Here is a 922,746-nt window from a genome sequence, read left to right on the forward strand (position 1 = left end):
GTGGACAGCCATACTTCTGATTTATGGCAGCAAATTTTATCAATCATACAAAACAAACTCAGCAAACCCAGCTTTGACACCTGGTTCAAAGCAACCAAAGCCACCAAGCTGAATGACCGTTCAATCGTCATTTCCGCACCAACCACGTTTGCCGTCGAATGGCTGGAGAGCCGTTACACGAAATTGGTTGGCTCGACGGTATACGAGTTGCTTGGCAAGCAAGTCGATGTGAAATTTGTCATCGAAGAGAACAAGCCTGCTGAACCGGACCCGCAACTACCGGCGCCAACGCCTACAGTTGTACAGGAAGAAGCCGTACTCAGCATGCTGAATCCGAAATATACGTTCGATACATTTGTCATCGGGCCGGGCAACCGTTTTGCCCATGCCGCATCGCTGGCGGTCGCTGAAGCGCCCGCCAAAGCTTACAATCCTCTCTTTCTGTATGGAGGAGTAGGTCTCGGTAAAACTCACTTGATGCATGCGATCGGACACTATGTTCTGGAGCATGATCCGGGCAGCAAAGTCGTTTATTTGTCGTCTGAGAAATTCACGAACGAATTCATTAACTCAATCCGTGACAACCGCGGGGAGAGCTTCCGTAACAAATACCGGAGCGTCGACATTTTGCTCATTGATGATATTCAGTTCTTGGCGGGAAAAGAATCAACACAAGAGGAATTTTTCCATACGTTTAATGCGCTGCATGAGGAACGGAAGCAGATTATCATCTCCAGCGACAGACCACCAAAGGAAATTCCGACACTGGAAGAACGACTTCGTTCTCGCTTTGAATGGGGGTTAATTACGGATATCCAGCCTCCAGATTTGGAGACAAGGATTGCAATCTTGCGGAAAAAGGCACGTGCGGAAAACTTGGATATTCCGAATGAAGCGATGATGTACATTGCCAACCAGATTGACACCAACATCCGTGAACTGGAAGGCGCCCTGATTCGGGTCGTTGCTTATTCTTCACTGACCAATCAAGATGTAACCACTCATCTGGCAGCTGAAGCACTGAAGGATATTATTCCTTCCAGTCGTCCCAAAATGATCACTATTCATGACATCCAACAAAAGGTCGGCGAGTATTATAGCCTTAAGCTTGAAGATTTCAAAGCACGGAAACGGACCAAGGCAGTTGCTTTTCCAAGACAGATTGCCATGTATCTCTCTCGTGAACTGACAGACTTTTCTCTGCCCAAAATTGGGGAAGCATTCGGAGGACGAGATCACACCACTGTCATACATGCTCACGAAAAAATCTCCCAAGCGATTAAAAACGATCAGGATCTCTATAAAGTTATCAACAACTTAACCGAAAAAATAAAGAATCCAACCTGAACAAGTCCCAAGCCTATGCACAACGTATACACATGTGGATAGGCTTGGGTGTACGGGTTTATACCCACTTATCCACATATTCAGTGCCCCTATTACTATTATTACTAAAAAGATCTTAAAGATATCATCTCCAAAATAGCCATTTCGGAGCTTAGCCTTCGGCCTTTGAAAAACACCTTTTAACACCCCAACACCCAAAAAATCAGCTAGGAGTGAAACCATGAAAATCAGCATAATGAAAAACTACTTAAACGATTCCATACAGCAAGTATCCAAAGCGATCTCAAGCCGTACGACGATTCCGATTCTGAGCGGTATCAAATTCGACGTGAATCATCAAGGTGTAACGTTGACAGCAAGTGACACCGATATATCCATTCAATCCTTCATTCCGCTTGAAGATGGAGATAAAAGCGTAGTTCAGGTAGAACAACCCGGCAGTGTCGTTTTGCCAGCCAAGTTTTTCGTGGAGATCATCAAGAAGCTGCCATCACAGGAAGTGCACATGGAAGTCAAAGAGAACTTCAACACCTTTATCTCCGCAGGTGCTACCGAAATTCAACTGGTAGGTCTTGATCCGGAAGAATTCCCGGTACTGCCAAGCATCGAAGAAAACCAAACCGTCTCCATTCCAGGAGATTTGTTGAAAAATATGATCAAACAAACCGTCTTCTCCATTTCCACACATGAGACAACTCCAATCCTGACAGGTGTACTCTGGAGTTTGGGTGACAACGAATTGAAATTTGTGGCAACAGACCGTCACCGTCTTGCTACTCGATCAGCAATGCTGGATAATGCAGAAGGTATCCGCTTCAACAACGTGGTCATTTCCGGTAAAACGCTGAACGAGCTCAGCAAAATTGTTCCGGATCAAAATACCCTTGTGGATATCGTTGTAGCAGATAACCAGGTCCTGTTCAAAATCGACCGTGTATTGTTCTACTCCCGTATTTTGGACGGAACATATCCCGATACTTCTAGAATTATTCCAACGTCATACAAAACAGAACTTGTTTTAGATACAAAAAAATTAAGTGAATCCATTGACCGGGCTTATTTGCTGTCGCGTGAAGAGAAAACAAACATTGTGCGTATGCAAACGATGGATTCTGGATCCGTTGAAATTTCTTCAAGCTCTTCCGAGCTAGGTAAAGTAAGAGAAGAAATCGAACCTGCCGAGTTTACAGGAGATCCGTTAAAAATCTCGTTCAACTCCAAATACATGCTGGATGTACTGAAAGTTGTTGAAAGTGAGCAGCTGATGATTGCTTTTACAGGAGTCATGAGTCCAATCATCTTGAAACCGCTGGATGACAGTCACAGCCTTTACGTGATATTGCCATATCGGACGACCAACTAACGAAAGGAAGATCACAGTGAACCAAGTTACGATTCGTACGGAATATATTAAGCTTGATCAATTTTTGAAACTGGCTGATTGCATCCCAACTGGAGGTATGGCCAAAGCTCTGCTTCAGGAAGGACTTGTACGTGTGAATAAAGAGCCTGAGGAACGCCGGGGACGTAAGTTATACCCTGGGGATATCGTTGAAGTGGACGGAGAAGGCACATTCGAAGTTGCTGCAGAATAAGAAGACCAGTTCGATCCTGCTGCCTCCTGACGGACGGGATAAAAGGGAGGTTACCGCGTGTTTGTGAACAGCATTGATCTGCAGAATTTCCGCAATTATGAACATCTGAGACTGGATTCTTTTGGTCCCGTAAACTTGTTGATCGGGCAAAATGCCCAAGGAAAGACCAATCTTGCAGAGGCGATTTTTGTACTTGCACTCACCAAGAGCCACCGTACATCTCGTGACAAGGAGCTGATTCGTTTCGGTGAGGAACGTGCCAGACTTGCAGCAGAAGTTGACAAAAAGTACGGATCGGTCAAGCTTGAACTATCTTTGTCGCAACAAGGCAAAAAAGCAAAGATTAACGGCCTGGAGCAGCGCAAGTTAAGTGATTTTGTCGGAGCGCTCAATGTTGTGATGTTTGCACCGGAGGATCTGGAGATTGTAAAAGGCACACCGGGGGTCCGCCGCCGGTTTCTTGACATGGAGATTGGACAGGTTGCACCTGGCTACCTGTACCACCTACAGCAATATCAAAAAGTGCTCGTTCAACGAAATAATTTGCTTAAGCAGCTATGGGGAAAAGGGGCATCGGCCCAGACCATGCTTGAGGTCTGGAACGAACAACTGGTCGAGCATGGTGTTAAAATCGTCAAAAAAAGGAAACAATTCATAAAGAAACTGCAAAAGTGGGCAGAAACGATTCATCAGGGGATCACCGGAGGCGGAGAAGTCTTGCGGCTGGCCTACCTTCCTTCCTTCAGCGAAGCCACTGAGGAAGATGAAGCTGTCTTAATGGACCAATTTATGATAAAATTATCACAAATGAAAGAGCAGGAGATTCGCCGAGGCACAACCCTTAGTGGGCCGCATCGGGATGACCTGTCCTTTTTCATTAACGATCGGGAAGTACAAACATATGGCTCGCAGGGGCAGCAGCGCACAACGGCGTTGTCCCTTAAACTTGCGGAAATTGAACTTATTCACGAAGAAATCGGAGAATATCCGGTCCTGCTACTGGATGATGTTCTGTCAGAGCTGGACCCTTTTCGCCAGACGCAGCTGATCGAAACGTTCCAGAGCAAGGTGCAAACCTTTATTACAGCTACGGGCATCGAGAGCCTGAACGTTGACAAGCTCAAAGATGCCAGTATTTATCACGTTCATGCCGGACAGGTTGAACGCTAAGGAGTGAAGGGCTTATGTACATTCATCTGGGCGGTGAGAAGATCATCCGTTCTTCCGAATTGGTCGCTATTTTTGATATATCGATTGAAAAATCCTCAAAGATCTCCAAGCAGTATGTCACGCATGCCGAGCAGGAAAAAACAGTGGAACACATCGGCGAAGAGGAAGCCAAGTCCATTGTGGTGACCAAAAACATTGTGTACTACTCGCCTATTTCCTCAGCCACGCTGAAAAAGCGGGCTCACATTTTTCCGGATCTCTAGCGTTGTGTGGCATAAAAGATCTCTTTTGCTACTTGTCTTTAAATTTGAATAGCTGCTGAAATGAAGGACGTTGCCTATTTCAGCAAACAATTATTAGTTAACGCATATTTACGATATTGAATCTATAGAAGTAGGTGAAAGGCATGTCTATGAATCAACCGTCATATGATGCGAATGAAATTCAGGTCCTTGAAGGATTGGAAGCCGTACGGAAGCGTCCGGGCATGTATATCGGTTCCACCAGTTCCAAGGGCCTGCATCATCTGGTCTGGGAAGTAGTGGACAACAGTATTGACGAAGCGCTTGCAGGTTACTGCGACCACATCGAGGTCAGTATCCATGAAGACAATAGCGTGACTGTAGTCGATAACGGACGGGGTATTCCTGTCGGCGAACATACCAAAATGAAACGTCCTGCACTTGAGGTAGTTATGACTGTCCTCCATGCAGGGGGAAAATTTGGCGGCGGCGGATATAAAGTATCCGGTGGTTTGCATGGTGTTGGTGTGTCCGTTGTGAATGCACTCTCTGAAAAAGTGGTTGTAACGGTTAAACGTGAGGGACATATCTATCAACAGGAATATCGCCGTGGAGCTCCACAGTACGACCTGAAAGTGATCGGTACAACCGACGAAACAGGAACAACAGTTAGATTCCATCCGGACCCTGAAATTTTCACGGAAACAAGAGTTTATGAATATGACATCTTGCTGGCCCGTATTCGTGAGCTGGCGTTCCTGAACAAGGGTATTGGTCTTACACTGACGGATGAGCGTACAGGTGCAACCAACTCATTCCTGTATGAAGGCGGCATTATTGAATACGTCTCCTTCCTCAACCAGAAGCGCGAAGTACTGCATGAAAATCCAATTTACGTTGAAGGTTCCAGAGATAACATCCAGGTGGAAGTTGCCCTGCAATACAATGACAACTACACCGAGAATATCTATTCCTTCGCGAACAATATCAACACGCATGAGGGCGGAACGCATGAATCAGGTTTCAAGAGTGCCCTTACGCGGATTATCAATGACTACGCCCGTAAGGCGGGGGTAATCAAGGACAGCACGGGGAACCTTTCCGGGGATGACGTGCGTGAAGGCTTGACAGCTATTATTTCGGTCAAGATTCCGGAACCGCAATTTGAAGGACAGACAAAGACCAAGCTGGGCAACAGCGAAGTGCGTGGGATTGTCGAATCCTTGTTTGCCGAGAAGCTGCAGGAGTTCCTGGAAGAGAATCCTTCCGTATCCCGTCGCATTTTGGAAAAAGGTCTGCAAGCAGCACGTGCGCGTGAAGCTGCCCGTAAAGCTCGTGAACTGACACGTCGTAAAGGTGCACTCGAAGTAAGCTCACTTCCAGGTAAACTGGCAGACTGTTCATCCAAGGATGCTTCAATCAGCGAATTGTACATCGTCGAAGGTGACTCTGCAGGCGGATCAGCAAAGCAAGGCCGGGATCGTCATTTCCAAGCGATTTTGCCACTGCGTGGTAAGATTTTGAACGTGGAAAAAGCTCGTCTTGACCGGATCTTGGGTAATGCGGAGATTAGAGCAATTATTACGGCTATGGGTACGGGTATTGGTGATGACTTCGATATTGCCAAAGCACGCTATCACAAAATCATTTTGATGACCGATGCCGACGTTGATGGTGCTCATATCCGAACACTATTGCTGACGTTCCTGTATCGGTACATGCGTAAAATCATTGAGGCAGGTTATGTATATATTGCACAACCGCCATTGTTCAAAATTGAGCGTAACAAAGTGATTCGTTATGCCGGTTCCGAGAGAGAGCGCGATGAAATTATTGCAACGCTCGGCGAAAATGCGAAATTCAACGTTCAGCGTTACAAAGGTCTTGGCGAGATGAATGCCGGACAATTGTGGGAAACGACGATGGATCCGGAGAGTCGGACCATGATGCAAGTATCGATTAATGATGCCATACTTGCTGATACCATGTTTGACACCCTGATGGGGGATAACGTTGAACCGCGTCGTGACTTTATCCAGGAAAATGCAAAATACGTGAAAAACCTCGACATTTAACATATTCGAAGAGGCGCCTGAGAGGGCGCCTTTTTTATATTAGGGAAGGTAAGAACAGGGAAGGCGTAAACTTAGATCTCCCTATCCCATTGTTATCTGCGTACACGTTTTTTGGCAGATGAAGCCTTTACTTTAGGGGATGGCCGGGAGCTCTTACCCTTTTTGGAGGGCAAACGACCGTACGCAATCGCATAACGTTTGATCTTCCGATACGCCTCCTTGTCCGGTAATAAGCCAAAGGCGTAAATGCCTGGCAGTGTGTTGACTTCAAGAATCCAGGGACGCCCTGCTTCGTCTAGCGCAATATCAATACCAATCTCTTTGAGTCTTGGAAATGATGTTTGCAATTGCACAGCGGTATGAATACCTAAGCGGTACAGCTCAGTGCGAAGTTTTTTGAAGCCATCCTGGTGAAGATGGGGGAGTACGAGTTCTTCAAACGTGGCCAATCGCCCACCGCCATGAATGTTGGTGATGATTTTACCCGGGGCAGCAATACGTCCCAGAACACCTGTTGTTTCCCAGTTGTGTTGCAGATTTTTCTGAGTTAACACACGCAAGTCAAAAGGCAAATCTTCATGCTTCATCAGCGAGATTCCCTGTTGAATGATATACTCACGCTCCTGAATGCGATCATTCAGTGCTCGTTCGAGTTCATCCAGGGAATGAAATGATCTCTCCTCTGTACCGTATTGGAGTTGATATGTTGTTGTGAGCTCGGTAGCTCTGGAGGTAATACCACTTGCTTCGAGTTCATCAGTTGGGTTCCGATCAATGGGTTCTTCCGGAACCTCTGCTTCTGTGGTGGGATCTTCGGAATTAACGACAGGTACGTATAAACGGGTTGTTTTCACCCGCATGACTCCATTACCGTAAGTACCACGGTCTGGTTTGATATAGTTGGACTCAAATAATTCAGTCATTCGTTCCAGAGTTTGACGACTATATTTTCGGGTGACTGGGATATATTCATTCACCATGCGACTGCGTTGTAACACAGTTGTTTTGGCCCATTTGCTGGAGACACGTTGGATACCCAAGATGCATCAGTCCTTTCATGTTTTGCTCAGTTCTTAAGAGGGAAAGACACGGAGAAATCAAAGGACAAGAGACGATTTCAGTGGTATAATAGAGAAATATGGCGTTTTGTGCGATGAGCTGCACAATTTGCAGTTTGATCGTAGGACGGGAATGGCTTTAGCCCCGGTAGGCACAGTACATATGCCGTTTTTCTAGCATTGTATGTGCAATTGGGGAGGAAGGCAGGGCGTATCCCCAGACACGCAGAAGTTCCCGGAAGAAAGGCTATTGCCCAGCGGACGTTTAATTGTGTAACTTTTGTGAAAGTAATATAATAAAGAGTAGCGTTCTTGCGCGGTTTTAGCCTTGTTAGGCTTTTCACATATAATCAATTTTCTTGCATGACGGAATGGAACGTTTGTTGAAGGACAAGAAGGAGGTCCAGCATGGCGGAAGAAATGAACTCTCAGATTACAGATCGGGATATAGGCGTTGAGATGCGTGAATCGTTTATGGATTATGCGATGAGCATCATTGTTAGCCGTGCCTTACCTGACGTACGTGATGGATTGAAGCCGGTTCACCGGCGTATTCTGTATGCAATGTCAGAGCTCGGCATGACACCCGATAAACCACATAAAAAATCAGCCAGAATCGTCGGCGAAGTTATCGGTAAGTATCACCCACACGGTGACTCTGCTGTTTACGAGACGATGGTACGGATGGCACAGGATTTCTCCCTGCGTTATATGCATGTAGATGGACATGGTAACTTTGGATCGGTCGATGGTGATATGGCAGCAGCCATGCGTTATACCGAAGCACGTTTGTCCAAGATTGCTATGGAAATGCTCAGAGATATCAACAAGGATACGATTGATTTCCAACCGAACTATGACGGTGAAGAACATGAGCCAATCGTTCTACCTGCTCGTTTTCCTAACTTGCTTGTCAATGGGGTCGGCGGGATCGCGGTAGGTATGGCTACCAATATTCCTCCTCATAACCTGGGTGAGGTCATTGATGGTGTACAGGCTATGATTCAAAATCCGGACATTACATCCATGGAACTCATGGATTACATTCAAGGACCAGACTTCCCTACGTCCGGCTACATTTTGGGCCGTTCAGGCATTCGCCAGGCGTATCAGACCGGACGTGGTTCAGTAACGATGCGGGCTAAAACCAACATCGAAGAGAATAACAACAAGGCACGAATTATCGTTACAGAGTTGCCTTATCAGGTAAACAAGGCGAGACTTGTTGAGAAAATCGCCGAGTTGGTACGTGATAAAAAGATTGATGGTATTACTGACCTTCGTGATGAGTCTGACCGTAATGGTATGCGGGTTGTAATTGAGCTTCGCAGAGACGTGAATCCGGGGGTTGTCCTGAACAACCTGTACAAACATACATCGATGCAATCCACTTTCGGGATTAACATGCTTGCGATTGTTAATAAAGAACCTAAAATCCTGAACTTGCGCGAAGTGTTGTATCACTACCTGCAGCATCAGATTGAGGTTATTCGCAGACGTACGCAGTTTGAACTGAAAAAGGCTGAAGCTCGTGCACACATTCTAGAAGGTTTACGTATTGCGCTGGATCATATCGACGAGATTATTACGTTGATTCGTTCATCAAGTAATGCGGATGCAGCAAGAGAAGGTTTGATTGAGCGCTTCTCACTCAGTCATGATCAGGCCCAAGCTATTCTCGATATGCGTTTGCAACGCCTCACAGGTCTGGAACGTGAACGTATTGAAAATGAATATAACGAACTGATGGTCAAAATCAGAGAGTATCGCGAAATTCTGGCCAATGAGCATCTGGTGCTTGAGATTATCAGTACGGAGCTACAAGAGATCCGCGACCGCTTCAGCGATGATCGTCGTACGGAGATCACTGTAGGTGAAGAGAGTATTCTGGATGAGGACCTGATTCCACGTGAAGAGGTTATCATTACGATTACTCATACAGGCTACGTGAAACGTCTGCCGGTATCCACATACCGCAGCCAGAAACGTGGTGGACGTGGGGTCGTTGGTATGGATACGAAAGATACCGACTTTGTCGAGCATCTGTTTGTGACCAACTCGCACAATTACCTCATGTTCTTCACTGACAAAGGTAAAGTGTATCGTCTCAAAGCGTACGAGATTCCAGAGCTTGGACGTACCGCACGGGGAACGCCGATTATCAACCTGATCCAGATCGAGCAGGGCGAATCGGTCAATGCCGTAATTCCGGTCCAGGAATTCGAAAGTGACAGATACTTGTTCTTTGCTACCCGCCAAGGGGTTGTGAAGAAGACGCCACTTGAGGATTACACCAATATTCGCAAAGGCGGCTTGATCGGTATTTCCTTACGCGATGATGACGTTCTGATCGATGTTAAGCTGACCGATGGATTGCAAGAGATCATCATGGGTACAGCTCACGGAATGTCTATTCGATTCTCGGAAGGTAACGTACGTTCCATGGGGCGTAGCGCAACCGGGGTCAAAGGGATTACCTTGGATGAACAGGACTCTGTTATCGGTATGGATGTAGTTGATAAAGAGCTTGATGTTCTGATCGTTACAGCCAAAGGTTACGGTAAACGTACACCTGTCAGTGATTATCGGATGCAGACTCGTGGCGGTAAAGGAATCAAGACTATTAATGTCACAGAGAAGAACGGCTCAGTAGTCAGCCTCAAAATGGTTAAAACCGAAGAGGATCTGATGATTATCACGTCCAGCGGTACGTTGATCCGGATGAGCATGGAAGGCATATCCACTATGGGTCGATACACGCAGGGTGTGAAGCTGATTCATATTCGTGACGAGGATTCAGTAGCTACAGTTAGCCGAATTGACAAAAATGAAGAGGAACCAGACGATGAGTCGCTTGAAGGCTTGGAAGGCGAGGAGTCCCAAGCTCCGGTAGTAAGCTTGGAAGAAGGCACCGTTTCTGACGCTGAGGTTAATGAAGTTGAGGGCGACGACGATTCCGGTTCGGAAGCATAAAATAGAATTTTATAAAGATTGATCTCTTTGAGATTGGAAGAAGATTGCGAGGGCTCCCACGGGGAGCCCTTTTGTTTGTATAAAGGAATCTCTTCTTTTATTCTTCCGAATCTGGGATGTACAGCCTGATTCCTGAGTAATATAATGGGAAATATCATGAAAAACCGGGACTATGGTCTTGTTTGTATTAACATAGAAGAACGATGAGTGAGGGGAATACACATGGGATTAATCACCCTGTCAGAAGTCAAACCAGGACTCAAACTTGGGAGTGATGTGCAAACACTTCGCGGCAACGTTCTGCTTCAGAAGGGAAAAGTCATTTTACCCAAGGATATGGAAGTGCTCAAAGCCTTTATGATTCAACAGGTGGATATTGAACAAGAAAGAACGGTGTCGAGTAGTACAGGAACCAAAGGTGCATCTGTGTCCGCAGGAAGTTCTGCCAATGACAACAATGGTGAACGGGCAGGGAAGACAGGGAACGTCACCACAGCTCCTGTAGTAACGTCTTTGCAGGATGAGTATGAGAAGATGGTCGGACTAACCAAAAATGCTTTCCTGTCCTCTCTGGCGGCTGAATTACCGGTCTATGAGTTACGTACACAGTTGGAGGCAGTGTTTGCACATCTCAAACAATATAATGTGCTTACCTTCAGTCCACGAGTAATGCAAGAACATGATTATGTATATCACCATGCCGTACTGAGTGCGATCACATCCTATCAACTGGCTCAATGGATCGATCTCCCCTCCAAGGATTGGATGCAAGTGGCTTTTGCAGGCTTGTTCCATGATATTGGTAACAACAAGGTAGATCCGCAGATACTCCATAAACCATCCACGTTGACGGCTACGGAGCAGGAAGAGATTCGTCAGCATACGAAATATGGTTATCAGATCCTTAAACAGGCAAAGGCCATTAATGAGGGAGCTAGACTTGCAGCTTTGCAGCATCATGAAAAAGTGGATGGTTCAGGCTACCCGTTGCAGCTTAGTGGGACGCAGATTCATATTTATGCCAAGATTGTAGCTATCGCTGATATTTTCCACGCCATGACGCTGGAGAAGATCTACCGCAAGGCACAATCACCATACCTAGTCCTAGAACAGATCCAAAGTGAGGCATTTGGGAAATTGGACCCTGCAATTGTAAGAGTATTTGTTCAACGGTCGACCCAGATCCATAATGGCATCCGAGTAAAACTCAGCAATAACCAAATTGGAGAGATCGTATTCTCTGATCGAGATCATCCTACACGGCCTATGGTGTCAGTAGAAGGAACCATCATTAATCTGATGCAGCAACGGCAGCTTCACATCCAAGAGGTTATCGGATAACAATAGATACTAAAGTAAATTGATGAGAGGGTCTTTCTTTTATAGAGAGGCCTTTTACGTGAGATAAATGTGGAAATGTAGAAAAAAACAGAAAGATTATAGAAAGATATATAATTACTTAAAAAAAGACTTGCAATTGAAATCTGTACATGATATATTCTAATTCCGGCCAAGAAAACACGGTTTACACGGTGCGGCAAGCGGTTGAAATGAGCTTCGAAAGAAACTTAAAAAAAGAGCTTGCAAAGTTGGTGCGGACATGATATTATATAAGAGTTGCTGAAGAGAACGACATTCGGTAACGAAACAAGTTTGATCTTTGAAAACTGAACAACGAGTGAGTAAACATTCTGCTTGCAGAATGAACGCGAAAGTTTGAAACAAGCCTTGGCTTGGATCGACTGGAGCACAAATGAGATTTTTAATCTCGTCAGATTCAAAATGAGCTTATCGCTCTTTTCAATACTTTATTGGAGAGTTTGATCCTGGCTCAGGACGAACGCTGGCGGCATGCCTAATACATGCAAGTCGAGCGGACTTGAAGAGAAGCTTGCTTCTCTGATGGTTAGCGGCGGACGGGTGAGTAACACGTAGGCAACCTGCCCTCAAGTTTGGGACAACTACCGGAAACGGTAGCTAATACCGAATAATTGTTTTCTTCGCCTGAAGGAAACTGGAAAGACGGAGCAATCTGTCACTTGGGGATGGGCCTGCGGCGCATTAGCTAGTTGGTGAGGTAACGGCTCACCAAGGCGACGATGCGTAGCCGACCTGAGAGGGTGATCGGCCACACTGGGACTGAGACACGGCCCAGACTCCTACGGGAGGCAGCAGTAGGGAATCTTCCGCAATGGGCGAAAGCCTGACGGAGCAATGCCGCGTGAGTGATGAAGGTTTTCGGATCGTAAAGCTCTGTTGCCAGGGAAGAACGCTTGGGAGAGTAACTGCTCTCAAGGTGACGGTACCTGAGAAGAAAGCCCCGGCTAACTACGTGCCAGCAGCCGCGGTAATACGTAGGGGGCAAGCGTTGTCCGGAATTATTGGGCGTAAAGCGCGCGCAGGCGGTCATTTAAGTCTGGTGTTTAATCCCGGGGCTCAACCCCGGATCGCACTGGAAACTGGGTGACTTGAGTGCAGAAGAGGAGAGTGGAATTCCACGTGTAGCGGTGAAATGCGTAGATATGTGGAGGAACACCAGTGGCGAAGGCGACTCTCTGGGCTGTAACTGACGCTGAGGCGCGAAAGCGTGGGGAGCAAACAGGATTAGATACCCTGGTAGTCCACGCCGTAAACGATGAGTGCTAGGTGTTAGGGGTTTCGATACCCTTGGTGCCGAAGTTAACACATTAAGCACTCCGCCTGGGGAGTACGGTCGCAAGACTGAAACTCAAAGGAATTGACGGGGACCCGCACAAGCAGTGGAGTATGTGGTTTAATTCGAAGCAACGCGAAGAACCTTACCAGGTCTTGACATCCCTCTGACCGGTACAGAGATGTACCTTTCCTTCGGGACAGAGGAGACAGGTGGTGCATGGTTGTCGTCAGCTCGTGTCGTGAGATGTTGGGTTAAGTCCCGCAACGAGCGCAACCCTTATATTTAGTTGCCAGCACTTCGGGTGGGCACTCTAGATAGACTGCCGGTGACAAACCGGAGGAAGGTGGGGATGACGTCAAATCATCATGCCCCTTATGACCTGGGCTACACACGTACTACAATGGCCGGTACAACGGGCTGCGAAATCGCGAGATGGAGCCAATCCCAACAAAGCCGGTCTCAGTTCGGATTGCAGGCTGCAACTCGCCTGCATGAAGTCGGAATTGCTAGTAATCGCGGATCAGCATGCCGCGGTGAATACGTTCCCGGGTCTTGTACACACCGCCCGTCACACCACGAGAGTTTATAACACCCGAAGTCGGTGGGGTAACCGCAAGGAGCCAGCCGCCGAAGGTGGGATAGATGATTGGGGTGAAGTCGTAACAAGGTAGCCGTATCGGAAGGTGCGGCTGGATCACCTCCTTTCTATGGAGAATCGTTTCCTGCAACGGAAACATTCAAATATAAGTCTTCAGGAAGCATGCTTCCGAAGCGAGCTTTACTTCGTAAAGCTTTTAACTCACTCGTTGTTCGGTTTTGAGAGCTCAAACTCTCAAACAGCTTGCTTTTGCATGGAGCTTGTTCTTTGAAAACTAGATATCGAAACGAAACAAACGCGAATTAGAACATTCCTTTTTAGCTGAACTTGTGTTAAACAAGTTTAATAAATTGGTACTTAATTGCTTTTGCGATGGTATTGGATGGGAGTGACTTTTGGCTTTGCGCAAGCAAAACAAGGGAAACGAGCAGTCAAAACCGGAGCAAACTGGTTAAGCTACTAAGAGCACACGGAGGATGCCTAGGCGCTAGGAGCCGATGAAGGACGTGGCGAACAACGAAACTGCCTCGGGGAGCTGTAAGCAAGCTTTGATCCGGGGGTGTCCGAATGGGGAAACCCAGCTGGGGTAATTTCCAGTTACTCACAACTGAATACATAGGTTGTGCAGAGGCATACCAGGGGAACTGAAACATCTAAGTACCCTGAGGAAGAGAAAACAATAGTGATTCCGTCAGTAGCGGCGAGCGAACGCGGAGAAGCCCAAACCAAGGAGCTTGCTCTTTGGGGTTGTGGGACGTCTCACATGGAGTTACAAAGGAACCGGTTAAGCGAAGAGGTCTGGAAAGGCCCGCCAAAGAAGGTAAAAGCCCTGTAGTTGAAAGTCTGTTCCCTCCGAGACGGATCCCGAGTAGTGCGGGGCACGTGAAACCCCGTATGAATCCGGCAGGACCATCTGCCAAGGCTAAATACTTCCTAGCGACCGATAGTGAAGCAGTACCGTGAGGGAAAGGTGAAAAGCACCCCGGAAGGGGAGTGAAATAGAACCTGAAACCGTGTGCTTACAAAAAGTCAGAGCCCGTTTTAGGGGTGATGGCGTGCCTTTTGTAGAATGAACCGGCGAGTTACGTTCCCGTGCAAGGTTAAGGTGAAGAGCCGGAGCCGCAGCGAAAGCGAGTCTGAATAGGGCGACATAGTACGTGGACGTAGACCCGAAACCGGGTGATCTACCCCTGTCCAGGGTGAAGGTGCGGTAACACGCACTGGAGGCCCGAACCCACGCATGTTGAAAAATGCGGGGATGAGGTGGGGGTAGCGGAGAAATTCCAATCGAACTCGGAGATAGCTGGTTCTCCCCGAAATAGCTTTAGGGCTAGCCTCGGAAAACAGAGTCGTGGAGGTAGAGCACTGATTGGGTGCGGGGCCCGCAAGGGTTACCAAGCTCAGTCAAACTCCGAATGCCATAGACTTACTTCCGGGAGTCAGACAGTGAGTGCTAAGATCCATTGTCAAAAGGGAAACAGCCCAGACCATCAGCTAAGGTCCCCAAGTGTGTGTTAAGTGGGAAAGGATGTGGAGTTGCACAGACAACCAGGATGTTGGCTTAGAAGCAGCCACCATTGAAAGAGTGCGTAATAGCTCACTGGTCGAGTGACTCTGCGCCGAAAATGTAACGGGGCTAAACACACCACCGAAGCTATGGCTTGATGCTTTGCATCAGGGGTAGGGGAGCGTTGTATAAGGGTTGAAGGTGTACCGTAAGGAGCGCTGGACATTATACAAGTGAGAATGCCGGTATGAGTAACGAAAAGATCAGTGAGAATCTGATCCGCCGAAAGCCTAAGGGTTCCTGAGGAAGGCTCGTCCGCTCAGGGTAAGTCGGGACCTAAGGCGAGGCCGAAAGGCGTAGTCGAAGGACAACAGGTCGAAATTCCTGTACCACCGTAAGCCGTTATGAGCAATGGGGGGACGCAGTAGGGTAGTGACGCGGACTGATGGATGTCCGTCTAAGCAGTAAGGCTGATGTGTAGGCAAATCCGCACATTGTAAGGCTGAGCTGTGATGGGGAGCGAAAATTATAGTAGCGAAGGTCATGATCTCACACTGCCAAGAAAAGCCTCTAGCCAGGTGAAGGTGCCCGTACCGCAAACCGACACAGGTAGGCGAGAAGAGTATTCTAAGGCGCGCGGAAGAACTCTCGTTAAGGAACTCGGCAAAATGACCCCGTAACTTCGGGAGAAGGGGTGCCCCGGTAGTGTGAATAGCACGAGGGGGCCGCAGTGAAAAGGCCCAAGCGACTGTTTAGCAAAAACACAGGTCTGTGCGAAGCCGTAAGGCGAAGTATACGGGCTGACGCCTGCCCGGTGCTGGAAGGTTAAGGGGAGTGGTTAGGGAGTAATCCCGAAGCTGTGAACCGAAGCCCCAGTAAACGGCGGCCGTAACTATAACGGTCCTAAGGTAGCGAAATTCCTTGTCAGGTAAATTCTGACCCGCACGAATGGCGTAACGACTTGGGCGCTGTCTCAACGAGAGATCCGGTGAAATTTTAATACCTGTGAAGATGCAGGTTACCCGCGACAAGACGGAAAGACCCCATGGAGCTTTACTGCAGCTTGATATTGAATTTGGGTACGATCTGTACAGGATAGGTGGGAGCCTTTGAAGCATGAGCGCCAGCTTGTGTGGAGGCAACGTTGGGATACCACCCTGATCGTATCTAGGTTCTAACCTGGTACCGTAATCCGGTGCGGGGACAGTGTCAGGTGGGCAGTTTGACTGGGGCGGTCGCCTCCTAAAGAGTAACGGAGGCGCCCAAAGGTTCCCTCAGAATGGTTGGAAATCATTCGAAGAGTGCAAAGGCATAAGGGAGCTTGACTGCGAGACCTACAAGTCGAGCAGGGACGAAAGTCGGGCTTAGTGATCCGGTGGTACCGCATGGAAGGGCCATCGCTCAACGGATAAAAGCTACCCTGGGGATAACAGGCTTATCTCCCCCAAGAGTCCACATCGACGGGGAGGTTTGGCACCTCGATGTCGGCTCATCGCATCCTGGGGCTGAAGTAGGTCCCAAGGGTTGGGCTGTTCGCCCATTAAAGCGGTACGCGAGCTGGGTTCAGAACGTCGTGAGACAGTTCGGTCCCTATCTGTCGTGGGCGTAGGAAATTTGAGAGGAGCTGTCCTTAGTACGAGAGGACCGGGATGGACGTACCGCTGGTGTACCAGTTGTTCCGCCAGGAGCACCGCTGGGTAGCTATGTACGGACGGGATAAACGCTGAAAGCATCTAAGCGTGAAGCCCCCCTCAAGATGAGATTTCCCAGTATGTAAGACCCCTTGAAGACGACGAGGTAGATAGGCTGGGGGTGGAAGTGCAGCAATGCATGGAGCTGACCAGTACTAATCGGTCGAGGGCTTATCCAATAGCAAGTGATAATTCGCATGTTTCGTTTCGAATCTAGTTTTCAGAGAACAACAACTCTGAAATGTTAATTAAGCTATGCGTTTGGTGGCGATGGCGGAGGGGTTCCACACGTACCCATCCCGAACACGACCGTTAAGCCCTCTAGCGCCGATGGTACTTGGACCGCAGGGTCCTGGGAGAGTAGGACGCCGCCAAGCGAAGAACCACTGCCGATGTTATTCGGTGGTGGTTTTTATTTGTTTATAAGGATTAAGTATGATAAGTGGAAGCTCTGACATGATCGATACTGGAAGGTAACATTTTTGTTACGGATAACAGCGGCAAAACCAGTATAATAGGACTATGTTAAATATGCTAAAAGTACCTGACCACAGAGCTGGAATGTGCAGCTGTGAAAAGGAGGGTGTGTGTGTTAAGTTGGCGGAGACTTGGACTACAATCATTTCTGTTGCTTTGTTTGACCGTTGTTCTAGCAGGATGCGGTGAAGCATCAGGATCTGTATGGACTTCATATGAAGGTGCGGTGAACGAGAAGAGTTTTCCGGTGCCTAAAGTAGCGAATAAATCTGACCAGTCTGAAAATAATTCGGACATGGATTATGTTCGATATACGCTGTCTGGTATTAGTGAGAGTACTAGCTTGCCTGAGGTATATCTAGACGAGATTAAAAGCTGGGGTTGGACAGAGAGGCAAGCCAAGGGTACATCCAATGAATCCAGTACCTTGCGTGTATTTGCAAAGGAAGGACATACTGTGCATTTAGCAGTACATGATGGTTCCTTTACACTAATGGTTCCTAGAAATGATGCTACTCAAACGACAGTTAAATCATTGGCTGAAGACGATTGAGCTGTTGCGGGTAAGGTTGTATATGATTAATTAACGTTGTGATGTTCCTTAAAATATAGTAAAGTTCCCGTGTACTTGAACGGGGGCTTTTTGTTATTTAGCGAAGTAGGCTTTAGTAATGATGGGAGAAGCTATCACGTATGGTGGATCAGAGGTCATACAGGTTCAGAAGGAATGGAGCAGCGGGAGGAAAAGAGGAGAAGAACGGAGACTCGAATGGGGATAACTCATTTTACTATACCCATACTGTGGATAATGGATGAGAAAGGAACAATAAATAAAGGTTATCCACAGTGGATAACCTTTATTTGAGCATGTGAGGCTGAGTCAACTGAACGATACAACGATCATGTTTTTGTATCAGATTATTTGAAGGGTCAGCGGTTATGTATTACAAGTAAGTGAATTACATTGAGTACTGCATAAATGAGGGAGTGTTATTGCAGATAGTATGAGACATCTTGTTCATTCAATTTGATAAGTCCGTCTTTGCGCTCGCGGGAGAGAACCATTACAACATATAAGCGAGGGCCCAGCAACCACAAATGCCAGAAGATCAGCGAGAGGGTGAAGGACAATGGCGACCATATCAAACATACTGTAATGATACATAGTCCAATCCAACTCATGTTAAGGTGTACCCGGACAAACATACGGAAGCTAAAATGCTGATCAGGGATATAACCTAACCAGGGCATACGCAGATTCCAGCGCCAGCGTTTGGCGTAAGATGTACGGACCAGAAGTAATATGGTTCTGGCAATGACATAATGAATCCAGATGGTGACTGGACCTGCCAGTACAAAAAAGAAGAGGCCAGTCCAGGAGAATGCGAGTAGATTGAATAAGAGCATGATGACCGGCAGACACAGATAGCTATAAATGACACTGCGGGCGATAGCCTTTTTTTTCAGAAGCCGGTATTGATAAAATGTTGCTTTATTCTCCGGTTCGGCGATCATACGATTATATATCCTCCTTCGGATTCACGTTTGTGTGGGGTAGGTATTCGTTTTTCTTACACGAGTAAAAGGGAATGAATCATGCATGTATGTATATGAACCTTGTATCTGACGCCATAACGATTGTACAAGATATTGAGATTCGACGGAGCTTATCTCAGTATACTCCCGAATACACGGGCTGTCAGGCTTTGATATCGTTATCATGTATTATATATCGGCTGGGATTCCAAGTTTTTTTAAGGAAATTGAATATAAGTTTGAGTCAGACCAAGAGATACGTGATGTAGAGGTAAATGCGATGGATTGTAGGAGTACTGTACATACATAAGCAGGTGAATGTTCTTGTAGGGAGAATGAATGTATTTTTCGGTACAGACACCCACGAGGGGGTGGGCGAATATATATATTTTATAGAAAGAAAGCACTATGAAAATGTTTAAAATAATAGAAACTGTGCAATACTGATAGTAAACGTAAAACAAGGTGGGATGGTTCATGGAAGAACATGCCGAACACACATGTATTATCTGCGAGCAAAGAAAAAGAGAAGGCATTTTTATTGTATCTGAATTCATATGTGACACTTGTGAAGCAGAAATGGTTCATACCGACGCGCAGGATGCCAAGTACAATTATTTTATTCATCAAATGAAGCAAATTTGGGTACAAAAAAACGCATAATAAATGTTGCTAATAGAAGTAGAAGCGAAACATCACATTGTAACGATGCTGATGTGTATAGAGGCCCAATGGGCCTTTTTCTGTTTTTAAGAGAAGAGAATGTCTTGTTTGCCATCTTGGGAAGGCGTATGCTGATATAATGGTATAGATCATTTGCAGTAGAGCGTGTGGAGATGGGGAAGAAGTGCGTCCCCTTGGATTAGGAAGCATTTTGAAGCGCGTAGGGCGCACATTATATATGTACAGGATGGTTATTTCATGGATCATAAAAATAAATCAAGTAGAGCCCCTTTATATGAAGCGTTGCTTGCGTATCGTGATTCAAAGCAGCGTTCTTTTCATGTGCCTGGGCATAAGAATGGTCAAGCTTATCGACATTTGGTAGAACAAGCAGAAGCAGGGCAACCTCCAGTTAAGGATATCGTTAATGAGGAACACCAGCACAACGGAGAGATTCAGAGCGATGCAGGAGGGAACGTTAACGGAAGGATAGAGCAATTCAGTTCAGTGGAGAAACATGGGGCTGACATGGGGAGTGGGGAACGACTCAGCGATGAAGGGGCTCATTCGGAAATAGAACTGACACCAGTGCGTTCATTTCTGGAGATGATGGAGATGGATGTCACGGAGATTACGGGCACCGACGATTTGCATCATCCAGAAGGTGTGATCCAGGAAGCGCAGGAGCTTGCGGCAGATTGTTTTGGAGCAGAGGAGAGTTTCTTCCTTGTGGGTGGAAGTACGGCTGGTAATTTGTCTCTATTGCTAACTGTGTGTGATGAGCCAAACAGTATTGTGCTGGTGCAACGGAATGTGCACAAATCTGTTATTCACGGTTTGATGCTGGCGGGCGCAAGAGCTGTATTTCTGGAGCCGTGGGTCGATCCTGCGTCTGGACTTGCGGTCATGCCGTCGGTAGAGACGGTTCAGGCTGCTGTCCAGTCCTACCCTGAGGCAAAGGGCGTATTAGTCACGTTGCCCAATTATTACGGCATGGGCGCAGATCTGACGCCCATAGCCGAAGTATGCCACGCTGCTGGCATGCCACTGCTCGTGGATGAAGCGCATGGCGCGCATTATGGGCAGCATCCGGAGCTGCCTGTCTCTGCACTGTCTTGCGGAGCAGACGGTGTTGTGCAGTCAACGCATAAGATGCTGACGGCTTTCACCATGGGTGCCATGCTGCACATTCAGGGACCGCGGTTAAACCGGTCCCTGTTAAGGCAGCGCCTGGCCATGGTGCAAAGCTCAAGCCCATCCTACCCTGTGATGGCTTCGCTTGATCTTGCGCGCCGGCTACTGCACGTGCAGGGCGCGGACACTTTCACGGCGGGGCTCGCCGCCGTGAAAGCCTTTAAGCGCGGCCTCGCGGAGCTGCCGCGCTTCCAGTTGCTGCAGCCTGCACAGCCGCTGCAGCCAGAAACGCCAGCCGGAACAGCGAAGCCGGCTGGCTTGTCCGTGTCCGCTGCGCAGCAGACACGGGAGGGCCTGACCGCGGCGGCGATGCCATCTGCCGCGGGGTATACCGCTCAGGACCCATTCAAGGCCGTCATCTATGACGGCACAGGGGTGCTGAGCGGTTATGGGCTACAGCAGCAGCTGGAAGCATGCGGCTGTGTGCCCGAGATGAGCGACGAACGGTACGTCGTCTTGCTCTTCAGCCTAGGCTCAACGGTGCAAGATGCTCAGCACCTGTTGCAGGCTTTACACCATATCAGCTCTGCCGATGGGCATGAGCAGGTCCAATCCAATGCAGAGCCATCGCAACAGATTGCGAAAGGTTCGGCCCATTATATTTCCACGTGGAACAATTTACAAGAAAATACTTGCCACTCGGAACCGATTTCCTTTACACTGCAACCGATTGTAGAGATGGATACGATCAATGTTCCGATAGAAGAAAGCGCGGGTTGTAGATCAGCCGAGATGGTTATTCCATACCCTCCAGGGATACCGCTTGTATATTCTGGTGAACGTATTAGTACATCGATGGTGGCTCGTATACACCTCCTTCGGGATGAGGGTGCAAAGTTTCATGGGGTATCTGATGCATCTCTACAGGTATTGAAGGTTATGAAGGAATGAAGGGAATACATGAAGATCTGAATTGCATTCACCAATAGGTAGGCAATATGACCAATACGGATAGCGATATCGGACCCTACATATGTGAGGGTCTCTTGGTCATTATTTTAATTGCTAGGGTGTGTCTTCAAAACTCAGGCATGCAATACGCTGAAGAATGTCAGGTTCAACATCTTGAAGTCAAGGATTGCTGACCTGGCGAATTGTCCAGACGATTTTCTAAGGAACCGAGGACGTCTTATTTGGGCCTTCGAGTCCTCCTTTTATTTTGTAAGGAACCTGAGACATGTTATTAACCAAATTCACCCAACAAACACGCTGTAAACGGCTGGTTATTCCAATATAGCGTGTTTCAGATTCCTTAGATTGCTGCGGACGCTTCAAATCGCTGAATAAGACGTCACAGGGTCGTTAGCGCTCCGCCCCGTGCTCTGCTCCAGACACGTTCAGTTACGTTCCTGCTTTCGGCAGGTATGAAGATCCACTCTAGTTCAACTTATACAGATAGACATAAGAAAGAAGGGAACACTTTGGGTATTCCGCTAAAAAAATATACAGGAATAGTCCTGCAAGTTTTGTTGATGTACGGTTTTTATTGGATTGGAAACTTGATTCAAGCTGTATTACATCTGCCGTTAACAGGTAGTATTGTGGGCATGCTGGTATTGTTTGTCACTATTCAACTGGGATGGATCAAAATGAGCTGGGGAGAAGAAGGGTCGACGTGGCTTCAATCTCATCTGCAATTATTGTTCATCCCGCCAACTGTGGGCATTATTAATCATTTTGATTTTTTTAGAGCCAACACCTTGTTATTAGTACTGGGTTTGATCGTTAGTACATTAATCACATGTCTGATATCTGCCAAATTAAGTGAGTGGCTTATGACATGGAGATCGTCTCATTCAGGCAAAAAGGAGGCGATCACTTGTCAGCATTCATCCTCGGAATTGGAATGATCGCGTTAACTATCGCTGTATATATTCCAGCCACTCGTCTATATAAAAGGCTGAGATGGCCAATACTTATGCCTGTACTTACAACGACTGCCATACTGATCCTTATCTTGGTGATTTCCGGTATAAAGCTGGATACGTACATGCTGGGTGGCAAATGGATACAGGAGCTCTTGGGCCCAGCAGTTGTATCTCTCGCTTTTCCCTTGTCCAGACACCTGCATGTGCTGAAGCAAAATATCATTCCAATTGTGGGCGGAACGATCGGAGGCAGTATTACAGGTGTGTCTACAGGGGCTTTAATCGCCATTCTGCTTGGCTATCCTCAGGAAATGGTCATCGCTTTATTGCCAAAATCCGTGACCACTCCTGTGGCTATTCAACTCGCTAATCAGGTTGGAGGGAATGCCTCATTCACATCGCTTTTTGTGATGATTGCAGGATTCTCAGGGATATTATTGGGGCCGATGCTCTTGAAATGGGCCAAAGTCCGCAGTAAACATGCCTATGGAATTGGACTGGGTTCAGCATCTCATGCCCTCGGCATGGCAAGGTCTTTTGAATATGGAGAGAATGCGGTAGCCCTCAGTTCAGTTTCCATGATTGTCAGTGCCATTGCCGGATCAATTATGCTTCCATTATGGGTATGGATTATCTACGGTTGAACGCTTTACTTTGTTGTTCATGTTGGAGTAACCGCTGACCTATAGTATTATAGAAAGAAACAAGCTTGTATGATCTTGGTGTTATTAATACGTACCGATATAGCTGTAGCTATACACCTCTGGGCGGGGGATATCATATCTTGTAGCAAGAGGGTCTAAGCATATTCAATTACAGCAGCAATAGATGCAATTATCGACATAGAAAGCAGGGAAGCATATGCAGGGCAGAGGTAAATTCATTACGCTGGAAGGGGGAGAGGGTTCCGGTAAAACAACGATGATCGGTAGAATAGGTTCTTATTTTGAAGAACGGGGTATACCTTACGTAGTTACCCGAGAGCCTGGTGGAATTGAGATTGCGGAGAAAATACGTTCGATTATTCTGGACCCTCTTCATACGGCAATGGATGCTCGAACCGAAGCGCTATTGTATGCAGCTGCACGCAGCCAGCATCTGGCGGAGAAAGTAGAGCCTGCGCTGAGAGCTGGAAAAGCAGTCATCTGTGACCGATTTGTCGATAGCAGTCTGGTCTATCAAGGCTACGCCCGTGGACTCGGGATAGAGAATGTATGGGCCATTAATCGTTTTGCGATCGGTGATCTCATGCCGGATGTGACCTTATATCTGGACATTGAGCCTGAAATGGGGCTTGCCCGGATCGATGCTCATGATGGCCGAGAAGTGAACCGTCTGGATCTGGAAAATCTGGAGTTTCACCGTAAAGTGCGAGAGGGTTACTTCCTATTAAAAGAGCAGTTCCCGGAACGATTCAGAGTTATCGATGCTTCCATGAAGCAGGAGGATGTCTTGGCAGCAATGATTTTGTCGCTGGAGACAGGGATTTTGAAGGATTTTGACGATTAATTGTCTAATATATAGACAGGGCATTTGATAAAGGTGCTTATTCTAAAGGAGGTTATGCAGGATGAAACTGATTGTTGCGATTATACAGGATAAAGACAGCAACCGATTATCCAGCGCATTGGTCAAAGCAAACTTTCGGGCAACGAAGCTTGCCAGTACGGGCGGATTTTTGAAGGCAGGCAACACGACGTTTATGATCGGTGTCGATGATGGTCAAGTCGAATCCGTAATGAACGTCATTCGCAGCAGCTGTAAGGTTCGTGAACAGCTCGTGACTCCGGTCACACCGATGAGTGGAACAACCGACTCTTACCTGCCGCTACCTGTTGAAGTTCAAGTAGGCGGAGCTACTGTATTTGTTCTCCCGGTAGATCGCTTCGAACATTTCTAATTAAACCTATTGCATGGATCTCATGAGGGTCCTTCATGATCGATAGCATGTTGGAAACGATGGATGCAAGAAGAGTTAACAGAGTTCGTGCGTGCCACTTACGGAACGCCTTTCTTGATGAGAAGAATCAGCATACTCTTTCCGGATGAGCATTTCCCAGCTGGGGGAATGGTTCATTTCGGAAAGAGGTTGACTACAAAGAACAAGTCCTTGATGGTGATGTGTATCTACCATTATATATAGAGTGTGATCAGCATATATAAAAGCCTCATTCTCACGCACAGGCGCAACGCGCACTGTGCTGATGGGCGATTAGCTAACTTTGATAGAAAGCGGGCGTACCCATGAAAATCAATCCTGGATTCAGACCGATTCAGAGCGGGATCAGTTCTACTGATTCAGGTTCCAAACCGGTTCAATCCAAAAATTTCTCTGATATGATGAATCACCAGGGGGAACGGGCCTCACAAGCTGAACTGAATCGCCGGTTTAGTGAAATCCAGCTTCAGGGAGATCGCTTGGCACGTTCCATGACGATTCGTGAACTGAAGGCGTATAAGCAACTTGTTAAAAGGTTCCTGGAGGAGACCGTTCGTCGCGGTGTATCCATGAAAGAGACAAGGGGTTGGGATCGCCGTGGCAGAGGCAAGAGGTATAAGCTGATTGATGAAATTGACTCCGCTCTGTTATCCATGGCTGATGAACTGCTGGATACAGAAGAAGGAAAAATCTCTCTATTACAACAAGTAGGGGAAATTCGGGGGATGCTTATTAATTTAAGCTTCTGAGGAGGAAGTATGTCCTTTCAACAGATTATGGGTCAACAAGCGGCCAAGCAAATGTTACAAAGCAGTTTGAGACGTCAGGCAATAAGCCATGCGTATTTGTTTAGCGGTCCAGCTGGTAGTGGGCAACGGAAGACGGCAATTACCTTTGCCAAGGCAATATTCTGTACAGAGCTTGAAGATGACGCTTGTGGGCAGTGTCTTGAATGCCGTAAGGTAGATCATGGTAACCATCCGGATCTAACCATGCTTGCGCCAGATGGAAACAACATTAAAATAGATCAAATCCGGGATCTGCAGCGTATTTTTTCATACCGATCTGAGGCAGGACATCCCAAAGTATATATTATAGAACAAGCCGAGAAAATGACGGTGCAGGCAGCAAACAGTTTGCTCAAATTTCTGGAGGAACCGCAGGTACCAGCAGTCGGCATCCTGATTACAGATAATGGACAGGCCATGTTGCCAACAATCCGCTCACGCTCCCAATTGGTGCCGTTCAGCGCACTTAATCCGGAAGAGATGCTGCAATCCCTGATCGAGGAAGGGAACCCTGCCAATCTGGCTCGCTCTGCCGTCCATTTAGCGTCAGGATTGGAAGCATGTAGAGAAATTCTCCAGCAGAATTGGTTTGCAGAAATTAGAAACGTAATGTTACAATTAGGGAAGGAGTCCCTGGGTAGAGGAAGTACATCATTGATCTCTGCACAGCAGAAGCTTTTTAAAACCGGACTCTCTGAACACCTGGACATGTTACTCAGTTTGTTCCATCTATGGTTTAGGGACATGCTGTATGTTCAGTACGATAGGCATGAACATATCGTTTTTATAGATCAGTTAGACATGTTATCTCAGTTGGCACATACCCGCAGCACAGAGCAGTGGGTCTCCTATATGGATATGGCCGCAGCATGCAGAAAAAAATTGCGTTTCAACGTCAATGGCCAGCTTTGTCTGGAGCAATTTTTGATCGGTTTGGCATAAGACTGGGAGAGGGCAAAGTTAGCTCCAATCATATGCAAACGGTTATAACTTCGGCCGGTTCCCTAAGAAGACGGGGCTTCAGACGAAGTGGGGTTGGCTTACAAGGGGGTTAATTTTTTGTACAGTGTAGTGGGTGTCCGTTTCAAAAAAGCGGGCAAAATTTATTACTTCGATCCCCTGGACCTTCCCATTGAGAAAGAAAACTGCGTTATCGTGGAGACAGCGCGGGGGGTTGAGTACGGTAAGGTTGTCGTAGGTAAGAAGGAAGTGGGCGAGTCCGATGTGGTGTTGCCGCTGAAGAAAGTCATCCGCGTTGCGGGCGAGACAGATGCCCGTGTGGTTGATGAGAACAAACGTGCAGCCAAAGAAGCATTCGGTACTTGTTTAAATAAAATCAAAGACCATGGCCTCAAAATGAAGCTGGTCGATGTGGAATTTACGTTTGATCGCAATAAAATTATATTTTATTTTACAGCTGAAGGAAGAGTTGATTTCCGGGAGCTGGTCAAGGATCTGGCAAGCATATTCCGGACACGAATCGAGCTGAGACAGATTGGTGTACGTGATGAAGCGAAGATGCTTGGCGGAATCGGACCTTGCGGCCGTGTGTTGTGTTGTTCTTCCTGGCTGGGAGACTTTGAGCCGGTATCAATCAAGATGGCTAAAGATCAGAGCCTGTCACTGAATCCGACGAAAATTTCAGGGTTGTGCGGAAGACTCATGTGCTGTCTGAAATTTGAGCATGATAACTATGAAAGTGTGAGAGAAGAACTGCCAGCTGTAGGCAAATTGGTCGTCACCTCATTGGGTGAAGGAAAAGTTGTCGGAATTAATGCCGGTAGCCGCACAGTCCATGTTCAACTGTTCGACATCAGTAAAGTCAAAGAACTTCCGCTGGATGACGTCGTTATCAAGTAAACCATAAAGGTTGCTTCGGGGTGGAAACTTGGAAAAGAAAAATCTGTTTACGCACATTCATGAAATGGAAACCCAACTGGGTCAGTTGCACGGTGATTTAGGAGAGTTAAAAATGATTGTGAAGGAGCTGCTTGAGGATAATCAGCGGCTTACCATCGAGAATGAGCAGTTACGCAAACTGCTCAAACGTGAGGCTCCGGCAGATCTGCCGATCTCCTCAGCACTCGCTCCTGTAGCAAGACCAGCAGGTCCGGCTACAGGCGAGGATGTTGTGGGTGAAGGGTATGATAATCTAGCCCGGTTGTATCACGAAGGCTTCCATATCTGCAACGTCTATTATGGACATTTGCGGACGGAAGGCGATTGTCTGTTCTGCCTGTCTTTTTTGAATAAATGAAGTGACCGTAGGGATCCCCTACGGTTTTTTTTCAAGGTTATAAACCTAAACTAAACGAACATGAGATATAGAGTACCGGAGGATGAGCGTAACATATGAAAGCAAATGAAGTTGTGTTACATGAGTCAGAGCGGATTGATGATCTGCTCTCTCATGATCTGAGAATCATTCAAAGTGATGAAGTGTTTAGTTTTTCGATGGATGCCGTATTATTAGCCCGGTTTGCTTCGGTACCTAAACGGGGTCGTGTACTTGATTTGTGTACGGGTAACGGGGTGGTTCCCATTTTGCTTACAACACGTACGCAGGCTAGTCTGGAAGGGATCGAGATTCAGCCACGTTTGGCTGATATGGCGCGTCGCAGTGTGCAATTAAATGCATTGGATGAGTCGATTATGATTCGTGAAGGTGATTTGCGAGAACTCGTGAAAGAAACAGGACATGCTGTATACGATGCAATAACGGTTAATCCTCCATACATGCCTCTGAATGGCAGTGATCTCAAGATGAACACACATCAGGCAATGGCACGTCATGAGATCGGATGTACCCTGGAAGAAGTGATACAAGCTTGCAGTCGACTTGTACGTAATGGCGGCAAAGTATCGATGGTTCATCGTCCGCAGCGCCTTGCAGAGATTATCTCGCTCATGCGTGAGTATAAGCTGGAACCAAAACGGATTCGGATGGTACATCCCCGTGCTCATTTGGAAGCCAACATGGTGTTAATTGAAGGAATGAAAGATGGTAAACCCGAAGTAAGGATGCTTCCTCCACTCATTGTCTACAATGAAGAGGGGAAATACTGCGAAGAGATTATGGATATTTACTATGGTCAGCAACCTGAGCGTACTACGAAAGGAGGGCTTTAGATGACTTTGCATATTCAAAAAAGCTATGCGGAGCAGCCTGAAGGATCAGGCAAGCTCTATCTGGTTGGAACACCCATTGGTAATCTGGAGGATATGACCTTCCGTGCCATCAAGACATTGCAGAGTTGTGACATCATTGCAGCAGAAGATACACGCCAGACCCGAAAGCTGCTTACCCATTTTGAAATTACACCTTCGATGCTGTTTAGTTATCATGAGCATAATAAGGGGGCGAGTGGACCTGAACTGATACGCTATATAATAGAAGGAAAAAATTTGGCACTCGTCAGCGATGCTGGTTTGCCAGCCATTTCGGACCCTGGTTCTGACCTTGTGCAGCTTGCACTGGAAGCCGGAATAACGGTCATTCCCATCCCGGGGCCCAACGCTGCATTGTCTGCTCTGATCGTGTCCGGATTACCGACGGAGCGTTTTACATTCGGCGGTTTTTTGCCGCGGGAGAAAAAGGACATGCGGAAAGTGCTGGAGGCGTTTGACGAATCCAACGGGACTTTGTTATTTTATGAATCGCCTCACCGTATCCGGAAAACATTAGTCCACCTTGAAGAAATTCTGGGTGATCGCTCGATTGTCCTGGCACGTGAACTAACCAAGCGTCATGAGGAATTCGCAAGGGGCACTGTGAGGGAATGCATAGACTGGCTTGAAGAACATCCGCCTCTTGGCGAGTACTGTTTGCTGGTAGAAGGCATTAAGGAAGAGGAGCGTAAGGCTGAGCGCGAAGCATGGTGGCAGCTCATGTCACTCGCGGATCATGTCAGCCATTATGAGGGTGAAGGACACAACCGCAAAGATGCAATGAAAAAAACGGCTACCGATCGCGGTCTGGCGAAGCGGGATGTGTATAATGCATTAATCGAGTAGTAATCTTACCAAATATCTTCTGTTGTGGGGAACATAACCTGAAAAGAAGCTTATATCCAACCTTAGTGGAATATTAAAAAGAGCAGAGTGGCTAAAAAAATTCCGAACAAATTTCATCGTTGTCTCCCAGTTCGCGTGTGACAGAATCACTTTGGGTAATGGAACCCATAACAAGGCAAAAAAATACCTTCCGCGGTGGGGTTCACACCGGGAAGGCTATTAAGGAATATTAAAAGGTTAGAAATAACAATTTAGATAAGTCCAGTATACCTGGTTTTTCTTATTTTGTCACAGGTGCAGGGATTTCGGAAATACATTCGTTACAAACAATTTTACCTTTGAAGTAAGTAACGTTCTCTGCATTACCACAGAAGATACAAGCAGGCTCGTATTTTTTCAACATGATGCGCTCGCCGTCAACGTAGATTTCCAGAGCATCTTTTTCACCAATACCGAGCGTACGGCGCAATTCAATTGGAATAACTACCCGTCCCAGTTCGTCCACTTTTCTTACAATACCTGTTGATTTCATCATTATAATCAGTGCTCCTCTCAGCTAACTATCTTTGTCATTATTCGACATTATTTTATGTTTTATGATACTCATCATACCAACGATTCCCAAATCAGTCAACCTTAAAATTAGCTTAAAATTAAGGGTGTTTTTCACAAGGTTACTGGTGGTAAGGGATTGGCAGCAGTTTTTCGCATTTAAACCTCAATGTCAGCTTTGTCGATTTGGAAAACGACAAAACTACTTCATTCGACAAAGTTCGTCATATGGTGTCGAATATTAGGTGAATCGCAGAGCTCAAAGCGTTAATATAAAAGGAATTAAAGGAGTGAGTCGACATGGAACAACGTTTAACGGAAGAGAAAGTATTCAAAGATCCGGTACATAATTATATCCACGTGCAAGATCCGGTTATATGGCAGTTAATTAACACCCCGGAATTTCAGCGTCTACGCCGGATTCGTCAGCTGGGTACTTCTTACCTTACCTTTCACGGAGCAGAGCATAGTCGGTTCTCACATTCACTAGGTGTTTATGAGATCACACGCAAGATCATCTCTCAATTTGAAAGAAGTCACTATTCGGATTGGCCGAAGGAAGAAAAGATTGTAGCTCTGTGTGCAGCTCTACTTCATGATCTCGGGCATGGGCCATTCTCTCACTCCATCGAGGAAGCTTTTGACATGAATCACGAAGATTGGACTTGTCGCATTATTACAGGTGATACCGAAGTAGGGGCGATCTTAAGACGGTATGCTCCTGATTTTCCTGAGAAAGTAGCGTCTGTCATCCAAAAAACGTATGAAAAGCCGATTGTGGTGAACTTGGTGACCAGTCCGCTTGATGCAGACCGAATGGACTATTTGCTCAGGGATGCCTATTTTACAGGTGTAAATTACGGCACGATTGACCTTGATCGTATCCTTCGGATGCTGCGTCCTTATCATGGGCGGATTGTAGTCAAGGAGTCAGGCATGCATGCTGTGGAGGATTACCTCATGTCTCGGTACCAGATGTATTGGCAGATTTACTTCCATCCGGTAACTCGTAGTTCTGAAATTATATTGCGGCAAATATTCAAGCGAGCAAAAACACTCATACAGCATGGTTTTCAATTTCGCTTCATGATTGATCCACTCCCTCAATTATTTGGAGGAGAATTATCCGTGGATGAATATTTGCAGTTGGATGAAGCCTTAATTCAGACGGCATTTACACAGTGGCGAAAGGAGGACGATACTGTTCTAAGTGAGTTATGCGAACGTTTTATGGATCGCAAGTTATATAAGTATGTAGAGCTTGAACAGGTCGACTTGACAATGATGGAAGAGATTCGGGAAGCTTTTGTACAGGCTGGTCTCGATCCCGAATATGATCTTGAAATTGATTTTCCCTCGGATAATCCGTATGATGTGTTTCGTCCGGATGAATCCACAGATAAGCAGATTCTTCTTCTGGATCGACAGGACAATTTACGTGAGTTGTCAGAAGTATCTGACATTGTCCGTTCCATCAGTGGGCTTCACCGAGGGAAACATCATTTGTATTACCCGCAAAACAAGGTGGATGCGATTATTCACGAATTACCGTCACATATACGCCCCTATTTCTTGTAATCGTGTGGGTATAATCCGATGAAGAATTTCGATATCAAAACACTTTCTAAAAGAGCTATTTTTCATGATACAGTAATCTGCTTTAATGGGGCGTATATGTAGATCGACATAATTTTGTAAATGCAAGCAGGGAGAATAAGCACAAATAGCAATATATAGATCAGAATATCCGTATATCTTCTATATATTGTAGTTGTGAAGAAACAAACGTAATGATGTAATACACAGATACCCAAAATGTTTTATGTATGAGTCATTGAATTATTGAATTTTACAAATGTGATTTTGAAAAAGAAGATAGTCGTTATTTCGACATGAAGGGAGATACAGACATGATGCTGTTCGACACACATACACATCTGGATGCACCACAATTCGACGAGGACCGCGAGGACATGATTCAGCGTGCTGTGGATGCAGGAGTTGGTCGCATGATCAACATTGGTTTTAACCGGGAGACAATTCCAACCACAATGAAACTCGCTGAAACATATGACTTTATATATGCAGCTGTAGGGTGGCATCCCGTAGATGCGATCACAATGCAGGACGGCGATTTGGAGTGGATTGCATCTTTATGCAAACATGAAAAAGTGGTTGCGATCGGTGAGATTGGATTGGATTATCATTGGGAGACATCACCAAAAGAAATACAGCATCGCGTATTACGACAACAAATTGCTTTGGCGCGTGAAGTAAACATGCCGATTGTCATCCATAATCGGGATGCACATGAGGATATCATAAGAATTTTGCGTGAAGAGAAAGCGGGTGAAGTTGGTGGTGTGATGCACTCGTTCTCGGGCAGCTGGGAAACAGCCAAAAGTTGTCTCGATATGGGCTTCCATCTCTCCTTCGGAGGACCGATCACATTCAAAAATGCAAAGCAGCCCAAAGAGGTGCTGGAGAAGGTTCCTATGGACCGGTTTTTCATTGAAACAGATGCTCCATATTTGACACCTCACCCTTATCGTGGAAAGCGAAATGAGACAGCGCATGTACGTCTGGTTGCAGAGGCAGCTGCGGAAATTAAAGGCATTTCGGTGGAGGAAATTGCTGCAATAACAACCAAAAATGCCATGGAACGATTTGGAATTCGTTAAAAAAACGAGCAAATGAGGCGAAAAAGGCAGGTAAGAGGAGGTAATTTGCTCTTTGATCCAAATAAATCAAGAATATTACAATATTTTAACCAAATATTCAGAAAAACGTACTTGATCAACGCTTTACAACATGCATCAAAACAGGATATCATCTTTTCAGTGAATTGTTGTGCGGAAAATTGGACAGATGTTCGGGGGATGAACAAAGGGACACTTTCCGATGAAACAACATTACTTTCATGAATCAGTCTCGCTGAGTCTCCGTTAACGGAGAGCGGGGGAACCAATAGGGCTTAAACATCGGTGTATTTGGCCGATGCGCAACGTTCGCTGACCCAAAAGCAGCGAAGGGATCTGCGAAGCCGTATTTGATTTCTTCTTTGGGTCTCGGGGTGAATTCAAGGGCGTCCGCCATGAGCGGGTGACCCAAGATAGGGCGGCTCTCTTTCGCCCGAACCCGACAGCTAACCTCGCAAGCGGAAAAAGAGAGGCAACCTCGTGCATGAATTTCCGATATTCAAAATCATTCGGAAGCCACGAAAGAGTTCCTCTTACACTCTTTCTTTGGCTTTTTTGTTTTTGAATAAAAGAAATATTGTCATCATACGGTAGGTATTCAGGAGGATGACATCATGTTGCGAAGATTGATTCATGGTGCAGAACCGGATTATGTTGGTCCAATCTGTGTTCTGTAGAAAATTTGGTATAGTCACGTCAAAGACATCATGCATTACTTTAGACGGCGAGGCTATGAAGGAGGACGGAGAAGTGGGCACATTCCAACCAGAAGAGACCCATGAGTCACGATCATCCAGTAAGTCTTTCGCGTTGCGGTGGAAGCATGAGAACATGCGTCAAATGGCATTGATCGCGATTTTCTCAATTGCGCTTACAATCATGATCTTGTTAGTCGTTTACGGTCAGGCCGGGAAACAAATTTCACTGGTTATTGATGGCAAAGCTCAGGTGGTAGAGACTCGTACAGGAATGCTTCAGGAAATGCTGGAGGAGCAGTCGATCACAGTCAGCCCTCACGATAAGGTATCCATGTCCATGAACGGGGCAATTACAGATGGAGACCGAATTGTTATTGAGCGGGCCGTTCCAGTTAACATTACGGCAGACGGAGACACCAAGACTCTGTATACAACGGATTCATCGGTAGAAGATGCAATTCAAAAATCAGGTATTCAAGTTGAAAGTAATGATAAAGTGTATCCGGCGCTTGGAACTGCGATCAAAGCGGAGATGAAGATCCGTGTAGTGCGCGTAACAAAGCGTACAGTCGAAGTAGAGCAACCGATCGCTTACAAAGTCATTAAAACGGCTGACCCTAGCTTGTACAAAGGGGATAACCGTGTCGTTGTGAACGGCAAAGAAGGCAAACTTGTGCAGCATATCGAAAAGGTATTTCAGGATGGAGAATTGGTCTCCAAAAAAATGGTCCGCAAATCTGTCGCGAATAATCGTGTAGATAAAGTGATCGCTGTCGGCACCAAAGCAAAACCGGTCGTGAAAGAACCTGAGATTCAGACCGTATCGGCTCAAACTTCAACAACCAAAAAGGCTACAACAACGAACTCGAAGAAAACATCTGCCTCGGGCAGCAAAGTGATTACCGTATCCGGGACTTCTTTTAAATACTCCAAAGTACTTAAAAATGTATCCATGACTGCCTACTCTTCTGAAGAGCCTGGCATTGGAACTAAAACAGCTTCCGGTACTCGTGTAACGGAAGGGCGCACCATTGCGGTTGATCCCAAAGTCATTCCAATTGGCTGGTGGGTATATATCGAAGGTCTGGGATTCCGTCGTGCGGAAGACACAGGCGGTGCGATTAAAGGGAACAAAATTGATGTGTATTATGACAGTGTGAAGCATGCCCTGAATTTTGGACGCAAGAAAGGCAAGACGGTCTACGTGATCGGTCCGGTGAAGCCGGAAGCGAACTAAAATCGTTTTACTTTGAAATGGGAATGCTATAAAATAGTTGCATGAATGATTCATGCGGAATATGCGGCGGAGGAGTCTGAATTCAGTCTCCCCCGCCGTTTGGCAGAGAAGAGGATATTCCTCTTCTTTTTGCGTTAGAAAGGAAGAAATGGAACATGATAAAAGAAGTCATTGTGGTGGAAGGCCGTGATGATACGGTAGCCATCCGTCGGGCCGTGGAAGCCGATACAATAGAAACAGGTGGATCAGCCATCAACCAACGCATTCTGAAGCGGATTGCGCTTGCTCAGGAGAGACGGGGAGTCATTGTACTGACAGATCCGGATCATGCCGGCGAACGCATTCGTAAAATTATTGCGAATAAGGTGCCTGGATGCAAGCATGCTTTCATTCCGGAAGCCGATGCAACGCGCAAAGGGGACATTGGGGTGGAGAATGCCTCACCAGAGGCGATCCGTCATGCTCTGGCGCGCGTACATACATCATACGAAGGTGCTCCGAGTCTGATCGATTGGGAGGACCTGATCGCGGCAGGACTTATCGTGCATCCGCAGGCTGCTGCACGTCGCATGGAGATGGGCAATCTGCTGGGCATCGGTTATTGTAACGGTAAGCAGTTCCACAAACGTCTCAGTGTATTTCAGATTACACGGGAAGAGTTCTCTACAGCATTAGCGCAAATTGAACGTGAAGGATTGTGAGCATATGAAGGACATGGAAGATACGATAGAAATTGCAACGCCCAAGCGAACGAAAGAGATTATTCAAAAACATGGATTCTCATTTAAGAAAAGTCTGGGTCAGAACTTTCTGATCGATCAAAATATACTGAACAAAATCGTTAATGCAGCCGACCTGGACGAGTCCAAGGGCGCACTAGAGATCGGGCCGGGTATTGGAGCCCTTACGGAGCGACTGGCTCGGGTAGCCGGTCCTGTCACAGCCGTAGAGATTGATCAGCGCTTGATCCCAATCCTGGGAGAAGTGATGCAGCCTTATTCGAATGTACGTGTTCATCATGGGGATGTGTTGAAGCTTGATCTGGCTGAGTTGTTTAATACGGATTTTGCATCCGTGGACAAAGTCAGTGTCGTGGCTAACCTGCCTTATTATGTAACGACTCCAATCATGATGAAACTGTTGGAAGAGAAGCTGCCGGTAGACAGTATTGTTGTCATGATCCAAAAAGAAGTGGCTGAACGGATGGCTGCTGCACCAGGATCAAAAGATTACGGCAGTCTAAGCATAGCAGTTCAGTATTACAGTATGCCGGAGCTTGTGTGTATTGTGCCGCCCACGGTCTTCATTCCGCAACCTAATGTGGAATCGGCTGTCATTAAGCTGAAAGTGCGCGAGCAACCGCCAGTGGAGATTCCGGATGAAGCACACTACTTCGAAGTGGTACAGGCTTCTTTTGCCCAGCGGAGAAAAACAATCTCAAACAACTTGAAAGCACGTTTCTTCACAAAGGATAACCGGGGACAGGCAGACATTCTGCTGGAGCAGGCAGGTATTCAACCGTCCCGACGTGGAGAGACGTTGAGTCTGCAAGAGTATGCCACACTCAGCACCGTAATGTGGGAAGCAGGGGTACGTGCAGCGCTGTAAAATTTGAATGAACCAAACCGGGTCTCTGCCCATACGATGGGGTAGAGGTGATTACGTTGATGAATATCGGAGACTTGGTCGTTCGGAAGTCATACGGCGGCGATGTGACTTTTCGGGTGGAAGGCCTCCAATTGGATGCTGCGGTCATTAAAGGGACTGAGTTCCGGCTGCTTGCCGATTCCCCGGTGGACGATTTGATACAGGTTCCCTATGAACCGCAAAGCGCCAAGACCAGACAGGCGCATGTTAAAGCACATCAGACCCTGTCCCGCCTGCAGCAGAATCGTATGGAACAGGCTGAGCGGAATCGCGAAGGTCTGGTACAGGATTGGTCTGCTCAGCAGGAACCGGCTTATTTTGAGATGCCTGGAAAGGTGCTTCATCTGGATGGAGATCCGAACTATTTGAAAAAAAGTATGGATCTCTATGAGCAACTTCGTGTTCCCGCAGAGGGACAATATGTTCATGAATCGGCAATGGCAGATACCTTATACCGTTTATTACCCAAAGTCCGTCCGGATATCGTAGTTATTACGGGTCATGATGGGGTGCTAAAGACACGTCAGCCCTATGACTTATATAGTCTTGGTAGCTACAAGAACTCGCAAAATTTTGTGTCGGCCATTCAGGTGGCCAGACAATATGAACGCCATCTGGACGCTCTCACTATTGTGGCAGGGGCCTGTCAGTCCCATTTTGAGGCACTGCTGCGTGCTGGAGCGAACTTTGCCAGTTCTCCAGGCAGAATTCTCATTCATGCACTTGACCCGGTCTATGTGGCAGCCAAGGCCTCCTTCACCTCTGTGCGTGATACGGTCAATATGAGTGATGTTCTGCACAATACCATCAGTGGTAGCCAGGGTGTGGGTGGTGTCGAGACACGGGGGAGTTATCGGGTAGGTCTGCCTGGGCTGAATGATTTATCTACGCTAAAAGTGAACCCGTCGGCAGTCTGATGTAGGCCATTTAAAGTCCCAATTTGGGGCTTTTTTTGTTTGCAAAAAAATTCATTGACAACAACTTTTTGATGCTGATATAATAATTAGTTTTGATTTGACAATGACTGTAAAATCCGGTATAATGGACAAGAAAAGAGGTGGTCGTCGACAATGGCTAAAAACACGCTGTTGGATATCAAACGCAATCTCGATGCACATATTGGTCAGAAAATTATGTTGCGGGCTAATGGTGGCCGCCGTAAGACCATTGAGCGTACGGGTGTATTGGAAGAAACGTACCCTTCTGTTTTTATTGTTAAGCTTGATGAGGAGCAAGAAACCTTCAAGCGAGTATCTTATAGTTATGCGGATATACTTACGGAATCGGTGGAAGTCATGGTTTATGACCCGGGCAGCCAGACGCATAGCTCCTATATGGAGACGTAAGTATCGATTTACAGGCGATTCGCCCCACAAGGCGGATCGCTTTTTGTTTTTTTAAACACCATTTCTCCCTCTAATGTAACCCATACATACTCAGGAATGAGCGAGGAAGGGTCGCGGCATACTATATGGACAGGTGAAGGGACAGTTTCTTAAGCAATGCAGGAAACTGAATATGGCCTGATGACAAAATGTCCAAAACGTGAACGAACTCATCACATTATGAAGGATACTTTGGAGGAGGATGGTTCATGAGTCGCAGAAGAAGAAGTGTTATGTCAGAGGATCTGAAGAATGAGCTCGCGAAAGACCTGGGCTTCTATGATACGGTCCAACAGGAAGGTTGGGGTGGAATTAAAGCCAAGGATGCAGGAAACATGGTGAAAAGAGCCATTCAACTTGCTGAGCAGGCTGCCCGCAAATCTTAATCCGATTCAAACAGACTGAAAAGCGGGGAAATCCGTCAGGAATAACCCCGCTTTTTCCCCTTAGATGCGGAATACAAATGACTTGACAGCCCCATTTTGATATAATATGTTAAGTTGTCTTAGGGAAAAGGTGAGGACGGGTGAACGCCTTGAAAATTTACGAAAAAGCGCCTGCTAAAATTAATTTGATGCTGGACGTTTTACATAAAAGAAGCGATGGATTCCATGAAGTTGAAATGATCATGACCATGGTCGATCTGGCTGATCGGCTGGAAATGTCGGAGCTGCCGCGAGATACTATTTTCATCTCCAGTCAGGCGGGTTATATCCCGCTCGACGAGAAGAATCTGGCTTTCCAGGCAGCCAGACTCATTAAGGAGCGCTATAACGTGCGTACGGGTGTCCATATTCATCTGGATAAAAAGATTCCAGTTGCAGCCGGACTTGCCGGCGGCAGCAGTGATGCAGCAGCAGCGTTGCGTGGATTGAACCGTCTGTGGCGGTTGAATATACCGGATCACGAACTGCAGGAGCTTGGAGCTGAACTTGGGTCGGATGTTCCATTCTGTATCACAGGAGGAACTGCACTCGCTACAGGCCGTGGTGAGAAGTTAACTCCCATTCCTAATCCGCCGCAATGCTGGGTAATTCTGGCCAAGCCTCCGATTAATGTGTCTACAGCCGATGTGTACGGAAGGTTCCGCAGTGACAAGATTGTTCGTCATCCGAGTGCAGCTAAAATGGAGCAGGCTATTCGCAATCAATCATTTACGGAAGTCTGTAATCAGATGGGCAATGTGCTTGAAGATGTAACGTTGAAACTGTATCCGGAAGTTCAGCATCTGAAGGATGCCATGATTCGATTGGGTGCAGACGGCGTGTTAATGTCTGGTAGCGGTCCAACGGTATTTGGTCTGGTTTCCAAAGAATCCAAGGTTGCCCGGATATACAATGGTCTGCGAGGGTTCTGTAAAGAAGTGTACGCTGTGCGTATGTTGACGTAAAATTCGCTTTTATAATGTACAAACACGTATAAAGGTGTTATATTCTTAAATAATTATTCGGATTTGGATGTTTCCGTGATCGTGAGGATGGATCTCTGTGAAGAAGTTAAAACGAAGCGCAAGGCTGGTTGAAATGACGCAATACTTATTGTCCAGACCGCATACGGTTATTCCGTTGACCACATTTGCCGAACGTTATGGTGCCGCAAAGTCTTCAATTAGTGAAGATTTGGCGATTATCAAGGAAGTGTTCGAAGAAGGTGGGTCAGGAGAACTGCATACACTGGCTGGAGCAGCAGGGGGAGTAAGATGGATTCCGAAGGTATCCCGAGAACTAGCATTGGCATTTGCGGAGCGGCTCTCGACCCAGCTCGCGCAACCTGATCGGATCTTGCCTGGAGAATACCTGTACATGTCCGACTTGCTTGGTCAGCCTGCATTGATGAATGAAGCCGGCAAGATTTTTGCAACGGCCTTTGGCAATATGAATATTGATGTGGTTATGACGGTAGAAACCAAAGGAATTCCACTGGCTTATGCGACCGGTGCCCAGCTCAACCTGCCTGTCGTGCTCGTACGCAGGGACCATCAGGCTACAGAAGGATCGGCCGTAAGTATCAATTATGTATCCGGGTCCCATAAAAGTCTGCATACCATGTCCCTGTCCCGCAGGGCGATGCGTGAGCATTCCAGAGTACTTATTGTGGATGACTTCATGAAGGCCGGGGGTACGGTCCAAGGAATGATCGATCTTTTGGCCGAGTTTAATGCTACAGTAGCCGGGGTAGGGGTACTGGTGGAATCTGGTTCTGTAGATTCAGAAGAACGCCTGCTAACAGATTACGTATCTCTGGCGAAACTGACAGCGGTTGATGCCAAGAGCAGACAGATTTCCGTCAAGCCTGGCAACTATTTTGACCTGTAGAAAGATGACGAATGTTATGTCGTTAAAAGGTCTTTTCCATCGACCTGGCATGAACGTTGTCGAATTGTGTATTAAATAAAAAAATTCCTGAAATTAGGAAATTTTTGTGGTTATAAAAAGAAGGAGTTCGTATATGCTGTGTGGAATTATACACCAAGTTCTGATGGAAAAAGGTGGTGAACACACACATGCAAATTACGGATGTCAGACTCCGCCGTGTTAACTCGGAGGGGAGAATGAAGGCTATCGCATCCATTACCATCGATAACGAATTCGTCGTTCATGACATTCGTGTCATTGATGGTAACAACGGAATGTTTGTTGCTATGCCGAGCAAACGTACTCCTGATGGAGAGTTCCGTGATATCGCCCACCCGATCTCTTCCGGTACACGTGAGAAGATTCAGGCAGCAGTTTTGACTGAATACGATCGTGCGGCAACTGAGGAAGAAGTCATTGAAGAAGGTGCCTAAGAACATTATTGGGGTTCGAAGGAAAAGAGAGCCATGTCTTATGGCTCTCTTTTCTTTTTGACCGGAATAAGATATATTCAGTATTGAGTTTATTAGCAGAGAACAAAAAGCGCATCGTGCGCTTGGTGGCAGGGCGGCATCTTAGGAATCATTGGGATTCGGTTAAGCTCGCAGGTACACGGCGTATACATATAGGTCACGATTCGTTGGTGTCCGCGTTGTTACGTGTGATTACAGAGACAGCAGGCGATGAACAGGACCGGCTTGAAGCCGGCTGAACGATACTCATTGGATATAGATAAGCAATGCATTTCAATGGGTTTTTCAGAACAGGAGGTCGTTAATTTTGAAACGAATGGCAATCGTTCTTGCCGCAGGGCAAGGCAAACGAATGAAATCAAAATTGTACAAAGTACTGCATCCCGTATGCGGTAAACCTATGGTTGGACATGTGCTGGATGCAGCACTCAGCGCAGGCGTTGAACGCAGTGTGGTTGTCGTAGGCCATGGTGCCGAAGCGGTGCAGTCATTTTTAGGTTCCAGAGCAGAGTATGCACTCCAGGCGGAACAACTGGGCACAGGTCATGCAGTACAGCAAGTTAAATCCTTGCTTGGCGGCGAAGCAGGATCCACAATTGTGGTCTGTGGAGATACACCGCTCGTGACTCGTGAGACATTGGAAGGTCTGATGAATCACAATGAGAGTCGCGGGGCAGCAGCGACAGTACTTACGGCTCAGTTGGACAATCCCAAAGGTTACGGCCGAGTAATACGTGGAGAAGATGGTTCTGTACAGCGGATCGTAGAACAGAAGGATTGCAACGAACAGGAAGATGCTGTGAATGAGATTAACACAGGCACATACTGTTTCGATAATGCAAAATTGTTCGCTGCGCTGGATAAAGTAACGAACCAGAACGCTCAGGGAGAATATTATCTCACAGACGTAATCGGCATTTTGCGTAATGATGGAGATGTGGTTGAAGCTTACATGTCGGATGACATCGCGGAATCCATCGGGGTTAACGATCGATTGGCACTTTCGCAAGCCGAAGCCTTCATGCGTGAACGTCTTGCCGTACGCCATATGTTGAACGGTGTGACAATCATTGATCCGTCATCGACATATATCGGAGCGGATGTTACGATTGGATCAGATACAGTTTTGTATCCGGGGACGATCCTCAAAGGCACAACTTCCATCGGTGAAGCATGTCATATTGGTCCTCAGGCAGATGTGGAAGACAGCGTTATTCAGGACGGAGTTACGATTAAACATTCGGTAGTATCCAATGCCGAGGTTGGTTCTGATGCAACGGTAGGTCCATTTGCTAATTTGCGTCCAGGGACTAAACTGGGTCGCAACGTAAAAATTGGTGACTTTGTTGAAGTGAAAAATGCTACAATTGATGAAGGTTCCAAAGTATCTCATCTCAGCTATATTGGAGATGCCAAAGTTGGGAAAAACGTAAATGTTGGATGCGGGGCAATAACTGTCAATTATGATGGTTATAATAAAGCTGTGACAACGATTGAAGATGATGCTTTTGTAGGCAGCAACGTCAATCTGATTGCACCGATTACGGTAGGAAAAGGCGCTTATGTGGTTGCTGGTTCCACCGTTACCCATTCCGTTCCCGAGAATGATCTGGCCATTGCTCGTCCACGTCAGGAGAATAAACCTGGTTATGCGGAGAAGATTCGCGGACGTGCCAAAGCCAAGAAACAAAATGCCAAACCCCAATAAGGGGTTTTGATAACAAGATTGCCTCCCGAAGATCGGGGAGGTGCCGACATGTCGCAGACGCTTATTGATTCCAATGAACCAGCACGGAGGGTTTTTATTTTATGACTTATTTTGATTCGAAATTAAAAATATTTACTTGCAATTCTAACCCCAAGCTTGCCCATCAAATTGCTGATTATATCGGGATCCCTATGGGTGAATCTCACACAACCAGCTTTAGTGATGGCGAGATTCAAGTGAAACTCTCCGAGAGTGTTCGGGGTTGTCACGTTTATATCGTGCAGTCCACTTGCTTGCCGGTTAATGATAACCTGATGGAAATGCTCGTTATGATTGATGCACTCAAACGGGCATCTGCCAAGACGATTAACGTCGTTATTCCTTATTATGGGTATGCAAGACAGGATCGCAAGGCACGTTCGCGTGACCCGATTACAGCGAAACTGGTTGCCAACCTTATTGAAAAAGCGGGTGCAACTCGTGTTATCGCGATGGACTTGCATGCAATGCAGATCCAGGGATTCTTCGACATTCCAGTCGATCATTTGCTTGGCGTGCCAATTCTGGCTCAATATTTCCGGTCGAAACAGATCGAAAATCCGGTTGTTGTGTCGCCTGACCACGGTGGCGTAGTGCGCGCACGTAAACTGGCTGATTTTCTGAATGCACCCCTGGCAATTATCGATAAACGTCGTCCTGAGCCAAATGTGAGCGAAGTGATGAACATTATCGGTAACATCGAGGGTAAAACAGCTATCCTGATCGATGACATTATTGACACGGCGGGAACAATTGTACTGGGAGCGAATGCTCTGATGGAAGGCGGCGTAAAAGAAGTATACGCGTGCTGTACTCACCCGGTATTGTCCGGACCTGCGATGGAACGTTTGGAGAATGCACCATTGAAGGAAGTCATCGTAACGGATACCATTCCAATTACGCATGCTAATCCGACAAGCAAACTCAAAGTGTTGTCTGTAGCGCCTTTGCTCGGAGAAGCAATTATCCGGGTTCATGAGGAATTGTCAATCAGCAAGCTGTTTGAAATTGAATAAGGATGTCTGCATAAAGTAGTAGAGGGGTTACGTTTTCCGGTTCAATGGAAAATGTAACCCCTGTCGGCGTGCCGTTTTATTAAAGTGAAACAGACGCTGGTCAGTCCATATAAGTTTGAACTACTAATTTACACCGGAAGATGTTTCTGCACGTGCAGTGATCCAGTGTAAAATGGTTCGTTCATCTTATATGGCTAATACCCCGGGCGGGAGATAAATCGGAAACGACGCCGATGAAAAAGCGTGTCGGCAATTTCGACGAATTGATTATCGAAACGTGTGATTAGACCAATCTCAATATGGGTGTCGCGGTCGTATACCTGTACAGGTACGTGATATTCGAGATGATAGATAAAATCGCTATGTTGAGTCAGTTGTCCATTGTCTTCGCGCAAAACCCGCTCACCTTCCTGGGTCGATAAAATATTAACTGTGAACACTACAGTAAATCGATCTTTACTTTCTTGATATTATATGAAATATAAGATTCGAAGTCTATGCCTCACCTCAGGCTAATCCGAAGGAGGGAACAAGATGAAGTGGATTGTCGGACTTGGAAATCCAGGCTCGAACTATGCCAAAACCCGTCATAATATCGGTTTTATGGCACTGGATCGGTTGGCTGATCGTCATAATATCTCCATTACACAGAATAAATGTAAAGCGCTGATTGGAGAAGGCAATATTGGCGGTGTGAAAACTGTACTGATCAAACCAATGACCTATATGAACTTGTCTGGTGAATCGGTTCGAGCATATATGGATTTTTATAAAGTTAGTCTTGAAGATCTGATTGTTGTGTACGACGACATGGATACAGAGATTGGCAAAGTCAGATTGCGTTACCAAGGTAGTGCAGGCGGACATAATGGAATCAAGTCCATTATTCAGCATACCGGTACACAGCAGTTTAACCGCGTGCGCATGGGAATATCCCGACCTGAACCAGGACATGCCATTGTTGATTATGTACTGTCGACATTCATGAAGAAAGAAAAAGAAGCCCTTGATCAGACCATTGAGCAAACATGTGATGCTCTGGAGCATAGCTTGACTCATACGTTTGAACAAACAATGGCGAAGTTTAACGGTTAATTTTGTTAGACATACTGGTAAAATGATCATACAAGACGGGTTCAATTCAGCCATACTGGACATACTGGATGTATAAACCATGTTCAGGAGGCATAAACATGTCAGTGAATTACGTATGTAGGCATTGCCGTACCTTTATTGGACGAATCGATTCTGCCCGGATAACGGAAGTAGAGCTCGGCTTTCATTTCTTGACCCCCGACGAGCGGAGGGATATAATAGCGTATAATTCCGGTGGTGACATTACCGTTCGGATTACATGTGATTACTGTAAGGAAGCCCTGGAGCACAATCCAGAGCTTAGCCTGCTCGCGAGTCCGCTTCAGTAGACATCGCCCGTACAGGATCGAATGACAGTTGAGGGCGGTTGCGTAATAACGCTCCACCTTTTATAGCCTTGGCAGCCTGCTGAGGCTTCTTTTCAGTTGGCATGAAAGCCATCGCTATCTCGAAATCAGGCTCAGCCGCATCAACAGATGTGGCAATGTTGCGAGTAATCCGATATGATGAAACAGGACAAAAAGGAATTTGTATCCATTTTAATAGTGATGTTACGCGTATGCGTGAGATAATCAAGTAAGTTATAAGAGAGGTGCCCCTTTTGTTACAAGCACTTATACAGGCTTTTTCCAAAGATCCGGACTTCGGGTCCATTACAGCCGGAATCAAGTCCGGCATGAAGGAACAATTGGTTTCGGGTCTATCCGGCTCGGCGCGTCAGATTATGCTGGCTGCCTTGCATCAGGAAATGAACCGACCATTGCTCGTAGTAACACATAATATGTTTTCAGCTCAAAAAATTGCAGAAGATTTACAGGAAGCGCTTTCACCTGATCAGGTGTTAATCTATCCTGCCAACGAACTTGTCGCTGCTGAAGCTGCTGTTTCCAGCCCGGAAACATTGGGTCAGCGTATTGATGTGTTGGTCCGCTGCGCCCAGGGATTCAGGGGCGTTGTTGTTATTCCTTTTTCCGGGGTAAGACGTTATGTTCCGCTTCCGGAAGTGATGGCCAATGCTCGAATTTTGATTAAACAGGGCAACACACTTCAACTGGACTCTTTCCTGCTGGAGATGGTAAAGCTCGGATATGAGCGTGTGGAACGCGTGGAATCTCGTGGTGAGATGAGTGTGCGCGGAGGTATCATCGACTTCTATCCGGTTACTTCATCGATCGCATATCGGGTGGAGTTATTTGATGATGAGATCGACTCCATTCGGACATTTGATCCAGCGGATCAGCGTTCGATTGAACGGATTGAAGAAATTACGGTTTTACCATGCAAGGAGTTAATTGCAGATCGTGAACGGATGGAAAAGGCTGCCGATGCAGCTGCTCTTTTGCTGGAGCAACAGCTGGAGAAAATGACGGACCGGCAGGCGAAGCTGCGCCTTCGTGAAGAAATTCACCGGGAGATCGAGCTTTTGCGGGAGCACGTGTATTTCTCCGAAATGTATAAATATATTTCTCCGCTCTATCCGGAGAACAAAACGATCTACGACTATATGCCAGAAGATACCCTGCTGGTTCTTGATGAGCCTGCCAGACTATCGGAGACATCGAAACAGCTTGACCGTGATGAATCGGAGTGGAATCTGCATTTGATGCAAAACGGAAAAACACTTCCGGATCTTCCTTTATCCGCAGACGGTGATGAACTCTTGTATGAGCGTCCATTCCAGACGCTATTTATGTCGATCTTTTTGCGCCAAGTTCCACACACCCAACCACAGAACATTCTGAACTTCATCAGTCGTGGCATGCAGGATTTCCACGGACAGATGAACGTACTGAAGGCAGAGATGGAGCGTTGGCATAAGGCCGGAGTCCAAGTGCTCATGCTGGCGAACGGTGAGGAGCGACTCGAGCGGATGCGCCGGGTACTGATGGACTATGATATTCCAGAGCCAGAGATGATGATCGGTAATTTGCAAACGGGATTTGAAATGCCGTCCATTCATTTGGCTGTTGTGACCGAGGGCGAGATGTTCTCGCAAAAACAGCGTAAAGTACGCAAACCGATTCGGAATGTAGACAATGCTGAACGGATCAAATCCTATAGCGAGCTAAAAGTGGGCGATTATGTCGTTCATCAGAACCACGGGATTGGTAAGTACCTTGGGATCGGCACCCTCGAGGTAGGCGGTATTCATAAGGACTACATGCATATTCTCTATGCGGGTGGAGACAAACTGTCTGTACCTATTGAACAGATTGATTTGATTCAGAAATATGTAGGTTCCGAAGAAAAAGAACCGAAAATATACAAACTGGGCGGCAATGAGTGGACACGGGTTAAAAATAAAGTCCGCACATCCGTACAGGATATTGCTGATGATCTAATTAAGCTGTATGCAGAGCGTCAGACCTCCAAAGGGTTTGGATTCGACAAGGATTCTGCAGAGCAGCAGGAATTTGAGGACATGTTCCCTTACGATGAGACACGTGATCAGGTGCGTGCGATCGAAGAAATCAAGAAGGACATGGAACAAAACCGTCCAATGGATCGTTTATTGTGTGGGGATGTTGGTTACGGCAAAACCGAGGTGGCTATTCGGGCTGCATTTAAAGCAGCTATTGAAGGCAAACAGGTGGCTGTACTCGTGCCAACAACCATTTTGGCACAGCAGCATTTTGAGACGTTCCGTGAGCGCTTCTCCGGTTATCCGTTCAACATTCATGTGCTTAGCCGGTTCCGCTCCCGTAAAGAGCAGAATGAAACAGCCAAAGGCATCAAGGCAGGCACAGTGGATATTGTCATCGGGACGCATCGATTGCTGTCGCAGGACCTGGTGTTCAAGGACCTGGGACTGCTGATTGTCGATGAAGAGCAGCGCTTCGGAGTAACTCATAAGGAAAAACTGAAGAAGCTGAAAACCAATGTGGACGTGCTGACGCTGACGGCAACGCCGATTCCGCGTACGCTCCATATGTCCATGCTGGGTGTGCGTGATCTGTCCGTTATCGAGACTCCTCCAGAGAATCGTTTCCCGGTGCAGACCTATGTGGTTGAACACAGCCAGGCGCTTGTTCGGGAAGCCATTGAGCGTGAGCTTGCCCGTGGTGGGCAAGTGTATTACCTCTACAACCGTGTTCAGGGAATTCAGGAGATGGCTGCCGAAATTTCTGAGCTTGTGCCTGAAGCCAAAGTTGGTGTGGGACATGGTCAGATGTCGGAAACAGAGCTGGAGAAAACGATTCTGGACTTCCTGGATGGTGAATATGACGTGCTTGTGAGCACAAGTATCATCGAGACCGGGGTAGATATTCCAAACGTAAATACACTGATCGTACATGATGCGGATAAAATGGGACTTTCCCAGCTGTATCAGCTGCGCGGACGTGTGGGTCGTTCCAACCGTATTGCGTATGCCTATTTTACGTACCAACGGGATAAAGTGCTTACTGAAGTTGCTGAGAAACGTCTGCAATCCATCAAAGAATTCACCGAACTGGGTTCAGGATTCAAAATCGCCATGCGTGACTTGTCGATTCGTGGTGCGGGAAATCTGCTAGGAGCGGAGCAGCATGGTTTCATCGCTTCCGTCGGGTTTGATCTGTATTCCCAGATGCTCGCAGAGGAGATCAACAAACGCAAAGTTACGATGCTTGGTGAAGAGCCGGTACCTTCAGACGAGTGGAACACAACCCTGGATCTCAGTATCGATGCCTACTTGCCGTCCGATTATATCTATGACAGTATTCAGAAGATTGAGATCTACAAAAAAGTGGCGGTCATTGCATCCTTCGACGATGCAATGGAGTTGGAAGACGAATTGGTTGATCGGTTCGGTGATCTTCCGGAAGCTGTCATTAACTTGCTGGCTGTTGCGCGGATGAAAGTATACGGCAAAATCTACGGCATTGAATCCATCTCCCAACGTGGTGAGGACATTACTGTGAAGTTCTATGAAGGCCGTGAACATGCCTTTGAACTCTCAAAAATCGCGCACATTGGAAATCAGTTCGAAAGACGTGTACAATTTGAACAAGGACCCCATATGCTGATTCACGCTAAAGGCAAGGGGCTTGGGGATAAGCAACTGATGGAGCTGGTAGGGAAAATTCTGGAGTCCATGAAAACTGCTTTTAAATCAAAGGGGGAACTAAAGGATGTTACCAAAGTATAAAAAAGTAGGAAAAGTACTGTCTGTGAGCATGGTCGCAGTACTATCCTTATCACTGCTTGCTGCATGTGGCAAGAAGGAAGAAGCAAAAACACCGGAATCGACGGATACAAGTGCTGTAGTCGCTACGTATGATGGTGGTACTATTACAGCCAATGAATTTGACATGGAGCAACGTGTCATGAAATTCCTCTATCCGGAGTATGCACAAATGATGGATATGGACGATTTCAAAGAGTATCTGGTGAAACAGGAAGTTGCTTATGAATATCTGAGTGGCAAAGCAAGCGAAGATGCCAAAACAGCCGGTACCAAAGCGGCAACTGAGCAATTCGATAAAATGAAAGCTTCTGTTCAGGCAGATCAATGGACAGAAATGCTCAAAGCTCAGAACCTGACAGACGATAACATTAAAAACTACATGACTCGGATCATGACAGTAATCAAAGATAAAGAAACAGGCGTTACGGACGATGCAATCAAGGCTGAGTTTGAGAAAAACAAGGATCAGTTCACAACGGCTTCCGTCCGTCACGTGCTGATTAACTTCACAGATCCAAAAACGCAAAAAGAGCGTAAAAAAGAAGATGCACTTAAAATTGCAAAAGAAGTAAAAACCAAGTTGGATGGCGGAGCTGATTTTGCTGAAATTGCAAAAAAATATTCCGAAGATCCAGGTTCTGCTGAGAAGGGTGGACTGTATGAAAATACACCTGTAGGCAGCTGGGTAGAGGCATTTAAGGAAGCTGCAAAAACATTGCCACTGAACAAAATCAGTGATCCAGTAGAGACAGAGTACGGTTACCACGTGATGAAAGTGGAAGCTCGTACAGAAGCTGACTTTGCTAAATTGACGGCTGAACAAAAAGAAAGTCTGAAGAGCCAATTGGCAGCTGCTGAGATCGATACGTTCATGCAAAATGAGTTGGACAAAATCGTAAAAGAAGTTAAGTTGCCAAAAACAGAAAAAGCTGAAGAAGGCAAAACTGAAGGTACAACGGGTACAGGAACTGAAGGAGAGAAAACAACCGAACCAAAAACGGATGACTCCACAGGTACGGATACCAAGACTGACCAAGGTACGACTGGAACAGACAAAGATGCAACTACAGATGAAGGTACAAGCAGCAAGTAAGCTGGTAAAATTGCTGTGTTAGCATACGTTCAGGGTTGAATTCGCCCGAAATGAATGCCTTGTACTACGTAAATATGGACAACCATACAGAGAAGCAAGGGGAGGACTTAGGACCTCCTTCTTGCTTCTTCTTTTATATATTCAAGCCGTATGGGTACATGGTCGCCTTCTTCGAAAGTTACACAACTATATTCTCCGAAGCATGTATAAGGAAATGGGAACAGATGAATACTATGGTCAAGATATCACACTAAACGTTCTGGGACTTTCCTCTACCCATTAAGGAACAGTAGTTGAAAAATCTTCTCGAGAAAGTGGGGCAACATGTGAAATGAAAGCTACTGGTATTGTCCGCCGTATAGATGACCTTGGTCGTGTGGTCATTCCAAAAGAAATCCGCCGTACGTTACGTATTCGTGAAGGTGATCCACTGGAAATTTTCGTGGATCGTGATGGAGAAGTTATCCTTAAAAAATATTCGCCAATTGGCGAACTTGGTGATTTTGCCAAAGAATATGCAGAATCCCTGTATGAGAGTACAGGACATGTAACGATGATTTCTGACCGGGATACCATTATCACGGTGGCAGGTGGTTCGAAAAAAGAGTATTTGGACAAGCAGGTAGGCCAACTGTTAGAGGGATGTATGGAAAACAGAAAGACCATTTTGGAAACCAACAACGGTTCTTATGAGCTTAGCAAAGATCATGACGAGACGTTATCCTCTTTTGTTATTGCGCCGATTATTTCAGGTGGTGACCCCATCGGAACGGTTATCCTGTTCAATAAGGATGAATCGGTGAAGATGTCTCAGATGGAAGTGAAGATGTCCGAGACAGCTGCTGGTTTCCTTGGCAAGCAAATGGAACAATAGACCGCAGATCAACTCCTGGTGCCCTGTCTTGGGCATACGGGAGTTTTTGCATTTCAAGGGGAAGGCGTTGATCAAGACAAGTGTCATGATGCAGAGTTAGTCTGTATGCCCTCAGGCAGGTATAATAACAAGGTATGCTTAAAAGGATTATGCAGGAGGGACTTATGAAACAGCCGTCTACAGGCTCAAGGCTGCTACAGGGTGCATTTATACTTGGTCTTGCCGCCATTATCTCCAAAATCATTGGTGCTTTTCAAAAGATTCCGTTGCAGAATCTGGGGGGAGACGGTGTTTTTGGCATTTACAATACGGTGTATCCGTTATATATGCTCATTGTTACGCTTGCTGCTGCCGGGCTGCCTCTGGCCGTATCCAAATTCGTAGCAGAGCAGAATGCACTGGGGAGACCGGACGAGAGCAGGAGGATCATCCGGTTATCTTCCCTGCTGCTCGGGGGAATAGGACTTGTTATGGCGCTCTTGATGTATGCTGGTGCGCCGCTAATCGCTGACATGATTGGCAATCGACATGTGGTTCCATCGATTCGTGCAGCTTCGTGGGCGTTGTTATTTGTTCCGGTGATGACCGGGCTGCGTGGATATTTCCAGGGGTTACAGCAGATGGTCCCAACAGCGGTATCGCAAGTGGTGGAGCAGACGATACGTGTCACCGTCATGATTGTTCTGCTTTTATGGTTGATGAGACGAGACGCTTCGCTTGAGACTATTGCCGCTGGTGCAATGATGGGCTCCGTTGCTGGTGGAATGGTTGGGCTGTTAACCATGTTAGGATACATGGTGCGTCATCGGCGGAAAGACAGGGAAGTGGTCACAGGGCAATTGGATTTGGAATGGAGCAGTAATGGCGGAGAGGTTGGATCAGAACGTCAGGAGCATCAAGAGCATAGACCGGTTACGCCACAGAGGAAAATGGTGAGTGCTGTTAGCCCCGCTCTGGCAGAACGATCACGATCCAATGGTGAGTGGATCAAGACGCTGCTCATGTACGCCATTCCCGTCTGTCTCGGGTCGCTGGCTGTACCGCTGATGAATCTGGTAGATACCTTCACCGTGCCCCGATTGCTGCGGGGAGAAGGACTGGATGAGCTTCAGTCGATGGTTTCCTTTGGCATCTACAACCGTGGATTGCCGCTGGTTCAACTGGTGACGATGCTGGCTACGTCACTATCTGTGCTGTTTATTCCGGCGATGGCGGAAGCCCGATTAAAGGGCGGGCCAGAAGCCGTCCGGCAGCAAGCAGGCCTCGCGCTGCGCTGGTTCTGGTTGATCGGCCTGGCGGCATCCGCGGGTCTCGCGGTGCTGGCGGAGCCGATTAACCGCATGCTGTACGGAGATGCCGCAGGCACCGAAGCACTGCGGTACATGGCGCTGACGGCTGCGGGCAGCACCGTCAGCATTATTGCGGCGGCGCTGCTGCAAGGCCTCGGCGCCGTGCGTGCACCCGCGTTCAGCATGCTGGCCGCCGCAGGCGTCAAGGCGCTGCTGAACGTCATGCTTGTGCCGGCGCTGGGCATCAGCGGCGCGGCCCTGGCAGGCGCAGTCGCCTATATGCTGGCGGCTGGCCTGAATGTGGCGCTGCTGGCGCGACTTGTCGCCCTGCGCCCTGCCCCTGGCGCCGTCCTGGCGAAGCCGGCGCTGGTGATCGCCGCCATGAGTCTGGCGGCGGTAGGCACGGCCTGGGCCGCCGAAGCGGTACTCGGCGGCATGGGTATCGCGGCTGACCGTCGGCTGGCCGCGATGGGCGTGAGCCTGCTGGGCATTGCCGCAGGCTCGGCCGTGTTCTTGCTGGCGGCGGCCCGGACAGGGCTACTTACCGCCGCAGAGCTGGCGGCCGTGCCCAAGCTGGGGCCTCGCCTTGCCAAGCTGCTGCACAGACTGCGTGTGCTGCGCTAGCTCCATGCTCACGGTGCTTCTACACCCAGCACAGCTAATATACAATTATAGGATATCGAATGATTCTGGTATAATACATGTAATTAGTCCTGTTCAGACACGATGATTATGAGCCTGGACAGGGTAGTCCGGATGGAGGTTTATGTAATGAGTGCAGCTTTAACCGTAGTGGGTCTTGGATCTGGAGATGCAGACCAACTGACCGTAGGTATTATCAAAAAAATGAAACAGGCAGCTACGCTGTATGTACGTACCCTGGATCATCCCGTATTGAATGATCTGAAGCAGGAGGGACTAGAGATGACATCATTTGATGGCATCTATGAGGCGAAGTCCTCCTTCCCCGAGGTATATGATGAGATCGCGAATCAACTGATAGAAGCCGCTCGCAAGGGTGAGGCCGGAACGGAGATTGTGTATGCCGTACCCGGTCATCCGATGGTAGCAGAAGCAAGTGTACGCCTGCTCAAAGAACGTTGTCCGCAGATGGGTATCTCATTGCGTGTCATGGGCGGGGAGAGCTTCCTAGATGAAGCTTTTATACGACTTGGATTCGATCCAATCGAAGGGTTTCAACTCCTGGATGCCAGCAGCCTGAACACAGAACTGGTACAACCACAGTTACATACGTTGGTCGGACAAGTCTACGATGTGTTCACTGCTTCGGATGTGAAGCTATGCCTGATGGAGGTTTACCCGGATGATTATCCGGTATTTGTTGGTCACGCGTTGGGTGTACAGGACCAGGAGGTCATTCACAAGATTCCATTGCATGAACTGGACCGGATCGAAGGGTACGGCAATCTGTCACTGATCTATGTGCCGAAGAACACTGATGATGCCCTGCGTCGCAGATCCTTTGCGCGTTTACATGAGATCGTCAATATTCTTCGCAGTCCGGGTGGCTGTCCATGGGATCAGGAGCAGACACATCAGTCCATTCGCAAAAACCTGATTGAAGAGACCTATGAGGTCATTGAGACGATCGATGAGGATGACCCCGACCATATGAAAGAAGAGCTGGGTGATCTGCTGCTGCAGATTTTATTGCACTCCCAGATGGAAGAAGAAGTGGGCACATTTAATGTGTATGATGTCATCGAAGGTTTGAATGATAAGCTAATCTTCCGCCATCCACATGTTTTTGGAGATAATCAGGCAGAAGATGCGAATGAAGCTCTTCAGAACTGGGAACAGATGAAGGCAGAGGAGAAGAAGCGTAAAGGCCAGGATCAGCAGAAGGTTTCCGTGTTGGATGGTATACCGCGTGACTTGCCTGCATTGATGAAGGGATACAAGTTACAGAAGAAAGCAGCCAAAGTAGGCTTTGACTGGGATGATGTTGAAGGTGTGTTTGCCAAGATCGAGGAAGAACTAGCGGAGTTGAAAGAAGCGGTGCAACAAGGCCAGTCTGCGGAAGAACGGAAGCTCGAACTGGGTGATTTATTATTCGCAGCCGCGAACGTTGCAAGATTCATCGATACGGACCCGGAAGAGGCGCTTGCTGCGACCAACCGCAAGTTCGTCGGGCGGTTCCAGTACATCGAGGAGCGTTTGCGTGAACAGGGAAGAACACCAGCAGATAGCAATGTAGAAGAGATGGAGCAATTCTGGCAGGATGCGAAGAAGGCAGGATTATAACGGGTTCAATTTTCTGGGAAAGCCAGATAACTTTATTCCATTCATGCTATGCAGTGTGTTATGATAATACGAACATGTGTTCATCTGTGTAAATTGGAGTTGGTGTTTAGCGACAGATGGTTTCGGGTATTGGTCTTAGACTGTTGCCTGCGGACCATCGACAAAAAGCTAAAAAAAGTCGCGGACCAAGGCAGGATTTCAGATACCAAGCCAGAATACATGTGTAGTGACCTAACGCGAATCAGCGGCAATCGATGCATTGTCAGGAATCGCAGATACTTTTTTTTCAATTTGGGAGGCTTTTAAAAATGAACAAAACAGATCTGATTAACAACATTTCAACCAAAAGTGGTTTGACTAAAAAAGACGTTGAGTCCGTATTGAACGGCTTTTTGGGAGAAATTACAGATGCACTTGCCAGCGGAGACAAAGTACAATTGATCGGCTTTGGCACTTTTGAGACCCGCAAACGTTCCGGTCGTACCGGACGTAACCCACAAACAGGGAATGAAATCGTGATTCCTGAGTCCACTGTTCCTGCATTCAAAGCAGGCAACAAACTTAAAGAAGCCGTAAAATAATGCGTCTTGATAAATTCCTGAAGGTCTCCCGGCTAATCAAACGCCGCACTGTGGCCAAGGACGTCTCTGAACAGGGACGTGTTCTGGTGAACGGACGTGAAGCAAAGCCCAGCGCCGCTGTCAAAGTGGGCGATGAGCTGACGGTTCAGTTCGGTCAGAAACTGGTCACCGTGAGGGTGGAACGAATTGCCGAGAGTACCAAGAAGGATGAGGCGAGCAGCCTCTACACCTTGGTGAAGGAAGAGCCGATCGCCAAGGATAACGGAATGAACTGGTAACAGTACATCTGGTAATAATTATTCATTCAATGCAAGTTGAATCGAAACGTCCTCCTGTAACAGGGAAGGCGTTTTTGTTTTTTACTGGATACCGGGTTATTTGTTCAACAACGCTGGTTCTATTCCAACCTCCTCATCCATAAGCTAGGTGTAAGAAGGAGGGGTACATGCCATGGTTGAGCACGGTAAGGCCAAACAGCATCATCTGAGCATGCAGAATCGGAAACTGCTGGATCTGACGGGTGTCTCCAACGTGGAGAGCTTCGACAGTGAGGAATTTTTGCTGCAGACTGAACTTGGGCATCTGACCATCCGGGGGCACAATTTACATATCAAAAACCTGAGCCTGGAGGAAGGTCTGTTATCCATTGAAGGCACAGTCAGTTCGCTCCAATATCTGGACCCCGGTTCCCAGTCCAAAAATGGTAAAGGCCTGTTTGGCAAGATGTTCCGATGAGTCCGGATACTCAATGGATCACATTGATGTGGATGCTTACTTCGGGGGTCGTGATGGGAATGGCCTACGACAGTTACCGGGTACTGTCCGGACAGCTGCGGTTTCCGAGATGGAGTATTCACACGCTCGATCTGTTGTACTGGGTTGCTTCCGCGCTGTTCGTTTTTCGGATGCTATACGCCGGAAACCACGGACAGTTGCGGTTTTATGTCTTTTTGGGGCTGATTATAGGGGTTTGCTTCTATTTTTGGCTTTTAAGTGTTACAACCCAGCGTTTTGTGGTAATGTTAATTAAACTCGCAAGAACGCTGATTCATTGGTGTGGACATATCCTTAACATCCTGATCGTTATGCCGGCTAAAGGAATTTATAAGTTAATTCGCGTATTATTCGGTTTTGTAATTGCGATACTATTATTCCTGGGCAGGCTGGTGCTGCAGTGTTTGGTACCTTTCGGCAAGTTGTTCCGCTGGATGTTTAGGCCGCTCCTGAAACATTGGGTAACGCCACGCTTCATGATCCGTGTGGGTACAAGAATTGCAGCGATGTGGAAACGCTGGTTTTAAGGAGGTCCGTAATGGGTAAAACACCTGTGGGCAGATCAAAGGCTCCAACTAACCAAGGAAAATCTGCCGGTGCAAAAAGGCGCCTCATGCTTTGGATGACGTTTATGATTGTATTTGTAATATGGGCAGGATATACATTCCTTGTGCAGACTGCACAAATTTCGGACAAGAGTTCTCATCTGGCCACTCAGCAAGCTTCAAAGGAAGATACGTTGAAGAAGCTGGAACAGTTGAAGTACGAAGTCAGCCGGTTGAATGACCCTGAATACATAGGACAGCTGGCACGGAAAAAAGGATATTATCTTCCTGAGGAAACGCCGATCCAGGTTGAAGAGTCAGGGAACTGATGGAATTCGGTCTATTACCGAGCTAGGTTTGTTATCCGTGTGTCTGAAGCCGTTAAACCGGAAAAAATAGGCTCTCTGATGGGGTAGTGTTCAGTTGACCTTGGTTTATGGCATAAGGTATAATTACATTAGCGCAGCATTGATTTTGGCATTCAAAAAATCGGGTTGTATATTTTTAAGGGAGGATCATTTTATTCTATGGCAATTGAAGTGGGCACCAAGTTAGAGGGCAAGGTGACAGGAATCACGCATTTTGGAGCATTTGTGGATCTGTCAGGAGGTGTCACGGGTCTCGTTCACATCTCGGAAATCGCCGACAATTACGTCAAAGATGTCAACGACCACCTGAAGCTGAATGACCTCGTTACAGTGAAGGTTATCAACGTTGACAAGGATGGCAAGATCGGACTTTCCATTAAGCAAGCTGTTGACAAACCGGTTGAGCAACAAACCCAATCTAGACCCCCGAGAGCTCCTAGACCGGAACGCAGTGGAGGAGATCGCGAACGATTCAGCGGCGGAGGCCCAAGTGGTGGCCAAGGTCGTGGTGGTGGCGGCGGTGGATTTAACCGTGGTGACCGCGGAGGCCGTTCTTTCAAGCCCGCAGCAGGCAAACCTTCATTTGAGGATAAAATGTCACGCTTCCTGAAAGATAGTGAAGAGCGGATCTCTTCGCTTAAGAAGAACACAGAAGGCAAACGCGGAGGCCGTGGAGCCAAGCGTGTGTAATCTGTCACAACCTGATCTAAACATATAAGTAAAACCGTTAGCCTATGGGCTAACGGTTTTTTTGCGTTTCTTTCACAGATGAGTAGTTGAATAGCTTTTTTTGTAAGATGAAGCTCCATATCCCCAGTTTTTCTGCACGGCAAAATGGAACCATAAGAACATTTGTCGTCTACCATTTTTTACCGACAGGTTTCCGTGGCATTCCACAGTTATCCTGCTCAAATGGTGGCGAGACCCAACCATCTCCGGTTCAAAATCAGACATTCCGTTTGTCGGAATCAAGTAGGGGAATGAATGAAACTACAATAAGGCCGGGGGTTTCGCTCCACCGCGCCAGACTCATTTCTTTTGTCGTAAACTTTTTGGACCCTGCCCACCTATTCTGACAAACTACGTCTTCTATTCTATCTATAATCAGAACCATCGAGAACGAAACACGAAAATTCAAATTAATCGAATGGGGTGCCTTGAGGATGATGGAAAAGTGGAATGTCATTCAATTTCCGGGAATGAAAGCAGGTAAAGGTGGTACGGAAGCTCGGGAGGAGCTGTCGGTACGTCTGAAACATTGGCTTGGCTCCCGCAAGGCTGTCCAGATGGTTGCTTCCCGCAAATGGGTACTGCTGCTTACGTTTATGGGTTTCCTGCTCGGAAAGGCAATGATTCTGAATGAGTTATCTCCCTTTGCCATTGCGTACTTTGCCGTAATTGCTTTCATGCGCAGGGATTACATCATTCCGGTAGGCGCTGCACTTCTCGCAGGCAGTCTCTTTGCACCGTTTCCAGTACCACTCATTGTTGCATCGGAGATCGCCATCTTTTATCTGCTCTTCCGCGGTCTGGAGTCATATGATCGTGCTGAATTATCTTATGCGCCAACGATGGTGTTTACGACTACATTTATGGTCAAATTATTCGCGGTTGTGATCGGGCCATCCTTCAGTTGGTACGCCATGCTGATGCTCACGATGGATTCCGTACTAAGCTTTGTGCTCACCCTTGTTTTTATACAAGCCATACCGATCTTCACCTACCGCAAAAAAAAGTTCAGCCTAAAGAACGAGGAGATCCTCTGCCTGATCATATTGCTCGCTTCCGTTATGACGGGAGCCGTAGGGTGGACCATTCAGTCTTTATCCGTCGAGCATATGCTCTCCCGTTATCTCATATTAATCTTTGCGCTGGTGGGCGGAGCCCCCCTGGGAGCCTCAGTTGGGGTTATTACCGGCTTGATTCTGAGTCTGGCTGACATGTCAGCGGTATATCAGATGAGCCTCCTTGCTTTTGCCGGGATGCTGGCGGGTATGCTTCGAGAAGGCAAACGTGCGGCGGTTGCACTGGGCATGCTACTGGGTTCGTCCATTCTATCCATATATCTGGGAGGACCGGGCGACGTTATGAACTCATTATGGGAGACGTGTGCAGCTATCGTACTATTCATGTTAACACCTAAAAGCCTGATGACGGCGATATCCAAATATGTACCGGGTACGCAGGATCATACGAAATCCCAGCATGAGTATGCCAAACGGATACGGGATATCACGGCAGAACGGGTAACCCGATTCTCGCAGGTATTCCGTCAATTGTCACGCAGCTTTGATCAGATGTCCGGGGCGGGCGAACAAGTACAGAAAGAAGGTGGAATGGATCATTTCATGAATGCGGTTGCCGAGGGCACATGTGCAAGCTGCTTCAAGCGTACACAATGCTGGGATGCAAAGTTTATTCAAACCTACAAATATATGACGGACGTGATGAGTACGATTGAAGCAAATCCGGAGATCTCAGGCAAGCAGATTCCAGTGGACTGGAACAGGGTGTGTGCGAAGCCGGAAGAGGTACTTGAAGTCATGCGTGCCCAGTATGGACTGCATCAACATAACATGCAATGGAAGCGTCAAATTATTGATAGCCGGCAACTGGTTGCAGAGCAATTGTCCGGTGTATCTCAGGTCATGGAGGACCTGGCCAAAGAAATTCAGCGGGAAAGTGATGAGATGGTACAGCAGGAGGAGCAGATTCGGGACGCACTGGAGTCATTAGGTTTGTCCATTCACTCCATTGAGATCATCAATCTGGAAGCGGGCAATGTAGAGATTGAGATTGTACATGCATATACACGTGGATTCGATGAGTGCCGGAAAATGATTGCTCCGCTGATCTCGGATGTACTGGACGAGCATATTGCCGTCTTGCATGAGACCATGACCGATCCTCGTCAGGGACTGGCAACCGTCACGTTTGGTTCGGCCAAAACCTTCGAGGTTACCACGGGTGTTGCTGCCGCCGCAAAAGGGGGAGATGTGATGTCAGGCGACAGCTTCAGTACGGTTGAGTTAGGCAACGGTACATTTGCAGTGGCACTCAGTGATGGAATGGGCAATGGAGAACGGGCACGCATGGAGAGCAGCGCGGCGCTGAACATACTGGAGCAGTTGTTACAGTCCGGCATGGACGAGAAACTGGCGATCAAATCCGTGAACTCCGTTCTGATGCTGCGCTCCCCTGAAGAGATGTATGCCACAGTGGATATGGCACTGATTGATGAATATACGGCAGAGACAACGTTTATGAAAATCGGATCGACGCCAAGTTTTATCAAACGAGGACAGGAGGTTATTCAGGTTTCAGCCAGCAATTTGCCAATCGGTATTATTAAAGATATTGAAGTGGATTTGGTGACAGTACAGCTACAACCAGGGGATATCCTCATTATGATGACGGATGGCATCTATGATGCACCGGGGTATGCGGTGAACAAAGAGTTATGGATGAAACGGCTCATTCAAGAGATTGATACAGATGATCCACAAGATTTGGCCGATTGCCTGCTTGAAAGTGTCATAAGATATCAGCAGCATGAGATATTGGATGATATGACCGTCGTTGTTGGAAAAGTAGAGCATTTCCGCCCTGAATGGGCCACACTGCGTGTGCCTGGCATCAACCGAATGGAGCGTCCACGGACCGTCAGTTAATTGCATATTCTTCTGTTTGAAGTCTCTTCATTCTGGCAATGCTAGTCATAGAGTTGGAGAGTAACGAATAACGGAGGGATATCGGATGAAGCAAATCTTATTGATTACCGACGGTTGTTCCAATGTAGGACCAAGTCCGGTGCTGGCAGCGGCCGAAGCACAGGAAGAGGGAATTACGGTTAATGTGGTTGGTGTGATTGATTATGGAACCATTGGTGAGTTGGGCAGTCGGGAGATTGAGGATATTGCCAGAGCCGGAGGTGGAATCAGTCAAATTGTAGGTACACGGCAGCTTGCCCATACGATGCAGATGATGACAAGGAAAACGGTGGTTCAGACCATTCAGCAGGCGGTTAATAGAGAGTTAACACAAATTTTGGGAGAGAAGGAGCCCAAAACGGTAACCGATCTGGAGCCTGCACAACGCGCCCGGGTCGTGGAAGTGATGGATGACATGGCTGAAACTACAGCCTTACAGGTTATATTGCTAATAGACGTCAGTGCCAGCATGAAGCCCAAACTGGCTGCGGTGGAAGAAGGCATTCGTGATTTAATGTTAAGTTTGCAGGCGCGTATAGGTCAGAGCAAGCTTTCCGTATTTCATTTTCCCGGACGACACAGTGGAGAAGATGCGGTAATGGATATTGACTGGACAACGGATCCAGGCCGTGTTCGGTCCCTGTTTGGAAGGTTGCAGATGAAGGGTGCAACGCCGACAGGTCCTGCAATTCAGAAGGTGATTGATTTTTACCGTTATGGTACACTGGAGAAACAGCAGGAAATAGAAGGGAACTATCGCATTGAAAGAGAAGGGATGCTCGGTGACAACGTTGTCTGACGCCTCTTTCCCGCCAGGAACCGTGGTTACAGGGAAATGGAATCGCAGTCGTTACACGATTCGGAAGCTACTGGGCAAAGGAGCTAATGGCATCGTTTTTCTTGTCCAACGGGGTGAAAATGGCAAACACTACGCGCTAAAAATGGGATTTGATCCGGTTGATCTGCAATCGGAAGTCAATGTGCTCAAATCTTTTCAACTACAGCGTAATCATGAGGCCCTTCGGCAGAGCGGCATTCCTTCCTATCTTAAAGATGTGGATGATTATGCCGTTCGTGGCCGGGATATTCCCTTTTATGTGATGCGTTACGTTCGAGGTGAGGCACTTCATCACTTCATTCGGCGTCAGGGGACAGACTGGACACTTCTGGTGGGACTTAGACTCTTGCAGAAGCTGGCACAATTGCATCAGGCGGGATGGGTGTTTGGTGATCTCAAACCTCAGAATGTGTTGGTATCCGACTATGGGCAGGTGGAATTGATCGACTATGGCGGAGTTACGTCTATTGGTCGAAGCGTCAAACAGTTCACCGAATGGTATGATCGGGGCTTCTGGAATGCAGGCAGCCGTACGGCAGATGGTACCTATGATGTATTTGCATTTGCACTATTGTTGATTCATGTACTTGAAGCAGACGCGCTCAAGGCACTGGCAGCCGAAGGATTACCGCAACTGCGAAGTGTGAATCAGCTTGTAGCGCTGGTGGAACGCAGTGAACGACTGGGTCCTTTTCGCAATTGGACTAATCAGGCTTTACGAGGTCAGTTTCGTGATGCAGGTCATGCGGCACAAGGGTGGAAGGAAATGATGGCACGCCCCACGCCTCTCCGCCGTCGTTCCAAAAGTACAACACCGCGCTGGCTTAAAAACGCATTTGCTGTATCTGTGATATTACTTATTGGAGTGCTCATCTATGCACTACTTTTTTGATCTGTGAGAGTGCATATACATAACGCAAGGAATGAGGAACAGGTATGGAGGCTTTACGCTGGAACATGCTGGTGAAGAACGTGCTGGATGCAGCGGAAGAGCATCAGTTATGGGTTCCCGGGGATCGGATTGTCGTCGCAGTATCGGGCGGGCCGGACTCGGTAGCTTTTTTGCATATCATGCACGAGATCAGCAAGCGGCATGTGCCACTTGAATTGATCTGTGCCCATGTACATCATGGCTTCCGGAGTGAATCTGATGACGAAGCGGAGAAAATGATGGAACTGGCACAGCTGCTTGGTATACCATTTGAATGGACCAAGGCCGATGTACCTTCATATATGGAGTTGACGGGTCAAGGACCACAGGAAGCAGCCCGCAACAAGCGATATGCCTTTCTTCATGAAGTGGCTTCCAAATATAATGCAGCAAGCATCGCTTTGGCACATCATGCCGATGATCAGGCGGAGACGGTCATGCTTCATTTGCTTCGTGGAACCGGCTTGTCGGGACTCTCAGGAATGAAGTTTAAAAGACGAGAAAAAAATGTGGAACTTATTCGTCCATGCCTTCGTATAAACAAGACAGACCTTGTAGAAGCTTGTAATACCCAGGGTTTTATGTATTTCAATGATGAGAGCAACGCCCTGCGTAAATATCGGCGTAATGCCATTCGCTTGGATGTGCTTCCTTTTTTGGGGCAGTATAATGGACAACTCACGCCGTCATTGAATCGGCTTGCCGAAATTGTGGGTGATGAAGACGATTTCATGGAGCAGAGTGCACATGACACATACAGGTGTCTAGTGCAGGTGAACGGCGGAAGGCAAACCTTTGAGGTGCCTTCCTTCTTGAAGTTACATGTCGCTTTACAACGAAGGTTGATTAAACTAATATTGAATTATCTGCCTTTGGACAGTGATTTTGTCGACTTTACCCGTATAGAAACCATTCGGCACAAGGTCATGGAGACCCATGTGACGACCTGGAGCCTGGATATAGGACAGACACTCGCCTGCACTCGGGAGTATAATCTGATTTCTTTTGGCATACGGACGGACGTACAGGATCAATCTTACGAATATCGTCTTGCGCAATGGAGTGGAACTTATGAGCTTTCACTCACCCCAATTAACCGGCATATTCGGTTGATGACGGTGAGTCCCGAGGACTATCATGTACCGGAATCGGCGGATCAAGCCGCGTTTGATGCGGATCAACTGCTTATGCCGCTGGTTGTGCGTTCACGGTTACCTGGAGATACCATGAAAGTGATGGGATTAAACGGAAGCAAAAAGGTGAAAAATATTTTCATCGATGAGAAAATCCCCCCATCTGTCCGTCCACGTATTCCTGTGGTATGTGATGGAGCAGGTCATATCATCTGGTTACCGGGTGTTCGACGGTCCAATGTGGCTCCTGTCAGGGAGGGCACTTCCGCAATCCTGTACATGACTGTAGGCGATTCAGCGATTCAGGGGTAGTGGTTATGGTTCAGGTAAGGCTTTCATAGTATAACTTAGGAGGTTCGCACAGTTGCAGAACGACATTCAGGAAGTATTGATCAGTGAAGAAGAAATTCAGAGTAAAGTCAAGGAATTAGGCGCAACACTAAGTGCCGAATATGCAAATCGCAATCCTTTGGTCATTTGTGTGCTCAAGGGTGCGTTTATATTTATGGCTGATTTGGTTAAAAACATAACGGTACCTGTTGAAATGGATTTTATGGCGGTATCCAGTTATGGCGCTTCAACCAAGTCATCAGGTGTTGTCAAAATCATTAAGGATCTGGATGTATCCGTTGAAGGACGGGAAGTTCTGATTGTCGAAGATATTATCGACAGCGGACTTACACTCAGCTATCTGATTGAACTGCTAGAAAACCGCGGTGCCGAGTCGGTGCGTGTGGTTACGCTGTTCGACAAGCCTTCAGGCCGTAAAGTTGAGTTGGAAGCTCATTACACAGGCTTTGACATTCCTGACGCGTTCATCGTTGGTTACGGTTTGGATTTTGCGGAGAAGTACCGGAACCTGCCCTATATCGGGATTTTGAAGCCGGAAGTCTATAGTAGCTAATATCCTGCCCGACCCAAGCCTTGAGCTGTTCTTGGCTTCTGTTGAGAAGCCATGTCGGGCTATGTTAAAATAATTAAAGTGTCTCGAGAGGAGGTAGGGGATGAATCGGTTCATCCGGAATTCTGGTTTTTATTTGATTCTTTTTTTAGTTGTGGTGGGGATAGTCCAGTTCGTCAGCAATGGCGGCGAAGCCACCGATAATCCTAGATATGATCAGTTGCGTGCAGCGATCAAAGCCAACAATGTCTCTGAATTGACGGTTCAATTCAACGGTCAAACGTATCTCGTGACCGGTCAATACAAGAAGGCACCTGATGGCGCCAAATCAGAAAATTTCTCAACGTATATTCCTCCTACGGATGAGGCAATTAGTGAGCTTGTAGCTGCAAGTGAAACTAACAATTTCCAATATCATCAGGAGCCAATGAAAGGTGACAGCATCTGGTTGACGTTGCTGACTTCCTTTATTCCTTTGATCATTATGTTCCTGCTGTTCTTCTTCCTGTTTAATCAGGCTCAAGGCGGCGGCGGTAAAGTAATGAACTTTGGTAAAAGCCGTGCTCGTCTCTACAACGAAGAGAAGAAGCGGGTTACATTTGAAGATGTTGCGGGTGCTGACGAAGAGAAACAGGAACTTGTTGAGGTTGTAGACTTCCTCAAAGACCCTCGTAAATTCGCAGCTGTAGGTGCACGGATTCCTAAGGGCGTGTTGCTCGTAGGCCCTCCAGGTACCGGTAAAACATTGCTCGCTCGTGCCGTAGCCGGTGAAGCGGGTGTACCATTCTTCACTATTTCAGGTTCCGACTTCGTGGAAATGTTTGTCGGTGTCGGTGCATCACGTGTACGTGATTTGTTTGAAAATGCGAAGAAAAATGCCCCGTGTATCATCTTTATCGATGAGATTGATGCTGTAGGACGTCAGCGTGGTGCTGGTCTCGGTGGTGGTCACGATGAACGTGAACAGACACTCAACCAGTTGCTCGTTGAGATGGACGGATTCGGAGTTAACGAAGGTATTATCATCATAGCCGCAACGAACCGTGCAGATATTTTGGACCCTGCCTTGCTGCGTCCTGGACGTTTTGACCGTCAAATTACGGTTGACCGCCCTGACGTAAGAGGTCGTGAAGCTGTCCTGAAAGTACATTCCCGTAATAAACCACTGACCAAAGATGTGAAAATGGATATCATCGCGAAGCGTACAACAGGTTTCTCTGGTGCGGATTTGGAGAATCTCTTGAACGAAGCGGCATTACTTGCAGCGCGTCGTAACCGTAAAGATATTTCCATGAAGGAAGTTGACGAAGCGATTGACCGTGTCATCGTTGGTACGGAGAAGAAAAGCCGTGTCATCAGTGATCGCGAGAAACGAATCGTTGCTTATCACGAAGCAGGTCATACCATTGTAGGGTACTTCCTCGAACATGCTGATATGGTACATAAAGTGACCATTATTCCGCGCGGACGTGCGGGTGGATATGTAATCATGTTGCCAAAAGAAGACCGTATGCTGGTTACCAAGCAGGAATTGCTGGATAAAGTAACCGGACTTCTCGGGGGTCGTGTAGCTGAAGAATTGTTCATCGGAGAAATTGGTACTGGTGCATACAGTGACTTCCAGCAAGCGACAGGTATTGTTCGCAGCATGGTTATGGAATACGGTATGAGTGAGAAATTGGGACCTATGCAATTCGGAAGTTCACAAGGACAGGTATTCCTTGGTCGGGATATCGGTCATGAACAGAATTACTCGGATTCCATTGCTTACGAGATTGATCAGGAAATGCAACGCTTTATCAATGACTGTTATGAGAAGTGTAAGGACTTGCTTGTTAAACATTCAAAAGAGATGCACCTGATCGCTCAAACTTTGCTTGAGGTTGAGACTTTGGAAATGGATCAGATCAAGCAATTGATCGAAACAGGTTCTTTGACTCCAAAAGCAGAGAATGACAATGATGGTGAAGGCACACCAACTGAAGGCGGAGAGCCAATCATCGACACCATCGGTGATGTGCGCGTTCGTATTCAGGGTAAAGATGAAACGCCTGAGCCACCAGCCGGAGATATTCCAAACGAAGCTCCGAATCTGGAAAAGGGTAATAACAATAACCCGGATGATGGCGGAACTAAGCCAACGTCTTAATGCACAATACATCTGGCTATGATAGCAGGTGAAATCAAGAGAGCCCTCGAGGCTCTCTTTTTTTATCCATTATTTTAAAAGAGGATAGATAAAGATAAACGGGAGTTAGATGGCGAACCAGTTAGTAAACAGGTGGTTACAGCGCTGTTCCGGGCCTTTTTCATTTATTGACAGAGTCGTGAACGTTGTGTAAATTAGTTGTTAAACCGCTTGTGATTCGTTTCTCAAGCGAAGATAACGACTAGGTTAGCCCACGAAACAGCGCATGACGCTGTCCCGATAAAGGAGAGGATCACAGGTGGAAGCTCTGGCTTTAGAGCGCAAGGCTGAGATGAACCGCGAGCTGCGTGAGCGGCTTATGGTGTTGAAGAAGGAACGAAATGCCATTATTCTTGCCCATTATTATCAACGTGACGAAGTACAGGAGGTTGCCGACTTCCGTGGAGATTCATTTCTGTTAGCCCAGAAGGCAGCACAGACAGATGCGGATGTGATCGTTTTCTGTGGTGTTCATTTTATGGGTGAAAGCGCTAAAATTCTGGCGCCAAATAAAACAGTTATTATCCCGGACGAACGTGCGGGCTGCCCAATGGCAGATATGGTGAATGTGGATGGACTACGCAAATTGAAAGCACAACATCCTAATGCCAAGGTAGTTACGTATATCAATTCCTCGGCTGAAATCAAAGCAGAGACTGACATCTGTTGTACATCGGCGAATGCAGTCCGGGTTATTCAATCGGTGGATTCCGACGAAATTATCTGGGTACCGGATAAAAACCTGGGACATTATGTGCAGCAGCATACAGACAAGAAAATGATTATCTGGGAAGGTTACTGCAACACTCACGATATGCTCACAGTCAAAGATGTGGTGGAGATGAGAGCCAAGCATCCAAATGCAGAGTTTGTTGTCCATCCAGAGTGTCGCCCTGAGGTTGTAGAAATGGGTGATTTTGTAGGCAGCACAACAGCTATTCTGGAGTATTGCAAAAATTCATCAGCGAAGGAATTTATCGTAGGTACCGAAGATGGTACAGGATATCAGCTTCGTCTGGATAGTCCGGATAAACAGTTCCACTTTGCTACCAAGTTCCTCGTATGCCCCAACATGAAGGTGAACAACTTGAAGAAACTGGTGAAATGCCTGGAAACGATGAAGCCGCAAATCTACGTGCCACCGGCCGTTGCCGACAAAGCCAGAGAATCACTAGAGCGCATGTTGTTGGTAAAGTAGGATGCGCTACTCTTGCTCCAAGACAGGTGAATAACATGATACCGCAATATTTAGTTGATTTTGATCTGTCTGCGCTACCCATGGTAGAGACGGATGTACTGGTTATAGGCTCAGGGATTGCTGGTTTGTTTACCGCCATTAAGGCAAGTGAACAACAACGTGTATTAATGATCACGAAGAAGTCTTTACTTGAAAGTAACACCAGATATGCGCAGGGAGGCATCGCTGCGGTTATTGCTGAGGATGATTCACCTGCTTACCACTTGCAGGACACACTTGTAGCAGGAGCGGGCTTATGCCGCTCCGAAGCGGTAGAGGTATTGGTGAATGAGGGTCCGGACGGAGTGAAGGAACTGATTCGTTTGGGTACTTTATTTGATCTGGAGAACGGCGAGTTGGCGTTGACGCAGGAAGGTGCGCATAGCCACCGCCGTATTTTGCATGCCAACGGAGATGCAACAGGATATGAGATTGTACGTGCGCTTGCTGTTGAAGTGAATGAACATCCCGGGATTGAAGTATGGGATGAGCATTTTGTTGTTGACCTGATTACAGATCGAGATCGAGGGGAATGCATTGGCGCTCTGGTTCTGAAGGATGACGGATCCCAAGTGTTCGTTAAGGCACAGGCAACTGTTCTTTGCTCTGGTGGAGCAGGACAACTGTACCGATACACGACGAATCCGGATGTAGCTACTGCAGATGGTGTAGCCATGGCCTATCGGGCTGGGGCTATTGTTCGTGACATGGAATTTATCCAATTCCACCCCACCTCCCTATGTTACCCGGGAGCCCCACGTTTCCTTGTGTCAGAAGCCGTACGCGGTGAAGGGGCATATTTGCGCAATGTCAAGGGCGAGCGCTTCATGGATCGTTATCATGCCCAGCTTGAACTGGCCCCACGCGATATCGTGGCACGAGCGATTGTTAGTGAGATGGAGTCCACCAACAGTACCTTTGTGTACTTGGACATTACGCATGAACGGCCAGAGATGATCAAGCATCGGTTCCCTACCATATATGAGACTTGTATGCGTTATGGATTGGACATGACAACAGACTGGATTCCCGTTGCACCTGCTGCCCATTACATGATGGGTGGAGTGAAAACAGATCTTAGTGGAGAGAGTAGCATCTCTCGGTTATTCGCTTGTGGCGAAGTGTCTTCTACAGGAGTGCATGGAGCAAACCGCCTGGCAAGCAATTCTTTATCAGAAGCGATTGTATTTGGGCGGAGAATTGTTGATCGTATTCAATCTCTCCCTCCGCTTGGTTTATTACAAGTAAGAGGGGCTACGCCTTCATCTGTGGACATAAATAACAAGATCAACAAGATCATGGAAGAGCAAAAGCCGGTATCCGAAAGACGCTTACGGTTACAGAAAATGATGGTTCGTCAGGTAGGGTTGCGCCGGAATGGTGAGGACCTGCAGAAGGCCATGGACAAGCTGCAACAGGAATTGCAATTTTTTGATCAGACACTCACTCATAAGGAAGAGCTGGAGTATGCCAACCTTCTGACCTGTGCCTGGTTAGTTACCAGCGGTGCATTACATCGCGAGGAGAGTCGTGGGGCTCACTATCGTGAGGATTTTCCGGCACGTGATGATATCGTGTGGCAGAAGCATAGCCTGCAGCAGCGAGAACAAGCGATTGTGGAGGAATTGATGTCATGATACTGAATGGATATAATGAAGGACTTATCGAATCAATCAAAAACTGGCTTCGTGAAGATGTTGGTGCAGGTGACGTTACAACAAGTGCGACGATCCCGGCAGGCAACCAATCCAAGGCCATTATACACGCCAAAGACAATGGTATTATTGCAGGCATGACCGTGGCTGAACTTGTATTTCAGGTCGTTGATCCTGATCTTGTATTTACACCGAAGGTAACAGACGGAGAGAAGGTTACCCATGGCACGATTTTGGCCGAGGTAGAGGGAAGTACACATTCACTGCTTACAGGGGAACGACTGGCACTTAACTTGCTGCAACGTATGTCCGGAATAGCTACGCGTACGCGTGCCTACGTGGATATTCTGGATGGTCTTGAGACCAGACTCGTGGATACACGTAAGACAACGCCGGGCCACCGATTACTTGAGAAGTATGCAGTGCGCGTGGGTGGCGGAGCGAGTCATCGATTTGGACTGTACGATGCCGTTATGATTAAGGATAACCACATTAAGGGTGCAGGCGGAATCACCGAGGCGGTACAGCGTGCGCGAACCGTTATCCCACATACGATGACGATTGAAGTGGAGACTGAAAATCTGGAGCAGGTGAGAGAAGCCTTGCAAGCCGGGGCAGATATCATTATGCTGGATAACATGCATCCAGAGCGGATGCGTGAAGCGGTTGAACTTATTCGTGAACAGGCTCCTCATGTGAAGGTTGAAGCATCCGGTAACGTGTCTCTTCAGACCATTCGTGGTATTGCAGAGAGTGGTGTGGATGTAATTTCGGTTGGCAGGTTAACCTATTCCTTTGAGAGCCTGGATATTAGTCTGGATTTAAATGAAAAGAAAGAGGGGTGAACCTCTTTGATTCTAGTTGTAGACGTGGGGAACAGCAATATGGTGCTCGGCGTATATCAAGGCCGGGAATTGCTGCACCACTTTCGTCTGAGTACATCACGTCAGTCAACAGTGGATGAATACGGCGTATTGATTTATAATTTATTTCATATGTCCGGCATCAGGGCAAGTGACATCGAAGGTGTCATCATCTCATCTGTGGTTCCGCCACTGGTGAATGTAATCGAAGCGATGTGTGAGAAGTATGTAGGCAAAAAAGCTTTGCTCGTTGGACCTGGTATCAAAACTGGCCTGAATCTGCGATACGAGAACCCTCGTGAAGTGGGTGCAGATCGTATTGTTAATGCAGTGGCAGCCGTTGAGAAGTATGGCGGCCCTCTCGTCGTGGTGGATTTCGGTACTGCAACGACCTTTGACTGTATTGACGAGAAAGGCCACTATCTGGGGGGAGCTATTGTACCTGGCATTCAGATTGCCACTGAAGCGCTCTATGAGCGGGCATCCAAGTTGCCTCGTATAGAGCTGGAGAAACCTAAAAAGGTCATTGGCCGTAATACTATTCATGCCATGCAAGCGGGTATTATATTTGGCTATGCAGGCCAGGTAGATGGTATTGTAGAACGTATTCGCGAGGAGATGGGAGCGAAGCCCCGAGTTATCGCGACGGGTGGTCTCGCTACACTTATCGCAGAAGAAACCCGTAGTATAGAAGAAGTTGATCCGCTGCTTACGCTTGAAGGGCTGCGTATTATATATGAGCGGAACCGGGAAAGGTGAGCATAGAGACGGCATACAGCGGGCTGAGATTACAGCTTAAGTGTTGTGCCGTTTTTTCTGTGTTACAACTATTATGGCGATACGCCAAAGGAGGCTGAATGACTTGGAAAACAACAACAAGCATGACCGGTTAATTCGTGGTACAGCAATGAATGGAAAGGTAAGAGCCTTTGCTATCCAGACTACGGAACTGGTTGAGGAACTACGCAGAAGACACGATACGTTTCCCACGGCTACAGCTGCCATGGGGCGTACGGTTACAACAGCAGCCATTATGGGTGCAATGCTCAAAGGTGAAGAGAAGTTAACGGTACAAGTCAACGGTGATGGGCCCATTGGACAGATTGTAGCTGATGCCAATGCGAAAGGCGAAGTACGAGGATATGTTTCTAATCCGCATGTACATTTGCCAAGTAATAGTGTGGGAAAACTGGACGTTGCAGGCGCGGTTGGAACGGAAGGTTTCATCAACATAACGAAGGATTTGGGACTGAAGGAACCATATCGTGGCAGTGTGCCTATTATTTCAGGAGAACTGGGCGAAGACTTCACGTACTACTTTGCGCAATCGGAGCAAACACCTTCTGCTGTAGGCGTTGGTGTGCTCGTTGATACGGATAATTCCGTTATTGTCTCAGGTGGATTCATTATGCAGCTGTTGCCGGGATTGACAGATCCAGAGATCACGGCGATCGAAAATGCCATTAGTACGTTGCCGCCAGTGACGACTTTGCTGGAGCAGGGGCTTGAGTTGGAAGAGTTGCTTCGCCGATTGTTGCCAGATGTACAAGTGATGGAAGGACTGGATATTCATTTTAGCTGTGAGTGTTCACGTGAGCGAGTAGAGAAGACGCTGATCAGCCTGGGCCAAACGGAGATGGAGCAACTAATTGAAGAAGAGGGCCAGGCTGAAGTGGTCTGCCAATTCTGTAATGAAGCCTATGACTTTAACAAAGAACAACTTGAGACCATCCTAGAGCAAGCCAAGAACTGATCTATGCGGGGACGGGATGCGGAATGACAAGACAGGAAAAAGGGTTGTGGACGGCTGTAATTGTCTTGACGTTAGGCATGCTGGTCATGGGTACAGTGATGGCTATGCATGGTCTCAGACAGGGCAAAGACGAGGCAGATGCATCCCATGATGCCAATACGGAAGAAGGAAGCGCCGTAGCGACGATCAACGGAGAAGTTATCACGGACAAAGAGTGGACCGATGCGCTGAAACGACGTTACGGCAGTGAGTTATTACTCCAGATGTTAAACCGTAAAGCAGTATTTGCCGAAGCAATTGAACGCAAGCTGATCGTCACTCCCCAAGAGATTGCAAGAGAACTTGCCGCCGCGATGGATGGGTACGATTCAGAGAAATCATATTTTGACGAAATGAAGTCTCAATTGGGCCTGTCAAAACAGGAACTTGAATTGGAAGCCGGCTACAGGCTGCTGCTTGAGAAAATCGCAACGATTGGCATACAGATCAAGGATGCAGATATTGAGCATTACTGGACTGAACACCGTGAGGATTACGTTTCCCCCGAGAAATATGACTTGTCCATCATCGTAGTGAAAGAAGAAGGTGAAGCCGATTCCTTACTGGATGCGTTGGAGAAGGGACAAGACTTTGAAGAAGCTGCTCGCAGTCAATCGACGGACAGCTTCTCTCGTGATGCTGGTGGCAGGCTGGGATGGATTGAGCGGAATGATCCATTCCAGTCAGAAGAAATCCTTCAACTTGCTGCGGGGCTGGATGTAGGCGATATTGCCGGACCGGTTCGAGTGGAAGAAGGTTATGTTATTATAAGACTTAATGATAAAGAAGAACGCCAAGTGAAGTCGGCCGAAGAGGTCCGTGAGGAGATTCGAATGCAACTGGCTCTGAGTCAGGCTGATCCGTTGCCGCAGGTAGAGCAAATGCTGCGTAACAAGTATGAAGCCGTAATCCTGTCCGAGATTCCTGCCTCCTGAATTCAATGGAGAAGATTGTATCGTACTGCTGCATCTTGATAAAAATACTCTGTCTGCGGTCTTAGGGCCAAAGGCAGAGTATTTTTTTGAGTACTCATATTGACAATAAGGGTTAACGTTGATAAGATGAAAATAATAAATACCTACTCGTTTACTCGGATATAAAAGATTTATTTATGAACAAAGAAACTTTCGGAAACCTCCGCCCTGTCTAGAAATCTTAGCAGTAAGGGATGGGATCAACAGGATTTCCGCAGTTCTTCTATAACAGCTAGAGGCTACCGGCCGCACAGTATAGGTTAACAGGACTTAAGTTTTATTCATCCACTAAGGAGGGCATTCATATGGCTAAAGTAGTTAATAACGTAACAGAACTCATCGGAGGTACTCCACTTGTTCGTCTGAACCGTATCGTACCTGAAGGCAGTGCTGAAGTATTCGTGAAGCTGGAGTACCAGAATCCAGGTTCAAGCGTGAAAGACCGTATCGCAATTAGCATTGTGGAAGAAGCGGAAAAAGAAGGCAAGCTGAAACCGGGTGATACCATTATTGAAGCAACAAGTGGTAACACGGGAATTGGACTCGCGATGGTGGCTGCAGCCAAAGGCTACAAGTCCGTTATTGTAATGCCTGAGACGATGAGCTTGGAGCGTCGTAACTTGCTTCGTGCGTATGGTGCTGAGCTTGTGCTTACACCTGGAGCTGAAGGTATGAATGGTGCTGTTAAAAAAGCCGAAGAGCTGCTGAAAGAAAACCCTTCCTATTTCATGGCTGAGCAATTTAAAAATAAAGCCAACGTGAAGATCCACCGTGAAACGACTGGCCCTGAGATTGTTGAAGCAATTCAATCTGTAGGCGGTACGTTGGATGCTTTCGTTGCAGGAATCGGTACAGGTGGAACAATTACAGGTACAGGCGAAGTGCTGAAAGAAGCTTTCGCTGGTATTAAAATTGTTGCGGTTGAGCCAGCAGCTTCGCCAATTCTGGCGGGCGGCAAACCAGGACCACATAAGATCCAGGGGATTGGTGCCAACTTTATCCCTGAGATTCTGGATCAGGAAATCTATGATGAGATCATTCACATTGAGAATGATGATGCATTCGAGACGGCTCGTCAGGTAGCGAAGGAAGAGGGCATTCTGTCTGGTATTTCTTCCGGTGCGGCGATCCGTGCAGGTCTTCAGGTAGCGAAACAGTTGGGTGAAGGCAAGCGCGTTGTCGTAATCGTGCCAAGTAACGGCGAACGTTACCTCAGCACACCTCTTTACAACTTCGAAGGCTAAGTCTACAAATGACAAAACCAATCCTCCTTGCCCGTATGACGGGTATGGAGGATTTTTGGCGTAATGCTTTTAAAAGAAGCGGCGCTTTAGTATACTATCAGACAATAGAACTAGCGACAGATGGAGGGCGGCACACCGCAATGACACACCTGATGACAACATACGCCGACTGGATGGAGTGGGCTGAACAAGGCTGGACCATGATGCCCTATATCACGAAGTCGGATGAGGGACCGTATCATGGCGGTTTACCGTTATCGTGGGAGGCAGCCTGGGAGCAGGCGTCACCATACGCAATTGTGTTGGAGAATGGCAAAGGCGGGAGATATACATTTCTGGGGTTAGACCCCGTATCCGTAATTTCAGGTAAAGGTCAAGAAGCGGTTATTCATGATGTGACACAAGGAACCACCTCGACGGACAGCGGCAAGCCACTTGATGTATTGAAGAGATGGACTGCCCCGTATAGCGCACCCAAGGTTAATGTGGCTCCAGACTTTGGGGGTGGATACGCGGGTTATCTCAGCTACGATGTAGCAAGATCATTGGAGAAGCTTCCAGTCTTGGCTGAAGATAACCCGGGTCTGCCGGATTATTGGTGGATGCGCTTTGAAGAACTATGGGCGTATGACCATGAGCAGCAGGCGCTTTTCTGCATGGTTCATCTGGCTATAGAGCCTAACCGGAACGAAACGGATATCCGTAGCCTGTATGCAACGGCCGAAGTACGAGCGACAGCGATGCAGAAACGTTGGCTTCATATTATGGGGGCTGCACAGGCCGAGGAACAACAACAGGCACTGGAACGTCGCAACAAGCAGGTCAATCGTACACCGCAGCCTGAAGATGCGGAAAGAGAATCCGAAGGATGGGAGACATCCTTTCCCCAAGAGGACTTTGAACAAGCTGTACGTACGGTACAGGAATATATCAGACAGGGCGATGTGTTCCAGGTGAATCTGTCCTTGAGACAGGAAAAGCGGCTTCATTCGAGCGCAGAGCATATTTATGAATGGCTGCGCCTTGTGAATCCATCACCGTATATGGGTATCTTGCGTAGTCCAGACTTTCAACTGGTAAGCGGATCTCCCGAACTTCTGGTCAAAGTGGAGAACGGGAAAGTCAGTGCACGTCCCATCGCAGGAACCCGAAGAAGGGGCCGTGATGAGGCAGAGGATAAGGCGATGGCGGATGAACTGCTGAGTAGTGAGAAGGAACGGGCGGAGCATATTATGCTTGTCGATCTGGAACGTAATGATATCGGACGGATTGCAGCTTACGGTTCGGTTCATGTGCCTGAATTGATGACCATCGAGAAGTATTCCCATGTCATGCATCTCGTTTCCCAGGTGGAAGGCAGGCTGGCAGAAGGGTTATCCGTATTTGATGTGATCGCTGCGACATTCCCGGGTGGAACGATTACAGGAGCGCCAAAAGTCCGCACTATGGAGATTATCGAGGAACTTGAGCCAGTGCGGCGTGGGCCTTATACGGGTTCCATCGGGTGGATGGATTACAGTGGAAATATGGAATTGAACATCGTCATTCGTACGCTTGCCATTAAGGACGGTATTGGTTATGTACAGGCCGGGGCAGGGATTGTTATTGATTCAGATCCATATCGGGAATACAAGGAATGTCGCAACAAGGCAAGAGCGATGATGAGAGCTGTGAATTACAGCGAAGAAGCAGAAGCAAGCAGAGCTATTGAACAAGAACAAGCGGAGCGAACAGAAGTTGTTAAACTAAAATAAAACGAAGCAACCGTCACTTGTGTTGACGGAAGATGAGGAGGAGCAGGCATATGATACTGGTTATCGATAATTACGATTCCTTCACGTACAACCTGGTTCAATATTTGGGTGAACTGGGTGAGACGGTGGAAGTTCGCCGCAACGACGAGATTGATCTGGCAGGCATAGAGGCACTGGCACCTGATCATATTCTGATCTCTCCGGGCCCGTGTACACCGAATGAAGCAGGCATTAGCCTGGCAGTCATCGATCATTTCAAGGGAAGCATTCCGATCTTTGGTGTTTGTCTGGGTCATCAGTCCATTGGACAAGCGTTTGGCGGCAATGTCATTCGTGCGGAGCGCATGATGCACGGCAAAACATCCGAGATGCACCACAATGGAACATCGGTATTTGCCGGATTGCCATCTCCATTTACAGCTACCCGTTACCACTCCCTGATTGTCGAGCGCAGCAGCTTGCCTGACTGCCTGGAGATTACAGCGGAGACAGCTGAAGGTGAAATTATGGGTCTGCGCCATAAAGAATATGCGATTGAAGGTGTTCAATTCCACCCGGAATCCATTATTACAGACCATGGTCATCAGATGCTTCGTAACTTTTTGTCCCAACAAGTGAAGGTATAACATGCAATATGCCGCGATAAATGGAGAGTTGGTCAATATGGCGGCGGCCGTGGTTCCTGTAACGGATCACGGCTTTTTGTACGGGCTGGGCCTGTTTGAGACGTTCCGGACTTATCGAGGTGTCCCATATCTTTTGGAACGGCATCTGGAGCGCATGGCCTCGGGGTGTAAGGAAATTGGCATTCCTTTTACAAAGACCGCGGCAGAGGTGACAGATTGGATCCAACGTTTGATGGATGCGAACGGACTTCGGGATGCGTATGTGCGATACACGGTATCAGCCGGTGAAGCACCGCTAGGCTTACCTTCTGGTGATTATTCGAAGCCAAATCATATTTTACTGGCAAAAGCATTACCTGAACCTTCTCCTTCTTTATATGAGAGCGGAAAAATGCTCCAACGGTTGTCTACACCTCGCAACACGCCCGAAGGAGAAGTTCGGTTCAAGTCGCTACATTACTTGAACAGCATTCTGGCGAAACGGGAGCTGAACGGGTACGGGCAGCATGTGCTGGGTGCGGAAGGGTTACAATTAACCCGGGATGGTCATATAGCGGAAGGGATCGTCAGCAATGTGTTTTGGGTACGGGAAAATGTCCTTTACACGCCAGCACTCTCAACCGGCATTCTGCCGGGCATCACGAGAGCTTGGGTACTGGAGATTGCCTCGCAGCAAGGAATCCACTGTATAGAAACGTTAGCTGCCTGGGAGGATCTCCTGCAAGCAGATGAAATATTTCTAACAGGCTCGGTGGCCGAACTGGTTCCGGTGACAACTCTGCGGGATCAGGACGGAGCCGAAACGATAATTAGCAACGGACATATTGGCCCGGTTACAGCAGTCCTTCTGGGTATGTACCGGCAGAAAGCGGGGTATACTTCATGACACTTACACCTGTCATCTATGAACGGAACTATACATGGGGGCCAGCTGAGTTGAAGCTGGGTACAAGAACACAGATTATGGGCATTCTTAACGTCACGCCTGACTCGTTCTCGGATGGAGGACATTATACCAACGTGGAACGGGCGGTTGCCCATGCCAAGCAGATGATGGAGGATGGGGCGGACCTGATTGATATCGGCGGGGAGTCTACCCGTCCAGGTTCAGATGTCGTGGGCGCCGATGAAGAGCTTAGCCGGATCATTCCGGTTATTGAGGCATTGCATCAGCAAGCCCCACACATTCCGATATCGGTAGACACGTATAAGGCCGAGGTTGCACGTCAGGCTATTCTGGCAGGTGCTCATATTATTAATGATGTGTGGGGTGCCAAGGCAGATCCAGTTATGGCCCGCACGGCAGCAGAGCTGGGGTGTCCCATCATTCTCATGCATAATCGGCAGGATCGGAATTACACCGATTATCTGAGCGATGTCGTGAGCGATTTGCAGGAGAGTATACAAATTGCGTTAACAGCCGGCGTGAAAGCAGATCAGATTATCCTGGACCCGGGTATTGGTTTTGTGAAGGATCTCGGAGAAAATCTGAAGCTCATGTCATCGCTCGGTTTGCTCAATGAAATGGGATATCCCGTTCTGCTAGCCACCTCACGTAAACGATTCATCCAGAACACCCTGGTTGTCGGGGCGGATGATGCGCTGGAAGGAACCGCTGCGACCGTTGCATTTGGCATTGCCCAAGGCTGCCAAATGGTTCGGGTTCATGATGTGAAGCCGATTCGGCGGACGGCAGACATGTGTGATGCCATGTTGTATGCTTCTCCGGGTCTACGGAGGAAATAATGCTGGCGGGTCCCGAGTGACCCGTCCAGTGGAAGCGTAGCGTTTTTCAAAGGCAAAGCAAAGGGATATCTTCAAATAGATAAAAATTTCAATATATATAGAGGGCAGGCGGATCGTATGGATAGAATGGTTATGCATCGAATGGAGTATTACGGATATCACGGTGTATTTGCCGAGGAGCGGAAGCTAGGGGCACGTTATTATATTGATCTGGAGATTGACATGGACCTGGGTGAGGCTGGGCGTAACGATGATCTGACCAAAACGATCAATTATGCGGAGATCCATGAGCTGGTAAAACAGATTGTAGAGAATAAATCATTCCAGTTAATTGAAGCTTTGGGCGAACATATTGCATCTTCTTTACTAGACACTTATACTATTATCAATGCATTGACAGTCAAGGTGACGAAGCCACATCCGCCATTCGATATTCATTTTGGGGGCGTAACGGTAGAGCTTCGCCGCACAAGAAAGTGAGAACCGATCATGATTGCACATTCGACCTCTGAATCTTCAGAGGCTTATATTGCTTTAGGGGCCAATTTGGGGGACCGGGAACAGACGTTGTTTGAGGCATTGTCTTTGCTGGATGAACACCCTCATATATCCGTTCTGCGTTGTTCAGCGCTATATGAGACGGAACCTGTAGGATATGTAGATCAGCCTGCGTTTCTGAATATGGCAGTCGCCGTACAGGTGATGCTGACACCGGAGCAGTTGCTTACAGAATTACTGGATATCGAGAATCGGCTCGGCCGTGTTCGTGATATTCGCTGGGGACCGCGCACCGTTGATCTGGATCTGCTCTGGATGCAAGGTGAGACGCGAGATACCGAATTGCTTCAATTGCCTCATCCCCGCATGGGAGAACGGGCTTTTGTGCTAGTCCCACTGTCGGATATCGTACCGGAGGGCGAGACTTCAGGTTTGTATACCTTTGTACACTCATCGTTGTCTGTACTGGATGGAAAGGATGGAATACAGCTTTGGAAAACATGCAATTGGCCAATCGAATCCGGGCATTCCGGAAGCTGAAAGGTTTAACACAACATGAACTTGCGGCCGAGACCGGCATCTCGCTGGCCATTCTGGGAACCATTGAACGGGGGAACCGTAAGGTATCACAGCAAGAGCTCGATCGAATTGCTGGTGTGCTGGCAATCAGTATCGAGGAGTTGCGGGGCAACTAGGACCGTTTCGGTTTCGCCATGTTACAACAACCAAGACACTGATCGAACTTTACATCGTGATATATACAGAATTAAAAAAGGAGTGGAACGACTACCGTGCTTAACATTGGTGGCATTGAAATGAAAAACCAGGTCGTACTTGCGCCGATGGCTGGCGTATGTAATCCGGCTTTTCGTTTGATCGCAAAAGAATTCGGAACAGGCCTCGTATGCGCGGAGATGGTGAGTGGCAAAGCCATTGTCCATGGCAACCAGCGTACACGTGAGATGTTGTTTGTAGATGAGCGTGAGAAACCGCTGAGCCTTCAGATTTTTGGGGGAGATCGTGATTCCCTCGTAGAAGCAGCCAAAATCGTGGACCAAGAAACCAATGCAGACATCATCGACATTAACATGGGATGCCCTGTGCCAAAGGTAACGAAATGTGATGCTGGTGCACGTTGGTTGCTTGATCCGAACAAAATCTATGAGATGGTATCCGCTGTTGTGGACGCGGTGGAGAAGCCGGTGACGGTCAAGATGCGTATCGGCTGGGATAACGAGCATATCTTCGCGGTGGAGAATGCGCTCGCGGTTGAACGTGCTGGTGGACAGGCGGTAAGTGTACACGGCCGTACCCGTGAGCAACTCTATACAGGCACAGCTGACTGGTCACATATCAAAGATGTAAAAGAAGCTGTGTCTATCCCAGTGATCGGCAATGGTGATGTCCATACACCAGAGGATGCACGCCGTATGCTGGATGAAACGGGTTGTGACGGAGTTATGATCGGTCGTGCCGCACTGGGTAACCCATGGATGCTGTATCGTACCATTCAATACTTAAGCACGGGGGAATTGCTTCCTGACCCGAATGGCGAAGAGAAGATCCGTGTTGCCATCCTGCATATGGATCGCCTGATCGCATTGAAGAATGAGACAGTTGCCGTACGCGAGATGCGCAAACATCTGGCTTGGTATTTGAAAGGTTTGAAAGGATCTGCCCGCATCAAGGACGTTATTATGGAAGGAACCAAGCGGGACGAGATGGTACAAATTCTGGAGAACTTTGTGAGTCAGCTGAAAAGCGAAGGTAATTTGGAGTCAGAACCGGTAATCGCCGGAAATGCATCTTAATTATAAAACGCATCTGTAAAACGTTTACACCTATAGGGGACGTAACATTGACTTTTCGAGATCGTTCCCCTATAATTTCTCAGTATAAATTCGCCATGTGCGTTAATAAGGCTATAGCATCAGGAGGAATATTCTATTTCTCTGGAGAACTTCATATAGTTTTGAAGATGTATGCGAGCGGAGCTCTGTAACAAGCACTGATTCCGTTGCCGTACAATCAAATTTATTCCCATGACAGGAGAATCGGTTGAGATGAGCGACAAGGAAGTTATCCTTACACCAGAAGGACTCAAGAAGCTGGAAGAAGAATTGGAAACATTGAAATCAGTGAAGCGCCGCGAAGTGGCTGAACGGATTAAGGTAGCCATCGGGTATGGAGATATCAGTGAAAACTCTGAATACGAAGACGCGAAGAATGAGCAAGCTTTCATTGAAGGACGTGTAATCACGTTGGAGAAATTGCTTCGTAACGCGCGGATTATTAACAGCGACGAGATTGATACCGATGCCGTAAGTGTGGGTGCAACCGTCACTGTAGAAGATTTGGAGTTTGGCGACATCACGGAATATACGATTGTAGGTACCGCGGAGGCAGACCCGCTTCAGAACAAGATATCGAACGAGAGCCCTGTAGGTAAAGCGATTCTCGGCAAGAAAAAAGGTACAGTTGTTGATGTAAGTGTACCTGCTGGCGTAATTCAATATAAAATTATGGACATTAAAAAGCTATAGCAACGAAGCAGTTGGGCACGGTAAACAAAAGCTTCCTTAGGGAAGCTTTTTCAACATTAGAGGAAAAACGTCCTTTCACGATGCCTGCAATGTAAATAAGGAGATGAATACAGATCATGACGGATGAAGTCTTGAATCAGGAAACCGAACTTAGCGAGCTTTTACAAATTCGCCGTGACAAATTGGACGAGCTCCGCAAATTGGGAATCGACCCTTTTGGCCAAAAATACGTACGTACCGAAGAAGCCGGCTCCATTCTGAAGAAGTATGAAGAACTGACCAAGGAAGAGCTGGAAGAGAAGCACATCGAAGTCAGTATTGCCGGACGGATTATGGCGAAGCGGGGAATGGGTAAAGCAAGCTTCGCACATATTCAGGACCTGAGCGGCAGAATCCAGATCTATGTTCGTCAGGATAGCGTGCCTGAAGACAAGTATGCGGCATTTAGCCTGCTGGACCTTGGCGATATCGTTGGGGTAACGGGTGTGATCTTTAAGACCAAAACAGGTGAAACTTCTGTCAAAGTGAAAGATCTTGAAGTGCTGTCCAAATCGCTCTATCCGCTTCCGGATAAATTCCATGGTCTCACCGACGTAGAGCTGCGTTACCGCCAGCGTTATGTTGACCTGATTATGAGCCCGGACGTACAACAGACCTTTATCGCACGTTCCAAAATCATTCAATCGATGCGTCGTTACCTGGATTCCCTTGGATATCTGGAAGTGGAAACACCTACGTTGCATACCATCGCAGGAGGAGCGGCAGCACGTCCGTTCATCACACATCACAATGCGCTGGATATGGAACTGTACATGCGGATTGCGATTGAACTTCACCTGAAACGTCTGATTGTTGGCGGACTGGAGAAGGTATATGAGATCGGCCGTGTATATCGGAACGAAGGGATGTCCACACGTCACAATCCGGAATTCACAATGATTGAGTTGTATGAGGCATATGCCGACTACAAGGACATTATGCAATTGACGGAGAATCTGGTAGCTCATATTGCACAGGAAGTACTGGGTACGCAAGTAATCCAGTATGGAGATTATGAAGTAGATCTTACGCCGCAGTGGCGTCGTGTTACGATGGTGGATGCAGTTAAGGAAGTTGTGGGCGTAGACTTCTCCGTACACATGACGGATGAGGAAGCACATAACCTGGCGAAGGAACATAAGGTTCCGGTTGAAAAACATATGACATTTGGTCATATTCTGAACGCGTTCTTTGAAGAGTTTGTGGAAGAGACGTTGATTCAACCGACATTCATTATGGGACATCCTCTTGAAATCTCACCACTGGCGAAGAAAAATGATGTAGATCCGCGCTTCACGGATCGCTTCGAATTGTTCATCGTTGGACGTGAGCATGCCAATGCCTTCACAGAGCTGAATGATCCAATCGATCAGCGTCAACGCTTTGAAGCACAGATGCTGGAGAAAGAACATGGGAACGACGAAGCTCATGAGATGGATGACGACTTCATCCGTGCGCTCGAATATGGTATGCCACCAACAGGCGGATTGGGAATCGGGGTGGATCGTCTGATCATGCTGCTTACCAACTCCCCGTCGATTCGTGACGTACTGCTCTTCCCGCACATGCGTCCTCGTACGCAAGATTAAATAAGGAACGTAGTATACGTTCATAATAGAAGAGGAACCTGCCGTTCAGTATCATGCTGGGGCAAGTTCCTCTTTAGGTTTACATAGACGCTAAAAATAAAGTTGTCAGAAGGCCGTTGCTCACAGCACACCATTAGGGTAGCATCGCGTCTTGAAATTGTTAGATTAACCTGTACGTATTTTTGTTAAAAGAGGTGCCCTTCATGCAGTTCAGGCTTCACTTTGCCAAATTCTTATCTCCTCCGTTAATTCTGGTCGGTGGTTTTCTGCTTATCATTGCGATTGGAACGGTGCTTCTCATGTTGCCAATCTCCAACCAAAGCGGTATGCATTTGGCGTTTATTGACGCGCTCTTTACATCAACCTCTGCCGCATGTGTAACTGGACTTGTCGTTGTGGATGTAGGGACGACCTTTAATTTGTTTGGTCAGTTCGTCATTATGGTATTAATGCAGCTTGGTGGACTCGGATTCATGACCATGGCTACTCTCTTTGCACTTGTATTGGGCAAGCGAATTTCACTCAAGGACAGGTTATTACTCAAAGAAGCCATTAATGCAGATAGTATGGAAGGGATAGTACGCATTATCCGCAAGGTGTTGATTTTCTCCTTTACCATTGAAGGGGTGGCGGCTGTCATATTAGCACTGCGCTGGGCAACAGAGATGCCTTTGGGTCAGGCCGTATACTATGGATTATTCCACTCTGTTTCATTGTTTAATAACGGCGGATTTGATCTGTTTGGTAACAGCTTCCAATACTACACTGGAGATTGGATATTCAATGTGACCGCTTCTGTGCTCGTTGTCTCTGGTGGACTGGGTTTTGTTGTATTGAATGACCTGTTTGAGTATCGCAAACGTCGCCGTTTATCTCTTCAGTCCAAACTGGTGCTGTCTGTATCCGGAGCGCTGATCGGTATAGGAGCGATTGTCTTGTTTGTTTTCGAATTCACCAATGGACATACACTGGCTTCACTCACATGGAGCGAGAAGATCTACGCGTCCTTCTTCCAGTCTGTCTCTACACGTTCGTCGGGAACGAGCACAATCGATATCACGGAGATGAGGCAGGCTACCCAATTCTTCTTCATTCTGCTGATGTTTATCGGAGCTTCCCCTGGATCGACCGGGGGCGGAATCAAGACGACTACATTTTTGATCATGATTGGTGCAGTGTATGCCATGATTCGGGGGAATAAGGATATTGTGTTTTTCCGCCAGCGTGTTCCGAAAGAACTGCTGATGAGGGCTTTGACCATTATTATGGTTTCTCTGATCATATTCATGGTCGTGGTGATGCTTCTGCTTACGACAGAGGATGCGCCATTCCTTTCACTGATGTTTGAAGCTGCATCCGCAATCGGTACCGTGGGTCTTTCTGTGGGAGTGACTGATGAGTTGACCAATTGGGGAAAAATCATTATTACCTTTACCATGTTTGTAGGTCGGATTGGGCCATTAACCATCGCGTATGCCCTTCGTCCGCGCAAAGAGAAGAAACTGTATCGTCATCCGGAAGGCCGGATCATTATCGGATAAAAAGAAAAACCGTCAGACATTCAGAACTAACTCCTGTTATCGTAACGGGCCTTAGTCACAACGAATGTGCTGCGGTTTTTTTTGGTTTAACGGCACAAGGAAGCAAGATGTAAGGTGAGAACATCGTCCATAAGCTTGGCATTCATCTGATCCGGTCTAAGCACGGTATGTATGCCTAAGCCATCCACCAGTGCATACAATCTTTCAATCTCCAGTTCTTTGTCCAGATCGGTTCTGGAGAGGTCGAGCTTTATCAGGTAGGTGATAACAGAGCCTACGGCTTGTCTGAGTTCATCATATACGGTATTAGCAAGTTCTTTGAGTGTAGGATCGGTTTTCGATCTGGCTGTAAAAGCGTACCACACCTCCATTTCGGCCAGTTTTTCTTCCGTGTTTGGTAAGAATTCAAGCAATAGGCATTTCATATTGTCCATGGGAGGACCGGTAAAGGACATTTTTTGGACTCGATGAGACACCCGTTCAGATACCAGATTCATGGCATATCGTAGTAGTTCCGATTGAGTAGAAAAGTAGTGGCGCATTGAGCCAACCGAAACTCCAGCTTCTTCAGCGATATTCCGAACAGAGGCTTGTTCCATGCCATCTCTTCGTATAATACGCCAAGCTGCCTCGGCCACGAGCACGCGCTGTTTATCATGATCAACAATTTTAGGCATAGGCATATTATATCACTGTTGATTATTATAGTACATGCGTGTTAAATTATATTTAATACATATGTACCAAAAAGGAGGGGCTGAAATGATTGGTTATTTCATTATAGGTTGTGAGATTGCCTTTTGGGTGTTTGTGTTCACGGGTCTGAGTGTCAGGTATCTCCTTGGCATGAAGCGGTTAGGCATCGGTTTGTTAATGGCAACGCCGGTTATCGATCTGTTATTGCTGGTAGCTACAGTCATGGATCTACAGCGAGGAGCTACAGCAAGTATGATTCATGGTATAGCTGCGGTGTATATAGGGGCAAGCATTGCTTATGGTCACCAGATGATCGCTTGGGCGGATCGATATTTCCTATATTGGTTCAAGGGTGGAGAGAATCCTCGCAGCAACAAGTTATATGGTAGAGAACATGCGAGTCGTGAACGTAGTGGATGGTTTAGACATCTATTGGCTTGGGCTATAGGAAGTGCTTTTTTATTCGCCATGATATGGTGGATTGGAGATGCTGAACGTACAGCTGCCTTCAATAATCTGATCAGAGTGTGGGGAATGATACTCGGAATCGATTTTCTGATAAGTTTTAGTTACAGTTTATGGCCAAGAAAGGTTCCTGCCAGGAATGTTAAACATTAAAGTGAAAATGGACGTGCGTATGAACTTGCTAAGTTGGGAGAGTACCATATGTACGTCTGTATTAGATCAAACCGATGGTTAATATAGTTTCAAAAAAAGACTTGCATTCAATATCTGTACATGGTATATTCTAATTCCGGCCAAGAAAACACGGTTTACACGGTGCGGCAAGCGAATGAAATAAGCTTCGAAAGAAACTTAAAAAAAAGAGCTTGTAAAGTTGGTTCGGATGTGATAAGATATAAAAGTTGCTGAAGAGAACAACATTCGGTAACAAAAATAAGTTTGATCTTTGAAAACTGAACAACGAGTGAGTAAACATTCTGCTTGCAGAATGAACGCAAAAGTTTGAGACAAGCCTTGGCTTGAATCGACTGGAGCACAAATGAGATTTTTAATCTCGTCAGATTCAAAATGAGCTTATCGCTCTTTTCAATACTTTATTGGAGAGTTTGATCCTGGCTCAGGACGAACGCTGGCGGCATGCCTAATACATGCAAGTCGAGCGGAGTTGATAGGAAGCTTGCTTCCTTGATACTTAGCGGCGGACGGGTGAGTAACACGTAGGCAACCTGCCCTCAAGTTTGGGACAACTACCGGAAACGGTAGCTAATACCGAATAATTGTTTTCTTCGCCTGAAGAGAACTGGAAAGACGGAGCAATCTGTCACTTGGGGATGGGCCTGCGGCGCATTAGCTAGTTGGTGAGGTAACGGCTCACCAAGGCGACGATGCGTAGCCGACCTGAGAGGGTGATCGGCCACACTGGGACTGAGACACGGCCCAGACTCCTACGGGAGGCAGCAGTAGGGAATCTTCCGCAATGGGCGAAAGCCTGACGGAGCAATGCCGCGTGAGTGATGAAGGTTTTCGGATCGTAAAGCTCTGTTGCCAGGGAAGAACGCTTGGGAGAGTAACTGCTCTCAAGGTGACGGTACCTGAGAAGAAAGCCCCGGCTAACTACGTGCCAGCAGCCGCGGTAATACGTAGGGGGCAAGCGTTGTCCGGAATTATTGGGCGTAAAGCGCGCGCAGGCGGTCATTTAAGTCTGGTGTTTAATCCCGGGGCTCAACCCCGGATCGCACTGGAAACTGGGTGACTTGAGTGCAGAAGAGGAGAGTGGAATTCCACGTGTAGCGGTGAAATGCGTAGATATGTGGAGGAACACCAGTGGCGAAGGCGACTCTCTGGGCTGTAACTGACGCTGAGGCGCGAAAGCGTGGGGAGCAAACAGGATTAGATACCCTGGTAGTCCACGCCGTAAACGATGAGTGCTAGGTGTTAGGGGTTTCGATACCCTTGGTGCCGAAGTTAACACATTAAGCACTCCGCCTGGGGAGTACGGTCGCAAGACTGAAACTCAAAGGAATTGACGGGGACCCGCACAAGCAGTGGAGTATGTGGTTTAATTCGAAGCAACGCGAAGAACCTTACCAGGTCTTGACATCCCTCTGACCGGTACAGAGATGTACCTTTCCTTCGGGACAGAGGAGACAGGTGGTGCATGGTTGTCGTCAGCTCGTGTCGTGAGATGTTGGGTTAAGTCCCGCAACGAGCGCAACCCTTATATTTAGTTGCCAGCACTTCGGGTGGGCACTCTAGATAGACTGCCGGTGACAAACCGGAGGAAGGTGGGGATGACGTCAAATCATCATGCCCCTTATGACCTGGGCTACACACGTACTACAATGGCCGGTACAACGGGCTGCGAAATCGCGAGATGGAGCCAATCCCAACAAAGCCGGTCTCAGTTCGGATTGCAGGCTGCAACTCGCCTGCATGAAGTCGGAATTGCTAGTAATCGCGGATCAGCATGCCGCGGTGAATACGTTCCCGGGTCTTGTACACACCGCCCGTCACACCACGAGAGTTTATAACACCCGAAGTCGGTGGGGTAACCGCAAGGAGCCAGCCGCCGAAGGTGGGATAGATGATTGGGGTGAAGTCGTAACAAGGTAGCCGTATCGGAAGGTGCGGCTGGATCACCTCCTTTCTATGGAGAATCGTTTCCTGCAACGGAAACATTCGAATAAGCAGCTTAGCTGCAAAACACTCACTCGTTGCTCAGTTTTGAGAGCTCAAACTCTCAAACAGCTTGCTTTTGCATGGAGCTTGTTCTTTGAAAACTAGATATCGAAACGAAACAAACGCGAATTAGAACATTCCTTTTTAGCTGAACTTGTGTTAAACAAGTTTCAATAAAAACGGTAGTCAAATTGCTTTTGTGATGGTATCGGGTGAGAGCGACTTTTGGCTTTGCGCAAGCAAAACAAGGGAAGCGAGCGACCGAAACCGGAACAAAATGGTTAAGCTACTAAGAGCACACGGAGGATGCCTAGGCGCTAGGAGCCGATGAAGGACGTGGCGAACAACGAAACTGCCTCGGGGAGCTGTAAGCAAGCTTTGATCCGGGGGTGTCCGAATGGGGAAACCCAGCTGGGGTAATTTCCAGTTACTCACAACTGAATACATAGGTTGTGCAGAGGCATACCAGGGGAACTGAAACATCTAAGTACCCTGAGGAAGAGAAAACAATAGTGATTCCGTCAGTAGCGGCGAGCGAAAGCGGAGAAGCCCAAACCAGAGAGCTTGCTCTTTGGGGTTGTGGGACGTCTCACATGGAGTTACAAAGGAACCGGTTAAGCGAAGAGGTCTGGAAAGGCCCGCCAAAGAAGGTAAAAGCCCTGTAGTTGAAAGTCTGTTCCCTCCGAGACGGATCCCGAGTAGTGCGGGGCACGTGAAACCCCGTATGAATCCGGCAGGACCATCTGCCAAGGCTAAATACTTCCTAGCGACCGATAGTGAAGCAGTACCGTGAGGGAAAGGTGAAAAGCACCCCGGAAGGGGAGTGAAATAGAACCTGAAACCGTGTGCTTACAAAAAGTCAGAGCCCGTTTTAGGGGTGATGGCGTGCCTTTTGTAGAATGAACCGGCGAGTTACGTTCCCGTGCAAGGTTAAGGTGAAGAGCCGGAGCCGCAGCGAAAGCGAGTCTGAATAGGGCGACATAGTACGTGGACGTAGACCCGAAACCGGGTGATCTACCCCTGTCCAGGGTGAAGGTGCGGTAACACGCACTGGAGGCCCGAACCCACGCATGTTGAAAAATGCGGGGATGAGGTGGGGGTAGCGGAGAAATTCCAATCGAACTCGGAGATAGCTGGTTCTCCCCGAAATAGCTTTAGGGCTAGCCTCGGAAAACAGAGTCGTGGAGGTAGAGCACTGATTGGGTGCGGGGCCCGCAAGGGTTACCAAGCTCAGTCAAACTCCGAATGCCATAGACTTACTTCCGGGAGTCAGACAGTGAGTGCTAAGATCCATTGTCAAAAGGGAAACAGCCCAGACCATCAGCTAAGGTCCCCAAGTGTGTGTTAAGTGGGAAAGGATGTGGAGTTGCACAGACAACCAGGATGTTGGCTTAGAAGCAGCCACCATTGAAAGAGTGCGTAATAGCTCACTGGTCGAGTGACTCTGCGCCGAAAATGTAACGGGGCTAAACACACCACCGAAGCTATGGCTTGATGCTTTGCATCAGGGGTAGGGGAGCGTTGTATAAGGGTTGAAGGTGTACCGTAAGGAGCGCTGGACATTATACAAGTGAGAATGCCGGTATGAGTAACGAAAAGATCAGTGAGAATCTGATCCGCCGAAAGCCTAAGGGTTCCTGAGGAAGGCTCGTCCGCTCAGGGTAAGTCGGGACCTAAGGCGAGGCCGAAAGGCGTAGTCGAAGGACAACAGGTCGAAATTCCTGTACCACCGTAAGCCGTTATGAGCAATGGGGGGACGCAGTAGGGTAGTGACGCGGACTGATGGATGTCCGTCTAAGCAGTAAGGCTGATGTGTAGGCAAATCCGCACATTGTAAGGCTGAGCTGTGATGGGGAGCGAAAATTATAGTAGCGAAGGTCATGATCTCACACTGCCAAGAAAAGCCTCTAGCCAGGTGAAGGTGCCCGTACCGCAAACCGACACAGGTAGGCGAGAAGAGTATTCTAAGGCGCGCGGAAGAACTCTCGTTAAGGAACTCGGCAAAATGACCCCGTAACTTCGGGAGAAGGGGTGCCCCGGTAGTGTGAATAGCACGAGGGGGCCGCAGTGAAAAGGCCCAAGCGACTGTTTAGCAAAAACACAGGTCTGTGCGAAGCCGTAAGGCGAAGTATACGGGCTGACGCCTGCCCGGTGCTGGAAGGTTAAGGGGAGTGGTTAGGGAGTAATCCCGAAGCTGTGAACCGAAGCCCCAGTAAACGGCGGCCGTAACTATAACGGTCCTAAGGTAGCGAAATTCCTTGTCAGGTAAATTCTGACCCGCACGAATGGCGTAACGACTTGGGCGCTGTCTCAACGAGAGATCCGGTGAAATTTTAATACCTGTGAAGATGCAGGTTACCCGCGACAAGACGGAAAGACCCCATGGAGCTTTACTGCAGCTTGATATTGAATTTGGGTACGATCTGTACAGGATAGGTGGGAGCCTTTGAAGCATGAGCGCCAGCTTGTGTGGAGGCAACGTTGGGATACCACCCTGATCGTATCTAGGTTCTAACCTGGTACCGTAATCCGGTGCGGGGACAGTGTCAGGTGGGCAGTTTGACTGGGGCGGTCGCCTCCTAAAGAGTAACGGAGGCGCCCAAAGGTTCCCTCAGAATGGTTGGAAATCATTCGAAGAGTGCAAAGGCATAAGGGAGCTTGACTGCGAGACCTACAAGTCGAGCAGGGACGAAAGTCGGGCTTAGTGATCCGGTGGTACCGCATGGAAGGGCCATCGCTCAACGGATAAAAGCTACCCTGGGGATAACAGGCTTATCTCCCCCAAGAGTCCACATCGACGGGGAGGTTTGGCACCTCGATGTCGGCTCATCGCATCCTGGGGCTGAAGTAGGTCCCAAGGGTTGGGCTGTTCGCCCATTAAAGCGGTACGCGAGCTGGGTTCAGAACGTCGTGAGACAGTTCGGTCCCTATCTGTCGTGGGCGTAGGAAATTTGAGAGGAGCTGTCCTTAGTACGAGAGGACCGGGATGGACGTACCGCTGGTGTACCAGTTGTTCCGCCAGGAGCACCGCTGGGTAGCTATGTACGGACGGGATAAACGCTGAAAGCATCTAAGCGTGAAGCCCCCCTCAAGATGAGATTTCCCAGTATGTAAGACCCCTTGAAGACGACGAGGTAGATAGGCTGGGGGTGGAAGTGCAGCAATGCATGGAGCTGACCAGTACTAATCGGTCGAGGGCTTATCCAATAGCAAGTGATAATTCGCGTGTTTCGTTTCGAATCTAGTTTTCAGAGAACGATCTCTGAAATGTAAGCACAGCTATGCGTTTGGTGGCGATGGCGGAGGGGTTCCACACGTACCCATCCCGAACACGACCGTTAAGCCCTCTAGCGCCGATGGTACTTGGACCGCAGGGTCCTGGGAGAGTAGGACGCCGCCAAGCGAAGAACCACTGCCGATGTTATTCGGTGGTGGTTTTTATTATATAGATTTATTAAGCAGTTTGGGATTGAAATACAGATTGAATTTGGTAATTTATCAGCACAATAGGATGTATAAAATTAACGTTATTCGATACGAATTGACGTTTTTTTGCGTAATAAATAGACTTGTCCGCTCTGGAAAAACAGTTGTGTTCATCAGGCAATACACCTGATATAACCAAGTACTTTTCCTTGACAGTCTAAATATCGCTTTGCTAAGATGGCAATAATAAATTTTTCAGAAAACGTATTTTCGGCGTAAAATACAGCCTGGAATCTTCGGGTTTTGGACCGTAAAGCTGAGCAAACATAAGGAGGAACACTTGCGTGTGGGAAGATAAATTTGGTAAGGAAGGCCTCACCTTTGATGATGTATTGCTAGTGCCACGGAAATCCGAGACACTGCCTAAAGAAGTAGATGTATCTATTCGTTTGAGCGATACTGTAAAGCTAAATATTCCTTTGATCAGTGCGGGTATGGATACAGTAACTGAAGCGACATTGGCTATTGCCATTGCACGTGAAGGCGGCATCGGTATTATCCATAAAAATATGTCAGTTGAACAACAGGCAGAAGAAGTAGATCGTGTTAAACGTTCGGAGAGTGGTGTTATTACGAATCCATTCTCACTGACGGCAGATCATCTGGTATCTGATGCGGAAGCAGTAATGGCAAAATATCGGATCTCTGGTGTACCTATTATTGAAGGAGATCAGAAGCTGGTTGGTATTTTGACTAATCGCGATTTGCGTTTTATCCATGATTACGGCATCAAAATTAGCGAAGTCATGACTCATGAGAATCTGGTTACCGCTCCTGTTGGCACTACACTGCAAGAAGCTGAAGGTATCCTTCAGAAGCACAAGATTGAGAAACTTCCATTAGTTGATGAGACAAACACGTTGAAAGGTCTTATCACGATTAAAGATATTGAGAAAGCCATTCAATTCCCTCATGCAGCCAAAGACGCTCAAGGACGTTTGTTGGTTGGTGCAGCAATTGGTATTTCCAAAGATACATTTGAACGTGCAGATGCTTTGGTACAAGCTGGTGTCGACCTGATTACGGTAGACTCGGCTCACGGACACCACATCAATATCATTGAAGCTGTGCGTCAGCTTCGTGAACGTTTCCCTAGTCTGACCATCGTTGCAGGTAACGTCGCTACTGGCGCTGCCACTCGTGACCTGATCGAAGCAGGGGCTTCGGTAGTCAAAGTGGGTATTGGTCCAGGTTCGATTTGTACAACACGTGTTATTGCTGGTATTGGTGTACCTCAAGTAACTGCAGTGTACGATTGTGCAACAGTGGCACGCGAATATGGAGTTCCGATTATCGCGGATGGCGGAATTAAATATTCTGGTGAAATTACGAAGGCACTGGCTGCAGGCGCACACGCGGTGATGCTGGGAAGTTTGTTTGCCGGCACAGCGGAAAGCCCGGGGGAAACTGAAATCTTCCAAGGACGTAGCTACAAAGTATACCGCGGTATGGGTTCAATGGCTGCAATGAAACAAGGTAGTAAAGATCGTTACTTCCAAGATGATGACAAGAAACTGGTTCCGGAAGGAATCGAAGGTCGTGTCGCTTACAAAGGACCATTGTCTGATACGATCCACCAACTGATTGGTGGTCTGCGTTCGGGTATGGGATACTGTGGTACAAGTAACTTGGAGCAACTTCGTAACGATACAGGCTTTATCCGAATTACAGGTGCGGGACTTCGCGAAAGTCATCCCCATGATGTACAGATTACCAAAGAAGCACCTAACTACTCGTTGTAATCTGAAGAGAGTTAATTATTTCCAGGGCAGGCTCGGTGATTTTCACCGGGTCTGTCTTTTTTTGCAGATACCCCTGTGATAGAATAGAACAAGCGGTGACGATCCAAGGGTGGATTAAGGCGTTGCGGCGGCTATTTGACGTGAATCTATGAACATGCTTTTGAAAAGCAAATGCAGTGCCAGAAAAGGCTGCCAGTTAAACAGAAGCGCGGACGTCCTTTTTACATAAGCATTTGGAAAATGCGGACTAAGTGACAATCGATAACGAACTTTAGGAGCAATAATATTGCTCGTTCGATACAGCGCATATAGCACACATCTCATACATCAAACACGCAGGTTAGGGAACAAGAAAATCGCAGCATAAGCTGCACTGAAGCAATTAACAATGCTTTGGATCGAAGGGAGTATTCATCATTGAAAGCCAAACACATGAATAAAAAGAAACGCCAAATTCTCAAAAAGAGCGTAGCCTCGGTAATGCTAATTAACATGCTTTGCATGTCTGCAGTCATGCCGGTCATGGCTGCTGCGGATAACTCCGGTCAGGTTCTAACTGCTGCGGCAACAACAACGAAGACGGAGAAAGCCGTACAGGTGCCTGGGGTAGACTCACTTGGGCTTGAGGTTAGATCAGCGGTGCTAATGGAAGCATCAACGGGACAGATTCTACTAAATGTCGATGCGGATAAAGCGATGCCACCTGCAAGTATGACCAAGATGATGACAGAGTACATTGTCGCAGAACAGGTCAAACAAGGTAAATTCGGCTGGGACGATATTGTAACTGTTAAAAAGAATGCTGCACAAAGTATCGGGTCGCGAATTTTCCTCGCGGAAGGTGATCAGCACACAGTTAAGGATCTCTATATTGCAATGGCTGTTGGCTCTGCCAATGATGCTACGGTTGCTTTGGCTGAGTATGTTGCGGGTTCGGAAGAAGCTTTCGTGAAAATGATGAATGATGAAGCCAAGCGCATGGGCATGAAAGATACGTTCTTCATCAACTCTTCCGGTCTGGATCGAGCAGATATGCCTGCTGATTTCCGCCCAGCTGAAGACAAGGAAACGGTGATGTCCGCTCTGGATGCTGCAATTCTATGCCGATATATCATCATGGATCACCCGGACTACAAAGATTTCACAACGATTCAATCCTATAAGTTCCGTCCCAATGATAAAGCTCCAATTATCAATTACAACTGGATGCTGGAAGCGAATAAAAATATAACCAATTTCAAAAGCTATGCCTATGAAGGTCTGGATGGAATGAAAACAGGCCATACCACGAACGCAGGTAATAACTTTACAGGTACAGCAGAACGTAACGGTATGCGTCTAATTAGTGTTGTTATGGGCACAGATTCGGAATCCGCACGTTTCAGAGAAACTAAAAAGGTATTGGACTATGGATTTAACAACTTTGAAGTGAAACAGGCTGTTGCAGGCAAGACCAAAGTGACGGGCTGGGAAGCGGTACCTTTGAAAAAAGGGAAAGAAACAACCGTTCCTGTTGTAACAGATAATGCGGTAAGTTTCGTTGTACCCAAAGGTACTCAGAACCTGGATGTGACGTTCAAAGCCAACGTAACTGAGGCTGATAAGTTGGTAGCACCACTCAAGGCAGGTACAAAGGTTGGTACAGTAACGTACACGTATAAAGCAGATGGAATTGAGCCACAGGAAAAAACAGTGAACTTGATCACTGCTGAAGAGGCTGAAAAAGGCGGATGGTTCCGTTTGTTCTTCCGTGCCGTGAAGGATTTCTTCGTGGATCTTTTTGACGGAATCAAAAACTTGTTCTAACCCTTAGCAGACTTCATGCAAAGAGTATGATCATGATTTTATTGCTTACATGGTCATATCATTGACAAAATACAAGTTATTCCGACCGGATGGATTGTATATTTACAATTTTTCCGGTAAAATATCAAGTTAGAATTCACGTATGATGAAGTAAAAAAGTACAATGTTCGTTTACCGTATGCAAGATCGTGGCTGGTAAGAGAAGGGGAATGAGCGTATGAAGATCGGCGTTTTAGCACTTCAAGGAGCTGTCACAGAGCATATTCGAAGTATTGAACGTGCTGGAGCAGAAGGTATAGCTATCAAACAGGTTCAGCAATTGGAAGACTTGGATGGTCTTATCCTTCCTGGTGGGGAAAGCACGACGATCGGTAAACTGATGCGCAAGTATGGGTTTATGGATGCCATTCGGGCGTTTGCTGCTGAGGGCAAACCGGTATTTGGTACCTGTGCTGGCTTGATCGTTATGGCTAAACACATTGCAGGGCAAGAAGAAGCTCATTTGGAGCTAATGGATATGACAGTATCCCGAAATGCATTTGGACGGCAGAGAGAGAGTTTTGAGACGGATTTGCCAGTCAAAGGCATTGAGGAAACGGTAAGGGCTGTATTTATACGGGCGCCCTTGATTGAGAGTGTCGGAGACCAGGTGGAGGTTCTCTCCACATACAAGGATGAGATTGTTACGGCTCGTCAGGGACATTTGTTGGCTTGCTCCTACCATCCGGAATTGACGGATGACTATCGTCTGCATACTTATTTTGTAGACATGGCCAGATCCTACAAACACACGGTAGACTCTAAATAATGCATGATGTACAACCTATGATCTCCCGGTCATCGGATCACTTCCCCAGAGGCCGTGTAAGGCCACTGGTTGGCAGTTGCATCTGAACGGATGCCTTGATGTTGCCTGTATCTGCTTCATAGCGGGAATCGCAGCGGAGGGTGACAAGGGGGATATAGGTTGTTTTTTGGGTTACAGGTTCCGATAAGTATATAGTAAGGTGTATACAATAGAGTTTTGAGAATGGATTTAACATAAGGCTTCACGTTGTGAGGTTATTTAGGAGGGGTATATCGTGCTTGATGTGAAAATATTGCGGAATGAGTATGCACGTGTAGAAGAAGCGTTGACTAAACGTGGCAAATCGCTGGATCTTATCGCTGGATTTACCGAGATGGATGCCAAGCGTCGGGAGTTGCTTCAAGAGAGTGAAACACTGAAGAGTCGTCGGAATACAGTCTCCGCGGAAGTTGCTAGACTGAAGAAGAATCGTGAGAATGCTGATGATCTGATTGTGGAGATGCGTGAAGTCTCTGATCGAATCAAAGCCATGGACGAGGAAGTTCGGGAACTGGAAGTAAAGATCAATGATCTCACAATGGCGATTCCTAATATTCCTAACGAAAGCGTACCGATTGGAGCTTCTGAAGATGACAATGTTGAGATTCGTCGTTGGGAAGAGCCGAAGTCATTTACTTTTGCACCAAAAGCACACTGGGAAATTGCGCAGGATCTCGATATTCTTGATTTTGAAGCGGCTGCCAAAGTAACAGGTTCACGTTTTACCTTCTATAAAGGATTAGGCGCACGTCTGGAACGTGCATTGATTAACTTCATGATGGATCTTCACAGCGATCAACATGGATATGAAGAGATTCTGCCTCCATACATCGTTAATCGGGATAGCTTGTTTGGAACAGGTCAACTGCCCAAGTTTGAAGAAGATCTGTTCAAGTTGAAAGATACCGAATATTATCTGATTCCTACTGCTGAAGTTCCGGTAACGAACTATCATCGCGAAGAGATTCTGAATGTAGATCAATTGCCGAAGCACTTCGTGGCATACAGCTCTTGTTTCCGTTCTGAAGCCGGTTCAGCTGGACGGGATACACGCGGCTTGATTCGTCAGCATCAATTCAACAAAGTAGAGCTACTCAAGCTCTCTACTCCGGAGACTTCGTATGAAGAGCTGGAGCAAATGACTCAAAATGCGGAGCGTGTGCTTCAATTGTTGGGCTTGCCGTATCGCGTCCTGACTTTGTGCACGGCAGATATGGGCTTCACTTCAGCTAAAACGTATGATATTGAAGTATGGTTGCCTGAGAGCGACACTTATCGTGAGATTTCTTCGTGCTCCAACTGTGAAGACTTCCAGGCACGTCGTGCCAATATCCGTTTCCGCAGAGAGCCAAAAGCCAAACCGGAATTTGTTCATACATTGAACGGGTCAGGATTGGCCGTTGGACGGACGGTAGCTGCTATCCTGGAGAACTATCAACAGGAAGATGGTACGGTTGTCATTCCTGAAGCATTACGTCCTTATATGGGCGGTGCAAGTGTGATTGCACATCGCTCTTAAGTAAGAGTTAGCTAACCTTCCTCATCAAAGGGAATACAAATTCAATCCGTCATTTTGGAATGGCGGATTGGAGTGTTTTGTATAACTGAAGCAGTTGTCTGATACGGGATCATCATTTTTAATATAAAAAGGTTGCATTATAATGTCGAGATGTGGTATGATACTTTTCGTGGCAAGTTTATAAAAGTTAATTTCCCTGGAGAGGTACCGAAGCGGTCATAACGGGGCGGTCTTGAAAACCGTTAGGGGGCAACTCCACGTGGGTTCGAATCCCACCCTCTCCGCCATACTACACTTATAACAAGGATTCGAGCGATTTCGCTTGGGTCCTTTTTTGCGTTGTGAGTTTGTCCGGGGTAGTGAGCATACAGGTTGGTAACCGACATATACGTTGCAAAGTACAACGTTTATTTAGAATAGGGCTAACATGTATAAAAACATCTTCATCGCCGCACTTTATAGGAGTGGAGGTGGTAAGATGAACCGCGAGTTAAACATCGATCAGACAGAGCTTGTAGGGGCTTGGCAAGAACGTTTGCCTCAAGTCCTGAATGTTGGAGACCAGGCTCAGGTAATGGCCGATGAAGCCGATCAGCAGGCGATTCGGATACACATTGCTACAGCAGGGCACGAGATGTACTCTTTTGATTTCAAATGTGCATATGTCGATTCCCGTGAAGTCAGCGTACAGCTGATTGATGTGGAACGGGATGGACGGACGACGGATGAGCGTACAGAACCGATTCAGGAACTGGCTCACGATTATACACGGCACATTCATGAATGCGCCCAGTCGTTACAATCCCAGACGAGATAATAGCCTGAAATTTGAAGGAGTGAAATCAATTGACTAAAGCCAAAGCGGGAGTAGACAAAAACCTGCAAAATGTAGTCGATGATCTGGAGCAACCTGCCGTAAACAGTCATCATGCCCAGCAAATTCAGCAAGATATTAATGATCGCCGTCATCAGGATGCACTGAATCATGACAAAACGGAAGATAGGGACCCATCCCATTCCTAACAATGATGAGGGGGCAATAATATGAGCAAACCAAAAACAATTCCCGTACCGGAAGCGCAAGCATCCGAACAGCATCATCATTCATCCAAACGCACTTCCATGCAGGAACCATTATCCGGTTCCAAAAAAGTGAAAAATCAAAATCATGTGGATCATTTGAACCCCCAAGGTTAATAGAAGAAACCAAATCACGCAAAAGTCCCTTGTTACCTAACAGGGGGCTTTTGCGTATTCATACATATATAAAGACAGGCACATGGTTATTCCCAAAGCTGACATAGGTCTTTGTAGCCATTTTAAAGAGGAAAGATCACATTTTTCCCAAATTAGGTTTCGGTATCTGGTGATATGGTATATCATTGATATTGAATTACTTTTTTGGGGTTATCACGAGAGGAGAGACAAAAATGACTAAACGTATGGGGGCGCTTCTTCTTACGTTGCTGTTAACCGTATCTATGGCATTGACAGCATGTAGCAGCAAGCAGGAACCAAAAGAGGCATTGAAGACGGCTGCAGCCAATGCTTCCAAATTAACTTCGTATGAGATGAGTTCCAACTTTACAATTAATGAATTGAGCTATAAACCTGGGGATGCTTCACAAACTGATCCTACTATGACTCAGTTTATGAGCATGCTGAAGGATGCTCAGTTGAATGTAACGGGTGTATACCAAAGTGAGCCAATGCAGACAGAGATGACTCTTGGCATCGAACTTAAAGGCGACATGGGGATGACCTTTAACATCCCAATGGTGATGACGGCAGAGAAACTCTATGTGAAAGTGCCGAATATTCCGTTCTTCCCGATTCCGGAGAACGTTGTAGGCAAATTCCTGGAACTTGACCTGAAAGAACTGGCTGAGCAAGAGGGTACGGAATGGAACCCGGATGCTATGGACGCAGCCAAAACGCAAAAGCTGAGCAACGAAGTTATGGACGCAGTGCTGAGCGAGTACGATCAAGCTAAATTCTTCAAAAATCTAGACACCAAAGATGCAAAACTTCCTGAAGGTGTAGATGCGAAGCAAGTTGTACAATTCTCGGTGAATAATGACAATGTTAAAGAAGCAGTTACTGTACTGGTAACAAAAGCTATGCCTAAAGTATTGGATATTCTGTCCAAAGAGGAATATCGTGAAATGCTGCAAATGGATCAGGCTGATATCGACAAAGCTAAAGAAGATCTGAAGATCACTGAAGCAGATCAGGCTGAAATGGCTAAAGACTTGGATAAATTGAAAGATGTTCTGACAATTAACCAATTCAACATCGATTTCGCATTGGACAAAAACGACTTCCCTGTATATCAAAAGATGGTCGCTGATGTGCTGATCAAGCCAGAAGGTACAAAAGACGAAGTGAAATTGGCATTTACCGGTTCCAATACGTACACCAAGATTAACGAAAAAGCAGCATTCAAAATCAACATCCCTACTGGCGATGACGTAATTACTATGCAAGAGTTCGAAGAATTGATGAACGCTTCATACGGATACTAATCTCGCTGAGTTCAAACCGTCTGTGATTCAAGTGAAGGATAATCTTCTTCCGCTTGGATACAGGCGGTTTTTTTATGTTAGACAGCATAAGAGGGGATATCCGCAGAATGATTGATCTTTGATTTTGAATTATGGCTGGGGACATACAAATAAAACCGCACTCTCTCCTACATAACTAGGGTAGTGCGGCTTTGAATATTGAATTTGTATCGTCTTGAATTGGGAATACAGACAGCTCTGTGGTGGAGCTTCTAAATTAATTAATCCGCAAGTTCATCCAAGTCTTCAGCAAGTACAGCATAGATCTGATGATCCTGATACTTGCCATTGATCTTGAGGTATTTGCGAGCCGTACCTTCAAACTGGAATCCATTCTTCTCTAATACGCGTTGCGAACCTTTGTTGGTGGGTAGTACCGCAGCCTGAATCCGATTTAACTTCAGTGCACGGAAGCCATAAGCTACGGCCAGTTTAACCGCTGCTGTCATTCGTCCGCCACCCTGATAATCCGGATGGATAAAGTAACCCATATCCGCATAATTGGCAACGCCCAATACGACATTGTTGATACTTACTTGTCCAATCAACAGGCTGTCTTTAATGGTATAGATTCCAAATTGATATCCTGTACCATCTTCTGCTGCCCTGACCCGATCCTCAATCCGCCGAGTCTGAACATCCAGTGTATAAAAATCATTCTCTCGCACGGGTTCTACAGCTTGATAGGGGACACGTGTAACCTGAATCAGTTCCAGATAGGATTGTGTATCCTGAGATGTGAGCAACCGAAGGCTTATGCCATTGGCTGTATCATAGAGTGTTAGTGCCATTGCAGCATACTTCCTTTCTAATTGGGATGTTTGTAGTCGGGGACTACTTTAACTTTTGGCGCAGACTTCTGAAAAATTGAGTTAGCATCGTGGAGCATTCAGGCTGGAGGATATCCGGGATCACCTCCGTGCGATGGTTAAAACGAGGCTCCTGTAGCAGATTCATCAGTGTACCTGCACAGCCTGCCTTGGGATCAGCCGTACCATAGATGACGCGGGGAACTCTGGATTGTACAATTGCGCCTGCACACATCGGACAAGGTTCCAGTGTGACGTACAGGGAACAATCCAATAAACGCCAAGCCCCAATGGTCTCGCTGGCCTGACGGATAGCCACCATCTCTGCATGGGCGGTGGAATCCAGCGTAGTTTCACGCAGATTGTATCCTCGACCAATGATTTGGTTATTTTGTACGATTACAGCTCCAATCGGCACTTCCCCAAGAGCCTCAGCTTTGTAGGCCTCGGCAATGGCCTCCCGCATCCAGTGCTCATGCTGAGCTTCCTCAGATAAATGCGCAAGATCGGTCGGAAGAAAATGGTCAGTCATTACTATATAACTCCTTCCAAAATCGTTTATTCAGCGAACAAATATTCGGGTTGTTAACATGTTGTGCATAGAATTGTGGATAACCGTGTAGTTGCTCACATAGTTATAAACAAACTATCCACAAGCCTGTGGGTATGTGGATAAATACAGTGATTAATTTCATTGTAGAGTTCGAAAATGCAAAAAACAACGAATTTCGAGCTTTTCAGTCATTCGGTAACTTTTGGACACAGGTCAATTATCCTTTTCAAAAAGACATACAAGCGTTATGATGGAGATAGGTTTTGCCATATATCGCCAGAGGGTACAAGCCGAGAGGTGAACAAAAAAACTTGTCTATTAAAACGAAATTATCCATGATTATGTCGTGCTCAGTGCTCGTTATTTTAGTGTTGAATATCGCACTGAGTTATTATACTACAGAAGAGAATCTGAGGCAGGACAGTGAAACCAAGATGGTGCTCACTGCAAAGCAGATTGCAATTGCTGTCGAACAGAATCAATACAGTTCGGATTATGTAAAACGGCAGATTGGAAACAATCTGTGGCTTGCTGCTGTCATGGCAGCGGAAGAATTGGACCCGGATATTAATAATATCACAAATGAAGAACTTGTACGCTTGAGCCAAAAGGTCGGCGTCTCACATATTTCGTTAATGGAGCAGACGGATGATGACATCGTTGTTAGCCGCTCCTCAGATCCGAGAGAAATCGGGCTGTCCACCAAATCCATGACTTATTGGTATCAGGCCTTTAAGCAGTTGTTTGAAAAACAACAGGTGACGATTCCCCAAGGGCAGAAGTTGGAGCATTTCTGGTCAGATGGATTCGAATACTCGACATCCAGTCCTTCGGATATTGATATCTGGGGTTACTACCATGATGGAAAGAGAAACTACATAATCAATCCCTTCTATAATAATACGGAAGTTGATGACTATGTGAAAATCTCTAGTCCGGATGAGATTTTAAATAAAATTCGTGAGGTCAATCCCTCCATTCTGGAGATTACAGGCATCAATCCGTTGACTTTTGGCAGCCCAAACATGGGTGATGACGGAAGAGATTCTAACTTTAGCAAGTTGAATAACAGACCGATTCGTTTTGGTACATACCAGTATGGTTCTACGGATGAGGATCATCGTGCTGTGGTGCGCGCCATTCGAACAGGGCAAAATGTATCTTTTGTCAGTGAAACGCACGAACAGAAGGTACTGAAGAGTTTTATTCCCATTTTCACACCCAATCAGTCTTCCTATGTGATCAGTATTGTCATGGACTATAAGCAAATATCCTCCATGGTATCTGAGCAGTTGGTGAGCCATGCCTCCATATCGTTGGTTTTGCTGGAGATTGTGATCTTTGGCAGCTATTTGCTCGCAGGGTATATTACACGTCCGATCCAATCCATACTGGGCAAAGTGAATGATGTAGCGGATGGGCACTTTGATTTCCGTCTGAAAGTACGGAGGAAGGATGAACTTGGCCAACTGGCCAATCGTATTAATGCCATGATACGTAATCTGGGCCATTATACGAGCCGTCTGAAACAGATGTATGAAGAGAATCGAGCGGTGAAAGAGCATCTGGAGTCCATTATCAATCAGACTGCAGATGCCATTCACATTACGGATCTTGAAGGGAAAGTGCTGCGGGTTAACCGTGCATTTGAACAATTATATGGTTTTCGAAGTCGTGAGGTGGAAGGTCGTAATCTGAAGATCATCCCGCCAGAGGCAGAAGAAGAAATGAAACGCCAGCATGCCCAACTCGTTGAGGGGATGTCCATCACGTCCAACGAAACCACCTGGATGAAGAAAGACGGGACTCGGGTAGAGGTCAGTGTCAGTACGGCTCCGGTACGAGACGAGGCTGGAGAGATTACCGCGCTCATTAGTGTCTCCAGGGACATTACAAGTCGTAATAGGATGGAAGAGCTACTCAGACGCTCTGAGAAGCTTACAACCGTGGGTCAGCTTGCAGCAGGTGTTGCACATGAGATTCGTAATCCACTGACCACGCTGCGCGGGTTCCTGCAGTTACAGCAAGAGAGCAACAAGCTGAATCATCGTCATCTGGATCTGATGTTATCGGAGCTGGATCGCATCAACCTTATTGTTGGCGAATTTCTGATTCTGGCGAAACCGCAGGCGGTTCATTTTCAGAATCGGGATATTCGTTTTATTCTTGGCGATGTCATCTCGTTACTGGATAGTCAGGCGCATCTGCATGGTGTAGAATTTGTACTGCGTGCCTCATCCGATTCGGCTATGGTACACTGTGAAGAGAACCAGTTGAAGCAGGTATTCATCAATTTGCTGAAAAATGGTATGGAGGCCATGCCAAATGGAGGAAGCATCCACATCAAGCTCAAGCATGACGAACAGTCGAAACGCGTCAGAATTGAGATCAGGGATGAAGGGATCGGTATCCCGGAAGAGATGATGCCCAAGCTTGGGGAGCCTTTCTTTACGAATAAAGAGTCTGGAACAGGGCTTGGCCTGATGGTCAGTCAGCGCATTATTCAATCACATAAGGGCATGATGGATATTAAAAGCGTCATGAACAAGGGAACAACGGTTATTATTGAACTGCCTGCATCCGAGCAACAACCGGAGGTTATTGAGGTAGATCAGGTAACAGATGACACACTTACAGATGAAGAGAAATAGATGAGGTGAGATTACCTTTTGCGTATTAATAAATTTATTAGTGAAACAGGTTATTGCTCCCGGCGTGAAGCCGACAAGTTGGTGGATCGTGGGCTGGTAACTATTAATGGAGTTAAGGCTGAACTGGGCAGTCAGGCAGAAGAAGGCGACGATGTACGAATCAATGGCAAGCCGATCAAGGAAAAGAGAAAACACGTATATATCGCGCTGAATAAACCGATCGGGATCACAAGTACAACCGAGCAGCATATTCAGGGGAATATCGTTGATTTTGTCGGGCACGATGAACGTATCTTTCCAATTGGGCGCCTGGATAAGGACTCAGAAGGTCTGATCCTGATGACCAATGATGGTGATATCGTTAACCGGATTCTTAGATCAGAAGGGCGCCATGAGAAAGAGTATATCGTTACTGTTGATCGATCTGTAACCCCGAGTTTTCTTAGAGGCATGAGCACTGGGGTGAAGATCCTGGGTGAAATGACCCTGCCTTGTACAGTGACCCGGATGACGGATCGAGTATTCCGTATCATCCTGACTGAAGGAAAGAACCGTCAGATTCGGCGGATGTGTAGTGCCTTTGGTTACGAGGTTCGTAAGTTGAAGCGCATTCGGATCATGAACATCCATCTTGGAGAAATGGCGACAGGTTCATGGAGAGAGCTTACCCCTGCTGAAAAAGCGGAGTTGGGCGGTCTGTTGGACTATTCACTGGAATAGTTGATTCGAGTTCGACTAATTAACTGATTGAAGCCCTGCTTTCCGAAAAGGAGCGCAGGGCTTTTTGGTGTAGAGAAAGCTGGTCAAATAGTACGGAAATATGTAGATGAACCAGGCATAAGTCTTATATAAACCCCAAAGACCGTTCTCCTTGTACCTGGAGAACGGTCTTTGGTTAATGAATCGCTGCAGGCCTCTAGTTTCCTCCGCCAACGGCTTTTACATTTGTATTGTTACTTTGATACTTCCGAATGATAGATACCTCTACGCGGCGATTCTGTGCCCGTCCGGCGTTGGTGTCGTTACTGGCAACCGGGTGATACTCTCCATAACCACTTGGTGTGAATTTGGAAGGGTCCAATTGTGTGTTCAGCAACAGGATTTTCAGGAAGTTGAGCGCACGGTCTGCACTCAGATCCCAGTTATCCTTATATTGGTTGTTCGAAATGGGAATATTATCGGTATGACCGGATACAACCACTTCGTATTCAGGAAACTCTTGCAGCATGCTTGAAATGGCTTTGGCCAGGGATCGTGATTCAGGCTTCACATCTGCTCGCCCTGAGGAGAACAGGGCGTTATCACTGATGGTGATTTTCAATTCAGACTGATTCAGCTTGGTGTTCAGCTGGTCCGAAAGGCCGTTCTTCGATATATACTGGTCAAGCCGTTTCTTGAGCTTCTCCAGATCTTCCTGCTCTTTTTGAGCCATCTGTGCATCCGTAATCTGAGCTGGTGTTTTTTTGGTGATTTCTGTAGGTTCCTGTTTGTTCTTACCCAGATCGGCACCTGGCGTATCCGGATTCATGGACGTATGATCCAGAACACCGGAGCCTCCATTCAATGCACTGCTTAGCGCGGAAGCCATCTGCTCGAACTTGGCTGCATCGAGTGAACTCATGGAGAACAACGTGATAAACAGGGCAAGCAACAAGGTCATCAAATCAGAATAGGGAAGCAACCAGCTCTCGTCTATATGTTCTTCATGTGGTTCGTGCTTTTTAGCCTTTTTCACCTGATGATCCCTCCTTCTCTTCCAGTTGTTTACGTTCGGAAGGTGTCAGGAATACGGATAACTTTTGGTTGATGGCAATGGTGGATACACCGGATTGTATGGATAACAACCCTTCAACCATCATCAGCTTGATCTCCATTTCTTGCTTGGACATCCGCTTCAGCTTGTTAGACATCGGGTGCCATAACACGTAACCACTAAATATACCAAGGAGTGTTGCGATAAATGCTGCCGCAATCGCATGGGAGAGTTTCTCCATGTCACTGAGATCGGCAAGTGCTGCGATGAGACCTACAACGGCCCCGAGAACCCCGAGCGTTGGCGCGTACATCCCCGCCTGGGCGAAGATCAAGGCACCGCCGCGGTGGCGCTCCTCTGTAGCATGAATATCTTCCATCAGTACATCACTTACAAATTCCTGATCGTTGCCGTCGATAATCATACGCATACCGCCACGAAGGAACTGATCGTCAATCTCTTCTACTTTTGATTCCAGTGCAAGCAAACCTTCACGACGGGTAGTGGAAGCCCAATCCATAAACGTGCCGATCAGAGACACTCGATCAATTAGTACTTGATTTTTGAAAATAATCCCGAAAAGCTTAGGGATTTTCTTAACTTCTGACATAGGAAATGCAATAAAAATGGTTCCTGCCGTACCTACAAAGATAATAACGTAGGCTGCCGGATTGTTAACCAGGTTGATTAAGGGCGCACCCTTCAGGAACATACCGAGTACAAGGGAGACCAGACCAAAAACTAGTCCAATAATCGTTGAAATGTTCATCATACACCTCATCCATGAGATAAAATTGAATCCTTTCAAGCGGCTGTATTCGGGCTTCCGGACGAATTTTGGCCGCAATCCGTTCAATGTTAGGCATTCCTTACGGTTGCTAAAACAGTTAAAACGGTCATATATGTATTTATCGACCAGAAGGCCTTTTTTTTTAAGGGCTATTTTCAGGTATAATAAGATCAAATCCGCTCCTCAGGGGCCGAATAGGAGTGAAAAGCCAATGGGCGTAAAGCATGGACGGGATTATGAAGGAATTTTGACAGATCTGACAACGGCAATCGGACGCATACCGGATCGGTATGTTTTCTTTGAAATGGACGCGGAAGAGTGGGATAGACTGGCTGCATCTGACCAACTTGAAGTGGATGAGGCGTTGGCGGAGGATTTGTTCTATGCGCTGGGCGAGGAGTCCGTTATTCCGGTTGGAAGTGGCGTGGTCATCCATGATAAGGAACAGCACCGCATTCATATTTTGATCGGGGAAGAAGAGTTGACATTTGTACCTTTAATTTAGTGTGTTCACATGCATTTTCAGGGGTCTAAATGGAATTGGAATTTCCCTCAAAGCCTTATGGTTAGTGGTTCTAAGCCACGTAGTTGATTGAATTTTGAAGCTTGTCCGTGGTAAGATGTTAGTCGTGAAATGGGCCAACCGCATGGCGGTGAGCCTGGCCTTTGAGGTTGCTGTTGATAGCGCTGAAGGTGTCGGTGGTTATACGGACGCATGTCTGTAATGTACCATCCTATGGGGAGGAAGATAACGCATGGTTTTTTCGCAAGAGGAAGTCGAAGCTCATCTGGGAAGGCTAGAAGGCTGGGAACTGGAAGAGGGACGGTGGATTGTACGTAAATTCGTGTTCTCCAACTACATGAAAGGGATTGCATTTGTGGATGAGGTCGCTGCGATCTCGGAAGCATTCAATCATCATCCTTTTATTACGATTGATTATACAACGGTTACGCTGCGTCTCACATCATGGGATGCGGGTGGTATCACATCTGTAGATATCAAGGAAGCAGGGCAATATAACGAAGCTTATGACAAAATGAGGTCGCAATAACGAGGTCGGTTATTATCACGCGGCCAGAAGTGAGTGAACCATATATGTCAGACTATAATCAGAAACAACCTCTTATTGCTGTCGTAGGCAGTCTCAATATGGATCTTGTGGTGAAGACAGACACGATTCCGGAAGAGGGAGAGACAGTGAGCGGTGAGGAGCTGCATTATCTCGCTGGTGGCAAAGGGGCGAACCAGGCTGTTGCCGCTGCGCGTCTGGGTGGACAGACTACGATGATTGGTGCGGTGGGATCGGACGGTTTTGGCGAACGTCTGCTGCACAGTCTGACGGAAAGTGGTGCAGATGCCTCGCAGGTTCGCATCTTGGAAGACACGGTTACAGGGACGGCTTCCATCTGGCTCTCTCGGGGAGACAACCGGATTATCGTTATTCCTGGTGCAAATGGGCAAGTGGTGCCTGAGATGCTGGAAGAGGCGGATACGGTAAAAAGCCTGACTGCAGCCGCAGCGGTGCTGCTGCAGCTGGAGATCCCGCTGCCAGCGGTTACCCGCGCCGCCCAACTGGCGGCTGAAGGCAGCGCACTGGTGGTGCTCAACCCGGCTCCCGCGGTGCCGGGTCTGCCCCAGGAGCTCCTGCGGTGCGTCGACGTTGTCACGCCGAACCGCAGTGAGCTTGCCGTGCTTACCGGCCGGGATCATCTCCGGCCGGAAGACCTGGATGCGGCGGTCGCAGAGCTCGCCGCATCCCTCGGGGCCGCTGTCGTCACGACGCTCGGCCCCGAGGGGGCTGTGTACGCGGCAGCGCCTGGTGGCCGCGTACAGGCAGGGCGTGCCGGCGCATGCCGTGCGCCCGGCTACGCCGTAAGCGCCGTCGATACGACCGGCGCTGGCGATTGCTTCAATGGCGCGTTGGCGGTAGCCCTCGCGCGCGGTGAGACGTTGGACGCGGCCGTAGGCTTTGCCATGGGTGCGGCCGCGTTATCCGTGACGAAGCTCGGCGCCCAGTCCGGGATGCCGTTCGCACGTGAAGTGGAGGCCTTTCTGGACGAGCATGCGGCAAAGGCTTAATAATTGATATAACAAAGAGGCTCTTACTCTCCGAAAAGGGGATTAAGGGCCTCTTTGTTATGCGTGTGCAGAGATTATTTCTTCTCTGAAAGCCACATGGCGATATTTGCAATCTCTTCATCTTGCAGCTTGCCCTTGAAGGAAGGCATGCCACCTTTACCTTTGACAATCGTAGAATAGATCTTCTCCAGATCATCCTGGCTGCCGATGTTTGCCAGAGCAGGTCCTACGCCACCTTGCAGCTGATCCCCGTGACAGGAGATACAATTGGCTTTGACCAGTGCTTCAGCCTGTCCGGCATCCAATGTGACTTCCGGCATGGTTGGCTTGGCTTCTTCAGCCACTTCTTCTTTCCCTGGAAGCGTAAACATTAAAACAATAGCTAAAGCGCATGCTGCAAAAAATACTCCGCTCATGATCCATTTGTGCATCCCTTATGTCCCCTCCAGAATGAAAGATCATCTAACCTAAAACTATCCATATCATTATAACGGAACCTGTACTGACATCATAGCATTTTGTGGGAAAATTTTGAACTAATCACATAACAAGGCGCAAATTTAGTTGTTTTGCAAGAGATTCTAATCACGAGGCCCTTCATAAACCATACAGTGAAAGGGCTTTAAGCCGCTTGGGGTCTGTCGTTCGTATGTATCCTGGGTGACAAATCCACTCTTCAGATAGACTTGAATGGCACGAGCATTCCAAGTGAGCACTTCCAGATCGATCTCATTCTTCGGATTTCGGCGAATGGCTTCCTGTACAATGGCCGTGACAAAAGCTGTCCCTTGACCCTGACCACACAGCTCTGGATGCATGCCGAGGCCAATCCGGGTTACCCCTTGAAGTGGGAAGTATTGAGCAAATCCACATATACGATCGTTCTGATCCAGGACGATTGCATATTGCTCCTGTCGCAGCTGTGCATCTCCGAATTCCACTTCCAGAGCTTTCATCTGCTCCCAGGGGAGCCAGCTGTAGATATTGTAAGGCGGATCATACTGCCAACTGCAGATGAGCTCCGCATGTTCTTCTCGCATGGGTACAACGTGAAACGTCACAGGGGCTTCCTTCATACACTTGCATGCTCCTTTCCTTGAAACAGAACTCTTTGTCCACTCTACAAAAGTGATGTTCTTTTAGCAAGTCTTCCTTCCCCAGAAAAAAAATGAAACAAAAGTTCCGGTAATTTCGTTTATATTATAACGGGATGGGTAAAAACATCATAAGGGCACGGACGAACGAACGCAAAATGAACCTGTTGATGTCGCAGGATATACCCAGAGTATACCTTGCAACATGAATAAGGATTGAAGCACAAAAAAACCGCCGGATACATTCCTGCGGAGAATGTACCGGGCGGTTCTGTTATGCTTCTTGCTTCGTTCCAGTATGGTTAATGGTTACAGCATTATGTTGCTCAGCTTGTCCCTAGTCAAGGGCCAGTGATTCATATGCGTCCGTGCTCATAATCCGTTTCGCGCCAACATAACGATTGGCCCAATAGTTTTCACTCAATGCACTGATCGTAACGCCTTTGGAAGAAGAGGAGTGTGCAAACTTTCCATCCCCTACAAAGATTCCTACATGGGATACGCCTTTACCTGTTGTATTAAAGAACACCAGATCGCCAGCTCTCATTTCCATGCGGGATACAGAATCGCCCATGTCGAATTGGGAACTGGATTGGCGTGCCAAATCAATACCCAACTTGTCGAATACATACCGTGTAAATCCGGAGCAGTCAAAGCCGTTAAGCGTTGTTCCCCCACTTTTGTATGTAGTTCCCATTGCTGAATCAATTACTGTGTCCATCTTTGAATCTGCGAATGCGCTACCTGCACCAAGCGATAAAGCGAATGTGATGCTAAGTACAGCTGCGGTTAATTTCTTCTTGAACAAGAGATATTCCCCTTCCAATGCCTGCGAGGTTAGCTTAAGGATTCGGTTGAAGGTCCCCTATGATCCCTCTGTAGCAAGATCAATTCACCCATAACTGGTTCCCCCGCTTCCCAGGTGCCAGGAATTTGGCTGTGCTAGTTATGCACCTGCGAAATCAAGAAATGACGATTTAATTTTAAGTAGTTACAAATATGAATGTAAAGATTACAAAGTTGTTACTAAAAACTCACTGCGATTATTGTAACAGAGGAGTACGGCTTTGGCAACGTTTAGCAACAAATTTAGCAAAAAAAACCTCGACCTTTGACGGGGAAAGGTTGAGGTTTGCCTATTTATAAGTACATATTAGGCCATGAGTTTAACTTGTGATGGTAACAATTTTTAATCTATCTGCTCTCACCTTTGGATATTTTGGACTGCCATAATCGGAAATGGCTGCATATTTTCCACAGATTCAATAGACATCTGGCAAGTGGATACGTCTGTTGTAGTATAAGTCCGGTAAGTCCCGTTAATAACCATGAGGCTGAAGTGAATGCCCCAAAGACGAGCAGGTGTACTCCGCCCAGCAGGAGTGCAATGCCGATTACAGCGATGAGATGACGCAGTGCAATCCAGAGTGCTTTGAGGGTACCGTGAGCCCCGCCTTCTCCTTCTGGTGCCGAAACACCGAACTGCATGTAGAGTATGGCATGGTGGATGATCCAGCCATATACAATCCAGGCAGCAACATAAGGTATACCAGGCAAAAGTAATTGAAGGGAATGAAAACCTTCCATGAGAATAGAGTAGAGCTTCGGTATGAGCCAGTAGGCGGGCAGAAGGATCAATAATGTACGTACGGTGTGTAGCAGCAGCATCGGTTTCCACAGATTTTTGATTCCGCGGACAAAGGGGATGCGCTCTTCTGTAGAATTAAAGTGCTGAAGTGAGTAGAGCAGTCCTGCCTGAATGAGGGGGCTGATCAACATGCGAACCAGCAGCATGCCCCCGAGAATCCATAGATAACGATGAACCTCCGGATGGGTAAACAGGTTAAGTTGACTTTCCATTTTGAACAAAAGTGTACTCAGCTCCCCCGCATCAGCATCTGGATAGCGCAGGAGCAGTGGGATGACCGCCGATTGTACCATTCGATAGAAGAAATATCCCCAAATGAGTTGATAGAGAAATAAGAGTGCGGCAATGAACATATGCTGACGGACGAGAAACCAGCCTTCACGTATTTTCGCTTTCACCGTTTCCACCTCACCATGACAGACCTCCGAATATGGCTTCTATTAGTTTGGTTACACTCATGCTCCAGCGGGACTTCGCCCGCTCATCCAGTCCGGATTTCAGGAAATTGTTCATATGGCGGTTCTCCAGCACGATCGAGTACAGGGGATCGGTCATGGCCCAGGATACGGGGGATGTGTGAGTTAATTTATAGGTGATGCGATCTTCTTTGCCATTCCATTGCTTGGTGAGGATATGCCCGTCTTCAAAAGCAATGCGAACAGGAACGGCGCTGTAATCACTCCCTTTTTTTGCGATCGTCACGGATGACTCGTACAATGTTTGACCGTCTTTCTGTACGGGCGTAACACGAATCTTCTCTACAGCAAAGTCAGCCATCCCGTTACCATAGACATATTGATCAAAATAATCAGACCAGGAAGTGCGGGTCACTTGTTCCACAACGTTCTGAAAATCAGCCGAAGTGGGATGTTTGAAGCGGTACTTCTTCACATAGGTAGAGAGAATGCGTTCCATCTTTTTGGCACCGACTTGGTGTTCGATACCAAGCAATACAAGCTTGCCACGTGTATAGACATTGGCTGCATACTCATTCTGTGAATCGAACTTCCAGGATTCTTGTGTTAACGATGAAGGAGAAGTAATCAGTCCCGATTGTACCGGCAGATTTGGAATCAATCCGTATTCCTGCTCCATTAGTTTGTCTTCTGCATAAGAGGTGAACCCCTCATCCAGCCAGGCTTCCTCGAATTCGTTGCTGGCAACCATGCCGTAGAAGTACTGGTGTCCGATCTCGTGGACTACGGTACGTTCCAGGTCATAACCTGGCGTAGTATCATCGGCTCCAAAGGCCGTAACTAGTGTAGGGTATTCCATACCTCCAGCACCGTTCCCCGCTTTGGGTGGAACTACGATGGATAAGGTAGCATAAGGATATGGGCCAAACCATTTGCTATAATTGGCTAGAGCGGCCTTCGCGGCGTAGAAATAACGTTCTTTCAGATCCTGATGAGCTGGGTCCAGATATAACTTGATTCGTACACCAGGCACATTGGGTGCAGAGAAGGGTTCCTCGGCGTACACAAAATCGGGTGAGGCTGCCCAGGCGAAATCATGCACATCATCGGCATAGAATTGATAGACCTTTTCTCCATTTTTCACCACGGCTTGCTGCGTCGGAAATCCGGTAGCAGCCACTTTGTATGTTTCAGGCACCCGAATACGTACACTATATATACCGAAGTCGGCGTAAAACTCTGAGTTGCCATGGTACTGGTGCAGATTCCAGCCTTCCGTTGTTTGTCCACGCCTGCCTACAGGTTCATAGGCACTTAATTTGGGAAACCATTGACCTGCCATGACAAAATGATCAGCAGTTCCCATTCGTGCAAAAATCTTCGGCAGATTCACTTCAAATCTGGTGTGGAGCGTAATGCTTTCCCCGCCTTTGACGGGTTTGGGCAAGCGTACTTTAATGAGGGTGGTGTCCTTGATATTTCCGTCATCTGGTTGCACATACTGCATCCGATGCAGCAGAGAGAGCCCGTCCTCCGTTTTCATTTCGGTAATGTTCATGGAGCCATAACCATTTGTAGGCATGACATCACCCCGAAGCTTTCCACCGGATTCCTTCATAAAGGTGGTGTCAGCAGAAGAGAAGGCGTTGGGATACATATGAAAGTAAAGCTCGCTGACGGTTTTTTTACCTGGATGTGTCCAGGTAATCGTCTGAGTCCCTTCCAGTACATTCCCTTCGACCAGTTTTACATCCATGTGATATTCCACAACACGGTTGCTGTACACTTCGGCAGTAGGGGTCTGTACACTTTCTGGAGGAGCTGGTGTTGGAGCTATTGCCTTGGGCTTGCCCGATTCGGGGGCGAGTACTGGCAATTCGGAATGAGTTGAGCGATTATAACCCAGAGTGATCCATATCCCTCCGGCAAGTACACACAGGGCCAGGGATACAGTGAGCCAGCTCTTGGCGCGTCGTGGAATCATCGTTAAATACCTCCCGTTGACAAGCATCTACAGCATGTATATGTTTGCAATGGGACAATTATTAGTTAAAATATTTGTATCAACCCTTGGAGGCTATAAACATGGACCAAAACGAGCAAAACGGCAAAAAACAGATTGCCTTGAATATCGTTAGTGCAAAAAGCAAGCATAAAGGCTTCGGTGCAGGCTCCATTGAACTGAATAACCTTTCCCCGGTCATTATTGATAATGGCGAAGCCAAAATCGATATTGGTGCGATGCATGCGAAGAGCAAAGTGGAACGCAATATCAAGTTCTCTACCAATCGTGAGGATGTGCCCAACGGACGCCAGGTATGGCTGGTATGGGTAGCTGTCGATCGCACGGAGGAAGGCCAACTGTATGGTGGAGCAACGGCATGTGAGATGTGGATTGATACGGAAGCAAGACGTGGATGGAAACTGCTGGCGGAACATGTGAATCGCATGGATTATGCCTTGAAGCGTCGCTTCATGCTGGATGAGCTTGGACCTGAAGCTCGAGCTGCACTTAAGACACTGCTGATCTCACACAACGAAGACTGGTGGAATGCTTCTCCAGATGTATTGAAGGAAGCACTCGCCTAAGGCAGATCTTTCAACACAGTCTAAAAGAAAAAAAGCAAAAGGCCCCTTGACCGGAAAGTTCGGTTGGGGGTCTTTTGCTTGTGCAATAATCGTATTCATCGATCTGAATAATTATGAGTTTTCATCCGAAGTGAATTTCCAATTGTTCAATATAACCAAGGGTTATAGGTGACGCAACTAAGTCATTGCACATTTACGTCATTCTACCCACCAACGTTTGAAATCTCCCCACCAGGAATGTTTCTCTTCCTGTATGCCTTGTTGATTCTGTACCTGACGGGTCTTCTCATCTTCTCCGGAATCCGAATCATCCTTCGTACCATGACATACCTCTGTCGGTTCAGTACCATCAATAAAAACTTCCAATCGTTTCTCTTCACAACCGTTGCCTGCCAGCTTGCCGGATTCCGGATCAATATAGACACTTACGACATGATCAGGCACGGTGAAAATTTTGGGTGGTACGCTCGCAAGTGCCTGCTCTGTGAACTGGGCAAAGATCGGAGCCGCCCGGCGGCCATCCGAAGTCGAGATGGCTTTGCCTTGATCGTACCCAACCCATACCGCGGTGGAGAGCTCCGGTGTGAATCCTACGAGCCAGGCATCCGTGTTGGTTGTTCCCGTTTTTCCGGCTACCGGACGTTTGATCGCCTTGGATACCCGGTTGCCCGTTCCTCCATTTTCGAAGACACTTTCCATTAAACGAGTCAGGACATAAGCTGCTGCAGGTTCCACAACGGTCTCAGCCTTCGTCTGAGGCGATTCATAGAGCACACGTCCTGCGGCATCCGTCACTTGCAGAATGGCTACGGGTGGCGTCCGTTGTCCACCAGCAGCAATGACGGAAAAGGCCGACGCCATCTCCAACGGGCTGACAGGTGACGTTCCCAGTGCAAGAGAAGGTACGGCGCTCAGGTTGCTTGTAATGCCGAGATTTTTTGCCATACTCACAACCTGCTCAGGACCGATCTGCATAATGGTGTTCACCGCATAGATGTTGTCTGAAGCGGCGATCGCTTGTCTTAGATCAATCTCACCCAGATACTTGTCTCCAAAGTTGCCGGGTTTATAAGTTTTGCGGTCATTGTCATAGTGAAAAAGGGTAGGTTCGCTGTTAAATATGGATGCACTGGTGAGCTTCTTGGATTCCAGGGCTGCCAGATACATAATCGGTTTAAACGCCGAACCTGGCTGGCGCGTTGTTGCCAGAACATGGTTAATCTGATTGGTGCGGTAATTCTTGCCGCCCACCATGGCTTTAATGTAGCCCGTGCGAGGGTCGATGGACACCAGAGCCGTCTCCAGCTCACTTTTGGCATCCATACCCTTCGCTATCGCGTCTTCAGCTGCTTTTTGTACACGCAGATCCAGGGTGGTGTAGATATTCAATCCTCCATGATCCAGCATCGCTTCACTGATTCCCAGTTCTTTGATGGCCAGATTCCGAATATAGTCGCGGAAATAAGGGGCACTTTCTACCGTTTTACGCTCACTTTCCGGTTTGAACACCAGCATTTTCTCATAAGCTTTATCCGCTTCAGCTTGGGTGATCTTGCCGATATCAGCCATGGCATTCAGCACAATCTTCTGTCGGTCTTTGGCATTCTTCATATGGTTATAGGGTGAATAGTAGGTAGGTCCTTTCGGGATTCCTGCCAACATGGCACTCTCTGCAAGATCCAGCTGTTTGGCTGATTTGCCAAAATACATTCGTGAGGCCGCTTCGATTCCGTACGCACCATGCCCATAATAGATTTCGTTCAGATACATCTGCAAAATTTCATCCTTGCTGTATTTCATCTCCAATTGCGCCGTGTACATAGCTTCCTTGGCTTTGCGAGTCCATGTTTTCTCATGAGACAGATACAGGTTACGCGCCAGCTGTTGAGTTAATGTACTCGCACCCTGCGACATCTGCATATGTTCGAGGTTAACGAGCACAGCCCGTCCCATCCCTTGCACGTCGAACCCGTAGTGATTATAGAATTTGCGGTCCTCTACAGCCAGAGTGGCATGGACCAGATCTGGAGCGATATCCTCCAGTTGAACGGGTACAGAGTCTTTGCCACCTGCGGAGAAGGTAGCGATGACTTCACCTTGACTGTCCAGTAATCTGGAATTCCGGTCAGAGTCTGCGAGAGGCAGGCTGGTTGCGTATAGATAGACCAATCCTGCAGCGGTAGCAAGTATAGCGAGCACGGCGAGCAGAGACAGGTTTTTAAACAATTTACGTACACGGAACCCGCGTTTGCGGGTCTTTTGATTTGGCTTGGTCATGGAACGGGCTCCTCTCTTTTCTTCCAGTATGGGACTTGATTGGCAGGGATATTCAATCGGGTGCATAAGCGAACAAAATGTAGCATTTCCGCCTTAAAAACCGTTTTGCAGTATAAACGTCAATCGCGTATAATGCAAAAGGGTAATGAAAAGGTAAGATTCGGCACAAGATACTAAAGCGCGTAAGGACGAACAGACGAATGGTCATTGATTCATTGATTAGTCAGACGCTCCGCACGCTCTGGTCAATTTAATCTATATAATGAAGTGAACCGCGGACCTTTCCCGCAGGCCAGCAATTATAACGCGATATGGCGCCGGACGCTGGACGTGCTTGGGCGAACCGATTATAGTGCACAGCGCTGGATCGGGTATGGCTGATCATTAACTTTACGGAAAGAAGGTAGAGATTATGGAATTGTGGTTTACGGAGAAACAGACCCCGGTATTCGGGATCACCGCGAAGATTAAGCAGACCTATGTTACAGAGAAAACGGATTTTCAAGATTTGGCCATGGTAGAGACCGAAGAATTCGGTAACATGTTGCTTCTTGATGGCATGGTGATGACGACTGTAAAAGACGAATTCGTATATCACGAAATGGCGGCACATCCTGCGCTGAACACTCACCCGAATCCAAAAAAAGTTCTGGTTGTTGGTGGCGGGGATGGCGGAGTCATTCGTGAAGTCATTAAACATGCTGCTGTAGAAAAAGCTGTTCTCGTCGAAATTGACGGTAAAGTTATTGAATACTCCAAAAAATATCTGCCTGAAATCGCCGGCAAGTTGGACGAGCCTAATGTTGAAGTGCTCGTGAACGACGGCTATATGCATATTATTGAACATAAAAATGAATACGATGTGATCATCGTAGACTCCACGGAGCCTGTAGGCCCGGCTGCGCCATTGTTTGAGCGTGGGTTCTACCAAGGCATCTACGAAGCATTGAAAGAAGACGGAATTTTTGTTGCCCAAACGGACAACCCTTGGTTCAAGGCGGATCTGATCCAGAAGGTGAACAAAGACGTCAAAGAAATCTTCCCGATCGTACATGTGTACGGCTGTAATATTCCAACCTATCCAAGTGGTTTGTGGACATTCACTATGGGTAGCAAGAAACATGACCCGCTTGAGGTGGATGAGACTCAAATCCCGGAGATGGATACCAAGTATTACTCTCCGCGTCTGCACAAAGCAGCATTTGTACTTCCTAAATTCGTGGAAGATTTAACGAAATAAAAGGGGAAATCATTAATGAAACTGGATCAAGCTTATTCAGGAAACGTATTTATTTGCAGCTCTGAGGATTATGAGAACTCCAAAGCGGTTATCTATGGCATGCCGATGGATTACACCGTCAGCTTCCGTCCGGGTTCCCGTTTCGGCCCATCTCATATCCGTCAAGCATCGGTTGGACTTGAAGAGTACAGCCCATATCTCGACAAAAGCATTGTAGACATGACATACTTTGACGCTGGAGACCTGCTCTTGCCTTTCGGTAACGCGGGACGCAGCCTTGAAGTAATTCATGAATACATCGGTAGTCTGCTCGCTGACGACAAATTCCCAGTTGGTCTCGGTGGCGAGCATCTGGTTACTTGGCCAGTCATCCAACAGATGTACAAGAAATACCCGGATCTTATCCTGATTCATATTGATGCACACGCTGACCTTCGTGAAAACTATGAAGGCGAGCCATTGTCCCACTCCACGCCAGTACGTAAAGCAGCTGAGTTGATGGGTGGCCAAAACATCTATCAGTTCGGTATCCGTTCTGGCTCCCGTGAGGAGTTCCAGTATGGTCGCGAGAACATCAACTTCTATCCATTTGAAGTGGCAGCTCCAATGAAGGAAGCTCTTCCGAAGATGGGCAATCGTCCGGTATACGTAACCATCGACATCGATGTACTTGATCCGTCAGCAGCACCAGGAACAGGTACAGCAGAGGCGGGCGGCATTACGTCCAAGGAACTGCTGGAAGCCATTCATATGATCGCAGGATCTGATGTAAATGTAGTTGGTTGTGACTTGGTTGAAGTTGCACCAATCTATGATCCAACACAACAGACACAGATTGTAGCTGCGAAGCTGATCCGTGAAATGCTGCTTGGATTCGTGAAATAATCACAGAATAATTGATAAAGATAACGCTCTCTGTCTGCGCCGTTTCAAATTAGCGCAGGGAGGGCGTTTTTTGTTCACGTTTATCCCTGTGTCCTCAACTATTCTAGCTTAAGGAACGGAATTGATTGCTGGACCAAAAGTATTCTGGCAAACCAAATAACGAAGTTAAATTAAGTTAAGTTAACTTAACTTAATTTAACTTTTGGAAAGAGCTGTGCTATACTGACTACATAAGTATTCAGTAGTATATTAATTGATATATTACATTCGTGAAGTATATGGTGCTCGGGTTCGGTCATATACTAAAAAGAGCCTTTACCGCTACCAACGGTAAAGACTCTTAGGACCCGAAAGGCTGTGGATTGCCACGGCGCGCATGAACTAAATAATGCTATTCAAGCGAAACCCACCGTCAGGCTTCCGACCTTATGAGGTGGGTTTTCGCTTGCTACGAAACTTTTTACGCAACCAACGGTAAAGCTTTCGCCCACTCAGTACAATACTGAGGATTGCAGCAATCCATCGGATTACATCAAGCAACGCCACAAGTTTGACCATCGACGTCACCCCCTTTCGGGAAGCTGCGCCGTGGTCGGGAAAACATCCACCGATATTCAAAAGTCCATAAAATCAATTATAGCACGTACGTTCCCTTGTCTCTACCATTTATTTCATGTGTTAGTATAGTTCGCACATGCAGATTTCCTGCCTTGGCATGACTCCATCTTAATATTTATCCCTTTTATTAAGTATCAGTTTTGTTATCCTTGCTGTGGGGACGTATCCCATTTAACTTAGAGTACACAACGTTTGTTGATGCACCACCCTTGCCTACATGATCCAATCATGGGTGAAGGTGGTTTTTTTCTTGCAAAATTGTCATAGGGGTTAATCCGATTGTTACGTTAGAACCATCAAATTTGGGTAAAACCATAGAAGGAGGTGTTACGATGACAACCAAGAGTTCAATGACATGGAAACGAATTGGTGCACTCGCATTATCGTTAACGCTGGCTTGGGGAATCGGTCCAGTACATACGCTATCAGGTGCTAACGCTGCATCTTCACAGGCATGTGGAAAGGGAGATCATGGACTCTCTGCTACACTGAAAAAAGGTAGTGGTGTGGAAGAGCAACGATTGCAATTTACCGACATTGATTTTCTAAATGATACGACTGGACGAGCTGGGGGTGAAGGCTTCCTGATCGGCACCTCGAATGCAGGATGTACGTGGCAGTCCATATATACCGGGCAGTGGCAATTCACACAGCTTGATTTTCCGAATAATGTGAATGGATATGCGTTGGCACAAGTGAAAAATTCACCTGCAACCTATCTGATCCGTACCCATGATGGGGGATCGCACTGGACGCGGCTCGATACGCCGGGCATTCAATTCAAGCGAATCGATTTTCGCAATAAAGATGTAGGTTATGGTTACACCTATAATGGTGCATATCAGACGAAGGATGGCGGGGTAACCTGGAGTAGATTGAATACGCCTGCCAACACGCGTGCAGCTGCCTTTGCGACAGAGAAACAAGGGTATGCCGTCGTGGTTGTACCTGGATCGGGATATCATCTGAAGCAAACGAGTGATGGCGGCAAGAACTGGACAACCTCTCTTCCAGTTGTCTCAGACACATGGAGCGGAGCGGATCTGTATGCACATGGCCAACAAGTATGGGCCCTTCTGTATGGTGATGCAGGCATGTCCCAACAATCCTACTCCCTCTATGCGAGCGGTAATCAAGGCAAGAACTGGACCCAAGTATTTGCGCAATCCACAGCAGGGGGAGGTCCTGCACCAGGTACAAACAGTACGGGCAAAGGGAACGGACCAGCCAACCCGGGTGGTCATCCCGGCAACATGGCGTTGATTGGTAATCAGACGGCTTATCTATCTGCGGGTTCACCGGCAGCGGGCAAAGTGGGTATTGGACGTTCTTATGATACAGGTTCCACGTGGAAAAATATTGACCTGAAAGATCCGGGATACAGTTCCCGTATCTCGTTCCCATCGGCCAAGACGGGTTGGCTCGTAGTCACAAGTGATAACTCTCCTTCGATCTATCAGACTATAGATGGTGGAACGACGTGGACACAAAAAATGTTGTTGCCTTCAGAGCAGGATTAAGTAGCCTGTTATTCTGAAATAATAAACGGGCAAATCCAAATTAGAAATGTATAAAAATCAATTTGGTAAGTCTCTGTATGAATTTATATAACAAACAAGCCTCTTCCTAATCAATTACACAGGAAGAGGCTTGTTTGTTTAGAAATAAAAACGGTTGAAACCTACTCTAAAACGAGTTATTGTAAGCGATAACAATACATTATATGGAGGTTGAAATCATGGTTGATGTTATTTTAAAGGCGGATTCGGATCAAGGATTAATAAATCGCAATATATATGGTCATTTTTCCGAACACTTGGGACGTTGTGTTTATGAGGGGCTGTGGGTAGGAGAAGATTCACCTATTCCGAATACGGATGGGATTCGAAATGATGTATTGACGGCCTTGCAGAAGCTTAATATTCCAGTACTTCGCTGGCCAGGCGGTTGTTTTGCCGATGAATATCACTGGAAAGATGGTGTAGGTCCGAAGAGTGAGCGTGCTCGTATGATCAATACACACTGGGGCGGTGTGGAAGAGAACAATCACTTTGGTACACATGAATTCTTGAGATTATGTGAGTTGCTGGGCACGGAGCCATACATCAGTGGCAACCTGGGTAGCGGTACAGTGCAGGAGATGCAGGAATGGGTGGAGTACATCACGTTTGACGGCGAATCGCCGATGGCGAACTGGCGTAAGAGTAACGGTAGGGAAGAACCGTGGAAAATGAAGTATTTTGGCGTGGGAAATGAGAACTGGGGATGCGGCGGCAATATGCGTCCTGAATATTATGCGGATGAATATCGCCGGTATGCTACATATGTACGAAACTATTCCGGGAACGAGATTTATAAAATCGCTTGCGGTCCGAACGAAGGTAACTATGAATGGATGGAAGTCCTGATGCGGGAGGCTGCTCGCTTTATGGATGGAATCAGTCTTCATTATTACACCATCCCTACAGGAGAGTGGAACGATAAAGGCGCAGCTACAGGATTTGATGAGGCTGAATGGTTCACCACCTTGAAAAAGACGCTCCATATGGATGAATTACTGGTGAAGCACTCCGAGATTATGGACAAATATGATCCAGAGGGCAGAGTTGGCATTATTGTGGACGAATGGGGCACGTGGTATAACGTTGAGCCAGGAACTAATCCAGGGTTCCTATATCAACAGAATACGATGCGGGACGCTGTGCTTGCAGGTGTTAACCTGAATATTTTCAACCAACATAATAAACGAGTACACATGGCAAATCTTGCTCAGATCGTCAATGTGCTTCAATCGCTTGTGCTCACGGAAGGGGACAAAATGCTCCTGACCCCTACGTATCATGTATTTGATATGTATCAGGTCCATATGGACGCACAGCGACTGGATTTGAATTATGAAAGCCCAGGATACACATTCGGAGAAGAGACCATTCCGCAGCTCAGCTTATCAGCTTCCCGCAACAAGGATGGGGTCATTCATGTGACAGCTTGTAATCTGAGTCACACGGATGAGTTGGAAGTTGTGTGTCAGCTGGACGCAACTCAAGCGGCTAAAGTAACCGGGCAGATTCTGCACCATACTGATTTTGGTGCATTCAATACCTTTGAACAGCCGAATCGTGTTCAGCCTGTGGCGTGGGAAGGACTCACACTGGAGAATAACATACTGCGTTTTGTTCTTCCTCCAGCATCGGTTGGGGTCATCGCTGTCGAGGGTTAATGATGAAAAGGCAGGAACCTTGCAAAGGCTGTAATGATCAGTACGATGTGAAGATTAGCGATGCCAAAATGGCCAAACTTGTGGAGATTGCCTCACGTTCGCGTCCGACGGTACAGGATGAGGAATATGAACGTCGGCTATCTATCTGCTCTGCTTGTCCGGGATTGCAATATGGCACAACTTGTCGGCATTGTGGTTGTCTCGTACAGGTGCGAGCGAAGCTGAGTGAGTCGACATGTCCTTTTCCTTATGAATCGCAATGGGCCTGATCGGATGAACGAATCTTATTATAATGAAGCAAAAGGGAGTTGCACTTTACGGGTGCGGCTCTTCTTTTTTGGCTTGATGAGGAAAAAACTCTGAATTTGGATTTGAATTGAGCGAGGGAACTGGATATAGTTATACAGTAGAGTGTAGGATAGCGAGCTATCCGGGAATATGAGCGCGTATAGCGACACAACAATACGGGAAGGGCTGTTCTCACCAGCCGTGCCTGATTTTGCGTCGCCTCGAATATAATGGAGGTTAACATTCATGTCGAACATGCGACCGGTACACATCCGGCTGCACAGCCGTTATGAAGGTGAAGATGTGCTGCAGGAAATGCAGGGTGAAGCCGTGTTAAAAGGGTCTGTTCTTTATGTTCGTTATGAAGAACCGCAGGTTGGACCTGAGGGAGGTACAACCCGTACAACATTGAAGCTGGGCGGACAATCCATCAAGATTATACGTCATGGTGAGGTGGAATCGGAGCAGACTTTTGAATTGAATCGGAAGCTTCCTGGTTTCTACCGATCACCATACATGTCGTTTGCCCTGTCCACGCATACACAGAAGCTGGAACTTTCCATTCAGGGATTGAGCGCACGCGCAGCGTGGAGCTACGACTTTTACCGCTTTGATGAAGAATCCGGACATTTCGCGATTAGTTTGCATATACAGGAGGAACCAATTTCATGACACGTAATCCACTAGATACGATTAACGAACGGGTAAGCACGGCCATTGGTAACGCCATTGTGGCGGCCGGGATTGTTACGCAGGACGAATTGCCAGCTATCACATTGGAAGTGCCGCGTGAGAAGACGCACGGAGACTTGGCGACCAATGCTGCCATGCAGCTGACCAAGATTGCCAAGCGCAATCCGCGTCAGATTGCTGAAGAGATCATTGCCAATCTGAATCTGGCTGAAGCCGGAATCGAGAAGGCTGAGATTGCGGGCCCAGGATTCATTAACTTCAAATTGGACAAGAGCTACCTCTATCCAGTACTTGCGCTTGTGCAGGAGCAGGGTAAAGATTACGGAAGAATTAACATCGGAGAAGGACGTAAAGTCGAGATGGAGTTTGTCAGTGCCAACCCGACAGGCAGCTTGCATCTGGGTCATGCCCGTGGAGCAGCTGTAGGTGATGCACTATGTAACATCCTTGATTATGCAGGATATGATGTAACCCGTGAATACTACATTAATGATGCAGGTAATCAGGTGTTTAATCTGGCTCGTTCCATTGAAGCTCGTTATCTGCAAGAGTTGGGTCAGGATGCTGAGATGCCTGAAGACGGTTATCACGGTGAAGATATTAAAGGATTCGCCAAGCAGCTTGTCGCTGAAAAGGGTGACGAATTGCTGTCCATGCATCCGGGTGACCGTGCGGCTTATTTCCGTGACTTTGGTCTGGAGAAGGAACTGGACAAGATCAAACGTGACTTGAATCGCTTCCGTGTTAACTTTGACATCTGGTTCAGCGAAACTTCCCTGTACGACAACGGAGAAGTGCTGCGAGTACTTGATGAATTGCGTGACCGCAATGAGATCTATGAGCAAGATGGAGCAACTTGGTTGAAAACGATGCAGTACGGTGACGACAAAGAACGTGTATTGATCAAGAACGATGGCACGTATACTTACCTGACGCCAGATATTGCTTATCACCGCGACAAATATGCTCGTGGATACGACACGATGATCAACATCTGGGGTGCCGATCACCATGGATATATTCCACGGATGAAAGCGGCGATGCAAGCACTGGGTAATGACCCTGAGAAACTGGTGGTCTTGATTGCACAGATGGTGAGCCTGTTCCAGAACGGTGAAAAAGTGAAGATGTCCAAGCGTACAGGTAAAGCTGTAACGATGGAAGATCTGATGGATGAAGTCGGGATTGATGCGATCCGTTACTTCTTCACAATGCGCAGCATGGACTCCCATCTGGACTTTGACATGGACCTTGCCATTTCCACATCCAATGAGAATCCGGTATTCTACGTACAATACGCGCATGCACGTGTATGCAGCGTATACCGTCAGGCTGAGGAACAAGGTATTGAACTGCTGCCACTGGCACAGATTGACCTGTCCAAGCTGACAACAGAGCACGAGTATGACCTTCTCCGCAAAATGGGAGAGTTGCCTGAGGAAATCTCGGCAGCAGCAACGGGATATGCGCCTCATCGTATCATCCGTTATGTATACGAGCTGGCATCCCTGTTCCACAGCTACTACCGTGCAGAACGTGTCATTACGGAAGACGCGCAGCAAACTCAAGCACGTCTGGCACTAATCGGTGCTGTGCGTACCGTTATCGCAACAGCGCTTCGTCTGGTAGGCGTAACCGCTCCTGACAAAATGTAAATTCCAGGCTCGCGGCCTATCCGCCGCTCTGCCTAAGGCAAAAAGTCTCCATGTCCACGTTGAAGTTGCAACGTGGACATGGAGACTTTTTTTGTTGTGTACCCGGAGCTGAAGAAAACGAAATGCCTGGTCCATCCAAGGCACACTAACCTGCTCTGACATCACAGTGGGCGTAACCTAGAGTCACAGCCACTACGTAATACTCCCTCGTGCGTATTACCTGGGCAGGGCTGCAGCGTTTTCGCCATGAGCCTCAATCAAGTTCTGCTGACGGCTGACAGAGCTGATTCATTCCCCGCCCTCCTGCATTAGCTTCAGGGCATCAATCTCACCACCACGCACCTTGCTTTTTGCTGTGGTAGTCTTGCGAGCGCGCAACGGGATCGTAGCGCGTTTGACGAGTGTCTTGATTTCACTAGGGGATAACCCCGGATGTCTGGAGAGCAGCAAGGCGATAGCGCCGCTCACATGGGAGGTCGCCATGGAGGTTCCGCTCATCTCGTGATGTTTGCCTTGTACCCAGGAGGAGACGATCTTATCACCGGGTGCATAGACATCCACATATGCGCCACGATTGCTGAAGGACGCAATACGTCTGTTTTTGTCGGTTGCCCCAACAGATATGGTCTGGGGATACCGTGCAGGGTAATCAATACTGCGGCGTTTGCCATCATTTCCTGATGAAGCAACAATAACGATTCCAGCATGGTACGCACGGTTGACAACGTCAAGAAGCGCCTTGCTGCGTGTTTTCATGCCAAAGCTCATATTGATGATATCGACCTTGTTGCGTACACACCAGTCGATGCCAAGTACAATGTCGGATACATAAGCCGATCCGTTGTGGTCAAATGCTTTCACCGGATAGATCAGGGAGCGTGGAGCTACACCAATCATGCCTGCGGTACTGTTGGCAGCAGCGATAGTCCCTGCAATGTGGGTGCCGTGTCCGTTATCATCATGAGGAAGCAGGCTGCGGTTTAACAGATTGATTCCGCGTGCCAGGGAATAACGAAGATCAGGATGGTGATAATCAGCACCTGTATCAATCACACCGATTTTAATCCGGTGTCCGGTAGACACAGACCATACTTTGGGCGCCCGAATCTGCTTCACTCCCCAGGGTATGCCTTGAGCATTGCTTGGTTTGCTGTGGAGTGCGGTGGCATGAAGGGAGATGGGAACGTCTGCTTCAATCGTAATTTCATCCCCATAGCGGTATAGGTCCTCCGGGCGTTGGACTGGAGCGATAATGGAACGAGCCAGTCGAGAGGAACGGACAGCCCCAAGGTCTGTGAATTCATTCCGCATTCGGGACAATTCTACGAGACAGGCCTCGTACTGCTGCGGTTTGGCAAATCGGATCAAATATCGCCCTCCCTGTTCTGGTTCAGGGCGTCGCATTCCGTCAATCAATTGATGCAATAAACCAGTATAGTCCATAATGGGCAGCCCCCTTCGGGATGAACATGCTGAGGTATTCTATGAATGCGCTCATCCCGCCGCATGGGGAACTTGCCCTTTTTTTACAAAAACACATTCACTTCGTGTCAAAACGGGCGCAGGGACATATGATGGATGGAGAGCTAGAGGGCTCTTGCGGGGAACCTGGTGAGGAGTAATCCTCCAAGGGTATACAGTCAGAAGGCGGAGGGGACTCCGTCTTTTTTATTATGGAGCTGTCTCTTTGACAAAGAGGGTATTCCTGTGGATTCGATGTCACTTCACGTTGAATATATGGACATATTGTTGCTGCTCTCCGCATTTGCGTCACATCCGTACATAAAAACTTGCTTTTTAACGCTAAATAGGTTTTACTTAGGTTTGTTAATGGATATGTTATACGTAACAGTCCAGTTCGTAGGGGTTAAAAAGTGAATTTTGTGTGAGAGGAAGTGTCTGCAGTGAGTACCTCGCTCAATTTGAAAATTGATAAAGAAAAGGTAAAAGAGATCCCTTTGGTGGACCTTGCCTTTATGGTGCTGAAAGCGGCTAATACGCCGTATTACTATCGTGACTTAATGAATGAGGTAGCGAAGCAGCGCGGAATGACTGATGAAGAAATCAACGAGTTTATCGCCCAGCTATATACCGAGATTAATATCGATGGCCGTTTTGCTTGCGTCGGTACAAGTCTGTGGGGCTTGAAGCGCTGGTATCCGGTAGCTGGAACAGAAGATTCCATGACGGGTGCGAAGCGTCCGCGTATCATCAACGATGAAGACGATGATCTGGAAGATGAAGACTTCGGTGAAGAAGAAGACAGCTATAGCAGCGATGAAGACTTCGACAGCACGGATAAAGACGAAGAAGAAGACGAAGAAGAGGAAGAAGAAGACGACATCTTTGACGAAGAAGACAGCGAAGAAGAAGTGCTGGTTGAAGATGACGATCTGGAAGATGAAGACCTCGAAGAAGACGAAGAAGAGTCCGAAAACGAGGATGAATTTGACGACGATTCTGATAATCGGTAGTCATTTTTGACGTCTATAATTTACCCGTTTCCCCGGAATAGTCAGCCTTGACAGCAGACGGGGTAACGGGTAAACTATTGCATGGGCTTATGAATGAGCGACAATATATTTATGTTTTTTATAGAAGGTGCCCCGTCCTGCGGGAGTACTTTTTTTTGTATTTTTAGAGGCATAATTTTGCAAAAAGTTTTCATTTCCGCATGCTCCCGGCCAACATTTCGTGGCCCGTTTTTGTATATCAAAAACACCAAATGAAATGATGGCTACCGGAATGTTTGCACCATTTTTTGCTGTAGAACAACGTGTATTTAAACCGTCTTCGCAGAAAGAGCAGTTCGCAGATGCAGGGAATTTCTGCCATTGCTCTTTTTAACGATGATTACCTGGGAAACAGGTTACGATAACACCATATATCGCCTGAATTTCTGTACTTATATTAGGAGGGTAATAACAGTGACAAAGTATATTTTCGTGACGGGCGGAGTTGTGTCCTCCCTGGGCAAAGGGATTACGGCTGCTTCTCTGGGCAGATTGCTGAAAAACAGAGGGCTTAAGGTAACGATCCAGAAATTTGATCCATATATTAACATCGACCCGGGAACAATGAGTCCTTATCAGCACGGCGAGGTTTTTGTAACGGATGATGGCGCGGAAACGGATCTGGATCTTGGCCACTATGAACGTTTTATTGACATCAATCTCTCCAAAAACAGCAACGTCACGACTGGTAAAGTATACTCTTCCGTCATCAGCAAAGAGCGGCGCGGGGAATATCTGGGTGGAACGGTACAAGTTATTCCACACATTACGAACGAGATCAAAGAGCGTGTATTCCGCGCTGGACGTGAAGCGGGTTCGGATGTGGTTATTACGGAAATTGGCGGAACAGTGGGCGACATTGAGAGTTTGCCTTTCCTGGAAGCTATCCGTCAGATCAAGAGTGATGTAGGTCGCGACAATGTGATGTACATCCACGTAACACTTATTCCTTATATCAAAGCAGCTGGTGAAGTGAAAACAAAACCAACGCAACATAGTGTTAAGGAATTACGCAGCATTGGTATTCAACCGAATGTGATTGTATGCCGTACGGAGTATGAATTGTCTAAAGACATGAAAGCCAAGATCGCTCTCTTCTGCGACATTGATGAGAATGCCGTGGTTGAATGTCGTGATGCAGACACGTTGTATCAAGTACCTTTGAACCTGCGTGAAGAAGGCTTGGATGAGATCGTGGTAAATCACCTGAAACTGACTACTCCTGCACCGGATATGAGCGAGTGGGAAGGGCTGGTTGACCGGATCAACAAGTTGGAGCATACAGTTGAGATCGCTATTGTTGGTAAATATGTGGCGTTGCATGATGCATACCTGAGTGTTGTTGAGTCGTTGTCTCATGCAGGATTTGCATCCAATGCTGATGTGAAAATTCGCTGGGTTCCTTCTGAAGATATTACGGATGAGAATGTAGGCGACTTGTTACATGGTATTGGCGGTATCCTTGTTCCTGGTGGATTCGGAGATCGTGGTATTGAAGGTAAAGTATCGGCAATCCGTTATGCTCGTGAGAAACAAATTCCGTTCTTCGGTATTTGCCTGGGTATGCAGGTTTCCGTTATTGAGTATGCACGTTCCATCGTTGGTTTGAATGGTGCGAACAGTTCCGAAATTAATCCGGCTACGGAATTCCCGGTGATCGATCTGTTGCCTGAGCAAAAAGATATCGAAAATCTGGGTGGCACGATGCGTCTGGGTCTGTATCCTTGTAAGCTTCAGGAAGGTTCTTTGGCGATGGCTTGTTATGATGATGAGCTGGTGTATGAGAGACACCGTCACCGGTATGAGTTCAACAATGAATACCGTGAAACGATCGAAAAAGCAGGACTGGTTATCTCGGGTACATCTCCGGATGGACGTCTGGTTGAGATCGTGGAACTTCCAGGACACCCATGGTTCCTGGCGGTACAATTCCATCCGGAATTCACTTCCCGTCCGAACCGTCCGCAACCATTGTTCCGTGAGTTTGTAAAAGCTTCTCTGGAGAATGCGCAGAAGTAATACATGGTTTTATTGTTTAACGTAATAGATATTGGGGATGTTCCTGGCAACCATAGCGGATGCCAGAACATCCCTTTTTTTGCGTAAAAAGCAGATGGATATGCTTTTTGTCATTTTGTGAATGTAGCAGGATTTTAATGGAAGAGGTAGAATACTTATCATGACGACTATGGGATAGTTATCCAGATTCAAAGATGTACATGCTTTCCTAATTCTAGGAGGTTACAGAGTGGAAGATAAAAAAGTTTTGATTGTTGATGACCAGAATGGTATTCGAATCCTGTTAATGGAAGTGTTCAGCAGTGAGGGGTATAACACGTTTCAAGCACCCAACGGCAAGGTTGCTCTGGAGATTGTGAATAATGACAAGCCTGACCTGGTATTGCTCGATATGAAGATTCCTGGGATGGACGGTCTGGAAATCCTGAAGCATATTAAAGATATTGATCCGGGTATCAAGGTCATCATGATGACCGCTTATGGTGAACTGGACATGATTAAGGAAGCAACGGATCTCGGAGCGCTCATGCACTTTACAAAACCATTTGATATCGACGAGATGCGAGTGGCTGTGAATATGCAACTTCGTAATGGTACCGCCAATAAATGCAGCTGAATCCTGTTGATACAGGATTTTTTTGCGTGTGGAGAACACAGAAGGTACTTGGTGGGAGAATGGGGTATTTCACTCCTTCATCCGGGGAATATTGGAAATGGGGAAGTTATAAAGCGGTGTCTATGAAAACTGTGCTGCAAAGCACAGCATTTTTGCAAATGCTTGTTTAGTATTTGACATGGGATGTGGTATAATAAGCCCGTATGTGATTTCGGCTAAAAACCATAGACACAACCCAAACCCCTAGGAGGATTGAAACCATGCCATTAGTATCTATGACAGACATGTTGAACAAAGCACTTGAAGGAAAATATGCAGTTGGTCAATACAACATCAATAACCTTGAGTGGACTCAAGCGATTCTTGGTGCTGCTGAAGAAGAGAAATCCCCAGTAATCCTGGGTGTATCCGAAGGCGCAGCACGTCACATTGGTGGCTTCTACACTGTAGTTAAAATGGTAGAAGGACTCATTCACGACATGAAAATCACTGTTCCAGTTGCAATTCACCTGGACCACGGTTCAAGCTTCGACAAGTGTAAAGAAGCGATCGACGCTGGATTCACATCCGTAATGATCGACGGTTCCCACCACTCTATCGATGAGAACATCGAAATGACTAAAAAAGTTGTTGAATATGCACACGCTAAAGGCGTTTCTGTAGAAGCTGAAGTAGGTACTGTAGGCGGACAAGAAGACGACGTTATCGGTGGTATCATGTACGCTGACCTGAACGAGTGTATCCGTATCGTTAAAGAAACAGGTATCGATACATTGGCACCAGCTCTTGGTTCCGTACACGGTCCTTACCATGGCGAGCCTAACCTGGGCTTCAAAGAAATGGAAGAAGTTCGTGACGCGGTACAAGTTCCACTCGTATTGCACGGTGGTACAGGTATTCCTAAACACGACATCGACAAAGCCATTTCCCTGGGTACGTCCAAAATTAACGTAAACACAGAGAACCAAATTGCTTTTGCAAGAGTGGTTCGTGAAGTGCTTGCAGCTAAACCAGACGCTTACGATCCACGTACATTCATCGTACCAGGCCGTGAAGCAATTAAAGAAACCGTTAAAGGTAAAATCCGCGAGTTTGGTTCTAACAACAAAGCGTAATTTATCTTTACCAGTTCCATACTGTGAAATGGAAAAACACCGCCTAGCCGGTGTCTTTCCATTTTCACACCTTATTTCTACATCGGAAGCCAACAGCACGTATTGCCGTTCATCGGCTGCAAAACACGTAGGGGGACATTAAGCTTTATGGAAAAATTGATGATTAGTGGCGGACGTCCGTTACAGGGAACTGTAACTATAAGCGGCGCCAAGAACAGCGCCATTGCGCTTATTCCTGCAGCATTGCTTGCCGAGTCAGAAGTCGTGTTGGACAACCTGCCGCTTTTGAGTGACGTGGCGGTTTATGCAGAAATTTTGGAGGAACTCGGAGCACATGTGACTTGGGAAGGCAGTCAGATGAAGATAGACCCTTCTGACATCAAATCCATTCCTATGCCGAATGGTCCCGTGAAGAAGCTTCGTGCTTCGTATTATATGATGGGTGCATTGCTAGGGCGTTTCAAAGAAGCGACCATAGGTTTACCAGGGGGCTGTAATTTTGAGCCTCGTCCAATTGATCAACATATCAAAGGGTTTGAAGCGCTTGGCGCAACCGTAACAAACGAACATGGCTCCATTCATTTGCATGCCAAAGAGCTGCGCGGAGCAAAAATCTATCTTGATGTAAGCAGTGTCGGCGCAACCATTAATATCATGCTGGCGGCTACTCGTGCCAAAGGCTCTACAATTATCGAAAACGCGGCTAAAGAGCCTGAGATTATAGATGTAGCAACACTTCTGAATTCCATGGGTGCCAGCATCAAGGGTGCAGGTACCGAAACGATCCGTATTGAAGGGGTCTCGGAGCTTAAAGGCTGCCGTCATTCCATCATTCCGGACCGTATCCAAGCAGGTACGTATATGATCGCTGCAGCGGCGACGCGCGGAGATGTTCTGATTGACAATGTGATTCCCAAACATCTGGAAGCTTTAACGGCAAAGCTTCTGGAGATGGGTGTTGGCATTGAGGAATTGGATGAAAGTATACGTGTCATTGGTAAACCAAGCTATAACCATGTGGACGTGAAGGCACTTGTATATCCTGGTTTTCCAACGGATCTACAGTCACCAATGACAAGTGTTTTAACACAGGCAACTGGTGTGAGTGTCCTGAGCGACTTTGTATACAGTAATCGATTCAAGCATGTGCCTGAGTTAGTGCGGATGGGTGCAAAGATTCGAGTAGAAGGACGGTCAGCGATTATTGAAGGCAGTGCATTAAACGCGGCCAAAGTAAAAGCATCCGATCTTCGCGCTGGAGCAGCACTGGTGATTGCAGGTCTCACCGTCAGTGAAGGTGTGACTGAAGTGACTGGGGTCGAATATATTGACCGCGGTTATGATCATCTGGTGACTAATCTGCGCCTGCTCGGTGCAGATGTATGGCGGGAAACTGATTAATAGGAAACGTTATGCATGATTCAGTCCTACACATGTTTATTTTAACTGAACTGCATATCTTTTTGATGATTAGGTAAACCTGTTTTAATAGAGTTCTCAGCCTCTCCGGCATAAGACGAAATGTTTCTGTTTCCTTTACCGGAGGGTCTTTTTTTGAAATAAACTTCATATGGCTGTAAGAACATCATTTCTCATCCCCAACCCCCGGTTTTGTTTGAACTGCGCTCCATAGCCGGTCTATCCGGATTGATCGCCTCAATGCATCGTTCACTCAATAGCGGATCTTGCCGAATGTTGGCCATCCCACCCGGAAACTTACACTCAAAGACAAGTATTTGCATTATAACGGTTACATTCCGTACAATGGACAGAAGGGATTGTGGCAGACGCCGCTCTCTATAGCCGGAACATCTAGCGAAACTATCCATTTCACACGGACTTATTAATTGAATAGGTGGTTATTATATGGATCTACAAATTTCCGATTTGGAAGAAATGAAACTAACGGACCTCTACAAACTGGCCAAAAAATATCAGATACCTTACTATGGTACGTTAAAAAAGAAAGAATTAATTTTTGCTATACTACGTGCACAAGCTGAACAGAGTGGCCTGATGTTCATGCAAGGCGTACTCGAGATTTTACCTGAAGGTTACGGATTCTTAAGACCTATCAACTACTTGCCAAGTACGGAAGACATCTACATCTCAGCTTCTCAGATTCGCAAGTTTGACCTAAGAACAGGTGACCTCGTATCAGGTAAGTGTAGAACGCCTAAGGAAAACGAGAGATACTTCGGTTTGTTGCAAGTCAACGCTGTAAATGGTGAGAATCCATCGGCGGCTGCAGAGCGACTTCACTTCCCGGCACTAACCCCACTGTATCCGCAGAAAAAACTGGTTCTCGAAACATCCCCCAACCATTTGTCCACACGCATTATGGATGTGCTCGCCCCGGTAGGATTGGGACAGCGCGGATTGATCGTAGCACCTCCCAAAGCGGGTAAAACGCTTCTCCTCAAAGAAATTGCCAACAGCATCTCAACTAACAATCCTGAAATTGAACTGTTTGTCCTGTTGATTGATGAACGTCCAGAGGAAGTAACGGATATGTCGCGTTCGGTAAAAGGGGAAGTTGTGGCTTCAACATTTGATGAACTGCCTGAGAATCATATCAAGGTGGCGGAATTGGTGCTTGAACGTGCGCTTCGTCTGGTTGAGGCTAAAAAGGATGTCGTTATCCTGCTGGATAGCATTACACGTCTTGCCCGTGCATATAACCTGGTTATTCCACCATCCGGTCGTACGCTTAGTGGTGGTATTGACCCAGCTGCATTCCATCGTCCGAAACGTTTCTTCGGTTCTGCCCGGAATGTGGAAGAAGGCGGAAGCTTGACCATCCTGGCAACGGCATTAATTGATACCGGTTCACGTATGGATGACGTCATTTATGAAGAGTTTAAGGGTACAGGTAACATGGAGCTCCATCTGGACCGTCGTCTGGCAGAGCGCCGCATATTCCCGGCAATCGACATTCGTCGTTCCGGTACACGTCGTGAAGAAGTGCTGCTCAGCAAGGAAGAGTTGGATACAATCTGGGCGATTCGTAAAAACATGAATGATTCCCATGACTTTGTTGAAGGATTCCTGAAAAAACTTCGTAACAGCAAGACAAATGCAGAGTTTTTGGCGGCATTTGATTCGGCTGGTAACAGCCCGACAAGTAATTCGGGTACAACAACAACCCGTCGCTCACCTAGACAGACAGCAACGTCAGGTACATCGACGTAAGTCTCGTTCGACTAATCACTTTCTTTTTGCAGCAATGCTGTGAATGTTACAATACACTCGTCGTTAGGTTTAACCCATTAGATGTGAGGAGAACATCATGTATTTAGTATACGCAGATGAAAAAGGTAATGTATTTGATCATCCTTCCCTGTACGGGCTTGCCCGCAGTGGAGATATGATCGTTGAGATTATGGAGGATGAGTTGATTCCTCTGCCAGAAGGTGCAACGTTGGTTGGACTCCCGAGTACCCGGCCCATTGGTATGGACCCAGACACCGGTGAGATGCTGCCAATGCCAACGGACACACAGGCTGTAGGTGCATTGCTTCCACAGGGATTCACTCGTTTGTGTCTCCCAGGGTATGTGAAGACGGATAAGGAGTATAAGTTGCCTTTGTTCGGTTATTCCGCAGTGGTTTGGAAAGATGGCGGTTTCTATGTTACGGCTTCGAAGTCAGATAGTCCTGACCAATGGAATCCGCTTAACTGTGATCGTGACGATGTGCGTTCCGGGGTTAAACGATTGACGGAGCAATACCCCGAGAACCGTCTCTACACCCATCTATCCAACTGTGCGCTTGGATATGAATGTCTAACTTCATCCAACACGTTCCTGAATCGTTGGGAAGGTGGAGTGCCGGTATCCTATTCTTGCAATGCGGGCTGTTTCGGGTGTATCTCCGAGCAACCGGATGATAGCGGCTTTGTTTCCCCGCAGACACGTATGAACTTCCGACCGCGTGTGGATGAGATTGTGGAGGTTATGATGGAACACCTGAAGACGCCGGAGTCCATCATTAGTTTTGGACAAGGTTGTGAAGGGGAGCCTTCCACGCAGGCCAAGCTGATTATTGAAGCGATTCGCGAAGTGCGTTCCGTAACGGACATGGGGTATATCAACATTAATACCAATGCCGGTCTGAATGATCACATTAGAGGTATTGTAGATGCTGGATTGGATCTGATGCGCGTAAGTACAATTAGTGCACTGGATGACCATTATAACGCCTACTATAAACCGCGTGGTTATACCTTAGCCAATGTTGAGAAGTCGATGAAATACGCAGCGCAGCAGGGCGTATACACGTCCATTAACTATCTGATCTTTCCAGGTGTAACAGATCGTGAAGAAGAGATTGAGGCGATGATTGAGTTTGCAAGAAGAACCGATCTACGCTTGATTCAGATGCGTAATCTCAATATTGATCCAGAGAGCTATCTGGAATTAATTCCTCCTGCTCAAGGTGATATCTTGGGTATGAAGCAGATGATTGAGATTTTTGAAGACGAGTTGCCTGATGTTGTGATCGGATCGTATACCCATGTTCCGCCAGCTGGAATGGCACGTCCAAAACGGTTGATTACCTTATAACAATAATGGATTGCAACAGGCACAAGGCCGTGTTATAATCTCAGAGTTGTGCCATTTACTCTGGGTCCGCTTGAGGCTCAGGGCGGAAAGAGGTGAAAGGTAATGAAAGAAGCAATTCATCCTAATTACACGATTGGTCAAGTATCTTGCGCTTGCGGGAATACTTTTGAGACAGGTTCGGTTAAAGACGGACTTCGTGTAGAGATTTGCTCCGCGTGCCACCCGTTCTTCACAGGTAAACAGAAGTTTATCGATGCTGGCGGCCGTGTTGATCGTTTCAAAAAGAAATACGGAATCTAATAGGACAATTCTTGGAGTTGTCTGCTAATCGCATCCAACACACCCCTGCTGATCTGGCAGGGGTTTTTATATGTTATATGTAAGCATAATCGCATTCACGTTCCTCTGGTTGCAATTTGGATAACCTTACGTTATACTATTTCTTACCGTGCTAGATGGGGAGGTAGCGGTGCCCTGTAACTCGCAATCCGCTATAGCGAGGTTGAATTCCTGCTAGAGGTTTTGCCGATGTGAGGTTTGGTCCCTAAACGTGGTGTTGACGGTTGGGTCCTCCGCAATGAGTACTCATGAACCTGGTCAGGTCCGGAAGGAAGCAGCCATAAGTGAGATCACTCTTGTGCCGGAGGGTTGCCTAGCCCGAGCTATTGTTCAGGGGTGCCACTTGGATCGCAAATATCGATAGCAGGTGCACGGCTTACCTTTTAAATGTAGAGACCTTTGCAGTTGTATGTATGCAGAGGTCTTTTTGATATGTCTTAATAAACCACGCATGAATGAGTCAGATAAAGTTTGGATTCACCCTAGAATATAGTATAATAGGGGAACGACAAAGGACTCGAATGCGAAGTGGAAGGAAGGTAACGCATCATGGAGCATATCGCGTTATACCGGGCTTGGCGTCCCCAGTCGTTTCAAGATATGGTGGGGCAACAGCATATTATTCAGACCTTGCAGAACGCGATTCGTGAACAGCGGACTTCCCATGCCTACTTATTTAGCGGGCCCAGAGGAACGGGAAAGACAAGTGCCGCCAAGATTTTGGCCAAAGCTGTGAACTGCGAACGTGGGCCTGCGCCTGAACCTTGTAACGAGTGTGAAGCTTGCCGCAGAATTACGACTGGCGCTGTGATGGATGTGCAAGAGATTGATGCTGCATCCAATCGGGGCGTTGAAGAAATCCGTGATCTTCGGGAAAAGGTTAAATATGCGCCAACCGAAGTCCGGCAGAAAGTCTATATTATTGATGAAGTACACATGCTGACAACGGAGGCATTCAATGCTTTGCTCAAAACATTGGAAGAGCCACCACCACATGTGATGTTTATTTTGGCAACAACAGAACCACACCGCCTTCCGGCTACCATTATATCGCGCTGTCAGCGATTTGATTTTCGCCGGGTATCTCTGGAAGAGCAGACAGCAAGACTTACACTGATCTGTGAACAGGAAGGCATGGAAGCGGACCAAGATGCGCTCCAATACATTGCCCGTTTATCGGACGGTGGAATGAGGGATGCACTTAGTGTGCTGGATCAGATCTCTTCATTTACGGATGGACGAGTAACGTACCAGCAGGTCATGGACATGACGGGTGGAATTGCTTCAGAGCAATTTGCCAAATTGGCTGCTTCGCTGCTCAAGGGTGATGTTGGTCATGTTTTGCAGATGATTGAAGGTTTCATGCATGAAGGAAAGAGTGCAGACAAATGCATGGAGAATTTACTGTATTATTTCCGTGATTTGCTTATGATTAAGATGGTGCCTGATGCAGACAAACTGACGGACAGGGTACTTAATCCGGAAGCATTCCGTGATATGGCGGAGTCATTCACCAAGGAACGACTGTTCCACATGATTGACACCCTTAATCGGTACCAGAGTGAAATGAAATATGCAGTACAACCACAGACATTATTTGAAGTTGCATTGCTTAAACTGTGTAGTATTCCAGCTCAAGGTGAGGCTTCTGTTCAGGTGGGAGCTTCAGCTCATGCAGCACCTGCTGATGGGGGAGAGATCAACCGCTTGAAGCAGCAGCTTGCTGAGTTGGAGAAGAAGTTGGATCGTGCGCTTAAAAGTGGTTTGTCTGGTGGAGAAGGTGCATCGAGTGCTCCATCTCGTCCGGCAACAAGGGCCCCTGTATCGAGAGGCAATTCGCCTGCGAAGCTTCCTGCACAGTTGGATCAGTATGTTGCGCGCAAGGGAGCCCCTGAGTTCGCAGATATCAGCAAAAAATGGAGTCAGATCCTGCAACGAGTGAAGGAAGAGAGGGTTACCGTTCACGCCTGGTTTGTGGATGGTGAGCCGGTATCCTTGCTTGAAGACAATGTGTTGGTTGCTTTTAAAAACAACATTCACCGTGAAACAACGGAAAAGCAGGCTAACCGTGAAGTCATTGAGCGGGTGTTGTCCGAACAGCTTGGGCGACCTGCACGATTGGTGACGATGATGCTCAAAGATTGGACCGGAGCAATGGAGGGAGCTCCTGAAGCGCCAAAGGAGGACTTTAAGCTTGAACCTGAGCATGAAGACGGCGGTTCAGGCAACAAACAGCCTTGGATTGATGAAGCCATCCAGCTCTTTGGTGAGGACCTTGTAGTGATTAAAGAATAATGCGCATAGCGCGATAACCATAACAAAAGGAGATGAACAATTATGAACAACATGAACCAAATGATGAAACAAGTGAAGAAAATGCAGGAGCAAATGCTGAAAGCACAAGAGGAACTGGCGGACAAAACAGTCCAAGGTACTTCTGGTGGCGGTGTAGTGACGGCTGAAGTTAACGGACACAAGAAATTGCTTGCTATCACGATCAAACCTGAAGCGGTAGATCCGGAAGATGTTGAAATGTTGCAAGATCTCGTTATGACAGCTGTTAATGATGCAATGGCCAAAGCCGATGAGATTGCCAACAAGGATATGGGCAAGTTCACAGGCGGCATGAATATTCCGGGATTATTTTAATTAAAAAATTGATCCTGTCAAAGGAGACGCAATCGATTGTATTATCCCGAACCAATAGCCAAGCTGATTGATGCCTTCACCCGGTTGCCGGGTGTGGGTCCCAAGACGGCAGCGCGTTTAGCTTTTCATGTGCTTAACATGAAGGAAGATGACGTTATCGATTTTGCCAAAGCGCTCGTAAGTGTGAAGCGTAATCTTTATTACTGTTCTGTATGTTGTAATATCACTGATACGGACCCGTGTCGCATCTGTCAGGATAAGTCCAGAGATGTCTCTGTAATCTGTGTAGTTCAGGATTCGAAAGATCTGGTGGCCATGGAGCGCACCAAGGAATTCGATGGATACTATCATGTGTTACAGGGCGCGATTTCACCTATGGAGGGAATTGGCCCAGACGATATTCGTTTGAAGGAACTCCTGGTTCGATTAAGTGATGAACGTATAAAAGAGATCATATTGGCAACGAACCCCAATATTGAGGGTGAAGCTACAGCAATGTACATCTCCCGGTTGGTGCGTCCGTTTGAAATCAGTGTGACTCGAATTGCGCATGGATTGCCTGTAGGTGGCGATCTTGAGTATGCGGATGAAGTGACCCTTTCCAAAGCGTTGGAAGGGCGCAGGGAGATGCGTTAGTGTGATCAATTTGTATTACACAGCGGACTTCCTTGGAAACTGCTGATGCTAAATAAGTTTCGATGTGCAAAGAGAGCCTTAGGGCTCTCTTTTTTTTGTGAAGAAAATGAATGCCTGAGTTCTAAGTTTGTCCTTTCCCTGATAAGTATGAGAATATGCTGTGCTGATCAGGAGGAGGAGAGTTTATGTTTTTGTGGCGAAATACACGGAACTCGGTAGAGAAACACAACAGAATGTTGAAGGAACTTGAGGCGGATCAGATCTATGCAGATATTCAGATGGCTAAGCAGGAATGGGAACGGGCTATGAGACAGTTTGAAGATGCACAGGGGCAGGATGAGATTGATTATGCTATTTATGTATTGGAGGCAGCTGAGCGGAAGTACCAGATCCACTTGAGAAGAGCAAAGCGAGCCAGAGCGAATGATGATGTTACATCACAGCGAGGGGTTAGTATGTAGAGTCACGTTTACATTAAACACGGAGGTGTAATATATGAAGAGTATCATACTGGGAAGTGTATTGGTTATATCGTTACTGGGGCTTATCGTTATTTTATTCAGAAAGCGGATAGGGTTATCGTTTTTCACGTCATTTGGAATTCATCTGGTGCTGGCTGCAGTAGGGATATATATCGTGAATTATTCCGGCTGGATTACAGGAACCTACATCCCGCTGAACCCAGCAACGATAGGGACTGTAACTGTTTTGGGATTGCCAGGTGTGGGGCTATTATTAGGGTTGAAAATTTCTTTGTTCGGATAGTTGACTCATAGGATATTTATATGGTACATTATATCTCGTTGCTTTGCTTGCTTGGTTAGATGCTTTAGATGAAATGAAGGAGTTCATTACGAACTTCGAAAAAGAATTTCAAAAAAACACTTGACCAAAACAAATGAAGTGTGATATATTATAAAAGTCGCCGCTGAGAGAAAATGGTGACGAAAAAACGAGTTTGATCTTTGAAAACTGAACAACGAGTGAGTAAACATTCTGCTTGCAGAATGAACGCGAAAGTTTGAAACAAGCCTTGGCTTGGATCGACTGGAGCACAAATGAGATTTTTAATCTCGTCAGATTCAAAATGAGCTTATCGCTCTTTTCAATACTTTATTGGAGAGTTTGATCCTGGCTCAGGACGAACGCTGGCGGCATGCCTAATACATGCAAGTCGAGCGGAGTTGATAGGAAGCTTGCTTCCTTGATACTTAGCGGCGGACGGGTGAGTAACACGTAGGCAACCTGCCCTCAAGTTTGGGACAACTACCGGAAACGGTAGCTAATACCGAATAATTGTTTTCTTCGCCTGAAGGAAACTGGAAAGACGGAGCAATCTGTCACTTGGGGATGGGCCTGCGGCGCATTAGCTAGTTGGTGAGGTAACGGCTCACCAAGGCGACGATGCGTAGCCGACCTGAGAGGGTGATCGGCCACACTGGGACTGAGACACGGCCCAGACTCCTACGGGAGGCAGCAGTAGGGAATCTTCCGCAATGGGCGAAAGCCTGACGGAGCAATGCCGCGTGAGTGATGAAGGTTTTCGGATCGTAAAGCTCTGTTGCCAGGGAAGAACGCTTGGGAGAGTAACTGCTCTCAAGGTGACGGTACCTGAGAAGAAAGCCCCGGCTAACTACGTGCCAGCAGCCGCGGTAATACGTAGGGGGCAAGCGTTGTCCGGAATTATTGGGCGTAAAGCGCGCGCAGGCGGTCATTTAAGTCTGGTGTTTAATCCCGGGGCTCAACCCCGGATCGCACTGGAAACTGGGTGACTTGAGTGCAGAAGAGGAGAGTGGAATTCCACGTGTAGCGGTGAAATGCGTAGATATGTGGAGGAACACCAGTGGCGAAGGCGACTCTCTGGGCTGTAACTGACGCTGAGGCGCGAAAGCGTGGGGAGCAAACAGGATTAGATACCCTGGTAGTCCACGCCGTAAACGATGAGTGCTAGGTGTTAGGGGTTTCGATACCCTTGGTGCCGAAGTTAACACATTAAGCACTCCGCCTGGGGAGTACGGTCGCAAGACTGAAACTCAAAGGAATTGACGGGGACCCGCACAAGCAGTGGAGTATGTGGTTTAATTCGAAGCAACGCGAAGAACCTTACCAGGTCTTGACATCCCTCTGACCGGTACAGAGATGTACCTTTCCTTCGGGACAGAGGAGACAGGTGGTGCATGGTTGTCGTCAGCTCGTGTCGTGAGATGTTGGGTTAAGTCCCGCAACGAGCGCAACCCTTATATTTAGTTGCCAGCACTTCGGGTGGGCACTCTAGATAGACTGCCGGTGACAAACCGGAGGAAGGTGGGGATGACGTCAAATCATCATGCCCCTTATGACCTGGGCTACACACGTACTACAATGGCCGGTACAACGGGCTGCGAAATCGCGAGATGGAGCCAATCCCAACAAAGCCGGTCTCAGTTCGGATTGCAGGCTGCAACTCGCCTGCATGAAGTCGGAATTGCTAGTAATCGCGGATCAGCATGCCGCGGTGAATACGTTCCCGGGTCTTGTACACACCGCCCGTCACACCACGAGAGTTTATAACACCCGAAGTCGGTGGGGTAACCGCAAGGAGCCAGCCGCCGAAGGTGGGATAGATGATTGGGGTGAAGTCGTAACAAGGTAGCCGTATCGGAAGGTGCGGCTGGATCACCTCCTTTCTATGGAGAATCGTTTCCTGCAACGGAAACATTCAAATACAAAATCTAGTCAGGTCGGCTAGTTACTCACTCGTTGCTCAGTTTTGAGAGCTCAAACTCTCAAACGTTTGGTGGCGATAGCGAAGGGGTTCCACACGTTCCCATCCCGAACACGACCGTTAAGCCCTTCAGCGTCAATGGTACTTGGACCGCAGGGTCCTGGGAGAGTAGAACGCCGCCAAGCGTAACCCATTTTGGGTTCAAATAGTATATATAATGTGGGCCCTTAGCTCAGTTGGTTAGAGCGCACCTCTGATAAGGGTGAGGCCGGTGGTTCGAGTCCACCAGGGCCCACCATCTATACCTTTAAACTTTATATGGGGCCATAGCTCAGCTGGGAGAGCGCCTGCCTTGCAAGCAGGAGGTCAGCGGTTCGATCCCGCTTGGCTCCACCAAAAATGATTTACAAGTTTGTTCTTTGAAAACTAGATATCGAAACGAAACAAACGCGAATTAGAACATTCCTTTAAGCTGATCTTGTGTAAACAAGTGAAGTGTTTATAAAGGTAGTTAAATTGCTTTTGTGATGGTATCGAATGGGAGCGACTTTTGGCTTTGCGCAAGCAAAACAAGGGAAGCAAGCAGTCGAAACCGGAACAAAATGGTTAAGCTACTAAGAGCACACGGAGGATGCCTAGGCGCTAGGAGCCGATGAAGGACGTGGCGAACAACGAAACTGCCTCGGGGAGCTGTAAGCAAGCTTTGATCCGGGGGTGTCCGAATGGGGAAACCCAGCTGGGGTAATTTCCAGTTACTCACAACTGAATACATAGGTTGTGTAGAGGCATACCAGGGGAACTGAAACATCTAAGTACCCTGAGGAAGAGAAAACAATAGTGATTCCGTCAGTAGCGGCGAGCGAACGCGGAGAAGCCCAAACCAGAGAGCTTGCTCTTTGGGGTTGTGGGACGTCTCACATGGAGTTACAAAGGAACCGGTTAAGCGAAGAGGTCTGGAAAGGCCCGCCAAAGAAGGTAAAAGCCCTGTAGTTGAAAGTCTGTTCCCTCCGAGACGGATCCCGAGTAGTGCGGGGCACGTGAAACCCCGTATGAATCCGGCAGGACCATCTGCCAAGGCTAAATACTTCCTAGCGACCGATAGTGAAGCAGTACCGTGAGGGAAAGGTGAAAAGCACCCCGGAAGGGGAGTGAAATAGAACCTGAAACCGTGTGCTTACAAAAAGTCAGAGCCCGTTTTAGGGGTGATGGCGTGCCTTTTGTAGAATGAACCGGCGAGTTACGTTCCCGTGCAAGGTTAAGGTGAAGAGCCGGAGCCGCAGCGAAAGCGAGTCTGAATAGGGCGACATAGTACGTGGACGTAGACCCGAAACCGGGTGATCTACCCCTGTCCAGGGTGAAGGTGCGGTAACACGCACTGGAGGCCCGAACCCACGCATGTTGAAAAATGCGGGGATGAGGTGGGGGTAGCGGAGAAATTCCAATCGAACTCGGAGATAGCTGGTTCTCCCCGAAATAGCTTTAGGGCTAGCCTCGGAAAACAGAGTCGTGGAGGTAGAGCACTGATTGGGTGCGGGGCCCGCAAGGGTTACCAAGCTCAGTCAAACTCCGAATGCCATAGACTTACTTCCGGGAGTCAGACAGTGAGTGCTAAGATCCATTGTCAAAAGGGAAACAGCCCAGACCATCAGCTAAGGTCCCCAAGTGTGTGTTAAGTGGGAAAGGATGTGGAGTTGCACAGACAACCAGGATGTTGGCTTAGAAGCAGCCACCATTGAAAGAGTGCGTAATAGCTCACTGGTCGAGTGACTCTGCGCCGAAAATGTAACGGGGCTAAACACACCACCGAAGCTATGGCTTGATGCTTTGCATCAGGGGTAGGGGAGCGTTGTATAAGGGTTGAAGGTGTACCGTAAGGAGCGCTGGACATTATACAAGTGAGAATGCCGGTATGAGTAACGAAAAGATCAGTGAGAATCTGATCCGCCGAAAGCCTAAGGGTTCCTGAGGAAGGCTCGTCCGCTCAGGGTAAGTCGGGACCTAAGGCGAGGCCGAAAGGCGTAGTCGAAGGACAACAGGTCGAAATTCCTGTACCACCGTAAGCCGTTATGAGCAATGGGGGGACGCAGTAGGGTAGTGACGCGGACTGATGGATGTCCGTCTAAGCAGTAAGGCTGATGTGTAGGCAAATCCGCACATTGTAAGGCTGAGCTGTGATGGGGAGCGAAAATTATAGTAGCGAAGGTCATGATCTCACACTGCCAAGAAAAGCCTCTAGCCAGGTGAAGGTGCCCGTACCGCAAACCGACACAGGTAGGCGAGAAGAGTATTCTAAGGCGCGCGGAAGAACTCTCGTTAAGGAACTCGGCAAAATGACCCCGTAACTTCGGGAGAAGGGGTGCCCCGGTAGTGTGAATAGCACGAGGGGGCCGCAGTGAAAAGGCCCAAGCGACTGTTTAGCAAAAACACAGGTCTGTGCGAAGCCGTAAGGCGAAGTATACGGGCTGACGCCTGCCCGGTGCTGGAAGGTTAAGGGGAGTGGTTAGGGAGTAATCCCGAAGCTGTGAACCGAAGCCCCAGTAAACGGCGGCCGTAACTATAACGGTCCTAAGGTAGCGAAATTCCTTGTCAGGTAAATTCTGACCCGCACGAATGGCGTAACGACTTGGGCGCTGTCTCAACGAGAGATCCGGTGAAATTTTAATACCTGTGAAGATGCAGGTTACCCGCGACAAGACGGAAAGACCCCATGGAGCTTTACTGCAGCTTGATATTGAATTTGGGTACGATCTGTACAGGATAGGTGGGAGCCTTTGAAGCATGAGCGCCAGCTTGTGTGGAGGCAACGTTGGGATACCACCCTGATCGTATCTAGGTTCTAACCTGGTACCGTAATCCGGTGCGGGGACAGTGTCAGGTGGGCAGTTTGACTGGGGCGGTCGCCTCCTAAAGAGTAACGGAGGCGCCCAAAGGTTCCCTCAGAATGGTTGGAAATCATTCGAAGAGTGCAAAGGCATAAGGGAGCTTGACTGCGAGACCTACAAGTCGAGCAGGGACGAAAGTCGGGCTTAGTGATCCGGTGGTACCGCATGGAAGGGCCATCGCTCAACGGATAAAAGCTACCCTGGGGATAACAGGCTTATCTCCCCCAAGAGTCCACATCGACGGGGAGGTTTGGCACCTCGATGTCGGCTCATCGCATCCTGGGGCTGAAGTAGGTCCCAAGGGTTGGGCTGTTCGCCCATTAAAGCGGTACGCGAGCTGGGTTCAGAACGTCGTGAGACAGTTCGGTCCCTATCTGTCGTGGGCGTAGGAAATTTGAGAGGAGCTGTCCTTAGTACGAGAGGACCGGGATGGACGTACCGCTGGTGTACCAGTTGTTCCGCCAGGAGCACCGCTGGGTAGCTATGTACGGACGGGATAAACGCTGAAAGCATCTAAGCGTGAAGCCCCCCTCAAGATGAGATTTCCCAGTATGTAAGACCCCTTGAAGACGACGAGGTAGATAGGCTGGGGGTGGAAGTGCAGCAATGCATGGAGCTGACCAGTACTAATCGGTCGAGGGCTTATCCAATTAGCAAGTTCTAATTCGCGTGTTTCGTTTCGAATCTAGTTTTCAGGGAGCAATCCTTGAATGATGTTGATGATTGTTATTCGGAGAGATACCCAAGTGGCTATAAGGGGACCCTCTGCTAAGGGGTTAGACTGCGTAAGCGGTGCGAGGGTTCGAATCCCTCTCTCTCCGCCATCTTTACCTAAAGATGGACAAGCAATCAAAACACAATTAATATGGCGGTGTAGCTCAGCTGGCTAGAGCGTACGGTTCATACCCGTAAGGTCGGGGGTTCGATCCCCTCCGCCGCTACCATATTACCCAGGAGGCTTAGCTCAGCTGGGAGAGCATCTGCCTTACAAGCAGAGGGTCGGGGGTTCGATCCCCTCAGCCTCCACCATATACGCCGGTGTAGCTCAACTGGTAGAGCAACTGACTTGTAATCAGTAGGTTGGGGGTTCAAGTCCTCTCGCCGGCACCATTAATGCCTGGAACCGTGGTGTAGTTGGCCTAACATGCCTGCCTGTCACGCAGGAGATCGCGGGTTCGAATCCCGTCGGTTCCGCCATTAATCCTAAAAATTAAATATGGCTCGGTAGCTCAGTCGGTAGAGCAGAGGACTGAAAATCCTCGTGTCGGCGGTTCGATTCCGTCCCGAGCCACCTTTAATCCCTGGAGGATTAGCGAAGTGGCCAAACGCATCAGACTGTAAATCTGCTCCCGTACGGGTTCGGTGGTTCGAATCCATCATCCTCCACCAGTTTTATGAGTCATTAGCTCAGTTGGTAGAGCACCTGACTTTTAATCAGGGTGTCGAAGGTTCGAGCCCTTCATGACTCATCTTTAAGAAAAGAGTGATTAATCATTAATTTGATTAGTTGCTCTTTTTTTGTTATTTGATTTTAACTCAATATGGATATTTATTAATGCTGGGCAAGATATGATAAACTAATAGAAAACATGCAGAGTGGTGACGTTCATTATATGAAGCTCATACCTGATCTAAAACAGCAAATTGAAGTCATTATAGGCACAACTTTGGACGAATATGAAATTACAATACAAGAATGGACGCAATCCGTTGCTAATCTGGTTGGTCATCATGAGAATTTAGAGACCGTTGGTGATGAGGGTGAGCGTCAGGAGTTATCTGTTCAATCTACATCTCCAAGTTCAGCCGATGTAATCAGTTTGAATACGGGAAAGCGTATCTTTTTTAAGGTTCGGATGAATGAGCAAGAAGAGACTGCCGTGTGTTGGGGATGCCCTGAAAAATCTATTACCGTGGAAACACGACGATTGATTGAGCTTTTAATCCGCACTAACACGGCTCTACCCGATGAGGTACAACCTGTTGTATATGAGAATGATAGAGAGCAGTATTTGACTGAATTGGGTCTCTGGCTTAAAGAGCAGATCGAAGAACCAACCAAGCAGGAATCTGAAGCGGTTCCTGATCGCTTTGTGGTGCCCGCAGGATTAAATGCTGAGAAAATTCTGTTCTTGCTGCAAGGGGATACACCGGATGCGCATCGTTTACGATCCAAGGAACTCAACAAGTTGCTTGAGAGTTACTTTGGCGAGGAAATTGTCTTGATTCCTTTGGGGGAGCAAGAGTGGATCTTCATGGGTGATAAAGAAATTGTTACAGAAGAAGCAGAGGAAGATACGACGGAGGCCAAAAAGGATTCACTGAACGCTTTTTGTCTGGGGTTGCATGAATTGGTTGCCAGTGAGTGGGCTGGGGTGTTCCATCTGTCTGCATCTCTGCCATGCATTCCTGCACAACAACTTGTATCGGTCACAACTCTTCTTAAAGAAAGTGTTCACTTGGGGAGAGCATTCCATGTCACGCAGCATATTCATCTCCCATGGGATCTTCACCTGGAGCGGTTGGTAGCGAGCATTCCTGATGAACAACGTACACGGTTTATACAGGAAACAGGCAAAGACACGGTAATCTTCAATGACAGTGAGACACTTGCTACGCTGGAAACCTTTTTTAGCCTGGACTGTAATGTCAGCGAGACAGCGAAACGACTTTTCATTCATCGTAATACGTTGGTTTATCGTCTGGACAAGATCAAACAGGAGATTGGTTACGATGTGAGGCACTTCGAAAGTGCTGTTCTAGTGCAGTTTTTACTACTAATGTACAAAGTGACGAAAAAGCATTGATATTTTTGTGCAGTTTGCGAATAGTCAAACCTCACGTAGATAGGGTATTATAAAAATACAAATTGTATTCGATTACAAAATGATCTCTGAGGAGGCAACAATCATGGCTGGAGTACGTTTAGAGCATATTTTCAAAAAATACCCGGGTTCTGATAAAGCAACTGTAGTTGACATTAACCTGGACATTAAAGATAAAGAATTTCTGGTACTGGTAGGCCCGTCCGGTTGTGGTAAATCAACAACACTGCGTATGATCGCAGGCCTTGAGGAAATTTCTGAAGGTAAACTCTATATCGGTGACCGTGTCGTTAATGATGTTGCACCTAAAGACCGCGATATCGCGATGGTATTCCAATCCTATGCCTTGTATCCGCATATGAGCGTATATCAAAACATGGCATTTGGTTTGAAATTGCGTAAGGTTAAAAAAGACGAGATCGACAAACGTGTACGTGAAGCAGCTAAAATCCTGGATATCGAGCATTTGCTTGAGCGTAAACCTAAGGCATTGTCCGGTGGTCAACGTCAGCGTGTCGCTCTAGGACGTGCGATTGTCCGTGATCCACAAGTCTTCTTGATGGATGAGCCTCTCTCCAACTTGGATGCTAAACTTCGTGGTCAGATGCGTGCGGAAATCACTAAACTGGCTAAACGTTTGGAAACAACAGTTATCTACGTAACGCATGACCAGATCGAAGCAATGACGATGGGTGATCGGATCGTTGTTATGAAGGATGGTATCATCCAACAAGCAGCTTCTCCGGAAGAGCTGTATAACCTGCCGGCTAACCTGTTCGTAGCTGGTTTCATCGGTTCCCCGACAATGAACTTTATCTCGGGTAAACTCGCTGAGCAAGGTACTAGCATGCATTTCATAGCTCCTGGTGTGGATGTTGAAATCCCGCAAGGTAAAGCACAAGTGTTGAAATCTAGAGGATACATTGGCAAAGAAGTGATTCTGGGTGTTCGTCCAGAAGATATTCACGAAGAGCCAGTATTCCTGGAAGCATCCCCGAACTCTGTATTCTCTACACACGTAGATGTTACAGAGAACCTGGGTCACGAAATGCTCCTCTACTTGAGCGGTGTTGGTAATGATACAACGATTGCACGTGTAGACGGACGTTCTAACACTCGTGATGGTTCCACAGTTAAAATGGCCATCGACATGAACAAAGTTCATATCTTTGACAAAGAGACTGAAGTGAACGTACTTCTTCAAGACAAATAATACTGGGATTCCTCGGTGACGATGGAACCTGAAAGTTAACGCAATTATACATTGTAATGAGAGCCCCTTCCGTTATTGCTGGAAGGGGCTTTTTTTAAGATTATTGGAATTATAAGTTTCGGAGGAGTTGAAGGATAAATAACCGCAAGAAAAACGGCCGGTAAACTGCGAATGTAGTATCCCAGAAGGTACTTCGATCAGAAGACTTTTCTTACTAATGGTTGTCGGAGGCTGCGATTGCATTCATCCCGGAATTCATTTAAGATTATTTGAAGGTCTGTCTTCATTTATTTGAGAGAATCGACTGTTGGAAGGGTATGCATTCTGTACCCCATGTTGTGAATGCGCTAATAATGGAAATAACTGATACACGATCTGATGTACATAGAGGGACAGCTAATGCTGAAAGGAAGAGACAAATGGCGAAAAAAGTGAAAGTATCTGAACTGGTGCAGCAATTTCAGTTGGAGGTTGTTTCTGGATCTCACGGATTGAAAAGAGTCATTACGGTAGATGACCTGAACCGTCCTGGTCTGGAAATGGCCGGTTATTTTGAATACCATCCACAAGAACGGGTACAGCTACTTGGAAGAACGGAGTTAGCTTTCTTTGCAATGTTACCTGAGCAAGAGCGGCGTGATCGTATGCAACGTCTTTGTACAGAAGAGACGCCTTGTATCGTTGTAACGCGCGGACTTGAAGTGCCGCAAGAACTGATTGATATCAGTGAAGAACGGGACCTGGCTGTATTACGCAGTAATATGGCAACAACGATTCTGTCCAGCCGGATCACCGGGTTTTTGGAGGGGAAATTAGCACCAACAGCAACCATTCACGGTGTACTTTGTGATGTCTATGGCGTAGGCATGCTCATCACGGGTAGTAGCGGTATTGGTAAGAGTGAGACAGCACTGGAACTGGTGAAACGTGGACACCGACTGATTGCCGATGATGCGGTAGAGATCCGCCAAACGTCAGATTTTCAGCTGCACGGTACTGCACCTGAATTGATCCGCCATTTGCTCGAAATTCGAGGTGTTGGTATTATCAACGTCATGACATTGTTCGGAGCTGGTGCAGTTCGGAATAACAAACGTATTACCTTGGTTGTACGTCTGGAAGCATGGCAGCAGGATAAACAATATGATCGTCTGGGTCTGGATGAAGAGACTACACGTATCATTGATACCGATGTGCCTCTCGTTACGATTCCTGTTCGTCCGGGACGGAACTTGGCAGTTATTATTGAAGTGGCAGGTATGAACTATCGCCTGAAACAGATGGGTTTGAATGCTGCACTGCAATTCACGAACAAGCTGACAGCAACCATCTCGGAAGATATGGAAGACATGGATTAAGAAACATTTTATACAAGGAAATCAAGATAAATGGTTGACATGTACTGCTTCTCTTAAGGCGCAGTGTATGCCAACCATTCGTCATGCGTGCGATTGATTGAATAAATAGGAGTGTGAATGAATGGATACATTATTACTGTTGAACCCGATTGCGTTCTCTATTGGAGCGTTAAAGGTTCACTGGTACGGGCTTATTCTTGGTGCTGCGGCACTTATAGGACTGCTGCTCGTGATCCGGGAGGGCAAACGCTACAACATTCCACAGGAAGTGTTCATGGACATGGTCCTGCTGGGTGTACCTTCTGCCATCATTGGTGCCCGCATCTACTACGTAGCATTTAAGTGGGAAGATTATAAGGATAACTTCTGGGATGTCTTTAAAATATGGAATGGCGGTATTGCCATCTATGGTGCCCTTATTGGTGCAATCATCTGTGCAGTTATTTTCTTCCGTCGTAAAGGATATAACTTCTGGCGTATGGCCGATATCTGTGCGCCTGGACTGCTCGTTGGACAGTTGATCGGACGCTGGGGGAACTTTGTGAATCAGGAAGCCTACGGCGGTCCTGTGGAAGAATCATTTTTGAGAGACAAGCTTCATCTGCCGGACTTTATTGTGAATCAAATGAACGTAGAGGGTGTATTCCACCATCCTGCATTTTTGTATGAATCGATGTGGAGTCTCGTTGGCCTGGTCTTGCTCTTGGTTCTGCGTCGTCAGAAGTTTCTGCGTTCAGGTGAACTGTTTATGTCTTATTTCATCTGGTACTCTATCGGTCGTTTCTTCATTGAAGCTCTACGTACGGACAGTCTTGGCTTCCAGGCTCCGCAATGGGTCGCTTCATTAGTGAACGGGTTATGGTCTCCAATGACTGCAATGGGCTTTGAACAAGGATATCTTGATCCTGCTTACGGTAACGTAAGAATCTCGCAACTGCTCGCAATTGGTATCATTATTGTTGCTGTTGTATTCATTGTGGTGAGAAGAGTGACAGGTAAAGCAGATGTTCGTTATAGTGATCCCATTGTATCGTCCAAAGTTACCTCAGATGATATGGAGCATACGGGAACAGTTGCTGGCAAAGAGAATAAGGTAACACCTCCAGCCAAAGATGAATCCAAGCAAGTTGATGATAAAAAGGAGTAATGCAACATGATTGACACGGTATTGTTTGATCTGGACGGAACGATTATTGATACCAATGAGTTGATTATCAGCTCATTCCAGCATGTCATGGGAGGATGGGAGCATTCAGCTCCATGGACTCGGGAACAGATCATTCCACATATGGGTGGCACACTGGAGCAGCAAATGCGCACCTTCTCTGGCCAGGAGGAAGTCTCCGAGTACGTGAAAGGTTACCGTGCTTATAATGATATTCATCATGAAGCGATGGTTAGACCTTTTCCACATGTCATTGAGGTAGTAGAGGCGCTGCATCAGGCGGGCATTGTTATGGGTGTGGTCACAACAAAAATTCGTCCATCTACATTAAAGGTGCTAGAACGTTTTGATCTACTGAAATATATGAAAACAATTGTGACCGTGACCGATGTGACGAATCCGAAGCCCCATGCTGAGCCTGTACTGAAGGCCATGACGGAACTGGGTGCAGATCCTACTAAAACGTTGATGGTAGGTGACAGTCCGGTGGATATCCAATCGGCACAAAATGCGGGCGCACTCTCGGCGGGGGTTGCATGGTCTCTTAAAGGGGAAACAATCCTGAACGGATATGGTCCCGATCATATGTTGCACGACATGAGAGACTTGTTGAAACTCATCCGTATTGAAACGGGACGTTCATGAGAAAAGTAACCCGCTATCCGGTAGAGGACCAGAATGCACTTTGGCATATCTACAAGACAGTGAGTCCGTGGAAGGGCGTTCGTAATTTTATCTGGATCCAGTTGTCACGTTACTGTCCGATCCTATCAGTGAAGAACTGGATTTATCGCCGAATGCTGGGGATGAAGGTGGGAAAACACACGGCCTTTGGCCTGATGGTGATGGTGGATGTGTTTTTTCCGGAGAAAATAACGGTCGGCGAAAACTCGGTCATCGGTTACAACACAACGATTCTGGCTCATGAGTATCTCATTAAGGAGTACAGGCTGGGCGAGGTCATTATCGGGGAAAATGTACTGATTGGTGCCAATACAACGATTCTGCCTGGGGTAACCATAGGGGATGGAGCGGTTGTAGCTGCTGGAGCAGTCGTACATAAGGATGTTGCACCAGGGGCTTTTGTTGGTGGCAATCCACTACGTGATTTATCCCGTGCGGCAGCTTCTACGGAAGAGACTGTCTTTAACACGGATGACTCTTCTCAGGGTAGTGTGCATTAAGTCAATAACGTAATGAAAGAAGATGGGTTGAAGTAAAAAGCTGCTTATGGCAGCTTTTTTCGTATATAAATACCGATTAGTGAGGGTAACGGTGTGTATATAAAACGATATGTCGATCCAAGGGCAATCAAGCATTGGTATTGTTGACGGTAATGCGGATTTCATGTTATCATATCCCATATCCTTTAGTTTGTTAGCACTTTACCATGTGAAAGTATTATTGGAGAAATGAAGCATGATAAAGATTGAACTAAACCAATAGTATGAAGGCTTATGAGATAATACTGTGATTCAAGATTTATAAGATAGAATGGGGATTTACACTACATAAATCCTGTTGAAATAGAACGAGTGCGACCTTAAACTACTGACTCGGGGTGAATATTACCAATGTCCAAACCAAAAGGTTTTGAAAAACCGACCGGATTCCGCGACTATACACCACATGTAGTATCCAAGCTGCGGACGATTGAACGCAATGTACTGGAATGTATGGAACGCTGGGGTTACCGCCAGATCATCACACCAACGATTGAATATTACGACACGGTAGGTGTGGCAAGCTCTACATCGGATCGCAAATTATTTAAATTGCTAAACAGCAGGGGAACCACGCTGGTGCTCAGATCGGATCTAACGGCTCCGATTGCTCGCGTCGTTTCATCCATGCTCAAAGATGAGCAGTTGCCGCTGCGTTTATCCTATCATGCGAACGTATTTCGTTCCATTGAAGAGGAAGCTGGGCGTGAGGCTGAATTTTTCCAGACCGGCGTGGAGCTGGTTGGAGACGACTCACCTGAGGCGGATGCAGAAGTTGTTGCGCTTGCGATTGCCTCTTTGCAGGCAGCGGGCGTGTCTTCTTTTAAAATAGCGATGGGCCATATGGGATTCCTGAACGGATTACTGGAGGAAGTCATTCCAGGCCAGACAACGGAGCAGGAGCAATTGAAGGAAGGGCTGCTCGGACGTGATTATGTAGGCTATCGTCAGTCCATTGAAGCATTGAATCTGGAGCCCAAGTTGAAAGAACAGCTCGAAGCGATCCTGCGTCTGCGCGGTGGCAAGGAAGTATGCACACATGCGGTAGAGCTAAGTTCAAGTGCTGAAGCAGCACAGTCGATTGCACATCTGTGTGCAGTATTCGAAGTGTTGGAAGCGTACGGTGTATCCGAGCATGTGCTGATTGATCTGACGATGATCGGTGATTTCTCCTATTATACGGGTATGACCTTTGAAGGGTATGCAGCCGAACTGGGATCTCCAGTATGTAGCGGTGGACGGTATGATAATCTGTTACAACAGTTTGGTCGCTCATTGCCGGCTACAGGATTTGCACTGAAAACGAACCGTATTATTGATGGTGTTCATGGCATTACGATTGAAGAGAAAAAAACGGTACTTATCCAATATACCCCGAAACGTCGGGCCGAGGCACTAACAGAAGCGGCAAGATTACGCAGTATGGGACAAAATGTAGTGACACTCCTTCTTCCTGAAGACGGGGCTGGGGCAAGTGCCGTATCGGTTGAAGCAAGAACCGCTCAGGCTGAGCAGGTTATTACTTACGGATCTGAAGAAGGAGGACGCTGAGATGTCGGATATTCTGAAGGTGGCCATGCCGAAGGGCCGAATCTATAAAAAAGCCTCCAAATTGTTTCGTGAAGCGGGGCTGGATATTCCAGAAGACGTAGACGATACACGCAGATTGGTCATTGAAGTGCCGGAAGCTGGAATGGAATTCATTATGGCGAAGCCAGTAGATGTTCCAACATATGTGGAGTACGGTGTTGCCGATATCGGAATTGTTGGTAAAGACGTGCTGCTGGAGGAAGATCGGGATGTGTACGAACTGTTGAATCTGGGAATCGCTCAGTGCCGTATGTCTGTGATCGGACTTCCCGACTGGAAGCCAGGCATCCAGCAACGTGTTGCAACGAAGTATCCAAGGATTGCTTCACAGTATTTCCGGGAGCAGGGGCAACAGGTCGAGGTGATCAAGCTGAATGGTTCCATTGAGCTTGCGCCTTTAATTGGTCTGGCAGACCGGATTGTCGATCTGGTGGAGACAGGTCAGACACTGCGCGAGAACGGATTGGTGGAGATGACGGGTATTCTGGACATCACCAGCCGTCTTATCGCCAATCGGGTAAGTTATCGGATGAAAAACGCACGAATCCAGGCTTTGTGTGATGCACTTCAGCAGGTCATTCCGGCATCGAATGAGATTTCAGCGGGAAGCCTTCGGGGATAAATTACTGAGAAGCAAGAAATGCAAGGTAGCAAGGAACGAGAAATATACAAACGGAATAACCAAAGAATGAAACGATAGAAGCAAGAAACGTGAAAAATCAGAATCGAATTGGCCATATAAAGGCAGGCATTACAGAGGATGAGGAGGTTGTACGTATGAAAATTGTACCTGCACGTGAGTTTGATCTGAAGCGGGAAGTGGAGTATGGCACGCCAGAGCAAAATGAAACGGTACGGCGTATTGTCAGCGACATTCGCCGTGAGGGTGATGCGGCACTGCTGCGTTACACGGAGCAGCTGGACCGCACGAAGCTGACGGCCGCGGAATTGCGCGTGCCGCAGGAAGAGCTGCAGGCGGCTTATTCAGCCGTGGAGCCATCCTTTGTGACGGCGATTCGGCAAGCCGCCGCCAACATTCGTGCGTTTCACGAGAAGCAGAAACGCAACTCGTGGATGGATTGGCAGCCGGACGGCAGCCTGCTGGGCCAGGTCATCCGGCCGCTGAAGCGGGTCGGCGTCTATGTACCTGGCGGCAAAGCAGCGTATCCATCGTCTGTGCTGATGAATGTAATTCCGGCACAGGTGGCAGGCGTGCCGGAGATTGTTCTCGTGACGCCACCGTCTACGAACGGTGGCGAAGGTATTAATCCGTACATTCTCGTTGCTGCTGCGGAAGCAGGCGTGAGCGAGATGTACCGGGTTGGCGGCGCTCAAGCCATCGCCGCCCTTGCTTACGGCACGGAGAGTATTGCCCCGGTCGACAAGATCTGTGGACCGGGCAATATTTACGTGGCGCTCGCGAAGCGCGAGGTGTACGGTGCGGTCGATATCGACAGTATCGCCGGGCCGAGTGAGATTGTGGTGCTCGCCGATGATACGGCGAATCCGGTGTACGTCGCCGCCGACCTGTTGTCGCAGGCGGAACATGACGAGATGGCATCGGCCATTCTCGTCACGAATTCGGCCACGCTGGCGGAAGCCGTGCAGGGCGAAGTGCAGCGGCAGCTTGAAGTGCTGCCGCGGCGTGATATCGCTGCTGCTTCGGTGGAGCAGTATGGCGCGATTATTGTGGTCGATTCCATCGATGAGGGAATCGACGTGGTGAACCGACTTGCACCGGAGCATCTGGAGATTATGGTGCAGGAGCCGATGGCTTACGCTGGCCGGATCGAGAATGCCGGAGCGATCTTCCTCGGCCCGTACAGCTCGGAGCCGGTAGGAGATTATTTTGCCGGACCAAATCACATTATTCCGACCAATGGAACTGCGCGGTTCAGTTCGCCAGTGGACGTGGACGATTTTATCAAGAAATCGAGTCTGATCTATTATAGTAAAGAAGCGCTGCTGCAGAACGGAGCGGCTATTATAGAGTTGGCCCGCCATGAGGGTCTTGAAGGGCATGCCCGTGCAATCGCTGTACGGTTAGAACAGGAAGGAAAGGCGGAATCGGACAATGGATAAGCAAAATAATGGTGTGGAACTTGAAAACAAAGGTGCAGTGCGCCAAGCAGAGGTTGACCGTAAAACAAACGAGACCAATATTCAATTGGCCTTTACTGTAGATGGCACAGGACAATCCACGATTGAAACGGATGTACCTTTCCTGAACCATATGCTGGATCTGTTCACGAAGCACGGACAATTCGACCTGAACGTACAGGCCCGTGGAGACATTGATATCGATGATCATCACACGGTTGAAGACATCGGAATCTGTCTGGGACAGACGTTGCGAGAAGCGTTGGGTGACAAACGCGGTATTAAGCGCTACGCCAGTGTTTTTGTCCCGATGGACGAGGCACTCGCTCAGGTTATTATTGATGTGAGCAACCGACCTCACTTTGAATACCGTGCAGAATACCCTTCCCAACAGGTAGGCAGTTTCTCCACGGAGCTGGTACATGAATTCCTGTGGAAATTGGCGCTGGAAGCACGGATTACGTTGCATGTCATTGTGCACTATGGTCAGAACACCCACCACATGATTGAAGCAATCTTTAAGGCACTGGGACGTGCACTGGATGAAGCAACGATGATTGATCCACGGGTAACAGGTGTGCCTTCCACGAAGGGAGTGCTGTAGACGATGGCGATTGCAATTGTCGATTACGGTATGGGTAACCTGCACAGCGTCGGCAAAGCGGTCGAACGTCTTGGCTACGAAGCGCTGGTCACGGGTGACCGGGAAGAGATTCTTGGCGCAGATGGTGTCATTCTGCCAGGCGTAGGTGCTTTTGGTGATGCAATGGTTCATCTGCGGGAGAGTGGGCTGGATACGGTGGTGAAGGAAGCTGCTGCCGGGTCCAAGCCACTGCTCGGAATCTGTCTGGGGATGCAGTTGTTGTTCAGCTCAAGTGAAGAGCATGGCGAGCATGAGGGACTGGATATTTTGCCAGGGAAAGTGGTGCGATTCGCATCAGGAGAGCTGAAGGTTCCTCATATGGGATGGAACCGTTTGGAATTCCTGCACGCGGAAAATCCGCTATTTACGGGGCTGGAGGCAGGTCACGTCTATTTTGTCCATTCCTATCATGCGCTTACTGAAAACAGAGACGATCTGCTGGCGGTAACGGATTACGGACATCCGGTGACAGCCATTGTAGGCAGAGGATCCAACTTCGGCATGCAATTCCACCCGGAGAAAAGTGGAGAGCTTGGCATGAAGCTGCTCGGCAACTTTTTGGCTCTGACAGGAGCAACTGTACAAAGGTAAAACATCAACTCTTCTTAACTATAGAAAGCGTACAAATCTAATTCATATTCAGGAGGCCTTGTATGTCATCTTTTATCCTATATCCGGCGATTGATATCCGGGACGGCAAATGTGTAAGACTGGTGCAGGGAGATTATAATCAGGAGACCGTGTATAACGATGACCCGGTTCAAGTGGCTTTATCCTGGGAGAAACAAGGCGGTACATACGTTCATCTGGTGGATCTGGATGGTGCGAAAGCAGGACATCCTGTTAACGATGAGCTGATTGGGCGGATTGCGTCGTCTGTAAACGTACCTGTTCAGGTGGGCGGTGGACTTCGTACAGTAGCGGATGTAGAGCGTTTGCTGGGTCTTGGTGTTAGTCGGCTGATCATTGGAACAGCAGCAATTGAGGATCGTGCTTTTACAGAGGAAGTACTGGGACGTTACGGGGACAAAGTGGCAATTGGTATCGATGCACGTAATGGTTACGTGGCAACTCGCGGATGGCTCGAAACATCGGAAGTACAGGCAGAGGTACTCGCGAAGGAATTGGCGGCATATGGGGCAGAAACGTTCATCTTTACGGATATTTCCCGTGATGGCATGATGCAGGGTCCTAATGTGGAAGCGATTGTGTCTCTTGCCAAGGCGAGCGGACGTACGGTTATTGCTTCCGGCGGTGTAAGTGTAATGGATGATCTGCTTCGTTTGAGTCGCCACGCGGATGATGGTGTTGGTGGAGCAATTGTGGGTAAAGCACTGTATACAGGAAGTATCGATCTGTCTGAAGCAGTACGTGCGGTCAATAAGTAAGGGATATTCGGATAGAGAGGAAGAGGTAGCATGCTGGCAAAAAGAATCATCCCCTGTCTGGACGTGAAGGACGGCCGGGTCGTCAAAGGCGTCAACTTCGTTAATCTCCGCGATGCGGGTGATCCGGTAGAGCTGGCGGCACTATATGACCGCGAGGGCGCAGACGAACTGGTGTTTCTCGATATCTCCGCTTCGGTAGAAGGGCGCGAAACGATGGAAGAAGTCGTGCGGCAGACGGCGGGCGAGATCGCTATTCCCTTTACGGTAGGTGGTGGCATCTCCAAGGTAGAGGACATGAAGCGGATTCTCCGTGCGGGAGCGGATAAAATCGCAGTGAATACAGCCGCGGTACTTAATCCGCAGTTGATTGCAGATGGTGCACGTCGCTTTGGCTCGCAGTGTATCGTGGTAGCGATCGATGCCAAGTATAACGAAGCTTGGGGCGAGTGGGAAGTCTATACCCATGGTGGACGGAAACCCTCCGGGATCAAGGCGCTGGAATGGGTTAAAAAGGCTGAGAGCTTGGGCGCGGGGGAGATTCTTCTCACAAGTATGGACGCGGACGGAACAAAAGACGGCTTTGATCTGAAGCTGACGGCAGCGGTATCCGAATCTGTGCGTATTCCAGTCATCGCATCGGGCGGTGCGGGCAAGGAATCTCACTTCTTTGATGTATTTACCACAGGCAAAGCGGACGCAGGGCTGGCCGCAACGATTTTCCATTACAAAGAAATCGCCGTACCGGCGTTAAAACAACATTTGAGAGAACAAGGGGTGGAGATCCGTGACTAAAGTGAGCGATGAAATCAAGGAACAGTTGTCCTTGGAACAGGTTGTGGAACACATTCGTTGGAGTGATGGTTTGGTTCCTGCCATTGTGCAGGATGTGGATACTCGGGAAGTCTTAATGATGGCTTATATGAATCGCGAATCTCTGAAGTTGTCGCTTGAATCCGGTGAAACGTGGTTCTGGTCACGCTCGCGTCAAGAGCTGTGGCACAAAGGTGCAACATCTGGTAACGTGCAGACCATTACTTCCCTGAAATATGATTGTGATGGTGATACCTTGTTGGTTGAGGTCAAACCGAACGGTCCTGCCTGCCATACAGGTGCGGTAACATGTTTCCATAATGAAATCATTGGTTTGCCAGAGAAATCGGCGAATAAGGGTTCGGATGATGCGAGTGATGCATCTGCTTCGGGAAGTTCCGATTCCGAAAGCCGCTTCGAGGTTTTGGCTGAACTGGAGTCCGTTATTGCAGAGCGTGAACGTGAACGCCCTGAGGGTGCATATACAACGTATCTGTTTGATAAAGGTGTAGACAAAATATTGAAAAAAATCGGTGAAGAAGCATCCGAAACGATCATCGCCGCCAAAAATAAAGATAATGACGAGCTTCGTCTGGAGGTCAGTGACCTGATGTATCACCTGCTCGTCCTGTTACAAGAGCGCAAGCTGCCGCTGGACGATATTATGTCAGAGCTGAGCCGCCGTCATGAACGGCCTCGCCGCGATTAGGAGGCGAGCTTCGTGCGTATAGATTATCACACACACCATGAGCGGTGTGGACATGCCGTTGGCAAACTGGAAGAGTACGTGCAACGTGGTGTGGAGATCGGACTATCCCAGATTGGATTGTCCGATCACATGCCATTATTGCATGTCGATCCGGCTCAATATTATCCGGAAATGGCGATGCCTATGGATGAACTGCCGCGTTACGTAGAGGAGTGTTTCTCCCTGAAAGAACGTTACCGCGGACAGATTGACGTACGTGTTGGTCTGGAAGGTGACTATATTGAAGGCTGGGAAACAGAGATCCGTGCAATCATTGAGCGTTATCCATGGGATTATGTGATTGGCTCTGTTCATTTCCTCGGGGAATGGGACATTACGGATTTCCGCCAGACCCATCACTGGGAGGGCAAAGACATCCTTGAAGTATATCGTCAGTACTATGATGCCGTGAGCAAGGCAGCTACGACGGGACTGTACGATATTATGGGCCATACGGATGTCATTAAACGGTTTGGCTATGTTCCTTCAGCTGAACAGACAGAAGAACGTATCTCACTGGAGAACGCAGCGTTGCAGGCTATTGCCAAAAGTGGCTGCGCCATGGAGCTGAATGCTTCCGGGTTATCGAAGCCTTGCGCCGAGATGTTCCCTAGTCGCAGAATGCTGACGGAAGCCATTCGCATGGGCATTCCATTAACCATGGGGTCTGATGCACATGACCCAATGAAGCTGGGCGATTATCTGCCTGAAGCTGAAGCACTTTTGCATGAGTTGGGCTGTACGGAAGTCGCTGTTTTTGAAGGCCGTCATCGCTCGTTCATTCCTTTAAATGTATAAGCCAGTAGAGTATAATGAGGGTAGGAAATAACCTTTTAGCTAAGGGATTATATAGGGACTTCAACCCTCGGGAGGGCATTATGCAGCATTCGTTACGTATTTTTTCCGGTTCATCGAACCCTAAGCTGGCAGAACAGGTATGTGACAAGCTGGGTGTACAACTGGGCAAGATCAAGCTGTCCAGGTTCAAGAGCGGAGAAATATACGTTCATTATGAAGAAACGATCCGTAATTGTGATGTGTTTCTGGTACAGTCGTTGTCTCATCCGATCAATGAGCTGTTTGTCGAGCTGTTGGTGATGATTGATGCCGCAAAGAGGGCTTCAGCGCGCACTGTGAACATCATTGTTCCGTATTACGGCTATGCCCGTCAAGAGCGCAAATCCGCACCACGGGAACCGATCTCGGCCAAGATGGTAGCAGATGTATTAACGACAGCTGGCGCCAATCGAGTGGTAACAATCGACCTGCACGCAGCGGCCATTCAGGGATTCTTCAACATTCCGGTTGACCATATGACATCACTGGATCTGATTAGTGATTATCTGTTAAGCAAAGGAATCGAGAACCCTGTTGTCGTCTCCCCGGATGCGGGACGAGCATCGATGGCAGAGAAGCTGGCGAACCGTCTGGATTCTCCATTTGCCATTATGATCAAGAAACGTCCAAGCCATAATGAATCGGTTATTACCCATGTCATTGGTGATGTAGAAGGACGGACACCTATTATTATTGAGGATCTGATCGACACCGGAACAACCATTCTGAATGTGGTGGAAGGGTTGAAGGAACGCGGGTCCAAAAATGTATATGTATGTGCAACACACGGATTGTTCTCAGATGGGGCAGTAAGTAAATTGAATCACCCGTCAATTGAAGAGGTGGTAGTTACGGACTCGATCGCACTGCCAGATGACCACCCTGAATGCTTCAAAGTGTTACCTGTTGCGCCAATGCTGGCTCGCGCCGTACGCATTATTGTGGATGGTGGCTCCATGGCCACATTGTTTAAGGATTCTGGCATTTAGAGCATCGAAGATATAACGGTGTGCTGCCAGATGAACTGTTCCGTGTCTGAGTTGTTGTCTGCTCAGCACGGTTTTTTTGTTTTGGCTCTTGGAATTCAATTCTTGCATTGCTACTCAGAGGCTTGTGCTATAATAACATAAAATCAGTTATGATAGCGTTATCATATAGTATTCAGCCCCTAAGTTGAGTTGGATGCTGAACAGTAGAACCACGGCTGAGAACATTGGCATCGTGGAGTGAGGAGCGGGGTCTATTGTCTCGTAATTGGTACTACCGGTTATTGTTCTCGTATTTCCCTATTTTCTTTTTTACCATGACAATACTTATTTTTATCGCATTTGTTTTTATAAATGACGTCTCTAGGGAAGAGACCAGAAAGGCAGATCGAATCTCCTCCAGTTACTTGGAGTCTACACTGGATCGTACGATCCGGGATATTGAGCTATCTGTGACCGAAACAGTACAGAACACACAAGCTTACAAGCTTTATTTTAATAACACCGTCCAGACCAGCTCGGACACGGTCTATTCAATTGCACAGAATTTGCGCGAACTGTCCAGTTCTTCTTCATGGATTCAATCCATCTATATCTACGACAAAAGAAATGACAGAGTTTTGACGGTAAGTGGCTCCAGAGAATCGGACAGCTTCTCGGATAAGATGTGGATTGATCGGATTGTTAACGGGCCAATCGGGTCGGGCTGGCAACCAGTCCGGGAAATCGAGGTGGACTTTCAGCAACCTGTCCGGGTACTGACAGTGAATAAGGGCATGCCTTTACCTTTTGGCTCCGAGGGTACTCTGGTCATTAATATCAAGATGAGCAGTATTGAGCAAAGTGTGGATAGTATGGTTAATGGGCAACTTTCCTTTCTGACGATTACGGATCGTGAGGGCAAGATTGTGTATAATGCCCATTCCGATTATGAAGGCGCAGTGAATGGAAAGGAGCTAAACCATTTACCGCTAGACAGATTGGGCTGGACCCTGTCCAGTGGAATTAAGGCGGGCAACTTGTTTGGCTGGGTTTCGGTTGTTTCCTACGTGTGGATTATAATTGGAATTCTGACTGTTCTCTGTGCCGTCATTTATATTGTCTATATAACTCGTCGTAACTATAAGCCTATTCAGATTATCATGAACCGGATTGAAGCTCATCAAATCCGTGTGTTGGAAAACTCAGGAACTCGGACCGATGAGATGAAGATGATTGATGGTGTTCTTGAGAATCTGATCAATCATATGATGGACTATGATAAGAAGAGCAGAGAGAACGCACTTTTACAACGTAGCAGGCTGTTTAATGCTTTGCTGCTTGGGGAACATATGGATCAAGTTTCAGAGCAATTAAAGGAGTTTTCTCCTTTTGATGAAGTGCATGACTCTTCGCGTTTTGCCGTTGTTGTTGGAGAAATCAACAAGTATGAAAAAGGGTTTCAGGAACGGTACACGAGAGGTGAACAAAATACGCTGAAGTTTGCTTTGATGAACGTTTTGCAGGAACTATCACGTAATACGGGAGTACAGTGCTGGGCGGAATGGATCAGCGCGGATCGAATAGCGATACTTTTTTTGTCCAAAGAAAATCGTGACAGTAACAGCTCAGATATGTCAGGGCAGATTCGCATTGTGGTAGAGGAATGTCAATCTTGGGTGGAACAGAATCTGCGTATTTCCCTTAGCTTTGGCATTGGGCCTATTGCTGAGGGCATAGAATCGATTCGGGATTCCTATGCAGCAGCCGAGACGGTAATGCAACGCAAGCTCTTGATGAATGGTGATGTGGGGCAAGCCGAGTGCGGAGAGCATCAGCATCCTTTGCTGGATACCTACACGTACCTGCAGATGATTGCCGACTTTGTTAAACGTTTCCGCATGTCGAGTGTTCAGTGGCGTGATCAATTGGAAGAGATTTTCACAGCATTTGAGCGAAATAAGCTGCCAGATGACGAGATTCGCTCTCTCATCCAGGCGATGTTACAGATGCTCAGTAGAGAAGTCGCAATGATGTCAGAGAAGCTGCAAGAAGAGCTGTCAGAAGAGAATATTAACAAGTGGCTCAAGTTGATGGAAGAGGCAGAGACACTTGAGGATATCAAAGGCCTTCTGTTTGATAATCTGACGGATCTGTTCAGAACCTATGTGGCGGTCACTGAAACCAAGAGTTACAAAGCAATGGTTAACGAAATGAAAGCCTATATTGAAGAACAGTTTGCTAATCCAGATCTTTCATTGAAACATCTGAGTGATCGATTTCAGATTACGGGCAAACATGCGAGTTATTTGTTTAAGACCGAATTCAACATGAAGTTTGTTGATTTTGTTACAGAGCTTCGCATGAAGGAGGCCGAACAGCTTCTGTTAAAAACGGATCATTCCTTGCAGGACATTGCTTTGAAAGTAGGATACGCGAACGGAATTACTTTAGGCCGTGTGTTTAAACGGGTGATGGGTATTACACCAGGGGATTATCGTCGTTTGAAACGTGAACACCTTGATCTTGAAGAATGACAAAAATATAGATGTTCATGGCTTAAGGAAATACAGGGTGAGTTTTAGGCAGTCGCTCTTCACTGAGAGAGCGGACAGTCTTGAATTCACCCTGTTTTGTATTATTCAGTTATAAACTAAAAGGGAAGTAACTGCTTGTGTGCGAGAATACAAGGATATTCCCACTCTTTTCTATTTACGAATATAAGCAGTATGTGAAAATGGTTTATCCGAATATGAGCAGAGTTTTCTGGTGTCAGAGGGGGCAAACTAGCACTAAAGCCTTTAGCAGCAAGGGTTTAGAAAATAGTCAGTCTGCGAAAATAATCATGATGTATAAACCATAATCCGTATGTAAACGCTTACGAAACTAGTTTATTGTAAGAAAGGCGAGAGATGTGGAATACTCAGAGCAAGCTTCAAAAACATTCACGCAAAGCCAAAGGGGATGAACGGAATGACAAGAAAAGGGAGTCTAAAGAAGTTGATGGGTTTGGCGCTTACAGCAGTAATGGGCGTCTCACTACTTGCGGGGTGCTCATCTGCAGATAACAAATCAGCAGAAGGCGGAGCATCCGGTGATGGAAAACGCGTCACATTAAAGGTGGAGCTTTTCGACCGTGGTAAAACACCTTCTCAGTACACGATCTCAAATAACTTTATCTCTCAAATGATTCAAAAGAACTTTGGTGATCCGAACAACATTGACGTACAGTTCGTACCTGTTCAACGTTCTGAGGAAGTAACCAAGCTGAATGTCCTGATGGCTAGTGCTTCGGACGTTCCGGATATTGTCTTCGTTTATGACTCCAGCGTGTTTTACCGCTATGCACAACAAGGCGGGTTGACAGATGTAGGTGATCTGGTTAATCAGTATGGACCGAATCTGAAAAAGTTTTTGGGTGAAGATACATTAAAGTTTGGTCAAGTGGAGGGACAGCAGTTTGCTATACCGGGTAAACGTGCGATTACAGCGCGGTACAGCTCCTTCATTCGTCAAGATTGGTTAGATAAGCTGGGAATGCCAGCACCTCAAACAACAGATGAGTTGTATAACACATTGAAAGCTTTTAAAGAAAAAGATCCTGGCAATGTGGGAAGTCAAAACATTCCTATGGGTTTTGCGCTTGCACCAGCTTCCTATGAACCACTCATCTATTCTTTCATTAAGCCGATCGCTGGTGATAAGACTTATGCTCAACGCTATGAACTGCCTTTGCATGAAGGATTCAAAGAATCTATGCAGTTCTTGAACAAGCTATACAACGAAGGATTGATCAGTAAGGATTTCAGCTTGGATAAGGATAAAACCCAGTTAAACAAAGACGTTGCAAATGGAAATACTGGTTTCTTCTCTGAAGATGTGGACTCTATTTTCTGGCCAGATGGATCTTATGATCTGTTGAAAACAAACAAACCAGACAGCAACTTGGCTCCGCTCGATGCATACACCAATGCGAATGCTGATGGAAAACATATCAAGTCCCGTTATGGTTCGAACGGTATGTACATCATGATTCCGAAGAGCAGCGAACGTGCCGCAGAAGCAATTAAATATCTGGATTGGATGGCTTCCGATAAAAACCTCACTGCCATTTATGATGGCGTGGAAGGCGAGAACTATGATCTGGTAGACGGCATTCCGGTTGCTAAAGCAGACGCTACTCAAGAAGCAAAAGATCGTCTGTTCAATGCAGGAGATACCGCGATTATTTCGAACGGTAAAAACCTTGGTGATCAAGCACAAAATGAAAAAGCTTGGATCATGGGATTCCCTCCAGCGAATCAGGAAATTTTGAAAAAAGCACTTGAAGTTGCAAACACAGATACGGTTGGGCCAATTGTTTTCAGCAAGCCAATTCAGACAGAGATGAAGTATAGCACAGCACTGACAGACAAATTGGACGTTATTATCGTAAAAACAGCGATGGCAAAACCTGAAGAATTCGATGCTGTATATGAAAAAGAAATGGCTGACTACATGTCCTTGGGTGGAACAGAGCTGAAAAAAGAATTGGAAGCTGCTGAACAATAAGTTTGAACAAAATGTGTGTAAATTGAAGTGTTTCGATGAAGCCTGTGCCGCCTCTCGGGCGGCGGCATAGCGTTTCTTCGTTTGTGAGGAGGAGAGAGAGACATGACCACATACTTGAAGAGATACTGGCAACTGTATGCGTTAATTTCACTGCCCCTTATTTATTTTATCATTTTCCGGTACGGACCAATGTACGGTGTGCAGATCGCTTTTAAAGATTTTAACCTGTTTCAAGGTATTAACGGTAGTGAATGGATCGGCTTCGATGCTTTTCGTGAGGTATTTGCAATGCCGGACTTCTACACTACGCTACGTAACACATTTATGCTGAATTTTCTTGATCTGATCGTTTCATTCCCTGCTCCAATCATTCTGGCCATTATGCTCTATGAGGTAAGGTTTAAATGGTTTAAGAAAATTTCACAGACCATTTTGTACATTCCTCACTTTATCTCCTGGGTTATCATCGGGGGAATTGTATACCAATTGTTTGGTAATCAATCCGGTATGGTTAACGGTATTCTGGAAAGTATGGGCCTAAATTCAATTCCGTTTTTGACAGAGAAAAACCCTTGGCTTGTTACTTACCTGTTCACAGGTGTGTGGCAAAGTGCTGGGTGGGGAACCATTCTATATCTGGCTGCATTAACCGGCGTTAACAAGGAATTGTTCGAGGCAGCTGAAATTGATGGTGCAACGCGGCTGAAGAGAATCTGGCATATTACACTGCCAAGTATTAAACCAACCATTGTAACCTTGCTTATCCTTAATCTCGGAAATATGGTCAGCATCGGTTTTGACCGGCCTTATGTTATTGGTAATACGGCTGTTCGTGAATATTCCGATGTACTCAGTACCTTTGTATACAGAATGGGTATACAGTCTGGACAGTATACACTTGCAACGGTTGTCGGCTTATTCCAGGCTGTTGTCGGATTGATCTTTGTACTCGGCTCAAACTATATCTCGAAGAAAACAACTGGTGAAGGAATACTATAATTTTAGGAAAATAATAAAATTTGTTACATTTGGTTTGTTGAACGTATAGACCATCAGTAAAGGAGTTGTGCGCAGATGAGTGACCGCACCTCGAACCGGATTTTTGATATTGTCAATGTCTCCTTTATCACCTTGTTTGTTATATTCTGTCTTGCTCCGTTTCTGCACACGATTGCGATATCGTTAAGTTCAAACCGGGCCATTACATCAGGTGAAGTAACCATCTTCCCCAAGGAATTTAACTGGGATGCATATGGGCAAGTATTTTCGGATCATTCCATGATCTATTCACTAGGCTTCACCACGGTTCTTACGATAGCTACGACAGCGCTGTGCATGTTGTTTACCATTGCTGCAGCGTACCCGCTCACGAAGAAAAAATTAAAAGGTCGTAAAATGTTTATGTACGTCATCATCATCACCATGTTCTTCAGCGGAGGGATTATTCCCGAATATTTGCTGATTCGTGACCTACATTTGCTGAATTCCGTTTGGGCTTTGATTCTACCAGGATTAGTGAGTCCGTTTAACTTGATTATCCTGATCTCCTTTTTCCGTGGCATTCCAGAAAGTCTGGAAGAATCCGCTGAGATTGATGGAAGTTCGCATGTGCATACGCTCTTTAAAATCATTTTGCCGCTATCTATGCCAGTAATTGCTACACTCTCTCTGTTCTATGCGGTTGGACGCTGGAATGGCTTCCAGGATTCCCTGATGTACATCACTGATCCGAAGTTATATCCATTGCAACTGAAGCTCTATCAAATGGTACAGAACAACATGATAAGTGAGCTTACATTGCTTGAAGGTGCAAGCCGAACAAGATTAACTCCAGAGAGTCTTAAGGCTGCAACGGTCGTGTTCGCAACGGTACCTATCCTACTAGTATATCCATGGTTGCAAAAGTACTTCGTCAGCGGTGCGATGCTGGGAGCGGTTAAAGGGTAATTTCGTAGTCCCTATACACGCTAAACATCACAATTGGGGAGGAGAAGGAGCGTAATATGCAGGGAAGAGATAAGGGAGAATACTCATTCTCCACATGCTGGAATATCCGAAAACATGATGTCGGGGAAGCTATGATTCGGGAGATTGCGGATCTAGGTTTTCGTCGGGTGGAGCTAAATTACAATGTAACGAAAGAAATGCTCAAAACGATTGAGCCGATGATCGAGCGCGGGGAGATTGGGGTGTCCAGTGTGCACAATACATTCCCTCATGACCCTGATCCCGATTATGGAACGGATTCCATCCTGCTCGGCTTCGAAGATGAGGTGAAACGCAAACGGGCGATCGAATTATTGGTAGAGTCGGCTGAATATGCCCAGCGTTATGGGGGAGAAGCTGTTGTTGTGCACCCCGGAGAGGTGCCTTTTCCTCAAGATATCAGCAAAGACCTTGGAAAGATCTATAACGAGGAAGGTCCGGATTCACCGAAGTATCGCAGCAAATGGGCTGAATTGATGGAGCGGCGGGAAGCCCTCAGTTCAGGGTATGTGGAGAAAATTATCGCCAGTCTGGATGAGGTATGCAATCGGGCGGCAGCTAAAGGTCTGGATGTTCGTTTTGGCATCGAGACAAGATCGAGACCACAACAGATTCCTACCCTTGCCGAAGCCAAGACTATCATCACAGCTCTCAAAGGAGCTCCGGTTGGTATCTGGTACGATACAGGTCATGCCATCATGATGGACCGAATGGGCCTTTATGACAGTGTGGGAGAAATGCAAGGCCTGATGGATGATATCGTAGGGGTCCATATCCATGAGACACTTGGTCTCTCTGACCACTGGTGCCCGTATGTACACAGTAAGGATATGAACTTCTATGATGCCTATCTGCCGATGATTCGCCGCGCACAGGTGAAGGTATATGAGTTGAAGTCTGCCTGTAAGGCAGAAGAGATCCATGAGAGTCATGACTTGCTTATGAAGAAGCTTGAAGTGACAGAGTAGGCGCGGTGATGTGGGAAACAGTTTGCATATTCACAGTATGTGTTTAACGACTGTTTCCTCAGTGATGGAGACCCATAAGTATGTAGTAAAACAAGCACCGATTTTCTAGCGACTTTTGTAGAAATATGATATATACTGACGAGAAAAATGAACTCACCTACGGGCGGTATGAGTAAGCTTCCGGTCTGAATTGAAGGCGCTGAAGCAACATACTCCGCACATCGGGAGAATGCATTGGTATGGAGGGGACTGCACATGTACAAACAACTGGTGGACAGTAATGACAGAGCGGTAGAAAGAGGCATATCCCGGCAGATGCTTGACCCGGAAAGCCGTTACTATGGAGGGACAATTGATCCCTTCACAGGTGTTGCCTGGGTCAACCATACGACTGGAACGCCCACGGATATGTGTTACTGGGGAGCTGCGCTCTCCAATCCGGACTCTATCTATTACCGGGATGAATCGTTGTTAAATCGACTGCTATTAGCTACGGAATTTGTACTCCGCTTCCAGCATGAAGACGGTTCAATATCGCCAGGCTGGACTAATTACCACTCCCCTCCCGATACTGCATTTGTTGTTGTGGGGTACTCACAGCTGTATCAGCTTCTTCTGCAGCAACAATGGGAGCCATTACAACCTGTATTGAACAATATGAAGCTATTTCTGGAACGGACAATCCCAACCATGCTCACAGGAGGTTGTCATACGCCTAATCATCGCTGGGTGTTATGCGCGGCGCTCGGTTTCTTGCATGAAATTTTTGGTGTGGAGGAAGCTGTGCAGCGCGCAGAGCATTGGCTGGCAGAAGGCATGGATATTACACCCGATGGGGAGTGGACCGAACGAAGCAACGGAATCTATAATGCGGTAAGCGACATTATGCTTATTCATGCGGCACGTCTGCTCAAGCGTCCAGAGTTGCTAGAGCCGGTGCGTCTAAATCTTCGTATGATGGTGTATCTGGTGCATCCCTCGGGTGAGATTGTGACAGATTATTCTGGTCGGCAGGATTTGGGAAGCATTCACGACTTGTCGTCGTATTATCTACCGTATGCGATCTTGGCGAAGATAGATGGTGACTCCATTTTTGCGGGCATGGCAATATGGGCAGATAGTACATTAACGGACCCGGGCGTATGCTCGGTCAACGCTCTCGTTAGATTGTTGCTGGAACCTGATCTTCAACAAACCAGTGGTACGAAGAATTCGCTCCCGGAAAATTACGAGTTGATGCTGAATGAACACTTTGTACGCGAGCAATATCTGGAGCAGATGGACTCAGTAGGGCATCACGGACGGATCTCTCACAGTCGGATGCATACGGATTTTGGTGCTCCGGTAGCCCGAATTCGGGATGGTGCTACAAGTGTGACTGTGATGACAGAAGTTCCTTCTTTCTTCGCTCTTCGTCATGGCAAGGTGCGCCTGCTGGCTGTGCAACTGGCATCTTACTTTAATCCAGGGTATGTACCTATGCAGCAAATGACGAGGTTGTCCGAAGGGTATCGACTAACTGGTGAGCAGAAAAAAGGTTACTACGGCCCAATCCCTGCAAACATGCTGCCAGAATCGGCTGCATCAGATATAAGTCCATGGTATTTGCTACCTCATCAGAGTCGTCAGCTTACTCATGAGCAGACCTTCCGTGTAGGAGCAGAATTACAGCCAACGGAAAACGGATGGAGCATGCATCTATCTGGACAGGAACCGGAGGACATTATGATGCAGCTATCCTTTATATTCGGAAGCGAAGGTGAACTGACCTGTGAGGACGCGATTGAAACGAGTGAGGGTCACTATTTGTGGAAAGGCGGCTCGTTACGCTATACCTGCGGAGAAGACTGGCTGGAGATCACCGGGGGCGAGATGGGACATCTGGCGGCAACGGTACGTGAGGCAAAACTGCCGGACAAGTGTAAGGTTGTGCTGGTCAATTTCATGACGCCGTTTGATAAAACCATTCAAATTTCACTTTCTCCTTCGATGGGGTTAAAGCTTTAAATCTGTTGGATCTTTAAAGCCATAACAGTTAGAAGACCGAGCCTATGGAATCGGTCTTCTTTTTTTACGAATGACTGCAATTAACGTTCTAAAATGATATTCCCACTGTCCAGATCAGTCCAATAATATATGAACTATTATCATTCCAGTTGCTCTAACGCAGTTTCGATTGGTTTAGTGAACAGAGGATCATCTTTGGTTTTGCTCCAGTAAACGACAAGAACATTTCCTTTCTCATATAGAAAAGGGAATGTTGTGAATTGGGCGCTTTCCATATGTCTATTGAATTCTTTTGTCTCGTTGATGCGATCCTTTTCAGAATTGAAAATATAAAAATGTATAAACTCAGGGCTATAGGGTTCATCTTCCACGGGTACTTCAACGGAATACACCTCAGGTACAACATCATTTAATTTCAAAGGATACCCGGTTATACCAAAGGACACTAAATCCAGTTCTTGAGACTCGAGCGCTCTCAGTACATCCTCTAATGTGAACTTATTTTCTATGTTTTCTATATCTTTTGAACATCCATTCAAAGCAAACAAGCAGATTAAGATGAATACAATTGGTTTTATCTTCGAGATCGTCAATATAACATCTCCTTAAAATAATAATGATGTGTCTTTATTTTTAATTACATACGCGAAAAAGAGGCTGACGGTCAGAGCTAATATACGTTGTTTGATTTTTAATGGAGATAAACCACTAAAAAGGAAAATAAGTATAATAATACCATAAACTACACTCGTATTATTATAACCGGACCGAATCCAGTTAGACGTTCCGTAAGTGATAAGAAGGGACTAATGTAATACTGCAAATAGATCCTTGGCAAGCGAGTGCAGGAGTCTCTAGGAAAAGATGGGTTTCCTTTGAATAAACAACTGAATAAACAACGCTCCAAGGTGATAGGTTTCCGCAAAATGGAATATCATCTTCTTTTGCATTTTTTTCATAAACGACATGAAACTACATATTGAGAAGTGGGCCTTAAGATGTGGTATACTGAAGAGTATGAATGAAATGCAAAGAGGAGGTGCCTTGGAAGATGAAGGGCAAGCTAGTGCGGGCTGAGGGACACCTTGCCAATATTATACCGATTCACTTGGATGCTTCTTTCTTCTTTGAAAGAGCTGTCCGCTCGCTGGACCGAAATCATGTCGACAAGGCATTAAAATATTTTCGCAAAGCTGTTGAATACGAACCGGAAAATCCGGTAAATCATTGTAATATGGCGGGTATATTATCGGAGAAGGGGGATTACGAAGCCTCCAATGCCATTCTGGCTAACGTGCTGGAAGTGGTAGATCCGTCGATGACGGAATGTTATTTCTATATGGCGAACAATTATGCAAATATGGATCGGTTTGAGGAAGCCGAGCAAGCACTTGTTACCTATCTGGAGGAGGACACCCAAGGTCAGTTCATGATGGAAGCCGAAGAGATGATGGAGCTTCTGTACTATGAGCTGGATCGTCCGACCAAACTGAACCGAATCAAATCACGCAAAGGTGTAGTGGAGCACGATCAGGCACGGGAACTGCTGGAAGAAGGAAAATTTGCCCAGGCTGCTGAATTGCTCGAAGGCATGTCTTCTGATTATCCTGATTACTTGGCTGCCCGTAACAATCTGGCACTCGCCTATTATTATATGGGGCTGTTTCCCAAAGCAAAAGAGACCATTGCTGAAGTGCTTGAACAGGAACCAGGTAATCTGCATGCACTCTGTAATTTGGCCATTTTCCATCAAAATGAGAACAGGGCTGATCAAGTTCTGCTTTTGATCAAAAAATTGCGTGTCATCGTGCCATTCCAGCACGAACAAGTCTACAAACTGGCTACAACGATGGGAATTCTGGGTCAGCACGATACGGCCTATGTTCATTTCCGGCGTTTGCTCAAGGATGAAGAGACGGCTGGTGATCCGGCACTTGCTCACTATGCAGCAGTAGCAGCTTATAATACAGAGCGTTATGACGCCGCTGAGCGTTTATGGCATCATGTGTCCAAGCTTGATCCGGGTTCGGAAGTATCTCGATACTATCTGTCAGGTCTTGAGGCTGTACGGCAAGGCGAGCAAGAGCCTGAGAAGCTGAGTTATCACTATCATCTGCCATTTGATGAGCAGTTCAGACAGTGGGAGAACTATGGTAGCGGCATACCTGAAGAAATGAAGAATGATCCACTGATTCGTTCATCGTTCTTCTGGGCTTTGCGTCATGGTGATCGGGCAACGAAGCTGCAGGTTATTCATGCGCTTGGAATGATCGGCGATTATGAGGTACAGCAGGCACTTCAATCTTTCATTGAAGAGCCACGAGAAGAACCAGATTTGCTTGAGGCAGCACAAGGTGTGCTGAACGGATTGAAATCGGCTGAACATGAGGATCGGAATTCTCAGGTCGTTCGTCCTTTTTCTCCTGTAGCCTTGAAGTCTATTGGGAAGGTTCCATCCACTTCGGAGCAATTGGACACTGGTTCAACCTCCCATTGGCAGGCTGTTGTTGATCGTGCGTTACAGATGTCTGAAGCAAAGGCTGAGTTGCAGCAAGAGATGGAACGGCTCTGGACGGATTATGTATCCCGGGTACATCCGGAGGTTCCAGGTACGAAGCAGATTGAGGGTTGGGCTGCAGGACTTGAATATTTGGCAGCGAAGAATCACAGTCGGCCCGTTACCTATCAAAGCATTGCTGAGCGGTATGGGATATCGGCATCAACGGTTAGCAAGTATGCTAAACAGATTCATTCGGTTTGTAACAGCAAGCCACCACTTGTATAGAAAGTTCGCTTCAACTCGTTTTCAGAAAGACATCATCAGGTGAAGGATACAACAACCGGGAAAACGGGTAAACTTAACGAATGGGCCTCGTAACGCCTGTAGGATATCATCTTGGCAAGTTCATCGCTAGTACAACACATTCTCACCTTAATTAAGGAGGCTGTATCTATATGTCTAAATACAGAACGATTGTGATCGGAACGGGACCTGCGGGTCTGACAGCAGCGATATATCTGGCTCGTGCTAATCTGAAACCACTGGTTATCGAAGGTCTTCAGCCGGGTGGTCAATTGACGACGACAACGGAAGTTGAGAATTTCCCCGGTTTCCCGCAAGGTATCATGGGGCCGGAACTGATGGACAACATGCGTAAGCAAGCTGAACGTTTTGGAGCAGAATTCAAAAACGGTTGGGTAGAAGAGGTTGATTTCAGCAAACCGCCCTTCAAGGTCAAAGTTGGAGGAATTGGTGAACTGGAAGCTGAATCGATCATTATCTCCACAGGTGCTTCCGCTCGTTATCTCGGTATTCCGGGTGAGCAGGAAAATGTGGGACGTGGTGTAAGTACATGCGCGACATGTGACGGCTTCTTCTTCCGAGGCAAAAAAATTGTGGTCGTGGGCGGCGGAGACTCCGCGATGGAGGAAGCGAGTTTCCTGACTCGTTTTGCAACAGACGTGACATTGGTTCACCGCCGGGATGAATTGCGTGCATCCAAAATTATGCAGGATCGGGCTCGCAGCAATGAAAAGGTGAAGTGGGCACTGAACCGTACTCCACTAGAGGTCGTACCAGAAGCTTTGGGTGTCAAAGGACTGAAGGTGCGCAACAACGAGACGGGGCAGGAAGAGCTGCTTGAAGCAGATGGCGTATTCGTTGCCATTGGTCACACACCGAATACCGGATTCCTGGGTAATGCGATCGCACTGGACGAACATGGCTATGTTGTCGTTAAACCGGGAACAACGGAGACGAATATTCCGGGTGTATTCGCCTGTGGTGATGTTCAGGATACGAAGTATCGTCAAGCTATTACGGCTGCAGGATCAGGATGTATGGCTGCGATGGATTGTGAGAAGTTCCTTGAAGGAAGCATTGTTCATGATTGGAGCGAAACGTTGGATAAATAAGCATTACATGCTTGAGGTTAGGCATATGTTAGGAAAAAGAGACAACGGGAAGTCTCATGAAATGAGAGAAGCCGGAAGGCTTCTCTTTTTTTGAAACTACAGTGGGCATGAGTTCGTATACATATAGGGCATATTAGCTGTGAGGTGAAGATTTTGGGGGAAATGATAAAAGATTGGTTACAGAATGCGACAGTGAGACGGTTTTTGATCTTGCTCTTGTTCTGTTTAATTTTGTTCAGTATGGGGAGTATGCTGCACATGATTCTGCTGTTGTTCCTGGTGACATATGTCATGAACAGGTTACAGCATTTCATTACAGGTGGTCTGAATCGATTGTTTCCGATCAATTATAAAGTTGTGGTCATCCTGCTCTATATGATTGTGATCGCAGTCATTGTGCTTGGCATTTCCAGATATTCACCACGGATCGTGGATCAGGTCGTTCAGTTGACGAACGAGATTATGAAATTTCTGGATAGTGCAGACGGTGATAATTTTGCATCCAAAATTGCGGGTTATCTTCAATCCTTTGATATCAAAAATTACACCAATGATGCATTGAAATATATTTTCGCTTTGAGCAAATGGCTGGAGTTTATTCTGCTCGTTATCATTCTGAGTCTGTTCTTCTTGTTGCAGAAGCAGGAGATATCCAAGTTCACGTCCAAGTTCAAAACAAGTAAAATTGGATGGTTCTACAATGAAGTAGCTTATCTGGGAGACAAGTTCGTGTCTTCTTTTGGTAAAGTTATTGAGGCTCAGCTTCTTATTGCGGTGTTTAATACAGTGCTGACGATACTGGGCTTATGGATTCTGGGTTTCCCGTATTTGTTCGCTCTGACCATTCTGGTGTTCATGCTCAGTCTGGTTCCCGTTGCGGGAGTTATCATCTCACTTGTACCGCTCTGTCTGATCGGGTATCAGATGGGTGGACTGAAATTAAGCATAATTGTAATCATCATGATTATTGTTATTCATGCTTTGGAGACGTACTTCCTGAATCCAAAACTGATGGCACACAAGACCAAATTGCCAATGTTCTACACCTTTATCGTACTAATTCTGTCGCAACACTTCCTGGGGATCTGGGGACTGATCATTGGTATTCCGATCTTTGTCTTCCTGCTCGATATTCTGGATGTGAACAAGATGGAGAAGACAGAAGAGCCGGTACGTGTGGAAACGAAGTTATAACGCAGAAAAATCAACTGAGTTTAACCCCAATTCTACAACTTCAGAATTTTCATAAAAGTAAAAGTGCCTTCTATATGTAGAAGGCACTTTTCTGTTGGCAATACCGTCATTCGATAACTTTCTGCATGAAAATGACAGGTGGCAGGGTGCATAAGACGAGTCACCCTATATGAGGGGGCGAAGTCCATCTTTTATGAATGGAACGAGTGAAGATGTAATATCATGAGTTGAGGCTTCCTCTGTTATGGAGGAAGGAATAAAGCATGCGTTTATTAATGAAGGTAATAAGATTGTATACGTATTCAAAAATGCTATGTGATGTGGTTCACAACCCTGGCAAAGCATGATGTATCCGAGGTCTTATCGTCTTGACCCAGGCGTATCCTTCAATTATAGTTGGTACGTAGGACTTAAACTATTTTAGATAGATAAAGGTGGCTTGCAGCATGTCTGAGAAAATCTACGTTGGGGTCGATCTCGGCGGAACAGCAATTAAGGTCGGTATATGCGATGAACAAGGTCAGCTAATGCATACGTATGAAGGACCGACTGAAGTGGATAAGGGCGTAGACACGGTCATCGCCAACATCGAGAAGTATGTCCGACATATCGTAGCCGAATCACCTTACAATTGGGAACAGCTTGAGGGTGTAGGCGCTGGAGTGGCCGGTTTCACGAATGTACGCGAGGGAATTATCGTTCATGCCCCTAACATCGGATTTCGGAATGTAGCCATTCGTTCGATTCTGGAAGAACGTCTGGGCAAGCCAATAAAAATAGATAACGATGCAAACGTGGCTGCACTGGGTGAAGTATGGGCAGGAGCCGGCAAAGGCGTAGACAACTGCGTATGTTATACACTTGGTACGGGTGTTGGTGGTGGCTTGATCTTGAATGGTAACATTTATCAGGGTTTCTCCGGTATGGCGGGAGAGCTGGGTCATATCAGTGTTGTACCTGATCTGGAAGCCATAAAGTGCGGTTGTGGTAAAATGGGATGTGTAGAAACAGTATCTTCTGCAACAGGAATTATACGTATGGCGAAGGATGCAGTAGAACGTGGTGATCATACGTCACTGGCACTCGTCGACAAGATTGCAGCCAAAGAAGTATTTGATGCTGCGAAGGCAGGCGATGAAGTGGCACAGCGCATTGTGAATCGTGCGGCCTTTTACCTGGGCAAGTCCATGGCTACTGTAGCAGCCGTCATTAACCCGGAGATGTTCATCATCGGTGGCGGCGTATCCAAAGCGGGCAATTTCTTGTTTGATGAAATCCGTACTGTGTTTGCTAAGCTGACGCCAGAACCGTTGCAAGATGGGGTTCAGATTCTGGAAGCTACACTTGGTAATAATGCAGGTATTGTGGGTGCAGCAGGTCTTCTCTTGCGTTCCTAGTACCCTCGTAACAATATATGAAGACAGCAATATGATAAGGAGGGGACATTTATGCTTGAAGGTGAAGGATCACCAGGCACAGGCGCCACGCTCATTATCATTACGGGCATGTCGGGGGCAGGTAAAACCATTGCAGTACAAAGCCTGGAGGATCTGGGTTTCTTCTGTGTGGATAATCTGCCGCCGGTATTGATTCCAAAATTTGCGGAACTAATTGAACAGTCAAACGGCAAGATTGGTAAGGTCGCATTGGTTATCGATCTGCGCGGGCGTGAATTCTTTACGGCTCTGTCCGAGTCTTTGAACTATATTAAAGATCATTTTACCATTCATTGCGAGATTTTATTCCTGGATGCTACAGATTCTGTACTTGTTCAGCGTTACAAAGAAAGCAGGCGCAGACATCCACTGGCTCCTGAGGGCATGCCGCTGGACGGCATCCGACTGGAACGCAAGATGTTGGAGGAACTCAAAAACTCTGCGACTCAGGTACTGAATACAAGTACGATGAAGCCTGCTCAACTGAAAGAACGCATCATATCCCGCTTTTCTCATCTGGAAAGCCAAATGCTGTCGGTGAATATTACGTCGTTTGGATTCAAGTATGGCATTCCGATTGATGCTGATCTGGTGTTTGATGTACGTTTTTTACCGAATCCGCATTATATTGATCATTTGCGACCGAATACGGGACAGAATAGTGATGTGTACGAATATGTTATGAAGTGGCCAGAGACACAGGCGTTTCTGACCAAGCTGCTGGATATGCTGCATTTCCTGATTCCGCAATACCGGAAGGAAGGCAAAAGCCAGGTTATTATTGGAATCGGCTGTACCGGAGGCAAGCATCGTTCGGTAGCAATATCGGAATATTTGGGCAAGATGTTGGGAAGCAGCGAGACAGAAGCTGTCACCGTAAGCCATCGCGACGCTGACCGGGACCGTCATTGAAGAGGGTGAAGGGATGAAAGAGGCCGGACCACGAAGAGAACGTCCGAGAATAGTTGTAATGGGCGGCGGAACCGGATTATCCGTGATGCTGCGCGGTTTGAAAGAGAAGCCGCTGGATATCACGGCCATCGTCACGGTTGCAGATGACGGTGGAAGTTCAGGCATCCTGCGCAATGAGCTACAGATGCCGCCTCCGGGCGACATTCGCAACGTGCTTACGGCACTGGCTGATGTAGAACCATTGCTTTCAGATATGTTGAAGTACCGTTTCAATACAGGCGCGGGGCTTGCAGGCCACAGCTTGGGGAATTTGATTTTGGCTGCAATGACGGATATTTCAGGCGACTTTGTGACCGCAGTGCGGGAGCTTAGCCGCGTGTTTGCCGTTCGAGGTGAGGTATTGCCAGCAGCCGGGCAGGCCGTTGTGTTGCATGCGGAGATGGAAGATGGGACAATTATTACAGGTGAGTCCAAAATCCCTGAGGCGGGTGGACGCATTAGACGAGTTTTCCTTGAACCGGATCACGTGGAGCCGTTGCCAGAGGCAGTAGAGGCCATTCGTCAAGCTGATGCCATTCTGATCGGGCCAGGCAGCCTCTATACAAGCATCCTTCCCAATCTGCTCGTACCTAAGCTTGCAGAAGCTGTGGTAGAGGCTGATGCGGTGAAGATGTTTATCTGTAATGTGATGACACAGCCGGGAGAAACAGATAACTATACGGTAAGTGACCACCTTAAGGCGGTACACGAGCATATAGGTCATCAGCTCTTCGACTATGTTATCGTAAATAATGGTGATATTCCGCTGCAAGTGCAAAATAAGTATGCGGAAAAAGGAGCAAAACCGGTTGTACTGGATATGAATGTACTCGAAAGTGCCGGCTATCAGGTGGTTGCGGATACCCTTGTTCTGTTCAAAACCTATCTGCGACATGATGCCGACAAGTTAAGTCATCACATCTACCAACTGGTACAAAATTGGATGTTACGGAAGAGGTGAAGTCCCATGTCGTTTGCAGCACAGACCAAAAAAGAGTTAACCATGATCGAGAGCGAACCGTGCTGCGAAAAGGCGGAACTTTCAGCCCTCATCCGTATGCTTGGTGCAGTGCAGTTATCGAATAAAAAAGTGATCTTGGATATTTCGACGGAGAATGCCGCGATTGCAAGACGGGCATACTCTCTGCTTAAAAAGCATTTTCAAGTGCATACGGAATTACTGGTCCGCAAAAAAATGCGGCTGAAAAAGAACAATGTATATATTGTTCGTATTCCAACCATGGTACAGGAGATTCTCAATAATCTTCATATTGTATCTGAGGGCTTTCTCTTTACCCTAGGGATCAGTACGGAATTGTTTCAGCAAAACTGTTGTAAACGGGCCTATCTTCGCGGTGCATTTCTGGCCGGTGGATCGGTTAATAATCCGGAAGGTTCCTCGTACCATCTGGAGATTGCGTCTATGTATGAAGAGCACTGTCAGGCACTGGTTGACCTGGCCAATGAATTTCATCTGAATGCCCGGTGTATAGAACGGAAAAAAGGATTCATCCTATACATTAAGGAAGGCGAGAAAATCATTGAGCTGCTCAGCATCATTGGTGCTCATCAGGCCTTGTTCAAGTTTGAAGATGTACGAATTATGCGAGACATGCGTAACTCCGTTAACCGGATTGTCAATTGTGAGACCGCCAACCTGAACAAAACGATTGGAGCGGCCGTAAGACAAATCGATAATATCCGGTTGTTACAAAAGGAAGTTGGTCTGGAATCTTTGCCTGAGAAACTTCGCGAAGTGGCGGAGGTTCGACTCGCTCATCCGGATATCAACTTGAAGGAAGTTGGCGAGCTCCTTAAAGGTACAGTCAGCAAGTCGGGAGTGAACCATCGGCTTCGTAAAATTGATGAACTGGCTGAGAAAGTACGCACAGAACGTTATGGTTAAGACGGAGTAGGGTAAAGTAACAAGGTCGGCTGTTTCTGCTGAACAGAAAGGTCAGGAAAGTCAGCCGTTAAGGATCTGGGAGACTCACTTAGGTCATTGGATGCGCTGTGCAAAAGATGAAATTAGGGCAAGATAATGTCCTCCAAAGAACCCTGAGTTTTTTCTTCTAGTGTCCTGCACGGGTTAATGGTATAATGTTGTTTAAATATAATTGTGTATTTAATGTCCAGATTTCATAATAGGGGGTAAGTTTCCATGACAAAGCACCCGGTAGTTGTCCGTTTGAAAACGGGTCTCCATGCCAGACCTGCGGCACTGTTCGTTCAAGAAGCGAATAAGTACTCGTCTGAAGTGTTCGTCGAGAAGGACGACAAAAAAGTTAATGCAAAAAGTATCATGGGGATCATGAGCCTTGCAATTAGCACAGGTACGGAAATCCAGATTAGTGCAGAAGGCGCGGATGCCGAACAGGCTGTAAACGCTTTAGTTAGTCTGGTAAGCAAGGAAGAGCTCGAAAACCAATAAGATATGATCAATCCAATGAAGAAGTCCCGAAAGGGGCTTTTTTGCGTTTTTCACGTTTATGCTATCGTCAAGTGCAACATTATGGAATTTGTCCCGTCTGTTAAGGTATCAAATCGAATAAAGTTTGAGATGTTAACACATAAGGAGGCTATCGTGATGGGTAAACAATGGATGAAACCGTTTGGTGCAGTGCTGGTGGCAAGTACGTTGCTTGTAGGAGGAACCGCATGGGTTGCGCCAGGGAACTATGCTTATGCTGCAGAGGTTCAAGGGGTACAACAGAATGTGATTAACGTCGTGGGTAAAGGTGAGATTCAGGTGAAGCCTGATATTGCTTATCTGTCCATTGGTGTGAACAGTACTGCAGAGACAGCTGCATCTGCTCAAAAAGCGAATGCTGCCAAAGTTCAAAAGGTATCCAACCTGCTGAAGAATACGTGGAAGATCAGTGCAGACGACATTCAAACCAGTCAGTTCTCTGTACAACCCAACTATACGTATAGCGAAAAAGACGGACAACAAATCAAAGGATACACAGCGCATCATACACTGACAGTCACGTATCGTCAGATGGACAAGATTGGCGAGCTGCTCGATGCTGCTTCAGGGGCGGGTGCCAACAATATTGAGAACGTACGCTTTACTGTAGAAAATCCGGAAAGTTATGAATCCCAAGTGATTGAGAAAGCTGTTGCCAATGCAGATGTGAAAGCTGGCGCCATTGCAAAAGCAGTTAAACGTCAACTGGGTGCTGTTCTTTCCGTGAGCCAAGGTGATGCCAGTGTGCCTGTATTCTATGCAAGCGAGGCGTTGATGTCCAAAGCACAAGATACAGCAGGTGGTACGGAGATTGAAACAGGCCAGGTTAAAGTAAGTACAATCCTGAATATCACGTATGAAATGAAATAAAAGATCGAATTAAGGACTGTAAGCTCAAGTAACCTTTTCAAGTGTCATTTGAAGGGTACAACGAAATAATGACAAAGACTTTGTCCTGTGGACAGAGTCTTTTTTTGTTGGAAAAGCAAACTTTGATGAAGTTAGATAGGGGGATACCTTTTTGAAGCAACATGAAATGCTGTATATTGGTATCTTTTTTGTATAGTTGTTCGTGACAAAAAGGTCATAACCCATTATATTTTCCGCCTGATATTCATCAACATTGTAACTCGAGCTGTAAACCTTTCCGAAATTGGGTTAATTATAATAGAGAGGTGAGCGTATGAGATATGCGATCAGGTCAGGATTACATACGCAATGATCCCTAATTGTGAATTCAGAGAGGAGTTTTATATATGACATCATGGAAAAAATGGACAAGTGCGTTGCTTGCAGCAGGAATTATTGTAGGTAGTGGTTCGGTATGGCAGGACAGTTCGGTTCAGGCAGCATCGGTATCCTCTAAAGTGACAACCCCGGCTGAGGTAACTCTGAAATCGGGTGGAAAAACACTGACTCAAAAAGGGCTTCTTCAAGGTGGATCGACATGGGTCTCTCTTACGGCAGTAAAAGATGTAGCGGGTGGAACGCTGAAATATGATGCGAAAACCAAGTCATATACGGTAACAGCAGCCAACAATGCGATGACCGTTAGCCTGATGGATGGACAACCAAACGTGTACATTAACGGTTATTACCCTCAGGTGGAAGCAAAATTGATTCAGGGTCGATTATATATTCCATTCTCAGCAATGAGAGATTATCTGGGTGTACAGGGGAATTGGGATGGCAAAACCAAAACGTTGACACTCAGCAAGGTGAAACAAAATAACGTTAAAATTAAAGCGGCAACAGTCAATGTCACTGTAAAAAATGCTGAAGTCGATGTTCAATATCCGCAAGTGAGTGGACTTGCCAGCAAAGAAGCTGAAGCGGCAATCAACAAAGTGCTGAAAGACGAAGTGGATGCTTATGTAGCTGACTTCAAGAAACAGACATCTGAATTCGGCGGTGCTACAGCCAACCGTCCATATGCATTTGAGAGCTCTTATGTAGTGACGTACAACGAAAAAGGCGTGCTGGGACTCATTACACAACGATACGAAGATTATGCTGGCGCTCATGGTATGACAACCCGTACGGGCCACACCTTTGCACTGGACACAGGCAAGGAGCTTACGTTAGATGATGTGCTGCAAAACAACAAAACCATGCGTGAGACGTTGGGTAAAAAAGTCGGCGAACAGCTGAAAGCTCGTGGTGGATACCTGGAAGGTTATAAAGGATTGAATAAAGATCAGGATTTCTATGTGACACCAACGGGTGTGGTCGTGTTCTTCCAGTTGTATGAGTATACGGCGTACGCAGAGGGATTCCCTGAAATGCCATTTACGTATAAAGAAATTCTCCCTAAAGGAACTGAACCTTTCAGTAATGTATCTGGAACCAAATAAAGAAATCATTATTATGCACTCTTAAGTTATCTTTCTTATAAAATGAAAAAATAAGCCCTCATCATAATCATGATGAGGGCTTAATCCCGTATAGACAACACAATGGGGTGTTGCTGACGTTAGGTGTTGATATGTTAACTCGTAGACCGGGGTCTACATAACACTTAAATGCCTTGGGAACCTACGTTTTCGATAACTTTATCAATGATACCGTAATCGGCGGCTTCAGCAGCACTCATGAAGTAGTCACGATCTGTATCTTTCTCAATCCGCTCCAGCGGTTGACCTGAACGCTCAGAGATGATGCGGTTCAAGGTATCACGCATTTTCAGGATGCGGCGAGCACGGATTTCGATGTCGGAAGCTTGACCTTGTGCACCACCAAGTGGTTGGTGAATCATAATTTCACTGTTTGGTAATGCAAAACGTTTACCTTTTGCACCGGCATTCAGCAAGAATGCACCCATGGAAGCCGCCATACCTACACAGATGGTAGATACATCCGGTTTGATGAACTGCATTGTATCGTAAATCGCCATACCGGCTGTAATCGATCCGCCTGGGCTGTTGATGTATAAGTGAATGTCTTTCTCCGGATCTTCCGCAGCCAGGAACAACATCTGTGCCATAATGGCATTAGCCACTACGTCATTAACATCGCTACCAAGGAAAATAATACGATCCTTCAGCAATCTGGAGTAGATGTCGTAGGCGCGCTCACCCCGGTTGCTCTGTTCAACGACCATTGGAATAAAACTCACGTGAAAAACCTCCTTGGAATGTAAATGTTATTGGTGTTTATACTTAAACTGTTACCGTATTACCCACATAATAAACAATTCCAAACAAAAAGTCAAAGAAAGTCAAACTAACTTGCAAAAAAAAGAAACCTTTCCGGTTTCATTGGTTAAATGGGTTATGAGCTGTTAAATAAAAATGGCGCGCCCGCCAAGAATCGAACTTGGATCTCAGGCTTCGGAGGCCTACGTCATATCCATTGGACCACGGGCGCACATTATGTGACAGCAATAATGATTATAGCTCATGAAATATTTAATTGCAAGCAGTTCGTTGTGGTATTGGTTTGGATTAACCTAAAAATGATCATGATGAAGAAGAGTGGATAAAGAGTACATTTAAGTAAATGCTATTAGAGGTTTTGGACATGCCGTATGAAATGTGATTCTGAGCGATATGTAGATTGAATTCATTCGTTTCTTCTATATATGGTATGCGTGAGCTAGTCCTAGATCATGGAAGTCTAGGATTGTGAAAATAGGCGCGTACAAACGCTGAATGCGTGTCGAAATAACACGTTGAAACACTTGCATGTCACGTCAGTTTTAGGTAGAATAGACGTGGGACTTAAAAAGTTAACCCGGGACGTTTTAGGGCCACGAAAGAGAGCTTAGAACGAGAACTTGCGGGAGTGGAAAGCATGCGAACGATTTTAGAAGTACAAAAGCAGCTTCTGCCTGATCTCATGGATATCTTGAAAAAGAGGTATACGATTCTGCAACAGATCATGTTATCGGATGTGATCGGACGGAGAACGTTAGCTAATTCCATGCAGATGACCGAGCGGGTTCTGAGGGCTGAGACCGATCTGTTAAAGGCTCAGGGACTTATTGAAATTGACAGTGCAGGAATGAAGATCAGCGAGGCAGGGTATGATTTGCTGCAGCAGTTAGAGCCCGTAGCCAAAGAGTTGTTCGGATTATCCGAGCTGGAAGAGCGCATCAAGCAAGCCTACGGTCTGCAAAAGGTAGTTGTGGTTCCTGGTGATTCGGATATTTCTCCATTTGCCAAAAGGGAACTGGGCAGAGCCGGAGCGAAGGCTCTCGGCAATATCATGAGTGATAACGACGTTGTCGCCGTTACTGGCGGTTCAACAACGGCCGAAGTCGCAGAACAACTAAATCCGCCAACATCGCTTAAAGGTGTCTGGTTCGTACCGGCACGCGGTGGACTTGGAGAAAGCCTTGAAATTCAGGCAAATACGATTGCATCTACAATGGCAAAGCGGGTAGGGGCGCAATACAAACTCCTGCATGTACCGGATTTGCTTAGTGATCATGCCTATGAATCATTAATCCAGGACCCTAGTGTTCAGGAGATTCTGCAGCTGATTCGGAAATCGCGGATTGTTATTCATGGAATTGGTGATGCCGTGGAGATGGCGACAAGACGTAAACTTGCGACGGAGATTATAGATGAACTTCAGGAGCAAGGTGCCGTATCTGAATCTTTCGGTTATTACTTTAACGATCAGGGTAAGGTGGTACATACCATGCTTACACTGGGTATGCGACTTCAGGATATTGAACGAACCGATGTTGTGATTGGAATCGCAGGTGGCAAAAGCAAAGCTGCTGCTATACATTCTGTGTTGCGATTTGGTCAGGAAGATATTCTGATTATTGATGAGGCTGCTGCCGAAGTCATCGTTGCTGAAATGGAATAAGGTTTTACTTTGAATCACAACTATTGTTGTCTTGACGGACTTCACCGTCTGTCTTGAATATATAAGTTTCATAAAAAATTAATCAAAACTTGGGAGGAACTTACTCATGATTAAAGTAGGTATTAACGGTTTTGGACGTATTGGACGCTTGGCATTCCGCCGTATTCAAAATGTAGCAGGCATCGAGGTAGTAGCAATCAACGACTTGACTGACGCTAAAATGCTCGCTCATTTGCTCAAATATGATACAACTCAAGGTCGTTTCGATGGCGATGTTGAAGTACACGATGGCTTCTTCAAAGTGAACGGCAAAGAAGTTAAAGTATTGGCTAACCGTAACCCGGAAGAACTTCCTTGGGGCGACCTGGGCGTAGATATCGTTCTGGAATGTACTGGTTTCTTCACAACGAAAGAAGCAGCTGAGAAACACTTGAAAGGTGGAGCTAAGAAAGTTGTTATCTCCGCACCAGCTACTGGCGACATGAAAACCATCGTTTACAACGTAAACCATGAAATCCTCGACGGTACTGAAACTGTAATCTCTGGCGCATCTTGCACAACAAACTGCCTGGCACCTATGGCAAAAACACTGCAAGACAAATTCGGAATCGTTCAAGGTTTGATGACTACAATTCACGCTTACACTGGCGACCAAAACACGTTGGATGCTCCACACCCTAAAGGTGACTTCCGTCGTGCTCGCGCAGCAGCTGAAAACATCATCCCTAACACAACTGGTGCTGCTAAAGCAATCGGTCTGGTAATCCCAGAACTGCAAGGCATCCTTGATGGTGCAGCTCAACGTGTACCAGTAGCTACTGGTTCCCTGACTGAGCTCGTAACTGTTCTGAACAAAAAAGTAACTGCTGAAGAAGTTAACGCAGCTATGCAAGAAGCTTCCGATCCAGAAACTTTCGGATACACAGAAGACGAAATTGTATCTTCCGATATCCAAGGAATCACTTTCGGTTCCCTGTTTGATGCAACTCAAACTAAAGTTCTGACTGTTGGCGACCAACAATTGGTTAAAACTGTAGCTTGGTATGACAATGAAATGTCCTACACTGCACAATTGGTTCGCACTTTGGAGCACTTTGCAAAAATGATTAAGTAATATCTGCAATAACATAGAGCGGAAACAGATGCTATATTGTTTCCGCTCTTTATATATCTACATTTTGCAAATTTCTCAAAAACACCAGGATTGACAAGGGATTTTAGCTCTTGATTGGTCCACCAAATACATGGGTGCGGAGGAAATACAGATGAACAAAAAAAGTGTACGCGATATCGAATTGACAGGAAAACGGGCTTTTGTCCGTGTAGATTTCAATGTGCCGCTCGAAGATGGTAAAATTACAGATGACAAACGTATTCGTGCAACGCTTCCTACAATCAACTTCTTGATTGAAAAAGGCGCTAAAGTCATTTTGGCAAGCCACATGGGTCGTCCTAACGGCGAAGTGGTTGAATCTTTGCGTTTGACTCCAGCAGCTGAGCGTTTGTCTGAATTGCTTGGTAAAACAGTTGTTAAAGCTGACGGTTCTGTTGGTGACGCTGTTAAAGCTCAAATCGCTGAACTGAACAACGGCGACGTATTGTTGCTTGAAAACGTTCGTTTCCACGCAGGCGAAGAGAAAAACGATCCGGAACTGGCAAAACAATTTGCTGAACTGGCTGACGTTTTCGTTAATGATGCGTTTGGCGCGGCTCACAGAGCACACGCTTCGACTGAAGGAATCGCTCACTTGCTTCCAGCAGTGTCCGGTTTGTTGATGGAGAAAGAACTTGAAGTGTTGGGTAAAGCAATCTCCAACCCTGAGCGTCCTTTCACAGCTATCATTGGTGGATCCAAAGTTAAAGACAAAATCGATGTAATCGACAACCTGCTGAACATTGCAGACAACGTGATCATCGGTGGCGGTCTGACTTACACGTTCTTCAAAGCACAAGGACATGAAATTGGACAATCCTTGCTGGATGATTCCAAACTTGATGTTGCTCTTGGTTTTATCGAAAAAGCGAAAAAATTGGGCAAAAACTTCTACCTGCCGGTAGATATCGTAGTGTCTGACGATTTCAGTGCGAAAGCAAACACACAAATCGTTGACATCGATGGTATCCCAGCAGATTGGGAAGGTATCGACATCGGTCCTAAAACACGTGAGATCTATGCTGATGTAATCAAAAACTCCAAATTGGTTGTGTGGAACGGACCAATGGGCGTATTTGAAATCGAGCCATTCTCCCACGGTACTCGTGCAGTAGCGGAAGCTTGCGCTGAGACAGAAGCTTACACTGTAATTGGTGGCGGTGACTCCGCAGCAGCAGCAGAGAAGTTCAAATTGGCTGATAAAATGAACCACATCTCTACAGGTGGCGGTGCATCGCTCGAGTTCATGGAAGGTAAAGTACTTCCAGGCGTAGTGGCATTGAACGACAAGTAAGTTTTAGTAGCCTATAGCATGAAGGAGTTGAAACCCATGAGAACACCGATTATCGCAGGTAACTGGAAAATGTTTAAAACGGTTTCCGAATCCAATGACTTCATTCAGGAAGTTAAAGGAAAAGCGGAAGTTGAAGGCGTGGAAACTGTAATCTGCGCACCGTTTACGAATCTGCCATCTCTGGTAGAAGCCGTTAAAGGCACAAACATCAAAATTGGTGCACAAAATCTTCATTTTGAAGACAACGGTGCATTCACAGGTGAAATCAGCGGCGTAATGCTGAAAGACCTGGGCGTGGATTATGTCATTATTGGTCACTCGGAGCGCCGTCAATATTTTGCGGAAACCGATGAGACTGTCAATAAAAAATTGCATGCAGCATTCCGTCACGGATTGACTCCAATCTTCTGCCTTGGTGAGACGCTTGACGAGCGTGAAGCGAACCAAACAAAAGACGTATGCAAAGTGCAAACAGTAGCTGCTTTTGCAGGTCTGTCTGCAGAGCAAGCGGCACAAGTTGTTATCGCTTATGAGCCAATCTGGGCGATTGGTACAGGCAAATCCTCCACTTCCCAAGATGCGAATGAAGTTATTGCTTACATCCGTACGCTGGTGAAGGATCTGTACAACGAGACGGTTGCGAATGCAGTTCGTATTCAATACGGCGGCAGTGTTAAACCGGAGAACGTAACAGAATACCTCGGACAAAGCGACATCGACGGCGCACTTGTTGGCGGTGCCAGCTTGCAGCCGGCTTCGTTCATCGCGCTTGTTGAGGGGGCGAAGTAAGATGACAGCTCCAAAACCTGTAGCACTGATCATCATGGATGGCTTTGGTCTACGTAACACGGTGGAAGGCAACGCGGTAGCGCAAGCCAAGAAACCGAACTACGACCGTTTCATGAGCCAATTCCCACATACAACACTCACTGCTTGCGGTGAAGCTGTAGGTTTGCCAGAAGGGCAAATGGGAAATTCCGAGGTAGGTCACCTGAACATTGGTGCCGGCCGGATCGTATACCAGGATTTGACCCGTATCTCCAAATCCATTCGTGACGGCGAGTTCTACGACAATGAAACACTTGTCAAAGCGGTTCGCGAAGCGAAACAAAGCGGCAAAAAGCTTCATCTCTACGGCTTGTTGTCTGATGGCGGCGTACATAGTCACATCGACCACCTGTTTGCTATGCTGGATCTGGCCAAAAAAGAAGGAATGAATGATGTATATATTCATGCTTTCATGGATGGCCGTGATGTTATGCCAGACAGTGGTAAAGACTTCATGCAGAAGCTGATCGCCAAGATTGAAGAAGTCGGTGTAGGTAAAATTGCAACGGTTCAAGGGCGCTATTACGCGATGGACCGTGACAAACGTTGGGAACGGGTTGAGAAATCATACCGTGCCATCGTTTATGGAGATGGACCAAAATACACTGACCCACTCAAAGCGGTTGAAGAATCGTATGAGAAGTCCGTATTTGATGAATTCGTTGAACCAACGGTTATCGTCAAAGCGGATGGTGAGCCGGTAGGTTTGGTTGAGAGCGGCGATTCCGTTATCTTCCTCAACTTCCGTCCTGACCGTGCGATCCAGTTGTCGCAAGTATTCACAAACCAGGATTTCCGCGGTTTCGATCGTGGACCGAAGTTCCCTGTGGGCTTGCACTTTGTATGCTTGACTTTGTTCAGCGAGACGGTTGAAGGTTATGTGGCTTATTCGCCGAAGAACCTCGACAACACCCTGGGTGAAGTTCTGGTACAGAACAATAAAAAACAACTGCGTATTGCAGAAACTGAGAAATACCCGCACGTTACCTTCTTCTTCAGCGGTGGTCGTGATGTGGAGCTTCCGGGCGAAACTCGCGTACTGATCAACTCACCAAAAGTTGCAACGTATGACCTGCAACCGGAGATGAGTGCGTATGAAGTAGCTGATGCATGTGTTCGCGAGATCGAAGCAGACAAACATGACGCCATCATTCTGAACTTTGCTAACCCTGACATGGTTGGACACTCCGGCATGCTGGAGCCTACCATCAAAGCGGTTGAAGTAACAGATGAGTGCATGGGCCGTGTTGTGGATGCAGTACTTGCCAAAGGCGGCGTTGTACTGATCACTGCCGATCATGGTAACGCGGATATGGTGTTCGATGAGAAAGGACGTCCGTTCACAGCTCATACAACGAACCCCGTTCCATTCATCGTTACGGATGCCAATGTAACTCTGCGTGAAGGGGGAATCCTGGCAGATATCGCGCCAACGATCCTTGACCTGATGCAATTGCCTAAACCGGAAGAAATGACAGGTACATCCGTCATCGCTACCCGTAAATAAGTTACGCAACAACATATATGAAATTGGGAAGTTTGGAGTTTACCCCTGAACGAAGGAAGCAGAAATTGTCTGAAGAAGCGTTAGCGTTCGCCTTTATCACATGATTCCAACTTATGAAAATAAGTTAAAAAGGAATCAGGGGATAACAGCGATCAGAGGACAATTCTGCTAACGTAGTGGAAAAGGGAAAACACAAGTGGTCCTAATTTATAATAAATTTAAATTTAAAGGAGATTATCACAAATGACTATTATTTCTGACGTGTACGCTCGCGAAGTCCTCGACTCCCGCGGTAACCCTACAGTAGAAGTTGAAGTATACCTGGAGTCCGGCGCAATCGGACGCGCAATCGTTCCATCTGGTGCATCCACTGGTGCCCACGAAGCCGTTGAGCTTCGCGATGGCGACAAATCCCGTTACCTCGGTAAAGGCGTTCTGCAAGCTGTTAAAAACGTAAACGAAACAATCGCTCCAGAAGTTATCGGTATGGATGCATTGGATCAACTGGGTATCGACAAATTGATGATCACTTTGGATGGTACGCCAAACAAAGGTAAACTGGGTGCTAACGCAATCCTGGCTGTATCCATGGCAGTAGCTCGCGCAGCTGCTGACGCTCTGGACCTGCCATTGTACGTTTACCTGGGCGGATTCAACGCTAAAGCATTGCCAGTACCAATGATGAACATCATCAACGGTGGTGAGCATGCGGACAACAACATCGACGTTCAAGAGTTCATGGTTCTTCCAGTTGGAGCACCAAGCTTCAAAGAAGCTCTTCGCGTAGGTGCAGAGATCTTCCACAACTTGAAATCCGTATTGAGCTCCAAAGGCTTGAACACAGCTGTAGGTGACGAAGGTGGTTTCGCACCGAACCTTGGTTCGAACGAAGAAGCAATCACTACAATCATCGAAGCAATTGAAAAAGCTGGTTACAAACCAGGCGTTGACGTATTCCTGGGTATGGACGTTGCTTCCACTGAGTTCTACAAAGATGGTAAGTACACACTTGCTGGTGAAGGTAAATCTTACACTTCCGCTGAGTATGTTGACCTTCTGGCTTCATGGGTTGAGAAATACCCAATCATCACAATCGAAGACGGTATGTCCGAAGATGACTGGGATGGTTGGAAATTGCTCACTGAGAAATTGGGAGACAAAGTACAACTCGTTGGTGATGACCTGTTCGTAACAAACACTGAGCGTCTGGGCAGAGGTATCGACGAAGGTATCGGTAACTCCATCCTGATCAAAGTTAACCAAATCGGTACATTGACTGAAACATTTGATGCAATCGAAATGGCTAAACGCGCAGGATACACAGCTGTAATCTCCCATCGTTCCGGTGAGTCCGAAGACAGCACAATCGCTGATATCGCTGTTGCAACTAACGCTGGTCAAATCAAAACGGGTGCTCCTTCCCGTACAGACCGTATCGCGAAGTACAACCAATTGCTCCGCATTGAGGATCAACTGGGTGAACTGGCTCAATACAATGGTCTTAAAGGATTCTACAACCTTAAAAAATAAGCTGGATATCCAGCTTTTACGGGCAAGCCGGGTAACCGGCTTGTCTTTTTTTGCAACGAAGTAATGGTATAACGTAAGGATCACGCAGATGGTGAAATTTAGGGCATTGTATAAACTGTACTACTTGTAGTACAACCATAGCTATGTTACAATTAAAGTAACTGTTTTTATGGTGAGATGTATGCCCACATGGGTAGGAGGTGGAAAGAATGGATATTGCTTTGAAATTGCTGCTCGTTGTTTTCTCGATCGGTCTAATCACTGTAGTATTGCTGCAGCACGGGAAAAGCGCTGGTTTGGCGGGTGCCATCTCCGGTGGTGCGGAACATCTTTTCGGTAAAACGAAAGCGCGCGGATTGGATCTCTTCCTGCAACGTGCAACGGTGGTACTGGGTGCAGGATTTATGATTTTGTCTATTGTTGTTACGGTGGTTTCCAAGTAAGAATTGGAACTGCTGTTCAATGAATAGCTTAAGCTAATGGCTTAATTGATGAACCTTCGTTTCGTGAAGAAACGGGGGTTTTTTAATAAATTCTTACGCGTCCAAACTTTTCCAACAATTTAATCTATAGACTCCATGATTTTTGGTCTTCTTCTCACTTCTGTTTGGTTTGCCTTCCTTAACATGCAACACACCCCTAACATGTATGGTATGTCCCTCGCTTATTCGTTACGCGAACTCACTCCCTATAATGAATGTCATGTGTACAGAAATTTTTCGGATGTAGTCCTTTTCCAGATGCGCACAGCACGTGTATCGCATAAAATGTCTGTAGAGATACGTGAAAGCGTGATTTTTGAGGAGCGCGTGGCCACTGTGGTTTTTTTGCGAGGTACGGATGGGCCGGATTGAATTCGTGTATACTAGGGTATGAGATAGTATGGTTGTACCACTACTTCTCTTCACAGTAGTGATATTGTATTGCATGAAAATGGTAAGAATTCCGATACATAAAGAGATAAGACTTGCTTACACTTTTATGTTTCCCGAGGTGAATATATTAATGATAACAGAACAACAATTGCTCGACTTCATGCGGGAAACCGCTTATAAACCTATGACTTATCAGGAGTTGGAACAGCACTTCGCTATTGAAGATGCAGCTGATTTCAAAGCCTTTTTGATTATGCTGAATACGCTGGAGGAATCCGGTAAAGTTTTGCTGACTCGCAACAATCGCTATGGCATGCCAGAGCGCATGGATCTGGTACGCGGACGTTTACAGGCTCACGCCAAAGGTTTTGCTTTCCTTATTCCTGAGGATCGGGAGCACCCGGATGTGTACATTCACGCCAATGACATGAAGAGTGCGATGAATGGTGACACGGTATTGGTTAAAGTCACATCTCAAGGACCTTCAGGCGGTCGCCTGGAGGGTGAGATTGTCCGTATTGTTACTCGTGCTGTGACACAAGTCGTTGGTGTGTTCCAGAGTCATGAGGTGTACGGATTTGTCATTCCGGATGATAAACGGATTAATCGCGATATTTTCATCCCGCGTACCAATTTTGCTGGGGCGGTTGATGGACAGAAGGTTGTCGCAAAAATCGTCAGCTATCCGGAGGGTCGTGCGGCGGCCGAGGGTGAAGTGATCGAGATTCTCGGTCATAAGGATGAGCCGGGTATTGATATTTTGTCTGTCATTCGCAAGCATCAGTTGCCTGAAGCTTTCCCCGATGAAGTGGTAGAAGAGGCTGAGAAAGCACCCGACTCCATCACGGATGAAGAGATTGTACAACAGGGTCGCCGTGATCTGCGCGGACTTAACATTGTCACGATTGATGGCGAAGATGCCAAGGATCTGGATGATGCTGTTAACGTAGAGAAACTGCCTAACGGGAACTATCGTTTGGGTGTTCATATTGCCGACGTTGGCTATTATGTGCAGGAGAATTCCAAGCTTGATCAGGAAGCCTACAACCGTGGATGCAGTGTGTATCTGGTGGACCGGGTTATTCCGATGTTGCCACAGCGTCTGTCCAACGGGATCTGTAGTTTGAACCCGCAGGTAGACCGCTTGACACTGTCTTGTGAGATGGAGTTTAACGACCAGATGAAGGTTGTAAAACATGACATTTTCACAAGTGTAATCAAAACCAAAGAGCGGATGACGTATTCCAACGTCCGTAAAATCCTTGAAGGTGAAGAGCCGGAATTGCTCGAGCGTTATAAGGATCTGGTAGATGATTTCCATCTGATGAAAGAGATTGCCTTAAAGCTGCGTGCTATGCGTATGCGCCGTGGTGCGGTTGACTTTGATTTTGAAGAATCCAAAATCATTGTGGACGCAGAATGCAAACCGGTAGATATCGTGAAACGGGAGCGTTCGATTGCCGAGCAAATCATTGAGGAATTCATGTTGGCAGCGAACGAAACAGTGGCAGAGCATTTCCACTGGTTGAAGGTTCCTTTCATTTATCGTGTGCACGAAGACCCGGATCAGGAAAAACTGCAAAATTTCCTCGCCTTTGCGGCGAATTTTGGACACCAGGTCAAAGGACGTGGCAATGCGATTCATCCACGGGCGCTTCAATCGTTGCTTGAGGATATTAAAGAAACGAAAGAACAAACTGTGATTAGTACGATGATGCTCCGTTCCATGAAACAGGCGAAGTATGATTCTGAAATGTCGGGTCACTTTGGCCTCGCGGCAGAATTCTATAGTCACTTTACGTCTCCAATTCGTCGTTATCCCGATCTTGTCATTCACCGGGTGATTCGCGAAGTCATTGAAAATAATGGTGCATTGCCGGAGAACCGTCAGGAGTATTTGGCAGCACGTATGTCCGATATTGCGCAGCAGTCTTCTGAACGTGAACGTGTGGCGGTAGAAGCTGAGCGGGATACGGAGAAAATGAAAAAAGCCGAGTACATGCTCGACAAAGTAGGCGAAGAGTTCGAAGGCATGATCAGCAGTGTGACCAGCTTCGGTATGTTCATTGAACTGGAGAACACGGTTGAAGGTCTGATTCGTCTGAGCGCGCTCACGGACGACTATTACCATTTTGACGATCAGCATATGGCTCTGATTGGTGAACGTACCTCGAAAGTCTTCCGCATCGGTGATGAAGTGAAGATCCGTGTGGCACGTGTAAGCATGGAAGAGTATACGATTGATTTTGAAATGGTGGATATGAAACCTCGCGGCGAACGTCCTGGCGGCTTCGGTGGTGGACGTGGCGGTAAGGGTGGACGTCCTAGTAGCGGCGGCGGACGCGGAGGTGCCAAGGGTGGACCAGGTGGATTCAGTGGTTCGCGTGGCGGCAAAGGTGGCTCAGCCAGTGCCGGAGGCAACCGTGGTGGCCGATCAACGGAAGAGGGCAGCAAAGGTGGACGTGGCGGTCGCAGCGGAGCAGCGAGTGCAGGTACGGGCGCAGGCTCATCCGGTGGCTACGCAGGTAAAGGCGGCGGGAAACCGAAAGGTGAGCGTCGTGCTGGTGATGCTGGCGGATCAACTGGCCGGGGCAAAGGCGCAGTGAGCTTTGGTTTTGGCTCAGGTAAAGGCGGATATAGCTCTACATCGGGTGGATCGGAAAGTAGTTCAACCGGTGGACAAGGAAGTGGCCTGAACAGCGGCAGCGGTCGCGGTGAAGGAAGCTTTAAGTCCGGCAAGGGCGGCGGCGGTAAAGGTGGAAAAGGCGGAAGTGGACGCAAAAACACTTCGCCAAGCGGCGTATTTATTGGAGAGAATGCAACTCCTGGTGGTGCTCAGGAAGGCGGAGCACCACGACGCAAGCGGAAAAAGAGCAAAGGTGCAGCGGGTAACGGCACGGCAGCTTTTGTGAGGAAAAAGAAAAAATAAAGCTAACGTTACCTGAAGAGATGGATTACCATTCGTTCCTCTAGGTTAAGCGTTGGAGAAATAGCCACTTTCTGCGGTGTGTTGTTTCGCACTGTCTGGAAGTGGTGTAATGAGGAGGGGCGGCAGAGGTCGCCTCTTTCTTGATTTTAACAGCCTTACTTGCTACAATTAAGGTCTGGCACGTGGTTCCTTGGTGCAACAATGGTGCGCTGCTATAGAGCATGGTACCGGCTTATTTTACGGAGAAGGAGTGAGGACATGGGCAAGAATGATGGACAGAGTAAAGTGCTCGCACAGAATAAAAAGGCTTCCCATGACTACTTCATTGAAGATACGTATGAAGCGGGCATGGTGCTTACCGGAACGGAGATCAAATCTCTTCGTAACGGCCGTGCGAATATTGGTGATGCATTTGCCACGATTCGGAACGGTGAGATTCATATTCACAATATGCATATTAGTCCTTTTGAACAAGGAAACCGAAATAATCCGCTCGATCCGACACGTACGCGCAAGTTGTTGATGCATAAAGTACAGATTCACAAGCTGCTCGGGCTGTCGAAACAGGATGGGTACAGCATTGTTCCGCTGAAAATCTATATCCGCAATGGTTATGCAAAGCTTTTGCTCGGACTGGGTAAAGGTAAGAAACAGTATGATAAACGGGAGACTGCGGCTAAGCGGGATGCACAACGTGATATCCAACGGGTACTGCGCGAGAAGCAGAAGGTTGCGCGTTAAGTGGAGCGCTGGGCGTAAATGCTTACTTTTAAGTGTATAAGATAGTTTTTGTGATGAAGCTAGGAAGATTGATGTATGAGTTAAGGAGTCTCAAGGTTTGTCCTGCAATGGGCAAGCTTGGGGCTTTTTTTATTTTTATTTGGGGAAGGTGATTTGGTGTGAGTTGCTGAAGTGTATTGTGTGCTGATTTCCTTTGATATGTATTGAAGGGAAGTCGGTAGGAGCATGGAGCTTGGCGCGTTGATGAATCTAAATTTTTAGCTTTTGCGTAGTTTGCCTGAAACGTGGGTAAGATATTTAGGTGTCGTTTTTCGTGAGCCGATCTGGGTAAACTTTACTTCCGATTGGCGACGCGGTATAATATGTAGACGATTGAGCCTGTTGTATTGGATAACCTTGTACACATGCTCAGCCTGCTGGAATGTCTTCCAGCAATCTGCACTATTTCGGTGATGTGTCCTGTGTTATGATTACTCATGTAGCAGACAGGAATGCCGAGTTTGAAAGAAACATCTTTTTACCCTGGAGGAAAAAGATGTGCAGCACCTTTGCTCCGTATTCACGGATTAATCCTGGAGCCCTTCTTCATTGAGGGGGCGTTTATGGATTCGACGGGGATAGTTCGAGCATGGGTAGCGGGTAGTGGGGACGCGTCCGCTTTATCAACGCTAAAGCCTATTAAACGGCAAACAACAAACAAACTACGCTTTCGCAGCCTAAGAAACTGTGTGCGTGCTTCTACCCTGCATCGCCCATGTGACAGGGATAGGGGCTAACTAGTAGTGGGATACGCTGTCACATCTCCGCCTGGGGTGTGCTGAAGAAGACAATCAGGCTGACCCAACGTATAGCCGGTTACGGGGCGATACTCGGGTGACATCAAAACTGTGACTACACCCGTAGAAGCTTATGTGTCGTTATCTTCGGACAGGGGTTCGACTCCCCTCGCCTCCATTAGTAGTATCAGAAGAAGCACCTTGATGGGTGCTTTTTTTCTTTGTTCTTATACGTGGTGGTTTGTGAAACCCTACAATTACTGGGGGTTTACCAGCAACTGTAGGGCATCAGAATTATTTTGTTTGATTTAAGGTGTGGTGGCACAACGAATCAGAACTTATTTCCATTCGCTCACCATTGTTTTCTCATACATAACCTTATCATTCATAGTCAGTTGTAGACTCAGATAGATCTTTTTAGTGTCTCTGTTGATGTAAAGCTTCGAGATATACTTGCTAGCTAAAGCATGCAATAACTGTGGATTGGGCACTTCTTGATCTAGTAGACTAATGAAGGATTGAATATCATATCGGATACCTGCAACGTACTCCTCAGGCACATGGAATTCGGACCAGTTAGATGTTAGCCGTAGGTAAGACTCTGACTTCTCCCTCAACTCGTTTTGCATCTCTGCAAGCATTTCCTGATGATAAGGCTTTGCCTTTCCTATTGAGATGTCATCTTCGATTAACTCTATTCGTTTTTTCAGAAATTCGAGTTCGTTTTCCATAATTGTTTTCTGAGTAGTATGTTGCTGATTACTCTCGGTGTAGAATTGTCGCATTTCTTCGACTAGATTATTCCCCATGAGCAGACTCATTATATGGATGCGTAAACGATTAGAGACAATCTCTTCTATCCGTTCCTTATTCCATCCAGCATATGGACAGAAGTCCTTACCTTTTCTAAGGTAACCGCCGCATACATAGTATTGTTTTTTTCCACCTTTCATTTTACTTGATGTGGAGTTACCTACCATTCGTGAACCGCACTTTTCGCATACCATAACCCCTCGTAACCAGAAAGGGGAGGCTAGTTTGCTCTCGAAAGGCTTATGTGTTTCTCCACCGCCAGTATTTCTTTTCTTTGCGTTCTCTTGGCATTTGTTAAATATATCCTCCGATATAATTGAAGGGTGGGCATTTTCAGTAATGATCCACTCTGAACGGTCACGCCATTTTTTACCTTTGGTTTGATAATCTTGCTTATTCCAGCAACGCCGACCAACATAAGCCTCGTTAAAAATGATGGCTCTGATTGTGCTGGATGCCCATGTGCCGCCTTTCTGGGAGGGGATTTGTCGGCGGTTAAGTTCAGAGGCTATCTTTGTATAACCCATTCCTTCATGAGCATACTGGTTGAAGATCCATTTTACGACATCTATCTCTTCACGTGGGCCGAGTACCCATACTGCTTTGGTTTTACTATTTCCAAGAGCAATATGTTCTGTACGATACCCATATGGTGGCGTGCCACCATTGTTGTATCCTAGCTTCGCATTCTGCGTCATACCCTTTCTTACCTCAGTAGCTAAGTTCGCATTGAAGAACTCTGAAATGACCTCCAGCATCCCTTCCAGCAACATGTCCTGCGGCGTCTCTGCCTCTGTCTGCTCTGTGACTGATATGACCTTCACACCAGATTGATTCAGTAATGCTTTGTAGATAACGTGGTCATCTCGTTTGCGAGAAAACCGATCAAACTTGTGAACAACAACCGCGTCGAACGGTCGATTTGGACGTTTAGCTAATGCAATCATCTTCTGGAACTCTGGACGATCATCCGTCTTTGCTGATTTTCCTTTCTCAATGAACTCATTGACGATGATCCAACCTTTCTCCAGACAATATTGCTGAATGGCTTTAACCTGCGCTGGAACGGACAACTCTTTCTCTACTTGGCGATCTGAAGACACACGGACATAAATAGATACTTTCATTTGAAAACATCTCCTTTTTCTTGTTTTTAGGCATAAAAAAACAGGTACACCGTTATGGAGTACCTGTGATGAAACTGCATACTATTTTGTTTTAGTGACTTTCCTTGCCATCAACGATGCATGAGCGGCATCCCAAGTCTCTTGATTAACAATGGCTGGATGTGCGTTCTCTGTGACGATCCACTCTGAAATATCATTCTGTTTCCCATGTGCATCTGACTTCTTATTCCATACACGCTTGCCGAGATACACTGGATTGTCGAGGATGGCAAGCACTGTGGATGGAGCCCACCTTCTCCCCTCAATGATGTTTTGATTATTCAATTCACGGGCAATTCGCTTGCCTCCATGACCTTCTGCCGCCATCTGGAACATTTGCTGGACTACTTTGGCCTCTTTATCCGTGCCAAGCTCATACGTGACTTTTCTGCCTGTCTGAACACGTCGATAACCGAATGGTACTCTGCCACCACAATGAAATCCTTGAGATGCATTTTCCCGCATCCCCTTCAATGTCTCGTGACGCAGGTTAACGTTGTAAAACTCACTGATGACTTCCAGCATCGACTCCAGCAGAAAACCATGTGGAGTATCCGCATCAATAGGCTCGGATGCAGATACTACGGTAACACCGTGCTTTTTCAGCAATGCTTTGTAGATGGCATGATCTGCACGATTGCGACTGAACCGATCAAACTTGTGGACGACAATTGCATCAAAGTGTTTATCTGTTTTCTGAGCATCCGCAATCATCCGTTGAAAATCTGGTCTTCCATCTGTCTTTGCAGATTTTGCTTCATCTATATATTCATTCACGATAGACCATCCAAGCTCATCCGCATATCGTTGCAGTGCTTCTCGTTGAGCAGGAATGGATAATTCGCGTTCAGCTTGTTGTTCAGATGATACACGAAGATAAGTTACTACATCCATTTTCCTTCACTCCTTTTCCTTTGTGCTAGTCACTATTAAGTAAATACAGTCTATCCACCTTTCTTTTTTGAGTGCTTCTCACCACTCAATATTCACTGTAAAAAAGAAAAAAGCCCGAATCCTATTGGATTCAGGTATATGAGATCGTTAAGTTGATAGTAAGGCAGTCAAGGCTGAGCGATAGCGAATTCATTATAGCCTTGATTGACGTCTTTACTAAGCCAACGCTGTTATATGCCCTTGGCTAAATGCCAAGGAGCGGCTAACGCCGAGTGCAGGGATTGCAAAGGGTAGAACCCTTTGTGTATCCCCCTCAGGGGGACGGAAGGGGGCGACACACTAATAGGACTTAATAGCTAACAGATCAAATCTAATGGATGTTGGTTGTACTTGAGCCAAGCAAGATCAAGAACTTCTCCGAAAAGTTGGTTTACGTGATAGATGTCAAAAAATACCCAACCATTATTATGTTTACCCGAGGATAGATCAATTGGTAGTTCTATAGAGTTGGATATATCTATGTGACGAGTGTTTTTTTTAGTCTCACGAAAGTGGAGGGATCTTTTGGTGAGTACAAAACAAGATACATTGTAGCACTTTCCTCCTAGGTAAACTTTAAGATCAATGCCTTGGGTAACGTCATCATGAATTGAATAATCTACTTGGTTAAACAGACCTGATTCATTTACCAGACTATAGAAGTGGACCTCTCTAGTTATAGAAGGATAGGTACGTAACACTCTTGCTCTAACAGCATTTGGAGAGAAATTTCGGATTTCATCTTTGTGAACTTCTAAGTAGTAATCCAAGAACTGATTCTGTGAAGGATAATTTTGGATGAGCACAATCAGAGACCACAGAGTAACCATCATATTTGGAAAGCGAGTAGCAAATTCGACTTTGCTATCTATCTCTGAAATGAAAACAGGCGTAACAGAAGCCACGGTTTCCTCCACTTGTGCTGAAGATAGCCTTATACCCTTTGTAAGGTCAATCATTCTTGTGATTTATCATTAACTTGTCATAGGCATCATCCAGTTGTTTCTGCTTAACCAGTCCATTTTGTATCCAGCTCTCAAGCATTTTGACCATATCACATAGTTGTTCAAAATCCATGTGTCTTAAAGAAAGATCGGAAATAAGAGGCTGTGTATCTATTTCTCCGTTAGGCTTTTCAAGTGTGGCAGTCAAAGTGAGTTTATAAAATGGCCCACGTACATCTGAGGGTTTCATCTTGGATTTTGGTTTTCCGAGATAAAAACGCTCAGGCGATTGTTCGGTAAAAACCTCCAACGGGACATTGTAGAACTCTGAGAGTGCTTTGAGTGTGGAATGCCTAGGTTTTAATCCCTCTTCATTCTCAAGCTTCCGAAGCCCTTGGGCTGTAATTACTTTGCACTGATCAGCCACTTTGGGAGGGGTGTACTCTCCAGGATAGATCGTATTAAATTCATTTCTGATCCATGCCTCCCGTTTTCCAGGTGTGCTATTTGTGTTGATAAATTGAATCAATTCTTCTTTCTCGATCCACCGAGGCAAACTCATTACAGGCACATCTCCTTTCAGTATAGTTATAAGGTAAGCTATATGATTGATGAATGCAAGGTTTAGTTTCTGATTAAAGTATACTAAAGAAATTAGTTGTTGATTTTTTTGTTGATATAGTTTATCTTATATTCATAGCCCAGAGGTACTCAAAGTGTAACCTTCTTCTTAATGAGTACAAGGAGGAGGCGGCCTTTCTGGGGGAGGACCAACAATTTGGACTTATTCAAAGGAGGGAACGCGAGAATCAGAGCTCGAAGCAGAATAAGAGAACGATTTACTTGCTACCCCCTTGTAACAGAGGAGAGGATAGAATGGCAAGAAATCGAATAAAGGGTAAGCGGCTGGGTGGCCAAATCACCCCGACTCGCAAATCTTCCGAGAAGAACTTGTATGATCAAGTTACTTCATGGGATAACCTGCAAGCTGCTTCTAAGAAGGTGATTGCTAATAAGGGATCATACGGCACTGATGGAATGAACATTAAACAATATAAAGTAAACGAGCAGATTCACCTAAAGAGCATACAAAACCAGCTGATTAAAATGGAATATGTCCCGAGCTCCCTTAGGACAGTGGAGATACCTAAGGACCTAACAAGCAAAAGATTGATATATATCCCCACGGTAATGGATCGTATTACTCAGCAAGCAATACTTAATGTTATTGAACCATTCTTTGAAACGATATTCCTAGAATGCAGTTATGGTTTCCGCCCGAGTCGTAGTGCGCACACGGCTTTAATGAGGGTAAAAGAATTAGCTGATTCAGGGTATCAGTATGTGGTCAAAGGAGACATTAGTCGATGCTTTGACACCATACCGCACAGCAAGTTAAGAAGAACCTTCGCTAATATAATTGAGGATGCAAACATAAATGAATTGGTAAACCGCATGATAGCAGGATGTGGAGGGGAAGAGCTTAGAGGTAAAGGGGTACCTCAAGGGAGTGTGATAGGACCAATACTAGCAAATGCATACCTACATGAGTTAGACGAGTACGCGGAAACTCAAGGGTGGAAGTTGATAAGGTACGCGGACGATTACCTGCTTATGTTTAAAAGCGAGCAGGAGGCCGAAATTGCGGCAAATAAGTGTAGGGCCTACATTGAGCTGAACCTAGGATTGGAATCTAAGAACAAAGATGAGGTAGGTAAGAATGTCCTGAAAGTCACAGAGGGAGTCGCATTCTTGGGTTACCACATTTATAGAGGTGGAATAAAGCCATCCAGTAAGGCCAAGCAGAAGCTTATCAACAGTATTGAGGAGTTGGTTAGCGCGCCGATAAGGATGGGAGAAAGCCCCGAGAGCCTAATAAAGGAATGTAATGGGGTTATCCGCGGCTGGCTCAATTACTACAGCTTAGGCAACGGAACAGCTGAAATAAGACAATTAGAAAGACAAGTCATGGCAATCATCCGTAAAGGGATACAGAAGAGAATTTCGAGTAAAGGACCAGTTACGAAAGGTACGGTGAAGCAACTCGGGATTATCCCAATGTATGAGGAGTTCAAGAGAGCACAAGAAAGAAACCATGTGCTCCATAGTCAGACGGTTACAAGAGATAGTTGAGCCACCAGACACGGCCCGCCCCGCGCGAACAACTGTAGTAAGAATAACCACCTATCCTATGAAGATAACGTAGTACGATAGAGAGACCTACCTGTAGCCAAGAGGAGTTCACCCTAGAGAGTAAGAGATACCTTGGGTAACCATAAGCTATCTAGAGATATCCTAAGTTAAGCTTGGGTTACTAGAATGAGAGGGTTTTTGGGTTTTAAGCATTATACTGAGGATTAGCTATTTGGCAGCTAGTCTTCTTTGTATTTGTGCAAACCTTGGGAAATGAGTTACATGTAGCCCCTCTCTTTTAATGATACATAGCTACCATCACCTATAATCATATGGTCGAGCAAGGGTATACCGATGAGATTTCCGACTTCAACCAGCCGTTTGGTAAGAACAATGTCTTCATTGGATGGTGTAGGATCGCCACTAGGATGATTGTGAGCACAAATAACAGATGCGCTTGCCCTTTTTATAGCTGAGCGAAACAATTCTCTAGGGTGAACTATGGCTGCGTTAAGACTGCCTATGGATATGATTTCTTTGGCAATCAAGTAGTTCTTAGTGTTAAGAAACAAGCAAACGAAAAATTCCCTATTCTTTAGAGCAAGATCGTTGTGCAATACTTCATATGCGTTTTTAGGAGAGCGAATTATAGTCTTTGCCTGTCTAGGAGTGTTAAGCATTTTGACTATCTCAATTGCAGATATAATCTGACTTGCTTTGACTTTGCCTATACCGTGTATTTCCATCAATTCTTCCTGAGTAGTATCAAGCAGATCATGTGGTGTTGAGAATCTTTCAATGAACTGATTTACGGTATAACTTTCTATATTCTCACGCAAAGTTCTAGCGATAAATGTTCTGTACAGGTGTGCATTGTGTTCCATTGATTTATTAATCCTCCGTTCAAGAATCAGGTATAGTGCCTTTCTTGTATGTTTTAGGAAATCGAAATAGCGTATTAGTATCAACCTTTATGATCGCTGTGCGAAGCGATTCTTTTTATATCTGCTTTTCAGACTGACGATGATGCTTAGCTACTTGAGAGGGGAAGTATTTAGTAAAGTATCGGGAGACATAATAAGCAGAAAGCTGATCATCGAGTTTCCAAGATCGTTTGAAGTATACGTAGAGAACTGTCCCAGCCATCTGGATGTGTCCGTTCATTACAAGTTGTCGCAGTGTAGTTGTTAGATTCTCAGGTAAACCCTTCTTATCATTCAATAGATTCACGCTCCTTTCATGGACTACTCTCACTCATCCTATTTTCTCTGTATAGCAAAAAGGCCATTCCTCTAGTTATTAGAAGAATGGCCTTTATTTTTTGGATTTAATTTATCTGGAATTTTCAGTCCTCTTAAAGCTCCGTAGGCAGTTGTTAACCTCGTTGCCCGTGAAACATATTTCTCTGAATTTTTCACTGGTAGGGGTGGCGGCCCCTCGAGTTCTATTTGTGTCTTTCGAAGAAGTGTCTTCTCAGCAACTTTCCCAAAGGGGCTTTTCCAATGATTGTTGCACCAAGTCAAAGTCTCCTCTTTCACAGTGCGGTAAATCAGATTTCGATCCAGTATAGGGGAACGACATAGAAGATTACTTAGATAGTTAACTTCGTACTGTTGGCAAGATAATGGGCCTAGGTCCCATTCATGGAACTCTAGTTCACTTCCATATCCTGTTTGTCTAATCATTAGCCCATAAGTTTCAATGAGTGTGAACCCATGAAGCACCCCGTATTTTTTACTAGAGAAAGGAGGTACATAATAGTTTATAGGCTGTCTGTACAGAGTTATATTCCATTGAAGATTATCATTACTAATGTGCTTTTTTACGAACAAAATCTCCTTTTGGTTGTCCATGTAATATACTCCTTCATTGTTATTTGAACTTTTTGTTTTTGAATCTCTATCTTAGTAATTTTAAGAAGCATGTTTTTCTCACCTCCTTTTATGTCAAAAGCAGTTTCCCCATGCTGAGAGAAACTGCTTTATTAAAACTAGTCATTCCAACTGAGGACAAGTTGAAGAAGTTCGAGCGCCTTTTGTTGATCTGTTTCAGTTCTATTTTGAAGCAGTGTTATGATCTTGGCTAATGTGTATGGAGCAGGTATATTTTCATGACCTATTGGTTTAATGTGTTCAAATAATTCTGATATAGGCATGTCCAATGCTGTGGTGACTTTCTCTAGGCTTCGAACGGTAATGTTCTTCTCTCCTCGTTCAATCTTACCAATATAAGAAGCGTTAAGCTCGGATAACTCTGCTAGACGTTCTTGGCTTAACCCTTTACTTATACGTGATGCTCTTATTCGGGCTCCGATTACAACGAGCCAATCAGACATATTATCACCTCTAGAGCCACGTTAACGAAAAGATAAGAATGGTTCTAGGGATTATAAGAACAACAAAACATTTTAATATACCTTTTAAGGACTATAAGTGATATAAATAAGATATATGAAAGGGATTAACCTTTAGATTGATTAGAAAATAACAAATTAGAATGCTTGAGTAAGAGGAGAGGAGGAAGTATTGGAATATATGCTGTAGGGGGACTTTACTATGATAATTGCATTATTGATTGGTCTAATTTTTATAATAGGGTTATTTTTCTCTCCGAGCACAAAGAAGGAAGCGTTTAAGTATGGGTGTCTAATTATTTTCATATTATTGATTGTCATTGCTGCTGGTATATTCAGCTTACTTCTATTGTTATAGGTGACAATGGCAGGAGGGGGTGGCCGATTCTAAATGAATCACTAATTTATAATGATAAGTAACTAGGGTTGGAAAAATGTTGATTTTCAGCCTGGTAATAGAGAATTTATCATGTATACGATCATATTATGCAATTGGCCCCCCTATATTAGTCACTTGTATCGTAGAAATCCCCAATATATGATATCAACCTCGAAACGCTGTTCTAACAAGCTTTGAAAACAAATTAGCGAACGCAATGTGTAATGAATTGAAAATCTATATATTATATAGGTCTGCACCTAAAAGGAGATGTAAAAATGATAAGAAAAATTACTGCTGCATTGTTGATTACTTCTATGTTGGTAATGGGAGTATCCTCACTTTCCTCGGTTTATTCTGCAAGTCCTGTTCAGATACAATCAGCGTATACTGCTCAGGCAAATTTCGCGAAAGATTTTCAATTAGATATCAAGACTGTCTCAAGCCCAATTTTCTATGATATCAATAATGATAATTCTGATGAGATTGTGATTACAGCTACAAGCAAAGATCAAGGGAACTGGATTATTGGTTACATAGGTATCTACACTAAAGACGGAAAGAAAGTAACATCTAAGAGTGTAGAAGGACAGAATGTTGTTGGGATTAAGAAAATTAAAAATAAAACCTATAAAAACGCGTTAGCTATTGTTTATGGTGATGGGAACGGTGGAGTGTCCGTTGATGTCACGGTACTTCAATCTGGGAAGTTGAATAAAATTTTCAGTACAGGAGCACTGGTAAGAGAGGATGCCGTCATTAAGGATTCTGATAAAGACGGAAGTGATGAAATTTATGGTTTGCAGTATTATGATGCTCTAGAAACACGCGCGCTCTCCAAAGCAGATGGTATTTACGATAAGATGGTTTATAAATGGGATGTGAGCAAGAAAAAATATATTAAGGTCATCTATGGTCAGGATGGGATCGAGGATACTAAACGGAAAAAAGTGGATAATATCAGTTCTAAAACGGCTTTGAACCTTTTGCAAAATGCTCGTAAAAGACAGGTGTCGATGTCAGTCCCAACTACCCCTGATAACTTTAACAAGAAGCTGGAACCGCTTTTTACGTATAATTTCTTAGCTCGGGTCAATGCAGAAGGACTGTTTACTGATAGTAAAGGTCGGGTAACTCCTCAGTACTTGGGGAGCGATGACTACACTTGGCTAGTACCTACATTCAACCCGAATAAAAAGGCGACATTCAAGCTCTCATCCAATATGCAATCAGCTACTGTGACTCAATCTATTACTGAGAATATAGAAGGTGATCTGTATACTGTAACTTATAGTGCAACTCTGGTAAAAACAAAGTATGGCTGGAAAGTAGATAGTTTTGAAACGATGTACTAAATGAAGTATAGCTATAGAGATATAAATTTTATGGGTACTCCTTAAAAGGGTACTCTATTTTTGTTAAAGTTTATGGTTGATGTCAGATTAGCTTAATATATAGATTTCGTAGTTTACTTACGATTATTATCTGGAAAAATATATAATGTGGAATTGTGGCTATATGAGGACTAAGGGATTGTAGTATGATATAAAGGGTATTGTTTTCTGAGTTGACAATGCTAAGAGATATATCAACTTAAAAATAAGCAGACAAGATTTGGGAGGCCAGCATGAGTACACTTACTTTGCAACAACTTGAGTCCCACCTATGGGAATCTGCCAATATTCTAAGAGGAAGTATCGATTCCTCCGACTATAAAAACTATATTTTTGGGATGCTTTTCCTCAAGCGTCTGAATGACGTATTCGTCGAAGTTGCTGAGAAGATCGAAAAAGAGGAAGGCGAGTCTTATGGTTGGACGGATAGGGACGAGCACCAGTTCTTTGTACCAGAACGTGCACGCTGGGCTTACCTGTCTTCGCTTACCAGCGACTTGGGCGCTGCTATCAATGTGGCTTTTGAGAGGCTGGAAGAAGAGAATTCGAAGCTTCAAGGCGTACTGGCCAGCATTGACTTCAATGATCGAGAGAAGCTGCCAGACAAGTTGATCTTGTGTCTTATTCAGCATTTCGGAACCTTGAACCTTCGCAATGATAACTTGGCTGAGCCTGATATGTTGGGACGTGCTTATGAGTATCTAATCAAGCAGTTCGCCGACGATGCGGGTAAGAAGGGCGGAGAGTTCTATACGCCAAGCAAAGTCGTTGAACTAATAGTCAACTTAATTAAACCCGAAGAAGGCATGCGAATCTGTGACCCGACAGCGGGCTCTGGTGGTATGTTAATTCAGTCCGTCGATTACATCAGATCCAAAGGCGGTAATCCTCGTAACCTGACGTTGCACGGACAGGAACGAAATCTGAACACATGGGCAATCTGTAAGATGAACCTGCTCTTGCACGGTCTGAGCGACCACCGTATTGAAAGAGGTGATACGATTCGCGAGCCGAAGTTGGTTGAGGAAGGTGAGCTCATTCTATATGATCGCGTAATCGCTAATCCGCCATTCTCCCTGAGCAACTGGGGACGCGAAGAAGCGGAAGCCGATCCATATGGGCGATTCCGTTTTGGCATTCCGCCGAAGGACAAGGGAGACCTAGGTTTTGTGCAGCATATGGCCTCAACGCTCAATAATAACGGCAAAGCGGGCATAGTTATGCCGCACGGCATCCTGTTCCGCGGAGGAGCCGAAGGAAAGATTCGTGAAGGTCTACTGGAAGGATTTTACGGCGAAGAGGGACTGATTGAAGCTGTAATTGGCCTGCCATCCAATCTCTTCTATGGAACGGGCATTCCTGCTTGCATTGTCATCTTGAACCGCAGCAAGGAAGAGCATAAGAAAGGCAAAGTATTGTTCATCAACGGAGCGCAAGATTATCATGAGGGAAAAAATCAGAATATGCTGAGAGATCAGGATATTGAGAAAATTGTTTCGGCTTATGATAATTGGCAAGATACAGAGAAGTACGCCCGTGTGGTCAGCCTGAATGAGATCAAACAGAACGATTTTAACTTGAATATCGCGCGTTATATTGATTCGGCAGAAGAAGAGGAAGAGATTAAGGTAGAAGAAGCGCTTGCCGCTCTTCAGCAGTTGGAAATGGAGCGGGCAGAGATTGAAGCGAAGATGTATGGGTTCCTGAAGGAGTTGGGTTATGGTGCATGAGAAAGAAAGCCAACCATGGCTTCCTTATAAACTAGGGGATTTAGCGGACCTAGTGAATGGGAGGGGCTTTAAATCAACTGAATGGTCTGCAGAAGGCTTACCGATAATTCGCATTAGTAACTTAAATGGTGACAGAGACTTTAATTGTTACAATGGTGACTTTGATGAAAAACATCGAGTGGTTCAAGGTGACCTTCTGTTTTCTTGGTCAGGGAATAGAGGTACATCTTTCGGCCCCGTTATTTGGCGAGGAATTGAGGGGCTTCTTAACCAGCATATATTTAAAATAATTATAAAGAAAAAGGTTGACCAACAGTATCTCTTCTATGAATTGAAACGATTAACACAAAAAATTGAAAATTCGGCGCATGGTGGTTCTGGCCTTGTTCATGTGAAAAAAAGCGATCTTGAGCAATTGCAAATATTATTACCACCTGTTTACGAACAACAAAAAGTCACCGAGATTCTTTCTTCTGTCGATGAAGCCCTCGAAAAAACAGAAGCCATTATCAAACAGACGGAAACATTAAAGAAGGGTCTAATGCAGCAGCTTCTGACAAAGGGAATTGGACATACGGAGTTTAAGCAGACGGAGATTGGGGAAAGCCCTGTTTCTTGGGATCTTTGCAGACTTGGAGAGATTTCGAGCATCACAATGGGGCAATCTCCAAAAGGAGACTCATACAATAATGAAAGGCTAGGTTCTCCTTTGCTTAATGGCCCTACGGAATTTGGAGAAATTTATCCTACGCCTGTTCAATGGACAAACTCCCCTACTAAAATCTGTAAGGCAGAGGACATTCTTGTCTGTGTGCGTGGTAGTTCGACAGGCAGAATGAACATTTCAAATGATGCCTATTGTATAGGGAGAGGATTAGCTGCTATTACAGCGGATGAAGCGAAATGTACTCAGACTTTCATAAAGTATCATGTAAAAAGACTATCAACAGAGATACTTAATCGAGCTACAGGTTCTACTTTTCCGAACATTGATAAAGCAAGGCTGTCCAATCTGTTAGTTCCGTTACCAGGTATCAAGGAGCAAGAAGAAATAACCAAAGTGCTAGACAAAGTTGAGGAAAAGCAACAGCTTGAAAAACAAAAATATCAAGTCTTGCAAAATCTAAAGAAATCATTGATGCAAACTCTGCTCACAGGAAAAGTTCGCGTCAACGTCAATCATTCTGAGGTGTTGCTATGAAAGAGTGGAACGAAAAACAATTGGTTGAAACCCGACTGATCCAGCATCTTCAGGAAATGGGCTATGCTTATGTGCATGGCCCTTCCCTAGATGCCGAGCGCAAGTCGGGGCTTGAGATCGTTCTAACCGAACGCTTATCAAAAGCTGTGCTTCGTCTGAACCCATGGATATCTGAGAACAACCTGAGCAAGGTCGTCCGCTCTATCACTCACATCGATGCTGTCAACTTGATGGAAGCCAACGAAAAGTTTCATAACATGCTCGTCAACTACATCTCTGTCCAGCAGGATCTTGGAAAAGGTAAAAAGGGACAAACTATCAGACTGATTGACTTTGATAAACCAGATAACAATGAGTTTCTGGTCGTCGATCAGTTCTCTGTAAAGGGTGGAGAAGAGAAGGGGATTCGACCTGACCTGATCCTCTTCATCAACGGCCTGCCACTTGTTCTTATCGAATGTAAAAGTCCGATGGTTTCTATCGACGAGCAGATCGGTAGAGCGGTCAAACAAATGCTTCGATACCAGAAGAACTATGAGCATCTTTTCCACTACAACCAGATACTGATCGCAACCAGCAACGATAGAGCCAAAGCAGGAACCATCATGGCACAGCTGCAGCACTATGGCGAATGGAAAGATCCATATCCGCTGACAAATCCAGAAGTGGGGAACAATCCTACACCGCAGGATATTCTTGTAGCGGGTATGTTGTCCAAAATCAACTTACTCGACCTGATCCAGAACTTTATCGTCTTCGAACCCGAGGGTGGCAGAGTCATCAAGAAACTAGCTCGTTACCAGCAGTTCCGTGCTGTAGGTAAGGCAATCAACCGCATTCTTTCGGCAAAAGATTCGAGAGACCGCGGTGGAGTAGTCTGGCATACGCAGGGAAGTGGGAAATCGCTGACCATGCTGTATCTGGCTGTTAAGCTAAGGCGTATTGAAGAACTGCGTAACCCAACCATTGTCATTGTGACAGACCGCAAGGACCTAGACAACCAGATCACTAATACGTTCCGACGGTGCGGTTTTGCCAATCCTCAGCAGGCCGACGGCGTCAGGAACCTGAAGAAGCTACTGCTGCAGGGACCAGGGGCGACGATCATGACGTTGGTACAGAAGTTCCAGATCGACAAGGAAGAAGGACGTTTTCCTGAGCTATCTACTGCCTCCAACATTATTGTCATGATTGACGAATCGCACCGTTCTCAGTATAAGGGCCTGGCGATGAACATGCGGACTGCTATGCCAAATGCTTGTTACCTCGGTTTTACGGGAACTCCGATCGATAAGGAAGACAAAAGCACGACGCGTACCTTTGGCTCGTACATAGACAAATACACTATCCAGCAGGCTGTTGACGATGGAGCAACCGTTCCGATCTTCTACGAAGCGAGAATGACCAACATGCATGTGGAAGGCGAAACACTGGATCAGCTTTTCGACCGAAAATTCCGTGAATACGATGCCAAGACGCGGGAACGAATTCAGGAGAAGTATGCTAACGAAGAAGCTATTATTGCCAGCCCGAAACGTATTGAACAGATTGTACTTGACCTCATTAAGCACTATGAGGAACATATTCAACCGAACGGATTCAAGGCGCAGATTGTGGCTGTCTCACGAGATGCAGCAGCAACTTATAAAGAGAAGATGGACGAACTGAGCGATCTGGAGTCGGCAGTGATTTATTCGTCCACAAATGATGATGACGATCATAAGAAGAGGTTTGCCATCTCGAAGGATGAGGAGAAGGTACTAATCGAGCGGTTCAAGAAGCCGCTGGAGGAAGATAAGTTGGCCTTTCTAATTGTTTGCGACAAGCTGCTAACAGGATTTGATGCACCTATTGAGCAGGTGATGTACTTGGACAAGCCACTCAAAGAGCATAATCTGCTGCAAGCGGTTGCTCGTACAAACCGAACATATAACGGCAAGGACTACGGCTTGATTGTCGATTACTTCGGCGTTTCCAGCTTCCTGGAAAAGGCGCTCGATATTTTCTCTAAGGACGATATTCAGGGTGCCCTTATGCCGATTGAAAGCGAACTGCCAAGACTACAAACTCGACATCGTGCGGCCATGCGTTTCTTTGATTATATTCGACGCGATGATCTGGAGAGTTGCATACAAATATTGGAGCCAGAGAACGTAAGAAATGAATTTGATCACCTGTTTAAACAATTTGCTAAGAGTATGGATATGGTGATGCCGAATCCCCTTGCTCAACCTTACGTTAATGATTTAGGATTCCTAGGAAAGATAAGACAGGCTGCTAAGTCGAGATACAAAGTGGAAGGTATGGATATTAGCGATTTGGGAGAGAAAGTAAGGCAATTAATAGCTGATCATCTTAGAGCTTCGAATGTCGAGATTCTTCATGATCCAATAGATATCCTGTCTAGTAAGTTCGAGAGTCATGTGAATCAGTTTCAGGGAGAGGCAAAGGCATCCGAGATGGAGCATGCAATTAAGCATGAAATCCGTATTAAACTTGAGGAGAATCCTGTCTACTATACGTCTCTTCGAGAACGACTGAAGAAGATCATTGATGCTCGTAAACAGAAGCAGATGGACATTTTCGAGATGATGAAGAAAATGCAGGACATTATCGACGACATGCGGAACACAGCCAAGCAGGGCGAGAGTCTAGGACTGGCCAAAGAGCAGTACCCGTTCTTCCTGATGCTGGAGAAGCAGCTTCCTGAGGAAAAAGACAAGGAGGCTCTCAAAGTGCTGACGGAGGTTATTACGGAGAAGATTCAGGAATTGGCTGTTATTGAATGGACACAGAAAGATGATGTTAAGCGTGAAATGCGCAAACAAACAAAGCGGCAGCTTCGTGTCTTTAAGTGTCCAGAAGATAAGTTGGAGTCGCTGACAGTCCAACTTGTAGACTTGGGGAGGATTCATTATAAAAAGTAACAGAGGAGGGCTGGTGGCAGATTCCATCCTGATGAGGATACTTACAGGATAAGTGTAGGGCCATTAATTCTAAGCCATTCCTTCCGTTCCTCGTAATCTGGCATAACAGAGCGGAGGTAACTCCAGAATGCTTCGGTGTGGTCAGGAACTTTTAAATGAACCATTTCATGCAAAACAACATAATCGACAATGCGAAGGGGAGCCATCATGATGCGCCAGTTGATGAGAAGATTTCCATTCTTGGTGCAACTCCCCCATCTCTTTTCTTGATCTTTGAGCGTAACAGAAGTGGGCATGAGTTCAGTAAGCTTACTGTAATGTTTAATTCTCTCTCGAAGTTTAGAAGTTCCCTGGAGTTTGTACCAGTTGATGCAGAGTTGCTTCAATTCCTCGGTTTGCTGTTGTTGGTTGTAGCACGAAGGGAGGGATGCAATGAATCTTCCGTTTTTAAAAGAGAGCGAAGGCTGACCAGTGTTCTGTTTTATTACTTTGAGTCTGTATCCTTTCCCTAGGTAACGAATTTTCTCGCCGCTCAAAAATTCAAGAGGAGTAGATTCAATTTCAATCTCACGGAAGGCATACTGCTTCTTTAAGATCCAGGGTGCCTTTTGATACATAATCTCATCAAGACGCTGCTGTGAAACCGAAACAGGCGCAACAACTTGGACTCCTTCAAGTAAGTCGACGATGATGGAGATGTCCTTTTTATTAGGTTTGTGTGTAAGCTTATATTCAATAACGGTTGTACCGTATTTAAGATGATGCAGCATATAACAATAGCTCCTTTTGATTATGTCTGTAATAATTATATTATGATTACATTCTAAAGTCATAAACCATATTAATATCGATAATGTTAGTCTTCTTGTCATAATTTTTATAAGGAGATGGTAACAGATGTACAAGTTACTTACTTTTGAATCCTGGGTAACTCGAAATACATGGTACACATATGCAAAAAAGTTTGTAGAGAGAGTGCCTTATATGCTAGTGGATCGATCTCCTTGTACTGATCCCTTTTTTGATCCATTTGCTTTCTCAAGTGAGAGGCGTCCTTTAATAAGTGGACTTTGTAGAGCTCGCAAAAATTTTAATGTAGGAGATATCTACATTTATGTAACACGTATAGACAAAAGTATTCTAAAAGATCTAGATATAGCTAACATAATTTATTCCCCTACATATTTTGGGGTTGCTGCTTTAAGAATAAAAAAAGTATATGATTCCCATGAGGAAGCATCTTTAGCATTCACTCCTCGTCGGTATATTGTATATCCAAACTTAACACCGTATCCACCCAATCTTGCTTTTAATTCTTGCGGGAGTAAAGTATCGCCAGAAGCAGCTGTTGATAAAGATAGCTGTATAATATTTGATGAAAAAAGAAGGCCAAGAATACCTGGGGAATCATCGGTTGATCAGTGGAAAGCGCATTACAACGAGTATTACATACGGCAAAGGAACCGAAGTCTAAGAGCAGCTGAATGTGAAATCGTCAGTTTAGATGATAAAGAAGCTCTAAAGCTGGATACACATAGCGCTCCAATACTTACTAATAATGATTGGGACGGTATGCAACTCAATGTCCAGGGACTAAATTTGACGGATGATGTTGGGAGTAGACTTGTAGGAAGGATTGCTAAAAGCGAGTGATTGAGAGAAAACAAGACTAGCAATAAGATGGAGGATTAAAAGGTGGAACACAAAATGTTTCTATATGATCCAAATATCCATGGATTACAAATTAAGAGTATAGGCAGCAAGCAAGTTACAGATACAGCAATTGCCTCGTTGAGGATTGCTCTAAAAAGTTATTTTGAAACATATGGTGTAGTTAGATTTATAGTGAATCTTGGGGAGATAGGTGATCCTAAGTATAATGAAGATAGGGTCACTGAAAGTATGGAATATCAGGCTAAATATATACAGACAATTTTTCACTTCCACCACTTTATAGAAATAATGACTAAAGATGCTTTGAGAGATATAGACCCAATCTATGCAATAAAAATAAATTTTGACAATTTAGAAACTTTAAAAAAGATTCAGGACAGAAGTGAAATCGAGGATAGTTCACATTCTATTGAATATGAAGCTGCAATCAAAAGAATTATGTCATTACACACAGCAGAGGAAGTTCCAGTACTGACCAAAATATTTTATAAGAAAAATGTGAAAAAGTACTGTTTGGACACATTAAATCAGTTGAGAAATAGAGCATGGCATAGAGGTAAATATATACTTAAGTATTCTGAACTAGATCAGTTTATGACAAGGAATTTACTTCCTCTTGTAGTTGATATAGTTCAATCTACGAATTATGACGAATCAGGTTATTGGAAGTATAATAAACCAGCTACTCTTCAAATAGATCCAATAGAAGAGTTATTAAAAGTAGGTAGAGGTCATGCTCTTGATTATAAGAGAATAGGATTCCTAAAAGCTGTAGGATTAGCGTGCTATAACCATAAAAGATCATATGGTATTGAACGTTACACCAAAAGATCTTTATCAGAAATTAAAACAGAAGCATTGGTTTCTCAAAGAATGAATAACTCCTACGAGAGCAGGAAGTGCTTCGTATGTAACAAGAATTCGTTAATACTATTTCAAGATGAGGACTCAAAGTATGATGTAGATACTAAGACTTATAGTAGGTGGCAATGGAATTGGAAGGCCGAATGCCAAGAGTGTGGTTTGCTCTTATATGATGATGTTCTTAATCCTAAAGAATATGGTATCAAAGACTATGACGATATATGGATTAGCAAGATCGTAAATTATGAGAATACAGAGTTGGACTTATAAATGTTCGCGGATGATGGATCATCTGGCCTCTCTCTAAATCGAATTTCACTATACAATAACTAACCAACGAATCTGACAGTGACTCATCTTGTGCTTGTGGAAGGGGAATGGTCTTGGAATTCTACATGATTACAGTTGGTCAACCGAAGTCCTATAATGGGAAGAGGAAGGCCTCGTATACCAAAATGTTACAGACAAGTGCTCGACAGGAACTACAGTTAATAGAAAGGGAGTCAGATGTTCTTTTTTATGAAAAGCAGCTTTATTGCAATATAATCTATTTTCACAGAGTATCAAATGATATAGACGCTGATAACCTTAGTAAACCTATATTGGATGCACTAAACACTATTGTATACAATGATGACGTTCAGATATTGAAACGTACAGCCATGAAGATCGACCTCAACTCAAACTACTCGTTGTCGAATGAAAACATACCTAGTGTTTGGTACAATAAATTATTGCAATTCACAAATAATCAGAGCCTCAAGCATGTGCTTTTTGTTGAAGTGGGTATCATAGGTGAGTTGAGAGTTACCTTTGGGGGGGGAGATTAACATGAATCATGAAGAAACGTTAAAAAAGTATCTACATGAAGCTAAAATATATGAGTTGTTAGAAAAGTTTCATAAGCAGTCTTACACCGTTATAAAAGACTATAAAGAAGGCAAATTCCAGTTTGATATTTTCGCTACACATGATAATAACAAGAAAATATACATTGTAGTAAAATCAGGGAAACTATCCGAACAAGAGCAAGAAAGAGTGATGCGTATGGCTGAATTCGTAAAAAATATTCCTAATGCGAGATTTGATCTTGTCGTCGCTAATCTTCCTAGATCTAAGAGAATCGAGATAGATGGGATCGAGAATAAGTTGTATCAATATTTATCAAATGATACTCCACAGGAGTTGTTGGAAATTTTTCATAGAACAACGATTGATGGTGTTTGTGATGTGGATATTGATGAAATTGGAGTAAAAGAAGAAGATATTCAGATTACTGGAACAGCAACGGTTGAGGTAGTTTTAGAATTGGGTGAAGATGATGAAGTTTACAATTCGTTCCCTTTCGAATTTAGTTTGAAACTTGATTTCGGTCTTGACATTGAAGATGATGAGAATAACTATATTTCTATCGATACATCCTCATTTTATGAATGACCTCTTAACTTCAGAATATCGTCATTTGTATGCTTGCTCTTATAAGCGGATGGTACAACTAAGTATTAGAATAGTATTGAGTTTAATTAGTAGCATGAAGAGATTCTTAAAAGTGATAAATCTTCAGATACTTATGGAAAATCCTTTCTTTCTATACTTATATGCATCAAAGGACAGCAATAGTTCAGCTGTTCTTTATTTTTTTGATGGTTTATCTTGATAATAAGATCCATAAGGATAGATTTGTATCAGTTATAGAACGGAGGGAAGAGCTTGGGTAATCGATTCTGGGAGTTTTATTTAATTAGATATTTACTGGGGACAATATTCGGTATTGTTATCTTGTTTTATTTGGTAATTAATTATAATGAAAGCATGACAAAAGCTTTCTTTAATAATTTGAAACCTGATATAACACTAACAGATAATGAAACAGTTAAAGGAGAATTAAGTAGTTTTTTATTTGAGTCTACGTACAGTTTTAAAAAGGAGGATTTTAATGTTATCTTCAAAAATATAGGAGGAGACTTCAGTAAAACTTCCAATGAAGAAAATATTGTATTTAAGCAATCTGGACTGACGGTATTAACAGCGATAATACTAACAGTAGGCGGTTTCTTATATATGTATCTCTCAAGTATGTTGATTTTAGTACTTCATGGCATCCGCTTATACATATATATTTTGTTCGACTCTCATTACTTTCAGAAATTACTAACGAATGCGAAACAATCTTTGTTACAGAGGAACTTTAAGAGTCTGAAATTCATTATCTACATGTTAATTTTTGTTTTTACTGTGAGTTTTGCAACTTTTGTCTCCACAGAAAATAATCATCATGCAATTTCTATAGTGGTAATTCTATTTTGGGTGTGTGTCATGATATTAACGTATCCTAATGTAAAAACATTTTATGATAATTTGGCGTCATACAGAGCCGAGATATCAAAATCTAATTATATAATTAAACTAAGGAAATTTGTGAATATAGAATTGAGCCGAGGTGGCACCTCTTCTTCTCCAAAGTCTGAATACATTGAATCCTATAAACATTTACGTGAACACGGTAATGCTTTTGGGATAATTATCTGTGAGATACTTTTTGCAATGTGGTGGATTTGGTGGGACTTTTCTTTTTGGGCTATCTTCTATTGGTGCTTGTTAGGTTTCAGTTCTTGGTTGCTAGGCACTTATTTAGAAGTGAAAGCCGTAAATGTTGAAAATATAAATATATAGCTTATCTCTAGATTATAATGATTGCTAAGTGTCGTTTAATCTTTTTAAGACGGGGCGATACTCGGGTGACATCAAAACTGTGACTACACCCGTAGAAGCTTATGTGTCGTTATCTTCGGACAGGGGTTCGACTCCCCTCGCCTCCATTAGTTAAATCCACAACTTGTAGCTTAAAGATGACGTCTACATATTCCTTGTAGACGAGTACTTTTTCTACATAGCTGCCAATGAACTTCTTGATTTCAGGAAGATTACGGCTGGAGATGTGGTCCTTGAAGTCAGAAAGCAGTTGTTGCAGATATTCTTCTGTAATGACTGCTTTTTCTTTTACCTGCGGGGCTTCTAACAGCTTCGTTTCCATTTCAACTTTTTGTTGCTCTAACGCCCCTAACTTTTCAAGAATGGTAGGGTTATTCAAACCACTAGCCACTGCATTTACAATATTCTCGATCTGAACTTCTACACCTACTAAACTTTTGGACAGGCGTTGTTGTTCAGCTTTGACGCTTGTTTGCTTGGAATTCTGGTAGTCATTAAGCTGTTTAGCCAGAACAGGAATCATTATTAAAAATCTTCTCCTGAAGTTGGGCCAGCACATAGGCTTCAATATATTTCCGGCGCAATTCAGGGTTTCTACATGCCTTTGTTCGGTCACGGTTGCCACAACGATAAGTAACATATTTGAGCTTGTTTCTGCCACTGTTTGGGCAAGGCTAGTCCTCCTATTGGTTTGTTCCGAATTCAATTCTTTAATTGGTTTCGGTAGTTCGATTTACACTTTTTATTGTTCTACATACGAAGAAAATTCTCAAAAGTAGGGAAGAAATTTAAAATGAGGATATTAGGGAGCTGGAGTTTACTTATTGTCAGATATATAAAATAGAGTGGAGGGGATTTTTGATGATTTCTGCAAAAGTATTATAAAATCGTATATTTTCATAGGATATTAAAAACACAAGTAAATAATGTCGCATTCAATTTGTATATAAAAAAAGCACTAAAAAGTGCTTATATCATCAAGGTATTGTTTTATTCTATCTCTTGTGGTCTTCTTAAACTCTTTCATACGTGAGCTTTTGAATGATGATCTTTTCGTCTCAAGTAGGTTAAAGCGTTTAATTGTATTTTTTTGAGAATAGACAATTGCTCATAGACAGGAGAAGAAGAAGGGGCAAAAATTAGAGATGTATTAGTATTGGGATTGGTATGATACCTCATATATTCAATGTTTTTTTTAGTTATTGAGGATCGGGTGGTTAGTATAGCTACATTATGTTCGAATGAATGGCTTAAGGCAGTACAAAACAAATCTTGAATTTGTTTAGGTGATGTTCTAACATTTTGCAACCCATCTGTTTTGTTTTGATATTTATCATACATATGGCTAGTTCAAGGCGGGATTTATTAGATAAGTCAATTTTTTCTTCAAATATTTCTTCTTGGGTCTTCAGTAAATCATCGTCTATATATGGTTTTTTCCCGCTCTTGAACTTGGCATCCCTGTTTTGGGTTCCTAGGTATAAGTGTCCATATATCCAGATAGCCGTGTCAGGATCGTTAAGCCAACCCTTGTATCCATTTTTCAAGTTGGTTTTACTTAAGTCTGTTGGAACGATAAAATCTTTCAATAACTGTCTGCACTTTTCTTTTGATGTCAATATATCAAATTCATCGATAATATAGTGCATCAAAATTACTGGAGACCAATCCTTAATGATATATCCAGCATGTGAGGGACAAGCATTAACAACTTTCTTGATAAGTAGTAGCTATTCCCCATTTTTTACTTCTTCCAGGTATTTTCTTTTTAAGTAGAGATTCCATACCAAGGGAGTTATAGTTCTTTATGTACCATTGAATAGTCCGTTCGCTCACTCCTAAGGTTTCGGAAATCTGTCTCACGGTTAAACCATGACTGAAGTGTTCAATGGCTATAAGAGCCTTAGTGTTATATGCTTGCTAGTCTTTAAGTTCAGGTTGGTTGCTAGGGTTCTCAGTTTTCGTATCCATGTACTTGCCTCTTCTTCAGCTATTATTTAACTTCACATTAATTTAAGACTAAATAATATAAAGTGCACATTGGGATGATACAGGAATTAGCAGTTACAGTAAGTTATAACGTTGTCCAATGCCGACTATATACATAAATACTTGATACTAATTGTAGTCACCAGGGTTATATGGCGTATTTTTTATAAAGACATCAATGCATAAATACATGAAGCCCAAAATAAATTGCACAACCAACGAAAGGATAAATATTTGCGAATTTCAGTCTTGAGCGGCTAATCTCAGTTGAAAGAGTAGTTAAGGACATATGGATGAAAATCCCTGATGAAAGAGAGATCGCAATTCCAGTTAACTCACTGAAAATCTCAGGACTAGTTACTAAAAAACTCGCTATAACCATACCCAATACGGTAAAGAAGTTTATACCAAGAAGATATAAAAAGAGATTAATTTTACGTTTTATTCGAGAAGCAAGTATTAGAGAAAACATTATCATTTCAGTGAATTTATGCAGAAGCATTGACAAGATAACTAATAATCCAAGACTAGTTCCCGCTAAGATACCAGTAATCATAATTGTTCCGTCAATAAAGCTGTGTAAACATGCACCAATCATTAATAGCTTTAAAGACAGATGTACTTTCCGCTCATTAGTATGTTCTTGACCACCATGATGAAACAGCAGGGGAACTAGGATGCCTAAAACGATGAAAATAAGCCCGTTGTGAGAATACTCAACTGCAATAGGAACCAACTCAACAACAGTGAATGCTAACAACACACTCATAGTCACTAAAGCTATTTTAGAATAATTATTAGTGATCCAACTACTATGTGGATTTACAACCATTGCCGCAATAAAGGAAATTACAACTAGTCCACTGCTAATTAATAGTATTAACATCATAGGCTCATTTCTCCTTTTTCTATATCCCAATTATGTACCACTTCAATAAACTTGACGATAAGATCTTGTTTCAAATCATCCCTATTTTGAAAACTCGTTTGATGAAGTGATTTTTTAATTTTGGGTTCAAATCTTTGTATGATCTCCATCATAGCTTGTGTATTGTTTCGTTTTGCTTGAAAGATTAAGTCGTTTAAATTATTTTTCATTTTTTTCCCTCCTCGGAATTTTTCTTGATGACATCAATTAAATTTCGTATTGTCTCGCTTAATACATCTATTTTCCTTTCAAATCAAAGTAGCAAGTATAATGTAACTCCTATTGGAAAACCCACATTTGCAATAATTTGAGCCCAAGAAGGGACTTCATCCACTTTTACTCCCTCCTAACATACTGATTTCTCGTCTCATTTTTATTAATGCAGTTTTCTTTGTTTTTGAGACACTTTGTTGGGAGATGTTTAGTAGCCTAGCTATTTCAGTATTCTTCAATTCTTTACTGATTGAAAGGTTCAGTATTTGACGCTCTTTCGTTGTTAGATTCATAAAAGTGGCATACAAATCAGGATCGCTAATTTGATTCTCTAATATTTCGCTATTTTGAATAGCATCTTCTTCAACTCCTGAAGTTAGTTCCTTATAATCAGTATCATCCAGAATTAATGCAAAGCGTTCATTAAATTTTCTATTACTTTTATCAAAGTTAATAGCGTTATAATGTAATAGACTGGAAATATATCCGACAAACCTCTTCTCTTCCTCTACTTTATCTTCTACATAAGAGTCATCACGGTTCAAAGAGACCTCCCCCTTTCTTAATATAAAGAGACATGAGAAATAAAAAAAACAACCAAATTAAGAACAAGTGTTCTTGTTTTTTTTATTATACCACATATTGGGGGGGGGATATATTAAAATACTTATAAGAGTTTTTATTGGATTAAAATAAAAAAAAGAAGTAGTTTGTTCTATAAAGAACAAACTACTTCTGAGGAAACTTAGTACCTAATTAAACGAAGGTGTATCCTGGCAAGGAGCTAGCTGCGATGTAACGAACCAAGTTTTTGTTTACTCTGAATACCCAGGCTCCATTCTGGGATTTACCTGAGACGATAGCGCCTTGAGTGAAATAATCGGCAATGTAGTGTCCGGTACCATTATGTGGAGATCCTGTTGCTATCAAATACTCTTTGCAACCCGAGCACTGGTAAAAATTTGCATTATAGAATCCTGACAATCTTTCACCGGTTGCATCATCTTCTACTCGTGATGCACTTCCTTTCATAACCATTCGATGACCACCATTCAATACTGGACATGGGTTTTCTGCCATTAAAATCTCTCCCTTATAAATAATTTTAAGTGCGTTCTTTTTAAGTTGATCGCGCTTATATTAGATAAAGAGCTTTAAACACCCAAAAAAACAACCTATATTAAAAATAAAATGATTTCTTGAAACGAATTTTGGATTTTATACGTAATATATGGTAATGTTATCCTTAACTAGAAGGAGGTAATTACAGAATGAAGAAATTAACGTGGATTATTGGATTTACTTTATTATCTGTTATTTTAGTAACAGGGTGTACTGAAGCCGCTACTCCAAATGATTCAGAAACACAACCACCAGTTGAAAATTCTGAGACCCAAACTCCTAACGAAAATACAGAGACTTCTGAAAATGAGCAGGCATCTCAAGAAGCTATTAAGGCGGCTGAAACTTATAAGACAAAAGAATATACAATTAATGAAGTTCCAGAAACCTCTGAAGAAATCTTTGTAGAACGTAATAAAGAGATGGAACCTTTCTTTGCTGAAAACCATGAAGAAAAACCCGGTAATGCGAGCAACATTGCTTTAGCTTTACGAGTTGCTATAACCCAACAAGCATCATTAAAACCAGAAAATATGGAGTTCACAGTCTATCAGGAGCTTGAAAATTATTTTGATTTGGATTATAAAATGGACCTCGTATCAGAAAAGCAGAATGGAGAAAATGAACGTATTCCTCTAAAAGGGAGATTGACACTTGTGAGTAAGGATGGAAAGTGGCTTGTTCAAGCAGACGATTTTGACAAACCAGCATTTGCAGAGCTTTTGCAAGAAGAGAAGTAAGGAAGGGCGCCAGATATGGCGCCTTTTTTTATTTACTTCGAAATTATTTCTGAAGCGAGTGGATATAGGTATGTTGTATCTAAGTATGACTTTTTATTATGAATTGTCCAGGTACGAGCACCAGATCATTCATGAAATGATAGTATTCAATTATATACCTACAATATTTGATATATCCTCCCAAATTGTGGATAAAGTGAGCCAAAATGCCGAATTACTCTCCATCATGCACAAACCACCTCTTATTATATGTACCTTCAAAATTTTATAAAGCAGTACTCCTTGCGGCTCCAATTACGGCGGCCTCTACTCGTTGCATTCACAACAGCCATCTTCCCAAATCCTCATTCTACTTCACTTAGTCAAGCCATCCCAAGCGATAAAAAGAATTGAGCCTCCTCCATACACCGTCCTATAATATACAATTGTATACAATCCAAGAGAGTGGTGGATAACACAACAGGTCATCCGATCCAAACCGTTAAACCCATCACACCTTGGAACCAAAGGAGGGTTACAGTGCAAAACAGAGCAAAGGATGCAACAACAGAGACAGCAGAAGCAGCAGAAGAAGATGCAACGATTGAAGCGACAGCAACAGCATCCGATGTCGAGACCAATGCAGAAGCAAACGAAAATACGAAAGCAAACACCAGCGCAATGAAGAAGAATTCGTCTCCTCGTTTCAAAGAGTCTATTCAACGCAAGCCCAGGACGCTGGCTTTTAAAATTCCGTTTGCCTACTTTGTCATTATTCTGCTAACGGTGGCGTTCAGTGCGTTGGTGTTGAATCGAATCTCGGAAAGTGATGCGCAGCGAAAGATCAATGAAGCATCACTACAGACAATTACATCCATTGAGACCAATGTTAATTTGATGATCGGGAACGTGAACAATTATTCGAAGATGATTTTCTCCGATCCCAACTTGCAGAACCTGCTTCGACAGGGCAATGTGTACTCCAATTTACAGACACAGTCCAAGGTTAGCGCGTATTTGACCAATCTTATGCAAGCGGTTCCAATTATTGATTCAGTCTATATTTACGATAATTCGGGTCACCGATTCTCGGTTGGTACACAGGAATGGCCTACGTTTATGGAAGCGAGTGTAAAGGAAGCACCGTGGTATGAACAGGCTTTGAAGCACAACGGACGATATCTGCTCAGGTTGAATGGTGGCAGCAACGATAGCGGAGTCTCGGCCATGGGGGAGAATGATGGGCAAGAGGTGGTCTCGTTTATTCGCCTCATTCGGGATCTGGATGATACGTCTCCGCTTGGATTTCTGGTCATGAACATCAAGGGGGCATCCATCGCTCAGGCCTACGCTAACCTGTCTGCACCGGATTCATTTCAGGTGGCCATTCTGGATGAGCATCAGCGGGTGATCGCAACCAACGCAACTGATGGAAAGAAGGACGTGTCTGTGGTATCCGACGCATCCATATCCTTGTCTGCGGCTTCTGGACAGGAAGGCATGCACGAGATGTTAGAGGCCAATCAGGCTAAGTTAAAACAAGCATTTCAAGAGCAGCCCTCCGGCTTCATCACCTTGCAATCAGGTGGTCAGGAATATGCGGTGACCTATCGTTCGGCTGGTGATGATCAGTGGAAATTCATCAGTATGAGTCCATACCGGGCTACGGATACCCGTAATAAATCCATGGTGCTGCTCGCGTTGATCCTGCTGGCGGTGAACGGGGCTGTATTTTTTGTAAGTTCATTCATCATCTCGCGCAGTGTCATCAAGCCGATTCACAAGCTGCTTCGTGCCATGCAGAAAGCGCCAAGCGGCAACTTCCGTAAAGTGACGGTTGAGCTGAACAGCTACGAGTTCGAACAGCTATATGGAGGATACAACCAGATGATTGAGCAGATTGACCAGATGCTGAAACGCATTATTCAGGAGCAGCAGACGATCCGCCGTGCAGAGCTGAATACACTTCAGGCGCAGAGCAAGCCGCATTTTTTATACAACACACTGGATTCCATCACCTCCCTGGCCATGTCGGGCATGAACGATAAGGTATGTGAGCTGTTAGAAGCGCTCGGAAGTTACTATCGCCTGAGTGTCAGCAAAGGCCGTGAACTGATTACACTGCACGAGGAGGTAGAGATTGTACGCAATTATCTGACGATCCAACAGGTGCGCTACCCCGGTGTGTTTGAGGTGCAGTACGATATTGCTCCAGATTGTGAGCGGGTGATGATTCCCAAGCTCGTACTCCAGCCGCTGGTTGAAAATTCACTGTATCATGGCATTCGCCCCAAAGGCAGCCCAGGCAAGATAAGCATTCAAGCACGTCGATTCAAGGAAGGGGTACTTTTAACGATTACTGACGACGGAGTTGGCATGTCCGAGGAAGAAGTGCAGCAGGTTCAACGCAAAGAAATACACCGTTCTAACCGTTTTGACTCAACGAACTCATCTAATTCAACTAATCTTTCCAATCCTTCCGATCTTTCTAAGATTACCTATAACTCTAAACACAATCCAAGCTTTGGCTTATGGGGAACGATGGAGCGACTTCGTATTTTCTATGAAAGAGAGGATGGACTCAAGCTGGAGAGCGAGGTTGGAAAAGGAACCACCATTATGATAACGATCCCGAAGGGAGCCGATGAATCATGGAATTAACTGTGGAACCATTAAAGGTGTTGATTGTGGACGATGAATACCTTATCCGAAATCTGCTGCGTATGCGTATCGATTGGGAACAGCAAGGCATGTCTATCGTTGGCGAGGCCTCCGATGCTGCGGAGGCTTTGGCTCAGGTTGAACTGTTGCGTCCAGACATCGTGTTCACGGACATATACATGCCAAAGATGGACGGCATTGAACTGAGCCGTATCCTCATGGAGCGTTACCCGAGCCTGAAAATCGTGGTTGTGACGGGACATGATGAATTTGAGTATGCTCGTCAGAGTGTGAAGCTGGGCATATCCGATTTTATTTTGAAACCCATCCGTGCTTCTGAGTTATTACAGGTTACGACGAAGCTGCGAGCGTTAATCAAGCAGGAGGTCGGGCGCGAGTACGAGCTGATGAAGTTGCGGGAGGAGATGGAGCAGAGCTTGCCTTATCTCAGGGAGAGGTTTGTGAATCAATGGTTAAGTGATGTGATGCCTGAGGATGAACTACAAGAGAAGGCGCGTTTCTTCGGTATTCCAATCTCTTCAGGCGAACCAGGATTGCGCATCGCAGTAATGGAGGTGGAGGTTGCTGTACCGCAAGCGAAGATAGCTGCACCAGAGGTATATCCACATCTGTCCGAACCATATCACCAAACACCCCGAACATACCAAGTACAACGAGGGCTTCAACAACAACACGATCAACCTCATTTAAGCCAGCATCAGACAGAAGCCCATCGACAACCGGCTGAGGAAATACATATTTTGCTCCGAATGGTAGGCATGAAGCAGGTGCAGGCATTTTATCCGCAGGATTCGCAAACCATTATCGTTATGGATCCGCATAACCGGATCGTTGTTCTCTCGCTTGGTACGGATACGGAATTTGCCAATCAGGTGCAGCAGCTTCAGGAAGAACTTCAACATACGCTTAAATTCGAAGGGTGCGAAGTGGATGTGACCGTAGGGATTGGGCAATGGCAATCAGGATGGGGAAAGGCCAGTGTGGGATACTGGGAAGCTTGTCGTGCACTCGATTATCAGGCGTTTGTGGGGAAAAATCAGGTCATTTGCTTCGAGGACCTGGTCATCGAAGGCGGGAAGAGGCCCTACCACTCGGATGCTCAGCTGCTCCAACAACTACAATTTTACGTCAGTGTTGGTGCGGGGGAAGAAGCCGTATTGTTGCTGGAGCGTATGCTGTCAGTACCGTTCTCGGACGTTTCACAGTTTCGGATGGCAGCCATGGATGTGGTTACGGAGTGCCAGCGTGCTGCCATAGAGCAGCAGCTTGAGGGAGAGCATGCATTGAACAAGGAGGCCGTTGCAGCCATCTTTACGGCAAATCATCTGCCCGAACTAAAAAGTATGCTGGAGCAGCATGTCCGCGCCGTATCGGATGTCATACAAGCCAAGCGACAGGCCAAGGAAGGCAACCTGATCGACCGGGTCATGGCTTATCTTGAAGAGAACATGGGCAATGCGGAAGTGGGGCTTTCCAGCACCGCGGCTGCTTTTTACGTAAGTTCGGGCCATCTGGGGCGGCTGATGAAAAAAGAAACCGGGCAGACATTTGTGGAATATCTCACCCAACTCCGCATGAAGAAGGCTGAACTGCTGCTGAAACAGACGGATCTGAAAGGTTATGAGATTGGGGAGCAGGTAGGCATCCCGGACCCACACTATTTCAGCGTCTTGTTCAAAAAACATATCGGCCGATCCATGAATGAATATCGAAATGTAAAAACATGAAAAAACGAGAATGTAGTCTGGAGTGTGGGGAGTGCGGCGAAGGTCTGAGCGTAAACCCGCTTCCGGTTCCAACTCCACATATGTTCGAAAATTACAAATCGATGCCTGTTTTCTAAATGGAGAACAGAGCACAGTTTGACTAAAATATGGGCTAGAACCAACGAAAACACATAGGGAGGTCCGTAGATATGAAAGCGCTATTAAAAAAATCGGCAAGTCTAATTCTGACGCTGGGCATTGTAAGTAGTCTGGTAGCATGTTCATCCGATTCGTCCGGCGGTGCACAGGGGGGAAGTAATGGAAAGATCAAGCTGACGCTATGGGATCAATCGGTCGGCAATACCGATCCTTCGGCCAAGCTGCTGCCCGAGATTGTGGAGAAATGGAACAGCGAGCATCCAGACATTCAGGTTGAACGTACGGGCACGACAGGAGAACAGTACAAAACCAAAGTCAAAACATCGATTGCAGCTGGTGAAGCGCCGGACCTGTTCTATGGCATGGGTGGCGGCAGCTTCATGCAGCCGTACATCAAATCCGGTAATGTGCTGGAAATCTCAAGTTACCTGACGGACGATATCAAAGAACGGATGGGCCCGGGTATGGCTGAGGCGATCAATATGGACGGCAAAATCTACACGTTGCCCGTGTACACACATATCGCCAACCTTTACGTGAATACGGAATTGTTCGAGCAGGCGGGTGCCAAGATTCCCACCACCTATAACGAACTGCTGGATGCAATCGAGAAGCTGAAAGCGGCAGGAATTACTCCGGCTGTGATTGGGGAAAAAGACCGTTGGCCGGGCATGTACTGGTACGACATTATTGCGATGCGCCAGGCAGGCAATGCTGCGGTGATGGAGGCCTTTAAAGATCCGTCGAAATGGGATTCGCCCTACTTTGTGGCCGCCGCGACCAAAATGCAGCAGCTTGCGCAAGCAGGAGCATTCAACAGCAGCATGTTCAGCATGAGCTATGACGAGATGCTCGGGGCATTTAATGCAGGCAACGGGGCGATGATGTTCCAGGCCAATTGGGTGAATGCAGGAATTGAGGACCCGTCTTCGGCAGTCAAAGGCAAAGTGAAAGTGATTCCGTTCCCGGTGTTTGAGGATGGGCAAGGCACAAATACCGAAATCTTCGGGGGAGCCGTCGATGGTTTTTACATTAACCAGAATACCAAGCATCCGAAAGAAGCGGTGGAATTCCTCAAGTATCTGAGCGAGCAGCTGGGTACGCAAGGTTTCCTGGCCGGAGCCGGTTTGCCAAGCTGGAAAACAGATGCACTCGACACGTCCAGTCTGTCCTCCCTGGATCTGTCTGCGGCAGATATTATGAAAACGGCGACCTCATTCATCGCGTGGTGGGATAACATTCTGCCAGCGGAGTCTGCCGAAGCGCACAAAAACCTGATTGCCCAGTTGCTGGCTGGCGATGTAACACCTGAGGAGTTCTGCAAACAGATGGCACAGCTCAAACCAACAGAACTAAGTCTGTAGGTTAAACAGCTAAAACCCAAACAAGGCGTGGTCCGGCATATCCCGGTCACGCCTTTGAGAGGAGAACAATAATGAACTCTGTATTTTCCAATAAAGGCACGATCGCCGTCTTTGTACTGCCCACCCTGATTCTGTTCTGCGGCATTGTGCTTATTCCGATCTTTGTCTCCAGTTATTACAGTCTGCTGGACTGGAACGGCGTAGGCAGGGGGACATTTATCGGCCTGGACAACTATGTGGAGATGTTTAAGGATACGCGTGTACTGAATTCGATCAAAAACTCCCTGTTATTCGCGGGAGCTTCGGTGTTCATTCAACTGCCGATCTCGCTGGTGCTCGCACTGATTCTGGCGTCCAACGTCAAGGGGGAAGGGTTCTACCGGACCGTGTATTTCATCCCGGTATTGATCTCAACGGTGGTTATTGCCCAGTTGTGGTCAAAAATCTACAATGCTGATTATGGCCTGCTGAACGTGCTGCTGCAGAATATCGGCTTATCCCACTGGGCGCAAGATTGGCTGGGTCAGAAGCACACGGCACTTGCGGCTTCTTTTATCCCAACCCTATGGCAGTACGTGGGGTATCACATGCTGCTGATGTATGCAGGAGCGAAGTCCGTGTCTCAGGATGTGCTCGAGGCTGCTCGAATGGATGGTGCTTCACGTCTTCGCACGGCGTGGTCCATTATGATCCCTTTAATGAAGCCCATCCTGAAGGTAAGCCTTGTATTTTCGGTCATTGGCGCATTTAAGGTGTTTGACCTGATCTATGTGCTGACGGGCGGCGGCCCGTTCTATACCACTGAAGTACCGAGCACGCTGATGTACGCCACCATTTTTGATACGTTCCGGTACGGATATGGCAGTGCAATCTCTGTATTTATCATTGTGGAGTGTCTGGTATGTACGATCCTCATTAATTCATTGTTCAAAACGGAATAGAAGGAGGCATGAGGCATGAGTACCGTAGAAGTCATGTTGCAAAAAAAGCCCAAGCCAAGGTCCATCTCCGGACCAATCGGGAAAGTGTTCCTGCAAGCGTTTCTGATCCTCGTCGCAATTGTGCAGATCTACCCGCTCATCTGGCTGGCGCTGTTTTCCTTGAAGGATAACAGTGAAATCTTCAGCGGCGATGTTGCCGGATTGCCAAAGGCGTTTCTGTGGAGCAACTATACTAAAGCCATGTCCGACGGCCATGTGCTGACCTATTTTATGAATAGCGTGCTGGTCACAGCGGCCTCCATTGTCTTGGTACTGATCTTGTCTTCGATGACGGGATACGCAATCACAAGAATGAATTGGAAGCTCAGCGGGCTCACGATGACGATTATTTTGCTGGGCATGATGGTGCCGATCCATGCGGCGCTGTTGCCATTGTTTATTATTTTGAAGAATCTGAGCCTGCTCAACAGTTATTGGTCACTGATCATTCCCTATGTGGCGTTTGGCATTCCGATGGCGGTATTCATTCTGGGCAGCTTTTTCAAAGGTATCCCGCGAGAGATGGAGGAGTCGGCGGTGATTGACGGCTGCGGCATCTACCGGACGTTTTTCTCTATCATTCTGCCTCTGGTAACCCCGGCTATATCAACGGTAGCCATTTTCACGTTTTTGTCGTGCTGGAATGAGCTGATGTTTGCGGTCACGTTTATCAATAACACGGCTTATCAGACATTGACGGTGGGCATGATGTCGATGGTGGGAACGTACATTACGCAATGGGGCATCATTGGTGCGGGACTGATGATTACGACGGTGCCAACGGTGATCATCTATCTGCTGTTGAACAAACAGGTGCAGAAGAGCATGATCGCAGGTGCAATCAAAGGTTAGCTGGAGGCTGGACTGGAGGTGTGGCGGTAGAAGGGCTTGCTGCTCGCTCGCTGTACTCTCTTTCTGGTGGGTATCGGCTTGATTCGGGATTTCGCAAGGTGTGATCTCTGGACTGGACCGGAGCCTATGGTCATGGAATAATAAGGGGGTATGTAGCCAGGCAGTTGCAGAGAGGGGTCATTATTTATGGTCAATATCGCGATGGTAGAGCAGGAGTCAGTTCGGGAAAAGGTTGTGGCGTTCACGTTTGATGATGGGCCGCATCCGGTGTATACACCTCAAGTACTTGAGATATTCCGTCGTGCGGGTGGGCAGGCGACGTTTTTCATGATCGGGAAAGAGATAGAGGCTCATCCGGAGATTGCGGCGGAGGTACACCGTGAAGGGCATGAGATCGCAAACCATACATACACGCATCCGGACCTGACCAAGCTGACGCTGGAGGAAGCAGGGGAAGAGTTGCAACGCGCAGAACATCTTGTTCAAGAAGTTACGGGGCAACCTGCCCGCAGCTTCCGACCGCCGTATTTTGGCGTAAACGATGATATATTGTCTCTGGCAGCGGAGCGTGGATATCGCACGATTGGTGCGGTCAACGGTGATGCGAAAGATTGGGATAATCCTGGCGTTGAGCATATCGTGGAGCATACCCGGTCTGCGGTCAAACCTGGCAGTGTGCTCATATTCCATGACGGGTACGGTGATCGTTCCCAGACGGTGGAGGCGGTTCGTGTGCTGGTGGAGGAACTGGTCACAGAAGGGTATCGATTGGTGACGGTGAGTGAGCTGCTGGACATTTCTCGTGAGCAGGATGAAAAGATAACATAATCAAGTGGACCCATCATTCTTTGAATGACTGGGTCTTTTTTTTATTTATATAATACATAGGAAGAACGGAGCGGGAGCAAAAACTTTGCTTGCCCTCTCAAACTACTTTATAATAATAGGCTAAACTAGATTATGTCAGGAGGAAACAATGGACTTTATCAAAAATCAACTAGAAGAACTCGGCATGAGTGGACCCTCCATTGGATACCTTTCAAACATCATTATGATTATTTTTATAGCAGTGATCTCGATATTGGCGAATGTGATTGCCAAGCGAGTGGTACTGAAGACGGTGCATCGTATTGTAAGTAACAACCGTTTCAAGTGGGGCCACATCGTGGTGCAGAAAAATTTATTTCAGAAGCTGTCGCATCTCGTGCCAGCCATTATAATCTATTATTCGGCTTATATTTTCTCGCCCTATCAGGCCATAATTGAAAAAGCAGCAATGACCTACATGATTGTCATCATGATCACGGTACTGAATGCTTTGCTTAATGTATTCGATGATATCTATCGTACCTATGAGGTGTCGAAGATTCGCCCAATCAAGAGTTACATTCAGGTAGCCAAGATCGTCCTGTACATTATCGGGGGTATTATCGTCATCTCCAGCCTGATTGGACAAAATCCGCTCATTATCCTCAGTGGACTTGGGGCATTATCGGCGGTATTAATGCTCGTGTTCAAAGACTCGATCCTGGGCCTCGTGGCGGGTGTACAGCTATCATCAAACGATATGGTGCGCGTTGGTGACTGGATCGAGATGCCAAAGTATAATGCAGACGGGGACGTCATCGACATTACATTGAACACAGTGAAAGTGATGAATTTTGATAAAACGATTACGATGATTCCAAGCTATGCCCTCATCTCGGACTCGTTCCGTAACTGGAGAGGCATGCAGGCGTCCGGTGGCAGAAGGATTAAGCGGAGTATCTATATTGATATCAGCAGTATCCGTTTTTGTACGGAAGAGATGGTGGCTGAATTTGAGAAAATCCACTACCTGACTGATTATGTCACGGAAAAATTAAAGGAAATTCAAGCATACAACATGGAGCACGAGGTGAATACCGAAAGCAACGTGAACGGCAGACAGCTGACAAACGTCGGTGTATTCCGGGAATATATCCATCAATATTTGAGAAATCATCCGAAGATCAATAAAGATATGACGATGATTGTCAGACAATTGGCACCGGAAGATCGCGGACTACCTCTGGAAATCTATGCATTCAGCAATGATATCAACTGGGGTGTATATGAGAACGTTCAGGCGGATATCTTTGACCATATCTTCGCAGTGGCGTCAACATTCGGACTGCGTGCCTTCCAGAATCCAACCGGACATGACATTGTGCAGCTGAAAGAGGATAAGCAATATGCGCGAGAGTATTAAGAAGATTTATCAAAATAGATGCGACGGCCACCATATTGGTGGTCGTTTTTGCGTTGAGATGTTCTTCCCATTCGGCCATTTATTTACGAGACTGACAGATTAAGTCCATGGGATAGGGTTCAATACAGATAACAAAATAGATAGACTGTAAAAAAAAGTGGACAATACATATATTATTCATTATATTATAATTAATTCCATATTTTGAAAGGGGTGATTTGGAGCTTTTTCTGATCAGGCGTGTCTATGAACGAGGGAAAAGCATGAAGTCTCTTTGGCGTGCTAACTTTTCAAAAGAAATGGAGGGAGAATGAAATGAAGAAAACATTGTATGCCGCTATTATGATGGCGCTTTTATCAGGATCGATTGTGGGTACGGCCTTGGCGGATAATTACGAGTCGAATGACACTTTGAGCACCGCGTATAAAATCCCAACGCAAACGGTAGCCACTCCCTACGGTCCGGCATACTGGGGTGGAAGTGCTTGGTCTTATCTATCATCCCCGACAGATGTAGACTACTTTACATTCAGAGGGCATGGCAAATCTGTCGTGCTGGGTTCTCCTTCCGGCTATGATTACGATTTGTACGCCTATGACAGCGCTGGAAATTTGGTTGCTTCTTCTACGAATACGTCAGGAGCGGATACGGTTCTTGTCGACTACAATAATGTATATTTTAAAGTGGTAAGCAAAGATGGACGATACAGCGATACCGATGCTTACAGCGTAACCTTTTATAAAAGGGATGTCTGGGTGCCGTGACCAGCTCGTGAGAGTAAAATAACGTTAGGTATCGTAGACTTTAATGCTTCCGTCTCATGAATAGGAACTCTACCGCCTCAATGAGGTAGTAGAGTTTTATTTCTTTAAGCCAATGGTCTTGAAGAATGGGTTACCATATACCCACTTGAGTTCATTGGAAAATTTAATGGAGGTGAGTGCCGTGGCACGTGTATTAGTTGTGATGATCCCTGCAGAAGGCCATATCAATCCGTCGCTTGGATTAATCAAGGAGTTGATAGAGAGCGGAGATGAGGTCGTCTATTGTTGTACCGAAAAATACCGGACGAAGATTGAAGCGTTAGGCGCACAATATAAAGCCTACTCCTTCAACGAGGCAACCCTGCTTAACAACCCTGGTATGAAGCCATTTGAACTCAAGCATCCTTACCAATTTTTATATATGATATTGGAAAAAATTATTCAACGGTTTATTCCAGATGTTCTGAATCTGATCGAACATGAAACCTACGATTATATCATTTTTGACTCCATAATAGGCTGGGGAGGACAAATTCTAGGTGAGAAGTTAGGTATACCAACGGTATGCTCAACCAGCACCTTTGTTTTTGTGGAGCCTCTTGGATCAGACAATCAACTGAAGGATGATACGGAGGAGGTCAAAGAGCTATATAACAGCATCGTGGAAGTGTCCCAGCAAATAGCTTCCCAGTTCGATGTGGCTGTACCTTCCCTAGCGGAACTTTTAGGGCATTCAGGACAATTGAAGATTGTGTATACAAGTCGTTATTTTCAACCCATGGGGGAGAAGCTGGATGACAGCTTTGTATTCACTGGCCCATCGATTATCCCCCGCAAGGATGCGCCAGGCTTTGCAAACGAGTCTCTGCATGCTCTTTACAAACAGGCAGTTTATATTTCGATGGGAACCATTTTAAATAAGGATATTGATTTTTATAAGCTTTGCTTTACGGCCTTTCGTAATTTGCCTGTGCAGTTTATATTATCTTCTGGGAAGGATACCGATATAGAGCCCATTGCTGATTTGATTCCTGACAATTTCATCATAAGACCCTATGTCCCTCAATTGGAAGTGTTGCAGTGTGTAGATGCTTTTCTGACACATGCAGGCATGAACAGTACCAGCGAAGCTTTGTATTACAATGTACCATTAATCATGCTTCCGTTAACATCGGATCAGCCGCGTGTAGCAGGCCGGGTACAGGAGTTGGGAGCAGGGGTCATCGTGGACAAAAATAACCTTACACCCGATGTGCTTAGAAACGCAGTATTAGAAGTGCTCGGTAATGCCTCCTACAAGGAGCATGCTGAGGTTATTGGGAAAACGTTACGCAATGCTGGCGGGTATAAGCAGGCTGCTATGGCCATTAAGAACTTTATAGGCAATCAACCGTTATCGGCCACGCCCATCTCTTCGTTTGAATGAAAAGGAGACCGTTCTTTATGAGAGCTAGAAGAGGAAGCCGTCACCCGACTAAAATGGAGTGATGGCTTCCAATTGATTCAAGCGCGTATGGAGGGGTAGATAAACGGAGAGGGGCATTATTTTTTCCATATTGTTCGTATACCTTTTGCAAAGGAGAGTCTTCAGATGAATCATCAAATTCCGGAATATACATTGAACGATGGCTTGAAAGTGCCTGCAATTGGATTTGGTACCTATAGTTTAAAAGGTGAAGAAGGCGTTAAATCGATCGCGTCTGCCATGGATGCGGGTTATCGATTAATTGATACGGCGTATAACTATGAGAATGAGGCAACGGTAGGCAGAGCAATTAAACAAAGCTCCATCGCCAGAGAAGAACTGCTGATTTCATCGAAGCTGCCGGGGCGTTATCACGCTCAGGATAAAGCACTCGTGGCGATCCAGGAATCATTGTACAGAGCGGATCTGGACTATTACGACCTGTATCTGGTCCACTGGCCCAATCCGAAGAAGGACATGTATGTCGAGGCATGGCAAGCGCTGATCGAAGCCCAAAAACGTGGATATATCCGATCCATCGGCGTCAGCAACTTCCTGCCTGAGCACAATGAACGCCTGATCAAGGAAACGGGGATAGCGCCGAGTCTGAATCAGATTGAGCTACATCCGTTCTTTGACCAAGCCGACCAGCGGGAACAGGATGCAAAGCATGGCATCGTGAATGAATCCTGGAGTCCGATTGGACGTGGCAATGATGCCGTACAGGATATTCTGAAGGATGAGAACATTCTTCGGATCGCGGAAACGCATGGCAAAACACCAACCCAGATCATTCTGCGCTGGCATGTTCAGCTGGGTTCCATTCCAATTCCGAAAGCTGGCTCCTTGCAGCATCAGCAGGAAAATATCAATATATTCGATTTTGAGTTGAGCACAGAAGAGATGCAGCTGATCTCTGCATTTAATCGTCCGGATGGACGGTTGTGGGATCAGGACCCAAGCGAGTACGAAGAGTTTTAAAGAACGACAAGTGAAGGGCTGCTCCCATGTCAGATATGACAGGAGGCAGCCCTTCCTTATTGAAGCAAAAAGCATTGTTGCATTTTTCCATGTTGCGGAATTTCTGTTTAGTGTCCCGCAGGAATCCGGAAAGTTAGAATCTCATACGGTTTGATATCAAAAGAAATCCGGCCATTTTCCACGGCGCATTCCGCTTCGTTGTTCTCGAGCAAATCACATGCGTATGCCGTAGCACCTGCTCCTTCAGGTAATTGCAGGAAAGCACGGCTGCGGCGGCCATGTGCTTCATAGAGACGGATGATCATATCATCGTTGTTCTCGGCTTTTTTGATAACCTCCAGCACGACATTATCCTGATCAACCGATGCGAGCGACCATGTTCCCGGCAACGTACCGGTTTGTGATGCAATATCACGGGCAACCAGCGGACGGTTGAGATCATAAGCAGCTTGGATGACACGTCCTTCACGGAAGTCGCCCTTATGCGGATAGAGCGCGTAGGTGAATACGTGCTGCTCTTTGTCAGCATTTTCATTTGGGTACGTTGCGCTCTTGATCAGCGACAATCGCATCACCGAGTTATGAATATCATATCCATACTTGCAGTCGTTCAGCAGTGCCGCACCGTACCCGTTCTCCGCCAGATCAGCCCACTTCTGTCCGCACACTTCGAACCTGGCTTGATCCCAGCTCGTATTCCGGTGGGTAGCACGCTCAACGTTGCCGTACTGAATTTCGTAGACCGCTTTCTCACTCCAAATGTCCAGCGGGAAGGCGGCTTTTAGCAGCAAATGCTCCTGTTTCCAATCCACAAACGTACGGAAATCAATTCGGCGTGTATGCGCGTAGAAGATGATCGTTTGTTCAACGACAGAGTCCAGGAACTGTCGCGTCACTTGCAACACGGAACGCACCGGCCCGCTTTCAACCCACTCCAGTGACTGCAGGTCGTTAATCTCCCACATATGCTGTTCATAATAGTCGTCAATGTTCCATGCCTCGTATTCCGCAGGTCGATCCTCGAACACTTGCAGCACATTACCACGCTTGCCAGACTGAAGCAGCTCACGCCCCTCCAGCTTGTCCCATACGGATATGAACTCGGCACTTTCATTCAGTTGAATATCGTACCAAGGTGTATGGATGTGGCGCTGATTGGCTTCCCACTGTGCAACCGATACGCCCGCAACAAGTTCGTCTGTCAGATCCGGTATGATTTGGAAGGATTTATACCCGGATGCCGGCACGTTCTCTGCAAGGAACACAAGTCCGCCTTCGGGAGTACGCTGGCTTGGTACAGGGCGATCTCCATCATGGACGGTCACTTTTCTCGCAAAAGCAGGCAGTTCAACAACGTCCGTCCGTACGAATCCGGTGGTGTTGAATACCACAATGGCTTCGCCATCAGATGTAATTCGGCTTGCAATGCCGTTCAGTGCGCTGTCTTTCAGCTCATCCGTGACACGCAGAACTTCTTCATATTGCTCTTTGGAATCCACATATACCTGCTCAATGGAGCTGCCTGGGAGAATATCATGGAACTGATTCAGCATCGTCAGCTTCCATGCATGCTCCAGTGCATCGGTTGGATAGGCCGCTTGGGCATTCGCCTGACGATGAATCATGGCATACAGCTCGGCATCGGCCAGTGCAAATTCACTATGACGGTTGTACCGTTTGTTGCGGGCCATGGAAGTGTAGGTACCGCGGTGATACTCCAGATACAGCTCACCCGACCAGCGGGGAACGGAAGGGACATCCGCCAGATTTTGCTCCAGCTTCTCGAAAAACTCACGTACAAAGGTACGTTTCACCGCAGGCACACCCGGCAATCCAACATCAAGTCGTCTGCCATGCTCCAGCATCTCTTCGGTTGGTCCTCCGCCGCCATCACCGAATCCGAAACATTGCAGAACATCTGAATTGATGTTTTTGTTCTGGTATCGCTGCCACGTGCCTTTGACTTGAGAGGCGTTGAATCGTCCATTATAAGTCGTCTCGAAGCGACGTTGTCTGAAATCAGGATGCTTGTCATAGTCTGTCGCTGTGATGAAATGGGTTAGAACTTCAGAGCCGTCAATACCTCTCCAGTACATCGTGTCATTCGGAATCTGGTTCGTATCATTCCAAGCAATTTTGGTGGTCATAAAATAATCAATGCCACTCTTGCGCATAATCTGCGGCATCGCTGCACTATAACCAAATACATCTGGCAACCAGAGCACACGGTTCTCTACGCCGAACTCATCCTTGAAGAAACGTTTCCCGTATATAATCTGACGGATCATGGATTCGCCGGAGATCAGGTTACAATCGGCTTCCAGCCACATCGAACCTTCCGCTTCCCAGCGGCCTTCGGCTACCTTTTCCTTGATTTTTTCATAGAGAGACGGGTAGTCTGCTTTCAGGTACGCATACAGCTGGGGCTGAGAGGACATGAACGTGTATTCTGGAAACTTGTCCATCAGATACAATACACTCGCGAAGCTGCGAATGACCTTCTCTCGAGTCTGATCCAATGTCCATAGCCATGCCACATCGATATGCGTGTGTCCGATACAGTGCACGGTAGGGATGTGATCACCAGCAGGGCGGACATCACCATAGACATGATCTTGCAGATATTGGCGCGCTTCAGGTACTGACGCATGGAATTCTGCGCTGTTCTCCTGACGCAAATCCAGCAGATTCACGGCTTTATTCAGATGTTCGACCAAATTCAGCCGCTCCAGATCATCCTCACGTAGCAGATCCGCAGCATCGAGCGCAGCCTTAAGATCGTAATATAGATCTGTGACAGGCTGATGATGCTCAGCTACATAGACATTGAGAAAGACATCGGCCGCCGAAGTACTACAGTACGCATATAAAGCCAGTTCGAATTCTTCCCCTTTTGCCGCAGCAGGTGTCAGGTCAATTTCCGTATGGTTCACATCCAGACCACAGATCAGTTCTCCATTGAGGAATGCCAGGAATTGTGGATTATCATAGTTCCAGATATCATCCGCACCGGTGACAATGGTACATACGACTTTTTTTCCTTCCATATGATCCGGGATACGAATCCGGGTTTTGAAGCAGCTGTGTACATCTTTACCGCCCCAGCCATCACCTTTACGAAATACGTTCCAGGAGGAAGGGGCCTCATGCACCAGTTCCCAAGAGTGGTAACCACTTTCTTTATGATAAAGCTCCGGTATATATGTCTTTGAGGTCAGTCGTGCGCGTTCCAAGTGTTTAACTATGGTATGGATCCGAGTATACAAGGAATTCATTTTCATGTTGGTTTCCCACCTTGGTTTGTAGTAAGTACAGGCTGTAGTCGTCGTTGGAGCAAGAATACTGCAAGCGCTAACATATCAACTCTATCATAACAAAGGGGAAAGGGAGCAAACTACGTAATGTATGCTGAAAAAGACGTCTTTTTATTGCATTTCATGCTAAAATAAAATCATTAGTATCGGGATAGGGGGCATGTCCATGACAACATCCGTTTTGACATACGAGCAGGGATATGTAATCCATGTCAATCAGCCTGGAGACGAACTTTTTTATCATCTGGACTATGACGAACGCTCCCATGACTTGAATATGGAGTTTCAGCACTTTCATGATTTTTATGAAGTCTGTATTCTTCTGGATCGTACGGCTGCGCATATTATTGAAGGCAGTTTATATGAGATTCAGCCATTGGATATCGTGCTGCTGCGACCTTCTTTGCTGCATAAGACGCAGTATCCGAAAGGTACACCGCCGAAACGCTTGATGATTAATTTTGCGATGCCTCGCCATATGCCAGGACTTGAGAACGGTTACAATGAACTATTCTCCATTTTTGATGAAGAGGTTCCGATTTTCCGCTTCCCGGAAGAACGGCGCAAAGAAATCCTCGCGCCCATCAATGATATTTTTGCCATATCCCAGCAGCGATCTACGCTTCAACCGGTTGTGATCCATCATAAATTTGTAGAGTTTCTATGTGCAATTCATCGTTACGCGGCAGAGAACGGGTATGTGCGAGAAGAGACAGGATCATCGATGTCCCGGCGCATGTATGCCATTGCATCCTATATTCACAGCCACTATCAGCAGGATTTATCTTTGGACGAGGTGTCCAGGCGGTTTTATGTAAGTGCCCACCACTTGTCCCGCCAATTCAACAGGGTCACTGGTTTTACCTTCACGGAGTATGTGCAGATGACCCGTATTCGAAATGCCCAGCAATTGCTGCTGAATTCGAGTGAAAAAATTACGGACATTGCTGCACAGTGTGGTTTCGCCAGCTTCTCCCAGTTCAATCGCATCTTCAACAAACAGAGCGGTATGTCACCAAGTGCCTATCGACGGAGCAGACCATCGCAGAGCAAACATGAAATGATGCTTGTGGGCGAAAGACCCGAGTGACGTTAGCGCCTAGCGTGAGATAATAAGCGGAGTGATGGACAGGCTTAAATTGCTAGTTAACGGGCTATTTTTCTGGACAGGAGATTTTCATGAAAATAATAGTTAAGGACATGGTATAGGATTGGGTCCATCTATTTATGATTTAGCTAGGGACATCCCGCCATCATACATCCGATATACCTTGTCACAATATTCAAGCATGCGCTCATCATGGGTAACCATAATGGCCGCTTTTTGGCGTGATTTCACTTCTTGCGCGATTAGACTAACCACTTCATGGGCTCGTTTGGTGTCCAAACTGGCGGTTGGTTCATCGGCTAAGATGATGTTGGGATTATTCATTAAAGAACGCGCAATGGCTGTCCGTTGTTTCTCACCACCGGATAACTCTTCGGGAAAACTTTTTAACTTCGAACCCAGCCCCAGTTCTTCCAGCAGCTTGGTGGCAAATGCCTTATCCTCTTTTTTGACCGTTCCCGCCATTCTTTTTACAACTAACAGTTGATCGAGAACATTTAGATAGGGAACTAGATTTGAAGATTGCATAATAAATCCAACTTCTTGCAGCCGTATAGTAGATAGCTCTTTCTCCGTAAGCTTCGAAATATGATTTCCGTTTAGTTGAATATCTCCTTCGGAGGCTTTCAGCATAGCCCCAGCAATAGACAAGAATGTACTTTTACCAGAACCAGAAGGTCCAACGACAGCAACAAATTCCCCCGGTTCCACGGATATGGATACATGATCGAGCGCGGTGATCCGATTGTTTCCTTCAGCATAATACATGGTGACTTCCCGCATGTGCAATCCCTTACTCATTATTCAACCCTCCCGAGCGCCTTAAGCGGATCAATCTTCGTAATTTTGCGAACAGATACCAGTGAACTTAACATAGCGATAACCAGCAGGATAATAGAATAATTGAAGACAAGACTGGTCTCCAGCTTAAATGGCATTCCTTTTGGCATAATTGCTGCTGTCCCATAGGTCAGCAAGATTCCAACAACAATACTAGTTAGGGAAAGGACAAACACTTGCGAGATAATGGCTTTTCCCAAGAAACGGTTGCTGGCACCGATCGCTTTCATAATGCCAAACTGGTTGGTCTTTTGCATCGTGATGACATAAAAGAATACCCCAAGCACAAATGCAGAGATCGCGAGCAGAAAGGCAAGCATCATCAGAATCGTTCCGTTCTCTTCTTTGTATCCTGGCATGCCTTGCACAGCTTCCGACCGGGTAACGGTATCCGTACTGGATAACTCTTTGTTTATCGCTTCAGGATCAATATTTTCGCCTTGTAACATGATCGCATTAACCGGTCCTTCAATTCCTTTATCTGAACCTGGAGCCGCAAAAGCGATCTTCCGCCATTCAGCCATTGGTGTAAATACGGATGCAACGTGGTTATACGTCTGATTCTCCACAAATCCGATAATGGTCAATGATTCCGTCGTGCCATCCAGTTGAAAGGTGTCCCCGATATTATAGCCCTCATCTTTTAGGGTCGAATTCACTACCACACCGGTGGGATTCTCGGAAGACAGGCTGTCACCTTCTACAATAGCTGGTTCCAGGAAACTTCCTGGGTTAATTCCTATAATCGCTATATCGACTTTATCTTCATTCTTGGTACTCGTCTCTTTCATTGCTGTTGCCATTGTACTTCCCATAGGGGATGCGGCATCCACATTAGGAAGTTGTTCCGCCTTCGCCACCAGTTGATCTGACAGCAGTGACTTGCTCATGGAAGACTGAGCCCCTTCTTCAAAGATGACATAATCAGCCTTCATGGTCTTGAATGTTGATGCGGCTAGCGTGGACAATCCATTCCCCAGACCGGATAAAATAAATACCAGCCAAGCCATCAGTACGAAGATAATGATAATCATCAAAAACTTCATTTTACTATGCATTAACTCCTTCATCGCTAAAAACATGATCTGTTCAACTCCTTCTCTCTTTTTTTTGACACATGTGTCAAATAAGATTCTCGGCCACGCGGTCTTCATTATTAAACGACATAAATGACACTTGTGTCAAATTTAATCCAAGAACAAAGTTAGCTCTTGGCTCCTCCGATCCACATTTGGAACAACAACTTTCCCCAATCAGGCGTAGGGATATTCATCATGTTCGGCGTATTAATCAAGTTGAAGAAAACACCAATAAGTACAGGTAGAGGGATATCTTGCCGGAGGGCCTGATCCTGCTGTGCGCGTTCAAATAAACGTGATAATTGAATTTTCAGGGTCTGATGTGCTTCCTCAATAAATTCAAGATCTCTCGCTGCCGCAGTAGAATTAGTCGTATTAATTTTACTGGCATCTCCCAGAAGTTGATGAAGCGTCGATTCTTCTGCGTAGATCAGAAGCAGTTGCTCAAGAGCATCCATGGGATCAGTCTCATCAACGGCTAATGAATTCTCCAACACGGTTGCTATTACGCGCTTCATACAAGCAGCAACAATCTCTTCTTTATTGGCGTAATATTGATATATCGTGCTTCGGGCTCCGGAGAGATGCTGTGAAAGCAGCTTGAGATGAAAACCGTCGTAGCCATGCTCGAGAATTAATTTTTTTGTCGTATCCAGCAGCTCTGTTTCAGTAAAAGATTGTTTTCTTCCCATTGAATCTCTTCCTTTTTCTCATTTAAAGTCTCTTGTTTATTATGATCAGTTTAGCATATGTTTGATGGCCATAATACCAACCAAGACGATTGGTCTGAATAAATGGGTGGACATATACAAAAAGGCAAACCCTTGAACTTACAAGGGTTTGCCTTTTTCTTTCTATTCATCGAATATCGACGATATACCGATACATCTGCAATTGATCTTACGATCAGACTTACGCATGTACCGGATGAATCTTGGTGTTATCCCTGATCCTTCGGTGCCAGCTCAATGGCGGAGCGGATGGCAGCCAGCATGCTTTTGTCATCGGCGATGTTCTTACCTGCGATGTCGAAGGCTGTACCGTGGTCAACCGACGTACGAATGATGCCGCCCTTCAGACCAACGGTGATGTTCACGCCTTCCTCGATGCCCATTACCTTAATTGGCGCATGGCCTTGGTCGTGGTAGCAGGCTACCACAATATCGAAGTCTCCGCGGCCAGCGCGGAAGAAGAGTGTGTCCGCCGGGAGTGGACCAACGACGCTAATGCCTTCCTGCTGCGCACGCTCAATGCCGGGCTGCAGTTTTTCTTCTTCTTCCCCGTTGCCGAACAGTCCGTTCTCTCCGGCATGAGGATTGATTCCACATACGGCTACGCGCGGATTCTCAAAGCCTGCTTTTTTCAGCGTATCATGGGCAAGCTTCACAACGGTGTAGGTTCTTTCCGGGTTGATACTCGCGATGGCATCAATCAGACCCATGTGTGTCGTCAGGTGAATGACTCTCAGATTAGGCGTTGTCAGCATCATCGAGAAGTCCTGCGTATCCGTCAGGTCCGCCAGAATTTCGGTGTGTCCTGGATAAAGGTGCCCCCCTTGATGCAAGGCTTCTTTGTTCAAAGGTGCTGTGCAGATGGAGTGAATCTGGTGTTTTTTGGCGAGATCAATGGCTTTGGCGAGAAACTGGAATGCTGCATCCCCAGCCACGGCAGATACTTTACCGTATTCCAGATCCGCTGGAACAAGATTCAGATCAATCACATCCACAGTGCCGAATTCATACTTGGCTTCGGAAGGCTCTTGAATAGCATGGACGTTCAGCGTTGATCCGATAACCGGGAGCACACGCTCCAGTATCTTCGCATCACCGATAACGAGTGGATTGCACTGATCATACATCTCTTGATGACCCAGTGCTTTCATAATAATCTCCGGTCCTATACCTGCTGCGTCGCCCATCGTAATTCCGATTGTAGGTTTCATACAAGAATACCTCCTTTTAATTTTTGAATCGCATGTATAAAGACATCTGGTTTGCCGAATCCGCCTGCTTTGGTAATCACATGCAGATCATCAATGCCTATAAACTTGGAGATCGGCACGCCGATTTCAAGCTCATCCAGCAGCTCGAAGCCGCTAATATTCCATTTCAGACAGATTTGTTTTGCCGTATCGCCACCAGTCATGGATACCCCTTTGAAAAGTCCCTCTTCCAGCAGTCTGGCACAGATTTCACCCATCGCGAGTACGATTTCATTGCTGACTTCGGTGTGATTAAGCCCCCGAATTTCGCCTGTTGCACGGGCCAGTTCGATATCAATCTGTTCAGCGGTGGAGTAAAGAACGACATCTTGTCCTTCCAGCGCTTTGTTTCGGACTTCGTTATAAACACGTTCCATCTCTTCCGCGCGGTCGATAGTAGCGGAGACCGCTTTGAAGGAGTGGAAGGAGACAGAAGCTACACGGGATTTGCGCAGCAAGCGACTCAACTGCTCGCGCGAATTTTTGTTTACACTGCCCACCACCGTCAGGATTGGACCCGGATTCTCGGGTATGGTTAGCGCGGTAGACTTGGATTCAAGTGCAAAGTGAGCAGGGAGGTAGTTGGCAATACCCGCTGAGCCTGCCCAGGCAAATGTATAATCCAACTCACGAGTTATCTGCAGAATCAGTTCCAGATGGCTTTCCTCGGTAGAGTCCACCATCACGTAAGGAGTATTGTTTTCCTTCAACTGCTCCAGCTTAGCACAAAGATGATGCTGCCCGGCTTCCAGATCGACGACGGTGATCTCGCCAACTTCGTACTTGGTTTGTAGTTTCAATAAGTCCGGAAGGTAGGAAATCGTTACAGGTGTCTTCGGATCATGGGCAATTTCAGTATCTGCCAGCGGAACGCCGTTCAGGTAATGAATTCCGTTCAGAATAGTCCGGTTATTTTTCGGATATCCTGGAGCAATCATCATAAAATCAGGCTTAACTACATCATACACAGCATCAATCTCGATGCCGATATTACCGCGCATGGTGGAGTCCATCTTTTTGAAAATCGTCTCAAATCCATTGTTCGTCAGCAATTCAGCGGCCCGATATACACGGTCATACGCTTCCTGCGGGGATATGGAACGACTATCTGTATCAAAGACGACAGCATCGTAATGTGTAAGAGGTTCTTCATTCATATTAAAAAGAACACTGGTCTTCAAGCCATGACGGGCAAGCTGCACCCCGCTGTCATTGGCACCGGTCAAATCATCTGCAATAATAGCTAATTTCATGCAGTCATCCCTCCTTGTAAGCAAAATTTCATAATAAGTTCGTCAGATCATCAATTAACACAGATTAAGCATATCGGATCAGGTTATAACCATTTATGTGGTTGGTCGTTGATTGTATTTCTCGACGCCACCTGATTTCTCCAGTCGTTTGGAGAGGAAACCGATGAAGATTGGCAACAGGATAGCTGTCGTTACAACGCTCGCCGCAATTTGCACAGTAGCAATCTCCGCAATCGGGCCAAATGAAGCATTAGCAGCCACGATGGCAGCAGGTGTACCTACCGCATTCCCGGCTGTTGAACCTTCGGATGCACCAACGATGGGGTTCCAGCCAATGGCTTTGAACAACAGGTATCCGATTCCGCCTGTGAGAAGCACGGTCAGAACACCAAGCAGAATGCCACCTAGACCACCTTGGATGATGGAGGAGAAATTGATTCCCATACCCAGGGAGAATGCAAAGAACGGAACAAGTTTGTCACTGCCTTTGTACAGCCAATCCCCCAGATTACGGTCCAGATTACCAATAATGACACCAACGATGAGTGGAAGCAATACAGCAACGAATGCCATCGGGGAGAACATGCCGTTCGCAAAGCCCATTGCACCAAAGATCGAGAGCGCTACCATGGTCAGGAACGGACCATCGCTAAGCGCGAGGAACGGGTAAGCTGCCTTGTCATCTTCTTTACCGTATTGACCAGCGAGTGCGATGTACAGACCACCGTTAGAGTTGGTCATTGCAGCGATAATGGCAAGTGGGGCCAGACCCAGGAATAAACCGCTTGAATCTGCAAACAAAATAGCGATAAAACCAAGGCCTGCACCAATCACCCATTTGAACGTAAGCAAGGTTAAACCTTTGCCGACAGATGAACCTGCCGTTTTGAACGTAATCTGTGTACCCGCAATTAACAGGAACAGCGCAATCAACGTACTGGCACTGTTAACGAAGAGGGCTTCCGTGAATCCGCCAATGCGCAGGGCATTCGGGAAAAATGTATTAATGGTTGCACCAAGTAACAGGGGAACGACCATCATACCGCCAGGGATGCGATCTAAAGTTGCTTTAATGTTCATAGTAGTAGCTCCTTATGAAGTAATCGTTTTTATGAAGCGCTTGCAGGGATTATATTATCCCATATTGTTTAATATAGCAACAATAAATTATTGTAAATTTTAAATAAGTAATAAAGTGTTTAAAAATGCAACACAACAAGACGATAAAAAAGACGCAAACTTAAAGTTAATCTTTAAGTTTACGCCATAATGTGGCCCGGTTAATCCCCAGACGCTCCGCAGCCTTCGATTGATTGTTATTTTCCTCCTGAAGCACGATCTGAATTACTTCCTTCTCGATCTCCTTCAGCGTACCGTTCAACTTCATTGGACTTGAAGAAGATTGCTGATTCAGCAAGCGGGATAAGGTAGCGGTGGAGATGACATACTCCTGCTCATTGAGTGCAGCTTGCTTGATCAGATGTTTCAGTTGGTTGACATTCATATGTGTGATCTGTTCTTGGATCAGCTGCAGTGCATCTTCTTTTATTCTAACCGCAGTAGTTCCGTACTTCTGGTAGTATCCCGTAAGAAAATGCTGCATCAGTGGAGCCAGATCTTCTGGTCTATCCGCAAGATTTGGCATCATGATTGTATTAAGCTCCAGATCGAGTGACCAATGTGGGTTCAATGCCTGCTCCCCGAGTATAAACACCCCAATCCGGTTATGAAGGCAGCTCTGGATAAAGGAGAGCAACTCCGGATCTTCCATACGTGTCTCCATGTGGTTAATCTCTACATTTCGAACCTTGGCGAGTGGAATCTTGTGCAAATGACCGGAAGGCACTTGTGAGAGATCGATCTGTAATAACAGTCCGCCGGCAGAGTACATCTGATGAATATGTTTGACTAGAAAAGATTTACCGGAATCCGCTTCACCCAGCAGAAAGATCGGTTCATGATTCTCGTAAAGTGCCCGAATGTTCTTTAATACCGCCTGCATGGCAGGGGATTCGGCAACGATAGGCTCCATCGATGCGTCCGTGAACGTTGTTATGCCGGATTGTGCAAAGGCATAGGGTTGTCCTTTTTCCAGCATGTATACCTTGTAGTTCTTGTTGTCCAGGGTCGTTTCATAGGCGTTAACCGTGAGCTGGTAATCGTCCACCATGAACACGTTTTGGACCTGGGATTGGTGGAATTCCAGACTCGTGTTGGTCAGATACATGTGATTTTCGGTCAGCGGATTGTTCTCAAAGTCGGTTAGGTTCTCGAATACGACTTCATTCCGTTCATTTAAAATAAGCAAATTCGGATGTTCCCGTGTAACCAGGTCATTCAGTATGATCGATATCGCATGATTTTTGCTCAAATAACGGTAGACCAACTGCGCATCTGCCATCGCTCTAAGGATGGATTCCTGACCGGACTGGATTAACAATCCCTCCAGACCATAGGTCTTCGCGGTGTTGACGGTGATCACATCCCCGACAATCTGGCGGTACCCGGAAGCTTTCAACTCCAGGAGCAATCGTGCCACATCTTCCGAGCTATGTATGGTATAGACCTTGAGAGGCAGATCCATCAGATCAATAATCGATTGTGCACCAGAGGTGATGTTGGAGAAACCAACAATCGCTGTCTGACCGTTAAACTGGCTTGCCAGGGTAAGTGAACGAATCATATCATAACCCGATAACTGCACATCAATGACGGGAATGGTGACTGCTTTTTTAATCAATTGGGCGGTACCGCCGCGGCTAATGATAATCTCTGCCCCATTTTTCTCAGCTTGGGTTGCTAGCTCCACGCCTTTCGCCAAGTCGCCCACGTCTGTCTGAATGGTTAACTGGGGAAAACGGGGAATGCACTCTTGTATAATAGGAATCATCGATTCGTAGGGAGCAATAAAGTGAACTCGTGTACGCATAATTTTCCTGCCTTTATCGAAAACTTTGATCCCCTTATTATAGCCAACTTGCGAAGGAATGGCACCTATGGGGGGAATCAACACTGTAATGTCTGCAAAATGGCTATGGATATGGCTTAACTCACCAAGAGAAATGTGATGAAGTGCACTGAATCGAATCCTTAACTATTTCAAAATTAATGGATCATTGCACACGCTAAGTATAGAGAAATGAGGAGTTTTATATGGGAGACATTCATAAAGTAGCTGAGCCGGATCACATCATTAAGGATATTGTCGCAAAGTTCTCGTGCAGGGTGTTGTGGAGTGAGGGCCGTCCATGTCTGGAATATCAACGGGAAGAAGAGTTAACCCAGATCGAAGAATACATTCGCACAGTGTACAATGTTGAGCTGTTGGATGTGTTTTTCACCGCGGTGGAGAGCCTTCCGGTTGAGCCATAGATTAGGTTGGGATGATGATTCGGGCAAAGGGTTAGTACTTAAGTTTTTTGTGTTTATACAGGGTTATAAGGCGACACTATAGGTGTTCGTCTTTTCTTTTATTACTCCATTACTATCTGACTTTGGATCGTATGGACACCAGTTGCAATCGTGAAATGTGAAACGTATGTGGGCGTATTCATGTATTATAGTATACATATGAACTTTTCGGAGGAGGAACACGTAATGGGAATCTTATCGAGGTTTAGAGACGTGATGAAGGCCAATGTGAACCACATGCTGTCGCGAGCGGAAGACCCGGAGAAGAGCGTGAATGAGTATATGCGCAACCTGAGCAGTGATCTGGGTCAGGTGAAGGCCGAGACGACGGCGGTGTTGTCGGACGAGAGCCGGGCGAAGCGAGCACTGGATGAGTGCAGCGCCGAGGTCAAGAAGTTACAGCGGTACGCAGAGAAATCGGCGGAGTCGGGAGACGAAGACAAGGCACGTAATTTTCTGGAGAAGAAAGTGAAGCTGGCTGACAAATTGAACGAATTACAGGCTGCCTATGAACGGGCTTCAGCCAAAGCCAAGATGATGAAGCATATGAATGATAAATTGGTTGCAGATCTGGGACAACTGGAAGCACGGCATGCAGAGCTGAAAGGTCGCATGGCAGATGCGAAGGCGCAGCAACAGGCCAATGAACGGAATGCATCTACGGGCAGAGCTGATGCTGCATTGAAGGCCATGGAAGACAAGGCGAACCAGGCGTTAAATGAAGCAGAGGCTTTGGCAGAACTCCGCGCTGGGGCACAGGAAGATGATTTGGACGAATTAATTGCCCAGTTGGAGAGGGACATGAACGCAGATGCGGGTAATAATGAGAATGCGTCGCCAAGTGCAGAGGAAGAACTCGCAGCGATTCAGGAGAAGTTGAAGAAGTGAGTTTAACTTGCACACTACAACGTAGAGGACAGAAAAGAATCATATTTCGTTAACATTGAGGTGAGCAGATGCCGGTTATTGAATATAAATGTCCAAACTGCGGCAGTGGCATGATCTTTGACAGTGTGTCAGGTGCATTATCCTGTCCCAGCTGCGGTCGCCAGGACAACATAGAGCAGATCCCCGATCCCTTGAAGAGACAAGTATTCACCGAAAATGAGGTCAAAGAATACCACTGTAACAGCTGCGGAGCTGACATTGTCACGGAGCCGGAGACCAGTGCGACGACATGCAGTTTCTGCGGTGCAGCGGTTGTACTCAGTGATCGGCTGACGGGCAATCTGGCCCCCGCGATGGTGATTCCCTTTTCGATCAACAAGGATCAAGCCAAACAGGCTTTCAAAAAGTGGTGCAAAAATGGCCTCTTAACGCCAAGTGGTTTCATGTCCGCCGATCGGATTCAGAGCATTACCGGCATGTACGTACCGTTCTGGTTGTATGAGCTACATAACAAGATCGAAGTGCATGGCCGTGGCACCAAGGTCAGATCCTACACCCAGGGTGACTACCATTACACGGAAACACAGCATTTCGATATATACCGCCGGATTCGGCTGAATTACGTGAATCTGCCCATCGATGCATCGGAGAAAATGAAGGATGAACTGATGGATAAGCTGGAGCCTTTTCCATATAACCAGCTGAAATTGTTCAAGACCCCGTATCTGGCGGGGTACATTGCGGAAAAATACAGTTATACAGATGAGGAACTTTTTCCACGGGCCAAGGATAAAACGAGGTCTTACATTGATTCTTATATTGCATCAACTGTATCCGGATATACCAGCGTGAGCTACACGGACAAACAGATTGATACCACGCTCAAAAATGCAGACTATGTGCTGCTCCCGGTGTGGATGGTCAACTATGACTACAATCGGGCACAGTATACCTTTGCCATGAATGGTCAGACAGGGAAAGTGGTCGGCAAACCGCCGATCAGCAAAGCCAAAGTGGCCGGATGGTTCGCAGGAGTATCTGCCGTCTCGTTGCTGTCACTGAAGCTGGTCTCCTGGATGATGGGAGGTGGATTCTTATGAGAAAAAGAACTCCTCTGGTCGTCGTGATGGCTACGCTCATTTTACTTATGATCACCCTTGTTGCTCCGTTGATTCCCATGTCTTCGGCATCCGCAGCGGAGAACAAAAATCTCATCTACGATGAAGCCAACCTGCTGAGTGAGCAGGATAAAGTTGAGCTGAATGCACTTGCGAATCAGTATGGCGCGGAACGGCAGACGGACTTTGTTATTTTGACAACAAATAATGCTGAGAATCAGGATATCGTGCTCTTAACTGAAGATTTTTATGATAAGCAGGAGCTAGGGTACGACAAGAAATTTGGCAATGCTGTCATTTTAACGATGGATATGAATAATCGAGAAGTGTATCTGGCGGGATTTTATAAGGCAAAAGAATACCTGAGTGATCAGCGACTGGATTCTATCCGTAACCGGATTACCTCTGAGTTATCCAGTGGGGACTATAAACTCGCATTTGAGAAATATATTGAGCTCTCTTACAAATATATGGGGTACGAACCGGGTGTGAATCCGAACAATATTTTGTTCAACGGCTGGTTTCAGTTGGGAGTATCGGTAGTACTGGGCGGTATTGTTGTTGGCATGATGACCTATCGTTCCGGGGGGCGTGTCACGGTCAATCGTGCGACTTATGAGGATTCAAGTAATTCCAGTGTAATTGATCGGCAGGATCGTTATATCCGTACGACCGTAACCAAGCGCAAAATTGAGAAGAACAATAACAATGGAGGCGGAGGCGGCGGTGGAGGTACATCGCGAGGCGGTCATTCACACAGTGGGAGTAGAGGGTCGTTTTAATAAAGGAATAATCGGAGTACGTTAAATAGAAGGGATGGAAACGAATATGGGATTTTTCAAAAATCAATTTTCGAATGTGGTGGAATGGGAAGAGTTCAGAGATGACATGATATTTTGGAAATGGAGCAACCGGGAGATCAAGAAGGGGAGTAAACTTATCATCCGTTCTGGTCAGGACGCCATTTTCCTGAATAACGGTAAAGTGGAAGGGATTTTCGAGGACGAAGGATCATTTAATATCGATTCCGAGATCATTCCATTCCTTTCTACATTAAAAGGATTCAAATTTGGATTCAACAGCGGCATGCGGGTCGAAGTCTTGTTTGTAAATACCAAAGAGTTCACCGTGCGCTGGGGCACGCAAAGCCCGGTATTGATTCCGACACCACAACTCCCGGGCGGGATGCCGATTCGGGCCAACGGTACATTTAATTTTAAAGTAAGTGACTATGTGACCCTGATTGATAAGATTGCAGGCATCAAGCAGAGTTATCTGGTGGAGGATGTCAAAATCCGAATCACTTCCGTGCTGGATCAGCTTCTAATGAAGTGGATTAGCCGCGAAGGGAAGGATATGTTCAACCTGCAGGCCAATGCATCGGATATTGCCAAGGGGATTCAGGAAGATCTGGATATGCAGATGATGGACATCGGAATTGGGATTACCGGTTTCCAAGTGATGAGCTTCAACTATCCAAAAGAGATTCAGGATATGATTACAAAGACCGCTTCGCACGAGATGATTGGTAATCTGCAAAAGTATCAGCAGGTCAGCATGACAGACGGCATCTCATCTGGTAAAGTACAGGGCGGCGGCGCAGCTTCGGATATGGCGGGCATGATGATGGGTATGAACATGGCCAATGAAATGATGAAAAACATGAACCAGAACCAAGGCCAAAACCAGAACAACAACAATGCCAATTCGTCTCAGAATCAGAATGCCGACCAGAAACCAGCGGGCAATAGCAACGGTGATTCAGGTAACTCCTCATCTACAGAGGGCAACAAGAAGCCTAACTTCTGTCCGAACTGTGGAGCCAAAAATGAAGGAGCCAACTTCTGTCCGAACTGTGGTCAAAAGCTAGGCTAATAAAATAAATACATGTAGGGTTAGGTCCGTAGGAAGTAAAGTTACTGCGGAGCTAGCCCTTTTTTGTTTGGAATCATAGTTATAGCAACAGGGTTAAGAGCAGGGAGGTAGTTCATTTATTTTAGTTTTGATAAAACAGTTGACAACCGATCACAAATCATTTATCTTTAATTTAAGATATTTAATTTGAATATAAATAACAACAACAAACAAATATCTTTAATCCATTACATGAGGAGCGATCAAGATGATGATCCCAACATTGACCAGAATTAATGAACTTGCAAGAAAAGCTAAAGAGGGCGGATTGACGGAGATGGAGAAAGAGGAACGGGTTAATCTTCGCCAGGAATATCTGCAAACTTTTCGCGGTTCGGTCAACGACATTCTCTTGAATGCAACCATCTATGATCCGAACGGCGATGACGTGACTCCTGATAAATTGAAACAAGAACAAGCCAATCAAAACAACAACTAGAATATAATTCGCCAGACCATATATCTTAATTTAAAGATAAAACAAATTTATATAAATCACGTTACTGAATTTTGTAAACACCTATCAAATCCAAAACATGCTTACCAAACCAAGGAGGAATTAATCATGACTATTCAAACAGCAGGTATTCACCATATTACAGCTTTCGCAGGAGATCCACAGGCCAACGTTGATTTTTATGCCGGAGTTCTGGGACTTCGTCTGGTGAAAAAAACAATCAATTTCGATGCACCTGATGTATATCATCTGTATTTTGGCGATGAGCACGGAAGCCCAGGTACCATCATTACCTTCTTCCCATCCGCTGGATCACCACGGGGGAAAATTGGCGGAGGTCAGGTCGGCATCACTTCCTATGTCATTCCTCCTGGGTCGATTGGCTTCTGGCAGAATCGGCTGGAACAGTATAACATTGAGGTAACCAAAACAAGTCGCTTCAATGAAGAGCTGCTTCAATTCGAAGATAGCGAAGGCTTGCGGCTTGAGCTTGTGGAACGGGAAGAGGGAGCAACCAGCACTTGGGCTCACGAAGGAATTCCAACAGATCAAGCGATTAAAGGCTTTGGCGGTGCTGTCCTGTTCAGTGTAAACCCGCAGAGAACGATGGATGCGCTTGAGAAAATTTTGGGATTTGTCAAAGTGGGTGAAAATGAAGAGTATGCCCGTTTCCGGTCGAGTGGAGACATCGGTAATGTTGTGGATGTTCCGGTAACCCGTATACCTCTGGGCATGGGTGGAGCTGGAACGGTGCATCATATTGCATGGCGCGCCACAGATGACGTGGAACATGCACAGTGGAGTGAAGCTGTACGTGATTACGGGTACCAACCGACTCCAGTTCGGGATCGTCAGTACTTTAACGCAATTTACTTCAGAGAAGCTGGCGGCATTCTGTTCGAGATTGCTACCGATCCTCCGGGCTTTGCCAAAGATGAACCTGCTGATTCGCTCGGACAAAAATTGATGCTGCCAGAGTGGTTTGAGAAATACCGCCCTCAAATTGAGGACAATCTGCAACCAATCGTGGTAAGAACACTCGAACCTGCTACAACTGCGAAATAATAAGAGTTCTATTACTATAAAATCTAAGGGGCAACGAAGGATGATGGAAAAAAAGGTTACCTGGCTGGAGCTGTTTTACGATCTGCTCTTCGTAGCAGCGGTCTCCAAAGCGGGTCATGTCTTGTTACATGCCGAACACGGAGTAATTACGTTTGAATACTTAATGAAGTTTGTGCTTATTTTCATCCCTGTTTGGTGGGCATGGGTTGGTCAGACCTTGTTTATTAACCGCTATGGTCAAGATATTCTGATCCATCGAATATTCCTCATCCTTCAGCTTCTGTCCGTTATGGTCATGACGGCGAGCCTCTCTACCCATTTTGACCAGTACTACCTGTCCTTCTTCATCGGATATATCGGTTCACGGGCGTTTACGGCCATTCAGTATCTGACGGTTCACAAGTCGAAAAGCGAGCATCAGCAGAAAGCCGCCCGGTACTTGGGCATCTGTTTCCTCATTGGAATATTGATCTCATCGGGCTCATTGTTTTTCGATTCCTGGCTTCGCTACTTGATCTTGTATGCGGGAATTGCTGTGGACATCGTACTTCCGTTGATTGGACGCAAAAATCTGGTGAAAGTACCGGTTCAGACTCATCATTTGTTGGAACGTTTCGCGTTATTTACACTTATCCTGCTAGGTGAATCGGTAGTTAGTATTATTGCCGTGTTGCAAGCCGATCATTGGGATATGAAATCCATCCTGTTTGCCGCATTTACGTCCATCTTTGTCATTGCGATATGGTGGCAGTACTTCGACAACGTGGAGAAAAAGGTCAGCAAAGAGATTCAGACTGCCGGGCAAGCGATCATATACGGACATCTGTTCATCTACATCTCCATGAGTATGATCGCTGCTTCAATTCAGCTGTTATATCAGAATCAGTTAAACTATGTATTCATGCTAGGTTTTGTGTTTGGATCGGCGCTACTGTATTTCTTGTCGACCTCACTTGTGTTCCATCGTTACAGACACGCACATCTGCGACTGGGTCCGCGCCATCTGGCGTTCATGGTAGGGCTACTGGTGGCATTTGTCCTTGTGGATCTGGTTTACCAGGTTCCGGGTTATGTCATCATGGGCGAAGACATGTTATTCTTCCTTGTGTATGCGAAACTTACGACTTGATATAGTGTATTAAAATGAAGAAAAGTCACGGACAACAGGTGTCCGTGGCTTTTTGTTATGCCACTAATCGTGGACATTTTTTAATAATATAAATAATGCACAAATCTAATTTAATTTCTTCTATAGAATCTGTTAATATGAGACTATGTACAAGTGAATCTACCAGATCATATGGAATGGTCTTATTCGTTCGTAGATATGGGGATGACAATCAGGAGGGAAATCATTGAGCACACATCAAATTGGAGTTCCATTGGAAGGGTTTGCAGAGTTTAGTCGTACGGTTGCCGCAGAAGGAGCCGTTTTAGTCAGAAATGAAGGCCAAGTGCTTCCACTTCGTGAAAACGAAAACGTTTCAGTTTTTGGACGGATTCAAGTCAATTATTATCGGAGCGGCACGGGTTCAGGCGGTAGTGTCCATGTAGCCTACACAACGAATCTGCTCGATGGTCTGCGCAGCAAAAAGAATATAACGGTGAATGAAGAACTGGCAGCTGTCTATGAGAAGTGGATTGAAGAGAATCCATTTGATGATGGCGGAAAAGTATGGGCGGCCGAGCCATGGAATCAGAAAGAAATGCCTTTGACGGATGACCTGGTTGCACAGGCTAGAAGCAAATCTAGCAAAGCCATTATCGTGATTGGACGTACAGCAGGAGAAGATCAGGATAATGCGGATGCGCCAGGAAGTTACCAACTGACAGAAGATGAAAAAGCGATGCTGAAGCAAGTCACTGCGCAGTTTGAACACACTATCGTTGTGTTGAATGTCTCGAATATCATCGACATGAGCTGGTTAAACGAAACGTATCTACATCCGATTCAAGGTGTAATTTACTCCTGGCATGGCGGTATGGAAGGTGGCAACGCGATTGCTGATGTGCTGGCGGGAGACGTTACACCAAGCGGTAAACTGACAGATACGATTGCATATTCCATCGAGGATTATCCTTCGACAAGCAACTACGGCAATGAGTTCAAGAACCTGTATCAGGAAGATATCTATGTAGGTTATCGTTATTTCGAAACGTTTCGACCTGAGCGTGTTCAGTTTGAATTCGGTTACGGCCTGTCTTATACGACGTTCTTGGCTCAGCATGAAGAAGCGAAATCTGTGTCCAAAGACGGCGAAACCTACATTGAAGTTCGTGTCAATGTGACCAACTCAGGTACAACATATGCGGGCAAAGAGGTTGTGCAAGTCTATTATGAAGCCCCACAAGGCAAACTGGGACAACCGGTGAAGGCTTTGGTGGCTTTTGGCAAAACAGGATTGTTGCAGCCGGGCGAGTCAGAAATTCTGACGATCAGCTTCCCGATCCATGCCATGGCATCTTACGATGATGCAGGTGTTACGGGCTATGCTTCCGCATACGTTCTGGAAGAAGGCACATACCGACTGCATGTAGGAACCAGTGTGAAACAAGTGCAGCATATCAGCATTGATGGCCAGGATGGCTATATTATTGAATCTCTTCAATTGGTGGAGCAACTGCAAGAAGCGATGGCTCCAACGGAAGATTTTACACGGATGAAACCAGGTGCGCGCAAGGAAGATGGATCTTATGAACTGACTTATGCAGAAGTGCCGAAACGTAAGATATCCATGGCGAACCGGATTGAGCAGAATCTCCCGCAAACGCTGGAGCAGACGGGGAATCAGGGGCACAAGCTGAGTGACGTTAAAGCTGGCAAAGTGAGTCTGGAAACCTTCATCGCTCAACTGAGTGATCAGGATCTGGCGGCGATTGTCCGTGGCGAAGGCATGAGCAGTCCGCTCGTTACTTCGGGGACGGCATCTGCATTTGGTGGTGTCAGCGACAGCCTGTTTAATTACGGTATTCCGGTAGCATGTACGGCAGATGGCCCGTCGGGTATTCGTATGGATAGTGGCGAGAAGGCAACACAGGTATCCATTGGTACGTTGCTTGCGGCGACATGGAACAAGGATCTTGTTGAAGAGTTGTATGTGATGGAAGGGCAGGAATTACTGAGAAATCAGGTAGATACCCTGCTCGGACCTGGACTCAATATCCGCCGGAGCCCGCTCAATGGCCGGAACTTTGAATACTTCTCCGAAGATCCACTGATCTCGGGTGTATTTGCCGCAGCATGTACGAAAGGTATTATGAAGGGTGGTTCCAATGCCACACTGAAACACTTTGCCTGCAACAACCAGGAGAAAGACCGCAGTAAAGTGGATGCTGTTGTCTCCGAACGTGCACTGCGTGAAATTTACCTGAAAGGGTTCGAAATCGCTGTAAAAGAAGGCGGAGCGAACTCCATCATGACCTCCTACAACCCGATTAACGGACACTGGGCGGCATCGAACTACGACCTGAATACCACAATTTTACGCGGCGAGTGGAATTTTGAGGGTATCGTCATGACCGACTGGTGGGCCATTATGAACGATGTGACCGAAGGTGGAGAAGCGGATCGCAAATACACGAACTGGATGATTCGGGCGCAGAATGATCTCTACATGGTTGTACCGAACTACGGCGCAGAGATCAATGGTTGGGATGACAACACGATTGAATCCTTGGAAAATGGAACATTGACTCGCGGAGAGCTGCAACGCTCGGCGATCAACATCTGCAAGTTCATCATGAATGCACCGGTGTCCGGCAGAAAGCACGAGATCGTAGAGAACGTCGCTTCGTTCCAAGCGAATGCATCTCTATCTTCTGCACAAGCTCAGGCGCTGGTCGAGAACGCACAGGTGAAACCTGCGGTAGCTGAACCCGTCCATATGAAAGTGAGCGAGGCCGGCCATTATCGGATTATCGTACAGATCATGTCCCCTGAGCCGGAACTTGCTCAAAGTGCATGTAACCTGCTCCTGAATGACCAGTTGGTAACCACCATTCAAACGAATGGTACGGAAGGTAAATGGATCAGACAGAAGCTTGTCAAAGTAGACCTTGAAGCAGGACTGTATGAATTGAAACTGGACTTCACGAAACCAGGCCTCCAGATTGACTGGATCGAATTCAAACAGGTGTAGAAGGTAATCGGAAATATCAGGTGATAAGAGCAATCGAAAGGTGCTCTGTCATCCAAAGCAGAATACGTTGGTATATGACAAAGGACACTGTACGCGGGTGTCCTTTGTTGTAACACGGAATAGCTACTGTTATGATAGTGTTATGAGATTCGTAGTTCTGAACAATGGGGTCAGGGGTGTTGCGAGGAATGAGAAATTATAATTTTTTGAGTCCAATCCTGCTGGTTGTGGTGGCGCTGATTGTAAGAGGCCTGGTGACTAACCTGGGAGTTCTTTTCGGACTATCACAAGAAGTGGCGAGTAATATTGCCATGATAGCCATGATTATTGCTGCACTGATTATGTTTAATCGAATGACGAAGGCTCGGCGTAGAAAATAGAAAAAGCTCGGATAACCAGAAGGTTATCCAAGACATGAAGACACCCTCCGGGTGTCTTTTTTGTATTGACGTACTGATCCTAACGTTTTAGACTATTGCTAATAAATAATAACATTGTAAATAACAAAAATAACATAATTAAAAAAGGTAAAGTATTTATGTTCGTTGCACTCTCTATTTGCTAGCCCATTCCGATCCCAAAGGAGAACCCATTCATGAAGATCATTGCCGACAAACAATATATCTTTCAGGAAGGTCAGCCTTTGCAGATTGCGAAGCTGACCGTCGCCAAATAATGATGAAGAAGGACCGCAGGAGCGCTGATGAAGCGTTCAGTCGGTCCTTTATGTCATGGATCAGGCTGTGTGCAGTTCGAGTGATGGGTAACGATACGGGTTAACGGTGCGAGGGTCGGGTGAGAACACAGGATTATACTTTCGGAAGTATCTACTTACGACTTCATGCCTGCTGATGAGCACCTTATTACGCTGGATTAATTTTCAATGAAGTGAAGGGAGCGATCCTTATGGAAAGACAGCCTGTATTGGAAGTCATTGCTGTGGATGTGGAAGATGCCAAGGCAGCTGAGGAGGGAGGGGCCGATCGGATTGAGCTGGTGTCTGCGATGTCTGAAGGGGGGCTTACTCCAAGTTATGGCGTTATGGAGCATGTCGTGTCCCAGGTATCCATTCCGGTGTATGTCATGATCCGTCCCCACAGCCGCTCGTTCCGCTATAGCGCAGATGACATCCACGCCATGACCCGTGATATTCGGGTGGCGAGGGAACTTGGAGCCGCTGGCATCGTGATCGGAGCCCTCTCGGGAGAGGGTGAAGTGGACCTTCTATCCTTGCAATCATGTATGGCGGAAGCTCAGGGTTTGGGCGTTACGTTTCATCGTGCAATTGATGTGAGCGCAAGCCTGACTGAGGCACTCAAGGCCATTAACACAATGGGCAACGTGGAGCGTGTGCTTACATCGGGAGGGAAACGGACAGCGCCTGAAGCCATACTGGAACTGAAACAGCTTCAGGAACTGGGGCAAACCTTGAACATCGCTGTCATGGCAGGGTCTGGGGTCACCATAGAGGGAATTGAAACGCTAGTGAGTCAGACGGGTATCACGGAGATCCATATGGGATCAGGTGTACGCCGTGAAGGAAGCTTTGACCATCCCGCAGATTCGCAGCTTATCTCTCAAGCCAAGCAGCAGTTATTGCATGCATCACAGCCATTCATGGACAGTAGTGCAATCCGTAACGGTCCAAAAAGCAAGGGTGGTCCAGTGACATAGGAATGCACGAAATAAAAGGAGGGATAACACCATGAATCATGAACTGCAATCAGCCGAATGGATTACAACCGCAGCGCAGATCCGCCCATCCGAACGCCAGTTGAGATGGCAGGAGATGGAGTTTTACGGGTTTATTCATTTTACGGTAAATACATTCACGGATCGGGAATGGGGTACTGGAGAGGAAGACCCGTCGATCTTCAATCCTTCTGAACTGAGCGCAGCGCAATGGGTGCAGGCGTGCAAGGCTGCCGGGATGAAGGGGCTGATTTTGACATGTAAGCATCATGATGGATTTTGTTTGTGGCCAAGCCAGTTTACAGCCCACACGGTCGCGGCCAGTCCATGGAGGAATGGTGCGGGGGATTTGGTTCGGGAAGTCGCTGATGCCTGCCGTGAGGGTGGATTGAAGTTTGGCGTGTACCTGTCTCCTTGGGATCGGCATGAAGCCACTTATGGAGATTCCGAGAGGTATAACGAGTTTTTCCTCCATCAGTTACGTGAGCTGCTTACGAATTATGGCGATATCTTCTGTGTATGGTTCGATGGCGCGTGTGGAGAAGGGCCGAATGGCAAAAGACAGATCTACGACTGGGATGCGTATTACGCGCTTATTCGTGAACTTCAGCCCGAAGCTGTCATCTCGGTATGTGGACTGGACGTTCGCTGGTGCGGCAATGAGGCGGGGCATACGCGGGAATCGGAATGGAGCATTGTGCCCGCGCATATGCAGGATAATGAGAAGATTCAGGAGCAATCGCAGCAGGTGGATGATGGTGAGTTTGCCACAAGGATTAATACGCAGGACCGTGATTTGGGAAGCCGAGAGGTCATTCGTTCCCAAGGTGAGCAATTGATCTGGTACCCTGCCGAGGTGAATACCTCAATTCGTCCGGGATGGTTTTATCATGCCAGTGAGGATGATCAGGTCAAAACATTGGAAGAACTGCTCGCCGTCTATTACGGTGCAGTAGGGGGAAATGCCACCTTTTTGCTCAATCTGCCACCGGATACGCGTGGTCTCATTCACGAATGGGATGTTGAGCGACTACAGGAATTGGGAGATTCGCTTCGTGCTATTTTCCAGGAAAATTTGGCCTTGCAGGCGCTGGTAACAGCATCGGAGACGATGGATGAACAACATGTCGTATCGGAGGTGCTGACGGAACGACGGGATACGTATTGGTGTCCTCGTGAAGGAACGGAGCAGGCTTGGATCGAGCTGGATTTGCAGGAGGAAACGACGTTTGACCGGGTGGTGCTGATGGAACATATCGAGATAGGCCAACGGATTGAGCGTTTTACACTGGAGTCACAGAGGGCAGATGGGGGTTGGGAGGCGTTCTACATGGGGACGGTGGTGGGGTATAAACGAATTTGCTGTTTCCCACAGGTCACATCGAGAAGGATGCGATTAACCATTCATGAATCCAGATGGTATCCTACGTTGTCCGGGTTAGGCATATATCTGAGCGAGCGGGGAGGGTTGTAAAATGGCGTTGCTAACGTATAAAGGTTCACAATTTATGTATGATGGCGAGCCCATTCGGATTTTGTCCGGTGCCATCCATTATTTCAGAGTGGTCCCCGAGTATTGGGAGGATCGGCTAATCAAGCTGAAAGCCTGCGGTTTCAATACAGTGGAAACGTATGTGCCGTGGAATGTCCATGAGCCGCAGCCGGGGCAGTATTGTTTTGAAGGCATGGCTGATCTGGAACGTTTTATTCGCATTGCAGGAGATGTGGGTCTGCATGCAATTGTACGTCCGAGTCCTTATATATGTGCGGAGTGGGAATTTGGCGGATTACCTTCCTGGCTGCTTGCAGCTGATGATATCCGTCTTCGGTGTAATGATGCAAAATTTCTGGCGAATGTGGATCGTTATTATGATGTGCTTTTGCCCAAAATGAAACCTCTTCTGAGCACCCATGGCGGGCCGATTATTGCAATGCAAATTGAAAATGAGTACGGCAGCTTCGGGAACGACGCGAGTTACCTGCAATATTTACGTGATGGCATGGTAGCACGCGGTATGGATGTGTTGTTATTTACCTCGGACGGACCGACAGACCACATGCTGCAAGCGGGATCAATCCCGGGGCATCTGGCTACAGTTAATTTTGGATCAGGAACGGAGGGAGCGTTTGCCAAGCTGCGTGAATATCAGGCGGATGGACCTTTAATGTGCATGGAGTATTGGAACGGCTGGTTTGACCACTGGGGCGAGTCGCATCACACCCGAGAAGCTGCAGATGTGGCTGGTGTGTTTGAGGAGATGCTTCGAGCAGGAGCTTCGGTTAACTTTTATATGTTCCACGGCGGAACAAACTTCGGATTTTACAACGGGGCGAACTGTCAGCAGAAGGATCAATATGAACCGACGATTACAAGTTACGACTACGATTCACTGCTCAGTGAATCGGGGGAGCCGACAGCGAAGTTCCATGCGGTGAGGGACCTTATTGCTCAGTATAGCGGCGAAGACTTGGGTGAGCTTGTGCTGCCAGAATCGAAGGGGACCCTCGCCTATGGGCGAGTGGAGTTGAACCAGCAGGCGTCATTATTTACACAATTGGACCGGATATCAGCCCTGGTGCAACGCACGAATCCAGAACCGATGGAGAAGCTGGGTCAGGATTATGGATTTATTTGTTATCAAACCCGAATATCCGGGCCCAGGGAGCGACAGGAACTGTTGGTTCAGGAGGTGCGTGACCGTGCGCTTGTGTTTGTTGATGGTCAATTTCAGGGCGTGCTAGAACGGGGGAATACAGCAGTATCGATTTCGTTTGAAGTACCGCCAGAGGGCGCAGATCTATTGATCCTTGTTGAAAATATGGGGCGAATCAACTATGGCCCGTACCTGAGAGATCCAAAGGGCATTACGGAGGGGGTGCGACATGGCTTTCAATTTTTATTTGATTGGACGATTCATTGTCTGCCATTAACTGATCTGTCGGGTTTGCGATTTAGCGAGAAATTTTCGGCAGGGGATGAAGAAGGAGAGAGAGTGGGGGGAGGGCCAGCCTTTTACCGGGGAAGTTTTCAAGTAACGGGTGTAAGAGATACTTTTCTGCGTCTGGATAACTGGACCAAAGGTGTTGTCTTTGTAAACGGATTCAATCTGGGTCGCTACTGGAATAAAGGACCGCAAAAAACATGGTACGTACCTGCCCCACTCCTTCGCGAAGGTGAGAATGAAATCATGGTATTTGAGCTTCATCAGACGTCAGAACTGGCCGTAACGTTGGTAGATACACCGGATTTGGGCTAGGAAAAGGAAAATAGGTGAGCCAAACGATTATTGAGAATTGTCGTGTCCGCCGGAAAAAGGTATACGTTGGGTATGGACATCGACTACAGGAGAGGATGAGGAAAAATGAAAGTTGGACTCAGCACCTACAGTCTGCAACAAGCATTGGATCGCAAAGAATTAACCGTGCCAGATGCCATTCGTTGGATCGCCGATCAGGGCGGAGAACATGTGGAGATTGTTCCAATGGGATTCAGTCTGATCGAACATCCGGAGTTGATTGATGAGATTAAAGCTGTGGCAAAAGAGGTAGGAATCGATATTTCCAATTATGCTATCGGCGCAAACTTTGCTGTGCAGGAGGACGCCGAAGCGTTGGAGCAAGAGATCCAGAATGTGATGCGACATGTGGATGTGGCTGCCGCGTTAGGTGTGAAACTGATGCGTCATGACGTGGCTTTCCGCCCCGCACCAGAAGGAACCGTAGCACAGTTCGAGATCGACCTGCCGGTACTGGTGAAGGCTTGTCAGCGAATAGCCGATTATGCTGCGGGTTTTGGAATTACAACCAGCGTTGAGAACCATGGGTACTATGTGCAGTCGAGTGAGCGAATTCAGCGTTTGCTCCACGAAACGGCGCGGGAGAACTTCAAGACTACCCTGGATGTTGGCAATTTCCTCTGTGTGGATGAAGATCCGGTGAGTGCTGTGAAAAATAATATCCCGTACGCGTCGATTGTGCATGCCAAAGACTTCTATTGGAGACCTTCCTACCGGAACCCCGGTGAAGGCTGGTTCCAAACCTCGCATGGCAATTACCTGCGCGGTGCCATTGTGGGCCATGGCGATATTAACATGCCTGAAGTTATCCGTGTGTTAAAACAATCCGGGTATGACGGATATATCTCGGTTGAATTTGAAGGCATGGAGGATTGCAGAACTGCCTCACGCATTGCCATGGATAATGTCCGCCGCCTATGGGAAGAGGCATAGGGCTGAGTCCTTGTTTTAAATGAAATATGACTTGTTATGTATGGCTCAAAAAGAAAGTTAATTCACTCAGAAAAAGTAGTGGAGGGGGCGAAATCGATTCTGAAGAAGCGAAGCGTGCGCCTTTATCCCCGGATTTCCCCTTTGCAAAAAGGTGAGTGAAAAATCTGGGGATAAGAGTGATCGGAAGAACGATTCGCAACCGGAACGTCTACTCTGCAGAACTTTAATTTTATTTATGGAGGAATCAGCTCTATGTCCAAATTGAAAGTCGCCGTCATCGGTGCCGGATCCATATCCGATTGCCACTTACAAGCCTATGCCAGTAACCCTGACGTTGAAATATATGCCATCTGCGACCTGAATGCAGAACGTGCCGTAGAAGTGGCGAAGAAATATAATGCACCACATGTGTTTACCGATTATAAGGAACTTCTCGCACTGTCCGAGATTCACTCCGTCAGCATCTGTACATGGAACGATTCTCATGCCGAGATTAGCATTGCTGCGCTGGACGCAGGCAAAAACGTGTTATGTGAGAAACCACTCTGCCAAACGGTGGAGGATGCCCTCGAGGTAGAGAAAGCCGTTCATCGCAGTGGTAAGCTGCTGCAAGTTGGTTTTGTTCGCCGTTATAGTGACAATGCACAGATTCTGAAGAAGTTTATCGACGAGGGTGAACTGGGCGAGATCTATTATGCCAAAGCCTCCAGTCTGCGTCGTCTGGGCAATCCGGGTGGCTGGTTCTCCGATATCAACCGCTCCGGCGGCGGCCCACTAATCGATATCGGTGTGCATGTAATCGATATTTGCTGGTATCTGATGGGCAGACCGAAGGTGAAATCCGTCTCCGCCAACGTGTCCAACCGATTGGGGAACCGCTCGAACATTAACAATCTGTCGTTCTACAAAGCGGCAGACTATGACGCGGAACAGAACACTGTTGAGGATATGGCAAATGCCCTGATTCGTTTCGAAAATGGCGCGAGCCTGCTCGTGGATGTAAGTTTCACGCTCCATGCCAAAGCAGATGAGACTTCGGTCAAACTCTATGGCGACAAAGGCGGTGCCGAGCTGGAACCGGAAATTTCGATTATTGGCGAGAAATTCAATACCATTTTGAACATGACGCCACAGGTAGATTTCAAATCATTCGATTTTATGGGCTCATTTCGCAATGAAATCAACCATTTTATCGACAGCACACAGGGCCGCAAAGAAACACTTAGTCCCGTCGAGGATGGCGTTGAAGTGATGAAAATGCTCTGCGCCATCTACGAATCGGCACGCCAAGGCCGCGAAATCACGCTGTAAATGTTGGCATTGTATCGCCTGGATGTGGGTGCTCCACGTGGCTGCCTTACTGCTCCCGTGGCATTGAAAGTTATGAGCATTTCCGCTCCCTTCTCAATGAAAAGCTCCACTCCGGGCGAGATTTGGAGTCGTCCTATTTGCTTGCGGTTGGAATAAAGCATGGGAGCGAGCGCTAACGAATCTCAGACATCTTATTTAAGGATTCGAAGCCCCCTCAGAAATCTAAGGAACCTGACACACGCTATATCAGACTAAACAGCAGTATATAGCGTTCTTATCAGCCAATTTCGGGAAATAACGTGTCTGATGTTCCTTACAATTCAAAAAGAGGACCTAAGGACCAAATAAGACGCCCTGAGTTCCTTAAAAAATTTTCTACCCATTTGCCAGGATCAGCCAGTTTATATTCCTCTGGAGGCAAGCGGAGAATATGGGATTCATAGGAATTGAAGATGGCACCGCAATCGAAATAACAAAGTTACTACGCCCCATAATAGTTAAACATACCGTTTACGCCATAACGAAGAGTGCAGATCCAATCTGAAGAAGCGGAGCGCTCGCCTTATCCCCGGATTTTCCCTCTAGGAAAATAATCAAAAAATCTGGGGATAACAGCGATCGAAAGATGGTACTGCACTCGGAGTGATCAGGCGTAACATGCATGGTTTATCTTTTATCTAATCCAGAGGAGATGAAACAGGATGAGCGAAACCAAAGAAACCGTACTGGAGCAGGAAGAGCAGATTGTCGAAGCCGGGGTGCACAATTTTAGCAAAGAGGAAGAGTGGATCAGACCGGAGGAACCGCTGCTGAATGAACGGCTGGAGTGGTTCAAGGACCAGAAGCTGGGGCTGATGATGCACTGGGGGCCGTATTCCCAGCTTGGTCTCGTGGAGTCCTGGGCGCTGAGCGACGAGGATGGCGATTGGTCTCGTGATGACATCGACTGGACGGATGACATGGAAGACTTCAAACGGGAATATTTCGATCTCAACAAAACCTTCAATCCGATTCGTTTCCAGCCTGAGGAATGGGCACAGATGGCGGCAGATAACGGGTTCAAATACTTCCTGTTCACCACCAAGCACCATGATGGTTTCTGCATGTGGGATACGAAGACAACCGATTACCGGATTACGGGCAAGGACACGCCTTTTCATACCCATAAGTATGCGGACATCTGTCGAGCACTGTTTGACGCTTTTCGGGCTAAAGGACTCGGCATCTCAGCGTATTTCTCCAAAGCGGACTGGCATACCCCGTATTACTGGGCACCGGGTATGGAGCGTGGACGTCATATGTGGCGCGGCCCTTCGTATGATCCCCATAAGTATCCGTGGCTGTGGGAGAAATTCGTGGAGTTCACACATGAGCAGATCATGGAACTGCTGACCAATTACGGGCGGATCGAATGTCTGTGGTTGGATGCCGGCTGGGTGCGTGAAGGTCGCCATGGTCAGGATATCAGGCTTGGAGAAGTCGTGGAACGGGCGCGTCAGACCACTCAGCCCTGGCTGCTGTCCGCAGATCGTACCGTCGGTGGACCGTATGAGAATATTGTTACCCCTGAGCAGACCATCCCGGAACATCCGATGAACATTCCATGGGAGAGCTGTATTACCGTAGGAAACTCCTTTGCTTTCGGATTCGATGATCAGTACAAAACGGGAAGACAGCTGGCACATATTCTACTCGAAGTCGTGTCCAAGGGTGGTAACCTGGCGCTGAATGTAGGACCACAACCCGATGGGCGTCTGCCCAAAGGGGCAATTCGAGGCATCAAGGGCCTCGGTGAATGGCTGGGTACTCATGGAGAAGGTGTCTATGGAACCCGGATCTGCGGGCCATATTTTACGAAAGATTGGGCCTTCACGCAGAAGGAAGAGATCAACACCGTATATGCCTTCCGTTTGTACCGAAACGAGAATGAGACCGTACAACCACAGTTAATTATTCCTTATCTGGAAAAGGTAGAGCGGATCGAACTCGTCGGTAGCGATGACGTACTTTCGTATCAACAGACGGAAGACGGACTTCTCGTGGAACTGCCACAATCCGCTACAATTAATGAAGCGCCGATCACACATACGTTCAGGCTGGTCACAAGCGCATAGAAAGCCATGTCAATTCCGGGGGAGGTATAACCACCTCCGGAATTTTTATATTCATACATAAGGGACATATATCCCACCAAAAACAGCTCCAAATTGCTTGTCACACAAGGGTTTATGGAATAAAGAGAAGTCGGAGAAAATTGCAAATTGATAAAAGTTTACCGTGCGATGTACTATCAAATCAAGAAAGCGCTACCTGATATGAATGTTTACATCAATTATGTTTGACAAGAAATTAAGAACAGAAAAAAGGATGTTTAAGGGATGTAAATGTAATGTATTATTACACTTGAGGTGTAGAAGGAGTGACGCAAATGAGTCGAACTACGGAAAGCATACCCGCCAAGATGGAACTCCAGCAGAGTAAACATGTGGAGCCCAAGCGGCAGCATCCATTCATCAAAAGCCTCAAGAAACACTGGGAGCTCTACCTGCTCGTGCTGCCCCCGGTGTTGTATCTGTTGATCTTCAAGTACATCCCTATGGTGGGTGTCCAGATTGCCTTCAAGGACTTCAGTGTGGTCAAAGGAATCTGGGGAAGCCCGTGGGTTGGATTCAAACATTTTGAAGCCTTCTTCCAATCTCCAAACTTCTGGCTGTTAATCAAAAACACGATAGGCATTAGCTTCTATTCCTTAATTGCGGGTTTCCCTATTCCCATCCTGCTGGCGCTGGCGCTGAATGAGATTCGAACGGGTTACTTCAAGAAGACCGTGCAAATGGTCACTTACGCTCCGCATTTTATCTCAACCGTTGTCATGGTATCCATTATCATTCTGATGCTCTCCCCACATGTGGGCGTGGTAGACAAGCTGTTCACACTGCTCGGCTTCCCAATGACCAACTTCATGGGCATTCCGGAATACTTCAAATCGATCTATGTCTGGTCAGGTGTGTGGCAGGGCATGGGATATTCATCCATCATATATATCGCAGCTCTTGCTGGTGTTGATCCATCTCTCTATGAAGCAGCAAAGATGGACGGCGCATCAAGGCTTCGGAAAATATGGCACATTGACCTTCCAACACTCGTTCCAGTCACGGTTATCATGCTGATTCTGAGTCTGGGCAGCATTATGGGCGTGGGTTTCGAGAAAATATACCTGATGCAGAATCCGCTCAACACAAGCGCTTCGGAGGTCATCTCCACGTATGTGTACAAGGTGGGTCTGATCGGAGCCAATTTCAGCTTCTCCTCGGCAGTAGGGTTCTTTAACTCCATTATCAACTTGATCCTGCTGGTTATCGTCAACGGCATATCGCGCAAAGTATCCCAGAACAGCTTGTGGTAAAGGAGGAGCTTATCCATGTTCAACCTGATTAATCGTAACCGGATCAAGGACCCGCTTGGTGACCGCATTTTCATGACACTTAACTACATCTTTCTGTTCGCCATACTTCTAACGGTGTTTTACCCGCTCTTGTATATCATCAGTTCTTCGTTCAGCTCTTCACGAGCCGTGACATCCGGCCAGGTGTGGCTGTTCCCGGTCGACTTTAACATCAAGGCGTACATCTCCATTTTCAAAAGCCAACAGCTTATGCTCGGTTTTTATAACACGATCATTTACACCGTGGTGGGCACGTTCATTAACGTGACGCTGACTGTCATGCTGGCGTATCCCTTGTCCCGTAAGTCATTCTACGGACGAGGAGCCATTATCATTTTCATGATGATCACAATGTTCTTCGATGGCGGTCTGATCCCCACCTACCTCTTGATGAAGGACTTGCACTTGCTGGATACACGCTGGGCGATGTGGCTGCCCGGGGCGCTCGCAGTATTCCAGGTCATCGTGGCAAGGACTTTCTTCCAATCTTCCATCCCGGAAGAACTCGGGGAGGCCGCCGAAATGGACGGTTGCCGGGATATCCGGTATCTGATCAGCGTAGTTCTTCCCTTATCAAAGCCCATTCTGGCAGTCATGACACTCATGTATGCCGTAGGTCACTGGAATGCGTACTTCGATGCACTGATCTACCTGCGTTCCGAGAAATTGTTCCCTCTGCAATACGTGCTTCGCAATCTGCTCATCCTGAATGCGGCTGATCCGGCGATGCTCGCCAATACCAGCCAACAGATGCGGGACCAAGGGTTTGAGCAGGTGTTGAAATATGCACTGATCGTTGTGGCGAGTATTCCAATTCTGATCATGTATCCATTTGTACAGAAGCATTTTGTTAAAGGGGTCATGGTTGGTTCCCTGAAAGGTTAATCCTTGTGAGTTAAGCCCGGTTGCCTCTTGAAAGGAGGTGGAAGGAACACGCCAGCTTCCGGGATCGATTTTATACACGTGCAGTACAAGTCAATAATTTGCCGTTATGAACAAAAAGGAGGAGTCAGATTGAGAAAATCTTGGATTTCGATGTTGTTTCTGGTCTTTGCTTCGATGGCTTTGTTGTCCGCATGCAGTTCATCCGAGGAGTCGGGTGGAAGTAGCGACGGTAGCGGGGAGAGCGGCGGTCCTGTAACCATGACCCTTTTTGCTCCGCAAGGCAAAGCGTCCATGGAAGAGAATGAATTCACCCAATTTATCGAAGACAAGTTCGACGTTACCCTAAAATGGGATCTGGCCCCAACGGACGCCTTGCAGGATCGCAGACAATTGCTGCTGGCTAGTGGTGATTATCCCGAAGTGTTTCTTCACGGCAAGTTCACCACCTCAGACCTTCAAACCTATGGAAAACAGGGCGTGTTCCTTCCGCTACAAGATCTGATTAAGGAGTATGGTCCGAACCTGACCAAGATTATGGAAGAGAAGCCATACTTCAAAGAAGCCATTACGGCGCCGGATGGCAACATCTATGCACTGCCGATCTTCAATGAATGTTACCACTGTACGTATGCACAGAAATACTGGATCAACACAGAATGGCTCGATAATCTGGGTCTGAAAATGCCAACAACAACCGATGAACTGTATACCGTTCTGAAGGCGTTTAAGACACAGGATCCCAACGGTAACGGGAAAGCGGACGAGATTCCACTTACGGGTGCACCGAACAAGTATGTATGGAATGGCAACATTGATGCCTATCTGATGAATAGTTTCATATACAATGACAACGACAAGTACCTGATCGTGAACGATGGCAAGGTGAGTTTTGCCGCCAATCAGGAAGGATGGAAGAAAGGGCTGGAGTACATGAACAAGCTGTATGCAGATGGCCTGATTGATCCAGCTTCCTTCACGCAGAACGATCAGGCGATTGGACAGCTGGGGAACAAAGAAGGCGATGAAGTGGTCGGCTCCATTACAACGGCGCTGGTCAGCTATCTCGTAAATACCTATGACAAAGACATCACTCGTCACCAGCACTGGGATATTGTCCCTCCATTGAAAGGGCCGGATGGCGTGCAGACAACAGGCGCCACGCAGAGCGTGGGTGAGTTTGAGTTTGCCATCACGAACAAAGCGACAGAAGCACAGCAGATTGCCGCTATTAAAATCGTAGACTACATGTTCAGTGAAGAAGGTGCGCTGTACGCGGAGTATGGACCAACCGAAGGCAAGGGCTGGAAAAAGGCAGATGCTGATGAGAAAAACATCAATGGCGAGCCTGCCAAATACAGTTACTACAACCTGCCTGAGCGTGATCCGAACGTTGTTGTGAACGAGAGCTGGTCACAGATCGGAGCACATGACTTGTCCAACTCGTTCCGTAATCTGTTTGCCGAAGGGCAGAATCCTTTAGAAGCAGAGGGTTATGGTACACGTCTGGCGCAAGCTACCAATGTGTATGAACCCTATGCACCAAAAGAAGTATACCCTGCGAACGTGTTTATCCGTCCAGAGGATACGGAATCAGCTGCACAACTGACTACTGCCATCAAGGATTATGTGCAGACGAATATGGCGCAGTTCATTATTGGCAGCAAGAGCATTGATAAGGAATGGGATTCGTATGTCAAAGGCTTCGATGGTCTCGGACTGAGTAATTACCTTGAGATCTACCAGCGTGCCATTGAGAAGAATCAATAATTGAAGGATTGAATATAGAGGCTGTCCCGTCTGTCACCCGTGACCGGGATGGTCTTCTCCTATGACAACCCCACGTCATCCGATATAATGTACTGAATATTTATGGAAAATTAGCGATCAGCACAGATGTTTGTCGTCATTCAGCATGAACAGTAATGGTGGGGGGATCTCGGAGATGAACAACAATTGGTTTAGACGTTTGCTGTTATCGTATCTGCCTGTTTTTTTTATTGTGACGACCATTCTATTCTTTATTTTCTTTCAAGTATTCAATGAACAGAACCGTAGAGAAGCGCTCAAGGCCAATGAATTTCTGGCCTCACAGGTCACACAATATCTGGACAACTCTTTGCGCTCCATTGACTTCAAGGTACTGCGTGAGATTTTGACCAACCCTAACTTGAAGAATTATTTCTCGGTATCTGGCAGCGATGATGTGTATGCCGGCATTCAGGCGGTCCAGGTAGTTGATGAATTGAAAATAGAGTATCCGCTGATCGATTCGATATATCTTGTTCGATATGGAGATGGCACGGTCTTCAGTAACGGGAAGGCTGTTCCCATTGAAGAGTTCCCGGATGCAGACTTTATTGCAGATAGCCGAACGAGGGATGAACAAAAGTGGGCAGGGGCACGAGCATTCCGGGCTTTCCCTTCACAAGCAACGGAGCAGGTAATTACAATTGTACGAAGTGTAGGGAACGGCAAGGGACTTGTAGTCACCAACGTGGACCTGAGTACCCTGAGGAAGTCCATCATGCAGATGTATGATCCGGAATTTACGTTTGTGAACATCTTCAACCGTTCAGGCGGCAATCTGTGGGATGGCAGCATACCAGAAGGGATCACAGCTTCCACAAAAACCACATCGGGAGAAGTCTTCTCTGAATTTACGTCGAGTTATAGCGGTTGGAAGGTGCAGACAGGTCTCAATAACGGCAAAATCGTCAAATGGGCTCTGCAATTTTATAATATCTGGTTTGCTTTTGCTGTAGTGGTTGTGTTGATTGGCGTGGTGTGGGTGATCTATGTGACCCGCAGAAACTACAAGCCGATTCAGCAGATTGTCACGTTAATTCAGACCGTCTCTTCGCAGAAGCAATCCGGACTGAACTATGGCAAAGAGAATGAATTCCGTTTCATCCATACAACGCTGGAACGCATGATTGACCAGACGAGACAATATCAGGAGGAGCATGAAGAGAATCTGATTTTGCAGAAAAGGATGTTCTTTCAGGAGTTGCTGGAAGGCACACGAGACTTTACGAGCACAGAGCTGACAGCAGAGATGAAGAAGTTCAAACTGCCTGAGATGGAGCATCGTTGGGCCGTCATGGTAATCGAAATGGATAGGTATGATGCATTTGTGACGGAGTATCATCATCAGGACCAATCCCTCCTGAAATTCGTGTTGTCCAGTATTCTGCAGGAGAGTGCACGCCATGAAGGAACGGAAGTATGGACTGAATGGATCTCCGATCAGCGTCTGTACGCCATCCTCTGGATGCCGGAAATGGAACAGGCCGAGGAGACTGAGCATCGATTACTCGCTGGTTATCTGGACAGAATCGATCAGTATCTGAACTTCACCGTCACCATTGGTGTTGGTCGGGTTGCTGTCGATATTCGGGGGTTGAGAGCTTCATTGAAAGAAGCTATGCACGCGCTGGAGTACAAGGCTGTATTGGGGATAAATCGTATCATTCCGTGTAGCGATGTGCCGAATTCGACCAATGATGTGTATGAGTTCCTGAAGACCATCTCACTGCTGGTACAGGCGATGCGTTTATCGGACGATATCTGGGAAAAGCATTTTGAAAGACTCTTTGAACAAATCAGTGAGTCCGTCCTGTCCCGTCAGGAGATTATGAATACGATCCAATTGTTATTTCAACATTACAATCGGGAGTTCGCCGAACTTCCACGGGAGTACCAGGATTCGTGGGCCGCTATATTCACCCCGCTTCTCCCAAGGCTTGAGGGCTGGGAGACGTTAGACGATTTGCGCGAGTTGTGCTGGGAAGGGTTCCGGGAACTGGCCCTGCAGATGAAGACGCTGCAATGTTCGCGTAAACACAGATCTCATATTCTCGAGATTCGAAAATACATTGAAGAGCATTACAATAATCCCGATCTGTCGCTGAACTACCTTAGTGATCTATTCGATATTAATCCGAAGTATCTGAGCAAGCTTTTCAAGGATGAGATTGGGGAGAAGTTTGTGGATCTGCTCATTAGTCATCGCATCGAAAAAGCCAAATTGCTCATGCAGGAGACGGATAAGGCCATTCAGGAGATCAGTGAAGAAGTGGGGTATACCAACTATAATTCCTTCAATCGGGCTTTCAAGAATGTGGTGGGTGTAGCGCCAAGTGACTACCGGAAAGCTATGTGACGCAAGTTCACGCGCCTAACTAATTCCGAACGCATAAGGAGAATGTGCATATGGACTATAAAGATGCTTCGCTTCCCATTCAGGAGCGGGTTCAGGATCTGATCGGACGGATGACAACGGCAGAGAAGATTGGACAACTCATCCAGCCGATGGGCTGGAAGACGTATGTCAAGGCAGCAGATGGCACAGTACAGGTCACGGAAGAGTTCGAAGCGGACATGAAACAGGGCGGTGTCGGTTCCCTGTATGGCGTACTTCGGGCCGATCCATGGACTGAAGTAACGCTGGAGACAGGTCTGACACCACGGCAAGGAGCCGTTGCCACAAATGTCATTCAGCAGTATGCCTTGGAGCATTCCCGGCTGGGCATTCCCATTTTGTTCGGAGAAGAATGTTCCCACGGGCATATGGCAATCGGGGCAACAGTTTTTCCGGTACCGTTAATGGTGGGCAGCACATGGAATATGGAGTTATACCGCAAGATGTGTGAAGCCATCGCTGTGGAGACCCGGAGTCAGGGGGGAGCGGCAACGTATTCCCCGGTGCTGGATGTAGTGCGTGACCCGAGATGGGGACGAACGGAGGAATGTTTTGCCGAAGATCCATACTTGATTGGTGAATTTGCAGTAGAAGCCATGAAGGGACTACAGGGTGACCGCCTCGATTCCAACCAGACAATTGTGGCGACACTTAAGCATTTTGCGGCTTATGGCAGCTCAGAGGGTGGACGTAATGCTGCTCCAGTTCATATGGGATTACGTGAATTGCATGAAATAGATCTGTTGCCGTTCAAAAAAGCAGTGGAAGCCGGGGCTTGCTCCGTGATGACCGCGTATAACGAGATTGATGGCGTACCTTGCACGTCAAGTACGTATCTGCTGAATGACCTTCTGCGTGAGCAGTGGGGTTTTGATGGGTTTGTGATTACTGATTTTGGCGCCATTCAGATGTTAGTCCATGGACATAACACCGCTGAGAACGGGGAGCAGGCCGTGGCACAGTCCCTTCAGGCAGGTGTGGACATGGAGATGTCTGGGTACATGTATCGCAAACATCTCGGTCAGGCGCTTGAGCAGGGATTGATCGAAGAGAAGGATCTGGACTTGGCTGTGCGGCGGGTGTTGGAGATGAAATTCAGACTCGGGTTATTCGAACAGCCTTTCGTTGATCCAGAGTTTGCAGAGCGGGTTATCGGATGTGAAGACCATACTCAGCTGGCGAGGGAAGTTGCACAAGAGGGGATTGTTTTACTGAAAAATGAAGGAAATATCCTTCCGCTTGCCAAAACAGGTACGAAGTTGGCTGTCATTGGTCCGAACGCGAACCATATCTATAACCAACTTGGGGACTATACCTCACCACAGCCGAGAGAACAGATCGTCACGGTACTGGATGGCATTACGCGCAAGCTTGGCGTGGATTCGGGTCAGGTGCTGTACGCACCTGGCTGCCGGATTAAAGGCGATTCCAGAGAAGGTTTTGCGCAAGCGCTCGCCTGTGCGGAACAGGCGGATGTCATCGTGATGGTGATGGGTGGTTCCAGCGCCCGCGATTTTGGTGAAGGCACGATCGACTTGCGGACAGGAGCGTCTGTGGTAACCGATGACCCATGGAATGATATGGAGTGCGGCGAAGGCATTGACCGGGCTTCCCTGAATCTCATGGGTGTTCAATTGGAGCTGGTGCAGGAGGTTCATAAGCTGGGGAAACCCGTTATCGTGGTGTATATTAACGGCCGCCCCATTGCTGAACCTTGGATTGATGAGCATGTCCATGCCATTGTGGAAGCGTGGTACCCCGGGCAGGAAGGTGGTAACGCCATCGCAGATATTCTGTTTGGCGATGTGAATCCATCTGGCCGCCTTACCGTCTCCATTCCCAAGCATGTTGGGCAACTTCCGGTCTACTATCATGCCAAGCGCACGCGTGGCAAGCGGTATCTGGAGATGGACCTTGCACCGCAGTATCCGTTCGGCTATGGACTGAGCTACACCGAATTCACATATGAGAATGTTAGGGTAGTACCGGAAGTGATGGGGACAGAAGATGAAGCACAGGTGATGGTTGAAGTCACGAATACTGGAGCGGTTGCGGGAAGTGAAGTTGTGCAATTGTACATCACGGATGTATCGGCTTCGGTCACTCGGGCTGAAATGTCACTGAAAGGTTTTCGTAAAATCCATCTGGAGCCAGGACAGACTCATACCGTTACATTCCCTGTGCAAAAAGAACACCTCGTACTGATCGACGCCCGTCTCCAGTCTGTCGTAGAACCGGGTGAATTCAGACTCATGGTTGGCCGCAATTCTGCTGACTGGACCGCTTGCAGTCTGCACATTCAGAAGTTGGGGGTGGAGGTATGATTCGGATTCAACGATTCATTGAGGATATGAACCGGTCGCAGTGGCTGGATACGATCGAGCTTCCAGAATGGCATATGCAGAAGGCCCGGTACATTCGGCCAGGGGAATACGAGTATGAGCAGGGATATGAACATAAAGATGAGTGTCCAGACAAGGCTATGCAGAGCTTGAATCCGCTGAACAGCGTACACGGAACGACGTATTTTCTGAGTAAACGTGTGGAGATTCCGGACAGTTGGCAGGATCAAGCCATTGGGTTGATTTTTGAGACTGGAGGAGAAGGGCTGCTGAAGGTGAATGGCTTGCCTTATCACGGACTGGATCGGAATCACGGATTCGTACCGCTTCCGAGAAGTCGAGTAGGGAATACGCCGCAGTTGGAGATTGAACTCTACGACCCGATCCCGGAGCCGCATGATCCACTCAATCGACAAGCTGTGATTCAGCCGCCTATTCAGGGCATCCGTACAGCATTGGTTCATATCAATCAGCCCTTGCAGAGCCTGATGTATAGCGTGACGGTACTCGCCGAGTCGCTCCGGGCATATAACGAGAAGGAGCCCAAGCGGATGGCACTTGTTCAGGCCATTCACCAGGTGATGGATGAGATGTACAATAATCCGGACCGCTGGACTGATGCAGCATGGATACAGAATTTTGAACATGGACTGGTACAGTCGGTACAGCAGGAAGACCCGGAGGAATATCGAAGTGGCTTCATGCATCTGGTTGGACAATCCCACATTGATATTGCCTGGCTGTGGCCTGTGCGAGAGACGGTTCGCAAGTCCAGTCGCACGTTCTCGACCATGTGTACCTTGATGGACACGTATCCGGATTTTGTGTATTCCCAGAGCCAGCCGCAGCTGTATGCCTTCGTGAAAGAGCATTACCCGGAGCTGTACGAGCGAATTAAAGCACGCATTGCTGAAGGCCGCTGGGAGTTGGTCGGAGGCATGTGGGTGGAGCCGGATCTGAACATTCCGAGTGGCGAGTCGTTGGTCCGGCAGATTCTGTATGGACAGAACTTCTACCAGGCGGAGTTTGGCAGACGCTCCAACATTGAGTGGCTGCCCGATACTTTTGGCTACTGTGCTTCCTTGCCGCAGATGCTGAAGCTTGCGAATATTCCTTATTTTATGACCACCAAGCTGAATTGGAATGACACCAACGCGTTTCCTTATGACCTCTTCGACTGGGTAGGCATTGATGGAACTTCAGTGCTTGCCTATCTGAATCATGGGGTGAATGAGCATACGCGGCCCAAAGATGTGGATGAACATTGGCAATCGTACAAACAGAAGGATGTGCATCCCGAGCAGATGATGCTCTACGGACATGGCGATGGTGGCGGCGGTGTGACGAATGAGATGGTGGAGTTTGCAGAGCGATCCCACTTGATGGTCGGGCAGCCAATCAGCAAATTCAGCACGGCAGGCGCTTTTTTTGAAGACATATCGTCCAATAATCCAACGTTGCCAAAGTGGCACGGGGACTTGTACCTGGAGTTACACCGGGGAACCTATACGACCCATGCGAGGAACAAACGTAGCAATCGAAAGGCAGAGGTATTGTACCGGGAAGCGGAGATTTGGGGGCAATTTGCCAAAGCTTGCGCTGTACACACGAAGAATGACCTGGATGAAGGCTGGAAGCTGATCATGCTCAACCAATTCCATGACATTATTCCGGGAACATCGATTCCTGAAGTATACGTAACGTCCACCGAGGAGTACACGAAGGTATTTACATTAGGTACATCCGCACTGCGAGAAACGCTGGATATCCTTGCGGAGAACATTGCAACCGATGAAGCTGATGGTCTTCCCTACATTATATTTAACAGCCTCGGCTGGGAACGTGGAGAAAACATCACCATCACAGGGGGTGCTCACCTCGCTGAGTTGGCTGCATTTGATCGTCAAGGAAACCGTCTGGCCTGTGATCTGGAGCAAAAGGAAGACAAGTATACGCTGCTCGTGCATGTTCCATCGATTCCTGCTTTTGGGTATACAACCATATGGCTGCGTGAGGCATCGGATGTTATCCTTCCAGTAAGGGAAGAAGAAACTTTCCCTTCCACATGGGAAACCGAATTTTACACGCTTGAGTTCAACGACTTGGGAGAGATCACCAAGTGGTATGACAAAACGGTAGGACGCGACTGGCTGAAGCCCGGTGATCGGGCGAATGAGTGGCAGTTTTTCCATGACAAACCGACGTACTGGGATGCCTGGGATATCGATCCACGGTTTGAATCGCAGCGGGCAGGTGTGGTGCAGTTGATCTCCAGAGAGGTTGTGCAGCGCGGAGCTACGCGAGATGTGCTGCGTTATGTGTGGAAGCTGAATCAATCGGAGATCAGCCAGGATATCATTTTGCATCACCACCAGCGGCGTGTTGATTTCCATACGAAAGTGAACTGGAATGAGAGTCATAAGCTGCTCAAGGTGGCATTTCCGGTGGATCTGGTGGCAGCCAAAGCAGCCTATGAAATCCCGTTTGGAGCGTTGGAGCGTCCAACCCATAACAACACCAGTTGGGAGCAGGCGCAGTTCGAGGTCTGCGGTCATCGCTGGGCGAATATCTCAGAGGGTAACAGTGGTGTGAGTTTGCTGAATGATTGCAAGTACGGATACGACATCAAGGATCGGACGATCCGCCTGTCCCTGCTTCGCGCCCCGAAATGGCCGGATGAACATGCCGATCAGGGAGAACATGAATTCACATATTCGTTCCTGCCACATCAGGGGGATTGGCGACAAGCTGCTGTCGTTCGCCGCGCAATGGAGCTTAATCATCCGGTGGAAGTTGTTGTAGCGAGCCCGTCTTCGGGTCACTTGCCATCTGAACATGCTTGGGTTCAGTTCCATAGTGAGCATGTCATTCTGGATGCAATCAAACCCGCAGAAGATGGATCGGGAACGGTGCTGCGTTTCTATGAGTCATCAGGAGGTAGAGAAACGGTACAGGTCGAATGGGTTAAAAGAGAAATTAAGGCGTCTGTCATTAATCTGCTGGAGGATGAGATCCATCCGTTGGCTTGTCCGAACGGCACATTCGAACTGACATTCAAACCGTATGAAATTAAGTCAGTGAAACTTGTTCCAGTGAATCCAAATACGTAATCTTCAGGAGGTATGACATGAAATTAACGAATAAGATCGGTGTCATCGTGGATAGCTTTGGCGTAGGTGTACGGGAAGGGCTGAACAAGGCCAAAGACGTAGGTGCAGAAGGTGTGCAGATATACGCCGTCAAGGGAGAGATGGACCCTGAAAATTTGTCACCTGCGGCGCGCAAGGAACTGAAGAGTTACATCGATTCGCTGGGTCTCGAAATTTCAGCACTGGTTGGTGACCTCGGCGGACATGGTTTTCAGGTCAAGGAAGATAATCCGTGGAAAGTGGAGAAATCGAAGCGGATCGTGGATCTGGCCCTCGATCTGGGTACCAACATCGTCACAACACATATCGGCATTGTTCCACATGACCCTTCATCAGAGGTTTATGCCACGCTGCATGCTTCTTGTGAGGAACTGGGCCAATACGCCAAAAGTGTTGGCGCATACTTTGCCATTGAGACAGGGCCGGAAACGGCAGCTGACTTAAAAGGATTCCTGGATACACTGTCGACCAACGGGGTATCGGTGAATTTTGACCCGGCAAATATGGTGATGGTGACTGGAGATGATCCGGCGCAGGGCGTTCGTCTGCTTAAGGATTACATCGTACATACCCATGTGAAAGATGGTGTGCGGTTGAAGGAAGTCGATCCACGAGACGTATACGGAGCGGTCGGTTATGCGCCTATGGATCACGAAAAAATTGCCGAGATGGTCTCGTCCGGAACGTTCTTTCGTGAGGTGCCACTGGGCGAGGGTGGCGTTGATTTTGACGGATACTTTGCAGCGCTTCAGGAGATTGGTTACACCGGTTATCTGACGATTGAGCGCGAGGTAGGCCATCAGCCGGAGCAGGACATTCGTAAGGCGGTTCGATTCATCCAACAATATCGATAGGGAGCTGAGCAGATGAAAGTGGGCCTGAGCACGTACAGTTTGTTGAACGATTTGAATTCCGGTGAGATGACGGTGCTGGATGTGATCGACTGGATTGCGGCGAACGGTGGAGAGCATATGGAGATGGTACCTTACGGTTATACCGTGGAGGATAATCACGATCTGGCGGATGCGATTCGGGAACGGGCAGCGTCTGCAGGTATTGAACTGTCCAACTATTCGATGCCAGCCAATTTCGTGCAGGAGACGGAAGAGGCGTTTGAAGAAGAGATGGCCCGGGTCAAAAGGCATGTGGATGTGGTACACCGGATGGGTGTGAAACATATGCGTCATGACGTCACGGCGTTTACCCTGCCAAAGGAGAAGATGACCATCGCCTGGTTCGAGGACCATCTGCCGCTGATGGTGCGGGGAAGCCAGATCATTGCGGACTATGCTGCGCAGTTTGGTATCACCACAACCATTGAGAATCACGGCTTCAGCGTGCAGGCGAGTGACCGGGTGCAGCGTGTGCTGCATGCTGTGGACCGTCCGAACTTCAAAACAACACTCGATATTGGCAACTTCATGTGTGTGGATGAGAATCCGATCATCGGTGTCATGAAAAATCTGCCGTACGCTTCTCTGGTCCACTTCAAAGATTTTTACTTCCGTCCTTATGATGAGCATCCGGGTGAGGGTGAGTGGTTCACGACAGCCTATGGCAACTTCCTGCGTGGGGCCATCGTTGGACAAGGGGACATTCCGATTCGTAAAATTGTTAAGTTGATCAAAGACTCCGGCTATGATGGCAACATTACGGTGGAGTTCGAGGGTATGGAGGAATGCAAATCCGCATCCAAAATCGCCATGGACAACCTGCGACGCTTCTGGGAAGAGGCGTAACGAAGCATAAAGAGGGAATGGATCAAGGGCCACTTTTCGAAGTGGCTCTTATTGTTGATCATCAGGATTCTGGACTGCCCATCGATCCAGGGTCATTTCGATGTAACGCATGGTTTCCGTTGTCATACCATATACACGAGCTGACTGATCATCCTCTGGGGTGATATAATCCCAATATTTTTCTGCCAATTCTGCATTCCCTTGAAAAGTCCTTTCAGCATAATCAGAGATTCGGATGGCCAGTAATCGTGAGGCTTCGGAATCCGGAGGTTCCATCTTGCATGTATGAATATCTTTAAGAATATCGGCCCATTCCATGGATAGTGAATTGTTCTGATTATTCAGAGGTAACGATTCCATTTCTTCAGGTGTAAAAACATCTTGACGGAACCTGCTCGGAGGCTGATCCAGTTCACGGATGAAACCCAACATCTCATCCAGACTGATTGTACCGGAGGCTCTGATGGCATATATGGTTGAAAAAAGAAGATGCTCGACCTTGCTTAATCTCTCCTGCTGTTCCTTGACGACGGCCAGTTGTTGTTCCAACGTATTATTCCATAAAGTGAGGGTACTCTCTGGTTCGGAGCGAGCAGCATCCTGATCGAGGAATTCTCCAATCTCATTCAATTTAAAATGCATGCTCTTCAGAATGGTAATCTGCTGAAGCCGTAAAATATCCTTTTCACCATATAAACGATACTGATTGATCTCGTTACGGGCCGGTCGCAGTAAACCCAGCTTCTCATAATAATGCAGTGTTCGGATGGATACTCCGGTATGTTTGGATAGTTGTCCAACGGTATACAACAGGCAGAGCCCTCCCTCATGATTTATGTATTCTCCACCAGCGCCATGCATTGAGCACCGCCAGAATGATTCCACCGACGAAGATTATCATCATATACAAAATAAATATTTCGGCCAACCCATTATCTTGCGCAGTATAACTTAACAATGCCGGTCTATCACCTGGCACAACAACGAATCGGGCTACTTCCAGGTAAGCGATATGAAATCCGATGGATGCCCATAAAGATCCGGTCAAACTGCGCAGAAGCTGTAACGTAACACCATAGGTCAAGAGCAGGATCATATAATCCAAGGTTATCCGGTTTCCGGCATCCATACCGACGATCTCTTGCAATAGGCTGACACTCATCGGAACCAGCAGAAAGAGTATGATTTGAGTTACATAAGCGAAAAACACAGGAAGTCGGAGTCTGAAGCGTAATCCATCATAGACCATGCCTCGCATGGATAGTTCCTCTGGCAAAGCTTCATACAAGAAAGCAATACAACTATTAAGTATGACAACAAGCAAGAACTCGGCTGAAAAGTGCCACTCCGTAATCGTAATCCAGTTGTTCATACTAGCTATCGCTAACCCAATGAAGGCCAGAGAAGTGGCAAATAATGCGCCAGAGAGCAAGTGAATTATGCTTTTTCCTGTCAGAGGAAGAAGAACGGACTTCATATGGAAGTGTCTTCGAATGACGAATAGTACGGGCAAGACGATACTAATCATGACAACAGCTTGGGTGAGATGAACCATCCATTCAGTAGCACCAATAGTGCTGACAAACTCCCCTGCGAGTGTAGCAAAAAACAGACCCAATGTCATCGTTAACCAACTCATTCCAATAATGGATATTCCACTGCTGCGTCGTTTCTTGGTTACATGTTCAGGCGACATACTCATGCTAATCCCCTCCTGAAGCCAGTATAAACCCTCGAGTTAGCGTCAGGGTCAAGCAGGAAATATGCCTATCAGAATATGGTTCTGCGCAAGGATTAAGTTACGAGCAGCACAAGTGTGGTATACTGGATATATTCAGCCTGATAATAACTGGCTATGGATAGGAGATGTCACTGATCTATGCAGGTATTCGAAGACTGGAATCAGAAAGTAAAGAGGACGTTTAATGCTACGAACCCCGAGGTAGTGTTGACGGTATCGGAAGCTGGAAGTTTGCTTGGTTTGACCAAAGACCAGATGAAACTGTACGTGGACAAGAACAAACTAACGAAGGTCCCGATCATGAGAAGTGTTCACCGATACCTCTTATTGAAAAGTGAAATAGATAACATCGTTCAAGCTCGATAACTTCATAGGATTGAACACAACCATTTTACCGACAGGATTCGGGAGAGTGGTCTTTTTTTTATCGGAAAGGGGACGGAACGTGCTGAATAAAGTGTCAAATTGGTTCTATCAGCGGGTGAATTGGAAATGGGTTGCAGCTGCAGTTGTTGTATTTGCTTGTTTTATTGTATTGATTCTGCCCTGGCAGGCGGCAAAGTCGGAGGAGGCCACAGGTGGTGGGCAGTCCCCGGATTCCTCTTTTTTGTACACTGCGGATGATCTTTATCAGATGGCTGAGCAGTATGGAGAAGCAGGGCGGAGCGCCTATATCTATGCACGGTTCACATTTGACCTCATATGGCCGTTGGCCTATCTGTTGTTATTGGTCGTTCTGTTATCAGTACTCTATCGCGTGCTTCCGGTGAAGAGTCGCTGGCGCCGGGTGAATCTGATTCCAGTCTTAGGTTGGGCTATGGATATGCTTGAAAATATAGGTGCGTCTCTGATCATGTATCGTTATCCCGAACGTACGCCTGTGCTTGCTGAACTCACTCCGGTATTTACCTTGTTGAAATGGTGTCTGATCTATGCCAGTTTTGCAGCACTGGTTCCGGGTGTTCTGATCAGTATTCTTTACTATATACGCAGGCGCAAGAAGTAATGGAGAGACGGATGGATTAAAAATATATTGGTAACCCTAATGGTGTAACGATCCAAAGAGTAAGTGAGGAAATATACGCTTGTCAAAGGACAACCTGTTCATATATACTCATGTCGCAAGTGGCGTGAATCGTATAATTACATGAGCCCAAGGAGATGAAGAATGCATGTCGATCAGCTTGAATGTGTATCTGATAACAGACGGTAATGGACGTGAAGCGGTAGATTTTTATCAAAAGGCATTTGGAGCGGAAGTGCTCGCACTTCAAACATTTGGTGACGGTCCATCTGACCCGAATCATCCCATCCCGCCAGAAGCAAAAGACCGTATTATGCATGCTTCTTTGCAGATTGGCAGCTCGGTATTAATGTTATCCGACACATTTCCAGGCATGCCGTACACCATAGGTAATCATGTTAGTATTACTGTGAACACGGATACTGTGGATGAAGCCAAAACTATTTTTAGCCAACTGGAAGATGGCGGCGTAGTGGAAATGGCGATACAAGAGACGTTCTGGAGTCCAGCCTACGGCACGGTTGTTGACAAATTCGGCGTACATTTTCAGATCAGTGCTAAACCGGGACAAGCTTAAGAGCGTACTCTTCGCTAATATAGCCTACAAACGGCAAAACCTCCGCGATCTGCTTTGAGCAGTTCTGGAGGTTTTTTGTTTTTCCCTATACGGCGTGGGATTACCCTTCCTTCTGAATTTTGGAGGGGTTGTTGATTTTATAAGGAACCGGGTTACGTGTCAGCTTCTTCTTGATGATTTTGGCTTCAAACGTGATAACGTCGCCCACTTCCAGTTCCTGTTTTTTAACGGTGGCACTGTGACTTGACCAGGCTTCCCCAACATCAATGACGTCTGGCTCCGTGATGGTAACTGCTTCATAGATGATGACTTCATCGTCATTGTCAGAGAAGTGATTCGGCACAGTGGTGAATTCTTTGACAACGGCGCTCATCTTCACTTTGCCTTCTGGCAGATCAATCTTAATGCTCTTGGCTTTGCTCGCTGTTTTGGCTTTAGGTTTGGCTTCACTGGCTGCCCCAGACTGAGGTCCAACATACGCTTCTACTAGTCCATCCGGATCACCCTTCAGCCCAGAGGAGAATTCATCTGTGTCCGTGTCGTCCGAATCATCCAGATCCGCCGGAATTTCATCCGGATTAACCAGGGCATCTGGAGTTGACGTAACATCAGCAGAGACTGGTGCGACTGTATCCGAAGTTGTCGATTCTGTGCTTCGATCTGACCCGGCATTACTTATGCTTCTGGCGCTGTAACTGGACGCTTGCATTTCCTTCAGATACGACGGGTGAATGCAATGTTTTTGTCCATTATCCAGTTGAATTACGGCTGCCATGTGATCGACATATCCAATGATGGTGCACGGCATATTTAATCCGTTTCCTTTATAATAGAACGTTTTGAGTTTGGTCGCTTTACCGGAAAGCAGGCCCCACTCCTGACATTTCTCAATCAGCTCATCTTCGTTATCCAGCGCAATAAAATCCTGTGGTTCAATCATAAATGCGTATGTCATATGGAATCTCCGCCCTTCCAATCCATTCTTCATGTTCATCGTTTCCAAATTACAACCAGTGTATCACAAATGAGCATTTTGCATAAATCGAAACGCTGAAGTCTGTACTCGGAGATGAAGATTATCAACGCCTGCTCACAGAGGCCTATGCTATAATTTGATCAGAATGTAAGGTGAGAAGTTATAGCCCTGATATACATATTTCAGGAAGGGAAGATCTGCATGAAGAAAAAAGTAAATCATCAAGCCGTATGGCTTGCCATAGGAACGGCTATGGGAGTCAGCATTGGTACGGCTACACAGCAGCTTGGACTCGGGATTGCTTTTGGCTTGGCACTTGGCATTGTGATTGGTTCGGTGGTTAGCAAACGTGCAGGGTCAGACTCGGAACATATGCTCAGCGAACATGTCCGTGAATTGCATAAACCAGATGACTGGGAAGACGCGCTGCATCGCTCGCAGGATCATCCGGTGCTTATCCTGAAACACAGCACAACTTGTCCGACCAGTGCGAGAGCGTACAGAGAGTTTATGGCGTTTGTAGGCACCAATGCATCAGATTCCAAACAACCTATGGACTACCGCATCGTCAAAGTGATTGAAAATCGCTCGTTGTCCCGCCATATTGCGGAAGAGACAGAGGTTCACCATGAGTCACCCCAGGTACTTCTGCTCGATCAGGGACAAGTCGTCAAACATACCTCACATGGCAAAATTACAAAAAAGAGACTATTGCAGTGGGCACAGAATCCATTTGGATAAATGGTAAACCTTATAAACCCGTTCTTTTCAGCCCATAGCTGAGAAGTGCGGGTCTTTTTTACGTTTTTTTTACACCTGTGGAGGCATTTCTTTACCCCTTTTTTACAGCGTTTCGTATTACGATTTTACATGTAGCAGGTGCAGAGAACGGTAGAGAGAGGGAGGAAGGGCGCATGGTGAATGATGCCACGATGATTGGATTGGTTGTGCTGCTGTTTGCGGTGTTTTGGGGATTTGTGAAATTCTGCGAAAAGGCTTGAGGGTAGAGAGGGGGAGCGGAATGATTGCCATCAGCATAATTGTACTCGCACTGGTGATTTATCTCGGTTATGTGCTGGTGAAGCCAGAGAAATTCTGATGCTGACACTGTACGTAATGCGGAACAAGGGAACGTCGAATAGGGAGGAAATGCGGATATGGGTATCGGTGTAGTGCAAGTAGCGGTAACGCTGCTGATCATCCTGCTGTTGGTGAAACCGGTGGGAAAATATATAGTGAACGTGTTCGATGGACAGCGAACGGGGCTGGATCGGGTTTTTGGCGGACCGGAGCGACTGCTCTATCGCGTGATGGGGGTACGGGAGAATGAGTCCATGGGGTGGAAAAAGTACCTCACGGCCGTTCTCCTCTCCAACTTCGTAATGTTGATATTGATGTTTCTGGTGCTGCGACTGCAAAAATATTTACCGCTCAACCCGGATGGGATTGACAATATGCCAGCGGCGCAGGCATTTAATACGGCTGTTTCGTTCATGACCAATACGAACTGGCAGTCTTATACGGGCGAGAACGCCCTGTCGTACCTGTCACAGATGCTGGCAGTGACATTCCCGATGTTTACGTCGGCAGCGACAGGGTTCGCGGTAGCCATTGCGTTCATTCGCGGGCTGATAGGCCGCCGGGATGAACTGGGGAACTTTTACGTCGACCTTGTACGGTCGATTACGAGGATTTTTTTACCGCTGAGCTTCATCGTGGCCTTGTTCCTCGTGTTCCAGGGTGTACCTCAGACGCTCGCGGGAGCGGTGAACGCAACGACGCTCGAAGGCGCGCAGCAGACCATTACACGTGGATTGGTCGCCTCACTGGAGTCGATCAAACATATTGGCACCAACGGTGGTGGCTGGTTTGGAACCAATGCTGCACATCCATTCGAGAATCCAACAGCCCTGAGCAATCTGGTGCATATCGTCTGCATGATGCTGCTGCCAACTGCGTTAGTCTACGCCTTCGGCTTGATGGTCAATAACCGGAAGCAAGGTTGGGCCTTGTTCGCAGCGATGAGTTTTCTTTTCCTTGTGATGTTGACCACCGTATTTGTCTCCGAATATCGCGGTGTACCTGCGCTGGATGCAGCAGGTCTGCAGGGCAATATGGAAGGCAAAGAGGTCAGGTTCGGCATACCCGAGTCTGCTTTATTCACAGCAGTCACGACGGCAGCCACAACAGGTTCAGTCAACAATATGCACGAGTCGCTCACTCCACTTGGAGGCATGGTATCGCTGGCCCAGATGATGCTCAACAACGTGTTTGGCGGCAAAGGGGTAGGGCTGATCAACGGACTGTTGTATGTGATTCTGGCTGTGTTTATCTGTGGATTGATGGTGGGACGAACACCTGAGTTCCTGGGCAAAAAAATCGAGGGCAAAGAAGTGAAGCTCGCATCCATCGCCTTGCTCATTCATCCTTTGATTATTCTTGCGCCAACGGCACTCGCACTTATGCGGCCTGAAGCAGTTGCGTCCATCTCGAACGGGGGCATGCATGGCCTGACCGAAGTTCTCTATGCTTTTGCCTCGGGTGCAGCCAATAATGGATCGGCCTTTGCCGGACTGAATGCCAATACAGACTTTTACAACATCGCGATTGGTATCGTTATGCTGCTCGGAAGGTACGTTTCCATGATCGCCATGCTCGCTATCGCGGGTTCACTTGCTGTGAAACGGGTTGTACCTGTAACCACAGGTACATTGCGGACACACACACCTCTCTTTGCTGGCATTCTGGTCATGATGATTGTTGTTGTCGGCGCACTCACATTCTTCCCTTCACTTGCCCTTGGACCGATCGCAGAACACTTGGCAATGATTCAATGAGGGATACGACAGGGGCTCTACAGAGAAATTGGTGTATCGACGTAACGTATGGAGGTGGCAGTGCACGATGAATGCAGTCGAACGAAAGAAGGAGCAGACGATGCAACACACGGATACAGAAATGTTTAGAACGAAGGGCAATGAGCCGGATAACAATCGAGGTCATATTCAACGTGATCCCGGATCGAAACGGTCGTTAAGCAAGGATATGATACTTCAGGCTTCACTGGATGCGTTCAAGAAGCTTAATCCAGTGGTCATGATCAAAAACCCGGTCATGTTTATTGTCGAGGTGGGTACATTCATTACGCTCTTGTTATGCATTAATCCCGATCTGTTCACCGCATCCGAAGCCGGGCGCGGGTACAATATCGCCGTATTTTTCATATTGCTGTTCACCCTGCTATTTGCCAACTTCGCGGAGGCACTTGCAGAAGGTAGAGGTAAAGCGCAGGCGGATACGTTACGCAAGACGAAGTCGGACACCATGGCCAATCTGGTACAGAAGGATGGAACAATCCGACACGTGTCTTCGACCCAATTGAAAAAAGGCGATATGGTACGTGTGGAAGTTGGTGAACTGATCCCCACGGACGGTGAGATTATAGAAGGCTTGGCCTCTATTGATGAATCGGCCATTACGGGAGAATCTGCCCCGGTCATCAAGGAAGCGGGAGGCGATTTTTCATCGGTTACCGGAGGTACACGTGTCGTATCTGATTACATCGTCATGCGTGTACAGACCGATCCGGGGGAGTCATTCCTTGACCGGATGATCTCTCTGGTTGAGGGTGCACAGCGCCGGAAAACACCCAATGAAATTGCGCTGACAACCCTGCTCGCCGTATTAACGCTGATCTTCCTGATCGTCATACTCACGATGGTTCCGATGGCGAATTACCTGGGTATTCGACTGGATCTAGCGACCCTGATCGCACTGCTCGTCTGCCTGATCCCAACCACCATTGGTGGATTACTGTCTGCCATTGGTATTGCCGGGATGGACCGTGTTACGCAGTTCAATGTGCTCGCCATGTCAGGTAAAGCGGTGGAAGCAGCCGGGGATATCGACACGTTGATTCTAGACAAAACAGGAACGATCACATACGGAAACCGCATGGCATCTGAGTTTATTCCCGTTCAGGGCATTACTTCGTCAGAGATGACGCAAGCTGCTTTACAGGCTTCTGTGCGAGATGAGACCCCGGAAGGACGTTCTGTTGTAGAACTGGCAGGCAGACAAGGCCAGAGCTGGCCGGAGACGGAATATGCACATGCGGAAAATGTGGAATTCACGGCAGAGACCCGGATGTCCGGTCTCAATCTGAGTAGCGGAATGAAGATCCGCAAAGGTGCGGTAGATGCGATCAAAAGATATATCACCTCCGAAGGAGGCCGTATACCGGGGGATCTGGATGAGATCGCAAATCGAATTGCAAAGGCTGGGGGTACGCCGCTTGCTGTAGCTATCGATGGACGCATCTACGGTGTGATCTATCTGAAAGACACTGTGAAGCCAGGGCTGAAAGAGAAGTTCGCTGAGATGCGCGCCATGGGTATCAAGACCATTATGTGTACAGGCGACAATCCGTTAACCGCAGCGACCATCGCGCTGGAAGCGGGCGTGGATGATTTTATTGCCGAAGCGAAGCCCGAGGACAAGATTGCTGCGATCAAAAAAGAGCAGCAGGAGGGCAAACTCGTCGCCATGACGGGCGACGGTACCAACGATGCTCCTGCTCTGGCACAGGCCGATGTGGGCCTGGCGATGAATTCGGGCACCATGGCGGCAAAGGAAGCGGCCAATATGATTGACTTGGACTCTGACCCAACCAAGCTATTGTCGGTCGTCTCCATTGGCAAGCAGCTGCTGATTACACGCGGTGCACTTACAACCTTTTCGATATCCAATGATATCGCGAAATATTTTGCCATCATCCCAGCGATGTTCATTCTCGCCATGCCGCAGCTTCAGGCGCTAAATATTATGAATCTGGCTTCACCGCAGTCTGCGATCCTGTCGGCGCTCATCTTCAACGCCATTATCATTCCGCTACTCATTCCTATCGCAATGAAAGGGGTCAAGTATCGGGCGATGTCAGCCGAACGGCTGCTTGGGCGCAATGTGTTCATCTATGGCGTAGGTGGTGTGATTGTACCTTTTATCGGCATTAAGCTCATTGATATGGTTCTGTCGGGGATTCTTTGAGAAAACGAAGTGATCTCGAAATCTTGAACTAAAGAGTGATAGACTGCAACGTTTAGCGAAATTGTCCTTTTATCCTAATGAATTCAGGAAGTGATCTGTATGAACATGTTCTTACCCGCCGTACGGCTATCCGTCGTGCTGATGCTGATCTGCGGTCTAATCTACCCGCTTGTAACGACTGGCGTAGCCCAACTTCTCTTCCCTGCGCAGGCGAATGGCAGTCTGATTACGCAAGATGAGAAAATTATTGGCTCGTCACTGCTGGCGCAGGAAATCCAATCGCCGGGGCTGTTCCAGCCCCGGGCATCAAGTGCCGGTTATGACCCAACGGCTTCAGCCGGTTCGAATCGAGCTGTAGCTTCGGATGAGTATATCAGTGAGATGAAGGAAAAGATTGCTCAGCTTAGGCAGGAAAACCCGGGATTGCAGCAGATCCCTGCTGATCTCGTGACGGGTTCAGGTTCGGGACTTGACCCGGATCTCTCTCCCGAAGCCGCTGAGGCACAGATCCCGCGCATTAGCGAAGCTACTGGGCTTAGTGAACAGCAGCTTGTGCAACTTGTAAATGAGCATACGGAAGGTCGTCAGATGGGTATATTCGGGGAACCGCGTGTGAATGTAACGGCTCTGAATGTGGCGCTGACAACGGAACTGAATTAACGAATTAACGAATTAACATATTAGCCTGCTCACGACATATCGCGAGGGGCTTTCTCCATTTTTTCATTATATTTTTTATTTTTTAGAGGAAAGGGGGGAGAGGGACGGATGGAAGACAGTTTCAAGCGCAAGTCTCCAGAAGAGATGCTGAAGATGATTACGAAGCTACAGCAGGGTACACTCAAAATCTACATCGGCCCCGTCAGCGGATCGGGCAAAACGTATCACATGTTACGAGAAGGGAATACGTTGCGCGAGCAGGGCATTGATGTAGTCATCTGCGCCGTCTCCACAATGCGCAGACCGGAAACGGTAGAGCAGCTTGGCGCACTCGAACGGATTCCAAGCATTCACTGGTTACGCCAGAGTGATGAAGTAGAGATGAAAGATCTGAACTTGGATGCACTGCTGGAGCGTAATCCGGAGGTTGTGCTGGTGGATGGTTTGGCACATCGCAACAGAGATGGCGCTCGATATGCTACCAGGCTGGAGGACATTCAGTTCTTGCTCCGAAACAACATCAGTGTCATGACAACGGTGAATGTGTATGAGCTGGAAGGTTATACCGAGCTGGCACGACAACTTACAGGGATCGTAGCAGAACATACGGTACCCGCGGATACACTGGAACTTGCGGATGAAGTCAAGCTGATTGACGTCACGCCGGAAACGATACTGAGCCGTCTTGCAGAAGGTCACCTGAAGGGGCGCGAGGGAGAAGCTGTATTTCGCCAAGGCAATCTGGGTATTCTGCGCGAATTGGCCCTGAGATTGGTTGCAGAAGGGGTCAATGAATCTCTGCGGGAGCATCGGGAGGAGATGGGAATTACCGTCACAACAGGCATCCTGGAACGGATTCTGGTGTCCACGCAATATCATTGGAACGGCTCGATCTATATCCGGCGCGGACAACAGATTGCCAAACGGTTGAATGGTGATCTGTCCGCGGTGGTTTTTCGGAATATGAAGCAGCCATTAAATAAGGAGGCAACCGTATTTCGGCGCAATATGATCAAACTGTTGGAGAAGTTTGGCGGCCATATGGAGGAACTGTCAATATTACACCGTCGTAACATCCCGTCTATGCTGGCGCGTTACGCCATGGAGCACCAGATTACCCGGATTGTGATGGGACACTCCCGGCGTACGCGCTGGCAGGAATTGTGGCAAGGGTCCGTTGTTAATTCGCTGCTACGCAGATTACGTGGTGTTGATCTGTTTCTGGTTGCTGATCGAGCGGCTCGGGAGGGTGAACATGTGGTTCCGACCAAGATAAACGATGTAGAGTCACTGACATACCGCAGACTAAGCGAGCAGGAAATGAAGGAACAGATTGGCCAGATTCAGCGCGGCACATTCAAAATATATATTGGAGCCGCACCAGGTGTAGGCAAAACCTACATGATGCTGCGGGAAGGCAATGATTTGCTCCGTAAGGGCATCGATGTGCAAATCGGTTTGCTGGAGACACATGGACGGGCAGAAACCGTGGAGCAGATGGGTCATTTATCTGTAATCCCTCGTGTGCAGCACGTTTATCAGGAGGCTCGGCTGGAAGAGATGGACACGGAGGCCATTCTGCATCTTTGCCCAGAAGTGGTGCTTGTGGATGAACTGGCACATACGAATATACCCGGAAGTGTCCGGCAAAAGCGTTATGAAGATGTCCTTATCCTGCTGAATGCAGGCATCTCGGTGATTACCACAATGAATGTACAGCATCTTGAAAGTCTGAATGATGCCGTTGAACATATTACCGGTGTTCGTGTCCGCGAGACCGTACCCGATCGGATCATTCAGATGGCGGATGAGGTGCAGCTGATTGATGTGGCGCCCCAGGCCTTGCGGCAGCGCATGAGGGAGGGTAAAATCTATGCAACTGCCAAGGTCGAGCAAGCCCTTGCAAATTTCTTCAAAATCGGTAATCTGATTGCCTTGCGTGAACTTGCCCTGCGCGAACTGGCGGACGACGTGGATGAACGGCTTGAAGCACAGCAGGCCAAAATCACACTTCGAGGACCTTGGCGCAGACAGGAAGCGGTCTTTGTATGTGTAAGCAGTGATCGTCATGCCGAGCGGCTTATCCGGCGTGGATTCCGCATGGCTTTTCGTCTAAAAGCCATCTGGCATGTACATCATATCCACATCGGCGAGTCCATGAGTGACGAAGTGAAGTGCCATCTGGAAGCGTTGGAACAGCTGACGATTCGGCTTGGTGGTCAATTTCATATTCATCACGGTCCAAGGCTGCGCGATGTACCTGAGATTTTGGCAAGAAAGGCATCGGAGGCGAGAGCAACCCAATTGGTGGTCGGGCAGGCAAGGCGGGTGTGGTGGCTGAATGGCTACCGCGGCTCAGGTTCGGTGGTCAACCGACTTGTACGCTTGTCGCGGCATCTGGATGTATTGATCGTTGCAGATTACGATGAGGAACGGAGCGGGATGTGAATAAGATGTTGTCTGAACGAATAAAAAGAGAAACACGGGCATCCCATGGAAAACGGGTTCCGGCATATGTATGGGTGACCCTCGGGGTGACACTGCTAACTTTGCTGCTTCATGTTATCGGCATGAGTGGTGATCTGGTTAATGTAGCGCTTGTATACCTGTTTCCCGTTCTGGTGAGTGCTGTGTATTGGGGAATGGGGCCGGCTGTATATGCCGCGGGTTTTAGTGTTATTATGTTTGACTTCTTTTTTGTACCGCCATATCTGAGCTTTACGGTTGAGGATTTGAGATATCTCATCTCCTTTGTCGTGTATCTTGCTGTGGCGATCCTGACAGCAAGTCTTGCAGGTCGGTTGCGACAACAACTGGAGATGGTAAAAGCACGCGAAGCCACAACTAACTCCCTGTACGCATTGAGTCGTCAGATGACAGCCATTACGGATCTGAATACGTTGCTGGTTAACATTGCAACCCAGGTTTCGCTCACCCTGGGTAAGCCCGCGGCTATGTATCTTCCGGATGGTCAGGGGGATCTACTGGTTACTAGCTCATCTTCACCCGCATCTGAAGCAGAAAAGGGTGGCTGGGGAGATGGAGAGTCGGAGATTGCCATTGCCAAATGGGTATATCATCACGGACAGATCGCTGGTAAAGGATCATCTACTCTGCGGGAATCTCCCGGACTTTACGTGCCGCTACGCACAGAGGAGCAGATCCATGGTGTGCTCGCTGTGAGCATGGACGCTGATGAGGTTCATGAGCAGCAAGAACAGCTTCGTCTGTTGGAGGCATGCGGAGGACTGGCCGCAGGTGCCATTGCCCGAGTGAAACTGGCTGAAGAGGCCCGATTGGCGCAGATCACTGCCGAATCGGAGCGCATACGCACAGCGCTGCTGGACTCTGTCTCCCATGAATTGCGTACGCCCCTAACCGCCATTATCGGCTCGGCTACGGGATTGTTGGAGAATGATATTCTTTTTACACCCGAGGATCGGAGAGAATTAACAGTCAACATTCGGGATGGAGCCTTGCGCATGAATCGTCTCGTCACGAATCTGCTGGGTATGGTTCGGCTGGAGAGCGGCATGTTGCAACTGAATCGGAAATGGTGTGACGTGGGGGACATGATCAGCGTTGTACTGACACAGGTTCGGGAATTCAGTCCGCATCGTAACATTCAAGTTGAACTGCCTGATGATCCGGCCTTCATTAACGGAGATGAAGTATTGCTGGAGCAGGTACTGGTCAATATCGTCAGCAACGCCATCAAATATTCGCCTGATGAGAGCCAGATTGTTATCACTGTGGCGAGTGATAAGAGTTCAAGTCAATTGACGATCTGGGTAGCTGATCAAGGCATCGGTATACCGGAAGCGGAAAGAATATGTATATTTGATAAGTTCTATCGCTCAGAGTCGACCCAGCATGTCACAGGAACGGGGCTTGGTCTGGCGATCTGCAAAGGCATTGTGGAAGTCCACGGAGGTACCATTGTGGCAGAGCCGAATCTGGGCGGAGGAACGAGAATGCGCATAGAACTCCCCATGGAGGCTCACGGATCGCGGTTTCCCTATTCAGAACAAGGAGAGGTTGAAGAATAACATGAACGCACCACTAGGGGCTCGTATACTGGTGATCGATGATGAACCGCAGATTCGCAAATTGCTCAAGGTCACTCTTCAGGCACATCAATTCGAACTCCACGAGTGTGGGGAGGGCGAAGAGGGTGTTATTCAAGCCAGTATTGTACATCCGGATCTGATCATCCTTGATCTTGGTTTGCCAGGCATGTCTGGCATGGAGGTACTTCACCGGATTCGAGAATGGTCACAAGTGCCGATTATTGTGCTGACAGCGAAGGATCAGGAGGGAGACAAAATTGCCGCGTTGGATGGTGGTGCAGATGATTATGTGACCAAACCATTCGGTATGGGTGAGTTGGTCGCCCGTATTCGGGTTGCGTTACGTCATGTAGCCAAAACGACGGATGAGCCGATACTGCGCTTCGGATCACTCACGATTAATCTGGCCCAAAGGCAAGTCGAACTGGAGGGGAATTTGGTCAAATTAACCCCGACGGAATATGAGATGCTGAAGGTGCTTGCCTCCAATGCAGGAAAGATCATCACTCAGCGCCAGCTGTTGCAGCAAGTATGGGGAGGGCATCATCATGAGTCCGATAGCCACTATCTTCGGGTATATGTGGGACATCTGCGTAAAAAATTAAATGAAGATCCAACGAATCCGCGATATATTCAGACGGAGCCGGGTATTGGTTATCGTTTTTTGCTCCCTGCCGAGTAAGGATCAAGGGAGCGAGGCATTTCTTCTAAAAGATGTGATGCACGTTTCAGCGGGTGAGCGCTATGGATGAACCAAACCAACAAAGCACCGTCCCCTTTAGCTGCAAAGGAAACGGTGCTTTTATATATTATGAGGTATATTTCGGCAACCAGTCGCCGTGAGCCTCAATCAACTCATCACACATCGCTACGATGTCGTCGATAGACAGTTCGGCAGCCGTGTGTGGGTCAAGCATGGCGGCGTGATAGATATGTTCCTTTTTACCAGTGATTGCTGCTTCAATGGTCAGCAGTTGCGTGTTAATGTTTGTCCGGTTCAGTGCTGCGAGTTGTGGAGGCAGATCCCCAATGTACGTAGGGCTGATCCCTGATCCATCGACCAGACAAGGTACCTCGACACATGCCTCGCGCGGCAGATTCGTAATCAGTCTGTTGTTCATGACGTTGCCGCCAATCTTGTATGGGTTATTCGTCTCCATCGCTTCGATAATATGCGATGCGTATTCACGGCTGCGGGTGTGTTCAATATTTTCGCTGGCAAACAGCTTGGTACGCATTTCTTTCCAGCCTTCAATCTGGTTCACACAGCGGCGTGGATACTCATCCAGTGGAATATTGAAGCGTTCAATCAGCTCCGGGTAATTCCGTTTGATGAAGTAAGGATGGTACTCGGCATTATGCTCGGAGGATTCCGTTACATAATAGCCAAAACGCTGCATCAGCTCAAAACGAACCATGTCGTCATGCTGTTCCTTCTGTTTTTCCTTCGCCAGACGTTTAATCTCGGGGTACAGATCCTGCCCGTCTTTTGTAACTTCGAGCAGCCACGCCATGTGGTTGATCCCTGCAATCTTAGCCACGACACCTGTCTGATCGATCCCCAGTGCATCAAACAGATGTGGTACACATACCTGTACACTATGACACAATCCTACGGTTTTGATCCCGCCCTGCACATTCATGACGTTAGTAAGCACGGCCATCGGGTTGGTGTAATTCAGGAACCACGCATCCGGACATACTTCCTGCATATCTCGGGCGAAATCCAGCATAACAGGAATCGTACGCAGATTACGGAAAATTCCGCCGATGCCGAGTGTATCTGCAATGGTTTGACGCAATCCGTATTTCTTCGGAATCTCGAAGTCTGTAATGGTACATGGATCATATCCACCGACTTGGATAGCGTTAATGACATATTTGGCCCCGCGCAGCGCTTCTTTGCGGTCATGATATACGTTCACAACGCAACGACTTCCGAGTGAACGGGCCAGGCTGGTCAGCAAACGCTCGGAATCGCTCAAACGTTCAGCATCGATGTCAAACAATGCCAGCTCAAAATCCTGCAGTGCTTCGGTCATCATGACATCACCCAATACGTTTTTGACAAAGACGGTGCTTCCCGCACCGAGAAATGTAATTTTATTCATCTTAAGTTCAGCCTCCCTGAAAAATGTTGTACCCCAACTATAGGCCGATTCGGCACATATAACTATGGCTCAACCCTTCTCAAACATGGCATAATCCCATTTTTGTTTCCGTTTTCAACTAATAATGTTGTGCTTTAGCTGTTATAATTTAATTAGACATACAGATGGTGAACCTCGGAAGGAAACAAGGAGGGAGGGCATAAAATGAGAAAAATAGAGATGAATGTGGTTCCCGCAGGCTGGACACAGATGGAGCTGATGTTGTTGTTTTTTGGGTGGGAGGCATGTGACCCTGCGCATTATTGGGGACCGGGTGTACGTGATTCTTACATTGTGCACTACATCCATGAAGGACGGGGCACTGTGTACATGGGGGATCAGGAGTACAAGCTTAGCGAGGGACAGGGTTTTGCCATTCTCCCGGACACGCTTATTCATTATGAGGCAGATCCGCAGGAGCCCTGGACGTATTCGTGGTTTGGTTTTAAAGGCATACAAGCCAAAGCATTCATGCAACGTGCTCAATTGAGCGCGGAGCGGCCGATATATGATGCCCATGATACGATTACGATGGAACAGTTGTATACGGAGATGGTCCAAGCTTCCACGCGTCCGGGAGGCGATGTGATGAATCAGAGTCTCTTGTACCGCTTGATGGCAGAACTAATCTCTTCTTCACCTGTGGAGGAAGAAATAGGGCAGCTCCTTTCGAACAAAGAAACGTACATCCGGCAGGCGGTGCAGTTTATGGAGAACAGGTACAGTCAGCGAACTTCCATTCTGGATATTGCCCAAGCTGTGGGGCTGGATCGCACGTATCTATCGGGTTTGTTCAAAGAGCGATATGGCATGTCGCTACAGTCCTTTTTTCTGGAGTACCGTATGAATAGGGCAGCCGAACTTCTTCAGAATCCAGGGCTGTCGGTCAGTGAAGTGGCCCATTCTGTTGGTTATACGGACCCATTACTGTTTTCCAAGATGTTTAAGCGTGTGACGGGCGTATCTCCGAAGGGGTCGAGAATTCGCGATTAGACGCACTTAGTGTTTCAAATTTGAAAGAAAATTTTTGATCATTAAACGTTGTCCCGCTATTCTGATACAGAAGTGTAATTGAATATGTGGAACTTGGTGCTTTGCCCGTCAGGGTGGAAGCTTAATAGGGAAGTCCGGTGTAATACCGGCGCGGTCCCGCCACTGTAACAGAGGAGTCAGGTAGTGATAATCCACTGGTTTAAGCCAGGAAGGAGCTGCAAGTGACGATGAGTCTGGAGCTAGGAGACCTGCCAGGTTTAACTAACACAGTAGTACCCTAAGGGAGATAGGAAGGTGTTTAGAGAGCATGATTTTTTCTACCCGTCTCCTGGAGAAAGTCTGTCAGGATAATACAATGTGCGGGTTTTCGTTATAGTCTAAGTAAGGTTATAAAAAGAGAATGATGCAAAAAGGGTTACCCCAGAAGTCCATAGATGACTTTCAGGATAACCCTTTTGTTGTATAACAGGCATGTTGTGTGTAAGTTGGAACGTGATACAGCAATAGCTTCTGAATGCTTCATCTTATGTCGTTCAGTGCACCTATATCAATTCAGTACACCATAGTTTTGTGAAGGCTGCATAGTATTTTATCTGCCCTCATGTCTATTTCATCATATATTTATTGATTGCTTCATTGGGTGTTATCGCTATACAGACAGTCAGTCTTATTTTGGAGAGATACTCCGCATATAGACTCTTCTGTCCACATGTAGTTGGTTACATCTGCTTAGCCAGTCGTGCTGACATGAGAGATTCAAACTAGTGTGGTACTTGCGATTGGAAGTCGTTCCGGCTAGACTGATCAGCATGATAAAAGACAATGTCGCCATCCTTCAGCGGCCAGGTACTGCCGTGACTGTCTGTTGGCGTTTTGTTGAAACCTTCCATCTGCCATTGATTCATCAGTGGTGCATGAATGTATTGCAGATGGGGCGCCTCTGTATTTCCATTCCGCAGGCTCTCCACGTTGAAGTTAACTACGATATAACCATTCTTTAGAAAAATCTTCGATTTCTCATCCAGCTGATTTTGTTGGGCAAGGGGTTCGAGATCCGTCCCTTTTGGTACGGCATATACATCGGCTGGCAAGCTGTACTCCCCGTACCAACGCTGGATTGCTGCATTGGCCCGGTCCACGTTGACCCCGGAAGGAATCTCCGTTTTGGGCCCGATGAGTGTCCGAATCGGAGCGGACAGGATCATCCAGTCATAACGACCTACCCATGTTTTTTGATGTGAAGTCTGATCGACCAGGCGAACCATATGTTCTGCCAACGTACGCTGGCTGCGTTCTTCCGCTGTCAGTTCATAAGTATACTGATAACGCGCGGTATCGCCTAACTCTGTGCCGGGTACATTCCGAAGCCGCGAGTTCAGGACAACAAATCGTTTCTCCAGATCCTGTGCCGATCCGATGCGGATTAGGCGTTCCTGGCCTCGATGGTAGTACAGATCTACTTCTTTCCGGGAAGACCCGTCTTTACTCACAAAAGCAAAATTGGGTGTAATTCGAATACCATCCTGATTGCCAAACATATTGCCCTTGGTCTTCAGATCAAACTTGAAATGGTACCCTGTCTTCACAAGTGCGTTAGCAAATCCCTGTACCGGGTGGCTTCCCGGTCGAATGGGCAATACAAATGGAGCCAGGTTACCCCGAGGATCACCATCGATGCTATTGATTCCAGCCCAGTAGCTAAGGCCCGTTGGTTCGGGACTGCCCAGCCGCTTGCGAAATACATTTTCCCAGTTGTAATCAGAGATATCAGTGACGTGAAAATCATATAACCTTCCGATGACATCTACCGGTACGGTGTCTGCTGCAACATGATGTGCCAAATTGGTATTAGCATCCTTTTGCTCGGTAAAGTTTGCAGGTGCATTCTCTGCAATATTGCGGAATGTAATATGGTATTTTCCCTCGTCTACCCATACAGGAAGGTAGAATGTGGTATCCAGTTGATTGACCGGAATATCGACCCATGTCTTGGCAGGGATAAACTGACTCCGGTCTGCGTTGTAGACATCAAACGGGAATTGCACCTGTTTGATTCGAAAATATTTGGCATATTCCCGATTCCCATAACCGGGATAACTTGCTGCGTCCAAGTGCTGTCCCGATGTGGGAATTCTCACAATGAACGGACGTTCCAGAATGAGTGCAGCGCTTGTTGGGTCCGGCACGGTTTTCTGATTATGCGGCTGATCATCCGATACCCAGACGTAATTGACGACAGGGGTATGTACCGTGACGGTGTTGATGCCGTTAATCGGTAATATTTTATTGGCGCCGCCATTCACGTTGCCTGGTAGCAAATCATAATAGATCTCACCAGAGCTTGTGGTGTTTGCTTTATTCAACAGGAAATTGCTGATCATATTACCCGGTTTGTACAGCACATTGCGACCGATCGTTGTTGGGTTAGGAATGTTGGATGGCGTTGGGCCATCCTTGGTTGCTTCCACATCATTCATAATGGTTGTGTTGTTGAATTTCACTAGATCATTATTCACTTTACTTTGAGGTGTGTTGGATTCAGCCATCCCTTTTAACCGTGATGTATCATCAGGCACACTGGGAGGTTGGTTCAAACCACCTGTTAATTTGGGTGGAGTATATGAGATTGAAGTGGTTTGGCCTGGTCGTACATGGCTTTCTACGGATTCATCATGTTTAGACTCCAGTGTTGGTGGTGTGTATCCTGATGGATTCATCGTAACGGTCTCACCGGGCAAAGCGTAATTGTTCATGGTTGCTTTAGCGATCTTATATACTTCCAGGTTATTAATTTTCCAGTAGGAGTAGTCTCTTGTGATTTGGAAGTTGTATGGCTTGGGTACCGTGTCGTTCGCAGGTACAGGTGTCCCTGATGTACAACCATCATCATCACATACCTCCGGTCCAGGTACTGTCCACTCTCTGTCGTACGAGATTGTGAAATTACAGTTGTATGTAATTTTACCGCTCATTTTCGCCCAAGCTTGTTTAAACAGGTAATTGTCAGCAAAGGCATTTGTGTAGAGTGACTCGGAAGTAGGGATTCCTTTTAACACATTGAATGTCTCATTATCTCTGTTATCTGACTTAATAACACCGTTGGCATTTGGATCGAGATCACTCATGCTCATGATGGTTCCACCAGAAGGTGGTCCAACCGTTGGCGTGCAACCTCCACCGCCTCCGTTACTGTCCTCCCCACCAGGACCCGGATTTTCCTCAACGCCAATGTTTGTTGTGGTTGTTAGCTCAAAATCATCCTTTTCCCACAGTACTTTGATGGTTGTGGTTCCTCTGCTGACGGCTTGAACTACTCCGGAGTTACTAACGGTAGCGACACCAGGATTGGATGATTCCCATGTCGTTGTACCACCGCTACCGGTGTTTACATTGGTTTCTGCACCAAAGTTTCCATCACCATTTTTCGTTTTGACCGTTGCGTTTAATTGTTTGGACTGGTTCAAGCTAAGTTGCCCGCCAGCTGTGAGGTTGATCTCTTTGGTTATTTCGGCAAAGGCCCGCCAATAAAGATCAGTTCTGAAAATGTAGTCCGCTGACCATTTCGGAGGGTTATACTTTCTAGATGCAGTAGGGGCAATTGCGCCCCCGATTTGCATTTGGAATTCGGTGCTCAAGCCATCAAATTTATCTACAGAAATTAAAATTGGATCTCCAATTCTATAATAGCTAGTGTTGTCCATGTAGTGAGGTTTCTTTGATCTTTCAGTTATTGTAGATGAAGGGAGCTGCTCATTATTTTTATCCTTGTACTCCGTTGGTTTGTATACATCTTTATCGAGATCTAATCGTACACATACTCTGGATGATTTAGGTAGGTTAGTTGAAGAATCATTAATTAGGTTAATGTCGTTACACTGACCTTCTACCCTCCAATCTAAATTATCGAGTTGAAAGATATAGATACCAAGATTTGTTTTTGCTTCTCCTTCAAGAGGAATAACTTTCTTCTGTGACTTAGCTGGTCCTGAGGGTTCCATGTGAAATGGTTTAACTTCTTCTTTAGTGCCTGGCCCCCCGCCAGCTTCAATGGTGGAAAAGGGGGCTAACAAAGCACTTATTGTAAAGGCTACGATAAGAAATCGACTTATATTGCTTTTTAATGCCAAAATTATCCCATCCTTATTTATTATCGATCACACTGAATGTAACTCCCTCTTTAGTTGTAAGTGTAATTGCAGAAATCAGAGATTTATCAAAATGTAGTAGTCCATCTCCCCAGAATACAGGATCTTTGACAGTGAAAACTCCTTTGCTTTTGAGAAATTGAATATTAGTCGGTATTCCAAATGAAGCACTGGCTTTAGTTTTTGGGGAAAGAAGAGGGTCAATAGCACTTGAGTTTAATAAACTTCCAGCTTGGAGCTGATTCATAGATGAACTTTTAATGTTTAATTCAAATTCAACATATGAGTGATATGCACCTCGCAAAGTTGTGATAACTCCTTCATCAACGAAAACAGGATAATAAACGCTCCGTTTTGCTCCTACTGCATAAGGGCTAACGACAATCCAATTCTTGATTTTAAGATCAGAATAATTTGTTAGAGTAACAAGATTTTTATTTCTTATTTTTGAAAAGTCCTCTGTTACAGAATTATAGTCAATGTTAGGATTAACTTTTTTCTCAGGTGTTTTTTTGTACGATGGCGCAATAATACTCAAATTTGTCCCCGTCAAACCCACCGCTCGCAGCTCATTCAGCCCCTGAAAATCAGCAGGTTTTGTCTTGGCAACTGCTGCATAACGGGCAATCAATACAGCTACTTCAGCTCGTGTTGTTGTACGATCGACGCCAAATGTTTTATCGTTTGCTACACTCATCAGTCCCGTTCCCAGGGCAACAGCGACTGCATTTTTTTGAGCGCTTGCGAGTTTGCCTGTGAAATATTCCTTTGCAGGCACAACGGTGTTGGTCACATCAGAGAGTGCTTGTTTGTACTGAGGATCAACAACGGTTAGCCCTTGCGTCAGCCAAGTAGCCATCTCCCCTCGTTGAAGAGCGCCTTGTGCATCCAATTTCCCCTTATAATTAGAAGGGCTGATAAAACCTTTTGCTATAGCAATAGAGACACCACTTTTTGCCCACTCGGGTATGTCCGTGAAATTATTTTGTTCTTGTGTTGATGCATTAGGCTGGTCGGATAAACGTCCCAGAATACTTGCCATTTCAGCTTTGGTGACTGGTGAGCTTGGTTTAAATGTCCCGTCGGCATACCCCTTGAAATAACCTTGTTCCACGGCCGAATTAATTGCTGAAGATGCCCAGTGTGTAGAAGGAACGTCCTTGAATTTAGTTGTAACTTGTGCGGCTTCTACAGAACTCCCAACACCTCCAAAACCTGCGATACCCCCTGTTAATATAGCCAATGCCGCTACGCCGGAAATCATCATTTTTTTCATGAATCTTACTCCTCTCCATTTTCGTTTGTTTTCTTTGGTATGTACGATTTAGGTTACTAGATACTAAATTTGTAATAATAATGAATATTCTACCATGTAATACTAGGCTGTTGGTATGATTAATCAATATGTTTTCTCCTCTCCACACCACTCTTACTACTTCTCCAGACCTATATTCCATCAAAAAAACACAAAAAAAGGCCACGAATCCGCAGATTCATAGCCTTATGCTTTAAGGTCTCCAACATATGTAGTTCCATCAATAGTCAATTCAATAATCAATAAATCAAGAATACTCGATTTCCAAACATTTGAAAAGCCCATATTCTTCTTACTCCAAATAAAGTCAGGCTATCGGTGTTCCATTAGGTAATGGGCTATCCGGTGAGAGCAAGACAACATCGCCTTCACCAGGCAAGCCGCCAAGCACAAGTACTTCAGAGACAAAACCGGCAATCCGCCGAGGTGGGAAATTAACTACAGCAACGACCTGTTTGCCAATGATCACATCAGGCGTGTATCGCTGAGTAATCTGAGCGCTGGAGCGTTTAAGACCAAGTGGTCCGAAGTCGATCGTCATTTTAATAGCGGGTATGCGAGCCTTGGGGAAGGGTTCGGCTTCCACCACGGTACCAACCCGGATGTCATGCTGCATGAACTCTTCAAAAGTAGCCATAGGGGTAGATCTCCTTTCAACTATTGGGGACTATTATAAATGAAAAATCAACAAAAAATCCAGATTACGCAGTATCGTAACCTGGATTTCTGTTGCGTTGCATTGCGCAAATTAAGCGCCGTTCCAATTTTCCCCGGTGAGGTATTTCTCAGTGAGGATGGATAACATCTGAATACCTACTTCATTATGTCCGCCTTCTGGAATAATGATATCGGCATACTTTTTGGATGGCTCGATAAAAGCATCGTGCATCGGTTTTACCGTTTCGAGATATTGTTTGTACACGGATTGGATCGTGCGTCCGCGCTCTTCAATATCCCGCAGGACTCTCCGTAGAATCCGAACATCGGAATCAGTATCAACAAATACTTTGATGTCCATCAGACTGCGAAGATGTTCATCAATCAGCACATGCAATCCTTCTACAATGACAATATGGTTCGGTGCCAGTTCAACCGTCTCATTGGCAGCACGATTATCTATGGTGAAGTCATATACGGGAGCATACGCCGCTTGGCCTTTTTTCAACAAAGTGAGATGCTCAATCAACAGATCATTATCGAATGCAAACGGGTGATCGTAATTGGTGAGTCGGCGTTGCTCAGGTGTCAGCTGCGACTGGTCTTTGTAATAATTGTCTTGGGATATAAACGTGACTTTACCTGATCCCAGACGGTCTATGACGGAGCGAGCTACCGTCGTTTTACCGGAGCCGGTTCCTCCGGCGATACCAATAATGAGCATGGTTGTTCCATAAGCCTCCCTAAAATGGCAGCATGATGAATGGATAAAAGCGCATCAGAAATCCTTCGTTCATGGCCTTTATCCACATGTCTGTCTCTGAATACACAATTCTTTCATTGTACCATAGCAGACGGCTTTTTTCATCTTGGTGTATGGACCATGTTTTGCCTTCAGGAGCTTTATGCTCGTTCATATTCATTTTACTGCATATCTTTGGATGATGCTCCCCGTGGTGTCTCCCATAGGGCCAGCAGGCGCTGTCCGATGGAACTTTTTGTGAACATATTCAGGATGACATAACCAAGAACACATCCTGTTGTATTGGCTATCAAATCGTTCAGATCGGTGCTGCGACCGTTGCCTAAGGTTGCTCGGAGCAGCAACTGTGTTATTTCGATGAGGAAACTTACGCTCAATCCTGCGAATGCTGCTGTTCGTATCGAGTGAATCCAAGGCTTGATGAAAGGAAGCATGAACCCCAGTGGCATAAACAGCACAATGTTGAGGAGAAAGCTTGGTGCATCCGCGGTCAGGAGCGGAATCCATTGAATGCTTTGATACCATGGAGTTTGATTGGCATAGATTCCGATGTTCACGTCGATAGGGAAAAATACAAAGTGCATAACGCCCAACATATATATGGCAAATGCGAGCATCGACACATACTGCCTGACCGTATACCTGGTTTTGCTCACCCTGGCGTGGATCATCAGGGCAAGCAGGACCAGAACGAATAATGGGCCAAGTACGATGGGAGATGAGATTGAATATTGGATGGACATGGAATGGCTCCTTCATAAGAAATGAGATCAGGCTATTGAAGCTGAATCTTCATTTCCATTCCCTTGATGAATTGAGTGTCTTTAACCTCTTCCGTAAAATCATCCTTGATCTCGAAAGGTTTTACTATCAGATATTTTACATCCTTGGCAGTTGTGGCATATATGCGTTCCGATTTCAGTTGGTTACCCTCGTATAGGCCTTCGCCGCTGAGAGCGGTTAGCTGCCGCTCCTGATCATCATAGACGGCAAATCCGACGTGACTCAGCTGTTCCTGCTCTTTTGCCGTAAGAGTACTCTTATCGTTCAAACTGATAACAGTAGTTAGACGGGTAGTGACAGGGGTAACCACAGCTTCCGTAACAGCGGCAGTATACAAATTGTTGGTCATGGCTGTATTAGGCAGAACCTGATGAATGTTTTCTGTTGATTTGGCAAATGGAACCGTCAGCTCGAACTCATGATCGATGCCCTGCAACGTCAATTGAACCTTGGCGTCGAACTGATCCGGCAATTGTGCCGTTCCCTGATCGGAGGAAATGACCTGCTCAAAGAGCAGTGTATTTGGCTGCGTTTCTCCTACCGAACTATAGAACAGTCCGCTATTCGAAAGGGACCCGTCGACTTTGAAAAAGACATTCTCAATACCACTGCTCAGTTTCACGATGTCCTTGCCATTGTCATATTCACCCTGATTCAGATTAGGCGCAGTGAAATGAACCAGAAATGCAGCACGGGTACCATCATAAACTGTTTCAAGGACTTCCAGCTTCACATCCTGGTAAGCAACCTTGCTGTTAACAGGGGTAGTCAAGCCGTCGTTGCCCGCCGTTCGCAGACCCATATCGGCTTCGATTGAGCTGAAGAGGCTGCCCACGAGTGGGATATTGCGCAAGGAGGCAGCCATGGCCGGTGATACAAAGCCGGATGCAAATACAGTCACGCCCAATACTCCGGCTGCGATCGTCGCAGCTGCAGCCTTGTGCCATCGCTTGTGCCGGCGACTGGAGCGCAAAGTTTGTTCGGTTTTCAATGTGTTTGGGGACGCCGGCAGAGAATCCAGTGTGGCATCAATCCGGTTACGCACGAGTTCAGACATCAGAGGACGCTCCTTCGCTTGGTTCTTTAATTCCTGATCGATATTAAACAGGTTTGACATGTAAGTTTACCTCCCGAAAATTTTTGAATTTCTGATATAACTCCTGCCTTGCCCGAGTAAGTCTCATTTTCACTGCACTTTCGGAAATATTGAGGGCATCGGCGACTTGACGGAGAGACAGGTCTTCAAAATAATGCAAAACGACAACAATTCGCTTCGATTCCTCCAGTTGGTCTACCGCTTCTCGCATATCGACCTCATCGTAGGGACTGGAATGCTCCCGCTTTTCTGAAGGTACTTCCGCATAAGCGGTGGAGAGAGAGCGGCGGGACAGCATCGTGTTGCATTCATTGATGAGGATGCGAAACAGCCAGGTTTTGAAATACCGGGGTTCCCGGAGTGTATGCACCGATTTGTATGCGTTCAGGATTGTCTCCTGAATGGCATCGGCCACGTCCTCCTCTTTTCGCAGCATGGATTTTGCCGTATTGTACAAAGAGTTTTCAATGTCTCGAATAAGCCGGATAAAGGCTTCACGATCTCCTTGGATGGCCTGGTTAACGAGATCGGTTGAACCCATGGATAACAGCTCCTTTCGTATTGGAGGGATGAAGCCAGCACTTGGCTGGTTTTGATATGAATTAGACTGGCGAGTAGGGCATATGGTCACATTTTCTTTTTGTAGTTTTAAAAAAGGGCGTTATTATATATGACGTATCGGGTCTCTGCGTTCCCTTCAATGATAAGAGGGGCTGATTTTTCCCTAAGATTGGATGATTGACTTTTTCTAAAACAGCACTATAATAAACTTATATTCATAACACGGACTGTTACTGGGGAAACCAGGCATGACCGAATTCGATTGCTTTACTGTAATCGCTTTCGGTCTTTTTTTATTTTTGTTGGGGGGTGAGAACATTGAAGGTTATCAAGAAAGTAAACAATAACGTAGCCATCGCTATTAATGAACATAACGAAGAGGTTTTTGTCGTAGGCAAGGGTGTAGGATTTCTGAAAACGCCCTATGAGCTGACGGAGACGGACTTGGTGGAGAAAATATTTGTAGCACCAAAGAACATCCGTATGTATGACCTGCTGAACAGTATTCCGATTGAGGATATTTATCTCGCGGAGGAAGTTATCAAGTTGGGCAGTCAGATCCTGAATAAAACATTTAACCCGAATCTGCTTCTCACCCTGTCTGACCATATCAGTTTTGCATTAACCCGAACCAAAGAAGGCATCCGTATCAAAAATCCGCTGGAATGGGAAGTGCGGACACTCTATCCGGACGAGACCCGGGTGGGGGAGGCTGCGCTGAAGCTGATTCAGGAAAAAACGGATATCGCTCTGCCGACAGCCGAAACAACACTGATTGCTCTGCATTTTGTTAATGCACAGGTGGGCTCTGGAGAGATGACGGATACCACCAAGGTAACCACAGTTACGGGCGAGATCCTGTCCGTGATCAAATATGCGCTCAAAATTGATTTCCAGGAGGATTCCATCCATTTCATGCGCTTTGCCACACATATTCGGTATTTCATTCTGAGGCAGATGAGCGGTAAATCGCTCAAAGACGAGAATGAATCGCTGTTCCTGATGGTGAAGGAGAAGTTTCCGAAAGAACTCGCTTGTGTGGAGAAGATTGCTGATTTCCTGGAAAGTAATTATGGCTGGACCTGTTCGGATGATGAAAAGTTATATCTGATTCTGCATATCCAACGATTGATTTCGAATGAACCAGCGGAATGAATGAACTAGTGAAGAAACTAACCGAATAATCCATATTGGACTGTTACTGATTCGATCAGGCATGACCAAGCGTAGGGAATGACGATTCCCCGGCTTGGTCATTTTTTATATATCCAATTTATTCATGTAGAGGAGAAGGGTCATGAACAACAAAGACTTGGCTAAAAACGTACTTGATCTCGTTGGCGGCGAGCAAAATATATCCGGGCTAACACACTGTGCAACCCGTTTGAGATTCGTATTAAAGGATGATAACAAAGCAGACCTCAAGGCACTGGATCAGCTCGAAGGCGTGCTCAAGGCACAAAATTCCGGTGGACAGGTTCAGGTTGTTATCGGTGCCAAAGTAGACGCGGTATATAGTGAAGTGAAGAATCTAACTTCTGACAAGATTGGCGAGCCTACGGAGTCTACAGACAGTGGACCGAAAAAGAGACGTAACCCCGTCAACGTAGTGCTTGAAACCATCGCAGGTATATTCACGCCTGTTCTGCCAGCACTTGTTGGATGCGGTATGATCAAATGTTTGGCTACCGTAATAACTGCAATGGGGTACCTGGAAGGATCGGGCTTCCTGACGATCATTAACATGATCGGGGACTGTATTTTCTACTTCATGCCGTTTTTCCTGGCTGTTAGTGCAGCAAACCGTTTCAAAACCAATCCCTATTTGGCGGTAGCTCTTGCTGCGGGACTCATGCATCCAACTATTTTGAACGCTGCGGCTCAGATTGCTGAGACGGGTGTAAACCGTATTGATTTTCTCGGCATGCCGATTCTGCTGATGAAATATTCCTCTTCCGTCATTCCAATCATTTTGGCGGTATGGATTATGAGTTATGTGTATCCAATCGTCAATCGAGTGATTCCCAAGTTTCTACAGGTCCTGCTTACCCCAATGATTGTTTTGTTCATTATGATTCCAGTGGAACTGATCGTGCTTGGCCCAGTAGGATCATATATCGGTGACTGGTTGACCAATGGCATTAACTCATTGTTCTCAACCGCAGGTGTTCTTGCTGGTGCGATTCTTGGATTTTTCAAACCGATCATGGTTATGTTCGGTATGCACTATGCCATCATGCCTATCCAGGTTCAACAAGTGGCTACTCTGGGCGCAACCGTGTTGTTACCAACAGCACTGGCAGCGAATTTGGCTCAGGCTGGAGCAGCCTTCGGTGTGTTTGTCCTAACGAAGAGTAAAACGATGAAATCAGCGGCTGCTTCGAGCGGATTCACCGCGTTGTTCGGGATTACCGAGCCGGCGATCTATGGGGTAACGCTGAAATACAAACGGCCCTTTTTCGCAGGTTGCCTGGCAGGTGGATTAGTCGGTGGATTCTACAGCTTGGTGCACACAACAGCGAATGCAATTTCACTTCCAGGTGTATTGGCAATTGGCACGTATTCCTCTGATCGTTACATGTATGTTGTTATTGGTTGTATTGCCGCAGTTGTACTTGGCTTTGTGTTCACGCTGTTGGCGGGCATCAAGGAAGATACAGATGGAAATAAATCGAAGCAACAAGCTACGAATAAAGTAAATAGCAATCAGACAGTCGTTGCCTCAGAGGTAACTCCAGCGTCCGTATCATCACAGACATCCACTTCTTCTGACATGCTTATCGTTAGTCCAATGACAGGGGAGATCAAACCGATCTCTGAAGTGGACGATCAGGCATTTGCTCAAGAGTTGATGGGTAAAGGCATTGCGATTCTTCCGACAGATGGCAAGGTATATGCTCCATTTGACGGAGTAGTCGAGGCCCTTTATCGCACCAAACATGCTATCGGATTGAAGGCGGCGAATGGTGTTGAGATCCTCATTCATATCGGGGTGGATACTGTCAGCCTCAAAGGCAAATATTTTACCGCCCATATCGAACAGGGACAGACAATCAAGGCTGGCGATTTATTGGTGGAGTTTGATCCAGAAGGTATTACGATAGCAGGTTATAACACCATTACATCTATTGTTGTTACCAACATGCAACAGTATGGGGACGTACTGACTACAGCGACCAGCGGCCCGATCCGGGAGAGTGAAGCGCTGATCAAGCTAATCCCCTAGAACCTTAAATAAGACCATTTAAATAACACGTAATAACAGGAGGAAACTAAAATGACAAATTCCAATTTTCCAAAAGATTTTTTATGGGGCGGGGCGCTTTCTGCCTGTCAGGCTGAAGGTGCTTATAATGTGGACGGCAAGAGTCTGACCATTCCCGAAGTGATGAAATTTAACGAGAAGAACGACCGTAAAGTGACCAAGCAGATCAGGGTTAATTGGGAGATGATTGAAGAGGCCAGGAATGACCCGGATACGGTTAAATATCCAAAGCGCCGGGGGATCGATTTCTATCATAACTTCCGTGAGGATATCGCATTATTCGCCGAGATGGGCTTCAAAGTGTTCCGTTATTCCATTTCTTGGGCCAGAGTCTTTCCAGGTGGCGACGATGCCGCTCCGAACGAAAAGGCACTGGAGTTCTATGATCAGGTTATTGATGAATGTCTGAAACAGGGTATGGAGCCCCTGATCACCATTAGCCACTTTGATACACCGATTGTACTGATGGACAAGTTCGGAGGATGGTACAACCGCAAGCTGATCGATCTGTATGTGAACTATTGTGATGTGCTGTTCAATCGCTACAAGGGCAAAGTGAAATATTGGGTGACGTTCAACGAGATCAACATGAGCGTGAAGGCATCTGCCAAGACGCTGGGAATCATTGATTATGATGCACCGAATTATGAGGAAATGCTGTTTCAGGGATTGCATCATCAATTTGTAGCTGCGTCCAGAGCAACCAAGATGGCCCATGAGATTGATCCGAATAACCAGATCGGAAGCATGGTGGCATATTTTACAACGTACCCATACACATGCAAGCCGGAGGATGCACTTCAGATGCAGCAGGATGATCAGATGAAAAATCAATTCTATCTGGATGTGCTCAATAAAGGCGAGTACCCTTATTATAGTAAAACGTATTTCAAAAACAAGGAGATCCGGTTGAACATCGAGGACGGCGATCTGGATAACATTCGCGCAAATACGGCTGATTTCGTGGGGATGTCATATTACAACTCGATGATTTCCAGTAGTGATACCGAACAACTTGAATTAACAGCCGGAAACGTACACAGTGTCTACAAAAACCCGCATTTGCCTGCAAACGAGTGGGGTTGGCAGATTGATCCCATTGGCCTGCGTTATACGCTTAATCTCGTCTATGATCGGTATCAAAAACCTGTTTTCATTCTGGAGAACAGCTCAGGCTTCTACGACAAGCTGAATGAGGACGGAACGATCAACGATCCCTACCGGATTGATTTCCTGAGCAAACATATCGAACAGATGGGACTCGCCATTGCTGATGGGGTCGAGGTGTTGGGATACACGATGTGGGGGCCCATCGACATGATCAGTTCAGGGACTTCCGAGATGAGCAAACGGTACGGATTTATCTACGTGGATCAGGATGACTATGGCAATGGTACGCTGAAAAGATATCGGAAGGATTCGTTCTTCTGGTATCAGAATGTGATCCGTACCAACGGAGCAGAACTGTAACAGGTCATGAATATTCTGGGCCGAATCAAAAAAATCCCTGGCGGCTTGCTGATTGTTCCTATGCTTGCCGCCGCGGTTATCAACACGATTTTCCCGTCGTTCTTTCAGATCGGAGATCCAACAACAGCGCTGTTCACATCGAAAGGTACCATGGTGCTGATTGGCATGATTTTGCTCGTGTCTGGTACACAGCTCAATCTGTCACAGCTTCTGATGACCTTGAAGAGAGCAGGAGTACTCTGTATTTCACGTATTCTCATCAGCTGCCTGTTCGGCTGGGCATTTGTACACTTTTTTGGCATTAGTGGGGTTGGAGGCGTGTCTGCAGTAGCTTTCATCGCCGTTCTGACCAGTTGTAATCCAGGGTTATATCTGGCCTTGATGAACACGTACGGAGATGATGTGGATCGTGCTGCGTTTGGCATTCTGAATCTGATTGCCGTACCGGTTATTCCGGTCATGATATTGAATTCGGCAAGCGGTGTTGGTATGGATTACCTTAGTGTTCTTGCTACGCTAGTACCTTTTTTTATCGGCATACTTCTTGGTAACCTGGATCGCAACATACAGAAGATGTTCGCTCCGGGAACACTGATTCTGCTGCCTTTCCTGGGTACAAGCTTTGGGTCGAATATTGATCTGCGTATTGCATTTCAATCCAGTCTATCCGGCTTATTGGTCACGGTGTTATTTTTACTGATCTGCATGCTGCCGCTCATTGGAATTGATCGGAAGATATTAGGACGGCCCGGTTACGCAGCGGCTGCGACATGTTCGGTTGCCGGATTGTCTATGGTGGTGCCTTCAATGGCTGCCGAATTCAATCCGGCGTATGCGCCTTATGTGGACACCGCTATCGCTCAGATTGCGTTTGCCGTGATCCTGACGTCGGTGACCGTGCCTTATATCGTGAAGCGTCTGGCTGGAGGAACAGCGACGGAAGCTTCTGCATCAACAAATCACTAGAAAAAACAGCATGTGTTCTGTCAGGTCATGACGGATCACATGCTGTTTTGCTTTGTACATCTATATGTTACAGACCAAGCAATTGTTTAACACTTTCAGCTACCGCTTTGCTGGATTGCGGATTCTGTCCTGTGACTACGCGGCCATCAGTTGTGACAAAGGAACTGAATGCAGCAGCTTTATCGTATTGTGCAGCGCGTTCTCTCAAAGCATCTTCCAACAGGAAAGGAACATACTCGGTTTGTTGAGCCAATGCTTCCTCTTCATTCGTGAAGCCGGAAACCGTTTTGTCGTTGATCAAAAGCAGGCCGTTGGACAGCTTCACGTTCAGCAGGGCTGTAACCCCGTGGCACACGCCGGATACAACGCCACCTTTTTCATAGATTTCACAAGAAAGCTCTTGAAGTTCCGCATTGTCCGGGAAATCCCACATCGTACCGTGACCGCCTGTGAAGTAGATTGCATCGTAGTCGCTCGCGTTTACTTCGCCAGGTTTCAACGTGTTCTTCAATTGGTTCATGAATGTTTCGTTCTCAAAATAGGTTTTGGTGCTCTCATCCAGGGAGTCACCGAGACTTTTCGGATCAAGAGGTACGTTACCGCCTTTAGGGCTAACCAGATCGATCTGAACATTGTCATTATGGTCAAATTCTTCAATAAAGTGAGTTGCTTCGCTCAGCCACAAGCCGGTAGGTTCGTCCTTCGTTGCGTATTTATCTACATTTGTTAGAACAACCAGTATCTTTTTCATATAAAAACCTCCCGTAAAGTGTATAACATTCATTTATATTAAATATCACAAAATTAAATTGTGTAAAATCTATTATTAAACATAACATAATCATGTTCTAAAGTAAAATCATGAACGTATCTTCGATCTCCATTGTTACTTTCAAGGGTAGGCGTAAAGAACAATCTAGTAGTAGTAAATATGCCCTTAAGAATGCACGTTTACTTATAATTTTCTTTTTAATTTACTCAATTTGTAAGCGGAGGTAGGCATGTGTAAGGGTTATCAAAATTAATTCAAATTTGATGTTAATTTGATTGTACATCTAGGTCTTTTGATATAAGATGTCGAAAGAAACTACATTATAATGGTACATATTACATATCTAATCGGGGGAAATTGAACAATGAAACGTACAGGAAAATTCGTCACTTCAACGATGGTTGCTGCTATTGCAGCTGTGTCAATCGTGTCTTCAGCCTCGGCAAGCACAATCTCTAATTCGAATATCTCTAGTATTTCTATGGCTAATATTCAAAGTATGGATATCGAAACTGCTTTGATGTTGGTTCAACAAGAACGCACCAAATTATTGGATGCCCAATTGCAGACACAAATTCAGGAAGTACAGAACCGTAACAATTATATTGCAGATTTGAATGCACAATTGTCGATAGCTCAACAAAACGGGGATGAAGCAGCTGTTCAGAAGCTGAAAGGTCAATTTGATGCTGCGAGCAATTCCCAGCAGATGGACATGCTTCGTCTGCAGTCCATGTCCAACAAGCGTAATGAAGCATTTGAAGTAATGACAAACTTTATCAAAAAAATGCAGGAATCAAGATCATCCATCATCGGTAACATGCGTTAAGAACGGATGATTAACTGCAACAATACAAAAAGAGCGAAGCCGGAATTCTAATTCCGAAACTTCGCTCTTTTGTATTTTCCTTCAATCCAAGTTAGCCCGACCAGTCACGACGCCGAGTGAACAGATCCTTCAACTCATCCGTCGACAATTCCGTAATCCAGTTCTCGGAGCTTGTGATGATGTTATCGCTAAGTTGTTGTTTGCTCTCCAACATCTCGTCAATACGTTCCTCCAGTGTACCGAGAGAGATGAACTTATGCACCTGTACATCTTTGGTCTGACCCATCCGATAAGCACGGTCGGTAGCTTGATTCTCAACAGCCGGGTTCCACCAGCGGTCAAAATGGAAGACATAATTGGCTGCGGTCAGATTCAATCCCACACCGCCAGCCTTGATGGACAGAATAAAGACGGATGGTTGCTTATCCTCAGGCAAAGTACGGGATTGGAATTTCTCAATCATACGATCCCTTGCTGTCTTGGATGTGCCCCCGTGCAGGTAAAGCACAGGCTCTTGCAACTCCTGACGCAGTACCTGCTGCAGCATCTGCCCCATACCGATATATTGGGTGAAAATCAGGCATCGCTCGCCCTCATCCCGCAATTCACGGACAAGCTCCATCAGTCGTTCCAGCTTCGCGGAACGGCTGATCAGCATTGCCATATCCTGCGGGCTGTACACGTCATAAGCAGATGTCAGTGCGCCGTCTTCGGGAAGTTCCTCCGGCAAAGCTTCTTTCGTTAGCAGCAGAGGGTGATCACACAACTGTTTAAGCTGGGTTAACGCCGATAGAATGGCACCTTTGCGCTTAATGCCTTCCAGCTCTTTCATTTTATCCATCAGGGCCTGTACGGACTGGTCATACAATGCACTTTGTTCGCCCGTAAGGTGAATATAGGTTTTCATCTCGTTTTTGTCCGGCAGATCGAGCTGGATATTGGGATCTTTTTTCTTACGGCGTAGCATGAATGGTTTCACCAATTGCTGCAGATCCTGCATCCGCTGCTCATCCTTGTCTTTCTCTATGGCACTGATGAAACGAGTCTGGAATGCCCGGGCGTTGCCCAGATATCCTGGATTGATAAAGTCATAGATCGACCACAGCTCGGACAACCGATTCTCGATCGGCGTACCTGTCATGGCAATGCGGTGTTTCGCAGGGAAGCTGCGGACAGCCAGCGACTGTTTGGTCTGGGCGTTTTTGATATTCTGTGCCTCATCGAGACAGATGCATGCCCAGGTATAGGTTTGTAACATCTCCTGATCCAGTGTAGCCGTAGCAAAGGACGTGATAATAATATCCACCTGCTCGGTCTGCTCCCGGAATTCTTCTCCACCTAATCGGCGTGCGCCATAATGCAGACTGACATTAATGGAGGGTGCAAAGCGGCTAATTTCCTTTTGCCAGTTGCCCAGTACGGAGGTTGGGCAGATCAGAAGTACCGGGGCTTGTCCCGGCTTACGTGGTTCATGATCCTTGATGTGTAACAGATATGTGATGAACTGAATAGTTTTCCCGAGACCCATATCATCGGCAAGACATGCCCCAAGTCCGAATCTGCGCAGGAAACCAAGCCATGCAAAACCTTCCTTCTGATACGATCGCAGCTCGGCATGAAGTCCTGTAGGAATGGGCAGAGAAGGCGCGCCACCTTGTCCACCCCCCAGTTGTGCGATAACCCGATTCAGGTGCTCATTCAGTTCTACTTCCAGCCGAATGTTCTGATCATCCTGTGGTTGCTGCTCTTCCTCGGTTTGTTGTCCTTCCTTCCATTTCTGATTGCGATATTCCCGTTGCTCATTATGCAACAGATGCAGGTGCAGAATATCCTGAAATGAGAGTCCTTGTTCCCGATCTACACCGCCCATGGCACGACGTATCTGTTCCAGCAGGTCGGGGTCGAGAGGGACCCATTCACCTCGGAAGCGAACCAATCGTTCATTACGGGCCACAAGATCGGCGAACTCATCTTCGCTGAGATCCGTATCACCAATCGCAATTCGCCAGTCAAAATGAATAATCGAGTCCAGTCCAAAGAATGACTGTCCCCGCTCACTGCCTTCCTCCGGTTGCACCTTAGCACGCAGCTTTGGTTTCTTCTTACGGGCTGCTTCCCACCAACCAGGCAGCAGAACTTGCCAGCCCGCTGCGAGCAACCGCCCGCTATCCTGCGTCAGGAACTGCCAGGCTTCCTGATCTCCCAAAGGGTCACTCAGCACATCCCGCCTGCCGCTAATGGAGCTTCCGAGACGCGGCAGGTGTGCACGCAGTTGATCCAGCCATCCGGCGGAGCGGTCCAGAATGAACGGTGTCCATACCTCTGGCCATTCGCCTTCAAGCCGGCCCCGTGAATCCAGCATGACGGGCACCAATACAGCGGCATCCAGCTTATTCTGCAATACCAGTCGCAGCCGCCAAGATGGCTCATCCTCGTCCGGTTCCTGCAACTGCAGCATGGGTCTGAATGGTGCGGCATCCGCTTTCCAGCCAATGGATACGAGCCAGGACTGAGCATCCATCCCGGCTGTCTTGGGTAGAGTCCCACGTTCTGGGAATAACTGCGGGAATTCACGTCGCAGATCGGTTGCTGCTTCCTCCGAACTGTACCAGCGCTGGAACACAAAGGCGGAGTAGGCCGCCCCAAGTCCTTCGGCATAACTCTCGTCGGTCTGTTGAATCGCCTTGGTAAGCGATGCCCGCTCCTGCTTTTTCAAGCTGTCAGGGTCCCAGGTCCACTGAAGTTGTCCTGCACGGTAGGCCTCGAAGCTAGGTACGTATTTGCGTTTTTCGATAGATGCTGCGAGCGCGGGAGCTAGACGAATCAGATGTTCCGTTTGCTCGTCCCATTTCCATTCAATATGAAGTAACGTGTGCATCTCGGCAAAGAAGGGAATGACTTCTTCCGCAGGCAGAACAACCAGCTCAATCTCCTCAATCTGCCGAATTTCCAGTTCGGTACCGTAGAAGGAAGGCGCATGCCAAGCGAACAATCGCTGCTTAAGCGACTGTCCCGGTACAAAGTGGTGTGTGTTGAGTGCTCCGTAAAACAAAGCATCGCCATATCCGGTTAAAGCGACGTGAACCTCAATCGTTTCAGTGTAAGGATGAATTAAGGTCATGAGATCAGTTTACCTTTCCGAAGCTCTTCCTGTAGGGCGCGCAGCCGACTGTTACGAACGGCAAGTGTGGTGATGAATTGCTCCCAGTGCGCTTCTTGCTTCATTTTTTTATAGATTTTGGACAGACGTTTTAGCAGCTTCACCGCTGCTTTGTATCCGTCCCTGTTTTTGTGTCCGATATAACGCTCCACTGCCTGATGATAGAAGGGAAGCAGCAGCTCAGGTGCATCTTTTTCGATTGGTTGCAGCATCGCTACGCGGAATTCGAGAGGTTCCGTTCCCGTACTCAGCTGAAAATCAATCCATCTGCGCCACTGTCCACGCGAATGCATGGCATCCTCGTAGGCGGGGCGGGAGTGGGGAAGCATACTGACAAGTGTGTCCCACATACGGTTCTCTGCATCGGGCAGATGTTGAATGGCCGTATCCCACAGATGCATGTAATCATTCAAAGGTGTATTACGCCGATTCGCCAGAAGGGGGCCAAGTTGTACCAACCAATCCCCAAGCCTTTTCCATTCAGCCGAATCTGCGAGTACATGGAGAAAATGCAACAGATGTTCTGGCGGGAAACCGTAGGCCGAGCTTCCATGGATGAGTCGCTGCCATGCCTGATCATCTTGCCCTACATGGAAGTACATCCAGCTCTGCGCGAGTACCAGTGGTAAAGGCAGTGTCACTGCTTTGCTTGGTCTATCGATACTACTTTCATTACTCTGAGCGCTACCCAATACACTTCCACCTGACTGGGAAGGTGGCGAAGCGGCGGTTATATTGCGTTCTATATCATCTAAGATGGCCTGTTCCGACACTAACATGTCCCGCGACCCTTGCAGCTCAGGTACGATCCAGTTCAACCACAGTTGTCGATAGATCGGAGTGAAGAACATCATGCTGGCTGTCTCAGGCATCATCTGTTTGCGTAAATAAGCTGAGGTTTCGGCCAGTCTGTTCCAAAGTTGTTCAAGCTTGTTTCCCGCTAGACCTGACAGGTCTAGCGGATGGTTAAAGATCCGTTCAATGTCTTTCTGAAGTGCATCCACCGCGAGCTGGGCAGGGTAGCTCAAGTACACGGGGGTATGCGTGATGGAGTTACGAGCCGGAGGCACGCAGAATCGGATGAGGTGCAGCTGCACATGTAGTTCAAAAAGCTGGTCCATTACAGCGGACAGCCTTGGTTTAATGGCATATAGCTCGTCCGTTGCTTCCTGTACGTAGGATGTGCTTGCTGTGCCAGTACCCAGCCGTCTCAGACAGGAGTGGAATAGCTCATGCCATTCCGAGATTTCGAGATCGGCAAGCTCTGTTGCACGTTCCTTGATCTGGCTGTATTGGTTGTCCGGAATGTCTGTATCCTGCTGTTCATCGGCATCTGTATAGCTGGATCGTCCTGCGGACATGGCACCGACGGGTTTGGTCGTTTGTTTGAGCGCAGTACTGGAGTGTGCATTAACAATCGCATGCACAGGTCGCTCCAGTTGCTCGGCATAACTCATCAAGACAGCCGTCATATGTTTGCATACGGAGTTCACCGGGCAGGTACAATGACTTGTAGACAAGGATTGCATGCTCAGGGTGACCTCATATTCTTCCGATCCCTGTACAACGGCCGAAATCCCTTGTTGTTCTGAATAGGTTAATGGTCCGACACGTTTCTGTTTATAATATTGGAATCCGCGCATGATCGTCAGGTTGTTAAAATGCTCTGCAACTTCCCGAATTAATTGTTGCCACTGCGCATCATCCATCCTCATGTTAATTGGTATGTTCATCATTCCATCTCCTGGGGTAAACATAGGTTCAGTAATCACCACGTCTATGATGTGATGTTGTAAATTTGTTGTATCCATCATATCAGTTATGAGCCAATCCGTGCATGGGTTATGAAGAATTTGAAGTTATTTTAGACCAACTGGAATCAGGATGAACACGTCGGTTCTGCTGGCGGCCGACATGCAAGAATGCACCATATTGTGTATGCTTATGGTATGTATTCCTATCAGGAACGATGCAGGCCGGGGAAACGGCCATACTACACACAACAGGAGAGAGCATATGAAAATACTTACGTTAAACACACACGCCTGGGCGGAAGAGGATCAACTGAACAAGATCAGTCAACTGGCTGATTTTATTAATACACATCAATTTGATGTGATCTCCATGCAGGAGGTCAACCAATCCATGCAGGAAGCGGCGCTTTCTGCAGAAGAACTGAAGATGTATTATGCCACTGAATCCGACGCTGTGATTAAAAAAGACAACTATGCCTACGTCCTGCTTCAGCAGCTGACAGAGCAATATTACTGGACGTGGATTCCCGTGCACGTCGGGTTTCAAAAATATGACGAAGGACTGGCGATCCTTAGCCGGACGCCGATTACGCGGGCTTTTGGAGAATATGTGTCCCACATGCGGGATTATAACAATTACCGTACACGCAAGATTGTGGGAATTCAGACGGTCGTCCAAGGTGAAGCAACCTGGTTTGTGAACGGACACTATAACTGGTGGGATGATGCACAGGAACCGTTCAAGGGACAATGGGAGATGACGGAGAGCAAGCTTGCACCCTACATGGATCACCCGTTATATATGATGGGTGACTTCAATAATGTCGCTGAAGTACGTGGTGAAGGCTATGATTATATGATGAGCAAAGGCTGGAATGACCTGTACACCACCGCATTGCAAAAGGATGAAGGAGCAACCGTGGTGAAGGCCATTGCCGGCTGGGCAGATAACAAACGCGATCTTCGGATCGACTATATTTTCTCCAATCGTCCGATTCAGGCTAAGTCTTCCACTGTGGTCTTGAACGGTAAAAACGGGCCGGTGGTCTCCGACCATTTTGGCGTCGCTGTAGAGATATAACAGCCGTGCGACCATAAACCATAAAGGTGATATCACCGCAAACACGAAATAAGGCCTCCGCTGACTTCCTGCAAAGGGAAGTGGCCGGAGGCTTTTCATATTCTAAATCATTTCCTATGTACATTTCATATCATTCTTTATTTCTGCTGTGGAACTGGCCTACTATTCTAGCGCCAGCATCTGATGTACGAACTTTTTCAGATTCGCGCTTGTCTCACTAAGCTGTTCGATACTTTCCATGAACTCGGATACAAGCTTGGCCTGATCCACCGTTGCGGTTGTAATCTGACCGATCTCCTGCTCCATATGTTTCATGGAATCCTGTACACTACCGAGGGAGGTTTCGATATCAGCCGCTGCTTGTTTCGTATGATCGGACAGCTTGCGTACTTCACTGGCAACGACACCGAATCCGGCTCCCTGATCGCCCACACGGGCTGCCTCTATCATGGCGTTTAGTCCAAGCAGATTGGTTTGTTCCGATACTTCACGAATGACGTTTGTTACTTTACTTACACTGACCGAGTTCTCTGAAGCTTTTTTGGAGTTGCGCAGAATCTCTTCCGAGGTCGCAGAGAGTTCTTCGGAATGTGCCGCAATCTGCTGAATGCCACCGACGAGAGCATTAATGGTTGTTTCATTTTCACGGATCAGCGTTTCCAGTGTCATGTGACTGTCCAGTGCGTAGTTCACACCCAATATACCCACGACCTGATCGTTTTCCTTAATGGGAATAAGAATGGAGTCGAAAGGTCTGCCTTGCAGATCACCAGGCATACGTGCAACAGTACGCGTCTCCTTGTTGGTGAGCATTTTGAAATTTTTATAATCGTCATGCAGTTCATCTCCAACCTTCACGCCAATCTCCAGACTTTTTGCTTCGGAAAAATACAATACTTTCTCATGATCATTAATGGATATGGATATGTCGTCACGAAACATTTGGCTAACAAAAGGCATAGCATTTACCAGAGATTCAAGAGTATTCAATGTGCATCTTTCCTTCCCGATACAAAAAGTGGAATTCTCAATCTATATAAGTTGAACTAAAGATATATTCACACGTACACTCCGATGACAGAATAACCTTCCAATCGCTGTTATCCCCAGATTTTTTTGATTCCCTTTTCTCAAGGGAAAAATCCGGTGATAAAGGCGAACGCTTCGCTTTTTCAGGTTTTTTCTGTCCTCTACGTTTCTGTGTAAATGATTAGTTCAACTTATATAGTCTCTATATCGGTAACTTTTTCCGTTTTTTTGAATTAATGTCCAATGAAGGTGTAATTGGCGAAGGGAAAACCGAATTTTCTGATTTTTTGTAAGCGTAATCAAAAATCTGTAGCCACCACAGAACATGTCAGTTATACTGGGATTATTATTCGGCTATTCAGAAGATAACCAAGGGACATACCTATTCCCGGTAAGGGGATTACCCACCTAGGTTAAGCGCTATACTTTATTATTACTTATTAGTTTGGTGCTCCAGTGTGGATGGTATGAATGCTATGATATAAGACTTTATTTCAACGTGAGAAGGATGTGTGCCATCGATGACGACCTATTTCAGTGAACCACAGAGCATGTATTACCGATTTGGAGAAGATCAGGATCAGGTGCTGAAGGTGCTAGCCGAGAGGTATATTGGAGCCAATGCGCAGGCTGATTTTGTATATCGGGTATTCCAGAAGTCTGGTATTTTGCAAAATGAAAAAGGGCTTTATGATCTGAACTTAGGTAAACGTTTTCCTGATGCACCTAAAGACCATATATCCTACGCAGCTGCACTGGTTTGGGGGGACGAGGACCGAAACCTGGATGTACTGGTCCGCTGCTATGGGCCTGTTCGTTTCTATTTCAATGAACAGATGGTCTATCGCTCAACCGTAATGGATGAGATTAGTCCAGACGCAACGGTGAAGCTCAGCATCGATATCAAGCCTGGTTGGAACACCATTTGGCTGGAAATGAAAAACACTCCTGCCGGCTTTGGCTGCCAGTTTGGATCAGATGAAGGTAAGGTGCGCATTTTGAACGTATTTGCTCCATTCCAGGAGAGACAGGGGCAAGCGGGGTGGGTATTCTCTCAACCGAACCCGGCCGCGAGTAAGCAACCAGACCTGCTTGGTAAAGAAGCTGACTACAGCTTAAATTGGTTGCCTGAGACAGGCTGGTCTGATGAAGATAAAACCAAGCCAGCCTTCGAACGAATATTCGGAAATCTTGCTGGAAAACATGCTTATGCTTGGACCCATCTGAACAATAACGATTCAACCGGGAATCAGGTACGATTGTCAGGTCAATCCTCCGGTTCTCTAAGTATTTGGATTAGCGGCAAGCCTGTGGCGCAAGTGAAGGAGCCGGGTTCGTTCAAAGTGGATGTAACAGTCCCGTTTGGACGGAGTGACCTGCTTGTCCGAAGTGAATATGACGATATGGCGGGACCTTGGCATTTTAATTTGAACGCAACCGTGTCGGGCAAGCCGCTCTCACTGGAACTTCCTCAGCGTGTGCACGGTGCTAATGGAGAGTCTTGGTTATATGTTGGACCTTTTGAGTCGGAGGTTGAACCGGACTTGGCGGATCTGACTCGAACGGACCGAGTGTATCAAACGGGGCAAAGACAGACATATTGGCGCTTAGATCGACCGGATGCTTGGATCAGACCTTATTATGAGAATGCGATGTTAAGCAACAAATGGACAGTGGGCAGTGTGACCAATTATGGTCGCTGGGATTATCCATTGGGTGTCACTGTATATGGTCTATTACGGACGGGGCGTTATTTGCAAAGACCGGACATTACACGTTATGCGGCTGAGCATGTGCAGGCATGTACCCAGATGTATGAGTACTCCTTATGGGATCGGGAGCAGTATGGTTTCCCGGCTGTCAATCAACAATTGGTCATGCTGAAAATGCTGGATAACTGCGGTTCTTTTGGTTCAGCCATGCTGGAATCGTATTCAGAGTGTCATGAACCAACGTTTCTTCCGATTGCTGAACGCATTGCAGATTTCATGCTTTCCCGCCTGGAGAGGCAGGAGGATGGTGCATTTTATCGCACATGTGTAGGGGAGTATGCCGAGAATACCATGTGGGCAGATGACCTCTATATGAGCACGCCGTTTCTCGTTCGTTATGCCCGGGTGACAGGCAACTCAACCGCATTGGATGAAGCCGCCAGACAATTTTCACTGTATCGGAAGTATCTGTTTATGCCTGAGTTCAAGATCATGTCCCATGTGTATGATTTCAAATACGGACAGGCGACGCAGATTCCATGGGGACGGGGGAATGGCTGGACACTGTTTTCCTTGACAGAGGTACTGGAAGCTTTGCCAGCAGAGCATCCCGAGCGCCCGGCCTTAATAGATTTCTTTAATGAGCTTTGTGAAGGGTACGCAGCGCTTCAAGGGGAAAGCGGGTTGTGGCATCAGGTATTGAATGTTCCCCAGACGTATGAAGAAGCCTCCTGCACGGCGATGTTTGCCTATGGTTTTGCGAGAGGTGTACGCTTTGGCTGGTTCAAAGACCCAGAAGTTTACGTCACAGCTGCCGAACGGGCTTGGAAGGGACTCATCTGCAAAGCGATTGATCGTCAAGGGAATGTCCATGGCGTGTGCAGCGGATCACGATATGCATTTACAGCAGAGTATTATGATCAGGACTTGCGTACCGTCACCAATGACAATCACGGAATAGGCATTATGATGCTGGCAGGAACCGAAGTGGCAAAAATGAAGAAATATCTGGCTGAGCACAGGGTGTCTTCACCTGCAGTCTCACATTCCTGACAGATTCGCAGGAAACACAATTTTTATAGCTGAACATCGAGCTCGGACATTCCAATGGCTCGTAGAAAAAATGCCGTGATTAGATGTTCATACCTTTGTTCCATATCAGCCCAGTAACTTCTTCTCAATGTATCATGCAATGTATACCCGTAATCATACCGATACGGGAACGGAACCGCCGGGAATATCATTCCTGGTGGTTTTTGATTCCTGTAACTCCTTACTTTTTTGACAGGAAAGCTTACTTTTGTTTATGTCATGTGCAGCAATGGACCGATACAATATATTTTGTAAGCGATTCCATAAATGCAAGAAGGGGAGGAAATTCATTTATGATGATTACAAAAAAGTGGGTAACCCTGTTCTGCCTGTCCCTGTTATTGTTCGCTACAGCCTGTTCGGGAGGAGCCACGGATAAGCCAGCTTCTTCTGGCGAAGCAAGTGGAAGTGAAGGAGACTCTTCAGGCAAGATTGAACTGCGCATGACCTGGTGGGGATCACAGACCAGACATGATCTGACGACCAAAGTCATCCAACTATTTGAAGAGAAACATCCGGGAATCACCATTAAACCTGAATACTCTGGTTGGGATGGTTATTTTGACAAATTAACTACCCAGGTAGCCGGTTCAAATGCACCAGATATCATCCAGATGGATTACGCATTTCTGACTGACTTTGCCCGGCGTGGGGCCTTGCTTGATCTGACCCCATTTGCAGAGAGCAAAGAGCTGCGAACAGAGGATCATGATCAGAGCATGATTAAAGCCGGATCCATTGACGATAAATTATATGCGATTACCCTCGGAGTAAACGCACCAGGTGTCATTTATGACGCCACCGTATTTCAAGAATTAGGTATTGAGGAACCGCAAGAGAGCTGGACATGGAAGGATTTTGGGGATATGGCGACCAAAATTGCCGCAGCCAAAGGTGAGGGGTTCTATGGATCTGCAGACATTTCCGGTACAACCAACATGTTCGAAGTGTTTATCCGACAATCCGGGAAAGGATTGTTTGATGGTGGCACGATGACCGCTACCAGTGAGGAGCTTCAGCAATGGTTCGATATGTGGGGCGCATTGCGCGAGAATGGTGGAGTGACCACAGCGGAGATCACGGCATCCACAACCAATGCACTGGAGACACGCCCGATCTCACTGGGCACAGCTGCCATGGATTTTGCATGGTCCAATCAATTGCTGACATTCCAGCAGGTGAACAAAAACCAGGATCATAAGCTTGGCATACAAGTGCTTCCGCATGGTGCAGGTGAAAAGCAAATCGGTGAATATCTGAAACCAGGCCAGTTCCTCTCCGGTTATGGCAAAACCAAACATCCAAAGGAAGTTGCCATGTTCATTGATTTCATGGTCAATGATCCAGAAGCAACCGCTATTCTTGGTTCTGAACGTGGGGTGCCGGTCAATTCCAGCATTCGTGAAAAGATGCAGCCTACGCTGCCGGAAGCGGAGCAAACCATTTTCCAATTTATCGATACTGTATCGAAGCACTCCAGCGAGATTGATCCACCGTACCCGCAAGGATTTGCTGAAGTGGACACAAGTTTCAAGAGCGCAAGCGAGCAGATCGCCTTCGGTCAAGGTGATACGCCAGATGTCATTGCCCAGTTTATTGAAGGAGCCAAGGCTACGCTTGGATCGAGTCAATAAACCATTGAAACCGTTCCAGACTTCTAATTCTGCGGGGAGGTTGCGAAGATGACGACATCACAGGTCAGTCAAGCCCGAATCGAGCGTGTAGCTACCCGGCGGGTCAAACGGAGATATGCCCACAATGGAGCAGCGCTTCTGTTCCTCGCCCCATGGCTTGTCGGATTGTTATTTCTAACCCTTGGTCCCATGTTGGTATCCTTGTACATTTCGTTCACCGATTATAGTATCCTGGCCGCCCCTTCCTGGGTCGGTCTGGATAACTACACGACGATGTTTACATCGGATAAACTGTTCACTCAGTCGCTCAAAGTTACATTCACGTATGTCGCTGTATCCGTACCGGTCAAATTGATCTTTGCGCTGCTGGTAGCCATGTTGCTCAATAAAGGGATTCGAGGGCTGGGTATTTACCGGACGGTGTATTACATTCCGACATTACTTGGAGGTAGCGTTGCAATTGCAATGTTGTGGCGTAAAATGCTGGGCGGGGACGGGCTACTCAATAGTGTGCTTGCCATGGTGGGCATTAAGGCGCCCGATTGGGTTGCCAATCCGAAGTATGCCCTATATTCCATTGTGCTGTTATCCGTATGGCAGTTTGGATCATCCATGATTATTTTCCTGGCAGGCTTGAAACAGATTCCACCCGAATATGATGAAGCCTCAGCGGTAGATGGTGCAGGCCCTCTGCGGAGATTCTTCTATATAACGTTGCCAATTCTGTCACCCGTTATCTTCTTCAATCTCGTCATGCAGCTGATTACGTCCTTTCAATCGTTCACGCAGGCTTTCGTAATCAGTAATGGTAGCGGAGGGCCAGTGAACTCAACCTTAATGTATTCGCTCTATCTGTACAAAAAAGGATTCTCATTCTTTCAGATGGGCTATGCTTCTGCGATGGCCTGGGTGTTGGTCATCCTGATTGGCGTATTTACATTGCTCGTATTCCGCAGCAGCAAGCTGTGGGTGCACTATGAGGATGGTGGAAAATCATGATTGGACAACGGAACTCTACAGCATGGGTCGTCAGCAAACATGTGTTGATCTCAGGCATCGCCTTTGTCATGCTCTACCCGATCCTCTGGATGCTGGGCAGCTCGTTCAAACCGGGACATATGATCTTTACAGAGACCTGGTTTTGGCCGCAGGAATGGAATTGGCAAAATTACATGAATGGCTGGTCCGGTATTCAGGGGAATCCGTTCTCCCGCTTCCTGACCAACTCTGTCATCCTGTCGCTTGGCGCCGTGCTGGGCAATGTCATCTCCTGCTCTATGGCGGCATATGCCTTCGCCCGACTGAATTTTCGTTTCAAAGCCATCTGCTTCGGCCTGATGCTCATGACGATTATGCTGCCTCATCATGTGACGCTGATCCCGCAGTATATCCTTTTCAACCACCTGGAGTGGGTGAATACGTATCTTCCGCTTGTGGTGCCAAAATGGCTCGCGACCGACGCCTTCTTCATTTTTCTCATGGTACAGTTCTTCCGGGGATTGCCCAAAGAGTTGGATGAGGCGGCTACCATTGATGGTTGCGGTCCTGTGAAAATCTACACCAAAATCATCATTCCACTTGCGTTTCCAGCACTGGTTACCACGATGATCTTTACGTTCTTGTGGACATGGGACGACTTCTTCAGTCAGTTGATCTACTTGAGTGACGTTAGCAAATACACCGTGCCGCTAGGTCTGCGTCTGTTCCTTGATTCGAGTTCTCAATCCGATTGGGGCCCGATGTTTGCCATGTCGGTGTTGTCGTTGGTGCCATGTTTCATTGTATTTATCGTGTGTCAAAAGTACTTCGTGGAAGGAATCGCGACCTCTGGGCTCAAAGGGTAATTCCAAGACGAAACGAGTTGATTTTTCCATGGGGAAAGGAAGATGGTCTGCATTCATTAATCAAAAGCTGCAACAAAGCAAGCTCTCCACATTGATGGTGACTTGCTTTATTGCGTTTAACCTGTTGCTCGTCTCCGTTGTGGTCTGGCTGGCATATCAGTCTTTCTCTGCGGTCACATTTGCCGAGATTAGCAAAGCACGTCTGGCTCTTCTGAACGAGAGCACACGTCGGGGATTTGATTTCATTACAGGGGTAACAGGAACCGCATATGGTTTGGCAAGCAATCGGGAACTGTCCAATCTGCTCGAAAAGGCCGATACGGGCAGGCTTGCACAGATTCACCAGCGGAGAGAGGTTTCTCGAATCCTGGATCATACCATGGTCGTGAGTGAAGGCATCACCTCCATCGAACTGTATACGGATGTCTTTAATGAGGTGACAGTGACTATGGCTGATCGCATATTTCCGGTGGATACCATCGCACACGACTCTTGGTTTGCTACGTTGGAAAAGGCTGATGCGGCATGGGTGCCGCTGCGCGAGAACGAATCGGGCCAATCCCTGGTCGGATACGCCCAACGGATTTTCGACAGTCATGGCGGAACGGTGGCCTATGTGCTCATTCGACTGAGTAGAGCGGACATCGTACGCAGGTTTGCCGATGTGCCCATGGTGCTTGATGGAAAAGTCCTGTTGGTAGATACGGCTGGTAATGTCGTAATGCAGATGGGGAGAGTTGATCCAGCAGAGGAAAATGAACGAGCGGATAGAAGAAATGAAGCGAGTACCATTCAAGAAACGGGTGGAGCTGTAAATTCATCTTCTTCTATTATAGATAGTGCATGGATTCAGGAACATGTACAGCCTGGCGCAGATGGATACGAAGTCGTTTCCGGCCAATCCGGAGGTGCCCAATTGGTGCTCTACTCCAGACCAGCCATGCTTCAGTGGCGACTCGTACAGACTATTCCGGTGTACACACTTCTATCTCCGGTCAGGCATGCGGGCTGGCAGATTCTCGGCATCGCCATACTGGGACTATTATGCTCCGCTGTGCTTGCGTACCTGTTCGTAAGGCAGATCATCCGCCCACTGAGACAATTGATCAAGCGAATGAGACAACTGGAGAAAGGGGACTTCGATACCCGGGTCCAACTTTCGTTTACGGAGGAATATGCCCATTTGGCTTATGGCTTTAATCACATGGCTTCACAGCTCACGACGCTGATGGAACAGGTGAAGGATGAGAGCCGGGCTAAGCGTGAAGCCCAGACGGGCTTGCTTGAGGCCCAGATCAAACCCCATTTTCTATACAATACCCTCGACATGATCCACTGGCGCGCACTTGATTATGAAGCTAAGGATATCAGTCGTATGATTGTGCAGCTCAGTAAGCTGTTACGGATCGGACTGAGTGGAGGGAGATTGTTTATACGGGTTCGTGATGAGTTGGAACATGCCCGTTGCTACGTTAACATCCAGTCAGAGCGGTTACCGTTCTCCATTCAATATCAGGAGCAGATCGATCCGCATATTCGTGGTTGTTACATTCCCAAGATCATTTTGCAGCCCTTTATCGAAAATGCCGTTATGCACGGGCACCCTGAAGAAGGTACACTTCGAATTCAGGTGCATATGCACGAAGAGGTTGGCCCGCATGAGGATATCGTCATTCGTATCGCGGATAATGGGCGGGGTTTGCCGGAGGGGTGGAAACTCGAAGAGACGTGTGGCATCGGTGTACGGAATGTACATCAGCGCATTCAGCTTTATTGTGGGAAGAGGTATGGCGTTCAACTGAGCGATAGAGAGTCAGGTGGCGTGGAAGTGACCATTACGCTGCCGCGTATTGAGACCGACGAGCAATTAAATCTATGGCTGGACGGTGAAAAATGATGAAGACCATTATGCTTGTTGATGACGATCCTCATATTGTAAAGGCATTAACAGATCATATCGATTGGCCTTCTCTGGGCCTCAGCATTGCAGGCACTGCATCCAATGGCTTGGATGCGCTGGAGCTGTTTCAACGCATGCATCCAGATGTGGTTATGACTGACGTCTATCTACCGGGGATGACCGGGCTTGAGATCACACAGACGTTGCGACGTGATCATCCCCACTTGCCGATCATCATTCTTAGTGGATATGACGAATTCGAGAACGCCCGGGCAGCCATGCGCTGGGGGGTGAATCACTTTTTGCTGAAGCCGGCAGAGGTTGAGGAGATTGAGTCTGTGCTGCGGGAGGTGCTACTGGAACAAGATGTGCGAGAGCGGCATGAGCGGCTGGAGCAGACGTACAAGCAGGAGGTCGGACGGGTACTTCCGTATTTGCGCAAACAATTTCTTCACGAACTGCTGACTACGCGATATCGGGCAGACGAGCTACCCAAAGAACGCATGGACTATATAGGCATTCACATGTCCTCCCAGACACGTGCCATTAGTCTGCAGCTGAATCGCCCCGTATTTTTGACACGGATGAAAGAACGGGATTGGCAACTTCTTCGCTATGGGGCGGCCGATATTATCCAGGAGACGGTGAAGGAGCATGCGGCGCGCATGAATGGTCAGGTAGAGATTGTTGATTATTCGGATCAGGTATTTGTGTTGCTTCTATTAGCAGACAAAGAGGATAAGGATCAGCTGGAGGAGATCTTGCCACTCGTGGAAAGGATGATGGATCAGATCTTTACGTATTTGAAAATCGAAGTAAGTGCTGGAATAGGAAAATCCAAAAGTCACCCATGTGAGGTGATAGATTCTTATCTGGAGAGCAGGGAAGCGGTGGAAACAGCAGAGTTTCAAGGTGGAAATCGTATCTACCACTATGAAGCGTCAGAGGATACAGAACCAAGTGTGACCGATTATTCGTTAATGCTTCGTCAATGGAATGAGGCTTGGACGGATATCAGACCTGATCTGGCGGAAGAGGTATGGCACCATATTCGGCTTTTGCTGAAAGAGGGCAACTGTGTTGGGATACAGGGTGTACAGGTGGTGGTCGTCAGTTTGTTTGACACGTTGATTCATAGCTGGAACCGACTTCACCCTATGTTACCCCCGCCGCTCGCGATGAGTGATTTTCTGCGTGAAATTCAATCGAAATATGCTTTGCATGATCTGGTAAGCTGGATGGATCGTATTATCTGCAACTGGCTCGATCAGATACGCAAAGAGATGGGTGAGAAGAAGAGCAATAAACTGATAGAGCAGGTGAAACAGTATGTGGAGCTGCATTACACCGAAGAGATTAGTTTTGAAGCGATTGCCAAGGGGCTGTTCGTACATCCGAAGTATCTGAGTCAACTTTTCAAAAGGGTGACCGGTGAGAACTTCGTGAGTTATTTGAACGGGTACCGGATTCAGAGGGCGCTGGAACTGTTGCAGTCGGGACATTACATGGTATATGAGGTGAGCGAGATGACGGGGTTCCGTAATGCGACGTATTTCAGCCAAGTGTTCAAAATGCTTACGGGCAAGAGTCCGTCTGAGGTGGGGTAGAGCGATACAGGTATAGTAATTATAAAAAGCAGAAGAGGAGGTACGGTTCTTATGATGATCAATCAGCAGGAATATTACATTAAAGGCTTATCTTATTCCATTAGATCGGCAGAGGAAAAGGATGCTGAGGCCTTGTCTCCACTTCGTGTACAAATCGATGGGGAAACCGAGAACATGGATCGTGAAGAGGGTGAGGCGTATATCGACGCAGCCGGGTTCAGGCGGATCATCCATTTGGACACTGAGAAGTCACGGAATCTGTTCCTTGTTGCTGTAGTAGGGGGTGAGATTGTGGGATACTCCCGATGTGAAGGTACAGAGCTGAAGCGCTTTTGCCATAAAGTTGAGTTCGGCGTGTGTGTAGCCCGAGAATTCTGGGGACATGGGATTGGCAAGAACTTGCTGGAGAAGTCGATAGAATGGGCAGACCAGACTGGTGTAGAGAAGATGAAGTTGAACGTGCTAGCTTCCAACGATAAGGCAATCGAGTTATACCAAAAGAGTGGCTTCGAGATCGAAGGTATTTTGAAAAAGGATCGGCGACACATGGAAGGACAGTATCACGACACGATAGTGATGGGGAGGTTCAAAGACTAATAGTAAAAAGAGTAAAAACACAATCTATCTAGTCCACAGCCTATGGAGTTCAATTACAAGATTCGGTCCACATAATAGATAGCAGTGTTATTGAATAGAGGTATTTTGTTTCATATTTTATAGAACGAATGTAATGATGCTGGTTGATTAGTTCACAACCTATATTGAGAGAGATTCGACCAGTGAACGTATATAGGATATAGTAAGAGGATATTGCCATCAGAAAAAGAGCTTAAGAAAAGATGGAATCAAGTTAAACCATTCGTTTGCTGGTGGGATATTTTACAAGTAGTAATTGTATTGTGTATATGATATATTCTATTTCCGGCCAAAAAACACGAGAAACAAAGTGCAGTAGGCAAAACAAATAAGCTTCGAAAAGAAACTTAAAAAAGAGCTTGCTAAGTTGGTACGGAAGTGTTATGATATAAAAGTTGCTGAGGGGAACGACACTCGGTAGAAAAAACAAGTTTGATCTTTGAAAACTGAACAACGAGTGAGTAAACATTCTGCTTGCAGAATGAACGCGAAAGTTTGAGACAAGCCCTGGCTTGGATCGACTGGAGCACAAATGAGATTTTTAATCTCGTCAGATTCAAAATGAGCTTATCGCTCTTTTCAATACTTTATTGGAGAGTTTGATCCTGGCTCAGGACGAACGCTGGCGGCATGCCTAATACATGCAAGTCGAGCGGACTTGAAGAGAAGCTTGCTTCTCTGATGGTTAGCGGCGGACGGGTGAGTAACACGTAGGCAACCTGCCCTCAAGTTTGGGACAACTACCGGAAACGGTAGCTAATACCGAATAATTGTTTTCTTCGCCTGAAGGAAACTGGAAAGACGGAGCAATCTGTCACTTGGGGATGGGCCTGCGGCGCATTAGCTAGTTGGTGAGGTAACGGCTCACCAAGGCGACGATGCGTAGCCGACCTGAGAGGGTGATCGGCCACACTGGGACTGAGACACGGCCCAGACTCCTACGGGAGGCAGCAGTAGGGAATCTTCCGCAATGGGCGAAAGCCTGACGGAGCAATGCCGCGTGAGTGATGAAGGTTTTCGGATCGTAAAGCTCTGTTGCCAGGGAAGAACGCTTGGGAGAGTAACTGCTCTCAAGGTGACGGTACCTGAGAAGAAAGCCCCGGCTAACTACGTGCCAGCAGCCGCGGTAATACGTAGGGGGCAAGCGTTGTCCGGAATTATTGGGCGTAAAGCGCGCGCAGGCGGTCATTTAAGTCTGGTGTTTAATCCCGGGGCTCAACCCCGGATCGCACTGGAAACTGGGTGACTTGAGTGCAGAAGAGGAGAGTGGAATTCCACGTGTAGCGGTGAAATGCGTAGATATGTGGAGGAACACCAGTGGCGAAGGCGACTCTCTGGGCTGTAACTGACGCTGAGGCGCGAAAGCGTGGGGAGCAAACAGGATTAGATACCCTGGTAGTCCACGCCGTAAACGATGAGTGCTAGGTGTTAGGGGTTTCGATACCCTTGGTGCCGAAGTTAACACATTAAGCACTCCGCCTGGGGAGTACGGTCGCAAGACTGAAACTCAAAGGAATTGACGGGGACCCGCACAAGCAGTGGAGTATGTGGTTTAATTCGAAGCAACGCGAAGAACCTTACCAGGTCTTGACATCCCTCTGATCGGTACAGAGATGTATCTTTCCTTCGGGACAGAGGAGACAGGTGGTGCATGGTTGTCGTCAGCTCGTGTCGTGAGATGTTGGGTTAAGTCCCGCAACGAGCGCAACCCTTATATTTAGTTGCCAGCACTTCGGGTGGGCACTCTAGATAGACTGCCGGTGACAAACCGGAGGAAGGTGGGGATGACGTCAAATCATCATGCCCCTTATGACCTGGGCTACACACGTACTACAATGGCCGGTACAACGGGCTGCGAAATCGCGAGATGGAGCCAATCCCAACAAAGCCGGTCTCAGTTCGGATTGCAGGCTGCAACTCGCCTGCATGAAGTCGGAATTGCTAGTAATCGCGGATCAGCATGCCGCGGTGAATACGTTCCCGGGTCTTGTACACACCGCCCGTCACACCACGAGAGTTTATAACACCCGAAGTCGGTGGGGTAACCGCAAGGAGCCAGCCGCCGAAGGTGGGATAGATGATTGGGGTGAAGTCGTAACAAGGTAGCCGTATCGGAAGGTGCGGCTGGATCACCTCCTTTCTATGGAGAATCGTTTCCCGAGTGGAAACATTCAAATATAAGTCTTCAGGAAGCATGCTTCCGAAGCGAGCTTTACTTCGTAAAGCTTTTAACTCACTCGTTGCTCAGTTTTGAGAGCTCAAACTCTCAAAACAGCTTGCTTTTGCATGGAGCTTGTTCTTTGAAAACTAGATATCGAAACGAAACAAACGCGAATTAGAACATTCCTTTTTAGCTGAACTTGTGTTAAACAAGTTTCAATAAAAACGGTAGTCAAATTGCTTTTGTGATGGTATCGGGTGAGAGCGACTTTTGGCTTTGCGCAAGCAAAACAAGGGAAGCGAGCGACCGAAACCGGAACAAAATGGTTAAGCTACTAAGAGCACACGGAGGATGCCTAGGCGCTAGGAGCCGATGAAGGACGTGGCGAACAACGAAACTGCCTCGGGGAGCTGTAAGCAAGCTTTGATCCGGGGGTGTCCGAATGGGGAAACCCAGCTGGGGTAATTTCCAGTTACTCATAACTGAATACATAGGTTATGCAGAGGCATACCAGGGGAACTGAAACATCTAAGTACCCTGAGGAAGAGAAAACAATAGTGATTCCGTCAGTAGCGGCGAGCGAACGCGGAGAAGCCCAAACCAAGGAGCTTGCTCTTTGGGGTTGTGGGACGTCTCACATGGAGTTACAAAGGAACCGGTTAAGCGAAGAGGTCTGGAAAGGCCCGCCAAAGAAGGTAAAAGCCCTGTAGTTGAAAGTCTGTTCCCTCCGAGACGGATCCCGAGTAGTGCGGGGCACGTGAAACCCCGTATGAATCCGGCAGGACCATCTGCCAAGGCTAAATACTTCCTAGCGACCGATAGTGAAGCAGTACCGTGAGGGAAAGGTGAAAAGCACCCCGGAAGGGGAGTGAAATAGAACCTGAAACCGTGTGCTTACAAAAAGTCAGAGCCCGTTTTAGGGGTGATGGCGTGCCTTTTGTAGAATGAACCGGCGAGTTACGTTCCCGTGCAAGGTTAAGGTGAAGAGCCGGAGCCGCAGCGAAAGCGAGTCTGAATAGGGCGACATAGTACGTGGACGTAGACCCGAAACCGGGTGATCTACCCCTGTCCAGGGTGAAGGTGCGGTAACACGCACTGGAGGCCCGAACCCACGCATGTTGAAAAATGCGGGGATGAGGTGGGGGTAGCGGAGAAATTCCAATCGAACTCGGAGATAGCTGGTTCTCCCCGAAATAGCTTTAGGGCTAGCCTCGGAAAACAGAGTCGTGGAGGTAGAGCACTGATTGGGTGCGGGGCCCGCAAGGGTTACCAAGCTCAGTCAAACTCCGAATGCCATAGACTTACTTCCGGGAGTCAGACAGTGAGTGCTAAGATCCATTGTCAAAAGGGAAACAGCCCAGACCATCAGCTAAGGTCCCCAAGTGTGTGTTAAGTGGGAAAGGATGTGGAGTTGCACAGACAACCAGGATGTTGGCTTAGAAGCAGCCACCATTGAAAGAGTGCGTAATAGCTCACTGGTCGAGTGACTCTGCGCCGAAAATGTAACGGGGCTAAACACACCACCGAAGCTATGGCTTGATGCTTTGCATCAGGGGTAGGGGAGCGTTGTATAAGGGTTGAAGGTGTACCGTAAGGAGCGCTGGACATTATACAAGTGAGAATGCCGGTATGAGTAACGAAAAGATCAGTGAGAATCTGATCCGCCGAAAGCCTAAGGGTTCCTGAGGAAGGCTCGTCCGCTCAGGGTAAGTCGGGACCTAAGGCGAGGCCGAAAGGCGTAGTCGAAGGACAACAGGTCGAAATTCCTGTACCACCGTAAGCCGTTATGAGCAATGGGGGGACGCAGTAGGGTAGTGACGCGGACTGATGGATGTCCGTCTAAGCAGTAAGGCTGATGTGTAGGCAAATCCGCACATTGTAAGGCTGAGCTGTGATGGGGAGCGAAAATTATAGTAGCGAAGGTCATGATCTCACACTGCCAAGAAAAGCCTCTAGCCAGGTGAAGGTGCCCGTACCGCAAACCGACACAGGTAGGCGAGAAGAGTATTCTAAGGCGCGCGGAAGAACTCTCGTTAAGGAACTCGGCAAAATGACCCCGTAACTTCGGGAGAAGGGGTGCCCCGGTAGTGTGAATAGCACGAGGGGGCCGCAGTGAAAAGGCCCAAGCGACTGTTTAGCAAAAACACAGGTCTGTGCGAAGCCGTAAGGCGAAGTATACGGGCTGACGCCTGCCCGGTGCTGGAAGGTTAAGGGGAGTGGTTAGGGAGTAATCCCGAAGCTGTGAACCGAAGCCCCAGTAAACGGCGGCCGTAACTATAACGGTCCTAAGGTAGCGAAATTCCTTGTCAGGTAAATTCTGACCCGCACGAATGGCGTAACGACTTGGGCGCTGTCTCAACGAGAGATCCGGTGAAATTTTAATACCTGTGAAGATGCAGGTTACCCGCGACAAGACGGAAAGACCCCATGGAGCTTTACTGCAGCTTGATATTGAATTTGGGTACGATCTGTACAGGATAGGTGGGAGCCTTTGAAGCATGAGCGCCAGCTTGTGTGGAGGCAACGTTGGGATACCACCCTGATCGTATCTAGGTTCTAACCTGGTACCGTAATCCGGTGCGGGGACAGTGTCAGGTGGGCAGTTTGACTGGGGCGGTCGCCTCCTAAAGAGTAACGGAGGCGCCCAAAGGTTCCCTCAGAATGGTTGGAAATCATTCGAAGAGTGCAAAGGCATAAGGGAGCTTGACTGCGAGACCTACAAGTCGAGCAGGGACGAAAGTCGGGCTTAGTGATCCGGTGGTACCGCATGGAAGGGCCATCGCTCAACGGATAAAAGCTACCCTGGGGATAACAGGCTTATCTCCCCCAAGAGTCCACATCGACGGGGAGGTTTGGCACCTCGATGTCGGCTCATCGCATCCTGGGGCTGAAGTAGGTCCCAAGGGTTGGGCTGTTCGCCCATTAAAGCGGTACGCGAGCTGGGTTCAGAACGTCGTGAGACAGTTCGGTCCCTATCTGTCGTGGGCGTAGGAAATTTGAGAGGAGCTGTCCTTAGTACGAGAGGACCGGGATGGACGTACCGCTGGTGTACCAGTTGTTCCGCCAGGAGCACCGCTGGGTAGCTATGTACGGACGGGATAAACGCTGAAAGCATCTAAGCGTGAAGCCCCCCTCAAGATGAGATTTCCCAGTATGTAAGACCCCTTGAAGACGACGAGGTAGATAGGCTGGGGGTGGAAGTGCAGCAATGCATGGAGCTGACCAGTACTAATCGGTCGAGGGCTTATCCAATAGCAAGTGATAATTCGCATGTTTCGTTTCGAATCTAGTTTTCAGAGAACGATCTCTGAAATGTAAGCACAGCTATGCGTTTGGTGGCGATGGCGGAGGGGTTCCACACGTACCCATCCCGAACACGACCGTTAAGCCCTCTAGCGCCGATGGTACTTGGACCGCAGGGTCCTGGGAGAGTAGGACGCCGCCAAGCGAAACCCCACTGGGGTATTTTTTTTCGAAAATTGATAAGGGCCCTTAGCTCAGTTGGTTAGAGCGCACCTCTGATAAGGGTGAGGCCGGTGGTTCGAGTCCACCAGGGCCCATAGCAAGACCACAACAAGAAATATACCAGAGTATGGGGCCATAGCTCAGCTGGGAGAGCGCCTGCCTTGCAAGCAGGAGGTCAGCGGTTCGATCCCGCTTGGCTCCACCATTCCCTGATAGCTCAGTTGGTAGAGCACTCGACTGTTAATCGAGTTGTCACAGGTTCGAGCCCTGTTCGGGGAGCCATATGGAGAGGTGTCCGAGCTGGCCGAAGGAGCACGATTGGAAATCGTGTAGGCGTCACAAGCGTCTCGAGGGTTCGAATCCCTCTCTCTCCGCCAGATAATTTTTTAGCAAGGCCCGTTGGTCAAGGGGTTAAGACACCTCCCTTTCACGGAGGTAACAGGGGTTCGAATCCCCTACGGGTCATATTATGGAGGCTTAGCTCAGCTGGGAGAGCATCTGCCTTACAAGCAGAGGGTCGGGGGTTCGATCCCCTCAGCCTCCACCATATAACTTTATAACGACGCGGGGTGGAGCAGCCCGGTAGCTCGTCGGGCTCATAACCCGAAGGCCGCAGGTTCAAATCCTGCCCCCGCAATTATACTTTCCTTTGAGAAAGTGATCTGGAACCGTGGTGTAGTTGGCCTAACATGCCTGCCTGTCACGCAGGAGATCGCGGGTTCGAATCCCGTCGGTTCCGCCATCTTGTATATGCTTCAGGGATGAGAATCCGTTTTTGGGTTCGTCGGAGCATTCACTTCGAGAGCATAAGCTTCGCAGTCTCGAACGAAGTGAGAGTATCCCGTCGGTTCCGCCATTTTTTTTAATGTAGTAAGGCTCGGTAGCTCAGTCGGTAGAGCAGAGGACTGAAAATCCTCGTGTCGGCGGTTCGATTCCGTCCCGAGCCACCATTTATAACACCATGTAATACGCCGGTGTAGCTCAACTGGTAGAGCAACTGACTTGTAATCAGTAGGTTGGGGGTTCAAGTCCTCTCGCCGGCACCATGTAATCCTGGAGGATTAGCGAAGCGGCCAAACGCATCAGACTGTAAATCTGCTCCCGTACGGGTTCGGTGGTTCGAATCCATCATCCTCCACCAGTTTTCTATGAGTCATTAGCTCAGTTGGTAGAGCACCTGACTTTTAATCAGGGTGTCGAAGGTTCGAGCCCTTCATGACTCACCATTATATGCGCGTGTGGCGGAATTGGCAGACGCACTAGACTTAGGATCTAGCGTCTTTGACGTGGGGGTTCAAGTCCCTCCACGCGCATCCCTTATTTGCGGAAGTGGCTCAGCGGTAGAGCATCGCCTTGCCAAGGCGAGGGTCGCGGGTTCGATTCCCGTCTTCCGCTCCAATATTTTGCGCCCTTAGCTCAGCTGGATAGAGCGTTTGACTACGAATCAAAAGGCCGGGAGTTCGAATCTCTCAGGGCGCGCCATTATAACTTCATATTTTGCCGGCGTGGCGGAATGGCAGACGCGCTCGACTCAAAATCGAGTGGGAAACCGTGGAGGTTCGAGTCCTCTCGCCGGTATAGATAACGGGATGTAGCTCAGCTTGGTAGAGCACCTGGTTTGGGACCAGGGGGTCGCATGTTCAAATCGTGTCATCCCGATTGTTGTTATGCGGGTGTAGTTCAATGGTAGAACTTTAGCCTTCCAAGCTAATAGCGTGGGTTCGATTCCCATCACCCGCTTATATATTGATAAAGAAAGAGATGGTATTCACCGTCTCTTTCTTTTTTTTGCATTCACAGGCATATTGATCATGATTGTATATGAAGATCACGGATTATATGGCTGATTAGCATGTACCATCAAGTATTCCATCCTCACGATAATATTCCCTCTCTTTTAAGTCTGTTCTTAATCATTGTGGAGTGTTCAAATAGAGAAGGTCTAACACATGTTCGAACACAAGAATATCTTTTTTTACAATATTTCATAAAAACGCTTACAAAAATAGCTTGCGTAAATCATTAACCTGTAATACCATATCAATTAAGCGCTTAACCTTTAGGGGTAAGGCGCTTAAACTTAACGTAGATTAAGCGCTTAACCCGTAAAGGAAAGGACGGCGATCAAATTCATGAAAACAATTCGACTGACGATGGCTCAGGCACTGCTTCGATACTTGGATCAGCAATATATCTCGGTTGACGGGGTGGAAACCAAGTTTGTGAAGGGAATCATCGGTATTTTTGGACATGGCAATGTAACAGGCATTGGAGAAGCGCTGGAGCGCAGTCCGGGAAGCCTGACGTATATGCAAGGCAAGAACGAACAAGGCATGGTGCATACGGCAGCGGCTTATGCCAAGCAGAAGAACCGTAAACAGATCTATGCATGTACAACATCCATTGGACCTGGTGCTTTGAATATGATAACAGCGGCAGCTACTGCAACGGTGAACCGGATTCCGGTTTTATTGCTTCCAGGAGATAACTTTGCTACACGGGAACCAGACCCGGTACTTCAGCAGTTGGAAGTGAGCAGTGATTATACAATCTCAGCCACTGATCCATTCAAAGCCGTCAGCAAGTACTGGGATCGCATTGTTCGTCCCGAACAGCTGATGATTGCTGTTACACAGGCGATGCGTGTGCTAACCGATCCAGCAGAGACGGGAGCAGTAACGCTCGCATTGCCGCAGGATGTGCAGGCAGAGGCGTACGATTATCCAGAATCGTTCTTTGCCCGCAAAGTACATTATCTGGATCGTCGCCCCCCGGTACAGGCAGCCATTGAACGGGCAACGGAGCAGATTGCCCGTGGCAGTAAGCCGTTGCTCGTTGCAGGCGGCGGTGTGTTGTACTCTGAGGCATCCGCCCAGCTTGTGGAATTCGCCGAGGCATTTGGTATTCCGATCGCCGAGACGCAGGCGGGCAAGAGCGCAGTCTCTTGGGACCACCCACTGAATGTGGGGGCCATCGGGGTTACCGGCTCTCTGGCAGCCAATAGGCTGGCGAGAGAAGCAGACGTTGTGATCGGCGTCGGAACGCGGTTCTCGGATTTCACGACGGCGTCCCGCTCTGCTTTTCAACATCCAGAAGCGTCATTCATCAACATCAACCTGAACAGTATGGATGCCGCCAAGTTAGGCGGAGAAGCCATTCTGGCAGATGCTCGCGAAGGATTGCAGGCTTTGCAGAAGGAATTGCAGGAAAGACAATACCGAAGTGCATATGGCGCATCCGAAGTTGCTGATCTCCGCGCTGAATGGAATGCAGAAGTGGATCGGCTGTATGCAGCTCAACATGAAGCAGGGCTGGCACAGACTACAGCAGTTGGCATCGTTAACCGGACCATTGATCCGTCTTCCGTCATAGTGTGTGCGGCAGGCAGTCTGCCGGGTGATCTACATCGTCTGTGGCGTGCGTCTGAACCAAAGACGTATCACATGGAGTATGGGTTCTCCTGTATGGGGTACGAGGTAAGTGGAGCGTTCGGGGCAGCACTTGCCGAGCCGGATCGTGAAGTGTACGCGATGGTCGGTGATGGCAGTTATCTGATGCTGCATTCGGAGTTTGTGACCAGTTTGCAGGAACAGAAGAAGATGACCGTTCTCTTATTCAATAACAATGGATTCCAGTGTATTCATAATTTGCAGCGGGAACATGGTAGTGACGGGTTCGGCAATGAGTTCCGTTATCGGGAATCCGAGAGTGGACGACTGACCGGGGATTACATGCCAATGGACTTTGCAGCACACGCCCGAAGCATGGGAGCCAAATCCTATAGAGCGGAGACAGCAGAACAGCTGGAACAAGCACTCCGAGATGCGAAGAACGAAACAGTGAGTACGTTGATTGAGATTCCGGTCGTGCCTGGAACCAATGCAGGTGGATACGAGTCATGGTGGAATGTAGGTGTACCTGAGGTATCTGCCGAAGAAAAAGTAGTTCATGCTCATCACACCATGCAAGCCAACCGTGCCAAAGCAAGACCGATTTAATCCGGTTTAATATAGTGAACCACAATGTTGAACGACAAAGGAGACGTGGAGCAATGAGCAAGCTGCCATTCCAGCTTGGGATTCATCCGATCAATTGGGTCGGTGAAGATGTGAAGGAGCATGGTGATGCGACAACGTGTGCACAGATTCTGGATGACATTCAGCGTCTTGGGCTGACAGGCACAGAGATGGGACGTAAATATCCTACCGATCCTGCTATATTGCGTGAGGAATTGAGTAAAAGGAATATCAATCTGGTCTCCCAGTGGAAATCCGTACTGTTCTCCGATCCGGCGTATCGTCAATCGGAGCTGGACAGTTATCGCAGACATGCGGAGTTTCTGCAATCCATGGGCAGTAAGGTGATCAGTACGGCGGAGGTAGGCGGGTCACTTCATTTTGATCCAAGACGAACTCCGAATGAAAAAGAAGTGCTCAGACTCAGTGAATCTGAATGGCATATTCTTGCTGAAGGGTTGAACGAAGCAGGAGCTATTGCTCGTGAACATGGGTTGAAGCTTACGTATCATCATCATGGTGGCACAGTGGTAGAACAACCGGATGAGATTGATCGACTGATGGGGCTGACAGACCCTTCTCTCGTGTATCTGCTCTATGATACTGGTCATGCCTACTATGGCGGAGCCGACCCACTTGAACTGTTGCGCAAACATTATGATCGGATCGCCTATATCCATCTGAAAGATATCCGTCCGCATGTGCTGGATGAAGCACGCGCGGAGCAATCTGACTTTGTCGGCTGTATTCGTAGAGGGGTGTTTACCGTTCCAGGGGATGGATGCATTGATTTTGCACCAATTCTGCAAGAACTGATCACACGAGGGTACGATGGCTGGGCGATGCTTGAAGGAGAGCAGGACCCTGCGATTCATAACCCATATGAGTATGCGAAGCGATCTTTGAACTATATGGAGTCGTTATACCAACATAGCTGATTCGTTTAGCATTGCAGCGGTCAGAGGCCACACCTATGAAGCGAAAAAGGAAGAAGGCCAGCAAGAGTATAACGTTACGATTGGAAAATAAAACTGATCTTTTCTAGCCGTTTACGAGTCCTCACGATGGAATGAGTAATTAGTCTAGATATCCATATAATCCATGTAAAATCTCAACACAGAAAGGGGCTCACATGCAATGACCTATGTATCCTTTCCAGAATCAAGGAAGAAAGATTTCACCGCGATTGGTCGCTTGTGCATCGACTTGAACGCCAATGAGATCAATCGCCCGATGGAAGAGACGATGACATTCACGAAATATGTGGGTGGCTCGCCGGCCAATATTACGATAGGCATGTCCAGACTGGGTATGAAGACGGCTTTTATCGGTAAGATCGCGGGTGACCAGATGGGCAGATTCATCCAGAGTTATCTCGAGAAGAACGGCATCGACACATCGAATGTGGTAACGGACGACACCGGAGCGGTGACGGGGCTTGCTTTTACCGAAATCAAAAGCCCAACCGACTGCAGTATCCTGATGTACCGGGACAATGTAGCGGATCTGTTATTACAGGCGCAAGAGGTGCAGGAGCAGTTGATCGCTGACTCCAAAGTGCTGCTCATCTCGGGCACAGCCCTTGCGCAGAGCCCATCCCGTGAAGCCGTATTGCAGGCACTAACGTATGCGAAGAAGCATGGCACGGTTATTGTGTTTGATCTGGACTATCGCCCATACACATGGACATCGGATGAAGAGACAGCGGTCTATTACAACCTCGCAGCCGAGAAATGCGATATCATCCTGGGCACACGTGAAGAGTTCGACATGATGGAGACATTCGACCACAATCCGGATCATAGCGATCAGGTGACTGCACAGAAATGGTTTGATTTCTCAGCGAACATCGTTGTAATCAAACACGGCAAGGAAGGGTCCATTGCTTATACGCGTGAAGGTCTTTCCCATCGTGCGAACAGCTATCCGGCAAAAGTGGTCAAAACGTTCGGCGCAGGCGACTCTTACGCGGCCGGGTTCCTGTATGGATTGATGCAGGGCTGGACGATTGAGCGCAGCATGGCATATGGCAGTGGCGCAGCAAGTATCGTCATTTCAAGCCACAGCTGTTCGGATGCGATGCCAACGGTGGAACAGGTGAATGACTACATCGAACGTTGCAATCGGGGCGAGATCACCGTGTCTTGAAACTCGTTGCAATACTTTGAATAACACACTCATACAGATCAACATCAATGATATAAGTTCAACATAAGGGATCACACATAAGCGAAGGGAGACAGGGCTATGGGAAAAGGAATTTCTGAAGCGTCTGCAACAGCGACAATGGTACAAAACTGGATCGGAGGTGCCTGGGTAACCCCAGCGTCAACTCGTACGGAGCCGGTTGTGAATCCGGCCACGGAAGAAGTTATTGCACATGTGCCACTGTCCGAACAAGCGGACGTGGATCTGGCGGTTCAGACAGCACGAGAAGCGTTTAAATCCTGGAGCAGCACACCGGTTCCGCGCCGTGCACGTATTTTGTTCCGCTACCAGCAGCTACTGGTTGAACATTGGGAGGAGCTCGCCCGCCTGGTAACGCTGGAGAACGGTAAAAGTTATGCCGAAGCGTATGGCGAGGTATTGCGTGGCATTGAGTGCGTCGAGTTCGCGGCTGGTGCCCCGAATCTGATGATGGGCAAACAACTGCCTGACATCGCGACAGGACTGGAGTCGGGCATGTACCGCTATCCAATCGGCGTAATTGGGGGGATAACCCCATTCAACTTCCCGATGATGGTGCCGTGCTGGATGTTCCCGCTGGCTATTGCGTGTGGTAACACCTTTGTCTTGAAGCCGTCCGAGCGTACACCGCTGCTGGCAGGCCGCTTGGCAGAGCTGTTCAAGGAAGCGGGGCTTCCTGATGGCGTGCTCAACATTGTTCACGGTGCACATGATGTCGTGAACGGGTTGCTGGAACATAAGGATGTTCAAGCGATCTCCTTTGTCGGATCACAACCTGTGGCCGAATACGTCTACACTACTGCATCCAAGCATGGCAAACGGGTACAGGCACTGGCTGGTGCCAAAAACCACTCCATCGTTATGCCGGACGCCGATCTGGATCTAACCGTGAAAGAGATTACCAGTGCAGCTTTTGGTTCAGCAGGGGAGCGTTGCATGGCATGTGCGGTTGTTGTGGCTGTGGGTGATGTAGCTGACGAACTGGTACAAAAGCTGGTGGAAGCGGCAGACCGCATTACCATTGGTAACGGCATGGATGAGGGTGTGTTCCTCGGTCCTGTCATCCGTGGACCGCATAAAGAGCGTACACTCAGTTACATTGAAGCCGGAGAGCAGGAAGGCGCGGCATTGATCAGGGATGGACGTAAGGATCAGGCGACAGGTGAATCCGGTTATTTTGTAGGGCCAACGGTATTCGACCAAGTTGATAGCAATATGAAAATCTGGCAGGATGAGATCTTTGCTCCGGTACTCTCGGTGGCAAGAGTGTCTACGCTGGAGGAAGCCGTTGAGCTGGCGAACCGTTCTGATTTTGCCAACGGGGCGTGTCTGTTCACCCGCAGCGGGGCGAGTATGCGTCAATTCCGTGAAACGATTGATGCGGGCATGTTGGGTATTAACCTGGGCGTACCTGCGCCAATGGCATTTTTCCCGTTTTCCGGTTGGAAAAAGTCCTTCTATGGTGATCTGCACGCTAATGGCACGGATGGTGTTGAATTCTACACTCGCAAGAAGATGGTAACGGCGCGCTGGTAACAACCAGAGCATCACTCGGGCTAAGGGAACGCCTAGCCCATATGGACGCACATAGGGAGGATAACGGAATGGGCAAGGACAAAGTGAGAATTGGCATCATCGGTGCTGGACGGATCGGCAAAATTCATGCAGACAATCTCCTGCGTAACCCGCATGCCGAGATTGTGGGAATCAGCGACTTATTTGCAGGTCCTGAATTGGAGGCTTGGGCTTCCAACCGTGGCATCCCTGTTGTAACAACGGATAGTAGCCAGTTGATCTCGATGCCTAATGTAGACGCGGTGCTGATCTGTTCTTCAACCGATACACATGTGCCGCTGATCGAACAGGCCGCTCAGGCAGGCAAACACATCTTTTGTGAGAAGCCAGTCAGCATGGATCTGGCACAGACCCAAGCGGCTGTAGCGGCAGTTCATAAGGCTGGCGTGAAGCTGCAAATTGGATTTAACCGCCGCTTCGATCACAACTTCAGACGGATACGTGCGCATGTGCAGGATGGTACGATTGGTGATCCACATATTATCAAAATTACTTCTCGCGACCCTAGTCCACCGCCTGCGGAGTATATCCGGGTGTCTGGTGGGATTTTCATGGACATGATGATCCACGATTTTGACATGGCACGGTATCTGTCCGGGAGTGAAGTGGAAGAAGTGTACGCTCAGGGCAACGTGCTGATCAATCCGGTCTTTGCAGAACATGGCGATGTGGATACGGCAATTGTTACGATGACCTTTGCTAATGGAGCGATTGGTGTTATTGATAACAGCCGTCAGGCTGTATATGGGTATGACCAGCGTGTTGAAGTATTTGGTTCGATGGGCAGCGCAGCAGCGGCGAATGATCATCCGAATACGGCTGAGATCAGTACAGCGGCCGGACTCATGCGCGACAAACCATTGCACTTTTTCCTGGAACGATACAATGAAGCGTATGTACAGGAGACAGCCCTCTTTATCGATGCAATCATCCATGATACACCGGTTATCGTAGATGGCCACGATGCAGTACAGGCAGAACGAATTGCGCTGGCAGCGAAGATGTCGATGGAGCAGGGAAGACCTGTGAAGCTGAGTGAAGTCACTGGGGTGTCATTGGAATCGCAAACGGCAACGCCATAGTTGGATAATTAAAGTCACTTTTTTGAATAGAGCGCATGAATAGTCAAAGTTCTTGTTTTTATATGCATCAGGTTGTTATGGACGACTACAGAAAGGAGTGGATGACAAGATGTCAGAACGTATTGTGAAACCCGTGGTCACCTCGGAGGGAGACGGTACGCTTATAAACGTAACACCGGAGTCGGCTGGGTGGGAATATGTTGGCTTTCAGGTAGCGAAGCTGGCGGAGGGGGAGACGCTAACCCGTGAGAGCGGTGATCAGGAACTCTGTGTGGTGCTTCTCAGTGGTTTAGCCAATGTAAGTACCCGGGAGCACACATGGGATAATATCGGAAAACGAATGAGTGTTTTCGAGAAAATACCTCCGTACTCGGTCTACGTCTCAACTTCCGATCAAGTACAGATCACAGCACGTACCGAACTGGAAATCGCTATATGTGTTGCACCCGGTAAAGGCACGTACCCGGCTCGTCTCATTACACCCGAAGATGTAGGGGTAGAGGCGCGAGGGTATGGTAATCTGGAACGCCAGATTCACAACATTTTGCCGGAACAGAAGGAAGCGGACAGTCTGCTCGTTGTTGAGGTATTCACACCAGATGGGCATTGGTCCAGTTACCCGCCACATAAGCATGATCGAGACGCACTCCCGGATGAATCTTTGCTGGAAGAAACGTATTATTTCCGTGTACAGCCTGAGCAGGGGTTTGCCATTCAGCGTATATACACGGATGATCGTTCTGTGGATGAGACGCTAGCAGTGAAAAACGGTGAAGTGGTGCTTGTTCCGGACGGATATCATCCGGTAGGTGCTCCTCCGGGGTATGAGGTCTACTATCTGAACGTGATGGCCGGCCCTACTCGGACATGGAAATTCCATAACGACCCTGACCATGAGTGGTTGATGAAAAAGTAAAACAGTTCATGTTACGCACATTTTGCTCGCTTCAAGTTGCGTATGCAGACTTCCCCCTGCATAATGAGAAGAAGAGGATAATTATCTATGTATATTATATATAGCACAAATGGGGAAAAACAATGAAAGCAACCATATACGATATAGCACGCGAGGCGGGTGTATCCATTGCAACCGTCTCGCAGGTCATTAATGGCAAAGGCAAGATCAGTGAGAAGCGGCGCGCCGAGATTATGGAGATCATGGAACGCCTTCATTATCAACCCAGTGCGATCGCAGCTGCACTTACAGGTAAGCAGACGTATACACTGGGGCTGCTCGTACCGGATATCTCAAACCCGTATTTCGCAGAACTCGCAAGAGCCGTGGAGGATCGAAGCCGTCAATTGGGTTACAGCGTGGTCATCTGCAGTACGGATAATAAGGACGAGCGGGTAGAGCGTTACCTGAATCTGCTCCAGCAAAAAAGGGTTGATGGCATGATGATCGGAACCGGGATCGATAATGCCGAAATTTTGTCACCCCTCTTGCAGCAGTCTATCCCTGTTGCTCTGATTGCCCGTCATATGCCATCCCTGTCGGTACATACGGTCACCATTGACGACGTACTTGGCGGAGCACTCGCAGCGGATCATCTGCTTGAACTTGGACACACCCGTGTAGCGGTTCTGTCGGAACCGTCCAAAGTCAGCAGCAGTCAGGAACGTGTACGTGGATTCCGTGAAACGCTGATTAAGGCAGGTCATACGCTGGAACCGAATCAGATCCGAGAATCGGCAGCTGATCTGAGCTCCGCTAAAAAAGAGGCGCTATTGCTGCTCGGTGAGAAGGATCACCCGACAGGTTTGTTCTGCTGTAATGACATTCAGGCTATTGGTGCACTTCAAGCAGCCAAAGAGCTGGGTCTACGCGTGCCAGAGGATGTGTCCATTATCGGCTTTGATAATACCATTCTTGCTTCGGTAACCAGTCCACCGCTTACGACCGTTGCCCAGCCAATTGAAGAACTGGGACATCGCGCTGTAGATCTGTTGATTGAAGAGTTAAAGGATGAGCGAAAAGAACCGCAGAAGATTGTCCTGAAGCCCGAGCTGGTTATCCGAGAATCAGCAGGTCGTGTATTGAGCTGAAAACAATTAGGTTTCTGATGTAACCTGATCAGTTGTGCGGCCAAGTCTGCGTGTGTCATATTCTTTTATGCAGATACGGGCTGCTTCATCCCTTATTACGAATATGTAACGTATCAACATAACAAACAAGCCGCATTCACCTTATAGGGGAACGCGGCTTGTTGATTTATATCTTGAACTTTTTCACTTCTTCAGCGAGTGTATTAGCTTGTTGGGCCAGTTCATTGGAGCGTTCCGAGATACTGGTAATATAATTGAACTGTTCTTGCGTTGAAGAGGCAACCTCTTCGGTGGAAGCGGCGCTCTGTTCGGACATGGCCGCAACACTGGAGATCACTTCAGCAATCTTGCCAGAGTTGTTATCCAATTCGGTTGTGGCAGAGGATACTTGTTGAAGCTGGGTGTCAATGCCTTCAATGGAATGCTTGATTCGCATAAATGAGTTGCGCATCTCATGTACAGCAGCAACCTGCTGTTCAATACCATGTTCAGCAGAATCGACCTCGCTCACACTTTGGTGGCTAGCCGCCTGGATTTCATTCAGCAACACGATGATGTCCTGAGCAGAGCCTGCGGATTGTTCAGCCAGTTTGCGTACTTCCTCGGCAACCACCGCAAATCCACGTCCATGTTCACCCGCTCTGGCGGCTTCAATCGAAGCGTTCAGGGCCAGCAGGTTGGTCTGGGAAGCAATACCTTGAATCATGCTGACGATGTCTTCAATCTTCTGTGATTTGTCTGCGAGTAGAGTGATTGATTCACCTACACGGTCAATCGATTGGCGGTTACCATCCGAAAGCTCCACCTGATGATCTACTGCTTGTAGTCCTGCTAGCATGGCTTCTCCTGCCTCACGCATCATCGTTACGGACTGCTCGACACTGCGATTGATGCCACCGACACTATCACTCATCTCTGACAGACGGCTTGAGCCATCATACACGGATTCAGCCTGTGCACTGGAACCTTGAGCGAGTTCATCCGTGGCGATGGAGATCTGCTCTGCGATGCGCTTGGTTTTATCTGTATGCTCCTGCATCTCACCCGAGATACTTTGTACGCGATCGGCAGAAGTCGTTACTTGCCTGAACAACGAGCTAAGTTGATCGGACATCTGATTGAATGCCATACCGAGTTCAGCGAATTCATCTTTGCCTTTGATCTGCACCCTTCCTGTAAAATCGCCACTCGACATTTGGAGGGAAGTCTCATGGAGATTTCTCAGTGGCTTGATGAAGAGTGTTGCGATCCAATAGGCACCTCCAAGTACAACCAATAATGTAATGGCGATAATGAGAATGTAATTGTTACGCAATTGATAATAGTCAGCATAGGCGAGTTTCTCAGATATGACTGAACCGACGATCCAACCTGTACTTGGAATCTGCTTGAAGTAGAGAAGCAGATGTTCTCCGTTATATTGAAATGATTTTTGCCCTGATGGATTAGTTTGCATCTCAGCAAGTAACGGTCCCAATTGACCGTTGTCCACAGCTGAAGTACTTGCAAGATCAGCCTCGGGATGAGCTAAAATAACTCCCTTTTTGTCGAGCATAAAAGTGTAGCCTAGTCCATCCAGATTAATTTGGTTGACTGTATCGGTTAACTTGGAAAGTAGAATATCAGAAGCAACCACTCCACGTAATGCACCGTTTTCTGTCTTTACTGGCATGGCGATAGACACTGTAAATTGTTTGGATTTGTTGTCAAGGTAAGGGTCGGTAAAAATCAGCTTGTCCGCTTGTTTGGCCTCTTTATACCAAGAACGATCTCTGGGATCATAATCTGTATCTGGGACAAAGTCAGAACCGTTCATAAACTTGCCTTCCTCATCTCCGTAAAATATGTCCTCTAAATTGTTAGGGTTGGTACCCTTATACATGATGGACAAATAATCTTCATTGAGATCGGAAGCTGCAACAGCCTCCTGAATGACAAGGCCTAATGTTTCCACTAATTTCTCGTTTCCATGTAACCAGCCGTCCAACTGGTATGTTGCGGTGGATACCAATCCATCCAGTTTGTTGTTCACACTCTGAGTAGCTTGTTTCTCCATCTGAACCAAACCAAGTGGTGCGAGCGCACCTGCTGTAACCAGAACAGTGACGAAGAAGGCTAACATTAATTTGAGTTTTAACTTCATACTTTTCCCCCTAGATGCCATGAATGTTAGTATGGTTGAAGCTTATTATATATATCGTCAAATAATGTTTAATCCTTAGGTGAGACCAATTGTTATTTTGACTTGTGAATAGATGAGGGTTGGTAGGGAGAAAGAATGGAAATTGCAATTGAATAAAATGTGGGAAGATAACGAACACAAAACTGGTTTTATTTGATATATAATGTGTAAGGCTTCAATTCCAGGAGGAGGTTAGACTGTGAAAAACAGAATCAAATATATATGGGGTATCTCCATAATTATTGTTTTTTTAGCTATTGCAGTGCGTATGTATACTTCTGGTCAATACACCATGTATATCCCTAGCAAACATACGACGTTTCGAGCAGAGGTCACAGATCATATGACAATGCTGGATACATTGGATCGACTGACGATTAGGAAAATTTCCGACAATGAACCGTATAATGAAGATGATGAAATAACGATTACAGATCCCAAAGAGATTAGAGACATGCTGAAGCTATTAAAGGATGTTGATCTTAAAAGAGTACGGGAATTCGACGTTTCCGAAAGGAATCCGCATTACTATGAGTGGCGACTTACCATTAATAAAGAAGGTCGCTTTACCGATGGATTCGGACTGACGTTTTATAATGAAAATTCCATCTCCATCTACAATGAGGCGAAAACGAGAGACCAACTTGAGGACTACGAGATTACCAATGAGTTTGATCTGAATGAGATGGACCGCCTTTTTGGAAAGCTGAAGGAGGAGCAAACATGACCATTATATCCAACTATTATGTACGCCCTATTGACGAACAGGATATCCCTTTCCTGTGGGAGATGTTATACGCATCCCTGCATAGGAGAGATGGTGATGAACCTTTTCCAATCGAAAGTATTCATACTCCCGGACTGTCCAAATACGTTGAAGACTGGGGGAGAGAAGGGGATTTCGGATATGTTGCAGTTGACCAGAAGGGCAAGAGACTAGGTTCAATAACATTAAGATTCTATACGGATCAGAATGCGGGATACGGTTATGTGAATGCAGCTACGCCAGAGATGGGGATGGCTGTAACGGAAGATGCACGTGGAAAAGGAGTAGGGACCTTACTGCTTCAGACCGCATTAGATGAGGTTGAACGGCGGGGATTTGAAGCAGTCTCGCTTAGTGTTGACCCGGATAACCAAGCAATTCGCTTATATAGGCGGTTAGGATTCGTGGAGGAGTCCCTAAATGGTACATCGGTAACGATGGTGCGTGTAAGTAAACTTGAATCTTAAATGACGAGCGTTCGGATCACTGGCAAAACTGAGTAAGCCAAGTGGAACTGCAAAAGAAAAAGGCGCTTCCTCATGGGAACGCCTCCTTCTGTGTGCCATGTACAGCATCGGTATCTCTCTTATTATACTTAGTCCGTATCACTTCAATATTATTTCAACAAAAATGCCAAAGCCTCGTCATACGTTTCCCATTGGAATTCAGTCTGGTGCGCCGACTCTTTGGAGATCCGATTCAATTGCATTTTGGCTATCGCACCACCTACGGCTACACTGGCTCGCTTCATCCCCCACTGTGCCAGTAGTTTCTGGTGTTCCACAATTTTTTCTTTTGTATCCTGAGGGAAAGCCTTCATGTTCCGCATATCTACTAGCACATCAAACGAATTTCCCAATTGTTCCGCTATTCTCTGGATTTCTGTATTCGTTTGTTCGACATGTTCAGGAGAAACAATACCTTCCCAGATAATTTCAATAATAGGTTTAGTTGAATCCAAGCGTCTAACAGACATGTAGGCAACTCCTCGATAATAAAATAATATGTAATATATGAGACTATAAGCCTATTAATTATACCTTTTTATAGCGAGAATGAAAACTAAATTCATAATTTAGTGGTTCTTATGAACTACTTCTTCCTAGGGAAGTTAAATTCAGGGATTGTTATCATATCGTCATGGGGAGGAAGGTTGAATAGCTAAAAGCCGCCCAGAGGTTGAACTCCAGACGGCTTCTACAACTGTACACGATAAAGTTAAGATAACTACTTAAATTAGAAGCCAATCTTCAAACTGTTACCTTCCGTTGCTACACCTTTGGAAAGGGAAATGCTCAGCTTTTGTTCTGCCGAGAAGCCTAGTGTTTCCCCATCATGCAGTGTGACGTCGTTCTCAACCACATACGTTGTGGTCATAAACATCATCTCAAATACATCGCTTAAGGACTCCGACGATTGCATAATCTCCATCTCTTCTTTTCCAAAGTTACGTAGTCCGTAAGTGTAAGCTGAGGCGCCTTCGGCATTTTGGAATAGTCCGATGAAAATCCAGAGCGAGACTGGCAACTCATCATGTTTGATCCCATGGCTGGTTTCGACATATTGACTGGCTTCAACAACAAGTGGGGCCATGTATATGGCCAGCGCGTGATCCAACTGTAACAAGGCACTTGCTGTTTGAGTGAACAGAACATGTCCATCAATAGCATTTGTTGCGTTCAGAACAGAGACAATAATCTGAGACTGGTGCCGTGAGGTAATTTGCTCCGCTTCTCGCCAAAGGATGTTGAGTTTGGCATTCTCCTCAACTTCACGATCAGGCACAGGCGCGGCAATGTGGGCACATACCACCTGCATTCCATTCACTTCGAAAAAGAGATTGCCCTCCTCCGGGCGTTCTTCAATCTCGATATCCCATTCGTTCTTCATGTTCCTGATGAAGAGGTCAAAATCACAATCGTCACGCTCCAGCAGGACAAAACCCACGATGGTTTCACTGTAATTCGTCGATTCGACAGCACCACCTGCAGGTACCTTCTCCTTTTTGCGCCGCCGAAGCTTGTCAAACAATCCCATGACATGTTCTCCTTCCAATTCCAGAACGATTCTGGTCATTGTACACTGCTATCTATTCACTACCTTACCATAAAGGAGTTAACATGAATCGAAGCAATGCACCATTCGACAGAAATTACAGGAACAGAACTAGCAACAACGCAATGATCGCAGGCAAACCTTGTTTGATAATGATCGACCGTGAAGAAGTTGCTCCTCCATAAAGAGCCGCAATAATCACACACGCCAGGAAGAAAATCTGAATATGCTGTCCAACGGCAGCATCCGGATATAAGAGTCCCCAGATCAGACCTGCTGCAAGAAATCCATTGTAAAGACCTTGATTGGCCGCGAGGGATTTGGTGGATTTGGCGAATTCCGGCGTGAGATTAAAGGTTTTCATTGTGCGTGGACGAGTCCACATAAACATCTCCATCACCATGATATAGAAGTGTTCGACAGCTACAAGAGCTACAAAAATGATACTAATCAAAGGAAACACCTTGCTTTCTGATATGTAATTTATTTACTTGTCCATCCTAGTATAAGTGTTTGCAACAAGAACGGAAAGAGTAAATTTAATTTGTAACAATTTAATTGCGTATTATTAAAATAATATATCGTTTTCCAGTTGAGTTATTGATGTTGAAATTAAAAAATGGTTACAAAGGTAAGCATACGCCGATTGTCGACAATCCATTCATTGGGTAATAATGAACAATAAAGAAGTAATATTGCTCAGGAAAGGGAGGAGATTATTATGGGAACAGTTCAATTCGTCATGTTGGCTGATGATCCATCCACATTTGTAACCCGAGTTGTACCTTTTATCGACATTGAGCTTGCAGGAATTCCGGGTGACCGTCATTATGGTCTGCTTCGTCCGGCGGACTCACGTCAGAAAATCTACAAGCGTGGCACACCGATTGTGAATCGCCGCCAGATCAGTATTGTGTCTGAGGAAGAATGTGCTCTTATTGCTGAGAAAATGAACATTCCTGAAGTGCGTCCAGAGTGGCTGGGTGCCAATATACTGGTCCGTGGCATTGATCGATTGACGGAACTGCCTGCTGGAACGCGGCTCCTATTTCCAAACGGGACAGGGTTAATATGCGAAGGGGAGAACCTTCCCTGTGTACATCCGGGAAAAATGATTGAACAATTCTATGAACAGGACGGTTTGCGCAAAAAATTCGTGCCTGCGGCTCGCAAAAAACGCGGGATTGTATGCTCGGTTGAACGGGAAGGTGTGATTCACACGGGGGATACCATAGAAGTCATTCACCTGTCCTGATTTTCAAGACAGGTTTCTAATTGATCACCTCTCAGCGCTCACCATGCGGATGTCTAGCGTGTAAGTATTCCTCTGGTGTACTGCCAATAATGGACTTGAAATCTCGGATGAAATGGGATTGATCATGATATCCAAGATCCTGAGATAGCTTAATCAGGTCACAGTGAAGACCGCGGTCCATCCATTCTGCAGCATTTTGCAGACGATACAACTTGATTACGGTTTTGGGTCCGATGCCAACATACTGATTGAACAGGCGTTGAAGCTTTCGGGTATGCATATTCCAATAAGAAGACAGATCATCTACTCTCAGCATCTCCCGGTTCTGTTCAATCTGTTGTACAATATCATGAACCATTCTCGCTTGAGCATCTTCAGCAGGAAGGTGTGCACATAATAGTTGGTCGATGTAACTGGTTTTATCCGCATCATCCCCCGCCCCAAGAAGCCGGTCTTCCAAGGATTCCGCTGTGACGTCCAGAATACTGGAGACATCCATCGGCTGTCCGTACAATGAAGAGACAGGAGCGCGGAGGAAGGGATAAAACCCTCCTGGTTTGAACTTCACGCCCAATACACGTCCTTTCCCGCTCACATGATAGGAGAATTTACGTCCCGATGGTCCGAAGAAAAACGTATTGTTACGTTCCACAACCAGATTGACACAGGGGTTAGGCACGACATGTTGGGGATACGGTTCAAGTCCAGTCAGATCCCACGATACGATCCAGTAATGTTTAACAAAAGGGCGAAGTGCTTCGGAAGGAGCATGGCGTGTCAGTTGATATTTATGATCACCTTCATTCAGATTCAACAGGCCCATACTTGGTCTGTCTCCTTGTTCTACCTGTTTCATCTGAATCATCCCTCCTGCTCATCTCACATTATTTAGGTTCTCTGAACAACAATGCCCGCACAGCAAAACGGGGTAAAATGAGTTGCCTGCGCCATCTCGAAGGTTGACTGAGGAGGCGATAGAGCCATTCCAGGTTAAGCTTCTGCCATATCGCAGGGGCACGTTTGGTTTTGCCAGCCACGATATCGAGACTGCCTCCAACACCTATGGCTACACGAGCGTTCAACTGGTGGCGATACTTGTTAATCCAGTGTTCCGCATGGGGGGCGCCAAGAGCCACGATAAGAAAGTCTGGTTGAGCAGTACAAATCTCTTCCACAATCCGTTGTTCCTCATCTGCCTGGAAGTAACCATGGTATCTACCCTTTACAACAACTCCCGGATAACGTTGCGCTATAACTTTTACGGCCTCTTCACTGACACTTTCTTCTGCTCCCAGCATGTAGAATGACCAGTGTTTTTTATCGCCTTCCTCCAATAAACGAAACAGCAGATCACAACCGGTTACCCGTTCAGTCAATTGTCCACCGCGGAAACGGGATACCATCACAATGCCAGCACCGTCAGCTGTGACCAACCCGGCTTGATCGACGACTTTCCGAAGAGATGCATTCTTTTGACAGGACATAACAATCTCGGGATTACCTGTGATGACATGGAAGAGTTCATTGCTTTCCTGATCTACGACTTTATCAAGGATTGCAACCGTTTGATCCATCGTGACATTGGGAAAAGGGATACCCATAATATTTGTTGATTGGCTCATATCTCATTTCCTTTCTTAATTAGTCGTATTACCTTGAACAGACCTGTTATTTCATTCCAGTTTAGTATATCTGATCTTCTAGGAAAGCACTATATGGGCGCAATCCTTTTGGAACATGGTATAACAACGTTCCCGAAAACATAAAGAGCTATATTTTACCTGTTGTCGCGTTTTTACAATACGGCCTTTGGGGTATAACGATAGGATAGGAGTGCGAGGTTGGCAGATCGCTTATCCAATACATAAAGGGAGTGAGTCCATGGAACTGAAATATGAATTTTATATCAATGCAGGACTGGAAGAGGTGTGGAATGCTCTAATATCACCAGACGGCACACGGAACAGCTTTTTCGGCAGCGAACTTCGCACCAATTTCCAACCAGGCCAGCCGTTTGCTTATGTAGGGCCGGGCAATGATGGTGCGGAGACTGTCCATGTGTATGGAGATATATTAGAATTTGAACCGTTGTCCAGACTTAGTTATCAGGAGCATCCTGGACCGTCGTACCATGCGAATCATGCCGAGCTTCAATCCAGAGTGGTCTTCCAGTTGGAAACTGTAGGTGAGTGTACGAAGCTGACGCTGATCAATGATCAATTTACAGATAACCATCCTTCCTTTGCGAATGCACAGAGCAGCTGGTGGATGATTCTAAGCAGCATCAAAACTTGGGTGGAAACGGGGAAAACACTGAATTTTGGCTGGTAGCTGGTGAGAGGCAGTCATTTAAGATTTATTTTCATAAAAATAAAGGCAATTACTATAAGAACCAGTGCTGTTTCAGCGCTGGTTCTTGTTTTTATACAAAATTGAGTTCATTGCTCTACACTTAATGTCTGATAATGTCGAAATATATATCATATGAGCTAAGAGGAGAAATGAGCATGTTTCGTAAACGTACTGAATCGACCAAACACCTTCGTACAGATGCGCATCAGAATTTACTGGAGTATAGTCGTAAACTGGTAGCAAACGCAGAAAAGGGCAACTATGACGCATGGATCGAAGATGGCATTGAGTTTCAGGATACTGATGAAATAGCTAGCAATATCAAAAAAGCAGTACATATGATGAAAGCTCAAAACGAAGACGTGGAAATGCGCCTTAAAATGCTGAATCAGGCGATGAATGTGGGATTATGGGAATCTGAAATTGTTGCTGGTGATCCACTGGATAACAATAATATCGTCTCATTTTCGAATGAATTCCGCCAAATGTTAGGATTCCATAATGCCAAGGAATATCCCAATTCATTTGCAAGCTGGGCGAAGTCGATATATCCGGATGACAGACCTCAACTGGTGCAGGAGATTATGAAACATGTGAATGACACAAGAGCAACAACTGCCTATAACGTCATCAGCCGTATGATTACAAAAAGTGGAGAGACTCGCTGGTTCCGATGCCTTGGACAAGTCATCCGAAATCAGGCTGGAGTTCCAGTCAAACTTCTGGGCATCATGTTTGATATTCATGAGGAGAAGAGCAAGTCTGATGAGTTAGAAGCACTCGTCACCCGATATGATCTGGTTAACCGCGCCTTGGTGGAGGCACCGTGGGATATGACGGTTGTGGCTGGAGATGTGGTTAATCCGAACAATGAATTTTGGTGGTCACCCCAGTTCCGTAAAGAGTTAGGGTTTAAAGACGAGCAGGATTTCCCGAATGTGTTCAGCAGCTGGAGCAGCCGACTTCATCCGGAAGACCATGATCGGACGATTAACGAATTTGCCAGACATATGAACGATTACAGTGGTCGTACGCCGTACGATCTGGATTATCGTCTGCAGCGCAAAGACGGGGAGTATCGGTGGTATCACGCGGGTGGGGAGACCATTAGGGATCAGGATGGAGTACCGCTCCGTGTAGCTGGCACCATTCGAGATGTCACCCATGAGAAGAATAAGGAACAGATCGTGGAAGCCATGAATCTGAAAACAAAACAATTGTCGGAGTCCATAGGTGAGATGGTGCGTGGAATCAATTCGATTACGGATCAGGCACAGGATTTGGTGACTGCACAGGAGTTATCTGCCGATGCAGCCATTCAAGTGAAAAGCAGTGCAGATGATACGAAGAATATCACCGTGTTTATTCGAGAGATTGCCAGTCAGACCAATCTGCTGGGGTTGAATGCAGCCATTGAAGCTGCACGAGCGGGAGAGCTGGGACTGGGATTTGGCGTCGTTGCAGGTGAAGTGCGGAAACTGGCTGATCACAGTTCGGAGGCCACAGTAAATATCGAAGATAGCATGCAGAAGATGAAAACACTGATTGATCAGATTCTTGAGCACATCGGTAATATGTCCACGTTAACACAAAATCAAGCAGCTCTGACACAACAGGTGAATGCTTCAATGGATGAGATCAACACCATGTCACAGGATCTGGTTAATTACTCGCGGAATCTATAATCTCGAAGCCGTTTGTTATAACATCACGATCATTGGCAACAACATCAATAAAAAACCACCGGGAAGCATTTCTGCTCCCGGTGGTTTTTTGTATTTCTATTTATATTTTATAGCTAAGATATATAGCTTCAGTTCAGCTATTGAATTAAACTTGTTGAACTTTGATCAGGTTTGTATTACCGGATTGACCGATTGGAACACCAGCGGACAACACAATGATGTCACCTTTTTCAATGTAACCTGTTTTGATTGCGTTCCGCGTAGCCGATTCGAACATTTCATCCGTTGTTGTTACTTTGTCGCCCATAACCGGAATGACACCTGAGAGCAGGCAGATTTTCGCCAATACTTCTTCATGTTGTGTAACTGCGATAATTGGTGCTTTTGGACGATACTTGGAGATCATACGTGCTGTGAATCCACTCTCAGTCGAAGTGATGATTGCTTTTGCATTCAGTACGAGGGAAGAACTTACAGCGCCCTGACTGATAACTTCAGTAATATCAGCGATCTGTTGAGCCGATTTTTGTGCGAATTGCTCTTTGTAATCGATCATCGTTTCAGCACGGCGAGCAACAGCAGCCATCGTGCGCACGGATTGTACCGGATATTTACCAGCAGCGGATTCACCGGACAACATCACAACGTCAGCACCTTGAAGTACAGCATTGGCCACGTCACTAACTTCGGAACGAGTAGGGCGTGGGTTCACTTGCATGGACTCCAGCATGTGTGTAGCTACGATAACTGGTTTACCAGCGCGGTTACATTTATCGATCATTTCTTTTTGCATCATGGGTACGTCTTCGATTGGCACCTCAACACCGAGATCTCCACGAGCTACCATGATGCCGTCAGATGCTTCAATAATATCGTCCAGGTTGGTCATACCTTCCTGGTTTTCGATTTTGGAGATGATCTGAACGTGGTCTACACCGCGTTCTTTCAAAATGCTGCGGATTTCACGGATGTCATCACCTTTACGAACAAAGGATGCTGCGATAATTTCGATATCGTTTTCGATCCCAAATCCGATGTGCATAACGTCACGCTCGGTTACACCTGGCAATGTCGTTTTAATTCCTGGCAAGTTAACCCCTTTGCGTGGTTTCAGAATGCCGCCACTGATGATTTTGCAATGGATATCGGATCCTTCCACAGACAGTACAGTCAGATCCACAAGGCCATCATCGATGAGGATACGATCGCCAGGTTTCACAACGAGGTTCAGTTCTGGATAGTTTACCGAGATACGCTCAGCGTCACCAAGAATTTCTTCAGTAGTCAGGATCAGCTCTTTACCAGCTTGCAGATGACAGGATGCTTCTTTCAGTTTACCAATACGTACTTCCGGCCCTTTGATGTCCATCATGATCGGTATATAGGTGTTCAGTTCGGAAGCTGCTTTACGGATATTGTTAATCCGTGTAACGTGATCTTCCAGTTCGCCATGAGCCATGTTCAGACGGGCAACGGTCATACCTTCCTGAATCATTACTTTTAACAATTCGATTGAGTCACAAGCAGGTCCCATGGTACAAATAATTTTTGTTTTTAACATGCTGATTTCCTCCTCATATTTAAGCTTATATGTGTATTGTAGCGTTTTCTGTCGAATCAGGGTATGAACTATAGTACAATGATTAGAGTATAGTCCGATAATGAGGTGTGTTATGGTCACTCCACTTGAAGTACGACATATTAATGGTGTCGGTTGGTACGAAGAAGCTGTGCAATCTCAAGAAACTTGGCGGCTTAGCTTGGTTACTTATGGAAAATGTGTATATTGGGTGAACGGTGATAAACAGATCATGGAAAAAGGTGAATTGCTCCTCATTCCAGGTGGTACCCCATATTACGGCAAGAGTATTCCTACAGTAACGCACACACAGATTGTAATTCAACTGCAACGCGACCATATGGAAACTTTGCCTGCACTGGAACGGTATGAGGCATTGCGGCATAAACCTGGATGCTACGAACTGATCCATCAACGCATGAGCGCTATTTATCAACAATGGCAAGAGCGTCCTTCTTATTATGTCATGATGAGCCAAGCCTTATTGATGGAAGTGTTGATTTATATGAACAGGGAGCTTGATCGTGGAGTTATCCCGCCGGAGAGGCATAATCATGTTGAACGGATGAAGCGATATATAGAGCGGCATTATCGGGAGAAAGTGACGAAGGAAGAACTCGGGGACGAGATCAAAAAAACTCCCAATTATGCTGCTGCATTATTCAAAAGCATGACAAATCAGACCATCAGTCAATATGTCCATGATCAACGGATGAAACGAGCCATATATCTGCTCACCGAGTCACAACTCTCCATCCAGGAAATTGCCGAATTTCTCGGCTACCGGGATCTGTCTTATTTTTACCGCATATTCAAACGTATAACCGGAAGTCCACCGTCTGACCTTCTTCATGAACGGCCACCTATAGCATGAAACGCGTAGTCCAACCCAAATAAAGTTCTTCTATATAAGTAGGCTTAATTCAATGAGTACAAAAAAAGAGGGCCTAGGCCCTCTTTTGCTGTATAGCAGGATCATCATCCCACCTGTTACATATATAAATGTCGTTATACATGACTGCTTGGGTTAGAAGCTGTGAGTGGCTGCTTGCCTTTTTTTCGTGCCTGCCCAAGACGAAGAGCAAAGACATGTACAGTCCAATACGCGGCCTCAGCAAACAAAATGCCGCCGGCGATGTCCAGCAAGGAATGCTGTTTTACAAACACCGTCGAAGCAATAATCAACCACAGCCATACCGACCAAGAAATCCGTGCCATAGGCTTAAAGTTCAAGTGTCTGTTGATCACAATAAACAGCAAATAGCTGGTCAGAACGTGAACACTTGGGAAACAGTTGAAGGGCGCATCATTTGTATAGATAAACTGTACTAACACGCTACTCAGATCAGTTCCGCCGATCTCAGGGCGCGGGACATGAGTAGGGAAAATCGCAAAACAGACATTGGCAGCCATGACACCAACATTATAGGTAATCAGCGTGCGCCAGAATAGCGGCTTGTTCGTCAGACCCAAATAGAGAAATCCAAGATACAGAATGGGCATCCAGCTAATGTACGGATAAATAAATTCTTTGAGAAAAGGAATCTGTGTATCAATCCAGGCATAATTGTAGAAGACATCACTTCCGGTGTTGCTGCCTAGAAATACGTAAATGGAGCCTTGGAGCGGTATGCACAGAATAGCCAGTAAATGCCCCCAGCGCTGAAAGAATGCTTTCATAGTATCCCCCTGATTTCATTATGCATTGTGAAACTATCGTTAATGGGTACTTCATAGATATATGACGCTGAAGAGTCGCGACACCCCTGCAGCATTGAACTCTTGTAATACTATAATGGACAGATAAAGGTATAAGCCATACCTGATTTTAGGGGAAAAGAGGTTAGTATAAGTCTCTTTTTTGTTACTTTTATAGTTTTATCCATAATAGGGATATTCAATATACGGATGATGTGATACAACTATATTGGCATATAAGTTCTTATGACAACGGAAAACATAAATGAAACGAGGTAGGCAAATGTATGATTAATGCGCAATCCAAGCCTAAACATTCCTTTTCCGAGCGCAAACCTGTGCTCACCGTTGTAATTATTGAGCTGCTTCTCCTGTTAGCCGTATTTGCAGCAGGGGCTATTGCAACGATAAAGCAACTAGACTACACTTCCCCTGTACTCATTTCCTTTACACCAATCGCAATTGTTCTGATGATCTATCTGACGTTAAGGCGCAAGTGGGGAGAGACTGGATTCCGATCTTTGCGAAGTATCCCGGCTGGCCACGCAAAGTATTATATTCCACTACTCCTTGTACTGGGTACACTTTCACTGAAAGGATTTGGGGAGCTGAGCTTGTCACGGGTAGCCTTTTTCATCTTTTTTACCTTGCTCGTAGCTTTTGTTGAGGAAACGATCTATCGTGGACTTATTTTCAAAACATTGCTTCAAAAAAGTGCAGTGGCCGCAGTTGTGACCTCCAGCATATTGTTTTCGATTACACATCTGCTGAACGCATTGTCTGGTCAGGATATGACGGATACGATCATGCAATTGATCTATGCGCTGCTCCTGGGAGTTGTACTGGCGTTATTGATGCTGAAGAACGGAAATATCGTACCGCTTATATTGTTTCATTTCATACATAATCTGATTCAATTTCTAGGGAATGACCTGGAGGACACAGGTACACTGCCTTATGATCTGTTTATACTGGCAGTACTGATTGCTTACTGTGCATGGTTAGTGTGGAGCATTCGAACAAATTCGTCTATTCCATCCAAAGGGAGTGAGCAAGCGAATACGGTTGTTCATTAAGGTTCTTTCCGGTATTGCTTGAAAGTAGTTATCATACAGTTTCCCGTCAGCAGTTGGATCATGGTATACTTCAGTCTGGCGGGAAGACAGATATGTTCATGATACGAGGTCTGCTCATCCGTACATTAAGGTTTAGACAGTAGGTGACATAGTGGAGAAGACAGCACAAGGTGTAGCAGAATGGATGGTACAGGAGATTAAATTCACAGGAACACTTCATCAGGAAGCTGCCATAGAATATGTGAAGACCCATTTCGGCGAAGAGTTTGTTTTTGTGAACGAGAACGGCAATACATCATTGTCCAAAGAAGTGAAGAAAGCTTTCCGTAAGCTTCATCGTGGGCAGATCGCCTGGGATAGGGATGCATTTATGTGGGCATGGACATAGTGTGTTATACTGGGTTAAGATGATTCATTGGTTGTGTTGGATATGCATGTCAGAATATTATATAAAAAATGTATAAGATGGATTAGATCTGCATATCCTTTCATAAGACCGTACACAAGTGACCAGGCACATAAGCGTGATAAACCCTGGCCCCACACGTGTTAATAACATGTATTTCCAAAGCTGTTTGAAAAGAAAATACAAAGATTTGCTTTTTGGCTGAATTGGAGTTATAATAAAAACAAGTTGTAGAGAGTGGAAAACCTAATTCATATATTGTAAAGGGCGATCACTTATAGGTTTATGACTGGTACCTTTTTCAATGTGTGAATTTTTATTTGCTTGCTGCAAAGAACAAAGGAACATGTTAATCTTTATTTGGAGGTGTAATTCACATGCAAAACGGAACAGTAAAATGGTTCAACGCTGATAAAGGCTTCGGTTTCATCGAAGTTGAAGGCGGAGAAGATGTATTCGTACACTTCAGCGCTATTACAGGCGAAGGCTTCAAAACGCTGGACGAAGGTCAACGCGTGCAATTTAAAATTGTACAAGGAAACCGTGGTCCTCAAGCAGAAGAAGTTGTAAAACTGTAATTAAAGCATAGCTGCCTTTAACATGTTATAATGGTAAAGGCAGCTTCTTTTTTTTGATCAGTTATATAAAAAGTCGACCCATTAGTTGTCGAGGTAGGAGTCCGGTGGGACGTGAAACTTCCGCTAAGTGTAGGCTTCTGTGAAATAACGTCGGTTAGATGTTTTTCCATAACAAAGGGGGTAGAAGTCATGTATAATCGCAAAAAACCGTTGGAAGAGATTCCACAAGCTGATGCGGCAATCTGGGAATGTACGAGTGATACGTGCAAAGGATGGATGCGGGACAATTTTGCGTTTGATAACGTACCTACTTGTCCGATATGTGCTTCTGAGATGGTCAGCACGACTAGGATGCTACCATTGCTTGAGAATTCGAATAGTAATCTGAAAACGATGCCTAAAGGAAATCGGATTTAACATAGCTTACCCGCCTCTAACGAGGTGTTTTTTTTTAAGATTAAATAGACACCCTGTGCGAAGGTAAGGGTATTAAATATGAAGTTCCCGGCATTCGTTTTGGCGAATGCCTTTTTTTGTATCATTTTTTAACAGAAAATATAGTGTAATTGACGTGAATTGTATGAAAAAGATAAAGACCCTTTTCGCTATAAGCAAAAAGGGTCTTTGTTATGACTACAATTTTACCACGATCAGATTGGAATTTAGATGAACAGGAATGGCAGCAGAAACAATGTTGCTACCAGAGCCAGATCGATTCCCGCTCCATAGCCGTAACCCCCACCGTATCCTCCGTAACCATATGGACCATAGGCCGAAGATTTAACTTTCTTTGATGCAACAGCGTTTTTCTTGCTGCCTTTTACCAGCTGTTGTTTGGATTTGACTGAACATAGCCGTGGTCCTTCGAAACATCCGTTCAAATATACTTTGCCATCACGACATTGGCTAAGCGTACCATACATATGCTTACCGTCTTTCATAACAAGACAAACGGAACGTCCAACGTGCGGAGAAACCGTTTCCTCACATACCCGATTAATTCTGTACATGCATATCCTCCTCATTAGATGCGGTTGCCGCTTGAATTCAACGGTTTGTATATCATAGTAAATAAAAGAGGATTTGGTATGGACGAGTACCCGGTAAATCGAATAGGGAGGAGCCGTTTTTGAGTCTATTCCATACACTGGGAGGAGTGAGGAGGGGATGTTGCATGGATTATCATGACATGCTGGCTCGGTTAGGGGAGGGGAGTGCCCATCCCGGAGGATTTTTGGCAACGCTGAAGTTGCTGGAGAGTTTATCTCTGCCTGTGGATAGTCATATCCTTGAGATTGGATGTGGCACTGGGAGGACTGCGTGTTATTTGGCTAAAAGGGGTTATCAAGTAACAGCGATTGATCTTAATCGTCAGATGCTGGATAAGGCCGTTCGGCGAGCAAGACGAGAGCGGGTGGATGTTCGTTTTGTTCAGGCTGATGTAGCATCGTTACCTTTCCCGGAAGATCATTTTGATATGGTATTCGTGGAGTCGGTTACGATCTTTACCCCATGGCGGAGTGCATTTGCTGAGTATAGAAGAGTGTTGAAGCCCGGTGGACTTTTGGTGGATCGGGAGATGGTTTTATCAGGCCAGAAGACCGAATTGATGTGTCGCAGGTTAAAGCAATTTTACGGTATACGAACCCTGGTAACGGCCACAGCATGGAGAAAACGCCTCAAACAGTGTGGTTTCACCAAGGTTGAAGTCAAAGAACATTCGCGATCCATGGGAAAATGGGGCGTTGATCATGATCCGCATCGCGAGATCGATATGAATTGGTTTGAGGATGAACGTATGCAGCGAATGAGTCAAACCAATGATCGTTTGCTCGCGAAATACGGCAATAAGTTGGGATATGCTGTTTTTGCGGCTAAAGCACCGTTGGAGGTCAAAAACGAAAAATAGGAAAAAGACAACTCACACAATCGTGTGGGTTGCCTTTGGTTTGTTTCGACAGCACGTACTACAGCATATCGTTGTCGATAATCCGCCAATGGTGTTTGAGTAGGGCTTCCAGTTGGTTCTTATCTTTGGCTCGAAAAGCACTTAAAATTTGTCGGTGCTCTTCATTAACTTCCAACAGTACCTCAGATAGCTTTGGTTTATTATCACTAACATACGACTGGCGGATGAAACTGTTTTTCAATGTATTTAACATCTCAATGACTGTAGCGTTACCACATCGCTGAATGTACAGATTATGGAACTGATACTGGTTTTTGTTGTAGGCAGCAAGATCAAGCTGGCTGATATCCTCGTCCATTCGAACAACCAGAGTCTCCATCTCCAAAAGTTCAGATGGTCTGAGATGGTCTGCTGCAAGTGTGGCAGCAAGTGCCTCCAGCACACCGATTGCTTGGGAAAACTCCAGTTTTTTGCCTGCATCAAAAGGAGTGACAATAAATCCCCTGCGTGGGATGTATTGCAGCAGATTGTCTGAAGCCAGCTGGAAAAGGGCTTCCCGAGTAGGTGTGCGACTGATGTCCAGCTTTTTGCATATCTCGGCCTCGTTGATCTTCTGGTTGGGAAGTAACGTCCCGTCTTGAATCTTCTGGGCAATGTAATCGTATACGTGATCTTTCAAGGACCGGTATTTGGGTACCTCCATACCGAATCCTCCTTTCTATGTATAGTGAATAAATAGATGGGTGTGAGGCTGTGCTGTACGCGCCGTTCAGGAGTTTCAAGTTTTTATCATCTTAACACCGAGGGGGAAGTTGGGCAAGCAAACTTCATGTTTCAGCCGATGTAAATGCCGTGTCATATATAGCACATTTTATGGAATTAAAGCGTATAAATGTTTAAATAATGATTGTGATAAACCGATTTATTTGTTAGTATTACTTACATATAAGTCCATATATTGTCTTATGTATATTGTATACAAATTTATCATTAAGCTACTAAGTCCAAAAAAGAATAGGGGTATGCTGTGTGAGAAAAGTATTGTTGCCAATGATTCTGCTGTTAGTGGTTGTATTCATGTCCGCATGTGGGCAGGAAAAAACGACAGGAACCGGATCAGACGCTACTTCGTCTTCGGGCAGTAGCTCTGCGGAAAAGGAAGTAATTGTACTTGGAACCAGTGCGGACTATGCACCCTATGAATTTCATAAGAAAATCGATGGTAAAGATATTATTGTAGGTTTTGACATCGAGATTGCCAAAGCCATTGCGGCTGATCTGGGAGCCGAGCTGAAGATTGAGGACATGGACTTTGATGGCCTTCTTATGGCTCTCGGTACAGATAAGGTTGATTTTGTAATATCAGGCTTAACCCCTACCGAAGAACGAAAGAAGAATGTTGATTTTACGGATATCTACTATTATGCAGAGCAGGCTGTACTTGTTAGAGGAGGGGGAGATACCGCAGTAAAGTCCATAGGTGATCTATCAGGCAAGCAGGTTGGCGTGCAAAAGAGTTCCATTCAGGAAGGGATTGCTCAGGAAATAGAGGGGGCAAAGCTCACTTCTCTGGCCAAAATACCTGAACTGATTCTGGAGCTGCAGACGGGGCGTGTAGACGCACTCATCCTGGAGAAGCCGGTGGCTGAACAGTATGTGAAAAACCAAGAGGGGCTTGTTGTTGCAGGTGTGAAGATTGAACAGGCTGAAGACGAGGGTGGTTCGGCCATCGCGGTGAAGAAAGGTAATCAGAAGTTGCTGGATCAGATCAACACTACATTGGAAAAGCTCAAAACAAACGGAGATATTGAACGGTTCGTCGTTGAAGCGAATGAGATGCTCGGTGAATAAACCGGACGAGTGAGGGATATGCCGTGAATTTAGATTTTTCCTTTCTATTAGAACATTGGCAGGATTATGCACGAAGTGCGTGGGTCACGCTTGAGCTTTCCTTCTTCGGTGTTCTGTTTGGGACGTTACTTGGTGTGATCATGGCATTAATGCGATTATCCCGAATATGGCCAATTAAATTGGTGGCATCGGCGTATATTGAACTCATTCGAGGAACACCAATGCTCGTACAGATTCTTATTATTCATTATGGTCTGACGGTTATAGGTGTGAACTTACCGGCATTTATGTCGGGGGTGGTAGCTCTGACGATGAATAGCTCGGCTTATATGGCGGAGGTGTTCAGGGCCGGGATTCAAGCGATTGATAAAGGACAGACCGAAGCTTCGCGCTCCCTCGGTATGACAAATGGTATGACACTTCGTTATATTATACTGCCGCAGGCTTTTCGTAACATGCTTCCAGCCATCGGTAATGAATTCATTATTATCATTAAAGATTCTTCGCTTGTCTCCATGATCGGCATAGCCGAGATTATATACACGGCCAGAACGATTCAGGGTGTTACGTTCCAGCCGCTTGCTCCGCTGCTTGTTGCCGCCGGCCTCTATTTTATAATCACATTTACACTGGCTAATTTACTCTCTTGGTTGGAACGTAGACTGTCTATTTCTCGCTAACTATTGATATAGGATTGGATTCGAGAAAGGCTTGGAGTAGGCTGGAGTGGAAAAAGAGAGATGTAGTCGTAAATGGCGATGGCATCGCATACATTGTTATTGTATTTTGTATACAATATTTTGGAAAGGTGTTGGGTGTGTATGTCAGATTCCAAAATGTTAATGGATTGGTCGGAGCGTTATGCTGCACCTAATTATCATCCGCTCCCTATTGTTATTGAACAGGCGGAAGGGGTATGGGTGGAAGACCCCGAAGGCCGCCGTTATATGGATATGTTAAGTGCATACTCTGCATTGAATCATGGTCATAGACATCCTGTGATCATACAGGCGCTCAAGGATCAGGCAGATCAGGTTACGCTGACATCACGGGCATTCCACAGCAGCTCCGCTTCTCTTTTTTATCAGAAACTCTCACAATTCACGGGGAAATCGAAGATTCTCGCCATGAATACAGGAGCGGAAGCGGTGGAGACTGCGGTGAAGGCGGTACGTAGATGGGCTTATCGTTGCAAAGGTGTACCGGAGAATCAAGCCGAGATTATCGTATGCTCTGGTAACTTTCATGGAAGAACTCTGACGGTTACGTCCTTTTCTTCTTCAGCGGAGTATAAAAAAGATTTTGGACCGTTCACACCTGGATTCCGGATTATTCCCTATGGAGATATAGAAGCGCTGAAAAAGGCCATTACGCCAAATACGGCTGGTTTTCTTGTAGAGCCTATTCAGGGCGAAGCTGGAATCGTTATCCCGCCTGATGGATATTTGGCTGAAGCTTTTGCTCTGTGTAAGAGCCAGCAGGTGTTGACTGTATCTGATGAGATCCAGACCGGATTTGGAAGAACGGGTCGCCGTTTTGCCTCCGACTGGGAAGGTGTTGAACCAGACATCTGGATTATGGGCAAAGCGTTGGGGGGAGGAGTCATGCCCATCTCGGCTATCGCTGCTGATTCGGAGATACTTGATTTGTTTGAGCCGGGGTCTCATGGTTCTACGTTTGGGGGTAACCCACTCGCTTGCGCCGTGGCTATAGCAGCTCTGAAAGTTCTTGAAGATGAGAAGCTTGCCGAGCGATCGGAGCGTCTGGGGAACTATTTTATGAAAAGACTTCGAGGTATCCACAGTTCAGCCATACGGGATATTCGGGGGAAAGGTTTATTTATTGGTGTTGAACTGTATGAATCAGCCCGTCCCTATTGTGAGCGTTTGATGTCTACTGGACTGCTGTGTAAAGAAACCCATGAGACAACCATTCGATTTGCTCCACCATTGACGATTAAAGAGTCTGAGATTGACTGGGCACTGGAGAGAATTGAGCAGGTATTGATCAACAATGAGGGAGCTGACCTACATGAAAAATGATGATGATGTACATGGTGAAATAAAAGATACTCCTATTGATACAAGTCAAACATCTGTGCGACGTGATATTGCTATCATTAAAGTTCCTTTTGGACTCGGTGGAGCAAGAGGTGGAGCAGAGTTGGGGCCTGATGAATTGATTACAGCTGGGCTTAAGCGGGAGATTGCGAGTCTTGGGCTAGTGCTTTCCAAAGAAGTGCGGGTAGATTGTCCTTCTGAACCTGTTGCTCCTATTGAGCGAAATCGTGTAAAACACTTAAATGAGGTACGTCAGGTCAGTGAGAAGGTGTGTAGTGAAGTATCAGGTGCAGTAGAGGAGGGGGCTTTCCCACTTGTGCTTGGGGGAGATCATAGTGTAGCGATTGGTACTATTGCCGGGCTAACAGCGCACTATTCGAATTTGGGTGTGATCTGGTTTGATGCGCATGCAGACTTGAATACGGAAGAACGGAGCTTGTCTGGTAATATGCATGGCATGAGTGTGGCTGCATCCTTGGGGCATACTGCATTCAATCTATCGCACATTGCTGGAGCAGGCGCGTTTATTGATCCGTCCAACTTAGTCTATATTGGTCTGCGTGATTTGGATGAGTATGAGAAAGAGCAGATTAAGGGACTGGGTATCCGAGCATTTACGATGCATGATATTGACCGTATGGGAATAAAGCAAGTTATTGAGGAAGCAATAGCTACAGCGGATAAAGGGACAGATGGTATTCATGTCAGCTTCGACATGGATTGTCTGGATCCACGGGAAGCTCCGGGTGTGGGCACCCCAGTACCGGGTGGTCTGAATTACCGAGAGGCACATTATGCATTGGAGATACTTGCTTCCACAAATCAAGTTACGTCGATGGAACTGGTTGAGGTGAATCCGTTGTTTGATCAAAATAGACATACGGCACGACTTGGCGTGGAACTGATTGCTTCGTTACTTGGTAAGCGCATATTGTAAGCACTGAGAAGTGAAACGGAATGTGTAAGCTGTACCAAAGGAATAGACTTTCTTATTTATTATAGAAGGAAAGAAAACTGAGATCTCCGAAAACTAGGGCTAGTCACAAGAAAATGTTCACTGCAATCGCAGTGGAAATGGCTGCCCTGGTTATGTTTAATGGATATGTATATTAGAAGCACCGTAATAAGGATGCTGAGAGTTATTTGTATGTACAGGAGCGTCACATTACATATTGTGCTGATGATGTGGGTTGATTATCATTTTATGAAAAAAGACTTGCAATTGAAATCTGTACATGATATATTCTAATTCCGGCCAAGAAAACACGGTTTACACGGTGCGGCAAGCGGTTGAAATGAGCTTCGAAAGAAACTTAAAAAAAGAGCTTGCAAAGTTGGTGCGGACATGATATTATATAAGAGTTGCTGAAGAGAACGACATTCGGTAACGAAACAAGTTTGATCTTTGAAAACTGAACAACGAGTGAGTAAACATTCTGCTTGCAGAATGAACGCGAAAGTTTGAAACAAGCCTTGGCTTGGATCGACTGGAGCACAAATGAGATTTTTAATCTCGTCAGATTCAAAATGAGCTTATCGCTCTTTTCAATACTTTATTGGAGAGTTTGATCCTGGCTCAGGACGAACGCTGGCGGCATGCCTAATACATGCAAGTCGAGCGGACTTGAAGAGAAGCTTGCTTCTCTGATGGTTAGCGGCGGACGGGTGAGTAACACGTAGGCAACCTGCCCTCAAGTTTGGGACAACTACCGGAAACGGTAGCTAATACCGAATAATTGTTTTCTTCGCCTGAAGGAAACTGGAAAGACGGAGCAATCTGTCACTTGGGGATGGGCCTGCGGCGCATTAGCTAGTTGGTGAGGTAACGGCTCACCAAGGCGACGATGCGTAGCCGACCTGAGAGGGTGATCGGCCACACTGGGACTGAGACACGGCCCAGACTCCTACGGGAGGCAGCAGTAGGGAATCTTCCGCAATGGGCGAAAGCCTGACGGAGCAATGCCGCGTGAGTGATGAAGGTTTTCGGATCGTAAAGCTCTGTTGCCAGGGAAGAACGCTTGGGAGAGTAACTGCTCTCAAGGTGACGGTACCTGAGAAGAAAGCCCCGGCTAACTACGTGCCAGCAGCCGCGGTAATACGTAGGGGGCAAGCGTTGTCCGGAATTATTGGGCGTAAAGCGCGCGCAGGCGGTCATTTAAGTCTGGTGTTTAATCCCGGGGCTCAACCCCGGATCGCACTGGAAACTGGGTGACTTGAGTGCAGAAGAGGAGAGTGGAATTCCACGTGTAGCGGTGAAATGCGTAGATATGTGGAGGAACACCAGTGGCGAAGGCGACTCTCTGGGCTGTAACTGACGCTGAGGCGCGAAAGCGTGGGGAGCAAACAGGATTAGATACCCTGGTAGTCCACGCCGTAAACGATGAGTGCTAGGTGTTAGGGGTTTCGATACCCTTGGTGCCGAAGTTAACACATTAAGCACTCCGCCTGGGGAGTACGGTCGCAAGACTGAAACTCAAAGGAATTGACGGGGACCCGCACAAGCAGTGGAGTATGTGGTTTAATTCGAAGCAACGCGAAGAACCTTACCAGGTCTTGACATCCCTCTGACCGGTACAGAGATGTATCTTTCCTTCGGGACAGAGGAGACAGGTGGTGCATGGTTGTCGTCAGCTCGTGTCGTGAGATGTTGGGTTAAGTCCCGCAACGAGCGCAACCCTTATATTTAGTTGCCAGCACTTCGGGTGGGCACTCTAGATAGACTGCCGGTGACAAACCGGAGGAAGGTGGGGATGACGTCAAATCATCATGCCCCTTATGACCTGGGCTACACACGTACTACAATGGCCGGTACAACGGGCTGCGAAATCGCGAGATGGAGCCAATCCCAACAAAGCCGGTCTCAGTTCGGATTGCAGGCTGCAACTCGCCTGCATGAAGTCGGAATTGCTAGTAATCGCGGATCAGCATGCCGCGGTGAATACGTTCCCGGGTCTTGTACACACCGCCCGTCACACCACGAGAGTTTATAACACCCGAAGTCGGTGGGGTAACCGCAAGGAGCCAGCCGCCGAAGGTGGGATAGATGATTGGGGTGAAGTCGTAACAAGGTAGCCGTATCGGAAGGTGCGGCTGGATCACCTCCTTTCTATGGAGAATCGTTTCCCGAGTGGAAACATTCAAATAAGCAGGTTCTTAGAACCTGCGACAGCGATTCATTTTGGTCCATCACTTCGGTGTGGATGAAATGAAGAGCACAAGCAACTCACTCGTTGCTCAGTTTTGAGAGCTCAAACTCTCAAAACAGCTTGCTTTTGCATGGAGCTTGTTCTTTGAAAACTAGATATCGAAACGAAACAAACGCGAATTAGAACATTCCTTTTTAGCTGAACTTGTGTTAAACAAGTTTCAATAAAAACGGTAGTCAAATTGCTTTTGTGATGGTATCGGGTGAGAGCGACTTTTGGCTTTGCGCAAGCAAAACAAGGGAAGCGAGCGACCGAAACCGGAACAAAATGGTTAAGCTACTAAGAGCACACGGAGGATGCCTAGGCGCTAGGAGCCGATGAAGGACGTGGCGAACAACGAAACTGCCTCGGGGAGCTGTAAGCAAGCTTTGATCCGGGGGTGTCCGAATGGGGAAACCCAGCTGGGGTAATTTCCAGTTACTCATAACTGAATACATAGGTTATGCAGAGGCATACCAGGGGAACTGAAACATCTAAGTACCCTGAGGAAGAGAAAACAATAGTGATTCCGTCAGTAGCGGCGAGCGAACGCGGAGAAGCCCAAACCAGAGAGCTTGCTCTTTGGGGTTGTGGGACGTCTCACATGGAGTTACAAAGGAACCGGTTAAGCGAAGAGGTCTGGAAAGGCCCGCCAAAGAAGGTAAAAGCCCTGTAGTTGAAAGTCTGTTCCCTCCGAGACGGATCCCGAGTAGTGCGGGGCACGTGAAACCCCGTATGAATCCGGCAGGACCATCTGCCAAGGCTAAATACTTCCTAGCGACCGATAGTGAAGCAGTACCGTGAGGGAAAGGTGAAAAGCACCCCGGAAGGGGAGTGAAATAGAACCTGAAACCGTGTGCTTACAAAAAGTCAGAGCCCGTTTTAGGGGTGATGGCGTGCCTTTTGTAGAATGAACCGGCGAGTTACGTTCCCGTGCAAGGTTAAGGTGAAGAGCCGGAGCCGCAGCGAAAGCGAGTCTGAATAGGGCGACATAGTACGTGGACGTAGACCCGAAACCGGGTGATCTACCCCTGTCCAGGGTGAAGGTGCGGTAACACGCACTGGAGGCCCGAACCCACGCATGTTGAAAAATGCGGGGATGAGGTGGGGGTAGCGGAGAAATTCCAATCGAACTCGGAGATAGCTGGTTCTCCCCGAAATAGCTTTAGGGCTAGCCTCGGAAAACAGAGTCGTGGAGGTAGAGCACTGATTGGGTGCGGGGCCCGCAAGGGTTACCAAGCTCAGTCAAACTCCGAATGCCATAGACTTACTTCCGGGAGTCAGACAGTGAGTGCTAAGATCCATTGTCAAAAGGGAAACAGCCCAGACCATCAGCTAAGGTCCCCAAGTGTGTGTTAAGTGGGAAAGGATGTGGAGTTGCACAGACAACCAGGATGTTGGCTTAGAAGCAGCCACCATTGAAAGAGTGCGTAATAGCTCACTGGTCGAGTGACTCTGCGCCGAAAATGTAACGGGGCTAAACACACCACCGAAGCTATGGCTTGATGCTTTGCATCAGGGGTAGGGGAGCGTTGTATAAGGGTTGAAGGTGTACCGTAAGGAGCGCTGGACATTATACAAGTGAGAATGCCGGTATGAGTAACGAAAAGATCAGTGAGAATCTGATCCGCCGAAAGCCTAAGGGTTCCTGAGGAAGGCTCGTCCGCTCAGGGTAAGTCGGGACCTAAGGCGAGGCCGAAAGGCGTAGTCGAAGGACAACAGGTCGAAATTCCTGTACCACCGTAAGCCGTTATGAGCAATGGGGGGACGCAGTAGGGTAGTGACGCGGACTGATGGATGTCCGTCTAAGCAGTAAGGCTGATGTGTAGGCAAATCCGCACATTGTAAGGCTGAGCTGTGATGGGGAGCGAAAATTATAGTAGCGAAGGTCATGATCTCACACTGCCAAGAAAAGCCTCTAGCCAGGTGAAGGTGCCCGTACCGCAAACCGACACAGGTAGGCGAGAAGAGTATTCTAAGGCGCGCGGAAGAACTCTCGTTAAGGAACTCGGCAAAATGACCCCGTAACTTCGGGAGAAGGGGTGCCCCGGTAGTGTGAATAGCACGAGGGGGCCGCAGTGAAAAGGCCCAAGCGACTGTTTAGCAAAAACACAGGTCTGTGCGAAGCCGTAAGGCGAAGTATACGGGCTGACGCCTGCCCGGTGCTGGAAGGTTAAGGGGAGTGGTTAGGGAGTAATCCCGAAGCTGTGAACCGAAGCCCCAGTAAACGGCGGCCGTAACTATAACGGTCCTAAGGTAGCGAAATTCCTTGTCAGGTAAATTCTGACCCGCACGAATGGCGTAACGACTTGGGCGCTGTCTCAACGAGAGATCCGGTGAAATTTTAATACCTGTGAAGATGCAGGTTACCCGCGACAAGACGGAAAGACCCCATGGAGCTTTACTGCAGCTTGATATTGAATTTGGGTACGATCTGTACAGGATAGGTGGGAGCCTTTGAAGCATGAGCGCCAGCTTGTGTGGAGGCAACGTTGGGATACCACCCTGATCGTATCTAGGTTCTAACCTGGTACCGTAATCCGGTGCGGGGACAGTGTCAGGTGGGCAGTTTGACTGGGGCGGTCGCCTCCTAAAGAGTAACGGAGGCGCCCAAAGGTTCCCTCAGAATGGTTGGAAATCATTCGAAGAGTGCAAAGGCATAAGGGAGCTTGACTGCGAGACCTACAAGTCGAGCAGGGACGAAAGTCGGGCTTAGTGATCCGGTGGTACCGCATGGAAGGGCCATCGCTCAACGGATAAAAGCTACCCTGGGGATAACAGGCTTATCTCCCCCAAGAGTCCACATCGACGGGGAGGTTTGGCACCTCGATGTCGGCTCATCGCATCCTGGGGCTGAAGTAGGTCCCAAGGGTTGGGCTGTTCGCCCATTAAAGCGGTACGCGAGCTGGGTTCAGAACGTCGTGAGACAGTTCGGTCCCTATCTGTCGTGGGCGTAGGAAATTTGAGAGGAGCTGTCCTTAGTACGAGAGGACCGGGATGGACGTACCGCTGGTGTACCAGTTGTTCCGCCAGGAGCACCGCTGGGTAGCTATGTACGGACGGGATAAACGCTGAAAGCATCTAAGCGTGAAGCCCCCCTCAAGATGAGATTTCCCAGTATGTAAGACCCCTTGAAGACGACGAGGTAGATAGGCTGGGGGTGGAAGTGCAGCAATGCATGGAGCTGACCAGTACTAATCGGTCGAGGGCTTATCCAATTAGCAAGTGATAATTCGCATGTTTCGTTTCGAATCTAGTTTTCAGAGAACGATCTCTGAAATGTAAGCACAGCTATGCGTTTGGTGGCGATGGCGGAGGGGTTCCACACGTACCCATCCCGAACACGACCGTTAAGCCCTCTAGCGCCGATGGTACTTGGACCGCAGGGTCCTGGGAGAGTAGGACGCCGCCAAGCGAAACCCCACTGGGGTATTTTTTTTCGAAAATTGATAAGGGCCCTTAGCTCAGTTGGTTAGAGCGCACCTCTGATAAGGGTGAGGCCGGTGGTTCGAGTCCACCAGGGCCCATAGCAAGACCACAACAAGAAATATACCAGAGTATGGGGCCATAGCTCAGCTGGGAGAGCGCCTGCCTTGCAAGCAGGAGGTCAGCGGTTCGATCCCGCTTGGCTCCACCATTCCCTGATAGCTCAGTTGGTAGAGCACTCGACTGTTAATCGAGTTGTCACAGGTTCGAGCCCTGTTCGGGGAGCCATATGGAGAGGTGTCCGAGCTGGCCGAAGGAGCACGATTGGAAATCGTGTAGGCGTCACAAGCGTCTCGAGGGTTCGAATCCCTCTCTCTCCGCCAGATAATTTTTTAGCAAGGCCCGTTGGTCAAGGGGTTAAGACACCTCCCTTTCACGGAGGTAACAGGGGTTCGAATCCCCTACGGGTCATATTATGGAGGCTTAGCTCAGCTGGGAGAGCATCTGCCTTACAAGCAGAGGGTCGGGGGTTCGATCCCCTCAGCCTCCACCATATAACTTTATAACGACGCGGGGTGGAGCAGCCCGGTAGCTCGTCGGGCTCATAACCCGAAGGCCGCAGGTTCAAATCCTGCCCCCGCAATTATACTTTCCTTGAGAAAGTACTATGGAACCGTGGTGTAGTTGGCCTAACATGCCTGCCTGTCACGCAGGAGATCGCGGGTTCGAATCCCGTCGGTTCCGCCATTTTTAATAAAATATACACCGTGCCGGTGTAGCTCAACTGGTAGAGCAACTGACTTGTAATCAGTAGGTTGGGGGTTCAAGTCCTCTCGCCGGCACCATTTTTAGTATTTACATATGAATTTGTGATAGAATGTATATTACAAGTTAAATTGGTAATACTAAGATTCTCTTAGTGGATGAATGGCTTACTCTATGGCGGTCGTGGCGAAGTGGTTAACGCACCGGTTTGTGGATCCGGCATTCGGGGGTTCAATTCCCCTCGATCGCCCCATGATTTTTTAATGGGGATTAGCCAAGCGGTAAGGCAACGGACTTTGACTCCGTCATGCATAGGTTCAAATCCTATATCCCCAGCCATTTCATTACGAGTCATTAGCTCAGTTGGTAGAGCACCTGACTTTTAATCAGGGTGTCGAAGGTTCGAGCCCTTCATGACTCACCATTATATTTTGCGGTCGTGGCGGAATTGGCAGACGCGCACGGTTCAGGTCCGTGTGGGCTAACCCCCCGTGGAGGTTCGAGTCCTCTCGACCGCACCATATGTTTTGCGGAAGTGGCTCAGCGGTAGAGCATCGCCTTGCCAAGGCGAGGGTCGCGGGTTCGATTCCCGTCTTCCGCTCCAATATTTGCGCCCTTAGCTCAGCTGGATAGAGCGTTTGACTACGAATCAAAAGGCCGGGAGTTCGAATCTCTCAGGGCGCGCCATTATTCTCATAAGTATCGGGATGTAGCTCAGCTTGGTAGAGCACCTGGTTTGGGACCAGGGGGTCGCATGTTCAAATCGTGTCATCCCGATTTTTTTTTATTTGCGGGTGTAGTTCAATGGTAGAACTTTAGCCTTCCAAGCTAATAGCGTGGGTTCGATTCCCATCACCCGCTTCCTAGTAACATATAGAAGAGCCTTTGCTTATAGCAAGGGCTTTTTTGTTTTCACCTATAAGAAGAGGTGATTTTCAGAAAACCAGAGTTTAATGTGAGTAGTCAACTCGAGATGAACAGATGAAATAGATAAGCAAAAATCTTAACTGTTGATAAACGTAGAATTACTTAATTAACTGATTTTAATTCGTTCTCTACACAAAAAAAGACAAGTCCCTCTCCTACGATATCCGCAGGAAGAGGAACTTGTCTTTTTAATTAGAGCCAGCGATTAGTATCTTTCCAAAATAGTCTGTGTCTTCAAGCCATCGGCCGGAATCAGCCAGTTTTTGTTCTCCAGCAATTGCAGCAGTTGAGTACGCAGACCGGATACGGCTACAGTATCATCGGTTTTGAAAGAAACCTCTACGATATTCTCAATACCTGTACCTGCTGCGTCACGGATTGGCCATACTTCGAGTGTAAGCTCTTGACCATTCCATGTACCTTCATAACGTTGGAATGTGATTGGGCCATATGCACGGGATTGAGTCAGTTGTTGTTTACCCCAGTTGGAAGCAGACCAGTTCTTCAATTTGCCCGGAAGCTTGTCCAGTAACATGTTCAGGGCATCTTGCTGGGAAGGAAGTTGAACACCTGTCGCTTTGGTATCGACTTTTTTGGTGTTGGAGAAGCTCAGTGTCTGTTTGCCGTATCCCCAATCAATCTCAGCCTCGTAGTTATCATCTGATATGTCGAATCCTTCTTGGTTAGCCAGGGTCAGCGCTGCGTTGATGTCGCCATTGATTACAGGGTAGCGTTTTTTATAAGTCAATTCGTAGTTATTTTTGTCATCCTTTTTGCGAAAACGAACGTTCCATCCTTGTTGATCCAATCCGAGAGCATTGGTGTCGAAGTACTCTACGTTAATGTTTCTTGGCGTGGAACTCAGGCCGAGTGTCTGAATCACTTCACTGCGTGGTGTCCCATCTATATTCAATACAAGTTCCGGCTTGGCCGGAAACTTTACTTCATAAGCAGGAACGGCATTGGCAGCAGCTGAAGCCTGGGGTGCTCCCAGAAATGTCATTCCACTTCCCAATGTTACGATGCTCAGCATCAATGAGGCGGTTACCTTTTTCCACTTTTTCAAAACCAATCACTCTCCTAATCTGGATTAACGTACAGACTCACTTTATCGCCCGAATATATGAAAGCGATTAAAGGGGAGCGCACATTGCGTTAATCCTGCATAGATTTGATGAATGGTAAACGATAGTTTATAGCGGATCAGGGCAATCTGCCATGGAAAATGGGGGAGCCGTGACTCACCTTTCGAAGCACTTCTTTGAAGCGGTTTACCTGAACGGAAGGGTGGCGGTCCTTGTTATGTACCGTAGAGATATGGCGCGGCGCTTGCTCTCCGGGAATGGGAAGAACTTGAATGAGCCCGTGCTGTTCCTCCCACTGTACCGCCATCCGAGACATGAATGAGACATGCCCCCCGATTAACACGAGCTGTTTGATCGCTTCCAGGGAATCCATCTCCACGGTACTCCTCAAACGAATGTCATGTTGCGCAAGCCATTGATTGGTTAACCGTCGAGTACTGGATTCATTGCCATGTAAGGCAAAAGGAATCTGCGCGATATGATCAGGTGTTAATGCATCCTTCTGGGCCAACCCATGTTGTGGAGAACAGATCAATACTAAGTCGTCTTCACACAGCGTCTCAGCTTGCAGGGCGGGTCCAACAAATGGCTCGGAAGAGATCACCCCCAGATCAATCTGATGCCGAATTAACATCTCGCGAATAACAGGTGATGGTTTGACGGATAGGACGATACGAATGCCCGGGAACTCCTGAGAAAAGGTGTTGAGTATGCTGGGCAACAGATATGTAGCCGGTACATAGCTTGCCCCAATGTGCAGGGTGCCCCGATAGAGACTGTCATATTCTTTCACTACCCGCCTTGCCTCTTGGGTTAGAGCATTGATTTTGACGGAATAGTGGAGCAGGGCTTGTCCGGCCTCAGTTAGAAAGGTCTTGCCACTGCGTGATTCGAATAATCGCACGCCCATCTCTTCCTCCAATGACTTCATATGAAATGTAACGGTTGGTTGTTTGATCCCCAGTAACTCGGCTACGCTTGTCATGTGATGATGCTTGTCGATCAGCTCAACAATTTGCAGTTTGATCAGATTCAATGTCTCAACACTCCTCTCACTTCTACTAACCCCAATATATAAGATGATCTAATGTTTTTCATAAAGACGGAGAGTACAGAACCAATCTGAAGAAGCGAAGCGTTCGCCTTTATCCCCGGATTTCTCCCTTTAAAAAGGGAGTATATGAAATCTGGGGATAACAGCGATCGGAAGATGGTGCTGTAATCGAAGCGAAAACATGAAAATTAATTTAGTTCACCTACTATAGATTTAATCTATGAACATCAACAGAATTCATCTAAAAAGTTAATTCCAATTTTACATACAAGACATACAACTCGCGAAAGCGGACGTTAGACTGAGAACAGTGCAAGAGATTAAGTAACAAAAGAGATCAAGTAACAGAAGACAGGCAGGGATGCTTATGAAATTAGAGATGACGGGAATTCAAAAATCATTTAATCAAACACCCGCACTGCTGCCAACAGATCTAACGCTTGAACATGGAAAGTTCACGACACTGCTCGGCCCATCAGGCTGTGGCAAAACAACACTGCTCCGCATGTTGGCCGGGCTGGAACAGCCGGACGCGGGGGAGATTCGTGCAGATGGTCAGTGTATCTACTCTGCGGCGAAGCGGATTGATATACCAACACACAAGCGTAATCTGGGCATGGTGTTTCAGGATTTTGCATTATGGCCGCATATGACCGTATACGAAAATGTAGCGTTTGGCCTGAAGGCCGGAAAACAGAAATCTGATCTGCGGCAAAAGGTGAACGAAGCACTTGGCATGGTTCGCCTGCAAGGCATGGAAGATCGATATCCTCATCAGCTGTCTGGTGGACAGCAGCAACGGGTTGCTTTTGCCAGAGCCGTAGCGGTCAGACCTGGTGTGATCCTGTTCGATGAGCCACTAAGTGCACTGGATGCTGTACTTCGGGAAGAGATGCGTATTGAGATGATGTCACTGGTTCGGGACATGGGATTGACTGCGCTGTACGTCACACATGATCAGATTGAAGCGATGTCGATGTCGGATGAGATTGTGGTGATGCAGAAGGGACGGATATTGCAAAAGGGAAGCCCGGAAACGATCTACTCGGCACCAAGTGATCCGTATGTTGCTTCGTTTATCGGAAAGTCCAACTGGCTCACGCCTAATCAATCGATGGTGCGACCAGAGCATGTCACCTGGAACAAAACAGGTCATGATGATCTGTGTTATCCGGGAACTGTACTCAGCGTCAGCTATGTAGGTGAACGCTACGAAGTGCGGGTGCAGATGCAGATGGAAGGGCTGGGCGTATGGACAGCCTATATGAACCAAAGAGTACGCGTAGGGGAGAGAGTTCAGCTCTATGTTGCTCCCGAGCGGATATGCCGCATGGATGGTTATGACCACCCAAGTATGAAACAGAACGAAGCAATCGCAGTGGCATATTAAATTGTTGAACGAGCACAGTTGGAAGCAGGATTACACATTTTATAAGAAACCAGGGGAGATGGATGAATATGTTGGGGATGAAAACACGAAAAAAGAGCGCAATGCTGTTATTAACGGCGGTTATGAGTATCAGTTTGTTCGGATGTAGTACAGGGAACTCGGCCACAGGAAATGCGGCGCAACCCGCAAGTGAAGGAAACACAGCAGCAGCGGCAGAAACAACGAAACCGGCTGGCGGCAAGTTGGTACTGTACAGTGCTGGCCCACAGAAGCTGGCCGATAACATCGTGAGCGGATTTACAGACAAAACAGGGATCGAAGTTGAGATGTTCCAGGGAACGACAGGCAAAATTCTGGCTCGTATGGAAGCTGAGAAATCCAATCCGGTGGCAGACGTTGTAATCCTGGCCTCTTTACCATCAGCACAGGCTCTGAAAGCGGATGGACTGACGATGCCATACCCTGAAGCAGCCAATGCAAACAAGCTGAACAAGGACTGGTCGGATGCAGAGGGCAACTATTTTAGCAGCAGTGCTTCCGCACTGGGTATTGTGTATAACACCAAACTGGTATCTACACCCCCAACAAGTTGGGCAGATCTTGCTACGCCTGCATGGAAAGATGTAGTGAACATTCCCGACCCTACATTATCAGGCTCAGCACTCGACTTCATCACAGGATACCTGAGTGCGAATGGTGAAAAAGGTTGGGATCTGCTGAGTGCCTATAAAGCCAATGGTGTAGCGATGGCAGGAGCCAATCAGGAAGCCCTTGATCCGGTCATTACGGGTGCCAAAAGCATCGTAGCTGCAGGTGTGGATTACATGGCGTATTCCTCCAAGGCAAAAGGTGAACCACTGGATATCGTGTACCCTGAGGAAGGCACGGTAATCAGCCCAAGACCGGCAGCAATTCTGAAATCCAGTCCGAATGTAGAGAATGCCAAAGCGTTTATCGACTACTTGTTGTCTGATGAAGCACAGAAGCTTGTTGCAGATGCTTATCTAATCCCGGGCCGCGAAGACATTGAAGCGACTAACCGTGCCAATGTGAAGGATATTCCACAACTTAAAGTGGATTGGAACTGGATGAGCGAACATGGCGAAGAGACAGCAGCGCGTTTTTCCGAGACTTTTAAGTAAGAAACAATAGGATAGAGACAATTAGGCAAAAGGAATACCTGCTGTCTGTGGAAAGTCATGTGAGGTGAACGTAGTGAAACCTGTTGTAATGGACAACAACCGAATTTTTCGGAGAGTGGGCGTGATTCTGGCCCTCTTTCTGCTGACCATAAGCATTGGCGTGCCACTCTTGCTGATCTTTTGGCAAAGTGTGTATCCGGACGGACAATGGGACTGGATGGCTCCGATTCGCACGATTACGGGTCATCATCTATCAGGTGTATTGCTGAATTCCGTCTGGCTTGGCATCTGCGTTGTAGCAGTAACCACGCTGCTGGCGCTACCGTTGGCCTGGATGATGGCGAAGACCCGAATGGGCGAGCATCGCTGGGTGGATGTAATCCTGATGATTCCGTTCATGACCCCGCCGTATATCGGATCGATGGGCTGGATTCTGTTTATGCAAAAAGGGGGATACCTGCAACAATGGGTGCCTTCATCTGCAGGCTGGAGTGAGCTGTTCTTCAGCTTCTGGGGCATGGTGCTCATCATGAGCTTGCACCTGTTCCCATTCCTGTACCTGCTGCTTCGAGATGCGTTGATCCGCATCGGTGGCAATCTGGAAGAAGCGGGAGCCGTGCACGGTGCACGTGCAGGATACCGTTTCAGACGTATTATTTTACCCTTATTGTTGTCGTCTTACGGCATGGGGATCATGCTGGTCTTTGTCAAAACGATTGCGGAATTCGGAACACCGGCAACCTTCGGGCGCAAGATTGGCTATTATGTCATGACCTCCGAGATCCATAAGTACATCTCCAGTTGGCCGATTGACTTCGGCAAGGCGACTTCGCTGGCATCGGTGTTGTTGTCCGTCTGTCTGGTGATGTGGTATATGCAGTCTGCCATGAGTCGAAAGTTCACGTATCGTCTGGTTGGTGGCAAAGGGCAACGTTCGAAGCGATATTCCCTTCGTGGCGGAGCCGGATGGTTATGTGGGGCATATCTTGCAATCCTGTTGATCCTGTCGATAGGTATCCCGTATTTCTCCATCATCGCCGCTTCGACCATGAAGTTACGGGGATCGGGAATTGCTTTTGATAATCTGACCTTGGATCATTACAAAGAGCTGTTATCTTGGGGATCGGTGAGTATGAAGGCCATCGGGAACAGTCTCGGTCTATCCCTCGCGGCTTCAACCGTTGCTGTTGTTATTGGTACGGGTTTTGCGCTCGCGATCGGCAGATCATCTTCATTCATGCAGCGTGTGATTGACTTGTTCAGTCTGTTGCCAAATACGGTGCCGGGTATCGTGATGGTTGTGGGTCTGATTCTCTTCTGGAACTCACCCTGGATGCCTGTCACGTTGTATAACACCTACGGCATGGTTGTGCTCACGTACGTTGTGCTCTTCTTGCCTTACACCGTGCAGTATGTAAAATCGAGCTTTACCCAGATTGACGGAACGTTGTTCCAGGCTGGGCAAGTATTTGGAGGGAAGCCGCTGTATATTCTGCGGCGTATCTTGATACCGCTGATCCTGCCTGGCATGCTGGCCGGCTGGATGATGACCTTTACGATTGCTACCCGGGAGCTAGTAGGTTCGTTGTTAATTCTTCCGCCGTCCATGCAGACGTCAGCTACGTATATTTTTGCCCAGTTTGAACAAGGTCAGGTATCACTCGGAATGGCGATGGCCGTTGTAACTGTAGGTATGACGGTGCTGATGCTGCTTGGAATCGAACTGCTGAATTCAAAGAGAAAGTGGAATGCATCATGATCAAACTGAACGTATGGGGCGGTGCAGGGGAACATGGACGTTCCGCCTATCTCCTGAGCGGGAGCCGGTTTCGCCTTTTGCTGGATTGTGGTGTGAAAAAAGAAGGCACGGGCCAGTATCCGCTAATTGACCCGGAGATTGTCCCGCAACTGGATGCGGTGTTTTTGTCCCACGCCCATGAGGATCATTCGGTCGCCATCCCTTTGCTGTATAAGATGGGCTACCGGGGTGAAGTATGGACAACGAGAGAGACGAGGGCACAGCTGCGTACGTATTTTGCCAACTGGCGAAGATTTGCAGAACGTGTCGGAGAGAAACTCCCTTACGATGAAGCAGATGAGCAGGCTATCCGTTATCGTTATCTGGAAGATGAGGTCGTATCCCAAACCTGGTTCGAACCGATTCCCGAAGTAAAAGTGATGTGGGGCCGGAGTGGACATCTGGCTGGATCTGTGTGGTTTGGACTTGAAATGGAAGCGAAGCGGATTTTTTATTCCGGGGACTACACGTCCGAATCAATGCTTTTACAGGAGGATTGCCCAGCGGAGGCGTTCTCACGGGCAAACATGATTCGTGAAGATACGTTGTTCGATGCTCCGAGCAGTGAGCGGTGGGGTATGGAGGAACTGATCGTTATAAACAGCGGGCAAAAGGCTGGAGAATTCATAACGTCACCAGAGCAGACATCTGTTGCATCAGAAGCGTCGTCAAGAACACTTGTATCCACGGAGATACCCATGAAGCAGGGAAATTTCACATCCAATGGTGCAGATGGAGCAGTCAGAGCAAACGTAGCAGACGCTGCGCCAATATCTTCCGTCGGGCTGCTAGATCTGGCGATCGTTGATGCGGCCTACGGTACGGACCAGGATACACAGGCCGACAAACTGGAACAGCTTGAACGAGCCATTCGCCAGACGATTACTCAAGGCGGAAAGGTGCTCTTACCCATGCCTGTCGTAGGGCGTGGACAGGAGATCATACTGTGGGCACAGCAACAATTCCCGGCTGTTCCAATGGTAGTGGAACAAGGGCTGGTGGACGGTATGAAGCAGCTTATGCATGTTCCGTATTGGTTGAGGGAGAAGGGAGAGCATGTCATCGGAAGTTCGTTGAAAGACAAAATCGATTGTTTTCTGACTGGACGAGGATGGGATCTGCCTACAACTACCCAAGAGCGGGAACAACTGTTGGAACATCATGCTGCTTCGTTATGGTTTATTCCGGACGGCATGATGCAGTCCTCGCTTGCCCGTTGGTATTATAGTCAATTATCGGACAGGGAGGAGAATCTGATTCTGCTCACCGGGCATGTTGCTCATGGCACATTTGCTGATAAACTGGTACGGGTTCCTGACAAGTATGGGGTGTGTGAGGTGCGGAAAATACGATATAAAGTACATCAGGGCTGGAAGGATGTTGAACGGATGCTGCATCAGGTTCCAGCAAGGCATACGGTCCTTGTGCATGCTGACCGGGCAGAGACGGACCGATTAAAGGAAGGTTTGCTCAGAAATAGCCCGTCACCGGGAACAGTTATACATTCACTGTCTGCTGGTGACGAGCTATATGTGTGCATTGTGCATGAATCGAATTGATGCGTCAGATTGGAACGTCCCTGGGGACGTTCTTTTTCCATTGTTGCCTGATCAGTTAGGGTTCGCGATGAATGGGGTGTTCCAGTTCGGCATGGCCCATCAAACTATCAACGGCTTCACCATCCACCAGTATATCCAGGCTGTTCACTTCATCAAATTGAAACATCGTTGTTGTTAAAGCTTCCAATGCGAGCAATTCTCCACTGGTACCAAGATTGGCTTCAGCGGGAATATGAACATCCAAAGTCACTGTACCCTCAGCATATTGAATAGAGAGCAATTCCACCTGCTCCCAGAGGGAAACAAGCTCCGAATCGGTGTTCGTTTGCAACGCTGCAAATGTTTTTTCATATTTTTCGGAGTCATCCTTGTACTCAATTTCCTGCTCTGTTTTCTCAAGCGCCAGTACCTGAGAATCTGCCAAATATACATCGACGACTTGTGTATTCATTGTGCCCAGGTCCACTTTCGTTTCGGATGGGTTTGGTGACTGCGTCTGTCCTCCCTGAACAGCAGGTTCATTCGAACCGGATTGGCTCACTGGCTTCTGGGCACATCCAACTCCGATAAGGATCAAGCATGATAATATAAGTGCACAACCTAGCTTCTTATTCAAAGAATCACTTCCTTTATCTGATTTATTTGATGATTTATAGGTTCAAATACTCCTTGATTCCATCGGCTATCGCTTGAGCGGCTTTCATCTGAACAACCTCGGATGACATCAGTTCTTCATCGAGCACATTACTCAAGAATCCCACTTCCAAAAGCACTGCAGGCATGGTCGTGTCTCGGATTACTTCCAAGTTGCCATTTTTCACACCACGATCTCTGAGACCCATGGCTTTCACCAAACGTTGATGAATGATAGTGGCTAATTCCTTGCTATTACTGCGTTGATAATAATATGTCTCCGTACCTGTGGCTTGGGGAGCAGACTTTACGCTATTGCCATGGATAGATACAAATACATCCGCATTTAATTGATTGGCGAGCTGAACACGCTCAGGGCGGGTCGGATAGGTATCACCTTCACGAGTCATCACCAATTCGATATTGGGTTCATTTAGCAACAGGGCCTGTACTTTGTGAGCCAATGCCAGATTGTATTCCTTTTCGGGTTTGTTCGTGATGCTATTCGTCCCCGGGTCACTCCCACCGTGTCCTGGATCGATGACCACAACCTTGCGTCCTGAATCACCTACTGGAGTGACTGGAGCAGGTGTGACATTGTCTCCCGCAACATTAAGATCAATAATCAGTTTATCGGCAATGACGTTCTGGCTGTACTGGACATCCTTCACATTATTCAATTCTACGACAATGCGAACTTGCGCCGGATCTCGTTTGAACAGTGAATATCTCACTTCTGTCACATTGGGATAACCACTCACATCCAACTTGCCATTGAGTCCTTGATCCAGCGGTTGGGAGATATCACCAAAGGCGGTTCCAGGCAAGTCCACAACCAAACGATCAGGGTACTTGAGGGTCGTTACTATTGGCTGAACGGCTCCATCCGTGGATAACACGAGCTGATTATTGGCAAATTGGATATCGGTAACCTGGGCGTTAGACGTTGAATCTCCTTTTCCAGAACTGTTGCCTGGATCGATAGCAGGTCCCTTACTGGTGTTTGTTAAGTATACGATCTTGTCTTGATTATTCCATCTTACCTTAAGCCCCATTTGTTCACTGACAAATCGAATGGGCACCACCAGCGTATTGTTCAAAATTTGCGGTGCTGTGTTCAAAGTGACTTGTTTGTCAGCAACCAGGGCTTGCTTTTGATCCACGGTTAGGGAAATCGTCTGTTGGTCTTGCTGAATTTTTACAGTGCGTGCTTGTTGGTTCCAATCGACTTTGAATTTCAAATTTTCGGCAACGACACGAATCGGAATCATCACGTTTTTATTGATAATCGTCACCTGTACATCACTTGGGAGGACTAATTCCTCTCCATCCATAAAAATTTTCGACGTGCTTGCAGCGGCATTTCCCTGATTAGGGAGCAAAACGAGTAAGAACAGACTCAAAAACAGTAGTAAAATGGTTTTCTTCATTATGCACCTCGACTAGTATTAGATCTATATCTGACTACCAAAATATACCTACATATTATAAACGGTAAAAATGTAAAAATGTTTCTCTTCTGATATCTAATTATCAATTGATGGAATAAAACATGATGTGTGATCGCAAATGGGATGAATATCTCTCTTTTTATTTTCAATGTTGTAATTAAATTTCATATAATGTTTGACTTGTGAAATTTAATATCATATACTGGGTGAAATTATGGCAGGATGACGTGTTCATCAGGTCTTGCAGGAGGTTGGAAATGGATGGATACAGGCAGCTATCCGATGTGGGAGAAGTATCGGTTGAAGCAGGAGCATTTGGTCATCGGACTAATGTCAGGGACGTCTCTGGACGGAACAGACGCGGCGCTGGTGCGTATTCAAACCGATATGAGTGGGGCATTACAGCAGATCGAGCTGGTTGATTTCGTATGTGTGCCGTATTCGAATGGATTGAGAGACGTACTGATCCGATTATGTTCACCGGGGACAGCTCGTATCGACGAGCTGACAGCCGCACATTTTGGTGTATCGGAGTGGTATGCACATAGTGTTACGGAACTGATGCAGTCTGCCGGTATCTCAACACAGCAAGTGGATGTGATTAGCATGCATGGGCAGACGGTATGGCATGCGCCTGTAGCATCCGCATTTCCAGGGCCAACGGGGGCAAGTATTGATGTGGTATCGACATTGCAGATCGGTGAATGTGCTGTTGTTCGAGAACGGACAGGACTGCCCGTGATTGGCAACCTGCGAGCCAGGGATATGGCGGCTGGTGGGGAAGGTGCCCCGCTTACGCCTTATGTGGACGCTCTGATGTTTCGAAGCCCGACAGAAGGGCGGCTAGTGCAGAATATCGGTGGCATTGGCAATGTGACGGTGCTTCCCTCCGAGTCATCTACCGAAGGAATTTCGGCATTTGATACGGGACCGGGGAATATGGTGATGGACGCCCTTGTTCGACAGGCAACGGATGGGCGGCAGCATTATGATCCGAATGGAAGTATTGCCGCACAGGGGAAGGTCGATCAGCGTCTGGTAGAACTGTGCTTGGAGGATGAGTATTTCAAAAGACTTCCACCGAAAAGTACCGGGCGAGAAGTATATGGAACAGCGTACGCAGTGAGACTGATGGGGATGGCCGCAGCGCGTTCCTTATCTCTTGAAGATACGCTGGCTACTGCCACCTGTCTGACCGCGGAGACCATCGTGCGTGCAGTGAAGGATTTTATCCTGCCCAAGGTGCAAATATCGGCCATGCTCGCGTGCGGTGGTGGTACTTCCAATGCCACGTTAATGGAAATGATCCGTCAGAGACTACCGAAGGATATCCGTTTGGAACGAACAGCAGATTATGGTATACCCGATGATGCTCGGGAAGCCATTGGATTTGCTTTACTTGGCCATGAGGCACTTATGGGAAGAACTAATACACTCCCGGCAGTAACCGGCGCGAAACACGCCGTAATCTCGGGCAATCTAACACTCTAGTGAGGTATGACTTTAATTAGAGTTCAGTTATGGAAGGGCGAGGAATTCGATTAGACGCGAGTGGAATTATAAGATAAAATGCTTGTACATGAATGCAGTACGGAAAGGAGGAGCGAATGGAAGGCATGAAAGGTGGACTTGTACGTTTACGCGCATTAATGGATGACTTGACCCCGTCCGAACGGAAGATCGGAGCTTATATTCTCGATCACCCGCAAGAAACTGTTCAATCCTCGGTGGCCCAGTTGTCTGAACGGAGTGGAGGCAGCCCAGCTGCCATTATCCGTCTCTGCAAATCACTGGGTGTAACGGGTTTTCAGGAGCTGAAGCTGAAGATTGCCGGAGATTTGCAGACGAGTGAGCCATATCAATATACGGAGATTCGTCCCCAGGACTCCATGGAGAGCATTATTCAGCATGTGTCCGCAAACAATATTCAGTCGGTGAAGGATACGGTTCATATTCTGGACCCACGTCTGGTGGAAAAAGCTGTGGACGTGCTTCATCAGGCAAACCGGATCTTTTTCTATGGAGTAGGGGCCTCCAACCTGATTGCGCTGGATGCACATTACAAGTTCATGCGAATCAATCGCACAAGCTTTTCGTTCGCCGATCCGCATATGCAGATTTCGTCCGCAACGACGCTTCGTGAGGATGATGCGGTTGTATGTATCTCGTATTCAGGGGAGACGTCGAACGTAATCTCCTGTCTCAAGCATGCTCATGATGGTGGTGCAGCGACAATCAGCATTACCAAGTGGGGCAGCAATACACTCAGTAGTATGGCGGATGTGCCCCTGATGATTACTTCCACTGAAAGTGATATTCGGAGCGGAGCAACTTCGTCACGGATTGCACAGCTGAACGTGATCGACATTTTGTATCTGGCGATTGCCAGCCGGGATTACAACCAGTCGGTGGAGTATTTGGAGAAGAGCCGACAGGCTATTCTGGAGCACAAGTGAAGTAGAACCATATGAATCCCTTTCTGTTTATGCAGGAGGGGATTTTTTGACGGATGATATCCGCTTTTAGAATAAAAAAATAAAAAAAGAGCCCAGACTAATGTCTAATGTTGGGCTCCTCTCTTTCAACCTCTAATAATACCCCTTGTACGGCTCAGGAAGGCCCCGCAATGGCGCTACGGACAAATCCGTCAGCCAGATCAAGCCTGTGCTGGGCTTCCGTTGCGTCCACACCTGCCATCAGCATGACGATTGCCGTTTTTACATGACCGTCTGCACCGGTAAAAGCCTCTTCAATATCCGCTTCATTCGCTCCGGTTGCCAGATGGATCATGCGTTTGGCCCGATGGACAAGCTTTTCGTTCGAAGGGTTCAGATCAACCATGAAATTACGGTAAACCTTGCCCAGACGAATCATGGCGGTAGTGGTGAGCATGTTCAGAATCATTTTCTGGGCGCTGCCTGCCTTCATACGTGTTGAACCCATGACAACCTCTGGGCCGACAACAGCCTCAATGCTCACATCAGCCAACAGGGTCATCGGCGTGCCTGAATTATTGCTCAGGCTGATCACCGTAGCCCCGATCTCCTTGGCATGTCTCATCGCACCCAGCACATACGGCGTTCGTCCACTGGCTGCAATGCCAACCACGACATCGTTTTTGTCTAAGCCATGTTCATCAAGGTCGGCAGCTCCCAACTCCTCATTATCTTCAGCACCTTCAACCGGGTCCTTCACTGCCCGGAATCCCCCTGCAATAATACCCTGTACCATGGATGGCGGGGTTCCGAAGGTAGGCGGGCATTCAGAAGCGTCAAGTATTCCTAATCGTCCACTGGTACCTGCGCCTACATAAAAAAGCCTGCCGCCAGACTGAAACGCCTCCAAGATCCGATCCGCAGCTTGAGCAATGACCGGAATGAGGGGCTGAATGAGCTCCGCAATCCGTTGATCTTCCTTATTAATGAGCTCCATAATTTCTGCCGAAGGCAATTCATCTATATGATCCGTTAGTGGATTGGGTTGTTCTGTTAGTAGTGAATTCAGCATGTGATTCATCCGTATGGCCTCCTTCTCTCTTTTTAAAATGATTCATTCAGGGAACAGCGTTTTCTTGCCAGTTGTGCTGCGCCAACCGCTGGAGCGGGGGCATCTTCACGATATACAAAGTCCAACTCTCCATAATATTCAGATAACTTCTGAATAAATGTATTTCGGAAAAGTGCAGCGTATCGAAACAGTGATCCGGACAGGACAACCGGAGTGGATTCAAATTCGGGATGACGGGCAACCAGCGCCTTGGCGGTATCCGCCAATTGTGAGGCTTCGTCGATGATCAGTGCGCGGGCGGCCTCATCCCCGAGTTCAGCAGCTTCTATAGCTAGGGGGGCGATGGATGCGGTCTCGGTTTTGCCCCAATCCGTCTGATACACTCGCGTCTTTAGCTCCGATATATCCCGAAGGCTCAGATTCTTTAGAAGAAGCGGGGTTAAACAGGTTGGAGGAAGAACACCGTCATAACTCTGCATAACCACTTGGAGTGCACGCTGCCCAATACGATAGCCGCTCCCCTCATCTCCGAGCAGATGACCCCAGCCTCCTGCACGGTATCGCTCTCCTTCCAGCGTAAATCCGTACACGATGGACCCCGTTCCAGAGATGCATAATACACCGTGCGTATGTCCGAGAGAGGCCATCAGAGCAATCTCTCCTTCGGATACAACCCAGACGGGACAACCTTCTGATGCCTGTTGATTACGACTCTTCATATAGTTATTTACTGCTTTGGCTATAAGTTGCCGTTCTTGGATCGTATCTACACCTGACATACCAAGGCATATACCCTCACAATTTGTCGATAAATCACTTATTAGATTAAATAGCTGTTCCAGCAATCGTTGCAGTTCGGAAATGGCCTGTTCAGTTGATACGGTGTGAGGATTCGTGGGACCGCCGCTGAGTCGGGCGAGAATTTCACCAGATTCAGAAATGATTGCTGCATCAGTATTGGTACCGCCTCCATCTACGCCTACATACACTCGCAAAGTGGTTCACCTCGCTTGCTTGGGTTTTCTTTTTACATAGTATAGTTGCATGAAAAGAAAAAGTAAAATTAAATTTTATAATAAAAAATAATGTTGAATTTTTATTTTACAACTCATATAATGAATTCAATCTACAATTTTGGAAGGAATTAATACTGTTAATGTCAATTAAGTTGACGTTAATATTGCATTTAAGAGATTTAGCCTGCGACTGGCAGGCCCAATCTACAGGGGAGGTGCTTTTCCTTACTGCCACGTGTATAGGTGGATGGCGTTTGAAGGCCGAATGATCACAAAGGGGTAGCATGGTTAGGCAAATGAAAGAATCGGAAGATGACATGCAAAGGAGATGAAGGGATGAAAAAGAAGGGTCTGGTATGGACAATGTTGTTGATGATGGTCTTGGTTACTGCCTGTGGGAGTAGCGGAGGTGCTGCTTCGGATGACCCGAATGCCGATGATACGGTAACGGTATGGACCTATCCTGTACATGGCACATATGAAGATGAACTGAAGGATCTAATCTCTGATTTCAATAAAGAACACCCGAATATTACCGTGAAGACGGAAATGCTCTCCTGGGCGGAAGGGCCCAAAAAATTCGATGTCGCTTTGAACGCGGGTAACCCGCCAGATCTTTACTTTCATAGTGTAGACGGCACATATGTGAATACGGGATTGGCACTTGAGCTGGACAGTTACCTGACATCTGTGATCAAGGACGACTACCTGCCGGGTACGCTGGATTTAGGCCAGATTCAGGGGAAACAGTATGGACTGCCCTTGTATCAATTCCAATGGGCTTGGGGTGGTAACAAACGCATTCTGGAGGAAGCGGGCATTGATTGGAAGTCCATTCAACAAAATGGCTGGACCTGGTCCGAATTCAACGATGCTGCTGCCAAGCTGACCAAAACGCTGGATGGCGGGGCCAAGCAATATGCACTGGTTACCGACGGAACCTCGCTTGACTTCATTGAAATGCTGTCCCGGAACAACGGGATGATTGATGTTCTTGATAAAGACGGCACGTTCCAATGGAATGATGGTCGCATTCTGGATACTCTCTCTTTTATCAAAAACCTGATGGATCAAGGGTATATGCCGAAGGAAACGGCGGCTCTTGCTCCAGCAAAACGGACGGATATGTTCTACGCGGGGGAAACGGCGATTATCTCCAAAGCGATTCCTTATTATGATGTGATGATTCAGAACCGCAACAAGGACATCGATGATGGCAAGGTGCAAGGAGAGAAAATTGATTTTGTCCTGCTGCCTGTACCGCATAATGATGATCAACCTGCGGCCACAACAATGGGTGGCGAAGGGTATGTAGCCTTCAAACAGAAGAAGGACAAAGGTGAACAGCATGCCAAAAATACCTTCTTGGTGATGGAGGCGCTTAGTGGTGCCAAAGCAGGGAACTCGGCCAATGAACTGGCGCTCCCATTCGTAAGACAATCCCAAGTGGAACTGTTTAAAGGAAAAGAGCTTGGTCAAGCGGATAATCTGGCCGCTGCGAAAGTCATGGCAGAGAATATCGCGATGCCGGTAGTGCTTGAACTGGATATCGACAAAGCATCTCAGCAAAAACAATTCAAGGAACAGGTTGTGAAGCCTAATATTCAGGCGCTGTTCTCGGGTGAAAAATCACCGGAACAGATCGCAGAAGATTTCAAGAGCAAGGGCGAGCAGATGTTTGGACAATAACTCGACAATCAAACATAACGTAAAACCACACTGATTAGGAGAGGAGGATTCGCCATGCAGACCGCCCTTGCGCCAAAGCCGTCCGTGCCCCGGACTTCCCGGGTTGCCCGGTTTTGGCGGGACTACGGGTGGGCGTATATGTTTATTTTGGCGCCTGTCCTGCTGTTTCTCATTTTCACACTGTATCCCGTACTAACAGCTCTCGTGATGAGCTTCCAGAAATACAACATTATGAATTCGACGTGGGTTGGATTGGACAACTACGAGCGACTGGTGAAGGATGAGACGTTCTGGAAATCGATTAAAAATACGGTGATCTTCACCGTAGGCACAGTCCCGGTCAATATTCTCATTACATTTGTACTGTCCTATTTCATCTATCAAATGAAAAGCAAATGGCAGACATTTTTCAAAGCTACCATGTATCTGCCTGCGGTAGCCTCCGGGGTAACCATATCCATTGTATGGCTGGCGATCTTTGACCCGACGGATTCGGGGCTGCTCAACCGTTTTCTCGGCTTGTTTGGCCTTGATCCAGTGATCTGGCTCGGCCAGTCGGGAACGGCACTCTTTTCCCTCATTCTAATGAACTGGCTCGGATCGCACGGAGCGGGCATTATTCTGTATCTGGCAGCCATGGGCGGTATTCCGAAATCGCTGTACGAAGCGGCGGATATTGATCATGCCAGCGGCTGGACCCAGTTCAGCAAGATTACATGGCCGCTACTCAAACCAACGACGCTGTATCTGCTCGTTACAGGTGTGATCACGTCTTTCCAGGTGTTTATCTCGGTATATCTGATGACACAGGGTGGACCAAACTTTGCGACAACTACAATCGCTTATCTGATCTACGAGACGGCATTCAAGTTCTATGAGTTCGGATTGGCTTCGGCTCAGTCGTTCGTACTGGCGATTATCATCATAGTCATCTCCGTCATACAGTTCAAATATTTCTCCAGCGATATTGAGTATTAGAGGTAGTTCAACTGAAAACCGCTCTTTTTGAACACGTATTAGAGGTAGGCATGTCGCATTAAGCATCCGGGGGTGAATGAAATCCATGAAATCAACACAGAAAAAGATCCTGCTCGTAGTTGCATCCATCCTGCTGGTGGTCTGGGCGCTGGTGACGGTCATCCCGATGTATTGGATGCTCGTCGGTTCGGTGCAGGATAGTGCGATGTCGGCTTCGTTTAAACCACAGATGATTTCGGAGCAGTTGTCGTTATCACCATATGAGCGCTTTTTTGCCAAAACTGATGCCTGGCGCTGGTTATACAATTCGCTGCTCATCTCGATCATTCTGACCGTAACCAATGTATTTTTCGCCTCCCTGGCGGGGTATGCGTTTGCCAAACTAAAGTTTCCGGGGAGTCAGGCGGTATTCTGGACTTTGCTTGGGACCATGATGATTCCGGCACAGGTGACGCTGATTCCTTTGTACATTCTGATGGTCAACGTGTTTGACCTGGGGGATACCTATACGGCCATTATTCTGCCTGCTGCCGTTAGTGTGGGCAACATTTTCTTGATGAAACAGTTCATGTCTACGCTGCCCACATCGCTGATACATGCGGCACGTATCGATGCATGCAGCGAGTTCGGCATCTTCTGGAAAGTCATTCTGCCGATGGCAAAGCCGGGAATCGCGGTGCTGGCGATATTCACGTTTGTCGCTTCGTGGAACGAATTCTTCTGGCCGTTCCTCATTACCAATTCCAACGAGATGCGTACCATTCAGGTGGGGCTAGCTTCGTTTGTATTTGCCGAATCAACTGATTTCGGCGCAATGATGGCGGGGGCAACAATAGGTGCACTGCCGATGATCATTCTGTTTTTCTCACTGCAACGTTACTTCCTGCAGGGCATTACGATCGGTGCGGTAAAAGGTTAAGTTGAACTGTTAGTTCAGGACAAGCGACAACGTAAAGGGGGATCTACCTATGGCACGCGTGGAGTTTCGCCAAGTGCGCAAAGAATTCAAAGACGATCATAAAGGAACGTTCACGGCTGTGGCCGGCTCGGACTTTGTTATAGAAGATAAGGAATTCGTAGTGTTTGTGGGTCCTTCGGGCTGTGGCAAGACAACGTCACTGCGGATGATTGCCGGACTTGAAAAGCAAACAAGCGGTGATATTGTCATCGGTGACCGGCTTGTTAACGATCTGCATCCGAAGGATCGGGATATCGCGATGGTGTTTCAGGATTATGCACTCTATCCGCATATGACCATCCGTGAAAATCTTTCCTTTGGCCTGAAAAATCTGAAAAAGCCAAAGTCCTATATTGATGAACAGGTACAGAATGCGGCCTCCATTCTGGGACTGGAAGCGATGCTGGAGCGCAAACCACGCGAGCTGTCTGGTGGTCAGCGCCAGCGTGTTGCGGTAGGACGGGCGATCGTCCGTGATCCGCAGGTGTTTTTATTCGACGAACCACTGTCCAATCTGGATGCCAAGTTGCGGGTACAGATGCGGGTGGAGTTGGGTGAGCTGCATAAACGTCTCGGTGCCACGATTGTGTACGTGACACATGATCAAGTAGAAGCCATGACACTTGGGGAACGCATCGTGGTTATGAATCATGGAGACATTCAGCAGGTGGCTTCACCAAGGGAACTGTATGCGAGTCCGCGGAATATGTTTGTTGCCGGTTTTATTGGTTCCCCGGCGATGAACTTCATTGATGCGCGGATTGAAGGTACACAGGTTGTCATCGAGGGAGCCTCATTCACCTTGCCAGCCGATGTGCTTGCTCGTTTGCAGAGCCATCAGGGCAAGCCGGTGATTATGGGACTGCGCCCAGAGCATATTTTTGGTGACGATGTCGCTCCGAATATCCCGACAGACCATATGCTGCAGGCGCGAGTTCAGGTTGTAGAGCATCTGGGCTCCGAGAATTTGGTGTATTTCCATTCCGGTGCCCGTACGGTTACAGCCAAGGTTCATCCGGAAACACATGCATATGTAGGAATGGACAAAAATTTTGTGCTGGACTTGCGTAAGGCGCACTTTTTCGATCCAGAGACGGAGCTTGCGATTGGACGGGAATAAAAGACGAGGCCTGGCGAAGAAGGAACGGTTAGAAAGGAGAGGGTGAAGATGCGTAAGCTGAGTGAAGTGTTGATCAAGTCAGGTGCAGAAATCTATCGGGATATTATTCCGGTAGCCTTGTACAGTGTCGTTAGCTCCATCGTATTGGTTCCCATTCTGATGTTTGCTCCACTGCCAATCGCGGTGCTGCTTCTGGCCTTGATATATATGCCCATCCTGTTCGGTGTCAGTTATGCCGTACATCATAGGCTGGAACGCAAGGAACGCCGCAATGGGCTTAAGGATATCTGGAACGGAACGATGCAGGGATTCATCCCGGGAGGGGCAGTAGGTGTGCTTTTCGCCGTGCTTGGTTTCATTCTCTGGTCAACCTGGTGGTATTACGGCGGACAGGGCGGGATTACAGGTACAGCGGTAGGCGTATTCCAGACGTTCTTTGTTCTCATGGCGCTGATGTCACAGTTCTATACTTGGCAGCTTGTTTTACAAAAGAACATGGGCATCCTTCAGGCGATGGGGGAAAGTGTAAAGCTGTTCTTCCGTCACCCGGGGTATACGATGGGCGCTTGTTTTCAGGCGCTATGTCTGACGGCTCTGCTGCTGCTGACGGTTGTTGGCTTTGGAGCGCTGTTCGCGGGGATGTTTGCCATCTATCAGCATAAGGTGGCTCGCAATGTGCTGGAGCCTGAAGAGGAACCTGTCGTAACAGGCGGTAATGATCACCAGCATACAGGGTGGATCAGCCAGGGGAATGTGTAATGGGTCGGTTGAATGGAAGCGAGCAGATTCCGGCTGTAAAAACGGGAGTTGACCTTCTGGCGAGAGGGTTATCGCATCCATGGTTAACAGGTGCTCGAATCGGTCTAATTACGAATCCGACTGGAATTACAGCGGATTTTGTATCGACCATAGATGTGTGCACAGGACTGGCTAATGCCGAGCTTACAGCGCTCTACGCCTGTGAGCACGGACTGGATGGAGAACTTCAGGCGGGTGTCAGATTCGGAGACATGCGTCATCCGCGTCTGGACATTCCGATGTTCAGTCTGTATGGAGATCACAAGAAGCCTACGCCTGCAATGCTGGCTGGAGTCGATACGGTCCTGTTTGACATTCAGGATGTGGGCATCCGTTATTACACGTATGTCTCAACCTTGTTCCATATGATGGAGGTCTGCGCTGGAGCAGGCAAACGTATGCTGATTCTGGACCGTCCCAATCCACTGGGTGGAAACGTTGTGGAAGGCGGTGTACTGAACGCGGGGTATGAATCACTCGTTGGCGCTTGGCGTGTCCCTGTACGTACCGGATTGACGGTAGGTGAACTCGCCCTGATGGTCAACAGCGAGATGGATGTACCTTGCGAATTGGACGTGATTGCGATGGAAGGTTGGCAGCGTTCCATGAGGTTCACGGATTGCCAGCTTCCCTGGATGTTGCCCTCCCCCAATATGCCTACGCTGGATAGCGTGCAGGTATATGCGGGCACATGCCTGTTCGAAGGCACTAATGTATCGGAGGGCAGGGGCACGACCCGCCCATTCGAGTGGATTGGAGCCCCCTGGATTGAGGGTGAGCGATTGGCGGAACGATTTCGGGAATACAAGCTGGAAGGTGTGCATGTGCATCCAGTGTACATGTCCCCAACATTCTCCAAACATGCAGGTGAGCTGTGTGGTGGTGTAAGGATTTTTGTAACGGACAGCAGGAAATTCCGGGCGGTAGAGACAGGGTTGATGCTTTTGCATGAACTGGTGTCACTCTATCCGGAGCAATTCTGCTGGCTGGAGCCACCAGAGCCGGGTTCGAGGTACTTTATCGACCTGTTGACAGGGGGGAAGGCAGTCAGGGAAACCATTCATGACCGTGCGGATTTCATTCGTTTAATGGATGCGTGGAAGGTACAGGCAGCAGAATGGAAGGAGCGGCGAAAGCCGTTTTTGTTATATGAATGAACGGATGTTTGTTAGCGGAGGGAGGCATGAAATGAGTGGGCAAAAAGAGTTATACCAGTTGAGGCTGAAACAGATGACTTTGCGTGAGAAAGTTGGGCAAATGCTGCTTTGTGGCTTTCATGGCACTGAAGCTGCTGGCGATGTGGAACCCTTTCTTCGAAAGTATCCAATCGGTGGCGTGATCTATTTTGCACGCAACGTTGAGTCGCCAGAGCAAGTAGAGCGGTTATCGTCAGGGCTACAGCAGATTGCCAAAAGCAGCGGTAATGTGCCGCTCTGGATATCCATTGATCAGGAGGGCGGCATGGTTGCACGAATTACCGAAGGAATCGCCTTGATGCCTGGACCAATGGCCATTGCCGCTGCCGGTTCCATAGACGATGCGTATCAGGCGGCATATATCAGTGGGTTGGAGCTGAAATCCATGGGCATTAATATGAACTTTGCTCCGGTATTGGATGTGAACAATAACGCGGCGAATCCGGTCATCGGTGTACGATCATTCGGTGAATCCCCACAATCCGTTGCAGAATATGGGGCCAGAAGCATTGCGGGGATACAGGACGCCGGGATTGCAGCGACAGCCAAGCACTTCCCGGGGCATGGGGATACGGACACCGATTCTCATCTGGACCTGCCGATCATCACTCATAATCGTGATCGGGTAGAGCGCCTGGAGTTGATTCCCTTCCGCGCCGCCATCGCCGAAGGTGTCGATGCCATGATGTCGGCGCATATTTATTTCCCTGCACTGGAGCCAGAAGGTCTGCCCGTAACGCTATCGCATACTGTATTAAGCGGTCTGCTTCGCCAGGAACTGGGTTATGAGGGCATGATCGTGACAGATTGCATGGAGATGGATGCCATTGCGGTGAACTACGGCACGGTCGATGCAGCTGTGATGGCGGTAGAGGCCGGAGCGGATCTGGTGTTAATTAGCCATACGGCCAAGCTTCAGGCAGAGGCTTTTGAAGCGTTGCTAGCAGCTGTGGCGAGCGGGCGGATTAGCGAAAGGCGTATTGACGAGTCGGTAACCCGCTTGCTGATGTACAAGGCGAAACGTGGTTTGTTGGAGAGTGGAACGGGCGGTGCAGATGATGACGAAGTGAATAGTGTATTCTCAAATGCACCCTCCCTGAATTCATCAAAGGATCTTTCACATTCCAGCGGGTCTGAGCGCAACAGTTCATTACACCAAGAGGTTGCCCGCCGAATTAGCGAGAACAGTATCACGCTGGTACGCGATCAGCTGAATATGCTGCCTTTGAAGCCGGAACGCACACTGGTCATAACGGTTGCCACGTCCGTGACGACGATTGCAGATGAACAGCTGAGTCAGACGTTCACCTTGGGCTCAGCTTTATCCAAGTATGGTCTGGATGTTGTTGATCGGGTGGTTACGCCCGAGGAAGTTGCCATTCGTTCCGCACGTCTGCTTCAAGCTGCGGAAGAGGATGGCGTTCGGCAGATTGTGGTAGGGACCTACAATGCGGGGAGCCCTTCCGGTGATCCACAGTGCCGACTAATCGGCTGGTTGCAGCAACTGGGCAAGCCATTGGCAGTTGTGGCACTGCGAAGTCCCTATGATCTGCTTGCAATTCCGGATGCCCAAGTCTATGTAGCGGCTTACGAGAGCCGACTACTTGCCATGGATAGCGTCGCTCAGGCGCTGATGGGGCGCATTCCTTTTGCTGGGAAACTTCCTGTAACATTAAAGCAGACAGATGATGAAAGAGCGGATGTCTCCTAGGCAGTGATAAGAATATGAGTACATCTGCCTTTTGAGGATGGAGAAGAGATGAATTGTGGGTTGAGCGAAACGGAAATGTGAGTTGTTAAAATGAAAACATATATAGAGCAAAGAGACGATCCTTTAAAGGACCGTCTCTTTGTGCTGTATATAAGCGATTAATTATAGATTATTGCAATTGCAGTGCTGCTGCTGTTTTGGTTTCAACTTCATCCAAAAGTGAAGTCATGTCCATACCCGCGTGGTTGCCAAGCAGGATAATGGTGATATCATCGGACAGATTACGTGAAAAGGCTGTAGCAAACCCGCCACCACTACCGTTGTGGAAGACGGTGCGGTTGGTTCCATTCTCTTTGAGAATCCACGCGTAGCCGTAGTTTTTATCGGAGTAAGGCTCATACATCTGTTCAATCGTATCCTGGCTTAGAATCTTGTCCGTATACAGCGCACGATCCCATCTCAGCATATCGTCCACCGTGGAATAGATGGTTCCTGATCCGGATTGGGAAACATAATAAGGGGCAGTTACCCATGCGTTATCTTGTTGAACAAAACCACTAATCGTGTGCACTTTACGGGAAGCCTCTCCCGAATTCTTCATGCCAAGTGGTTTCAATATCGTCTGTTGCACGTAGTCGGCATAACTCATGCCGGATACCTGTTCAACGACGTATGCAAGCAAAACATAACCGCTGTTGCTGTATAGATAGGCACTCCCCGGTTCAAACTTCAGCGTTTTTTGACGAATTTCTTCTACAGTCTCTTCCATAGAAGTTCCTTCACTCCGACCAAATGCGGATGGCAGACCTGAAGTCTGGGATAACAGCATATGCAGCGTGATCTGATCTCCCTTTGGTATACCAGAGATATACTTGGAGATTGGATCTTGCACATTAATCTTACCATCCTCCACCAGACTCAGAATGGACGCGGCCGTGAAGGATTTGCTCAGAGATGCGATCCGGGTCTTCTGATCCGGGCGATTCAGCGTCTGTTCATCGGCAAGTCCGTAGCCTTGTCTTAGCAGAACTTCACCATCGCGGGCAATCAGTGCCATACCTGGATAGTTGATCTCGCGCAGATACGTATCTACGCTGGCAACTTCACTGTTCAGCAGGCTGACTTGATCCGTGAACATATTCACACTCATCTGACCCGTAGCTGTACGTTGGACCTTGATATCTGCCTTAATTGCATTAGCCATGGCCCGGACAGGCACCATCAACGTACCATTAATGGTACGTGAATTCACACCTGTAGCGAGATTAACCTGGTTTACCTTAATGGAGTTGCTGCCAGCCTGATGGACCAGCTTGTCTCTGCCAACGGTAATGGTAGCTATCTTGGTGTGATTGTCCCATTTCAACGTGCCTTTAACGGATGTCACTACATCCCGCAATGGAACAAACGTTGAGCCTTTGATGATAAGTGGTGCGTTCTTCCAGGATTGTTGCTCACCATTCACTTCAATGTGAACTGCTTGCGTTGCCTGCGCTGCGGATGCCGTGATACCGACTTGTCCCAGAATCGGGCCTGCGCACAGGATGAACGCTAACAGGATACGAAACATGGATGAATATACCGTGGAAACAGGTTGTTGCATGTGTGACTTGCGTAAGATTTGAATCCTCCCCTTCCAATCGTTTCATGAATAGACAACTTATGAGCATTGTAAACGATCTCGCTTAGAGGGTCAAAACGATTAACGGATATATTTCATATCATGTGATCAAATCATTTAAATTAAATTTGTACCAATTTAGTATCTATACATAATATTTTTACAGCGATTGTCCGATAAAAGGATGGGTGAAGATTATGATGGGGGATAGTTATATGAAGAAAAGGATTCGAAATTGGTTTACTTTAACCGTAAAAAAACGCCTGATTGCTGCATTGCTCCTGTTCCTGATTGTACCGAGCATTACCGTTGGTTGGTTGTCTTATCAAAAAGCTGCTGACCAGGTTAAGCAGGAAATTATTCGTTCCGCACAGGCCAAAACAGAAATGCTTAGTCTGCAGATAAATCAAATGCTGGATATGGAGAAGGATAACGCAGCACAGATGGCTGCGGGTATGACTTCAAACGATATCATTAATAAATCCCCTGCACTTCAAAGGCAGATGGATCGGATGTCTCAGAGTCATAAGGAATTGGGTGTACTCACCGCAGGTGCGGAAGATGGCAGCTGGATGAAATCTCCAGAATCCGAGGAACAGAATTATGATCCTCGAGAACGTTCATGGTATACGATGGGCATGTCTCAGGATGAGCCTGTAATTTCAGATACATTCCAATCGGCTTCGACGGGTGAATGGGTTGTGACCGCGGCGGTCAAGCTGGCTGATGGCAAAGGGGTATTCGGGGCCAATGTCAGTCTCAATCATCTGAAAGAATCCGTAGATCAGATACGTATCGGTAAAGCAGGAAAATTGTACATGCTGGATAACGGGGGTAAATTCCTGTTCCACTACAATATTGAATCCGGTACACAGTCGGATGAAAGCTACATTAATGAGATGTATACGAAGGAAAGTGGAACGGTGAAGTATACATATGATGGTCACGAAGTGGAAGCTGTGTATTTCACCAATCCGGTTACAGGCTGGAAAATTGTTGGCGAGATGGTTCCTTCGGAAGCAACTGAAGCCGTAATGCCTATTTTGATTCGTTCCATTACAATTGTGGCATCTGCATTGGTTATTGGGCTGATTCTGCTTGTTTTCATTATTCGCAGCATTCATCGGCCATTACTGCAATTAACACAGGCAGCATCGAAAGTAAGTGCCGGGGATCTCACCGTTCGGGTAGGTTTGCAGCGCCGGGATGAGTTCGGACTGCTTGGAGAAAGCTTCGACACGATGACGACTTCACTGCGTAATGTGCTTGGAGAGGTACATGATACGTCCAGCCAGCTGGCGGCATCTTCGGAAGAGCTGATGGCAAGTTCGGAGCAGACATCGAAAGCCACAGAACAGGTGGCTGAACTGATGCAGGATGCAGCTGCAGGAACGACTTTGCAGAACAATAGTCTTGCTGCTACAGGTCAACTCGTGGGCGAAATGTCCATTGGAGTCAAAGAGATCTCATCAAGTGCTGAAGACACCGCTCGTATCGCTCTGGATGCTTCCACCAAGTCGGAAGCGGGCATGGTGACAGTGGAAGAAGCGGTTACCCATATTCAGCAGGTGAATGACGAGAGCAAAGCCATGTCTGTGGTCATTGAGGATCTGCGCGCGAAAAATGAAGAGATTCTGGTGATTGTGGCCGAGATTACGGCTATTGCCAAGCAGACGAACATTCTCGCATTGAATGCATCCATTGAAGCTTCAAGAGCTGGTGAGCAAGGGCGTGGATTCGCGGTTGTAGCCAACGAAGTGAAGACACTGGCTCACAGTTCAGGCGCTTCAGCTGAGCGGATTAATGAGCTTATGCATGAGATGCAGGAGAAAACCAATGCGGTGCAATCCACTTTTGCCCGTACGGGAGAAGGTATGGTGAAGAGTTCGCAGATGATTACAGAGGCAGGCGAAGCATTTAATAACATTCGTACTGCGGTACAGTTGGTGGCTGCACAAGCTGGAGAAGTATCCGCGGCTTCCCGTCAAATTGATGGTGGCATGAGTCATGTCAACAAGGCAGTAAGTGATACCATGGTTCTGTCGGACAGAATTGCCTCTGGAACGGAAGACGGATCAGCGGCGGCTCAAGAGCAGTTGGCTACAATGGAAGAGGTTGCAGCTTCTTCGGCAGCATTGTCACGTATGGCTGAAGATCTGCAAAGCATGATTGAACGGTTTAAGTTGTAACAGGGATTGAAATGAGACTGCAGGGTTGCGACCCTGCGGTCTTTTTTCTGTTGAACAAGGGGCATCCGTTATGTTTTTAAACACAGCATTCTTTTCCGTCATGTTGACACATAATAAACAAAACTATATTATATCTATAAATAAACAAACAAAATTATAAAATATTTGATTATTATACGGTTGGAATCACCATACAATGATAAAAGGAGCTTTACATGAAATCATCGGAATCCTGGTTGCAAACCGCTTCATTGGAAGAGATCAAGCGTGGTTATATGGAGGAGGGTCCCGCCTATATATGTGTCTGTTGCGGATACAGGACGGAATCGGGGATTATCTACCCCGAAGAAGGAGTGCTCTATGAAGCAGCCCGTTATATGCGAGTGCATATTGAGAAGGTTCATGGGTCGGTATTTGAGTATTTACTGGAGTTGGATAAAAGCGTAACCGGATTGTCTGATGTCCAGCGGGGCTTGTTGTCACAATTCTATGAAGGCAAGAAGGATGCTGAAGTACAGAAGACCCTTGGCATCGGGAGTGCTTCCACGATTCGGAATCATCGGTTTGTATTGAAGGAGAAGGAACGTCAGGCCAAAATATTCCTGGCATTAATGGAACTCCTCAAAAGCAAGGATACCCAGAGTCCAGCCGAATGGGTGTCGCCGGTGACAAGGCACGAACATACGATCCATCCGAACTCATTTGATATTACAGAACAGGACCGTGAGAAGGTGCTAAACAAGTATTTTCCGGAAGGCACCAGCGGTCCACTGACGACGTTTCATATGCAACAAAAGCATAAATATATCGTGCTCACCGAAATTGCCAAACGATTCGAGACAGAGCGCCAATATTCCGAAAAACAGGTCAATGAGCTGCTGAAGGAAGTTAATGATGATTACGTGGAAATACGGAGGTATCTCATCGACTATGGTTTGCTGGAACGTGAGCCAGACGGCAGTCAGTATTGGCTGGGAAGCAGCACAGATCAACAGAGCGCCGAAGTTGGAAAACAGGAACGTAAAGAAAAGGGGGAGCAGGAGAAGATGAATCGTCGCAAAGAATTGCAGGAACAGGCCAAAGAAGTCAAAACGGAAGCGGGCGTCTACCAGATTCGAAATGAACGTAACGGCAAAGTTTATATCGACAGCACACTTAACCTGAAAACCATTAATGGACAACGGTTTATGTTACAGATGGGTAGCCATCTGAATCGAAGGTTGCAGGCTGAATGGAATGAATATGGAGAGAATGCGTTTGTGATCGAAGTGCTGGAGACATTGAAACAAGATGATAACCCGTATTACGATCCCAAAGATGCACTCGCCAAATGTCTGAATCGCTGGTTTGAACAGTTAGAGCCCTACGGAGATCAAGGGTACCACGGAGATAAAAAGCCATCTGCTGATTAAGCGGGAAATTTTCCTCTCTAAAATGCCTGACCTTTTATAACCCAAAAGCCCCTTTGCCAATATGATGGCAAAGGGGCTTTTGTATCATAGACTACTTGTTAAATAAGTTGAACCAGTCCTTTACACGATAACAGCGATTGGAAGGTTATTCTGTCATCGTAGTGTTAGTGTAAACAATCTTTAGTTCAACGATTACAGCTTGAATTGTTCCACCAGCTTCTGCAGCTTGTGGGCCAGATGGGCAAGGGAATCAGCAGAGGATGATATCTCCTGCATGGAAGCCACTTGCTCCTCCGTAGCAGCGGAGATGTTCTCCGTTCCATCGGCATTGGTTTCAGATATGGCGTGGATCTGATCAATGGATTGCACCACTTCGGCTGTACTTGCAGACATCTGTTGTGAGGCGGCTGCAATGTTCTCAAGCTGATGATTGACGACCCCAACAGCCTCACTAATCTGGGCAAAAGCTTCATCTGCAAACTGAACGGCACGAATGCCGTTGCTTACATCCTGTTGCCCGATCTGTACATTGTGATTGGCCAATGAAATCTCCTGTTGAATCGCTCCGACCATCTCTACAATCTTCTGGCCTGAAAGGCTGGATTGTTCTGCCAGCTTGCGGACTTCGCTGGCAACAACGGAGAAGCCACGTCCATGCTCACCTGCACGTGCTGCTTCAATAGAAGCATTGAGAGCAAGCAAATTGGTTTGTGCAGCGATATCTGTAATGACAGATACCATCTCACCAATGGATGTGGAATGCTGTCCAAGTCGTCCAGCAGTATCTGCCATACCTTGCACAAAGCGACTCACGGAACTCATCTCGGATACGGCCGTCTGCATGGTTGCATTCCCTTTATCCGCGAGCTCACTTGCTTGCATGGCAGCTTCGGATACTTGCTGTGTGCTGTTCGTTACCTGTCCTACACCTCCAGCAAGCTCATTCATCTGTAGTGCCGTATGTTTCAGGCTGCTGGTTTGTTTCTCAAGTCCAGCTGCGGATTCTTCCGTGATCAGGGCGACTTGCTCAGTTGCTTTGGTTGTCTCCGATGAGTTGACTGCCAATTGTGTGGATGAGGCGGTTAACTCGTCAGCCGTGTGTCGCACGTCCTGAATAACGGTTCGCAGGGATTCGCTCATCTTATTGAAGCTGGTGCTCAGCTTGCCGAATTCATCCTGTCCTAATACAGCAACCTCGATGGTCAGATTACCATTACTAATTTCGTCAGATGCCTTCACCAAGCGGTTCAGTGGTTTGGTGATGGATTGCACGATCCAGAAAATAATGACGGAGCTTACCGCAATTGCAATCGCTACAACAATAAGTGTGGTGTATAGAATCGGACGGACAGAAGCCGTCACTTCCCCACTGTCGATGACACCAACCACGGTCCAGCCCGTCGTTTCATTGGTGGAGAAAAAGGCGTGTTCCTGATTTCCATTTAGTGTATAGGTCAGACTTCCGTTTTTCTGTGCAAAAATGTCTTTATAGGGTGCCATGGTTCCTTCGGTCCCCGGTTTTTCGGTAGGATGTACAATGATTTTATTGGCATTATCAATAATATAGATATAACCCTTCTCGCCAATCTTCGTGGAGTTAACCGTCTTCGAGAGGGCTTCAAGCGACAGGCTGACAGAGACGACACCATGGCCATCCGCTGAGGTCTGAGCTACCGAAGCAACAACATTGCCGGTATTGCTTGATAAGTAGGGGGTGATTACGGTAGGGACATCTTTGTTCTCCGTAGCAGCCTGATACCACGGGCGTTCGCGCGGGTCATATCCTTCTTTGTTCACCGCAGTTACAGGGGAGTTAATATACACGCCCTGATCGGTACCGATGGAGGCAAGTTCCACGTCATCATGCGTTTCCTTATAAGCGTCGAGCAAGGTTCGGATGGTATCTGTTTCGTCACCCTGATTGGGTCCGACATTACCTGCGTCCAGCTGACTTGCCAGGAAATCAACATTTTTGCGTGTTGCACCAATGATCTGGTCAATGGTCTGGTTGAGCACAGTAACACTGCTGATCGCGTTCTCATACATTTTCTCTTCAACCTTGGCATCGGCTGTTTGGAAAGAGATAATGCCGAGACTAATGGTTGGAATGAGCAATACAATGGCAAATGACAAAATCAGTTTCTCTCTCATCTGCATTGTTCTTTTGACCCCTTGTTTACGATTTTTTTTCATACACATTCCCCCTCTGTGTAACCCATCCCATATCTAGTGGACAAGCTCATCTGGTAAAAGATATTTCATTCCAACCTTTCCAGAAGTTTCTGGTGCTATCGTATGACAAATTTCGCGTTTATTCAACATAATTTATGAGTTTCGCGAAAATATTTTTTGATTTTATAGGTATTTAGGATTACATCTGTTCTATAAAAAGGAATCTGTCTCTCCCTTAGTGCACATCTTGTGGTATATTTCTGAATTAATGTGAAATGAAATTTTGCAAATTGCGAAATCCACAAGGCATGTACCTGATCATGTTGAATACACAAAGAAGTTGTTTTCATGAAGAATGGACCTGAATGGATCTACATCCATATATATCGGTTGATGGAGACAAAAATTGGAGAGGGGTTGTACCGCAGTTGGACCAAAGTACACTACAGATATCTGGACAGGAGAACATGGAAGAGGTCCGGGATCAAGCTACATTCATGCAGGGGGTCAAAGATTGTATCCCAACCCTGCTTGGTTATTTGAGTATTGGCTTTGCGGCGGGTGTCATTGAAATGACCGCAGGTCTGAGTCTGGCGGAAACAGCTCTGCTCAGCTTGATTTTATATGCAGGATCGGCTCAGTTCATTGCAGCAGGCATGCTCGCATCGAATGGGTCAGCAGTAGCTATCATGTTCACCATATTTTTTGTGAATCTTCGTCATTTGCTGCTCAGCGCAGCTGTATCACCGTATTTTCGGCATCTGACCCCGCTTAAAAATATGTGGATCGGTTCATTGCTTACGGATGAGTCTTTCGGTGTGGCGATGACACGTGCGATTGGCAGGGAAAGGCTCAGTGAACGCTGGATGCACGGTCTGAATATTACCGCATATCTGAACTGGTTCGTGGCTAATATGGCGGGAGCGTACTTTGGACGCTGGATCACCAATCCGGAACGACTGGGCCTGGATTATGCCCTGCCAGCGATGTTTATCGGACTGGTTGTACTCCAGTTGGTGCATCGTAAAAACAAAAAAATACACATTAATGTGGCGATCATCGCTGTGGTCTGTGTAATCTTCGCCAGCATGGCTTCACTAGGCAGCATGAGTGTCATTGTGGCTGCGGTCATTGCGGCAACGATGGGAGTGTTCATGGAACGATGGAAGTAAGATGGGATGTATTCTGGATTATTATGGGGTCAGCGCTGTTAACATTTATTCCGCGTGTACTGCCACTGATGCTGTTCAGCAAGATACAGATTCCGGTGTGGTTGTTACGCTGGCTGGAGTATGTACCTGTAGCGGTCATGGCAGCACTGATTGGTCAGGAACTGTTCATGTCGGACAACCAGTTAGTGCCGATTACGCAAAATGCAGCTCTGTGGGCATCTCTGCCTACGATTGCAGTAGCGATTTGGACACGCAGTCTGCTGGGAACCGTATTGGTTGGTATTGTGGCTATGATGATACTGCGATATTGGATCGGATAATTGCCAGATTGTATTGTAAAACCCGGTAATTCCTTCGCCTGATCGGTTAATAATGTTCTATAAAGGACAGATAGCCTATCTGAGCGAAGGGAGCTGGATTCATGAGTGAACTGAAGCGCAAGCTGTTAATTACGGGAGCTGCAGGAGTCATTGGTCGCAGTCTGCTGGAGGGGCTGAGAGCCAAGGGTACGTATGACATCGTTGCGGCTGATCTGCGTGAAGACGAGGAAGCTGGCATTGTAGCCATGGATGTGACAGATGGGGAACGCCTGAAGGAACTGATGCAGGGGGTTCACGCCGTTCTGCACATTGCATGGGCCAAGGATGAGGAAGATTTTCTGGGCAAAGTTCTGCCGATCAACGTAACCGGAGCCTACCATGTGTATGAAGCAGCTCGGTTGAATGGTGTTCGGCGGGTGATCTTCGCAAGTTCCAACCATGCAACAGGCTTCTATCCTACTGGTGAAGATATTGAAGTGGATGACCCGTACCGACCGGACAGCTTCTATGGACTTAGCAAATGTTATATTGAACTGCTGGGACGTTATTACGTTGACAAATATGACCTGTCCTCATTTAACATTCGGATTGGAAACTTCTCAGGTGATACATACCCGCACTCGGAGCGCTCGGCTCATATTTGGATATCACCAAGGGACATGGTCCAGCTTGCTGAGTGCTGTATTGAAGCCGATCCAGATATGAAGTATCTGAATCTGTACGGGACTTCTGCGAATACAGATAATTACTATGATATTAGCTATCTGGCGCAGAAGATTGGATACCGCCCACAGGATGATGCAGCCGAATTGTGGGAAGAGGCAAAGCTTAGAGGCGTACCCGACAAACAGGATGAGACAGCCTATCAGGGCGGAGGCCATGTGGAGAAAGAACCAAAAGATTCATAAGATGGCGACACTCGGTGATGAAAACGCTATTTTCTATTGTGACCGAAAGGGATAAAATGGAGACTGAGGTGTTCAGTGTTTCCATTTTGCACAAGAGGAAGGAACGATTTCAATCATGAGTACAAGTCCATCCGTTATATTGTTTCAGGGAGACTCAATTACAGATGGGGGAAGATCACGCAATGACGATCCGAATCATTTTCTCGGACACGGATATGCGTATCTAATCTCTAGCAAACTGGGTATGGAACTGGCGGGCAAGCATAAGACCTTCTATAACAGAGGTATCAGCGGGGATCGGGCATCCGATCTGTACGCACGCTGGAATGAGGATACCATTAGTCTAAAACCGGACCTGATCAGCATCCTGATTGGTGTTAATGATGCCTGGCGCACGATGAATGGTGAACCTAGCGGGGTAACGGATCGTTTCGGACGGGCGTATCGCCATTTGCTCGAAGAAACTCGGGAAGTGATGCCGGATACGGGGCTGATTTTGATGGAGCCGTTTATTCTGAGAACCGGAGCAACCGCGGAGAAATGGGAAGCCTGGGAAGCGTATATCGGTCAATATCAGAAACTGGCTCAAGGTCTTGCTGAGGAATTTGGAGCTGTGTGGGTACCATTGCAGCAGACGTTTAATGACGCTCTGAAACAGGCGGATGCAGCCTACTGGTTATGGGATGGCGTACACCCAACCGCAGCAGGTCATGAGCTGATTGCACGCCAATGGTTGTCTGTTGTACAGAATTCTTCGCTTGCGATTGTGTAATAACAACAACGGACAGTTGCGATATGGGCAGCAGCACTATAGGTATATAGGATTAGTTGAGGACATAAGATAGTTAAGAATATGAGATAGCCATAAAAAGCCTGTGGACAGGCAGAATGCAACGGAGGACCTGACGAAGGTTCTTCGTTTTTTTGTGTTGGGAAGGAGAAGGACGTTACGTCGTGGAAAGGGTTCTAATGGATAATTCTTCAAAAGTGCTATTATATCCGGTAAAATGAAATCGATTACATTATAATGTGAGTATGACAATCCATTAACGAAGAGTGGTGAATCCAGTGGAAGATTCCATTCACGAAGTCGAAAATGAAAATATAATTCAACGTGGAAACGAGAGCAGAACATTGAGTTCCTTAAGTGCCGACAGACTCTTGGAGAAGTTATCCCGGCCTGATTTGGCTTCGTTATACACAGACTTGAAGGCTTACGCTGAACGTGCCTTGAAAGAACCCATGCCTTCCTTGTCGTTCCGTCTATATCGACAGTTCAGTGATATGGGTGAGCGAAAAGCCTATGAAGAGGCTTATTTCAATCGAAGAGGCAGGCTGGCTGCTGTGGCGATGCTCGCATTAGACACAGCTAGACCGGATGCACTGCAGGCGCTGGAAGAAATGTTGTGGGACGTGTGTGGTGAGTATACGTGGTGTTTGCCCGCGCATCTGGGTACGGGAGAGGTCAACCAGGTGAATGGGAACATCGATCTGTTCGCCGCAGAGACAGTACATATGCTGGCCGAGATGGTGACCATTCACGCCGAGCGGCTGGATCGCCTTGTCATAGAGCGAATCAGGTCTGAGGCAGAGCGACGAATCTTCATCCCGCTATACCGGGAGCAACGGAAGTTCCACTGGCAGACAGCGGATCACAACTGGTCGGCGGTCTGTGGTGGGTGCTGTGGCATGGCCGCATTGTTGCTGCTCGATGATGAGTCCACACTACAGGAATCGATCTCCCATACGGTCAGCTGTATGAACGCATTCTTGAGCGGATATGGCGAGGATGGCGGCTGTGCCGAAGGTATTGGATATTGGGTATATGGCTTCGGTTACTTCACCTATTATGCCGAATTGCTTCGCGAATATAGTGAGGGTGAACACAATCTACTAACGGGTTCCAAAATAACAGCCATTGCAGCCTTCCCGCTGCGAGTTCATCTGTCAGGCGGAACATTCGTAAATTATTCGGACAGTGCCGAGCAGGAAGAGATCCCTTCCGGATTACTCTCCCTACTCGCGTCACGGGTTGGGTTGCAGGTGGATCTGCCACTTCATATTCCACTCCTTACAGATGATCACTGTCATCGCTGGGCTCATCTGTTGCGGAACGTGATGTGGAGCGATCCGGCAGTATATGGTGATGAAGAAGCCTCTGGACAGGTTGAACGTGGATTTATTTTTCAAAATCTGGGCTGGATGGTTGCGAAGGGTGTGCTTCATTCTCCGGGTAAACAACGTTCCAGCGGCGCGCCCCTTCATGTGGCTATTTCCGTTAAAGGCGGGCATAACGATGAACCTCACAACCATAATGATCTGGGTCAGTTCATTATCCATTGCGGTGGTGAGAATATCCTGTGTGATCCGGGAGCAGGGTTGTATACCCAAGCGTATTTTGCGCGAGGCAGAGAGCGCCTGTTCCACATCTCGTCATCCGGTCATAACGTTCCGCTCATTGAAGGCCAGGAGCAAAGCTCGGGCCGGCAAGCGCAAGCCCATGTGTTAGAGGCAAAACTGGCAGCGGATGGCGGTGAGCTGAATACAACATTGGATCTGACATCCGCATACCCTGGAGCTGCTTCACTGGCTCGTTATACACGTCAATTCCATTGGGCATTGAATCCTGACGGCAGTAGAGATGGAGCGGAATTGCGTCTGATTGACCGTTTTCAATGGAAGAGCAGGAGGGAGTCTTCGGCAGAACGATTCTCTTCGGTGGATGATTCAGATGCAGGATGTTCGAGCGTAGTGGAGCGATGGATAAGTAGATTACAGCCTGAGGTGGTGAAGAGCGGTAATCTTCGCTGGCAAGGAGTACATGAAACGGTCCATATGGCGTATGATGCGAACCAGTGGCAAGTCCATACGGAGGCAATAGAAACAGTTGATCATGGCAATGTTCCCGTCACATTCTATCGGACGTCACTATCATGGACAGGTGTGATTGATGAGACGGATGTTCGGACAGAACGCCCTAATCCACTTGAAACGGTATGTGAGGTACGCTTCATCATTGAACCGAAAATGGAAGAAACCGAGGTGAGCATGCGTGAATAAATATACATCTGCGTCCACGTATCCATGGAAAGACGAACTCGAACATTACCATACATTGGCAGAACAAGCGGGCCCCGCTCCGACAGACGGCTGGAATCGGGAGCGCAAGTTGGCACTTGTTGAAAGTGTTGTTCGCGCTTACACAACATATCAGGACAGCCAGGGTGCAATTATCGACCCGTTCTCGGGTGTGGAGAGGTATTATTCTACACCGGCCTATGCGATGGCTGCAGCAGTTCTGGTTGACGCGGGACGTACAGATCTGCTGGATTCCGCAGCGGTAGCCCTGTCACAGAGCATTGATGCCGTGGTCAAAGGTAGCGCACCTGACAATCACCCTGATTTTTTTCCGGTGCTCATGATGAGAGCTTATATGTTGTTGAAGTCACATCTGCCTGAACAAGCACAGATCTGGGCTGAGGCACTCAAGACGATCAGTCCTGAACAAGACTATGTATTTACGATGAGCAAGATGAACAATCCCAATCGCATGATTAACTGGAATGCCATTATGATCTCTGGTGAATATCTGCGGTGGCATGAACAGCTGGCAAATGAGGGTACAGCGTGGATGGATCGTTATTTGGAAGCCTATCATCTGCCCCGGTTTACAGCCCTTGGGTTGTATCAGGATGGACCGCTGGACCGCCCGAATTGTCCATTTTCCTATGATATTGCCACCCGTTATCACCTTGGGGTGATGCTTGAGGCGGGTTACGAGGGAGCCACTGCCGATAGGTTACGTGAGCAGCTGCGCCATGGTGCCTTCAGCTCGTTACTGACGCTCTCGCCGCTAGGTGAGATTCCACCGCGTGGTCGCAGCTCCCAGCATCAGTGGAATGAAGCGGCGGCGGCTTATGTATGTTCTACACATGCAACGCAGGCTCTGGAGGCGGGTGATCCGGTGATGGCGGGTGCTTTTGCACGTGCAGCCAATCGGTGTTTTGCAGCTGTTGAGCGCTGGAAAATGGATGATGGACGCTTGAAAATTGTGCGCAATGAATACGCGCCAGAAGATCGGCACGGGTACGAGATCTATACCAACCACACCTGTTACAACCTGTGGACGGCAGCAGCGCTGGCTCACGCTTGTCTCAGTGATCCGGGAGACGATGTGAGCGAAGTGTACCTTCCTTCCGAGTTAGGCAGCAGGGTTTTGCAGACCGATGGGTGGTTTGAAACTGTCATTGCTTCCATACCTGGTCAGCAACTGGTATTACACACGGCGATGAATGATCCGTATACGATCCCTGGTTTGGTACGGATTCAGCAGACGGGGTTACCTGGTCTGATTGGTCCGTCCGCTGCCAGCCATGTGCAGGCAGGATTCACGGAATTTGCCGAAGGGGTGGTCCGCCCGCTCAGCTATTGTCCTGCATGGAAGACACCAGATGGGATATGGCACAGTCTTGCAGAGGGGATTCCATCCGGTGGTGCATATGATCGTGACGTTGGATTGGACCCTGCACAGGGAGGAGGTTCCATTGTGTACGAGAAGGTGGGCCAGGATACGCCGAATCAAGTAGAGGGACATCTGGCGGAAAGAGCGGCGGAAGAGGGAGTAAACACCTCCGAGAATTCTTTTGCTGTGACATGGGTTGGTCCCTTGCCCGGCGTGGAAACATTGCGCACTCATTATGTGCAGCAGGCAGACTTGCTGACCATAACGTATGAATTCGAAGGTGAGATCGCAGCGGCAGGTGCACTCATTCCGTTGATGTTCCATGATGGTCGTGAACAGGCGGTGATTACCCATACGGACCAAAGTGTGCGCACTACGTATCGGGGGGCATATGTAGAATCTACAGCGCTGGATCAGGAAGCCATTATTCATCTGGAGGATCAGGCCGTGGCTTCCCGTAATGGGTTGCTGAAAGAAGCGCGGATTGAAGTGAATGGAGCGCGTAGTCTGTCCTTTACGATCCGATTGGGTGAGGTTACACAGGAAGGTGTTTAGGTCGAGGATCATTAGACCTCGAAACATCTCGATGATAGTTAAACGTGTTATATGTGGGATGATTGGTGTTATTTAACTGATCGATATTGCAGTGACGGCAGAAGACATTATAGATAAGTTGAGGTCGAACTGGAGCATCACGCAAAGATGTCCGGTATTGAATCGGGGAGGGATATGTTTATGAACACATCAACGTCGGTAAAATGGCTCGAGGAAGCGTGGCAACAGGGAGCTGCCAAAACGATTCGGAATGTAAAGCGGATCAAGGATACATTTCCGCACATTGCTCCGCAAGGGACGTATGACCAGAATGATCCGGAATGGTGGACAGCAGGTTTCTGGCCTGGCCTGTTATGGTTGGTCTATGGGGATGCACCGGAAAGTGAAGCGGTCGCTCCGCTGCATCGCATTGCCGAAAGTTGTGAGCGGCAACTGGAGGGGTGTCTGCGTGATCCTGAATCGGTGGATCACGATCTGGGGTTCATCTGGCTGCTTAGTGGCGTAGCCAACTACCGCCAGACGGGCAGCATGGATGGACGGCGACGTGGCATGCTTGCCGCCAATCTGCTCGCTGCCCGGTTCCACGTGCGCGGTGAGTTCATCCGCGCCTGGAACTTCAGCTCGTCAGCAATGGATACGCGCGGCGTAGCCATCATTGACAGCATGATGAACCTTCCGCTGCTCTACTGGGCATCCGAGCAGAGCGGCGACCCTCGCTTCCGCTGGCTGGCGGAAGCTCATGCGGACACCGTGGCGCGCGAATTCATCCGCGCTGACGGGTCCATCTGCCACGTGGTGGAGTTCGATCCACACACGGGGCAGAAGCTGCGAGAGCATGGCGGACAGGGCCATGCTCCAGGTTCCGCCTGGGCGCGGGGCACCGCCTGGGCGTTGCACGGGTTTGCGCTGTCTTTCCGGTATACGGGCGAAGCCCGATATCTGGAGACAGCGGAGCGTGCGGCCGATTTCTTCCTCGCCATGCTTGGCGAAGAGATCGTGCCGATGTGGGATTTCCGCGCACCTGCGGAGCATCAGGTGGCGTGGGACTCGTCCGCTGCGGCGATTGCCGCGAGCGGGTTGCTTGAGCTGGCGAAGCTGTCGCCACGCGGGGAGACCTATGCCGCCGCGGGAGAACGTATCGTCCGCGGCTTGCATGAGCACTATAGCTCCGGCGACTCGGCAGCGGAAGAAGGTTTGATCATGCAGGGGACGGTACATTACCCGGAAGGACGAGGGTTGAATGTGCCGATTATATACGGCGATTATTTCTATATGGAAGCGCTGGCGAAGCTGCGTGGACATGCGGGTTTATTTTAAAGAGGAAATAAGAACGATACAAACGATCATCACCTGTCCGCCTGAGGCTGTATCCAATAGGAGGAACGATATTCCTTCTATTGGAGGCGGCGTATACTTAAGCTTGATCTAGGAATAGACCAATCATATCAGCGGACAGGCTTATGATAACTTTATGAAAAGAATCACTTTTCACTTCGAAGGCGTACGTCTCAGGATGACAAAGTCGGCAGAAGATTGATCTGGATAGCGCTGCGGAATAATCTCATGAACTTTGAAATCAGGGTAGTCGAAGAGATATTCGAACAGATTACGGTCCTGGATTGTATCAATCCCCGGGTTGCCGTTTTCTTTCAAACGGGTGTAAAGCACCACCCATGCTGTTGAGGAGTGCAGAATATCATAGAGGGTATTACGAAAATCCGTTTCATCCGTGATGTGATATAACACATCCAGACAGACCGTCAGATCGGCTTGCAGGAAACCTCGGTTAATCCATAGTCCTGGTGTATACAGCATGAAACTCTTGGAAGAATCCTTGGCAAATTGGGAAGCACAACGCTTTACTGAAGAAGCCGCTACATCCACGCCCAGGTAGTCCTCATAATTCATGTATTGCAACTGGTTGCCATCCCCACATCCAAACTCAATGACACGATGAATCCCTTCACGTTGAATCAGTCCATTCACGACCTCGGCCTTGAATTCAGCCAAAACCCCGTATGAACCCCTCCCGGAAGTTTCACCCGAACGATATGTTTCCTCCCAATACCCGATGTAATCAAAAGGCTGACGCATTATGTTTCCTCCAATCCTGTTAAAAGAAGTTCAAGACAGTCAATATACATAGGTATGCGCAATATTCGCAGGTATGATCGGTTGAAACAGGAATAGAAGATAAATTAATTTCCATAGAATCCCTGAAAATTTCCTGAAAGTCTAAACATCTGGAAAGGACTTGCCGACATAAAACATAAGGAAAAAAATGATGATAATCGGGGGGAAATGATGTTAAAGCCAAGATTGACCAAGTACATGGTGATGATGCTGGTGTTGATGCTGAGTATTTCCAACGTAGGCTTGGCCGCTGCGGCAGACAAAGAACTGTCCAAAATTGTGGTTTCCAAGAATGAGATGTCGCTCGAAGTTGGTGATTCTGGGTCTGTTACGGTGACAGGGGTATATTCAGATAATACCTCGGCTAATGTAACGATTAGTACAACCTGGAGTAGCGAAGACACTTCGATAGCAACTGTATATAATGGTGCAATCACGGCCAAAAAGGAAGGTAAAGCGACGATTACCGCAGCTTACCAGGGTCAGAGTCAGACCGTTCAAGTGAAAGTGACAAAGAAGGTCAAAGCCCTTTCGAAAAACGTGCAAAGTCTGGATTTGCGCACGGGAGATACAAAAGAAATTATTTTGACAGCAACCTATAGTGACAATGAAACAAATAATGCAGCAGCAAGTACGGCAGAATGGTCTACCAGTGATGAGAAGGTTGCTACCGTTGTGAATGGTAAAGTAACTGGACAAAGCGCGGGTACGGCAGTTATTACTGCGAAAGTTGGCAGCCAGAGCGTGACTGTGGATGTTAACGTTGAAGTGGTTAAACGTGTAGATGTAGATAAACAACAGGTTAACCTGTTGTTGAACAAAAGTGAAAGTGTGAAAGTGACAGCTACGTATCCAGATGGCACAACCAAAGATGTAACCGATCTGGCGGAATGGACGTCCAGCAATGAGAAGGTCGCAGACGTTCTTAAAGGTGAAATTACAGGATACTCGGCAGGTTCTGCCAAGATCACAGCCAAATACGGTACAAAATCCGTATCCGTTGACGTGGATGTGGATCTGACCAGCAAGCTGAGTGTGGAGAAACAAAGTATTTTCTTCCGTTTGAGCGAGACAACCAAAACGGCTAATGTCGTTGTAACGGCTTCGTATCCAAACAGCAGCGATGTGAATGTAACGGATCAGGCAACATGGACATCCAGCAACGAGAAGGTTGCAACGGTGTTCAAGGGACAGATCACAGCGATTAGTGCAGGTTCAACAACGATCAAAGCAACCTATAGTGGAAAAACTGTAGAAATTGCTGTAGATGTAGATACGGCAAGATATCTGGATATCAAAGATGTAAATGACAAACTCGCCATGAGTGTTACAGGTGATAACAAGTCCAAGACATTGGTAGCCAATGCCGAATATATTGATGCCAGTACAGAAAATGTAACTTCCAAAGCAACATGGACTTCAAGCAATCCAGATGTTGTATATGTATCAAACGGTGATCTGATTGCATACAAATCCGGTACGGCTACGATCACTGTAGCTTATGGCGGTAAAACAGCTAAGTTCACAGTGAATGTAGACGTAGCAGACAAGTATGAGATGGACAAGAAAAAAGCATCGGTAGCCGTTGGTGGAACGACTTCTGCCAAAGTACTGGCGTTGTATGGTGAAACATCCAAAGATGTATCTGAAGATGCAACTTGGAGCAGCAGCAGCGACAAAATCGCTGAGGTAGATAGCAAAGGGGTTATCACAGGTGTTGCTACAGGTAAAGTAACCATTACCGCGAAGATTGAAGGCAAAACACTGACTCTGCCTGTTGAAGTAGGTATGGCTAGTGGACTGGAAGCAGATGTGAACTTCGTTGTTCTGTCTGCCAAAGAAACTCAGACGATCCTTCTAACAGGTACGGATGAGGACGGCAACACGTTGGATGTTACATCCGAAGCAACCTGGAAATCCAGTAACGCACGTGTAGCGGATGTGAAAAAAGGCGTGATCACAGGTAACAGCAGTGGTAAAGCCAACATCACAGCAGAATATGGCTCCAAAAAAGTGACGATCCAAGTTGAAGTGGATGTCATCACACGTATTGAAGCTTCCGAGCCGGTCCTTTCCCTGAAATCAGGCGATACAGCTGATCTGACGGTAACTGCCTTCTTGAGCGACGGTAGCGAGCGTGATGTTACGGACAAAGCTGAATGGAAAACGAACAGCTACAAAGTAGCTCAAGTGACCAAAGGTAAAGTCAAAGCTACAGGTTCAGGTAAAGCCAAAATCACAGCCAAATACGGTAGCAAGTCTGTAACGATTGCTCTAGATGTGGATACACTGAAATATTTGCAGACGGATAAAGTGACGTTGACCATGAAACCTGGTGAAAAGGTAACTGTGGCGGCAACTGCAACGTATGCCGATGGCAGTGAAGCCAATGTATCCAAACCGGCTCTCTGGAAATCTTCCCGTATTGCAACAGCATCGGTGAAAGATGGCGTTATTCAGGCGAACGGTAAAGGTAAAGCAACAATTACGGTGACATTTGCAGGTGTGAAAACCAAAGTAACGGTAGTGGTTGAAGCGAAGTAATTGCTTTTCTTAATGTGAGCGTGAAACGCGCAAATAAAAAACGGTGACCCCAGCTTGATAGCTGAGGTCACCGTTTTTTGTTCTATAAACTAGAATTGAAACGGAGCATAGAGCGTTAACGAATCTGAGACATCTTAATCAGGGATTAGGAGCGTTTGCAGAAATCCAAGGAATCTGAGACACGCTATACCGGAAAATACAGTCTTTTATAGCGCTTTTGTCTGGTGATTTTGGTAAATAACGTGTCTGATGTTCCTTACAATTTAAAAAGAGGACCTTAATGCCAAATAAGCCGTCCTCAGTTCCTTAGAAAATGAAAATGAAAATAGTCTTGCCATTCGCCAAAGTTACCCACTATGGGCTATAACTACATCGTATGAGACAGCACCAGTGCACCATAGGCAAAAGCGATCACGATCAGAATGGCTGGGTGCAGCTTGGTCTTGGTCATGACCCAGAGCGAGATGCCTGCAATGATTAACGTCTGCCAGATGCCGATGGAATCAGTGGATAGCTGCCCGAATTCCCATGTAAGCAGAATCATGAGTACAGCGATAACAGGCTGCACGAGTAGGGTCATGCCTTTGACTTTCGGTGAAGTACGATGTTTGTTCAACAGACGAAGTAATATAATTAGTGCGGTTGCGGAAGGCACGATTGTGGCAAAACTTGCGATAAATGCCCCGAACCAGCCTGCCACGTGATACCCGACAAATGCAGCAATTTTGGTTGCAATCGGCCCGGGAAGGGCGTTACCAATCGCCAATACATCCCCGAATTGCTCTGTGGTCATCCATTGGTAATGGTTCACAATCTCTTCCTGCATGAGCGGAATCGAAGCCGGACCACCCCCATATCCCAAGATGTTTGCTACGAAAAATCCCCAAAATAATTCCCACCAGGTCTGAAGCATCCTTAGGACACCCCCTTATCGGACTTGCCTTTGGATTTGAAGCGCTGGACTAGCTCCAGATGGAAGACACCATATCCAAGGAAAACCGCGATCACAATTCCCGGATGGATATCCAGCAGCTGCAATAGTACAAAGGCAATTACGCCGAATAGGGCGGCAAAAACTTTACCGAGTCCCTTCCAGGCTTTCATGGCAAATTCATAAGCCATCATGCCCAGCATGACAAAAATGACGGGCCTTACGGCCGCTACCATGCCTGCTACCACTTTCGACTCGCGTAGCGCGTACATGGAACCGAGCAGAGCAATGATGGCAATACTTGTCGGTAAAATGTGGGCGAGCACAGACACAATGGCGCCCAGCACACCTTTGGTTTTATAACCGAGATATGCGGCCATCTTGGTCGCGATGGGACCCGGCAGGGCGTTGGCGATAGCCAAAATCTCGCCGAACTCCTCATCACTGACCCATTTGTAACGCGTAACGGCTTCGTAACGGATTAACGGAATAACCGAGGGGCCGCCGCCATATCCGAGAATTCCGGTCCGTACCATTCCGATGACGAGACCGTTGTAATCTTTCCAACCCATGCTGATTTCCTCCTAGAGTCTCATGCCCATCCGGCTTTTATAACGTTTCAACAATAGCTGTGATTCCACTTTGACGATACCCGGCATCTTATAGAGCTTCTCCAGCAAGAACTGCTCCATCTCTTCCATATCCGCAAAAATACCGTGCATGTGCAGGGTACTCGGACCTGTCATATGATAAAGGCTGGTGACGGCTGGCTCTTCATCCAGTTTCTCAGCGACTTCATCCAGGAAGGGCGGTTCGACATCGACATTGAAAAAAGCCGAGACCTGAAGCCCAACTTTGCCAGGGTTGATCACAACGGTGAAGCGTTCGATGATTCCTTTTTCGGATAACGCATTAATGCGTGCCTGAACAGCTACACGTGACAACCCGATCTGTGTCCCCAGATCCGTATAGGATATCCGGCTGTTTTTGTGAAGTGCGGCGATAATTTTACGATCCATCTCGTCCAGATTGTACATTTGCGGAATTTCTCCCCCTTTGGAGGAGCGTTTCTCTGACATGTTGACCATCCTTTTCTTTCGCTATATGAAATGAACAATGAAATTTTACTGAATATACAATGTGTATGTGGCATTCATAGTTTAATGACGAATCGTAACTGGAGTCAATCTATTTATCATGATTATTGAATTTAACCGATTTTTAGCCTTCATTTTGTCATTTCGGCCAATCGGAAAATAAAAAGACCACTCGCACAATCCATTAGCGAGCAGCCGTTAAATAATAGATAAGCTGAAGTGAAGCGCAAAGTGTGATAGGAAGCATGTACGGTTATCCCTGTGCTGTCTTGGGCAGTAAAAGGGTAACGGTAGTCCCTTCCCCAGGCTCGGAAGAAACTCTCAACGTTCCTCCTGCACCACGGGCACGCTCTTCCATACTGAACAATCCAACGCCATTGCCTGCGGTTGCTTCGCTGAATCCGGCACCCTGGTCTTCAATAATAACCATCGTCATGTTCTCAGCGTCTTCTATAGTAACACGTGCCTCGGCAACATCGGCATACTTCGCGACATTGGTTAAGGCTTCCTGAATAATCCGGTAGATGGCTATCTCCCGGTTCATCTCCAGTCGCTTACGCAAATTACATTCCAGATCAACTTCGATTCCATAGTGACGGGTGTAATTCTCGATATACGTACGAATCGCCGGAACAACACCCAGGTCATCCAGAACGGATGGTCTCAGCTCCCATGCCATACCGCGTACATCTTCCATAATACCCGTGACCTGCTTACGAAGGGCTTCAACTCCGGGGTGAGGCTGGTCTGCCAGCAGTCGGTCCATCTGAATCACCAGAGAGAAGAGACTCTGTCCAATCCCGTCATGCAGTTCACGCGAGATCCGGCGACGTTCCTCTTCCTGAATGTTCATCACTTGGGACATCATCTTTTGCAATTCGGCTTCGACGGATTTCAGCTTGGTGACTTCACTACGTACAGCCAGGTATTGATATGGCTCGCCGTCGTTATCAAGGAAAGGCACGATGGTGGTGTTGACCCAATAATGACTGCCATCTCTGGCACGATTGAGAATTTCCCCGTTCCATACCTTACCTGAGGATATCGTGTCCCACAGGTTTTTCATAAAGGTTTTGCCATGGTATCCGGAATTAATGATTCGATGATCCTTACCGATCAGTTCCTCGCGCTCATACTGCGAGATTTCACAGAATTTATCATTCACATACTGGATTTTACCCTTGCGGTCTGTCAGGGCTACAATGGAGGATTCATCCAAGGCAAATTTCAGGTCACTCAGTTGATGCAGGGAACCCTTCAACCTGCTGCGAAATTCATTATCCGTAATGTGATTATCGATTTCGTTCAGCAGAAGGCGTACGGGCTGGTCTGCGAGTCCACTTAGTCTGTTCTTGCGTGCACTACTCAAAGTTCAGCAACCCCTTTTTCATGGCGAATTTCACCAGTTCCGGTCGTGTGCGCAGGCCAAGCTTCTCCATCAGATTGCTTTTGTGGGATTCGACCGTTTTGACACTGATGATCAGATGTTCGGCGATTTCCTTGTTGGCGTATCCTTTGGCAATCCAGGACAAAATCTCTTTCTCCCGCTCGGATAACGTGTCATACGGTCCGGCGTTTTCCTGTTTGGCTTTGTCCAGGTATTCACTCATCAGCCGCTTGGTCGCACTTGGGTACAGATAGGCGCTACCCTCTGCTACGGAACGAATTGCGGCAAGCAATTCTTCATGCGGCGCACTTTTGAGGATATATCCGGATGCACCTGCGTGGATGGCGCGGAACAGATATTCTTCATCGTCATGCATGGTCAGTATCAAAATGGAGACATCCGGCATCAATTTCTTCAATTCAGCGGTAGCGGTCAGACCGTCTTTGCCTGGTGGCATGCTGAAATCCATCAAGACTACGTCTGGTTTCAACTCTTGAGCCTTGGCAATGGCTTCATCGCCATCTGCGGCATCTCCAACGATATGTATATCATTCTTTCCTTCAAGTAAGGCGATCAGCCCGGAACGCACGACAACATGGTCGTCTACAACTAATAGTTGAATCACATGATTTCCCCCTGTCCGCTTCCTTAGTTCTTTCTATATCATAACAAAAAAAGAAGCCATTCAGAGCTTTAATCTCCGAATAGCTTCTCTCACGCTCTAGTTCATACTTTTATCCAAATACCTTCGGCTGAAGATGTAGAGCAACTTGCTCCGTCTGCCGGATCATGTCCGGTGAGAAGGTGCAGGGCAGTCTGCTGCCAACGAGCAGCACGGCGCCAGGCACACTTCCTTCCTGGAACACAGGTACCGCTATGGCACTTACCAGCCGCTCAGCAAGCATTAACGGGCAACGACCAGGTGTATGCTCCCCGGTGGATTGGGCATCAGATCGAGCTGTGCGTCCAGTCCGAAGGGCTGTGCCCACCAGATCTTGTCCGGGGCGCATTTCCATGCGTCTCACCCGTTCATTACTAGCCCCAGAGGTAACCTTCCAGCGTAGCATCGTCCCGTTCAGACAGGCAAGTCCACAGAAGTCGCTGGATGTGTTCAGGCGCAGGCCGTCGATCATCTCCTGAATGCCAGATGGCAGTTCATCATGCATGAGAGGACACTTCCTTTTTCAGATTATAACGTACGTAACGGTGTAATCATTATCTTTAACCTTTTAGGATCATCTTAAAGTAAGGGTATTTCGATGTTAATTCTATTGTAGACCCTTTCTTATACATTGTAATTCAGGGAAAACCCCTATTTCCGCTCCGTAATCTACTGAACTTGGGCAGTGGAGGACTCCTGAATCAGGTGCACCAAGGGATTGAAGAAATGCGATGGATGAGGCATATCGGTGAAATGTGACTTTTCTCACAGCAAATTCAGGGAGTTTCTTGTCAATGATCAGGTAATCCCCCGATAACCCTGAGGCTACTTTCGCGATATGATGTATACATAAGGAATCACCGAGGGGGACGAAGGTTATGGGTACAGTATTTGTGGAAAGAACAACCCAGAGAACAGAGCAGAAACAAACGGAGGCGGGCAAAATGACACGAGAAACAGGCGGAATCCTTTCGTTCGTTACACCTGAGCAATGGGACCTGATTGAAGCAAGAATGCAACCCAAACGGGTGAAGTCGGGGTATAGTCTCTTTCTCGAAGGCGATGAAGCCGGATATCTGTACTACATTCGTTCGGGACGAGTAAAAATGACCAAGTCGACGGAGGATGGCAAAGAAATTATTTTATCCATTCAGCAAAGCGGCGATCTCATCGGTGAATTCGGCGGTATCGGTGGATTGAATCATAGCTATAGTGCAGAGATGGCGGAAAAAGGGGAACTGGCTATTATCTCGCTTGGCGATCTGGAAAATATACTCAGTAAACATGGCGACCTTGCCTTGAAATTCTTGCAATGGATGGCATTGTCGCAGCGGATCACCCAGTCGAGATTCCGTGATCTGCTGCTCTATGGCAAGGCGGGTGCACTGGCTTCGACACTGATTCGTGCCAGCAATTCGTATGGCAGGGTTACACCGGATGGTATTGTGCTGGACATGAAGCTGAACCATACCGATCTTGCCGAGATGATTGGAGCGACCCGGGAGAGTGTAACGCGGATGCTGGGGGCATGGAAGGAACAAGGTACGCTGGATATGATGGACGGCAAACTGATGATTCGTGACCTGGCAGCCCTGCGCTGTATGTGTGGATGTCCGACATTCCCAAGCTGCCCGGTAGAGCTGTGCCGGTTGTAAGGTAGATCGTTCCGGTGTTCCGAGTTGAGGGAAGCACAACGGTTGCATTCCCAAGGAACAAATTCGATTTGGATTCCAAATGAGGCTTCAAGGCTTCACCTCCATTGGCGATTGGGGTCGTTACGGAGTAAAAAGAAAAGCTGACGTCCCATATATGGGAGTCAGCTTTTTGTGTTTGTTTGAAATTGTTCATGTGCATATTCACCGGAGAGAATCGAATAGATGACAGAGTCATGAAAGGAACCTTTGTAGAACCAGTGCTCTCGCAACAGCCCCTCACGCTGCATACCGATTTTCTTCATGACGTTCTCCGAAGCAGTGTTATGCGGACGACATTTGGCATAAATCCGGTGGATGCCGAGTTCGTTGAAACCGAAGCCTAGTAGAGCACTGGATGCTTCGGCGGCATACCCTTTTCCTTGATAGGCGGGATTGAGGACGTAACCGATCTCTGCATTGGTTTTCTCCATCACGTGAATACCTACTCCGCCGAGGAGAGTTCCATCACTTTTCAAACATATCGCCAGCTCATAACCTTCTCGTGGTTGTGTTTGCTGCATGTCCAACACAAACTGCACGTACTCTCGCGTATCTTCTTCCGTATTCGGCCCCCATGCGGTATGTTGTGTGACTTCCGGCATGGAAGTATAGGCATGAATCCTCTCCCAATCGGTCTCCCGAATATCCCGGATGATCAGTCTCTCCGTCTCCAGTTGCATCGTTGTTCACTCCTATATCAATTGACTAAAGAATATTACACTTGCCACTCCGATGACAGAACAACCCTCCAATCGCTGTTACCCCCAGATTTTTTCGATTCCCTTTTTCAAAGGGGAAAATCCGGGGATAAAGGTGAGGTGTATGCTTCCGAAGCAGCTTTCTTTCAGAAAGCTTTTAGCTCCGCTTCTTCAGGTTATTTCTGTCCTCTCCGTTTCTCGTGTAAATGTTTAGATCAATTATATTGTAAAACAAAAATAGCCCAATAACCGATTCATGTAAAGAATGGGTTATGAGCTATGTAAGTATAAGGCATGCTATTGTGGTTGTTTACATTGAACTGCGGGATAAGTATAAGCCAGCTTGCGGATAATTTCCTTTTGCCATCTCGTATCACCCAGGTTGGTTGCCAGGTTCAGAAGATCCAAATAATCGTCAAGCTGCAGATCAGCCTTTTGCAGAGTTGTATTCATTCGATGTTCGTTCCCCTTTATCTATAAAATCGTAAAATCATATGCAGTAGAAAGTTACATGGAGACAAGTTCAAGAATGATAATCATTATCACGTTATATATTCATTATGCAATGAACGCTGGCAAAATGCAATATCAAGTCCGTAACGAAGTTAACTTTTTTCTGAAAATAGGCTCCTCCACATCACATAGGGAATGTACACACCGAGATATGCAGACGGATACAGGAACCAGCCATTCATTAGGAATTGATGAATCTCGGTGGTGAACGTGGTCATATGAGCATTCGTTGCATACACATCACCAGCGATGACGGTTGCCGCACTATAGAAACAGAGCAATGCAAGGATGTGGAATAGCCGCGTAACCATTCGGGAACGAAGAGCAAGATAAACCATAATTAGCGGGATAACTAACAAGAGCACCAAAAATACCAATTTCATCATCGTTTTACTCCTTCGGAAAATGGGATTCTAATGATAGTCAGTATGGGCAATTGGATGCCATCTCAAAACTTTTTCAACAATTTTACAAAAAGAAAGAGGAATTCATCATATGAACAATTAAAATAAAGGAGGATAACCCATTATCAGGTAATTCGGAGGAGGAGAAAGGGAATATGAAGAAGGCGTTATGGCAGCATTGGATCGGGGCATTCCTGGTCTTTATCATGATGGCAACTGCACTGTTGGGGCCGGGTTCGCAGAGTCCGGTACAAGCTGCAGCACCACTTACGGTATCTCAGGCCATCGCTGCCCAGAGCGGTGGAGGAACAGCGACGGTTGAAGGAATCATTGTTGGACATGCTACCGGGTCACTTACCGCGAAGTTTACATCTCCGTATGCCAATGATTTTAATGTTCTGATTGCGGACTCAGCGTCAGAGCGAACCAACGCCAGATTATTGGATGTACAAGTTCCCGCATCTTTCCGTTCGCAATATGGACTGGCTTCCAATCCGAGTCTTGTAGGCAAAAAGATCATCGTAACCGGAACCCTCGGTGCCTACAACAGCTATGCAGGAGTCAAAAACCCAACGTCCATCACACTTTCCTCTGGAACAACCAATCCTGATCCAGAACCGAACCCGGGCACAACACTGCCGGACGGTACCGGCAAGAAAGTATTGTTCGATAATACCCACGCCCAGACAGCAGGTGCTGCCGACTGGATTATTGACGGGGCATTTTCGGATTTTGCCAATGGTTTGCGAAACGCAGGCTTTGCCGTGGATCAGCTGGAACGCAGCATCCCGTATACATTCGGTGAGCAAGCCATCACCTACAATAAATTGAAAGATTACCACGTCTTTGTCATTGGTGAAGCCAACGTGCCGTTCAAAGCGACAGAGCAGGCTGCGCTGGTGCAGTATGTGCAGAACGGAGGGAGCATTTTCTTCATCTCCGACCACTATAATGCAGACCGCAACAAAAACCGCTGGGATTCTTCCGAAGTATTCAACGGTTATCGCCGCGGTGCCTTCCTGAATCCAGCCAAAGGCATGTCTTCGGCTGAAGCCGAATCACCAGCGATGCAGAGTGTGACGAGTTCAGACTGGCTCGCGACGAACTTTGGTGTCCGTTTCCGTTACAATGCTCTTGGAGATGTAAATGCATCGGATATCGTTGCACCTGCACAATCCTTCGGCATTACGGCTGGTGTTAATTCTGTAGCCATGCATGCGGGATCGACTGTTGCGATTATAGACCCTAACAAGGCCAAAGGTTTGGTGTATGTACCAAGTGGTGTGTCCAAGTGGGGCAATGCCGTGGATCAGGGCGTATATAATGGTGGTGGACGAGCTGAAGGAGCCTATGCCGCCATTGCAAAGGTTGGTGCGGGCAAAGCCGCGTTTATCGGCGACTCTTCACCTGTGGAAGACGCGACTCCGAAATATTTGCGTGAAGAGACCGGTGCTACCAAGAAGACCTACGATGGATTCAAAGAAGTGGATGATGCAACGTTCCTTGTAAATACTGTGAAATGGCTCGCGGTCAAAGAGAGTTACACTAGTCTGGCACAAGTGCCAGGACTGACATTGGACACGGCAACAAGCCTGCTTCCGATCGAAGCTCCGGCTGCGTCTACCGAGCCGCAACTTGAGCCATGGGCTGCACCTGCGGCAGGGTACAAATGGTATGACCCGACCACATTTAAGGCAGGTTCATACGGAAAAGCACAATAAGTGAAACAGATATCATATCATCATGCCGAATAGGGCCTGACCGTGGAAGTTTGTTCGCGGACAGGTTTTTTTTTGCTTATTATACAAAGTTGCAGTCACGACCATGATTAGCTCATACCGCACTGTCATGGTATATATACTTGCTCCTGAGGGGAAGGTATGGGTATTCAGGATGTGTGCGAGGCATTAAAAGAATTAAAGGAGGAGGCGACGTATGATGAATCGGCAAGCAGACTGTGACAGTTCCACGATGAGACACAAGCTCAAAGCGGATCTCCGTCGTGTAGCAGAACGTATGAATCTGACGTTATCCCGGTTTGACAATGACAGTGCCTGTCTGCTGGGGCAATTTGCAGAGATTCGAGCGGAGATCAAGCAGATCGAGGTGCTCGCCTCGTCGTTTTATCTGGATTGTTATCTGTCACCCTTTACCGAGAAGTTTGCCGAATTAACATCGAGCGTACAGCATCTATCTGACCGGAGATATGGGGCACTAATTGTGATTGAACGGGAGATTCCGTTGGAGTCGATCATCCACTCAGGGGTGGCAGTGGATGCCAGAGTTACCCATGCGCTGCTTGAATCGCTGTTCATTCCCGGTGCACCATTGCATGACGGGGCCGTGTTGATTCGTGGCAATCAGATTGTATCCGCTGGTAATGTGCTGCCGTTGTCGCAAGCGGAAGTGCATGAACGAAAAATAGGCACTCGTCATCGGGCTGCATTGGGACTCAGTGAATTGACGGATGCGGTTGTACTGGTTGTCTCTGAGGAGACAGGACAGGCTTCATTTGCTGTGGATGGCGATTTGCATCCAATTAATGTGGTTGAGACGCTCTCTTAAATATGAACGATCAAGTGGCCTACTTGGGGCGATTAAGTTGATGCTGTTGAGGGAAGTGTACCTTTCTCCTGTAAGGGAGAGAGGCTTTTCTATTGATAGACGATAAAATTATAATCTGAAATTCGACCGCTTTGCTCTCGCCATATGAGAAACATCGATCGATGCTTCTCTGACATTGCGATGTGATTTTGCACAAACTGGGTATTCATGGGTACAATAGAGGATGGTCAATGAATAGAGAACAATGCGATTGGATCGCAAAAATGGTTGGAGGAGACGGTTAGCACATGAGTTGGTTTGAAGCAATGGAGCATCACGATTATGAGGAACTGGTTCTGTGCCAGGATCGAAATTCAGGGTTAAAAGCAATTATCGCCATACACGACACAACACTCGGCCCTGCGCTGGGAGGCACGCGGATGTGGACTTACGCTTCAGAAGAAGCCGCCATTGAAGATGCCCTGCGCCTTGCCCGTGGTATGACATATAAAAATGCGGTATCTGGCCTGAATCTGGGCGGTGGCAAAACCGTTATTATCGGAGATCCAAGGCGCGACAAAAACGAAGCAATGTTTCGGGCGTTTGGACGATATATTCAAGGATTGAACGGACGTTATATCACAGCCGAAGATGTGGGAACAACGGAAGAGGACATGAACCTGATCTATCAGGAAACGGACTATGTGACAGGCATCTCGGCGAGTTATGGTTCATCCGGTAATCCATCACCTGCAACGGCTTGGGGTGTATATCGTGGGATCAAGGCAGCAGCCAAAGAAGCATTTGGTACCGATCTGCTGGAGGGTAAAACGATAGCGGTCCAAGGTGTCGGCAATGTGGCGATGCATCTGTGCAAATATCTGTATGAGGAAGGTGCACATCTGATCGTTACGGATATCCATAAGGACGCGGTGAAACAGGCTGTGGACCGCTTCGGAGCGACAGCAGTTGATCCCGCAGACATCACTAGTGTGGATTGCGATATCTATGCACCATGTGCACTGGGCGGCACGATTAATGACGATACACTCAAAACGCTCAAGGCGAAGGTTGTAGCGGGCTGTGCCAACAATCAGCTGCTGGAGACCCGTCATGGGGATCAGTTATATGATATGGGCATCGTATATGCGCCTGACTATGTTATCAATGCAGGTGGCGTAATTAACATTGCGGATGAGCTGAATGGTTACAACGCGGATCGGGCGTGGAGCAAGATCGGAGAGATCTATTCCACTCTGGAGAAAATATTCGAAAGCTCACGTACCGAGGGCATCGCTACCTATGTTGCCGCAGATCGTCTGGCTGAGCGACGGATTGAACAGATGAAGAATACGCGCAGTACATTCTTGCAGAATGGCCACCACGCATTGAGTTCCCGGAGATTGCGCAAGTAAACGGTATTGAATCATAAAAAACTTAAAACGGTCTGTTAGATAACGGCAACATCCATTCCAAGATGGATAGTCGATCTGACAGGCCATTTTTATGTTGCTATCAGAATTTTAAAAAAAAGAAAAACAGTGGCAATATCTCCCTAATTGATCAATTTTACTATGGATTTTTCCGATAATGTATGTACATCGTTCAGATGCAGATGGTTCAGGGAAGTGGGGAGAAGGAAATGGGGAAAAGAAAAGGTATAGGGTATAAGCTCAAAAATATGTCGCTTAAAATCAAGCTGCCTTTCATGATCAGTGTATTGGTTGTGTTGGTTCTGCTTGGTGCAACAACCACAAGTTATATGATTTCATCTGATGTTGTGGTCAAGAAAAGCAAGGATGAGATTAATGTGATGGCTGACCGCCTTGGGGAAGGGCTTTGGACAGCGATGCAGCTTCAACAGCAGATGAGTCATGCGATATCCGTACATAGTACTTTTAAAGAACTCTTGAAGTTACGTGATACCAATGAAATGACAGATGAGACCTTTTTCACAGATGAGAATCCATATTTCAACAGAGCGAATACGATTCTCACCGACAGTATAACTGACACGGGAGGCACCAAGCCGGATCTGTTTGTGTTTGACAAGGAAGGAACCATGGTTGCGGGAACCATGCCGGAAGTCATTGGGCAGTCACGGGGAGATCGGGAATATTTTAAGGAGTCCATACAGGGGAAATCCTTCATCAGTGACGCGGTCGTCTCTAAGACTGGCAAGAAGCTCATTATTGTATTCTCGGAGCCCATCACCGATGAACAGGGGAATATACTGGGTGTGTTCGCCATGTCGGTGGACAGCAGCTTTTTCCTGGGGCAACTGGGAGACATTAAAATTAATGGCCAAGGCAGAGTTGAAGTGCTGAGTCGGAGTGGCATCATCATGTTCGACTCACTGGACCCTACGGTTGTGGGACAAACACTTGCAGAAGACAAGGAAGCCATGGAACTTATGGAGGCCAGAGCCACCGATAAAATGAAAATCACTTCGATGGATCGAGATGATATCTACTACCGTGTTAATCAGATTCCTGACGCAGATCTCTCCGTGGTCATTATTGACGATTATGATGATATCAAACGTCCATTAGAGGATATGCAACGCCAGATGGTTATCGTGACATTGATCGGAATTGCTCTGGCTATTGGCGTAGGATTATTGATCTCTCGTAGTATTACGAGACCTATCGTTCGTCTGATCGGGCTGTTCCAACAGCTTGCTCAAGGGAATCTGACCGTCAAGGCCAATGGTAGATATAACAGTGAATTCAAGGATCTGGCGGAAAGCTTCAATGGCATGGTGGAGCAGAACAGAAACCTGATCACCGATATGAATAGTTCGATCCATGTTCTTCAAGCCAGCACCCAGGAGCTGGAGGAAACGTCCAGGCAGACGGCAAGGTCCATTGATGAGACATCGGCGACGTCCATGGGGATTGCCAAAGCCATGGAGGCCCAATCGGAAGATACCGAGCAGATTGCAGGCAAATTCAACAGCTTTGGCGATAAAGTGGCTGCCATGAACAGCAGTGCACAGGATGTGAAGGCAAGAGCGGATGAGATCGAATCTGTATTCCACAACGGGAATGAAGTCGTCAATGAATTGATGCGTATTAATGAGGTCAACGAGCGGGAAGTGGAGAAAATCTCGGAGATTACCGTCAAACTTCAAACGAGTTCGGGCAGTATTAGTCAGATCACGGAAGCCATCAGCCAGATTGCGAAGCAGACCAATCTGCTTGCATTGAATGCTTCAATTGAAGCATCACGGGCAGGTGAGCATGGCAGAGGATTTGCAGTTGTAGCTGAGGAGATCCGCAACCTGGCAGAGCAGAGTTCCCGCCAGTCCAAGGAAATCTCCAGCATTATTGAGCAGAATCTGGCCGATGTTGCCGAGAACAACCAAAGTGTTGCGGAAATTCACACCATCTCGTCCAGGCAGGATGAGCTTGTCATTCAGACTCGTCAGGCATTTGATGTGATATTGGAGAAGGTTACGGTCATCAATCAACAGATCGCCACGATGGCAGGACAGATGCAGGAGATGTTACAGAATAAGGATGACGTACTGGAGTCAGCACATAGCTTGTCAGCTTCAGGAGAGCAGGTTTCCGCTTCGGTTGAAGAGGTAACAGCAACCATGATGGAGCAATCTTCAACAGTACAGCAGTTGGCCAACATGGTTGATACGATCGATCAATTGACGCAAAAACTGGCTGAATCGGCTGCGCGATTCAAGGTGGAGTAAGCATTATGTGATATAGAGAGAAAGAAGGCAAAGGCACTCTTTATGAGTGTCTTTTGCCTTCTTTTTTTATAGTCTAAATTCAATGTATTCCAAATCCATTTAGTGATCAATGAGATGCAACAGTTGAGGAAGAGGTGTGCGAGGCTTGGGCATAGGCTGATCTTCAGCGTTAAAATACCCCATGTGAAGTGTACCTACTATTTTTTCCTCAGATGTCACACCAATGGCTTCACAGAATAGCGGACTTTCGTTAAAAGGGCTTGTCTTCCATACGACGCCGATGTGTTGTTCCCAGGCGAGCAACTGTATGTTCTGGATCAGTGCCGAGGTTGCAGCAAAAGCCTCTTCCCACGCCTTGGAGGGCAGGTTGGCTGTCATAACCACAACCAGATGCACAGGTGTCTGTGCACAATAGGCCGCTCTGATTTGTTGTCCGTACTTTGTTACAAATTCAGGATTGCGTGTACTCAATACAGCGCTTGCGAATGTTTCTCTGCCCTCATTCATAAACAGAATGAAACGCCAAGGTTCCTTTTTGGAGTGAAAAGGAGCCCATATCGCGTCCTCCAGAATCTCATGAATCGTTTCCAAGGGAATGGGTAGGCCATTAAATTCCTGAATCGTACGTCGTTCGATCATGGTCTGCCTAAGACTTGTTTTAGGTTTCATCATGTACCTCTATAACTCGAAGGAAGCAGCGATCTCATCAATAATTTTGCTAAGTCCGATGGGACCGTATCCTGCAAACCACAGGTTGGCATCACCGATATATACATGATCGTTCTGGACTGCATTCAGATTGGACCAGATGGATGTATCCATGATGTTATTAAGCACAACCTTGTTTTCTTCACCTGGACGAAGAATGATAAACAGTCGATCCGGGTTCAGTTCAGGCAGAATTTCCTCGGAAATTGCCACATTCCATGATCCCTCGAAATCTACACTGTCTACTGAAGCAGGGATTAATCCCAGAGCACCAAACAGAGTGAAGTTATCATCAGGTTTAATCAACTGAAGCTGTTTATCCTGCACACGCATGTAGGCTACCGTTTCGTCTTTGGCCTTTACGGCAAGCTCATCATGGGTTGTGGCCACTTTGGCATCATAGGCGTCTTTGACCGCTTGGGCTTCTTTTTCTTTGCCAAGAACAGTTGCCGTTTCCATGAATCGCTCCCAGTCTCCTTTTTCTTCATTATCAAAAAGGATCGTTGGGGCAATCTTGGAGAGTTGCTCATAGTTTGCTTCATTTAACGTTTTGGAGGCCAGAATGAGATCCGGCTCAGCCTGGAGCAATGCTTCAAAATTGGGAGACTCGCCGGAACCTACGGCAGTGGTATCTTTCATCTGATCTGCCAGGTATTCAGGGAATCCGAGATCGTTATACGTTACCATGGCTGTCGGTTCAATGCCGAGAGCGAGTAATTGGTCAGCAAAGACGTAGAGCATACCCGCAATTTTTTGTGGTTCAGCAGGAATTTCGATATCCCCTTTGATCGTAGAAATGGTGCGTGTATTCTCACTTCCCTGTTCAGCGGTTGATGGCTTTGCCCCATTAGATTCGGGTGAAGCGGAGTTCCCGCTGTTCTGGGAAGTCCCACAGCCTGCAAGTATGCTGCATAGAACAAGAACGGTTATAAGGAATCGTCCTGATTTGAAAAAGGTAGAGAAGCGTTGGTTATTAGGTAAAGACACGTTGTACACACCCTTTAATTGATTTTGATTATCATTATCAAAATAATTATAGGTCCATTCCAAATCGTAATCCATGGATATTCCTGTTTAATGCATGGACGTTTGGCTCAGGAACAATTGACTAACCCGATTCAGAAACAGATTATGAGCCAAGGAAGTATAACAGGAGTAGGGGGAGGAATCGCCCAATTCATAGACTTGATTCATACGGACCGCCTCCCATTGCTGCCAGATAGAATTTTGCATAAGCGACGCTACAGTGTGCGTACGCTCTTCTGCGTGACCACTTGTAAACAGAATGAAGTGTTCAATATCCGACTGAACCAGCTGTTCCAGTGACATTAAACGGGAATGGGATACGTGGCGTAGGGCTTGAGGTACGGATAACTGCAAATCATCATAGAGAACCGTCCCCAGATTACGGTTGCCGTAGACCCGGAACTGTCCATCTTCGTATTGCGCCACAGCCACAGGGCGGTCATCCATGACACGTTGTATTCCGGATATTTTTTGTTTGACCGATAGATCATAACGTTCCAGCCATTCTTCACCAGCTGTTATTTTGCCAACGGATTGTGCAATGGAGTACAACTGTTTACGCCAATCTTCTGCAAAAGATATGGTGCAAGTGGAGGCGATATGCCGAAATAATTCGGCTTTTTTGGGCTCTTCATAATCGGTTCCTTCATACCCAATGATCAGTTCCGGGTGTGCGTTCATTAATAGTTCCAGATCAGGCTGATCTTTGCCCACTTGAATCACATTTTTGAATTCATATGATGTCCTATGGACCGGGTTAATCAGTGCTGCATAAGGCTCAATACCAAGGGCAAGCAGATGCCCCGTATAGGGATGGGCAAGTGAAGCGATACGTGTTACGGAGCGATGCTTTTTAATATAAACCATGGGAGACAATCCAGTGGTTGCTTTAAATTTTCGGCTAAAATAGAATTCATCTTCATACCCGACCTGGCGGGCTGTTTGTTTGATCGTGTTGTCCGAAGCCAATAGCAGATCACCGGCTTCCCGGATGCGTACGGCGTTCAAATATTCAATGGGGCCTTGTCCAATCATTTTTTTGAACAATCTGGAATAACGGTTGACACTCAGTCCAGCCAATTCAGCCAGTTTTTCGCGTGTGAAGTTATCCTGATAATGTGTATTGATATATTTTTGGCTCTGCTTTACCGCTTCAATAGCTGTATCTTCCTGGAATTTCTGCTTCTTCTGCTTCAATAGGACAAGACACAGTTCCTGAAAGAGGATCTGACGTGCCATTCCAGCCCATGGATCTTCCTTCTGCCCACCTTCATGGATTTGAATGGCGAGCACGGGAGCTGAGGGAACAACAGCGGGAATGAATTCAAGATGTGGATCAATAACTCGCTGCATCTTGCCATCCAGTTCTTCGTTGTAGACATTGTAGGTTAAGGTGACACATTCAAAGTCATGCTGTACCTCGGTAGTTGCGTTACAGGTGTGAGAAGGAGGGACGGAAAGGACTTGAGGAGCGCATAGGGAGATGATTTTGTCTTCGACTTTGACGGTTAAGCTCCCTTTGATCACAACAAGCAGCATATGATGTGGACGGGATGGAAAGGACACTTGTTCAGCATTGTTGTCGACACGCCGGGCATCAATGAGCCTATATAAAAGATTCGTGAGTTTCATCTGATCTTCTCCTGACTGCTGTGAATGTACATACTATACTGCTGCTTATAAAAGTTATATATCAAAATGTAATGCACTTCTGATTGAGCAGCTTCATGAATTGATCCAGCGCACTGCTGACATACCGATCCTCACCGCGGACAAAGGTTGTCGTGGTATGAGTATAACGATCTGCGAGATCAAATACGGAGAAATCATCCGGTTTCTTGTGAATAACGCTGCACGGCATAATGGTAAAAGCAATGCCAGATTCCACACAGCTGAGCAGGTTTTCCATCGTACTCACTTCAATGATATTGCGTGCGGACAACCCTTCTTCTTGCAGGAATTCTTCAGTCATTTCACGATATGGGCAGCCCTCGGGGAAAACAACCCAGGATACTTGGCACAGGCTTGCGGGTGGTATATCCATCCGCTTGGAGATGATATGAACCGTGTCTTGCATCTCATATTCCACCTTCAGCCCCTGCTTCACACAAGCCCCACTGATAAAAGCACCGTCAATCTCATAGTCCTGTATTTTCTTGCGCAGTACTTTGGGTGAAGTGGCGTTAACGAGTGAGATGGACACCTCCGGGTAGGTTATTTGATATTCATTCAGAATCTCCATAAAGCGGCTGGATGCCGCAGTTTCCACAATGCCGATTTTTAGCGTGCCAGAAGGTTCACCTGGATCGGTCATATCCTGCTTCAGATCGTGCAAAAGGTTGTGAATCTGTGTGGCGTACTGGACGAACTGTTCTCCTTTGGAGGTCAGTGCAACACCTTTGGGAAATCGGTTGAACAACTGGATTTGATATTCCTGTTCCAGTTTTTTGATGCGTGTAGTGACATTGGACTGGGCGTAATTCAATTCTTTGGCGGCCTGTGAGATTTTGCCTGAACGTGCCACCGCAAGAATAATATCGATATCAGAAAGTTCCATGCTGTATCCTCCTGAATGTGGATTAACTTACATTGCTTCCGCAGATGTTCATGTTAGGTATCTCTCTGAGAGATACAACTATATATTACAATCATTTTACGATATATCAGAGCCGCCGTACAATATCCCTAATGACGAAGAGAGTAGGGATATGACATGGATAAAATGAATACACGTTCAACACTATTAAGCCCGGTGACGATTCATCAGTGGCAATTAAGGAACCGCATGGTGATGGCACCGTTGACCCGGGGATTTGCTGATGACCAGAGGGGGACCGTGACGGATGAGATGGTGGGATATTATGAGCAGCGTGCGCGGGATGGTGTGGGACTGATCATTACCGAGGGCATTAACCCGAATCTGGCAGGCAAAGGCACTTATGGCATCCCCGGCTTATATACAGATGAACAGACGACTTCTTGGAAAAGAGTAACGGATGCTGTTCACAGACATGGTGGTACCATTATTGCTCAACTGTGGCATGTCGGCAGATTGTCCCACTCCGATCTGATCGGAGCTGTTCCATTGGCACCTTCCAGCCTTGCGGCAGAGGGAAGAGTGCATAAGCTGCATAAGCCGTATCAGATTCCTAAAGCGATGAGTGCACAGGATATAGCGGATACGATTCAGCATTTTCAGACGGCCGCCCGCAATGCGGTTCTGGCAGGTTTTGACGGAATTGAGCTTCATGCTGCGCATGGGTATCTGATCGACCAATTTATCAATGAGAAGACCAACCACAGAACAGACGAATATGGAGGCGACACTGCGGGCAGATTACGGTTCCTTCGAGATATTATTTTGGCGGTAAAAAAAGAGATCAGTGTGGATCGCATATCGGTTCGATTCTCCGAGAAAAAGGATGATGATGCATCCTATGCATGGGTAGACAAAGCTGGAATGATCAATGCATATCTGAAGTTGTTCCGCGAGACGGGAATTACGATCTTACATCCCTCAACAGATCATTATGCGAAAGCGTGGGCAGGGGAGCAGTCCTTTCACGAGCGGATTCGAAGTCAGTGGGAAGGAATCATCATTGGTGTGGGGAATTTGGATATTCAGACCGCAGAGCACGCGATTGGTAAGGGAAGCATAGATTTGGCTGCGTTCGGCAGACCGTTTATCTCGAACCCTGATCTGGTGCAGAAATTGAATGCTGGTGAGCCATTGGTGGAGTATGATGCAGCTAAGCATCTGCCCGTGTTGGTGTAAAAGGGGAAAACCGAGTCAAAGAAAAATTAAATAAAAGACTGAACGCTACTGACATACTGTTGGCAAGAGCGTCCTTGTATGATCAAGATATACAAATACTAAGGAGGACATTACATTATGTCAGCAATTGGACCCGATTTCATTTCACTTCAAGTGAGCAATCTTGAGAGCTCTGCCGAATTCTATCAAAACTATCTCGGGCTGGTACGCTCACAGGCGGGACCACCTCATGCGGTGGTTTTTGAAACAAAGCCTATTGCATTTGCTCTTCGTGACCTATTGCCAGGAACCGAACTCGGTTCAGGTACACAGCCAGGACTTGGTATCGCCCTGTGGCTTCATGCCCCGGATACACAAGAGATTCATGACAAACTTGCTGCAGAAGGTGTAAAGATTACATCTGCACCAATAGATGGACCATTTGGGCGAACCTTTACATTTGCCGACCCAGACGGGTACCAAGTTACCCTTCACAGTAAAGCTTAATACGCAGATGTATGCATCTTAACCATAGTGATACCTCGCTCTGTCATAGGGAGCCAAGTGTTGATTACAGCAATAAGGGCAGTACTGATCCTTTGGATCAGTCTGCCCTTATTTGGTCGTTCGGATTGAACGATCAATTCATTCTATTTATGGCTGACGACTACCGCTTTCTTTTCCGTAAAGTAATACACCAAAGCGAGCAGCGGCATGATCAGGCCAATCAGCGTTGTGAGACTCCAGCCTCCGTTAGCATAAGACCAGCTTCCAAGAGATGAACCGATCGCACCGCCGACAAAAAAGATCGACATGAATATGCCATTCACACGTCCTCTCGCTTCACTTCCTAACGAATAGATGATGCGTTGACCCAGCACCAGATTTCCCGAGACAGCCATATCCAGTGTGATCGCCACGATCACAAGCAGGATCAATGCAAACGTGGAGTGGCTCTGGAACACATAAGCAAGACCAAATGAAGCAGCAGCGATCACCATGGCAGCACCTGTCAGAATGCGCGTTAGTCCGCGATCCGCCAGTCTCCCGGCGATGGGAGCAGCAATAGCACCTCCGACACCAGCCAGTGCAAACCAGGCAATGCCTTGCTGTGACATGCCGAAATCGTTAGCGAGCCTGAGTGGAACCGTCGTCCAGAATAAGCTGAAAGCACCAAACAGACTGGCTTGATAAAACGCCCGACGGCGTAACAGAGGCATCGTTCTGAACAGTGTGCCCAATGACACGATTAATTGACCGTATTTCAAGTTTGGTTCAGGCTGGCGAGCAGGAAGAGCACGTGATAGGAGCAGCATTAGAAGTGTTATAACAATGGCGGAGAATACAAAGACCGTCTGCCATCCGAAGAAGCTGGTGATAAAGCTTGCGACAGGACGAGCGAGCATAATGCCCAGCAGCAGACCGCTCATGACATTGCCGACAACCCGCCCGCGTTGTTCCTCGGAAGTAAGATATGTCGCATAGGGTACCAGAATCTGAGCGACAACAGAACCTATGCCGATGAATAGAGAGGCAGTCAGAAATACAACAGCAGTGGGCGAGAAAGCCGCAGCAATCAGGGCAACAACCAGTACGATGAGGAAAAGAACGACCAGGCGTCGGTTCTCAATAATGTCACTGAGCGGCACGATGAATAACAAACCAATAACATAACCAATCTGAGTCAACGTTACGATCAATCCGGCAGTGGCAGAAGAAAGGCCCGTGGTCATGCTAATCGGTCCGATAACGGTCTGAGCATAATACAGGTTTGCCACGATCAATCCACAAGCGGATGCCAACAAAAAAATAATCCAGGCAGGTACAGGTGCCTTCTTCACTTGTTGTCTCATATCCATCTTAATCATCCTCCACAGATTTCATATTCGTATTGAAAATTCGATATTCCAGATAAACGGGTGCTGTTTAAAATGTTAATTACTAAACGTTGTGTTCACTAATTACAAACATATAATAAACTAAACGTTTAGTATTGTAAATAGGCTAAACATATTTTAATGAAAATTTAAATGAGGATGTAAAAATGAGCGAAGAGTGAATTGTGTGTACGCAATGCATTTTAGTATAATGAACGTATCGTTTTTATGAATATTACTGATGATAAAATATATTTTATACATCCAGGAGGGCTCAAGATGACTGCCAAAAGAGGACGTCCACGTAACATGGAAACCCAGAATGCCATTCTTACCGCATCGTATGAGTTGTTGTTGGAACACGGGTTCGGGGCAGTTACGATCGAGAAGATTGCTGAGCGCGCACAGGTGAGCAAAGCCACTATCTACAAATGGTGGCCGAATAAAGGCGCTGTCATCATGGACGGATATATGTCTGCGGCAACTGCAAGATTGCCAGTGCCAGATACAGGCTCGGTATTGGAGGATATACGCATACATGCGAGTAATCTGGTTCGTTTTTTGACCAGTCGGGAAGGAAAAGTGATTACGCAGATTATTGGGGAAGGGCAGTCGGATGAAGGGCTTGCCGAAGAATACCGCACAAGATATATCCAACCACGTCGGCGTGAAGCTCGGGGAATTCTGGAGAAGGGTGTGGAGCGTGGCGAATTGAAAAGTGGGATAGACATTGGACTGTACATTGATCTGATCTACGGGCCGGTGTTCTATCGCATGTTAGTGACGGGTGAAGCGATGGAGGATGGGTTTGTAGATGTGTTGCTCCGTTCCTTGTTTGAAGGCATTCAGGCCAAATAGGTACAGAGAGAGCGGCGATACAAGTGGGAGGAAGAGGGAAGAGGGCGATTCGTAGGAATCACCCTGGAAGGGGCGCGCGTATATTGTACGTGGGAGATTGTTAGACCTGGAATATAGGTGAGATGGCTGTGGGCCATGAATCTGTAGCATTAGAAGAAAGGAAGGATGAGTGCTGGGTTAACACCGGGGGTTCATTCCATACCGAACTTGGCAGTTCACGGCGTAAGACAGGGGCAACTTCCTTGGCAAAACGCTCCACTTGCTCCAACTGCTCGCTATGCGTCAGTCCATCTACGCTGATACTCAGCACCTGATGTCCGTAAGCGGCATGATAGTCCAGAATTTTCTCAATGATCTGCTCCGGACTGCCGATTAACGCAGGGCCTCGTGCAATGTTATCCTCCAGATCGGTGAAGGGAGACTGATTATGCTGTGCGGCGGCAGTGGCATGGAACGCTTCATAATATGGCTTATAGCGGCGAATGGCTTCTTCGCCCGTATCCGCAAGATAGAGACTGCCGGCACCAGAACCAATTACGGCTTGCTGCGGATCATGACCATAATAATCGAGGCGTTCCCGATAATGATCAATTAACGCTTTGTATTTGGCCTGAGGGTGAAAAGAGTTCGACGTAAAGAGCGGCTCGCCATATTTGGCAGCGAGTTCGGTCGAGACCGTGCTGGACGCGCTACCATGCCAGATCGGGATGGATTGCTGAAGCGGCCTGGGCCACGTGGTCACTCCCTCAAGAGGAGTGCGATACGTCCCCTGCCAGGTTACATTCTCTTCAGACCAAAGCCGTCTCAGCAAATGATAGCGTTCATCTAGTGAATCCCATTGTTCCTCTTCGCTTATGCCGAACAGCGGATAGTGCCGAGGGTCATTGCCTTTCCCGATGATCATCTCCAGCCGTCCGCCCGATAATTGATCCAACGTGGCATAATCCTCGGCAACCCGGACCGGATCAAGTATACTAAGAACAGTGACGGTGGTTAGTAACCGAATGCGTATGGTTGCTGCGGCTATTGCGGTTAATACGACAGGTGGAGAGGAAGATAGAAAAGGAGCACCATGTCGTTCACCGATCCCATAGGCATCGAAACCCAGTCGTTCAGCCAGCTTTGCTTGCTCTAATATATTGTGGAATTTCTGCTGAGTTGTCAGAGCTTCCCCGGTTACGGCATTAGGCAGATTCATCATGAGACTAAACAAGGCAAATTTCATCTGACCTTCTCCTCGAACTGAATTGATAACTTCTGTGTCGTATAATCCTATTGAAATAGTAGGATATGTAAGTTGAATTAAATGTATCACGTTCTCATGGATTCTTCTAATGGATTTTTTCTATAAGCAGGAACAGCGAGGCCTCCTTGCATAAATGTGAAGGAAATTGCCACGATTTTTATTGACCGCTGTAAAATTTAGGATTAAAATTGTGCTTATCATATAAATTCAAAATTATGGATTTTCATTGTGGAGGTGGGATACATGGAACCTACAACTACGATACGCTCATATATTGAGGACTACATCAGGAAACAGGGGTACACCCTGCAGTATTTTGCCGATATATCGGGAGTTAACGCTGGAACGCTTAGCGCAATTATTAAGGGGACTCGGCCCATCGCTATGGCACAACTGGATCTGATTACCCAAGGCATGAAGCTGGAAGAGGGATATTTCTACGAGATTTATGGGGCTGAATGTTTCGTGGAATCGGCACCTCATTGGAGGAGACTGGAACCATTCCTGCAGCGCTGTGCTGAATTGGACAAGCTGGAATGTATTCATAAGGTTATCCAGGAAGTGACGGATGATCGCTCGTATATCTCGGAGTTGTTCGAGATGGCTGAAGGCATGCTTGAACGTGGACAGACAAAGGCTGCACGGATGTTGTACGAATGTGTGGCGGAGTGTGAGAAATACCAACACTCGGAACGTCTGGCTTTGTGCCAGTATCGCATCTTCACGTTGTCTCTCGGTCAGGACCAACATGAGAATCTGCGTGCGGCCGTCCATTTTGAACCATATATTAATCGGCTGGATGAGGAACGGCAGTTGGATGCGATAAAAGACCTGGCGAATACGTATGCTTCACTTCGATATTGGGATAAGTCATTTTCCCTTGCTGATGATCTGGGACGGAAAGCTGAAATTATCCAATCGTACACTAAGAAAAAAGTGAATAAAGAAGATAGGGTCACAGCTTATCCGTTATTTGTATATCAGGCATATTCAAACTTGCTTAAGGCCACCGCATGTGAATGGAAAGGTGAGTACACTGAGGCACTGTTATATACAAGAAAAAATGCTGAATTAGCTAGTGTGTTAAATTTTAGTGACGAAGATATATTTTATATTGATATGTTTAGTAGTTGGACTGAGGCAAACACCTACTTATATAATTTGATGATGGGAAAGAAAGAGGTTCTCCCCGTGTATCTAGCTTGGGTTGAGCAAAGTGAAGGAGAAACTCTTACTGCTCTTGTTAAAATTATTGAAGCGGCAAATAATTATGAAATGGATATAGATCATATTTTACTAAAATTTGATAATTCCATTAATCTAATGTTGAGTGATAAAACCTTAACAGAAGGATACAATGAACAAATAAAGAATGACCAATACTCTAAACTTTTATTTGAGCTGGCAATGTATCTTTTTAACAGAGAGCGATACGCAGAAGGAATGCAGAAGCTTGTCTCTTGTCTGAGTTCAGCTATTAGAATTAATAATTCTAATGACATAATACAATGTATTGCTCTCTTTGAGAGATACAGGTCTTTTGCATCTAAAGAAATAGAAAATAACTATCGCAATCTAATGGAGGAGGTTTACAGCTATTATGAAAATAAAAAAAATCATAACTATACTCTTGTGTAGTGTTGTGATTATTAGCAATTTCCCTATAAGTCAGTTTGATGTGAAAGATCGGATGTATGCACCATCAGGACATGGTACCGGGAAATTGTAATATATAAAAAGGATCACTATGGATACTTTATCGGCTTATTTCGGAGTGAGGAAATAAGCTTTTTTGTATTTTCATAGATTGACCAATGTAAAATACAGGATTAAAATAACATTTATTATATGAAATTGAATTATAAGTGATTCTAATGACGGAGGTGAGACAGTGGAATTGGTACCTAAAATAAGAGTACATATTGAGAAATATATGAGAGAGCAGAATCTCAAGTTGCAGCATTTTTCCGATATTACTGGAATTAATGTTGGAACTTTAAGTGCCATTCTTAAAGGCAACAGGCCAATGTCTATGAACCAACTGAATCAGATTACTTCTGTTATGAGATTAGAGAAAGGGTATTTTTATGAGAGTTATGGGGTTGAATCCTTCATAGAATCTTCGCCCCACTGGAGACGTTTGGAGCCATATCTATATGAGTGTGCTGAGCTTGGTAAGCTGGATTGTATACAACATGTCATCACTCATGTAACGGACGATCGATCATATATAGAAGAATTATTTGATGTAGCTGAAAGCTTTTTTGCTAGAGGATTAAAAGAAGTAGCTCTTATTTTGTATGAATGTGTGGCAGACAGTGAAAAATATCAACACTCCGAGCGGTTGGCCTTATGCCAGTACCGTATTTTTCTGCTTCATAAAACACTGAATAAATTCAATAACTTAAATGCCGCAGTAAAATTTGAACCTTTTATCGAAAAATTGAATGAGGAAGTACAACTGGATGCGATTAAAGATTTAGCTAATTTGTATGGCGCGATAAATCTATGGGATAAGGTTTTTGAACTGGCTAATGAATTGATTCAAAGAACTGAATTCCAAGTTCAACTTCAATCTATGAGACGGAACAGAAAACCAAGAATAGCCTCTTATCCTCTATTTACTTATAAAGCTTATGCTAATCTGCTCATGGCAAATGTATCTGAAGAACGTAAGCAATATATGAAAGCTTTGGAGTACACAGATGTTTATGAGGATATTATGGATGGGATTAAAAATCCAACAGAGGAAGAGCAAGAATTGATAGATCGATTCAAGGGCTGGGCTGAGGGCAATCGATATTTGTACAAAATACTATCAGGTGACTTCGAAGGCTTAAACCGTTATTTGAATTACCTAGATGTTAATCATGCCGAAATTTTAACAGCACTCGCCTATATTATACAGGCGGCAAATCAGTACTCTTTTAATATTGACCATGCATTAAATAGATTCCAAAATCACATTGATCAAATTAAAGCGGAAAGACATGTAAAAGGAATATATAACGAACAGGCATCAAATTTTAGATATATACGCTTATTCTACGAACTAGCAAAATACAGATTGAAACAGAACCAAATGGAACAGGGAATAGAACATCTAATTACTAGCTTGGAACGTTCATCTTCATGTAATGAAGATCTAATGTGTATCAAATGCATTGATTTGTACGGAAAATACAGAAATTCCGCCAGTAAGACCCAGGAAGAGCAGTATACAAAACTAATAGATAAGTTAAGTGTACCAACTTTTCAATAGTAAAACATCTGGGGAGGACGATGAAGACAATGTCCAATATACGTTCCTACATTGAAGATTACTTGAAGAATGAGGGATATAAGCTACAGCAATTTTCAGAAATTGCTGACATTAATGTGGGTACACTAAGTGCGATTATCAAAGGAAGCAGACTTATGTCAATGAATCAACTAGACCTAATCACATCAGCAATGGCTTTGGAACAGGGGTACTTTTATGAAAGGTATGGAGTTGAATGTTTTATTGAATCTGCACCCCATTGGAGACGATTAGAACCGTTCTTATATCGTTGCGCTGAACTTGGTAAGCTAGATATTATACAACAAGTCATTACTCATGTAACAGATGATCAATCCTATATTGATGAGTTATTTAATGTGGCAGAGAGTCTCTATAATAAAAGCACCAATGAATCTGCACTCATTATATATGAATGTGTGGCCGGTAGTGAGAAGTATCAACACTCGGAGCGGTTGGCCCTTTGCCAGTACCGCATTTTCTTGCTTCATAAAACACTGAGTAAATTTGACAATCTCAATGCAGCAGTAAAGTTCGAACCTTATATTGATAAATTAAATGAAGAAGTGCAATTGGATGCAATTAAAGACTTGGCTAACGTGTATATGACGATACATTTGTGGGACAAGGTCGACACATGGGCACGGGAACTGGAACGGAAAGCAGAATTCCAATTAAAAATGCAATCTCGTAGGCGAAAAAATAAAAGAAGGCTAACAGCCTATCCTCTTTTTACATATGTAGCCTATGCACACTTATTAATATCAAGCGTTTATGATGCTCGTAAGGAATATGAAAATGTCCTAAAGTATACAGAAAAATACTTGGAAATAGTTGAGCTTGGGAATCCTACACAAGAGGATCAACAAATAATAGATTTGTTCCGAGTATGGGGGGAAGGGAATCAATATGCCTCCCAATTAATGCTTGGTGAAGAAAATGTAATCGATTCTTATTTGGATTATATCGAAAACAACCCATCAGAAATATTAGCTGGATTCGTTAATATTTTGCAAGCAGCTAATCAGTATTCTTTTAACATTGACTTTGCTTTAGATAGATTTAAGAACCAGATCAAATTGTTTAATACAGACATGCACTTTAAAGGTGGTTATAACGATCAAATGTTAAACCACGGGTATCAAGATTTTTACTATGAATTGGGATATTATCAAATAAAACAGCGTAATTACTTACTTGGGATTGATGCCTTACTCATGTGTTTAGAACTCTCTTCTTCAAGTAAAGATGACCTGATGTGTATTAAATGTTTAGATTTGTACGGGGAGTATAGGAGCGAAGCCAATGAAAAACAGATCAGAAATTACAAAAATGTAGTAGAAAAGTTAAGTTTGCCGACTTTTTGATAATGAAATATCTGGGAAGGGACGATGAAGAAGATGCACAATATACGTTCCTATTTTGATAAATACTTGAAAGACAATGGGTATAAACTACAGCAGTTTTCAGAAATTGTTGACATTAATGTAGGTACATTAAGTGCTATCATCAGAGGAACCAGACTTATTTCAATGAACCAACTAGACCGGATTACCTCTGCAATGGGTTTGGAACAGGGGTGCTTTTATGATATGTATGGTGTGGAATATTTTATTGAATCTGCACCCCATTGGAGACGCTTAGAACCGTTTATATATCGTTGTGCTGAGCTTGGCAAGCTGGATGTTATTCAACAAGTCATTACTCATGTGACAGATGATCATTCATACATTGATGAGTTGTTTGAAATAGCTGAAGAATTGTATAACAAAGGAATGAAGCAGGCAGCACTTATTCTGTATGAATGTGTGTCTGAATGCGAAAAATATCAGCACTCTGAACGGTTGGCTATGTGCCAATATCGTATATTTCTTATTAGTATAAATTTAAAAAAGTTTGATAACCTTAATGCAGCAATTCGTTTAGAGGTTTATGTAGAGAAGCTCAATGAAGAAGTACAATTAGATGCGATCAAGGAATTGGCTAATGTATATAGTACAATGCACTTATGGGAAAAAGTTTATTCATTGGCAGAAGAATTAGAAAGAAAATCTGATGCTCTATTAAGATTTAAGTCGCGAGGAAGAACTAAGCGTATTACGGATTATCCATTAATCACTTACAAAGCTTATGCGATTCTGCTGAAGGCAAGTGTTTTTAAAGAACGTAAAGAATATGCAATGGCTCTAAAGTATACAGATATTTATGAGAGAATAGTTGATATTTCTGATCCATCAGAAGAAGAAGGGGTTATAACCGCCAAATTTAAGAGATGGGCTCAAGGGAATCGTATAACAATTAATTTAATGTCTGGAAATCAAGAATTTATACATGAGTATCTTAATTACTTGGAAGCTTACTCTGAGGAAACGTTAACTGCCTTTATTAATATTATTGAAGTTGCTAATGAACAATCTCTTAAAATTGAGTTTGATTTAGAAGAATATGAAGACAAAATCAAGCGATTTTATTTAGATAGAGGGTGCAATTCACGAATTATAACTCATAGATATATGTTGTTCAATTATGAACTTGCAAAGTATAAATGCAATCGACAAGAATACCAAAACGGTATAGATATAATACTTTATAATTTATCTCTTTCAACTTTGAACCAAGACGATCACATGACAGTAAAATGCGTTGATTTATACGGAACTTACAGACAGCAAGCTAGTTTGTCTCAGCAAGAGACGTATTCACAATTATTTAAGACGATAAATATTAAATAAAACAAACAGCCTATCTGCTTTTGAGGTAGGCTGTTTTGTGTTTTGATAAAGGATTAAGCAGAGCGCAATGCCTTTTCTAAAGATTTGTTTTTACAATATTATGCAAAACATATTATGTTCTAAAAAGCACTTGCAGTCATTAGTGAAACTAATAGCTTACTCATATTAAATGTTTTTCCAGAATGTCCTAGAGGGGTACCTGCTATGAGAGAACGGAGTATCTTGAAAGACCAGATCGAGCAAGGTAGGCAAGAGTTAAGTCGCTTGGTAGATCAATATGGAATTCCTAGTGTTAAAGTGCTTGAACAGTCGATGGCGTTGGATGAGCTAATTAATGAATATAATCGATTTACCTCAGGAATGAATATGAATATTAAAAAATGAAATACATTACACATACTTGGTTTTAAGACAACCCAAAATATATAAAATGTTACCAGTGAAAAAACGTTGTATTCATTAGTAAAGGAAGATCTAAAATTTCCTGCAGAGAACATATAATAATAATCGAAATCGATCATGGAGATTGTGTACAAAATGAAATTAAAAAGGAGAAATCGAAATACAAATGTTTTGCTTAAATAAAATCAGTCTTTGGATGAGGAGTATTAATTCCCAATAAACATTTATTTCTCTAATATTTTATTTATAGGTTTTTATTCATAAGAAGAGTTTTTTAGTATTTTTTGCAAAATATTATAAGGTTTTATTGGGGGGCAATTATAATCTATTTCAGTTTTATAAAAAGATTGATGCTTCTTGCTCTTTTTCTGGAAACGGAGGTGATTGAAATTTAGATGTATAATTCTTGAAGTATTGCTGATTGATCTTTAACGTTTTTCAGTCCAAAAAAAGGAGAATTTCAAAATGAAAAAAATTTCATTCTTAAAAATGTTGTCTGTCGCTGTTATGAGTACAGGATTAGCATTTGGTAGTGTTGCTCCATCATTCGCAGCGGAGAACGTGGAAATTCCGGATACTTCAATTATTGGTTCTGAATCATATGTAGCCCCAGTGCCGGGGGCAAATAACGATGGATTTTCAACATTTGCGACAATTTCAACTCATTCTTGGCAAAAAAGTTATAAAAATTTGTATGGAATTACAGTTGCAACTCAAGAAGCATTTGCTCAATGGACTTGGAATGATGGTAAAATAACAAACTTCGGTAATTTGTGGCAAAATAATTCTACTGCTCCGCTCTACGGTTTCAAAGACGAAGAGAACAAATGGAATTATAAATATACTTCAACGGGTCAAACAAACCAAGGCGTATTGTTTGAGAGTGGAATTCCTACACCATGGGGTCACGCAGGAGGTTCAGAATTTACAAGTCGTATTCTAATTAATGTTTCTTCGACTGGTAGCTCAACTGCTCAATAAGTTAGAAAACATATGAAAAACACAAATACTTGGATGGGTATATAATGACCTTATCCAAGTATTTGTTGGTATAAAGGATGAGAGTCGAAAGGAGCAAATATGAACAGAATTCTGAAAGTAGATAACTTGAAGATCAAATTTAAGAATGATCTGATACTAAATAATATTTCACTTTCTCTCAATGCGGGTGATGTTTATGCGTTGGTCGGAATCAATGGTTCTGGCAAAACTACTTTATTATCCAGCTTAGCGGGACTCCTCTCACCAACCTCAGGAAATATTTTTATTGAAGAGAAATTAAGTCAATTTAATCAAACGAGTATGTCATTCCAACCCACTTCTTTCTACGCACATTTAACGGGTAACGATAATGTGCGATTATTGTCCCCTGATCCACAAAGAGCATTGAAAATATTAAAAAAACTAGATCTGACTACACCACAAATAATGAAAAAGAAAGTGAAGACGCTGTCTTTTGGTCAGAAACAACGACTAGGAATAGCTATTGCTCTTTCGAAGAATGCGAAAGTTTATCTTTTGGATGAACCAACAAATGGACTCGATAATTACTCCTATAATAGGTTGGTCGAATTAATTCAAGATATGTCAAATCAAGAATGTTGTTTTGTTATAGCGAGTCATGAGTGGGATGTAATAGAACATTGCTGTAATAGACTTGGTATGATGATTAATGGACGAATTGAAAAGGAATTGGATATATCTGATTATAATAATGGTTTGCAACCAAAATTAATTCAAATAAAAGTAAATGCAGAGTTTAGCACGAATGAACTTTTGGAACTTGATGGAGTACTGAAAGCAAACAGGTTAGATCGTTTTTCTTGGAAAATTACGCTTGATAAAAATTGTACATTTGAGTCTTTTCAAGATTCATTACGCCAAAAAAATGTTTCGATTAACGAATGGATGTCTTTGAATCATGTACAAGAATGGGAATCTATTTACAATCAGCTTGTAGAGGGGGGAAATCATGATTAAATCGTATACGAATGAATGCATTAAGCTTATTAAACACCCGTTCAGTATATGGTCAACTGTGATCTTCCTGGTATTTGTTATATACACATATTTAAGTGTCGGATCAAATTTTCAAAACTCATTCCAAGCATTTATGAATAATAGTGGATATTCTCTGGAACAAACATATCAATTTATCAGTGGTTCAGATACTTCCAGCAGTTCTTTATCCGCGATGTTATTTATCTTAAGTCCTAAAATGGCAATAGCCTATTCACTGGCTTCTGTAAATGCCCTAGGACCGATCGTAATCTCTATCATTGGTGCGCTGATATTTGGGATAGAATACCGTAGCTTTACGCTCAGACAATTATGGGTTCAAGGCTTGACACGTCTAGAAGTGCTGCTTACAAAAGTTATGGCTATATTTACATTTATACTTTTGTTTATGTTGCTGACAATGCTTGTAGGAATTATGTTTAGCTATGTCACTCCTGCTGTTTTTAATCTTCCGATGGATTTGGTGAACACGAAAATAATAACGATTAAAGATTATTCTCTACAAATTTTAGGTTCTATTATAAGTCTATTATTGTGGGGGATGTTTGCAGGTTGCATCACTGTTTTGAGCAAAAGTTTAATGGCGGGGATCATCGTTGGTTTTATCTACCCAACCATTGAATCATCAGTGTTCCATAGTTGGTTTATAGGACAGTATTTACCTTTATTTATTCAAAAATCAATGCTTCCTATTTTATTTAGAGATACTGCTTATGGAGGAATTGTATCATTCTACGATATGCCTGACATATATTCTGTAACTACAAGCATGCTGTTTACCTTAGCGTATACAATGTTTTTCCTGTTAGTAACATGGATTGCTTTAAAGAAACAAAGGACTCTCATGCCATAGAAAACTTTTAGACCGCCACATTCTTAAATTAACATTAATTAGCTATTTCTAAGATAGGCTCTTTTTTAAACAATTTTTTGGGCCTAATCTAGAAGTTAGGGTTAAATTATTCAATTATTAAATATCATTGATTGCATTCGAATAAAATACCTGTTTTGTAGCACGCCCAATTACGAGTTAAGTAGTGCCGACGCTGGTAAGCTTTAATCAGGTTATGCTTTCCTTCCACTGTTGCATTCGTAAAACATAAATCAAATCACAGATATCAAATCGGACGCTCTAATTTTTAGGATGACTCGCAATAATATCACGTGGAAAATAGCATCTGCTGAGATTATACGTAACATGGAATAGACTGAGATGATATTTACTTTAATTGAGTTTTGAGGTTTCTCTTTCCAATGTTATATTATCAAAGGAGAATTTAAATTTGAAAAGTAAAATGATTTCCTTAGTAGCCCTTATCTGTTCATTTGTATTATTTGTTATTGGATTTCAGTTTATTGTTCAAAGTACTGATTGGGGTATGGACAAAGCTATGTTGGTTCTTGCAGAATACCAAAATGTAAAGTCTGATACCTCTGATATCTTTGGTAGTTTTATAAACTCAGAGATTTGGTCGTATAAAATTGAAGGAATATTATTGATATTTGTAGGGATGTTAATGTTGTATTTAGCAAATTCATTACGAAGTAAATAAGAAAAAAGTATTCGGGTCCCGAATACTTTTTTCTTATTTACAATTTAATCTTTAGTTCAACATATAAGTATGAAAAAGGCTGAATTTCTTTGAAAACTTATGTAAATAAACATTTTATTCTGCAAAGGAATATAATATGAATTTTTTGGCAATGTATCCTAAAATGTTATACAAAGAGGGGGTGCATGCTATGAATGAACCGAGGCAGATCAAAGATAAAATCGAACGGAACAGGCAAGAGTTGAGTCGTTTGGCGGAGAATCATGGCATGCAGGACAACCAAGTCCTCCGACAGTCCATGGTACTGGACGAGCTTATTAATGAATATAATCGATTCAAATATAAAAGCCATCTTAGGAACAGACAACCGATTGCATAATGCAGTCGGTTTTTTGGTCTAATTAGTGTTCTATAGAAATAGCGTAGTCGACTGTAGCGATACAGTCGGCTTTTTTGCGTTCATCTGAAACTAATGCGGATAACTTGAAATTCCGTACCAATTCCAGGATTGGCAGGATAGCGAATGATCCTTAAAACTGGATATGATGACCCCAGTTATATCCAGATTGATCTGTGAAGGGGGCTCATACAATGATCGGGAGAGGGAGGGATAAACGGAAATGATGGACAAGGTACGCATTTTTTTCGGAAAAGACCTAAACCTGCGAACCAAGTTGCTCCTGTTGTTCCTGGCGCTGACGTTGCTGCCGCTAAGTTTGCAGGGAGTGATGAACTACAAGCATTTCTCGCAGACGATGGATCGCAAGACCGAGCAGTTCACCATTGAACTGGTTCGCCAGATTAACGCCAATCTGAATCGGCTGCTGAAGGACTTTGAGCGGTTGTCGCTCTTGCCGCTTTACGATCAGATGGTGCTTGGCATTCTGGGCAAATACAACGCTTCAATGGGTTCGGGTACATGGGCGAGGTCTGAGGATTATCTGAAAATGAAGCTTTACACATCTGGTCAAGCTTATGACCGGCCCGAGATTCGGGGGATTCACCTGATCAGCAACAGCGGCATTTTGTTCTCCAATCTCGATTCCCTGGCGGTCAAGCCGGTATGGGACAGTAGGCAGGATGATTGGTTTGCAGAGCTTGAAGGCTCGGAAGGGACATGGCGCCTGCTTCCTCCGCATCAACCCAGCTATTACACGGGTGGTCAGCAAGAATCGTATATATCGGTGGGCAGAGTGCTTCGAGATCCGGGTACGCTCCAGCGATTGGGTTACATTCTGATTGACATTCGTCTGGAGGCTTTCGGTCAACTGTTATCCAATCTGAATTATGAGCAAGATGCAAGCCTGATGATTGTAGACAGCAAGCAGCGTCTTCTGTTCGAGCGGACCTCAACCGGAGGAATGTCTGCATACGACCAGTTGCTATTGCATGGACAGCTTCAAAGCTATGCAGGAAACCAAAAAGTTGTTCTGGATGGGCAGTCCTATCTCTACGTACAACACCACTCCAGCTATTCTGGGCTTTCGGTGATCAGTCTTACACCTATTGCCGTGATTCAAAAGGAGTCAGGTGAGATGCTCACCTTCACGATATGGTTCGCAGTGTTGTGTATGGCGGGGATAGCGATTCTGGCGGTTCTGTTATCCTATCGTATCACCCGGCCGCTGATTCGACTGAAGCACCACATGATTCGGGTGGAGCAGGGAGATTTTAGCCAGCGGGTAGCACACTTCAGCACTGATGAATTCGGACAGATAAGCCGGGGCTTTAACCGAATGATGGAAGAGATTCATCGACTGTTCAATGAGGTGTTTCTGCTGGGCATTCAAGAGCGGGAGGCAGAGTTGTCAGCGTTGCAAAGCCAGATGAATCCCCATTTTATATACAACACGCTGGAGTCCATTAACATGATGGCCATTCGCCAGAAGCACGCAGAGGTGTCGGACATGGTGACGGCGCTTGGCAAGCTGCTGCGCTATACGATTGATAAGGTGGACCGGATGGTTCCACTTGGGGAAGAACTTGCTTTTGTACAATCCTATATACGCATTCAGCAGGTACGTTACGACGGCAAGTTGGAGATTATCTATGACATCGAAGAAGGGATAACCGAGTATTTGATTCCTAAGCTGGTACTGCAACCGCTGGTGGAAAATGCCGTCTACCATGGCATTGAAGGGCAGGAAAATGGAGGAGTAATCTGGGTATCTGCCTTAAAATTCGACCATGAATTGCTGATTAGTGTGCGAGACAACGGTAAGGGTATGGCTCAGACAAAGATTGACGAGTTAAACAAATCCATATCAAAACAGCCTTCCAGTCAGGCATTACGTTGCCATGCCGGGGACAGTCTGGGGCTTAACAATATCGCTCAGAGGATTCGCCTCATGTATGGAGAAGGCGGCAGCCTAAGCATTGATGGAAGTCCCGGGCAGGGCCTGGTGGTCACGATATCCATTCAACTTCTACCGAAAGGGGATTGAAGCGCATGTATAAAGTATTGCTTGTAGAGGATGAGACGGTCATCCGTCAGGGACTAAGGGAGCTGATCGTACAAGTGTCTTCTCAGTTTCAGGTAACGGGCGAAGCGTCGAGCGGTATCGAGGCACTGGATTTTCTGAGATGTGAGGTGCCGGACGTGTTAATCACGGATATCCGCATGCGTGAAATGGACGGACTAACTTTGGTAAGCAAAGCAAGAGACATGTACCCTGAATTGTTAATGCTCATCATTAGCGGCTACGGCGAATTTGAATATGCACGCAGAGCAATGGAGTTTGGGGTGTTGAACTACCTGTTGAAGCCAATCGATCGTTATGAACTGGCATTGTGCATACAAAAGATTCAGTTGCTGCTGGATCGTAGATACGGTATTTCAACCCTTTCTATCCCTGAGCCATCTGGCAAAGCAGAACACGCTGGTGGAGATGCACGGAAGATTATCCGAGATGTGAAGGAGCACATCAAACAACATCCCGATGGAGATCTGCGACTTCAGACAATAGCAGATCTCGTTAACTTGAACCCTACTTATTTAAGCCAGTTGTTCAAGAACGAAATAGGCATCAATTATTCGGAATACATCACTGAGGCACGTATGGAGCGGGCCAAGTGGTTGCTGATCAACACGGGTCTCAAAATCTATGATGTGGCACGGTTATCCGGGCATCAGAGCCCCAAACACTTCATGTTGGTGTTCAAGCAGCAGGTGGGATGGACCGCGGGAGAATATCGAGACCGATTCAGTATCTCTTGAAAAACCATACCATTTCTGTAGTTGACGTGATTTCAGGGGGAACGATGCTTTCGTTATACTTTGGTTGCACATGTATACCACGACGTCCATAAGGGGGATTTCCATGAAAAAAGCAGGACTGATACTGGTGTTTGTACTCATGATGATGGCTTCAATCGCGTGCACAAGCTCCAATTCCGGCAGTGAATCTGGGGGTGCAAGCGGAGAGAATGGAGAGGTCGAGCTGAAGTTCATGATGTGGGGCAATCAGGCTCATATGGATGTATACAACAAGTTGATTGATGACTTCACAAAGGAAAATCCAGGCATCAAAGTAACGATGGAATCCGTACCTTTCGCAGAATACCAGCAAAAAATTTCGGTGCTTGCCGCCGGAGGCTCTCTTCCCGATCTTGCCTGGGTATCGGAGCGAATGGTACCACAATTCAAGTCCAATCACATTCTGGCCGATGTATCCGAGTTCAAGGATGATGCACAGTTTAAGCTGGATGATTATATTCCAAGTACATTGGATTTGTTCCGTGATGGCGACCAACTGCTGGGGCTACCTTTTTCTACACCTCCGGTAGTCATGTTTTACAATAAAACGCTATTCGACCAAGCTGGCCTGACTGATCCAAACACACTTGCCACCCAAGGACAATGGACATGGGAACAGTTCGAAGAGTCCGCCAAAGCCATTACCAGTAAGGATGCGACCAACCGAGTCTATGGTGCCAACTTTTTTCGCGACTGGAAGACCTGGGCGGTGCTTTCCTCCTACTCCTGGTCCAATGGAAGCGGTCCATTCGACGAAGGCATGACAACGTTCACTTGGAACGATGCCTATGGCGTACAGACCTTTGAATTGCTGGAACGCATGATGTTCACCGATGAATCACACCCGAAGGCGGGCGAACAGGTCAGCTTTGATGCGGGTAATGTGGGCATGTTCTTTGATAATTACAGCTATGTTTCCAAAGCAAGAGAAATTACGGATTTTGAATGGAGCATCGCTCCTATGCCTTCCGGTTCACAAGGCAGTGTACCGATGCTGGGGCAGGCCGGATATGCCATGTTCAACGACAGCAAACATCCAGAGGAAACAAAGAAGCTGTTGAAGTATTTTGCCAGTGAGCAGGGGATTCAGGCGACAGCCACCTACTTTGTGCCTCCGCGTACCTCTGTTCTGAACTCAGATGCATTCATTCTTCAGCCGAATAACCCAAGCAAAGATCATATCGTGCAGGCCGTCATTGATGAAATGCCCAAAGCGCGCTTAATTCCCGGTCATATCCGTTGGCAGGATATCGACAATGCGGTATTGCAGGGATTTGACCGACTATTTGCAAAAACAGCGACAGCTAAGGATAACCTGAAACAAATGCAGGAAGAGATCCAAAGTGTGTTGCAACCCTAAATCATTCGATCGAAACCGGAGGTGAGAACGATGGGCAAATTCAAAGAATTACTTGAACGGAAACCGCTGTCGCTGGTGGTCAGTCTGCCTGAGAATGATATTGATTTGGCTCGGGCAGCCATGGAAGAGGGCGCTGATGCACTGAAGGTGCATTATAATGTCGGTCATCGCGCCAGCGGGAATCATTTTGGTCCATTAGACATGTATGCCGAGGTGTTTCGGGCGATCCGCAGTGAGTTTGGTGGTCCGCTTGGGGTCGTACCTTCTGGCAGTATTGATGGAGCACAAAGGGAGGATGTGGAGGGGCTTTCCGGGCTGGGCTTTGATTTCTATTCCATCTATGCACATCACTTGCCTTCCTTCATGCTCAATGACTTGGGGCTGGACCCAACGTTTGCGATCAATGAGGAATATGATGCTTCCCTCGTAACATCGGCAGCGTACTTCGGCTTCACCGCTCTGGAGGCATCCATTGTACCTGGAAAAGAATATGGTACACCGCTCAGCTTCGCGGATGTGCTTAAGTATCGCCGTCTGGTCTTGCAAGCCCAGGTACCGGTATTGGTTCCTTCCCAGCGAAGGCTGGTGCCGGAGGATGTTCGAGTGCTGCGCGATACCGGGGTAAAGGCGATTATGCTTGGAGCGGTCGTGACTGGCAACACGGAGGAACAGCTGCGAAGGGCTGTGAACGGGTTTCGCAATGCAGTGGACAGTCTGAACCGTCCAGACTATATAAGTTGAACTAAAGAATATTTACACTTGCCACTCCGATGCCAGAACAACCTTCCGATCGCTGTTATCCCCAGATTTTTTCGAATCCCATATATAAAGGGGAAATCCGGGGATAAAGGCGACCACTTCGCTTCTTCAGGTTTTTTCTGTCCTCTACGTTCTTGTGTAAATGTATAGTTCACCTTATATAGAATCGTCGCAGAGTTCAGCTTCGGAGGAAATTGGATTAAAAGGGGGAGGCCTGATTGTGACCCATTCACGCAAGCGCAAAAGAGGGGGGCCGCTCGCCAGAGAGGCCCAGATCGCGGGGTGGCTGTTTGTATCGCCGATGGTGCTTGGGTTTACCCTGCTGCTGTTATTTCCCATGGGTCTCGCGTTATACATGAGCCTGACCGATTGGCCGCTGCTGGGGGATCATCATTTTATTGGATTGGAGAATTACCAGAATATTATGACAGACGCGATGTTCTGGAAAGTGCTCGCCAATACAGTTTATTTCACAGCGGGGCTGGTGCCGCTTAATATTGTGCTCGCCCTGTTGCTCGCGTTGTTGCTGTCCAGAAATCTGCGGGGCATCGGAATTTTCCGAACAGCGATCTTTGTTCCGGTCATGACCTCGTTGATCGTATGGGCCATCGTGTGGAAGCTGATGTATGCGACAGAGTCTGGATTGATTAATCAGCTTCTGTTGATGCTGGGCATCAAGGGTCCGGCTTGGCTTTACAATCAGGATCTGGCAATGCCAGCGATTATCGTGACAAGTGTGCTGAAAAATGTCGGTCTGAACATGGTGCTGTTCATAGCAGCCATTCAGCAGGTACCGCGTTCGCTGTACGAAGCGGCAACATTAGACGGGGCGGGCAAGAGGGGAACCTTCTTTCACGTCACACTGCCCATGATCACGCCAACCGTGTTTTTGACCGTAGTCATGACTGTGATTGGTTCACTCAAAGTATTCGGGCAGATCTATGTGATGACACAGGGCGGGCCGAGCAACAGTACAAAGGTATTGGTTTATTATATCTGGGAAAAAGCATTCAAATTATTTCAGTTTGGTTATGCTTCTGCTCTCGCATATGTGCTGTTCTTTATCGTGCTAATTCTGACGCTGCTGCAATGGCAGCTCCGAAAGAGGTGGGTATTCAATGAAGGCGATGCCTAGTCCTTCGGGGCGGAAGATAGGAAGTACTCTGGGGACGTACTTGTTGCTGACCCTGATTTCCCTCATTATGATTGTGCCATTTATCTGGATGATATCGACATCATTCAAGGAACCCCAGAGCATATTCACCTATCCACCGCAGTGGATACCGGATACTTTCCGATTTCAGAACTATATCGATGTCTTTCGATTGATTCCGTTTCACCGTTTTTATTGGAACAGTATCTACATTTCTGCTTTGGTTGTGTTGGGAACGGTATTTTTTTCCTCCCTCGCCGGGTATGCCTTTGCCAAAATTCCGTTTAAAGGACGTAATGTGGTATTTCTCATCCTGCTGAGTGCGATGATGATTCCCCATGAGGTGACGGCGATACCGATGTTTCTGTTCATGCGGCAGCTGGGGTGGATAGATACCCATCTTCCGCTGATATTATTGCCGATCTTTGGCGCGGGTGGTGTATTTGGCATCTTTGTGATGCGGCAGTTCTTCATTACGGTGCCAACGGAGCTGGAGGAAGCGGCGATGATGGACGGCTGCAACCGATTCCGGATATATGCGCGAATTATGCTGCCCATTGCCAAGCCGGGTATGGCTACGCTGACAATCTTTACGTTTGTGACGATCTGGAATGAGTTTTTTGATCCATTGATCTTCATTAACTCGCGTGATCTAATGACGCTGCCGCTTGGATTATCCCTGTTTACAGATGAAGTGGGTACAGCCTGGCAATATCTGATGAGCGCCACCGTCATGGCAACCTTGCCACTGTTAATTGTTTTTTTCCTGGCACAACGGCGCTTCATTGAGGGGGTTGCCATGACGGGACTGAAAGAGTAAGCCGTGTAATACGTGCAATAGAACGAAGGAGGGACAACATTTGCGTGAAGGGATGAGCATGAAAAAGGAAGAAGCAGATGTCGTTATTGTGGGAGGGGGCCCTGCGGGTATAGCGGCAGCCATTGCGGCTGGACGGCAGGGTATACGAACAGTGCTGGTGGAGCGATACGGATTCGTTGGCGGGATGTCAACCGCTGCTATGGTTTATCCCTGGATGACTTTCCATACGGAGCGCGGTGAGCAGGTCATTAAAGGTATTGCGCAGGAGATTGTGGATCGATTGCAGGCACGTGGCGGCTCTCCGGGGCATCTGCGTGATACGGTTGGATTTGTGCATACCGTCACGCCGTACCATCCAGCCATCTTTCAGGTGGTTGCGGCAGAGATGTTGCAGGAGGCCGGCGTCCGGCTATTATTGCACAGTTTTGTGGATGAAGTGGTCGTTGTAGATGATCGGGTGGAAGCGGTGCGAGTGACCAACAAGTCTGGAAGAAAGGAGTTCCGGGCGAACGTATTTGTGGATTCAAGCGGCGATGCGGATCTGGCTTATCTTGCGGGTGCTTCTGTGGCAAAGGGACGAGACGGCGACCATCAGTCACAGCCGATGACCATGAAATTCCGCATGCGTGGTGTCGATCTTGGACGAGTGAAACAATACATGCTGGAGCACCCGGAGGATTTCTATGTGAAAACTCCCTTTGCTGAACTGGACAGCATTCCGTTAACCGGGGTGAGTGGTTTCTACTCCCAGTGGAAAAAAGCGGGTGTGCCGATTAATCGCGACCAGGTATTGTTTTTTACCGGACCGGCAGAAGATGAAGTGCTGATTAATTGTACCCGGGTGCAGGGGCTCGATGCGACGGATGCCGAGGATCTGACCTCTGCGGAACAGGAAGGCCGGAAGCAGGTGCTGATGATCGCTGAGTTTTTGCAGCGTGATGTGCCTGGATTTGAACGGGCTTCGATCTCGGCAGTAGCGCCGCAGATTGGTATCCGTGAATCGAGACGAATCATTGGGCATTATGCGTTGACCAAGGCTGATGTGGTTGCAGGACGAAAGTTCGACGATTTGATCGCTAGAAGTGGTTACCCGATTGATATCCATGACCCTTCGGGTCAAGGTGTGGTGGCTGCATTTATAGAGGGGGATGGGGCATATGATATTCCGTATCGCTGTCTGATCTCTCGCAATATCCGCAATCTGCTGGCGGCAGGACGATGCATCTCCACCACACATGAGGCGCATGCAACGACAAGGCTGACTCCAAGCTGCATGGCTACCGGGGAGGCCGCGGGAACCGCAGCTGCACTAACAGTGAAGATGAAGCTGGACCCGATGGAACTGCCGATCGAGCTGTTACAGGCGGAATTACGTCACAACGGAGCGGCGATCTAGCGGATGAGCTGATTGTGGGCGAAATTGGGTGAATCATTAATAGTGGAAGTGGGTGTTTATTTAATTCGCGGTGGCCTAAGTTTTAACGAACCTGAGACGTCTAATTCCGGGATATAAGCTGAAATGAAAAATGTAACGAATCTCAGTGAAGCTATTTCTGCTCAAAATGCTCCAATAGAGGGTGAAAGCGGGGTAAATCGGAAGATTAGAGTGTTTAAGATTCGTTAGATTAGGAAATGTCCGGAAAATGGAATAAGCTTCCCTCAGTTCGTTAGAAATTGGTGGGAAGCTTGTGAATTGATGAGCGTAACTGTAGCCCCAAAGACTCCAAATCCACTACATAGGAGGGTTTAGAGTCTTTGGGGCGCTTTCATACTTTTCATACATTTGGTTCTTTCCTTCATCTCTATTCCTTCATATCTAATCAATCACGAGGTCTCGGTTCCTTGATGTTCCTTGATGTTCATTCATGCATCGTATTCTTTCATGCCTTATTCCTTCCGATTATCAATTCATCCGTGCCTCAAGTCGTCTTGCGACAATGGACAGCGCGTAGTTGATCACAAAATACAATACGGCTGCGAGCAGCAGGGCCGGGATAATATAATCAAAACTTTGACCGCCAAGGATCTGCACGTTGTGCATCAGCTCCGGCAGAGAGATGATGATCGCCAGTGAAGTATCCTTCAGCAGTGAGATGAATTGGCTGACCATCGGCGGGGACATGCGGCGTAGCGCCTGTGGCATGATGATGCCACCGAGGGTCTGCATGTAGCTCAGGCCGGAAGAACGGGCAGCTTCCACCTGACCGCGCTCAACGGATTTCAGACCGCTACGGACGATTTCGGCAATCATCGCGCCTTCAAACAGACTCAGTCCAACAACTGTGGACCAGAAGACGGACATTTTAATCCCGAGCTGTGGAAGTACCATGTGAATGAAGAAAATGATGAGCAACAGCGGCAGATTCCGAATCGTATCCACGATCACCGCCACGATCTGTGACAGAACAGGGATGCGAGTAAACCGGACCGTACCCTGCACGGTGCCGAGTATGAAGCTGAATACAATGGATAGCCCTGCTACCTGCAGGGTGATCAGGAATCCGTGAAGCAGGAAACGAAGGTTGGGCCACGCATAGGCCCCGCTAAAGTCCATATTTTATTAGCCTCCTTCTGTATGCAGGAATGGAATATCGAAGATCAATAGATGGGGCATGGACTGTGTACAAAGCAACTCAAGCACCGTAGCAGTGAATTACAATTATGCACTGTGACATGATCACCAATGCCAGCAAAACACAGACGATCCAGTACTCATTTAAACCACATGGACAAGCCAATATATCTCCCTAAAAATCTGTGGCAGGTACAAGTCAATCTGTTACATGGTAACCTGACCTGCCGGTTTGTTCTTTTTCGGTTTACCTTTGGTGCTGTGCGCCTCTGCATCGCTCTGTCCAAACCTGCGCTCCATATAATGCACCAGAAAGCTGAGTGGTAGAGTCAGCACCAGATAGAACAGGGCAACAATGGTGTACACACTTAGCGGCTGGAACGTATCCGAGTTAACCAAGTCGGCAAAATACATAAGATCCATTCCGGCAACAACGGCAAGAATAGATGAGTTTTTGACCAAATTGATGAACTGGTTGCCGATGGACGGCAGTACAATCTTGATGGCCTGGGGCAGAATGATCAGATTCATGGCCTGTACATAGGACAAGCCGGAAGACCTTGCTGCTTCCAGTTGTCCGCGCGGCACCGTCTGAATGCCCGCTCGGATCGCTTCGGCAATGAAAGCGGCGGTGTAGATGGTCAGACCCAGAGTACCGGAGACAAATCCATCCAGCGAGATGCCTAGTGCAGGCAGTCCGAGATAGAAGAAAAACACAACCAACAGCAAGGGGATGTTTCGGATAAATTCCACAAAAGCCGTGCCGATCCAGTTCAGCGGTTTCACAGGGGATATCCGAAAGATCGCCAGGATCGCGCCAAGGATAAAGCTGCCAATGAGAGCCATAATGCTCACTTGAATGGTATTCATGAACCCTTCCAGAAAACGATCCGAGTGTCGCATCAGTACGCTGAAATCCAATGTGCCCATATAGGCAAAGCCTCCGTTCTCCAGATGTAGAAACGGCGATTACGTCTGCTCATGCATCGCATCCAGCAGACGAATTCGCCGCGTACTCATCATTAATCGGGGTTACTCGGGCTTTGAGCCCAGCCATTTCTCATGTAATGTGTCATATTCCCCGCTGTCTTTCATGCTTTTGAGCAGCTTGTTGACTTCTTCCACGAAGGCGGTGTCGCCTTTGCGAATGGCCATACCATAAGGTTCACTTGTGAAATTGCCACCAACCAAATGGAAACTGTTATCCGTCTGTTGCATGCCGATGAGGATGATGTTATCTGTGGTCAGCGCTTCGCCTTTACCTGCTTTGAGAGCAGTGAATGCATCCTGATAGTTATCGAATTCAAGGACCTCAGCATCCGGGGCTTTCTCGCGAATGTTCTGAGCGGATGTGGAGCCTTTCACCGCGAGTACTTTCACTCCGCTGAGGCTTTCCAGGCCGGTAATCGCACTGTCGTTTTTCACCAGCAGGGATTGGCCTGCTTCAAAATAAACATCACTGAAATCCACCTGTTCTTTACGCTCATCCGTAATTGTCATTGTGGCGATGATGATATCGATGTCTCCGTTTTGCAGCATGGGAATGCGGGTCTTGGAAGTGACCTCTTTCAGTTCGACCTTTGTCTCATCTCCAAGGATCTGTTTGGCGAGTGCCTTGGCGATATCAATATCGAATCCTTCAACGTTGCCACTTGCGGGATCTTTCAAGCCAAACAGCTTCGTATCGTATTTCACACCGGCGATGAGCTTGCCGCGTTCCTTAATCTGCTCTATTGTTCCTTTGGCTACGGCATCTCCGCCAGAACCGCCACTACCGCCGCTACTGCTATTCTCCTCACCTGTACTGCAACCGGACAATACAAGCGAGAGAATGAGGACAAGCATAAATGATGGCCATTTCAATAATTTCTTCATGAATAAAGACCCCTTTCAAAATGGAATAGTGGATTATTCTCAATGATGAATCAGACGGCTCAGGAATTGCTGTGCTCGTTCTTCTCTGGGGTTGTCAAAAAATTCAGCAGCGTTGGCCTCTTCTACAATTCGGCCTTCGTCCATGAAGATGACCCGGTCCGCAACTTCGCGGGCGAATCCCATCTCATGGGTAACAACGACCATGGTCATGCCATTATGGGCAAGGGAACGCATAACATCGAGGACTTCCCCGATCATCTCGGGATCGAGAGCAGAGGTAGGTTCGTCAAAAAGCATGATTTTGGGCTCCATGGCGAGTCCTCTGGCGATGGCTACCCGTTGTTGCTGTCCACCGGACAACTGGGAGGGATAACTGTCTGCTTTGTCGGCAATGCCCACCCGGGTCAGATACTTCATAGCTGTTGCGGCTGCCTGTTCTTTGGGTTGTTTGCGCACCTTCATGGGTGCAAGAGTAATGTTATCGATGACTTTTTTGTGAGGATAAAGATTGAAGTGTTGAAATACCATGCCGATGTCACGGCGGAAGAGGTTAATGTCCACCTTTTTCTGATGTAGAGGGACCCCACTGACAACAAGTTCGCCTTCGGTAATGGTCTCCAGGCGGTTAATACAGCGGAGTAATGTGCTTTTGCCGGAGCCGGAAGGTCCGATAATGACGACGACTTCTCCTTCTTCAATGTGAAGATGGATATCCTTGAGGACATGAAAATGACCGAAATGCTTCTGGACACCCCTAAATTCAATCAAGAGTACACCCCATCCTTTCTGCAACGTCTGTGTGTAAAAGGGAGAATAAGGAATAAATTGAAACTAGTTATTTAATCATACATAGTCATCCTGCTTATGGCAATTGGTTTGTGATAAAACATGACATAAGTAATAGGTTACCTAGGGCTATAGCCAGAAAATATGTTATATATCTGTCATGTTATTAAATGCCTTGTGACGAATCCTGACAGAAAAATGAATCTATTCTCCTAGTTGCTTTCCAACCTTTGGAATAGTTGTATAGAGTATACTGAAAGTGATGTTTGATTTATGACTCTGATTAACAAAACAAATAGCATCAAGTTCCACGTGTACATGGCAAGAAAGCTCAACCCTACATGTCATGCCATTGATATGATGGAGCGAGAGAGCGTCCGTTTGAACGCAAGTAAGGAAAGTAAAAGCAATGTATTGATCCCATAACAATTCCATTACATGTAGAGAGGATGATTCTGCACGATGAATACATATCACTCCCCAATGTCGACAGGAGCAAGTGCCCAGTCCGATGTTCGAGATTATGAAGCCAATTTGCCTGTCATTCCTGCTCAGGATTTTCAGCTTACAGACTATGGAGCTGTTGGAGACGGCGTAACAGATAATACGGAGATGTTCCGACTTGCCATCGCTTCGTGTGCTGAAGCAGGAGGTGGAAGAATCGTAATTCCTGCCGGGGTATGGCTCACAGGTCCGATTGTAATGCGCAGCCGTATCGAACTACATGTGGAAGCAGGGGCACTGGTTACATTTAGCCGAGATTTTGATCAATACCCATTAATTGCATCAAGCTTCGAAGGCTGGCAGGTGGTACGCTGCCAATCCCCGATCGATGGAGATCAACTGGAGGATATTGCGATTACTGGTGAGGGGATATGGGATGGCGGCGGGGAGGCATGGCGTCCGGTAAAACGCTCCAAAATGACCACTTCACAATGGAACCAATTGGTCGCTTCCGGTGGTGTTGTAGAGCAATCCGGCGGAGAGGAAAAAATCTGGTGGCCTACCACAGCTGCACTTGAGGGCGGCACTATCGCGAATCGATTGCATGAGGAGCAGGTACGTGATGTCGCTGCCTATGAAAAAGTCAGAGACTTTTTACGTCCCAACATGGTCAGTTTACGGAGATGTAAACGGGTATTGCTGGACGGTCCAACGTTCCAGAACTCGCCTGCATGGAATCTGCACCCCTGGGCATCTGAGCATGTCACCATTCGTAACGTGAGTGTGCGGAATCCGTGGTTTTCTCAGAATGGAGATGGGCTGGACATTGAATCCTGCCGTCATGTGGTAGTGGAGAATAGTGTATTCGATGTCGGTGATGATGCGATCTGTCTGAAATCAGGCAAGGATGCCGAAGGCCGTGAACTGGGTCTGCCATCGGAGTACATCACCATTCGGGATTGCACGGTGTATCACGGTCATGGCGGGTTTGTAATTGGCAGTGAAATGTCCGGCGGTGTGCGGCATGTGCGTGTGTCGGATTGTACGTTTATCGGCACGGACATTGGACTTCGCTTCAAAAGCGCACGTGGGCGCGGCGGAGTGGTTGAAGACATTCAGATTGAGCGCATATATATGAAAGATATCATTATGGAAGCGATCTCGTTTTCCTTTTTCTATGCAAATCAGGAAGGGTCTGCCCGGGGCAGTGATCTGTCTCAGGAGATTAGCGAAGAAACGCCAGTGTTCCGGGATATTCGAATATTGGATGTGGTCTGTGCCGGTGCCGACACTGCGTTGCTTGTGAGTGGATTGCCGGAACAGCCTTTGGATGGGGTGATCATCCAGCGTTACAACGTGCAAGCTCGCAGTGGTATCCAATGTGCTCATGCAAAACATCTGCATATCGCGGAATTGCAGGCGCAGATCACCGAAGGTCCGTTGGTTCATTTGCACCAGTGCAAAGGGGCAGAATTAGAGAGCATTCAGGGCAAAGGTGCAGATGGCCGACTTCTGATGGTGACTGGACACGAGTCCGCAGGCATTGTATGTCGTGAAGGCGATGCAGAAACTGAAGGTCGTCAGATCTCTGTGGGTCCTGAAGTACGAAGTGGCGTGATCATTCGCAGGTAAAAGGTATGTAGTAGGGTTTATACAAGTTGGTCCAATTCAGCCGTAGTGGCGTAGCCATAGATCCAGTAATCGCATTGCCTTTTGATATTAAGGAGTACGTAAACTCTGGAGCGAGGCTACCCACTCGGCTTTTATATGAAGTTATATGATGATCTACCGGTGTTCCTTGCGATAGCGCAGCGGTGTTGTACCGGTAACCTGTTTGAATGTTTTGTTAAAATGAGCCGTATGCTCAAATCCTACCTTCTCAGCGATCATCTGGACACGCTCTTGTGTGGACAGCAATCTTCGTTGTGCCTCCCGGACACGAACAATCCGCAAATATTCGCTAAATCGAAATCCGGTAAACCGGCTGAACATTCGGCTCAGATAGGATGGACTGATATAAAAACGGTTGGCTGCACCCTCCAGCGTAAGTGGTTGGGTGTAGTTGCTGTTCACATATGTAACGATTTCACTGATTTTGTCCTGCATCGGATGCAAAGGACCGGGGCATGACTGCCGAATATCCTCCTCCACCCGATGAATACGGATCAAAAGTTGGGCAAGCAGACTTCTGACCGCAATCTCATAGTGAGGGCGTCGCTCTTTGCATTCTTGCAGCATCTGCCACAATATACGCTCCATCTCGGGCTGTTCCGCTTCAGGCAGGCGAAGGAGTCTTGAACAATTAAAAGGCAACAGACCACATATGCCAAGCTCCATCCCCGTTGCAAAAGCAGGAGAAAAACCAATTAAAATCCGTTCGAAGCCAGGAATACTTCCTTTGGAGGTGCTATGTACATCGTTTGGGTTAATCAGAATAAAATCACCCTTGCGGGCAGACAGTATCTGACCATTCATGGAATAAACGCGTTCACCTTCAAGCAGGTAATACAGTTCGTAGAATGGATGAGCGTGAGGCTGAGGCATACCGTTCCCATCATGTCTGCGCATATGTTCAATGGTAAATGAATGTTCACCGATTCGATATTTGGGTCCAATCCGATCTTCTATGAGACTCATGGTACAGCTCCCCTCTGCTTCACGGATTAACAACGATATCCATATCATAACGGAACATCCATCTTTTTGTAAACGCTATCATTGGAAATGAAATATTTCTTTAATCATATGTAAAATACCGTGAGACCGAATCTGGCATGGCCCATATGTGCTGTCAAGGTGACAAAACTTGAATGATGTTTTAGAGTAGGGGGAGAGAGGCGAAACTCTGGTTAAGGAGTGTCTCCAATATGATGTAGAAGGAAGGAAACAGGTTATGACGACACATGAATTATCGCCATTGGTTGCTGCGCTTAATATGCAGCCTCACGTTGAAGGCGGTTGGTATAAGGAAGAATGGAAGGCATCTTATCAGATTCCACAGTCCGTTCTGCCGGATACATACTCCGGCCCACGATTCTCGGCAAGTTCCACGTATTTCCTGCTACACGCACATGAAATCTCCGAGTGGCATACGGTTCTGTCCGATGAACTTTGGCTGTGGCACAGCGGCAGTCCAGTTGAACTGAAGCTGGGCGGCAACGGAGAGAACCCGGAGAACGAGGAAGTTCTTGTTCTGGGTATGGATATTGCTGCAGGTCAATCACCACAGGTGCTCGTTCCAGCCGGCGTATGGCAGACAGCACGCCCGTTGGGTGATGAGCCTGTACTGGTCACTTGCGTAGTTGCGCCAGGTTTCCACTTTGATGATTTCAAGCTGGTATCCAAAAGCGAATAGGTTTTGATATGTGAAAATCCCGATTGGAGATGCTCAGAGCATCCGAATCGGGATTTTTTGGGATTGAGCGTATTAAGTATGCTGAGGTCTATGCCTAGTTCAGGGATAGATCATTCCCTTTTGGATCAGCATCACTTTTAGCGATGACGGATCATTTGGGATTCTCGTTACTCATCCAGCTGTCCACATAAAACTCCTCATGATAATCCGGTTGCCCGGCGAGTTCTTTGAGCTTCTGTTCAGCTTCTTCAGCGGTAAGATATTCTCCAATAACTGCTGTAAACTCACCAGTGGACGTTTTGAGGAAAGAGATGTCCTCATCCGGATAGGATTCTTTAATTATACCCATCGATTCTCCAAAAGGCATTGATTCTGTGCGGAGAGAGTATACCTTCCGAGGTGTGACCGGTTTGCCGTCGGAAGTCAGTTTCACTTCCAGGTATCCAGGGTTCTTGAATTCCGTTACGGCATACTGTACCCCTTCTTTTAAAACAACGACGAATCCGACGGAAGAGTCGTCTAAAATCATGGAACCATATACATCTTTTACTAAAGGCTGAGTCATGAAGTCGTCTTTGACTTTCTCTATATCCATGTAACGTGCACCGCTAAACGTGAAGAGGATACGATTCGGTGCTTCTTTGTGCACCACATTATAATGGGGTGCATCATTAGTCTGATCTTGCTCGTCGGTGCTAAAATTAATTTTAAGCGTATTTTCAGTTGCTTCTGAATCTACGGTTACCCCATCCGTAATCTTGCCGCCATCGCCGAATTGAAGGACCTGAACAATCGTTCCGACCACAGGTATTTTGACCATGGCGTTTGCGACAGTAGGAATGTTGATAATGAGCAGCAAAGCGGCACATGCTGCCAAACTGGAAGCGTAGCGAATGATACGGGATGAGCTTTTGCGAGCGGCAGCCTTTTGCTGGGCACGACGAATAACATCTGGAAGTTGAGCTGGAATTTCAATGTTTTCATAACGTTCTTTACTAGTCATAGATCTCCAACCTCTCCTTCAATTAAATCCATTTTTAATTTGTTGATAATCCGATAGAATTTTGACTTCACGGTATTCTCTGACAGGGAGAGCACTTCAGCGATCTCTCGAAAACGCATATTACCAAAAAACTTTAATATAATGTAGGCTCTATCTTCGGGTACGAGTCGATCCAGTGCATCATACAGATCCATTTTCTCTTCCACGGATGCCCCTCGCTCTGGAGCCACAAACTCCTGCGCATGATCCTCCATATAGGTCAATCGCTGGTTGCGTCGAATATGATCTATCGCTGTGTTAATCACAATTCGTGACATCCAGGAATCAAAATAAGTCATGGAGTCCATCTTTCCATAAGCGATGAACCCTTTATAGACCGCTTCGGATACGATATCCAGCGCTTCTTGTTCATTTTTAACATAGCAGTATGCCAGTCGATATAATTTATTTTGAATCTCTGTTATTTTTTCGCTGAACTGTTCTTCTTTTGTCTTTCTATGGTTCAGTCTTATCACTCCTGATCCCCCCATGATAAACTTAAATATTCAAGTCACCGCTCGTTCCAGGCCTGGATTCTATATAAGTGCTTGAGTTCGCTTTACACTCGTTAGACTGATGAGGAGATCAAATAGTTCTAAACTGTCAAAAAAACTTTTTTGGGCACAGATTCGGTACTGAATAGCTGTCCTCGCCTCCATTCTTAACTACGAATAGATTGCCTATAACATCACATGACAAAACACCCGCTCTTCTGAGATCGAAGGCGGGTGTAATCGAATTATGATGTTTATATTAAAAATTAAAGTTGTCGGGATCGGAACCAAAGCGTTTGTTCTCGTTCAGTCCGTTAATCTGCTCTACTTCTTCCGGAGTTAACTCAAAATCGTAGAGATCGGCGTTCTCGCGAATACGCTCAGGCGTGACGGATTTTGGTATGGTCACGATGCCGTTCTGCAGATCCCAGCGCAGAATGACTTGTGCGGGGGATTTGCTGTATTTGGCGGCGATGTCCTGAAGTAACGGATGATCCATCAGGTGACCTTGTCCGAGCGGAGACCAGGCTTCGATCTGAATCTGATGTTTGTTGCAATACTCACGAAGCTCCGACTGAATCAAAAGTGGGTGAAGCTCCACCTGATTAACCGCTGGTTTGACCGTGGCATCGATCATCAAGTCTTCCAGATGGTGAATCTGGAAGTTGCTCACACCGATCGCTCGGATGCGTCCTTCTTTATGGAGTTTCTCCAGTGCTCTCCATGTATCTTTGTACTTGCCCTTAACCGGCCAGTGGATGAGATAGAGATCCAGATACTCCAGCTCGAGTCGTTCCATGCTGGCTTCGAAGGCAGCTAGCGTGGATTCATATCCCTGATCACTATTCCATACTTTAGTGGTAATGAACAGATCCTCACGAGCTACTCCAGATTCACGAATACCCTGAGCGACACCTGCTTCGTTGTTATACGCTTTGGCTGTGTCGATGCTACGATAACCAGCTTGAATGGCTGTTTTGACAGCATGAACGACTTCGTCTCCGTCTTTAACTTTGAATACCCCAAAACCTAGCCATGGCATTTTAACTCCGTTATAGAGCGTGGTTGTGTCCTGCACGTGTTTCATGGTCCGAAATTCCTCCTCTGATTGATTCATTGTTCCACTATGTAATTACCCTGCTGTTCAGCAGCCAATCGATATCGAAGGGCCGTTATGATTGATTATACTAAATTATTCCTGGTATAGGAAAAGGGAGTGGTTCGTTTACGACGTAAACACCGCTATTATCCTTTTTCTTCAACCAGAGGTTTGGTTTTGACGCTTGTGGGTGATAAGATGAAGTATACGATATATGGAAGTCAAGACTTTGTAATTGGAGAGTTTACATAAGAACAGACGGAGTACGGAATTGGGTACAGACCAGACCGTACGACTAACGATAAAGGAGCAAGAATACAATGGCTAAACCTAAACAAACCAAAAAAGCAGCAGCCTGGTCTCTCGTGGTAATGGGAGCAGGATTTGCTGCATCCTTGCCGTTCCAGGGCGTTCCCGTGGGCAAGTTGCTGGTAGGATCATTTGAAGCGGGACTCGTGGGTGGACTTGCGGACTGGTTCGCAGTTACTGCATTATTCCGTCACCCGCTCGGCATTCCCATTCCACATACGGCATTGCTGCCGAAAAATCGGGATAAAATGACGGAAGGTCTGGTCTCCGCAGTAGAGAATAACTTGCTCAACAAAGACAGCATTACCGAGAAAATTGCAGATTTCAAAGCAGCAGAGACAGTGCTCGATACGTTGACACGTGAGCTTCACAATGACGGAATCAAGACCATGATTGATACGCTCTGCAAACGAATTCTGGCTGGTCTGCCGTTAGAGCAGATTGCTCCACTCGTAGCGGCTGAGATCAAGTCACAGGCGGGCGCTTTTGATCTGGGTCCGATTCTGGAGCGGGCTGCCCATCAGATGACAGAGCGGGGTTACGATGCCAAAGCGCTGGACTATGGACTGAAGCAAGCTGAGGAATGGCTGGTTAAACCCGAGACGATCATGTTTTTGGGTGAAAGCGGGATGAAAGCGATCAGCGGCATTCAAATGAACGGATTGATGCAGTTTGCGATGAATGCGTTCCTTGGTTATATGAACGAGGAGCGTCTGGGTGGCATTTTACAAGGATATCTCTTCGATCGGGTAGAGGATATGAAACGTGAAGGCAGCGCTCTAAGGTATAAGGTGCTTGATATGGTACGTACCCAGACGGTGCGTCTGGCCATGAGTGAGGCTATGCAAGATGGAATCAACAGCTGGAAGAACAACATGCTGGAGGGCTGGAACGCAGAGGAAACGGTGCTGAACAAACTCACCGAACTGAGAGACAAGGCGCTCGCCGCGATGGAAGATGGAAAGTATGTAGATACGTATGCACTGCCTGCCATTGAGCGGGTATTGGTTGATCTGCGGGCAGATGACGAGTTGATGACAGGCATGAATGCCAAGATCGTAAATGGCGTCACAACACTGCTGGAGAAAAATCATTCCAAAATCGGTAAACTGGTACGCGAAAATGTGGACAAAATGGACAATGCCACTTTGGTTTCGATGATTGAGGATAAGGTTGGACAGGATCTGCAATGGATTCGGATCAACGGAGCTGTTACCGGATTTGTTATCGGGATTGCGCTGACTGCGCTACAGATGGCATTGGCATAAAAGTCATGTATGTAAAAAAGGGCCGCTCTTACAAAGAGCAGGCTCTTTTTGTCGTGCGTGGGAAAAATCTCATGTATCTGTTGCAAGAATTAGGAAACGGGGTAATGTACACCAAAGTACCCTGAATGAATCATATAGGAAGAAAGTTACATGAAAACGATTCTGTTAGCCGATATGGCTCATGTTGATTTTGTACTATGATGCAGGTAACAGATGAATAGGGTGTGCTTCACATATGGTGAACACCCTGATTCTACCCAGAGGAGGAATCCGTATTAAACGTGCAGGATGGTTGAAGGGTTTATTCACACTAATGATGGTGTTGACTATATTTCTGGGAGGTTGTCAGAACATGAATGCAAGTGAGAAGGAAGCGCTATACAAGGAAGCTGAAGCAACCGTAATTCAGCACTTCAAGCAGAAGTTCGAGCTGGATGTTGTGATTACAAGCAAAGAGTTGTTGCCGGAGATGGCAGTGTCCCAGATAGGGCTGAAAGGCCATGTGAAAGATCACGAAGATCAGAGTTTTGGCATTTCGTATGACTACAAAAAGAAGGTAACCAAGAACCTGGTCATTAGCCCTGAGATTGAAGAAGTGATGATGGCCAAGGGACATGATCCATACGCTAAATAAAGGGAGGTGTAGTTATTGAGTAACGGGTCCAACATTGATGATGAAACGTATAAAACGATGTCTGATCTGGCCTATCAGGATCAAAAGGCTGGAGACAAATTAACGGAACTTCCTGGATGGGAGGTCCTTGAAGGGACGGAAAGTAACAAACTTTCCGGTTTTGATGCCGTAACATTTTATAATCCCGAGACCAAGGAAGCCGTCATTGCTTATCGTGGTACAGAAGGAAGTGCGTCTCTGGATCGTTCGGTACCAGACTTTGTCATGGATGGTCGTATTGGGGGCGGAGAGTTGATTCGCAAGGGTCAGCAGGAGGCCGGGAATTTTGTTGATAATCTTACACCGGATTGGCTCGACAAAGGGGTGCAAGGTGTCAAGGATTTTACGGGCATATCCAAAGTGGAGAATTGGGCTGGTGACAGGGTAAGAGACGTGGAGAACTGGACCGGTGATCGCGTAAAAGATATTGAAAAAACCGTTTCCCCAACAGGCTGGGCCAATCAGATGTATCAATCAGAAGACTACGCAAGTCACATGCAGAACAAGCATAAGGATCTGAATTTCTCGATGACCGGACATTCCTTGGGTGGGGGGAATGCACAATATGCTTCTGCTTATACCGGAATTCCAGCCGTGACGTTTAGTGCACCATCGGTAATGGGCAATTTGACGCCAGAAATGCGTCGCCGGGCTGAAGCGGGTGAGTTCGACGGGCAGGTTGTGAACTATGCCAATCCCAGTGATCTGGTAGCCAGCGGAACGCTGGGCGGATATGATCGGCATGTGGGATCGACGTACTACATTAATTCCAATTATGAGGATGCAAACGATGGAGTGGGCATTATCGATAAAGCCAAGAACTCATTTGGCGGAGAGAACTATCACAGTCTGGATCAATATAATTTCAAAAATGGATACATATCCAATGATCTGTATGATCCGATTACTGGAGAGAGAGTCCGCTATTCACCACGCCTTATGGATCACATGGGGCCGTTCAGCAAGAACCTCGGTCCGTTAGGTTTCAGGTCTGGCAGCGGTATGGCTCTTGGGGCAGGTGCATCCGGCTTGATTCAGGTAACGCCAGAAGAACTGAAAAGTGTCGCCTCCCGGTGGAAGCAAAATGCACAGCAATGCAATGCTGAGCTGAATCAGGTACGAAGCCGAATGGCTCAATACCTGCATACAAGCCGAAGTCGCAGGCTGGAGCCCATTGTCACCCAACTGGACGCGTCGATTCAAGAACTTAGCACATGGCATATGAAACATACCAGCCAATTCCTGAACTTTATCGATGAGAAAGCAGATGCCTTCCGGCAGGCGGACGAGAGTCCGGTTCATTTTAATTAGGAATCAGGTTGGTTAATGTCGCTATCACGTACATGGGGGAGGGGAACACGAGTGGGTGGACAATTGCTGGTGGAATTGAATGATCTTCGGATTGCGGAAAAAGAACTGACACAGCTGCTTGCCCGTCTGCAAGCCGATGAACAGGAAGCGAGGGCGCTATACAGTCGCCTGAACGATTGGAAAGGGCAGTCTGCTGATTATACAAGGCAGCAGATTGAAGAGTTTTTTGCGGGCCTGTCCAAACGTATTCAATCCATCGAAATGCAGAAGAAAAGCTTGCTGCAATATATCGAAATTATGATCCAGACGGATCAGGAACGCTAAAAGAGTGGTTGGCTGATGCCATATTGCGGATGGCACTCAGCATGGATAGACAAAAAGAAGCCTATGGTACATCGGGGTTGATCCCGTATGTCATAGGCTTCTTAGTTATCTCAAGTTATCGCGTGCTGCATATCGTTCTTAACGTTTTTTGCGACGTGTCGCCAATGCAATTCCCAGGAAGGAGAGGATCAGGGCCAGAATGGATACAATCAATGTGGCCTGTTGAAGCTTCAATGTACCCGGGTCTGTATCTGTGTTATTTGGCTCACCTGTAACGGTGTCGTTAAGTGCATCGCCCAGCGTAGTGTCATCGTTTGCTTTGCTATCATCGGTAGCCGCATTATCACCAGTGCCTGTTTCTGTACCTGCACTATCATGTCCTTCATCGGCAGTACCGGCGCTATGATGATCTCCACCTGCCGCAGCATTACCAGCAGCAGCCGGATCTTCACTAATCGTTGTAATACTGTGTGGGTTGTTGTCACTTGGTTGGCCTGTCCATTCTACGATGCTGCCATCGCTGTAGTATTGGAAGGCATCCCAAGCAACTTCAGCTTCGGTCTTCGGGTTCTGTGCAACAAAGTTGAACTGTTGGAATTGTCCTGCGATGATGCCCTCGTTATCGCCATCAACTTCCCATGTGATCGATGTGACTTCATTGGAATCGTTCTTCTCGGTGGTGATTTTCCAGCCAGCCAGTGGCTGATATTGCTTGAATGCCACACCTTCCGGTACTTTCATGGTGATTTTGGTTGTAGGCAGATCTTTCTCGGATGGAATCTTAATCGTGTACGTCTGCCATGCGCTTGTCTGTGCAACGGATGGGCTAACGGTAACGTGCGCGCTAGCGAATCCGGCGAATAGCATGAATGCTGCGGTACCTGTTGCGATAGTGGATGTTAGTTTGGAAATCCATGATGTTTTTTTCAAAATAAATAACCCCTCTCAGTTCTTATCATATATGATGCAATATCAACGTTGTGTAACTATGGTTTGGCAGTGTCGATCTCGAATTCGGCATCCAGTGCATCCAGCGATTTGGTTAGCAGGTGTACCTTGATATTCCAACGTCCAGGCATGGAGATGTAATCTTCAGCCTTGTACACACCGGTGTCGTTTTTCGGAATGGTGATCTCATAGATCCCCATATCCATATCCAGATGTGTGAGTGACAGTGTGATCTGTTCCAGATCATTAACGATACTGCCATCTGCACGTTTCACATCAACTTCAAATTGGTTCTCTCCCGTCACATTGGGACTCACCTGAAGTGTGATCGCCGAGCCATCATCTGTAGTCTTTGTCTCCTGATACGGTCCAACTGCCGTCGGTTGTCCTGGAGACAGATGTGTCAGCACGGCAGCAAGAGCAAGAATTACAGCACCAGTAGCAAGCTCGGCTTTCAGGCTGCCGGACAATCTGCTCCCCGTTGCTGCTCTAGCGAGTCGCGCATGACGCCATGCCAAGATAACCATCACAATCAGCAGAACGATCTTGCCGATCAGGACAAGACCATAGGCTGTAGTGAACAAGGAAGTCAGTACAGGTGCTGGTAGAATAATCAGACTACTGTATATTCCTGTAGCAACCAGAGCGACTACGGCGCCGATTCCCCAAGCGGTAAACCTGCGTATGGCAGTCCAGTAGACTTCTCCTCGCACCTTGGAAGGCAGCTTGTCGGCGAGGGGAGGCAGACATATCGCCATGGCAGTCAATGCACCAATCCAGAAAGCCGCACCGATCAGGTGCACGAAGTCCATGGCAATCGCGAGAGCACGTTGATCCGCCGCAGCCGGATGTCCCGTCATGGCGTGAGTGAACAGCCATCCAAGCACGAGCACGAGTGACCCGTAAGAAGACCAGATGCGAGCACGGATGGATCGATCACGATCATATCCGGAGAGAATCGTGACGGCCAGCAGCATTACACTGAGGATCTGTAACATCCAGATTTGACCGAAGGAAGTCAGTTTAAGCGCACTTCCGATCAGAGCCCAGCTTAGTTCGCTCAGAGCCACACCAGATTCGTATAACGTATTCAGTGGCAGGCTGACCAGCGCGGCAAAGGAAGCAGCAGCATAGCTGATCCATAACAGTTTGTAGCTACCTGGAACGTCCATAGGCTCTCTTGTCATGGATGTTGGTGCAATTCGCAGCAACAAGAATGCAAGTGTCCCCAGGATGACAGACAATCCGAGATACTGAATCCAGTCTGTCAGGGATACGATCCATTTCAGGGGCCCACCTGTTGAACCGGAACCAGATGTAAGATCACTTAGTCCGGCAGGAGAACCGGATGGTTCACCGATATGAAAAACATATGCTCCTTGAATCGGGTGTCCATCGGCAGACACAGCTTTCCAGTTGACGGCATAAGTCCCGTTCCCGAGTCCAGCTAGCAGGCCAGTCTCCAGAATATGAGGGCGATCCACATCGATCTTTACATTTCCATCGTCTGCCTGATTGCCGTCAGGTCCGGTAATTTTGATATCATAAAAGGCCGTCTGCAAGGATTCGTTGAACTCCAGCGTCAGCCGCTCCGGAGCAGCTACGAGGATCTCGTTCTCTCCTGGCGAAGCCTTAACAATATAGGCATGGGCAGATGCCCACTGTGGCATAACAAGGCAGCACACAAGCAACAGGCTGGTGATCAATGCCCAGTGCCGTTTGCCCCATTTCAGGGTAAAACTTGTCAAAATCAAAAAATCATCACCCTCAGGTTATAGATTTGTAGTCAATCCGGGTCCTTTATACACAATCTATCCCATTATAACTTTGTCCAAAATGACTGCGTATGACTACATTGGGCTATAAAAAAACGATTTGGTCTGCATAATTGTGACAAAAGCATGAATGTGTATGGTACAGAGCACCCATCTCGTCTTATGTTACAAATCTCATATTGGTGTGGGATAAGTTTATGCTACCATTCACATATTGCTACGAAGCCACGCTATTTGCGAAGTTTACGTCCCGCAAGCCCGCTCTCTAGCGCATAGCGGGTGAGTTGTACCCGGTTTTCCAGCTGGAGCTTCTGCAAAATGTTTTTTAGATGATTCTTCACCGTCTGGTCTGAAATACCGAGTTGATCGGCGATCTCCCGATTGGTATATCCCGCGGATACCCATTGCAGAATCTCAAGCTCCCGCGCCGTTAGCGGGTTATCTTGTACATCTTCACTGCGTGGTGCGGGAAACTCCTGTAAAATCCGGTAAGCCAGTTCCTTACTGAGCGGTGCGTCGTCACTGACGATGGCGCGCAGGTATTCAAGCCAGGTGGAAGGTGTTAGATTTTTGAGCAAATAGCCTTGAGCGCCTTGTTTCAGTGCTTCGAACAGAAACGTCACATCATCCGATACCGTGACCATAACAACAATAACATAAGGGAATCGCAGCTTGATCTGACGGGTGGCTTCCAGCCCATCCATGCCCGGCATCTGCACGTCCATCAGGATCAGGTCGGGCATCCATTGCCCAGTGAGTTCCAGCGCTTCCTGTCCATTCGAAGCTGTACCAATCACTTCAAACAGGCTGTCCTCGGATAAAATGCTACAGATCGCTTCACGCGCATGCGCATGATCATCAACAACCAATACACGTACATGTTCCATATTAAGCATGCTCCTTTCCTATCGTCATTCGTGTATGCCCCGGTCTTGAATCGAGGGTAAAAGACCAACCCATCTCGGCAGCACGCTCCTTCGTAATTCGCAGTCCGTACCGATCCTTCAGATGAAGAGGATCTCCGCTTAGTCCATTCCCATTATCCTGAATATAAATGAACCAGGCAATTGGGTTACCTTCCGCGTGAACCTGAACGCGGGTAGCCTGCGCGTGTTTGCGTACATTCAGTAACCCCTCCCGGATACAGGCGAGCAGTTCCACTTGCTCCTTGGAAGAGAACGTTACACCCCTTAGGTCCCAATGAATCTGTGCACCGGGTACCGTTTCTTTGACGAGCACTTCCACCTGCGCATGCAGTGAAATAATTTCTGATGTTACCGTAGAGGAAGGAACAAAACGCAACTGTGCAATAGCTTGCCTTACATATGTATTGACTTCATGCACGGTTTTTTGAATCTCCTGGATCTCATGCTCATGTCCGCTCCCTGCCAGACTACGGCCGGCTTTATCGGTCTTCACTGACAGCAGGAAAAGAGACTGAGATATGCCGTCGTGAAGTTCTCTTGCCAATTGGTCACGAGCTTCCAGGGCTGCTTTCGCTGCACGTTCCTGCTCCAGAGCAGCCCTGGCACCTTCGAGCATGCGGAACAATCGGCTGAGCAGTGTCACGCTGACGAGGTAAACGATGACGGGTGTTAACCAGTTTCCAGCGTCCATCGAAAGGTATGGCATCAGAAACTGATGACGAATGTATTCCCAGATGCCAACCGTGAATGTGGGGATCAGCAGAATCATCCATTTAATTTGTTTATAGGACATGAATGCAGAACTCCTTTGATCTAGGATTAGCTTATTTACGTACTTTATTTATACAGGGATGGGACCATTATAACGCATGCTTGTCCAAGACCCTAGTCTGTGCCTTTGGAGAAAGCTGGGGAGGATCAGGGAGTATTTAGAAGGATATCTAAGAACGACAAGGGGTGAAATGTTGTCACGCTAGGTGAGGGTTGGTGTATCCAGCTGAGGAAGGCTGAGTCCGTTTTCCCTATTGGAGAAGGTCCTCTATACTTATATAGAACGTGAATTCATTACAAAACATGTTAAGGAGTGAAGCAACAACATGAGTCAAGAAGTATTGGAACGTCGCAGTGAATTGCTCAAAAAGAACATTCACCAGATGCTTGTTCAAGACAATCAGCACGGTATCAGTCGCCAAGACAACATGTTTTTGCAGCAGATGATCAAAGAGCTGCATCAGACCTCACATGAACTGAATACCAAATCTTAATGTAGAATCTGCACGAGAATGAAGATGTCTGGTGTACGATTCATTCCATGAAAATGAAAATGGCGCTATCTCCGATCAGACCGGGGATAGCGCTTTGATTTTTTAAGAGCCTATACAAAAGCCCCATTTATCTTACAGCAACTGTTGCTGAGCGGTTCTTTTCTCAATATACCGAATGAATAACTCGGCAAGCTCCGGATCGAACTGTGAACCCGAACATGCGCGTAGCTCCCGAATCGCTTCTTCCACGTTCTTGGTTTCCTGATACGGCCGCTCTGTCGTCATGGCATCAAAGGAGTCAATCACGGTCAGCATCCGGCACAGCCGGGGAATCTCGTTACCCTTTAGGCCGTAAGGGTAGCCCTTGCCATCATAGCGCTCGTGGTGAAGTTCAATATACGGAATCAGATCGGCGAAGCGATCGTTCGTGATCACCATTTTTTTGCCCCAGGTGACATGTCCCTTGATCGTTTCCCATTCTTCTGCGGTGAGCTTGTCTTTCTTGTTCAGAATGGACCAGGGAATCTCCAGTTTGCCGATGTCATGAATCAGTGCTCCCAGCACGAAACGACGTTTCTCCGCATTTTCCAGTGCGAGCAATTCACTGATATCCAGTGCATATTTGTAGACCCGTTTGGAATGTTTGAACGTATCCATATCCTTGTATCTGAACAGATTGAGCTGCTGCTCGATGTCACGAACGTCCTGTACCAGATCAATCTCATGTTCCATACCATCATTGCTGCCGTGGCGGTGCACGTTGTTCTTGCCCTGTTTCTTCGCATAATACAATGCTTTATCCGCCTGATCCACGAGCTGGGATTTGTTATACATATCCACCTGATAGGGCGCGACGCCAGCAGAGAAGGAGAGACAACCATGTGGAAACACTTCAACGCCTTCAAACGGCGTGTCGTTCAATTGTTTACGCAGCTTGTTCATGAACCTGTAGGATTCGTCCAGCTCCATGCCTGGCATGAGCAAAGTGAACTCTTCCCCTCCATAACGAAAAGCGGTAACAGGTGTGCCTTCCGTCTTGCGCATCAGAAAATCCCCCAGCAGGGCCAGCAGACTGTCACCTTGAAGGTGGCCAAACCGATCGTTATACTTTTTGAAATCATCGATATCAATAAGTCCCAGACAAAGCGGTGTTCCCTGCGTACGAGCGGTGGTTAGTTCATTTTCCAACATACTTTCAAAATAACTATGGTTGAACAGACCTGTGCGTTGATCCGTGTTCGCCTTCTCCTCAATGCTCTGATACATGACAAACAACTGCTTGAATGCATGGGAGAGCAGAATGCTGAGACTCAGATACAACAACAGACCAAGTACGCCATTGTGCACAACCAGAATCGTCAATACTAGCGCCAGAATCAGCGTACATAAATAAACCAGCAGGGATTCGGTAACGAATGCCCGCTTCATCTGCTGTAATGCATCCTTTGTTGAGAAATGAAAGAATAAGCCAAGTGTGATCGTGTTGATGATGAAGTAGGCTGCGAGCGCTGCAAAATAAGGAATCAGGTTATAGCCGTCCAGCGTTCCCGATTGCCCGCCAGTCCAATCAAACACGGCAGCTGCTCCCGTAATCATGAGACTGTAGATGCTGAAATTAACAATGTGTTTCCACCAGGTTAGCTTGCGCTCTTTGATTAACAGGATGATGGAGACAGGAAGCAGTACAGATAAACTGAAAGCTCCGCCAAACATGAATATACAGGCAAGGTATACCGATGAATCCATGGATTGCTGATTGCCTTTGGGTGGAATCTGGAACGTGAAGTAATCCAGAATTAACGCCGCACCCAGCATGGTGTAGACCATAACCCAATCCGCCGTGGTTAGATGAAGATAAGACCACTTGTTCATGTACAGAAAAACACCGATCCCGGTACAGCTAAGCAAAATAACATACAGACTGCTTCGATCTGCCTTATGGATAAGGTTACGAATAAAGTTCATAAAAAATCTCCTGCTTGGGTTTAGTCTACTCTTGATGTGTATATAAATTGAGCTGATGGGTATTAACACTTACAAATGTTCAGTTCAATATATAATTGTTGTTCTTGTATTGGGATATATTATATAGATGTTTAACATACCAATTTGCCTGGCAAAAATCCAGAAAGAAAAAACAGGCCGCTGGCAGCCTGTTTGTCTTGTTTGGCGGTATGGATACTAGCCGCCCAGCTTGTATCCCGAGGTTAATGCTACAACGACAGAAGCCACGATGATTGCGTTGATGACAATGCGGGAATATTTCACACCTTCAAATTTTTTCATGGAGAAGACCTCCCTTCCTTGGAGTCTACCTGGTTCTCTTTAAGCCTGATGAGTTTTAGCGGTTTGTACAGCCTTTTTGTCCCGATTCACCATCATGTATTGGATAAAAAGAAATATGCCAATATTCATGACCACATCACCGATGCTGATGACTTGAGTCCGTGGATAAGGGCTGGAGAGTGGGATGATATCACCGAGAAAAGGCAAATGTGTAGATGCATCCATCATAAAATGCTTTGATACGGCGCCGCCTTCCCGGAGCATGTCTACATAGTAGGGTCCCAGTACAGCGGAGGCTTCCACAGAAACAGGCATGCGCCCACCGTTTACAGCCATAACGGCAAAATTGAGAAATACCCCAATCCAGATGAGCATGAAACCGGTATGGTGTCTGTTGAGCCACAGAAAGGCGAGCCCTGTGATGTAGACGGCAGCAAAGAGATATCCATTAATGGATGCCACCCATTCGAATCGTTCCTGGAGATAGAAAATAAAGAACTGGATTAGCAACAATACAGGGAAAATCCAGCCGCTTCGCAGCTTGAGTGCTGCAAACTGGTTGAGCCCATGCCGCAACCCTCCCCGAAAAAAACCAACGATTAAGCCTAGTAGAATACCGTCATATACCATGGAGTAACTCCTGTTCGTGCGGAGATATGCAATATGATTGCGTGTTTGTGTACATAAAGGATTCGACCTTATATTGGTAATTCCTGCATGAGAAAAATGATTTTGTAGAAGAAATTCGCAAAATGCTGAACAAAAAACCGCCTTTACGAATCTAGGGGTCGAAAACCCTGGAAAATTCGGTAAAGACGGATGTTTATAATGGCAAAATACGAGCTTTAATTCGGTTGGAGACGGAATTTATTTTATTCAGATCCACCGTTCAGATAGTTGAAGAAGGGCTGGTCCACCCAGAAGTCATACGTCGAAATGTCCGCATCAGGAGCCAGCTTTAGGAAACCTTCCCGAATGGATTTGGCATTTTCCTTCAGAGAGAAGGACTGAGCATAGTAATTGCCAAGCGCGATCTTATTATTGGAAATGACCGGATAGCTGGCCAATGCCGTTGGTGAGTAATAAAGTGGTTGCCACCAGGAATTGAGAATCAATGGAGATGTACTGTCACTGTTCTTCTTGGCATATTTCAGAACAATATCATTGAAGCGGACTTTGTCTGCCACATTGTTGAACTCGAACTGAATATCATATTCCTTCGCAGAAGCGATATAGTTGCCGTTTTCGATCTGTGTCACTTTATAGTCTGGCGTTTCCTTCGGCTCTCCCCATTCCTTCAAATAAATGAAGGCAGATGTCTTCGGCTGGAATTGCACATCAGCATCAATACCTTCGCTACGCAACAAACCAACCAACTGTACAGCATGTTGAATATTATCGTGGCCGTAGGTAAGTGTCAGTTCATCGATAAAGTTGGAATCAAAGCGGCTATCCTTCAGATTATAACCTGTTACGAGATCATCTCGCAGGGCCTGATCCACAATCTTTCTCAGCTCAGGTGATTCGATCAGATCCGCTGTGCGATATGCAGCATACAGTTTGGAATAGATGTCCGCATCGCCGGAACGCCCAATCTCATGTTTGTATTTCCCTTGACTGACCAATACACGTCCAAGCAGAGTATCAGCGAAATCTTTACTTGCTATGCCACCCTTAAGGAGAGCGGGGTATAAGCTTTCGGGAATCAGGCCTGTATCAATCGCTGCAGCCAGTTCCTGTGCGGCTTGTCCCTGAACACGGTTCGGGTTAATGCCAACCTTGGCAAGCGCTTTGGCTGTTTTCTCAGCAGGATACGTATAGGCGAGCTCCTTGAATCCAGCTGCTTTCACCGCGATGAAGACGGCAGTATAAGTGCTCAGTTGATCCTTGGCACGTACTTCTGTACCTGTAAGAACCCCACTATTGAATAAGGAAACGGCAGCGTTATAAGAAGAATCACCCGAGGCCAGATCGGTAAAGACAGGAGCTTTGGCTTCACTGTCACTTGCTTGAGTTGCTTCCGTGATGGCTGCAATGGCTTGAATGAAATCACCTTTGGTCATCTGTTGCGGCAATTGAATGTTGTATTTCGCTTGCAAGAATTGAGCAAAATCCGCTGCGCTTTCCGTATAGGCAACTGGCGCCTGAGCTACTGGTCCTTTGACACTTTGTGAGGTGGTGGGTTTAGCCGGAGTTGCAGATGCTGCAGAAGCGGAAGCGGGCAAGCTAAGGCTGCCGAGTGTTACCGGAGCGGCGAGTAGGGCCGCCAACGTGATCTGGGTGATTTTTTTCAAATGAATAGCCTCCTTAAAATGGGTTGGAAAATAAGTAGCTTTCGGTTATAATCCTGACAAATCCTATCAGAATAGAATAATTGGATTGACTTTAGCACGGAGACGCGCTGGATGTCAATGGAAAAAAAGCTTGCTATAAAGCGGTTTCCAAAGCTTGGTAGAAAGCAAATCATCAAATATATTCTAATTGAGTGTATACGCTCAAAGATTTATTGACAAGGATCGACAGTATCCGCTAGGATAAGAAAAAAGAATATTGAAAAGGGGTATTTTCAAAATGAAAAGAGGTTTATCGTTCGTCTTATCGATCATCATGTTGGCTATTTTGTTGGCAGCTTGTGGGAATTCGGCTTCCAAAGACGAACAATCCGCCCAAGGCAGTGATTCGGAGAAATCTCTTCGGATGGCCCTCGTACTTCCCGAAAAAATAGGGGTTAACCCTTTCTTTGTACAGATGGATGAAGGCTTCAAAAAAGCAGGCGAAGAATTCAAAGTAGACACCAAGACGATTGAATCGACAGACCCGGCAGCATTTGAACAAAATCTGCGTGCTGCGGTTGCCGAGAATTATGATCTGATTATTACAGCAACTTTCCAGGCAGAGGATGCATTGAAGAAAGTCGCTGCAGAAAACCCGGACAAGTCCTTTGCAATTGTAGATACAACCGTGGATCTGCCTAACGTACGTAGCGTTGGTTTCCGTGAATATGAAGGGGCGTACCTGCTCGGTGCAGCTGCTGGATTGTCCACCAAAACAGACAAAGTCGGCATGATCGCAGCAATGGACGTACCACTGATCAAGAAATATACAGAAGGTTTCAAAGCGGGATTGGAATCCGTGAATCCGGATACTGAATTCCTTGTGAATTATGTAGGTGGATTTAATGACCCGGCCAAAGCAAAAGAATTGGCACTCGTACAATTTGGTAAAGGCGCTGATTTCATCGCTGGCGCATCCGCTGTAGGTGATCTTGGTGTGTTCGAAGCAGCGAAAGAAAAAGGCTTCTACACTTCCGGACAGGATACGGACCGTACGGTTGAAGACCCAGAACATATCGTATTGTCTCAGTTGAAATCAACCGATACGGTTGCTTATGAGACCGTGAAAGATTTTGTAGAAGGCAATTTCAAAGCAGGTGCAGTGAACTACGGCTTGAAAGAAGACGGTGTGGGCCTGACTTACGTTACACGTGATAGCGAATCTCCGCTGAATGCTTTTGTTGGACAAGAAGTGATCGACAAAGTGAAAGCAATCAAGGATGATATCGTATCCGGCAAAATCGTAGTCAAAGATCCATTGCAACAATAGTTTTGAATGTTCTTTTCAATGAATGAGTAATGGAAATGATCAGCCGGCTGCCCGATCAGGCAGCCGGTTTTGCTGCTATTAAATGACCGAGACCGAGAGGAGCGAACGCGAGATATGCTGTTGGAGATGGAGCACATTACGAAGAAATACGGCGGCTTCACCGCTAACCGTGACATCCGTTTTAATTTGCGTGAGGGAGAGATTCATGCCCTTGTAGGTGAGAACGGGGCCGGTAAAACAACCTTGATGCGTATGTTGTACGGCATGGAACAGCCTACGACAGGAACAATCAAAGTCCGTGGACGCGAAGTGAGCTTCGCTACGCCGTCCCAGGCGATGGCAAGTGGCATCGGTATGGTGCACCAGCATTTCATGCTGTTCCCTTCCTTTACGGTGGCGGAGAACATCGTGATTGGGCGCGAACCGGCGAAGGCAGGTACATTTGACCGCAAAAAGGCAGCGGCCCAGGTGAATGAGCTTGGCAGACAATATGGTATGCCGGTGGACCCGTGGAAAAAAGTATCCGAGTGCCCGCTTGGCATGCAGCAGCGTGTTGAAATTCTCAAGGTGCTGCATCAGGGTGCAGACATCATTATCTTGGATGAACCTTCGGCGGTACTGACGCCGCTGGAAGTAAAAGAACTGCTGGCGAACATGAAATCACTCGCCAAGCTGGGCAAAACCTTTGTACTAATTACCCACAAGCTGCAAGAAGTCATGGATGTAGCCGACCGGATCACGGTGCTTCGAGATGGTCAGGTGACTGGAACGCTGGAAGCCAAGGATACACATGTGGAGGAATTGTCCCGTCTGATGGTTGGTCGTGAACTTGTGCGTATGGACAAGCAGCCATCGGTTCCAGCCGAAGCGGTGCTTCAGGTGGAAGGGGTCAATCTGTCTGGAGCAAAGGATCGTTCGGCGCTCAAGGATATCCACATGGAAGTTCGAAAAGGCGAGGTTGTTGGTATAGCAGGCATCTCGGGTAACGGCCAGTCGGAACTAATTCAGGTCATTGCAGGACTGCGTAAGGCAGACAGTGGTCGCGTTGTGCTCTCCGGGCAGGATACAACCAATTGGCCTGTACGGCGCATTCGGGAGCATGGACTTGCTCATATTCCGGAAGATCGTTACATGTGGGGAGCAGCCAAGGATGCGAGTGTTCGCGAGAACGGACTGATGGGCCATCATCATCGCTTGCAGTCACGTGGCATTATCAAAGCGAAAGCAGCAAGAACGATGGTAGAGAGCTGGATCAAACAGTTCAGCATCAAGACGGGATCTGCGGAGACCAAGGCGCAGTTTCTGTCCGGAGGTAATTTGCAGAAGCTGATTGCCGCTCGTGAATTTGCACAGGATACACCGTTTCTGATTGCAGCCGAACCAACCCGTGGTGTGGATATCGGAGCGATGGAGACGATTCATGCCGAATTGCTACGCAAACGTAGTGAAGGTGCGGGTATTCTGCTCATTTCATCGGAATTGTCTGAGATTTTGCAATTATCGGATCGCATTATTGTGATGTATGAAGGTGAAATTGCCGGGGAACTGAGAGCAGAGGAAGCAACTGAGGAACAGATCAGCTTGTTAATGGCAGGAGGGAAAGAGCGGATATGAATCGGGTAAAAGAAACACTTCGCGGACTCGTACAGCCGCTGCTTGCCGTATTCATCGGTCTGATTGCAGGGGCTGTGGCGATTCTGATTGTTGGCGGTAATGTGGTGGATACGTATGCGGAGATGTGGAAAGGGGCCTTCGGCAACTTCTACTTCTTCACCAATACACTGGCTCGTTCGACACCTATCATCTTGGCGGGACTTGGCGTAGCCTTGGCATTCCGGGCCGGATTTTTCAATATGGGAGCCGAAGGCCAGATGATTCTTGGCGGGCTCAGTGCTGCGCTCACGGCGCTCTATCTGCCAGGCCCGGGCTGGTTCGTGTGTATTGCTGCGATTGTAGCAGGTATTGTTGCCGGAGGAGTCTGGTCTCTATTTGCAGGTTGGCTGGATGCTCGTTTCGGCATGAATCTATTGATTACAACTTTACTACTTAACTATATTGCCATTTATTTTGGCGGATACATGGTCTCCTATCCATTCAAGGATCGGACTGGATCAGCAGCGATGGCTCAGACACCCATGATTGACCAAAGTATCTGGTTGCCGAAGTTGTTCCAGGGCATGGGACTGCATGCTGGCTTCATCATTGCCATTGTCGCGGCTATGCTGATCTACTGGTTCACTCACAAAACGGTGACGGGTTACGAGATCCGCATGCTCGGCAGCAACCCGTCCTTTGCAACCTACGGTGGTGTTCGTCGCATTCGCATGATGATGCTGTCCATGGTCATTAGTGGTGGACTTGCTGGACTGGCAGGTGCGGGAGAAGTGCTGGGTACACAGTACCGTTTCCTTGATGGCTCGTTGTCATCGGCAAGTTATGCATGGAGCGGCATTATGGCAACGCTGCTTGCCCGCTCGCATCCACTTGGTACAGCTGTAGCAGCTATTTTGCTGGCTGCGTTACAGACAGGTGCCATGGGGATGGAACGGAACACGGATGTGCCGCTGGAAGTCGGCAGTGTCATCCAGGCCGTATTGACGTTATTTGTATCAGCTCAGATCGGTTATTCATTCCTGAAGCGGAGAAAGGAGAAAAAGTCCAATGCAACAACTGTTTGATGCAGCCATGTTTGGCTCAACCTTGCGGATTATGACTCCAATCCTGCTTGCAGCGCTCGGTGGGGCTTTATGTTCCCGTGTCGGTCTGTTCAACGTGGGTCTTGAAGGACTGGTTTTGATTGGTGCGTTCTCTGCCATTGTCGGTAATTATCTGTTTGGCAATGTGCTGCTGGCTGTACTCTTTTCCATTATTATCGTCATGTTGTTCTCGGCGCTCTTTGCCTTTATAAGTATTAATCTCAAGGCCAACGCCATCGTGGTCGGGATCTCGCTGAATTTCCTGGCTGCGGGGGTGACGACCTTTGCACTGCGTGCGATTTTTGATGTAAAAGGTGCATACTACGACAAAGACATGGTTGGACTTCCCAAGTGGGATATTCCACTGATCAAAGACATCCCGTGGGTGGGCGATGTATTATCGGGACATAGTCCCTTGGTCTACCTCGGTATTGTGCTCGTGATTGGACTGCAATTTTATCTGTTCAAAAGTGTATCCGGCTTCCGCCTGCGCTCCGTCGGTGAGAACCCGATTGCAGCACAGAGCATCGGGATCAAGGTACGCGGCATCCAGTATGGTGCCGTTCTGATGTGCGGTGTGTTGTGTGCTCTGGCTGGCGCACAGTTGTCGCTCGGTCAGGTGACGATGTTTACCGAAGGCATGACTGCTGGTCGTGGCTTTATCGCGCTGGTGGCAACGATGCTGGGGCAAGCGAATCCGCTTGGCGTGATGGGCTCCAGTGTACTGTTTGGCTTCATGGAAGCATTGAGTATTCGTCTGCAAGGCTTCTCCTTGCCAACCCATTTTACATTGATGCTGCCGTATATTGTAACGCTGGTCGCGATGTTCTTTTTCAAAGACCGCACTTATGCACAAGATGCACTGAAAGCGGGCGGAAGCTCGCGTTAATTCCTGAATGCCCATGCTAGAGGCAGAAGAAGAAGGAGGAATTCCACTTGCATAACAAGGCTGAACGTTTGAAAAAAGGAAAAACCCCGGCACCCAAAGCAAGCAATGATCATGGAGATCGCTTGCCGCCGGGACAGATGCTGACGGAGAAATTCCCGATTCTGCATGAAGGGGAAGTGCCGGAATATGACCTGTCCACATGGGACCTGAAAGTATTCGGAGAAGTGGAAGAGGAGAAGGTGTTCTCCCTGGCCGAGTTGCAGGCGATGCCTCAGGTGAACACGGTAAGTGATATTCACTGTGTTACCCGCTGGTCGAAATTCGATACGCCGTGGGAAGGTATTCGCTTCTCGGATTTTGTGAAACTTCAGGGGGTTAAGCCGGAAGCAAAATACGTCATGATCCATGCGGATCATGATTACGAGACAAATGTACCGCTCGAAGAATTGATGCATGATGATGTATTGCTTGCATTCAAATATAACGGCGAACCACTAACGCCCAAGCATGGTTTTCCACTGCGTATGGTTGTGCCACAACTTTACTTCTGGAAGAGTGCGAAGTGGATACGTGGTTTGGAGTTCATGACAGAAGACCGTAACGGATTCTGGGAAGTGAATGGTTTCCACCATTTTGCCGATCCGTTCAAGGAACAACGCTTCTCGGGTGAAGATCTGCCGATTCCGGAAGACGAGTGGACGAAGAAGGAGTTTGATTGATATGTTGATGCCTATTTTGCAGATTCATTCGGAAGACATGCCGGCATATGCCATTGTCTGTGGAGATCCGGCACGTGCGGAGAAGATTTCCCGCAAGCTGGAACAGGTGAGAGAACTGGCATTCAGTCGGGAGTATCGCACGTTTGTTGGTCTGTACGAAGGGGTACAGATCGCTGTGGTTAGCCATGGTGTAGGTTCACCTGGAGCAGCTGTCTGCTTCGAGGAATTGATTCGCGCGGGTGTAACAACTCTGATTCGTGTAGGTACGGCGGGATCGTATACAGCGGATTTTCCGGCAGGTAGTGTGATTGTGAGTACAGCCGCTGTTCGTACAGACGGGTTGACTCGCCAACTGGTACCGGATGGTTTCCCGGCGGTAGCAGACATTGGGGTGACGCAAGCGTTGATTGAAGCTGCTCGTGAGCAAGAAAGCGCGGATGCTGCAACATTTGCAGGCAAAGTCGGCGTTGGTATCACCGTAACACTGGATGCGTTCTTTGCAGGCGTGGAAGAGATTCCACATCGCAAATACAAGCAGGCTGGGGCACTTGCGGCCGAGATGGAAATTGCGGCACTCTACATCGTCAGCACCTTGCGTGGCGCTCGTGCCGGAGCCATTGTCGCGATTGACGGATTCGCGGACAGCGACCTGGCTGCTGAGTATGATCCGCATACAGATGCGGTTGGACAAGCGGTGGAGCGCGAGATTAATGCCGCTCTGGCAGCGCTAGTCGCGCTTGCTCGTCAGGATCAGGCATAGGTTAGTTTAAGGCAAGTATACATTTTTTCTCATTGTTACAAGCAAAACAGAAGATGATGTCCATTTAAGGTGTACAATATAAAAAGGGCGTCCCGTAAGGTCATAAATATGACCCAGGGGGCGTCCTTTACTTTTTGATTTTTTCGTTTTTGGTTCAGTGGAGCCTTTTAAATAAACTGAAAAAGAAGAGGGGATGCAGGTACAGTAGCGAATTGTATTTGCATGGCATGTTATTAAATTAGGAGGGTGATTATATATGGGTTGGAGTGAATTACGTGAAATTCCTAATGAATACAACGAAGAGGTACAGCGGATTGATGAGCAACTTTTGAAACTGGTTGCAGCTAGAAAGGAAATAACCGGAGCCGTCCAGTACCAACCCCCTCAAAGTACTATCGATGAATGGGTGAGCTTACTGGATATGAAGGAGGAAGATATCCGATATGTTCTTCGTAGCGTGCAGCCGATGCCGCAAAGACACTACTTTCCAAGTGAACCTCTTCAATTGACGAGTGTGGTGCCGATTATGAAGAAAATGATTAAAGATTCATGTGAGTATACGATCACACATTCGATGCAATATGAAGGCGAAAGCCTCGTTTATGTGGAGATTCAATATAAGGGGAATGAAGCTGAGCGTATACAAATGGTTCCACATTTGGCTCTGGAAATATTCAGCGAACAGAGGCATATCACCATGAGACATGGCAGTCGTGGAGGAGGTGGGGAGACGCAAATTAGTTTCCGAGTGGTTCCTGCCCTTCCTTCTTCTCTGGAAAACGTTCGATTCTCCTTGATTCCCTCCATACCAGAGTTGGAATACAAAGTAGAGGAAATCATTTTGGATAAACAGGTTGATTTCGATTAACGGGGAACAGGATATATCATGAAAAATGACGTATGGATAATGCGCATGTATTTAGGGCGCATATCTATACGTCATTATCTTTATCTGGGGAATAAGTGGATGGCCTGTCCTTCGCGAAGAATGATAATGCAGAAAATGGGCACGTTATATAAAGGAACATCAACATGAATACGAAAAAAGGGAGGACTCTACGATGACACAGAACAATCAACCTCAGGATGAAGCGGAAATTCGCAACAAGCTGGATGAAGACGGGGATTCCTTGATGGAGAAAAAGAAAATCTTGAGCGGAGTGGACATTGAGCCGCAGGCGGACGAATGGGCAGCGAAGCCATCACCTGTTGCTTTTAATGAAGGAAATACTTCTTCGAAAAAATAATCAACATGAGCATCATATGGGCTTGATGGAATGAAGATAAATTTTGTGAAGCAGGTACCCTTATGGTATCTGCTTTTTAGTTGTATAATAATGTAAAATTCAGCAGACGAAAGAGTGATAGGGATGAGCACGAAGGGGAATGTTAACATTCGAAAGGCAGAACTCAGGGACTACTCTGGCGTGTCATGGTTGATGGATGAACTGCACCAGATGCATGTTGAGGCGCGGCCGGATCTATACAGAGTGTTAGAGACCAGAATGGAGGAGAAGGAATTCACCGAACTACTGGAAACGGACAAGCGATACCTGTATGTTGCCGAGTCTTTAGAAACAGGCTTGATTCTGGGTTACGGGAGTGCGCAGTTGAGTGTAATTCAGGATAACCCATTGATGGTGGATCGCAAGATGCTGTACATCCATGAACTTGTGGTGGATACCAAGCATCGGGGCCAAGGAACGGGCAAACAGTTAATACAGGCATTCATCGAGCTAGGAAGAGAGCTTCAGGCAGACAGCGTGGAATTATCCGTGTCGACGTTTAACTCGGACGCACAGGCTTTCTATGAACAGATGGGTCTGGTCGTTCGCAGCAGCAGGATGGAATATACCTTGTAAGATGCACTGCTCTTTATAATTCGAACAAGCAATCATCTATTTTTAACAAAATATCAAAATGAACTTGAATACCCCCATGGGGTATGTTACTCTTAGAAAAGAACGAAAGAAAAGGGGTGTTCATGATGGATCATCAGAGCCATCCCGAGGAACCTTTGCAATCCTCCATGTCCGATTCAACGGAAGCTTCGGCTACAGTTCAAGAAGCAGTATCCTGTCATACCGAAGGCAGTGATGGGAAGCATGTGCGCAAGAGTCACCATTCGCAGGAGATGAAGAGTAACCTGGTTTCTCGTTTGAACCGTGTGGAAGGTCAGATTCGCGGGATCAAGGGATTGATCGAGAAGGATACGTACTGTGATGATGTGCTGACGCAGATCGCGGCGGCTCAGTCTGCTCTTAATTCGGTAGGCAAACTTCTGCTTGAAGGCCATATGAAGAGCTGTATCGTTGAACGCATTCAGGCTGGTGAACATGAGGTTGTCGATGAACTGCTGGTTACGATGCGGAAGTTAATGAAGTAAGATGAATCAATTCACCTAATTAATTTTATCATTTTAATATACCCCAAGGAGGAATTTACAATGTCTAATGTTACGTTGAACGTTACGGGAATGTCTTGCAATCACTGTGTGAAGTCGGTTGAAGAAGCTGTGAAGAATACCGGTGCGAGTGGTAAGGTTGATCTGGCAGCGGGAACAGTAGCGGTGGAATATGATGAGCAGACGGTGAACGTGGATCAGATCAAAGCTGCGATTGAAGATCAGGGATACGATGTAGTCTAAAAAGGGATCACAGGCTTAAACCGAACATGCTCATGGGCGAAAAAGAGGTCAAAGTACCTTTTTCCAAGAGCCAGGTTTAAGCCTAATTTTCTGTCTAATATATACCCCTTAGGGGTATGTTGAATGCAACATACAAAATTGAATCGACATGAAAGGAGCTGACATGATGGATAACTCAACGAATAAACCAACGGATAAACCAACGGATAGATCATCTGAACCCACCCCAATACCACCTATGGCAGACGCACCAGGACTGAAGACAACACTGCATATCACGGGCATGACGTGTGCCGCATGTTCGACACGAGTGGAGAAGGGCTTGTCCCGAATGGAAGGTGTGCATCAGGCTAATGTGAACCTTGCGATTGAACAGGCAACCGTTTCTTATGATCCAAAGACAACCAACGTGAATGCGTTGCGGGATAAAGTAGAGGCGCTTGGCTACGGAACGGTGTCCGAATCGGTTGATCTGAACATCACCGGTATGACGTGTGCTGCCTGTTCTGCCCGGATTGAAAAGGGTCTTTCCCGACTACCGGGGGTATCTCAGGCGAATGTGAATTTGGCGCTGGAGACAGGGCATATCGAATATGCCGCGGGCTCATTGAAACCTTCGGATATTACTGCCAAGATCAAGCAGATGGGCTATGGTGCTGAACTGCAATTGACCCAAGAAGAGACCACATCGGTTCGTGAACGTGAGCTGCAACGCAAAAAGTGGAAATGGATGATATCGGCTTTGTTATCAATTCCTTTGCTGTGGGCAATGGTTGGGCATTTCTCGTTCACATCCGGAATCTATGTACCCGAGCTGTTCATGAACCCTTGGTTCCAACTGCTGCTGGCAACACCGGTACAGTTCGTGATTGGGTGGCAGTTCTATATAGGAGCGTACAAAGCACTTCGCAACCGCAGCGCGAATATGGATGTTCTTGTCGCACTGGGTACCAGCGCAGCGTTTTTCTACAGTCTGTATCTGACGTTATCCAGTGGGTACTTGCCTTTTGCGTCGGTGGATCATAGTGCAATGGGAACGGGCACAGCCGCCATGCCTTCGGTAGAACTCTATTATGAGACAAGTGCAATTCTAATTACGTTAATTTTACTGGGAAAATGGTTGGAAGCTGTGGCGAAAGGTCGCTCTTCACAGGCGATCAAAAGCCTGATTGAGTTGGCTCCACGTGAAGCCCGTGTCATCCGGGATGGACAGGAAGTTATGGTTCCTGCTGCATATGTTACGGTAGGAGAACTCATTCTGGTGAAGCCGGGTGACAGCATACCAGTAGATGGTATCGTTGAGGAGGGGCAATCCTCTGTAGATGAATCCATGCTAAGTGGAGAGAGCCTTCCCGTGGATAAAAAACCGGGAGATGCCGTTACAGGTGCTACGCTGAACAAAAATGGAGTATTACGACTGCGTGCGACCCGAGTAGGTTCCGACACGGTTCTGTCCCAGATTATCAAAGTGGTGGAACAAGCACAGGGCTCTAAAGCGCCGATTCAACGGATTGCAGATGTTATATCCGGCATATTTGTTCCGATTGTCGTCGGCATAGCTGCATTGACATTCTTGATCTGGTATCTGTTTGCAAGTCCGGGTGACTTCGCCGGTTCCCTTGAAAAAGCCATTGCTGTGCTCGTCATTGCCTGTCCATGTGCACTGGGGCTGGCCACGCCGACCTCAATCATGGCTGGATCAGGCCGTGCTGCTGAGTACGGCATTCTGTTCAAAGGCGGCGAACATCTGGAGTCCGCACAACAGATTCAGACCGTGGTGCTCGACAAAACAGGTACAGTGACTCAAGGTAAACCCGGGCTTACCGATGTTATCACGGCTCCGAATTGGACGGAATCGGATCTGCTTGAACGTGTGGGAGCGGCTGAACAGAGTTCCGAGCATCCGCTGGCAGAGGCGATTGTTGTGGGTATCCGTGCCAAGGGCCTGGAGCTGATCCCAACAGAGAAGTTCGAGAACATACCGGGATATGGTGTGCGAGCTTCAGTAAAAGGGCAGGAAATTCTGGTCGGCACACGGCGATTGCTTGCGGATGAACAGGTCAATGTCTCAGAGGAAACCGTTCAACAGATGAACCGACTGGAAGAGCAGGGGCGTACAGCGATGCTGGTAGCGGTGGATGGTCAGTGGGCAGGGATTGTGGCTGTGGCTGACACCATCAAGGATACCTCTCGTGAAGCGATCGGTCGTCTTCAGGCGATGGGGATTGATGTTATCATGATCACGGGAGACAATGAGCGGACTGCTCGCGCTGTAGCGGAACAGGCAGGGATCGGTAAAGTGCTGGCTGAGGTTCTGCCCGAAGGTAAAGCTGCGGAAGTGAAGAAACTTCAGGAGAGTGGCCTGAAAGTTGCCATGGTAGGTGACGGCATTAATGATGCTCCGGCACTTGCTACTGCGGATATCGGGATGGCCATTGGAACAGGAACGGATGTAGCGATGGAAGCGGCAGATATTACATTGATGCGTGGTGATCTGAACAGCATTGCAGATGCGATTGAAATGAGCCGGCGCACGATGGGTAACATCAAACAAAACCTGTTCTGGGCACTCGGATACAACGTTATTGGTATTCCAATTGCGGCAGTTGGCTTCCTGGCTCCATGGCTGGCAGGGGCGGCGATGGCGTTCAGCTCCGTATCGGTTGTACTGAATTCCCTACGTCTGCAACGCATGAAGCTGAAGAGAAATGACTGACCGACCTTTGTTTGGAGATACATTCAACGCCTTATTGTCAATGAAGTGAGGATGAATAAATGCGCGGTTCGCTGCGGCGGACCGTGTTTTTTTGTTGAGAAAAATACAGTTAAGTCGCCAGAAAGTAAGCCTAAATTGTTGGTATAGATGTTCTTTTCTACGGAGAAAAGATAGCATAATGCTCTTTTGTGAAAATGGATCGATAGTATTCATGAATAAAGCTTACGTTTTCTGAATATTTCAAAAATGAGTTGACAATATGGTCATATTCACATAAAATTTAAACGATCGTTTGATTCAAACAACTGTTTAAATCAAATTAGAACTATTTTGAGTAATGGAGGACACCTTTTATGTTACAGGCTTTACGTACATTGTTTAAAAAACCGCCAGTGATTGTAGGGATCGTAACAGCACTTATGTTCCAAGTGATCTTTAGCGTGATCTGGATGACCGCATATTCTGGAGTAAATGACCGTGCAAAAGAATTGACGGTTGCGATTGTGAACGAGGACGGTGAAATGTCCAAAGGCATAGCGGAATCGCTCGCAGGAACACTGCCTTTCCACACCGTAGCCAATCTGAGTGCAGCTGAAGCGTTGGATCAGTTAAATCATCACCAAGTACACATGGTGCTGGATATCCCGGCTGGATTTAACGAATTGCTTCAGACGGCTGGCTCAACCGCCGAGATTAAATACACCATTAATGAAGCAAACCCGGTTACGATTAAAAGCATGATGCAAGGTGTATCACAAAGTGTGACAAACACGATTAATAAACAAGCTACAGCGCAAGGGGTACAAACGGTACTTACTGCTTCGGGCGCGCCTGCTGATCAGGCTGCTGAAGCTGCTGCGAACCTGGCTACCCGAGTGGAAGGAACGACAACGTCCATCAACCCGGTTAACGGGATGAATAATCAGATGGTGCCAATGATGATGGTACTGGCTTCCTATGTAGGTGCCATGATCATGGGGATGAACCTCCAGACAGCCATGGGTATGCTGTCATCTACCTATTCCCGTTTGACTTTGTTTGGCTCGCGAGTAGTCATTAACGTGGGTTCTGCATTGGTCGTTTCCTTGCTGGGATCATCACTGATCGTGGCACTGGGCGGACAGATTGCACAAGGATTCGTTGCGTTCTGGTTATTCCAGGCACTCTTCCTATGCACGTTCATGTTCTTCTCCCAGTTCTTCCTGATCTGCTTCGGACCGGCAGGAAGTCTGTTCAACATCATCTCACTGTCCTTGCAGCTGGTATCTTCCGGTGCTATGGTACCGCGTGAATTGCTGAACAGCTTCTATAGCGGCATTGGGCAGTACCTGCCTGCAACATACGCCGTTCAGGGCATTCTGAGCGTGCAGTTGGGAGGACCAGGAGTTCAGTCTGCTGCAGGATCTATCGTCATTGTACTGTTGGTTGCTGTTGCTTTGTCACTGGTCGTGACGTTATTGAAAAAACAACGCATGCCAGCTATGGCTCCAAGCCCGGCTCAAGCAAACAACTAAATACAAAAGATGCATGAAACGGCTTCAGAGATAGGACAAGCACCCCGATGATTTTCATCGGGGTGCTTGGTGTAATATAATAGACAGATGATTCGCTGGCTGTAGTCCTTGAGCTGGAGCGAATGAGATGAACGGACAAGAGGGAGCGGGACGGAATGACGGAACCGGAGTTGGATATCAAAACGAGGATATTACTTGCAGCCAAGAAGCTTTTTGCACAGCAGGGGTATGACGGGACGAGTGTGCGTCAAATCTGTGATGAGGCGGGTGCGAACGTGTCACTGGTCTCATACCATTTTGGCGGAAAAGAAAAGGTGTTCGAGGCATTATTCGAACATTTCTTCCCCGATCATATGATGAACTCGCTGGCTGAAGAGTCCATGTCCTCGCCTGTGGAAGGTATCCGACGAATTATTGGTGAAGTTGTGAAGTTCACGATGACAGATCGGGAGATGAGCGATATTGTGCAGCTTGAAATTACACTGCGTACACATCGCACAGCTACCGTATTTCGTTTTCTGGACCCCGTCTGGACACGTGTGAGGGAACTACTGCAAGAAGGAAAAGACCAGGGATTATTCCAAATCGAGTCCGTATCTTATGCAATGCTTCAGGTTATGGGTGTGGCTTTGGCGCACAAACGGGCCAAGAATTCACGATTTGGCTTTGATTATCAACATATGAATACAGACGAGCTCGCGGAGCAGACGATTGAGTTCGTACTTCGAGGATTGGGAGTGAACCGCCATGAATGAAACCATTGAGTTGATGATGAAACACCGCTCTGTACGAAAATTTAAGCCAGACCCGGTAAGTGATGAGCAGCTCGCAGCCATTGTATCGGCAGGGCAGATGGCTTCCTCTTCAAGCAGTGTACAAGCTTATACCGTGATTGCTGTGACTGAATCGGAGCAAAAGGCCAAGCTGGCTGAACTGGCAGGCAATCAGGCCTACGTCAATGAATGTCCGGTGTTTCTCGTATGGTGTGCCGATCTGTACCGGCTGAGTGATGCTGCGAAACGTCATCTTCCTGAGAAGGAATCGTATGCCGATTCGACCGAGAATTTCATGGTAGCCACGATTGATGCCGCTTTGGCTTCCCAGAATGCCGCTCTTGCAGCCGAATCCCTTGGCTTCGGAATCGTATATATCGGCGGGCTTCGTACTCGGATTGAAGAAGTCGCTGAGCTGTTAGGATTGCCGGAGGGGGTATATCCGGTGTACGGCATGTGTATTGGTGTTGCAGATCAGGAAACGGGAATTCGGCCACGCCTGCCATTGAAAGCCGTTCTGCATCATAATCGGTATAATGCCGAGCAGAGCCTCCAAGGTGTTGCGCAGTATGATGAGACCACAACCGCGTACATGAAAGAACGGACCAATGGAGAACGAACGACCCCATGGTCCGAACTGATGGCGAAGCGTCTGACTGAGCCGACACGTTTGCAGGTGAGACCGTTCCTGGAAGGCAAGGGATTTTTGAAGCGTTAAGTTGAACGGAAGGTAAAAATTTTGTTCCACTTATATATATGTAGATTAGAAGCCAGTCGGGGTGAAAACGACTGGCTTTTTTGTGTTGTGTGGGCACGGGCAAGTGAGAGTGCTTGCAATTACGTGACTGTAATCAAGTTAGGCCGTAGAAACGCTTTGTATTCTGATGAAAGAGACGGGCGGCCCGTTCGGTTCCCATGCCGGTGATCTCACTCCATGCCTGAATGACTTGTCTGGTCATGGCAGGGTGTGTCATTCGTCCCTGAAGCGGCCCTTCGAAGGGCCAAGGTCCGTCGGTCTCGGCCATGACTTGTTCTACTGGATACTGCCGGGCGAGTTCACGAATCTCTTCTTCATAACGAATATCCGGCGTGAAAGAGATGAAATAACCGTTGTCTGCCATGCGTCTTACCGTTTCGCGGGACCCTTTGAACCAGTGGAAATGAGCACGTCGGAATTGATATTGCTCCAGCAGATCACAGACAATATCCGCATCATCGTATACTGCATGAAGGACAAGTGGTTTGTTATGCTTTTTGGCAAGTTGGATGAAACGTTCAAGGAGCTTGATATACCCGCTCTGATCGAAGCGCTGTCCTGCCTGCTCCGCTTCCTGACGATTGTAATAGGGAAGGCCAACTTCTCCGATGGCTGTAGCTTGTCCAATATGCTCTTCGATCCATTGGAAGAACAGGTCCATTTCTGCAACGGAATGCAGTTCCTGTTCTGGATGAAAACCGAAGGCCGGATAGATGGTGCGTGGATGTTGTTCGGCAAGCTCCAGATTGGCTTGGGCAGAAGCGAGATTCATGGACACGGCAATGACTGCTTCGACCTGGTGAGACGGGAAAGATAACAGCATCTCGCGTTGTTCGTCAGGGGTATACTGATCGAAGTGAATATGAGCATCAATTAATGGTGCAAAAGCTTGAGAATGCACGAGGGAATTCCTCCTTGTGTTCATTTATATTCTAACTATGTTACGCAGAATTCCTTGTGGTGGATCACCCATTAAAGGAAAATAATAACTTAAAAGCCCGCACTATCAAGATAGGCGGGCTTTCTGCTGTTCTTCTCTCATCCACTGTGCAATCTGCCGTTTACGCTCCAGAAAAGCGGATTCCTCCGTAATTTCTTCTCGTCTTGGGCGATCAAAAGGAACATGTACCTCGTGCAACACTGTTGCAGGTCGGTTGGATAACACATAGACCCGATCTGCAAGCAGCAATGCTTCTTCGATATTATGGGTGATGAACAGCACCGAGCGGCGGTTCTGTTCCCAGATATCGAGCAGCCAGCGCTGCATGTCGCTACGTGTCAGTGCATCCAGCGCGCTGAAGGGTTCGTCCAGCAGCATCAGTTCCTGCGGACTGAGCAGGGCGCGCAGGAATGCAGCACGCTGCTGCATTCCGCCCGACAGCATATGAGGGTATGCCTGCTCGAACCCGGCAAGACCCACGCTGCTTAACCACTTACGAGCTTCTGCAAGTGCTTCGGTCCGAGGGGGAGCGCTTGAAGCTACTTCTCCAGCAAGCAGTACATTGTCTTCAATGGTCCGCCAAGGGAAAAGAGCAGGCTGTTGTGGCATATAACTGATCTTGCCACGTTGGCCCGTTACATCATGATCGTCCATGAACACTCGCCCTTCCTGTGGCTTCAGAAGACCGCCGATGATATGGAACAGGGTGCTTTTGCCACAGCCGGATGGCCCAACGATAGCAACAAACTCGCCTTGCTCCACAGTCAGGGATAGGCCGTTCAGAACCGGTAACCTGCTCCGCCGTTCACGGAATGATGCATGAACATCCACGACATCCAGTGCAGGTGGAACCGTAGCAGCAGTCGTATTTGTCGGTAGACCAGGATTAGCCGAGTGAAGTTTTTCACCGTGCTTTGGTTCCAATGCGCGGGCTCCCCGTTCAGGCTGGACGTGTTCGTCCTGTTGCCGATTCATATGGTCATCACTTCCTAATTACAGATTACTTGCTTTACTACCGCTTCTGTGGCCGCCAGCGCACGAGCAGCTTCTCCAGAAGGGCAATGAACAGGAAGAGCAGCAAGCTGAGCGCGACAATAATCATGATCGCCACGAATAGGCGGTCCGTACGATAAGCAGACTTTTGCAGCATCATATAATAACCAATACCCTTGTCTGCACCGATCCATTCGGCGATAATGGCACCCATCACGCTATAGGTAGCAGCGATTTTGACACCGGAGAACACGGCTGGCAGCGCATGGGGAAGCTCCAGCTTCCAGAAGATATGGTGACGTTTCGCACCAGCCATGCGCATATAGTTCATCATGGCCGCGTCAGTACGGGTCAAGCCGTCCATAGCCGCCACCGCAACGGGGAAAAAGCAGACTAATATGATGGTAATCAGCTTAGGCAACAAGCCGAACCCGAACCAGATTAACAGGAGCGGCGCGAGCGCGATGGTCGGGATATTTTGACTAAGAATAAGTAAAGGATACAGGGCTGACTTGAGAAAAGGAACTAAATGCAGCACCATTGCAATCAGTAATCCAACCGCTGTGCCGGCCGCGAATCCGATCAGGGTTAACTGAATGGTTGCGGAGGCATGCATGCCCAGTCGCTCGGCCTGGGTTGTTGCTTCGCGGGCGATATCGGACGGTGCGGGCAGCATCCATTTCTCGATATGGAACAGGGAGACAGCTCCCTGCCATATCGCTATAAAGAGAATAACCGCCACGAAGGGCGGCCATACACTTTTGAAATAGGCATTCATTAGCGGTACTTCTCCGTCAGGGTATCCATGCTGAAGCCAGTAGGGCTATGGGCGATTTTGATCTGGGAGATGATGCTTGGGCTGCCAGCCTCGACGAGTACTTCGTGCATTTTGCGGACAACCTCCAGCAGTTCCTCCAGTTCCCCCTCCATCGTGGTGTCGAGCGGGTTCACCTGATATTTCAGGCCAGATTGCTGAATAACTTCAATGGCGCGATCTACATAAGGATAAGGGTTCTCGCCATTTGGCGTTTTTGGAATAACCTGAATGCTAAGTAGTGTGCTTGCCATGTGAGATCACGGCTCCTTTCGTGATATATAAAATGAACTAATGACGGTTACACTTGCCACTTCGATGACAGAATAACCTTCCAATCGCTGTTATCCCCAGATTTTTTTGATTCCCTTTCTCTAAAGGGAAAATCCGGTGATAAAGGCGACCGCTTCGCTTTTTCACGTTATTTCTGTCCTCTCCGTCCTCGTGTAAATATTAAGTTCGTTTTATATGAGATATTTTATTGGGGTAAAAACGCGTTCGTATATGCTTTGCTCACGTCGACCTGTTCATCCAGCAGTTTTTTGCTAAACATCCAGTCGGTGTAGTTCTGCCACACTTCCTGTTTCTGTTCTCCCCAGCGCGGGGCGTCATCCGTGTACTTTGGACTCAGCCATTTCTGGCTTGCCAGTACCAGGTCTTTATCCAGATCCGGGACGGCCTTGATCAGAATATTCGCTGCGTCTTCGGGATGATCAATTGCGTATTGATATCCTTCTGAAGTGGCTTTCAGGAATGCTTTCACCAACTCAGGGTCGTTCTGAATCGTCTGCTCGTTCGTTACGAGAACAGGCGTGTAGTAATCCAGTGCATCTGAATAATCCTTCACATATAACATGTCGATCGGTTCTCCGCGCAGTTCAGCTTCAATCCCCGTCCAGGCGTAGAAAATCCACGCGAAATCAATGTCCCGTTTTACTGCGGTGAAAAAGTCAGCGTCACCCATGTTAATGTTTTTTACTTTGGATACATCGGCTCCGTCGCTTTCCATAATGGATTGCATCACGGCTTCTTCCACAGGCGAACCCCAACCGCCATAGGTTTTCCCTTCAAAATCTTTCGGTGATTTGATATTCCGATCCGCCGGAGCAGCGAACCCGGATGTATTATGCTGAATAACTGCTGCGATGGAGACGAGTGGAACACCTTGTGTACGGGCTTGAGTTACACTTTCCTGATAACTTACGCCAAAAGGCACTTCATTCGAGGCAACCATTGTATCTGCGCCACCGGCACCTGGTTGTACAATCTCTACATTCAAGCCCTCAGCCTTGTAAAAACCTTGACCCACAGCCGCATACAGGCCGGTATGATTCGTATTTGGTGTCCAGTCGAGCACCACTTTAATATCTTTCAGGGCGGCAGTGTCACCTTTGTTGCTGCTTTCCGTATTTGTGTTGCCGTTCTGACCAGCTGGGGCAGCTTCTTTACCGCCACATGCGGCCACGGTCACCAGTAGTACACATAAGAGCAACAGTCCCATTGTTTTACGCCATTTCATCTGTGATTCTCTCCTTCGGTATGTCCGGCCGATTGGCACGGGGTACTCCTTGGCTTCATATCCAATCATCTTGCATAAATCGACAGATTTATACCAGTTGGATCTGGATGACTTATTTTTGTTTCGATAAATAAAACAAAAAAAGCGTCCCGTAATCCGGGACGCGTGCAGGCGTTAGAGAGGTGGCGTTCAGCCAGAGGGCTGTGCCATTTCGATATACTCCGATTCCTACGCTGGCATGATCCAGATCAGGTCTAAGGGTTAGTATCTTGGTGGGATACACTCTCAGCCGGCCAATTCCGACTCCCCTGGGAAACTATGAAGTTACGGGCATTACTAGGTGTAATTATAGGCCAGCGGGTGGAACGTGTCCAGTCAGGAACTGGATGGGGACAGATATGAACTTATCAAACAGGCCTTTATACAGATGTATATCAGCCTGTTTAGATGTGTTATTTTCAATAATTATCGTTGCGAATCATATAAGGAAATCTGGCTGAGTGTAGAAGCACCGGATAGTGGGTCATAGCCTAAGTGCTGAAGATCTGGAGGGCTCCCAACAAATACTTAGATCAAATCCGATGTTTGATATCTCGTCGCATAAGGGCTGCTTTCCCTATTTCAGTGATCAGCTTTTGCTCGTTTGACCTTGAGCGGTGCAGCTTGAGTAATTTAAACAACATAATTTAGATACAAAAGGAGATAGTACTGCTATACAAATAAATACTTTTACATACAAATGGGGGAGTGCTGAATGATCCTTAAAACCATAATTGCAATTATTTTGTCCTATAGTGTCTACGTTTTTTTCACGGCTTACCTTTTATTTTTGGTTCCGTCTCCATCGACTATTGAAAATACGGATATGCAAAAAGCGTTAACAGAAGGAAGTACAACAGATCGCGTAATGCTCCTGGAGGACGGCTTTCAATCGGGTCAGGTGAGAATCCAGACCATTCGAGAGGCGAAAACAAGCATCGACCTGGCGTATTACTCCATCCAAAAAGGAAAAACATCTCAACTCTTTTTTGCTGCGTTATTCGATGCAGCTGATCGGGGTGTTCATGTTCGAATCATTTTAGACGGGATTTTTCACAGCATGCGCGGAGAGTTGCGTGATATTCCAGATGCCATTGCAGCTCACCCCAATGTGGAATTAAGATATTATGAACCACTTCACCTATTTATGCCATGGACATGGCATAACCGTATGCATGACAAGATCCTTCTTGTCGACAACACATATGGCATTATTGGCGGCCAAAATATTGGTGATAAATACATGGCATCGCAACCCCCAAAAGACTATGTATTCGATCGGGATGTCCTTGTTTACAATCCAAACGATAATACGAACAGCACGGTTGTTGAAATGAAACAATATATAGATCAGTTATGGAACCATCCATTCACCAAACCAGAAAAACATGCAAAACGTCAGCATCATGCAAAAGGATTAAAAGAGCTGGCTCAGCTGGCTGAGTTATATAAAAAGGCCCGCGCTCAGAGCGATCCTTTTGTTAAAGTGTTGCCGAAGGAATGGGCTCAAGGAACTCTTCATTCCGACCACGTCGCTTTCATTCACAATCCAATCCAAAGGCTGTATAAAGAACCGATCATGTGGAGAGCATTTGTTCATTTCGCCAATCAAGCAAAGTCGAAAGTGTACCTTCAGACGCCATATGCCATTCCCACCAAGAAAATGATGAAAGCAGTACATCTGTCGATGAATCCAGAAACAGAATGGGTCATGCTAACCAATTCAATCCAGCAGACCCCTAACCCTTTGGCTTTCGCGGGATACTTAAGCTCTAAAGAGCGGTTACTTGATACCAGTCTGGCTATTTATGAATACCAAGGCCCTTATTCCATACACGGCAAATCATTTGTCATGGATGATTACCTCAGCATGGTTGGTTCGTATAATCTTGATCCCAGATCTGCCTTCCTCAATACTGAATCTGCTGTGGTCATTTCCGGTTCTGCATTCGCCAACCAACTAACAGAGGCTATGGATATCAAACGTGCACATAGTACACTTGCGGTTAAAGGTGAGCATCCAGCAGAATCTACGAATCAGAAAGGCTCTGTTTTCAAACGAATAGCAATCACAGCGTTATCCAAACTGTCTTTTCTCTGGAAATTTATGTTGTAGATAAAAACTGCATTCTCTTGAGGTTGAATTTTTCTCCGCTTCATCGAAACTTGCGTTTCTCGCGTCAACCTGCAATTCATCACACGGGAAGAAAATCAGATTTGTTCACGGAATGTTCACTTATGTGGAGGGTTTACTCATCTCTATAATTACGAAGGTAAACAGAGAGGATGAGAGAATTGCCAACAAGCAAGAAGGAACAAATTATTTTCGGATTAATGATGTGTACAGGGATGGTCTTGGTCATGATGTTCTTCAATCTATGGCACAGTGGGCTACTCGGCAAGATGTCCCCGCTTGAAATACTGCTTCAATTCATATTATGTTTTGTCATCGCGTTTCTGGTGGAGTCATTCATTGTCGGGCCTGTAGCGAGAAAGATTGCTTTTTCCTTGCCCTTTGACAAGTCCAACAAGATTTTGGGTGTGCTTGCTATGTCATTTTTTATGGTGATTGGCATGGTTCTGATCATGTCCATGTATGGAATGATCTCGGCATATCTCGCTGATCAATTAAGTGGGTCATCCGTACTCCGTACGTATCTCCATACAATCGCTCGTAACTTCAGCCTGGCGCTTCCATATCAGTTGATCGTTCTGGGACCACTCGTGCGATATGTATTTGGTAAATGCATCAAGGTTAACGGGCCCGTAATGCCTGTCGTTAACAAAGGTGTGTGATTCGGTTTGCCATAAGTATTTCCTGGGCAATCTTGTGCGCAAATGAATAGATCGTATTCTCACCTTTAATGAAAGGTGATCAGAGAGGCAGAGATAGGGCACTCGCCACCATGGTTACAGGCTAACGAATCGAGAACATCTTATTCGGCCAGTTTCTAAGGGAATGAAGACCTAACGAATCTCAGCGGTGTTATTATGCAAAAAACCTCCAACGAGGCATTTAATTGAAGCTAATTATCTATAATAACGTCTCTAGGATTCGTTAGATTTCAAATATGCAGAAATGGAGGGGGATAGCGTGTGCTAGGTTCGTTAGAACAGAGTAACGCTAAAACAAAATGTCCACCGCCAAAGTCATGGAGGTGGACATCTCAATCCCTATAATTGGTAATTCTACTCTCAGGCTAAGGGCGGACCCATAACTGTTAAGTCGCTGTATCGACCACATGTTTGTTCTGCCATTGATACGTGATTACACTAATGACAAGCAGGCCAACCGCAAAGATGGCAAGCATCCATGCAGATTGATTAACCGCCAGATGATCAAGGCTCCATCCCGTGGTCAAAGGAAGAATGGCACCGCCAACCCCACCTGAGGCAATCAAAATGCTGGGAGTGGATTCTTCGGTTCCAGGCAGCAGTTTACTGGCGAAGACAAGAGCAATGGAGAATATCCCTGACATCGCAAGTCCAAGCAGCAAGATGATGAGAAATGCAGACCAGATTTGGTTTGTAAATGGAAATACCATTAACAAAAGGACAGATGCAAGACAGCTGTACAGAACATAGACGCGGTATTGGAATTTCTCTGCGATATACCCGGCGAAGAGTCGTCCCACGGACATGGCAATCCAGAAACAGGTGACACTAAGTGCTGCTCCGGCTTCCTTCATGTTCATTTTCTCAATCAGAATCGCTGGCATGAAATTCGCAAGGCTCATCTCGGTGCCAACATAAAGGAAGAAGAACAAGACAAATAGAACCAGAAGAGTCAGGTTGCGTCCGCGATAGGCTGAACCGGGTATACTTGCAGATGCGGGGTGTATCTCACCTAATGTTCCGGCAGTGTTCGTATGTACCGAAGCAGGATTTGACCCCCGTTGATCCAGAACCTTGTCCAGCTCTCCAAATGATCCTTTCGCCCAGAAAACAAAGGTCAGCGCTGCGCATATTGCAACAACGAGGAAGGACAGACGCCAGTATCCGGCAGCAATCAGTGCGCTGGCCATGAGCGGCATGACCATGGCCCCGATCCCGAATAATACTTCCAGTCGGCTCATGGCAACGGCGGTATTATCTTTGATTGCAGCGATGATAATGGTGCCAATGACAGCCTCAACCATTCCGAAACCAAAGCCGGCAGCGGGTGCGATGACGAACATCCAGCCCCATGGTGGCAGCAGCATGTAGGATAATTCTGCAATACAGAGCAACGCTGTGGCGATTAACAAGCCTCCCCTTTTACCGAAGCGTCGGTTCAGCCATGGAGATAACAATACACCGCCCAGGAATCCGGCAAATTGAGCAAAGATCAATGTCCCGCCCTGGCTATAATCTTTGCCGTAATGTTCAAGTGCAACGGGCAGAATGGAACCGAGCACAACGTGGGCAAGTCCAATCAGGAAGTAGGAGAGACACCCGATCCAAAGTAATTTTTTCATAAAGAACTCCTTCTACATATATACATAAATTGAGGATCACATTAAAGCGCAATCTTGAAGACAAAGTCTATCATAACAGGACATGTTAAGTTGTGCCATGAATTCTGATCGATACAAAAGGTTGCAATTTGGTCCGGCGTTCGTATATACTGAGACACAACAATTACAGATCGGACCATGCCGTTGAAGAGCATCCAACTCGGAGGCGTTTTCGCCAGGGGAGCGATATTTCCCCAAGTTAACCGGAACCGCCCGTTATCGCGGACCAAGAGGCTGGAAACAGGATATCCTGATTCAGCAAGTTGGGTGGCACCGCGAGCAGAGCGCTCCTCGTCCCAAGGGATGAGGGCGCTCTTTGTATTTTTACAGCCAAAGGAGACGGTGACCATGTTGGAAATGAAGTGGATTCGTGCACATGCTGATGAGGTTCAGGCAGCAGCAGACGGGAAAAAAATCAAGATTAACATTCGCACATTGCTGAAGCTGGACGAGGAACGCAGAGCACTTTTACAGGAATCGGAAGAAGGGCGTAGATTACGCAATACGTTATCCGCAGACATTGGCGGACTCATGCAAGCCGGTAATCGGGAAGAGGCCGATGGTTTGCGGGCGCAGGTGAAACAGATCAATGAACAGTTGGAACAGGTGGAAGCGAAGCTCGCCCCTGTACAGGAGGAAGTAACCAGGCTGCAGTGGCTGGTACCCAATATCGTATCCCCGGATACCCCGAAAGGCACGTCGGATGCGGATAATGTGGAGCTGCGACGTGTGGGAGAGGTGCCAACGTTCGAGTATAACAACAAAGATCACGTGGAACTTGGGGAGTTGCATGATCTGATCGATATTCCCCGTGGCGTTAAGATTGGTGGTACGCGAAGCTATGTATTAAAAGGCGCTGGCCTGTTATTGCATCGGGCAGTACAGCAACTTGCGCTGGATCTGCTGCTGAAGCACGGGTTTACACCGATGGAGGTACCGCTGATGGTCAGGGAGGACGCACTGGTGAACACTGGATTCTTCCCAACTGGTCGAGATCAGGTCTATGAACTCGAAGGGGAGAACAAGTGGCTGGTGGGGACTTCTGAAGTGCCGCTGGTCTCGTATTATGCGGATGAGATAGTCGATGTGAAGGAGCCGGTGAAGCTGGCCGCGGTATCGACGTGTTTCCGTAGTGAGGTTGGCTCCGGCGGACGTGATGTACGCGGATTGTACCGTGTGCATCAGTTTGCCAAAGTCGAGCAGGTCATTCTCTGTGCCCCTGATGCGGAAGAATCGGAGCGTATGTTGCAAGAGATTACGGGACACGCTGAGGAATTGCTGCAATTACTGGAACTGCCGTATCGTGTTGTCGCTGTATGTACCGGAGATATGTCGCAGAAAACGTACAAACAGTATGATATCGAGACTTGGATGCCAAGCCGCGATGCATATGGAGAAACGCATTCGTCGTCGAATCTGCATGATTTTCAGGCTCGCCGTTCGAACATTCGTTGCCTGGATGCCGAAGGCAAGTTGGCCTATTGTCACACGCTGAATAATACGGCTGTGGCATCGCCGCGTATCCTGATTCCTTTGCTTGAGAATCATCAGCAGGAGGATGGAAGCATTCGGATTCCGGTAGCCCTGCGGCCCTATATGGGCGGCGCGGAGAGCTTGATTTTACCAGAGCAGGATGAAGTGAAGTAGAGAGGTTATATAACGCTTTAGGCAGTAGAAGAGGGGATGTTCCATACGTCTTGTAAAATGACGGTGGACATCCCCTTTTTTATGATAACGCTATTTAATTAACCAATCCCCTAATACTTTGTGCCAAATTTACTAATCTGGTTAGTTCTCGGACCTAAGGTATAGCTTACTTTTTTGTTCACAAATTTCTTCGTTTATGTAAGTAAATAAAATTATTTTTTAAATGTTAACGCAGCTTCCATTCACGCTCGTTAATGATTTCAATTTGTCCAGATTCAAGGGCTTTTTTGAAACGATTGCGGGCTGCAGTATTACGCGACCTTCCCATATTATACAATGAAATTCATGAATTGTTCCAAGACTCTCACTTATGTTATTCAACTTTATGCAATTCGTATCCGATATAATATAATAGAAGTAAAATATTGGATTATGGGAGATGGAGATAGAAATGAGTAGAATCAAATTGGCGCTTCGAGGCACACTTGCTCTAATTATGGCATTAACCGTACTGGTCCCTTCGTTGGCCTTGGCGGCTACTGGTGACGTGAAATCGATTGAAATAACCAATAACAGCCCGCAGAAGATGAGTGTTTCCGAAACAGCTGCGCTTCAGGTGATGGCAACGGTAGAAGGTTTTGATAACAAGCAGGATGTTACCGAAGGTGTAACTTGGTCCACCAGTAATGCAGCAGTCGCGACGATGGTGAAAGGCAAAGTCAAGGCTGTTGCCGCGGGCGAAGCAACGATTTTTGCAGAGGTAGATGGGGCAAAAGCCCAGTTGGTTGTCCAAGTGCAGGAGAAGATCAAAAGCATCAAAGCTTCACCGAAATCCTACAGTTTTGTTAAAGGCAGTGAAAGCACCCTTCCGAAAGTAAGCATCACCCGTGCGAATGGTAAGGAAGAGGATGTGACGTCTGAGATTGTGTGGTCCGTATCCACTTCTTCGGCTGTGCTGGAAAACGGTAAAATCAAAGGGGTTACACCCGGCAGAGTATTGCTGCAAGGCAAATATGGAACAACGATCGTGAAAGTCCCTGTTGCTGTGACGGATGAGATTACTAAAGTTGAGGTCACTCCTGCCACAATGCAGCTGAACATCAAGAAGTCCAAAGCGTTGAAGGTTATCGGCACCTACGCGAATGGCAAAACGATCAACCTATCGAAACAAATCGTATGGACTTCTTCCAATACAAATGTAGCTGTCGTGAAAAATGGAACCGTTAAGACGCTGACCGAGGGACAAGCAACCTTGACAGGAACTTATCAAAATCAGACAATAAAGGCAGAGGTTACCGTTGTACCTTTGCTCAAAAAGCTGATTACAGGCCAGAAAAAACTGGTTTTGTCCCCACAGGGAAGCACAACACTGAGTGTGATGGCACAGTATGATACGGGCAAGACCACTGTTGTGACCAACAGTGCGGTGTGGAGCAGCACAAAGCCGGGCGTAGCGACAGTAACAAATGGCAAGATCGTGGCTGTAGGCAAAGGTAAAACGTCTATCACGGCCAAGTGGGGCAATAAAAAAGTGACGATCCCTGTTACGGTAAAATAAATCTTCATATTAATGAAGCGCTTTGCATAAATCAAAACATAAATTCAGTACATCATCACGTTAAATATCATCAATGTGATTAAGGGTATCAGACAATCAGGGGCGTAGACATACGCTCCTTTTTTGGATATATAGAAATATGTATCTGGGATGACCTCTGCTAGAACAACAATATAACAGGATTGGATGGGATGAATTATGAAAGCTTCGATTATAAGCTCAGATTCTAATTCTAGTGATCTGGCTTACCTGAAATATCTTCTTTTATCCCTAAGTTCCATACTAACATTTCAACGGAATACTACGATTGAGTGCATGAAGCAACGCACCTATGAAAAATACAGAGAAGGTTATCATTTAAATTGTCATGGTCAAGAGGAGGGAGCATGTTAATGACAGATCCCTTGCAACCGGAAAACTGGCCTGCCTGGGCGACAGAGGCGGTAGAGATTGCTCCGGCCAACCCCAATTGGGATGCGCAGGCTCAGGAAGAAATCGGACAACTTAAACACCTTCTACAGCAGTTTAATATCCATCAATTCGAACATATCGGAAGCACGTCCATTCCAGGGTTACCCGCCAAGCCCATTATTGATCTGATGGCAGAGGTACAATCATGGGACGACATGGATCTGATTGTGGATCAGCTGAATCCGTTGGGCTGGAACTACGTTCCGCCTGAACTGGATGGGCGGGAGTACAGACGATTCTGGGTCAGGGTTAAGGATGGCAAGAGAGCTGTACACCTTCATCTGATGCGCCCGGGAGAAGAACGCTGGGATCGTCAAATTCGGTTTCGGGATGTGCTGAGAAAACGCCCAGATCTGGTGGAAGCTTACGCCGTCCTGAAGACGAAGCTTGCTGATGAGAACAAGGAAGATAGGGAATCGTATACCGCTGCCAAAACGCAATTTATTTTACAAGTGCTTGATGAAGGCGTGTGATGGATTGAAAAGCGTACTTATCAGAGAAAGGCTGATCTATTTCTTCGCAGTCATGATGACCATGGCGGCAGGAATCGCATCCAGACACTTTGGTAAACGATTGCCGGATTGGGTGCATGAACATTTCGGAGATGCGTGTTGGGCGGGCATGATTTATTTCGGAGTACGCATGGTGTGGCCTCATCTCAGCTTGGTATGGGCGATGTGTTTGAGCTGTGTATTCAGCTGGATGATTGAGTTCTCGCAGTTGATCCAGACGCCTTGGCTGATTGAGATACGCTCTACCGTATTAGGTGCACTTATTTTGGGACATGGATTTCTAGTGATCGATCTGATTCGATATACGGTCGGTATTCTGTGCATGGTTGTGATAGATCGTTATTTCCTGAGAAATAAGATGGCTGGATCATGAACTCAATTGAATCATGGAGGTGTGCTGAATGAATGTAGAAAAACTTTTTGCCGAATTGCCCGAATTCGAAACACAGCGGTTAAAACTGAGGCGGCTTACAATGGATGATCTTGATGAATATTATGCATTTGCCTCTGATCCGCGAGTGAGTCAGCAAAGCTTATGGAACTGCCATGAGACGGTGGAGGATTCAATTCAATATATTCAGCGGGTACTGGATAATTATGAACGGAAAACGGTACATATCTGGGCTTTTATTTTGAAGGAAACAGGGACCTTGATCGGGAGGGGTGGCATTTTTGATCTCAACGAACCCATGCAGAGTGCTGAACTAGGGTACGCGATAGCCAGCAGTCAATGGGGCAAAGGTCTCGCAGCAGAAGCGATGCAGCCCATTGTGAATTATTGCTTTCGGGAACTGGACTGCAATCGAATGGAAGGGAAATGTAATGCAGGCAACATAGGCTCTGCACGCGTAATGGAGAAGCTGGGTATGTCGTACGAAGGTTTACTACGCAAACAGTTGAAGATCAAAGGTGTATTTACGGATCAAAAATTGTACTCCCGTATCCGGGATGATCTATAATACTTCCAATGACACATAGGGTACATCGCAGAAATTGAAGGAGGCGGAACCATGATCTATAGTATTATTTCCCGTTCGTTGTGGGAGCAAGTGTCAAAGGGGACTGAGTATGCACCAGATAGCCTGGAGACAGACGGATTCATTCATTGTTCCACCAAGGAACAGATCCCATGGGTAGCCGGGCAATATTATTCAGGCCGCACGGATCTGTTATTACTTAGTATTGATGAGAAGGCGTTGAAGCCGGAACTGGTGTATGAGGATCTCTACGAATTGAATGAACTATATCCACATATCTATGGAGAGCTCAATCTGGATGCGGTTCGCAAAGTCATTCCATTTGAACCGAATGCAGACGGCACATTTTCATTTCCTGAATAAAATAACATGTGACGCTTCTGTTTGAACATGATCAGGGGACAACATACTTTTTCGAAGGGTGGTTAACGGATGGATATGAATCAGGTTTTTCTAGAGACAGCGGAGAAACAATTCCTGTATTACAAGCAGCTCGGGGAAAAAGCCATGGCACAACTGGAGTCCGAGCAATTGTTTCAATCCTGGAATGAAGACGCGAACAGCATTGCGGTAATCGTAAAACATCTATGGGGCAATATGCTGTCCCGTTGGACGGATGTACTGACAACAGATGGTGAGAAACCGTGGCGTGAGCGAGATGCTGAATTTGTGAATGATCTTACATCCCGGGAAGAGTTGCTTGCTAAATGGGAAGAAGGCTGGAATTGTCTACTCGAAGCCATTCGTTCGTTTAACCCGGAACAATTGTCTCATATCATATACATTCGCAATGAAGGACACACCGTCATGGAGGCAATTATCCGGCAATTGGCGCATTATCCGTATCATGTCGGACAGATTGTATTTGCCGCGAAAATGCTTAAAGAAACAGCTTGGGACAGTCTCTCCATTCCGAGAAACGGGTCTTCTCAATATAATGGGGGCAAATTTGCCAAGCCGAAGGCACGCAAACATTTTACAGAAGATGAACTTCATATCGAAAAAGGTGAGGAACAACAATGACTCAAATTGCATTGATTCGCCATGGAAGCACAGCGTGGAATAAGGAAAAACGTTCGCAGGGCCAGACGGATAATCCGCTGGATCAGGATGGCAGGGAACAGGCCGTTTTACTTGCTGCGAGACTGGCCGAAGAATCCTGGGATGCCATCTATGCAAGTGACTTGGAACGTGCAAGTGAGACGGCTCGCATCATTGGTGATCGCTTGGGTATTCAGGAGATTCATCTGGACCCTAGACTTCGCGAGATGGGTGGGGGACAGGTCGAAGGAACGACGGAAGAGGAACGGTTAGCCAAGTGGGGAGCGGATTGGAGTACTCTGGATCTGGGACGTGAGCTTGCAGATGCAGGGACTGTTCGAGGCAGTGCGGTGCTTGAAGATATTGTACAGCAGCACCCCGATGGAAGAGTGATTGTTGTCAGTCACGGGGCCGTCCTGCGGAATACACTGCGAGGTCTGGTGCCTGAACTGGATATCAGCGTGAAACTGTCCAACACATCCATTACCCGGATCGCCAAGAATGAGGATGCGTGGCAATGCGAACTGTACAATTGCAGCGTGCATTTGGATTCGTCCAGGGAGTCTTAATAGATGGATGCTCTGACGTTAAAACAAAAATTACAGCATATTCAGTCGTCTAATCATTCCATTGATCACGAGGAACAGCCTTACGCATTGGCACTGCATATGATGAAGCATATTGGTAGTACTGACCCTGTCCTGCGGGATGAATTGATCTATGTTACGTTTGCAACCTGGATTGGACAGGGTGTATTTTCGGAAGATCAGCTAAGGCATGTGTTGCAGTTGGCGCTAGACGATCAGCACCTGTTCTATGGGATTGGAGAGCAGGGAACGGATAGTGTGTTTACGCGGACATTCTCCGTATTGTTACTGCCTCCCATTCTGAATGTGGATCGTCAGCGACCTTTCTTGGACAAAGAGGATATCGCAGGGATTCACCATCGGTTGACTACATATCTGGTATGTGAAAAGGATGTTCGCGGCTACGTCGACGATAAGGGTTGGGCGCATGCCCCGGCACACGCGGCGGACGCAGTTGAAGATCTGGTCCAGTCGCCCTATCTGGAGCAGGCGGATCTGTTGGAACTTCTGCATGCACTCACTGTGAAAATAACCGAATCAAGTGTAGTTTACATCCATGATGAGGATCAGCGAATAGTGCATGCCGTAATGACCATTCTTCGTCGCAATCTGTTGGAACAAAAGGATATTACGGTATGGATCGATACCCTTCATCAAGGAGATCAGGCGGTGAACAGATCACTTCTGGAAACCAGTCATAGGAACCTGAATGTGCGTCTGTTTTTGCAGACACTGTATCTTGCGATACGGACAGAAGAAGACGAGCCGTTTCCGGCGGTTCGTTCACTGGTACTACAGGCACTGGAGAGAGATCAATAACGATACGCTAAACGTGTGGATAAAGGGGGAGATGGCGCATGACCGGATTGACGTATGCATGGACGGAAGAGATTTTATCTCCGCTGGGTGAGACAGCAGTTATCATCCATTGCGGGGATCAATTGTCTGACGCGGTGCAGCGCAGAGTGATGTCTGTATGTGCTTTGCTGGAAAAGAGCACTCTGTCAGCCATGATCGAATGGGTGCCTTCATATACGTCCGTTACAGTATTTTATGATCCGTTCATCTCCCCGTACCCCGAGTTATGCCGCATTCTGCTTCAGCAGTTGATTCAAATGAAGGAATCCGTCCAAGACAAACCCAGAACGGTCACGATTCCCGTATGTTATGGTGGCGAGTGGGGGCCTGATCTGGACTACGTTGCCAGTGAACATGGACTGACCGCAGAGGACGTTATTGCGATTCATACATCCGGGGATTATCTCGTACATATGATAGGATTCGCACCGGGTTTTCCGTATCTCGGCGGGTTGTCTGAACAGATTGCTACGCCCAGACGGGCAACGCCAAGGCTTCGGGTTGAGGCTGGCACAGTAGGTATTGGTGGCAAACAGACGGGAATTTATCCACTAGACACACCCGGAGGATGGCAATGTATTGGACGAACGCCACTCCGGTTGTTTCGGCCGGAAGAGAACGTACCGAGTTTGCTGGCAGCAGGTGATCGGGTTCGATTTGAACAGATTACGATGCAGGACTATCTGGCGTTGAAGCGGAAGGAGGGCGAACGATGAGTATCGAAGTGATTCGCCCTGGTCTGTTATCTACCGTTCAGGATGAAGGCAGAACCGGGTATCGCCGATATGGTATTCATCCTGGCGGGGTCATGGACACCTTTGCAGCCAGAGCAGCCAATATGCTTGTGGGCAACTCCCGACATGCGGCAGTGCTGGAGATGACGATGACGGGGCCGGAGCTTCGATTTCAGGAGAGCCAGCTAGTCTCATTATGTGGAGCCGATCTGACGGCAACAGTGGATCATCTGCCTGTACCTTTGTGGCGTCCTGTGCTGGTGCGGGCTGGAAGTGTACTGAAGTTTGGTCAATGTCGTCATGGTTTGCGTGGATATCTGGCGATTGCGGGTGGAATAACTGTGCCTGAAGTGATGGGCAGTCGAAGTACAGACCTCAAGACAGGTCTTGGCGGTATGGATGGGCGAGCCTTGCGCATAGGGGATCTATTATCCAATGGTGAACTTTCTGTCGAAGCGCGAGTATGGATGCAGCGTATGGAGCAGCAGGTAAAGGAGAGTGAGCGGGACCACCGAATATTGGCGCCTGCGTGGCTTTTATCTGAACGTGAAAGACCTGACTATTATGGGCAACCTGTTATTCGTGTGATGGAGAGTAAAGATAGTTCGCTGTTCAGCGAGGCAAGTCTGGGACAATTTTATGCGGAAAAATACGTGATCTCTCCGCAATCCGATCGGATGGGCTATCGCTTGCAAGGCTCCAGACTGGAGCTGAATCAACCGCTGGATCGGCTGTCTGAAGCCGTTACCTATGGCACGGTGCAGGTGCCACCTGATGGTCAACCCATCATCTTAATGGCAGATCATCAGACGATTGGAGGTTATCCTGTCATTGCACAGGTAGCTCGGGTGGATATGCCAATCCTGGCTCAGGCTAGGCCAGGAACCCAAATTTCTTTTAAAAAGATTACGCATGATCAAGCCGGACAGTTGTATATGGAACAGGAAAACAATATGCAACTCATAGATAAGCTGATACGCAGAAGAATTGCAGAAATGGGGGGAGCTTCATGAATACCTCGAAAACCTTGGATATCAATTGTGATCTGGGCGAAAGTTATGGTATATATCGCACTCTATCCGATGAGGCCATTCTACCCTTGATTACATCAGCCAATATTGCCTGCGGGTTTCATGCAGGAGACCCGGCTACAATGCGGCTGACGGTGGAGAGGGCATTGGAGCATCAGGTTGCGATTGGAGCCCACCCCGGGTTGCCGGATTTGCAAGGGTTTGGCAGAAGACGTATGGACATTACGCCACGGGAAGCATATGACATGGTGGTGTATCAGATCGGTGCATTGGATGCATTTGTCCGTGCAAGTGGGGGGCACATGCATCACGTGAAACCGCATGGAGCTTTATACAATATGGCCGCAGAAGATGCGAAGCTTGCTGAAGCCATTGTGGAGGCGATCTATCAAGTACAGCCTGATCTGTATCTGTATGGTCTGGCGGGCAGTGAGCTGATTCAAGCTGCGGATCGCATTGGTCTGCGCAGTGTAAGTGAAGTATTTGCGGATCGAACCTATGGGTCGGATGGGAAGCTAACCCCTCGTAGCCAAGCTGGAGCCCTCATTGAAGAATCGGGACAAGCCATTGCTCAAGTGCTTCAGATGGTGAAAGACGGCGTGGTTGTATCCACGGATGATACGCTGGTTCCCATTAAGGCAGAGACGGTCTGTATCCACGGTGACGGAGCGAACGCTCTCGCATTTGCTCAAGAGATTCGTCGTGTGTTGGAATCGGAAGGCATTAAGTTATCCCCGCATACCAAGGGATGATACGCCTGTTCAGTAGAACAACAGTGTTATCAGGTTGAATGGATTGAACTTTGGAATTTTGGAATGACAAGGAGTGAATGAACAGGATGAAACCCATACGCAACTCGGCGAAAGCTGTCATTGTGCAGGATGGACGATTGCTGGTCATCCGGTTGGAAGACCAATATGGTACCGCTTATGTGTTCCCAGGTGGAGGACAGGAGAAAGGTGAAGAACTCAAGGATGCGGTCGCCCGCGAATGTCTGGAGGAGATTGGTCAGGCTGTGAACGTGGGAGAGCTGTTACATATCCGGGAGTATATCGGTAAAAATCATGAATTCGCCGAGTGGGATGCAGACATCCACCAGGTTGAATTTTATTTTGCATGCAGCCTGATAGATCCGGAGGCAACCGTTTTTGAAGGCTCCAATCCAGACGACCACCAAGTCGCCGTGGAATGGATTGCGCTGGAAGAGCTGTCTCAGGTTCGTTTATATCCAAAAACTATAGGTGAGCTGCTGCTTAAATCGGATTCTTCATCAATATATCTTGGAGATTTAAATTAGATCACCCATGAAGAAATTTTGCGCTAACCCCTTTATGTAAACACTTTTATAAAGCGATTTGCCGATTTTGTCACGTTTGCGTGTAGGTTCAAGGGATTCACCATAGGTGAGGTGGGTACACTATAAGTACAGGCTTATTACAGAGCAGCATTAAGCTGGCTCTAGTGATAAGCGATTAATGAACTGTCATTAAACAAAAGAGAGAGTAACAACTACACTTCTCTTTGTACTTTTATTAATCAACCTTAATTGGGAGAACGGTAGACGTAGTGGAGGGGACGGAATCGATTCTGAGGAAGCGAAGCGTTCGCATGTATCTTGAATTTTTATTCATATATCCTTTGGAATTAAGCATTCACACGATAACGGAGAGGACAGAAGAAACCTGAAAAAGCGAAGCGCTCGCCTTTATCAACGGATTTTTCCCTTTGAGAGAAGGGAATCAGAAAATCTGGGGATAACAGCGATTGGAAGGTTGTTCTGTCATCGTAGTGCCAGTGTGAATAGTCTTTAATCCAATGTGTATGAGAACAATATCAAGATTGTTGGGTGATAACAGCGATCCAAAGAACGATCCGAACCCGGAACGGCCGTCTACAAGAGTTCTCCTAATAATCCCCCAAACCGAAAGGAGCACTTCCCATGAACCAGACTGAATTGGAACAAAACATTGTAAAAGCATTGGAAAACAACCCTTTTTGCAGCTTCTCCACTGTGGAGAATGGTAAACCAAAATCCCGCTATATGGCGCTTTTCAACGATGGACTGAACATTCATCTGGCAACGAACCGCCGTACACATAAAGTAGAGGAACTGGAGAATAATCCGAATGTTAGCCTGCTACTGGGTTACGAGGCTGGTGGTTCCAAGGAAGTCGTTGAGATCGAAGGAACCTGTGAAGTGACCAAGAACGAAGGCTTGCGTGAGCAAGTGTGGAACGACGAACTGAAGGCGTGGTTCGATGGACCTAATGATCCAAACTATGTCATTCTGGACATCACCCCGACTCGTATTGAATATACAGGGAAAGATCATGAACATCATGTGTGGGAACAATAATCCAAATATGAACATAACCTCTGCAAAGTAGCGTCCTTATGCGAAAATATGCGCAGAGTTTAATCCAACCGTGAAAGCCATGAAGGTTTCACGGTTTTTGGTATGGATGAATAAAGCTGAATTGGTTATACATGTAAGACACATGTAATATACGTATTTTAAAGATAATAAGTACGATATACCTACTAAAATGTTGAAAAAAATGTCGAAATCACGCATGATAATGTAAACTTGCCTAGGTATGTGCGGTTAATGTAAAAAATAATGCTTTTCAATGGCTGAACATTGCGTTATGATTTGGAATGTAAACGACAAGCACAGACATAAATAGATGTTCATGTGAGATAAACTTACCTGAAATTCCGATGCATGTCATCAGAGCGTCAGTACGCACAACCCATGAAATCTATCTTTTTTCTGCGCTCTTCGTTTGCCCATTAATGCATGATTCAATGTACATAACCGGGAGGGGTTATTTTGAAAACGAGTAAAAAAGTATTATCAAGCCTGACTGCCGCTTTGGTTGCATTAAACGTGCTTGCGGTGTTTCCGGTACCTGTATCGGCTGCGGATGCTGCCAAAGTTAAACTGCGGATCATGGAGACAACAGACATTCATGACAATCTGATTAACTACGATTATTATTCCGACAAAGAGACAGATCAGTATGGACTTGCCAAAACAGCTACACTGATCAAAAAAGCGCGTGATGAAGCCAAGAACAGCTTGCTGTTCGACAATGGTGATCTGATTCAGGGTAACCCGCTGGGAGACTATGTTGCGAAGATTGATCCACTGAAAAAGGGTGAGACTCACCCTGTATATAAAGCGATGAATCTGCTCGATTATGATGCAGGTAACATCGGTAACCATGAGTTCAACTATGGTCTGGACTTCCTGGACATGACGCTGGAGGGAGCGAACTTCCCTTACATTAATGCCAATGTTTATGTAGACGATGGTGATGATGATGAGACAAATGACAAGAATTACTTCACACCGTATGAGATTTTGGATAAAAAAGTAACGGATGAGACTGGCAAAGAACATACGATCAAAGTGGGTGTGATCGGATTTGTACCGCCACAAGTCATGCAGTGGGACAGCGCTAACCTTGAAGGCAAAGTCATCGCCAAGGATATTATTGCTACCGCTAAAAAATTCATTCCAAAAATGAAGGCCGAAGGTGCCGACATTATTGTAGCCATTCCTCACTCCGGATTTGAGGATATCCCTCAAACGGATCTGATGGAGAACTCCGTACTGTACCTGAGTCAGGTAGAAGGCATTAATGCCATTCTGTTTGGACATGCTCACAAAGTATTCCCAAGTGCTGATTTTGCCGGCAAAAAAGGGGTAGACCTTGAGAAAGGCACAATCAATGGCGTTCCTGCTGTTGAGCCAGGGTTCTGGGGTGATCACCTGGGGATTATTGATCTGGATCTGGAGCTGGTTGATGGCAAATGGAAAGTGGTGGATTCCAAAACGGAAGCACGCCCAATCTATGACACTGCGAACAAAAAGCCACTGGTAGATGCGGATAAAGACATCATTGATGCGGTTCATGAAGAGCATGAAGGTACATTGGAGTATGTTCGTGGTCCAGTTGGCGAAACGACAGCACCGATCAACAGCTTCTTCGCTCTGGTTCAGGATGATCCATCCATTCAGATCGTAACGAATGCACAGAAATGGTATGTCGAAAAACATATGCAAGGTACGGAGTATGAGAAAATTCCTGTATTGTCCGCAGGTGCACCATTCAAAGCCGGTGGACGTTCAGGCGCTTCGTATTACACGAATATTCCTAAAGGCACCATTGCGATCAAAAACGTTGCTGACCTGTACGTGTATCCAAATACGGTACATGCTGTAATGGTTAACGGCGCAGAACTGAAAGAATGGCTGGAATGGTCTGCAGGCCAGTTCAACCAGATTGACCCGGTCAAAGGTGGACAACAACAACTGATCAACAACGACTTCCCAACGTATAACTTCGATGTTATCGATGGTGTAACGTATCAGATCGATGTGACACAACCAGCCAAGTATGACGGCAAAGCAACCGTTGTAAATGCATCGGCAAGCCGGATCAAGGATCTGAGTTTTAACGGTAAACCGATTGACCCAGCGCAAAAATTCATCGTAGCGACGAATAACTACCGTGCTTCTTCATCCAAGCTGGCTAACCCGGACGGTAAACGTATCGTTCTGGCTGCACCGGATGAGAACCGTCAAGTGATCATCGATTACATCCGTGAAAATAAAACGATTAATCCGGCAGCGGACGGCAACTGGTCCCTGGCACCAATCAAACCATCTGCTGGTGTAACTGCAGCAGCACTTAACGACCTTGAAGTGGTATTCGCATCTTCCCCGGATGCCAAAAATCTGGTAGAAGCGAACCCGGCGATGTCTTTCATTGGTACAAATGATGATGGTTTTGCTGAATACGGCATGAAATTGACTGGAGAAGCAACAACAACTCCGAAACCAGGTTCGGAGCCTGCTCCTACGCCTACAAAGCCAACTAAACCTACGGAGCCGACTACTCCAACCAAACCAACGACCAAGCCACAGCCTGAGAAACCAGCGGGCGGCAAAGTGGTATATGTGGTGAAAAAAGGGGACAACCTGTACCGCATCGGTATGAAATATGGTGTGGACTGGCGCAAGCTGGCAACAGCTAACAAAATCTCGAATGTTCATAACCTGAAAGTTGGACAGAAAATCGTGATTCCCGCTTCTTAAAGTGTAATAAGCTGAGGAGGAGACCGACAGTCATCAGACTGTCGGTCTTTTTTCTGCAAATTTGAATATATTTGTTCCAAGAACCGTCATACAGGAAGTCATCAAAACAGTAGAGATTAATTTTAAGACCCATGATATAATATTTACAAACTTTGGGTATATACAAGTGAACATTAATGGACATGGAATCTAAATTGGCAAGGGGGGTCCTACATGAATTGCAGTGGCTGCAGTCCAATCTATGCTATAGAGGGCCAAGGTACCTTGTACTTGCGTCCCATTTCCCCCGCTTTGCTGGAAGCGCTACAAACGCCGGGAAGACTTATTGAGACGTCGGATGACATGATGTGGATGGATTTTTCGAATCTGGAGACGGTTCAGAGCTTAATAGAAGAGATCGGCGAAATTGATCCGACATTACGTGATTCCCTAACCGTTCAGATTCTGCCTATTTACGAACAGGCTAATGAAGAAAGCTGGATTAGTCTAACCATGCAGGAGTCCCGTTTCAAACATGCGGAGCTTGTTTCCATTATTCTGGAGCATCAATTCAGCAGTCATATGCAACCCATCGTTGATGCATCGGAGCAGATTATCGGATATGAGTTTTTGCTTCGTCCTGCCGAGAATGGAAAATCCTTCAGTTCCTATGAATTATTTGAAGTTGCGCGTGAGACAGGACTACATTCTTTTCTGGATCGATTGGCGCGTATTACTGCTATTGAGACCAGTGCCCTTTTTCTGCCGCATGGTGTCAAACGCTTCGTAAATTTCCTGCCTTCCTCCATATACAATCCTGAATATTGTCTGACACATACGTTTGAAGCGATTGAACGCCTTTCGCTGGACCCTAAAGATTTTGTGTTTGAAGTCGTGGAAACAGAGCAGATTCAGCATATGCCCATCTTGCAGCAAATATTTGAGGTATATCGTTCCCGTGGAATGTCGGTTGCACTGGATGATGTAGGTGCCGGATATTCGACAATAGAGTTGATGAATCGGTTAGAACCGGATTTTGTCAAAATAGATCGAAGTCTTATTGACCGTTGTGATCAGGATTCGACCAAACAACAGCAAATTCTTCACATTGTTGAGATGTCGAGTCGATTTGGAGGGCAAGTCCTTGCCGAGGGGATCGAACGGATGGAAGAGTTTGAATTCTGTCGTTCCATAGGTATTGAGCTTGCACAGGGCTATTATTTTGGTAAACCCTCGGCACAACCCCCAGGCGGTCCGTACTCTAATACTTCATCTAATTCATGGAATAATTAGTAACCTGTACCTTGTACAAGTCGCTTCTGATCAGAGGTGGCTTGTTTGGCGTGCCTGCACATTTTTCACTCAAATAAAAACCCTCATTTAGCCGATATATAAGATAAGCCTTTTAGATTGATCCATACATACAAAGAAAGAGGGCATTTTTACATTTTGAGGGGGAGAAAGACATGAGTGAAACTCAGGATAATAAACCAATGAAAGCAGCGAAACCTGCCAAACCAAAACATAATCAAAATAAAAAGAAGAAAAAGAAAGGTTTCGTCTGGAATATAAGGAACAAACTATTGGTCTCCTTCCTGGCCGTTCTGCTCCTGCCAAGCTTGGCGATCGGCTTGATCACACTAACGATGGCTGAAGATGGCGTACAAGGACAATTAGTGGATAGTGCCAAGCAAAGTGTGAGCACTGCCAATACCATTGTAGAAAGCCAAGTGAATTATAAGATCCATGATATTAACTATTTCGGGGATGCCCTTGATCCGGGCTTGGTCAAAGGGGAGAACGATAGTCCAGAGCTTCAGTTGAAGCTGGAGCAATATCTGGGCTTGCATCCCGATGCCATGAACATTTTTGTAGGAACAACGGAAGGAGTCATGGTTCGGGGTAAAGCAACAGCAAGCAGTACGCGGGGAGATGCATATGATCCTAGGGAGCGGGAGTGGTACAAACTAGCGATGGAAAAGCCGGGTACAGCCGTTGTATCCGCTGTGTCTGTTAATACCGATGGCGTTGCCGTTGTATTTATCTCCAAAACATTAAAGGACCAATCCGGTGTTGTCGGTTTGTCTCTGGATCTAACAGACCTGCAAGAGCAAGCATCCATTAAGGTGGGTAAAGAAGGCTACGTCATTATTTTGGATGCAAACAAAAATTATGTCGTATCGCCTGTAGCAGATGCAGGTACACAGGAAGCTAGTGGTTTGCTGGATGAAATGTATGAGGGTAAAGAAGGTCAATTCGATTATGTATTCAATGAGCAACCGAAAACGATGATCTTTGCTACCAATGAAGCAACGGGCTGGAAAATTGCCGGAACGATGTCTAAAAGTGAAATAACCAATGCGAGCAAGGACATTCGCATGATTACATTTGTAGTGATCCTGGCGGCCACGTTCCTTACGCTCATCTTCATAATCTGGTTTACACGCTCCATGCTGCGTCCAATCAAACGACTTCAGGAATCGGCCAGAGCGGTAAGTAAAGGCGACTTGACCGTGAAAATGGAAACTGGGCGTAAAGATGAAGTCGGGGAACTGGCAAAATATTTTGAACGTATGGTCGATAACCTGCGAATGATGATTCTTGGTGTACAAGAAACGACAGAGCAGGTATCTGCTTCTTCTCAAGAGTTGTCTGCCAGTGCAGAACAAACCACCAAAGCGATTGAACATTCAACACAGGCCATTCAGGAACTGGCTGAAGGTGCAGAGCAGCAGGTAAACAGCGTGAAAGATGGATCGGGACAGATGAGCCGAATGGCAGAAGATGTTCGCATGATGTCCGAGCGTGTGCAATCGATTACGGCGAATATGCGGAATACGTCCGGAGCGGCTTCTTCTGGGAATGAGGCAGCAGGACAGGCTGTGGAGCAGATGAACAGTATCCAGGAAACGGTGGAGCAGCTGGGAACGGTGGTTCAATCTCTGAATGCCCGTTCCGTTGAAATTGGTAGCATGGTTGATGTCATTGCATCCATCTCGAAACAAACGAACTTGCTCGCATTAAATGCTTCTATTGAAGCGGCAAGAGCGGGGGATGCGGGTCGTGGGTTTGCAGTTGTAGCCGGTGAGGTACGCAAACTGGCAGAAGAATCCGGAAGTTCGGCAGCGCAGATTGGTGAGGTGGTTCATAATATCCGTCAGGACATGGATGCCGCTCTAATCGCCATGAATGCGGCTCAGACTCGGGTAGGAGAAGGAATTCAGGCTGTGAATACGTCAGGACAATCCTTTGCTCAGATTCGGGAGGCGGTGGAAGATGCTGTTCATACATTGGATGACTTGTCCGCAACAACGAAACAACTGGAGAGTGGTGCATCCCACGTTGCCAAGGCGATGAGTGATATTTCGAATGTGACCCAGGAATCGGCTGCGAATACAGAATCCGTGTCTGCATCTTCGCAAGAACAACTGGCATCGGTAGAAGAGATCGCATCATCCTCGGCACATTTGAACAGTATGGCGGAACAATTGCAGGGATTGCTTGGCATGTTCAAGATGGTGGAGGATACGCCGAAGGATAAGGGCAAAGAATAAATTCCAGCATTTTAGCAACATAATCTACCACAACTTTTATATATAGAAGAAAATAAAGATAGACAATGTTCCTGTAGCCCTGTATAAATATATCGTCTGGTTATTCTGCGCGTATAGCGGTGTAATCTTACAAAACAAGATCGAATTAACGAAATAATATATGGATACAGGGTACAGCAGGAGGCTCTATGGTATACGTAGCAATACTGATTTTTGTAGTAACAATCACCTTGGTAATCTGGCAACCTCGTGGATTGGGGATCGGTTGGACTGCCTCGGGTGGGGCATTGGTTGCCTTGCTATGCGGGGTCGTCAGCTTGAACGATGCCTCGGATGTAGCATCCATTGTATGGAATGCAACGCTGGCCTTTGTTGGCATTATTATGATTTCTCTCATTCTCGACGAGACGGGTTTCTTTGAATGGGCTGCCCTTCATATGGCAAGGCTGGCTGGAGGAGACGGTCGCAGACTGTTCTTCTACTCCATTCTGCTGGGAGCCGCAGTATCTGCCCTGTTCGCCAATGATGGTGCAGCGCTCATCCTGACGCCAATTGTACTGGCGATGGTGCGGGCATTAAAGTTTGATGAGCGTATGGTACTGGCTTTTGTAATGGCGAGTGGATTTATCGCGGATACTACATCGTTGCCGCTGGTCGTCAGCAATTTAGTTAACATTGTGTCTGCCGATTTCTTTGGCATTACATTTGTAGAGTATGCGGTACGCATGGCCGTGCCGAATCTGATCTCGATTGTAGCGAGTACGGGGATGTTATTCTTGTTTTATCGCAAAAGCATACCCCAGCGCTACGACATCTCTCTAGCACGCGATCCGAAGGAAGCAATACGTGATCCACGGATGTTCCGAATTGCCTGGTTCATGCTTGGGCTGTTATTGGTGGCTTACGCATCCAGTGAGTTTCTGCCGATTCCCGTGTCGGTGATCGTGGGCTCCGTTGCGCTGCTGTTCGCTTTACTGGCACGCAAGAGCGAGGCTGTTGATCTGAAACGGGTCATTAAGGAAGCGCCATGGTCAATTGTGGTGTTCTCCGTGGGCATGTATATCGTCGTATATGGACTGCGGAATGCAGGGTTAACGGATCATCTGAGCCGCTGGCTGGATGCCATAGCAGAGCATGGTCTGCTGGCTGCTTCGCTCGGAATGGGCATCATAGCGGCCGTATTGTCATCGGTCATGAACAACCTGCCTACCGTATTGATTAACCTGCTAGCCATCCAAGGCGCGCATACCGAAGGTATCATTCAGGAAGCATTGATCTATGCCAATGTCATTGGTTCCGACCTGGGCCCCAAAATGACTCCGATTGGATCACTTGCCACATTGCTGTGGCTGCATGTGTTATCCCGCAAAGGTGTGAAGATTACATGGGGGTATTATTTCAAGGTAGGCATCATCCTGACGATTCCAACATTATTAATTACCCTAGCTGGATTGGCATTGTGGTTATGGATTCTAGGTTAGTTAAATTAGATTTTACATTAAGTATCAATAAGATAATTCTATTGTAATGTAAAAGGCTGCTCTCACAGCTGGTGCTACGCACTGGCAGCGAGGCAGTTTTTTTCTGCTTTTGTACCTTCTATAGAAGAAACAGATTTTCTTTCTCTATTAAAGAATCAACAAAGTATTTACACAAGGCCAGCCTTTTATAGGGCTGGCCTTCTTTGCCTACTTCCCAGGCAGGAGATGGAAATGCCTGAGATCCAACGAGCGCTGACACAGCGAAGGGAACGGAACGATTGTGGAAAATCGAAGCGTTCGCCTTTATCCCCGGATGTATTCCTTGGAAAAAGTAAATCATATAAATCCGGGGATAACAGCGATTGAAACAACGTCCGTTACCGAAGCGCCCACTTCAGCGCAATTTGTCTCAAATGATTTTCAATATACAGCCGATATTTTTAACATTGCGTTTACAAAACACTGATTTTAAGATGACATACCGAAACTACAATGAGTAAAGAGTTGATGGTGAACAAACAAATTCACAAAACGCCATCACTACATTGGGGGAGGAAAACAAAACATGTTTAAAAAGTTGCCGTTTATTTTGATGACCTTAACGTTCGTACTGGTGCTCGCTGCATGCGGATCGAAAAATGACGCGGGTACAGAGGGTGCTGCAAGCAATGGATCAGGGGAAGCTGCTGCTGAGCTTAGCGGTAACATTCTGGCAGTCGGATCGACAGCATTGTTACCTCTGGTAGAACAAGCTGGACAGAAATTTATGGCAGTTGATGAATATAAGAACGTAACGGTTCAAGTTCAAGGTGGCGGTAGTGGTACTGGTTTGACACAAGTATCTGACGGACAAGCTACAATCGGTAACTCTGATGTATTCGCAGAAGAGAAACTGGAGGACGAAGCCAAAGTAAAAGAACTGGTTGACCATCAAGTAGCCGTAGTAGCTATGGCTCCAGTTAGTAACAAAGATGCAGGTGTAGCAGATTTGACGAAACAACAACTAGTCGACATTTTCTCCGGTAAAGTAACGAACTGGAAAGACGTTGGTGGCGCGGATAAAGCAATCGTTATTGTAAACCGTCCAAGTAGTTCCGGTACTCGTGCAACGTTCGAGAAGTATGCATTGGGTGCAAAAATGGGTGATATCCAAGGTTCGATTCAGGAAGATTCTTCTGGTAACGTAAAAAAATTGGTAGCTGAAACGCCAGGTGCTATTGGTTACCTTGCCCTGTCTTACTTGGATGACAGCTTGCAAGTGTTGAAATACGAAGGTGTAGAAGCAACAGTTGAGAACGTAGAAGCAGGAACTTATCCGGTGTGGGCTTACGAGCACATGTACACCAAAGGTGAGCCGGATGCAGCAACAAAAGCGTTCTTGGACTACATCCTGAGTGACGAAATTCAACAAAACGACGTGACGGAACTTGGATACATTCCAATGTCAGGCATGAAAGTAAAACGCGATGCAGCAGGTAATGTGGTTCAATAATCTTTGAACTTGCGCATACAGCGAAAGAGGCGGACTCAGGTCCCGCCTCTTTACGCGGTTTGCTCTGAAATAATCCCATATTTTGCATTAATTCTACTATAGAAGGATGGTTGTTATGGAACAGACCGAAGGGGGAACGGTAATGAATAACAAGTTGAAACCGCGCCGGCCCTTAAAAGAAAAACATTATTGGGAAGAGTGGACGGGACGGATCTATACGTCGATTTGTGTCGTTTTCCTGATCGTTGTCATGTTTTCCATTGTTTATTTTGTAGCGTCCAAGGGACTGTCCACATTTTTCCAAAATGGAATAAGCATAAGTGAATTCCTTGGTGGAAAGACGTGGAATCCAACTGGAGAACCTGCGTTCTACGGGGCATTGCCGTTCATTACAGGTTCTTTCATTACAACCTTGCTTGCAGCATTGATCGCTAGTCCACTGGGCCTGTGTGCAGCACTCTTCATGACAGAGATTGTACCGGGTAAAGGGAAAAAGATATTGCAACCGGCGATTGAGCTTTTGTCTGGAATTCCGTCTGTTGTGTACGGATTTATCGGTCTGAGTGTCATCGTACCTTTGCTGCGCAGTATCTTTGGTGGAACAGGCGTCGGGATTGCAGCCGGATGTCTTGTTCTCGCGGTAATGATTCTTCCTACGGTAACAAGTATTATGGCAGATGCGTTGTCCGCGTTGCCAAAAGGATTGCGTGAATCCTCTTACGCACTGGGTGCCACTCGCTGGCAAACCATCTACCGTGTCATCATTCCAACGACTTTGCCAGCTTTGTTGACAGGTGTCGTTTTGGGTATGGCCCGTGCTTTTGGTGAGGCCCTTGCTGTGCAGATGGTTATCGGTAATGCACCGCATGTTCCAACATCCTTGCTCGAATCGGCTTCAACATTAACAAGTGTAATTACACTCAGCATGGGTAACACCACGATGGGTTCTGTTCATAACAATGCACTGTGGAGTATGGCGCTTGTCCTGCTGGTGATGACATTTGTCTTCGTCATTCTGGTTCGCCTGCTTGAAAGGAGGAACCGGGTATGAAAATGAAGGCAAAGACGGTAGATAAAATTGCAACATCCGTTATCGTTGTATTGGCCCTGTTCATTGTTATTATATTGCTCGGTCTGCTTGGCTTCATCATGTATAGAGGCATTGGACATATTAGCTGGAACTTCCTGACGAGCGCACCCCAGTTGCTTAAAGGTGGCGGCGGGATTGGTCCACAGCTCTTTAACTCCATATTCTTGCTTCTCCTGACATTGATTGTGACCATCCCACTCGGATGGGGCGGCGGAATTTACATGGCGGAATACGCCAAACCAGGCAAGATTACCAGCTTCATTCGTCTGGTCGTTGAAGTGTTGTCCTCATTCCCATCCATCGTTATCGGTTTGTTTGGTCTCTTGTTGCTAGTCAATCAATTTGGTCTTGGTTTCTCCCTGATCTCAGGTGCCTTGGCTCTGGCGATCTTTAACTTGCCACTGATGGTGCGGACAACGGAGCAGGCCTTCCGGGCCGTTCCGAAGGAACAGAAGGAAGCAGGTCTGGCGCTTGGGCTGTCCAAGTGGAAAATCATTACTTCCATTCTGTTGCCTGTAGCATTACCGAGCTTGATTACGGGTACGATCCTGGCATCGGGCCGGATCTTCGGTGAGGCAGCCGCATTGATGTTCACCGCAGGTATGAGTAGTCCACCACTGGACTTTACGGATTGGAATCCGACAAGTCCAAGATCACCACTTAATCCTTTCCGTCCGGCAGAGACACTTGCTGTCCATATCTGGAAAGTGAATAGTGAAGGTATTGGGCCAGATTCCAAAGAAGTGGCAGCAGGGGCATCTGCCGTGCTTGTCATTCTCGTGCTGGCGTTCAATCTAAGTGCACGCTGGATCGGTCGGGTTGTATTCCGCCGCATGACAGCTTCGAAATAAGGAGGAACCAACATGGCCATACCTTTTGGTACGGAACAGTTAAGCATATATTATGGACATTTCCAGGCGGTCAAACAGATTAGCCTGACGTTTCCTGAAGCAAGCGTAACGGCTCTTATCGGGCCGTCTGGCTGCGGTAAATCCACGTTCCTCCGGTCGCTGAACCGGATGAACGACGAGATTGCCGGTTCCCGTACAGAGGGACATATCTGGATGGACGGTAACGATCTGAATGAGCCTGGAACCGATGTAATCAAGCTTCGCCAGAAGATTGGCATGGTGTGGCAGAAGCCGAACCCTTTTCATAAGTCCATCTACAACAATATCGCGTTTGGCCCCCGCTACCGCGGTACGAAGAGTAAGAAGGCACTGGATGAAATTGTGGAAAAAAGCTTGCGCCGTGCTGCGCTCTGGGACGAAGTGAAAGACAGACTGCATGAGTCAGCTCTGTCTCTCTCTGGCGGACAACAGCAGCGCCTATGTATCGCTCGCGCTTTGTCTGTTGAACCACAGATTCTGCTGCTCGATGAGCCGGCATCTGCACTTGACCCGGTATCTACGGGTAAAGTTGAAGAGTTGATTACCGAACTCAAGAAGGAGCTGCGGATTGTTATTGTTACCCATAACATGCAGCAGGCGGCACGCATCTCGGATTACACAGCTTATTTCTATCTGGGAAGCATGATTGAGCATGGGGATACAGAGCATATTTTCACGAACCCGGACAATCGTCTGACGCAAGAATACATTATGGGTCGTTTTGGTTAATTGGATCATGGAGTGTCACATAGAGCAATAGACAGAGAAATTGAGAAATAAATAGAGACAAAAGAAAGCACAATGCCTGGACGGTTGTTCGGGGGTTGTGCTTTTTTAATTTATAATTTTATTAGAATTTTCTGTATGTGACATAAACATTATGCTACGATATTTAGTAATAAGAGAGCGTTTACATTACTTTGAAGGAGATGTTGATAATCACTACGGATCAGATGTCTTACGACCATATGGCAGCTCAGATTATACAGAACTACACTATTGAGAAACCTGTCGTTTCCTATATTCGTCACAACGAGAATCTGACGTATCATGTCGTTGATGAAGCAAGCGGGCAGAAGTATCTGCTCCGTATCCATCAAGCCGCATATGCAAGTATGACAGGCATTCAGCATACACCTCCTGCGCTGGAGGCAGAGATGAATCTGCTTCATGAGTTAAATGCAACGACAGCATTGCGCGTGCAACATCCAGTACGCAACGCATCCGGTGAATGGGTCACGGTATGGACAAGTGAGGCAGGGAAAGAGATCTGCTGTACAGTACTGGAGTGGATTGAGGGCAGGGACATCCAGCAGGGAGAACGTCTGACAACAGAGCAGATCTATGATCTTGGGGCACAACTGCAGATGCTTCATCAATATGGGCGTGAGCAGAATCAGACAGATCGAACAAAGGTGCGGCCGGCATATGGCAACATTCATGAGAACTTGGTCATGCTAGGGCAGCAAGAGGAAGGTGTCCGACTGGGGATTTTTACAACGGAAGACTTCGATCTGCTTCGTGAGACGTTTGAGAACATTAATGAGCAGCTAGAAACATACCCGCAGCACGCGGAGACATGGGGAATCATTCATGGGGATATTACTCGCAACAATCTGCTGATCACGGATCAGGGGATGTCCATGATTGATTTTTGTCTACACGGTTATGGTTATTATCTTTTCGATGCCGGAGGGGCAGCGCTTATGTTCAATCGGGAGGAACGTGACATATTCTTATCAGGTTATACCAAACAGATCGCACCACTGACGGATCGTGATATCCGATTAATGGAAGGGTTCATGTTGATCTTTACACTTGGTTATTATGCTTTTCAGATGGGGAACGAGTCTAGGCACGAGTGGATGAAAGATCGCATGCCGAAGTTATGCAGCAAGTATTGCAGACCTTATGTACAGAACGAGAGTATCTTCTACGAACTGTGAATTAGGGTGTGCAGATCAGGATAGGCCACGAACAGTGTGGTTCAAATATTATGGTTGCCTGAATACCCGAACAGTTTCGTGGACAATATCATAAATAGTAGTAAGCGCTTTATGAATTGAAGGAAAATGAAATAAGCTGTTTAAAAGTTCTCTTTATCGAATTAATGTAATGAAAGCTGACAAAATATTCTGGTTTTCATCGGTTCAATCGAAAATGAGGGAAATACATCCAAAGAAATCGTTAAGTTTGTTGACACTGATCTTCCGGTCGATTAATCTTAATGAAGAAGAAATGAACGATTTCCATTACTGTTCTGACATACGCTCAGAATGGTTCCATACAGCGGATGATAACGAGCGGGAGAGACCTGAGTTAGCCGAGCAATGGCTAGTCTTCAGGCACCGAAGGAGCAAGCTGCTGCGCACCCGGCGCAGCGGTTAATCTCTCAGGTAAATGTACCATCGTTGGACGCAACTCTGGAGAGTGCGCGAACTGCGCCACCCAAGGGGTATATGATCAGTCAGCCTGGTGACCTTGTCTGCAATTGCAGGGCATGCACCTTGTCGTGAGACACTGCTGATCGTGAAACTCTCAGGTATCGAGGACAGAGAGAGGGCCTGTGGCCTTCTTCTGTCCTTTTTTGATGTCATCATTCAGTAATAAAGGAACATTATGGCATGGGATCTGGATGAAAATGACGAATACAATTGGAGGGTTATAAGGTGCGATTTAAAGATGTTTTCTCAATTATTGGTCCGTCGATGACGGGGCCTTCAAGTTCACATACAGCTGGAGCGGCAAGGTTAGGGAGAATTGCTCGACAGTGGCTAGGATGTACGCCAGATCGTGCCCGGTTGACACTATACGGTTCATTTGCTGACACGTATCAGGGGCACGGAACAGATCTGGCACTGATCGGCGGTTTGCTGGATTATGTCACAGACGATCCGCGTATTCCGGATGCAGAGCAATACGCAGAGGAAGCGGGCATGGAGGTTGAGTTTTATACAAGTGGCCTGCCTGCTCCTCATCCCAATACGGTCAAAATTGAGTTGTGGCATGAAGAACGTGCCTGTTCCTTGATTGGTGCATCTATTGGTGGTGGAAGCGTATCGGTGCATTCGATGAATGATTTTCGTGTTCAGATTAGTGGTGAGTTTCCGACACTCGTTCTGCGACATGCGGACAAAGCAGGAGTGCTTGCCTCGGTAACGTCCACGATCAGTTCATCCGGGGTTAACATCGGGTATATGCAGGTGGACCGCAAAGCCCGTGATGGCGAAGCGCTGACCGCGATGGAAATGGATGGTGTGCCTAATCCTGATATGCTCAAGCGCCTGAAGGAGCTGGATCATGTACTGGATATTCGTGTCATCGATTTGAAGAGAGGAGTTGATTCGGATGCGATTTAAACATTTACACGAACTGAATACGATCTGTACAGCGGAATCCAAAACGATTGCTCAGCTGATGATCGAGGAGCAAGTTCAGGAGACCAATACACCGGAAGCGGATGTTGTGAAACAGATGTCTGAATATTATCAGGTGATGAAGGAAGCGGTACGTAAAGGGTTAACGGAAGATACAACATCACGCAGTGGATTAACGGGTGGAGACGGTAAAAGAATGGCCGAGTACATTCGCAAGGGTGAGACTTGCTCAGGAGATGCTTCCGCACTTGCCATGGCGTATGCCCTGTGTGTATCTGAAGTGAATGCCTCGATGGGGCGGATTGTGGCAACACCAACAGCCGGTTCCTGCGGCATTATCCCTGGTGTTTTTATTAGCTCACAGGAGCGATTTGGCTGGACGGACGAACATTTGGTGAACGGATTGTTCTGTGCGGGAGCGATTGGTTATGTTATTGCGAACAATTCATTTATCTCTGGTGCCGAGGGTGGCTGTCAGGCGGAAGTGGGTTCCGCGATTGGCATGGCTGCGGGTGCCATGGTTGAACTGCGTGGAGGTACACCGGAACAGGTCGTTCATGCGGTTGGCCTAGCATTAAAAAATACACTGGGCCTTATCTGCGATCCAGTTGCAGGCCTCGTTGAGATCCCGTGCATCGTCCGTAACGGACTGGGTGCAGTTACGGCGCTGGCTGCGGCTGACATGGCACTGGCCGGAGTGCGTAGTGCTATTCCGTCAGATGAAGTCATCGACGTTATGCTGGAAGTAGGCAGTGCGATGCCGAGCCGCCACCGGGAGACGGCCCAAGGCGGACTGGCCCAGACACCAACGGGCCGTAAAATGATGCAAAAGCTGGCTAAACCGAAGGCAAAGCGTGCAGAGCCTGAGCAGGAGTCGAAGCCAGCGGATTCTGACACAATTACAAGTGGTACGGATAATGCTCAAGTGCACACGGACCCTCAGGCTTAAGCTGAACGGGACCACTGAGATATAACCAGGGACATTATGATGTATAACGGCGAATACAAAACAAGCGTCCGCGAACCTGAATCCGGGTTCTGCAGGACGCTTGTTTATGCTGCCAGATGAAGCGAAGATAGGCTACTTAGATATGGCTCAGAAGTATGTGTATTATAACTCTAGTCCGGGCTCACAGCCGTACTCAGTACGGCATATCCATATGCGGGCAGTTCAATGGCGAGCACGCCATCTTCCTTGGCGGTACGATGGTTTCCACCGAATAGCTCGGTCCATTCCCCGTCACCGGCCTCCAGTTCGACAATAGCCGTCTCTTCGGATCGATTGAACAGAACCAGAATGCGTTCCTCCTCATTTTGCCGCTCAAATACCAGTTGGCTGCCATCGGTACGAGCCTGCAGGAAACGAACGGTGCCTTCTGCACGCAGGGCAGGATGAGCATGACGCAGGGAGATCAGTTTCTGATAAAAGTCGAACAGTTCTCGGTCCTGCTTCGCTTCATCCCATTCCATGCATTTACGGCAGCCCGGATCATGTTCGCCGTCCATGCCAATCTCGTCTCCGTAATAGATGCACGGCGCGCCCATGTAACTGAACTGGAATAATGCAGCCAGCTTCATCTTGCGCTGGTCTCCTTCACACAGCGTGAGCAGTCGCGGGGTATCGTGACTGTCCAGCAAGTTAAACGCCACTTCGCTGGCCTGAAGCGGATAACGGGATAATTGTCGACCGATGGAGTTCGCGAACTGTTCGGCGTGCATTGTATTTTTCACAAAGAAGGCATTTACGGCATCGGTAAACGGATAGTTCATGGACGCATCGAACTGGTCGCCTTGCAGCCAGGAGGAAGACTCGTTCCATACTTCGCCCAGAATGTAGGCATCCGGATTAGCGGCTTTGACCACACGGCGGAAATCACGCCAGAAGGCATCATCCACTTCGTCTGCAACATCCAGCCGCCATCCGTCCGCGCCCACTTCCTTGATCCAATACTCGGCAACCTTCAGCAGATAGTCCTTAACCTCGGCATTCTCTGTATTCAGCTTTGGCATGTGCGCTTCGAATCCGAAGGTCTCATACGTAGGAATGCCGTCCTTCACGTCCAGCGGGTATTCGTGTACATGGAACCAGTCCTTGTATTTGGATTGTTCTCCGTTCTTCTGTACATCCACAAACGGCGCATACGTCTTCCCGGAATGGTTGAACACAGCATCCAGCAATACGCGAATTCCACGTGCATGGCACAGCTCGACCAGTCGTTTCACGGTATCTGCGTCACCAAAGTGCCGATCTACCCGCAGGTAGTCTTCAGTATCGTATTTGTGATTGGTGGTAGCTTCAAAGATGGGGGTGAAGTAGATCGCATTAATGCCCAGATCACTGATGTAATCCAGATGGTCGATCACGCCCTGAAGGTCACCACCGAAGAAATTGAAGGGTGTCGGCTCGCCGCCCCACGGTTCCACCTTTTCCGGACTAATATCCGGGTTGCCGTTCGCGAATCGTTCAGGGAAAATCTGATAGAACACCGCATCCTTAACCCATGCAGGGGGTGTGAATACAGCTCCGGCATGAATATAAGGGAACTGGAACATACGACCCGGATCGTCCGGTTCTTCTTCCTGGAAGTCCGTCTCGGTCATCCAGATCTGTTCGTCTCCGTTTTTCAGCAAAAAAGAGTACTTCAGTCGGTGGTAGGGAGGTTTCACCTCGCCCTCGAAGTAATCGAACATCGAGTCAGAAGTGAACTTTGTTAAGGGGACCAGCGCTTTGGTTGCATCCCACGTATATTTGTCTCCGGTCAGGGCATGTACCTCAGTCAGATCATTCTTTTTGGCGCGCAGGCGCAGATGGATTGTATCTTGGTCATAGGCATAGGCCCAGTTTCGTTTCGGTTGATGATAGATGGCTTCCAGCAGCATAATGAATTTCCTCCCGTCAGGTGTAGGTATAATATGTACTTGGTAGATTTGATTGATATAACATTCCCCACGTTAATGGATAAGCTATAATTAGAATGTGTGGTAACGTAAAGGAATTCAATATGGTTTCAACAAGATATGAATCCATCTGTTATAGACAGCTTTTATTATGATGATGCTCAGATATATCATTAACCCAATGGGGGCAGAAAGGAAACGACTATTCGAATGAAAACCAAACTGTTATATATTGAAGATGATACGGAAATTGCGACTTGGGTCAGAGCCGATCTGGAGGAGCGCGGTTATGAGGTGGTATGGCTCGGCAGTGGTGAAGGTGCAGCGGAGGCTGCTGTCGGTTGCTCACTCATTATTCTGGATGTCATGCTGCCCGGGCTGGATGGATTTACGGTGGGCCAGCGACTGAAAAAAGAACATCCCGCGGTGCCCATTGTCATGCTCTCGGCCAGAACGTCCATTGACGACAAGTTGCATGGTCTCGATTTTGCCGATGACTATGTAACAAAACCATTTCACCCCGATGAACTGGCTGCCCGGATTGAGGTCCAACTGCGTAAGGCGGGAACTGCGGTCTCATCGGATACAGCTCTGAAGCTGGATCATCTCTCCATCTATGAGAAGGATAACCGCATCGTCAATGAGGAGACGGGGGATGAGATTGTTTTATCGGGAAAACAGTTCCACATCTTCGCCTACCTGCTACGACATATGGGCATGATTCGAACCAAAGAGCAGATCTATGAAGCCGTCTGGAACGAGCCCTATCTGGATGGAGACAAGACTTTGATGGTACATATTCGACATCTACGTGAGAAGCTGGAACTTGATCCGGCCAATCCGGTAATTATTCAGACAGTCCGCGGTGTGGGATATCGCGTGAAGAAGCCATGATCCGGCGGTTCCGAGAACGGAAGACGATGAAGTCAGAACGGAAGGGAGAACGAAGCGCGGGTCAAAAGCAGTCTGGGCGGCGCAAGCTACGCTTCGGGCGGTCCTTGATGTCCAGATATATCATCCTGATTCTAGCGGCAGTATTATTCGTGCCCGTCGTTCTTCCGATTATATCCATCCTATATGTTGTCGTAGTGAATAACACGAACACGAATCAAGCGGCACCCTATGGTGACGTTACTCGGATTAGTAACCTCTGGTCGCGTGAAGCAGAGAACCTGAATGGTGCTTCAGATGAGGAGGTTAAGGCCCGTTTGGAGCAATTACATGCATCGTATCCCAAGTCTTCCATGTATCGTGTGAATGCGAGCGGTGAGACCCTCTTCATTATCGGTGGTGAGGATGTAAACATTCAGAAATCCACATCCCCGGATGGCAGGACAGACACGACATTGAGATGGTCACTGGACACCGGGCAAACGGCAGAGACTCGAATTCCGGCCATATGGAATGTGAGCAACACGGTGCAATTCATGAAAGAAGCATCCTTTCGCGATCCGCTAACCGTAGTTACATACATCGGCGGAGGTGAAAAGGACAAGGGGCAGGGCTTCATGGTCATTGAAGTGCCGCGATCACTTCTGCAAATGAATCAGAGTAACTGGCCGATGGAACTCTTGTATCTTGGTATCGTAATGACCCTCATCTTTCTGATCTTCATCATTATGTCGATTCTCTTCTTCGCACGCATTCGCAAACGACTTATTCGTTTGCAGACGGCCATGATGACCACAGGCAAGGAAGGCCTCCCGCTTCCGGTAGATATCCGCCGGTCAGACGAGATCGGTCAACTGGAGGAATCCTTCAATCAGATGGTGCATCAACTGTCCGATAGCCGTCACCGTGAACGCGAGGAGGAACAATTGCGCAAGCGTCTCATTGCGGGGCTTTCTCACGATCTGCGTACCCCGCTAACGGTGATTCGTGGACATATGCATGCTTTGCACAAGGAAGAGCTGAGCGAGCAAGGTGACCGTTCATTACATCGCATGGAAGCAAAGATGGAGGACCTCGGCGGGCTCATTGACAACATGTTATCCTACAATTTGCTCACGAGTGGGAAATATACACTGAAGCTGGTAGAGAAAGATATACTGCGGATCGTCAGGGAAACGGCGGCCGCCTGGTACCCGGTCTGGGAGAAAGAGCAATTTGAGATTGATATTGACCTGCCAGAGGAACCATTAATCTGGCATATGGATGAACAAGGCATGCGCCGTATTCTCGATAATCTGTTCCAGAACGTAATTCGTCATGCTGCCAGCGGGAAATATATTGGCATATCAACCCAGGAGATTCAGGGTGAGACGGCCATCATTATTCAGGATCGGGGTCCGGGAATGCAACCGAATTCCGACACAAAAGGCACAGGTTTAGGCTTATCCATTGTAGACCTGTTGATTCGTGAGATGGGTCTGCGCAAGCGGGTAGACAGTTCCGAGACGGGTGTCCAGACATATATCTACAGTGGTAAGGGGAAACAGGGAAACAACAAACCGCTGAAATAGCTTTTTTAAACTAAACTTAAACTAGAGACTACTTTGGCTTTAACCTTGGAAGGTTACGATAGTTCCGAGGTGATCATACAGTGAGTGAAAATATTATTCAAACGGCTAATCTATGGAAAACATACCGGGACCGTGCAGCGGTCCGTGAACTTGATCTCCATATTAAAAAGGGAGATATCTATGGCTTCCTCGGTCCCAACGGTGCCGGCAAAACAACAACGATTCGCATGCTTCTCGGCTTGATTAAACCAACCAAAGGCGTGATCCGTCTCTTCGACAAGGATATCCGCAAGGATCGCATGGATATCTTGCGCCGTGTGGGTTCCTTGGTCGAATACCCGTCCTATTACGGACATCTGAACGCAGTAGAGAATCTGGAAACTTTGCGTCGCATCATCAATGTACCCAAATCAAGAATTGCTGAAGTGCTGTCCATTGTAGATCTGACCAAGGATGCCAAACGTTCGGTGAAGGGGTACTCCCTTGGGATGAAGCAACGTCTGGGTATTGCCAGCGCTTTGTTGGGTGAACCGGAGTTGCTGATTCTGGACGAACCAACGAATGGGCTCGATCCGGCTGGTATTCAGGAGATTCGGGAACTGATCAAACGTATGCCTCTGGAACATGGCATTACCGTTCTGGTTTCCAGCCACTTGCTGAGTGAAGTCGAACAGATGGCAAGTCGTGTTGGTATTATCCGTGAAGGCAAGATGGTGCTTCAGGATACCATCGCAAGTCTGCATAGTCAGACGGGTAGCTCTATCCGGTTAACGGTTTCCGAGCCGGAAGAGGCTATGAAGCTGGCGAGAGAACAGGGACAATTTGGTCAGCAACAAGGTTCTGCATTAACGTTCCCTTATATGGATAACAGTTCAGTGGCACTGCTTGTGCGCCGATTAATTGAGCAGGATCATGATGTGTATCGTGTAGAGGAACAGCGTCAGTCGCTGGAAGATCTGTTCATGCGTGTCATTGGCGAGGGGGCTTCCATATGACCGGGCGTGCATTATCGTCAGACTGGCTCAAGATTCGGGGGAAAGGGATCTGGTTTCTTATCTTTCTGGCCCCTCTTGGATTGACAGCGATGCAGGCGCTTAATTTTGGCTTACGGCTGGACTATCTGAAAGAGCAGTATGCAGATAACCTGTGGGGCGGATTGCTCGGCAATGTGGTTGTCTTTGTGCCCTTGTCTCTGATGCTGGGAGCAACCATTCTCAGCTCCATGATTGCTAATGTCGAGCATGAACAGGGATCGTGGAAACAGTTGCTTGCGATGCCCATTCCCAGACCAGCCGTGTATTTGGCCAAGTTCCTGCTTGCTTGTGTGCTGCTGGTGATCTCCTGCCTGCTGCTAACCGCAGGAATTGTTGGTCTGGGTCTGATCCTCGGATTCCATGCCAGTGAGATCCCTTGGACGCATGCCATTAAGCTGGGGCTGTTGCCTTTAGCTGGTGCGCTTCCCGTGTTGTCGTTGGAGTTATGGCTCACAATGGTGAATAAAAATCAGGCGCTTCCCGTCACTCTGGGAATTGTTCTCGCGATAACAGGCATGTTTGCGCTCAGTATCTCACCGTATTTTCCACTTGCTTGGGCACAGATGGCTTGGAATGGACCTAATCCATATCTGTATGCAGGCATGGGGGCAGGTCTGGGGCTCTTGATCCTGTTGTTGGGTATGGTGCATTTTAGCCGGAAGGATGTGGCCTGATATGAGCTTTGCGACAACGTATTTTCGAATTTTGTCTGCTGAGCGGTTGAAGATGGGCAAATCACCCATATGGCTCCTGATTCTGTTAAGTCCACTTATTGCACTGCTCATCGGACTGTTGTCCACTCCATCGGGGAATTGGCAGGTGCTGATGGGCATCATGGTCTTCTTACACGGATTACTCCTTTTGCCGATGCTGACTGGCGTGTTTACGTCCTTTGTCTGCCGTTTCGAACATGCGGGAGGAGGGTGGAAGCAGATGCTGGTTTTGCCGCTCACACGTTCAGGTGTATATGCTGGCAAACTGACGATTGTACTCATGCTTCTGGCGGGTACACAAGTGTTGTTGCTGATATCCATTTTGCTGGCAGGCATGATCCATGGCATTACGATGGAGATACCCTGGGGATTCCTGGTGGGCAAACTACTGCTTGGGTTGTTGGCCTGTGTACCCTTGGCTGCCCTGCAGATGTTCGTTTCATTGGTGTGGAGTAGCTTTGCCGCACCACTCGCACTGAATTTTGCACTGACCATACCGAATATTCTCATTGTAAACTCGGCGACGTATGGGCCGTATTATCCGTGGGCACAACCGATGATTCTGATGACACCCGTGGACGGCGCGGGTTTCGGAGCCTACAACGTGCCACTGATGACGATGCTGGCGGTCGTCGGAGGCAGTGCTGTTATTTTTATTGGAATCGGCATGATGTATTTTGCGAAGAAAGAAATCTGAATAATCCGTTACACACTTGGTTATCGTAGATCAAAATCCTCTTTAAGCAATACATGCAAGCTCTATTGTATGTATGCTTCAGGAGGATTTTTTCTAATATCTGACCCACCCGTCATGAATGGTCAACTCCCGAAATCGTCCTCTCAACTCCCTAACGAATCCGAGGAGTCTTATTCAAGGATTTGAAGTGATCTCAGCTGACTTGGATTGAACTTCAAGGTTGTCAGAGGCTAACATTGATCCTTGTATAACTTGTCTTTTCTTGAATACGCTCCTAAGTGATATCAAAATTCCAGGTATTACCTCACACATCATGTGAATTGAATCATAGATTGTAAGCAAAATGAGACGAGAATCTGGTAAAATAAAAAAAGCTGTTTCTAGGCAGGCTTACATGGTTATTCGAGGGTAGGCCCATTTTTGCAAGGGATAATTAATCCCTGCTGTTAGATGAAGATATTGGCTGAGAAAAGAGGGGTAAGCCTTGGATATTAATAAAACGGAAACCCTGAAGCGCATTATTTCTGAGGGAAGTTCTTACCAATCACTGTTTTTTAACCACCCGGATGCCATTTATGTAATGGACATCCATGGAAACTATATTGATGCTAATCCCTCGGTAGAGCGGATATCTGGGTATACACTGGATGACTTGATTCGTATGAATCAGAGTGAAATCTGTCCTCCGGACAGTGAAAATTCACGCAAAGAATATATTAAAGAGGTACTGGCTGGACGTTCAGTCAGTAATCCCATTACTTTTTATCATAAAGATGGTTCCCTGAAACAGGCAGAGATCACGTATGTGCCTATAACGGAGGGAAAAGAAGTTGTAGGAATCTATGGCATTGCCAAAGATGTTACCGATATCCTGGAAGTGCAACGTGAGCTTAAGGAGGCACAAGAGAAATATCAGGTGCTGGCTGACCATGCACAAGATCTGATTACAACTTGTGCTACGGATGGCGAGTTATTATACGTTTCCCCTTCCGTGTACACCTTACTGGGTTATAAGCCGGAGGAAGTCATAGGAAAGTCCTTCAAGGATTATTGTTATTCGGGAGATTATCCGGACCCTATGGATCTTTCCAAGATCGGCAATGGTTGCAAGATGCGTGTGTTGCACAAGAAGGGACATTATATCTGGATGGAGACATTGGCGAAACCTGTTGCTGGAGAGCGTGGCAAGAGTGTCCAGATTGTAAGCATCAGCAGGGATATTACCCAGCATAAGGATGCGGACAGACGTCTTCGGGAAAGCCGTCAGCGATACAGATCGTTGTTCGAACATAACCCGTCAGCTGTGTATTCATTGAATCTGGAAGGTAAATATAGCGCAGTGAACAGCAAACTGGTGCAAATGCTGGATATTCCGCGCAATAAGCTTATTGGCCAATCTTTTTTATCCAATCTGGATAAATGCGAAGTACAAAACGGCAAACATTATTTTGAAATGGTGAAACAAGGCGAACCGCAATATTATGAGACCCGAATTGTCAATTCAAGAGGTCGAAAGATTGAAGTGTCCGTTACAAATGTGCCCATTATTGTGGATAAGGAAATGGTAGGCGTCTATGGGATCGTGTCCGATATTACCGAGCGAAAGGAATATACGGAGCGGATTCAGGAGCTCAGCAAGCAACATGAGTTGATCCTCAACACGGTTACGGAAGGGATATATGGTTTGGATGCGGATGGAATCACCATGTTTATGAATCCTGCAGCAGCTTCGATGTTCGGTTATGAGGCTAAAGAATTCATTGGCAAAAACTCACATCCCATCATTCATCACACCCGTGCAGATGGAAGTCATTTTCCACAAGAAGAGTGTCCGATCCACATGACCGTGTTGGATGGACAGAGACGTTCAATCAAGGAAGATGTGTTCTGGCGTAAAGATGGCAGCAGCTTTCTGGTGCAGTATCAGGTGACGCCGATTATTGAACAGGGACAGATTCAGGGCGCGGTGGTTGTGTTCAATGATGTAACTGGCGAACGCGAAATTGTACGTGCCAAAGAAACAGCTGAGCTGGCAGCTCAGGCCAAGTCAGAATTTCTGTCGATGGTTAGCCATGAGATCCGGACACCGATGAACGGGATCGTGGGGATGACAGAATTGTTGATCGGTACCGATTTATCGGAAGAACAGCGTGAATATGCCGAGATTATTCGAGACAGCGGCGATGCTTTGCTGAACATCCTTAATGATATTTTGGACTTCAGTAAGCTGGAATCCGGGAAAATGGCACTGGCTTATGAACCATTCGCATTACGCAAGATGCTGGAACAGGTTGCTGAACTGTTTAAACCGCGTGCAGATGAGAAACATCTGGAGATCAGATATCGTCTCAATCCAAGCATCCCTGAGTTCATGGTCGGTGATGCCATACGTATCCGGCAGATTCTGGTGAACTTGGTTGGCAATGCGCTCAAGTTCACAGATCAGGGAAGCATTGATGTTAACGTGGATATTATTAAGGGCAGAAAGCCTGAAGACAGCGTTCTTGATTTTGCGGTGCAAGATACGGGAATTGGCATCCCGGCTGACAAGCTGGATCAGTTGTTTCAGTCCTTCTCTCAACTGCATCCGGTAATTAACCGGAAGTATGGTGGTACCGGACTGGGACTGGTCATCTCCAAGCGACTCGTGGAGATCATGGGAGGCAGTATCAGTGTCGAGAGTATAGAAGGGGAAGGCTCAACCTTCCGGTTTGCTGTTCCTGCGGCGAGTGTAGATGCTTCAGCAGAACAGACAGTAAGTCAGTTCCATCATGATCGCACACGTCAGAGTGACAAGGTCGCCATGCGTATTCTGGTGGCGGAGGATCATCCGGTAAACCGGAAGATTTTACGAGAATATCTGGAGAAGCTCGGATACCACGCAGATGTATGTACCAATGGTGTGGAAGCAATCGATGCCATCTCTCAGAATGCTTATGATATTGTCCTGATGGATATTCATATGCCTGTGATGGATGGATTGAAGGCGACAGACCTGTTACACCGCCTAATTCCACAGGATCGCATACCTCCAATCATCGCAGTTACAGGCAATGCCAAACGTGAAGATAAGGAAGCATGTCTGGAGATTGGAATGCGTGACTTTATTAGCAAACCGGTCATGCTAAGTGAGTTGAAGCGGGTGTTACAGCAATGGGGGCCAAGGGACGAACCTCAACTTGCACCGAATTGAACAACTACTCAAATCAATTTCATAACTCATTAAAATAGATTTCTGTATGTAACTAAATATAGACGAAATGAACCGTTTTGATCTCTATCTAGCCTTGATTGAAGCAGCTGAAGGGATTATGAAGTTGATTCATCTGGCTGTGAAAAATAATAAACGCAAACATGCCAATAAGACTCCTCGCATGGAGTATTATTGGCATGTTTGCGTTGGCAGGCTTTTGAAGTTGAGCCGAAGCATACAAAGTGGAGTTGTATACGAGTGGCTTATACCAATGTCAGACGATTGATGTTACCTGATAGGATTTCACAGGAATTATTGAATTTCTCACGTTCCGTTGCATCCAGATTCAATTCGATAATCTCTTGAATACCATTGCCACCGATGATTGCAGGAACACCGACGCAAACGTTGTGCTGGTCGTACTCTCCGTCCAGAATGGCCGATACGGCGATGATTTTGTGTTCGTCATTGAGGATGGAACGAGTGATATGTGCGAGAGCATTGCCGATCCCGAATTGGGTAGAGCCTTTGCGAGTGAAGATCTCCCAGCCCGCATCTTTCGTTTTGCGTGCAATATCGTCTAGATCCAGATGTTTGAAGCGCTCCTTGTGCTGATCCATAATGTGCATAATCGGTTTGCCACCGATGGTCACATGGGACCAGGCTACGAACTGGGATTCTCCATGCTCCCCGAGAGCATAACCATGCACACTGCGTGGATCGATGGAGAAGACTTCAGATAGCAGCGTTTTGAGTCGTGAAGAATCAATGGACGTGCCTGTGCCGATGACATGCTCACGCGGAAGACCTGATAGCTTCCATACCATATAAGTTACTATGTCAACCGGATTGGCAGCGACGACAAAAATCCCGTTAAATCCACTGTTCATGATCGGGACCACGATGTCTTTGGCAATCGATTCCGCTTCCTCCAGAATATCCAGCCGTGTCTGTCCTGGCTTGGGATTCGCCCCGGCAGTTAAGATAATCACATCCATATTGCCACAATCGGCGTACGTGCCTGCATATACCTTGGTGCGGTTATGTGTGAAGTCCATACAATGGGAAAAATCCAATGCCTGAGCTACAGCACGGTCATACGTCCGGTCCACCATCATAATTTCCCTGCAAATTGATTGATTAATCATGGAATACGCACAACTCGAACCGACAAGACCCGCCCCGATCACCGCTACTTTGCCTGATTTGCCTAACACTGCCGTTCAGCCCCCATTTAGATTGATATTTATTCTTCAATTACGCGTCCTATGTTAAGTATAGTCCTTTATTTTATGCTGGAATCCACTTCTACGTTACATAAGATAACACATGGAAAAGCTGTGCAGCAATGATATCCGCTATCGCGGGAGCGTATTGGAGTAAATGAGTTAACAAAATTGACATGAATAATTCTTAATCATATGATTTGACGGCGTTTGCACCTGTGTCATTCGACATGACAGCATTCATGCTCGTTGTCGGATTGGGTATTATTTGTGCAGATCATATACCTGACAAAACTTCTTATTAATCCGCAGAAACAGAACAAAACCGCCAAAGGGATCTGCCGAGAAGTTGACGAATACATACGGACAAGCAAAAGATAAGCATACTTGATCCATGAGACAGGTTGCCCCGATCCGATGACGGTTCCATAAAGGAACGCTGAAGCCATAATGTTTTTATTCAAGAATCAATTTCATAACTCACTAAAGGTATTATGAAATTGATTCCCAAAAGACTTCATTCCGGGAGGGAATTAATGATGATTGAAGAAGCAGGAGCAACGACGGAAACGGCCAAGAGCCTGGGCATAGGTGCCAGTACTCTTCGTAAATATGCGGCGGCACTGGAAGAACAGGGATACCGGTTCGAACGGTCCGCCAACAAATCCAGACTATTCAAGTCCGACGACATCGAGTGCATTGAACGTCTGATGACTGAACTCCGAGAGCATAATCTACCGCTGGCTGATGCTGTGGTGACTGTATTGGCTCCAGAAGTACCTGTAGCTGTAGTAGAAGTAGATGTACCGGTGGTGGGAATTGAAGGTCTGTCAGAGACGGAATGTGCAGCGACAGTCATGTCATCTGTACTCACTGAAGAGCCTGAAATAATGGGTAATCTGAGATCCTATGAAGGTCTGGGGCAACTGGTAAGTGAGGTGACTTATGGTGCTGTAGAACAACAGCAGGATGATCGGGTACAGTTGCTGCAACAGCGGGTCGATGAACTGGAGCTGACCCTTAAGCATCTGGCTGATACACATATGGCTCTTCAGGAACAGATGGAAAAACAGCGTCTATGGATGAACGAGAAGCTGGAAGAGGAGCGGGATCGTGAACTCGTAACCAACCTGCGCAGTTTCCAGGGAAGAAAACGCAAACCCAAAGGAGTATCCCTGCGTATGTTGTTTGGGTTCCTGCCCAAGAAACATAAGGAAGCTTGAATGACAGGCTCTTGCTCATCGTGATTTTACAGTATCGGCCTGATATAATAAGCTCCATACAACATGGGACTGGCAACGAACTGCTCAGTATAGATAAAGACTGAGTGGATCAGGAAGCTGGCGTGGGAGGGTCTGTGGAGCTGCGACGAAGTTGGCAAAGATTGCTTGGACTATGGACGGATCGTCCTCGGCGGGAAGGCACGACCATTGTTGAGCGTTATACAATACAGGAATTGCTGGGTATGGGGAGTTATGGGCTGACATACCTGTGTACAGATGACCAGAACGGCAAGGAAGTGGCGTTGAAGGAGTCCAAACCTAGCAAGGGCAGACTCTCTGCGCACCTGTTGGAGCGGGAGGCGGACGTGATGAGACGTCTGCATCATCCGGCGATCCCTGATCTATTGGATGTGTTCACATCTGGGAGACGAAGTTATATCGTTACCGAGTATATTCGTGGACAGACGCTGGAAGAATGCATATTTGAGCAAGGTCTTCGATATACGGAGCGGGAATGTCTGCAATTGGCAGGTCAACTGCTGGCTCCGGTGGCTCATGTACATGAGCAGGGATATATTCATGGAGATGTGCGGATTCCCAATGTTATTTTACGTGAAGGGACGGTGCATCTGATTGATTTTGGCCTGGCGAGACGCTTGGGGGAGCCGTTGTTGCCGGAGCTAAAGCGACGTATGCGTGAAGTCCCTGAGCCTGAAGATGAGCCAGCTACACCGGATCATGATCTGCAGGATATCGGCCACTTTCTTCTCTTTATGCTGTATTCGGCTTATGAGCCAGAGAAGGGCCGTGAACCCGCCAGTTGGCAGGAGGAACTGAAGCTTACGCCGGAATTGCACCAGATGCTGGAGCGACTCCTTGGACTCCGGCCAAGTTATGAGGGTGGGGCGACAGAGTTACAGGCAGAGATTGAGAAGTTGTTGCTGAAATTACAATGAAATAAGCTTTATAGGCGGACCTATATTTGTTATCCGTGACCTCTTCGTATGATATCTATAGGGGTCTTTTTCCTTTTTACTATATAGAAAAAATAAAGGGGTGTTCTGTTATCCGTATTTACGGCTAACAGAACACCCCTTTATTACATATTCATTTATTGTAGCGTCTAATAAGCCGGTGTAATCATTGCTCTCTTTAAAAGCAGTCGTGAGAGTCGCTTAGCTGGAGCTATATTTCCTGCTTTTGTAATACCCGGAGCCACTACGACTGTCCCGGTATTTCACATCCGAAGAAGAATAGCGCTTGTAGGAACGCTTGCCTGAGGAACTGCTGTGACGTTTATAGGAGCGCCTGTCGGAGGAGCTATGACGTTTGCGGTGAGATGAGGATTTGGAATCGATAAGTTTGCCGATAATCTTTTTGAACATGAGCTTTCACCCTTTCGACTTCAACTGTTTTAAGCATATACGTGGTCAGATATGGAGGGGTTTCGATTTTTTCATGGATAATTGTATTCATTGGACAGGAGCTTGGCGTATAATAGGATGTTGCTGATTGCACGGAATTTTTTATTTTGAGCGTTTAGCGTTACAATAGAGGACAGGATAAGATTTTAACGGACAGGAGTAGTTATTATGATTACATTAAAGACCAAAGAACAGATTGAATATATGAAAAAAGCCGGAGAAATTCTCGCCGCATGCCATAGAGAAATTGCAAAGATGATTCGTCCAGGCATTACGACACAGGAGATCGACCAGTTTGCAGAAGCTTTTATGAAGAAAAATGGCGCTACGCCGGAACAAAAGGGATATAACGGATACCAATATGCGACATGTGCGTCGGTTAATGATGTGATCTGTCACGGGTTTCCGGGAAAATATGCACTGAAAGACGGAGATATCGTTACCATCGACATGGTGGTTAATCTAAATGGCTGGCTGGCGGATTCGGCTTGGTCATATGCCGTAGGTGAAGTGACTCCGGAAGCACAACATCTGCTGGATGTAACCAAAAAATCTCTTTACAAAGGCATCGAACTTGCCGTGGTGGGCAACCGGATCGGAGATATCTCCAATGCGATTCAAGTGTATGCAGAAGGTGAAGGCCTATCGGTTGTGCGTGAGTTTATTGGACACGGTATTGGTGAGAAGATGCATGAGGAACCACAAGTCCCTCATTACGGTCCGCCTCATCGGGGTCCGCGTCTCAAGGAGGGCATGGTTATTACGATTGAACCGATGCTGAATATTGGTACGTTCCGAAGTAAGCTGGATTCAGATGGATGGACTGCTCGTACTATGGATGGAAGTCTATCAGCCCAGTATGAACATACGATTGCGATTACGGCGGATGGTCCAGTGATTTTGACAGCACAATAATAGCCAAAAGCAGCTACAATGTGACGATATTTGCATATTTCAAGGCGGCCCACGTTTGTGAACCGCCTGTTTCGGTTTAAACTATTAAGAAGTGATAACACAGAGCCAGTGGTAAGTGATCTCAGCTGACAAGGGTTAACCTTGCGTCCACTTGGCAACAAGGAGGTAATTTTGGTGTCTTTAAATAAACAGATCGTACTTGCTTCTCGTCCCGAAGGTGCCCCTTCCAGAGAGAACTTCAACTTCATTGATGCACCTCTTCCTGAACCGGAAGCTGGGCAAGTCCTGGTACGTACATTATATTTGTCGGTTGATCCATACATGCGGGGCCGCATGAAAGATACAAAATCCTATGCTGCACCTTACGCGTTAAATGAAGTGATTAAGGGTGGGGCCATTGGACAGGTTGTGGAATCTTCGGAACCGAATCTGCGCAAAGGTGACCTCGTATCCGGTATGTGGGGCTGGCAGCAATATGCCGCAGTGAACACGGCCGATCTTTCGCTAATTGATACCGAAGAAGCACCAATCACGGCTTACCTGGGTGCGCTGGGCCTGACGGGTCTGACGGCTTATTTTGGTATGGAGGACATCGGCAAACCGAAGGACGGCGAAACGGTTGTTGTATCGGGAGCAGCCGGAGCGGTAGGCATGATTGCAGGTCAGATTGGTAAGATTGTGGGAGCACGCGTGGTTGGTATTGCAGGCTCTGATGAGAAATGCGCTTATTTGAAAGAAAAGCTGGGCTTCGACGTGGTGTTGAACTACAAGAAGGAGCAGGATATGTCAGCGGCCATTGAACGGGCTTGCCCAGATGGTGTAGACGTCTACTTTGACAATGTGGGCGGGGACATCTCGGATGCAGTCTTGCGCCACATCAATCGGAATGCACGTATTCCGTTATGCGGTCAGATCTCGTCTTATAATCTGGAGAAGCCGGATATCGGGATGCGACCACAGACGTTGCTGTTAACAAACACAGCATTAATGAAAGGTTTCCTGCTGGGTGACTATACGAAATCCTTCAAGGAAGGCCGCGCCAAGTTGGCGAAATGGATCAAGGAAGGTCATCTCCAGTATGAAGAAAACATTGTGGACGGGTTTGAACAGACGCCTGAAGCTTTTATGGGCCTCTTCTCTGGAGATAATCTGGGCAAGCAGTTGGTTAAGGTTGCAGATCCGGAATAGATATCGAACGATGTACATGTACAATTAGGTTGAAAACGAAAAGACACGTTCTGCACACCAAGGGTGCGGCAGAACGTGTCTTTTTTATCTGTAAATCTGTGCGTGGTCTATGTAGGGTGACTAGTGTTCGGCGACCAGCACTTCTTTGTAGTGTTTGTACATATATACACGCCAGCGTACAATCATGCCAAAAGCCAGCAGGAAGAACAATCCACCTGTTTGCGGAATACTTACATATCGCTGAATGACTTCATGCAGGATCAGGCGTACGGCCAGCAATCCAAGCAAGATAAAAGCAAAGCTGCGAGAACGTGTTGCAAAAATTTCTTCACCTACTCGTTCAAACCGTGTACTGCGAATGAGGGGATAGGAGAAGAGGAACCAGCCCACCAGAAACGCAATGAATGCCCAGAGTAGAGGAACATGTGTCTCCGGTACAACAAACATGAGAAATCCTGTGCTCATGCCGAGCGGAGGAATAAGGATTTTACGAATGGTCACCGGTCTGTGACTGGCTTTCATGCGGATGAAGATGGCAAGCAGTGCCATGACAAGCATGCCCACGGTTGCTCCGATTTGCAGGTAGTACGGACTGATTTGAGCCACGTAGAACTCCCTCTTTCTGGAATAATATGTTATCCGGTGATCCCGAACCCAGTACGAATTGCCGGAATTTTCAGTTCCTATTATATCACAAACGCAGAAAGCCGATAGAAAGCTTAGTGTATCATATACCCGATATGTATTCACAGGGTGTATTTGAAAATTTTGTATTATTGTGCCCGTTGTAAGGCTGTTTATTCGATTAAGGGGAAATCATGCAATGATTGGACAACAATGGATGTATATCATACTTATCGGCTCACATCATAGAGGGTGGCTTGTGGGTAATACAGATTGGTTAGTACATGTGGTCAGCCTTGTATGTGCAAGTGTACTAGCTTTTTTGCTGGTTATCTACGGTTACATCTTATGGATAAAATATAGCAGTAGGCGCAGGGAAAAGGTTAAGACGGCACTGATGCATGAATTACTTGCAGAAGGTTCATTTCTACAGCGGTACCTGAACGAGGGAGAAATTGGCGTAAACTTATTGAATATGAGTGGAGATCAACAGATCGTTTTGCAGCAATTGTTATTGCAACGGCTCGCTCAAGGTCCCGCAGAGCATGAGATTTTGCGAATTCGTCTGTTATCTTGGCAAGTCTTTGGAAGCTCATACCGATTGGTTTTGAAGACGGGAAAGTGGAGTGAACGGGTTAACACGTTGTTATATATTGAACAGTTTCATATGGTGGAGCTTCTGCCCAGGTTAGAGGATATGCTGCGGGTTACTTCCTGTACGCCGCTTGAACGTTTCATCATTTTACGCATATATGCCAGAACCGGTTATTTCAGAATCGTTAAGGAATTGTTGCGTGAGCAATATGTATGGTCCGATTCGCAGGTTCTGCAGATTCTGCTGTTGCTTACCGATTCATCCTGGACACGTCTGAAGGATCATTTCAAGGATGTATCTTATCAAGTCCAGTGTAATATCGTCCAAGCCATTCGTATTCGGGATGACCAGACGGAGGGTGCTGTTGTTCTACTGGAGAAGCTCATTCTTGGAGAGGATGCATTGCTGCGTACCAATGCGTATCAGGCATTGGCTCAAGTGGGCAGAGGTCGTGAAGATTTGCTGAAGGGGCTATTGCTGGTATGGAACGAATCTGGTGAGGAGAGGCAACGCACTGAAAGACTAACAGTGACCCAGCTTATGGGTACTGTTCATGCGGATGCTTTTATTCCTAGACTGAAGGTAATGATGGGTGATCCTTCTTTTCAGATCCGACAGGAAGCTGCGAATTCCCTTGCCCGGTACGAGCAGGGACTTGACGAACTTCGGGATACGGCTGTAAACCATCCGGATAGATATGCAAGGCAGATAGCGGAAGAAACGCTGGAAAGGATGCAGTATGGACGAAAGATGGATTGAGATGCTGCGGAGTTTTGTTTTAGCATGTTACGAGGGTATATTTATCTATCTGGTGTTAGCGATTGTGATGTGCAGTGTTCTGGTGGTTGCTGCCGCTCGTACATTGATCCTGAGAAGGGATCTGGACCCGCTGCAATATCATGAGATGTTGGATGAAGAATTGGCTCCGGCGGTATCTCTGCTTGTCCCGATGCGTAATAGCGAGGATACGATCGTACAGCGAATTAACTGTCTATTGGATATTCAATATGCACGTTATGAAGTTATTATCATTAATGATGGATCAGAGGATGCAACAATGCCGCGGTTAATGGCAACCTATGATCTGATGCCCATTCGGAGTAAAGTTCATTACTCGGGACTCGTCCAGGAGACGGCTCAGATTAAATGTGTCTACCAATCCAGGCTGCATCATCGTCTGATTGTGATCGATAAGGCGTATGGAGGACGAATGGACTCCTTGAATGCAGGTCTAAATATCTCGCAATATCCTTATATCGCCTCTGTTGGACCCCGGACATTTCTGGAACGGGATGCATTGGTGAAGATTATGAAACCCGTTATGGATGCTCTACCAGGAGAAGAGGTTGTTGCTTGTAGTGGACGAGTAGATCTTATGGTCCCCAGAAATACGGCTCATACAGATTTAACGGAAAACAGCACAAGACTTACGGACAGTACGTTGCATGTAATGCAGACCATTGAATACGTGCGTGCTTTTTTGATTGGTGGTGTGGGACTTGTTCGTTACAATATTAATGTGCTTTTATTTACGGCCCAAGTATTCGGTGTATTCAAAAAGAACCGGGTGTTGGAAGTTGGGGGTTACAAGCGCGACGACCAGGTCGCTCACATGGAACTGGTGATGCGGTTACAGAAACATATGAAGCAGATCAAGGAACGTGGCCGTATTATATATATTCCCGATCCGATCTGCAGGGTAGAAGTACCCGGTACATGGCGTCAACTGTGCAGACAGCGTATCGGTTGGCACATGCAGCTTGCAAGCAGTCTATGGACTCAGCGGAGCATGATCTTCAATCCGGCCTATGGCTGGATGGGGATGGTATCCATCCCGTATTTTATTCTGATCGAATTGTTGGGGCCTGTGATGGAACTGGGAGCGATTTTGCTGTTCATTGCAGGCATAGGGCTACAGTTGGTGGATATCAACCTATGCATCATTCTCGTTCTGCTGCTGACGCTCTATGGTTCACTGTTGTCCGCAGGTATGGTAATGTTCGAAGTATGGTGTTCACGCAAAGCGTACACGTCCAGAGCAGTGACGCGTCTGTTATTGTATGCTTGTTCGGAGACGTTCTGGTTCAGACCGCTGAACAATATATTCCGTATGTTTGGCATTTTGCAGGCTATGGGATTGAGGAAGGAAAAGGAGAAGGAGATCAGGAATGGATTGGGGTAATCTATCGGCAATCCTGGTAATACCTTGGAACAGAGCAAGGAGGAAGACGCTTCATGAAAAAAAGTTACAGGCCAGCCACGATGTGGACGCTGGCTTGTTTTACAGTGGTATCGGTGGTGCTGGTTGTCCCCTGGATTATGTGGCAATCCCAGGCCCCTGTTCCACTGAACATCATGATTATTGACAAGAGCAGACCGGACTTGTCCTATCAGGGGCACAAGGGGTTGGTCTGGCTTTTGAATCAACAGAAAATTGTACAGCACACAGGGGAATACTACTCGTATGAAGAGGATTATTACGGCTATGATCTTCAGGACGGGCTTCCACGAATGAAACAACTTCTGCCTGATGAGGTGACAGACACGGATCTGATCTATCTGACGGCAAATCGGAGCAGTCTGTCTGCACACAAGAATGAACGGAAACAAGGCGGAATATATGAAGGATTAACGATATATGATGCGCAGAAGATTCGCGAGGCTGCGTATAAAGGGGTAACGATTGTCGCCGAATACAGTGCATTGGCGAATACGGCTTCGAAGATGACCAAGGAGCAGCTGTATCCCATCTTGGGAGTGAACAGCACTGGATGGCAAGGTAAATCGGTATCTAATCTGCAAAGTATAGAAGAAGTCCCCCGGTGGGTTCGGGCGAATTATGAGCAGCGGGAGAAGAAGAAATGGTCATATTCCGGAGCGGGTATGCTGCTGATACATATGGATGGACAAGTCATGGTACTGGAGAAAGGTCCGGATGTGAAGACAGGAAATGTACAAGTTGCTTTCACACAGGAGGGCAGGGATTGGAGCGGTATAACCCAGGATATACATTACAATGGCTGGTTCGATATCATTTTGCCGCAACAGCAGGATTCCATATTGGCTTGGTATAAGACGGATTTGACGAAGGAAGGCGAGCAGAAGCTGGTGGGTGCAGGAATTCCCGCGGAATTTGCTGCACTTGTCCGATATGACGACTATAATCGGTCCTATTACATGGCAGGGTCCTTCGGAGAGATGAAGCATTATTCTTTCTGGCGCCGAATCAAAGGATGGGAGGTCGTCCGGTCCAAGCTTACGCCCGATCAGAAAGATATTCCGGACATGTTCTACTGGAAGGTGTACGTGCCCGTGATGAAGCATATTTTAAATGAAGTGCAGGATGGACGGCAGCAATGGCCATAGATAGGCTATCGAGAACCTTTCGATGGAAAGAGGGAAGCCAAAGTCCATTCCACCTTTCGAGAGGAACGGGAGATGTACATAATAGAGAAGTGCGTCGTTGTGAGCGGCAAAAGTGTGGTTGAGAGACAGGGTACCCGCATAATCAATGCAATTTGGAGCATGAACACTCCGTATTTAGAGTCCATAACACAATGTGTGTCTGGACGTGTGCCGCTATGATGAGTGGACGAGTGTCTATGACAAGGTGATCTGAAGCACTGTACGTAGCAAATTCTAACGAACTCAGCACCTCTTATTTGGCCTAATTTGGTAGGTTGGTAAATATAACGAATCACAGACACGTTAAATGACGGAATATACTCATTATTCCTGTCCCGCTGCCAGTTTTCTGCGAAATAGGACGTGTGGAGTTCGTTAGATTTCAGTTAGTCAGTGAGCAATGTATGGAAGGGTAACGTAAAAAGGACTGCAGATCCTCTGCAGTCCTTTTCACGATGCAATACGTGCCATACTAGTCCTGGTGAAGATGCCGGAGTCCGTGCAGGAAGGCGGATACGGTTAGACGCAGACTTTCGTCCGGATCAAAGTTCATGCCGAAGCCGCCTTGTGCCTCAATGGAGGCAAATCCATGGCAGAGGCTGCGCAAACCACGAACGGCGTGTAATGCTTCCGCTTCGGTTAGTGGGTAGGGTTGCAAGCTGTGCAGCAGCAACTCCAGCGTGGCTGTGCTGGCCGCGGCGAGCTGTGGCTCTTCGCGATCAGGGGCATGAAATGAGGCTTCGTACAGCCCGGGGTGCTCGCGGACGAAGCCAATGTATGCCGCAGCGATGGCCTGAATGGCATCGTCGCCTGTGCGGTCAGCGGTAGCCGCGGTTAATGCGCGGCTGAGCTGTTGTACGGACATCAGCGCCATTTCCTGGCGAAGCCCGGGAAGTCCGCTGATGTGGTTGTAGAGCGATGGCGAGCGCACATCCAGCCGCTGTGCCAACGCGGCCAGTGTCAGCGCCTGAAAGCCGTCGCTGTCAGCAAGCTGGGCCGCGGCGCTGAGCAGAGCGCCGCGATCCAGCCCTTGCCGGGGGCTCATAGTTGCCCCCCGGCAAGATCAAACCGCTGCTGAGCATCAGCGGTTGCCACGCGCATGGCGGCCGCGGGCTGGCGTAGCATCCGTCCGTGGCCTACAGCCAGCACGGACGGTTCCAGCTCCGCCAGGCGCTTCGCGCTGGCCAAAGCCGCTTCGCGGTTCCACGTCGCCAGCGCGGGGAACGGGAAGAGCGGGCGCACGCGGCCGGATACGGCAAGGCCGCCTTGCAGCTGGTACGCGTCGCCAGCGATGAGCACGCGGCTGCGCGTATCCATGAAGGACATATGCCCCGGCGTATGTCCTGGTGAGGCTATGGCGACCAGTGAACCAATCTGGTCACCGTCATCCAGCAAGTGGTTTGGCTGGGTGCGCACCGCTTTGGGCTTGGGCACGCCGCCGCGTACCGGGGTTTGAGGCTCACCGGGAAGAAGGGAAGTATCACCCGCCAATAGTCGGGCATCTCGTCTGGAGATGAAGACCTCGGCTTGAGGCAGTGCTTCTGTGAGATGATCCAATGCACCAATATGGTCGCTATGCGCGTGAGTCAGAATGATCTTGGTAATGGGCTTCCCAAGGGACTGGGCAGTTGCCAAAATCCCCTTAAGACTGAATGGTATTCCGGCATCAATCAGGGTTAATCCATCTTCCTCTTCAACCAGGTATACGTTCACAGGGAAGAGTCTTGGAAAAAATGTAACTTGAACGACATCAAATTCTCGGGTAATACGCATCGTTAAACCCTCCTTAAAACTAATGGTATTAGTATAATAACTAATGGGATTAGTTTTAGCAATACCTGTTGTTCATTTTATTTAAATAAAAAAAATTTAAAATAATGATGCACTTTACAAAAAAAGCGTTTTCAAATTGAAGATTACCGATTATAATAATCACGTAAGCCCTTTCATATGTCTATCTTATTGGAGCCCTTCGCGTAGCGGAAGGCTCACTTTTTTGTTCTTTTTGGATTAAAATGAAGACGGGATGTTAATCCTAGCTTAATTATGTTGATGAGCTGTAAGTATTGGTATATCAGGAAAAATCACGTTTGATCTCCATGCTGGGTGAAAGTTGACAAACATAACTGTTATTCATATAATGACAGTTATACTTACCTTGGGTTGGAGTTCATCGGTGTTGTAAGCCGGGAAGGAGTAAGTTATGAACAGCGAATTTACCATAGCGGTGCATTGTCTTGTTTTTCTGTCGATGAGAGATGAGTGTATGGCCAATAGTGAAGATTTGTCCCAGAGTGTGGGTACACACCCGGCCAGAGTCCGTAAGGTACTTAGTGTTCTGCGCAAGCATGGTTACCTGACGACCAAGGAAGGTGCTCATGGTGGGTACTTGCTTAGCCGTCCAAGTGAAGAGATCAAGCTGGGAGAATTGTACAGACTGGTAGCTGGTGGTTCACTCGGTCCCAACTGGTGCTCAGGGGAGTCCGGTTCATCGTGCGTGGTATCTTCCAATATGCAGGATGTGATGGGGAACATCTATAACGGAGGCGAAGAGGCGCTCAGCGCTTATTTTGACCGTATATCTATTCAAGATGTGAAAGAGCGCATAGGTCATGGGGAAGGGATAACCTTGTCGCTGAATGGATTGCCTGCAAAGGAGAAGTCCTGACGGAGTCCACAACGAATGCTCCTTCATGACATGGCTTTGGTTTAGTCAGGCGTGGTGGACAAGTTATGGTATTGGCGTGTGCTCCGGTGAAAGATCCATTGATGTTCTCAGGCGATTCCGGGCATAACGTGAACACAGATGGGGAGAGATCGTCTGCGCTGATGTTATTTTCGGAAGGCAAATCCTTGATAGAGTATAATTCAAGATCACCTTGCGAAAGTAAAGAAGTATAAACAATTTAGATTCTGGGGAGTGGAACACATGTCAGGCATTGAAAAAAATGAAACACTTCGCGTTATTAGCGAACGCCATGCTGTCAAAAAGTACGAAAAAGGGTTTGAATTGCCTGAAGCTGATCTCAATGCGATTCTGACAGCAGCTGCGGAAGCACCATCTTCATGGAACCTGCAACACTGGAGATTCCTCGTAATTGAATCCGAAGCAGACAAAGCGAAATTGCTGCCAGTTGCTTATGGTCAAAGTCAGATCGTGGAAAGTTCAGTTACGATTGCTGTTCTTGGAGATTTGGAAGCAAACCGTAACACCGTAATCTACGATCAAGCTGTTGAAGCAGGCGCACTGACTGCTGAGGTTCGTGACGCATTGGTTGGACAGATCAACGGTGCTTACCAAAGTCCGCAAATCGCTCGCGATGAAGCGATCCGCAATGCATCTTTTGCTTCCCAAAATATTATGCTTGCTGCACGCTCCCTGGGTTACGATACATGTCCAATCGGTGGATATAATCCACAAAAACTGATCGAAACATTCAACATTCCTGCACGATTTGTGCCAACGTTGTTGATTACTGTAGGTAAAGCTGCACAGCCAGCTCGCCCGTCAGGACGTTTGCCGTTGTCTGAGGTTGTTGTTAAAGGTTCTTTCTAAGTTAGAAAGTTAAATCTGATGATTTTGCATCAGTGATATAAGTATAATTCAAACAGCCGCACTTTCCTGTTGAGGGAAGGTGCGGCTGTTTGGCATATGGAGGTTGTATGGAAAAGTCCACTAACGATGACTCCAATCGAGCGGATTCACCATTCAATTGAGTTCTTACTTCCACCATGAAAAGATTACTTCTCAGGTGTTTCCGGGATTTGTGGTGCATGGAACGATTCCATGTACTCGATTGCGTTATACATCATCACTGCTGCTTCGGCACGAGTAATCGTTTGTTTGGGATTAAAGTTTCCGTCGGCATCCAGTTCATTGATTTTGAGAACGAGTGAACGTTGAATGGCACCTTGATACTCTGGAGTAAGTTGCTGTTCGTCGGTAATGTCCACAGGTTTGATATTAATCATCGGCAGACCGCCTTTGGCCTCGATGCCTTGCATCAGGAACAGAGTGAATTGTTCACGAGTAAGCGGTTTGGACGGATCGATATCCTGTGACATCTGAATACCATTATATTGTGCGCGGATAAATGCATCACTGTACCATACGCCATCTTTTACTTGAGAGAAGTGGTCACTTGGTAGCGGCTGCTTGATAAAACGAATCGTGTCCAGGTTCAGATTCAGTCCGTCCGCAATCAGTTGAATGCCCTGAGCTGTATTTAATTCCAGTTCGGGTTTGAACAAGCTGTCGCTCACACCTTTGATGAATCCATCCTTATGGAGAGATTCGATTTTGTCTGCTCCTGCGATACCTTGAATATCCGTGAATTGGACCTGCGCAGCGCTGATCGGGCCTGCACTTAGAGACAGCGTGAGCAGAGCTCCTGCAGTTAATGTAGCAAGTATATTTTTTTTCATGATAGGTTCGCCTCACTTTTCCAGGGATGATCCCTTTATATAAAAGTTATTTGCTCCTATAGACGACCCTTCTGTTCAAAAGGTTGCTGCAATTTTCCAACTGAATTCATATCATTTAGAAAGGGCTAAGTGAAGGCACTGCCTCTAACCTTTGGATTTATTTCGATAATCTGTGGGTGAACGTCCCATCATTTTGCTGAACAGACGGGAGAAGTAGTACGGGTCTTTGAATCCAAGCTCGGAACTGATCTGCTTCACGGTCCAATCGGTAAAATCGAGATAGCGGCAGGAATGCTGGATCTTGAGCCGCAGGAAATAATCGATAGGCGAATGCCCGGTCGCTTGCTTGAACAACTGTGAGTAATGAGGGACAGACAGCCGGGCATGTGCCGCCAGTTCCTTGAGGGTGATTCCGTTCTCCAGGTGCTCCAGCATATATTGAACGGATTGTTCAGCCGCACGTTTGCTGCTCACGATCCCACCATCTGTCCCTGTCGTCTCCGGTCCATAAGCGAGCATGCCCAGCATATAACCGATAATTTGGGAGACATACGTCATCGTCTGCATGGAGTAACCCGTCTCTAACGCGCCGTAACATTCATGAAAAAGCTCAAGCCATTTTTGTGCCTTGGCCGGTGGCATGGTAGTAATATGATGAGTTAACAAGGGTTCTATGTAGGATAAAGCGTGTTCCCCGCGCAGATGAATCCAGAAGATGCTCCATGGTTCAGCTGCGTTGGCTCCGTACACATGAGGGACATGTGCAGGTAATATAACGAGGTTTCCCGGGCTGACATCATAAGTCTTGCTGCCATCCATCGTATACCAGCCTGTGCCTTGGACACAGTACATCAGAATGTGTGATTCACAACCATCGGGACGATCACGGTAATGATGCTCCGCTTCGTGAAAGTAACCGATATCGGTAACATATAAGCCGGACGTGACCGGATAAGCTGCGGTTTCTTGCAGCAGGGAGTCCGGAAGCACCATGAGTTTTTGCATACGAAATCCGTCAGATTTACGCTGTAGGGGTGGTCTGTTGTTAGGTCTCATACTTTGTATTATGGTGAGAGGCGATCAGGGAGTCAATGCCAGATATGAGAGCGCTCACCGGAGGTGTTCTCGATTTAGAAAGCCACGTTACAGGAAGTGAAGCAGTTGCCCGTGAATTGGGTAAGTACATACCAGTGGGAAGAATCAGAATAGTGAATATATAGGATAAGGGAGAGATTGAGATATGGAACCAGTTACAACTCAGGAAACACTTTTCTATACAGGTACGTATGCGTCAGCGGATGAACCCGGAATATTTCTATGTGCGTTGAATGCGGATACAGGAGAGATGCGAATCGTCAATCAGATGGATGGCGTGAATAATCCGTCTTATCTGGCGCTATGCCCGGATAGCAACTGTCTGTATGTGGCGAGTGAGACGGACGAGGGAGAAGTGTTGGTCTATCGGAGAGATGCGGCAACGAGTGAGCTGCACCTGATGGATCGAAAACAGACCAGAGGGGCTTCTCCATGTTATGTGTCTGTCTCCACGGATGGTCAGTGGGTGTTCTCATCCAACTATAGCAGCGGCAGTGTGAATGTATTCCCGGTTGGCGATCAGGGGACGCTTGGTGAGATGAGTGCATGGGTGGAGCACACGGGAAGTGGAATCAACGAAGAACGCCAGGAAGGGCCGCATGCACACTCCATTCAACCAGATCCGTCCGGACAGTATGCTGTCGTATGTGACCTCGGTCTGGATCAGATCATTGTGTATCGGTTGGAAGAGGGACGTCTGGTTACCCATCGTGAGATGGATCAGCCACCAGGCGCAGGGCCAAGGCATCTGGTGTTCCATCCCAACTCGAAGTGGGCTTATGTGGTCAATGAATTGGACAACACGGTTACGGCATTCCTATACGATGAGCGCAGAGGGGAATTCACTACGGTGCAGCACATCTCCACACTTCCAGAAGGGCATAAAGGAGAGGGTACCGCTGCGGACATCCGTGTATCTCCATGTGGACGTTTCCTGTATGCATCCAATCGGGGAGATGACAGCATCGTACTCTATCATATTGACCAGGAGAGCGGTGAGTTGGAAGCCGTAGAGTGGACGTCCACGATTGGGCAGACACCGCGTAACTTTAATATTTTGCCAGGTGGAGTTCTAGTCGTGGCGAATCAGGACAGCAATAACCTCGTAGGTTTTCAGATCAGCGAAGAAGACGGACGTCTGACACATAATGGATTCAAGCTGGAACTGCCTCGTCCGGTATGTATTGCTCCTGTGGTATAAAAGTTGTAATACGGTGAAGTGAACGTGGAATATTACATCTAAAAAGTGGTCTATAAGCTGTGAAATCATGGAGAAACACATGGTTTTACAGCTTTTTTTAGTCTTTTATGCGATTAACTTGAAAATAGTGGCAATTATCACATTTTTTTATTGACCATTGTTCGAACGTTCATTATGATCAGAATATATAGTGATTAAACCTAAAATCTGGATGTTGCACGAAGGGTGGTGCTTTCCTTGGAACCTGCAAATTCAATTCGGGAGCAATTAACCCAGTTTATCGATAAGAACAGCATGACGCTCTCCCGATTCTCGGAAGTATCGGGCATTAATACAGGCACAATCAGTCGTATTTTACATGGGAATCGTCCCATATCTGTGAGTCAGTTGATTGCGATATCATCAGGAATGGGCGTGGCAGCGGATCATTTTTTTGCCGACTATGTGGAAGAATGTTTTGCTTATTCCGTATCCATGCGGCGGATCAGACCGTTTATTCTCCGAAGTGCGGAGTTGAATCGGCTGGACTGCATTGAACAGATTCTTTATCGGCTACTGGACGACCTGGATTATGCGACAGAACTATTTGAGATGGCTGAACAATTATTTGAACAAAATCAGCAGTCTGCGGCGGCATTGTTATATAAGAGTGTGAGTGAGGTTGAGAAATATCAGCATTCCGAACGGCTTGCGATGTGTCAATATCGATTGTTTCTAATTGGACAAGGAGAGAACCTGGAGGAAAATCTAAGGACAGCTATCTTGTTCGAGCCTTATGTTGACCGGCTGGATGAGGGATACCAACTGGACGCGCTGAAACATTTGATTCATGTGTTTATGGCAGTTCATAAATGGGATAAAGTAGATGGTTTAGCGCAAGAGATGTACAAATTAGCGAAGATTTTCTATGAGTCTAAACACCTTTCTAAACGAAGGGAGCACTACCATGAGAATCACACCGAACGCCCACTCTATACTTATATTTTATATGCTTGGTTGATTCGATCCACAGTTTATGAGGAGTATGGAGATTATAACAAAGCTTTGGAGTTTGTATCGTTGTATGCATACGGACAGGACTGGTTACAGGAACAGGATGAAGAATCAGAGCGCATACAGCAACAATTTGGGGAATGGGCAACAGCTAATGCCTATCTCTACCGAATGTTATCCGGAGAAAGGGAGATTGTTCACGAATACGCCGACTACATCTCGAAGTATCCTGATGAGATTTTTTTAGCTTTACGTTACATGATACAGGCAGCCAATCGGTTTGACTGGAACATTGATGACATTTTGGATCGCTTCTCCGAACATACGCCTTTACGTACCTACAAGACTGAGTTTGGAGATTATAATAAACGTATTATTAATGAAAGTTATGCGCGGTTTTTAAGTGATCTAGGGATGTACCAACTTAAGAGAAATCGTAATGATGCAATGAATCTTATTCTTGAAGGATTGCAAATGTCAGTTAAAATAAATAGTGATCGAAATATTATTACATGTATGACATTATTTGAGCAGTACAGAGATCAAGCTGATTCAGAAGCAAAACAGAAGTTCAAATCTTTATCAAGTGAGGTGCAACGGCTCAATGCGAAAAAAAACGTCTTTGTTGCTAACCATTTTTAGTGTTACAGTTACAATCTGTCCAATCATTCATGCCTTAATGGGCCACGGAGCAGGCGGAGTGTAAATTTATGAATTCATTCAAAAAAGTACGAAGTCGAAGGAGAAATCCTTCGGCTTTTTTAAGTATGAACCATTTAATTACTAAATTAGACCTATAGATGGAATTATATGTTTAATTTAAAATGAATATATTAAAGCGCTTACATATAAGATGGCGCTACAAGGGCAGCGGGCTTACCACTACAATTGGGGAGGCAATTGTTTATGGGAAATCGATCATCATTGTGGAAGCGCGCATTACGTACAGCCGGAGTATCCCTGCTGAGTTCCGCGTTACTGGTCACTTCGCTTGGCTTTGGCAACACGCAAGTAACACATGCAGCGGGTGCAAGACAGATGGAATATCTCGATCGCGGCGTGGTGGCTGTGAAGACCGGGACAGGTGTGTTTGTCAGTTGGCGGCTTCTGGGAACGGAAGGATCGAATGTATCGTTCAACGTCTATCGGGATGGAACCAAGGTGAACGCATCGCCCATAACAAATAGCACCAACCTTCAGGATGCAAGCGGGACGAGCAGTTCCAAATATACGGTTCGCGCTGTCGTCAGTGGAACGGAGCAAGCTGCTTCAGCAGTAGCAAGCGTATGGGGCAATAACTATCTATCTGTACCGCTCAGTGTACCCGCTGGTGGGACAACGCCCGATGGAGTAGCCTACACTTACAGTGCCAACGATGCCAGTGCAGGTGATCTGGATGGTGATGGTGAGTATGAATTGATTGTGAAGTGGGACCCTTCCAACTCCAAGGATAACTCTCAGAGCGGTTATACCGGGGAAGTGTTTATCGATGCCTACAAATTAAACGGAACACACCTCTGGCGAATTAGTCTGGGCAAAAATATCCGTGCCGGTGCTCACTACACTCAGTTCATGGTGTATGATCTCGACGGTGACGGCAAAGCCGAAGTTGCGATGAAAACAGCCGATGGCACCAAGGATGGTACTGGTGTGGTCATCGGGGATGCCAGCAAGGATTACCGCAATTCCAGCGGTTATGTGTTGTCTGGTCCCGAATTCCTGACGGTCTTCAATGGACAGACTGGCAAAGCGCTCTCCACGGTGAACTACGAATCGGCGCGTGGCAATGTATCCAGTTGGGGGGATAACTACGGCAATCGGGTGGACCGATTCCTTGCGGCCATTGCCTATCTCGATGGCGAGCGCCCAAGTCTGGTCATGGCTCGCGGGTATTATACGCGCAGTGTGCTCGTGGCCTATAACTGGCGGAATGGACAGCTGACCAAGCAGTGGACATTTGATTCCAATACCTCCGGTAACTCGGGTTATGCCGGGCAGGGTAATCATAATCTGAGTGTGGCGGACGTAGACGGAGATGGGAAAGACGAGATCGTTTATGGTGCCATGGCAGTGGATGACAACGGCAAAGGATTGTACACAACAGGACTTCATCATGGCGATGCCATGCATCTGAGTGATCTCGACCCGGACCGTCCTGGACTTGAGGTATTTCAGGTTCATGAGACGCCATCCAATGCCGGAGTGGAATTCCGTGATGCAGGTACAGGTCAGTTAATCTGGGGAGTTAAAACAACGAAGGATATTGGACGTGGCATGGCGGCAGATATCGATCCAAGATATAAAGGTGCCGAAGTATGGGCAGACGGCAGTCTGTACACAGCCAAAGGGCAGAAACTCGGGACAACCCTGCCTTCCTCCACGAATTTTGGGATCTGGTGGGATGGCGACCTGCTCCGTGAACTGCTGGACAGCAACCGAATCGACAAGTGGAATTATACCAACAGCACAACGATGAACCTGCTCACCGCATCCGGCGTTTCTTCCAACAACGGGACCAAGTCTACGCCGAATCTGCAGGCCGACCTGTTTGGAGACTGGAGAGAGGAAGTGGTATGGCGGACGAATGACAGCTCAGCGTTGCGGATCTATACTACAACAGCAGTTACGGACAAACGCATCTATACGCTGATGCATGATCCAGTGTACCGTCTTGGCGTCGCTTGGCAAAATGTAGCCTACAATCAACCGCCACACACCGGTTTTTATCTGGGAGAAGGCATGAGCACACCACCAGTACCCAATATCCGGTATGCGGGCAGATGAGGAATGGACAAGGTGTGGCCGTCCAATTCTGTTTATGTTTACAATAGCCAGCGAAGCATGGGATTCGCTGAAGGGAACAACGGACGCTGGTTCGTTGTTCCTCTTTTTTTGCCAATAGCCAAGGAATACGGTAAAAAACGGAAAAAACGTTTGACAGGTATATAGACTGCCTTTATTATACGTATATAACTTACTAAACAGGTAGGAATAATAAAACATGCAACCTGAACAGAATAACGTTCTCACCGTATAGACGGAGGAACACCGCAGCGCATCCTTTCCGGATGAAAGCATACACGGCCCAAGGCCGGCATGACTTTATGGGGAGAAGTGCGCGGGGGTTCCTCCGTCTTCTTGTTTTTTTACGGGGCGTTCGATCCTGTTCAGCCGGCCTGAGGTAGTCATGCAGATTGATATCGGGGGAGTGTTTTTGATGAAAAAGAGAATTCACAAGGGTATTCTGGTTGGTCTGGCACTGGTGTTAACAGGGGTACTGGCAGCATGCGGGTCGGATAGCGGCGGGTCCAGTGCAGCAGGAACATCGGGGGGAACGGAAGGTGGCAAGGAAGGGGCCAAGGCCATCGAACTGCTGAATGTTTCCTACGATCCCACGCGGGAACTCTATGAGCAATATAACAAAGCGTTTGCGGCGCATTGGTTGAAAGAGAAAGGCCAAGAAGTGACCATCAAGCAGTCCCATGGGGGATCTGGCAAACAGAGTCGTTCTGTTATTGACGGACTGGATGCAGACGTGGTGACACTGGCATTGGGATACGATATTGATGCGATTGAAGATAAAGGCTTGATTAACGAAGGCTGGCAGGACAAATACGAGCATAACAGCTCTCCATATACCTCTACGATTGTATTCCTTGTACGTAAAGGCAATCCCAAAGGTATCAAGGACTGGGATGATCTGATCAAAGGGGATACCCAAGTCATCACCCCAAATCCCAAAACGTCCGGTGGGGCGCGTTGGAACTATTTGGCGGCTTGGGGATATGCACTGAAGCATAACAACAATGATGAAGGGAAAGCGAAGGCATTTGTTGGTGAATTGTTCAAACATGCGCCTGTACTGGATTCGGGTGCTCGCGGATCTACAACGACGTTTGTTGAACGTGGCATTGGTGATGTGTTGCTTGCCTGGGAGAATGAAGCTTTCCTATCGGTAAAAGAACTGGGTCCGGACAAATTCGATATTGTCGTGCCTTCGGTTAGTATCTTGGCTGAACCACCCGTTGCGATTGTGGACAAAAATGCAGACAAAAAAGGAAGCCGCGACGTGGCGGATGCCTATCTGAAATATTTGTACAGTGAAGAAGGACAGACGATTGCCGCTGAAAATTATTACCGCCCAACGCTGGACAGCGTGGAGGAAAAATTCAAGGATCAGTTCCCGGCGCTTGAACTGTTCACGTTGAAAGATGTGTTCGGCACATGGCGGGATACTCAGGCCAAACATTTCAATGACGGTGGTATCTTCGACCAGATCTATGTTCCGGGCAGCTAAGGTTGCTCTGTTCAATGAACACTCGATCAATCGCGCTGTGAGCGGCCAACCAGCCTCACCGGCTGAAGGCAGAGAGGATGAACGTGCATGAGCAAGGTGATGGTGACGCAAAGACGCACATTGCCGGGATTCGGATTAACGATGGGTTACAGTGTGCTCTACCTGAGCCTGGTTGTACTTATTCCACTGGCTGCGCTGTTATTTAACTCAACAGGACTGACGTGGGCAACCATGATTGAGGTTGCGACCAATCCCAGGGTGCTGGCTTCCTTCCAGGTCAGCTTCCTAACCGCAGGTGCAGCGGCACTGATTGATCTCGTGCTGGGGTTACTCCTGGCATGGGTGCTTGTTCGGTACGAATTCCCGGGCAAAAGGCTGTTTGATGCGGTCATCGATCTGCCTTTTGCCTTGCCGACAGCGGTAGCAGGGGTTGCTCTTACGGCGATCTATGCCGGCAATGGCTGGATTGGGCAGTTTGTAGAGCCTTTGGGTATCAAGCTCGCCTATTCACAGGCCGGGATTACGCTGGCGCTGATGTTTATCGGCATTCCGTTCGTGGTTCGTACGGTGCAACCGGTATTGGAGGAGTTGGAAGCGGAGGTGGAAGAAGCTGCTGCCACACTGGGCGCAGGAAGATGGCGGATATTCCGTACGATTCTGCTGCCGGATCTGATTCCACCGCTGCTGACGGGTTTTGCTCTGGCTTTCGCCCGGGGCATTGGCGAATATGGCTCGGTTGTATTTATCTCAGGTAATATGCCGATGAAAACGGAGATTGCTCCCTTGCTGATCATGGCCAAGCTGGAGCAGTTTGATTATGCAGGCGCTACAGCTGTAGCTTTGCTGCTGCTGCTGGTTTCTTTCATCCTGCTGCTGATCATTAATTCCTTGCAGCGTTGGAGCCGGAAGGCGGGCAGGGCATGACGATGAAGCATGATGGGATATGGATACAATCAGATGTCACTCACCCAAACCAAAGGAGGTGCAGCATATGCCGGGTTCCGTTCCACTGAGCCCTGTTCCACCCGTAAAGACCGGGCGTGGAACGAACCGTGCAACAACGGAAGCTCCATGGGTCAAATGGTTTTTGATTGGACTGGCAAGCCTGGTGCTCATATGGCTGCTCATTTTGCCATTGGTCATTGTGCTCATGGAGGCGTTGAAGCAGGGCTGGGGTGTGTACATCGCGGCTCTTACCGAGCCGGATGCCATGTCTGCACTGAAACTCACGTTATTGGTTGCGGCGATTACCGTACCGCTGAATACGATATTTGGTGTGGCCGCTGCATGGGTCATTACCAAGTTCCAGTTCAAGGGCAAGGGACTTATGATCACCTTGATTGATCTTCCCTTTTCGATCTCACCTGTGGTGGGTGGATTAATCTTTGTATTGGTCTTTGGTTCGAATGGGTGGTTTGGGCCGTGGCTGTCTGAGCATGATATCAAAATCATTTTTGCGCTACCAGGCATTGTGATTGCAACGCTGTTTATTACCTTCCCTTTCGTAGCGAGAGAGTTGATTCCGCTGATGGAGGACCAGGGAACCCGGGAAGAAGAAGCGGCCGTTACACTGGGTGCTTCCGGGTGGCGAATCTTCTGGAATGTAACTTTGCCCAACATCAAATGGGGACTGCTGTACGGTATTATTCTATGTAATGCCCGTGCTATGGGCGAGTTCGGAGCGGTATCTGTGGTGTCGGGACATATCCGTGGGGAGACGAATACGCTGCCGCTGCATGTGGAGATTTTGTACAACGAATATCAATTCTCGGCTTCATTTGCCGTAGCTTCCTTGCTCCTGATTCTGGCTCTCGCCACGTTGTTGCTCAAGAGCTGGCTTGGACACAAAGCGGTTTCAGAAAAGTGATACAAAGCGGATCAATTTCATAATATGAGAAGAAGAAAATACAGATTGACAGCTACTGGAAGCCCTGCTAATGTATAAACCAAGTATATAGGTTGGATAAGAATGATTTATAAATCCGTTGGATGACACCGCACGTAGGAATATGGCGGGCAGTAGCCCGAGAAGAGGAGGCGGCTCTATGGCTAAGCCGTTAAAAGTGGATGAGGTATGGTTGGACCGAATTGCCGGACAGCTGAATGACATGGAGTTTGGTTCTTTGCACATCGTGGTGCATGAAGGTCAGATTGTGCAGATGGAGCGGACCGAACGCAAGCGTTTTGAAAACACGCCCTCAGGCAGCGCCTCCAAATCCGGAAGCACGGCACGAAGCAGTTCAGCCCGTTCACTACGCGGATCAAATGCGAGTGCGAAGGGATAGAGAGTGACGTGGCATGAGGGAATCAAGGATAGGTGCATAGGAACACAAATGTATACTTTTCAGAAACTCATGGGAAATGCATAATGCATGTTCCAAACCGTTATACCTATTGTGCGCGACTTGTCTCCATATGCTCCTTATACCAATCATTCGCTTCAAGTAGCACCTGTTGCCCACCTGCATCCATGAATTCTTCCACAAAGGTATCAAAATACTCCACAGGCTGATCGCCAGTGATAATAGAGATGTACGCTCTGTCTCTCATGCGAATCAATTCAGATGAATATTGAATCAGGGCAGGGGTTGCAACCTCCAGGCGATTATAGATACCATTCTCCGTCAACCCTGCAGATGCAGCCCACTGTTCACGTTTATCCGAGGGCGTACTTGGAACCGTCATGCCGATACTTGAGCCGATCATATTCATATAATTCTCCATTCTGTTGTATGGGTAAAGTAAATGGAACGAGTTTGAATCTTCAGCGCTCCAATTCCAGTGTTTTCCTGGAAGGCCATACTCCATTTTGATTTGCTCCTCCGGATCGGGGTTGGCACTTACATAATCGAGAATCTCCAAAATTTTCTCCAGTTTTCCCGGCTCCTTCGCAGCCTCAGCTCCTATAGCAATAAAATTCATCAGCAGATTGTTCCCTTTTGAACCGCTATGTCCATCAGGACCAATAACAGGAGAACCAAATACAACTTCTGCAGTTGCGTTCTTTTGTAACAGCTCATTGACATTAAACGAGGCCTCCACTGGAGTTTCTTGGCCATTTTCATTAAGGACACTGTAGTCTCCCTCTTGATTCCAATGATAATAGTTGCCCATCGAGGTCATCCCAATTTTTCCATTAATAAAAGCATGGGATAGATGTTTATATCCACCTTTATTTTCGCCGGTTATGAACTCAGGGTCGATAATCCCTTCCCGGTACCACTTTTGCATATAAGTCAGGGCTTTTTTCATCTCCGGCTCCAAAGCGCCGATCACAAGTTGGTTGTTTTTTTCATTAAAATACAGTTGCTCGGTGAAAACGGACTGTCCAAAAGCGCCAAACACGACATTTAAGCCCTCTCTGGATAGGCCATACGTATCCTGTTTACCATTTCCGTCCGGATCACCTTTGGCAAAGGCATACATAACCGTTTCAAATTCATCTAATGTCTTGGGCACCTCCAGACCAAGCTGCTTAAGCCAGTCCTCTCGGTATACAACAGGGGTTCGATAGATGTTGGTCTGATTAATGGCTGGAATTCCATATAAGGAGCCGTTTATTTTTCCATACTCTAGGTAACGTGAATCATAATCGCGAATGCGCTGTACGATATTTGGCGCATATTGTTCAAGGACTTCCGGAGGAATTTCCGCTAAGACCCCTTGCATTTGATACTTAAGCAGATCATGCGGTTGTCTGATTCGGAACAGATCGGGTATTTTACCTTGAGCAAGCTCCAGATCAAGCAGTTCCTCGTACCGCTTGTTTTCAAGATTCCACACCTTCAGATCGACATCAAACCGATCCTCAATATATGCAATCATCTCAGCGTCCTCAGGAACAGGGATATTTTGATGCATGGTCCAGGATATCGTATACTGCGGTGCTGTATCTTTCTCAGCGCTTGCCAGATGGTCCTGCTGTTGCACTTGTGCTGTTTCTCTCCCTAAAAAGGTACATCCACTTATAAATACGAGAAGGAGGAGCATTGCGGAATATAGCCATAGCTTTCTTGACAGGTTAAGGTTCATAGCAGCTCCTTTCCTAATTTTAATTCTATATAGGTTCAATCAAAGAATATTTACACGGACACTCCGATGACAGAACAACCTTCCGATCGCTGTTATTCCCAGATTTCTTTTGATCCCTCTTCTAAAGGGGGGAATCCGGGAATAAAGGCGTAGCATATGCTTACGATGCAGCTTTCTTTCAGAAAGCTTTTAGCTTCGCTTCTTCAGGTTCTTTCTGTCCTCTCCGTTGTTGTGTAAATTTAAATTGACCCTATATAGATCCCTGTTCCATTAGACTGCGCATGAAATTTTTCGGTGTACATCCATGAATCTCTTTGAACTTCTTAATGAAATAGGCAGGGGTACGGTAACCGACCGTACTTGCGATCTGCTCAACCGTAATTTCACGCTGTGTCATGAGTTCCCGGGCACGTTCCATTCGCTGACTTGTAACATATTCGGAATAAACAATCCCGGTTTCTTCCTTGAAAAGTTTACTGAGATATTTAGGGCTGATGAATACTTGCTCTGAGACATGATCCAGCGTGAGATCGCCCGATAAGTGCTCGTGAATATAGGCTTTGACAGCCGAGATGGTATCCACACTTCGTACTTCGCTTCGCTTCTCCATCTGCATCACATATTCGGTCACGAGATGAATCATCCATTCCGAATAGCGGTTGATATTGTAGAACAATGAAAATTGCTTGTACATATTCAATGAACTCGCCTCGACGGGTTGCAGGCGCACCTGATTAATACACTCCGCGTAAATAGATACCGTTTTTAATAAGATGATCCGACTGTATTCGGCGGAATAGGGACCTTTTTTTATTGTCGCGACCAATTCCTGAATGGCCTGAACCGTACCTTGCACATCCCGAGTCTGCAATTTCTTTTCAAAGTTTACGAGGTATGACTCCGGGATCTCCAGACTGCTGGCTTCCCTGTTCAGAAGATTAAGATCCTGAATGGCAGACTGCTCGGGGAAGAAGTAGCTATATCGAATCAGGGTATTCGCCTGATGATAGCTTGTGTGAATCTTTGTGAAGTGTTCTACCCATCCGCCTAACGATAGTACAAATTCCATACCAAATCTGCTGCTCGCCTCAGCGTGAATAAAGTCTACAATGTGATCAGAGAGCGGTTCTGCGGGTTGGTTGGTACAGATGATTACTGCTATTTTGTGATCCTGCAATTCCTCTGCCAGCAGTTGAGTTCCATCCATTTCTGCGATCTCCAGTTGCTGGATCATCGTATACAACGTATGCTGCAACTGTCGTGGCTGCAGATCCTTCCACTTCTCATTGACAGGGTCAATGACGATGCAACGGAAGCGAGAGTAGGCCATTGAAATGTGAACAGACTGGAGCTGTTCTGTAAGTTCCTCGGGTGTAAATCGATTATTTAACATATTGAGCATGATACTATGCTTAATCATTCTGTGATTGGCCTGTAAGGTTTCTTCAAGACTATCAACTTTATTGGACAGACTGTTAAACGTTGTATCAATGAAACGATATTCGTCCTGCTTTAAGCTGGTTGGGCTATCCATCCGGCTCTTGATGTTATTCATGATTCGTTTAAGAGGACTATAGTTGGCCCTGGTAAAGATGGACGACATCGCTATTCCAACCGCAACAGCCAATAAACCGAGAAGAACTGAAATCTCCTTCAAGCTATCCAATTTATAATAGAAGCTTTCATTAGGTGTGGTTGTGTAGATTCTCCATGCATTTCCTTTAAATTGATCTTGGGTAACGACATGAGAGTCATAGTTAAATACAGGTGTGAAGTTCTCATCTGAAGAATGAAAGGTGAGCAGCGACTGCGTTAGATTCTCCTCCGTGGAGCTGCCTATCAACGTTTTGTCCGCGGCAGATATGACGGTTCCGTCCTGATCGATGATTAATGTATTTGCATAGTCAGCAGGGAGCATATTTTCAATAATCTGACTGATCGCTGATTCTTTGATATCAATCGCAATCATGGCCCTACTGTCTTGCCCAGACGATTGAAACGGGTAACTATGGACATAGGAAATTAGAGGACTCATCTTGCCCTGTTTCCGTGATTCGATATAAACATCCTGAGGCACCATGCGAGTCTTCATCCATAAGGAGCTTTCTGGAGTCTCTTTCATCGCAGCAATCCAATCCGTCGTATGATCCACACTCGAAGGCGTGTCCTCATAGAGCAATAGCCCATATACAGATGAGACGATGAAGTGGTTCTTTGTATCGTACACATGAATAGCTTCAATGAGATCGGAATAATTTTGCACCATATTTTTGAGGGACTGTTCGATGTCCAGGATTTTGCTATGGTTTCCTTTTAAGCTATCTAAATCGATACTAGCGGCGTTACCGAGTGCCAGGGACAGATAGACCTGATTCACCTTCTGGATAACGGAGCTCTCAATAGTATTGACCGTGCTTTTCAGCGACAGTTGATTATTGATACGGATCTCTTTGCTGTATTGATGGGAGAAGAAGAGATAGAAAATGGAGCCAAAAAGAAGCGCAATGACAAGAACAACAGCAAGGTAGGAAAGAACCATCTTGGATCTCACAGATTGAAATGGCTTATGCATTCTTTTTCCCCCTTCATTTCTCTTTTCTAAACAACTTCATCATTATATAGCAGGCCGAGGACTAGAAATCATGTTGATCGAAATTTAACAAACTCCCACTCCATAATTTACTTTTAGTTAATAAAGCGTTTACAAAAGTAGGTATTTTAATTGATAAATGTAGTATCTAACTCCATTTTTCTTGGCATATAAGCTCCGGAACGTACGATTTTGATATAAAACGGAATTTGTTCTATAGATGCGAAACGTTCCCTAATGCTACAGTAACGGCAGATCAGACATCTGTATAGAGTCTTTCTTACTCATTTGCAGATGCAGAAGCAAAAAAATAATTTACCATAATGGGAGCGTGTATTTGCAAGCCATGAGAAAACCACTTAAAAAGTCACTGGCATTACTTCTAATGTTGTCTATGGTAGGTCCGACATTTGCAGAGAAGAGTTTTGCAGCCGATCAGAAGATTCAGTTCTCTGATATTAAGGGACACTGGGCGGAAGCGAATATTCAAGCATGGGGTGATGAAGGATTAATTCGAGGTTACCTGGATCATTCGTTTAAACCAAATACGTATATTACCAGAGCAGAATTTATGAATTTGGTAAACGGTGCCTTTGGATATTCCGGACAAGCTAAAATTACCTTCAACGATGTGTCTGAGAGTGCATGGTATTACGAAGCCATTTCTATTGCAAATGCAAATGGATATATAGATGGATACACCGATGGCACCATGAAGCCACAAGATCCGATTACACGTCAGGAAGCAGCTAAAGTGATTGCCGGTATTCTAAATTTGGAATTGAATGAAACAGCAGCGAATGTCTTTAGCGATTCATCGTCTATTGCAGCTTGGAGCAAGGGAGCTGTAGGTGGAGCTGCAGCAGCGAAAATTATCGCTGGTTATGCAGACGGAAGCTTCAAACCGCTTAATTCAATTACTCGTGCCGAAGCAGTGTCTGCGCTCGTTAAGGCGGTGGAAACAGACGCGACTACAGCTGCCAAGCCAGCTAAGCCAAAAGGAACCGCAACCGTATTGAATGTTAATCCTCCATCAGATGAAGCTCGGTTGTCCGCCGTGAAACACGGAGCCAATGCCGGAGACGACACCTTGAAAAATATTGCAGAAACCAATCCGTTTATTGATATTTTAGACGGTTTTGATCAAGTATGGTCCATGAACCAAGCGGACTGGAGAGATGGAACAGCGGCAACCCAAATTGGAGCTGATGGGAAGAATGCAAAGTATGGAGATGGACCGTCCCCATATTTTGACGGCTTTAAGAATGATCCAACCGTAGCTGTCGCTGATCAGAAAACATATGCAAATGAAGAGATCCGAAACAAAGCGACGTGGGAAGCCAATATCAAATATGTAGAAAAGGTCACGCAAAATCGCACGGCTGAAGAGGCATTGGCAGCCTATTACGATGACCAAAGAGATAAGATCTATAGCGTGATGGAGGGCTTTGGTCCGCTGGCTAACACGTATGTAGATATCATCAAGCCAAAGACAAACGTTGAACGAACGGTGGACGAGATGAATGTGGTATTGACCGAGGAAACCGTGGAAGATGAAAGCCAAGGCATTGGAGATTGGGAAGCAAAGACGGAACTTTCAGACTTGGTCCATTTAGTTGATCTGGTTCGATTCAAAATTCCTGCCTCATCTAATCCCTCTAAATATTTCTACTCTTCCCCTAGACCGTGGAGAATGAATTCCAATGGAGAAGTGAAAGAAGTGGTTGACAGCAAAGGACTGCCTGTATGGGAAACCTTGGGCGAAGGTGAGAAAAAAGAAGTACCATTGGCTTCAGGCGGCACCAAATCAACAGGAGAAAAACATTACCAGCAATACGAAACCAACGTTAAGCTTATTCCTGCGTTAACTTATGTCAAACGAATCGCTGAGGATGGAAGAGGAAAAGATGGCGGATTTCCGAGCGGACATACCAGTGCAGCTTACTTATCCGTATTTCCTTTGGCATACGCTACACCAGAACGATTCTCTGAGTTGTTAACGAGAGCAGCTCAGTTGGGCGAGAATCGAGTCGTAACGGGGATGCACTCACCGCTGGATGTTATAGGAGGAAGAATACAATCCACAGCTATGGCTGCATATGCACTTAATAAGGCTGAGAACAAAGATGTGTTAGAGAAAGGTTATGAGAATGCAGGAGAAGTATTTGGAGCTGCAGCCAAGGAAAAAAATATGAGTCTGTATGAATATGCACATACCGTAACAGAGGATTACACGTTCAAGAGTGCTTACGACGAACACAAATGGGAAGATCATGATGCCAATAAAGCCTTCTATAGAGAAAAGATGACTTACGGTCTACCACAAACCGGAACCAAAGGTTTGGCTCCCGTTGTACCGCAAGGAGCAGAAGCCCTGTTAGAAACACGTCAACCGTATTTAACAGATGAGCAACGCAGACAAGTATTGTATACAACATCCATTGACTCTGGATATCCTGTACTGGATGAATCCAAGGGCTGGGGTAGAATTGATCTGGTCACGGCTGCGGATGGATACGGTGCTTTCTTGAACAATGTAACCGTAGATATGGACGCTTCCAAAGGACGGTTTAATGCAGAAGACTGGTGGAGAAATGATATCACCGGTAATGGAATGCTCACGAAAAAGGGAACAGGAACCCTTACATTGACAGGGAAAAATAGCTACACAGGCGGAACCTTGCTGCAAGCAGGAATGCTGGTAGCCAAATCTTCAACTGCTTTTGGTACAGGTGATCTGTATGTAGAAAATGGAACAGTTGTCGTTGATGTCGACGGAGCACTCAACTTAAATAGAAACTTTACCATGGATAACGGTACGTTGGAATTGGTAGTGACTGACAACAACAGTCAGCTGAATGTCGGCAGAAAACTCTATATTGATGGAGGAAGTCTGAAACTCGATTTGTCCAACTATAAGATCGAAGGTTCCAAAGATATTACGTTAATCACGGCGAATGGAATTACAGGTGAATTCGACAGTGTAACGGCAGATGGTTATGATGTGACTGTCACGTACGAAAAGGGCCGCGTCATTGCACATGTTGTAGCCAAATAAGTGAAGTAATTATGCATGATACAAAGTGAACTAATAAATGTTACACATGCCACTTCGATGACATAATCTTCTGATCATTCTTCGCAAGACAAAATTAGTATTATAGAAAAGGGCTGAAGCTACAATGTGTAGTTTCAGCCCTTTTTGCGTACAGACTTGAAGAATTTAGAGCGTTCTTTCAAAACCTACTGAAAGCCGAGACGTATATTAACGGGTCCAGAGTTGGAAAGCATGCTGCATGTTGAATAACGATCTAGCGATCAGGACGTCGCAAAGGCGGCTTCCCTATTTTCCTCTACCAATGAAAATTTTTCGCTTTGTACGGGAGGGGGAGGGGCACGAGGTTGTCCTCTCAGTCGTGCTTGGAACAGAGCATGAGCAGGGATTGAGCGCTAACGAATCTGAGAAACGTTATATCGAAGTTTACGGCGGTTTAGAGCGTTTTTATTGAGCGATTTTTGGAAAAAACGTGTTTGAGGTTCTTTACAATTTTGAAAGAGGGCGTAGAGGTAATATAAGACGTCCTGAGTTTCTTAGAAAATCGTCTGGCTACTCAATAGGATCAGCCAGACGGGAGCTCGATAATTTTGGGACACTACATCCATCATCGTATAATGCCGAGTAAGGAGACACGACCTGATCTGTGAAAATCCAGTCGTGAGAAGGCCGAGTCTCGTATCATCGAGGTGGGTATCTAAGTTTAATTATATGGAAGCGGCTGGACGCGTAGGTTATTCGTCTGTGTTGGTACCAGATGTACGACGTGTATTTCCTTCCAGTTCCGTAGAGACTTGCTTCGTTGGTTCCAGATCCGTATGTCCTGCGTAGGGGCGATCACTTCGAGAGCGTGTCCCGGTCAACCCGAAACCCGAAGTGAATATAATCAGCTGTAGTCCCAGTGCGTAGGGCGCAGCAACAAGTCCAATCAGATGGAGCAAGGAGCATAGCGCGATCAGCAAGGAGAGCATTTTGGTTACTGTACGTGACCTATCCCGTCGTGGGCTGGCCCAGAGCAGGTAACCATATATTATGGTGATCATTATGGAAGTTGCGCGAATCCATGGCAAGATGCTGTCCCATGAGTCTACATGGACGTCCAACATCCGCTGACGTAATATCAGATCTGTAACTAGAAACCCTGTGGCTGCTAGTGCCAATGGTTCGGCTGCGGGCCGAAGGATGGTCCATACCGCAGTGCCCCAATGATCTGCATGTGTATCCCGGCTGAGTTCATCCGATAATACGGTGCATTCCCGTTCCAGTGCTCTGTGCATCAGTCCGATTCTGGCAGGGTCATGATCCTTAATACAGTCACGGATCTGGTCCTGTAGCTGAGGAGATAGGTAAGATGCAGCTTTGCAGGCTAACATTGCTGTTATCAGATCGTCATGTTCGTGTTCCGATCGTTCATAATTCCGATTTTCCTGGATGGTAAGTTGTCCCAAGAGGGCTGTACTTATGTATAATGTATCTCGTATCCTTTGCATTCGCCTTTCGTGGCTGCGGCGAACTTCAGTGGCGGACCATATGTATATCCCCAGAAGCAAAGCCATGACGCCAAACAGCACAGCCACAGCGCCTGGGCGCGATGTTAGATCTTCAATCCAACGTTGAAACACTCTTGTTCCTCCTTTGCACCAACTTCACGTATCAAGAAACACGCTTCACGTAAGCTTTCTCTCACTATTACACAGGAAGTAGATGAATTCAAGCAGAATTCATATGTTAAAGTCATGATACGTAGAGTAGCTCAGTGACAAAGATGTAATTATAATAGAAAGATTTTAAGGTGGGGAGAAATGAAATTTTATAGGTTTAATCATGATACGAAAACGAGGGTCCTAGCTTCAGTGGAAGATGATCATCATCCAATTAATAGTGATTTCCACGGTCAATCTAAAATAAAAGGATGGACAACAATAGGTTTAGAAACCCTTTATAAAAAATCATACAAGGATTTTCCGAATTACCATATCGGTAAACCTGTGTTCTCAAAAAGAGTTAAAGAGATGATGGAGAAAGAGAGTTTATTAACAAGCGAAGTAGAATTTTTGCCCATAACGAATGATAATATGGAATTGTTCATACTAAATGTTACTAATATATTGGACTGTGTTGATTATCATCGTTCTGATATTGGTAGATTCAAAGATGGGTCTTGGGCACGGTTTAACAAGCTTGTATTCGATCCTGCCAAAATACCGGAAGGAACGTGTATGTTCAAGATTAAGGAAACTCCTGGTGTTCAGGTTTTTGTTACAGAAAAGTTTAAAGAATGGATTGAAGAGCGTAAGCTCAAAGGGCTTAACTTTTCCGTGATATATGATTCTGACTTTACAAAGGAAATGGAAGAAGAGCAGCAACGGGTATATGATGCAGCTCTTGAAGAAATTGAACGAAATAAAGGAGAAGAGTATTCCTATGATGATGCCCGTGAACTTGTAGATCAGGGAGAAACCATGGCTAGCGGTCCGTGGAGGATTCGGCTGGAAGATCAGGGGAGGTTATGGCTGGGTCAGTTGCTTCAAGATCTGTCTTACCAGTGGATTATGCCTGTATATATCCCGCCGGTTTTGCTGTTGAAATCTTGGCATGTGGTTGACAGAATAAAAGAATAATTTATTTTGTTGGAGAGGGGCACAATTCATGGATCATGTGAGTATTGAACACACACCACCCGCAGCAGTGGAGTATCTTGCTTTACGGCAGGTTTCGGGTCTTAGCCCGATGAGCAGGGAAGGGGCGGAGATTGGATTACCGAATAGCCTGTTTGCCGTATGTCTGCGTGAAGAGGATATGCTGATAGGCATGGGGCGAGTGATTGGAGATGGAGGTTGTTTCTTTCAGGTCGTCGATATTGCTGTACACCCGGATGTTCAGGGAATGGGGTATGGAAAACTGATCATGAGCGAGATTATGAATTATCTGCGTGAAGCAGTACCTGCTCGTGGTTTGGTCAGTCTGTTGGCGGATGTTCCGGCTGATCAACTTTATGCTCAATTTGGATTTGAATACACCAGCCCAAAATCGGAGGGCATGTGGTGGAGGCAGGGAGAAGAAGGACCGGCTACCTAGCGGAACGGAAACTGAAATTTTGAGATAAGAATAGACTTATGTCGTATGAAACTATCTTAGTATAGCCGCATTTAGCGGCTTTTTTGCATGATTCGTGTTGAGTGCTAGCGGAGAGAGGGGATACTTAAGAGTACCGGTGCTTCTTCCGCTAGTTGAAGTAAAGATTATTTTTCTACATATAAGCTGTAAGAGATAGGTTTACAAGTTGTTCACATCCGGTTTAAGATGGCGTGAGCCGTTTAAGGTATATAACAATAGGATTAAGTATTAAAATAACGGTAAGTTGACAAGATGATATCTACAGAAAAGAGGGAATTCATATGAAAGTAGCCATTTTTGGAGCAACCGGAGCGATTGGCAAGATGATATTGTGGGAGCTGATGGATCGTGGGCATGAAGTGACAGCAGTGGTGCGTGACCCTTCGAAGGTTGAGATGGTTCATGAGCGTTTGCGTGTAGAACAGGGAGATCTGCTTAACCCGGATCAGGTGGCTGATTTTGCAGCGGGTCAAGAAGTGGTTGTGAGTGCATATGGACCGAAGTTCGGTGGAGAAGAAGAGATGCTGGAAGTGACACGTTCGTTGATCGAGGGTGTGCGCCGGGCAAAAGCAGGACGTCTGGTTGTAGTTGGTGGAGCGGGAAGTTTGCTAACCGATTCCGGTGATATGCTGATGGATACGCCTGGATTCCCGGAAGAAGTCAAACCACTGGCGAAAGCACATGCAGATGCATATGACCTGATTGAAGCATCGGGTATTCACTGGACCTACATGAGCCCTGCTGCGACAATCACAACAGGACGTCGGACAGGCCAGTTCCGAGTTGGGATGAACCGTGTAATTACGGATGATATCGGGGAAAGCTCGATTTCCGTTGGTGATTTTGCAGCGGCTTTGGTGGACGAATTGGACGATCCGCAGTTTATTCAAGCGCGGTTTACAGTAGGTTATTAAGTGTAGACAGGCTTTGGAATGGATGATTTAATCTGAGGGTCTCGTACACGGGATCGATAGAGCTTCCAATGATGCATGGCTTTGGCTCGGATTGTGGTAACTGGATGAGGTAAGGGGAAATATAGAGGTACACATATAGGATGTAGCGTATAGGTGCGAAGTAGCTATTTTTAAGTATGAGATGAGCTTGTCACGGGGAGGGATGAACGTTGTTTATCGTAACCGCTGAACAGATGAGGGCTGTGGACGACTATACCATTCATAAGTTGGGTATTCCTGCTGCCAGTCTGATGGAGAATGCAGGTCGCGCCATAGCCGAGGAAGTCATTAAGCTGTGTCGGGAAGAACAGGCAGAAAACTTGCTTGCAGTTTCGGGGAAGTTTGGCTATAGCAGCAAGGGCTGTAGCAGCCAGACAGATGCGAGGCGGGCACACACCGGGCCCGGTGATCGGCAAGGTTATGGTGGCGACATCATCGCCGATCCGGCGCTGGTGATGGAGCGCCCGGGAGATCAGCAGTGGTACATGCTGATCGGCAAGGGCAATAATGGCGGCGATGGGCTGGTGGCCGCACGCCATTTGGATGAAGCGGGGCTTGGCGTGACACTAGTCTACGGCGATGCCCCTGATGCACTGCGGGGCGAAGCCGCAGTGCAACGGGATGCCACCGCGAAGCTCGGCATCCCTGCTCTTGTCCACGGGCGCGAAGCCGTGGACTTCAGCCGGTGCACAGGCATCGTGGATGCGTTGCTGGGCACTGGCTCACGGGGGGCGCCGCGGGGAGCTTATGCGGCGCTGATTAAGGCGGCGAACGACAGCGGCAAGCCGGTCGTGTCCGCCGATGTGCCAAGCGGGCTGGACGCCGACACCGGAGAGGTGTACGAGCCCTGCATTCAAGCCCGGGTGACTGTATGCCTCGCGCTGCTCAAGCGCGGGCTAGTGCAGTACCCGGGCGCTTCTGCCGCGGGGCGCATTATGGTACGCGCCATCGGCATTCCCGCGCGGCTTGCGCCAGAGCATGGCCCCTCGGTCCGTCTGCTGACGGACGAGGTGCTGCGCGGTGCGCTGCGCGTGGATACAGGCCGCCTCCGGGCACCGGACGGCCACAAGGGCACCTACGGCCACGTACTGTTGGCCGCAGGAAGTCTGCCGATGAGCGGCGCAGGCCTGCTCTCGGCCAAGGCCGCGCTGCGCGCGGGTTGCGGGCTCGCCACATGGGCGCTGCCTACGGCACTGCTGCCGCATGTCATCGGCACCGTGCCCGAGCTCATGCTCGCTGCCGCCTCCGATGGCGACAGCGGCGAATGGAACGCGGCTTCCGCGGACGTCGTGCTGCGTCTCGCGGAAAGCCGCGACGTGCTCGCGACCGGCCCGGGCCTCGGCCGCTTCAAGGGCGACACAGACTGGCTGCGCCGTCTGTGGCAACAATCGGATCGTCCGCTCGTCATTGACGCGGACGCCCTCAACATGCTGGCAGACGCTGGCCCACATGGGCCTCGCGACTGGGGCCAGCGAAGTGCGGCGACAATCCTGACGCCGCACCCTGGCGAGATGGGCCGACTGCTGGGCATGTCGACCCAAGAGGTGCAGCGTGACCGCATTGGACACGCTGCAAAATACGCCCGCGAGCAGGGCGTGACCCTTGTGCTCAAAGGAGCACGAACGGTCATTGCAACGCCATCCGGCGAGGCGTACATCAACACCACAGGGCACGCCGGCATGGCGACTGGCGGTGCCGGAGACGTATTGACCGGTATCATCGCCGGTCTGCTTGCCCAAGGGCTAAGCGCGGAGCAAGCCGCCACGTTCGGCGTATATCTCCACGGACAGGCCGCCGAACGAGCAGCCCTGCTGCGCAGTGACCCGTCGTCCCTGCTGGCCGGAGACATCATCGATGCACTGTGAGGATGGGGCAGGTGTGGGACAAGCTCGCGGTTTTGAGCTGCTGCCCATGACGATTCCTTTTCAAACTGCGAGTGATCCAACGAACCAGCGCACCAAAAAGTAGATGAGTGAACGTTGTCCATTGTCCATTGCTCACTACCCAATGCCCAGTGCCCAGTGCCCTAACGAACCTGACACACCTTATACCAAGGTTTACATCGAGGAGCAAAAGCTAACGAATCTCATCCACGTTATTTCTGTGTATTTCGGATAAAACACCTAAAAAACCGGATTAAATTAGAGAATAGAGTGACTGAGATTCGTTAGATTTTATAACCTGCAATTGATGGTCCAATAAGGTTTGCACGATTCGTTAAACGTTTGGATCTGAAACGTTGCTGCCTTGTTATCTATACAAGTTGAACTAAAGAATATTTACACTGGATACTCTGGTGACAGAACAACCTTCCGATCGCTGTTATTCCCAGTTTATTCTTTTATAAATTAGGAAATCCGGGATAGCGTATGCTTCCGAACCAGCTTTCTTTCAAGAAGCTTTTAGGCGAAGCGTATGCTTCCAAGTCAGCGTTCTTTCAGTTAGCTTTTAGTTCCGCTTCTTCAGGTTCTTTCTGTCCTCTGTGTTTCGTGTAAATGTTTAGTTAGATGAAACAACGATTAGTTACTGAAAAGGGGAGCCCTGTCATGATTCATGACGGAGGCTCCCCTTTATTTGTTTGTATGTTCACGCTACCTGATCCTGGCTCGCCTATAACCTGCCCATAAATTGCCTAAAATCTGCATCTAAACGATATCTAAACTAAACGCGACCTACGTCTGGCCTAAGTTATCCCGACCTCCTGCTTACAGCCGGAATCGCAACAGTTCCTGATGCATCTCCGCACTGATATCACGCAATGACTTCACCTTAATACTTGCATCAGCGAAGGAACGTTGTTGTTCCGACGTGGAGGCGGTGATCTCTTCACTACTGGCTGCCGACTGCTCGGTGATGGCACTGATATTTTCAATGGCCTGTTGCACCTGTGTACTGAGTTCATTGGAGTGTTGCATGTCCTCAGCAAGCTGATGGATACCCGTACTAATGCGCTCCACACTTTCACGAATAGCAGAGAAGGATTCACGAGTCTGGCTGGTGGCTTGTTCCTGTTCGCCGAATAGCTGCATGCTCTGTGCTACAGAGTTCTTCACCTTGTCCATGGAGGTTGTGATCTCGCCCACGGCCGCATAGATATGTTTGACCGATTGCGCAGATTGTTCGGCGAGTTTGTTCACCTCGCCCGCAACAACTGCGAAGCCACGTCCGGCTTCTCCAGCGCGAGCAGCCTCTATGGAGGCATTTAACGAGAGCATGGTCGTTTGTTTGGCAATCTCCGATACATATGCAGTCATCGTAGTAATTCGAACCGCGCTTTCTTCCAGTTCCCGCACCGTTTGTTCCACCTCGGACATCGCCATACGATTCACTTCGGCCAGACGGAGTTGCTCTGCTACAGCCTTATTACCTTCCTCAACGGTAGTTAATACTTCACGACCATCGATTACCGATTGGGAGGTGGCCTCCAGATTGCTATTGAAGGTAGACTGCATTTTGTCCACAACCATCACCGTTTCACTCAGATCCTCGGCAATCTTTTGACTGCCAATCGAGAGTTCCTCCGTGGTGCGGGATACTTGCTGCACAATCGCTTGGGCTGTATCATTGCCGCGGTCAATATCTTGCGCCATTAGATCGACCCGATGACCCGCCGCACCAATCGACTGAATAATGCCGCGGATATTATGAGTCATGATACCGAAGGAACGACTCAGGTCATCGAGTTCATCTTTGCCCCGAGCTTCCGGTAATTGTCCGGTCAGGTCACCGTCCGCAATTTGTCCCGCGGCGTCTTTGAGCGTACGAATACGCCGGGCGATCTGCCGTGAAGTATACATATTAAACAACATTACGGCGACAAGCAATACGATGGCTCCTACCAGAGCGGTTTGCCACGTTTGCTGAATGTCATGTTCCAAATCGACGGTATATTGATCATAACGATCCCGAGTCATCTCATCTAACGAATAGATATCATTCTGTATGCCCCGAACCCGAGTGCTGTAACGTTTCGCTTCCGCACTGTTCATCGCACTCATCGCTTCGGTGGCTCCCTGGTTGAGAGCTTGTAATTTTGTCTCGATGGACTGAATAAGTTGTAACTGCGAATCTGTTTCGAGCAATCCGTCCGTAAGCTCCTGAATCATCGTTTGGCCTTCATCCAGCAAGCGAAGCACCGCGTCTTGGTTTCCTGCTGTCATGGAGAATGAGTAGACATCCAGCGCTTGCTGGGTCTGAATCTGATTGGCATTCAGTTCACTCACCTTGAGCATGGCTGGTACCAGATTTTGATTTTTGGCATTCATGTTGAGCAATTGCATGATAATATAAGCGACTAGCACAAGGCATAGAAGTAGTGAAATTAGAGCATTAAGTATCAGTTTTCCCTGTAGTTTCATATGCGTACCTCCTCGTATCCGATGGGTTATTGATCAAGCTTAATTTTGATTTGACCGGAAGAGATCTTTGCTTTCAGATCTTCGAAGGTTTGCTGTTGTTCATCACTGAGCGTGATATTATGTAGAGCAGTCAGACCCACGGCGTTCTCCGCCAGCCCCTCCACGATTTCCTTTTGAGGGAAGGTATGATTGTTTTGAACAAACGTGTTAACGGCATTATAGATAGAGACATCCACATTTTTCAGCATGGACGTAAGAATGGCTTTTTCCGCCAAAAAGAATTGATCGGTATCTACACCGATGGCGTATTTCCCTAATTTCTGAATCTCGGTCAGTGCGCCTACGCCTGTGAGACCGGCAGCAACGTAGATCACATCAGCGCCCTTTTCCTGAATCATCTGTGCAGCCAGTTGTTCACCCAACTCGGCATTGCCGAAGTCCCCCGCGTAGACAGCATCAACGGTTGCATCGGGCTTGACAGCCAGAACACCTTGTTTAAAACCCTGCTCGAAATTACGAAGGACCGGTATCTCTATTCCACCAAGGAAGCCAACATGATCTTCCGTTGAAGCCATTGCGGCAATAACACCTGCCAGATAACTTCCTTCTTCCGCCCGGAATGAAATGGAGGCAATGTTAGGCAGTTCGGACTGACTGTCAATCATGAGGAACTGCTGGTCAGGATATTTGGCTGCAACTTTCTCCATATCCGCTTGGACAGCATCACTCAGGCCGATAACCAGATCGAATTTGGCTTCAGCAAACTCTTCAAATGCAGCTTCGGCATTGTCGCCCGGTTCGCGATAGTCAAAGACAATGCTTTTCTCATTTCTGGCCTGAACCAGTCCATCAAAAGCAGCATCATTAAAAGAACGGTCACCCAGACCCACTTCCGTAAGCACGATGCCAACCTTTGTTCTTGTGTCTGTTGCCGTTGTTGTATTGTTGGCTGAACATGCCCCCAGGATCAGTACCGTCAGGATCATCATTATGGTGAGACCTAGACCTGCGCGTCTGTTCTTGTTTGTTTTCATGTGTGGTACCCTCATTTCTGTATTCACATTTTTCTGTTTTGCGTGGTTCCATAGCTCAAGGGAATGACGTGTACATGATGACACGTAGGGTGAGGATTTCCCCTTTATCTATATCGGTCAGAAAGGCACTGTGATTTATGGTATGTAGTGAAAATTTACGAAAAAATAAATATTTTCATGAATTACACATAATTTTTACATTTCTCTGGTTAAAAGGGTACTTAAATATCTACAGTATGTTGTTTACTGATGTTAGAAGTCAAAAAAAGACAAAAGAGAGATGACATGAATCATCTCTCTTTTGTCTTAAAATTTCACCCTATACGAATGATAAGGTGATCATCCTATTATAAAAATGACGCAAGTTTTACCAAGCCGCGATCGAGCCATCAGCCCGGGTTTCCGTACCCCCGCATAATACACCATTGTCCGGGTGGCGCCAGATGATCTGACCGCGTCCAAACTGGGATGGATCGAGTGCCACTTGAATATCATGTCCCTTGCGGGCGAGTGCCTGAGCGATATGTTGCGGGAAACCCGGTTCAACAAGAATTGTTTTGCCCTTCGTCCATTGCCAGCGCGGAGAATCCAAGGCGGCCTGTGGGTTCAGGTGATAATCGATTGTATTCATGACCACCTGCACATGACCCTGCGGCTGCATGAAACCGCCCATGACACCGAATGGCCCAACCGCTTCACTGCCGCGGGTGAGGAACCCCGGAATGATCGTGTGATATGTCCGTTTGCCCGGCTCAAGGGCATTTGCATGGTTCGGGTCCAGTGAGAAGTTATGTCCACGATTTTGCAGGGCCATGCCTGTCCCCGGAACAACCAATCCAGAGCCGAAGCCCATGTAGTTACTCTGGATAAAGGAAACCATGTTGCCTTCACCGTCCGCTGTAGCCAGATAGACCGTTCCACTTGCTCGTGGATCACCTGCCTCAGGTGTTCGTGCGGTATCACCAATGAGTTTGCGCCGTTCTTCCGCGTATGCCTCGGACAGCAGTTCCTCCACCGTGACGCCCATTTTGCGTTCTTCAGTAATATATTTCTCCCCATCGGCAAATGCCAGCTTCATGGCTTCGAGCTGCTGATGATACGCCTGAACAGATTCTTTCTCTTCAAATTCATATCCTTTCAGCAGATTAAGCGCCGCCAGAGCAATCAATCCTTGTCCATTCGGCGGAATCTCCCACACATCGTATCCGCGGTAGGAGACAGAGATTGGATCAACCCACTCGGGCTGGAATGCCGCCAGATCTTCGCGAGTCAGATAACCACCATGCTCTGCCATAAAGGAATGAATGCGTTCTGCCAGTTCTCCTTCGTAAAAGTCTCGCGCTTCGCTCTCGCCAATCTGGCGCAAAGTCGCCGCATGATCCGGCGAGCGCCACAACTCTCCAGCTGCGGGAACCCGCCCGCCTGGAGCAAATGTCTCAAACCACGCACGCCCTGCCTTCGCATCACCCTGGCGTGCATAGATTTCGGCTGCCCTTGCCCAGTGGCGGGCCAGCCCAGGCGCAAGCGGATAACCTTCCTCCGCGTAGCGGATGGCTGGTTCCAGCGCTTCCGCCAGCGTGAGCCGCCCGAAACGACGGCTCAGCTCAGCCCAACCCGCCGGTGCGCCAGGCACCGTCACCGGAACAACCCCAAGCTTCGGCATCTCCGTATAGCCTGCCGCTTGAAGCGCCTCAATGGATATGCCCTGAGGCGCAGGGCCGCTGGCATTCAGGCCATGCAGTTTGCCCTCGGTCCAGACGAGGGCAAAAGCATCGCCGCCAATGCCATTGGACGTGGGCTCCAGCACGGTGAGTGCTGCCGCAGTTGCAATGGCGGCATCAATGGCGTTGCCGCCTTTTTTCAATACATCCAGACCGGCTTGTGCAGCCAATGGTTGAGACGTGGCGACCATGCCTTGTTTCGCATACACAGGCACGCGGTAAGAGGGGTACGGTTGGTAGAGTGGATCGAAGTTCATCGGGTTGTTCAGCTCCTTGTCACAAGATGTCAGGCTCCGGCATCACCGGATCATACTCCTAACCCTCTTCGCAACCGGACAACCGATATCCTGCCACACCTGCTAAATCCAGCCTGACATCAGCAACACTTCGTTCAGAAATACGTTCCATCCCGGCCTGATTAGCCATCATCTAATACGATTTCTACCAAGGGAGGTGACATCAGCCACCGCATTACCCTAAGTCGTTACCATATCGCCGCCATTGACATGAATGCATTCACCTGTGACGTAGGATGAATCGCGGGAGGCGAGATAGACATAAGCTGCCGCCAGTTCGTAAGGCTGACCAGCCCGACCCATAGGCGTCTCCGTTCCAAATACCTGCACATCCTCCGCGGAGAAGCTGGCAGGAATAAGAGGTGTCCAGATAGGGCCAGGGGCAACAGAATTCACGCGGATTCCCTGTGCTGCGAGTGATTGGGAAAGTACACGAGTGAGCGACACGACAGCTCCTTTGGTGGAGGAATAGTCGATCAACTGGACGTTACCTTTATATGCTGTGATGGAAGCCGTATTGATGATGGAGGCACCTTTGCACAGATGGGGGAGAGCGGCCTGGATCAGAAAGAAATAGGCGAACACATTGGTCTGAAAGGTGTGATACAGCTGTTCTTCTGTAATATCAACAATGCTTGGCTGCACATACTGCACGCCATGGTTGTTGACCAGAATATCGATCTTTCCATAGGTCTCCATCGTCGTGCGAATGACGGTTTCACAATTTTTCTTCAGGCGGAGGTCAATCTCGATTAAGAGACAGCACTGTCCCAGTTCTTCGATCCGTTCACGAGTCCTTTCGGCGTCTGTCCGTTCATATAGATAAGCAATGACGATATCCGCACCTTCCTTGGCAAAAGCGATGGCGGCCGCCCGGCCGATTCCACTGTCACCACCCGTAATAATGGCAACTTTACCTTGGAGTTTGCAGCTACCGATATAGGCAGGATCTTCACTGATCGGTTCAGGCACCATCAGGGTTTCCAGACCGGGTTGCTGGTCCTGATGCTGGGGTGGAAATGCCAGCTTTTGCTCCTTGCACACCGTTTTCTCACCATAAAAAGGATAAACAGGATTCATTCGCTTTACATCCTCCTCGAACGTACATTGATACGGATAACCTATGCATTCGCCCAGAAGGATGTGCGAGAGGAGCAGGCACAGCGGTTGTTTTTTGCACAAAATATACCATAATAAGGATAGATCCTTAAATCTTTGGAGGTGTCAGGAGCCACATGAATATTCAAGGAATTAATCATTTGTGCTTTTCCGTATCCAATCTGGAGCGGTCCATTACCTTTTATGAGCAGGCTCTCGGTGCCCGAATTCAGGTGAAAGGACGCAAACTGGCTTATTTTGAGCTTGCCGGTCTGTGGATTGCCCTGAATCAGGAGGATGTTATTCGCAACTATACGGAACGAACCTATACCCATATTGCATTTACCGTTACAGAAGAGGAGTTCGACGCGTCTGTTCAGCAGTTGCGAGCAGCGGGTGCTGACATTCTTCCCGGAAGGCCAAGAGATCCGCGGGATGCATTATCCGTTTATTTTACCGATCCGGATGGACATTTGTTTGAACTGCATACAGGTACGATGAAGCAAAGGCTGGATTATTATCGCGAAGACAAAGATCATATGACCTTTTATCCGTGAGTTTCATGTGCAAGTAGAGGTAAATGATGATTAACGTATTTAAAGTCATTGCAATTATCCGTAAAATACGTATTAGGTTGCCAGAAATCGATGGTGGAATATGCTACCCAATTATAAACATGAGGAGAGATGAGCATGGAGAGTAAAGGAACCAAATTCGTTACAACCGCAAGTGAACTCTGCATGGTTACTATCATGCTTCTACCTTTTATTGCAGGACAGCTTCATGTTTCGGAGGCATATGCAGGATCGGCTAAGTTTAGTAGTCAGCAGGGACAAAAGCATGCCGTATCTACGGAAACGCTGCTGGAGCTGAATGATCCTGTACCTGTTCGATGAGAGATTGATCCTGTGCCCTTTCACCGTGGATTCCCGGAAGTGGGGTCCCTGTTCAGAGACCCTAAAATCCATCTGTTCATTGCCCTATGTCCTCAGTTGTTAGATGAAGAAGGTATCTGTTTTATTTGATCAATGACTTATAATCTTCGTAGTTCATTTTACGCTCTTGCAGGCTTAACAGAAGGAGTTGATGGCTGATGTCAGCCTCGCGGTTTGCAGAGATGCGTTTAAGTAGATCATGACTCATTCTTAGAAAGTAATAACCTTCATTGCTGTTGTTTTTCTCATGAAATACAATACCCAGCAAGCGATACAGTTTGGCACGAAGCATCCCTTCATCTTGCTTATCCAGCAGTTGGAGGGCTTCTTTGATGATGGCCTCTGCCTGTTCTGGCTCACGCTGTTCCAAATAAACTTTACTGATTTCCTCTAATATGGAAGCCTTCTTGTGGGGAAGATTGCGTTTATCGTAAATTCGTGCGCATTCATCCAGTAAGGGGAGGGCTTCTTTTTTTTGCCCCATATGAAGCTGGATCACGGCGAGGTTGTGAAGTGCCAGAACGTAGGATTCGCTGCTCGCCTGTTTATAGGCCTGTACGGATCTCTTGGTCCAGTCATAACTTAACCGCATGTGTCCGTCCTGTTCGGACATATAATATGCTTTGCCCAGACCCAGTGTAATCTCGCCATACAGTTCCGGTTGTCCCGCCATTTGGGCTTCCTTCTCCGCTTTGAGATAGTAGTTCAACCCTTCATTCACATTGCCTAGTCTTAAATGGGTTGTGCCAAGAAAGGTCAGCGATTGGATGTGTTCTTCCTGTAGATGTTTGAGTCTGCTGCTGTACGTATACGCCTGTTCATAATGTTTCCGGGCAGCATGAAACAGCTCTGCATGAAAAGCCGCTCTCCCCATTTCCAGATAATATTCAACGATACGTTCCCTGTCACCTGTTCGAATGACCGTAAATGCTGCAGTTTCCCCCTCATCCAAGGCTTGTCGATAATCCCCAAGTCTGTTGTGACTTCGTAAAATGAGCAGGTAGGCTTCTGACTGATCCGATGTATCCTCCGTCAACGTCAGCACTTTATGGGCTATGCGGATGCAGGCAGAATCATTCTGCTCGGCATAACAGGCTTTGGCCTTGTCCAGTACAGCCTCCCCAATATCCGTATCTGTTGCTGCACTTCCTCCCAAAAAAAACTCCATGGGTGTATTAAGTCTCCTGGCAATGATTTTTAACATACGCTGCGAGGGAACGGCTCTACCTTTTTCGATAAGGCTGATGTAAGAACGCGTCATATCCTCACCTGCCAGTTGCTTCTGAGACAGTCCAAGCTGCTCCCGGATTTGCCGGATTTTGGGTCCGAGCATGATCGTTCACCGTCCCTTGATATAGTTTGATTGGAATGGAGATCTGATTGGTATGTTGGGTCTATCGTGAGTATCCAGAAGCAGGGGTAAGGAGAGTGAGAGGTTCATTTACCTCCATTTACAGTTTAAATCCAATTTGGGAGATTATAGAATCAGAGTATCCAAGATGAAAGGAGGAGATATGAATGGTCATTAAAGCGACTCCCATTACACTGGAGCAACTGAAGCGCAAAGAAGTTGAAGCAGCACAGTTGGAAACGAGTGGACTGGGCGAGGCACGTGAAGTCAGTGCACGCGCGGTTTCCGCTCGCGCAGTTGAAGCCCGAGCTGTAGCGGCTCGTGCTGTAGCAGCTCGTGCAGCGGCGGCTCGTGCCTGATTTTTCCTACTTACTTATCGTATTACGCTAGATTCATAGATGGGAGCTTCTGCGGAAGCTCTTTATCTCCCTATATTTCAGTGAGATTCGTACGTTAGTGATAACGAGGTGTCTGAAGCCGATGCATATCAAGCAAATATGGTCTTACATTCCGGAGCACATTGTGCCGATCAGGGAACTGAACGAGGTGCTGGGACTCAATAATGCCCAGACGAAGGTACTGGAAAAAATTCATGGTTTGAAACAGGTTCGGCAAGACAGGGATGGAGATCTGGCTTCGTTGCTTGGGCGCGTATTAACCCAGGTGGTAAATAACCCGGAGATCGCTCCTAACTCGATTAAGTATATCATTTATTGCCACACAATTCAGGAAAATTTCCCCTTTCCTATGAAAGTTTTGCAAGTCCTGAAACGGGCTTACGGGTTGCAGCATGCCATCGCGTTTTCGCTTACGCAGCAGAACTGTGCATCGGGCTTAATTGCCCTGAATGTTGCCGAGACATTGCTGCCTTCATTGGAAGCGGATGATCATATTTTAATTTTGACAGGTGAAAAAACCTTTAGTCCCGTTGTGCAATTGATCCCCAATACCACCGTGATGGGAGAGGCATCAGCCGCCGTGCTGGTGGGCAACAAGGGCAACGGAAGTCGTGTAGTTGGACTTACGAGTGTTACCTTGGGCCAATTCTGTAATGTACTAACGGGAACCCCGCAGATTCTAAGGGAGTTTCAGGAAATCTACACGCCTCGGTTATGTGAAGCCATTGTTGCAGCCGTGGAGCAGGCGGGTCTGACGTTGCAGGATATTCGATACATCGTCCCACACAATGTGAATCTATCCTCGTGGAAGAAGGTGGCTATCCGTTTATCCTATCCCCTTGAACGCATATATACGTCCAACGTACAGGAGATCGGACATTGTTTCTGTTCGGACCCATTTATTAATCTGCAAGCTATTCTGGAGCAGAAGCTGTTGCAACCAGAGGAGTATTATCTGCTTGTTACGGTCGGACTTGGGGTTACATTCAGCGTAGCAGTGATGCAATATGCAGGAATAGGAGGGGATGGCCGTGACCACCGTATTGACGGATTTTTCGAGCAAGCTCAAGTGGGCGTTAACGGGCCAGCATGACATTACTTTTGTGTATCTTAACAATTTTGAGGTAGAGGAGCACTGGAGTGAAACGGGTATTCTCAAGCTGCCCTCATTAAGCATAGGCTCGGCTGCGGATGTCGTTAATCGGATGGAGGAACTGGGTGTTTTCCTCGCCGGAGAGAACGATATTATCCTGCTCAAGGGGCCGCCAAATCAGGGATTCATGGCAGATGCACAGGCGCTTGGGTTTGGTCGCTCCCGATGCATAACGGTGGAGCACAATGATCCGGCACTGAACATTACCGCGAATCTTCTGAATTGTCCAAGGACAATGGACAAGCTGCGAGAGCTGTCACAGGCTGCTGGAACGAATGTTTATCTGGTTCCCTTTGGAACCTCGGATCAGGAAGAGGAATTCTCCCGACGGACCGGCATTCCGCTGGCTGTTCCATCTTCAGATATTTTCCGCAAGGTGAATGACAAGGGGTATTCCCGCCGTCTCAACGCGGAGTTGGGCATTCGCCAAATTCCAGGCGTTGAATGCACGTCTTTGGATGAACTGGTGTCTGGTTTCGATCAGCTAAAGGCCGTTCTAGAGCAGGGTGGACGTCTTGTGTTGAAGGATTCCATGGGTGTATCAGGCAAGGGAATTACCGTCATTACCGATGAAGCCAGGTTTCACAAATGCATGAGTATGCTGGAAAAACAGGCAAGCAAAAAGGGAATACGGCAAATCAACTACGTGCTTGAGCAATGGATTGATAAAATCTGTGACCTGAATTACCAGATTCTCATCGATCGCTCGGGTGGAGTTGAGTATCTTGGCGTAAAGGAATCGTTGGTAGAGCAAGGCGTACATCAAGGGCATCTCATGCCTTCGCGGCTCAACGATGTTCAACTTGAGGTCATTCGCGAAGCGGCCATACGGATTGGAGCAGCTCTGTATCGAGATGGATACTACGGCATTGCCGGCATGGACGCCATTCTGGACGAGGACGGTACAATCTGGCCCAATCTTGAGATTAATGCAAGGTTTAATATGTCTACCTATCAGACCAACATTCAGCATCAATGGGTGCCCGAAAATCAATGTGGACTGGCAAAAAAATATACGCTCCGGCTCAATCACTTGCTGGAATATAAGGTGCTTCGTTCCAGTCTGGGTGAATTGATGTTCGAACCGGAACGTGGCGAAGGATTATTGATTAATAACTTTGCCACAGTCAATGCGGCATTCAGAAGTGAGGGGACCTTGTTCTCCGGACGTCTGTATGGCGTGATTATTGCGTCCTCCCCTGAACGGCTGGGAGTGATCGACGAAGCGATAGAAGCCGTCCTATCTTCCATTAACGAGGTGATGTGAGTGTCTACGGAATATCAGATCCAGCAGTTGTGTGTCTCGGACATCGCTGAGAAATTCGGAACTCCGCTGTATATATATGACGGGGATGTGTTGCAGCAGGTGTATCAGGAGCTTCGGGAATTGCTTACGCCTCAAGTGGAGCTGTTCTATTCATTGAAGGCCAATCCGAATATTTCGATCGTACACATGTTGCAGGAGATGGGCGCGCAGGCAGAGGTGTGTTCCCTGGCAGAATTACATACGGCCGTACAGGCTGGAGTAGCGCCAGAAAGCATTATTTTCCTTGGACCCGGAAAAAGCGATGACGAGATTACGGCATGCATACGTCTGGGCATATATGCGATTGTATGTGAATCGTTCCAGGAGCTGGAGCGCATAGAGATCATCGCTGCAAGTGAGGGGCGAATCGTGCCGGTGGCCCTGCGAGTGAATCCTTCCTTTTCTGTTAAAGGCTCCAGGTTGACCATGGGTGGCAAACCACGTCAGTTTGGTATGGATGAACAAAGTGTGCTCCAGGGAAAAGAGCAGTTCGAGAGCTTCTCCCATGTGGAGATCATGGGACTTCACGTGTACATGGGAACCCGCATGTTGGATGTAGAGCCGATCGTTCAGAATACCCGTCATATTCTGGAATTGGCTGATCGAATCGAGAACGAGCTGGATATCACGCTACGTATGGTCGATGTAGGCGGGGGATTGGGGGTGCCCTACCATGAAGGTGAGCAGTTCCTATCCATAGCCGCACTGACAGAACAGTTGAATCCAATGTTCGAATCGTTTCGGCATAGTCATGCCAACACCCGGCTGTTCATGGAGCTTGGGCGATATCTGGTAGGCACCTGCGGTATGTTGGTCAGTCGAGCCCTATATGTCAAGCAATCGTATGGAGAGCACTTCGTCGTAACCGATGGTGGAACGAACTGCCATATGGCGGCGGTGGGCACAGGTTCTTATGTGAAGCGTAACTTTCCGATTGCCTCCCTGACGCGTTATGGTGAATCCCCTGTAGCAGAATACAATATTACGGGTCCCTTATGTACGCCGAATGATGTTGTTGGGAAACGGGTATTGCTTCCTCCTGTTGAACGGGGCGATCTAATCGGTGTTTTTCATTCGGGAGCCTACGGACCAACGGCTTCTCCCACACACTTTTTGAGTCATGGAAGTCCGGCGGAAGTGCTGATTGTCGCTGGGGAGGCTCACTTGATCCGTGAGCGAGATACTCCGCAGGATCTACTGTCCAAGCAACGCTTGATTAAAGTGTCCCACACGGCAATAACCAATTGATGAGGAGAGATGATGATCATGACGACTGCAGTATTGCTTGAAGAGATCAAAGGTGCCCTTGCTGAAGTGTTGAATACGGAAGCCAGGGAGGATATTCAATTAAGCACATCTTTATTTGACGAACTCTATCTGGATTCGACCTCTGTTCTGGAACTGTTGATGACGCTGGAAGACCGGATTGAAGGTCTGGAGATTGACCCGGATGATCTGGAGCCCGATGTATTTGATACTGTAGGCTCCCTGGCTGCTTATATTGAGAAGCAGCTCATTGCGGCCTGATGGCTTCGCCTGTTGCCATACGGGAGATGGGAGTCAGGCTGTTCTGGGAGAAGAAGCCCCCGTTTGATCATCCGGAACTGCTGCGATTTCATCAGGACATGCTCGCGGGTACTCCGATCAAGTACGACTTTCAACTTTTGCAGGGTCGTAACAACAATGCCTATCACGAGATGAGTGTGGAACTGCTGGAAGAGACGGGACTTGATCGGGTCATGCAGGATGTGGATGTGTTGCTGCTGGCATACAATTTTCCGAATACCCGCCCGGATATATCAATTGTGAATTATTTGATGGATCGTTATCAGGCCCGTTTTATCAGTTTTGCTGTAAATGATCTTGGTTTTGGTGCTCCTTTTGCGGCGCTCCACATGCTTCAGCATTATCTGGGCAGAGAAGGTTACATGAAAGGCATGCTGCTGGTTATGGACCAGACAGCTCTCCCCTATGAAACGATGGAACTTGTTTCACCGCCTGGACCGGACACGGCTGCAGCAATATACCTTGATCGGATGACAGGCGTAGGACCTTCCCTGCTTGGTGTAGAGATGCGACATGCCGAGTATTCCATAGCCGATACTGCGGAGATGGTACTGGATCGATTATGTGCCCAGGCATCCATTCACCGAAATCAGATTAACCTGCTCATCCATCCTGATTTGGAGCAGCTGTGCAATCAGGCTGCTTGGTACAGGGAGTGTGGATCGAAGAGTTATTATGATCCATCGCGCTGGAGTGCAGCACCATTCTTCGCATTACAGGAGTTATTGGAGGAGAAGGACGGGGGCGAGTACATATGTCTTATGCATCTGGAGCAGACGGATTCGTTTATTCATGCCTTGCTGATCCGAACCTGTGAATGGAGTATGGATGGACACTAGTCGCAGAAGGAGGGAGAACATTGGGGTTCGGTATTGTGGATATTGGCGTCTATTTGCCTGAACAGATTCAGCAGCCGGAGGAGGTGCTGGCTGCCCTGGAGCTTGGGAAAGGTGAGCTTCAGTTTCTGCGCAAGTACCACCGCCTGGAAGGTGTGCCTGTAACGGAATCGGGCCAGATGCTTGACGATACGATCGCACAGGCTGTGGAACGGCTCCAGACCAGACCTGCCCTTTCCGGAATCGACCTTGTTCTCTATGTCCATTCCTTTCAGGTGCAGACACCGAGCGATTACAGGCTTGTGCAGCGTGTCCTCCAGCGCTTAGGGCTGGAACATGTACCGTTCTATGGCATATCCCAAATGAACTGTGCATCGTCGATAGCCGCTCTTCAATGGCTTGAGCGAATCTCGCAAACGCAGCCTCACATTCGGAATGTGTTGTTGATCTGTGCGGATCAATTCAATTTTTTGCCTCCCGAATGGCGCTATCTGCGCAAATCGGCCATTCTGGGTGATTCTGCCGTAGCTGTTCTATTGAGCAGAGAGAGCTGTCAGCATGTCGTTCAGGCGGCGCATGTACTGCGAGATACCCGGTTCCATACTGGTTATCATGCAACCGCCGATGAGATCTCGGCATTTAACCGATTGTATGTGGACCATATCATTCAAGGGATGGAAGAGCTGCTGTCAACGCAAGGCCTGAGTTTCGAAGATGTGGATCATATTTTTCCCCATAATGTGAACTGGACTACCTGGAAGGAATTCTCGCGACGTACGGGAGTTGGACTTGAACGGATATATCTGGATAACATTCAGCGAATCGGACATACCTTTTCCACCGACCCGTTCATTAACCTGAGTTCGGGATTTGAGCAGGACTGGGTGTGCAGGAAGGGGCACTCCATCATGGTCAGTATCGGGCTCGGCAGTTTTTTTGGTTTTGCACTGGTGGAGCATGGAGGATGCGAAGAAGAATGAACAGGAGGAATGACAATGCACGTTATTGAATTCCAGGGCCCAGATGCAAAGCCCGTCGGATCAAAAGCAGCAGGCAACCCCGTTGCTCCGATATCGGAAATGTTGGAGGCAAAAACCTTGCTGGTGAACAATCGTCCAGTGCTTTTGGCAACAGGTCCATACGTGCTCGCGACCGCTCATCTCATTGAACAAGATGCTTTACTTTGGCATGAAGAATCAGCTGGGCTGTATCGTTGGAACCAACTACATGCCGTTCATGTACAGGATCGGATGCTGGAGCCCTCCGGATTACTGTTATACCGGGTACAGCCGAATGAGGGTGAGAAGGCTGAGATATCAGGCGAGAAAGTGACCTCGAATGAGCTGAGAACACGCCTGCTTGAGTTCCGGGTAGAGCTGTGCAAGGTTGGATTGGAGCAGGTTCGCAGGCATTTGTCGGTGCGAATATCGGGGGGGCAATCCACGTTTCAGCACCAGCTCGTGAAAGGCATGGTCGCTGACATCCTGACAACGCTCTACATGGCGGAAACATTGCCTGAGGAACGCTTTCTCTCAGCAAATCCAGGTCTTCCATCGGTCCGGGTTCATGCGTGGATACATCAGGAATTGGACGAAGCCTTCAGACAGATTCAACGTCTTGGCGGCGGTTTCGGTTTTTTGAGACATGGCGTATCTGCATATACATATGCAGGCCAACTGGTGAAAAACATGCTGTTGCCAGCTAAGGAGGAATATTGATGATTACTCCATCAACGATTGCGATTTTCGAGCAAGTGATGAAGCAGTATGCTGCGGAGCTTCGTCAGATCGGCCTGACGATTGACCAGGAGCCAGACCGGCTCACCGAGTTTTTGCACACGTCTGCCCTGCAGGCCATCAATCATATGATGATTCCACCGGAGTATGGCGGCCAGCCAATTGTAACCATAGGTCAGGATCGATATTATGGACTCTCTTCACTGGAAAGAGTCATTACGATCGAGCAGTTGTCCGCAGGAGATGCGGGCGTTTTTCTGGGAGGACCTGGTCCTTCCATGTCCAGCATCGTCATGATTGACTTGGGCGATGAGGAACAGAAGGAGCGCTTTTATAGCCACTTTCTGAAAGGTCCAGCCTGGGCTGTTTTTGCCTTGTCAGAGCCGGAGAAGGGTTCAGATGCCACTGAGATCAGCACGCGGATTACGCGACATCCGGATGGGGGAATGGAGCTAACCGGACATAAATTCTACATTGGGAACGGACACCGGGCGAGTATTGGACTGGTATTCGCCCAGACCAATCGTACGCCTCTGGGCATTCAGGTGGCTATAGTTGATCCTTCTGTGCCAGGTTTCTCAGCAACCCCGCTGGACACGATGGGGCTTCGCGGTCTGCAACTCAGCCATCTGCAATTCGAGGCCTTCCCACTGGAAGAGAAAGATATTCTGGGTCGTCACCTAAGCCCAACCAAGCGTGGACTGTGGGGAGCACTGCGTACATTCCACCGGATGCGCCCTAGCGTGGCGGCTTTGGCGCTTGGTGTTGCACAGGCTGCATATGATTATGTTGTAGAGCACAGAACGATCTTTACAGAACGTGAAAAGACAGAACTGGAGCGACTGGAGATGCGTCTGCATGCGCTGCGCAGCATGATTCGGAATGCAGCAGCAGAGATTGACCATGATGCGAATAAGGGATATCTGGCTTCCCTCAGTAAAATACGGGCTGCGTCCGTTTCCGAAGAAGCGACGGAATGGGCACTGGAGATGATGGGGCCAGGTTCCTTACTGGAGCATCCTCTGCTGAACAAATGGTATCGCGATGCAAGGGCCTTTGAGTTCATGGAAGGCACAACGTCCATTCAGAAGATAAACGTTTTTCAGGCGTATGCCAACGGGAAGATGCAGCATGTCTGATTCACTTCATGATGATATTGGCGCACCAATCTATGTGGATCATATTTGCTGGCTTACTGCGGAGGATCATCTGTACTCGCTGGATTGGCCAACACCGGATGATTATGTTTACGTATCACCGCACATATATATGGAGGATCACTATTATGGTCGCGTGGGAACGCTGACTCGCTCCCTTATGGCAGACGGGAGACGGGTGACAGCCGGTGATCTTGCGCTTATGGTGCTGGAGCAGTTGGGTACAAAGCCGCATTGGGATTGGTTGATCCTTGCCCAGACCTGTCCGGAACGTCATGCGCTGAATGCTCCACTTGCCCGAATGCTTGAAATGGCCCCGTGGCGAGTTGATCATCCACTTGGTATTACCCATATGGGTGCGCTCGCAGGCACCGAGGCCATTCAGGTTGCTCTTTGGAGCATGCTTCCTAACGAACGGACTGCGATTGTGCTGGTGGAGCAGCGAATTCTCCATGACGATGGACAGATTGGATATGGTCAACCATCTGAACCTAAGGGTGATTTGGGTGACATGGCGGTGGCGCTTGAGGCAGGCCTTGGTCAAGGAGCGTTGCAGATACACTATGCGGGAAAACGGATCATCAGATCGGATGATGCCACGGCTTTTGCATCCGAGGCACTCGGCATGATCCGCGAATGGATCGATAGCCATGCAGCCGTGCATGTCATTCTTCAGTCGAGACTGGGATTACGTCTCAATGGCAGTTCTGTTTTGCATATTTCGCCTTCCAAGACCATCTGCGTTCCACGCACCGATTATCAGAGCGGTGATGTATGGATACAGCTGGCAGATAAGCTAGAGCGGGGTATCATCAGGCCGGATGATCGAGTCATGCTGGTCTCGTGGGATGACGATCGGGTGATATCTGCTTGTTGCGTGCATGTGATACGTCTGCCGATCCTCAACAGGCTTACAATAAATCAAGAAATCAAGACTTCATGAATTATGGAGGTGAACCCCATGCAGGGGATCGATTATACGGCCGGCTCGATCCATCGTTTGTTATTCCGTACGGCCGTTCCGATGCTACTCGCTTCTCTGGTTAACGTGATTACACAACTGGCCAATGTATTTTTCCTGGGTCATACGAGTCAAAGTGTATTATATGTGCTCTCATTGTATATTCCTGTCTCATTCGTCATGATTGCCATCATCGAAGCGATGCAACTGTCTGTTCAGGTAGCGGTAGCGCGCAGTCGTGCCGGTGGCTCTCGTGCATTTACCCAGCTATTCGTGCACATGATGGGCAGTGCAATGCTGCTTGCCATTCTGACCGGGGGAATTGTGATGTTAATGACCCCTGTGCTTTCATGGTTTTACCGTGTGCCTGCCGACATTGGGCCCATGTTTACGCTGTACGTAGGGGGAATGATGGCAGTGAGCATCCCGGCTGTCCTGGCTGCAGTGACCAGTGCGGCGTTACGAGGGCTGGGCCGGGCACAGGCAGCGTCGTGGAACGCGGTTGGGATGGCGATGCTAAACATTGCTCTTGTGTATACATTTGTGTCGGTCTTCGGGTTGGATCTGAAGGGCATCATCTATGCTAACCTAATCACTTCCGTCTTGTCCTTGGCTATCTCTCTGCTCATTCTGTTCATTCGTCGGGAAATGATCTTTGAACGCTTTGCTTTTGCAAGAAAACATCTGATGGCCCTCAGGCATGTCGGTATTCCTGTGTTCATCTCGTACTGCATGATTTTTCTGAGTACATTTTTTTTCAATAAAATTGTCAGTCACTTTGGCGAAGGGGCGGTTGCTGGCTTTGGCGTTGGTTATCGAATTCAGACGATGGCGATCCTGCCGGGTATCGTCATTGGGTCGGCCATCGGCATTATCATCAATCATAATTTGCAATCACCACACCGGCCAAGGGCCTATGCAAGTTATCGCCAAGGTCTGTTGCAATCCTTTGTTCTGTACGTGATCATTGCCGTTGCCGTCTGGATCTGGCGAGACCCGCTTATCGCATTTCTGATCGAAGACGCGGCAACCCGAGCAGAAGCAGCACAGTATTTGTCCATCGTAGCTCTTTCCTATATTGGCATGGGTCCCATGATGACAACGTTGCTAACGATGGAACAGAGCGGGCGCGGATATCAGGCCATACTCCTGAATGCGGTGTATTTTCTGATTATTATCGTCCTTGGCTGGGGATTGACTCGGGCTTTCAATGAGGTTACTTACTTCTATGCGGTGATTGCTGGCATGAATGTGGTCGGCATGTCGTCGTTCTTCCTGCCTTTCATGCGAATGCTGAAGCGGGAATATGTGGAGTCGTCTGCGGATAAGGACATCAGTACAGAAGGTGAAGCGACGTTGTCCAATAAGAGCTATTCCACACAGACTTGACTCTAACTACGTACAGGAGGTTTTTGCATGACAACATCAGAACCTGCTTATCTGGTACGTCGCATTGCAGATGCGTGGATCGCTGCGGATGAAACGTTCAGCCAGTTTTATGAGCTGGAACCTGCGAAAGAGCTGGAGCCACAACGCCCCCCGGATTTGCCGGGGGTGGAACCTGCGGAAGCGCCTTTTTTTTTGTATGAGCCTCTTATCGGTCATGGGGCTCCTCAACTGGGGATCTTGGGTATCCCTCATTCTGGTGGGACAAGCATGTTAAACTCCTCCGTTGCCGGACTTGCGCATGCGTTACGCGTAGAATCGTGGAAAAAGGTCATCTATCCATCGTTACAAGAGTCCGGGAATTCGAGCTTGTACGATATTGGAAGTGGGAGACGATTGCTTGAGAGCGTAGCCATGCAGGATTGGGGTACTTGTCTTATGAATGAAGCGGAGGCGGATACAGCTGTTCCTTATCAAAAGGGGCTTGCGGCGGCACTGGATCATGCGCTGGATCAACAGGCACTATTGTGCTGTATTGGCGGAGACCATTCCATTACGCATGCCGTGCTTCAGATGATGGCAAAGGCCCCGGGCAGTCGAAGAGTGCTGGTCCAGTTCGATGCCCATCATGATTGCGGTATCGATGCCATCCATCAGGAGCAACCCAGTCACTCCAATTTTGTGAGACATTTGCTAGAGCAGGATACGGTTGCTGCTGTTGTACAGATTGGCCTGCGTGGTCTTCGCTCAGCAGATCAGATGTACAGCCATCCTGGCTTGATTCAAATATCGGCAGAGCATATGACACCCGAGAGGGTGAGCCATGTTCTGAACGAGGTAAGGCAGAAGTACGATGTCGACTCGGCTTATTTAACTTTTGACTTGGATTCCCTTGATCCGGGAAGCTTCCCGTTTGTTGATTTTCCGATTGCTGCAGGACCGACGTGGCAGAATATTCGAGACTGCGTTATTGCAGCGCTGGAAGTCCCGTTATCTTATGAAGGGATGGACATGGTTGAAGGACAGGGTGTGCAATCGGATCGACACATTCCTGGACAATATGAGCTGGCGCTTCGAATGTTGGTCTATATGATGGATGGTATCCACCGGAATCGTCGGCGGTTTGAATTGTCTTCTAGAACTAGCGCAGCCAGGGAAGGAATGCTGTCGGGAACGGGAGTATCCATGAATCAGGATATACAGGAGGTGTAAGGATGGAGGATTTTCATACATTATATACGTTACATAAGGAACAGGTCAGGGAGGAGTTGTATAGGGAAAAGACAAACGGAATTCAACTGGGATTCTTCTATGCGCTAATGAATATTGTTAAGGAGCTTGCACCACTTCAACCGGAATCGTCACCGGAGTCGATCTGGATGGATTATCTGGCTTTTTTGCGGACGGTTGACGAACACAAAAAAAGCCCGTACTCCTTTATGGATTGGGATGAAGTCGAGGGACTTGAACATTTGCAAGCGACTTTGCAGGAAGGTGGGGCTTTGTTGACCTGGCATTATGGATTCGTCCGGCATAATATGATCACCATCGGACAGGAGATTCGCGCAGGCCACATGAAGTCCGGATTACCCTTCTATCTTGTGGCTGAGCAGGGCACCGTAGAGCAGGAACAGAAGCTGTCGTCATGGAATACCCTACGTCAGTTTGCAGGTGCTGATCTGTTGAATGCCGAGGATGAGATGATTGGCATACGATTATATTCTCATTTGCGGAAGGGAGGTTCATTCAACCTTTTTGTAGATGGTCAGACCGGGTTCAACGCGGATAATCGCGCAGTGGAGCTACCTTTCCTGAGTTCACGCATCCGGACAAGGAGCGGTATTTTTCGTATTTTAGCCAAGACACGCAAGCCTGTATGCCCCTATTTCATGACATTGACTGAAGATTTTCGTTCCAAAATTGTTTTCTTGCCGCCTTTCATCTTAGAAGGGGATATTCAGGAATCAGCAGGACGTGTATATGAGCCGTTTCGCAATCAACTGCTGAAGCAGCCTGCATTATGGAGATTCTGGGACCGTCACCATCAGCAAGTGATTCACTGGAAAGAGGATGAGAATAATCTTCATTCAACGGAAGCCGAGAGTCAGGTGGACTGGTTCTCCAAGCCGCTGGAGGGATTCGGTCAGCTTGGACTGAACACCGAGAGTGGCATGATCTACAATTTGGATTAACCGTCAGATAAGGGGGAGGCAAGAATGCAGTCTTTCATTACGGAGCAGTACAATCGTCTATCGATCCATGTGATGCCAACAAGCCAATACGCCAACTGTTATCTCCACCTGGGTATCGTTAACGAACAGGGAAGGATTCCAGCAGCGGTGTTTGCAGTCATTGTGCGGCTGCTTTTCAGGCAGGATTCACTCGGCAAAAGAAAGCTACGGCAGCAACTATGGTCTATGTATGCCGATGAGCTAAGATGCGAATTGGAGCAGAAGGGGGAGACTCAGCTCGCATCCATTCGGTTGCGTATCCCTGCAGGGTTGTTGCCCGGGACCGATGCACGGACGCTCGATGCGCTGAAGCTGCTCGCAGATATGTTGTTTGGATCGAGCCTTCAGGGTGTATTCGATTTTGATGAAGTACAGATCCAGGAGGAACTTGCTTGGGCAGAACATCATGCTGGCTATGATGTTTCCAATTGGGACAAGGTGGTACAGGGGCGCAGTCTGGAGTGGCTTGGGTATGCGGAACGAAGCAGGGATGCCGACGTGGAGCAACTGCAGCATTGTGTGCGTGATGGTGAACTGCAGCAATGGTACCGGGAGGTGCTTTGCAGCCCACTACATATTCATGTGATCGGTGATTTCCAGTCGGATGTGATGATAGCTCAGGTCATGGAGACCTTTGTGCCATTGCTTGTCACGGCTGAGGGGAGAGCTATCCCATCTGTGATCGGGCATGGTCAACCTACTGAGCGCCGGGAGGAAGGCGAGATGATGCTTGAGCTGATGGATATTCAGCAATGCAAGATTAATGTGACCTTCACCACCGGGGTTACGTATGGATCGTCGGACTATCCTGCACTGTTTCTTTTTCATTCCCTATTTGGCGCTACGCCTGCTTCCAGACTTCAATCCGAGCTTCGTGAACGAAAGCAATGGGTGTATCAGATCTACAGCACACTGGATGATTATCGGGGAACGCTTCATGTGACAACGGGAACAAGCAGTGGATATGTGACGGATGTGCTTGAAGCGATAGATGCTGAATGGCTGAGGATATGCAGCGGAGACATTCAGGAAGTGGAGCTGAATAGAGCTATTCAGAATGTGATGCATTATGTGCAAGTGGGATACGATCTGCCTGAGCAGGTGGTCAACCTTCATATCGATCGATTGCTCAACCGGGTCCAGATGACAACTCCGCAATTCCTGGAAGCCATATCCTGCGTTACTGCGGAACAAGTGGCCGAGGTAGCCTCTGGCATGAAAAAGGCTGTCACCTGGATTTTGTATCCTGAGAGTGAATATTCTGCACCAGTGCAGGAGGTGACTCATGAATAGTATTGTGAATATCGCACCTGTCCGCAGGCGTTTATCCAATGGTCTGTCGGTCCACATTTTCCCCGAACCCCAGTTCCATCATACTTTTGTTTCGTGGTCCGTGTCCTATGGCTCAATCCATGATGCAGCCCTGCCTGGCAGAGCGCATTTCCTTGAGCATATGATGTTCTACAATCCGGATCAACGACCCGTCAAGCCGCTATTTCATACTCTGGGAGCTTCGACATCTGCATTGACACTTTACGATGTAACAACTTATCAAATGGCCTGCACAGGCGATTTGAAACGAAGTCTGGAGTTGTTCACCGGCATGCTAGCTACTCCATATTTCACCCCGATGCATCTGGAACAGGAACGGTCCGCCATTCATCAGGAGCTGTCCATGTATGCAGACCAGCCCTCCTGGCGAGCTTTGCAGCAGTTGACTCAGATGATGTATGGCAGCAATCACCCCATCACGATGGATGTTGCAGGTACACCGGATAGTCTGTATCAAATGACAACGGATGAGCTGAATCATGCTTACAATACTCGCTATGACACAGGAAGAATGGCAGTAGCAGTAGCGGGTCCGGTTGAAGCGGAGTTCATTGTGGACATGCTGGAACAATTCCCTGCAAAAGAATCACTGAATGATGCCTACCTGCCAGAAGTTACACTCGACTATTTGGGCGAGGACTTCAATAAGCAATATCGGGAGATTGAATGCGGATTGTCCTTGCCGCTTGTAAGGTATGGGTTCCGTGCAGAAGATGGGATGCAATTGAAAGAGCAAATCGCTTGCATGATCGGCATTGAAGCTTTACTGGGTGAAACTTCCGATTTCTACGCGGAATGTATGGAGTTGGGTCTGCTTCATAAGGGTGCAGAATGGGACCACTATTATCGTAAGGAATTTGCCTTTTCGAATGCTTGTGGGTATTCAGCAGATCCCGTTTCTTTATATAACCGGGTTGAGGAGATGTGTGAGCATATTCAGAACGGAACGCTGTCCCTATCCAACTTCAACTATGCACGGATGAAGTGGTTAAGCAAGTATTATGCAGACATGGATTCGTTAAAACAGCGATGCATGCACGTCTCCGAATATGAGGTGATTGGACTGGATTATATGCAGCTTGGCACGTATGCACTTGAATTAACAGAAGAAGAGGTTAGGAGTGGTCTTAGAACTATTGCAACGTCTGCTCGTCTGCGGATGGTTGTTATACGTTAGCATGTACCTAACCCCGCATAGGGAGGAGGGCTTTATGAATTCCAGAACCGGAACAATCAGCAGCTTTCTGGCAATGAGGGAACAAGGGAATGATACGTTCACGCCATTTTCAGGAGAACCGGAGGTCCACATTTGGACACAGACTTTACCCATAAGGGAGGATCAACTGCAGACAGCGACTACCATGGAATCCGATGCAATGAGTATAGACGAACATGAACGTATGGCTAGAATCAGTACAACCTCACGGCTACAGGCTCATTGCTGGATGATTTCAAGGGTTTTCTTGCGAAGAGTACTGGCACAGTACATGCAGCTTCAGGCAAGGGATATTCGATTTGAATACGGCACTTCCGGAAAGCCTTATCTCGTGGGAGGTCCGCAATTCAGCCTTTCGCATACGAATGGGCTGTGTGTACTGGCGATTGCATCCAGTAACAACGCAATTGGCATAGATGTGGAATGGGTACGCCCACTGATAAGAGAGCAGGCCATCATCCAACGTTTCCTGACGGAAGAGGAGCGGGATTATGTGCTGGAAGCCATGTGTTCCGGGGAAGATTCTTCTTTTTTGCTGTGGAACATTCTCACAGGCAAGGAGGCCTGGATCAAGGCTTCAGGTCAATCTTTATGTGGGCAGTGGAGGAATCTGAATACGGCACAAGCTATAAATCATCATGAACATTTGCTGGAATGGGCCGGACAGAAGTATGTGTTGCAGTCTTTGAAAATGGGCAAAGGCTACTCCGCATCATTATGCGTGACAGGGAGCCAAATACCACTCATTCACTGGATGAATATGGATAAAAATATGCAAAGCGATGAGGGGATCTGTAATTAAATCTTACATATCTATTGTCTAAACATTGGCATTACCTATAATATGGACAAATGGTACCTTAATTTACCAATGTTAAATTCATTGGTTCAATTCCAAGGAGGTTTGTCATGATTCAGTTCCCTAAACCGGATGTCGAGCAATATTTTCAGACGTACCGCATTTCGCATTTTGCCGTATCGGCAGACGAGAAACGTTTGTTCATGGACAGCAATCTGAACGGTCAGCCGAATATTTGGGCGATGGATTTGCCTGGAGGATACCCGTATCCTTTAACATACTTGAATCAGAGCAGTCAATTTATCAAGGCAGACCCGCAAGGACGTCATCTGCTTACCGCGTTTGATCGGGATGGAGATGAGAACTATCATCTGTATACACTCCCACCCGAGGGTGGTGTTCCACTGCCTGTGGTTCCGGCAGAACCGAATGATCGCTGTTATTTCGCTGAGTTGTCCGAGGATGGACAGCGTCTCTATTATGTCACCAGCGCGGGTAATCCGAATTATCTGAATTCACGCCGCATCGATCTGGAGACAGGTGAAGATGAACTGTTATACAGTGGAGAAGAGGTTACGAGCAGCCTGGTTGCCGTAAGTCCTGACGAGAAGAGTTATGTCATTCTCAAAATGTACTCGAATACGTATCAGACGGCGCATCTGTATCGTAACGATGAAGAAATGGTAATTCTGCCTGCCTCAGAACGTCATAGTCAGGTATCCGATTTGATTTTTGCAGATGATAATCGCCTTCTGTTCATTACCAATGACGACTCGGCATATTCCTATGTGGCTGAATATCGCATCGATACCCGTGAATTCCGTCTAGTGTGCCAAATCGAAGGGGAAGACGTAGAGTTTATCCGCTGGCATAAGGCTTCCCAGACCTTATATTTCTGGACACTTACAGGACCGGAAAATCGTATGTACGTATTGGGCAAAAATGCCGCCGAGCCTCGGCGCGTAGAGATGCCGCTGGATACGATAGAGCAGGTCAACGTTACCAAGGCTGGTAATGTGTATATCCTCGGACGTGGAGCAATCCAGCCGCATAACATTTATCGCAAAATGGCAGGTGCTGAGTCCTGGAAGCCGCTGACTGCCAATCGGGTAACCGGACTGCACCCAAGTGATCTCGTGTACCCTGACGTTATTCGGTATAACTCCTACGACGGACTGGAGATCGAAGCGCTCTTGTTCAAAGCAAAGCCGGAGCAGGCCAATGGTTATACGGTTTTTTGGCCACATGGAGGGCCGCAAGCCTCGGAAGCGAAGTTCTTCCGGCCGATGTTCCAGATGATGCTCGCTCAGGGCTATCATATCTTTGCACCGAATTTCCGTGGCAGTACCGGATATGGTGCGGAATTCGTTAAATTGGTTGAGAGAGATTGGGGCGAAGGGCCAAGACTGGACTGCGTTGCCGGGATCAACTGGCTGTTTGATCAGGGAATTACCTCGCCAGAGCGGTTGTTTGTGGTAGGTGGAAGTTATGGGGGATACATGACCCTGTTATTGGCAGGGCGCCATCCGGAGCTGTTCCGGGCTGCGGTTGATATTTTTGGGCCAAGTAACCTGTTCACATTCCTGGAATCCGTACCGGAAGACTGGAAGCCGATGATGGATAACTGGCTGGGTGATCCGGTCCGTGACCGCGAACGCTTAACCAAGGATTCACCGATTACGTATCTCGATCAGATGGTTAACCCAATGCTGGTCATTCAGGGGGCCAATGATCCAAGGGTCGTGAAGGCCGAATCCGATCAGATCGTGGCTGCGCTCCAGTCGAAGGGACTTGATGTGGAATATATCGTTCTGGACGATGAGGGCCATGGCTTCTCCAGAAAGACAAATGAGATTCTCGTGTATCGCCGGATGCTGGAGTTTTTGCAGAAACATCAGGAGTCACCCGTTGCACAAGCCTAAGTTGAGAGATTCCATCGTTGACTTAAATATATTGAGATGAGGAAAACCGCCAAAGATCAAGGATGATCTCTGGCGGTTTTATACGTGCGCCCGTATGTTGGGCGACATATATGGAACGATACATTCTACTAATCTAGCAATGCGACAATCGAATTAATGGACTGCTGCGCCCACTGTGCAAAAGGCAGGTCGGCTGCCCACGTCACTTGTCCTGTCGCTTTGGCTTCCCCCCACCACAAGATACGTTGATAGAGCAGATGCATGCTGAGACGTGTGCGGAAGTGTTGGCACTTCTCCTCATCTGCTGCACAGATCAGATCCCGGTAGCAGCGAAGGAACTGTGCAGCCAGCTCTGGTTGACCCTCACGAACATACCTGGTGGATATTTTGGTTAGGTCGGCTGTGCCGTCTCCGAAATAGGCGGTTGTAAAATCAAACAGGCCACTAATCTGCCACCCAGAAGAACGGTCGCCCACATGTTGAATCAGAATATTCTCGACCTTGAAGTCTCCCATGACAAAACTCGGAACAGCTTTGGAACGAAATGCCGGTTCAGCATTCTTGAATTGATCGTCCACCCACCGAACATCTTCATCCGTAATCACCGAGTATTGCTCCGCGTCATGTAACCAGTGGCGAATGGTTCCGTACAACCAGTCCAGATAATCGCCTGCAAAGGAAACAATCTGCTGCGCTACAGGATCATATTCCCCGGCGTCAGGCACCTTCCAGCGGTGCAGCTCAGCCAAAGTATGAGCAAGCATACAGGCGATCTCTTCCTGATCCTGCTGTGACAGTGAAGCCTGGAATACCGGATCATACAGGTGATTCCCGGGCAGGCGCGGCATGATGGCATAACTCCAGCCCAGAAGTTCGGTATCTTCCTGTAATAAATAGGGGTCAGGGACAGGAATGGACGTATGTTTCGCCAGTTGTTCTACAAAGAACTTTTCTTCCTGTAACTGTCCTGCATATAAAGGATTGCCTTTCAGAATATACTCTCCACGGGAAGTTCGAATGAGCAAGGTCTGCCCCATAACCCCTTTATCCGTTCGTTGATAGTCTTCAAGGGTTCCCAGTTCAAGTTCATTCAGCGCGTCCTGCAATGAAATGGCAGCCACTTCGCCAAGTTGATTGGAACCAAAATAGATACGGGTTGTCATATGGCCAGATCCTCCTGAAGTTTAGTCCTCATTCTCTTCGTCAGACAGGTCATACCAATCCTCATCGACCAATCCACGGATGAAAGCTTCAAAATTCGGCGCAAGATATGTAATCTCATAATCATTTTCCTGATCCACATGAACGACACAGGGTTCGCCTTCAGGACCACAGAAACGATAATCCAGCATAACGACATCATGGCCAGCGGATGGACAATCACAGATCACAATCCCCAGGTCAGGGTATCCCCAATCTTCGATCATGAACCGACTCCCAAACTCTCCTCCAAGGGAATACATCTTGTCCCGGCCGATCCCCAAAATACTTGAAATCTCAATATGGTCCACAGCCCAGGAGGTTGCTTCTTCGGTTGGGAACACCGTTCGTGCAGGGATTCCACCATTTTGGGTATGCATAAGCTGAATATAGGAGGCAGGGAGCTTGTAACCAAATTCGTGTTCAAGAGATACAATCATGTCTTCGTCAAAGGGGGCCGACACATGGTTATCCCGTGCATAATTACTCTGCTTCCAGAATGTCACTGGATCGTACGTTCCTGAAGCAGCACGAAGATGGTTCAACGTGCCATGCTGCTCCCATGCTGTCACTTGTTCTTCATGGCGTTGTCGATCCCGTCGCATCTTCTCGGTAAAAGGTCGAATCTGACTTAGGAATTCAAGGGTTGATTCATCATGGGGCTGAAGTTCGTTAGCTCTCTCAAACGCCAATAGTGCTTGTTCATAGTCGGCGATATAACAGTACGCGTACCCTATGCGATAATGCCACAGCGGGTCGTTTACCCCTTGCTCCTCGACAGACAACAGTTGTTGAATGGCTTCGCGGTAACGTGCGTCATTGTTATAGGCTCTGGCGAGTTGACCAATCAGATCATAATCCCGCTCTGAGACGGGGATTCGTTCAATACGTTCAATAATGAGACTGAATTGGTCCTGCTCATGCCACAAGTTGATTTGTTCCAGCAGTTCTTTTTCCATGATTAGGCCTCACTTCAGTAGGGGATGAGAATCTCTTCCAACTATTTTACAAGGTTCAGAGGTAAAAAAACACTCCCGCTTGTAGACAACCACGATGGCTTTCTACGAACAAGGAGTGCTTTAATGTGATCATTATGAATGATTGAAGAATGCAATTAGCTGGGTTTACAAATCGTCAAATCCGTTATCGTCGCCAACTTTACCGTAGTTACGGGATTTAGCTTCGAAGAAGTCTGTTTTGGTTGCATTTAATGCTTCATCAGAGAATGGTTTGATCCAAGGCATGCAGTTTACGTCCACACCTTCATACGCTTTTTCCATACCCATCAGACGCAGACGTTTGTTGGCGATGTACTTGATATAATCTTCCAACTCGTTCAGGTCAATACCACGCACGTTGCTGAGTGTGTAATGAGCCCAGTTGGTTTCAAGCTCAACAGCACGATGGATTGTTTTGTATACGTAGTCCATGTTCTCAGGTGTGTTCAGTTCAGGGAAGTCTACCAGCAACTGTTTGTACACTTCGGCGAAGAAGTAACAGTGTTGGTTTTCATCCCGTTGGATATACGAGATCATCTGGCTGGTTGCCATCATTTTCTGGTCACGGGCCAGGTTGTAGAAGAAGGCAAACGTACTATAGAAGAAGATACCTTCGAGTACGAGATCGGCTACCATAGCCTGGAAGAACGTCTGTGGAGACGGCTCGTCCCGGAATGTTTGGTAGATGTCTGCGATGAAACGGTTACGGTCAAGAAGGACTGGATCATGTTTCCAGTATTCGAAAATTTCCTTTTGCTCCCGATCCGATACGATGGAAGACAGGACGTAGGAGTATGATTGGTTATGAACAACTTCCTGTTGTCCGATAATGGCCGAGATCGCTTCGAGTGAAGAATCGGTAAAGTAACGTTTTACGTCACCCACAAACATCGTCTGCATGGAATCAAGTACCGCGAGCAGAGAGATGTTGATTTTAAACGTACGTTGCTCTTCCTCGTCTAATTGGGCAAACTGGGAAGCATCTTTGGACATGGGAATCTCGTCTGCGATCCAGTGGTTAAGTAGCAGTACTTTGTACAATTTGTACATATGTGGCATGCGAATGTCGTTCCAGTTCAGGATACCGGAGCATTCACCTTCAATAATACGGGTTGATTGGTTAGGGGCTTCGGTATTGAAAATTTTCTGTACTTGCATTGTTCCGTTCACTCCTTGAATGAATTTACACTGTATAACTACGATGACAGAACAACCTTCCGATCACTGTTATCCCCTGATTTTTTTGATCCTCTTTCAAGGGGGAAAATCCGGTGATAAAGGCGATGTGTATGCTTCCGAAGTAGCTTTCTTACAGAAAGCTTTTAGCTTCGCTTCTTCAGCTTTGTTCTGTCCTCTTCGTTATCGTGTAATCATTAATTCTTTTATATATATTAGGATTGTATAATGTGGCATCTATATCAACATCTTGCGATGCTGTGATCGTGTTTTAGGCAAAAAAGAACCAGGGCAACGCCATTTTGCAATCAAAACAGGATGCCCTGGTGGTCACCTTGAATCTAATAAATCTTCTCTGTCATACATAAAACGTAACTTGCGCAAAAATCAAGATTCTTCAATCGTTAATGCCCGGCTACGAACATAATAAGTTGATTTCATGCCGGCTCTCCAGGCGTGCAGATGCAATTCCAAGAATTCTGTTGCTTTAATATCTGGTCGAACGTAGAAGTTGAAACTTTGTCCCTGATCGACGTGGCGCTGACGGGCAGCCGCCATATTAATGGAAGCATGTTGATCCACCTGGAACGCCGTTTGGTAATAAGGGCTTGTTTTTTCGGACAGATCCGGAGCCGGGTTGGCAATTTTGTAAGTTGTTTTCTCTTCATAAGATAACAGCTCATAGAGCGGATCAATACTAGCCGTTGAGCCGGCAATGATGGACGTGGAACCATTAGGTGCAATGGCGAACAACCAGGCATTACGTACACCGTTTTGTCGTACTTCGGCTTGCAGTTCTTTCCACTGTTCGGTTGTCACGAACTCGCCTGCGCGCTCACCTGATGTGTACTCGCGTTGGTCGAAGTAATGACCACTTTCCCAATCGGAACCTTTGAATTTCGGATAATGTCCTTTTTCTTTGGACAGCTCCATACTGGATTTCACGAGCAGGTAGTTAATTTTTTCATACAGATTGTCGTTATATGCTACCGCTTCGTCAGACTCCCAATGAATGCCTTCGAGAGCAAGCAGGTGGTGAAGTCCAAACGTTCCCAGACCGACTGCGCGATATTGGCTGTTGGTATATTGGGCTTGCAACACTTCAATGTTGTTAATGTCGATAACGTTGTCCAGCATGCGCACCTGAATTGGAACGAGACGCTCCAATACATTATGAGGTATAGCACGTGCCAGATGGATGGAGTTCAGGTTGCAGACAACAAAGTCGCCAGGCACTTTGGAAATCACAATGCGAGTTTGTCCATCCTTGGTTACGAGTTCTTCCTTTTCAATCACAGTGGCAGACTGGTTCTGCATAATTTCGGTACACAGGTTGGAGGAGTATACCATACCGTGTGCACGGTTAGGATTTGAGCGGTTAACCGTATCCCGGTAGAACATGTATGGCGTACCTGTCTCCAGTTGGGATTTAAGTACACGCTTCATGATGTCAATCGCCTGTACTGTAATCCGGGACAGCAGTGGGTGATTCACTGCTTCTTCGTATTTATCACGGAACGCACCTTCGCCAAAGGACTCATCATAGAAATCTTCCAGTCCGAGTGCACGACCATTCTCGTCCTTCCAGCCCATCACTTTCTTTGTTTCGTGAGGACAGAACAGGCTCCACTCGCCGCGAGTGGATACCCGCTCCATGAACAAGTCAGGCAGACAGATGCCGTGGAATACGTCATGCGCACGCATACGCTCGTCACCGTTGTTCAGCTTCAGATCGAGGAAGGCCAGAATGTCTTTGTGGAAAACGTCCAGGTAGACGGCAATGGCACCTTTACGCGTACCGAGCTGGTCTACGCTGACCGCTGTATTGTTTAGTTGGCGAATCCAAGGGATTACACCGGAACTTGTATTTTGGTGACCACGGATATCCGAACCACGAGCTCTGACTTTGCCGAGGTAAACGCCGATGCCGCCACCCATTTTGCTCAGACGAGCTACATCCGTGTTGGAATCGAAGATACCTTCGAGTGAGTCGTCCACCGTATCAATGAAGCAACTTGAAAGTTGACCGGCTACTTTTTTACCTGCATTGGACATCGTAGGAGTAGCTGCAGTCATGTACATGTTGCTCATTGCCCAATATGCTTCCTTTACGAGATCCATACGTTTCTCGGCAGGCTCTTGGTGCATTAGGAACATGGCGATAACCATATAACGCTCTTGCGGCAATTCCATTACTTTTCCATCAAAATCGTGAGCAAGGTAACGTTCTGCCAGTGTGAGCAAGCCGATGTAATCGAAGAGCAGATCGTTGCGGTAGTCAATGCACTCAGCAAGTTCGTCGATCTGTTCTTTGGTGTAACATTCCAGCAATTCTTCGCGGTAGATACCTTTCTTCACGAGATCTACAAGAAGAGGATGGAATGCGCCATAAGGCTCGTCCGGGTAAGACTTGTATCTGCGGTTGGTAGCCGCTTTTTTGTACAAGGAAGTGAGCAGGGCGCGTGCTGCTGAAAATTTCCAGTCGGGCTCTTCCTTTGTTACCAGTTCCAGTGCACTCATGATAAAAGCGTTGCTGATTTCGTCCCCGGTAACTTCGTCACGACGGAGTTTGCTGTTTACCCCACGTACGAGACGTTCCTTGTCCAGTGTCTCCAGTCCTTCCAGATTACGGTCGGCATATACCGAGATACGCATCTCATCAAAGGCAAGCTGGCGGTTGTTCGGCTTGGTCACAACTTGTGGCATGAATATTCCTCGCTTTCGCATGTTAAAGAGATAAATTGGAGAAATTCTTTATATAAAGAATTGAGTGTTGTCTTACGGTGAGAAAAAGGTAAAGGTTGCTTTTGGCAGACTGCAACGGCGGTGACAAGTTCATGTCTTAAATCGCTCAACTTGAGGAGCACAAAACAGCACAATGCAGAACATGCTCATATAAAAAGCATTCTCCCGCCTCGCGGCTGAAAATGCCCATGGATGCTCTGGCTTTCTTACTGTCTTAGAAGTTCTGGATATAGACAGAAAAAGGTGCTTATGTAAGCTTTGGTCTATTGCAGATGTGCCTGTAGTTTGAGGATACCGGATGCAGTCCAAACAGCCCCGTTAACCTCCATGTCAACTCTGTTTCGAGAAAGCGATTTACACCTACAGGGACGTGCCTTTGGAGGTGATTTCATCCTGTTTTTCGCGAGAATGCAGAAGGTGACTAATAGAAGCGGAGAAATCTAGTGTTACTACATTTTGTAGCTGTCAACATACTGTAACCCAACATATTGTGTTTGTAAAGTGGGCCGATACAGTAAAACGTAATTCCGAGTATACCATTTAAGCCAGGAATCCGCAAAGGAAAAGGACTGGAAGATTTGAAGATTTATCAAAAAAAAATTTTGAACAATTTGAATGACGTCATCACGTCAGTTTGAATTGTAACGCATTCAACTGGTAGAATAAAAATAGTCAAAAATCGACTAAAATTAGCGGCAGCGGTTGTTCACGGGGCCCAGAGGAGGCGGAGCAAAATGGCAATAGCAGAAGTGACTGTAATTCCAATCGGAACGGGTACAACTAGTCTAAGCAGTTATGTGGCGGACATGCAAAAGGTATTGGAACATCAACGGGGCATTACATATCAGTTAACTTCCATGAGCACCATTATTGAGGGACCGCTTAACGAGATCTTTACAGCAATTGCGGCTCTGCATGAAGCACCGTTTTTGTCAGGAGCTCAGCGTGTTTCCACATCCGTCAAAATTGACGACCGTCGTGATAAACCGGATGCCTCAAGTATACAGAAGTTACAATCGGTTCAGGATAAACTGACGTCACTTCAGGCAAGGCCTAATTAATGGTTTAGTATAAACATCCGTATATACGGTTATTTGGTATGTTATAAATCATCATTAATTAAAGGTTAGATTGTGTCTGTCTGTGTAGTTAACGTGAATTTCTGACATTTATAAACAGAAAGACAAAAAGACCAGCTTAACGTTCATTAAGCTGGTCTTTTTGTATACTCATTTAACATTTTAATTAATCTGCAACTACCAATGAGGCTCCAATCAACGTGGCGTTGGTGTAACCACCGCCAACATTTTCAAAAGAGAAGTTGGTAATTGGAGCACCGATCACCGAGGCATAATCACCGTCAAGCAAATCTCCGGTCGTTGCAGGATATAACGCTATAATATCATTTCCGTTCTCATCCATGACATGAACGACAGAGAAAGTTGCTCCGAGAGAGCTATCTTCTTCAACGGAAATGACTTCCCCGTTAATTTGTACGAAAGTATTGTAATAGTTGGCTACATTTTTATTCAGATGACGGGTCGTTACGTTGGAGTCAACGAGCCCCTGTACCTTTTTGCTTAGTTCTGCCGTAATGGCCGGGAATACATCGTTATGTTTACCAAAGAAATCATAAGATGCCTGCTCCATAAAGGCTGTGTCTTCTGTAATGTACGGAGTTAACTCATTAAAGAAATCCGCAGCTGATGCCGTAACAGATGAATTTCCAGTCGTTGCAGTTGGTGCTGTTTGCTCCAGAGAAGCAGTAATGCTTAGGGAATCAAGGATATCTTTGATCTCATCCTGATTATAAGTATCCTTGGCGTAAGTTAACGTCATGGTATAGAGTTCTGTATTGGTCGGAATCAGATACTGCACAAGGATAACATCTGTACCCGAGGAATGCTTATAGGCTCCTTCCAAGACACCAGCGCTATATTCTTTATAAGGCTTGTTTGTGTAGCTGGTTTTTTTATAATCGGAAATGCCGATGCTTGAACCGCTTTGTGTGTAATAATCCACTATATTATTAGCGTATTCTTCAGGATTAATTGAACCGGTTGAGCTGGTCTCAATCGTCAGATTCATATTATCTGCAAATGTGGCTGAGGAAGATTGGTCTGAAAAAGCAGCTTTAATGGATGGAGCATTCATTTGACTTGTATCTACGCTTTTCCAGGATTCAGGATATGCAAAAGAAAATCCTTCTCCACTATATGTAGTGTATTTCGTAGCTTTTGCTTCTGTTGAGACAGTTTCAGTTGCCTTGGATGCTTCGGACGTTTGGCTATTGGTTGTTGTGTTTGTTTCTGAATTACCACAAGCACTAAGTAATGTGGCTAATGCCAAAATCGTAATAAGTTTCTTCATTATGTCTAATTTCTCCTCATGTGCTTCCCATCGGTTGGGATTTTTTCTAAGGTCATCATTTCGTTTGGGATAATCTAGTTTAGGTGGTGAGCATGGAAACTCCTTTCTACTTTATTAGTAAAATAATAACATAAATAAAGATTTCAGTATTCATAATTACTAAAAAGGTAATTTATCTGTATTTAACAAGTTAAAAGCTAATAATATACCGTGTGGGTATCCATTTTGAGCGATAGTACATACATTTGGTTGATATAACCGTGGGATTTATTTATGAATTAAACATATATGAACATAACATGCGGACTTAAGAACTAACCCTTTGTGTAGGTGAAATTAAGGAATAGTCGGTGGAAAAAAACAGCCCATTTTCGATCTGAGCCCGGTCCCATGTGTGATTGGTGCATATAGTGAACTGTACCTCAAATCAAAGGAGGGGTTTACATGAGTGGAGTAGTAGGTGGATACGGCGGCGCATGGACATCGACTGGCGCGATCTTGGTTCTCTTTATCTTGTTGGTCATCATCTCTAAAGCATTCTTGATCTAATAAACCGCTTGGACCCTAATATATTTGTAAAGGAGGGTTCTGCATGAGCAACGTAGTTGAAGGCGTAGGATACGGCGGCTGGACATCGACTGGAGCAATCCTGGTTCTGTTCATTCTTCTCGTAATCATCACTAAATCTTTCTGGGTATAATATGGCGAGCTCTGCCGGGCAACCGGTGGGGTTTTTTTTTTAGAGGACAAGCTGGTGGAGAGCCAGGAAGCTAAGATAGCTTGTAGTTAAACAGAAGAATTGGTGGAATTCAAGAAATGGAAGGGCGGAGTATGTTTCGAAAATGGGGAAGGTACCTCATGGCTAAACGCCCATTTTGTCAAAATGAGGGCGATAGCCCGGTCCAGAGGTAGGCTGAATACATAGCTTAGGGGTGTAGGCAAATGTTAAGGAGGAATGAACAATGAGCGAAGTAAAACCGAATTCACCGAACGGACAGGGACACGTATACGGACATATGGGAGGTTATGAGCATATGCAAGGATACCAATACACAGGTCATGAAATGCATGGGTATGGATATGGTTGTGGAACAATGCCAATGGGATATGGCTATGGATACGGACACCATGCCAATCAGGCTCCAATGATGCACGGTTATCAACAGGGTTGTGGAGTATCCTATGGTCATGGCGGCGGAAGCTGGGGTTCCATGGGTACGATCCTTGTACTGTTCATATTGCTGGTCATCATCTCCAAAACGATGTTTATCTAAGTATTTGTGAGTGCAAGGAGACTTTGCTGATCGTGGATCGTTGCGATAGGTGCTCCAAATAAACTCCGAGTTTGAGTTCCATGTTGGGGCATAACGTACCTATGATTCAGAAAGGGACAGCGTAGGGTTTCATCCTGCGCTGTCCCTTTTTTATTAGAAGTGAAGGAGCGTTGGGATTACTTTCTTTAACGAACCCCACTGACGCTATTCCATGCATTTTCGCCATTTCACAAGTTTAACGAATCGTAGACGTCTTATTATCTGAATCTGGGCATGTTTGGAGCCTATATTCATGAAGTGACATGGATTAACGTGGCTGAGATTCGTTAGATTTTACATAGCATAGAAATCCTTAATATAAGGTGTGCAGGATTCGTTAGCATCTGGTGAGCGTAAACATTTGCTTTAGAGGCCGGGGTTATTTGCACAATTAGAGAAGTAAGGAAGTAAGTATCGAGGGGTGCAGTCAGTGGGAGAATGGAAAATTTTAAAAGCAGAGATCTGGTTAGTCCGATAGTCTGTGGAGGATGCTGAAATGTGTATGTAGACATGGATAAACACCCGGAACCCAATTCCGGGTGCTTTGTGTATGTTTTCAATCTTCTCAAGAATAAGTGATATCCAAAACAACAAAAGCCCTACCTCTCTTTTGTCCTTGCGGCTCCGATGACCGCGCCAGTGTGAATGGGAACATCTTGTGAAACTCTGTACTACCGGGTTATTGTGATTCAGGTTCTTCAATCTTCATAGGTTAATTGTGCTTATAGTTCGCTGCGGTCGCAGCATGAAGAAAATATTCCGGGGTTTAAAGAAGACAGAAATCATATGAGGTTGTTTGATACAACTCTTATAGTATACCACAGGCTGTAATTTATTGCAATAAAAAGGAAAGGGCGAACAGAAAAACATGTTTTTCTGGTGGTCTTTCAAGTCAGAAGCTGAAATGCTCGTCTGAAAATATACAGAATTTTTTCAATCTATTTCTCAATTGAGGTAATCCTCTTCAAAAGATTCTGCGTAGGTTATAATAAGAGGGAAGAAACAGAAAGGGGCCCTCGCATGACTGAATCGATGGAGGACAGCAGGTTAATGCGGCAGATTGCGGAACGTGATTCCTCCGCACTGGAGCTTTTATATGACCGTTATGAGCGAGCGGTGTATTCTTTTGCCTATCGGATCGTTGGTGATCCCATGACGGCAGAAGAGACTGTTCAGGAACTTTTTATGCGGGTCTGGAATAATGCTGAACGATACGATGCCTCACAGGGGAAGCTGACCACATGGATGTTTGCGATTACGCGCAACATAGCAGTGGACATGCTGAGGCGGAAATCGAAAGGGGCAGCGGCTACTTCAGTTGAACACGAGACACTGGCGGCCTATGCCGATGAGCATACGAATACGGAAGAAGAAGTGCAGCGTAAATTGGAAGGCACCCGTATTAAAGAGGCGTTGTCCCAACTGAATGGTGATCAGCAGCAAGTTATAGAATCGATTTATTATGCGGGATTAACCCAGCAGGAAGTATCCAGCCGATTCGGGATTCCGCTGGGTACAGTAAAGAGCCGTGTCAGGCTTGCCATGCGACAGCTCCAAAAGTTGCTGGCCGATGCTGAATTGCATCCGGACGCGGGAAGGGAGGGCATACATCCATGATAGAACGACATGAGGAGTGGTCTGATCTGGCACCGATGTATGTGCTGGGCGGACTGGAAGCAGAGGAAGTGGCGGCGTTTGAAGCGCATATGGCAACTTGCGAACCTTGTCGCCAGGAGGTGAAGGAATTGCAGGAAGTGACTGGCTTCCTGCCACTTGCGGCGGAACCTGTGGCACCGCCGCCAGGTATGCGAGCACGTGTGCTGGGCAACGTGCTCGGACATGTGCAGGAGAGCACCGAGGCGAAGCCGGCAGCTGCTCCTGCTGAGCCTGAAGCACCCGTGGTGCTTCAGGAGGATCTTGCGCCGCAGCACAAACGTGCGGCGCAGCCCGGGCCAGGCCTGCCGCCGGTAACGGCGGTGCCTGCAGCCCGGGTGGAAGAGGCTGCCCAGGCACAGCCATGGCAGCCACAAGCGCGCGCGCGTGCGCGCAGCAGCAGCGCTTGGCGCATAGCCAGTGCCGGCCTTGCGGCCGCGGCACTGTTGCTGGGCGTGTACACGGCGCAACTGCAGAGCCAGATCGACTCGCTGACGCAGCAAGCAGCGGGCTCGTCGGCTACGCAAGAGCAGCTCGTGCAGGCACAGGCACAGAATGTGCAGCTGCAGGAGCAGCTGGCATCAGCTCTGAAGCCCGCACAGGGCATGCAGACTGGCGAGGCAGTGAAGCTGAATCCTGCAACGCAGGACATTGTAGCTCAGGGTCTCGCAACCATCGTTATTGACAGCAAAGGCACTCACCTGGTTGTGCAAGCTGAGAATCTGCCGAACCTGGAAGGCAACGAGGCTTTTCAGGTCTGGTTGATCAAAGGAGATACCCCTCAGAATGCGGGTACTTTCCTTAGTCGTGACGGAACGGGAGCGGTATATTACACATTGGATTCGGCCAACGACTATGATACGGTTGCCATCACGCTTGAACCGGATGCAATGGGAGATGAGCCGCGCGGTACAATGATTCTGGCTGCCAAGATTAAAGGATAAATATAGGATAGATCACCAAAGGCTGCTCCGTCGTGGAGCAGCCTTTTTGTGTTTTCCAGTTCTGGCGCCGACCCATTGGATTTTATTAATTTTTTTAGTCGGAGCAACCGATAAACAAATAGAAAGCAATACCCTTAATCTCCCTGTGTCTCAAGGGAGAACTGGTTGCACATAGAGAGTGAGGGGTTCAGTTGGAAGCATACCGTTCATTTATCTTTCGCCTGATACGCAATTATCTGATCGGTTCACTGGCAGCTGTTTTTGTTGTCGGTACAGTAGTTATGGTATCTACTCTGCAAATACCCAATATTCAATTTGTTCGGCTCATCTTCATTGTACTGATTTCACTCTTGTTCATGCTGGTTGCAGAATTAATTACGCTGTGGGTACAGCTTGGCCCCATAAGACAGTTTTTCACTTCCGAGCATCATGAGAGAGAAGAATTAAACCACATGTATGAGAAAATTCATCGTTTCCCAGGACAGACCATATATCGGATCATGGGTCCGCACATGCTTGGTTTTTCACTCCCAGCAGCCGGATTAACAATATGGATGATATCCACAGGGTGGCTTGAATTCCCTTACTTGTATATTGTTGTGGCCGCCGCATGCGCCTTTCTGATTGCCATCATGCATGCACTGATTGAGTATTACCTAACGGTGCGGGCGATTAGACCCCTGTTACTTGAGATTCGACATCGAGGCAAAGTCCAATATGGGATGGAACCTTCACTGGGAGGTCGCATCCTGGTATCGATCCAGCGTAAATTTCAACTAAGTACGGCACTGATTGGCTTATTTCCTCTATTTCTATTTTTCCTGGCTACATATATCAGACTTCAGTATATAGACAGTGAATTTGCGAAAGAGTACATACTGTGGGGAATTCTCATCGTTGTTCTGGGCGCGGGGTTTGCGCTGGTGGGAAGCTGGCTGTTGATTCGTGATGTTCGTGATCCAGTCGCTGAACTGACGCATGAGATGAACCGAATTCAGGGGGGAGACCTTGGCAGACGAGCTCCGGATTTATATGCGGATGAGTTTTCGGCACTGATCTCCGGTTTTAATATGATGATTAATCGGCTGGAGATGAGACAGGAACGCAATCGACAGCTGTTGCAAAGTTATTTTTCTACGCTGGCTGCTGCTTTAGACGCCCGAGATAAGTACACGGCAGGACATTCCATGCGTGTGGCAGAGTATTCGCTGATGATTGGCAAGCTGAGCGGAATGAATGAGGAACAGGCGGATTTATTGTACAAATCAGCCTTGCTTCATGATATCGGGAAAATTGGCATACCTGATGAGGTACTGCTGAAGGATGGAAAACTAAGCGATGAGGAATTCGCGATTATTCGTACACATCCCGTGCAGGGAGAGAGTATTTTGTTACAGATAGAGCCTATTGATGCCATGGCCGATTTTCTGCCAGGTGTACGATCTCACCATGAGAGATATGATGGCAAAGGATACCCGGATGGGATGGCTGGTGATGATATTCCCCTTTTTGGCCGCATCATTGCGGTAGCGGATGCCTTTGATGCCATGACGTCTGATCGACCCTATCGGAATGGGATGAGTCACGAGAAAGCGCTAACGATTTTGGAAGAAGGAAAAGGGACCCAATGGGACCCCTATTTTGCAGGTTTGTTTATTGATGAATGGAGACGACAACAACATCTTCAGAAACCATCGAAGTGAGGGATCAGTTGATCCCCTCTGTCCACTTCGATTCTTTTCTGCGTCTCCGGTGAAGAGCGAGGCCTGTTATGATGGTGAGAACACACTCGCCGAGTATGACTGCACCCAAGGCGTCATAGATCACATGTTGTTTGATCATTAGCGTGGATACGATAATAGTTGCTGCCCCGGCGGCCACCAAAATCTTGATGGGTTTGCGGATGCTTGGAACCGAGAGAACGGCACGCATAACCAGATAAGAGTGAAGAGAATGAATACTTGGAAAACAATTATAAGGACGATCCTGGCTATAGAGCCATCCGAGAACAGATGCTCCCAGGCCTGTACCCGTCAGTTCCGGGCGCGGTACCATGGTCTGAAAGTTGAAGTAGATCAGATAACATATCCAGACACAGATATTCATGGATAACAAGACACGGTAATACGTCAGGCGATCCTTGGCACACAGGTAAGCGAGCACACCGAATACAAACGGGTACCAGCCCAAATATGGAATGGACATGCCAGGCACGTAGGGAATGATCCGGTCGAGCGGCGAATCAAGCACTGCGAACCCGCGTTCCGGACTGTTAAGAATATCATAGAACAGCCCCATGACGGCCAAAGACAGCATCAAACTCAATGACAGCCAATAGGATTTGCTTTTTAACAATTGCACAACATCTTTCTCCTTTCATTCATGCTCCCTAGGAGCATGACCCCAGCAAATAACTAATTCAAATTTAAACAACAATATATTCTACTACGACCAGCGCACAAATTGAATCCTGATTTGTGTATTTTTGTGTATTTTTTTGACGAAGAAGGAATGCAGAAGTTTCAATGGGCATGATATGATAGAAACATATACGGACGAAGGTAATTTGACCAGTAAAGTCGGGACAACAGGAGTGAGTGAATGCAATTTTTGAAAATGTTCGTATTGAATATGGGGATGCTTATAACGATTGCCTATCTTGCCAGTGTGTTCTATAAATATATCGTCATACGTGCCTCTTCCCGAATGAAGCAGATCGGTTCAGTACTTGTCCTTATCTTTGCGGGCTGGATCAGTACGGTTTTTGGATTTCAACTCACGGATGAAGTAGTCTTTGACCTTCGTTATGTTCCTTTAATTGTTGCCGTTCTGACGTACAGACAACCCTATAGTGTAATTATTGTGGGTGTAGGGATAGGTTTATCCAGGTTAACCTTTGGTATCACGGATGCTACGGTGGCAGCGGTAATTAATATGACTTTACTCGGTGTAATATGTGCGGGTTTAAATATATGGATAAGACGCAGCAACTTCAGACTGATCACAAAAGGCTTCCTTGTTGTACTAATCGTCAATGTGGTCAATAGTGTAGGCATTGCTATTTTTGGCGTCATCCCGGCTACATACTTTTTCTCCCATATTATGCCTTACACGCTTCCTGCAGGTATCTTGTTAAGTCTTATGTTTGCGTTTATATTACGTGATTTTCAGAATGAACAGAATCGAATTTTGCTGATCCAAAGTACAAACCGGCTTTTATCTGTGCAGAAGGAAGAGTTACAGAAAGCCCAGATTGTACTGGAGGATCGAGCGAAACAATTGATGATTGCCTCACAGTACAAATCCGAATTTCTCGCCACTATGTCCCATGAACTGCGTACACCGCTCAATAGTGTTATTAACTTTGCCCAGATGATCAGCGAGAATGCTGACACGATGGATCAGGAGGATATTGTACGTTTTGCCAATATGATCGACCACTCCGGGCAGGAACTGCTCACGCTCATTAACGATATTCTGGATCTTTCCAAAGTAGAAGCGGGGCGGCTGGATATTGTACTGGAGGATATCAGTGTCGCACAACTTACAGAAGATGCCATGAGCCACTTTCAGCTCGTTGCTGAGAAAAAAGGTATTCAGTTGGTTCTGGACAAAAAACAGGGACTGCCCGAGACGCTCTGGTCTGATCCCCAGCGGGTTCAACAGATTTTGCGGAATCTGATGTCCAATGCCATCAAGTTCACTCACCGGGGGAAGGTCACGCTGACCGTAAGCACCAAGCAGATTAAGAATGCAGGTATTCAGAATCGATGGCTTATTTTCTCCGTTCAGGATACAGGTATTGGGATTTCTGAGGACAAGCATCATTCCATATTTGAAGCATTTCAGCAGGCTGACGGGTCGATTAGTCGAAAATTTGGCGGTACCGGACTAGGCCTGTCGATCAGTCGGGATTTAGCGAGATTACTGGGGGGATCGATTGAACTTGAGAGCACTGAAGGTAAAGGAAGCACCTTCTATCTCTATCTCCCGTTGGACCGTGAAAAAATGAGTTGACAAGCTTCGCGCCGTGAGTAGAATTTGGGATGACAACTAGCATCGACCGGCTTTTGAGACCCGGTCTAAGGAGTGTATCCCCATACAGAAGACGGTCAACGTTAATCCTCCCCCGTTAACAAGCAAACCACGGCGCAAGGGTTCGACACAACGCACGAATTTATCGATTGCAACATGGGAGGGTGTACCGGCAATTATTTTACAGACCTTGCTGGGAGGCCCATTTTTAACCGGATTTCTGCTGTACCTTGGGGCCGGGTCGAGACATATCGGCTTTGTGCTCGCGATTACGACGTTTGTGAACATTGCCCAGATCGGAGCAGCTTATTGGATGCAGCGTATTCGCAGCCGTAAACGCATGCTGCTGCTGTTCGTGGGCACACATCGTATCTTGTGGAGTGCAACGGGACTGATCCCGTTCATATTCCCCAAAGAGTGGTGGGTAAGCGTATATATTGGCGTGTATACGGTTGCTTTTATATCAAATACCATCGGCGGTATGATCTGGACTTCACTGATTGGCGATATCGTACCTGCTAAGGTGAGAGGGCGTTATTTTGGAATTCGAAATACGATTCTGAATGCTCTTGGAAGCGTATGCTTATTTGCAGGCGGTATTGTTTTGGACCGTTACCCTGGAGAAATGGGCTTTCTGATCCTGTTTATTCCGGTGTGGATCTGTGCTATTGCCAATACAGTTATCTACTTTTTCTATCCGGACGTTCCCTTTGAACGTTCTACCGAAAAGGTTTTCTGGCGCATGTTCATCAAGCCGTTCCAGGATCGTTCTTTTCTGAAAGCAACGCTGTTCCTTGCTGTCTGGTTATTGATCCAGACCTTGATTGTTCCGCTCTATTCCTATGTTATGCTCGATTTATTGAACATCAATTATCAGACTGTATCCCTGATAACGGTAGTCCAGACACTGGTTATGATGGCCGGTTTTTATGTCTGGGGCAATCTGAATGCCAGATTCAGCAACAAAACCCTGCTATTTTGGACATTGCCAGTCATTGCACTCTCCTGTTTGTCGTGGGGTTTAATGTCGTTCATGCCCGTATTGATCGCACTATTTCTATCTCATATCTTCCTTGGGATCGGTGTAGGTGGATTCAACCAGCTGGCATTTAACTTTACCATTGGAGACACACCCAAAAGTGAAAGACCGATGTTTGTCGCGGTGTATTCCGCTCTGACCGGAGTAACTTCGTTTCTTGGGCCGTTGTTGGGTGGCTGGTTGTACGAAAAAATGGAAACCTGGTCCGATGCGCTCGCCTGGATCTCAGCCTATGGATTTCAGGTGGGGGTTGGTGTCGTGATGCTGATTCTGACATTTACCCTTGGACGTCGTGTACTGTTAAAATAGAAATGATATCACATAACTTAATATAACGATGGCGAAGTGGAGGGATGTAATTGAATCGTCTCGAACGGAAAGCCATGGTGATTGGAGCCACGGGGCTTGTAGGCGAATTACTGGTTCATCATCTGCTGGAGCACCCGGCATACAGCTTGGTTCGCGTTCTGGTTAGACGTCCGCTTGAGCTGCAACATCCCAAACTGGAACAGCATGTGGTGGACTGGGAACAGCTGGAGAGGCAAGACCACTTATTTGATGGAATCGATGACCTGTACTGTTGTTTGGGGACAACGATCAAAAAAGCAGGCAGTCAGGACAATTTCCGTCAGGTGGATTATCATTACCCGGTTCGTGCAGCCACGATTGCAAAGCAACATGGTGTAGTACAGATGCTGGTGATCTCCTCCATGGGAGCGAGTGCAGGTTCCCGGGTCTTTTACAGTCGGACCAAAGGGGAAATGGAGGATGCATTGTCCGATATCGGTTTTCCGTCACTGCATATCTTCCGTCCTTCCTTAATTCTGGGAGATCGAAACGAGAAGCGGTTCGGTGAGCAGATGGCTGCCTATGCCATGAAGTTTCTGGATCGCTGGATGAAAGGCAGAGCGGACAAATACCGGGCGGTCCACGCCGCAACCATTGCACAGGCCATGACCAATATTGCGCTGGTGCAAGCCAAGGGAAACCATGTGTATTCCAATGAAGTCATTCATGTCCTTGGTGTGGACGGGGGCTAAGAAACCTTTGAACGAGCTGTTTACTTCATGTGGCTAGTGAGGAGCGTTTCTCGCTTGAGGCAGATCGTGGTATAATAGGCAACAAAAATGAGTTCGAACCCTGACTCCATGCGGCAGCAGGATAACGAACATGAAGGAGAACTCGTCCATGAAAAAACCAATCTCTACCGATCAGGCGCCAGGCGCCATTGGTCCATACAGTCAAGCCGTTGATGCAGGCGATTTCATCTACACTTCCGGACAGCTTGGCCTGGATCCTCAAACGGGAGAATTCGGTGCAGATGTACAAGAGCAGACACGTCTGTCTTTGAGCAATGTGAAGGCTATCCTTGAAGCAGCAGGCACAAGTATGGATAAAATCGTTAAAACGACGGTGTTCCTGAAAGACATGAACGACTTCGTTCCTGTGAATGAAGTGTATAGCACGTTCTTCCAACAGCCGTATCCTGCACGCAGTGCTGTGGAAGTTGCTCGTTTGCCAAAAGATGCACTGGTGGAGATTGAAGTTATTGCCCTGAAATAGGACAACCTTCATTCACTGCGTTATACATAAAAAGCCGATTTCAGGTCAAATGACCAGAATCGGCTTTTTGCTTTATGTTTTTGCGTTAGGATGGAAGTCGCTCAATCGCGATCCTGATTACGGGCGAAGAACAGCCAAATTGCGTATATTGCCAGTACGATCGCAATGATGATTGCCGTATAATATACGGAAGTGACATCCTTTTGTTTAAGTGCAATGGCGATATACGCCCATGTGAATACAAGTGGGTATATGCTATCGCGATAACGGAAACTAACGAGTACTGCTAGCACCATACCGACAATCAGCATAATGATCGTCCAGGTTGGTTCGCTGAGACCAAAACCATCCCAGCCGATTTTATATAACAATACAGCTGTATTGACGATCGTTGCCACGCTAACCCATCCCAGATAGATGCTGAAAGGCAGCTTCACAAGCCAGATCTCAGCAGTGGTCGGAACGGTAATGGTACGTGTTTTTACATACAACACGATCAGAGACAACAGTAGGAGTACAATAATCAGTAAAGCGAGACCGGTCTGCAAGTTTTGAAAAGCAAAAATCCAGGCTACGTTAAAGGCACAGCTTGCCAGGAACCAATACCCGAGACGGGTGATGGAGTCCCTTTTCCAGGAAGCAGGTACGAACTGATAGATCACAAACCCTGCCAGCAGCAAGTAGATCAAACCCCATATAGCGAAGGCATAGCCAGAAGGTGTGAGTAGCACAGGATACATATCCGATACTTCTTTATTGGTCTTGCCTCCGATAGGCAGAGCGTTGGAGAGGTAGTTCACGATAATTACAGCGATAAAACCAATGGCGTTTAACCACTTGTACGGATTGTTACGTGACATTGTGTTTCCTCCTTGGTTTAACGAATGAATGAACCACGGGTCAGTCTACAATGAATATACCCAGTTCTTGCACATTCTAATAACAGCCGCAAAAAATTCACAAGTTGATCTTTCAGATCCTTGTGCTCAGTCGCTATGTTGGAACGGTACTCTGTCCCAATGTACGCGAAACGAAGCAGAAATATGTCCATGCCCACGATGTTCCACTAGAAGAGGAGAAAGAGAATGCTCACAAGAGAAACGATGGAGAAACAGCAAACCTGGTTCTATGCAGTTGCACTGTTCTTAGGAGCAGCGATAGGGCTGAGTAATCCGGTATGGGGAAATGGTTTACACTACACCGTGTCCCCGGTTCTTGCCGTTCTGTTATACAGCATGTTTGTACAGATTCCCTTTTTACAGTTAAAAGAGTCTTGGTCGAATCTTCGATTTATGTGCGCGTTACTGGTGGCGAATTTTATCGTTGTACCTGTAGTCGTATGGTTGCTTACACTGGTCTTTCCACAATCACCAGGCGTTCTGATCGGAGTCTATCTGGTACTGTTAACACCCTGTATTGATTACGTCATTGTGTTCACACAGCTCGGCAGGGGCAATGAGAAACTGATGCTGGCCGCAACACCCCTTTTATTTGTTATACAAATGATCTTGTTGCCGTTTTACTTATGGCTTTTGATGGGTGCTAAGGTGGCGCAGGTCATGCAGATAGGGCCGTTCGTGGAGGCTTTTCTGTTCCTGATCGTTATTCCACTGTTGCTTGCTGTCGTTACACAGGTTCTCTCAAGAGGTAAAGTGAGCGGGGAGCGGGTCTTGAATGCAACGGCATGGCTCCCGGTTCCGATGATGGCACTTACGCTGATCGTGGTTGTCGCTTCCCAGATTGGCAAAGTCTACAATGATATGGCGATCATCGTAAACGTGATCCCGATCTATGTTGCTTTCCTAATCATTATGCCTTGGATATCTCGGCTTATTGCTACTTGGTTTGGATTGAATCCAGGCGCCGGGCGGGCGTTGATTTTCAGTTCAGCCACACGGAATTCGCTGGTCGTTCTGCCACTTGCGCTGGCACTCCCGCCAGAATGGGCAACCATAGCTGCGGCTGTTATTGTGACACAGACGATGGTGGAGCTTGCAGGAGAGCTAATCTACATTCGACTTGTACCTGCGGTAATTTTACGAGATCGGTGAGGCAGCTCATACAACGGGAAATAAAATTTATTATCTCTACTTTGGTGTAGCTGTAGCCGCAATCTTTCGGAGCGTATCCTATCTTAGAAAAGAAAGAGCCAACAAGTCGTCTTGATCTATGCTATTCTTTGTGAAATTAAAATTAAAAAGAGTACTCCCGATAGGCCATGCCGGGGAGTACTCTTTTTAATTCAAATAAATTCTGAACAGGTACTCTTTAAGTACCGGCCTCCAATAATGTTTTACGATATTCCGCTGGCGTGATACCCTCCATTTTTTTGAACACTTTGCTGAAATACTTTTCGTCCTGGAATCCAACCATCTCCGAGATTTTGGCGACACGCAGGGAAGGGTTTTGCAGTAACAGCTTGGCGTTGTTGATCCGCAGTTTGCCGAGATATTCCGACCAGTTCAGGCCAAATTGCTGTTTGAATTTGCGGGAAATATACTCCCGGCTCAGGTAGAAACGCGCGGCAATCTGCTGTAAGGATAGGTCCTCCTGATAATGGGCGTCCATATAACGTGCAATCTCACTCATGGGATCAGGATTGGCTTGGTGATGGGCGGTGAGTGCCTTTCCTGCGGCAAGCAGTCGTTGTTCCAACAATGAACGAAGCAGGGGGAAGGATAACAGTCCTTCAGCGTCCAAAGGTAACTCGGCAAAGGGAATAGACTGTTCCTCCGTCACTTCTTCCTCTTTAAATGACGAACCTGCTGTATCATCAAGCCAGCGGTTCAGCATCCATTCCAGCTCCTCGATCCATTGCTGGATCTGCTCAGCACTGACAACCTTGAGATCAGTAATCGGGTCAAGCCACTCGGCGACCGCAGCGGATACACTGGAAGCCCGGCAACTCATGGCTGCCATACGCAGGGGTTCTTCATGGGCGGTTAAACGCCTGATTTTATTCCCATTTGATGATTCCACTGAGGCATGGATTCGCTGTTTAATTTGCACAGTATTGCGTCGCCACAACCTTGAACTTGCTTCCAGATAGGCCGCTGAGATTCCGCCAGGGTAGGACTCACAGGTGGAGATGCCAAAATGAAGCCGGCGCTGAATCGTCTGCTCCAATCCATGATTGACCTTGTCCAAAATATGTTCCAATGAAGTGGATGGACCCCAATGCAGCAGAACAATCTCGTCCGGTTGATCCAACTGGCGAAACATTACACCTTCGTCTGGTGTGGATAACATCTCGGCACAGATATTGAGCACGGAGAACACAAGCAGGTCCGGTTGACTGCGGTATTTTGCCAGACAATCTGCATCCAGATGGGACAGGCTGGTGACAGCGACACTACAGACAGAGATTAGACGGGGGAGATTTAACTCATCCTGTAATCGCTGCATGTGTGATTGGCTGCTGCCTCTTCCGACGGCAAGTTCGGTGAGCAGACGATCCTGGTAGTGAGGGCGCATTCGATTAACAACGATGGATTGCCTGGTGGATTGTATCCGAATGGCGTCTTCCTCTTCCCAAGCTGTAACGGCCTTTAATAGAGATGCATTCAGCTCATCTGCTTCCACGGGTTTCAGGAGGTAGTCCATACCACCATGCCTAATTGCATGCCTCACGAGTTCAAAATCGTCATATCCGCTGATAACCAGCACTTTGCTGTGTGGGACATGAGCTGATATCCATTCAAGCAATGCCATACCGTCCTTGCCCGGCATACGCATGTCACTGAGTATGATTTGAGGTTGATGTGCCGTGATGGCGGCGATGGCTTCATCCCCGTCTGCTGCTTCAAGTAATGTATCAATGCCAAACTCTTCCCAATGACCAAGCAACCTTATGGCATCGCGGACATGTTTTTCATCATCTACAAGCAGTGCCTTCATGTTGTTCACTCTCCCGCGTATAGTTTAACCGTAATCTTCACACCATTGGGTTCCCGATTGCTGATCTCAAGCCTGGCTGAGTGACCGGGATGTGAGTTCAATTGAAGTCGGCGTATTACATTTCGTAGACCGATGGATTCAGACTCGTCGGATTCTTGTGTGGATAACCCGGTTGTTGTATGACTTTGATGTAGCCATCCGCGGATCTCCAGTAATTTATCTTCAGGTATGGAGGGGCCGTTATTATTCAGTTCTATTTCAATCCAATGATCGTTGATCCGGCGGCTGGATAGGGATATGTGACCTTTGCCAGGCTGAATATCCGCTCCATGTTTGAAATAGTTCTCAATTAAAGGTTGTAACGTCATTCTTGGGATTTCGACAGACAGGGTATCTTCGGCAAAATCCAAATCCACCTCAAGGCGGTCACCAAACCGCTCCTGCTGCAGTTCCAGATATAATCGGGCATGCTCCGCCTCTTCGCGTAAGGTCACGCAGGTCTGATCCCGCATGCTGTAGCGCAGCATTTTGGACAGGCTAGAGAGTAGTATATACGCCCGTTGTCCCTGCTGTTGAAGGGCAAGTGTACCGATCGATTGCAGTGTGTTATATAGAAAATGCGGATGAATCTGTGCTTGCAACGCTTTGAGCTGATTCGTCTTATTGGCGATCTCGAGTCGATATTCCCGCAAAATAAGATTATTTACCGTATCCATCATATCCCGGAAATGACGAGCGAGCACCCCGAATTCATCTCGGCTGGATAGATGGATATCCACATGCAGACGCCCGGCTTGAATTTGGTTCATATACCGCATGAGTTGCTTGAGCGGACCTGTGATTCGGATGGAGATAAACAAGGTTGCAATAATGACTAATACAAGTGCTGCAATGGCAATCATTGCGTTATTCCACGTAAGTGTGGTCGCCCTGGCGTATAACGTCTCATTCGGAATCTGTTTGACGATGGTCCAATCGGCGTATGTGCTGCCAAGTTGTTGGTATACATACATGGATCGATCCTGTTCAAAATGTCCTGCGACATTCTGGGCTGTACCAGCGCTAGATCGCGCGATATTCAGTTCACTAGCCGTTTCCTCTCGTAGTGCATCCGTATGATTGACCTCGGAACGACCTTGGTAAATGATCTGATTCTGACCATCCACAACATAGATCTGTTCCTTAGCCGGATCATACAGCCTGCCACAGATTGCTGCAATGGTATTCATATTCAGATCAATGGCGAGTACACCCAGACGCTCGGTGGACGGAATATCCTTGATCACCCGATGCAGGGTAATGACCGTTCTGGCAGGGTCATCGGGGGAGGCAGCCTTGAATCCGTACGTGTGACTCATATGGGCCGATTCCACCCAGATATCCGGGCTGTCACCGCCTGTTTTTCCATGAAGCGAGCCGGAATAGGCCTGTTTGCGTTCCTCCCGCTTCGGAAAGGGATTTGTAATTAAGGTGGATTGATTGGCGGCAAAAGAGTGCAAATACAGCTGGAATACATCCGGCACAGCCGCGCGTATTGTCTGCAAAGTGGTGTACACCTCGGCAACCGCACGATAATCACCAGGAATTTTTGCCAAGTTACGCAGAAAGTTCGGGTCGTTATACACAGCGAGCGACGCTCTGGCCACGTTATCCACATAGTTGTTGAGATTGGTGGACGCTTGGTAGATCAGGCGTTTGTTCTCTTCAACAGCCTGTTCCCGCAGGGCTGTCTTGGTCTGGATAAACGTCATGCTGATCGATGCGAGCAGTGGAAGTGTGGTAGCAATGAGCATAAAGGCAATCAATTTGGTGCGTATACTGTAGTATTTGGACATCGGAACACCCCTTCTGGTTGCAGGTTAAGAGAGGACAATATTTTACCCCCAACTGTTCACACGGGTCGGTGTTTCCCTCGGCGATAATGGGGTTTAATAGAAAAAGAGACCAATTTCATCCATCTATAGAAGGGGAGAACGATATGAAGCATCGCAAATCTTCACAGCTGTTACAGCAGCTTGTGTTCGTGGGTCCCTCCATCGTGTTTTTTATTCTCATCATCGTGGTCCCTTTCCTGCTTGGCATGGTGTACTCCTTCACGGACTGGAACGGGGTATCGGAGAACATTAATTGGGTAGGGTTTGATAACTTCGTGCATGTTTTTGCGAATGATCCCAAGTTCCAAACGGCGTTTTGGTTTACGGTGCGCTTCACCGTGGTTGGTGTGGTACTGACCAATGTGATTGGCTTTTTCCTGGCGTATTTCCTGACCAAACCGCTCAAGACGAGAAACATTCTGCGTACGATCTTTTTTATGCCTAACGTGATCGGTGGGTTGTTGCTCGGCTTTATCTGGCAGTTCATATTTGTGAAAGGGTTTTCAGCAGTAGGCGATGTAACCGGCTGGTCCTTCTTCAACCTTCCTTGGCTGGGAGACGAACCAACCGCCTTCTGGGGAATCGTGATTGTGTTTGTATGGCAGACCGCAGGTTATCTGATGGTCATCTACATCTCATCTCTGACAAATGTATCCCCTGATCTGCTGGAAGCCGCCGAGATTGATGGCGCAAGTCGCTGGCAGGTACTGCGGAGCATCATTCTTCCGCTCATTATGCCGGGTGTGACAATCTGTCTGTTCCTGGCGATCTCCTGGTCGTTCAAAATGTTTGATCTCAATCTGTCGCTAACCAAAGGTGGACCGTTCGGATCAACAGAGTCGGTTGCACTTAATATTTACAATGAAGCCTTTGTGAATAACAGATATGGCATCGGAACCGCCAAAGCACTCGTGTTCTTCGTAATCGTTGCCATTATCACCATGATTCAGGTACGTCTGACGAAGAGCAAGGAGGTAGAAGCCTAATGGAGACGACGAAAAATTACCGCTTCAGTACCATTGTAACCGAGATTGTCATGGTACTCCTTGGACTTTTATTCCTGGTTCCGTTTTACTTCCTGTTTGTGAATTCGGTCAAAACATTCGGTGACCTGCTCACCAATTCGGCTGCATGGCCGGAAGTGTTTCAGTGGGGCAACTATGCGAACGCCTGGGAGAAAATTAACTTCCCTTCCGCACTGATGAACTCGCTTATCGTTACCGTGGTCAGCAATCTGTTGCTTGTGCTGATCAGTTCCATGGCCGCGTACCGAATGGTTCGCAGCGATACCCGGTTCAACCGTATTTTGTTCGGCATGTTCATTGCCGCTATGGTGATTCCGTTCCAGTCTATCATGATTCCACTCGTTACTGTAACCAGTAATCTGGGATTGATCGACAGCCTTGGCGGCCTCATTATCTGTTATCTCGGTTTCGGGGCACCGATGTCTGTCTTCCTGTTCCACGGATTCGTAAAATCCGTCCCGCTGGAGATTGAGGAAGCGGCTCGTGTGGATGGAAGCTCTGCCTACGGGGTGTTCTTCCGGATCGTATTTCCACTCATGAAACCGATGTATGTAACCGTCATCATTCTGAACACACTCTGGATCTGGAATGATTATCTGCTCCCATCGCTGATCCTGCAAAGCTCCAATCTGCGTACGATCCCGATTGCGACCTTTGCACTCTTCGGACAATATACGAAGCAATGGGATCTGGCCTTGCCAGCACTTGTGCTCGGCATCATGCCGATCATTATCTTCTTCCTGCTGATGCAGAAGTATATCATTCAGGGGATTACGGCTGGATCAGTTAAAGGGTAAGCGTTGCGAGGGCAGGGTCGCTGGCGGGATCAAGGTGCGCTTTCGGTCGCTGTTGCTTCTCGGTGGCCTGAATGGATTAGGGCAAGGAAGCCACCGAGTATCAAAGGCGAACGCTCCGCTCCTGCAACGCATTCTTGATCCCTTTGCTCCCACCTCGCATGGAGGTGTGCAAAGGGGAGTCATGCCCGCATAGCTTGGGCATGACTCCTAGGGAAAAGAACATTAAAGAAAAGAGATCCTTCAAGAAATGACCAAGAAAGAAAAGATTTAAAGAACAGATTGGTAAGGCAGAGAAGGCGCGAGGGCAGGGTCGCTGGCGGGATCAAGGTGCGCTTTCGGTCGCTGTTGCTCCTCGGTGGCCTGAATGGATTGGGGCAAGGAAGCCACCGAGTATCAAAGGCGAACGCTCCGCTCCTGCAACGCATTCTTGATCCCTTTACTCCCACCTCGCATGGAGGTGTGCAAAGGGGAGTCATGCCCGCATAGCTTGGGCATGACTCCTGGGGAAAGAGCAATAAAGAGAAAAGACCGATAAAGAGAAATGACCAAGAAAGAAGCTTGTATAGCCAGGAACTTCTTCTGCAGAGTGAAGTGATGGTATGGGCCCTGTCCAAAGCGCTAACGAATCCAACGCATCTTAATAGGTGGATAATCAAGGGTAACGAACCTCAGTAACGTTATTCGGGTGTAAAGCGGCGTCAGAGCCCTGAAAATTGACTAAATCGACGAAATAACGTCGCTGTGATTCGTTAAAATTGGAACCTGTGCAAAGCAAATAGGTGCGAATAACGTGCGTCGGTTCGTTAGAATGAAAACACGCTTCAAGGGAAGGTTATTCTGTCATCGGAATGCCAGTGTAAATATTCATTCGTCGAACGGTTATACTGAAACTACTATAGGGAGAGTGTATGTATGAAAAGAATGACAAAGTTGACGTTGCTTATGCTGATTGCTTTTTCGGTAATGCTCGCGGGTTGTGGCAATGGAGACAAGAGTGGCAGTCCGGTCAACACGGATGCTCAAGGTGGTGGTGAGGCTGCTGCTGGAGATAAAACCATTAAAATCTTCCAATTCAAAGTCGAAATTGCGGAAGCGCTCAATCGTCTCAAAGCGGAATATGAATCCTCCCATCCAGGCGTCAAACTGGACATTCAAACCGTAGGTGGCGGCAGTGACTATGGTGCTGCATTAAAAGCCAAGTTTGCCGCTGGCGAACAACCAGACATTTTCAACGTAGGTGGTTATCGTGAATTGGATACATGGCTTGAATATCTGGAAGATCTGTCTGGAGAATCATGGGCTAAGGATGCGCTCGAAGTAGCCAAAGAGCCAATGACCAAAGACGGAAAACTCTACGGACAGCCGCTCGCATTGGAGGGTTATGGTTTCATTTATAACAAAGATCTCTTCCAAAAAGCGGGTATTACGGAAATTCCAACGACACTGGAACAATTGGATCAAGCTGCACAGAAACTTCAGGCCGCAGGCATTACCCCATTCTCTAACGGATATCAGGAGTGGTGGGTGCTGGGCAATCATAACGTAAACGTCGCATTTGCAAATCAGGCAGATCCGGTGAAATTCATCCAGGGACTCAACGAAAGTACGGAGAAGATTCCTGGCAACCAAGTGTTCGCCGACTGGATCAACTTGCTCGACTTAACGCTGAAATACAGCAACAAAAACCCGCTGACAACCGACTACAATACGCAAGTTACGTTGTTTGCGAGTGGAGAAGCGGCGATGATGCAACAAGGAAACTGGACTCAAGTACAGATCGATGGAATTGATCCAGACCTGAATCTGGGTATCCTCCCAATGCCAATTAATAATGAACCCAATGACAAATTGTTTGTCGGTGTGCCGAACTATTGGGTTGTGAACAAGAACTCTCAAGTGAAACCGGAAGCAAAAGAGTTTTTGGAATGGCTCGTCACTTCGGATATCGGGAAACAATACATGACAAAAGAGTTCAAATTCATCCCGGCGTTCAGTTCCATCACGGCATCCGAAGAGGATCTGGGTGACCTCGCCACAGAGATTATGAAGTATAGCCAGGAAAACAAAACACTCAGCTGGAACTTCAACCGTTTCCCTGAAGGGGTTCCCCAAGAGTATGGCAGCACAATTCAGGCTTACGTTGCAGGCAAATCGGATAAAGCCGGATTGCTCGACGCATTGCAGCAGAACTGGGATAGTCTGAAAAAATAATTCGGATCATGGACGGTATCCAAAGGTTACCAAAAACTGTTCAGAAATTTTCGGATAGAAAAGTTAGTCTATCGAATATATAAGATAATTGAAACAGGCCAACCAGAAATTTTATTCTGGTTGGTCTGTTTTGGTTTTTCCGAGGAGCCAACAGCGCACTGAAAAGTTCAAAGTTAGTAATATCCCTGAAATGTGGATAACCCCAAAGCAGTTTAACGATCCCATGACGTATTTAACACAGAGTTTATACTATATGTGGATATCCTGTGTGTATAACACTCTAAATGTGGACAAGTATGGTTTAGATGGAGTGGGAGGTCCTCATTTGTTAACAGAAATACTTGTTTTCAACTTACTAGTACTGTATAGTTCTAAATATGAGAAATCCAAAAATGAACACGGGACCCGCCAAATCCAAGAGTTCCAATCCGGTGAACCGGACAAAGGCAGTTGAAGTGGCGGCACAATTATTTCTGCGTCAGGGGTACAGCTACGTCAGCATGGATGAAGTCGTGCGAGTGAGTGGGGTATCGAAGTCGAATATTTATTATCATTTTAAAAACAAGGAGGAACTGCTTCAGGCTGTGGTTCAATACTGGGTTGCCCAGTATGAGTCGGAGCTGTATCTGCTTCTCAGTCAGCGTGAGCGAGGAGTGGAGGAGCGTATATACTCATTCATGGCATTACTGTCGGCAGGCATTGAGGGCCGAAATTACGAAGGGAGCTGTCCTTTTGTTACGTTATATATGCAGACACCGGACAGTGCACCCCAAGTGAAGGAAAGCATATCCAGATTCTTTCGTGAGCTTAGACCTATGGTGGAGAAGTTGTTTCAGCAAGGTTTGGATCGCGGTGAATTTCGCAAAGAGATCGAGCCGGGACCGGCTGCGTTGTTGTTTATTGCAGCACTGGAGGGTTCACTAATCCTGGCGGGAACTGCCCGTGATGTTGGGATTATAGAACAATCGGCACGTACGTTTTGTCAGATGCTTCGTTAATCGAAGCTCTTTTTTTGAATATAACTAGTACTATATAGTACTAAAAGGAGCCGTAACAGAATGATTGTACATACTAACCGTGTATCCAAAGAAGAAAACACAGCAGCAAATTCAACAAACATGAATCAGGTAATAAGCAAGTCTGATATTGAAGCCACGATCATTTTTATGACAGGAAGCACAGGTTTTATCGGCAAAGAAACGGTCAAACAACTTACGCAAGGAGACGTACAATTGCTCTTGTTGGTTCGTTCGGAACAGCGAGCCAGAAATGTGCTGAAGGCTTATGGAGTGGAGGATTTCGACCGGATTACCTTTATTACAGGTGATTTGTCCAAGTCGGGTCTTGGACTTACCGCAGCGGACCGGGTGCGTGCTCTTGAAGCAAATGTGATCATTCATGCGGGAGGAACGATGGACGTCACTTTGGAACGAAAAGTAGCCGAGCAGATATTCATGAACGGGGCCAGAGAACTGGCACAGCTAGCTCAGGAAATCCACTGTACTCATGGATTGAGACACTTTATCCACGTTGTTGGTTATATGAGTCCTTATGGAGAGCGGAATGAACAGGGGGATTATCTACAGGTTGAGCATGTGGATAACAATGAAAGTGCATATGAAGAGATGAAGTTCCATGCCGATCTGCACATTCGCGAGCATGCAGAACAGCATCACTATCCCTTATCAGTTGTAAATCCGAGTACAGTGGTTGGGCCACGTCCCACCGGTGAAACCGAGCAAACGGGTGGGATTGGACTGCTCATTCAGGCGATTCAGAAAGGACTTATGCCAGTAGTGCCGGGAGGTTCATCCTATTGGTTACCGCTTGTGGAGAATGACATTGTTGCACAGACGCTTGTTTTTCTATCCAGGGAAGCTGCTCCAGTCGGAGGAACTTATCCATTATTGGCGCGGAGGGAAGACAGTCCCAATATGAAGGAACTACTGCAACTCTTGGCACAGCAATTGGACGTACCCAAGCCCAAAGGGGCTGTGCCACTACGATGGATTCAATGGATCATGAAATCAGGGGGCACACGCATCAGTGGTGTTCCAACGGAGTCGGTTGCTTTTATTACCAACAGATCATTCCCGGTTGAAGAGACGGAGGCTCTGTTTACACGTATGGGGCAATCCTGGCCGGACATCCGGGAACAGCTTCCTCTGGTTACAGCCGATCTGGACTATCGTCTGAGGTATACGCCGTTACCTGAGGGTTTTCCGACAGATTATACTCGGTCACGGAGCGGAAATATGGCTATGCTTGGTTGGGAGGGTGAGGGAGAGCCTTGGATTATTGTACATGGTTTGCTTCAATCTGCGGATGAGATGTTACCTTTGGGACAACAGCTTAGGGAACGGACCGGGAACCCGGTATGGTTAATCGATCTCGCTGGATTTGGCCGGTCTCCTGTACATCAGGGAGATGAAGCGTTTGAAGGTCAGGTGGATGCACTGCTTACGGCTCTTGGTGAGTTTGAGGGTCCGGTGAAGCTGGTTGGTCATTCAGTAGGGGCTGCTATTGCAGCTGCGGCACAGATGCGTAGCGGGCGGACAGACATTCGGTTAGGTTTGCTTCAGCCAGTTGCCAACAATTCGAATCCGAATGTGCTAAGAGGGATTTCCCGTTTGCCAAGAGGGGTGATGCGCTCCCTGCTGCGTGGCAGATCGGAGAAAAGTTGGAATCAAATGTTCAGTTCACATAGCGGCGTAAGCAGTGTTATGGCCGATACCATGGGCAAGAGAATACGCTCCAGTCTCCAGTCCCCTCGCATCGCAGGAGCGCATGCAGACTTGTTGCGCTGGATCCACTCGGGTCAGAGGAAAGGCGCCAGATCAACGTTGTGGGCGAAAATGGAAAGTCAGCATTATGCCAAGAATGTATTAGTTGTATGGGCCAATCAAGATCGGGAATATCACTATCCCCAGGATATGAACTCACAGGTCAAACGGATAGATGTACCCCATGGACATTACTTTCCGACGTTTCAGTATAAGGAAACGGCTGCAATCCTCACTGAATGGGCCGATACCTTGAGGTGAGTTCAGGTTTGGATACGCAGGAATCCCGTACCAATTGTCGAAAGGGTCAAGTCGAGTTACGAAGAGGATTAACCAAAGATAGGAGAGATGAATGTATGAGTCAGCAACGTGTGAAAATCAGTAAAAATGTGCTAATCGAATGTCTCGGACTGCGCAGCGGAGAGAATCTGGTAGTTGTCGCAGACGATATGAAACGGGATTTGGCTGAATCCATCTATGAGGCAGGCAAAGCACTTGGTGCAGAGTCGGTCCTGTTAATCATGAAGGAACGCAGCAGATCTGGAGAAGAGCCGCCTGCGCCGATTGCAGAGGCCATGATTCGAGCAGATGTAGCCGTGTGTGTAACGCGATATTCATTAACACATACCCAGGCACGCAAAAAAGCCGCTGCCTCTGGTACCCGAGTGGCAACAATGCCCGGCATGACAGAGGATATGTTTGTGAACGGAGCCATTACAGCTGAATATTCGCAAGTAAAGGCGTTGACCGAGAAGGTAACGGCTCTATTAACCGCAGGTCGCCATGTGCGAATAGAGAAGCAGGGCCATAGTCTTTCCTTTTCCATTGAAGATCGTAACGGTGTACCAAGCACAGGTATGTATTTGAACCCTGGTGAATCGGGCAACTTGCCGTCAGGAGAAGCCTATATTGCTCCCGTCGAGGGCAAGGGCGAGGGCAGTATTATTGTAGATGGTTCCGTTGCTGGAATTGGGGCACTCCGTGAACCGATGCTATTAACCGTTAGTGAAGGACGGTTGGTGTCAGCTGAAGGACCAGATGGGGCTCAATTACTGGAAACGCTTGGTGAGGGCGATGGTCGTTTTCTTGGCGAATTCGGGATCGGTACCAATAACAAGGCACGAATCACGGGTGTGGTGCTGGAAGATGAGAAGGTATACGGCACAATTCATGTGGCCTTTGGCAGCAATAACACATTTGGTGGAACGATTGCCGCGGGTGTTCATATTGATGCAGTTGTACAAAAGCCGGACGTGTACATTGATGACAGGCTGATCATGCGTCAGGGTGAATTGGTCGAATAACTACAGCGAAGGAAATTGGGCGTGTCCACAACGTGTCCACAGTAATGGATAACTGAAGCGGAAATTCAGATTTTACGTCAGATTTACAAACAAATACACAACATGTCCACATTAAATTAATGAATATCCACATGAAATGCTAAAGATATCCACAGCATGTGTGCAATATGTGCACAACTTATCCACAAATCAGGTATAACTCGTGTTTTCATCCGATAAAACAGTTGTTTTGGAGTAATAAAACAAGTTATCCACAGGGAATTCGCTTTTTTGTTCCAAGTATTTGAAAACATAGAAACAGATCCATAAATATATGGGGATAAAAAAGACCAAAAATCGGCATAAAGCTGATCTTTGGTCTTTTTTCGAATATCATTTTTCAATCCAATGTCAGGTTACTTACGCTCAATATTAAAACGACTAACTTCCACCACCCTCTACAACAGGGCAAATGAGCAGAGCGGAGACAGCAACCGTAATGCAACGTCTGTTGAAGTTGGCAAAATTGATCTGAAGCCTAAACATTTGGTCAAAAATAACCGATAAACCAAAGTAACATCTAATGGGACGAAAGTAGTCTGATTATACGGAATGAGAGGGTATGGGGATAACTATGGACGAGGGAATGCAATATATTAATTTTTCGGTAGGAGACCAGATCTTTGCACTACGAATTGATGAAGTTCATGAGATCATCAGAATGGTACAGGTGACAACAGTTCCATTTGGAAGCCCAGAGATCAGAGGTTTTGCTTCGCTGTACGGTAAGGTCGTTTCGGTTGTGAGTCTTCGTGTATTGTTAGGCATGCCGGACCAGGAGGATACTTCTTCTACACGTATTATTGTGGTGCCTTACAAAGGTGGATTTGTACCGCTGATCGTAGATATGGTCGATTCTGTCGTAAGTTACGATCGTTTCGAGGAACCTGCTGAGGAACACCGCCGTTTCATGCTTGGCGTTTTTGACAAAATCGGGTTCTGTGAAGATCATCGTGCAGGCATTTTGAACCTGGATGTATTACTGGGCAGCTTGATCAGATCATAGGAGTATAACGATCCGTAATTCTTTCAATATTCAGTATTTCCTTCGGTTTACCCAAATGTTCCTCATCCGCTTTTCGGGAGAAGGGACATTTTTTTGTGCCGCTAGGGCGTGTCTGAAAACTCCGAAGGAAGCAGATTTTGCCGAAATTTCGTTCCAAGCAAGAAAGTTTTCCGCAGGCGTGCCGGGGCACTTCAAGGGAAAGTGACGCAGAAGGGGGCGAAAAGGGGGTAAAAGATGCACTTCAGCGAGTTTTGAGACACGCCCTAACCCTCGAAATAACCACTTTTTATGGGCAAAGGTTTTTAAATCCGGTCATTTTCGTATATGATGGAGAGTAACAATGCGAAGGGATGACGGGAGACTTTAATGATGCAATCGCTGTATGGAGTATGGCTTGGTGACGTATTTTTTTGTTTTTCCGGTGAAACATCGGAACCGCGTGTGGATGCATGGAGCCACGTGGTAAGAAGGTTGAATTTTGGCGACGGGGGTCGTCTGTTTCAGCCTGCCGCTCTGCGTCTTGCGGAGCTGCGCTGGCCGAATCCGCTGAGGAACACGGCTGAAGCCAAGAACACGAAGCGGCGTCAGCTGCTGGGGCGCACATTGGAAGGATTGGCAGTCTCGCCTAAGGATGCCTTCAGGTTGCTGCTTCAATGGGATGACCGTTTGTTAAATGCAGCCGGAATTCAGGTTGGAGAAGAGATGCGTTACTGGATCAAAGCAGCGCAGTTCACACAGGAGCTGCTGTTGCGGGGAGCGATTGCTCCATCGGCTGAATTCGCAGCAAAGACCGGAGCACGGCGACGGACCGGGCAAGAGACATTAACAGGCGTATGGCGGCCACGCTTGCAGCAGGAGGAGGACATCGAACGCTTCCGCGATCTTGCTGAAGCGATGCCTCCGATTGGATTGGCCGCTCCTGGAGCTTATGCTTCAGTGGAACCGGAAACGCGTGAAGAAGCAGGGGCTGCGGTATTATTTTCATTCATGAGTGGCATGATTCATGCTGTAGTGACAAGTGAACTGGAGAGTATGGACAGTGAACTGTCCCGTTACCGCACCCCATATCGACGCGGATCTTCGCCAGTAGCCGAACTCTGGTGGAACAGTCTGATCTCGATGTTCCGTCCTGTGACTGTGCAAGGGCCGACGGACGATATGACAGCGTTTATTCATACGCTGCAAGAAGTGGGTGGAACGTCAATGCCAATCGTGGGAGCAGAAGAGATGGCACCTGCTGAAGGCCAATTGAAGCTGGTGCTCCGCTTGGAGCCTCCACTGGGCGAACATGAAACGATCTGGGGAATCAGCTTTTGGGTGGACAGTGAGCAGGAACCAAGCCTGAGGTTGCCTGCACGGACTATCTGGGCACATCCGGAGCGAGATCTGGACCGAGGGAAGGTGTTGTATACCTCGGCGGCAGAGCAATTATTGATGGCACTTGGGCAAGCAGCAGAACTGGCACCTGAACTGGAGACGGCGCTGCTTACCGCTCGTCCGGAGGAAATTAAGCTGGAGCAGCAGGGTTTCTTTGAATTTCTCACGCATGCAGTTCCACGTTTGCAGAAGGCAGGGATAACCGTTCTTATGCCTTCAAGGTGGAGTCGTGCCGGGAAACGTCGTGCGGGACTACGTCTGCAGATGTTGAATCGGGGAACAGAGCGTTTGCCTGGAGCCACATCGGCACTGGGCATGGAACAATTGGTTGCTTTCAAAGCAGAGCCTATGCTGGATGGTAAACCGGTCACGGCGGAGGAACTGGCAGCACTGGCTGAATCCACAGTTCCGTATGTCATGTTCCGTGGTGAATGGATTGAAGTGGATACAAAAGAGATTCGCCAAGTCCTGCGTTATATGAAAAAAGAAGAAGAACAATATATGCCTCTCTCCGAATGGCTGCATCTGGCAGCGGATGAAGGGGAGGATTCCGCCTGGAAGGGTCTTTCCGTCTTTGGTGCCGAATCTGATGGGATGCTTGCTTTCCTGCTCGATGGACAGGTGCTTCGCAGCATTGAGCCTCGTCAGGTTCCGGCAGAATTGCATGGTGAACTAAGACCTTATCAGGAACGAGGTTACCAATGGTTATCCGCTATGCGTGAGCTGGGCTTTGGCGTATGTCTCGCGGACGATATGGGACTTGGGAAGACCATTCAGGTAATTACCTGTCTGCTGGACCGCAAACATGAGGAACGCCAGGCAGCTGAAGAGGAAGCGCGTGAGAATGAGCTCCTGAATGGATCAGATGATTCTTTCCCGGCGGATCAGCACACGAATGAGCAGCATGTTCATCTGCCTGCACTTATTGTGTGTCCTACCTCGCTGCTTGGAAACTGGCAGCGTGAGCTGAAGCGGTTTGCCCCGGATCTGTCCCTATATATTCATCATGGCGGACAACGGCTGCACGGGAATGATTTTCAGGCAGAAGCGCAGACGCATGACATTGTACTGACGACCTATCATCTGGCAGGCAGAGATGGCCCGGATCTGGCTTCATTGCACTGGTCCACCATTGTGCTGGATGAGGCACAATATATTAAGAACTACCGTACCAAACAAGCGCAAAGCGTGATGCGCCTGTCTACACTTCATCGTATTGCGATGACGGGAACGCCTGTAGAGAACCGATTGAGCGAACTATGGTCGATTTTCCAGTTTCTCAATCCGGGGTATTTGGGAACAGCTTCATCGTTCCGCCAGCGGTATACGGGACTGGGGCCATCCGAAGAAAATGCAGCCTCCTTGCGTGAGCTTCATCGACTGGTATCTCCATTCATGCTGCGCAGGTTGAAAAGTGATCCGGATATTCGCAAGGATCTGCCAGAGAAGCTTGAACTGAAATCCTATTGTTCTCTGACGCCGGAGCAGACGGTGCTGTACCAGCGTGTGGTGGATGATCTGATGGGTGGTCTGGACGGCAGAAATGGTATTGCCCGGAAGGGGATTGTGCTGTCCTCCCTGACCAAGCTCAAACAGATCTGTGATCATCCGGTGCTGGCGGACAGTAATCGGAAAGACCACGGCAAGGCTGAGGCATCCGGTAAGATGGAACGTTTGCTTGAACTGCTGGATGCCATCCGTGATAACGGGGAATCCGCCCTGATTTTCACGCAGTATGTTGCTATGGGAGATTTGTTGGTATCGAGGTTGAAACAGCGATATGAGGAAGAACCTTATTTCCTGCATGGTGGTGTGTCGAAGGCGCAAAGAGATGATATGGTGGAGACTTTCCAAAAAGGAGAGGGGCCGTCCATGTTTGTTCTATCTCTTCGTGCCGGAGGTGTGGGTCTGAATCTGACACGGGCGAGTCATGTCGTTCACTATGATCGGTGGTGGAATCCCGCGGTTGAGAATCAGGCGACGGACCGTGTATTCCGAATTGGACAGAATCGCAACGTGCAGGTGCATAAGCTGATCTGTCAGGGAACGCTGGAGGAACGGATTGATGAGTTGATCGAAAGCAAGAAGGCACTCTCCGAGCAGGTCGTTGGTTCGGGTGAGAACTGGCTGACCGAGATGTCGGATGATGAGCTGCGCGGTCTAATCTCACTTCAGGGTGAGACGTGGCTGTGACCTTGAGCATTCAGGGGAATATAGATGTTGAGAAAGGGGGATTATTGTGAGCGAAAAATGGAAGATCGAGCTGCATATGTCCCCCGGTGGATGGACAGCAGAAGTCAATACAGCAGCGGACCAGGAAGTTTCCGTTTCTGCTTCCGCTGCTGAGGGCAAGACCGGATCAGCCGCAGGCATGTTCACGGTCACGGGAACGCCGGCGCGACTGAGCGAAGCCCAGCGCGAGGCTGTGCTGGCTCAACTGCGCAAGCGCCCGCTGACGCTGTACGCCCTGCTGCGCGGCGGCCCGGCGCCCGAGGAGCTTGCCGGGCTGCTGCCGGCTGCGCAAGCGCCCGAGGGCTCGCCAGGCGCAGCAACGGCCAGCGCGGCCGTGGCATGCACCTGCGGCCGCCCGAGCTGCGCGCATGCCGCGGCCGCTGAGCGCGCCGTAGCCGCGCGCCTCGCGGCCGAGCCGCTGCTGCAGCTGGCGCATGCCGGCCTGCCGCGCGAAGCGCTGCTCGCCGGCGTGCTGGGGGCATGGGCGGAGGAACTCGCCCATGATCCCAGCGGCCCCGGCCGCGCAGCGGAAACGGCTGGCCGCCCGCAAGTGCGGGGCGGCGAAGGCGGCGCGGCCGTCGGCGAGTGGATCGCCGAGGCCGCCGCGGACGGCGCCATGCACCAGCCGGGGCCGGGCTTTGGGGCCGTTGAGGTGCGCCTTACGCGGCCGGGCAAGCCGCCGGCCTTGCCGGAGCTGACGGCGCTGCTGCCGGGGGTGCCGGCCACCGCAGGGCTGGAGTTGATCCGCGAGCGTGTAGCCGCGCGGATGTGGCAGGCTGTCCAGAAGAAGGCGGACAGTCCGGCAACCAAATGATGCACCCATTAGAGCGGGGGAGATCTCAGATCACCCCTGCTGTTTTTATTGCAGCATGTTGCATTATTCGATTTAATTCATTTCCCGGTACAAGATGAATTTTGTCTTTATCCAACAATGCTCATTAGTAAAGTGTATCTCGGTATAATCACTTTTTTGCATATGGAATATATGAAGGCATATTCCCATTTCACTTCTATTGTGTACAGCATGGGGATGTTGCTCTAAAAGTCCAAAAAACGATCATACAGGCTGTACAGCCCGTATATGTTCATTCGGATCTCTTCTAAAGGACGTCTTTACCGGTGGAGCTTCGCTCCCAATTAAGGTATACTGTCGCAGGGAACATTGCACGCTGAGAACTATACAACATTTATATTATTGCGATAGGAGTTTTTACATGAAATCAACTACAGGAAGACAGCGCCGCATGGTGGTTATGCTGTCCTCATTGATGATATGCGGAGCATTGCTTGCCGCCTGCCAGAACGGTTCAGGCACAGAGGAGAGCCAGAATCCGAATGGAACAGGTAACACACAACAGGAGACGGACGGCACAACGGTTCATTTTACGGAGGATAAAGGAACGGGTGGCGACAATGCTGGCGGGGATGACACATCATCTTCTGGCAACAACGGTGAAGGCACGGATAGCGAGCCTGGGAATGCTTCAGCGGGCGAACAGGGCTCTTCGGACAATGGGAATGGTGGGACAGCGGAAGATCCATTGCTGGAGAAACGCAGTATCAGCGCACTGCAAACGACAATTGATGCACAATCTGTAGTGACCAATGCCGAGTCTATGACCGTCATTGTGAACAAACAACGGAGTCTGCCCGACGGGTACGAGCCGGACGATCTGGTAGAGCCGAATGTACCGTTCTCCTTCGATGAACCACACGAGAAGCGGCATATGCGCAAGGAAGCAGCCGAGGCACTGGAGAAGTTGTTTGCAGGTGCAAAAGCGGATGGCATTGAGCTTCGTGCGGTGTCCGGTTATCGTTCATATCAGCGTCAGGTATCCATCTATAACAACAATGTCAAAACCAAAGGTCAAGAATACACGGATCGCGTGAGCTCTGTTCCAGGCCGAAGCGAACATCAGACCGGTCTTGCCATTGATGTATCCAGCCCGAGTGTGGGCAATGTGCTGGAAGAGGTATTTGGCACATCGAAGGAAGGCCAGTGGTTGGCTGAACACGCTGCAGAATACGGATATGTCATCCGTTATCTGCAAGGTGAAGAAGATACCACAGGGTACGTCTATGAGCCTTGGCATATCCGGTACATCGGTACAGATTTGGCACCGGATGTGGCGAAGAGTGGGTTAACTCTGGAAGAATACTTCGATGAGGCGAATATCAAGTTGTAATCAGGCCAACCTATGGTTTCCATTTGATTAGTTAATACTATCTCGTTATGAAGAGGTCCCAGGAAGCGCATCATTTGTTGAACAGATGGTGCCCTTCCTGGGACTTTTTTTGTGTACATCGAATTTTGGTATATCAAATATGTGCGAAGAAGAAGAACCAGCCAGATTTAAGTTTTAAGTTTTTGTTCGGGATTCGAATGGGCTGATATAATTAAGGTATGCATTATAGATAAATACAACCAAAGCGAGGGACGAGAGAATGAGCAGACAGCAGGTATTTACGGGCTCCCCATGGGAACCGTTGGTGGGATATTGCCGTGCCATCCGTGTAGGGAACCGAATTGAAGTGGCGGGTACAACCGCAATGCAAGATGGTGTAGTTGTTGGGGCAGGTGATCCGTATGCACAGACAAGGTTCATTTTGCAGACGATCGAGAATGCACTGAAAGAACTGGGGGCTGACATGTCGCATGTGGTGAGAACCCGGATGTTTGTGACCGATATCTCCAGATGGGAGGAAGTTGGCAAGGCACACGGTGAATTTTTTGGACAGATCCAGCCTGTAGCCACCATGGTTGAAGTTAGCGCACTCATTGATCCCTTGTTGATGGTTGAGATTGAAGTGGAAGCGATTGTTGAAGATGAAGTCACAGCCGATTGATTCTGACGGTGAGATTCCTTAGATTTTTGCGGGTACTTCAAATCCTTGAATAAGATGCCTCAGATTCGTTAGCGTTAACTCCGCTTGCTCTTACATTCGGTAAGCAATGTATTTCGTATGCAGTGCACATCGCACGTGTCTGCTCCGGACAAGTTTCAGATACCCTTCGGTTTGAAGCAGTTTGTAGACACACTCTAAAAAACCAGAACCAAAACCAAAACCAAAAACCAAAACAAAAAAAACAACCTTATCGTTGCCTGTCAAAAGACAAGCGGATAAGGTTATTTTGAATTGACTTCGCCGCCTGGCCGCACGGATGAGCTCTTGATGCGCCAAACTCATGACCCCGCGCTAAGCGATGCAAATGGTCGTCTGCAACAACATATAACATGTGTTTCAGCCAGTCGCATTTCTAATCGATTTATTTCGCTTCCGGTTGTGCTGCTGGTGTTTCAACAACCACTTTCCATGCCGTTCCGATTGGAGGCAAACTGCGAGTTAGCATAGGGCTGTAAAAACCGATCACTTTAGTTCCTTTAGTCAGTTCTTCGGCCTTTACCGTTTCGCCTTCGTGATTCACGAGCAGCGTATCTTTAGCGATATTCAGCACGACATGGTCAGGAGCCGTTTCAGTTAATCGTGTACCTGTGATCTCAATCTGTGAGATGCTGCCTTCAGCTATTGTTACATTTTCAATCGTACCGGCTGTACCCAGTACCTCTTTAGGTTGTGCCTGAGATGCTGTAGCCATATCCAGTACAGTAACTTTATAGGTCGGCGTTTGTGGTGGCAGACTGCGGGTAGTGATCAGGGAATGCTCAGCTTCCACGTTCATGCCGATGGCCAGATCAGTCAGTGCAATCTCTTTTCCCTCAACGGAGATGAATTTTGTCTCATCGCTCAGATTGAGCACGATGCCATCCAACCCTGCACCGCCAATCTGGATGGACTTGTATTTATCCTGGTTCGAAATTCTGGTAATGACACCACGTTCAGTAACCGTCTTCACGTCCTCTTCACTGGAGATCGTCACCTGATTTCCTGTTGTGTTCACTTGTCCATGCAGTGCTTTCTCAGCAAAAGAAACCGGTACATACAATTTGCCGCCTGTGATTTCGGGCGCTGTACCCAGCGTGAGCAGCATTTTATTCACGGAATATTGATCCTTGCCTGTGATTACCTGTGTCCAGAGAGCACCACGAGTCAGCTCTGCAGTTTTAGTTTCTTTATTCCATTCCAGTTCAATACCCAGTGCGTCCGTAAGATCACGCAGCGGGATCATGGCTACTTTGCCATCCTTATTCCAATAACCATCAGAGATGGATGCACCATTCACGGATACGTTTACTACACTCGCTGCATTACTATCTGCTGAAACGGATGTTTGATGGACTGGTTGTGTGTTGTCCAGTGTTGCTGCATAAGCGGCTCCACCACCCAATGCCATGGATAGGGCCATCAGTGCACTTACTTTTTTCATGTTGTTGTTCATCAATATTCATCCCTTCTAATCTGTGTACTGACGCGGTAAAATCTTCCTTAGGGCCGCGCTTCAAGTTAATAGACGGGACATATCGTCTCAGTGTTGCAGTTGAAATGCAATGAATGTAAGCGGTAAGTTATTTTAAATTAGAAATATCGCTTGTATTGCAGGTTATCCGCAGCAGGATCAGGTTAATTTCAGGTAAGTGGCCAAACCTTTGTCCTATTTCACATTCAAGTACGAGGAGGAACCGATTAGATGAGTGATATGTTGGTAGCGCTCTATCGTTTACCGGAGCAAGAGAGTGGACTGAGAAAGCTGGAGGAATCCTCCATTGTGATTCGAAGAGCCATTGCCCCAGAGAAACAGCTTGTACTGGATTGGGTGAGGTCACATTTTAGCCAAGCTTGGGTGGATGAATGTGAGGTCGCTTTTGCACGTCAGCCCGTGTCCTGTTACATCGCCGTTGAGCATGGGAAAGTGATCGGATTTGCCTGTTATGAAGCGACATGTCGCAACTTCTTTGGACCTACAGGCGTGAGCCAGGATGCACGGGGCAAAGGTGTAGGAACAGCCCTGTTACTGGCCTGTATGCATGCGATGAAGGCGGACGGTTATGGTTATGCGATTATCGGATCAGCGGGACCTGTGGATTTCTATGCCCGAACATTGGGTGCTGTGAAGATCGAAAATTCAACCCCGGGTATTTACGAAGGCATGCTGCGGGCAGACTAGACGATAGTGATGTTGTGGAAGTTGTGGAAAAGGAAGGGAGGACGATGATGAGCACGAAACAAATGCTGCACATTGGAATGATCGGTACAGGATCCATCTCGGATCTTCATATGAGGTGTTACGCCAAAAATGAGGATGCTGTCATCTATGCCATCTGTGATCTGAACGAAGAGCGGGCTAAGGCTGCGGCACAGAAGTATGATGCTCAATCCGTGTACACCGATTATCGGGAGATGCTGGAGGACCCGCATGTGGATGCTGTCAGTATCTGTACCTGGAATAATACACACGCCGAATTTGCCATTGCTGCACTGGAGGCAGGCAAGCATGTGTTGCTGGAGAAACCGGTCGCAACCAATGTGGAAGATGCACTGCGGATTGAAGAAGCGGTGAAGAAGAGCGGACGTACCTTTATCGTTGGATTTGTGCGTCGGTATGACAACAATATGCAGATGATGCGCAGATTCATTGATGCCGGGGAGTTTGGTGAACTGTATTATGCCAAAGCTTCCATTCTGCGGCGTCACGGCAATCCAGGTGGTTGGTTCGCTGACAAAAGCCGTTCCGGCGGAGGCCCCCTGATTGATCTGGGCGTACATATTATCGACCAATGCTGGTATCTGATGGGCAGGCCGAAACCTGTTTCGGTCAGTGGTAATACGTATCGGAAGCTGGGCAATCGTGCCCATATCGAACATCTTTCTTTTTACAAAGCAGCCGACTACAGCGCAGCTGTGAATGATGTTGAAGATATGGCGAATGCACTTATTCGGTTTGAAAACGGGGCTTCGCTGGCGGTGGATGTGAGCTTTACCCTGCATGCACGCGGAGATGAATCTTCTGTGAAATTATACGGCGAGCGTGGTGGGTTCGAACTGGAGCCGGAGACACTGATCGTCACGGAGAAAAATAATACCATCCTGAATATTGAACCCCAGACGGACAATACGGGTCTCCATATTCATAGTGCATTCCAGAACCAGATTGACCACTTTGTGGATTGTTGTCTGAACGGTACAGAGCCGATCAGCCCAATTGCAGATGGGGTGGCTTCCACACGCATGCTGTGCGGAATCTACGAATCCGCTGAGAAAGGGCAGGAAATTCGTCTGGATTGAGTTCATTTTACATGGCAGTTGTCCTTCATCATATAAAAAAAGCATGCGTCTTCCGCGTGATCTGCGGTTACGCATGCTTTTTGGCATCAGGTCATTTATTCAGTGGTGAATTCTCGTATCCAGGGTCATCATAATCCGTATCCTGCAGCCTTGGAAGCACGTTCATGCTTTCAATTGCCTGCCGCGAATCCGGCGTGCCATGGTCGTAGAGAAAGGTATACAACAAGGTCATGCCATCCGAAAATTGCTCTGTCGCCTCATCATGATCTGCCGATTTGTAGGGCACCGGAGCCCGTTGCAATGTATAGGCATCGTCATCCTCCAGCACCTTCATCAGATCTTTCAATCGGCCCAACTGTTCGTCATCCACCAACACCTCAAAGGGTGTAGATTCGTTCTTTGTTTGTTCAATCAAGTTATGAGTTACCGATACATACAGATGTTGTTTGCCGTCCTGCATAATCCAACCCCCATTCTGAAATGGAAAAAAGACGCTTCTACTGTTAATAAACAGCAAAAAGCGCCCTGAAACGAGCTATAACGGTATCCAGTTTCGTTTATTTCCCAAATCTCCCCGTTACGGGTACCTGGCGGGTGCCGGCCTCCATCGATCCTGAACACAGGGGACAGGCGGGAGGGCCGGATGATACCTTCTTGTTTGTTTTTGCAGAAGGCACAGCCGGCTTCTGTCTTAGCCACGCTTTACAGGTGGACGAACTGCACTTCCAGACCGCAACGGTCTCTGTACGCTCAGCATTACCTGAACCTGAAGTATGCGAATGTGAACTCGAGGAATTCGCAGCTGTCGGACTCACACCTGTGGTGCTGAATGCCTTATGGTTGCGAATCTCCCCACTACCGCGCCGTTCACCGAGGCGATCCTCATCACGTTCGTTGTGGACCTCGTAGTCACGACGGTCACTGTGGCTAATTGCACGGCGCTGTGCCATATCCCGACCTTCGGAACGGGCACCTGAGCCTGAGCGGGCATACTGCGTATTTCCTTTGCCATATGAAGTCTGACTGCTCGTTCGGCTCTCTTCACGAGGTTTACGTTTGTCCGGAACTTCCATGCCGAAGGCTTCGAGCAAGAAGCGGGACACGTCTGCTGGCTTTCCGTGATGAGATGCGGGTGAGGTGACATACAAGTACTGCTTGGCCCTTGTGATGGCAACATAGGCGAGCCTGCGTTCTTCCTCCAGCGCCATGTCCAGTTCGGCGTCTGTCTGTTGCACAGCAAGCGCAGCTTTCTGATCCTCGGGGATATCCTGACGTAGTGCGGTACTGTGGGGCACAATGCCTTCACTGGCTCCAATCCAGTATACACAAGGGAACTCCAGTCCTTTGGCACGGTGAATGGTCATCAGCTGCACTGCGTCACTGTCCTGTGCGCGGCGCAGAGATTCCATCTCACGGTGTCTGCGGGAGAGCTCATCCGCGAATTGGATGAACTCTTCCACCGTTTCGAATTTTTTGACGGCAGCTTCGAATTCATCCAGGGTTTCCAGCATCGTTTCCTTATAATGGGTGAAGATGCTGGGATCACCACTTTCCATATACTTGTCGTAGAACTGCCTGCGCATCTCCTGAATGGCGATGATGGGTTTTAGTTTGTGCAGTGATTTGATCAGCTTGATGCGTTCTTTGACCTGTTCCTGCTGAAACGGTTTCAGCTTGTCCCATTTCACCAGATGAATGAGCGGATATTTCTTCGCCTGTTGTTGTTCACAGCGCTGAATCCACTCGAGCCCTGCATCCCGTGATACATAGAGCGGTCCCAGCGCACTTGGGAGAGCATCCATGGCACGTGGATCAAGAGACAGACGCAAATGATCCATCAGGGGTCTGATGAGAGACTGGTCATAGAACACCGGAGAAGCCCCATGCTGTACAAAAGGTACATCTTTCAACACAAGCTGCTCAAATACAGCCCGGCTGCTGCTGGCAGTCCGATGAAGAATCGCAATATCACGATAGGTGTGCTGCCCTTCTTCAACCTGTTGGCAGAGCTGATTCACGACCCATGCCGCTTCTTCCTCCGCATTGGAAGGTGTAGCGAAGCGAGGCGCATCTCCACGGTTTCCGGCAGCACGCAGCCGTTTGTCACGTCTGCGTTTATTACGGGCGACCAGTTCACTTCCGAGTCCCAGAATGCGTGCATCACTACGATAATTGATATCCAGCGTCACAATGCGTGCGCCGGGGTATACTTTATCGAATTCCAAAATTGATTCCTGGCGTGCGCCATTAAAGGTATAGATCGTCTGGTCATCATCTCCTACAACCATCAGATTGCGGTGAGCGGAAGCCAGTTTTTGCACAATTTCATATTGCAGATGGTTGGTATCCTGGAACTCGTCCACCATAATGTACTGGAAACGCTTCTGAAGCGGCCCCAGAACAGCAGGATCACGAAGCAGCGCGGCTGCCCGTAGTAAAATATCATCAAAATCCATTTTGCCGCGATCCTGTTTCCAGGCTTCGTAACCAAGCAGAACACGCTTGGCATCACGTTCTTCCTGTGATTTTTCAGGCAGGTCGGTTGTTTCCGATCCTTGCATCTTCCATGCGGACAGCATGGCCAGCAGACTTTCAGGCTGGAAGGCTTCACTCATGCCATTTTGGCGAAGAAGCATCTTCAGCACCGTATGCTGGGCTCGCGACTCACCAAAGATCTCTTCCTGCACGCCATAATGACGCAGCAATGTCAGCGCAAAAGAGTGGAAGGTACGAGCCTGCACGGCTCTCGCGGCTGCCGGACGTATACCTGGCAATGCGGCGATCCGGTCTTTCATCTCGGTGGCGGCTTTGTTCGTGAACGTCACCAGCAGGATACTGCCAGCATGTACGCCGCTGACCTCTATGAGATAGCCGGCTCTTGCGGCCAGTACAGTTGTTTTGCCACAACCAGCTCCGGCGAGCGTCAGGATCGGTCCTCTGCCGTGACGGACTGCCGAGATTTGTGGTGCATTTAGCTTAATACCAGCCTCTTCCAGAGAACGAAAATAAAAGGCATCTTGTTGATCATTACCCACGAGTTGCCGACTGGTCTCCAGCGGAGCAGACGGGGACTGGGGCAGGGACGCCGCCGGGGTAACCCCGAGCGGACGGGGGTAGAACGTTGAGTTCGGACTTAACATGTTTCATCCACCTCTGTATGCATTCAGGGATAGGACTATCCCGGCTAAAAGTAAACCATTTGCCCTTTTCACAATCGCATTGTAAATTGGTATGATAGAGTTAGTCGCCTAATCAGGCGGTTAAGTATGGTCAAAGCTTCATTATACCCGAACATATGGTCTTGACGAAAGCCCCCGATTTCATCCAGTATCGGTATAAAACGGGCACCTGCACGAGATTACGCAACTTTTTGGCATGATATCGTATAAGTTATATGCCTGAGCATTTTGCATGAAGGATGTAATATGCTAATTTACTACTAAATAGAAATGATAATATTGGTTTTGACGGGACAGAGGAGGAATGGTCATGAAACTGCTTCAGCGCATCAAAGACGGAGCGAACAAAGCAACAGAGCGTGCCCAACACGCCGTTGAGATTGGGAAATTGAACAACCAGATTGTGGGCTTGCAACAGGAACAGGAAGTCCATTTTACAGATATGGGTCGCATCTTCTATGAGGGTTATCGGGCACAGGATATGACGCGTGCGGAAAAAGAAATGGTGGATCTGTCGCAGCTGTGCGACGAATTGCAGGACGAGATTGATGGCCTTCGCAACAAGATTGCACAACTTAAGAACGAACGGTTGTGCGAGTGTGGACACGTCGCTTCCCTGGATGCCAACTTCTGCCCTAAATGTGGACGCAAGTTGGGTGAACTCAAGACAGAAGCGCCTAAAGTAGGAGCAGCAGGAGTCGCAGGAGCCACCACAGCCGCGAGACAGGAGGCAGCTGTAACTCAGACCCAAACTCCGGAGCCGGACTTCTACGATGCGCCACCAGAATTGGAACTGGAGGAAGATGAGCCGTATCACACAGTCATTCCGTCCATAGCCGATCTGGAGACAGAATCGGAATATAACAGTACGGAATTTACCCAGGAAGAAAAGGAAGCGTTCGATGCAGAGTGGGAACGCCGCAGAGATGAAGAGATGCAACGGGAACGCGAGCGTCAGCAGGAACTGGACGAACGCATCCGCTACTGGAAGGAAAATAACCCGATTGTGAACACGGTGGACGTACAGACCGAAGTTTCACGCGAAATGGTGAATTGTCAGATTTGTGCAGCCGAGCTGCCCAAAGGTTCGAAGTGGTGCCCGCGCTGTGGTGCTGAACAGATCTGATCTGATGCAGTAGAAGCACTGCCGCATCAGTGTGAGGCAGTGCGGGTTGCTGACAGCATGGGGGGACGGGAATATGGACCAACTGCTGCATCATTTGCGTCATCTCGGATTTACCGAGATGGAATCTAAAATTATGGTGGAACTCGCCCGCCAGGGATCGGCTTCAGGATATGAGGTTGCGAAGCGGCTGGGCGTGTCCCGTTCCAATGTATATGCGACCCTGCAACGGCTGGAACAACGTGGTTTCCTGCGGTGCAGTCCGGGGGAGCCGGCGAAGTATAGTGTGCTGAAGCCGGAGGAGATGACACGTATGATCTCCGATCAGATGCGTACCTCGCTGGATTATGTTCAGAGCAGCATGCCCAAGAGTGAACCGGAAAAGCCTGTCTTCTATAACGTCGAAGGGGACAAAAATGTGTTTGAGAATCTGAGCCGTGAATTGGCCGAGGCTCAGCATGAGATTGTTGTAGACGTCTGGCGTGAAGAGGCAGAGCTGCTGCGTAATGACTTACAGCAGGCTGAAGCTCGGGGTGTGCGGCTGTTATGGTCGTGTGATGGTGGTGAAGGCATGCTGGATCAGCCTGTCCCTTGGCCAGGCATGCCTATGTATGGTACAGGTAATGGTCGGAAATTTTCCCTGGTGGTCGATCGCCGCTGGTGCATGCTGGGCATGCGTGGGGAATCATGCGCCACACAGGCAGTGGTGACGGAGCATCCGGTAATGACTGGACTGCTGCTGAATCATTTTGCTCAAGAGCTGGTGTTGTACGAACTGGAACAGGATATGGGTGAGGAACTGGAGTCACGCTATGGGCACCGGTACGAAGAAATCTCTGCACGTTATTGGTCTTCTCCATCAGGAGAGGGTGACCAGAGCTAGACAGATCGGCGACTAATTCACCTCAGATGGAGTGAACATGCCAGCACAAACGTACCTATCTTGATGAAACGAATACGTGTGTACATAAAGCAGGCGCTGCCCGAAGGCAGGCGCCTGTTTGTGCTGGTTTGAGATATGACAGTGATGTTCGTCACAGCATCTGTTTCCAGTCAAGTCGATAGTAAAGGTATGAAGTTATGCTATTTTTGAGAAAATGAAGCTATGAACATTCGATTGAACTGGATCGGGTTGAACAGGATCCTACATGATCACTCTTTGGGCACGTGATATAGAGCTTCGAGCACATCCGTATAATAAGCTGTACCATGGGGTACAAATTCCGTTGCCCGAATCTCGCGAACGATACGTTCCGGTTCATCAGCTACATGATCACTAGACGGGTGAGTCTGAACTCCGGTAGCTTGAATGACGTCGATCTCATTACGAAACAAAGCGAGTAGATCATTCAGCGGCACTTCATACAGGCTATCCACCTCGCTAGGCTGCAGAACGTAGGCTTCGAGCGGCTGGTTCAGACATAATCCATAGACCGCGCTGAATTCCCGATCTATGAATGGGACACCACGCACCTCTCCTTGGAGCTGCTGTGTAGCCGTGAGTAGATAGGTTAGTGCCTCGAATGGAGTATTCACACCCAGTTCTTCCTCCAGCTCACGACTGGCGTCTTGCAGTTGTTCACCTGCGGTAAGATGGCCTGCTGCTGTAATGTCGTAACATCCGGGGAAAGTATCCTTAATATCACGCCGTCGCTGAAAAAGAACCTGTCGCTGCTCGTCTTTGTCACGCACAATCCAGCAGTGGAATGAACGGTGCCAATATCCCTTGGCATGGACCTCGCTGCGTAGTGAAGTGCCGATCCAATTTTGCTGATCGTCATAAATGTCGAAACGTTCTGGGGTCATGAAACGTATCTCCTTATATAGCAGATTTTAAAGTTCGAAATTTCACAAAGTATGTTTTAAACGAAAGGGGAACGATCGTATGGAATGCATTGTACACTTTCAGGTGATTTATCCGCAACCTCAGGAACGTAAAAGTCTTAGAGGACTTATATTTGTAGGGCAAGGACAGGAACCGGCTAACAGTCAGTTAAGCAGCATGTTTAAGGATATGGGATTTAATGTACGTTTGGAAGATGAGGCCCAATTGTTGTTCAAGCCAGTGGATGCTTCGGCAAACTTTGAATATATTCGTGTGACAGAGCTTGATACTGGGGAAGAAGTTTACAAGGAAGATAAAGATCTGAAGTCGATTCTGGAGCATTTGCTGCCACGCCGTTTCTAGTTCATGAGCATGGCTGCAAATGACATTCATGGGGGAGCACGTGTAACGCATGTATGTTAGGCACAAAAAAAGGCCCCACCTTTACGGTGGAACCTTCAAACCATTAAGCTACGCAACCTTTGTTAATGAAGCCCATATGGCTAGCTTTTCATACATATACCCTAGCAAGTAAGAGGTTGTCCCCCGCATCAGGATTTATATCCGTAATTCAACTCGGTGCGTCTTTATGCGTTCATTGTGATTATGCTAGAGCGCCGGTTCCTTCTGCTTCCAGTTCTGAAGTACAGTGCGAGCAGCGGGTAGCTGCGGCTGGAATTTCAGATAGGCAATACTTGCAAGCCTTGGTCGTTTTTTGCGGCTCGGGCTTTTTATGTTCCTTGCTTTTGAGGTAGTTGATACCCTTCACAAGCATGAAGATACAGAACGCAACGATAAGAAAATCAATCATGACGTTGATGAACTGACCATAAGCGATTACGGTAGCCCCAGCTTCGTTGGCTTGAGCGAGTGTGGTGATGTCCTGTCCGTTTGCTGTTTTGATATCCCGGTCCAGGTTGATGATTTTCTGACTGAAGTCGATTCCACCCATCAGTTTTCCAACCGGGGGCATGATGATATCATTTACAAGGGATGTGACGATTTTACCAAAAGCAGCCCCAATAATGACACCGACCGCCAGATCGATGACGTTGCCGCGGACGGCAAATTCCTTGAATTCGTTAAGTACGCCTTTCATGTTTGCATATCTCCTTTGATCATTCAATTCAAAATATAGGCCGCGTTTCCATCCATTCTCCGTTCAGATCCGCGCTTCCGTTCTCATATTGTACATAAAAAAATGATTCCTATCACCCCCTGTTTGCAAATTAAGACAAGTTTCCGCAACTTCCATGAAAATACTTCTTTATTTCACGCCGCCGATTCGGTATACTTCTAACATTGTCAGTTATGTTTAACCATGTACATTCAGGTTCGCGATCATACATTGTAACGAATCATGGAGCCAAAAAATTAAATATGCCGTTACTCGTATATGTGCAGGAATAGGCCTGCATGTCTCTACCCGATCACCGGAATGATCGGACTACGGGAAAGATGTTGCAATGTTTTGTATGGTTGGCATGAGATCATTCTCAGACAGTTTCACTGAAGAGCAGGTTCAAGTGGCTTTTATCTGTTTCCGATTACACTGTTTGAAGTTTCTCATATCAGGATTGAATTCCTGTCATTCGGTCCATCCAGTACACTTGCAGCATCCATACGGCTTGTCCATATACGTACAAGTCCGTCTTTCCCGTCTCCGGTTATTCCGCAGCGTGTGAAAAGGCGGGCTTTTTGCTTTTTTACCATCCGATTGGAAGAGCGTGTGAGCTTCTGCGGAGGGCATTCAGGGGGAAGAATTACAATGCAATTGTTAAAAGACAAGGTAAGACAGGAAGGTATCGTCCTGTCCGAGCAAGTACTCAAAGTGGATTCATTCCTGAACCACCAGATGGACCCGGTTCTGATGAAGGAAGTGGGCAAGGAATTCATTCGCCGCTTTGAAGGTGAGAATATCACACGTGTGCTGACGATTGAGTCGTCAGGGATCGCACCAGGCATCATGACCGCGTTGGAGCTGAACGTACCGCTTATTTTTGCACGGAAGCAGAAGTCGCTCACACTGACCGAAGACATTCTGGTGGAGAAGGTCTACTCCTTCACGAAGCAGGAGACGAATGAAATTACCGTTGCCAAGAAATTCATGAAGCCTGGTGATCGCGTGCTGATCATTGATGATTTTCTGGCGAATGGTGAAGCAGCATTTGGTCTGGCTCGTATTGTGGAGCAGGTTGGAGCAGAAGTGGTGGGTATCGGTATTGTTATTGAAAAAGCATTCCAGCCGGGAGGTCGCTTGCTGAAAGAAGCAGGATACCGTGTGGAATCGCTGGTTCGCATCGGGGCACTGTCGGATGGACAGGTTACATTTGCGGACGAGGAGGGCACGAATTAATATGGCACGCGAACGTATTTTTCAGCGGCATCGGCATCCAATCAAAACGTTCTCACTCGGACTACAGCACGTGCTTGCGATGTATGCAGGAGCCGTCGTTGTCCCATTGATCGTTAGTAACGCATTAGGTTTTACACAGGAACAATTAACCTATCTTATTGCCATTGACCTGCTTGCATGTGGTGTGGCTACATTGCTTCAGGTATGGGGAAATAAATATTTCGGCGTAGGGCTGCCTGTTATGCTCGGTTGTGCATTCCAGGCCGTGTCTCCGATGATTCTAATCGGGATGAACAGTGGAGTATCTGCCATTTACGGAGCGATCATCGCTTCAGGACTGTTCGTATTGATCTTCTCCGGACTCTTTGGGAAGCTCATCAGGCTCTTTCCTCCAGTAGTGACAGGTTCTGTTGTGACCATTATTGGTCTGACTCTGATCCCAGTTGCTTTCCACGATCTGGGCGGCGGTCAGGGGTCAGAAGATTTTGGCAGCGGAGTGAACTTGTTGCTCGGTTTCGGTGTGTTGGTCTTTATTATTTTAATGACTCGATTCACTACAGGTTTTATCCGTTCCATCTCAGTATTGATTGGTCTGCTCGTAGGTACAATTGCGGCTGGGTTTATGGGCGAGGTTAATTTTGCTCCTATTCGCGATGCAAGTTGGTTCCACGTTGTTCAGCCGTTTTACTTCGGCAGACCGACCTTTGAGATTGTACCGATCTTGACGATGATTTTGGTGGCGATTGTCAGCGTGGCAGAGTCCACAGGTGTATTTATGGCCTTGGGCAAAATCCTGGACAAAGATCTGTCTTCCAAGGATCTGGCGCGCGGTTATCGTGCAGAGGGCCTGGCCATTGTGTTAGGTGGTATTTTCAACTCATTCCCGTATACAACGTATTCGCAAAATGTAGGGCTGGTACAGATGACACGTGTGAAGACACGTGATGTCATTGTGGTGGCTGGTGGAATCCTGGTGGTCATTGGATTTGTACCCAAAATTGCAGCCCTCGCACAGCTCGTTCCAGGGGCGGTTCTTGGCGGAGCCATGGTGGCCTTGTTTGGCATGGTGGTATCATCAGGCATTCGAATTATCGGCAGTCAGGTTGATCTGAACCGACATGAGAATCTGTTTGTCATCGCTTGTTCTGTAGGTATGGGGCTTGGGGTTACCGTTGTACCTGAGTTGTTCGCAGGTGCACCGGCCTGGGCTCAGATTATGCTTGGTAATGGTATCATTGCAGGCAGCTTCACGGCAATCTTCATGAATCTGCTGTTCAACGGTCTGGGAACCCAGGAAACAGCCGCCAAGATGGCTGAACAACAGGCTGATGCCATCCTTGGAGAAACAGGCAAGTCGGCTTAATAGCCGAACTAGACCTATAATTCAGCATGATTGTTATGTTAACGGTTTGTAATTTAACCTTAACAAGATGAATATTTAAGCAGGTTGATGCATGGTAATATACAGCATGAATGGTTTATGGCATACATCATTTATACTGTGAATGTTCAACCACATGAACAAGTCACTTTTACATGCGAAACAACGAATATATGTTCAAGTTCAAGCCAGATATATAATCAAAAAGACGATCCACCCCCATTTTAAAGGGGATGGATCGTCTTTTTTTGGATCATGTCTTCCTAAAGTTACAGATGACGCATCTGTTTCTCTGCGAAATCGCCAACCCAAGGCAGCTTTAGCCATTTCCCCTGCAGGCTGGTGACCACCATGATGAGCCAGACCACCACACCGAGCAGGGATAACAGCGATGCCACCAGTGGCCCAAACAACGGAAGAAAAGCCGATAGTACATGTCCGACCATAATGATGCCAAAGACGGTCACGGATTGCAAAGCGTGAAATAGAACGAACCGGCTCCGCTTCTCCACAGCGAGAAATACAATCCCGCCTACAAAGGTAAATAGATAACAGAGCATACCGGCAATATTTTCATCCAGACCGCTAGACGATTTCATGGGGGACATCCGGTCCAGCCTCCTTTAACCTTTTTTACTAGGCTATGAAGGAGATGGACAGAACTGAACCTGTGAATTTATCTGACTAACAAATCAAACAATATTATCTTCCGCCCTCGATCTGTCTGCGAGGGTTTGTGATCTTGCCCATTTTATCAGTATCATTTTCTTTGGGAACCAAACGTTCATCGGTACGTCCTTCGTGGTGATTATCAAAAGCATACTCCGTCAGTTTCCATTCTGACTTGCCGAGAACGGGATCTGCCGGGAAGTGTTGCCCACGATGCAGATGTTCCTCACGTCCGGCTTCGTTGATATATACTCCATCCACTTCCACCTTTTCATGTGAAAGGGGCAGCATATCCTGTTCTTTGCGTTCCATGAAACGGCGCCTCCTTTTAGATACCATTAATTTAACTGTATGGGTTGTCCGTGATAATATCCCCCGAATAGTTCAGTGTTATGCTGGATATATTAATTCCGTATAGAATGGTGGCATTCATAACATATGATTCGGAATTAAACTTTTTGGGCATGAAAACCGTTATATTTATTAGAGGAAATCGTCAAGTCGTAAGATACTTCCGAATATGCTACAATAAGATTATGATTCATTCCGAATCATATCGGGTATTTATAGTGTCAGGTACTTGCTTTCTAGCGAGGTTCCCGACCTAAAGCTTGCTTTAAGCCGCGCACACAACTTCATGGATGGCATTTAAGACTTATTCGGCATTCTCTAAACGGAGCATTCACTTTCAACGTTTTGGGAGGGAATTACAATGGCAACGAAAGGTCACAATGAGGTCAAAGAAAGTTTGAGGGAAATGACTCGGATTTTCCGTCCTAAAGATCCAAAAAAATTCGTGAAGGAGTACGTGAGAAAATACCGGATTACGGGTGGATACGAGGAAGAATTGACTTCTGTGGTTGAGCATGAGCTTGTCAAGATGGATTCTTCCGTGTCCTGAAACAACACACAACTCTGATTATACTGTTCCGATAATGAATAGAACCGTCTCCCGGGCGATAAGCTCCGGCAGGCGGTTTTTTTTGCGTTCCTGCTGCATATATATGGGAGTACACCTACAGCGGGAAGGATGAATGCATGTGGACCCTATTTTGAAAACAAAAGAAGAGATTGGCTACATGCGGGAAGCTGGACGAATTTTGCGAAGTTGTCACCAGCATATTGAGCAGTGGATGATCCCCGGTATCACGACAGCAGAGATTAATGAGCGGGTGGAAGAGTTTCTGGCAGCACGAGGAGCCACACCGGAGCAAAAAGGGTATAAAGGATATCCGTACGCAACGTGTGCTTCTGTCAATGAAGTGGTCTGCCACGGATTTCCGGGGGAAGAGGAGCTGGCGAGTGGGGATGTAGTGACCATCGATATGGTGGTGAACAAAGACGGCTGGCTTGCTGACTCGGCCTGGACATATGGAATTGGTGAAACAAGCAGATCCATTCGCAAGCTGATGAGACGCACGGAGAAGGCACTTGAGCGGGCGATTTCCCAGGCAGTTCCAGGAAATACACTCGGAGATATTGGAAGTGCCATTGAACGAACAGCCAGACTGTATCGGTACGGGATCGTGAAGCCTCTCATCGGTCATGGGATTGGTCAATATATTCATGAACCCCCAAATGTTCTGCCTTATGGCAAACGTAGAACGGGCACGATGCTCACCGAGGGCATGGTTATTACGATTGAACCAATCTTTACAAAGGGGAGTTCCGGGGCCGTTGTGTGGGATGAAGATGGATGGACGGTAAGGACGGTAGATGGCAGCTGGGGGGTCCAGTATGAGCATACGGTTGCGATTACTGGGAATGGCCCCTTGATTCTGACCGATGGCACGTGAGATGAAGTCAATGAAGAAGAGGACTTGAGTTGAACTTTCTCCCAAATGCTCCATGCTGTTTTGAGCTTGAAGATAGCGGTATGGAGCGATAGGCATGTCTTCTGAATGGATATGGAAGAGGTTTTCCATAAAATCTGATCTTTCTTTTGCATAATAGCACATGTTTTCAATGTGAGAAAAATCACCAATAAATCGAGTTTTATCACCGAAATTTGGCAAAAATTTTCAAATGTAGAGTGTAATACTTTTAACTGAAATCGTTTGCAAATCAAGTTGTAGAGCGGTTTTTTACATAAAGTGAACAATTTGTGAACATGTGTCCAAAGATTGACAAAATCATACCCTCAACTTATATTTAATAAGTGATTGAAGCATATAGAATGAATTGGAAGAATGCGCAGACATGCCCTGAGCAGGAAATCACGGGAGTACTGGAAGCGTTATTTTTGTAAGCGTTCTGTATGATGAAGAGGATTATGCGTATCGTGCTGAAACGTACCTTTTGTTGCCTTTCTACCGAACGACAACGGTAATCTACGAAAACGTAAAAAAGTGGGGTAGATCAATGATGAAACAGTGGCAGGTTGCAAAGCGAATTCTCCCCTTGCTGGCGGTGTTCTCTTTGCTGCTATCCGCATGCGGGCGGGAAGACTTGTCGGTAATGAAACCTCAGGGTCCTGTAGCGCAAGGCCAATATGATCTGATGAAGTTATCCATCGCGATTATGATCGTGGTGCTCATCATTGTATTTGCCATAGCGGCCTATGTTCTGATCCGGTTTCGTAGACGAGCCGGGCAGACTGAGATGCCCGAACAGGTTGAAGGTAATTTCAAGCTGGAAGTAATCTGGACAGCCATTCCGTTATTGCTGGTTATTGTTCTGGCAGTACCGACGGTCCAAACGATTTTTGCCCAAGGTGAAGATCTGTCCAATGACAAAAATGCACTTAAGGTCCAAGTCACCTCACATCAGTACTGGTGGGAATTCACTTATCCTCAATATGACGTAACCACCGCTCAAGATCTCATCATCCCGACCGGAACAAAAATCGCATTCGAATTAAAAACCGCTGACGTGCTTCACTCCTTCTGGGTGCCGTCACTTGCGGGCAAAATGGACACAAACCCGGATGGAACACTTAACAAGTTCAGTTTCTCTGCACCGAATGAAGGCGTTTACCGCGGTAAATGTGCCGAGTTATGTGGCAGATCGCATGCTTTCATGGAGTTTAAGGTAAAAGCAGTGAGTCAGGAATCGTTTGACAGATGGGTGAACCAGATGAAAGCACCCGCAGTCCTTCCTGAAGACACTCAATTGGCCGAAAAGTTCAAAACAAACTGCCTTTCTTGCCACGCTGTTGGTGATCAAGGTGGACCGGTTGCACCTAACCTGACGGGAATCGGCGGCAAGGAATCTGTCGCAGGCATTTTGCTGAATTCTCGCGAGGGACAGGAAGAAGGTAGTCCGGTACTGGATAACATGAAAGAATGGCTCCATGATCCACAATCCGTGAAGCCGGGCAATACCATGCCGAATCCCAAAGATCTTGGGTTGACGGATGAAGAAATCGACGGAATTGCCGAATATCTGGCCAACTACAAATTGGACTATGAATAGAACAGCAAGGACGAAGAAGGGGGTACACAACCTTGGCTCATGCGCATAGCGTCAAGAGGTACAGGGGCTTGATGGATTGGATCACCACCGTCGATCACAAAAAAATCGCCATTCTTTATTTGGTTGCGGGTGGATTTTTCTTTGGAATCGGCGGCATTGAAGCCATTTTGATTCGGATTCAACTGATGAAGCCTATGAATGATTTTGTATCGGCACAGGTCTTCAACGAATTGATTACAATGCATGGAACAACGATGATTTTCCTTGGTGTCATGCCACTTATTTTTGCCATTATGAATGCTGTCGTGCCTTTGCAGATCGGGGCACGGGACGTTGCTTTCCCGTTTCTTAACGCGTTGGGTTTCTGGACATTCCTGTTTGGTGGATTGTTGTTGAACCTGAGCTGGGTTATGGGCGGAGCACCAGATGCGGGCTGGACCTCATATACGCCGCTTTCGGGCAGTGAGTACAGTGGAACGCATGGTGTGGATTTCTACACCATCGGCCTTCAGATCGCGGGTCTGGGAACGCTCATCGGGGGCATTAACTTTCTCGCAACGATTATTACAATGCGTGCTCCAGGCATGTCCTACATGCGGATGCCGATGTTTACATGGACGACATTTATTACATCTGCCATTATCCTTTTTGCTTTTCCTGCCATCACGGTAGGGCTTGTACTTTTGACGTTTGACCGTATACTGGGAGCGAATTTCTTCGATGTCGCAGGTGGCGGTAACCCCGTACTCTGGCAGCACATCTTCTGGATCTTCGGGCACCCGGAAGTATACATTCTGATTTTGCCGGCATTTGGTATTATCTCGGAGGTTATTCCGACCTTCTCGCGTAAACGGTTGTTCGGATACAGCTCCATGGTATTTGCCACCATCCTGATTGCCTTCCTGGGCTTCATGGTATGGGCGCATCACATGTTTACAACAGGTCTGGGTAATGTAGCCAACGCGCTTTTCTCCATCTCCACGATGTTGATTGCCGTACCTACCGGGATCAAAATCTTTAACTGGCTCTTTACGATGTGGGGTGGACAGATCCGCTTTACCGCGGCAAACCTGTTCGCAGTTGGATTTGTTCCAACCTTCGTTATGGGTGGTGTTACAGGCGTTATGCTGGCATCTGCTCCGGCAGACTTCCAGTTCCATGATACGTACTTTGTTGTAGCCCACTTCCACTACGTTATTGTAGGGGGACTTGTACTTGGATTGTTCTCGGGACTGCATTACTGGTGGCCGAAGATGTTCGGACGTATTCTCAGCGAAACACTGGGCAAATGGACGTTCTGGACATTTATGATCGGTTTCCAATTAACGTTCTTTGTACAGCATTTCCTCGGTCTGATGGGGATGCAGCGCCGGATCGTTACATACTTGCCGAATCAGGACTTTGACCTGCTCAATCTGGTCAGCTCCGTCGGGGCATTTCTGATGGGTGTGGGAGTTATCTTATTCCTCGCGAACATCGTAATCACCATGAGAAAACCGGCTGGCGCGCCAAACGATCCGTGGGAAGACGGCCGTACACTGGAATGGTCTATTCCATCTCCGCCGCCGGAATATAATTTCAAGCAGACGCCGCTGGTACGCGGAATTGATGCATATTGGAAGGAAAAAATGGCAGGACATACGGAGATGACACCGGCAGAACCGGTAGGTTCGATTCATATGCCTTCAGCAACGCCGTTGCCGTTTGTAATGTCAGTAGGTATCTTTATCGCGGGACTTGGCTTGATGTTCAGCAAGGATGAATTTGGTAATGCATTTATGAATGTCATTTTTAACAATTATATTGTAGTTATTATTGGTCTCGTAATCACATTTGGCGCAATGGCACTTCGTTCACTTTATGATGATCATGGCTGGCATATTGAACCGGAGGATCAGGATGAGAAGGGGGCTAGAACATGACAACCTCACATGCCGAACCGGTGAACGACAAATTGCCGCATGAACCGGAGAAAGCAACGCTGGAAGGCCGTAACAAGCTTATCGCCTTCTGGTTGTTCCTTGGCGGCGAGACGGTACTGTTCGGTACACTCTTTGCTACCTTCCTGGCTCTTCGTGGCCAAACCAATGATGGACCTACGGCGAATGAGCTGTTCCACCTGCCACTTGTGGCCGCTGCAACGTTCATTCTCCTGGTCAGTAGTTTGACAAGTGTATTTGCGATTCAGGCCATGCATAAGGGCAAGCGAGATGCACTAGCGTTGTGGCTTGGCATCACGGTAGTACTGGGTATGGGATTTCTCGCCCTGGAAATTTACGAGTTCTACGAGTATGTGAAACATAAAGAGTTTGGCATGACCACGAGTGCATTCAGTTCAGCATTCTATACACTGGTCGGGTTCCACGGAGCCCACGTTGCTTTTGGTATTGTGTGGATCGGAATCATTATCGGTCAGCTGTTTAAAAAAGGATTGACGGTCGTAACCGCACCTAAAGTATACGTCTCCGCAATGTACTGGCACTTTATTGACGTGGTCTGGGTGTTCATCTTTACGGTCGTGTACCTGCTCGGAAAGGTGGGGTAGCACATGTCGGCACAGGATAAGACAGATCAACAGCCTGTGAAACACCGTCACCGGACGGAAGGGCCACAGAAACACGTCGTGGTGTTTATCTTCTCCATTATTCTCACGCTGATTGCGTTTGCGGCTGCTTCTGCCGGAGGGGTCAACACAACCTTTATCATTATTATTTTGCTCGTCATGGCTATTCTTCAAGTATTCGTTCAATTGGGTTATTGGATGCACTTGAAGGACAAAGGGCACTTGATGCCGATTCTGTTCATGGCATTTGGCTTTTTCGTAGCCTTTACGTGCATCATTATGGCACTCTATTGGGTCTGGTGGTAAAAGAGATGGCGGCGGCGCAATGCCGCCGTCTTTTCCCCTTTGTGGCGAATGAATCTTCACAACGAAATGAAGGCAACAACCAAATCAGGTCACGGGGAGGTTTCCCGTATGCTCGGGTTGCAATATTTTAGTTTCAACGATTTATGGAGTCCGCTTATATTGGCTTTATTTCTGATCATTGCTGCGGCTTATTTGGTGCTTGTGGGACCGTTAAGCGAGCAAATAAAGGATGCAGAATCTGCGACTGCTGCGCAGAAAATCATGTTTATTACGGGGCTGTTTGTCCTGTATCTGGCTCAAGCTGGACCATTTAATTTGCTTGGTCACGTGATGTTTAGCTTCCACATGGTGAGCATGGCGTTCTCCTATCTGGTAGCCCCGCCGCTGATGATGAAAGGTTTGCCGATCTGGGTATGGCGCAGAATCGTACGCTGGTTGCCTACACGCCAACTATCGTTCCTGGCTCATCCAATTGTTGCGGCAGTGCTCTTTAACGGGCTGTTCTCGCTGTATCACCTACCGATTGTACATGATTACGTCATGCTGAATTTTACCGTTCACCGGTTGTATTATATTGCATTGTTCATCACCTCGATGCTCATGTGGTGGACATTGCTAAATCCATTACCAGAAGGCAGACAAGCATCGGGGTTATCCAAGATCGGTTTTATTTTTCTGAATATGGTACTGCTCACCCCTGCGTGTGGATTGATTATTTTTGCGGCCGAGCCGTTGTATCAGACGTACAGCAACCCGGCCGTATGGGCTGAAGCCATGCGGTATTGTGTGTCTGGAGATTCTACGGCATTACTTCGCTCATTCGGTGGGCCTGCGTTCTTTAACTTCCTGTCTTCTGCGAAAGAAGATCAGCAGGTCGGTGGCATTGTAATGAAGTTTATTCAGGAAGGAATCTTTGCCTCCATGCTGGCCTATGTCTTTTTCCAATGGTATCGGAAAGAGAAACAGGAAGATGATGATGACTCGTATCCTGCAGGGGGCGCAGGGGGGGCCGCTCAATCCGGCTGCCAAATAATGAAGTAATGTTCTGACAAGAGGGGGAACACACGATGGATATGTATTTTTGGCTACCAACGATCAGTACTTCTTTCATTGTGATTAGTGCAGTACTGGTGGGAATTGGATGGGTACTGATTATTCAGGGTAAACGTGAGGCTCATCAGTCCGCCATGGTAGCAGGTGCGATTGCAGCTCTAATCTTCTTTGTGATCTATATGTCTCGTACAGTGTTCGTGGGCAATACAGCTTGGGGCGGGGACCCGGATCTGGAGATCTTTTATCGGATATTTCTGATCTTTCATATCATCCTCGCTACCGTGGCAGCGATATTCGGCATCTCCACACTGGTGCTGGGGTTCAAAAAGAAGTTCGGAACACATCGTCGCTGGGGCAAGTTCACGTCCATGATCTGGTTCGGTTCAGCGCTAACAGGTGTTGTTGTGTATGTTCTTTTATATCTCTTATATCCTGGTGGGCATACACGTCCGGTATGGGAAGTTATCCTCGGCGTATAAAAGTAGAGATATAACCTCCTGCTACTCGGGCGTGCGTCACTATAACCTTCTAAAAATATGAAAATGGACGAATCTAGTAGATGATTCGTCCACGCTTCCTCTCTCATTCATTCATAGAATGAGTTCGAGAGGGGGAAACAAAATGAAAAAAACAGTCAATGTCAGTCAAACGTATCCACGTCTTACCGTGTATTCAGAAGAGAACTACAGAGGGAGAAGCCGCATCTATCGTGGCAATACGGGGCTCCGCAACCTGGACAATATTTTGGATGGGGTGGAGAGCCTGCGCTTTTTCTCAACAAGTTCCAATGCAACACTGGTTGTGTTTACGCGTCCTAACTTTCAAGGTGGATTCCGTGTCTTCCGAGGCAACACCAACTTGAGAGATTTGGATGATCTGATCCGTGGCAATGATGTGGAATCCCTGATCTCCACCAATCAACGGTTAACGCTGGCTCAGATTCGCGCAATCCGCAGGGATCGCAGTCTGCCTAGTGGCTATAACCTCGTTTAATCGTAAGGCCTCTTCTACTAACAGGTGCTAGAGAGCGGCAAAGGGCTGTACCCGAATTGTGTTTACACAATAACGGGTACAGCCCTTCTTTTGTGATTGGGGAATGATGTTTAATCCCCGCCACCCCCACTGTCTCCGCCGCCACTATCCCCACTGCTGTCATTGCTGCTACCACTATCGCTGTTGTGATGAGAATGTGTGTCTGATGAAGAATCCGACTCATGATGTTTGTGATCCGGTGTGTGCCTGGAATGTCGATCGTAGGAGTCATCTCCTGTAATGACCGGATATCCCGAAGCAGAGTCGGTATAACCGTTGTTACGGCGGATGCGGTGTCTGCCTTTTTTGGCAGAATGACGATGAGGCTCATCCCGGAGGACCAACCAAATTACGACGATAAGGAAAAGGAGGACAAATCCGATCTCTACCAGCCAATCCATAGCTGTAACCTTCCTTTCTTTGATTCATTACTATAATTTATTTTAACGTAAATTCGTACTGTGTCCCATCCCGTCTTCCTGATTCAGGAAAATTAGGGGTTGACGGGATCAGAATTCGGTCTGTATACTGTGTATATTGATATATACAGTAAACACAGTGATCACAGTGCGCAAGATGAGTGAATGACAGGTGAAAGGCAGGCATGCATATGAACGAATGGAAGCAGGCGTGGTGGTTGACCCGCAGCCAGATGAATAAGGATAAGCTCCAATGGCTATGGTCTGCAATATTCATGATATACACTGGCGGCATGAGCGGTGTGATGTTAGTAGGACAACAACAGACAGATTTCATTAATCCAGTAGTGGATTCCTTCTTTTTGATTATGTTGCCATTTCAAGGATTCATGTTCTGCAGGCGCTCCTTCCGTTACATACAGGAGGATTCCTATACGCAGATGTTGGCCTACTATCGAAGAATTCCGATCCCTGAACAAGTGGTGATGTGGTCCAGGCTACAGCAGTCTCTGATGGCGTTTACGTACAATGGGATCTTTTTCTACGGATCGTTATACGTGGTTAACCTTCATACCGAAGGATTCCGATGGGATCAATATCTGGCTTTTAGCTTGACCTGTACAGGTTATGGACTTTTGGTAACGGGATTATATATTTATGGAGAGTTTCTGAACAGTGGCAAGAAATACTTGGTTCTCAGTACACTTTTTGTACCCATTGCGATTGGCATATCCTTATTGATTCGAATGTCAGGCAGTTACGGCTTTCGAATGGTGATGGATGCAAGTAAATCATGGGGGCTGCTTTCCCCGATCATGTGGATTTCTCTGGTGACTGGTGTAGCGGTATTATGGCTGTTTAGTCGTTTTACGCTGAAGAAGTTGGTTCATCGGGATTTGAATTAAAATGAGAATTGAGCTTATGTACGAATACAGGATGAAACCGGCACGGTCAGGTAACAGACTGGAGTGTACCGGAGGGCGAGGTGCAAGATGTGAAAATACCCATTCAAATTAATGAAAATAGCGCTGAACCTTTATACCACCAAATTGAAAATCAGTTAAGATCGTTGATAATTACGGGTCAGTTGGGGGAGGGAACACATTTACCGTCCATTCGTGAGTTCGCCGGCGCACTGAATTGCAGTGTTATTACGGTTAGACGGGTCTATCAGGATCTGGAGAATGAAGGCTTGCTTCGTACGAAGCAGGGGACAGGTACATTTGTGGCCCAGGTAGAAGCCGGTGACAGAGAAAATTATAGATTAAAGGCTGCACAGGAAGCGATGCAGGCAGCGGTACAGTCCGGGAAATCGGTAGGCTGTACGGAAGAAGAGATGGAGAGCCTGTTCCGGGAAGTCCTGAAGGCTATTTACGTGAAGTAAGGGAGTGATTCATACGTGGAACCCATAGCAATCCAGTTGAACGGCGTATCCAAAATGCGAAAACGCAGAGTTATTGGCCCAATTGATCTGACCATCCCCGAAGGGTATATAGTCGCTATTCTCGGTCACAACGGTTCAGGCAAAAGCACCCTTCTTAACATGTTACAGCAAGTGGTGCTGCCAGATGCTGGACAGATTATATGGTTTGGTCAGGAACATGATGGGCCACTTCCCATTGAACTGAGACAACAGATTGGTTTTGTAGCAGATAACGCTGGTTCAGAAGAGAACCGGATAACAGCACAGGAAGCAGCTCATTTCCGGGCGTACTGGTACCCGCGTTGGGATATGAAGTTGTTCGACCAACTGATTCAGGATATGGAAGTACCTATTGATGTGAAGCTGAACAAGATGTCAAAGGGAGAACGGCGAAAATTTGAGATTGCAGCTGCAATTGCAGCTCGCCCAAGACTATTGCTTTTGGATGAGCCTTCATCAGGACTGGACCCCTTTGCCTGGAAAGTGATGGTTGAGCAGTTCCGTACCTTCATGGCGGGGGGAGACACCACGATTCTGATTGCCACACATATTGCAGACGAAGTCAAAAGACTTGCGGATTACATCGTATTGATGCACCGTGGTCAGTCACTGGGGATGGCCGAGAAAGATATGGTGCTCGATCAGTGGAAAGAAGTCTGGTATGAAGGAGATTTAAGGCCAGAAAGTATTCCTGGTGTTGTGGAATCTTCTTTGGAAGAGGGAGGTCTGGTTCGCGTAATTACAACCCGGGTCAGCGAGGCGCAGGAGAGGCTGGAGCTGTCCAATAACCGGGTATTGAAAATCCGTAACTTGGAATTGGATGAAGTGCTGGCATTCTGGATTGCCGGGTATGCACCCGTACAGTGGAAATAACCGAAGGGAGACGATAAATGATGAACCGATTGGAATTGAAGCAAGTCGTCAAGCAATATGCAGACAAAACAGCCGTTAATGGAGTCACGCTCAATGTAAAAGAGGGGGAGATTTACGGACTGCTCGGAGCCAATGGTGCAGGTAAAACAACAACAATGCGTATGGTGCTTGGACTGATTCACCCTGACGGAGGGAATATCCTGTACAACGGCAAGCCCTATAATACGGAGCTGCAACAGATTATGGGTTATCTTCCGGAAGAGCGCGGATTGTACCCGAAGGTGAAAGTCAGCGAACAGATTAATTACCTGGCACGACTTCGTGGCATGAATGGTAAGGACGCAGATCAGAGTCTCAAGTACTGGCTGAATCGGTTTGAGGTACCTGAGTATTACGATAAGAAGATCGAGGAGTTGTCCAAAGGCAATCAGCAGAAAATGGGCTTTATCGCAGCCGTAGTGCATAGACCGCAGATTCTCATTCTGGATGAAGCGTTCAGTGGACTGGATCCTGTGAACGTGGAATTACTCAAGTCCACCGTCAAAGAATTGCGTGACGAAGGTACGGCCATTCTGTTCTCAACACACCGTATGGAGCACGTTGAAGAGTTGTGTCGTCAGATCACCATTCTGCATCGTTCCAACACGGTGGTTCAAGGAGAGATCAAGGAAATCAAGAGCCGGTATCCGCGTGAACAGGTATTCCTGGGTACGATTGGTAGTGTGGAAGGACTCGAACAGTTGTCTGGTGTGAAGAAAGTCGAGCGGAATGAGCGTGGGTACCTGATACATATTAATCAGGTGGAAGCGGCTCAAGAGATTCTGAGAACAGCCATGACTCAGACGACAGTGGAACACTTTGAACTGAAGGAACCAACGCTTAACCAAATCTTTATTCGTGAGGTAGGTGAGTCGAATGAATAAAATGGGAACGATTACGGGTTTTACATTCAAAAACAAAGTTAAAACGAAATCATTCATGGTAACGACCATTGTACTTGCACTTTTAATTTCAATCGGACTCAATGTTCCGTATTTCATTACTTTATTCAACGGGGGTCCCATTGGCGGAGCTTCCAGCAGCAATCCTGTAAATATCGGTCTTCTGAGTACAGGGCAGCCTGAAGTTTCGGAGAAACTGGAGAGTTTCTCTGCGGCTCAAGGAGATCAGGCCTATCGATTCATTGCCAGTGGTGACAAAGATGAAGCTGCTCTTGCGGCGGATGTGGAAGCAGGACTTACCGATGGTTATCTGAAGTTTGAAGCTGTTTCCGGGCAAGAGTTCCCGCAGCCCATTCTATATTCAGCAGAAGACGTATCACCTCAGATCATTGCATCCATTGAAGCTGCTTTGCAAAGTGTGAAGCTGGATGTGGTTGTGAAGGATGTACTCACAGCGGAGCAGAAGGAACTGATTACAACACCTGTGAAGCTCACCGAGCAAAGTTTGAGTACGGATGAGAGCGGAGCAGGTACTGAGTCTGAAGGTGCAATGAGCCCGATTAACTATATTGTGGTGTACTTGCTGATCATCTTGCTGTTTACCTCAACGATGATGACAGGTAACATGATTGCCTCTGAGATCACAGCTGAGAAGAGCTCGCGTATTATGGAGATTCTCATTACGAGTGTATCCCCGCTCAGTCAGATGTTTGGTAAAATCATCGGTATTTTCATGGTGGGCATGCTGCAAATCGGGATCTTCGGAGCGGTGGTTGCCGGAAATATCTTACTACCGCATAACCGTGCAGTGTTAGGTGATTTCAATATGAATCTGAGTGATGTGAATATTGCGGTTATTGTGTATGGACTCATATTCTACATTCTGGGCTACTTCCTGTATGCCGTGTTGTTCGCTGCCATTGGCTCAATGGTAAGCCGTACGGAAGAACTCGGTCAGGCTGTTCTGCCGATTACGATGTTGTCGCTTGTTTCCTTCTATATTGCGATCTTCAGTATTTCTACACCGAACATTCTGTTGTTGAAAATCGCAAGCTTCATTCCATTCACGTCGCCGACCGCGATTCTGGTTCGAATCGGCGCAGGAGTTGCGCCAACTTGGGAGATTCTAACGTCCTTAGCGATTCTCATTGTATCCATTATCATCTTCGGATGGCTTGCAGCCAAAATCTATCGCACAGGTGTGCTGATGTACGGTAAACGTCCGACCTTTAAGGAATTGTTTAAGGCCATGAAGGCTTATAAGATCTAATATAGTTTATTCAGTTCTACGACGACGCTACGCATTGATTTTTTAATGGAAATATAGGTTTCTTACATTGATCCATTACAACTATAAAAAAACAAAGCACATATGTGGAGGGGATTAAATATGATTAATCAATTAAATACAAAGTCTTATAAGTTAATGAGCACAGGAGTAGTTGTTCTGTTGTTAGCATCAGTCATAAGTGGAGAAGGTTCTGTAGTGAAGGACGCAGTTCAAGGGGCGATGATGGGAGCTGGAGCTATTTTTGCAGCTGTAGGTCTCTGGATGGCTGGCAGCAAAAAGTAATGAAAAAATAAACAAAAAACAGGTGCTACTCTAAAGATGGGTGGCACCATTTCCACCTTTATCCGTAGTATCTAAGTATGTCCATTCTATCAAAATGATTGGCAACTATATTCAATAAAGGAGAATACATAATATGAAGAATTGGAAACGCACGCTATTATCTCTTACAATCTCGGTAGGTTTGCTCGCATCTGCGGTACCGGCAATGGCAGCTCCTCAGGGAACTTCCGTAAAGGTCAATGATCATGCGGTGAAATATGCTACAGGAGCACCGATCCTGGAGAAAGGTACAACATTAGTTCCACTGCGGACTACGTTGGATGCTATGGACGTGAAGCTAACAACTGCGACAGATGATACGATCACGGCTGTAGTAGATGGTAAAACAATTACACTCAAAAGTAAACTTACGCGCATCAACGGTGTAACGTATGCACCGATTCGCATCGTTGGTGATGCAGCGGGTTATGAAGTACGCTGGGATGCTGCAACGCGCACAGTACTGTTGGTATCCAAGGGCGGAGCAAGCGAAACTGCTCAAACCGGTGGACGCGGCTTTATGTGGGAAGTGGAGAGTAATGGAAACACGGTATATCTGGTAGGGTCCATGCATATTGCTGATGAGAGCTTTTATCCATTACGTCCGGAGTTTGAAGAAGCCTTTGCGGAAGCTGACTATCTCGGGGTAGAGATTGATATTAGCAAAGCCGCTGACGAAGAGCAGCAAAAGTTAGTTCTAAGTCTGGGCTCGTATCAGGATGGAACAACATTGAAAGATCATATTTCCAGTGAAACGTATACTAAGCTGGGTGATGTATTGATGAAAAATGGTCTCGAGTCTAACGCCTTGGATGCGTTTAAGCCTTGGGTAGTAGAGAGCACACTTGCAAGTTTGAAGTCCACAACGGCAGGATACGAAGCGTCAGCAGGAGTGGATCTGTATTTCATCCAGAAAGCGATCGAGCGAAAACTTCCAGTTATTGAGTTGGAGAGTTATCAATCTCAACTTGGCATGTTTAACGACTTTTCCAAAGAAACACAAGAGGAAACACTTAAAGCGACAATCGAAAACTTCGACGTATTGGATAACAGTGTGAAAGAAATGGCTGAGATGTGGAAAACGGGTAATGACGAGCAATTACTTGAACTGACAAACAGCTTCTCCACTAATGAGGAATATAACAAAGCAATGCTGGTTGATCGTAACATTGGTATGGCGGACAAAATTGATGGTTACTTGAAAAACGGCAAAGGCGAGGAGTACTTCATTGTTGTTGGCGCGGCACACTACCTGGGTGATCACGGCATCGTGAAACTGCTTGAGGATAAAGGATATAAAGTAGAACGGAAATAAATATAGATTACTATAGAAGGTAACCCTTTCGTCTCGAATATGAGAGTTGAGAGGGTTGCCTTCTTATATATAGAAGAAAGACAGATTGAATAAATAAGATTAAGCTGCAGGATAATACAATTCAACTTAAGAGTTATGGTAGGTTGAAGGTCCTTAATATGGTTAGATCGTGGTTTTGATATGTTTTGAAATTAACTCTTTACAAGTGTGTGTTCTACATGGTATATTATATTTCTGGCCGAAAAAAACACGAGATACACGGTGGGGCAAGCGGTTGAAATAAGCTTCGAAAGAAACTTAAAAAAAGAGCTTGCAAAGTTGGTTCGGACATGATATTATATAAGAGTTGCTGAAGAGAACAACTTTCGGTAGCGAAACAAGTTTGATCTTTGAAAACTGAACAGCTGAAGTGAGTAAACATTCTGCTTGCAGAATGAACGCGAAAGTTGAAACAAACGCTTGGCTTGGATCGACTGGAGCACAATGAGATTTTTAATCTCGTCAGATTCAAAATGAGCTTATCGCTCTTTTCAATATACTTTTATTGGAGAGTTTGATCTGGCTCAGACGAACGCTGGCGGCATGCCTAATACATGCAAGTCGGCGGGTTGATGGGGGCGGCTTCCTTGATACTTAGCGGCGGACGAGTAACACGTAGGCAACCTGCCCTCAAGTTTGGGACAACTACCGGAAACGGTAGCTAATACGGAATAATTTGTTTTCTTCGCCTGAAGGAAACTGGAAGAATAATCTGTCACTTGGGGATGGGCCTGCGGCGCATTGGCTAGTTGGTGGGGTGTTAATGGCTCACCAAGGCGATGAGTGGCCGACTGAGAGGGTGATCGGCCACACTGGGACTGAGACACGGCCCGAACTCTACGGGAGGAGGCGACAGTAGGGAATCTTCCGCAATGAGCCGAGCTTTGACGGAGCAATGCCGCGTGAGTGATGAAGGTTTCCGGATCGTAAAGCTCTGTTGCCAGGGAAGAACGCTGGAGGTAACTGCTCTCAAGGTGACGGTACCTGAGAAGAAAGCCCCGGCTAACTACGTGCCAGCAGCCGCGGTAATACGTAGGGAGCAAGCGTTGTCCAGCGCTGTATTGGGCGTAAAGCGCGCGCAGGCGGTCATTTAGGTCTGGTGTTTAATCCCGGGGCTCAACCCGGATCGCACTGGAAACTGGGTGACTTGAGTGCAGAAGAGGAGAGTGAATTCCACGTGCTTGTAGTGAAATGCGTAGATATGTGGAGGAGCACCAGTGGCGAAGAGCGACCTCTCTGGGCTGTAACTGACGCTGAGGCGCGAAAGCGTGGGGGAACAGAACAGGATTAGATACCCTGGTAGTCCACGCCGTAAACGATGAGTGCTAGGTGTTAGGGGTTTCGATACCCTTAGTGCCCGAGATTAACACATTAGCACTCCGCCTGGGGAGTACGGTCGCAAGACTGAAACTCAAAGGAATTGACGGGGACCCGCACACAAGCAGTGGAGTATGTGGTTTAATTCGAAGCAACGCGAAGAACCTTACCAGGTCTTGACATCCCTCTGACGGTAGGGAATGTACCTTTCGCTGAGACAGAGGAGACAGGTGGTACATGGTTGTCGTCAGCTCGTGTCGTGAGATGTTGGGTTAAGTCCCGCAACGAGCGCAACCGTTATATTTAGTTGCCAGCACTTCGGGTGGGCACTCTAGATAGACTGCCGGTGACAAGCCGGAGGAAGGTGGGGATGACGTCAAATCATCATGCCCCCTTATGACCTGGGCTACACGTACTACAATGGCCGGTACAACGGGCTTTAAATCAAGAGATGGGCCAATCGCTATAAGAACGGTCTCAGTTCGGATGCGGGCAGCTTCGCCTGCATGAAGTCAGGTACAGTAATCGCGGATCAGCATGCCGCGGTGAATACGTTCCCGGGTCTTGTACACACCGCCGAAATCTGCACCACGAGAGTTTATAACACCCGAAGTCGGTGGGGTAACCACTGAGGCCAGCCGCCGAAGGTGGGATAGATGATTGGGGTGAAGTCGTAACAAGGTAGCCGTATCGGAAGGTGCGGCTGGATCACCTCCTTTCTATGGAGAATCGTTTCCTGCAACGGAAACATTCAAATATAAGTCTTCAGAAGCATGCTTCGGCGAGCTTACTTCGTAAAGCTTTTTAATACTCGTTGCTCAGTTTTTGAGAGCTCAAACTCTCGGCTGCGGCTTTGCTTTTTGCATGGAGCTTGTTCTTTGAAAGCTAGATATCGAAACGAAACAAACTTAATTGAAGACATTCCTTTTTAGCTGAACTTGTGTTAAACAAGTTTCAATAAAAAACGGTGAATTGCACGTACGATGGTATCGGACCAGAACTTTGGCTTTGCGCAAGCAAAACAATGAAGCGAGCAGTCGAAACCGGAGCACGAGGTTAAGCACTAGAGCACACGGAGGATGCCTGGGCGCTAGGAGCCGATGAAGGACGTGTGATATAACGAAACTGCCTCGGGGAGCTGTAAGCAAGCTTTGATCAGGGAAACCCAGCTGGGGTAATTTCAGAACCTCACAACTGAATACCTGCGTTGTGCAGAGGCATACCAGGGCTCAAACATCCTAGAAATTTCCCTGGGGAAGAGAAAACAATAGTGATTCCGTCAGGCAGGAGCGAACGCGGAGAAGCCCAAACCCGAGCTTGCTCTTTGGGGTTGTGGGACGTCTCACATGGAGTTACAAAGGAACCGGTTAAGCGAAGAGGTCTGGAAAGGCCGCCGAAAGAGGAGTGAAAGCCCTGTAGTTGAAAGTCTGTTCCCTCGAGACGGATCCCGAGTAGTGCAGGGCGTGAAACCCCATGAATCCGGCGAGGCCATCTGCCAAGGCTAAATGCTTCCTAGCGACCGATAGTGAAGCAGTACCGTGAGGGAAAGGTGAAAAGCACCCCGGAAGGGGAGTGAAGCCAGAACCTGAAACCGTGTGCTTACAAAAGATCAGAGCCCGTTTTGGGGTGATGGCATTGCCTTTTGTAGAATGAACAGCGAAAAGGTTACGTTCCCGTGCGAGGTTAAAGGTGAAGAGCCGGAGCCGCAGCGAAAGCGAGTCTGAATGACGACTCGTGCAGCTGGACGTAGACCCGAAACCGGGTGATCTACCCCTGTCAGGGTGAAGGTGCGGTAACACACGCACTGGAGGCCCGAACCCACACGCACATGTTGAAAAATGCGGGGATGAGGTGTAGCGGAGAGTTAATCAAACAAGTGTTCTGGTTCTCCCGAAGAATAGCTTTAGGGCTAGCCTCGGAAAACAGAGTCGTGGAGGTAGAGCGCAGTTGGGTGGGGCCCGCAAGGGGTTACCAAGCTCAGTCAAACTCCGAATGCCATAGACTTACTTCCAGGGAATTATTGATGCAGATGTTGTCAAAGGAAACAGCGGAAGACCATCAGCTGAGTCCCCAAGTGTGTGTTAGTGGGAAAAGGATGTGGAGTTGCAGACAGCCAAGGGATGTTGGCTTAGAAGCAGCCACCATTGAAAGAGTGCGTAATAGCTCATGGTCAGGCTGCTTTTAAATGTAACGGGGCTAAACACCACCTGAAGCTATGAAAGCACGATGCCTTCTTCATCAGGGTAGGGAGCGTTGTATAAGGGTTGAGAAGGGGTGTACCCGTAAGGAGCTGCTGGACATTATGCAAGTGGGGCATCTTATTATGAAGTAGAAAAGATCAGTGAATGCGGTCACTTGAAACCCCTGGGTTCACAGGGGAGGCTCGTCCGCTCAAGGCCAAGTCAGACCTAAGGCGGGAAATGAAAGGCGTAGTCGAGGACCAACGAGTCGAAGAAATTCCTGTACCACCGTAAGCCGTTATGAGCAATGGGGGACACCGTGGTATTGGCAGGACTGGTGGATATCCGTCTAGCGATGGGCGGGTAATGGCGACCGGTAAAAATCACATTGTAGTGGGCTTCATGTATTCAGGACAAAATTATAGTAGCGAAGGTCATGATCTCCTGCCCAACCCTCGTAAGCGGTGATGGTGCCAATTACCGCAAACCAACTGGTGAGCGAAGAAGAGTATTTTACTAAAGCGCTTGCTGGAAGAACTCTCGTTAAGGAACTCGGCAAAATGACCCCGTAACTTCAGGAGGAGAAGGGGTGCCCGGCCGTGTGGAGCTGCTGAGGGGCCACGTGTAAAAAAAGCCCAAGCGACTGTTACTTAGCTTGGAGTCAATGTGCGAAGCCATAAGGCAGTGTCTGAGCTGACATGCTGCCAGTGCTGGAAGGTTAAGGGGAGTGGTTGGGGCAATCCGAAGCTGTGAACCGAAGCCCCAGTAAACGCTTTGTGTAACTATAACGGTCATTAGCAAATTCCTTGTCGATGATTCAATACACGAATGGCGTAACGACTTGGGCGCTGTCTCAACGAAGATCGGTGAAATTTTCTTCTATGAAGATGCAGGTTACCCGCATTCGAACGGAAAGACTATGAACTTTACTACTTGTATTGGTGGGTACGATCTGTACAGGATAGGTGGGAACCTTTGAAACACGTGAGAGGCATATGCCAGCTGCGTGGAGAGCAACGTTGGGATACCACCTGATGCGTATCTAGGTTCTAACCTGGTACCACGTAATCCGGTGCGGGGACAGTGTCAGGTAGACGGTTGACTGGGGTTGGATCGCCTCCTAAAAATGCAGAGGCGCCCAAGGTTCCCCTCAGAATGGTTGGAAATGTTCGAAGAGTGCAAAGGCATAGGGAGCTTGACTGCGAGACCCCACAAGTCGAAAAAGGGGACGAATCGAGCCGTGATCCAGCGGTGGTACCACACATGGAAGGGCCATCGCTCAACGGGCCAGCTTACCTGGGGACGCAGGCTTGTCTCCCAAAGTCCCGCATCGGCGGGGAGGTTTGGCACCTCGTGTCGGCTCATCGCATCCTGGGGCTGAAGTAGGTCCCAAGGGTTGGGCTGTTCGCCCATTAAGCGGTACGCGGCGGGTTAAGAACGTCGTGAGACAGTTCGGTCCCTATCTGTCGTGGGCGTAGGAAATTTGAAGGGCGTCCTTAGTACGAGAGGACGGGATGGACGTACCGCTGTTACCAGTTGTTCCGCCAGGAGCACCGCTGGGTAGCTATGTACGGGCCGGGATAAACGCTACAACATCTAGCGTGAAGCCCACTCAAGATGAGATTTCCCAGTATGCTGCAACGGGCCAGAAGACGACGGGTAGGTAGGCTGGGGTGATGCAGCAATGCATGGGGCTGACCCATTACTAATCGGTCGAGGAGAAGCATCCAATAGCAAGTGATAATTCGCATGTTTCGTTTCGAATCTAGTTTTCAGAGAACGATCTCTGAAGCAAGCACAGCTATGCGTTTGGTGGCGATGGCGGAGGGGTTCCACACGTACCCATCGAACGAATACCGTTAAAGCCACTACAGCGCCGATGGTACTTGGACACGCAGGGTCCTGGGAGAGTAGGACGCCCTTGGTAAATCCCTGAACACACTTGATGATATCGAGGTGTGTTTTTGTATATTTTATTTTATACTGGCAAACAACTAGCTTTACAGGAATGAGACGGATTTAAAATCCATCACTTATATGAAGACTTTCGTTCAATATTATTGATCAGACTATTAATGCTGGTAGGTATGCTTCAGATGATCAACTTCTGAATCTAGCTTGTTCAATAACTTTCAGTAGAAGTTAACGTACGTTGGGATGCCATCTTTAGGTTCGGACAATTCAAGTAGTTTAGAGAAACAAAAGACGAAGCTTGGGCTCAACTGGAGAAAGTGATACGGTCCAGCAAGGACGATGAGAAGACGAAGGAGACAAAAGACCAAACAGCTTGAACAGCAGATCAACCGGGGTGAGGAGCAGATTGCACATAGAAGCTCTCAAGGATGCAGTACAGCCGTTGCTAGGCGCCACCTGCCCCAACCTTCAGCCAATGGAAAGGGAGCATAGCTACCCCTAAGGAAATTGCGAACGCAACAACGAATAGCAATAGTGATTTGATATACGTAATCTAGTTTAGGATAAAAGCAAGCCCTGCCCGATCTTTGGATCGTGCAGGGCTTGTTTATGGTTTTTGTTAGATAATTTATAAAGTCTACACACAATTTATAACGTTCCATTTATCGTCTATCAGATACCACTATCGTATCTGTTAACGTTATTCAGACTGCGACGCGTTGATTCGCTCCGGCAAGGAACGTTTCTATAGTACGTAGTTTGAAACCGCATTTCGGACAGCGGTACGGCAAGCCAGACACCCGTGACACCAAAGAATGAAGGCAGGGACTGCAATCAGCACCAAATCATGATGATCATCTCCATAGCAGCTGTGATCCAAATGTATTTGGCATTACCAACAGGTGGAAATGGATGCTCAAAAGCGGGGTCTTCCCTTAAACACACGCGCGGAAACTTGAAATGTGAAGCTATACGTAATCCGTAAACGGCATTATCATTGCATTTCTAGTGAGGATTCCAAAGATTTTGAAATAGGAGTGCACCGATCTGAACGACAAGCAATAACAATAGACCGGATGCGAGAGCCGTTTTGGTGGCTAACCGTATCGTTTGTTGTACCCGTTTAATCTGATTGGCACCGTGATAATAGCTGATTAGAGTTGGGCATGACGCCAGACCAGGAACGCTAACATTTTCCGTGAATATAGTTCAATACGGTAAAGGATGCTACACCATCCGTGCCCGCAATGGGGTCCATGGAGATATTGTGAGAGACAGAGAAGACCGATACTTCCAAGTTCGGCCAAGCTGGGGAAACCAATGAGTAGAAGGGAAGCCAGCAGTTTGTTGTTCCATTTGAACCGGTGAACGTGAGATTACTTGTTTTTGAAAAAATGGTCTTATGGACAATTAGCGCAAGAGACGCCGATACGATTAGTGTACCGAGGGCCACACCGCGTACATTCATTGCCACAAGGTTATATAATTGATGATGATATTTAGCTACAGCAAACGTAATCTGAGCGTACATGGACGTGTTGGGGGGTTCCCATCATTTCGTACAAAAACAGAGTGCATTCTCAATGGTGAAAACAAACCCGAACAACAACATGGTATTCACTTTATGGTCAGCAAGCAGGAGAAGGTCTCGGCGTTAGCACCGAGGGAGTATACCAGCTTTTCTTTGAACGTAAATGCAGTATATCCAATGGCTATCGTAACTAGCATAATCAGCATAATGGATTTGGTGAAAATTTGTTTTGGCTGATGTGATGTACTACCCTTAGCGTTGGAGTACAACGTGCCCGCCCATGCCAATCCATAGCGACATGGCAACAAAAAGCGTGTAGACAGGTGAGGCAATGCCGATCCCGGCCATCGCGGTAGAACCCAGTTTGTGTCCTACCATAATGCCGTCACGATAATAAAATTAAGAAAAACAGCTTCGGCATCCCCAATACAGAAGGCACGAGGTAGCTTATAAAAGCTTTGCCTACAGATTGCCCTTCCAATGGATACATCCAATTCATCTTCATAATGACCTCCGTTAGTAAACTGAATGTTCATTCTGTATTTAATAATACTGAACGTTCGTTCTGTATGATAACACGCCATGAATTCTCTTGGCAACTTTTTGCGTTTAAATATCGTTTATGTGGTAAGTAGGTGGATATTTATAAGGCGGCGGGAGGAATCTCTTGATGAAACAAAATAAATACGATGAAGCTGAGTTTTTTTTAATAAATACAGTAAGATGGCTCGTTCCGTTCAAGGGCTGGATGCAGCGGGGAGTGGCATGAACTGCAGACTCTTTTGCCTGATTTGAAGGACAAGCGTGTGCTGGATTTGGGATGTGGTTTTGGTGGCATTGCCGGTATGCGTGTAGACAACAAGCGAGTTCAGTGATCGGTGTAGATTTGTCTGAAGAAGCTATGCTTCAGCGTGCTCGTGAAATGACGGACGACCCGCAGATCCAGTACAAGCAGCTGGCGATTGAAGATATTGATTTTACTGCGGGGCAATTCGACGTTGTGATCGGTCCTTTGCCTTGCATTATATTGAAAGATTAGATACGGTGTACGCTAAAGATCAATGATTGTCTCGTAGAAGAGGGCACATTTGTACTATCCTCCAGGCACATCCCATCTTCACCGCTCGCGCTGCGCAGGATTGCAATTACGGACCCGAAGGTGAGATCCTGCACTGGCCGTGGATGATTACCACGATGAAGGGAAACGTGTGGCGAACTTTCTGAATCAGGACGTGGTCAAATATCATAACGCACAATGGCAACACATATAAATGAACTCATTAGGGTTTGCTATTCAAAAGGTGGCTGAATCCAAACCATCACCAGAGATGATCGAACAGGTTCCAGGCATGAGGGGCAGAGAATCGGAGACCTATGTTTTTTGATGATTGCTGCGGTTAAAGTATAACGATGAAGCCGTCCGCGTTAGACCCAAGGCGCGAAAGAAACTGAAAGTGGAGCGTTCACTAAAAACTTTCAATAAGATTTCTAACTAAGCAAACTTGAAGGATCAGTGTGTTCAGTGATATTGAACATGCTGTTTTTTTGCTACAATAATAAGAAATATTCAAAAGGGAACCAAACCACATTAGACTCAGTCATATTAAGTGAGGTGAACAACAGTTGGATGATCAATTACTGGCACAGGCTCAGACTATAGACAATTACATGGCAACGCATGATGGATGACTACGGAAACGATGTGTGGAATTACGCTTATTTCTGACCAAATGCTTGAACAGGCAGATGAACCAATCACAGGGTATTTATTCGGGCGTACTCGGGGATCGCTCATTATCGTGGAGATTTCTTCATTGAAAACCTGGCTGTTGACGATTACTAGAAACACCACTTTTTACACTCTCGAAAAATCCAGATTTTTCGTAGCAGTCTGTGGGGAGAGACGTTACCCATTGAGACAGAGCGTGGGGTTCGAGCCAAAAAGTCATGATTGCAGAGCAGCCTGCACATCCTTCGGCCGAGATGGAAGTGATGCGTAAGGAGCATATCCATGAAATCTGGGATATTGTTCTGGCGTTGCCAAAGAAGTTCCGGGAGATTCTTTTGCTGAATTTGAAATATGATCTTACGACGAGTGAGATTGCTGAGATGTTGAAAATCAGCTCAGGCACAGTAAAATCCAGACTATCCCGAGGTAAGGAGAAGGTACAAAAACAATGGGAGGAGCGAAGCAATGGAACACAAGGATGAGCAATGGAGAAATCCGGAAAAGGACCGTTTGCGTCGTCTCCTTTACGAAATCACAAGCGGGTGCTCAACAGGTGGAATGGGTGAAGAAGTCGGGAGAGGGAAGCAAAGGAGACAAGCCAGAGCAGGTCCAGGTTGTCCAGGCCGTTTAGACCGCAAGTGAAAAATGCTTCACAAGCGACGCCCTCGGGGACCTCTTGTTGCGCCGAAGCACGGGTGCGTTGGTATTGCTGCTGGATTGTTCCTATGGATCTGGGATGATGGACAGCTGGTGAAACCCGTGATCGAGCAGGTCTATCCGACAGCAGCGTTACAGTTATCCGATGGATTGAACTTCGAAATCTGCTAACCGACATAATGAAAAGAAATATTTGCGACATACGATGCGAGACGCTCTCGGTAAGCAGCTGAAGATTACGAAAGTGGAAGATTTGCCTGTGTCAAACTGCAGAATATATGTGAAGGCTGGAAATGAAAGTGAGAAAGATATGCGCAGATATGAAACCGATGCAACAACAGGAAATCTGCGTGAAGTAGGAATGAGACGTGAAATGCAGCCAAGCGAGTTGGAGCACAGAACATTTGCGTCAAGTTCCATCACATAGCCCGCAGAAATATGAGCGGTACTCCAACATGCCTGTCAGTCCAGCGTTATGTGAGTATAAACAAGGGGAAGTCGGAACCAATATCAGCGACATTAGCGTTGAAAATGAGATTTGGTTATGGGGAGAGAATTGTATGGAAACAGGACGAGGCTGTATCCATTTCAGGCGACCTTAGTCCTGATCAGGTATCTCAGGCAGTGCTGGCGGATGCCAAGCGATTGAGGGACTCTGTCTGGTAAAGCCAATCTTGATCTGGTAGGACAAGCCGAAGCAAAGATGATGAACTTGGCAGGATACAGTCTTTTTCCTTTAAAGATAACTACTTTGTCAGATGACCGAAGGAAAAGAGGGCTTGGGTTTATACGGTTGGGATTTGCCAATCATTATGAGCAAGACTTTGCAGACTGGGAAGAAATAGAGGCTTATTATCAGGAACTATATAACATACAGGAGTCTCTTCTTAGGGTGATAGGAACCTATAATTAAAGAATATTTAAAATGGATCTTCAAGCGTATAAACTTCACCCGTAATCCTGACCATCCAGGCATGGTCACATTTGAACTGGAATCGAGCAAGGATGTTTTTCAGGTTGAATACAGGGAAGATGGACGGATCCAAGATGATCACAAGAGGGGAGTTATAGGGCTTGATCTTACATGTTACAATTTACTTCATAGATGGAATAAGTATAAGGAGATAACGATGAAATATTTGGTGAGTTCATGTCTGGCGGGGGCGACTTGCCGTTACAATGGAACAGCGAGCCTGGATGAGAAGATTCAAGGGCTTGTGGAGCAGGAGCAGGCGAAGATGGTATGCCCGGAGCTGCTGGCGGATTCTCTATTCCACGGGAACCGGCTGAAATTATCGGTGGAACGGGTAATGATGTACTGGCAGGCACTGCAAAAAGTGATTGAGAAAAGAAGTGGCAAGGATGTCACAGACCTATATATCAAGGGAGCCTATCAGACACTCGAATGGGCGCGAGAATTGAATGTATCGTGTGTGGTACTGAAGGAGTTTAGCGAGGAGTCCGTCCGCTTAATTTTGAATGATCTATGATGGGAATTTTGCCAATCACAAGGTAACTGGTGAAGGTGTCACATCAGCATTGCTGCGACAAGAAGGAATACCGTCATTTCTGAAAATGAATGGATGGAGCAACTATAGGTCGCACAGATATCGTTTCATATTCACAGAAAAGCCGCTGGAATATATCCTGGCGGCTTTTCTGTTGTCTACCATTATTTTTCTCATTAAATGAATATAGTCGATTTTCCTGAATTGCTAACAAACAATATGGATACATACGATATAGATATAAGATATATAAGGCTATCTACTATTTAAAGTGGGGGAATAATCATGTCAATGCAGTCTAAGCCAAAAAAAATATAAAAAAGAGAGAGAGAGAGAGGGAAATAAACTCAAAAATATAAAATTAACAACAACGATGGTCATTATGACTGTGATTAGTCTAATCGGCTTGTTTACTGTTTTTCTGATTGGGATTTTCGGAATGAACGAAGCAAAAACAGGACAAGGTATCCTCTACAATGACCGTTTCCAGCATCAAACCAATGTCCTTGAATTGAAAAGTGATTTCTATAATATACGTGCCAATTATACAAAGGTTCTTAATCATATGCAGAGTATACCGACAAACAGTACGATCAAGTTCAGAAAGGTAAGAAGAGTATCACGGATGGCATGAATGAATTTTTTCCAGCAAGAAACTTGGATACCAAAGAAAAAGAGATATTTGCAGATTTGGTAGCAAAGATGGATACATATTATCAGGATATTGAGCAAATCATGGATACCAAAAAGATGTCAGGCACCTACGATAGTGAAGAGAGAGGAAGAATTAACAAAAGCAGTACAGCGATTGTGGAGACGATCACCCTTTTGAGTGCGTATAACGAGAAGAAGAGTCAGCCAAGCTCTATGCGGATACACAGGAAGTAATTCAGCAGCGAGCATTGGTGCTTGGTTCAGTTCTTTGCTTTCACTTGCAGCACTCATTCTTATTTCATTTGTAGTGATTCGCAGTATACGTCAACGAATGAAAGCTATCACCATTATTGTGAAGAAATAACACAAGGCAACTTAACGGCATCCTTAGATCCGCGTCTAACACAGGGAAATAATGAGATAAGTGTCATCGCACGGGCTATTCGTACAATGACCGATTCCACAACAAATGTCATTCGTGGTGTAACTCAGGAATCTCATCATATCAACGAGGTTAGCGATCTTACCAACCAGAACTGGCTGAGATGCTGAATGAACGGATTCGTGAAGTATCAGCTACAGTTGAAGAAGCTCTCGGCTGCAATGGAAGAGGCTTCAGCCCATACAGAATATGAATCATTCGGCTGCTGAGATGCAACAGGGAGCTGAATATATCGGAACAGACATCTAAACAAGCAGAATCCGCCTATGTGACCAGCACAAAGGCTGAAAAGTTGAAGCAGGAAGCCCGCGAATCGAGCCGAGCAGCCGTGAACATGTATGATCCCATACGAGTAAGAAAATGTCAGAAGCGCTGGAACGTGCAACAGCTTTGTAGATCAGATTGGTATATTATCTCAGTCTATTTTGGATGTTACAGCGCAGACTATCTGCTTGCACTCAATGCATCTATAGAAGCTGCAAGAGCTGGGGAAGCAGGCAGAGGTTTTGCGGTTGTAGCAAGCGAGATTCGGAAGTTGGCTGATGATTCCAGACAGGCTGCCGATCAAAATCAACAGGTCACGGAAGAAGTTATGCAGTCTGTAACCAATCTGTCCTCGAATGCCAAAGAGTTGCTATCCTTTATGTTCAATCAGGTTGGCAAAGATTATAAATTATTGGAGGATACAGCTGAACAGTATTATGTCGACTCCCTTGATCATGCCAATGCAGTTAAAGATCTCAATGCAACCTCACAACAAGTGACTGCAAATATCAAAATACTAGTGAGCTCCATTCACGAGATTGCATCAGCCAGTGAACAATCAGCCGCATCCAGTCAAGAAATCGCAGGACATATGAACAACTCTGCGCAATCTGTGGAAGTAGTTAAACAATCTGATCAAGTCAAGGATAGTGCGATAAATCTGAATAAGCTGGTTCAAGATTTCAAGATTTAAAGGAAAGAAGTCGTAGATATCTACTAGGGCCATGTAAGTGTCTGGACTATCGCTGTCTCATTCAATACTTACTTTTATAAACCAAGAAACAATAATGTGCGTACTTTTAATTTATGCGTATATAGAACCTAAAAACTAATACTTGAGATGAAACAACTTAAGCATTATTGTTCAACATAAAAAAATATATAAAAAGGACGTGGAGCTCCATGGAGAGTTACAGCAAAGTCAAAGACAAGGGAAGACATCTTAAAGGCTTATCATTTCCGGCATGCAACAAAGATATTTGATGATACCCGCAAAATCTCGGATGAGGATTTCCAATTTATATTGGAAACAGGCAGATTATCCCCAGAAGTTCCATTGGTCTTGAACCGTGGAAGTTTCTGATTGTACAAAATCCGAACCTGCGTAAGCGCTGCCGTCTGTCGAAAGTCTCTTCCGGTGCTCAAAAGCAATTAGCTGCAGCGGGCCACTTTGTTGTTATTTTGGCTCAGTCCGATGCAGTTATAATTCTCCCTATGCGGAATACATGTTGAAAGGGAAACAAAGGGAATGCCGGACGACGTATTTGAGCTAACAAGTCAGGCTTATGGAAAGTTCCAAAATAACCAGAGAATTCTGGAGAATCCACGATCATTATTTGACTGGGCATCCAAACAGACTTATATTGCACTTGGTAACATGATGACGGCGGCAGCTCAAATTGAGATTGATTCCTGCCCAATTGAAGGTTTCAGCCGTGAGGATGTCCATCGGATTATGGAAGAAGAGGGTTTGCTGGAGGATGGTGCATGGGACGTCTCGGTAATGGCAGCCTTCGGTTATCGGGTAGAGGAGCCCATGCGTGAGAAGTCCCGACAATCCGTTGAGAAAAATTACCCATTGGATTAACTGAATACAGCATGAATTCAATATGAATCAAAACGATGATTAAGATCTAAAATCTAACTTAACATTATAGGACAGGATCATAACAGAATCGAAACAGCCCCCTTTCCAGATGTTAGAAGGATGGAAAGGGCTGTTTTTTTTATAAAAAGAACTTGAAAATGCATAGATGTCTATGTATAATGAGTTCATGCCTAATACAACGCAATTGCACTGATTGCAAGAATCAGAGACCATGTCAACAAACGGATTGTACACGAATTTAAGACAGCATGAGGTAACAGGATTGTTCCTTCTCATGGAGATGTATTGATGTTCTTGTACCGGGAAGAGACGCTGTCGATCAAGATGTTGGCTGAACGGGTTCAACGCACGCAACCAACGGTAACGGTACTGGTCAACAAGCTGGAAGCTTGGCTATGTTGAACGCAGCAAGAGTGCCGAAGATAGCCGAGTGACGATGATTCGCCTAACCGAACAGGGGGAAGCGACTCGAACCGATCTTTCATCAGGTTTCAGAGCAGATTAATGACATCATCTATAGTGGCTTGTCCGATGAACAGTCGGAGCAATTGGAGAGCTTGCTGTCCATTGTCCAGAAAGTTATAATGAATGAACTCTTCTGTCTGCAACCCTTCCACATTTGAATGGGGTGGAGGCAGGGGAGCCCAAATATTTTTGACCATATACATAAGATATCTATGTATATGGGGCAATATCAAGCGTATCAATGTAACCCCATTTCCACAACCTAACTCAAACCAAACCTGGAGGGATTCACACTATGAAACATCTTATCGTATATGCTCACCCACGCACAGACAACCTTAATAATGCAATCCTCATTACTACTGTAGAAGCTCTCAAGCTCAAGGTCATGAAGTGATTTGACTAGAAGCTGACTTATATAAGCTTGGATTCCAACCCCGTACTGACTGAAGATGATACAGCTTCCCATGCGCGCAGGGCAGACACCACAGGATATCGCTACAGAGCAGCAGTTTGTTACGGATGCAGAAGCTATTACATTCATCTATCCGATCTGGTGGACAGGTCTTCCTGCCATTATGAAAGGATATGTTGACCGTGTATTCGCCTATGGTTTTGCATATGCAGCGAAGTGAAGCAGGAATTGAGAAAGTACTGACAGGCAAAAAGGAGACTCATCATCAACACACATGGTACACCAAGTGAAATATATGATCAGATTGGCATGACTGCTGGATTGAAAATAACTTCAGACGTAGGTATCTTCGATTTTGTAGGCATTGAAGCCGTAGATCATCTGCTCTTTGGAAGTATTGGATACCTGGATGCACCCGCATATCAAGCCATGTTGGATCAGGTTAAACAAACGGTTACAACCAAATTCTAATATGGATGTTGATTCTAAATTTGGATTCCATATGATTCCAGACCGACTCAATCATGAGTCGGTTTGTTTGTTCATGTGTTTGCAAAATGGATGAAAGAAATTTATAATCGTACCCATGGAACCTATACTTATATTCAAAGCGTTATCGAACGAGACACGTAGACAAATCCTGTTGTGGCTCAAAAACCCGGAGCAACTTTTCCACCGCTGGAACTATCTCAGCATCCGGATGGTGGCAAGAACGGAATCTGTGTTGGCACGATTCAACTGAAGGCTGGACTGGCTCAGTCGGTTATATCCAGTTATCTGCTGACTATGCTCAAGGCAGGATTGTTGCTCTCCGAGCAAAGAGGACAATGGACGTATTATCGGCGCAACGAGGAGACGATCCGTCAGTTGCCGAGTACGTACCAGAACGAGTTATAAGCCGGATGCCGGAACGGAAGCTAGGATGCACTTGCAGGCAGGGATTCCGTCGGATGTAAACGGCTAGTTTATCATCACATCACCATATCCAGTTGCGATTTAATTAATCTATATATCTGGATATACAAAATATAATCATCGAGGAGATTAAACGATAATGACTACAGAAAATACGGCTTCATCCCACCAAGAACACATCAATGACGTTAAGCTTTCCATCCTGGATCTGGCTCCTGTCGTGGTGGGTGCAACACCTGCGTGATGCTTTGCGCAACAGCCTGGATCTGGCACAGCATGCTGAGCGTTAGAGATATCACCGTTACTGGGTAGCTGAACATCACAACATGCCGGGTATTGCTTCATCCGCAACTTCGGTCGTTATTGGATATCTGGCTGGTGGAACCAAAACGATTCGTCTGGGTTCAGGAGGCATCATGTTGCCTAACCATGCACCGCTTGTCATCGCTGAGCAGTTCGGCACACTGGAATCCTTGTATCCTGGCAGAATTGATCTGGGACTGGGTCGCGCACCAGGTAGTGACCGCCGTACATCGCTTGCACTGCGCAAAGATCTGAACAGTGGGGAAGATTTCCCGGAGCTGTTGGCAGAACTTAGAAGGCATACTTTGATGCTTCGGCGACGTCTTATCATGCACCTGTTCGCGCAGTTCCTGGAGAGGGTTGAATATTCCAATTTTACCTCTTGGGGTCCAGTGATTTCAGTGCACGTCTGGCAGGTCAGCTGGGATTGCCGTTTTGCTTTTTGTGCCAACCACTTCTCGCCCGATTACACCCGGATTGCACTAGGGAACTGGCAATATCGAAACAACTTCCAATCATCAGAAAGCTTGAAGGAGCCACATGTGATTGTTGGGGTTAATGCTGTTGTTGCAGATACAGACGAGGAAGCAGCATGGCTGGGTACAACGATGCAACAGCAGTTCCTGAACATTATTCGCGGCACAACGGGATTGGTACAGCCTCCAGCAGAGATGGAAGGCAAGGAAGTGGACGGACCGTGAGAAAGCTGGTGTGGAGCAGACACTGAAGGCGGCTGTTAATGGTTCCCCAGAAACCGTACGTGGACAGCTGGAATCCTTCATTCAGCAGACACAGGCAGATGAGCTGATTATTACGTCGATGATCTATGATCATAAGGCACGTCTGCATTCCTATGAGTTAATCGCACAATGGCAGGGAAAAGCTTAATCTTCATTTTCAGCGTTAAAGCTGGCTTAATGGAAGGGTAGAGCTATAGAATTTACGGTTCGTCTCCCAGTGAGGCGAGCCGTTTTTGAACAAGGGAGAAATTTGCAAATGATTCGTGTGGGGCAGAAGACTCATTTTGGGGTAAAATGACTTTATCGGTTTTAATTTGAAACGGTTAATCGGCACCATACGTATAAATCAGAGTGTTATACATATGTTGGCTTGTACAAGGTGCTTTTATTCGTGTGTGGGGCATTTATCTAGCTTTATAGTTTAGTTTTGATTAAGCGTCATAAGAGAGGACGACACGCCTATGGAGCAACCTGAGCAACCCCGCGTTTTGGCCGGAGCGGTTCAAGCGATTTTCTTAACAACAAGTTTGTGCTATTTCTGCTGATTCTGCTGTTGGTGGGACTGAACGTGATGGTTCTGACCAAAGTATCCTTTGTTCTTCATCCGCTCGCAGTACTCATCAAGACGATTGTGTTACCGATCATTCTGTCAGGCATACTCTATTATCTGCTGAATCCGATTGTGGATGTGATGGAGAGGTGGAAAATTAGAAAGCAGCGGCTGGTCCATTCTGATCCTGTATCTTGCAATTGGAGGCATTCTGACGGTCGTTGTGCTGGCAGTCATTCCAGTTGTACGTAGCAGATTGTAGGACTAATTGAAAACTTTCCAACGTACAGTGAGACGGTAAAACAGCAGTTTGAGGAGCTTACGGGCAGTAAATTGTTCGGTCAGTTCCAGGGAAACGGTGAACCTGAATTCGCAGGACTGGTGGGGAACAATCTCCCAAAAGGCTACTGAAATTCTGAACTCGACCTGGACCAAATTGGGCGGGTTCCTCGGAGCCTTCACGGAGACCGTGTTGTCTATCGTAACGGTTCCGTTTATCCTGTTCTATCTGCTGAAAGACGGCAAGAAGCTGCCGGCGAAAATTCTGTCTTTCCTGCCGATCAAGAGCCGTACGGGCGCAATGCATGTACTGGAAGACATCAATCACCGAATCAGTTCATTCATTCGTGGACAGATTATCGTCAGCTTCTGCATCGGTATCTTGCTCTACATCGGTTATATGGTCATTGGTCTGGATTATGCACTGATTCTTGCAATTATCGCATCGTTCACGAGTGTTGTTCCGTATCTGGGACCAGCAATTTGCGATTACACCTGCGTTGATTGTGGCCCTGGTTACTTCGCCAGTGATGCTGCTGAAGATGGTTGCCGTATGGACAATCGTGCAGTTAATCGAAGGTAAATTCATCTCACCACAGATCATGGGCAAAACCTTTGAAGATTCATCCGATCACGATTATCTTTGTCATTCTGACTTCGGGTAATCTGTTTTGGAGTCGTGGGCATTCTGCTCGCTGTTCCAGGATACACGCGGTGCTGAAAGTATGTGTATCACATATCTTCAACTGGTTCAAGGACAGATCCGGCCTGTACGATCCGAACAAGAACAATCTGTTGTAACCGAAGTGGCAAGCTCAATTGATCGGTAATAGAAGGAAGAGTCACTTTGTATCCTGTATAAAACGGTACCCTTGCCTAGAAGAACCCCCGTCCATCGGCATACAGCCGAGAGGCGGGGGTTCTTCTGCATGAGCAAGCTTGGCTGCTGCCTAGCTGTGTTTAATATGTTGGAGTGTTTGCAGGAAAATCTGCTCAATATGAGCATCATCCAGAGAGTAGTACACGGTCTTGCCTTCCTTGCGCCGCTTGACGATCCGCATGTTGCGGAGTGAACGCAGCGCTGGTGACAATGGGAAAATAGCCGACTGTCCCATGTCGAGCAGAACCGTCAGGTCATGAACACATAATTCCTTCTGTAACAGCGCATCAATAATACGTAGACGTGTGGGGTCGCTGAATGCCTTGAACCAATCTGCCATCTCGGAAGACGTCTCCCGATCCATGAGTGAAGTGCGAATCGTCACGTCGGCTTCAGTACCCGAGCAGGCTGCATCACATTCGCTTGGTGCTTTAACCGGTTGTTCCATTTCCTATCACCGCCTATGTTAACAACTATGGCTCTATTATATCCAAAACACGCCTAAAGCGAAATGATTACTATTAGCATAATCTGTATGAAAAATCAACAACGATTGTTGACACTCATGTTTAGGCGTGCATATAATAGAGCAACAAACATATGAATGAAGTGCTCATATATTGAATACAATTGAAAATAACATTGTTTTTTTGTACTGCAAAGGAGAATTCACATGGGAACCGGACAGGAACAGGTGAAAAGGGAACTGCTGCTTGATGGGCTGGATTGTGCGAACTGCGCATTGAAGATTGAGAATGGCGTCAGAAAAATTAAGGGCATTAACGAATGCTCTGTCAATTTTGTTACCAAAACATTATCGCTACACCACTTCCGACATGGATGAACAGGTAGTGGAAGAAGCAAAACATAGTGCTTCGGCTGGAGCCTCATATTCGTATCTCGGAAAAAGGAAAACAGATGAACGGGCATGTGCACGCCCATACAGGGAGTGCATCTGATTCACAGGAACACGGCCATGACCATGCCTTACATGATCATGGACATTCACATGCACATGGTAATCACTCATACTCATGATCATGGAGATTCGCAGGGCCACGCACATGAGCACGGAAGTCATGCCGGACATGGGCATGATCACAGCCATACCCATGATGATGCCCATGCAGGCCATTCCACATGAACATGGTGCAGGACAGACCAAAGTGTTGCTTGCTCGTCTTGCTGCCGGTTCTGTGCTGCTCGCGCAACCACCAATCTGGTCCCCGCTGGAGGGGCTGGGCGCAATTTACTCTATATGCGCTCGCTTATCTGATTGCCGGGGGAGACATCGTGCTTCAGGCGTCCAAAAACATCATTCGTGGTCAGGTGTTCGATGAATACTTCCTCATGTCCGTCGCTACCCTGGGTGCCTTTGCCATTGGAGAGTATCCGGAAGGGGTAGCGGTCATGCTCTTCTATCAGCTGGGAGAGCTGTTTCGGGGCATGGCGGTTAATCGGTCACGCAAGTCGATTCAGTCACTGATGGACATTCGCCCGGACTATGCGAATATTCTGACGGGTTCGGGTGACGAGACACGGCGGGTATCTCCGGAAGACGTACGGATCGGTGATCGTATTGTCGTGAAGCAGGGGAGGCAGTACCACTGGATGGTATCGTTCAAGCTGGAGCGTTCCATGGTGGACACTTCTGCTCTGACAGGGGAATCCGTACCACGTGAGCTGGAGTCGGAAGTGATGTACTATGAGTGGATTTGTGAACAAAAATGGTATGTTGACGATTGAAGTGACCAAAACGTTTGGTGAATCAACGGTATCCAGATTTTGGACCTGATGCAAGGGGAACGCGAGCAGCCGAAAAGCGAAAACAGAGCATTTTATTAGTAAATTCGCCCGTTATTACCGGTTGTTGTGATCCTCGCAGCTGTGATTGCATTTGTTCCGCCGTTGATACTTAGTGGTGCAACATTTGCCGACTGGATCTATCGTGCATTGGTCTTCCTGGTTATCTCATGTCCTTGTGCGCTGGTCGTTTCTATTCCACTTGGATTCTTTGGTGGTATCGGAGCGGCTTCACGTAACAGGATTCTTGTCAAAGGCAGTAACTATCTTGAAGCATTGAACGATGTGAAAGTCGTCGTTTTTGATAAAACGGGTACACTAACCAAGGTGTATTCAAAGTAACAGCTATTCGTCCCGAAGTTGGACGCACGGAAGAAGAACTAATGAAGCTGGCAGCCATTGCCGAAGCAAACTCCAATCATCCGATTGCCGAATCCATTCGCGCAGCTTGGGCCAAAGCGATTCCTACACAAGGTGTGGAAGGTTATGATGAAGTTGCCGGACACGGGATCAAGGTGAGTGTGGATGGTCAGGAAGTGCTGGCAGGTAACGCCAAATTAATGGAGCAGGCAGGTATATCCTATACCACACCAGATACGGCTGGAACGATAGTCCACGTTGCTGAAGCTGGCACGTATGTTGGTCATCTGATCATTGCCGATGAAGTGAAGGATGACGCAGCCGCGGCTTCTCAGGCGCTGAAGAAACTCGGCATCCGCAAAACGGTCATGTTGACAGGAGATGCCAAAAGCCGTGGGTGGCAGAAACTGATGCAGGACGCGAGCTGGGTGTGGATGGGGTCTACGCTGAATTGTTGCCACAGGATAAAAGTCGAACGACTGGAGCAATTGGAAGCGGCCAAATCTCCGAAGGAAAAAATGGTGTTTGTCGGTGATGGTATCAACGATACACCTGTGCTGGCGCGCGCCGACGTGGGCGTGGCAATGGGTGGACTCGGCTCGGATGCCGCGATTGAGAGCGGCGAATATGTGGTCATCATGACAGATGAACCGTCGAAACTAGCGAGTGCGATCCGCATTGCAAAGCGTACACGCATGATCGTATAGCAAAATATCGCGTTTGCTCTGGGGGTTAGGCAATCTTCCTGCTACTTGGTGTGTTCGGCATAGCCACCATGTGGGAAGCGGTATTCTCTGATGTTGGTGTCACAGTGCTGGCTGTCCTGAACGCCATGCGTGTACTTCGTGTGAAGAATATCTAAGTTTACGAAACGATCCAGGCGGCTCTTCGTATATACGTAGAGCCGTTTTTATATTTTTATGTAGATAAGTCTAACTGGACATTTACACGAGAATGGAGAGGACAGAGATAACCTGAGGAAGCGAAGCTACATCGGCAGGTTATTCTGTCATCGGAGTGTCAGTGTAAGCAGGTCTATGGAAGACAACAGTGAAGGGGAGAATGTTTTGACAGGAGCAATAGTTGGGATCATCATTGGAGTGTGTTATTTCATTCTGGGGTTAATGGTGTTCAAAAAACCACCGAAAATGATTAACGGAACGTATGGTTATCGGACCCCGCGTGCAATGAGTAATCCCGAGTTGTGGGACGAAGCGCAAAGTTATAGCGCCAATCTGATGATGCAATTTGGAGTGATCATTACGATATTCGGCATTATCGGTTTCTGGCTTACAGATGTACGAGCTTTGGTGCTGAGTCTGGTTGCTACAGGGTTCTATACGTTCAGACTGTTTTACCAGAGTGGAAGGCCGTCTGAAGCAAATGCAGCGTGCTCAACAGCAACAGAATGAGCAGAACGTTTAAAGGCAAAATGAATGAATAATTAGTGTACAGAGGAAGACCTGCGTGTGAAGCGGGTCTTTTTTTTGTTGAAATAGAAAATTGTAGAGGATGTTAAACTCACTAAGAATTCAGGGATAGAATCTAACGTTGACGTTAACGTTAATATTATATATAATTATGTACATAACATTATAGACATATGAATGAGGTGAGGGAAATGAGTTTATATAAAATCGACGACGTAGCCAAGGAATGCGGTTTTGACCAAGCGAACCATTCGGTATTATGAAGAGATTGGTGTCGTACCTTCACCTCAGCGGACAGATGGCAGGACGCGGTTGTACACTCGGAGGATATCGATTATCTGAAGAGAAGGTGGTTCGCGCCAAAGAGGTACTTGGATTCTCCCTTCAGGGGCTACATACCTATGTGGCAACAGCAGATGCCTTGAACGAACAACGTTTTGACTACCAGCAGACGACCGAAGTAAGAGAAAGAATCGAGAAGCTCACTACGATGGAAACAACGCTGGATGGGCAGTTGCAACTGATTGAGCAGAAACTTCAGAGCATACATGCCGTACGGACTGAACTGGAAGAGCTGCGTGAACGCGTTCGGAGCGGTATTCAGAAGTTACAGGCATGATCCGAAGAGTGATGAAGACGGCTAACCGAATTACATCTATTGTTTAATAAACAAAACTGTATACACATAATCGCTACACGGAGGGAGCACCATAGTGCCTATGGCGATCCTGTACAAACACCGGATGTTCCGGTGTCATTTGTGCCGTTTTGTTACCTCTAATTCTGAAAATGAATAGAAATTTTCATGGTTTTTCACGTCATTTTTCAAATGTAAGCTTAACCACATAAATTATTCACAGGAGGAATTATGTATGAAAGAGAGCCATCATTACCGGACGAATTGCCGTCATCACGTGGGAGCCTGTTATCTCAACCGCGAGCGGTATGGGCGGTCGCCTTTGCATGTATCATATCCTTTATGGGTCTGGGTCTGGTTGACCCAATTCTGCCCGCGATTGCAGATCAGTTGCATGCTTCGAAAAGCCAGGTATCGCTGCTATTTACCAGTTATAACGCTGTAACCGGGGTAGCGATGCTGATTACAGGGTCGTATCCAGCCGGATTGGTGTGAAGTGGACGTTGCTCAGCGGTATATTGCTGATTATTATCTTCTCCTTTCTCGGCGGTACCTCAGACACGGTAGGTGCACTGGTTGGTTACCGTGGCGGTTGAGGACTTGGTAATGCCTTGTTCATTGCAACGGCGTTATCTGCCATTGTTGGACTGTCCACGTCGGGGACAGCCAAGGCAATTATTTTGTACGAAGCAGCACTTGGTCTCGGGATTGCGGATTTGGTCCACTGCTTGGTGAGTGACTAGGTTCCATCTCTTGGCGCTGCCAGCCGTTCTATGGGGTGGCTGTCCTGATGGCGATTGCCTTTATCAGCATTACATTTATGTTGCCCAAGATGGCCAAACCGAAAACACGCAGTTCTTTGTCCGATCCGTTCAAAGCATTAAGTTATCGCTCGCAACATTGGCGATTACCGCCTTCTGTATAACTTTGGATTCTTTACCTTGATGGCTTATTCACCATATGTCATGAATCTGGATGAGCACGGGTTGGGTTATGTATTCTTTGGCTGGGGACTGATGCTGGCGATTACGTCGGTATTCGTCGCACCAAGATTACAACGCCGATTCGGATCAGTTCCGTCCATGAGTGTCATGCTTACGCTGTTCGCGATTGATCTTGTTGTTATGGCTATTGGTACGGTGATGGGTTCACCAACTACCGTTATTGTTGCAGTCATTGTAGCGGGGATTTTCCTTGGAATTAACAATACGTTGATTACAACGGCTGTTATGGAAGCTGCACCTGTGGAGCGTTCTGTTGCTTCTGCTGCATACAGCTTCGTTCGTTTCCTGGGTGGTGCACTTGCTCCATGGCTTACGCAGGTAAATTGTCCGAGTGGTTCCTGCCGGAAACGCCGTTTTATTTTTTGGCGCATTAATGGTTCTGATTGGTGTCGTGGTACTGCTGGTACGCCGTCATCATCTGCGGGATAGTGATTCCGCAATTACATCATTAATTCACAGGAGGGATTGCAATGTTGAAGCATATATTAGTTGCTGTTGATGGTTCGGAACATGCGCATAAGGCTTTGGAACAAGCAATGATCCTAGCTGAAGATATGAAACAACCCGCAAGTCTGTTGATCGTGCATATTAATCCGGCTATCTCTATCAATGAACCTGCATTGGGTGTTGATCTGGAAGCTCGGATTGCCGAAAGAGCAACACATTATGGAACCGGTGACCAGACAGTTGTCCGGAAGGGACATTGCATATGAGACACTGCTGATTGCAGGTGATCCGTTAATGAGATCTGCCGTGTGGCGCGTGAACGAGATTGTGGAATGATTGTGATGGGTAAGGCAGGAAAGGCATGCTCGCAGAGATGATCGTGGGCAGTGTCAGTCATGGTGTGTTAAAGCATGCAGAATGCCCCGTCCTGACAGTTAAATAGGTTGTGAAATCCTTTAATGCAGTAGCTCAAGATCGCCACAATGGCTCATCAGGCACACGTTACAAGCTATGATTGCTGAACACCGTAGTGGGTTGATGGCACGGAAATAGTGTATAAATAGATTATATAAATTGAACTGAACTTTTAGTTTCTATAAGGATGGAGGATGCAGCATATGAAAAAACAGCATCTGTTTATCGGTGGCAAACCGACCGAATCCGTAGATTATAAAAAACACTTCAAGCGCCATATTCCGGGAAACATGGCGAAGTCTCGTCGGCTTCAGCCGAGGAAGCGGAGGCTGCTGTTGCAGCTGCGGTTCAAGCTGGGAAGGCAATGCGCCAGATGCCTGCACATCAGCGTGCAGATATTCTGTACAAGTTGTCCTCCATGCTTGAAGAACGCAAAGGAAAAAGCAGCGCGAATCATTGCTCTTGAAGCGGCGAAGCCAATTACGGCAGCGTTGGCCAGGAGGTTGACCCGGACGGTGGGGAAACGTATCGTTTTGCCGCCGAAGAAGCCAAGCGGCTGACCGGAGAGACGGTTCCGATGGATGCAGCCAAAGGTGGAGAAGGGCGTATCGGTTATACGATGCGGCAACCTCCTAGGTGTCATCGGTGCGATTACACCGTTTAATTTTTCAATGAATCTGGTAGCACATAAGGTAGGCCCAGCGCTGGCAGCAGGTAATACAATTGTTCTCAAACCCGCGGAGCGAACACCTCTGTCCTCACGTACATCGCTAATCTGCTTCAGGAAGCCGGATTGCCCGGATGGTGCACTGAATGTAGTGAGTGGTGACGGCAAAACTGTGGGGATGTGCTTGTGGGGCACCCCCGTGTTGCTCATATTACGTTTACAGGCAGTCCAGCGGTAGGTACGGTATTCGCAAAGCGGGACTCAAACGCGTGACATTGGAGCTAGGGTCGAATGCACAGGGTGATTGTGGATAAGGACGCAGACCTGGAAAAAGTGGTTCCTCGATGTGTGACCGGTGCTTTCACGTATCAGGGACAGGTATGTATCTCGCTACAGCGAATATGCGTACATCGTGACATCTCGGAAGAATTCATCCGCGTTTCGCTGAAGCGGCAAAACAAGTGGTGGTCGGAGACCCGCTGAGCCCGGATACGGTGGTCTCTGCGCTGATTACCTCCAAGGATGTACAGCGTACACTCGACTGGATTGAAGAAGCCAAACAGGCCGGGGCTGAAGTGGCAGCAGGCGGTCAAGCTGAAGGAGGCGTTCTGCGTCCCACGGTACTGATTAACGTTCCACGTGATGCCAAGGTATCCTGTCAGGAAGTGTTTGCACCCATCGTTGTGATCAATACGGTAGATTCCGTTGAAGAGGGTATTGAACATGTTAACGATTCGATATACGGGCTTCAGGCAGGCGTATTTACAAACGATATTCATACCGCCTACACTCCATGCTGTGGATCAGATCGAAGCAGGCGGAGTTATGATTAATGATATTCCCCACGTTCCGAGTCGATCACATGCCCTATGGTGGGGTGAAACAAAGTGGGATTGGGCGTGAAGGTGTAAAATACGCAGTAGAAGAAATGACGGAATTGAAGTTTGTCATGTTTAACAAAGGATGATCCTCTTCCATTCTTTTACTCAATATACCGTATGCTAATGGAGATATAACCAGACGCTCCTGTGCCAGAATAATGGCACAGGATTTTTTAATTGAAGATCATGGAAAAAGTTTTAAAAATACATACGGATTCTTCACTGACTGCGGGTTCACATCAGAGACGGGTATAACATAGTTAACAAACCGTAACTTAACTGTCTAAACGCCGCTCATATCATGCGAGCATGATGTACCCATCCATAGCACGAGCGGAATGAAACGGTACAGCATTGCCGAAAGTCTTATATTCTCTCATTATTCAAATACAATGCATTATGAATTAAGCCTGAACTCTGGAGTTGCAGGACAGGCAGGAGAATTGTATTCAAATGGCATATTCCATGGTTGACGTATCTGGAATGTCAGGCGTAAGTCTGAACAGGCTGAGTCAGTATGCGGAGACAGGTCTTCTGAATCCGGCATTTGGGGATGTAGATGAGGACATCTATTATGAAAAGCAGGAATTGTTGAGACTCCAGCAAATCCTTTTCTGTAAGAAGTAGGTATGAAGGAGAATGAGATTGCCCCGATGCTCCGGGATAATCCTCAGGATGTCATACGTATCATGAAGCAGCATCGCATTGATATTCTGGAGAAGGCACTTCGTTTGCATGTGGATTGATTCAGACACTGGACAAAACGATCTCTCATTTGCAAGGTGAACATGAAATTGATGAACATGATCTTTATATCGGTTTTTTGTAAAAAAAGGGCGTCACCAGTTGCTGAATGAATCGGGTTCTGACCCTGTAGTCAATAATGATATGAACCATGTGCAGACAGAGGGTGTTCATAAGTCCTGACCAGGAGATAAAATCGAAAGAAGATTATCTGGATTCCCAGCGAAAATTGATCAAGTTCATCTGGACTTGCAACAGGCCATTGAGGATGGATTGGAACTTGGTAGTGCAAAAGTACAACGGATTATCGGCAGGCATCTTGAATGGATCAAAGGTTATTATACACCCACCGCCGAGATCTATCCAGGATTTGGCCAATCTGTATGTAGAGCATAAAGAATTTCCGTCAGATGTATGATGGTTACCACCCGAGGCTGGCTGAATTCCTGCGGGACGGGATGATGATTAAAGCGGAACATGATTTATCCTAGATGCATACCAAAAGTAACATGGGCGAGCAAAGACATGGGTGTGAATCAGAATGGATAACAAAGAGCGCAGACCTCTGAAAGGACTGCGCTCTTTGTTATTACAGATTCTTCATCATCGTGTGTGATGAGGCTCCGATCACCTTAATCATCATTTCCTATATAGGGGTATGGTTGCCTCAACTGCTCTGTGAGCAGGTTTACGGCTTTCTCCAGGAAGACGCGGTCTTCGTCGTCAAAACGGTTTTGAGCGGGCTGTCGATATCCAGTACCCCGTACAGTTCGCCGTTTTTGATAATAGGTACGACAATCTCACTGTTCGATGCTGCATCACAGGCAATGTGGCCTGGGAAGGCATGAACATCGTCAACGACCAGGGTACGTTTTTCCGCGGCAAAGATGTGCCACGCCCACCCACGTCCCAGTGGAATTCGGATACAGGCAGGCAGTCCTTGGAATGGCCCGAGGACCAGTTCTTTTCCATCATACAGATAGAAGCCGACCCAATTGGTGTCGGTCACTTAAATACATTGAGCAGCGCAGCAGCGTTCCGCCAGATTAGCTTGTCGCACTAGGTTCATCGCGGATCAGAGCACTTAACTGTCCCAGGACGGCGGTGTGCTGCTCACTTCGTGTTCCTTCATAGGAAACAGCTTGAAACATGGTAAATCACCCTCCCGAGCAAAATGGTACTTATTTTCAAGATAGTGCAGAGGATGCGGTTAGTCAAGCGGAGGGGATTTCGGAAAGGGAAGGAATACCTGAAGAATCCTCCTGTTTCTCAACTTCTTACGTGGGTAATTACTTAGCAACCACGGAGGGCTATAACCCGGGAAGGAGCTTGGCTTATGCATGCAGAGGTACAGAATCTTTTTGTACGGATTCATCTACTATATTTCGCGCAAAATCAGGATTTGAACGTTAGCGAGGCGCTGCCCTATTGGAAGAACGGGGATATCGCGTTGGAGAGCGGGAGATCAAGCAGGAGCTTGAACACCTGACACAGGAGAATTTCCTGACCGCCCGGGGACCAATGGACCTAACCGGGACTGGCATCGAAGAATTCAAGGAAATCACGGCTGTGTTTGGCCGGGTTAGCGATGAATTACTGGGGAAGGGCAAGAAAACGTCCAAAGCTTAAAATTCATTTGGACAAGCCATGATTCCGTAATTCACTCAAACGTGAATTGATCCATACGTACAACAAGACCGGGAGCGAACTTGGCCCGGTTTTTTGACGTGTATCCATGACTGAACAGTTGCCATTCGGCGCAGGTTATGATTAGATGACTAGTGAATATTATGGTCTGCGGAGATAGATCGGATCGGAGTGTCTTTATATGTATAAATGCAAAGGAAGAATTCCCGAAATGGAGACTGCGCGGCTTCGTCTGCGTAAAATGCGTCGCCGGGATGCGGCCCAGATGTTCGCATGCTGGTCAGATCGGGAGGTGACCCGTTACATGAATCTTGCACCGATGATTGGGACAAGCGAAGCGGCGGACATGATTGGACTACTTAACCAAATGGCAGGGAGAAGAGGATGCGATCCGGTGGGGGATCGAACTCAAAGAAACAAGGCAAGCTCATCGGCAGTTGTGGCTTTAACACATGGCAGCTTGAAGGCGCATTCCGGGGTGAGATCGGTTATGAGCTGGGACGTGATTATTGGCGCCACGGTTATATGACGGAGGCATTCTCTGCATTGCTGCCCTTTGGGTATGAGACCATGGGTCTTAATCGAATCGAAGCGCTGGTTGATCCGCGTAATCTGGCGTCTGGCGAGAGTTCCTGACAAACCGTGGCTTCACGCGTGAAGGATTGCTGCGACAGGTGCAACATACGTCCACCGGATACAAGGATATGGTGATGTATTCCATGTTATATGATGAGTTCCTTCGCAAGCGAGGTAAATAAAAGAGACAATATATGATTTTTTAAAATTTACGTAAACGAAGAAACAGAACAAAGCTGGAGAAGCACCAATTATATAGAGAACAAAAAAGAGAGAGAAGGGTTTGTGTGAATGCAACTGGAGGTTTTGAAGCGCAGTTTCATCTTGACAGGGCTGTTGCTCGCGACATTTCTGTCAGCGATTGAAGGTACCGTAATTGGTCCTGCGGGGCCGACCATTGTCAGTGAAAGGCTGGGGAGTGTACAGCTGCTGAGCTGGATTTTCACCGCATACCTGTTGACGATGGCGGTGAGTACGCCCATTTTCGGTAAAATCAGTGACTTGTATGGACGAAAGCCTGTATTTCTGATTGGCTGTGCGTTATTTTTACTGGGTTCACTCTTGTGCTGTCTGTCGCAGAACATGGAGCAATTGATTATTTTCCATTGCTATTCAAGGATTGGTGCGGGTGCGGTAGTTCCTGTTACATTTACGATTATTGGGGACATCTACGCTATTGAAGAACGTGGCAAAATCCAGAGGCTGGATTAGCTCCGTGTGGGGCATTTCCTCTCTGGCGGGACCGTTGCTTGGCGGTTATTTTGTAGATAATCTCGGCTGGCAGTGGATCTTTGGTTTTAATGTGCCGTTTGGTCTGCTTGCGATGTGGTTTGTATTTCGTTATCTGAAGGAAGATATCTCTCCACGTACGGCCAAGATTGATTATGTCGGTGCACTGACCTTCACGGTGGGCATTACCGCATTGTTGTTTTGTCCTGTCGGCGGGTGGGCAGTATTATGCCTGGAGTTCTCCGTTGATTGTTGTGCTGAGTGTGGTCGCCACTCTGTTTATTATTTTATTTTTTGTGGTGGAAAAAGAGCTCCAGGCCCCTATGGTTCCACTACATTTGTTCGGAATTCGGGACATCCGTGTGGCGAATATCGCCGGACTGCTGACCAGTATTACTTTGATGATCGGCCTGACCAGTTATTTGCCGCTCTGGGTGCAGGGTGTTCGGGGAGGTATTACGACGGAATCCGGGCTGCTGCTCGCGCCGATGTCGGTGGGTTGGCTCATTGGTAGTGTGATGGCAGGCCGCCTATTATTGAAAATTGGATCACGTATGACCGCATTGATTGGGTTAACCGGTATTGCAATTGGATCGGGTGGACTCTTTCTGGTTGGCGGGACATCCCCGCAGGCTGTTACTATTTATATTGACCTTTATTTATAGTCTCGCTTCAGGTTTTGCATTCACGATCTTCACCATTATTGCTGCAGTCGTCTGTAGGGTATAGGAGACGTGGCTCCTCTACGGCACTGCATACATTCATGCGTACATTGGGACAGACGATTGGTGAGCGGCTTTTGGCACTTGGTTGAACTATCGAATCTGAAACGTTATCCAGTGAGCAGAATCTGGCTGAGGCTGGAATATCAGGAAGTGATCTGAATGAACTGCTTGCACCACATACGGATGCAGCCCTATCAGATGATAAATGGGCGCTGCGCGCAACGTGCTGGAAGGAAGCTTGCATTCCCTGTTTGTGATTATGTTTGTGTCATTGCACTGATCTCGTGGGTAACCACGCTTGCTCTACGCAAACGTTTAATTGTACCCGAAGATGCAGATGCTCCACCGCAGCCCCAAAGCTCAAAGTAAAAAGAAGATATATATATTACAAACATATAAAAACCGGATTCGCCGATGTCAGGCAATCCGGTTATTTTTGTTGATAGCACATGTGCAGTGGACTTCAGTGTATCTTCAAACTCAGGCCAAGTGATACGTTGGGGGATGTCCGGGTCTAAAGCATTTTGAAGTAAAGGCTGGCTGATCCTGGTGAATCGTCCAGACGAATTTCTAAGGAACCGAGGACGTCTTATTTTGGCCTTCTGCTCCTCTTTTTAAATTGTAAGGAACATGAGACACGTTATTTCCCGAAATCACCTGAAAAACACGTTGTAAACGGCTGTTTTTCAAGGATAGCGTGTGTCAGATTCCTTAAAATGCTGCGAGCGCTTCAAACCCTGAATAAGACGTCACAGGTTCGTTAGCGCTCCCGCTCCATGTCTGCTCCAGAACATTCAGTTGCAGCTCTGGCTTACGGCAGGTTTGAAGATACGCTCTAGCTGCTTGCTGATAAACGGTCTGCAGAATGTGCAAGCCTTCCCAAGAGTTCGGACAACAATTCCTTGTCTTCCTCACTTAGTCCACTTACAGCCCGATCAATCTTCAACGCATAGCCTGGATAGATGTCATCCATGGTGCGCTGTCCTTCTTCGGTCAGTTCCACAAAGATGATACGTCTGTCTTGCGGACAATGTTTGCGGTGTAACAATCCTTTTTTTGCTCAGCTTATCAATCACATAGGTCACATTACCACTTTGCGGCAAGAAGTTGTGCACCAACCTGTTAAAGATCAGCTGAGAGCTCCTTTCATATATAACACTTCCGAGCACCCCATGTGCGGTGGGGTTGAAGCCATGCACTTTGCTTCCGGATACAGCGTGTTCATTCACGCTCTTGAATGTCTGGGCCAAGGTGCGGGGGTACAGATGAAGTGAACGTTCAGTTCCGATTTCTTGTAATTCCAGCATGCTGATCCCGCCTTTTCAGATTAGTTTATAAGTTGAAATGATGAAGTTACAACCTACCACTATGAGGACAGAACAACCTTCCAATCACTGTTATCCCCATCGTTATGCTGTTCATGTAAAGTATTTCAACTTATATGAGTTGGTTAGTTATATTTGACGATTCAGGTTGTCGCCATGGTTTAATTGTAAACTTCTATTTCTACGAAAAACGTGATATGTCTGGTGCATTTTTAGCATTTAAAATTTGATCATTCATCATGCTGAAAAAATCATCCTTCAGATGTCGCTTTTCTCCGCCTCTGGCAGGAGGTCGAGTCAAGGGCTGCGCTATATAATGAGTTTATACTATGAATTGGAAGATAATGGAGGAGAAGAAGGGTGACAAGTGATTTAACGTTTGAAGGGCAACGACCGCTGAAGAATAACCGATCTTTTGTAACATTGATGGTGGCACAGGCCATTTCCAATCTGGGTGATTGGCTGCATCTGCTCGCAATCCTGACCCTCGTGGGTATCCGTTGGAATGCAACGCCTTGGGAGATTACATTTGTCACACTTTCCGCTGCACTACCCATTCTGTTGACAGGGCCATTCGCAGGCACGCTTGCGGATCGTCTGAACCGTAAATGGCTGATGATTGTAGCCGATGGTGCAAAAATTATCATCGTGGGTGCGTTAATTTTTGCTGACCAGATCTGGCACGTCTACATACTGCTTGTCCTCAAATCCCTGTTTGATGTCATATTCTCTCCGGCCAAAAACGGAAAGCTGAAGGAGATTGTACCTCGAGAACAACTTGCGCAAGCTGTATCCATCAGCTCGGTGATCGAACAGATGTCCAAAATTATTGGTCCAGCACTTGGTGGACTGCGCACAGTAGCCGCTTTTGGCATTACCTGGTGTTTTGTTCTCGATTCAGCGTCTTTTCTGATCTCCGGCATCATTTTATTGTGGATTCCTGGAACTCCGGGTGATCCAAACCGAAATTCATAACGTAACAGAAGTAGAGGAAGAGCCAACTGAGGATGTTCGCAACCGCCCAAAAGACTCTTTTGGAAAGAAACACTGGAGGGTATCCGAATATATACATCTCTCCCTCATGTAGGAACGTCTCTGATCTTGCTTGCTTCAGCCATACTTTTTCTGCAATTTGCCGATTCACAGACTGTGGTTTTATTCAGACAGCTTCCGGAATTTCAAGTGATCTGCTGGGATGGTGCGTGGCAGCAAGTGGCTTAGGTACATTAATTGCAGCGATGAGTGTGCGGAAGTGAAGCATGCAGGGCATGTTTTGAAAAATGGGTCTGGGTACCATACTCATGGGTCTGGTTATCGAAAGCGGAGGCAGTTATTGTTGGGATTTGGCCGCACGCCGGGCTACCAAGGTGCCAATCTGTTGTTAGTATCCCCTCTTTGCCTGGCAGGTGGTCGGAATTGGGTTTGCCATTGTACCCTTTCAGATCCTGTTGCAGGAACAGACACCTGAGGCGATGACAGGCAGGGTATTTGGAACAGTAGGCAGCGTGATGACAGCCAGTAATATTATGGGCCCGGTGGTAGGTGGATTCGCTGGTCACCTCATTCGGTGTAGTGCCGGCTTTTTTGTCTGTTCAGGCATTTTGCTGACCCTGCTTGGTTTGATTTATTTGATGAAACGTAGCGGAAGAGCCGATCTGAATGGCTCCATTGCAGCCAAGACCATGATTGCAGGCGACTGAAAACAGGCCGAATCTGCTCAGGTTAGAACAGTTGAAATGAAGGTTTGAATTTACTTCAAATTTTAAATTTATGATTAAAAAGCGTTTGAGTAAACGCCTTCACGTTTAATGAGGAACAGGCAGAGAAATCCCTGTATTCTAATTATTCCCTGAAACTCATATGCCATCCGCAACACGTACGGAAAGGGGGTGGGCAACTTGAATGTAAAGTTACCAAAATCGATTGTACGTCTTGGAAGCATGTCCCCGTGGGCTTAATGCCTACGCCGGGACTTTGATGCTGGGGATTGGATCGTCACATGTATGACGCAGACGAGGCTCAGGTATCTTCTGAAAAACCGTCCAGCGGATTGTCGCTGAATTTGTTTTCACGTGATTCGGATGGCAGGTTGAATCTGACTCCGTCAGTATCGGTATCCACACCACTACTGGATGTTGAAGTTCCGTCGATCAAAGCGAATGAATCCACAGGTAAGTTGAGTGTAGCTGAGCTGAAAGTAGATACACCGCTTGGATCAGCGGAACATCAGAGATTGGGATTGATGCGAGAAGGGAACCGTTGAACTGCCGTCTGTACAGGCGGATACACCGGTGATCAAAGCCGATGTATCAAACAGTCAGGTGAACCTGAACGAAGGTACAGCTTCCTTGCCCGGGGTTACCACAGAGGTACCCGAGGTAATCAAGGCAGAGACGTCTGCTGTGAAAACCAACCTTCGGCAGGGTAAGGTTGAATTACCTTCCGTGAAGGTGGATGTACCCGAGGTTACTTCGGTCAATATCTCTTCATCCCGAGTGGATCTGAGTAAGGGGAATGTCAGCTACCTTCTGTAAGCAGAAGTTCCTGTTGTAGACGTATCCGCTGAACTCAATCCTGATCAGGAGAAGGTGGAGATTCCAAGTGTAGGCGGAACGGCCTGTAGTCACTCCGGAACAACAGCCGGTCGTCAAAACACCGAATGTTAAAACTTCCAATACGAGTGCACTCGCAGATCCTGTTTCATCACAGAACAACGTGGAAGGGCAGGACGCAGTTCAGGTTACGGGCAACGTGATTGAGGTCACCCTGGAACCAGGAGTACGTCCAGAACAACCTGTTGTCCCGCAGGCATTGCCTGTTGACGGAACCGATCTGACGCGGGATTCCGATGTCAATGCAGATTTGTCTGATAACGAGTTATTCCTCGTGGATCAGAACTCTGCTAAACCATCTGTCACCGAACAAGTGCGGAGTAACCCGGGAAGCCAATTCGAAACAAGATGGTGATAATGCAACATCTCCCTTGCAGCCTCGTACAGAACGACCAACCAGTTGGTCTGTTACCTTAACTTCCCCGGGCAGATGGCTGCAAGGGGAACAAGGCGACTCCGGTTCGTCCGGTGTAACTGGAGGTGGAGCAACCGCTCCAGCCGCTGCACTTCCGGGAGCAACAACGGGTCTGGTTACACCAGATTACGATTTTGCCTTCCGAATGGAACGGCTCGATGGGTTCAGTCAATGATAAAGGGCTGCAGGCGTGAGCTGCCACGCAATACCTTTCTTCTCTCCAACAACAATGGCATTCAAATTCAACCAAAAATGAGAAAGGAGATAACACCATAAATGTCCTTAAAAAAAAATAAATCATTGGGCAAAAATTGTCTCGGCACTTGCCGAGTACATTGAAGGGCGGCGGGACGCCGCGGGGCAACACGCAGATAGCTATAACAGCAACAACGGTAACGTCTGGATTTGAATGCAGGTTTTGCATCTGGAGTTAGGATCTCTTCTGTCAGGACACCACCGTGACACAGGTTACGGGACCCATGAAGCCAGCTACGGAGGTTCATCAGTGCAACTGGAGCATTGAATCTGGATCTTGGCCTTAACGCCGGCTTATCCTCAGAGAGCACGAACCGGAAATACAATGATCGTTCTTCCGACCACACAGTTGAGCGTAGCAGTTCTGGCAAGCTGGGCCTTGGCCTGAATGCCAATGTGTCCGGGAAGGTGATACAACGATGAGCGACTATTCACGAGGCGGCGATGATCGGAACGTAAACAGCAGCTATGCGAGCGAAAGCCGTGGAGCACTGGATCTGGGTCTGAACGTGAAAGCAGAAGGAGAGAGTGCAACAATGACTCAAACTGAACGCAACAACAGCGTGAAAGACAGCGAGCGTAACGTGAACAGCAGCTTCGCGAACGAAAGCCGTGGAAGCTTGGATCACAGGTCCACGAACGCCAAAGCAGAAGGAGAGAGTGCAACAATGACTCAAACTGAACGCAACAACAGCGTGAAGACAGCGTAACGTGAACAGCAGCTATGCAGTGAAAGCCGTGGAGCACTGGATCTGGGTCTGAACGTGAAAGCAGAAGGAGAGTGCAACAATGACTCAAACTGAACGCAACAACAGCGTGAAAGACAGCGAGCGTAACGTGAACAGCAGCTATGCGAGTGAAAGCCGTGGAGCACTGGATCTGGGTCTGAACGCGAAAGCAGAAGGTGAGAGTGCAACAATGGCTCAAACTGAACATAACAACAGCGTGAAAGACAGCATTGACATGTAACGTGAACAGCAGCTATGCGAGTGAAAGCCGTGGAGCACTGGATCTGGAGTCTGAACGCGAAAGCAGAAGGTGAAGTGCAACAATGGCTCAAACTGAACGCAACAACAGCGTGAAGAAGACAGCGAGCGTAACGTGAACAGCAGCTATGCGAGTGAAAGCCGTGGAGCACTGGATCTGGGTCTGAACGCGAAAGCAGAAGGTGAGAGTGCAACGATGGCTCAATCCGAACGCAACAATAGCGTGAAAGACAGCGATCGTACCACTAGCAGTAACTTCACGAATGAAAGTCGTGGAAGCTTGGATCTGGGTCTGAACGTGGATGCGGATGCAGAGAGTGAAACTACATCTGTGGTGGAGACAAATCGGTAATATGAGATTTTCACTGTAATATGAAGAAGCAGGGGCTCCGGAACCCCTGCTTCTTTTTTATGCTTTTCAAAATTCGAAATAATATGCAAATGGACAAGGATTTCAGTATAATTGTTATAACAGTTGAATAGTATAACTAAGGAGGGGAATGAATGAATAGGGTGAGTGAAATGGAACGAAAAGTAACGAAATTTGGTAATAGTCTTGGATTAACAATGACGGATGCCTTCAAACAAATTGGTCTTGAACAAGGTGACATGGTTCAAATTGAGGTAAATCAGTCTAACGGGGAAATTATTATTAAGAAGTCTACAAAAGTCAATTTGCCTAACGGAATCAGTAGTGATTTTATGGATACATTAGCTGATGTGATAGGTGAATACGATCAAACTTTGAAAGGTCTCAAGGATAGATGAGCATGACCCGGTATTTGAGCATACAAGAGGTTATTGCGATCAATGTCGCTATGATTAAGCGTTACAGTCCTGGAGAGCAGATTGGAGTTAAAGACTCTGGTCTGCTTGAATCCGCGATTATAAGAGCGCAATCATCAGCTTTTGGTAACGAAGCCTACCCATCTATATATGAAAAATCTGCTGCGATTTTTCAATCTTTGGGCCAAAATCACCCTTTTCATAATGCCAATAAAAGAACGGCTTTTACCGCACTGGTAATCTTCCTGCGTTATAACAATGTGTATCTTAAAATGGATCAAACTTTTGCTGAGGACTTTACTGTCGATATGGTGAACCACAAGTACACATTTGAAGAACTGGTCTCGATTATTCGTACATACTGTGTTACTGAAAATGAAATATAATAGTAAGCAATAAGTCATACGTTACTATGATTTATTGCTTTATTTTATTGCGGAAATTTACACGAGAACGTAGAGGACAGAAAGAACCTGAAGAAGTGGAGCGTTCGCCTTTATCCCCCGATTTTCACCTTGTCAAATTGATTCAAAAAATCGGGGGATAACAGCGATCGGAAGGTTGTTCTGTCATCGGAGTGTGCAGTGTAACTGGTCTTTAGTTCAACGGATATAGATTACAATAAAACATAAAGAACGAGTTAAACACCTGATCAGAACAGGGAGTGAATAATATGGGAATGGAATATAAAAGCAAGGAAGTACAAGAGTCCATATTGGACGTACATATTACCGAGGCAGGATACGAGCCGGGACAATCGACCATACGCAATATTCGAATGAGTGTGGCGCGAGGAGAACTGGTAGGTATTATCGGACCAAATGGTGCGGGCAAAAGTACCACAATCAAAACGCTTCTTGGTCTTCTGGAACATGCGAACTATGAAGTGACGATTGGAGGAGATGGTCGTTATGCCTATATCCCGGAGCAACCGGTTTTTTACGAATATATGACCCTATGGGAACATCTTGATCTGGCGGCAGCGGCATATGAAATGGAGGAAGAAGCTTTTGTTGCCAGAGCGGAGGAACTGTTGATTCGTTTCGGGATGGACCATGTTCGAAATGATCTTCCAGCCAGTTTCTCAAAGGGCATGCGGCAGAAAATGATGTTGATGATCGGATTTCTGTCTTCACCGGATATCTATATTGTGGACGAGCCGTTCATCGGGTTGGACCCTCGTGCAACCAAGGATTTTCTGAAATTACTAGATGATGAACGTCGCCGCGGCGCGGGTGTGCTCATGTCTACGCATGTGCTGGATACCGCTGAACGAATCTGCGACCGGTTTATTCTGATTGCTTCGGGCAGATCTGCTGCCGAGGGAACATTGGATGAGATCCGTGAAGCGGCAGGATTGCCGGAAGCCTCTTTGTTTGATTGTTTTGATGTACTGACGTCTTAGATAGAGAGAGGGTGAGAGAGAATGGAAACTTCCCAGCGTTATACCCCACTTCGTTTATACAGACGAAGACGCAAAGAGCACTTCAGGGAACAGATGAAAAATCTCAAACTCGTCGTGGATTGGACAGTGTGGGTATACCTGCTTGTTCCGGGTCTGCTCTATCTAATTGGATGGTACACGAGTCTGTGGACCAAACCGCTGCCTGCATGGGCGACAGGATTACCGCTTCCCGTACTGACTGGGCTGATTGACGTCGTTATGCTTACCGGTGGTGTATTGATATTTGTGGAGGAAGCGGATGTATTGTTTCTGAAATCAAGGCCGTTGTGGATGCGCACGTTAATGAGACAAGGGCTCTACCGGTCCTGCCTGCAACATCTGGGCAAAATGATCCTGATTACAGAGCTAACCGCACCCCTGTGGTCCCGTGTCTATGAGATGTCGAATCTCCAGATTGCACTTATGGCTGTCTGGTTTGGTGCAGTAGCTTCATTCCAAGCCATAACACTACATATGACGAAGGTTCGACATACAGGATGGCGGCGTTGGATTCAGATGATCCCTCTCGTCGTTGGCATAGGTTACATGACCATTCATGCGACATCATGGATGCATGGACAGACGTGGAAAATCAGTTTTGGAATCGTAATTATCATGCTTCTTCTAATTACAGTTGGACAGATGAGGCTATTGATGAAGGGAACGTTTGAAGGGGATGTGCGGGAGGATCTGCGGAGCAGGCTGCAGCTTACAGCTCTAATGTTAAGCCGGGCGGTGAGCAAGCCGAAAGCCCCACGAACACGGTCCATCATCTTCCGCAAACCGCGTAAACTGTTACGCAATCGTTCCATCGCGAATCGGACAGCGGAGAGTGCATACAAGGCATTTTTCAGGAACTCGGCCACGATGAAATTGTATCTGCAGCTTGGCGGACTATCCATCGCAGCAGTTGCCTTGCCACCTTTTCCGGTCAATTTCATCGTGTGTGCGTTATTAATCATCATGTTGACGGTGATGTTTTATCGTTCCTGGGATGTTTTTGCCACGTCCGACTATGTTCAGCTCATAACGTATGATTCGGAGGCGCTGCATCTTGCGGGTTCAATGATGGTTCGGATGTTGTTTGTCCCGATTGGTATTCTTATGGGATTCACGCTGGGATTGGCCTGGCTCGGCTGGATCGTCGGTATTCTGACAGCTGCAGGTGCGGTAGCTTTCGGACTCTGTGTCTTATCTATTGCCGGGTGGGTTCGGCTTACCCGTGGCTAAAGGAATTCCTTTCTAATTCGGAGCATATCGTGCGCTATAACTGACCATGCTATAGAAGAAGAATCTCATCCATGGATGATGAGAGATTAGCTGTAGCAAGGAGGAAGAGAAGATGATGGATAATAGCGAACTACAGGTGCACTTTTCAGACGATTCAGCGTTGAATGCCGCAAGGGCAACCTTGGAGGAATTGGGATATAAGCCTTATCAGTCCGCACCGCTGGAATTGTACATCCCTACAGATCGCCAAGATCCTCAGTCTGCCGTAGAGATTGTACAATCTCATGGAGGAAGTGCCGTATTTGCCTCACAGACGGAAGAACTGGATCAGTTTCAGAATATATCGATTCCGGCTCATCTCGTGAATGAAGACTGGAATGAGGGTTATGCAAACGGAAACCAGGGAAGCCAGACGGAGCAAGGCAGACATAACTATAGCGATGACCCGACATACGATGATTCGGCTGATGGATTTTCAGGCAGTGTGAAAGCATAGAAGCATCACAAGCTAAGAGCAGTTCGAGCCAATTTTTCTAAAATGGAACAATGCCCAAAACCCCCGATCTTCCACAGATGTGGATATCGGGGGTTTTGGCATCTGAAGCAATTCATCGCTGATGATGCCATTAGGCATGATTCGTAATCAAAAGCGGACTTTTTGAACAACCTCTATTATAGTTTAGCGTGTTTATATTCAGCTGCATGCATACCAGCCGTATATCCTGTGGAGAATGCAGCGGTGATATTATACCCTCCAGTGTAGCCGTGAATATCCAAAACTTCACCGCAAAAGAATAGTCCAGGCAGCAGCTTGGATTCCATTGTTTTTGGGTATATCTCCTTTAAGTGGATTCCTCCCCCAGTAACAAAGGCTTCTTTGAGCGATCTTGTTCCGTCTGCACGGAAGGTAAAAGCCTTCATTAGCCCACACAAGTTGCTTAACATACCTTTGGGAAAATGGTGGAACGTAAGGTCATCGCTGATCTCTGCCCGTTTCATCATTAAGGGAATCATACGTTCAGGAACCCATGTTTTTAAAATGTTTTTGACAGCCTTGCGGGATTCTTGTTCCAATACCTGTTGCACCTGTGCTTCCAATGCACCTGGGGACAGCTCCGGGAACAGATCAATGCTCATAATGACCTGTGGGTTTCCAGTCTTCATCTGTACCTTGCGGATAAATTGGCTGCAGCGCAGTGCAACCGGTCCAGACACTCCAAAATGCGTGAAGATCATATCCCCGCGATGAGAGATGACTGTTTTTCCTTTGGCATCCACTACGGATAGAGCGATATCCCTTAAAGACAAACCTTGCAGTTCTTTGGACTGAATCCAACTCTCCCCAGACACAATGGGCACTTCGGTTGGATATAATTCTGTAATGGTGTGGCCCGCAGCCTCAGCCCAAGGATAACCATCTCCGGTAGATCCGGTTTGGGGTACGGACTTGCCGCCGGTAGCAATGATGACAGAGCGCCCAAGAATGGTTTTACCGGATATCAATTTAACACCCTGTACCTGTTGACCGTTCTGAATAATTTCCTTGACCGGTTCTTTGGTGCGAATCTCAACGCCGAGGGAGACAATCTTGCCTACCAGCGCATCCACAACTGTTTTCGCTTTATCGGTTACAGGGAACATTCTGCCGTTGTCTTCTTCTTTCAGGGCAATTCCGAGATTCTCGAAGAAACGCATGATTCCCTGGTTGTCCAGATTCTGAAACGAACTATATAAAAAGCGTCCATTACCGGGAATATGTCGGATGAGTTCATCCGTTTCCTTGGCATTGGTTACATTGCATCGACCTCCGCCAGAGATGCCGAGTTTACGACCCAGTTGATCTCCTTTATCCAGCAGAAGCACGGAGGCTCCATGCTCGGCAGCAGCAACGCAAGCCATCAGGCCCGCAGATCCACCACCAATTACAATGACATCATACATATGTTATTACCCTCTTTTTTCATTGATTTTGTCTGTTTTACGTAAAATGTGTCTACTCCTGGCTTTTTCTGAAATATAATGGAGTTATGAGCAGTTCTATTGTGCAGTCTTAAGGGATATATTGTAATATACTGTCGCCTATGTTTTAATCAGAAATACATGAGGGAATGTGCAGGCAGAGGAGGAGATGGCATTGTGGTTGCGTTAAAGGACATGCTTTTACAAGTACTGCTGGCAGGGTCGGCGGTATTTCTGATTCCCTTATTCCGTCTGGTACTCTCCAAGCGGGTTATTGCCAGAATGGAACATGACGGAACCGTTCATACCAGTTTTGCTGTGACAAGTGCCCTGAGCATGTTATTGTGTCTGCTGTTTGCGCTCTATGCAAGCCCGGTGGCCGTACCCATATCATTAAGCATCGTACCTGTGATACTTGTTATTTTGTATTGTAAGTCCGCTATAGGCGTAACGCTGTCCATTCTACATATTCTCTTCTATTTTCTTTTTGCGCATCCCTATGAGCTGTACGGATTTCTCCTTCATACGGGTATTCTTCTCTATCCTATTGTATGGTTGTCTGCCAAACGATTCAAGCATAATACACCTTCACGCAAAATGGCGATCCTCATCATCCTGATTACAATGGAACTGGTTGTAACGAGTCTGTTATGGATCGCATCCCTCCAGAATGAATCCACGTACTCTGCGACCTACATGATACTTACAGCACTTGGGTATACCGCTGGAGCCATTGTTGCGGGCAGTCTGAGTCTGCTATGGCTGGAACGGATGAAGCACTATCGCGGGCTGGAGCAGCATCTCTCGGAAGTCCACCATCGATACATAGCCGAAACGGAGAAACTTCATCAGATTCTGAACGCAGTGCCTCTCTCCATTGCCACTGTAGATAAACAAGGTACAGTGATGTTTGTCAATGAGATGATGGAGCATACCGCAAGGGAGCAGCTACCTTGTACCTCCACACCTGATCTCATTGGACAGCCTGCCAGTCAATTTGTTGAACAAGGTCAGGCGGATAAGATGGATAAAAGCATTCGCAGAGCCGTCGTTCATGGTGAGATTAGCGGGTTGACCGTTCGTTACGGTGCACACGTATTTCAGTCCCGAACCGTACCGATTTATGCCTTTTCAACAGAGTCTGCAAGAGAAGTTACAGGAGCCATGCTGATCATTCAGGATATCACGGAGCTTGAGATGTTGCGAAGTGAACTGGATAATGTGGATCGTCTCAGTCTGGTGGGGCAGATGGCTGCAAGCATTACGCATGAAGTGCGTAATCCAATGGCGGTTGTGCGGGGTTTTCTTCAACTTATGCAGGAAAAGAGTCCTGATTCCCTCGATCACTATTACCGGATCGTTCTGGAAGAGCTGGACCGGGCCAACAGTATCATTAATGATTTCTTGTCTTTGGCTCAGAATCGTATTGCCGAGAAAGAAGAATCCCAGCTTCACGATATCATACATGAACTCAGTCCGTTGTTATGGGCGGATGCGAACCTGCGTGGTCAGAGTATAGAACTCATGTTGGCCCATAATGTGCCGAAGCTGCATCTCAATTCTAAGGAAATCAAACAGGTGGTGTTGAACCTGGCCCGTAACGGGATGGAAGCCATGAATGAGAAGGGCGTGCTTACGCTGGAGACGCGGATAGTGGATGATAAGGTCGAACTGTGTGTACGAGACACAGGGCCTGGTCTACCCAGGGTGAAGAAGGAAAAGCTGTTTGAACCTTTCTATACGACAAAAGCCAAGGGGACCGGACTTGGATTGTCCATGTGCCTGAGTATTGTGGAACGACATAACGGAACCATTACTGTGGAATCGGAGGAAGGCCAGGGCACGACCTTCAAAGTGGCATTTGAACGTTAGTCATTCAGCATATTTTGCCAGACATTGAGACATAATATTATGGAAGAAGCCTTTCCGCAGGCGGTTTCTGAATCTTGCTTTCATTGCTTATGGATGTATAATAGGAATAGCACATCATTACATCCATAATGTTCGATATGAATGTAACGTTGTTTTGGAGAGTTTATTGGCCTTTAATTCGATCGAGATCATAGAACAACCATTTATAAGGAGTGAAACCGAATGTCGATGTCATTTGATCAATACATGAAAGATATGGTTCAACCGATGCGGGATGATTTAACTCGTCTGGGAATCCAGGAGTTGCGTACTCCTGAAGAAGTGGAAGCAAGTCTTCCGGATGCAAAAGGAACAACGCTGGTTGTCATTAACTCTGTCTGCGGATGTGCCGCGGGTCAATGTCGCCCAGGTGTGTCCCAAGCACTTCAGCACGATATTACACCGGATCACCTGTACACTGTATTTGCTGGTCAGGACAAAGAAGCCACTGCAAAAGCACGTGAATTCTTTGCACCGTATCCTCCATCTTCACCGTCCATCGCTCTGATGAAAGACGGAGAACTCGTTCACTTTATCGAGCGTCATCAAGTGGAAGACCGTTCTGCAGAGGATATTGCGGCTGATCTCAAAAGTGCATTTGACCGTTACTGCCGTTAATTCGCTCCAATAGAACGCCCCGCCCTTCGGATCACCGATGCCGGGGCGTTTCATTTTGGATAGATAAGGTTATTGAACCATTCGGACCTTTCAAGCTGGACATCAAATTTCATTCATTTAGAAACGGGGTGTGTGAACGATGAGTTTGCAACAACAGATCATCGCTGAATTGAAGGTTAAACCAAGCATTAATGAGGAAGAGGAAGTACGCAAGCGTGTTGATTTTCTGAAGACGTATGTGAAAAATGCGGGTGCCAAGGGCTTGCTGATTGCGATCAGCGGCGGTATCGACAGTGCAGTGGCTGCGGCGTTGTGCAAAAAAGCAACGGACGAGCTTACGCAAGAGAACAACCAAGAGTACAAAACGCTTGGTGTGTTCCAACCTTATGGTGAACAATCCGATATCGATCACAGCTACGCTGTAGCCAAAGCATACGATCTGAAGCATGTCGTGGAAACCAATATCGAAGATGCAGTGAACGAGATTGCGCTGGAAGTGGAGCAAGGTTTCAAATCCTTGGGCAGCCCACGCCATATGACTCACCAAGGCAAAGGTAATGTTAAGGCGAGAACTCGTATGGTTATGCAATATGCACTATCGTTTGAAGAAAACCTGCTTGTTGTAGGTACGGATCACGCGTCCGAAGCTATCACGGGTTTCTATACCAAATGGGGCGATGGCGCTGTGGATATCACGCCACTAAGCACCCTGAACAAACGTCAGGTGCGCCAGCTGGCAGCATATCTTAACGTGCCACAAGCTATTTTGGACAAGGCACCATCTGCAGGACTATGGGAAGGTCAGACGGACGAAGATGAGCTGGGAATTTCGTATGAAGCGAACAGCGACTATCTCGAAGGCAAACAGATCGATCCGGCTGCACAAGAGCGCCTTGAAGCGTTCTATACGCGCACACATCACAAACGCAATGCCATTCCTGGTATCTAATACGGGTGGATGAACATGATCGTTATATAGGGAATGCAAAAAGAGTCACTGCTCACGGCAGTGACTCTTTTTGTTATGTGGAACGAGAAACCGCAAAAATCCAGGTGACTACTATATTAAAGATGTGTTAGCTATTCCAGTCTTTGATCTGTTGCAGGGTTTGGGTGATGGCTTGCTCCAGTTGTGGAGTGGTTTCTTTAAATGGATGTACCGTATTAAAGGTATGATTCCCTTCAGGTATCTGGTGCCATGGGATATCAGTGCGGGCTTGAACCAGTGCGGCAGAACCGTCACGCAGACGTTGGGGATCTTCTGTTCCCTGAATGAGTGCGACTCGCACAGGTGAAGAAGCCAAGCGGTCAATGATAGCGTAACGTTCGCTATGCTTGTCCAGGTCTTCCAGAATAGCCACGTCCAGTGGCATCTGCTGGCCTGTTCGTCCGTTAACGACATGGCTGCGGCCATGCGTACGCATTTCTTCTTTTTGCTCCGCTGTAAAGAGATCCAGATTGGTTACGCCATTCCAGGAGATGACACCTGCCACCTGCTCGGGGTGATCCAGTGCATAGACGAGACTTACGCCTGCACCGCGGCTATGGCCAACCAGGTATACAGGAAGTCCAGTGAGTTCAGGTTGTGTAGCCACATATTCCAGTACCAGGGCCAGATCGGAAAGCTCCCGGCTGTAGGTATTCACTGCGAACTTTTCAAGTTCAGAGAATTGCTCCAGATATTCGCCGATACCGTTGTGAGAGAAATTAAAGGTCAGCACATGATGCGTCTGGCTTAGCTGTGCAGCTGCGTAGGGGAACATACCCCAGTCTTTGAAGCCTTTGTATCCGTGAGCCAGAATGATGACACCTTGAGCGGGTTGTTGTGCAGGGAAAAAGTCTCCGCGAATGATCGCATCTACGTCAGTGGGCAATTCAAAAGTTATGGGCATTATTCAGACCTCCTAAGAATTTCAGACGATTCCTGATTCATATTTTAGCATATATGGTAATGCGGATAGGTACTCGCTTCTGATCGCCCCTCCTGCTACAATAGAATACGTGTTCGGAGAGTTACGGATCATGTGATTGAATGGAGATCTTTTACAATGCATGTTCAAAAAGAGCGGTTTTCAGTACCAAGAAGGTGGAACTTTTGAACAACCTCTTACAGTATAAAAGATTAAGCGGGTGAAGCGTTGATGATATATGGCATAGGCAATGATGTGCTGGAGATTGGACGTATGCGGAAGCTGCTGTCCGGTCGCCATGCGGAAGCTTTCATAAAACGAATTTTAACGTCAGCAGAGCGGGAGATCGCAGTTCGTCGAGGGAAGCGGATGACGGAGTTTGTATCCGGTCGATTTGCAGCGAAAGAAGCGGTGTCCAAGGCATTTGGCTGCGGTATTGGTGGCATAATGGGCTTCACTGACATTGAAGTGCTGCCTGATGGGACAGGACGTCCAGTGGCCTCGTTGTCCAGTCAAGCCTGGGAACGTCTGCAGTTGCCATATGATAAGCAATATGACATTCATTTGAGCATTACACATCAGACGGAATTGGCAGCGGCCTTTGCGATCGTGGAGCAGATGGAAAAGTAGTTAGCTTGGTAATAGGAGAGGGCGGAAATATGGGTTTACAGGAACAGAAACAACATTTCAGCGTGAATTTGCTGGACTGGTATATGATCAACCGACGGGATTTGCCGTGGCGGCGCCACAACAATCCGTATTTTACATGGGTATCGGAGATTATGCTTCAGCAGACTCGGGTGGATACGGTAATTCCGTATTTCAATCGTTTTATCGGGAATTTCCCGACCGTACAGGCGTTGGCGGAAGCACCCGAAGAGGATGTGTTGAAAAATTGGGAGGGACTCGGTTATTACTCCCGTGCACGTAATCTTCAGGCAGCCGCGAGACAAGTCATGGAGCTGCACGGAGGCGAGATGCCGCAGGACAAGCCTGCTGTCTTTGCATTAAAAGGGGTTGGCCCCTACACGGCCGGGGCCATTCTCAGCATTGCCTTCAACCAGCCGCAACCTGCGGTAGATGGCAATGTCATGCGGGTACTGTCCCGATACTTCCTCATCGATGAGGACATTATGAAGGGCAGCACCCGGGTGTTGATGGAAGAGCTCGCAGGAGAGCTCATTCCGGAAGGGCGGGCGCGTGATTTCAATCAGGCGCTGATGGAGCTTGGCGCGCTGGTATGTACACCCAAAGCGCCGCACTGCCTGACTTGCCCGGTCATGGAGCAATGTTCCGGCCGTATTGCCGGAAGAGAGCTTACACTGCCGGTCAAGACCAAGGCGAAGCCGCCGCGCCCTGAGCAGCGGCTGGTCGCGATTGTGGAGGGCCGCGGGGATCATCGCGGCCAAGTGCTTGTGCGCCAGCGCCCAGACACGGGCCTATTGGCCCGCATGTGGGAGCTGCCGCATGTGCTCGCGGCGCCCGCCGCAGCCAGCAAGAAGGCGGCGCCGCTGGCGGATGAGCCGGCCATGGCATTGCTGGCCGGCAGTCTATGGGCGGAAGGCTTCGCTGCCCGCCCGGAAGGGCTGGCTACCCATGCGGAGCATGTGTTCAGCCATATTGTCTGGAGCCTGCAGGTGTACAAGTGTACCGAGCAGGACCAGAGCAGTGAGCTTCCGCTAATCGCAGCGGAAGCCAGAGCCGCCTACGATGCACAGGCGGCAACAAGGGAGGGCACAGCCTCATCATCAGCTGTGTCACCTGAGTCAGACATAACGCATTCATCGGAGCCAGGCACGCCTAATACGCAGAACATCTCAACATCGCTTAACGATGGAGAGAGGTTGATGTCATCATCTGACGTTAATGACTTAGCACTGAGTACTACGACACTGACAGGTAAAGGTGATGGCTTGACCTACCGCTGGATCGGTCCGGAAGATATGGACAAGATGGCATTCCCGAATATCTTTCTGAAGCTGATCAGCAGTTATTTTGCCGGTGCGTATGATCAAGTGAAGGATTAAATGGGGAAGCTAACGAACCCCAGAGGTCTTATTATGTGGATATACCACAATTATAAATTCTAACGAACCTGAGTGACGTTATCTTAGCCAAATCAACCCAAAAGTGCGCATCAAAGCTCGTATTTGGGGAAATAGCTACTCTGAGATTCGTTAGGCTCGCGATACGATGAAATATGGAGCAATAGCGACTCCTGGGTTCGTTAGAAACAAAACCCCCATTAACTATAGCGATAGCAAAAAGAGAGCCTGATCACGGTCACAACGACCGAATCAGGCTCTCTTTTATGTTAACTGTTGCATACTAAAACAGTCTTATTTTGCAGAAGCGTAACGTTTGTTCACTTCATCCCAGTTGATTACATTCCAGAAAGCGGCGATGTAGTCAGGACGTTTGTTTTGGTAGTTCAGGTAGTAAGCGTGCTCCCATACATCCAGACCCAGAACCGGAGTCAGACCTTCGAAGAGAGGGCTGTCTTGGTTAGGTGTGCTAGTGATGGACAATTTGCCATCTTTGCCAACTACGAGCCAAGCCCAGCCGGAACCGAAACGAGTTGTAGCTGCTTTAGCGAAATCTTCTTTGAATTTATCAAAGCCACCCAGTTGGCTATCGATAGCTGCTGCGATATCGCCTGTAGGAGCGCCGCCGCCGTTAGGTCCGATGATTTCCCAGAACAAGCTGTGGTTAGCATGTCCACCACCATTATTGCGAACCGCTGTGCGGATGCCTTCTGGTACGCTGTCAAGGTTAGCGATCAGATCTTCCAAGCTTTTTTCTTGCAGTTCAGGAGCGCTTTCCAGAGCTGCGTTCAAGTTGGTTACATAAGTATTGTGATGGCGATCGTGGTGGATTTCCATCGTTTTTGCATCGATATGTGGTTCCAGTGCGTCGTTAGCGTAAGGAAGTGCCGGTAATTGAAAAGTCATAATGAAATACCTCCTGAGATTTTAGTTTTTTTTGAAAACAGGTACATATGTAATAATACCCTTGCCACTAATATTAAACCGCATTCGAGCTAATTAAGCAACATTTTTGTTTATTAAGTCCCCCGAGGCGTTGATCTAATGATGGGCCAGAGATAACAAACATATTTTACCCTTTTTGCAACTATTTATGTGTTATAAGGCGTTTAAATGGACCAAAAGTTTAACATTCGTATGTAAACGGTTACAATTAAGCGCTTTCAAAAGAAAATGCGTGTTTTATGGAGAAAAGTATGGTTTAATTGACGAAGAAGCGGTATTTTCTCGTTTTTTGTCATTATATGAACATTGGGTTTTTGGTAAAAAGGGATTCCCTTTTTGTAAAAAACCTCATCTAAGCTAACGAAAAGGGAGATTTAAGACATGCACGTTCGTTCCTTTCAGTTGAGTGATGCAAGCCAGATGACGGAGCTTCTCCAGGTTGCACTATCGGAAGAGTGTTATGAGAACACGATGGGCCCGTTTGCCCGTCAATTGTCATGGGATTCTGACCTGATCATGGTTGCGGAAGAAGAGGGAGACCTCGTAGGCGCTTTGATCGGTACGATTGATCACAACCAGGGTTGTATCTACCGTATTGCGGTACATCCAGACTATCGTCGCCGTGGAGTCGGCAAAACACTTGTCGAGGCTATGGAACAGCGGTTCCAGCAGCGTAAAGTCAGCCAAGTATGGGTGGCGGGTGATGAGCACAACAAAGTAGCCATGCCTCTATATGAAGCAATGGGTTACGGTGCCAATCAGATTATGAGCGCTTTCCAGACTCTTAGTATTTTGTCCAAAGCTTAGTTTGCATGTTTAAAAAGAAATAAAAAAAAGATTTTCATTTCATATTAGGCATATCTCTTTAACGTGTAAGAACGTGAGGGATGTGCCTTTCTATTTATATGATTGTTCTTCACGTCATATTCCTCTGGTTTCCTCATTTTCTGAACATGTTTCGGAGTCTCCGAATTCTGTTTAAATTAACGCGATTATCCCGGCTGTATTCACGATAACGAAGGTACTGGTGCTCATAACCAATTGTTTCACTCTCCCAAATGAAGTAGACTGAAAGGGAGTGTGGTCATCAGGTTACAAGTTTAATTCAACTATTTAATAAATGAGGTGTCCCTTTGAATTCCAATCATCATTCAATGGAACATGTGACTTCCGAGCAACGAAATGAACCGCCAAAGCCTGAACAACCGGGGAAATCCTGGGTTGTCGAGCTGTGGGACTGGGTCAAAACGATTGTTGTTGCTTTTGTAATCATGATGCTGCTGAACCTGTTTGTGTTTAATCTGTCAATGGTCAAGGGACAGTCCATGCAGCCGACACTGGTTGAGCGAGATCGCCTTTTCGTCAACAAAATCGTATACCATCTGGGTACTCCTTCCCGATCAGATGTGATCGTACTTCGTGATCCAAGCGAAGGCTTGGAGAAGAAGGATTTTCTGGTGAAACGGATCGTTGGACTTCCGGGAGATACAATTGAAGTTAGGGATCACCATCTATATGTGAACGGTGAGCAACAAGCGGAAACGTACACCGATATTGAGGTGCAGGACCCTGATTTTGGCCCAATCACACTGGAGCCGGATCATTTCTTCGTGATGGGGGATAATCGTCATGAAGGCAAAAGTAAGGACAGCCGAGTGTTTGGCAGTATTACATCCGACCAGATTGTAGGCAAGGCTGAATTTATTTTCTGGCCGTTTTCTGAATTGAAGAAATTGTAAAATTATTACAGGACAACAACTTCAGACTGCATTTTGCGTTAAACCATATAGACTCGTTCCGTTTGAATTCAAATATGTAAGGCATATATAGAAATTAACGCCTGTCCTCTTACCGTGAGGCGGGCGTTCACTATTTACGGAATAAGTGTCGGAAGAAGAGAGGGAAGAGAAATGACGAGCGTACAGACCGGGGCAGCACAGGATGCCTCCATATGGGAGAAGTTAAAACAGGAGATCAAGGCAGCTGGCCCCGGACTGGGCATTGATGATATCGGTTTTGCTTCGGCTGATCCCTTTGTTTCCCTGAAATCGCTGCTGGAGCAGTCGCGGGATAAGGGGTATGCTTCAGGTTTTGAAGAGCCGGATATTGAAAAAAGGGTGCACCCCGCCTTAAAAGATGGCGAGCCTGCTTCACTCATTGCAATAGCCGTGGCATACCCATCCAAAATGGTGAATCCGCCGAAATCGGAGCCTGGTGCGTATCGAGGCATTTTTGCCCGTTCGGCTTGGGGTCAGGATTATCATCAGGTCCTGCGTGCAGCGATGGACAAGCTGGTCAATTTTATAAAGGAACGCGTACCTGAAGCCATGATCGAAAGCATGGTAGACACTGGAGCATTGGTGGATCGTGCGGTGTCCCAGCGTGCGGGGATTGGTTTTAGTGCCAAAAACTGTGCCATTATATCACCCAAATTTGGTTCATGGATTTTTCTCGGAGAACTGGTAACGAATATTCCTTTTCAACCAGACACACCTGTGACCGAAGACTGCGGTGAATGTACAAAATGTATCGATGCCTGTCCTACAGGAGCATTGGTGGGGCCGGGGCAGTTGAATTCACAGCGTTGTATTTCTTTTGTAACCCAGACGAAAGGGTTCGTGGATGAAGAATTTATGCTGAAAATAGGCAACCGTCTGTACGGTTGTGACACGTGTCAGATCGTATGTCCGAAGAACCGGGGCAAGAACTGGGATCACCATCCCGAATTTCACCCTGATCCGGAGATTGTGAAGCCGTTGTTGCTACCACTACTGGACATCGGTAACCGGGAATTCAAGGAACGTTTCGGTCAGAGTTCCGCCGCTTGGCGGGGCAAGAAGCCGATTCAACGCAACGCCGTTATTGCCCTGGGCAATTTCAAAGACAAAAGTGCTGTACCCAAACTTACAGAAGTATTAAAACGTGATCCGCGCCCCGAGTTGCGGGGAACCGCAGCCTGGGCGTTAAGCAGAATTGGAGGAGAAGACGCCATGAGAGCAATTGGGGAAGCTGCCGCTAACGAACAAGATGGGAACGTACTAAGCATGCTGCAGAAGGCCGAGGAGCGACTGAGTTCGTCCGAGACCTTACCCAAACAGCCACAGGCTGGGCAAGTGAGTGAAAAGCAGCCAGAGGAACAGAACAACGAGAACAATGCTTTACGTGCGTTACAACAGGATTTGAAAATGGAAGCTGGGATTGAACCGGGTAGTGAGCAGTCTGCACAGCCTGACAAACCGGAAGCCGCAGCGTGGAAACCTTCAGCCGTTACGGGTCTTCATGGCAAGCCCGTATACTACGATGAGGTACTGACACCGATTGGTACTCTTACGTTATGCGCGACGGATGAAGGGCTGTGTCATATTGATTTTGGCGCCTTTCACGTACGGGAAGCTCATCTGCAACAATGGGCCCGCATCTGGATTGGCGAGTATCGATATGAGAAGAATGAAGAGAAGCTCAGCGAAGCTGCAAAGCAGTTAAAGGAGTATTTTGCAGGGGAGAGAAAAACGTTCGACTTGCAGCTTGATCGGCTTGGAACACCATTCCAGCTACAAGTATGGCAAGTACTGTCCGATATATCTTATGGAGAGGCCTCATCACACCAACAGGTTGCGGAAATCATCGGCAGACCCAAGGCTGTTCGTGCAGTTCTGGACGCCATTAGCAAGAATCCGATTCCGATTATTATTCCCTGTCACCGTATCAGTGGTAAAGACGGTACCCTGGTGGGTTATGTAGGCGGTCTGCAAACCAAGGAGCAATTGCTCGCATTGGAGCAGCTATCGTAAGAGCGGGGGACGTTCATGAAGTATGTAAACGTGGAGAGCGTGGAAGCGGGGGAGCTTCTGGGCAAGACGGTATATTCCAGTAACGGCACGGTATTGCTGTCTGCCGGAGTCCAGCTCACCGTATACATGGTCAATACGCTGAAGCGTATTGGCGTGACCATGTTATACATCCAGGATGAAGCGTATAAAGATGTGGATGCAGAAGACATTCTGGATGAAACCACGAAACGGGCAATAATTAACGAAATGAGTGTCACACTCGAATCCATTCGATCCGGGAAAGACTGGAGTCCGAGAAAGGTTGCCCTCAGTATAGAGAAGTTGCTGAATGATGTACTGAACGGGCGTGAAATGCTTGTGCAGCTCACCGATATTCGTACCAAAGACAATGCACAGTATGTTCATGCGATGAATGTATGTTTGTTGTCTTCGGTCATCGGACTGAATATGGGACTCAATTATAATCAACTGAAGGACCTTGCTGTGGGGGCATTATTGCATGATATTGGCAAAGTGGGGGAACCTCCTGGCAGTGGCTCTGCTGCAAATTCTTCGCTGCACCATACATGGCGTGGATTTGAAGTGATTAAGAACAAACGGGAGTTCAGTCTGTTGGTCGCCCATACGGCCCTGCAACATCATGAGCATGTAGATGGTACAGGCATGCCGAGGGGAATCAAAGGGAGTGACATTCATCTGTTTGCGAGAATCGTTAGTGTGGCTAATATCTATGATAATCTCATTAATGGTTTATCCAAGGACAGTTTGATGCCACATGAGGCCTGTGAAGAGATGATGGCGTTGTCTGGTACGAAGCTGGATCGGGACATTCTGATTGAGTTCAACAAGAGTGTATCCGTGTATCCCAATGGTACAGCGGTACGACTGTCCACCAAAGAGACTGGAGTCATCGTGCGTCAACATCGGGGATTGCCCGGCAGACCTGTAATCAGGGTGGCACGCGGAAGTACGCGTTATTCTCTGGATGTGGTTGAAATCGATCTGGCTCAGCATACAACCGTTTTCATTGAAGCTGTCATGACGTAGCTTGTGTGCGGTTCAACTGGAAAATCCGTTTGCTCAAGGCGTGCGGAAATGCTATGATACTTTCAGGAAATCCGGTCTGTGTCAGGTTTGCAACATGTGCGCTTAACATCATGAAGTGACACGGATTATCAGGCTTTTTAGAATGCATACAGAGGTGTCTAAGAGATGGATATTGTTATACCGATTATTACATTGATTGTTGGTCTGGTCGGGGGATTTTTCATCGGGGTGTTCTACTTGCGTAAACAACTTGAGAAAATGCAAAGCAATCCGGACATGCTTCAGAAAATGGCGAAGCAAATGGGCTACAACCTGAATGGCAAGCAAATGCAGCGTGCCCAGCAGATGATGAAGAATCAGCAGCCAGGAGCGAAAATGCCTCAGCCGCAACAGCATCCTGCGCGTAAAAGTTCGGGCCGCCGAAAATAATAGCAGGGAATAACTGCTTAAAGTGCGTGTTCAAAAAGTTGGGTCGGACTTTTTGAACAACCCTTACAGTAGTGGTTCGAAAGGAGGCGTTTGGCAGTGGCTGGCGTTAAAGATTATTTGAATTCAAAAGTATCCGACAATCGGGAAAAGATCGAGTATCATGTAGAGCAGATCCTGAAATTGATCGGGGAAGATAGTACACGTGAAGGGCTGCTTGAAACGCCTGCACGTGTGACCCGAATGTATGAAGAAATTTTTGGTGGTTATGAAGTAGATCCACGCGATGTGCTCGGTGTTACGTTTGACGAGAATCATGAAGAACTGGTTATCGTTAAGGATATTGTCTACTACAGTCAGTGTGAGCACCATATGGCGCCGTTCTTCGGCAAGGTACACATTGGCTATGTACCAAGCGGCAAGATCGTTGGTCTGAGCAAAATGGCTCGTCTGGTCGAAGCAGTAACACGTCGCCTTCAAGTTCAGGAACGTATTACTTCACAGATTGCTGACATTCTGACAGAGGCCGTTGAACCTCATGGAGTTATGGTCGTTGTGGAAGGCGAGCACTTGTGCATGTGTTCCCGCGGCGTGAAGAAACCGGGAAGCAAGACGGTAACGTCTGCTGTACGTGGTTCTTTCCGTGAGAATCCGGCACAACGTGCGGAGTTCTTGTCTTTGGTGAAAGATTAAGATCAGGTATGTCCACACGCTGGACAAGCCGGATGTGTAAGTTCCTTTGGTTTTGGAAGCAGTAGTTTCTAAGCCATAGGATGTGATATAAATGAGCCGTGTTCCCTGGGAACCGGCTTATTTATATATGTGTTGTCATTCCTATATACTGGATACATATGAATTCGTTAAGCCGGAGGTAATGGAACGATGAGTGTACCTTCCCATTCAGATCAACCGGTTCAACCGGAAAAGGGACTACAGGCAGATCAACAGGCTACATTGCGTCTGCAAATCTGGGAGACACCACTCATGCGACAAGGGAGTAGTGTACTCGAAGCTTTTGCTTGGGAAGAAGTTATGTGCAGGCGGGTTGGGGCAGGGCATCTACCTGTTGCACATATATGGAGACACCCAGCTGCCTTTGTAGCGGGTCTGCGTGACCGCAGGTTGCCACAGGCTGTAGAAGCGATGGAACAGATTAGAAGCCAAGGTACAGCGGTCTGTGTTCGGCCTTCCGGTGGAGCGGCAGTACCCTTGAACCCAGGGGTAGTTAATGTGTCACTGATTCTGCCTAATCCCGGACATGCCATCAATATTCATGATGATTTCCGGGAGATGGCTTCGATTATTGCCGAGTCGCTAACGCCGTGGTCGAATCAGGCGCAAACTGGTGAGGTTCAGGGTGCTTTTTGCCCGGGAGATTATGATGTCAGTGTAGGTGGCCTAAAATTCTGTGGTATTGCCCAGCGTAGACAAGCAAAGGCGTATATTATTACTGCTTTTATTATTGTGGAAGGTCAGGGAGATCAACTGGCAGCGGACGTACGACAATTCTATCTGCATGCAGCAGGCGGGGCGAGTGAAGGATATCCCGATGTTCAGCCTGGCACGATGGCAAGTCTGAAAGAATTGGCAGGTGTACCTTCAGCTGCGGCATATACTGCGGCTTTGGTTCGTACACTGCGCGATCGCTATCCACAGGCGGAGACTAGCAGGGTGCTTAGCGTTCGTTCTGAAGAAGTGCGCCTGACAGCTGAGCAGATGAAGCTGCGCTACGACTAACACTTTTTACTAGGGCTTGGAATTGGTTAATAGAGATGATATGATGTGATTTCGGAAGGAGAGTGTTAGGATGGACACATTGAGATATACGTATTTATATGAGGTTGTATCAACAGGCGAAAAATCCGAGTTCAGCCAAATGGCAACAAGCAAGGAAGAGGCTGCTGCACTGATCGTTGCACGTATAGCCGATCTGGAGTTTACAGATGAGTCTGATATCAAGCTGGGCGATCTGATCTCCATTAGCAAACAGGTTGGCGACAACTATGTGGCGTGCGAGGGCTGTGCTTCTTAAGTGAACATTTAGAAATAGGAAGTCTCTCAAAATACAAGCAAGTCTCTTTTACAGGAGGCTTGCTTTTTTGTATACACCAAAAAGAGATATCTTTCAGTCATTCGGCTGGAGATATCTCTTTTTTCTCTAATCGATCTAACTCCAAGCTTAGTAAGGCGGCCACAACAACTTGCGTGCCGTTTCGTAACGCTCCGCAACAGCGGGCCAGTAGACAACGTTCCACCAATCCTCGATATATTTTTTGCGTTCATTCTGATGTTTCAGATAGTAGGCATGTTCCCACACATCCAGTGGCAGGAGCGGTACGATATCGGACTGGGACAGGTTCTGGTGTTTTTCCGCCTGCAAAATCTCCAAACGATGTGCTCTCGGGCTCCAGACAAGCATCGCCCAGCCACTGCCTTCCACTTTGTTCGCGGCTTCTGTGAATTGATTCTTAAACGCTTCATAACTTCCGAAATCTCGCTTGATCTGCTCTGCCAGCATACCGGAAGGTTTGCCGCCGCCAGCAGGATTCATAATCGTCCAGAAGATCGTATGCAGGTAGTGGCCTGCCCCGTTGAAGGCGAGTTCACGTTCCCAATGTTTGATGAGTTCAAAGTTATTCTTTTTTCGCGATTCCGCCAGCTTCTTCTCTGCTACATTTAATCCGTCCACATAAGATTGATGGTGTTTGTCATGATGGATACGCATCGTCAGCTCATCAATATGTGGCTCCAGCGCATTGTACGCATAGGGAAGAGGGGGCAGTGTGTGCCCTCCAATGGGAACCGGCTTTTCTTTTACGGGAGGTGCTGTAGTGCTGGGTGTGGCTTGTGTTGTTCCGGTAGAAGGCGGTTGAACGGTTGCAGATTGGATCTGAGCTGAAGCGGCAGGTGCATTTACATTCCCCTCTGGAGAAGTTGGAGCTTCTGAAGCTTGGCGATGGACGCTTCCGGACCCTGACGTATGAAGCGCATTTTCCAGAAAAAGTGATGGCTCCGAATCCGTTTCACGCAAGATGCCCGGTTGGCCAAGCGTATCCAATACGCCCAGAAAATACTCCGATTCGCGGATAAAATGCAGAATGAGTACTTTGGCAAGCGGAACAGCTTGCACAGCAGCACTTTGTTCCAGAAGAACATACAGCTGTTTGATGAACTCTCTCGATTGCTGCCGAGCTGCCAGCACAAGTTGATCGATACAACGAACCATGTAGGGAGCAGGTGGATGGGTTGCGGGCAATAGTTGTTTTAAAAGCTGATTGGCTACTCGCTCACTGTTTGCAAAGGTAACCTCCCATTCCTCTAGCAGCTTGACGTATGGGGGCTCCAGATCAGGAACCAGGGCACGGATGACGAGTGTATGTTCTTTCTCTTGCTCTTTCCAGAAACGAATTTCCTCCAATGTCCGCAGAGGCAGCAGGTGACCATATCCATACCAGTTCATCTATGTTGAACCTCCTTCAGATGAAATTCATTGCATGCAGACCGTCTGTTCATGCGTCACAAGAGTATATTCCGCGAGCTTGTTGTCCTATGAGTACAAAAAAAGAGCCCCTGAGGGCTCTGGAAAAAATTCAATGATTAAAATTTGGTTATTGTCCATTATTCGTGTTCTGCACATCGTCACTGCTTGTTTTCGTTACATGACTGAGGAAAGTTGAGACACGACGCAGATATTCCTTTGGATGCTCCCGGAAGATCAACTCATGATGCGCATCCTGGACAATCCATACATCGGAGTACGGATTGGTCTGGTTGGCGGCGAGTTGCTCCGCAATTGGATAAGGTGCCTTCTCGTCCTCTGTACCATGGATGAAGAAAATCGGGAACGGATAATCTTCCTTTTTCACTTCCTGGTATGGAATCTGTTGTAATCCGGTACCATTCAGAACAGGGAACAACAGCTTCATGATCTCCAGTGTAGGCTGACGTGGCAGATCGATCTGGTTGTGAATGTTGTGGTACAGTGTATCTGGCTCCAGCAGGAACGCACTGTCCAGAATCATTGCATCCACTTCCTTCGTAATCAGTCCGGTTTGTAACGCTGTACCGGCACCCATCGAGAAGCCCCAGACAACCAGTTCCTGCGCACCACGTTGCTTGGCGAACTGGATCGCACCGAGCAATTGCTGTGACTCAGCTTTGCCACCTGTGGCTACAGCTTTGTTCACCTGTGAGGCGAAGCCATAATCGAACATGACCACGTTGAACCCAAGTTGATGAGCATAGTGTGCCAGGTCATACATGGGAACCCATGTTTCTTCACGATTGGCACCATAGCCGTGACTGAAAATAATCGTTTTGCTTGCAGCATTGTCAGCAGGTATATACCATCCCTGCATCGTCCGGCTGCCATCTGCTGCCGGGAACGTGATGTCTTCGTACTTCATGTTCTTGGCTTGCATCGGATTGGAGAAGACCGGCGCTACAGTAGGATTGGATAATACCCATGCGATATAACCATGCAGTGCAATAAAACAAAACAGTAGAAAAAATACAACGGAGAGCAGCAGCGCTACGATAATATGTTTGAACCGAATCAGCCTCGGTGATAGGGAAGAGGGCAGATCGGACACTTTTGTTTGCAGCGGGGCTTCGCTCTGGGATGTTGGATACATGAATGCCCCTCCTTTGAAGTTCAGTTGAAGATAACAACGACATGAAAAGAGAATTGCGTCGATTTCAGAGCCTGCTTCAGAGCGATATCTTAATGTAATATATCTTTATCGTATGTTCCAATATAGTCAAAGTCAATTGATTGAGGGCATTTGTTACGCAATTGTTATATAGTTCTTAAGATATATGGGTAACATTACCTTAGTGTGTAAATTACAGGGGATTAAGTCTTATAAAAAGGAAAAATTTACACGTTGGCCTATTTTAATTTTGGCTCTTTTTGGTTTACAGATGAGACCGTTTCTCATATAATTTATGTAACCAAGTTTCATGTGATGAAACATGAGGAGGGCATTATGCCATGGAAGATCGCAAGTTAACCGTCCGGGCTGTGGAACGGGCGCTGGATATATTATTATGTTTTACCACACGCAGTGATCTGGGACTCACCGAAATTGCCAGCCAGATTGGCCTGCACAAAAGTACAGTGCACCGTTTGATGGCTACGCTGGAGGATCGAGGGTTCGTGATCCGCGATGCAGCAACAGAGAAGTACCGACTTGGCATCCGAATCTGGGAGCTGTCAGCTCATATGTCCCGCAGTGATGATCCCGCTATTCTGCTGCTGCCTGCGATGGAGCGACTGAGAGATCGATTGGGGGAGACGGTAAGTCTGTACTTGCGTGATGGGAGTGAAAGGATACGGATTCAAGCTGTGCAAAGTGATCAGGCGATCCGCCGAGTCGCTCCAGTGGGTGTTAGACTCCCGCTGTCTGTGGGCGCTTCCAGCAAAGTTTTGATGGCGTTTGCCACGGACGAGGATCGTGAAGAACTGATGAACGGGCCGGAATGGCCGGTGTTTATTGATCCCGCGGTGTATTTGGCGCAAATGGGAGATATCCGGGATAACGGATATGCGACGAGTTATGAGGAGCGTGAGCCGGGAGCTGCCGCGGTATCTGTACCGATTATGGATCGCCGAGGCAATATTGCAGCTGCTCTCTCGGTCTCAGGGCCTGTCAGCCGACTTTCGCAGGAGACATTGCATGAATACGCACCTGTGTTGAAGGATGCTGCTACGCAGATGGGGCTCATGTTATCCTGATGCTGATGTAAGTTTGTTTCCAAATTGAGTTGGTGTTCTGGAATATAAAGGTTGTTTTTGTGTTCCGGTTGCGCTACTCTGTAATGGACGGCCCATCGGGGTCAGCTTCATTGAATATGAACGGCGGCATGTGTGTGCCGCAACTTGTTAACGTTACTGGGGGAGTCCGAACTGTCCGGACTGAGACGGAATCGCATGAGATTCCGGACCCTTTGCACCTGATCTGGATCATACCAGCGTAGGGAAGTAATCGGCGATATGACCACAACCACCATATGATGTGACCCTTGTAGGGCTCCGTTTAGGAGCCGCATGAAGGTGCATTATTGGTGATGGACATAAAAGTCGGTTCCTTCGGGGACCGGCTTTTTTATATACAGTGAACGGGCGATATAGCACGTACTCCATCGACTTCTTTTTCAATAACCTGCGAAAGTGGGCTTGGATGATGAGAGAGAAGTCACCATAGATCCATGATCTGTGGTAGCCTCCGTTCTGTTGTTAACTGTACATGAATAATGTCTCCCTCTGGTCTGGTGTATGATCGCTCTTTCTTCTCTGCGCTCTGTATGATTTGGACAGGAGCGTAAGCGAGCTAATGACGATACCAACCAAACAAGCGATGATCACTGAGGAGGAGACAATCGAACATGAGTACAGGAAATCAAACGGGACAACAAGCGATGGAACAGGAACATAACGGTCAGCAGGTGGAAAAAGAAACAGGAGCGGCCGGACGGGTTCAGCCCTTTCCGGGCAGCCGCAAAGTCTACATTCAGGGCTCACGGTCGGACATTGCTGTACCGGAGCGTGAGATAGCCCTTCATGACACGAATACTCCCCAAGGGGTGGAGCATAACGAACCGCTGCGTGTCTACGATACGAGCGGCCCCATGACCGATCCCGCATTTCATGCGGATATCCGTGCAGGTCTGCCAGCCCTGCGCACCCGTTGGATCACAGAGCGCGGCGATGTTGAAGCTTATCGGGGCCGTACGGTTAAACCGGAGGATAACGGACTGAAGCCCGGAGGGAAGAGAGCCGGCGCCGAAGAGTACCCCGGATTACGTGGCAAACCGCTGCGGGCACAGCCAGGACGCTGTGTGACCCAGATGCACTACGCGAGACAGGGAGTCATTACGGCAGAGATGGAATTCGCCGCCATTCGTGAGGGCGTGGAACCGGAATTTGTACGTCAGGAGCTGGCGAGTGGACGGGCCATTCTGCCATCCAACATCAATCACCCGGAGAGTGAGCCGATGTTGATCGGTCGTCATTTTCACGTGAAGATTAATGCCAACATCGGCAACTCTGCCGTATCCTCATCCATCGAGGAAGAGGTGGAGAAGATGACTTGGGCAGTACGCTGGGGATCGGATACCGTGATGGATCTGTCCACAGGCAAAAACATTCATACCACTCGGGAATGGATCATTCGTAATTCTCCTGTGCCGATTGGTACGGTACCGCTGTATCAAGCGCTGGAGAAGGTGAATGGCGAAGCGGAGGCGCTGACCTGGGAGTTGTACCGTGACACACTCATAGAGCAGGCAGAGCAAGGCGTGGACTACTTTACGATTCATGCAGGTGTACTGCTGCGTTATATCCCGATGACGGCCAAACGGATGACAGGCATTGTGTCCCGGGGCGGGTCCATTATGGCAGCATGGTGTCTGGCGCATCATCAGGAGAATTTTTTGTACACTCATTTTGAAGAAATCTGCGAGATTATGAAAAAGTATGATGTGGCGTTTTCGCTGGGAGATGGACTTCGTCCAGGCAGTATCTACGATGCCAATGACGAAGCTCAGATGGCAGAACTGGCTACGCTCGGGGAACTGACGCAGATCGCATGGAAGCATGATGTGCAGGTGATGATCGAAGGTCCGGGTCACGTGCCGATGCATAAGATCAAAGAGAATGTGGACTTGCAGATGGAGATATGTAAAGAAGCACCGTTCTACACACTTGGGCCGCTAACGACTGACATTGCGCCAGGATATGATCATATCACGTCTGCCATTGGGGCAGCCATGATTGGCTGGTTTGGCACGTCGATGCTCTGTTATGTTACGCCAAAAGAACATTTGGGCCTGCCCAACAAGGATGATGTGCGCGAAGGGGTTATTGCCTACAAGATCGCAGCTCATGCCGCCGATCTGGCGAAAGGCCATCCACGTGCTCAACGCCGCGATGACGCATTGTCCAAAGCGCGGTTCGAGTTCCGTTGGCGTGACCAGTTCAACCTGTCACTGGACCCTGAACGTGCGTTGTCCTACCATGATGAGACGCTGCCAGCAGAAGGGGCCAAAGAAGCTCATTTCTGCTCCATGTGCGGACCGAAGTTCTGTAGCATGCGCATTACGCAGGACATTCGTGCCTTTGCCGCAGACAAAGGATTATCCGATAATGAGGCTGTAGCAGCGGGCATGCAAGAAAAGGCCGAGGAATATCGGACACGCTCCTAAGGAAGCCAAGTGATGAAGGTTTTTTGAAGCTTTAAATTATAAATATTGATTAATGTTTGGACAAGGCCAAACCCGCTTCACCGTAACTCTTGGATTCAATCCAACTTACGCCAAATCTGAAATAGGATACCTGCGATGACAAACAGCACGCCATCAGAAAGTTTAAGATTACTAGCATGTAGAAGTGCGGAAGAACCCATACCGACTAGGAACAAGATAAGAATATATAAAAAGCGCATTAATTTATTCACCTCTCTTTTTGAGTGAAATGTGTAAAAGAGAACGATTGTTATATCGTTCTCTTTTGTGAATTTAAATTTATTCTACCTTTTATTACATAAACATATTTAACAAAGACTTTATTAATAATTAAAATTTTTAAGTGTACCTCTGGAATCATTATCAGCAGAGCCTGAGAAGCTAACCTCTAGAGCTCCAAAACTCAATCCTACACTGCCCGTACCTTTAATGTGGTAGTAATTGGATTGTATTTGAGATAGACCACTTTGATTTCCTTGCTTTTTATGTTCTATTGTAAAGACGGCAGAGGCAACCTGTTCTGTTATAATAATGCCCCCTTTGAGATCAGCATTGAATCCAACACCATTCTCACCAGTATATGAGAAATTACGTCCACTTCCTAAAGTTGTAAACGTAGAGTTTCCGCTATACTTGACTTTATCTTCATAATACCCAGAACCTGGAACTGTTCTCCAAATTTCTTTATCAAAAGAAGCGCCATAAGCATCAGATAAGCGCCAAAAAGGCATTGATTTCCACTTTCCTGTTAATGCAACCATAAACCGCTCACGATTATTAACATTATCAGTTCGAACTATGGTTATATAATAGTCAAATTGATCATCCTTGATATTTCCAAGTGGTCCAACCTCTCCGTTGAATTCAGGTGCTGAGGCTTTTTCATGAGCCACTACTTCAATTGATCCATCTTCTTTCGAAAGACTTTTCTTAAACTCAGGGCTCCAGGATTCTATTACTTCATAAGGAATACCCTGCTTTAATAAAGTTATATCCAATTTCACAGTTTTATTCTCTGCAGAAGCGAAAGCACTGGTAGGAATAAGTAATAGGCATAGACAGCAAACCAACAGTAACTTCGATAAACGCAATAATTTCAATGTAAAACCTCACCCTCTGAGTAATTTGTTAAATTATAACAATCTAAATTTATCATATAACCCTAGGTTTGTACACCTAAATTATGTATATTTAATTATTATTTTAAAAAAATAGGATTAATATGTATTTATGTAAATAATAAATTAAACATAATTATATTTATGCTACTAACTCTTAACAAGATCACAGGAACACATCCAATTTGTATCAATTAATTGTTTGATGCATCTACTGTCGAGCCAGGCCCAAATTCTTCTCCAAATACGCTGCAAGCAATGCCAGCGGACTATGGATTGGAATACCGCGATCTATTGCAACCTGTGCAGCGGCGGGAGCCATAGACAGTTGGGCTGCCACTACCGTTTTACCCGGATACTGCTCAGCAATCTGCTGTAATCCTTCACGTACTGCTTCGAGATACCCTTGCTGATCTCCACGCATAATCAACTCAAATGTCCCAGGGATGCATACCGCTTCCGTCTGAGATGTCTTGGCAACGTGTAGTTGCCCATTCTCATTCTCTTGCTGTAATGCCTGATTCAACCGTGCCATCGTGCCTTCAACGGTTGCAGGGTTGGTGAATGCGATTATGTAATCTCCTGGTACTCGCCGCATCTCCTGCAATAACGGATCATCTATGCCGATCACAGGCACAGGGACCTGTGTGGCTTCCTGCTCCAGTACTGTCGCAAACAGGGTACACGTGACCAGAATGGCATCGGCATGACACTTAGCGATCCATTGGAGCGTCTGGGCTACCTTCTCGTGAATGACGACCTCTGAAAAGTCAGCGTCATGTTTAAGACGGTCCAGACCCGGATCGACGTAATGGACCAATTCTACTTCATAAGGAGCAAGCGTCTCTTCAATTAAGGCGATGTTGGAATAATGAGCGTGAAAACAACCAATGGTGATCATGTGCTAAGTCCCCTTTTACAGTTCGTATATGTCATGGATCTCGTAGATATTTAAAACCATTATAGAAACATGACTGAGGACTGTACAGTCGTTTATGGCCCAACGCCAATAACCGCCCTTCCGCCAAGCAGCGGAAAGACGGTCGATAACCTGACTCGACTAGGGTCGGTCCGGTGTACATTTTTATCTAAGGGAAGGAGAAGCATTTTTCTTCGCCATTTTTTGCTGTAGAATTTCATGAAAGGATAGACCTTGAGTGTTCTCATTCTCCTTTTTAGGAGCAGTGGTCGCCGTGTTGCGCGGATATTGGTGATGGTACGGGATCATTTGCTGAATAGGCATGCGGATCATCTTGGTTCCTCCTTTGATGCGTTTTTTTGAATTATGTATTTCGACTGGTTACCATGCCAGGTGCGCATATAGGTACATGTGACTTGTTAGACGAAATAGAAGAGTTTAAAGCGTAATTCCAATTGGATTGTAGTGATTTTACCCGGTTTTAAGGAGATGTAAACGTTTTTAGGGAAATTCAGGAGTAAAGGACCTGATATGAGAGGGTGTACATGGGAAGATCGAATCGGTTGTTATGCGAATAGTCCCGATTTTAAGGAAGTCAATGGTACCCGCATATGAGGCATATTATCTGGTTAAATGATGCAAAGCATGCTAACTAACTTGGTACCATGGTCGGGTTGTTTAGGGAGTAATGTAGTTCCGGATATAACAAAAAAGCTGCCGAGTGTACTCGACAGCTTGCGTGATATGAAGAAGGATGCGAACTAACTTTGATTCTGACTGAGATGTATATCGTACTACTTTTATCTACTTTGGCGAACAGCGATGTATATATCCACTTGTACACTTTCGGGATTCAGGCTGCGTTCATCATACAATTCAAAATCCCCGGTGAACGTACGATCGATTTGTTTCTCCCATGCCCACACGGCTCCCCATGCTTCACTAACAACCTCTGCCATTGGCCCTTTTCTGGAAGTGAATACGGCGTAAGTTGCAGGCGGGAGCAGAATGTCGTCCAATCCTTCAGGTAATGACTCCTCCGAACTGACCTCATGCCCTACCAGTATGGTGTACTCTCCGGTTATGCCATCGGTGTAATCCGTGTAACAGCCATAGCGGGCGGCATCAGGTGCAGGGAGGTGCTCTGAGGCAAAATAATTGTTCCAGAGTCCCTGAATACAGCCTTTGCCACTAATCTCAATGGCATTGGTTGTGCGGGCGGATATGCCGGCCAGGCGTTTGCCCGGAAGGGTGACATAACGAACGGGCTGGGCAGATAACGATTGAGTTGTTGTAACCTGACCTGGTATAGCGGAATTGGCAGAGTTTTCAGCTGGAGATACTTCGTGTTGATCCGTTGTATTCGTGCGCCAACGTTTCAAAAAGGGAAGCTGATTACGCAGCATCGAACGAGCGGATTCCTCATCCATGCCCTCGTCCTTCAGAATGGCGGTGCACATCTCCGTCATGCCTTCCAGTGAAATACCGGGCTGCGCGAACTCGCCCTCTTTGTAACAATAGATACAGTATTCGCGGGTTGTGCTTCCATCTGCTTCCGTTCCGAATTGTGCAGGGGTGGTGAGTGGCATACCGCAGCTTTGACATACCGTAACGTTCATCTTTCATTCCTCCTTGGGGATATATGCAACTTCAACCTGAACATATTTGAAGTATACGGGGAGGAACTGGACAACTGTCTGTCAGGTTTGAGCGGAGGTTTTATAATTTTGAACAATTTGTTCGGCTATACGACACACGTTATCCCGAATATGCAACGGTTCCAGGACCTCAACATCCGCCCCAAAGCCCAAGATGAAGCCGTACAGCCAGTTATCTTCTGGAAAAGCGACCTGGCTGATATAATACCCGTTCCTGTCAGGCAATACATTTTCAATACCGAACCATTCCTCCGCAAGATGACGGATACGGGCATGGAATCTCAGGGTAATCCCAATCTGGTTGTCTGGCCGGCTCCATTCCTGCTGCCACGGCCGGTCTTGAAGGTTGATGGATTTTCGTTCATAGTGCTCTGTAGTAAGAGAGACGTCTTTCATACGAACCAGCTTGAACATGCGGAATTCATTTCGTTCATGGCAAAAAGCATACAGATACCACGCGTGCCTCTTCAGCACAAGCGTGTGTGGTTCAACTGTACGATAGGTCTGTGCACCTTCGGCGCTGCAATAGGCGAAATAAATGCATTGTAGTTGATCGATTCCCTGATCAATGACTTTTAATTTTTGTTGCAGCGCTTCAGGGTGTGTCCACGTTGAATGATCCACGATGAATCGGTGCGTGCTGGCCTGAAAATCTTCATTTTTGGCTTCCGGGACGATACTGCTTAGCTTTTCCACCAACAGTTCACGTGCAGCATTTGTATGTGAGGTCGATATACTGCGCAGGGCGGTGACGATGGAAACAAGATCCTTATCGGTTAACAGATTGCGATCCAGACGATACCCTTCCGCTAGGCCGATGCCTCCGCTTGCTCCCTGATAGGTCACGACCGGAATTCCGGCTTGTCCCAATGTGTCGATATCCCGATAGATCGTACGAATGGAAACTTCAAACATATCGGCCAGGTCTTTGGCCTGTAATCGCCCCCGGTTGATAAGCAGTACAACGATGGCTAACAAACGCTCCAGTTTCATAGTTAGGGTTTCCTTTCATTTATGGTTATAACATTGCTTTCAATTGTTTATCTGGTACTTATCTGTTAGATTCATAGGTGTTATATTGCCCAGCATCCCATATAGGAGTGAAATAAGCAATGAAGCGAATTACGATTCTGATTGCGGACGATGAGGTAGAGATCGCAGATCTGGTGGCTTTACATTTACAAAAAGAAGGCTATCATACCGTCAAGGCATCTGACGGACAGTCGGCACTACAGGCGATTCAGACACATGCCATTGATTTGGCTGTACTGGACATTATGATGCCGGGTATGGACGGGTACGAGGTGACCCGCAAAATACGGGAGCAGCATCATTTTCCGATCATTTTCCTGAGTGCCAAAACCTCGGATATGGATAAAATTACGGGGCTGGTAATGGGTGCCGATGATTATATGACCAAACCATTTAACCCGATGGAGCTTGTAGCACGCGTGAATTCTCAATTGCGACGCTCATTACAATTCAGCCAGTCCACAGCGGCGGTTCAGCGCTCGATTCTGGAAAAGGGCGGACTTGTCATTATACCTGAACAGCATAGCGTGACGCTTTACGGTAAACCGCTGGAGTTAACACCGAAGGAATTTGATATTTTAGTGTTGCTCGCGAGCAATCCAAAACAGGTCTTCAGTGCAGAAAGCATTTTTGAAAAGGTATGGGGAGAGGCTTATTTCGAAAGTGGCAATACCGTTATGGTACATATTCGGACGCTGCGCAAGAAGCTCGGAGAAGATGTGGACAAGAACAAGTTTATCAAAACGATCTGGGGCGTGGGGTACACGTTCAATGACTAAACGCAGAAGCTTTCGCACAACGATGATTATGCTGCTCGGTCTAAGCATGCTGTCTTCTGGCGCCGTAACATTTATCGTTTACAGGCTCTTGCAGTTGTATTATTCAGGTGTGCGGATGGAAGATCCGCTGGCGGAATATCGAAATATCATGAGAAGTATTGGCGATTTATATGTCTTTATGCTGCTCTTCATCCCGCTTGCGATTTTATTTTTCTACTTGTTTACGAGACCCTATGTCACGTATTTCAAAGAGATTTCCACAGGCATTAATCACTTGGCGAACGGAGACTTTCAGCATCGTGTTCAGATTTCGTCCAAGGATGAATTGGGTTCGATTGCGGAGGGTATGAATATGGCAAGCCAGAAGCTGCGGGAGGCGATGGAACGAGGTGACTTTGCCGAGAACAGCAAAGACCAGCTCATCGTAAACCTTGCGCATGATCTGCGTACACCGTTAACCTCCGTGCTGGGCTATCTGGATCTCCTTATGAAGGATGATCAGCTGACAGAGGAACAGGTTCGGCATTTTACGTCGATTGCATTCACCAAATCACAGCGTCTGGAGAAGCTGATTGATGATTTGTTCGAAATTACCCGCATGAATTATGGCATGCTACCGATCAATAAGGCTCCACTGGATCTTAGTGAATTGCTGAAACAGATGAACGAAGAGCTCTATCCTGTATTTGAAAAGAACCAACTGGTCACCCGCTTGAAAATAGACACTGACCTTACCATCTCTGGTGATGGCGAGTTGCTGGCTCGTGTGTTCGAGAATCTACTGATTAACGCTGCACGGCACGGCAAGGACGGCATGTACGTGGATATTAACGGATATCGTGATGCAGAACAGGTTATCATTCAGGTGATTAACTATGGCGGACATATTCGTCCAGAGGAATTGCCACATATTTTCGATATGTATTATACCGGAGATCGTGCCAGAACCCCTCAGGAGGGTGGGACAGGCCTCGGCTTATTCATAGCACGTAATATCGTGGAACAGCATGACGGTACAATTTCAGCCCAGAGTGATGTGGTACGGACATTATTTGAAGTTCGTTTGCCCCTATTGCAATGAGGTTCGACGTCAAATTTAAGAAAAACTTTAAAAATGCCCTGCTTTTTCTTTAACTTGTTTTGTCTATCCTTGATGTATGAGGTAAAAGGAGGAACAAGCATGAAGAAGTGGGGCTTTTTAATATGTATCGTTTTGATCGGATATATCGTTACACAATCACCAGGATGGATTCATCAAAAGGATGAGCTACCTATCGAGATTCAGAATACGCGTGAAAATCCCGCAGGTTATACGGTATCTGTCACGGGAAATATTCAGGATCAGGTACATAAGGGCAATTTGTTACTGGTTAATAAGCAATACCCCGTTCATGAGGAAGGGGTTAAATCGGATATTGTATATGTGGCGGATGAGGATGATCTGCTTCGTGGATATGGAATAATGGATCGGAAAATCATGTTATCCCGGCAGGTGGCACAGGAGTTTCGGAAGATGGTTGAAGCAGCAGGCGAAGAGGGAGTCCGATATTTTCTTGTCAGCAGCGGGTACAGGGACTTTGCGAAGCAGGACGAGCTGTATCAGGAAAAGGGTGAAGACTATGCACTGCCTGCCGGTCACAGTGAGCACAATCTCGGGTTATCCCTGGATGTCGGTTCCACATTGGCTGCTATGAATGAAGCACCAGAGGGAGCCTGGCTGGAGAAGAATGCATGGAAATACGGATTTGTTTTGCGTTATCCGAAGGATAAAGTGCGCATCACGGGAATACAGTATGAACCATGGCACTTTCGATATGTAGGGCTGCCGCACAGTGCTGTCATGTATAAGAATAATCTGGTGCTGGAAGAGTATTTGGATTTGCTAAAAGAGAAAGAGAACATTAATGTGGAGGTAGAGGGTGAGGCGTATCATATTCGCTACTATGGAGCCACCCGAGATACGACCGTTTACATACCTGAGCAAGGCCAAACTGAAATCTCGGGTGATAACATGGATGGCGTAATTGTCACCGTAAAGAAATAACAGGGCAGCACAAAGGAGGAGGAGCAGCAGCATGAAGCACAACAACCAGAAGAAAAACAAACATTACATCCTTTGGATTGCCGTTTTCATTATCTATGTATATCTACTTACGAAGCTGATCCTGTTCAAAGGAAGCGCGGTCGATTTTGGCATCGTGAAGGTTCGACTGATGGCGTTCTTGCAACAACCGGATCTGATCCATACACGAACTGTCAACCTGACGCCATTTCAGGAAATTTCACGAGACTGGAACAGTCTGTCGTTACATCGTCCGGGCACCGCAATCCATCTGGTAGGCAATATATGGGCCTTTATTCCACTGGGAATCTTCATCCCTGTGTTGACGGGCAACAAGTTATTCTCTGGAGTAAAGGTACTCCTGCTGTCCCTGCTGCTCAGTTTGGGTTATGAAGTGACACAGTTGTTGACGGGGATGGGAATATTTGATGTGGATGATCTGATGCTTAATACACTCGGCGGCTTGATTGGATATATTGTTTTCACTATGGCTATGGGTCTGAAAAAGGTGTTGTCGGGAGGAGAATCCCGCGTGACGACGAAAAAGTTAAATTCTAAGGAAAGTCACGTGTAAGGAGGGGAACAACTTGATTATAATAGCTGCAATCTTCATTAGCGCAGGGCTAATGTTTCTCGTGTATCCACACAAGGTAACAGATGCTTCGGAAAAACAGATTACGGAGCGAGTAATCATGTCTAGATGGGTCGGCGGCTCGTTAATTGTTCTGTCGTGTTTGTTTCTGATCATGGGCACGATTCAACTATTAGATCAAGCATCACATCACATTGGGCATTAGCAGGCAGTTGGCCTTGAAGCAACGGAGAACACACATACTGAAAACAAAGGCTCTCCATCACTGTGCAGATTGCACGTTACGGGGAGTTTTTTTGTTGTTTCATAAGGTATCGAATTTAGGATAGGATCAGTGAACTTTGCGAGTAACATCGCAAATGAGGTAGAGTAGAGATGATGCGTTAGTACCTATTCCTTACAAAAAAGGAGGATATACATTGTATTCATTAGCTAAAGAACTAGCAGGAACCATGAAAGCCATTATGCAAATTGAAACCGAAATTGCTGAAGCTACGAATAATCACTACGATAAAGAAGTAGTACGTGATGTAGAACAGAAAAGAACTGATCTGATAAGAGCTTGTACACGTGATGAGTTGCTGGTGATAAAAACAGTCATGAAAGTGGGACAATCGGAGAGAGGATATCGTCATTATTTCGATTCGAATGATGTTGAGATTATTTATCTCCCTGTTGAGTTAAACGAGCATGAGTTGATGCAGAAATATTCCTATTATCTTATACATAAGACTGAACGCGAACTTGCGGATAGCATTGAGTACTATACCGCTGTGTCGGAACAACTAAGAGAAGGTATGGAGATCTTAAAACTTTAACCTGTGATCTGTAAGTTCTAGGAGGCTTGTAAATGTTAATGAAAATTGTTGTATATCACTTTGATGTGTTCTACTATTACGTTCCCAATCAATATGCAGGAAAAATTGGCGAGTGGAGAGGAGAATTTATCGATTTTTTGCAGAGCCTAGAGTATAAGCACCCATTCACCCTGTATATCGAGTCTATTGATCATGAGGGAAATACGGAATATGCTCACTTTATTCGTAGTTACGGGGCGGATGATTTTGTAGACTGGATTAACGTAGAGAAATTAAACTGCAGAGGTATATATCGTATAGCTGAGCCACCTGATGATTCGGAAGTTGGCTTGAAGATTGATTTTTAACCATACCCCGATTATAAAAAGCAAAGCCAAAAAAGCTCCCCGTCACGTGCTGATTGCACGTAATGGGGAGCTTTTTTGTATAACTTCATCGCATTAATGATTTATATCATTAAGCTTTTTTCATCATTTGACGCAATACGGTTTGCAGGATACCGCCGTTATGGTAGTAATCCACGTCAACCATGCTGTCCAAACGAGCGATGACAGGGAATTCGAACTGTGTACCGTCTTCACGAGTTACGGTAACTTTCAACTCTTGTCCTGGCTTCACGTCATTGCTGAGGCCAGTAATGTCGTACGTTTCACGTCCGTTCAGACCAAGGCTGGACCAGCCGTGACCTTCCTGGAATTGCAATGGCATTACGCCCATGCCGACCAGGTTACTACGGTGAATCCGCTCGAAGCTTTCTGCGATAACGGCTTTGACGCCGAGCAGGAATGTTCCTTTTGCCGCCCAGTCACGGGAGCTTCCTGTACCATACTCTTTACCAGCGATAACGATCAGGTTCTGTCCTTCATCCTGATACTTCATGGAAGCATCGTAGATGGACATTTCTTCGTCTGTTGGCAGGTACTTCGTAATGCCGCCCTCAGTACCCGGAGCCACCTGGTTACGAATACGAATGTTGGCAAACGTACCACGCATCATGACTTCATGGTTACCACGGCGTGAACCGTAGGAGTTGAAGTCTTTGCGCTCTACGCCATGTTCTTTCAGGTACAGTCCAGCTGGGCTGGATGGTGCAATATTACCTGCTGGCGAGATGTGATCCGTTGTTACGGAATCTGCAAGCAATGCCATAACACGTGCAGAACGGATATCTGCGATATCGTTCAACTTGTCGCCAAGCTCTTGGAAGAACGGAGGATTCTGAATGTACGTGGAGTTCGGATCCCACTCGTACAATTCACCTTCCGGTACAGAAATTGAATTCCAACGCTCATTGGCTGTAAATACATTCTCGTACTTGTTGCGGAACATCTGAGCGTTCAGGGAACTTGCGATGGTATCCTTGATTTCCTCGGAAGTAGGCCAGAGGTCTTTCAGGAACACAGGCTCATTGTTCGTATCATAACCGATTGGATCGGTTTCAAAGTCAATATTCACGGTACCCGCAAGTGCATACGCCACAACGAGTGGTGGTGATGCCAGGTAGTTGGCTTTAACCTGTGCATGCACACGGCCTTCAAAGTTACGGTTACCGGACAATACAGCCGCTACGGTCATATCGTTCTCAGCAATAGCTTCGCTCACTTCGTCCGGCAGTGGGCCGGAGTTACCGATGCATGTTGCACAACCGTAGCCAGCAACGTTGAATCCGAGTTTGTCGAGATACGTGATCAGACCTGCTTTTTCCAGGTACTCGGTAACCACAAGGGAACCTGGTGTCAGACTGCTTTTCACATATCCTGGTTTGGTCAGGCCGCGTTCAACTGCTTTTTTCGCCAGTAGTCCCGCTCCAACCATAACACTTGGATTCGAAGTGTTCGTACAACTTGTGATCGCCGCGATCACAACAGCGCCTGCCTTCAGTTCACTGTTGGAACCGTCCGGATGCTTCACAGGTACGGATTGTTCGATTTTCTCATCGCTCAGACCGTAGCCGCCTTTATCTACAGGTGTGCGAATGATGCTGTTGAAGCTTTCTTTCATTTGTGTCAGCTCGATGCGATCCTGTGGACGTTTTGGTCCGGCAAGACTTGGTACAACAGAGCCGAGATCCAGTTCAATCACATCTGTGAATTCAGGATCAACGGTGCTTGAAGTACGGAACATGCCTTGAGCTTTGTAATAAGCTTCAACCAATTCTACCTGCTCGTCAGGACGGCCAGTGTTACGCAGATAGTTCAACGTTTCACTATCAACAGGGAAGAAACCGATTGTTGCGCCATATTCTGGTGCCATGTTGGCTACTGTTGCACGGTCAGCCAGACCGATGTTGGCAAGACCTGGTCCGTAGAATTCTACGAATTTACCAACAACACCCTTTTTACGAAGCAATTGGGTAACGGTGAGTGCAAGATCCGTTGCTGTTGCGCCTTCGCTCAGGCTGCCTGTCAGTTTGAAACCGATAACGTCCGGTGTTACAAAATAAAGCGGTTGGCCCAGCATACCTGCTTCGGCCTCAATACCACCAACACCCCAACCAACAACGCCAAGTCCGTTGATCATGGTGGTGTGGGAGTCTGTACCTACGAGGGAATCCGGGAATACAACGGTTTCGCCGTCCACGGTTTTGGTTGCTGCCACGGAAGCCAGATACTCCAGGTTAACCTGGTGAACGATCCCTGTGGATGGTGGAACGGCACGGAAGTTGTTGAATGCCGTTTGCGCCCAACGCAAGAAGCGGTAACGCTCTTCATTACGCTCAAACTCAACTTTGATATTGTAATCAAGTGCATCGTTGGTACCAAAAGCATCAACCATAACGGAGTGGTCGATAACAAGATCGACGGGTACGAGCGGGTTGATCTGTTTTGGATCGCCGCCTGCTTTTTTCACAGTATCACGCATTGCAGCGAGGTCAACGACAACCGGTACACCGGTGAAATCCTGAAGAACGATACGTGCAGGGATGAATGGAATTTCCTTGTTATTGTCACGGCCATCTGCCCAGCCGGTCAGTTGTTTTACGTGTTCTTCGGTGATAGCACGTCCGTCGAATTGACGAATTGCTGCTTCAAGCAACACTTTAATGGAGAAAGGAAGCCTGGAAAGATCGCCGTGGCCGTTTTCCTGAAGAGCATCGAGACTGTAGTAGCGGTAAGACTTGCCTCCAACCTCAAGACTGCGAGCGGCGGAGAAATGATTCTTTGCTGACATACATGTACCTCCTTGGGATGTGTCGGTGAGATGAAGAAAACGTTCATTTAGGTGAAGAACAGGCCTTCATCGTTCCGTGTTCTTGTTCGTTAGTTTCATCAGATGAAACGTAATTTCATAATCATAACTTTAGTTTTAAGTATACCGTTTTCACCTCCGTACGTAAAGGTCTTTTTGCCTGATCAAGCAAGCTTTTGGACCGATGAAGGCGTTTTCGTGAAGCGAGTAGGAATAAGATATCTTGTGTACCTGTATTTGCCGAATTTAGAATCTCCCTCCTGAGCCGTGTACATACAACCGAAGACCCTTTCATATGAATAGTAGGAGTTTATATACGCAATGAAATATTTCAGACAGAACTCATGCCAAAGGGGGACATAGGCTTGGAACGGGAATGGAAGAGTGCCTTATATACTTACGTGAACCAGTACAATCGCTGTGAGATCGACTACCGTCCACAGACCAGCGAACGGATCGTTACCGATCCTGACTTCGTGGTGGAACGGGGAGAGCGTATGGCAAGGCTGGACGAATGGTATCGTAAGCGGCGCGCCGTGCCTCTTCGCAGCGAGACCAGCGCCAAGCTTGTGCGCACGCTTATGGATGGCCAGGAAGAAGCGGTGGTGGATGTACAATTGTACAGCAGACTGTTCTACGAGAAGAGCGGGATCACCCACCGGGAGGACCGGATTGAGCGGGAGCGGTTAACCTTTCTGCGGCAGAGTGGTGGATGGATCATTGGACGGGTCGAGCGAGAAGTGCCGGAGCGTCGCCCTGCTGGGGAAGGACGTCCGTTTCAACAAGCTGATTTTGTACAGGCGATGAATCGGCCGTTGCTGAATCGGGAAGTGTTGGGTCAAGGAAGAAGCTCACGGCAACAGTCATATCGCAGAGATCTGGCGGTTGCCTATGCAGATCGGTGGTGGAATGCGGGGAATCCGGCATTTGAGGAATTTGATGTGGATTGTACCAATTACGTGTCCCAATGTCTCTTTGCAGGGGGCGCACCCATCCACTATACTGGTAGAAGAGAAGCCGGCTGGTGGTATAAAGGGTATGTGAACGGCTCCGAAATGTGGAGTTACAGTTGGGCAGTTTCCAACAGTCTGGAGCGTTATTTGTCAGGCAGCAGCTGGGGTCTGACCGCGACAGAAGTGGAGCGTCCTGAGCAGCTGATGCTCGGCGATGTTATTCTCTACGATTGGGATGGAGATGGACGATTTCAGCACAGCACCGTTGTGACCGCGTTTGATGCAGGCGGTATGCCGCTTGTTAACGCACATACGGTTAGCAGCCGTCACCGCTTTTGGGATTACCGGGATTCTTACGCTTGGACAGAGCGGACGGTATACCGGCTTTTCCATATTGCAGATGAGTTTTGATGACGAAAGATTTTCGGGATGCGGTGACGCAGACATCCAGTTCCGTGTAAAATAAGACCAGATAATGCAAGCAGAATAACAAGGGTGCTGAGCATGCAAACATGACAGCATCAGGCACAGATAATCGGAGGGTACACATGAGTATGGATAAATTAAAAGTAGGCGTCGTGTACGGCGGAAAATCGGGCGAGCATGAGGTGTCGCTGCAAACGGCGTTTGCTGTAACAAACGCATTTGATTATGAAAAGTATGAACTGGTTCCTTTTTATATCTCCAAGCAGGGTACGTGGAAAAAAGGACCTGTCATGCATGCGCCGTTCGCGCAGATTGAAGACTTGAAGCTGGAGCAATCGGCGGGTGGAACGCAGGATGCACTGAACGCCCTGTTTGGCCGTTTGTATGGCGGAGCAGAAGCGCTGGACGTGATGTTCCCTCTGCTGCATGGTACGTTTGGAGAGGATGGTACCATTCAGGGCATGTTTGAGATGGCGGATATGCCATATGTAGGTGCAGGTGTACTCGCTTCTGCTGGCGGCATGGACAAAGTGGTCATGAAAAAGTTGTTTGCACAGGCTGGCATTGACCAATGTGCCTTTACGTATTTTAACGCGACACAATGGAAGCAGACAGAGCACGAAATGATCGTACAAGTCGAAGATCAGCTGGGGTATCCTTGTTTTATCAAACCGGCAAATCTGGGCTCCAGTGTAGGCATCTCCAAAGCACGTAACCGCGATGAGTTGAAGACAGCTGTCGAGTTCGCACTTCGGTATGACACGAAGGTTGTCATTGAGGAGTTCGTTGAAGCACGCGAGGTTGAAGTCAGCGTCCTCGGCAATGACGAGCCCATGGCTTCCGTTCCAGGTGAGATCGTATCCTCCGGTGAGTATTATGACTATGCAGCCAAGTATATTGATGGTCAATCACAGATGCTGATTCCAGCTCCACTGGACCCAGAGGCCGCAGATCGCATTCGCGAGGCAGCTTTGCAGGCGTTCCGTGCGATTGAAGGTAACGGTATTTCACGTGCCGACTTCTTCATTCGGAAAAATGACGGCGCTTTGCTCATTAATGAAGTCAACACCATGCCTGGTTTCACACCATACAGCATGTATCCACTTCTTTGGCGTGAGACAGGTGTATCGTATGCCGAACTGCTGGATCGCATGATTGAACTGGCACTGGAGCGTTACAACCGCAAACAGGCACTGAATTACGAGAACGGCGTACAGGCGTAGCCTGCGACCACAAGATCAGGAGGGATATGCATGGGATTTCAGACTGAATTCAATTCCGTATGCAAGTTCAAGAATGAGCAGGAGCTGTTCGAACTGCTTGAATACGGACGCGGCAAAATGGTCAAACAGGGCTTCCGGGTATTTCCTACCGGCCAGAAAGTGATTGCATACACACCGGATAACGTGGCTGTAGCCATCGTCAAGATCGTGGTTTCCATTGCGGAGATCAACTTCCAGGGGCAAGAGGTAACCGAGGTGGAGATGCAACTCATCCGCAAATTGACTGAGGAAGAATCACGCATCCAGACTGCCCTTGCGGATGAGATGTTCTTTGGAGAGCAAGCACAGGAGTAGTTGTTGACTTGTAAGTGCGGGTCGGAAGGACGGATTTGCCAGAATACGATTATGGTCACTCTTTTAGGGTAAAACTTGGTTATATACAGTGACGGTACATCCTGACGGCTGAATATGCCGTGCGGGTTCTCCGCCCTAATAGAGAGGAAGAGATTCATGCTCGTACGCTTTGGTTACGTGGCAATGTCCGTGCTTATAGAGAACGCCTCGCCTTCCCGGACCATGACCATGTCGAGTTTTAACAAAATCGATGACAGGGAAGCAGCAATCCGCAAGCTCGAACGGATTGCAGCCGAGAACCTGCACAATACATTACGTTTGCTCAGGCACAACAAGGGTAGCCATATTCATGTATATCGCTTCTCTTCCAAATTGATTCCACTGGCAACACACGAAGACCTGAATGACTGGGACCCGTTCCCGGCACTGAAGCAGGACTTTGCAGCCATTGGTGATTTTGTGAAGGAAAATCATATGCGTGTGTCCTTTCACCCGGATCATTTTACCGTACTTAGTACCCCCCGCGAGCAAGTTCTGCGCAACTCGATTCGCGACCTTCGTCATCATGTTCGGATGCTGGATGCCATGGGTCTGAATGCCACTGCCAAGAACAATATACATATTGGTGGTGCATACGGGGACAAGCCTTCGGCGGCGCTTCGTTTTGAAGAAAACTTTTTGAAGCTGGATCGGGACATTCAGGAGCGGCTCACACTCGAAAATGATGACAAAACGTTCAATGCGCCTGAGACACTTGCCGTGTGCCAGCGCTTGGGATTGCCCATGGTACTGGATATCCATCACCATTGGGTGAACAACGAAGGAGAACAGGCATGGGATCTGTGGCCTGATATTCTAAAGACCTGGCAGTCGCCGCTTGCCCAGGCAGATTCACCGGCTGATCAACCATTGCCACCCAAAATCCATGTCTCCAGTCCAAAGAGTGAGAAGGATCTGCGAGGTCATGCCGATGGTGTGGAGGTAGAGCCTGTGCTCGATTTCTTGCGTCATATCGCAGCAGACACCCCAAGACTTGACGTGATGATTGAGGCCAAACGCAAGGATGAGGCTCTTGTGCAACTGATGCAGAAGCTGGCATTCTATCACGAAGAGGGTGTGGAGTGGGTGGACGAGTCTACCGTCATCATTCATCCGTAGTGCCAAAAGGGGCCTGGGCAACGAGAAACTTTATGACCTGTGGGGCGTATACTTTTAACAAGTATTTCAACTTTTCGTAGATTGATATAGAAAGTAGAGTGAACGCTTTGAATGAGAAGGAAAAGACACCTTATGTCGTGACAAGCAAAAGCTATACTGCCGTTGCCATTAATGCAGCTTCCAAAGCTGGCGAATGGATCAAAAGCCGTCTTGGGACGGTAGCTGAACTTGGCACCAAATATTCACCCCAAGATTTGGTGACCGAAGTGGATAAAGGAGCGGAGCAGATGATCCGCCGCCTGATTCTTACGCATTTTCCCCACCATGCCATTCTGGGTGAAGAGGGCGTCGAACCGGGACCGGAAGCTTCGGCAAAAGCACTGAAAGAGGCCGAGGAAGAAGAGTTCCTGTGGATTGTTGATCCGGTGGATGGAACGACGAACTATGTACACGGATTCCCGTTTTATTCGGTGTCCATCGCATTGGCTCACAATGGTGAAGTCATTGTCGGCGTGATCTACGACCCTTCCCGTGATGAAATGTTTGTTGCGGAAAAAGGGAAAGGAGCATATGTTCACGGAAACCGGATGCTTGTATCTGGTGAACAGGAACTGGCTCAAAGCCTGATTGCGGTTGGATTCCCGGCAGACACAACCTTTGCGTTGCCACTGAATATGGCCGCTGTGCAGGCGCTTGCTCCGCAAGTTCGTAACTTGCGTGCAGGCGGATCTGCAGCCCTCCATCTGGCATATGTTGCCGCAGGACGTCTCAGCGCCTACACCGAAGTTGGGTTGAAACCGTGGGATATTGCCGCAGGTGCGCTGCTGGTTGAAGAATCTGGTGGAAAGGTGACCGATACCATCGGAACGCCTTACCAACTGTCTGTAAACCATGTTGTTGCTAGCAATGGCAAAATCCATGATGCACTGACGGATGTGCTGAAGGAAGCGAAGGCTACTGGGTTGGAGTGAAATTCATTATAAGGAGCGAAAACAATGGATGAATCCAAAGAACTGGAACGACGGCTCAGTGATATGCTGACGGAAGGGGACATGGAAGAGTCCGGCGACACCAATCAGCGTGAACGCCAGCTGATTCCTCCCAAATATGAAGTGCGAATCCAGACAGAACGTGATCCAATTGTCGAGGAAACGTTAAAGTACCGGAAGATGGCACGCGAAGTGGATGATCGTTATGATCGGTATCTGGAGCGAGCTACCGGGAACAAACCGGAGAGTGACAAGGGTCATTCGATTGCTGAAGACTCGAATAAGCCGCAATCTTAACTAATCACTGAACGTCATAGCTGAGCTTAACCAGTAACAGGCTCCCCTTTAGGGAGTCTGTTATTTCATGTGTGCTCTCAGTAGAGAGGACAACGCCTACTCTAAAATGATAGAATAGAGTAACACCAACCTATGTCATTGGAATGACCGATGTACTATATATTAGTGAGGTTGTTCAAAAAGTCCGCTTTTGATTACGAAGGATGCCTAACGGCATCATCAGCATCGAATATGGAACTCAGCCGAAATGTCCGTTGCTCACGTAGTTTTCCTACGCTCCGCTACTCCATTTCTAGCTTCATCCCATCTTCTCGGTACTGAAAACCGACCTTTTTGAACACGTATATTTAGTGTAATTATAGATTTGCGAGAAGGAGTGTTACCTGAATGAAGCGTAAACGTATATGGGAAAATACAGCTGCCGGTTTAACGGTAAGCATGTTGGCAGGAATGCTGCTCTTTACATCATCTGCATTGCCTGCACACGCGGCTGACACCAAAACCGGTGTATTGCCAGCGGGTACAAACAAGACTTCGCTGACAGCGAAGAAAGATGCAGTAGCCGTAACTAAGGAGTTCCGCATCGTCACATTGGGAGATTCCATAACGGTAGGTTATGAGCCCAACACAAAAGAATTGCCTTATGGTTATGTAGAACGTTTGCATGAGCAAGGTTTGCTGCATGGACGTACACAGGTGGACAACTACGGGATTGCCGGATTGAAAACCAGTGGTCTGAAAAACTTCACTACTGCAATTAAGGATGGCAAAACGCTGACTTCTGAAGCCATTCAACCAAGTCTTCCTGATCCAAGAGCGGGACAGATCGGAGCCAATACTGCTGCAATCCGTGAGAGTGTAGCACAGGCCAATCTGGTTGCAATTACCATTGGGGGAAATGATGTATCTGAGCTTCTCGGTACAGCAGACAAACTGAGTGATCAGGATCTGCAAGCCGAGGTAAAAGAATTACTCGCAACATATACAGCCAATGTAAGTGCAACGATTAATGATATCCATGAAATTAATCCGACAGCTACAATTGTCATCGCCGACCAGTATCAACCGATGCCAGAAGTAGCAGGCAAGGCACTTTATGCCAAACTGATGGAGGCATCCCAAGGTTTCACACAGACCATTGATGGCATTGCAGCACAATTCACTGCTCAGGGTACCGATGTCAAAGTCGCACACGTGGCCAAGGAGTTTGTTGGTGGTGAAGGCACGATGACACATATGATCAAAGATCGTGATTTCCACCCGAACCAATTTGGATATGCGGCCATTGCCGAAGTATTTGCCAAAACGATCTGGGGCGACTACACCAAGCTGACTACACCTGCGACAGGTGAGCCGATGAACATTATTGTGAGTGGCAAAACATTAAATACACCGTACAAACCGATTATCCGTAACGGCAAAAACTTTGTGGCGATTCAAGACATCGTGAATGCGGTTGGTGCTACTACAGTGTGGGATAACAAAACTTCAACCGCAACCATTACATATGGAGACCGGAAAGTTGCTGTGAAGATTGGTGCCAATGCTGTGAAGGTAAATGGAGCATCGGTTACTGTGGATACACCTGCATTCCTGAATAAGGTAGGCAAAGAGTCCAAAACATATGTACCACTTGCCATGGTGGCTGAAGGTCTTGGCTTTGATGTGCAATATGTAGCGAAGCTGAAAACTGTTTTTGTGAATCCGTAAATTGTAGTTCATGCTTTAACATGATGTTATTCAACAGCCAGAATACCTTGATCTGTTCAAGGTATTCTGGCTGTTTTGTGTTCTTTTTGAGTTGCTGACACAGATGTATACCTTCTCTAATGACCTAAAATGTTGCATAAATATATCTTGTCAGATGACCAATGGATGTGTAAATATGAAAATAACTTACAATAAAACCACTAATGCATAGTATGACAGGCACCCCTCGCAAGCCAAAGGAGCGCTTAGGATGAACAAAATTAAGAACGCTTTCACAACACTACCGATTCATCACAAAACGATTCTTCTCATCGGACTTTTGATGTTGATCAGCTTTACGTTTTATGCGTCCGTACTCCGATATGTGTTCAGTATCTATGACCGCCAGATCTATGAGAAATCCTCGCAGGTCCTCAATATGTCTTCAGTAGGTATTGAGAATCAACTACGTGAAGTTTCCAATCTCTCCTTCAAGGTGATGTCAGACGAGCCGCTTCAACAATATTTGCTTCAACTTGAAAAGGCCGAGACGGGTTACGAGAAAAATGGATTACGTAAAAAAATTACCAACAGGTTAGTCGCTTATGCCGGTTCTGAAAAATACGTCTATTCCATGCTATTTATCGATAATGATAATAACGTTATGGCCGCAGGCAATCGGGAGGGAATTTCGGAGTCGAAGCAAAAGGAACTGGTTGCACTGGGACAGCAATACTCGGGCTCCAATGCATGGCATACCAGTGGGGATAAACAGTCCCGACTCTTGTCGGTCCGACAGGTGAAATCCTTTATTGGCGGAGCATTTACATTGGAGGACCTCGGCACACTGATCATCCGCGTACGGCTGGACCGAATTGTACAGGACCAGATGCAAGAACCGGCTGAGGACTCCCAATTACTCATTACGGATGGAAAAGAAGTGATCTATCCAACAGAATCGTCGGTCAGTGAAGCTGAGATTGAGTCTGAATTGAAGCGCACCCAGCCCTATGGAATTGCCATGTTGGAGCAGGGGAGACACTTTGTAGCTCGTGCTCATTCTTCCTATACGGATTGGACCTATTTGTACACAACCCCGTTTGACCAGATGTTTAAAAAGATCCAGTTTGTCAAACAGTTGGTCACAGTGATCTTCATCATGATCTTTCTGGCGGCGCTTATCATTGGAGCGAGATTCTCTCGCAGTATTACCCATCCGATTGCGCAGTTGATCAAAAAGATGCGTAATATCGAGAAAGGTGATCTGGATAAGCTGGAGGAGGCAGCCCTTGGCAATGTTCCAATATCTCCACAGAATGAGGTTGGACTGCTGCATCGCACATTCAAGATGATGCTTCAACGGATACGTGAATTGATTGATGAGAATTATGCGAAGCAACTGGTGATTCGTGAGACGGAGTTGAAAGCGCTTCAGGCGCAGATTAATCCACATTTTTTATACAACACGCTGGAATCGATTAACTGGCTGGCTAAAGTACAGAAGCAACGACAGATCTCGGAAATGGTTGAGGCTCTCGGATTTCTGCTGCGTAGCTCTGTGAATATGTCCGAGAAGTGGATCACGCTGGAAAGAGAGCTGGACATTGTCCGCAGTTACGTGACGATTCAGCGCACGCGTTTTGAGGAAAGACTGGACTTCGATATGAAGATTGCCCCAGAGGTAGGAACGGCGCGGATACCGAAGTTAACATTACAGCCGTTGGTGGAGAACGCCATACATTATGCACTCGAACCAAGTATTGACCCTTGCCGGATTCGAATCCGGGCGAGAGCAGAGGGAGATAAGGTGATTATTGAAGTTGAGGACGACGGTCCGGGGATGACACCGGAATTCCTGGAACAACTACACGAAGGACGTATTCAGACAAGAGGACAGGGCATTGGGTTATCTAACATCGAGGAACGAATCAGACTGACCTTCGGCGATGAAGGTGGAATGGCGATGAGCAGCAAGCCCGGATCAGGAACTGTAGTATCGATCAGCATACCTTGGATCAGAGAGGACGATGACGATGTACAAAGTGATGCTCGTAGATGATGAACGTGTCATTCTGGAGGGGATTTCCCAAGTGGTCGATTGGGCCGCGGCAGGAACGGAATTGGTGGGTACGGCGAGGAACGGGATCGAAGCATTGGACAAAATTGGGCAGTCGAGACCGGATATTATTATTACGGATATTTCCATGCCAGGTCTGGATGGTCTCGGACTCATAGAGAAGGCATCTGAAGCATATCCGGGAGTACGATTCATTATGTTATCCGGCTACAAGGAGTTCGAATATGCCCGCAGAGCGATGCAATATGGTGTGAAGCATTATTTGCTCAAGCCCTGCAACGAGAATCAGATCCATGATGCGTTAACTGAACTGTTGCAGGAACATCAGGATGCCCAGGTGAAGGAGCATGTTGCCGGTGAGATGAAACAGCGATTGCAGCGAGTCCTTCCACATGTGAAGGAGCAATTTCTGCTGGAGTTCATGACCAACCGCACCTATGGGCCGGTTGATCTGGAGTATTATCAGGAGCTGTTTGATCTGGAGCTTGAAGAGAACGCAGTTCGGTTACTGCTGTTCCGAATTGTAGATGAACATGATTACAGTCACTTATTTGCGATCAAAAACATTGCCAGTGACCTGCTCCCACATGTCCTGTTAAGCACAACCATTGAAGGCAAACTCCTCATTCTGCTCGCGGATTCAGCTGATCCGGCTGGACTGAAAGAAAGTATTGAAGAGGTTCGGGCTGCATTCACCAGACTATATAAACTGGAAGTAACCGCTGCGCTGAGTGAAGCAGATCGAATGATTCAGTCGCGGCGGTTGTTTCGTGAGGCGTTGCAGTATCTGAACCATCGCTTCTTTATCGGTGAAGGCAAGCTGATTACGAAGAATGATCTGGTACTGGCGGGAGAATGCGACGGCGTACATGTAGAACAGGATGCGGAGCAACTGTGTCAGTTGATCAAATCGGGTAATACCGAGGAAACAGCGGTAGAGGTGGAGCGTCTGTTTGATCTATTATCTCGTCAGCAGCTGGAAATTGAAGTGACCCGCTCTTACGTAGTGCAGCTGTACTCAGCTATGGTTCATGTCTGTCCGCCTGAGGAGGCAACGGAATTCACCCAGCGTATGGCAGAACTGCCGCATATCGATACGTTATCTGGTTTGAAGTCTTTTGTTTCAAGCAGTGCAGCCCGATTAACTTCCGGTTATTACAAAAACCATATCAGTCGCCAGTCTTCTGCCGTGGAGAAGATGATGGATATCGTGGATCGTCATTATGGAGAGGCGGATCTCTCTCTCAATGGAGTTGCCCATCAGATGTTGTATATGAATCCCGATTACCTGGGCAAGATTTTCAAAAAAGTCACAGGAGAGAATTTCTCCAATTACGTGAATCGCCTGCGCATTGAACGCGCATGTGACCATATTCGCAGAGGCGGGGATGTGAAAGTATTTGAGCTTGCTGAATTGTTCGGATTCGGCGGGAATTCACAATATTTCAGTCAGGTGTTCAAAAAGTGGACCGGGATGACACCTACTGAATTCCGCAGGATCGGCATATAACAATGGGATACCAATCTTGTGATTCATGTCTGGGGAGGACGAACAGCGCCGAGAGGGGACTGTTGTCCTCCTCTGTTTTTTGAACCAACAAGACGGTTTTGTGTATTCAACTATGGTCGTACATTTGCGAAAATGACATTAACAAGTTTGTGAAAGCGTTATCAGAAACGAGAAGATAACTCTTTCATACAACCATATCAACATAAAAGGGGAGATTGGCATGGTGAAAAAGGCAATATTCCTGATGATGGCTGCTTTGCTCGTGTTTACAGCGGCATGTAGCTCAGGTGGAGGAACTGAAGGAGCATCTGGAGATGACTCAGTTACCCTGCGGATCGCTTGGTGGGGCTCGGATGCAAGGCATGAATATACACAGAAGGTCATCGACCTGTACAAAACGAAAAACCCGAATGTCAAAATCGACGTGGAATATGCTTCATTTGATGACTACTGGAAAAAGCTCGCACCACAAGCAGCGGCAAATCAGTTGCCTGACATCGTTCAGATGGATATTTCCTACATCAGCCAATATGCCCAGAATGGTCAGCTTGAGGATCTAGCGCCTTACTTGGGCAACCAGATCAAAGTGGACGATGTGTCCGAGAATGTTATCAGCACAGGTGTAATTAACGGTAAACAATACGGTGTACCTGCCGGTGTTAACGTTCTGGGCTTCCAATATGATCCGGCATTGCTTAAAAAAGCAGGCGTGGATGCAATCCCGGACAATATGACTTGGGAATCGTACGAAGCACTGGGTAAACAAACCGCAGAGAAAGGTCTGTATTTGGATGGAGGGATAGCTCCGGATATTTTCTTCCACTACTTCCTGCGTACCAAAGGATTGTCGCTTTACAATGCGGAAGGAACAGGTCTTGGTTATGATGATGACCAATTGTTTGTGGAGTTCTTCGGACTTATGCGCCGCATGATCGAGCAAGGTGCAGCACCTACGCCGGATGTAGCCAACCAAACCAAAGGCATTATTGAGGAATCAGATCTCGTGAAGGAAAAAGGAATTGGCGTGTGGCAATGGTCCAACCAGTTCGTAGCCTTACAACAGGTAGCGAACCGTCAACTCGAAATCGCTCCAATGCCAGGACCAGATATGGAAAAAGGACTATATATGCAGCCAAGTATGTACTGGGGTGTGACGTCCAACTCCAAAGTGAAGGAAGAAGCGGCTAAATTCATTGATTTCTGGGTGAATGATGTGGAAGCCAACAAACTGATCAAAGGTGAGCGCGGTGTGCCAATCTCAGGAGCAATCAAAGAAGCTATCGCACCTGAGCTGAGTGACGCAACAAAACAGGTCTTTGAATTCGTAGCAGCCATGGAGCCTAAGGCTTCACCAATGAGTTCTCCACCACCAGTTGGTTCACCTGAAGTAATCTCTGCTCTGGCAGATGTGGTTGAAGAGTTGAACTTTGGCAAAATTACACCTGAACAAGCAGCAGAGACATTCCGCAAGAACGCCGAATCTGTACTTGCGAACAATAAATAACAGTTGAATGATGGCTTGCTCGTCCCACTTCAGGGATGGTCGGGAATGGGGCTACTCGCAAATGCGAGGGCCTTTCCCCGTCCAGATGACCGAAGCCAGGATGAGGGAGCAAGCTGATCCATGAAGGAGGTTCGTTCCATTGAGGCAGTATTCGTCGTTACGTAGAAACTTAACTGGATATGCGTTCATAAGCCCGTTTATTATTGGATTCCTGGGCTTCACACTCATCCCCATGTTTGTGTCCTTATATATGTCGTTCACGAGTTATAACTTATTCACTTCTCCGCGGTGGATTGGGCTTGATAACTACACCAAAATGTTTTTTGATGACCCGAAATATTGGAACTCGGTCAAAGTGACGTTTCTGTATGTATTCATTGGGGTACCGTTAAGGTTGATCTTTGCCCTCTTCGTAGCGATGGTCCTAAACACTGGCTCTCGTATGATTGGAACGTACCGGACGCTGTATTACCTGCCATCCATTATCGGTGGTAGTGTGGCCGTATCCATTATGTGGCGTAACCTCTTCAGTAATGAGGGTGTTATCAACAGTGCTCTAACGGCAATCGGGATCGGGCCTATAAGCTGGTTTGGTGACCCGAATGCGTCCCTGGTTATGCTCATCTCACTGTCTGTGTGGCAGTTTGGTTCATCCATGTTGATCTTCCTAGCTGGTCTCAAAAATATCCCTACTGAGATGTACGAGGCAGCAGGTGTGGATGGCGCGAATCCTATACGGAAATTTTTCAGCATCACCTTGCCACTGCTTAGCCCGATCGTTCTGTTCAATATGATTATGCAGACGATTGGAGCATTCATGACGTTTGTACCTGCCTATATTATCTCCAAAGGCGAAGGCGGTCCAATGGACGGTACGATGTTGTACTCCCTGTATCTGTTCCGTCAGGCGTTTATGTTTAACAACATGGGTTATGCTTCGGCAATGGCCTGGATCATGCTTCTTATGATTGGTGGACTTACAGTAGCAGTATTCTTAACATCCAAGTACTGGGTGTTTTACGAATCTGAAGGAGGGAAGTAACGATGGTTTGGAGAAATGTGAAATGGCCTATTTATCACCTGTTCGTTGCAGCTCTTGCCCTCCTGATGCTCTATCCCGTCCTATGGATGCTATTCAGTTCATTCAAGGAAAGCCGTACGATCTTTGTCACAGCGGATACCCTGTTTCCTGCGGAGTGGATCTGGAGTAACTATGTGGATGGCTGGAAAGGCACAGCTGGAAGACCGTTTATGGATTACATCACCAACTCACTTGTAATCGTGGTTATTTCCACTATCGGTGCCGTAATATCGTCATCGCTGATTGCTTTCGGTTTTGCCAGACTGAATTTCAAGGGACGCACGTTCTGGTTTTCCTTGATGATGTTAACACTGATGTTGCCACATGACGTGGTATTGGTTCCTCAGTACATCATTTTCACGAAGCTCGGCTGGCTGAATACTATCTTGCCAATCGTTGTACCTACATTCTTCGGAATGCCGTTTTTCATCTTCCTGATGGTACAGTTCATTCGAACGATTCCGAAGGAGCTGGATGAGGCTGCAACCATCGATGGATGTAACAAATTCAGACTGTATATCCAGATTATTATGCCGCTGATCAAGTCTTCTCTGGCGACTGCAGCCATCTTCTCCTTCTACTGGAGATGGGAGGATCTGCTCGGTCCGGTATTGTACCTAAACTCGCCTGATAAATACACCGTGTCGATGGCGCTGAAAATGTTCCTCGATAGCGAATCTGCTTCCAACTGGGGCGCAATGTTCGCCATGTCCATCGTCAGTCTGGTTCCGGTTGTAGCTGTGTTCTTCATCTTCCAGAAACAAATTGTTCAAGGGATGAGCACCAGCGGATTGAAAGGATAAGCCAGATTACTGTATCTTCGTATCTTCGCCCGAATGAACGTTTACGAAAGTTAACCAAGGAGGTTATCGCTTTTGAATAAAGCTCAGGGTAGTCAGGCCGTTGCCATGGAGGCAGCGGCAGAGGGCCAGGCAGTGTCCGTGACCAGCTGGAAGTTTAACTTTGGACCAGACTCGGGAAGAGCAGATGAGACAGGGGATTATCTGAAAGTAACTGCAACAACCGCATATGAGGAACGCGGAGGGTACGGATTCGAGGCAGGATCTCTGGTATATGAGAAACAACGCATTCGTGATGACGATGTGTCGGATCCCACGAAACAACATCATAACCATCCGGGGCAGACAACCATGTCTGCCCGATTGCGTTCAGGCTTCTGTATTCCGCTCAAAGCATCGTTCATCATTGATGTTCCCGATGGAACCTACCAAGTATTACTCGTTGCAGGGGATGAAATGGCTGAGACAGTGACCCGCGTGAAAGCTGGTGAAGGCAGGCTTGTGCTGCCAACCATTCGCACACTTCCCGGACAATACGCAGAGGTTAGATTCTCGGTGGTTGTTCGCGGCGGCAGACTTCGTCTGTCATTCTCCGGTCCTGCACCGAGAATTAATGCTTTGGAGATTACTCTTGCGGATCAGACCATGACCGTATTTCTTGCCGGGGATTCAACCGTAACGGATCAGCCGGAAAGTGGATATCCATATTGTGGTTGGGGCCAGCTGTTGCCTGCACAGTTCAAACATGATGTGGCAGTGGATAATCACGCCCAGTCAGGGCGAAGTTCCCGCAGCTTTATTAATGAAGGCAGATTAAGCGCCATTCTGGAGCGAATCAAGCCTGAAGATTTTCTGTTTATTCAATTTGGACATAACGATGAGAAGCCGGACCCTGAACGTGGGACGGACCCATTCACAACATATAAGGAATATTTGAAAAAGTATATCGATGCTGCACGCGAAGCCAAGGCTCGTCCGGTGCTCATCACCCCGGTGCATCGTCGCTATTTTGCGGATGATGGCACATTGACCGATACGCACGGCGATTATATCATCGCCGTGCGTGAGCTGGCGGAAGAGGAAGATGTTCCGCTGATCGATCTGGCTGAGCGCAGCCGTCTTCTGTTCGAGCAAGCGGGTGTTGAAGGCACTAAGGACGACTTTATGTGGGTGCTGCCAGGCGAGTATGTGAACTTCCCCTCAGGCGTGGAGGATAACACGCATTTTCAGGAACGAGGCGCCCGCCGCCTTGCCCAGCAGGTGGCAGAAGCCATCCGCGAGTTGCAATTGCAACCGTTGCAGATGTATCTGCGGTAGGTGAGTAATCGTAGCAGTTGTAGAGGACTTGTTTTTACTGTTCTAGTAGATAACTTACCGCAGGATTTTAAGTCCTGTGCGTCTGTATTTAAGCGTAGCGAGTTAAACGAAGTAACGAGCCAGCAAAAGTTGCCCAGCGAAGAGCGAAGGCAATAATCTTTTAAAAAACAGCGAGCGTAGCAGCGGAGGAGGGCGGAATCGGGTAGAGGGAGCGAAGCGTCCGCCTTTGGAGCGGGATTTCCCCTGCTGAGGGGAAATGAATAGAAATCCCGAGCCAACAGTGGCCCACAGCCCGATCCGTCCGCCAAAGCGGCTGCCCCGCGAGCCCACGGGTTTTAAGAGTTGCCCCCGCGAATGAGCCGAAGAAATCCCGAGCCAACAGCGGCCTGTAGCCCGATCCGCCCTTCGAAGCGACTGCCCCGCGAGCCCACGCATTTTTAACCTATATTGCACTCGCAAAAAAGGAGGATGTATTTCAATGACACCTGACCAGACAGAATCAGGCACATCTGCCCGTAAGAATGTTTCAGCAGCTACAGGTCACACCTACTGGGTCATTCCGGATGGTTACATTCCCCCGGAGAGCCGGGGCACATTGGAGAGTCATGAGAGCATCTGTGTACTGAACACCAGTGCCACGGATGCGGAACTGCATATCACGATTTATTTTGAAGACAGAGAACCACTTGAAGGTATTGTCGCTGAAGTGCCAGCAAGAAGAACGAAGCATATTCGCACTGCATCGCTACGAACCGGGGAGCAGTCTATTCCGCCGGGCGTGCCTTATGCGATTACGGTTTCGAGCAATATCCCCATTATCGTCCAGTACAGTCGTTTGGACACGACCCAGCCTGAATTGGCTTTGATGAGTGTCATGGCGTATCCATTAGGATAACTTTCCCAATCGACAGCATGGCTGGAGATGGTAAGAAGCCCCGTAACCTTGCATTCAATGCAGGTACGGGGCTTCTATTTCTTCATTTATTCGCTGTATTTATACGTGCTCGCATTCAGGATATCCACGTGAACCTCCACTTTTCCAAGCTTAAAACGTTGGAGTGGATCCGCCCGGTTATAGACTTCCTGTTTCCATAAGGGAAGGTTGTGACGATATAAGTGTTCCACAAGACCGTATGAATCGATCTTGCGTTCCTTGGTTTTTTCGAACGTATCTCGGATTTGGGATTCGATCTGTTTCTCGGCTTCTTGTTCCATGGCATCTGGAGACCGAGGAGCCCCATGATCTTCGGTGATGGCGCTTTTGACCGTGGTAACCAGATCAAAGGTGATGCCATCACCTTGCTTCTTCGCCTTGATTTTTGTCTTGGGATGATGAAGCAACAAGGTTAAATCAGGAGTTTTTCCACCATTCCCATATACATATAGTGGGTACTGATGTACCCGCTCATAATTTACGTATCGTGTACCATCTGCGTCTGCTCCTGCAACTCTACCTTGACTTGTGCCTTTGGAAATGACATAAAATCCATCCATTCTAACAAGGGGTGGCGTTTTATCGCCGTTGAACCAAGTCTCGTTCCTCGTCGACACTGAGGGTAAAAGAACGACGGAAGCGGGTTCCCGTAATCCATCGAGAAGCTGATGGAGCCGGATAGGTTCGTAACCAGAATGCTGTTTGTATAGTCTCATGGGCTCAAATAATTCAATGGTCTGGGCGGATTGATTCAATAATGCAGAGGGAGAGAGTATATCCGGGATGTTATGCTCTGTAGCATAGATCCAGGGTGTATATCTTAATTGGCCTGAATGAAGAAGTGTATTAAAGACATCCTCCAGTCGACCGTCCAGCACTTTTTTGGATAAAACAATAGCTTTAACATGAGTCCAGAGCGTTTGCTGCTGTGACGTTTCATACAAGTCGTTAATAGCCATACTCAGTGTTGTACCCTCGCCCCGTCCAGTCCAGATATCCCTAGTCTCCCGGGAAGTTGGCGTTTCCTGTTTTGCAATACTGGAGAAGTCAATCAGTTGGGCATAAGCAATATACTGGTTGTCTACATAGTCAATTCCTATCGCCGTAATGAAGTTTATACTTTGCACCTCTTTGGAATCCCAGCACCCGGTTAGCAGGATCAAGCAGCTTATAAGAAGGCCGCTTATGGATACCCATCGTTTCACGGACGTTTCCTCCGGCGAGTAGAATCCTGTGTATGAAGTGCTTCTGGGCGCTTGGTTCTTTTCATGGAAGGTGGCATGGATACGGCCTGAGTGAAGTCTCCGGGAATGTAGGGAGATACAGGTGACAGATAGGATACGCCATAACATTCCAAGGATACGAGATGCACCAACAGGGCCAATAGTCCGATCATGAAACCGAATAATCCAAGAATGGAAGAGATGAGTAACATACCGATCCGGATATGGGCAGTAGCCCCGCTTAGCACAGTGTTCACGAGAATATAGCTAGAGATGACCGAGATCGCAACCGTGACAATAATCGTAGGGGACGTAATCCCGGCTCTAATGGCAGCATCTCCAATAATAAGCCCGCCAACAACGCTAACCGTCTGCCCCAACGCACGTGGCAACCTACGCCCTGCTTCGTTGAATAGCTCGAACATAAAAATCATCAGGAACGCTTCCAACGTCACCGGCATGGGTAGGCCCATTCGAGTGCCAGCAATCGTTGCCAGAAGAGGCAGGGGAATCTGTTCCACATTGAAGCTGGTCAGGCCAATATAAAATCCTGGGAAGAAACAGGCGATCAGCAGTCCTGAAATACGTAATATCCGTTCAAAAGTAACGATAAAAAAGGGTGTACTTTCGTCCTCCGGAGACTTCAATTGATTGAAAAGTGTAGTTGGTGCGATGACCGCTACAGGAGAACCTTCGATCAAAACAGCAAAACGACCGTTTAACAGGGAATCAACGACAAAATCAGGACGCTCGGTATTATCTGTAAGTGGAAAGATACTCCGAATCCCTCCCATGACAGCTCGTTCCATGATTGAGGTGCCCAGGATGCCGTCAATCTCAATCTGATCCAGATTGTGCCGAGCTTCTTTCAGAATGTCTGGATTGATAATATCTTTTACATATAGAAGTCCAATGGCCGTCTGGGTACGACCGCCTTTGACATATTTCTCATAACACATCGAAGATGTTTTCATTCGTTTGCGTATAAGGGCCACGTTGGTAGTGAGTTCTTCGGTGAATCCATCGCGCGGGCCTTTAACTGATGTTTCAATGGCTGATTCTTCTGGACTGCGTCCCGGGATATCAGCAATATCCACACTGCAGGACTGCACACCATTACCAAAAACGATCACTAGTTGTCCACTAAATATCAACATATTGAGCTTGTTAGTATCTGTGAGGTCATCCAACGGGTTCAAGGTTAATCCCAGTTCTTTAGGATGTGATTCCTCAATGATCAGGGAGTGCTGTTCCAGACGGGGAATAATAAATTGGTTAATTTGTTTACCGTCGACGAGACCGTCGCAATAAAGCAGAATTACGGGCTGATCAGATTCATCTTTGACAGGAAAGGTCTGAATAACGACATCTGCACATGGATTGAACTGCTCTTTCAAAGAGGCAAGCAGTGTCTCATGGGACGTGGTGTCAATCGCTTGATGCTCCATGATGATTCCTCCTCTGATGGCGTGAATGGATAAAGGCAACCGTCGTTGCGATAATCGCAAGTCCGCTCAGATACACGAGATTGAACGGAAATATGTATTCGACCAGAAGCTTTTCGAAGGTCATATCATCCAGAGGATACAACATGGTTAGAATAAAGAAGACACCTAACGAGATACAACTGATAAGCCTTCTGGTAGAGCTCTTAATATTCCATATTTCTACTACAATATACATGGCGAGACTAATCCGGGTGAACGAGCCTGCGAGCCACTGGTAAATGGAAAAGAAGTCGGTCTGGGCGATGTATTTGCCCAAGGAGGCAATTCGCCATTCTTCAAAGGCGGGATATCTCATTTTGGCAGCCTCAAAAGGATCGAATTCCACAATCGCCCCAATGAGTGGGCCGACAGTCAGTCCTACAAGAATGAGTGCGAGCATCAGATACTGCCATACACGTATACGTTTGGTGAGATGAGGCTGGATGTACCAGATGAACAGCAGTTCAAACATGCCTGCAAGACTGTAGACCATGCCATTAAGAATAGGATGCCATCCATGTTCAAGAACGGGCAACAGACGACTGTAGTCCTTGTATTGGGTATTTACGATAGCAACATAGAAACCTAACAAGACAACTAGTGGCAGGACTAACCCTGCGGTAAAGGCCAGCGAGCGAATACCTTTATACGCAGCGTAGGCACAGAGAGACATCAGGGCAATACTGGTTACCAACACGGGCGTTTCGGTCAGATAGTTCGTTTTAGCCCAAGCCGTGGTATCATGCAGTGTGAAAAAGATTACGCTTAGAAAAAAGAGACTGTTACCAACTCGAAATAACATGCCAAGGGGCTTCCCGAGACGGGAGGTTAACCAATCATGCAGGGTTTGATGCTGTAGGAAACGAGAGACATAGGCGAGCATTAGCGCAAATATCAGAAATGGTCCGGCTGATAGCAGGACGGAAATCCAAGAATCCCTTTTGGCCGCAGCCAAAAGGGCAGGAATAATCAGAACATGGCTGATCAAGCCAACGGACAACATGATCAACATCATAGCTTGTAAAAAAGAAGGCTGTGTTCGTTTCATGCTGAGGGGTCCCCTTTTCCCAATAGACTGTCCTCAGCAGTGTTAACGTGATTGGGGCGCTTCATACCGTCAGTTGAAATAACGAATACCCATGGCTTCTCTTACCTCTAACATCGTTTCCCGGGCCGCTCTCCGATCAAAATGCGAGGTTCGGGGAGGATGGGAGCGTATAACTCGTTGAACCGGCGAACCAACTCCCGTTGTCTCAATATGGGGAATCTTACTTGATTCCAGTGACCAACCTATGTTTGCGACCGCTCATATTGGTGCCAAGCACACCGGTGATGATCAACAATGCTCCGATAAAGTGATAGCCACTAACAGGTTCATGCAGTATCCATGCACCCCCTACGATGGAGATGAGTGTGGACAGATTGCTGAATACACTCATTTGCGAAGCCTCCAGATGAGTAAGGGCATAGCTCGCAAGCAGGGTAGAGATCATGGTGGAGAGGATTGCCAGATAAGCGAGGGCGCCCAGATAGGATGTATCTCCAAGCGGGTTGATGTAGTCCATCATGGAGCCGCTGGACGCATGTCGGATCAGGGAAGCGGCGTTAAATACAATACAGCCAACCATCAGTGTGACCCAGGTTAATTCCATTGGTTTATACTTCTGGGTTAATGGTCTTGCAAGCACGCCATACCCTGCAAAACAGACCGTGGATAGCAGCAATAATGCAATACCCTTCAGGTTACCTATAGACATGCCACTTCCTTGCATTATGAAAATAAAGACCACTCCAGCGACAGACAGTAGCAGGAACAGCTTCTGCATCGTGGATGTGCGTTCTTTCAGGAAGACTGAAGCGAGAACGAGTGTGAATACAGGGGCCATGGCCTGAATAATACCCGCTTCCGATGAGTTGGAAGAGACAAGTCCAAAGGCTTGAAAGGCAAAAAATAAGACGGGAGATAAAAGCCCCAGTGGAATGATTCGCCACAGATCACGAAGGCTCAGTCGGATTTTAATCCAGCCAAAAATGACAGGAATGCTGACAACGATCAGCGACAGAGCGAATCGATGGGCAAGCACATCAATGGGATGTGCAACAGTGACGGTCATTTTAACAAATAGAAAAGATAGACCTATAATAGCCGCGTATAGTATAGCTGCGATATAAGCGTATCCCCGAGTGTGTGTTGTGTTCATGAATGCTCCTCCAATACAGTAGTCATAGCTCTTTATTTTTCAATATCCTGAATTATGTCAGGTTCGAGGCATGTGCGCCTTATTCAATATACTGCCAGGTGCATCGTGCTACAATAGATAAAAGGATGAACTGTAACGGTACAATTGTGGGAGAGGGATGGGTGCAGTGAGAAAATACGAAGTGATTGCCGAAGCGTTAAAGCAATGGATTCAGGAACAGATGCACCAGCAGGATCGTCGCCAGTGGGCAGATAAGGGCATTCGACTGCCAGCAGTTCGAGTTGTAGCAGAACAATATCAATGCAGTGTAAGTACAGCAATTCGTGCATATGAGTGGCTGGAGCAACGTCATTTGGTGTACGCCATACCTCAATCCGGTTATTATGCCGTACAGAATGGGACAGGTGCTCAGGATATGGACTGGCAGGGATCGTTGGACTTCGCTTCGGCTGCCCCTGATCCAAGGGTGTTCCCTTATGCAGACTTTCGTCACTGTGTGGATCTGGCGATGGAGAAGAAGCAGGCAGAGTTATTTATGTATGGCACGGATCAGGGATTACCTTCTCTAATTCTGCTGTTGCAGAAGCAGTTTGCGGATTATCAGGTGTTTGCGAGAACAGAGCAGTTCTTTATCACATCAGGTGTGCAACAGGCGCTGGCTGTACTTGCATTAATGCCTTTTCCCAATGGAAAGAGAAAAGTATTGCTTGAACTACCGACCTATCACAATATGCCCTCGCTACTGAGTGGATTAAATGTGCCGATTGCCGGTGTGAGACGTGCCCTGGATGGGCTGGACTGGGCATCTCTTGAACGTCAGTTCGCTGAGGAAGATATTAAGTTTTTCTATGTCATGCCGCGCTTTCACAATCCGATTGGCACATCGTTGACTGTTGCTGACAAGAAGAGACTGATCCGGCTTGCACAGCGGTACGATGTCTATCTGATAGAGGACGATTATCTGGCTGATCTGGAGGACAATACGAAACAGGACCCGCTATGGTCCTATGATACCGAAGGTCGGGTCATCTATCTGAAGAGTTACTCCAAAATTTTGTTTCCAGGCTTGCGCATTGGTGTAGCTGTTCTGCCCTCACCACTAATTCAATCTTTTGGGGCTTACAAAAAAATGCTCGATATCGACACTTCCGTTCTGTCTCAAGCTGCTCTGGAGATCTATGTCCACAGTGGAATGTTTGCTCATCACAGGAAAGTGATTCGTAACCGCTATGCTGCCCGGATGCACACGGTGCATGAGCAACTGGACTCATATCCAGACTTTGCTCCGTTTATGGACGCTCCTCGAACAGGAGGGGAGCATACCGTTTTACCTTTGGCGGGTGATATGCCGCTTCGTGTTCTGCTGTCCCGGCTTCAAAAGCGCGGAGTCATCGTTGATACGACAGAACGGTATTATCCGGAGAGAACATATCAGGTGCATCAGGATCAGATGCTGCGCTTGAACATCTCCAATGTGCCGAAGCAGCGAATTGAGGAAGGGATGAGGAAGATCCGGGAGGAAATTTTGAAACTTCAGATCAGGCAGAGATAAAGACAAAGCTATAACAGCAAGGCCATTACAACAAAACGCATATAGTTGTTACACTCAGCATCTATCTAGTCGTATTGGCCACTCACCACTGTCTGTATATAACAAAAAGCGTCCACACAAGTTGATCACTTGTTGGACGCCTTTTCCATGTATTGTTATCCATCTACAATACAAGCTTGTACGCTGTATTGTAGATGGAAATGATTCCATTTATTCCTGAGCCATCGCTTTGAAGGAAGCTTCTGCGGCTTCCAATGTAGCCTGAACATCCTCGTCTGTATGAGCCGTGGTCAGGAACCAGGCCTCATATTTGGATGGAGCCAGGTTAATGCCACGGTCCAGCATGTGACGGAAGAAGGAAGCGAACAGCTCTCCGTCCGTGTCTTGGGCATGATCATAATTCGTAACCGGATGGTCACAGAAATGGGTGGAGAACGCACCGCGGATTCGGTTGATCGTCAGTGCAATCCCATGACGGTCAGCAGAAGCTTGCAGACCCGCTGTCAGGTCGATAGCAAGACGTTCCATCTCTTCATATACACCCGCGCCTTGCAGGACCTCCAGACACGCGATACCAGCCGAGATGGATGCAGGGTTACCAGCCATCGTTCCCGCCTGATAAGCAGGGCCGAGCGGAGCAACCTGCTCCATAACGTGTTTGCGTCCGCCGTAAGCACCGATTGGCAGGCCACCACCAATAATTTTACCAAGAGCCGTCAGATCCGGTTCAATCTCTGCATGGTTATCGAGTCCGGCATACGTCTGAGTAGAACCGTAATGGAAACGGAAAGCCGTAATGACCTCGTCATAGATAACCAGTGAGCCGTTAGCCCGTGTCATGGCACAGAGGCCTTCCAGGAAGCCAGGTTCCGGCATAACCATACCAAAGTTACCAACGATCGGTTCAACCATGACCGCGGCAACATCATCACCCCAGCGCTCCAAAGCATCCTTCAGGGCTTCCAGATCATTGTAGGGCACAGTAATGACTTCTTGTGCAATACTGGCTGGAACTCCCGCGCTGTCAGGAATTCCGAGCGTGGACGGGCCTGAACCGGCAGCGACAAGCACCAGATCGGAGTGACCATGGTAACATCCGGCGAATTTTACGATCTTGTTGCGTTTGGTGTAGGCACGAGCGACCCGAATCGTAGTCATGACCGCCTCCGTACCGGAGTTTACAAAACGCACTTTATCCATGGAAGGAATGGCTTCCTTCAGCATTTTGGCAAGTTTGATCTCAAGCTCTGTCGGGGTACCGTACAGCACGCCATTAGCTGCTGCTTCCGTAATGGCCTGCGTAATATGCGGGTGGGCATGTCCTGTAACAATCGGACCGTAAGCGGCCAGATAATCAATATAACGGTTGTCATCGACATCCCAGAAGTGGGCGCCTTGGGCTTTTTTCATAAATACAGGTGCACCGCCACCAACGGCTTTGAACGAGCGTGAAGGGCTGTTAACACCTCCTACAATATGCTCAAGTGCTTCTGCGTATAGAAGTTCGGAACGGGAACGTGATGGTTTCATAAGATAACTTCCTTTCGTAATTCAAAATATGATAAATTAACAAGCCACAGAAAGATATGATGATTTTCTCATAATAGTATAGCCGGGCACAACGAGAGGGCAGCGTAATGGCTGCCCTCTGCATGTTTAGGTTACTGAGCCGGTTGTTCTGACTTTTGATCGTCACCACTGGCTGTTTTATCTTCGGTACTGGTCGTACTATCATCCGTTGTAGCAGGCGGGTGAATAATATCCTGAATATGCTGCTTCAATTTCTCTTCATTGGTAACCGTCAATACTTGCGCACCGCCTGCTGTACGTTCTTCTTTCAGCAGGTTCATTGGCGGAATCTGCTCACTGCCGTTCATGCTGCTCTGGTAACCGAGGCCACCCAGCTTCCACATATCGGAGAGTGTCAGATTTGTATCCACATAAGGATTAACCTGTTCCAGTATGGAAGGCAGTTTGGCAATGGTAGTTGTTGACTGCATTTTCGCTGTTACAGCTTTCAGCAATTCACGCTGACGCTCGGACCGAGCGAAATCAGACATTGCATCATGACGGAAACGAACGTACATGAGCGCTGTCTCGCCATCCAGATGCTGATATCCTTTTTTGAGATCAATATCGTATTCGTTATTGTCTGCTTTACTTGTATAGTGCATGTCTTTCTCCACATCAAAATCAACACCGCCAACGGCATCCACCAATTTGATGAATCCCTGGAAATCCGTATACACATAATACTGTACAGGAATGCCGAGCAGGTCGCCGGCAGCTTGCATCGCTGCATTAGGACCATGGGTGATGGCAGTGTTGATCCGTTCCTTGCCATATCCGTCAATATTGACGTAAGTGTCGCGCAGAATGGAGAACAGATTGATTTTTTTGGTAAGTGGGTCGAGCGATACAACCATCATGCTGTCGGAGCGGGGAACTTCACCTTTTTTCAATCCGCGCGCATCGACACCCATAACGAGAATATTTACCGTTTCTGTACCTTCCCATTTGGGTGGGTCAGGAGTATTTACTTTCTCCACATTCTCGATACCTGCGAATGGTGATTCGTCACCGTCTTTTGCCAAACCGTCCAACTGATTGAGAATAGAACCGAAATAATATGCCGCTGCTCCTCCAATAATCAACACGAAGGCGGCAAGAGAAATCCATATGGTTCTCTTCGTCTTTCTGGTCATGCTAGCTCTCCTTTGTATTTGAGATGAAATAAAAAAACGAGTTCGAGTATTCAAGTAAGATCTAGTCGGAGCTTTCCGTACACGTCTTTTCCCAACATAAGGGGAGGAACGCGGCTCCAGACTATTTTAAAGCTTGCTGAATTTTGACTGATACCATTATAATTTCTTTTTGGGCTACAAGCAATTTCAACAAAATCCAAGTGAGGTATAATCATGCTGGCGATTGATGTCAAAGATTTGCGCAAGTCGTTTAGCGTCCAGAAAAGCCGAGGTGGGCTGAAGGGCGCGTTCCAGGACCTGTTTGCACGTCAATACCAAGAGGTATTGGCTGTAAATGATATTTCATTTCAGATTCCGCAAGGCGAAATATGCGGATATATTGGGGAGAACGGTGCCGGTAAATCAACAACAATCAAGATGTTGACCGGCATTTTGGTGCCTACTTCAGGGCAAATATCGGTTGGTGGCTATGTTCCGTATCAGGAACGGGAGAAGTTTGTACAGAATATTGGTGTTGTTTTTGGTCAGCGCAGTCAATTGTGGTGGGATATTGGCGTTATCGAATCCTTCCATTTATTGCGCAAAGTATATCGTGTCGGAGAGGTCGATTTCCGTAAACGGCTGGATGAACTGGTTGAGCGATTACAGCTTCAGGATCTGCTAAGTCGTCCGGTACGGAAGCTCAGTCTTGGTCAGCGTATGCGCTGTGAGTTAGTTGCAGCATTATTGCATAACCCAAGTATTGTTTTTCTGGACGAGCCAACCATTGGTTTGGATATTGTGGTGAAGTCGGAAATTCGGGATTTCTTGAAAGACATGAACAAGGAGCATGGAACGACCATTCTGCTCACAACCCATGATTTGCAGGACATTGAGGCACTGTGTTCCCGGGTCATCATGCTTGATGCAGGCAACATCATTTATGATGGAGGTCTGGATCATCTCAAGTCCCAGTGGGGTAAGGAGCGGGAGATCCGCTTCAAGTTTGGTTCAGCTCACAACATCAGTCAGATGCAGGAATGGACTGCTGCGTTGCCTGTACGTTGGACGGTTGAGAATGAACTGTCCGCATCCGTGTGGATTCCGCTGGAACTGAACGTTTCGGATGTACTCGGACGTGTCGTTGGACAAGCGGATATTACCGATATTCAGATTATCGAGATCAACACGGATGAGATTGTGCGCAGTATTTACCAATCCGGTTCCGCCGAGCGTCCCGAGATTGTGGGAGCAGGGAAAGAAGCGGTGGGTGTATCCTGAGATGAATAGTGCATTTATTGATTTTATGCGCATCCGTTTTCTAACGATGCTGGCATACCGGGTGAATTATTACTCCGGCATTTTGATATATACGCTGAATATCGGCGTGTATTACTTTACCTGGCAAGCCATTTACGGTAGCAGTGGTGAACTCGGCGGCTTCACGGCAGCGCAGATGACCACTTACATCGCTGTATCCTGGATGGCACGTGCGTTTTACTTTAACAACCTGGACCGGGAGATTGCCGCAGATATACGGGATGGCTCCATTGCGATTCAATTCATCAGGCCGATCAATTACGTTATGGTCAAAATGATGCAAGGGCTTGGGGAAGGTATTTTCCGCTTCCTGCTGCTCATGATTCCGGGGATGTTCATCGCCATTTTGCTGTTCCCGGTTGAATTGCCTACGGCGCCATCGGCGTGGATTGGCTTTCTCGTCATGCTGTTCTTCAGTTTCCTCATTAATTCCCAGATTAATGTGATCACGGGACTAGCGGCATTTTTTGTGGAAAACAATGAAGGCATGATGCGTATGAAACGCGTCGTGGTTGATTTGTTCTCTGGTCTAATCATCCCGATCAGCCTGTATCCAGGCTGGATGTCCGCGGTGATGAAAGTATTGCCTTTTCAGGCCATTACGTATCTGCCCGGTTCCGTCTTCACTGGAAGAGTGGAAGGTACCGCCATCTGGAGTGTACTCGGTATTCAGGTGTTCTGGTTTGCCGTACTGCTGCTTCCGATGGTATTGATCTGGCGTAAGGCGCGCAAGCGTCTGTTCGTGCAAGGGGGATAACAGATATGTACTATATGGGTCTGATCTGGGAATATTTGAAAAATTACATGAAAACACGACTCACGTACCGTGCTGATTTCTGGGTGGAGATCCTATCGGATCTGCTGTTCCAGGCAACCAACCTGATCTTTATCTTTGTGGTCTTCCGTCATACGGATAACCTGGGCGGCTGGAGTGAGAGTGAAGTGCTCTTTGTTTATGGATATTTTATGGTGCCCTATGGCATTTTTAGTTGTTTTATCAATCTGTGGGGATTCAGTGAGCGGTACATCGTCAAAGGTGAGATGGATCGTATCCTGACACGCCCCGCACATAATTTGTTCCAGATCTTGCTTGAAAATGTAGATCCGCCTGCACTGGTGGGCTCGTTTATCGGCTTGATCATCATGATCTTTAGCGGAGCAGAGATGGGCCTGGTGCTGGAGTGGTGGCATATCCCTGCCTTAATTATATTGGCACTCAGCTCAGTCATGATCTATGCCGGCATCTATACTACGTTGACTTCACTATCCTTTTATTCGGACGCGCCAACAGGTATCCTGCCATTGATGTATAACATCCAAGGGTATGGGCGTTATCCGGTAACGATCTACAACCGTGCCATTCAGGTGCTGTTAACCTGGATCATTCCGTTTGCCTTTGTGGGCATCTATCCCGCAGCCTTGTTCCTGGAAAGGTCCGAGATGCATCGCATGGCGCTGCTTACACCTGTGATGGGATTGGTGTTTGGCTCCATGGGCTTGCTTTTGTGGAATTTTGGCGTGAAGCGGTATCGCGGAGCAGGTTCATAATAACGCCCTATAGCAATTCATGGGGGAGATTAGGGAGGAACTGACATGACGTTAAAAGTAGGCGAATTGGCACCGAATTTTGAGCTTCCGTCTAGTACGGGAGAATCAGTAAAGCTTTCGGATTACCGCGGACAGCGGGTGCTGCTTTATTTTTATCCCAAAGATATGACCTCGTCCTGTACACAACAGGCTTGTGATTTCCGGGATCGACATGCTGAATTTGAAGGGCTGAACACGGTCATTCTCGGAATCAGCACCGATCCGATGAAACAGCATGACAAGTTTATCGCCAAATATGGACTGCCGTTTGCCTTGTTGTCGGATGAAGAGCACGTTGTAGCCGAGCAATACGGTGTATGGCAGCTGAAGAAAATGTATGGCAAGGAGTACATGGGTATGGTTCGCTCCACTTTTCTGATTGATGAAGAGGGGAAGTTGATCAAGGACTGGTCCAAAGTTCGGGTCAAAGGACATATCGAGGCTGTGCTTGAGGCTTTGAAGGCTATATAATACTGCTTTCACAGCATATATGTACCCTTAATATAAAGGCTGTGTTCATGGAAGTTGCCATGTACACAGCCTTTTGTATATCCTTTTATAATACAATTTGTTCGTCAGCTTCAGATGTTATCCGATTCATGAGGGGATGGGTTTACTCTTACGGGAACGAATGCGATAAACCAGTAAGAGGAACAGTGGGATGATGAAGCTGACAGTGATATCCCAGTCTACCCAAGCAGGCATGATCGTATCTGTATAGAAAATAACATTTGGAGCGATCAGCACGCCTAGGGCGAATAATAACAAGGACGAAGGCAAAATGAGAGGCTTATATGTCTTTAACCGAAATAATTGTGCTGTTCCCAACACAAAGGCGAATAGATATAACAGACTTTTGAAATAGGTAGAAATTAACCAGGCGATAGCCATGAAGGCCTCAATTCGTTCAAAGAAATTACCTATATTAATTTTCTGTGAAAGGGCGTATGAGATATAGATGCTGTGCTGCGTAAGTGTGTGTCCCATCACCATAAGTGACAGAAGCAGTAACAGGCTTAACAGTACTCCCCCAAAGAGGGTAGCCAGTAGAAAATCCCTTTTGAAATGAAATCCTGTTTGTACATACGGAAGAAACACAGAGAGAATGATAAGTTCGCCAAAGGAAGTGAACGCTGCGCGTATGCTAGACTCTACAAGATGTATCCAGGGCGTACTGAAATACGGCTGCAGATTTGCACTTTTGGCTTGAGGCAGGAGCCCCAAAAAGAGAAAAAGAATAAACACCACAACGATGGGAGTTAATAGTTCTGCGCTCAGCCCCATCGTACGAAAACCATGGATAAGTCCCCAAGCCAGGGAACAAATGATCATCAGAATAATGACCCGAATGGGAGTTTTCAGATATATTTGCGTCGTCATGAAGTCACCGACTTCACGGACACATATGGCTGCACCTATGGCGAAATAAAATAGATAGGCAACTGATAATATGGAACCTACCCAGGTCCCAAGTAATTGGTTACAGATTTCAAAAAGAGACAACTGGGGATGTGTTCGATGTAGCTTGTACAGGACCCACATGATGCCAACACCGATCGGCAGACCAATCAGAGAACAGAACCAGGCGTCCTGCTTGCCTACTGCGGTAACGAGGGAGGGGTAGATCAGGATCATATCTCCAACCATAACCAGAAAGGTGAGCAAGGTGAACTGTCGAATCGTAAGTTTTTCGTTCATCAACATTTCCTTTCGCTCCTTCCCATGAGGGATAATTTTCCTCAATTCCCTACGAATTATCCTTCAGTAGTTGGCTGAGGTTGTGAACGGGATGTTCTGCGGGATTTCACTAACGCTATGAGAACCAGCATACCCGGAAGAATGATACCTAGCGTGGTGTCCCAATCCACCCAGTACGGAACGATGGTGATGATAATAAATGTCAGGCTGGGCGCAACGAGATTGGCCATTCCATAAACGAGAAGTGTTGATGGTAGAATGAGCATTTTAAATTCCTTTAGTTTGAAGAGTTCTGCGCATCCGACAATAAAAGCGTATAAATAGATCATCGCTTTGAAATAGGTAGAAATGAGCCATGAGCAAGCCATGATAACCTCGATTCGTTCGAAGAAACCGCCGATACTAATCTTTTGAGACAAAATAAACGAAGCATATATATTGTGTTGGGTTAGAAAGGGGCCGAGTACGAGCATGGATATGCTAACAAGAATGGCAAGGATCAAATTACCGAAACCTGCTGTGATAACGATGTCACGCATACGATGGCGACTGTTTGCGACATGGGGAAGAATCATCAAAATGGGAATGGTTTCTCCGACAGGATATATGATACTCACAAGGATTCCTTGCGATATGGAGACAACACCAGTATCCGATATGGGCTCCAGTTTACTGGTACTAACCTGTGGCAAAAGACAGAAGGCGAGTATCACGATAAACAGTATAACGAGGGGCATGAGCAGTTCACTTGTTCTCGCGATGGTCTCCAAGCCGTGATATACCCCCCATCCGATGGCAATCACAAAAATAAGAATGATGACACGAATAGGGGTGTATTGAAATATTTGGGACGTCATGAAATCACCGACTTCCCGGGTATGTGTGGATGTGCCAATCATGAAGAAGAACAAGTAAAAGCACGACAAAAAGGTGCCTGGCCAAAACCCCAGAATATCTCGGGAGATCTGCACCAGGTTTTTCCCTGGATGCATCGTGCCCAATTTCAATATCAACGCCATGAGAGCCATTCCGAGCGGAACGCCAATAAGAGCACATATCCACGCATCTTGTTTGGCATAGGACGTGATGACGGAAGGATAGATCAGCATCATATCACCTACCACTAACATAAATGTAAGGGTGGACAATTGTCTTGTACCGATCCGTCCCTTTTCGAGCATGATATACCCTCCCTCTTCACCTAAGTTCCAGTCAAGCGTGCTAATAAATGGTTCACGGGATCATAGATCCACATAATGATATACAGGGGACTGGGGAACTCCCACAAATTAGATGCAATAACACCGAAGAATGTAGCTGTGAGAAGCATTGCACTGTATACAGCCGTTTCTCTCCACTCCTTCCGGCGAATGAGGCCAGGCAGATCAACCCAGCCAATAATTACTGCTACGAAGATAACCGCCAATGTAAGCAACATGCTTCCTCACTCCTTCAGTTCATCTTTGAATGAATCATCCAGTGTACCGACACGTTTAATCTGCACATTGGCTTTGTACTTGATATCCAGTTCTTCGAAATATTTATCCCAGTCATTCTCTATCTTCTTGAAGAACTTGGGATCTGCATGGTACACTTCCTGTCCAAAACCAAATATATCGACATGAAACTTACGTCTTACTGAATGCACAGATTCCTGCATCAGTTCAATTAACCGTTCTTCACTATCGGATTCCAGCTCTTTGAGAACTTTCATTGAACCGATCCGTATTCCACATTCAACTGCGCCTATGGAGGAGACATTCTTGATATCAATGTTGATGACAGGTTTGCCATTTACGATTTTGGCTTTTCTCTTCGTTGTGGTGCGGAGTGTCTTAAATGTCACGTTGCCCTTCTTGCGACAAGGCATGTGGCTGACAGTAGATTCTACATTATCACGAATGTAATTGTAGCCTTTGGATTCATCCGCTGTTAACCAGCCAATCAGCTTGTCTTTCCGGAATACACTTAGCCCCGTTGTATTAAGGCGGGCTGGTGACCGGATGGTGGCTATATTCTCTTTATTACCACTTTGTTCTTGGTTACCGAGGATTTCTACACCCGTAATGACAGGCTGGATGCCGGGAGATATCATGAAATCCATTAATTCATCCCCGGTTACCGTGGTAGTAGGGGACCAGGTCTTGGCGGATACATCCAAGGAATTAAACAACTTTTCCGCAGGAATATTTTCTAAAGGTGTAAGCACATCAAGGACATGGGAGGCCGTTGTATTCTTTGCTACCATAACGTAATAATCAGGTCGAGCCGTAGGTTCACGCATTAGCGCTTCGATAACGTCGTATATTCCATCTTTTCGCGCATATTCCTCGCCAAATACCAGTACGCGGATATGCGCCATGAATATGCGGCGTGGACTGGTCTCCGTTAATTTCTGAATCGCTTCGAACAAAGTGGCAGCAGATGCTTGATACTGCGTAACCGGGGTGCCTTTGCCTCCTCCTGCCTTGGAAGATACCTCATTTGGAACAACGACCTGAGCACTCACTTTGATCATATCGCCATCTTTGTCCACACCGAGACCCAGCATAATGCCAAGTTCATTCAGTTCCTGGCGATCCCAGCATCCGGTAAGGAGAGGAAGCAGAAGGGCAAAGGATAAAATTAAGCGTAAGCATCTGTTCATGGATGTGCACTCCTTACCGAATTTCTACCGCTTCGTTTTTTTGGTGGACTGTCTGACTTCATTGGTTGCATGAGTAGAGAGTGGGCGAGTTTTCATATGGGACCAAGGCACACGAAAGATCGTGTCTTTAAGATCTTTCTGAATAAAAGGTGCAAATGGAGACATGTAGGACACCCCGAAAGAACGCAAGCTGCAGAGGTGAGTTACGGTAATTAACAGCACGATCAGGATGCCATAGAAACCAAATGCTGCCGCAAGTATCATCAATACAAATCGCAGAATACGTACAGAGATGGACAGTCCGTTTTCCGGAATAACATAACTGGAGATCGCAGTGATGGATACGATGATGACCATCGCAGCGGATACAACCCCAGCATCTACCGCTGCCTGACCAATGACAAGCGTACCGACAATGGATACGGCTTGACCCACCGTCTTGGGAATCCGTATGCCTGCTTCCCGCAAAATCTCATAGGTTAGCTCCATAAGTAAGGCTTCAATAAAGGCGGGGAAAGGTACGCCTTCTCGCTGTGCTGCCAGACTGATGAGAAGATTGGTAGGCAACATCTCCTGATGGAACGTGGTAATGGCAATATAAAAGGATGGGGCAAGCAGGGCAATAAAAAAGGCTAGATATCGGATCATTCGAATCAGCGTACTGATATCGGCTCGTTGATAATAGTCTTCTGGAGACTGAAAGAAATGAACAAACAAGGCAGGAACGAGCAATACAAAAGGTGTCCCGTCCACAATGATTGCAACACGCCCTTCAAGCAAAGCGGCAGACACGGTATCAGGTCTTTCACTGTTGTAAACCGTGGGAAAGATCGTCCCCGTCTTGTCTTGTACCAGTTCCTCGATATAACCACTCTCAAGGATGCTATCGATATCGATTTCATCGAGTCTTCGACGCAGTTCTTTTACAATTTCCTGATCCACGATATGCTCCAGATAGAGCACTGCAACCCGGGTCTTGGTGACCCTGCCGATTTCTCTTTCTTCAATCCAGAGATGAGGATTACGGATTCGTTTGCGAATTAATGAGGTATTGGTCCGCAGGTTTTCGTTGAATCCCTCCATTGGTCCGCGAACGACGGTTTGGGAGACAGGTTCTCCAACGGATCGATCTTCCCAGCCTGCTGCGCCAATCTTTAATCCACGTACAGATCCTTCAAGTAGTAGGATAGCCGATCCCGAAAGAAGTGCATTCATTACCTCCTCCATATCGTCCACCAGCAATACATCACTGGCGATCAGAATATCATTCTGAAGGTAGCTGAGATGTTCATCGTCTGCGGAGAATTCAGGGAGATCACACTTTTGCAACAACGATTCCATGATGGAGTGATTCAGAATGTTCACATCCACCAATCCATCGATGTACAACATGACGGCAGGCCATTTGTGCAAACATTGCAGAGGTCGGATCATCAAGTCGTTGCTGTTCCCCATCACTTGTTTGCAATATTGGGTATTGTCATTCAGATTCGGAGAGATCTTCTTCTGGTCCTGATGGTTCTGCACCGATGCACTCATGCCTTCGCCTCCCTATATACCCTATATTTGCAAGTTAGTATGACCGGGATGAATTCGGATTATCACAAAAAAATAAAAGAATGATTCGTTCTTACACTGTTCGTATAAACGAAAAAAAAAAGGAGCTGCGAAAACTCGCAGCTCCTTACTTTTATAGGTGGACGTTTGTCCGAATTTACTTTTGTCTTTGTCGAACAGGGGCTGGCTTGGATACGGTGGATCTTGCTGTCCATGCTTTGCGGTAACGATAAAGCACGGCTACGATAAGCAATAGGCCGATTCCTCCCACGATATATGCTGCATATTGGTGAGCCAGATGGAATACGGCATTCCATTGGGGGCCGAATATTTTGCCAATACCCAGAAACAGCACGACCCAGAACAGTGCGCCTGAATAGGCATAGAGAGCGAATTTACGAAAGGGAACAGCAGCTATGCCCGCAAAGTATCCGGTGAAATGCCTTACACCCGGAATGAAATAACCGATGAAGATTAAGGCATTACCATACTTGGCGAACCACTTTTGCGTTTTATCGAGTTTGTCCTGCTTCAGCAGAAACCATTTTCCGTATCGTGTTATAAAGGGCAGTCCTGCTTTGGCTCCAATAAAATAAGTGATGGTCATGCCAATCGTTGTTCCCAGAAAAGCCAGTATGGTGAGGATTCCAAAGTCGAGATGCCCCTTGTAGGAGAGAAACCCTGCGTAAGCCATCGTTGTTTCACCAGGAAAGGGAAGTGCGATGAATTCAAGCAACAAGCCAAAAAACAATACGCTGTATCCGTAGGACCCAAACAGATGTTGGATCTTCTCAAGCAATTCCAATAGATTTCACTCTCCTGAATACGGGGTGGGAGCATGAATACTCTCCAAGGTGTTTTAATGTGTTCTGCCTGTCCATTATGCTACCTAATCTGAAGCGAAGAATCAATCAGGCTAGATAGCAAATTGTGAAAAAATATTAAACAAAATCACGTCTTTTTTCAATGTAGCCTCCATATAATTCTAACAAATCTGCTGAAGTCTATCAGCAAATTCACTAGAGACGGTGGAGGGCGATTCGTAAATGGTACAGAGACCGGAATTCACAATCAAGGAATTAGGGGGAAACTCTGCAACAACCATACATACGTTTTTATCTGGACAATGGTATGTCATTCTCGTGCGAATTACGATATTGTTATGTGCATTTGCTGTATATGCAGGCACGGCTTATGCATCTTCTGCTTCCGGCTCAGGTGATCCAATCCCGGAAGATAAGAATACTCAAGACAAGGTAGTCTATCTGAGTTTTGACGATGGACCGGGTAACCATACCCGTGAAGTATTGGATATTTTGCGTAAGGAGAAGGTGTTGGCTACATTTTTTGTGCTGGGTGAGCAGGCAGAGCGTTATCCCGAGTTAATCCGGGGGCTAGTGGAGGATGGACATGCTTTGGGCAATCATACGTTTAATCATCAATACGAACAATTGTACAGTGATTTTAAAGTGTTCTGGAAACAGATCAAGCAGACAGAGGAAGTGCTGGAGCGTATAACCGGTTTCCGTCCGAATCTGGTGCGGGCACCAGGCGGTACCTACGGGCATTTTGACCAGAGTTATTTTGATTTGCTCCAACTGGGTGGATACACCGTCATGGATTGGAACGTCGACAGTGGGGATTCCAAGCGTAAAGGTGTTCCGGCCAAAGAGATCCTCAGCAATTCGACCAAAGTACCTGCGGGAGCACGTTCGGTCATTGTACTGATGCATGACGGTGGTGCACATGCTGAAACGGTAAAAGCACTTCCGGGTATTATCAAATATTATCGTGATCATGGATATCGTTTTGACACCATAAAGAGTACAGATCAACCAGTTCAATTCCGTGTACATCCAGATGGTAAGTATAAGGCCCGCAAGGCGCCGGGAAAGGCCTGGATCGCAGAGCATGTAGAAGCGAACGCGACGTTATGGCTTGCAAACAAGAAGCTGAAGGTAGAGGTGGGATTGGCTGCGGCTACCTTGCAACCGGGTGAGTTCCGCATGGAGGGTCAGCGAATCATGGTGCCTTTGCGTACTTTTATGAAAAAATTCGGGGGCAGCACTCGCTGGGACTCTGAAACAAGGACAGCCATAGCAGTATGGAAAGAAAGAACGATTCATGCAGACGGTGTGAGCGGAACACTGACAACAACAGGGGCAATTGAAACGGGGGCAGTACAGAGTCATGGTGGAACCATCTGGGTTCCATTACGTGAGTTACTGGAGCAGATGGGGTTGAGGGTGAATTCCTTAACCAGTAATGAAGCAGAGTGGACGGTAAAGGCGGGCGCTTCCAGATCCATTTCAGCAATGAATAACATATTTAAGTATAAAATGATCTGAAGAAAGTCATTCTTGCAGGACTATTCTCTCTACTTCCGGGCAACACTGAATCATAGATTACTATGGTTCAGGAATGCTGATGAACGGAAGGAGATCAGGAGAAATGTCTTATATCCGAATGGAACATGAACATGCTGTTGAATTGTTAAACAGGGTCATGAAGCGTGTTGAGAGTGTGATTATTGGCAAAAAAACAGAGATTCGTTATGTCCTTACTGCAATGCTCAGTGGAGGTCATGTACTTCTGGAAGATGTGCCGGGTACCGGGAAAACGATGCTGGTTCGTGCCGTTGCTTCTGCACTGGACTGCTCCATGGGCCGGATTCAATTCACGTCCGATGTCATGCCGGCAGATGTTACGGGCACTTCAATCTATCATCCACATACATCTGAATTCAAGTTTCGGCCTGGACCTGTCATGTCCAACGTTGTCCTGGCTGATGAAATAAATCGCGCTTCACCACGCACTCAGTCTGCCCTGCTGGAGGCAATGGAGGAACGGCGTATTACGGTTGATGGCACAACCTATGCCTTGCCACGTCCGTTCTTTCTGTTGGCGACACAGAATCCGTTACAGTTCGAGGGTACGTACCGTCTGCCTGAAGCGCAGCTGGATCGATTTATCATGAGAATTGGACTGGGGTATCCCGATCCGGAACAGGAATTGGAATTGTTAATCCGTATGCAAAGTAGAGAAGCGCTTGATGAACTTCGCCCTGTCCTGCTTGCTGAAGAGGTCGTAGCCATGCAGCGTGAAGTCAAACAGGTACATGTTGATCCCGTCGTCAAACAGTATCTGGTGGCCGTTGCTGTAGCCTCTCGCAGCCTTCCGGCGGTCAGACTGGGCATCAGTCCGCGTGGAACACTGGCCTGGATGGCTGCCGCGCAGTCATTTGCCTATCTTCAAGGACGCAGTTATGTCATTCCGGATGATGTGAAAGAGGTAGCTGTGCCTGTCCTTTCCCACCGTATTCAATTGAAGGCCCAGAACAGAGCGGAGGTTTGGGGACAAGTACAAGTGATTGAAGAAGCATTGTCATCGGTCCCGGTACCTGTACAAATGGCATCACAGGGAAGGGGACGGAGGCAATGACTGCGCTGGGACAACGGATTGTGAGTGCTGTCTTGGTGGTCGCTTTTGCTTCCTTGTATCAGTGGCATGGGGGCAAAGCGGCGTTGTTTCTATCCGTTATAGCTTTCTTGATGTTCACAGGAGGTCTGCTTCTCCATTGGTTCGGACCACGGCGTATTCACATCCGTCGGAAAATAAACGCGAACCGGATTGAGGCAGGCGAGCAGGTACGGGTTCTGGTCGAACTGGAATTCAATTGCCGTATTCCATTGTTATGGATCGTTCTGTGTGAGAACACACCTGCAGGTGTTCATCGCAAATTGATTTTCCCGGGCACACGGCGACAATTTTCCTATCAATATGAATGTTCCGGTTTACGCAGAGGGGTCTACAGATGGGATACGGGCAGATTGTACTGGGGTGATATGTTTGGCTGGAATACCCTCTCCGCAGAGACCGCAGGAGGTACACCCTTGATTGTTGTTCCTCAAGCAACGGCTTGGGGGAAGGGGGATTCGGTAGAATTCGCAGCGATGATCGAAGGGACTCTGTCGGAGCGAAGAAATAGCCAAGGTAACCGTAGCCCCGAGTTTCGTGAATATCAGCAGGGTGACCCACTGGGACGAGTTCATTGGAAAAGTACAGCCAAAACGGGAAAACTTCAGACCTTTCTGCCCGATACCACGGATCTTGCCTCACTGGGTATCCTTGTGTATGAGGGCGCGTCGGGGTATGACGTAAAACAACGGGAGAACATGGATGCACCTGCTTTTGAACGAGTGGTTCGTGCAGCAGCCAGCTGGATTCATACCGCTGAGCGGGATGACATTCCTTATCATCTGTGGATGGAAGGCGGAGATAAGAGCCATGGTGCACAAGATCAATGGCAACATGGGTCATTCCTTGCAGATGATGAGAATCATGGACTGGACAGACTAGCGGGGGCACGAATATCCAAAGCACAATCTGTGTCTGTTTCACTCCGAACGGAGATGTTGGATGGACTGGCGAGCGGTTCGCGAATTGTGGTTCTCACAGGTAAGATGGATCAGGTTCTGGCCGAATGGATCATAACTGCAATCGGGTCGAGTTATCGTGTAGAGGTGCAATTGACTGAAGCGAACCAGAGCGAATTAGGATTAACGGATAGATTGATGAATGGATTGGGATATGACAGCTTAAGTTTGGAACGGCTTCGTCACAGCGGGGTGCCGATCCACGCGGTTACAGACATTGCGTTATCTTCATTGGGAAAGGTGGAGGTAACGGATGTGGGAGCGTAATGGTAACCAGCAACCCAATTTCACTGTGGCCGACTTAGAGTCAACGGACCGTACGAGAATAGAATCGGCCCATTCCGTATATAAAGCTGTGAACCAGAATTCAGTGACGGACATAAAGGATGAGGGATATGTGAGCGTACCTGTCCTGTACAAAATTGTTATTTCGGCCATTTTACTAATACTGTCTCTGGAGTGGATATATCCTGTTACATCATCAGGTCAGCAGGGCAGTGAACGGTTCTTGTCCGTAATGGCGGGATTAACGGGAGCATTGTTGCTCGCGGGTTTAATTCGTACAGGATGGATCACCGGAGTGCTGATCCGATTATTCATTGCACTCGCTGCTTTATGCCTGATGTACGGAGGAAGTGATCCTGTCCGTTGGGCGATCGCTTATCCGGGGATATTTTCAGCGGATATGGACACTTTTATAAATAACTGGCGATTTCACTCGATTAGTACAGAAACGAGAGGTTTGTTCATGATGTGCGGCTGGAGCATGCTCATGGCTTCTGTGCAATCCCTTGTGTTGTTACGTCGAAGTGTTATGCTGTTTGGCAGTGCAACGCTGCTCTATTTGCTTTTGCTTGAATCTTTTGCGGGGCTGGATGTGTATGCTTCTGTAATGCGGTCTGTCCTATGGACTTTTCTTATACAGGCTCTGCTCCAGCTATTACGTCTCAATGCAGCAGTCACTACTCCGAGTTATCGCGGCAGCCCTTATGGCCGTTGGAGTGCAGTAACTATCGTTGCATCTGCAGGTATGGTGTTTTTATCAGCATTACCTGGCCAGTTTGCTTCCATTCCTCAACCGGAACGCATATCTCTGGAACAGATGGGTGAACGCATAGCTCGCTGGGCAGGTTATACACAGCACAGTAGTATCCCTGCTGCAACGGCAGTCACGGGATATAGCACAGCGGACGCGCCTATGGGAGCACCGTTGGTGCAGGGGAACTCCATCTTTTTTATAGCAAAGAGTCCAAAAGTGACGTATTGGCGAGGGGAGACCCGTTCATATTATAACGGTAGTACTTGGAGTGATCCGGGTCAAAGCTTCGAAACGGCAAGTCCATCCGGAATGCTGCGTGCTGATGGTTGGGAGAATCCAACCTATTGGAGTCGCATTCGCCAAACCGTTACGATGCAGCGAGAGTGGAAAGGACCAAATCCACTCTTTACCGGGGGCATACCGGTCAACGTATCGTTCCAGGACAAGAACAAGGATAATCAGGAAAACATGTTTTCCTTGCTGTCTAATCGAGATTCGGCAACATTGTGGCTCGCAGGCTCCGGAAACGATAAGATAGTTAAAAATTATTCGGCAGATGTCATGGTTCCTGTCGCAACACCTGAACAGTTACGTCTGCTTGAGGAAACGAATAAAGAGAAAGATCCGGCAGCCATTCGGAGGGACTATCTGCAATTGCCTACGTCACTCCCTGGTCGAGTGCAGACGCTCGCCAAGGAAGTTATTCAAGGCAGTGAGACCCGGTATGACGCTGTGCAGGCCGTCAAGACTTATCTGGCTGCTCATGCCGAGTATACGTTGGATACCCGTATGCCACCGCGAGGAACAGACTTTGTGGACGATTTTCTATTCGTCACCCGGCAGGGGTATTGCAATCATTTCTCCACAGCCATGATTGTGTTACTTCGTTCGGAAGGTATCCCCGCACGCTGGGTTAAAGGTTTTGGCTCCGGAGTTGCTGACCCGGATGTGCCCAGTCAGTATGTGATTTCACAGGGAGATGCACATTCTTGGGTAGAGGTGTATTTTCCGGGTGCAGGCTGGATGCCGTTTGAGGCCACGCCAGGCTTCACCATGGCGCAAGGCGCGGGCGAAGATGTCGCAGCGCTCGCCGGGCCGCAGCCTGTTGTGGAGAATCCGCCGTATATGATCGGCGGATTGGCTAACGCGGGCGCATGGCTGCTCGCCCGCGCACGGGCCATTGCCGCGGAGCCATGGCTCGCGGCAGCCCTTGTGGCAGCGGCCTTGCTGGGCGCCGCTGCTCTGGTCCGCATGCGGCGGCTACGCCCCGCGCTGCGGTTAGGGCTGCTGCTGGCGTGGCCGCGCAGCAGCTTTCCAGACCGCGAGCGGCTGCTGGGTGCCGCCGCTCCGGTCTGGTCCGCGCTCGCGCGCCGGTACGGCCCGCGGCCGCCGGATATGACGCTGCGTGAATATGCAGCGTCACCGGCTTTGGCCGCAGGCGCGGACGGCGCGGACATCGCGCGGTTTGCAGCCGACTGGGAACGGCTGCTGTACGGTCCAGACCGTCCGCTGCGCACGGACAGTCTGGACTTCCTGCGCCGGGCACTTCATCTGGCCCGGCGCTTACAGGCGTTGTAACACAAGGATGTTACAACGTTACACCAAAGCATACAATCGCTATCGATTTCCAATAAAGCTTGGCCGCTTGAGGGTAGCTTGTGGGCAGATGAAGATCGCCATTGCTGGCGCACTGTTTTTAAATGCAGCGTTTGGTTCATCGCTGCATGCCATACATAAGACGCCTTTCGCGCTGCGCTGCGAACGAGGCGTCTTTCCACGATCATACACTTGAACCAGCATCTTGCTGCCAAGCTTTTCTATTCGGAATTTCATATTTAGAGGCATTTGGTAATCCTGTTTTGATATGTCGAAAAAAGGAGTTTCGCCTTTCCTTGACGGTATGTTTTGTCGTTGCGTATAATTAGTTTCATTGAATTGAGGGAGGCACGGTTATGAATAAGCAGAATGAGATTGTGGTTGTCCTTGACTTTGGGGGCCAATACAACCAGTTAATCGCCAGAAGAATCCGGGATCTTGGCGTATACAGCGAGCTTTTGCCGTATAACACACCGGCGGAAAAGATCGCAGAAATGGCACCAAAAGGAATCGTATTTTCAGGTGGGCCGTCCAGCGTATACGCTGAGAATGCTCCCCACGTGGACCCAGGTGTCTATGACCTGGGCTTGCCAATCTTCGGTATCTGCTACGGAATGCAGCTTATGGCCCAACAGCTCGAAGGTAAAGTAGAACGTTCCGAGAAGCGAGAGTACGGTAAAGCAGATCTTGAGTTTGCTGCTGGATCTACACTGGCAAAAGGTATTGAAGGCGAACATACGGTATGGATGAGTCACGGTGACCACGTGGTTACACTTCCTCCAGGTTTCAAACTGGATGCAGGCACGGAAAGTGCGCCAATCGCTGCCATGAGTGACGATGAGCGTAAATTGTATGCTGTTCAGTTCCACCCTGAGGTACGTCACTCTGTTCGCGGTAACGACATGATTCGTAACTTCCTGTTCGAAATCTGTGGTTGCGAAGGCAACTGGACGATGGAGACATTCATCGATGACACCATCAAAGACATTCGTGAAAAAGTGGGCGACAGTAAAGTACTGTGTGCGCTTAGCGGCGGTGTGGATTCTTCCGTTGTAGCTGCATTGCTTCACAAAGCCATTGGTGATCAACTGACATGTATGTTTATCGACCACGGTCTGTTGCGTAAAGGTGAAGCAGAAAGTGTAATGGAGACGTTTGTCGGCAAATTCGACATGAAAGTTGTCAAAATTGATGCACAAGAGCGCTTCATGTCCAAACTGGCTGGCGTGGATGATCCAGAACAAAAACGTAAAATCATCGGTAACGAGTTTATTTACGTATTTGACGAAGAGTCCAAGCAGTTCGATGACTTTGCATTCCTGGCACAAGGTACACTCTACACGGACATCGTGGAAAGTGGTACAGCGACTGCACAGACCATCAAATCCCACCACAACGTGGGCGGTCTGCCTGAAGACATGAATTTCAAACTGATCGAACCGCTGAGCACGTTGTTCAAGGATGAAGTACGTAAAGTCGGTACCGAGTGTGGCCTGCCGGACGAAATTGTTCATCGTCAGCCGTTCCCTGGTCCGGGCCTTGCGATCCGTGTTCTTGGTGAGGTTACCGAAGAAAAACTTAAAATTGTTCGTGACTCAGACTACATCCTGCGTGAAGAGATTGCCAAAGCCGGTCTCGACCGTGAAATCTGGCAGTACTTCACAGCCCTGCCTAACATGAAGAGTGTTGGCGTTATGGGTGATGCGCGTACGTATTCCTACACTGTAGGTATCCGTGCAGTAACATCCATCGACGGTATGACTGCGGACTGGGCACGTATTCCTTGGGATGTGCTGGAGAAAATCTCCGTACGGATTGTTAACGAAGTTGATAACGTAAACCGTATCGTTTATGACGTAACATCCAAACCACCTGCAACAATCGAGTGGGAATAGGGTATAGACTCTGAACGATAGATTATAAAAATGCTCTTTTATCTGCGGTATTTCGCAAATAAAAGGGCTTTTTTTTATAAGAAGAATATTGTGATCAAGTTTTCATTGGGTACTTTTTTTACAAATAGTACACTCTCAAAATTAATCCCATTTTAAAGTTCACTTCATGATCCTTTCAGGTCCAGCCTGTACAATAAGTACATACTAAGAGCTATATGCCTACTGAAAGGAGATTGAATGTATGCGTAAAACCGACTATATGAGCAAATGGAAGATGGGCATTGGAAGTGCATTTCTGATGGTGATGCTGGCAGGATGCGGTTCAGGTGTGCAAGATCTGGCTTCCGGTTCGGGGGACTTTCCATTTACGAATTTAGAGGCAGCGGATGCTTCTTCCGATCAGACCAGAAACCAGGAGTTATCCTCTGACACAACAACAAACGCGAATCAGGAACAACAAGAGATACAGGATACTCCTCAGACAGAGATCTAATTAACATAGGACTGATCCGGCAAAAAAAATTCTCCGGAACATGTCGCAAATTGCTCCATATACCTAATGAGTATATGCCTTCGGAATACGAGACATCGTTATTCCTAGATCATCATTCACCTGACTGCTAAAAACGCATCAGAAACATAAGCTAGCCTGATTAGAGCGCTTCTGCTCTTTGATCAGGTTAGCTTTTTTAGGTTGAAATGCTGAACTTTCAGTCTGACAGAATGAACATATTCCATTGAGATTTCACCGAAAAAAACGCATACAATTGGGTTGTAAACCGCTGAACTGGTTCAATCTGTTAAATAATACGAACGATATTATACAAGGGTGAGATTAATATTCGTTTTTCTCATTGACAAAAACATACTGCCCTCCTAAAATAGTGATGGGAAACAAACAAATAGCGCATACTTATTCGTATAATCCTGGGGATTGGCCCGGGAGTCTCTACGAGATCACCCTAATGATCTGGCTACGAAGAGGAGAAGGCTAAGCACATGAATTCTACATGATTGCGGGGACATCACGCACATTAGAATTTTTTTTGTTCTTAGTAAAGGCATCATGCCACTCCTTGTCAGCTGAACCCTGGGTGAAGAATCTTCATCAGGGTCATTTGTCGTTTTTCAATATGGCTTCAACATCTCTAAGGGGGAGTTAGTAATTATGGATCGTTTCTTTAAATTAAAAGAAAACGGAACAAATGTTAGAACGGAGATTGTTGCGGGTCTCACTACGTTTATGACAATGGCTTACATTCTTTTTGTGAATACGTTGTTCTTGGGACAAGCCGGTGCGGGGATGTCGGATAATGCAGTATTCTTTGCAACAGCCGTCGGCGCCGGATTAATGACTATTATTATGGGATTGTTCGTGAATATTCCGATCGCGCTTGCACCAGGTATGGGATTGAATGCATACTTCATGACTGTCGTTCTAAGCTCGAATGGAGCGATTACTTGGCAGGCAGCTCTCGGAGCGGTATTCCTTTCCGGTATTGTGTTCATTATTTTGACCGTGACGAAGATTCGGCAAATGCTGCTGGTAGCAGTTCCGCAGTCGATCAAAATGGCCATTACGGTGGGTATCGGTCTCTTTATTACCATTATTGGTTTCAAACTTGCTAATCTCGTGGCTGTAACAGTTAATGTTGCACCAGACGCAGATCTGAGTCAGCCGATTCCAGGTAGCAGTTTTAACCTGTCATTGGGCAACTTTGTAACACATCACGATGCATTACTGGCCCTGATTGGTTTGCTCCTTATTGCTATACTGATGGTTATGCGCGTCAAAGGCGCTCTGCTGATCGGGATCGTAGCAACAACGCTGATTGGTATTCCGATGGGCGTTACGAATCTGAGTGGTCTTTCAGGCGCAAGCTGGTTGCCTAATTTCAGTGATCTGGCGGTTGGACAGCTAGATTTGAAAGGAGCCATCAGTCTCGGATTGTTCGAGATCATCTTCATCTTTACCTTCGTTGAGTTGTTCGACACGTTTGGTACGATGGTAGGTACTGCAACACGTATGGGGATTATGAAGGATAAGAAAAAAGGCGAGAAAACGATCGGTAAAGCGATGCTCGTCGATGCAGTTGGTGTCAGCGCAGGTGCTGCACTCGGTACAAGTACCATTACGGCATACGTTGAAAGTGCTTCAGGTGTTGAGGCAGGTGGACGTACAGGACTGACTTCGGTAACGACAGGTTTGTTGTTCATTTTGGCTCTGTTTATCGCTCCGCTTGCGCTCGTTGTTCCATCCGCTGCGACGGCTCCGGCATTGATCATCGTGGGTGTGCTTATGATGAGTCAAGTGCGCAGCATTGAGTGGGATGATTTCCTGCAAGCTTTCCCTGCGTTCCTTACCATTGTATTGATGCCTTTCACAGGTGGAATCGCAAACGGGATCTCCGCAGGTATTGTATCTTATGTGATTCTGGCGGTGTTCAGTAACTTGGTTACAGAGCGTAAAGTTAAAATTCACTGGCTTATGTGGATCTTGGCGCTCATTGTAGTCTGCCGATATGTATTTATTGGCGGGGAGTAAGCGTACATTAGGTTTAATGAAGAATACGGAGATAAGTTTGTTACCTTATATATGAAAAAAGCGGAAGCCACGGGATTAGCCCCTGAGCTTTCGCTTTTTTTGTATTCTTTTCTTGGGAAAAATAAATCTCAGAAATGTTTTCCTTCTATATAGAAGGAATGAATATAATGATCTATGATTTGTTGGTTGTTTATCCAATGAAATCATCGGCTAATAAGTTTCTATAACGTGATGAGTCTGTACTGTATACAACATGTGTTTCTCTATTACTCCGATTCATTAAAATTTATAACCGGATGTATCATCTGGTCGATAATAAGGAGATACTTGCTAAAAGGACAGCAGGGAACTTATTTTATAAGATTTAATGTTTTTCGAAAAAAGACTTGTGTTCCGTAGCTGTACATGGTATATTCTATTTCCGGCCAAAAAAACACGAGATACACGGTGCGGCAAGCGGTTGAAATAAGCTTCGAAAGAAACTTAAAAAAAGAGCTTGCAAAGTTGGTTCGGACATGATATTATATAAGAGTTGCTGAAGAGAACAACATTCGGTAACGTAACAAGTTTGATCTTTGAAAACTGAACAACGAGTGAGTAAACATTCTGCTTGCAGAATGAACGCGAAAGTTGAGACAAGCTTTGGCTTGGATCGACTGGAGCACAAATGAGATTTTTAATCTCGTCAGATTCAAAATGAGCTTATCGCTCTTTTCAATACTTTATTGGAGAGTTTGATCCTGGCTCAGGACGAACGCTGGCGGCATGCCTAATACATGCAAGTCGAGCGGACTTGAAGAGAAGCTTGCTTCTCTGATGGTTAGCGGCGGACGGGTGAGTAACACGTAGGCAACCTGCCCTCAAGTTTGGGACAACTACCGGAAACGGTAGCTAATACCGAATAATTGTTTTCTTCGCCTGAAGAGAACTGGAAAGACGGAGCAATCTGTCACTTGGGGATGGGCCTGCGGCGCATTAGCTAGTTGGTGAGGTAACGGCTCACCAAGGCGACGATGCGTAGCCGACCTGAGAGGGTGATCGGCCACACTGGGACTGAGACACGGCCCAGACTCCTACGGGAGGCAGCAGTAGGGAATCTTCCGCAATGGGCGAAAGCCTGACGGAGCAATGCCGCGTGAGTGATGAAGGTTTTCGGATCGTAAAGCTCTGTTGCCAGGGAAGAACGCTTGGGAGAGTAACTGCTCTCAAGGTGACGGTACCTGAGAAGAAAGCCCCGGCTAACTACGTGCCAGCAGCCGCGGTAATACGTAGGGGGCAAGCGTTGTCCGGAATTATTGGGCGTAAAGCGCGCGCAGGCGGTCATTTAAGTCTGGTGTTTAATCCCGGGGCTCAACCCCGGATCGCACTGGAAACTGGGTGACTTGAGTGCAGAAGAGGAGAGTGGAATTCCACGTGTAGCGGTGAAATGCGTAGATATGTGGAGGAACACCAGTGGCGAAGGCGACTCTCTGGGCTGTAACTGACGCTGAGGCGCGAAAGCGTGGGGAGCAAACAGGATTAGATACCCTGGTAGTCCACGCCGTAAACGATGAGTGCTAGGTGTTAGGGGTTTCGATACCCTTGGTGCCGAAGTTAACACATTAAGCACTCCGCCTGGGGAGTACGGTCGCAAGACTGAAACTCAAAGGAATTGACGGGGACCCGCACAAGCAGTGGAGTATGTGGTTTAATTCGAAGCAACGCGAAGAACCTTACCAGGTCTTGACATCCCTCTGATCGGTACAGAGATGTATCTTTCCTTCGGGACAGAGGAGACAGGTGGTGCATGGTTGTCGTCAGCTCGTGTCGTGAGATGTTGGGTTAAGTCCCGCAACGAGCGCAACCCTTATATTTAGTTGCCAGCACTTCGGGTGGGCACTCTAGATAGACTGCCGGTGACAAACCGGAGGAAGGTGGGGATGACGTCAAATCATCATGCCCCTTATGACCTGGGCTACACACGTACTACAATGGCCGGTACAACGGGCTGCGAAATCGCGAGATGGAGCCAATCCCAACAAAGCCGGTCTCAGTTCGGATTGCAGGCTGCAACTCGCCTGCATGAAGTCGGAATTGCTAGTAATCGCGGATCAGCATGCCGCGGTGAATACGTTCCCGGGTCTTGTACACACCGCCCGTCACACCACGAGAGTTTATAACACCCGAAGTCGGTGGGGTAACCGCAAGGAGCCAGCCGCCGAAGGTGGGATAGATGATTGGGGTGAAGTCGTAACAAGGTAGCCGTATCGGAAGGTGCGGCTGGATCACCTCCTTTCTATGGAGAATCGTTTCCTGCAACGGAAACATTCAAATATAAGTCTTCAGGAAGCATGCTTCCGAAGCGAGCTTTACTTCGTAAAGCTTTTAACTCACTCGTTGCTCAGTTTTGAGAGCTCAAACTCTCAAAACAGCTTGCTTTTGCATGGAGCTTGTTCTTTGAAAACTAGATATCGAAACGAAACAAACGCGAATTAGAACATTCCTTTAAGCTGATCTTGTGTAAACAAGTGAAGTGTTTATAAAGGTAGTTAAATTGCTTTTGTGATGGTATCGAATGGGAGCGACTTTTGGCTTTGCGCAAGCAAAACAAGGGAAGCAAGCAGTCGAAACCGGAACAAAATGGTTAAGCTACTAAGAGCACACGGAGGATGCCTAGGCGCTAGGAGCCGATGAAGGACGTGGCGAACAACGAAACTGCCTCGGGGAGCTGTAAGCAAGCTTTGATCCGGGGGTGTCCGAATGGGGAAACCCAGCTGGGGTAATTTCCAGTTACTCACAACTGAATACATAGGTTGTGTAGAGGCATACCAGGGGAACTGAAACATCTAAGTACCCTGAGGAAGAGAAAACAATAGTGATTCCGTCAGTAGCGGCGAGCGAACGCGGAGAAGCCCAAACCAGAGAGCTTGCTCTTTGGGGTTGTGGGACGTCTCACATGGAGTTACAAAGGAACCGGTTAAGCGAAGAGGTCTGGAAAGGCCCGCCAAAGAAGGTAAAAGCCCTGTAGTTGAAAGTCTGTTCCCTCCGAGACGGATCCCGAGTAGTGCGGGGCACGTGAAACCCCGTATGAATCCGGCAGGACCATCTGCCAAGGCTAAATACTTCCTAGCGACCGATAGTGAAGCAGTACCGTGAGGGAAAGGTGAAAAGCACCCCGGAAGGGGAGTGAAATAGAACCTGAAACCGTGTGCTTACAAAAAGTCAGAGCCCGTTTTAGGGGTGATGGCGTGCCTTTTGTAGAATGAACCGGCGAGTTACGTTCCCGTGCAAGGTTAAGGTGAAGAGCCGGAGCCGCAGCGAAAGCGAGTCTGAATAGGGCGAATTAGTACGTGGACGTAGACCCGAAACCGGGTGATCTACCCCTGTCCAGGGTGAAGGTGCGGTAACACGCACTGGAGGCCCGAACCCACGCATGTTGAAAAATGCGGGGATGAGGTGGGGGTAGCGGAGAAATTCCAATCGAACTCGGAGATAGCTGGTTCTCCCCGAAATAGCTTTAGGGCTAGCCTCGGAAAACAGAGTCGTGGAGGTAGAGCACTGATTGGGTGCGGGGCCCGCAAGGGTTACCAAGCTCAGTCAAACTCCGAATGCCATAGACTTACTTCCGGGAGTCAGACAGTGAGTGCTAAGATCCATTGTCAAAAGGGAAACAGCCCAGACCATCAGCTAAGGTCCCCAAGTGTGTGTTAAGTGGGAAAGGATGTGGAGTTGCACAGACAACCAGGATGTTGGCTTAGAAGCAGCCACCATTGAAAGAGTGCGTAATAGCTCACTGGTCGAGTGACTCTGCGCCGAAAATGTAACGGGGCTAAACACACCACCGAAGCTATGGCTTGATGCTTTGCATCAGGGGTAGGGGAGCGTTGTATAAGGGTTGAAGGTGTACCGTAAGGAGCGCTGGACATTATACAAGTGAGAATGCCGGTATGAGTAACGAAAAGATCAGTGAGAATCTGATCCGCCGAAAGCCTAAGGGTTCCTGAGGAAGGCTCGTCCGCTCAGGGTAAGTCGGGACCTAAGGCGAGGCCGAAAGGCGTAGTCGAAGGACAACAGGTCGAAATTCCTGTACCACCGTAAGCCGTTATGAGCAATGGGGGGACGCAGTAGGGTAGTGACGCGGACTGATGGATGTCCGTCTAAGCAGTAAGGCTGATGTGTAGGCAAATCCGCACATTGTAAGGCTGAGCTGTGATGGGGAGCGAAAATTATAGTAGCGAAGGTCATGATCTCACACTGCCAAGAAAAGCCTCTAGCCAGGTGAAGGTGCCCGTACCGCAAACCGACACAGGTAGGCGAGAAGAGTATTCTAAGGCGCGCGGAAGAACTCTCGTTAAGGAACTCGGCAAAATGACCCCGTAACTTCGGGAGAAGGGGTGCCCCGGTAGTGTGAATAGCACGAGGGGGCCGCAGTGAAAAGGCCCAAGCGACTGTTTAGCAAAAACACAGGTCTGTGCGAAGCCGTAAGGCGAAGTATACGGGCTGACGCCTGCCCGGTGCTGGAAGGTTAAGGGGAGTGGTTAGGGAGTAATCCCGAAGCTGTGAACCGAAGCCCCAGTAAACGGCGGCCGTAACTATAACGGTCCTAAGGTAGCGAAATTCCTTGTCAGGTAAATTCTGACCCGCACGAATGGCGTAACGACTTGGGCGCTGTCTCAACGAGAGATCCGGTGAAATTTTAATACCTGTGAAGATGCAGGTTACCCGCGACAAGACGGAAAGACCCCATGGAGCTTTACTGCAGCTTGATATTGAATTTGGGTACGATCTGTACAGGATAGGTGGGAGCCTTTGAAGCATGAGCGCCAGCTTGTGTGGAGGCAACGTTGGGATACCACCCTGATCGTATCTAGGTTCTAACCTGGTACCGTAATCCGGTGCGGGGACAGTGTCAGGTGGGCAGTTTGACTGGGGCGGTCGCCTCCTAAAGAGTAACGGAGGCGCCCAAAGGTTCCCTCAGAATGGTTGGAAATCATTCGAAGAGTGCAAAGGCATAAGGGAGCTTGACTGCGAGACCTACAAGTCGAGCAGGGACGAAAGTCGGGCTTAGTGATCCGGTGGTACCGCATGGAAGGGCCATCGCTCAACGGATAAAAGCTACCCTGGGGATAACAGGCTTATCTCCCCCAAGAGTCCACATCGACGGGGAGGTTTGGCACCTCGATGTCGGCTCATCGCATCCTGGGGCTGAAGTAGGTCCCAAGGGTTGGGCTGTTCGCCCATTAAAGCGGTACGCGAGCTGGGTTCAGAACGTCGTGAGACAGTTCGGTCCCTATCTGTCGTGGGCGTAGGAAATTTGAGAGGAGCTGTCCTTAGTACGAGAGGACCGGGATGGACGTACCGCTGGTGTACCAGTTGTTCCGCCAGGAGCACCGCTGGGTAGCTATGTACGGACGGGATAAACGCTGAAAGCATCTAAGCGTGAAGCCCCCCTCAAGATGAGATTTCCCAGTATGTAAGACCCCTTGAAGACGACGAGGTAGATAGGCTGGGGGTGGAAGTGCAGCAATGCATGGAGCTGACCAGTACTAATCGGTCGAGGGCTTATCCAATAGCAAGTGATAATTCGCGTGTTTCGTTTCGAATCTAGTTTTCAGAGAACAACAACTCTGAAATGTTAATTAAGCTATGCGTTTGGTGGCGATGGCGGAGGGGTTCCACACGTACCCATCCCGAACACGACCGTTAAGCCCTCTAGCGCCGATGGTACTTGGACCGCAGGGTCCTGGGAGAGTAGGACGCCGCCAAGCAATCTAAAGACACACTTGATGATATCGAGTGTGTCTTTTTTTGTTTATCTAATTTGATCTATGAAAGAGGAACAGCTCACATTTGTTGGGCTGTTTCTTATGACCCTCTCACTTCACTTACACGATTGTAAGGCAATTGCAAGATAGATCAATACAATCAACCTAGTAGCTCCTGTATACTAATCCTATCCATCGATGGGGTTGAATTTCAGGGGGAATTGGCGTGAGGTTATTTGAAATCCTATTATTCTTCTCTAGTGTATGTTTATTGGCATTTTTGTTCATTCCCAATCAACGTATACGAAGAACAGCTTTGCTCCTGACAAGCGGAGTCGGCATCATTCTTTTAGTGATACATTTTCTTGTTGAAGGATACAGGATTCAGCTTGTATTCTTATACGGATTTACGACCCTGATGTTCATGTTTTCTCTTATAAAAGTTGTTCGAACGCAGAAAGGAGTGTGGCCAGCCTCCCGAATTCCGAGAGTGCTTGGTCCGCTTTTTATTGCAATTGGGCTGATCGCAACAGTCTGTATCCACTATGTGTTTCCGGTTTTTGACCTTCCAGCACCAACTGGCAAGTTAAAAGTAGGCACACAAGTCTTTCATTTCGTCGATCCAAACCGGGAGGAGACATTCGGGAAATCAGAGACAGGCAAGAGAGAATTAATGGTTCAGGTGTGGTATCCGGCTGAAGCTGGCACTGGGAAGTATACTCCATTTATCCCTAATCCCCGAATCTTATCTTATATGGCGGAGAATTATGGCCTCCCCGGGTTTACTTTTCAACACCTGCAGTATGTATCCAGTCATGCTTACTTGGCGACTGAAGTCTCTTCAGTTCAGGGCTCATACCCATTGATTCTTGCAAATCCCGGCTTTGGTTCCTCCAGGTTTCTTCACACGTCACAAGCCGAAAATCTGGCGAGTCACGGATATATCGTGGCAGTGATCGACCACACCTATAATACATTTGCAACCGGGTTTCCGGATGGTCAAATCACGACCAGTACAACCAGCGATTTGTTTTCACCCGAACATGATTACAGAACAGAAAGAGAAAACCGTGACAAGTTGGGAAAAGTGTTAACCGACGATGTGGTGTTTGTGCTGGACCAATTCGAACTGATTCAATCGGGGAAAATTCCAAGTCAGCTAAAAGGGAGGGTGGATGTGGGTCATATAGGAGTGTTCGGTCATTCCATTGGAGGAGCGACGGCCTATGATGCTTCTTACGATCCACGAATAAAAGCTGGGATAGACCTTGATGGAGGACTTTATGGTCTGCATGACAAAGAGGGCCTGCGGAAGCCGATTTTGTTCATGAACTCGGAAAGTGGATACGAAAAATTAAAAATGTTGATCGATCACCGAGTCTACACGGATGTTGAACTTGAACGTATGGGTAATACAAGAGAGTGGGTGGATCAAGAAAGGAAAGACAAAAAGTTGGAGCTTGATCGGATGCGTAAAACAGTTGCCGCAGGGGGACAAGTTCTATATATCGATAATGCGGAGCATTTAAATTTTACAGACGTGCAGTTCATTTCTCCAATTTTTAAAATTCTGGGTATTACAGGGAAGATTGCGCCCGATAGAGCGAATTTCATTATTAATTCCTATATGCTGGATTTCTTTGATATGTATCTGAAAGAAAAGGGTGGAATCTTAATGAATGGACCCGATAGTCGGTTTCCGGAAGTGAAGTTCATAACCCCACTATTATAATTATGGAACAGGTTGTCGATATTGCGATAACCTGTTTTTTATATGATTTTGTATCCGTTTCTTCAAACGTAGCTAGCAGAAATGTCAATCCCCCATCCCCGTTATTGAGGTTCACCTTAACCTGAAATTTTTAATTCGACTGATGTAACCCTTATATAAGGACAAAGTGTCTTTAGAAAGCTCGTAAATAGGGTAATGGTTCAGAAACATCTCTTCAAGCGGATAAAAGTAATGCTGATTCCAAGTATAAATTGAGTAAAGATTATAAAAAGATTAGTACCAACTACTAAGACTTAGTGCTATAATGATAAAAAACAAGTGAGGTGACTACCGGTATGAATCATCAATCAAAGGCAACCATCACGGCAATGGGGACGTATGTACCGGATCGAATATTAACGAATGCTGATCTGGAGAAATTAGTGGAGACTAGTGACGAATGGATTGTGCAACGTACAGGTATGAGAGAACGGCGAATTGCAGCTGAAGATCAATTTGTATCTGACCTGGCTACGAAGGCTGTAGAAGATATGATACGTCGTTATGATGTAAGTGTAAAAGATGTGGATATGATCCTTGTGGCTACAAGTACACCTGAATATGCTTTCCCAAGTACGGCATCCAGAGTACAGGCTAACCTTAAGATCCCACACACGGGTGTACTGGATTTAAATGCTGCATGCGCAGGTTTTACCTACGGACTACAGCTAGCTGACAGTCTGGTGACCAGTGGAATGTACCGCAAAGTACTGGTTATTGGAGCAGAGACATTATCCAAAATTACGGATTATACAGACCGTACAACTTGTGTACTGTTTGGTGATGGAGCGGGGGCCTTCTTGGTGGAGAGATCATCGGGTGCTGAAGGTGACTTTATGGCAGCCGTATCAGGTACACATGGAGAAGGCGGTGTACATCTCTATAAGACTGGCTTATCTTCTGAGATGAATGGTGTGCCTTTACAGGGTGAGGGATGTCTTGTCCAGAATGGCAGAGAGATTTATAAGTGGGCTGTACGGACGATCCCAGAGCAATTGGATAAGCTGATAACAAAAGCTGAATTAAGCCCTGACCAGATTGACTGGTTTGTCCCGCATAGTGCAAATATGAGAATGATTGAAGCTGTTTGCGAACGTGGTCCTGTTCCTTTGGAACGTACGTTAACCAGTGTCGAGTATCGTGGGAACACATCGGCTGCTTCCATTCCGCTTGCTTTACAGCTTGCAGTGGATGAAGGAAAATTGAAAGAAGGACAGAGCGTAGCTCTCTTTGGCTTTGGCGGTGGTCTGACGTACGCAGGTCTGGTACTGAGATGGGGCGTGCCGGACAAGGTTCAGTAATGAGTAACATACGATTGTATGCAACACAAAAATAAATAGAGAAATTAAAATAGACCACCCAAACTTCATGCAGTCATGAAGATGGTGGTCTATTTCCTGAGTTAACTCGTTTTAATTCTTTGTGTTAACAGGAAATGCTTAATCCCATAAATATTTTACGGCGTAAGCTTAGGAGCTTGGCGGTGATGAGTTCCTTGTTCGTAGCTATAAGCCAGTTTGATCAAAGTTCCTTCATCAAAAGCACGGCCCAGGAATTCCATGCCTACAGGCAGACCATCGGTTGTGAAACCAGCAGGAACCGTAATCGCCGGGAAGCCGGAGAACGGACTCAAACGGTTGTTACCACCGGAGTTTTGTCCTTCGCCAATAACACCAGCGGCTTGTGTGGACGTAGGATAGATGATGGCATCCAGATTATTATCTGCCATTACTTTCAGCAAGGATTCACGTGTAACTTGGGTACGTTTCAGGACGATGTCCTTATATTCGGTAGTCTCCAGGGTTTGGCGTGCATCCCGAGCCTTCATGGATTGTTCTTGGGACTTATCAAACTCTCCGGAAGCGATGATCTCGGACAGACTGTGATATGGAGCATCTGCACCCATTGATTCCAGATAGTTATTCAGCTGGAACTTGAATTCATATCCACTAAGGCTTGGGTATTTGTTGATCTCGGCCAAGTTCGGGATAGAAATTGGAACTGCGGTAGCGCCAAGTGACTTCAATTCTTCCACAGCTGTGTTGATTACGTCAGCAACGGCTTTTTCTTCAGCTTTGGTACTTGGGATGAGTTCTGTGGCCACACCGATGCGTGCACCTTTCAACCCGTTTACATCCAAGAAATCAGTGTAGCTGGAGGGGATTTTCCCAACCGCGTAAGCTGTAGCGACATCTTTTTTGTCATAGCCGGCTGTAGCATCCAGCATGATTGCGGCATCACTTACGGTACGAGCCATTGGTCCACCGACATCCTGTGTCAAAGCCAATGGAATAATGCCTTCACGGCTAGACAGTCCGATGGTTGGGCGGATACCCACAAGGCTGTTGAAGCTGGATGGGATTCGGATTGAACCGCCAGTGTCTGTACCCATGCCGGCTGCGGCAAAGTTAGATGCAATGGCAGCACCTGTTCCACCGCTTGAGCCACCTGGATAATGGTCCAGGGCGTAAGGGTTAAGTGTTTGTCCACCCAATGAGCTGGATGTCGTGATGCCAAATGCGAATTCATGTAGGTTTGTTTTGCCCAAAATAATGGCGCCAGCTGCTTTGAGTTTCTTCACTTGTTCAGCATCGTGAGCAGGAATGGAATCTTTCAGACAGATACAGCCTGCAGTTGTCGGCATGTCATTGGTATCGAAATTGTCTTTCACCAGAATCGGAACGCCATGCAGAGGTCCGCGGGCACCTTGAGCTGTACGTTCTTCATCCAATTGCTCCGCAATTTGGAGCGCATCCGGGTTCAAAGTTAATACGGCATTTATGCTTACACCTTGATCATCGTATTTTTCAATGCGGTCCAGATATTTCTGAACCAGCTCTTTTGATGTCAGTTTTCCTTGCGTCATTGCGGCCTGGAGATCCATAATGGTTGCTTCCTCCAAGACAAACGGTTTTATGTAGTTATAAATGCGGTCTTTCAGTATGGATAGGTCATTCTCGGTAAGTACAGCGTTTGGAAGGAAGAGGGAATCGGTATAACCTTTCATTAACCCTGCGGTATTTAATGCACCAACAGCACCTGCGAAAGTGGCTTCATCCGGGACATCCTTAAATGATTCGGTAGTCGAATCCAGCTTGAGCCATTGTTGCAAGGCAACCGCAGCATCTTTACGTTGTACGGTTGTGCCGGAGAATTTGTCCATGGTAAAAGGAACACCTGCAAGTGTTGCCGCTTCTTCCATGGCCTGAACAAATGCTGCCGGAGTAACAGGCGCTTTTCCTTTGGATACAGCAGCTACTATTGTTTTACTCGTAGGCGTTGCCGTTGCGGCTGATGCCGAAGGCACCGTTCCTCCCCATGTTGTGGCAACAACAGCTCCCGCCAGTAACAAAGCCCCACTTTTTTTCAATACAGATCCATGATAAGTCATGCATCCACTCTCCCTTCCTGTGTCTCATTGATGTGTGCTAGCAGCGATTCTGTTTCTATGCTTTTGACACATTGTATAGTCATGTGAGGTAATCTTACAATGTTTATATTTATCCAAAAAAACGTATACATCAATATTGATCAGTATAAAACCTTATTCATGCTTCTATTTACGTGAGCTCAGGAAAACTATTAATTATTATAATGTGAGTAAATATGACATCTGTTCGATATATTGATTAAAAATGAGGTTACAGGATACGAGTAGATTAGGAAGTAGAGATGACAGAGCATACCTTTCGTGTGAAATGATATAATGAAAAGATAGGAATAAAAGAGACATAACGTTCTACCAGAGAGGAAGAGATATGAATTGAAGACATTGGTACTCGCAGAAAAACCGTCTGTGGCACGCGAAATAGCCAGAGTTATGGGTGCACGTGATAAACATAAAAGTTATATGGAAGGCCCAAAATATATTGTTACCTGGGCGCTTGGACATCTGGTTGGATTAGCTGAACCGGAGGATTACGACAAGAAGTATGCAACATGGAATCTGGAGGACCTGCCAATTCTGCCAGAACGTACGAAACTGAAGGTACTTAAAGAGACCAACCATCAATATAAAGCCGTGCAGCAGTTGATGAAACGACAGGATGTGGGCGAGTTGGTCATTGCCACGGATGCGGCCCGTGAGGGAGAATTACTGGCCCGTTGGATCATGCAGATGGCGGGGTGGAAAAAATCGTTCAAACGTCTGTGGATTTCGTCCCAGACAGATAAGGCGATCAAAGACGGATTTGCTTCGCTGAAGCCAGGCAGTCAGTTCGACCGTCTCTATGAATCAGCACGTTGCCGGGCCGAGGCCGACTGGATGATTGGACTTAACGTGACCCGTGCGCTAACCGTTCGTTTCAATGCACAGTTGTCTGCTGGACGGGTCCAAACTCCGACCTTGGGCATGATTATGGATAGAGAAAATGAAATTAATGGGTTCCGCTCGCAGGAATATGAGACGTTAACGGCAGATTTGGGCGATTTTCAGGCTGTTTGGCGGGCAGCAGGGGGAGATTCACGCATTTTCAACCCTCAAGAAATGCAAGAATTGAAGAAGCGGGTAGACGGGCGCAAGGGCACGATTGCTCAGGTGAAGAAAAGTGAGAAAGTAGAGCCACATCCACTGGCATATGACCTGACGGAACTGCAACGGGATGCCAATCGGAAATATGGTTTCTCGGCAAAGCAAACATCAAATGTCCTGCAACGTCTGTATGAACAGCACAAACTTGTGACGTACCCACGTACGGACAGCCGGTACCTGACTGCCGACATGACAGCTACATTGAAAGAACGTCTGGACAGTGTAGCCATTGGACCTTATGCGTCTCTGGCACGTCCTTTGCTGCGCAAAAATCTGAATATCACCAAACGTATTGTGGATGACAGCAAAGTGACCGATCACCATGCCATTATCCCCACGGAGCAAACGGTACTTCTGAATCAATTGAACCCGGAGGAACGCAAATTGTACGATCTGATCGTACGTCGTTTTATCAGCCTGTTCTATCCGGCAGCGAAGTACGATTCCGTTGCAATCACGGTGCAGGTGGGGAATGATTCCTTCCATGTCAAAGGTACAACGGTGAAAGAAAGCGGATGGCGTGAAGTATACGGCGGCGATTACAGCGATGATGACGATGACCGTACTGATGATGCAGCAGACCATGAGCGTGCGCTTTTGCCAGATGTGCAGCAAGGACAGTCCGTGACGGTTCAGCGTTGTCATATTAAAAGTGGACGGACGATGCCGCCCAAACGGTATACCGAAGCTGCTTTGCTTTCCCAGATGGAAAAGCATGGACTCGGTACTCCGGCTACACGTGCGGATATTATCGAGAAGCTGGTCAGTTCCGATACAATAGATCGTCAAGGCAACAGCATGCACCCGACTGGCAAAGGAAAACAGTTGATTGAACTGGCTGCTCCGCAGCTTCGTACACCGGATCTGACTGCTCGCTGGGAGGCTGAGTTGGAACGAATTGCACGTGGGCAAGGGAAACCAGGACCGTTCCTGGATAGTATTCGTTCAATGGCGAAAGAGCTGGTGTCTACGGTAAAAGGCAGCAAAGCAGAGTACAAGCCACATAATGTGTCCAATAGCCATTGCCCGGACTGTAACGCACGGTTGTTGGAGAAGAAAGGCAAGCGAGGCAAGTTTCTTGTATGTCCTACCGAGGACTGTGGATATCGTCGTTCGGCAGAGAAAAGATTGTCCAATCGTCGTTGTGCGCAGTGCCACAAAAAGATGGAAATCAAAGAAGGCAAGGCGGGGTTATACGTACAATGTCTACCTTGTGGTATTACAGAAACGTTGGATAAGGACAAACAGCATGTGAACAAACGCGATCAGCAAAAGCTGGTAAAACAATATGCGAAACAGGAGTCTATTGGGTCTAACCTTGGAGATTTGCTGAAGGCGGCTATGGAGAAAAAGGGAAAGTAACACGCTTGAGGTAGTTGAGGTCGTACCTCGTGCACTACGAACCATGTGAATAATTTACTTATTTACTCCAAATAAACTGATTGAGACTTTTCTATTCATACTTGTAAAGTCGTATAAGATCCTCCGTTTTCAGGCAACGTAAGCCAAGGAGGTGATACCTATATGCCGCATAACAAACCAGAGAAAATCCATAACCAGCAAAACAAAGACAGTATTCGGGAAGAGAGTATCGCTGTGCGCCCGGACAAAGCAGCCAAAAGAGCACCAAGTCTGAACGGTATTCCAAAACAGGAGTCCTAGGTCAGGGCGATGTAGCATTTTACACAAATTTGCGGTTCCCTACCTGGTGCGTTGAACATGTCTCTGATGAGGACTATAATGGAGACAGGGAGATGTCCCGGGACAGGGGGATCGCTAGAATTATATGCAAACCGGACTTATATTGTGGTTTTTATTTATTAATGTAGTTGGTTATCTGGTGATGTCGGATGATAAGAGGCGTGCACAACAGCGTCGTGACCGTACACCTGAACGAACGTTATTCTTGCTTGCGTTTATTGGCGGTGCTTTGGGAGTCTGGATCGCGATGTATCGGAAAAGGCATAAGACCAAACATCCCAGCTTCACCATTGGCATTCCGTTGTTGTTGTTCCTGAATGCGGTAATCTATGGTTACTTTATTCAATGAACACTTGAAACACACGCGTAATCGTTCACAGGTTTCATATGTAAATTCTTTCGTATAAATGGTTCATTGTGGCTCCGGAACGTTTAAGAAGTTATATGCTTATGTTAGTTTATTGGATGTTAGACCGAAGCTTGCTTCGCGTGCTCTACATATATAAGGAAGGGACGGGATTCACATGTTATTTTCTAAAATATTAGTGGCTTATGATGGTTCCAAAGCTTCAAATAAAGCACTTGATCGTGCAATTGAGCTAGCCAAAGTGTCCCCGAATGCTGTACTGGATGTCATTCATGCTTTTGATTTCCCGCGTGTATTCATCGGTGAGGGGTTGGCGCCACTGCCACCTTCACTTAATAATGACTACTACAATCTGGCGGTGCAAACGACAGATGAAGCGAAAGAACGAATTCAGGCTGCTGGTGTAACGGCCAATGTGGATCTGATTCAAGGGGCGGCAGCCGAAGTGTTGCTTGATTTTGCCAAAGAAAATGATTCTGATATCATTATTATTGGTAGTCGTGGACTTGGTGGAATTCGGGAATTTGTCCTGGGTAGTGTCAGTCACAATGTGGTGCAGCATGCTCAGGTTCCAGTACTTGTCGTAAAATAATGGATGAAGTGTGCACGCACTGAAAAGCAGGGAGCCGGTTGTCTTCGAGAGATTGAAGAGGAGCCGGCTTTCTTTTATGGGATGAAATGGATGGCTGAGCGAATTCAAAGAAGCAATTCCCGAACATTATATTTGTCAATATGTTAAATGTTCGTCTTTAAGTTGACATTAGCTGTAGGGGATTGTTAGAATGTTAGATGTGTCGATCAGGTAAGAATAAGGTCGAGTAGGAACGAAATATGTAATAAGAGATTACAAAAATGAACGAAGATAGTTTGATAGATATTTGCTCGTATAACGCCGGGAATAGGGCCCGGAAGTATCTACCCGGGAACCGTAAATTTCCGGACTACGAGGAGATACGGCTGAGAGTCGCATGCAACCAGATGCGGACAGCAAGCCCCCTTTTGGCATGCCCAAATGAGGGATACGTATTTCTTAGAGTCCGGTGTCCGGAGAAAATGTGATGTTTTCGCGGGTAGCGGATTTTTTCATTTCACACGTAAAATGAATTCATTAATACCTGATGTAATCAAAAAAGCTCAGACGGGAGTTGGATGTATTCATGTCACTGCAAGTCGCTGTAATTATGGGCAGCAAGTCGGATTGGGAAACGATGAAACATGCGTGCGAGGTGCTGGACGAGCTGGAGATTGGTTATGAGAAAAAGGTGGTCTCCGCCCATCGTACACCGGATTTGATGTTTGAATACGCAGAGCAAGCAATTGATCGAGGATTCAAGGTGATCATTGCAGGTGCAGGCGGGGCAGCACATCTACCCGGTATGGTCGCTTCCAAAACGATGCTTCCAGTCATTGGCGTACCGGTTCAATCCAAAGCATTGAACGGTCTCGATTCCTTGTTGTCCATTGTTCAGATGCCTGGTGGTATTCCCGTCGCAACTGTAGCGATTGGCAAGGCAGGGGCAACGAATGCCGGATTGCTGGCAGCTCAGATGATCGGAGCTTTTGACCCGGATGTCCAACGTCGCTCTGAAGCTCGCCGAGAGCGTATCAAACAAGAAGTACTCGAAAGCAGTGAAGAACTATGAGTAGAATAGGGAATCAATCCGGTACTGCTGGAGAACTACAATATGTCCTGCTGCCTGGGAAAACAACCATTGGCATTCTTGGAGGCGGACAGCTCGGGCGTATGATTACGCTCGCAGGAACGGCAATGGGGTATCGATTTGTCACCCTTGATCCCGCTGCGGATGCACCTTGTGGTCAAGTTGCTCGTCAGATTGAAGCAGGATATGACGATGCCAAAGCTGCACTTGAACTGGCTCAGCAATGCGATGTTATTACGTATGAATTCGAAAATGTGGATGCAGAAGTCGCTGGGCTGCTTGAACGTGAGTCCTACGTTCCGCAAGGAAGTGCGTTATTGTACACCACACAACATCGATTACGTGAAAAACGTGCAATTGAAGCCGCTGGAGTAAGAGTCGCGCCTTATCGTGAGATCACGAGTGCGGATACGATGCTTGCTGCTGTAAGTGAACTTGGCGTGCCATGTGTACTGAAGACGGTGACTGGAGGTTACGATGGCAAAGGCCAGCGTGTAATTCGAGAAGCGAATGAGGCTGTGGCTGCCTACGAAGAGCTTGCCGCTACAGGTGCGGAACTGGTGCTGGAACAATTCATCAAGTTCGAATGCGAGATTTCGGTCGTTGTTGCGCGCAGTACCAATGGGGAGATCAAAACGTTCCCGCCAGCGGAGAACATTCATGTGAATAACATTTTGCATGCTTCCATTGTACCGGCTAGAGTTGCCGCAGATATCCAGATTGAAGCTCAAAAGCTGGCAGCAGCGGTTGCAGAATCGATGAAGGCTGTCGGGTTGCTAGCTGTGGAACTGTTTGTGGCGGCGGATGGAAGACTGTACGTCAACGAACTGGCGCCAAGACCGCATAATTCCGGTCACTATACGATGGAAGCTTGTGCCACTTCTCAGTTCGAACAACATATCCGTGCGATCTGCGGATTACCACTTGGGGACACTTCGTTATTGAGCCCGGTCGTTATGGTCAATGTGCTTGGAGAACATCTGGAAGGCATTATCGCCAGAACAGGGCAACCTGATGCAGAAGCGATAGAACTCGGTGTGATTCCCAAGCTTCACATATATGGTAAAACCGAAGCGAAAACAGGACGTAAGATGGGGCATGTGAATCTGCTTTGTCAGGATGTTGAAGAAGGATTGCAATGGATTGAACAAACTAACCTCTGGAGGAATACAAATTCATGATTGAACGTTATAGCAGACCTGAAATGAGAGCCATCTGGACCGAAGAGAACAAATTCCAATCGTGGCTGGAAGTTGAAATTTGTGCATGTGAGGCTTGGGCCGAACTGGGTGTAATCCCTAAGGAAGAAGCAGCATTGCTTCGTCAGAACGCATCTTTTGACATCGACCGCATCTATGAGATTGAAAAGGAAACACGTCATGACGTTATCGCATTTACACGTACGGTATCTGAAAGTCTGGGTGCGGAGCGGAAATGGGTGCACTACGGACTGACTTCCACAGATGTCGTGGATACGGCTCTGGGTTATGTACTGCGTCAAGCGAATGAGATTCTGGAAAAGGATATCGTGAATTTCATTGAAATTCTTCGTGAAAAAGCACTGGCTTATCAGCACACACCAATGATGGGACGTACACACGGGGTGCATGCGGAGCCAACAACATTTGGTTTGAAAATGGCGTTGTGGCATGAAGAGATGAAACGGAACCTGGAGCGTTTCCGTCATGCAGCAGACAATGTACAATACGGCAAAATCTCAGGCGCAGTAGGAACATACGCGAACATCGATCCGTTTGTTGAAGAGTTTGTCTGCGAGAAGCTGGGCACAAAGCCAGCGCCAATCTCGACTCAAACATTGCAACGTGACCGTCACGCAGAATATATGGCTACACTGGCGTTGATCGCAACGTCCTTGGACAAGTTTGCTACAGAGGTACGTGCACTGCAGAAGAGTGAGTTCCGTGAAGTGGAAGAAGCTTTTGCTAAAGGTCAAAAAGGATCTTCAGCAATGCCGCACAAGCGTAACCCAATTGGTAGTGAAAACATCTCTGGCTTGTCCCGCGTCATTCGCGGACATATGGTATCGGCATACGAGAACGTAACGCTCTGGCATGAACGCGACATCTCACATTCTTCCGTAGAACGTATCATTCTGCCGGATGCAACGATGTTGCTGAACTATATGCTGAATCGTTTTGGTAACATCGTGAAGAACCTGACGGTATTCCCTGAAAATATGAAACGTAACATGGAGCGCACCTACGGGGTACCATTCTCCGGTCGCATCATGACAAAGCTGATCGACAAAGGTTTCAGCCGCGAGCAAGCATACGATACCGTTCAACCACGTGCGATGCAAGCATGGGAAGAACAACGTCAGTTCCAGGATATCGTGAAATCCACACCGGAAATCACCGAAGTGCTGAACGCAGAAGAAATCGCAGATGCATTCAACCCGTCATGGCACTTGAAGCACGTAGATACCATCTTCAAAAAGCTCGGCTTGAACGATTAATATATAACTCCCATAAGGCTATAGCGCAGAATGATGGTTTTGCAGGGAACGCAGAGGACAGAAATAAGCTGAAGAAGCGAACCTAAACGTTTCTGATAGAAAGCTACTTCGGAAGCATACGCTGCGCCTTTATCAAGCTTGGAACAAGTTTTTCTAACTAAAGTATAGGTTGATTATGTGTTCACGCTGGAACGGAGAAGGTAGAAAAAACCTGGAGAAACGAAGTGTTCGCCTTTATTCCCGGATTTTAACCCTTTGAAAGTAAGATTAAAAAATCCGGGAATAACAGCGATCGAAAGGTTGTTCTGCATTCGGAGTGGCCCGCGTGATGAGGGGAATTGAACTTATATTTTACATCTCCTGAAAGAAGGTGAGCCCATGGCACTGTCCACTGCGGCAGATCTCGTTAAAGCACCTCTGTTATATAAAGGAAAAGTACGTGAACTGTACGATCTGGGTGAACATTTTCTGATCGTGGTTACCGACCGAATCTCGGCTTTTGATTACGTGCTGGACCCGGCAGTTCCCGAGAAAGGAAACGTACTGAACAAACTCAGCAGTTTCTGGTTTGAACTGACAGGCAGCATGATGGAGAATCACGTGGTTCATACCGATGTGAATCAATTGGGTGATCTCGTCACAGACCCAGAATTGCTCAAAGACCGCATCATGGTAACCCGCAAAGCAGAACGCATTGATATTGAATGTGTTGTGCGTGGATACATCACTGGTGGTGGATGGAGACAATACGAGACGAGCGGTGAAGTGAATGGCATTAAACTGCCTGACGGACTTCGCAAGAACGCCAAACTCGAAGTTCCCATTTTCACCCCGGCAGCCAAAAACGATGTTGGTCATGATGAAGACATCCCAATGGATCGCATGAAAGAACTGGTGGGAGACGCACTCGCAGTTGAGCTTCAGGAAAAAAGCCTGCGACTGTACGAATTCGCCCGTGATTACTGTGATCAGCGTGGTATCATTCTGGCAGACTGCAAATTCGAGTTCGGTATCGTGGATGGCAAGGTCATCCTGATTGACGAAATCTTCACGCCAGATGCTTCACGCTTCTGGGCCAAAGAGAATTATGAACTCGACATCGAGATTGACAGCATGGATAAAGAGCCAGTGCGCACCTATCTAGCTGGAACCGATTGGGACAAGAACAGCAAACCTGATCCACTCCCGCAAGAGGTAGTTGAAGCAACAACCGCAAGATACGTCGATATTTATAATCGTTTAACGAAATAATAAAGTTTAACGTTTGAGCGCGAGCTACGGGGAAGTTTGGCTTTCGATCGCTGTTGCCCCCGGAATGTTTTGATTGAATCCTTTTTTTCAAAAGGAAACATTCCGGTTGCAAAGGCGAACGCTTCGCTTCTCTAGCTCAAATCTTTCCCTCCGCCAGTGTTCAAACTGGTGGGTGAGGCAATTAAAGAACAAAGACTTCTATTAAACAGGAAGTCTATAAATAGTAAAACAGTATAGTTACTCATGTAACGTAAAGACCATTCACCGTTTCCACGTAATGGTCAGTCTAGACCATTACACACCGTGCAATGTAAAAGGTTTAGGCCTTTAAAAAAACGTCGCATGGACTAGCGGAGGGGCGGAATTGTTCTTAAAGGAGCGAAGCGTTCGCCTTTGTCCCCGGGTTTTGACCGCAAAGCGGGCCAAAACAATCCAAAAAACCTGGGGACAACAAGCGACCGGAAAGAACAATCCGCCCCGGAGCAAGCTCCACACCCCTTTTTTAACAGCATAAAGCATTTATCCCGTTCATTACTGAGGAGGAACATAAGGATCATGATCAAAGCAACCGTATATGTCACTATTAAACAAAGCGTACTCGACCCGCAAGGCGTAGCTGTTCAAGGAGCCCTGCATTCAATGGGATTTAACGAAGTGGAAAGTGTACGGATCGGTAAAGTCATGGAACTGAACCTGGATACAACAGATCGTGCGGAAGCGGAGAAACGTTTGAAAGTCATGTGTGAAAAGCTGCTGGCCAACACCGTTGTTGAAGATTACCGCTACGAATTGGAGGGTTAATCTCATGAAATTTGCAGTTCTTGTGTTCCCTGGCTCCAACTGTGACATCGACTGTTACAAGGCAGTGGAAGATGCGATTGGACAAGAGGTTGATTATGTATGGCACACGGCTACAGATCTTTCGGCTTATGATTGTATTTTGGTTCCGGGTGGTTTTTCTTACGGGGACTACCTGCGTTGTGGAGCGATTTCCCGCTTTGCACCGGTAATGAACGAGGTAGCGAAAGCTGCTGAACAAGGTAAATATATTTTGGGTATTTGCAACGGATTCCAGATTCTGACGGAAGCAGGATTGCTTCCAGGTGCATTGATTCGTAATACTTCCCTGAAATTCCGTTGTCACGATACGGTATTGAAAGTGGCGAATGCAGATACACCATTTACACGTGATTATGCACCGGGCGAAGAGATTATCATCCCGATTGCTCACGGTGAAGGCAACTATTATTGCGACGAGGAGACGCTCGCGAGTCTGCAAGCGAACAACCAGATCGTATTTACGTATGGTACGAACCCGAATGGTTCCCTAGGTGATATCGCGGGAATCTGCAACGAGGGTGGAAACGTGGTCGGCATGATGCCGCATCCAGAGCGTGCAGTGGATTCACTGCTAGGTTCGGAAGACGGCAAACGTATGTTTACATCTATTTTGAAAGCATGGAGGGATCGGCATGACGCAGCAGCTATCCGCTAAGGAACCGACAGCAGAACAGGTCGCAGAACATAAACTTTACGCACAAATGGGCGTGTCTGACAGCGAGTATGAGCTGATCTGTGAGTTCATGGGCCGCAAGCCAAACTACACGGAAATTGGTGTGTTCAGTGTAATGTGGTCCGAGCATTGTGCTTATAAAAACTCCAAGCCATTGCTGCGCCGTTTCCCAACCACTGGACCTCGTGTCCTGATGGGACCTGGTGAAGGTGCCGGTATCGTGGATATCGGTGATAACCAGGCCGTTGTATTCAAAATTGAAAGCCACAACCATCCTTCCGCGGTTGAGCCTTATCAAGGTGCGGCAACAGGTGTGGGCGGCATTATCCGTGATATTTTCTCCATGGGTGCAAGACCGGTAGCAATACTGAACTCCCTGCGTTTCGGTAAGCTGGAGAGTGATCGCGTTAAATATTTGTTCGAACATGTGGTAGCGGGTATTGCTGGATACGGTAACTGTATCGGTATTCCTACCGTTGGTGGCGAAGTGATGTTTGATGAGAGCTATGAAGGCAATCCGCTGGTTAACGCGATGTGTGTGGGTCTGATTGATCATGACAAGATCCAGCGCGGTGTAGCTAAAGGTGTAGGTAACCCAGTCTATTATGTTGGGCCACCGACAGGCCGCGATGGTATTCATGGAGCAACCTTTGCATCGGTTGAACTGACGGAAGAATCCGAGTCCCAACGGACAGCGGTTCAGGTCGGTGACCCGTTTATGGAGAAACTGGTGATGGAATCTTGTCTGGAATTAATTGACACGGGCATCGTGCTCGGAATTCAGGATATGGGTGCTGCGGGGCTGACATGTTCGAGTGCAGAGATGGCAAGTAAAGCGGGTAACGGTCTGGAACTGTATCTGGATCAGGTGCCACAGCGTGAAGAAGGCATGACCCCTTACGAGATGATGTTGTCTGAGTCCCAAGAACGGATGTTGTTCGTAGTTGAGCCGAAGGATGAGGCGCAGGCGATGGAAATCTTTGAACGTTGGGGCGTAATCTGTGCCAAAGTTGGTAAAGTAACGGATGACGGCCGTCTGAAATTGATCCACCACGGCGAAGTGGTCGGAGATATGCCAGTAACGGCACTGGTTGACGAATGTCCAGTGTATGACAAACCTTCATCTGTACCTGCCTACTACGAGCAAAGTGCTTCTATCGACACGCTTCGTTACGACGAAGTGTCGGATCTCGGCGGAGCGCTGAAACAAGTGCTGGCTTCACCAACAGTAGCAAGTAAAAAATGGATTTATGATCAATACGACTACATGGTGCGTACAAGCACTGCCGTTCGTCCAGGTTCGGATGCGGCTGTAGTTACGATTCGTGGCACACGCAAAGGTCTCGCAATGACAACGGACTGTAATGGTCGTTATGTGTACCTTGATCCTGAAGTTGGTGGACGGATTGCCGTAAGTGAAGCAGCGCGTAACATTGTATGTTCCGGTGCTGAGCCGCTGGCGATCACGGACAACCTAAACTTTGGTAACCCGGAGAAGCCGGATATTTTCTGGCAAATGGAGAAAGCGGTAGACGGTATGGCGGAAGCTTGCCGTGTGCTGGATACGCCAGTAATCGGTGGTAACGTAAGTCTGTATAACGAAAACGCCAAAGGCTCCATCTATCCAACGCCAGTGGTCGGTATGGTAGGTCTCGTTCATGATACGGATCATATCACGACACAAGCATTCAAATCCGAAGGTGATGTGATCATCCTCCTCGGTGAGACAAAAGCTGAACTAGGCGGCAGCGAGCTGCAATACGCGGTTCATGGTCAGACGGAAGGTCGTCCACCAGAACTGAATTTGCAAACGGAAAAAGCGTTGCTGGGAACCGTGCTGGAAGCTATTCAATCCGGTCTCGTTCGCTCGGCACATGACTTGTCTGAAGGTGGCTTGGCTGTAGCACTCGCAGAGTCTTGTATCAGCGGTAACGTAGGAGCACAGGTGAATGTGGAGACTGCACTGCGTGCAGATCACGCCCTGTTCAGTGAGAGTCAATCCCGTATCTTGTTGTCGGCTACGCCAGAGCAAGCGGGTAAACTTGAAGCATTTGTACGTGAGCGTGGTGTACCTGTAGCTGTGATTGGACGTGTAGAAGGAAGTAACCTGACGATTGAACTGAACGGAACATCAGCCGTGAGCGAACCTGTAGGAGGTTTGGCTCAGGTCTGGGAGGATGCGATTCCATGTCTCATGAACTGATGACAGGACCGTTGTGGACAGGCGATTATTATAATGAAGGGTCCGGCAAGGAAGGACTCGACAAACTGAAGGAAGAATGCGGCGTGTTCGGGGTGTACAGACACCCTGATGCGGCTTCGCTCTCCTATTATGGACTGCATGCGCTCCAACATCGGGGCGAAGAAAGTGCAGGCATGTGTGTGAGTGATGGCAGCCAGTTTAACTATCATCGCGGCATGGGTCTGGTGAAAGAAGTGTTCACCAAAGATCTGATGCAGACGTTGACCGGGGATATTTCCATTGGACATGTCCGGTATTCAACAAGTGGTGACAGTAAACTGACGAACGCACAGCCACTGGTATTCAAATACCGTGATGGCGATTTGGCAGTAGCAACCAACGGTAACATTGTAAATGCACCAACGATCCGCCGTGAGCTGGAGCAGAGCGGTTCCATTTTCCAAACAACAAGTGATACCGAGGTTATTGCGCATCTGATTGCACGTTCCTCCAAAGGGCTTGTGGAAGCGGCAAAAGAGGCATTCCAGCGCATTGTTGGCGGTTATGCGTTTCTGATCATGACCAATGACAAGCTGCTCGTAGCTTCCGATCCACACGGACTTCGTCCGCTCACGATGGGAAAACTCGGAGATGCGTATCTGTTTGCATCCGAGACGTGTGCGCTGGAAACAATTGGCGCAGAGTTAATTCGTGATATTGAACCCGGTGAACTGCTTGTGCTGGATGCAGATGGACTGCATGAAGATCGCTTCGATCATCACAAACACCGCAAGGCATTATGTGCGATGGAATATATATATTTTGCTCGTCCGGATAGTGATATGAATGGTGCGAACCAACATGCTGCCCGTAAACGGATGGGAAGCCGCATGGCGATTGAGTCGTTTGTGGATGCGGACTTGGTTACGGGGGTACCAGATTCCAGCATCTCGGCGGCGATTGGATATGCTGAACAGACAGGTATTCCGTATGAGATGGGTATGATCAAGAACAAATACACCGGACGTACGTTTATCCAGCCAAGCCAGGAATTGCGGGAGCAGGGCGTGAAGATGAAGCTGAGCGCTGTGCGTCGCGTTGTGGAAGGCAAACGTGTGGTTATGATTGACGACTCCATCGTACGGGGAACGACCTCCCGGCGGATCGTGAACATGCTGCGTGATGCAGGAGCAACGGAAGTTCATGTACGCATTACATCGCCACCTTTCAAAAACCCTTGTTTCTATGGCATTGATACACCGGACAGCCGCGAATTGATCGCCTCACAGCTGTCGGTGGAAGAAATCTGTCGTGAAATTAATGCGGACTCCTTGGAGTTCCTCAGTCCCGATGGACTGATTGCATCCATTCAGGGAGATAATCAGGATGATCCCAAGGGCGGGCTTTGCCTCGCATGTTTTGATAATGATTACCCAACCCGCCTCGACTTTGGCGGCGAAGAAAAATTCGGTTGCAGCTGTTAATGCATGCGGATGAGAAAGAGTTATAACGAAGGTGACGTGTTCCTGATTCCGATGAAGGATGGCCGATTTGCGGTATGCCAGGTGGTATGCGCACTTAAAGGTCGTTTTAAAAAGACATTTTCGTTCGGCGTGATGAGCATTCAGCGTGACGAAACCGAAAAGTTGGAAGATGGCGATTTTCTCTTCTATTCTTTTGGGAACCGTAGAAGCAACGTTATATTCACTTCTCCGGCCAATATCCGAAACGGATCGTGGAGGATCGTGGGTAATACACCTTTGACGGCCGAAAAGGAAGAACTGAAAGTGTTTCAGTGTGCCGGACATTTATACTGCGGTGATGAGTACATTCGTAACCTTCCGATAGAAGAGTATAGTCAGTTTAATACGCTCGGTGTGGCCGGGTTTGAATTGGTACAAAACCATCTGTTAGAGATGGAGCAAGGATAGGTAGGTTGGACTTAACATAGACACGATAAAAGCTGGAGATAACGGCAATCGAAAGGTTGTCCAGTCATCGAAGAGGTACGTGTTAATACGCTGGTTCAATTTTTATAAGATACGAAGGGTGTGATGGTTGTGTCCGAAGCATATAAAAAGGCCGGCGTCGATATCGCGGCAGGTAATGAAGCGGTTGAACGGATGAAAAAACACGTGAAGCGTACCTTCCGTCCGGAAGTGATGACAGATCTGGGTGGATTCGGTGCCCTGTTCGGTTTGAACAAAGATAAATACGATGAGCCTGTACTTGTATCGGGTACGGATGGCGTAGGCACCAAGCTGAAGATTGCATTTGCCATGGACCGTCACGATACCATCGGAATTGACGCGGTAGCCATGTGTGTGAACGACATTGTGGTACAGGGTGCAGAACCACTCTTCTTCCTCGACTATCTGGCATGTGACAAAGTCATTCCTGAGAAGATCGAAGCTATTGTTGCGGGTATCGCTGAAGGCTGTCATCAATCGGGTTGTGCGCTGATTGGTGGCGAGACGGCAGAGATGCCGGGCATGTACAGTGAAGGCGAATACGATATTGCCGGATTCACGGTGGGCATCGTGGACAAAGCAAAGATCATCAACGGCACAACCATCGCCCCTGGCGACACTGTGATTGGATTGGCCTCTAGCGGTGTACACAGTAACGGATTCTCGCTGGTACGCAGACTTTTGTTGGAAGATGCGGGACTTGATCTGCATGATGAAGTAGCGGAACTGGGCGGTAAGCTGGGGGATTCCCTGCTGGAACCTACGAAAATCTATGTTAAACCCCTGTTGTCCCTGCTGGAAAAGGTAAAAGTAAAAGGCATGGCACACATTACAGGTGGTGGCTTCATCGAGAATATCCCACGTATGTTGCCGAGCAACGTGAATGTGGATATTGACTACGGCTCTTGGCCGATCCTGCCGATCTTCAACCTGTTACAGGAAAAGGGATCTGTCTCGAACCGTGACATGTTCACCACATTTAACATGGGTGTTGGGCTTGTACTGGTCGTTAATGAAGCAGATGCAACGGAAGCACTGCAACAATTGAAAGCATCTGGTGAAGAAGCGTACATCATTGGCCGTGTTACTGAAGGAGATGCGCGAGTAACCTTCACGGGAGCGGATGTTTAATGGCGAACTACCGCATAGCTGTATTTGCCTCGGGTGAAGGGACCAACTTTCAGTCATTGGTTGATGCAGTACGAAACGGTGGGCTGAATGCATCCGTGGATCTGCTCGTGTGTGATAAACCGTCTGCACGTGTTGTGCAGCGGGCACAGGATGCAGGCGTGGATTGTCATCTGTTTACTCCGAAAAATTATGCTTCCCGTGAAGCTTATGAGGCAGAGATCGTGGAAGTGCTTGAATCCAAAAAGATCGACTTGGTCGTTCTTGCGGGATATATGAGATTGCTGACTTCGGTTGTGGTGGATCGTTACGCTGGGCGGTTGATTAACATTCATCCGTCCTTGCTGCCGGCATTTGCAGGCAAGGATGCGATTGGACAGGCTATCGAATACGGTGTGAAAGTTACGGGTGTGACCGTGCATTTTGTGGACGGAGGCATGGATACTGGACCGATTATTGCCCAGCATCCGGTTCCCATTTTGCCAAAGGATACGCCTGAGTCAATCAGCCGTTCCATTCATGCGGCCGAACAGCAGTTATACCCCGAAGTGGTATCTTGGTTCGCTCAAGGTTTGGTTCAATTGAATGGGCGTCACGTCACTGTTAACAAACCGGTTTGATACCACTTATATAACAGAAGTCGAAAATTGGTACGCATTTTGTGATATTTCTCGGGAAATAAATCGGCTGTGTTTCGTCAGGAAACGCGAAGCCATGGGACATTAAAGGAGGAGCATATTGTGAGTATCAAAAGAGCGCTGGTCAGCGTATGGGATAAAACAGGCATCGTGGACTTTTGCCGCGAGCTGTCGCAAATGGGTGTGGAGATTATTTCGACAGGAGGTACAAGCAGCCTGTTGTCGAAGGAAGGCGTACCTGTCATCGGAATTTCGGATGTGACCGGATTTCCGGAAATTATGGACGGACGTGTCAAAACATTGCATCCGGCAGTGCATGGTGGGTTGCTGGCTGTTCGTGACAGCGAAGAGCATAAGCGCCAGATGGAAGAGAACGGACTGGATTATATCGACCTTGTTGTCGTGAACCTGTACCCCTTCCAAGATACTATCGCTAAACCCGATGTGACGTACGAAGATGCGATCGAGAACATCGATATTGGTGGTCCTACCATGCTTCGTTCTGCTGCCAAAAACCATGCTTTTGTTAGTGTCGTTGTTGACACAGCAGATTACGGCAAGGTGCTTGAAGAAGTTCGCAGCAATGGAGATACCACTCTCGAAACACGCAAACGGCTTGCGGCAAAAGTGTTCCGCCATACAGCGGCTTACGATGCAGTTATTTCTGACTATCTCTCCAACCTGAACGGTGATCCGTTGCCAGAGCGTCTAACGGTTACTTACGAAAAACTCCAGGATTTGCGTTACGGCGAAAATCCACACCAGCAAGCGGCATTCTACCGCAAACCGCTGGCTGCTCAAGATACATTGACAACAGCCGAGCAATTGCATGGCAAAGAGTTGTCTTACAATAACATCAACGATGCGAACGCAGCATTGCAGATTGTCAAAGAGTTTGAAGAACCGGCTGTTGTCGCGGTTAAACATATGAATCCATGTGGCGTGGGCATTGGCGCAAGTATCTATGAAGCTTACAGCAAGGCATATGCTGCAGATCCAACGTCTATCTTTGGTGGCATTGTGGCAGCGAACCGCATTATCGACAGCGATACAGCATCTAAATTGAGCGAGATTTTCCTGGAAATCGTGCTTGCTCCTGACTTTACACAAGAGGCTCTCGATATCCTGACGAAGAAGAAAAACATTCGTTTGCTCAAAACAGGTGAGTTGAATGCTGCTCGTAAACGGGAGAGCCAATTCGTGGTTACGTCCATCGACGGCGGCATGATCGTGCAACAGTCTGATGTTCACTCCATTGAAGCGAGCGAGCTGAACGTGGTTACGGATCGTGCGCCATCGGAAGAAGAACTGAAACAGCTGTTGTTTGGCTGGAAAGTAGTTAAACACGTGAAATCCAACGCGATTGTACTTGCTGCGAATGATATGACGGTAGGTGTGGGCGCTGGACAAATGAATCGTGTGGGTGCAGCCAAAATTGCGATTGAGCAAGCTGGCGAGCAAGCAAAAGGTGCTATTCTGGCATCGGATGCGTTTTTCCCAATGGGTGATACGCTGGAACTGGCAGCAAAAGCCGGAATTACAGCGGTGATTCAACCTGGTGGTTCGATCAAAGATGAAGAATCCATCAAAGTAGCCAATGAATACGGAATTGCCATGGTCTTCACAGGCGTTCGTCACTTCAAACACTAGAGCAAAAAAGATTTAATAAGGGGTGTCGCCAGTCATACTTATGACTTATGGTACACCCCCTCTTTTTTAGGTTGTTCAATACGCAGTAGCGTAACAAATCCAGTTATGCACGGAGGGGGAACAGAGCGAATGGATATTCTGGTAGTAGGCGGCGGTGGCCGGGAGCATGCAATCATCTGGGCGCTGGCGAAGAGTCCAAAGGTAGACAAGATTCACTGTGCACCGGGAAATGCAGGTATTGCTCAGCTCGCTGAGTGTCATGCCATTGCGGTAAATGAATTTGATAAACTAACGGCTCTTGCTGTAGAGCTTAAAGTGGGATTAGTGGTTATTGGTCCAGATGATCCGCTGGCAGATGGGATCGTGGATGCATTTGATTCGACAGGTATTCCGGTATTCGGACCTCGTCGCAATGCAGCAGAGATCGAAGGAAGTAAAACGTTCATGAAGGACCTGCTGCAAAAGTACAACATTCCAACCGCAGCCTATGAGAAATTCGACAACTACGAACAGGCTCAAGCATACCTGAATGAGCAAGCGATTCCGGTTGTCATCAAGGCAGATGGACTGGCAGCGGGCAAAGGTGTGACGGTAGCTTATTCCCGTGATGAGGCTGATCAGGCTCTGCGCAGCATCATGGTGGAGAAGGTATTTGGTGAAGCGGGAGCCAAAGTGATCATCGAGGAATTCCTCGCAGGGCAGGAAATGTCCATTCTGGCCTTTGTTGATGGAGAGACGGTTCGTCCGATGGCCGCAGCACAGGATCACAAACCTGTATTCGACAATGACCAGGGGCCAAACACAGGCGGTATGGGTACATACTCACCATTGCCACATATCCCTGCATCCATTATTGAAGAAGCCGTGGAGACGATCATCAAACCAACGGCCAAGGCAATGGTATCCGAGGGGCGTCCATTCCAAGGCGTATTGTTTGCCGGGTTGATGATCTCGCCGGATGGCAAACCCAAAACGATTGAGTTCAATGCACGTTTTGGGGATCCGGAAACACAGGTTGTATTGCCACGTCTGAAGAGCGACTTGTTCGATATCTTCTGGGCAACCGTTCATGGCAAGCTGGCTGACATTGAGATTGAATGGAGTGATGAAGCCGCAGTATGTGTGGTGCTTGCTTCAGGAGGATATCCGGGACCTTATGCCAAAGGTGTAGTCATTGAAGGACTGAACCAAGTAGATGATGCTGTGGTATTCCACGCAGGTACAGCGCGTAGTGAAGCGGGAGACTGGGTTACGAATGGTGGACGAATCCTGGGCGTAGTTGGCCTTGGTACGGATATTGCCGAAGCTAGAAACAAAGCCTATGCACAGGCGGAGCGTATCCGTTTTGATAGTAAACATCAGCGGACAGACATTGCTGCCAAAGCACTCGTATAGAATAAATACAAGAGCCCGTAAAGATCTATACCGAAAAGGTATTTGCATCCTGCGGGCTCTTTGCTGCGTATACAGATGTATCTTGTGTAAACGGCCGGACTCGTCCATACGAGAAAGCCTTGGGAAAGACGCAAATTAGGAGTGGATCAGGATGATCACGCATGTTTAACGCTCTAAACTAAAGGGTAGTATTTTTATAAATTGGACTATACTAAACATGTGAAGATTATCACATTATGAGGTAATAACCATCATATTATAGAAAGTACGTAACATACATAGAGACTAATTTGTGAACATTATACTGTAACCTTGTTCCAAACCATAACGTGCAACTGGATGGTTGAGCGGGAAACATGGTATACTTTTCGGAAACAGGAATGAGTAAGAGGGGAGGTGGATATCTATTGGGTAGGCGATATTGTAAATTGTCCAAATGGCGAATCTAGGTGGAGTTAAGCGAGGAACAATTGACAGCATGAGGGGTAAACCCGATTTGAATGAAGAAGTTTCTGCAAGTCATTGACTTCATCTTGAATTCCTGTTTTGTAATTTTACAAGGTCATACGTAAGACTTATACAAAAATTATCATTGAAATCGATTTTATATAAGGCAGACGTCGTTGTTGTAAGACTAACAGCTGATGAATGGTTAACACAGTTAACGGATCACGCTGTAACTATCTCTGGAGGTGAATCCCTGAGAATCGGGGAAATCATTGGACATAATTACCATATTGAATATCGCTTTACTTATTATCTTGATTGCATTGACTGCATTTTTCGTAGCATCGGAGTTCGCTGTAGTCAAAATTCGTACATCAAGAGTGGATCAACTGGTTGCGGAAGGCAATAAAAAGGCTGTACTCGCCAAAAAAGTTGTCTCGGACCTGGATTATTATCTGTCAGCCTGTCAGCTCGGTATCACGGTCACTGCTCTAGGACTGGGAGCACTCGGAAAACCGACGGTTGAGAGATTGTTATACCCGGTATTCAATTATTTAGACGTACCTGCTTCGATCTCATCCATTGCTTCCTATGCGATTGCCTTTATCCTCGTCACGTTTTTGCATGTGGTTGTTGGTGAGATGGCACCCAAAACATTGGCGATTCAGTTTTCGGAAAAACTGACGTTATTACTCTCGCCGCCTCTATATTGGTTTGGTAAAATCATGTACCCATTCATCTGGGCGCTTAATGGAACCTCACGTGTTCTTCTGCGAGGATTCGGTGTAAAGCCTGCCAAACATGATCAAGCCTACTCGGAGGACGAGATCAAAATCATCATGAACCAGAGTTATGAAGGAGACGAGAACAACAAGACCAAGCTTTCATATCTGGAAAATGTATTTGTGTTCGACGAACGTGATGCCAAAGACATCATGGTACCTCGTACAGAACTGGTGACATTAGATCAGGATATGACCTATGACGATATTATTCCTATATTGGATGAACATAACTATTCACGTTACCCTGTCATCGAGGATGGGGACAAGGATCGCATCATCGGCGTTGTGAATGTGAAAAAGATTTTGCCTGACATGGTAGCCGCAAGATCATATCAACTAAGCGAGTTCGTTCGTGAGATCCCATTCGTTTCCGAAGTTACAAGTATCCAGGATGCGATGATTAAAATGCAGCAGGAACGTGTACACATGGCCGTGGTCGTGGATGAATACGGCGGTACCTCGGGTATCATTACGATGGAGGATATTCTGGAGGAGCTAGTTGGTGAGATTCGCGATGAATTCGATGCCGATGAGGTGGCCGATATTCAGGAGACCGGAGAGAATCAATATCTCATTAATGGCCGGGTACTTTTGGATGAAGTGGAGCGGCAGTTCGGGCTTAGCTTTGAAGGAAACGAAGAGATGGATACCGTGGCCGGATGGATTCAGTACCAGAAGGGTGTAGGTGTGGAAAAAGGCGACACGGTAGAACACGGCGATTATGTCTGGACTGTTGTGGATACCGAAAATTATCACATCAAACAAGTTCTTCTGGAACGAGTGAGCGGCGCGCAGGTTGAGGAAGCTGCAAGCGATCTGGCGTAATCTTACCCGGAAATTTTTTAAATTTAAATGTTTTTGCGATAACGGAGAGGACAGAATAGACTGAAGAAGCGAAGCGTCCGCCTTTATCCCCGGATTTTCCCCTTTTATATAAGGATCTAAAAAATCTGGGGATAACAGCGTTCGGAAGGTTATTCTGTCATCGGAGTGGTCTGAGCAACCTTAATATAAATTTTACTTGGAGGTGAATCCCTCAACCTGAGGGAAATCATTGGACGGAATAATAGCCTTGAATTTATTTTTAGTAGCCGTATTTATAGGTCTGACAGCCTTTTTCGTTGGAGCCGAATTTGCAATTCTTAAAGTACGGATGTCCCGAATCGATCAATTGATCTCTGAAGGGAACAAAAAGGCAGTACTGGCCAAAAAAGTGGCGCACAACCTGGATTATTATCTGTCGGCATGTCAATTGGGGATTACCATCACGGCGCTGGTATTGGGAGCCTTGGGTGAACCTACCGTTGAGAAAATGCTGCATCCGTTGTTTGAACGAATGGAAGTGCCGGCGGCGTTATCTACCGTGCTTTCCTATGGTATTGCTCTGGCGATAATTACGTTCCTGCACGTGGTTATTGGTGAATTGGCACCGAAAACACTGGCGATTCAATTTGCAGAGAGAATGACGCTGTTGCTGGCACCACCACTGTACTGGTTCGGTAAAATCATGAATCCATTCATCTACGCGCTGAATGGAGCTGCTCGTCTGTTGCTTGGCATATTTGGTGTAAAACCTGCCGGGCATGATACCGTTCACTCCGAAGAAGAGCTGAAGCTGATTATGGCACAGAGCTACGAGAGTGGCGAGATCAACCAGACGGAGCTGGACTATCTCAAAAACATTTTTGCTTTTGATGAGCGTCTGCTTCAGGAGATTATGATTCCAAGAGATAAAATTGTTACTCTGAATAAGGAAATGCCGATTGATCAGATCATTGAGACGCTAAATCGACATGAATACACGCGATACCCTGTCATTGCAAATGGGGATCAGGCTCATTTTGTTGGCTTTATTAATACAAAAGAAATGCTGACGAGTGTGGCTGCGGGCAGAGATTTCAATATGGAGACATTTGTTCACAATACGCCGAGTTTTTCCGAGCGTTCTCCAATTAAGGATGTACTGATCCAGATGCAGCAGAGCCGTGTACACATTGCCACCGTGAAAAACGAGGCAGGTGCTACGGTAGGTATGGTTACGATGGAGGATATCCTTGAAGAGATTGTCGGAGACATCAAGGATGAATACGAGCATAAAGATTTGGTGAATCCACCCAAAAGAATGAAACTGGTTTAATAAGCAGTAATACAAAAGTAATAGAGGAATACGAAACAACCTAATCAATCTTTATAATGCTAAGCAGGTTCCCGGAGTGATCGGGGCCTGCTTTTTGTATTCAATCTTAATTTTAAAATAAAAGCTTGCATATTGAGGTCCAATGGATTAATATAAATTTAAAGAATCTTAAATTAAAGATAAATAACAAAGAACAACAAATAAAAGAAGCAAAAACAACCTATGATACAACTAAAACCAAGGGAGTGGAGATTATGTTCAGAACTTCAGGAATTCATCATATTACAGCTTTTGTTGACGATGCACAGAAAAACGTTGATTTTTACGCAGGTGTGTTGGCGCTCAGACTGGTGAAAAAAACAATTAACTTTGATGCACCAGACGTGTATCACTTGTATTATGGGAATGAGCAGGGTGCACCGGGCACAATCATTACCTTTTTCCCACAGCAAAATTCAAGAAGAGGTGTCATTGGTTCCGGTCAGACTGGAGTTACCGTATATGCGGTTCCTGTAGGAAGCCTGCCTTTCTGGAAAGAACGTCTTGCTTCCTTTGACATTCCATATGAAAATAAAACCAGATTTGGTGAGCAGTACATTCGTTTCTTCGACAAAGGCGGTCTGTTGCTTGAACTGGTTGAGCGTGAAGGCGGTCAGCCAAGCAACTGGAGTTTCAACGGTGTGACACCGGAGCATGCCATTAAAGGATTTGGCGGAGCTGTATTGTTCAGCCACGTTCCTGAAAAAACCATGGACGTCCTGGTGAGCAAACTGGGTCTGGAGCAAGTCGGTGAAGAGAACGGACTCCTTCGTCTTCAGGCAAGTGGCGATATCGGTCAGATCATCGATATTCAGTCCACAGGCATCCAACGCGGGATTGGTGGATCCGGAACGGTTCACCATATTGCATGGCGTGCCAAAGATTACGTGGAGCATGAACAAATTCAGCAGGATCTTGAACAATCCGGATATCATCCAACGCCAGTCATTGACCGTCAATACTTCAACGCTGTGTATTTCCGGGAGCCGGGTGGTATACTGTTCGAACTGGCTACGGATCCTCCGGGATTTGCACGGGATGAACCAGCAGAGAGCATGGGTGAGAAACTGATGTTGCCTGAATGGTATGAACCACAGCGTGAGCAGATTGAACAATTGTTGCCACGAATTGAAGTACGTGAATGGAAAGGAGAGTCCAAATCATGACCACAACCAATACAATGAAACATATCTATAAAGCAGGTGCTCAGCCGGATGCGCCAACAATCCTGTTGCTTCATGGCACAGGCGGAACCGAGAATGATCTGATCGGTCTGGCGGAGATGATCGCACCAGGAGCTGGCATACTTGGGGTGCGGGGTAATGTATCGGAGAACGGGATGCCCCGTTTCTTCCGCCGTCTAGCCGAAGGTGTTTTTGATGAAGAAGATCTGATTGCTCGTACGGCAGAGCTGGGATCTTTTGTCGATGCAGCTGCGGTGGAATACGGTTTCGATCGGTCCAACGTGTATGCACTGGGTTACTCTAACGGGGCCAACATTGCGGCAAGCTTGATCTTCCATCAAGCAGATGTATTCAAAGGTGCAATTCTGCATCACCCGATGGTACCGCTGCGCGGACTGGAACTGCCGGATCTGAAAGGTCTGCCTGTGTTCATTGGTGCGGGCGAGAACGATCCGATCGTACCAAGACGTGAAACGGAGGAACTTGCTTCGCTACTGAGCGGTGCAGGTGCCGATGTAAACACACATTGGGAGCGTCAGGGTCATCAGTTGACTCGTACCGAGGCAGAAGCCGCGGCAGCTTGGTTTAAGACACAGGCGTAAATTGGGTGGATAGACGGTTATGAAACGTATAGAGACAGCCTGATCGAGAAGATCGGGCTGTTTTTCCTTTTTATTTTGATCATCTTTAGGAAGAAGAAATGATTGACTGGTGTTATGTAACCGTTACTAACCGGGTAAACATTTGAATGTGTGGTAGATAACCTTGTATGCTTAGTGATATAGCTATGCATCAACATCATGAACTGGAGGGGTTAATGTGGAACGTAACATCAAGGAACTGGTACAGCAGATGACACTGGAAGAAAAAGCGGGTATGTGCTCGGGACTGGACTTTTGGCATCTGAAAGGGGTGGAGCGTCTTGGCATTCCATCCATCATGGTGACGGACGGACCTCATGGGCTGCGCAAGCAGGATGGAAGTGCGGATCATCTGGGTCTGACGTCGAGCGTGCCTGCAACCTGTTTCCCTTCTGCGGCAGGACTGGCTAGTTCATGGGACAAGGAGCTGGCGCGTCAGGTCGGGGTGGCCTTGGGGGAGGAGTGTCAGGCCGAGGATGTAGCGGTATTACTTGGACCGGGTGTAAATATTAAACGTTCCCCGCTGGGAGGACGTAATTTTGAATACTTTTCCGAAGATCCATTGTTATCTACGCAGATGGCTACCGGTCATATTCAAGGTGTGCAGAGCCAGGGTGTGGGTACATCTCTCAAACACTTTGCGGTCAATAATCAGGAAGAACGGCGCATGTCGATTGATGCGGTGGTGGATGAACGGACGCTGCGCGAGATTTATCTGGCGAGCTTTGAAGGTGCGGTGAAGGATGGACAGCCGTGGACGGTGATGTGTTCCTACAATAAGGTGAACGGTACGTATGCTGGTGAGAATGAATGGTTGCTTACGGATATCCTGAAAGACGAATGGGGACACGAAGGTCTTGTGGTATCCGACTGGGGCGCGGTCAATGAACGTGCAGACGCCCTTGCAGCAGGACTGGAACTGGAGATGCCCACAAGTGGTGGAATTGGTGAGCGTAAAGTGATCGATGCTGTAGAGAACGGACAACTGCCGCTGGACAAGCTGGATCGGGCGGTGGAGCGTTTGCTTACGCTGATCTTTAATGCTGTTGATCAAAAGCAAGATGGGGCTACATATAATAAGGATGAGCATCACCAACTTGCGCGCAAGGTGGCAGCCGAGAGTATGGTTTTGCTGAAAAATGAAGAAGGTCTCCTGCCGCTGGGTCGTGAAGGCAAAGTGGCGTTAATCGGGGCATTTGCTCGCAAACCTCGCTTCCAGGGCGGGGGAAGTTCGCACATTAATCCGACCAAAGTGGATGATATTGTGGAAGAGATGACGCAGGTGGCTGGCGAAGGTGTAACCTTCTCATATGCTCCAGGTTATCGGATTGAAGCGGATGATGTGGATGAAACATTGATGCATGAGGCTGTTCAGGCAGCGCAGTCAGCGGATACCGCCGTAGTGTTCGTCGGATTGCCGGATCGTTATGAATCCGAAGGGTATGATCGTGCCCATCTGCGTCTGCCTGACAATCATATTCGTCTGATCGAAGAGATTGCGAAGGTTCAATCCCGTGTGGTCGTTGTGCTGAGCAATGGATCTCCAGTGGAGATGCCTTGGCTGCCTCAAGTACAAGCCGTGCTTGAAGCTTATCTTGGTGGACAGGCCGTTGGTGGAGCGATAGCTGATCTGTTGTATGGAGAGGTGAATCCGTCCGGTAAACTGGCAGAGACGTTCCCTGCCAAGCTCAGTCATAATCCATCTTATCTGAATTTCCCGGGTGAAGGGGATCGTGTTGATTACCGGGAAGGCATCTTTGTTGGTTACCGCTATTATGATAAAAAAGAGCTGGAGCCACTGTTTCCATTTGGTTATGGACTGAGTTATACAACATTTGAATATGCTGATCTGAAGGTAGATCGCACGGAACTGACCGATCAGGATGAGGTGAATGTGCAAGTTCGGGTCACCAATACTGGTGACAGAGCGGGCAAGGAGATTGTACAGTTATATGTCAGCGACGTAGAGAGCACAGTTATCCGTCCGGTGAGAGAATTAAAAGGATTTGCCAAGGTGGCCCTTGAACCTGGAGAGTCCAAAGTGGTGAGCTTCACACTAAACAAACGTTCATTCGCCTATTACAACGTAGATATGAAGGACTGGCATGTGGAGACCGGAGAGTTCGAGATTCAGGTAGGCAGCTCCTCACGGGACATTCATGTGCACACACGTGTGAATGTAGAGTCTACAGCGACATTCATGCCAACCTATACGCGTAATAGTACATTGGGTGATATCCAACGTGATCCGGCCCATAAACAGCTGCTGGACCAGGCTTTGCAACAATTCCAGGAGGCTAGCGGGTTCGGCGGTGATGATGCTGGTGATCATGCGGATATGATGGATGCGATGATGAAATATATGCCTCTGCGTGCACTGGTTGCGTTTAGCGGTGGGGCCATGACGGAAGAAGCGATGAATGAACTTCTGGAGCAGCTGAACAACAAGGATCATGGTATTCGGGGATAAGGGGCAGTAGCCTTAGACCGAGTATTCATCCATCCTTGGATTAAGCGATTACGATTATGCGATACGTGCAGGAACTGCGCACGAAGTTATAAAAAGGTGTATGTGATGGCCAGTCGCATGTGGCTGGTACAGTTACCCGATCCGATTGTGGATCGGGTTTTCTTTTTGCATAAAGAAAAAGAGGGAGAAAGGAACGGTGGGATAGGCGGATAATCCATGCAACGTAACAGAAAGTGATAGAAACGACAGGACGGCTGTAACTTTGCTGAAGCAACATGGTTGTCGTAAAGGATGGATTATTCTATAATGAAGTAATTGATAATCATTTTCAATTAGATTCGGTGATAGATGACTATGCACGTAATCAGGAGGGGAATATGAATCCTAACCCTAGCTCACATACATTTGGTTCAAGTGCGTTTGTTCAGACCCGCGATGGTCGCAAACTACATTATATGTACAGGGGAACAGGAGAATTGACGGTAGTGTTTGAATCAGGTATGGGCGCCTCCAGATCGAACTGGGGACTGGTTGCACCAGCTATTGCTGAGCATGCACGTGCTGTTGTGTATGACAGGGCAGGGGCGGGACGAAGTGATGTCGACTCGGCTCCCCGCAGCCTTGAACGCATTGCAGGGGACCTTGGGGAACTGCTGACAGCTCTGGGCCCGGGCCCATTCATTCTGGTTGGACATAGCTGGGGAGGTCCGATTGTACGGGCTGCGGCAGCTGCAAATCGCAATAGATTACGAGGCATTATCCTGGTAGATCCATCAGACGAGCATTGCGAAATGTATTTTTCCAAGCTTACTAAAAAGAGCTTTGCTATCAATGGTTTCATTATTCCAATCATGGCGCGGACTGGCTTATATAAGAAACTTGGCAGCAAAGCTGGAAGTGTTCAGCCTGACGATGTGGCAGCGGATCATCTCAAGGAAGATTTCACTGTACGGGCAGCTAGCACGATGCTTGCGGAAGGCAAAACGTTTCTGGATGACATGGCAGCGCTGCTGAAACATCCTCCGGCTCTGGGTGATCTGGAAGTTAGCGTGATCTCGGGTACGAACCCGGGCAAGGGAGAGGGGAAAATCAGACCCGCCCTTATCACGGCGCATCGCCAGACGGTGAGCCAGCTGTCCAATGCGAGATGGATTGGGGCGGATCAATCGGGACATATGGTTATGTATACAGACCCTCAGGTCATTATTGATGAAATTGTACGAATGATAAATGATGAGAGCTCAGGCGCAAGAAAAGAACAAAAGTGATACAATACAAAGAAAAGCAGTGCGCGACATTGCTAGATAAGTTGAATTAGTCATTTACACGATAACGAAGAGGACAGAAAGAACCTGAAAAAGCGGGGCGTTCGCCTTTATCACCGGATTTTTCTCTTGGAAAAGGGAATCAAAAAAATCTGGGGATAACAGCGATTGGAAGGTTGTTCTGTCATCGTAGTTTCAGTGTAAATAAACGTTGTTCAACTTATATAGACCATAAAAGCGGAGTGTGGAGACAACATGAAACCAGTTGAACAAGAACCAACGGGAACCACAAGTCCCGGTCGTGCCAGTGTTGGCATGGAAGATATCGTACGCGCACATCATGTGTTGCGTGAGGTCATTGTTAGAACGCCGTTACAGCGGGATGCTGTATTGTCGGCCAAATATAACTGTAATGTCTATCTGAAAAGGGAAGACCTTCAAGTGGTGCGTTCGTTCAAAATTCGAGGCGCCTATAATATGATTCGCAGTCTGACACCAGCCGAGATGGAGAAGGGTATTGTCTGTGCAAGTGCGGGCAATCACGCTCAGGGTGTTGCTTTTAGCTGTAATGCGCTCGGAATTAACGGCAAAATCTTCATGCCGAGTACAACGCCGAACCAGAAGGTGAAGCAAGTGAGACGCTTTGGCGGCAATAACGTTGAAGTGGTGCTGATCGGAGATACGTATGACGATGCATACGCAGAAGCAATGCGTGCATGTGACGAACAGGGCATGACGTTCATCCACCCTTTTGATCAACCCAAGATTATTGCAGGTAATGGTACGGTAGCGATGGAAATCATGGAAAGTCTCGATGAGAATGCCGACTATGTATTCGTGACGATTGGTGGCGGAGGGCTGGCAGCCGGCGTGGGAACCTACATGAAGACCGTGAGTCCAGAGACACGCATCATTGGAGTTGAGCCACTTGGGGCAGCTTCCATGAGTGAGGCGATGTTCCGCAAACAGGTTGTGACGTTGGATGATATTGATAAATTCGTGGATGGCGCAGCGGTGAAACGGGTTGGCGATCTCACCTTTGATATCTGCAATAGTATACTTGATGACATTGTGAAAGTGCCGGAAGGCAAAGCCTGCACAACTATTCTGGAACTATATAATGAAAATGCGATTGTTGTCGAGCCTGCCGGTTCCTTGGCTGTTGCGGCGCTTGAGCAATATCGTGAGCAAATCGTGGGCAAGACGGTGGTCTGCGTCATTAGTGGCGGGAACAACGATATCGACCGGATGCAGGAGATCAAGGAACGTTCCCTGATCTATGAAGGTCTGAAATATTATTTCATGGTTAATTTCCCGCAGCGTGCAGGAGCTTTACGTGAATTCCTGGAGGAAGTTCTAGGGAAGAATGATGATATCACCCGGTTTGAATATACGAAAAAGCATGATAAGGAAAATGGCCCTGCCTTGGTGGGCATTGAGCTGATGTACAAGGAAGATTACCAACCGCTCATTGAGCGTATGAACCGCAAAGGTATCGCCTATACCGAGCTGAACAAAAACTTGAATCTGTTCAACATGTTAATCTGATGAATTATTTCAAGACAGGCATGCCATCGGAGGTGAAACAAATATGAAAGCAGATCACCACGAGGCCTCTCCTCTGATCAGACCTGCGCGCATAGAAGATGCAGATCAGGTCATTCCATTACTGTATCAGGCGATAGGAGACATTGCATACGCGCTTGCGGGTGAGGCGGACCATGAGAAGGCGATGCAGATTTTGCAGGCGTTTTATGTACAGGAAGACAACCGGATTAGCTATCGTCACGTAACGGTGATGGAGCAGGATGGGCTGGTCGCGGGGATTCTGGTGGCCTATGATGGCGGTGAAGCGGATCGTCTGGACCAGCCGATTCTGAATCGACCTGGACGAAGCCGGGATGAGAAGTATGCTTTGGTTAAAGAAACCCGTCCGGGTGAGTATTATCTGGATACTCTCTCGGTAAGTGAAGCTTATCAGGGGCAGGGTATCGGCCGGGCCCTGATGGCTGCTTTTGAGCAGCAGGGAAGAGAGCTGGGTCACTCGCAGGTATCCCTGATTGTAGAACGGGACAACGGCCGTGCGCTAATGCTCTATGAACGGCAGGGGTATGTCAAAGACGATGTAATTGTCATCGGGGGACATGAGTATAATCATATGGTCAAACCGATTCAATAGTACAGAGCGCTGACGGGTTAAGTCAGTTTCACAATTGAAGCAAGAAGAAACCGCCACAGGAGCGAATCCTGTGGCGGTTTTTGTTGTGGTATCTGTTGGGATTTAGCCTGAATTTGAACCGGATGTTAACCGTGGGAGCGGATTAACTCAATAGTTTGCATAGTCGCTTACCGGCACATTCTGCTCCAGCCATTTCTCGACAGTAGCCGTTTTCTCGAATTTGGCTTCGGTTACGATGTCCATGAACTTTTCGAGTTTGGTCAGGAAGGCACTGTCTTCGGATGAGTTACGTTGTAAGACAGCTTTGTAACCTTTCTGGGCATTGGCTGTCATTTTGTTCGTTTCATAGTCAAATAAAGGCGTATTATTCAGGCCATAAAACGTATACAAGGTATAGTTATTCATCAGATTTTTCACCTGTTGTAATCGATTGGACTTCGGATATTCGTTCAGGAATCGTTCCTGATTCATAGCGCGATTGAGTATCTCCTGATAGCCAATGACCAGTGCACCATCATCGGCGGCAAGGTTGCTGGTTTCAACTGCCATGATATTAATGTATTGTTTGATGTCTGGTTTCACGTACGAGATATATTTCTGAAAAGCCATATAATTCATGATCGGATAGAGGGAACCTTCCAGCATAACCAGACGATAACCGCTATCCCGTGCTTGCTGGAGCAGTGCACGCAGACTGGCGTCGTTGGTGCGGCTCATCAGTTGGGTGAAGCTATCATTCCACTTGTAGGCTTTGATCATCTTGTCTTGAACATTAGGCACCAGTAGACGGTCCGTCATGGCTGTTAACGCCTTGTTGCGGGCATTCTCCAGCTGTAAGACCATCAGGGATGCATGATGAGTCGTGACTTGATTGATATGAGATTCGAGATAAATATCCGCGGCAGGCAAGCCGTTCTTTTTGTAGAGCATGGACTGAAATGTTTTATATATCGTTGTTGAACTGGCAGTCGTGACTTTGGGTTCTGTACTGGAAGAAGCGGCAGCAGCGACTCCGGATAAGGGAGCGACAGCCGTTTGGAGCAGCATGAGGATGGCGGTGGCGGTAATGAAGGTGCGCATGCCTTTACGTTTGGCAGATTGGAACGATGATGTCATAGATATGAACCTCCCGTAGTTGAGAAAATGATAGGTGTTGTTCACTAGTCACTATACATTAACCCAATTGGTGCAGGATGTGGTTGCGGAATGGTGACAAATTCTTCTGTTATTTTTAACTTTTGGAGGGTGGAAGATAGAGGAAGTTTTCTGAGAAAATATTTTTTGTACAACTGGAAACTTTTGAGCTGATCTGAACGTCTTAGATGTGCACAGGTAAATACAGGAATTAATGAAAAGAACAGCGAATCTACTTCGATGTTAACTAATTGTGAGAATGGGGATATGGGATATGAGGAAAGCGGGAGGAAAACAAGTGAAGAAGGTAATGTCAGCGCTGGCTGTATCGGCCATGCTGATGTCCGCACTTCCAACGTCGGTTATGGATGCAGCCGCGAGAATCAGTATATATATAAATGACGCAGAGTTATCATCTGCTCAGGCACCTGTCATGAAAGGTGGACGGGTACTCGTTCCGCTTCGGTCGATTTTTGAAGGATTGGATGCGAAGGTACAGTACACGAACAGAACCAAAACGATTGTTGCAACTCGCGATGATCAGGAAGTTAAATTGACACTTGGTTCCAAAACGGCATACATCAACGGGGAAGCGATATCGCTGGATGTACCTGCGAACACGATTAAGGGCAACACGATGGTTCCAATTCGTTTTGTCAGTGAAGCTTTTGGAGAGAAAGTGTTCTGGAACTCACGTAATCAACGTGTAGATATCAAGACAACGGCAACACCTCCAGTAGATGAGACACAATATGCTGCATGGAACATCTATGGATCGGTATCTGGAAGTAACGGGGATGGTCGGGACCTGACCGTGAGCTTCACACGTCCAACTTCGGAGAAGGCGGTATCTGCTTACCGGATTATGCTGGTGAAAACTCGCGATGTGAATAGCTTTACAGAATCGGCAGCATCTGCCGTACCTTCTGCAAACTATACATCTGTAACACCGAATGGCAGCAACCCGAAACTGACACTTAATGCACAGACGCGTGACGTGAACGGGGATTTGCTCAATAGCAATGAAACGTATCGCCTGTATGTACTGACTGTTGGTAACAGCAGCAATAATTATAAAAATGCATTGAACTGGTCTTCCCAGGCTTTGAAGCTCAATAATGTGAAATCCACAGTACAAGCGGTTACAAGTCTGCGTGCCGCAGATATTGGTGACTATGGCGATGGCCGCGATCTGGAGATTAACTTCACGCAGCCGAGCACGACATCGAACATTACGTATTATCGTGCATTTGTTGTTAAAGCGAAGGACTCTTCTGCGTTCAATCTGGCTGCAGCGAACAAAGTGTCCAGTGCAAACTCCACGATCATATACAAAGGAAACAGTACCGCAGTGAAAAGCCAGCTGACCTCTTCGACACGGGATACCTCCGGCGAATTGATTAAAAGCGGCACAGCGTATGTGGTTTACATCTTGTCGGTAAGCACTAATACAACAACAGACAGCAAGCTATCCGCAGCATCATCTTCACTTACACTGTCCGTGAACACAGCAACGTCTCCAGTAATTACGCAGGTGAAGGATAACTCGGATTATGGAGATGGTCGTGATATTCAGGTGAGCTTTAACCGTTCATCGGATGAGTCCAAGGTGGCGAATTATCGCGTATTTGTGGTGCGCAACTCGGTTGCCAGCAGCTTTAATCTGACAACGGCAAGCAATCTGTCCTCCAGTCTGTACTATACGGTGAATAAAACAGGTAACAACATTACAACGACTTTGCCTTCATCCATGAAGGACACAAGTGGTTATAATGTAACGAATCTGCAAGATTATCGCATCTTTGTGATGGCGGTGGGCAATCAGCAAAATGGATACACCAATGCGCTGTCAGCATCCTCCACTGTGCTGAGACTTACAACGACCGGTAACGCTGGAGTCATTAGCAACCTTGCTGTTGCGGATATTGGTGACTATGGTGATGGCCGTGATCTGCGGGTTTCTTTCAACAAAGCTGCGGATGAATCCAGAATCTCTGCCTACCGAGTCTATGTAGTGCGTTCCGCTAATGTGGGCACCTTCACGCTGAGCGCAGCTAATGCGTCGAACAACTATACACAGGTGAACAAAACGGGTGGTAACCTGTCCGTTACGCTTCCGAACTATGCGGTAGATACCAATGGTTATACCATTACCAATAACGTTGCTTATCGGGTATTCGTGCTGTCGGTGAATAACAACGGAAACTCCAGTCAGAATGCGTTGTCTGGTTACTCTTCCCAAATTACGCTGACACAGAATGCGGCTATAACAGCTCCGAGCAATGTGGGTGCAACGGATATTGGTGATAACGGAGATGGCCGTGATTTGCGTGTGACGTTCAATAAATCCGCAGATGAGACAAATGTAAATCATTATCGGGTGTTTGTGGTGAAAAATGCGAATGCAGGCAGCTTCAATCTGAACGCAGCCAATACGGTGAATAGCTCCAATTATACGTATGTAAGTAGAACTGGAAGTAACCAGACGATTACTTTATCTAATGGTTCGAGAACAGCAGATGGTGACTCGATTCGTAACGATGTAGGCTATCGAGTTTACGTTATGGCTGTCAATAACAATGCTTCTCTGACTAATGCATTATCGTCAGCCTCAGGAACAATTACATTGACTTCGAATGCTGCTGTAGCAGCCGCAAGCAATGTGAAAGTAAACGTCAAAGATCAAGGGCAGTCTGGAACGCCTTCGGATGTAACAATAACCTTCAATAAGGCAACTAACGAGACGAATATCTCCAATTATCGTATCTTGATTGTGCCTGCTAGCCAAGTGAGTGGATTCAATACAAGTTCTGCTCTTGGAATTAATTCTTTTATTGAAATCAACAAAAACAATGCAAGCAGTCCGGTAGTACTAAATGGTGGACATCGAGATATTAATGGTAGTGTCCTGGTTCCTGGACAGAAATATAGAGTGTTCGTCTTGTCCGTTTCGGACAGTACGTCACGTGCTTCCAATCTGTCTTCTGCTTCCGATGAGTTTAATATCTTTGCACAAGCAGCTGCGGTTCAAACTGCCACTATAACAGGTCTTCAAAATACAAGTACTGTGACTGAGGCAAGTTATAAGCTTACCTTTACTAAACCATCTTCTGAAACTGGCATTTCTGCATACCGACTCTTTATTGTTAAAGGAACAGATAGCTTGGATGTTACTACAGCAAGCTCTAGCACTAGCTACCAAATTGGAAATCCTGCAGCCGTTGAAGTTACTTTAACGAAAACAGCTATAGATTCAACTGGGGTCAATCTGGTGGAAGGAAGCGAGTACAAGGTGTATATTCTTTCAGTTGCTGCAAATACAACGACGAATAAACATACACTTTCAGGCCCATCGAATACATTCAAGCTTGAAAAAGCTCAGTCAACACCAACACAGGAACCGACGCCTTCTACCAATCCGCCAGCCTCAAGTGAGGGGCAAACACCTCCACAGGGCTGAATGTAAAAATTTACACCGAAACAAACTCGAACACCCTTTCCATCCGGAAAGGGTGTTTTCATTATGTATGAACGACAATCGTCTGGCGTGAATTTCAAACTCGCTTTTTGAAAATCTTGTCGTCAAAAAGGTTCCTAAGACCATTGTTACATCGGAAACAAATAATGGATAATAAAGGAAAGTTATCTATATAGATCGAGCTAAACATTTACACGAAACGGAGTGGCCAGTGTAAATATCTTTAGTTCACCTTATGAAGGAGCCTATGAGCCGAAAGGAATGATGGAATGCTTGCGTTTCGTTTGACGGGCCTGCCGGATTCCCGGTTGCCGCTGTACCTGTATTGTGTGGGCACGCAGGAAGAGAAGGTTCTGCATAGACCGGATGGATTTCCGGTGTATCAGTTGTTTTTGTCACGCGGTGGTGAAGGGCAGTTTAGGCTTCCGGGGAAAGGGACATGGACGATGGGAGCAGGGCAGTTATTCATCGTGGAACCCGAGGTTGCGCATGAGTATGTACCTCGTTCCAAATCCAAAGGGGAACTGGGTTATATCGGTATTGGCGGTACATCGGCTGGATCGGTACTACAATCCGCGGGTTTGCTTCAGAACGAGCCGTGCCATATCTCCCGTTTTGAAATCATCTGGTCACGCATGACCAATCTTTGGCACGCGTTGGATCAAGGAGCAACGGAGATGTGGAACACATCAGCTCTCATCTACCAGCTTATTTTAGATATAGCACAATCGAAAATTCCATCTGATGTTACTAGCGTATGTATTGGATCATCTAGGACACAGGATGGCACTGTAAAACACTCTAATCGGGAGCCCGATCCGAGCAAGGATGCACTCGTCCGAGCAGTAGCATTGATGAATACACACTACCAGGATGACCTGTTATTGAAGCACATCGCTGACGCAGTGGGTTATTCGGTACAGCACCTAAACCGATTATTTCATCATCATTATGGCGTGACAGGGCATCAATATATGCAACGATTACGTTTGCAGAAGGCATCAGAATGGATGGACAAGCATCCACGAGCAAGTGTGCGAGAGGCGGCAGAGACCGTAGGGATGGAAGTGAACTATTTTATCCGGATGTTCAAGCGGGAGTTTGGAGAGACACCGGGTAAAGGAATCAAACATCGCAATCAGCTCCAAATGGAAAAAGACCTCACGAATTCGTGAAGCCCCTTAATCAATTATATAACGTGTTATGCTGTTTTCTTCTGACCGAATAAAGGCCTTAACGTGGCAAGCCCCACAATGCCAATCACCGCACTCAACCATGGAGCTAGTGCAAATACCGGAAGTTTATCACGTAGGGGGTACCCGACAAACAGCACGAGTACCACGACCACGATGTAGATGACGATCCCCCGAATATTGACTTTAGGTACCTTATTTCTGTCCGCTCCTTCATCGTCTGGCCGCTCAGCAAGACGGCGAAGCATCTCCACCAATGCAATACCGCCAACTGCCGCAACGATCAGAGAGAACAGACTGATGTGTTGGAACGGCTCCATATCTCCGCCAGTCCAACCCACGAACAATCCCACACATCCTTGAATCAACATGACAAAAGACAAAGCCGCCCAAGCGATCATGGCATACCACATTGGTGTCCGTTTCACAGGCTCTGGATTCTCAGTTGGCTGTGGTTCTACAGCGTTGGCATTCTTTTTCGATGAAGCTGTTGGACTATTACCGCGGGTTGAGCTGGATTTACCCACCTCAACGGCAGCCGTCTTCTCCAGTGCTGTATTTGTAATCCCGAGCTGTGCATGGATGTCTTGTTCCAGATCAGGTCCGTATAACTCGCGAGCGGGTTTATTATCCCGCTGAGCCTGTACGATTGATTTTCCTGCGGAGAGTATCCACTCTTCCTGTGTTCTCTCGTCCGCTGGCGCATGACGCGCAATGGTGCTGATCTCGTCATACAGTTTCACATGTTCAGGTGTCATTCGACTCATCTCGGTTATTTGTCGATTCTGTATTTCTTTAAGCTTCTTATAGGAAATCCCCAATGATTGCTCCCCCTGTCTACACACGTTCTGATCTTCCAATTGTCAGAAGACCCTGACGGTATTTTAGTATACGGGAAGGGCTCTCGTTTCGCAAAGTCATTCCTTATAAAAAAGCTGCTCATGATTGGCCCATATCCATACACAGGCCAGTATAACACAGGTACATAACAGCACCAGTTTACCGTGATGTTGAATCCATTCCAGTAGATGTTCCATGAATTCATTCCTTTCGGCAGAAGGATTCCGAGGCATATGCTGCCTATGTTTTTTCGTTTATTTTCCCCTGTTCATGTGAAAAAATACCCTCATGCCTCACAGATCTAACGATTGTGTGAAGTATGCATAAAGAGCAGCCGATTCCATCACAATAGTAGCATTTCCAACAGAAATCCAAGATTGGAGTGTGCTTGTTATGGATAAACAAACAGAATTGACGCGAAAGCTGCTACTGAACAGCAACTCCCGTGGAGTCGTGGACGAAGTTGTATCCTTTGAAGAGAACCTGGAGGATACGGAGTATGCAGAAGAACTGACAGATGGCAATTTGAAGGGAAGAAGTTTCTGGGACAATAGTGATTCGGGTCATGAGCATGAGTGGAATGGACGGGTGGAGACCTACGAGATGTTCCGTAGAAGCTACGAATAACGATCCTGCAACACTTGGTTTTAATTTCAAATGATATCCGGGCCAGCTGTCATCAGCGTGGCTCATTTTTTTGTGCTTATTATCCGATAAAATGTAGATTGGTGGTCGACGTAGAAAGGTTTTTACTTACGTTGACTTGCAGGTTACGGGATGATAATATATGAATAACATCTTAATACACACTAAACTTATCGGATTATATATATTTAATAAATGGAAGTTAACAGGCTAAGCGTGGAAAGGGGAAATCGGTATGGAACGTCAGATCAGTATCCGTCATGGACAGGAAGAATTAACAGCCACGATTCATTATCCGGTCGTGAAAGATATCAAGGAGGAGAAGAGTCAGCAGCGAGTCCCTCTGACGGTCATCTGCCACGGCTTCGTTGGTAGCCGGATCGGCGTGGACCGTTTGTTTGTAAAGACTGCACGGGAACTGGCTGAAGACGGTTATCTGGTCCTGCGTTTCGATTATATCGGTTGCGGAGAGAGCAGTGGGGAGTACGGAGCGGAGGGACTGGAGTCCATGGTGCTGCAGACTCGTTCGGTGCTGGATTACGCGGTGAATTGCAGTGATGTGGATCCTACGCGTGTTACGCTGATTGGTCATAGTCTGGGTGGTGCCGTTGCATTACTAACGGCTGTACGTGACAAACGTGTCAAAAACCTGGTGATGTGGTCCTCCGTGGGTTATCCATTCAATGATATCGTGAAAATTACGGGACGGGAAGTATACGATGAAGGCGTGAAACTGGGTGCGGCTGATTATCTGGGATACAAATTCACACCAACGTTCTTCGAGTCTCTTGCTGAACAACAGCCATTCCAGGAAGCAGTTAAGTTTAGCGGAGATGTACTCGTCGTGCATGGCACGTCAGATGAGATTATTCCTGTAGACTACGCATTCCTGTATCAAAAGGTATTCTGGATGCGCCAAGAGGGCCGCTGTGATAAGGAGATCATCTTCCAGGGCGATCATACCTTCTCTTCAGGTAAAGAGCGGGAACAGCTAATTACGCGTACCAGAGAGTGGCTGGGCGAACGTCAGAAGATCGAGCAGGATTGGCAGCACTGGATGATATAAGTGGCAGGATTACAACTGTTTGGGGATGTCAGCTTGGAAAAGCGCCTTCTTAAGGGTAAAATAGAGGAGTAAGCATTCTATCCGTGTCTGGAGGTTGGCAGCAATGACATTACCCGCACTTTTCATTGCGCATGGTTCTCCCGCTCTGGCGGTGGAGAGCAATGACTACACTCAATTCTTGAACCAGCTTGGAGACAGGCTGCCGGCTCCGAAAGCCATTGTCGTATTTACGGCGCATTGGGATTGTCCTGAACCGTCCGTGACGATGGATGATACACATCAGACCTTGCATGATTTTTACGGATTTCCTTCTACGATGTATACGATGGAATACCCTGCATCTGGGCAGCCAGATTTAGCGAACGAGATATGTGCTTTGTTCACCCGCAGCAACCTGGCACATCAGCCGATTCGTGGCCGAGGGCTGGATCATGGCGTATGGGTACCGTTGCTCCATATGTATCCCGAGGCTAATATCCCTGTGATCGCTGTATCTGTAGACTCGCTGCGTACGCCGCAGGAACAGTATGATATTGGCCGAATGCTGGAACAGCTGCGTCATGATGATGTGCTGATCATTGGCAGTGGTGGAACGGTTCACAATTTACGATTGCTGGGCAATACGGATGAACCGCAAGAGTGGGCGGTGGAGTTTGATAACTGGATCGGGGAGCGCTTGCAGCAGTGGAACACAAGAGAACTGTTTCAATATGAGAAAAAAGCCCCTCATGCACGTACGGCAGTTCCGTCGTATGGCACAGAACACCTTGCACCTTTGTTCTACGCCATGGGTACAGCGGATATGTCCCGATCAGCGAAGCGTCTATTTCAGTCTTATCCTTATGGAACGCTCAGTTTGAACTGCTGGCAGTTTGGAGACGGCGTGTAACTTGGAACAGACAACAGCCTGATTATGGTGCTTAAAGCCAGTTTCATACGGATAACATAACGTGTATTAATGCATACAATTACAATATATAAACAAAAGAAGGTTCCTGTACACCCTTGATGGGATACAGTAACCTTTTTTCAATACGAAGACTTATTCGTGCAATAGATCTTTATTTGCGGATCTCGAACAATTCACAGTCTGTACGCGAATGATAAGCAAGTTCACTGACACTGGATTGTACAACTACGGTATTGCTGTCAAAACGGATAATAATGCCACCCGAGTCAATCTGGTGATTATCTTTAAAAACTCGAACCTTATACTTCATATTCATGGCTTCCTGGAAGTCTGCATCGGTTTCAAGACGTCGTTGGGTCGGCATATCGTGTACTCCTTTGAAGTTCAACTTTATTTTATCATAATACGATTTTCTGTGGATGGGCAAGTCAGTCAGGCATTCGGGCAGATTTTTGAAAAGTAAAAAGCCCTGCTCTCCAGGGGGATTGGGAGCAGGGCCGAGAATTCTATGAATGATTGCTTAAGCTGTTTTTTGAGTAGGGCTAATCGTTGGTGTGTCTTTAGGAAGATTACCTTTGTTGTTACGAGTGAACAATCCGCGAAGGTAAGGCAGTACCCAGTGATCCAGACCGATTTTACCTGCATTTGCACCAGCAACGACAAGGAAGATTTCCATTACAACCAATTGAGCATTCGTGCTTACTGTTCCCGAGAAGAGGAACGCGAAGTTCATGACCATAGCCATCAGTGCTGCTAGTGTAGTGAAGCAACCGAGGATGAGACCCAAACCTACAAGGAATTCACCCAATGGGATAACGAAGTCGAACAGTCCTGCGTTTGGTACTGCGAATTTCTCAAGGAACGTTGCCCACCAAGCTTGGACAGCCGGGTGATCACCTGTTGCTTTTTCTACGGCACCGGCCAAGAACCCGCCAGCTTCGAATCCGCCAGTCAATTTGCTCCATCCGTGAGTCATCCAATCATAACCGATATACACCCGAAGTACTGTCAAAATCCACATTGCTACTTTGTTTTCTCTAAGCCATTGGTTTGTGCTGAACATATAAACCACTCCTTCATGGAATCTAGTGTGTGTTGTTTTTGTTTTTTCTAAGTGATCACCTTTGATGTCTTTATTGTATAGTTCAAAAGTTGTTTTGTTTGTGATTAAAATCACAATCTAGTTCAAATTTTAAGTAAGGTTTGAGAAGTTCACATTTAGGACATATTTTTCTGGCTATATGCTGTTTCAAATGTGAATTTCAAGCTGTATCAAGGCCTTCTAGGCGCAGACAAATCGGATGGGGTGTGATTAAATGGAAAGAAATACGTGAAATGGTTGCCCACATGAGACATATATCACAACTTAGAACCAGGCCATATCGTTCAGGAGGTCCTCTATTGAAGCTTTTTAAATGGAACAAAGCAGCATCGGCTGCATCTCTGTTTATTCTCTCATTAAGTCTTGTTGCCTGCCAAAACCAGGAGGTGTTGCAGATGCCAGTTCAGCCAGAACCGACACCTGCACCTGTACAAGAAGAACACGTGGAGGAATCCAACACGTCTCTCTATACAGCACCTCTGACAGGTCTACCTGTAGATGAAGCGATTACGCGTCGACCACTCGCCGTAATGATTAATAATGCACCCGCAGCTCGGCCCCAATCGGGTCTAAGTTCAGCCGATATCATTCTTGAAGTTCTCGCTGAGGGAGGCATTACCCGCTTCATAGCCATCTTCCAGAGTGAAGGCGGTGCGGAGACAGTTGGACCCGTTCGCAGTATACGTCCATATCTAATTGAGCTCGGCGAGAGTTATGATGGGGTCCTTGTTCATGCCGGAGGCAGTCCGGAGGCGTATTCCATTTTGCAAAGGCAGCAGAAACAGCATATGGATGAAATCTCGAATGGTGGACCTTACTTCTGGCGTTCCTCAGATCGTAAAGCCCCTCATAATCTGTATACTTCAGCGGATAAGCTGAGAGAAGGGTCAGATATCAAGGGTTACAGCCATGATTTCAAGTCGCCGGTATACATCTATAATGAAGAAGGCGCGACATCCGCAGGAGAGGCAGTGAAGCAATTCGATATCCATTATTTATTGGATAGTTACCGGGTGACGTATGATTATGATGAAGTTAGCGGACGATATATGAGAATGGTGAATGGCAAGGCAGATCAGGATATGGATAATGAAACTCAACTTGGTGCAGCGAACATCATTGTGGCAGGTGCAGATCACAAGGTCCTCGATAGTGTAGGTCGGTTGTCCGTTAATTTGGAACAGGGCGGGGAAGCCATGTTGTTTCAGAAGGGCAAGATGATTCGTGGGCAGTGGGTGAAGAAGCAGGGAGATATTATACGGTTTGTTCAGGGTGGCAGTGAAGTTGCTCTTGTGCCGGGTAAAACCTTTATCAGCATTGTTCCCAATCAACCGGAATTTTCCAGTCATGTGAAGCTCGCTGTGCAGCAATAAAAGGATGTAATGAAAGAAAACAATGAAACATGTATCCATTTGTCGTCGAAAAGGCATTATATTTGTCCTTAGCGTAAAAAGTAGAATCGTGTCGGTTCTGTATTTTGATGTCGAATTGTAAACGCAGTGTAAAATCTTGACTTGAATTTACCATTATTCCAAATAATTAAGATTCATTTCAGATTAATGTGATAAGAATATAAAAAAGGATCACACCTTTTGTACAAACCATGAAACAAATATGATAAGATATCAAAGGTTGTCATTTCATGTTTCATCGGTTGTCGGCAATTTTTCTCGTAAAGGGGATAGAGCTATGAAGCTTAAGAAGAAGAAGGATATATTTTTTGAGACACTGGAGAATATGGCAGATACGGTTGTTCAAGCGGCAGATTATTTCTCCCAGCATGTTTCCAACCTTCAGGATGTGACTCTTTTTGCTAATGAAATGAAGAAGTACGAGTCGAAATGTGATGATTACGTGCATACGATCATTACAGAACTCAACAAAACATTTATCACGCCGATCGAACGCGATGATATTATGGAGCTGACAACAACACTTGATGACGTATTGGACGGACTCGAAGCAACGGCTTCCCGTTTCTATATGTACCAACTGACAGATCCTGATGATGAGTTCGTCATACAGTTTGCTGAAATTTTGCGCCAATCGGCTTATGAAATTCAGAAGGCGATCCATCTGCTGTCTCAGAAAAAATTGCTCGCGATCCGTGAGTATACCATTCGTTTGAATGATCTGGAAAACCAGGGCGACGAAGTGCTGCGCATGTGTATCAAACATCTCTTCGCTACCGTGTCTGATCCGATTGAACTGATCAAGCGTAAGGAAATTTACGAACGTCTTGAGACAACAACGGATGCTTGTGAAGACGTGGCGAACGTGCTTGAATCCATCATTATGCGTAATTCTTAAGGAGCCAGAGAATAATGGAAACAACGATTTGGGTATTGGGTATAGTCGTCTTCCTTGCACTGGCGTTTGACTTCATCAACGGTTTTCACGACACGGCCAATGCCATTGCGACTTCGGTCTCAACCCGAGCACTGACGCCGCGTCGAGCTATTCTTATGGCAGCGGTGATGAACTTTGTCGGTGCGATGATGTTCACAGGCGTTGCGAAGACGATTGGTGGGAGTGTGACCGACCCCACCACGCTGGATAACGGGATAGAGGTCGTCATAGTCACCTTGATCTCAGCGATTATCTGGAACCTGGTTACATGGTGGTTTGGTATTCCGTCTTCTTCCTCACATGCACTTATTGGAGCCCTTGCAGGTGCCGTGCTCGTTGGCGCAGGATCTGATAAAGTGAAATGGAGCGGATTCATTGATATCGTCGGAGGTTTGTTATTATCACCTCTGATCGCATTTGCCATTGGTTATGTGGTCATGACGATTCTCAAATATATTTTCGCCAAACGCAGTCCGCATAATGTGAACAAAGGTTTCCGTACGGTACAGATTTTCACGGCAGCACTGCAAGCATTCACGCATGGTACGAATGATGCACAGAAAGCGATGGGGATTATTACCTTTGCTCTGGTTGCAGCAGGTGTGCAGGATAATCTGGATGTTCCGCTGTGGGTTAAAATCTCAGCAGCAACTGCGATGGCTCTGGGTACATCCATTGGTGGTTGGAAAATCATCAAAACGATGGGTACCAAAATCTTTAAAATTGAACCGATCAACGGTTTTGCGGCGGATCTGTCAGCTGCATCCGTTATTTTCACAGCAACGTTGCTTCACCTTCCAGTTAGTACAACGCACGCGATCACATCAGCTATTCTGGGTGTGGGCTCCGCGAAACGTTTCTCTGCGGTGAAATGGGGACTTGCTGGACGTATTATTATTACGTGGTTCATTACGATTCCGATTACTGGGGCACTGGCAGGATTATTGTACTGGATTATTTTCTAAAAAGAGAAGTTATCCCGAACAAATTCGGAGTTACCAGACAATCTGTTCATAACTGTGTGAATATCGGGATATGTGGATAAATATACAACCAAAATCAAGAGACGCCTGTGCATGAACGTGTGGACAGGCTGGATATGTGGATAGCCATCCGTGGAATGATAAACCAAAAGAAGATATTCCTGTGGATACAGGGAACTGTGGATAGGGAAATGAGAGAAGCCAACAGGGTTGGCTTTTTTTGTTGTCGAGTTTGAAGGCACCTGTGTACAATAACGTAAAGATACAGGACAAGGATGTGATCTGATTTATGATTCGTACACTCGCCATTACACGAGAACATCAAGTCTCCGTTAACGTACCACTTACACAGCTGGATCTGAACGATTACGCCTGGGTATGGGCCGATTTTAACCAGCCGACGGAAGAGGAAAGCCGTTTGCTGGATACATATTTTCATTTTCACCCTTTAGCTATTGAGGACTGTCTGCATGTGTTGCAGCGGCCAAAGCTTGATTATTATGATAATCTGCAGTTTCTTGTACTGCATGCACTGAACCCGTCCACACTGGAGGCCGAGGAGGTTGACTTGTTTCTCGGATCAAACTTCCTAGTGTCTTTTCATCATGGCGTATTGGAGGAAGTGGATGAAGCGTGGGAGCGCTTGTTGCACCATGCACATGAACGAACCATCTGGGCGCGAGGTCCGGTGGCAGCAGCCTATACGGTGATGGACAAGCTGGTCGATCATTATTTTCCGTCTTTATTTGCGATTGAGGATGAACTGGCTGAACTGGAGAACCGGGGTGGACAAGAATCGGTTGAAGACTTGATGAACCAGGTGTTTGATCTGCGGACTCGATTGCTGAAGCTTAGAAGAACCGTAGTACCGATGCGGGATCTGCTCTATCGGGTGGTGAACTCCCAGCATGTGCAACGAACAGGTGAACATACGGCTTATTTTACCGATATCTATGACCATTTATTGAAGCTAACGGACATGATTGAAGCCGATCGGGAGATGACCGCTGACCTGCGCGACAGTTATATTTCCCTGAACTCCAACCGGATGAATCAGATCATGAAGACACTCACGGTGATTACAACTGTATTTATGCCGCTCACACTGATCGCGGGTATTTATGGTATGAACTTTGCCTATATGCCTGAGCTTCAGTGGAAATTTGGGTATGGCGCGGTGCTGCTGTTAATGTTTGTGCTTGGCGGGAGTATGGTGGCCTGGTTTGTGAAGCGGGGATGGTTCAAGTGAGAACGAATGTAATCAGATGTTAGTAACATAAACTTGTAATAACGTGTATCCACAGGTAAAATATAACGATATGTGAGTGAATAGAATCTGGATGAATTATCCATACATATAATTGTGGAAGGATGGGATACGATGAGATTGGCAGAGGCTCTTGTACTGCGAGCGGATGAGCAGAAGAAGATAGCTCAGCTCAAGCAACGTCTGGAACGCGTAGTCAAAGTTCAGGAAGGTGAACAGCCAGCAGAGGACCCGCAGTTGCTTATGATCGACCTGGAGAATACGATCCGGAGCCTGACGGTATTGGTTAAGAAAATTAATAAGACCAATGCACAGACTGACTTCACTGCAGGAGTTACGCTTGCTGATGCCCTTGCAGAGCGGGATGGAATCATGCAAGAAAGAGCATCGTTTAACGAAGTTTTGCAGAATGCGTCCATTCGCCAGGATCGGTACAGTCGTTCTGAAGTAAAGTATGAGCGAACCGTGAACATAGCAGATATTCAACATAAAGTGGATAGCCTTTCGAAATCCTACCGGGAACTGGATTTTAAAATTCAGGAGAAGAACTGGACCATAGACTTAATCGAGGAATAAAACTGCGTCGGTAACCCTATCCAAATGAAGCGAGCATAACCCACCAACGGGAAGTTGGAAACCTGGTAGACGCTGGGCCATGTCTAACCCACATCATCATTTAGCCCAATATTGTTACAAGAATGCGCAGCATGGATGTATCGTGTATCTTTCTAATTGTTACGACCATATGCAGGTCTTTGGATAGCGGTGAGGGTGGGTAAGGGGAATTGCAGTTTGAATTACATATGAAGAAGGCCACTGGGCCATGATCTCGGGCAGTAATAACTGTCGGGAGATGATGTTTGCCAGGTGGCCTTTCTGATTCTTCTATTAGAAGTTTTGAAAAAAAATGTATCCACATGTGAATAACTATTCCGCAGCAATAAGCTGTGTATAACTTACGACGATTTCCTGTTACTCCATTTCAAGAACAAAAGAAGTTGTAGCTGCTTCTTTGCCATTCACAAGAATGGTAAGCGTATGCAGACCGGCATAATATTTTCTCGTTGTGATGATTTTGAACGATTGTTTAGTGGCTACCTTGGTTCTGCCTGTTGGGTACATTTTATCGGAGCATTTGAATCGTTTAGGGGCCTGTTTGCCGTTTGCCTTCATATAACCCATCTCATATTCAATTCGCAGCATCTGTGACTCGCCGCTCTCATTAACGACATCAAACGAAAAATGAAGATCCGCGCCAATGCTAATCGTATCCTGGACAAGCTGAAGCTGCTCAATGTGAATCGAATCCTGCTCGTTATAACCAAAAAGACTTAGTGCTTTGCGATGTCCTTTCTTCAGTAATGACCTGCTGGCATGCCGGACAATCCAGTCTGTGTGTACATGTTGTCCGTACCAGGTCGTGGCCAGATCCATAACCAGTTCAGGGTGGTCCTTGGAGATGTCATTCAGATGATTGGCGACACTTTTGCGAACATAGAGGGACTCGTCCTGTTTCAATGCATGCAGAATCGGAAGTACAGGTGTTGGATCAGTGATAAAGTTCTGGAGTTTCGCACCCCATGGCAAACGTGGCCGGCTGCCCTCACTGGCAAGTCTGCGGATATGCTCGTTGTCACTTTCTGCCCACGCCATCATATGTTTCATCGTTTGGATTGGATAATGTTCAATAAACGGACGTACCGCGAACTCTGAGCTGGAATAAGGTGTGAAGAGGGTTAGATACTTCATGGATAACTCGTAATCTTCTGGGTCAAGTCCGTTCACTTCAATAAAATCCGGTACAAATAGATATTCAACGCCTCTCATCGTCGGGGCGGCTTGTTCGATAATATGTAATGCTTCCTCATAATTGTCCGGCAGTACCTGGGTCAAAGCCAGTGTGATTCTGCGAATGCGCGCTTTGAATTCCAACTGTTCCCAGCCTTCAGCGAAAACCAATTCATGAAATTGCTGTGTATCCAGCTTAGGGTAGAATTGGCGCAACTGTTCGCCGGTCCGATCGATTAATGCGGGAGTGTATTTGTCTTTGATAAGTTCCATGGTCCGCCTCCTTTAGTTACTATTCAGTATACCTCAAATTACAGAAATAAGAACGTAAGTTCCTGAAAATTATTTGTTTACCGATGAACGGTGTTAAGGCACCCGCCTTCTGTAAGGGGGTGCCTGAATTTTCTTAACCTTTGCGACTTTTGGGACGGCGCTTCGTGGAATTGGATTTGCGGCGGACTGGAGTTGTATTGCGGCGACGTGTAGCATTCGTTGTTTTGTTCCGACGTTTGTTTTTGCGTTTCCGGGGCGGCGTATATTCTTCATAGTCTGCATCAGCTGCGCTGTTATTCGATTTTCCTTTTCCAAAAGGCAGAATGCCCATAACGAGTTTCATCATCGGAGCCATCTGCTGGATGCCACCAACGACCTTCTGCATTTTGCCTATTCCACTCATGATTCCATCAATACCGCCGAAGCGGTCGATCATTCCTTTTAACTCACCGATGTTGGCTAACGAAAAGCCGGTACTGCCAGTAGCAGGCGCCGTTACCGGAGCTGGGGGAACAACCTGAGCTGCACCTCCATAAAAGTTCCCGCCAGACACACCCTGCCCATAGGGTACGACTGCAGAAGCTTCGACTTCACCAAAGCCCGGGTAGTGTGGTTCTACGCCAGGATACATCGGTTGAATTTGAGTTTCATTTAAAGACCGCGGAACCACACCGGGCGGCATATAGGCAGAAGTATGTGCCTGTCGATGAGCATGAGAAGACGGACGCTGCCCTGGTGGTGGCTGGCGGTGATAATAATGCTGTGGCATGAACGATCACGTTCCTTCTATGTTGGATTTCGGAATTGCGTTCCATGAGTTGCATGACAGATGTACATCATAGACCCTTGTGGAACTCCCTTTTGTTATACTGTATGTCATTCGCGGAGAGACGGCGTAGGCGGGTGTCCCGGAAAACGGGATATTTGCGGATTTGGGCGCATGGCATGATGGCAGGTTCCCGAAGAGAAAACGAAGTTTGGACACAAAATTGTCACATTTAAGTGGGTTGAAATCCTACATAAGTAATCGGATATATGCAGGTGAAAACTGGGAATTAGCGCGGTAATTTCGTCTGATGTGCGCGAGGGGAGGACAATAGTACCTTTTGTAAGCGGTAACATGTATTTTTATTCTGTAGTGCGTGAAATCGGTAACGCTTGAAATACCAACTCAGTGTGAGTACAATGTAGGTACACAGTAACCGCTAGGGGATGATGATGAAATGCAGCTGAAAAAGCTAAATGATAAAAGCATTGAACAACTATTCGAGGCTATTTTGACGCTAAAAGATATTGAAGAGTGTTATGTTTTCTTTGATGACCTCTGCACAGTTAACGAGATCCAATCCATGTCCCAGCGGCTGGAAGTGGCTCGTATGTTGGGTAAAGGCAATACGTATAACCAGATTGAAGCAGAGACAGGTGCGAGTACAGCTACAATTTCACGTGTGAAACGCTGCCTGAATTACGGCAATGATGGTTATAAAATGACGCTGGAACGCCTGGGACGCTAACATGAAGAAGCCGGGTGTACTCATCATCAGTCACGGTTCACAGGAGCAAACCTGGGTGGAATCCGTCGATGACGCGATCTCCCGGTTGAATCTGCCTGTTCCATTACCGATTGAAGCCGGTTTTCTTGAACTAGTGGAAGGACGCCTGATCCAGGACGGTATCGACCGACTGGAAGCACAGGGCGTAACCGATATTCTGGTCGTACCTCTATTTGTTTCGTCCGGGAGTACACATGTGGATGAAATTGAATATGCCATTGGTGCAAAGGAAACACCTGATCGCGAAACGGATCTGGAACCATTCGATGTGAAGGCGCGGGTTCACTTCGGTTATCCGGTGGATAACGATCCGGATATTGCCGTGATGGTGTGGGACAAAGTCCGATTACTGTCGCAGCAACCGGAGAAAGAAACGATTCTGCTGGTTGGTCATGGGAGTATTCATGATGGTTTTCGCGAGCGATGGGAAGCCGGAATTTCTTCCCTTGCAGAGCTTGTGCAGGAAGTTAGTGGTGTAGCCCATACGGATTATGCATTGTTGAATCCAGAGAGTGTGTACGACAAAGTGAAGTATTGGAGCGAAGAGCGGGGGAACCGAGTGATTGTGGCGCCGCTGTTTTTGAGTGCCGGTTATTTCACGAGGAACGTTATCCCGGGTCGGCTGCAGGAACTGAACTATGTGTACAGCGGAGAGACACTGTTGCCACATCCATTGCTCGGGCAGTGGCTGGAGCATCAGATCCAGATTTTGCTGGAGAGATGTAATGAAGTTAAAGCTTCTTCTTGAAGTGATCGTTTTGGCATAGGTGTGTGGTCACATCGCTCGCAGTAATGTTGCATCAATTGATTTGAACTCCATAGCTTCATAAACAATCAAACCACGTCAAAGGACGTGGTTTTTTGTTTGTTGTAGATCACTTAACAAGGATTAGTTTATCCATTAATGGGTGCGTGCAATTGCAGATGTAGCTCCAGTAAACTTATTAATTGGTCAACGATCTCCTCGGCCGGATAAGGCATGGAATTCATAATCCACCACTCCAGGAGGCCCACAGCAGCGGAAGCAAGAAACTGTATGGTAACCTCTTTTTTCATACCTTTCTGGATGCCACAGGCATCCATCTGTTCCTCCACTCCCTGGACCAACAATGTCATCAACTTACTACGGAATGCCGGAATACCTTTTTTGGTTAGAAGTGTGGTATAGGTAGAGGCATGCTGTTCCAGATAACGGAAAGTTCTGAGCAGCGCATCCTTGGCCGTAACGGGTGTTGTAGTAGAGCTTTCGATCATACAGGCATCCAACAACCGCTGCAAATAGGTTTCAATGCATTGATCCAACAAATCGAACTTGTCTGCGTAATGCAAATAGATGGTTCCTCGGTTTACATTAGCCCGATCAGCAATATCGTTTATCGTAATTTGCTCGAAATCCCGTTCTTCCAGTAACCCCACAAAAGCTTCGATTATCGCCTTTCGTGTCTTGAGTACTCGTCTGTCCATGGCCCCTCCTATGATGGTTTTCAACAATAAACAATCATTCGTTGATTATTCAACAAAAACGGATATTTTAACGATTGAAGCACAGTAGGTGCTTTGTTACTCTTATTTTATCAACAAATGTTGATAAAACAACAATTATCTATAAAATATGAAATAGAGGGAAACCAATGAAAATATTAGTATATGGTGCGGGTGTTTTGGGCAGTCAACTTGCCCACGTTCTGGTGCGCGGTGGCAATGAAGTCACTCTTCTGGCTAGAGGGAAGCGAGCGGAAGAGCTGGAGAAGGATGGAGTCGTCATCCGGCATATGTTTCAATTCAAAACGACAGTTGATCCGGTTTCGGTAACCAGAACGTTGGAAGTGGATGACCAATATGATCTGATTTTTGTTGTCATGAAATATAACGATTTTTCTTCCGTGTTACCTATTCTGGCAGAGAATCAGAGCAGTAATATTGTGATTGTGGGAAACAACGCAGATGCGCGAAGCATGCAAAACTTTTTGGAGGAAAACAGCAGGGTAGCTAAACAGGTCGCGTTTGGATTCCATGTGAGTGCAGGGAAGCGGGAAAAGGACCGCATGTTATCGGTCGGTGGAGGTGGCGGACAAATGGTGATTGGCAGTCTGGATGGTGATATCAACTTTAAACCTTTGCTGGATCAAGCTTTCCAACATGTGAAATACAAGTTAAATGTTCTGAGCGATATTGATGCCTGGCTGAAAAGCCATATCATCCCCATTCTGATGCTTAATGCGGTGAGTTTTAATGAGGAGCGTGAGTTGATCAAGTTGGACGGGAACAGAAAGCAAATCCAACATATGATTGGGGCGATGGATGAAGGCTTCAGCGTGCTTGAAGCTATGGGCATAACGATTATACCGGAGATTCAGGCTAAAATGATTCGCAAGCATCAACGGATGTTATACCTTCTCTTGAAGATCTATAGTGTGCTTCCAATTCATAAGCTGATTGCGGGTTCTTTTGGAGAGATTGAGGCGTTAAATAATGCATTTACCGATTGGAAAAAGACAACAGGCATCCCGACTCCCCATTGGGACGTGTTGAAAAGAGATTATACTATCCTTAAATGAAGTATTGCTCATTCCTTGCATACCGACTAGAATAAAACCAACTAATAAAATGGGGATAAGGAGATATACAGATGCGGGAAGTGCCCATGCGTTATGTGAAAGCAAATCAGGTCGGTATTGTACTGTTTGTTTTACTCTCGTTTGTGTTTAATCCAATTGTAGTTCTGGGAGCGCTGTGGAGTATTCAGGTGGTTGGTCTGGCTTCCAGTGGCAAGCTTAATCTGTTTGTGCAAATTGGGAAAGCTGTGTTGACTGGTAAAGGTACAGAGATGCAGGCGGTGGAGCTGCAGCGATTCAACAATATTCTGGCCGTGCTCTTCCTGTCTCTGGCACTCATCTCGTTCTCGCTTGGCTGGGTAATCGCAGGTTATGTATTCTCTGTCATGCTTCTCGCGGCTGCAAGCGCGGCGCTGCTGGGTTATTGTGTAGGCTGCACTGTCTATTTCTGGTATAAACAGCTGCGTGCAGGGCGAAAAATCGGATTTTGAGGTTGGCTGAAGCGAGACGGAGATACGATGACGAGAACGCCCGATACTTCGAGTAAAGAGAGCCATATTCCGAGGAGTTTTCTTGCGGCAAGTTTTCACCTGAACCTATAGCGATCGTGATACGATCACTTCATCATGAAATCCCCCTCAAGTGACTGTTCACTTGAAGGGTTTTTTTTATCTGAACCAGGCTTTGTTTAAATTGTTGGTGAAATTGTTATCGTTGAAAGGCACGTTGGCGCTACCGAAGTTTGTCGTATTGAGCGCATTTCGTGCTGCAGGAGTCAAGTCGTCCCATCCGATTAAAGGCTGAGTTCCACCCACAGTATTAGTAACGCCAAGCTCATGGTTCAGTGGCCAAGTACTGTTATAGGAAATCAACGGATGGCTACCTTGTGTATTGGTATTGCTCGGTGTAACTTTGGTAAACTGGCCGTGACCGGAATATGCGATAGAGAGGATTTGGGGATTGGCCGCTGCCGGGTTATCTACCCACACGACGATTCCTTCCCAATCGTGACGATGGCCGAGTCCGGCAGAAGGGGAGTCTTTGGGGAAATACCACGAATACATGATGGCCCACACCCCATTGTGCCATGCGGAGCGGGAGTAGATCTGCCCTGTACTTGAGCTACAGTTCCCATTCGATGCCCCGGACGTATTCAAGCCAGCGCTGGTATTGCCCTGTTGATCCACTGCGGGAAAAGGGACACAACCATGATACACTTTTAGAAATGGCTGAAAACGCTTGGCTGCTTGTTGCATTACGGTTACTGGTGTGACTTCCTGAAATCCGACAACCTGATCATGATTAATTTCTGCTGCTTCAACAACGGTGACCCAAGGAATACATGCCATAAGCGAAACCATGAGCATTAACACAATTTTTTTCATATACACTTCTCCTTCAAGGGTATGATGTGGTGCTAAGTTGAGGGTTCACTAAAACTATATTGGAAAACGGTTTATGTTATTTATCTTTTCATCTTAAGAATTGTAAATTTGTAGCATATCTATGTCATAATCATATGAAGACCATCGAAATCGAAGACTAATTCCTGTCCAAGCGGGCAGAATGGTTGATTAATGAGACTATTTTACATAAAAGGTAGTGGGGAAGATTCAGGATCGGTGCGTGAGGTTTATTGGATAATGTATGGATTAGTGGGTACATATATGAAAAAATATACTTATGGATTACAGGCTAGGACATCTTTACATTTGATGATATGATAGGAGTTAAAGGCTTTGGAATGAGACGGAATTCCTGATGCATAGATATAGGTAAGACGAAAGATTAGAGCAACATTAACGGAAGTTCATTATTGTGTAAAAAATATGCCCTTTTGTGGACTGATGCAACGTAAGAATATGAGGTCGTTTAGACTCATGGATAATGTGGAATAGGTGGCGTATGAGATGAAAAAAGCTCGCTTAATATATAATCCGACCTCAGGCCGGGAAGAAATGAAGAAACGTCTGGCTGATATTTTGCAGCGTTTGGATCAAGGTGGTATTGAAGCTTCTTGTCATGCAACAACGGGCGAAGGTGATGCAACCCGCGAAGCTGAACTCGCGATTGAACGCGGCTATGACATGATTATTGCTGCTGGTGGAGATGGCACGTTGTACGAAGTGATTAACGGTATGGCAGAGCGGGAGAACCGTCCTCCGCTGGGTGTGTTTCCTTTGGGAACAACGAATGATTTTGCACGTGCACTCGGCATTCCGAGACAGTGGGAAGATTACGTAGATCTGGTCATTAACCAGCAACTTCGTCCGCTCGATCTGGGCAAAGCAAATGATAAATATTTTATCAACATCGCCGGTGGCGGATCATTAACTGAACTGACCTATGAAGTACCAAGTCGTCTGAAAACGATGATTGGGCAACTGGCCTATTATATGAAGGGTATTGAGAAAATGGCGAGCCTGTCTCCACAGGAGCTGATTATTCGCGCCGATGGTCAGGAAGAGATCCATGACGAATTCATGTTATTCCTCATCGCCAATACCAATTCGGTCGGGGGCTTCGAGAAGTTGGCTCCAGGTGCAACCATTGATGATGGTCTGTTCGATGTGATCGGTGTTCGCAAGTGTAATCTGGCCGATATGATCCGCCTCGTAACGCTCGCGCTGCGTGGGGAGCATCTGAACGACAAGAAAGTGGTTCATTTCCAGACGAGTCATATGGAAGTTACGTCCCCGGGATATGTACAACTGAACCTCGATGGAGAGTTGGGCGGCACGCTGCCAGCTACATTTACGAACCTCAAGCATCATCTGCAATTGTATCGTTAAAAATTTGGGTGCTGGGGGCAATGTGGGTCGCTTGCGAAAAGCAATGTTGATTGCTTCAGAAAAGCTATGATGCTGCAGCGGTGGTTGCACAGTATCGCATAACTGTTGAGGAGAGTGGGATTCAGCTCTGCGGTAAGGTGAGATGGAAGTGGAGTTTCCAGTTGCCGTGTAAGGTGGGATCGGGTATAATCTCATGTGGTCACCATGCATTGAGCTGATACAGGGTACATTGTGGTAATTGATTTTACGTGACAGCGAACAGCGAATATTGAACGGTGAAAGTTAAAAGTGCTGTTCTTGTTCGATGGTACTGGAATGTGATTACCGTGCTGAAAATAGCAGTTTGGTCGGGTGTCGGCGGCTAACGAACTCAGAAAGCCTTAATATGGCGAAATCGCCTAAGCTGCGAATCTAACGAATTACAGCATCGTTATTTTAGAGAAAATGACCGAAAGAGGTCGCAAAACACCATCCGAAGATGATATAACGTTTCTGAAGTTCATAAGAAATTCGGAACGTTATTTTTGATGTGATACCATATAATAAGAAAGAAGTGAATGTACGTTGTCTAATACGAACCGCAGCGGTCGTGGAAAAAACCGCCGGAATTCGGCTGCCTCTCAGGGGCAAGGGAACGCTTCAGCGTCCCGTCAGCCAAGTCAATCATCTCGTCCATCATCACGTCAGCAAGGAAAAGAGGTGCGGCCACAAGGCGCATCTCTTTCTGCCGTTCGTCCAAAGGGGAGAGCGCGTGAATCTGCACCAATTGAAGGGCTGCCCGTTAGCAAAAATGAAGAGACCGTCATCGACATCATTGGCATGAACCATGACGGTGAGGGTGTAGGTCGTGCGAATGGATACACGCTCTTTGTACAGGGTGCGCTTCCGGGTGAAACCGTACGTGTTCGCGTGATGAAAACCAAGAAGCAGTACGGCTACGCCAAACTGCTGGAAATCGTGAAAGCAAGCCCGGATCGAGTGTCCGCGCCTTGCCCGATCTACGATCAGTGCGGCGGCTGCCAGATCCAGCATATGAGTTATGCCGGACAGCTTGCGTGGAAACGCCAGTTGGTGGTAGATAATTTGCAACGGATTGGCAAATTGAACGTAATGGTGGAGGATGCGGAGACGTTGGCATCCAACGAGCAAGAAGATGAAGAGGGAGCCGAACAACGTGTGCAGGATGACGCTTCAGTTGGTGATGCGAATCATACAACTGAACTGGCTACTTCTGAAGTACAAATAATCGGCAGCAATCGTATTCGTCTTCGCCTTGAAGGTGTCATGAACGAAGAGGATACGGAGCAGGGCATTCGCGTACTGCCTACGATGGGCATGGACGAGCCATGGCGCTATCGGAATAAGGCACAGGTGCCAATTGGTGTGACCGAGGGTGGTCTGGTAGGAGGATTTTACGCCAAAGGAAGCCATCGGATCATCGATATGGAGAGCTGTCTTATTCAGCATGAGCATAACGACGAAGTGGTTGCGAAGGTGAAGGAGATCGGTAGTCATTTTGGAATCAGTGCCTATAACGAAGAGACAGGTCGCGGCTTGCTGCGTCATGTGGTCGTGAAGAAGGCGTTCCGTACAGGTGAGATAATGCTCGTACTGGTCACCAATGGTCGAGATATTCCGTACAAAGACGAATGGATCGGCAGTATCCGTGAAGCGATTCCGCATGTCGCAAGCATCTGCCAGAACGTGAACAAGAAGCAGACCAACGTTATCTTTGGCGATGAGACCCGCGTCCTGTGGGGCCGTGATGTAATCTATGATTATATCGGTGATGTGCAGTTTGCCATCTCGGCACGTTCGTTCTACCAGGTGAATCCGGTGCAGACGGAAGTACTGTATGGCAAAACGGTAGAGTACGCCGGACTGACCGGCAAAGAAACCGTAATTGATGCCTATTGCGGCATCGGTACGATTTCTCTTTTCCTCGCGCAACATGCGGATCAGGTGTATGGAGTCGAGATCGTGCCTGAAGCCATCGAAGATGCTCGCAGCAATGCGCTCTTGAACGAGATGCGGAACGTAAAGTTTGAAGTTGGCGCATCCGAGGACGTTATTCCACGCTGGAAAGAACAAGGCATCGAAGCAGACGTGATCGTTGTAGATCCACCGCGGAAGGGCTGCGATCCACGTTTGCTGGAAACGATTCTGGAGATGAAGCCTGAGCGCGTGGTGTATGTGAGTTGTAATCCGAGTACCTTGGCACGTGATCTTCGTGTGCTGGAGGATGGCGGATATCGAACGGTTGAGGTAACGCCAGTGGATATGTTCCCGCATACAGTACATGTGGAGAGTGTAGCGATGTTGGTTAGGGTGTAGTGTTTTGAAGCTACATTTACCTGTTTTAATATAGCTAATTTGCCCGAGGCTTCTAAAGCTCGGGCTATAATTGTTTTAACCGAAGTCATTCATTCAGCGAAAGGCATTCAGTTTATCAGTTTTTAATAGCTTGGTGTTGTTCAGTGTTTTCTAATGCCACAGTAAGACGTGGTAAAGGTATGCCTAACTTTTTTGCTTCTCTCACAACTTCAAGTACCGCAAAACCGGCTTTACTATTGTTGTATTCAATGAAAAGTCGTGGTAAGCTGCCCTTTGCAAGAATAACCTTGTTAAACAGCAGGCTGAGAAGTGCCGGTGGGATCTTGGTCAACAGTAGAGTAATCGCGTCCATCTTTGCGCCTCTTGCTTTAAGTATAGGGGTCATTTCCCGCATACTCTTACCGACATTTGCGAATGAGTCACTATGATTCAAGACTGCTGGGAAACTTCCTCGTTTTAACACCTCGGCCTCCATCGCCGCATTCATGGCAAAATGATTCCATAGCCAGCTTTGCATATCTTTTGTCCAATTGATTATAAAATGGGCGCTTTCAAATAGTTCTTTGACCTTGTTGTTTATCTGTTCTGTGCCTACCCGTGGTTTTTCCAGAAATATCGTTTTTAAAAAGCCGCCCCTAAGCTTATTGTCCTCAATGCCGCCTCCTGCTCCTGGGAACCCAAAGACAACATTGTTCATAGACAAGGGCAAGATCGATGATTTTAAATCCTGCCAAATATTATTGAATATTAGGATAGGGGTGTTACCCGCGGCAGTCGATAGGAGCTGTGCTGCTGATGGAAGTTGCTCCGTGTTGACACTCGCAATGATGAGATCGTAATTTGACCCTATCTCCTCATGCAGTGTGACGTTCCAGTTTTCTTTTATGAGCTGTTTCCCTCTTCGTGCGTCCCACATTTCAAGCGCTATATGACTTCCGAGGGTTTCTTTTCTCCCTTTTCTAACGTAAAACTCAACGGTATGCCCTGCCTTCTCTAAAGCCCAAGCGTATTGGGTCGATATTACACCTCTACCGAAAAATAAAATTCTCATCTTAGCCTCCTAATATCCATATTCATCCTTGTTGATGATCCAACAACGTGTTGTATAATGTTATTGTATTGATTCACTTTACGATCATCAACCATCAGATTTTTAATATCTGTCGTATAATTGATCGAACAGCAGACGGAGGCAAATAATGAAAAAGCAACCTGAAATTACGGACAAAACAAGGCAGACATTTATAAATGTATTCTGTGATTTATATAGTCGAAAACCCATCGAAAAAATATCTATTCAAGAGATTGCTAACCAATCAGGATATAATCGCAGTACATTTTATCAATACTTTACAGATATTTATGCGTTGTTGGACTGCGTTGAAGAGCGTGTTTTGAAATCCATTAACGAGGAAATGGCAGGCAGAGAGTTTTCTACACATACGTTCCAGGATGCACTTCAATGCTTGGAAAATGCAGAGGACATTTCAGTTCTGAAGGCTCTTTTGGGAGACTATGGTTCTGTTCATTTTGTGGAACGCTTGAAAAGAGAAATTCCCTTTGAGCGATTGATTGTGGATTTTCCAACAGATGATGTCTTGGCACCATATATCATTGAGTTTTACATTTCGACATTAATATCTATGTTTCGTCTTTGGTTACACAGAGACAAAGATCTATCGTCGGAGGAATTAATCAAGCTGATCGATAGTCTATTCTCAAAGGGGATAACTCCGTATCATATCTTTGGCACGGTCAATCCGCAACGCTCTGGAGTGTAGCGATGATGGTTAGAAAGCGAAACATAAACATAAGGGTAAGGGGCTCGAGAATTTATATATTCTCGAACCCCTTTTTTGTCTTTGTTTCAATACCATCCATTAACTATAGTAGTCTAAAACTCCCCATCATCCCAGGTGGTAATTAATATACGTGTACACTCGCACCAACCACGGCTTTGTTTTGTACAGAATTACCGGATAGATATACCTTTTGCAGATCAGGCAGCTGGCTTAGGCTCTCGATATTGGAAATGGCATTGTTCTCAAGATGAAGTTCTTCTATGGCCTGCCAGTTACTCATGAATTCGAGAGAAGTCAAATTGCTGTCTTGCAGAGTGAAGGAGCGTAGAGCAGACATTTTGGCAAAGTAAGGCATCATTTGGTCAACTTCATTGACAGAGTTGTTATTTATGCTGAAATATGGCTGCTCTAAGGTCAAATGTTCAAGCACGCCGTTCTCTGCGGCCGATTGTTGCTCGAAATTCAGCCTACACTCGGAGCACATCAGAGATTTCACCTGCTTTAAATGAAATAAAGCATCGCTCTCCTTATATAGTGACGAGTCGTAAATGTTTAGAGTCTCTAGGCTGGGCAAACCGTCCAGGGCGCCAAGACGTGTAATTTCATCGATCTCCCAGAGGGAGAGTTGCTCCAGTTTTGGGAATTCCCCCAGCGCAGCCAAGTTCAATTCCCCGCTTCCGCCACGGAGCGTCAGACTGGTTGTAGCCGGGGCCTTTAGCCCAGTGAGAAAGGAGCTTGGAATTTCCACTCGCCCCACATTAGGCAATGTCAGCGCTTCTGCTTTCTCGTAGTAACCAGACAACGTTAATTCCCGCAGAGAGGGCAGACTGTTTATGACCTTTACCGAACTAAGCTGACTTAGAGAAGCCAGACGTAGTGTAGTAATGGAGGCCTTGTCGGCCAAGGGCTCCAGGCTTGAGAAGTTTACGTTTTCGAGATCAAGTGTTTGTAGAGCAGGCATATTTTGTACAAAGTCGATGGACTTTACATTCGTTAAAAAGGATAGCTGAAGCTCCTGAAGCTGGGTCAAGGCGTACAGCGGCTGCAGGTCTGTGGTTTCACTGTAATGTATGGATAAGGATGACAGCCCGGTCATGGAGGACAACCATCCCAGTTCATCGACAAAGGTGAGCGACAGAGACTTGAGCGGCAGCTTGTTCAACAGAAAGAAATCCGTTACGGATTCATCCACATAGGTAATGGATAACGAGCTCAGATTAGGAAACTCCAGCAGCATGGCCAATTCCTGATTGCTGCGAAGCTGAGTGGAAAGCTCCGTAATTTTAGTCTTGTCTCCAAAGTAGCCCGAAAATGTACTGAAGGATTCGTTAAAAGCGCCTCCATAACTTTTTAATCCGGACATATGGGCCAAAGTGGTTTGATCCGTCTGGGAGATTTCATAGGTATTCGTCAGGTCCAATGCCGTCAGTCCCGTAAAAGCTTCAAAATCTCGCTGATCGATCTCCTGGCTATTCAGTTTCTTGTCCTGAGTAACATAAGTGATTTTCTCGGCCTGTTCATCGCTGAAGGGATCGGAGAGGCTATATGTAAACGTCCACTGATCATTCTCCGAATACTCTACAGTTAAATAGCGAAGACGAGCCAATTCCTCCTCTGTCGGCAGGGCAGATCCTTTATCGAAGATATCTCGCAAAAAGGAAAGAAGAACCTCGCTTTCGGGCATCTTTCGTACAGGCAGATTGGCTTCTGTTTTTGAATAGGTGGAGCTGTTGCTATAATAAAAATATGTACCGATGGCGCCTGATATGACAAGCAGCAGGACCAATAACAGCCTTAGGGGGATGGAGACGGAGACGGACGGCTTCGGCGTCGCCTCAGGAACTGTCCCGTGGTAATGATTAATGGTCTGGTCTACGTAATAGACATGATTTTGCTTCAATAAAAGCTCTGTTTCACAATAGGGACACTTTAAAACTTCATCCTCCTTGTATTCAATTCTTCCATTGCAATTGGGACAGTTTAACGGGATAAACGCCACGAATGTCCTCTCCTTCATTTCATTATGATGTTCATAAGATCATGCTGAACGGTGATCTGACTTCATTATACCTTGTGAATTTACGTTTGATGAGAGAAAGAAGTTTCACATAGCGAAGGAGTAGGGAATCCAGCTCCTTTTTAATCTTCTTTAAGTAGGGCAGAGGGGAGGCATTAGACATCATCAAGCGAACTGCTGCCTTTACCGGGACGGTTTATTTATGTTTATTGAACGCGAGGGTGAGTATGTTATATTGAGGAGAGGAAAATCAAACGATACCATTACATAACAGGTGGGATGTAAGATGTTCTTTTTTATTACATTGCTCGTGTGCTTTGTTGTATTCATGTTGCTGACTTCGTTCTTCAACAGAAAACATAAAGTTCTAATCTCGTTAATCAGTTCGCTGGTAGTGAGTACGCTGCTTCAGGTTCTGGAGCAATTTTACCTAAGCGGTATTTTAGTGGCGTCGTTTTTGGTTTATTTTATAATCGGAAATATCAGCACTTTAAAAAGCAATCAGCTTAGGCTAATCTTGGCGGTATTATTCAGTACGTCCATAGTAACACTGGTGCTCTCGTTTACATACTTCAATCAAACCACAGCTCCACCAGATGCCGAGATTCTTAGAGTTATGTTTATGTACTACCCTTTATTAGTTGTGTTTATTGCGTGTTATATCTACATGCTCCTAAGCCTGTTCAATTTTAAAATGTTGCAAGCCGCCAATCCGTTACTCTATATCTGGAATAAGGTTCGTGCTTTCAGGCGGATGATGCGTTTGTTCTGGATTATTTCACGTAAAGGTTTGACTCATTTGATTCAGCAGGATCATGCCAAGTTACCCTTTGCGATTGCTGAGGTTCTGGATAACATGGGCGGCGTGTTTGTTAAGTTTGCTCAAGTGTTATCGACCAAAAAGGACATGCTGCCTGCGAACTATATTCAAGCGTTCTCCAGTCTGCATGATCAGGTTAAACCGCTGAGCCAAGATGAACTGAAAACAATCATTGACACTAGAATCGGAAATATGGATGAAACCTATGAATCCTTTGGGATGGAGCCGATTGCTGCGGCTTCGATCGGACAGGTTCATCTGGCAAAGCTAAAGTTAACGGGCGAGAAGGTTGTTGTTAAAATTCTAAGACCTGACGTGAAGCAGAAGATGACAGTGGATTTGGATATTTTGATCCAGTTTGTCACATGGCTGTCCGAACGCTCTATCAAAATCAAGAGACTTGGGTTAATCCAGTTGGCCGAAGGATTCAAACAGAATTTGCTTGAAGAAACCGATTTTGATATCGAGGCCTTAAATACGAATCTGTTACGAAAAGCCTTCCAGGAACATGATATTCAGATCCGTGTTCCTAGAATCTACGCCGAGTTCTCAACGAAACAGGTGCTCACCATGGAATATATCGAAGGAACCAGCTTCACAAAAGCGGTGACAAACGACGTGTCGGTGAGGGTGATGCACGCATTTTTGGATCAAATTCTGATGATTGGTATCTTTCATGCGGACCCCCATCCTGGCAACCTCATGCTTACTTCTGATGGAGAAGTTGCTTTGATTGACTTTGGTTCAGTGGGATATCTAACGGATGAGGAACGAGAAGGCATGTTAAGCTTCCTGATGGGTTACAGCACTAAAGATACAAAAGAGATGGCGCATGGCTTAACGCGAGTCTGTGAGGAAGGAGATTTACTGGATCAAAAGCTGATTGAACAACGCCTTAACCGTTTGTTAGCAGAAGCATCTTTCTCACCAGACCCGACAAGTGTCATGATGAAACGTATGATGACCCTGATCACAGATATGGGGATGTCCTTAAAACCGACCATTGCTGGTGCATTCAGAGCTATCATTACGCTGGATGGTACGTTGTCATCTGTAGATGATACCTACTCTTTATCTGCAGCAAGCCAGTCCTACGCCAGCCATATGGATAAAGGCCAGATGGTTAAAGAGCGCATAAGCAAGGTCAAGGACCAGATTACGGATTACATTCCTAGATTATTGGAGCTGCCTATTCTGAATGAAAATAAAATCACGATTGCTCGTGAGCAAAATCATTCATTGAATGATGTTATAGGCACGTTAACTGTGGGGATTTTCACGGTGATCTGTATGGTTGTTATGCTCGCAAGCTTTGTAGTACAGAGCGAAGTCATGCGATTTCTACTTGGTCCATTATCCATATCAGGCTTTGGTGTAGGGATGACCATTTTGAGTGTGTCTGTAATTAAACATTTGAAGCCTAAGGTGTAGTGAATAGATAGATCAGGATGAATGAAACAATCGTTTACTTTTTTATTAATCAATTCATTCTACGGCAAAATGCACGACTGCACTATATAACATTTTGGTGCGAATAGGATCAAATGTGACTTGATGTTGGACTTGCTTCACACGCAGCATCAGCGCTTTATTGATTTCAATTCGATCTTCAATCGCTCGCGCAAGTTCAAGGAAATCATAAGCCTGCAAGCATTCGACTTTGTCTTTGATCATATCAAGTGAAATTTCCATATATAATTCAGGCCTCCTCCAAATTACGATTTGCAGGTTAAATGCCTGCCGAGCTTCATTGTAGAGGAGCCTCTCCAGTTCGGCAAGAGCAATCGTGCTGAAAATCAAATAAAGACATGATAAAATCGGGAAAGGGCAATTTCGAGATCATCGAACTCTCAATAATCCGAAGATCTAATGGAAGTAATAACAGATACTGACGTTTGAACAAAGTTACATTTGCATGGTATAAGTGATAGGTAAGCAGATGCATGAATTACGATTTTTTTACTATTAATGAGGACATAGACTGTCCTGGTATGTATAGAGGAGCTTTTGAGATGACACAAGAAAACTTTTGGCGTGAATTGCCACGACCATTTTTTATATTGGCACCGATGGAGGATGTGACGGATGTTGTGTTTCGTCATGTGGTGAGTGAAGCAGGACGACCAGATGTGTTTTTTACGGAATTTGCGAATACAGAGAGTTATTGTCACCCGGAGGGGCACCATAGTGTGCGCGGGCGTCTGACTTTTACAGCGGACGAACAGCCGATTGTGGCTCATATCTGGGGAGATAAACCGGAATTCTTTCGTGAGATGAGTATCGGTATGGCGAAAGAAGGATTTAAAGGCATCGATATCAATATGGGTTGTCCGGTAGCGAATGTAGCCGAGAATGGAAAAGGAAGCGGATTGATCTGCCGGCCAGCCCTTGCGGCGGAGATTATTCAGGCGGCGAAAGCCGGGGGGCTGCCGGTCAGTGTAAAAACGCGTCTTGGATTTACTGAGGTCGATGAATGGCGCGACTGGTTAACTCATATTTTGCAGCAAGACATCGTGAATCTGTCCATTCACTTGCGGACGAGAGAAGAAATGAGCAAAGTAGACGCTCACTGGGAACTGATTCCGGAGATTAAAAAAATTCGTGATGAGATAGCTCCTAATACATTGCTGACGATTAATGGGGATATTCCTGACCGTGAAACAGGCCTGAGACTCGTGGAGCAATATGGTGTGGATGGTATTATGATTGGACGCGGTATCTTCCAGAATCCGTTTGCTTTTGAGAAGGAGCCGAAGGAACACAGCAGCACGGAATTGCTTGATCTGCTACGGCTGCATCTGGACCTGCATGATCAATATTCCGAGCTTGAACCGCGTTCGTTCAGCCCGCTCGCCCGTTTTTTCAAAATCTATGTTCGTGGCTTCCGCGGTGCTAGTGAGCTGAGAAACAGCTTGATGAACGCCAAAACCACTTCTAAAGTACGCGAATTGCTCAATGAGTTTGAAAGTAATGAACAGGTGGAGTAGAGTAAGCCGTAATCATGGATGCGGAGTATGATTCAGGTAGATTTAATAAAAAAAAGAAGCGGTAACTTTTCCGCTTCTTTTTGCTTTGCTGTTTAACGCGTATACTCTGGCTTCTCTATAGTGATTGGCTGAGGATTGGCAAGCACCCATAATACCGCCAACTCGGATAATCTGGCAGGCGCATCAAAATCGTATCCATTGCGGAGCCTGCTGACCAAGTCTGCTGCCTCTTGGAGCAGTGCCGGGGCTAGTGGCGCACCGGTGCCTAGGTGACAAATCAGTGCATCCAGCATCTTGCGATACTCCGCATCCCAGTTTCCACCGCCATTATCCAATACTTCATGGGACACACGTCCTGTGATGCGAATGACCTCTCCCTGCACCGTTTGAGCGTGGCCTTGGGCCGGAATGAGATATTCCCACAGCTCTTGGTGCTGTTTGGTCCAGGTGGTTGCCTTTACCTGAATGGGGGTAGTCCCATCGTGCATGATCCGATTCACTACCGGCTCGACATCAAATAACTTGTATAGTTTAATCAGCGCGTCTGAAACTTCATCGACCTTGTCCTGATTGAACTTCTCACGAACGAATTCAAAATCCTTACCAATCCGCTTCACCGATTCTTTCATATCTGGCGTGACCGATGCACCAGCATTCAGCAGAATGGCGGCAATCTCCGCCAAATCGACAATATCACTATTTCTGCAATTGACTAATCCCTTAGCTAATGGCGTATTTCCCTGTTTATTTTCTACGTTAATCGTAGCGCCTTGGTTTACCAACGCTTGAACCACTTTGGTTCTATACCCATTGACCGCTGCATGTAATGGTGTTTCATTTTGGTAGTCCACAGCGTCCAGATCCGCACCTAATTCAAGGAACAGGGGGACATTTCCTGACCAGTGTGAGGCATGGGCATGTAAAGGCGTGCGTTGATATTTGTCGCGTGCATTAATATCTGCCCCTTGCGCTACCAGCCAGCGGACCACTTCATCCGATATTTGACGAAAGCTGAGGGTCGTACCTTTGCTGTAGCCCCCACGGGCATCCCATTCACATTGCTCGAAAACTTCTTTTACAGCAGAAATATCATTATCTTTAACGAGTTTTTCCATATGAGCAGGTAAGGTTGCTTTCTTCTTAGCCATTACACTCTTCCTCTCCTTTGTGAATAACAACGTATGTTCCAATGGTAAGCTATGACGATTTAAGAGTAAGTAGATAATTTTCTGCAATTTTATCACATAGGAGATTCTAAAACCAATAACTGGGTTTCTTCCATCATCAATTTGTTTTGCTATGTTATAATTTAGGTGAATGTTGATACTGTAGCCGGATTGAAAAATATTTGAGATGATCACCGCAATTTATGCGGTAGGCTTTTGATAATAGGAGGATTTATGTCCTGGAGTAAATTGAAGCAACAACTGGAGAGTTTTCTTAGTCCCGCGTTAGTTGGAAGGGTGGAGTACCGTGCTACCAGCTATCGCTATTCACCTGATAAATCAGGCAATTGTTATATTACTGTAGATAAAAAAAATGTACTCAACATGAGTGATACAACAACCCCAATCCGATGGTATCAGACAGAGCAGGAGATCAAGAGCGATCCGGAGATCATGATTCCTGTGAGCGATGAAGAGATTGAAGCTATCAGAAAAGATTCCAAAGGACCCATTCCCGAGGATCGTCTTCAAGTCATGGCAAGAAGCAGAAAAATCTCCGTACATGCCAAAGATCTTTTGTTGGCTCAGACCGCACTTAGTAAATCGAATTTTACCGTTGCAGCCACGACATATCTATCGACTTCTATAGAGGATAATCTGGAGAGCAAGGATATCTTGTTTAATATTCTGGCTTTAATGGACAGAAGAGTTGGCAAAAAGCGAATTCTAAACATGTCGGAGCAGGTTAAATTAAAGCATCCAGCGGTACAATATTTTTATGAACTGCGTCGTCGTACGGTGTGAAATTGAATAACGTTCACGGATAGAGGTACATTGTGTCGGTGACGGTTTCACTGAAATCTGTCTAATAAGTGGATATAGCTTTTAACTATAACCAGTTATGGTTTTTAAGTATCCCTTCTAACTGCCCTCAGCGTGATATGATCATTGTATACAACGAGGGGGTTTTTTACATGACTGATAAGTTCCAGATCGTAGGAAGTTTATTGCGGCCGGATGAGCTGCTGAAATATAAAACGCAAATTGAACATAATGATGATATCCAATATCCGTTCTATGAAAACTACGAAGGATATGAGAAGTGTGAGACCGAGGCAATCAAACAAGTTGTCGCAAAGGAAATCGAACATAACTTGTCCGTGGTTACCGATGGCGAATTCTCCAAATCGATGTGGCATCTGGACTTTGTATGGGGATTTGGCGGAGTAAAGCGTTACATCGCGGATCACGGCTATTTTTTCAGAGATGTGGACGGAACTTCGAAATATGAAACACGCAAAGATATTGGACTGCGCATTACTGATAAATTGAGTGGAAAGAATCATCATTTCATTCAACTGTTCCAACAACTGCAAGACACAGCTGGTGAGCAACAAACAAAACTTTGTGTACCGTCTCCTTCCCATATTTTCGGTGAGCTTTCCTGGTCGGATAACATTGGTGGAACGGATGCTGTATATCAGAACATACAGGAACTCAAAGAGGGTCTTGTGATCGCGTATAAGGAGTTCGTGGAGGAATTCGCTGCGGTGGGCGGTAAAATTCTGCAATTCGATGATTGCTTGTGGGAACTGTTTGCAGACGACAACCCGAACTCTCCTTTTACAGGGGAAAATATTAATCAAGATGAAGTAAAGGGTCTCGCTACCGAATTCATTGATATTAATAATACCGTGATTGACTTCGGACATAGTCTTGGCTTGAAAATGTGGACACATAACTGCCGCGGCAATTATGATTCCCGCAACATGGGTGGTGGATCGTATGCCAAAATTGCGAATCTGTTCCTGAAGCAATTGAAGTATGATCGTTTCTTCCTGGAATGGGATGATGATCGTGCGGGTTCAATTGAAGCTCTGGAAGTGTTCAAGGACAGACCTGAAACGGAAATTGTACTGGGTCTGTTGTCATCCAAAACGAGTACACTCGATGATGAAGCACGTGTTGTCCGTTTGCTGGACGAAGCTTCCAAAATCATCGATAAGGATCGGCTGCTGCTGTCTCACCAATGCGGCTTTGCATCTTGTGATGGCGGTAATGAATTAAGCGAAGCTCAACAATGGGCGAAGATTGATCAAGGGCAGAAGATTGCAAAGCAATATTGGGGCAGCACGATCTAGGATTTAAGCTGAATGGTATTGTGACCTTATAAACACAATGTTTGATCAATAGTGTTATGCACGATAATGAAACGGCGACTTTTCCTCTGGAATCTATCCAGGGAGAAGCCGCCGTATTTGTTGTGGAACGTACACATGGTTAGGTTCTCATGTCTATAACTTTTTTAAACTAATGATGACGCATAGGCATGTCTTTCTTTATTACTGCGATTCACGCTGAGCCAGCCATTCCTTTTTCAACAAAGCATATTGATACGTATTCTCGTATTTCGGTGTGCCGTCCTCATTATTGACAAATGAAATGAACTCCATAAAAAGACCTTCCCGGCGCATGCCCAGCTTCTCACACAGTTTCTGAGAACGGAAGTTATCATCCTCGACATAGGCGTACAGTCTTCTTATTCCCTGTTCCATAAAGAGATTTTCGATGAAAGCATTGGCGCTCTCACTGGCGTACCCTTTCCCTTCATATCTGCCATTAAAATTCCAACCAATACTATACGTATCTGAATTCGAATCCTTATCCGTATCGGAATCCCGATCTTCCCTCATACCAAACAGCTCACCGATCAGCTCGTTACTGTCTTTCAGGCAGACCGCGATGTGGGAATCGTCACTGCTTCTTTTTGCGACCTCTGTCTCCGCGTCTTCCAATGTTAAAATTCGTTGATCCATAAAACAATTCACTCTGGGATTTGCCGTGTATTCCAATAGTCCGGCTGCGTCCGTTACGGTGAAATTTCGCAGGATTAATTGATTGGTTTCAAGTGTTTGCATAAGATATACCTCCGGTTTTCATATCAATAGATTGGCTATGTTCATGTTGTATCTCTTTTTATTTTACGAGACTCCCTATTCGTACTATAACTGGGTATAGCCTTGGGTTTGGCTTTGGCTTTGGTACTGTCTGACCGGGAGAACAATCCCACCAATTTCTCCCTATAGATATAACCGAGTACAAACCCGATTACAGCGATAACAGAAATAATAATGGCGATTGTGTATTGTTGCATATGAATTGTGGACCCTACAACGGTAGATGCGATGATCCACGGCAGACGACCAACGATAAGGATCGTGAAGAACCTAAACGAACTAATTGATGTAAGTGCGGCGACAAATACAAGCATGTCTTTGGGCAAGCCGGGAATTACGAAAAAGATAAATAAAAAAGCGGAGAACTTCTTCTCATCATGAATTAAAGACATCCACTTATTATTTTTCTTTTGCATTAGTCGTGAAATATAGGCGCGACCGATGTAACGAGTGAAATAAAAGGCGATCGCTGAGCCTATAATCAAGCCTATTGTAGTATACAAGGACCCAATTGTAACCCCATAGATATAACCGCCTGCAATCTGTACCACTTCTCCTGGAATAGGTGCAACCACGATCTGAAGAATCTGGAATAAAATAAACATGACCGGACCCCAATGGCCTGTTGAATGAATATACGCTCTGAAATTGTCCATGGAAGACATGATTTTAATAATGGAAGGAGAATAATACACCAGTAGACCAATGGACAACATGATGAACAGACCCAACAATATGTTAATCATTACTTTTTTCGAAGTTTGTGGCATTCCTGACGACCCCTTTGTGTAATAACTTCTACATATTTACAGTATAAGACGAAATTATTAAGAGATACCTACATAACTTCTGAAGAATTCTTAAGTCGATTGTATTTGCTGGTAGTCGCTAATAGCGCATATTATACTGAAATTAGACGGAGGGATCAGATGAGCAAGAAAATTCTAATTGCTGATGATAACAGTGAAATTCGTGAAATTGTAAGGATTTTGTTAGAGAGTGAGAATTATGAAGTGATTGAAGCGATAGATGGTCAAGATGCGATTGATAAAGTGAACGAAGAGACGGATCTCATTATTTTGGATATGATGATGCCCAATAAATCGGGGCTGAAGGCGTGTCTGGAGATTCGTGAAAAAACAAGCGCACCGATCCTGTTTCTCACAGCGAAAACGCAGGACTCTGACAAACAATTGGCCTTTTCCTCAGGCAGTGATGACTTTTTGTCCAAACCCTTTTCCTATACAGAACTCGTTTCGCGGGTGAAGGCTTTACTGCGGAGATATTATATATATCGGGGCAAGGAGAAGACCGAAGAAAAGGACCAAATTATCGTTAAGGATCTTACCGTCCATCAGGATTCAAAAGCCGTGTTTGTTGGGGAGAAGGAGATTGCTCTAACTGAAATTGAATACCAGATCTTGCTCCTACTGGCCAAGAAACGACGTAAGGTGTTTTCGGCAGAAAACATCTATGAGAGTGTTTGGGGGCAACCCTACTTTTATACGTGTAATAACACAGTGATGGTTCATATTCGTAACTTGAGAGGCAAACTGGAGGATGACCCGCAGAACCCTAAATATGTGAAGACCGTTTGGGGGAAGGGGTACAAAATTGAATAGATTATTCATCGGAAAAAAGCTGAAGATTAAACTGGTTCTGGCGGTTGTCATTTCTTTGGTCATTTCCATAAGTGCACTCGTTATTTTACAAGTTGTTGGCGAGACTCTATTGGATAGTTATTTAAGCAAATCCACTTTTGTAGAGAACAGGCAGCAAGATGCGCTTGATCGATTCGAAGCATTTGTGGATAACCAGAACGTGTCAACCCGTGATCATGAGGAATTGTCTGCTTGGATAAGTCATGAGCGCTACTTAAATCTGTATATTTTTGCAAAAGACAAATTGATATTTTCCTCCAATACGGGGATTGATCCGGCCATTAATGAAGAGTTGTTAACTCAATTCGTGCCATCGAAAATACCCATTACCACCATCCACTTTGCGGATCAGGATGCCCAGATATACTTGGTTAGCTTTTATGAGTATCAATACTACAACCTCATTCTGATTATTGGTGTTTTCATAGCGGCCATTGTGTTCCTCGTTTCCTTTCTACTGATGATTAATAAGAAAACATCTTATATTGGCGTGCTTGAACAAGAGATCAAAATACTCGAAGGTGGAAATTTGGATTATTCGATTACGATATCGGGAAAGGATGAACTGTCATCTCTGGCCCAAAGTATTGATGAGATGAGGAAATCATTTGTGGAGCGGCTGGACAGCGAGGAGAGGGTCAGGATGGCCAACCGTGAATTGATCACGGCGATTTCCCATGATTTGCGAACGCCACTCACGATTCTATTAGGATATATGGATATCATAGAGCTCAACAAATATAAGACACATGAGGATCTGTTGCAGTATATTCATAATAGCCGGGAGAAGGCCTATCAGATCAAAGTGCTGTCGGACAAACTATTCGAATATTTTACGGTATCCTCGGCCGCTGAAGAAGAGGAAGTAGAGTTTGAAATGTATGAAGGCAGAGCACTTATCGATCAACTCATAGATGAGCAATTAGTGGTTTTGGACGATATAGATGTGCAGGTTCAGACAGATGCACATCATGAGGAGTTTTTGTTGGAAATCAATCTGGTCGCCATGCGTCGCGTAATGGATAACATATTTTCAAATATTCGAAAATACGCCGATCCAGTGCATCCTGTTCATATCCAGATTTCTTTGAAGCAACAATGGGTCATTCTTGAGGTAGAGAATAAGATTAAACGTGTTGGCAAAAAGAATGATAGCAACGAAATCGGGCTCGTTAGTTGTCAGAAAATGATTCAGCAGCACAACGGGACGTTGACGGTTTCGCAGGAAAAGGATATCTTTTCACTACAGATTAAGCTACCTGTCATCCTCAATAAACCAACACAGACTCATATATAACGGATCTCTTGAAATGATACTGATTGTCTTCCGTGGGATTTCTCTGGCTGTCTGATTTTGTTGTTACCTTAGACTGCTGTAGTGGAGAAGCTTGCTAATGGGCATGGGCGAATGAACATCGCTCTACCATTCACACTATACAAAAAGAGCCATGCGACAGCATGGCTCTTACATATATCGTGAGAGGGCAAGACTCATGTTTTAAACAACAGGTTCATTCTGTTTCTTGAAATATTGTTCAATTAAAAACGCGAGCATCGGTCCGGGCTCAGTCTTCTGTAATTGAGCCTGATCGCCAAATTCCATGAGATACGGCTGTTCCGTAGTACAAGGAGTCCAATGAGGCATCAGCTTTCCGGTGGAGTCCGAGCCGTTTGGATCACCTGTAGCAATAAAGTTGGATAAATAATTACACATCTGGCGAGCCAGATCATAATGCTTGCCTGTGAAAGGCCGCCAGCATTTGGCGAGTGTTTCGAAGAAGAACCACAGATCGACGGAGTGAAAAGTGCCTGGCTGATCCCAGCCCGGAATCTCGGCGTCGAAGTTATAATAGTAGAGAGGCGTTTCAGACGGATGACCACTGTTCGCGCGAATGGCGAGCAGAATGGCATGTTGGATCATGCGGACCGATGCCTGTTGCAGGGCATGCTCGAATTGGCCGGAATTAGTCTCACATAGCTGCAAAAAGGTAGGAGCATCCTCGCCGAACAGCTCCACAGCCATCTGTTTCAGTTCTTCCAGATTGGCTGCGGCGGGACGGGTCCAGAATTCGGAAGACGTATGCCCTAGCATGATGGGTATCGCCTCGCGCTCCTGCTGAACAAAACGAGTAAACGAATCACCTGCGCAGAATTGTTCGTCGATGACGGTTCCCCAGAAGCTTTTATATTCGAGTGCTTTGTCACGGAGAAATTCAGCATCCAGTTGTCTCGCTTCAGCCAGGGAGGATACACCCAGGAAGTCGAAAAATGCAACCCCGGCCTGCTCTGCATCCCGCAGTGTGGAACGGATAGAAGGCACGCGGACCTTCGGGTATAACTCTGTAGCCATACCGCTCATGATGACGGCTCGCTGGAACAAACCTTTATTTTGCGGAGAGGTCATCTGGCTGAGTACACTTCCCCCGCCTGCCGACTGTCCACCGATCGTGATCTGGTCTGGATTACCGCCAAAGGCGGCAATGTTGCGTTTGACCCACTGCGTGCCCGCTTGCTGATCGAGATGACCGAAGTTGGCGGGTGCATGGGGAGATTCAGCGCTAATCTCGGGATGACACAGGAAACCAAAGGCATTCAGCCGATAATTAATCGTCACAACGACAATGCCTCTACGAGCGATTCGCTCGCCGTCAAATTCCATTTCGGCCGTATGGCCCACTTGGAGGCCCCCGCCAAAGTACCAGACAAAAACAGGCAGCTTCTCGTCCGTGCGTTTGGCTGGTGTCCAGACATTCAGATACAGACAATCCTCATCCATGGGCAGGTCGGGATCAACGGCCCATTCGCGGGTATAGATATTGTTGTCATCGATGACTGTTGGGGCTTGCATGGAGATGGGGGCAAAATCAAAAGTTTGCAGTACACCTTCCCAGCTCGACTGCGGCTGCGGAGCGCGCCAGCGGTTCTCACCTACAGGAGGTGCGGCAAAAGGAATTCCCTTGAAGCTGGTAATCCGCGGGTCCGCCGCGGGCATTCCTTGCACTTGTCCATGTTCTACCGTAACCATTCTAAGCATACAACATTCTCCTCTCTGGATTTAGCGTGTAAGCGTTACCGTAAATCTAATCAACGATATATAAGATAAACCTAACGCCAGAACAAGGCGGATTAGGAAGGGGGGATCAAGGTTGAATCCGATTTGGCATGAGAGCAGTAGAGCCAGTAATTTGTATTTTATCAGCGGTGGCTACAAGCCGGCCAACGCTCACCAATGGGGGCCAGGTGTGCGTGACGTTTACGCACTGCACTATATTATCCGTGGCCAAGGGACGCTGGAGACGGGGGGCCGCGTTTTTCGGTTAGTTACGGGTGAAAGCTTTATCATATTTCCGCAAAAGGAGATTTATTATTATCCAGACCCGCAAGATCCCTGGGAGTACGTCTGGGTGGAGTTTAGCGGTGAGGATGCCGGGCGGTTGCTGGGGCTGACGCAGTTCTCAGAAGTACAACCCGTGGTGTCGATCTCACCGGAGACACTGCAGCCTTTTTTCCACCTTGCCTGGAACGCGGGTGCGTCATCCTATGAGTTACTAAGGGCTGATGCCCGTTTGCGTCTGTTGCTCTCCTACTATATGGAGCATTATCCGAAGGAGCCGCAGGTGGATGCCAAGGATTATGTCTGGCTGGCGAGAAAGTACATCGAGCAAAACTACTGGAAGCCGACACTGACCGTCACGGAGATCGTAAAGGCAGTTAATCTGGAGCGCAGTTATTTGTTTCGTCTGTTTAAGGCAGCAACCGGCAAGTCTGTTTTGGAGTATATTACATCCTGTCGAATCGAGCGCGCCTGTGAGCTGCTGAAGACGTCGGGCCTGCCGATTCAATCGGTAGCCTATTCTGTCGGATACAATGATCCGTTATATTTTTCCAAAGTATTTAAGAAAGCAACTTCACACACGCCAACATCGTACATGATGTTGCACGGGACCAAGGCATAACGTTAACGGAACAGGGCGCAGTTCCCGGACTCACGGAAATAACGGATCAGCTTCTCAATAGGCTCGCGTCCACAGTTCAACTTCACTCCTATACAATCGATGCACAGAAATTGCTGGGCAGAGCGCGAGATCAATTTGAGGTAGATGCCCACATCGTCTGAAGAGAGCGGAACCTGACAGGAGGTGCACAGGCGATGTTGAGTCATCTATTTCACCAGTTTCGCACGCACAATTAAACAATCATGTGCTGCGACAACGGGAGCGAAGCGTTCACGGAATACGCCAAGCTCTTTATGTTCCCAGCAGTCATACAGGGACAGGGCATAACCGGCAGCGTAAGGCAGACCCATATCCCAAAATTGCAAAGACAATTCCCGCTGGCTGTCGCTCAGGTTGAAGAAACCAATAGCTAGATCACCATCTGTGAGTACTTTCACCAGCATAAATACATCGTCTGTGTGAAACCATTGCGGTTCTGGTTTAATGCGGTAAGCTCCGCGTGCTTCTACATCCTGATTGATAGCGATCAGGTCAGGATTAAGGAGAATATCCTTTGTAATCTGGTTAGCTTTGCGCACGTCACATCCGATCATTAATGGGGAACCCATCATGGACCAGAGTGAGAAGTGGGTTTTATATTCGATGTCGTTGCATCCGCCGATGCTGCCAATATAATCATTGTTGCTTCCACCGTACATACCAACGATTAGCATATCCATGTCGTTATGGCAGAAAGAGCCAGTGTAGCTTTGTTTCCCGAGTTGGGACAGGGCAAGTTCCTTCACTGAATCCCAATTGTCACGGATATCGCCGGTGGAGCGGTACATATGAGCGCCCGATTCCCGTATCCAATCGTATACATCGTCGGCTCCCCAGTTGCAGGCGGAGAACAGGATATCGCGTCCGCAGTTTTTGAGCGCAAGGCTCATCCGTTTGTACAGCAGCTCTCCTGAGATATGGCGCGGCTTGAAGCAGTAGTCATACTTCAAATAATCAACGCCCCATTCGGCAAAAAGGGCAGCATCCTGGAATTCATGCTCAAAGCTGCCTGGATACCCGGCACATGTATGCGTACCCACGCATGAATACATGCCGAACTTTAGTCCTTTGTTATGGATATAATCAGAGAGCGCTTTCATTCCACTCGGGAATTTCTCCGGGTCCGCCACCAGATTGCCGTTTGCATCACGTTCCTTCAGGCTCCAGCAATCATCAATGACAATATACTCGTAACCAGCGGCCAGATAACCTTCCGATACAAACACATCTGCGACATCCCGAATTAATTGTTCGTTAATATCCCACGTAAAGGTATTCCACGAATTCCAGCCCAAGGCAGGGGCAAAGCCTAACACTTGATTGTTGCTCATGCTCTCGCATCCTTCCTCATCTCGGTTTGGTTAACAACACTAAACTGAACATAAACGATGAGCGACGTAACCTGCCATAGCTTAACGTTGCTTGGACATGGACAGATGTTGCTCCGTTTGTGCTGGGGGAATCAGCTCTTCCAATCAGGCTCTCGGCAGGTATTTAGAAGTTGCCAGTAGAAGCATAAGAAAGGAAAAATGTCTGTCTGCGAAGAAGTTATATCTATCTTTTCAGGGATCTGTGCGAAACAATGGTATAGATGTTATGTTCGGTGATAATGCTCGAACAGGTTGTCAGAGCAACAGGGAAATTTGAATAGTATTCAGTTTTTTAGGAAAAATACCCCAGTAGGGAATCCCTCATATGAATGGTAATAATCTCGCCGGAATGATTTTGCATATGGCAGAATAGTTCGAATTGGATAATGTACGATTTTGCATTGGTTTTTCGTTAAACATAAGTGTCTGTTTGATATGATCAGATACTAATTTATAGGATTGGAAGTGTTGTGAAATGAATCGAGATGAAGTGATGCAAGAGTTAGAGGCGCTGGGCAAAGAACGAACGAAAAAAATCTACATTTCCAATGGTGCGCATGAACCATTATTTGGCGTGGCAACCGGGGCGATGAAACCAATGGCGAAGCGGATCAAAAAGGATCAACCTTTGGCAGAGCAACTATATGCAACGGGGAATTATGATGCGATGTACTTTGCAGGCGTGATAGCCGATCCTCAAGCGATGACAGAAGATGATTTCGACCGTTGGATTGACGCTGCTTATTTTTACATGATCTCTGACTTCATCGTTGCCGTTACGCTGGCGGAGACGGATATTGCTCAAGAAGTTTCGGATAAGTGGATCGCCAGCGGAGATGAATTGAAAATGTCAGCAGGATGGAGCTGTTACTGTTGGTTGCTCGGCAGTCGAAAGGATGCTGAATTTTCGGAGAATAAACTGATGGAGATGCTGGAACAGGTGAAGAAGACGATTCACGACTCTCCGGAACGAACGAAATATTCGATGAACAACTTCCTGTATACTGTCGCAACATCCTATCAACCGTTGCACGATCTGGCGGTGGAGACAGCCAAGGCCGTTGGCCCTGTCGAAGTGAACAAGGACATGCCCAAGAGCAAGCTGCTGAATGCCTCCGAGAATATCCAAAAGGCAGTGGATAAAGGGCGGACGGGCTTCAAGCGTAAATATGTAAGATGCTGAAATTTTTGCCGTAGCGTCAGTTTTAACATACGGAACATATGGTTATCGTGGGATTGAAATCCACAATCTCCATGTTAAAATGGGGACGGAAACAGCTTATCATGCAAAGAAAGCCGTGCGCTAACACGACACTCTGACGCAATAGCCGCTTTTAAGGGCGGTGGGCTTAACAAGAGGATACACGATCAAGTAGACCGCAAGCTTTGCCAGGGTGAGCGGTCTATTTGTGTTTTTAACTTGATATAGCAACATCAAATCTACTTATTGTATAAAAACAAGAAACCCTTACATATCTTTTCTTTTAACCATTTCTTTGGCTTGCTGTCTGCCCGCCGAGAGAAAGCTGTCGCTAAGCTCAGGATCAGCAACAGAGCGTGCAAGTACAAGCGAACCAACCATTGTACTGAACAGTGCACGACCGCTGGACATATCGATCTCAGCCAGATTGGAGATAAAAGTGATCATCCGCTCTAATTCATGGGTGAACACCTGCCGAATTTCTTCGGACGAACGGGATATTTCGCTGGAAAGGGCGGGGAAAATACAGCTCATTTCCGTTTGGTCGCGGTGATACGGACTCAAATAATAATCGATTACTTTATTAATTTTGGAATTCTGCTCTTCCTGATCAGCCACGTTCTTTAGAAGTGTAATGGTATCACTAATGGCATATTCACAGGCTTCGGCAACCAATTGTTCCTTGTTGTCAAAATGTGAATAGAACCCTCCGTGAGTTAATCCAGCTCCCTTCATAATAAACGGGACACTCACTTCCTGGATACCATTGGTGCGAAAAGCTCGAGCCGCACTTTCAACAATCTTACCTCGTACTTTTATCTTATGTCCTTTAGGATAGGGCATGATCATTCACTCCATAGTTTCATCATTATACTTTTTAAAATATTATAGTCATCATAATAAAGCCTGTCAATTTGGCGACTGAATATCTGTTGCTTTACAAACGGATAAAATACGGTTGTTGACGATTTTAAAATATGATGATTATAATATATTACGGTCATCATATTTTAAGTTGACTTCAAATCGGGAGGTATCAGAATATGAGCAAGCTTGAATCTGTGGATACGTTAGTTATTGGATCAGGTCCAGGTGGTTATGTGGCGGCGCTTCGTTCTTCGCAGTTGGGGATGAAAACGGCGATTGTTGAACGTAAACAGCTCGGCGGGGTCTGTACACATGTGGGTTGCATACCATCCAAAGCTTTAATTGCGGAATCGCATCGCTATGATTGGTTCAGACAGTTCAATCAAGCTGACGCGGCAGCGACATTTAAGACTGCTCAGGATTTTAAACAGGGGGTTGTGAATAAACAGGCAGGTGGCGTCCACTATTTGTTAAAGACTGCGGGTGTTAACATTCTGGAAGGAGAGGCCAGTCTGGTGGATGAGCACACAGCTATGATCCAGCAAGCTGGGCAGGAGCAAAGCATTTCTTTTAAAAATCTCATACTGGCAACGGGGTCTCGTCCAATTGAGCTGCCAGCATTTCCAGTTGGAGGTCGCATCTTATCTTCCACTGAAGCATTATCTCTACAGGAGGTTCCGAGTAGTCTGATTGTGATCGGCGGAGGTTATATTGGGGTGGAGCTTGGACAGATGTATGCCAAATTCGGAACCAAGGTAACGATTCTGGAGGGAGGCGCACAAGTATTGCCTGGATTCGAGGGGGAACTTGCAGCCCCTGTAGTCAAACAATTGAAGGCGGACGGCATCCAGATCGTAAACGGAGCGATTGCCGAAAAGGTGGAGCACAATGCGGATTCCGTTACACTGCATTATTCAAAAAATCAGGAGCAGCAACAAGTTACAGCAGAATATGTACTGGTTACAATCGGCAGAAAACCCAATACAGACGGCCAGTTAGGACTGGAACGCATAGGTGTGCTCGTAACGAACAAAGGACTGGTTGAGACGGATGAACAGTGCAGAACGGTTATCCCTCACATTTACGCTATTGGAGATATTACAGCCGGTCCGGCACTTGCCCACAAGGCATCCTATGAAGCCAAAGTAGCCGCAGAAGCCATTGCGGGTCTTACCTCCAAAGTGGATTACAAGGTGATTCCGCTTGTCGTGTTTTCTGATCCGGAGATATCCAGTGTTGGGGTAAGTGAGACGGAAGCCAATGCACAGGCCGTTCCGGTGGTTATTGGGAAATCTTCTTTCGGGATTAACGGAAGAGCATTGGCATTAAGAGAACCCGAAGGATTTGTGAAAATAGTGGCAGACCCGACCACAGGAATTGTCATTGGTGCGCAAATCGTAGGCGTGGAGGCATCCACACTGATATCGGAGCTCGCATTTGCAATTGAGATGGGGGCAACCGTGGAAGATCTGGCCATGACGATTCATCCTCATCCGACTTTGGGAGAAGTGATCATGGAGGCAGCCGAGAATGCGGTCACCAAAATTAAAAAGCAAAAATAGTCAGCAAATTTAACCATACACGAGGATTGGGAATGGGAGAGATATAAGAATGAAGATAAAAGCAGGTTTGTATATCGGAATTGCGATGGTGGTTATTATTGGAGGTTCACTTCTTACGGTTAAAGGGAAGGATGCTGTAAGTCAGGCCGAGAGCCGGAAACAAGGCATACTTGAGTCAGAGCAAACGACTTTATATTATCAGAATAGTCCCGGGACGATTGCAGAGGTTGGTGCATCTACGGGGGACTCTGTGAAAGAGGGAGAGGTTCTTTTCAAAGTGAAATCATCCGGGGAGGGAGATAAGGATGTACTCGCACCGTATGACGGATTGGTTGACCGTGTCGCTGTAGCGAAGGGAGATCAAGTCCAAGCAGGAGTCCCGCTAGCAGTTGTGCAAAAGAATACGTATTACACCGACCTTTACATACAGGAAAGTGAAATTCAACAGCTTGAAGTGAATCAAAGCATTGATGTTCATTTTCCATATTTGGATCAGCCAACGCAGGTGAAGGGGAGCGTCACTTCCATCTCAACTGCTCCTCAGTTCGCAAATTTGCGGATGTCCCGGGAAAAAGGGCAAGCCGATTTGAGTATGTTTTTGGTCCGGATATCGATGGATTCGAATACTGAATTGCTTCCGGGGATGACAGCAGAGGTGAAACTTGATGAAATCACTGATTGACGAGTGGAAGTACGTCATAGGAAGTAAGTATATACGGCTAATTTTTATTGGGCCAATGATTGCAGCCTTATTTTTCGGCTTAATGTTCTCGCAGAATCAGCTTAATAAATCACCAGTTGTGGTCATTGATGAGGATCATAGCGAATATTCACGGCAATTGATCTCCAAGATAAATGCGTCACAATATATGAGCGTCAAAAGCATATATGCGAGCCGAATGAGTCCAGAAACATTACTTGCCAACGAGCAGACTATAGCGGTGATTATGCTTCCCAGTCAGTTGGGATTGCGTCAACAACAAGGGAAATCGACGAATATAGGTATCTTGATGGATAACACGATGCCCTCGGGGTTGACTGGTATTCGCACTGCGATTCAGGAGATCATCCAGACGGAAAATATGACCCTTTCCATGACACGTCTGATCCAAAAAGGGATGGATACCGAGACAGCTAAAGGAATCGTGTCACCGTTATCCCTTCAGCAGCGGATGCTGTTTAATCCAACCTCCAGTTATGTCGGTTTTATGGTGCTTGGATTTGTAAATATCGTAGTATTGATGATTACAACAAGTGCAGCGGGATCGATTGTACCTCGGCTTCGTCAGGAAGGGAAACTGTTTGCCAACGGAAAGTCACCTTTTCAACTATGGGTTCGGAGTGTACCTTACGCTGCGTTGAGTTCACTTTCACTGCTTCTATCCTATGGATTGTTAAAACAGGTGGGGGGAATGCGGTTTGAAGCAGAGGCTTATCTTTTTATCATTCCGTTAGTTGTTTATGCTTTTGCCTTGTCACTCATGGGTATGCTGATTGGATACACTGCCAAAGATATGTCGAAAGTAAGCCTTCGAACCAGCTTGGTATTGTATCCCTCCTTTCTGGCTACGGGAATTCAATTAACGCCGCTGGCGTTCCCAGAACCGTTCCAAATGTTCGCATGGGCATTACCCATGAACTGGCTTAACCGTCTGATTCGTGGAATGGCGTTTAGGGACGGGACGCTGACAGCCTACAGTCAGGAGTTGGGGGCATTGCTGATTATTATTGGCGGAGTGTCCTTGTTCATGGGATTACTGTTTCTGCGGGAAACAAGGAAAGTTTCTTCCAGCAGAGCACCCCTGTTGAATACGGATATATTGCTGAGCAGTAATTAATTATTTAAGAATCGTTAAACAACGAAAAAAGGCGCACGGGAGTCATTCCTGTTGCGTCTTTCTGTTTTCTTTTAAATCTCATTCGTGCCTCTCATACGGCGAGCTATTTTCCATATTCAAAAATGGTCTGCGATAGTAAGGGGGAAATACCATAGATTGTTTCTCATTAATCGTCATCATTATATGATATAATTTCTCACTGAGAGTACAGAAATGGAGAGCAAAAACGGCTTGATCCAGCTACTCCATAGCTGCGCCCATTTGTGACCTACTGCTCAGATGAAAACTTCCAAGGGAGCACTGGCTTTTAGGATATAGAGCTGCACGCAGATAAAATTATATATTGTGGGAGTTGTCTAACGAATCATGAATAAAAAAGAAGTCGCGCACATACGCAAGCAATTTAAACTCGATCACGATCTACTGAATATTTACGATATTCTCAACGTGTATATTACGAAGGAAACGAATGAGGTCTATCACTGGGAGCGCCACCCGTTCGAACTGGTGGACAGAGAGAAGCAGGAGCTGTACATGGGCAATTTCAAAAAATTGCTGACAGGTGATTTGGATCAGAAGTTATTTGAGTTGAAGTTCCAGGAAGCGGCGGAGGACCCGGCACAGGTATTGCTTCACCAGGCGCTGGTAACAGGTGATCCGGATGAATGGCAGGATCTGATGCTGCTGCTCGTGGATCGAATGTTGGTGGATACGAAGTTTGAGCGGGACATGGTAGCTACGTTCGTGCGTGGACAGTATTATCTGCCGACCAAGGCTAGAAACGAAGCCACGGAAGAGAGTGAGAAGAATGAGGTGTTCGCCCATCCGTTCATTCTGTGCAGCGTAAATTCCACGGAGAAACAGCGGAAGACACTCTTGTTTGATTACGTGGAGAGAGAATTCAAATACAACATTATTGTCGATCCGATTATCAAATTAAGCACGCCAGAGCAAGGATTCTTGTACCCTAGCGTGACGGACAACTACTCCGATGTGAATCGTGTACTATATTGTACAGGGAAATCCAATTTCCCGGATCCGCATTTTGTTGAAAATGTATTGAATGGAGAAAGATCCGTAACCGCACTGGAAGAACGGGCGATCTTCGAAGATATCGTCAAGGAAGTGGCCGGTGAACAGCTCGATTCAGCCACCATTGCACATGTATACGAGGAGATCAACCGAGTCATCGAGATTAACGAAGAGTCCCATGAGGAAGAACCTCCCAAGCTGGATTATAAAGATCTGGAACGTGTACTGACCGCAAGTGGTATAGAGGATCTGACAACGGAGAAAGTAGAACGTGCCTTCGAAACGATCGTTGACAACAAGAACTATGAGATGAAGGCGACCAGTGTTATGCCGAAGTTTACGTCCAAATCCATTAAGATCGAAACCAAGGTTGCTACGATTTCGGTTAGCCCGCAAGACCTGAGATATGTGAAACAGGTGAACTATCAAGGCAGACGTTGCATCATGATTGAAGTGGACGAAGATGTTGTGATTGAAGGGTTTACCCTTAACACAGAAAAACTTATAAATGAGTGATTGATTATAGACCATGATGATGTAAAATCATCGGACAAGGACGGATAAACGTCCATCTATTGCAAAAAGCCCAAACCTAAAGCAACACTGAACTGCTCCCTGTCATAGTAGACCGTAGAAGACTACGATGGGAGCAGATCAGTATGCCAAGGCATGGGCTTTTTGCTGTTTCATGATTGTCGCAACAGTTGTTTGATATCTGCTGCCGGACTGGAGTCGAGCTCCTCTCTGAGCAATTCCTCCAGAACAAGATATTGGCGCTGCGCTTCGGTTCTTCGTCCGAGGGACAGATACAGCAGGATGATCTCGCGATGGATATCTTCCCGAATCGAGTCAATCTGGAGGATACGTTCAAAATAATACAGCGCCCGTAGCGGCTCGCCTTTTTTCGCGTGATAGTGGGCAGCAGTTTCCATCGTCATAATGAAATCCAGTTCCAGCTGTCTGGACCATGCGAAAGCCCACTCATAATGCCTTCCTTTCAGGAGTTCACCCGTATACAACGTGTCCATCCGCTCGAAGAGCTCGGGGCGATGTACCGAGGCCTGACGCATCTGCCGGAACAAAACCTCAAACTCGTACAGATCACAGTTGATCGCTTCCCGGTCGATACGGATACCATTCCTGTCCTTAAGAATGATCGGCACGTCACTGTTATCCCCGATAGCACGTCGCACATAGTACAGCGTGGAATTGATGTTCGTCCAGGCCTTCTGCGGACTGAGGTCCTTCCACAACGTATCGGCCAGCGCATCACGGGTAGTCGATTTGGTATATAGCAAGAATGCGAGTAACTCTTCCGTTTTGGGCGTTCTAAGCTTGATGGGGCTGTCTGCTCCGACTCCACCGAACACGGTGAATTCACCGAACAGACGAACGTTCAGTTTCGGTTCAGGCACCGCTGGCTCGGGCGTTGTCACGGACTTGTGAAGCTTTTCCTGCAACCGCTGAATGCTGCGGTTCAGTCGCTCTGCCGTGACCGGTTTAATAACGTAATCGATCACCTCTTTGTCGAAGGCCTGCACCGCATATTCCTCATATCCGGTCACCAGCACGATGGGGAGCGAAGGGTGATGTTTACGTAATTCACCAATGAGGTGCATCCCCGAGATGCGAGGCATCGTAATGTCCAGAAATGCCGCATCGAAGCTATTCTCTGCTGCATATTCACAGGCTTCCTCCGGGTCGTGAAATGCGCGAGATACTTCAACTTCTCCACTTTCTGTCAAAATGCGATTCAGTCGCTTCAGCGACAAATCCTCATCATCCACGATGATGACTTTCATCATGTTTCATCCCCCCCGTTCCCATCTGTGTTTAGACGTTGATTTGGAAGATCAAATGTAATCCGCGTTCCCTCGCCGTCCAGACTTTCCATCTGAAGGTGTCTGCCATACAGCAGGTTCAGCCGGCTGGAAATATTCCATAGTCCAACGCCGTTACTGCCGTCTGTAGATTGCCGAATTTCGTCCATCCGTTGCTTGGTTATGCCAATTCCGTTGTCCTCGATGGTGAAACGTGTTTCCGTATCATTCAGATTACGAATGGACAACATGACCCGACCACCGTGAATGCTGGACATCAGACCATGCCGAATTGCGTTTTCGATCAGGGGCTGTAACGTGAGCGGCGGAATGTCCATGTTCCGGTTCACATCCGCATCCACATCGATAATGACCTCCAGCCTTGAGCCAAAGCGTGCCTGTTCAATGGCAACGTATGCTTCGATCATCTCCAGTTCGTTCATCAGGCTGGTTTTGGAGTCCAGATGTTTGAAGTGCACACTGCGCCTTAAGTAACTCGATAATTGCAAAATCAATTGTTCTGCCCGATTCGGCGCATCCACGCACAATTCGGCAATGGCGTTCAGAGCGTTATATAGAAAGTGCGGGTTCATCTGTGACCGCAAAAAAGATATTTCCGCATCTCGCGCAGCTTGCACGGATGTTTTCATCCGAGTCAAACCACCGATCCGTGCCACCAGTTCCTCCGATTCGAACGGCTTGGATACAAAATCATTGGCGCCTTTCTCCAAGGCCAGCTTCAATTGATTAGCTTTATTACTCGCCGTCAGCATGAGTACAGGCAACTCGGAAGGAGAGAAGCGCTCCCTGATCCGTTCCAGCAATTCGTAACCCGACATGTCAGGCATCATGATATCAGCAATGACGAGATGCACGGCAGGTAGCTTGTCCAGCAGCTCCAGTACCGAAGGTGAGCGTGAAGTGACCACATAACTGTAACCCTCCAGCTTCAAGAGATTCACTATGGTCTGTAAATTAGCCGAGTCGTCATCCACAACGATGATCCATTCGTCTTTATTCCCTTGTACAATCGTTGGTTCTTCGAACCGGAGTAGCCGATTACCAGGACCTGTAGGAGCGATGGTAAGTGGCATGACGTTGGAACGTTTCTCTCCTTTTTTCTCTGCCAGCGGAAAAGTCAGGATGAACGTGGCACCCATGCCGGGTGCTGATTCCGCATGAATGGTTCCGTCGTGCAGCTCGACCAGCTTGCGCGTAATGCTCAGTCCAAGACCGGTGCCTCCGGCAACGACTGGCCCCGAATCTGCTTCCTGCTCGAACGGCAGGAAGATATGTTCCAGCTTGTCTGTACCGATACCACGGCCGGTATCCACAATGCGTATTTCCGCTTTGCCTTGCACAACCGCAGCTTTGACGCTTACCGTGCCATGTTCCGTGAACTTAACTGCATTGCCGATCAGATTATGCAAAATCTGAATCAATCGGTTGCCGTCGGCATAGATCGGCGGGAAATGCGCCGGGATGCGGTTGATAAGCTCCACCTTTTTCGCGCCAAGCAGGAAGGAGTGCATACGCATGACCGATTCGACAAACGAGTACAGATCGGCCGAAGACCGGTGGAGCGGGATGTCGCCATGTTTCATTTTCGAATAATCCAGTAATTCATCGACCAGATAGGTTAATCGTCTGCCACTTCCCGTCACGATCGCCAGATTGTGCGCTTGCTCATCGGTAAGGGGACCTTCTGCGCCTTTAAGCAGGCTTTCACTGATGTTGACAATGGCGTTCAGCGGTGTTTTGAGCTCATGCGAGGTATTGGACAGGAAGTCATCCTTCACTTTGTCCAGCAAGAGCAGCTGATCTTTGAGAGTACGGACCGTACGATAGGCCTCGAAGAACCGAAGCACCGCTAGAAACAGCATCAGGATGCTGAATAGGACAATGGAAGCCTGTCCGATGTTCATATTTTCCTTGAGCGAGATCGAGAAGAGATTAATGTCCAGACAGTACAGCATGATGCTTAAGAGAGCTGCGTACCACAGAAAAGTAGACAGCCGTTCGCCCTTCTCACTGGTTAGGAATTGTTTTGCACATTGATACAGCAACCAGAGCAGCATCAACGTGTACATAACGACGACGTAAGGTGCAGCCAGCCCATAGATGGAAATAGGCAGGAGCGTGACCATACATAAGTAAGCTCCGAAGATGATCAGGATCACCGCCGTGAGCAAACCGGACAGGATGCGTGTTTTGAATCGGTAGAAGTAAAAGGTTAACAGACCCAGACATGCGACGGAGCAGAAATCTTTTAATTTATAGAGCGTGCTAAAGGAAATTTCCGTGCCGGCCATGGATAACACACGTTCGCTGATCATGCCGTTATAGAGTGCATACAGCAGACAGATTAGACCAAGCAGCAGCAGGGAATCGTCCCTGTTTCGGTAGAGCGCAGACCCCAGGTAACTGATGAGGAATATGATCGAAATGGTAGCCAATACAGCAAGCGTGCCGAATTCAACGGCTGTGCTGATTTGATGTTTTTTCAGCATGGCTGCTTGTTCGCCGAAAAAGAGTGGCCCCGGAATGCCAGCGTCCGTGTAATCATAATTAGCCACCCGGATCAGAATCTCAATGTCACCGCCATGATAAGGGAAAAAGCCAATCTGGGGGGAGTTTCCTGGTCGATATCCCGCTGATTTCTCCACGGCATGCCCATCTTCCAGTAGCTTGTTGCCATTGATATAGATTTCGCTGGCAAAACGAATGTTCATTTTTTTGATCGCCAGCGTTCCTTCAACAGGTGTATTACGCAGCACCAGTCGATACGTGGCGAAGCCGTGGGTTGGCAGTCGTTCACCATCCACTTTAAGTCGATTCCAGGAGCCGGGAACGGTTGCATAAGTGTCGGGTGTTTTCATTGGACCAGCCTGATTCGATGTTACAGATTCGTCAGGAAGCAATCGCTCCCAGTAAAACTCCCACTCCCCGTCCAGCTTGATCCGCTCGTCTTGTTCAGGGTCCCAGGCCGAGAGGTCCAGAACACCTTGACGGGCATGAAGCGCAGCAGATTGTGGTTCTCTGATCGTTGACAGCAGCAGTACGGTAATGGCAAGTACAACAGTCAGGACAACGCCTGAAATTTTTAATAACACGAAATGCTGCTCCTTTAGAGATTGTTCAATCCTCCGGTAGCTACGGACAAAATCTCTTGTATTCTATCGGCATTGTAGCGAATATCTCTGGGGGGTGCAATCATATTTCGACAAATTCCTTCATACCCACCCCGTAAATTCCAGTATGGACGCTTTTGCAGACTGTGCTTCTGTAAGTGCCCCTTTGCGCCAAGCTTTGGGTGATTCTCCCATCAGTTTGGCGAAGCAACGGTTAAAGCTGGAGATGGATCGGAAGCCGACCTGCTCGGAGATGGACAGAACGGAGGCCTCCGTGCTTTTTAATCGCTTGCACGCCTCTTCGACCCGGGTACTATTCAGAAAATCGAGCGGTGTGGTTCCCATAATTTCATGGAACTTGCGGCGAAAATGCGTTGTACTCAGATGACACAGTTCAGCGAGGTAATCGATGGTCACAGGCATCATATAGTTTTTGGTGATAAACTCCAGCACGGGTGAGATGACCAAGTTACCTTGGAGGTCTCGTTCCCGTTCCTGATCCTGAGATGACAAGCGCTCGCTGCTCGCATGAATTCGAAGCAGTTCGATATATAGAGACATCAACAAGCCGTACGCGCTCTCCCGATAGTAGGGGGACTGCTGCTTCATTTCTTCTACTACTGATGTTGCGAGCATGTGAATTTTGGGATGTTGTTCCTTATTCAGAATGCAATTGGTTCCCTGAATCGCCCATAAATTCGGTTCAATGTGAGTTTGTGCTGTTTTGAGCGAATGGCGGAAGAGTTCTTCCGGTGAAAAAAAGATATAAGCCCACAGGCTGGCGTTATTAGGTGAACTGTACGTGGTATGCGGAAGATAGCGGGGAATGAACGTGACATCGCCTGCTCGAAAAGGCACAGATTCTCCCTTAATCTCCATGATTCCTCCATCGGAATAACAGATGCCAATCTCCATGTGGTTATGGAAATGAAGATGCTCACTCTTGATATCGGATATTCTCCAGCGGTCTCCACTGAGTAACAGGACAGGAAAATCAATGGGCAGGCTATAGTGACGATATTCAATGACAGGTTTCTTCGGTTTAGGCATTTTCGAGGACTCCTATGTATAAATGATTGAAATTGCACAGTTTTGTTGTGAATATGCTTAGATTGAGACTATTTTACTGCGTACAATGGAATAAGTAAAGCGTTTACAAAAATGGACGGACACCTCTCAGGGCGCACTTGGGGGCGTGTGCGCAGGGAGAGGGGAATAACAATGCTTCAAGTGAAATATGACAGAGAACAGATTCTGCACGTAATCGAGAACGTTACCAAGAAAACACTGGATATGGATCTGACATGGGATTGGCCCGGCGGTGTGGCGTATTACGGTGTATCCAGAGCCTATCAGACGACAGGCAACCAAGAAATACTGGACAGGCTGGTGAAATGGGCGGACGAATATATCGAGCTGGGTCTGCCAAGTTGGACTGTAAATACATGTGCCATGGGTCATGTGCTCATCACTTTATATGAAGAAACCGGGGATCAGAAATATTGGGATATTGTTCTCAGCAAAGTCGATTATCTCCAGAATCATGCGCTTCGCTTTGGAGACAACGTGCTTCAGCATACGGTATCCGTCTCCAATGATTTTCCGGAACAGGCTTGGGCGGATACCTTGTTTATGGCGGCATTTTTCCTGCTCCGTGTAGGTAGCAAATTAAAAGACGAAGCCATGATCCAGGATGCGCTGAATCAGTATTACTGGCATATCAAATACCTTCAAGATCCGAGCAGCAGTCTGTGGTATCACGGTTATAATAATATCAACAAGGACCACATGTCCGGATTTTACTGGGGAAGAGCGAATGCTTGGGGAGCCTATACCATGTCTCAGGTGAAACCGCAATTGAACGACTGGTACTTGTATCCGCAATGTATGGATGTAGAGTGTGCCCTTCGCGATCAGTTGGCGGCTCTCAAGCTGGTGCAGACCGAGAACGGCTTGTGGCGTACGGTTTTGGATGACGAAGAATCGTATGAAGAGGTGTCGGCTTCCGCCGGTATTGCAGCAGCCATGATCAATAACGGTAATCCACTGCATACGAAATATGTGCAAAAAGCACTGGAAGGTATCCTGAACAACATTAGCGAAGATGGGCGTGTGCTTGGTGTATCTGGCGGTACGGCGGTAATGAAGGATCGGGATGGCTATCGCAATATTCCAAAAGACTGGATTCAGGGCTGGGGTCAGGGCCTGGCTCTCGCTTTTCTGTCCGATATGTTGAGATAGGGAGGGAACCACATTGTCCAAAACAACCAAAGGCTCCTTTACACTACCGGGAGAATCCGGTTATGAAGCACTGACGCTGGAACTTGCCGATCGCTGGGGGGCCGATGTAATCCGTGACAGTGACGGTACGAAATTGTCCGATGAGATTATCAATGCCGGATATGGCATCTATTCAACCATTTGCATTATTCGGAATCATAATGAGTGGGCATCCCGTAATCTGGATAAACTGCAGCAATGTTTTCTCATTACGAATCCGAAGGTCGCTGTGCAAGATTATGTATCCATCTATCTGATGGAGGATTTTTTTGCTGAACAATTCAGGGTGAATGATTCCAAAGAAGCGTTTAAGTATTGGCAAGTTTATGATCGAACGACTGGAGAAGAGGTACCAAGAGCACAATGGAATTATGAAAGGGAATCTGGCAATGTAGTGATTACTGGCGTTGCTCCTTGGCATAAATACACGGTAAGTTTCATGGTCTATCGGATCTGGGAAGAGATCTCCATGTACAATCATACGACGAATAACTGGGACAAAGAGCATCTGATGCAGATTGACCCAATCTATACGGAAACGCAAACGTATCTACTAGATTGGATGGAAACATGGTGCCAAAACCATCCGGAAACAACGGTTGTACGTTTTACCTCCTTATTCTATAACTTCGCCTGGATCTGGGGCAGTGATGAACGGAACCGCCATCTGTTCTCGGATTGGGGTTCCTATGATTTTACGGTAAGTTCGAGAGCCTTGGATCTGTTCGCTCAGAAATATGGGTACTCACTCTCAGCCGAGGACTTTGTGAATGGTGGTAAATATCAGGTCACTCATATGCCTGCGGATCAGCGCAAACTGGACTGGATGGCATTTATCAATGATTTTGTCATTGAATTCGGTAAGAAATTAATTGATATGGTGCACAAACATAACAAGCTGGCGTATGTCTTCTATGATGACAGCTGGGTGGGAATGGAGCCGTACAATGATCGCTTTCAGGAGTTTGGATTCGACGGCATGATCAAATGTGTGTTCTCCGGTTACGAGGCTAGAATGTGCTCAGGCGTTAAGGCTGATATCCATGAGATTCGATTGCATCCCTACTTGTTCCCGGTTGGCTTAGGCGGACTTCCAACCTTCAAGGAGGGAGGAGATCCTACCCTGGATGCGAAGAAATATTGGATTAATATCCGGCGTGCGCTGCTGCGTGAGTCGATTGACCGGATTGGATTGGGTGGATATTTGCATCTGGTTGAGCCTTACCCGGACTTTGTGGATTATATCGAGAAGATTGCCCATGAATTCAGGGAAATGAAAGAGCTGCATCAGGCTGGAAAGCCTTATCAGATCAAGACAAAGGTAGCCGTGCTGCATAGCTGGGGCAAGTTAAGATCGTGGACCTTGTCCGGTCATTTTCATGAAACACATATGCATGATCTGATTCATGTGAATGAGGCCTTAGCCGGGTTGCCTGTTGACGTGCAGTTTATTGATTTTGATGATATTTGTCAGGGCGCGTTGAAGGATGTAGATGTCGTCATCAATGCCGGCTCTGCAGGTTCAGCATGGAGCGGTGGAGCGCATTGGAGTGACCACAAGTCTGTGGACTTATTGACCCAATGGGTGTATGAGGGTGGTACCTTTATTGGCATTAACCAGCCTTCGGCAATGGATGGGTACGACAGCTATTTTAGAATGGCCCACGTGCTTGGGGTGGATGAGGATACAGGCGCCAAAGTTGTTCATGGAAAATGGTCGTATGAGGTTAGTGATGAGTATGGTTTGGTGCCTGAGGGAGCCAGCATACTTCCGAAAAAGAACATTTATCTTACTGATGGATCAGCAGCTGTAGTGAGTGAAACGGATGGTCGAATCACACTGTCCACACATGCTTTTGGAAAAGGAAAAGGGATCTACCTGCCTTCCTTCGAATTCAGCTGGGCAAATACAAGACTACTTCTGAATTTGATTCGATTTGCGGGCAATGAATTCCATGAAACAAAGTACATCACGGATAACTTGTACACCGAGTGCGCCTACTACCCTGAGAGCAACATATTGGTTGTGATCAATAATAGCGATCAGGTTCAGTCCACGACGATCAGTACAGAGCATGGAAAACAGACCATGGAATTGGACCCGTATGATACGGTGATCACCAAAATAGGTTTAACAAAATCGGTATCCCCATAGCATGATGACTCGATAGACCGTATCCCTTAACTAGGGAGCGGTCTATTTTAGTTATTAGGGCGTGTCTGAAAACTCCGAAGGAAGCAGATTTAATAGTACGGATATTACTGTATAGTGTTAACACTATTTAGTAGAATATTTAAATAAGGATAGGGATGGGATCATGAGCCCTAATATATTATTGTTTTCATCTTTTGAAAGGAGAGAGTGCCCTAATGTACAGTTATAAAATGTTGGACAAGATAAGTATGGAAACAATTCACGAGGCGTTTGTGGATGCGTTCTCTGACTATCAGGTTAAAATGGATTTGCCTTTTTGGAAGTTTCAACAGATGCTCCAACGAAGGGGTTATCACCCCGAAATATCTATGGGAGCCTTTAAGGATGAGAGAATGGTCGGATTTGTTATCAATGGACTTCGAAGCTGGAATGGAAAGACAACTGCATATGACCTTGGGACAGGCGTTGTAAAAGATTGCAGACGGCAAGGCATTACAAGCGATCTGCTCTTAAATATTCAAAAGCTGTTAAAAGAAAAAAATGTAGAGCAATATTTGCTGGAGGTCATCCAATCCAACGAATCTGCAGTTCAGCTGTACAGTAAACAAAACTTCAAAATTCAAAGGGAATTTTCATGTTTCCAGTTGCAAAAAGATCAATTCATACCGCAAACGACCTGCACGGTGGAATGTGTGGAGAGAATCGATGTGGAGCAGTTCAAGGAATTTTGGGATGTGGAGCCCTCCTGGCAAAATTCAATTGATTCCATCTACGCTTTACCGGAAGCTTTTATCTATGTCGTTGCACGTCAGGATCACAGCATTGTTGGCTATGGCATTATAGATCAAAAAACAGGTGATGTTCCACAGCTTGCAGTGAACCAAAATTATCGGGGTAAAGGTATTGCAAGCAGCATCCTGACAGAGATGGTCCAACGCACAGAATCTCCTAAAATCAGTGTCCTCAATGTGGAGTCTCATCTGAAATCGATGCAAGATTTCCTCCTGGTCAAATCAGGTTTTGCATATCAATTGGGCCAGTACGAAATGCTCTTGAAATTATAACGTGATCGTCGTTTCAACTTAAGATCAGATCGGGTTCATACGAAAATATGTGGGGAGTTAGTGTCTGTCTTGTTGGGCCAGTTGAACGGGAGGTTGATTAAAGGCTTCCCGGAAATCCTGGATTACAGTATCCAACCCATCCTGTACTCGTTATAATAATGTTGATATATGACATGGTTAGAGGAGACAAAGACATAACATGAGCCGAAAGACATACTGTAAGCGTATTCAGTTTCTGGATGATTGGAGTCTCAAAACCAAGTTGTACATATTGTTCATCTTTTGTGTGCTGGTCCCGGTCCTGGTCACAAATACCGTGTTTTACCTAAGTATCAAAGGCAACATTGAAGAGAAGGAGCATAGCCGATTTAATGAAATGCAGCAAAGGATCAAGTTCAACCTGCGGAACAGTATAGATAATAGCTTGTATGTGTCCAATTTTCTCTATACCGATGGAACGCTGAACCGGTTCATGGAGTACAAGTATCGCGATCAGGAAGACTATTATTCTGCCTACTATGATATGCTTAGCAACAACAATCTGGTCAGGTACTATTACAGCTACCAGCAGGTGAATCAAATTACGTTTTATGTTGGCAATGATACCTTCGTCAATGGAGGAAACTTTATTAAGCTGGATGATGAGGTGAAGAAAAGCGATTGGTATCAAGCGCTGATGAACACAAGCGACCATATCATGATCTATTCGTATTTTGACAAACAACAGGCGGAGATGTCGCAAAGTCAGGGAGGACGCAAAGTAAGCATTATTCGTAAGCTGGATTACTTTGGGGAGCAGCAGGTTGAAAAGGTGTTAAAGGTTGATCTGGACTACGCTTTCATTAACAAATCGCTTAAAAATGAGGGAGCAAATGGGAAGGTGTATGTCGTTTCGGATGGCAGGGTCATTTTCTCGAACGATTCAAAAATGAATCAGATGCGCAAGCCATTTAATCTGATTGCAAACAGTCCAATTGACCCTGTTCAATCCATGCAATCGATTCCCGTCGTATCCGAGGATTGGCAGATTGTCGTCAGCACGGAGAAATTGGACGTTCTGTCGGAGATTGTTAATTCCAAGCTTAATTTGACTTTACTAATCATTCTTAATCTGTTGGTGCCGACACTGCTAATCTGGTTGATATCCAGATCACTGGTCATCAGAGTTGATCGGATAGCAAAGCACCTGGATCAAGTGAAGCATGAGAAATTTGAGGTGATATCGGGACCTGTGGGCAAAGACGAGATCGGCAGCCTGACCCATAGTTATAACATGATGGTCATCAAGATCAAGAACCTGATTGAGATTGTGTTTAAGGGTCAGGTGGAGCGGCAAGCCCTTGAGCTCTCCAAGAAGCAGGCGGAGCTGAAAGCCCTTCAGAGTCAGGTGAATCCCCATTTCATGTTCAACACGCTTGAAACGATCCGTATGAGGAGTTTGATCAAGGACGAACTTGAAACCTCCGATGTCATTCATAAACTGGCACTGCTGTTACGTCAGACGATCAATTGGGGCGATGATCTGATTACAATCGCAGAGGAAATCCATTTTGTGGAGAGTTATCTGAGTATCCAGCAGTATCGCTTTGGTGAAAAGCTGCAATTTGCAATCCGGATCACAGACGAATCCATTACTGCCATGATGATACCTAAACTAACCGTTCTCACCTTTGTGGAGAATGCTTGTATCCATGGCATTGAGGGGACGTCGAATGACGGGGTCGTGGAGGTGTTATTCGAAATTCGAAGTAATGAACTGTACATTTCCATTCGAGATACCGGAGTTGGCATGGATCAGGACAAGCTGGCCTCGCTCCGCAAAATGATGCAAGATCCGAGTATGGATCGGATGAGCGAGCTTAGCAGCATTGGTATGATGAATGCATATATTCGGCTGCGGATGTATTTTGATGATTTCGTTCAGGTGCACATATTCAGTGAAAAGGGGAAGGGAACAACGATTGGCATTCAAATTCCTCTTATGCAGGCATCCCAAGAATAAGGAGCGAGGATATGATCAACGTGCTGATTGTGGACGATGAGCCATTTATTCGCCAAGGTCTTCTATTGTTAATTGATTGGGAGTCTTACGGATTTCAGATTTGCGGTCAGGCTTCCAATGGCATGCAGGCATTGGAGTGTATACGCGCTATGCAGCCCGATCTGGTGATTTCCGACATTAAGATGCCGGAAATGGACGGATTGCAGCTTGCCAAAACCTTGTACGAGCAATATAGCGGTGACATCAAGCTGATTCTTCTAAGTGGATTCTATGAGTTCGGATATGCCAAGCAGGCGATTAAATACCAGGTGGATGACTACATTCTCAAGCCTATTGTGAAGACCGAACTGGTTCAGGTGCTTGAGGAGTTCAGGGATGCATTCAATGCGCGAATGGAAGAGAAGCGATATCAGCAAAAAAAAGATCGGATTATTATGGCCCAGCATATGCAGTCGATCTTGCTTGGGGTGGCCGAGGAGGAAGCTGTTACGAGTCTGCAGCCCCACTATCAAGATGCCGGCATACTGCGTTGCATCCTGATTGAGGCGGAAGCCGGTCCAGATCAGGGAACGGATTGGTGCGCTCGTGTTGAGGCATGGGTGGGCAAGCCCTTGCCGGGACAAATTTTGAAGCCGTTCACAGGTGATAAAAATGCGGTTCTGCTCATGGTTACGGACCTGATGGTGAACCGTGAGGCAGTGACCTTGGAGCAATATTTGACCCGATTACATGCCGATCTGAGCCATGGTCAAGAGGCGGCTATTGCTTGTTATGTCGGGAAGGAAGTACATGAGTTGGAGGCGCTGCTCGAGTCTTATCAATCCTGCGGCATAATGAAAAGCTTACGTTTCTTCACCACTTGCAGGCCCATTTATTACTTCGAACTTATGGATACGACCTTGTTTGTTAATCGGCCGGGACAGTTCGAAAAACAATTGTTTGATGGGCTAGTCAAGTGTATTGAGGAACAGCAGACGGATGAGTTATATAGTCATGCAACGGCGATTTTTCAATTTTTTCTGGATGAGCGAATCGAGCCTGGTATTGTCCGCATCCACTTGCATTATCTGGCATACACTTTGCTGGATCTCGTGAATAACGATACGGTTACTCCAGATTCTGGGTTGATGGAATCGACTTTTCTGAAGGTGAACTACGCGATGTTATCCATGGAGGAAAACATTGAACATTTATGCGAATTCTCGCTCATGTGCGCAGAGAAACTGAAGGAGCAGCAAAAGTCAAATGCGATGGGCGTATTAGCCAAAATTGAGGCCTTCATTCACGAGCATTACAGAGAAAATATCAGCCTGAAGTTGCTCGGGGAGCAGTTTTACATGAATAGTGCATATCTGGGTCAGATTTTCAAAAAGCATTACTCGATCAGCTTCAGTGATTATTTGAATCAATTGCGTATTGAGGAAGCCGCCCGGCTGTTGCGCAGAACAGATCAAAGAGTATACGAAATCGCAACAATGGTGGGATATCGGGATTCCGATTACTTTATTAGCCGGTTCGAGAAACTCATGGGGGAGACTCCTGCACAATATCGTAAAAGTGCCCATGCTGCGTACTCTCTGGATTAACATCCTGCACTCCTTGACGGAGCGGCGGGATATTTTTTTTCGCAGATGCTGGAATTAGTGGGATTCCATCTATAGTTTATCCCGTTGAGAGGGGCATGGAAGCATGATAATTTTAAGTCAGCCTTTGGAAAGCGCTTTCCAAAAAGCTTCTGTCAATATAATCGATGGAGGGGTCATGATGAAAAAGGATGTTAGAAAAAGAATCAAGTATAGTGCTCTGCTCGCTTTAATACTGGTCATCGCACTCACTGGATGTACACCGGGATCGTCCTCAAAAGGGGAAAAGACAGCAGATGGAAGGGAATTGAAACAATTTTCCGCATTTTTTGCCGTACCGGGAAAAATTGCGCCTGACGATAATCGGGTGTTAAAGGCTATTGAGGAGAAAACAGGCGTCAGAGTTACGATGGACTGGCTTACAGGCCAAACAGCCAAAGAGCGGATTGGTGTACTCATTGCAGGCGGCGAATATCCCGATTTTATCGATGGGAGTGATGGTACTCAGCAACTGGTAGCAGCAGGAGCGTTAGTACCACTTGAGGATTACATCGATAAATATCCAAACATCAAAAATTACCTGGGCGAAGACTGGAAGAAGATGAAAAATACGACGGATGGACATATCTACTTCATTCCTCAATTCGGCAATATACAAGAAAAGTCGATGAAAGTATCCCATGATGGAGAAGCATTCTGGATTCAGAAGGCCGTATTGGAGTGGGATAATTATCCGACAATCAAAACGCTTGACCAATACTTCGACTTGATTGAACGATATAAAGCAGCTCACCCGACCGTTGATGGTCAGCCAACCATTGGATTTGAAATTATCTCCTATGACTGGCGTTATTTCGCACTGGAGAACCCTCCGCTCTTCATGGCTGGTTATCCTAACGAAGGCGCAGCCATCGTTGATAAAGAAACGCTGACGGCCAAAAACTATAATACCATTCCGGAAGCGAAGGCATATTTCAAGAAAATTAATGAGGTATATCATCAAGGCCTCGTCGATAACGAAACCTTTACAGCAAACTATGACCAATATATCTCCAAAATTTCAACCGGACGTGTGCTGGGCATGGTGGATCAAGGATGGCAGTTCCTTGACGCCGAGGCATCACTCGTGAAGCAAAAATTGTATGACAAAACCTATGTACCGTTGTCCATTACACTTTCCGAGGATGTTAAAGGGCGTTATCAGAACAATCCAATCCTTAACGTGAATGGTGGCCTGGCCATTACAAAGAGCTGCGAGGATATCGAGGGAGCACTTCAATATATTAATGATTTGCTGGACCCTGAGATGGAGGTATTGAGAACCTGGGGGCAGGAAGGCGTGGATTACCAAGTCGATGACAAAGGCGTGTTCTCCAGGAATGAAGAGCAACGTGCGAATTCCAAAGATCCGGACTGGGTGCTGGCAAACACGGGAAGCCCGTTGGTCTATTTCCCGCATCATGAAGGCATGACCGCTGACGGGAAGAATGCCCTTGACCCTAAGGAGCAGCCGGAAGAGTACCTTGCCACATTGAATGACATCGACAAAAAAGTGCTGAAGGCTTATGGATATACGAAGTTTACCGACTTTCTTGAGCCTGCGGAGGAAAATGAACCGTGGTTCCCGATCTATACCTATAATTTCGAACCAAATAAACCGGAGACCATCGCCAGACAGAAAATGGACGATGTAAAACGCAAATGGCTGCCAAAAGTGATTATGACTTCACCAGCCGAATTTGATAAAGCTTGGGAAGAATATCAAGCCACGCTCAAGGAAAGCGCAGATATTAAAGCGTATGAAGATGCGCTGACGGAAGAAGTCCGCAGACGTATGGAACTGTGGGGATAAAGGCCTGTCACACAGAAAGGCTATGGGGAACCCCGTAGCCTTTCTTATACGCTAGATTGGGAGATTGGATAGGAATGGAATCGATTCACCCAGACTGGGTGATATAGATAAACTCGTAAGCAAGGAGAGAAAAACATGGCCAAAAAGGAGCTGCAGCCTTCGTTAAAAACCAGCCATATCCCAGCGGGAACAAGCTGGATCGGGTACAACCTGTCCAGAATGAAAAGTCAGCGACAATTAATGTGGATGTCATTTCCGTTTATTGCGTTTATCGCTATTTTTGCGTATGGACCATTATGGGGCTGGTTGATGGCGTTTCAGAATTATAGACCCGGCATTGGTTTTATGGAGCAGGATTGGGTCGGGGTAGATCATTTTCGAACGTTATTCACGGACCCTACATTTATACGTGTCATTCGCAATACGCTGGCGATGAGCCTGATCAGTCTGTTTCTGGGATTTGTCGGCTCGATTGGTCTGGCGCTGTTATTGAATGAACTGCGAATGGTATTGTTCAAACGCGTGGTACAGACGGTTTCCTACCTTCCACATTTCCTGTCGTGGATCATCGTAACAGGCATTGTAGCGAATGTATTATCAACGGAAACAGGAATAGTGAATGTGCTGTTGACGAAATTGGGCCTGATTGATGCACCGATCAATTTTTTTGCCGAACCCAAATACTTCTGGGGGATTGTAGGTCTGTCCAGCATGTGGAAGGAAATTGGCTGGGGCACGATTATTTATCTGGCCGCCATGGCGTCGATTAATCCGAGCTTATACGAGGCAGCTTCCATCGACGGAGCCGGACGGTTTCGCAAAATGTTCAACGTCACACTTCCAAGCATCAAACCAACGATTATTATCCTGCTTATCATCAACGTTGGTAACGTACTGAACGCGGGTTTTGAGATTCAATACTTGCTGGGGAACGGACTTGTGCAGGATGTATCCGAGACGATCGACATTTTTGTTTTGAAATACGGGATTAATCTCGGCAACTACTCACTTGCCACCGCAGCAGGCATTTTCAAAAGTGTGGTCAGTCTGGTGCTCATATTTATCGCCAACGGGATTGCCAAGTCTCTTGGTGAAGAGCGATTGATATGATAAGGGGGCAGAACTGTGAAGCGATTTAGCAGAAAACGAAGCTTGGGTGACTCTATTTTTTCCATCACCAATGGCATATTTATGTTGCTTGTCATGGTTGTTACGTTATATCCTTTTTTAAACACCATTGCCGTATCTTTCAATAACGGGCTGGATACGATCCGCGGGGGGATCTATCTCTGGCCGAGGGAATGGACGCTGCAAAATTACGTCTCTGTATTCCAAAACCCAAATCTGACACAAGCCGCATTTGTTTCGGTCGCCAGAACTGTGGTGGGAACGGTTGTACAGCTGTTCTGTACAGCCATGCTGGCCTATGTGCTGAGCCGCAAGGAGTATATGTTCAACAAATTGGTCACAACGCTGTTTGTCATGACGATGTATTTCAGCGGTGGCTTAATTCCGGGATACATGCTGATCAAACAAGTGGGGCTGCTGAACAGCTTCTGGGTATACATTATTCCCGGGTTGATCGGGGTGTTCAACATGATCGTCATTCGTACCTACATTCAGGGACTGTCCGAGGGATTGATAGAATCCGCGAAGATGGATGGAGCCGGAGATTTTCGGATTTTCATGCGCATCGTGCTTCCGCTGTCCAAGCCGGTGTTGGCTACAGTTGCTCTGTTCATTGCTGTAGGTCAGTGGAACTCCTGGTTTGACTCCATGTTGTACACGGCAGGAAATCGGAATTTGACCACCTTGCAGTATGAGCTGATGAAATTGTTATCCTCTGCGACCTCACAGGGGGGAACCGTCAATGTGGATTCATTCAAAAATGTAACCAACATGGTGACGCCTGTATCCATTCGGGCAGCAATCACGGTTGTAACGGCAATGCCAATCGTTTTACTGTATCCGTTCTTGCAAAAATACTTTGTGACTGGACTAACCATTGGAGGGGTAAAAGAATGAAAAATGCAAATCAAAGCGAACAATGCACGTTTAACAATCCGATTATGCCCGGATTTTATCCAGATCCATCCGTATGCCGGGTGGGTGAAGATTTTTATCTGGTGACATCAACATTTGCCTATTTTCCTGGCGTTCCGATCTTTCAGAGCCGTGATCTAGTGAATTGGAGACAGATTGGAAATGTGCTGGACCGCCCTTCACAGTTGAATCTTCAGGGAGCAGGCCATTCACAGGGGATATTCGCTCCAACGCTTCGGTATCATGAAGGCATCTTCTATATGATTACAACCAATGTATCACATGGCGGCAATTTTGTTGTAACCGCTACCGACCCGGCTGGGCCATGGTCTGATCCTTATTTTATTGAAGGCGCAGAAGGAATAGACCCTACGATTTTCTTCGATGACGGCAAAGCGTATTACCTTGGTACACGTCCTTGCTCCGAGGGAGTTCGTTACAATGGGAACTGGGAAGTGTGGCTGCGGGAGTTGGATCTGGGCAGTATGAAGCTGGTGGGAGACAGTTACGTTCTGTGGCGCGGGGCGATGGTGGATGTCATCTGGCCGGAAGGCCCGCATCTGTATAAGATCGATGAATATTACTATTTATTGATTGCAGAGGGAGGCACAGGGCCAAACCATGCGGTGACCATTGCTCGTAGTAAAAGTTTGACCGAAGGATACGTCGGGAATCCGAATAATCCAATCATTACACATCGCCATTTGGGTAAACGTTACCCTGTTGTTAATGTCGGACATGCCGACTTGGTGCAGGCTGCGAACGGTCAATGGTTCATGGTCATGCTTGCTTCGCGTCCATATGGAGGGAGCTATAGCAACCTGGGGCGGGAGACGTTCCTTGCTTCTGTTGTTTGGGAGGACGGATGGCCTGTTGTCAATGAGGGCCGCGGGATCTTGGAGGAGCAGGGTACGTTGGATTTGAAGCCTGTTCCGGTAGAACCGCAACTGCGTTTTGACCATTTTGACAGTGATAAACTGGGCTTGCAATGGATGTTTCTGCGTAATCCCCAGGAAGACTTATATTCATTAACCGAACGAAAAGGATACTTGCGACTGAAGCTGAAACCGCAAACATTGAAGGAAAAAGAAAATTCCAGCTTTGTTTGTCTGCGTCAAAGGCATATGGATTATGTCGCAGCTACAGCGATGGAATTTGTGCCTGGGAATGCCAACGAAACGGCTGGTCTCGTCGTCATTCAGAACGATCAGTATCACGTACGGATTGAGCGTGCTCTGGCCGAGAATCAGCAGGTGCTGCGTGTGGTGACCGTTATAGATGGTCAGGATAGCCACATTGCGCAAATCGCGCTGGATGATGAAGTATCGCGAGTGTATATCAAACTGGCTGCGACAGGTCAGCAACTCAACTTCTATTACAGCACGGATGGAAGTCAGTATCATCTGGTGGCGGAACAGGTGGATACAAGTAGCCTGAGCACCGAAGTAGCCGGCGGCTTTGTTGGCTGTTGTATCGGAATGTTTAGCAGCAGCAACGGTACTTCTTCCGATCAGGTAGCGGACTTTGACTGGTTTGAATATGGTTCGTACTAACGTAAATAAAAAGGGAAGCTCAATCCAGCAGCGATGCTAAGGGTTGAGCTTTTTTCTAGTCTGCTTATCTTATTATGAAGCATCCCCACAGGAATTGACCCGGTTTATATCCAAAATTTCGTTCACATGATGTTCTTCGAAACGGTCTAGCAGAGCGTCCAAACCATATTCGAGCTTGTGCTCAAGCTCCTCCAGGTAAATAGGGAGGACTGCGTAGAAGTGCACAGTCTGTCCATCTTCCATGTCGAGCGTCAGGAAATCCTCATCGACTTCAAGCGGAGGCAGCACGATAAAGGCACACATTTCTGTGTTATTGGAAAATGGCATTGCCGGATCACCATTCGGCACCGTATGCCCCCAACTTAGCCAGGTATCGTAGTCATGCGGCAAGCGAGCCATCGTTTTTAACCAACGTATTGGCCAGTAGTTGTCCAACTCCTCCAATTCCTCCTCTGATAGTGGCCAATCCGGCGGCAAACAAATCATCAACTCTGCGTACTCATAGTCCTCTGCATCTTCAGGCGTGTTCATAGGCAAGGCGCTCATGCCTGTGGTGTACAATGTGTAATAATTTCGTTCTGGTGTTGGACGAATCATATGGACATCGATATGAACCTTGTCTGACAGCAACTCATGGAATACAGACTCGGCTTCGCCGAGATATTGGTCGGCATGTTTCTCGATTTGTTCCAGCCATTCGTCTTTTGCATAAGAAGTAGACTGCCACTCACGCTTCCTATCCTTATGACGAAGGATAGGAACGCCGGAGGGTGAATATTCGGATGGTTTGGACATACTTACAGCTCCCCTGCACAGTATAATGTACTTGCTTTTTTCATCTTATCATATCATGTGAATTGAAGTCTGAACCTCGTTCTATGGTATGATATGAGCATGTTGACGAGTTCGATTGAAGGGGCATAGCGTATGAATCAGAGCATACAACAGTTTAAAGCGGATTTTTTCAAAGCGTTGGCACACCCGATGCGGATTCAGATTCTGGAGTTGCTGAGTGAAGGAGCCAAAAACGTGAATGAACTGCAAAGCATTCTGGGATCGGAAGGCTCTGCCGTTTCACAGCAACTGGCTGTACTGCGTAGCAAAAACGTTGTCCACGGAATAAAAGAAGGGACAACCGTCACCTATTCGCTGCGTGATCCGCTGATTAAGGACCTGCTGGCAGTCACCAAACAGATTTTTGACAATCATCTGGTTGATGCCATTTCCATGCTGGAAGATATTCGTAAAGAGTCCTGACACAATAAACAAGAGCAACTGGGTGTAATCACCGGAGGTTCTTGTTTTTTGTGTTAAGTTCCTGCTGGGATTGTGCGTAATCCGATTGACAGGGCGTATGCAGGGGAGTAGTCTTTTAGATATATTCAAATATTCAAATATATAAAGAAAAGAAGGTTTTTGTGCATGAAATGGATGGGGAGATATGCAGGGTACAATGCTGCCGCTTTTCGCAAGGATCTGTTATCAGGACTGATTGTAGGTATCATTGCGATTCCACTCGGTATGGCCTTTGCCATCGCTTCCGGGGTCAAACCGGAGTATGGATTGTATACCACAGTAATCGCAGGGATTCTCATTTCCTTGCTGGGTGGGTCCAAGTTCCAGATTGGTGGGCCAACGGGGGCATTCATTCCGATCCTATTTGCCATTGTGATGCAGTATGGATATGAGAATCTGCTGATCGCCGGAATGATGGCCGGTTTGATGCTTGTGCTTATGGGCGTATTCAAGCTTGGGGCATTAATTAAGTTTATTCCAAGGCCGGTGACGATCGGTTTTACGGCAGGGATCGCCGTCATTATTTTTAGCGGACAGATTACGAACTTCCTGGGACTTCGAGGCATCGAGAAGCATGAAGATTTTTGGTCCAATATGAAAGAAATCGGGATGCACATCTCGACGATTAATATATACAGTGTGCTTACAGCTGGAGTCTGTCTGGCTGTTCTTCTGCTTTTGCCCAAGTTTGCACCAAAGGTGCCTGCATCACTAGTGGGGCTGATTCTTTCGACGGTAGTCGCAGCGTTCCTTTTTGAAGGGCAGGTAGCTACGATCGGTTCTTCCTTTGGCGCCATACCTAACTCCTTGCCTCAGTTCCATATGCCTGAGATCACTTGGGAGCGTATCATGAACTTGCTGCAACCCGCTTTTGTCATTGCCATGCTGGGTGGAATTGAATCGCTGCTGTCAGCTGTTGTTGCCGATGGCATGACCGGAAGCCGACATAACAGCAATCGGGAGTTGATTGGGCAGGGAATTGCTAATATGGTGACGCCGCTGTTTGGTGGTATTCCTGCAACAGGAGCGATTGCACGTACAGCAACAAATATCAAATCCGGCGCAGTATCGCCATGGTCTGGCGTGATTCACGGTGTGGTGGTTTTGCTGGTACTTGTTCTCTTTGCGCCATACGCATCCCACATTCCTCTTGCCAGTATGGCTCCCGTTCTCATGCTGGTTGCCTGGAATATGAGTGAACGAAGATCCTTCGTGCATGTCATGAAAACCAAAACGAGTGATTCACTCGTTCTGCTGATTACCTTTTTGCTGACCGTATTTACAAGTTTAACAACGGCTGTAGAGGTTGGGTTAATTCTAGCGGTCCTTTTATTTGTTAAACGCATGAGTGAGATGTTGAAGGTTGCCAAAGTACTGCCCGATCCCGATCATAAACATGAGAAAGTCATGGCCCACATGGTTCGGGAAGGACATGACTGTCCGCAAATAAGCCTGTATACAATTGAAGGGCCACTGTTTTTCGGCGCAGCGGATATGTTCGAGAAGTCGGTCATGGATTCAATTCATCGGCGACCGGGCATTTTGCTGTTGCGCATGGGCAAGGTACCTTTTATGGATACAACAGGCGAGGCTAACCTGGCGAGTTTAATCAAGCATTTTGAACGGTCGGGCGGAATTGTATTGTTATCGGGCATACAAGAGCAGCCACTTGAGATGTTGAAACGAACGGGTCTGTTAGAGCGTTTAAATCCTGCACATCGTTTTGAACATACTGGGGAAGCCATTAATTATGCGTTACAGCATTTAAACGAGGAGAAGTGTAAGGGGTGCAAACATTTTGCCTTTCGTGAATGTGCTGCATTGTCGAGCGCTGGCATCGACCCAGAGTGTAATAGCCTGCTGAAATCTGGGAAGCTGGTCAATGCAAGCAGTTCTGTATAATCTACTCAAGAGAGAGGAAACTTTGAAATTCCAAAGATGATGCACCCGTTTAAAATATATATTCTGGAAAATTAACGAAAAATAGACTATGTTATAGGTTGATAGGTGAATACGGTTACATCGTTCATCAGATGAGAAATAATCATATAAACTGAAGGAGTATACATATGTCCATTCAACCGACTGCTTTACGTTCAGTGCTTAACCCCAGGTATCTGGAGTCTGCATTGAGCAATCAATATGACATTGGAACATGGGAAGAATGTTTGTTTTGGCTTAGAGGATTGAATGATACCTACCGGGTTCGCACGTCCAGTGGCATGTATATTCTCCGGATCTACCGCACTGAAATTACGGAGGCAGATGTTCAGTATGAGCTTTCGTTATTGTCTCAACTGAAGAACGTTCTAGGTTCTGCGGAACATACCGACATTGGAGAATACATCGAGAAGAAAGATCATACGGGATATACGGTGTTGGAGGCTGCGGAAGGCAAGCGGGTTGCTGTGATGTTTCGGTATATTGAGGGTACGGAGAACAACCTGGAGGATGAGGAGTCTTGTTACGCCTTTGGTCAATCTGCCGCTGAATTGCATGAAGCTATGGATCAGGTGAACATGGAGCTGCCACGATATGAGCTGGATCTAAAGTTACTTATTGACGAACCCCTTGAGCGAATTATCCACTATATCGGTGAGAACAATGAAGCAGCAGCATTTCTCCATACGTTTGCCACAACGTTAAAAGAACGCATCGTTGCCATTTCCAGACAAGACCTGGACTTTGGTCTGTGCCATGGCGATATGCATGGGAATAACAATGTATTTCAACAGGAACATCAGTTCATCCATTATGACTTCGAGTGGGCAGCCAAAGGCTGGCGTGCCTATGATTTAGCTCAAGTGAAAGTTCGAAAAAGACAGTCGGGTGATTCAAGGCAGAAACAAAGACTATGGGATGCATTGATGAAAGGATACCGGTCGGTTCGGAAGTTTACGGATGCAGACGAACAGGCGGTTGATCTCTTTATTGTTGCTCGCCGATTCTGGGTGATGGGTCTGGATGTTGCTTTTATCGAGAGTGATACAGGTGCGCTGGATTATGGTTCGGATTGGCTGAATGACTTTCTGGACGAGTTCCGAGATACGGGGATTGTATCATAGCGAATGATGAACATTATTTTAGATGTAGGCTTGAATGCTTTAAGACCCTTCCGAGTGAACTTGAACTCGGGAGGGTCTTTTTTAACTCATATTCAAGGCAACCTGGTCCTTGTTAGTTGGATGATGATGAAGAAGCGGCAGCAGCCGATGCTGCGGCAGCTGCGGCCATGGCGGCCTGCTGGGCAATAATAATGTTTGTGATGCTGGTTGAGATGGTTGTGGTTAGAACACCGTTGCGCAGATCCTCTACATATTGTATGGCTACCAGAGCAGACGAGAACAGGAGCAACTCCTGTTTGTCGATTGACCAGGCACCGAAGCCTTTTTGAGTCCGTAACCAGTCATTTGTTTCCGCGACTTCATCCACTAATGACTCTCTGTCCGAAGGCAGTAGAGAAAGTATTCCGAGAGAGGCTAACGTATACGTTTTGTCCATTCGAAGATTCCTTTTGCGAAAAGCTTCATTTAAGGCAATCACTCGAGCCCCTGCATCCGGGACATCCTCTCCAAGAACCAGGACCTGTGTTAACGCCTGCACACTGTTTCTGGAAGAGAACTCCGGTTTTAATTCGCCATAAAGTTGTTCCATACGTGCCACACCGGTATCTACTTCGAGATCGGAAAGGGCTAACATGGCAGCGAAAATGTAGTCATCCTGTCCAGTGAGGAAACGATGCTCTGCTTTCATGCCATCATAAAATAATTTGGCCCGCTCCACCGTAGGTTGAAACTGGTCAGGTGATGTCTGAGTAGCGATCTGATAGGCGGCAATAACCAGATAATCAGAGTTGCGGAATTTGATCTCTTTCATCAAATCATAGACATGCAGGGTATCTGCCAGCTTTGTGTCCTCATCCGTTGTAAGGGAGAGCATGGTAGCAATGCTAATGGCCGAATTACCTCTGAATGCAGAGAAGAGTTTTGTGTTTTGCTTAATCAACTCATGGCTTTGATGAATAGCTTCCCCATCCGCTGTTTTATTCTCCGCTGCATAGAGCAGGGCAGCCAGACGTTGCATCATCGCATGTTGCCATTTGAACGACTTCTTGATGATCTGTGTGTTGGAAACAAATAATTCAACTCGTTCTGCATGAGATTGTTGCATGGGCACACCTCCATATTCACTGTTATTCAACAATACCTTTCCAGCTTCCTTCATTCCGTCGGTGTAAACAGATTAGATGATTAGGAATATCAAATGAATTAAAGCGATTATTCCCATAGGGTAGATCAATGATCTGGAGAACCCGTTTTTAAATTCATTTCGAGGATGTTTTTCGAAAAAGAAGTGTAATACGGTATGTATGATGAAAAAGATATCCAGCACCCAAAATGTAATGGTCTGATATGGGCTAAAAAGAAGAGAGAGGATGATGGTATACATTGGCAGGTGAATCCAAGTGAAATACCTATAGGCTTTATCATCTTCCATATCTTTTAACACCATAAATAATTTCCATTCAGACCGCCTGATGGCATCCATTTCGTGAAGCAGAAAGAGAGACAGATTAAACAAAAATAAAACCAGTAAAAGGTCAGGCATGTAAAGTCTCCTATTATTCAATGTAATATGATCAAGATAATCAATACGAAATAGCCCTCTGATGGTTTCAGGGATATCTATTGTCAGAGAAAATTCTAGGGGAGAATTAACGATGAATGATCGTAGTTTTAGAGGGCTGGTTAAAAAATAAATATTTTCATTATTTAATGTACTAAAGGATTATGGTGTGAAGTGTCGAATAATGTCAATTGATAGGTATTTTGATTCATGGGAGGCTGATCAAATAAGCGTTGCTTCAGACAGTAGCTCACTCCAGAATGAGGAAGGAACGGATGAACATTAACAGTTCAGTGATCATGTACAAGAGAGTTTCACTCATGTTTTTATGCCTCATATTATTTGTAACCAATGGATTTATCGGGAGTCAATGGTTGGGAACTGCATCAGCAGCGGCCCCGACAACAGTAACGTTTTCTACAACTGATAGTAGTGCCTGGACTGACGGGATCGCTGAAGATGGTGAAGGTGGCTCAACAGATATTCTTGGGAAGGTTTTTCAATTTTTCAATATTAGTGATGTTAGTGGAACTATGATGCCGGGAAATCTCATTTTTGCAGATACAGAGGCAGATGGTTGGTTTCCTTTTTTGACCACTTATGAAACGGATATTAATATTGGTTGGAAAGGGATGGGGATTAAAACAAGCGATGCTTCCGAATTCCAAATTAACGGATTCTTTTATTCAAACTGGGGTGAAGGACCAATAAACCTTAGGATTGAAGGATATCGCGATGGAGCAAAGGTTGCAACCCACTCATTCATAAATGACGAATTAATTGCAGATTATCACTCTAAACATGTTTCATTAAATGAAGATTTCGATAATGTGGACTTGGTTCTTCTATATTCGACAGATAAGAACAGTTGGCATGGTATTAATGACATTGTGCTTGATGATGCTGTGGTTTCTGCAGCAGCCCCAAC

General features: G+C 47.1%; 788 protein-coding genes, 47 tRNA genes, 20 rRNA genes, 2 other RNA genes, 11 pseudogenes and 9 riboswitches (1 of these 877 only partly in view). Of the genes and pseudogenes, 665 read left to right on the top strand and 203 right to left on the bottom strand.

Annotated elements, in window-relative coordinates; genetic code table 11:
- The 6 genes from dnaA to gyrB all read left to right on the top strand — a co-directional run bounded on the left by dnaA (position 1) and on the right by gyrB (position 6,429).
- The gene (dnaA, locus tag ACETMN_RS00005; RefSeq protein ID WP_036611990.1) at positions 1-1,347 is read left to right on the top strand and encodes a chromosomal replication initiator protein DnaA; all 1,347 of its coding nucleotides are present in this window, start codon (positions 1-3) and stop codon (positions 1,345-1,347) included.
- A 220-nt stretch (positions 1,348-1,567) separates the two neighbouring features.
- Complete coding sequence (gene dnaN, locus ACETMN_RS00010; RefSeq protein ID WP_091012188.1) at positions 1,568-2,710, top strand: DNA polymerase III subunit beta; 1,143 nt, start codon at positions 1,568-1,570, stop codon at positions 2,708-2,710.
- Between the two features lie 16 nt (positions 2,711-2,726).
- Positions 2,727-2,942 carry a S4 domain-containing protein YaaA gene (gene yaaA / locus ACETMN_RS00015; protein ID WP_036611994.1) on the top strand — a complete coding sequence of 72 codons (216 nt, stop codon included), beginning with the start codon at positions 2,727-2,729 and terminating at the stop codon, positions 2,940-2,942.
- 57 nt (positions 2,943-2,999) lie between these two features.
- Complete coding sequence (gene recF / locus ACETMN_RS00020) at positions 3,000-4,112, top strand: DNA replication/repair protein RecF (RefSeq protein WP_411735624.1); 1,113 nt, start codon at positions 3,000-3,002, stop codon at positions 4,110-4,112.
- Positions 4,113-4,126: 14 nt separating this feature from the next.
- On the top strand, positions 4,127-4,375 hold the full coding sequence (gene remB, locus ACETMN_RS00025) for an extracellular matrix regulator RemB (protein WP_017691405.1): 249 nt from the start codon (positions 4,127-4,129) through the stop codon (positions 4,373-4,375).
- A gap of 143 nt (positions 4,376-4,518) precedes the next feature.
- Complete coding sequence (gyrB, locus tag ACETMN_RS00030) at positions 4,519-6,429, top strand: DNA topoisomerase (ATP-hydrolyzing) subunit B (RefSeq protein WP_047841032.1); 1,911 nt, start codon at positions 4,519-4,521, stop codon at positions 6,427-6,429.
- A gap of 92 nt (positions 6,430-6,521) precedes the next feature.
- Here gyrB and ACETMN_RS00035 read toward each other — a convergent pair whose 3' ends face one another.
- Positions 6,522-7,469 carry a YheC/YheD family protein gene (locus ACETMN_RS00035; protein WP_091012185.1) on the bottom strand — a complete coding sequence of 316 codons (948 nt, stop codon included), beginning with the start codon at positions 7,467-7,469 and terminating at the stop codon, positions 6,522-6,524.
- Positions 7,470-7,895: 426 nt separating this feature from the next.
- On the opposite strand from ACETMN_RS00035, the gene gyrA reads away from it, so the two are divergent.
- From gyrA to ACETMN_RS00065, 6 genes are all read left to right on the top strand, one after another.
- Positions 7,896-10,460, top strand: coding sequence for a DNA gyrase subunit A (gyrA, locus tag ACETMN_RS00040; RefSeq protein ID WP_091012183.1), 2,565 nt, complete (start codon positions 7,896-7,898; stop codon positions 10,458-10,460).
- Between the two features lie 222 nt (positions 10,461-10,682).
- A complete protein-coding gene (locus tag ACETMN_RS00045) occupies positions 10,683-11,801 on the top strand; it encodes an HD-GYP domain-containing protein (RefSeq protein ID WP_091012181.1) in 1,119 nt (372 codons plus the stop codon).
- Positions 11,802-12,268: 467 nt separating this feature from the next.
- Positions 12,269-13,821 (top strand): 16S ribosomal RNA (locus ACETMN_RS00050).
- 342 nt (positions 13,822-14,163) lie between these two features.
- Positions 14,164-17,091: ribosomal RNA gene (locus ACETMN_RS00055) — 23S ribosomal RNA — on the top strand.
- 81 nt (positions 17,092-17,172) lie between these two features.
- Positions 17,173-17,289, top strand: a 5S ribosomal RNA gene (gene rrf / locus ACETMN_RS00060).
- Together the 16S, 23S and 5S rRNA genes form the textbook arrangement of a ribosomal RNA operon.
- Positions 17,290-17,501: 212 nt before the next feature.
- The gene (locus ACETMN_RS00065) at positions 17,502-17,942 is read left to right on the top strand and encodes a hypothetical protein (RefSeq protein ID WP_017691399.1); all 441 of its coding nucleotides are present in this window, start codon (positions 17,502-17,504) and stop codon (positions 17,940-17,942) included.
- Between the two features lie 437 nt (positions 17,943-18,379).
- On the opposite strand, the gene ACETMN_RS00070 is transcribed toward ACETMN_RS00065, so the two are convergent.
- Positions 18,380-18,904 (bottom strand): hypothetical protein, encoded by a 525-nt coding sequence (locus tag ACETMN_RS00070; protein ID WP_091018355.1) that lies wholly within the window; start codon positions 18,902-18,904, stop codon positions 18,380-18,382.
- Between the two features lie 498 nt (positions 18,905-19,402).
- Between ACETMN_RS00070 and ACETMN_RS00075 the strand changes: the two genes are divergently transcribed.
- The 12 genes from ACETMN_RS00075 (at position 19,403) to rsmI (ending at position 29,391) form a co-directional block, all read left to right on the top strand.
- A complete protein-coding gene (locus ACETMN_RS00075) occupies positions 19,403-19,588 on the top strand; it encodes a sigma factor G inhibitor Gin (protein WP_017691396.1) in 186 nt (61 codons plus the stop codon).
- A 258-nt stretch (positions 19,589-19,846) separates the two neighbouring features.
- On the top strand, positions 19,847-21,673 hold the full coding sequence (locus ACETMN_RS00080) for an aminotransferase class I/II-fold pyridoxal phosphate-dependent enzyme (RefSeq protein ID WP_091018353.1): 1,827 nt from the start codon (positions 19,847-19,849) through the stop codon (positions 21,671-21,673).
- 608 nt (positions 21,674-22,281) lie between these two features.
- Positions 22,282-22,632, top strand: coding sequence for a CidA/LrgA family protein (locus ACETMN_RS00085; protein ID WP_164783413.1), 351 nt, complete (start codon positions 22,282-22,284; stop codon positions 22,630-22,632).
- Positions 22,602-23,294 (top strand): LrgB family protein, encoded by a 693-nt coding sequence (locus tag ACETMN_RS00090; RefSeq protein WP_083657392.1) that lies wholly within the window; start codon positions 22,602-22,604, stop codon positions 23,292-23,294. The genes ACETMN_RS00085 and ACETMN_RS00090 overlap by 31 nt, the downstream gene beginning before the upstream one ends.
- Positions 23,295-23,511: 217 nt before the next feature.
- Positions 23,512-24,159 (top strand): dTMP kinase, encoded by a 648-nt coding sequence (tmk, locus tag ACETMN_RS00095; RefSeq protein WP_411735625.1) that lies wholly within the window; start codon positions 23,512-23,514, stop codon positions 24,157-24,159.
- Between the two features lie 61 nt (positions 24,160-24,220).
- Entirely contained in the window at positions 24,221-24,550 is a 330-nt protein-coding gene (locus ACETMN_RS00100) for a cyclic-di-AMP receptor (protein WP_017691391.1), read from the top strand.
- A 344-nt stretch (positions 24,551-24,894) separates the two neighbouring features.
- Complete coding sequence (locus ACETMN_RS00105) at positions 24,895-25,338, top strand: YaaR family protein (protein ID WP_017691389.1); 444 nt, start codon at positions 24,895-24,897, stop codon at positions 25,336-25,338.
- A gap of 9 nt (positions 25,339-25,347) precedes the next feature.
- Positions 25,348-26,319, top strand: a complete 972-nt coding sequence (holB, locus tag ACETMN_RS00110) for a DNA polymerase III subunit delta' (protein WP_091018346.1) — start codon at positions 25,348-25,350, stop codon at positions 26,317-26,319.
- 117 nt (positions 26,320-26,436) lie between these two features.
- Entirely contained in the window at positions 26,437-27,237 is an 801-nt protein-coding gene (locus ACETMN_RS00115; RefSeq protein ID WP_053778939.1) for a stage 0 sporulation family protein, read from the top strand.
- Between the two features lie 28 nt (positions 27,238-27,265).
- Positions 27,266-27,634, top strand: a complete 369-nt coding sequence (yabA, locus tag ACETMN_RS00120; protein ID WP_017691386.1) for a DNA replication initiation control protein YabA — start codon at positions 27,266-27,268, stop codon at positions 27,632-27,634.
- A gap of 95 nt (positions 27,635-27,729) precedes the next feature.
- Positions 27,730-28,506, top strand: a complete 777-nt coding sequence (locus ACETMN_RS00125) for a tRNA1(Val) (adenine(37)-N6)-methyltransferase (RefSeq protein ID WP_091018344.1) — start codon at positions 27,730-27,732, stop codon at positions 28,504-28,506.
- A complete protein-coding gene (gene rsmI, locus ACETMN_RS00130; protein ID WP_036606130.1) occupies positions 28,507-29,391 on the top strand; it encodes a 16S rRNA (cytidine(1402)-2'-O)-methyltransferase in 885 nt (294 codons plus the stop codon). It begins immediately after the preceding gene.
- Positions 29,392-29,671: 280 nt separating this feature from the next.
- Here the strand turns inward: rsmI and ACETMN_RS00135 are convergent, their stop codons facing one another.
- A complete protein-coding gene (locus ACETMN_RS00135) occupies positions 29,672-29,926 on the bottom strand; it encodes an AbrB/MazE/SpoVT family DNA-binding domain-containing protein (protein ID WP_024633700.1) in 255 nt (84 codons plus the stop codon).
- A gap of 317 nt (positions 29,927-30,243) precedes the next feature.
- Between ACETMN_RS00135 and ACETMN_RS00140 the strand changes: the two genes are divergently transcribed.
- From ACETMN_RS00140 to ACETMN_RS00205, 14 genes are all read left to right on the top strand, one after another.
- Positions 30,244-31,521: an HD domain-containing protein gene (locus ACETMN_RS00140; RefSeq protein ID WP_091018341.1), complete on the top strand. Its 1,278-nt coding sequence runs from the start codon at positions 30,244-30,246 to the stop codon at positions 31,519-31,521.
- A gap of 332 nt (positions 31,522-31,853) precedes the next feature.
- Positions 31,854-32,624: a TatD family hydrolase gene (locus tag ACETMN_RS00145; RefSeq protein WP_179198590.1), complete on the top strand. Its 771-nt coding sequence runs from the start codon at positions 31,854-31,856 to the stop codon at positions 32,622-32,624.
- A 241-nt stretch (positions 32,625-32,865) separates the two neighbouring features.
- Positions 32,866-33,119: riboswitch (cyclic di-AMP (ydaO/yuaA leader) on the top strand.
- Between the two features lie 273 nt (positions 33,120-33,392).
- Positions 33,393-34,577 carry a 3D domain-containing protein gene (locus ACETMN_RS00150; protein WP_091018335.1) on the top strand — a complete coding sequence of 395 codons (1,185 nt, stop codon included), beginning with the start codon at positions 33,393-33,395 and terminating at the stop codon, positions 34,575-34,577.
- Between the two features lie 155 nt (positions 34,578-34,732).
- Positions 34,733-35,278 (top strand): ribonuclease M5, encoded by a 546-nt coding sequence (gene rnmV, locus ACETMN_RS00155; RefSeq protein ID WP_017691379.1) that lies wholly within the window; start codon positions 34,733-34,735, stop codon positions 35,276-35,278.
- A 4-nt stretch (positions 35,279-35,282) separates the two neighbouring features.
- The gene (gene rsmA, locus ACETMN_RS00160; protein WP_091018333.1) at positions 35,283-36,185 is read left to right on the top strand and encodes a 16S rRNA (adenine(1518)-N(6)/adenine(1519)-N(6))-dimethyltransferase RsmA; all 903 of its coding nucleotides are present in this window, start codon (positions 35,283-35,285) and stop codon (positions 36,183-36,185) included.
- A gap of 59 nt (positions 36,186-36,244) precedes the next feature.
- The gene (gene yabG, locus ACETMN_RS00165; protein WP_091018332.1) at positions 36,245-37,141 is read left to right on the top strand and encodes a sporulation peptidase YabG; all 897 of its coding nucleotides are present in this window, start codon (positions 36,245-36,247) and stop codon (positions 37,139-37,141) included.
- A 153-nt stretch (positions 37,142-37,294) separates the two neighbouring features.
- Positions 37,295-37,570 carry a biofilm formation stimulator Veg gene (veg, locus tag ACETMN_RS00170; protein WP_017691376.1) on the top strand — a complete coding sequence of 92 codons (276 nt, stop codon included), beginning with the start codon at positions 37,295-37,297 and terminating at the stop codon, positions 37,568-37,570.
- A 248-nt stretch (positions 37,571-37,818) separates the two neighbouring features.
- Positions 37,819-37,995 carry a small, acid-soluble spore protein, alpha/beta type gene (locus ACETMN_RS00175; protein ID WP_017691375.1) on the top strand — a complete coding sequence of 59 codons (177 nt, stop codon included), beginning with the start codon at positions 37,819-37,821 and terminating at the stop codon, positions 37,993-37,995.
- Positions 37,996-38,144: 149 nt separating this feature from the next.
- Positions 38,145-38,999, top strand: a complete 855-nt coding sequence (gene ispE / locus ACETMN_RS00180; RefSeq protein ID WP_036606140.1) for a 4-(cytidine 5'-diphospho)-2-C-methyl-D-erythritol kinase — start codon at positions 38,145-38,147, stop codon at positions 38,997-38,999.
- 97 nt (positions 39,000-39,096) lie between these two features.
- Positions 39,097-39,924, top strand: coding sequence for a pur operon repressor (purR, locus tag ACETMN_RS00185; protein WP_017691373.1), 828 nt, complete (start codon positions 39,097-39,099; stop codon positions 39,922-39,924).
- 188 nt (positions 39,925-40,112) lie between these two features.
- A complete protein-coding gene (gene spoVG, locus ACETMN_RS00190; protein WP_017691372.1) occupies positions 40,113-40,397 on the top strand; it encodes a septation regulator SpoVG in 285 nt (94 codons plus the stop codon).
- An 83-nt stretch (positions 40,398-40,480) separates the two neighbouring features.
- Positions 40,481-40,675 carry a hypothetical protein gene (locus ACETMN_RS00195; protein ID WP_124118801.1) on the top strand — a complete coding sequence of 65 codons (195 nt, stop codon included), beginning with the start codon at positions 40,481-40,483 and terminating at the stop codon, positions 40,673-40,675.
- A gap of 77 nt (positions 40,676-40,752) precedes the next feature.
- Positions 40,753-42,144: a bifunctional UDP-N-acetylglucosamine diphosphorylase/glucosamine-1-phosphate N-acetyltransferase GlmU gene (glmU, locus tag ACETMN_RS00200; protein ID WP_197997996.1), complete on the top strand. Its 1,392-nt coding sequence runs from the start codon at positions 40,753-40,755 to the stop codon at positions 42,142-42,144.
- A 101-nt stretch (positions 42,145-42,245) separates the two neighbouring features.
- On the top strand, positions 42,246-43,199 hold the full coding sequence (locus ACETMN_RS00205; RefSeq protein ID WP_017691370.1) for a ribose-phosphate diphosphokinase: 954 nt from the start codon (positions 42,246-42,248) through the stop codon (positions 43,197-43,199).
- 194 nt (positions 43,200-43,393) lie between these two features.
- Here the strand turns inward: ACETMN_RS00205 and ACETMN_RS00210 are convergent, their stop codons facing one another.
- A complete protein-coding gene (locus tag ACETMN_RS00210; RefSeq protein ID WP_024633712.1) occupies positions 43,394-43,594 on the bottom strand; it encodes a hypothetical protein in 201 nt (66 codons plus the stop codon).
- A 139-nt stretch (positions 43,595-43,733) separates the two neighbouring features.
- On the opposite strand from ACETMN_RS00210, the gene pth reads away from it, so the two are divergent.
- The 38 genes from pth (at position 43,734) to ACETMN_RS00400 (ending at position 84,053) form a co-directional block, all read left to right on the top strand.
- Complete coding sequence (gene pth / locus ACETMN_RS00215) at positions 43,734-44,294, top strand: aminoacyl-tRNA hydrolase (protein ID WP_036606126.1); 561 nt, start codon at positions 43,734-43,736, stop codon at positions 44,292-44,294.
- A gap of 98 nt (positions 44,295-44,392) precedes the next feature.
- Positions 44,393-44,623, top strand: a complete 231-nt coding sequence (locus tag ACETMN_RS00220; RefSeq protein WP_017691368.1) for an anti-sigma-F factor Fin family protein — start codon at positions 44,393-44,395, stop codon at positions 44,621-44,623.
- 101 nt (positions 44,624-44,724) lie between these two features.
- Positions 44,725-44,874, top strand: a complete 150-nt coding sequence (locus tag ACETMN_RS00225) for a hypothetical protein (RefSeq protein ID WP_219845541.1) — start codon at positions 44,725-44,727, stop codon at positions 44,872-44,874.
- Positions 44,875-44,895: 21 nt separating this feature from the next.
- Positions 44,896-48,423: a transcription-repair coupling factor gene (mfd, locus tag ACETMN_RS00230; RefSeq protein ID WP_091018328.1), complete on the top strand. Its 3,528-nt coding sequence runs from the start codon at positions 44,896-44,898 to the stop codon at positions 48,421-48,423.
- Positions 48,407-49,555, top strand: coding sequence for a peptidylprolyl isomerase (locus tag ACETMN_RS00235; protein ID WP_091018326.1), 1,149 nt, complete (start codon positions 48,407-48,409; stop codon positions 49,553-49,555). Before mfd ends, ACETMN_RS00235 begins: the two co-directional genes overlap by 17 nt.
- 331 nt (positions 49,556-49,886) lie before the next feature.
- The gene (gene spoVT, locus ACETMN_RS00240; protein ID WP_036606123.1) at positions 49,887-50,429 is read left to right on the top strand and encodes a stage V sporulation protein T; all 543 of its coding nucleotides are present in this window, start codon (positions 49,887-49,889) and stop codon (positions 50,427-50,429) included.
- A 164-nt stretch (positions 50,430-50,593) separates the two neighbouring features.
- Positions 50,594-52,342, top strand: coding sequence for a polysaccharide biosynthesis protein (locus tag ACETMN_RS00245; protein ID WP_091018324.1), 1,749 nt, complete (start codon positions 50,594-50,596; stop codon positions 52,340-52,342).
- A 147-nt stretch (positions 52,343-52,489) separates the two neighbouring features.
- Positions 52,490-53,983, top strand: coding sequence for a nucleoside triphosphate pyrophosphohydrolase (gene mazG, locus ACETMN_RS00250; protein ID WP_091018323.1), 1,494 nt, complete (start codon positions 52,490-52,492; stop codon positions 53,981-53,983).
- A gap of 308 nt (positions 53,984-54,291) precedes the next feature.
- Complete coding sequence (locus ACETMN_RS00255) at positions 54,292-54,564, top strand: HU family DNA-binding protein (RefSeq protein ID WP_017691362.1); 273 nt, start codon at positions 54,292-54,294, stop codon at positions 54,562-54,564.
- A complete protein-coding gene (locus ACETMN_RS00260) occupies positions 54,564-54,842 on the top strand; it encodes an RNA-binding S4 domain-containing protein (protein WP_017691361.1) in 279 nt (92 codons plus the stop codon). Before ACETMN_RS00255 ends, ACETMN_RS00260 begins: the two co-directional genes overlap by 1 nt.
- 172 nt (positions 54,843-55,014) lie before the next feature.
- Positions 55,015-55,299 carry a sporulation protein YabP gene (yabP, locus tag ACETMN_RS00265; protein ID WP_036606119.1) on the top strand — a complete coding sequence of 95 codons (285 nt, stop codon included), beginning with the start codon at positions 55,015-55,017 and terminating at the stop codon, positions 55,297-55,299.
- Entirely contained in the window at positions 55,296-55,865 is a 570-nt protein-coding gene (yabQ, locus tag ACETMN_RS00270) for a spore cortex biosynthesis protein YabQ (protein ID WP_017691359.1), read from the top strand. Before yabP ends, yabQ begins: the two co-directional genes overlap by 4 nt.
- An 11-nt stretch (positions 55,866-55,876) precedes the next feature.
- Complete coding sequence (locus ACETMN_RS00275) at positions 55,877-56,212, top strand: FtsB family cell division protein (protein ID WP_017691358.1); 336 nt, start codon at positions 55,877-55,879, stop codon at positions 56,210-56,212.
- A gap of 198 nt (positions 56,213-56,410) precedes the next feature.
- Positions 56,411-56,941, top strand: coding sequence for a S1 domain-containing RNA-binding protein (locus tag ACETMN_RS00280; RefSeq protein WP_017691357.1), 531 nt, complete (start codon positions 56,411-56,413; stop codon positions 56,939-56,941).
- Between the two features lie 473 nt (positions 56,942-57,414).
- On the top strand, positions 57,415-59,922 hold the full coding sequence (gene spoIIE / locus ACETMN_RS00285) for a stage II sporulation protein E (protein ID WP_179198589.1): 2,508 nt from the start codon (positions 57,415-57,417) through the stop codon (positions 59,920-59,922).
- A gap of 85 nt (positions 59,923-60,007) precedes the next feature.
- Positions 60,008-60,760: a VWA domain-containing protein gene (locus tag ACETMN_RS00290; protein WP_091018321.1), complete on the top strand. Its 753-nt coding sequence runs from the start codon at positions 60,008-60,010 to the stop codon at positions 60,758-60,760.
- Entirely contained in the window at positions 60,744-61,691 is a 948-nt protein-coding gene (locus ACETMN_RS00295) for a serine/threonine protein kinase (RefSeq protein WP_091018319.1), read from the top strand. Before ACETMN_RS00290 ends, ACETMN_RS00295 begins: the two co-directional genes overlap by 17 nt.
- Before the next feature lie 44 nt (positions 61,692-61,735).
- A complete protein-coding gene (gene tilS / locus ACETMN_RS00300; RefSeq protein ID WP_091018317.1) occupies positions 61,736-63,175 on the top strand; it encodes a tRNA lysidine(34) synthetase TilS in 1,440 nt (479 codons plus the stop codon).
- A 52-nt stretch (positions 63,176-63,227) separates the two neighbouring features.
- Complete coding sequence (gene hpt / locus ACETMN_RS00305; RefSeq protein WP_017691352.1) at positions 63,228-63,767, top strand: hypoxanthine phosphoribosyltransferase; 540 nt, start codon at positions 63,228-63,230, stop codon at positions 63,765-63,767.
- A gap of 100 nt (positions 63,768-63,867) precedes the next feature.
- Positions 63,868-65,913: an ATP-dependent zinc metalloprotease FtsH gene (gene ftsH / locus ACETMN_RS00310; protein WP_036606115.1), complete on the top strand. Its 2,046-nt coding sequence runs from the start codon at positions 63,868-63,870 to the stop codon at positions 65,911-65,913.
- Positions 65,914-66,211: 298 nt separating this feature from the next.
- A complete protein-coding gene (gene nadA, locus ACETMN_RS00315; protein ID WP_036606114.1) occupies positions 66,212-67,150 on the top strand; it encodes a quinolinate synthase NadA in 939 nt (312 codons plus the stop codon).
- A 35-nt stretch (positions 67,151-67,185) separates the two neighbouring features.
- Complete coding sequence (gene nadB, locus ACETMN_RS00320; RefSeq protein ID WP_091018315.1) at positions 67,186-68,826, top strand: L-aspartate oxidase; 1,641 nt, start codon at positions 67,186-67,188, stop codon at positions 68,824-68,826.
- Positions 68,823-69,689 (top strand): carboxylating nicotinate-nucleotide diphosphorylase, encoded by an 867-nt coding sequence (nadC, locus tag ACETMN_RS00325; protein ID WP_091018314.1) that lies wholly within the window; start codon positions 68,823-68,825, stop codon positions 69,687-69,689. Before nadB ends, nadC begins: the two co-directional genes overlap by 4 nt.
- A gap of 6 nt (positions 69,690-69,695) precedes the next feature.
- Positions 69,696-70,466 carry a type III pantothenate kinase gene (locus tag ACETMN_RS00330; RefSeq protein ID WP_026081372.1) on the top strand — a complete coding sequence of 257 codons (771 nt, stop codon included), beginning with the start codon at positions 69,696-69,698 and terminating at the stop codon, positions 70,464-70,466.
- 73 nt (positions 70,467-70,539) lie between these two features.
- Positions 70,540-71,460, top strand: coding sequence for an Hsp33 family molecular chaperone HslO (gene hslO / locus ACETMN_RS00335; RefSeq protein ID WP_047844508.1), 921 nt, complete (start codon positions 70,540-70,542; stop codon positions 71,458-71,460).
- A 23-nt stretch (positions 71,461-71,483) separates the two neighbouring features.
- A complete protein-coding gene (locus tag ACETMN_RS00340; RefSeq protein ID WP_091018312.1) occupies positions 71,484-72,434 on the top strand; it encodes a peptidyl-prolyl cis-trans isomerase in 951 nt (316 codons plus the stop codon).
- A gap of 344 nt (positions 72,435-72,778) precedes the next feature.
- A complete protein-coding gene (gene cysK / locus ACETMN_RS00345; RefSeq protein ID WP_036668448.1) occupies positions 72,779-73,717 on the top strand; it encodes a cysteine synthase A in 939 nt (312 codons plus the stop codon).
- Between the two features lie 140 nt (positions 73,718-73,857).
- A complete protein-coding gene (locus ACETMN_RS00350) occupies positions 73,858-75,471 on the top strand; it encodes an anthranilate synthase component I family protein (RefSeq protein ID WP_091018310.1) in 1,614 nt (537 codons plus the stop codon).
- A gap of 50 nt (positions 75,472-75,521) precedes the next feature.
- Entirely contained in the window at positions 75,522-76,097 is a 576-nt protein-coding gene (gene pabA / locus ACETMN_RS00355; RefSeq protein ID WP_036606106.1) for an aminodeoxychorismate/anthranilate synthase component II, read from the top strand.
- A gap of 1 nt (position 76,098) precedes the next feature.
- Positions 76,099-76,983 (top strand): aminotransferase class IV, encoded by an 885-nt coding sequence (locus ACETMN_RS00360; protein ID WP_091018309.1) that lies wholly within the window; start codon positions 76,099-76,101, stop codon positions 76,981-76,983.
- Entirely contained in the window at positions 76,980-77,843 is an 864-nt protein-coding gene (gene folP / locus ACETMN_RS00365) for a dihydropteroate synthase (protein WP_091018307.1), read from the top strand. The genes ACETMN_RS00360 and folP overlap by 4 nt, the downstream gene beginning before the upstream one ends.
- Before the next feature lie 117 nt (positions 77,844-77,960).
- Positions 77,961-78,323, top strand: coding sequence for a dihydroneopterin aldolase (gene folB / locus ACETMN_RS00370; protein ID WP_053778905.1), 363 nt, complete (start codon positions 77,961-77,963; stop codon positions 78,321-78,323).
- A 9-nt stretch (positions 78,324-78,332) separates the two neighbouring features.
- Entirely contained in the window at positions 78,333-78,881 is a 549-nt protein-coding gene (gene folK, locus ACETMN_RS00375; protein WP_091018305.1) for a 2-amino-4-hydroxy-6-hydroxymethyldihydropteridine diphosphokinase, read from the top strand.
- Positions 78,842-79,036: a helix-turn-helix domain-containing protein gene (locus ACETMN_RS00380; RefSeq protein WP_036668438.1), complete on the top strand. Its 195-nt coding sequence runs from the start codon at positions 78,842-78,844 to the stop codon at positions 79,034-79,036. Before folK ends, ACETMN_RS00380 begins: the two co-directional genes overlap by 40 nt.
- A gap of 96 nt (positions 79,037-79,132) precedes the next feature.
- The gene (gene dusB, locus ACETMN_RS00385; protein WP_091018303.1) at positions 79,133-80,152 is read left to right on the top strand and encodes a tRNA dihydrouridine synthase DusB; all 1,020 of its coding nucleotides are present in this window, start codon (positions 79,133-79,135) and stop codon (positions 80,150-80,152) included.
- 252 nt (positions 80,153-80,404) lie between these two features.
- A complete protein-coding gene (gene greA, locus ACETMN_RS00390; protein WP_036606099.1) occupies positions 80,405-80,884 on the top strand; it encodes a transcription elongation factor GreA in 480 nt (159 codons plus the stop codon).
- A 116-nt stretch (positions 80,885-81,000) separates the two neighbouring features.
- Positions 81,001-82,512, top strand: a complete 1,512-nt coding sequence (lysS, locus tag ACETMN_RS00395; RefSeq protein WP_047844500.1) for a lysine--tRNA ligase — start codon at positions 81,001-81,003, stop codon at positions 82,510-82,512.
- Between the two features lie 203 nt (positions 82,513-82,715).
- Positions 82,716-84,053 carry a TrkH family potassium uptake protein gene (locus ACETMN_RS00400; protein ID WP_091018301.1) on the top strand — a complete coding sequence of 446 codons (1,338 nt, stop codon included), beginning with the start codon at positions 82,716-82,718 and terminating at the stop codon, positions 84,051-84,053.
- Between the two features lie 86 nt (positions 84,054-84,139).
- On the opposite strand, the gene ACETMN_RS00405 is transcribed toward ACETMN_RS00400, so the two are convergent.
- The gene (locus ACETMN_RS00405; protein WP_091018357.1) at positions 84,140-84,730 is read right to left on the bottom strand and encodes a TetR/AcrR family transcriptional regulator; all 591 of its coding nucleotides are present in this window, start codon (positions 84,728-84,730) and stop codon (positions 84,140-84,142) included.
- 85 nt (positions 84,731-84,815) lie between these two features.
- On the opposite strand from ACETMN_RS00405, the gene ACETMN_RS00410 reads away from it, so the two are divergent.
- From ACETMN_RS00410 to ACETMN_RS00470, 13 genes are all read left to right on the top strand, one after another.
- Positions 84,816-85,367, top strand: a complete 552-nt coding sequence (locus tag ACETMN_RS00410) for a hypothetical protein (RefSeq protein ID WP_091018299.1) — start codon at positions 84,816-84,818, stop codon at positions 85,365-85,367.
- Between the two features lie 440 nt (positions 85,368-85,807).
- Positions 85,808-87,360: ribosomal RNA gene (locus ACETMN_RS00415) — 16S ribosomal RNA — on the top strand.
- Between the two features lie 311 nt (positions 87,361-87,671).
- Positions 87,672-90,599, top strand: a 23S ribosomal RNA gene (locus ACETMN_RS00420).
- A gap of 79 nt (positions 90,600-90,678) precedes the next feature.
- Positions 90,679-90,795: ribosomal RNA gene (gene rrf / locus ACETMN_RS00425) — 5S ribosomal RNA — on the top strand.
- Between the two features lie 367 nt (positions 90,796-91,162).
- Entirely contained in the window at positions 91,163-92,620 is a 1,458-nt protein-coding gene (guaB, locus tag ACETMN_RS00430) for an IMP dehydrogenase (RefSeq protein WP_036607306.1), read from the top strand.
- A gap of 417 nt (positions 92,621-93,037) precedes the next feature.
- Positions 93,038-94,426 (top strand): D-alanyl-D-alanine carboxypeptidase family protein, encoded by a 1,389-nt coding sequence (locus tag ACETMN_RS00435; RefSeq protein ID WP_091020220.1) that lies wholly within the window; start codon positions 93,038-93,040, stop codon positions 94,424-94,426.
- Between the two features lie 217 nt (positions 94,427-94,643).
- A complete protein-coding gene (gene pdxT / locus ACETMN_RS00440) occupies positions 94,644-95,234 on the top strand; it encodes a pyridoxal 5'-phosphate synthase glutaminase subunit PdxT (protein WP_036671585.1) in 591 nt (196 codons plus the stop codon).
- A gap of 274 nt (positions 95,235-95,508) precedes the next feature.
- Positions 95,509-96,792 carry a serine--tRNA ligase gene (serS, locus tag ACETMN_RS00445; RefSeq protein WP_091020218.1) on the top strand — a complete coding sequence of 428 codons (1,284 nt, stop codon included), beginning with the start codon at positions 95,509-95,511 and terminating at the stop codon, positions 96,790-96,792.
- 198 nt (positions 96,793-96,990) lie between these two features.
- Positions 96,991-97,079, top strand: a tRNA-Ser gene (locus ACETMN_RS00450).
- Between the two features lie 191 nt (positions 97,080-97,270).
- Positions 97,271-97,609: a hypothetical protein gene (locus ACETMN_RS00455; protein ID WP_036607297.1), complete on the top strand. Its 339-nt coding sequence runs from the start codon at positions 97,271-97,273 to the stop codon at positions 97,607-97,609.
- Positions 97,610-97,638: 29 nt separating this feature from the next.
- Positions 97,639-97,815 (top strand): hypothetical protein, encoded by a 177-nt coding sequence (locus ACETMN_RS00460; RefSeq protein ID WP_017691325.1) that lies wholly within the window; start codon positions 97,639-97,641, stop codon positions 97,813-97,815.
- Positions 97,816-97,836: 21 nt separating this feature from the next.
- Entirely contained in the window at positions 97,837-97,989 is a 153-nt protein-coding gene (locus ACETMN_RS00465; RefSeq protein WP_091020216.1) for a small acid-soluble spore protein P, read from the top strand.
- A gap of 233 nt (positions 97,990-98,222) precedes the next feature.
- Complete coding sequence (locus ACETMN_RS00470) at positions 98,223-99,317, top strand: hypothetical protein (protein ID WP_047841148.1); 1,095 nt, start codon at positions 98,223-98,225, stop codon at positions 99,315-99,317.
- A gap of 260 nt (positions 99,318-99,577) precedes the next feature.
- Here ACETMN_RS00470 and ACETMN_RS00475 read toward each other — a convergent pair whose 3' ends face one another.
- On the bottom strand, positions 99,578-100,147 hold the full coding sequence (locus tag ACETMN_RS00475) for a GNAT family N-acetyltransferase (protein ID WP_091020214.1): 570 nt from the start codon (positions 100,145-100,147) through the stop codon (positions 99,578-99,580).
- 43 nt (positions 100,148-100,190) lie between these two features.
- Positions 100,191-100,697 carry a tRNA adenosine(34) deaminase TadA gene (gene tadA, locus ACETMN_RS00480; protein ID WP_091020213.1) on the bottom strand — a complete coding sequence of 169 codons (507 nt, stop codon included), beginning with the start codon at positions 100,695-100,697 and terminating at the stop codon, positions 100,191-100,193.
- Positions 100,698-101,029: 332 nt separating this feature from the next.
- On the opposite strand from tadA, the gene ACETMN_RS00485 reads away from it, so the two are divergent.
- Positions 101,030-103,369 (top strand): ATP-binding protein, encoded by a 2,340-nt coding sequence (locus ACETMN_RS00485; RefSeq protein WP_091020222.1) that lies wholly within the window; start codon positions 101,030-101,032, stop codon positions 103,367-103,369.
- A gap of 18 nt (positions 103,370-103,387) precedes the next feature.
- Positions 103,388-104,089, top strand: a complete 702-nt coding sequence (locus ACETMN_RS00490; protein WP_091020211.1) for a pseudouridine synthase — start codon at positions 103,388-103,390, stop codon at positions 104,087-104,089.
- A gap of 196 nt (positions 104,090-104,285) precedes the next feature.
- Here the strand turns inward: ACETMN_RS00490 and motB are convergent, their stop codons facing one another.
- Positions 104,286-105,104 carry a flagellar motor protein MotB gene (gene motB, locus ACETMN_RS00495; protein WP_091020209.1) on the bottom strand — a complete coding sequence of 273 codons (819 nt, stop codon included), beginning with the start codon at positions 105,102-105,104 and terminating at the stop codon, positions 104,286-104,288.
- Entirely contained in the window at positions 105,091-105,891 is an 801-nt protein-coding gene (motA, locus tag ACETMN_RS00500; protein WP_017691317.1) for a flagellar motor stator protein MotA, read from the bottom strand. Before motA ends, motB begins: the two co-directional genes overlap by 14 nt.
- Before the next feature lie 232 nt (positions 105,892-106,123).
- Here motA and ACETMN_RS00505 point away from each other — a divergent pair, with 232 nt between their 5' ends.
- The 3 genes from ACETMN_RS00505 to rbsK all read left to right on the top strand — a co-directional run bounded on the left by ACETMN_RS00505 (position 106,124) and on the right by rbsK (position 107,992).
- Positions 106,124-106,417, top strand: coding sequence for a hypothetical protein (locus ACETMN_RS00505; RefSeq protein ID WP_091020207.1), 294 nt, complete (start codon positions 106,124-106,126; stop codon positions 106,415-106,417).
- 250 nt (positions 106,418-106,667) lie between these two features.
- The gene (locus tag ACETMN_RS00510; RefSeq protein ID WP_017691315.1) at positions 106,668-106,964 is read left to right on the top strand and encodes a 4a-hydroxytetrahydrobiopterin dehydratase; all 297 of its coding nucleotides are present in this window, start codon (positions 106,668-106,670) and stop codon (positions 106,962-106,964) included.
- 44 nt (positions 106,965-107,008) lie between these two features.
- A complete protein-coding gene (gene rbsK, locus ACETMN_RS00515; RefSeq protein ID WP_091020206.1) occupies positions 107,009-107,992 on the top strand; it encodes a ribokinase in 984 nt (327 codons plus the stop codon).
- 74 nt (positions 107,993-108,066) lie between these two features.
- Here rbsK and ACETMN_RS00520 read toward each other — a convergent pair whose 3' ends face one another.
- The 5 genes from ACETMN_RS00520 to ACETMN_RS00540 form a co-directional block, all read right to left on the bottom strand.
- A complete protein-coding gene (locus tag ACETMN_RS00520; RefSeq protein WP_036607288.1) occupies positions 108,067-108,423 on the bottom strand; it encodes a c-type cytochrome in 357 nt (118 codons plus the stop codon).
- A gap of 150 nt (positions 108,424-108,573) precedes the next feature.
- Positions 108,574-109,068 carry a GNAT family N-acetyltransferase gene (locus ACETMN_RS00525; protein WP_091020204.1) on the bottom strand — a complete coding sequence of 165 codons (495 nt, stop codon included), beginning with the start codon at positions 109,066-109,068 and terminating at the stop codon, positions 108,574-108,576.
- Positions 109,069-109,423: 355 nt separating this feature from the next.
- Positions 109,424-109,894 (bottom strand): C40 family peptidase, encoded by a 471-nt coding sequence (locus ACETMN_RS00530; protein ID WP_036607285.1) that lies wholly within the window; start codon positions 109,892-109,894, stop codon positions 109,424-109,426.
- Positions 109,895-109,897: 3 nt separating this feature from the next.
- Positions 109,898-110,035, bottom strand: a riboswitch (cyclic di-AMP (ydaO/yuaA leader).
- A 245-nt stretch (positions 110,036-110,280) separates the two neighbouring features.
- A complete protein-coding gene (locus ACETMN_RS00535) occupies positions 110,281-111,132 on the bottom strand; it encodes a hypothetical protein (protein ID WP_143786584.1) in 852 nt (283 codons plus the stop codon).
- 10 nt (positions 111,133-111,142) lie between these two features.
- Entirely contained in the window at positions 111,143-113,134 is a 1,992-nt protein-coding gene (locus tag ACETMN_RS00540; protein WP_192136416.1) for a M1 family metallopeptidase, read from the bottom strand.
- A gap of 101 nt (positions 113,135-113,235) precedes the next feature.
- Here ACETMN_RS00540 and ACETMN_RS00545 point away from each other — a divergent pair, with 101 nt between their 5' ends.
- The gene (locus ACETMN_RS00545) at positions 113,236-113,739 is read left to right on the top strand and encodes a YwhD family protein (RefSeq protein WP_017691308.1); all 504 of its coding nucleotides are present in this window, start codon (positions 113,236-113,238) and stop codon (positions 113,737-113,739) included.
- Between the two features lie 198 nt (positions 113,740-113,937).
- Here the strand turns inward: ACETMN_RS00545 and ACETMN_RS00550 are convergent, their stop codons facing one another.
- Positions 113,938-116,016 carry a transglycosylase domain-containing protein gene (locus ACETMN_RS00550; protein ID WP_091020198.1) on the bottom strand — a complete coding sequence of 693 codons (2,079 nt, stop codon included), beginning with the start codon at positions 116,014-116,016 and terminating at the stop codon, positions 113,938-113,940.
- 412 nt (positions 116,017-116,428) lie between these two features.
- On the opposite strand from ACETMN_RS00550, the gene speE reads away from it, so the two are divergent.
- Together speE and speB are read left to right on the top strand one after the other, a co-directional pair.
- Entirely contained in the window at positions 116,429-117,256 is an 828-nt protein-coding gene (gene speE, locus ACETMN_RS00555; protein ID WP_017691306.1) for a polyamine aminopropyltransferase, read from the top strand.
- Positions 117,257-117,271: 15 nt separating this feature from the next.
- Positions 117,272-118,141, top strand: coding sequence for an agmatinase (gene speB / locus ACETMN_RS00560; protein ID WP_017691305.1), 870 nt, complete (start codon positions 117,272-117,274; stop codon positions 118,139-118,141).
- Positions 118,142-118,567: 426 nt separating this feature from the next.
- Here speB and ACETMN_RS00565 read toward each other — a convergent pair whose 3' ends face one another.
- Positions 118,568-118,699 (bottom strand): hypothetical protein, encoded by a 132-nt coding sequence (locus tag ACETMN_RS00565; RefSeq protein WP_017691304.1) that lies wholly within the window; start codon positions 118,697-118,699, stop codon positions 118,568-118,570.
- Positions 118,700-119,091: 392 nt separating this feature from the next.
- Here ACETMN_RS00565 and ACETMN_RS00570 point away from each other — a divergent pair, with 392 nt between their 5' ends.
- The 5 genes from ACETMN_RS00570 to argS all read left to right on the top strand — a co-directional run bounded on the left by ACETMN_RS00570 (position 119,092) and on the right by argS (position 124,615).
- The gene (locus ACETMN_RS00570) at positions 119,092-120,279 is read left to right on the top strand and encodes a WD40/YVTN/BNR-like repeat-containing protein (RefSeq protein ID WP_091020196.1); all 1,188 of its coding nucleotides are present in this window, start codon (positions 119,092-119,094) and stop codon (positions 120,277-120,279) included.
- Positions 120,280-120,497: 218 nt separating this feature from the next.
- A complete protein-coding gene (locus ACETMN_RS00575; protein ID WP_091020195.1) occupies positions 120,498-121,979 on the top strand; it encodes an alpha-N-arabinofuranosidase in 1,482 nt (493 codons plus the stop codon).
- A 2-nt stretch (positions 121,980-121,981) separates the two neighbouring features.
- The gene (locus ACETMN_RS00580) at positions 121,982-122,248 is read left to right on the top strand and encodes a DUF6171 family protein (protein WP_091020193.1); all 267 of its coding nucleotides are present in this window, start codon (positions 121,982-121,984) and stop codon (positions 122,246-122,248) included.
- 265 nt (positions 122,249-122,513) lie between these two features.
- Positions 122,514-122,939: a DUF1934 domain-containing protein gene (locus ACETMN_RS00585; RefSeq protein ID WP_017691299.1), complete on the top strand. Its 426-nt coding sequence runs from the start codon at positions 122,514-122,516 to the stop codon at positions 122,937-122,939.
- The gene (gene argS / locus ACETMN_RS00590; protein WP_091020191.1) at positions 122,936-124,615 is read left to right on the top strand and encodes an arginine--tRNA ligase; all 1,680 of its coding nucleotides are present in this window, start codon (positions 122,936-122,938) and stop codon (positions 124,613-124,615) included. Before ACETMN_RS00585 ends, argS begins: the two co-directional genes overlap by 4 nt.
- A 288-nt stretch (positions 124,616-124,903) precedes the next feature.
- Here the strand turns inward: argS and ACETMN_RS00595 are convergent, their stop codons facing one another.
- Positions 124,904-126,058, bottom strand: coding sequence for a S8 family peptidase (locus ACETMN_RS00595; RefSeq protein ID WP_091020189.1), 1,155 nt, complete (start codon positions 126,056-126,058; stop codon positions 124,904-124,906).
- Positions 126,059-126,519: 461 nt separating this feature from the next.
- Between ACETMN_RS00595 and rpoE the strand changes: the two genes are divergently transcribed.
- The 49 genes from rpoE to ACETMN_RS00840 all read left to right on the top strand — a co-directional run bounded on the left by rpoE (position 126,520) and on the right by ACETMN_RS00840 (position 171,029).
- Positions 126,520-127,089, top strand: a complete 570-nt coding sequence (rpoE, locus tag ACETMN_RS00600; RefSeq protein ID WP_091020187.1) for a DNA-directed RNA polymerase subunit delta — start codon at positions 126,520-126,522, stop codon at positions 127,087-127,089.
- 453 nt (positions 127,090-127,542) lie between these two features.
- Positions 127,543-129,147: a CTP synthase gene (locus ACETMN_RS00605; protein WP_076217010.1), complete on the top strand. Its 1,605-nt coding sequence runs from the start codon at positions 127,543-127,545 to the stop codon at positions 129,145-129,147.
- Between the two features lie 229 nt (positions 129,148-129,376).
- Complete coding sequence (locus ACETMN_RS00610; RefSeq protein WP_091020184.1) at positions 129,377-129,763, top strand: response regulator; 387 nt, start codon at positions 129,377-129,379, stop codon at positions 129,761-129,763.
- 260 nt (positions 129,764-130,023) lie between these two features.
- The gene (fba, locus tag ACETMN_RS00615; protein ID WP_036607263.1) at positions 130,024-130,878 is read left to right on the top strand and encodes a class II fructose-1,6-bisphosphate aldolase; all 855 of its coding nucleotides are present in this window, start codon (positions 130,024-130,026) and stop codon (positions 130,876-130,878) included.
- 147 nt (positions 130,879-131,025) lie between these two features.
- Positions 131,026-132,279 (top strand): UDP-N-acetylglucosamine 1-carboxyvinyltransferase, encoded by a 1,254-nt coding sequence (locus tag ACETMN_RS00620; RefSeq protein WP_036607261.1) that lies wholly within the window; start codon positions 131,026-131,028, stop codon positions 132,277-132,279.
- Between the two features lie 465 nt (positions 132,280-132,744).
- Complete coding sequence (gene rho / locus ACETMN_RS00625; RefSeq protein WP_036607258.1) at positions 132,745-134,070, top strand: transcription termination factor Rho; 1,326 nt, start codon at positions 132,745-132,747, stop codon at positions 134,068-134,070.
- Positions 134,071-134,167: 97 nt separating this feature from the next.
- Positions 134,168-135,442 (top strand): radical SAM protein, encoded by a 1,275-nt coding sequence (locus ACETMN_RS00630; RefSeq protein WP_091020183.1) that lies wholly within the window; start codon positions 134,168-134,170, stop codon positions 135,440-135,442.
- Positions 135,443-135,544: 102 nt separating this feature from the next.
- Positions 135,545-135,742, top strand: coding sequence for a 50S ribosomal protein L31 (gene rpmE, locus ACETMN_RS00635; protein ID WP_036607255.1), 198 nt, complete (start codon positions 135,545-135,547; stop codon positions 135,740-135,742).
- A 146-nt stretch (positions 135,743-135,888) separates the two neighbouring features.
- Positions 135,889-136,156, top strand: an RNA gene (gene ffs, locus ACETMN_RS00640) — signal recognition particle sRNA large type.
- 174 nt (positions 136,157-136,330) lie between these two features.
- Positions 136,331-138,076, top strand: coding sequence for a DNA polymerase III subunit gamma/tau (gene dnaX / locus ACETMN_RS00645; protein ID WP_091020181.1), 1,746 nt, complete (start codon positions 136,331-136,333; stop codon positions 138,074-138,076).
- A gap of 42 nt (positions 138,077-138,118) precedes the next feature.
- Positions 138,119-138,430, top strand: coding sequence for a YbaB/EbfC family nucleoid-associated protein (locus ACETMN_RS00650; protein WP_036607248.1), 312 nt, complete (start codon positions 138,119-138,121; stop codon positions 138,428-138,430).
- A gap of 36 nt (positions 138,431-138,466) precedes the next feature.
- Positions 138,467-139,066, top strand: a complete 600-nt coding sequence (gene recR, locus ACETMN_RS00655) for a recombination mediator RecR (protein WP_091020180.1) — start codon at positions 138,467-138,469, stop codon at positions 139,064-139,066.
- Positions 139,067-139,299: 233 nt separating this feature from the next.
- Positions 139,300-139,527: a DUF2508 family protein gene (locus tag ACETMN_RS00660; protein WP_051447031.1), complete on the top strand. Its 228-nt coding sequence runs from the start codon at positions 139,300-139,302 to the stop codon at positions 139,525-139,527.
- Between the two features lie 34 nt (positions 139,528-139,561).
- Positions 139,562-139,831, top strand: a complete 270-nt coding sequence (locus ACETMN_RS00665) for a pro-sigmaK processing inhibitor BofA family protein (protein WP_036607241.1) — start codon at positions 139,562-139,564, stop codon at positions 139,829-139,831.
- A gap of 348 nt (positions 139,832-140,179) precedes the next feature.
- Positions 140,180-141,732 (top strand): 16S ribosomal RNA (locus tag ACETMN_RS00670).
- A 106-nt stretch (positions 141,733-141,838) separates the two neighbouring features.
- A 5S ribosomal RNA gene (gene rrf / locus ACETMN_RS00675) occupies positions 141,839-141,955 on the top strand.
- Between the two features lie 36 nt (positions 141,956-141,991).
- Positions 141,992-142,068: transfer RNA gene (locus ACETMN_RS00680), tRNA-Ile, on the top strand.
- Positions 142,069-142,090: 22 nt separating this feature from the next.
- Positions 142,091-142,166, top strand: a tRNA-Ala gene (locus ACETMN_RS00685).
- Between the two features lie 208 nt (positions 142,167-142,374).
- A 23S ribosomal RNA gene (locus tag ACETMN_RS00690) occupies positions 142,375-145,302 on the top strand.
- A gap of 82 nt (positions 145,303-145,384) precedes the next feature.
- Positions 145,385-145,476, top strand: a tRNA-Ser gene (locus ACETMN_RS00695).
- A gap of 43 nt (positions 145,477-145,519) precedes the next feature.
- A tRNA-Met gene (locus ACETMN_RS00700) sits at positions 145,520-145,596 on the top strand.
- Positions 145,597-145,605: 9 nt separating this feature from the next.
- A tRNA-Val gene (locus tag ACETMN_RS00705) sits at positions 145,606-145,681 on the top strand.
- A gap of 5 nt (positions 145,682-145,686) precedes the next feature.
- Positions 145,687-145,762, top strand: a tRNA-Thr gene (locus ACETMN_RS00710).
- Between the two features lie 9 nt (positions 145,763-145,771).
- Positions 145,772-145,849, top strand: a tRNA-Asp gene (locus tag ACETMN_RS00715).
- A 21-nt stretch (positions 145,850-145,870) separates the two neighbouring features.
- A tRNA-Phe gene (locus ACETMN_RS00720) sits at positions 145,871-145,943 on the top strand.
- Between the two features lie 12 nt (positions 145,944-145,955).
- Positions 145,956-146,041, top strand: a tRNA-Tyr gene (locus ACETMN_RS00725).
- 7 nt (positions 146,042-146,048) lie between these two features.
- Positions 146,049-146,121 (top strand) — tRNA-Lys (locus ACETMN_RS00730).
- A gap of 120 nt (positions 146,122-146,241) precedes the next feature.
- Positions 146,242-147,459: a helix-turn-helix domain-containing protein gene (locus ACETMN_RS00735; RefSeq protein WP_091011997.1), complete on the top strand. Its 1,218-nt coding sequence runs from the start codon at positions 146,242-146,244 to the stop codon at positions 147,457-147,459.
- A 103-nt stretch (positions 147,460-147,562) separates the two neighbouring features.
- Positions 147,563-148,690 (top strand): ABC transporter ATP-binding protein, encoded by a 1,128-nt coding sequence (locus ACETMN_RS00740; RefSeq protein WP_017691279.1) that lies wholly within the window; start codon positions 147,563-147,565, stop codon positions 148,688-148,690.
- A gap of 419 nt (positions 148,691-149,109) precedes the next feature.
- Complete coding sequence (gene hprK / locus ACETMN_RS00745; protein WP_091011999.1) at positions 149,110-150,048, top strand: HPr(Ser) kinase/phosphatase; 939 nt, start codon at positions 149,110-149,112, stop codon at positions 150,046-150,048.
- Between the two features lie 121 nt (positions 150,049-150,169).
- Entirely contained in the window at positions 150,170-151,195 is a 1,026-nt protein-coding gene (lgt, locus tag ACETMN_RS00750; protein WP_076320055.1) for a prolipoprotein diacylglyceryl transferase, read from the top strand.
- Between the two features lie 6 nt (positions 151,196-151,201).
- Entirely contained in the window at positions 151,202-151,858 is a 657-nt protein-coding gene (ppaX, locus tag ACETMN_RS00755) for a pyrophosphatase PpaX (protein WP_091012000.1), read from the top strand.
- A complete protein-coding gene (locus tag ACETMN_RS00760; protein ID WP_036616162.1) occupies positions 151,855-152,397 on the top strand; it encodes an acyltransferase in 543 nt (180 codons plus the stop codon). The genes ppaX and ACETMN_RS00760 overlap by 4 nt, the downstream gene beginning before the upstream one ends.
- A 390-nt stretch (positions 152,398-152,787) precedes the next feature.
- Entirely contained in the window at positions 152,788-153,987 is a 1,200-nt protein-coding gene (locus ACETMN_RS00765; RefSeq protein ID WP_149846235.1) for an ATP phosphoribosyltransferase regulatory subunit, read from the top strand.
- Position 153,988: 1 nt separating this feature from the next.
- Positions 153,989-154,648, top strand: a complete 660-nt coding sequence (gene hisG / locus ACETMN_RS00770; RefSeq protein WP_091012003.1) for an ATP phosphoribosyltransferase — start codon at positions 153,989-153,991, stop codon at positions 154,646-154,648.
- Positions 154,649-154,803: 155 nt separating this feature from the next.
- Entirely contained in the window at positions 154,804-156,108 is a 1,305-nt protein-coding gene (gene hisD, locus ACETMN_RS00775; RefSeq protein ID WP_091012005.1) for a histidinol dehydrogenase, read from the top strand.
- On the top strand, positions 156,101-156,730 hold the full coding sequence (hisB, locus tag ACETMN_RS00780) for an imidazoleglycerol-phosphate dehydratase HisB (protein ID WP_197997954.1): 630 nt from the start codon (positions 156,101-156,103) through the stop codon (positions 156,728-156,730). Before hisD ends, hisB begins: the two co-directional genes overlap by 8 nt.
- A gap of 3 nt (positions 156,731-156,733) precedes the next feature.
- Complete coding sequence (gene hisH, locus ACETMN_RS00785; protein WP_091012007.1) at positions 156,734-157,360, top strand: imidazole glycerol phosphate synthase subunit HisH; 627 nt, start codon at positions 156,734-156,736, stop codon at positions 157,358-157,360.
- 62 nt (positions 157,361-157,422) lie between these two features.
- Positions 157,423-158,157, top strand: coding sequence for a 1-(5-phosphoribosyl)-5-[(5-phosphoribosylamino)methylideneamino]imidazole-4-carboxamide isomerase (gene hisA / locus ACETMN_RS00790; protein WP_091012008.1), 735 nt, complete (start codon positions 157,423-157,425; stop codon positions 158,155-158,157).
- A gap of 30 nt (positions 158,158-158,187) precedes the next feature.
- The gene (gene hisF / locus ACETMN_RS00795; protein WP_091012010.1) at positions 158,188-158,949 is read left to right on the top strand and encodes an imidazole glycerol phosphate synthase subunit HisF; all 762 of its coding nucleotides are present in this window, start codon (positions 158,188-158,190) and stop codon (positions 158,947-158,949) included.
- Entirely contained in the window at positions 158,942-159,676 is a 735-nt protein-coding gene (hisIE, locus tag ACETMN_RS00800; protein WP_373419791.1) for a bifunctional phosphoribosyl-AMP cyclohydrolase/phosphoribosyl-ATP diphosphatase HisIE, read from the top strand. Before hisF ends, hisIE begins: the two co-directional genes overlap by 8 nt.
- 12 nt (positions 159,677-159,688) lie before the next feature.
- Positions 159,689-160,513, top strand: a complete 825-nt coding sequence (gene hisJ, locus ACETMN_RS00805; protein WP_091012013.1) for a histidinol-phosphatase HisJ — start codon at positions 159,689-159,691, stop codon at positions 160,511-160,513.
- An 80-nt stretch (positions 160,514-160,593) separates the two neighbouring features.
- Positions 160,594-161,541, top strand: a complete 948-nt coding sequence (locus tag ACETMN_RS00810) for a ribose-phosphate diphosphokinase (RefSeq protein ID WP_036616184.1) — start codon at positions 160,594-160,596, stop codon at positions 161,539-161,541.
- Positions 161,542-161,795: 254 nt separating this feature from the next.
- Positions 161,796-164,054, top strand: coding sequence for a helix-turn-helix domain-containing protein (locus ACETMN_RS00815; protein WP_341072232.1), 2,259 nt, complete (start codon positions 161,796-161,798; stop codon positions 164,052-164,054).
- Between the two features lie 427 nt (positions 164,055-164,481).
- Positions 164,482-166,068 carry an extracellular solute-binding protein gene (locus tag ACETMN_RS00820; RefSeq protein ID WP_373419792.1) on the top strand — a complete coding sequence of 529 codons (1,587 nt, stop codon included), beginning with the start codon at positions 164,482-164,484 and terminating at the stop codon, positions 166,066-166,068.
- 102 nt (positions 166,069-166,170) lie between these two features.
- Complete coding sequence (locus ACETMN_RS00825) at positions 166,171-167,067, top strand: ABC transporter permease (RefSeq protein WP_074092961.1); 897 nt, start codon at positions 166,171-166,173, stop codon at positions 167,065-167,067.
- Between the two features lie 75 nt (positions 167,068-167,142).
- Complete coding sequence (locus tag ACETMN_RS00830) at positions 167,143-168,015, top strand: carbohydrate ABC transporter permease (RefSeq protein WP_091012017.1); 873 nt, start codon at positions 167,143-167,145, stop codon at positions 168,013-168,015.
- Positions 168,016-168,071: 56 nt separating this feature from the next.
- Positions 168,072-169,022 carry a sugar phosphate isomerase/epimerase family protein gene (locus tag ACETMN_RS00835; RefSeq protein WP_091012018.1) on the top strand — a complete coding sequence of 317 codons (951 nt, stop codon included), beginning with the start codon at positions 168,072-168,074 and terminating at the stop codon, positions 169,020-169,022.
- 255 nt (positions 169,023-169,277) lie between these two features.
- The gene (locus ACETMN_RS00840; RefSeq protein WP_091012020.1) at positions 169,278-171,029 is read left to right on the top strand and encodes a hypothetical protein; all 1,752 of its coding nucleotides are present in this window, start codon (positions 169,278-169,280) and stop codon (positions 171,027-171,029) included.
- 140 nt (positions 171,030-171,169) lie between these two features.
- On the opposite strand, the gene ACETMN_RS00845 is transcribed toward ACETMN_RS00840, so the two are convergent.
- Entirely contained in the window at positions 171,170-171,622 is a 453-nt protein-coding gene (locus ACETMN_RS00845) for a hypothetical protein (protein WP_091012021.1), read from the bottom strand.
- A gap of 458 nt (positions 171,623-172,080) precedes the next feature.
- Here ACETMN_RS00845 and ACETMN_RS00850 point away from each other — a divergent pair, with 458 nt between their 5' ends.
- The 10 genes from ACETMN_RS00850 (at position 172,081) to ACETMN_RS00895 (ending at position 183,349) form a co-directional block, all read left to right on the top strand.
- Positions 172,081-173,814, top strand: coding sequence for a tetratricopeptide repeat protein (locus ACETMN_RS00850; protein WP_411735627.1), 1,734 nt, complete (start codon positions 172,081-172,083; stop codon positions 173,812-173,814).
- Positions 173,815-173,984: 170 nt separating this feature from the next.
- Positions 173,985-174,944 carry a thioredoxin-disulfide reductase gene (gene trxB / locus ACETMN_RS00855; protein WP_036674745.1) on the top strand — a complete coding sequence of 320 codons (960 nt, stop codon included), beginning with the start codon at positions 173,985-173,987 and terminating at the stop codon, positions 174,942-174,944.
- A 162-nt stretch (positions 174,945-175,106) separates the two neighbouring features.
- Positions 175,107-176,138: an AI-2E family transporter gene (locus tag ACETMN_RS00860; protein WP_036616412.1), complete on the top strand. Its 1,032-nt coding sequence runs from the start codon at positions 175,107-175,109 to the stop codon at positions 176,136-176,138.
- A gap of 446 nt (positions 176,139-176,584) precedes the next feature.
- Positions 176,585-177,535, top strand: a complete 951-nt coding sequence (locus ACETMN_RS00865) for an ROK family glucokinase (RefSeq protein ID WP_105602296.1) — start codon at positions 176,585-176,587, stop codon at positions 177,533-177,535.
- Between the two features lie 51 nt (positions 177,536-177,586).
- Complete coding sequence (rapZ, locus tag ACETMN_RS00870; RefSeq protein ID WP_017691251.1) at positions 177,587-178,486, top strand: RNase adapter RapZ; 900 nt, start codon at positions 177,587-177,589, stop codon at positions 178,484-178,486.
- A gap of 13 nt (positions 178,487-178,499) precedes the next feature.
- Positions 178,500-179,486, top strand: coding sequence for a gluconeogenesis factor YvcK family protein (locus ACETMN_RS00875; protein ID WP_411735628.1), 987 nt, complete (start codon positions 178,500-178,502; stop codon positions 179,484-179,486).
- A 6-nt stretch (positions 179,487-179,492) separates the two neighbouring features.
- Positions 179,493-180,431: a DNA-binding protein WhiA gene (gene whiA, locus ACETMN_RS00880; RefSeq protein ID WP_411735629.1), complete on the top strand. Its 939-nt coding sequence runs from the start codon at positions 179,493-179,495 to the stop codon at positions 180,429-180,431.
- 255 nt (positions 180,432-180,686) lie between these two features.
- Positions 180,687-180,956: an HPr family phosphocarrier protein gene (locus ACETMN_RS00885; RefSeq protein WP_017691248.1), complete on the top strand. Its 270-nt coding sequence runs from the start codon at positions 180,687-180,689 to the stop codon at positions 180,954-180,956.
- Positions 180,957-181,112: 156 nt separating this feature from the next.
- A complete protein-coding gene (locus ACETMN_RS00890) occupies positions 181,113-181,865 on the top strand; it encodes an SIMPL domain-containing protein (RefSeq protein WP_411735630.1) in 753 nt (250 codons plus the stop codon).
- Between the two features lie 386 nt (positions 181,866-182,251).
- Entirely contained in the window at positions 182,252-183,349 is a 1,098-nt protein-coding gene (locus ACETMN_RS00895) for a stalk domain-containing protein (RefSeq protein ID WP_091012028.1), read from the top strand.
- A gap of 164 nt (positions 183,350-183,513) precedes the next feature.
- Here ACETMN_RS00895 and clpP read toward each other — a convergent pair whose 3' ends face one another.
- Complete coding sequence (gene clpP / locus ACETMN_RS00900) at positions 183,514-184,110, bottom strand: ATP-dependent Clp endopeptidase proteolytic subunit ClpP (protein ID WP_017691245.1); 597 nt, start codon at positions 184,108-184,110, stop codon at positions 183,514-183,516.
- A gap of 176 nt (positions 184,111-184,286) precedes the next feature.
- Positions 184,287-184,361, bottom strand: a tRNA-Arg gene (locus ACETMN_RS00905).
- Positions 184,362-184,787: 426 nt separating this feature from the next.
- Here ACETMN_RS00905 and ACETMN_RS00910 point away from each other — a divergent pair.
- From ACETMN_RS00910 to ssrA, 10 genes are all read left to right on the top strand, one after another.
- Positions 184,788-185,813 (top strand): sugar-binding transcriptional regulator, encoded by a 1,026-nt coding sequence (locus ACETMN_RS00910; RefSeq protein WP_091012030.1) that lies wholly within the window; start codon positions 184,788-184,790, stop codon positions 185,811-185,813.
- Positions 185,814-185,919: 106 nt separating this feature from the next.
- The gene (gene gap, locus ACETMN_RS00915; RefSeq protein WP_017691243.1) at positions 185,920-186,927 is read left to right on the top strand and encodes a type I glyceraldehyde-3-phosphate dehydrogenase; all 1,008 of its coding nucleotides are present in this window, start codon (positions 185,920-185,922) and stop codon (positions 186,925-186,927) included.
- Between the two features lie 151 nt (positions 186,928-187,078).
- Positions 187,079-188,260: a phosphoglycerate kinase gene (locus tag ACETMN_RS00920; protein WP_036616219.1), complete on the top strand. Its 1,182-nt coding sequence runs from the start codon at positions 187,079-187,081 to the stop codon at positions 188,258-188,260.
- A 36-nt stretch (positions 188,261-188,296) separates the two neighbouring features.
- Positions 188,297-189,049: a triose-phosphate isomerase gene (gene tpiA, locus ACETMN_RS00925; protein WP_091012031.1), complete on the top strand. Its 753-nt coding sequence runs from the start codon at positions 188,297-188,299 to the stop codon at positions 189,047-189,049.
- A gap of 1 nt (position 189,050) precedes the next feature.
- Positions 189,051-190,595 (top strand): 2,3-bisphosphoglycerate-independent phosphoglycerate mutase, encoded by a 1,545-nt coding sequence (gene gpmI / locus ACETMN_RS00930; RefSeq protein WP_091012033.1) that lies wholly within the window; start codon positions 189,051-189,053, stop codon positions 190,593-190,595.
- Positions 190,596-190,838: 243 nt separating this feature from the next.
- Positions 190,839-192,125: a phosphopyruvate hydratase gene (gene eno, locus ACETMN_RS00935; protein ID WP_062837741.1), complete on the top strand. Its 1,287-nt coding sequence runs from the start codon at positions 190,839-190,841 to the stop codon at positions 192,123-192,125.
- Positions 192,126-192,334: 209 nt separating this feature from the next.
- A complete protein-coding gene (secG, locus tag ACETMN_RS00940) occupies positions 192,335-192,568 on the top strand; it encodes a preprotein translocase subunit SecG (RefSeq protein ID WP_036616231.1) in 234 nt (77 codons plus the stop codon).
- A gap of 562 nt (positions 192,569-193,130) precedes the next feature.
- The gene (gene rnr, locus ACETMN_RS00945) at positions 193,131-195,929 is read left to right on the top strand and encodes a ribonuclease R (RefSeq protein WP_411735631.1); all 2,799 of its coding nucleotides are present in this window, start codon (positions 193,131-193,133) and stop codon (positions 195,927-195,929) included.
- Between the two features lie 258 nt (positions 195,930-196,187).
- On the top strand, positions 196,188-196,670 hold the full coding sequence (gene smpB / locus ACETMN_RS00950; protein ID WP_036674736.1) for an SsrA-binding protein SmpB: 483 nt from the start codon (positions 196,188-196,190) through the stop codon (positions 196,668-196,670).
- A 592-nt stretch (positions 196,671-197,262) separates the two neighbouring features.
- Positions 197,263-197,627, top strand: a transfer-messenger RNA (tmRNA) gene (gene ssrA / locus ACETMN_RS00955).
- Positions 197,628-197,784: 157 nt separating this feature from the next.
- On the opposite strand, the gene ACETMN_RS00960 is transcribed toward ssrA, so the two are convergent.
- The 4 genes from ACETMN_RS00960 to ACETMN_RS00975 all read right to left on the bottom strand — a co-directional run bounded on the left by ACETMN_RS00960 (position 197,785) and on the right by ACETMN_RS00975 (position 201,864).
- A complete protein-coding gene (locus ACETMN_RS00960) occupies positions 197,785-199,386 on the bottom strand; it encodes a recombinase family protein (protein ID WP_411735632.1) in 1,602 nt (533 codons plus the stop codon).
- Between the two features lie 81 nt (positions 199,387-199,467).
- The gene (locus tag ACETMN_RS00965; RefSeq protein ID WP_411735633.1) at positions 199,468-200,319 is read right to left on the bottom strand and encodes a recombinase family protein; all 852 of its coding nucleotides are present in this window, start codon (positions 200,317-200,319) and stop codon (positions 199,468-199,470) included.
- 356 nt (positions 200,320-200,675) lie between these two features.
- Complete coding sequence (locus ACETMN_RS00970) at positions 200,676-201,317, bottom strand: hypothetical protein (protein WP_411735634.1); 642 nt, start codon at positions 201,315-201,317, stop codon at positions 200,676-200,678.
- Positions 201,310-201,864 carry a hypothetical protein gene (locus ACETMN_RS00975; RefSeq protein WP_411735635.1) on the bottom strand — a complete coding sequence of 185 codons (555 nt, stop codon included), beginning with the start codon at positions 201,862-201,864 and terminating at the stop codon, positions 201,310-201,312. The genes ACETMN_RS00970 and ACETMN_RS00975 overlap by 8 nt, the downstream gene beginning before the upstream one ends.
- 314 nt (positions 201,865-202,178) lie before the next feature.
- On the opposite strand from ACETMN_RS00975, the gene ACETMN_RS00980 reads away from it, so the two are divergent.
- On the top strand, positions 202,179-203,435 hold the full coding sequence (locus tag ACETMN_RS00980) for a reverse transcriptase domain-containing protein (protein WP_411735636.1): 1,257 nt from the start codon (positions 202,179-202,181) through the stop codon (positions 203,433-203,435).
- Positions 203,436-203,713: 278 nt separating this feature from the next.
- On the opposite strand, the gene radC is transcribed toward ACETMN_RS00980, so the two are convergent.
- The 3 genes from radC to ACETMN_RS00995 all read right to left on the bottom strand — a co-directional run bounded on the left by radC (position 203,714) and on the right by ACETMN_RS00995 (position 205,770).
- Positions 203,714-204,319 carry a RadC family protein gene (gene radC, locus ACETMN_RS00985; protein ID WP_310854810.1) on the bottom strand — a complete coding sequence of 202 codons (606 nt, stop codon included), beginning with the start codon at positions 204,317-204,319 and terminating at the stop codon, positions 203,714-203,716.
- Between the two features lie 408 nt (positions 204,320-204,727).
- Positions 204,728-205,288, bottom strand: a complete 561-nt coding sequence (locus tag ACETMN_RS00990; protein ID WP_411735637.1) for a hypothetical protein — start codon at positions 205,286-205,288, stop codon at positions 204,728-204,730.
- 137 nt (positions 205,289-205,425) lie between these two features.
- Positions 205,426-205,770: a helix-turn-helix transcriptional regulator gene (locus tag ACETMN_RS00995; protein ID WP_310854808.1), complete on the bottom strand. Its 345-nt coding sequence runs from the start codon at positions 205,768-205,770 to the stop codon at positions 205,426-205,428.
- 675 nt (positions 205,771-206,445) lie between these two features.
- Here ACETMN_RS00995 and ACETMN_RS01000 point away from each other — a divergent pair.
- From ACETMN_RS01000 to ACETMN_RS01015, 4 genes are all read left to right on the top strand, one after another.
- The gene (locus tag ACETMN_RS01000; RefSeq protein ID WP_411735638.1) at positions 206,446-207,522 is read left to right on the top strand and encodes a hypothetical protein; all 1,077 of its coding nucleotides are present in this window, start codon (positions 206,446-206,448) and stop codon (positions 207,520-207,522) included.
- A gap of 272 nt (positions 207,523-207,794) precedes the next feature.
- Positions 207,795-209,291, top strand: coding sequence for an N-6 DNA methylase (locus tag ACETMN_RS01005; protein WP_411735639.1), 1,497 nt, complete (start codon positions 207,795-207,797; stop codon positions 209,289-209,291).
- Positions 209,281-210,492, top strand: a complete 1,212-nt coding sequence (locus tag ACETMN_RS01010; protein WP_411735640.1) for a restriction endonuclease subunit S — start codon at positions 209,281-209,283, stop codon at positions 210,490-210,492. The genes ACETMN_RS01005 and ACETMN_RS01010 overlap by 11 nt, the downstream gene beginning before the upstream one ends.
- The gene (locus ACETMN_RS01015; RefSeq protein WP_411735641.1) at positions 210,489-213,419 is read left to right on the top strand and encodes a type I restriction endonuclease subunit R; all 2,931 of its coding nucleotides are present in this window, start codon (positions 210,489-210,491) and stop codon (positions 213,417-213,419) included. The genes ACETMN_RS01010 and ACETMN_RS01015 overlap by 4 nt, the downstream gene beginning before the upstream one ends.
- A 41-nt stretch (positions 213,420-213,460) precedes the next feature.
- Here ACETMN_RS01015 and ACETMN_RS01020 read toward each other — a convergent pair whose 3' ends face one another.
- The gene (locus tag ACETMN_RS01020) at positions 213,461-214,189 is read right to left on the bottom strand and encodes a M48 family metallopeptidase (RefSeq protein ID WP_411735642.1); all 729 of its coding nucleotides are present in this window, start codon (positions 214,187-214,189) and stop codon (positions 213,461-213,463) included.
- A gap of 127 nt (positions 214,190-214,316) precedes the next feature.
- Here ACETMN_RS01020 and ACETMN_RS01025 point away from each other — a divergent pair, with 127 nt between their 5' ends.
- The 5 genes from ACETMN_RS01025 (at position 214,317) to ACETMN_RS01045 (ending at position 218,630) form a co-directional block, all read left to right on the top strand.
- On the top strand, positions 214,317-215,072 hold the full coding sequence (locus tag ACETMN_RS01025) for a hypothetical protein (protein ID WP_411735643.1): 756 nt from the start codon (positions 214,317-214,319) through the stop codon (positions 215,070-215,072).
- 42 nt (positions 215,073-215,114) lie between these two features.
- Positions 215,115-216,227, top strand: coding sequence for a hypothetical protein (locus tag ACETMN_RS01030; protein ID WP_411735644.1), 1,113 nt, complete (start codon positions 215,115-215,117; stop codon positions 216,225-216,227).
- A 185-nt stretch (positions 216,228-216,412) separates the two neighbouring features.
- The gene (locus tag ACETMN_RS01035; protein ID WP_411735645.1) at positions 216,413-216,787 is read left to right on the top strand and encodes a RusA family crossover junction endodeoxyribonuclease; all 375 of its coding nucleotides are present in this window, start codon (positions 216,413-216,415) and stop codon (positions 216,785-216,787) included.
- A 1-nt stretch (position 216,788) separates the two neighbouring features.
- Positions 216,789-217,394, top strand: coding sequence for a hypothetical protein (locus ACETMN_RS01040; protein ID WP_411735646.1), 606 nt, complete (start codon positions 216,789-216,791; stop codon positions 217,392-217,394).
- A gap of 273 nt (positions 217,395-217,667) precedes the next feature.
- Complete coding sequence (locus ACETMN_RS01045) at positions 217,668-218,630, top strand: hypothetical protein (RefSeq protein WP_411735647.1); 963 nt, start codon at positions 217,668-217,670, stop codon at positions 218,628-218,630.
- A gap of 542 nt (positions 218,631-219,172) precedes the next feature.
- Here the strand turns inward: ACETMN_RS01045 and ACETMN_RS01050 are convergent.
- The 7 genes and pseudogenes from ACETMN_RS01050 to ACETMN_RS01080 form a co-directional block, all read right to left on the bottom strand.
- Positions 219,173-219,268: pseudogene (locus tag ACETMN_RS01050) on the bottom strand (hypothetical protein); the annotation flags it as partial.
- Positions 219,269-219,919: 651 nt separating this feature from the next.
- The gene (locus tag ACETMN_RS01055) at positions 219,920-220,321 is read right to left on the bottom strand and encodes a hypothetical protein (protein WP_411735648.1); all 402 of its coding nucleotides are present in this window, start codon (positions 220,319-220,321) and stop codon (positions 219,920-219,922) included.
- Positions 220,322-220,373: 52 nt separating this feature from the next.
- Complete coding sequence (locus ACETMN_RS01060; protein WP_411736386.1) at positions 220,374-220,565, bottom strand: helix-turn-helix domain-containing protein; 192 nt, start codon at positions 220,563-220,565, stop codon at positions 220,374-220,376.
- Positions 220,566-220,833: 268 nt separating this feature from the next.
- Positions 220,834-221,547 (bottom strand): ZIP family metal transporter, encoded by a 714-nt coding sequence (locus ACETMN_RS01065; protein ID WP_411735649.1) that lies wholly within the window; start codon positions 221,545-221,547, stop codon positions 220,834-220,836.
- A complete protein-coding gene (locus tag ACETMN_RS01070; RefSeq protein ID WP_091012043.1) occupies positions 221,544-221,756 on the bottom strand; it encodes a helix-turn-helix domain-containing protein in 213 nt (70 codons plus the stop codon). Before ACETMN_RS01070 ends, ACETMN_RS01065 begins: the two co-directional genes overlap by 4 nt.
- Before the next feature lie 156 nt (positions 221,757-221,912).
- Positions 221,913-222,344, bottom strand: a complete 432-nt coding sequence (locus tag ACETMN_RS01075; RefSeq protein WP_091012044.1) for a sigma-70 family RNA polymerase sigma factor — start codon at positions 222,342-222,344, stop codon at positions 221,913-221,915.
- 211 nt (positions 222,345-222,555) lie between these two features.
- Positions 222,556-222,879, bottom strand: a complete 324-nt coding sequence (locus ACETMN_RS01080; protein WP_091012046.1) for a hypothetical protein — start codon at positions 222,877-222,879, stop codon at positions 222,556-222,558.
- A 191-nt stretch (positions 222,880-223,070) separates the two neighbouring features.
- Between ACETMN_RS01080 and ACETMN_RS01085 the strand changes: the two genes are divergently transcribed.
- The 11 genes from ACETMN_RS01085 (at position 223,071) to ACETMN_RS01135 (ending at position 236,824) form a co-directional block, all read left to right on the top strand.
- Positions 223,071-223,661, top strand: a complete 591-nt coding sequence (locus ACETMN_RS01085; protein WP_091012047.1) for a hypothetical protein — start codon at positions 223,071-223,073, stop codon at positions 223,659-223,661.
- A 519-nt stretch (positions 223,662-224,180) separates the two neighbouring features.
- On the top strand, positions 224,181-226,301 hold the full coding sequence (locus tag ACETMN_RS01090) for a sensor histidine kinase (RefSeq protein ID WP_411735650.1): 2,121 nt from the start codon (positions 224,181-224,183) through the stop codon (positions 226,299-226,301).
- Positions 226,292-228,049 carry a response regulator gene (locus ACETMN_RS01095; protein WP_411735651.1) on the top strand — a complete coding sequence of 586 codons (1,758 nt, stop codon included), beginning with the start codon at positions 226,292-226,294 and terminating at the stop codon, positions 228,047-228,049. Before ACETMN_RS01090 ends, ACETMN_RS01095 begins: the two co-directional genes overlap by 10 nt.
- A 188-nt stretch (positions 228,050-228,237) precedes the next feature.
- On the top strand, positions 228,238-229,551 hold the full coding sequence (locus ACETMN_RS01100) for an extracellular solute-binding protein (protein ID WP_091012050.1): 1,314 nt from the start codon (positions 228,238-228,240) through the stop codon (positions 229,549-229,551).
- Positions 229,552-229,622: 71 nt separating this feature from the next.
- Positions 229,623-230,492, top strand: coding sequence for a carbohydrate ABC transporter permease (locus ACETMN_RS01105; RefSeq protein ID WP_091012051.1), 870 nt, complete (start codon positions 229,623-229,625; stop codon positions 230,490-230,492).
- Positions 230,493-230,507: 15 nt separating this feature from the next.
- Positions 230,508-231,383 carry a carbohydrate ABC transporter permease gene (locus ACETMN_RS01110; protein ID WP_192136213.1) on the top strand — a complete coding sequence of 292 codons (876 nt, stop codon included), beginning with the start codon at positions 230,508-230,510 and terminating at the stop codon, positions 231,381-231,383.
- A 186-nt stretch (positions 231,384-231,569) separates the two neighbouring features.
- Positions 231,570-232,211, top strand: a complete 642-nt coding sequence (locus tag ACETMN_RS01115) for a polysaccharide deacetylase family protein (protein WP_105602278.1) — start codon at positions 231,570-231,572, stop codon at positions 232,209-232,211.
- Between the two features lie 148 nt (positions 232,212-232,359).
- On the top strand, positions 232,360-233,613 hold the full coding sequence (locus tag ACETMN_RS01120; RefSeq protein WP_411735652.1) for a mechanosensitive ion channel family protein: 1,254 nt from the start codon (positions 232,360-232,362) through the stop codon (positions 233,611-233,613).
- A 315-nt stretch (positions 233,614-233,928) separates the two neighbouring features.
- The gene (locus tag ACETMN_RS01125) at positions 233,929-234,378 is read left to right on the top strand and encodes a hypothetical protein (protein ID WP_091012056.1); all 450 of its coding nucleotides are present in this window, start codon (positions 233,929-233,931) and stop codon (positions 234,376-234,378) included.
- 181 nt (positions 234,379-234,559) lie between these two features.
- Positions 234,560-235,804, top strand: coding sequence for a macrolide family glycosyltransferase (locus ACETMN_RS01130; protein WP_091012058.1), 1,245 nt, complete (start codon positions 234,560-234,562; stop codon positions 235,802-235,804).
- 165 nt (positions 235,805-235,969) lie between these two features.
- Complete coding sequence (locus tag ACETMN_RS01135; RefSeq protein ID WP_411735653.1) at positions 235,970-236,824, top strand: aldo/keto reductase; 855 nt, start codon at positions 235,970-235,972, stop codon at positions 236,822-236,824.
- A 107-nt stretch (positions 236,825-236,931) separates the two neighbouring features.
- Here ACETMN_RS01135 and ACETMN_RS01140 read toward each other — a convergent pair whose 3' ends face one another.
- Positions 236,932-240,105, bottom strand: a complete 3,174-nt coding sequence (locus ACETMN_RS01140) for an alpha-mannosidase (RefSeq protein WP_411735654.1) — start codon at positions 240,103-240,105, stop codon at positions 236,932-236,934.
- Positions 240,106-240,304: 199 nt separating this feature from the next.
- Here ACETMN_RS01140 and ACETMN_RS01145 point away from each other — a divergent pair, with 199 nt between their 5' ends.
- Positions 240,305-241,228, top strand: coding sequence for a helix-turn-helix transcriptional regulator (locus ACETMN_RS01145; protein ID WP_091012062.1), 924 nt, complete (start codon positions 240,305-240,307; stop codon positions 241,226-241,228).
- A 135-nt stretch (positions 241,229-241,363) separates the two neighbouring features.
- On the opposite strand, the gene ACETMN_RS01150 is transcribed toward ACETMN_RS01145, so the two are convergent.
- From ACETMN_RS01150 to ACETMN_RS01180, 7 genes are all read right to left on the bottom strand, one after another.
- Positions 241,364-242,047: an ABC transporter ATP-binding protein gene (locus ACETMN_RS01150; RefSeq protein ID WP_091012064.1), complete on the bottom strand. Its 684-nt coding sequence runs from the start codon at positions 242,045-242,047 to the stop codon at positions 241,364-241,366.
- A complete protein-coding gene (locus ACETMN_RS01155; protein ID WP_091012066.1) occupies positions 242,047-243,168 on the bottom strand; it encodes an ABC transporter permease in 1,122 nt (373 codons plus the stop codon). The genes ACETMN_RS01150 and ACETMN_RS01155 overlap by 1 nt, the downstream gene beginning before the upstream one ends.
- Before the next feature lie 122 nt (positions 243,169-243,290).
- The gene (locus ACETMN_RS01160) at positions 243,291-243,857 is read right to left on the bottom strand and encodes a TetR/AcrR family transcriptional regulator (protein ID WP_091012068.1); all 567 of its coding nucleotides are present in this window, start codon (positions 243,855-243,857) and stop codon (positions 243,291-243,293) included.
- Positions 243,858-244,105: 248 nt separating this feature from the next.
- The gene (gene pdxA, locus ACETMN_RS01165) at positions 244,106-245,107 is read right to left on the bottom strand and encodes a 4-hydroxythreonine-4-phosphate dehydrogenase PdxA (protein ID WP_091012070.1); all 1,002 of its coding nucleotides are present in this window, start codon (positions 245,105-245,107) and stop codon (positions 244,106-244,108) included.
- Complete coding sequence (locus ACETMN_RS01170) at positions 245,104-246,399, bottom strand: four-carbon acid sugar kinase family protein (protein WP_091012072.1); 1,296 nt, start codon at positions 246,397-246,399, stop codon at positions 245,104-245,106. Before ACETMN_RS01170 ends, pdxA begins: the two co-directional genes overlap by 4 nt.
- Before the next feature lie 93 nt (positions 246,400-246,492).
- Entirely contained in the window at positions 246,493-247,479 is a 987-nt protein-coding gene (locus ACETMN_RS01175) for a 2-keto-3-deoxygluconate permease (RefSeq protein ID WP_210110264.1), read from the bottom strand.
- A gap of 166 nt (positions 247,480-247,645) precedes the next feature.
- Positions 247,646-249,328, bottom strand: a complete 1,683-nt coding sequence (locus tag ACETMN_RS01180; protein ID WP_411735655.1) for a PrpR N-terminal domain-containing protein — start codon at positions 249,326-249,328, stop codon at positions 247,646-247,648.
- A 224-nt stretch (positions 249,329-249,552) separates the two neighbouring features.
- Between ACETMN_RS01180 and ACETMN_RS01185 the strand changes: the two genes are divergently transcribed.
- The 24 genes from ACETMN_RS01185 (at position 249,553) to ACETMN_RS01300 (ending at position 282,384) form a co-directional block, all read left to right on the top strand.
- A complete protein-coding gene (locus tag ACETMN_RS01185; RefSeq protein ID WP_091012077.1) occupies positions 249,553-249,771 on the top strand; it encodes a hypothetical protein in 219 nt (72 codons plus the stop codon).
- 225 nt (positions 249,772-249,996) lie between these two features.
- The gene (locus tag ACETMN_RS01190; RefSeq protein WP_091012079.1) at positions 249,997-250,698 is read left to right on the top strand and encodes a PspA/IM30 family protein; all 702 of its coding nucleotides are present in this window, start codon (positions 249,997-249,999) and stop codon (positions 250,696-250,698) included.
- Between the two features lie 68 nt (positions 250,699-250,766).
- Positions 250,767-251,798, top strand: a complete 1,032-nt coding sequence (locus tag ACETMN_RS01195) for a hypothetical protein (RefSeq protein WP_036616300.1) — start codon at positions 250,767-250,769, stop codon at positions 251,796-251,798.
- Complete coding sequence (locus tag ACETMN_RS01200; RefSeq protein WP_091012081.1) at positions 251,795-252,598, top strand: TPM domain-containing protein; 804 nt, start codon at positions 251,795-251,797, stop codon at positions 252,596-252,598. Before ACETMN_RS01195 ends, ACETMN_RS01200 begins: the two co-directional genes overlap by 4 nt.
- A 46-nt stretch (positions 252,599-252,644) precedes the next feature.
- Positions 252,645-253,691: an SPFH domain-containing protein gene (locus ACETMN_RS01205; RefSeq protein ID WP_091012083.1), complete on the top strand. Its 1,047-nt coding sequence runs from the start codon at positions 252,645-252,647 to the stop codon at positions 253,689-253,691.
- A 250-nt stretch (positions 253,692-253,941) separates the two neighbouring features.
- Complete coding sequence (locus tag ACETMN_RS01210) at positions 253,942-254,169, top strand: DUF896 domain-containing protein (RefSeq protein WP_091012171.1); 228 nt, start codon at positions 253,942-253,944, stop codon at positions 254,167-254,169.
- Positions 254,170-254,295: 126 nt separating this feature from the next.
- Complete coding sequence (locus ACETMN_RS01215) at positions 254,296-255,252, top strand: ring-cleaving dioxygenase (RefSeq protein WP_091012084.1); 957 nt, start codon at positions 254,296-254,298, stop codon at positions 255,250-255,252.
- Positions 255,253-255,292: 40 nt separating this feature from the next.
- On the top strand, positions 255,293-256,381 hold the full coding sequence (locus ACETMN_RS01220; RefSeq protein ID WP_091012087.1) for a low temperature requirement protein A: 1,089 nt from the start codon (positions 255,293-255,295) through the stop codon (positions 256,379-256,381).
- A gap of 226 nt (positions 256,382-256,607) precedes the next feature.
- Positions 256,608-259,391 carry a glycoside hydrolase family 3 C-terminal domain-containing protein gene (locus ACETMN_RS01225; RefSeq protein ID WP_411735656.1) on the top strand — a complete coding sequence of 928 codons (2,784 nt, stop codon included), beginning with the start codon at positions 256,608-256,610 and terminating at the stop codon, positions 259,389-259,391.
- 206 nt (positions 259,392-259,597) lie between these two features.
- Complete coding sequence (locus ACETMN_RS01230) at positions 259,598-259,771, top strand: hypothetical protein (RefSeq protein WP_244661153.1); 174 nt, start codon at positions 259,598-259,600, stop codon at positions 259,769-259,771.
- Between the two features lie 526 nt (positions 259,772-260,297).
- Positions 260,298-261,065 carry a copper homeostasis protein CutC gene (locus ACETMN_RS01235; protein ID WP_411735657.1) on the top strand — a complete coding sequence of 256 codons (768 nt, stop codon included), beginning with the start codon at positions 260,298-260,300 and terminating at the stop codon, positions 261,063-261,065.
- Positions 261,066-261,096: 31 nt separating this feature from the next.
- Positions 261,097-262,557, top strand: a complete 1,461-nt coding sequence (locus ACETMN_RS01240; RefSeq protein WP_091012092.1) for an alpha-L-fucosidase — start codon at positions 261,097-261,099, stop codon at positions 262,555-262,557.
- 1 nt (position 262,558) lies between these two features.
- Entirely contained in the window at positions 262,559-264,340 is a 1,782-nt protein-coding gene (locus tag ACETMN_RS01245; protein ID WP_411735658.1) for a beta-galactosidase, read from the top strand.
- A 105-nt stretch (positions 264,341-264,445) separates the two neighbouring features.
- Entirely contained in the window at positions 264,446-265,312 is an 867-nt protein-coding gene (locus tag ACETMN_RS01250) for a sugar phosphate isomerase/epimerase family protein (RefSeq protein ID WP_411735659.1), read from the top strand.
- Between the two features lie 252 nt (positions 265,313-265,564).
- Positions 265,565-266,623 carry a Gfo/Idh/MocA family protein gene (locus tag ACETMN_RS01255; RefSeq protein ID WP_091012096.1) on the top strand — a complete coding sequence of 353 codons (1,059 nt, stop codon included), beginning with the start codon at positions 265,565-265,567 and terminating at the stop codon, positions 266,621-266,623.
- A gap of 701 nt (positions 266,624-267,324) precedes the next feature.
- Positions 267,325-268,737 carry an alpha-L-fucosidase gene (locus ACETMN_RS01260; RefSeq protein ID WP_091012098.1) on the top strand — a complete coding sequence of 471 codons (1,413 nt, stop codon included), beginning with the start codon at positions 267,325-267,327 and terminating at the stop codon, positions 268,735-268,737.
- 314 nt (positions 268,738-269,051) lie between these two features.
- On the top strand, positions 269,052-270,029 hold the full coding sequence (locus ACETMN_RS01265; protein WP_091012100.1) for an ABC transporter permease: 978 nt from the start codon (positions 269,052-269,054) through the stop codon (positions 270,027-270,029).
- 15 nt (positions 270,030-270,044) lie between these two features.
- Positions 270,045-270,953, top strand: a complete 909-nt coding sequence (locus tag ACETMN_RS01270) for a carbohydrate ABC transporter permease (protein ID WP_091012102.1) — start codon at positions 270,045-270,047, stop codon at positions 270,951-270,953.
- 129 nt (positions 270,954-271,082) lie between these two features.
- A complete protein-coding gene (locus ACETMN_RS01275; RefSeq protein ID WP_091012103.1) occupies positions 271,083-272,720 on the top strand; it encodes an extracellular solute-binding protein in 1,638 nt (545 codons plus the stop codon).
- A 175-nt stretch (positions 272,721-272,895) separates the two neighbouring features.
- Positions 272,896-275,115: a helix-turn-helix domain-containing protein gene (locus ACETMN_RS01280; RefSeq protein ID WP_411735660.1), complete on the top strand. Its 2,220-nt coding sequence runs from the start codon at positions 272,896-272,898 to the stop codon at positions 275,113-275,115.
- Positions 275,116-275,165: 50 nt separating this feature from the next.
- Complete coding sequence (locus ACETMN_RS01285) at positions 275,166-277,478, top strand: glycoside hydrolase family 3 N-terminal domain-containing protein (protein WP_411735661.1); 2,313 nt, start codon at positions 275,166-275,168, stop codon at positions 277,476-277,478.
- On the top strand, positions 277,475-280,606 hold the full coding sequence (locus ACETMN_RS01290) for an alpha-mannosidase (protein ID WP_411735662.1): 3,132 nt from the start codon (positions 277,475-277,477) through the stop codon (positions 280,604-280,606). Before ACETMN_RS01285 ends, ACETMN_RS01290 begins: the two co-directional genes overlap by 4 nt.
- A 17-nt stretch (positions 280,607-280,623) precedes the next feature.
- The gene (locus ACETMN_RS01295) at positions 280,624-281,499 is read left to right on the top strand and encodes a sugar phosphate isomerase/epimerase family protein (protein ID WP_411735663.1); all 876 of its coding nucleotides are present in this window, start codon (positions 280,624-280,626) and stop codon (positions 281,497-281,499) included.
- Positions 281,500-281,511: 12 nt separating this feature from the next.
- The gene (locus ACETMN_RS01300) at positions 281,512-282,384 is read left to right on the top strand and encodes a sugar phosphate isomerase/epimerase family protein (RefSeq protein WP_091012111.1); all 873 of its coding nucleotides are present in this window, start codon (positions 281,512-281,514) and stop codon (positions 282,382-282,384) included.
- A 48-nt stretch (positions 282,385-282,432) separates the two neighbouring features.
- Here ACETMN_RS01300 and ACETMN_RS01305 read toward each other — a convergent pair whose 3' ends face one another.
- Entirely contained in the window at positions 282,433-283,194 is a 762-nt protein-coding gene (locus ACETMN_RS01305) for a MerR family transcriptional regulator (RefSeq protein WP_192136182.1), read from the bottom strand.
- Positions 283,195-283,210: 16 nt separating this feature from the next.
- Positions 283,211-284,086: a type II CAAX prenyl endopeptidase Rce1 family protein gene (locus ACETMN_RS01310; protein ID WP_411735664.1), complete on the bottom strand. Its 876-nt coding sequence runs from the start codon at positions 284,084-284,086 to the stop codon at positions 283,211-283,213.
- A gap of 177 nt (positions 284,087-284,263) precedes the next feature.
- Here ACETMN_RS01310 and ACETMN_RS01315 point away from each other — a divergent pair, with 177 nt between their 5' ends.
- The 3 genes from ACETMN_RS01315 (at position 284,264) to ACETMN_RS01325 (ending at position 285,726) form a co-directional block, all read left to right on the top strand.
- Entirely contained in the window at positions 284,264-284,491 is a 228-nt protein-coding gene (locus ACETMN_RS01315; protein ID WP_017691180.1) for a hypothetical protein, read from the top strand.
- A gap of 79 nt (positions 284,492-284,570) precedes the next feature.
- Complete coding sequence (locus tag ACETMN_RS01320) at positions 284,571-285,131, top strand: hypothetical protein (RefSeq protein WP_411735665.1); 561 nt, start codon at positions 284,571-284,573, stop codon at positions 285,129-285,131.
- A gap of 166 nt (positions 285,132-285,297) precedes the next feature.
- Positions 285,298-285,726, top strand: a complete 429-nt coding sequence (locus ACETMN_RS01325; RefSeq protein WP_411735666.1) for a VOC family protein — start codon at positions 285,298-285,300, stop codon at positions 285,724-285,726.
- Positions 285,727-285,826: 100 nt separating this feature from the next.
- Here ACETMN_RS01325 and ACETMN_RS01330 read toward each other — a convergent pair whose 3' ends face one another.
- Complete coding sequence (locus ACETMN_RS01330) at positions 285,827-286,681, bottom strand: hypothetical protein (protein WP_411735667.1); 855 nt, start codon at positions 286,679-286,681, stop codon at positions 285,827-285,829.
- A gap of 222 nt (positions 286,682-286,903) precedes the next feature.
- Between ACETMN_RS01330 and ytxJ the strand changes: the two genes are divergently transcribed.
- The 9 genes from ytxJ to ACETMN_RS01375 all read left to right on the top strand — a co-directional run bounded on the left by ytxJ (position 286,904) and on the right by ACETMN_RS01375 (position 297,160).
- Positions 286,904-287,443: a bacillithiol system redox-active protein YtxJ gene (ytxJ, locus tag ACETMN_RS01335; protein ID WP_411735668.1), complete on the top strand. Its 540-nt coding sequence runs from the start codon at positions 286,904-286,906 to the stop codon at positions 287,441-287,443.
- A gap of 77 nt (positions 287,444-287,520) precedes the next feature.
- Positions 287,521-287,703: a hypothetical protein gene (locus tag ACETMN_RS01340; protein ID WP_076329646.1), complete on the top strand. Its 183-nt coding sequence runs from the start codon at positions 287,521-287,523 to the stop codon at positions 287,701-287,703.
- Positions 287,704-287,723: 20 nt separating this feature from the next.
- Positions 287,724-287,801 (top strand): potassium-transporting ATPase subunit F, encoded by a 78-nt coding sequence (locus tag ACETMN_RS01345; protein ID WP_223199957.1) that lies wholly within the window; start codon positions 287,724-287,726, stop codon positions 287,799-287,801.
- 58 nt (positions 287,802-287,859) lie between these two features.
- Positions 287,860-289,539, top strand: coding sequence for a potassium-transporting ATPase subunit KdpA (gene kdpA / locus ACETMN_RS01350; protein ID WP_411735669.1), 1,680 nt, complete (start codon positions 287,860-287,862; stop codon positions 289,537-289,539).
- A gap of 208 nt (positions 289,540-289,747) precedes the next feature.
- The gene (kdpB, locus tag ACETMN_RS01355) at positions 289,748-291,748 is read left to right on the top strand and encodes a potassium-transporting ATPase subunit KdpB (protein WP_411736387.1); all 2,001 of its coding nucleotides are present in this window, start codon (positions 289,748-289,750) and stop codon (positions 291,746-291,748) included.
- 99 nt (positions 291,749-291,847) lie between these two features.
- Positions 291,848-292,408: a potassium-transporting ATPase subunit KdpC gene (gene kdpC, locus ACETMN_RS01360; protein WP_091012124.1), complete on the top strand. Its 561-nt coding sequence runs from the start codon at positions 291,848-291,850 to the stop codon at positions 292,406-292,408.
- Positions 292,409-292,516: 108 nt separating this feature from the next.
- Entirely contained in the window at positions 292,517-294,856 is a 2,340-nt protein-coding gene (locus ACETMN_RS01365; RefSeq protein WP_411735670.1) for a histidine kinase, read from the top strand.
- A 5-nt stretch (positions 294,857-294,861) separates the two neighbouring features.
- Positions 294,862-296,457: an ATP-binding protein gene (locus ACETMN_RS01370; protein ID WP_411736388.1), complete on the top strand. Its 1,596-nt coding sequence runs from the start codon at positions 294,862-294,864 to the stop codon at positions 296,455-296,457.
- Between the two features lies 1 nt (position 296,458).
- Positions 296,459-297,160 carry a response regulator gene (locus ACETMN_RS01375; RefSeq protein ID WP_411735671.1) on the top strand — a complete coding sequence of 234 codons (702 nt, stop codon included), beginning with the start codon at positions 296,459-296,461 and terminating at the stop codon, positions 297,158-297,160.
- A gap of 127 nt (positions 297,161-297,287) precedes the next feature.
- On the opposite strand, the gene ACETMN_RS01380 is transcribed toward ACETMN_RS01375, so the two are convergent.
- Entirely contained in the window at positions 297,288-298,589 is a 1,302-nt protein-coding gene (locus ACETMN_RS01380; protein ID WP_411735672.1) for an alpha-glucosidase/alpha-galactosidase, read from the bottom strand.
- A gap of 204 nt (positions 298,590-298,793) precedes the next feature.
- On the opposite strand from ACETMN_RS01380, the gene ACETMN_RS01385 reads away from it, so the two are divergent.
- On the top strand, positions 298,794-299,621 hold the full coding sequence (locus tag ACETMN_RS01385; RefSeq protein WP_411735673.1) for an AraC family ligand binding domain-containing protein: 828 nt from the start codon (positions 298,794-298,796) through the stop codon (positions 299,619-299,621).
- A gap of 77 nt (positions 299,622-299,698) precedes the next feature.
- Positions 299,699-299,892: riboswitch (cobalamin riboswitch) on the top strand.
- A 490-nt stretch (positions 299,893-300,382) separates the two neighbouring features.
- Here the strand turns inward: ACETMN_RS01385 and ACETMN_RS01390 are convergent.
- The 8 genes from ACETMN_RS01390 to ACETMN_RS01425 all read right to left on the bottom strand — a co-directional run bounded on the left by ACETMN_RS01390 (position 300,383) and on the right by ACETMN_RS01425 (position 308,921).
- Positions 300,383-303,322 carry a DUF5704 domain-containing protein gene (locus ACETMN_RS01390; protein ID WP_411735674.1) on the bottom strand — a complete coding sequence of 980 codons (2,940 nt, stop codon included), beginning with the start codon at positions 303,320-303,322 and terminating at the stop codon, positions 300,383-300,385.
- A gap of 439 nt (positions 303,323-303,761) precedes the next feature.
- Complete coding sequence (locus ACETMN_RS01395) at positions 303,762-305,042, bottom strand: S-layer homology domain-containing protein (protein ID WP_411735675.1); 1,281 nt, start codon at positions 305,040-305,042, stop codon at positions 303,762-303,764.
- A 346-nt stretch (positions 305,043-305,388) separates the two neighbouring features.
- Positions 305,389-305,718, bottom strand: a complete 330-nt coding sequence (csaA, locus tag ACETMN_RS01400) for a chaperone CsaA (protein WP_105602218.1) — start codon at positions 305,716-305,718, stop codon at positions 305,389-305,391.
- A 111-nt stretch (positions 305,719-305,829) separates the two neighbouring features.
- Positions 305,830-306,462: a uridine kinase gene (gene udk, locus ACETMN_RS01405; protein WP_017691162.1), complete on the bottom strand. Its 633-nt coding sequence runs from the start codon at positions 306,460-306,462 to the stop codon at positions 305,830-305,832.
- A gap of 19 nt (positions 306,463-306,481) precedes the next feature.
- Complete coding sequence (locus tag ACETMN_RS01410) at positions 306,482-306,655, bottom strand: hypothetical protein (RefSeq protein ID WP_411735676.1); 174 nt, start codon at positions 306,653-306,655, stop codon at positions 306,482-306,484.
- A gap of 7 nt (positions 306,656-306,662) precedes the next feature.
- Entirely contained in the window at positions 306,663-307,244 is a 582-nt protein-coding gene (locus tag ACETMN_RS01415; protein ID WP_411735677.1) for a VanZ family protein, read from the bottom strand.
- Between the two features lie 32 nt (positions 307,245-307,276).
- Positions 307,277-308,401, bottom strand: coding sequence for a DUF4179 domain-containing protein (locus ACETMN_RS01420; RefSeq protein ID WP_105602215.1), 1,125 nt, complete (start codon positions 308,399-308,401; stop codon positions 307,277-307,279).
- The gene (locus ACETMN_RS01425; RefSeq protein WP_091012141.1) at positions 308,385-308,921 is read right to left on the bottom strand and encodes a sigma-70 family RNA polymerase sigma factor; all 537 of its coding nucleotides are present in this window, start codon (positions 308,919-308,921) and stop codon (positions 308,385-308,387) included. The genes ACETMN_RS01420 and ACETMN_RS01425 overlap by 17 nt, the downstream gene beginning before the upstream one ends.
- A 329-nt stretch (positions 308,922-309,250) precedes the next feature.
- Here ACETMN_RS01425 and ACETMN_RS01430 point away from each other — a divergent pair, with 329 nt between their 5' ends.
- The 4 genes from ACETMN_RS01430 to ACETMN_RS01445 all read left to right on the top strand — a co-directional run bounded on the left by ACETMN_RS01430 (position 309,251) and on the right by ACETMN_RS01445 (position 314,642).
- Positions 309,251-310,096, top strand: a complete 846-nt coding sequence (locus tag ACETMN_RS01430) for a PRD domain-containing protein (RefSeq protein WP_223199825.1) — start codon at positions 309,251-309,253, stop codon at positions 310,094-310,096.
- Positions 310,097-310,238: 142 nt separating this feature from the next.
- Positions 310,239-312,167, top strand: coding sequence for a beta-glucoside-specific PTS transporter subunit IIABC (locus ACETMN_RS01435; RefSeq protein ID WP_411735678.1), 1,929 nt, complete (start codon positions 310,239-310,241; stop codon positions 312,165-312,167).
- 51 nt (positions 312,168-312,218) lie between these two features.
- On the top strand, positions 312,219-313,676 hold the full coding sequence (locus ACETMN_RS01440) for a glycoside hydrolase family 1 protein (protein WP_091012147.1): 1,458 nt from the start codon (positions 312,219-312,221) through the stop codon (positions 313,674-313,676).
- Between the two features lie 6 nt (positions 313,677-313,682).
- Positions 313,683-314,642: a 2-keto-3-deoxygluconate permease gene (locus tag ACETMN_RS01445; RefSeq protein WP_105602211.1), complete on the top strand. Its 960-nt coding sequence runs from the start codon at positions 313,683-313,685 to the stop codon at positions 314,640-314,642.
- Positions 314,643-314,709: 67 nt separating this feature from the next.
- On the opposite strand, the gene ACETMN_RS01450 is transcribed toward ACETMN_RS01445, so the two are convergent.
- Positions 314,710-315,393: a type 1 glutamine amidotransferase domain-containing protein gene (locus ACETMN_RS01450; protein WP_411735679.1), complete on the bottom strand. Its 684-nt coding sequence runs from the start codon at positions 315,391-315,393 to the stop codon at positions 314,710-314,712.
- A 385-nt stretch (positions 315,394-315,778) separates the two neighbouring features.
- Here ACETMN_RS01450 and ACETMN_RS01455 point away from each other — a divergent pair, with 385 nt between their 5' ends.
- Positions 315,779-316,243: a hypothetical protein gene (locus tag ACETMN_RS01455; RefSeq protein ID WP_411735680.1), complete on the top strand. Its 465-nt coding sequence runs from the start codon at positions 315,779-315,781 to the stop codon at positions 316,241-316,243.
- Between the two features lie 91 nt (positions 316,244-316,334).
- Here ACETMN_RS01455 and ACETMN_RS01460 read toward each other — a convergent pair whose 3' ends face one another.
- Positions 316,335-319,355 (bottom strand): DEAD/DEAH box helicase, encoded by a 3,021-nt coding sequence (locus ACETMN_RS01460; RefSeq protein WP_411736389.1) that lies wholly within the window; start codon positions 319,353-319,355, stop codon positions 316,335-316,337.
- 5 nt (positions 319,356-319,360) lie between these two features.
- Positions 319,361-321,136 (bottom strand): SWIM zinc finger family protein, encoded by a 1,776-nt coding sequence (locus ACETMN_RS01465; RefSeq protein WP_411735681.1) that lies wholly within the window; start codon positions 321,134-321,136, stop codon positions 319,361-319,363.
- A gap of 283 nt (positions 321,137-321,419) precedes the next feature.
- Here ACETMN_RS01465 and ACETMN_RS01470 point away from each other — a divergent pair, with 283 nt between their 5' ends.
- A complete protein-coding gene (locus ACETMN_RS01470) occupies positions 321,420-322,238 on the top strand; it encodes an endonuclease/exonuclease/phosphatase family protein (RefSeq protein WP_411735682.1) in 819 nt (272 codons plus the stop codon).
- 162 nt (positions 322,239-322,400) lie between these two features.
- Here the strand turns inward: ACETMN_RS01470 and ACETMN_RS01475 are convergent, their stop codons facing one another.
- Positions 322,401-323,228 carry a methyl-accepting chemotaxis protein gene (locus ACETMN_RS01475; protein ID WP_091012155.1) on the bottom strand — a complete coding sequence of 276 codons (828 nt, stop codon included), beginning with the start codon at positions 323,226-323,228 and terminating at the stop codon, positions 322,401-322,403.
- Positions 323,229-323,788: 560 nt separating this feature from the next.
- Here ACETMN_RS01475 and ACETMN_RS01480 point away from each other — a divergent pair.
- The 35 genes from ACETMN_RS01480 (at position 323,789) to ACETMN_RS01650 (ending at position 350,224) form a co-directional block, all read left to right on the top strand.
- The gene (locus tag ACETMN_RS01480) at positions 323,789-326,032 is read left to right on the top strand and encodes a glycoside hydrolase family 105 protein (RefSeq protein ID WP_411735683.1); all 2,244 of its coding nucleotides are present in this window, start codon (positions 323,789-323,791) and stop codon (positions 326,030-326,032) included.
- Between the two features lie 332 nt (positions 326,033-326,364).
- On the top strand, positions 326,365-327,705 hold the full coding sequence (locus ACETMN_RS01485) for an ABC transporter substrate-binding protein (protein ID WP_411735684.1): 1,341 nt from the start codon (positions 326,365-326,367) through the stop codon (positions 327,703-327,705).
- A gap of 48 nt (positions 327,706-327,753) precedes the next feature.
- The gene (locus ACETMN_RS01490) at positions 327,754-328,704 is read left to right on the top strand and encodes a carbohydrate ABC transporter permease (protein WP_206105824.1); all 951 of its coding nucleotides are present in this window, start codon (positions 327,754-327,756) and stop codon (positions 328,702-328,704) included.
- Positions 328,701-329,549, top strand: coding sequence for a carbohydrate ABC transporter permease (locus tag ACETMN_RS01495; protein WP_036616400.1), 849 nt, complete (start codon positions 328,701-328,703; stop codon positions 329,547-329,549). Before ACETMN_RS01490 ends, ACETMN_RS01495 begins: the two co-directional genes overlap by 4 nt.
- Positions 329,550-329,577: 28 nt before the next feature.
- Positions 329,578-331,446: a sensor histidine kinase gene (locus tag ACETMN_RS01500; RefSeq protein WP_105602198.1), complete on the top strand. Its 1,869-nt coding sequence runs from the start codon at positions 329,578-329,580 to the stop codon at positions 331,444-331,446.
- Positions 331,443-333,056: a response regulator gene (locus ACETMN_RS01505; RefSeq protein WP_411735685.1), complete on the top strand. Its 1,614-nt coding sequence runs from the start codon at positions 331,443-331,445 to the stop codon at positions 333,054-333,056. Before ACETMN_RS01500 ends, ACETMN_RS01505 begins: the two co-directional genes overlap by 4 nt.
- A 51-nt stretch (positions 333,057-333,107) precedes the next feature.
- Positions 333,108-333,653 (top strand): N-acetyltransferase family protein, encoded by a 546-nt coding sequence (locus ACETMN_RS01510; protein ID WP_411735686.1) that lies wholly within the window; start codon positions 333,108-333,110, stop codon positions 333,651-333,653.
- 626 nt (positions 333,654-334,279) lie between these two features.
- Positions 334,280-335,832: ribosomal RNA gene (locus ACETMN_RS01515) — 16S ribosomal RNA — on the top strand.
- Positions 335,833-336,177: 345 nt separating this feature from the next.
- Positions 336,178-339,105, top strand: a 23S ribosomal RNA gene (locus ACETMN_RS01520).
- Between the two features lie 79 nt (positions 339,106-339,184).
- Positions 339,185-339,301: ribosomal RNA gene (gene rrf, locus ACETMN_RS01525) — 5S ribosomal RNA — on the top strand.
- Between the two features lie 38 nt (positions 339,302-339,339).
- Positions 339,340-339,413: transfer RNA gene (locus ACETMN_RS01530), tRNA-Ile, on the top strand.
- 34 nt (positions 339,414-339,447) lie between these two features.
- Positions 339,448-339,523: transfer RNA gene (locus tag ACETMN_RS01535), tRNA-Ala, on the top strand.
- A gap of 1 nt (position 339,524) precedes the next feature.
- Positions 339,525-339,600, top strand: a tRNA-Asn gene (locus tag ACETMN_RS01540).
- A gap of 3 nt (positions 339,601-339,603) precedes the next feature.
- Positions 339,604-339,695, top strand: a tRNA-Ser gene (locus ACETMN_RS01545).
- Positions 339,696-339,711: 16 nt separating this feature from the next.
- Positions 339,712-339,783: transfer RNA gene (locus ACETMN_RS01550), tRNA-Glu, on the top strand.
- A 6-nt stretch (positions 339,784-339,789) separates the two neighbouring features.
- Positions 339,790-339,865, top strand: a tRNA-Val gene (locus tag ACETMN_RS01555).
- 16 nt (positions 339,866-339,881) lie between these two features.
- Positions 339,882-339,955: transfer RNA gene (locus ACETMN_RS01560), tRNA-Met, on the top strand.
- Between the two features lie 27 nt (positions 339,956-339,982).
- A tRNA-Asp gene (locus ACETMN_RS01565) sits at positions 339,983-340,060 on the top strand.
- A 132-nt stretch (positions 340,061-340,192) separates the two neighbouring features.
- Positions 340,193-340,268 (top strand) — tRNA-Phe (locus ACETMN_RS01570).
- A 20-nt stretch (positions 340,269-340,288) separates the two neighbouring features.
- A tRNA-Thr gene (locus ACETMN_RS01575) sits at positions 340,289-340,364 on the top strand.
- 9 nt (positions 340,365-340,373) lie between these two features.
- Positions 340,374-340,459 (top strand) — tRNA-Tyr (locus tag ACETMN_RS01580).
- Between the two features lie 9 nt (positions 340,460-340,468).
- Positions 340,469-340,544 (top strand) — tRNA-Lys (locus ACETMN_RS01585).
- Positions 340,545-340,550: 6 nt separating this feature from the next.
- Positions 340,551-340,631, top strand: a tRNA-Leu gene (locus tag ACETMN_RS01590).
- Positions 340,632-340,641: 10 nt separating this feature from the next.
- A tRNA-Gly gene (locus ACETMN_RS01595) sits at positions 340,642-340,716 on the top strand.
- A gap of 7 nt (positions 340,717-340,723) precedes the next feature.
- Positions 340,724-340,800: transfer RNA gene (locus tag ACETMN_RS01600), tRNA-Arg, on the top strand.
- 17 nt (positions 340,801-340,817) lie between these two features.
- Positions 340,818-340,896 (top strand) — tRNA-Leu (locus ACETMN_RS01605).
- Between the two features lie 7 nt (positions 340,897-340,903).
- Positions 340,904-340,977, top strand: a tRNA-Pro gene (locus ACETMN_RS01610).
- A gap of 10 nt (positions 340,978-340,987) precedes the next feature.
- Positions 340,988-341,058: transfer RNA gene (locus tag ACETMN_RS01615), tRNA-Gly, on the top strand.
- Positions 341,059-341,450: 392 nt separating this feature from the next.
- Complete coding sequence (gene iolD / locus ACETMN_RS01620; RefSeq protein WP_091019822.1) at positions 341,451-343,316, top strand: 3D-(3,5/4)-trihydroxycyclohexane-1,2-dione acylhydrolase (decyclizing); 1,866 nt, start codon at positions 341,451-341,453, stop codon at positions 343,314-343,316.
- A 53-nt stretch (positions 343,317-343,369) separates the two neighbouring features.
- Positions 343,370-344,272 (top strand): myo-inosose-2 dehydratase, encoded by a 903-nt coding sequence (gene iolE / locus ACETMN_RS01625; protein WP_091019824.1) that lies wholly within the window; start codon positions 343,370-343,372, stop codon positions 344,270-344,272.
- Between the two features lie 199 nt (positions 344,273-344,471).
- Positions 344,472-345,482, top strand: a complete 1,011-nt coding sequence (gene iolC, locus ACETMN_RS01630) for a 5-dehydro-2-deoxygluconokinase (RefSeq protein WP_091019826.1) — start codon at positions 344,472-344,474, stop codon at positions 345,480-345,482.
- 99 nt (positions 345,483-345,581) lie between these two features.
- Complete coding sequence (locus ACETMN_RS01635) at positions 345,582-347,057, top strand: CoA-acylating methylmalonate-semialdehyde dehydrogenase (protein ID WP_244661184.1); 1,476 nt, start codon at positions 345,582-345,584, stop codon at positions 347,055-347,057.
- Between the two features lie 68 nt (positions 347,058-347,125).
- Positions 347,126-348,178, top strand: a complete 1,053-nt coding sequence (gene iolG, locus ACETMN_RS01640) for an inositol 2-dehydrogenase (protein ID WP_411735687.1) — start codon at positions 347,126-347,128, stop codon at positions 348,176-348,178.
- A gap of 109 nt (positions 348,179-348,287) precedes the next feature.
- The gene (iolB, locus tag ACETMN_RS01645) at positions 348,288-349,094 is read left to right on the top strand and encodes a 5-deoxy-glucuronate isomerase (protein WP_411735688.1); all 807 of its coding nucleotides are present in this window, start codon (positions 348,288-348,290) and stop codon (positions 349,092-349,094) included.
- Between the two features lie 122 nt (positions 349,095-349,216).
- Positions 349,217-350,224, top strand: a complete 1,008-nt coding sequence (locus ACETMN_RS01650; protein ID WP_192136445.1) for a LacI family DNA-binding transcriptional regulator — start codon at positions 349,217-349,219, stop codon at positions 350,222-350,224.
- 166 nt (positions 350,225-350,390) lie between these two features.
- Here the strand turns inward: ACETMN_RS01650 and ACETMN_RS01655 are convergent, their stop codons facing one another.
- On the bottom strand, positions 350,391-352,367 hold the full coding sequence (locus ACETMN_RS01655; RefSeq protein WP_179198647.1) for a methyl-accepting chemotaxis protein: 1,977 nt from the start codon (positions 352,365-352,367) through the stop codon (positions 350,391-350,393).
- 238 nt (positions 352,368-352,605) lie between these two features.
- On the opposite strand from ACETMN_RS01655, the gene ACETMN_RS01660 reads away from it, so the two are divergent.
- Positions 352,606-353,133, top strand: a complete 528-nt coding sequence (locus ACETMN_RS01660; protein WP_105602513.1) for a hypothetical protein — start codon at positions 352,606-352,608, stop codon at positions 353,131-353,133.
- On the top strand, positions 353,130-353,639 hold the full coding sequence (locus ACETMN_RS01665; protein ID WP_411735689.1) for an N-acetyltransferase family protein: 510 nt from the start codon (positions 353,130-353,132) through the stop codon (positions 353,637-353,639). The genes ACETMN_RS01660 and ACETMN_RS01665 overlap by 4 nt, the downstream gene beginning before the upstream one ends.
- A gap of 149 nt (positions 353,640-353,788) precedes the next feature.
- On the opposite strand, the gene ACETMN_RS01670 is transcribed toward ACETMN_RS01665, so the two are convergent.
- The 3 genes from ACETMN_RS01670 to ACETMN_RS01680 all read right to left on the bottom strand — a co-directional run bounded on the left by ACETMN_RS01670 (position 353,789) and on the right by ACETMN_RS01680 (position 355,681).
- Positions 353,789-354,148: a hypothetical protein gene (locus ACETMN_RS01670; RefSeq protein WP_105602515.1), complete on the bottom strand. Its 360-nt coding sequence runs from the start codon at positions 354,146-354,148 to the stop codon at positions 353,789-353,791.
- A gap of 260 nt (positions 354,149-354,408) precedes the next feature.
- Positions 354,409-355,248 carry a DUF4261 domain-containing protein gene (locus ACETMN_RS01675; protein WP_091019838.1) on the bottom strand — a complete coding sequence of 280 codons (840 nt, stop codon included), beginning with the start codon at positions 355,246-355,248 and terminating at the stop codon, positions 354,409-354,411.
- 76 nt (positions 355,249-355,324) lie between these two features.
- Positions 355,325-355,681 carry a DUF1304 domain-containing protein gene (locus tag ACETMN_RS01680; RefSeq protein WP_179198648.1) on the bottom strand — a complete coding sequence of 119 codons (357 nt, stop codon included), beginning with the start codon at positions 355,679-355,681 and terminating at the stop codon, positions 355,325-355,327.
- A 267-nt stretch (positions 355,682-355,948) separates the two neighbouring features.
- Here ACETMN_RS01680 and ACETMN_RS01685 point away from each other — a divergent pair, with 267 nt between their 5' ends.
- Positions 355,949-356,482 (top strand): MOSC domain-containing protein, encoded by a 534-nt coding sequence (locus tag ACETMN_RS01685; protein WP_091019841.1) that lies wholly within the window; start codon positions 355,949-355,951, stop codon positions 356,480-356,482.
- A 31-nt stretch (positions 356,483-356,513) separates the two neighbouring features.
- On the opposite strand, the gene ACETMN_RS01690 is transcribed toward ACETMN_RS01685, so the two are convergent.
- Both ACETMN_RS01690 and ACETMN_RS01695 read right to left on the bottom strand, forming a co-directional pair.
- Complete coding sequence (locus tag ACETMN_RS01690) at positions 356,514-357,338, bottom strand: helix-turn-helix transcriptional regulator (protein ID WP_091019843.1); 825 nt, start codon at positions 357,336-357,338, stop codon at positions 356,514-356,516.
- Positions 357,339-357,366: 28 nt separating this feature from the next.
- On the bottom strand, positions 357,367-358,083 hold the full coding sequence (locus tag ACETMN_RS01695; protein ID WP_411735690.1) for a WecB/TagA/CpsF family glycosyltransferase: 717 nt from the start codon (positions 358,081-358,083) through the stop codon (positions 357,367-357,369).
- Positions 358,084-358,363: 280 nt separating this feature from the next.
- Here ACETMN_RS01695 and ACETMN_RS01700 point away from each other — a divergent pair, with 280 nt between their 5' ends.
- Complete coding sequence (locus ACETMN_RS01700) at positions 358,364-358,813, top strand: SRPBCC family protein (RefSeq protein ID WP_091019847.1); 450 nt, start codon at positions 358,364-358,366, stop codon at positions 358,811-358,813.
- A gap of 176 nt (positions 358,814-358,989) precedes the next feature.
- On the top strand, positions 358,990-360,519 hold the full coding sequence (locus ACETMN_RS01705) for a PAS domain-containing protein (RefSeq protein WP_091019849.1): 1,530 nt from the start codon (positions 358,990-358,992) through the stop codon (positions 360,517-360,519).
- A 145-nt stretch (positions 360,520-360,664) separates the two neighbouring features.
- On the opposite strand, the gene pyk is transcribed toward ACETMN_RS01705, so the two are convergent.
- Positions 360,665-362,080, bottom strand: coding sequence for a pyruvate kinase (gene pyk, locus ACETMN_RS01710; RefSeq protein WP_036607968.1), 1,416 nt, complete (start codon positions 362,078-362,080; stop codon positions 360,665-360,667).
- A 112-nt stretch (positions 362,081-362,192) separates the two neighbouring features.
- On the opposite strand from pyk, the gene ACETMN_RS01715 reads away from it, so the two are divergent.
- On the top strand, positions 362,193-362,972 hold the full coding sequence (locus ACETMN_RS01715) for a helix-turn-helix transcriptional regulator (RefSeq protein WP_091019851.1): 780 nt from the start codon (positions 362,193-362,195) through the stop codon (positions 362,970-362,972).
- 134 nt (positions 362,973-363,106) lie between these two features.
- On the opposite strand, the gene ACETMN_RS01720 is transcribed toward ACETMN_RS01715, so the two are convergent.
- Positions 363,107-363,778 carry a phosphatase PAP2 family protein gene (locus ACETMN_RS01720; RefSeq protein ID WP_091019853.1) on the bottom strand — a complete coding sequence of 224 codons (672 nt, stop codon included), beginning with the start codon at positions 363,776-363,778 and terminating at the stop codon, positions 363,107-363,109.
- A gap of 305 nt (positions 363,779-364,083) precedes the next feature.
- Between ACETMN_RS01720 and ACETMN_RS01725 the strand changes: the two genes are divergently transcribed.
- The 4 genes from ACETMN_RS01725 (at position 364,084) to ACETMN_RS01740 (ending at position 366,273) form a co-directional block, all read left to right on the top strand.
- On the top strand, positions 364,084-364,872 hold the full coding sequence (locus ACETMN_RS01725; protein ID WP_091019855.1) for a CPBP family intramembrane glutamic endopeptidase: 789 nt from the start codon (positions 364,084-364,086) through the stop codon (positions 364,870-364,872).
- Between the two features lie 151 nt (positions 364,873-365,023).
- Positions 365,024-365,260: a DUF6953 family protein gene (locus tag ACETMN_RS01730; RefSeq protein ID WP_036607962.1), complete on the top strand. Its 237-nt coding sequence runs from the start codon at positions 365,024-365,026 to the stop codon at positions 365,258-365,260.
- Between the two features lie 395 nt (positions 365,261-365,655).
- Positions 365,656-365,856, top strand: a complete 201-nt coding sequence (locus ACETMN_RS01735) for a cold-shock protein (protein WP_024633772.1) — start codon at positions 365,656-365,658, stop codon at positions 365,854-365,856.
- A gap of 189 nt (positions 365,857-366,045) precedes the next feature.
- Positions 366,046-366,273 carry a cold-shock protein gene (locus ACETMN_RS01740; RefSeq protein ID WP_017691121.1) on the top strand — a complete coding sequence of 76 codons (228 nt, stop codon included), beginning with the start codon at positions 366,046-366,048 and terminating at the stop codon, positions 366,271-366,273.
- Positions 366,274-366,518: 245 nt separating this feature from the next.
- Here ACETMN_RS01740 and ACETMN_RS01745 read toward each other — a convergent pair whose 3' ends face one another.
- Positions 366,519-366,866, bottom strand: coding sequence for a hypothetical protein (locus ACETMN_RS01745; RefSeq protein WP_091019856.1), 348 nt, complete (start codon positions 366,864-366,866; stop codon positions 366,519-366,521).
- Positions 366,867-367,030: 164 nt separating this feature from the next.
- Between ACETMN_RS01745 and ACETMN_RS01750 the strand changes: the two genes are divergently transcribed.
- Entirely contained in the window at positions 367,031-367,765 is a 735-nt protein-coding gene (locus tag ACETMN_RS01750; RefSeq protein WP_091019858.1) for a class I SAM-dependent methyltransferase, read from the top strand.
- A gap of 58 nt (positions 367,766-367,823) precedes the next feature.
- On the opposite strand, the gene ACETMN_RS01755 is transcribed toward ACETMN_RS01750, so the two are convergent.
- Complete coding sequence (locus ACETMN_RS01755) at positions 367,824-368,468, bottom strand: GntR family transcriptional regulator (protein ID WP_036671927.1); 645 nt, start codon at positions 368,466-368,468, stop codon at positions 367,824-367,826.
- A gap of 326 nt (positions 368,469-368,794) precedes the next feature.
- Here ACETMN_RS01755 and ACETMN_RS01760 point away from each other — a divergent pair, with 326 nt between their 5' ends.
- From ACETMN_RS01760 to ACETMN_RS01875, 24 genes are all read left to right on the top strand, one after another.
- Positions 368,795-369,616 carry a transporter substrate-binding domain-containing protein gene (locus ACETMN_RS01760; protein ID WP_091019860.1) on the top strand — a complete coding sequence of 274 codons (822 nt, stop codon included), beginning with the start codon at positions 368,795-368,797 and terminating at the stop codon, positions 369,614-369,616.
- Positions 369,617-369,639: 23 nt separating this feature from the next.
- The gene (locus tag ACETMN_RS01765) at positions 369,640-370,296 is read left to right on the top strand and encodes an amino acid ABC transporter permease (RefSeq protein WP_091019862.1); all 657 of its coding nucleotides are present in this window, start codon (positions 369,640-369,642) and stop codon (positions 370,294-370,296) included.
- Positions 370,297-370,437: 141 nt separating this feature from the next.
- A complete protein-coding gene (locus ACETMN_RS01770) occupies positions 370,438-371,658 on the top strand; it encodes an ornithine--oxo-acid transaminase (protein WP_091019864.1) in 1,221 nt (406 codons plus the stop codon).
- Complete coding sequence (gene rocF / locus ACETMN_RS01775) at positions 371,648-372,613, top strand: arginase (RefSeq protein ID WP_091019865.1); 966 nt, start codon at positions 371,648-371,650, stop codon at positions 372,611-372,613. The genes ACETMN_RS01770 and rocF overlap by 11 nt, the downstream gene beginning before the upstream one ends.
- Positions 372,614-373,229: 616 nt before the next feature.
- Positions 373,230-374,782, top strand: a 16S ribosomal RNA gene (locus ACETMN_RS01780).
- A gap of 369 nt (positions 374,783-375,151) precedes the next feature.
- Positions 375,152-378,079 (top strand): 23S ribosomal RNA (locus ACETMN_RS01785).
- A gap of 80 nt (positions 378,080-378,159) precedes the next feature.
- Positions 378,160-378,276 (top strand): 5S ribosomal RNA (rrf, locus tag ACETMN_RS01790).
- 38 nt (positions 378,277-378,314) lie between these two features.
- Positions 378,315-378,388: transfer RNA gene (locus tag ACETMN_RS01795), tRNA-Ile, on the top strand.
- Positions 378,389-378,422: 34 nt separating this feature from the next.
- Positions 378,423-378,498 (top strand) — tRNA-Ala (locus tag ACETMN_RS01800).
- A 1-nt stretch (position 378,499) separates the two neighbouring features.
- Positions 378,500-378,575: transfer RNA gene (locus ACETMN_RS01805), tRNA-Asn, on the top strand.
- A gap of 3 nt (positions 378,576-378,578) precedes the next feature.
- A tRNA-Ser gene (locus tag ACETMN_RS01810) sits at positions 378,579-378,670 on the top strand.
- A gap of 16 nt (positions 378,671-378,686) precedes the next feature.
- A tRNA-Glu gene (locus ACETMN_RS01815) sits at positions 378,687-378,758 on the top strand.
- Positions 378,759-378,764: 6 nt separating this feature from the next.
- A tRNA-Val gene (locus ACETMN_RS01820) sits at positions 378,765-378,840 on the top strand.
- Positions 378,841-378,856: 16 nt separating this feature from the next.
- Positions 378,857-378,930: transfer RNA gene (locus ACETMN_RS01825), tRNA-Met, on the top strand.
- A 26-nt stretch (positions 378,931-378,956) separates the two neighbouring features.
- Positions 378,957-379,034, top strand: a tRNA-Asp gene (locus ACETMN_RS01830).
- 22 nt (positions 379,035-379,056) lie between these two features.
- Positions 379,057-379,132 (top strand) — tRNA-Thr (locus ACETMN_RS01835).
- A 97-nt stretch (positions 379,133-379,229) separates the two neighbouring features.
- Positions 379,230-379,305, top strand: a tRNA-His gene (locus ACETMN_RS01840).
- A gap of 11 nt (positions 379,306-379,316) precedes the next feature.
- Positions 379,317-379,391 (top strand) — tRNA-Gln (locus tag ACETMN_RS01845).
- A gap of 9 nt (positions 379,392-379,400) precedes the next feature.
- Positions 379,401-379,476 (top strand) — tRNA-Lys (locus tag ACETMN_RS01850).
- A gap of 9 nt (positions 379,477-379,485) precedes the next feature.
- Positions 379,486-379,573 (top strand) — tRNA-Leu (locus tag ACETMN_RS01855).
- An 8-nt stretch (positions 379,574-379,581) separates the two neighbouring features.
- A tRNA-Gly gene (locus ACETMN_RS01860) sits at positions 379,582-379,656 on the top strand.
- A gap of 6 nt (positions 379,657-379,662) precedes the next feature.
- Positions 379,663-379,739 (top strand) — tRNA-Arg (locus tag ACETMN_RS01865).
- Between the two features lie 16 nt (positions 379,740-379,755).
- A tRNA-Pro gene (locus tag ACETMN_RS01870) sits at positions 379,756-379,829 on the top strand.
- A 13-nt stretch (positions 379,830-379,842) separates the two neighbouring features.
- A tRNA-Gly gene (locus ACETMN_RS01875) sits at positions 379,843-379,913 on the top strand.
- 271 nt (positions 379,914-380,184) lie between these two features.
- Here ACETMN_RS01875 and ACETMN_RS01880 read toward each other — a convergent pair.
- Entirely contained in the window at positions 380,185-381,045 is an 861-nt protein-coding gene (locus ACETMN_RS01880) for a hypothetical protein (protein ID WP_411735691.1), read from the bottom strand.
- Positions 381,046-381,182: 137 nt separating this feature from the next.
- Positions 381,183-382,100 (bottom strand): LysR family transcriptional regulator, encoded by a 918-nt coding sequence (locus ACETMN_RS01885; RefSeq protein WP_411735692.1) that lies wholly within the window; start codon positions 382,098-382,100, stop codon positions 381,183-381,185.
- Positions 382,101-382,485: 385 nt separating this feature from the next.
- Here ACETMN_RS01885 and ACETMN_RS01890 point away from each other — a divergent pair, with 385 nt between their 5' ends.
- The 4 genes from ACETMN_RS01890 (at position 382,486) to ACETMN_RS01905 (ending at position 388,007) form a co-directional block, all read left to right on the top strand.
- Positions 382,486-383,508 carry an ABC transporter ATP-binding protein gene (locus ACETMN_RS01890; RefSeq protein ID WP_411736390.1) on the top strand — a complete coding sequence of 341 codons (1,023 nt, stop codon included), beginning with the start codon at positions 382,486-382,488 and terminating at the stop codon, positions 383,506-383,508.
- 68 nt (positions 383,509-383,576) lie between these two features.
- Positions 383,577-384,650 carry an ABC transporter substrate-binding protein gene (locus tag ACETMN_RS01895; protein WP_411735693.1) on the top strand — a complete coding sequence of 358 codons (1,074 nt, stop codon included), beginning with the start codon at positions 383,577-383,579 and terminating at the stop codon, positions 384,648-384,650.
- Positions 384,651-384,738: 88 nt separating this feature from the next.
- On the top strand, positions 384,739-386,409 hold the full coding sequence (locus ACETMN_RS01900; RefSeq protein ID WP_411736391.1) for an ABC transporter permease: 1,671 nt from the start codon (positions 384,739-384,741) through the stop codon (positions 386,407-386,409).
- The gene (locus tag ACETMN_RS01905) at positions 386,406-388,007 is read left to right on the top strand and encodes an MBL fold metallo-hydrolase (RefSeq protein ID WP_256975344.1); all 1,602 of its coding nucleotides are present in this window, start codon (positions 386,406-386,408) and stop codon (positions 388,005-388,007) included. The genes ACETMN_RS01900 and ACETMN_RS01905 overlap by 4 nt, the downstream gene beginning before the upstream one ends.
- A 55-nt stretch (positions 388,008-388,062) precedes the next feature.
- On the opposite strand, the gene ACETMN_RS01910 is transcribed toward ACETMN_RS01905, so the two are convergent.
- Positions 388,063-388,623, bottom strand: coding sequence for a GerMN domain-containing protein (locus ACETMN_RS01910; protein WP_091019942.1), 561 nt, complete (start codon positions 388,621-388,623; stop codon positions 388,063-388,065).
- A 34-nt stretch (positions 388,624-388,657) separates the two neighbouring features.
- The gene (locus ACETMN_RS01915; RefSeq protein ID WP_091019944.1) at positions 388,658-390,070 is read right to left on the bottom strand and encodes an N-acetylmuramoyl-L-alanine amidase family protein; all 1,413 of its coding nucleotides are present in this window, start codon (positions 390,068-390,070) and stop codon (positions 388,658-388,660) included.
- 282 nt (positions 390,071-390,352) lie between these two features.
- Here ACETMN_RS01915 and ACETMN_RS01920 point away from each other — a divergent pair, with 282 nt between their 5' ends.
- Together ACETMN_RS01920 and ACETMN_RS01925 are read left to right on the top strand one after the other, a co-directional pair.
- Positions 390,353-391,582, top strand: a complete 1,230-nt coding sequence (locus tag ACETMN_RS01920) for an anhydro-N-acetylmuramic acid kinase (protein ID WP_091019946.1) — start codon at positions 390,353-390,355, stop codon at positions 391,580-391,582.
- 125 nt (positions 391,583-391,707) lie between these two features.
- Complete coding sequence (locus tag ACETMN_RS01925) at positions 391,708-392,547, top strand: MurR/RpiR family transcriptional regulator (protein WP_036616797.1); 840 nt, start codon at positions 391,708-391,710, stop codon at positions 392,545-392,547.
- A gap of 154 nt (positions 392,548-392,701) precedes the next feature.
- Here the strand turns inward: ACETMN_RS01925 and murQ are convergent, their stop codons facing one another.
- Positions 392,702-393,607: an N-acetylmuramic acid 6-phosphate etherase gene (murQ, locus tag ACETMN_RS01930; protein WP_091019947.1), complete on the bottom strand. Its 906-nt coding sequence runs from the start codon at positions 393,605-393,607 to the stop codon at positions 392,702-392,704.
- A gap of 23 nt (positions 393,608-393,630) precedes the next feature.
- Positions 393,631-394,587, bottom strand: a complete 957-nt coding sequence (locus ACETMN_RS01935) for an N-acetylglucosamine kinase (RefSeq protein WP_256975353.1) — start codon at positions 394,585-394,587, stop codon at positions 393,631-393,633.
- Between the two features lie 363 nt (positions 394,588-394,950).
- Between ACETMN_RS01935 and ACETMN_RS01940 the strand changes: the two genes are divergently transcribed.
- From ACETMN_RS01940 to nagZ, 7 genes are all read left to right on the top strand, one after another.
- On the top strand, positions 394,951-396,303 hold the full coding sequence (locus tag ACETMN_RS01940; RefSeq protein WP_091019950.1) for an ABC transporter substrate-binding protein: 1,353 nt from the start codon (positions 394,951-394,953) through the stop codon (positions 396,301-396,303).
- Positions 396,304-396,357: 54 nt separating this feature from the next.
- Positions 396,358-397,281 (top strand): carbohydrate ABC transporter permease, encoded by a 924-nt coding sequence (locus ACETMN_RS01945; RefSeq protein WP_091019952.1) that lies wholly within the window; start codon positions 396,358-396,360, stop codon positions 397,279-397,281.
- Between the two features lie 85 nt (positions 397,282-397,366).
- Positions 397,367-398,200, top strand: coding sequence for a carbohydrate ABC transporter permease (locus ACETMN_RS01950; RefSeq protein WP_091019955.1), 834 nt, complete (start codon positions 397,367-397,369; stop codon positions 398,198-398,200).
- A 49-nt stretch (positions 398,201-398,249) separates the two neighbouring features.
- Complete coding sequence (locus ACETMN_RS01955) at positions 398,250-399,359, top strand: ABC transporter ATP-binding protein (RefSeq protein ID WP_091019956.1); 1,110 nt, start codon at positions 398,250-398,252, stop codon at positions 399,357-399,359.
- A gap of 48 nt (positions 399,360-399,407) precedes the next feature.
- The gene (locus ACETMN_RS01960; protein ID WP_091019958.1) at positions 399,408-400,118 is read left to right on the top strand and encodes a hypothetical protein; all 711 of its coding nucleotides are present in this window, start codon (positions 399,408-399,410) and stop codon (positions 400,116-400,118) included.
- On the top strand, positions 400,118-401,314 hold the full coding sequence (locus ACETMN_RS01965; RefSeq protein WP_091019960.1) for an exo-beta-N-acetylmuramidase NamZ domain-containing protein: 1,197 nt from the start codon (positions 400,118-400,120) through the stop codon (positions 401,312-401,314). Before ACETMN_RS01960 ends, ACETMN_RS01965 begins: the two co-directional genes overlap by 1 nt.
- Complete coding sequence (gene nagZ / locus ACETMN_RS01970) at positions 401,307-403,064, top strand: beta-N-acetylhexosaminidase (RefSeq protein WP_411735694.1); 1,758 nt, start codon at positions 401,307-401,309, stop codon at positions 403,062-403,064. Before ACETMN_RS01965 ends, nagZ begins: the two co-directional genes overlap by 8 nt.
- Before the next feature lie 169 nt (positions 403,065-403,233).
- Here the strand turns inward: nagZ and ACETMN_RS01975 are convergent, their stop codons facing one another.
- Complete coding sequence (locus ACETMN_RS01975; protein ID WP_091019963.1) at positions 403,234-404,667, bottom strand: serine hydrolase; 1,434 nt, start codon at positions 404,665-404,667, stop codon at positions 403,234-403,236.
- A 233-nt stretch (positions 404,668-404,900) separates the two neighbouring features.
- Here ACETMN_RS01975 and ACETMN_RS01980 point away from each other — a divergent pair, with 233 nt between their 5' ends.
- Positions 404,901-406,874: a methyl-accepting chemotaxis protein gene (locus ACETMN_RS01980; protein WP_179198655.1), complete on the top strand. Its 1,974-nt coding sequence runs from the start codon at positions 404,901-404,903 to the stop codon at positions 406,872-406,874.
- 215 nt (positions 406,875-407,089) lie between these two features.
- Entirely contained in the window at positions 407,090-408,286 is a 1,197-nt protein-coding gene (locus ACETMN_RS01985) for a DUF2087 domain-containing protein (RefSeq protein ID WP_091019967.1), read from the top strand.
- A 192-nt stretch (positions 408,287-408,478) separates the two neighbouring features.
- Here the strand turns inward: ACETMN_RS01985 and ACETMN_RS01990 are convergent, their stop codons facing one another.
- On the bottom strand, positions 408,479-410,479 hold the full coding sequence (locus ACETMN_RS01990; protein WP_091019969.1) for a methyl-accepting chemotaxis protein: 2,001 nt from the start codon (positions 410,477-410,479) through the stop codon (positions 408,479-408,481).
- Positions 410,480-410,925: 446 nt separating this feature from the next.
- On the opposite strand from ACETMN_RS01990, the gene ACETMN_RS01995 reads away from it, so the two are divergent.
- The 7 genes from ACETMN_RS01995 to ACETMN_RS02025 all read left to right on the top strand — a co-directional run bounded on the left by ACETMN_RS01995 (position 410,926) and on the right by ACETMN_RS02025 (position 419,192).
- Entirely contained in the window at positions 410,926-411,630 is a 705-nt protein-coding gene (locus ACETMN_RS01995) for an AzlC family ABC transporter permease (RefSeq protein WP_223199960.1), read from the top strand.
- The gene (locus ACETMN_RS02000) at positions 411,621-411,950 is read left to right on the top strand and encodes an AzlD domain-containing protein (protein ID WP_091019970.1); all 330 of its coding nucleotides are present in this window, start codon (positions 411,621-411,623) and stop codon (positions 411,948-411,950) included. Before ACETMN_RS01995 ends, ACETMN_RS02000 begins: the two co-directional genes overlap by 10 nt.
- Before the next feature lie 110 nt (positions 411,951-412,060).
- Positions 412,061-412,858, top strand: a complete 798-nt coding sequence (locus ACETMN_RS02005; protein ID WP_091020030.1) for an NAD-dependent epimerase/dehydratase family protein — start codon at positions 412,061-412,063, stop codon at positions 412,856-412,858.
- A 115-nt stretch (positions 412,859-412,973) separates the two neighbouring features.
- Positions 412,974-413,630 carry an SGNH/GDSL hydrolase family protein gene (locus tag ACETMN_RS02010; RefSeq protein ID WP_091019972.1) on the top strand — a complete coding sequence of 219 codons (657 nt, stop codon included), beginning with the start codon at positions 412,974-412,976 and terminating at the stop codon, positions 413,628-413,630.
- Positions 413,631-413,992: 362 nt separating this feature from the next.
- Positions 413,993-415,918: a heparinase II/III family protein gene (locus ACETMN_RS02015; protein ID WP_143786579.1), complete on the top strand. Its 1,926-nt coding sequence runs from the start codon at positions 413,993-413,995 to the stop codon at positions 415,916-415,918.
- Positions 415,911-417,875, top strand: coding sequence for a glycosyl hydrolase (locus ACETMN_RS02020; RefSeq protein WP_091019976.1), 1,965 nt, complete (start codon positions 415,911-415,913; stop codon positions 417,873-417,875). The genes ACETMN_RS02015 and ACETMN_RS02020 overlap by 8 nt, the downstream gene beginning before the upstream one ends.
- A 180-nt stretch (positions 417,876-418,055) precedes the next feature.
- A complete protein-coding gene (locus ACETMN_RS02025; RefSeq protein WP_411735695.1) occupies positions 418,056-419,192 on the top strand; it encodes a glycosyl hydrolase in 1,137 nt (378 codons plus the stop codon).
- Between the two features lie 171 nt (positions 419,193-419,363).
- Here ACETMN_RS02025 and ACETMN_RS02030 read toward each other — a convergent pair whose 3' ends face one another.
- A complete protein-coding gene (locus ACETMN_RS02030; protein WP_091019980.1) occupies positions 419,364-419,969 on the bottom strand; it encodes a methyltransferase domain-containing protein in 606 nt (201 codons plus the stop codon).
- Positions 419,970-420,179: 210 nt separating this feature from the next.
- On the opposite strand from ACETMN_RS02030, the gene ACETMN_RS02035 reads away from it, so the two are divergent.
- A complete protein-coding gene (locus ACETMN_RS02035; protein WP_091019982.1) occupies positions 420,180-422,552 on the top strand; it encodes an Ig domain-containing protein in 2,373 nt (790 codons plus the stop codon).
- Between the two features lie 367 nt (positions 422,553-422,919).
- Here the strand turns inward: ACETMN_RS02035 and ACETMN_RS02040 are convergent, their stop codons facing one another.
- From ACETMN_RS02040 to ACETMN_RS02065, 6 genes are all read right to left on the bottom strand, one after another.
- Positions 422,920-423,465 carry a chromate transporter gene (locus ACETMN_RS02040; protein WP_017691072.1) on the bottom strand — a complete coding sequence of 182 codons (546 nt, stop codon included), beginning with the start codon at positions 423,463-423,465 and terminating at the stop codon, positions 422,920-422,922.
- Between the two features lie 2 nt (positions 423,466-423,467).
- Positions 423,468-424,055 (bottom strand): chromate transporter, encoded by a 588-nt coding sequence (locus tag ACETMN_RS02045; protein ID WP_074093159.1) that lies wholly within the window; start codon positions 424,053-424,055, stop codon positions 423,468-423,470.
- A gap of 12 nt (positions 424,056-424,067) precedes the next feature.
- Positions 424,068-424,562: an Lrp/AsnC family transcriptional regulator gene (locus tag ACETMN_RS02050; protein ID WP_062837151.1), complete on the bottom strand. Its 495-nt coding sequence runs from the start codon at positions 424,560-424,562 to the stop codon at positions 424,068-424,070.
- A gap of 271 nt (positions 424,563-424,833) precedes the next feature.
- On the bottom strand, positions 424,834-425,949 hold the full coding sequence (locus ACETMN_RS02055) for a PAS domain-containing protein (RefSeq protein WP_091019984.1): 1,116 nt from the start codon (positions 425,947-425,949) through the stop codon (positions 424,834-424,836).
- Positions 425,942-426,592 (bottom strand): response regulator, encoded by a 651-nt coding sequence (locus ACETMN_RS02060; protein WP_017691068.1) that lies wholly within the window; start codon positions 426,590-426,592, stop codon positions 425,942-425,944. The genes ACETMN_RS02055 and ACETMN_RS02060 overlap by 8 nt, the downstream gene beginning before the upstream one ends.
- Before the next feature lie 109 nt (positions 426,593-426,701).
- Positions 426,702-427,133 (bottom strand): GAF domain-containing protein, encoded by a 432-nt coding sequence (locus tag ACETMN_RS02065; protein ID WP_091019986.1) that lies wholly within the window; start codon positions 427,131-427,133, stop codon positions 426,702-426,704.
- A gap of 373 nt (positions 427,134-427,506) precedes the next feature.
- Between ACETMN_RS02065 and ACETMN_RS02070 the strand changes: the two genes are divergently transcribed.
- Complete coding sequence (locus ACETMN_RS02070) at positions 427,507-428,283, top strand: Crp/Fnr family transcriptional regulator (RefSeq protein WP_244661116.1); 777 nt, start codon at positions 427,507-427,509, stop codon at positions 428,281-428,283.
- 161 nt (positions 428,284-428,444) lie between these two features.
- Here ACETMN_RS02070 and ACETMN_RS02075 read toward each other — a convergent pair whose 3' ends face one another.
- The 3 genes from ACETMN_RS02075 to ACETMN_RS02085 form a co-directional block, all read right to left on the bottom strand.
- Positions 428,445-429,002 carry a GNAT family N-acetyltransferase gene (locus ACETMN_RS02075; protein WP_091019996.1) on the bottom strand — a complete coding sequence of 186 codons (558 nt, stop codon included), beginning with the start codon at positions 429,000-429,002 and terminating at the stop codon, positions 428,445-428,447.
- 315 nt (positions 429,003-429,317) lie between these two features.
- Positions 429,318-429,473 (bottom strand): hypothetical protein, encoded by a 156-nt coding sequence (locus ACETMN_RS02080; RefSeq protein ID WP_017691064.1) that lies wholly within the window; start codon positions 429,471-429,473, stop codon positions 429,318-429,320.
- 152 nt (positions 429,474-429,625) lie between these two features.
- Positions 429,626-429,916: a hypothetical protein gene (locus ACETMN_RS02085; RefSeq protein ID WP_143786580.1), complete on the bottom strand. Its 291-nt coding sequence runs from the start codon at positions 429,914-429,916 to the stop codon at positions 429,626-429,628.
- Positions 429,917-430,143: 227 nt separating this feature from the next.
- Between ACETMN_RS02085 and ACETMN_RS02090 the strand changes: the two genes are divergently transcribed.
- The 4 genes from ACETMN_RS02090 to ACETMN_RS02105 all read left to right on the top strand — a co-directional run bounded on the left by ACETMN_RS02090 (position 430,144) and on the right by ACETMN_RS02105 (position 436,190).
- On the top strand, positions 430,144-431,658 hold the full coding sequence (locus ACETMN_RS02090) for a DUF6359 domain-containing protein (RefSeq protein WP_244661123.1): 1,515 nt from the start codon (positions 430,144-430,146) through the stop codon (positions 431,656-431,658).
- Positions 431,659-431,872: 214 nt separating this feature from the next.
- Positions 431,873-432,502, top strand: coding sequence for a sporulation-specific diadenylate cyclase CdaS (cdaS, locus tag ACETMN_RS02095; RefSeq protein WP_091020000.1), 630 nt, complete (start codon positions 431,873-431,875; stop codon positions 432,500-432,502).
- A 287-nt stretch (positions 432,503-432,789) separates the two neighbouring features.
- Entirely contained in the window at positions 432,790-433,896 is a 1,107-nt protein-coding gene (locus ACETMN_RS02100; protein WP_105601591.1) for a Glu/Leu/Phe/Val family dehydrogenase, read from the top strand.
- 227 nt (positions 433,897-434,123) lie between these two features.
- The gene (locus ACETMN_RS02105) at positions 434,124-436,190 is read left to right on the top strand and encodes a methyl-accepting chemotaxis protein (protein WP_091020033.1); all 2,067 of its coding nucleotides are present in this window, start codon (positions 434,124-434,126) and stop codon (positions 436,188-436,190) included.
- A gap of 99 nt (positions 436,191-436,289) precedes the next feature.
- On the opposite strand, the gene ACETMN_RS02110 is transcribed toward ACETMN_RS02105, so the two are convergent.
- From ACETMN_RS02110 to ACETMN_RS02125, 4 genes are all read right to left on the bottom strand, one after another.
- Positions 436,290-436,859 carry a nitroreductase gene (locus tag ACETMN_RS02110; RefSeq protein WP_091020003.1) on the bottom strand — a complete coding sequence of 190 codons (570 nt, stop codon included), beginning with the start codon at positions 436,857-436,859 and terminating at the stop codon, positions 436,290-436,292.
- 9 nt (positions 436,860-436,868) lie between these two features.
- Positions 436,869-437,960 carry an ABC transporter substrate-binding protein gene (locus tag ACETMN_RS02115; RefSeq protein WP_091020005.1) on the bottom strand — a complete coding sequence of 364 codons (1,092 nt, stop codon included), beginning with the start codon at positions 437,958-437,960 and terminating at the stop codon, positions 436,869-436,871.
- Positions 437,961-437,972: 12 nt separating this feature from the next.
- Positions 437,973-439,556, bottom strand: a complete 1,584-nt coding sequence (locus ACETMN_RS02120) for an AraC family transcriptional regulator (protein ID WP_091020007.1) — start codon at positions 439,554-439,556, stop codon at positions 437,973-437,975.
- A gap of 61 nt (positions 439,557-439,617) precedes the next feature.
- Positions 439,618-440,481, bottom strand: coding sequence for a LysR family transcriptional regulator (locus tag ACETMN_RS02125; protein WP_091020008.1), 864 nt, complete (start codon positions 440,479-440,481; stop codon positions 439,618-439,620).
- A gap of 165 nt (positions 440,482-440,646) precedes the next feature.
- Between ACETMN_RS02125 and ACETMN_RS02130 the strand changes: the two genes are divergently transcribed.
- Positions 440,647-441,699 carry an alkene reductase gene (locus ACETMN_RS02130; protein WP_411735696.1) on the top strand — a complete coding sequence of 351 codons (1,053 nt, stop codon included), beginning with the start codon at positions 440,647-440,649 and terminating at the stop codon, positions 441,697-441,699.
- Between the two features lie 117 nt (positions 441,700-441,816).
- A complete protein-coding gene (locus tag ACETMN_RS02135) occupies positions 441,817-442,185 on the top strand; it encodes a VOC family protein (RefSeq protein WP_192135619.1) in 369 nt (122 codons plus the stop codon).
- A 143-nt stretch (positions 442,186-442,328) separates the two neighbouring features.
- Here the strand turns inward: ACETMN_RS02135 and ACETMN_RS02140 are convergent, their stop codons facing one another.
- The gene (locus ACETMN_RS02140; protein ID WP_091020012.1) at positions 442,329-443,537 is read right to left on the bottom strand and encodes an MFS transporter; all 1,209 of its coding nucleotides are present in this window, start codon (positions 443,535-443,537) and stop codon (positions 442,329-442,331) included.
- Positions 443,538-443,834: 297 nt separating this feature from the next.
- Here ACETMN_RS02140 and ACETMN_RS02145 point away from each other — a divergent pair, with 297 nt between their 5' ends.
- Positions 443,835-444,413 (top strand): TetR/AcrR family transcriptional regulator, encoded by a 579-nt coding sequence (locus tag ACETMN_RS02145; RefSeq protein WP_411735697.1) that lies wholly within the window; start codon positions 443,835-443,837, stop codon positions 444,411-444,413.
- Between the two features lie 100 nt (positions 444,414-444,513).
- On the opposite strand, the gene ACETMN_RS02150 is transcribed toward ACETMN_RS02145, so the two are convergent.
- Positions 444,514-445,638, bottom strand: a complete 1,125-nt coding sequence (locus ACETMN_RS02150; protein WP_091020015.1) for an LLM class flavin-dependent oxidoreductase — start codon at positions 445,636-445,638, stop codon at positions 444,514-444,516.
- A gap of 264 nt (positions 445,639-445,902) precedes the next feature.
- Here ACETMN_RS02150 and ACETMN_RS02155 point away from each other — a divergent pair, with 264 nt between their 5' ends.
- The 17 genes from ACETMN_RS02155 to ACETMN_RS02235 all read left to right on the top strand — a co-directional run bounded on the left by ACETMN_RS02155 (position 445,903) and on the right by ACETMN_RS02235 (position 464,389).
- Positions 445,903-447,297 carry a helix-turn-helix transcriptional regulator gene (locus tag ACETMN_RS02155; RefSeq protein ID WP_091020017.1) on the top strand — a complete coding sequence of 465 codons (1,395 nt, stop codon included), beginning with the start codon at positions 445,903-445,905 and terminating at the stop codon, positions 447,295-447,297.
- Positions 447,298-447,550: 253 nt separating this feature from the next.
- Positions 447,551-448,921, top strand: coding sequence for a helix-turn-helix domain-containing protein (locus ACETMN_RS02160; RefSeq protein ID WP_091020018.1), 1,371 nt, complete (start codon positions 447,551-447,553; stop codon positions 448,919-448,921).
- A 29-nt stretch (positions 448,922-448,950) separates the two neighbouring features.
- Positions 448,951-450,306 (top strand): hypothetical protein, encoded by a 1,356-nt coding sequence (locus tag ACETMN_RS02165; protein ID WP_091020020.1) that lies wholly within the window; start codon positions 448,951-448,953, stop codon positions 450,304-450,306.
- Between the two features lie 24 nt (positions 450,307-450,330).
- Positions 450,331-451,671 (top strand): helix-turn-helix domain-containing protein, encoded by a 1,341-nt coding sequence (locus ACETMN_RS02170; protein WP_091020022.1) that lies wholly within the window; start codon positions 450,331-450,333, stop codon positions 451,669-451,671.
- Positions 451,672-451,875: 204 nt separating this feature from the next.
- Entirely contained in the window at positions 451,876-452,055 is a 180-nt protein-coding gene (locus tag ACETMN_RS02175; protein ID WP_091020024.1) for an aspartyl-phosphate phosphatase Spo0E family protein, read from the top strand.
- A 483-nt stretch (positions 452,056-452,538) separates the two neighbouring features.
- On the top strand, positions 452,539-453,054 hold the full coding sequence (locus tag ACETMN_RS02180) for a hypothetical protein (protein WP_091018363.1): 516 nt from the start codon (positions 452,539-452,541) through the stop codon (positions 453,052-453,054).
- A 126-nt stretch (positions 453,055-453,180) separates the two neighbouring features.
- Positions 453,181-454,053: an ATP-binding cassette domain-containing protein gene (locus ACETMN_RS02185; protein WP_411735698.1), complete on the top strand. Its 873-nt coding sequence runs from the start codon at positions 453,181-453,183 to the stop codon at positions 454,051-454,053.
- Positions 454,046-454,945, top strand: coding sequence for an ABC transporter permease (locus ACETMN_RS02190; protein WP_091018367.1), 900 nt, complete (start codon positions 454,046-454,048; stop codon positions 454,943-454,945). The genes ACETMN_RS02185 and ACETMN_RS02190 overlap by 8 nt, the downstream gene beginning before the upstream one ends.
- Before the next feature lie 430 nt (positions 454,946-455,375).
- Complete coding sequence (locus ACETMN_RS02195; protein ID WP_091018368.1) at positions 455,376-455,645, top strand: hypothetical protein; 270 nt, start codon at positions 455,376-455,378, stop codon at positions 455,643-455,645.
- 190 nt (positions 455,646-455,835) lie between these two features.
- Complete coding sequence (locus tag ACETMN_RS02200) at positions 455,836-456,024, top strand: aspartyl-phosphate phosphatase Spo0E family protein (protein WP_091018370.1); 189 nt, start codon at positions 455,836-455,838, stop codon at positions 456,022-456,024.
- Between the two features lie 241 nt (positions 456,025-456,265).
- Entirely contained in the window at positions 456,266-458,089 is a 1,824-nt protein-coding gene (locus ACETMN_RS02205) for a sensor histidine kinase (protein WP_411735699.1), read from the top strand.
- 5 nt (positions 458,090-458,094) lie between these two features.
- Positions 458,095-458,862 carry a response regulator gene (locus ACETMN_RS02210; RefSeq protein ID WP_411735700.1) on the top strand — a complete coding sequence of 256 codons (768 nt, stop codon included), beginning with the start codon at positions 458,095-458,097 and terminating at the stop codon, positions 458,860-458,862.
- 103 nt (positions 458,863-458,965) lie between these two features.
- Complete coding sequence (locus tag ACETMN_RS02215) at positions 458,966-460,261, top strand: ABC transporter substrate-binding protein (protein ID WP_411735701.1); 1,296 nt, start codon at positions 458,966-458,968, stop codon at positions 460,259-460,261.
- Positions 460,262-460,291: 30 nt separating this feature from the next.
- Positions 460,292-461,002 carry a hypothetical protein gene (locus tag ACETMN_RS02220; RefSeq protein ID WP_411735702.1) on the top strand — a complete coding sequence of 237 codons (711 nt, stop codon included), beginning with the start codon at positions 460,292-460,294 and terminating at the stop codon, positions 461,000-461,002.
- Between the two features lie 238 nt (positions 461,003-461,240).
- Positions 461,241-462,155 (top strand): sugar ABC transporter permease, encoded by a 915-nt coding sequence (locus ACETMN_RS02225; RefSeq protein WP_340031712.1) that lies wholly within the window; start codon positions 461,241-461,243, stop codon positions 462,153-462,155.
- Positions 462,139-462,993, top strand: coding sequence for a carbohydrate ABC transporter permease (locus ACETMN_RS02230; protein WP_411735703.1), 855 nt, complete (start codon positions 462,139-462,141; stop codon positions 462,991-462,993). Before ACETMN_RS02225 ends, ACETMN_RS02230 begins: the two co-directional genes overlap by 17 nt.
- Positions 462,994-463,051: 58 nt before the next feature.
- A complete protein-coding gene (locus ACETMN_RS02235) occupies positions 463,052-464,389 on the top strand; it encodes an FAD-dependent oxidoreductase (RefSeq protein ID WP_411736392.1) in 1,338 nt (445 codons plus the stop codon).
- A 507-nt stretch (positions 464,390-464,896) separates the two neighbouring features.
- Here ACETMN_RS02235 and ACETMN_RS02240 read toward each other — a convergent pair.
- The 4 genes from ACETMN_RS02240 to ACETMN_RS02255 form a co-directional block, all read right to left on the bottom strand.
- Entirely contained in the window at positions 464,897-465,547 is a 651-nt protein-coding gene (locus ACETMN_RS02240; protein WP_091018383.1) for an amino acid ABC transporter permease, read from the bottom strand.
- A gap of 225 nt (positions 465,548-465,772) precedes the next feature.
- Complete coding sequence (locus ACETMN_RS02245; RefSeq protein WP_091018384.1) at positions 465,773-466,495, bottom strand: amino acid ABC transporter permease; 723 nt, start codon at positions 466,493-466,495, stop codon at positions 465,773-465,775.
- Positions 466,496-466,597: 102 nt separating this feature from the next.
- The gene (locus ACETMN_RS02250) at positions 466,598-467,440 is read right to left on the bottom strand and encodes a transporter substrate-binding domain-containing protein (protein ID WP_091018386.1); all 843 of its coding nucleotides are present in this window, start codon (positions 467,438-467,440) and stop codon (positions 466,598-466,600) included.
- A 39-nt stretch (positions 467,441-467,479) separates the two neighbouring features.
- The gene (locus ACETMN_RS02255; protein ID WP_091018388.1) at positions 467,480-468,208 is read right to left on the bottom strand and encodes an amino acid ABC transporter ATP-binding protein; all 729 of its coding nucleotides are present in this window, start codon (positions 468,206-468,208) and stop codon (positions 467,480-467,482) included.
- Between the two features lie 480 nt (positions 468,209-468,688).
- Here ACETMN_RS02255 and ACETMN_RS02260 point away from each other — a divergent pair, with 480 nt between their 5' ends.
- On the top strand, positions 468,689-470,302 hold the full coding sequence (locus ACETMN_RS02260) for a glycoside hydrolase family 28 protein (RefSeq protein ID WP_091018390.1): 1,614 nt from the start codon (positions 468,689-468,691) through the stop codon (positions 470,300-470,302).
- 153 nt (positions 470,303-470,455) lie between these two features.
- On the opposite strand, the gene ACETMN_RS02265 is transcribed toward ACETMN_RS02260, so the two are convergent.
- Positions 470,456-471,307, bottom strand: a complete 852-nt coding sequence (locus tag ACETMN_RS02265) for an AraC family transcriptional regulator (protein WP_091018392.1) — start codon at positions 471,305-471,307, stop codon at positions 470,456-470,458.
- 256 nt (positions 471,308-471,563) lie between these two features.
- Here ACETMN_RS02265 and ACETMN_RS02270 point away from each other — a divergent pair, with 256 nt between their 5' ends.
- The gene (locus ACETMN_RS02270; RefSeq protein WP_017691032.1) at positions 471,564-472,025 is read left to right on the top strand and encodes a cupin domain-containing protein; all 462 of its coding nucleotides are present in this window, start codon (positions 471,564-471,566) and stop codon (positions 472,023-472,025) included.
- 151 nt (positions 472,026-472,176) lie between these two features.
- Here ACETMN_RS02270 and ACETMN_RS02275 read toward each other — a convergent pair whose 3' ends face one another.
- From ACETMN_RS02275 to ACETMN_RS02285, 3 genes are all read right to left on the bottom strand, one after another.
- A complete protein-coding gene (locus ACETMN_RS02275) occupies positions 472,177-473,028 on the bottom strand; it encodes a hypothetical protein (protein ID WP_411735704.1) in 852 nt (283 codons plus the stop codon).
- On the bottom strand, positions 473,025-473,543 hold the full coding sequence (locus tag ACETMN_RS02280) for a sigma-70 family RNA polymerase sigma factor (RefSeq protein ID WP_256975236.1): 519 nt from the start codon (positions 473,541-473,543) through the stop codon (positions 473,025-473,027). Before ACETMN_RS02280 ends, ACETMN_RS02275 begins: the two co-directional genes overlap by 4 nt.
- Before the next feature lie 277 nt (positions 473,544-473,820).
- Positions 473,821-474,648, bottom strand: a complete 828-nt coding sequence (locus tag ACETMN_RS02285; RefSeq protein WP_091018397.1) for an aldo/keto reductase — start codon at positions 474,646-474,648, stop codon at positions 473,821-473,823.
- 332 nt (positions 474,649-474,980) lie between these two features.
- On the opposite strand from ACETMN_RS02285, the gene ACETMN_RS02290 reads away from it, so the two are divergent.
- The 4 genes from ACETMN_RS02290 to ACETMN_RS02305 all read left to right on the top strand — a co-directional run bounded on the left by ACETMN_RS02290 (position 474,981) and on the right by ACETMN_RS02305 (position 478,545).
- Positions 474,981-476,237, top strand: a complete 1,257-nt coding sequence (locus ACETMN_RS02290; protein WP_411735705.1) for a DUF445 domain-containing protein — start codon at positions 474,981-474,983, stop codon at positions 476,235-476,237.
- A gap of 352 nt (positions 476,238-476,589) precedes the next feature.
- On the top strand, positions 476,590-476,871 hold the full coding sequence (locus ACETMN_RS02295) for a hypothetical protein (RefSeq protein ID WP_143786547.1): 282 nt from the start codon (positions 476,590-476,592) through the stop codon (positions 476,869-476,871).
- A gap of 57 nt (positions 476,872-476,928) precedes the next feature.
- Entirely contained in the window at positions 476,929-478,221 is a 1,293-nt protein-coding gene (locus ACETMN_RS02300; protein WP_091018654.1) for a hypothetical protein, read from the top strand.
- A 51-nt stretch (positions 478,222-478,272) separates the two neighbouring features.
- Positions 478,273-478,545 (top strand): hypothetical protein, encoded by a 273-nt coding sequence (locus ACETMN_RS02305; protein ID WP_091018402.1) that lies wholly within the window; start codon positions 478,273-478,275, stop codon positions 478,543-478,545.
- A 138-nt stretch (positions 478,546-478,683) separates the two neighbouring features.
- Here the strand turns inward: ACETMN_RS02305 and ACETMN_RS02310 are convergent, their stop codons facing one another.
- The 4 genes from ACETMN_RS02310 to ACETMN_RS02325 form a co-directional block, all read right to left on the bottom strand.
- Positions 478,684-479,475, bottom strand: a complete 792-nt coding sequence (locus ACETMN_RS02310) for a YcnI family protein (protein ID WP_256975238.1) — start codon at positions 479,473-479,475, stop codon at positions 478,684-478,686.
- 56 nt (positions 479,476-479,531) lie between these two features.
- A complete protein-coding gene (locus ACETMN_RS02315) occupies positions 479,532-481,247 on the bottom strand; it encodes a copper resistance CopC/CopD family protein (protein ID WP_091018404.1) in 1,716 nt (571 codons plus the stop codon).
- A 251-nt stretch (positions 481,248-481,498) separates the two neighbouring features.
- Complete coding sequence (locus ACETMN_RS02320; protein WP_036616682.1) at positions 481,499-482,155, bottom strand: response regulator; 657 nt, start codon at positions 482,153-482,155, stop codon at positions 481,499-481,501.
- Between the two features lies 1 nt (position 482,156).
- Positions 482,157-482,987, bottom strand: coding sequence for a sensor histidine kinase (locus ACETMN_RS02325; RefSeq protein ID WP_091018405.1), 831 nt, complete (start codon positions 482,985-482,987; stop codon positions 482,157-482,159).
- A 304-nt stretch (positions 482,988-483,291) separates the two neighbouring features.
- Here ACETMN_RS02325 and ACETMN_RS02330 point away from each other — a divergent pair, with 304 nt between their 5' ends.
- Positions 483,292-483,459, top strand: coding sequence for a hypothetical protein (locus tag ACETMN_RS02330; RefSeq protein WP_017691019.1), 168 nt, complete (start codon positions 483,292-483,294; stop codon positions 483,457-483,459).
- Between the two features lie 132 nt (positions 483,460-483,591).
- On the opposite strand, the gene ACETMN_RS02335 is transcribed toward ACETMN_RS02330, so the two are convergent.
- The 3 genes from ACETMN_RS02335 to ACETMN_RS02345 form a co-directional block, all read right to left on the bottom strand.
- Positions 483,592-485,424 (bottom strand): diguanylate cyclase, encoded by a 1,833-nt coding sequence (locus ACETMN_RS02335; protein WP_411735706.1) that lies wholly within the window; start codon positions 485,422-485,424, stop codon positions 483,592-483,594.
- Between the two features lie 360 nt (positions 485,425-485,784).
- Positions 485,785-486,375, bottom strand: a complete 591-nt coding sequence (locus ACETMN_RS02340; protein WP_091018409.1) for a DUF5317 domain-containing protein — start codon at positions 486,373-486,375, stop codon at positions 485,785-485,787.
- A gap of 242 nt (positions 486,376-486,617) precedes the next feature.
- On the bottom strand, positions 486,618-488,039 hold the full coding sequence (locus tag ACETMN_RS02345) for a hypothetical protein (RefSeq protein WP_192135596.1): 1,422 nt from the start codon (positions 488,037-488,039) through the stop codon (positions 486,618-486,620).
- A gap of 277 nt (positions 488,040-488,316) precedes the next feature.
- On the opposite strand from ACETMN_RS02345, the gene ACETMN_RS02350 reads away from it, so the two are divergent.
- The 15 genes from ACETMN_RS02350 to nfsA all read left to right on the top strand — a co-directional run bounded on the left by ACETMN_RS02350 (position 488,317) and on the right by nfsA (position 502,780).
- Positions 488,317-489,348 carry a BMP family protein gene (locus ACETMN_RS02350; RefSeq protein WP_091018412.1) on the top strand — a complete coding sequence of 344 codons (1,032 nt, stop codon included), beginning with the start codon at positions 488,317-488,319 and terminating at the stop codon, positions 489,346-489,348.
- A gap of 114 nt (positions 489,349-489,462) precedes the next feature.
- The gene (locus tag ACETMN_RS02355; RefSeq protein ID WP_411735707.1) at positions 489,463-490,962 is read left to right on the top strand and encodes an ABC transporter ATP-binding protein; all 1,500 of its coding nucleotides are present in this window, start codon (positions 489,463-489,465) and stop codon (positions 490,960-490,962) included.
- Positions 490,959-492,026: an ABC transporter permease gene (locus ACETMN_RS02360; protein ID WP_091018415.1), complete on the top strand. Its 1,068-nt coding sequence runs from the start codon at positions 490,959-490,961 to the stop codon at positions 492,024-492,026. Before ACETMN_RS02355 ends, ACETMN_RS02360 begins: the two co-directional genes overlap by 4 nt.
- On the top strand, positions 492,010-492,933 hold the full coding sequence (locus ACETMN_RS02365) for an ABC transporter permease (protein WP_076332630.1): 924 nt from the start codon (positions 492,010-492,012) through the stop codon (positions 492,931-492,933). The genes ACETMN_RS02360 and ACETMN_RS02365 overlap by 17 nt, the downstream gene beginning before the upstream one ends.
- Before the next feature lie 47 nt (positions 492,934-492,980).
- Entirely contained in the window at positions 492,981-493,652 is a 672-nt protein-coding gene (locus ACETMN_RS02370) for a sulfite oxidase-like oxidoreductase (RefSeq protein WP_411735708.1), read from the top strand.
- Between the two features lies 1 nt (position 493,653).
- Entirely contained in the window at positions 493,654-494,412 is a 759-nt protein-coding gene (locus ACETMN_RS02375; protein ID WP_091018418.1) for a nucleoside phosphorylase, read from the top strand.
- A gap of 256 nt (positions 494,413-494,668) precedes the next feature.
- A complete protein-coding gene (locus tag ACETMN_RS02380) occupies positions 494,669-495,280 on the top strand; it encodes a hypothetical protein (protein WP_091018420.1) in 612 nt (203 codons plus the stop codon).
- A gap of 193 nt (positions 495,281-495,473) precedes the next feature.
- The gene (locus tag ACETMN_RS02385; RefSeq protein WP_036616704.1) at positions 495,474-495,659 is read left to right on the top strand and encodes a hypothetical protein; all 186 of its coding nucleotides are present in this window, start codon (positions 495,474-495,476) and stop codon (positions 495,657-495,659) included.
- A gap of 123 nt (positions 495,660-495,782) precedes the next feature.
- On the top strand, positions 495,783-496,274 hold the full coding sequence (locus tag ACETMN_RS02390; RefSeq protein WP_091018422.1) for a GNAT family N-acetyltransferase: 492 nt from the start codon (positions 495,783-495,785) through the stop codon (positions 496,272-496,274).
- Between the two features lie 167 nt (positions 496,275-496,441).
- Positions 496,442-496,798, top strand: coding sequence for a metal-sensitive transcriptional regulator (locus tag ACETMN_RS02395; RefSeq protein WP_091018657.1), 357 nt, complete (start codon positions 496,442-496,444; stop codon positions 496,796-496,798).
- Between the two features lie 60 nt (positions 496,799-496,858).
- Positions 496,859-497,059: a copper ion binding protein gene (locus tag ACETMN_RS02400; protein ID WP_017691004.1), complete on the top strand. Its 201-nt coding sequence runs from the start codon at positions 496,859-496,861 to the stop codon at positions 497,057-497,059.
- 238 nt (positions 497,060-497,297) lie between these two features.
- Positions 497,298-499,775 (top strand): heavy metal translocating P-type ATPase, encoded by a 2,478-nt coding sequence (locus ACETMN_RS02405; RefSeq protein ID WP_411736393.1) that lies wholly within the window; start codon positions 497,298-497,300, stop codon positions 499,773-499,775.
- Between the two features lie 353 nt (positions 499,776-500,128).
- Positions 500,129-501,289 (top strand): YhgE/Pip domain-containing protein, encoded by a 1,161-nt coding sequence (locus tag ACETMN_RS02410; protein WP_091018424.1) that lies wholly within the window; start codon positions 500,129-500,131, stop codon positions 501,287-501,289.
- Between the two features lie 155 nt (positions 501,290-501,444).
- Complete coding sequence (locus ACETMN_RS02415; protein WP_091018425.1) at positions 501,445-502,044, top strand: TetR family transcriptional regulator; 600 nt, start codon at positions 501,445-501,447, stop codon at positions 502,042-502,044.
- Complete coding sequence (gene nfsA, locus ACETMN_RS02420; RefSeq protein WP_411735709.1) at positions 502,037-502,780, top strand: oxygen-insensitive NADPH nitroreductase; 744 nt, start codon at positions 502,037-502,039, stop codon at positions 502,778-502,780. The genes ACETMN_RS02415 and nfsA overlap by 8 nt, the downstream gene beginning before the upstream one ends.
- A 133-nt stretch (positions 502,781-502,913) precedes the next feature.
- Here the strand turns inward: nfsA and ACETMN_RS02425 are convergent, their stop codons facing one another.
- The 5 genes from ACETMN_RS02425 to ACETMN_RS02445 form a co-directional block, all read right to left on the bottom strand.
- The gene (locus tag ACETMN_RS02425) at positions 502,914-503,744 is read right to left on the bottom strand and encodes a TatD family hydrolase (RefSeq protein WP_411735710.1); all 831 of its coding nucleotides are present in this window, start codon (positions 503,742-503,744) and stop codon (positions 502,914-502,916) included.
- Positions 503,745-503,825: 81 nt separating this feature from the next.
- Positions 503,826-504,734 carry an ABC transporter ATP-binding protein gene (locus ACETMN_RS02430; protein ID WP_179198592.1) on the bottom strand — a complete coding sequence of 303 codons (909 nt, stop codon included), beginning with the start codon at positions 504,732-504,734 and terminating at the stop codon, positions 503,826-503,828.
- A 37-nt stretch (positions 504,735-504,771) separates the two neighbouring features.
- Positions 504,772-505,530 (bottom strand): ABC transporter permease, encoded by a 759-nt coding sequence (locus ACETMN_RS02435; protein ID WP_411735711.1) that lies wholly within the window; start codon positions 505,528-505,530, stop codon positions 504,772-504,774.
- Positions 505,530-505,820 carry an MTH1187 family thiamine-binding protein gene (locus ACETMN_RS02440; RefSeq protein WP_411735712.1) on the bottom strand — a complete coding sequence of 97 codons (291 nt, stop codon included), beginning with the start codon at positions 505,818-505,820 and terminating at the stop codon, positions 505,530-505,532. The genes ACETMN_RS02435 and ACETMN_RS02440 overlap by 1 nt, the downstream gene beginning before the upstream one ends.
- A 224-nt stretch (positions 505,821-506,044) precedes the next feature.
- On the bottom strand, positions 506,045-507,085 hold the full coding sequence (locus ACETMN_RS02445; protein ID WP_411735713.1) for an ABC transporter substrate-binding protein: 1,041 nt from the start codon (positions 507,083-507,085) through the stop codon (positions 506,045-506,047).
- A 207-nt stretch (positions 507,086-507,292) separates the two neighbouring features.
- Positions 507,293-507,405: riboswitch (TPP riboswitch) on the bottom strand.
- Positions 507,406-507,839: 434 nt separating this feature from the next.
- Here ACETMN_RS02445 and ACETMN_RS02450 point away from each other — a divergent pair.
- The gene (locus ACETMN_RS02450) at positions 507,840-509,240 is read left to right on the top strand and encodes a phospholipase D-like domain-containing protein (RefSeq protein ID WP_411735714.1); all 1,401 of its coding nucleotides are present in this window, start codon (positions 507,840-507,842) and stop codon (positions 509,238-509,240) included.
- Positions 509,241-509,410: 170 nt separating this feature from the next.
- Positions 509,411-509,920 (top strand): hypothetical protein, encoded by a 510-nt coding sequence (locus ACETMN_RS02455; RefSeq protein WP_411735715.1) that lies wholly within the window; start codon positions 509,411-509,413, stop codon positions 509,918-509,920.
- Positions 509,921-510,345: 425 nt separating this feature from the next.
- On the opposite strand, the gene ACETMN_RS02460 is transcribed toward ACETMN_RS02455, so the two are convergent.
- Complete coding sequence (locus tag ACETMN_RS02460) at positions 510,346-511,581, bottom strand: MFS transporter (protein WP_192135580.1); 1,236 nt, start codon at positions 511,579-511,581, stop codon at positions 510,346-510,348.
- 387 nt (positions 511,582-511,968) lie between these two features.
- On the opposite strand from ACETMN_RS02460, the gene serS (ACETMN_RS02465) reads away from it, so the two are divergent.
- The 25 genes from serS (ACETMN_RS02465) (at position 511,969) to sdaAA (ending at position 538,955) form a co-directional block, all read left to right on the top strand.
- Entirely contained in the window at positions 511,969-513,267 is a 1,299-nt protein-coding gene (serS, locus tag ACETMN_RS02465) for a serine--tRNA ligase (RefSeq protein ID WP_192135578.1), read from the top strand.
- Positions 513,268-513,718: 451 nt separating this feature from the next.
- Complete coding sequence (locus tag ACETMN_RS02470) at positions 513,719-514,825, top strand: Ig-like domain-containing protein (RefSeq protein WP_091018446.1); 1,107 nt, start codon at positions 513,719-513,721, stop codon at positions 514,823-514,825.
- A gap of 392 nt (positions 514,826-515,217) precedes the next feature.
- On the top strand, positions 515,218-515,769 hold the full coding sequence (locus ACETMN_RS02475) for a GrpB family protein (RefSeq protein WP_411735716.1): 552 nt from the start codon (positions 515,218-515,220) through the stop codon (positions 515,767-515,769).
- Between the two features lie 4 nt (positions 515,770-515,773).
- Positions 515,774-516,181: a DUF2809 domain-containing protein gene (locus ACETMN_RS02480; protein ID WP_105601520.1), complete on the top strand. Its 408-nt coding sequence runs from the start codon at positions 515,774-515,776 to the stop codon at positions 516,179-516,181.
- A 28-nt stretch (positions 516,182-516,209) separates the two neighbouring features.
- Positions 516,210-516,767, top strand: a complete 558-nt coding sequence (locus tag ACETMN_RS02485) for a GNAT family N-acetyltransferase (RefSeq protein WP_411735717.1) — start codon at positions 516,210-516,212, stop codon at positions 516,765-516,767.
- A 51-nt stretch (positions 516,768-516,818) separates the two neighbouring features.
- The gene (locus tag ACETMN_RS02490) at positions 516,819-517,148 is read left to right on the top strand and encodes a DUF952 domain-containing protein (protein ID WP_091018450.1); all 330 of its coding nucleotides are present in this window, start codon (positions 516,819-516,821) and stop codon (positions 517,146-517,148) included.
- A 69-nt stretch (positions 517,149-517,217) separates the two neighbouring features.
- Positions 517,218-517,808, top strand: coding sequence for a DUF1572 family protein (locus tag ACETMN_RS02495; protein ID WP_091018452.1), 591 nt, complete (start codon positions 517,218-517,220; stop codon positions 517,806-517,808).
- On the top strand, positions 517,805-518,395 hold the full coding sequence (locus ACETMN_RS02500; RefSeq protein WP_091018455.1) for a histidine phosphatase family protein: 591 nt from the start codon (positions 517,805-517,807) through the stop codon (positions 518,393-518,395). Before ACETMN_RS02495 ends, ACETMN_RS02500 begins: the two co-directional genes overlap by 4 nt.
- Before the next feature lie 3 nt (positions 518,396-518,398).
- Positions 518,399-519,232: a DUF2785 domain-containing protein gene (locus ACETMN_RS02505; RefSeq protein WP_091018457.1), complete on the top strand. Its 834-nt coding sequence runs from the start codon at positions 518,399-518,401 to the stop codon at positions 519,230-519,232.
- A gap of 38 nt (positions 519,233-519,270) precedes the next feature.
- Positions 519,271-519,987, top strand: a complete 717-nt coding sequence (gene pxpB, locus ACETMN_RS02510; protein WP_411735718.1) for a 5-oxoprolinase subunit PxpB — start codon at positions 519,271-519,273, stop codon at positions 519,985-519,987.
- Positions 519,984-521,018 (top strand): biotin-dependent carboxyltransferase family protein, encoded by a 1,035-nt coding sequence (locus tag ACETMN_RS02515; protein ID WP_411735719.1) that lies wholly within the window; start codon positions 519,984-519,986, stop codon positions 521,016-521,018. The genes pxpB and ACETMN_RS02515 overlap by 4 nt, the downstream gene beginning before the upstream one ends.
- Positions 521,015-521,788 (top strand): 5-oxoprolinase subunit PxpA, encoded by a 774-nt coding sequence (locus ACETMN_RS02520; protein WP_210110005.1) that lies wholly within the window; start codon positions 521,015-521,017, stop codon positions 521,786-521,788. The genes ACETMN_RS02515 and ACETMN_RS02520 overlap by 4 nt, the downstream gene beginning before the upstream one ends.
- 86 nt (positions 521,789-521,874) lie before the next feature.
- Positions 521,875-522,333: an NUDIX domain-containing protein gene (locus tag ACETMN_RS02525; protein WP_091018465.1), complete on the top strand. Its 459-nt coding sequence runs from the start codon at positions 521,875-521,877 to the stop codon at positions 522,331-522,333.
- A gap of 642 nt (positions 522,334-522,975) precedes the next feature.
- A complete protein-coding gene (locus ACETMN_RS02530) occupies positions 522,976-523,392 on the top strand; it encodes a pyridoxamine 5'-phosphate oxidase family protein (protein WP_074093246.1) in 417 nt (138 codons plus the stop codon).
- A 477-nt stretch (positions 523,393-523,869) separates the two neighbouring features.
- Positions 523,870-526,143: a bifunctional 2',3'-cyclic-nucleotide 2'-phosphodiesterase/3'-nucleotidase gene (locus tag ACETMN_RS02535; protein WP_411735720.1), complete on the top strand. Its 2,274-nt coding sequence runs from the start codon at positions 523,870-523,872 to the stop codon at positions 526,141-526,143.
- A 213-nt stretch (positions 526,144-526,356) separates the two neighbouring features.
- Positions 526,357-527,415, top strand: coding sequence for an EAL domain-containing protein (locus tag ACETMN_RS02540; RefSeq protein ID WP_091018469.1), 1,059 nt, complete (start codon positions 526,357-526,359; stop codon positions 527,413-527,415).
- 173 nt (positions 527,416-527,588) lie between these two features.
- Positions 527,589-529,676, top strand: a complete 2,088-nt coding sequence (locus ACETMN_RS02545) for a methyl-accepting chemotaxis protein (RefSeq protein ID WP_411735721.1) — start codon at positions 527,589-527,591, stop codon at positions 529,674-529,676.
- Positions 529,677-529,864: 188 nt separating this feature from the next.
- Positions 529,865-531,157: an arsenic transporter gene (locus tag ACETMN_RS02550; RefSeq protein WP_091018472.1), complete on the top strand. Its 1,293-nt coding sequence runs from the start codon at positions 529,865-529,867 to the stop codon at positions 531,155-531,157.
- A 565-nt stretch (positions 531,158-531,722) separates the two neighbouring features.
- Positions 531,723-532,649 (top strand): phosphate ABC transporter substrate-binding protein PstS family protein, encoded by a 927-nt coding sequence (locus tag ACETMN_RS02555; protein ID WP_091018473.1) that lies wholly within the window; start codon positions 531,723-531,725, stop codon positions 532,647-532,649.
- A 115-nt stretch (positions 532,650-532,764) separates the two neighbouring features.
- Entirely contained in the window at positions 532,765-533,700 is a 936-nt protein-coding gene (pstC, locus tag ACETMN_RS02560) for a phosphate ABC transporter permease subunit PstC (protein WP_017690972.1), read from the top strand.
- Positions 533,701-533,702: 2 nt separating this feature from the next.
- The gene (gene pstA, locus ACETMN_RS02565) at positions 533,703-534,590 is read left to right on the top strand and encodes a phosphate ABC transporter permease PstA (RefSeq protein WP_192135674.1); all 888 of its coding nucleotides are present in this window, start codon (positions 533,703-533,705) and stop codon (positions 534,588-534,590) included.
- A gap of 12 nt (positions 534,591-534,602) precedes the next feature.
- Positions 534,603-535,358, top strand: coding sequence for a phosphate ABC transporter ATP-binding protein PstB (gene pstB / locus ACETMN_RS02570; RefSeq protein ID WP_036616781.1), 756 nt, complete (start codon positions 534,603-534,605; stop codon positions 535,356-535,358).
- Between the two features lie 224 nt (positions 535,359-535,582).
- Positions 535,583-536,575 (top strand): phosphotransferase enzyme family protein, encoded by a 993-nt coding sequence (locus tag ACETMN_RS02575; protein WP_341072320.1) that lies wholly within the window; start codon positions 535,583-535,585, stop codon positions 536,573-536,575.
- A gap of 348 nt (positions 536,576-536,923) precedes the next feature.
- A riboswitch (glycine riboswitch) is annotated at positions 536,924-537,046 on the top strand.
- A gap of 252 nt (positions 537,047-537,298) precedes the next feature.
- Positions 537,299-537,988: an L-serine ammonia-lyase, iron-sulfur-dependent subunit beta gene (sdaAB, locus tag ACETMN_RS02580; RefSeq protein WP_091018476.1), complete on the top strand. Its 690-nt coding sequence runs from the start codon at positions 537,299-537,301 to the stop codon at positions 537,986-537,988.
- Positions 537,978-538,955 (top strand): L-serine ammonia-lyase, iron-sulfur-dependent, subunit alpha, encoded by a 978-nt coding sequence (gene sdaAA / locus ACETMN_RS02585; RefSeq protein WP_091018477.1) that lies wholly within the window; start codon positions 537,978-537,980, stop codon positions 538,953-538,955. Before sdaAB ends, sdaAA begins: the two co-directional genes overlap by 11 nt.
- 170 nt (positions 538,956-539,125) lie before the next feature.
- Here sdaAA and ACETMN_RS02590 read toward each other — a convergent pair whose 3' ends face one another.
- The gene (locus ACETMN_RS02590; RefSeq protein WP_341072322.1) at positions 539,126-540,886 is read right to left on the bottom strand and encodes an alpha-glycosidase; all 1,761 of its coding nucleotides are present in this window, start codon (positions 540,884-540,886) and stop codon (positions 539,126-539,128) included.
- 228 nt (positions 540,887-541,114) lie between these two features.
- Between ACETMN_RS02590 and ACETMN_RS02595 the strand changes: the two genes are divergently transcribed.
- From ACETMN_RS02595 to ACETMN_RS02620, 6 genes are all read left to right on the top strand, one after another.
- Entirely contained in the window at positions 541,115-541,798 is a 684-nt protein-coding gene (locus tag ACETMN_RS02595; protein WP_105601503.1) for a response regulator transcription factor, read from the top strand.
- Positions 541,799-541,824: 26 nt separating this feature from the next.
- Positions 541,825-543,366, top strand: coding sequence for a HAMP domain-containing sensor histidine kinase (locus tag ACETMN_RS02600; RefSeq protein ID WP_341072324.1), 1,542 nt, complete (start codon positions 541,825-541,827; stop codon positions 543,364-543,366).
- 80 nt (positions 543,367-543,446) lie between these two features.
- On the top strand, positions 543,447-544,361 hold the full coding sequence (locus ACETMN_RS02605; protein ID WP_105601499.1) for an ABC transporter ATP-binding protein: 915 nt from the start codon (positions 543,447-543,449) through the stop codon (positions 544,359-544,361).
- A complete protein-coding gene (locus tag ACETMN_RS02610; protein ID WP_210110014.1) occupies positions 544,358-545,074 on the top strand; it encodes an ABC transporter permease in 717 nt (238 codons plus the stop codon). Before ACETMN_RS02605 ends, ACETMN_RS02610 begins: the two co-directional genes overlap by 4 nt.
- A gap of 1 nt (position 545,075) precedes the next feature.
- Positions 545,076-545,810: an ABC transporter permease gene (locus ACETMN_RS02615; RefSeq protein ID WP_411735722.1), complete on the top strand. Its 735-nt coding sequence runs from the start codon at positions 545,076-545,078 to the stop codon at positions 545,808-545,810.
- A gap of 484 nt (positions 545,811-546,294) precedes the next feature.
- Entirely contained in the window at positions 546,295-549,003 is a 2,709-nt protein-coding gene (locus ACETMN_RS02620; RefSeq protein ID WP_091018487.1) for a PAS domain S-box protein, read from the top strand.
- Between the two features lie 263 nt (positions 549,004-549,266).
- On the opposite strand, the gene ACETMN_RS02625 is transcribed toward ACETMN_RS02620, so the two are convergent.
- Entirely contained in the window at positions 549,267-550,220 is a 954-nt protein-coding gene (locus ACETMN_RS02625) for an L-lactate dehydrogenase (protein ID WP_091018489.1), read from the bottom strand.
- Between the two features lie 545 nt (positions 550,221-550,765).
- On the opposite strand from ACETMN_RS02625, the gene ACETMN_RS02630 reads away from it, so the two are divergent.
- Together ACETMN_RS02630 and ACETMN_RS02635 are read left to right on the top strand one after the other, a co-directional pair.
- Positions 550,766-551,452 (top strand): hypothetical protein, encoded by a 687-nt coding sequence (locus tag ACETMN_RS02630; RefSeq protein ID WP_091018491.1) that lies wholly within the window; start codon positions 550,766-550,768, stop codon positions 551,450-551,452.
- A 104-nt stretch (positions 551,453-551,556) separates the two neighbouring features.
- Entirely contained in the window at positions 551,557-552,408 is an 852-nt protein-coding gene (locus ACETMN_RS02635) for a protein kinase domain-containing protein (RefSeq protein WP_143786550.1), read from the top strand.
- 219 nt (positions 552,409-552,627) lie between these two features.
- Here ACETMN_RS02635 and ACETMN_RS02640 read toward each other — a convergent pair whose 3' ends face one another.
- Positions 552,628-552,837: a hypothetical protein gene (locus tag ACETMN_RS02640; protein ID WP_074093270.1), complete on the bottom strand. Its 210-nt coding sequence runs from the start codon at positions 552,835-552,837 to the stop codon at positions 552,628-552,630.
- 207 nt (positions 552,838-553,044) lie between these two features.
- On the opposite strand from ACETMN_RS02640, the gene map (ACETMN_RS02645) reads away from it, so the two are divergent.
- Together map (ACETMN_RS02645) and ACETMN_RS02650 are read left to right on the top strand one after the other, a co-directional pair.
- Complete coding sequence (gene map, locus ACETMN_RS02645) at positions 553,045-553,791, top strand: type I methionyl aminopeptidase (protein WP_091018494.1); 747 nt, start codon at positions 553,045-553,047, stop codon at positions 553,789-553,791.
- Positions 553,792-553,965: 174 nt separating this feature from the next.
- On the top strand, positions 553,966-554,979 hold the full coding sequence (locus ACETMN_RS02650; protein ID WP_091018496.1) for an NADP-dependent oxidoreductase: 1,014 nt from the start codon (positions 553,966-553,968) through the stop codon (positions 554,977-554,979).
- Between the two features lie 120 nt (positions 554,980-555,099).
- Here ACETMN_RS02650 and ACETMN_RS02655 read toward each other — a convergent pair whose 3' ends face one another.
- Positions 555,100-555,585 (bottom strand): CcdC family protein, encoded by a 486-nt coding sequence (locus tag ACETMN_RS02655; RefSeq protein ID WP_176873064.1) that lies wholly within the window; start codon positions 555,583-555,585, stop codon positions 555,100-555,102.
- 217 nt (positions 555,586-555,802) lie between these two features.
- On the opposite strand from ACETMN_RS02655, the gene ACETMN_RS02660 reads away from it, so the two are divergent.
- The 3 genes from ACETMN_RS02660 to ACETMN_RS02670 are packed head-to-tail and all read left to right on the top strand — an operon-like array spanning position 555,803 to position 559,564.
- Positions 555,803-556,957, top strand: a complete 1,155-nt coding sequence (locus ACETMN_RS02660) for a HEAT repeat domain-containing protein (RefSeq protein ID WP_091018497.1) — start codon at positions 555,803-555,805, stop codon at positions 556,955-556,957.
- Positions 556,938-558,380 carry a glycosyltransferase family 2 protein gene (locus ACETMN_RS02665; RefSeq protein ID WP_091018499.1) on the top strand — a complete coding sequence of 481 codons (1,443 nt, stop codon included), beginning with the start codon at positions 556,938-556,940 and terminating at the stop codon, positions 558,378-558,380. The genes ACETMN_RS02660 and ACETMN_RS02665 overlap by 20 nt, the downstream gene beginning before the upstream one ends.
- A 53-nt stretch (positions 558,381-558,433) precedes the next feature.
- The gene (locus ACETMN_RS02670) at positions 558,434-559,564 is read left to right on the top strand and encodes a hypothetical protein (protein ID WP_091018501.1); all 1,131 of its coding nucleotides are present in this window, start codon (positions 558,434-558,436) and stop codon (positions 559,562-559,564) included.
- Between the two features lie 511 nt (positions 559,565-560,075).
- On the opposite strand, the gene ACETMN_RS02675 is transcribed toward ACETMN_RS02670, so the two are convergent.
- Together ACETMN_RS02675 and ACETMN_RS02680 are read right to left on the bottom strand one after the other, a co-directional pair.
- Entirely contained in the window at positions 560,076-560,648 is a 573-nt protein-coding gene (locus ACETMN_RS02675; RefSeq protein WP_091018503.1) for a TetR/AcrR family transcriptional regulator, read from the bottom strand.
- The gene (locus ACETMN_RS02680) at positions 560,645-561,376 is read right to left on the bottom strand and encodes an MBL fold metallo-hydrolase (protein WP_091018505.1); all 732 of its coding nucleotides are present in this window, start codon (positions 561,374-561,376) and stop codon (positions 560,645-560,647) included. The genes ACETMN_RS02675 and ACETMN_RS02680 overlap by 4 nt, the downstream gene beginning before the upstream one ends.
- Positions 561,377-561,806: 430 nt before the next feature.
- Between ACETMN_RS02680 and ACETMN_RS02685 the strand changes: the two genes are divergently transcribed.
- Together ACETMN_RS02685 and ACETMN_RS02690 are read left to right on the top strand one after the other, a co-directional pair.
- Entirely contained in the window at positions 561,807-562,271 is a 465-nt protein-coding gene (locus ACETMN_RS02685; RefSeq protein WP_091018507.1) for an RrF2 family transcriptional regulator, read from the top strand.
- Between the two features lie 261 nt (positions 562,272-562,532).
- Positions 562,533-563,159, top strand: coding sequence for a nitroreductase family protein (locus ACETMN_RS02690; protein WP_076215923.1), 627 nt, complete (start codon positions 562,533-562,535; stop codon positions 563,157-563,159).
- Between the two features lie 185 nt (positions 563,160-563,344).
- Here ACETMN_RS02690 and ACETMN_RS02695 read toward each other — a convergent pair whose 3' ends face one another.
- Together ACETMN_RS02695 and ACETMN_RS02700 are read right to left on the bottom strand one after the other, a co-directional pair.
- A complete protein-coding gene (locus ACETMN_RS02695) occupies positions 563,345-564,028 on the bottom strand; it encodes an S-layer homology domain-containing protein (protein WP_091018509.1) in 684 nt (227 codons plus the stop codon).
- A gap of 144 nt (positions 564,029-564,172) precedes the next feature.
- On the bottom strand, positions 564,173-565,033 hold the full coding sequence (locus ACETMN_RS02700) for an AraC family transcriptional regulator (protein WP_179198594.1): 861 nt from the start codon (positions 565,031-565,033) through the stop codon (positions 564,173-564,175).
- Positions 565,034-565,268: 235 nt separating this feature from the next.
- On the opposite strand from ACETMN_RS02700, the gene ACETMN_RS02705 reads away from it, so the two are divergent.
- The 7 genes from ACETMN_RS02705 to ACETMN_RS02735 all read left to right on the top strand — a co-directional run bounded on the left by ACETMN_RS02705 (position 565,269) and on the right by ACETMN_RS02735 (position 573,899).
- Positions 565,269-566,324, top strand: a complete 1,056-nt coding sequence (locus ACETMN_RS02705; RefSeq protein WP_091018512.1) for a lactonase family protein — start codon at positions 565,269-565,271, stop codon at positions 566,322-566,324.
- A gap of 237 nt (positions 566,325-566,561) precedes the next feature.
- Complete coding sequence (locus ACETMN_RS02710) at positions 566,562-567,959, top strand: helix-turn-helix domain-containing protein (RefSeq protein ID WP_256975256.1); 1,398 nt, start codon at positions 566,562-566,564, stop codon at positions 567,957-567,959.
- A 264-nt stretch (positions 567,960-568,223) separates the two neighbouring features.
- Positions 568,224-570,101, top strand: coding sequence for a rhamnogalacturonan lyase (locus ACETMN_RS02715; RefSeq protein ID WP_091018513.1), 1,878 nt, complete (start codon positions 568,224-568,226; stop codon positions 570,099-570,101).
- Between the two features lie 433 nt (positions 570,102-570,534).
- A complete protein-coding gene (locus ACETMN_RS02720) occupies positions 570,535-571,614 on the top strand; it encodes a sulfate ABC transporter substrate-binding protein (protein ID WP_091018515.1) in 1,080 nt (359 codons plus the stop codon).
- An 87-nt stretch (positions 571,615-571,701) separates the two neighbouring features.
- Entirely contained in the window at positions 571,702-572,538 is an 837-nt protein-coding gene (cysT, locus tag ACETMN_RS02725; RefSeq protein ID WP_091018517.1) for a sulfate ABC transporter permease subunit CysT, read from the top strand.
- 67 nt (positions 572,539-572,605) lie between these two features.
- Complete coding sequence (gene cysW, locus ACETMN_RS02730) at positions 572,606-573,481, top strand: sulfate ABC transporter permease subunit CysW (RefSeq protein ID WP_091018520.1); 876 nt, start codon at positions 572,606-572,608, stop codon at positions 573,479-573,481.
- A gap of 178 nt (positions 573,482-573,659) precedes the next feature.
- Positions 573,660-573,899 (top strand): YezD family protein, encoded by a 240-nt coding sequence (locus ACETMN_RS02735; protein ID WP_036607453.1) that lies wholly within the window; start codon positions 573,660-573,662, stop codon positions 573,897-573,899.
- A gap of 106 nt (positions 573,900-574,005) precedes the next feature.
- Here ACETMN_RS02735 and ACETMN_RS02740 read toward each other — a convergent pair whose 3' ends face one another.
- On the bottom strand, positions 574,006-575,646 hold the full coding sequence (locus ACETMN_RS02740) for an extracellular solute-binding protein (RefSeq protein WP_179198595.1): 1,641 nt from the start codon (positions 575,644-575,646) through the stop codon (positions 574,006-574,008).
- A gap of 250 nt (positions 575,647-575,896) precedes the next feature.
- Positions 575,897-578,218 (bottom strand): helix-turn-helix domain-containing protein, encoded by a 2,322-nt coding sequence (locus ACETMN_RS02745; RefSeq protein WP_091018524.1) that lies wholly within the window; start codon positions 578,216-578,218, stop codon positions 575,897-575,899.
- Between the two features lie 364 nt (positions 578,219-578,582).
- Here ACETMN_RS02745 and ACETMN_RS02750 point away from each other — a divergent pair, with 364 nt between their 5' ends.
- A complete protein-coding gene (locus ACETMN_RS02750) occupies positions 578,583-581,294 on the top strand; it encodes an S-layer homology domain-containing protein (RefSeq protein WP_179198602.1) in 2,712 nt (903 codons plus the stop codon).
- 301 nt (positions 581,295-581,595) lie between these two features.
- Entirely contained in the window at positions 581,596-581,745 is a 150-nt protein-coding gene (locus tag ACETMN_RS02755) for a hypothetical protein (protein ID WP_411735723.1), read from the top strand.
- Positions 581,746-582,025: 280 nt separating this feature from the next.
- Here the strand turns inward: ACETMN_RS02755 and ACETMN_RS02760 are convergent, their stop codons facing one another.
- The gene (locus ACETMN_RS02760; protein WP_091018529.1) at positions 582,026-582,913 is read right to left on the bottom strand and encodes a hypothetical protein; all 888 of its coding nucleotides are present in this window, start codon (positions 582,911-582,913) and stop codon (positions 582,026-582,028) included.
- Positions 582,914-583,144: 231 nt separating this feature from the next.
- On the opposite strand from ACETMN_RS02760, the gene ACETMN_RS02765 reads away from it, so the two are divergent.
- The 4 genes from ACETMN_RS02765 to ACETMN_RS02780 all read left to right on the top strand — a co-directional run bounded on the left by ACETMN_RS02765 (position 583,145) and on the right by ACETMN_RS02780 (position 587,226).
- Positions 583,145-583,912: an imm11 family protein gene (locus tag ACETMN_RS02765; protein WP_143786551.1), complete on the top strand. Its 768-nt coding sequence runs from the start codon at positions 583,145-583,147 to the stop codon at positions 583,910-583,912.
- 28 nt (positions 583,913-583,940) lie between these two features.
- Positions 583,941-584,369, top strand: a complete 429-nt coding sequence (locus ACETMN_RS02770; RefSeq protein ID WP_091018533.1) for a GNAT family N-acetyltransferase — start codon at positions 583,941-583,943, stop codon at positions 584,367-584,369.
- A 320-nt stretch (positions 584,370-584,689) separates the two neighbouring features.
- Positions 584,690-585,322 (top strand): NAD(P)-dependent oxidoreductase, encoded by a 633-nt coding sequence (locus tag ACETMN_RS02775; protein ID WP_091018535.1) that lies wholly within the window; start codon positions 584,690-584,692, stop codon positions 585,320-585,322.
- Between the two features lie 209 nt (positions 585,323-585,531).
- The gene (locus ACETMN_RS02780; protein ID WP_411735724.1) at positions 585,532-587,226 is read left to right on the top strand and encodes an NAD(P)H-hydrate dehydratase; all 1,695 of its coding nucleotides are present in this window, start codon (positions 585,532-585,534) and stop codon (positions 587,224-587,226) included.
- Between the two features lie 840 nt (positions 587,227-588,066).
- Here the strand turns inward: ACETMN_RS02780 and ACETMN_RS02785 are convergent.
- From ACETMN_RS02785 to ACETMN_RS02800, 4 genes are all read right to left on the bottom strand, one after another.
- Positions 588,067-589,719 (bottom strand): methyl-accepting chemotaxis protein, encoded by a 1,653-nt coding sequence (locus ACETMN_RS02785; RefSeq protein WP_411735725.1) that lies wholly within the window; start codon positions 589,717-589,719, stop codon positions 588,067-588,069.
- Positions 589,720-589,745: 26 nt separating this feature from the next.
- Positions 589,746-590,753, bottom strand: coding sequence for a BMP family protein (locus ACETMN_RS02790; protein ID WP_091018541.1), 1,008 nt, complete (start codon positions 590,751-590,753; stop codon positions 589,746-589,748).
- Between the two features lie 367 nt (positions 590,754-591,120).
- A complete protein-coding gene (locus tag ACETMN_RS02795; protein ID WP_091018543.1) occupies positions 591,121-592,731 on the bottom strand; it encodes a gamma-glutamyltransferase family protein in 1,611 nt (536 codons plus the stop codon).
- A gap of 219 nt (positions 592,732-592,950) precedes the next feature.
- Entirely contained in the window at positions 592,951-593,850 is a 900-nt protein-coding gene (locus ACETMN_RS02800; protein WP_091018545.1) for a glucose 1-dehydrogenase, read from the bottom strand.
- A 155-nt stretch (positions 593,851-594,005) separates the two neighbouring features.
- On the opposite strand from ACETMN_RS02800, the gene fosB reads away from it, so the two are divergent.
- Positions 594,006-594,425 (top strand): metallothiol transferase FosB, encoded by a 420-nt coding sequence (gene fosB / locus ACETMN_RS02805; protein ID WP_091018547.1) that lies wholly within the window; start codon positions 594,006-594,008, stop codon positions 594,423-594,425.
- Positions 594,426-594,560: 135 nt separating this feature from the next.
- The gene (locus tag ACETMN_RS02810) at positions 594,561-594,764 is read left to right on the top strand and encodes a hypothetical protein (protein ID WP_091018548.1); all 204 of its coding nucleotides are present in this window, start codon (positions 594,561-594,563) and stop codon (positions 594,762-594,764) included.
- A 121-nt stretch (positions 594,765-594,885) separates the two neighbouring features.
- Here the strand turns inward: ACETMN_RS02810 and ACETMN_RS02815 are convergent, their stop codons facing one another.
- Complete coding sequence (locus ACETMN_RS02815) at positions 594,886-596,136, bottom strand: helix-turn-helix domain-containing protein (protein ID WP_091018549.1); 1,251 nt, start codon at positions 596,134-596,136, stop codon at positions 594,886-594,888.
- A gap of 185 nt (positions 596,137-596,321) precedes the next feature.
- On the opposite strand from ACETMN_RS02815, the gene ACETMN_RS02820 reads away from it, so the two are divergent.
- The 17 genes from ACETMN_RS02820 to ACETMN_RS02900 all read left to right on the top strand — a co-directional run bounded on the left by ACETMN_RS02820 (position 596,322) and on the right by ACETMN_RS02900 (position 614,153).
- Positions 596,322-596,513 carry a hypothetical protein gene (locus tag ACETMN_RS02820; protein ID WP_091018551.1) on the top strand — a complete coding sequence of 64 codons (192 nt, stop codon included), beginning with the start codon at positions 596,322-596,324 and terminating at the stop codon, positions 596,511-596,513.
- Positions 596,514-596,634: 121 nt separating this feature from the next.
- A complete protein-coding gene (locus ACETMN_RS02825) occupies positions 596,635-597,645 on the top strand; it encodes a 3-oxoacyl-[acyl-carrier-protein] synthase III C-terminal domain-containing protein (RefSeq protein WP_091018552.1) in 1,011 nt (336 codons plus the stop codon).
- Positions 597,584-598,972, top strand: a complete 1,389-nt coding sequence (locus ACETMN_RS02830; protein ID WP_411735726.1) for an ATP-grasp domain-containing protein — start codon at positions 597,584-597,586, stop codon at positions 598,970-598,972. Before ACETMN_RS02825 ends, ACETMN_RS02830 begins: the two co-directional genes overlap by 62 nt.
- Positions 598,973-600,259: a diaminopimelate decarboxylase gene (lysA, locus tag ACETMN_RS02835; protein WP_091018556.1), complete on the top strand. Its 1,287-nt coding sequence runs from the start codon at positions 598,973-598,975 to the stop codon at positions 600,257-600,259.
- A gap of 18 nt (positions 600,260-600,277) precedes the next feature.
- Positions 600,278-600,538, top strand: a complete 261-nt coding sequence (locus ACETMN_RS02840; protein WP_036672144.1) for an acyl carrier protein — start codon at positions 600,278-600,280, stop codon at positions 600,536-600,538.
- On the top strand, positions 600,538-601,416 hold the full coding sequence (locus ACETMN_RS02845; RefSeq protein ID WP_091018558.1) for a hypothetical protein: 879 nt from the start codon (positions 600,538-600,540) through the stop codon (positions 601,414-601,416). The genes ACETMN_RS02840 and ACETMN_RS02845 overlap by 1 nt, the downstream gene beginning before the upstream one ends.
- Positions 601,417-601,436: 20 nt before the next feature.
- Complete coding sequence (locus ACETMN_RS02850) at positions 601,437-602,393, top strand: 3-oxoacyl-[acyl-carrier-protein] synthase III C-terminal domain-containing protein (protein WP_179198597.1); 957 nt, start codon at positions 601,437-601,439, stop codon at positions 602,391-602,393.
- A 15-nt stretch (positions 602,394-602,408) separates the two neighbouring features.
- Positions 602,409-603,131, top strand: coding sequence for a hypothetical protein (locus ACETMN_RS02855; RefSeq protein WP_091018561.1), 723 nt, complete (start codon positions 602,409-602,411; stop codon positions 603,129-603,131).
- Complete coding sequence (locus tag ACETMN_RS02860; RefSeq protein ID WP_091018562.1) at positions 603,131-604,288, top strand: acyl-CoA dehydrogenase family protein; 1,158 nt, start codon at positions 603,131-603,133, stop codon at positions 604,286-604,288. The genes ACETMN_RS02855 and ACETMN_RS02860 overlap by 1 nt, the downstream gene beginning before the upstream one ends.
- Positions 604,281-605,249 (top strand): hypothetical protein, encoded by a 969-nt coding sequence (locus tag ACETMN_RS02865; RefSeq protein WP_091018564.1) that lies wholly within the window; start codon positions 604,281-604,283, stop codon positions 605,247-605,249. Before ACETMN_RS02860 ends, ACETMN_RS02865 begins: the two co-directional genes overlap by 8 nt.
- Positions 605,250-605,267: 18 nt before the next feature.
- A complete protein-coding gene (locus ACETMN_RS02870) occupies positions 605,268-606,656 on the top strand; it encodes an MATE family efflux transporter (protein ID WP_179198598.1) in 1,389 nt (462 codons plus the stop codon).
- Positions 606,657-606,683: 27 nt separating this feature from the next.
- On the top strand, positions 606,684-607,865 hold the full coding sequence (locus tag ACETMN_RS02875) for an arginase family protein (protein WP_091018567.1): 1,182 nt from the start codon (positions 606,684-606,686) through the stop codon (positions 607,863-607,865).
- A 2-nt stretch (positions 607,866-607,867) separates the two neighbouring features.
- Complete coding sequence (locus ACETMN_RS02880) at positions 607,868-608,845, top strand: hypothetical protein (protein ID WP_091018569.1); 978 nt, start codon at positions 607,868-607,870, stop codon at positions 608,843-608,845.
- 24 nt (positions 608,846-608,869) lie between these two features.
- Positions 608,870-610,177, top strand: a complete 1,308-nt coding sequence (locus ACETMN_RS02885; RefSeq protein WP_091018571.1) for a M16 family metallopeptidase — start codon at positions 608,870-608,872, stop codon at positions 610,175-610,177.
- Entirely contained in the window at positions 610,170-611,393 is a 1,224-nt protein-coding gene (locus ACETMN_RS02890; protein ID WP_411735727.1) for a M16 family metallopeptidase, read from the top strand. The genes ACETMN_RS02885 and ACETMN_RS02890 overlap by 8 nt, the downstream gene beginning before the upstream one ends.
- 34 nt (positions 611,394-611,427) lie before the next feature.
- Entirely contained in the window at positions 611,428-612,234 is an 807-nt protein-coding gene (locus tag ACETMN_RS02895; protein ID WP_179198599.1) for a 4'-phosphopantetheinyl transferase family protein, read from the top strand.
- Between the two features lie 107 nt (positions 612,235-612,341).
- Positions 612,342-614,153 carry a S9 family peptidase gene (locus ACETMN_RS02900; protein ID WP_091018577.1) on the top strand — a complete coding sequence of 604 codons (1,812 nt, stop codon included), beginning with the start codon at positions 612,342-612,344 and terminating at the stop codon, positions 614,151-614,153.
- A 128-nt stretch (positions 614,154-614,281) separates the two neighbouring features.
- Here the strand turns inward: ACETMN_RS02900 and ACETMN_RS02905 are convergent, their stop codons facing one another.
- The 4 genes from ACETMN_RS02905 to ACETMN_RS02920 form a co-directional block, all read right to left on the bottom strand.
- Positions 614,282-615,316 carry a phosphotransferase family protein gene (locus ACETMN_RS02905; protein ID WP_091018579.1) on the bottom strand — a complete coding sequence of 345 codons (1,035 nt, stop codon included), beginning with the start codon at positions 615,314-615,316 and terminating at the stop codon, positions 614,282-614,284.
- Positions 615,317-615,337: 21 nt separating this feature from the next.
- Positions 615,338-616,312, bottom strand: a complete 975-nt coding sequence (locus tag ACETMN_RS02910) for an SMI1/KNR4 family protein (protein ID WP_091018581.1) — start codon at positions 616,310-616,312, stop codon at positions 615,338-615,340.
- Positions 616,313-616,477: 165 nt separating this feature from the next.
- Entirely contained in the window at positions 616,478-617,509 is a 1,032-nt protein-coding gene (locus ACETMN_RS02915; RefSeq protein ID WP_091018583.1) for a ribonucleotide-diphosphate reductase subunit beta, read from the bottom strand.
- A 405-nt stretch (positions 617,510-617,914) separates the two neighbouring features.
- Positions 617,915-620,233 carry a ribonucleoside-diphosphate reductase subunit alpha gene (locus ACETMN_RS02920; RefSeq protein ID WP_091018585.1) on the bottom strand — a complete coding sequence of 773 codons (2,319 nt, stop codon included), beginning with the start codon at positions 620,231-620,233 and terminating at the stop codon, positions 617,915-617,917.
- A 773-nt stretch (positions 620,234-621,006) separates the two neighbouring features.
- On the opposite strand from ACETMN_RS02920, the gene ACETMN_RS02925 reads away from it, so the two are divergent.
- A complete protein-coding gene (locus ACETMN_RS02925; protein WP_017690882.1) occupies positions 621,007-621,333 on the top strand; it encodes an MTH1187 family thiamine-binding protein in 327 nt (108 codons plus the stop codon).
- A 184-nt stretch (positions 621,334-621,517) separates the two neighbouring features.
- Here the strand turns inward: ACETMN_RS02925 and ACETMN_RS02930 are convergent, their stop codons facing one another.
- Positions 621,518-622,642: a PsbP-related protein gene (locus tag ACETMN_RS02930; RefSeq protein ID WP_091018587.1), complete on the bottom strand. Its 1,125-nt coding sequence runs from the start codon at positions 622,640-622,642 to the stop codon at positions 621,518-621,520.
- Between the two features lie 444 nt (positions 622,643-623,086).
- On the opposite strand from ACETMN_RS02930, the gene ACETMN_RS02935 reads away from it, so the two are divergent.
- From ACETMN_RS02935 to ACETMN_RS02960, 6 genes are all read left to right on the top strand, one after another.
- On the top strand, positions 623,087-623,191 hold the full coding sequence (locus ACETMN_RS02935; protein ID WP_017690880.1) for a hypothetical protein: 105 nt from the start codon (positions 623,087-623,089) through the stop codon (positions 623,189-623,191).
- A 43-nt stretch (positions 623,192-623,234) separates the two neighbouring features.
- The gene (locus ACETMN_RS02940; RefSeq protein WP_017690879.1) at positions 623,235-623,342 is read left to right on the top strand and encodes a hypothetical protein; all 108 of its coding nucleotides are present in this window, start codon (positions 623,235-623,237) and stop codon (positions 623,340-623,342) included.
- A 262-nt stretch (positions 623,343-623,604) separates the two neighbouring features.
- Positions 623,605-623,916 carry a hypothetical protein gene (locus tag ACETMN_RS02945; RefSeq protein ID WP_017690878.1) on the top strand — a complete coding sequence of 104 codons (312 nt, stop codon included), beginning with the start codon at positions 623,605-623,607 and terminating at the stop codon, positions 623,914-623,916.
- A gap of 1,059 nt (positions 623,917-624,975) precedes the next feature.
- The gene (locus ACETMN_RS02950; protein WP_091018589.1) at positions 624,976-625,572 is read left to right on the top strand and encodes an RNA polymerase sigma factor; all 597 of its coding nucleotides are present in this window, start codon (positions 624,976-624,978) and stop codon (positions 625,570-625,572) included.
- Positions 625,569-626,552: an anti-sigma factor gene (locus tag ACETMN_RS02955; RefSeq protein WP_091018590.1), complete on the top strand. Its 984-nt coding sequence runs from the start codon at positions 625,569-625,571 to the stop codon at positions 626,550-626,552. Before ACETMN_RS02950 ends, ACETMN_RS02955 begins: the two co-directional genes overlap by 4 nt.
- Positions 626,553-626,743: 191 nt before the next feature.
- Complete coding sequence (locus ACETMN_RS02960; protein WP_091018592.1) at positions 626,744-628,255, top strand: HD domain-containing phosphohydrolase; 1,512 nt, start codon at positions 626,744-626,746, stop codon at positions 628,253-628,255.
- Positions 628,256-628,259: 4 nt separating this feature from the next.
- Here the strand turns inward: ACETMN_RS02960 and ACETMN_RS02965 are convergent, their stop codons facing one another.
- Positions 628,260-628,913: a phosphatase PAP2 family protein gene (locus ACETMN_RS02965; protein ID WP_091018593.1), complete on the bottom strand. Its 654-nt coding sequence runs from the start codon at positions 628,911-628,913 to the stop codon at positions 628,260-628,262.
- Positions 628,914-629,153: 240 nt separating this feature from the next.
- Here ACETMN_RS02965 and ACETMN_RS02970 point away from each other — a divergent pair, with 240 nt between their 5' ends.
- The 4 genes from ACETMN_RS02970 to ACETMN_RS02985 all read left to right on the top strand — a co-directional run bounded on the left by ACETMN_RS02970 (position 629,154) and on the right by ACETMN_RS02985 (position 633,189).
- Positions 629,154-630,569 (top strand): sensor histidine kinase, encoded by a 1,416-nt coding sequence (locus tag ACETMN_RS02970; protein ID WP_091018595.1) that lies wholly within the window; start codon positions 629,154-629,156, stop codon positions 630,567-630,569.
- Between the two features lie 208 nt (positions 630,570-630,777).
- Positions 630,778-631,935, top strand: coding sequence for an MFS transporter (locus ACETMN_RS02975; protein ID WP_197997917.1), 1,158 nt, complete (start codon positions 630,778-630,780; stop codon positions 631,933-631,935).
- A gap of 74 nt (positions 631,936-632,009) precedes the next feature.
- Positions 632,010-632,666 carry an oxidoreductase gene (locus ACETMN_RS02980; protein ID WP_091018668.1) on the top strand — a complete coding sequence of 219 codons (657 nt, stop codon included), beginning with the start codon at positions 632,010-632,012 and terminating at the stop codon, positions 632,664-632,666.
- A gap of 148 nt (positions 632,667-632,814) precedes the next feature.
- Positions 632,815-633,189 (top strand): RidA family protein, encoded by a 375-nt coding sequence (locus ACETMN_RS02985; protein WP_091018598.1) that lies wholly within the window; start codon positions 632,815-632,817, stop codon positions 633,187-633,189.
- 101 nt (positions 633,190-633,290) lie between these two features.
- On the opposite strand, the gene ACETMN_RS02990 is transcribed toward ACETMN_RS02985, so the two are convergent.
- Complete coding sequence (locus tag ACETMN_RS02990; protein ID WP_091018600.1) at positions 633,291-634,049, bottom strand: tryptophan-rich sensory protein; 759 nt, start codon at positions 634,047-634,049, stop codon at positions 633,291-633,293.
- A gap of 225 nt (positions 634,050-634,274) precedes the next feature.
- Here ACETMN_RS02990 and ACETMN_RS02995 point away from each other — a divergent pair, with 225 nt between their 5' ends.
- Positions 634,275-635,240 carry an arsenic resistance protein gene (locus ACETMN_RS02995; RefSeq protein WP_091018602.1) on the top strand — a complete coding sequence of 322 codons (966 nt, stop codon included), beginning with the start codon at positions 634,275-634,277 and terminating at the stop codon, positions 635,238-635,240.
- A 217-nt stretch (positions 635,241-635,457) separates the two neighbouring features.
- Here ACETMN_RS02995 and ACETMN_RS03000 read toward each other — a convergent pair whose 3' ends face one another.
- Positions 635,458-637,086: a response regulator gene (locus ACETMN_RS03000; RefSeq protein WP_091018604.1), complete on the bottom strand. Its 1,629-nt coding sequence runs from the start codon at positions 637,084-637,086 to the stop codon at positions 635,458-635,460.
- 5 nt (positions 637,087-637,091) lie between these two features.
- Positions 637,092-638,921, bottom strand: coding sequence for a sensor histidine kinase (locus ACETMN_RS03005; protein WP_091018606.1), 1,830 nt, complete (start codon positions 638,919-638,921; stop codon positions 637,092-637,094).
- A 143-nt stretch (positions 638,922-639,064) separates the two neighbouring features.
- On the opposite strand from ACETMN_RS03005, the gene ACETMN_RS03010 reads away from it, so the two are divergent.
- The 11 genes from ACETMN_RS03010 to ACETMN_RS03060 all read left to right on the top strand — a co-directional run bounded on the left by ACETMN_RS03010 (position 639,065) and on the right by ACETMN_RS03060 (position 654,581).
- The gene (locus ACETMN_RS03010) at positions 639,065-639,946 is read left to right on the top strand and encodes a carbohydrate ABC transporter permease (RefSeq protein ID WP_036607341.1); all 882 of its coding nucleotides are present in this window, start codon (positions 639,065-639,067) and stop codon (positions 639,944-639,946) included.
- Positions 639,946-640,782 (top strand): carbohydrate ABC transporter permease, encoded by an 837-nt coding sequence (locus ACETMN_RS03015; protein ID WP_047840283.1) that lies wholly within the window; start codon positions 639,946-639,948, stop codon positions 640,780-640,782. The genes ACETMN_RS03010 and ACETMN_RS03015 overlap by 1 nt, the downstream gene beginning before the upstream one ends.
- Positions 640,783-641,694: 912 nt before the next feature.
- Positions 641,695-642,993 carry an ABC transporter substrate-binding protein gene (locus tag ACETMN_RS03020; protein ID WP_036607334.1) on the top strand — a complete coding sequence of 433 codons (1,299 nt, stop codon included), beginning with the start codon at positions 641,695-641,697 and terminating at the stop codon, positions 642,991-642,993.
- Between the two features lie 431 nt (positions 642,994-643,424).
- Positions 643,425-643,991 (top strand): TetR/AcrR family transcriptional regulator, encoded by a 567-nt coding sequence (locus ACETMN_RS03025; protein ID WP_091018670.1) that lies wholly within the window; start codon positions 643,425-643,427, stop codon positions 643,989-643,991.
- Positions 643,992-644,051: 60 nt separating this feature from the next.
- Complete coding sequence (locus tag ACETMN_RS03030; RefSeq protein WP_091018607.1) at positions 644,052-646,037, top strand: alpha/beta fold hydrolase; 1,986 nt, start codon at positions 644,052-644,054, stop codon at positions 646,035-646,037.
- Between the two features lie 95 nt (positions 646,038-646,132).
- Positions 646,133-647,080, top strand: a complete 948-nt coding sequence (locus ACETMN_RS03035) for an aminopeptidase (protein WP_091018609.1) — start codon at positions 646,133-646,135, stop codon at positions 647,078-647,080.
- A gap of 625 nt (positions 647,081-647,705) precedes the next feature.
- Entirely contained in the window at positions 647,706-648,125 is a 420-nt protein-coding gene (locus ACETMN_RS03040) for a chemotaxis protein CheW (RefSeq protein WP_164783412.1), read from the top strand.
- Positions 648,126-648,491: 366 nt separating this feature from the next.
- Positions 648,492-651,695 carry a DEAD/DEAH box helicase gene (locus ACETMN_RS03045; RefSeq protein WP_091018612.1) on the top strand — a complete coding sequence of 1,068 codons (3,204 nt, stop codon included), beginning with the start codon at positions 648,492-648,494 and terminating at the stop codon, positions 651,693-651,695.
- A gap of 46 nt (positions 651,696-651,741) precedes the next feature.
- Complete coding sequence (locus ACETMN_RS03050; RefSeq protein WP_179198600.1) at positions 651,742-652,548, top strand: hypothetical protein; 807 nt, start codon at positions 651,742-651,744, stop codon at positions 652,546-652,548.
- Positions 652,549-652,948: 400 nt separating this feature from the next.
- Positions 652,949-653,920 (top strand): D-alanyl-D-alanine carboxypeptidase family protein, encoded by a 972-nt coding sequence (locus ACETMN_RS03055; protein WP_091018616.1) that lies wholly within the window; start codon positions 652,949-652,951, stop codon positions 653,918-653,920.
- A 259-nt stretch (positions 653,921-654,179) separates the two neighbouring features.
- Positions 654,180-654,581, top strand: coding sequence for a RidA family protein (locus tag ACETMN_RS03060; protein WP_091018618.1), 402 nt, complete (start codon positions 654,180-654,182; stop codon positions 654,579-654,581).
- A 421-nt stretch (positions 654,582-655,002) separates the two neighbouring features.
- Here ACETMN_RS03060 and ACETMN_RS03065 read toward each other — a convergent pair whose 3' ends face one another.
- Entirely contained in the window at positions 655,003-656,073 is a 1,071-nt protein-coding gene (locus ACETMN_RS03065; RefSeq protein WP_091018620.1) for a copper amine oxidase N-terminal domain-containing protein, read from the bottom strand.
- Between the two features lie 249 nt (positions 656,074-656,322).
- On the opposite strand from ACETMN_RS03065, the gene ACETMN_RS03070 reads away from it, so the two are divergent.
- The gene (locus tag ACETMN_RS03070; protein ID WP_091018622.1) at positions 656,323-656,799 is read left to right on the top strand and encodes a GNAT family N-acetyltransferase; all 477 of its coding nucleotides are present in this window, start codon (positions 656,323-656,325) and stop codon (positions 656,797-656,799) included.
- A gap of 47 nt (positions 656,800-656,846) precedes the next feature.
- Positions 656,847-657,917 carry a Gfo/Idh/MocA family protein gene (locus tag ACETMN_RS03075; protein ID WP_047840275.1) on the top strand — a complete coding sequence of 357 codons (1,071 nt, stop codon included), beginning with the start codon at positions 656,847-656,849 and terminating at the stop codon, positions 657,915-657,917.
- A 91-nt stretch (positions 657,918-658,008) separates the two neighbouring features.
- Here ACETMN_RS03075 and ACETMN_RS03080 read toward each other — a convergent pair whose 3' ends face one another.
- Both ACETMN_RS03080 and ACETMN_RS03085 read right to left on the bottom strand, forming a co-directional pair.
- Complete coding sequence (locus ACETMN_RS03080) at positions 658,009-658,377, bottom strand: hypothetical protein (protein WP_036613213.1); 369 nt, start codon at positions 658,375-658,377, stop codon at positions 658,009-658,011.
- A gap of 97 nt (positions 658,378-658,474) precedes the next feature.
- The gene (locus ACETMN_RS03085; protein WP_091018625.1) at positions 658,475-661,057 is read right to left on the bottom strand and encodes a UvrD-helicase domain-containing protein; all 2,583 of its coding nucleotides are present in this window, start codon (positions 661,055-661,057) and stop codon (positions 658,475-658,477) included.
- A 349-nt stretch (positions 661,058-661,406) separates the two neighbouring features.
- Here ACETMN_RS03085 and ACETMN_RS03090 point away from each other — a divergent pair, with 349 nt between their 5' ends.
- Positions 661,407-662,222, top strand: coding sequence for a zinc ribbon domain-containing protein (locus ACETMN_RS03090; protein ID WP_411735728.1), 816 nt, complete (start codon positions 661,407-661,409; stop codon positions 662,220-662,222).
- 73 nt (positions 662,223-662,295) lie between these two features.
- Positions 662,296-663,102, top strand: coding sequence for a TrmB family transcriptional regulator (locus ACETMN_RS03095; protein WP_091018627.1), 807 nt, complete (start codon positions 662,296-662,298; stop codon positions 663,100-663,102).
- Between the two features lie 269 nt (positions 663,103-663,371).
- Here ACETMN_RS03095 and ACETMN_RS03100 read toward each other — a convergent pair whose 3' ends face one another.
- Positions 663,372-664,025 (bottom strand): NUDIX hydrolase, encoded by a 654-nt coding sequence (locus ACETMN_RS03100; RefSeq protein ID WP_091018629.1) that lies wholly within the window; start codon positions 664,023-664,025, stop codon positions 663,372-663,374.
- A 79-nt stretch (positions 664,026-664,104) separates the two neighbouring features.
- On the opposite strand from ACETMN_RS03100, the gene ACETMN_RS03105 reads away from it, so the two are divergent.
- Positions 664,105-664,407 (top strand): hypothetical protein, encoded by a 303-nt coding sequence (locus ACETMN_RS03105; protein ID WP_017690846.1) that lies wholly within the window; start codon positions 664,105-664,107, stop codon positions 664,405-664,407.
- A gap of 241 nt (positions 664,408-664,648) precedes the next feature.
- On the opposite strand, the gene mscL is transcribed toward ACETMN_RS03105, so the two are convergent.
- Together mscL and ACETMN_RS03115 are read right to left on the bottom strand one after the other, a co-directional pair.
- A complete protein-coding gene (gene mscL / locus ACETMN_RS03110) occupies positions 664,649-665,143 on the bottom strand; it encodes a large conductance mechanosensitive channel protein MscL (RefSeq protein ID WP_036613199.1) in 495 nt (164 codons plus the stop codon).
- 271 nt (positions 665,144-665,414) lie between these two features.
- A riboswitch (purine riboswitch) is annotated at positions 665,415-665,514 on the top strand.
- Positions 665,515-665,610: 96 nt separating this feature from the next.
- On the bottom strand, positions 665,611-665,757 hold the full coding sequence (locus tag ACETMN_RS03115; RefSeq protein WP_192136455.1) for a hypothetical protein: 147 nt from the start codon (positions 665,755-665,757) through the stop codon (positions 665,611-665,613).
- A gap of 55 nt (positions 665,758-665,812) precedes the next feature.
- On the opposite strand from ACETMN_RS03115, the gene ACETMN_RS03120 reads away from it, so the two are divergent.
- Together ACETMN_RS03120 and ACETMN_RS03125 are read left to right on the top strand one after the other, a co-directional pair.
- A complete protein-coding gene (locus ACETMN_RS03120; protein WP_036613196.1) occupies positions 665,813-666,400 on the top strand; it encodes a xanthine phosphoribosyltransferase in 588 nt (195 codons plus the stop codon).
- 1 nt (position 666,401) lies between these two features.
- Entirely contained in the window at positions 666,402-667,763 is a 1,362-nt protein-coding gene (locus ACETMN_RS03125; RefSeq protein ID WP_091018632.1) for a nucleobase:cation symporter-2 family protein, read from the top strand.
- Positions 667,764-668,050: 287 nt separating this feature from the next.
- Here ACETMN_RS03125 and ACETMN_RS03130 read toward each other — a convergent pair whose 3' ends face one another.
- Both ACETMN_RS03130 and ACETMN_RS03135 read right to left on the bottom strand, forming a co-directional pair.
- Positions 668,051-668,389, bottom strand: a complete 339-nt coding sequence (locus tag ACETMN_RS03130; RefSeq protein WP_062837331.1) for a DUF4870 domain-containing protein — start codon at positions 668,387-668,389, stop codon at positions 668,051-668,053.
- A 94-nt stretch (positions 668,390-668,483) separates the two neighbouring features.
- Positions 668,484-668,762 (bottom strand): transposase, encoded by a 279-nt coding sequence (locus ACETMN_RS03135; RefSeq protein WP_091018633.1) that lies wholly within the window; start codon positions 668,760-668,762, stop codon positions 668,484-668,486.
- Positions 668,763-669,162: 400 nt separating this feature from the next.
- Between ACETMN_RS03135 and ACETMN_RS03140 the strand changes: the two genes are divergently transcribed.
- From ACETMN_RS03140 to ACETMN_RS03180, 9 genes are all read left to right on the top strand, one after another.
- Entirely contained in the window at positions 669,163-669,351 is a 189-nt protein-coding gene (locus ACETMN_RS03140; protein ID WP_017690840.1) for a hypothetical protein, read from the top strand.
- 133 nt (positions 669,352-669,484) lie between these two features.
- Positions 669,485-670,246 (top strand): type I methionyl aminopeptidase, encoded by a 762-nt coding sequence (map, locus tag ACETMN_RS03145; protein WP_091018635.1) that lies wholly within the window; start codon positions 669,485-669,487, stop codon positions 670,244-670,246.
- A gap of 565 nt (positions 670,247-670,811) precedes the next feature.
- Positions 670,812-671,864 (top strand): cytochrome c oxidase subunit II, encoded by a 1,053-nt coding sequence (gene coxB / locus ACETMN_RS03150; RefSeq protein WP_047840266.1) that lies wholly within the window; start codon positions 670,812-670,814, stop codon positions 671,862-671,864.
- A gap of 71 nt (positions 671,865-671,935) precedes the next feature.
- A complete protein-coding gene (gene ctaD / locus ACETMN_RS03155; protein ID WP_373419873.1) occupies positions 671,936-673,786 on the top strand; it encodes a cytochrome c oxidase subunit I in 1,851 nt (616 codons plus the stop codon).
- Positions 673,783-674,409: a cytochrome c oxidase subunit 3 gene (locus ACETMN_RS03160; RefSeq protein WP_047840264.1), complete on the top strand. Its 627-nt coding sequence runs from the start codon at positions 673,783-673,785 to the stop codon at positions 674,407-674,409. Before ctaD ends, ACETMN_RS03160 begins: the two co-directional genes overlap by 4 nt.
- A 3-nt stretch (positions 674,410-674,412) precedes the next feature.
- On the top strand, positions 674,413-674,733 hold the full coding sequence (locus ACETMN_RS03165; protein WP_036613178.1) for a cytochrome C oxidase subunit IV family protein: 321 nt from the start codon (positions 674,413-674,415) through the stop codon (positions 674,731-674,733).
- 108 nt (positions 674,734-674,841) lie between these two features.
- Complete coding sequence (gene ctaG / locus ACETMN_RS03170) at positions 674,842-675,774, top strand: cytochrome c oxidase assembly factor CtaG (RefSeq protein WP_091018638.1); 933 nt, start codon at positions 674,842-674,844, stop codon at positions 675,772-675,774.
- Between the two features lie 26 nt (positions 675,775-675,800).
- A complete protein-coding gene (locus ACETMN_RS03175) occupies positions 675,801-676,265 on the top strand; it encodes a DUF420 domain-containing protein (protein ID WP_105601398.1) in 465 nt (154 codons plus the stop codon).
- 142 nt (positions 676,266-676,407) lie between these two features.
- Positions 676,408-676,779 (top strand): hypothetical protein, encoded by a 372-nt coding sequence (locus tag ACETMN_RS03180; RefSeq protein WP_036613171.1) that lies wholly within the window; start codon positions 676,408-676,410, stop codon positions 676,777-676,779.
- Between the two features lie 110 nt (positions 676,780-676,889).
- On the opposite strand, the gene ACETMN_RS03185 is transcribed toward ACETMN_RS03180, so the two are convergent.
- Positions 676,890-677,219: a hypothetical protein gene (locus ACETMN_RS03185; protein ID WP_091018642.1), complete on the bottom strand. Its 330-nt coding sequence runs from the start codon at positions 677,217-677,219 to the stop codon at positions 676,890-676,892.
- A 209-nt stretch (positions 677,220-677,428) separates the two neighbouring features.
- Here ACETMN_RS03185 and ACETMN_RS03190 point away from each other — a divergent pair, with 209 nt between their 5' ends.
- The 9 genes from ACETMN_RS03190 (at position 677,429) to ACETMN_RS03230 (ending at position 688,667) form a co-directional block, all read left to right on the top strand.
- Entirely contained in the window at positions 677,429-678,142 is a 714-nt protein-coding gene (locus tag ACETMN_RS03190) for a hypothetical protein (protein ID WP_143786554.1), read from the top strand.
- 89 nt (positions 678,143-678,231) lie between these two features.
- On the top strand, positions 678,232-678,621 hold the full coding sequence (locus ACETMN_RS03195) for a GntR family transcriptional regulator (RefSeq protein WP_036613231.1): 390 nt from the start codon (positions 678,232-678,234) through the stop codon (positions 678,619-678,621).
- Between the two features lie 15 nt (positions 678,622-678,636).
- The gene (locus ACETMN_RS03200) at positions 678,637-679,533 is read left to right on the top strand and encodes an ABC transporter ATP-binding protein (RefSeq protein WP_091018646.1); all 897 of its coding nucleotides are present in this window, start codon (positions 678,637-678,639) and stop codon (positions 679,531-679,533) included.
- Positions 679,534-679,553: 20 nt separating this feature from the next.
- A complete protein-coding gene (locus tag ACETMN_RS03205; RefSeq protein WP_091018672.1) occupies positions 679,554-680,456 on the top strand; it encodes an ABC transporter ATP-binding protein in 903 nt (300 codons plus the stop codon).
- Entirely contained in the window at positions 680,449-681,744 is a 1,296-nt protein-coding gene (locus ACETMN_RS03210) for an ABC transporter permease (RefSeq protein WP_091018648.1), read from the top strand. Before ACETMN_RS03205 ends, ACETMN_RS03210 begins: the two co-directional genes overlap by 8 nt.
- 120 nt (positions 681,745-681,864) lie before the next feature.
- Entirely contained in the window at positions 681,865-682,047 is a 183-nt protein-coding gene (locus ACETMN_RS03215; protein WP_091018649.1) for a hypothetical protein, read from the top strand.
- Positions 682,048-682,180: 133 nt separating this feature from the next.
- Positions 682,181-683,401 (top strand): TraB/GumN family protein, encoded by a 1,221-nt coding sequence (locus ACETMN_RS03220; RefSeq protein ID WP_091018651.1) that lies wholly within the window; start codon positions 682,181-682,183, stop codon positions 683,399-683,401.
- A 541-nt stretch (positions 683,402-683,942) separates the two neighbouring features.
- Positions 683,943-685,476, top strand: a 16S ribosomal RNA gene (locus tag ACETMN_RS03225).
- Positions 685,477-685,809: 333 nt separating this feature from the next.
- Positions 685,810-688,667: ribosomal RNA gene (locus ACETMN_RS03230) — 23S ribosomal RNA — on the top strand.
- A gap of 460 nt (positions 688,668-689,127) precedes the next feature.
- Here the strand turns inward: ACETMN_RS03230 and ACETMN_RS03235 are convergent.
- The 3 genes from ACETMN_RS03235 to ACETMN_RS03245 all read right to left on the bottom strand — a co-directional run bounded on the left by ACETMN_RS03235 (position 689,128) and on the right by ACETMN_RS03245 (position 690,760).
- Positions 689,128-689,277, bottom strand: a complete 150-nt coding sequence (locus tag ACETMN_RS03235) for a hypothetical protein (protein WP_411735729.1) — start codon at positions 689,275-689,277, stop codon at positions 689,128-689,130.
- A 760-nt stretch (positions 689,278-690,037) separates the two neighbouring features.
- Positions 690,038-690,382, bottom strand: coding sequence for a hypothetical protein (locus ACETMN_RS03240; RefSeq protein WP_411735730.1), 345 nt, complete (start codon positions 690,380-690,382; stop codon positions 690,038-690,040).
- A 252-nt stretch (positions 690,383-690,634) separates the two neighbouring features.
- Positions 690,635-690,760, bottom strand: a complete 126-nt coding sequence (locus tag ACETMN_RS03245; protein ID WP_411735731.1) for a hypothetical protein — start codon at positions 690,758-690,760, stop codon at positions 690,635-690,637.
- Between the two features lie 292 nt (positions 690,761-691,052).
- Between ACETMN_RS03245 and ACETMN_RS03250 the strand changes: the two are divergent.
- From ACETMN_RS03250 to ACETMN_RS03330, 17 genes and pseudogenes are all read left to right on the top strand, one after another.
- Positions 691,053-691,783, top strand: a pseudogene (locus ACETMN_RS03250) (class I SAM-dependent methyltransferase).
- A gap of 546 nt (positions 691,784-692,329) precedes the next feature.
- Entirely contained in the window at positions 692,330-692,593 is a 264-nt protein-coding gene (locus ACETMN_RS03255; protein WP_411735732.1) for an RNA polymerase sigma factor, read from the top strand.
- Positions 692,577-692,753: a hypothetical protein gene (locus ACETMN_RS03260; RefSeq protein ID WP_411735733.1), complete on the top strand. Its 177-nt coding sequence runs from the start codon at positions 692,577-692,579 to the stop codon at positions 692,751-692,753. The genes ACETMN_RS03255 and ACETMN_RS03260 overlap by 17 nt, the downstream gene beginning before the upstream one ends.
- 3 nt (positions 692,754-692,756) lie before the next feature.
- On the top strand, positions 692,757-692,939 hold the full coding sequence (locus ACETMN_RS03265) for a hypothetical protein (protein ID WP_411735734.1): 183 nt from the start codon (positions 692,757-692,759) through the stop codon (positions 692,937-692,939).
- A 109-nt stretch (positions 692,940-693,048) separates the two neighbouring features.
- Entirely contained in the window at positions 693,049-693,195 is a 147-nt protein-coding gene (locus ACETMN_RS03270; protein WP_411735735.1) for a hypothetical protein, read from the top strand.
- A 98-nt stretch (positions 693,196-693,293) separates the two neighbouring features.
- Positions 693,294-693,434: a hypothetical protein gene (locus tag ACETMN_RS03275; protein ID WP_411735736.1), complete on the top strand. Its 141-nt coding sequence runs from the start codon at positions 693,294-693,296 to the stop codon at positions 693,432-693,434.
- A 464-nt stretch (positions 693,435-693,898) separates the two neighbouring features.
- Complete coding sequence (locus tag ACETMN_RS03280; RefSeq protein ID WP_411735737.1) at positions 693,899-694,258, top strand: DUF523 domain-containing protein; 360 nt, start codon at positions 693,899-693,901, stop codon at positions 694,256-694,258.
- Positions 694,259-694,649: 391 nt separating this feature from the next.
- Positions 694,650-694,910 (top strand): hypothetical protein, encoded by a 261-nt coding sequence (locus tag ACETMN_RS03285; RefSeq protein ID WP_411735738.1) that lies wholly within the window; start codon positions 694,650-694,652, stop codon positions 694,908-694,910.
- The gene (locus tag ACETMN_RS03290; RefSeq protein ID WP_411735739.1) at positions 694,907-695,164 is read left to right on the top strand and encodes a hypothetical protein; all 258 of its coding nucleotides are present in this window, start codon (positions 694,907-694,909) and stop codon (positions 695,162-695,164) included. The genes ACETMN_RS03285 and ACETMN_RS03290 overlap by 4 nt, the downstream gene beginning before the upstream one ends.
- Positions 695,165-695,640: 476 nt before the next feature.
- A complete protein-coding gene (locus ACETMN_RS03295; RefSeq protein WP_411735740.1) occupies positions 695,641-696,330 on the top strand; it encodes a methyl-accepting chemotaxis protein in 690 nt (229 codons plus the stop codon).
- 246 nt (positions 696,331-696,576) lie between these two features.
- A pseudogene (locus ACETMN_RS03300) lies at positions 696,577-697,228 on the top strand (NAD(P)H-dependent oxidoreductase).
- Between the two features lie 305 nt (positions 697,229-697,533).
- Entirely contained in the window at positions 697,534-697,647 is a 114-nt protein-coding gene (locus ACETMN_RS03305; RefSeq protein WP_411735741.1) for a MarR family transcriptional regulator, read from the top strand.
- Positions 697,648-698,005: 358 nt separating this feature from the next.
- Positions 698,006-698,596 (top strand): annotated as a pseudogene (locus tag ACETMN_RS03310) (NAD(P)H-dependent oxidoreductase).
- 115 nt (positions 698,597-698,711) lie between these two features.
- A pseudogene (locus ACETMN_RS03315) lies at positions 698,712-699,022 on the top strand (ArsR/SmtB family transcription factor).
- A 344-nt stretch (positions 699,023-699,366) separates the two neighbouring features.
- Positions 699,367-700,044, top strand: a complete 678-nt coding sequence (locus ACETMN_RS03320; protein ID WP_411735742.1) for an MsnO8 family LLM class oxidoreductase — start codon at positions 699,367-699,369, stop codon at positions 700,042-700,044.
- Between the two features lie 10 nt (positions 700,045-700,054).
- Positions 700,055-700,231 (top strand): hypothetical protein, encoded by a 177-nt coding sequence (locus ACETMN_RS03325; RefSeq protein ID WP_411735743.1) that lies wholly within the window; start codon positions 700,055-700,057, stop codon positions 700,229-700,231.
- 323 nt (positions 700,232-700,554) lie between these two features.
- Positions 700,555-701,713, top strand: a pseudogene (locus tag ACETMN_RS03330) (AI-2E family transporter).
- A 149-nt stretch (positions 701,714-701,862) separates the two neighbouring features.
- Here ACETMN_RS03330 and ACETMN_RS03335 read toward each other — a convergent pair.
- On the bottom strand, positions 701,863-702,240 hold the full coding sequence (locus tag ACETMN_RS03335; protein ID WP_411735744.1) for an ArsR/SmtB family transcription factor: 378 nt from the start codon (positions 702,238-702,240) through the stop codon (positions 701,863-701,865).
- Positions 702,241-702,465: 225 nt separating this feature from the next.
- On the opposite strand from ACETMN_RS03335, the gene ACETMN_RS03340 reads away from it, so the two are divergent.
- Positions 702,466-702,636, top strand: coding sequence for a cation transporter (locus ACETMN_RS03340; protein WP_411735745.1), 171 nt, complete (start codon positions 702,466-702,468; stop codon positions 702,634-702,636).
- On the opposite strand, the gene ACETMN_RS03345 is transcribed toward ACETMN_RS03340, so the two are convergent.
- The gene (locus tag ACETMN_RS03345) at positions 702,613-702,918 is read right to left on the bottom strand and encodes a hypothetical protein (RefSeq protein WP_411735746.1); all 306 of its coding nucleotides are present in this window, start codon (positions 702,916-702,918) and stop codon (positions 702,613-702,615) included. The two genes, ACETMN_RS03340 and ACETMN_RS03345, sit on opposite strands and share 24 nt — an antisense overlap.
- A 14-nt stretch (positions 702,919-702,932) precedes the next feature.
- Here ACETMN_RS03345 and ACETMN_RS03350 point away from each other — a divergent pair, with 14 nt between their 5' ends.
- The 12 genes and pseudogenes from ACETMN_RS03350 (at position 702,933) to ACETMN_RS03405 (ending at position 710,575) form a co-directional block, all read left to right on the top strand.
- Positions 702,933-703,538, top strand: coding sequence for a hypothetical protein (locus ACETMN_RS03350; protein ID WP_411735747.1), 606 nt, complete (start codon positions 702,933-702,935; stop codon positions 703,536-703,538).
- 141 nt (positions 703,539-703,679) lie between these two features.
- Positions 703,680-703,937 carry a hypothetical protein gene (locus tag ACETMN_RS03355; protein WP_411735748.1) on the top strand — a complete coding sequence of 86 codons (258 nt, stop codon included), beginning with the start codon at positions 703,680-703,682 and terminating at the stop codon, positions 703,935-703,937.
- Between the two features lie 41 nt (positions 703,938-703,978).
- The gene (locus ACETMN_RS03360) at positions 703,979-704,662 is read left to right on the top strand and encodes an HAD family hydrolase (RefSeq protein WP_411735749.1); all 684 of its coding nucleotides are present in this window, start codon (positions 703,979-703,981) and stop codon (positions 704,660-704,662) included.
- Positions 704,663-705,022: 360 nt separating this feature from the next.
- The gene (locus ACETMN_RS03365; RefSeq protein WP_411735750.1) at positions 705,023-705,367 is read left to right on the top strand and encodes an SdpI family protein; all 345 of its coding nucleotides are present in this window, start codon (positions 705,023-705,025) and stop codon (positions 705,365-705,367) included.
- A 252-nt stretch (positions 705,368-705,619) separates the two neighbouring features.
- Entirely contained in the window at positions 705,620-705,727 is a 108-nt protein-coding gene (locus tag ACETMN_RS03370; protein WP_411735751.1) for a MerR family DNA-binding transcriptional regulator, read from the top strand.
- Positions 705,684-706,004: a hypothetical protein gene (locus tag ACETMN_RS03375; protein ID WP_411735752.1), complete on the top strand. Its 321-nt coding sequence runs from the start codon at positions 705,684-705,686 to the stop codon at positions 706,002-706,004. The genes ACETMN_RS03370 and ACETMN_RS03375 overlap by 44 nt, the downstream gene beginning before the upstream one ends.
- Before the next feature lie 249 nt (positions 706,005-706,253).
- A pseudogene (locus tag ACETMN_RS03380) lies at positions 706,254-707,525 on the top strand (MFS transporter).
- Positions 707,497-707,739 (top strand): universal stress protein, encoded by a 243-nt coding sequence (locus ACETMN_RS03385; protein ID WP_411735753.1) that lies wholly within the window; start codon positions 707,497-707,499, stop codon positions 707,737-707,739. Before ACETMN_RS03380 ends, ACETMN_RS03385 begins: the two are co-directional and overlap by 29 nt.
- Before the next feature lie 107 nt (positions 707,740-707,846).
- Positions 707,847-707,915, top strand: coding sequence for a universal stress protein (locus ACETMN_RS03390; RefSeq protein WP_411736394.1), 69 nt, complete (start codon positions 707,847-707,849; stop codon positions 707,913-707,915).
- Positions 707,916-708,090: 175 nt separating this feature from the next.
- Positions 708,091-709,521 (top strand): annotated as a pseudogene (locus ACETMN_RS03395) (aldehyde dehydrogenase family protein).
- Positions 709,522-709,888: 367 nt separating this feature from the next.
- A complete protein-coding gene (locus ACETMN_RS03400) occupies positions 709,889-710,062 on the top strand; it encodes a MerR family transcriptional regulator (RefSeq protein ID WP_411735754.1) in 174 nt (57 codons plus the stop codon).
- Between the two features lie 345 nt (positions 710,063-710,407).
- A complete protein-coding gene (locus ACETMN_RS03405; protein ID WP_411736395.1) occupies positions 710,408-710,575 on the top strand; it encodes a TipAS antibiotic-recognition domain-containing protein in 168 nt (55 codons plus the stop codon).
- 236 nt (positions 710,576-710,811) lie between these two features.
- Here ACETMN_RS03405 and ACETMN_RS03410 read toward each other — a convergent pair.
- Positions 710,812-711,330, bottom strand: a pseudogene (locus ACETMN_RS03410) (GAF domain-containing protein).
- Between the two features lie 277 nt (positions 711,331-711,607).
- Here ACETMN_RS03410 and ACETMN_RS03415 point away from each other — a divergent pair.
- The 3 genes and pseudogenes from ACETMN_RS03415 to ACETMN_RS03425 all read left to right on the top strand — a co-directional run bounded on the left by ACETMN_RS03415 (position 711,608) and on the right by ACETMN_RS03425 (position 714,225).
- On the top strand, positions 711,608-711,808 hold the full coding sequence (locus ACETMN_RS03415) for a hypothetical protein (protein WP_411735755.1): 201 nt from the start codon (positions 711,608-711,610) through the stop codon (positions 711,806-711,808).
- A 199-nt stretch (positions 711,809-712,007) separates the two neighbouring features.
- Positions 712,008-712,584 (top strand): annotated as a pseudogene (locus ACETMN_RS03420) (GNAT family N-acetyltransferase).
- A 109-nt stretch (positions 712,585-712,693) separates the two neighbouring features.
- Positions 712,694-714,225, top strand: a pseudogene (locus ACETMN_RS03425) (MFS transporter).
- A gap of 466 nt (positions 714,226-714,691) precedes the next feature.
- On the opposite strand, the gene ACETMN_RS03430 reads toward ACETMN_RS03425, so the two are convergent.
- Entirely contained in the window at positions 714,692-714,904 is a 213-nt protein-coding gene (locus ACETMN_RS03430) for a MarR family winged helix-turn-helix transcriptional regulator (protein WP_411735756.1), read from the bottom strand.
- 637 nt (positions 714,905-715,541) lie between these two features.
- On the opposite strand from ACETMN_RS03430, the gene ACETMN_RS03435 reads away from it, so the two are divergent.
- The 14 genes from ACETMN_RS03435 (at position 715,542) to ACETMN_RS03500 (ending at position 723,405) form a co-directional block, all read left to right on the top strand.
- Positions 715,542-716,156, top strand: coding sequence for an MFS transporter (locus ACETMN_RS03435; protein ID WP_411735757.1), 615 nt, complete (start codon positions 715,542-715,544; stop codon positions 716,154-716,156).
- Positions 716,157-716,587: 431 nt separating this feature from the next.
- Positions 716,588-716,881: a hypothetical protein gene (locus ACETMN_RS03440; RefSeq protein WP_411735758.1), complete on the top strand. Its 294-nt coding sequence runs from the start codon at positions 716,588-716,590 to the stop codon at positions 716,879-716,881.
- 299 nt (positions 716,882-717,180) lie between these two features.
- Positions 717,181-717,444, top strand: coding sequence for a hypothetical protein (locus tag ACETMN_RS03445; RefSeq protein WP_411735759.1), 264 nt, complete (start codon positions 717,181-717,183; stop codon positions 717,442-717,444).
- Between the two features lie 28 nt (positions 717,445-717,472).
- Positions 717,473-717,715: a hypothetical protein gene (locus ACETMN_RS03450; protein WP_411735760.1), complete on the top strand. Its 243-nt coding sequence runs from the start codon at positions 717,473-717,475 to the stop codon at positions 717,713-717,715.
- Positions 717,716-717,896: 181 nt separating this feature from the next.
- Complete coding sequence (locus ACETMN_RS03455; protein ID WP_411735761.1) at positions 717,897-718,148, top strand: hypothetical protein; 252 nt, start codon at positions 717,897-717,899, stop codon at positions 718,146-718,148.
- Between the two features lie 16 nt (positions 718,149-718,164).
- Entirely contained in the window at positions 718,165-718,383 is a 219-nt protein-coding gene (locus ACETMN_RS03460) for a hypothetical protein (RefSeq protein WP_411735762.1), read from the top strand.
- Positions 718,384-718,882: 499 nt separating this feature from the next.
- A complete protein-coding gene (locus tag ACETMN_RS03465) occupies positions 718,883-719,173 on the top strand; it encodes a hypothetical protein (protein WP_411735763.1) in 291 nt (96 codons plus the stop codon).
- A gap of 79 nt (positions 719,174-719,252) precedes the next feature.
- The gene (locus tag ACETMN_RS03470) at positions 719,253-719,432 is read left to right on the top strand and encodes a hypothetical protein (protein ID WP_411735764.1); all 180 of its coding nucleotides are present in this window, start codon (positions 719,253-719,255) and stop codon (positions 719,430-719,432) included.
- A gap of 132 nt (positions 719,433-719,564) precedes the next feature.
- On the top strand, positions 719,565-719,801 hold the full coding sequence (locus ACETMN_RS03475) for a hypothetical protein (protein WP_411735765.1): 237 nt from the start codon (positions 719,565-719,567) through the stop codon (positions 719,799-719,801).
- Positions 719,802-719,953: 152 nt separating this feature from the next.
- Positions 719,954-720,217 carry an AbrB family transcriptional regulator gene (locus ACETMN_RS03480; protein ID WP_091018775.1) on the top strand — a complete coding sequence of 88 codons (264 nt, stop codon included), beginning with the start codon at positions 719,954-719,956 and terminating at the stop codon, positions 720,215-720,217.
- Positions 720,214-720,621: a type II toxin-antitoxin system death-on-curing family toxin gene (locus ACETMN_RS03485; RefSeq protein WP_091018773.1), complete on the top strand. Its 408-nt coding sequence runs from the start codon at positions 720,214-720,216 to the stop codon at positions 720,619-720,621. The genes ACETMN_RS03480 and ACETMN_RS03485 overlap by 4 nt, the downstream gene beginning before the upstream one ends.
- 287 nt (positions 720,622-720,908) lie before the next feature.
- Positions 720,909-721,640, top strand: coding sequence for an ABC transporter ATP-binding protein (locus ACETMN_RS03490; RefSeq protein WP_091018771.1), 732 nt, complete (start codon positions 720,909-720,911; stop codon positions 721,638-721,640).
- Positions 721,641-721,661: 21 nt separating this feature from the next.
- Positions 721,662-722,909, top strand: a complete 1,248-nt coding sequence (locus ACETMN_RS03495; protein ID WP_411735766.1) for an ABC transporter permease — start codon at positions 721,662-721,664, stop codon at positions 722,907-722,909.
- A 112-nt stretch (positions 722,910-723,021) separates the two neighbouring features.
- Positions 723,022-723,405 carry a hypothetical protein gene (locus tag ACETMN_RS03500; RefSeq protein ID WP_411735767.1) on the top strand — a complete coding sequence of 128 codons (384 nt, stop codon included), beginning with the start codon at positions 723,022-723,024 and terminating at the stop codon, positions 723,403-723,405.
- 176 nt (positions 723,406-723,581) lie between these two features.
- Here ACETMN_RS03500 and ACETMN_RS03505 read toward each other — a convergent pair whose 3' ends face one another.
- Positions 723,582-724,850: an NAD(P)/FAD-dependent oxidoreductase gene (locus ACETMN_RS03505; protein ID WP_091018765.1), complete on the bottom strand. Its 1,269-nt coding sequence runs from the start codon at positions 724,848-724,850 to the stop codon at positions 723,582-723,584.
- A 213-nt stretch (positions 724,851-725,063) separates the two neighbouring features.
- Between ACETMN_RS03505 and ACETMN_RS03510 the strand changes: the two genes are divergently transcribed.
- The 3 genes from ACETMN_RS03510 (at position 725,064) to nadE (ending at position 728,346) form a co-directional block, all read left to right on the top strand.
- A complete protein-coding gene (locus tag ACETMN_RS03510; RefSeq protein ID WP_411735768.1) occupies positions 725,064-726,740 on the top strand; it encodes a two-component system sensor histidine kinase NtrB in 1,677 nt (558 codons plus the stop codon).
- A 222-nt stretch (positions 726,741-726,962) separates the two neighbouring features.
- Positions 726,963-727,397 (top strand): BrxA/BrxB family bacilliredoxin, encoded by a 435-nt coding sequence (locus ACETMN_RS03515; protein WP_091018761.1) that lies wholly within the window; start codon positions 726,963-726,965, stop codon positions 727,395-727,397.
- A gap of 139 nt (positions 727,398-727,536) precedes the next feature.
- The gene (nadE, locus tag ACETMN_RS03520; protein WP_091018759.1) at positions 727,537-728,346 is read left to right on the top strand and encodes an ammonia-dependent NAD(+) synthetase; all 810 of its coding nucleotides are present in this window, start codon (positions 727,537-727,539) and stop codon (positions 728,344-728,346) included.
- Between the two features lie 127 nt (positions 728,347-728,473).
- Here the strand turns inward: nadE and ACETMN_RS03525 are convergent, their stop codons facing one another.
- Entirely contained in the window at positions 728,474-729,289 is an 816-nt protein-coding gene (locus tag ACETMN_RS03525; protein ID WP_411735769.1) for an alpha/beta hydrolase family protein, read from the bottom strand.
- A 249-nt stretch (positions 729,290-729,538) separates the two neighbouring features.
- Here ACETMN_RS03525 and acpS point away from each other — a divergent pair, with 249 nt between their 5' ends.
- Positions 729,539-729,937, top strand: a complete 399-nt coding sequence (gene acpS / locus ACETMN_RS03530; RefSeq protein WP_091018755.1) for a holo-ACP synthase — start codon at positions 729,539-729,541, stop codon at positions 729,935-729,937.
- A gap of 29 nt (positions 729,938-729,966) precedes the next feature.
- On the top strand, positions 729,967-731,334 hold the full coding sequence (gene mutY, locus ACETMN_RS03535) for an A/G-specific adenine glycosylase (RefSeq protein ID WP_411736396.1): 1,368 nt from the start codon (positions 729,967-729,969) through the stop codon (positions 731,332-731,334).
- 312 nt (positions 731,335-731,646) lie between these two features.
- On the opposite strand, the gene ACETMN_RS03540 is transcribed toward mutY, so the two are convergent.
- Complete coding sequence (locus ACETMN_RS03540) at positions 731,647-732,258, bottom strand: superoxide dismutase (RefSeq protein ID WP_411735770.1); 612 nt, start codon at positions 732,256-732,258, stop codon at positions 731,647-731,649.
- Positions 732,259-732,678: 420 nt separating this feature from the next.
- Here ACETMN_RS03540 and ACETMN_RS03545 point away from each other — a divergent pair, with 420 nt between their 5' ends.
- From ACETMN_RS03545 to ACETMN_RS03580, 8 genes are all read left to right on the top strand, one after another.
- Entirely contained in the window at positions 732,679-733,104 is a 426-nt protein-coding gene (locus ACETMN_RS03545) for a GNAT family N-acetyltransferase (RefSeq protein WP_017690782.1), read from the top strand.
- A 347-nt stretch (positions 733,105-733,451) separates the two neighbouring features.
- On the top strand, positions 733,452-734,036 hold the full coding sequence (gene lepB, locus ACETMN_RS03550; protein WP_411735771.1) for a signal peptidase I: 585 nt from the start codon (positions 733,452-733,454) through the stop codon (positions 734,034-734,036).
- A 171-nt stretch (positions 734,037-734,207) separates the two neighbouring features.
- Positions 734,208-736,088 (top strand): tRNA epoxyqueuosine(34) reductase QueG, encoded by a 1,881-nt coding sequence (gene queG / locus ACETMN_RS03555; protein ID WP_091018752.1) that lies wholly within the window; start codon positions 734,208-734,210, stop codon positions 736,086-736,088.
- Positions 736,089-736,103: 15 nt separating this feature from the next.
- Entirely contained in the window at positions 736,104-737,135 is a 1,032-nt protein-coding gene (locus ACETMN_RS03560) for an HD-GYP domain-containing protein (RefSeq protein ID WP_017690779.1), read from the top strand.
- Between the two features lie 165 nt (positions 737,136-737,300).
- Positions 737,301-737,564 (top strand): YneF family protein, encoded by a 264-nt coding sequence (locus tag ACETMN_RS03565; RefSeq protein WP_017690778.1) that lies wholly within the window; start codon positions 737,301-737,303, stop codon positions 737,562-737,564.
- A 96-nt stretch (positions 737,565-737,660) separates the two neighbouring features.
- On the top strand, positions 737,661-738,254 hold the full coding sequence (gene folE / locus ACETMN_RS03570) for a GTP cyclohydrolase I FolE (RefSeq protein WP_036668229.1): 594 nt from the start codon (positions 737,661-737,663) through the stop codon (positions 738,252-738,254).
- A gap of 189 nt (positions 738,255-738,443) precedes the next feature.
- On the top strand, positions 738,444-739,298 hold the full coding sequence (locus ACETMN_RS03575) for a biotin/lipoate A/B protein ligase family protein (RefSeq protein ID WP_411735772.1): 855 nt from the start codon (positions 738,444-738,446) through the stop codon (positions 739,296-739,298).
- Positions 739,299-739,368: 70 nt separating this feature from the next.
- Positions 739,369-739,593, top strand: coding sequence for a hypothetical protein (locus ACETMN_RS03580; RefSeq protein WP_036614132.1), 225 nt, complete (start codon positions 739,369-739,371; stop codon positions 739,591-739,593).
- Between the two features lie 147 nt (positions 739,594-739,740).
- Here the strand turns inward: ACETMN_RS03580 and ACETMN_RS03585 are convergent, their stop codons facing one another.
- On the bottom strand, positions 739,741-741,021 hold the full coding sequence (locus ACETMN_RS03585) for a Fe-Mn family superoxide dismutase (RefSeq protein WP_091018748.1): 1,281 nt from the start codon (positions 741,019-741,021) through the stop codon (positions 739,741-739,743).
- Between the two features lie 148 nt (positions 741,022-741,169).
- Complete coding sequence (locus ACETMN_RS03590) at positions 741,170-742,195, bottom strand: alpha/beta hydrolase (RefSeq protein ID WP_091018746.1); 1,026 nt, start codon at positions 742,193-742,195, stop codon at positions 741,170-741,172.
- A 359-nt stretch (positions 742,196-742,554) separates the two neighbouring features.
- Here ACETMN_RS03590 and ACETMN_RS03595 point away from each other — a divergent pair, with 359 nt between their 5' ends.
- Together ACETMN_RS03595 and thiC are read left to right on the top strand one after the other, a co-directional pair.
- Entirely contained in the window at positions 742,555-743,298 is a 744-nt protein-coding gene (locus ACETMN_RS03595; RefSeq protein WP_017690772.1) for an IclR family transcriptional regulator, read from the top strand.
- Between the two features lie 148 nt (positions 743,299-743,446).
- Positions 743,447-743,560: riboswitch (TPP riboswitch) on the top strand.
- Positions 743,561-743,981: 421 nt separating this feature from the next.
- Positions 743,982-745,766, top strand: coding sequence for a phosphomethylpyrimidine synthase ThiC (gene thiC / locus ACETMN_RS03600; RefSeq protein WP_411736397.1), 1,785 nt, complete (start codon positions 743,982-743,984; stop codon positions 745,764-745,766).
- 362 nt (positions 745,767-746,128) lie between these two features.
- Here the strand turns inward: thiC and ACETMN_RS03605 are convergent, their stop codons facing one another.
- From ACETMN_RS03605 to ACETMN_RS03625, 5 genes are all read right to left on the bottom strand, one after another.
- Positions 746,129-746,905 carry a hypothetical protein gene (locus ACETMN_RS03605; RefSeq protein ID WP_101315048.1) on the bottom strand — a complete coding sequence of 259 codons (777 nt, stop codon included), beginning with the start codon at positions 746,903-746,905 and terminating at the stop codon, positions 746,129-746,131.
- 229 nt (positions 746,906-747,134) lie between these two features.
- On the bottom strand, positions 747,135-747,824 hold the full coding sequence (locus ACETMN_RS03610; protein ID WP_411735773.1) for an aspartate/glutamate racemase family protein: 690 nt from the start codon (positions 747,822-747,824) through the stop codon (positions 747,135-747,137).
- Between the two features lie 183 nt (positions 747,825-748,007).
- Positions 748,008-748,175: a hypothetical protein gene (locus ACETMN_RS03615; RefSeq protein ID WP_017690769.1), complete on the bottom strand. Its 168-nt coding sequence runs from the start codon at positions 748,173-748,175 to the stop codon at positions 748,008-748,010.
- A gap of 467 nt (positions 748,176-748,642) precedes the next feature.
- Positions 748,643-749,461 carry a zinc ribbon domain-containing protein gene (locus tag ACETMN_RS03620; RefSeq protein ID WP_411735774.1) on the bottom strand — a complete coding sequence of 273 codons (819 nt, stop codon included), beginning with the start codon at positions 749,459-749,461 and terminating at the stop codon, positions 748,643-748,645.
- An 81-nt stretch (positions 749,462-749,542) separates the two neighbouring features.
- Positions 749,543-750,493 carry a helix-turn-helix transcriptional regulator gene (locus ACETMN_RS03625; RefSeq protein ID WP_411735775.1) on the bottom strand — a complete coding sequence of 317 codons (951 nt, stop codon included), beginning with the start codon at positions 750,491-750,493 and terminating at the stop codon, positions 749,543-749,545.
- Positions 750,494-750,612: 119 nt separating this feature from the next.
- Between ACETMN_RS03625 and ACETMN_RS03630 the strand changes: the two genes are divergently transcribed.
- The 7 genes from ACETMN_RS03630 to ACETMN_RS03660 all read left to right on the top strand — a co-directional run bounded on the left by ACETMN_RS03630 (position 750,613) and on the right by ACETMN_RS03660 (position 755,130).
- A complete protein-coding gene (locus tag ACETMN_RS03630) occupies positions 750,613-751,311 on the top strand; it encodes a response regulator transcription factor (RefSeq protein WP_091018737.1) in 699 nt (232 codons plus the stop codon).
- Entirely contained in the window at positions 751,304-752,392 is a 1,089-nt protein-coding gene (locus ACETMN_RS03635; protein WP_105602372.1) for a sensor histidine kinase, read from the top strand. The genes ACETMN_RS03630 and ACETMN_RS03635 overlap by 8 nt, the downstream gene beginning before the upstream one ends.
- 99 nt (positions 752,393-752,491) lie before the next feature.
- On the top strand, positions 752,492-753,355 hold the full coding sequence (locus tag ACETMN_RS03640; protein WP_091018733.1) for a D-alanyl-D-alanine carboxypeptidase family protein: 864 nt from the start codon (positions 752,492-752,494) through the stop codon (positions 753,353-753,355).
- 31 nt (positions 753,356-753,386) lie between these two features.
- The gene (locus ACETMN_RS03645) at positions 753,387-753,947 is read left to right on the top strand and encodes a VanZ family protein (protein WP_091018731.1); all 561 of its coding nucleotides are present in this window, start codon (positions 753,387-753,389) and stop codon (positions 753,945-753,947) included.
- Positions 753,948-753,960: 13 nt separating this feature from the next.
- A complete protein-coding gene (locus tag ACETMN_RS03650; protein ID WP_105602369.1) occupies positions 753,961-754,170 on the top strand; it encodes a hypothetical protein in 210 nt (69 codons plus the stop codon).
- Between the two features lie 214 nt (positions 754,171-754,384).
- Positions 754,385-754,783: a hypothetical protein gene (locus ACETMN_RS03655; RefSeq protein ID WP_091018727.1), complete on the top strand. Its 399-nt coding sequence runs from the start codon at positions 754,385-754,387 to the stop codon at positions 754,781-754,783.
- 32 nt (positions 754,784-754,815) lie between these two features.
- The gene (locus ACETMN_RS03660) at positions 754,816-755,130 is read left to right on the top strand and encodes a hypothetical protein (RefSeq protein WP_091018725.1); all 315 of its coding nucleotides are present in this window, start codon (positions 754,816-754,818) and stop codon (positions 755,128-755,130) included.
- Between the two features lie 109 nt (positions 755,131-755,239).
- Here ACETMN_RS03660 and acnA read toward each other — a convergent pair whose 3' ends face one another.
- Positions 755,240-757,954 (bottom strand): aconitate hydratase AcnA, encoded by a 2,715-nt coding sequence (acnA, locus tag ACETMN_RS03665; RefSeq protein WP_036614112.1) that lies wholly within the window; start codon positions 757,952-757,954, stop codon positions 755,240-755,242.
- A gap of 362 nt (positions 757,955-758,316) precedes the next feature.
- On the opposite strand from acnA, the gene ACETMN_RS03670 reads away from it, so the two are divergent.
- The 14 genes from ACETMN_RS03670 to ACETMN_RS03735 all read left to right on the top strand — a co-directional run bounded on the left by ACETMN_RS03670 (position 758,317) and on the right by ACETMN_RS03735 (position 774,245).
- The gene (locus tag ACETMN_RS03670; protein WP_197997991.1) at positions 758,317-759,336 is read left to right on the top strand and encodes an amidase domain-containing protein; all 1,020 of its coding nucleotides are present in this window, start codon (positions 758,317-758,319) and stop codon (positions 759,334-759,336) included.
- Positions 759,337-759,473: 137 nt separating this feature from the next.
- Positions 759,474-760,574, top strand: a complete 1,101-nt coding sequence (locus tag ACETMN_RS03675) for a D-alanine--D-alanine ligase (protein WP_036614110.1) — start codon at positions 759,474-759,476, stop codon at positions 760,572-760,574.
- 30 nt (positions 760,575-760,604) lie between these two features.
- A complete protein-coding gene (locus tag ACETMN_RS03680) occupies positions 760,605-760,928 on the top strand; it encodes a hypothetical protein (protein ID WP_036614107.1) in 324 nt (107 codons plus the stop codon).
- A gap of 156 nt (positions 760,929-761,084) precedes the next feature.
- A complete protein-coding gene (uvsE, locus tag ACETMN_RS03685; RefSeq protein ID WP_036614105.1) occupies positions 761,085-762,086 on the top strand; it encodes a UV DNA damage repair endonuclease UvsE in 1,002 nt (333 codons plus the stop codon).
- 107 nt (positions 762,087-762,193) lie between these two features.
- Positions 762,194-763,057 carry an inositol monophosphatase family protein gene (locus ACETMN_RS03690; protein WP_405158462.1) on the top strand — a complete coding sequence of 288 codons (864 nt, stop codon included), beginning with the start codon at positions 762,194-762,196 and terminating at the stop codon, positions 763,055-763,057.
- Positions 763,058-763,081: 24 nt separating this feature from the next.
- On the top strand, positions 763,082-763,372 hold the full coding sequence (locus ACETMN_RS03695) for a hypothetical protein (protein ID WP_047841418.1): 291 nt from the start codon (positions 763,082-763,084) through the stop codon (positions 763,370-763,372).
- A gap of 387 nt (positions 763,373-763,759) precedes the next feature.
- On the top strand, positions 763,760-765,082 hold the full coding sequence (locus ACETMN_RS03700) for a stalk domain-containing protein (protein ID WP_411735776.1): 1,323 nt from the start codon (positions 763,760-763,762) through the stop codon (positions 765,080-765,082).
- Positions 765,083-765,332: 250 nt separating this feature from the next.
- Positions 765,333-767,120 (top strand): histidine kinase, encoded by a 1,788-nt coding sequence (locus ACETMN_RS03705; RefSeq protein WP_411735777.1) that lies wholly within the window; start codon positions 765,333-765,335, stop codon positions 767,118-767,120.
- Positions 767,095-768,648 carry a response regulator gene (locus ACETMN_RS03710; RefSeq protein WP_411735778.1) on the top strand — a complete coding sequence of 518 codons (1,554 nt, stop codon included), beginning with the start codon at positions 767,095-767,097 and terminating at the stop codon, positions 768,646-768,648. The genes ACETMN_RS03705 and ACETMN_RS03710 overlap by 26 nt, the downstream gene beginning before the upstream one ends.
- A gap of 220 nt (positions 768,649-768,868) precedes the next feature.
- Entirely contained in the window at positions 768,869-770,152 is a 1,284-nt protein-coding gene (locus ACETMN_RS03715; protein WP_411735779.1) for an ABC transporter substrate-binding protein, read from the top strand.
- Positions 770,153-770,291: 139 nt separating this feature from the next.
- On the top strand, positions 770,292-771,194 hold the full coding sequence (locus ACETMN_RS03720; RefSeq protein ID WP_036614094.1) for a carbohydrate ABC transporter permease: 903 nt from the start codon (positions 770,292-770,294) through the stop codon (positions 771,192-771,194).
- Between the two features lie 2 nt (positions 771,195-771,196).
- Entirely contained in the window at positions 771,197-772,036 is an 840-nt protein-coding gene (locus ACETMN_RS03725; RefSeq protein ID WP_017690747.1) for a carbohydrate ABC transporter permease, read from the top strand.
- A gap of 105 nt (positions 772,037-772,141) precedes the next feature.
- Positions 772,142-773,350 carry a rhamnogalacturonan acetylesterase gene (locus ACETMN_RS03730; RefSeq protein WP_411736398.1) on the top strand — a complete coding sequence of 403 codons (1,209 nt, stop codon included), beginning with the start codon at positions 772,142-772,144 and terminating at the stop codon, positions 773,348-773,350.
- 478 nt (positions 773,351-773,828) lie between these two features.
- Entirely contained in the window at positions 773,829-774,245 is a 417-nt protein-coding gene (locus ACETMN_RS03735; protein WP_411735780.1) for a sensory rhodopsin transducer, read from the top strand.
- Between the two features lie 86 nt (positions 774,246-774,331).
- On the opposite strand, the gene ACETMN_RS03740 is transcribed toward ACETMN_RS03735, so the two are convergent.
- The 4 genes from ACETMN_RS03740 to ACETMN_RS03755 form a co-directional block, all read right to left on the bottom strand.
- Positions 774,332-775,489: a Ger(x)C family spore germination protein gene (locus ACETMN_RS03740; protein WP_411735781.1), complete on the bottom strand. Its 1,158-nt coding sequence runs from the start codon at positions 775,487-775,489 to the stop codon at positions 774,332-774,334.
- Positions 775,486-776,955: a spore germination protein gene (locus ACETMN_RS03745; protein ID WP_411735782.1), complete on the bottom strand. Its 1,470-nt coding sequence runs from the start codon at positions 776,953-776,955 to the stop codon at positions 775,486-775,488. Before ACETMN_RS03745 ends, ACETMN_RS03740 begins: the two co-directional genes overlap by 4 nt.
- Positions 776,936-778,042: a GerAB/ArcD/ProY family transporter gene (locus tag ACETMN_RS03750; protein WP_411735783.1), complete on the bottom strand. Its 1,107-nt coding sequence runs from the start codon at positions 778,040-778,042 to the stop codon at positions 776,936-776,938. The genes ACETMN_RS03745 and ACETMN_RS03750 overlap by 20 nt, the downstream gene beginning before the upstream one ends.
- A 220-nt stretch (positions 778,043-778,262) precedes the next feature.
- Positions 778,263-779,195: a DMT family transporter gene (locus ACETMN_RS03755; RefSeq protein WP_091018708.1), complete on the bottom strand. Its 933-nt coding sequence runs from the start codon at positions 779,193-779,195 to the stop codon at positions 778,263-778,265.
- A gap of 157 nt (positions 779,196-779,352) precedes the next feature.
- Here ACETMN_RS03755 and ACETMN_RS03760 point away from each other — a divergent pair, with 157 nt between their 5' ends.
- Complete coding sequence (locus tag ACETMN_RS03760) at positions 779,353-780,747, top strand: PLP-dependent aminotransferase family protein (protein ID WP_091018707.1); 1,395 nt, start codon at positions 779,353-779,355, stop codon at positions 780,745-780,747.
- A gap of 210 nt (positions 780,748-780,957) precedes the next feature.
- Here the strand turns inward: ACETMN_RS03760 and ACETMN_RS03765 are convergent, their stop codons facing one another.
- Together ACETMN_RS03765 and ACETMN_RS03770 are read right to left on the bottom strand one after the other, a co-directional pair.
- On the bottom strand, positions 780,958-782,277 hold the full coding sequence (locus ACETMN_RS03765) for a glutamate-1-semialdehyde 2,1-aminomutase (protein ID WP_091018705.1): 1,320 nt from the start codon (positions 782,275-782,277) through the stop codon (positions 780,958-780,960).
- Between the two features lie 131 nt (positions 782,278-782,408).
- The gene (locus ACETMN_RS03770; RefSeq protein ID WP_091018703.1) at positions 782,409-783,452 is read right to left on the bottom strand and encodes an LCP family protein; all 1,044 of its coding nucleotides are present in this window, start codon (positions 783,450-783,452) and stop codon (positions 782,409-782,411) included.
- A gap of 213 nt (positions 783,453-783,665) precedes the next feature.
- Here ACETMN_RS03770 and ACETMN_RS03775 point away from each other — a divergent pair, with 213 nt between their 5' ends.
- Genes ACETMN_RS03775 through bcp form a run of 4 tightly spaced genes read left to right on the top strand, consistent with a single transcriptional unit; the run spans position 783,666 to position 786,809 of the window.
- Positions 783,666-784,712, top strand: a complete 1,047-nt coding sequence (locus tag ACETMN_RS03775; RefSeq protein ID WP_036614079.1) for an ATP-binding cassette domain-containing protein — start codon at positions 783,666-783,668, stop codon at positions 784,710-784,712.
- A gap of 1 nt (position 784,713) precedes the next feature.
- Complete coding sequence (locus ACETMN_RS03780; RefSeq protein WP_091018701.1) at positions 784,714-785,508, top strand: ABC transporter permease; 795 nt, start codon at positions 784,714-784,716, stop codon at positions 785,506-785,508.
- Between the two features lie 5 nt (positions 785,509-785,513).
- Positions 785,514-786,299 carry an ABC transporter permease gene (locus ACETMN_RS03785; RefSeq protein ID WP_091018699.1) on the top strand — a complete coding sequence of 262 codons (786 nt, stop codon included), beginning with the start codon at positions 785,514-785,516 and terminating at the stop codon, positions 786,297-786,299.
- A 45-nt stretch (positions 786,300-786,344) separates the two neighbouring features.
- Positions 786,345-786,809: a thioredoxin-dependent thiol peroxidase gene (bcp, locus tag ACETMN_RS03790; protein ID WP_091018697.1), complete on the top strand. Its 465-nt coding sequence runs from the start codon at positions 786,345-786,347 to the stop codon at positions 786,807-786,809.
- A 126-nt stretch (positions 786,810-786,935) separates the two neighbouring features.
- Here the strand turns inward: bcp and ACETMN_RS03795 are convergent, their stop codons facing one another.
- The 6 genes from ACETMN_RS03795 to ACETMN_RS03820 form a co-directional block, all read right to left on the bottom strand.
- Positions 786,936-788,036 (bottom strand): GerAB/ArcD/ProY family transporter, encoded by a 1,101-nt coding sequence (locus ACETMN_RS03795; RefSeq protein ID WP_411735784.1) that lies wholly within the window; start codon positions 788,034-788,036, stop codon positions 786,936-786,938.
- Between the two features lie 56 nt (positions 788,037-788,092).
- Positions 788,093-789,217 (bottom strand): endospore germination permease, encoded by a 1,125-nt coding sequence (locus tag ACETMN_RS03800; RefSeq protein ID WP_091018694.1) that lies wholly within the window; start codon positions 789,215-789,217, stop codon positions 788,093-788,095.
- A 20-nt stretch (positions 789,218-789,237) separates the two neighbouring features.
- A complete protein-coding gene (locus ACETMN_RS03805) occupies positions 789,238-789,474 on the bottom strand; it encodes a hypothetical protein (RefSeq protein WP_091018692.1) in 237 nt (78 codons plus the stop codon).
- 6 nt (positions 789,475-789,480) lie between these two features.
- Positions 789,481-790,683, bottom strand: a complete 1,203-nt coding sequence (locus ACETMN_RS03810; RefSeq protein ID WP_091018690.1) for a Ger(x)C family spore germination protein — start codon at positions 790,681-790,683, stop codon at positions 789,481-789,483.
- Between the two features lie 24 nt (positions 790,684-790,707).
- Positions 790,708-792,222, bottom strand: coding sequence for a spore germination protein (locus ACETMN_RS03815; protein ID WP_411735785.1), 1,515 nt, complete (start codon positions 792,220-792,222; stop codon positions 790,708-790,710).
- Positions 792,223-792,397: 175 nt separating this feature from the next.
- Positions 792,398-793,045, bottom strand: coding sequence for a DedA family protein (locus ACETMN_RS03820; RefSeq protein WP_017690726.1), 648 nt, complete (start codon positions 793,043-793,045; stop codon positions 792,398-792,400).
- A 241-nt stretch (positions 793,046-793,286) separates the two neighbouring features.
- Here ACETMN_RS03820 and ACETMN_RS03825 point away from each other — a divergent pair, with 241 nt between their 5' ends.
- From ACETMN_RS03825 to ACETMN_RS03880, 12 genes are all read left to right on the top strand, one after another.
- Positions 793,287-794,588, top strand: a complete 1,302-nt coding sequence (locus tag ACETMN_RS03825; RefSeq protein WP_091018687.1) for a polysaccharide deacetylase — start codon at positions 793,287-793,289, stop codon at positions 794,586-794,588.
- A gap of 118 nt (positions 794,589-794,706) precedes the next feature.
- Entirely contained in the window at positions 794,707-795,681 is a 975-nt protein-coding gene (locus ACETMN_RS03830; protein ID WP_341072394.1) for a MoxR family ATPase, read from the top strand.
- Positions 795,678-796,943: a DUF58 domain-containing protein gene (locus tag ACETMN_RS03835; RefSeq protein WP_411735786.1), complete on the top strand. Its 1,266-nt coding sequence runs from the start codon at positions 795,678-795,680 to the stop codon at positions 796,941-796,943. The genes ACETMN_RS03830 and ACETMN_RS03835 overlap by 4 nt, the downstream gene beginning before the upstream one ends.
- Entirely contained in the window at positions 796,930-799,293 is a 2,364-nt protein-coding gene (locus tag ACETMN_RS03840) for a DUF4129 domain-containing transglutaminase family protein (RefSeq protein WP_091018681.1), read from the top strand. The genes ACETMN_RS03835 and ACETMN_RS03840 overlap by 14 nt, the downstream gene beginning before the upstream one ends.
- Positions 799,294-799,667: 374 nt before the next feature.
- Positions 799,668-801,206: a glutamine-hydrolyzing GMP synthase gene (gene guaA, locus ACETMN_RS03845; protein ID WP_091018677.1), complete on the top strand. Its 1,539-nt coding sequence runs from the start codon at positions 799,668-799,670 to the stop codon at positions 801,204-801,206.
- A gap of 259 nt (positions 801,207-801,465) precedes the next feature.
- A complete protein-coding gene (locus ACETMN_RS03850; protein ID WP_146117124.1) occupies positions 801,466-801,699 on the top strand; it encodes a hypothetical protein in 234 nt (77 codons plus the stop codon).
- 404 nt (positions 801,700-802,103) lie between these two features.
- Positions 802,104-802,203: riboswitch (purine riboswitch) on the top strand.
- A gap of 171 nt (positions 802,204-802,374) precedes the next feature.
- Entirely contained in the window at positions 802,375-803,751 is a 1,377-nt protein-coding gene (locus tag ACETMN_RS03855) for an NCS2 family permease (RefSeq protein WP_047841443.1), read from the top strand.
- Positions 803,752-804,473: 722 nt separating this feature from the next.
- Positions 804,474-806,026 (top strand): 16S ribosomal RNA (locus tag ACETMN_RS03860).
- A gap of 346 nt (positions 806,027-806,372) precedes the next feature.
- Positions 806,373-809,300, top strand: a 23S ribosomal RNA gene (locus tag ACETMN_RS03865).
- 81 nt (positions 809,301-809,381) lie between these two features.
- A 5S ribosomal RNA gene (gene rrf / locus ACETMN_RS03870) occupies positions 809,382-809,498 on the top strand.
- Between the two features lie 223 nt (positions 809,499-809,721).
- On the top strand, positions 809,722-811,227 hold the full coding sequence (locus ACETMN_RS03875; protein WP_411735787.1) for an alpha/beta hydrolase family protein: 1,506 nt from the start codon (positions 809,722-809,724) through the stop codon (positions 811,225-811,227).
- A 335-nt stretch (positions 811,228-811,562) separates the two neighbouring features.
- Entirely contained in the window at positions 811,563-812,567 is a 1,005-nt protein-coding gene (locus ACETMN_RS03880; protein ID WP_411735788.1) for a ketoacyl-ACP synthase III, read from the top strand.
- A gap of 155 nt (positions 812,568-812,722) precedes the next feature.
- Here ACETMN_RS03880 and ACETMN_RS03885 read toward each other — a convergent pair whose 3' ends face one another.
- Positions 812,723-814,657 carry an amidase family protein gene (locus ACETMN_RS03885; RefSeq protein WP_411735789.1) on the bottom strand — a complete coding sequence of 645 codons (1,935 nt, stop codon included), beginning with the start codon at positions 814,655-814,657 and terminating at the stop codon, positions 812,723-812,725.
- A 372-nt stretch (positions 814,658-815,029) separates the two neighbouring features.
- On the opposite strand from ACETMN_RS03885, the gene ACETMN_RS03890 reads away from it, so the two are divergent.
- The 25 genes from ACETMN_RS03890 (at position 815,030) to ACETMN_RS04010 (ending at position 844,876) form a co-directional block, all read left to right on the top strand.
- Complete coding sequence (locus tag ACETMN_RS03890; RefSeq protein WP_149846270.1) at positions 815,030-817,159, top strand: DNA topoisomerase III; 2,130 nt, start codon at positions 815,030-815,032, stop codon at positions 817,157-817,159.
- Between the two features lie 162 nt (positions 817,160-817,321).
- Positions 817,322-817,459 (top strand): hypothetical protein, encoded by a 138-nt coding sequence (locus ACETMN_RS03895; RefSeq protein ID WP_017690703.1) that lies wholly within the window; start codon positions 817,322-817,324, stop codon positions 817,457-817,459.
- Between the two features lie 124 nt (positions 817,460-817,583).
- On the top strand, positions 817,584-817,847 hold the full coding sequence (locus tag ACETMN_RS03900; protein WP_017690702.1) for a DUF1294 domain-containing protein: 264 nt from the start codon (positions 817,584-817,586) through the stop codon (positions 817,845-817,847).
- 175 nt (positions 817,848-818,022) lie between these two features.
- Positions 818,023-818,457, top strand: coding sequence for a universal stress protein (locus ACETMN_RS03905; RefSeq protein ID WP_076215141.1), 435 nt, complete (start codon positions 818,023-818,025; stop codon positions 818,455-818,457).
- A gap of 270 nt (positions 818,458-818,727) precedes the next feature.
- Positions 818,728-818,829, top strand: a riboswitch (purine riboswitch).
- A 193-nt stretch (positions 818,830-819,022) separates the two neighbouring features.
- On the top strand, positions 819,023-819,508 hold the full coding sequence (gene purE / locus ACETMN_RS03910; RefSeq protein WP_105602018.1) for a 5-(carboxyamino)imidazole ribonucleotide mutase: 486 nt from the start codon (positions 819,023-819,025) through the stop codon (positions 819,506-819,508).
- Positions 819,505-820,707 carry a 5-(carboxyamino)imidazole ribonucleotide synthase gene (gene purK, locus ACETMN_RS03915; RefSeq protein WP_411735790.1) on the top strand — a complete coding sequence of 401 codons (1,203 nt, stop codon included), beginning with the start codon at positions 819,505-819,507 and terminating at the stop codon, positions 820,705-820,707. Before purE ends, purK begins: the two co-directional genes overlap by 4 nt.
- A complete protein-coding gene (gene purB, locus ACETMN_RS03920) occupies positions 820,704-822,002 on the top strand; it encodes an adenylosuccinate lyase (protein ID WP_105602019.1) in 1,299 nt (432 codons plus the stop codon). Before purK ends, purB begins: the two co-directional genes overlap by 4 nt.
- Positions 822,003-822,380: 378 nt before the next feature.
- Positions 822,381-823,253 (top strand): phosphoribosylaminoimidazolesuccinocarboxamide synthase, encoded by an 873-nt coding sequence (locus tag ACETMN_RS03925; protein WP_105602021.1) that lies wholly within the window; start codon positions 822,381-822,383, stop codon positions 823,251-823,253.
- 555 nt (positions 823,254-823,808) lie between these two features.
- On the top strand, positions 823,809-824,054 hold the full coding sequence (gene purS, locus ACETMN_RS03930; protein WP_017690695.1) for a phosphoribosylformylglycinamidine synthase subunit PurS: 246 nt from the start codon (positions 823,809-823,811) through the stop codon (positions 824,052-824,054).
- A 4-nt stretch (positions 824,055-824,058) separates the two neighbouring features.
- Positions 824,059-824,748 carry a phosphoribosylformylglycinamidine synthase subunit PurQ gene (purQ, locus tag ACETMN_RS03935; RefSeq protein WP_124118546.1) on the top strand — a complete coding sequence of 230 codons (690 nt, stop codon included), beginning with the start codon at positions 824,059-824,061 and terminating at the stop codon, positions 824,746-824,748.
- The gene (purL, locus tag ACETMN_RS03940; RefSeq protein ID WP_105602022.1) at positions 824,726-826,969 is read left to right on the top strand and encodes a phosphoribosylformylglycinamidine synthase subunit PurL; all 2,244 of its coding nucleotides are present in this window, start codon (positions 824,726-824,728) and stop codon (positions 826,967-826,969) included. The genes purQ and purL overlap by 23 nt, the downstream gene beginning before the upstream one ends.
- Positions 826,954-828,432: an amidophosphoribosyltransferase gene (purF, locus tag ACETMN_RS03945; RefSeq protein ID WP_105602024.1), complete on the top strand. Its 1,479-nt coding sequence runs from the start codon at positions 826,954-826,956 to the stop codon at positions 828,430-828,432. The genes purL and purF overlap by 16 nt, the downstream gene beginning before the upstream one ends.
- Positions 828,433-828,441: 9 nt before the next feature.
- On the top strand, positions 828,442-828,879 hold the full coding sequence (locus tag ACETMN_RS03950; RefSeq protein WP_411735791.1) for an immunity 26/phosphotriesterase HocA family protein: 438 nt from the start codon (positions 828,442-828,444) through the stop codon (positions 828,877-828,879).
- A gap of 129 nt (positions 828,880-829,008) precedes the next feature.
- Positions 829,009-830,049: a phosphoribosylformylglycinamidine cyclo-ligase gene (gene purM, locus ACETMN_RS03955; RefSeq protein ID WP_347388609.1), complete on the top strand. Its 1,041-nt coding sequence runs from the start codon at positions 829,009-829,011 to the stop codon at positions 830,047-830,049.
- Entirely contained in the window at positions 830,049-830,666 is a 618-nt protein-coding gene (gene purN, locus ACETMN_RS03960) for a phosphoribosylglycinamide formyltransferase (protein ID WP_105602025.1), read from the top strand. Before purM ends, purN begins: the two co-directional genes overlap by 1 nt.
- Before the next feature lie 120 nt (positions 830,667-830,786).
- Complete coding sequence (gene purH / locus ACETMN_RS03965; protein WP_105602027.1) at positions 830,787-832,334, top strand: bifunctional phosphoribosylaminoimidazolecarboxamide formyltransferase/IMP cyclohydrolase; 1,548 nt, start codon at positions 830,787-830,789, stop codon at positions 832,332-832,334.
- A gap of 129 nt (positions 832,335-832,463) precedes the next feature.
- Positions 832,464-833,729, top strand: a complete 1,266-nt coding sequence (gene purD, locus ACETMN_RS03970; RefSeq protein ID WP_411735792.1) for a phosphoribosylamine--glycine ligase — start codon at positions 832,464-832,466, stop codon at positions 833,727-833,729.
- Positions 833,730-834,448: 719 nt separating this feature from the next.
- Positions 834,449-835,786 carry a hemolysin family protein gene (locus ACETMN_RS03975; RefSeq protein ID WP_341072398.1) on the top strand — a complete coding sequence of 446 codons (1,338 nt, stop codon included), beginning with the start codon at positions 834,449-834,451 and terminating at the stop codon, positions 835,784-835,786.
- A gap of 229 nt (positions 835,787-836,015) precedes the next feature.
- Positions 836,016-837,098: a hemolysin family protein gene (locus ACETMN_RS03980; RefSeq protein WP_036606063.1), complete on the top strand. Its 1,083-nt coding sequence runs from the start codon at positions 836,016-836,018 to the stop codon at positions 837,096-837,098.
- 254 nt (positions 837,099-837,352) lie between these two features.
- Positions 837,353-838,303 carry a ring-cleaving dioxygenase gene (locus ACETMN_RS03985; protein WP_411735793.1) on the top strand — a complete coding sequence of 317 codons (951 nt, stop codon included), beginning with the start codon at positions 837,353-837,355 and terminating at the stop codon, positions 838,301-838,303.
- Between the two features lie 14 nt (positions 838,304-838,317).
- The gene (locus ACETMN_RS03990; protein ID WP_133387405.1) at positions 838,318-838,923 is read left to right on the top strand and encodes an alpha/beta hydrolase; all 606 of its coding nucleotides are present in this window, start codon (positions 838,318-838,320) and stop codon (positions 838,921-838,923) included.
- A gap of 217 nt (positions 838,924-839,140) precedes the next feature.
- The gene (locus tag ACETMN_RS03995; RefSeq protein ID WP_411735794.1) at positions 839,141-841,432 is read left to right on the top strand and encodes a beta-glucosidase family protein; all 2,292 of its coding nucleotides are present in this window, start codon (positions 839,141-839,143) and stop codon (positions 841,430-841,432) included.
- A gap of 275 nt (positions 841,433-841,707) precedes the next feature.
- Positions 841,708-842,700: an alpha/beta fold hydrolase gene (locus ACETMN_RS04000; protein ID WP_411735795.1), complete on the top strand. Its 993-nt coding sequence runs from the start codon at positions 841,708-841,710 to the stop codon at positions 842,698-842,700.
- A gap of 252 nt (positions 842,701-842,952) precedes the next feature.
- A complete protein-coding gene (gene ilvA / locus ACETMN_RS04005; RefSeq protein ID WP_091019795.1) occupies positions 842,953-844,245 on the top strand; it encodes a threonine ammonia-lyase IlvA in 1,293 nt (430 codons plus the stop codon).
- A 43-nt stretch (positions 844,246-844,288) separates the two neighbouring features.
- On the top strand, positions 844,289-844,876 hold the full coding sequence (locus tag ACETMN_RS04010; RefSeq protein ID WP_091019793.1) for a GNAT family N-acetyltransferase: 588 nt from the start codon (positions 844,289-844,291) through the stop codon (positions 844,874-844,876).
- A 147-nt stretch (positions 844,877-845,023) separates the two neighbouring features.
- Here the strand turns inward: ACETMN_RS04010 and ACETMN_RS04015 are convergent, their stop codons facing one another.
- Positions 845,024-845,992, bottom strand: a complete 969-nt coding sequence (locus ACETMN_RS04015; RefSeq protein ID WP_091019791.1) for a hypothetical protein — start codon at positions 845,990-845,992, stop codon at positions 845,024-845,026.
- Between the two features lie 316 nt (positions 845,993-846,308).
- On the opposite strand from ACETMN_RS04015, the gene ACETMN_RS04020 reads away from it, so the two are divergent.
- On the top strand, positions 846,309-849,470 hold the full coding sequence (locus ACETMN_RS04020) for a stalk domain-containing protein (protein ID WP_411735796.1): 3,162 nt from the start codon (positions 846,309-846,311) through the stop codon (positions 849,468-849,470).
- A gap of 287 nt (positions 849,471-849,757) precedes the next feature.
- Positions 849,758-850,663, top strand: coding sequence for an AraC family transcriptional regulator (locus ACETMN_RS04025; RefSeq protein ID WP_411735797.1), 906 nt, complete (start codon positions 849,758-849,760; stop codon positions 850,661-850,663).
- Positions 850,664-850,689: 26 nt separating this feature from the next.
- Here the strand turns inward: ACETMN_RS04025 and ACETMN_RS04030 are convergent, their stop codons facing one another.
- Positions 850,690-851,502 carry a hypothetical protein gene (locus ACETMN_RS04030; protein ID WP_411735798.1) on the bottom strand — a complete coding sequence of 271 codons (813 nt, stop codon included), beginning with the start codon at positions 851,500-851,502 and terminating at the stop codon, positions 850,690-850,692.
- Between the two features lie 412 nt (positions 851,503-851,914).
- On the opposite strand from ACETMN_RS04030, the gene ACETMN_RS04035 reads away from it, so the two are divergent.
- From ACETMN_RS04035 to ACETMN_RS04045, 3 genes are all read left to right on the top strand, one after another.
- Positions 851,915-852,148, top strand: coding sequence for a hypothetical protein (locus ACETMN_RS04035; RefSeq protein ID WP_411735799.1), 234 nt, complete (start codon positions 851,915-851,917; stop codon positions 852,146-852,148).
- Positions 852,149-852,401: 253 nt separating this feature from the next.
- Complete coding sequence (locus ACETMN_RS04040) at positions 852,402-853,232, top strand: alpha/beta hydrolase (RefSeq protein WP_411735800.1); 831 nt, start codon at positions 852,402-852,404, stop codon at positions 853,230-853,232.
- A 103-nt stretch (positions 853,233-853,335) separates the two neighbouring features.
- Positions 853,336-854,121, top strand: a complete 786-nt coding sequence (locus ACETMN_RS04045) for a DODA-type extradiol aromatic ring-opening family dioxygenase (protein WP_091019782.1) — start codon at positions 853,336-853,338, stop codon at positions 854,119-854,121.
- Between the two features lie 172 nt (positions 854,122-854,293).
- Here ACETMN_RS04045 and ACETMN_RS04050 read toward each other — a convergent pair whose 3' ends face one another.
- Together ACETMN_RS04050 and ACETMN_RS04055 are read right to left on the bottom strand one after the other, a co-directional pair.
- Complete coding sequence (locus tag ACETMN_RS04050) at positions 854,294-854,506, bottom strand: hypothetical protein (RefSeq protein ID WP_017690673.1); 213 nt, start codon at positions 854,504-854,506, stop codon at positions 854,294-854,296.
- Positions 854,507-854,662: 156 nt separating this feature from the next.
- A complete protein-coding gene (locus ACETMN_RS04055; RefSeq protein ID WP_091019780.1) occupies positions 854,663-855,205 on the bottom strand; it encodes a DoxX family protein in 543 nt (180 codons plus the stop codon).
- A 338-nt stretch (positions 855,206-855,543) separates the two neighbouring features.
- On the opposite strand from ACETMN_RS04055, the gene ACETMN_RS04060 reads away from it, so the two are divergent.
- The 5 genes from ACETMN_RS04060 (at position 855,544) to ACETMN_RS04080 (ending at position 860,419) form a co-directional block, all read left to right on the top strand.
- Positions 855,544-856,617: a DUF3048 domain-containing protein gene (locus ACETMN_RS04060; protein WP_091019779.1), complete on the top strand. Its 1,074-nt coding sequence runs from the start codon at positions 855,544-855,546 to the stop codon at positions 856,615-856,617.
- A gap of 316 nt (positions 856,618-856,933) precedes the next feature.
- On the top strand, positions 856,934-857,554 hold the full coding sequence (locus ACETMN_RS04065; protein ID WP_017690670.1) for a DUF47 domain-containing protein: 621 nt from the start codon (positions 856,934-856,936) through the stop codon (positions 857,552-857,554).
- A gap of 14 nt (positions 857,555-857,568) precedes the next feature.
- Positions 857,569-858,558: an inorganic phosphate transporter gene (locus tag ACETMN_RS04070; RefSeq protein ID WP_036668387.1), complete on the top strand. Its 990-nt coding sequence runs from the start codon at positions 857,569-857,571 to the stop codon at positions 858,556-858,558.
- 307 nt (positions 858,559-858,865) lie between these two features.
- Positions 858,866-859,825, top strand: coding sequence for a magnesium/cobalt transporter CorA (corA, locus tag ACETMN_RS04075; RefSeq protein ID WP_036668386.1), 960 nt, complete (start codon positions 858,866-858,868; stop codon positions 859,823-859,825).
- A gap of 132 nt (positions 859,826-859,957) precedes the next feature.
- A complete protein-coding gene (locus tag ACETMN_RS04080; RefSeq protein ID WP_036606052.1) occupies positions 859,958-860,419 on the top strand; it encodes a DIP1984 family protein in 462 nt (153 codons plus the stop codon).
- A 396-nt stretch (positions 860,420-860,815) separates the two neighbouring features.
- On the opposite strand, the gene ACETMN_RS04085 is transcribed toward ACETMN_RS04080, so the two are convergent.
- Together ACETMN_RS04085 and ACETMN_RS04090 are read right to left on the bottom strand one after the other, a co-directional pair.
- A complete protein-coding gene (locus ACETMN_RS04085) occupies positions 860,816-861,904 on the bottom strand; it encodes a DNA alkylation repair protein (RefSeq protein ID WP_411735801.1) in 1,089 nt (362 codons plus the stop codon).
- 133 nt (positions 861,905-862,037) lie between these two features.
- The gene (locus ACETMN_RS04090; RefSeq protein WP_105602049.1) at positions 862,038-862,673 is read right to left on the bottom strand and encodes a tyrosine protein kinase; all 636 of its coding nucleotides are present in this window, start codon (positions 862,671-862,673) and stop codon (positions 862,038-862,040) included.
- A 454-nt stretch (positions 862,674-863,127) separates the two neighbouring features.
- Between ACETMN_RS04090 and ACETMN_RS04095 the strand changes: the two genes are divergently transcribed.
- A complete protein-coding gene (locus ACETMN_RS04095) occupies positions 863,128-863,418 on the top strand; it encodes a YerC/YecD family TrpR-related protein (RefSeq protein ID WP_017690665.1) in 291 nt (96 codons plus the stop codon).
- A gap of 1 nt (position 863,419) precedes the next feature.
- Complete coding sequence (locus tag ACETMN_RS04100) at positions 863,420-864,205, top strand: sirohydrochlorin chelatase (protein ID WP_105602070.1); 786 nt, start codon at positions 863,420-863,422, stop codon at positions 864,203-864,205.
- Between the two features lie 146 nt (positions 864,206-864,351).
- On the opposite strand, the gene ACETMN_RS04105 is transcribed toward ACETMN_RS04100, so the two are convergent.
- Entirely contained in the window at positions 864,352-864,921 is a 570-nt protein-coding gene (locus ACETMN_RS04105; protein WP_411735802.1) for a TetR/AcrR family transcriptional regulator, read from the bottom strand.
- A 167-nt stretch (positions 864,922-865,088) separates the two neighbouring features.
- Here ACETMN_RS04105 and ACETMN_RS04110 point away from each other — a divergent pair, with 167 nt between their 5' ends.
- Both ACETMN_RS04110 and ACETMN_RS04115 read left to right on the top strand, forming a co-directional pair.
- A complete protein-coding gene (locus ACETMN_RS04110) occupies positions 865,089-866,015 on the top strand; it encodes a ketopantoate reductase family protein (protein ID WP_411735803.1) in 927 nt (308 codons plus the stop codon).
- A gap of 71 nt (positions 866,016-866,086) precedes the next feature.
- Complete coding sequence (locus ACETMN_RS04115) at positions 866,087-866,503, top strand: DUF4395 domain-containing protein (RefSeq protein ID WP_091019771.1); 417 nt, start codon at positions 866,087-866,089, stop codon at positions 866,501-866,503.
- 177 nt (positions 866,504-866,680) lie between these two features.
- On the opposite strand, the gene ACETMN_RS04120 is transcribed toward ACETMN_RS04115, so the two are convergent.
- On the bottom strand, positions 866,681-867,397 hold the full coding sequence (locus tag ACETMN_RS04120; RefSeq protein ID WP_411735804.1) for an NPP1 family protein: 717 nt from the start codon (positions 867,395-867,397) through the stop codon (positions 866,681-866,683).
- 525 nt (positions 867,398-867,922) lie between these two features.
- Here ACETMN_RS04120 and ACETMN_RS04125 point away from each other — a divergent pair.
- Together ACETMN_RS04125 and rlmD are read left to right on the top strand one after the other, a co-directional pair.
- Positions 867,923-868,804, top strand: a complete 882-nt coding sequence (locus tag ACETMN_RS04125) for a diacylglycerol kinase (RefSeq protein ID WP_074093499.1) — start codon at positions 867,923-867,925, stop codon at positions 868,802-868,804.
- A 564-nt stretch (positions 868,805-869,368) separates the two neighbouring features.
- Entirely contained in the window at positions 869,369-871,138 is a 1,770-nt protein-coding gene (gene rlmD / locus ACETMN_RS04130; protein WP_411735805.1) for a 23S rRNA (uracil(1939)-C(5))-methyltransferase RlmD, read from the top strand.
- A gap of 115 nt (positions 871,139-871,253) precedes the next feature.
- Here rlmD and ACETMN_RS04135 read toward each other — a convergent pair whose 3' ends face one another.
- The gene (locus ACETMN_RS04135; RefSeq protein WP_091019767.1) at positions 871,254-872,189 is read right to left on the bottom strand and encodes a ketopantoate reductase family protein; all 936 of its coding nucleotides are present in this window, start codon (positions 872,187-872,189) and stop codon (positions 871,254-871,256) included.
- Between the two features lie 148 nt (positions 872,190-872,337).
- Here ACETMN_RS04135 and ACETMN_RS04140 point away from each other — a divergent pair, with 148 nt between their 5' ends.
- Positions 872,338-872,919, top strand: coding sequence for a TetR/AcrR family transcriptional regulator (locus ACETMN_RS04140; protein ID WP_091019766.1), 582 nt, complete (start codon positions 872,338-872,340; stop codon positions 872,917-872,919).
- A gap of 142 nt (positions 872,920-873,061) precedes the next feature.
- On the opposite strand, the gene ACETMN_RS04145 is transcribed toward ACETMN_RS04140, so the two are convergent.
- The gene (locus ACETMN_RS04145) at positions 873,062-874,840 is read right to left on the bottom strand and encodes a leucine-rich repeat domain-containing protein (protein ID WP_256975321.1); all 1,779 of its coding nucleotides are present in this window, start codon (positions 874,838-874,840) and stop codon (positions 873,062-873,064) included.
- A gap of 403 nt (positions 874,841-875,243) precedes the next feature.
- Here ACETMN_RS04145 and ACETMN_RS04150 point away from each other — a divergent pair, with 403 nt between their 5' ends.
- A complete protein-coding gene (locus ACETMN_RS04150; RefSeq protein ID WP_091019754.1) occupies positions 875,244-877,208 on the top strand; it encodes an ABC1 kinase family protein in 1,965 nt (654 codons plus the stop codon).
- Between the two features lie 54 nt (positions 877,209-877,262).
- Here the strand turns inward: ACETMN_RS04150 and ACETMN_RS04155 are convergent, their stop codons facing one another.
- The gene (locus tag ACETMN_RS04155) at positions 877,263-877,469 is read right to left on the bottom strand and encodes a DUF2536 family protein (RefSeq protein WP_411735806.1); all 207 of its coding nucleotides are present in this window, start codon (positions 877,467-877,469) and stop codon (positions 877,263-877,265) included.
- A 320-nt stretch (positions 877,470-877,789) separates the two neighbouring features.
- Between ACETMN_RS04155 and ACETMN_RS04160 the strand changes: the two genes are divergently transcribed.
- Positions 877,790-878,764, top strand: a complete 975-nt coding sequence (locus ACETMN_RS04160) for a tRNA dihydrouridine synthase (protein ID WP_411735807.1) — start codon at positions 877,790-877,792, stop codon at positions 878,762-878,764.
- A gap of 92 nt (positions 878,765-878,856) precedes the next feature.
- Here the strand turns inward: ACETMN_RS04160 and ACETMN_RS04165 are convergent, their stop codons facing one another.
- Positions 878,857-879,912, bottom strand: a complete 1,056-nt coding sequence (locus ACETMN_RS04165; RefSeq protein WP_411735808.1) for an ankyrin repeat domain-containing protein — start codon at positions 879,910-879,912, stop codon at positions 878,857-878,859.
- A gap of 252 nt (positions 879,913-880,164) precedes the next feature.
- Between ACETMN_RS04165 and ACETMN_RS04170 the strand changes: the two genes are divergently transcribed.
- Positions 880,165-880,734 (top strand): hypothetical protein, encoded by a 570-nt coding sequence (locus ACETMN_RS04170; RefSeq protein WP_411735809.1) that lies wholly within the window; start codon positions 880,165-880,167, stop codon positions 880,732-880,734.
- Between the two features lie 170 nt (positions 880,735-880,904).
- Positions 880,905-882,071: a cobalamin-independent methionine synthase II family protein gene (locus tag ACETMN_RS04175; protein WP_091019746.1), complete on the top strand. Its 1,167-nt coding sequence runs from the start codon at positions 880,905-880,907 to the stop codon at positions 882,069-882,071.
- Between the two features lie 201 nt (positions 882,072-882,272).
- Here the strand turns inward: ACETMN_RS04175 and ACETMN_RS04180 are convergent, their stop codons facing one another.
- Both ACETMN_RS04180 and ACETMN_RS04185 read right to left on the bottom strand, forming a co-directional pair.
- The gene (locus ACETMN_RS04180) at positions 882,273-882,848 is read right to left on the bottom strand and encodes a GNAT family N-acetyltransferase (RefSeq protein WP_091019745.1); all 576 of its coding nucleotides are present in this window, start codon (positions 882,846-882,848) and stop codon (positions 882,273-882,275) included.
- A gap of 41 nt (positions 882,849-882,889) precedes the next feature.
- Complete coding sequence (locus tag ACETMN_RS04185; RefSeq protein ID WP_411735810.1) at positions 882,890-883,657, bottom strand: TVP38/TMEM64 family protein; 768 nt, start codon at positions 883,655-883,657, stop codon at positions 882,890-882,892.
- 159 nt (positions 883,658-883,816) lie between these two features.
- Here ACETMN_RS04185 and ACETMN_RS04190 point away from each other — a divergent pair, with 159 nt between their 5' ends.
- Positions 883,817-884,509, top strand: a complete 693-nt coding sequence (locus tag ACETMN_RS04190) for a response regulator transcription factor (RefSeq protein WP_091019742.1) — start codon at positions 883,817-883,819, stop codon at positions 884,507-884,509.
- Complete coding sequence (locus ACETMN_RS04195; RefSeq protein ID WP_091019739.1) at positions 884,502-885,845, top strand: sensor histidine kinase; 1,344 nt, start codon at positions 884,502-884,504, stop codon at positions 885,843-885,845. Before ACETMN_RS04190 ends, ACETMN_RS04195 begins: the two co-directional genes overlap by 8 nt.
- Positions 885,846-886,046: 201 nt before the next feature.
- Here ACETMN_RS04195 and ACETMN_RS04200 read toward each other — a convergent pair whose 3' ends face one another.
- Positions 886,047-887,582, bottom strand: coding sequence for a carboxylesterase/lipase family protein (locus ACETMN_RS04200; protein WP_411735811.1), 1,536 nt, complete (start codon positions 887,580-887,582; stop codon positions 886,047-886,049).
- Between the two features lie 112 nt (positions 887,583-887,694).
- On the opposite strand from ACETMN_RS04200, the gene ACETMN_RS04205 reads away from it, so the two are divergent.
- Complete coding sequence (locus ACETMN_RS04205; RefSeq protein ID WP_411735812.1) at positions 887,695-888,504, top strand: helix-turn-helix domain-containing protein; 810 nt, start codon at positions 887,695-887,697, stop codon at positions 888,502-888,504.
- Between the two features lie 2 nt (positions 888,505-888,506).
- Here the strand turns inward: ACETMN_RS04205 and ACETMN_RS04210 are convergent, their stop codons facing one another.
- Both ACETMN_RS04210 and ACETMN_RS04215 read right to left on the bottom strand, forming a co-directional pair.
- The gene (locus tag ACETMN_RS04210) at positions 888,507-888,710 is read right to left on the bottom strand and encodes a hypothetical protein (RefSeq protein WP_091019733.1); all 204 of its coding nucleotides are present in this window, start codon (positions 888,708-888,710) and stop codon (positions 888,507-888,509) included.
- A complete protein-coding gene (locus tag ACETMN_RS04215; protein WP_411735813.1) occupies positions 888,711-889,874 on the bottom strand; it encodes a glycoside hydrolase family 27 protein in 1,164 nt (387 codons plus the stop codon).
- A 514-nt stretch (positions 889,875-890,388) separates the two neighbouring features.
- Here ACETMN_RS04215 and ACETMN_RS04220 point away from each other — a divergent pair.
- A complete protein-coding gene (locus ACETMN_RS04220; RefSeq protein ID WP_411735814.1) occupies positions 890,389-891,096 on the top strand; it encodes a DNA alkylation repair protein in 708 nt (235 codons plus the stop codon).
- A gap of 285 nt (positions 891,097-891,381) precedes the next feature.
- Here ACETMN_RS04220 and ACETMN_RS04225 read toward each other — a convergent pair whose 3' ends face one another.
- Positions 891,382-891,957 carry a TetR/AcrR family transcriptional regulator gene (locus tag ACETMN_RS04225; RefSeq protein ID WP_210110182.1) on the bottom strand — a complete coding sequence of 192 codons (576 nt, stop codon included), beginning with the start codon at positions 891,955-891,957 and terminating at the stop codon, positions 891,382-891,384.
- 200 nt (positions 891,958-892,157) lie between these two features.
- On the opposite strand from ACETMN_RS04225, the gene lpdA reads away from it, so the two are divergent.
- The 4 genes from lpdA to ACETMN_RS04245 all read left to right on the top strand — a co-directional run bounded on the left by lpdA (position 892,158) and on the right by ACETMN_RS04245 (position 896,929).
- Positions 892,158-893,543: a dihydrolipoyl dehydrogenase gene (gene lpdA, locus ACETMN_RS04230; RefSeq protein WP_411735815.1), complete on the top strand. Its 1,386-nt coding sequence runs from the start codon at positions 892,158-892,160 to the stop codon at positions 893,541-893,543.
- A 49-nt stretch (positions 893,544-893,592) separates the two neighbouring features.
- Complete coding sequence (locus ACETMN_RS04235) at positions 893,593-894,225, top strand: HlyD family efflux transporter periplasmic adaptor subunit (RefSeq protein WP_411735816.1); 633 nt, start codon at positions 893,593-893,595, stop codon at positions 894,223-894,225.
- Positions 894,209-895,381 carry an ABC transporter permease gene (locus ACETMN_RS04240; protein ID WP_411735817.1) on the top strand — a complete coding sequence of 391 codons (1,173 nt, stop codon included), beginning with the start codon at positions 894,209-894,211 and terminating at the stop codon, positions 895,379-895,381. Before ACETMN_RS04235 ends, ACETMN_RS04240 begins: the two co-directional genes overlap by 17 nt.
- Positions 895,382-895,747: 366 nt before the next feature.
- Positions 895,748-896,929 (top strand): DUF4317 domain-containing protein, encoded by a 1,182-nt coding sequence (locus ACETMN_RS04245; RefSeq protein ID WP_036668338.1) that lies wholly within the window; start codon positions 895,748-895,750, stop codon positions 896,927-896,929.
- Positions 896,930-897,099: 170 nt separating this feature from the next.
- On the opposite strand, the gene ACETMN_RS04250 is transcribed toward ACETMN_RS04245, so the two are convergent.
- The 3 genes from ACETMN_RS04250 to ACETMN_RS04260 all read right to left on the bottom strand — a co-directional run bounded on the left by ACETMN_RS04250 (position 897,100) and on the right by ACETMN_RS04260 (position 902,414).
- The gene (locus tag ACETMN_RS04250) at positions 897,100-898,218 is read right to left on the bottom strand and encodes a response regulator (protein WP_411735818.1); all 1,119 of its coding nucleotides are present in this window, start codon (positions 898,216-898,218) and stop codon (positions 897,100-897,102) included.
- Positions 898,215-901,346 carry an ATP-binding protein gene (locus tag ACETMN_RS04255; RefSeq protein WP_411735819.1) on the bottom strand — a complete coding sequence of 1,044 codons (3,132 nt, stop codon included), beginning with the start codon at positions 901,344-901,346 and terminating at the stop codon, positions 898,215-898,217. Before ACETMN_RS04255 ends, ACETMN_RS04250 begins: the two co-directional genes overlap by 4 nt.
- A gap of 120 nt (positions 901,347-901,466) precedes the next feature.
- Positions 901,467-902,414, bottom strand: coding sequence for a helix-turn-helix domain-containing protein (locus tag ACETMN_RS04260; RefSeq protein ID WP_411735820.1), 948 nt, complete (start codon positions 902,412-902,414; stop codon positions 901,467-901,469).
- A 171-nt stretch (positions 902,415-902,585) separates the two neighbouring features.
- Here ACETMN_RS04260 and ACETMN_RS04265 point away from each other — a divergent pair, with 171 nt between their 5' ends.
- From ACETMN_RS04265 to ACETMN_RS04305, 9 genes are all read left to right on the top strand, one after another.
- Complete coding sequence (locus ACETMN_RS04265; RefSeq protein ID WP_210110177.1) at positions 902,586-903,605, top strand: glycoside hydrolase family 105 protein; 1,020 nt, start codon at positions 902,586-902,588, stop codon at positions 903,603-903,605.
- Between the two features lie 13 nt (positions 903,606-903,618).
- Positions 903,619-905,799 carry a 1,3-beta-galactosyl-N-acetylhexosamine phosphorylase gene (gene gnpA, locus ACETMN_RS04270; protein ID WP_411735821.1) on the top strand — a complete coding sequence of 727 codons (2,181 nt, stop codon included), beginning with the start codon at positions 903,619-903,621 and terminating at the stop codon, positions 905,797-905,799.
- A gap of 215 nt (positions 905,800-906,014) precedes the next feature.
- A complete protein-coding gene (locus tag ACETMN_RS04275; protein ID WP_411735822.1) occupies positions 906,015-906,863 on the top strand; it encodes a GNAT family N-acetyltransferase in 849 nt (282 codons plus the stop codon).
- Between the two features lie 199 nt (positions 906,864-907,062).
- Complete coding sequence (locus tag ACETMN_RS04280; protein WP_105602119.1) at positions 907,063-908,865, top strand: sensor histidine kinase; 1,803 nt, start codon at positions 907,063-907,065, stop codon at positions 908,863-908,865.
- A gap of 11 nt (positions 908,866-908,876) precedes the next feature.
- On the top strand, positions 908,877-910,451 hold the full coding sequence (locus ACETMN_RS04285; RefSeq protein ID WP_411735823.1) for a response regulator: 1,575 nt from the start codon (positions 908,877-908,879) through the stop codon (positions 910,449-910,451).
- Positions 910,452-910,629: 178 nt separating this feature from the next.
- Complete coding sequence (locus ACETMN_RS04290; protein ID WP_017690608.1) at positions 910,630-912,300, top strand: extracellular solute-binding protein; 1,671 nt, start codon at positions 910,630-910,632, stop codon at positions 912,298-912,300.
- Positions 912,301-912,435: 135 nt separating this feature from the next.
- On the top strand, positions 912,436-913,410 hold the full coding sequence (locus tag ACETMN_RS04295; RefSeq protein WP_091019702.1) for an ABC transporter permease: 975 nt from the start codon (positions 912,436-912,438) through the stop codon (positions 913,408-913,410).
- A 15-nt stretch (positions 913,411-913,425) separates the two neighbouring features.
- Positions 913,426-914,325 carry a carbohydrate ABC transporter permease gene (locus ACETMN_RS04300; RefSeq protein ID WP_017690606.1) on the top strand — a complete coding sequence of 300 codons (900 nt, stop codon included), beginning with the start codon at positions 913,426-913,428 and terminating at the stop codon, positions 914,323-914,325.
- The gene (locus ACETMN_RS04305; RefSeq protein ID WP_411735824.1) at positions 914,322-915,896 is read left to right on the top strand and encodes a glycoside hydrolase family 43 protein; all 1,575 of its coding nucleotides are present in this window, start codon (positions 914,322-914,324) and stop codon (positions 915,894-915,896) included. Before ACETMN_RS04300 ends, ACETMN_RS04305 begins: the two co-directional genes overlap by 4 nt.
- A gap of 72 nt (positions 915,897-915,968) precedes the next feature.
- Here the strand turns inward: ACETMN_RS04305 and ACETMN_RS04310 are convergent, their stop codons facing one another.
- Entirely contained in the window at positions 915,969-916,691 is a 723-nt protein-coding gene (locus ACETMN_RS04310; protein WP_091019698.1) for a suppressor of fused domain protein, read from the bottom strand.
- 132 nt (positions 916,692-916,823) lie between these two features.
- Between ACETMN_RS04310 and ACETMN_RS04315 the strand changes: the two genes are divergently transcribed.
- The 3 genes from ACETMN_RS04315 to ACETMN_RS04325 all read left to right on the top strand — a co-directional run bounded on the left by ACETMN_RS04315 (position 916,824) and on the right by ACETMN_RS04325 (position 920,257).
- Complete coding sequence (locus ACETMN_RS04315; RefSeq protein WP_017690603.1) at positions 916,824-917,153, top strand: ArsR/SmtB family transcription factor; 330 nt, start codon at positions 916,824-916,826, stop codon at positions 917,151-917,153.
- Between the two features lie 165 nt (positions 917,154-917,318).
- Positions 917,319-919,094, top strand: a complete 1,776-nt coding sequence (locus ACETMN_RS04320; RefSeq protein ID WP_411735825.1) for a SulP family inorganic anion transporter — start codon at positions 917,319-917,321, stop codon at positions 919,092-919,094.
- A gap of 167 nt (positions 919,095-919,261) precedes the next feature.
- Positions 919,262-920,257, top strand: coding sequence for a phosphotransferase (locus ACETMN_RS04325; RefSeq protein WP_105602127.1), 996 nt, complete (start codon positions 919,262-919,264; stop codon positions 920,255-920,257).
- 112 nt (positions 920,258-920,369) lie between these two features.
- Here the strand turns inward: ACETMN_RS04325 and ACETMN_RS04330 are convergent, their stop codons facing one another.
- Entirely contained in the window at positions 920,370-921,362 is a 993-nt protein-coding gene (locus tag ACETMN_RS04330) for a DUF4003 family protein (RefSeq protein WP_091019693.1), read from the bottom strand.
- A 72-nt stretch (positions 921,363-921,434) separates the two neighbouring features.
- The gene (locus tag ACETMN_RS04335; RefSeq protein ID WP_411735826.1) at positions 921,435-921,800 is read right to left on the bottom strand and encodes a DUF6713 family protein; all 366 of its coding nucleotides are present in this window, start codon (positions 921,798-921,800) and stop codon (positions 921,435-921,437) included.
- Between the two features lie 317 nt (positions 921,801-922,117).
- Here ACETMN_RS04335 and ACETMN_RS04340 point away from each other — a divergent pair, with 317 nt between their 5' ends.
- Positions 922,118-922,746, top strand: partial view of an S-layer homology domain-containing protein gene (locus ACETMN_RS04340; protein WP_411735827.1) — the 5' portion only. It continues 3,505 nt past the right edge of the window; 629 of the gene's 4,134 nt are visible here — the first part of the coding sequence; it begins with the start codon at positions 922,118-922,120; its stop codon lies off the right edge, out of view.

It is taken from the genome of Paenibacillus sp. M2 (assembly GCF_046713495.1).
Classification (GTDB): domain Bacteria; phylum Bacillota; class Bacilli; order Paenibacillales; family Paenibacillaceae; genus Paenibacillus; species Paenibacillus amylolyticus_B.

Bases quoted from the DNA above. Each gene is read 5' to 3' on its own strand.
- ACETMN_RS01675 (WP_091019838.1), bottom strand. From the start codon at position 355,248: ATGACCAGAATCGTTCTGGAATTGGAAGGAGAACATGTCATGGGATTG.
- ACETMN_RS01015 (WP_411735641.1), top strand. From the start codon at position 210,489: ATGAAAGAGTGGAACGAAAAACAATTGGTTGAAACCCGACTGATCCAG.
- ACETMN_RS01425 (WP_091012141.1), bottom strand. From the start codon at position 308,921: ATGGGTTCAACCGATCTCGTTAACCAGGCCATCCAAGGAGATCGTGAA.
- ACETMN_RS01375 (WP_411735671.1), top strand. From the start codon at position 296,459: ATGAACGCACCACTAGGGGCTCGTATACTGGTGATCGATGATGAACCG.
- ACETMN_RS03775 (WP_036614079.1), top strand. From the start codon at position 783,666: ATGCTGGCGATTGATGTCAAAGATTTGCGCAAGTCGTTTAGCGTCCAG.
- ACETMN_RS02200 (WP_091018370.1), top strand. From the start codon at position 455,836: ATGAATGAACCGAGGCAGATCAAAGATAAAATCGAACGGAACAGGCAA.
- ACETMN_RS00225 (WP_219845541.1), top strand. From the start codon at position 44,725: ATGAAAGCCATCGCTATCTCGAAATCAGGCTCAGCCGCATCAACAGAT.
- ACETMN_RS03075 (WP_047840275.1), top strand. From the start codon at position 656,847: ATGAGCACGAAACAAATGCTGCACATTGGAATGATCGGTACAGGATCC.
- ACETMN_RS03770 (WP_091018703.1), bottom strand. From the start codon at position 783,452: ATGACCAGAAAGACGAAGAGAACCATATGGATTTCTCTTGCCGCCTTC.
- ACETMN_RS04305 (WP_411735824.1), top strand. From the start codon at position 914,322: ATGAAAAATGCAAATCAAAGCGAACAATGCACGTTTAACAATCCGATT.
- ACETMN_RS02270 (WP_017691032.1), top strand. From the start codon at position 471,564: ATGACGACACATGAATTATCGCCATTGGTTGCTGCGCTTAATATGCAG.
- ACETMN_RS01905 (WP_256975344.1), top strand. From the start codon at position 386,406: ATGATCAAACTGAACGTATGGGGCGGTGCAGGGGAACATGGACGTTCC.
- ACETMN_RS03585 (WP_091018748.1), bottom strand. From the start codon at position 741,021: ATGAACTGGTATGGATATGGTCACCTGCTGCCTCTGCGGACATTGGAG.
- ACETMN_RS01750 (WP_091019858.1), top strand. From the start codon at position 367,031: ATGGATTATCATGACATGCTGGCTCGGTTAGGGGAGGGGAGTGCCCAT.
- lpdA (WP_411735815.1), top strand. From the start codon at position 892,158: ATGAGCAAGCTTGAATCTGTGGATACGTTAGTTATTGGATCAGGTCCA.
- ACETMN_RS04325 (WP_105602127.1), top strand. From the start codon at position 919,262: ATGTCCATTCAACCGACTGCTTTACGTTCAGTGCTTAACCCCAGGTAT.
- kdpA (WP_411735669.1), top strand. From the start codon at position 287,860: ATGGGTATCGGTGTAGTGCAAGTAGCGGTAACGCTGCTGATCATCCTG.
- ACETMN_RS02085 (WP_143786580.1), bottom strand. From the start codon at position 429,916: ATGAAATTGGTATTTTTGGTGCTCTTGTTAGTTATCCCGCTAATTATG.
- ACETMN_RS03285 (WP_411735738.1), top strand. From the start codon at position 694,650: ATGGTCATTATGACTGTGATTAGTCTAATCGGCTTGTTTACTGTTTTT.
- ACETMN_RS03010 (WP_036607341.1), top strand. From the start codon at position 639,065: ATGAAGCATCGCAAATCTTCACAGCTGTTACAGCAGCTTGTGTTCGTG.
- ACETMN_RS02400 (WP_017691004.1), top strand. From the start codon at position 496,859: ATGTCTAATGTTACGTTGAACGTTACGGGAATGTCTTGCAATCACTGT.
- ACETMN_RS01695 (WP_411735690.1), bottom strand. From the start codon at position 358,083: ATGGGTATCCCTTTTCCCAATGTCACGATGGATCAAACGGTTGCAATC.
- ACETMN_RS00380 (WP_036668438.1), top strand. From the start codon at position 78,842: ATGCAATTGGCCAATCGAATCCGGGCATTCCGGAAGCTGAAAGGTTTA.
- ACETMN_RS03540 (WP_411735770.1), bottom strand. From the start codon at position 732,258: ATGACTTTTCAATTACCGGCACTTCCTTACGCTAACGACGCACTGGAA.
- ACETMN_RS03835 (WP_411735786.1), top strand. From the start codon at position 795,678: ATGACTGCGCTGGGACAACGGATTGTGAGTGCTGTCTTGGTGGTCGCT.
- ACETMN_RS00545 (WP_017691308.1), top strand. From the start codon at position 113,236: ATGGACCAAAACGAGCAAAACGGCAAAAAACAGATTGCCTTGAATATC.
- ilvA (WP_091019795.1), top strand. From the start codon at position 842,953: ATGAAACCAGTTGAACAAGAACCAACGGGAACCACAAGTCCCGGTCGT.
- ACETMN_RS01415 (WP_411735677.1), bottom strand. From the start codon at position 307,244: ATGTCCATCCAATATTCAATCTCATCTCCCATCGTACTTGGCCCATTA.
- ACETMN_RS01965 (WP_091019960.1), top strand. From the start codon at position 400,118: ATGGGTCGGTTGAATGGAAGCGAGCAGATTCCGGCTGTAAAAACGGGA.
- ACETMN_RS02320 (WP_036616682.1), bottom strand. From the start codon at position 482,155: ATGGAACATGTACGTGTATTGGTTGTTGATGATCATGCGCATGCGCGT.
- ACETMN_RS00125 (WP_091018344.1), top strand. From the start codon at position 27,730: ATGAAAGCAAATGAAGTTGTGTTACATGAGTCAGAGCGGATTGATGAT.
- ACETMN_RS04250 (WP_411735818.1), bottom strand. From the start codon at position 898,218: ATGATGAAAGTCATCATCGTGGATGATGAGGATTTGTCGCTGAAGCGA.
- ACETMN_RS01240 (WP_091012092.1), top strand. From the start codon at position 261,097: ATGAATCATGAACTGCAATCAGCCGAATGGATTACAACCGCAGCGCAG.
- eno (WP_062837741.1), top strand. From the start codon at position 190,839: ATGACTATTATTTCTGACGTGTACGCTCGCGAAGTCCTCGACTCCCGC.
- ACETMN_RS02475 (WP_411735716.1), top strand. From the start codon at position 515,218: ATGACAGATCCCTTGCAACCGGAAAACTGGCCTGCCTGGGCGACAGAG.
- ACETMN_RS01510 (WP_411735686.1), top strand. From the start codon at position 333,108: ATGATGATCAATCAGCAGGAATATTACATTAAAGGCTTATCTTATTCC.
- ACETMN_RS03800 (WP_091018694.1), bottom strand. From the start codon at position 789,217: ATGCTCGAAAAGGGACGGATCGGTACAAGACAATTGTCCACCCTTACA.
- pdxA (WP_091012070.1), bottom strand. From the start codon at position 245,107: ATGAAACCTACAATCGGAATTACGATGGGCGACGCAGCAGGTATAGGA.
- ACETMN_RS03100 (WP_091018629.1), bottom strand. From the start codon at position 664,025: ATGACCCCAGAACGTTTCGACATTTATGACGATCAGCAAAATTGGATC.
- ACETMN_RS02940 (WP_017690879.1), top strand. From the start codon at position 623,235: ATGAGCAACGTAGTTGAAGGCGTAGGATACGGCGGCTGGACATCGACT.
- ACETMN_RS03130 (WP_062837331.1), bottom strand. From the start codon at position 668,389: ATGTCCCCCATGAAATCGTCTAGCGGTCTGGATGAAAATATTGCCGGT.
- ACETMN_RS00405 (WP_091018357.1), bottom strand. From the start codon at position 84,730: ATGCCTAAAATTGTTGATCATGATAAACAGCGCGTGCTCGTGGCCGAG.
- ACETMN_RS02540 (WP_091018469.1), top strand. From the start codon at position 526,357: ATGAATTGCAGTGGCTGCAGTCCAATCTATGCTATAGAGGGCCAAGGT.
- ACETMN_RS02495 (WP_091018452.1), top strand. From the start codon at position 517,218: ATGGATATGAATCAGGTTTTTCTAGAGACAGCGGAGAAACAATTCCTG.
- ACETMN_RS03305 (WP_411735741.1), top strand. From the start codon at position 697,534: ATGTTCTTGTACCGGGAAGAGACGCTGTCGATCAAGATGTTGGCTGAA.
- ACETMN_RS02550 (WP_091018472.1), top strand. From the start codon at position 529,865: ATGGTATACGTAGCAATACTGATTTTTGTAGTAACAATCACCTTGGTA.
- ACETMN_RS01770 (WP_091019864.1), top strand. From the start codon at position 370,438: ATGTCAGATTCCAAAATGTTAATGGATTGGTCGGAGCGTTATGCTGCA.
- ACETMN_RS03670 (WP_197997991.1), top strand. From the start codon at position 758,317: ATGCCAAAGGGGGACATAGGCTTGGAACGGGAATGGAAGAGTGCCTTA.
- ACETMN_RS02440 (WP_411735712.1), bottom strand. From the start codon at position 505,820: ATGGCAAGCACACTACTTAGCATTCAGGTTATTCCAAAAACGCCAAAT.
- ACETMN_RS00885 (WP_017691248.1), top strand. From the start codon at position 180,687: ATGACAAAGCACCCGGTAGTTGTCCGTTTGAAAACGGGTCTCCATGCC.
- ACETMN_RS00350 (WP_091018310.1), top strand. From the start codon at position 73,858: ATGACACACCTGATGACAACATACGCCGACTGGATGGAGTGGGCTGAA.
- ACETMN_RS01125 (WP_091012056.1), top strand. From the start codon at position 233,929: ATGAAGAAAACATTGTATGCCGCTATTATGATGGCGCTTTTATCAGGA.
- ACETMN_RS01490 (WP_206105824.1), top strand. From the start codon at position 327,754: ATGACGACATCACAGGTCAGTCAAGCCCGAATCGAGCGTGTAGCTACC.
- guaA (WP_091018677.1), top strand. From the start codon at position 799,668: ATGAATAAGCAGAATGAGATTGTGGTTGTCCTTGACTTTGGGGGCCAA.
- ACETMN_RS03005 (WP_091018606.1), bottom strand. From the start codon at position 638,921: ATGTCCAAATACTACAGTATACGCACCAAATTGATTGCCTTTATGCTC.
- ACETMN_RS02390 (WP_091018422.1), top strand. From the start codon at position 495,783: ATGAGCACGAAGGGGAATGTTAACATTCGAAAGGCAGAACTCAGGGAC.
- ACETMN_RS04095 (WP_017690665.1), top strand. From the start codon at position 863,128: ATGCAGCTGAAAAAGCTAAATGATAAAAGCATTGAACAACTATTCGAG.
- ACETMN_RS01160 (WP_091012068.1), bottom strand. From the start codon at position 243,857: ATGGGAAGAAAACAATCTTTTACTGAAACAGAGCTGCTGGATACGACA.
- ACETMN_RS03140 (WP_017690840.1), top strand. From the start codon at position 669,163: ATGGCAACGAAAGGTCACAATGAGGTCAAAGAAAGTTTGAGGGAAATG.
- ACETMN_RS03950 (WP_411735791.1), top strand. From the start codon at position 828,442: ATGAGAAAGAGTTATAACGAAGGTGACGTGTTCCTGATTCCGATGAAG.
- ACETMN_RS00765 (WP_149846235.1), top strand. From the start codon at position 152,788: ATGTCCAAACCAAAAGGTTTTGAAAAACCGACCGGATTCCGCGACTAT.
- smpB (WP_036674736.1), top strand. From the start codon at position 196,188: ATGGGCAAGAATGATGGACAGAGTAAAGTGCTCGCACAGAATAAAAAG.
- ACETMN_RS02410 (WP_091018424.1), top strand. From the start codon at position 500,129: ATGTTACAGGCTTTACGTACATTGTTTAAAAAACCGCCAGTGATTGTA.
- ACETMN_RS01650 (WP_192136445.1), top strand. From the start codon at position 349,217: ATGAAAGCAACCATATACGATATAGCACGCGAGGCGGGTGTATCCATT.
- ACETMN_RS03985 (WP_411735793.1), top strand. From the start codon at position 837,353: ATGTTCAGAACTTCAGGAATTCATCATATTACAGCTTTTGTTGACGAT.
- ACETMN_RS01295 (WP_411735663.1), top strand. From the start codon at position 280,624: ATGAAATTAACGAATAAGATCGGTGTCATCGTGGATAGCTTTGGCGTA.
- ACETMN_RS01010 (WP_411735640.1), top strand. From the start codon at position 209,281: ATGGTGCATGAGAAAGAAAGCCAACCATGGCTTCCTTATAAACTAGGG.
- ACETMN_RS03675 (WP_036614110.1), top strand. From the start codon at position 759,474: ATGAGTATGGATAAATTAAAAGTAGGCGTCGTGTACGGCGGAAAATCG.
- ACETMN_RS04010 (WP_091019793.1), top strand. From the start codon at position 844,289: ATGAAAGCAGATCACCACGAGGCCTCTCCTCTGATCAGACCTGCGCGC.
- ACETMN_RS03795 (WP_411735784.1), bottom strand. From the start codon at position 788,036: ATGAACGAAAAACTTACGATTCGACAGTTCACCTTGCTCACCTTTCTG.
- ACETMN_RS01195 (WP_036616300.1), top strand. From the start codon at position 250,767: ATGCCGGTTATTGAATATAAATGTCCAAACTGCGGCAGTGGCATGATC.
- ACETMN_RS02125 (WP_091020008.1), bottom strand. From the start codon at position 440,481: ATGGAACTTTCTGATATCGATATTATTCTTGCGGTGGCACGTTCAGGC.
- ACETMN_RS03815 (WP_411735785.1), bottom strand. From the start codon at position 792,222: ATGAGTGCATCGGTGCAGAACCATCAGGACCAGAAGAAGATCTCTCCG.
- ACETMN_RS04190 (WP_091019742.1), top strand. From the start codon at position 883,817: ATGAGCAAGAAAATTCTAATTGCTGATGATAACAGTGAAATTCGTGAA.
- ACETMN_RS02415 (WP_091018425.1), top strand. From the start codon at position 501,445: ATGACGGAACCGGAGTTGGATATCAAAACGAGGATATTACTTGCAGCC.
- ACETMN_RS03580 (WP_036614132.1), top strand. From the start codon at position 739,369: ATGGACACATTGAGATATACGTATTTATATGAGGTTGTATCAACAGGC.
- ACETMN_RS02035 (WP_091019982.1), top strand. From the start codon at position 420,180: ATGTTAAAGCCAAGATTGACCAAGTACATGGTGATGATGCTGGTGTTG.
- ACETMN_RS01100 (WP_091012050.1), top strand. From the start codon at position 228,238: ATGAAAGCGCTATTAAAAAAATCGGCAAGTCTAATTCTGACGCTGGGC.
- kdpB (WP_411736387.1), top strand. From the start codon at position 289,748: ATGATACTTCAGGCTTCACTGGATGCGTTCAAGAAGCTTAATCCAGTG.
- ACETMN_RS02335 (WP_411735706.1), bottom strand. From the start codon at position 485,424: ATGAACTTTATTCGTAACCTTATCCATAAGGCAGATCGAAGCAGTCTG.
- ACETMN_RS04035 (WP_411735799.1), top strand. From the start codon at position 851,915: ATGGATAAACAAACAGAATTGACGCGAAAGCTGCTACTGAACAGCAAC.
- ACETMN_RS02990 (WP_091018600.1), bottom strand. From the start codon at position 634,049: ATGTCACGTAACAATCCGTACAAGTGGTTAAACGCCATTGGTTTTATC.
- ACETMN_RS00100 (WP_017691391.1), top strand. From the start codon at position 24,221: ATGAAACTGATTGTTGCGATTATACAGGATAAAGACAGCAACCGATTA.
- ACETMN_RS03260 (WP_411735733.1), top strand. From the start codon at position 692,577: ATGGAACACAAGGATGAGCAATGGAGAAATCCGGAAAAGGACCGTTTG.
- ACETMN_RS01235 (WP_411735657.1), top strand. From the start codon at position 260,298: ATGGAAAGACAGCCTGTATTGGAAGTCATTGCTGTGGATGTGGAAGAT.
- ACETMN_RS03020 (WP_036607334.1), top strand. From the start codon at position 641,695: ATGAAAAGAATGACAAAGTTGACGTTGCTTATGCTGATTGCTTTTTCG.
- ACETMN_RS00735 (WP_091011997.1), top strand. From the start codon at position 146,242: ATGCAGAGTGGTGACGTTCATTATATGAAGCTCATACCTGATCTAAAA.
- ACETMN_RS01250 (WP_411735659.1), top strand. From the start codon at position 264,446: ATGAAAGTTGGACTCAGCACCTACAGTCTGCAACAAGCATTGGATCGC.
- rsmI (WP_036606130.1), top strand. From the start codon at position 28,507: ATGACTTTGCATATTCAAAAAAGCTATGCGGAGCAGCCTGAAGGATCA.
- ACETMN_RS01655 (WP_179198647.1), bottom strand. From the start codon at position 352,367: ATGAAGTTAAAACTCAAATTAATGTTAGCCTTCTTCGTCACTGTTCTG.
- ACETMN_RS01115 (WP_105602278.1), top strand. From the start codon at position 231,570: ATGGTCAATATCGCGATGGTAGAGCAGGAGTCAGTTCGGGAAAAGGTT.
- ACETMN_RS04015 (WP_091019791.1), bottom strand. From the start codon at position 845,992: ATGACATCATCGTTCCAATCTGCCAAACGTAAAGGCATGCGCACCTTC.
- hprK (WP_091011999.1), top strand. From the start codon at position 149,110: ATGGCGAAAAAAGTGAAAGTATCTGAACTGGTGCAGCAATTTCAGTTG.
- ACETMN_RS01740 (WP_017691121.1), top strand. From the start codon at position 366,046: ATGTATAATCGCAAAAAACCGTTGGAAGAGATTCCACAAGCTGATGCG.
- iolC (WP_091019826.1), top strand. From the start codon at position 344,472: ATGACCTATGTATCCTTTCCAGAATCAAGGAAGAAAGATTTCACCGCG.
- ACETMN_RS03895 (WP_017690703.1), top strand. From the start codon at position 817,322: ATGCCGCATAACAAACCAGAGAAAATCCATAACCAGCAAAACAAAGAC.
- ACETMN_RS02870 (WP_179198598.1), top strand. From the start codon at position 605,268: ATGCAGGGGATCGATTATACGGCCGGCTCGATCCATCGTTTGTTATTC.
- fosB (WP_091018547.1), top strand. From the start codon at position 594,006: ATGAATATTCAAGGAATTAATCATTTGTGCTTTTCCGTATCCAATCTG.
- ACETMN_RS01180 (WP_411735655.1), bottom strand. From the start codon at position 249,328: ATGCGTACACGAGTTCACTTTATTGCTCCCTACGAATCGATGATTCCT.
- ACETMN_RS01895 (WP_411735693.1), top strand. From the start codon at position 383,577: ATGTTGGGGATGAAAACACGAAAAAAGAGCGCAATGCTGTTATTAACG.
- hslO (WP_047844508.1), top strand. From the start codon at position 70,540: ATGGCGATACGCCAAAGGAGGCTGAATGACTTGGAAAACAACAACAAG.
- ACETMN_RS03340 (WP_411735745.1), top strand. From the start codon at position 702,466: ATGGGAACCGGACAGGAACAGGTGAAAAGGGAACTGCTGCTTGATGGG.
- ACETMN_RS01995 (WP_223199960.1), top strand. From the start codon at position 410,926: ATGGAAGAGGTCCGGGATCAAGCTACATTCATGCAGGGGGTCAAAGAT.
- ACETMN_RS04045 (WP_091019782.1), top strand. From the start codon at position 853,336: ATGACATTACCCGCACTTTTCATTGCGCATGGTTCTCCCGCTCTGGCG.
- ACETMN_RS04100 (WP_105602070.1), top strand. From the start codon at position 863,420: ATGAAGAAGCCGGGTGTACTCATCATCAGTCACGGTTCACAGGAGCAA.
- ACETMN_RS03045 (WP_091018612.1), top strand. From the start codon at position 648,492: ATGATGCAATCGCTGTATGGAGTATGGCTTGGTGACGTATTTTTTTGT.
- ftsH (WP_036606115.1), top strand. From the start codon at position 63,868: ATGAATCGGTTCATCCGGAATTCTGGTTTTTATTTGATTCTTTTTTTA.
- purE (WP_105602018.1), top strand. From the start codon at position 819,023: ATGTCACTGCAAGTCGCTGTAATTATGGGCAGCAAGTCGGATTGGGAA.
- ACETMN_RS04150 (WP_091019754.1), top strand. From the start codon at position 875,244: ATGTTCTTTTTTATTACATTGCTCGTGTGCTTTGTTGTATTCATGTTG.
- ACETMN_RS00550 (WP_091020198.1), bottom strand. From the start codon at position 116,016: ATGACCAAGCCAAATCAAAAGACCCGCAAACGCGGGTTCCGTGTACGT.
- pabA (WP_036606106.1), top strand. From the start codon at position 75,522: ATGATACTGGTTATCGATAATTACGATTCCTTCACGTACAACCTGGTT.
- ACETMN_RS03750 (WP_411735783.1), bottom strand. From the start codon at position 778,042: ATGAAACGAACACAGCCTTCTTTTTTACAAGCTATGATGTTGATCATG.
- ACETMN_RS03245 (WP_411735731.1), bottom strand. From the start codon at position 690,760: ATGGTAGGACACAAACTGGGTTCTACCGCGATGGCCGGGATCGGCATT.
- ACETMN_RS03735 (WP_411735780.1), top strand. From the start codon at position 773,829: ATGACACCTGACCAGACAGAATCAGGCACATCTGCCCGTAAGAATGTT.
- ACETMN_RS03755 (WP_091018708.1), bottom strand. From the start codon at position 779,195: ATGAACACAACACACACTCGGGGATACGCTTATATCGCAGCTATACTA.
- iolG (WP_411735687.1), top strand. From the start codon at position 347,126: ATGGGCAAGGACAAAGTGAGAATTGGCATCATCGGTGCTGGACGGATC.
- murQ (WP_091019947.1), bottom strand. From the start codon at position 393,607: ATGAATCACATGCTGAATTCACTACTAACAGAACAACCCAATCCACTA.
- ACETMN_RS02100 (WP_105601591.1), top strand. From the start codon at position 432,790: ATGAGTTGGTTTGAAGCAATGGAGCATCACGATTATGAGGAACTGGTT.
- tpiA (WP_091012031.1), top strand. From the start codon at position 188,297: ATGAGAACACCGATTATCGCAGGTAACTGGAAAATGTTTAAAACGGTT.
- ACETMN_RS03760 (WP_091018707.1), top strand. From the start codon at position 779,353: ATGGGTGCAGTGAGAAAATACGAAGTGATTGCCGAAGCGTTAAAGCAA.
- purL (WP_105602022.1), top strand. From the start codon at position 824,726: ATGACGCAGCAGCTATCCGCTAAGGAACCGACAGCAGAACAGGTCGCA.
- ACETMN_RS04115 (WP_091019771.1), top strand. From the start codon at position 866,087: ATGCGGGAAGTGCCCATGCGTTATGTGAAAGCAAATCAGGTCGGTATT.
- ACETMN_RS04220 (WP_411735814.1), top strand. From the start codon at position 890,389: ATGAATCGAGATGAAGTGATGCAAGAGTTAGAGGCGCTGGGCAAAGAA.
- ACETMN_RS00665 (WP_036607241.1), top strand. From the start codon at position 139,562: ATGAAGAGTATCATACTGGGAAGTGTATTGGTTATATCGTTACTGGGG.
- ACETMN_RS02385 (WP_036616704.1), top strand. From the start codon at position 495,474: ATGACACAGAACAATCAACCTCAGGATGAAGCGGAAATTCGCAACAAG.
- ACETMN_RS03385 (WP_411735753.1), top strand. From the start codon at position 707,497: ATGTTGAAGCATATATTAGTTGCTGTTGATGGTTCGGAACATGCGCAT.
- ACETMN_RS02610 (WP_210110014.1), top strand. From the start codon at position 544,358: ATGACCGGGCGTGCATTATCGTCAGACTGGCTCAAGATTCGGGGGAAA.
- ACETMN_RS02740 (WP_179198595.1), bottom strand. From the start codon at position 575,646: ATGAACCTTAACCTGTCAAGAAAGCTATGGCTATATTCCGCAATGCTC.
- ACETMN_RS02860 (WP_091018562.1), top strand. From the start codon at position 603,131: ATGATTACTCCATCAACGATTGCGATTTTCGAGCAAGTGATGAAGCAG.
- ACETMN_RS01070 (WP_091012043.1), bottom strand. From the start codon at position 221,756: ATGAAAAATAATTTAAACGACTTAATCTTTCAAGCAAAACGAAACAAT.
- ACETMN_RS01365 (WP_411735670.1), top strand. From the start codon at position 292,517: ATGGAAGACAGTTTCAAGCGCAAGTCTCCAGAAGAGATGCTGAAGATG.
- ACETMN_RS02325 (WP_091018405.1), bottom strand. From the start codon at position 482,987: ATGTCCTATAAACAAATTAAATGGATGATTCTGCTGATCCCCACATTC.
- ACETMN_RS04090 (WP_105602049.1), bottom strand. From the start codon at position 862,673: ATGCCACAGCATTATTATCACCGCCAGCCACCACCAGGGCAGCGTCCG.
- ACETMN_RS04330 (WP_091019693.1), bottom strand. From the start codon at position 921,362: ATGCAACAATCTCATGCAGAACGAGTTGAATTATTTGTTTCCAACACA.
- ACETMN_RS02825 (WP_091018552.1), top strand. From the start codon at position 596,635: ATGCATATCAAGCAAATATGGTCTTACATTCCGGAGCACATTGTGCCG.
- ACETMN_RS02675 (WP_091018503.1), bottom strand. From the start codon at position 560,648: ATGAGCCCCCGGCAAGGGCTGGATCGCGGCGCTCTGCTCAGCGCCGCG.
- ACETMN_RS01390 (WP_411735674.1), bottom strand. From the start codon at position 303,322: ATGGACAACACTAGCTATTATAGAATTGGAGATCCAATTTTAATTTCT.
- thiC (WP_411736397.1), top strand. From the start codon at position 743,982: ATGGAACAGGAACATAACGGTCAGCAGGTGGAAAAAGAAACAGGAGCG.
- ACETMN_RS01465 (WP_411735681.1), bottom strand. From the start codon at position 321,136: ATGAACATACCAATTAACATGAGGATGGATGATGCGCAGTGGCAACAA.
- ACETMN_RS00565 (WP_017691304.1), bottom strand. From the start codon at position 118,699: ATGGTCAAACTTGTGGCGTTGCTTGATGTAATCCGATGGATTGCTGCA.
- ACETMN_RS02110 (WP_091020003.1), bottom strand. From the start codon at position 436,859: ATGAAACCTAAAACAAGTCTTAGGCAGACCATGATCGAACGACGTACG.
- ACETMN_RS03495 (WP_411735766.1), top strand. From the start codon at position 721,662: ATGGAAACTTCCCAGCGTTATACCCCACTTCGTTTATACAGACGAAGA.
- ACETMN_RS02530 (WP_074093246.1), top strand. From the start codon at position 522,976: ATGAACCAGACTGAATTGGAACAAAACATTGTAAAAGCATTGGAAAAC.
- ACETMN_RS04295 (WP_091019702.1), top strand. From the start codon at position 912,436: ATGGCCAAAAAGGAGCTGCAGCCTTCGTTAAAAACCAGCCATATCCCA.
- ACETMN_RS00410 (WP_091018299.1), top strand. From the start codon at position 84,816: ATGATTGGTTATTTCATTATAGGTTGTGAGATTGCCTTTTGGGTGTTT.
- ACETMN_RS00540 (WP_192136416.1), bottom strand. From the start codon at position 113,134: ATGATTCCACGACGCGCCAAGAGCTGGCTCACTGTATCCCTGGCCCTG.
- ACETMN_RS04185 (WP_411735810.1), bottom strand. From the start codon at position 883,657: ATGCCACAAACTTCGAAAAAAGTAATGATTAACATATTGTTGGGTCTG.
- ACETMN_RS02665 (WP_091018499.1), top strand. From the start codon at position 556,938: ATGGACGAAAGATGGATTGAGATGCTGCGGAGTTTTGTTTTAGCATGT.
- ACETMN_RS03695 (WP_047841418.1), top strand. From the start codon at position 763,082: ATGGATGAATCCAAAGAACTGGAACGACGGCTCAGTGATATGCTGACG.
- ACETMN_RS03905 (WP_076215141.1), top strand. From the start codon at position 818,023: ATGTTATTTTCTAAAATATTAGTGGCTTATGATGGTTCCAAAGCTTCA.
- ACETMN_RS00875 (WP_411735628.1), top strand. From the start codon at position 178,500: ATGAAAGAGGCCGGACCACGAAGAGAACGTCCGAGAATAGTTGTAATG.
- ACETMN_RS02910 (WP_091018581.1), bottom strand. From the start codon at position 616,312: ATGGAAAAAGAACTGCTGGAACAAATCAACTTGTGGCATGAGCAGGAC.
- ACETMN_RS00275 (WP_017691358.1), top strand. From the start codon at position 55,877: ATGGGTAAAACACCTGTGGGCAGATCAAAGGCTCCAACTAACCAAGGA.
- ACETMN_RS00995 (WP_310854808.1), bottom strand. From the start codon at position 205,770: ATGTCTGATTGGCTCGTTGTAATCGGAGCCCGAATAAGAGCATCACGT.
- ACETMN_RS02430 (WP_179198592.1), bottom strand. From the start codon at position 504,734: ATGAATCGGCAACAGGACGAACACGTCCAGCCTGAACGGGGAGCCCGC.
- ACETMN_RS04320 (WP_411735825.1), top strand. From the start codon at position 917,319: ATGAAATGGATGGGGAGATATGCAGGGTACAATGCTGCCGCTTTTCGC.
- ACETMN_RS01915 (WP_091019944.1), bottom strand. From the start codon at position 390,070: ATGAAGAAAACCATTTTACTACTGTTTTTGAGTCTGTTCTTACTCGTT.
- ACETMN_RS00910 (WP_091012030.1), top strand. From the start codon at position 184,788: ATGCGAACGATTTTAGAAGTACAAAAGCAGCTTCTGCCTGATCTCATG.
- kdpC (WP_091012124.1), top strand. From the start codon at position 291,848: ATGAACATGTTCTTACCCGCCGTACGGCTATCCGTCGTGCTGATGCTG.
- ACETMN_RS03470 (WP_411735764.1), top strand. From the start codon at position 719,253: ATGACTCAAACTGAACGCAACAACAGCGTGAAAGACAGCGAGCGTAAC.
- ACETMN_RS02880 (WP_091018569.1), top strand. From the start codon at position 607,868: ATGGAGGATTTTCATACATTATATACGTTACATAAGGAACAGGTCAGG.
- ACETMN_RS01635 (WP_244661184.1), top strand. From the start codon at position 345,582: ATGGGAAAAGGAATTTCTGAAGCGTCTGCAACAGCGACAATGGTACAA.
- ACETMN_RS02595 (WP_105601503.1), top strand. From the start codon at position 541,115: ATGAAAACCAAACTGTTATATATTGAAGATGATACGGAAATTGCGACT.
- ACETMN_RS00820 (WP_373419792.1), top strand. From the start codon at position 164,482: ATGAACGGAATGACAAGAAAAGGGAGTCTAAAGAAGTTGATGGGTTTG.
- rnr (WP_411735631.1), top strand. From the start codon at position 193,131: ATGATAACAGAACAACAATTGCTCGACTTCATGCGGGAAACCGCTTAT.
- ACETMN_RS02065 (WP_091019986.1), bottom strand. From the start codon at position 427,133: ATGCATGATGAACTGCCATCTGGCATTCAGGAGATGATCGACGGCCTG.
- trxB (WP_036674745.1), top strand. From the start codon at position 173,985: ATGTCTAAATACAGAACGATTGTGATCGGAACGGGACCTGCGGGTCTG.
- ACETMN_RS01260 (WP_091012098.1), top strand. From the start codon at position 267,325: ATGAGCGAAACCAAAGAAACCGTACTGGAGCAGGAAGAGCAGATTGTC.
- ACETMN_RS00830 (WP_091012017.1), top strand. From the start codon at position 167,143: ATGAGTGACCGCACCTCGAACCGGATTTTTGATATTGTCAATGTCTCC.
- ACETMN_RS02165 (WP_091020020.1), top strand. From the start codon at position 448,951: ATGTCCAATATACGTTCCTACATTGAAGATTACTTGAAGAATGAGGGA.
- ACETMN_RS00595 (WP_091020189.1), bottom strand. From the start codon at position 126,058: ATGGACTATACTGGTTTATTGCATCAATTGATTGACGGAATGCGACGC.
- ACETMN_RS02720 (WP_091018515.1), top strand. From the start codon at position 570,535: ATGAAAAAGAGAATTCACAAGGGTATTCTGGTTGGTCTGGCACTGGTG.
- ACETMN_RS03335 (WP_411735744.1), bottom strand. From the start codon at position 702,240: ATGGAACAACCGGTTAAAGCACCAAGCGAATGTGATGCAGCCTGCTCG.
- ACETMN_RS02985 (WP_091018598.1), top strand. From the start codon at position 632,815: ATGAAAAAACCAATCTCTACCGATCAGGCGCCAGGCGCCATTGGTCCA.
- ACETMN_RS03095 (WP_091018627.1), top strand. From the start codon at position 662,296: ATGGACCAACTGCTGCATCATTTGCGTCATCTCGGATTTACCGAGATG.
- ACETMN_RS04290 (WP_017690608.1), top strand. From the start codon at position 910,630: ATGAAAAAGGATGTTAGAAAAAGAATCAAGTATAGTGCTCTGCTCGCT.
- ACETMN_RS02555 (WP_091018473.1), top strand. From the start codon at position 531,723: ATGTTTAAAAAGTTGCCGTTTATTTTGATGACCTTAACGTTCGTACTG.
- ACETMN_RS02050 (WP_062837151.1), bottom strand. From the start codon at position 424,562: ATGTCAGAGAAACGCTCCTCCAAAGGGGGAGAAATTCCGCAAATGTAC.
- ACETMN_RS01220 (WP_091012087.1), top strand. From the start codon at position 255,293: ATGATGGAAAAAAAGGTTACCTGGCTGGAGCTGTTTTACGATCTGCTC.
- ACETMN_RS01085 (WP_091012047.1), top strand. From the start codon at position 223,071: ATGAAGAAATTAACGTGGATTATTGGATTTACTTTATTATCTGTTATT.
- acnA (WP_036614112.1), bottom strand. From the start codon at position 757,954: ATGTCAGCAAAGAATCATTTCTCCGCCGCTCGCAGTCTTGAGGTTGGA.
- ACETMN_RS03375 (WP_411735752.1), top strand. From the start codon at position 705,684: ATGGCAGGACGCGGTTGTACACTCGGAGGATATCGATTATCTGAAGAG.
- ACETMN_RS02235 (WP_411736392.1), top strand. From the start codon at position 463,052: ATGAAAAAGGAAGAAGCAGATGTCGTTATTGTGGGAGGGGGCCCTGCG.
- ACETMN_RS01265 (WP_091012100.1), top strand. From the start codon at position 269,052: ATGAGTCGAACTACGGAAAGCATACCCGCCAAGATGGAACTCCAGCAG.
- ACETMN_RS04165 (WP_411735808.1), bottom strand. From the start codon at position 879,912: ATGGCTAAGAAGAAAGCAACCTTACCTGCTCATATGGAAAAACTCGTT.
- ACETMN_RS01380 (WP_411735672.1), bottom strand. From the start codon at position 298,589: ATGAATAAAATTACATTTCTCGGTGCGGGAAGCACCGTCTTTGTCAAA.
- ACETMN_RS02980 (WP_091018668.1), top strand. From the start codon at position 632,010: ATGGTGATTGGAGCCACGGGGCTTGTAGGCGAATTACTGGTTCATCAT.
- ACETMN_RS03185 (WP_091018642.1), bottom strand. From the start codon at position 677,219: ATGGATTGGCTGGTAGAGATCGGATTTGTCCTCCTTTTCCTTATCGTC.
- ACETMN_RS02220 (WP_411735702.1), top strand. From the start codon at position 460,292: ATGGGCAAATTCAAAGAATTACTTGAACGGAAACCGCTGTCGCTGGTG.
- cdaS (WP_091020000.1), top strand. From the start codon at position 431,873: ATGATGAATCGGCAAGCAGACTGTGACAGTTCCACGATGAGACACAAG.
- ACETMN_RS00205 (WP_017691370.1), top strand. From the start codon at position 42,246: ATGACTTATTTTGATTCGAAATTAAAAATATTTACTTGCAATTCTAAC.
- fba (WP_036607263.1), top strand. From the start codon at position 130,024: ATGCCATTAGTATCTATGACAGACATGTTGAACAAAGCACTTGAAGGA.
- ACETMN_RS03445 (WP_411735759.1), top strand. From the start codon at position 717,181: ATGTATGACGCAGACGAGGCTCAGGTATCTTCTGAAAAACCGTCCAGC.
- ACETMN_RS04275 (WP_411735822.1), top strand. From the start codon at position 906,015: ATGTACAGTTATAAAATGTTGGACAAGATAAGTATGGAAACAATTCAC.
- ACETMN_RS03575 (WP_411735772.1), top strand. From the start codon at position 738,444: ATGAGTGTACCTTCCCATTCAGATCAACCGGTTCAACCGGAAAAGGGA.
- ACETMN_RS02180 (WP_091018363.1), top strand. From the start codon at position 452,539: ATGAAAAAAATTTCATTCTTAAAAATGTTGTCTGTCGCTGTTATGAGT.
- ACETMN_RS01385 (WP_411735673.1), top strand. From the start codon at position 298,794: ATGAGAAAAATAGAGATGAATGTGGTTCCCGCAGGCTGGACACAGATG.
- ACETMN_RS02445 (WP_411735713.1), bottom strand. From the start codon at position 507,085: ATGAAATGGCGTAAAACAATGGGACTGTTGCTCTTATGTGTACTACTG.
- ACETMN_RS02175 (WP_091020024.1), top strand. From the start codon at position 451,876: ATGAGAGAACGGAGTATCTTGAAAGACCAGATCGAGCAAGGTAGGCAA.
- ACETMN_RS00810 (WP_036616184.1), top strand. From the start codon at position 160,594: ATGCAGCATTCGTTACGTATTTTTTCCGGTTCATCGAACCCTAAGCTG.
- hisG (WP_091012003.1), top strand. From the start codon at position 153,989: ATGTCGGATATTCTGAAGGTGGCCATGCCGAAGGGCCGAATCTATAAA.
- ACETMN_RS02705 (WP_091018512.1), top strand. From the start codon at position 565,269: ATGGAACCAGTTACAACTCAGGAAACACTTTTCTATACAGGTACGTAT.
- ACETMN_RS03480 (WP_091018775.1), top strand. From the start codon at position 719,954: ATGAATAGGGTGAGTGAAATGGAACGAAAAGTAACGAAATTTGGTAAT.
- hisF (WP_091012010.1), top strand. From the start codon at position 158,188: ATGCTGGCAAAAAGAATCATCCCCTGTCTGGACGTGAAGGACGGCCGG.
- ACETMN_RS02895 (WP_179198599.1), top strand. From the start codon at position 611,428: ATGAATTCCAGAACCGGAACAATCAGCAGCTTTCTGGCAATGAGGGAA.
- purF (WP_105602024.1), top strand. From the start codon at position 826,954: ATGTCTCATGAACTGATGACAGGACCGTTGTGGACAGGCGATTATTAT.
- ACETMN_RS04155 (WP_411735806.1), bottom strand. From the start codon at position 877,469: ATGGAAATTTCACTTGATATGATCAAAGACAAAGTCGAATGCTTGCAG.
- ACETMN_RS02920 (WP_091018585.1), bottom strand. From the start codon at position 620,233: ATGCCACAAGTTGTGACCAAGCCGAACAACCGCCAGCTTGCCTTTGAT.
- ACETMN_RS01920 (WP_091019946.1), top strand. From the start codon at position 390,353: ATGGATACAGGCAGCTATCCGATGTGGGAGAAGTATCGGTTGAAGCAG.
- dnaX (WP_091020181.1), top strand. From the start codon at position 136,331: ATGGAGCATATCGCGTTATACCGGGCTTGGCGTCCCCAGTCGTTTCAA.
- ACETMN_RS04200 (WP_411735811.1), bottom strand. From the start codon at position 887,582: ATGCTTAGAATGGTTACGGTAGAACATGGACAAGTGCAAGGAATGCCC.
- ACETMN_RS01170 (WP_091012072.1), bottom strand. From the start codon at position 246,399: ATGAAATTAGCTATTATTGCAGATGATTTGACCGGTGCCAATGACAGC.
- ACETMN_RS02300 (WP_091018654.1), top strand. From the start codon at position 476,929: ATGTCTGATCTGGCCTATCAGGATCAAAAGGCTGGAGACAAATTAACG.
- ACETMN_RS04265 (WP_210110177.1), top strand. From the start codon at position 902,586: ATGCTTCAAGTGAAATATGACAGAGAACAGATTCTGCACGTAATCGAG.
- secG (WP_036616231.1), top strand. From the start codon at position 192,335: ATGGATATTGCTTTGAAATTGCTGCTCGTTGTTTTCTCGATCGGTCTA.
- greA (WP_036606099.1), top strand. From the start codon at position 80,405: ATGAGCGACAAGGAAGTTATCCTTACACCAGAAGGACTCAAGAAGCTG.
- ACETMN_RS00620 (WP_036607261.1), top strand. From the start codon at position 131,026: ATGGAAAAATTGATGATTAGTGGCGGACGTCCGTTACAGGGAACTGTA.
- glmU (WP_197997996.1), top strand. From the start codon at position 40,753: ATGGCAATCGTTCTTGCCGCAGGGCAAGGCAAACGAATGAAATCAAAA.
- ACETMN_RS03785 (WP_091018699.1), top strand. From the start codon at position 785,514: ATGTACTATATGGGTCTGATCTGGGAATATTTGAAAAATTACATGAAA.
- ACETMN_RS02460 (WP_192135580.1), bottom strand. From the start codon at position 511,581: ATGAAAAAATTACTTTGGATCGGGTGTCTCTCCTACTTCCTGATTGGA.
- pxpB (WP_411735718.1), top strand. From the start codon at position 519,271: ATGACCGGATTGACGTATGCATGGACGGAAGAGATTTTATCTCCGCTG.
- sdaAA (WP_091018477.1), top strand. From the start codon at position 537,978: ATGCGATTTAAACATTTACACGAACTGAATACGATCTGTACAGCGGAA.
- rapZ (WP_017691251.1), top strand. From the start codon at position 177,587: ATGCTTGAAGGTGAAGGATCACCAGGCACAGGCGCCACGCTCATTATC.
- ACETMN_RS01690 (WP_091019843.1), bottom strand. From the start codon at position 357,338: ATGAAACAGGTAGAACAAGGAGACAGACCAAGTATGGGCCTGTTGAAT.
- ACETMN_RS02010 (WP_091019972.1), top strand. From the start codon at position 412,974: ATGAGTACAAGTCCATCCGTTATATTGTTTCAGGGAGACTCAATTACA.
- ACETMN_RS04335 (WP_411735826.1), bottom strand. From the start codon at position 921,800: ATGCCTGACCTTTTACTGGTTTTATTTTTGTTTAATCTGTCTCTCTTT.
- ACETMN_RS00760 (WP_036616162.1), top strand. From the start codon at position 151,855: ATGAGAAAAGTAACCCGCTATCCGGTAGAGGACCAGAATGCACTTTGG.
- ACETMN_RS02395 (WP_091018657.1), top strand. From the start codon at position 496,442: ATGTCCGATTCAACGGAAGCTTCGGCTACAGTTCAAGAAGCAGTATCC.
- ACETMN_RS01440 (WP_091012147.1), top strand. From the start codon at position 312,219: ATGACAAATTCCAATTTTCCAAAAGATTTTTTATGGGGCGGGGCGCTT.
- ACETMN_RS04065 (WP_017690670.1), top strand. From the start codon at position 856,934: ATGAAGCTTAAGAAGAAGAAGGATATATTTTTTGAGACACTGGAGAAT.
- ACETMN_RS00970 (WP_411735634.1), bottom strand. From the start codon at position 201,317: ATGATTGACCTTACAAAGGGTATAAGGCTATCTTCAGCACAAGTGGAG.
- ACETMN_RS02815 (WP_091018549.1), bottom strand. From the start codon at position 596,136: ATGCTCGGACCCAAAATCCGGCAAATCCGGGAGCAGCTTGGACTGTCT.
- ACETMN_RS02045 (WP_074093159.1), bottom strand. From the start codon at position 424,055: ATGGGTTGGAAAGATTACAACGGTCTCGTCATCGGAATGGTACGGACC.
- ACETMN_RS02000 (WP_091019970.1), top strand. From the start codon at position 411,621: ATGGAAGTAAGATGGGATGTATTCTGGATTATTATGGGGTCAGCGCTG.
- ACETMN_RS01135 (WP_411735653.1), top strand. From the start codon at position 235,970: ATGAATCATCAAATTCCGGAATATACATTGAACGATGGCTTGAAAGTG.
- ACETMN_RS04310 (WP_091019698.1), bottom strand. From the start codon at position 916,691: ATGTCCAAACCATCCGAATATTCACCCTCCGGCGTTCCTATCCTTCGT.
- ACETMN_RS00860 (WP_036616412.1), top strand. From the start codon at position 175,107: ATGATAAAAGATTGGTTACAGAATGCGACAGTGAGACGGTTTTTGATC.
- ACETMN_RS03165 (WP_036613178.1), top strand. From the start codon at position 674,413: ATGTCGGCACAGGATAAGACAGATCAACAGCCTGTGAAACACCGTCAC.
- ACETMN_RS01155 (WP_091012066.1), bottom strand. From the start codon at position 243,168: ATGTTTTTAGCGATGAAGGAGTTAATGCATAGTAAAATGAAGTTTTTG.
- cysW (WP_091018520.1), top strand. From the start codon at position 572,606: ATGCCGGGTTCCGTTCCACTGAGCCCTGTTCCACCCGTAAAGACCGGG.
- ACETMN_RS02690 (WP_076215923.1), top strand. From the start codon at position 562,533: ATGTCAGGCATTGAAAAAAATGAAACACTTCGCGTTATTAGCGAACGC.
- ACETMN_RS03175 (WP_105601398.1), top strand. From the start codon at position 675,801: ATGGATATGTATTTTTGGCTACCAACGATCAGTACTTCTTTCATTGTG.
- rbsK (WP_091020206.1), top strand. From the start codon at position 107,009: ATGTCAGACTATAATCAGAAACAACCTCTTATTGCTGTCGTAGGCAGT.
- ACETMN_RS01410 (WP_411735676.1), bottom strand. From the start codon at position 306,655: ATGAACGAGCATAAAGCTCCTGAAGGCAAAACATGGTCCATACACCAA.
- ACETMN_RS02520 (WP_210110005.1), top strand. From the start codon at position 521,015: ATGAATACCTCGAAAACCTTGGATATCAATTGTGATCTGGGCGAAAGT.
- ACETMN_RS04260 (WP_411735820.1), bottom strand. From the start codon at position 902,414: ATGCCTAAACCGAAGAAACCTGTCATTGAATATCGTCACTATAGCCTG.
- purD (WP_411735792.1), top strand. From the start codon at position 832,464: ATGGATATTCTGGTAGTAGGCGGCGGTGGCCGGGAGCATGCAATCATC.
- ACETMN_RS01925 (WP_036616797.1), top strand. From the start codon at position 391,708: ATGAAAGGTGGACTTGTACGTTTACGCGCATTAATGGATGACTTGACC.
- ACETMN_RS04085 (WP_411735801.1), bottom strand. From the start codon at position 861,904: ATGGAACTTATCAAAGACAAATACACTCCCGCATTAATCGATCGGACC.
- ACETMN_RS01370 (WP_411736388.1), top strand. From the start codon at position 294,862: ATGTTGTCTGAACGAATAAAAAGAGAAACACGGGCATCCCATGGAAAA.
- speE (WP_017691306.1), top strand. From the start codon at position 116,429: ATGGAATTGTGGTTTACGGAGAAACAGACCCCGGTATTCGGGATCACC.
- ACETMN_RS03595 (WP_017690772.1), top strand. From the start codon at position 742,555: ATGGAAGATCGCAAGTTAACCGTCCGGGCTGTGGAACGGGCGCTGGAT.
- ACETMN_RS03630 (WP_091018737.1), top strand. From the start codon at position 750,613: ATGAAGCGAATTACGATTCTGATTGCGGACGATGAGGTAGAGATCGCA.
- ACETMN_RS02500 (WP_091018455.1), top strand. From the start codon at position 517,805: ATGACTCAAATTGCATTGATTCGCCATGGAAGCACAGCGTGGAATAAG.
- ACETMN_RS00075 (WP_017691396.1), top strand. From the start codon at position 19,403: ATGGAAGAACATGCCGAACACACATGTATTATCTGCGAGCAAAGAAAA.
- ACETMN_RS03320 (WP_411735742.1), top strand. From the start codon at position 699,367: ATGCCGGGTATTGCTTCATCCGCAACTTCGGTCGTTATTGGATATCTG.
- ACETMN_RS03825 (WP_091018687.1), top strand. From the start codon at position 793,287: ATGGTACAGAGACCGGAATTCACAATCAAGGAATTAGGGGGAAACTCT.
- ACETMN_RS03350 (WP_411735747.1), top strand. From the start codon at position 702,933: ATGAACATGGTGCAGGACAGACCAAAGTGTTGCTTGCTCGTCTTGCTG.
- purQ (WP_124118546.1), top strand. From the start codon at position 824,059: ATGAAATTTGCAGTTCTTGTGTTCCCTGGCTCCAACTGTGACATCGAC.
- ACETMN_RS01480 (WP_411735683.1), top strand. From the start codon at position 323,789: ATGACGACCTATTTCAGTGAACCACAGAGCATGTATTACCGATTTGGA.
- ACETMN_RS00975 (WP_411735635.1), bottom strand. From the start codon at position 201,864: ATGAGTTTGCCTCGGTGGATCGAGAAAGAAGAATTGATTCAATTTATC.
- ACETMN_RS02340 (WP_091018409.1), bottom strand. From the start codon at position 486,375: ATGGTATATGACGGTATTCTACTAGGCTTAATCGTTGGTTTTTTTCGG.
- tmk (WP_411735625.1), top strand. From the start codon at position 23,512: ATGCAGGGCAGAGGTAAATTCATTACGCTGGAAGGGGGAGAGGGTTCC.
- ACETMN_RS03015 (WP_047840283.1), top strand. From the start codon at position 639,946: ATGGAGACGACGAAAAATTACCGCTTCAGTACCATTGTAACCGAGATT.
- ACETMN_RS03705 (WP_411735777.1), top strand. From the start codon at position 765,333: ATGAACAAAATTAAGAACGCTTTCACAACACTACCGATTCATCACAAA.
- nadE (WP_091018759.1), top strand. From the start codon at position 727,537: ATGAGTTTGCAACAACAGATCATCGCTGAATTGAAGGTTAAACCAAGC.
- ACETMN_RS01150 (WP_091012064.1), bottom strand. From the start codon at position 242,047: ATGAGTAAGGGATTGCACATGCGGGAAGTCACCATGTATTATGCTGAA.
- ACETMN_RS02230 (WP_411735703.1), top strand. From the start codon at position 462,139: ATGAAGGCGATGCCTAGTCCTTCGGGGCGGAAGATAGGAAGTACTCTG.
- nfsA (WP_411735709.1), top strand. From the start codon at position 502,037: ATGAATGAAACCATTGAGTTGATGATGAAACACCGCTCTGTACGAAAA.
- ACETMN_RS02955 (WP_091018590.1), top strand. From the start codon at position 625,569: ATGATAGAACGACATGAGGAGTGGTCTGATCTGGCACCGATGTATGTG.
- ACETMN_RS03885 (WP_411735789.1), bottom strand. From the start codon at position 814,657: ATGACTTATCATGGATCTGTATTGAAAAAAAGTGGGGCTTTGTTACTG.
- ACETMN_RS02785 (WP_411735725.1), bottom strand. From the start codon at position 589,719: ATGAAACTACAGGGAAAACTGATACTTAATGCTCTAATTTCACTACTT.
- ACETMN_RS02405 (WP_411736393.1), top strand. From the start codon at position 497,298: ATGGCAGACGCACCAGGACTGAAGACAACACTGCATATCACGGGCATG.
- ACETMN_RS02885 (WP_091018571.1), top strand. From the start codon at position 608,870: ATGCAGTCTTTCATTACGGAGCAGTACAATCGTCTATCGATCCATGTG.
- hisB (WP_197997954.1), top strand. From the start codon at position 156,101: ATGGATAAGCAAAATAATGGTGTGGAACTTGAAAACAAAGGTGCAGTG.
- ACETMN_RS02890 (WP_411735727.1), top strand. From the start codon at position 610,170: ATGAATAGTATTGTGAATATCGCACCTGTCCGCAGGCGTTTATCCAAT.
- ACETMN_RS01270 (WP_091012102.1), top strand. From the start codon at position 270,045: ATGTTCAACCTGATTAATCGTAACCGGATCAAGGACCCGCTTGGTGAC.
- corA (WP_036668386.1), top strand. From the start codon at position 858,866: ATGATTCGTACACTCGCCATTACACGAGAACATCAAGTCTCCGTTAAC.
- ppaX (WP_091012000.1), top strand. From the start codon at position 151,202: ATGATTGACACGGTATTGTTTGATCTGGACGGAACGATTATTGATACC.
- lepB (WP_411735771.1), top strand. From the start codon at position 733,452: ATGGAACATGTGACTTCCGAGCAACGAAATGAACCGCCAAAGCCTGAA.
- ACETMN_RS01210 (WP_091012171.1), top strand. From the start codon at position 253,942: ATGATCCCAACATTGACCAGAATTAATGAACTTGCAAGAAAAGCTAAA.
- ACETMN_RS01505 (WP_411735685.1), top strand. From the start codon at position 331,443: ATGATGAAGACCATTATGCTTGTTGATGACGATCCTCATATTGTAAAG.
- ACETMN_RS03240 (WP_411735730.1), bottom strand. From the start codon at position 690,382: ATGTACGCTCAGATTACGTTTGCTGTAGCTAAATATCATCATCAATTA.
- ACETMN_RS02670 (WP_091018501.1), top strand. From the start codon at position 558,434: ATGAAAAAAAGTTACAGGCCAGCCACGATGTGGACGCTGGCTTGTTTT.
- ACETMN_RS02030 (WP_091019980.1), bottom strand. From the start codon at position 419,969: ATGCGTCAGCCTTTTGATTACATCGGGTATTGGGAGGAAACATATCGT.
- purK (WP_411735790.1), top strand. From the start codon at position 819,505: ATGAGTAGAATAGGGAATCAATCCGGTACTGCTGGAGAACTACAATAT.
- motA (WP_017691317.1), bottom strand. From the start codon at position 105,891: ATGAACATTTCAACGATTATTGGACTAGTTTTTGGTCTGGTCTCCCTT.
- ACETMN_RS03625 (WP_411735775.1), bottom strand. From the start codon at position 750,493: ATGAAACTGGAGCGTTTGTTAGCCATCGTTGTACTGCTTATCAACCGG.
- yabG (WP_091018332.1), top strand. From the start codon at position 36,245: ATGAATATCGGAGACTTGGTCGTTCGGAAGTCATACGGCGGCGATGTG.
- ACETMN_RS02450 (WP_411735714.1), top strand. From the start codon at position 507,840: ATGATCCTTAAAACCATAATTGCAATTATTTTGTCCTATAGTGTCTAC.
- ACETMN_RS01300 (WP_091012111.1), top strand. From the start codon at position 281,512: ATGAAAGTGGGCCTGAGCACGTACAGTTTGTTGAACGATTTGAATTCC.
- ACETMN_RS03545 (WP_017690782.1), top strand. From the start codon at position 732,679: ATGCACGTTCGTTCCTTTCAGTTGAGTGATGCAAGCCAGATGACGGAG.
- rho (WP_036607258.1), top strand. From the start codon at position 132,745: ATGGATCTACAAATTTCCGATTTGGAAGAAATGAAACTAACGGACCTC.
- ACETMN_RS00570 (WP_091020196.1), top strand. From the start codon at position 119,092: ATGACAACCAAGAGTTCAATGACATGGAAACGAATTGGTGCACTCGCA.
- pyk (WP_036607968.1), bottom strand. From the start codon at position 362,080: ATGTTAAAAACAAAAATTATTTGTACCATGGGACCTGCTTGTGACTCA.
- ACETMN_RS01960 (WP_091019958.1), top strand. From the start codon at position 399,408: ATGCGTAAGCTGAGTGAAGTGTTGATCAAGTCAGGTGCAGAAATCTAT.
- ACETMN_RS01985 (WP_091019967.1), top strand. From the start codon at position 407,090: ATGAAATCATCGGAATCCTGGTTGCAAACCGCTTCATTGGAAGAGATC.
- ACETMN_RS03060 (WP_091018618.1), top strand. From the start codon at position 654,180: ATGAGCAGACAGCAGGTATTTACGGGCTCCCCATGGGAACCGTTGGTG.
- lgt (WP_076320055.1), top strand. From the start codon at position 150,170: ATGGATACATTATTACTGTTGAACCCGATTGCGTTCTCTATTGGAGCG.
- ACETMN_RS03645 (WP_091018731.1), top strand. From the start codon at position 753,387: ATGAAGCACAACAACCAGAAGAAAAACAAACATTACATCCTTTGGATT.
- tadA (WP_091020213.1), bottom strand. From the start codon at position 100,697: ATGACTGACCATTTTCTTCCGACCGATCTTGCGCATTTATCTGAGGAA.
- ACETMN_RS03880 (WP_411735788.1), top strand. From the start codon at position 811,563: ATGAATCATCAATCAAAGGCAACCATCACGGCAATGGGGACGTATGTA.
- ACETMN_RS01105 (WP_091012051.1), top strand. From the start codon at position 229,623: ATGAACTCTGTATTTTCCAATAAAGGCACGATCGCCGTCTTTGTACTG.
- ACETMN_RS01975 (WP_091019963.1), bottom strand. From the start codon at position 404,667: ATGCAACAACCTGTTTCCACGGTATATTCATCCATGTTTCGTATCCTG.
- ACETMN_RS03125 (WP_091018632.1), top strand. From the start codon at position 666,402: ATGGCACGCGAACGTATTTTTCAGCGGCATCGGCATCCAATCAAAACG.
- ACETMN_RS02790 (WP_091018541.1), bottom strand. From the start codon at position 590,753: ATGAAAACAAACAAGAACAGACGCGCAGGTCTAGGTCTCACCATAATG.
- ACETMN_RS04040 (WP_411735800.1), top strand. From the start codon at position 852,402: ATGGAACGTCAGATCAGTATCCGTCATGGACAGGAAGAATTAACAGCC.
- ACETMN_RS02090 (WP_244661123.1), top strand. From the start codon at position 430,144: ATGATGGCAACTGCACTGTTGGGGCCGGGTTCGCAGAGTCCGGTACAA.
- ctaG (WP_091018638.1), top strand. From the start codon at position 674,842: ATGCTCGGGTTGCAATATTTTAGTTTCAACGATTTATGGAGTCCGCTT.
- ACETMN_RS02040 (WP_017691072.1), bottom strand. From the start codon at position 423,465: ATGCTTCAGACCTGGTGGGAATTATTTTGGGGATTTTTCGTAGCAAAC.
- ACETMN_RS00505 (WP_091020207.1), top strand. From the start codon at position 106,124: ATGGGCGTAAAGCATGGACGGGATTATGAAGGAATTTTGACAGATCTG.
- ACETMN_RS01455 (WP_411735680.1), top strand. From the start codon at position 315,779: ATGAAACGTACAGGAAAATTCGTCACTTCAACGATGGTTGCTGCTATT.
- ACETMN_RS04025 (WP_411735797.1), top strand. From the start codon at position 849,758: ATGCTTGCGTTTCGTTTGACGGGCCTGCCGGATTCCCGGTTGCCGCTG.
- folP (WP_091018307.1), top strand. From the start codon at position 76,980: ATGACACTTACACCTGTCATCTATGAACGGAACTATACATGGGGGCCA.
- ACETMN_RS02210 (WP_411735700.1), top strand. From the start codon at position 458,095: ATGTATAAAGTATTGCTTGTAGAGGATGAGACGGTCATCCGTCAGGGA.
- ACETMN_RS03255 (WP_411735732.1), top strand. From the start codon at position 692,330: ATGATTGCAGAGCAGCCTGCACATCCTTCGGCCGAGATGGAAGTGATG.
- spoIIE (WP_179198589.1), top strand. From the start codon at position 57,415: ATGATGGAAAAGTGGAATGTCATTCAATTTCCGGGAATGAAAGCAGGT.
- gyrB (WP_047841032.1), top strand. From the start codon at position 4,519: ATGTCTATGAATCAACCGTCATATGATGCGAATGAAATTCAGGTCCTT.
- ACETMN_RS01945 (WP_091019952.1), top strand. From the start codon at position 396,358: ATGCAGACCGCCCTTGCGCCAAAGCCGTCCGTGCCCCGGACTTCCCGG.
- ACETMN_RS03135 (WP_091018633.1), bottom strand. From the start codon at position 668,762: ATGGAACGCAAAGAACAGGATATGCTGCCCCTTTCACATGAAAAGGTG.
- ACETMN_RS02545 (WP_411735721.1), top strand. From the start codon at position 527,589: ATGAGTGAAACTCAGGATAATAAACCAATGAAAGCAGCGAAACCTGCC.
- ACETMN_RS00825 (WP_074092961.1), top strand. From the start codon at position 166,171: ATGACCACATACTTGAAGAGATACTGGCAACTGTATGCGTTAATTTCA.
- ACETMN_RS01900 (WP_411736391.1), top strand. From the start codon at position 384,739: ATGGACAACAACCGAATTTTTCGGAGAGTGGGCGTGATTCTGGCCCTC.
- purS (WP_017690695.1), top strand. From the start codon at position 823,809: ATGATCAAAGCAACCGTATATGTCACTATTAAACAAAGCGTACTCGAC.
- ACETMN_RS04080 (WP_036606052.1), top strand. From the start codon at position 859,958: ATGAGATTGGCAGAGGCTCTTGTACTGCGAGCGGATGAGCAGAAGAAG.
- ACETMN_RS01345 (WP_223199957.1), top strand. From the start codon at position 287,724: ATGATTGCCATCAGCATAATTGTACTCGCACTGGTGATTTATCTCGGT.
- ACETMN_RS00245 (WP_091018324.1), top strand. From the start codon at position 50,594: ATGAAACAGCCGTCTACAGGCTCAAGGCTGCTACAGGGTGCATTTATA.
- ACETMN_RS01255 (WP_091012096.1), top strand. From the start codon at position 265,565: ATGTCCAAATTGAAAGTCGCCGTCATCGGTGCCGGATCCATATCCGAT.
- ACETMN_RS04315 (WP_017690603.1), top strand. From the start codon at position 916,824: ATGAATCAGAGCATACAACAGTTTAAAGCGGATTTTTTCAAAGCGTTG.
- ACETMN_RS00525 (WP_091020204.1), bottom strand. From the start codon at position 109,068: ATGAAGGAAGCCCCTGTGACGTTTCACGTTGTACCCATGCGAGAAGAA.
- ACETMN_RS00850 (WP_411735627.1), top strand. From the start codon at position 172,081: ATGAAGGGCAAGCTAGTGCGGGCTGAGGGACACCTTGCCAATATTATA.
- ACETMN_RS02715 (WP_091018513.1), top strand. From the start codon at position 568,224: ATGGGAAATCGATCATCATTGTGGAAGCGCGCATTACGTACAGCCGGA.
- ACETMN_RS02640 (WP_074093270.1), bottom strand. From the start codon at position 552,837: ATGTTCAAAAAGATTATCGGCAAACTTATCGATTCCAAATCCTCATCT.
- ACETMN_RS02515 (WP_411735719.1), top strand. From the start codon at position 519,984: ATGAGTATCGAAGTGATTCGCCCTGGTCTGTTATCTACCGTTCAGGAT.
- hisD (WP_091012005.1), top strand. From the start codon at position 154,804: ATGAAAATTGTACCTGCACGTGAGTTTGATCTGAAGCGGGAAGTGGAG.
- ACETMN_RS01185 (WP_091012077.1), top strand. From the start codon at position 249,553: ATGGGAGACATTCATAAAGTAGCTGAGCCGGATCACATCATTAAGGAT.
- ACETMN_RS03525 (WP_411735769.1), bottom strand. From the start codon at position 729,289: ATGCCCATAACTTTTGAATTGCCCACTGACGTAGATGCGATCATTCGC.
- ACETMN_RS00520 (WP_036607288.1), bottom strand. From the start codon at position 108,423: ATGCACAAATGGATCATGAGCGGAGTATTTTTTGCAGCATGCGCTTTA.
- ACETMN_RS03055 (WP_091018616.1), top strand. From the start codon at position 652,949: ATGAAATCAACTACAGGAAGACAGCGCCGCATGGTGGTTATGCTGTCC.
- ACETMN_RS02145 (WP_411735697.1), top strand. From the start codon at position 443,835: ATGACTGCCAAAAGAGGACGTCCACGTAACATGGAAACCCAGAATGCC.
- ACETMN_RS02865 (WP_091018564.1), top strand. From the start codon at position 604,281: ATGTCTGATTCACTTCATGATGATATTGGCGCACCAATCTATGTGGAT.
- ACETMN_RS01040 (WP_411735646.1), top strand. From the start codon at position 216,789: ATGAATCATGAAGAAACGTTAAAAAAGTATCTACATGAAGCTAAAATA.
- ACETMN_RS01330 (WP_411735667.1), bottom strand. From the start codon at position 286,681: ATGACATACGCATTTATGATTGAACCACAGGATTTTATTGCGCTGGAT.
- hisA (WP_091012008.1), top strand. From the start codon at position 157,423: ATGTCATCTTTTATCCTATATCCGGCGATTGATATCCGGGACGGCAAA.
- ACETMN_RS00890 (WP_411735630.1), top strand. From the start codon at position 181,113: ATGGGTAAACAATGGATGAAACCGTTTGGTGCAGTGCTGGTGGCAAGT.
- ACETMN_RS00920 (WP_036616219.1), top strand. From the start codon at position 187,079: ATGAACAAAAAAAGTGTACGCGATATCGAATTGACAGGAAAACGGGCT.
- ACETMN_RS04055 (WP_091019780.1), bottom strand. From the start codon at position 855,205: ATGTTCAGCACAAACCAATGGCTTAGAGAAAACAAAGTAGCAATGTGG.
- ACETMN_RS03590 (WP_091018746.1), bottom strand. From the start codon at position 742,195: ATGTATCCAACATCCCAGAGCGAAGCCCCGCTGCAAACAAAAGTGTCC.
- iolE (WP_091019824.1), top strand. From the start codon at position 343,370: ATGAGCAAGCTGCCATTCCAGCTTGGGATTCATCCGATCAATTGGGTC.
- ACETMN_RS02735 (WP_036607453.1), top strand. From the start codon at position 573,660: ATGGCTAAGCCGTTAAAAGTGGATGAGGTATGGTTGGACCGAATTGCC.
- ACETMN_RS02105 (WP_091020033.1), top strand. From the start codon at position 434,124: ATGGGGAAAAGAAAAGGTATAGGGTATAAGCTCAAAAATATGTCGCTT.
- ACETMN_RS00220 (WP_017691368.1), top strand. From the start codon at position 44,393: ATGTCAGTGAATTACGTATGTAGGCATTGCCGTACCTTTATTGGACGA.
- ACETMN_RS02075 (WP_091019996.1), bottom strand. From the start codon at position 429,002: ATGCAACTGGAGACGGAGAGACTGATCATCCGGGATATTCGGGAGACC.
- ACETMN_RS01080 (WP_091012046.1), bottom strand. From the start codon at position 222,879: ATGGCAGAAAACCCATGTCCAGTATTGAATGGTGGTCATCGAATGGTT.
- ACETMN_RS01035 (WP_411735645.1), top strand. From the start codon at position 216,413: ATGTTACAGACAAGTGCTCGACAGGAACTACAGTTAATAGAAAGGGAG.
- ACETMN_RS03810 (WP_091018690.1), bottom strand. From the start codon at position 790,683: ATGAACAGATGCTTACGCTTAATTTTATCCTTTGCCCTTCTGCTTCCT.
- ACETMN_RS02770 (WP_091018533.1), top strand. From the start codon at position 583,941: ATGGATCATGTGAGTATTGAACACACACCACCCGCAGCAGTGGAGTAT.
- ACETMN_RS01485 (WP_411735684.1), top strand. From the start codon at position 326,365: ATGATGATTACAAAAAAGTGGGTAACCCTGTTCTGCCTGTCCCTGTTA.
- ACETMN_RS02250 (WP_091018386.1), bottom strand. From the start codon at position 467,440: ATGAAGAAATTATTGAAATGGCCATCATTTATGCTTGTCCTCATTCTC.
- ACETMN_RS00740 (WP_017691279.1), top strand. From the start codon at position 147,563: ATGGCTGGAGTACGTTTAGAGCATATTTTCAAAAAATACCCGGGTTCT.
- ACETMN_RS02755 (WP_411735723.1), top strand. From the start codon at position 581,596: ATGAAAATTTTTCGCTTTGTACGGGAGGGGGAGGGGCACGAGGTTGTC.
- map (WP_091018494.1), top strand. From the start codon at position 553,045: ATGATTACATTAAAGACCAAAGAACAGATTGAATATATGAAAAAAGCC.
- ACETMN_RS02875 (WP_091018567.1), top strand. From the start codon at position 606,684: ATGACAACATCAGAACCTGCTTATCTGGTACGTCGCATTGCAGATGCG.
- ACETMN_RS02970 (WP_091018595.1), top strand. From the start codon at position 629,154: ATGCAATTTTTGAAAATGTTCGTATTGAATATGGGGATGCTTATAACG.
- ACETMN_RS03220 (WP_091018651.1), top strand. From the start codon at position 682,181: ATGAAGAATTGGAAACGCACGCTATTATCTCTTACAATCTCGGTAGGT.
- ACETMN_RS03030 (WP_091018607.1), top strand. From the start codon at position 644,052: ATGATTGTACATACTAACCGTGTATCCAAAGAAGAAAACACAGCAGCA.
- ACETMN_RS00070 (WP_091018355.1), bottom strand. From the start codon at position 18,904: ATGATCGCCGAACCGGAGAATAAAGCAACATTTTATCAATACCGGCTT.
- nadC (WP_091018314.1), top strand. From the start codon at position 68,823: ATGATACTGAATGGATATAATGAAGGACTTATCGAATCAATCAAAAAC.
- ACETMN_RS02775 (WP_091018535.1), top strand. From the start codon at position 584,690: ATGAAAGTAGCCATTTTTGGAGCAACCGGAGCGATTGGCAAGATGATA.
- ACETMN_RS03000 (WP_091018604.1), bottom strand. From the start codon at position 637,086: ATGAAGGCACTGCTTGTAGATGATGAAAAACATGTCCGCGATGCCATA.
- ACETMN_RS02295 (WP_143786547.1), top strand. From the start codon at position 476,590: ATGAATGCAAGTGAGAAGGAAGCGCTATACAAGGAAGCTGAAGCAACC.
- ACETMN_RS01000 (WP_411735638.1), top strand. From the start codon at position 206,446: ATGATAAGAAAAATTACTGCTGCATTGTTGATTACTTCTATGTTGGTA.
- csaA (WP_105602218.1), bottom strand. From the start codon at position 305,718: ATGGCTACTTTTGAAGAGTTCATGCAGCATGACATCCGGGTTGGTACC.
- ACETMN_RS00400 (WP_091018301.1), top strand. From the start codon at position 82,716: ATGCAGTTCAGGCTTCACTTTGCCAAATTCTTATCTCCTCCGTTAATT.
- ACETMN_RS03610 (WP_411735773.1), bottom strand. From the start codon at position 747,824: ATGATCACCATTGGTTGTTTTCACGCTCATTATTCCAACATCGCCTTA.
- ACETMN_RS03620 (WP_411735774.1), bottom strand. From the start codon at position 749,461: ATGAACGTTACGGTATGTCAAAGCTGCGGTATGCCACTCACCACCCCT.
- purN (WP_105602025.1), top strand. From the start codon at position 830,049: ATGGCGAACTACCGCATAGCTGTATTTGCCTCGGGTGAAGGGACCAAC.
- ACETMN_RS01890 (WP_411736390.1), top strand. From the start codon at position 382,486: ATGAAATTAGAGATGACGGGAATTCAAAAATCATTTAATCAAACACCC.
- ACETMN_RS02025 (WP_411735695.1), top strand. From the start codon at position 418,056: ATGAACACATCAACGTCGGTAAAATGGCTCGAGGAAGCGTGGCAACAG.
- ACETMN_RS04225 (WP_210110182.1), bottom strand. From the start codon at position 891,957: ATGCCCTATCCTAAAGGACATAAGATAAAAGTACGAGGTAAGATTGTT.
- ACETMN_RS01110 (WP_192136213.1), top strand. From the start codon at position 230,508: ATGAGTACCGTAGAAGTCATGTTGCAAAAAAAGCCCAAGCCAAGGTCC.
- ACETMN_RS02490 (WP_091018450.1), top strand. From the start codon at position 516,819: ATGATCTATAGTATTATTTCCCGTTCGTTGTGGGAGCAAGTGTCAAAG.
- ACETMN_RS00045 (WP_091012181.1), top strand. From the start codon at position 10,683: ATGGGATTAATCACCCTGTCAGAAGTCAAACCAGGACTCAAACTTGGG.
- ytxJ (WP_411735668.1), top strand. From the start codon at position 286,904: ATGAAGAAAAAAGTAAATCATCAAGCCGTATGGCTTGCCATAGGAACG.
- ACETMN_RS01175 (WP_210110264.1), bottom strand. From the start codon at position 247,479: ATGAACATTAAAGCAACTTTAGATCGCATCCCTGGCGGTATGATGGTC.
- ACETMN_RS02700 (WP_179198594.1), bottom strand. From the start codon at position 565,033: ATGCAAAAACTCATGGTGCTTCCGGACTCCCTGCTGCAAGAAACCGCA.
- ACETMN_RS02945 (WP_017690878.1), top strand. From the start codon at position 623,605: ATGAGCGAAGTAAAACCGAATTCACCGAACGGACAGGGACACGTATAC.
- ACETMN_RS03070 (WP_091018622.1), top strand. From the start codon at position 656,323: ATGAGTGATATGTTGGTAGCGCTCTATCGTTTACCGGAGCAAGAGAGT.
- ACETMN_RS03725 (WP_017690747.1), top strand. From the start codon at position 771,197: ATGGTTTGGAGAAATGTGAAATGGCCTATTTATCACCTGTTCGTTGCA.
- ACETMN_RS02600 (WP_341072324.1), top strand. From the start codon at position 541,825: ATGAAGTCAGAACGGAAGGGAGAACGAAGCGCGGGTCAAAAGCAGTCT.
- ACETMN_RS01720 (WP_091019853.1), bottom strand. From the start codon at position 363,778: ATGAAAGCATTCTTTCAGCGCTGGGGGCATTTACTGGCTATTCTGTGC.
- ACETMN_RS00360 (WP_091018309.1), top strand. From the start codon at position 76,099: ATGCAATATGCCGCGATAAATGGAGAGTTGGTCAATATGGCGGCGGCC.
- ACETMN_RS01200 (WP_091012081.1), top strand. From the start codon at position 251,795: ATGAGAAAAAGAACTCCTCTGGTCGTCGTGATGGCTACGCTCATTTTA.
- gyrA (WP_091012183.1), top strand. From the start codon at position 7,896: ATGGCGGAAGAAATGAACTCTCAGATTACAGATCGGGATATAGGCGTT.
- ACETMN_RS00585 (WP_017691299.1), top strand. From the start codon at position 122,514: ATGTCGAACATGCGACCGGTACACATCCGGCTGCACAGCCGTTATGAA.
- ACETMN_RS04110 (WP_411735803.1), top strand. From the start codon at position 865,089: ATGAAAATATTAGTATATGGTGCGGGTGTTTTGGGCAGTCAACTTGCC.
- ACETMN_RS03505 (WP_091018765.1), bottom strand. From the start codon at position 724,850: ATGTATGATGTCATTGTAATTGGTGGTGGATCTGCGGGCCTGATGGCT.
- ACETMN_RS00340 (WP_091018312.1), top strand. From the start codon at position 71,484: ATGACAAGACAGGAAAAAGGGTTGTGGACGGCTGTAATTGTCTTGACG.
- ACETMN_RS02190 (WP_091018367.1), top strand. From the start codon at position 454,046: ATGATTAAATCGTATACGAATGAATGCATTAAGCTTATTAAACACCCG.
- pstB (WP_036616781.1), top strand. From the start codon at position 534,603: ATGGCCATACCTTTTGGTACGGAACAGTTAAGCATATATTATGGACAT.
- ACETMN_RS04000 (WP_411735795.1), top strand. From the start codon at position 841,708: ATGGTTGTCGTAAAGGATGGATTATTCTATAATGAAGTAATTGATAAT.
- ACETMN_RS01290 (WP_411735662.1), top strand. From the start codon at position 277,475: ATGATTCGGATTCAACGATTCATTGAGGATATGAACCGGTCGCAGTGG.
- ACETMN_RS01245 (WP_411735658.1), top strand. From the start codon at position 262,559: ATGGCGTTGCTAACGTATAAAGGTTCACAATTTATGTATGATGGCGAG.
- ACETMN_RS04070 (WP_036668387.1), top strand. From the start codon at position 857,569: ATGGAAACAACGATTTGGGTATTGGGTATAGTCGTCTTCCTTGCACTG.
- ACETMN_RS00470 (WP_047841148.1), top strand. From the start codon at position 98,223: ATGACTAAACGTATGGGGGCGCTTCTTCTTACGTTGCTGTTAACCGTA.
- ACETMN_RS03115 (WP_192136455.1), bottom strand. From the start codon at position 665,757: ATGGTAAAAAAGCAAAAAGCCCGCCTTTTCACACGCTGCGGAATAACC.
- ACETMN_RS00465 (WP_091020216.1), top strand. From the start codon at position 97,837: ATGAGCAAACCAAAAACAATTCCCGTACCGGAAGCGCAAGCATCCGAA.
- ACETMN_RS02935 (WP_017690880.1), top strand. From the start codon at position 623,087: ATGAGTGGAGTAGTAGGTGGATACGGCGGCGCATGGACATCGACTGGC.
- ACETMN_RS01285 (WP_411735661.1), top strand. From the start codon at position 275,166: ATGGACTATAAAGATGCTTCGCTTCCCATTCAGGAGCGGGTTCAGGAT.
- ACETMN_RS02795 (WP_091018543.1), bottom strand. From the start codon at position 592,731: ATGAACTTCGATCCACTCTACCAACCGTACCCCTCTTACCGCGTGCCT.
- pstA (WP_192135674.1), top strand. From the start codon at position 533,703: ATGAAGGCAAAGACGGTAGATAAAATTGCAACATCCGTTATCGTTGTA.
- ACETMN_RS02380 (WP_091018420.1), top strand. From the start codon at position 494,669: ATGGGTTGGAGTGAATTACGTGAAATTCCTAATGAATACAACGAAGAG.
- ACETMN_RS01065 (WP_411735649.1), bottom strand. From the start codon at position 221,547: ATGATGTTAATACTATTAATTAGCAGTGGACTAGTTGTAATTTCCTTT.
- ACETMN_RS04140 (WP_091019766.1), top strand. From the start codon at position 872,338: ATGAAAAAGCAACCTGAAATTACGGACAAAACAAGGCAGACATTTATA.
- ACETMN_RS01190 (WP_091012079.1), top strand. From the start codon at position 249,997: ATGGGAATCTTATCGAGGTTTAGAGACGTGATGAAGGCCAATGTGAAC.
- ACETMN_RS02425 (WP_411735710.1), bottom strand. From the start codon at position 503,744: ATGAACACAAGGAGGAATTCCCTCGTGCATTCTCAAGCTTTTGCACCA.
- ACETMN_RS03190 (WP_143786554.1), top strand. From the start codon at position 677,429: ATGAACGAATGGAAGCAGGCGTGGTGGTTGACCCGCAGCCAGATGAAT.
- ACETMN_RS03210 (WP_091018648.1), top strand. From the start codon at position 680,449: ATGAATAAAATGGGAACGATTACGGGTTTTACATTCAAAAACAAAGTT.
- ACETMN_RS03745 (WP_411735782.1), bottom strand. From the start codon at position 776,955: ATGGAGCATCAAGCGATTGACACCACGTCCCATGAGACACTGCTTGCC.
- ACETMN_RS02130 (WP_411735696.1), top strand. From the start codon at position 440,647: ATGAATACACGTTCAACACTATTAAGCCCGGTGACGATTCATCAGTGG.
- ACETMN_RS00175 (WP_017691375.1), top strand. From the start codon at position 37,819: ATGAGTCGCAGAAGAAGAAGTGTTATGTCAGAGGATCTGAAGAATGAG.
- ACETMN_RS04120 (WP_411735804.1), bottom strand. From the start codon at position 867,397: ATGAAAAAAATTGTGTTAATGCTCATGGTTTCGCTTATGGCATGTATT.
- rocF (WP_091019865.1), top strand. From the start codon at position 371,648: ATGAAAAATGATGATGATGTACATGGTGAAATAAAAGATACTCCTATT.
- ACETMN_RS00145 (WP_179198590.1), top strand. From the start codon at position 31,854: ATGATGCTGTTCGACACACATACACATCTGGATGCACCACAATTCGAC.
- ACETMN_RS03700 (WP_411735776.1), top strand. From the start codon at position 763,760: ATGAAGCGTAAACGTATATGGGAAAATACAGCTGCCGGTTTAACGGTA.
- ACETMN_RS03510 (WP_411735768.1), top strand. From the start codon at position 725,064: ATGCTTTTACAAGTACTGCTGGCAGGGTCGGCGGTATTTCTGATTCCC.
- ACETMN_RS03780 (WP_091018701.1), top strand. From the start codon at position 784,714: ATGAATAGTGCATTTATTGATTTTATGCGCATCCGTTTTCTAACGATG.
- ACETMN_RS02630 (WP_091018491.1), top strand. From the start codon at position 550,766: ATGATGATTGAAGAAGCAGGAGCAACGACGGAAACGGCCAAGAGCCTG.
- ACETMN_RS00510 (WP_017691315.1), top strand. From the start codon at position 106,668: ATGGTTTTTTCGCAAGAGGAAGTCGAAGCTCATCTGGGAAGGCTAGAA.
- ACETMN_RS03515 (WP_091018761.1), top strand. From the start codon at position 726,963: ATGTCGATGTCATTTGATCAATACATGAAAGATATGGTTCAACCGATG.
- ACETMN_RS03040 (WP_164783412.1), top strand. From the start codon at position 647,706: ATGCAATATATTAATTTTTCGGTAGGAGACCAGATCTTTGCACTACGA.
- ACETMN_RS03830 (WP_341072394.1), top strand. From the start codon at position 794,707: ATGGAACATGAACATGCTGTTGAATTGTTAAACAGGGTCATGAAGCGT.
- ACETMN_RS01735 (WP_024633772.1), top strand. From the start codon at position 365,656: ATGCAAAACGGAACAGTAAAATGGTTCAACGCTGATAAAGGCTTCGGT.
- ACETMN_RS03710 (WP_411735778.1), top strand. From the start codon at position 767,095: ATGTACAAAGTGATGCTCGTAGATGATGAACGTGTCATTCTGGAGGGG.
- ACETMN_RS02260 (WP_091018390.1), top strand. From the start codon at position 468,689: ATGAATACATATCACTCCCCAATGTCGACAGGAGCAAGTGCCCAGTCC.
- ACETMN_RS04125 (WP_074093499.1), top strand. From the start codon at position 867,923: ATGAAAAAAGCTCGCTTAATATATAATCCGACCTCAGGCCGGGAAGAA.
- ACETMN_RS02930 (WP_091018587.1), bottom strand. From the start codon at position 622,642: ATGAAGAAACTTATTACGATTTTGGCATTAGCCACATTACTTAGTGCT.
- ACETMN_RS03640 (WP_091018733.1), top strand. From the start codon at position 752,492: ATGAAGAAGTGGGGCTTTTTAATATGTATCGTTTTGATCGGATATATC.
- ACETMN_RS02900 (WP_091018577.1), top strand. From the start codon at position 612,342: ATGATTCAGTTCCCTAAACCGGATGTCGAGCAATATTTTCAGACGTAC.
- ACETMN_RS02140 (WP_091020012.1), bottom strand. From the start codon at position 443,537: ATGGATATGAGACAACAAGTGAAGAAGGCACCTGTACCTGCCTGGATT.
- mazG (WP_091018323.1), top strand. From the start codon at position 52,490: ATGAGTGCAGCTTTAACCGTAGTGGGTCTTGGATCTGGAGATGCAGAC.
- ACETMN_RS03765 (WP_091018705.1), bottom strand. From the start codon at position 782,277: ATGAAACCATCACGTTCCCGTTCCGAACTTCTATACGCAGAAGCACTT.
- ACETMN_RS00660 (WP_051447031.1), top strand. From the start codon at position 139,300: ATGTTGAAGGAACTTGAGGCGGATCAGATCTATGCAGATATTCAGATG.
- ACETMN_RS01005 (WP_411735639.1), top strand. From the start codon at position 207,795: ATGAGTACACTTACTTTGCAACAACTTGAGTCCCACCTATGGGAATCT.
- ACETMN_RS00980 (WP_411735636.1), top strand. From the start codon at position 202,179: ATGGCAAGAAATCGAATAAAGGGTAAGCGGCTGGGTGGCCAAATCACC.
- ACETMN_RS02505 (WP_091018457.1), top strand. From the start codon at position 518,399: ATGGATGCTCTGACGTTAAAACAAAAATTACAGCATATTCAGTCGTCT.
- argS (WP_091020191.1), top strand. From the start codon at position 122,936: ATGACACGTAATCCACTAGATACGATTAACGAACGGGTAAGCACGGCC.
- ACETMN_RS02170 (WP_091020022.1), top strand. From the start codon at position 450,331: ATGAAGAAGATGCACAATATACGTTCCTATTTTGATAAATACTTGAAA.
- ACETMN_RS03400 (WP_411735754.1), top strand. From the start codon at position 709,889: ATGGCATATTCCATGGTTGACGTATCTGGAATGTCAGGCGTAAGTCTG.
- ACETMN_RS03925 (WP_105602021.1), top strand. From the start codon at position 822,381: ATGGCACTGTCCACTGCGGCAGATCTCGTTAAAGCACCTCTGTTATAT.
- ACETMN_RS00865 (WP_105602296.1), top strand. From the start codon at position 176,585: ATGTCTGAGAAAATCTACGTTGGGGTCGATCTCGGCGGAACAGCAATT.
- ACETMN_RS01955 (WP_091019956.1), top strand. From the start codon at position 398,250: ATGGCACGCGTGGAGTTTCGCCAAGTGCGCAAAGAATTCAAAGACGAT.
- ACETMN_RS03345 (WP_411735746.1), bottom strand. From the start codon at position 702,918: ATGGGCATCATCATGGGTATGGCTGTGATCATGCCCATGTCCGGCATG.
- map (WP_091018635.1), top strand. From the start codon at position 669,485: ATGCATGTGGACCCTATTTTGAAAACAAAAGAAGAGATTGGCTACATG.
- ACETMN_RS02680 (WP_091018505.1), bottom strand. From the start codon at position 561,376: ATGCGTATTACCCGAGAATTTGATGTCGTTCAAGTTACATTTTTTCCA.
- ACETMN_RS00580 (WP_091020193.1), top strand. From the start codon at position 121,982: ATGAAAAGGCAGGAACCTTGCAAAGGCTGTAATGATCAGTACGATGTG.
- ACETMN_RS00575 (WP_091020195.1), top strand. From the start codon at position 120,498: ATGGTTGATGTTATTTTAAAGGCGGATTCGGATCAAGGATTAATAAAT.
- ACETMN_RS03065 (WP_091018620.1), bottom strand. From the start codon at position 656,073: ATGAACAACAACATGAAAAAAGTAAGTGCACTGATGGCCCTATCCATG.
- ACETMN_RS00990 (WP_411735637.1), bottom strand. From the start codon at position 205,288: ATGGACAACCAAAAGGAGATTTTGTTCGTAAAAAAGCACATTAGTAAT.
- ACETMN_RS03485 (WP_091018773.1), top strand. From the start codon at position 720,214: ATGAGCATGACCCGGTATTTGAGCATACAAGAGGTTATTGCGATCAAT.
- ACETMN_RS02525 (WP_091018465.1), top strand. From the start codon at position 521,875: ATGAAACCCATACGCAACTCGGCGAAAGCTGTCATTGTGCAGGATGGA.
- ACETMN_RS01670 (WP_105602515.1), bottom strand. From the start codon at position 354,148: ATGTCTGTTAGACGCTTGGATTCAACTAAACCTATTATTGAAATTATC.
- ACETMN_RS02240 (WP_091018383.1), bottom strand. From the start codon at position 465,547: ATGGACTTTAGCGGGGCCTATGCGTGGCCCAACCTTCGTTTCCTGCTT.
- ACETMN_RS03565 (WP_017690778.1), top strand. From the start codon at position 737,301: ATGGATATTGTTATACCGATTATTACATTGATTGTTGGTCTGGTCGGG.
- ACETMN_RS04180 (WP_091019745.1), bottom strand. From the start codon at position 882,848: ATGCAAACACTTGAAACCAATCAATTAATCCTGCGAAATTTCACCGTA.
- ACETMN_RS02330 (WP_017691019.1), top strand. From the start codon at position 483,292: ATGAGTCAAGAAGTATTGGAACGTCGCAGTGAATTGCTCAAAAAGAAC.
- ACETMN_RS03215 (WP_091018649.1), top strand. From the start codon at position 681,865: ATGATTAATCAATTAAATACAAAGTCTTATAAGTTAATGAGCACAGGA.
- ACETMN_RS01140 (WP_411735654.1), bottom strand. From the start codon at position 240,105: ATGAAAATGAATTCCTTGTATACTCGGATCCATACCATAGTTAAACAC.
- ACETMN_RS02115 (WP_091020005.1), bottom strand. From the start codon at position 437,960: ATGGATTACGATTTGGAATGGACCTATAATTATTTTGATAATGATAAT.
- ACETMN_RS02485 (WP_411735717.1), top strand. From the start codon at position 516,210: ATGAATGTAGAAAAACTTTTTGCCGAATTGCCCGAATTCGAAACACAG.
- ACETMN_RS03290 (WP_411735739.1), top strand. From the start codon at position 694,907: ATGAATGAATTTTTTCCAGCAAGAAACTTGGATACCAAAGAAAAAGAG.
- ACETMN_RS01025 (WP_411735643.1), top strand. From the start codon at position 214,317: ATGTACAAGTTACTTACTTTTGAATCCTGGGTAACTCGAAATACATGG.
- ACETMN_RS03180 (WP_036613171.1), top strand. From the start codon at position 676,408: ATGAAAAAAACAGTCAATGTCAGTCAAACGTATCCACGTCTTACCGTG.
- ACETMN_RS03840 (WP_091018681.1), top strand. From the start codon at position 796,930: ATGTGGGAGCGTAATGGTAACCAGCAACCCAATTTCACTGTGGCCGAC.
- ACETMN_RS02275 (WP_411735704.1), bottom strand. From the start codon at position 473,028: ATGACTAGTAAAGAACGTTATGAAAACATTGAAATTCCAGCTCAACTT.
- ACETMN_RS02375 (WP_091018418.1), top strand. From the start codon at position 493,654: ATGTTGATGCCTATTTTGCAGATTCATTCGGAAGACATGCCGGCATAT.
- ACETMN_RS03085 (WP_091018625.1), bottom strand. From the start codon at position 661,057: ATGTTAAGTCCGAACTCAACGTTCTACCCCCGTCCGCTCGGGGTTACC.
- ACETMN_RS02750 (WP_179198602.1), top strand. From the start codon at position 578,583: ATGAGAAAACCACTTAAAAAGTCACTGGCATTACTTCTAATGTTGTCT.
- ACETMN_RS04240 (WP_411735817.1), top strand. From the start codon at position 894,209: ATGAAATCACTGATTGACGAGTGGAAGTACGTCATAGGAAGTAAGTAT.
- ACETMN_RS03900 (WP_017690702.1), top strand. From the start codon at position 817,584: ATGCAAACCGGACTTATATTGTGGTTTTTATTTATTAATGTAGTTGGT.
- ctaD (WP_373419873.1), top strand. From the start codon at position 671,936: ATGGATTGGATCACCACCGTCGATCACAAAAAAATCGCCATTCTTTAT.
- ACETMN_RS03080 (WP_036613213.1), bottom strand. From the start codon at position 658,377: ATGCAGGACGGCAAACAACATCTGTATGTATCGGTAACTCATAACTTG.
- ACETMN_RS01095 (WP_411735651.1), top strand. From the start codon at position 226,292: ATGGAATTAACTGTGGAACCATTAAAGGTGTTGATTGTGGACGATGAA.
- ACETMN_RS02995 (WP_091018602.1), top strand. From the start codon at position 634,275: ATGCTCACAAGAGAAACGATGGAGAAACAGCAAACCTGGTTCTATGCA.
- rsmA (WP_091018333.1), top strand. From the start codon at position 35,283: ATGAAGGACATGGAAGATACGATAGAAATTGCAACGCCCAAGCGAACG.
- ACETMN_RS01705 (WP_091019849.1), top strand. From the start codon at position 358,990: ATGTTTCGTAAACGTACTGAATCGACCAAACACCTTCGTACAGATGCG.
- ACETMN_RS04210 (WP_091019733.1), bottom strand. From the start codon at position 888,710: ATGACTCAACATCGCCTGTGCACCTCCTGTCAGGTTCCGCTCTCTTCA.
- ACETMN_RS02590 (WP_341072322.1), bottom strand. From the start codon at position 540,886: ATGCTGCTGGAAGCCATCTATCATCAACCGAAACGAAACTGGGCCTAT.
- bcp (WP_091018697.1), top strand. From the start codon at position 786,345: ATGACGTTAAAAGTAGGCGAATTGGCACCGAATTTTGAGCTTCCGTCT.
- ACETMN_RS04050 (WP_017690673.1), bottom strand. From the start codon at position 854,506: ATGCCGACCCAACGACGTCTTGAAACCGATGCAGACTTCCAGGAAGCC.
- ACETMN_RS01120 (WP_411735652.1), top strand. From the start codon at position 232,360: ATGGACTTTATCAAAAATCAACTAGAAGAACTCGGCATGAGTGGACCC.
- tilS (WP_091018317.1), top strand. From the start codon at position 61,736: ATGGAGGCTTTACGCTGGAACATGCTGGTGAAGAACGTGCTGGATGCA.
- ACETMN_RS03205 (WP_091018672.1), top strand. From the start codon at position 679,554: ATGAACCGATTGGAATTGAAGCAAGTCGTCAAGCAATATGCAGACAAA.
- serS (WP_192135578.1), top strand. From the start codon at position 511,969: ATGTTGGAAATGAAGTGGATTCGTGCACATGCTGATGAGGTTCAGGCA.
- ACETMN_RS04105 (WP_411735802.1), bottom strand. From the start codon at position 864,921: ATGGACAGACGAGTACTCAAGACACGAAAGGCGATAATCGAAGCTTTT.
- ACETMN_RS03615 (WP_017690769.1), bottom strand. From the start codon at position 748,175: ATGATCCGCATGCCTATTCAGCAAATGATCCCGTACCATCACCAATAT.
- ACETMN_RS01445 (WP_105602211.1), top strand. From the start codon at position 313,683: ATGAATATTCTGGGCCGAATCAAAAAAATCCCTGGCGGCTTGCTGATT.
- ACETMN_RS03680 (WP_036614107.1), top strand. From the start codon at position 760,605: ATGGGATTTCAGACTGAATTCAATTCCGTATGCAAGTTCAAGAATGAG.
- ACETMN_RS00235 (WP_091018326.1), top strand. From the start codon at position 48,407: ATGTTACCAAAGTATAAAAAAGTAGGAAAAGTACTGTCTGTGAGCATG.
- ACETMN_RS00290 (WP_091018321.1), top strand. From the start codon at position 60,008: ATGAAGCAAATCTTATTGATTACCGACGGTTGTTCCAATGTAGGACCA.
- ACETMN_RS00260 (WP_017691361.1), top strand. From the start codon at position 54,564: ATGCGTCTTGATAAATTCCTGAAGGTCTCCCGGCTAATCAAACGCCGC.
- ACETMN_RS02265 (WP_091018392.1), bottom strand. From the start codon at position 471,307: ATGAGTCTCATAGAAGATCGGATTGGACCCAAATATCGAATCGGTGAA.
- ACETMN_RS01725 (WP_091019855.1), top strand. From the start codon at position 364,084: ATGATTAATGCGCAATCCAAGCCTAAACATTCCTTTTCCGAGCGCAAA.
- pdxT (WP_036671585.1), top strand. From the start codon at position 94,644: ATGAAGATCGGCGTTTTAGCACTTCAAGGAGCTGTCACAGAGCATATT.
- ACETMN_RS01395 (WP_411735675.1), bottom strand. From the start codon at position 305,042: ATGAAAAAAATGATGATTTCCGGCGTAGCGGCATTGGCTATATTAACA.
- ACETMN_RS00835 (WP_091012018.1), top strand. From the start codon at position 168,072: ATGCAGGGAAGAGATAAGGGAGAATACTCATTCTCCACATGCTGGAAT.
- radC (WP_310854810.1), bottom strand. From the start codon at position 204,319: ATGGAACACAATGCACACCTGTACAGAACATTTATCGCTAGAACTTTG.
- whiA (WP_411735629.1), top strand. From the start codon at position 179,493: ATGTCGTTTGCAGCACAGACCAAAAAAGAGTTAACCATGATCGAGAGC.
- folK (WP_091018305.1), top strand. From the start codon at position 78,333: ATGATTGCACATTCGACCTCTGAATCTTCAGAGGCTTATATTGCTTTA.
- ACETMN_RS04170 (WP_411735809.1), top strand. From the start codon at position 880,165: ATGTCCTGGAGTAAATTGAAGCAACAACTGGAGAGTTTTCTTAGTCCC.
- ACETMN_RS01315 (WP_017691180.1), top strand. From the start codon at position 284,264: ATGCAGGTATTCGAAGACTGGAATCAGAAAGTAAAGAGGACGTTTAAT.
- ACETMN_RS04135 (WP_091019767.1), bottom strand. From the start codon at position 872,189: ATGAGAATTTTATTTTTCGGTAGAGGTGTAATATCGACCCAATACGCT.
- ACETMN_RS02915 (WP_091018583.1), bottom strand. From the start codon at position 617,509: ATGCAAGTACAGAAAATTTTCAATACCGAAGCCCCTAACCAATCAACC.
- ACETMN_RS01470 (WP_411735682.1), top strand. From the start codon at position 321,420: ATGAAAATACTTACGTTAAACACACACGCCTGGGCGGAAGAGGATCAA.
- ACETMN_RS01450 (WP_411735679.1), bottom strand. From the start codon at position 315,393: ATGAAAAAGATACTGGTTGTTCTAACAAATGTAGATAAATACGCAACG.
- ACETMN_RS04285 (WP_411735823.1), top strand. From the start codon at position 908,877: ATGATCAACGTGCTGATTGTGGACGATGAGCCATTTATTCGCCAAGGT.
- spoVT (WP_036606123.1), top strand. From the start codon at position 49,887: ATGAAAGCTACTGGTATTGTCCGCCGTATAGATGACCTTGGTCGTGTG.
- ACETMN_RS04160 (WP_411735807.1), top strand. From the start codon at position 877,790: ATGACACAAGAAAACTTTTGGCGTGAATTGCCACGACCATTTTTTATA.
- ACETMN_RS03730 (WP_411736398.1), top strand. From the start codon at position 772,142: ATGGAGGCAGCGGCAGAGGGCCAGGCAGTGTCCGTGACCAGCTGGAAG.
- ACETMN_RS03035 (WP_091018609.1), top strand. From the start codon at position 646,133: ATGAGTCAGCAACGTGTGAAAATCAGTAAAAATGTGCTAATCGAATGT.
- coxB (WP_047840266.1), top strand. From the start codon at position 670,812: ATGATGAAACAGTGGCAGGTTGCAAAGCGAATTCTCCCCTTGCTGGCG.
- ACETMN_RS00105 (WP_017691389.1), top strand. From the start codon at position 24,895: ATGAAAATCAATCCTGGATTCAGACCGATTCAGAGCGGGATCAGTTCT.
- ACETMN_RS03360 (WP_411735749.1), top strand. From the start codon at position 703,979: ATGAAGCTGGCAGCCATTGCCGAAGCAAACTCCAATCATCCGATTGCC.
- queG (WP_091018752.1), top strand. From the start codon at position 734,208: ATGACGAGCGTACAGACCGGGGCAGCACAGGATGCCTCCATATGGGAG.
- ACETMN_RS02575 (WP_341072320.1), top strand. From the start codon at position 535,583: ATGTCTTACGACCATATGGCAGCTCAGATTATACAGAACTACACTATT.
- ACETMN_RS00630 (WP_091020183.1), top strand. From the start codon at position 134,168: ATGTATTTAGTATACGCAGATGAAAAAGGTAATGTATTTGATCATCCT.
- ACETMN_RS00650 (WP_036607248.1), top strand. From the start codon at position 138,119: ATGAACAACATGAACCAAATGATGAAACAAGTGAAGAAAATGCAGGAG.
- ACETMN_RS02080 (WP_017691064.1), bottom strand. From the start codon at position 429,473: ATGAATACAACTCTGCAAAAGGCTGATCTGCAGCTTGACGATTATTTG.
- ACETMN_RS01715 (WP_091019851.1), top strand. From the start codon at position 362,193: ATGGTCACTCCACTTGAAGTACGACATATTAATGGTGTCGGTTGGTAC.
- gpmI (WP_091012033.1), top strand. From the start codon at position 189,051: ATGACAGCTCCAAAACCTGTAGCACTGATCATCATGGATGGCTTTGGT.
- ACETMN_RS01145 (WP_091012062.1), top strand. From the start codon at position 240,305: ATGACAACATCCGTTTTGACATACGAGCAGGGATATGTAATCCATGTC.
- ACETMN_RS03105 (WP_017690846.1), top strand. From the start codon at position 664,105: ATGGAATGCATTGTACACTTTCAGGTGATTTATCCGCAACCTCAGGAA.
- ACETMN_RS02365 (WP_076332630.1), top strand. From the start codon at position 492,010: ATGCAACAACTGTTTGATGCAGCCATGTTTGGCTCAACCTTGCGGATT.
- ACETMN_RS01325 (WP_411735666.1), top strand. From the start codon at position 285,298: ATGTCGATCAGCTTGAATGTGTATCTGATAACAGACGGTAATGGACGT.
- ACETMN_RS01495 (WP_036616400.1), top strand. From the start codon at position 328,701: ATGATTGGACAACGGAACTCTACAGCATGGGTCGTCAGCAAACATGTG.
- ACETMN_RS02950 (WP_091018589.1), top strand. From the start codon at position 624,976: ATGACTGAATCGATGGAGGACAGCAGGTTAATGCGGCAGATTGCGGAA.
- ACETMN_RS03635 (WP_105602372.1), top strand. From the start codon at position 751,304: ATGACTAAACGCAGAAGCTTTCGCACAACGATGATTATGCTGCTCGGT.
- veg (WP_017691376.1), top strand. From the start codon at position 37,295: ATGGCTAAAAACACGCTGTTGGATATCAAACGCAATCTCGATGCACAT.
- ACETMN_RS04215 (WP_411735813.1), bottom strand. From the start codon at position 889,874: ATGAGCAACAATCAAGTGTTAGGCTTTGCCCCTGCCTTGGGCTGGAAT.
- rpmE (WP_036607255.1), top strand. From the start codon at position 135,545: ATGAAAGAAGCAATTCATCCTAATTACACGATTGGTCAAGTATCTTGC.
- ACETMN_RS03560 (WP_017690779.1), top strand. From the start codon at position 736,104: ATGAAGTATGTAAACGTGGAGAGCGTGGAAGCGGGGGAGCTTCTGGGC.
- acpS (WP_091018755.1), top strand. From the start codon at position 729,539: ATGATATATGGCATAGGCAATGATGTGCTGGAGATTGGACGTATGCGG.
- ACETMN_RS02845 (WP_091018558.1), top strand. From the start codon at position 600,538: ATGGCTTCGCCTGTTGCCATACGGGAGATGGGAGTCAGGCTGTTCTGG.
- hisH (WP_091012007.1), top strand. From the start codon at position 156,734: ATGGCGATTGCAATTGTCGATTACGGTATGGGTAACCTGCACAGCGTC.
- mscL (WP_036613199.1), bottom strand. From the start codon at position 665,143: ATGAAAGGCGTACTTAACGAATTCAAGGAATTTGCCGTCCGCGGCAAC.
- ACETMN_RS02800 (WP_091018545.1), bottom strand. From the start codon at position 593,850: ATGAATCCTGTTTATCCTTTTTATGGTGAGAAAACGGTGTGCAAGGAG.
- ACETMN_RS02855 (WP_091018561.1), top strand. From the start codon at position 602,409: ATGCACGTTATTGAATTCCAGGGCCCAGATGCAAAGCCCGTCGGATCA.
- ACETMN_RS01020 (WP_411735642.1), bottom strand. From the start codon at position 214,189: ATGCTGCATCATCTTAAATACGGTACAACCGTTATTGAATATAAGCTT.
- ACETMN_RS00475 (WP_091020214.1), bottom strand. From the start codon at position 100,147: ATGGCACTAACACTCTATGATACAGCCAATGGCATAAGCCTTCGGTTG.
- ACETMN_RS01745 (WP_091019856.1), bottom strand. From the start codon at position 366,866: ATGTACAGAATTAATCGGGTATGTGAGGAAACGGTTTCTCCGCACGTT.
- ACETMN_RS03120 (WP_036613196.1), top strand. From the start codon at position 665,813: ATGCAATTGTTAAAAGACAAGGTAAGACAGGAAGGTATCGTCCTGTCC.
- ACETMN_RS02925 (WP_017690882.1), top strand. From the start codon at position 621,007: ATGGCAATAGCAGAAGTGACTGTAATTCCAATCGGAACGGGTACAACT.
- ACETMN_RS02905 (WP_091018579.1), bottom strand. From the start codon at position 615,316: ATGACAACCCGTATCTATTTTGGTTCCAATCAACTTGGCGAAGTGGCT.
- ACETMN_RS02355 (WP_411735707.1), top strand. From the start codon at position 489,463: ATGCTGTTGGAGATGGAGCACATTACGAAGAAATACGGCGGCTTCACC.
- ACETMN_RS03805 (WP_091018692.1), bottom strand. From the start codon at position 789,474: ATGTTGCTTACATTGGCGGTTATCTTCGTAGCAGTAATTATTGGCTGG.
- ACETMN_RS03280 (WP_411735737.1), top strand. From the start codon at position 693,899: ATGAAATATTTGGTGAGTTCATGTCTGGCGGGGGCGACTTGCCGTTAC.
- ACETMN_RS02285 (WP_091018397.1), bottom strand. From the start codon at position 474,648: ATGAAACACGTGCAGGACACAACCACGCTCTATAACGGAGTTAAAATG.
- ACETMN_RS03715 (WP_411735779.1), top strand. From the start codon at position 768,869: ATGGTGAAAAAGGCAATATTCCTGATGATGGCTGCTTTGCTCGTGTTT.
- remB (WP_017691405.1), top strand. From the start codon at position 4,127: ATGTACATTCATCTGGGCGGTGAGAAGATCATCCGTTCTTCCGAATTG.
- ACETMN_RS02810 (WP_091018548.1), top strand. From the start codon at position 594,561: ATGGAGAGTAAAGGAACCAAATTCGTTACAACCGCAAGTGAACTCTGC.
- ACETMN_RS00080 (WP_091018353.1), top strand. From the start codon at position 19,847: ATGGATCATAAAAATAAATCAAGTAGAGCCCCTTTATATGAAGCGTTG.
- udk (WP_017691162.1), bottom strand. From the start codon at position 306,462: ATGCTCATTATTGGTATCGCCGGAGGAACCGGCTCCGGTAAAACGACG.
- ACETMN_RS03160 (WP_047840264.1), top strand. From the start codon at position 673,783: ATGACAACCTCACATGCCGAACCGGTGAACGACAAATTGCCGCATGAA.
- ACETMN_RS00960 (WP_411735632.1), bottom strand. From the start codon at position 199,386: ATGAAAGTATCTATTTATGTCCGTGTGTCTTCAGATCGCCAAGTAGAG.
- ACETMN_RS02290 (WP_411735705.1), top strand. From the start codon at position 474,981: ATGGCTAAACCTAAACAAACCAAAAAAGCAGCAGCCTGGTCTCTCGTG.
- ACETMN_RS02745 (WP_091018524.1), bottom strand. From the start codon at position 578,218: ATGCATAAGCCATTTCAATCTGTGAGATCCAAGATGGTTCTTTCCTAC.
- pth (WP_036606126.1), top strand. From the start codon at position 43,734: ATGAAGTGGATTGTCGGACTTGGAAATCCAGGCTCGAACTATGCCAAA.
- ACETMN_RS00140 (WP_091018341.1), top strand. From the start codon at position 30,244: ATGGAACAACGTTTAACGGAAGAGAAAGTATTCAAAGATCCGGTACAT.
- ACETMN_RS01665 (WP_411735689.1), top strand. From the start codon at position 353,130: ATGACCATTATATCCAACTATTATGTACGCCCTATTGACGAACAGGAT.
- ACETMN_RS00255 (WP_017691362.1), top strand. From the start codon at position 54,292: ATGAACAAAACAGATCTGATTAACAACATTTCAACCAAAAGTGGTTTG.
- ACETMN_RS03090 (WP_411735728.1), top strand. From the start codon at position 661,407: ATGAAACTGCTTCAGCGCATCAAAGACGGAGCGAACAAAGCAACAGAG.
- ACETMN_RS03660 (WP_091018725.1), top strand. From the start codon at position 754,816: ATGTTAATGAAAATTGTTGTATATCACTTTGATGTGTTCTACTATTAC.
- ACETMN_RS02615 (WP_411735722.1), top strand. From the start codon at position 545,076: ATGAGCTTTGCGACAACGTATTTTCGAATTTTGTCTGCTGAGCGGTTG.
- ACETMN_RS02215 (WP_411735701.1), top strand. From the start codon at position 458,966: ATGAAAAAAGCAGGACTGATACTGGTGTTTGTACTCATGATGATGGCT.
- ACETMN_RS02245 (WP_091018384.1), bottom strand. From the start codon at position 466,495: ATGGGCACATTGGATTTCAGCGTACTGATGCGACACTCGGATCGTTTT.
- ACETMN_RS02350 (WP_091018412.1), top strand. From the start codon at position 488,317: ATGAAAAGAGGTTTATCGTTCGTCTTATCGATCATCATGTTGGCTATT.
- ACETMN_RS01940 (WP_091019950.1), top strand. From the start codon at position 394,951: ATGAAAAAGAAGGGTCTGGTATGGACAATGTTGTTGATGATGGTCTTG.
- ACETMN_RS03990 (WP_133387405.1), top strand. From the start codon at position 838,318: ATGAAACATATCTATAAAGCAGGTGCTCAGCCGGATGCGCCAACAATC.
- ACETMN_RS01950 (WP_091019955.1), top strand. From the start codon at position 397,367: ATGAAATCAACACAGAAAAAGATCCTGCTCGTAGTTGCATCCATCCTG.
- ACETMN_RS01280 (WP_411735660.1), top strand. From the start codon at position 272,896: ATGAACAACAATTGGTTTAGACGTTTGCTGTTATCGTATCTGCCTGTT.
- cysK (WP_036668448.1), top strand. From the start codon at position 72,779: ATGGCTAAAGTAGTTAATAACGTAACAGAACTCATCGGAGGTACTCCA.
- ACETMN_RS02435 (WP_411735711.1), bottom strand. From the start codon at position 505,530: ATGAATGCCTATTTCAAAAGTGTATGGCCGCCCTTCGTGGCGGTTATT.
- ACETMN_RS03490 (WP_091018771.1), top strand. From the start codon at position 720,909: ATGGGAATGGAATATAAAAGCAAGGAAGTACAAGAGTCCATATTGGAC.
- ACETMN_RS01700 (WP_091019847.1), top strand. From the start codon at position 358,364: ATGGAACTGAAATATGAATTTTATATCAATGCAGGACTGGAAGAGGTG.
- cysT (WP_091018517.1), top strand. From the start codon at position 571,702: ATGAGCAAGGTGATGGTGACGCAAAGACGCACATTGCCGGGATTCGGA.
- ACETMN_RS01500 (WP_105602198.1), top strand. From the start codon at position 329,578: ATGGGGAAAGGAAGATGGTCTGCATTCATTAATCAAAAGCTGCAACAA.
- mutY (WP_411736396.1), top strand. From the start codon at position 729,967: ATGGGTTTACAGGAACAGAAACAACATTTCAGCGTGAATTTGCTGGAC.
- ACETMN_RS01435 (WP_411735678.1), top strand. From the start codon at position 310,239: ATGAACAACAAAGACTTGGCTAAAAACGTACTTGATCTCGTTGGCGGC.
- ACETMN_RS01205 (WP_091012083.1), top strand. From the start codon at position 252,645: ATGGGATTTTTCAAAAATCAATTTTCGAATGTGGTGGAATGGGAAGAG.
- ACETMN_RS00840 (WP_091012020.1), top strand. From the start codon at position 169,278: ATGTACAAACAACTGGTGGACAGTAATGACAGAGCGGTAGAAAGAGGC.
- ACETMN_RS00280 (WP_017691357.1), top strand. From the start codon at position 56,411: ATGGCAATTGAAGTGGGCACCAAGTTAGAGGGCAAGGTGACAGGAATC.
- ACETMN_RS01685 (WP_091019841.1), top strand. From the start codon at position 355,949: ATGGGAACAGTTCAATTCGTCATGTTGGCTGATGATCCATCCACATTT.
- yabQ (WP_017691359.1), top strand. From the start codon at position 55,296: ATGAGTCCGGATACTCAATGGATCACATTGATGTGGATGCTTACTTCG.
- ACETMN_RS02120 (WP_091020007.1), bottom strand. From the start codon at position 439,556: ATGAAACTCACGAATCTTTTATATAGGCTCATTGATGCCCGGCGTGTC.
- ACETMN_RS01755 (WP_036671927.1), bottom strand. From the start codon at position 368,468: ATGGAGGTACCCAAATACCGGTCCTTGAAAGATCACGTATACGATTAC.
- ACETMN_RS02695 (WP_091018509.1), bottom strand. From the start codon at position 564,028: ATGAAAAAAAATATACTTGCTACATTAACTGCAGGAGCTCTGCTCACG.
- ACETMN_RS02135 (WP_192135619.1), top strand. From the start codon at position 441,817: ATGTCAGCAATTGGACCCGATTTCATTTCACTTCAAGTGAGCAATCTT.
- iolD (WP_091019822.1), top strand. From the start codon at position 341,451: ATGAAAACAATTCGACTGACGATGGCTCAGGCACTGCTTCGATACTTG.
- ACETMN_RS01990 (WP_091019969.1), bottom strand. From the start codon at position 410,479: ATGAAAAAAAATCGTAAACAAGGGGTCAAAAGAACAATGCAGATGAGA.
- holB (WP_091018346.1), top strand. From the start codon at position 25,348: ATGTCCTTTCAACAGATTATGGGTCAACAAGCGGCCAAGCAAATGTTA.
- folB (WP_053778905.1), top strand. From the start codon at position 77,961: ATGGATAGAATGGTTATGCATCGAATGGAGTATTACGGATATCACGGT.
- ACETMN_RS02070 (WP_244661116.1), top strand. From the start codon at position 427,507: ATGGGTACAGTATTTGTGGAAAGAACAACCCAGAGAACAGAGCAGAAA.
- ACETMN_RS02205 (WP_411735699.1), top strand. From the start codon at position 456,266: ATGATGGACAAGGTACGCATTTTTTTCGGAAAAGACCTAAACCTGCGA.
- ACETMN_RS04175 (WP_091019746.1), top strand. From the start codon at position 880,905: ATGACTGATAAGTTCCAGATCGTAGGAAGTTTATTGCGGCCGGATGAG.
- ACETMN_RS00455 (WP_036607297.1), top strand. From the start codon at position 97,271: ATGAACCGCGAGTTAAACATCGATCAGACAGAGCTTGTAGGGGCTTGG.
- ACETMN_RS02820 (WP_091018551.1), top strand. From the start codon at position 596,322: ATGGTCATTAAAGCGACTCCCATTACACTGGAGCAACTGAAGCGCAAA.
- ACETMN_RS03500 (WP_411735767.1), top strand. From the start codon at position 723,022: ATGATGGATAATAGCGAACTACAGGTGCACTTTTCAGACGATTCAGCG.
- ACETMN_RS01420 (WP_105602215.1), bottom strand. From the start codon at position 308,401: ATGTCAAACCTGTTTAATATCGATCAGGAATTAAAGAACCAAGCGAAG.
- lysS (WP_047844500.1), top strand. From the start codon at position 81,001: ATGACGGATGAAGTCTTGAATCAGGAAACCGAACTTAGCGAGCTTTTA.
- nadB (WP_091018315.1), top strand. From the start codon at position 67,186: ATGATACCGCAATATTTAGTTGATTTTGATCTGTCTGCGCTACCCATG.
- ACETMN_RS03265 (WP_411735734.1), top strand. From the start codon at position 692,757: ATGCTTCACAAGCGACGCCCTCGGGGACCTCTTGTTGCGCCGAAGCAC.
- ACETMN_RS02155 (WP_091020017.1), top strand. From the start codon at position 445,903: ATGGAACCTACAACTACGATACGCTCATATATTGAGGACTACATCAGG.
- ACETMN_RS02455 (WP_411735715.1), top strand. From the start codon at position 509,411: ATGAGAGAATTGCCAACAAGCAAGAAGGAACAAATTATTTTCGGATTA.
- ACETMN_RS00895 (WP_091012028.1), top strand. From the start codon at position 182,252: ATGACATCATGGAAAAAATGGACAAGTGCGTTGCTTGCAGCAGGAATT.
- ACETMN_RS02360 (WP_091018415.1), top strand. From the start codon at position 490,959: ATGAATCGGGTAAAAGAAACACTTCGCGGACTCGTACAGCCGCTGCTT.
- ACETMN_RS03465 (WP_411735763.1), top strand. From the start codon at position 718,883: ATGAGCGACTATTCACGAGGCGGCGATGATCGGAACGTAAACAGCAGC.
- uvsE (WP_036614105.1), top strand. From the start codon at position 761,085: ATGCTCGTACGCTTTGGTTACGTGGCAATGTCCGTGCTTATAGAGAAC.
- ACETMN_RS00135 (WP_024633700.1), bottom strand. From the start codon at position 29,926: ATGATGAAATCAACAGGTATTGTAAGAAAAGTGGACGAACTGGGACGG.
- yabP (WP_036606119.1), top strand. From the start codon at position 55,015: ATGGTTGAGCACGGTAAGGCCAAACAGCATCATCTGAGCATGCAGAAT.
- ACETMN_RS04280 (WP_105602119.1), top strand. From the start codon at position 907,063: ATGAGCCGAAAGACATACTGTAAGCGTATTCAGTTTCTGGATGATTGG.
- ACETMN_RS04235 (WP_411735816.1), top strand. From the start codon at position 893,593: ATGAAGATAAAAGCAGGTTTGTATATCGGAATTGCGATGGTGGTTATT.
- ACETMN_RS02470 (WP_091018446.1), top strand. From the start codon at position 513,719: ATGAGTAGAATCAAATTGGCGCTTCGAGGCACACTTGCTCTAATTATG.
- ACETMN_RS04245 (WP_036668338.1), top strand. From the start codon at position 895,748: ATGAATAAAAAAGAAGTCGCGCACATACGCAAGCAATTTAAACTCGAT.
- ACETMN_RS02150 (WP_091020015.1), bottom strand. From the start codon at position 445,638: ATGAAATTTGCCTTGTTTAGTCTCATGATGAATCTGCCTAATGCCGTA.
- ACETMN_RS00965 (WP_411735633.1), bottom strand. From the start codon at position 200,319: ATGGATGTAGTAACTTATCTTCGTGTATCATCTGAACAACAAGCTGAA.
- purB (WP_105602019.1), top strand. From the start codon at position 820,704: ATGATTGAACGTTATAGCAGACCTGAAATGAGAGCCATCTGGACCGAA.
- ACETMN_RS02660 (WP_091018497.1), top strand. From the start codon at position 555,803: ATGATTGGACAACAATGGATGTATATCATACTTATCGGCTCACATCAT.
- rnmV (WP_017691379.1), top strand. From the start codon at position 34,733: ATGATAAAAGAAGTCATTGTGGTGGAAGGCCGTGATGATACGGTAGCC.
- ACETMN_RS01310 (WP_411735664.1), bottom strand. From the start codon at position 284,086: ATGAGTATGTCGCCTGAACATGTAACCAAGAAACGACGCAGCAGTGGA.
- ACETMN_RS01980 (WP_179198655.1), top strand. From the start codon at position 404,901: ATGAAGAAAAGGATTCGAAATTGGTTTACTTTAACCGTAAAAAAACGC.
- spoVG (WP_017691372.1), top strand. From the start codon at position 40,113: ATGCAAATTACGGATGTCAGACTCCGCCGTGTTAACTCGGAGGGGAGA.
- ACETMN_RS02840 (WP_036672144.1), top strand. From the start codon at position 600,278: ATGACGACTGCAGTATTGCTTGAAGAGATCAAAGGTGCCCTTGCTGAA.
- pstC (WP_017690972.1), top strand. From the start codon at position 532,765: ATGGAACAGACCGAAGGGGGAACGGTAATGAATAACAAGTTGAAACCG.
- gap (WP_017691243.1), top strand. From the start codon at position 185,920: ATGATTAAAGTAGGTATTAACGGTTTTGGACGTATTGGACGCTTGGCA.
- nagZ (WP_411735694.1), top strand. From the start codon at position 401,307: ATGAATGAACGGATGTTTGTTAGCGGAGGGAGGCATGAAATGAGTGGG.
- ACETMN_RS03850 (WP_146117124.1), top strand. From the start codon at position 801,466: ATGAGCAAATGGAAGATGGGCATTGGAAGTGCATTTCTGATGGTGATG.
- ACETMN_RS03855 (WP_047841443.1), top strand. From the start codon at position 802,375: ATGGATCGTTTCTTTAAATTAAAAGAAAACGGAACAAATGTTAGAACG.
- speB (WP_017691305.1), top strand. From the start codon at position 117,272: ATGAAACTGGATCAAGCTTATTCAGGAAACGTATTTATTTGCAGCTCT.
- ACETMN_RS01215 (WP_091012084.1), top strand. From the start codon at position 254,296: ATGACTATTCAAACAGCAGGTATTCACCATATTACAGCTTTCGCAGGA.
- ACETMN_RS02685 (WP_091018507.1), top strand. From the start codon at position 561,807: ATGAACAGCGAATTTACCATAGCGGTGCATTGTCTTGTTTTTCTGTCG.
- iolB (WP_411735688.1), top strand. From the start codon at position 348,288: ATGTCAGAACGTATTGTGAAACCCGTGGTCACCTCGGAGGGAGACGGT.
- dnaN (WP_091012188.1), top strand. From the start codon at position 1,568: ATGAAAATCAGCATAATGAAAAACTACTTAAACGATTCCATACAGCAA.